This window comes from Brevundimonas sp. FV1ps31S (assembly GCF_058681265.1).
Window position 1 is genome coordinate 2,530,622 of record NZ_CM178735.1, and the last position, 893,947, is coordinate 3,424,568.

The following is an 893,947-nucleotide window of genomic DNA, read 5'->3' on the forward strand; positions in this document are numbered from 1 at the left end:
AGGCACGCGGCGGGCTTTGACATGGCCGCACCCCAGCACGTTGGTCGCGCTCTGGGCAAGCGTCACATTTCATGCCGATACGGTGAACCTTCCGGCGTTTCAGCGCGTACACTCCACCTGAACGCCGCCTTATCGGAATCCGCATGTCCTCGACCCTCCGCCCCACCCCCGCCCAGCGGACCCGCCGTCTGGTGGTTCTGGCCGCCGCCGTCTTCGCCCTGGTCGTGCCTATGGTGCAGAACCTGGCCGGTCTGGGCCTGACCCAGGCCGAGTTCGCGGCGGATGGGAACTCCACCCTGCGCGTGGCCGGCTACGCCTTTTCGATCTGGGGCCTGATCTATCTGGGCCTGCTGGCCTACGCCGTCCGTCAGGTGCTGCCCCAGACCGGCGAGAGCCCCCTGATCAACCGGATGGGCTGGCCGTCGGCCGTCGCCTTCTTCGGCATCGGGATGTGGATCGTCGTCGCCGCCCTGAACCTGAAGGCGGCCAGCGTCATCGTCATCTTCGCCTCCCTGATCGCCCTGCTCGCGCCGCTGGTGGCCTATTCCGGCTCCATCCGGGCGCTCAGCCGAACGGATCGCGACAGGTTATTGCTGGTTTGGCCCCTGGCGGCGCTCGCGGGCTGGCTGACGGTGGCCGCGCCGTTGAACCTGATCACCACCCTGACCGCCTTCGAGGCCCTGCCGGCGGCCCTGTCGCCCGGGGCCTGGGCCATCCTGGCCATTGTCGTGACCACCGCCGTCGCTCTGGCGGTGACGGCCAGTCTGCGGACCATCGCCTATCCCCTGCCCACAGCCTGGGGCCTGCTCGGCGCCTTCGTCGCCGAACAAACCGACAAGCCTGCGGTGGCCTTCACTGCCCTGGCCGGGGCCATCGTCCTGCTGATCGGCGGAGTGCTTCTGGCCTTCCGGCTGAAGCCGGGGGGCGAGCGCTAGGAGTCCTTGGTCGGCGTCACAGGCGTATCGATCGCCGCGTCTTCCCCGGCGCCAACGTCGAAAGCGCCGGTCTCCTGAAATCCGACGCTGCCGATCCCGGTCGCCTGTCCCGTCAGCCGTTGCCGCCGGCTGATCATCGCCTGCTCGGGCGCGGCCTTGTCCATTTCGCGCGTCGTAGCCGGATCATTGGAACGGTCCATCTGCTGGCCGGTGGCCGGCGTGACCTTGGTCGAGGGGGTGGAGCGCATCAGATGCCGTCCCCCTCGTCTTCATCCTCGTTCTGCGCCTGCTCGGCCATGGCCGAGGCGCCGGCGTCGTCGGCGGCAATCTCGGGCAGATCTTCGTCTTCCGGGGTCGCAGCGGGGTCGATGGGGGTGTCGGTCATGGTGAACTCCGTGTTGCTACACACGAAATGTCGCCCAGCCTCTGGACGTTCCCCCCTACTCAGATCGTGATCGCCACGTCCGTCTTAGAAAAGTCGTCGCCCTTGAACAGCAGCGGTTCGCCGCTGCACAGGCTCAGCGCATAGGCGAAACAGTCGCCATAGTTGAGCCGCGCCGGATGCCGCCCCTTGCCGAACCGCACCATGGCCTCGCACGCGATCCGCATCTGCGCCTGATCGACGGGGACTAGGTCCAGCCGATACTCGTCTTCAAGACGCTCGAGCACGGGCCGGGCGTCCATGCCGAGCCGAGACGTCAGCACCGCCGCCAGTTCGACCCAGGTCGCGACACTGACCCGGCGCGTCGTCGCCGAACGAATCCGCTCATCGAACGTCGCCGCTTCCGGCTCTCTCAGAACAATGGCGACGAAGGCGGAGGTGTCGATGACCATCAGCGCGGCAGACCGTGCTCGTCGTACATCTCATCGTCGATTTCCTGAAGAGAGCGGCCATCGCCGGGCGGCAGGGTCCGCAAATAGGCGAACAGCGCCTCGCGCTTCCTCGCCCGCTCCGCCGCCGCCTCCTCGGCGGTCAGTTCCTTCCAGGTCTTGTCCAGGGCGATGTCGATGGCCTCGGTCAGGCTGACCCCCATCCGTTCGGCGACGGCGCGCGCCTTGCGCTCCGTCTCGGCGCGCTTGATGCTGAGGCCCATTCTAGAACTCCCAAAATACTGTCTAGAATATAGCCTATCGGCCCATCTGCGGCTAGAAGCCCCGCCCATGACCGCTCCGCAAAAGACCCCCGCCAAGTCGATGGCTGAATTGGCCGCCGAATACGGCCTGGCCCCGAACGAATATCAGGTCGTCCTCGACCGGCTGGGCCGAGAGCCCAACCATGTCGAACTGGGCGTCTTCTCGGTCATGTGGTCCGAGCACTGCTCGTACAAATCCTCCAAGATCCACCTAGGCAAGTTCCCCACCACCGGCGACCGCGTCATCTGCGGCCCGGGCGAGAACGCCGGGGTGATCGACATCGACGACGGCGACGCCTGCATCTTCAAGATGGAGAGCCACAACCACCCCTCCTACATCGAGCCCTATCAGGGCGCGGCGACGGGCGTGGGCGGCATCATGCGCGACGTCTTCACCATGGGCGCCCGGCCCGTGGCCCTGCTGAACGCCCTGCGTTTCGGCGATCCGTCGCACGAAAAGACCAAGCGCCTGGTCAAGGGCGTGGTGTCCGGCATCGGCGGTTACGGCAACTGCGTCGGCGTGCCGACCGTGGCGGGCGAAACCAATTTCCACGCCGGCTACAACGGCAACATCCTGGTCAACGCCATGTGCGTCGGCCTGGCCAAGGCCGACAGCATCTTCTATTCGGCCGCGCCCTCGGCGGGCCTGTCGGTCGTCTATTTCGGTTCCAAGACCGGCCGCGACGGCATCCACGGCGCCACCATGTCCTCGGCCGAGTTCGACGACGAGTCGGAATCGAAACGCCCCACCGTCCAGGTCGGCGACCCCTTCGCCGAGAAGCTGCTGATCGAGGCCACGCTGGAGCTGATGGCCTCAGGCGCCGTCGCCGCCATCCAGGACATGGGCGCGGCCGGCCTGACCTCCTCCTCGGTCGAAATGGCCGGCAAGGGCGGCGTCGGCATCGAACTGAACATGGACGCCGTGCCCCAGCGCGAAGAGGGCATGACCGCCTATGAGATGATGCTGTCGGAAAGCCAGGAGCGGATGCTGGCGGTCCTCAAGCCCGGCCGTGAGGCCGACGGCGAGCGCATCTTCAAGAAATGGGGCCTGGACGCCGCCACCATCGGCGTCACCACCGACACCGGCCGTCTGGTGCTGAAGCATCACGGCGAGACCGTCTGCGACGTGCCCCTGGCGCCCCTGTTCGACGACGCCCCCCTGTACGACCGCCCCTGGGTCCAGCCCGAGCTGCAGCCCAGGCTGAACCCTTCCGACATTCCCGCGCCCGAAAACTGGGCCGATGCGGTGATGAAGGTGATCGCCTGCCCCGACATGGCGTCCAAGCGCTGGATCTGGGAACAGTACGACCGCCACGTCATGGCCGACACGCTTCAGGACTCGGCCACCGGCGCCGACGCCGGCGTGGTCCGCGTCCACGGCACGGACAAGGGTCTAGCCGTGACCTCGGACTGCACCCCCCGCTATGTCCAGAACGACCCCTACGAGGGCGGCAAACAAGCCGTGGCCGAGGCCTGGCGCAACCTGACCGCAGTCGGCTCGCGCCCCATCGCCATCACCGACAACCTCAACTTCGGCAACCCGCAGCGGCCCGAGATCATGGGCCAGATCGTCCGCGCCATCGACGGCATGGCCGAGGCCTGCCGCGAACTGGCCTTCCCCGTCGTGTCGGGCAATGTCAGCCTGTATAACGAGACCAACGGCGTCGCCATTCCGCCGACCCCGACCGTCGGCGCCGTCGGCCTGCTGCCCAACTACGACGTGGTGACCAACTTCTCGACCATGGCGGCCGGGGATACGCTGGTCCTGATCGGCCAGACCCACGGCGAACTGGGCGCCTCCATCTATCTGCGCGAGGTTCTGGGCCGCGAGGACGGCGCCCCGCCGCCCGTCAATCTGAAGCTGGAAAAGAAGACCGGCGACTTCGTGCGCGACCTGATCGAGGCCGGCGACCTGACCGTGGTTCACGACCTCAGCGACGGCGGCCTGATCGGCGCCGCCGCCGACCTGGTCCTGGCCTCCGACGTCGGCGTGACCCTCGACGCCTCCAGCGCCGCCCACGCCCACATCTTCCTGTTCGGCGAGGACCAGGCCCGCTATCTGGTCGCGGTCCCCGACGCCGACGCCCTGATCGCCAAGGCCCAGGCCGCCGGCCTGCACGCCTCGGTCGTCGGCCACGCCGGCGGCGACGCCTTCGGCTCCAAGGGCGACAAGGGCGAGTTGTTCAGCATCCCCGTCGCCCACCTGCGCGAATGGCACGAAGGCTGGATGCCGGGCTGGCTTGGCGACGCCGCATGATCCGCACCGCCCCGCCGATCGCGCTGCTCCTCGTGCTAGGGGCCTGCGACGGCGGCGGCGATCCGGTGCAGCAGGCGCTGCGTGAAGCGTCGGCCGCCAATCAGACGGCGGCGACCCGCACGACGGCCGAGACCCAGGCCGCGGCTCAGACCGCGGATCAGGCCTATGTCGCCAAGATGATCGCCCACCACGAAGGCGCCGTCGCCACGGCCAGGGTCGCCCTGCGCGACAGCCGCGATCCGGAAATCCGGCGCATGGCCCAGAGCGTCGTGGATGCCCAGACGCGCGAGATCGCCGAGCTGAAGGCCTGGGCGCCGACCGCCGCTCCGGCGGCGAACTGAGCATGGCTAAAGGATCCTATCCCGGCGGCGGAAAACGGGCGCGTTCTCCCGGTTCCAAAACCGCGCCGACGGGACGTCTTGCCGAGCGGAAGCCGGGGCGGCCTGCCGCACGGACGCCGTCCAAGCCTTCACAGATCACGAGAGACGAACTGAAGCACTTCAGTTTTCGCAATCGATCCAAAGAGGCGTTTCTGGATGAGCTCGATCCGTGGCTCCGCGCCTGTTTCAAGAACGGCTTCACCCGGCCCAACGAGATCGCCGGCCTTCTGAACAAATTGGGGAAGATGACCGCCTGCGGCCAGCCGTGGACGCCTCACCTTGTCTGGGGTCTGCAACGCTTCCTGTTCGAGCGGCGCGAAAAGCGCAGAGCCGCTCAATCGGGTGAAGCGGCGCCGGCGGCCCCGGTTTTGAAGCCCGCAGCCTCAGGCCAAGGCTCGAAGGATTTGAGTGCTGGGGATATGGCGCGGCTGCTCGGCGCAATCGGCAGGACGTCGCCTTCTCGTTGACGTCGTGCTGGTCCACTATGCTTCATGAACGCATGCACCAGATCGAGCGTTTTAGGGACGACGCGCCCGGCTGACGGGCGATTTGAACAGGAGCGTCTTATGGACGCGACGACCGCCGACGCCATCTTCCGCCCCGCCGTCCCTCCGCGTCGGGCAGGCAAGCCCCTGTCTCTGCTGCCCTTCCTGTGGATCAGCTGGCGCGACCCTATCCGCATGTGGTCCGAGCGCCATTTCACCGAGCCGCAGTTGCACGGGAACTCAGCCTTCGGCGAAATCCTGGTCGTCAGCCACCCCGAGGGCGTCCGCCACGTCCTGACTGAGAACGCCGCCAACTACGAGAAGGGCGATCTTCAGCGCCGCGTCCTGGGCCCCATGCTGGCCGAAGGCCTGCTGCTGACGGAAGGCGACACCTGGCGTCGCGCCCGCCGCATCCTGGCCCCGCTCTTCACCCCCGCCAAGATGGCCACCCTCAACGCCCGCATGGCCGAGGTCTGCCAGGCCCGCGTCGCCGGCTGGTCCCTGTCCGCGCGCGGCCGGGTGCTCGACATCGATTCCGAGATGTCCGGCCTGACCTTCGACATCCTGTCCGCCACCATGTTCTCGGACGAGCTGGGCGGCGAGGCGCGCGGGTTCGAGCGCGCCCTGAACCAGTTCCTGGCCAATGGCGCCCGTATCGATCCGCTGGACGTGCTGGGCGCGCCGGACTGGGCGCCCCGCCTGGGCCGCCTGGCCAGCTTCCGCTCGGCCCGCTTCTTCGAACAGCGCGTCACCACACTGGTCGAGGCCCGCCGCGCCCGGATCGAGGCCGGCGACGCCCCGCCCGACGACCTGCTCAGCGCCCTGTTGTTGGCCCGCGACGAGAACGGCGGCCCCGGCCTGTCGGACGAAGAGGTCGCCGCCAACATCCTGACCTTCATCCTGGCCGGGCACGAGACCACCGCCCGCGCCCTGGGCTGGACCCTGCACCTGCTGTCGCGCCAACCCGAATATCTGGCCCGGCTTCAGGACGAGGCCGACGCCTTCGACGTCTCCGACCCCCAATGGGCCGACGCCCTGCCCTGGACCCGCGCCGTGCTGGACGAGACCATGCGCCTGTTCCCGCCCGCCCCGACCATGGCCCGCAAGGCCCTGGCCGACGACGAGATCGGCGGCCAGCCGATCAAGGCCGGCGCCACCGTCATCATCTCCCCCTGGATCCTGCAACGCCACAGCCTGCTGTGGGACGACCCCGACGCCTTCAGGCCGGAGCGGTTCCTGCCCCAGAACCGCAAATCCATCGACCGCTACGCCTACATCCCCTTCAGCGCCGGCCCCCGCATCTGCATCGGCGCCGCCTTCGCCATCCAGGAGGCGGTGATCGCCCTGGCCTCCATCCTGCGCGCCGCCGAGGTCGAGCCCCTGACGACGGTCGAACCCCGCCCCGTTCACCAGATCACCCTGCGCAGCCGCGAACCGATGCGCCTGCGGCTGCGCGCGCGACGGCGCTAAACGCGGGCCGACGCCCCCACCTTGCAATCCGCCGCGATCAGAACACAAACCGCCTATAGGCGGCGGCTGCTTCTTGTCGGATTACCCCTTGCGCACCGCCGTTCTCCTGCCTCCGGGCTGTCGCTTTTCCGCAGCCCTGCCCAATTCCATGGAGACGGTCGTCCGGACCCTGCTGGCCGCCAACGCCGACCACGAGACGCGCATCTTCTGTTGCGAGGGGGGTGAAGACCTCCATGCCCCAGGCGTCGTCGCCTTGCCGCATAGCGGCCGCCAGCGCGCCCTCGTCGCCGCCCTCAACGACTTCCAGCCCGACCTGATCGAACACCACCAGCAGGTCCGACAGGCGCTCGCCGTCTCCGCACGCTTCCCGCACACCGCCCATCTGCTGTATCGGCACAACGCCCTGAAGCCGGCCCGCCATCTGCTGGACCGGTGGCGCTACGCTGCGCGCTTTGCCCGGATGGACGGCTTCGTCTTCGTCAGCGTCGCCGAGCGGGACGCCTTCGCCCGCACCTATCCCCGCCTCGCCGATCGCGCCCACGCCCTGCCCAACGCCATCGACGCCGCCCCCTGGCTCGCCTCGCCCGACGACCGTCAGCCGGTCATCGCCTTCGCCGGCCGGGCCATGCCGGAAAAGGGGCTGGACGTCCTGTGCGCCGCCCTGCCCGCCGTGCTCGACGCCCATCCCGGCTGGCGGGCGGTTCTGATGTTGAACGACTGGGACAAGCACGCCGCCTGGGCCGCGCCGCACCTCGCCCCGCTCGAGCGCTACGGCGCCCGTGTCGCCGTCCTGCGTTCTGCCCCCCTGTCGCAGGTGCGCGACCAGATGAAGACCGCCGCCATCGCCCTGACCCCCTCGGTGTGGGACGAGCCCTTCGGCCTGACGGCGGTCGAGGCCCATGCGGCCGGCGCGGCCCTGATCTCCTCCGGTCGCGGCGGCCTGCGCGAGGCCAGCGGCGACCATGCCCTCTATGTCGATGACGTCACGCCCGGAAGCCTGACGGCGGCGATGGAGCGTCTGATCCAGAACCCGGACGAACGCCTCGCCCTGGCGCGCGCGGGACAGCGGCATGTGATGGACGCCCATACGCCCCGACAACGGGCCGCCGAGCTGGAGCAGATCCGAAAAGCCGTCGCCCTGTCGCGACGCCGCTCGGCCGCCTGACGCCCGAAACGACGCCCCCCGCCCGGCGACGCGGGTGGAAAATCTGTCACATCGGGGCGATAGAGCCAGACTTCAGTTCGGGGATATTCGATGACCACGCTCGCCCTCTCCCGCCGGTCCATGCTCGCCGCCTTCGGGGGCGGTCTGGCGCTGTCGCCGACCGGCCCCGCCCTGGCCCAGGCCGTTTTCGACACCAACCCGTTCCGGCTGGGCGTCACGGCCGGCGACCCCCTGCCCGATGGCTTCGTCATCTGGACTCGCCTGGCCCCTGACCCGGTCGCCTACGGCTCCGGCATGCCCCGTGCGCCCGTCGCCGTGAAATGGGAGGTCGCCGCCGACCGCGGCTTCAACACCGTCGTCCGATCCGGCGAGGCGATCGCCCGACCCGAGCTGGGCCACTCCGTCCACGTCGAGGTCGAGGGGCTGGAGCCCGCCCGCCCCTACTTCTACCGCTTCCAGTGCGGGACCGAGCGCAGCGGCGTCGGCCGCGCCAAGACCGCCCCCCTGGCCGGCGCTTCGGTCTCAGCCGTCCGCTTCGGCGTCGCCGGCTGCCAGGCCTATGAGAGCGGTTACTACACCGCCCACCGCAAGATGGCGGAAGAGGATCTGGATTTCATCTTCTGCTACGGCGACTACATCTACGAAGGGCGCGGCAACCCGCTCTATCAGTCGGGCTCAGGCCCCCAGGACAACACCCGCGTCCACCTGGGCGGCGAGATCTACAGCCTCGACGACTACCGCCGCCGCTATTCCCAATACACGATGGATGCGGACCTTCAGGCCTCGCGCGCCTCGGCGGCCTGGTTCTGCACCTACGACGACCACGAGACGGACAACAACTGGGTCGGCGACATCGACCAGGACGGCACGCCGCCCGAGATCTTCAACCTGCGCCGGGCGGCGGCCATGCAGGCCTTCTACGAATTCATGCCGATGCGAAAATCGGCCTTCCCGCGCGGCGTCGCCATGCAGGCCTATCGCCGGGCCCAGTATGGCGACCTGCTGGACATCGCCTTCCTCGACACCCGCCAGTACCGCACGGACCAACCCTGCGGCGACCGCTACAACGCCACCTGCCCCGGTATAGAGGCGACGACGGCCCAAGTGCTGGGCGACGCCCAGGAGGCGTGGCTGCTGACCAATCTCGACCGCTCGAAGGCGCGCTGGAAGACCCTGGCCCAGCAGGTCATGATGATGGACCTGAACCGCAACACCTCGGGCGGCCAAGGGGTCAACACCGACAGCTGGGCCGGCTATCGCGTGCCGCGCAACCGTCTGCTGCGCCACATCCGCGACCGCCGCATCGACAATGTCGTGGTCCTGACCGGCGACGAGCATCAGAACTACGCTGGCGGCCTGTGGCTGGACGGCAGCCAGCCCGAGGGCGCCCCCATCGCGGTCGAGTTCGTCGGCACCTCGATCAGCTCGGGCGGCGACGGCTCGGACCGAGGCGCCGACTACGACCGCTTCATGGCCATCAATCCCCAGCTGAAGTTCCGCAACTCCCAGCGCGGCTACATGGTCTGCGAAGCCACGCCGACCCTCTGGACCACCCAGTTCAAGGTGCTCGACAAGGTGTCGGACCGGTCGGGCGTGCTGTCGACCCGTCAAACCCTTGTGGTCGAGGCGGGATCGAATACGCTCAACCTGGCCTGACGATCAGAGAACCGGCACCGCCTGCGACAGCCGCCCGCCGACCCGGATCGGCTCGACCCGCGTCGCCAGCCCCGTCCTGTCGTCCGTCTCCACGAAGACGCCGCAGATGGTCGCCGGCCCAGACGCAGGCGTATAGCGCCCGCCTGACAGCCGGGTAGTGAAGCGGCGCAACGGCTCTTCCTTCTCGTTGCCGATCACGCTGTCATAGTCGCAGCAGCCGCCGGCGTCGGTCTGATAGGCCGTACCGCCCGGCAGGATCTGGCAGTCGGCGGTCGGGACGTGCGTATGGGTGCCGACCACCAGCGAGGCCCGCCCGTCGCAGAAGTGGCCCATGGCCATCTTCTCGCTGGTCGCCTCGCAGTGCATGTCGACGATCACGGCGTCGGCCACAGCCCCCATGGGCGCGGCCGCCAGCTCGCGCTCCACCGCCCCGAACGGATCGTCCATCGGGTCCATATGCACCCGGCCCAGCACATTCATCACCAGGACGGTGCGGCCCGTGTCCGTCTCGAACAGATTGGCCCCGGCCCCCGGCGCATCCATCAGGCGCGGATAGTTGGCCGGCCGGATCAGGCGCGGCTCGCGCACGATATAGGTCAGGGCCTCGCGCTGATCCCACGAGTGATTGCCCAGGGTCAGGCAGTCCGCCCCCGCCATGAACAGCTCGCGCGCCGTGTTCTCGGTGATGCCGAACCCGCCGGCGGCGTTCTCGGCGTTGATCACGACGAAGTCGAGTTTCAGGTCGCGCTTCAGGCCCGGAAGATGATCGCTGATCCCGTCACGGCCGGACTTGCCGATAACGTCGCCGAAGAAGGCCAGTCTCATTCGTGTACGCCTTTACTAGGATCCGACCAGTGCTCGACCCTGAGGCCGGCTACACGGTCGAATTCGCCGATGTTGCGGGTGACCACGGTCAGTCCCTGGCTGCGGGCGTGGCCCGCGATTTGATAATCATAGGGGCCAATGGGCCGGCCTTCGCGCTCCAGCACGGCGCGGATTTCCGCCGTGTGCCGCGCGGCGTCCTCATCGAACGGAAGAATTTCCAGACGCGCCAGAAACGCCTCCAGCAAATCGCGTCGTCGCGGATCGGCCAGCTTGTTCGGGCCGACCGCCAATTCCATGACGACCACCGTCGAAACATGCAACGGCGCCTGTTCGCTCTTCAGGCGCTCGTTCAGGGCGCCGCTGCGACCCCGCAGAATTTCGATACAGATGCTGATGTCCAGCATGAAGCCGGTCACCACTCCTCCCGCTTCTGCATCTCGGGCTGATCCCGATCCGGCCAGTCTGGAATGCCGGGCCGGTCGAAGAAGTCGTCCCACAGGGCGTTGACCGGCACCAGGCGCAGGCTCTTGCCCTCTTTGATGACCCGCAGTTCCTTCACGTCATCCGGAAAGGCGGCCGCCTTGGGCAGGCGCACAGCCTGCGAGCGGTTCGACTTGAAGACTGTGGCTTTCAGCGGCGGGCTCATCAGCTCGCTATTGGCCCGACGGACGTATATGTCAATGGGATATGCCGAAATCCCGATACCCCGCCTCGGTCAGCACCCCGTGCAGCCGCACGTCGTGCGCCTCAAGCGCCAGAACCTCGACCGCCTGTCCCGCATAGGCGAAGCCGATCCGGATCACGTCCGGCCGGGCAGCGAAGGTGCGATCATAATAGCCCCCGCCCTGCCCCAACCGCCCGCCGACCGCGTCAAAGGCCAGCAGCGGCGTGATGATCAGATCCGGATCCACCACCTCCGTCAGCGGCAGGGGCGCGGGGCATCCGGCGGCGTCCATCTCCAGCGGCTCGCCCGGCGACCAGGCGCGAAAGATCATCGTCGCGTCCCGCTCCAGCACGACCGGCAGACACAGCCGCCGCCCCGCAGCCTCCAGCGCTACAGCCAGGGCCCCGGTGTCCAGTTCAGACCCCATCGCACGATAGAGCGCCACGATCTGTCCGGGCGGCAGAGCTTCTGCATGATCGGCGGCGCGCTGGGCGGCCATCGGATCGGCCTCGGCCAGACCCTTGCGTCGCGCTCGGGCGGCGGACCGGACTTCATGCTTCTCAAGGGTCATGCCGCCGACTTACACCCCCCGCCCCGTTCCGCACAGAGACCATGCCGCGCGCATCCGGCCCCGCTCAAGCGGCGAGCGACCGCGTCGCGAGCGGTAGCGACACAACAAACGCGCTCAAGCAGCGAGCCGCCGCGCGGCGTGCGATAGCGCAAAAAAGAGAGAGGTTGGCGGCGCCGCAAGAACCGTGAAGGGCGTTTAAATCCTCTCGAACCTGGGTAGCCAGGTGGGCTCCATATGCCCAGGCCCTCGAGCCCGGACAGGGACAGATCCCTTTGAGTGAATTAAGGTCGCGAGGAAATGTATGCCTTCGACGAGGGCCGCAGCAGGACCCGCCGTCTGACAAGATAGGCTCTTAGCCGGGGCGGGACAATGGCTGGGCGCGTCAACCGCGCGGAAACCGCGTCGGCGCCGGCTCACCGATCCAGTGCGTCTCCATCGCCGCGCCGTCCAGGCGGACGCGTAGGCGGTCATTGTAGCCGTCGACTGCGAACAGGCCGTCTGCAGTCATCGGCGAAAGGCGGGCGGTCCGGCCATTGCTCCGAACCCAGACCAGGCCGGCGCCTTCAAGCCTTATGCGGTGGGTCCCGTAGGTCCCGGCAAGCGATCGAAGCCTGGACGCCGGGATCGAGACCGGAACCCGCCGCGCCTCTGCGCCGGCATGAGCCCATTCCCAGTCCGCGCGATCAGCGGGCGCGGCGTCCGCCCGCTTCAGCAAGTCCTCGAGCGCGAGGGACTCTGCGGTGGCCAACGCCAGGTCGGGATCGACCGCAACATCCGGCGCGACGCCGACGCCTTCCCAGTTCGTCCCCGACACCGGATGAACCGGCCGGCCTGACGAGACGCTGAGCATGAACCCGGGAGGGACCGGAGAAAATTCGTTGTTGTTGGCCGCGCCGCCGGTCGTCTGGCCGACAAGGACGCCCAGATGGAATTGCTGAACGTCGTAGGCGAAAGCCTCCGCCGCCGATCCGACATAGCGATCCGTCAGCACATACAGGGGCTTGCCCTTCATCCGGCCGGCCGGAAGGTATTCGAGGGTCCGAGACTGGATCGGCTCCTCGCCCGCCTGCAGGAAGGTGATGTCCAACTGGTCGCCGTCCATGAAATGGCTCAGCAGATAGCGAACCGCCGCATGCGAGCCCCCTCCATTGCTGCGGATGTCGATGATCACCGCGTCGCCGCCCTGCAGGAAACGCATCGCTCCGTCATAGGCGAGACCTGTCTGGTCGTTCACCCACTGAAAGCCGCTGATGCGCAGATACCGGATGTTGCCCGCCAGGAGCTCGGTCTTGGCCAGACCGTGAGCGCCGCGCAGGGCGCGCCGGTCCCACACGGCGTCAAGCGCCGCATCATTGCCGTCTTCCCCGCCGGCGGCCGCTGCGAACTCGTCGGGGTCGTAGTTCAGATACATGTGTCGATCAGTGCTCGACGCCCGCAGATCGGCGGTGACGCGTTCGGCGAAGGCGCCCGGCTGGTCGGTGTCGTAGCGGCCGGCGGCCAGGCTGTCGTTCAGACGGGCGACGATCGCCGGCGCGCGTTCGGGAAAGACGTAGCGGTCGTTCACCGTCTTCACGATCTCGGCGACTGCGGCCGCCCGCTGTTCCGCCGTCAGAGTCGCGGCGGCGGATGACCGCGCGACGGCGACCGGTGCGGCCTGCTGCGCCAGCAGCGGCGAGGGGGCGAGCGCGGCCAGGGTGCCGGCGAGCAGGAGAGGTCGAAGCGTGATCATAAGTTTGCTTTCGTCTGGACGGACCTCAGGCGGTCGGTAAAGGAACGGCGGTCCAGCGCCGCAAGCGCGGCGACAAGCACTGTCGCCAGCGGCTGACCCAGGTCTTCGTCCAGTGTCCGCGCGGCAAGCTCGGTGGCGCGCCAGCATTCTTCCAGGCGGGGGACGAGGGTTTCGCCTGCGGGCGTCAGGGCGACGATGCGCTCTCGCGCGTCCTGGCCCTTCTTCAGCGAAACAAGACCGCGCTCGCTCATCTCGGCGATGGTCTGGCTCGCGGCGGAATGGCTGACGCCGGTGCGGGCCGACAGGGTCCGGATCGTCGCCGGCCCGTGACTTAGAAGGGCCCGGACTATGGGCGTGAACCGGGGACGATAGTCCAGGCCGGCGTCGGCGTAGGCTTCCTGGACGGCGCCGTCCAGCTGGTCCACCAGCCGACGCAGCAGGGTTCCGAGTGTTGCGGCGGAGCGGGACATGAGGTATTTATATAAGTGCTGTTACATACGGTCAACCACCTGAACCCGAGGTTTCGACGTCCGGAGCTTCACAGTCCCTGGGCGATCTTCTCGATCCGCGCCGCCACCGCGTTCAGCGCCTCGGCGACGCCGTCCGTCGACGCCGGGGCCGGGGTCGCAGGCGCGGGACTGGCGCCGCCGCTCAGCCGCGCCTCGTGCAGTTCGTCCGACAGGATCAGCGCCGACATCAGGAACAGCCGCAGATCCCCCACATGGCCGACGTCCTGGGCCACTTGGCGCACCTGGTTGTCGAACTGTTTGGCCAGGATGCGGACCCGCTCTTCCTGCCCGTCGGCGCAGCCTACCGCATAGGGCCGGCCGTTCACCTCCACCGTCACCGTCGCCATCAGCGGGCCTCGCTTTCGGTCTCTTCGTCGTCGGTCAGGTCATCGCCGGCCAAATCATCCTGCGCCAGCACTTCGCGCACCGCCGCCGCCGCCCGCGCCAGGGCCTGCGACGCCTCGCGTCCGGCGGCCTCCAGCTCCGCCACGCGCGCCGCATCCGGCCCATTCCCTGACCGGGGCGCGAAAAGGTCGTCGTCGGCGATCGCCGGCGCCGAGGCCGGACGAGCCTTCAGTTCCAGGATCTTGCGTTCAAGTTCGGCCAGGGCCCGGTCGATACGGACCCGTGCGGCCGTGGTGGCGTCTGCCATCGGTCGCTCCTTATAAATTCCGTATAGAACCCGAGGACGCGCCGGGGTAAAGCGGCGCGCTTCTGAATTTCCGCTTCCGCCGAAAGGTCTTCCCCCGTGACCGACGCCAAATCCGCCCCCAAGGCCACGCCCCAGCAGATGGCCAACGCCATCCGCGTCCTCGCCATGGACGGCGTCGAACAGGCCAAGTCGGGCCACCCCGGCATGCCCATGGGCATGGCCGACGTCGCCACGGTGCTGTTTTCGAAGTTCCTGAAGTTCGACGCGAGCCGCCCCGACTGGGCCGACCGCGACCGCTTCATCCTGTCGGCCGGCCATGGCTCGATGCTGATCTACGCCCTGCTGCACCTGACCGGCTACAAGGCCGCGACCAAGGAAGAACTGTCGAACTTCCGCCAGTGGGGCTCCAAGACCGCCGGTCACCCTGAATACGGCCACATGCCCGGCGTCGAGGTCACCACCGGCCCCCTGGGCCAGGGCCTGGCCACCTCGGTCGGCTTTGCCATGGCCGAACGTCACCTCGCCGCCAAATATGGCGACGACCTGGTCGACCACCGCACCTGGGTCGTCGCCGGCGACGGCTGTCTGATGGAGGGCGTGTCCCAGGAAGCCATCGCCCTGGCCGGCCGCTACAAGCTGAACAAGCTTACCGTCCTGTGGGACGACAACGAGATCACCATCGACGGCAAGGTCTCCCTGTCCGACGCCACCGACCAGAAGGCCCGGTTCAAGGCCGCCGGCTGGGCGGTCAAGGCCATCGACGGCCATGACATGGACGCCATCAAGTCCGCCCTGAAATGGGCCACCCGCCAGGACAAGCCCACCCTGATCGCCTGCAAGACCAAGATCGGCAAGGGCGCCGCCACCATGGAAGGCAGCCACAAGACCCACGGCGCCGCCCTGGGCGCCGCCGAGATCGCCGCCACCCGCCTGGGCCTGGCCTGGGATCACGACCCCTTCGAAATGCCCCAGACCATCGCCGACGCCTGGGCCAAGGTCGGGCGTCGCGGCGCCAAGGATCGCAAGAAGTGGGAGGCCCGCCTGTCCGCCTCCGGCCAGGCCGCCGACTTCACCCGCGCCATGAAGGGCGACCTGCCCGAGGGCGCCTTCGACGCCCTGAACGCCAAGATCGCCGAACTGATCGAAACCAAGCCCGCCCAGGCCACGCGCCAGTCCTCGGGCGCCGCCCTGGACCAGGTCTTTGCGTCGATCCCCGAACTGGTCGGCGGCTCGGCCGACCTGACCGGCTCGAACAACACCTTCGTCGCCGGCACCCCGATCCTGGACGCCCCGACTTATGAAGGCCGCTACGTCAACTGGGGCATCCGCGAGTTCGGCATGGCGGCGGCCATGAACGGCCTGGCCCTGCACGGCGGGATCATCCCCTACGGCGGCACCTTCATGGTCTTCTCGGACTACAGCCGCCCGGCCATCCGTCTGGGCGCCCTGATGGGCGTCCGCGCCATCCACGTCCTGACCCACGACTCCATCGGCCTGGGCGAGGACGGCCCGACCCACCAGCCGGTCGAACACCTGGCCGCCCTGCGCGCCATCCCCAACCTGCTGGTCTTCCGCCCCGCCGACACGGTCGAGGCCATGGAATGCTGGAAGATCGCGCTGGAGACCAAGACCGCCCCCTCGGCCATGGCCCTGTCGCGCCAGAAGACCCCAGCCGTCCGCACCGTCGCGGGCACGGAAAACCTGTCCGCCAAGGGCGCCTATGAGATCAAGCCCGCTTCGGGCGAGGCCAAGGCCACCCTGTTCGGCACCGGCACGGAACTGGCCCTCGCGCTCAAGGCCGCCGAGACCCTCGAGGCCGAAGGCGTCCCGACCCGCGTCGTCTCCGTCCCCTGTTTCGAACTGTTCGAGCAACAGGACGCCGCCTACCGGGCCTCGGTCATCGGCCGCGGCACGATCCGCGTCGCCGTCGAGGCCGCCATCAAACAGGGCTGGGAAGGCTTCATCGGCGAAGACGGCGCCTTCATCGGCATGACCGGCTTCGGCGCCTCCGCCCCGGCCGAAGTCCTCTACGACAAGTTCGGCATCACCGCCGACGCCGTCGTCGCGGCCGTCAAAGCCCGACTGTAATCTCTCTTCATCTCCCTCTCCCCCTGCGGGAGAGGGAGACCGCGCACGGCGGCGCAGCCGTCGTCCTGGCGCGGTCGGGCGAGGGGTCACGCCGACCGCGACGACCCATCAACCGACCCTCATCCGGCCCTCCGGGCCACCTTCTCCCGCAGGGGGAGAAGGGACGTTGGAGCAGACGATGAAACCCCGCATCCTCGGCCTTCCCGTCGCCCACCCCCAGACGCCCGCCCCATGAGCCGCATCGGCGCGATCAGCCTTCTCGTCCACGACTATGACGCGGCCGTCGCCTTCTATGTCGGCAAGCTCGGCTTCGACCTCAGCGAGGACACCGACATGGGCAGCGGCAAACGCTGGGTGCGCGTCACCCCCAAAGGCGGCGAAACCAGCCTGCTGCTCGCCCGCGCCACGACCGACGCCCAGAAGGCCCAGGTCGGAAACCAGGCCGGCGGCCGCGTCTGGCTGTTCCTCGAAACCGACGACCTGATCCGCGATCACGCCGCCTGGCTTGCCGCCGGCGTCGTCTTCCGCGAAACCCCGCGACATGAGACCTATGGCAAGGTGGTGGTCTTCGAAGACCTCTACGGCAACGCCTGGGACCTGATCGAACCCGCTACCGGAGCCTGATCTCATGAAACTCGGCACCCCCCTCTCCGACACCGCCGTCCGCGTCATGCTGCTGGGCTCGGGAGAACTGGGCAAGGAGGTCGCCATCGAGCTGCAACGGCTCGGCGTCGAGGTGATCGCCGTCGATCGCTATCCCAACGCCCCGGCCATGCAGGTGGCGCACCGCAGCCACGTCATCCCGATGACCGATCCTCAGGTGCTGAACGGCGTCATCCTGGCCGAGGCCCCGCACATCATCGTGCCCGAGATCGAGGCCATCGCCACCGAGGTCCTCGCCGATATCGAGGCCGCCGGCCTGGCCGTGGTCATCCCCACCGCCCGCGCCGTGCAACTGACCATGAACCGCGAGGGCATCCGCCGCCTCGCCGCCGAAGACCTGGGCCTGCCGACCAGCCCCTACGCCTTCGCCGGCAGCGCCGAGGAGCTGGCCGCCGGCGCCGAGACCGTCGGCTACCCCAACTTCGTCAAGCCGGTCATGTCCTCGTCCGGTAAGGGCCAGTCGTTCGTCGAAAGTCCCGACGAAATCGCCGACGCCTGGACCTATGCGCAAGACAGCGGCCGCGTCGCCGGCGCTCGCGTCATCGTCGAGGGCCGGATCGATTTCGACTTCGAGATCACCCTGCTGACCGTCCGCTCGCGCGCCGCCGACGGCTCGACCCGCACGGACTTCTGCGCCCCCATCGGCCACCGCCAGGTCAAGGGCGACTATGTCGAGAGCTGGCAGCCCCAGGCCATGACCCCCGCCGCCCTCGCCGCCTCCCAGGACATCGCCGGCAAGGTCACGGATGCCCTGGGCGGTCTCGGCGTCTTCGGCGTCGAACTGTTCGTCAAGGGCGACCAGGTCTGGTTCTCCGAGGTCTCGCCCCGCCCCCACGACACCGGCCTCGTCACCCTCGCCAGCCAGACCATGAGCGAGTTCGCCCTCCACGCCCGCGCCATCCTGGGCCTGCCCGTCGACGTGACCCAGCGCGAACCCGCCGCCAGCGCCGTCATCTACGGCGGCATGGAGGCGCAAGGCGTCGCCTTCGAAGGCGTCGCCGAGGCCCTGTCCGTCCCCACCGCCGACCTGCGCCTCTTCGGCAAGCCCGAAGCCTTCGACCGCCGCCGCATGGGCGTCGCTGTCGCCCGCGGCGCCGACGTCGACGAAGCCCGCGAACGGGCCCGCGAAGCCGCGGGATGCGTGAAAGTAGTGCGGGGCTAACCTAACAGGCCCCCTCCGTCGCGGCGCTCCGCGCCGCGCCACCTACCCCAAGGGGGGAGGAATGCGATGACCAAATCCTCCCCCCTTGGGGGAGGTGGATCGCCGGCGAAGCCGGCGAGACGGAGGGGGCCCGAACGAACGAGTCCAACTATCCTAATGACGCTGGTCTCATTTCAATGATTCCAACAGCTTGTTAGATTCTCCCCCCCCTCCAACCAATCACCCCTCCCACACCCCTCATAATACCCCCGGTCTCGTCGCTTGGAGGGCTCGCTTGGCCTGCGACCTTGCGGCGGCGGGAGCGTAGGGATCAGGGGCGGGGGTGGGATTCCCTCGCGCCGCATGACGGTGCATCGGTGGGCTCATCCCGCGCAGAAACGTCGGCGGAGGACACGGGGTTAGGAACCCGGTCGCACTCGGGACGGTCCTCGCAGGGATCGCCGACCTGACGCAGGCCTTGGGGAAGAGGCATCACAACTGCCGCTTCAAAATCCCCGGCCGGTAGAAACACCCTGCGCGCGGAGCGTCTGTCTTCGTCGAAACGGTAAAAACTATTCACTCCGGGCGAGGCCCGGCGCTCCGTCCTGCCCTCCACACTTCGCAGCGAAAGCGCGTCGGCGCCTCCGCTCGCCCGCATCACGGCGCGCAAAGAACCCCCGGAATCAACACTGCCTTAACCGTAAGGATTCACCATGACCGTCTCACTGTTTCGAGGCCGCGTTCCATGTCCGAGCTCAACACCCCCGTCCTCGCCAAGGACTTCATTCACCGCGGCGACTGTATCGCCGTGCTGAAAAGCCTGCCCGACGCCTCGGTCGACATGGTCTTCGCCGACCCGCCTTATAATCTCCAGCTGGGCGGCGACCTGCTGCGTCCCGACAATTCCAAGGTCGACGCCGTCGACGACGACTGGGACAAGTTCGACAGTTTCGCCGAATACGACGCCTTCACCCGCGCCTGGCTGACCGAATGCCGCCGCGTGCTGAAGCCCGAGGGGTCGATCTGGGTGATCGGCTCCTATCACAACGTCTTCCGCCTGGGCGCGGCCATCCAGGATCTGGGCTTCTGGGTGCTGAACGACATCATCTGGCGCAAGTCCAACCCGATGCCGAACTTCAAGGGCACCCGGTTCACCAACGCCCACGAGACCCTGATCTGGGCCGCCCGGTCGCGCGACCAGAAGCGCTACACCTTCAACTACGACGCCCTGAAGGCCTTCAACGAAGACACCCAGATGCGCTCCGACTGGACCTTCGCCCTGTGCACCGGCGAAGAGCGGATCAAGGACGCCGACGGCAAGAAGGCCCATCCGACCCAGAAGCCCGAGGCCCTGCTGCACCGCGTGCTCCTGTCGGCCACCCGCCCCGGCGACGTCGTGCTGGACCCCTTCTTCGGCACCGGCACCACCGGCGCCGCCGCCAAACGCCTGGGCCGCCACTATATCGGCATCGAGCGTGACGAGACCTATGCCGAGGTGGCCCAGACCCGCATCGCCTCGGTCATTCCCGCCAATCCCGAAGACCTGATGGTCATGGGCTCCAAACGCGCCGAGCCCAAGGTGCCCTTCGGCGCCCTGGTCGAGGCCGGCCTGCTGCACCCCGGCGACCGTCTGTACTGCCCCAAGGGCGAGCGCGAGGCCCGCGTCCGCGCCGACGGCTCGCTGGTGTCCGGTTCGATGACCGGCTCGATCCACAAACTGGGCGCCCTGTTCGAGAACGCCCCCGCCTGCAACGGCTGGACCTACTGGCGCTTCAAGACCGACCAGGGCCTGAAATCCATCGACGCCCTCCGCGCCGAGGTCCGCGCCGGGATGCAATAGGCCGTCAGATCAGGGCCGGTTCGCCGGCCCGATCCAGCGCCTTGGCGAAGACGGTCGGCAAGGCGGCCCGCGCCTGGTCGAGCGCCAGCCACTGATAGTCGCCACCCGCCTCGACCCGCGCGACCCGTACCGTCAGGGTCAGGCTGAAATGGGTGAAGACATGCTCGACCGCCCCCGCCTCGCGCCAGTCGGCCGCGACCGGCGGCGCCGGATCGGGCGCGGCGCTCCAGTCGCTGGTGGGCAGGCCCAGCATCCCGCCCAGCAGCCCCTTGTCCGGCCGCCGCTCCAGCGCCACCTGTCCGTCGGGATCGATCATGACGAAGGCGAAACCCCGACGATGCGGCCGCTCAGCCTTCTTCAGTTTTACCGGGAACCGCTCCGGGCTCCCGCTGGCCAGTCCCAGACACTGGTCCGCCGTAGGGCACTGGCCGCACAGCGGCGACTTGGGCCGGCACACCGTCGCCCCCAGATCCATCAGCGCCTGGGCCCAATCGCCCGGCCGCTCATCGGTGACGAACAGCCCCGCCAACCGCCTCAGCTCAGGCCGCGCCGCCGGAACCGGCGTTTCGACGGCGAACAGCCGCGCCATGACCCGCTCGACATTGCCGTCCACCACATTGGCCGGGCGATCAAAGGCGATGGCGGCCACGGCCGCGGCCGTATAGGCGCCCACCCCCGGCAGGGCCAGCAGGCCCGCCTCCGTATCCGGAAACACCCCGCCATGCTCGCCCGCCACCGCCCTGGCGCAGGCCAGCAGATTGCGAGCCCGGGCGTAGTAGCCCAGCCCCGCCCAGGCGGCCATCACCTCCCCGTCCTCGGCTGCCGCCAGATCCGACACTGTCGGCCAGCGGACGGTGAAACTCAGGAAATACGGGGTCGCATGCGGCGTCGTGGTCTGCTGCAGCATCACCTCCGACAGCCAGACCCGATAGGGCTCGGTCCGCCTCTCCGCCCCCGGCGGCACGCGCCACGCCAGACTGCGCGCATGGCCGTCGTACCAGGCCAGCAATTCGGAACGGATCAGAGCGACGTTGGGAGAGACTGGGGGCATGAGATGGCGCTATATAGCCCCATGCGCCGCCCGCTGCCCACAGACGCCGAGGTCCGCGAGATCCTGTCGCGCCGCCGCACCCGCCCGGCGCCGCGCCCGGCCCCGCGCGCCGGCCAGGCCCTGACGCCCCTGATCAAGAAGCTGGACGAGAAATTCGGCCGCGGCGCCGGCGCGCTGGAGCCCCGCTGGCGCGAGATCGTCGGCGACCGCCTGGCCCGCGTCACCCGCCCCCAAAAGCTGACCAAGGGCAAGGCCGGCCAGCCCGGCGTGCTGGAGCTGCGCGTCGCCGGCGCCGCCGCGCTTCTGGTCCAGCACCAGTCCGAAGACATCCTGGCCCGCGTGAACCTGTTCCTCGGCGCCGGTTCGGTGGACCGCCTCCGCATCGCCCAGGGGCCGGTCAAACCCCTGACCGAGGCCGCCGCCCGGCCCAAACGCGCCGTCAAACCCCCGCCCCTGGCCGCCCAGGCCGAGGCCGATCTGACCGCCTCCATCGCCGACGCCCCCGACGAACTCCGCGCCGCCCTGGCCCGCCTGGGCCGCGCCACCCTGTCCCGCTCGAACGACCGCGATTGACAAATCTTCGCCGCACCTGTTCTCGAATGATCAAGCTTGCGCTGTTCCCCGGGAATCGCGCGATCATCCGGCAACGCTCCGATCAAGGAAGTCCCATGGCCAATTTCGAAACCCGCTTCGCCCGCATGAGCCGCCGTGCGGCCATCACCGGCGCCGCCATGGCGACCATGGCTCTGGCCGCCTGCGGCGGCGGATCCAAGGGCGCGGCCGAGGGCGACATGGGTCTGGGCGCGCCGGAAGGCGCAAAGGTCACCGTGGTCGAATACGCCTCGGTCACCTGCCCCCACTGCGCCCTGTGGCAGAAGAACACCTGGCCGGCGTTCAAGGCCAAATACGTCGACACCAACAAGGTCCGCTACGTCTTCCGCGAACTGCCGACCCCGCCGGTCGACGCCGCCACCGCCGGCTTCCTGGTCGCCCGCTGCGCCGGCCCGGACAAGTATTTCGACGTCGTCCACCAGTTGATGGCCACCCAGCAGGAAATGCTGACCTCCTCGCCGCGCGACTGGCTGCTGCGCACCGCCCAGGCCGCCGGAATGTCCGAGCAGCAGTTCAACGACTGCGTCACCGACAAGGACGCCGTCGCCGCCATGGAAACCCGCGTCCAGGCCGCCCGCGCCCAGGGCGTGAGCGGCACCCCGGCCTTCTATGTCAACGACACCCAGGTCATCACCCCCGGCGGCGAAGGCGCCAGCCTGGCTGACCTGTCCACGGCCATCGACGCCGAACTGGCGAAATAGGCCATGATCCGGCGCGCTGTCCTCACCTTCGCCCTCCTGACCGCCGCGCTGGCGGGGCCGGCCTTCGCCGCCGAGCCCCCGCCGCCCGTGACGGCTCAGGACCATGTCCTGGGTCGGGCCGACGCGCCGGTGACGGTGATCGAATACGCCAGCTTCACCTGCTCGCACTGCGCCGCCTTCCACAACGACGTCCTGCCGGCCTTCAAGGCGCGCTATATCGACACGGGCAAGGTCCGGCTGGTCCATCGCAACCTGCCGACCGCCCCGGCCAATGTCGCCGCCGCCGCCGCCGCCGTCGCCATCTGCGCCGCGCCCGGCCGCTATTTCGACGTGGCCGAGGTCTTCATGCACGATCAGGCTGAGCTGCGCACCACCGGCGCCAAGCCCTGGTTCGACGCCGGTCTGGCCGCCAGCGGCAAGACGCGCGAACAGATCGAGACCTGCCTGAACGACCCCGCCACCGGCGCGGCGCTTCAGGCCCAGATCGAAGGGGCGCAACAGGCCGGCGTGGCGGGCACGCCCAGCTTCTTCGTCAACGGCAAGCCCGTCGCCGAACCCACGCTGGAGGCCCTCTCGGCCGCCATCGACCCGCTGCTGCGCCGGTAACCGCCAGGACCGATGCAGTTCCAGCGCCTCCGGCTCGTCGGCTTCAAGTCGTTCGTCGACCCGGCGGAGGTGCATATCGAATCCGGCCTGACCGGCATCGTCGGCCCCAACGGCTGCGGCAAGTCCAACGTCCTTGAAAGCCTGCGCTGGGTCATGGGCGCCAACTCGGCCAAGGCCATGCGCGGTCAGGGCATGGACGACGTCATCTTCGCCGGCGCTGCGGGCCGTCCTCCCCGCAGCCACGCCGAAGTCCAGCTGACCATCGACAACGCCCAACGCCGCGCGCCCCAACCCTTCACCGACAGCCCGGTGCTGGAGGTGTCGCGCCGTATCGACCGGGGCCAGGGCTCGACCTACCGGATCAACGGCAAGGAGGTGCGCGCCCGCGACGTCCAGCTGCTGTTCGCCGACGCCTCGACCGGCGCCAACTCCCCCGCCCTGGTCCGCCAGGGTCAGATTAGCGAACTGATCGCCGCCAAGCCCCAGAACCGTCGTCGCATTCTGGAAGAGGCGGGCGGCGTCGCCGGCCTGCACACCCGTCGCCACGAGGCCGAACTGCGCCTGAAGGCGGCCGAGACCAATCTGGAGCGGCTGGACGACATCGGCCGCGAGCTGGAGACGGCGCTGAACCGGCTGAGGCGCGAAGCCCGTCAGGCCGAGAAATACAAGAAGATTTCCGCCGAGATCCGCGCCCTTCAGGCCGCCCTGCTCTACGCCCGCTGGAACGACGCCCAGATCGCCGCCGAGGCCGCAGCCCAGGAACTGCGTGACGCGGACCGCGCCGTGGCCGAGACGACGACCGCAGCCGCCGCCGCCCAGACCGCCGCCCTCGCCGCCCAGGAAGCGCTGAAGCCGACGCGGGAAGAAGACGCCGTCGCCTCCGCCCTGCTGCACCGCGCCAGCCTGGAGCGCGACCGGCTCGACATGGCCGAACAGGCCGCCCGCGCCGAGGTGGACCGTCTGAAGGCCGAGGCCGCCCGCATCGCCGCCGATACTGAGCGCGAGACCAATATGGCCGCCGACGCCCGGCGCGAACTGGACCGGCTGGACCACGAACTGACCCGTCTCCAGGCCGAGATCGCCGCCGCCCCCCAACGCGGCCCCGAACTGGACAAGGCCCTGGCCGCCGCCGAGGACGCCCGCAAGGCCGCCGACGCCGAGGTCGAACGCCTGGCCGGAACCCTCGCCGCCGTCGAGGCCCGCGCCAACGCCGAGGCCGCCCGCCGCCGCGACGCCGAAACCCGCCTGACCCGCGTCGCCGCCCAGCGGGATCAGGCGCAGCGCGAACGCGACGCCCTGGGTCCGCTGGAAACGCCCGAGCTTGAGACCGCTCGCCAGGCGCTGGAGACCGCCCAGGCCGAGCTGACCGCCGCCCGCGAAGCCGTCGAGGCCGCAGAGGCCAAGCGCGGCGACCTGGCCCGCGCCGAGCAAGAGGCCCGCACCGCCGCCCGCGCCGCCGAAGATCGGCTGGGTCGGCTCCAGACCGAGGCGCGCGGCCTGGCCCAGCTGCTGGTCGGCGGCAAACGCGACCATCCGCCCGCCCTCGACAAGGTCCGCGCCGACCGGGGCTATGAAGCCGCCCTCGCCGCCGCCTTGGGCGAAGACCTCGACGCCGCGCTGGACGCCCGCGCCGCCGCCTATTGGGGCGGCGCCGAGCCCCGCCCGCAGGTCTGGCCCGCCGAGGTCGAGCCCCTGTCAGATCACGTCCAGGCCCCCGAGCAACTGGCCGCCCGCCTGGCTCTGTGCGGCGTCGCCTCCCGCGCCCAGGCGGCCGAGCTGGCCCGCACCCTGCCGGTCGGCGCTCGTCTGGCGACGCCCGAGGGGGACCTGTTCCGCTGGGACGGCTTTGTCAGCCGCGCCGAAGCCCCCCGCCCCGCCGCCGTCCGCCTGGCCCAACGCACCCGTCTGGCCGAGCTGGAAGCCGAGATCGACAAGGGCAAGCCGGCCCTAGAGCAGGCGCAGGCGCAGCAGAAGACCACGGCCGAGGCCTTCCGCTTGACCGAGGAGACGGTCAAGGCCGCCCGCCTGAAGCCCTTCGCCCTCGACAAGGCCGTCACCGCCGCCCGCGACCGCGTCGAAAGCCTGATGCGCGACCAGACCCGCCGCGAGGCCCGCGCCCAGGCGCTGGACGAAGCCCTGGCGCGCCTGACCGCCGAAGTGGCCGAGGCCGAAGCCGCTCTGGCCGCCGCACAGGCTGTCGACGCCCCGTCCGAAACCGTGACCGGCCTGCGCGACGACTTGACCGCCGCCCGCGCTGCCGCCGACACGGCTCGCATCGCCGCCCAGACCGCCCGATCAGACCGAGACGCCGAGGCCCGTGACCGCCAGGGCCGCGAACAGCGCCTGGGCAGCCTGACCCGCGCCCGCGACGGCTGGATCGCCCGATCCAAGGACAGCGGCGCCCGCGTCTCCGCCCTGGCTAAGGACGCAGAGAAGACCGCCGCCCTGCTGAAACAGGCCGAGGTCGCGCCCCAGGGCTTTGCGGAACAGCGCAGCAAGCTGCTGGATGCGCTGACCGCCGCCGAACAGCGCAAACAGGCCTCGTCCGACGCCATGGCCACCGCCGAGACCGCTGCGGCCGAGGCCGACCGCGCCGCCCGCGCCGCCGACGCCGCCGCGTCCCAGGCCCGCGAGGCTCGCGCCGGTCTGGCCGCTCGCGCAGAGGCCGCAGCAGAGAAGCTCACCGAGGCCGAGGCGACCTTGCGCGAGACCGCCCAGATGTCGCCGGAAGATCTGGCCCGCAAGCTGACCGACGAGGCCGTGGCCCGCCCGCCCGACGCCGCCGGCGCCGAGAGCCTGCTGTACGGGCTGGAGCGCGAGCGCGAGGCCCTGGGCGCCGTGAACCTGCGCGCCGAGGACGAGGTGGTCGAATACGGCGACCGGCTGAACAGCATGAGGTCGGAGCGGATCGACCTGACCCAGGCCATCGCCAAGCTGCGCGATGGAATCGACGAACTGAACGCCGAGGGTCGCGAGCGGCTGGTCGCGGCCTTCGACGTGATCAACGCCAACTTCAAAGCCCTGTTCGAAGCCCTGTTCGACGGCGGCCAGGCGGAGCTGAAGCTGGTGGAGAGCGACGATCCGCTGGAGGCCGGGCTGGAGATCTACGCCTGCCCGCCCGGCAAGCGGCTGTCGGTCATGAGCCTGATGAGCGGGGGCGAGCAGGCCCTGACGGCGGCGGCCCTGATCTTCGGCGTCTTCCTAGCCAACCCCGCGCCGGTCTGCGTGCTGGACGAGGTCGACGCTCCGCTGGATGACGCCAACGTGGACCGGTTCTGCAAGATGCTGCACGAGATGCGGTCGCGGACCGACACCCGCTTCATCGTCATCACCCACAACCCGGTGACCATGAGCCGGATGGACCGGCTGTACGGCGTCACCATGCCCGAGCGCGGCATGAGCCAGCTGGTCAGCGTGGACCTGCACCAGGCGGAGAAACTGGTCGCATGATCGCCCTGCTGCTCGCATTCGCCGACCCCCAACTGGTCGAGACCGGCGTCGGCCGGTTCGCCGTCTACGCCGATGTCGCCTCCATCGAGCGGGAGGGCGATACGGCCCGGATGCGCGAGCTTCAGGTGACGGAGGCGGGGTTCAAGGTCGGGGATGTGACCTATGTCGGCGGCTGGTCCCGCTGGGCCTTCGACTGCCGGGCGCACACGGCGGATCGGCTCGATTTCGCGTCCCTGCGCGAAGACGGAACCGAAGGCCCCGCGACCGCAGACCCCGCCCCGGCCTATGCGGCGGCTGCGGGCGGCGACGCGGCGGAGCTGCAAGCCGTAGCGTGCGGGGCCGCCCCGGATCGCGAGCCGATCAGGCTGGACGAAGCAATCCGTCGGGGCCAGACGGCGTTGAAGGACTGACCGGTCGGTCCGATCCTTGCGGCCATTCCAGGCGGTCGCGCGGCAGGGCTTCGCGACATTCGTCGCGCATGAAGGCCATCAGCTTCTCGCGGATCTCGCAGCGCAGGTCGAAGGCGACGCCGGCGGAGCGGGCGCTGGCCAGGCAGCGGACCTGGATCACCCGTTCGGTGATGTCGGTCACCTGCATGACCTGAACGTCGCCGTCCCACAGTTTGGACGATTTGACGATGCCTTCGAAGGCCGTGCGCAAGCGGTCGATCGGGGCTTCGTAATCGACGTAGAAGAAGGCCGAACCGATCAGGCGGGCGTTCTCGCGGGTCCAGTTCTGGAAGGGCGTCGAGATGAAGTAGGACAGGGGCAGGACCATCCGCCGCCAGTCCCAGATCTTGACCACCACATAGGTGGCGGTGATTTCCTCGACATTGCCCCACTCGCCTTCGACGATGACGGCGTCATCGATGCGGATCGGCTGGGTCAGGGCGATCTGGATGCCGGCGACCATATTGGTCAGGATCGGCTGAAGGGCCAGACCCGCGATGATGCCGACCACCCCGGCCGATGCCAGCAGGCTGACCCCCCACTGGCGGAAGCCGGCGATGGTCATCAGGGCCAGGCCCACGGTGACGATGAACAGCACGACCTTCGCCACCCGCTGCAGGATGCGGGTCTGGGTCAGGTGTTTGCGGGCGAGCAGATTATCCTCGACTGCGATATTGTAGCGCTTCAGGTACATGACCGACCACATGTCGAGCACGCCCGAGGCCAGCCAGCCGACCGTCAGGACGAACAGGAAGCGCAGCACCTCACGGATGTCGGCAGAGGGGGCCGGGTCCATCGGCGACACGGTCACGCCGATGCCGATGCCGATCAGGATCATCATCACGCGCAGCTTCATCCGCGCCCGCTCGACCACGCCGCGCCAGAAGACGTCCCGCTTTTTCACCACGCGTCTCAGGATGACGAAGACGATCTTATGGGCGATCCAGCCGCCGGCCACGAAGCCGGCGATCACAAGGATGATGACCGCCCATTCGGGCAGCCAGGCGAAACGGGCCCACAGGTCATGGACCTGGCGTGTCATGGCGGAGATTTCTGGAGGCATTCCTCCATAACGCGCGAGACCCGATCCGGTTGAAGCTGTCAAACCTTCGCCGTCGCCTCCACCAGATCGGCCAAGCGTTCGGCGGCGTCAGGAATGGCGACCGAGCGAGCCGCCGCAGACATGGCGGCAAGGCGGGCGGGGTCGGACAACAGGCCCTCCAGGGTCGCCGTCAGGCCCTGAACCGTCAGGTCGTCTTCCAGCACCATCTCCGCCGCCCCGGCGTCGACCAGGGCCTTGGCGTTCAGGCGCTGGTGGTCGTCCATGGCGATCTTCAAGGGGATCAGCACCGACGGCAGGGCCGCGACCGCCAGTTCGGCGCAGGTTGAGGCGCCCGAACGGCCGACGACGAGGTGCGCCTTCGACAGCCGTTCTGCCATGTCGCGGAAGAAGGGGGCGACCTCGGCCTCGATCCCGGCCTCCAGATAGATCTGGCGGGCGTTCTCCAGGGTTTCGGGCCGCGACTGCTGCTGCACCTTCAGGCGCCGGCGCAAGGGCTCCGGCAGGGCGGCCAAGGCGCGGGGCGTGGTCTCGGACAGGATGCGGGCGCCCTGGCTGCCGCCGGTGACCAGGACGTGGATCGGGCCGCCCTCGACCGGGGCGACATATGGGCGGTCGAACAGGGTGCGGATCTCGGCCCGCACCGGCGAGCCGACGACGTGCGAGCGGCCCTGGACCTTGGCCGGCGCCCGTTCCAGCGTCGGGAAGGACGAGGCGACCTGGTTCACATAGGGGGCCAGGATCCGGTTGGTGCGGCCCAGGACCGCGTTTTGCTCATGGATGACGGTCGGGCGTTGCGACGTCACCGCCGCCACCAGGGCGGGCGCCGAGGGATAGCCGCCGAAGCCGACGACCACGTCCGCCCCCAGCCGGTCGAAGGCCGCCCGCGCCTGCATCACCCCCTTGAAAATGGCCACGCCGGCCTTGATCAGGCCCAGCGGCCCGGAGCCGGTCGCCGCGTCCAGGGCCAGCCGTTCCTCGGCCGGAAAGGCGTGGGCGTATTGCTCGCCGCGATGATCGGTCGCCAGCACCACGCGCCAGCCGCGCGCGGCCAGTTCCCGCGCCAGGGCCTCGGCCGGGAACATGTGGCCGCCGGTTCCGCCGGCGGCGACGACGCAGAGTTTGGACATCAGTGACGGTCTCCGAAGGGCTGGGTCTGCATAGGCTTAATTCTCTGCATGGGCACGTCAGAGTGTCGTAAAAACAGGGTGACAAACCGCCAAACCGCCACTGCATTCTGCATTGTTTGAAGCCGCTCCTTTAGCCCTGAACCTTTGTGGACGACAGGATGGCACGGATTTCGGGAGTGGTAGGAAGATGAGGGGTCGATGCGGTCAAAGCCTTGATTAAGCTGACACCCGCGATTCGGATTATGCGCGAAGCCCCATACTTCCCATCGTCATCCTAGGCCTTGTGCCTAGGATCCATACGCCCGGTGTCCGACATCGCAGTTCGAGCGGCGCCGCTCGAGTCTATGGATCCTAGGCACAAGGCCTAGGATGACGAATCATAAATGAAGCTCGCCCTCTGGAAGCCGGGCGACAAATAAAGCCGTTTACAGCAACCGCCGCCCCGGCCGCGCCAGGCTGGCGCCCGGCTCATACGCCCCCGGCCGACGACGGGTCAGGGCCAGGGCGAAGCCCATGGTCAGACCCATGGCCAGCATGGACGAGCCGCCGTAGCTGATGAAGGGCAGGGTCATGCCCTTGGTCGGGATCAGGTTCAGGTTCACGGCCACATTGATACAGGCCTGAAGCCCGATCAGCATGAACAGGCCCGCCGCCGCCGTCTGCTCAAACGGGTCGGTCAGCTTCATCGCCCGGCGCATGCCCCGCACCACGATGAAGGCGTAGAGGCCAATCATGATCAGGCTGAGCACCAGACCGAATTCCTCGGCGCCGACCGAATAGATGAAGTCGGTGTGCAGGTCGGGGACGTGACGTTTCATCACCCCTTCGCCCACGCCGCGTCCGACCAGGCCCCCGGCGCGAATGGCCTCAGACGCGGCGTCGATCTGATGGGTGTCGGTGGTCTCGGGCGAGAAGAAGCGGCTGAGACGGTCGCGCATATGGCCGAAGACGAAATAGAGCGACACCAGGCCGGCCATGCCGGCGCTGGCCAGGACCGCCATCCATTTGAACGGCACCCCGGCCATGAAGAAGACGGCCATGAAGGTGGTGGTGATCAGCAGGGTCTGGCCGATGTCCGGCTGGATCAGCAGCAGACAGACGGTGAGGGCGTAAAACCCAAACGCTATGGTGACGCCGGGCACCCCCTGCCCCTTCTGCGCCTCAGCGAACATCCAGGCGGCGAAGACGATCAGGCCGGGCTTGGCGAACTCGGACGGTTGCAGGCTGAAGGGGCCGAAATTGACCCAGCGGGCGGCGCCCTTCACCGTGTCGCCGATGAAGGGCAGGGCCATCATGACCACTATGGCGCCGAACAGGGCCAGGACGGCGATGCGGCGCACTCCGCGCGGGGACAGCAGCGAACTGGTCAGCATCAGGGTCAGGCCCAGGCCCGAGAAGACCATCATCCGCCACGAATAGTGGAAGGGGTCGGTGATCGATTCATCGGCCAGGATGGCGGCCGGGCTGGAGGCGAAGCTGAGCGCCACGCCCAGCCCCATCAGTGCGAGGGCCGCGCCCAGCAGGCCGCGATCCACGGTCCAGAACCACTGGGCGACCGGGCTCTGGTCGTTGCGCGAGAAGGCGGGGGTGTAGGAGGCGCTCATCGGGCTGTCTCCGGGGTTGCGCCGAGGGCCAGCACGGCGGCGCGGAACGCCTCGCCCCGCACCTCGAAGTCGGGGTACTGGTCGAAACTGGCGCAGGCGGGCGACAATAGCACGATCTGGTCGCCGCCCGCAGCCTGGGCGTTGGCGGCGGCTGCGGCGACAGCGGCGTCCATGGTCTTTGAGATGACGTGGGGGGTGTCGCGCCCCTTCGCGCAAAGGGTCGTGGCGAAGGCTTCGGCCGCCTCGCCGATCAGATAGGCCTTAGCCACGCGCGGGAAGAGGTCGGTCAGGTCGTCGATGCCGCCGTCCTTGGGCTTGCCGCCCGCGATCCAGAAGACCTTGGGATAGGAGGACAGGGCTTGGCGCGCGGCGTCGGCGTTGGTGGCCTTGGAGTCGTTGATGAAGCGGACCGGGCCGATATGGCCGACGGCTTCCATCCGGTGGGCCAGACCGGGGAAGGTCAGAAGGCCTTTGACGGCGGCGTCATGCGACACGCCCAGGGCGCGGGCTGCGGCATAGGCGAAGGCGGCGTTCTGGGCGTTGTGCCGGCCGGGGAGCGAGCGAGCGGCGGAGAGGTCGGCGAGGATCGCGCCGTCCGACTCTATCGAGGTTGATCGCACCTCTATTCCGCTCATCCCGGCGAAAGCCGGGACCCAGTCCTGTGGGCGCTCCGGCGGTTGCGATGCGGCAGCACGCTGATCCCCGGCATCGTGTCCTGACGAAAGCACTGGGTCCCGGCTTTCGCCGGGATGAGCGGAAGAAATGGTCAGAACACGCGAGGCCAGGTAGCGGACAATTCCCTGCCCCCACTCCTCGTCCACCCCGACCAGGGCCACAGCCTCCGGCCCCTGAGCCTGGAATATCCGTCGCTTGGCCGCGACATAGCCCTCCATCCCGCCATGCCGGTCCAGATGATCCGGGCTGATGTTGGTCAGGATCGCCACGTCCGGCGCGAAGCGGGTCGTCAGATCGAGCTGGTAGCTGGAGACCTCGATCACATAGACGGCGCCCTGCGTCGGTTCTGGCAAGGCTAGCACCCCGATGCCGATATTGCCGCCGACATAGACGGTCAGGCCCGCCTGCTGCAGCACCCAGCCGATCAGGGCGGTCGTCGTGGACTTGCCGTTGGTGCCGGTGATGGCGACTATCTTCGGCCGCTGCCCCTGAGGCAGAACGGCGATGGCGCGGGCGAACAGTTCGATGTCGCCGACGACCGGCACGCCGGCCTCGCGGGCCTTGTCCACGGTCCAGTGCGGCTTGGGATGGGTCAGGGGGGCGCCGGGCGACAGGACCAGGGCGGCGAAGCCGGACCAGTCGGCGTTCGTCAGGTCCTCGACCACGAAGCCTTCGGCCTGGGCCTGAAGCCGGCCCGAGACGCCGTCGTCCCACAGGATCGGCGTCGCACCCCCGGCCTTCAGCGCCCGCGCGGCCGTGATCCCCGACCGTCCCAGGCCGAAGACCGCGACCCGCCTGTCCTCGAAACCGGGAACGGGGATCATGGCGTCAACGCAGCTTCAGCGTCGACAGGCCGACCAGCGCCAGCGCCCCGGCGATGATCCAGAACCGGATGACCACGGTCGATTCCGGCCAGCCCATCTTCTCGAAATGGTGGTGGATCGGCGCCATCAGGAAGATCCGCTTCTTGGTCAGCTTGTAATAGCCGACCTGGATCATGACCGAGGCGGCCTCCATCACGAACAGGCCGCCGACGATGCCCAGCACCAGCTCGTGCTTGGTGGTGACGGCGATGGCGCCCAGGGCCCCGCCCAGAGCCAGCGACCCGGTGTCGCCCATGAAGATCTTGGCCGGCGGGGCGTTGTACCAGAGGAAGCCGGCGCCCCCGCCGATCATGGCGGCGCAGAAGATGGCCAGTTCGCCGGCGCCGGGCACATGGTGGACCTGCAGATACTGGGCGAAGACGAAGTTGCCGGCCAGGTAGGAGATGACGCCGAACGCCCCGGCCGCCATCATCACCGGCACCGTCGCCAGCCCGTCGAGGCCGTCGGTCAGGTTCACGGCGTTGGAGAAGCCGACGATGGTAAAGGCGGCGAAGGCCACATAGAACCACCCGATGTTCAGCAGCACGGCCTTGAAGAAGGGGAAGGCGATCGAGGTCTCAAGACCCGGCGAGGTCGGCGAATGCGTCATCCACAGCACGGTCAGCACCCCGGCGACCACCGCCACGGCTGTCTGGGCCACCAGTTTCTGCTTCGACGTCAGGCCGGCCGAGGTCTGTTTCGTCACCTTGGCGTAGTCGTCGATGAAGCCCAGCACGCCGAAGGCCGCCGTCACGCCCGACACGATCCAGATATAGGGATTGGTCAGGTCGCCCCACAGGAAGACCGCCACGCCGATGCCGGCCAGGATCATCAGCCCGCCCATGGTGGGGGTGCCGACCTTGGACAGGTGGGAGACCGGACCGTCGTCGCGGATCGGCTGGCCCTTGCCCTGTTTGGCGCGGATCCAGTTGATGAAACGGCTGCCCATGGCCACGGCCACAATGGCCGCCGTCGCCAGGGCCAGAGCGGTGCGGACGGTCTGATACTGGATCAGGTTCAGCAGCGGATACTGGTGCGCGATGTCGGCGTAGTAGAGGTACAGAAGATAGAACATGCTGTTTTCCTAAAGCGCCGCTTCGCCGTCCGCCGGCCGTCCCTTATCGTCGTCCTGAAGATCCGCAAGGGCCCGGGCGACGATCGACGCCCGCGATCCGTTCGACCCCTTGACCATGACGACGTCGCCCGCCGCAGCCAGCAGGGGCGCCTCGGCGGCGAGTTCGGCCGCCGTCTCGCGCCAGAGGCCGCGGCGCGAGACCGGCAGGGCCTCGTACAGGCGCCGCATCTCAGGACCCGCCGCATGGACCAGATCAAGGCCGGCCGCCTCGATAGGCTGGGCCAGTCCCTCGTGCAGCGCGCGGCTCTGGTCGCCCAACTCCAGCATGTCGGTCAGGACGACGATCCGGCGGCCCGCCGTCGGGCGGGCGCCCAGGCTGCGGAAGCCCGCCGTCATCGACAGGGGATTGGCGTTGTAGCTCTCGTCGATCAGGGTGAAGGCGCCGCCGCCGGGGATGTTGACGGTGCGGGTCTGGCCTCTTCCCGCCAGCGGCTGGAACCCGGCCAGGGCCTGGAGCCCTGTCTCCAGTGCGACGTCGAGGGCGTCCAGCATCAGCAGGACACACAGGCTGTTCAGCCCCCAGTGGGCGCCGGACTGGGCCAGCCGATACTCCAGCGGCTTGCCGAACAACTCTGCGAAGACCGTCGCCCCCTCGGCGTCCGGGCGGAAGTCCTTGAGGCGGGCGTCGTGCCCCGGATCGGTCCCGAAGGTGACCAGCCGCGCCCCGACCGCCCTGGCCGCGTCGCACAACAGGCCCGAGAAGACGACATCGCCGTTCGACACCGCCGTCCCGCCGGGGACGAGGCCCTGGAAGATGGCGGCCTTTTCGCGCGCCACTCCCGCCTCGCCGTCGGCGAAGGCTTCGATATGGACCGGGCCGACCGTGGTGACGCAGGCCGCGTGGGGGGCGACGAATTTCGACAGGGGCGCGATCTCGCCCGGGGCGTTCATGCCGATCTCGAACACGGCGCGTTGGGTCTCGACCGGCATCCGCGCGAGGGTCAGTGGCACGCCGATATGGTTGTTGTAGCTCTTGATCGAGGCGTGGGCAGGCCCGGCGAGATCGAGCCCCGCCTTGATGGCCTGGGTCACGCTGGTCTTGCCGACGCTGCCGGTGACAGCGCCGCGTTTGACATGGGGCGCCCGCTCGCGCGCGGCGACGCCCAAGGCTTCGAGTCCGTGCAGAGTGTCCGGCACCACGACATACGTGCCGCCCTCGACGGGGTGGTCGACCAGGGCGGTAGCGGCGCCGGCGGCGAAGGCGGAGGCGGCGAACTCGTGCCCGTCACGCGCGCCCTTCAGCGCCAGGAACAGGTCGCCGGGCGCGATCTCGCGGCTGTTGTAGGTCAGGCCGGTGATCGGACGGTCGTCGCCATGCAGCACGCCGCGCGTGGCGGCGGCGACTTCGGCGGCCGTCCAGAGCGGGCGGGCGGATGTATCAGGCATTCAGCGACAGGGCCTCGGACGCGACGGTGGCGTCGTCGAACGGGTGGGTGACGCCGCCGACGATCTGACCCTGTTCATGCCCTTTTCCGGCGATGACCACCACATCCCCTTCGTGCATCATTTCGATCGCCGCCTCGATGGCCGCGCGGCGATCGCCGATCTCCAGGGCGTCGGGGCAGCCGGCGCGGACCTGGGCGCGGATCGAGGCGGGGTCTTCGCTGCGGGGATTGTCGTCGGTGACAATGGCGACGTCGGCCAGACGGCCAGCGATCTCACCCATCAGGGGCCGCTTGCCGCGATCCCGGTCGCCGCCCGCGCCGAAGACCACGATCAGACGGCCGGTCGCGTGGGGGCGCAGGGCGGTCAGCACCGTCTCCAGCCCGTCAGGCGTATGGGCGTAGTCGACATAGACCTCGCCCCGCGTTTCCGCCTGGGACGCGCCGATGCGTTGTAGCCGTCCCTGGGCGCCGGTCAGACCTTCCAGCGTGCCGATCACATCCTCGGCGCGGTCGCCCGCCGCAATGCAAAGTCCCGCCGCCACCAGGGCGTTCGAGGCCTGGAAGGCGCCGGCCAGCGGGAGCAGGATGTCGCGAACATCACCCCGTACGTCCAGGGTCAGGCGCTGACCCTCCGGCGTCGCCTGGCGGCCGATCAGGGTCAGGTCGCGCCCGCGCTCGCCTACGCCCATAACGCCCAGGCCCGCCATGATCGAGGCCGAAGCAAAGGCGGAATAGGCGTCGGAATCGGCGTTCAGCACCGCCGTCCGCCCGCGCGGCAGCAGGGCCTCGAACAGGCGCAGCTTGGCGGCGCGATAGTCCTCCATCGTGCCGTGATAATCGAGATGATCCTGGGTCAGGTTGGTGAAGGCCGCCGCCTTCAGCGCCACCCCGTCCAGACGCCGCTGGTCGATGCCGTGGGACGAGGCCTCGACCGCCACATGAGTCACGTCCTTGGCGGCCAGCTCGGCCATCAGGCGGGCGGCCTCGGCGGCGTCGGGACTGGTCAGGCCGGGGCCGGTCAGGGCGTAGGTCTTGTCGCCCTTCTGGCCGACGACGCCCAGGGTGCCCATGCTGGCCGACTTGTGGCCCAGACCGGCCCATATCTGGCGACAGAAGGCGGCGACCGAGGTCTTGCCGTTGGTGCCGGTCACCGCCACACAGGTCTTGGGCTGGGCGCCGTAGAAGCCGCGCGCCGCGATGGCGTAGGCCCGGCGGACGTCGCCCGAGGTCACCAGCACCGGCGCGGCGCTGTCCGGGGTGTCGCTGGGGGCCAGAACGGCGGCCGCCCCCTGGGCCAGGGCCTGGGGGATAAAGGCGCGGCCGTCCGCCGTCGTGCCCGGAAGGGCGACGAACAGGGCGCCGGGCGCGACCTTGCGGCTGTCGGCGGTCACGCCGGTGATGACGGGATCGGACGCCAGGTCGCGGCGCAGCAGATCGGACAGGTGAAGCGCGCTCACAGGCCGTCCCCCTGCACGTCCTGATATTCCGGGATCTTTTCGCCGGTCGCCGTGCGCCAGCGGTCGGCGCGGCGCTCTACGCCCAGGAAGCCGGCGATCCGGTCGGCGATGTTGCGCACGGCGGGCGCGGCCACATAGGCGCCGGTCTTGGGATAGGTCCCCGGCTCGTCCATCAGCACGAAGACGGCGTAGCGTTTGCCGTTCAGCGGCCCGTCCACCGGGAAGACGGCGGCGAAGGAGCCGAGGGCGTGGCTGGGGTCGTAACGGCCGTTGACCAGCTTGTTGGCCGAACCGGTCTTGCCGCCGACACGCAGACCGGGCGCATCGGCGAAACCGCCCGAGCCCCGAACCACATTGGCGCGCATCAGCTCCAGGATGGCGCGCGAGGTCTCCTCGGTGACGATCTGCTGCGGTTGGGCGCCCCGCGCGCCGCCGCGCCGCAGGGACAGGGGCACCATCCGCCCGCCGTTGGTCAGGGCGCCCATGGCCTGAACCATCTGGGCCGGGGTGATCATGATGCCATAGCCGAAGGACAGGGAGGCCAGGGTCGAGTTGTCCCAGCGACGCGGCAGGACCGGGCGCGCCGATTCCTTCAGCTCGATTCCGGCGGCGTCCAGCAGGCCCAGACGGCGGAAATAGTCGCGCATCGTGTCCGGCCCCATCTGCACCGCCAGCTGCGAGGTGCCGATGTTGGACGAATGGAGATAGACCTCCTCCAGCGTCATGATCCGGTTCTGGGCGTGGAAGTCCTTGATCTTGCGATCGCCGATCTGGAAGGCTTCTGACGCGTCGAACAGGGTGCTCATGTCGGCGCGACCGGTGTCGAGACCGGCGGCGACGGTGAAGGTCTTGAACACCGAGCCCATCTCATAATGGCCCGAGACGGCGCGGTTCAGGGTCGCGCCGTCCGGCGCGGCCTTGCGGTCAGACTGGGTGAAGTTCGGCCAGCTGGCCATGCCCAGAACCTCGCCGGTCTGGACGTCGGTGACGATGGCGACCGCGCCCTTGGCCTGGTGCTGGATCGCGGCGGCGGCCAGCTCGTTCTCGACCACGCCCTGGATCCGCAGATCGATGGACAGGGGGAAGCTTTCGCCCCGCTGGCCGGCCGCGCGGATCTCGTCGTTGAAGGCCAGTTCGGCGCCGGAAATCCCCTGCCCGCCCGTATCGGCGTCGCCGATCAGGTGCACGGCCGAGGTTCCCAGCGGATAGGCGCGGCGATCCTCGGGCTCGAAGGTCACCCCGCCCAGGGCCAGGTCGTGAACCGCAGCCTTCTCCTGCGGCGTCAGTCCGGTCAGCGCGATCAGGCGCCGATCCCCGTCCAGCACCTTGTGCAGCCGGGCGGCCGGCAGGCGCGGCAGGGCGCGGCGCAGCTGGCGGAAGGCCAGGTCGCGATCCCAGATTTCGGCCGGATCGAGATACAGGCCATAGTGGATGATGTTGGTGGCCAGCAGTTCGCCGTTGCGATCGGTCAGGTCGCCGCGCACCAGGGCGTTCGGATTGGCGCCCGCCCAGCGACCGCCCGCCTCGCCGAACAGGGCCTTGTAGGAGGCGCCGATGGCCAGCCCAGCGAAGACGCAGGAGAAGACGATCAGGATCAGGAAGATGCGAACGCGGGTGTCTTCTTCCGGTCGGGCGTCGGCGCGGGCGCGTTCGAACCCGTGCTCCAGCCGCCAGATCAGTTCCGACAGACCCCGCCAGAAGGGCGACAGCCGGCCCTGAAGGTCCATGCCCGGCGCGGGCCGGTGATAGCGATGATCCTGAACGCTCATTGCACCGTCTCCGGCGCAGCGGCGGCGATTTCGTCCGGGGCGACTGCGGCGGCAGGCCCAGCCTGGGCGGTCGACGGGGACGTCGATTGGGGCGTGGCCTTCAACTGGGGAAGCTGGGCTTCCTTGGCCTGACGATGGACCTCGACTGGCGCCAGACCGATCTGACGCGACAGGTTTTCCAGCCGCGCCGGCTGCTCCAGCCGGGCGACCTCGGCGCGCAGCAGGCGGACCCGCTGGCCGTTTTCGCGAATATCCTGCTCCAGCTGGGCGATACGGCTGCTTTCGCGCGCCGCCGCCGCCTTGGCCGCATAGACCGAGACGATCATCACCGCGACCAGGGCCACGCCGATGATCTCGATCCAGCGCACGCCGCGGACCTTCCAGTCGAACAGCCGCTGCAGGGCGTTGCGCGAATAGTCGAAGAAGGGCGCCGTGGTCATGCCGCAGCCCTCCCCGACGTCGAGGCCCAGGCCGGCGCCTCGGTGCGGATCGCGGCGCGCAGCTTGGCCGAACGGGCGCGCGGATTGACCGCACGTTCCTCGTCGCCTGCCTCGCGCGCGCCCTTGAACTGAAGCGTGAAACTGGGCTTGCGCGGATTGATCGCGATGGGGGCGTGGCGCGATCCAGCGGGCGTGTTGCCGGTCCGCTCGGTCAGGAAGGCCTTGACGATCCGGTCTTCCAGGGAATGGAAGGTGACGACGGCCAGACGGCCGCCGGGCGCCAGGCTCGCCTCGGCCGCCTCCAGCCCGCGCTCCAGCTCGCCCAGCTCGTCGTTCACCGCGATGCGCAGGGCCTGAAACACGCGCGTGGCCGGATGGATCGGCGCGCCGCGACGTCCGCCCAGGGCCTTCTCGACTACCTCGGCCAGATCCAGGGTGCGAGTGAAGGGCCGCTCGACGCGGCGGCGCAGGATGGCGGTCGCCACCCGGCCCGACTGACGCTCTTCGCCATACAGTTTGAAGATATGGGCCAGGGGACCGTGGTCCCAGGTGTTGACGATGTCGGCGGCGGTGTCGCCTTCATCAGACATCCGCATGTCCAGCGGCCCGTCGCGCATGAAGGAAAAGCCGCGCTCGGCCTGATCCAGTTGCATAGACGAGACGCCGATGTCGAAGACGGCGCCGTCCAGCTTCGCCTTGCCGCTGTCGGCGAAAGCCTGGGCCAGACCGGAGAAGGGCGTGCGGATCAACTGGAACTGACCGGGGAAGTCCTTGGCGACAGCATCGGCATGCGGCTGAACCGTCGGATCGCGATCCAGGCCGATGACCTCGGCGCCGGTCGCGAGGATGGCGCGGGTGTAGCCGCCGGCGCCGAAGGTGGCGTCGATCACCACGTCGCCGGGCGCGGGCGACAGGGCCTCGATCACCTCGGCCAGCAGGACGGGGGCGTGCGGCGCTTCGATCACGACCCGCCCCCCGCCAGCTTCATCTGCGCCGCCAGTTTCAGGGCGCCGATCTGGGCCATGCCGGCCTTGGCCAGGGCGCGCTGCTCGGCGCGACGGGCCGCCCATTTCTCGCGCGACCAGATCTGAAACCGGTCGTTCAGGCCGACGATGACGACCGTGTCCTCCAGCCCCGCCTCGGCGCACAGACCTTCCGGCAGGGTGATGCGGCCGCCGGAATCATAGGCCAGGCGCACCTGTTCGCCCATCACCTGCCACTCCAGCGCCGACCGCTCTTCGGAACCGAACGGCAGGGACTCGATCATCTCGGCATAGACGGCGAACAGGCGATCCCCGCCCGCTTCCAGACAGTCCGCCTCGATGGAGGGAAAGATGAACACGCCGCCAGCGGCGCCGTTTTCGGTCGTGCGGAAATCGTTGGGGATCAGGAGACGGCGCTTGCCGTCCAACTGTTTCTCGTAGGTCGAGAGAAACACGCCCTGTCCATCGAGCCCTTCGGCCCGCCCCTAGATGCCCTGACGAACGCCCGCCGCGCCCGCCTCATCAGCCCAACTCATGCGATTGGGATAGCATGGGATGAAATGGGTCTCAATGGGATTGGTAACGATACTTAACCATGTCTTGACCTGTGGCGGCTTAAGCACGGCCCAATCAACAGAACATACACAGAACATACACAGAACAGCGGATATACTCACAGCCTGTGCAAGACCTTAATCTTCGTCATGCCGACAAAGGGTTAATGCGGACGGCTCCGGGGACGGGCGCGCCGGATGCGGGAACACGGGGATAAACGGCTTGTGAAGGCCCATCCGATCCGGTCGAGCCCCGTGGGGCCCAGGCTGGATCTGCGCCTTGGTCGCGCCCACCGGCGCGCAGATCAGGAAAGGAATATGCCAGACGGCCTGTAAGCCGGGTTTTGTTCCGCTCGTGAGAGCTTCGACGATCATTCCTCTGGACCGTCCATTGCTGAACGGTTCTCGCGACCTACCCGGACATCTGAGGCGGTGAGCCCCGCAGGGCGAACCCCGCGCGATGTCCCTATTTGGTCTTGCTCCAGGCGGGGCTTGCCATGCCGTCCCTGTTGCCAGGCACGCGGTGGGCTCTTACCCCACCCTTTCACCCTTACCGGCCTCGCGAGGCCGGAGGTTTGCTTTCTGTGGCGCTATCCCTCGGGTCGCCCCGGGCGGAAGTTATCCGCCGCCTTTTCACCGTGGAGCCCGGACTTTCCTCGACGGACGCAAAGTCCGCCGCGACCGTCCAGCCGTCTGGCGGGGGCTAGATGCGCCGCCGCGCCGCGCAGGTCAACCAACGGATGCGTAGGGGCAGCAAATGGGATATGATCAAGGCATGGTCGAACCCGCCTCCAACATCGCCAATCAGGAAAGCGCCGAACAGCGCGAGCGCCGACTCGTCCATGAGCGCGCCCTCCTGGCCGAAGCCTATGCCGACATCGCTGCTGGTCGCGTGATCGAAGGCGAAGAGGCCGAGAGATGGCTGGAAGCTGAAATCGCCTGGGCGAACACAGCTTCTCGCTGAATGCGTCGCAACGCCCTGATCGTCACTGAACGGGCGCGACGCGACCTCGACCAAGCCAAGACCTGGCTCACCCAGCCCGGCAGCGGCTTACACGGCCGATCACGCTACGCCGCGCTGTTGGAGGCGATGAATAACCTCAAGCTGGCGCCCAACCGTTGGCCCTTAGGTGACAACGCGAACGTCCGAGAGCGAGTCTGCGAGAGCTACCGCTTCTTCTATGAATGGAACGAAGACGCCCGCACCGTCACGATCCTGAGAATCTACAGCCCCTTCCAGGACCGCGCGGACCTTTAGTCAAGCACGCCCGTGACGCTTTCGACGCTGGCCAATTGCAACAGACCGACCAGCCGCGCCCGCGTCTCTCCGTCGGCCACCCCGTCGATGCGGTCGGGTCGCCAGTGGCGCTGGAAGGCGCGGACCGTGGTCTCGGTCTCGGCGTCATAGTCGCCGCCGGGCGTCAGCCCGTAGCCCAGCCGGTGCAGGCCGGCGCGCAGCACCACGACCCCGATCCCCTGGTCGCCCTTTTGCAACAGGCCGCCCAGGGCCTTGATGCGTTCGGCGGCGGGTTCGAACCACAGGCCGTGCCCCGCCTCGGCCAGCCGTTTCCAGGGGAAGAGCTCGCCGGGATCCGTCTTGCGCTCGGGCGCCAGGTCGGAATGGGCGATGATGCGGTTGTCGGGAATGGTCCAGCGGTCGCGGACGTCGCCGATCAGGGCGATGACCGCCGCGACCTGCGCCTCGGGGAAGGGGCGATAGCCGAACTCATGGCCGGGATTGACGATCTCGATGCCGATCGAGGCGGCGTTGCAGTCGGTCTCGCCGCGCCAGACCCCCGCCCCCGCGTGCCAGGCGCGCCGTTCTTCGGGCACGAGGTGGAAGACCCGGCCGTCCTCCTCGACGAGATAATGGGCCGAGACCTTGGCGTCGAGATCACGCAGCCGCGCCAGGGCGGCCTCGCCCGTTTCCATGCCGGTATAGTGGAGCACCAGCATGTCGGGCGGCGCACGGCGCGTGTCGAAGTTCGGCGAGGGCGCCGAGATCAGGTCGAGCATGGCGTCGGGACTCAGCGGCCCTTGCGTTCCCAGCCGTAGGCGACCCAGGTCCCGTCCACCTTGTGCGCCTCGATCACATCCGGGTCTCCGGCCCGGCGGCGCGGCGCCAGGTTGCGGCGCGCCCGCATGGCCAGGCCGGCCAGAAAGACCAGCACCCCGGCGAACAGGGCGATGACCGCGACCGCAGCGGCTGTGAAGACGGCCAGGACCGCGCCGACGGCCATGGCGGCGACGGCGGCGATCACGCCCGCGACCCACATGACGGAGGCGACGAGGCCATTGGGCCGGCGGCGTGCGGCGAAGCCGACGGTGGCGAGACGTTCAGACTGGAACATGGATCATCCTTTCAGGCGCCCCGAAGAACGCCTATCCTCCAATGTCGGTCCATCGGGGCCCGGGGTCAATGGATCGCCCCCTCACGCCTGTGTGCGATGGATCGTCACGCCCGTCCTCAGAAGATCGGCTGGTCGGCCAGGACCACCGCCCCCTCGCTGCGCATCCGCTCGCCCTCGATGCGGCGCATCACCGCCTGGGCCTGCGGATCGGCCATGACGCCGCCCAGCATGACCAGGGCCTGGGCCGCCTCGCTCTGGACCCCGAACATCTCGGACAGGGCTTCCCACGGCGACTTCGACTTGGGGAAATGTTTGAAGCGGACCGACTCGTCGGCCGGGATCTTGGCCAGGGCCTTGGCCTTGGCCACCGCCTCGGTCAGACCGCCCAGCTGATCGACCAGGCCCAGCGGCAGGGCCTGGGCCCCGGTCCAGACCCGGCCCTTGGCGATCTCGCGCACCCGCGCCGGCTCCAGTTTGCGGCCCGTGGCCACGCGGGTGATGAAGTCGTCATAGATCCGGTCCATCGAGCCGGCGAAGGCGGCGCGCTGCTGGGGCGTGAAGGACTGGGTGGGCGAGAAGGCGTCGGCGTACTGGCCGCCGACCGTCAGGTCGCGCAGGTCCACGCCGAACCGTCCCAGGGCGTCGGCGACCACGAACTTGCCGCCGAACACGCCGATGGAGCCGGTCAGGGTCGAGGGCTGGGCCACGATCCAGTCGGCTTCCGAACTGATCCAGTAGCCGCCCGAGGCGGCGTAGGACCCCATGGAGACCACCACCGGCTTGCCGGCGGCCCGGGCGGCGCGCACGGCGGCCAGGATCTGTTCCGAGGCTTCGGGTGATCCGCCCGGCGACGAGACGCGGAAGACGATGGCCTTCACGCTCTTGTCCTTGATGGCGTCATAGATGGCCTCCGCCGTGTCGTCCGAGTGGATCGACGACCCGCCGCCGAAGCTGCTGGCGCCGCGTCCGGTGACGATGGCGCCCTCTCCGCCGACGATGGCGATGGCGTTGCGGCCCGAGCCGGTCCGCTCGCCCTTGTCGGAGGCGTATGTGCTGAACTCGACGATTTCCGCGCTGTCGCCGGCGCGACGTTTGATCTCGGCCTCGGCCTCCTCGACCTGGCCGACCTTGTCGATCAGCTTGTTCGACAAAGCCTGTTCCGCCGAATAGGGACCCGCCTCGATCACCGTCTTCAGCGCGGCCGAGGTCGTCTTGCGGTCCTGAGCCGCATTGGCCAGGGCGCTCTCATAGAGGGAGGTCATCCAGGCGGTCATGGCCTCGCGGTGCGCAGGGGTATAGTCGCTTTGGGTGTATTCGTTGACGGCGTTCTTGTACTCGTAACGCTGTTCGAAGTCGGCGCGGACGCCGTATTTGTCGAAGGCCCGTCCCAGGAACAGGCTTTCGGCCGAGAAGCCCGTCGCCTGGAAGCCGGCCGTGTTCTGCATCCACAGTTCCGAGGCCGAGGCGCCGACCATATAGGTCGACATCACCGCCCCTACCGGCGCGAATCCCTGGCTGTGGGCGATCACCGGCTTGCCGGACGCGCGGAAGCGGCGGATCGCCTGGCGCAGCTCGTCGGCCGTCGCCGGGGTCATGCCCATTTCCGGCAGACGGATCAGCAGGGCCTTGACGCTGGCGTCTTCCCCGGCCTGGGCCAGGCCATCCACCACCTGGGTCACCGACAGGTCCGAGCCGCCGAAGGCGGCGAACGGATTGCTCGACGGCTGGTCGCTGATCCCGTCGCGCAGGTCCAGTTCCAGCACCATGGTCGCGGGCGTCGTGGGCTTGGAGGCCCCGGCGATGGCCACGGTCAGCAGCACCACCGGAATGACGACGACGAACAGGATCAGTCCGGTGAAGACACCCAGAACCGTCAGGAAGAATTGCTTCATGGGAGAAGGCGCGCTCGCAAGGGCCGAAATGGCTCGGCTTCACCATAGAGCCGGAACGGTCACCGTCAAATGAACGTCCCGCAACGTCGGCGGCCCCTCCCCTGCGGCGCCGGCATGTTGCGGCGCCGCGACGCGATTGATGCGCGGTCCGTAAATTCCTATATGAGCCGCCTGCGAGCGGGGGCCTGTCGCCCCGTGTCATGTTTCGGAGACCGCCCCATGCTGGTCACCCTGATGAAGTCCAAGCTGCACCGCGCCACGGTGACCCAGGCCGACCTCGACTACGAGGGGTCGATCGCCATCGACATGGACCTGCTGGACGCGGCGGGCATCTTCCCGCACGAGCAGGTCGATGTGCTGAACATCACCAACGGCGCCCGTTTCACCACCTACGCCATCGAGGCCCCGCGCGGCTCCCGGGTCATCGGCGTCAACGGCGCCGCCGCCCGCCTGGTCCAGAAGAACGACAAGGTCATCGTCGTCACCTATGGCCAGCTGCCCCAGGAAGAAGCCCGCCAGTGGACGCCGAACGTCGTACTGCTGGACGATAATAACGAGATCAAGCGCGCGGCCTGAGAGCCGCCGTTCGTCTAGGCGAACAGAAAGGCCCGCCGGCGACGGCGGGCCTTTCCAATTGGATCGCCGCCGATCAGCGGGCGATGTCGTAGATCCCGGTGATGTCGATACGCACCGTCAGTTCGCCGGCGGCGACCGGGGTGCTGGCGTCCTCACGCATCGCCATGGCGCGGACGGCGAACTGCGGCTGCGGCGCGGGCGAATAGCCGCCGCCTTCGCTCAGGTTGCGGATGCCGGCCAGCTGGACGTTCAGCGACTGGGCGTACAGCTGCGCCTTGGCCTGCAGGGCCCGCACCGCCAGCTGACGCGCGCCATCCTCGGCCGCGCTCGGATCCTTCAGGCCGAAGCTGATGCCGTCGATCTGGTTGACCCCGGCGGCGACCACGGCGTCGGCGGTGGTCCCGACCTTGCTCAGGTCGTTGATGATCACCGTCACCCGGTTCACGGCCTGATAACCGCGCAGCTTGGGCGGTTCGTTCTGTACATAGTCATATTGCGCCGACAGGTTCAGACCCGAGGTCTGGACGTCGCGTTCGGCGATCCCGGCGCGGCGCAGGGCGGCCATGACCTGGGTCATCCGGGTCGCATTGTCGCGCATGGCCTCCTGGGCCGTCGCCGCCTCGGTCTGGACGCCGAAGCTGATGGTGGCCATGTCCGGCGCGGCCTTGACCTCGCCATAGGCCGACAGGTTCAGCGACGGGGCCGGCTGCATCATCTGGATCGCGCCCGGCTGCAGGGTCTGGGCCATCGTCGGCGCGGCCGCGCCCAGGGCGACGGCGGCCGTCAGGGCCCCGCCCAGCATCAGGGTTTTGAACGCGCGTTTCATGCAGAAGTCTCCGTAGAACGATCCCGACCGACGGGTTCGTCGATCCATGGCCGCAACCTTGGCCTTTTACACCTGAACCAACGTCCGCGCCTCCCCGTCGGTTTCCGTTCATCTTGATGAATTCACCGAAAACCGTCCGACGACCCCGCGCCCCTTGGCAAGCCGCGCCAACCCCTGCTAGGCGGTTCCTCCCGCCGCGCCGCGCGCCAGGGACCGCCGGTCCCGTCGCGTCCTGGGGGCCTGTAGCTCAATGGTTAGAGCCGACCGCTCATAACGGTCTGGTTGGGGGTTCGAGTCCCTCCGGGCCTACCACCTTTTTTGTCGAACCACTTAAGAGTGGCTCAAAACCACTTAAGAGTGGCTCGACGACCGGATCCAACGGCCCATCGACCGGCTGGCTGTCCGCCCCTGACTCAACCCGGCTGTTTGCGACGTCCGCTTTCGGAAGATTGCCAGCAGGCACCGGTCCAGGACAAATGTCTCCAGTCAAGCCAGGATCCCTGAAGAACAGATCGAACAGGATCGAACCATGCGCCTCGCCCTTGCTTTAGTGATGACATTCAGCCTCCTCGCCTGCGCAGCCACTCCGGGCCCGGCCAGCGCCTCTGAGGACGTCTTGGACGCTGTCCTCGCCCGTTGGGACCACGACGGAAACCCGGACCTGAATGCGGTCGTCGTGATGCGCGACGGCCAGGTCGTGGCCGAACGTTACTTCAACGGGGAGACCAGCGAGACGCTTCATGACGTCAGGTCCGCGGGCAAGAGCGTCACGGCCCTGCTCGCGACGATCGCCGTGGACCGCGGCCTGATCTCAGCCCTGTCGGACCCGGTTCAGACCTACTGGCCCGAAGCGACGGGCAGCGCCATCGGCGATGTGCGGCTCAGTGAAGTGCTGACGATGCGGTCGGGTCTGGCCGCTTTCGACGGGGACACACCCTCGCCCGGCGACGAGGTTTTTCTTGATGAGGCCGCCGATCCGCTGGCCTTCACGCTCGCGGTGCCGAGAGCGAACGCGCCGGGAACCCTGTATCGCTACAACTCCCTGACCGCATATGTCGCCGGCCTGGTCATCGAGAAGGCTGTGGGTCAATCCCTGTCCCGTTTCGCCGAGGAGGCGCTCTTCACGCCCCTGGATATCGATGCCTGGCGATGGGACGCGGATCGGGGCGGCCATACGAAAGGGCAGGGAAACCTCTGGCTGAACGCGCGGGACTTCGCCCGGATTGGCGAGGTCGTGAGGGCGGGAGGCCTCTACCAGGGGCAACGTATCGTCAGCGAGGCGGGCCTCGCCGCCATGCTCGAACCCCGCGTCCCGATCCCGCCGGAGGCCGACGACCCCTATGCCGACGCCTATGGCTATTTCTGGTACGCCAAGACCTACCGGATCGGCGACGGGACGGTCGCGGTCCGCTTCGCGTCGGGAAACGGCGGGAACAAGATCTATGTCATTCCGGAGCGGAATCTGGTGATCGCGGTCACCTCGAGCGCCTATGGTCGCGGTTACGGACAACGACGATCCGAAGCCATCCTCAAGGCGATCCTCGCCGAGGACCACCCGTAATCCGCACCGGCATGGGAAGGTCCGCTTGCTCACTGTCGCTTGAGGACCGGTTTTGGCGCTAACCCGCCCTAACCTCGTGCAAAGGTGCAGGAGGCGACTGAGGCGCCGTTAAGTGGTCAGCTAAGTGGTGGCGGGAAAAATCGCACGGTTTTCAGGCAGCGATTGAGCCACGCTTAAATGGTCCCGACACTCTGTCGAGACCACTTAGAGGTGGGTCAAAATCGGTTAAGAGCGGCTCAGCGACTGGAGTCATCGGCCCATGCACCGGTTGGCTGTCCGCCCCTGACTCTAAGGGACATCGAGAAAGTCCGCTTTCGGCGAACAGGGCTCATTCGGAGGGCAAAGTCGCTTGCGAAGGTCAGCTGAGCCATTGCGAGGCCAGGTCCGTGCGGCTCCGAACGAGCCCCGGCCGCTGCCGATAGTCGCCGGATCCCGAACGGCCCGGCGACCTCGACGGCGCGATCGTGTCCGGACAGCCGTCACGCCAGCTGCTCGTCTCGCGTCCGCAGCCTAGAGCGCCTAGGGCTGCGCGATGCGCCAAGCGCCGTTGAGGACGCCGTCGCCGGTGATGTCGCCCGGCTTGGCGTCCTTGGTCCAGGTGTAGAGGGGGCGGCCCTGGTAGGCCCATTGACGGGAGCCGTCGTCCCGGATGACGACGGTATAGCTTCCGCTCGCTTGCGCATCCGCATCGGCGGCGAAGGGCGGCCAGTTTGCGGCGCAGGGTCCATTGCAGACCGATTTGCCGTCGCTGTCCTTATCGAACGTGTAGAGGGTCATACCCTGCGCGTTCGTGAGCGCGGGACCTTTTGCGGTTTCCCCCGTTCTGGCCGGATCAGCGGCCAGCGCGGCGGTGGATACGGACAGCGCGAGTACGGTTGCGATGATGGCGCGGGTTATCACAGGTCAACTCCTTCTGTGGGCTGGACCTGCAATAGACAGCCGACGCACGGCGATTATTCCCGACCCCCTGATTAAATCTCGCGCGGACGGGTCGACAGAGGTTTGAGGGCTGCCGGGAAATCCCCCTTCCGCCGGCTGTCCACCCCCATGGCGAGACCCAGCGTGGAGCTCCGCCAGCGCTCGCACCCGACGTCAGCCCAACCGTCCGCCCCCCTTTCAGCTCAAACCGCAGGGCGGCGGCAAGGGTTCCGCTTGAGGTGAAGCCCCCTCCCCGCCCCGCTCGACCTCAGCTCTGGTCCAGGTCGTCGACGTCCTCGTCCTTCGCGGTGGTCGGGACCGGCGTGCGGGGATCGGCGCTGAGGGGGCCCTGGGGCAGGTCGCCTTCGGGCTGGCGGCTGGACGACGGGCCTTCCTGCAGCCGCTGCGTCATGGGGTCCGGCCCGACCTGGCCGCCCGGCCCTATTCCGCCGGCGCGCAGCCGCAGCTCCTCGGGCGGGGTGTTCAGCGATCGGCCCCGGGCGACGCCCTGGGGCAGGGCGTCCTCGGCCTGTTGCTCGCGGTTGCGGTCGGTCATGGTCTATCTCCTGGGTTTCAGGAAATAAGACCCGCGCGCCGCCGATGTTCCCGCACCGCGGCGGCGGCTCAGCCCTCGGTCCAGCGCTCCACGTCGGGCTGGAGCCCGATCAGGGCCAGGCCGGCGGCGATGGATTCGAACTCGCCGCCGGTCTCGATCCGCGATGCGCCGAAGCGACGGTGGAACAGGGCGCGCACGGCCGGGGTCAGGGAGGTGCCGCCGGTCAGGAAGACCCGGTCGATCCCCTCCAGCGGCAGGCCCGAGGCGTGGAGCGCCTCGTCCAGGGCGGTCTCGATGGCGGTCAGCTCCGGCGCGATCCAGGCCTCGAACTGGGCGCGGGCGACCGGGGCCTCGATCCGCACCCCGCCGGCGACAAACGAGAACTGGGCCGTCTCGGCGCGCGACAGGTCCTGTTTCAGGGTCGAGACGGCGCGGTACAGGGCGTGGCCGTGGTTGTCGTCCAGCACCTCGATCAGCCGCTCGATCTTCTCGGGCTCCAGCGAGGTCGAGGCCAGGCCCCGGATGTCGCGCATGTCGCGCGAGGCCCGCAGCAGGGCCAGCTGGTCCCAGCGGGCGAAGGCGGAATAATAGCGCTGGGGCGCCGGCAGGGTCTTGCCCAGGCTGGTGTAGAAACTGCCCTTGCCCAGTTCCGGCGACACCAGATTGTCGATGATCCGATAGTCGAAGGCGTCGCCCGCCACCCCGACGCCCGACCGGGCCAGGGGCGTGGACTTCAGCCCGTCGGGCGTGTGTTCGAAGCGGATGATGGAAAAGTCGCTGGTGCCCCCGCCGAAGTCGGCGACCAGCACCGTCGCATCCTGTTTCAGGGTCCGCGCGAAATAGAAGGCGGCGCCGACCGGCTCATAGGCGTAGCGGACGTCCTCGAACCCCAGCCGCTTGAACGCCGTCTCATAACGCTCCAGGGCCAGGGCCTCGTCCGGCCGCCCGCCGGCGAAGGTGACGGGCCGGCCGACGATGACGCGCGGCGGCAGGTCGGCCATGGCCGCCCCCGCATGGTGGCGCAGCTTCAGCAGGAAGGCGGACAGCAGATCCTCGAACGTATAGCGACGATCGTGGATGCGGGTCTCGGTGAAGGCGGCGCTGGCGGCGAAGGTCTTGAACGACTGGATGAACCGGGTGTCGTGCGGATCCTCGACATAGGCCTCGATGGCCCAGGGGCCGGCCTCGACGATCCGTTCCGGCCGCCCCTCGCCCTCGGCGGCGTGGAACTGGAAGCTGAGGGCCGAGCGGAAGGTGGCGGTCTCGCCGCCCTCGATCGCGAACTGCACCAGGACGGCGCCCGTCTTCGGATCGGCCAGGGCGACGACGGAATTGGTCGTGCCGAAATCTATGCCGATCGTCAGCGGCTGTGGCGTGGTCATGACCCGGCTCCTCGAAGGGCGGGCTTCCTACAGCGTCCGGGCGCAATAGGAAACGCCGGATCGGCGCTTTACCGGCGGTTCGTCGCCTCGGCGTGTCGCGCCAGCAGGGCTTCGGCCTGGTCCAGGTGCAGGCGTTCGACCATGGCGCCCCCGACCCGGATCGCGCCGCGTCCCTCGGCCTCCGGCGCGGCGAAGGCCCCGACAATGTCGCGCGCCCGGGCGACCTCCGCCTCGGACGGCGAGAAGGCGGCGTTGGCGGCCGCGATCTGCGACGGATGGATCAGGCTCTTGCCGTCGAACCCGTACAGCCGCCCCTGCACCGCCTCGGCCGCCAGTCCGTCCGCATCCTCGATCCGGTTGAACACCCCGTCGATGGCCAGCAGTCCGTGCGTCCGCGCCGCGACGACCAGAGCCGCCAGCCACGGCTTGAACGGCTCACGATCCGGCGACGCCCCGGTCCCCAGCGCCTTGGCCAGGTCGTTGACCCCCAGCATCAGCCCGTCCAGCCGCCCGCCCGCGGCTGCAATATCGTTCAGCGCGATCAGCCCACGCGGCGTCTCGATCATGGCCCACAACGCCGCCCCCGGCGCGCGGGCCGAGATGGCGTGAACCGTCTCCACCGTCTCCACCTTGGGCGCGACGATCAGGCCGGCGCCCGCATCCGCCAGGGCGTCCAGATCGTCTTCGCCCCAGTCGGTGTCCAGCGCGTTGATCCGCACCCCCAGCCTCGGCCCAAAACCTCCGGCGCGAACCGCCGCCACCGCCGCCGCCCGCGCCTCGGCCTTGGCCTCGGGCGCCACCGCGTCCTCCAGGTCCAGAATGGCCACATCGCAGTCCAGCGTCCGCGCCTTCTCCACCGCCCGCGCGTTCGACGCCGGCAGATAAAGCACGCTGCGGACCAGCTCGCCCCGCATCAGACCCGCCCGGTCACCGGCACCAGGGCGCCGGTCATGGCCCGGCTCTCGGGCGAGGCCAGGAACAGGATCACCGCCGCCAGATCGGCCGGCGCCACCCAGGCCGCCGGATCGGCGTCCGGCATGTCCTTGCGGTTGGCCGGGGTGTCGATGATCGAGGGCAGGACGGCGTTGACCGTGACCGCCGTCGTCTTCAGCTCCTCCGCCAGGGCCTGGGTCAGGGCGTGGACGCCCAGCTTGGCCGCCCCATAGGCCCCCATGCCCGCGCCGGGCTTCAGCGCCGCGGCCGAGCCGACATTGACGATCCGCCCGTCGCTCGCCGCCTTCAGATACGGCAGGGCCGCGCGGCTGGCGTTCAGGGCCGTGGTCAGGTTCAGCGCCTGCATCCGGTCCCAGGCCGGCGCCGCGTCGTCCGTCGTCTGCCAGACGAAGCCCCCGGCGATATTGGCCAGCACGTCCAGCCGCCCGAACCGGCTGATGACCGAGGCCACGGCCCCCTCGGCCTGGGCCGGATCGGTCAGGTCCACCCCGCCGATCTCCAGCACCCCGGCCGGGACCGGATGGCCCTCGGCGTGGTCGATGACGGCGACCGCCAGCCCCGCCGCCCGCGCGGCCTCCAGCACGGCCCGGCCCAGCACCCCGTGCCCGCCGGTGATCACCATCACCCGTTGCGTCATCTCGTCCTCCATCCCTTCCCCCTCTTGTTCTTCAGCTCAGCCGGCGGCGAAGACCCTGGCCATCAGCCGCTCCAGCCCCGCCTGGTCCACGGCGTCGAAGGCGGCCGGCGTCGTCGCGTCCACGTCGAACACGGCGATCAGATCGCCCTTGGCGTCCAGCACCGGCACGACGATCTCGCTGGCCGAGCGGCTGTCGCAGGCGATATGGCCGGGGAAGGCGTGGACGTCCTCGACGATCTGGGTCTGACGCGTCGCCGCCGCCGTCCCGCACACCCCGCGCCCGAAGGCGATCCGCAGGCATCCCAGCGTCCCCTGATAGGGCCCGACCACCAGTTCATCCGCCTTGTCCGGCGCCACCACGTAGAAGCCCGTCCAGAAGAAATGGTCGAAGGCGTCGGCCAGCATCGAGGCGACCGTCGCCATCCGCGCCGTCAGATTGGGCTCCCCCTCCAGCACGGCCAGCACCTCGGCCTCGACCTCGGCGTAACGGTCCGCCTTGTCGGCGGGGCGGTCGTCGCGGGCGATGTAGGACATGGGCGGCTCCTTCGATTCGGAAGCCGATATAGGCCGAGGCGGTCCCCGGCGCGAGGGTCCGCCGTCGACCACGAAATTCTAAATATCAGAAATCGCACAACAAGGTTCGGAACACGGAAATTTGGGGCTTGCTGCGGCGCCGCTTTGTCGCAAAACATCGTTAACCATGTTGAAATGTTCGACCTGCCGGAGCCGGTGCGCCCCGTCCTGTGTCGTGGCTTGAGACAGGGATCAGGAGCGGCAGGAACCCATGGGGGATTACGACAACGGCGATCGCGATCCGTCCCGGCTCCAGCGGCGTCGCACGGCGCTGGCGGGCGGCGCCCTGGCCGTTCCGGTTCTGCTGATCGCAGTCCTGGTCCTGGCCAGTTGCGGCGACGGCCGCCCGGCCTTCTGGGGTCGCGGCCAGAACGACGCCGCCCTCTCCTGCCCCCGCCCGGCCTCGGTCACGGGGTCCGAGTTCAACGCCCAGGAGGCCGGCCTGCGCCACCTGCGCCGCGCCGCCTTCCGGGGCGACGTCTTCGCCCAGCTGGAACTGGGGTCGCGCTATGGCGCCGCCCGCGCCACGGACAAGAATATCGAAGACCCGATCGAAAGCTCGGTCTGGTACGCCATGGCCCTGGCCAATGACGAGGGCTACGCCCCGGTCAACGGGGTCGAACGCCGCTCCGGCCCCTTCGGCGGCGGACTGAGGCCCCTGTCGAAATACGACGACTGCCGCGCCTTCGAACGCCACCGCGCCTATCAGGTGCTCGACCGCCAGCTGTCGCGGATGAGCCGCGAGGAGCAGGAGGCGGTGCGCGACCGGGTCATCTACATCCTGTCGACCCAGGACGCCGAGGGTTATCGCACCCTGGCCCGGCTGCACGACGGCCTCTACGGCCCGTTCGGAGAGCCCGAGGACAATCGCGAAGCCCTCGAGGCCATCGGCCGCGCCCCCGAGGGGCAGGCGATCGGCGCCAAGCGCAATCGCGGCGGCTACTGGGCGGCGGTCAACCTGTTCCAGCGCAACGACGTCGATGCTTACCTCTACAACTATCTGGCGGTCCAGACCGGGGACGTCGGCGCCTATGTGCTGATGAAGGACTTCGAACGCTCCTCGCCCGGCCGCGCCCAGTACGCCGGCTTCGTCGAGGCCAAGGCCCGCCAGTGGACCCCGCCGTTCGAATTCTACCCGCTGGAGGCCCCGGCGTCGGGCGTGCCCTTCTCGGACGAATCCCGGCCGCGCGGCGACGCCTATGAATACGCCCTGTCGCGGCTTCAGGGCGAACTGCCCTTCGTCCATGTCGGCCGCGCCCTGCGCTATCTCGGCGTGACCCAGGAGACGGCCACCGCCCCCGAACAGCTGTCCCGGCAACAGATCGAGGCCTTCGAGGCCATGATCGGCCATGCGACCGAAAGTCGGCTGTCCCCGGTCGAACGGGTCCGCGCCATTCAGCTGGCGGCCGTCAACGGCTCGTCCGAGGCCCAGCTGGTCCTGGCCGTCATGTACGCCGAGGGGATCGGCCTGCCCGCCGACTACGCCCGATCGTTCAAATGGTTCAGCGAGGCGGCCCGCCAGGGCAGCCCCGAGGCCAAGTTCGCCATGTCCACCTATTTCGCCCTCGGCGTCGCCGGGGTGGCGGATCAGGACAAGGCCGACGCCGTCGCCTACCGCATCGAATCCGCGCTGTCGGGCTTCGGCCCCTCGGCCTCGCGCCTGCAGGCCCTGCTGTCCCAGGTGTCCCGCGCCCAACAACAGCGCCGTTAACAGGGAGGGTCTGGTCGCATGAACATCCGCTCGCTCGCGAAAGTCTCGCTCCTTGCGGCCTTCGCCCTATCCACCCTGGCGGCCCTGCCCGACCCGGTTCAGGCCCAGGTCGCGGCCAAGGTCGAGGCCCAGACCCGGCCCAACTTCGGCGTCCTGCTGGACCCGCCGACCCGCAGCCGGCCCCGCGCCCATCGCCGCTATGACTATGGCCGTTATCGCGGCCCCGACTGGCGCCCCCTGCCCCGTCCCCCGCATCAGGAAGAAGTCGTCCTGGTCGATTGCGGCGGCAATCCCGGTTCCGGCGCGATCGAGAGCGCGGTCCAGCGTGTCCGCCCCGGCGGCACCTTGATCATCCGCGCCCGGGCCGGCGCCTGCGTCGGCTGGCTGAACATCGACAAGCCGATGACCATCATCGGCGACAGCGGCTTCGACCCGCGCCGCTGGGACGCGGCGACGCCGACGCTCGTGGCTCCGGACGGCCTGCCCTGCCTGACCGTCGCCCCCGGCGTCCGGGTCGAGGTCCGCGACCTGGTCTTCGCCTCGCCGCGCGGCGGCGACGCCGCCTGCGTGGTCGGCTACAACGCCGAGATCGTCATGAGCCGGGTCGGCTTCCGCCACGCCGGGGACGAGGCCGCCATCTACGCCGACGGCGGCCTGCTGGACCTGCGCGACGTCATCATCGACGCCCGGACGGTGTCGGCCGCCATCGTCGCCGACGGCGCCGCCGCCACCCTGTACGAACTGGCCATCACCGGGGCCCAGTCGGGCGTCGATCTGACGCCGGGATCGGGCGCCCCGTCCACCCTGACCTCAGTCACCCTGATCGGGTCGGAACAGCCGAACAATTTCGGCCCGCGCGCCATCGGCGTCATCGTCCGATCCGCCCGCGACTATGGTCAGGTCGCCATCAGCAACGCCAAGATCTGCGGCTATGTCGAGGGGGTGGCGGTCGAGGGCGCCTCGGTCTCGGTCTCCAACAGCCGGATCTGCAAGGGCGACAAGGGCGCCGTCCTCTATAACGGCGAGCTCCTGTTCGATCAGAACCGCGTCCGCGTCGACCAGGTCGGGGTCGCCGCCGCCTCGGGCCGGGCCGTCGTCACGGGCAACAGTTTCGCCGGCGTCCGCGACGCCATCTACGCCGAGGACCGCGCCAGCATCCAGGCCCACGACAACCGCGTCTGGTCGCGCGACCTGTGCCGCCCCCGCTTCGAAAACCGCTACCGCGACCGCTACGCCCCGTCCTGGGCCAGCCGCGCCAGTGATTACGAATGTCAGCACACCCCCTATCCCCGCGACTGGTGGGAAGCCGAGGACGGCCAGTATTACGACCACGGCTACGCCCTGGACGGCTACGACCGCTACCAGCAGGGCTACGGCTGGTACGACCGCGACGGCCGCTACATCCCCGACGACCGCTACCGCGGCGACGACCGCTGGCGCCGCAGCGGCTGGTTCTAGGTCCGCGCCCCCTCCGTCACGGCGCTCTGCGCCGCGCCACCTCCCCCAAGGGGGAGGAATGCGAGCACAGAAATCCTCCCCCCTTGGGGGAGGTGGATCGCCGGCGAAGCCGGCGAGACGGAGGGGGCCCGAACGGCCAACTGTCACAATGACGCTGGTCCTGCCGTAACGATTCCAACGGTTTGCCAGATTTTTACCCCTATTTCCCCGCCCTACTCGCCGGCGCCCATATGCTCTGCTCATCCCCGCCGATGGGGAGGGCGTCGGATCCAGCGCCCTGACGGCGGCGGGGCTGTGGTCGAGCGATGAAGCCGGCGGGGAGGAGACCGCCGGGGTCCCTAGGGGCGGCGATGGATGCCGTCCTCTGCTCGCCGCACGCCTAGGAAAGCGGACCGCTGTCGACCTTTGTCGGCATGTCCGCCCCGGCGAAGCCGTCGCAAGGCGGCCCGCCGATCCGGCAAGGCTCTAAAAAGAGGGCCGCCAGCCGGAGTGCGTGTGGAAAACGACCGCGTGGGACGACGACTGCGCCGAAACGGTAATTAAAACTCCAAACCCCGGGTGCAGACCCGGCGTCCCACGCCCTCCCCGAACTTCGCTGCGAAAGCGGCGAAGGCGAAGACTCATGCCCGACGCGACACTGCGTCATCTTGTCAGACCGGCCGACACGCCCCACCTGAGAAACATCCCAAAACTCTACCCTCGCCCGCGACAGGAGCCTCGATGCCGCATGCCGACAGCCTGATCCTCACCCTGGTCGGAGGCTTCGTCCTCGCCTTCGTGTTCGGCATGTTGGCCAATCGCCTGAAACTGTCCCCCCTGGTCGGCTATCTGGTCGCGGGCGTCGCGGTGGGCCCCTATACGGCCGGTTTCGTCGCCGACACCGAACTGGCGCCCCAGCTGGCCGAGATCGGCGTCATCCTGCTGATGTTCGGCGTCGGGCTGCATTTCTCGCCCAAGGATCTGATGCAGGTCCGCAAGGTCGCCATCCCCGGCGCCCTGGTCCAGATCGGCGTCGCGACGGTCCTCGGCTGGGCCCTGGGCCGGTTCGTGCTTCACCTGGGCGACGCCGAGGCCCTGCTGATGGGTTTCGCCCTGTCGGTCGCCTCCACCGTCGTCCTGCTGCGCGCGCTCGAAGAGCGCAAACAGGTCAAGGGCGAGATCGGCCGCATCGCCGTGGGCTGGCTGATCGTCGAGGATCTGGTCATCGTCATCGCCCTGGTCATGCTGCCGATGATCATCCTGCCCGCCGGCGCCCAGACCGATCTGGCGGCCCTGGGCCTGAATGTCGGCTGGACCCTGCTGAAGGTCGTCCTGTTCGTCGTCGCCATGCTGGTCCTGGGTGGGAAGTTGGTGCCCTGGCTGCTGGTCCGCATCGCCCACACCCGGTCGCGCGAGCTCTTCACCCTGGGCGTCCTGGCCATCGCCCTCGGCATCGCCTGGCTGGCCTATTATCTGTTCCACTCCTTCGCCCTGGGAGCCTTCTTGGCCGGGCTGGTGATGAACGCCTCGCCGCTGGGCCACAACGCCGCCGAACGGTCCCTGCCGCTGCGCGACGCCTTCGCCGTGCTGTTCTTCGTCTCGGTCGGCATGTTGTTCGACCCGATGATCCTGGTGCGCCAGCCCTGGGCCGTGCTGGGCGTGCTGGGCATCATCATCATCGGCAAGTCGGCCGCCGCCCTGGTCATCACCAAGGCCTTCAAACTGGACCGGCCGACCGCCCTGACCGTGGCCGCCGCCCTGGCCCAGATCGGCGAATTCTCCTTCATCCTGGCCGCCCTGGGCGTCAGCCTTGGGGCCATGAGCCGCGAGACCCACGACCTGATCCTGGCCGCCGCACTGCTGTCGATCTCGCTGAATCCCTTCGTCTTCCTGTTCACCGACCGGATGGGCGGCAGGCCCCGGCCGCCGGCCGCCGGTTCGCCCGAAGCCCGACAGGCGGCGATCGACCACGAGACCGACCGAGCCGGCCCCAATCCGGCCACGGCCTGAGGCGTTTCTTCCGAAACGCCCCTTGGCCTCAAGCGGCGATCATCGTTAACTGGCCCCATGGACGCGACAACCTCGGCACAGGCTTCACTTCACTATGGCGACGGCGAATTCGCCGTGCTGAAACCGGGGCGGTTCGTCCGCTGCGCCGTCACGGACAGGCCCATTCCGCTCGAGGCCCTGCGTTACTGGAGCCCGACCCGGCAGGAGGCCTATTTCAGCCCGGTCGAATTCCTCGCCCGGATGACAGCGACATGATCCCCGCGCGCCGCGCCCTGCTGCTGGGCGCCGGGGCGGCCCTGGCCCTGCCGCGCAGCGGCTGGAGCGCCGAAGGCCCGGGCCAGAGCGGCAGGGCGATCGATCTGGCGCTCAACGGCGCCTGGCGTCAGGGCGGCTACGCCTTCGGGCGGACCGCGCCCCGCGCCATGATCTTCGTCGACGGCGAGGCCCTGGCGACCGCCTCGGCCGACGGTTTCTTCGTCCTCGGCTTCGACCGCGACGCCGCCTCCAGCGTCGAGATCGAGGCCCGGCTCGGCGGCCGCTCGAGCCGTCGACGCCTCGACATCGCCCCCCACGATTTTCCCTCCACCCGCGTCGACGGCCTGCCGCCCGCGACCGTCGAGCCCAGCGACCCCGCGCTTCTGGCCCGCATCCAGCGCGAGGTCGCCCTCAAGACCGAGGCCTTCGCCAGCCGCGCCGACGCCGACGATTTCCGCGACGGCTTCGTCTGGCCGCTCGAGACCTATCGCATCTCCAGCGCATGGGGCGCCCAGCGGATCCTGAACGGCACGCCCGCCCGGCCCCACTACGGCATCGACCTCGCCGCCCCGGCCGGGACGGTGATCCGGGCGCCGGCCGACGGCCGCGTGGTCTTCGCCCGGCCGAACATGCATTTCGAAGGCGGTCTAACCCTGATCGATCACGGCCAGGGGCTGATCAGCGCCTATCTGCACCAGTCGCAGCAGGACGTGATCCCGGGCCAGACCGTCCGCCGCGGGGACGCCCTGGGCCGGGTCGGCATGACCGGCCGCGCCACCGGCCCGCACCTGTGCTGGCGCCTGAAATGGCGCGACCGAAATCTGGATCCCTCGCTTCTGATCGACGCCCGCGTCCCGCACCGCCTAGCCTGACGGTCCCGCCCAAGCTTGCTCGGCTGAAGCTTGCCTGGTTAAGGGAAATCCCTTAGCGTAGTTGATCGGTTCGGCGGGGCCCCGAATGCCATCTCTTCAATCGCTCAACGTCCTGCTGGTCGATGACAACCAGCACATGCGGACCATTGCGACCGCGATCCTGAACGCCGCAGAAATTCGCGAGGTCCACGAGGCGGCCGACGGCGGCTCGGCCCTGGACATCCTGCGAAAGAAGCCCGTCGACCTGGCTCTGATCGACTACAATATGTTCCCGATGGACGGCGTCGAATTCACCCGGCTGGTCCGCACCAGCCCTGACAGCACGAACATCTACCTACCGATCATCATGATGACCGGCCATGCGGAGAAGAGCCGCATCTACGCCGCCCGCGACGCCGGGGTCACCGAATTCCTGGTCAAGCCGATCACCGCCAAGGCCATCCTGGACCGGATCAGAGCGGTGATCCTCAGGCCCCGCGCCTTCGTCAGGACCGACACCTATTGCGGCCCCTGCCGCCGCCGCCGCGACGCGGCCGATCATGCCGGCCCCTTCCGTCGCGCCGGAGACGCGGGGCGGTCGGTCAACGCGGCTTAGACAGGGCGGCGTAGACCTTGTCCGGCCACCGCCTGTGGACCCAGAACCAGTCTTCCGGAACCTCGCGAACCCGGTCCTCGACGAAACGGTTCACGGCCTGAACCCCCGCCAGGATGTCGGCGTCACGGTCCCCCGTCTCGGCCACCCGGATCGGCTCATGGGCCGTCACCCGGAACCGCACCCCCGGCAGACGCACCACCGACAGAGGCTGGATCACCGTGTCGAACTTCAGCGCCAGCCGCGCCGCTCCCGGCGAGGCGTTGACCGGCTGATCGAAGAACGCGACCTCCGGCCCCTGATTATATTTCTGATCGACCAGCAGGGCGATGGAATCCCCCCGCTTCATGCCGGCCATCAGCTCGCGCGTCCCATCCCCCTTCGGCGCGAACAGGCGGATGCCGTACCGCTCGCGGCTCTGGCGGATCAGGGCGTCGACATAGGGATTGTTCGCCGCCCGATAGGTCACCTGGCACGGCAGGCCCGAGGCCATGATCACCGCCGCCATCACCTCGAAATTGGCCAGATGGCCCGAGATCAGCACCGCCGCCTTGCCGCTGTCGCGCAGGGCGTGCAGCCGTTCCATCCCCACCACCTCGACCCGACCGCCCTCGGGCGTCAGCCGATCCATCACCGCAAGCTCGGCGAAAGTCCGGCCCGTCCGGTCCCACTGCTCCAGCGCAAGCGCCTCGCGCTCAGCTTCTGCCATGTCGGGGAAGGCGATCCGCAGATTGCGCATCACCGTCTTCTGGGTGCCCGTCTTCGGCCCCAGCGCCCGCAGCAGCCATCCGCCCAGGCCCGAGGCTCGCTCGACGCCCAGGAGACGCAAGAAACCAAACAGCGCCTGGAAGCCGAAGGCCTCCAGGCGCCACATCAGATCCTGCCGCAAATCATTCCGCTTACCAGGCAATCGTCAATCCACCGTCCACCACAAGGGTCTGCCCCGTCACATAGGCCGAAGCGGGGCTGCACAGATAGACCGCCGTGCCGGCGATTTCATCCGGCTGGCCGATCCTTTTCAGCGGCGCGGGCTCCGTCACCGTCTTCAGCAGCTCGGGGTTCTCCCACAGGTATTTGGCGAAATCAGTCTGGACCAGGCCCGGGGCGATACAGTTGACCCGCACGTTCGACGGCCCCCACTCGACCGCCAGGTTCCGCACCAGCTGCATATCGGCGGCCTTGGAGATATTATAGGCCCCGATCAGGGCGTTGCCGCGCAAGCCCCCGATGGACGAGATCACTAGGATCGCACCGTCCCGGCGCTCCACCATCTGCGGCGCGACCATCTGGATCAGCCAATGGTTCGAGATGACGTTATTCTGCAGGATCTTCTCGAACTGATCATCGGCGATCCCGCCCATCGGGCCGGCGTAGGGATTGGTCGCGGCGTTGCAGACCAGGATGTCGATCTGGCCAAAGGCGGCGTTGGTCTGATCCACCAGCCGCTGCAGATCTTCCTTGGAGGCGATATTGGCGGGAACCGCGATGGCGCGGCCCTCGCCGTACTTGCCGTTGATTTCGGTCGCGACCTCGTCGCAGGGCCCGGCCTTGCGCGAGGAGATGACCACCCGGGCCCCGTGTTCGGCCAGCCGCTCGGCGATCGCCTTGCCTATGCCCCGCGACGAGCCGGTGATGATGGCGACCTTGCCGGTCAGATCGAACAGTTCCATTGCGTTTCCCTTGAGTTCCACCGGGTTATTTGCACCCCGGCTCTAGCCGAACGACATTGATAGCCTGATACTCAGGCGATTCCATCCGGGAGTGGCCACCGCCAGCCGATGCGTAACCTGACCACGGGCTTTCTGTACTTCGCCTATCTGTTCCTCGGCATGACCGTGGGAGCCTTCCTGTGGCGTGCCGGTCTGGGCGCCGGCGCGGGTGTGGCGGGGGCCCTGGGCGCCCTCGGCCTGCTGGGCGCCTTCCACGGCATTGTCACGGGGATCGTCGCCCGTCGCGCCCTGAAGAAGGAGATCGACCAGGTGCGCGAGGCGCACCGGTTGCTCGCCGATGCGATGGAGTCGACTCAGGGCGCCCTGACCGAACTGGCCCACGCCATCGAGAGCGGCGCCCTGTCGGACACCGACGCCCTGACCGGCGAGGTGCGGATGCTGGAGACCCTGGTCCAGCAGATGAGCGAGAGCATCGACCACCGTCTGTCCAGCGCGCCCAACATCGGCGTCGAGACCTTCGAGGGCCGCCGCCTGGCCCAGTCCAACGTCCTGCTGCGGACCATCCACGAAGCCTTGAGCGAGGGTCGGGTCGACCTGTACCTCCAGCCGGTCGTCTCCCTGCCCCAGCGCCGGACCATCTTCTACGAGAGCTTCACCCGCCTGCGGGATGCGACCGACCGGGTGATGATGCCGGCGGAGTATCTGTCTCTGGCCGAGGGCGAGGGTCTGGTGCCGGCCATCGACAATCTGCTGCTGTTCCGCTGCGCCCAGATCGTGCGCCGGCTGGCGCGGCAGGACCGCAAGGTCGGCGTCTTCTGCAATGTGGCCCTGACCTCGCTGGGCGACGAGACCTTCTTCCCGCGCTTCCTGGACTTCCTCAGCGAGAACCGCGACCTGAACCAGGCGCTGATCTTCGAACTGGGCCAGGCCAACTTCGATGCGCGCGGAGCCGTCGAGGCCCGCAACATGGCCAAGCTGGCCGACCTGGGCTTCCGCTTCTCGCTGGACAAGGTTCAGACCCTGGACCTCGATTTCGCCGATCTGCAGCGGGCGGACGTGAAGTTCCTCAAGGTCTCGGCCGACCTGCTGATCGAACAGCTTCTGGATCTGGACGGCGGCGCGCCGCTACGGTCCATGCCCGACATCCAGGCCGCCGACTTCGCCGCCCTGACCCGCCGCTACGGGGTCGAGGTCATCGCCGAAAAGGTCGAGAACGAGCGCCAGGTCGTCGACATCCTCGAGCTGGATGTGGCGATGGGCCAGGGCCACCTGTTCGGCGAACCCCGCGCCATCAAGGAACAGGTGCTGGCCGAAACCGACCCGCCGGCCGACTTCCTGCGTTCGACCCTGCGCAGCGCCGAGCAGCGGCGCCGGTTCAGCTGACCCAGCTTCTCCCGCAAGGGGAGACGGGCTAAGAGGGCGTCATGACCCTCCCCCACGCTCTGCCTCACCTCGGCGCCGTCGCCGGCGACTATGACATCCTGCTCTGCGACGTGTGGGGCGTGATCCACAATGGGCGCGAAAGCTGGTCAGCGCCGTGCGAGGCCCTTATGCGGTTCAACCGCGAGGGCGGGCATGTGGTGCTGATCTCCAACTCGCCCCGCCCGGCGTCGGACGTCATCGCCCAGTTGGACGGTCTGGGCGTGCCGCGCGAGGCGTGGAAGGCCTTCGTCACCTCCGGCGACGCCACCCGCGCCGAACTGGCCAAACGGGCGCCGGGGCCGGCCCTGCTGCTGGGCCCGGAGCGCGACGCGCCGCTGTACGCCGGGCTGGGTCTGGACGTGGCGAGCGACGCCGCCGAGGCGGCCTTCGTCTCCGTAACCGGCCTGGTCGACGACGAGACCGAGACGCCCGAGGATTACCGCGAACGGCTGACGGTCGCCGCGTCGCGGGATCTGGAGCTGATCTGCGCCAACCCCGACCGGGTGGTCCAGCGGGGCGACCGGCTGATCTACTGCGGCGGATCGCTGGCCGACCTTTACGAGTCGCTGGGCGGTCGGGTGGTCATGGCGGGCAAACCCTATGCGCCGATCTATGATCTGGCGATCAGGGAGGCGCAGGCCCTGCTGGGGCGGCCGGTCGATCGGTCGCGCGTCCTGTGCATCGGCGACGGGGTGGTGACCGACGTCATGGGGGCCAACGCCCAGGCCCTGGACTGCCTGTTCATCGCCCAGGGCATCCACGGCGACCAGGCCAAGGGCGAGGACGGGACCCTGGACCCGGCCCGCGCCGGCGACCTGCTGAAGGCTGAAACAACATATGCGCGATACGCCGCGCTCGAACTCGCCTGGTAAGGCTCGCCATTTTGTCGCACCGCAGCTAAAGCCTGATCCATGGTCGAATTGGTACAGCAGCATCCGTCCGGTGGTTACATCCTGGACGAACTTCACGTCGGCATGGCCGCCGAGAAAATCGTGGTCGCGACGGAGGACCGGATCCGGCTGTTCGCCGAGGCCTCCGATGACTTCAATCCTGTCCATCTGGACGAGGCCTTCGCCTCCAAGACCGCCTATCGCGGCCGGATCGCCCATGGCCTGCTGAGCGCCTCGTTCGGATCGGCCGTGGTCGGGACCATGCTGCCAGGCGCCGGGTCGATCTATATCTCCCAGACCCTGGCCTTTCATCAGCCGGTGCGGATCGACGACGTCGTCCGCATCCTGATCACCGTGATCGAGGTCGAGGCCGAGAGCGCGCGGGTCAAGCTGAGCTGCGAGGGCTTTGTCGGCGAGACCATGATCATGGACGGCGTGGCCGTCGTCCGCGTTCCGCGCCGGCGCAAGCCCTCCCAGCGCTGATGCAGATCGTCCGCGACTGGCGCGACGTGCCGGACGCCCTGAAGGGCGCAGCGGTTGCGGTCGGCGCCTTCGACGGCGTGCACCGGGGGCACCAGGCGGTCATTGCAGGCGCAAAGGCCGCCGCCGAACGACTGGGCGCGCCCCTGGGCGTGGTCAGCTTCGATCCCCATCCGCGCCGCTGGTTCCAGCCCGAGGCGGCGCCCTTTCGCCTGATGACGGCGGACCAGATGGCGCAGGCCCTGGCGCCGCTGGGGGTCGACATCCTGTATCTGCTGCCGTTCGACGGCGAGATGGCCGGCATGAGCGACGCCGACTTCGCCGAACAGGTTCTGGCGCGCGGGCTGGGTGTTCGCCACGCCGCCGTCGGCTTCGACTTCACCTTCGGCAAGGGCCGGTCCGGATCGCCCGAGGCGCTGAAGACCTATGGCGAACGGCTGGGCTTCACCGTGTCGGTGGCCGAGCGGCTGGACGACGCCGACGGGCTGAAACTGTCGTCCAGCGCCGTGCGCGAGGCGCTGAAGGCCGGGGACATGGACCGGGCCGCCGCCATACTGGGCCGCCCCTTCGCCCTACAGGGCGAGGTGATCCACGGCGACAAGCGCGGCCGCACCATCGGCGTGCCCACGGCCAATGTGGCGCTGGGCGATTACATGCGACCCGCCTATGGGGTCTATGCGACCCGCAGCCGGCTGGCCGACGGACGGATCGTGGACGGGGTGGCCAGCCTGGGCGTGCGGCCCATGTATGCGCTGGAGACGCCGCTGCTGGAGGTCTGGCTATTCGACTTCGACGGCGACCTTTACGGCCAGACCATCGAGACGGAACTGGTCGCCTGGCTGCGTGGCGAGGAAAGCTTCGACGGGCTGGACGCATTGAAGACCCAGATCGACGCCGATGCGGCGGCGGCGCGAAAGATCCTAGCCTCCTAACTTCCGCTCCTCCGGGGCGGAATCAGAGGGGACGCAGGTCCGCCGCGAACCGTTTCCAGTTCTGGACGTAGTGTTCGGCCGACAGCTGCAGCACGGCGATCTGGTCGGGATCGCGTTCGCGCACCACCTTGCCCGGCTGGCCCACCACCAGACTGTTGTCGGGGATGATCTTGCCCTCCGTCAGCAGGGCGTTCGCGCCGATGATGCAGTTACGGCCGATCTTGACCCCGTTCAGCACCACCGCCCCGATGCCAATCAGGCTGTAATCGCCGACCTCGCAGCCGTGCAGCATGGCCTGGTGGCCGACGGTGACGCCCCGCCCGAGGGTCAGGGGCGACCCCATGTCGGTGTGAAGGACGCTGCCGTCCTGGATGTTGCTGTCAGGACCCACAATGATCGGCTCATTGTCGCCGCGCAGCACGGCCCCGAACCAGACACTGGCGTTGGGATGCAGAATCACGTTCCCAATCACGGATGCGCTCGGCGCCACCCAGTATTCGCCCTCAGGCGGGAACTGAGGTTTGCTGTCGCCTAAGGCGTAAATTGTCATCAGAACGCCGCCTAATCTTCTAAAAACGAGGGCTTTAACAGATTTCTAACCACGATAGCATCTAACTGTTGATGCGATTCGTGGGTCGCCATTTCGGCCCCGGATCTGAAGCCGGATCAAGCCCGATCCGGTCAATTATCGGGGCTTTCGGTTGGCGCGTTGGGATCCTGGTTCGGTTGTTCGGCGGCGGGTCCATCCCGTTGCGGACGGCCCAGCTGTCGATCCGGGCGGTCGCCGCAGCGCGGGCCGCGATCCTTCCTCCCCAAGACCATCCAAGGCGGAACCCGTGCGGGTCCGCCTTTTTTCATGCCCTGGAGGCGTCCATGACCAAGCGTGCGGCAATGAAGCGTCAGTCCCGTGAAAGCGGAATCCTGGATTCGCGGGAATTCATAGAGGAGTCGAAAGTGCGTCGTCTCCACGCCCCTCACAACGAGCGGTCGGGTTGGTCGCCTTATCCCAACAATGACGACCGCGAGCAGGGCTATCTGAAGACGCTGAAACCGAAGTCGGAAGGCCAGATCGAACTGATGGCGGCCATCGACGCGCACAATCTGGTCATGGCGCTCGGCCCCGCAGGCACCGGCAAGACCTATCTCGCCGTGGCCAAGGCGGTCGAGGCGCTGGAAGCCGGCAAGGTCGGGCGTATCGTGCTGAGCCGCCCCGCAGTGGAGGCCGGCGAGTCGATCGGCTTCCTGCCCGGCGACATGGAGGACAAGCTGGCCCCCTATCTGCGCCCGCTGTACGACGCCCTGTCGGACCGGCTGTCGATGAAGCGGGTCAAGGCCCTGATGGCCGAGGGCCTGATCGAGATCGCCCCCATCGGCTACATGCGCGGCCGCACCCTGAACAACGCCTTCATCGTCGTCGACGAAGCCCAGAACTGCACCTACGTCCAGCTGAAGATGTTGCTGACGCGGTTGGGCTGGCACTCGACCATGGTGGTGACCGGAGATCCGCAGCAGTCCGATCTGCTGCCGGGCATATCCGGCCTGTCCGACATCTCGGCTCGGCTGGAAGCCATCGAGAATATCGCCGTGGTGCGGCTGGCCGAACGTGACATCGTGCGTCACCCGCTGGTGGCCTCAATGATCGGAGTGCTCTGAGCCAGAGTTCGCGCGTCGGTTTCACCGGCGACGAACGCGAAGACCATAGATGAGGCGTGGCGAGAGGCCGGCGATGGAAATCATCACCGGCTTCTTAGCCGTTGGCGACCGCCCCCCACCGAGCAATTCGCGATGCCCGGGTTTTGTGTCGAAGTCGGCGCCGGGTCGTCTGCGGCAAGCGTCCGGAACGGCTGTGGCGAGTGCAATGCTGCCCCGTGAAAACAAGTCACCTGGAGCATCCAACTGATAGCAATAGGGAAATCCTGCCATAAATCCAGCGACCGCTCCCGCGCGCTTGAAACGACATGTGAACGACCTGGTCTGATACCAACGTTCGATCATGTCCATTTCGTGTTGTGAACGCTCTCAATCCATGCTTACCTGAGTCTGCGAGGGGCCGAAGAGTCTCCGTACAGGGAGCGGAAGATCATCGGCCATAGCGGTCGGTGGAACCTGGCGTCACAGACGTCATCCGCAAACATGATCGAAAAGCCTGCTGCAGCGGGCGATGCTGACGGCTGTCCGCCGCCATCATGGATTGTGTGCGCGTCTCCCAGATTCTTGTTCTGACGGCGGCGACCGTCGCGGAGTTCGGTCTTGGGGGATGTTTTGAAGTTTCGTACGCCGTCGTTGATCAGCCGTCTCGCCCTGGCTCTGGCCATAGGCGCGGTGCCGCTTTCCGTTCTCGCGCATCCACCTGAAGGCGCGGCCGTCGCCGCACAGGCGCCCGAAGGCACGACCGTCGCCGCACAGGCGAATGTTTCTGCGCGTGCGGACGCCCTGCTGTCGCAGATGACACGCGACGAGAAGCTCCAGCTGATCCACGGCTATTTCCCGCCGATGGCGGAGCGCACGCCCGGCGCGCCCGTCGCCGACATGATCCCCTCGGCCGGCCACATCCCCGGCATCCCGCGCCTGGGCATACCGAACCTGCGCGAAAGCGACGCCAGCCTGGGCGTCGCCAACCAGGTCGAACAGCGCAAGGGCGACGTCGCCACCGCCCTGCCTTCCAGCCTGGCCACGGCCGCCACCTTCGATCCCGAAATCGCCTATGCCGGCGGAGCCATGATCGGGTCCGAAGCACGGGCCAAGACCTTCAACATCCTGCTGGCCGGCGGGGTGAACCTGACGCGCGATCCGTGGGCCGGGCGGAATTTCGAATATCTTGGCGAGGACCCGCTGCTGGCCGGGGTCATGGCCGGGGAGCATATCCGCGGCGTCCAGTCAAACAAGATCGTCTCGACGATCAAACACTTCGCCTTCAACTCGCAAGAGACCGGGCGAATGATCATGGACGCGCGCCTGGACGAGGCGTCTCTGCGCGAAAGCGACCTGCTGGCCTTCCAGATCGCCATCGAGCGGGGAAATCCCGGCTCGGTCATGTGCGCCTACAACAAGATCAACGGCGACTGGGCCTGCGAGAACGACTTCCTGCTGAACCAGGTGCTGAAGCGCGACTGGGGTTATGACGGCTGGGTCATGTCGGACTGGGGCGCGGTCCACTCGACCGAGAAGGCGGCGCTGGCGGGGTTGGACCAGGCCTCGGGTCAGGAGCTGGACCGGGCGCTGTATTTCGACGCCCCGTTCCGGGAAGCGCTGGACGCCGGACGGATCCCCGAGGCGCGGCTGGACGACATGGTGCGCCGACTGCTGGTCGGCCTGATCGAGACCGGGGTGCTGGATGCGCCGGTGGTCACGACCGAACAGCCGATCGATTACGCGAAGAACGCCGAGGTGGCCCAGCGCGCGGCCGAGGCGGGGATCGTCCTGTTGAAGAACGAGGGCGGGGTCCTGCCGCTGGCCAAGACGGCGGAGCGGATCGTGCTGATCGGCGGCCATGCCGGCGTCGGCGTGCTGTCGGGCGGAGGCTCGTCCCAGGTGCGGTCGGTGGGTGGCGCCCCGGTGGAGATCCCGCTGACCTCGGGCGCGGCGGCCTCGTTCGCGCGGATCACCTGGCATGCGTCGTCGCCGCTGAACGCCATTCGCGCCGTCGCGCCGGACGCGACCGTAACCTATGTGGACGGCAGGGATCCTGCGGCGGCGGCCGCTGCGGCGCGGGCCGCCGACATCGCCGTCGTCTTCGCCACCCAGTGGACGACCGAAGCCCAGGACGTCGAAACCCTGTCGCTGCCCGATGATCAGGACGGCCTGATCGAGGCCGTGGCCGGGGCCAACGCCCGGACGGTGGTGGTGCTGGAGACCGGCGGGCCGGTGCTGATGCCCTGGCTGGAGAAGACCCCGGCGGTGATCCAGGCTTGGTATCCCGGCCAGCGCGGCGGAGAGGCCATCGCCCGCATCCTGTTCGGCGAGGTCAATCCGTCGGGTCGGCTGCCGATCACCTTCCCCGCCTCGGCCGACCAGGCGCCGCGTCCGACCGTGCCGGGCCTGGAGGCGCTGAAGGCCGTGGACGCCGCCGCCGCTTCCAATCCGGGCGCGCCGCAGGGGGCCGAACTGAAGCCCTTCGCCGTCGATTATCCGGAAGGGTCGGACGTCGGTTATCGCTGGTACGCCCGCGAGGGTCGCAAGCCCCTGTTCCCGTTCGGACACGGGCTCAGCTACACAAGCTTCGCCTATTCCAACCTTGCGGTGTCGAGCGCTGACGGCGTCAGCGTCAGCGTGGATGTGACCAACACCGGCGACCGGGCAGGCGCCGAGGTTCCGCAGCTGTATGTCGCCGCGGGCGATCGGCCCCGCCGTCTGGCCGCCTTTGCGCGCGTGACCCTGGCGCCGGGCGAGACGCGCCGCGTCACGCTGGCGGCCGAGCCGCGCATCCTGGCCGAATACGACACGGCCCTGCCCGGCTGGCGCATCGCGCCGGGCGACTACCGCATCACCGTCGCCCGCGACGCCGCCGAGGCGGGGTTGAGCGCGACGGCCACGCTTTCAGGGTCGACCATCAAGCCTTGAACCAATGCCGCACAACAAAACGCGGCGCCAATGAGGAGGGAGATAGAGATGAGAATCCACAAGAGGCCCATGCTGGCGGCCTTGATGGCGAGTTCGGCGCTTGTCGCGCCGGCCTATGCCCAGACCACAGAACAGGCGCCGATCCCGGCGCCCCAGGACCCGGCGGAGATCGGCGAAATCGTCGTCACCGGCATCCGAGCGTCGCAGGCCCAGGCCATCAACATCAAGCGCAACGAATCCGCTCTGGTCGACGCCATCTCGGCGGAAGACATCGGCAAACTGCCCGACGTCACCGTCGCCGACGCCCTGCAACGTATTCCGGGCATCCAGGTGCAGCGGTCCGCCGGCGAAGGCTCGACCGTCAACATCCGCGGCCTGCCGCAGGTGATCACCCTGCTAAACGGCGAACAATATCTGTCGCCCGGCAACCTGGGGACGGCCCAGCCGAACCTGAACGACGTGCCATCGCAGCTGATGAACTCGATCGTCGTGTTCAAGTCGCAGGACGTGTCCAATGCACTGTCCGGCATCTCGGGCACCATCGATCTGCGCACCCGCCGTCCGATGGACTTCAGCTACGGTCCGACCGTCGCCGGCGCAGCCGAATATCAGACCGGCGAGCGCACGGCGGAGGACGACTATCTGGTCAACGGCCTGCTGAACTGGCGCGGCGATCGGATGGGTGTGATGATCTCGGGGGTCATGAGCTCCTCGAACCTGGGCAACAACTATTCGGGCATCAGCCAGAGCGTGCTGGGCAACAATGACTGGAGCGGTCCCGACTCGACCGATCCCAACTGGATTTCGCCGCACGGCTACGACAGTTTCAGCCGGGTCGTTGAGCGCGAACGCTACAGCCTGAACGGGGCCTTCCAGTTCGACATTGAGGACGGTATCCGCCTGACGGCCGAGGTCTTCTACACCCACCAGCAGGAATACAATCGCGCCGCCGGTCTGAACATCTCGAACCGCTGGAGCGGACTGGGCTGGACGACACCGACAGACTTCGTCGAGACCGGGGTGAACGGCGGGCCCAATGGGTTGCCTTGGCTGAATGTCAGCGAATACGACCTCGACGTCTGGTGGATGAACTCGTTCACCGTGAACCGGGCGACCGAGAACGAGTCCAAGAATTTCAATCTGGAACTGGATTACGACAAGGGCGGTCCCTTCACCTTCAGCGCAAGGGCTATCAAGGCCGAAGCGAATTCCGAGAGCATGAACGGCCAAGTGCAAGGCGATCTTTCCAACTGGGAATACGGTCCGGATCGTACCTTCACCCTGTTCCGCCAAGGCGCAGACCGCACGCGCGGCACCTTCTATCCAGCCTCTATCGCGGCGCTTTATCCCGCCTCGCGATACACCAACGGCGTCGTCGGCAGCCAGGGCGGTCGCTATATCTCGCCCAACCCGTTCGGCTATGGCGCAGACCCGCAGCTGCACATCAACCAGACGGGCTCCAGTCTGGCGTGGAGCGGTTTCGACACACCGCTGCCGGGCGGTCTGGGGACCGTGCCGCTGACCGACTATATGTCCAATCTCGATTCCTACACGGTCGGCGCCTATTCGTCGGAAGGCAACCAGCGCAACAACTCCGACCTCACCGTGGTGCGCTTCGACGGCGGGTATGAGTTCCAGGACACGCCGCTGTTCGGCTTCGTCAACAAGATCGACGTCGGGGTCCGGCACAGCGCTCGCGAAGTCGAGATCCGCAACTTCCACCTGTTCTCCGACTTCTACGCCGGACAAGGCGCGGGCAACCAGGCGGGCTGTGCGGCTCAGTGGAAGGCCATCGACGTCGTGATGGACAACACTCAGTGCCAGTCGGGCGAATTCGTCACCAACCCCGGCTTCAACGCGTCGCTTCCGGTCGATGCGACGCCCAACAGTTGCACCGCTGGGACTGTCGCCAACACCCCGACCTGTTTCCAAGGCTATACGGTCAACCGTCCGACCCTGCTGCGCGAGAACAACAACACCTACTTCATGTCCGACTATGGCTCGATCACCTCGGGTCTGCCGGGCGTGTGGGTGGCCGATCCGCGCGACTTCGACGACGTGCGCGCCTTCCAGGAGCGCGTGTTCGGCAACGCCTACGAGGTCATCATTCCGGGCAACACCTATGACGTCGATCTGTACGAGGACAGCGCCTACACCAACTTCGCCCTGGGCTTCGGCAATCTGACCGGGGACCTGGGCGTGCGGATGGTGCGCACGGAACTGCGCGCTCGCCAAAACCTGACGGGCGAGACGCGCGCCTATGGCGACACCAACAACGACGTCGGCGACACCATCTCCAGCCGAAGCTATACGGACTGGCTGCCGACGGCGAACTTCCAGTACGATTTCACCGATAAGCTGAAACTTCGTGCGTCCTACGCCAAGACGATGATCCCCCTGGATCTCGGCAACTACGGCGGCGGCGTGACGATCTCGACGGTGGATTCCCTGGGCCCGACGCCGGACGATCCCAGCGCCCCACCGTTGGGCATCCGGCGCGTCACCGGCGCCACCATCGGCGGCACGGTCGAGCTCGATCCCTGGCGCTCGACGAACTATGATCTGGCGCTGGAGTACTATTTCGGCCCGGCGACCATGTTCAACGCGGGCATTTTCCGCCTGAACATCGAAAGCTTCGTCAAGCGCGAAACCGTGCCCATGAGCGGCTCCTATCCCGACGGCGACGGCATCATCCGTCGCATGGTCGACGTCAATCGCCCGGTCCAGGGCGAGGGCGGCGAACTGCAGGGCGTCGAACTGGGCGCCAAGATCGGCCTGTCTGACTTCATCGACACGCCGATCTGGAGCGATTTCGGCTTCGACGGCAGCTATACCTATTCGGACAGTTCACAGAACGCGCAGAACCTGTCGGGCGAGGATCTGCCCTTCCCCGACAACTCCGAGCATTCGATGAACGCCGCCGTCTGGTACCAGGGCGACCGTTTGCAAGTTCGCGTGGCGTGGAACTATCGCACGCCGCGACTGGCCAACACCTTCGGCGCCATCCCGATCTACCAGGATACGTCGCAGTACGTGGACGCCAACATCACCTATGACGTCAATGACATGGTGACCGTCTACGCCAATGGCTCGAACGTCTTCGGTGAAATCGAGGAATACTACTTCGAGTTCGAACCCGGCCAGAAGCAGTTCCACAGCCGTAACCAGTTCGAGCCACGCTACATGCTCGGCGTGCGCGCTCGCTTCTGATCTCTTCCTGAGCAGACTGGCCGGCGACATTCGTGTCGCCGGCCTCTTTTTTCGCGTATTGGTACCGAGCCATGGATGAGATCGACGATCCTCGCATCCGCTCCGTCGTCATCGTCGGCGGCGGCACCGCCGGCTGGATGACGGCTGCGGCCCTGGTCCAGCATTTCCGCACCACCCCGCTGAAGATCACCGTGGTCGAGTCCTCGGACATCGGCACGATCGGCGTGGGCGAGGCGACCATTCCCACCATCCGTCGGTTCTATGGGCAGCTGGGGCTGCGCGACGACGACGTGATGCGCGCCACCCAGGCGACGTGCAAACTGGGCATCCGCTTTATCGACTGGTCCGGCCCCGGCTCGGACTTCATCCATCCCTTCGGCCTGTACGGTCAGGACGTAAAGGGAATCGGCTTTCATCATTACTGGCTGAAACAGCGCCGCGCAGGCGAGACCGCGCCGCTGGCGGCCTATTCGTTGGGGGCGTCGCTGGCCGCCGGCGGCAAGTTCACCCTGCCCTCGCCCAATCCGCCGTCGCAGTTGTCGGTGTTCGACTGGGCGCTTCATCTGGACGCCAGCCTTTTCGCCCAGCATCTGCGCGCCTATGCGGAGGCCGGGGGCTGCGCCCGGATCGACGCCCGCATCCGTTCGGTCGAACTGCGGCCCGAGGACGGTTTCGTGCGCGCCCTGACCCTGGACGACGGGCGTGAGGTCGAGGGCGATCTGTTCGTCGACTGTTCGGGCTTCAAGGGGATGGTGATCGGCGAGGCGCTGGGCGTCGGGTTCGAGGACTGGGGCCGCTGGCTGCCGTGCGACGCCGCCTATGCGGTGCAGAGCGAGAACCGGCCCGGCGACGCGCCGGCGCCCTTCACCCGCGTCACCGCCCGGTCGGCGGGCTGGCAGTGGGGGATCCCGCTGCGCCACCGGGCCGGCAACGGCCTGGTTTTTTCCAGCGCGCACCTCAGCGACGATCAGGCCCTGGCCGAGCTTATGCCCCATCTGCTGGGCGATCCACTGACGGAGCCGCGGCGGATTCCGTTCCGCCCCGGTCGGCGCGCCCAGGCTTGGGCCAAGAACTGCGTCGCCATCGGCCTGTCGTCCGGATTTCTGGAGCCGCTGGAAAGCACCAGCATCGCCCTGATCGAGACCGGGATCGAACGGCTGAAGGCCCTGTTCCCCGACCGCCGCTTCGCCCAGCCGATCCTGGACGAATTCAATGATCAGACGGCGCGGGAGATGGAGCGGGTCCGCGACTTCATCATCCTGCACTACAAGCTGAACCGGCGAACCGACACCGACTTCTGGCGCGACTGCCGCGCGATGGCGATCCCCGAGACGCTGGAGCGCAAAATCGCCCTGTGGACCGCGCGGGGCCAGTTCGTCCGCTATCGGTGGGAGATGTTCCACCCGGCCAGCTGGCTGGCCATCTATGACGGCTTCGGCCTGTACCCCGACCATCATGATCCCGCCGTGGACGCCATGGACCCGGCCTATCTGAGCCGCAGCCTGGCCGAGATGCGGGCCAATATCGCCGATCTGGTCGCCCGCACCCGCGACCACGCCCATTTCCTGGCGGGGCTCGATCCCGCCGCCTCCGCCGCCCCCGCCTCAGCCGCATGAGACCCGACATGGACCAGCCCCGCCGCCCCCTGAAGAAGATCTGCATCGTCGGCGGGGGCACCGCTGGCTGGGTCGCCGCCGCCCTGATGGCCGAACATTTCAAGGGGCGGATGGCCGAGATCGAACTGGTCGAGTCCGACGACATCGGCACCATCGGCGTCGGCGAATCCACCGTCCCGCCCTTCCTGGAGATGCTGAAGCGGCTGGGCATCGACGAGCGCGACTTCATCCAGAAGACCCAGGCCAGTTTCAAGCTGGGCATCCAGTTCAAGGACTGGACGCAGAAGGGCGAAAGCTATTTCCACCCCTTCGGCGCCATCGGGGTTCCGGTGGATATCAGCGACTTCTATCCGGTCTGGCTGAAGGCGCGGATGAACGGTTATGACCGGCCGCTGATGGACTTCGCCGCCGCCGCGCGGATGGCGGCGCAGGGCCGGTTCATGCTGCCGTTCAAGGCCCAGCGCACCCCGGTGGGGGGAGCCTCCTACGCCGTCCATGTCGATGCGAAACGGGTGGCGCGCTATCTGCGCGACTTCGCCGAGGCACGAGGCGTCAAACGCACCGAGGGGATCGTCGAGGATGTGATGACGCGGCCGGACGGCTTCGTCAGCGGGCTGAAACTGAAATCGGGCCAGACGGTCGAGGCGGACTTCTTCATCGACTGCACCGGCTTCCGGTCCCTGCTGATCGGCAAGACCCTGGGGGTCGGCTATACGGACTGGTCCGAATGGCTGATGTGCGATCGGGCCATCGCCGTCCAGACCGAGAATGTCGGACCACCCACACCCTATACCCTGGCTCAGGCCCAAGACTGCGGCTGGCGCTGGCGCATCCCGTTGCAGCACCGCACCGGCAACGGCCATGTCTTCTGCAGCCGCTACATGTCGGACGACGAGGCGACGGCGCGCCTGTTGGAGCAGGTCGAAGGCCGGCCGGTGGTCAATCCGATGGTGGTGCCGTTCAAGACCGGGGTGCGCGAGAAGATCTGGGACAAGAACGTCCTGTCGCTGGGCCTGGCGAGCGGGTTCATCGAGCCGCTGGAATCGACGGCCATCCACCTGATCTATCGCGGCATGGACTTCCTGTTCCGGCTGATGCCGGACCTGGACTGCGATCCAAACCTGGCGGCCGAGTACAATCGGCGGATGACGGTGGACTACGAGGAGATCCGCGACTTCATCATCCTGCACTACGCCCTGACGCGACGGGACGACACGGCCTTCTGGCGGCAATGCCGGGACATGGTCCTGCCCGAGGGCCTGCAGCACAAGCTGGAGGTCTTCCTCGCCAACGGCAGCCTGGTCGAGGCGCTGGATCCGCTGTTCCGCAATGTCAGCTGGTATGCGGTGATGGACGGCATGGGGGTGAAGCCGCGGTCCTATCCGCCGCTGGTTGACCGGATCGACTTCGCCGGCCTGACCGACGAGATGGACCGCGCCGCCAATATTCTGAACGCCTTCGTCGCCGACCTGCCGACGCACCAGGCCTTCATCGACACCCATTGTCCGGCCCCATCGGTCGATCTGCCCACGCCGTTGGCCGTGCCGGCCTGACATCGGCGCGCTTGCCTTGGCGCGGCCAAGCCTGACACAATAGCCTAGGGGATAAGGGATCAGAGTTTGCGTCGCGCCGTCACCATCAAACACGTCGCCGCCGAGGCGGGCGTTTCGCTGCAGACCGTGTCGCGGGTCATCAACAACGAGCCGAATGTTCGCCCGGTCGTGCAGGAGCGGGTTCGCGCCGCCGTGGCCAAGCTGGGCTACGTCCCCAGTCTGGCGGCGCGGCGGATGGGCGGCTCGCGTTCCTATCTGCTGATGGCGCTGAACGACCGGGACCGGACCATCGAGGGCTGGAAGTCCGGCGAAGGCACCGACTGGGTCGACCAGATGCTGATGGGCGGCATGCTGAAGTGCGAAGCCCACGGCTATCGGATGATCTTCGAGCTGGTCGACACCCACTCAGACCATGTCGACGCCGCCGTGCGCGGGGCCATAGCCGCCCTGCACCCCGACGGCGTCATCCTGACCCCGCCGCACAGCGAGAACCCGGCCATCACCGGCCTGTTGAGCCGGCTGGGTCTGCCCTTCGCCCGCATCGCCTCTATCGCTGAGGGAGACGGGTTCGCCGTGTCGATGGACGACGCCAAGGCCTCCGCCTTCGCCGTCGATCACCTGCTGGGTCTGGGCCACGTCCGTGTCGGCTTCATCACTGGCAGCGAGGAATACGCCGTCAGCGGCGCGCGGCTGGACGGCTATCGGCAGGCCATGACCGCCTCGGCGTATGGGTTGGATGAGTCGCTGATCGCGCGCGGCGACTTCTCGTACGAGTCCGGCGTCGCCGCCATGGAGACCCTGTTGGCCCTGCCCTCGCCGCCGACAGCCGTCTTGGCCAGCAACGACCGCATGGCCCACGCGGCTCTGCGCACGGCCAAACGGCACGGCCTTTCGGTCCCTGGCGACCTGTCGGTGATCAGCTTCGACAACACGCCCCTGGCCCGGTTCGCCGACATGACGGCCGTCATTCAGCCGATCGCCGAAATGAGCGCCGTCGCCGCCGAACTGCTGATCCGCTCCACGGCCGGCGACGCCGACCTGCCCCGGCAGAGCATGGTCGACTTCGGCTTCGCCCCGAGAGGTTCGACGGCCGCACCGAAAGCCTGACCCCCGTCCGCTTTCGTTATGGCGGTTAATGAAACGTACACGGCTGGAATGTCTTTCATCCGCCGCCTCAACGTCATCCATCAGCATTCCCAGCGTCGCCTCAGCGACATGGCCGCCGGTTACTGACGCCGTTCAGGCCAAGCTTGGGGAAAAACGATGGCGAATGAATTCAAGACGCGGCTTATGGCTGCGGCCGCGCTGACCGGCGTGATGGCGGCGGCGCACGGGGCCCAGGCCCAGACCGCGGAACCGGCGACGCTGGACGAGATCATCGTCACGGCCCAGCTTCGCGAACAGAAGACCATCGAGGTTCCGTTCGCCCTGACCGCCTATTCCGGCCAGTTCCTCGAGGACCTGGGGATTCAGGAATTCGAACAGCTTTCGGCCTTCGTGCCCGGCTTCCTGGTTCAGAACCAGTCGCCCAACAACCCCGGTTTCGTGATGCGCGGCATCACCTCCGACTCCGGCGCCGCCACCGCCGAGCCCCGCGTGTCGGTGTTCCAGGACGGCGTGTCGATCTCCAAGTCGCGCGGCTCCTATGTCGAACTGTTTGACCTGGAACGCGTCGAAATCGCCAAGGGCCCGCAGTCGACCCTGTACGGCCGCGGCGCCCTGATCGGCGCCGTCAATCTGGTCCAGAACCGCGCCCAGCCCGGCGAAACCGAGGCCTATGCCAATATCGAGGCCGGCAACGAAGACTATCGGATGGTCGAGGGCGCGCTGAACCTGCCGGTCGGCGAGACGGCCGGCCTGCGTCTGGCCACGCGCCTGAAGACGCGCGGCGGTTCGGTCGAGAACCTGCTGGGCGGCGAGGACTACAACGCCATCGAGACCAAGGCCGTGCGCCTGTCGGGCGCCTGGGAACCGTCGGACGCCATGCGGTTCGATGTGATCGGCAACTACCAGAACGACCACGCCTCGGGCACCTCGTTCAAGTCGATCGCCTATGGGCCGGCCGATCCGAACACCGGCGCGATCCTGGGCGGCAAGGAGCCCTGGGAGGGCGCAGCCCTGACGCCGGGCGCCGATTTCGACGGCGGCAAGTCGCTGGGCCTGAGCCGCGAAGTCTGGGGCGTGACCGGCCTGGCCCGGATCGACCTGACCGCGGCCTGGAGCCTGAACTCGACCACCGCCTATCGCGAGTTCGACAACTACGAGACCTTCGACGCCGACGGCGTGTCCCTGCCGATCCTGACGGCGGCGGAAGACACCCATGGCGAACAATGGAGCCAGGATCTGCGTCTGGGCTTCGACAACGGCGGTCGTCTGAGCGGCTTCGTCGGCGCCGGCTGGTTCCACGAGGAAGGCCATCAACGCACCCCCGCACAGTTCGATGAGCGCCTGGCCCTGGCGCAGCTGGCCGGGCTTCTGGACGGCTCCCCCCTCGGAGTCGGCGACAACACCCTGCCGCTGGCGGCCTATCCCACCGTGGCAAGGGGCGCGCTGGCCGCGCTGTTGGGCGGACTGTTACCGCCTGCTGCTCAGCCGCTGGCGCCGACCCTGGCGGCCGGCGTCGCCTCGAACCTGCAGTCGGCCTATATCGAAACGCCGATCAACAGCTCCGAGCTGGATTCCTACGACGTCTTCGCCGACGCTACCTACGCCTTCACCGACCGCTTCGAAGTGTCGGCAGGCGTCCGCTACACCCGTGACGACAAGACAACCGGCTACGCGGCCAGCATCGACTCGGGCCGTTCGGCGCTGGGCACGCTTCTGGCGATCCAGGCCGGCGCGGTGCCGAGTTCCTTCATCATCAGTTCGACGGGCGTCCCCGGCTTCCTGGTTCAGCCGAACTATGCGACCCGCCCCGGCCTGCCGCTTTTCGGCCTGACGTCGCAGCCGACCGCCAACAACGGCGACTTCTCCTACTATGACTCGGAAGACGACGGCGTGACCTGGCGTGTCACAGCCCGCTATGAACTGACTGACGACACCAATGTCTACGCCAACTATGCGCGCGGCCGTCGTCCGGAAGTGATCAGCGCCTCGGGTCCGTCCGCCCCCGGCGGCGCGCCGACCTTCAGCCCGGTCGACGCCGAAACCGTGGACAGCTACGAGATTGGCGCCAAGTCGGCCCTGCTGGACGGGCGCCTGCGCGTCGACGGCGCGGTCTTCCTGTACAACTATGAAAACTTCCAGACGACGATCCAGGAAGGCACGCAGTTCATCACCACCAACGCCGGCGAGGCCAAGTCCTACGGCTTTGAAGGCCAGGCGAACTTCACCGTGGCGTCGATGCTCGACCTGTTCGCCACCTATGCCTACAACCACTCGCGCTTCGAAAACGGCATCTACGACGGCAATCAGTTCCGCCTGTCGCCGGACAACGCCGCCTCGATCGGCGCGACCTGGCGCCTTCCGGTCGCCGGCGGAGAGATCGAGGTCCAGCCGACCTATACCTGGCAGTCCAAGGTCTTCTTCGACGACGACAACGACATCCCGGCCCTTCAGACGACCAACTTCGTCGCCGACCTGGTCCAGGACGAATACCAGGACGCCTATGGCCTGCTGAACCTGCGCGTCCGCTACACGCCGGCGATGGGCGGCTGGGGCGTCGAAGCCTTCGGCGAGAACGTCCTGGACGAGGAATACATCAAGGACGCCGGCAACACCGGCGACGCCCTGGGCATGCCGACCTTCATCGCCGGTCGCCCGGCGTCGTACGGCCTGGTGTTCAAGCTGAAACTCTGAGGATCGAACAATGAATCTGGATCGCCGCAGCCTTCTGGGGCTGCTCGGCGCGGGGGCGGCGACGCCCGCCGTCGCCCAGTCCGCCCATACCGGTCAGGTCGCCTTCCTTCACGGGGTGGCCAGCGGCGATCCGGATCAGCATTCTGCCGTCTTCTGGACGCGCATCACCCCGGCCGATCCGTCGGCCGGGGATGTCGCCGTCACGCTGGAGGTGGCGAACGACGCCGCCTTCGCCGACGTGGTTCGCCGCTCTTCCGGCCTGCGCGCCCGGGCGGAGCGCGACTTCACCGTCAAACACGATCTGGACGGCCAGGGCCTGGAGCCGGGTCGGGAGTATTTCTACCGCTTCGTGGCCAACGGCGTGACCTCGCCGGTCGGCCGGGTGCGCACCTTGGCCGCGGGCGCGACGCCCCAGGTCAATCTGGCCGTAGTCTCGTGCCAGCTTTATCCCGGCGGTCTGTTCAACGCCTATGAGGCGATCTCGCAGCTGGAGCAGTTGGACGCCATCGTCCACCTGGGCGACTACATCTACGAATACGGTGCCGCAGCCGACGACTATGGCATGACCACCGGCGCCGCCTTGAACCGAGCGCCCCTGCCCCCGCACGAGATCGTCAGTCTGGCCGACTATCGGACGCGCCACGCCCAGTACAAGACCGACCCCGACCTGCAGGCCGCCCACGCCCGCGCCGCCTTCATCTGCGTCTGGGACGACCACGAGGTGGCCAACGACGCCTGGATGCTGGGCGCCGAGAACCATCAGCCGGCGACCGAAGGCGACTTCGCCACGCGCAAGGCGGCGGCCCTGCGCGCCTATTACGAATGGATGCCGATCCGCGAGGCCAAGGCCGGCGGCATGAAGGAGGCGATCAACCGCAGCTTCCACTTCGGCGACCTGGCCAGCCTGCACATGGTCGAGACGCGGCTGCTGGCCCGCAACGAGCAGATGGACTTCGCCAACATCCCCAAGAGCGCCGACGGCCGTCCCGATCTCGCCGCCTTCGAGGCCCAGCGCCAGGAGCCGTCGCGCGACCTGCTGGGCGAGGACCAACGCCGCTGGCTGGGCGAGGCCATGGGCCAGTCCAAGGCCGCCGGTCGTCCGTGGCAGATCCTGGGCAACCAGGTCGTCATGGCCCGGGTCAAGGGACCGAATATCGAAGAAATGGTGCCGCCGGCCCAGCTGGCGCAGATGATCGCCGGCCTGCCCGCCGAGTACCAGCCCCAGGTGCAGGGCGCGATCCAGCTGTTCAAGCTGGGCCTGCCGTTCAACCTGGACAGCTGGGACGGCTACCCCGCCGGACGCGAGCGCCTGTACGAGACGATGAAACAGGCCGGGGTCGAGCCCATTGTCTTGGCCGGCGACAGCCACGCCTTCTGGGTCAACGAACTGTACGACAACGGCGGCCAGCGTCGGGCGGTCGAATTCGGAACATCGTCCATCTCCAGCCCCTCGCCGGGGGACTTGGTGGCCGGTTTGCCGCTGGGCCTGGCGCTTCAGGCCGCCAATCCCGAGGTCAAATTCTGCGACCAGTCGGCCAAGGGCTACATCCTGCTGACCCTGGACCGGGATCAGGCGGTCGGCGAACTGCGCGTCGTCTCGACCATCCTGGCCAAGCCGTATGAGAACAAGACGTTGAAAACCTATCGGCTGGCGCGGACCGAGACCGGTCTGGGTCCGCTGGAAGACGTCACCGCACCCGCCTGATCGAGGCCACCGCCAGGGTCGCCCCGCCGAAACAGGCGGTGGCGGCCAGGAACAGGCTGCGGAAGTCCAGGCCCAGGGTCTCCAGCAGGACCAGGGCGATCAGCGGCGCAATCGCCTGGGGCAGGGTCACGGCCAGATTGATCAGGCCCAGGTCCTTGCCTCGGTCCTCGACCGACGGCAGGACATCGGTCATCAGGGCTATGTCGATGGCGCCATAGCAGCCCTGGCCCACCCCATAGAGGGCGAAAGCGACGACCACGGTCGTCCAGTCCTGAGTGGTCGCCATGACCGCCGCCGCGATGGCCAACAGCACCCCTCCGGTGATGGCGAGCGGCTTGCGTCGCGTAATCCCCGAGCCGCCCATGGCGACGATGGTGCTGACCCCGACCACCCCAACCACGGCGATGGCGGTCAGCAGCGAATGGCCGGCCTCGGCCGAGCGTCCGGGGAACAGGCGCGGGAAGCCGATGGCGTCGGCGATGTAGAAGAGCAGATAGAAGGCCACCAGCGAATAGCCGGTGACGACGAAGAACCGATACGACCAGGCCAAGGTGAAGTCGCGAACAGCGAAGGGCGCCAGCAGACTGGAGAGCGAAAAACCCGACAGGGGCGCCCGCACCCGGTCGGCGGGGACGGGATCCTCCCGCGACAGCAAGGCGAACGGGACGGTCGCGACCAGAACGACGGCGGCCAGGGTCGCGAACCGCGCCACCTCGCCCTGCGGCCCCCAAGCCATGACGACCGAGCCGATCATGGCGGCCAGCGGATAGCCCATGCCCATGACGGCCGACATGGCGCTGCGCCGGTTCTCGGGCACCCGGTCCGCGAACAGGGCGATCAGTGGGGCCAGCAGAATATTGAAGGTCAGCTGGAAACAGACCAGACCCAGCACCAGGCCCAGAGGGGTCGAGGACTGCTGGATGGCGGCGTAGCTGCCCATCGTCAGCACCGCGCCGACCACGATCCAGGGTCGCCGCCGGCCGTGCCGCGACCGAGTCCGGTCACTGAGGGCGCCGCCGATGATATTGCCGATCCCGGCCGCCATACAGCCCCAGAACAGGGCCTGGCTGAGCAGAGGCCCCTTGGCCTGGCCGTCGATCAACTCGGCATGGAGGGGCGCGAGCACCTGAAGCAGGGGCGCGACACCGATGAAGGCGCCGATATAGGCGACGGCGTAACCGATCAGGAAGGCCGACCCGACCGGCCGGGGAGACACGCCGGCGGTCATGCTTCTGGTCTCAGGCCCGGACGGCTCGGGTCGCTTCGACCCCCAGCGCGGTCAGGGACGCCGCCGCGATATGTTCGGCGTTCAGGCCCGCCAGAGCGTACATAGCGGCGGGGGCGTCCTGGTCCTGGAAGACGTCGGGCAGGTTCAGGGTGCGGACCTTGAGGCCGCGATCCAGCGCGCCCTTTTCGGCGAGCAGTTGCAGCACAAAGGCGCCGAAGCCGCCCATGGCCCCCTCCTCCACCGTGATCAGAGCCTCGTGCTCGCGCGCCAGGCGCAGGATCAGATCGGCGTCCAGCGGCTTGGCGAAACGGGCGTCGGCGACGGTGGCGGACACGCCCCGCGCGGCCAGCAGATCGGCGGCCTTCAGCGATTCCTGAAGCCGGGTGCCCAGGGACAGGATGGCGACGGACGTGCCCTCGCGCACGATCCGGCCGCGACCGATCTCGAACGGGGCGGCCAATTCCGGGATCTCGACGCCCACGCCGTCGCCGCGCGGATAGCGGAAGGCGCTGGGACGGTCGTCGATGGCCAGGCTGGTCGAGATCATGCCCGCCAGTTCCGCCTCGTCGGCGGCGGCCATCAGCACCATGCCGGGCAAGGCGCCCATGAAGCCGATGTCGAACGACCCGGCGTGGGTTGCGCCGTCTGCTCCCACCAGACCGGCCCGGTCCATGGCGAACCGCACCGGCAGCGACTGGATCGCCACGTCATGGACCACCTGGTCATAGCCACGCTGAAGGAAGGTCGAATAGATCGCGCAAACCGGCTTCATCCCGTCGGCGGCCAGACCGGCGGCGAAGGTGACGGCGTGCTGTTCGGCGATGCCGACATCATAGGTGCGGTCGGGGAAGGCCTGGCCGAACAGGTCCAGCCCCGTGCCCGAGGGCATGGCGGCGGTGATGGCCACGATCGAGGGATCCAGAGCGGCGTGCTTGATCAGCTCGGTCCCGAACACCTTGGTGTAGCTGGGGGCGTTGGAGACCGACTTTGCCTGCTTGCCGGAGATCACGTCGAACTTGACCACGGCGTGCAGTTTGTCGGCGCTGCTTTCGGCGGGAGCGTAGCCCTTGCCCTTCTGCGTGACGACATGGACCAGAACGGGCCGATCCTCGATGGCCGCCGCCTTCTTCAGGATCGGGACCAGATTTTCCATGTCATGCCCGTCGATGGGGCCGACGTAGTAGAAGCCAAGCTCCTCGAACAGGGTGCCGCCGGTGACCATGCCGCGGGCGTATTCCTCGGCCTTCTTGGCCGCGTTGCGGAACGGGCGCGGCAGGTGCTGGGCGACCGAGCGGCCCAGGCGGCGGACGTTCTGATAGGCGCCGCCAGACACCAGACCGGCCAGATAGGCGCTCATGCCCCCAACCGGCGGAGCGATGGACATGTCGTTGTCGTTCAGGATGACCATCAACTGGCCATTGGTCGCCTCGGCTGCGTTGTTCATCGCCTCATAGGCCATGCCGGCGGACATGGAGCCGTCGCCGATGACCGCCACGACCTTGTTCTTCTCGCCCTTCTGGTCCCGTGCGGCGGCGAAGCCCAGGGCGGCGCTGATCGAGGTCGAGGCATGGGCGGCGCCGAAGGGGTCGTATTCGCTCTCGCTGCGCCGGGTGAAGCCCGACAGGCCGCCGGGCTGACGCAGTGTGCGGATCCGGTCGCGACGACCGGTCAGGATCTTGTGCGGATAGCACTGGTGGCCGACGTCCCAGATCAGAATGTCCCTAGGCGTCTCGAACACATGGTGCAGGGCCGTGGTCAGCTCGACCACGCCCAGGCCGGCGCCCAGGTGGCCGCCGGTCACGGAGACCGCGTCGATGGTTTCCGCCCGCACTTCTTGCGCCAGCTGTTTCAGCTGGGCGATGTCGAAGCCCCGCGTGTCGGCGGGAAACTTGACGGTGTCGAGAAGCGGGGTGTCGGGCATCAACCGGGGAAACCTTGAAAGTCTGATCGATCAACCCCTGAGGGGGATCAATGTTTCGTATCAGGACCGGCGCTTTAGCACAAAGTCCACGCTGGCCTTGAGGATTTCCGCCTCATGTCCGAACGGCTCCAGATGAGCCCTGGCCTGGTCGGACAGGTGCGCGACCCTCTGTCGCGCCGCCTCCAGACCCAGCAGGGTGACGAAATTCGTCTTGCCCAGGGCCGCGTCCTTGCCGCCGGCCGCCTTGCCCATTTCCTCGGCCGAACCTTCGGCGTCCAAAAGATCGTCGACGATCTGATAGGCCAGGCCGACATCATGGGCGAAACTGATCAGGGCGTGCTGATGCTGGATCGAGGCGTCAGCGATGATCAGAGGAATCTCGAAGGCATAGGCGAACAGGGCGCCGGTCTTGAGCCGTTGCATCCGGGCGACCCCGCCCAGATCGTCGCGTACGCCCAGCAGATCGATCATCTGGCCGCCGGCCATGCCCCGCGCACCCGAGGCCATCGACAGTCGCGCCGCCAGCTCGCAACGAACCGCCGCGTCGTCGTGGGTGTCCTCGTGCAGGATGATGTCGAAAGCCGCCGTCTGGAGCGCGTCGCCGGCCAGGACCGCCGTGGCCTCGTCATAGGCGCGGTGGACGGTCGGGCGGCCGCGCCGCATGTCGTCGTCGTCCATACAGGGCAGGTCGTCGTGGACCAGGCTGTAGGCGTGGACGCATTCCAGGGCGCAGGCGGCGCGCAGCACGGACCGTTCGTCGATGTCGAACAGTCGGGAGGCCTCAAGGGCGAAGAAGGGCCGCAGCCGCTTGCCAGGCCCCAGGGCTGCATAACGCATGGCCTCGGTCAGGCGTGATTCCAGCCCGTCCGCCCGCGGCAGAAGTTCGTCCAGCGCGACCGTGACGAGGTCCGCGACCTCCGCCACCCGGTCGATCACGGCCTGTTCAGGGGAATTGGCGGCCAGGATTGGGGTCAAAACAGGCGCCCGCCCAAGGGCAGATCGCGATCGACGCCCACCAGAACCACTTCACCATCCGCATCGGGAAAGCCCAGGGTCAGGACTTCCGACATCACCGGGCCGATCTGACGCGGCGGGAAGTTGACCACTGCGGCGACCATGCGGCCTTCCAGCTGTTCGATCGTGTAGTGGCGTGTGATCTGGGCCGACGACTTCCTGACGCCGATCTCGGGGCCGAAATCGATCTGCAGCTTGAAGGCCGGCTTGCGCGCCTCGGGAAAGGCCTCGGCCGTGACGATTCGGCCGACCCGGATGTCGACCTTCATGAAGTCGTCGAAGCTGATCCTGTCCGTCATTCGAACGACGCCGCCTCAACGCCCTTCGCCTGACCGTCCGGCCCAACGACGATCTTCTCGACGCGCAGCTGGGCGGCCTTCAGACGCGCCTCGCAATGGGCCTTCAGCTTCGCGCCCTCCTCGTACAGGGCAATGGATTCTTCCAGCGGGGCCTGCCCCGATTCCAGGCGCGAGACGATGGTCTCCAGGCGCTGCAGGGCCGCTTCGAAGCTGAGATCGTCAGGTATGATGGCGTCGGTCATGGGCGCGGACCCTAGAGGGGGCGGCCCGAGGCTTCAACAGCGAGCCTATCGCTTTTCGTACCGCCGTTGCGACCAATAGCGGAACCCCTGATTTTCGACCAGCTTCCAGCCGTCGGCGTTCAGGCGGCGGCCGACCATGTGATTAAAATAGCCGTGGGCGAAGACCAGCACGTCCCGACCGCCCGCCGCCTTGGCGATCAGCACCTGGGCGGCCGCCTCGGCGCGCACCTCGGCCTGTTCGCGCGTTTCCTGGCCGCCATGGTGATTGAAGGCGTGCCACCAGAATCGCGACACGACGCCCCACCATTTGGGCGACAGCTTGAACCAGTCCGGAAAGGGCGGCGGCGGCAGAGGCGCCTCGATGAACAGGGCGTCCGTCATCGTCTCCTTGCCGGCGGCGACGGCGGCGGCGGTTTCCTGGGCGCGCTGGCGGGTCGAGACATAGATGGCGCCGGCGCCCTCCGCCGCAGCGACAAGGGCGGCGGGCGGCGTCTGCCCGGCCAGCAGGCCGCCGACCTCGTACTTCGCCCACCAGTCGCCGTACTGCCGCGCGGTGATCAGACATTTGCGCGACAAGGCCGGTTCGCCATGGCGGATCAGGATGATCGCCCCAGGGCGCAGCGCCGCCGGCAGGCCGGACGTCGTCGGCGCCACCACGCGTGCGGCGCGATCTTCGGACGAATCGAGGGAAAGGGCAGGAGACGACATGGCGAACGGACGGGCCTTAGATTTCAAGGCTTTGACGTCCTCAGTCCTCCCCAAGGGCCTGAACATGGGCGACCGCGGACCGGCCTAGTCCTTCAAGGTCGTAACCGCCCTCGAGCGAGGATACAACCTTCCCCCCGCATGTCCTTCGCGCGACTTCCAGAACCGCCCGCGTAGCCCAGGCGAAATCCTCGGCCTCCAGCGACTGGTGCGCCAGCGGATCGCGGCGGTGCGCATCGAATCCGGCGGAGATCAGGATCAGGTCCGGGCGGAACGACTCCAGGGCCGGCATCAGCCCGCCGACGAAGGTCGCGCGCCAGGCTTCGCGCGCCGCATGGGGCGCGACCGGGGCGTTGACGATATTGCCGACGCCGACCTCATCCGCCGCTCCCGTGCCTGGGTAGAGAGGCATCTGGTGGATCGAGGCCAGGAACAGGCTGTCGTCGTGCTGGAACGCGGCCTGGGTGCCGTTGCCGTGGTGGACGTCGAAATCGACCACCGCCACCCGGGCCATGCCTTCGGCCTGGGCCACGCGCGCCGCCACCGCCACGGACGAGAACAGGCAGAAACCCATCGCCCGGTCCGGCTCCGCATGGTGGCCGGGCGGGCGAACGGCGGCGAAGGCGCGGTTCATCTCTCCCCGCGATACAGCCCGGACCGCATCGATCGTCGCACCCGCCGCCAACCGCCCCGCCGGGACGCTGCCAGGAGACAGCACGGTGTCCGCGTCAAGCCGGTTCAACCCCTCGCCCGGCGACGCCTCGAGCAGGCGTGCGACATAGGCGGCCGGATGCACCCGCTCCAGATCTGCGACCTCGGCCTGGGTCGCCGCGCGTCGGTCGCCGGCGAGCCCTGCGTCAGCCAAGGCCTCCAGCACCGCCCTGAGCCGCTCGGGACTTTCAGGATGGCCTGCACCCGGCGCGTGGGACAGCATCGACGGATGGGTGAAGATCGGCAGGTCGGTCATGGCGGATGGATCATTTCTCAGATGCGCCTTGCGGCCAGCCTATCGCAAGCCGATTTGCAAGGCGACGAAACAGCCAAGGAGACCATCATGAAGGCCATCGGCACGACCGGCCCCCGCCCCTCGACCGACCCCGCCGCCCTGGTCGCCTTCGACGCGCCCGAGCCCAGCCTGCGCGCCCGCGATTTGCTGATCGAGGTCAAGGCGGTCGGCCTGAACCCGGTCGACGCCAAGGTTCGCGCCAGCCGGACGCCGGAAGACGGCCAGGCCAGCATCCTCGGCTATGACGCCGCTGGAATCGTGGTCGGCGTCGGGCCCGAGGTCAGCCTGTTCCAGATCGGCGACGACGTCTTCTACGCCGGCCAGATCGACCGCCCTGGCTCCAACGCCGAACGCCAGGCCGTCGACGAGCGGATCGTCGGGCCCAAGCCGAGGTCCCTGAGCTTCCCCGAAGCCGCCGCCCTGCCCCTGACCTTCATCACGGCCTGGGAACTGCTTTTCGATCGAATGAAGGCGGGCCGCGATGAGGACGAGACCCTGCTGGTGGTGGGAGGGGCCGGCGGTGTCGGCTCGGCCCTGATCCAGATCGCGCGCGCCGTGACGAAACTGAGGATCGTCGCCACCGCCTCGCGTCCTGAAACCCGCCAGTGGTGCCTCGACCTCGGCGCCCATGCCGTCATCGACCACGCCGGCGGCATCGACGAGGCCCTGACGGCGGCGGGCGAGCGCGCGCCCCGGTATGTCGCCGCCCTGACCCAGACCCAGGCCCATTTCGAAGCCCTGGCGCGCGCGGTCGCCGTGCAGGGGGTGATCGGCTGCATCGACGATTTCAAGGGCCTGCCGATCGAGCTTCTGAAGCAGAAATCGGTCGGGTTCGTGTGGGAATTCATGTTCACCCGTTCGCTCCAGCAGACGCCCGACATGATCGCCCAGCACGACCTCCTGTGCGAAGTCTCCCGTCTGGTGGACGCGGGCGCCCTGCGCACGACCCTGACCGAGAACCTGGGGCCCCTGTCGGTGGAGGCTCTGCTGGAGGGCCACAGGCGGCTGGAAAGCGGCTCGACCATCGGCAAGGTCGCGCTCGACGGCTTCTGAGGCTAAGGGCGGATCATGACCGAGACCCTGATCCGCCCCGCCCGCCCCGAAGACGCCGAAGCCTTGGGCGCTTTGGGCCGACAGACCTTCATCGACACCTTCGTCACCGGCTTCGGCATTCCCTATCCCGAAGACGACCTGAACGCCTTCCTGGACGCCAGCTTCGATCCTGAGCCGACGCTGAAGAAGTTGGCCGAACCCCGCTGCGCCTGGTGGGTGGCCGAGCGGAACGGCGACCTGCTGGCCTTTGCCAACGTCGGTCCCAACGGCCTGCCCCACCCCGAAGCCCGACCCGAGCATATGGAGCTGCGCCGCCTTTATGTGTCGAAGGCCGCGCAGGGTCTGGGCCTGGGCACGAAGCTGCTGAACCTGTCGCTAGACTGGATGGAGGCCCACACTCAGGGCCCGCTGTGGATCGGCGTCTGGAGCGGCAACGAAAAGGCCCAGCGGCTTTACGCCGCCTATGGGTTCGAGAAGGCGGGGGAGTACGAGTACCCAGTCGGCGCCTGGCGCGACCACGAGTTCATCTTGCGACGCGGATAGACTATGGTACGGCCATGACCCGCGCCGAACTGCTGGAAAAGCTGCGTGAGCTTAAGCCCTGGCTCGAGGAGCAGGGCATCGTCAACGTGCGCCTGTTCGGCAGCTACGCCCGCGACGAAGCGGGACCGGACAGCGACGTGGATTTGCTGGTGGATGAAACCCGGACCCTGTCCTACTTCGATCTTTTCGACATCAAGGAATCGCTGACCCACGAACTGCATCGCCCCGTCGAAATCTGTCCGGACACATCACTCACCAATCCGTACATCCGGCGCACGGCATTGAGGGACGCCATTGCAGTCTAGAGACGCCGCGCATCTGTATCGCATGCGGCAAGCGATCAATAAGATCGAACGCCAGATGGATGACGTCGAGTTCGAACGCTCCCTGACGGACATATATATAGCGGATGCTATCGCCATGCAGTTGATTGTCCTGGGAGAGGCCGCGAACAAGCTCTCCGAGGCGTCGAAAGCCAAGTTCACCGAAATCGCATGGCGGCGGATCATCAGCCTTCGCAATCTCATTGCGCAGGAATATGACCGGCTCGAGCCCGCCCGGTTGTGGGACATCGTGACAGGCCATGTCGTTCGACTGTCGGCGGACTTGCCGGACGCCTCGCCCAACGAAGCGGACGATTAATGCTCCTGCCCTTCTTCACCGCCCTGCGCGACGCCAAGGTTCCGGTGTCGATGAAGGAATGGCTCCATCTGATGGAGGCCATGGATCGCGACCTGGCGGGGCGTGAGATCGAGGCTTTCTATCACCTGTCGCGCGCGGTTCTGGTCAAGGACGAGAAACACTATGACCGGTTCGATCAGGCGTTCGGGACGGTGTTCAAGGGCGTCGAATCGGTCGGCGCGGGCGAAGACCTGACGACCGATATTCCGGAGGACTGGCTGCGGCTGCTGAACCAGAAATACCTGAGCGACGAGGAGAAGGCGCAGATCGAGGCGCTGGGCGGGTTCGACAAGCTGATGGAGACGCTGAAACAGCGGCTGGAGGAGCAGAAGGAACGCCATTCCGGCGGGTCGAAATGGATCGGCACGGGCGGGACCAGCCCCTTCGGCCACGGCGGCTATAATCCCGAGGGCGTGCGCATCGGGGGGCCGGGTCAGCACGGTCGGGCGGTCAAGGTCTGGGAGAAACGCGAGTTCAGGAACCTGGACGACACGGTCGAACTGGGCACGCGCAACATCAAGGTGGCCTTGCGTCGCCTGCGCCGGTTCGCGCGTGAAGGGGCGGCGGAAGAACTGGACATCGACGGCACCATCGACGGCACGGCCCGCCAGGGCTGGCTGGACATCCAGATGCGGCCCGAGCGGCGCAACACGATCAAGGTCCTGCTGTTCCTCGACATCGGCGGTTCGATGGACGGGCACATAAAGATGGTCGAAGAACTGTTTTCGGCCGCCAAGACCGAGTTCAAGAACCTGGAGTTCTTCTACTTCCACAACTGCCTCTACGAAGACGTCTGGAAGGACAATCGGCGGCGCCATACGGAGCGCATCCCGACCTGGGATCTGTTGCACAAATATCCTGGCGACTGGCGAGCCATCTTTGTCGGCGACGCGACCATGTCGCCCTATGAGATCACCATGCCCGGCGGTTCGGTCGAACACTGGAACGAGGAGGCCGGCGCCGTCTGGATGAAACGCGCCCGGCAGCAGTGGGACAAGTCGATCTGGCTGAACCCGGTTCAGGAACGCTACTGGAGCTACACCGCCTCGGTCGGCCTGTTGCGCGAGGTTATGGACGACCGGATGTTCCCCCTGACGCTCGCAGGGCTCGACAAGGCGATACGCGCACTGACAAGGTAGGGACGCGTCCCCGGCGACTTGGCGTCAGGTCGCACCCAGGGGCCTGACCGATGATCGCCGCCGCCTTAGCCTCCCTCCTTTTGCAGCAGACCGCCTCCTCCGTCGTCTGGGAGACGCCCGAGCCCGCGCCAACCGCCGCAGCCGTCGCGCCGGCGGTTGAACATACCGTGCCGGCGTGGGGCCTGGCCGATCCCTTCGGCTATGAAAGGGCCCGATGCAGCCCCCTGGTGCGAGGCGCCAAGCCGCTGGAGACCTGCCAGTCCGATGTGCGCGAACAACTGGCCCTGGCTCTTGGCGCGGATCTCCCCGAGGCGCTTCGGCCGGCGGGCATGGCCGGCGACTGCGAGATGATCCGGGGCGGCGGGGACGGGTCGCCCTATGCGCTTCAATGCGGCCCCCGATCAAGCAACGGCGTCGCATCGCCGCTGCCGCAAGAGATGGACTGCCGCCCACGCCCGGTCGAAGGCGGCTTCAGCTCGGAATGTCGCCCCGTCGACGCCACGGCCAAGAAAGGCTTGTCGCTGAAGCTGTGGGGCGGGGACAAGGACTGATCAGCAAAACGCCGCCCGCTTCAGCGGGCGGCGCTTCGAATTCGGCTTGTGAAAGCCTAATTGCGGTCGTCGCGGACACTGTCCTTGACGCCGCCGACGGCGTTCTGGACCTTGCCCTCGACTTGTTCCGCCTTGCCTTCGGCTTCCATCTTGGAATCGCCGGTCACCTTGCCTGCGGTCTCCTTGATCTTGCCGCCGACGTTCTTGGCCGAGCCTTCGATACGATCTTGATCGGGCATGATATTTCTCCTTTTCTCGATACGCCGTGATGACGTCGCGAGTCATTGAAGAAACGGGAGAGCGCGCCGGCTGTTCCGTAACGCTCAGCTTGCGCGGCGCAGCCAGACCGCCAAGGCCCAGGCGTGGGCGTCGTGGCGCAGACGCGACAGGGCGAAGGTCGGATCCAGCCAGACCAGGGTGTGATCATCCTCGCATTTGGCGTCCGGGTTGTCCGCCGTGACAGAGGCCGTCCAGAAGCCGCCGACGTTGTACACGGGCTCGCCGGTGCTCTTCAGATGATATTGGCCGGCCTCGGCGATGCGGTTCAGAGGCGCGACCGTCAGGCCGGTTTCCTCGACGAACTCTCGGACCAGGGCCTGAACCTCGGTCTCCTCGCCGTCCAGCGCTCCGCCGGGGAGATCGAAATAGGGACCATTGGACCGTTCCACCCGGACACAGGCGATTAGGCGGTCGCGCTCGACCACCCCGAAGGCCGTCGCGCGGTGGCGATAGTCGAGAACAGGATTGCGGACACCGAACTGAAGCATGACGAACCCGACCCTAGAGGTCGAAGGCCAGCTTGGCGCGCACGCCCTTGTGAGCGGCGTCGAATTCTACGGCCGACCGCAGGCCTGACGCCATGGCCGAAATGATCTTGCCGCCAAGGCCGGTGCCCTTGGGCGTTCCGTCGCCCAGGCCGGGCCCATCATCCTCGACCGTCAATATGGCGCGGTGCTCGCCCTCGGACTTCAGCGTGATGCGTATCTCGCCGCCCTGCCCAGGCAGATAGGCGTATTTCACCGCATTGGTGACCAGTTCGGCGACAACCACGCCCAGCGATACGGCCTGGTCGGTCGTCACCCACAAAGGCGCCGCGTTGACGATCAGGCGAGGCGATCCCTCGCCCGGACCGACGGACTTGGACAGTTCGTCCATCAGGCCTTCCAGGTATTCGTCCATAGCCACCCGGCTCATGTCGCCCGAGGTGTACAGACGGCGGTGCACGTGGGCGACGGCCTCGATCCGCGCCTGGGATTCCCGCAAGGCCTCGCGCGCGCCCTCGTCCGTGATGTGGCGCATTTGCAGCGATATGAAGCTGGAAACCAGCTGCAACGAGTTGCCGACTCGGTGGTTGACCTCGCGAAGCATGGCCTCGGCCCGGTCGCGCGCCAGTCGGATTTCTTCTTGTGCAACATCGTTCTCGTGCTGCAGCCGGCGACGCAGCAGGGCGTCTTCGAGCGCTGACCGCAACAGGGAGGTGAAGTCCTCGGAGACGTCCTTGATCACGTAATCAGCCGCGCCGGCCCGCAGCGCGGCCACGGCGATCCGTCCGTCCTGGGCGCCGGTCACATAGACGACCGGCGGCGGCGTGGGCAGGGCCAGGATGTCGGGCAGGACGTCAAGCCCGTCACGGCTGGGCATATAATGATCCAGGGCGCAGACGTCGTATTGATTGGTCGCCAGCAGTTCGAGACCGGCGTCCCCTTCGGGGGCGCAGGTGACGGCGTAACCATGCCGGCCCAACTCCTTCTCGACCAGCCGCGACAGGCCGCGGTCGTCGTCGATATAGAGCAGACGAATGACGGCAGGGGCTGCGATCAGTCGATCTCCGGGGCCTGCATCACCGACAGGAACAGGCCCAGTTGGCGGATGGCGCCGGCAAAGGACTCATAGTCCACCGGCTTGGTGATATAGACGTTGCAGCCTAGGTCGTAACAACGTTGGATTTCGACCTTGTCGTCCGTTGTCGTCAGGACCACGACGGGCGCCCGCTTGAGGCGATCGTCCCCTTTCACCCGCTCCAGAATGTCGGTTCCGGACATATCTGGCAGGTTCAGATCCAGCAGGATGAGCAAGGGCCCGTTCGCCAGGATTTCCGGGCTGAACAGGTAGTCGAGAGCCGCCCCGCCTTCGTCGAAATGCTTGATCTCATTGTTAATATTCGCGCGGCGAATATTCTTCTCGATCAGTTTGGCGTGGCCGTGATCGTCCTCGACCATGATGATTTTGACGGCTTGCGTCACGATAGGCCTCCGGGTTCCGACACGATCAGTCGTTTGGGGAATTTCAGAAGGAAAGTCGAGCCCTTGCCAAGCTCGGACTCGATGTCGATAGAGCCGCCGATCCGTCTGACGCTGTTGCGGACGAAGGCTAGGCCCAATCCTTCTCCCGTACGGTCCTGCCTGCCCGAACGACGAAACAGTTCGAATATCCGCTCATGGTCGCGGGGAGCGATGCCGCGGCCGTTGTCGGCGACGCGATAGACGACCCAGCCGCCCGCCGCCTCTTCGCCGGATACGACGATCTCGCCGGGACGGTCCACATCGAGATATTTGACGGCGTTGTCGATCAGATTGCCGAAAATCTGCTCCATCGACAGCCGGTCGCTTTCCAAAGGGGGCATCTCTTGGACGATGATCCGCGCGCCGGACGCCTCGGTCTGATGGTGGACGCTGTCGGCGATGTTCTGGACCATGACGGCCATGTTCAGGGTCTCGGGCGCCAGGTTGCGCCGCCCCTCTCGCGAAAGTTTCAGGATGGCGTTGATCAGCCGGTCCATCTTCTCGGTCGAGGCGCGAATGAAGCCCAGGGCCTCAGGCAGGTCTTCGCGCACGGCCGTCACGACGTCCGGCGCCACCTCCCGATGGGTTTCGGCCTCGGTGATCGCACGGTCGATCACCTTGCCCGCCTGCTCCAGCTCAGACGTATAGCCCATCACATTCACCAGGGGCGCGCGGAGGTCGTGGCTGACGATGTAGGCGAAGCGCTGGATTTCCTCGTTCGCGCGCGTGAGGGCCGCGGTGCGATCTCTCACCGTGTCCTCCAGACCCGCGTTCAACACGTCCAACTCCTCGCGGGCTCTCTGAATCTCCTGAACATAACGCCGCACCATCCAGATCGACAGAAGGGCCAGGATCAACACAAGTCCGCCCGTGAGGGCGTTCATCAACACTGTCACGAAGGCGGCCCGCTCCGAGGCGCGGGTCCGTTCGGCGATACGGGTGGACTTGAGGGCCTCGAAGTCGCTGATGGCGCTCCGGAGCTCATCCATATAGCGTTTGCCCTCGCCGGACCGGACCGCCTGGATCGCCTGCCCGATACGCCCCTCACGGGCAAGCGTCAGCGTACCCTCCATCTCCCGCAGCTTCGCATCGGCCAGCCGGCGCACACGCGCCACCGGCTGGCGCAGGCTGGCGTCCGTCATGGTCGAACGCTCCAGCAAGGCGAGCGCCGTCTCCCGATCGCTGCGCGCTGCTTCGAACGGCTCCAGAAAATCGCTGCGTCCCGTCAGGAGAAAGCCGCGCTGGGCCGTCTCGGCGTCCAGCATGGAAATCAGGACGCTGCGCGAGGCCCGTCGCATTTCCTGAGCCTTTTCGATCATTTCGTTCGCCGCCGCCGTGCGCTGGATCATGACGAAGGTCGAGATATTGACCGTCAGCAGCAGGACAAAGGCCAGGGTTAGAAGGCCTGCCATCGAGCGGGCGAGCGACGGTGTTCGCACGAAGTCCCTGAAACGAGACCAATTCTGACTGGAACGAGACATCATGAGGTCGAGCATTAGCGGCCCCCAGAGCTGCGTCAAACGCCTGTTCGACGAAACCTGCGATCATTTGGGGACTTCTGGTTAATATGGCTCAAGCTCGACCGGAGGGGGCGGGCGCCAAGGGAGTGGGGCTGATGATCTGGTGGTGGTGGATTTTGCCGGCGGCTGCGGCGTTGCTTGGCCTCGTGTTTCTGGTCAGAGGGCTAAGGGCCCTGTTCGGTGGCAGGCCGTTTCGCGGCGTCGCAGGGACGGTCTTCGGGGGCGGTGTGCTCTGGGCGGCGTCGCTGGCGACGCTGTTCGGCCTGAATCTTCAGACCTACGACCGGCTGACCTATGAAAGGCCGGTCGCGACCCTGACCCTGCGCCAGCTGGCCCCGCAGTATTACGAGATCGATCTGGTTCAGCCGACGGGCGAGAACCAAACCGCCCCGGCCAGCGCCCGGTATCCGGTCCACGGCGACGAATGGCGGATCGAGGCGCAGGTGCTGAAGTGGAAACCCTGGGCCAATGTCCTGGGACTGGACGCCGAATATCGACTGGACCGCCTATCGGGCCGCTACCGCACCGTCGAGCAGGAATTGCACGGCGAACGCAGCGCCTACGACCTGGCGGCGGTCAAGGCGGACGCCCGCAACGGCGCCGTGCCGTTCAAGGTCGAGGCTTGGGACGCGCTGCGTCGATATCGCCGCTACATCGACGCCGCCGACACCCTATACGGATCCGCCGCCTATATGCCGATGGCGGACGGGGCGAAATACGAGGTCTGGATCACCCAGTCAGGCCTGGTCGCCCGCCCCGTCAACGACGTGGCCCGCAACGCCTCGGCCGGCGGGTGGACCATGGCGAACTAGACCTGTCCGAGCGTCCGCAGCTTGGCGCGGGGATGGATTTCGTTCTGGCTCATCACCACCGTCTGGCCGCGGAACCGTTCGATGATCGAGCGGACGTAAGGACGGGTCTGGGGGCCGGTCAACAGGACAGGATTCTCGCCCGACATCGCGATCCGCTCAAAGGTGTCGCGCACGCTGCGTATGAAGTCCTGCAGCCGTGACGGCGCCATGGCCAGCTGCTTGTCCTCGCCGCCGCCGATCAGGCTTTCGGCGAAGGCGCTTTCCCATTCCGGCGACAGGGTGACGATCGGCAGGGCGCCGTCGCCGCCCTGATGCTGCCAGCACAACTGGCGGGCCAGGCGACCCCGGACATGTTCCACCAGGGTGGTGACGCTGGAACTGTGCGGCGCGGCCTCGGCCAGGCCTTCCAGAATGGCGGGCAGATCCCGGATCGACACTTTTTCGCGCAGCAGCGCCTGAAGCACCCGCTGCAGGGTGGTGACGGTGACGACGCTGGGGATCAGTTCCTCGACCAGCTTCTTCTCCTCGACGCCCAGTTCCTTCAGCAGCTTCTGGACCTCGCCGTAGGACAGCAGATCCGCCATGTTCTCCTTCAGGATCTCGGTCAGGTGGGTAGTCAGCACCGTCGAGGGGTCGACCAGCGTATAGCCGTGGAAGGTGGCTTCCTCGCGCAGGTTCTCGTTGATCCAGGTCGCCGGCAGACCGAAGGCAGGCTCGCGCATATGCTCACCCGGCAATTCCACCTGACGTCCGGCGGGATCCATCGCCATCAAATGACCCAGACGGACCTCGCCTGCGCCCGCCTCCATCTCCTTGATGCGGATGGCGTAGCCCTGGGTCGGAAGCCGCATGTTGTCCAGGATACGGACCTGGGGAATGACGAAGCCGTATTCCTGGGCCAGCGACCGGCGCAGCGCCTTGATCTGATCGGTCAGCCGCCGCCCCTCCAGATCATTGATCAGGCTGAGCAGCGAATAGCCCAGCTCGATCTTGACCTCATCGATGGTCAGGATGTTGGAGATCGGCTCCTCGACCTCCTCCTTCGGCTTGGCGTTGGCGGCGATCTCCGCCTCGGTCGGCTCGGGCTTCAGCCGGCTTCGGCCCAGTCTCCAGGCCATGAAGCCCGCTCCGATGGCCAGGGCTGCGAACGGCAGCAGCGGCATTCCAGGAATCAGGCCGATCAGGCCGGCCGCACCCGACACCACGCCCAGCGACACGGGGTTGGTGGCCAGCTGGGTGACCATGGCCTTGTCCGCCGTGCCCTCGACGCCGGCCTTGGACACCAGGAAGCCGGCGGCGATCGAGATGATGATGGCCGGCACTTGAGTGACCAGGCCGTCGCCGATCGTCAGCTGCACATAGGTGTTGGCGGCCTCCATCGCCGGCATGCCGTGCTGCAAAGCCCCGATCAGGATGCCGCCGATGGCGTTGATGAAGGTGATGATCAGGCCGGCGACGGCGTCGCCGCGCACGAACTTGGAGGCGCCGTCCATGGCGCCGAAGAAGGTCGATTCCTGCTCCAGCTCCTTGCGGCGCAGCTTGGCCTGGTCCTCGGTGATCAGGCCGGACGACAGGTCGGCGTCGATGGCCATCTGCTTGCCCGGCATGGAGTCCAGGGTGAAGCGGGCCGACACTTCGGCGATCCGGGTCGAACCCTTGGTGATGACGACGAAGTTCACCACCAGGATGATGGCGAAGATGATCACCCCGATGATGAAATTGCCCCCCATCATCAGCTGGCCGAAGGCGTTGATGACCTGACCGGCGCTGTCGTGGCCTTCCTGGCCGTGGGTCAGGATCAGGCGGGTCGAGGCCAGGTTCAGGCCCAGGCGGAACAGGGTCGAGACCAGCAGGACGGTCGGGAAGATGGCGAAGTCCAGCGGCCGCTTCATCATCACGGCCGTCATCAGGATCAGCACGGACGAGACCAGCGAGATCGCCAGCAGCAGGTCCAGAAGCATCTTCGGGACGGGCAGGATCAGCAGCATGATCACGCCGATCACGCTGACCGCCATCAGCACTTCGCCGCGGTTGACCCAGCTCAGGACGTCGCGCCCGGTGGGGCGCGCCATGCCGTCCTTCATCATCATGGGCGTATCAGTCACGGCCCAAAACCTTCAGCGCGCGACGGGTCGCTTCCGCGATTACGGCGTCGCGCTGGTCGTCGGTCGCCTCGGTCGCGCCGGTGAAATAGGCGGCAACGATGACGGGCGAACCGCTCAGCGGCGTCAGCATGGCGATATCGTTCGCCGTGCCGTTCGCGCCGGATCCGGTCTTGTGGGCGACGGTCCAGCCTTCCGGCGCGGCGGCCTTGATCCGGTTCGGGCCGGTCGGCGAGGCCGTCAGCCAGCTGTGCAGCAGGGCGTCGTGGTTGGGCGTCAGCCGATCACTGAAGGCCATCTCGCGGATATTGGCCAGGGTCTGCTCCGGCAGACAGGTGTCACGCGGGTCGTTGGGCAGGGCGGTGTTCAGGTCCGGCTCCAGGCGCGAAATCACGGTGGTGGTGTCGCCGAAGGTCGGCCACCAAGAACGCCATACGGCGATTCCACCCATCTCGCGGATCAGGATATTGGCGGCCGGATTGTCGCTGACCTCCACCGCCGCCTGCATCAGCTCCCGGATCGTCAGGACGCCGCCGACCGCCGGTTCGGTGACAGGGGCGTGAGGGACGATGTCGGCGCGCGTGATGCGAACGGTGCGGTCCAGCCGTTCTTCATCCCGCTGCGCCCGCTCCAGGGTCGCGGCCGCCAGGAAGGCCTTGAAGGTCGAGCAGAAGGGGAAACGTTCCTGGCCGCGCCAGACCACACGCCTGTCGCTGCCGACGTCCAGGGCGGCGACGCCCAGCCGGCCGCCGTGAAGCGCCTCGAGGTCGGACAGGAAGAAGTCCGGCGCCGCTTCGGCCTTCTCCTGGGTCTGGTTGCGGGGGGTGCAGGCGGACAGCCCGCCGCCAAGGCCGAAGCCCAGGCCCAGCGCGCCGCCGATCACCCGCCTTCTGTTCGGCCCGCGCCCCATGCTCAGGCCGCGTAGCCCGATGCGGAAACCCCCGACTGAGGCGCAGGAATGGTCGTGCCCTCGTCGGCGTATTCGTTCAGCTTGTTACGCAGGGTGCGGATAGAGATGCCCAGAATATTGGCCGCATGGGTCCTATTGCCCAGGCAGTGGGTCAGGGTGTCCAGGATCAGGCTCTTTTCCATCGCCGCCACCGTCTGGCCCACGAAGCTGCGGGTCGCGGCGTCGGCCGCCTGGGCCGCGCGCGCGGCGACGCCCCCGCCGTAGGGGGTCTCATGCCCGGTTACGCCCGGGGCCGCCGTCGTCGAACTCGGGCTCAGAGGCTGACCGTCCGGAAGGCGGATGGCGTCGACGTCGATTTCCGGGCCGGTCGCGAGCAAGACCGCGCGGTGCATGGCGTTCTCGAGTTCGCGAACATTTCCGGGCCAGCGATAGGCGCTGATCGCCCGTCGCGCCTGCGCCGACATCGGGCGCACAGGCACGCCGTTGGCCGCCGCATACTTCTTGATGAAATGCTCGGCCAGGACGTCGATGTCGCCGGGCCGTTCGCGCAGGCTCGGCAGGCGCAGGTTCACGACGTTCAACCGGTAGAGCAGGTCCTCGCGGAACGTGCCTTCCGACACGGCGCGCGCCAGGTCGCGGTTGGATGTGGCGATGATGCGGATATTGACCGAGACCGGCTTGGAGCCGCCGACGCGGTCGATGACCCGCTCCTGAATCGCGCGCAGCAGCTTGGCCTGAAGCCGGGCGTCCATCTCGGAGATTTCGTCCAGCAGCAGGGTGCCGCCGTCGGCTTCCTCGAACTTGCCGATGCGGCGCGCGACGGCGCCGGTGAAGGCGCCCTTCTCGTGCCCGAACAGTTCGGATTCCAGCAGATTGTCGGGAATGGCGGCGCAGTTGACGCTGATGAAGGGGCGTTCCGACCGGCGCGAATTGTCGTGCATGTAGCGCGCCATCACCTCCTTGCCGACGCCGCTTTCGCCGGTGATCAGGATCGAGGCTTCCGAGCGCGCCACCTGGTCGGCCAGCTGCAGCACCGCCTTCATCGACGGGTCGGCCGAGATCATCGGCTTCTCGTCGTCGGCGACGGCGGCCAGGACGGCGGCGATCAGCTCCGCGTCGGGCGGCAGGGGAATGAACTCCTTGGCCCCGGCCTTGATCGCTGCAGCGGCCTCGCGTGCGTCGGCGTCGACGCCGAAGGCCACCACCGGAACCGTGATCCGTTCGGCCTCGTTCGCGGCGATCAGGGCCGCGATGTCGAGCTGGTAGTCGACCATCAGAAGGTCGGCGCCCTGCCCTCTTCGCAACTGCTCGGTCGCTTGGTCCGCGCGCTCGACGTGGCTGACCTTGGCGCCGTGCGCCATGGCCATCTTCACCGCCGAAGCGAGCTGTCCGCTCAGTCTGCCTACCACCAGAAGACGCATTGTTCTTCTCCTCTAAACTTTCATCCGGGTCGCCATCGTCACACCGCGCAGAGACTGCGCGGCGTCGCTTCAGCTCCCCGAGTCCTCGGTCTTGATGATTTCCGTCATGGTCACGCCCAGCCGGTCGTCGACGACGACGACCTCGCCGCGCGCGATCAGACGGTTGTTGACGAAGATGTCGATGGCCTCGCCGACCTTGCGGTCCAGCTCCAGCACCGACCCCTTGTTCAGTTTCAGCAGCTGGGCCACCGACATGTGCGACTTGCCCAGCACGGCCGAGATGTTCACCGGCACCTCGAACACCGTCGCCAGGTCGGCGGCGGTCTTGTCGCCATGATCATCGACCACGGCCAGGGCGGTGGAGTCAGGGAACTCCTCGAGCGAAAGATCGTCGGAGGCCATCAGAAATCACTCCGGTCGTTGGAAATGGGAGGTTCGGCGTGCCCCGCCTCGGCGGCCAGGGCGGCGGTCAGAGCTTCGGCCACCCGCTGTGCCGAGCCAGCCGGATCATGATCGACGCGTCCGTCGGCCCATTCGAGCCGGAAGGCCGCCGGGTCCAGTCCCGGTTCGTCGCGGAAGGCCACGACGCCGGTGAAACCACTGTCGGCGCAAGCCTGCTCGACCTGGCTCCGCACCGTGTCATCCAGCCCGACCGTCCGCACCACCAGCCTGGGCGAGGCGTCGATCTCCTGCGCCAGCATTTCCAGCGCGGCCCGCAAGGGCGCCTGAGGGAAGTGCTTGAGGGCGGCTCCGCCGATGGCGCGAGCAGCCGCCAGGGCGAGATCGGCCGACTGTTCACGATGGGTCTGGGCCACGCCGCGCAGCGAGGGAATGGCGGCGGCGACTCCCTGGGCGATGTTGGTCAGGGCCATGGCGCGGATGTTCTCGATCTCGGCCAGGGCCTGCTGACGCGCTTCCAGCCGGGCATGGGCCACCAGGGCGTCCACCTCGGCAGGCAGATAGCTGCGCTTGGCCGGCTTCCAGCTTCCCGGACGCACCACCTCGCCGGCAGCGTCGAATTCGGTGTCAAAGGCGAAGGGCTTGCTCATGTCAGTAAATCAACTCGTCGTCGCTGCCCTGGCCGGCGAGCATGATCTCGCCGCGCGCCGCCAGATCCTTGGCGACCTGCACCATGGCCATCTGCGCCGCGTCGACGTCCTTCAGGCGGACAGGCCCCATGGATTCCATGTCCTCGCGCATGATCTTTGAGGCGCGTTCTGACATGTTGGAGAAGAACATCTCGCGCAGGGGTTCGGACGCCCCCTTGAGGGCTAGCCCCAGGGAGTCCTTGTCCACTGCGCGCAGCAGGGTCTGGACGCCGCCGGGATCCAGCTTCGCCAGATCTTCGAAGACGAACATCAGCGCACGAATCCGCTCGGCGGATTCGCGGCTGCGCTCTTCCAGGGCGCCGATGAAGCGCGCCTCGGTCTGGCGGTCGAAACTGTTGAAGATATCGGCCATCATCTCGTGACTGTCGCGTTTGGAAGTGCGCGCCAGGTTCGACATGAATTCGGTGCGCAGCGTCGCCTCGATCTTGTCCAGGATTTCCCGCTGAACGGGCTCCATCCGGAGCATCCGCTGCACGCATTCCAGGGCGAAGTCTTCCGGCAGAGCCGTCAGCACGCGGGCGGCGTGATCGGACTTCACCTTGGACAGAATGACAGCGACGGTCTGGGGGTATTCGTTCTTCAGATAGTTGGCGAGGACCGCCTCGTTCACGTTGCCGAGCTTGTCCCACATGGTCCGGCCGGCCGGACCGCGGATCTCCTCCATCAGACCGTCGACGCGATCCTGGGGCAGGAAGGCGGCCAGCAGCCTCTGGGTCTGCTCGTAGCTGCCCATGACGGAGCCGGAGCCGGCCAGACCGGAGACGAACTCGATCATCAGGGCCTCGACCGCCTCGGCGGTCACATTGCCGAGGGTAGCCATGGCCTGGGAGATCTCCTTGATCTCCTCGTCGTCCAGACGCTCCCACAGCGCCGTATGCTCCTCGCCCAACGCCAGCAGGATGACCGCCGCCTTTTCAGGCCCCGACAGCTTGTTGGGGTCGTCGATGGACAGTTTCTTAGTGACGAGCTTGGCCATCAGCCTTCCGCCACCCAGCTGCGCAGGATGCCGGCCGCCTCATCGGGATGGGCGGCGACGAAATCAGCGACTTTCTTGACCGATGACGCCTTAACCTGCCCCTCGATCCGGGCGATGTCGATCTTCTGATCCATCTCGTTCGGCGCCGGCAGTTGAACCAGCTGCGGCTGGCCGTCCGGACCAATCACGGTGGTGGTCACCGTCGCGACAGGCAGACCGTCGGGCCCCGCCAGGGCCGTGGAGCCCCCACCCGCCGCCGTCTTCAGCAGCGGGCGCAAAACGAAGAATATCAGCAGCAGGGCGACGACCGCGAGGATGACCAGTTCGATCAGCCGCATGACGTCCGCCCTGGAGAAGTCCAGCAGCGAAGACTTGCCTTCGAGGCCTCCGGCTATGCCGGTGTCGTGGTTGAAGCGAACATTGATGACCTCGATCTTGTCGCCCCGCGCCTCGTCGATGCCGGCGGCGGCGGCCACCAGGGACTTGATCTGGGCGATCTCCTCGGCGCTTCGGGGCGCATAGGTCGGCTCGCCCTTGCCGTCGGCGGCGGGCGTCCACTTGCCGTCCACGGCGACCGCGATCGCCAGCTTCTTGACCTCGCCCGGCTCCTTGATGGTCGTGGTCGTGGTGTTCGAAATCTCGTAATTGGTGGTTTCGGCGTTCTCGGCGCTGGTCGCGCCGGCCGGGGTGTTCGCCGGAGGCGCGCCGCCGGGGATGTTGTTGGCTGCGGTCACGCCGCCGTCGTTCTGCCCCGTCGTGTCCGACGACTGCGAGCCGTTTGTGGTGGTCGAGCGAACGACCTGGCCGTCGGGATCGAACTTCTGCTCCTGGGTCGTCGAGCGGCTCTGGTCGATGTCGGCCGTGACCTGAACCCGCGCGGAGCCTATGCCGACTACGCCCTCGACAATATCCTTGATCCGGGCCTGCAGCTGAGCCTCGGTATTGCCCTTGGCCTCGGCGGCGGAAGCGGAATTGAAGGTCTCATTGTCGCCGCCGGCCGCGAGCGTGCGATTGTTCTGATCGGCGACTGTGACCCGGTCCGGCTTCAGGTTGGGCACAGATGAGGCGACCAGATTCCGGATCGCCCGCACCTGGTCGGGGCTCAGGTCGCGACCGCCCAGCCCGACAAGGACAGCAGCGGTCGGATCGCCGGCGGCCGAGGTGAACATCTCGCGACGCGGCATGGTGATATGGACACGCGCGGCGGTGATGCCTCGCATGGACATGATGGTGCGCGCCAACTCGCCCTGCAGGGCGCGCTGCTCGTTCAGCTGCTGCTGGAACTCGGTCTGGCCCAGGACCGACTGGTTGTCGAAGATCTCGTAGCCGACCGACCCTGAGGTCACGAGACCCTTTTCGGCGATCAGCATCCGCGCCGTGCCGACGTCGTCGCGATTGACCATGACGGTCGAACCGTCGCCCTTGGACGTATATTTGATGCCCGCCTGCTGCAGGGCGGTGGTGATTTCGCCGGCTTCGCGCAGATCGAGGTTGGAATAGAGCAGCGCATCCGGCGCCTGGCCCACGCGCAGCATGACGGCGACCAGTACGGCGGTCACGCCTGCGGCGACGCCGAGGACCGCCGCCAGGCGACCGATCCCGAACTTCTGCAACGCCGCCGTAAAGCCGCCCACGCGTTTCCGCCCCAAACTCGCGGGAGACACTGACGCCCCGCTAGGCAGAAAATGCCGCGTCGATGGTAAACGTGGCGTTAAGAGAGGTTTACGGGCTGACCGCCTTCTCCAGCTGAGGCAGGACCGGCGGCGCGCCCGACGGCAAGGGCGCCCCCGGATTCTTCAACCACGAGACGACGTCACGATAGACGATCTCGGCGTCGAGATCGCGGTTCAGCAGATGCCAGCCTTGCGGATACCAGGCGGTCCGCAGCGCGCCTCCCTCCGCTTCGGCCCGTTCCAGGGCCCGCCGCATCGGTCCCTTCTTCACCACCTCGTCATGGGCGCCGTACATCAGTATCGCATCGCCCTGGATTCGGCCCAGGCTCCGCGACGACGCCTCCATCAGATCGACCAGCCCATAGACAGTGTCGAAACGGGTGGCGAGAATGCTCATCGGATCGCGCCCGTTGCGGATCAGTTCCAGCGTATTGCTGGAGGCGTGGATGTCGCGCGTGATGAAGGCGGGCGGCTCCAGCGCCACATCCCCAAGGGCGCGCGCGGCGATATTGAGCGCCGCGCTGTTCAGCGGCCCCTGCGTCGACCAGCCCCAGACGCCCGGAGCCAGGAGCACCAACCGATCGGCGTCGGGTGGAGCGTCGGATCCGAAGGCCGCCGCCGCCACCGACCCGCCCATGCTCTCGCCCACCACGGCGATCACGGCGTCCGGATAGCGGGCGCGAGCCAGGGCCGTGACCTCGCGCAGATCGTCGGTCATCCGCTGTCGCCCGGCCCAGACGCCTCGCCCGGGCGCCGCGCCGAAGCCGCGTTGGTCATAGGCCCAGGTCTCGATCCCCTGCTCGGCCCACCACGGTCCCGCCAGACGGAAGCTGGCGTCGTGATCGTTCATGCCGTGCAGGGCCACAATCACGGCCCAAGGCGCCTGATCGGCCGGCCCCCAACGCAGATAGGGCAGACGCGCGCCGTCGGACATGACCAGGGCGCGATCCTCGACGTGAGCGCCGGCGAACCCTGGCGGCGGCGTCATCGGCGGCTGGATATGGGGCGTGGCGCAGGCCGATACGCCTATCGTCAGAGCCAGCGCGATGACGGAAACGACGGCTTTCATGCGCACATCCTTGCGGGGGCCATCAAGATCGACCGCACCCTTTCCCGCAGATAGGGAACCACCTCTTGGTCGAACCAGGGGCTCTTCCTCAGCCAGGCCGTATTGCGCCAGGACGGATGCGGCAACGGCAGAAGGTCCGGCGCATAATCTCGCCAGGCCCGCACCGTCTCGGTCATGTTCGGCTTCGCGCGCCGGCCCAGAGCCCAGGCCTGGGCGTAGCCGCCAACCAGCAGGATCAGCTCCATCTGCGGCAGGGCGTCCAGCAACTGCGGTCGCCACAGCTCGGCGCACCGCGGCGGCGGCGGATAGTCGCCGCCTTTTGGCGCCGTGCCCGGATAGCAGAAGGCCTGGGCCGCCACCCCGATGCGACGGTCGGCGTAGAAGCTCTCGTAATCCACGCCCATCCAGTCGCGCAGCCGGTCGCCCGACGGATCGGTGAACGGCAGGCCGCTTTCGTGCACGCGCCGCCCCGGCGCCTGGCCGCAGATCAGCAGCCGCGTCTCGGCAAAGACCCGCACCACCGGGCGCGGCGTATGCGGCAGCACGCCTGCGCAGGCGCGACAGGCGCGGATGTCGCTCAGGACTGAGTCGAGATCAGTCGTCATCATCCTCGACGACCGGCGGACGGCGGCTGAGGGCCAGGGCCGTCTCTTCCTCCGTCGGCTGGCGCAGACGCGTCACCCCTCGGAAGTTGTCCGGATCGACCGGCTTGCCCTTCTTGGTGATGGTCAGCTTGCCCTGGCGCATCAGTCCCAGGGCCGTGGCGCGCACCTTGGGCAACATGCGCTGCCACTGCTCGGGCTGTAGCTCTTTGGCCACTTCCGCCGGCTCGATACTCTTGCCGGGCTCAAGCGCGGCGATTTTGTTCAGGATTGCGGTTTCGATCGGATCGCTCATTGCGCCTATATGCTGCACCGCGAGACCAGAAGTAAGGCCGAGTCGTCATGCCGAAGAAAATCACCGTCGCCGAGGGCGAATTCGCCGGCTGGCAGACCTACGACCTCCACGACACGTTCGACGTCGTGGTCGGCCCCTTCTACGGCCGGCTGGACCCCGACGGCCACATGCGCTGCGCCTTCCGCGCCGAACAGAAACACATGAACGCCGGCGGGCGGATGCACGGCGGCTGCCTGATGACCTTCGCCGACATCGCCATGTTCCAGATCGCTTATCATGAGATGGAGGGCGCCTCGGGCGTCACGGTCCAGCTGGACTCCACCTTCATCGACGGCGCCTATGTCGGCGAACTGATCGAGGCGACCGGCCAGGTCACCAAGGCGGGCAAGAGCCTGATCTTCGTGCGCGGCCAGATCAATACGGGCGAACGGCTGCTGATGACCTTCTCTGGCGTGATCCGCAAGTTCACGCCGCGCGGTTGAGCCGCACGATCAGGGCCATCAGCAGGGCGAAACCGGCGGCGGGCCAAAGGGCCGCCAGTCCCAGACGGCCGAAGGTCAGGGCGCCCAGCACCGCCCCGACGCTCAGCCCCGCCCACAGGGTCAGATAGGCCTTGTAGGCGTGCCGGTCTCCGCCCTTTACAGCGCTCGCCAGGGCCTGCCCCAGCTTGACCAGGGTTCCGGTCATATAGGTCAGGCTGACCCCGACCTCCCCGTTTCTCAGGAAGACCGAGTTCTCGGCGCCCATGGCCATGACCATCAGGCCGACGGCGGCGGGCGTCAGCCCCGCGCCCGCAAGAGCAGCGGCCAAGGCCAGCAGCAGGCCCTCGAACATCAAGACCCGGCTGCGCGACCGCGCCCCTTCTCCGCCCGCGACCAGGGAGCCGAGAAACGAACCCAGCACGAACAGGGCCAATATGACCGCCAGATGTGCGGCCGCCGGCCAGTGCCCCTCAGCGAGGTTGGCGGCCAACCGGGTGGAGTTGCCGCTCATGAAGGAGACAAAGACTCCGCCGAGCTGCAGAAAGCCGAGGCTGTCGACATAGCCGGCCAGCCCCGCCAGCAGCAGGGCCAACCAGCGATCCGACGGCGTCAGCGACCGCAAGGCCGTTCAGACCCCGGCCTTGGCCGCCGGACGGGCCCGACAGGCGTCGAACCACCGGTGGAGGTTCTCGAACTCGGCGGGAGGCCTATAGCGGACCATCCGCGCGAAATCCAGACCGACCACGGCGACGATATCGGCGATAGTGAACCGGTCCAGGGCGATGAACTCACGCTCGGCCAGATGCCGGTCCAGGGTCTTCATGAACCGCTCGGCCGACAGCTTGTTGTAGTCCGCCACCTGCGGGATCTGAACCGCCTCCAACGCGGCAAGAGCCGGGTGGGAGTGGCGCACGTTCAGCATGATCGGATTGGACAGATAGAATTCGCACCGGCGAGTCCACATCTCGACCACCGCCTGTTCGCGCGCGTCACGGCCGAACAGATTCGGCTCCGGATACAGGGCCTCCAAGTATCGGCCGATAGCGACGGATTCCGAAATGGTCGTCCCGTCGTCCAGCTCCAGCGCCGGCAGGTGGGGCACGCCGACCTTGTTCCGATATTCCGGCTTCTTGTGATCGCCGGTCAGGATGTCGATCTCGATCAGTTCGACATCCTCGACCCCCTTCTCGGCCATGACCCAGCGGACACGGCGCGGATTGGGGGCGCGGTGCGAGGTGTAGAGTTTCATGGGGCGTCTCCGTTGTTTTGGGAAACGCTACTGCCCGAACACCGCCGCTGGCAAGGCGCCGACGATGGCGGCGCTCATCAGGGTGGCCATGAAGCCGGCGAACAGAGCCTTCCAGATCAGGCCCAGAACCTCGTGACGCCGTTCCGGCATCAGCACGGACAATCCGGTCACGGTGATGCCCACCGATCCGATATTGGCGAAGCCGCACAGGGCGTAGGTCATCAGCATCCGCGTCCGCTCGCTCATCGCCTCGGGGGGCAGCTTGCCCAGTTCGATGAAGGCCACGAACTCGGTCAGGGTCAGTTTGACGCCCAGCAGCCAGCCGCCCAGCCCCGCCTCGCGCGTCTCGACGCCGATCAGCCAGGCCAGGGGGGTGAACAGCACGCCCAGGATCCGTTCGACCGTCAGCGGCTCGCCGAAGACGACGAAGCCGCCCAGCATGATGTTGACCAGGGCCACCAGGGCCACGAAGACGATCAGCACAGCCGAGATGTTCAGCACCACCATCAGGCCGTCCGAGGTGCCCTTGGAGATGGCGTCGATACTGCTGTCGTACTTCAGCGCCGAGTCATAGCTGATCGACTGGATGGCTTCCTTGTCCGGCTCGGGCACGATGATCCGCGCCAGCAGCACCCCGGCCGGGGCCGAGACGATGGAGGCGACCAGGACGTGGCCTGCGGCGTTGGGCAGGCTCTGGGACAGGATACTGGCGTAGGCGACCATGGTCGAACCGGCGACCGTCGCCAGGCCCACGGTCATCATCAGGAAGATTTCGGACCGGCTCAGCTTGTCCAGATAGGCCTTGATGACAATGGGGCTCTCGATCGTGCCCAGGAAGATGTTGGCCGCCACCGCCAGGGCCGAGGCGCCGCCCAGGCCCATGGTGCGCTGGAACAGCACGCCGAACCCACGGATCAGCCACTTCAGGATCTTCCAGTGCCACAACAGGGCCGACAGGGCCGAGATGACCATGATCAGCGGCAGGACGTTGAAGGCGAAGGTGAACAGCGCCCCCTCGTTCTGAACCGCATAGGGCTGATCCCCCCCGGCCAGATAGCCGAAGACGAAACGCGTGCCCTCAGCCGTCGCGACCGCCAGGCCGTCGATGGCGCCCGTCACCGCCGCCAGCACCGAACGCGACCCCGGAATGGCGAACAGGGCCAGCACCAGCCCCGCCTGAACCGCCACGGCGCCGATGGCCAGTTTCCACGGGAAATCGCGCCGGTTCTCGGAGATGGCCCAGCACAGGGCGATGATGACGACCAGGCCGAACAGGCTCTGGAGGTTCAGAAGACTGAACATGAAAAGGCGATCCCCTGCCCGGCCCGCGCCGGCTTCATCCGCTTCAAGGACAAAGTGACGCGGCTGACAAGGGGCGCGCGCGTATCAGTCGATCTTCAGCACACGGTCCAGACTGAGCGCACCCGGTCCGCGGGCGATCAGATAGGCCAGCGGCCCGGCCCAAAGCAGGTGCACGGGCCAGCCGCCCGGCTCGACGAAGAGCTGGATCACCAGGGTCATGAACAGCAGGCCCGCCGCCGCCGGCCGGGTCGCCAGACCCAGCACCAGCAGGATCGGCAACAGATGCTCGGAATAGGTCGCCAGATGCGCCGCCAGGTCAGCGGGCAGCAGGGGCACGCGGTATTCCTCGGCGAACAGATAGCGTGTCGAGGGGGTGATCGTCAGCAGCCCCTCGACCTTGGTCCGCCCCGACAGGAAGAAGGGCGTGGCGATCCCGACGCGCAGCAGCAGGGCCAAGGCGGCCTCGGGCACGGCGGCGGTGATGCGTCGGTGAATATTCGCGATACGGTTCATGATCAGTCTTTCGAGATTGAGGGTGAGGTGAAGACGCCGAGCGCGATGAGGCCGGCGAAGAGGGCGGACAAATCCAGACCGGGCGCCGCCGCCTGGGCCACAGCCGCAGCAACGCCGAACGGCCGGTTGAGGCGGCTGGCGTCCAGGAAGACCCATTCCGCGCGGCTCAACCGCCGCGCCTGCACCTCGGAGCCAGGCCGGTGCACCAACAGGCCTTCCGCCTCGGCTCGCCACGCCAGCGGCGCGGCCGGGGAAGGATAGCGATGCGCCAGCCATAGGGACGGCGCGGTCCACTCGAACCAGAACAACTGAACCGATGGGTGCAGGTTGGCCGTCACGCCCGCCAGGGCGGGGCCGAGCGCGGCGGCCTCGCGCGGCTCGAACGACGGCGCGTCTTCGGCCAGATGGGCTTGGGTCCAGGCCCGGTCCAGCCGGGCGCAGGCCGCCAGATAGGCCATGTCCCGCGCCGGCTCGAAACGAGCCAGCCAATCGGGGAAGCCTGCGCCGTAATCGACCAGCACCGGCGTGTCGCCCGGCTGTTCTGCGACGAAGGCGACGGCGGCGGCGCGGAACCAGTCCTCGCCGACCATCTGCAACACGGTGGGATAGTTGGCTTCCAGGGCGTCCATCCGCCCCTTGATCGTCGTGTTGCGATAGACGGCCAGCGCCCCCAGCGTCCGGTCGCCCGGCTCCAGGTGCGGCCACAGGGCGTCCAGGTCGCCGGTCAACGCCCTGTCGAAAGCGGCGTGAAACCTGGTCACGCCACCGCCTCCACGGCGGTCAGCGCCGCAGCGGCGCGCGCCTGTTCGGCCAATAGGACCGGGAATTCGGGGACATCGCCGTCGCGCTCGACCAGGGTCGGCCGAGGGCCGATGCGCGCGATCAGACGGTCATAGAGCGTCCAGACGGTCTCGGACACGGGGGCGTCGTGACTGTCGATCAGCAGGGCCTCGCCCCAGACCGGATCGGGGCGATGGCCCGCGAGATGGATTTCGCCCACCAGTTCGCCGGGCACGGCGTCCAGCCAGGCCTCGGCGGAGAAGCCCATGTTCGAAGCGCTGACATGGACGTTATTGACGTCGATCAGAAGGCCGCACCCGGTCCGCCGGGCGATCTCGACCAGAAACTCGACCTCGTCCCACTCATGTCCGGCCAGGGCCAGATAGGCGGACGGGTTTTCGATCAGCAGCCGCCGCCCCAGGGCCTGTTGCGCCTCGTCGACGTGGTCGCACACCAGGTTCAGCATCTCGTGGCTGCGCGGGACGGGCAGAAGGTCGGGATGGTAGACGCCGCCGCGTCGCGACCAGGCCAGATGCTCGGACACCACAAAGGGCTCGAACCGGTCGATCAGGGCGCGGAACCGGGCCAGATGTTCGCGGTCCGGGCGCTCGTCGCCGGCCAGGGACAGGCCCACCCCGTGCAGAGACAACGGGCGCGCGGCGCGCACCGTCTCCAGCCACGACAGACGCGGTCCGCCCGCGACCATGTAGTTCTCGGGATGAACCTCGAACCACAGGCCGCGCTGGGCTCCGGCCGCCGGACAGGCCGCAGCCTCCGAATAATGCTGGGGCTTCAGGCCCAGTCCGGCGGTCGGAAGCGGGGGCATCAGCGGTTCGCGATCGGGGTCAGCGAACCATTGCCCTTGGGCGTCTGGATCGAGGTGCAGGTGCCCTTGGCTACCAGTTTCCAGGCATTGCCCTGGTAGTCGCGCACCGAGGTGCCGGCGCAGGTGGTGCCGGGGCCGGCGGCGCAGTCGTTCTTGCCGGCCTTGGCCACGCCGTAGCATTTCTCCATGGCGGCTTCCTGCTGCGCGGTGGGGTGGTTTTGCGCGGCGGCCGCGTTGGCGCCGAGGGCCAGCAGGGCGCCGGCGCCGACCAGGATCTTGGTGGAAATGTTCATGGGATCGTTTCCTGTGTGACAGCCGTCCGGGGCGGAGCGGCCTGACAGCAGAGGTTTCGGTCCCGGCGCGGCGAAGGTTACGAGAAATATTTCGTCGTCGTCCGCCGCCGGGCGTGTAACCTTCGCGGCGTCCGGCGCGAATGGGATGCTGCGTGGTCGACAGAGAAGCCGAGCTCAAACGTCTGATGTTACGGGGTCTCGACGGCGACCCCGTGGCCTGGCGCGCCCTGCTGTCCGAGATGCGCGGCGCCCTGACCCCCTTTTTCAAACGTCGCCTGATCGGCTGCGAAGCCGATGCGGAGGATCTCGTGCAGGACTGCCTGATCGCCATTCACGCCAAGCGCGCGACCTATGACAGGTCGCTACCGTTCACGGCCTGGGCCTATGCGATCGCGCGCTACAAGCTGATCGATCATTTCCGCCGTCTGGGCCGCCGCCCCGACGTGCCGCTGGAGGAGGCGTCGGTGCTGCTGGCCGAACATACGGTCGAGGACGGCGTCGTTCGCCGCGACCTGAAGAAGGTCCTGTCCATCCTGCCGCTGCGCCAGCGCCGCCTTATCGAGGATGTGCGCGTCGGCGGGTTCAGCCTGGCCGAAGCGGCTCAGCGCAACGGCTTTACCGAGGGCGCGGCCAAGGTCAGCGTCCACCGCTCCATGAAGACGCTGGTCGCCAGCGTGTCCCCAAATGAAGACTGAAGACCTGATCGACGCCCTGGCCGCCGGACTTGAGCCGGCCAAGCCCGCACGGCCCAGCGCCGTGCTTCTCGCCGCCGCCGCCTTGACGGCAGTGGCGGCCGTGGCCTTGCTGTTGGGCGTCCGATCGGATCTGGGCCAGGCGCTGCAGGGGCCGATCCCGTGGCTGAAGGGGCTCTATACCGCCGCCCTGGCGGGAAGCGGGATCTGGCTGGCGACACGGCTAGGACGACCCGGCGTCGATCCGCGCCCGGCAGCCTTCGCCCTCATCGCCGTCGTGGCGGCAGCGGTGCTGTGGGGCGTGATTGAGATGAGCCTGACCCCGCCGGAGCAGCGGCTGGCCGGCTGGCTGGGCGGAACCTGGACCATCTGCGGCCGCAACATCGTGCTGGTCTCGGCCTTCGCCGCGCCCATGGTCTTCCTGTCGGCGCGGCGGCTGGCGCAGACACGGCCGACAACGGCCGGTCTGGCGCTGGGTCTGGCGACGGGCGGCCTCGCCGCCACCGCCTATGGTCTGCTGCACTGTGGCGAGGCGACCGCCGCCTTCGTCGCCACCTGGTATACGCTGGGGATCGCGACCGCCGGCCTGATCGGCGCCGCCGTCGGCCGCTTCGCCCTGCGTTGGTGACGCCGCCTTAGGCTTGGCGGCGCACCAACCGGCCGTAGGTCTCCATCAGGTCCAGCGACAGGGCGCCCGGCGTGAAACGATAATCGCCGACCTCGGCCACCGGCGTCACCTCGACGGCCGTGCCGGTCAGGAAGCACTCCGAGAAGTCCGACAGTTCTTCCGGCATGATGTCGCGAACCACGACCTCGATCCCCTTGGCCTTGGCGATCTCGATCACCGTCTGGCGAGTGATGCCGTCCAGGATGTGCTCGACCTTGGGCGTGTGAAGCACGCCGTCCTTGACGAAGAAGACGTTGGCGCCCGTGGCCTCGGCCACATAGCCGCGCCAGTCCAGCATCAAGGCGTCGGCATAGCCGTTCCGCTCGGCCGTGTTCTTGGACATGGTGCAGATCATGTACAGGCCGGCCGCCTTGGCGGTCGTCGGCGCGGTCGCCGGATCGGGGCGACGCCACTTGGACCATTCCAGCTTCAGGCCGCGCGCCTTGACCTCGGGGTCGAAATAGCTGGGCCAGTCCCAGACGGCGACCGCCAGGTGAACCTTGTTGTTCAGAGCCGAGACGCTGGTCTGTTCCGGGCCCAGATAGGCGACCGGACGCACATAACAGTCGGTCAGACCGTTCTTGGCGCAGGTTTCGTTACAGATGGCGTCGATTTCAGCGACGCTGTAGGGTATCTCGAAATCGAGCAGGTTCGCGGACCGCTTCAGGCGCTCCGAATGCGGCGTCAGCTTGAAGATTTCGCCGCCGTACATACGCTCACCTTCGAAGACCGACGAGCCGTAGTGGAGGGCATGGGTCAGAATGTGCGTCTTCGTTTCCCGCCAGGGCACGAATTCGCCGTCCATCCAGATCCAACCATCACGATCGTCGAAAGGAACCAAGGCCATTGAAACACGTCTCCCGCAGAACTGTCGGTGTTAGAGCCGCCCGAATCGCTCAGGTCAACGCCCTGATCGCCGGGAATGTCGCATGAGCCTGGCCGAAACGCGCGCGCACGGCCGTTCGGGCCCCATCGCCGGTCCCGGCGTAGGGCGCCATCTGCTGATCGTCGACGACGACGACCGGATCCGTGAACTGCTGAAGGAATATCTGGCGCGCGAAGGCTATCGCGTCACCGGCGCCGCCCACGCCGCCGCCGCCAAGCGGATGATGGAGCTGATCGAGTTCGACCTGGTCGTGCTGGACGTCATGATGCCGGGCGAAAGCGGCCTGGACCTGACCTCCTGGGTTCGCGCCAAGGCCGAAACCTCCAAGACCCCGGTCCTGCTGCTGACCGCGCGCGGCGATCCCGAGGACCGGATTGAAGGTCTGTCGCGCGGCGCCGACGACTATATGTCCAAGCCGTTCGAACCGCGCGAACTGGTGCTGCGGATTGAGGCCATCCTGCGCCGCACCGGCGGCAAGCCCATCGGTCCGCGCGAGATCAAGCTGGGAACGGCCGTGTTCGACATGGAGCGGCTGGAGCTGATCCGTGACGGCGCGCCCCAGCGCCTGACCGAGGCCGAGGCCCAGTTGCTGAAGACCCTGGCCCTGCATGCCCACGCTCCGGTCGAGCGGATGAGCCTGTCGCCGGACACCGCGGACATCACCGGCCGCGCCGTCGACGTTCAGGTCACCCGCCTGCGCCGCAAGCTGGAAGCCGACCCCAAGAACCCGCGCTATCTCCAGACCGTGCGCGGCGTCGGCTATATGCTCGCACCCGACTGAGGCCGGTAAGGACGCCATGCGGCTGCTGCCCGCCCCCCTGTGGCCGCGCTTCCTGAAGCGGCGCCTGCCGACCTCGCTGTGGGGCCGGTCGCTGCTGATCATCGTACTTCCCGTGCTTGTCATGCAGGTGGTCGTCACCTGGATCTTTTTTGACGCCCACTGGCAGACGGTGACCGCGCGCCTGTCCGAGGGCCTGGCCGGCGACATCGCCTGGGCTGTCGAAAGCTATGAGGATGATCCCAGTCCGCGAAATCTGGACCGGCTGGCCGATCGCGCCGAACGCTCCATGTCCCTGTCCATCGCCCTGCAGGAAGGCCGCAGCCTGCCCACCGAACAGAGACGCGGCCCCATCGGCGTCGTCGACCGGGTGCTGGACAAGGCCCTGGCGGCGCGTCTGGACCGCCCCTACTGGTTCGACACCACCCGTTACCCCGCCTATGTCGACATCCAGGTGCAGGAGCCGCAGGGCGTGCTGCGCATCATCGCCCCGCGCGAGCGCGCCGTGGCGACCCAGGCCCATATCTTCGTCCTGTGGCTGACCATCGCCACGGTGCTGCTGATGTCGGTGGCCATCCTGTTCATCCGCAATCAGGTCCGCGCCATCGAACGTCTGGCCGACGCCGCCGAGGCCTTCGGACGGGGCGAGACCGTGCCCCGGTTCAAGCCGCATGGCGCGCGCGAGGTGCGGGCCGCCGCCGTCGCCTTCCTGGCCATGCGCGACCGTATCCAGCGCCACATCGACCAGCGCACCGCCCTCCTGGCCTCGGTCAGCCACGACCTGCGCACCCCCCTGACCCGGCTCAGGCTGGAACTGGCCCTGGCCCCGCCGTTCAAGCGTCAGACCGCCATGCGCGGCGACCTGGACGAGATGGAGCATATGATCGACGAATATCTGGACTTCGCTCGCGGCGAGGCCGGAGAACCGCCCCAGCCTATATCAATCCCAGACCTGCTGGCGGCGGCCGGCGAGGATGCGAAACGCGCCGGGGCCGAGGTTGAACTGAAGGTCGCCGACGGCCTTACCGCCTCCCTTCGTCCCCTTGCCTTCAAACGCGCCCTGGTGAACCTGGCCGGCAACGCCGCCGCCCACGGCGAGCAGGTGCGCCTGTCGGCCCGCTCCCTGGCGTCGGGCGGACTTGAGATTACCGTAGAAGACGACGGCCCCGGCATTCCCGAAGAGATGTACGACGAAGCCTTCCGACCCTTTTCGCGGCTGGACGAGTCCCGCAATCAAAACCGCAAGGGGGTCGGCCTCGGTCTGGCCATCGCCCGTGACGTGGCGCGCGGTCACGGGGGCGACGTCACCCTGGACCGCAGCGACATGGGCGGACTGAAGGCAGTCATTCGCGTGCCCGGACAGGTCTCAATCGTCGCCCCCTCTAGCGAAACGGCGCCATAAGGGGCATCTTCATTTCCGACAGGGCATGGAGACAAATACGATGCGTAAATTCGCCTTCTTCGCCCCCCTGGCCGCGACCCTCGCCGTCGCGGCCATGGCCCAGGCGCAGAACCCCACCGTCAACGTCACGGTCGGCCCCCAGCTTCAGCGCGAGATCGAAAAGCTGGGCGACCGCGAGGTCAACGAACAGATCGCCGGCCTTCAGGCCGAGGTCGCCAAGGCTTTGTCGGAACGCTATCCCGGCGCAACCGCCAATCTGGTCCTAGTCGATCTGAAACCGAACCGGCCGACCTTCGAACAGATTCGCCAGACGCCGGGCCTCGACCCGATCCGCAGCGTCTCCATCGGCGGCGCTGCGATCAAGGGCGAGATCGTCACCGCCGACGGCCAATCCCGGCCGGTCGAGTTCTCGTACTTCTCGCCGAACATTCGCGATGTCTGGGGCTACAGCGTCTGGCGTGACGCCGACCGGGCCTTCGAACGCTTCGGCGACCGGATCGAGCAAGGCCGCTACTAGGGTCCCTCTCCCACCGGGAGAGGGCTTGAGCGCCCGAGAGCGTAGCGATCGGTCTTGCGCGAAAGGGTGAGGGGCACGGTGGTGCGAGTTGGCCCACCGCCGGTCCCTCATCCGGCCCTGCGGGCCACCTTCTCCCAAGGGAGAAGGAAATAGTCCTCAGCCCATCTCGCGATTTCGCCGCACGGCCGCCGCAACCGTTTCGTCCAGCATGACCCCCAGACGGCCGTCTTTCGCCAGGGCGTCCAGCCCGGCGCGCGTCGAGCCGCCGGGTGAGGCGATCCGGCCTATCAGCGCCTCAAGCGGGTCATCCCCCATGGAATCCGCCGCCGACCGCAGGGTCGCACGGGCCAGGATGTCGGCCGTGCCGGCATCCAGCCCGGCCGCCTCACCGGCGCGCGCCAAGGCCTCGGTGAAGGCGTAGAAATAGGCGGCGCCCGATCCGGCCACCGCCGTCGCCGCGTCCATCAGGGCCTCGTCCGCCAGCACCACCGTCTCGGCCATCGGCTCGAACAGGGCCTGACCCAGCGCCCGCGCCCGATCGCCCGCCGACCAGACCGAGGCCACGCCGCGTCCGCGCGACACGCCAGTCGTCGGCATCACCCGCACGATGGGCCAGCCGCCGATGTCTTCCGCAAGGGTCGTGGCCGTGACGCCGGCCATGACCGACAGGATCACGGCGCCGTCGCCGAGAAAGGGCAGCAGCGGCGTCATCACCTCGCGCCACATGGCCGGCTTGACCGCCAGCACGATCACGCTCGCCTCGACCAAGGCCTCCAGCGGCGGATTGATGCGCGCGCCATGGGCTCTCGCCGCTTCCGACGCGGGCTTCTCCGAAGGACTGAGAATGATCAGATCGGCGGCCGCGACGGTCTGCGTCAGTAGCCAGCCTTCCAGAATGGCCGAGCCCAGTCGGCCGCAGCCGACCAGGACGACGGGGCCGGCCACTCGACCTAGGGCCGACATCAGGCGTTGCCGACCGTCTCGAACAGGCAGGCGTCGATCGCCTCCTGCGGCTTCTTGTTGCCGCGCACCATGAAGTCGAAGGCGGGATAATAGCGATCCGCCGCCTCGATGGCCGCGTCGATCATCGACGCCGCCTGGGCCAGGGTCGGCCGTTCGCCCATCGGCAGGGCCAGCGAATGGCGGAAGACGACTTCCCCGTCCTCGGCCCAGACTTCGAAATGGCCCATCCAGGTGCGCTGGTTGATCAGGCCGACCAGTTCGTGAGCGGCTGTCTTGCGGCTCTTGGCCACCTTGAGGTCCAGGGCGCAGCACAGTTGCAGACAATCCCCTTCCGGACGCCAGGCGAACCACAGCTCGTAATCCTTCCAGTCCCCCGCCAGCGCAAAGGCGAGATCGCCGTCGTCAGTGCGGTCGAACGGCAGGTTCTCGGCCGTGAGAACATGCTCGACGACCTCAAGCGGGTCGAAGGGCGTGTCCATTTCCTCGGGCCGGGCGATGTCCATCAAGTCTCTCGATTCGCGCTGCGTCCGCGAGAATCGCGGCCGTTAACAGAGTGGTAAGCCTGTTCGCGGATTCGGCTCAACCGGCTGCGTCCCCGGGTTGAGTTCCATCTGTGGACGTTCCCGCCGCTGGCTTGCTCGACGCCTTGCCCGCCGGCTTCTTCGCCGCCTTCAGTTCGGCGATCTCGGCCCGCAGGGCGGCGATCTCGTCCTTCAGCACATCGAACTCATCGCGGCGCACCAGATCCATCTCGGCGGCGATCCGGTCGGCCTGGGCGCGCCAGGCGGTCTTGGCCTCTTCGCCGGCGGCCTGGGCCAGGCCCATGGCGCCCGTCGTCAGCTTGGCGAACTCGTCCAGAATGGGATTGCGGGTCTGCATCGAAGGCTCCGACTCAAACGTCGTTAAGACAGGATCACCAATCATGGTGAACGAAACCTTTCTTTCTGCTGCTTCGGGGGCGCCATCAAGGCGTCGTGATGCGTCTTCACAGGCGACGGCGGCGGCGGCGCTTGCTAAACCGCCCTTTGAGACAGGCCAGCACAGGAACGCCCCTTGCCCTTTCCCGAATTCGATCCGGTCCTGATCCATCTCGGACCGCTTCCGATCCGCTGGTACGCCCTGGCCTATGTCGCCGGCATCGTTCTGGGCTGGTGGTACGCCGCACGCCTGGTGAAGACCGAACGCCTGTGGACGCCGGGCAAGCCGCCGATCAACACCACGCAGCTGGACGATCTGGTGCTGTGGATCGTGCTCGGCATCATCCTGGGCGGCCGCCTCGGCTACGCCCTCTTCTACAAGCCGATCATGTACGCCCAGTTGTTCACCGGCCAGACCCTGGGCGAGCGGTTCGAGCTGTTCCAGCTCTGGACCGGCGGCATGAGCTTCCACGGCGGGTTCCTGGGCGTCTGCCTGGCCATCGTGCTCTATGCCCGCAGCCAGAAGATCGACATGCTGCGTCTCGGCGACGTCGTCGCGCCGGTCGTGCCCATCGGCCTGATGTTCGGCCGCCTGGCCAATTTCATCAACGGCGAGCTGTGGGGTCGCGAGACGACCGTCCCATGGGCCGTCCGCTTCTGCAATGATCGCATTCAGCAGATGTACGGCTTCTGCCCCGCAGGCGACGCGCCCCGCCACCCCAGCCAGCTCTATGAGGCTGGCTTGGAGGGGATCGTGCTGCTGTCCATCCTGTCGCTGGGCATCTGGAAGTTCGATCTGCTGAAGAAGCCGGGCTACATCACCGGCCTGTTCCTGGTCGGCTACGGCGTCTGCCGCGCCGCGCTGGAGAATGTGCGTAAGCCCGACTTCGGCATGCCCGACTTCCCCATGGGCCTGACCATGGGGATGATGCTGTCCATACCGATGATCCTGGTCGGCGGCTGGCTGATCTGGCGCGCCTGGAACCGGCCGCCCGTCTCCGCATGACTTCGGTCGACAGCCTGAAGACCCGTCTGGCGCGCGAGATCGCCCTGACGGGGCCGATGACGGTCGCCGACTATGTGACCCGCTGCCTGCATGATCCCAAGGGCGGCTACTACGCGTCCCGGCCGGCGTTAGGCGAAGGCGGCGACTTCATCACCGCGCCCCTGGTCAGCCAGATGTTCGGCGAACTGATCGGCCTGTGGGCGGTCGAGACCTGGAACCGGCTGGGCGCGCCCGAGCGGTTCCGTCTGGTCGAGGTCGGCCCCGGCGACGGGACCCTGATGAGCGACGCCCTGCGTGCGGCCCGCCTGGTTCCCGGCTTCCTCGAAGCCTGCGATATGGTGCTGATCGAGCCCAGCCCGCCCCTGCGCGAACTCCAGGCCAAGGCCCTGGCGGGCGCCGATCTGTCGCCCCGCTGGGTGCGCGACCTGACCCGGATCGAGACCGACGCCCCGGTCATCCTGATCGCCAACGAGGTGCTGGACTGCCTGCCCGCGCGCCAGTTCGTCCGCACCGACGGCGGCTGGGCCGAACGCCGCATCGGCGTCACCGATGACAATGACCTGATCTTCGGCCTGACCGCGATTTCGGGCGGGTTCGAAAAGCCCGGCTTCGAAATGGAGCCAGGCGAGGTGTTCGAGATTTCGGAACAGCAGGCGATCTTCGGCCGCGACCTGGCCGGGCTGATGAAGGCCGCCTCGGGCGCCGCCCTGTTGATCGACTACGGCCGCGCCCGGCCCGAGGCCGGCGACACCCTCCAGGCCCTGCGCCGCCACCAGAAGGTCGATCCGCTGCAAAGCCCCGGCGAGGCCGACCTGACCCAGTGGGCCGACTTCCCGCGCGTGCTGGAAGCCGCCGTCCGCGCCGGCGCCGACGTCACCGGCTGCCTGGCCCAGGGCGAGTTCCTGAGACGGCTGGGGATCGAAGCCCGCGCTGAACGGTTGAAGGCGGGACGGCCCGACGCCGCCCCCGTGATCGACCGCCAACTGCACCGCCTGACCGCCGAGGACCAGATGGGAAGCTTGTTCAAGGCCGCCGCGATCTTTTCCCCCCGCGCCCTGATCGTGCCGGGGTGGGACCTGTGAGCGACCTAGCCCCCATCACCCATCCGCTGCTGACCGCCGCCGGCTTCGACCACGGCTTCTTCACCCGCGCTGGCGGCGTCTCGACCGGCCTCTATGAAGGCCTGAACGCCGGCGTCGGCTCCAAGGACGATCCGGCCGCCGTGGCCGAGAACCGCCGTCGCGTCGCCGCCCATTTCGGCGCCGACTCCGACCATCTGAACGGCTGCTATCAGATCCATTCCGCCGTCGCCCGCGTCGCCGACGGCCCCTGGCAGGGCGACCGGCCCGAGGGCGACGCCGTCGTCACCGTTGAGCCCGGCCTGCTCTGTTCGGTCCTGACCGCCGACTGCGCGCCCATTCTGATGGCAGATCCCGAGACCCGCATCGTCGCCGCGGTCCACGCCGGCTGGAAGGGCGCTTTGGGAGGAGTAGTCCATTCCGCCGTCGCAGCCATGCAGGCCCTGGGCGCAGATCCCCGTCATATCCGCGCCGTCGTCGGCCCCTGTATCGCCCCCGCCAGCTATGAGGTCGGCGTCGATTTCCAGGACCGTTTCGCCCACCACGACCCCGGCAGCGAACGCTTCTTCCATCCGGGCGAAAGCGACGACAAACGCCGGTTCGACCTGCCCGGCTTCGTCCTGTGGCGCCTGCAACAGGCCGGCGTAGGCCAGGCCGTCTGGACCGGCCACGACACCTGCACCGACGCGGCGCGCTTCTACTCCAACCGCCGCGCGTTCCAGCAGGGCGAGCCGGATTTCGGCCGATTGATCAGCGTCATCGGGGTTTAGGCGCCCGCACGGTAATTCTCCCTCCCCGTCCGGGGAGGGCGTCGCGCAGCGACGGGGTGGGGGCGGCCCGGCAGGGACGCGCTTTCTTCCAAAAAGATAAATCAGCGGACCGGCGCCCTGCCCGTCCCACCCGGCTTCGGCTGCGCCTTCGCCCCCCTCCCCCGCAGGGGGAGGGGGGCGAAGGCGCGCTTGTCACCCCGCCTGCGCCATCTCCGGCACGCGGGTCACTTCACGCCAGGCATGGGGCGCGGCCAGAAGCGCGCGGACCAGCTTGTTGTTCACGGCATGGCCGGCCTTGTAGCCTTCGTATCGACCCAGCAGGGGCGCGCCCAGGACGTAAAGATCGCCGATGGCGTCCAGCGCCTTGTGACGCACGAACTCGCGTTCCATCCGCAGGCCGCCGGGGTTCAGGATCTCGTCGCCGTCGATGACCACGGCGTTCTCCAGCGAGCCGCCGCGGGCCAGGCCGGCTTGACGCAGGGCCTCGACCTCGTGGGCGAAGCCGAAGGTGCGGCAAGCCATGATTTCTTCGCGGAAGGTCGGCTCGTCGACGATGAAGTCGATCACCTGGTTGCCGATGACCGCCGAAGGGAAGTCGATCTCGAACCGCATTTCGTAGCGATCGCAAGGCAGCAGGGCCGCGTGTTTGTCGCCGTCGGTGACATGAACCGTCTCGAGGATCTCGATATAGCGTTGCGGCGTGGCCTGAGGCCTAAAGCCGGCGCGGTCCAGCAGATTCACGAACTCCAGCGCAGACCCGTCCAGGATCGGCAGCTCCGGTCCGTCCACCTCGACCACCGCGTTCGAAACGCCCAGCGCACAGAAGGCCGCCATCAGATGCTCGATGGTCGACAGACGCACGCCGGTGCCGTTCTCGATCATGGTGTTCAGGCGGGCGTCCACGACGGCCTCGCCCGAGACGGGGATACGATTGTCGCGATCGGTGACATCCGTGCGCACGAAAACGATGCCCGTGCCCGCAGGCGCAGGACGAACCGCCAGCCGCACCCGGCGGCCGGTGTGCACCCCGACACCGGCGATGATCGCCGGCGCGACGATGGTGCGCTCGTGATGGTCGTTTCTGACCGACAAACTCAATCTCGCTTCAACCTGTGCGCTCCGCCTTGCTTTGCGGATTGCGCCTCACCGCCGATCTAGCGCGGCCGGCTCAAGCTCGAAATGAAAGTCGGGTTTCGGATTGTTTCGTTCCGGGACTCGCGCGTCTGGAGCCCCTCACCAAAGAAAACGCCCCGAAACCTGGGTTCCGGGGCGCGATCTTCAGAATTTCAGTCGGTCAGTTTGCGAGCCGGCGGAGAAAAGAAGGAATCTCCAGATCGTCGTCAGCCTCGCCGGCGGTCGGCTGCGGCTGGGTCTGCGGCTGTTCAGCGGTCCGCATCTGCGACGTCGGACGGGCGCTGTAGGTCGGCTCGGGCTGGGGCTGTGCGCGCTTTCCCCGGCCGAACAGGCTCCAGCCGCTGCGACGGTGATCACGGTCGTCATAGTCTTCGACGGCCGGTTCCGGCGACCGGGCGGCGTACAGATCGGGTTGCGGCTCCGGTGCGCGGGGCGACTGCGCCGACGGGCTGCGGGTCGTCTCATATTCCTCGACCCAGGGATCGACGATCGGATCCAGGGCGCGGGGGGCGGGTTCCGCGACGCGGATCACCGGCTCCGGCCGAGGCTCCGGGGCAGGAGGGGCCTGAAAGGTCGGGACGACGGGCGCCGGTTCGATGCGGGGTTCAGGCCGGGCCTCGAAACGGGGCTCGGGCGCGCGTTCAGCGCGGGTGGGCTCGCGATAGGTTTCCCGGGCCGGCTCGGGCGCGGTGCGCGACGCCTGGGTTCCGTACAGGCCGCCGGCCGAACGACGGGCGCCGTGGTCCGCCAGGGGGGCGGTCGCGGCAGGGGCCGAGGGCTCGACGCGTTGAACGCCGCTCTCGTCCATGCCGGTGGCGACCACCGAGACGCGGATCTTGCCGTCCAGCGACGGATCGAAGGCCGCGCCGAAGATAATGTTGGCGTCGCCGTCCACTTCGGCCGAGATGGCGTTGGCCGCCTCGTCGACTTCCAGCAGGGTCATGTCCAGACCGCCGGTGATGTTCACCAGCACGGCCTTGGCGCCCTTCAGGCTGGTTTCGTCCAGCAGCGGGTTGGCGATGGCGTTCTGGGCGGCCATCAGGGCGCGGTCATCACCGGAGGCCTCGCCCGTGCCCATCATCGCCTTGCCCATTTCGGACATGACGGCGCGCACATCGGCGAAGTCCAGGTTGATCAGGCCCGGCAGGATCATCAGGTCGGTGATCGAGCGCACGCCGGAGTGCAGCACCTGGTCGGCCATGCCGAAGGCGTCGGCGAAGGTGGTGCGTTCGTTGGCGACACGGAACAGGTTCTGGTTCGGAATGACGATCAGGGTGTCGACATAGCGCTGCAGCTCGGCGACGCCTGCGTCGGCCAGGCGCATCCGGTGACGGCCTTCGAAGGTGAAGGGCTTGGTCACCACACCGACGGTCAGGATGCCGCGATCCCGCGCGCATTTGGCGATGACGGGCGCCGCGCCGGTGCCGGTGCCGCCGCCCATGCCGCAGGTGATGAACACCATGTGCGCACCTTCCAGGTGCTGATGAATCTCGTCGGCCGACTCCTCGGCGGCGTTCATGCCGACTTCGGGGTGGGCGCCGGCGCCCAGACCTTGAGTAATTGTCTCGCCCAGCTGGATGCGGCGGTCGGTCTTGGCGAACGACAGATGCTGCGCGTCGGTGTTGGCCACGACGAACTCGACCCCTTCGAGGCCGGCGTCGATCATGTTGTTCACAGCGTTGCCGCCGGCGCCGCCAACGCCGAACACGACGATGCGGGGCTTCAGTTCAGTGTGTTGCGGCTTGACCAATGAAAGCGACATTCTGTTTTTCCGACCTTACAACCCAGCCCCCGGCTCCAAAGCGAACACCCCGCCGAATCGCTTTGGTTATGAGCGCGTTAATGATTGCGCCCACGAGGGTTAAGAGAAGGTTACGGCGATAATGTGAGTCGGACTCGAGAACAGCACAAACCACGAGCTTGGCCGCGTTTTACCCAAAAAAAGAAGGGCGGGCCGAAGGCCCGCCCTTTACGATTCAGCAACGCTGCGGTCAGAGCCCGCCGGGCCCGCAGTCATTCTTGAAGAAGGTCTCCACGCTGGTCAGGATGTTGGCGAAATTCGCCGGCGTCCAGGTGTTCAGCGTGTGCTCCATGTCCGGAAGAACAGTCAGCTTGACTGTTTTTCCGGCCGAGCGCATCGCCGCCGCCATGGATTCGGACTCCGACGGCAAGACCCGGGTGTCGCGGTCCCCGGTATAGAGGAACAGCGGCACGGTGATCTCGTTGACACGCCGCAGCGGGTCTTCGCCATCCGCCGTCGGGTGCTGGAACTCACGCAGGAAGCGACTGTTGTAGGTCCCCTTCTTGAACAGGGCGATCGTCGCCGGACCGGCGCCTGCGGCGGCGCACTGATAGATGTTGTTGGACCGGACGGCCGCCATCATCGAGGCGTAGCCGCCGTAGGAATAGCCGTGCATGGCGATACGATCGGGCGCCGCGACGCCCTGGGCGATCAGGTAAAGCGCCCCGTCGTCGTTGTCGTCCTGCATCTTGCGGCCCCATTCGCCGTCGCCCGCACGCCACAGCCGTTCACCCCAGCCCTGCGACCCCCGGAATTGAGGCTGCAGCACCGCATAGCCTCGCGCGGCGAAATACTGGGTCCAACCGGTGACGTCCCAGGTCAGATTATCCCGCGACCAGGGTCCGCCGTGGGGCGTGATGATGGTCGGATAAGGCCCCGGGCCATGGAGCTCCGGATCCGGCTTGGTGAGGAAGGCCGGGACCATCAGACCGTCGCGCGCCTCATATTGAATCAGCGTGGTCTCGCCCAGGGGCGCCCCCTGCAGTTCGGGGTAGGCGCGACCGAGCAGGCGCACGCGCCCGCCCGCCAGGATGTAGTATTCCGGCGGAACGCGCGGGCCCGACTTGGCGATGATGATGACGGACCGATCATCCGAGGTCGCCGACAGCGAGATATCCGCGCCGTCGCCCACCGAGAACCGGCTCCGTTCCCCGGTTTCGATATCGATCCAGGACACAGGAACCGTGTTGATGTTGAGAACCTGACGGAGGTTCTTGTACGCCTCGTCCAGATTGGGGTCGGTAAAGAAGGTCCGGTTGCGCTCGCCGTCATATGTAAAGCCGACGACCTGCCCAAAGTCGGCGGGCGCTCGCGAGCGGACGACGCCGCCGGCGTCGAACAACGGGTGGGCGAAGGCGATGTCTCCGAATTCGCGTTCACGAATCTTGTATTCATAGATCGCCGAGCGATCCCGCCCCTCCGTCTTGCTCACGAAGACGATGTTGGGATCGTTGGAGAAGGCGACGACCTCGATCGGTTGACGGTCCCGGGCGTAATAGCGGAAATGCTCGGACCATTCGCCGGTGTCGGGATTCTTCAGCCACTGGCCGATGAAGGCGGCACCATTGTCGAAATCAAACTGAGACTTGGCGCGTATTTCACCGTCGAGATCAGCGATTTCACTGCTGAAACGTTCTGATCCGCGCTCCACGCGCTCGGCCCGGCCCGTATAGAGATTCAGCCGATATTTGTCCCCTCGCATCGGATCCGAGACGATAATGCTTTCCGGGTCCTGCGGCAGATCGCTGATAAGGTTCCCCACCCCGACAATGGCCTGTTGCGTCGCACTCAGCCCGTCGAACTCGAGTGAATTCCGGGCCGGCTGCCCTTCCAGGGTCAAGACCAGGGAGCGCTGCAGGAAGCTGCGTTCGCGCTGACCGCTGAATGGGTTGAAGTCTCTCAGCTGCTGGGTGGTGACGAAAAGCCGGTCGTTCTTGATGAACTGGGCGCCGACGACTTCAGCGCGCGCGTCGTCGGAACCGATGATGAACGGCGCCTTCTCCATGTCGTCGGTCGACCACAGGGCCACGACACGCTTCTTCCCGTCAGGCGAAATAACGGCCACAATATGCTTCCCGTCGGGCGAAACATCGACCGAGGCGATAGCGGGGCGGCGCGCAAAGGCGTCTGCAGACGGCGGAGGCGCTGCATTCTGCGCCGCGCTGACGGCGAATGCCGGCGGGGCGCTGGCGAGCGCAATCACCGCGAACAGCCCCCTCACCCAAAATTTCCTATTATAATTCATAATCTTGCTTGCCCCCGTCGAGTGTACCCGAAACTTCAATCTCTGCATCAAAACACCGCCGTCTCATCCACGCAAGCACGGTCGACGGTTCGCCCGCCCAGTGGGCGGGGCCATCCGATTTGTTACCATTGCGTGATATCAAAGCGACATGCGACACCAACTCGACACGTAGTGGACACATTTGGCTTGGCTCTCCTCCGCTTTCACGCAAGGTAACGCCGTCCTTCGGAGCGCTCTGGCGCGCCGGATTCATGTTGGGGAATCTAAATTATGAAGTGCAGTAGGAAAAACCTGCTTGCGACCACCGTCATCGCCGGGCTGGCGATCATGGCGCCGTCGTTGGCCATGGCTCAGTCACAGACCAGCCAGAACTCACCGTCGGAAGACGAAGATGAAAAAGCCGCGCAGGTTGAGGAAGTCGTCGTCACCGGCTCCCGCATCCGCCGCAACGAATTCACCAGTTCGCAGCCGATCCAGGTGATCACCTCCGAACAGGCCGCGCTCGAAGGGACTGTCGACACAGCCGAACTGCTTCAATCATCCACCGTGGCGAGCACGGCCACGCAGATCAACAACTTCTTCACGGGCTACGTCGTCACCGGCGGCGCAGGCGTGAACACGATCTCGTTGCGAGGTCTCGGCGCTAACCGGACCCTGGTCCTGATCAACGGCCGTCGCGCCGGCCCCGCCGGCATTGGCGGAACCGTCGGACCCACCGATCTGAACACCATTCCGAGCTCGCAGATCGAGCGCGTGGAAATCCTGACGGACGGCGCATCGTCGATCTACGGCTCCGACGCCGTGGCGGGCGTGGTCAACATCATTACGAAGACCACCCAGGACGGCGGCAATATCACCGCTTTCGCAAACCAACCGTTCGAGTCCGGCGGCGAGGAATATCGTATCAGCGCCAGCCAAGGCTGGACGTCTGATCGTGGCTACCTGACGGTCGGCGCCGACTATTACGAGCGCAAGGCGCTGCTGTTTGGGGATCGTGAGGAATTCGCCTGCCCGCAGGATCGCTTCTATTACGATCAGGAAATGCTGATCCGTGCCGATATCGTCGATCCCGCCACGGGCGACTATAAGTGCAACTCGTCGATCAACGCCTTTGTTCGCTCCTACCAAGTCATCAACGGCGCATACCGGTCGTTTGACTTCGCGCCTGACGCCAGCGCCGTTACCGGCGGCGGCATCATCGGTTGCGACTTGAACGGCTGGCGCTTCCAGGGTGGCGGTTACAACGCCACCCCCGGCTACGCCGCCGCCAACCGCAACTGCCAGATCACGACCTATCCGACCGACACCCGTCGCGAGCTTCAGGGCACCTATCCGACACACTCGGATCGGTACGACTCGCGGACCGCAATTTCGCCGCTGAAGCGCTACAGCCTTTCGGCCTTCGCCGGATACGACCTTACGCCCAACGTCGAACTTTACGGCGAGTTCCTCTTCAACCGCCGTGAATCCGAACAGAATAGCTGGAGGCAGCTGTTCCCCAACGTCTTCATCGGCGCGCCGAACTATCCCTGGGCGCCGCTGCAGCCTCTGGGCGCGACGAACAACTATGCCTTGCCGATCGCACACATGAACATGGATGCTGATCAACAGGTCGATTACTGGCGTGGAGTCGCCGGTGCTCGCGGTCACATCGATGTGCACCGCGGCCTCGATTGGGACCTGACCGTCCAATACAGCCGCTCGGAAGGCACCTACGGCAATAACTTCTTCTATGCCGACCGCGTGTTCGCTACGTCCGGCTATCACCAAGGCCGGATCGTGGACGGCGTGACGGTCGTGCCATCGGGCTTTGTCTCCGGCGCGAACCGCACGGAGTTCTGGAACACCGGCTGCGTCACGGCCTGGTTGACGACCGCCACCAGCTGCCCCGCCGGCGGCGTCAACTGGTTCACCAACGACTACCTGCTGAACGGACAACTGGCCGCCGATGAAGCGGACTTCATCGTCGGCTACGAACAGGGCACCACCTTGTACGAACATGCCTACATCGAAGGCGTGATCAGCGGCGAACTGTTTGACCTGCCGGCCGGCGCTGTCGCCGGCGCCTTGGGCTTCCAAATCCGCAAGGAAAAGCTGGACGACCAACCAGGCGCACAGGCCCAAGCTTCGAACTCATGGGGTCTGACGACCGCCGGACGCACGAAGGGCGAAGACACCATCAAGGAAGTGTTCGCAGAAATCGAAATCCCGGTCCTGCAGAACCTGCCCCTGTTCGACGACTTCTCCCTCAACCTCTCGGGCCGCTATTCGGACTATGACTCGTACGGCGAAAGCTCGACCTACAAGGTCGGCTTCAACTGGGCGGTGACCCCCGAATGGCGTATTCGCGCCTCGCACGGCACGGCCTTCCGGGCTCCGGCCCTGTACGAGCTGTATCTGGCCAATCAGACCAGCTACACTGGCCAAGGCGTCGATCCCTGCATTAACTGGGGCGAATCCACCGACGCCGATGTCCGGACGAACTGCGCGGCCGAAGGCATTCCGGAAGACTACAACGCCGGCGGCGCGTCCTCGATCATGGTTATCGCGGGCGGCGGCGCTGGTGTTCTGGAGGCGGAAACGGCGGCGACCGACTCGATCGGCCTGATCTGGACCCCGACGTTCGCCGATCTGAACATCGCGCTCGACTACTACAGCGTGACGATCGAAGATCAGGTGTCCCGCTTCGGCGCCGGCAGCATTCTGGCGGGTTGCTACGGCGCCGGCACCGAACGCAATACGGCGCTTTGCCAACTGTTCGACCGTGGCGCTGCGGGCTCCACCCGTGAGTACCAGATCCTTACTGTTCGTGACTCCTACATCAACATCGCCGAGCAAGTCAGCGAAGGCCTGGACCTCAATGTTCGCTACCGCAAGGAGCTGAGCTTCGGCGACGTAACTCTGGGAGCCCGCGCGTCCTACATAACCAAATGGACCTACCAAGTCTTCGGTGAAACGGAAGCCGAAGATCAACTGGGTTACATCGGTTATCCGGATTGGACGGCCAATCTAAACGCCCGTTTCGACCGCGGCGATTGGACGGTCTACTATAACGTCGATCTCATCCCTGAGACCAGCAACGAACGGACCGCCGACACGGTCAGCTACTATGGTGAAACCGTGTACCGCGACGTGACGGCCGAAGCCTACATGAACCACAACATCTCGATCCGCAAACGAGCGGACATGTGGACCTTCCAAGTGGGCATCAACAACCTCTTCAATGAGAACGCGCCTTGGGTCTCGAATGGCGGCGCGACTCGCGTCGGCAACGTCTCGCTGGCCTCCCAGTATGACTGGGCCGGTCGCCGGGCCTTCGTCTCGATCAGCCGCAACTGGTAGTCTGACGACGAACCAAACTTTGAAGGGCGGTGGGATTTCCCACCGCCCCTTTTTCTATGTCGGCAAACATTGTCGCGGCGGAGACAGGGACGTGTGTAAGCAACCGCTACCTGCAGGGGGGGGCGGAAAGACCACGCAACGCCAACGAACCGGACGAATAATCAGAGATTATCGCGCAGCCACCCGGCCACGCGCCCCACCACATTTCCGCGGTGAACCCTCGGCGCATCGGCCGCCGTGATCTGCCGCGCCATCAGTTTCCTGGCCGAGACCGCTTCACGCGGGCCATAGGCGGCGCGCAACAGAACGCCGGCGGTGGCGCAGAAGGCGGGGCCGGAAGCGGCGTCGGCCAAATGCGGCGCCCGCTGGGGTTTTCCAAGGCGGACAGGTCGGTCGAACACCCGAACGGCCAGTTCCCGCACCCCGTTCAGCTGACTGGCGCCGCCGGTCAGGACCAGTCCTGCGCCGGGCTCAAGCCCCACGCCGGCGTTCTTCAGCCGGTCACGCAACAGCTCCAGCGTCTCTTCAACGCGCGGGGCGATGACGGTCTTCAGCATGGCGCGCGGGACAATGACCGGGCCGGCGGAGGCGTCCTCGCCGCGCGGCGGGGCCTCTAGCATTTCGCGGTCTTCGTTGGCGCTGGCCATCGCCGAGCCGTGCAGGGTCTTCAACCGTTCGGCGCCGGCCTTGGATGTGGACAGGCCGCGTGCGATGTCCGACGTGACATGATCGCCGCCGACGTTCAGGCTTTCGATGTGCAACAGCGACCGGCCGCCCCAGACGGCGGCGCTGGTCGAGCCGCCGCCCATGTCGATGCAGACGGCGCCCAGGTCCATCTCGTCCTCTTCCAGCGCGGCCAGGGACGAGACGACGGGTGCGGCGGCCACGCCCTGCAGGTCCAGGTGCGCCAGCTCGAGACAGTGGCTCAGGGTCGTAAAGACGTTCTCGGCCATGGAGACGACCAGCAGGTCGAGCCCCAGCGAACCGCCGCGCATGGACCGCGGATCATGCACGCCGCGCGCGCCGTCGACCGACCAGGCGATGGGCAGGACGTGGATCGGGCGGCGGTTGGGCAGACGGATTTGGGCCAGGGCCATGCCGATGGCGCGCGCCAGATCGGCGTCCCCGACCGGATTGGCGCCCAGGGACACCCGGGCCTGGACCCGGTGGCTGGCCATCTGGCCGATGGCGGTGGTGACGACGACGCCGGAGACCGGGCTCTGGGCCGCGCGCTCGGCCCGTTCGACCGCGTGGCCGATGGCCTGGGCCGCCTCGTCCATATTGATGATGGCCCCGCCCTTCACGCCCTTGGACTGGACATGGCTGGCGCCCGCGACGCGGATAGTGCGGTCGGCGTGGCGCACGCCGTCAGGCTTCATGATAAAGCACGAGACCTTGGACTGGCCGATATCCAGGGCGGCGATCACGGGGGCGCGGCCGGCGCGGGGGTCCATACCCCGGCCCTGGTCGTTCGCCGATCCGCGCTGCTTTCCCGCCATATCGTATTGGTCCTTTAAGCGTCGGCGGCGGGTCGCACGGCGACCTCGTCCGGCGTTCTGAGATCGACCCTGGCGAAGCCCAGGTCGAGCAGGCGTTCGCGCTGATCCAGCGCGTCGAGACGGATCAGGGCCGCCTCCTGTTCAACGGCGGGCAGCTGGATCAGGCTGCCGTCCTTCAGGCGCAGGTCCCAGCGGCGCTCGTCCACCCGCACCAGGGCGTCGATCCGGCTCATCAGGCGCGGACGTTGTGCCAGCAGGGGCAGAACCTCGCTGGCGGCCAGATCCGCGCCCTTGCCCACGACCAGAGGCAGGGTGGGATAACGGCGGGCGTCGGCGCCCTTGATGACCTGGCCGCGCGAGTCGATGACCTTGATCTGACCGCCCTCCTGCCAGACGGCGAGGCGGTCATGTTCCTTGATCTCGACGATCAGGGTGTCGGGCAGCAGGCGCACCACGCGCGCCTCCCTGACCCAGCCGACGGCCTGCACCCGGTCGCGAATGGCGTCCAGGTCCAGACTTGTGATCGGCTGACCGGAATACAGACCCAGCGCCTGCTGGATGGCCGGCTCGGCCTCGGCCGAGGCGCCGGTGATATGGACCCGCTTCAGCGACAGGCCCATGCCGGCCGTCATCCCGTCGATCCCGTGCGAGACCGACTGGCCGATCCGTTCGGCCCGAGCGCCGGTCGCCAGAACCCCGACGACCAGCAGGGCGCTGGCGCCCAGGGCGATCATGACGGTGCGGGGCGAAACATCGATACGGCCGATGGCGGCCATCTTGCCGGGGATAGCGGACACGGGCTTGGGCGCGCCGCCGCGCGGCCGCCCGCCCTTCTTGGAGGCGCCGCCACGCGAGGAACCCGAACTCTGTCGCCGACCGCCGCGAACTACCGCGGGCATGAGGCGTCCTCCACCATCCACCGAACCAGGTCTTCGTAGCTCATTCCGGTATGGGCGGCCTGCTCGGGAGCGAGCGAGGTCGGCGTCATGCCCGGCTGAGTGTTGACCTCCAACAGAACCAGATCGTCCTTAACATCGTCATAACGGAAGTCGCTTCTGGACACGCCTCGGCAACCCATCGCCACGTGGGCCGCCTCCGCCTGACGCAGGGCGGCCTCGAACACGGCGGGCGGCAGGACGGCGGGCAGGACGTGGACCGAGCCGCCCGGCGCGTATTTGGCTTCGTAGTCATAAAAGCCCTTGGTCGGGGTGATGTCGGTCACGGTCAGGGCGCGCGGTCCGGTCGCCTCGCCGATCACGGCGACGGCCAGCTCCTTGCCGGCGATATAGGGCTCGACCATCACCTGTTCGCCATAGGCCCAGCCGGGCTCGCCCACCTCGGCGACCGGCCGATTGGCGCCCTCGGTCACCAGATAGACGCCGACGGACGAGCCTTCGGCGTTCGGCTTGACCACATACGGCGGCGCGATCACGTGGCGCGCCGCCACCTCATGACGATCATACAGGCCGCCGCCGGGAACCTTGATCCCGGCCGCCTTCAGCACGGCCTTGGACTTGTGCTTGTCCATCGCCAGGGCCGAGGCCAGAACCCCGGAATGGGTGTAGGGGATCTGCAGAGTCTCCAGCACGCCCTGGACGCAGCCGTCCTCGCCCCAGGCGCCGTGCAGGCAGTTCAGCGCCACATCCGGCTTGATCAGACCCGACAGCACATTGGCTAGGTCTCGCCCTGCGTCCACGCGGCTGACGCGCACGCCCTGCCGTTCCAGCGCCTGGGCGCACTGCTCGCCGGAGGTCAGAGACACCTCCCGCTCGGCGGAAAGACCGCCCATCAGGACGGCGACATGAAGGTCTTTGAAAGCGCGGGTCATGGGCTCTCCGATTGCGGCCGACTTGTTTAACAGGCCGTCAACCTTATCGCCCGCGCGGCGTGAAAAATGTGTGTCAAACTCTGGCGGTCAGAGCCGCCGGCCGATCCGCTTAATTTCCCAATCCAGCTGAACGCCGGTCTTCAACAGGACGTCCGCCCGCACCGCCTCGCCCAGGCCTTCGATGTCGGCGGCGGTGGCCTCGCCGGGGTTGATCATGAAGTTGGAGTGGAGGTCGCTGAACATGGCCCCTCCCCCCCCGTACGGCGCTGGCTCGGCGTGCAGTTTTCCGCGCCAGCCGGCCTCGTCGACCAGTTTCCAAGACGAGTGACCGGGCGGGTTCTTGAAGGTCGAACCGCCGGTCTTTTCGCGGATCGGCTGGGTGGTTTCGCGGCGGCTGGTGATTTCGGTGATGCGGGCGGCCACGGCCTCGGGCGCGTCCGGCGTCCCGCGATAGACGGCCTCGACCCAGATGATGTCGGCCGGCGCCTGCGAATGGCGATAGGTGTAGCCGAAGTCGGCCAGGGCGTAATCGACCCGCTCGCCCGCCCGCGTCAGACCCCAGGCCGAGACCAGCACATCCTTGGTCTCCGCGCCGTAGCAACCGGCGTTCATGGTCAGGGCGCCGCCGACGGTGCCCGGAATGCCGGCGTAGAACTCCAGCCCCGCCAGCCCCGCCTTGGCGCTGGCCTTGGCCACCATGGAATCCAGCGCGCCCGCGCCGGCCGTGATCGTGTCGCCGTCCTTCGTCACCTGCGCCCAGGGCCGTCCGGCCAGGCGGATGACCACCCCTTCGACCCCGCCGTCGCGGACGATGACGTTCGACCCGACGCCCAGCACGGTCACGGGCGTGGAGGGATCCAGCGCCTTCAGGAAGTCAGCCAGGTCGTCCGCATCCGCCGGGATGAACAGAACTTCGGCCGTCCCGCCCACCCGGAACCAGGTGAAGGGCGCCAGGGGTTCATCGAGCAGCAACTTGCCACGCACGGGAGGAAGGTTGTCACGCCAGGTCATCAGATCCTCATCTCTCACCTTACCTTCCCCCGTAGGGAGAAGGTGGCCCGCAGGGCCGGATGAGGGACCGCTGGAGGGCCAGCCCGCACCACCTTACCCCTCACCCTTTCGCGCCAGAACGACGGCTTCGCCGCCGTGCGCTAAAGCCCTCTCCCGACGGGAGAGGGTGACTATCAACCCAACGCCTCCAGCTGCGCCGGCAAGCCATAGGCCCAGCTGGTGATGTCGCCGGCGCCCAGCAGCACGACCACATCCCCGGGCCTCGCCTCTTCCTTGATCAGGCGCGGCAGGACGGCGGCGTTCTCAAGGGCCTGAACATGGCGGTGACCATAGCGGCGGATGCCGTCGGTCAGGGCGTGCTTGTCCACCCCCTCGATCGGCTGTTCGCCGGCCGGATAGACGTCGGCGACGATCACGCTGTCGGCATCGGAAAAGGCGGTCGAGAACTCGTTCATTAGGTCGCGCAGCCGGGTGTAGCGGTGCGGCTGGACCACGGCGATGACCCGGCCCTCAGTCACCTGGCGCGCGGCCTTCAGCACGGCGACGATCTCGACCGGATGGTGGCCATAGTCGTCGACGATCCGCACGCCCCCGACCACGCCCGTGGTGGTGAAGCGACGCTTGACCCCGCCGAAGCCGGCCAGACCCTCGCGGATCGCCTCGTCGGACACGTCCAGCTCGCGCGCCACGGCGATGGCGGCCAGGGCGTTGGAGACATTGTGCCAGCCGGCCATCGGCAGGTGCACGCCCTTGATCGTATGTGTCTCGCCGTTCTGGATCAGGACGTCGAACCGGCAACCGTCTGGCCCCATCTCGACATTGTCGGCCCGCACCATGGCCTGGGGATTAGTCCCATAGGTGACCAGCCGCCGGTTATCGATCGAGGCGACCAGCTTCTGCACCTCGGGATGGTCCAGGCAGACGGCGGCGAAGCCGTAGAAGGGGATGTTCTCGACGAAATCGACGAAGGCCTTCCGCACCGCGTCGAAGTCGCCGTAGTGGTCCAGGTGTTCCGGGTCGATATTGGTCACAATGGCGACGGTGGATTTCAGCCGCAGGAAGCTGCCGTCGCTCTCGTCCGCCTCGACCACGATCCAGTCGCCGTCGCCGACCTTGGCGTTGGTGCCATAGGCGTTGATGATGCCGCCGTTGACCACCGTCGGGTCCAGGCCGGCCGCGTCCAGCAGGGCCGCGACCATCGAGGTCGTCGTGGTCTTGCCGTGGGTGCCCCCGACCGCGATCGAGAACTGCAGCCGCATCAGCTCGGCCAGCATCTCGGCCCGGCGCACCAGCGGGATGCGGCGCTCGCGCGCGGCCTTCATCTCGGGATTGTCGGCCTTGACCGCCGTCGAATAGACCACGGCCGAGACGCCCTCGCTGACGTGAGCGGAATCGTGGCCGATGAAGATCCGGGCGCCCAGTTTCTCCAGCCGTTCGGTATTGGCGCTGGCCTTGGCGTCCGAACCCTGAACCGAATAGCCAATCTTCAGCATGATCTCGGCGATGCCGCTCATGCCTATGCCGCCGATGCCGACGAAATGGACGGGACCGAGGTCGAATGGGACGGGGCGAAGGCGAGCGATCATCCGATGCGCTTAGCAAGGGATTAAGCGGAATGCACGGGGGCGCGTGTATCCAAGTTGGGAACCCGGATGGACGGATGGCGTGTACGACTTTAGTCGATTGGCCTTAGGCTGGTCTATCGTGCAAACAGGCTGTGAAACCTTCAGCCGTTCGGTCGAGTAGGAGTAAGTCGTGGGCAAACTCAGCACCCCCCTGATATTCGGGGCCATCGCGATCTTGGGGGCCGTGTCGTTGGGCGTCATCGCCCTGCACCAGGGCGAAAGCATCAGCGCGGTCTGGATGGTGGTCGCCGCCGTCTGCACCTACGCCATCGCCTATCGCTTCTACAGCCGCTTCCTGGCCAACAAGGTCATGCAGCTGCAGCCCTCGCGCCCGACCCCGGCCGTGCGGCGCGACGACGGCCTCGACTATGTGCCCACGCCCCGTAACGTCCTGTTCGGCCACCACTTCGCCGCCATCGCCGGCGCGGGGCCGCTGGTCGGGCCGGTGCTGGCCGCCCAGATGGGCTATCTGCCCGGCGTGCTGTGGATCCTGGTCGGCGCGGTGCTGGCCGGCGCGGTTCAGGACATGATGGTCCTGTTCATGTCCACCCGGCGCGACGGCAAGTCGCTGGGCGACATGATCCGCACCGAAATGGGCAATATCCCCGGCATCATCGCCCAGGTCGGCGTCCTGATGATCATGGTCATCATCCTGGCCGTTCTGGCCCTGGTCGTGGTCAAGGCCCTGGCGGAGAGCCCGTGGGGAACCTTCACCGTCGCCGCCACCATCCCCATCGCCATCTTCATGGGCCTGTACACCCGCTTCCTGCGCCCCGGCCGCGTGGGCGAGGTGTCGGTCATCGGCGTCGTGCTGCTGATCCTGGCCATCATCGGCGGCGGCCATGTCGCGGCCGATCCGTTCTGGGGCCCGGCCTTCACCCTGACCGGCCCGACCCTGGCCATACTGATGATGGTCTATGGCTTCATCGCCTCGGTCATTCCGGTCTGGCTGCTGTTGGCCCCGCGCGACTATCTGTCGACCTTCCTGAAGATCGGGGCCATCGTCGCCCTGGCCATCGGTATTCTGATCGTGCGCCCGCACCTGCAGATGCCGGCCGTCACCCCCTTTATCGACGGCACCGGCCCGGTCTTCGCCGGCGCCCTGTTCCCCTTCCTGTTCATCACCATCGCCTGTGGCGCCGTATCGGGCTTCCACGCCCTGATCTCGTCGGGCACCACGCCGAAACTGCTGGAGAACGAAAGCCAGATCCCGCTGATCGGCTATGGCGCCATGCTGTGCGAAAGCTTCGTCGCCGTCATGGCCCTGATCGCCGCCACGGTCCTGGACCCGGCGGTCTATTTCGCCATGAACAGCCCGGTCGCCATCATCGGCAATGATGCGGTCTCGGCCGCCGCCGCCGTGGCCCAGTGGGGCTTCCACATCACCCCCGGCGAGCTGGAGCAACTGGCCCGCGACGTGGGCGAGCACTCCATCCTGTCGCGCGCGGGCGGCGCCCCGACCCTGGCGGTCGGCATGGCCCACATCCTGTCGGGCGTGATCGGCGGCAAGGCCATGATGGCCTTCTGGTACCATTTCGCCATCCTGTTCGAGGCCTTGTTCATCCTGACCACGGTCGACGCCGGCACCCGCGTCTGCCGCTTCATGATCCAGGATCTGCTGGGCGTTGCCGTGCCCAAAATGCGCGAGACCAAGTCCTGGGGCGCCAATGTCGTCGCCACCGCCCTGACCGTCAGCCTGTGGGGCTATTTCCTCTATACCGGCGTCGTCGACCCGCTGGGCGGCATCAACAGCCTGTGGCCCCTGTTCGGCATCGCCAACCAGATGCTGGCCGCCATCGCCCTGATCCTGGGCACGGTCGTCCTGTTCAAGATGAAGCGCGAGAAGTTCGCCTGGGTCATGGTCGTCCCGGCGACCTGGCTGCTGATCTGCACCCTGACGGCCGGCTTCCAGAAGCTGTTCCACCCGGAAGTCCGCATCGGCTTCCTGGCCCACGCCCGCAAGTATCAGGAAGCCCTGGGCGCCGGCGAACTGATCGCCCCGGCCAAGAGTGCGGGCGACATGCACCGCATCGTCATCAACGACTACGTCAACTCCACTCTGACGGCGGCCTTCCTGTTCGTGGTCGTGACCATGGTCGTCTATGGCGTCCTGGCCTGCCGCAAGGCCTATCTGAACAACCGGCCGACCGTGCGCGAATATCCCGAGAGCCACGAGCTGACGGCGGCCGACGACGCGGCGGACGTGGCCCGTGCTTGAGGCCGGGCCTAAGCCCTCGAACGAGGACCTGCTCTGCCTGTGCCGCGACACTGCCCTGCGGTGGGGTCGCGGCGTCAGGCGGACGGCGGGGGCCATGATCGGCCAGCCCGACTACGACGCCTATGTCCGCCACGCGGCGACGACCCATCCCGACCAGCCTCCGCTGGACAAGACCGCCTTCTTCCGCCTCCACGAACAGCGCCGCTTCGGCGGCGCGGGCGGCTTCAAATGCTGTTGAACGGATCTATATCCCGCTGACGGGAGGCTCGACCCGCGCCCGATCCTCGGCCTGAAGCGCGGCGATGGCCGCCTCCAGCGTCGGGTCCTCGCCGGCGCGGCGCTGGATCACGGTCCGGGGCGCCGCGACATCCGGGGTGACGCCGCGCTTCTCCAGGCGCACGCCGCCGGCGGTGACGAAGTCGGCGCGGCTGAGCGTCAGCCGCCCCCCGTCGGGCAGATCCGTTTCCTGCGCGATCAGCACCGACCCACCGGTCTTCTCGCCCACGACGATGCCGCGCCGCGCCTCCTGCAGGGCCGCCGGCGTCAGTTCCGCAGCGCTGCGACTGCCCTGGTCCACCAGAACCGCCACATCATTGGCCGCCGGGTCGCGCCGGTCGCCGCAGTTGCCCGACGCCCGCAGCACGACGCCGCGACCATTGCGCCCCGTCCGCGTCGCCCACGCCTGATCCCGCGGCAGGAAGCAGGTCAGGACCGATTCCGCCTCCCACAGACGGCCGCCCGGATTGCCGCGCAGGTCCAGCACCACGTCGACGTCGGCGGGCAGGCCTTCCAGCTCCCCGCCCATCCACGGACCCAGCCCCTGACCGAACTCCTCGACCCTCAGCACCAGCACCCCCGGCCGCGACTTGTCGGCCGTGAAGGGCTCGATCGCATCCATGACGCGCGGTGTCAGCGTCGCCTCGCGCCGCCTCCCCGTCTCGTCCGTCAGGACCAACTGCACCGTCTGCCCCTCGCGCGCCTCGATGTCCGGCCCCCACGGCTGGCCGTCGACGGTGTTCAGCGTCCAGCCCAGTTGCACGCCCGCCGCCTCGGCCGGCGATCCGGCGCGAATACGCTCCACGGTCCAGTCGTCCGGCGTCTCGCCCCGCATCAGCGTCATGCCCATGACGGCGCGGCGTTCGTACTGCGTCTCCTGGCGTCGCACGGCGGTCGGCGGGCTGGCGGCGGCGTGACCGTCGTCCAGCAGGTGCAGCATGGCGTTCAGAACCCGATACAGCGCCCGCTCATCCGACGCCGCCAGGGCCTGCGGCCGGAACTGCGCCCGCGCCGCGTCCCAGTCCACGCCGTGCAGGGCAGGGTCGTAATAGCCCCGTCGAACCTCGTTCCACACCCGGTCGAACACCCGCTGGTTCAGGCGCGCCCGGTCCTCCGTCGGCGCAACCGCGACCAAGGCGGCCAGCGGCGAACGGGAGGGCATGGCCATCGCCCCGCCGCACAGGGGCAGGCCGAGCAACAGGACACTGAAAAGCCGGGCGGAACCTCTGAGGCGCATGGACGGCATCTGACGCAAGAACCCGGCGTCGCTCAAGTCACGACTGCGCGTTATTCGGCCACCCGCGTCCCGTCCCAGGCGAAGACCCCGCCGCTGTCGGCCGGCGTCAGGTCCGACAACACCGCCAGCAGGCGCTCGGCGGAATGTTCCGGCGTGAACAACCGCCCCTCGCTGACACCCTTCTGGAAGGGCGCGCTCAGGCCCGTGTCGACAGTGCCGGGGTGCAGGCCGGCGATCACGGCCTGCGGATGGCTGCGCGCCATCTCGATCGCCAGATTGCGCAGGATCATGTTCAGCGCCGCCTTGGACGCGCGATAGCTGTGCCATCCGCCCAGCCGATTGTCGCCGATCGACCCCACCCGCGCCGACAAGGCCGCGAACACCGCCCGCCGGTCGCGCGGCAACAGCGGCAGCAGGTGTTTCGCCGCCAGCGCCGGCCCCACCGTATTGACCCGGTAGTCGCGCAGCAGGTGATCGGCCTCCAGCTGACGCAGGCTGCGTTCCGGCTGAAACCCGTCGTGCAACACCCCCGTCGCCATCATGATCAGGGTCGGCGCCGGTCCCAGACCGATCCGTTCGGCGGCCCGGGCCAGACTGGCCTCGTCCTCCAGATCGGCGGCCAAGCCTTGCGCGCCCGAGACCGCCACGCCCGAGCGGGACACGGCCCAGACCGCCTCGAACGCCCCGTCGACGGCAATCCGTTCGACCATCGCCCGGCCGATCCCGCCCGTCGCCCCGATCACCACCGCCGATCCGTTCATCCCGTCTCCCCTCCGCCTTCGTCCCATGATAGGGGCGCGGCATGAGCATCACCACGGTCGGCCTCGATGCCGATGACACCCTCTGGCACAACGAGACGATCTTCCGCCTGACCCATGCGCGGTTCGTCGACCTGCTGGACGATCACGGCGACGCCGCGACCATCGAGGCGCGGCTGGCCGAAACCGAGCAACGCAACCTGCGCCTCTATGGCTATGGCGTGAAGGGCTTCACCCTGTCGATGATCGAGACGGCCATGGAGCTGTGCGACGGCGGCGCCCCGCCCGAGGTGGTGCGCGAGATCCTCGCCGCCGGTCGCGAAATGCTGGCCCATCCGGTCGAGACCCTGCCCGGCGTGGACGAAGTCGTCGCCGAACTGGCCGAAAACTACCGCCTGGTCCTGATCACCAAGGGCGACCTGCTGGACCAGGAGCGCAAGCTCGCCGCCTCCGGCCTCGGCGACCGGTTCACGGCGGTCGAGATCGTTTCGGAAAAGGACCGGGCCACCTACGACCGCGTCTTCGCCCGCCACGGCACCGGCGCAGCCGAGGCCGTCATGGCCGGCAATTCGATGAAGTCCGACGTCCTGCCCGCCATCGCCGCCGGCGCCTTCGGAGTCCACATCCCCTATCACGTCACCTGGGCCCACGAGCTGGCTGACGCCCCGGTGAACGAGCCGCGCTATGTCTCGCTCGCCCGGATCGACGAACTGCCGGACTGGATCGCGGCGCTAGAGGACTGACGCCTCAGGCGTAGCCCAGAAGGGCGCGCAGCCCCGGGGCATGGAACTCGATTAGCTTCTTCTGCGCCTCCGAGATTTCGTCGGGCAGAACGACCGCGCTGGAAACATTGAGGTTCTGACGCGCCGTTCGGCTCTGTCGCTTGTCCGCGCCGACCCTCACCCGCTCACGCCAGTCTGCAGGCACGGACTCCAGGCCGCAGTCTTCCAGCAAACGCATGAAGAAGACTTCTGAGGCCTTGCTGTCCAGGTCGTCCACCGCATCGACGATGTCCTCGTACCGGTAGAGCACCGCCCGGGTGCCCATCCAGGCGACGACATTATGAGTATACATGTCCTCCAGCGTCGGCGTCCGCTCGTGGATGCCGAAGATCATCATATTGATCAGCTCGTCGGCGGGTATAGCGCCGCTCTTCAGATGCGCCAGGTTGGCCTGTTGAAACTCGTCAGACAAATAGAAGCGCGCTCGCGCCAGCACCCAACTGTGAGGATCACGCGCCAGAACGATATGCCGCGCGGCGCCCAGAGCGTGGACGCCGGAATCGCTGAAAAGTAGATGGCCGCAGCTCATCATCGGCTGGGCGGGATCGAACAGATGACGATGCTGGGCCAGGTTTGGAATCTGCACGAACTCGCGGCCGTAGTGCTGCGCCACCGGTACGAACATCCGCAGAATGTTGCGGATAAGATGCGTGCCGCCCTTGGGGATGCTGTTCAGGAACAGAGGCACCGACAACGGCGCCGGATCAAAGCGCGCCACATCTTCGTCCAGCGTATCCTTCATGCCCAGAATGACCGCCATGTCTCAGACTCTCCGCGAAACAAAAGAGGCGGCAGGTTCGAGAACCCGCCGCCCCGTCAGGACCATATAGCCCGTTTGTCGATCAGAACGACTTGCTGATGCGAACGAAGCCGCGGCGACCGTACATGCCTTCGGTATATTGTGAGGTGAAGGCCGAGGTGCCGACGGTGCTGAATTCGCCCAGGTTCAGGGTGGTCAGTTGCGGCGGCAGTTCGTCGAACAGATTTGCCACGCCGGCCAGGATCGACCAGCTCTCCGCGTCATAGCGAACCGAGAAGCTGTGGAAGGCCGTGAACGGCGCATCAAGCTTCAGATAGACTTCCTGCCCACCGACAGTGGCGGTGTCGCTGCCATACGAGGCATAGTTGCCTTGGTGACCGATCATCTGAACGGCCCAGACCCCGGTCCAAGGACCACGCTCGTACTGCAGGTTCAGGTTGCCGACGAACTGCGGATTGCCGACCTCGCCGAGGGTATCAATGATGTTGTCGGCAAACAGGGCTTCTCGCGATTCCAACTGCCAGGTCGCCTGGCCGTCGATCGAGAACCGGTCGCCCCACGGCAGGTCGTGGGCGTAGCGCGCCGTGAAATCGATGCCGCGGTTGGTCTGTTCAGCAATGTTGATGAACTTGCCGGAGATGGTGTCGATCCGGTGCGTTCCCTCGTTACGGACGAACTGGTTGCAGACTGGGTCCGTCGGGAAATTGTCCGAGAGATAGCAGGCCGAGACGGTTCTCGAGCCCAGGCTCGTGACCTGGTCCTCGATCTCGATCTCGAAATAATCGACCGCAGCGCTGAAGTTGATGAACTTCGGCGTCCAGACCAGGCCGATAACATGAGCCGTAGAGGTTTCCGGCTCAAGTTGTCCCAGGCCGCCGCCCTCGAACAGAGTCGCCGAACTGCCGGCCCCGTTGTGGGTCCCGGGCACGCCGCCGCCGGGTCCGTTCGGGTTGGCGCAGTTGTCGGCAAGACGTTGGCTGATGGTGCCCTCAGCCAGGTTTTGTTGCCAGTTGATGCATGGATCCACGGTGCGCTGGCTGGCGAAGCTGCTCTGGTCGGCCAGATACAGTTCGAACAGAGCCGGGGCTCGGAACGACGTACCCGTGGTGGCGCGCATGCGAACGTCCGGCAAGAACTCCCAGTTCACGCCGACCTTATAGGTCGATGCGCTGCCCGACGTCTTCGTGTTGGTCACCCGGCCCGACAGGCTTAGGTCCAGACCATAGGCGAACGGCATATCCTTCAGGACAGGGATCGACAGTTCGGTGAAGATCTCGGCCGTTCGCTCAGACCCCTGCGTGATGCCGGCGCTGGAAGATCCCCAGGCGTTGGCGTTGCGCGTGATCTCGCCCGGAACGTCGTTGATTTCGTCGTGGCGAATATGGAAGCCGAGCGCCGCCCCGATCGGACCCGCCGGCAGGTCGAACAGCTCGCCGCCCATGAAGCCTTCGACATAGGCCTGTTCATAGACAGTGTTGCCCTTATCGACGTCAAACAGGAAGGCGCGCTGTTCGTCGGTCAGATTACCGGCCAGGAAGTCGGGATCGGCCCAGTTGATGTCGATGCAGGTCCGCCCGCTCACCGGCAGGACCTCGCCGGCGCAGGAGTCAGTGCGGAAGCTCTGGCTGTCAACGGCGTCTTGCAGGATGACGTCGGCGGTATAGTCGCCGTCCGAACGGCTGTACTGGAAGAAGACGTCCCACTTCCAGTCGTTCAGGAAGCTGCCCGGATCGATGAAGTCGCCCCGGACGCCGCCGACGACGCGGGCGTAGTCTACCTGCTGGCTGGCCGAGCTGTGGTTGGTGATCGGCGTGGGGCTGAGCAGATAGTCGCCGCCCCAGCTCTCGTAGCCATAACCAGCGCCGTAAGACCAGTCGCCGGCGTAGGCGTAGTTCCAGAACTGGCGGTAGCCCTTGGTCGAGGATTTGCGGCGATTCAGCAGGACTTCGGCATAGGCCTCGGCGTGCTCGGTCAGCTGGTATTTGCCCTCGGCGAAGACCGTGTAACGCTCAACCTCGGGAATCAGGGTCTGTTCGTCATCAAACGGGTGATTGCCGTTCATGACCGCCGTGCTGGGGCCGTCGTAGCCGACCAGATAGAACCCAGGCGGCGGGACCGGCACTTCGCCGGCCAAACTACCCGGCACGGTCGGGATGTAGTTCCCCAGATCGCCGTCATAGTCGTACTGGAATCGGCCTGGCAAAGAGGCGAAGGTATTATCATAGGCCCAGACGTGGCCCCACAGCAGGTCAAGGCACGCGGGCTTGCCGGTACGCGGATCGATCCGGTCCGCACGATTTCCTTGAGCATCAAACACATATTGCTCAGCGCAGCTGGTGTAATCACGATCACCCTGCAGTTGCTCGAACTGCTTATAGTAGTCGCCTGATATGCTAAAACTGCCGCGCTCGAACGTCTTGCCGAAGGTGCCGGAGAAGTTCATCTGCTCGCCACCGCCCTCGAAGGGTGCGGTATAATAGGCGGTCAACTCGCCGCCGTCCTGCTCGACGCCGGTAATCAGGTTCACCACGCCGGCTACGGCGTCAGACCCGTAGATCGACGAGGCGCCGTCTTTCAGGATGTCAACACGCGACAGGGCCGATTGCGGCAGGACGTTCAGGTCGAACGCCGAAACGCCGCCACGTGTGCCGGCCGGACCGGCGCGACGACCGTTCAGCAGAACCAAGGTGCGGTTGGCGCCCAAGCCGCGCAGCGAAACCGTCGCCGCGCCCGGGCCGCCGTCGGTAACGAAAGAGCTGGAGATCGTCGAGGTGACTTGGGGCGAGCCGGCGGCCAGGGTCGATTGCTGCAGCAATTGCGCCGTGTCGCTGAGACCACGCGCCTGGGCGCTCTGAGCGGTCAGCACCTGCACGGGCGAGGCGCTCGTGTATTCGTTCCTCGGGATACGCGAACCGGTGACTACAATTTCCTCAACTTCGGACGAGGCTTCAGTCTCCGCAGCCGTAGGCTGAGCTTCCTGCGCCATTGCCGGCGCGGCGGCCATCAGAGTAGCGAATGCGCCGCCGACCAAGGCGGAAGCATTCAAAAGTCCCATCCGACGAGTCATGGAATCCCCCAGTGTAGTTCGAAATGAAGCGTCTACTTAATGTGTAATTCGGACCGCAGACCACCTTAATGACGCAAAGTCGACACCTTCCCGCAACGAATGTGGCAAACTCGCATCACTTTTTGACCTGATTTGACAGCCTGAAAGCTCTTGCCCCCCCGCCCCTCCCTCTCTAAACGGGCCGCTTAACCGACAACCCGACGCGAGCTCCGCATGGCGACGCCCTGCGGCGGCTACGCGCGCGCAAACTACGAAGGATCAGGTCGCCCCTTGGACGCCTCGGACATCAGTCATGACGAACGCGACGCCATGGTGCGCGCGGCGCTGGCCGAACAGGGCGACAGCGGCGTGACGCCGCGCCACACGCTGTTCTTCTTCCTGGGCGACGAAGACGCCCACGGCGATCTGTGCGAGGTGGCGCGGCGCGCCGGCTTCATCGCGCGCGGCGACGGCGACATGACGATTCTCGAGACCACCATGGCCGTCGATGCGGAGAGTTTCGCTCCCGTCTCGTCCATGATGCAGACCTGGGCCGCGGCCTTCCAGCTGGAATACGACGGCTGGGAATGCGCGGTCGTGACCCATTAGCGTTCAATAAGAAGAAGAGCTGGCGATGCCCAAGCGCACAGACATAAAGTCCATCCTCATCATCGGCGCCGGCCCGATCGTCATCGGTCAGGCGTGCGAGTTCGACTATTCCGGCGTCCAGGCGTGCAAGGCGCTGAAGGCCGAGGGGTACCGGGTCATCCTGGTCAACTCGAACCCCGCCACCATCATGACGGACCCCGAGGTGGCCGACGCCACCTATATCGAGCCGATCACGCCCGAGATGGTCGAGAAGATCATCGCCAAGGAACGCCCCGACGCGCTTCTGCCGACCATGGGCGGCCAGACGGCGCTGAATACGGCCCTGGCCCTGGACGCCTCGGGCGCGCTGAAGAAGTACGGCGTCGAGATGATCGGCGCGAAAGCCGAGGTCATCGACAAGGCCGAGGATCGCCAGAAATTCCGCGACGCCATGGACAAGCTGGGCCTTGAATCGCCCCGCTCCAAGGCCGCCCATTCGATGGAAGAGGCGCTGGACGGCCTTGAGTTCGTCGGCCTGCCCGCCGTCGTCCGCCCGTCCTTTACGCTCGCCGGCACCGGCGGCGGCATCGCCTTCAACCGCGAGGAGTTCGAGGAGATCGTCTTGCGCGGCCTCGACCTGTCGCCGACCACCGAGGTCCTGATCGAGGAATCGGTGCTGGGCTGGAAGGAATACGAGATGGAGGTCGTCCGCGACACGGCGGACAACTGCATCATCATCTGCTCGATCGAGAACATCGACCCGATGGGCGTCCACACTGGCGACTCCATCACCGTCGCCCCCGCCCTGACGCTGACCGACAAGGAATATCAGCGGATGCGGACCGGCTCGATCAACGTCCTGCGCGAGATCGGCGTCGAGACCGGCGGATCGAACGTCCAGTGGGCCATCAATCCGGCCGACGGCCGCATGGTGGTGATCGAGATGAACCCGCGTGTGTCGCGTTCGTCCGCTCTGGCGTCCAAGGCCACCGGCTTCCCCATCGCCAAGGTCGCGGCGCGTCTGGCCGTCGGCTACACCCTGGACGAACTGCAGAACGACATCACCCAGGTCACGCCGGCGTCGTTCGAGCCGAGCATCGACTATGTCGTCACCAAGATCCCGCGTTTCGCCTTCGAGAAATACCCCGGCTCGGAGCCGCTGCTGGGCACCTCGATGAAGTCGGTGGGCGAGGTCATGGCCATCGGCCGCACCTTCCAGGAATCGATGCAGAAGGCCCTTCGCGGGCTTGAGACCGGCCTGTCCGGCTTCGACGAGATCGAGATCGAAGGCGTCGCCGATGTCGAGGACGCCGGCGCCGCCCGCGCCGCCGTGGTCCGCGCCCTGGGCATCCCCACCCCTGACCGCATCCGCGTCATCGCCCAGGCCTTCCGCCACGGCCTGACGGTGGAAGAGGTCAACGCCGCCTGTTCCTACGAGCCCTGGTTCCTGCGCCAGATCGCCGACATCGTGCGCGAGGAAGGCCATATCCGGGTCAAGGGCCTGCCGACCGACCCGACCGAGTTCCGCCGGCTGAAGGCCAAGGGCTTCGCCGACGCCCGCCTGGCCCAGCTGACCGGTGCCACCGAAAAGGACGTCCGCGCCGCCCGTCGCGGCCTGAACGTTCGCCCGGTGTTCAAGCGGATCGACACCTGCGCCGCCGAGTTCGCCAGCGCCACCGCCTATATGTATTCGACCTATGAGACCGGCGCCCTGGGCCAGATCCCCGAGTGCGAGTCCCAGCCGTCGGACAAGAAGAAGGCCATCATCCTGGGCGGCGGTCCGAACCGGATCGGCCAGGGGATCGAGTTCGACTACTGCTGCTGCCACGCGGCCTTCGCCTTCGACGACATCGGCGTCGAGTCGATCATGGTCAACTGCAACCCCGAGACCGTCTCGACCGACTATGACACCTCCGACCGCCTGTATTTCGAGCCGCTGACGGCCGAGGACGTGCTGGAGCTGATCGAGGTCGAGCGCTCCAACGGCGACCTGATCGGCTGCGTCGTCCAGTTCGGCGGCCAGACTCCGCTGAAGCTGGCCCACGCGCTTCAGGAGGACAATATCCCCGTCCTGGGCACCAGCGTCGACTCCATCGACCTGGCCGAGGACCGCGAGCGCTTCCAGCAGATGCTGGAGGCCATCGGCCTGAAACAGCCCCCCAACGGCCTGGCCCGCAGCGCCGAAGAGGCCGCCCAGAAGGCCGAGGAAGTCGGCTATCCGGTCGTCCTGCGCCCCTCCTACGTCCTGGGCGGACGCGGCATGATGATCGTTCACGACCGCGAGCAACTGGACCGTTACGTCCACGAGGCCATGCGCGTCTCGGGCTCCGACCCCGTCCTGATCGACCACTATCTGAACCGCGCCACCGAGGTGGACGTGGACGCCCTGTGCGACGACGAGACGGTCTTCGTCGCCGGCGTGCTGGAACATATCGAGGAAGCCGGCGTCCACTCGGGCGACAGCGCCTGCTCCATGCCGCCCTGGTCCCTGTCGGCCGAGACGGTGGCCGAGCTGAAGCGCCAGACCACGGAAATGGCCAAGGCCCTGAAGGTGCGCGGCCTGATGAACGTGCAGTTCGCCATCGAGGAGCCGCACAGCGAGAACCCGCGCATCTTCGTGCTGGAAGTGAACCCGCGCGCGTCCCGCACGGCGCCCTTCGTGGCCAAGACCATCGGCCAGCCGATCGCCTCGATCGCCGCAAAGGTCATGGCCGGCGTGCCGCTGAAATCCTTCGGCCTGATCGACAAGCCCTACGACCATATCGCGGTCAAGGAAGCCGTCTTCCCCTTCGCCCGCTTCGCCGGGGTGGACACCATCCTGGGCCCGGAAATGCGTTCGACCGGCGAGGTCATGGGCCTGGACTGGAAGCGTGAGGGCGAGGCCGACATGGCCCCCGCCTTCGCCCGCGCCTTCGCCAAGTCCCAGATCGGCGGCGGCACCACCCTGCCGACCGCCGGCTGCGCCTTCGTCTCGGTCAAGGAGGACGACAAGCCCTTCATCATCGATGCGGTGAAGACCCTGCAATCCGAGGGCTTCTCCATCATCGCCACCAGCGGCACCCGCGACTACCTGGCCACCCAGGGGATCGAGGTCGGCCTGGTCAAGAAGGTGCTGGAAGGCCGTCCGCATATCGTGGACGCCATGAAGAACGGCGAGGTCCACCTGGTCTTCAACACCACCTCGGGCAAACAGTCGCTGCAGGACAGCTTCAGCCTGCGCCGCACCGCCCTGATGATGAAGATCCCCTACTACACCACCACCGCCGGCGCCCTTGCGGCGGCCCAGGCCATCGGCGCCATCAAGGCCGGCGATCTGGATGTCCGACCGATCCAGGACTACGCCTGATGAAAGCCGCCGGTGGCGTCTTTCTCGCGACCGGCGGCTCCCTCGGGGACCTGCATCCCTTCATAGCCCTGGGCCGCGCCCTGCAGTCGCAAGGCCACGACGTCGGGATCGCCACGGCGGTCGACTACCGCGACAAGATCGAAGCTGCGGGTCTGACCTTTCATCAGGTCGGCCCCAGCATCGCCGATCTGACGCGCGACACCGGCATGGATCTGCCGGCCCTGACCGCCGCCATCGCCAGGTCTGATCGCTTCCTGTTCGGCGACATCCTGCTGCCCCGCGCAGAAGAAGCCGCCCGACAGTTGATCGCCGTCACGGAAGGCGCCGCCGCCGTCGTGGGCTCCACCCTCGCCATCGGGGCGCAGTTTGCGGCCGAGCGCTGGCGTATTCCCTATGTGGCCGTGTCGCTCCAGCCGACCATGGTCTTCTCGCGTTACGACCCGCCCTTTCTCCCCGCCGCGCCTTGGCTGAAACCGGCGACCAGCGGGCCTCAACTCTGGCTGAATGATCTCACCAGGGCGTTGGGTCGCATGAGCACGGCCCGCTGGACCGCGCCGATGAACGCCATCCGCGCCTCGCTGGGTCTGCCGCAGACCAAGGACAACATCGTCTTCGACGCAGGCCGTTCGGCGGATCTGTATATGGGGCTCTACTCGCCCCTGCTGAGTGCCCGCCAAGCCGACGCTGCTCCCAACTTCGACGTCGTCGGCTACGCCGCCTATGACAGCGAGACCGGCGCGCCCTCCGCCCTTGCTCCCGACCTCGAGGCCTTCCTGACGGCCGGGCCGCCGCCGCTGGTCTTCACCCTCGGCAGCGCAGCGGTGAACATCCCCGGCGACTTCTATGTCGAGAGCCTGAAGGCCGCCCGCCGACTAGGCCGCCGCGCCGTGCTGCTGGTTGGTCCCGACGGCGACCGAACCTTGGCCGAAGCCGACCCCGAAATCCATGTTGCGGCCTACGCCCCGTTTTCCCTTCTGTTTCCTCGCGCGGCGGCGATCGTGCATCAGGGCGGGATCGGCACCGTCCATCAGGCCCTGAGCAGCGGTCGCCCGCAACTGGTCGTGCCTCACCTCGGCGACCAGTACGACAACGCCGCCCGAGTGGTTCGGCTGGGCTGCGGTCGGTCGCTGGCGCGACCTCGCTACAGGTCTGACACGGTCGCTGCGACCCTTCGCGCGCTGGCGGAGGATCCGCTGGTTTCGGCCCGCGCCGAGGCGGTCGGCCCTCAGGTCCATGCCCAGGACGGCGCCGCCAAAGCGGCGGAGCGCATCAGCCGCGTCCTCGTCGGATCATGAGCAAAGCTTAACTGGACGCCCCCGGCGTCCCCATGATCCCCTTCCTGTCGATATCGACGAGGGGGACTTTCGATATGGCTGAGCCGCGCAAGGTTGGACCGGGCTTTTACGTCCTCCTGCTGTTGATCTCCGTGGCGACCTTCGTCCTTCACGAAGGGGCGCACTGGCTGGCCGGCGTCGCCCTGGGGCACGAGATGACGGTCACCCTGAACAGCAGCGCCCCGGTCGGCGCCGTACCCCGCGACCATGACCTGTTGATCGCGGCCGCCGGGCCCTTGGTCACCCTGGCCGGAGGCTTGATCGCCTTCGCCCTGGTCCTGACCCGCGACAGCCTGGCCGCCTATGGCGTCCTGTTCTTCGCCCTGTTCATGCGGCTGATGGCGGCGGTGATCAGCCTGATCAACCCGAACGACGAGGCCCGGATCAGTCTGGCCATGGGACTGGGCCTCTATGTCCTGCCCCTGATCACGGTGGGGGCGCTGTTGGTCCTGACGGTCGTCGCCAGTCGGCGACTGCGTCTGGGCTGGAAGACCAACCTGATGACCTATCTGGTCTCCACCCTCGCCGTCACCGCCATCGTCGCGGCTGACCAGTTCATCATCGCGCCCGGCTGACGCCCTCTTGTCTCGCCGCGATCCCGGTCTAAGGTCGCGAAAGGGGCTTGGGGGATCACAGATGAAACGCGCGATATTGACAACGGCGGCGATGGCTCTGGCCCTGGCGGCCGGGACGCCCGCCCTGGCGCAGGACGCCGGTCTGAAGGCGGCGGTGAAGGCGGATTATGACGCCAATCTCGCGACCCTGTTCGACTGGTTCCACCGCAATCCCGAACTGTCGGGGCAGGAGGTCCAGACCTCGGCGCGGCTGGCGCGCGAGCTGACGGCCCTGGGATATGAGGTCACGACCGGCGTCGGCGGCACGGGCGTGGTCGCCGTGTTGAAGAACGGCGCGGGCCCCACGGTCATGATCCGCGCCGACATGGACGGCCTGCCGCTTCAGGAACGCTCGGGCCTGGCCAACGCCTCGACGGCGCGCCAGCTGGACGCCGACGGGGTTGAAAAGCCGGTCATGCACGCCTGTGGCCACGACGTGCACATCACCGCCCTGGTCGGCACGGCCCGCCAGATGGCGGCGCGCAAGGCCAACTGGTCCGGCACCCTGGTGCTGATCGGCCAACCGGCGGAGGAGCGGATCTTCGGCGCCCGCGCCATGATGCAGGACGGCCTCTATTCCCGCTTCCCCAAGCCGGACTACGCCCTGGCCTTCCACGTCTCGGCCGACACCCCGACCGGCAAGATCGAGGCCCCGCTGGACATCACCTCGTCCAGTTCGGACAGCGTCGACATCGCGGTGCGCGGCGTGGGCACGCACGGCGCCTATCCTCACATGGGGGTCGATCCGGTGCTGGTCGCGTCCCAGATCGTGGTCTCGCTCCAGACCCTGCGCAGCCGCGAGGTCAGTCCGCTGGAGGGGGCGGTGGTCACCGTCGGATCGATCCACGGGGGGATCAAGCACAACATCATTCCCGAACAGGTCGATCTGCAACTGACCGTCCGCGCCGACAGCCCCGAGGTCCGCACGACCCTTCTGGACGGGATCGACCGCGTCGCCCGCAACACGGCCCTGGCCCTGAACGTGCCCGAGGACCGGCTGCCCGTCGTCACCCGTTCGGCGACCGAGACCACGCCGGCCACCATCAACGACCGCGAGACCGCCCGGCGGGTGCGCGACATCTTCGCCTCGACCTTCGGCCCTGACGTGCTGCGCGACACGCCGCGCGGCGGCATGGGGGCCGAGGACTTCGCCTATTTCGTCCAGCCCGAGACCGGGGTGAAGGGCGTCTATTTCAGCGTCGGCGGCACGCCGGAGGCCGAGCTTGAGCAGGCCGCCGGCCACCATTCGCCCCTGTTCAAGATCACGCCGGAACCGGCCGTCACCCTGGGCGTCGAGGCCTCGGTCGCCGCGGCGGAAGGCCTGATGCCCCGGACGAACTAAAGGCGAACTAGGCGGCTTCGGCCGCCTCTTCTTCCCCATCCTCGCCCGCAACGATCCGCGTCGCGGCCAGATCGCCGGTGACATTGCCGACGGTGCGGAAGATGTCGGGGATGACCTCGACCGCCAGCAGCAGGGGCAGCACCCCCAGCGGCAGGCCCATGGCCAGGCAGATGGGGCCGACGCTGGCGAAGAAGCTGACCTGGCCCGGCAGGCCGACCGAGGCGATGGAGACGGCGATCGCCGTCAGACCGCCGGCGATCAGGGCGGCCAGGCTCAGCTCCACCCCGTTCAGCTGGGCGACATACAGACAGACCGCCAGATTGGCGACTGGGCTGGTGATGCGGAACACCGCCACCGCCAGCGGCAGGACCAGACCCGCCGAGGTCTGGGGCACGCCCAGCCAGTCGCGCGCCCGTTCGATCATGACCGGCAGGCTGGCCAGCGACGACTGGGTCGAGACCGCCACCACCTGGGCCGGGGCCACGGCGCGCGCGAACCGGCCCAGCGAAATCCGCCCCCAGACCGTCGCCACCACATAGATGATCAGGATCAGGCCGATCTGGCTCAGGCAGACGATGGCGACATAATGGGCCAGGGTGCCCGCCACCCCGAGGCCGGCCCGCAAGCCCACGCCCAGCGCCAGGGCGAACACCCCGAACGGCGCGGCCAGCAGCACCCAGTGGACGATCACCACCAGGGTCTCGGCCACCGCCTCGAAGAAGCCCGCCAGGGGCCGGCGCAGGTCGGCCTTGATCCGGGTCGCGGCGAAGCCGAAGGCCAGGGCGAAGACCACCACGGCCAGCACCCCGTCGTCCGCCGCCGCCTTGATCAGATTGGACGGCGCCAGACTGGCCAGGAAGGCCCGCAGCCCGTCGGTCCGCGCCGCCTCGCCCACCGTCGCCAGCGAATCCGCCGGAACCCCGGCCAGCAGGGCCCGCCCCGCCTCCGGATCAATGGGCCAAAGCGCCAGCAACCCCAGGCCCGCCAGGATCGCATAGACGGTCGCCCCGACCAGCAGCAGGCCGAACACCGTCAACGCCCGCACCGCGATCCGCCCCGTCGCCGCCGCGTCGGCGATGGAGACGATGCCCGTCACCAGAAGGCTGAACACCAGGGGGATGACGGTCATCCGCAGCGCGTTCAACCACACCTGCCCCAGGCTCTCGACCACGCCCAGCGCGCCGGTCAACCACGGGGCGTCGGCTTCCTGGGCCAGGGCGCCGACGACGACGCCGGCGGCCAGGGCCGCGATGACGAAAAAGCTCAGGGAGGTGAAGAAGGCGGCGACGCGAGATCTGTTCATGACGCACGGCTAGCACCGCTTTTGCAATCGCGCGCGCCAAACCTTCTGTGACCGGCCTCAAGCTCATGTCGTCGCAGGCCGAAACGTGACGTCCGCCGGCGCGTTGAGGCCGGGAAGGAGCCCTCCATGTCCCGTCTGCACAAACTCGTCCCGCTGCTCGGCGGCCTGCTGTTGTCCCGGGGCGGTCGCCGCGTCGCCGGACGGCACGCGGGCAAGCTGGCCCTCGCCACCCTGGCCTATGAGGTCTGGCGCAACCGCCGCGAAGGCGCCGCCCCCAAGGCCCGCCCCGAACCCCGCACCCGCTGGAGCGGCCGCGCCCCGCGATAGGTCTGGACTTCCTCGACGGCGGCGCGGAATAGTCTGCGCCGTTCGAACGGAGCCGACCCATGATCAAAGTCCACCATCTGAACGACAGCCGCTCCCAGCGTGTTCTGTGGCTGCTGGAGGAACTGGGCCTGGACTACGAGGTCATCCGCTACGAGCGGGATCCCGGCAGCCGACTGGCGCCGCCGGCCCTGATCGCCGTCCACCCGCTGGGCAAGTCGCCGGTGATCGAGGACGGCGACATCAAGGTCGCCGAGACCGGCGCCGTCGTCGACTATCTGCTGGAAACCTATGGCGCCGGCCGGCTTCGTCCCGCAGCAGGCACCGAGGATGGGCGGCGCTTCACCTACTGGCTCCACTATGCCGAGGGCTCGGCCATGCCGCCCCTGCTGCTGAAGCTGGTCTTCTCCATGCTGCCGCAACGCGCGCCCGGGCTGGTGAAGCCCCTGGTCAAGGGGATCGCGGCCAAGACCCTGACAAGCTTCGTCGATCCGCAGCTGCGCACCCATGTCGGCTTCTGGGAGGACGAACTGGGGCGTTCCGAATGGTTCGCCGGCGACCAGTTCACGGCCGCGGACATCATGATGAGCTTCCCGGTCGAGGCCGGCGCCGACCGCGCCTTCGACCCGGCGACCAAGCCGAGGCTCAAGGCCTTCCTCGAGAAAATCCACGCCCGCCCGGCCTATCGCCGCGCGCTGGAACGGGGCGGCGCCTACAGCTACGCTTGACGCGACAGGTTTACAGGGGACGCAACCCGCCGGGCCCGGCGGCGTTAATCCCCCATGAAATTCCGAACCATCCAGATTGTAGCAGGCCTGACGGCGGCGCTCGCCTTTGTCCTGGCCTTCATGGCCGCCGGCGCGGCCCTCGTGTCCGGCCTTTTCATGCTGTTGGGTCTCGCGGCCGTCGCCTGGCTGGCTTACAGCCTGATCAAGGGCGTCATGCGCCGCGATTCCAAGGCCAAACCGCCCGCCCGCGCCTGAACTAGACTTCTACGCGCAGCGGGCCTTGAAATTACGAGTGCGAAGCCCTAATATTGATGCCCGGCCGCGCCCGCCCCGCGGCCTTTTGTGTGCCTACTTCGCGTCTTTCCAGTCTCCGGGCGAACCAGAAAAATCACGACACCAATGGAAAAAGTGCCGATGACGGCCGAGGGCTACCGTGTCCTCGACGATCAACTGAAGCAATTGAAGTCGGTCGAAAGGCCGAGCGTCATTGCGGCCATCTCCGAGGCCCGCGAACATGGCGACCTGTCCGAAAACGCCGAATACCATGCCGCCAAGGAGCGTCAGGGCTGGATCGAAGGCCAGATCGCCGAGATCGAGGACAAGATCAGCCGCGCCCAGGTCATTGACGTGTCGAAACTGTCGGGCAGCCAGGTCAAGTTCGGCGCCACGGTCACCGTGGTCGACGAAGACACCGAGGATGAGGCCCGTTATCAGATCGTCGGTGAACACGAAGCCGACGTGAAGAAGGGCAAGGTCTCCATCGCCTCGCCCATCGCCCGCGCCATGATCTCCAAGGAGGTCGGCGACGTGGTCGAGGTCAACACCCCCGGCGGCGTCAAGGCCTACGAGATCCTCAAGGTCGAGTGGAAATAAGATCGTGACCGAACCCGCAGGAGCACGCACGCCTCTGGTGTCGCATGTTTCTGTGGGCGTGTCGGACCTTGATAAGGCGAGCGTCTTCTATGACGCCGCGCTTGGCGCATTGGGCATCGGCAGGGTCATGGAGCACGTCATGGGCGTGGCCTATGGCCGCGCTTTTCCCGAATTCTGGGCCTCCATCCCCCATGATCGCCAACCATGCTCGGCAGGCAATGGCGCGCATGTCTGTTTCGCCGCGTCGGATCGGGACTCTGTTGATCGTTTCCACGCCCAGGGCCTGACGGCGGGAGGCCGCGATGACGGCGCCCCCGGTTTTCGGCCCGATTACGCGCCGGGCTACTATGCCGCCTTCTTGCGTGACCCTGACGGAAACAAGCTTGAGGCCATCACATGGGTCAGGCCGGCGTCGATCGACGCGTGACCGCTCCTTCGTCTCCCCGCGCCCTCTCCATCTGGGTCGTCTCCGACGGCCGCGCCGGAATCGAGAACCAGGCCCTTGGGCTGGCCGAAGCCGTGCAACGCCTGACCCCGGCCGAGATCGTCGTCAAACGCATTCAATGGCGAAGCCTGTTCGATCGCCTGCCGTCAGCGCTAAAGACCCCGGCCATGTTGGCCCCAACGTCGGACGCCTTCGCTGAACCCTGGCCGGACCTGTGGATCGCCACCGGCCGCGCCACCCTGCCGCTCTCCACCCGCGTCAAAACCTGGAGCGGCGGCCGCACCTTCGTAGTCCAGACCCAAGATCCGCGCTGGGCGAACGCCCGCTACGACATGATCGTCGCACCGGCCCATGACGGCTTGTCGGGCGACAATGTCTTCGAGATCACCGGCTCGCCCCACCGCATCACGCCGCAACGGATCGCCGAGGCTGCGCCCGCCTTCGCCGACCGGATCGCCCCCCTGTCCCATCCCCGCGTCGCCGTGTTGATCGGCGGCAAGTCCAAAGCCTTCGACCTGACCGAGGCCCATGCGGCGGATTTAGCCGACCAGATCGCCGACGCCGTCCGCGCCGCAGGCGGTTCACTGCTGCTGACCTTCTCGCGCCGCACGCCCGAGGCGGCCAGGGCCGTGATGACCGCCTGCCTGTCCGACCTGCCGGGCTGGATCTGGGACGGCGCTGGCGAAAACCCGCTGTTCGGCTTCCTGCATTTCGCCGACCACATCCTGGTCACCGAGGACAGCGCCAACATGGCTGCGGAAGCGGCCTCCACCGGCACGCCGGTCCACATCCTGCCCATGGTTCCGCTCAAGTCCGGCGACAAGTTCGCCCGCCTGCACGACGACCTCGCCGAACGCGGCGCCACCCGCCCCTTCGACGGGACGCTGGAAAGCTGGACTTATGCGCCCCTCGCCGAAACCGAGCGGGCGGCGCGGGCGGTGCTGGAAGCGATGGCGACGCGTTAGCCTCACAACACTCCGCTCATCCCGGCGAAAGCCGGGACCCAGCGCTTTGGGGGCTCAGATAGGGGGCGGATTCACCGCTCTTGGTCCAGCGCACTGCCGAACGAAAGAACTGGGTCCCGGCTTTCGCCGGGATGAGCGGAAAAGGGCTCGTCAGTCGCCCCCGCCTCCGCCATCCCCACCACCGTCGGAGCCGCCGTCGGAGCTACTGTCCTTGGCTACGTCACGATGCGCGTCCCCACCGCCGAAAATGACCGGCCCGCCGCCGTCCGAGCTCTCGCCCTTCTTCGACTTCGGTGTCGCACTGAACGCTACGCCCAGCCCGGCCCCGATAGCGACCCCGACCCCGATCCCGAGGGCCAGATTGTCCAGAGCCAGGCCCAGCGCCGCCCCGATCGCAATTCCCAAGCCTATGCCGACCGGCAAGAAAGCCGCCTTGTTGTCGCTCATCCCCGTCTCCCTTTGCTCCCGAGGCGAGACTAACATCGCGCAAACGGGAATCAGCCCCTAAATAGGGGCCATGACCCAAGCTCGTACCGTACGCGTCGCCATCATCGGTTCCGGCCCCGCCGGCTGGACCGCAGCCATCTACGCCGCCCGCGCCTCGTTGAACCCCGTCGTCATCGCCGGCCTTCAGCCCGGCGGCCAGCTGACCATCACCACCGATGTCGAGAACTATCCCGGCTTCGCCGAGACCATCCAGGGTCCGTGGCTGATGGAGCAGATGCAGGCCCAGGCCCTGCACGTCGGCACGGAAGTCATCCACGACATCGTCGTCTCCGCCGACCTGTCGCAACGCCCCTTCCGGCTGAAGCTGGACGGCGGCGAGGAAATCCTGGCCGAAACCGTCATCATCTCCACCGGCGCCCAGGCCAAATGGCTGGGCCTGGAGTCCGAGGCCGCCTACCAGGGCTTCGGCGTCTCGGCCTGCGCCACCTGCGATGGCTTCTTCTATCGCGGCAAGGAAGTCGTGGTCGTCGGCGGCGGCAACACCGCCGTCGAAGAGGCGCTGTTCCTGACCAATTTCGCTTCCAAGGTCACGGTCATCCACCGCCGCGACGAGTTCCGCGCCGAAAAGATCCTCCAGGACCGCCTGTTCGCCAATCCCAAGGTCGAGGTGATCTGGAACTCGGCGATCGAGGAAATCGTCGGCGTAGTCGACGGCATGGCCAAGAACGTCACCGGCGTCCGGCTGAAGAACGTCGAGGACGGAACGACCCAGGAAATCCCGGCCGACGGCGTCTTCATCGCCATCGGCCACGCCCCCTCCTCAGAGCTGTTCAAGGGTCAGCTTGAGACCAATGCCGGCGGTTATCTACGGGTGCGGCCGGGTACGGCGCAGACCGCGATCGAGGGCGTCTGGGCGGCCGGCGACGTGACCGACGACGTCTATCGCCAGGCCGTTACGGCGGCGGGCATGGGCTGTATGGCCGCGCTGGAGGCCAGCCGCTTCCTGGCCGAAGAAGACCATGCCAAGGCCAATCACCCGATCAGCCACAAGGAGGCTGAGAAGATCGGAGCCTGGTGAGCCTCGAGCTCCTTCGACGACTTTTCAGCACCAGAGCGGCTTGATCAGGCGAACAGTTGCAGGCCGGGCGGGGCATATTGCACCGGCTCTCCCTGGCGGCGGCGCAGGGCATAGTCGATCGCCGTCTGGACCGCACGCTCGTCGGTAGGCTTGGACAGTACGCCGATCGTGCCGGCGACGCCTTCGCGCACCATGCCGGGATTGGCGGTCATGAACAGGACCGTCACCCCCATGTCCTGCCCCAGTTCTCGGCCCAGGCCGATGCCGGTGGGACCGTCGGACAGGTGGATATCGACCAGGGCCAGATCGACGTCGATCTCACGCGCCATGTCCCGGGCGACCTTGGCCGTCGCCGCGACGCCGACGACCTGGTGGCCCAGATCTTCCAGCACGAAGCGCAGTTCCATCGCCACCAGGGCTTCGTCTTCAATGATGAGGATACGCGCGTTCATGACGGTGGCGACTTATGTTCGGGACCGGACAGAACGCAGACTAGGGAGAAGGGTTTCACGCGATGTGCAGTCAAGGCGCCTTTTCGGCCGCTCGCCGACGAGAAAGCGCCGTGGGTGGCAAATCCACAACGATTTTCAGGCCCTCGGGACGCCACTCGCGCTCCAGCCGCCCCCCCAGTTGCCCCTCGACTGACAACAGGGCCAGCGAGGTCCCGAAACCCGTCGTCGTCGGAGGCCCCTCCACGAGAGGCCCGCCCTTTTCAATCCAGGTCAGGACGAAGCGTTCGCCGTCGGCGTACGTCGTCAGCGTGATTTTCCCGCCGTCATTCGACAGGGCGCCGTATTTCGCGGCATTGGTCGCCAGTTCGTGAAACAGGAGAGCGACTGAAGTCGCGGCCTGATCGTCGAACACCGCGTCGTCTCCGGTGATGTGGACGCGCGGCGCGCCGGCGTCGTCGGCATAGGCTTTGAACAGATCCAGCAGGAAGGCGTGCAGGGTTGTTGCGCCCACGGTCGGCCGCGAGGTCTCCGTGTGCGGCCTTACGAACTCGTGCGCCCGCGCCAGGGCCGCGATACGGGTCCTGAGCGAGGCGGAGAAGTCGCGCGCCTCAGGATATTGTCGCGCCGACAGGGCCACCAGGGCGGTGATCACGGCGAAGATGTTCTTGATCCGGTGGCTCAGTTCCTGGCTGACCAGTTCACGGCCCTGCTCCAACCGCTTCAGATCGTCGATATCGGTGCAGGTGCCGAACCACCGGGTGATCTCGCCTTCGTCGTCCCGCACGGCGACGGCGCGGCCCAGGGTCCAGCGGTAGACGCCCGAATGATGTTTGAGCCTGTATTCGATCTCGTAAGGCTCGCCCGTCGACAGCGATCGGCTCCAGCGCTCCCGGGCGCGGGCCTGGTCGTCCGGGTGGAACATGTCGTTCCACCCTTCGCCGTCCGTCGAACCGGCGGGAACGCCGGTGAATTCGTACCAGCGCGCATTGTAATAGTCGTGGAAGCCGTCGGGGCGCGTCGACCAGACCATCTGCGGCATGGCGTCGGCCAGCACCCGGAACTGGGCTTCGCTATTGCGCAGACGGGCGGCGATCACTTCCAGGTCGGCAGCGGCCCGCTTTCGCTCCGTAATATCGACGACAATGCCGGGAAAGCGGATCGGCGCGCCGTCATCGTCGAAATAGACCTGCCCGCGGGCGGCGATCCATCGAACCTCCCCCTCGCCGTTGCGAACGCGATAGTCGCTCTCAAAGCCGCCTTCGCCGGACATGGCGGCCTCGATCTCGGCCTGGACGCGCTCGCGATCTTCCGGATCAACCGCTTGGGTGAAGGTCTCGATAGGGGCGCCGGCGCGCGCCACGGACGGGTCGACCCCGAACACCGCCGCGAACCGTTCATCGGCCACCACCCGGTCGGCGACGATGTCCCAATCCCAGGCGCCGACGTAATTCGACGCCTCGAGGGCCCGGCGGATGGTGTTTTCGCTCTCGTCGCGCTGACGCAGGGCGCGCCTCAGCTCCAGTTGGGACATGACCTGGCCCGCCAGCGTCTGCAGCGCCATCGCCTGCAGGTCGGTCAGACCTTCGGGCCGGGCCCGGGTGTCCAGCACGCACAGGGAGCCCAAAGGCAAGCCTTCCGGCGTCTTCAGCAGCCGGCCGGCGTAGAACCGCAGATGCGCCTCGCCCGTCACCAGAGGGTTGTCCTTGAAACGGGGGTCCGCTGAGGCGTCGAGGACAACCATGCCGTCCTCCTGCAAAAGCGCATGGGCGCAGAAGGAGGTCTCCAGCGGGGTTTCGCGGACGCCCAGCCCCACCTCGGCCTTGAACCACTGCCGGTCCGCGTCGATCAGATTGACCACCGCGATAGGGGCGTCGCAGATGCGGGCGATCAAGGCCACGACGGCGTCAAACGCGGCTTCGCGTTCGCTGTCCAGGATCCCGTAATCCCTGAGGGCCGCCAGACGCTCAGACTCGTCCCACCGCGGACATTCGACATCAAGGCGGGTCAATCAGGCGTCCTCTCTGGGCCAGCGGATCCGGTCAGGGCCATCAATGCGCCGAGCCCGTCAAGCGTTGCATTCTGAAGAGGGCCCCATTTCAGTTGCCGGGCCGGCCCACTTCTTCCACCGCCATCGGCACTACGCCGGCCGGCGCGGCTTCGGCGGCTGGCGTAGATGGCGACGGCTCCATCGCCTGGAGGCGAGCATTGATGGCGGCGATCTCGTCCTGGGTCGGCAGGCGTCGCCCGCCCAGGCTGGCGACGCCGACGACGCGCTGCCGCCCGTCGATCTCGACGGTCTTGAGCGGCGTAACGTCCGCGATCTCCACGGCGCCGTCAGGATCCGCGCCCCCCGTCGCCTGGCCGGGCTTGACGCCCGGACGCGGCCGCGAGAAGCGCGCCTCGTCGATCAGGGGTTCGTGGCCCTTGTAGACGGCGCGGAAGGCGGCGGTTTCGCCATAGATCCCTTTCCAGCGATAGAAGACATGGGCGCCGATCTTGGTCACTCGGGCCACCGTCGGGCCCCACCAGGGGTCCACGTAGTCGGCGTGATAATGGGTGGCGGTCCCGACCTCGCCCGCGACCTGGCCGCTCAGCGCCTTTTCGGCGACCTTGCGGGCGCGCTCCCAGGCCCAGGGGACCGGCGTCTGGGACAGGGATCCGTCGCAGGTGAAGCTGAACTGACAGCCCGTGACCCGTTCCGCTCCTTCGAACACCACGCCGCAAACCGTGTCGGCGTAGTTGGGGTCGCGCACGCGGTTCAGCACCACCTGGGCGACGGCCGCCTGACCGGCGTCCGGCTCCAGGGCCGCTTCGAAATAGACCGCCTGGGTCAGGCAGCGCAGCGCCCGGCGGCGGTCTTCGGCGCCGCCCTTGAAGACGAACGGCCGCGCGGGTCGCAGGCCGTCCGGCGCGATGACGGTTCCGCTGTGGCTTAAAGAGGCCTGTTGCAACAGGGCGGGATCATGACGTTGCGCCAGGGCCAGTTGCGACGCCGTGAGACGACGCTGGATCGCATTCATCCCGGCCGCGCTCAGATCGCCCCCCGTCGCCCGGGCCACAGCCTCGGCGGTCCGGTCCACGTCGGGCCGCACGGTCGACCCCGCCGCCATGGCCACGCCCAGCACCGCGCCGGCCGCAGGCAGGGCCGCCGCCGCGCGCTTCAGCGCCGTCCAGATCAGGTTCCAGTGGGTGAACGCCATTCAAAATCCAAGGAGGCGACGCCCCGACTGTCGGAGCATCGCCTCGGAGGGAGCATGTCTGGACTTCGGGGCCGTTTTCAGGCGCCCGGCGACCAGGGTTATCGGCCGCCCAATGTCGAGCGGAGCATCCAGGCGAACTTTTCGTGCGCGCCCAGCCGCTGGGTCAGCAGATCGACGGTCACGTCGTCCCCGTCGCTGTCGGCCACCTCAAGGGCCCCGCGCATGGTGGCGATGAGGGCCTCATGGTCGCGCATCAGTTCACGCAACATCTCCGGCGCGTCCTTCTCCGGATCACCGTCGCGGATGCTGGTGAGATTGGCGAAGGTGCCATAGCCCTGGGGCGCGAACTCTCCGAGAGCCCGGATGCGTTCGGCGATGGTGTCCAGCGCTTCCCACTGGTCACGATACTGCTGCTCCAGCAGATTATGCAGGGCGAAGAATTCCGGCCCCCGCACGTTCCAGTGATAGCCGTGCGTCTTCAGATAGACGGCGTAGGCGTCTGCCAGCACGCGCGTCAATTGGTCGGCGACGTCGCTTCGGTCGGCCTGGGAAAGGCCGGTGTCGATCGTTGCTGTCATGCTTCGCTCCATCTGTGAATGCCTTATGCGGGGCGGGCCCTGCCCTGATATGGGTAGAAGGAACGCGAATCGCCAACAAGCGTTGCATCACCAAGCGCTGCAATAGATCAGCGCGACCAGGGCTGGGGCGGCATGAACGCAGGCGCCTTCTTAGGGCGATTTCTCGATCCCGACGGCGGCCTGCTGGCGCTTGCCCGCCTCACGCCCAAGACAATCGCCAGCCGGCTTCTGATCGGAGTTATCGGCGCCGGAGCCGCGCTGCTGTTGCGAGGCGCGGGTGCGGCCTTTTACGGCGACATCACGGGGTTCATGATCCTGTTGCCGGGGGTGATCCTCGCGGCCTTGGCGGGCGGCCGACTCTCGGGCGGGGTGGCGGTCGCGACAGCCCTGCTCGGAGGGTGGGTTCTTGTCCTGCTCAGTACCGGTCCGGACTCCAAAACGGTGCCAGGTCTCAGTGTCGTCGCCACGGTCAACTTCATCATTGTCGGCCTGTTCTGCGCCTGGCTCGGCGCGTCGCTGCGTGGGACCCTGGCGCGGCTGGACGCCGTCGTCTCGGCTCTGTCCCTGTCGAACGCACGGGTCGACGAGACCGAGGGCCGGCTGCAGATCATCAGCGAGTTGGCGCCCGTCATGCTCTGGATGACCGACGAAACCGGCGCGGTCATCCATCTGAACAGCGACCAGCGGCTGTTCTGGGGCGAGATGGCCGATCTGCAGAATTTCACGATCGAAAGCGTTCTCCATCCCGAGGACCGCGAGCGGGTCATGGCGATCAAGCAGCAGGCCAACAGGAACGGCGTCGCCTACGAGGTCGAAGGACGACACCGTCGCCACGACGGCGAATGGCGCATACTGCGCACCGAGGCCCGACCCCGCCTGGGCGCCGACGGCCGATTCCTGGGCATGATCGGCGTCAATATCGATGTCACCGAAGCGCGCGCTGCGGAAGCGGCGCTGCGGGACAGCGAGATCCGTTTCCGTCTTCTGGCCGACACCGCCCCCTCCCCCATCTGGCTGACGGACCCTGACGGAGGGGTCGAGTTCGCCAATATCGCCTTGACCGACTTCTACGGGGGGAGCGCCGACCTCCTGTCGGGCCATGGGTGGAAACAGACGATCCATCCCGACGACCAGGCCCTTGTGGCGGCCGCCCAGGCGGAGGCGAGGCCGGCGCGCCGCCCCTATGGGTTCGAAGCCCGATTCCAACGCCAGGACGGCGCCTGGCGCTGGATGCGCGTCGCCGTCGAACCACGGTTCGACAGAACCGACGCCTTCCTCGGCTACGCCGGCATCTCGTTCGACGTGACCGACAATCGCGAGGCGATGGACTCGGCCGCCCGGGCCGAACGCCAGCAGACCTTCCTTCTGGATCTCAGCGACCGGTTGCGCGACCTTTCCGACCCCGAGCGCATCATGGCCGAGGTCGGATCTTCGATCGGTCATCTGATTCAGGCCGACCGCGTCGGCTACGGCGAGATGGATGAGGCGACCGGCCTTTTCTCCGTGACGCGGGAGTGGACGGTCGACGGCGCCGATTCCAGGCGGCGGGTCGGCCTGCGGTCCCTCGGAGAGGACCTGATCGCCGATCTCGCCCAGGGGCGCACCATCCGTATCGCCGACGTCCGCGAAGATCCCCGCACCGCCGGCTTCGCCGAGGTCTTCGAAGCCATCGGGACACGCGCCCTGATGCGCGCCCCCCTGATCCGCGCCGGCCGGCTGCGCGCCTTTCTCTATGTCCACGCTTCGAGCCCGCGTTCCTGGACCGAGGCCGAAGCCCGCCTGATCGAGGAGGTCGCCGCCCGAACCTGGACCGAGGTGGAGCGCGCCCGCGCCGAGATAGAGACGCGCGAGAGCGAGCAACGTTTCCGCGCCATCGCCGACACGGCGCCTGTGCTGATCTGGGTGACGCGTCAGGACCGGGAACGGGCTTTCGTCAATCAGTCCTACGTCGAGTTCTTCGGCGCAGACTATGAGACCGCCCGGGCGGCGGACTGGCGCTCGGCGCTGCATCCGGACGATCACGAGCGGATCTTGCGGGAATCGCTGGCCGGAGAGGCGACCGGCCAACCCTTTTCGATGGAAGCCCGCTATCGCCGCCACGACGGCGAATGGCGCTGGCTCAAGTCCTTTTCCCGCCCCCGCCTGACCGGAGCGGAAGTGGCGGGCTTCGTCGGCGTGGCCTTCGACGTCACCGACATGCGCGAGGCCCAGGCCAAGTTGACGGAATCCGAGGTCCGCTTCCGCACCGTCGCCGACAGCGCCCCGGCGCTGATCTGGATGACCGACGCCGCCACCCGGATCGTTTTCGCCAACAGACGCTATCGCGTCTTCTGCGGCATCCGCTCGAACCGTGAGCTGGCCGACGCCTGGCGTCGGCTGATCCACCCGGATGACGAAACCGTCTTTGACGCCGCCTTCATGCGGGCCTTCGAGGCGCGGGACCGGTTCGAGGCCCTGACCCGCGTCAACCACCCCACCCTGGGCCTGCGCTGGATCCGCACCGAGGGCGTGCCCCGCTTCGACGCCTCCGGCGCCTTCCAGGGCTATGTCGGCGCCAGTCTGGACGTCACCGACGCCAAACGCGCGGAAGACGACCTCAAACGCATCAACGAATTGCTCGAGGAAAGGGTCGCAGGGGCTCTGGCCGAGAAGGACGCCGCCGAGGCGCACCTGATGCACGCCCAGAGGATGGAGGCCGTCGGACGCCTGACCGGCGGGGTCGCGCACGACTTCAACAACCTGCTGACCGTCGTCATCGGCGCCCTGGACATCATCCTGCGTTCGGACGATCCCGCCAAAAAGAAGAAGCTCGGCGAGGCCGCCCTGGCGGCCGCGCGGCGGGGCGAGAGCCTGACCCATCAGTTGCTGGCCTTCTCGCGCCGCCAGGCCCTGCGCCCGGAAGCCATCGACCTGAACGGACTGATCCGCGAGGGCCAGCCCCTGCTGCGCCGGGCCGTGGGCGAGGCCGTCGACTTCAAGGTCAAGCTCAAGCGCGGCGGCGCGCGGGTGAATGTCGACCCCGCCCAGTTCGAGGCCGCCCTGCTGAACCTGGTGGTCAACGCCCGCGACGCCCTCGGCGACGTTACGGCGGGCCCCTACAGATCGAGCGAGGGGGGGCTCCCCGACGGCGCCCGGATCACCATCCAGACCATGGCCTGTTCGGTGGCGCCGGGCCAGGTTCCCGAGTTGGCGCCGGGCGACTATGTCTGCGTGACGGTTTCGGACAATGGATCGGGGATGTCGCCCGAGGTGATCGACCGGGTCTTCGAACCCTTCTTCACGACCAAGCCGGTCGGCAAAGGCACAGGCCTGGGGCTCAGCCAGGTCTACGGCTTCGCGCGTCAATCGGGCGGCGGGGTCCATATCGCCTCGACGGTCGGGCGTGGATCCGAGATCCGGCTCTATCTGCCGCCGCTCGCCGCCCAGGAGACCGCCGCCCCCGTCGCCCCTCCCGCCCCCGAGGTTCCCTTCGACCCCGGCCGTCGTGTCCTGCTCGTGGAAGACGACGCCAGCGTCGCCGCCGTCGCCCTCGACATCCTCACAGGCTTCGGTCTCGAGGTCGAATTGGCCGAGAACGGCCCCGATGCTCTCAGGGTCCTTCACGCTCGCCGCTTCGACGTGATGCTGACCGATATCGTCATGCCCGGCGGCATGAGCGGCGTGGAACTGGCCCGGGAGGCCGCGAGGACCTGGCCCGACATGAGGATCGCCCTGACCTCGGGCTATGTCGGAGACGACGTCGACGCCGTTCTGGCCGACAGCCCGTGGCCCTTCCTGCGCAAACCCTATTCTACGGAACAGTTGCGCGGCGTCATGGACGGGCGATCCGCCCTTCCCGCCGAATAGGCAGGCGCGGACACAGAAAGGCGCGCCGCGGAGACCGCGACGCGCCGGTTCTCGATGAAGAGGCCTGGCGCCTAGCGGCGCGCCTTGCGAGCGGCGTAACGGGCGTCCCGCTTGGCCTTCTGCTCTTCCTTGGTCAATTGCTTGCGCGCCTTGCGATCGGCGCGTTTCTCGGCGTCGATCTCCTCCTGGGCCGCGAGTTCGGCGGCCATGCGGGCAGCGTCCTTCTCGGCCTTTTCACGGCGCTGTTCGGCCTTGGCCAGCTCGTGCTGCTGGCGCAGGGCTTCCTTTTCAGCGGCGCGCTTTTCAGCCAGGCGTTCGAATTCGGGGTCGGGGGCGGCGGCCTTCGGCTTGAATTTGGCGAGCAGGGCCTTTTTGGCTTCCTGCTGGGCGGTCAGGCGGTCGGTAAATCCGGTCTTCAGATCTTTCATGCGAAAGCGTCAGGGTTCCTTGTGATCGGCCAGGGGCGGCCATCGGGGGTCGGGCGGCGAGGAAAAAGCACGTCCCGAAGCGGGGCGCACAAAGCCGATACGCGCGCCAAAAGCAAGGTTCGCCGGCGCGAAATCGGACTGACCGTCGGTTTGACGTGCGGATTGCCCGCATCGTCCGGCCAGTGATGCAGATAGGTCGCGCCCCGGCCGGAACAAGGGCGCATCCTCGCCTAGTTCGGTTTTTGGGCCTGTCCGACGACGGTTCCGGCCGCGCCGCCGACGGCGGCGCCCACAGGTCCGCCGACTACGGCGCCGGCGACCGCGCCGCTCGCGGCCTTCTGTTCGATGGTGGTTCCGCAGGCGGCCAGCGCCAGGGCTCCGGCGGCCAACGAGGTCGTGACGATAATGCGCAGCATAGGACTTCCTCCAAAGGTGGAGCTTGAACGCCGCGCCCTCCTCCCGGTTCCCTTCCGGCGGCCAAGTTGCGAATACGGTTCGAACAGACGCGATAAACAGCCGTCGCCCGACCTTTTAGCTGACATCGTGGATTGTGACGACAAGCGCGAAAGATTTGACGAAATACAATACAGTATTCGCTCTCTAGACTACCGGGATCCGTTGCGGATTGTCGCTGCAGCTTGGCGTTACAGTAAAAATACCTAATCCTTTCGGACCCTTAACCGCACGCTTGCGAATCAGCCACATTCAGGTCACAAACTTCACTATACAGCCCCGTCGTCGATGACGTGGCCCAGTGCGCCGTGCGTCGATCGCAGGCCGGAACGCGACCGTCAGAGTCGCCCCGCAGGCGAAACTACCCGGGGGCAGCGTTTCTCGCCCTGCTGAACAGGATTAACTCGTTGTCGCATTCCTCGCAGACGCGCGCCGTTTCGCGCGCCGATCGTGTGGCGAAGATCAAGCCCATGACGGCCGCAGCGGCCTTTGGCGGTCTGGTGGGACTGGTGATCGGCGGCGCCTATCTGGGCGGGACCATGGCGCGCGCGACGACGCTGCACGCCCAGGCCGAACGGATTCAGGGCGCCACCGCCGCCGGTTTCACCGAAGAAGCCCTGTCGGCCGCCGCCGGCGGCCTGGACGCCAGCGCCCTGTCGATCGCTCGCCGACACGATCCCTATACCAGCGCCGGGTCCGCCCAGCGCGACCGCCAGGCCGAACTTCTGGCCGCCCGCCTGGATCAGTTGGGCGACAACCGCGATCCGAAGCTGCGTCGCGCCAATCTGACCACAGCCGTCGGCGCCAAGCCCTTCCGCATGGATCACGCGCTGGACGCCAGCCGCGACCTCGATTGCCTGACCCAGGTGGTCTATTACGAAGCCCGCGGCGAAGGCCGCGACGGGATGCAGGCCGTAGCTCAGGTGGTTCTGAACCGCGTGCGGCACCCGGCCTTCCCAAAATCGATCTGCGGCGTCGTCTATCAGGGCGCCGCGCGCCGGACCGGTTGCCAATTCTCCTTCACCTGCAACGGCGCGATGCGCGGCCGGGTGAACCAGACCGCCTGGAACCGCGCCCGGACCGTGGCCTCGGGCGCCCTGTCGGGTTCGGTCTACGCCGGCGTCGGCAACGCCACCCATTTCCACACCACCGGCGTCGCGCCGGTGTGGCGTAATTCGCTGATCCGGGTGAACCAGGTCGGCAGCCACCTCTTCTATCGCTTCGGCGGTCGTTCCGGCTCCAGCGCAGCCTTCACCTACGCCGCCCGTCCCTCTGCGGCCGACGATCAGCCGCGCCTGATCCAGGCGGGTCTGAACCCGGTCGAGGCCGCGCGTCAGGCCGGGCAGGCCGTCGCCTATTCGCTGGTTCTGGCCCAGGAAGGCCTGTCGGCCTCGGAACCCCCCGCCCAGGCCCCGGCCGAGGCGCCCGCGCCCCGCGCCCCGGCGGCGACCCAGCCGCCCGCCAGAACGGCCGTGCGCCCCGTCTCGACCCCGGCCCCCGCATCGGTCGCCGTGTCGGGCAAGCCTGACGCCGCCGGCGCCGCCAAGCCTGCCTGATCAGCCGATCGGCCTGGTCACAGCGCGTCCAGGCCGATATCCAGCACCGGGGCCGAATGGGTCAGGGCGCCGACCGAGATCACGTCCACACCGGTCTCGGCGATCGCGCGCACGGTGGTCAGATCGACCCCGCCCGACGCCTCCAGCGTGATGCGCCCGGCCACCCGCGCCACGGCGGTCCTCAGGTCCGCCAGTCTGAAATTGTCCAGCATGACCACGTCCGGCGCCACGCCCTCGGCGATCAGGTCCAGCACGGCGTCCAACTGATCCAGCCCGTCCACCTCGACCTCGACCTTCATCAGATGGGGCGCAAAGGCCCTGGCCCGGCGCACGGCCTCGGCCACCCCGCCGCAGACGGCGACATGGTTGTCCTTGATCAGGATGGCGTCATCCAGGCCGAAGCGATGGTTGATCCCCCCGCCGCACGCCACCGCATGTTTCTCCAGCGCCCGCAGGCCCGGCGTGGTCTTGCGCGTATCGGCGATCCGCGCCTTTGTCCCGCCCACCGCCTGAACATAGGTCCGCGTCAGGGTCGCCACGCCGCTCAGCCGCCCGATCAGGTTCAACGCCGTCCGCTCGGCCGACAGAAACGCCCGCGCGTCGGCCTCGACCACCGCCAGCACCGCCCCCTTGTCGAAGGCCGCCCCATCTTTGAGCCGCACATCGACCGAGGCCTTGGGATCCATGGCCAGCACCGCCAGCCGCACACAGTCGATCCCGGCCAGAACTCCGGGCTTGCGCGCCACGAAGGCCGCCTTCATCCGGGCATCGGCGGGAATACAGGCCATGGCGGTCATATCGCCGGCCCGGCCCAGATCCTCGGCCAGGGCCATCCGCACGACCGGCTCTATCATCACATCGGGCAGCACCCGGCTCATTCCGCCGCCTCCAGCGCCACGACCCGCGCCATCCGCACCCGCGTATGGTCCGCCACCGCGTTCGTCTGCGGATAATCCGCCCGATAGTGGCCGCCCCGGCTCTCGCGCCGATCCAGCGCGCCCTGGACGATCAGCCGCGCCGCCCCCAGGGCGGCCGCCGCCCCGTGCCGGGCCTCCAGCCGGTCGATCAGGGCGATCAGCCCCGCCAGGCCCTCCGCAGTCCGCACCACCCCCGCATGATCCGTCATCCCCGCCCTCAGCTCGGCCAGGCCCCCCTCGGGCAGGTCCGGCGCCGTCTCGACCGGCAAGGCCCGCCCGCCGCTCGCCTCGCCCGCGACCGCCCGCCCGGCGCGTCGTCCAAAGGCCGCCGCCTCGAGCAGGGAGTTGGACGCCAGCCGGTTGGCGCCATGCACCCCCGTCGCCGCACATTCCCCGACCGCATACAGGCCCGCGACCGTCGTGCGACCGTCCGCATCGGCGGCGATCCCGCCCATGTGATAGTGGCAGGCCGCCATCACCGGGATCGGGCTGAGGCGCGGGTCCAGGCCGCTGCGCATACAGGCGGCGAAGACGGCGGGAAACTCATGCGGAAACGCCTCGCCTATGGCCGTGCGCGCATCCAGAAAGGCGCCCCGCCCGTCGATCCGCGCCGCATGCACCGCCCGCGCCACCACGTCGCGCGGCTTCAGGTCGGCGTCGTCCTCAGCCCCCAGCAGGAACCGACCCTGCCCGTCGATCAGTCGCGCCCCCTCGCCCCGCAAAGCCTCGGTCGCCAGGGGCGCCGGATCCAGACCCACGTCTATGGCCGTGGGGTGAAACTGCACGAATTCGGGATCCAGGATCTCCGCCCCGGCCCGGGCCGCCAGGGCCATCCCCTCGCCCTTCAGCGCCGCCGGGGTCGTTGTCGCGCCGAACAATCCGCCCGCCCCGCCGGTCGCCAGCACCACCGCCGTCGCCGTGACCTCGACCAGCCGGCCGCCGCGTTCGACCACCGCCCCGACCACCCGGCCGTCGGCGTCCTGCACCAACCCCTTCAGCCGCGCGTCGTCCCAGACCTCGATCAGCTTCTCGGCCCGCACCGCCGCGACCACGGCCGACAGGATGGCCCGCCCCGCCCCGTCGCCGCCGACCCGCGCCACGCGCGGCACGGAATGGGCCGCCTCCAGACTGACGACGAAACCCCCGTCCGCGTCCCGGTCGAACGGCGCGCCCTGGGCCGCCAGCCATTCCACCGTCTCGCGCCCGGCCTCGGTCAGGGCCTGGGCCGCGCCCGGCTCGACCAGGCCCGCGCCCGCCGCCTCGGTGTCCTTCGCGTGCAGTTCGGCCGAATCCACAGCCGTCAGCGCCGCCGCCATCCCGCCCTGGGCCCAGGCCGAGGAACAGGCGTTCAGCAAGGGCTCCGGCGTCGCCACCAGAACCTTCGCCCCCGCCCGCGCCGCCTCCAGCGCGGCCGACAGCCCCGCCAGACCCGCGCCGACGATCAGAGGCCCGTCATGTCGCGTTCGGTTCATCACCGCACTCCAAGCGTGTTCAGGCCCAGGCGCACCGCGCTCGCGGGATCGCCTTCGACCATGGGCATCAGGGCGCCGACCGCCGCCGCCGCACAGACGGCCAGGGTCAGCAGATAAAGCGCCAGGCTCTTGCCCGCCTCAGGCCAGCTCAGCGTGCCCCAGGCCGCGCGCCACACGCCGCGCCGGAAATGCTGGAACAGGGAAAGGCCCAAAAACACCGCGAGGATAGGACGCCCCATCGCAATACTCCACCACAGCACCGCGGCGCCGATCGCCAGCAGCACGATCTGCTCCAGTCGCGGATGCACCCGCGTCAGCACCGGCCCCAGGGCCTTGGATCCGTCCAGCGGCGGCGCGGGGACCAGGTTCACCAGGTTCAGCATGGCGATGAAGAAGGCCCCCATCAGCCACTCCCCCTGCCCTGTCGCCGACCACACCCCGACGAAGGGGATCATGGCCAATAGCCCGAACGCCGGCCCTGCCAGCGACACCAGAACCCCGTCCCACTCGCTCTTCGCCGCCCGCCGCGCCTTGGCCAGCCCGCCCAGGAAGGGAATGATGTAGATCCGCGCCGGGCCCATGCCGAGCCTGTTCATCACCAGGGCGTGCCCCGCCTCATGGACGAACAAGCCGATCAGAACCGCCCCCGCCACAATGGCGCTGCCCGTGATCCACCACAGGAAGCCGGCCATCAGGGCCGTGGACAGCAGGGCCCAGACCAGGCTCTGGTCCTTCTCGACCGGCTCCTCGAAGGCGGGCTGGACCTGCGCCTCACGAACGGCGACCTCCTCAGGCTTGATGTCCCAAGGACCCGGCGTGCGGTCGGGTGTGCGGGCGGGTGTGTCTGTGTTGTTCATGGCGTCCAGATGGGCGTCGCGCACGCTCCCGGCGAGGGGACCGAACGCCGCGCCTCAGATCAGCTCCACATCGACGTGATGCCGCGCCTTGACCAGATCGTAGCGGGCCGGGACCGCCGGCGGCGGCAGGTCGATCATCCGCTGCACGGCCATGCGCCCGCGCTCGATCATCGCCTCCGGCGCCGTCACCTCGAACTGCATGTGCAGCAAGCAATCGTGGATGTTCTGCAGCGTGATCCGTTTCATGTGCGGGCACAGGTTGCACGGCCCGATGAACTGCACCCCCGGCACGTCGCCGGCGACGTTCGAGGCCATCGAACATTCGGTGATCATCACCACCTGTTTGGGCCGACGCGCCTCGACATAGTCGGTCATGGCCGCCGTCGAACCGGCGAAGTCCGCCGCCGCCAGCACGTCTTCCGGGCATTCGGGGTGGGCCAGAATCTCGGCGCCCGGATAGGCGGCGCGCATCTCGGCGATGTCGTCCACCGTGAACCGTTCATGCACCTCGCAGCGGCCCTTCCAGGCGATGATACCGACCGTCGTCTGGGCCGCGACATTGCGCGCCAGATATTCGTCGGGGATCAGGATGACCCGATCCACGCCCCATTCCCTGGCCGCCCATTCGACCACCTGAACGGCGTTGGCGCTGGTGCAGCAGATGTCGGTCTCGGCCTTCACATCGGCCGTGGTGTTCACATAGGTCACGACCGGCAGCCCCGGATAGCGCGACTTGATCAGCCGCACGTCCGCCCCCGTGATCGACGACGCCAGCGAGCATCCCGCCCGCAGGTCGGGGATCAGCACCGTCTTTTCCGGGCTCAGAATTTTCGAGGTCTCGGCCATGAAGTGCACGCCCGCCTGGACGATCACCTTCGCATCCGACCGCGCGGCCTCCTTGGCCAGGCCCAGGCTGTCGCCGACATAGTCGCCGACCCCGTGGAAGATCTCGGGCGTCATATAGTTGTGGGCCAGGATCACGGCGTCGCGCTCGCGCTTCAGCCGGTTGATCTCGCTGATCAGCCGCGCCTGTTCGGGCCACTCCAGCGGCGTGACGTGGTCCTTGACCTTCGCCCACACCCCGGCGGTCTCCCGCTCCAGTTCCTTCGTCAGACCAAAGGCGCCGTCCGCCATGAGCCTCTCCTATCGACCCTTATGCTCAAAGTTAGCATAAGCACAACCAATGTAGGCCGATGAAGGCCGCACGCAAGCGGATTATTCAGTCGATCAGTTCGAACAGATCGCCCAACGGAACATCCAGAGCCTTCGCCAGGGTCAGGGCCACCACCACGGACGGGGTGAAGACGCGGTTCTCGATGGTGTTCACCGTCTTGCGCGACAGCCTGGCCCGGTCGGCCAGCTCCTGCTGCGTCAGACCGGCGGAGGTCCGAACCTCCTTCAACCGCACGACCAGCCGAAGTTCAGCCACGCGACGCCTGCCGATCCAGCCACCAGAACCGTAGCGCCGCAGTCATCGCCGCCGCCTGGAACACGACCGGCATTCCCGCGACCGTCAGGGGAGGCTGAAAAAGACCGGCGAGATAGAGAGCCAACGCTGAAAGCCCAGCCATCGCCATCGACCACTTCAGGGCGCCCTGCCTGAAATGGACCGTCAGTTCGTCTGCCGGCTTGGCCAGCGCGCCAGCGCGCCTCTCCACCGTCTTGTTGCTCATGATCGACGTCATGACGACCAACGGAAAGGCCAGGGCGAACAAAGCGCGCCACAGATCATCGAGGTCGCCCACGCCGGACGCAATCCGCCAGGCCGCGTCCACACCGAAAGCCGTATAAAGCAGACCAAGCGCTGCCAAAAAGACCAGGCCCAGGGCCTCGGCGCTTTGAGCCTGGTCCCTGTCCAACCCGCCCGCCACGGCCTCACGATCTGCTTCGCGCCGGCCCCAAAGATCGAACGCCAAGACCACGGTCAGACCCAAAACAGCCAGACCCAACCCGAACGCCGCCATCGACAACAGCGCGGATCCCTTCAGTTGCGCCGCTACGATCATCAACCCGAAGGCGGCCAAGGCCAGCCCCCCGAGCAGGAAGCCTTCGCGCTTCATACGCTTCAACCGCGCCCGCGCCCGCGTTCTCGACAGAGCGATGCGCTCCGCATTCCAATCCGCCTCACCCACGCTCGGCCTCGCGATCCAAAAGATAATAGCGCAACACCGCCGCCGTGCCGGTCAGATACAGCAGGGCCGGCAAGGCCGCGACCGCCGCAGCCGGCCGCCAGAGCCCCAGTGCAAAAACGCCGACCATCCCGACGGCTGCGACGCCCAGGGCCGTAGCCAGCGCCCTGTGCCGGAATGACAGCGTCAGTTCGTCCTCAAGCAGCCGCTTCATCCGCTTGTCGCGCGGATTATCCAGCCCAGCCACCATCAACAGCATGGCGCCGGCGATCATGGGCCCCATCACGACCATTAGATAATCCAGGCCACCCGGCGTACCCGACGCCAAGCCCCAACCGGCCTTGACCGACATGAAGGTGAGATAGGCGCCGGTGATCGGCATGAAGGCCATGGAATGAGCCCGCTGCCGCTGCACCCTGTCGCGATAGGCGGAGCCAATCTGTAGCTTGTCGGTGTCTCCATTCGGCAGGAAACGCCGCGCGAAAAAGGCGCTCGCAATCATGGCGGCGATGCCCGCCGCCATCGTCACGCCGCCGATCAGACGCCCCATCTCTGGATCTGCCGGCCACTCCTCCATGACCAGAAGGCCGATGACCAGCAAGGCCAGTCCACCGCCGCCCAGACCGGCGCAGATCGCCAGGCGCTGCGTGCGCCTCCGCTCCCGCGCCCGCAGATCTCGTCTTTCCTGATCTTCCATCAAGGCCTCACGTCACCTACAGGTGACATATAACCCGCAGGTTACACGGCGCGTCAAGAGGCTCTTGCCGGCGCCCGCTCCTGACGCGGTCCTCCTTTGGCAGGTTCAGCCGCCCATCGCGCACAATGTCGCTGCTTGCCACCCTGCAACTTCAACGCCTTGCCGAATTCTGAGAGCGACTTCCGCGACCTGGTTTGGGCCGCCTTTATAGTCGTCCTCATGGAGAAAACCGCCTTGCCGCCACGGACCTCTCGAAGCCCCCAAACATGCGGTTCGTGTGGCGTATATTGGCGGTTTGGCGGTTTGTCGTATGAATTTACCGCCACGCCATGCAGCAAGAACCGTTCCCAATCCTCGGGACTTCGCCTAGACGACAGCCCACTTCATTCCAAAACCCACCGACTTCGCGACATTTGAATGCAAGACACCATCCGCCGCATCCTCACCGCCCGCGTCTATGACGTGGCGGAGGAAACGCCCCTCGATCCGCTGCGTCGCCTGTCGGCGCGGCTGGACCGCCCCGTGCTGCTGAAGCGCGAAGACCTGCAGCCGGTGTTTTCGTTCAAGATTCGCGGCGCCTACAACAAGATCGCCGGGCTGTCGCAGGCCGAACTGTCAAAGGGCGTGATCTGCGCCTCGGCCGGCAATCACGCCCAGGGCGTGGCCCTGGCCGCCGCCCGCCGCAACATCCCCGCCACCATCGTCATGCCCACCACCACCCCCGGCATCAAGGTCGCCGCCGTCCGCGCCCTGGGCGGCGAAGTGGTCCTGCACGGCGACAGTTTCGACGAGGCCTACGCCCACGCCCGCCATCTGGAGAGCCAGACCGGCGCGGCCTTCATCCACCCTTTCGACGATCCCGAGGTCATCGCCGGTCAGGGCACTGTGGGACTTGAGATCGCCCGCCAGCACGCCGACCCCATCGAGGCCGTCTTCGTGCCCATCGGCGGCGGCGGTCTGGCCGCCGGCGTCGCCGCCATCGTGAAGTTCCTGCGGCCCGACACCCGCGTCATCGGGGTCGAGCCGGTCGACGCCCCCACCATGAAGGCCGCCATCGACGCCGGCGAGGTCGTGACCCTGAACGAAGTCGGCCTGTTCGCCGACGGGGTCGCCGTACGCCGCGCCGGGGATCACACCTTCCGCCTGTGCAAGGACCTGCTGGACGAGATCGTCCTGGTGGACACCGACGCCATTTGCGCCGCCATCAAGGACATCTTCGACGACAGCCGCGCCATCGCCGAACCCTCGGGCGCCGTGGCGCTGGCGGGCCTCAAGGCCTGGGCCGCCGCCCATCCCGGCGCGGGGACGCTGATCGCCGTCAACTCGGGCGCCAACCTGAACTTCGACCGGCTGCGTCATGTCGCCGAACGGGCCGAGATCGGCGAGGGCGCCGAGGCCCTGCTGGCCGTGGCGATGAAGGATGACCGCGACGACTACCGCCGCTTCCTCGACAGCCTGGACGGTCGCTCCGTGACCGAGTTCAACTACCGCTGGTCCGGCGACGGCGCGGCCCAGATCTTCGTCGGCGTCGCCCTGCGCAACGGCCCGCACGAGCGCGACGACCTGATCGCAACCCTCCGCTCCGGCGGCTACGCGGTCGAGGACATGAGCGACAACGAGACCGCCAAACTCCACGTCCGCTACATGGTCGGCGGCCGCACCGTCGGCCTGCCCCACGAACGCATCCTGCGCTTCCAGTTCCCCGAACGGCCGGGCGCCTTCCTGCGCTTCCTAAACAGCCTCCAGCCCGCCTGGGCCCTGACCCTGTTCCACTATCGCAACCACGGCGACGACGTCGGCCGGGTGCTGGCCGGCGTCAGCGTCCCCCCCGAAGAACAGGCCCAGCTGTCCGCCGCCCTCGCCGACCTGGGCTACCCCTATGTCGACGAAACCGCCAACCCCGCCTGCCGCCTGTTCCTGGACGGCGCCTGAACCACGGAAAAGGGCGACCGTCGCCGGCCGCCCCCTTCAACTAACCACCTAATAAATCAGGCTTTTTCTATAGCCGCCGCGATCTGATCGGTGCTGTGCCCCGTCAGGTCCTTGGCGATTTCGCCCGCCAGCTTGCCCTGCAGATCCTTGTGCCAGTGCTTGCGCAGCTCGCCCAAGGTCTTGGGGGCGGCAATGACCAGCAGCTCGTCGATCTTGTTGGTCACGGACCATTTGTTCAGCACCTCGGCCACGCCCATCGCGAACCCGTCCTCGGCCTGAGTATCATTGTCCGGATTGGCCTCGCTGGAGCGCCGCCCCGCCGACCCCGAGACCCGATCCTCGATCTCCGGCGTTTCCAGGGCCGTCAGCCGGATCTCCTGCCCATGGGTGTTCTTGAACAGGGCCAGCTTCTCGCCGTCGACCACCGCTACCAGCGCGCCATTGGATAGTTTCATCGTCGATACTCTTTCGGTCTGTGGACTTGGGTAACGGTCGGGGACCGATGCCGTTGCCTCGCCGATCAGAGCAGCCGGCCGCCGGCCTCGTGCGCCAGCAGCCAACGCTTCCGCTCCAGCCCGCCCGCATAGCCGGTCAGGGTCCCGTTCGCCCCGATCACCCTGTGGCAAGGCACGATCACCCCGACCGGGTTGGAGCCATTGGCCAAGCCCACCGCCCGCACCGCTTTGGGCGACCCGATCGCCGCCGCCAGCTGCCCATAGCTGCGCGTCTCGCCCGCCGGAATGGTCCGCAGAGCCGCCCACACCGCCTGCTGGAACACGGTCCCGCCGGTCTTCACCGTCACCCCGTCGAACGCCGCCAGATCACCGCCGAAATAGGCCTCCACCGCCGTGCGCACCGCCTCCGGCGCCCGCCCCTCGACCAGTTCGACCGGGCCATAATGAAGCCGCAACAGCCGCCGCATCCGCTCTTCGTAATCGTGGAAGTCCAGCGCCCGCACCGCCCCCTCGCCGTCGGTCGCCACCAGCACCTCGCCCACCGGCGAGCCGATCCGATCCAGGGTCAAGGTCATCGACTGTCTAGGCATCGCCCGTCTCCTTCGTGTTCCAGTACAGCGCCCCATAGGCCCGCCACGGCCGCCACCGTTCGGCCCGCGCCGCCAGGGCCGCATCCGCCAGCCGATCGCTGGGCGCATCCTCCCCGGCGTCGATCCAGTCGCCCGCCGGCCTCAGTCCCGGCCAGGCCTCGAGCGCCGCGCGCAGGTCCGGATCCGCCGACAGGTCCCGCCGGATCGCCTCGGGATCAGCGGCCAGGTCAAACACCCTCCGCACCCGCGCCAGCACGCCGGGCAGGGCTTTCAGCTCTTCCACCCGCGCCTCCACCGCCGCCTTGCCCTGGGCCCCAGCCCGAACGGAAACCTCGCCCTCCGTCCCATCCGTCGCGCCCCGAAGCCGCCGCCGCCAGACCCCGTCCACCACGCTCTCGTCCGGCGCGGCGCGCGCCGCCAAAGCCAACATCATCGCGGGCCAGTCATAGGGCGGTCGATAGGCTAGGCCCAGCTTCACCGCCCCCCCGCCTTCGCCCTCTCCCTTGCGCCGCCGCAGCTCCGATGGAGGCCGCCCGTACAGAGCCTGAAACGTCTCGTTGAACCGTCTCACGCTGCCGAAACCCGAGCCCATCGCCACCTCGGCCATCGACAGGTCGGTCTCGTGGATCAGCTGTTTGGCCAGCAGAACGCGCCGCGTCTGGGCCACGCTGACCGGCGCCGCGCCCAGATGCTGGCGGAACAGCCGCCGCAGATGCCGCTCCCCCACCCCCAGCCGCGCCGCCAAGGCCTCCGCATCCCCGCCGTCCAGCGCCCCCGCCTCGATCAGGGCCAGGGCCCGACTGACGGTGTTCGACGTCCCCCGCCACGCCCCCATCTCAGGCGCCGTCTCGGGCCGGCAGCGCAGGCAGGCGCGAAACCCCGCCGCCTCCGCCGACGCCGCCGTGGGATGAAACACCACATTCTCGCGCCTAGGCGTCCGCGCCGGACAGACCGGCCGACAATAGATCCCGGTCGAGGTCACGCCCGTGAAGAACCGCCCGTCGAACCGCGCATCCCGCGCTCCCAGGGCTCTCCAGCAGGCCTCCTGATCCAGCGTCTGTTTCATGGGCCGCAGGATGGGCGTTCAGTCCGGCGATGTCTCGCGGTTTTCGGACATCCATGATCCGGCCTCGGGAAAGGGGTGGAACGACAGGGGTTCCCACCGTCACAGGACCGACATAACCTTGATGCCGCCCGCAGAGGCACGAGTATAAAAACGGGAGCTACGCCTTGATCCGTCTAATTATTTCCTCCGCAGCCGCCTTGGCGGCTGGCGCGACCCTGGTCGTCTTCACCGCCGGCGCCCAGGATCACCCTGGCGCGAAACCGTCGTTTTCGGGCCGCGCCCTGCCGGTCGGCAGCTATCGTGAGACCTGCCGCGGCATTTCCCTGAATGGCGATCGCCTCCGCGCCCGCTGTATCGCCGACAACGGCCGGTCGGTGTCCTCGACCCTCAGCGTGCGGTCCTGCCACGGCGCGCCGATCCGCAACGTCGAGGGCCGTTTGCAGTGCGATGTCGCGGCGCCGGCCGGCCGCGCCGCCTGATCCTGAGGGCCCGGTCCCACGCGTGGACCGGGCCGCTCACATGGGCCAGAACAGCAGGATGGTCGGGGGGCCTATGATCAGCACCAGCAGGCTCAGCGGCGCGCCCAGCTTGGGATAGTCCGAGAACTTGTAGCCGCCAGGCCCCATCACCAGCGTATTGCACTGGTGCCCGATGGGCGTCAGGAAGTCGCACGCCGCCCCGACCGCCACCGCCATCAGGAAGGGATCGGGTCGATACCCCAGCTGCTGGGCCAGGGTGGCCGCGATCGGCGCCACCACCAGAACCGTCGCGGCGTTGTTCAGGAAGGGCGTGACCGCCATGGCGGCGAACATCATGCCCGCCACCGCCGCCACGGGCGGAATGCCCTGGAACACCGACTTCAGTCCGCCGGCGACAAGGTCCGCCCCGCCGGTCTGCTGGATGGCGTCCGAAACGGGGATCAGGGCGGCGATCAGCACCAGCAGCGGGCCGTCCAGCGCCGCATAGGCCTCGCGCATCTTCAGCCCCCCCAGGGCGACGATCACCACCGCCGCGCCGAAGAAGCCGATGGACACGGGGATCAGGCCGAAGCCGACCATGATCATGGCGGTCGCCAGCACCACGGCAGGCAGGAATTTGCGTCTCTGTCCGCCCAGCCGCATCTCGCGCTCCGCCAGCGGCAACAGACCCAGGGACGCCAGCCGTCCCGGCAGGCCCGCCTCCGACCCCTGCAGCAAAAGCACGTCGCCCGCCTGCAGCTTGGCGGTGCGCAGATGTTGCGTCAGCTCATAGCCGCTGCGCGAGACGCCCAGCAGGTTCAGCCCGTGCTGGCCGTACAGGTCCAGCGACCGCACCGACTGTCCGGTCAGCGGCGAATCCGCGCCGATCACCGCCTCGGCCAGGCTGACCTCGTCCTTGGCCTCTTCCAGCAGCACCGGCCGGTCGCCCCGCACCAGCTTCAGCTTGGTGACGTCGATGAACCCCTCCAGCGCCTCCTGGTCGCCCTTGATCAGCAGGGTGTCCCCGGGCCTGACGATGGTGTTGCTGCGCGGTCTGGCCTTGCGCTTGCCGTCGCGGATCAGGGCCATGACCTGCACCTCGTCGGGCGCCAGGCCGACCAGGGCCTTGATGGGGCGGGGCTCCAGGCTCCAGTCGTCCGGGACCTGCGCCTCCGTCAGATAGGCGTTGGCCGACAGGGCCGCCGCCAGCCCCAGCGTCCCCGTCCGGTCCTTGGGCAGCAGTCGATAGCCGAAGGCCAGGAAGGCCAGGGCCACCCCGGTCAGGACAAGGCCGACCGGCGCATAGTCGAACATGCGGAACGGTTCGCCGATCATGTCCTGGCGCACCTCGGCGACCAGGATGTTGGGCGAGGTGCCGACCAGGGTCACCATCCCACCGGCCATGGCGCCGAAGGCCATGGGCATCAGCAGACGCGACTGTTTGGTGCCGGTCCGCCGACTGATCTGAAGCGCCACCGGCATCATGATGGCCAGGGCGCCGACGTTCTTCGTCACCATCGACAACAGGGTGACGGCCACGGTCAGCACCGGCGCCTGGGACCGTTCGGTCTTCAGGTGCGGCATGATCCGCTTCAGCGCCATCTCGACGATGCCGGACTTGGCGAAGGCCGCCGACACCACCAGGGCGGCGGCGATGATCACCGTCACATCGTTGGAAAAGCCGGAAAAGGCGTCCTCGGCCGGGATCACCCCGACGGCCAGGCCGGCCACCAGCGCGGCCAGGGCCACCAGATCATACCGGAACCGCCCCCAGACGAAGGCCGCCACGGTCAGGCCGACCAGGCCGAAGGCCAAACCCTGTTGTAAAGTCACTCGGAAATCTCGCCCCCGGCCGCCCAGCGCCGCCGATGAGCAGCAACGGTGGAAACGGCCGGAGGTTCAACCCATCCACGTCGGCGTCCGTTAACGGCCGACGACCAGTCGCCCCCCCGCCTGAAGGATCCGCCATATCTCGGCCAGGAAGGCCCAGACCACGACGATCATCAGGATCGCCGCCAACCCGCCGCCGTCCTCCGCCGAGCGATGGAACAGCGCCCGCGCCCGTTCGGCGAACTCCGTCACCGTCCCGACCCAGATCACCGGGCTCAGAGATGACCAGAACCACAGCCACGCCACGCCCCAGGCCGCCGCGGCGCCGAAGGCCATGTCGCCCAGAGCCGTCAGCCGCACATTCCCCCCCGACGCCGCCCGCGTCAGGTCGAACAGGATCCGCGCCACCACGAACAGGGTCACGGGCCAGTAGGCCGCGTCGACGACCTGGGCCAGGATGCGGCCATAGTCGACGCCGTCCACCACGCCGGCCAGTTCCTCCGGTCGGATCGAGGCCATCGGCAAGAGGCCGGTCCACCACAGCAGCAGCACGCCCCAGCCGATGGCGCTGGCCACCGCCCGCGCCACGGGCGACATCTCGGCGCTCTTTCGGACCGCGCGGCCTGACTTGACCGACCCGGCGCGCGTCGCCGCCCCGCCGCGCGCCAGCCGCTCGCCCCAGGTCTCGGCGTCTATGTCGCCGCCCAGTTCGAACAGGCCCAGGTCCTTGACCCGCCATTTGGAGATGAAATCAGGCTTCTTCTCCTGCCGCTCCAGCACGAAGCCGATCAGGGTCACCACCCCGATCACCGACACAGCCCCGCTGAACAGGCTGGCGAAGCTCTGACCTATGGCCTGACCGGCATAGATGTCGCCGGCCAGCACCCGCGCCGCCAGTCCGATCAGGGTGACGCAAACCATCACCAGCAGCGCCGTCTTCACTGCGAACAGCCACCACGGATACAACTCCGGCCCGATCAACGCCTGCGGCCCCGACCGATAGCGCGCCGCCACCGTCAATGGATGGCCCACCTCGCGCAGCAGGGCCTCGACCTCGTCGTCGCTCGGCGTCCGGCCCAGCCGCTCTTCCAGCGCCTCGAGCCGCCCCATGATCTCGTCACGTAGCTCGGCGACGATGTCGTCGCGCGTCGTCTTCGGCAGCTGGGCCGCCACGGCCTTCAGATAGGATTCAACCAGGTCCATCCCACGCTCTCCCTCTTTCCCGATGTTCACAGCATCTTCTCCAGCGAGGCCGACAGGCCCCGCCATTCGGCCGCCAGTCGCGCCAGCATGGCCTCCCCGCGCGGCGACAGGCGGTAGAACCGCTTCTTGCGCCGCTCCTCCTCGCGCCATTCGCTGTCCAGCAGCCCCTGGCTCTCCAGCCGGCGCAGCAGCGGATAGAGGGTGCTCTCCTCCATCTCGACCCCCGCCTCGCCCAGCGCGACCCGCAGCGAATAGCCGTATTGCTCGCGCCGCAAGCTCGCCAGCACCGCCAGGATCAACGACCCCCGCCGCAGCTCCAGCCGCAGGCTCTCGAACAGCAGTTCCTCATCCTGGCTCAACAGCCCCGCTCCAACCGACGTGCCGCATAGTGTGCGACACACAGTGTATGAGGCATACTGTGTGAGCGAGTCAAGCGAACACGAAAAAGGCGGCGGACCGAAGTCCGCCGCCCCGTCCGTTAGGACCGACGTCGCCCTTAGAAGGACTTGGTCAGGTTCACGAAGGCCGTACGGCCCAGATAGTCGTAGCCCGAGTACAGCGGGGCGTTGCCGACCCGGTTGTACACGCCCGACGAGATGGTCGGCGGGTTGTCGTTCAACAGGTTGCGGACGCCGAGCGTGGCGGTCCAGCCGTCGGACGCATACTGGACCGAGGCGTTGTGCAGCCAGTAGTCGTCGGTCGCGAGGTCGTAGTCCGACGTGACCGGATCTTCCTCATAGTAGGCGTAGCTGTCGGTGCCCTGGATCCATTCGACGCCGTAGCGCACGCGCCACTTGTCCCAGGCATAGGAGACGTCGGCCGTTCCGGTGAACTCCGGATTGTCGATCATGCCGGTGTAGTCTTCCAGCGGATCTTCGGCGAACAGCTTGTTCGAGATTTCCGTGTACTGGGTGATCGCCAGGTTGAACAGCGCCGTGCCCGGGCCGACGTCCTTGCGATAACGGACGGTGTAATCCAGCCCCTTCACGTTGTCCGTAGCCAGGTTGACGTAGCTGTCGCGGACCGTGAGGCTGTTGTCCGCAGCATCGCGCGTGACCAGACGGCAGAAGCCGGTGTCGGCCGCGAAATCTTCCGGGTTGGAGTCATAGCAGCGGGTCAGGATTTCGCCTGCGCCGGTGCGCGACACGCCGTTCTCGACCTCGATCTCGTAATAGTCGACCGCGAAGGCCAGATCGCCCCAGCCCGAGGGCAGCGGCGGCTGGACGACCAGACCGACGGTCATATTGGTCGAGGTTTCGGCCGCCAGACCGGCGTCGGCGCCGCCTGCGGTGATCACTTCGACGCTGGTGGTCGACTGGAAGTCGTCCGCCAGGCCTTCAGCGGTGCAGTTGGCGACCCGGTTCGGGTTCACGCCCGGCGCGCCGTAGTTGTTGCAGCGGTCGTTGGTGTTCGACAGGAAGCCGGTGGTGGCGCCGACGAACTGTTCGAACAGCGCCGGGGCGCGGTACGAGGTGCCGTAGGTGCCGCGAACCGTGACCCAGTCGATCGGACGATAGACCAGGCCGACCTTGTAGGTCGTGTCGTCGCCGTAGGAGTCATAGTCGGTGTAGCGGAACGAACCGTTCAGGGTCAGTTCGCGCACGCCCGGCAGATCAACCAGAATCGGTGCTTCGATCTCGCCGAACACTTCCTTGACCGAGTCCGAGCCGCGCGTGATGGCCGAGGTCGAGTAGTTGTAGGTGTTGCCCAGCTGGCTATCCAGGCCCGGGGTGTCGTCGATCTCGGACTCACGCCATTCGGCGCCGAAGAAGCCCATGACCTGGCCTGCGGGCAGGCTGAACAGCGGGCCGTCGATGCCGATGCTGACCACCTTCTCGATGAACTCGGTCGTGCCGGTCACCGGACGGAAGACATAGTCGACCCAGTCCTGCGGCAGGACGCCGCCGATGGTCTGGGTCGTCACGGCCGGGGCCGCGACGCAGCCCGGGTTCGAGGCCAGTTCGGCGCACTGGAACTGACCCGGCGCCGTTTCCACCACGTCCAGCGACTCGATCAGGCGATCGGTCAGGAACTGTTCGCTGGTGTAGGTCGACTTGGAGCGCGAATAGCTGACGTAGGCGTCATAGCGCCATTCCGGCAGGAACAGATCGCCCTTGATGCCGGCGACATAGCGGCCGAAGTCCACTTCCTGTTCGGAATGGTCGTTGCCGAAGCCGATGAAGGCGCGCACGCCGACGTTCTCGCCCTTGTTCAGGCCCTGATCGCCGAAGGCGACGCTGTCTTGCAGGTTGGCCGGGATCAGCGGACTGCCGACGGCGTAGTCCAGCGCCAACTGGCGATAGCCGGTCTGCGACGACTTGCGCTGGTTGAACAGGGCCTCGCCATAGACCTCGGCGTTGCCGAGCGCGTGCAGGTCGTAGCCGACTTCGCCGTACAGGGTGGTGATGTCCACCGGCGAGATCAGCGACTCGTTCAGCATCCGGTCTTCGAAGGTGTCACGGACGTTGAGGTCGTTGCCGCCGCCTCCGACGCCTTCGAATCCAACCAGGCCGGTGGTGACGGCCGAGTTCGGGCGCCAGCGGTTGAAGGTCGTGCCGAACGCGCCAGTCGCAGCCTGGCCCGTGGTCAGGCCCGTGGCGATGGTGTTGATCGTCACGCCGTTCGAGCCGGTCGTGGTGATCGGATAGCATTTTGACTGGCCGGTCAGCGGGTCGATATAGTCCTGGCCGTTGCGGAAGCCGTCGGTCTGGCAACGGGTGAACTCGCGGTCGCGCAGGGTCAGTTCGTCACGCTCGTAGCGTTCGACCGAACCGGCGGCGCGCCAGCGGTCGCCGCGCGTGCCCGCCGTCAGCGAAAGACGGGTCGAACCGCCCGCGCCATTGGCCTCCAGCGGCTCGTTGCGCTGGCCTTCGAAGGTGACGCCCTCGAAGTTGTTGCGGGTCTGGATGTTGACCACGCCGGCGACGGCGTCCGAGCCATAGACCGACGAGGCGCCGTCGCGCAGCACTTCGACGCGGTCGATGATGGCGGTCGGCAGCACGTTCAGGTCGGCCGCGCCGACCGAACCGCGCGAACCGGCCGGCGAGACGCGACGGCCGTTCAGCAGCACCAGGGTGCGGCTCGGGCTCATGCCGCGCAGGCCGATGGTGTTGGCGCCGGGCCCGCCATTGGTGACGTAACCGCCGTACGAGTTGTTGATCTGCGAGGTGCCGCCGGTGACGGCCGTGCTTTGCAGCGCCTCGGTCGTCGAGGCGAAGCCCTGCAGGGTCGCTTCTTCGCGCGTCACCACCTGGGTCGGCGACGGGGCGTTGTAGTTGTCGCGGCGGATGCGCGAACCGATGACGACGATGTCGTCGATGCTGGTCGACTCACCGGCCTGAGCGACAGCTGCATCCTGCGCCGCAGCGAGGGACGGAGCGAACATCGCCACCGAAGCGACAGCTATTCCACCGACGATCGTCGATGCAAGAAGGTTGTTCTTACGAGTACGCATACGTCTCTTTACGATTAAGTTGATCCAATACTCGGATATACTTACATATCGTCGGTATATATCGGCGATATACAGAGTGCATCCGCTATGTGACCGGCCTAAGCCCACTGAAAAGGAACCGCAACTAAAAAGTCGCATAAACGTCCAGAAGGAGGATAAATTGCGCCGAAAATGCTTCATTGCACCGCTTGCCGGAGCATTATATTTCCACATCACGCCGTTTTCTCGCCACTTTTAAGCTCTGGCGGCGCGAAACTAGGCCGTTGCGCCGGCGCTATGGCGCCACACGGAGCCGCATACTAAGTTCTGTTCATGAACCGTTCTTCGACGCCGAAGCCCGCCGCCGCAAAGCCGGCCAAGCCCGTCCATACGCCCGACCCCGGCGTGCGCGAGGCCGCCGCCGCCTTCAAGCGCGACCAAGCCGCGAACGGGGGCAAAATGCCGATGTTCGCCCCTGTCGCCGGCCCGCGCCTGACGCCGGAGGAGCCCGTCGCCGCGCCTGCCGACTGGATCCCCCACCGCCCCTCGCACGAGGGCAAGAAGAAGGGCGGGCGCTTCCGGCTCGAGACCCAATACACCCCCGCCGGCGACCAGCCCGCCGCCATCGCCGAACTGGTGGCCCAGGCCGAGGCGGGCGACCGGGATCAGGTGCTGCTGGGCGTCACCGGCTCGGGCAAGACCTTCACCATGGCCAAGGTCATCGAACAGACCCAGCGCCCGGCCCTGATCCTGGCCCCCAACAAGACCCTGGCGGCGCAACTCTATTCCGAGTTCAAGTCATTCTTCCCGGACAACGCCGTCGAATATTTCGTCAGCTACTACGACTATTACCAGCCCGAAGCCTACGTCCCCCGCACCGACACCTATATCGAGAAGGACTCGTCGATAAACGAGCAGATCGACCGGATGCGACACTCGGCGACGCGGGCGATCCTGGAGCGGGAGGATGTGATCGTCGTCGCCTCCGTCTCCTGCATCTACGGCATCGGGTCGGTGGAGACCTATACGGCCATGACCTTCACCCTGAAGGTGGGGGACCAGATCGACGAGTCGAAGCTGCGGGCCGATCTGATCGCGCTGCAGTACAAGCGCAACGACCTGAACTTCGACCGCGGCATGTTCCGCAAGCGCGGCGACGTCATCGAGATCTTCCCGGTCCACCTCGAGGACCGCGCCTGGCGCATCAGCCTGTTCGGCGACGAGCTGGAGGCGATCCAGGAGTTCGACCCCCTGACCGGCAAGAAGACCGCCGACCTGACCGAGATCACCGTCTACGCCGCCAGCCACTATGTGACCCCGCGCCCCACGCTGAACCAGGCCACCCAGGGCATCAAGGCCGAGCTGAAGGAGACGCTGGACTGGATGATCGAGAACGGCAAACTGCTCGAGGCCCAGCGCCTGGAGCAACGCACCCGTTTCGACCTGGAGATGATGGAGGCCACCGGCAGCTGCGCCGGCATCGAGAACTATTCCCGCTGGCTGACCGGCCGCGCCCCCGGCGAGCCCCCGCCCACCTTCTTCGAATACATCCCCGACAACGCCCTGCTGTTCGTGGACGAGAGCCACGTCACCATCGGCCAGATCAACGGCATGTTCCGCGGCGACTACCGCCGCAAATCCACCCTCGCCGAATACGGCTTCCGCCTGCCCTCCTGCATCGACAACCGCCCGCTGAAGTTCGAGGAATGGGAGGCCATGCGCCCCCAGACCGTTCACGTGTCAGCCACCCCCGGCGCCTGGGAGATGGACCAGGCCGGCGGCGTCTTCGTCGAACAGGTCATCCGCCCCACCGGCCTGATCGACCCCCCCGTCGAGATCCGCCCGGTCTCCGGCCAGACCCGCAACCAGGTCGACGACGTCATCGACGAGGTCAAGGCCACCACCCGCGCCGGCTACCGCTCCCTGGTCACCACCCTGACCAAGAAGATGGCCGAGGACCTGACCGAATACATGCATGAACAGGGGATCCGCGTCCGCTATATGCACTCCGACGTCGACACGCTGGAGCGGATCGAGATCCTGCGCGACCTGCGTCTGGGCTCGTTCGACTGCCTGATCGGCATCAACCTGCTGCGCGAGGGGCTGGACATCCCCGAGTGCGGCCTGGTCGCCATCCTGGACGCGGACAAGGAGGGCTTCCTGCGCTCCGAGACGTCGCTGATCCAGACCATCGGCCGCGCCGCGCGCAACATCGACGGCCGCGTCATCCTGTACGCCGACCGCATGACCGGCAGTATGGAGCGCGCCATCGCTGAGACTGACCGCCGCCGCGAACGCCAGATGGCCTACAACACCGAACACGGCATCACGCCCGAAAGCGTCAAGCGCGACATCAAGGAGCTGATGGACAGCCCCTATGAGTCCCGCGAGATGGACCGCCTGACCCGCCCCGGCGTCGCCGAAGCCTCCAAACCCTTCGTCGGCTCAAACTTCCAGGCCGCGCTCAAGGACCTGGAAGGCCGCATGCGCGAGGCCGCCTCCAACCTGGAGTTCGAGGAAGCCGGCCGCCTGCGCGACGAGATCAAGCGCATGAAGCTGCTGGACCTGGAATTCGCCAACGAGGCCCTGACGGGGGCGGGGGAAGAGGTGGACCGGTCGGCGCCGAAGAAGTGGCGCGCGGAAGCGGCGGCGGAGAAGGCGGAGGCGTTTAGGAAGGGGCGGCTGTAGGCCCCTCCCGCTTCCTTCTCCCTTCCTTCTCCCCTTGCGGGAGAAGGTGGCAGCCGAAGGCTGACGGATGAGGGGTTTCACCGCCCCTGACGATCCACGCCAAACCGCCCCCCTCATCCGGCCCTGCGGGCCACCTTCTCCCGCAAGGGGAGAAGGAAGCAGGAGGCTAAGCTTCGGGTCAATCTGTGCCTCGTCGTCGCCTAATGATTGCCTCTGTTGCACTGGCTCAACTTCGGGTTTGCGTAACCCGTATGCGCCGCCCACCGGAAATCGATCTGAAGAACAAAAGGCGATCGACAGCGCCGACAATGGTGTTAAGCTGGCTGAATCACGCTGCAAGGAGCCCCCATGAATCGTCCGATCGGAGTCGATCTGTTCGCCGGAGTTGGCGGGATGAGCCTGGGCTTTGAGCAGGCCGGTTTCGACGTCGTCGCCGCGGTGGAAATTGATCCGATCCACGCTGCCGCCCACGCGTTCAACTTCCCGGATGCGGCAGTTATCGCCCGGTCTGTACAGGACCTGACCGGGCAGGATATTCGCAAGCTCGCCAACCTGGGCGACCGCAAGGTCGATGTGGTGTTCGGCGGCGCGCCTTGTCAGGGCTTCTCAATGATCGGCAAGCGTGCGCTCGACGATCCGAGAAACGCCCTAGTGCGCGATTTTGTCCGGATCGTCCGCGAGTTGGACGCCTCCTATTTCGTGTTCGAGAACGTCAAAGGGATCACCGTCGGTCGTCATCGCGCGTTTCTCGAAGAACTGATCGCCGAGTTCGTCGGCGCCGGCTACGCGGTGGAGACACGTTGGAAGGTGCTCAACGCCGCCGACTATGGCGTCCCGCAGAACCGCGAACGCCTGATCCTTATGGGTGCTAAGAAGGGCCTTCCGCTTCCCCGCTATCCTGAAGCCACGACTCGTCCGGCAGGATCCAAGACTTCAAAACTGCCGGAAGGACCCAGTTGCAAGGACGCCCTGGGCGATCTTCCCGACGCGGAAAAGTTCGAACGCCTGATGACGACGGATAGCGTCGCAACAAGTTCGTGGAGCACGCCGAGCGAATATGCGACCGAGATGCGCTGCAGAACCGCCGAGAGCTGGCACTATGGATATGTGCGATGCTGGGAACCGAACGTCCTGACATCCAGCGCGCGGACTGAACACACCGAAATCTCTCGACGGCGTTTCTCGACCACGGCTCCTGGCGCAGTCGAGCCCATCTCCCGCTTCTTCCGCCTTCCGCCAGACGGCGTGTCCAACACGCTTCGCGCCGGTACGGACGCGGCCCGTGGCGCCTTCACCAGTCCAAGGCCTATCCACTACAAACACGAACGCTGCATCACCGTGCGCGAGATGGCACGCCTGCATGGTTTCCCCGACTGGTTCCGTTTGCACGAGACCAAATGGCATGGGGCAAGACAGGTTGGGAATGCTGTTCCGCCTCCTCTAGCACGCGCGGTAGCTAGTTCGCTGATCGCCGCCATGGACATCGAAGCTCGACGCCCCGAACACTCGGTCAAGCTGGGCGATCCGATGCTGGTCTCGGTCAGCATGAAGGACGCTTCCGCGCTGTTCGGCAAGACCTTCACACCTCAGCGGCGTGATCAGAAAAGCGGCGCTCGGAAACGGAAGCAGAGCGAGATAGAAGAGGCGAACACCCTCGCACGGATTTCGAATGGCTAAAGCTCCGCCCCGAGAGAACACCTACAAACTTCTGATCGAAAAGATATTCTTCGATCATTTCGAGCCGGGAACCACGGCGTTCGAATTTGCACGCAAGGAAATCGAGACCGTCGCTGCGGCGCTGGCCATCAAGCTGCCCAAGAACTTGGGCGACGTCATCTATGCGCTGCGGTATCGAATAGATTACCCAGACAGTATCAAGGCCACTCAGCCCGAAGGCCGGAACTGGATCATAGAAGGGGCCGGTCGAGCCGGATATCGCTTCCGGCTTGTCAAAACCCAACGCATCCTGCCACGACCAGATCTCGTTCGGGTATTGATCCCGGACGCAACACCAGAACTCATCCGCGCCTATGCGCTGGACGACGAACAGGCCCTGCTGGCCATCGTGCGGTACAATCGTCTAATCGACACCTTCCTCGGACTGACGACCTACAGTCTGCAAAACCACCTCCGCACGACGGTCAACGGCATCGGCCAGATCGAGATCGACGAACTCTACGTCGGAATTGACAAGCGAGGCTGTCACTACGTCATTCCGGTTCAGGCGAAGGGCGGCAAAGACCAGATCGGCATCGTCCAGACCACTCAGGACATTCGCTTCGTCGAGCAGAAATTCCCCGGCCTACGCTGTCGGGCTATCTCGGCGCAGTTCATGGAAGAGGGCGTTGTCGCCTTGTTCGAGCTGACGCTTCAGGACGACGAAATCCGAATAATCGACGAGCGGCACTATAAGCTCGTGTCCGCAGACCGGATCGATCAGACGGCGATCCGTCGCTACACGGACTAAACCAGCGCCTGAGCCTTGCCGGCCACCTTCTCCCCCTTGCGGGAGAAGGAAGACCCTCTCAATCATCCAGCCTCACCCTGAACTCCGCCGCCGGCATCTGCCGCGTCCCCGCGCCGTCGGGCGCAATGACATCGATCCCCAACCGCACGCGCGCCGCCCGCTCATCCTCCTCCACCGGCGGGATGCCCCGCCCGGCCAGTTGCGCCTCCAGCGCCTCGACCCGCGCCTCGGTGGCGAAGCGGCGGCGGGTCTTGACCTCTTCGTGGGCCCGGCGGCGCAGCGAACCCTGTCGCCGCCACTCGTGATAGGCCGCCTTGACCGGATCGACCTCGTCCGGCTTGCGCCAGAACCGGTCCTCCAGGGCGATGCGGTCCATGGTCAGGATGTCGAGCACCAGTTCCAGGGGCGCGGTTTCCGCCGTCAGGCCGTTGCGGGCCGGGTCGGCGCGCTCGGCCAGCTTGTGATAGACCTCGGCCAGGCCGGCCAGGGTGCGGGCCTCGGTCCAGGCGCGGGCGCGCATGGCCCGGCCCGAGGCCACGGTGGCGGCGCGGGCCAGGACGGCGGGGTCGTCGGACGTTTCTGTCCCCTCGTCCGGCAAGCCGTCGAACCAGGCCCCCTTGTCGGACGCCGCCTCGCCCTTCGGCTCCGTCTGCGGCTGCGGCTGCAGATACCGCGACCAGCCCTCGCGCGACGCCCGGGCGCGCAGGGCCTCGACCCCGACGCCGTACCGCGCGGCCACCTGCCGGGCGCCGTCCCCGGCCAGATAATCCCGGCGCACCAGTTCCCAGATCGAGGGCGGCTGAATCTTGTATTTTCGTCGCTGTTCCATGCATCGCATCATGAATCATGCGGATGCTCAGGCGAGAAACTGACCGAATTTACAGGTCAAACGCCTGAATTTACGGGAATCCCGGCGCCGGTTTACAGCCCCCAGCGCGCATAACCGGACCCTCTCCCGCTTGCGGGGGAGGTGGCCCGGCGTCCGCGCAGCGGACCAGGGTCGGAGGGGGAAGTGTCGCGATAAGAAGACTTCCCCCATCGTCAGGCGTGCCGCTGCGCGCCACGGCCTGACACTTCCCCCGCAAGCGGGGGAAGATCGGGGGTCAGTCCTCGTCCATCTTCAGGGCGGCGATGAAGGCTTCCTGCGGGATTTCGACCTTGCCGAACTGACGCATCTTCTTCTTGCCGGCCTTCTGCTTCTCCAGCAGCTTCTTCTTCCGCGTGGCGTCGCCGCCGTAGCATTTCGAGGTCACGTCCTTGCGGAGCGCGCGCACGGTCTCGCGGGCGATGATCTTGCCGCCGATGGCCGCCTGGATCGGGATGACGAACAGGTGGGGCGGGATCAGCTCCTTCATCTTCTCGACCATGCCCCGGCCGCGCGTCTCGGCGCGGGCGCGGTGGACCAGCATGGACAGGGCGTCCACCGGCTCGGCGTTGACCAGGATGTTCATCTTCACCAGGTCGCCGACCTTGTATTCGGTGATCTCGTAGTCGAACGAGGCGTAGCCCTTCGAGATCGACTTAAGACGGTCGTAGAAGTCGAACACCACCTCGTTCAGCGGCAGCTCATAGACCACCATGGCGCGGGCGCCGACGTAGGACAGTTCGATCTGCTGGCCGCGGCGGTCCTGGCACAGCTTGATGACGCTGCCGAGGTATTCGTCGGGGGTCAGGATGGTGGCCTTGATCCAGGGCTCGCTGATCGTCTCGATCTGCATCACGTCGGGCAGGTCGGCCGGGTTGTGCAGGTCGATCTCGGAGCCGTCGCGCAGGCCGATCTTGTAGACCACCGACGGGGCGGTCGCGATCAGGTCGAGATTGAACTCGCGGCTGAGCCGTTCCTGGATGATCTCGAGATGCAGCAGGCCCAGGAAGCCGCAGCGGAAGCCGAAGCCCAGGGCGGCGCTGGATTCCATCTCGTAGGTGAATGACGCATCATTCAGCCGCAGCTTGCCGATGGCGGCGCGCAGGTCCTCGAAGTCGGCGGCGTCGACCGGGAACAGGCCGCAGAAGACCACCGACTGGACCTCCTTGAACCCCTTCAGCGGTTCGGCGGTCGGCTTTCTTTCATCGGTGATGGTGTCGCCGACGGCGGCGTGGGCGACTTCCTTGATCTGGGCGGTGATGAAGCCGACCTCGCCGGGGCCCAGCTGGTCTACCGGGGTGTTCTTGGGCAGGAAGACGCCGACCCGGTCGATCAGGTGGGTCGAGCCGTTGCGCATCATCTTGACCCGCATGCCGGTCTTCAGCACGCCGTCGAAGACGCGGACCAGGACGACGACGCCGAGGTAGGGGTCGTACCAGGCGTCGACCAGCATGGCCTTCAGCGGGGCGTCGGGGTCGCCCTTGGGGGCCGGGAGTTTGGTGACGATGGCCTCGAGCACGTCCTCGATGCCGATGCCGGACTTGGCGCTGCACAGCACGGCCTCGGAGGCGTCGATGCCGATGACGTCCTCGATCTGGGCGCGGACCCGCTCGGGCTCGGCCGCCGGCAGGTCGACCTTGTTCAGGACGGGGACGATCTCGTGGTTGTTATCAATGGCCTGATAGACGTTCGCCAGCGTCTGGGCCTCGACCCCCTGCGACGCATCGACGACCAGCAGCGAGCCCTCGCACGCCGCCAGGCTGCGCGACACCTCATAGGCGAAGTCCACGTGCCCCGGCGTGTCCATCAGGTTCAGGACATAGTCCTGCCCGTCCTTGGCCTTGTAGTTCAGGCGCACCGTCTGCGCCTTGATCGTAATCCCCCGCTCCTTCTCGATATCCATCGAGTCCAGGACCTGCTCGGACATCTCGCGCTGGGTCAGGCCGCCGGTGAATTGGATCAGTCGGTCGGACAGGGTCGACTTGCCGTGGTCGATGTGCGCGACCACGCTGAAGTTCCGGATGTTCGAGATAGGGGGAGTCGTCATCCGCGCGCCCCTATCACGCGTGGAGGTCCGGGACCAGCCGGCGCGGCGATCCGCGCCCCGCACAGTGTCAGATTAAGGCTTTGCAACAATATGGATCGGCGTTTGAGGACCGTTCGCAGACGCGGTAAGGAGCAGGCTTGCGATCACCGGCGCGAGCCGGGCGGTCCGCTTCGCCTGCAACCGAGGAAATCCCCCGTGTCCAAGACGACCCGAACCGCTTTTAGCCTTGGCGCTCTCGCCGTGTCGGCCTTCCTGCTGGCCGGCTGCGGGGGGCATGGCGACGAGGCGACCGAGGAGAAGGCCGCCGGCGGCTCGCGCCAGACCGTCACCGCCGCCACCGTGACCCAGACCAATCTGCGGCGCACCGTCACCGCCTCGGGCACCGTCTCCGCCTGGGAGGAGGTGCCGGTCGCGGCCGAGACCGGCGGCCTGACCGCCGTCGCCGTCTATGTGGATGAAGGCTCCTACGTCCGTCAGGGGCAGCCCCTGGTGCAGATGAACGACGTCCTGCTGCGCGCCCAGCTGCGCCAGCAGCAGGCCCAGGTGCAACTGGCCGAAGCCAATGTGGCCCGCGACGACGCGGCCCTTGGTCGCGCCCAGCAGCTGAAGGAACGGGGCTTCCTGTCTCAGGCCTCGCTGGACACCGCCCTGGCCAACCAGCGGGCCTCGAACGCCAATCTGGCCGCCGCCCGCGCCACCCTGGCCCAGACCCAGACCCAGTTGTCGCAGGCCACCATCCGCGCGCCCGTCGCCGGCCTGATCATCAGCCGCAGCGTGACCAAGGGTCAGATCATCGCCGCCGGGACCGAACTGTTCCGCATGGTCCGCGACGGCCGGCTGGAGCTGGACGCCCAGGTGCCCGAGACCGAGCTGGCCCAGGTTCGCGCCGGCCAGTCGGCGACCGTGACCTCCAGCGAGGCCGGAACCACCGCGGGCACGGTCCGGATCGTCACGCCCGAGGTCAACGCCAGCACCCGCCTGGGCCTTGCGCGCATCTCGCTGTCGCCGGGCGCCCAGCTGCGGCCGGGCATGTTCGCCCGCGCCGACATCGACGTCGGCGACCAGCCGGCCACCACCGTGCCGACGGGCGCGGTCCTGTACCGTGACAACAAGCCGGGGGTCTTCAGCCTGGCCGCCGACGGCCGAGTTCACTTCCTGCCGGTCGTGATCCTGTCGCGGACTGACACCCAGACGGCCGTCACCGGCGTCAATGTCGGCGCCCAGGTCATCGTCGACGGCGCCGGCTTCCTGAACGAGGGCGACCGCGTCAACGTCGCCCAGGCCCCCGGCGGCGCCCGCCCCGCTACACAGCCTGCGGCCAAGTAGGACCGACCGATGAACCAGATGTCGTCCTGGGCGATCAAGAACCCGATTCCGATCATCCTGCTGTTCCTGCTGCTGACGCTCGGCGGCGTGGTCGGCTTCATGGGGATGCGGATCAATCAGAACCCTGACATCGACTTCCCGCTGGTCGCCGTCACGGCCGCCCGCCCCGGCTCGGCGCCGGCGGAAATGGAAGTCCAGGTCACGCGGCTGATCGAGGATTCGCTGGCCGGTCTGTCCGGCGTGCGCCACGTCACCTCGAACATCAGCGACGGCGTGTCGTCCACGACGATCGAGTTCGAGCTGGGTACGGACACGGATCGGGCGACCAATGACGTGCGCAACGCCATGACCGGCCTGCGCGCCAGCCTGCCGCAGGATATGCAGGAGCCGGCGGTCCAGCGCATCGACATCACCGGCGACGCCCTGATCACCTATGTGGTGCGGTCGCCGACCATGACGCCGGAACAGATCAGCTGGTTCATCGACAACGAGATGAGCCGGGCCCTGCTGGCCCTCGGCGGCGTGGGCGAGGTCAACCGTTCGGGCGGGGTGGATCGCGAGATGCGGGTCGAGCTGGATCCGCAGCGGCTGGCCGCCTACGGCGTCACCGCGGCCGAGGTCAGCCAGGCCCTGAACAACGTCAACAACAACCTGCCCGGCGGTCGCGTCACCATCGCCGGGTCCGAGCGCGCGGTTCGCACCCTGGGCGCCGCCACCTCGGTCGCGCAACTGCGCGAGACCCTGGTGCCGCTGGGCGACGGCAAGACCGTGCGCCTGGATAACCTCGGCACGGTCGAGGACAAGTGGAGCGAACCGCGTCGCCTGGCCCGCTACAACGGCCAGGAGGCCGTGACCTTCAACTTCCTGCGCTCGCGCACCGCCTCCGAGGTCAAGGTGGCGGAACGGGTCCGCGAAGAGGTCAAGGCGATCGACGAGGCCCACCCCGAGCTGACCATCAGCCAGGTCACGGCCAGCGTCGAGGAGATCGAGGAATCCTATCTGGCCTCGCTGGAAGCCCTGCTGCTGGGCGCCGTCCTGGCGGTCATCATCGTCTTCATCTTCCTGCGCGACTGGCGCGCCACCCTGATCGCGGCGACGGCCATGCCGATGTCGCTGATCCCGACCTTCGCCATCCTGGGCCCGCTGGACCAGTCGCTGAACGTCGTCACCCTGCTGGCCCTGTCGCTGACCATCGGCATCCTGGTCGACGACGCCATCGTGGAGATCGAAAACATCGTCCGCCACATGCGCGACGGCAAACCGCCCTATGACGCCTCGCTGGAGGCGGCCGACGAGATCGGCCTGGCGGTCGTGGCCACCACGGCCACCATCATCGCCGTCTTCGCGCCCGTCGGCTTCATGCCGGGCATCATCGGCCAGTTCTTCAAGGCCTTCGCCCTGGCGGCCTGTATCTCCGTGGCCTTCTCGCTGCTGGTGGCGCGGACCCTGACGCCGCTGATGGCGGCCTTCATCCTGAAACACACCCACCATGAGGATCGCGATCCCTTCTGGATGAGCGGCTATCTGAAGGCCCTCCGCTGGTGCCTGGGCAATCGCTGGAAGGTCTTCATCATCGGCATCCTGTTCCTGGTCGGGTCGATCGGGACCTCGATCGTGGCCAAGATGTCGTTCGAGTTCATGTCGCCCGGCGACACGGCCCGCGCGGCCTTCCAGGTCGAGCTGCCGCCGGGGTCGACCCTGCGCCAGACCGACGCCGTGGTGCAGCAGATCACCCGCAAGCTGGAGGCCCGCCCCGAGGTCACCTCGGTCTACGCCGCCATCGGCGGCCAGGACGTGACCCAGGCCAACATCTATGCCGACATGGTGCCCAAGGGCGACCGCGAGCTGAGCCAGCAGGCGTTCGCGCGGGTCATGGTCGACGAGATGAAACAGATCCCGGGCGCCCGCATCCGCGCCGGCATCGCCCAGTCGGGCGGCGGTCCCGGCGACGGCACCACCTACACCTTCTCGATCCTGAGCGACGATCCCGTCGCCCTGACCGCAGCGGCGCGCCAAGTGGAGGAAGAGATGCGCGGGGTTCCGGGCCTGGCCAATGTGGTCAACTCGGCCGCCATCGCCCGTCCGGAAATCCTGGTCACGCCGCGGGCGGACGAAGCCGCCCTGGCCGGGGTTTCGGCCGGCGCCATCTCGCAGGCGGTGCGGGTCGCCACCATCGGCGACGTCGATCAGAACCTGCCCAAATACAATCTGGGCGACCGCCAGATCCCGATCCGGCTGCAGCTGACCGAAGAGGCCCGCGAGGACCTGAGCGTTCTGGAAAACCTGCGGGTTCCGGCCAACAACGGCGCCTCGGTGCCCTTGAGCGCCGTCGCCGACATCGAGTTCGGCGCCGGTCCGGCCACCGTCACCCGTCAGGATCGGTCGCGCATCGCCTCGATCAGCGCCGAGCTGGACGGGATCACCACGGGCGCGGCGGGCGTGGCGGTCAACCAACTGCCGTCCGTCAAGGCCCTGCCCGCCGGCGTGCGCCAGGTGCCGGCCGGCGACACTGAATTCATCCAGGAAATGCTGACCGGCTTCGGCGTCGCCTTCGCTTCGGGCATATTGCTGATGTACGCGGTTCTGACCCTGCTGTTCAAAAGCTTCGCCTATCCGATCACCATCATGGCGGCCCTGCCCCTGGCCATCGGCGGCGCCTTCATCGCCCTGGCCATCGGCGGCGCCAACTTCTCCATGTCGGCCCTGATCGGGGTGCTGATGCTGATGGGGATCGCGGCCAAGAACTCCATCCTTCTGGTCGACTATGTCATCATGGCCGAGAAGGACGGGATGCCGCGATACGAAGCCATCATGGACGCGGCGCACAAGCGCGCCCGCCCCATCCTGATGACCACCTTCGCCATGGGCGCGGGCATGGTGCCGATCGCCATGGGCATCGGGGCCGATGTCCAGTTCCGCTCGCCGATGGCCATTGCGGTGCTGGGGGGACTGATCTCCTCGACCTTCCTGTCCCTGCTCTACATCCCGGCCATCTTCACCATCGTCGATGACGTGGCCAAGTGGGCGCGGCGTATCCTGCGCCGGTCGACGGCGGGACAGCGGGAGCTGGCCCAGCCGAGGCAGGGGCCGTTGGTGGAGTGAGGCTGAAGCCCGTTGCAGACCTTCGGAGGGTCTTCAACGGGTGATGGGGTGGACGCCCCCCGACGGCATCGATGTGCCAGAGTGAGGGTGTTGAACAACACTCGAAGGAGGCGTCCATGGGACAGGTTAGCACTGTTGGTCTGGATCTCGCCAAGAGCATCTTTCAAGCGCATGGCGCGGATGCTTCGGGCGATGTGGTGTTTCGCAAGAAGTTGGGGCGAGGGCGTTTGCTGGCGTTCTTCGCAGGCCTTCCACCTTGTGTGGTGGCGATGGAGGCCTGCGCTGGAGCCCATCACTGGGGTCGCGAGCTGACCCGACAGGGCCACACGGTCCGGCTGATCCCACCGATCTATGTGAAGCCGTTCGTGAAGCGTCAGAAGAACGACATGGCCGACGCAGAGGCGATCTGCGAGGCGGCGCAGCGACCCAGCATGAGGTTCGTGCCGCTGAAGCAGGAGGAGCAGCAGGCCAGCAGCGTGGTCTTCCGAGCCCGGGACCTGCTGGTGCGTCAGCGTACCCAGACCATCAACGCCCTGCGCGGCCATCTCGCCGAGTACGGCTGGATCGTTCCCAAGGGCGTGCCGCACGTCGATCGGCTGATCGCGCGCGTCGAGGACCCGGCCGAGGGGCTTCCACCCGCAGCCCGAACCATTCTTCTGGTCCTGGTTTCGAGCTTGCGAACGCTCGACCAGCAGATCGCTGTGCTCGACGCAGAGATCGCTTCTCGCGCCCGGCATGATCCCGTCGCGCGTCGACTGATGACCATCCCAGGCATCGGACCGATCACGGCGACGGCCCTGATCGCGCTCGCGCCCTCTCACGAAGCCTTCAAGAGCGGACGTCACTTCGCCGCCTGGCTGGGCCTCACGCCACGACAGCGATCCACCGGCGGTCAGCAGAAGCTGGGTTCGATCACCAAGATGGGCGAGCGAACGCTTCGACGGCTTCTGACCATCGGGGCCAGCGCCGTCATCAAACAGGCCGCCATCCGAAGCGCACCAGCAGGGTCGTGGCTCGACCAGATGCTGGCGCGAAAGCCGAAGATGCTGGTCATCGTCGCCTTGGCCAACAAGAACGCCCGCATCGTCTGGGCGCTGTTGGCCAAGGGCGATGTCTACCGGGCTCCGGGCGCGCTGGCCTAGCCAGTACGAACGCGAGACGTCGAGGCGTAGGATGAGCGAAGGAGCGTATGGCGCAACAGTCGGCGAGACGGGATCAGGAAAACCAGGGCTTTCCACCGTGCTTCGAGCACGCTCAGGGTGATTTGGACCGGATCCGCGAACTCCCATACAGGCCAGCGACGGTACGCCGCCGCAGTACAGGCCGGACAGATGGCAGCATCCGACTACGTGTCAGAAACTCTCGGATTCACTCTTGCGCTGAAGGGGGCGTCCACAGATGGGAAGTGGACGTTTGCCGATACGGCCCCACGCGCTAGGCTCTGAGCATGGCCGACGCTTTCGCTGATGATGACGAACCAGACCTGAAGCTGGGCGGGCTTTCCCTTTGGGTTGAATCCCGAGAGCGTCCCGACGACAATGATTATTCAGACGGCAACTGGCTCGTCATTCGCGCGAGGGTCCAAGCTCCCGGCTCGTCAGTAGAGTTGAGAGGGCCTTGGCTGCGCACCGACGAAGTTGCTTCTTTCCTCACGGAAATTGAAGCCATGTCGAAGGATTTGCGGGGGAAGGCGGCACTCGCCCCCATCGAACCGGCTATCAAAGCAACGCTTGAGATGGGCTCGTTGGGGCAAATCGCCGTCTATGTCGAAGCCACCCCGGATCATCTTGAGCAACGCCACTCTTTCCACTTCGGGTTCGACCAATCCTACCTTCCTGAGATCATTCGCGGTTGCCGAAAAATTCTCCTGAGATTTCCCATCAAAGGCTCAGGGCTGTAGGCACGCCAATGTCCGCAATGGGTCGGACCACGAAATTGGCATCAGGCCCGGAATCGGACATCCGCCCCAAGCCCGAAAGCAGACCTTCCGAACCGCCGTTTGGGGTGGTTAGCGGGCCTTAGTCTGCCGCCACCAGTTCTCGTTCCAGGGTGTCGATCAGGTCGCGCGCGGGTAAGCTGCGCGCCAGCGGCGCTCCTTGCCCCGCCCACTGGGCGCCGAAGTCGCCGTTACCTGTCGCCTTGGCCGCTGCGTTCAGCGCCTTTCCGGCATCGTAGGCCACAGGATAGTCGGGTGCGCTGACGCTGGCGGTCATCCCCCAGCGTGTGAAGCCGTTGCGGAGACAGCGGGCGGGTCTGCCGGATATCGCCTTGGTCATAATCGTGTGGTGCGCGGACTCGCTTCGGAGCGCCGCTCGATAGGCTTCATCCGCCGCGCTCTCCGGACAACCAATGAAGGCGGTGCCAAGCTGCGCGGCTACGGCGCCGAGGTCTAGGACGGCGCGAACGCCTCGCCCATCCATGACGCCGCCGGCAGCGATGACGGGCAGCCCACAGTTTTGGACAAGCATGCGGGTCAACGGCAGCGTTCCGAGCTGCGCATCCTCTCCGTCGGGATCAAAGACGCCTCGGTGCCCGCCCGCTTCATAGCCTTGTGCGACGACCGCATCCATGCCGCCGCGTTTCGCAGCAAGCGCTTCGTCTAGGCTGGTGGCGGTGCTCATCAGCAGGCATCCGGCCTGCTTAAGGGCTCTGACCTTATGCTCGTCAGGCAGGCCGAAGTGAAAGCTGACGACCGGCGGTGCCCTGTCGATCATCAGCCGCAGCATGTCATCGTCCTCGGCGAAGCTGCGATAGATGGTCGTAAGGGAGGGCGGCAGCTCAGCCGAGAACGTCTCGAACAGGGGCTTCAACGCGTCAAGCCACGTCGCCTCGCGATCCAGATCGCGCCGAGGGGGGGCGTGCACGAAGACGTTGACGTTGAACGTGGCAGTCGTGAGCCGGCGGACCTCATCGATCATAGCCGCGGCCCCGGAGGAGTTCGTCGCCCCCACACCGATCGACCCAAGCGCGCCCGCGTTGGAAACTGACGCCGCCAGCACTGGGGTGGATACGCCCGCCATGGGAGCTTGAATGATGGGCAGCCGGAGCGAGAGTTCCGTAAGCAAGGTCATGGCCGTAGATAGCCCTGCCCCCTCAATGTCGGCAATGGGTCGAAAGGCGAACTGAAGACGGCGTCTGAAACAAGACATTCCGCCCTCCCCTGACCAGACATCCAAGAAAAAGGACCGACCGGTTGCCCGGTCGGTCCTTCGTCGTTCCCCCCTTGAGCCTTACGGCCCGGGCGGCTGGACGATCAGTATTTGACCTTCAGCGTCACGCCCCAGGTGCGCGGGGCGCCCAGGTAGGCGTTGTAGGTCGCCGTGTCGGTGGCGATATTATAATATGTGCCGTTGGCCTGGGGCGTGGTGGTGTTGGTGAAGGCCGTGCCCTGCAGCGGGGCGGCGAAGGCCACCTGGGTGTATTCTTCTTCCAGCAGGTTCTGGGCCCAGATGTCGACGGTCCAGCGTTCGTCCTCGGCGCCGATGGTGATCCGGCCGTTGACGACGGTGAAGGCTTCCTGGTCCTTGTAGGGCAGCAGGTCCGAGCCGGTGTTGTAGTCGGTCGAGTATTTGGCCGACAGGTTGAAGCCGCCGCGCAGGCCGCCGCCCAGCGAGCGGTCGAAGGCCAGGGCGCCGGTCAGCGACCATTCCGGAGCGAACGAGGCGCGGGCGCCCGGCAGCAGGGACAGCTGGGCGAACCGGGCCGGGTTCGACAGGTCGTTGGCGGTGAAGTCCCCGTATTTGGCGTCGGTATAGGTGACGCCGCCCTGGAACGACAGGCCCTCCACCGGGGTGAACCAGACCATGTCGGCGTCGACGCCGCGCGACTTCAGCTCCGGAATCGATTCCACCACGAAGGCGGTGCCCAGGAAGGTGTTGAGCTGGAAATTCTCGAACTTCTGATCGAAGTAGGTGATGTTCAGCAGCATGGTGCGGTCGAACAGGGTCGTCTTCAGACCCGCTTCGTAGCTGTCCACCGTCTCGGCGTCGAAGAACAGCGAGGCGTCCGGGGTCACGCCCGTCTGCACCCGGTCCATGTTGTAGCCGGCGCCCTTGTAACCGCGGGCGTAGGAGACATAGCCCATGACGGACGGGTTGAGCCGGTACGACGCCTTGAAGGTGCCGCTGATGTCGGTGTCGCTGAACTTCTCCTGGATCCGGCGATTGTCATAGAGCGGGTTGGACCAGGGCAGGCAGAGCAGACCCAGGGCCGCCGCCGGGGTGGCGACCGTGCCGGGCAGGCGGTTGGCCGGGTTCTGGTTGGCCAGTGCGCCGCCGCAGGCTGCGCCATTGGTCCCCAGATTGTCCTGCACGCCCAGAAGCCGCTTGCTGTCGTAGGTGTAACGCAGGCCAAGGTTCAGGTCGAAGGCCTCGGTCACGCGCCAGGTGTTGTTGGTGAACAGGGCCACCGACTCCGATTCCTGGCTGTAGTGGTCTTCATAGGCCTTGCCGAGGCCGAACAGCGGCGCCGAGGCGCTGGGCGGCGTCAGGCCCAGGACGCAAAGCGGCTGACCCAGCAGTGGACCGCTGGTCCCCACCGCGAAGCCCTGCGGATTGGTGAAGCAGCCGGTGCGGCTGGGGCTCGGACCGCCGAAGGTCGCGGGCACCGTCGCCGTCAGCAGGAAGGAGACGAAGCCGTTGTAGTCGGCGCCATAGGAATAGGAGTCGTCGCGGTAGACGCCTTCCTTGGTGGCGAACAGGCCGACCAGCCAGTCGAACCTGTCCGTCGTGCCGGCAAGGCGGAATTCCTGGGTCAGGTTATCGACGCCGTAGCCGTTCGAGCCGTCGTTGGCGCGATAGAGGATGTCGGCGCCCGTATAGTCCAGATCCATCCCCTGCTGGAACGACCAGTCGCGCCATGAGGTCTGGGACGTCAGGGTGGCGTTCAGGCTAGGCAGGTCGATCGTGGCTTCCGCCGACAGACCCATGTCCTCGATTTCCTGCGGGGTCTCGCGGTTCGAATAGGCGGTGCGGCTGAAGGGCACCGTGCCGTAGCCGGCGACCGGCGCGGCCTGGCCGGAGCCGTTCGGCGCAGTCAGGGCGGCGATGAAGGCCTGGGTCGGGCCGACGCGGGTCTGGACGGCGGCGCAGCAGTATTCGTCGCGCTTGGTGTAGTCGGCGATCAGGCGGATCGACACCTCGTCGCTGGGCAGGATCAGCAGTTGGCCGCGACCGGTCCAGTAGTCCTGGGTGTTGTCCTCGGTCAGGGTGCGCGGGCCGTCGCCGACATTGACGTCATAGAAGCCGTCGCGCTCGCGGTGCGCCACGAAGATGCGGCCGGCGATCATGTCGCTGAGGGGCCCGGTCGCCGAGACCGACCCGCCCATGGCGCCGTAGTTGCCGGCGGTCAGTTCGGCCGAGACCGACGGATCGAACGACGGGCGTTCGGTGATGATGTTGATGACGCCGGCCGAGGTGTTCTTGCCGAACAGGGTGCCCTGCGGCCCCTTCAGCACCTCGATGCGGCTCAGTTCGCCCAGGTCGCCGAAGCCGACCGAGTTGCGCGAGCGATAGACGCCGTCGATGACCACGCCGACCGAGCTTTCCAGGCCGGGGTTGTCGCCGACGGTGCCGGCGCCGCGGATACGGACCGTGGTCGAGGCTTCGGACTGGGTCGAGGTGACGGTCATGCCCGGGGTCAGGATCTGCAGATCCTTGATGTCCTGCACCCCGGCGCCGTCGAGGATTTCCTGCGACAGGGTGGTGACGACGATCGGCACGTCCTGCAGGCTCTGTTCGCGCTTCTGGGCGGTGACGATGATGTCGTCGATGGTGGCCGGCGCCTCCTGGGCGGCGGCGATTCCGGCGAAACCGAAGACGGCGGCTCCGACCACGGCGGCGGACACGGTGGTCCTGAGATAGCGGTTAGTGTGGCGCACGAGGCGTCCTCCCGGCTCTGAAGCCCGGTCGCGCGGGCGACCGCAGCGTTTCCTAGTTCCCATTCGGCCCGCCTCTACGTGGAGACGCGCTCAATACGGCAGAGGCTAAGCCCGCTTCGGGCCGGGGTACAAGCGAGCGTTGTTCGCCGCGACGATTTTTCGCCGCAGTTCGACCTTCCTGTGACAAGGAAGCGACATAAAAGGCTGACCTTGCGTCAGTTTTGACCCGGTTTTGGGCCGATCGGTTCGACCTTGGGCTTGAGGGCGGCGGGGTCGACCTCGCGACGACGGCCGGCAAGCCCCAGCACCAGGGCGGCGGTCAGCGCCGACAGGATCGAGCCGCCGATGACGCCCAGCTTGACCTCGACCTGTTCGGGCGAATCCACCGCGCCTGGGAAGGCCAGGACGCCGATGAACAGGCTCATGGTGAAGCCGACGCCGCACAGCAGCGACACGCCATAGACCTGCAGCCAGGTGGCGTCGGTCGGGCGGGCGCCGATCTTGAGAGCCGACGCCAGCCACGCGGCGCCGAAGACGCCGATCTGCTTGCCGAAGAACAGGCCCAGGGCGATGGCGACGACCAGGGGCGCGAAGGCCTGATCCATCGTCAGGCCGGCGAACGAGACCCCAGCCTTGGCGAAGGCGAAAAGCGGCAGGACCAGATAGGCGTTCCAGGGATGAAGGTCGTGCATCGCCTCTTTCAGCGGGCTCTGGTGATCCTCCTTGCGGGCCTTGATCGGCACGATCATGGCGAAGGCCACGGCGGTCAGCGAGGTGCTGAGCCCCGAAAGCACTGTCAGATACCAGACAGCCGCAAAGCCGATGCCCCAGAAGGGGGTCGGCAAGCGGAACCGATGTGCGACCAAGCCGCCGACGGCGATCAGGCCCAGGGCCCAGAACAGCGGCGTCCAATTGGCGCCCTCGCTGAACAGGACGGCGATCAGGGCGATGGCGCCCAGATCATCGACGATGGCCAGGGTCAGCAGGAAGACCCGCAGCGAAGACGGCAGTCCCTTGCCGACAAAACCGAATATGGCCAGGGCGAAGGCGATGTCGGTGGCCAGGGGAATGGGCCAGCCGGCGTGCGGCGCCCCCAGGGTTCCCGACAGCAGCAGATAGACCGCCGCAGGCCCGGCCATGCCGCCCAGGGCCGCCAGCACCGGCGTCGCCAGCTTGCGCGGATCGCTGAGCTCGCCGCGCACGATCTCGTATTTGATCTCCAACCCCACGACGAGGAAGAAGATCGCCATCAGACCTTCCTTGATCCAGTCGGAGATCGATTCCTCCAGCCGGATCGGGCCGAGCTGGAGCACATGATAGCTCTTCAGCCAGGCGAAATAGTCCGCCGACCAGGGCGAGTTGGCCACGATGACGGCGGCGATGGCCGCCAGGGCCAGGGCCGAGCCGGATGCGGCCTCGGTCTTGAGGAAGTCGAGAGTGAATTTGCGCGCCACGGCGGCCTCCAGTCGGAAGGATGAGCTGTCGTGACGCCAGGTTATCGACGGGCGTCGGACCGGATTCGCCGGCTCCCGAGGAGACGACGCCAGCCTGGCCACGAACCGCGACCTGATATCTACGAAGGATAATACGAGGCCGGACGAGAGGTTCAACCGAAACCGTAACCATATCTCATTCCAAAAGCAGGTTGCGAAACCAGACCGGGGCACGCACCTAGCCCTCATGCCCCCCTCCCCCGCCTACCGCCCCGAACCGCGCGTCTTCGACCTCGGACCGGATTTCGCCGATGCTGTCGCCGCAGCGGACTTCCCCCAGACCCGGCTGCGGTTCCGCAACGACCGCGCGGCCGCAGAGGTCGGACTGGAAAGCCTCAGCAACGCGGAATGGATCGCCGCCTTCGGCCGGTTCGCGCCCCTGCCGGGTCAGCCCGGCCCTCTGGCCATGCGTTATCACGGGCATCAGTTCCGCCAGTACAATCCCGACCTGGGCGACGGGCGCGGCTTCCTGGCGGCGCAGATGCGCGACGCCTCCGAACGTCTGCTTGATCTGGGGACCAAGGGGTCCGGCACGACCCCCTGGTCGCGCAGCGGCGACGGCCGGCTGACGCTGAAGGGCGGAGTACGCGAGGTGCTGGCCGCCGCGATGCTGGAAGCCCAGGGCGCACCGACCAGCCGGGCCTTCTCCCTGATCGAGACCGGCGAGGCGCTGGAGCGCGGCGACGAGCCGTCGCCGACCCGCTCGGCTGTCCTGGTGCGCCTGTCGCACAGCCATATCCGGTTCGGAACCTTCCAGCGCGCGGCCTATCTGGGCCGCGTGGATCAGATCGAGGCCCTGATCGAGCACGTCCGGAGCCTGTATCACCCGACGGTCGCCGCCGGCGACGCGCCCGGCCTGCTGCGGGCCATCGTCGAGGCCTCGGCGAAACTGACGGCGCGCTGGATCGCCGCCGGCTTTGTCCACGGGGTGCTGAACACCGACAATCTGAACGTCACGGGCGAGAGTTTCGACTATGGCCCGTGGCGCTTCCTGCCCGAATACGACCCGGCCTTCACCGCCGCCTATTTCGACCAGAACGGCCTCTACGCCTTCGCGCGACAGCCCGAGGCGGTGTTCTGGAACCTGACCCAGTTGGCCGGCTGTCTGAAACTGGTCGCCGAGGCCGAGCCCCTGACCGACGCCCTGAATGGTTTCGGCCCCGCCTATATCCGTGAACTGCGCGCGGCCTTCCTGATGCGGCTGGGCGTGCTGAGCCTGGGCGAAGCGGCGGATCAGCGGCTGGTCGATGCGACCCTGGCCCTGCTGCGCGAAGGCGGCGAGGCGCTGCGCTGGGAGCCCCTGTTCTTCGACTGGTTCGGGGGCTTCGCCTCCTCGGCTCGGGCCTTGTCCGGGCCGCGCGCCAAACTTTATCAGGGCGAGGCCTTCGACGCCTTCCGCTTCGCCCTGATGGAGCATGAGCCCGACCGGATCGGTCGGCTGGAGCATCCGATGTTCGCCGCCCGCGAGCCGGAGGAGATGCTGATCGGCGAGGTCGAGGCGATCTGGGCCGCCATCGACGCCGGTGACGACTGGGGGCCGTTCCAGGCCAAGCTGGCCCGGCTGGAGGCCGCGCGTAAGGCTTGGAGTTTCAACGCCTGAGCCGAACCTTACAAAAGCTTCATCTCGTTTATCGATAATGTTCTTGCCCGTTTATCGATAAATCCATATCGATAGTCACGAAGGCGTCGCGGAGGGCGACCCAGCTGGAGGGCTATCGGATGAAACTCGTAGGCAAATATTCGGCCGCCAGCGCGCTGCGGTGGCTGCTCGGCTTCCTGAATGTCTTCGTCATGTTGGCGACCGTGGCTACGGGCGGCGCCCTATTGACCAGCCTCGTCTCGCCCGACTTCGCCGCCGGCTTGATCGACGGGTTGAAGGATGCGCCGAGCGACCCGACGACCCCTCTGGGCCTGGCCGAACGCCTCACCATTCTGGGCGGCTTCCTCGCCTGCGGCTTCACCTGGTGGATCATCAACCGGCTGCGCCGCATCCTGCTGTCGGTGAACCAGGGCGACGCCTTCGAGTTCGCCAATGTCAAACGGCTCCAGGCGGTCGGCTTCGGTCTGGTGGGCATCCAGTTGACCGCCATCATGTTGTCCTTCGTCGCGCCTCAGGCCATCGGCCAATCCGCGTCCGATTACGAGTTCGACCTCGGATCCTGGCTGGGGATACTCGTGGTCTTCATCCTGGCCGAGGTGTTCCGTCAGGGCTCAGCCATGCGCGACGAACAGCTGACCACGGTTTGAGGGGCGCGCCATGATCATGATCCAGCTGGACCGGCTGCTGCTCGAACGCCGAATGTCCCTGACCGAACTGTCTGACCGGGTCGGCGTGACCCTGGCCAATCTGTCGATCCTCAAGACCGGCAAGGCCCGCGCCGTCCGCTTCTCCACCCTGGACGCCCTGTGCCGAGAACTGGATTGCCAGCCCGGCGACCTGATCGTCCAGACGCCGGGACCTCAACCGGACGACGCCTGAAACGACGCAAAATCAGAAGCATCGGTTGCTGCGGCGGCGCGAATCGGGCCATTCGCGCCGCCCCTGAAACACAAAGTCATCAGCTGATGTCATCAATTGATGTCATCGCGTGATGACAAAATCGGAAGACGCCGCTATATCCCCCCTTGCGAACGGAGCCACGCAATCCGATATCGCGGCTGTTACGAATTAGGCCCCTTCCGATGACCACCACCCACCTCCCCGTCGCCCAGTCGCGCTCACGCGCCGTCTACAAGAACATCACCCTCTGGACCCTTCAGGGCTGGATCGCGATGTTCTTCATCGCCGCCGGCTACGCCAAGCTGACCGAGCCGATGACCAATCTCATCACCCTGATGGGCTGGCCCGCCTTGGCGCCCGAGAACATGGTGCGTGGTCTGGGCGTGGTCGAACTGGTGCTGGCGTTCGGCGTCCTGGCGCCCCTGGTGTCCTGGCGCGTCGGCCGCCCCCTGCTGCTGACCGCTTCCGCCGGCTTGATCGTGATGGAATCGACCATGCTGGTCATCCATGCCCTGAGCCAGGACATCGGCCTGGCGGTCGTCAACGCCATCCTGCTGGTCTTCACCCTGGCGGTGTTCCTGGGCCGCCGCACGGCCTGAGCCTTTCGCGGCCCCCGACCCTTTCGCGGCTGGGGGCCGCATCAAGATCGATCGCCGAGGCCCTCTCCCCCCTAATGCCCCGGCCGTCGCGCCCGGAGACCTTCCCCAAGGCTCCGGGCTTTTCTTTGCCTGATAGGCGCTCGGCAAAAGCTTACCCTTACGCGCACGTAAAGCCTTTCCTTTACGCGCACGTCAAGTTATGGTCCCCCCATGGCCACCGCCGACGATCACCGCACCTATTCCATCCGCCAGCTGTGCCGCGAGTTCAACGCTACGGCGCGCGCCCTTCGCTTCTATGAGGACAAGGGCCTTCTGACCCCTGCGCGGAAGGGGCAGACGCGCGTCTATGACGCCCGAGACCGCGCCCGGCTGAAACTGATTCTGAGGGGGCGCCGCATCGGCTTCACCCTTCAGGAGATCCAGGACATGATGGATCTCTATGATCAGAAGGACCACAACGTCCATCAGATGGCGGTGGCCCTGGTCCGCCACCGCGCCCAGATCGCGGCGTTGAAACAACAGCTCGAGGATATCGAGGGCGCCATCCAGACGGCCGAAGAGGCCTGCGCCTGGATGGAATCCAAACTGTCCGAACACCGCCCCGACCTGCTGCCGGGCGCCGAAGACTATGAGAAGCTGCTGCGCGCGCGTCTCAACCACGACCACCACCACCCCTTCAAAGCGAGAGCCTGACCCCCATGGCCTACAAGTCGCCCGTCCGCGATTTCACCTTCATCCTGAACGAGGTGCTGGAGATCGATCGCTACACCAACCAGCCCGGCTTCCAGGACGTGTCTTCGGACCTGGTCAACCAGATCCTGGAAGAAGGCGGCAAGTTCGCCGACGAGGTCATCGCCCCGATCAACAACCCCGGCGACAAGGAAGGCTGCCACTGGTCCGAGGGCGGCGTCGTCACCGGTCCCAAGGGCTGGAAGGAAGCCTACAAGGCCATGTCGGACGCCGGCTGGATGGCCCTCGCGGCCGATCCGGAATACGGCGGCCAGGGCATGCCCAGCATCGTGGCCTCAGCCTTTGGCCAGATGACGGCGGGCGCCTCGGCGGCGTTTTCGATGTACCCCGGCCTGACCTCCTCCGCCTACGCCGGCATCCACGCCAGCGCCTCGGACGAGATCAAGGCCAAATACCTGCCCAAGATGGTGTCGGGCGAATGGTCCGGCACGATGAACCTGACCGAGCCCCAGTGCGGCACGGACCTGGGCATGGTGCGCACCAAGGCCGTGCGCAACGACGACGGCAGCTTCTCGATCACCGGTCAGAAGATCTGGATCTCGGCGGGCGAGCACGACTTCTCGGACAACATCATCCACACCGTCCTGGCCCGCATCGAAGGCGCGGTTCCGGGCATCAAGGGCCTGTCCCTGTTCGTCGTGCCCAAATATCTGGTCAACGAGGACGGCTCGCTGGGCGAGCGCAACAGCCTCGAATGCGCCGGGCTCGAGCACAAGATGGGCATCCACGGCAACGCCACCTGCGTCATGCAATATGACGGCGCAAAGGGCTGGCTGCTGGGCGAGGAAGGCCGGGGCATGAACAACATGTTCGTGGTCATGAACGAGGCCCGCCTGGGCACAGGCCTGCAAGGCCTGGCCATCGGCACCGCCGCCTATCAGGCCGCCGCCGAGTTCGCCAAAGACCGCCTGCAGGGCCGCAGCCTGACCGGACCCAAGAACCCCGAAGGCCCCGCCGACCCGATCATCGTCCACCCCGACGTCCGCCGCATGCTGCTGGAGGCCAAGGCCTTCGTCGAAGGCGGCCAGGCCTTCATCCTTTGGACTGCGCTGCACGCCGATCTGGAGAAGTCGGAAGACGAGGCCGTGGCCACCAAGGCCAAGGATTACATGGGCCTGCTGACGCCGGTGCTGAAGGCCTATCTGACCGACAAGGGCTTCCACGTGGCCTCGCTGGCCATGCAGGTGCACGGCGGGTCGGGCTATACCGAACACTTCCCGGCCAGCCAGTATCTGCGTGATGCGCGCATCACCATGATCTACGAGGGCGCCAACGGCATCCAGGCGCTGGACCTGGTGGGCCGCAAACTGCCGGCCAACGGCGGTCGGGCGATCATGACCTGGTTCGGCGAGATCGACGCCTTCGTCGCCGAAAACAGCGGCAATGAAGCCATCAAGCCCTTCGTCGACGGCCTGGCCGACGCCAAGACCAAGCTGCAGGACGGCACCATGTGGCTGATGCAGAACGGCATGGCCAATCCGGACAACGCCGGCGCCGCCTCGACCGACTATCTGAACGTCTTCGGCCTGACGGCGCTCGCCTATATGTGGGCGCAGATGGCCAAGGTCGCCCAGGCCCAGGTCGAGGCCGGCTCGACCGACCCCTACTACGCCACCAAGCTCCAGACCGGCCGCTACTTCGTCGAACGCATCCTGCCCGACGCCGGCGCCCACCTGGTCAAGATGAAGACCGGCGCGGACGTGCTGATGGCCATGCCGGCCGAGGCGTTCTGATCCGGCGCTAACCTCTCCCTCCCCCTCGGGGGAGGGCGGTCGACGCCCAGCGACGACCGGGTGGGAAGGGCTCGGCGACACAAAGACCGAGTCCGCTCACCCTGCCGTCCCCACCCGGCCGCTTCGCGGCCCCCCTCCCCGGACGGGGAGGGAGACGTCCAGGAAACGCTCATGAACATTCTCAACAGCCCCGACCCCGATTTCATGCGCGAAGAGGAGATCACCCTCTTCTCCGACAGCGTCGGCAAATGGATCGACGAGCACGCGCCGCCCGAGAAGGTCCAGTCCTGGATCGCCAACTCGAGCGTGCCCCGCGACCTGTGGACCCAGGCCGGCGCCGACGGCCTCCTGGGCCTGTCCATGCCCGAAGAAGACGGCGGCATGGGTGGCGACTACCGCCATGAAGTCGTGCTGATGCGCCAGCTGGGCTGGAAGGGCGCGGACCATTTCGGCATTTCGCTGCACAACGCCATCGTCGCCCCCTACATCTGGCATTACGGCACGCCGGAGCAGAAGGCGCGCTGGCTGCCCCGGCTTCAGTCCGGCGAACTGGTCGGCGCCATCGCCATGACCGAACCGGGCGCGGGCTCCGACCTGCAAGGGGTCAAGACCACGGCGGTGAAGTCCGGCAACGGCTATGTCGTCAACGGTTCCAAGACCTTCATCACCAACGGCCAGCTGGCGAACTTCATCATCGTGGTGGCCAAGACCGACCCGGCCGAGGGCGCCAAGGGCACGTCCCTGATCGTGGTCGAGACGGACGGGGCGGAAGGCTTCGAACGCGGCCGGAACCTGCACAAGATCGGCATGGAGGGAAACGACACCTCCGAACTGTTCTTCAATGACGTGAAGGTCCCCGGCGACAACATCATCGGCGGCGGCGAGGGCCAGGGCTTCGTCCAGCTGATGCAGCAACTGCCCCAGGAACGGCTGAACATCGCCGTCCAGGGCGTCGCCGCCGCCGAGCGCGGGCTGGAGGCGACGCTCGCCTACGTCAAGGAGCGCAAGGCCTTCGGCAAACGGGTCATCGACTTCCAGAACACCCAGTTCAAACTGGCTGAGGTCAAGACCAAGCTCACCGTCGCCAAGGTCTTCGTCGATCATTGTATCGGCCTGCACCTGAAGGGTCAGCTAGACGCCGCCACCGCCTCCATGGCCAAATACTGGGTCACCGACATCCAGGGCGAGACCATCGACGAGATGCTGCAACTGCACGGCGGCTACGGCTATATGAACGAGTACGCCATCGCCCAGCTGTACAAGGACGCGCGGGTGCAGCGGATCTACGGCGGGACCAACGAGATCATGAAGCTGCTGATCGCCCGCACGCTCTGATCGACCAGGACCGGCGGCCGGTTTTATGGCCGCCTTGCGGGGTCCCGCTTTCGCGCGGCGGAGCGGGTCTGTAGAAGCTGGGCGGACCCCAGTCCCATCGGAGCCGCCCCATGACCCAGACCTATGACCTGATCGTCCGTGGCGGCGAGGTGGCCAATCACGCCGGGCGCGGCCGGGCCGACGTCGGCGTGATCGACGGCAAGATCGCCTTCATCGGCGACCTGTCCCAGGCCTCGGCCGGCGAGACCTTCGACGCGACGGGCCTGACCGTCCTGCCCGGCGTCATCGACACCCAGGTCCATTTCCGCGAACCCGGCCTGGAGTGGAAGGAAGACCTGGAGACCGGCTCGAGCGCGGCGGCTCTCGGCGGCGTCGTCGCCGTGTTCGAAATGCCGAACACCAATCCCAACACCACCGACCCGGACACCATGGCCGACAAGCTGGCGCGGGCGAAGGATCGGATGTGGACCGACCACGCCTTCTACGTCGGCGGCACGCACGAGAACGCAGACTATCTGGGCGAGTTGGAGCGGCTGCCGGGCTGCTGCGGGGTCAAGGTCTTCATGGGCGCCTCGACCGGCGACCTGCTGATCGCCGACGACGAGGGGGTGCGCAAGGTTCTGTCGAACGTGCGCCGTCGCGCCACCTTCCACTCCGAGGACGAATACCGGCTGGTCGAGCGGCGCGGCCTGGCCCGCACCGGCGACTGGACCAGCCACCCCGAGGTCCGCGACGCCGAGAGCGCCATCCGCTCGACCCGCCGCCTAGTCGGCCTGGCCCAGGAGACCGGCGCCCGCATCCACGTCCTGCACGTCACGACCAAGGACGAGATGGAATATCTGCGCTTCCACAAGGATGTCGCCACCGTCGAGATCACCCCCCAGCACCTGACCCTGGCCGCCCCCGAAGCCTATGAGCGGCTGGGCGCCTATGCCCAGATGAACCCGCCGATCCGGTCGCAGGAGCATGTGGACGCGCTGTGGCTGTGGGGCATGCAGCAGGGCGTCGCCGACGTGCTGGGGTCCGACCATGCGCCGCACACCAAGGAGGAGAAGGCCAAACCCTATCCAGCCTCCCCGTCGGGCATGCCGGGGGTGCAGACGCTTGTGCCCTTGATGCTGACGCACGTGGCCCAGGGGCGGCTTAGCCTGGAGCGGTTCATCGACTTGACCTCGGCCGGCGCCCAGCGGGTGTTCGGCACGGCCAACAAGGGGCGGATGGCCGTCAGCTATGACGCCGACCTGACCATTGTGGATTTGAAGGCCAAACGCACTATCACCCACGACCAGCAGGCGTCGCGCTGCGGCTGGACCCCCTTCGACGGCGTCGAGGCGACCGGCTGGCCCATGGCCACCATCGTGCGCGGCCGGGTGGTGATGCAGGACGGCGAACTGATCGGCGCGGCCCATGGTCGGCCGGTGCGGTTCATGGAGACACTGTGAGGCTCTCTTCTCTTTCGTCATCCTCGGGCTTGTCCCGAGGATCCATACGCCCGGTGTTCGCCGGTGCGCACCATCCTCGACGGAGTCTATGGATCCTAGGCACAAGGCCTAGGATGACGGACGTGGGGAGGGGGGCGTGACTCCCTTGGCCAAACTCCGCCTCGGCCTGATCGGCTTCGGCGCCTTCGGGCGGCTGACGGCGCGGCATCTGTCGCCCTGGTTCGACATCCACGCCCATGATCCAGCCGCCACGGACGACGACGGCCACGCGATCCTGACCGACCTGGCCACCGCCGCCGCCTGCCCCACGATTATCCTGGCCGTCCCGGTCGAGGCCCTGGAGGCGACGCTGATCGCCATCCGCCCCCACCTGCGCCCCGACGCCCTGGTCATCGACGTCGGCTCGGTGAAGGTCAAACCCGCCCGGCTGATGGCCGAGCTCCTGCCCCCAGACGTGCGGATCGTAGGCACCCACCCCCTGTTCGGCCCCCAGAGCGGCAAGGCCGGCATCGCCGGCCTGCGCCTCGCCGTCTGCGCCGTGCGCGGCAACCGCGACGCCCGCCGCGTCGCCGCCTTCTGCCGCCGCGCCCTGGCCCTGAAGGTGTTCCAGGTCAGCCCCGAGGACCACGACCGCGAGGCCGCCACGGTCCAGGGTCTGACCCATCTGATCGCCCGCCTGCTGCTGGCCATGGAGCCCCTGCCGACCCGCATGACCACGGCCAGCTTCGACCGCCTGATGCAGGCCGTCGACATGGTCCGCCACGACAGCCCCGCCGTCTTCCGCGCCATCGAACGCGACAACCCCTTCGCCGCCGAAGTCCGCAACCGCTTCTTCGCCCTGGCGGACGCGGCAAGGGGGGATCTGGACGGGGAGTGAGGGCAATCGGCAGGTGAGAAGAAGTCAGCTTGCGTAACCAAAGGCAACCTGCGAGACCACTGCTCTTCAAAGGGTGCATCATGAGTAATGTAGTTTCGGTCTTGGCGTTGGGAGGCCTTCTAAGCGGCGGGGCGTTGCTGGCTGCTCCAACCACCGCGTCGGCCGCGCCCGTAACGTGGACGGTGCCGCCGACCACCTTGCCAGACGGTGCGACGGTGAGCGGAACATTCGTCTACGACACGAGCACGTCGACGATCAGCCACGTCAACATCACTCAGACCAACATACGTCCTGGGACCTACACATATCTCGCTAATTTCCCATCTCCATATCGTGGTGGGCAGCGCACAGCGACCGTCGCCGTAGGTCAAGAGACTTGGTGGATCAATACCACCGGCATCCTGGCCGCGGGCGGGACTTATTCAGCTGCCGCGATCGGAACCGGAAATTGTATAACGGTGACAGCAGGAGCTTGCGTAAACGCAGACGTCGGCAACTCGCAATCCAGCGTTACGATCACCGGTACGACGGCATCCTCGGTCCCGACTTTATCCGAGTGGGCGATGATCCTGTTGGGCACGATCCTTGCGGGCAGCGCTGCGCTTTACATCCAGAGGCGTCGTCAGATCGTTTAACAGCTTCCAGAACGCATCGAAATCCGGCCCCGCCGGTGACGGCGGGGCCGAGAGCCGCCTCTCCTGCGTCCTCGACGGCGACCGGGCCGACTGCCGGATAAGGGATGGCAAGCTGATCGTCATCCTGCCCCCCGGCGGCGTCAGAATGACCTACACTCTGCCCAGCGGACGGCGCGGGTTTCAGCGACGACATCGGTCTGAGCCGGTCGGCGGCCATGTCGGCTCTGTGACCATGACACGCCGTTGGACCGAAGGCGTCGACGCCGCTCCGGCAATTTGACTCGGCAATTGACAAAGTTTGCCAAGACGCCACTCTGCCCGGACAGGAGCTGACCCCATGGCGACGATGAACATCTCCCTGCCCGACCCGATGAAGGCCTGGGTCGAGGAACAGGCGAAATCGGGCCGCTACGCCAACGCCTCGGACGTGATCCGCGACCTGATCCGCCGCGAACAGGTCAAGGCCGAGAAGATCGCCCATTGGCAAATGCTGATTGACGAGGCCGACGCGTCGGGCGTTTCGGAACAGTCCCCGCGCGAAGTCATCGAGGAAATACGCGCCCAGATGCGTCGCGCATCCTAATGCTACGCCTGAGCCGCAAGGCGCGCGCGGACCTGCAACAACTCTATCTTCAAGGCTTCGAGCTATTCGGCGCCCGCCAAGCAGACGCCTATATTGACGGCCTGATCATGCAGATGGACCTGATTGCGGACTTCCCGCGCATCGGCGTCCCGCGCCCCGAGTTCGGACCCAACACTCACGTCCTGACCTACAAGAGTCACGCCGTACTTTACAGGGTGGACGAGGACGACGTTTTTATACGACGCATTCGACATAGTCTCGAGGATTGGCAAGCCGACGCCGCCTTGGCCCAATCCGGCGATGAGGACCCCGACACATGACCCACCCCATCCACATCGGCGTCGGCGGCTGGACCTTCGAGCCTTGGCGCGGGGTCTTCTATCCCGAGGGCCTGGTGCAGAAGCGCGAGCTGGAATACGCGGCGTCGAAACTGACCAGCATCGAGATCAACGGCACCTATTATTCGACCTTCAAGCCCGACTCCTGGCGCAAATGGCGTGACGAGACGCCCGACGGCTTCGTCTTCTCGGTCAAGGCCAGCCGCTACTGCACCAACCGCAAGATCCTGTCCGACGGCGGCGAGAGTTTCGACCGGTTCCTGTCCCAGGGCCTGACCGAACTGGGCGACAAACTGGGCCCGATCAACTGGCAGTTCATGGGGACGAAGAAGTTCGACCCCGAGGATTTCGAGGGGTTCCTGAAACTGCTGCCGCCCGAGAAGGACGGGGTCCGCCTGCGCCACGCGCTGGAAGTGCGCAACCCGAGCTTCGCCACCGAGCAGTCCTACGACCTGGCCCGCAAATACGGTGCGGCCATCGTCTACGCCGTCGATGACGAGGAGCCGACCTGGCCCCAGATCGACGAGGCCACCGCTGACTTTACCTACGCCCGGCTGATGTCCAGCCGCGAGGACGAGCCCACCGGCATGACCGCCGCCGAACTGTCCGCCGTCGCCGCCCAGGCCCGGGCCTGGGCGAAACGCGGCGAGGTCTTCGCCTATTTCATTTCGGGGGCCAAGGTGCGGAACCCGGCGGCGGCCCAGGCGCTGATCGCCCAGCTGAAATGACGCGCTCCGGCTTGCGACCGGTCACGCCGGGCCACATCTGCCCCCTAAGCTCCAAAGCCTGACCAAAAGCCTGAAGGACTTCCCCATGCCGATCGCCACACGCGCCTTCGCCGCGACCGCCGCCGACAAGCCCCTGACCCCCTACAGCTTCGAGCGACGCGATCCCGGCCCGGACGACGTACTGATCGACATCAAGTACTGCGGCATCTGCCACTCGGACCTTCACATGGCCCGCAGCGAGACCGGACCGGCCCACTACCCCCTGGTCCCCGGCCATGAGATCGCCGGCGTGGTGGCGGCCGTCGGCGCCAACGTCACCCGCTTCAAGCAAGGCGACCGCGTCGGGGTGGGCTGTATGGTCGACAGCTGCCGCGAATGTTCGTCCTGCCAGGAGGGGCTCGAGCAATATTGCGTGCCCGGCTTCACCGGCACCTATGGCGGCAAGGACAGGAAGGGCGGCACGGCCGAGACCATCACCCAGGGCGGCTATTCCGACCACATCACCGTCGATCAGCATTTCGTCCTGTCCATCCCCGACAGCCTGCCGCTGGACGTCGCCGCGCCCCTGCTGTGCGCCGGCGTCACCACCTATTCGCCGCTGAAGGAATGGAAGGTCGGACCGGGGTCCAAGGTGGCGGTCATCGGCCTGGGCGGCCTGGGCCATATGGCGGTCAAGCTGGCGGCGGCCATGGGCGCCGAGGTCACGGTCCTGTCCACCTCGGACCGCAAGAAGGCCGACGCCGAGCGGATGGGCGCCCAACACTTCCTGATCAGTTCCGACAAGCCGGCGATGAAGGCCGCGGCGGAAAGCTTCGACCTGATCATCAACACCGTCTCGGCCACCCACGAGATCGCCGCCCATACCCAGCTGCTGGCGCGGGACGGGACCATGGTCATGCTGGGCCTGACCACCGAGGGCCTGCCGGTGTTCGCCGTGCCCCTGCTGTGGCGTCGCCGCCGCATCGCCGGCTCCCTGATCGGCGGCATCGCCGAGACCCAGGAGATGCTGAACTTCTGCGCCGAACACGGCATCGCCTGCGACATCGAGACCATCGCCCCCGACCAGATCAACGAAGCCTATGAGCGGATGCTGAAGTCCGACGTCCGCTATCGGTTCGTCATCGACATGGAAAAGCTGGCGGCCTGAGCCTTCCGCGACATCAAGCCCGGTTTCCGCAGCGGAATCGGGCTTTGCCTGCAACCCCGGCGGGGGCTAAACCCTTGGATAAAGGCCTGCGTCAGACAGGCGTTGCGGGACAAGGAAACATTCATGGCGCGCGTGGCATTTGTAACCGGCGGCACCCGGGGCATCGGCAAGGCGATCGTTCAACGCCTCAGCGAGGACGGAATTCGCGTCGCCGCCGGCTATTCCGGCAATGACGAGGCGGCCCAGGCCACGGCCCAGGCCCTGGGCTGTATGGTGGTCAAGGGCAATGTCGGCTCGTTCGAAGACTGCGCCCGCGCCGTCGGCGAGATCGAGGCCGAGTTGGGTCCGGTCGACATCCTGGTCAACAACGCCGGCATCACCCGCGACGGCTTCTTCCACAAGATGAGCCATGATCAGTGGTCGGACGTGATCCGGGTGAACATGGACAGCGTCTTCAACACCACCCGCCAGGTCATCAACGGAATGCGCGACCGGGGCCACGGCCGCATCGTCAACATCTCCTCGATCAACGGTCAGAAGGGCCAGGTGGGCCAGACCAACTATTCCGCCGCCAAGGCCGGGATGATCGGCTTCACCAAGGCGCTGGCGCTCGAGAACGCCAGAAAGGGCGTGACCGTCAACTGCATCGCCCCCGGCTATATCGACACCGAGATGGTCGGCGCCATGGACCCCAAGGTGCTGGAATCGATCGTGGCCCAGATCCCGGTCGGCCGCCTGGGCAAGGGCGAGGAAATCGCCGACATGGTGTCCTGGCTGGTCGGAGAGCGTGCTGGATATGTCACAGGCTGCACGCTGTCGCTGAACGGCGGTCAGTACCTGGTGGGTTGATCGGCGCTTCGCCTAAAATCCGCCGCGTCACGGTTTCATCCACAGTCTCATGAAGTTGACGGAAACGGCCTGGGCGAAAAAATCGCCTCGCGTGACTGCGGCGGCGCTGGCCGTCGCCGCAGGCGTCAGCCTGTGCCTCGCCGCCCCCGCCGACAGCCACGCACAATCCCGCCGCAACCTCGAGCCGTCGGCCCGCTATGTCTCCGGCACGGGACAGGGATTCGTGCTGGATGTGACCGGCTCACGCCCGCTGTTGCGATTCGATCGTTCGACCGAGATCTGGGTGCTGCGCGCCACCCCCGCTCCGCGCGGCGACATCGTCTATCGCAACGACAACGGCGACCAGGTGCTGCGCGTCACGGCCGACGGCCGCATGACCCTCTACACCACTGCGGCGCCCCAGGGTTCGCCGGTATCGCCGTCCAGCCAGGCCGCGCCGTTGTTGGCGCCGGCTCTGACGGCGGTCCAGCTGTGGAACTACATCATCCGCCAGAGCGACCGGGCCAGCCGCATCCTCGGCCGGCTGGTGGTCGTCGATGTGGACATACAGCCGGGGTCGGAAGCCGTCGCCGCAGACGCCCTGTCCACCGCCGTGGACGCCATCGCCCGCATGGCCCGCTCGCCCAACCTGCGACGCGAGGCGGACAAGATCCGCCGTATCGAGATCGTCGACCAGGGCCGCCCCAGCCAGGCGACCTTCTCGCGCGGCACCCTGCGCATCGTGATCGAGCCGCGCGCCGGCGTGGCCGGTCGCCCGTCCTCGGCCCGGATCGTCCGCGTGGTCGCGGACGACGTCTTCAGCCGCTGAAGCCGTCCTTCGCCGCACGACGCGCGGCGAACTCGGCGGCGTCGACCGCCGTCAGGAACGGATTGAACCTCAGTTCCTGACCGATCGTGGTCGGCACGGTCGGCTCTCCCCGCTCGCGGGCCGCGAAGATCGCCTCGGCGTGCGCGCGGGTCTCGGCCCGGTCGTCCAGGCTCAGGGTGAAGCGCGCGTTCGAGGCCGAATATTCATGGGCGCACCAGATCACGGTCGCCTCGGGCCAGGCGGCCAGCTTGCGCAGGCTGGCCCACATCTGCTCGGGCGTGCCTTCGAACAGCCGTCCGCAGCCCAGGGCGAACAGGGTGTCGCCGACGAAGGCCGCCTGATCCTCGACCGAGCGGAACACCAGATGGCCCAGGGTGTGGCCCGGCGTGGCCGTGACCTCGAACCGGGTCTCGCCCACCATGACCACGTCGCCGTCCGCGACGACCCGATCCAGCGGCGCAACCCGGCGCACCTCTTCCGGCCCGACGATCTCGCAGCCCGTCTCGGCCTTCAGCCGTGCGTTGCCCTCGGTGTGGTCCGGGTGCCAATGGGTGTTCAGGATCAGGTCCAGCCGCCCCCAGCCGAGCCGCTCGAGTTCTTCCAGAATGCGCGCCGCATCGGGCGTATCGACCGTGGTCACGATTCCGGTGGCCGCATCGCGGATCAGAAAGCCGTAGTTGTCGCTGCGGCACGGAAACAGGTGAACATCCAGGGTCATGGACGCGTTCTAGCAGGCGACACCGACCCGGCCTATGGTGGACCCATGCGGCGCAGCATCGACGAGCTTCGAACCTTCTACGGCGAACCGACCGGGGCGCTGGTACGGCGTCTGCTGGCGCGGCGGCTGGACGACGCCTGGGGCGAGACGCCCGACTGCGACGTGCTGGGCATAGGCTACGCAACGCCCTGGCTGGACGCCTTCGTCGGAGCGCGCCGTGTCGTCGCCGCCATGCCGGGCGGCCAGGGGGTCGAACACTGGCCCAGCGTGGGGCGCAACCGCTCCCTGCTGGTCGACGACCGCCGCCTGCCCTTCGCCGCCGGGTCCTTCGACCGAATCCTGCTGGTCCATGCCCTGGAAGAGGCCGACGATCCCGCCGCCCTGCTGCTGGAGGCGGTGCGCGCCCTGGCGCCGACTGGCCGCATCATCCTGGCGGCGGCGGCGCGCGGCGGTCTGTGGGCGCGGGCCGAGAACACCCCCTTCGGCCACGGCCGCCCCTTCACCCGGGGCCAGCTGGAACGGCTGGTGCGCGAGGCCGGGCTGGAGCCGGCCGCCTGGTCCCAGACCCTGTATGTCCCGCCTTGGACGCCGCTGCTGCCCCTCGCCGACGGTTTCGAACAGGTCGGACGCCGGATCGCGCCAGGCGCTGCCGGACTGATCCTGCTGGAGGCCTCGCGTCAGGCCTATGCGCGCATCCGCCCCAGCGGCCATGCCCAGCGGGTTCCCGCCAAGCCGGCCCTGACGCCCCAGCCCGCCACCTCCGTCTCGAGCGAATGGCCGCGCTGACGGGGAGTTGACGTCGCCCCATCTGTTCGACGCTCGCGAACCGCCTTATGGCGAAACCCCATGCATCGACTGATCCTTATGCGGCACGCTCACGCGGAGGCCTCCAGCCCGACCGGCGGCGACGAAACCCGTCCCCTGTCCAGCGTCGGACGCAACGAAGCCCTGCTGATGGGCCGGGCCCTGGCCGAACGGGGGCTGAAGCCCGACCTGGCCCTGGTTTCCTCAGCCACGCGCACGCGTCAGACCTGGGAGCAAATGCACGACGCCCTCGGCGACGTGGAGGTGCGCGAGGAGCCGCGCCTCTACAACGCGCCGGCCGAGGTGCTGCGCCGTTTCGTGGAGGACAACGAGGATCAGGCCGGCTGTCTGCTGGTCCTGGCCCATAACCCGGGCGTCCATGTTCTGGCCGGCGAATATCTGAGCGAGAGCGCCGCCTCACCAGCCGTCCTCGAACGCCTGAGTGGAGGCTTCCCGACCGGCGCCGCAGCCCTGTTCACCGTCGATGTCGCCGGCCGGTGCGCCTATGAAGGCTTCATCACCCCGCGCAGCCTGGGCGCAGCCACATGACCGACACCGCCTACAAGATCATCGCCGCCGACGAATGGCGGGCCGCCCTGGCCGAGGGTCGTTACGAAGGCTCCGACGTCGACCGGACGGACGGCTATATCCACATGTCGACCGGCGAGCAGCTGGTCGAGACCGCACGCCGCCACTACGCCGGGCGCGCCGACCTGATGCTTCTGACCGTGGACCTGAGCCGTTTCGGCGACGAGCTGGTCTGGGAGCCTTCGCGCGGCGGCGATCTGTTCCCGCACCTCTACGCCCCCCTGCCCGCGACCGCCGTGACGGCCACGCGCGCCTTCGCTGTCGCCGGCGATGGGGCGATGATCTTCACGGACCCGGCATGAGCCTGTTCGACAGTCTCGTCGCCCGTGTTTCAAACGGGGGCGCGGCCGCCCTTCGCCGGCTCGATCCCGAGACAGCCCACCAGCTGGCGATCAAGGGCTTGGCCTTCGCCCCCCTGCCCGCGCCTGCGGCCGACGATCCCATCCTCCACACGACGCTGGCTGGCCTGGACCTGCCCAACCCCGTCGGCCTGGCCGCCGGTCTGGACAAGAACGGCGAGGCGCTGCGGGGCCTGTCGCGGCTCGGTTTCGGCTTCGTCGAATGCGGCTCGGTCACGCCCCGCCCCCAGCCCGGCAATCCCAAGCCCCGCCTGTTCCGCCTGACCGAGGATCGGGCGATCATCAACCGGATGGGCTTCAACAACGATGGCCTGGAGGCCTTCGCCGCCCGGCTGGATCACCGCCCGTCGGGCGTGGTCGTCGGCGCCAACCTGGGGGCCAACAAGGATACGGAGGACAAGGCGGCGGACTATGTCGCCGGCTTGCAACGCCTGGTCGGCCGGGCCTCCTATTTCACCGTCAACATCTCCTCGCCCAATACGCCGGGCCTGCGCGCCTTGCAGGGGCGCGACCAGTTGGACGATCTGCTGGGCCGGATCGACGCCGCCCGACCGACCGACGGCGCCGCGCGCGTCCCGGTCTTCCTGAAGATCGCGCCCGATCTGATCGCCGATGAGATCGGCATGATCGTCGAGGCCTCGCTGGCGCACCGGATCGACGGCCTGATCGTGTCCAACACCACCCTGGAACGGCCCGAGACCCTGCGGGCCGCCGAGGCCCAGGAGACCGGCGGCCTGTCCGGCGCCCCGATCCGCCCCTTCGCCGAAAAGGCGCTTCGCGCGGCGGCCGAGGCCGCCCAGGGGCGTCTGCCCCTGATCGCCGTCGGCGGAATCGACAGCGGCGCTGAAGCCTATGCTCGCATCCGCCTGGGCGCCTCGGCCGTCCAGATCTATTCGGCCCTGATCTATGAAGGCCCCGGCCTGGTCGCCCGCATCAAGCGGGACCTGGCTGCGCGGCTCCGGGCGGATGGTTTTTCCTCAATTTCCGCAGCCATTGGCGCCCAGCGTTGACAGAGCGTTAGCCTAGACCTGCGTCTAATGCCTGAAACAAGCGAACACGGTTCGTATATTCGGGAAACGCGATGCCCCAGACCGTCGTCGACAGTGCTGCGAGCGGCTGGACCGTCGCGGCCGGGCTGCGCCGCGACACGCTGATGCAGCGGGCGGGACTGGGCATTTCCATCGCCCTGGTCGTGATGCCGATGATGGGCTGGCGCATCAGCCTCGCCTGGCTTGCGGCCTATGGCCTGCTGCAGTGGCTGGAGACGCTCGCCTTCGGGTCATTGAACACGGGCGAAGAGATGGGCCGGGCGCGCAAGGCCGTCGCCTGCCTCAGTCTGTTCGCCAGCGCGGCCCTGTTCGGCGCGCTGTCCCTGCCGATGTGGGTGTTCGGCGGACCGCTGGGCGGGGTGTGCGCGGCGCTGATGTTGCCGGGCCAGATGCTGTTCTCGATGATCGGCTCGACGCGCTCCAAGGCCATGCTGGCTTCGACCCTGACGCCGCCGATGCTCTATATGGTGGCGGCGCCCTTCTTCGTCGCCTCGTTCGGCGCCCCCGCTCCCTTCGTCATGACGGCGTCAGCCGCCGTGGTCCTGTTCATCATCTTCATCGTCATAAGCTGGCACAAGATGAGCGAGGCGCTGGAGAGCCAGTTGCGCGCCCGCGCCGAAGCCGACCGGATGCGGACCAAGGCCGAACAGGATCTGGCGGCGCACACCGCCTTCCTGGCCGCCGTCGGCCATGATCTTCGCACGCCGATCGGCGCCATCCTGACCGGGGCGGGCGAGCTTCAGGCGCTGGATTCGCAGGCGCGCTCCAACGGCGAACTGATCACCGACGCCGGCCTGATGATGAAGGCCCTGCTGGACGACCTGCTCGACCATTCCAAGATCGGCGCCGGCCGCATGACGGTCGAGGCGGCAGATTTCGACCTTCGCCAGATGCTGGCTCAGACCCTTCGCCTGTGGCGCGGGCCGATCGAGGCCAAGGGGCTGAAATTGCGCGTCGAGGGCGCCGCCCGGATGCCGCGCAACGTCAGGGGCGACGCCATGCGCATTCGCCAGGTGCTGAACAATCTGATGTCCAATGCGGTGAAATTCACCCGACAGGGCCAGGTCACGCTCCGCCTCGACGCCTGGGTCGATGAACCGGCGGGCTATAGTCTCCTCATTGAGGTGGCCGACACCGGCCCGGGGATGACGACCGACCAGTTGGCGCGCCTGTTCAATCCGTTCGACCAGACCGCCGACGGCGTCAGCGCTCGACATGGCGGCTCGGGCCTGGGTCTGGCGATCAGTCGTGATCTGACAGAGCTGATGGGCGGCCGACTGACGGCCCGCAGCACCCCCGGCGGAGGCGCCAGCTTCACTGTGTCCCTGACCCTGGCGCGCGGCGAAGACACGTCGCCGTCCGTCGCCGCCGTGGACGACAGCCGACTGGATATCGCGCGGCCTCTGGCCCTCCCCGCATCGTCGCCGACGCCCCCGCCAGCTGCGGCCCTGACCATCGAGGACCAGGGCGGCCACGCCCCTCAGCCGGCACAGGACGAGCCGGACAGCCGCCCCTTGCGTCTTCTGGTCGTCGACGACCACGACATCAACCGACGCGCGGTGCAGTTGATCCTCGAGCCGCTGGGATGCGACATCATCACCGCCGCCGATGGCCTGATCGCCCTGGAGCGCTGCGCCGAGACCGTCTTCGACGTCATCTTCATGGATGTTCGAATGCCGGAGCTGAACGGACGGGACGCCACCCGCCGCCTGCGCGCCGGCGGGGGCCCCAACGCCCTCACGCCTGTCATCGCCGTCACTGCGGATACGGCCCCCGAGGACGTGGCGGCCTGCAAGGCCGCCGGCATGGCCTATTTCGTCTCCAAGCCCCTGACGCCCCCGGCCCTGATCGGCGCCCTCCAGCATGTTCTGAACGACGCCGCTCAGCCGCCCGAGACCGCCGTCGCCTGATCCAGAACCGCCGAGACCAGCCGCTCGGCGAAACCGGGCGTGCGCAGATCGCATTCCCAGACCGTCAGCACCCGCCAGCCGCCCGCCTCCAGCGCCGCCGCGACCCGCGCGTCGCGGGCGCGATTGCGCGCGATCTTGGCGCTCCAGTGTTCGGCGTTGGCCTTGGGCTGTCGCGCGCCCCGCGCGCAGTCGTGCCCGTGCCAGAAACAGCCGTGAACGAAGAGGACGACCCGGCGGCCCTTCATCGTCACATCGGGCTTGCCGGGCAGGCCCATGCCGCCCAGCCGATAGCCGATACCGGCCGCGCGCAATATGCCGCGCACGGCCAGTTCCGGCGACGTGTTCCGTCCCTTCACGCGACGCATGACGTCGCTGCGCTTCTCGGGACTGAAGACGTCGGTCGTCATGATCGATCCACGCTCAGACGCCGGAGCGGCGGCGTGGCCGTGCGGCCATCAGAGCTGGGCCAGCAAATGCTCGGCCGACGACACCCGGAATTCACCGCCCTGTTCGATGTTCAGCTGGGCCACCACGCCGTCCTTGACCAGCATGGAATAACGCTGCGAACGCTGGCCCAGGCCAAAGCCTGAGCCGTCCAGAACCAGGCCCAGTTCGCGGGTCAGGTCGCCGTTGCCGTCGGCCAGCATGACGATGGACCCGTCGTCGATGCCCTGGCTTTCGGCCCAGGCCTTCATGACGAAGGCGTCGTTGACCGAGATACAGGCGACGACGTCGACGCCCTTGCCCTTGATGGCGTCGAGATTGTCCTTGAAGCCCGGCAGATGGCGCGCCGAGCAGGTGGGGGTGAAGGCGCCGGGAACCGCGAACAGGGCGACGGTCTTGCCGGCGAAGATGTCGGCGGTGTTGACGGGCTTGGGGCCTTCGGCCGTCGCCTGGGCGAAGGTCGCGTCGGGGATGCGGTCGCCGATCTGGATGGTCATGAAGTCTCTCCGCGCGGGGTTGGTTGAATGCGCCAGCGACAGATATACGCCGCGACGGCGGCCGCAAGCACCGACGCGCCTTGCGCGGGACCGCGTCTGCCCCGATGATATGGTTATCATGACCGACGCCTCATCCCTGACGGGCCGTCTGCTGGTCGCCATGCCCGGCATCGGCGATCCCCGGTTCGAACACGCCGTCATCCTGATCTGCGCCCACGGCCCGGATCATGCGATGGGATTGCGGATCGACCGGCCCGCCCAGGGCGTGGATCTGAAGACCGTGCTGGACAAGCTGGAAGCCCATGCACCCGACCATTCCATCGGTCGCGCCGTGCTGATGGGCGGCCCGGTCGAGCGCGAGCGCGGCTTCGTCCTGCACACCGATGACTGGAGCGTCGGCGAAGACACCCTGCCCTTCGGCGAGGGCCTGGCGATGACCGGCACGCGCGAGGCCCTGGCGGCGATGACCGACGAGGTCGGCGGCCCGCGTCGTTCGACGCTGCTGCTCGGCTACGCCGGCTGGGGCGAGGGCCAGTTGGAGGGGGAACTGGTCGATAACATCTGGCTGACGGCCGACGCGGACCTCGACCTGATCTTCGATGGCGATCACCAGTCGAAATGGACCCGCGCCCTGGCCCGGATGGGCGTCGACGCCGCCCGGCTGTCAAGCCAGGGCGGCCGCGCCTAGGCCCGGAGCGGCTTCACCCGGCCGAAATGTCCTCGTCGAACGTTTCGACTGGGCCGGCCATTCGCGACGCCAGAAGGTCCAAGACGCGAAGGGCTGCGCCCAGGTCCTCGTCCGAAAGCCCGTGAAACAGCAGATCCCGATCACGAGCGGCCGTGATCTCCGACCGTTCAAGCGCCTGATGACCGGCGGCCTCCAGCTTGATCAGATTCGCCCGCCCGTCCCCGGGGAGGCGGTGCTTCGACACCAACCCCTCCGCCAGCAGGCGGCCGACGCGTCGCGACAGCGTGGGTTCCGACAGTTCCAGACCGTGGGCGAGTTCGGCCTGCGTCAAGCCGGTCGGGGCGTTCTTCAGGAGATGCAGGGGGGCGCGCTGGGCGCTGCTAATACCAAAAATCTTGAACAATCTGGCGGTCCGGGTCGTCCACCTGCGAGAAACCACCGCGACCCTCTGCTTAATCAAATTTTGAACGACAGCCCTATGACCACGGGCTTTACCAGTTGAATTATCATCAATTAAGTCGTCATCATTATGTACTGTTACTCGTTCGGACATTTAAAGAATTCGCACTCACGTCATTGGCGGCGAGGTGAGTCGCCACGCGCAATTTACGCAAAACCACGTAGTCTCGGCGTCTTAGTTGCGCAAGCGTACGTATCCCAATGGTTGAAAATTACCTCGGATCGCAGTTAAGCTTAAGTTAGCTATGCAACCATCTCGAGTTGCTGAAATAATCCGGTTTATGTTTACACGGATCAGGGGCGCGATGTGATTGTAAGCGGGTCCCCGTGTCGTCTCACCGAGCGAAATCAATCGCCTCGTTAACGAATTCTCCAGTCCCCCACGACAGATTGCCTGTTCGACGGCGACACGCCTTTGGCCGTTCACGTCGAAGGGAGAGACGTAATGACAGGTTCCCAAAGCGGGCGTCGCGAGCTGGTCGGTTTTCGCGTCGGCGAGCAGGCCTTCTGCATCGACATCACTTCAGTGCTGGAAATCCGGGGCTGGACGCCGACCACACCCCTTCCGAAGGCGCCCGACTATATGAAGGGGGTCGTCAATCTGCGCGGCGTCGTCCTGCCGATCATCGACCTCGCGGCGCGTCTTGGCCTGCCGACCAAGGAACCCTCGGCGCGTCATGCGATCATGGTCGTGAAATGCGGCGCGCGGACCGTCGGCCTGCTCGTGGAGGCCGTCTCGGACATCGTCGAGATGGACGACGCCTCGCGACAACAGACGCCGGACCTGGGCGACGACAGCGGCGTCATCGCCGGCATATTCGCTGTCGACGGCGAGATGATCAGTCTGCTGAACCTGGACAATGTCCTGCCCCAGATGGCCGAGGCCGCCTAGGGCGCCGCCAGCACGACCATCAGCAGCAGGGCCAGGACCAGGCACACGCCCTGCCAGAACCGCACCGGATCGCGCTCGATCAGCGACAGCGGCCGGGGCGCAGGGGCGGCGGCGGCGCTGCCCGTCTCCAGCACATGGATCAGTTCCTCGACGTCCTCGAACCGCTCATCCGGATCGACGGCGACGGCGCGCATGACGGCGGCCTCCAGCCAGGCGGGCATATCCGGCCGCCGACGGCCCAGGGACACGGGCGCGCGATCAAAGCGCGGCGCGTCTGATGGATCGACCTCGCCCCACGGATAGGCGCCGGTGAACAGTCGGTACAGGGTCACGCCCAGGGCGAACTGGTCAGTCGCGGCGCTCCCGCTCTCGCCGGCGTACATCTCGGGCGCCTTGAAGCCGGGGGTGCCGGGCGCCTCGGCCTCGGCGAACTCCTCGGCCCGCTTCAGTCGCGCCACGCCCAGATCGACCAGCTTCAGCCCGCCGTTCGTCTCCAGAATCACATTGTCCGGCTTGATATCGCGGTGGATCACCCCGGCCCGGTGCAGCACCGCCACCCCTCGCGCCAGCTTCAGCGCCACGCCGATTCCCTCGGCGATCTCGAACGGTCCCTCCTCGGCCAGCCACGCATGCAGGGTCTGACCCTGATAGAAGGGCTGAACGATATAGAGCCGGCTCTGGCGCCCCGCATCCAGCGTCAGCACCTTGCCGACGAAGGGACTGTCGATGCGCCGGCCAATGAAGGCCTCGCGCAGGAAGGCGGTCCGCGCCCCCCGCTCCGACACCGCCGCGGGTTTGGGGAATTTCAGCACAACCCGTTCTTCGCCCGACCGCGCGAGAAACAGCCGCGTATAGCGGCCGTCCGCCACCAGCCGCTCGAGATGAAACCCGTCCACCACCTGCCCCTGTTTCGGCGGCGGCAGGATGGCCAGGCCCTCGGCCTCGGCCGTGATCGCCTCCCAGTCGGGCGCCCCGATCGCCATGACGTCGATGACCAGGGCCGTGGCGTTGTCGCGCGCTCCGACCTCGGCCACCTCGTCCAGAATGGCCTGGGCGTCCGCATCCGGCGATCCACGCCGCGCCAGCAGCCGCGACAGGGCCGCGTCGGTCAGCACCCCATGCACCCCGTCCGTGGTCAGCAAAAGCCGGTCGTGCGGGTGCAGCTCCACGTGGCGTACATCCAGCTTGACGTCCGCCTCGATGCCGACGGCGCGGTACAGCACATGGCTCAGCCCCTGCTGGGCCCTGGTGTGATCCTCGGTCAGGCGGGTCAGCACCCCGTCGCGGAAATGCCAGGCGCGGCTATCGCCGACGTGCAGAGCCACCGCCTCGCGTCCGCGCAGGATCAGGGCGGTGAAGGTGGTCGCCGCCGCCTCCATGGCCGGATCGATCCTGCCCCGCGCATGAAGCCAGCGATTGAAGCCCCGCAGCGACTTGATCCCGTTGGCGGCGATGCCGTTCAGCGGGTTCTGGTCCAGATAGCCGTCGATGAAGTTGCGCGTCGTCAGCTCCGCCGCCATCCGCCCGGCCTTCGATCCCGACACCCCGTCGGCGATCACGGCGATGACCCCATGCTCGCGCTGCTCGGCCGCCGTGCCCAGATGCACCCCGCCGAAGTCCTGATTGTCCGCCTTCGGCCCCTGTGCGGTGGCGAAGCCGGCGGCGATCTCCAGTCTGGCGTCGGTCATGGCCCTCACTGTTCCCCGTTCAACGAACGCCGACAAGGGCCTTGGCGAGGGCGTCTGAACCGCAAGAAACTTCGCCGACCAGCCATGTGTGCAACATAACGAGTTGGCGGGCCGCTGCACCTCTGGCGGCAAGCGACGCAGGAACCCCCTCAGCGACACGCGATTCGGTGAACCCTTCTATCATCGCGGCCAGTCTGCGCTGAAGCCGCGCCGACAATGGGGGCTCGAAGAGGTGACGAACAAGCGCGCGCCTTTCCCAAAGGTGATCCAGCATAATACGCAAGCGCGCGGTATTGCCCCGTCCTGCGCCGGCCAGCGCCAAGGGCGCGAGGATCGGCTCCACGACGGCTTCAAGCACTGCCGTCTTGCTGGGAAAATGCTCATAGAAGGTCGACCGACCGATGCCGGCGGCCTGGATCAGATCCGTCGTTCGGATGGCGGCGTACCGTCGATCAGACATCAGGCGGATCAGGGCGTCGGTGATCGCCTGCCGCGTCTTCCTGCGGCGCCCGTCCCCATCCTGCGTCTCGTCCTCGATCATGCCGACAGCCTAGACGACCCAAGTCGCGGCAGTCAGGGCTTTCAAGGTTTTCGGACAAGATGGGCCGACTGTCCGGAAACGACCGAATAGCGGGACGCGCGGGTTTCGCCAGGATCGGACACACGGCATCATCGCCCCTTAATCGGAGCCGCCAATGACCGCACAACATCACGTCGTCGCCATCGTGCCGGCGCGCGACATGGACGTCAGCGAAGCCTTCTATCGCCGGCTCGGCTTCACGGTCGTCAGCGACTACGGCGATTATCGCCTGATGGAAGATGGACGTGGAGGACGTCTTCACCTGAACCTCACGCCCGGCTGGCCCGCCAGGATCGAGGACAACGCCCTCGGCCTCTACCTCTATGTCGAGGATGTGGACGCCGCCGCCGAAAAGGTGCGTGAGCTCATCATCGGCGTCGGGCCGGAAATGAAGCCGTGGGGCATGTACGAGTTCGCCGTCAGCGACCCCAACGGCGCGCTCATTCGCGTGGGTCGAGAACCAGACTGACGCTCTAAGCCGACCGCTGCTTCAGCGGCGCCGTGCCGTCCGCCGGACTGTTGGCAAGAACTCCGCGCCCCGCGCTGGCTGCTTGCGAAGGCGGTAACCGCTCCTATCTCAACGTCACGCTTTGGAGCCGATCATGTCCCCGACATCCGATGACGCCATAATGACCGCCTATCTGACCAAGTTCGGCGCTCTCAAGCTCGAACAGCAAACCGACCCCCAGGCCTTGCTTGAGATCCTGTATATGGCCGAGCGTTTCGAGGCCGGGGACGACCTTCAGCAGGCCAGGGCCGTCTATGATCCCGCCGTCTGGAAAGGCGTCGAACCCAGCGACATGAAACGCCGCCTGATCGCGTTGGACGGCTTCATGCAGACGCTCGCCGAGCGTCGTCTGACCGCCTGGGGCGGGGCCCACTAGCCTGTATTAAGCCGACCGCTGCTTCAGCGGCGCCGTGCCGTCCGCCAGGCTTTCGGCCAGATAGACCTCCGCCTCCTGGGCCGGGAGCGCCGGCGCATAGCCGAAGCCCTGGCCGTAGTGGCACTGGGCTTCCAGCAGCAGGGCGGCCAGTTCGGCGTTCTCGACCCCTTCAGCGACGACCTCCAGCGACAGGTCGCGGCCCAGGTTGACCACCGACTTGACGATCTTGGCCGAGCCCTCGTCCTTGTTCATCGTCAGGACGAAATAGCGGTCGATCTTCAGCGTATCGAACGGCAGGCGCGCCAGGTACGACAGGGACGAGAAGCCGGTGCCGAAATCGTCCAGCGCCAGCGACGCCCCGACATCCTTCAGCGACTGCAACACCTCGGCGGCGTGCGCAGTGTCGCGCATGATGTCGCCCTCGGTCACTTCCAGCTTCAGCGCCCCCTTGGGCAGGCCGCTTTCCTTGATGATCCGGGCCACGTCCTCGCACAGGTGCGGGCGTTCGATCTCGCCGACTGACAGGTTGACACTGCAGAACATCTTGCCGGCCAGGGGGTGGCGCTGGATCCATTCGGCCAGCTGCCGCGCCGACTGGGTCATCATCAGCAGGCCCAGGTCGTTCATCATGCCCAGGTCGGCGGTCAGGCCCAGGAACTCGTCCGGCGGCACCAGGCCGCGCCGCGGGTGACGCCAGCGCGCCAGGGCCTCGAAGCCCGCCACCGCCCCGGTGTTCAGGTTCACGATCGGCTGGAAGAAGGGCACGATCTCGCCGCGCACGAAGGCGTTCCTCAGATCCGCCTCCAGCGCCAGACGGCTCAGGGAATCACTCTCCAGCGCCCGGCCATAGGCGGCCGATCCGCCGCGTCCGGCGCCCTTGGCCGATTCCACCGCCAGCTCGACCCGGCGCAACAGTTCCGAGGCGTCCGGCGCGTCCGGCCCGCCCTCGACCACCACGGCGCCGATGGAGACGGTCGGATAGATGTCGAAGCCCGCGACGCGCAACGGCTGTTCCAGCGCCTCGCGCAGACGATAGCTGGCGTGGGAGGTCGTCTTTTGCACGATAACGGCGAACTCGTCCTCGCCGATCCGCGCGGGCGAGGCCTCCTTGGAGAAGGCGGCGGCCAGGCGCGATCCCAGGGCCGACAACACCAGGTCCGTCCGCTCGTGGCCCAGGGCCTCGTTCAGGCGGCGCAGCCGATCGACGTCGCCGACCACGATCTCGAATTCGCCCGGCTGGGTCAGCACCTCGCCGACCCGCGCGACGAAGGCGCGGCGGTCCAGCAGACCGGTCAGCACATCCCGGTCCGACCCGGCGAACTTGGTCTCCAGCGCCACCACCCCGGCGGCGCGCAAACCGTCCTCCAGCCAGACGCCCCGCCACAGGCAGGTCTCGGATCCGCGCATGCGCAGGCGCACGGCGACCTCGGTCCCCTCCTCCTGCGGCTTCAGCATTTTTTCGGCCAGCGACCGGTCCTGCGGCATGGCCGAGGCGACGAAGCCGGCGCCCGAACATTCCGGCGCCAAGGGCCCCAGCCCCAGAGCGCGGGTGGCGCCGGTGAAGCGCAATTGATCCAGGGCGGGCGTCCAGACCCACAGGGCCGTATCGGCGGCCGCCAGCGCCTCGATGGCGCTCGTGGCGTCCCAGGCCAGGGATCGGGGTCGCGCGTTCAAAGCTGTCGCCCTCTCATGACGGCGTCCGGCCGCCGCGATCAATCTCGTCCTCGACGAGGCCGAACAGCAGATGATCTGCCCACTCGCCGTTAATTTTCAAATAAGCCCGGGCCAAACCCTCGTTTCGAAAGCCGGATTTCTCCAGCACCCGCCGCGACGCCTGGTTGGTCGGCAGGCAGGCCGCCTCCAGCCGGTGCAGCTTCAGCCGCTCGAAGGCGTAGCCGACCACCGCCCGCATCGCCGCCGTCGCATAGCCGCGCCCGGCGTAGGGCTGGCCGATCCAGTAGCCCAGGGTCCCCGTCTCGGCCACGCCGCGCCGCACGTTCGACAAGGTGACGGCGCCCGCCAGGGTCTTGCCGTCCTCGACGAAGACGAAAAACGGCCAGGCGTTGCCCAGCTCCATCTCGCGCGCATAGATCGACAGCCGACGCCGGAACGCCGCCTTGCTGAGGTCGTCGTCCGGCCAGGCCGGCTCCCACGGCTGCAGATAGTCGCGCGACCCGTCGCGCAACCTGGACCAGGCCGAATAGTCGGACGCCCGCGGCGGCCTCAACAGCACGCCGTCGCCCCGGACCACCGGTCCGGCTACATCACTCATCCAGTCCAGCAGGGCCATGAGGCCTCATATAGCATCACGCGCAGGGGCGGGAACTCACGGTTCCGCCAGCACAGTCGCCGTCAGCTTCAGCGCCAGGTCACGACCCAAACCGTCGGGCGCGCCCAGCATTGGCGTCAGAATCTCGCCTATCAGCCCCTCGGCGAACGCCATATAGGCCGCCGTCGTGACCAGGGCCCGCGCCCGTTCCGCCGCACGGGGGTCGTCGGGGATCATGGCCGCCAGCCGGTCGGCCAGATCGCGCACCACCCCGGCGAAGCTTTCCGCCCGCGCCTGCTCGCGGGCCAGGGCCAGCCAGGCCGCCAGCTGCGAGGCCCCGCCCTTGCCGAAGGCGTCGAAGACGACGGTCATCAACAGCCCCGGCTCCAGACCCTCTCGCCTCTCGTCCAGGCCCCCCTCGATACGCTCGGCCAGATCGCGCACCATCGCGTCCATCAGCGCGCCCTGAAGCCCCGACGCCGAGCCGAAATGATGGATCAGATTGGCGTGACCCACGCCCATCCGCTGGCCCACCGCCTTCAGCGTCACCGCCGCCGGGCCGCCCGACAGCAGCAGATCGCGCGCCGCCTCCAGCGCCTCTTCGCGCGCCACCGTCCCACGACGTCGCCTGACCGGACCATTAGTTGACATTGATGTCAGTTAACTCCATATTGGTTTCGAAATCGAGGAGCAGACCATGGCGAAATCCGCCACCCCCGCCGACCTCCAGATCAAGCCCCGCGACCTGCATATCGACCGCGAGGCCCCGACGCCACGCTGGTGGCTGAACGGCGACCCGTTCGGCACGGCCGTGATGAACGCCCTCAGCCTGACCTTTCCCGACGGCGAGCGGTTCTTCATCCAGTCGGTCAAGCGGTTCGCCAGGGATGCGCCCGCAAACCTGGCTGCGGACATTCGCGCCTTCACCGTCCAGGAGGGCGCCCACACCCGCGAACACATGGCCTTCAACGCCATCACCGCCCGCGCCGGCTATCAGACCGCCGAGATCGAGCTCTATGTCACGCAGCGGCTCGATCTCGCCCGCGCCCGCCCGGCTATCGCCCAGCTGGCCGCGACCATGGCGCTGGAGCATTTCACCGCCGCCTTCGCCCATCGGCTTCTGGCCGACCCGGACCTGTTGAGGGGATCGCCGCACGACCTGGCCCGTCTGTGGCGCTGGCACTCCATCGAGGAGATCGAGCACAAGGGCGTGGCCTATGACGTCTTCCTGCACGCCACGCGGGATCTCAGCCCGCTGAAGCGCTGGCGTATCCGGCGCTGGGCGATGTTCATGACGACCCTGCTCTTCACCCGCACGGTGCGCGAGACGACCCTGATGCTGCTGAAACAGGACGGTATCGTGGGCTGGAAGGCGCGTTGGGGCCTGTTCCGCTGGCTGTGGCTGAAGCCGGGCCTGTATCGCCGGATGATCGGGGACTACCTGGCCTTCTACAAGCCCGACTTCCATCCGTGGCAGGTGGACGATCGCGACCTGATCGCCGACGCCGAGGCGGGGTTGGCCCAGCCGGCCTGATCCTCTGATCCGATCCCGCGACGGAGTTTTCGCCCGAGGGCGTTACACTTTGCGAGAACGGACGAGGAGAAGGCCATGGCTTCATCACCGACCGACGCCGCCATCGCCCTGACCCGACTGGGTCTGGGCGCTAGGCCCGGCGAGATCGAAGGCGTCGCCGCCGATCCCCGGGGCTGGGCCACGGCCCAGATCCGCCCCCAGGGCGCGCCCCAGCCGTCCGGCCAGTTCGCGGACACCGCCCAACGCGTCGCCCAATATATCGGCTATCAGAGCGACGCCGGTCAGGTCCGCCGCGACCGACGCTCCACGCGCGAGGTCGGCCCCACGCCCGCGGGGGCGGTGAGCCTGGCGCAGACCGCGCCCGCAACCGATCCCGAGGCCGTCGCCCGGCGAGAGGCGCGTCAGGCCGCCCGGCGCGAGATCACCCAAGACACGGCCCAGGAATTCCTCGCCCGCGCCCAGTTGGGCGCCGTGACCGACGCCGGTTTCGCCGAACGGTGGGCGCTGTTCTGGGCCAACGCCCTGACCGTCTCGGCCGCCAAGTTCGCCAGCGGCGCTTTCGTCGGACAGTACGAGCGCGAGGCCATACGCCCCCATGTCTTCGGCCGGTTCGAGGACCTGGTTCTGGCGGCCGAACAGCATCCCGCCATGCTTCTGTATCTGGACCAGGCCCGCTCGATCGGTCCCGACAGCCTGGCCGGCGCGCGCCGAAACGCCGGGCTGAACGAGAACCTGGCCCGCGAAATGATGGAATTGCACACCGTCGGCGCCGACGGCGGCTACTCTCAGGGCGATGTCACCGAGCTCGCCCGCGCTCTGACCGGCTGGTCTATCCCGACGGCGCACGATCAAGGCCCGCGCGCCAACAGACCCCGTCGCGCGCGCGCGACCGCCCAGGTCCAGCCGCAGCCGAACGGCTTCATCTTCCGCGCCAATGTTCACGAGCCGGGTCCGCGCACGGTGATGGGCAAGACCTATCCGGCGGCTGGCCTTGCCCAGGGTCAGGCCATACTGCGCGACCTGGCCCGCCATCCCGCCACGGCGAAACGCCTGTCGCGACGCCTCGCCGCCCACTTCGTCGCCGACAGTCCGCCCGAAACCCTGGTCGCCCGGCTGGAAGAGGCTTGGACACGCTCCGGCGGCGACCTGGCCCAGGTCGCCCGCATCCTGATCGAGGCTCCGGAGACCTGGACGCCCCAGCCTGCCAAGATCAAGACGCCGTACGAATTCGTCGTCTCGGCCCACCGCGCCCTGGGCACCCGGCCGCAGCGGATCCAGCCGCTGCGCCAGGCCCTGCTGGACATGGGCCAGCCGCCGTTCGCCGCCCCCTCGCCCGAGGGCTGGCCCGACACGGCCGCCGACTGGGCCGGTCCTGACGCCCTGGTCAAACGGCTGAACTGGTCGCGCACCGCCGCCGAGGCGGCCCCGACTGCGGGCCAGGCTGCGGACCCGAACGCCGTCGCCGCCTCTGCCCTCGGCCCCCGCCTCAGCGAACGCACGCGGCTCGCTGTCGCCCGCGCCGAGAGCCGCCCCGAGGCCCTGACCCTTCTCTTCATGTCGCCGGAGTTCCAGCGCCGATGACCGCCTCGACCATGAAAATGAACCTGAACCGCCGCCATCTGCTGGCCGCCGCCTCCGCCGGCGTTGGCCTCGCCTTCGCCGGCCGCGTCGCCGCCCAGACCCGTGGCCCCGCCAACAAGCTGGTGATGGTCATCGCCCGCGGGGCCATGGACGGCCTGTCCGTCACCGCCCCCTATGGCGACCCGAACTATGCCGCCCTGCGCGGCGGACTGGCCCTGGCGGCGCCCGGCGAAGCCGGCGGCGTGCTGGAGTTGGGCGAGGGGTTCGGCCTGCACCCCGCCCTTGCGGGACTTCACGACCTCCATGGCCAGGGCCAGCTGCGTTTCGCGCCGGCCGTCGCCCTGCCGGTGCGTGTCCGCTCCCATTTCGACGCCCAGGACGTATTGGAGAACGGCGGCGAGGCCCTGCGTCAACAGGACGACGGCTGGCTCAACCGCGCCATCGTCGCTGCGGGCGGAACCCGGCTGAAAGGCCTGTCGATCGGCGCCCAGACGCCGCTGATCCTGCGCGGCGACGCCCCCGTCTCCAGCTGGGCGCCGGGTGGCCAGGTGCGGGGCGACGACCGGATCGCCTCGCTGCTGCAGGACCTCTATGTCGATGATCCGATGCTCGGGCAGAATCTGGCGCGCGGCCTGGCCACGGAGGAACTGGTCAGTATGGGCGGCGACGGCGAAACCCTGCGCCGCAACGATGTCCAGGGCCTGGGCCGCGCGGTCGCCCGACTGATGACCGGCGCCGAAGGCGCCGACGTCGTCGCGGTCTCGCTGGACGGCTGGGACACCCATGCGGGCCAGAGGCTCCAGCTTCAGACGCGGCTGACCGGTCTGGATCAACTGGTCTCGGGGCTGAAGGACGGCCTCGCCGAGGACTGGGCCCGCACGGTCGTGGTGGTGGCGACGGAGTTCGGCCGCACCGCCCGGGCCAACGGCACCCAGGGCACGGACCACGGCACCGGTTCGTCACTTCTGCTGGCAGGCGGGGCCCTGAAGCCCGGCGGTCTGATCGGCGACTGGCCCACCCTGGCCGACGCCCGTCTGTTCGAAGGTCGGGATCTGGCCCCGACCCTGGACGTGCGATCGGTGTTCAAGGGGGTGCTGCGCGATCATATGGGCGTCGATCGCGCCGCGCTGGATTCCAGCGTCTTCCCCGGCAGCGCGGCCGAGGCGCCGACGACGAACGGTCTGGTCTGACGCGGGTCAGGCCGCTTCGGACGTGGTTTCCTTGCAGATCCGGTTCAGGTCAGCGCGGATCGAACTGCCCTGGAAGTGGGAAATCTCGGCGCTCGAGTATCCTTCACCCGACAACGCCTTAACGACGTCGCCCGTGTTCAGACATTCGGGGGTGCGGGCGAGCTGATAGGCGCGCTCCACCACGTGGGTGCGGTTCATGTTGGGACCTTTCCTAGTGGTTGCTAAACGCCCGCCAAGCTCGACCGTTCCACCTGTCCCGAGATTGATCTCTTCAGCCGCGCTTGCATTTGTCACAAAGACCTGAGCACATAGGCTCCGTCGATCTCTCTGCGTAACGCCCACTCTCTCTGCGAACGCACGAGTCCAGGCCGCTCCCATTCAGACCCGACAGGCCGAACGGACGTTCCCTCGGTCAATTTCTAACGGAGGTCTCAAAATGGCTACCGGCACTGTTAAATGGTTCAACCCCACCAAGGGTTACGGCTTCATCCAACCCGACGACGGCGGCAAGGACGTCTTCGTCCACATCTCGGCCGTCGAAGGCGCTGGCCTGCGCGGCCTGGATGAAAACCAAAAGGTTTCCTACGAGCTGGAACGCGACAAGCGTTCGGGCAAGGAATCCGCTGGCCAGCTGCAAACCATCGGCTGATTTCAGCTTCACGGCTGATTTGGCGACGGCGGCTCCGAAAGGAGCCGCCGTTTTCAATTCAGGACCTAGGCGGCCTCTGACAAGGGTAGGTTTCCCACGACCCGATCAACAGGCGGCGTGCGACAAGCCTGATGGTGGAACTCTATCAGATTAGCTGTTGAGTCAGAGCGTGAGGTCACCCTTGAACTCACGCGCGATCCCCAGCTGTCGAAGAGCGAAATCAGGATCACGCCGAGATTTAGAACTTGATGGTCGAATTGATTTTCATCTTGATCGTAAGGCACATGGGTTCGCGTCCAACAACGCTGTTCCCCATATTAGCGTCCGGAGAAGAATTTCGTTCCATTTATCTTTGAATTGATAGAATTTACTATGCAATTTTACTTGATTTGATCGTATATTTTACTGACTTCGATTTAGCGCTACAAAATTCCAAGCCCGAATAGTGTTGCATTCCAAGACGAACGATCACTTACGCCTGGTTTGACTGCGGCGCTCAGAGGCGATCACCCCTTCGTCTTCTCGATCCACCCTGCAAACGCATCCGTGAACCCCTTCAGGAAGTCCCGCGTCCCGTCGTTCTTCAGCTTGCCGTGCTCGTCCAGCAGGTCGGCGACATTGCCCACATAGGCTTCGGGCTGGGCCATGGTCGGCATGTTCAGGAAGACCAGGGGCTGGCGCAGGTGGTGGTTGGCGCCGAAGGCGGCCAGGGCGCCGGGCGAGACGCTGACGATGGCGGCCGGCTTGCCCGCCCAGATGCTATGGCCATAGGGGCGCGAGCCGACGTCCAGGGCGTTCTTCAGCGCGCCGGGGATCGAGCGATTATATTCCGGCGTCACGAACAGCACGGCCTGCGTCGCCGCGACCTCCTCGCGGAACCTCGCCCAAGGCGCCGGCGGCGAGTCCGTCTCCAGGTCGGGATCATACAGCGGCAAGTCGCCGATCTCGACCAGTTCCAGGTCCAGCTCAGGCGCGGCGAGCCCCTTCATCTCCAGGCCGATGGCGCGGGAATAGGAGCCTTTACGCAGGCTGCCGACGATCAGGGCGACGCGGACGGACATGGGGGCGCTCCGGTTTCGAGAAGGCGCGATCCTCACACAGCCGCCATGGCGAGGAAAGAGGGCGTCAGAGCCCGAATAACACCGCCGCAAACGCCTCGCCCGCCGGCGCGGCCGACTTCGGCCCCAGCACGGCGCTGGCGGCCTTGCCGCCCGACACTATCCGCGCGCCGACCGCCCGCACGTCCTCGACCGTCTGGCCCTCCAGCTGTTCCGTCATCGACAGGCTGGACCGGGGCGCGCCGAAGATCAGGGTCTGGGCGGCGTTGCGGCCCGCCCGGCTCATCGGGTTCTCGTCCGACATCCACAGACCGGCCTTCATCACCGCCTTGGCCCGCGACAGTTCCTTCTCGGTCGGCCCGGTCTCGGCCATGGCCCGCACCTCGGCCGCCGCCACCTGGGCCAGTTCTTTCGCCCGGTCCGCCGCCGCGCCCGCGTAAATGCCCAGCACCCCGGTGTCCTCATACGGCTCCTGATAGGCGTCGATGGCGTAGGCCAGGCCCCGCTCCTCGCGCGCGCTCTGGAACAGGCGCGAGGCCATGCCCCCGCCCAGGATCTCGCCGAACAGCCGCATCGACGACAGGGCCGGATCGGTCGCCGACAAAGCCGGCAGCTGGAACACCAGATTGGCCTGTTCGATCTTGCGCGTCAGGGTCGCATGCCCTCCGACGAAGGCGGCCGGCGCCGGCGCCTGAACCGGGGTCGCCACCGCATCGCCGAACCAGCGCTCGGCCAGGGCCAGCAGTTCGCCCTCCTCCACCGCGCCGGACACCGACACCACCATCCGGTCGGGCGAATACAGCCGCGCGCGCCAGGCCTCGACCGTCGCCTTGTCCGCCGGCTTCAGACTGGCGACCGACCCCAGGATCGGCCGGCCCAGCGGCTGGCCCGCGAAGGCCCGCGTCTGGACCATCTCGAACACATGGTCGTCGGGCGTGTCGAAGGCCTCGGCGATCTCCTGGGCCACCACGTCCTTCTCGCGCTCGATCTCGGCCGGGTCCAGCGTGGGCCGGAACACCAGGTCCGACAGCACCTGCATGGCCAGCGGCAGCGACCCGTCCAACCCCCGCACCTCGAAACTGGTCCGCTCATAGCCGGTGGAGGCGTTGATCGTGCCGCCCTCGGCCTCGATCCGTTCGACGATCTCGCGCGCGGCCATGTCGCCGGCGCCCTTGAACACCAGATGCTCCAGCAAGTGAGACCAGCCGGAGCGATCCTCCGCCTCCCACCGCGCCCCGCCCTTGACGGTGACGACGACGGCCAAGGTCTTCAGGCCGGGCATGGGGTCGCAGATGACGCGAACGCCGTTGGACAGGGTGTGCAGGGTGGCGGTCAGGGAAGGTCTTTCTTCATTCGACGTCTAAGCAGGGCCACATAGAAACCCGCCAGTGCGATCGCCAGTCCGAACCACGTCAGGGCGTAGCCGAAATGATTGTTGGAAAAGGCCGCCGGCGGCGCGGACGGCCTTAGGGCCGCGAACTCGGGATTGGTCGGACTGACCGCGAACACCGCCTCGGGCCGCACCGGCCCCTGAACCTTCAGAGCCTCGGCCATGGCCGCCGTGTCGCGTCCGTAGAAGCGGCCGTTCGCCGGCGCCGGCGTCATGCCGCTGGGCGGATCGAAGCTGCGGAACTCCCCGATCAGCACCAGCGGCAGGCTGGTCTCGATCACGCGCGGCCGGGCCGAAACCCCGTCGGCGATGAAGCCCCGGTCGATCAGCAGGCTGAACGCCGCCCCCGCCGGTTTGCACGCCGAGATCAGCCGCACCCCCGCCTCGCCCTCATGGATGGATTGCAACTCGACATAGGGGGCGGTCGCCAGACCCGGACAGACGATCAACGCCTTCCTGAACTCCAGATCGCTCTCGTCCTGATTGGGCCCCAGCACCTGATCCAGCGGCGCAGGCGGCTTGGCCGCCGCCGCCTCGGACGCCGCGATCAGCCCCTCTTTCCACTTCAGCCGCTCGACCTGCCAGACGCCCAGCCCGATCAGCAGGACCAGGGCCACGACCGTCAGCAGGGTCAGGATCCAGGGAAACCGCCTCACGTCTGATTCCTGTACTGCAGGCCGATCATCAGCCCCCGCCCCGGCCGCATCAACGCCATCGACAGACCCACCACCAGCGGAAGCCAGACGATCAGGTGCAGCCACATCGGCGGATGGAATTTGATCTCGACCACCAGGGCCGAAAACCCGACCACGAAGCCCGCGATCTGCATGATGAAACTGGCCGGCCCGTCGCCGGTCTGGATGGTCGAGAAGTCCAGCCCGCAGGCCTCGCACCCCGCCCGCACCTTCAGAAAGCCCGCGAACAGCCGCCCCTGGCCACAGCGCGGGCAGCGCCCTTTCAGCCCCGCCCGCACGGCGGAAACGGCGACGGCGGGAGACGATCCCTCGTCCCCCGCCGCCGCGATCTTGTCCGTGGTGTCCGGGATCAACCGAAGACGACGTAGACGAAGGCGAACAGGAACAGCCAGACCACGTCCACGAAATGCCAGTACCAGGCCGCCGCCTCGAAGCCGAAATGCTTCTCCGGGGTGAAGTCGCCGGCCAGCAGGCGGATCAGGCAGACCGCCAGGAAGATGGTCCCGATCAGGACGTGGAAGCCGTGGAAGCCCGTCGCCATGAAGAAGATCGACCCATACAGGCCCGAGTTGATCGCTTCCTCGTTGAAGAACAGGTGCTCGTGCAGGATGTGATTGTATTCGTAGGCCTGAACACTGGTGAAGAAGACGCCCAGGACCACGGTGATCACCAGGGCCAGCTTGGCGCCGCTGCGGTCGCCGACCTGGATCGCATGGTGCGCCCAGGTCACGGTGCAGCCGCTCAGCAGCAGGGTCACGGTGTTCAGCAGCGGCAGCTGCCACGGCGACAGGACCTCGACCCCCTTGGGCGGCCAGGTCGACCAGGCCTTGGCCGTATCGGCCCAGGTCCCGACTTCCGGCGTCAGGGCCCGCGATTCATGGAACAGGGCCATGTCGAAGAACATCCAGAAGAAGGCGACGAAGAACATCACCTCCGACGCGATGAACAGGATCATGCCGTAGCGCAGACCGATGGACACGACCGGCGTATGGTCGCCCGCCTTGGACTCCTTGATCACGTCCGACCACCAGCCGAAGGCCGAGATCAGCACGCCCGCCAGGCCGGCGAAGAAGACGCCCGGCTTGCCTTCGGCCAGGAAATTGGCCGCAATCGGCCCGTTCTCGGCCGGGGCCAGCCCCTTCATCCAGATCACGGCGCCGATGAACATGATCGTCGCGGCGATCGAGGACAGCAGCGGCCACGGGCTGGGCGGCACGAGGTGATAGTCGTGGTGCGGAGCGGCGTGCGCGTCGGCCATGCGTTTCATCTCTATCTTGGACTGGCGATGAACTCGCCTTATCCGCCAGCTATAACTGCGGCTTTTGCGTCGCGCCAGTGCGTCGCCGCCTTTCAGCCTTGATCGAAAGCCCTGCGCTCAATCCGGCGCTTGGGTTCGCACATAATCCACGAAGGCCCGCAGCGGCGGAGGGGGCAGCCGACGACCCGAATAATAGAGGAACGGCCCCGAGAACGGCTGATGCCAGTCGACCAGAACCGGCTCCAGCGCCCCGCTGTCGATCAGGGGTTTCACCCAGTCCTCGAACAGGAACATCACCCCCACGCCCGCCACGGTCGCATCGACGGCCAGGTCCGCCGCCCCGTTGAAGCCGAACACCAACGGCCCCTTGGGATCGATCATCACGACCTCGCCGGCGCGTTCGAACTCCCACGGCGGCATGGCACCGCTGGAAAAACGCCCGCGCAGACAGTCGTGCGCCAGCAAATCGCGGGGATGAACCGGACGCCCGCGCCGGTTCCAGTAGGCGGGCGCGGCGACGCAGGTAAACTTCTGTTGGCGCGGTCCGATGGGCACCGCGATCATATCCTGCTCCAGCCGTTCCTCGTAGCGAATGCCCGCGTCGCACCCGGCCGCCAGCACATCGACGAAGTTCTCGTCCACCGTCAGGTCCAGCCGGATGTCGGGATAGGCGGCCAGAAAGCCCGGCACGATGGCAGGCAGAACCAGACGCGCCGCGCTGCCCGGCACGTTCAGCCTCAGGGTCCCCGCCGGGCGGTCACGCAGGTCGCCGACACTCTCCAGCGCCGCCTCCACCTCGGTGAGGGCCGGGGTCAGCCGCTCCAGCAACCTCTGTCCCGCCTCGGTCGGCGCCACGCTGCGCGTGGTCCGGTGCAGCAGCCGCACGCCCAGCCGCTCCTCCAGCCGCCGAACCGCTTCGCTCAGGCTTGAGGCGCTGGCCCCGCCCAGCCGCGCGCCCTCGCGGAAGCCGCCCGCGCGGGCCACGGCCATGAAGGCGTTCAAATCGCTGAGGTCCGGCTTCATTGTTCGTCTTTCCGCACAACCCGTCCGAACCTTGCCCGATTATCGCGCAGCCGCCCAGCGCCTAGATCGACATCGTCCCCCGAACGGAGCGCGATCATGACCACCGACACCCTCACCCCCACGACCTTCCCACTCGGCGACCGAAGCGTGAACCGCCTCGGCTACGGCGCCATGCAGCTCGCCGGTCCCGGCGTGTTCGGCCCGCCCAAGGATCATGAGGCCGCCCTGGCCGTGCTTCGCGAAGCCGTGGCCCTGGGCGTGAACCACATCGACACCAGCGACTTCTACGGCCCCCACATCACCAACCAGCTGATTCGCGAGGCCCTGTCCCCCTATCCCGACGACCTGACCCTGGTGACCAAGGTCGGCGCACGGCGCGGGCCGGACGGCGCCTGGCTGCCGGCCTTCTCGCCCGAGGATCTGGTCGCGGCCGTCCACGACAATCTGCGTAATCTGGGCCGCGAGACGATGGACGTCGTCAATCTGCGCGTCATGTTCGACGTCCACGGCCCGGCCGAAGGCGCCATCGCGCCGATGATGGAGCCGCTCGCCGAACTGCAACAACAAGGTCTGGTGCGTCACATCGGCCTCAGCAATGTCACCGCCGCCCAGGTGGCCGAGGGTCGCGCCATCTGCCCCATCGTCTGCGTCCAGAACCAGTACAACCTGGCCCACCGCCACGACGACGCCCTGATCGACGACCTGGCGCGCGACGGGATCGCCTATGTGCCCTTCTTCCCCCTGGGCGGTTTCAGCCCGCTTCAGTCCACCGCCCTGTCGGACGTCGCCGCGCGTCTGGGCGCCACGCCGATGCAGGTCGCCCTGGCCTGGTTGCTGCGCCGCTCGCCCAACATCCTGCTGATCCCCGGCACCTCCTCGGTCGCCCACCTGCGAGAGAACCTGGCCGCCGGCGATCTGATCCTGCCGGACGAGGCCCAGGCTGATCTGGACGGGATCGCCGGCGACTGATCGGGCGCCCCTTGCCATCGGAAGGGCCGTCGTGGTCACACTGAACCGCCGCCAACGGGATTCCGACCATGCGACCTTCCGCCCTGCCCCTCGTCCTTCTCGCCGCCGCCCTTTCGGCCGGGGCGGCCCAGGCGGCTGAGACCCGCGTCTATGAACACGGCGGCTTCATCCTCGATTTCCGCGACGAATCCGGCACGACCGACCAGGCGACGGCGGACCGGATGGTGGAGACCTTCTTCGCCGTCTACCCCCGCCTCGCCGCCGACTTCAATCCGCAGGCGTCGCGGCGCGTGACCTTCATAATGGACCCGAAGATGGAGGGAATCGCGGGCGCCGGCGGCGACGTGGTGATGTACAGCACCCGCTATTTCCAGCAGCATCCCGGCGACACCGACGTGGTGACGCACGAGGCCATGCACGTGGTCCAGGCCTATGGCGACCAGCCGGTCCCTGGCTGGCTGACCGAGGGGATCGCCGACTATGTCCGCAACCGCTACGGTGTGGACAATGCGGCCGGCGGCTGGAGCCTGGGCGACTATTCGCCCGACCAGAAGCTGGAAGGCGGCTATCGCGGCGCGGGCCGGTTCCTGACCTGGCTGGAGGCGCATGGCCACGCCGGGGTGGTCCGCGACCTCGACGCCCACGCGCGGGCCGGAACCTATACGCCCGAGCTGTGGCGCGTCCTGGCCGGCAAGAGCCTGCGCGAACTGTGGGCCGACTACGCCGCTGCGCCTGCGCTCTGACGCTGCGCCAGGGCCGCGAACGCCGTCTTCGAGAAGACCGACAGCGGCTGCGGCAGGTCGTCCAGGGCGAACCAGCCGATCTCGGACAGCTTGTCCGGCTCGGTCAGCCACGGCTCGCCGGTGAAGTCCCGCGCCAGATAGATCAGCGACACCCAGTGCTGACGATCCGCCGCGATGATCTCTTCGGCCACGCACAGGAACTCGACCGCGCCGATCGTCAGCCCGCTCTCCTCCTCGGCCTCGCGACGCGCGGCCTCGGCGGAGGATTCGCCGTGATCGACCTTGCCGCCGACGATGTTCCAGCGCCCCGCCTCGGGCGCCTTCAGCCGTTTGCACAGCAGCACCCGCCCATCGGCCCGCTGGATCACCAGCCCACAGCCCACGCCGGGGAAGTCCACACCCGGTTGGGCCATCGAATCAGGCGTTCGGTCCCGTCGGCGCATCGACCGACGGATAGAAGGTGTAGCTCAGGGTGATCTCGCGCGCGCCCTTGGCCTCGCGGTCCGTGGCCAGTTCGGGGGCGATGAAATACTGGACCGGGAACTGGCGCGTCTCGCCCGCCGCCAGGGTCTGATCCTGGAAGCAGAAACACTGCAGCTTCTGGAAATAGGGGCCGGTATACTCCGGCACGACATTATAGCCGGCCCGCACCTGGATCGGCTGGTCCGAGGTGTTGGTGACGTCGAAATAGGCCAGGCCCGTCGCCCCGATCCGCACCCTCTGGGTCGACTGCTCTGCCTTGAAGGTCATCGGCAGGCCGCGGACATTGGTGTCGAAGCGAACCAGCACCGTCTGGTCCAGCACCGTGTCCGGCGCCTTCTCGGCGCGACGCACCGTGCCGTCGAAGCCGGTGACCTGGCAGAACATCCGGTACAGGGGCACCGCCGCAAAGGCCGCGCCCGTCATCCCCATCACGCCCAGGACGCAGATGATGGCGATCAGGTTCTTGCGGCCGGGATTGGTCATCGCGGAGCCGCCCCCGCCGGCGCCGAACCTTCCAGCAGGGCGCGTTCGGTCGCCTGGTTCTGTTGCAGGCGCAGGACCGTGGTGGTGAAGACCAGGACGATGAAGGCCACCAGGGCCGCCGCGATCCAGACATTGCGCCGCTTGCGGGCGCGCAGTTCCTCGGGCGTCAGACGCATGGTTCGTTACACTCCCAGGCCGGCCAGCGCCTCGACCAGGAAGGCCGAGAACAGGGCGACCAGATACAGGATCGAAAAGGCGAACAGGTCACGCGCGGGTTTGGCCTGGGCCTTCACGTCATACAATGCGGCCTCGCGTCCCACCGTATCAGCCTTGTCCGGCTCGTCCCCGGCGCGCGACCGGTACAGCCGCCAGGCCAGACCGAGGAAGCCAAGGCCGCCAGCGACCGCCACCACGGCGTAGATCAGCCCGCCCATGCCGACCAGGGCCGGCGCCACGGCCGAGGCCACGAAGACCAGCGAATAGATCAGAATCTGCAACCGCGTCGACCTGGCGCCCCGCGCCACCGGCATCATCGGTATGCCCGCCTTGGCGTAGTCGCCGGCCGAATACAGGGCCAGGGCCCAGGAGTGCGGCGGGGTCCACAGGAAGATGATCAGGAACAGCAGCCAGGCCTGCCACGGCGCTTCGCCCGTCGCCGCCGCCCAGCCGATCACCGGCGGAAAGGCGCCCGCCGCCCCGCCGATGACGATGTTCTGCGGCGTCCGACGCTTCAGCAGCAGGGTGTAGAAGCCGGCGTAATAGACGATGGTCAGGGCCAGCAGACCGGCCGCGAACCAGTTGGTGTTCATGCCCAGCAGCATGACCGAGAACAGGCTCAGGATGACGCCATAGGCCATGGCGTCATTCTTCCGGACACGCCCCGCCGCCACCGGCCGACCGCGCGTGCGCCGCATCAGGGCGTCGGTCTCGCCCTCCAGCGCCATGTTCAGCGACCCGGCTGCGCCTGCGCCCACGGCGATGCACAGGATGGCGATGGCGGCGACCAGCGGGTTCATCGACCCCGGCGCCATGACCAGTCCGGTCGCGGCGGTGAAGACCACCACCGACATGACGCGTGGCTTCAGCAGCTGGAAAAAGTCTTCCGGCTGGGCGGTCGAAATCGCGGGACGGTCGTGAACGTCTTGGGACATGGGTGCGGGGGTCATGGATGGGGAGCGAATAACACACCCCAAAGCAGAAGGCCGCCCCTTCCGTGGAAAGAGCGGCCCGCTGTTCGGGATGTCAGCCCGGGATCAGTGCTCGTCGCCCTTGACCACCGGCAGTTCATTGAACTGGTGCGTCGGCGGCGGCGAGGACAGGGTCCACTCCAGTGTGGTGGCGCCCTCGCCCCACGGATTGGCGACGCCCGGACGACGACGGATCGCCGCCTCGGCCAGCATGATCAGGAAGACGATCACCCCGACGATGGTGATCACATAGCCGATTGACGAGATCTGGTTCCACAGGGTGAAGGCGTCCGGATAGTCGATGTAGCGACGCGGCATCCCCTGCAGGCCCAGGAAGTGCTGCGGGAAGAAGACCAGGTTCACGCCCACGAACATGATCCAGAAATGGGTCGCGCCGAGGAACTCGTTGTACTTCACCCCGAACATCTTCTCGAACCAGTAGTAGAAGCCCGCGAAGATGGCGAAGACGGCGCCCAGCGACAGCACATAGTGGAAGTGGGCCACGACATAGTAGGTGTCGTGCAGGCTGTAATCGATGCCCGCGTTGGACAGGACCACGCCGGTCACCCCGCCGATGGTGAACAGGAAGATGAAGCCGATGGCCCACAGCATGGGCGTCTTGAAGCTGATGGACCCGCCCCACATGGTGGCGATCCAGCTGAAGATCTTCACCCCCGTCGGCACCGCGATGATCATGGTCGCGGCGATGAAATAGGCGCGCAGATTGATGCTCATCCCGACCGTGTACATGTGGTGCGCCCACACGATGAAGCCGACGAAGCCGATGGCCACCATGGCGTAGGCCATGGCCAGATAGCCGAACACGGGCTTGCGGCTGAAGGTCGAGACGATGTGGCTGATGATGCCGAAGCCCGGCAGGATCAGGATGTAGACCTCGGGGTGACCGAAGAACCAGAACAGGTGCTGGTACATGATCGGGTCGCCGCCGCCGGCCGGATCGAAGAAGTGGGTGTTGAAGTTGCGGTCCGTCAGCAACATCGTGATCGCCCCCGCCAGCACCGGCAGCGACAGCAGCAGCAGGAAGGCGGTGATCAGCACCGACCAGGCGAACAGCGGCATCCGGTGCAGGGTCATGCCCGGCGCGCGCATGTTCAGGATCGTCGTGATGAAGTTGATCGCCCCCAGGATCGAGCTGGCGCCCGCCACGTGCAGGGCGAAGATGGCCAGGTCGAAGGCGGGGCCGACGTGGCCCGTGGTCGACAGCGGCGGATAGGCCGTCCAGCCCCCGCCGAAGCCCTTGCCCGGCCCGCCGTCGGTGAACATCGACAGCACCAGCAGGCACCAGGCCGCCACCAGCAGCCAGAAGGAGATGTTGTTCATGCGCGGGAAGGCCATGTCCGGCGCCCCGATCATGATCGGCACGAACCAGTTGCCGAAGCCGCCGATCATGGCGGGCATGACCATGAAGAAGATCATGATCAGGGCGTGGGCCGTGACGGTTACGTTGTAGCCGTGCTTGGACTGCTCCACGAGACCCAGCAGCTGGATCGACGAGCCTTCCTTGAAGATCTGGATGCCCGGCTCGGCCAGTTCCCAGCGGATCAGGCCCGACAGGGCGCCCCCGACCACGCCCGCCATGATGGCGAACAGCAGGTACAGGGTGCCGATGTCCTTGTGATTGGTCGACAGGAACCAGCGGGTGAAGAAGCCCGGCTTGTGGTCGTCGTGATGATGGGCCTCGGGCGCGTGAAGCGCGTCGCGGGTCGAGATGATAGCGTCAGCCATGGAACTGCTCGCCTCTTACTGGGCGGCCGGCGCGGCGGGGGCCGCGGCGGGAGCGGGTTGAGCGGTCGGCGTTGTCGCCGTCTGTGCGGTCGGTATGCCGGTCTGGTCGCCGATCTGCGGACCGGTCGAGGCCGTCCCCAGGACGGGCGCGCCGGTGGTTCCGGCCTCGACCTGGGCGGCGGTGCCGCCGGGCGCCGCCTCGGGCGTCTTCGGCGTCATCGAACCGCCCTTGGAGGCGATCCAGCGTTCGAACTCGGCCTGGGACACCACGTTGATCTGGATCGGCATGAAGGCGTGGTCGACGCCGCACAGTTCCGAGCACTGGCCGTAGAAGACGCCGGTGCGTTCGGCCTTGAACCAGGTCTCGTTGACCCGGCCGGGCACGGCGTCGGTCTTCAGGCCGAAGGCCGGCAGGGCGACGGCGTGGATCACGTCGGAGGCGGTGATCAGCAGGCGCACCGTCTTGCCGACCGGCACCACCATCGGCTCGTCCGCCGCCAGGCGATAGACGCTGTGCGGCAGGCCGCGCTCGGCCAGCTCGGCCTCGGGCACCATGTTGGAGATGTATTCGGCCACCCCCTGGTCGGGATATTCATAGGCCCAGTTCCACTGGTTGCCCGTGACCTTCACCGTCAGGTCCGGCTCGGGCATGTCGTGATAGGCGAACAGCAGCCGGAACGAGAACAGGGAGATGAAGACCAGAATCACCACCGGCAGCACCGTCCAGATGATTTCGACGGTGGTGTTGTGGCTCCAGCGCGCGGGCGCCGGATTGGACTTCTTGTTGTAGCGGAACACGATCCAGGCCAGCAGGGCCAGCACCAGCAGCGTAATCCCGGTGATCACCGGCATCAGCACGATATTGTGGAACCAGATGGCGTCGTGCTTCAGCGGCGCTGCGGCCGGCTGCAGGTCGATGCCGCCCGGCGTCGGCTGGCCCATCAGGTCCTGCGCCCAGGTCGGCGCGGCGAAGAACAGGGCCAGTCCTGCGGCTGTCGCCGCCGACGTCGCCGTCTTCGCTCTTGTCAGGGCTCGCGTCCCCATTCCCATACGAAGTCCCCATAATATCGTTTAGCAGCAGAGACTTGCGAATGGCTCGCAAGTCTTCGCGCGAGCATGTTATCCCGCCCGGCACTCTGCCGAGTCCCTATCGGATCGCCCTTCGCTTGCCAAGCGATCCCGCGACCGACGCCGCAAACCCGCCGCATTGTTCGCTCGCGACGCTGCGGATTAAACCTTCGTCATGTTTAAACAGGTACCTTGCGTCACAAGGTACCTTGTCGTACTCAATCTCCATCAAAGGAGACATCGAGGTGACCGAAACCATCGAGATACAACTGAAGAAGGGGGTTCTGGGGCTTTGCGTCCTGGCGCTCCTGAACCGGGCCGACAGCTACGCCTACGAGATCGCCAGCCGCCTTTCGGACGCGATCGATATGGGGGAAGGCACCATCTATCCCCTGATGCGGCGGATGCAGTCGGACGGACAGGTCGAGACCTATCTGGTCGAATCCTCGTCCGGCCCGTCCCGCAAATATTATCGCCTGACCGACGCCGGACGGACGGCCCTCGCCGCCCAGACCGTCGAATGGTCGGCCTTCACCCAGGCCGTCGACGCCGTGCTGGCGAACGACGCAACCACGATCCAGACGCCGGAGCCCCAGGCGGCCGACGCTCAACCGGAGGGAACGGAACAATGACGCGCGCGGAATTCATCGCCCGTCTCAGAAGCGGACTGGTCGGATTGCCGACCGCCACGGCGGCCGACATCGTCGCCGACTATGAGACCCATTTCGCCGACGGCCTCGCCGCCGGCCGCACCGAGGCCGAGGTGGCCGCCGCCCTGGGCGATCCGGGCCGGCTGGCCCGCGAACTGAAGGCCGAGGCCGGGATCCAGCGCTGGCGTCAGGAGAAGAACCCCTCCGCCGCCGCCGCCGCCGTCTTCGCCGTCCTGGGCCTGGGGGCCATCGACATCCTGATCCTCCTGCCCATCCTGATGGGCGTGGTCGGGACCCTGTTCGGCTTCTTCATCGCCGCCATCACCCTGTTCATCTCGGGCGGCGGCGTCATGGTGGTCGGTCCCTTCGCCGGCTTCCCCGGCGGCCCGTTCGCCGCCATCCTGATGGGTCTGGGCCTGATGGCCGGGGCCGTCTTCATCGGCGCCCTTCTGACCATCGTCACCATCTGGCTGGTCAACGGCGTGGTCTGGTACGCCCGCCTGCACTACCGGCTGCTGAAGCCGGCGCTTGAACCCCAGTCCTATGAAACCAAGGCCGAAGTCACGAGCACGGGAGGCTCGCTATGATCCGCACACTGTTCATCATCGCCGGCGCCGCCCTGGTGCTCTGCATCGTCACCGTCGGCGGCGCCATCGCCCTCGGCGGCCACGACCTCCAACGCCACGGCTGGGCCTGGACCATCAAGGACCGGGACGGCGAAACCATCCGCTTCGAACGGGTCAGGGGCGGCGGGACCGACGATCTCGGTCCCCTCACCACCCGCACCCTGGCCTGGACCGGCGGCGAGACCCTCAGCGTCGAATCCAGCATCGACGTCGAATATGTCCAGGGCCCGGCCAACACTGTGGTCATCACCGGTCCAAAGGGCCTGACCGACCGGGTCACTCTGACGGACGGCCGCCTGTCCCTGGGCGACGGCGACGAACGGATCGTGTGGGGCTGGGACAGCGGAAACTTCTCCGCCCGGTCGGAACGCGACGAACTGCGCGTCGTCGTCACGGCGCCCAACGTCCGCCGCTTCGCCTCCAGCGGCTCCGGCGACCTCGACATCACCGGCTATGACCAGCCGTCGATGGCCCTGTCGATCTCCGGCTCGGCCGATGTCACCGCCGCCGGCCGCACCGACGCCCTCGACATCGACATCGCCGGTTCGGGCGACGCCGATCTCCGGGCCCTGGACGCCCGCGACGCCACCGTCGACATCGCCGGCTCCGGCGACGCCGACATCGCCCCCACCGGCGACGTCCAGATCAGCATCGCCGGCTCCGGCGACGTCACCCTGGCCACCCGCCCGGCCAAACTGACCAGCGAAATCGCCGGTTCGGGCGACGTGTACCAGAACTGACCCCGGGAAAGCCCCCTCCGTCGCGGAGCTCTGCGCCGCGACACCTCCCCCAAGGGGGGAGGAATGCGAACACCGAAATCCTCCCCCCCCCTGGGGGAGGTGGATCGCCGCGCAGCGGCGAGACGGAGGGGGCCCGAACGTGATCAACTATCCTAATGACGCTGGTCTCATTTCAATGATTCCAGCGCCTTCCCAGATTCTCACCCCCTCCAACCAACCACCCCCCAAAACCCCCTCATAATCTCCCCGGTCTCGTCGCTAGGAGGGCTCGTAAGGCCTGCGACCTTGCGGCGGCGGGAGCGTAGGGATCAGGGGCGGGGGTGGAATTCCCTCGCGCCGCATGACGGTGCATCGGTGGGCTCATCCCGCGCAGAAACGTCGGCGGAGGACACGGGGTTAGGAACCCGGTCGCACTCGGGACGGTCCTTCGCAGGGATCGCCGACCTGACGCAGGCCTTGGGGAAGAGGCATCACAACTGCCGCTTCAATATCCCCGGCCGGCAGAAACACCCTGCGTGCGGAGCGTCTGTCTTCGTCGAAACGGTAAAAACTAATCCATCCCGGGCGAGGCCCGGCGCTCCGTCCTGCCCTCCACAACTCCGCCGAAAGGACGGAGCGCTTCGTCACGCCTTCACCCTGCCCCCCATTCCGGCTAAGCCATGCCCATGACCTCCGCCCCTCTTCCCGACGCCGGCGCCAACTGGGTGGATCGCCATGCGCCGGAGCGGCTGAAGCCCTGGCTGAAGCTGGGTCGGTTCGACCGGCCCATCGGCATCTGGCTGCTGCTCCTGCCCGGCTGGCAGGGCGTCACCCTCGCCCTGGCCCAGTATCGCCAGCCGCCCGGCCTCTATGATCTGTGGCTGTTCGTCGGCTTCGGCATCGGGGCCTGTCTCATGCGCGCGGCGGGCTGCGCCTTCAACGACATCGTCGACCGCGACTTCGACGCCCGGGTCGCCCGCACCGCGCTGCGTCCCATCCCCGCCGGCCTGATCAGCGTCAAACAGGCCTGGGCCTTCGTGATCGGTTGCAGCCTGATCAGCCTCATGATCCTGCTGACCCTGCCCAAGGTCGCCATCCTGCTGGGCGTCGGCTCGCTGGCCCTGGTCGCCGCCTACCCCTTCATGAAACGGATCACCTGGTGGCCCCAGGCCTGGCTGGGCCTGACCTTCAACTGGGGCGCCCTGATGGGCTTCGCCGCCGCCCTGCCCCTGGCTGCCGCCGCCCTGCTGCTGCCGGCCGACATCGCCGGCGAGTTCCGCCCCTTCCTCTGGTCTGCCCCCAGCGACAGCGGTCACGCCGTCACCCTGGTCTGGCAGGCCTATATCCCCGCCGTCCTCCTCTACCTCGGCGGCGTCTTCTGGACCCTGGGCTACGACACCATCTACGCCCTTCAGGACATCGAGGACGACGCCATGGTCGGCGTCAAATCCTCGGCCCGCCGCCTGGCCTCGGCCGTCCGCCCCGGCGTCGCCGTCTTCTATGCGATCAGCCTGATCCTGGCCGCCCTGGCCGGCCTCGCCGCCGGCCTCGGCCTGCTGTTCTGGGTCGGCCTGGCCCTCTACGCCGCCCACCTGGTCCGCCAGGTCGTCCGTCTCGATCGCACCGACGGCGCCCTGGCGCTAAACCTGTTCAAGTCCAACCGAGAGGCGGGCTTCATCCTGCTGGCCGCCCTCGCCCTCGGATCCCTCGGCCTGTGAAGGAGCCCCCCATGACCTCCACCGTTCGTCTTCTGCTGCTGTCCGCCGCCGTCGCCGCGACCTTGGCCGCCTGCCAAAGGCGCGAGGACAAGGCCGACGCCCCCTCGCCCGCGCCGACCGCCGCCGCCCCGGTCAGTCCCGCCGCCGCCGGCGCGCCGATGGGCTTCGATTCCAAGACCCAGTACGCCACGGTCAAACTGACCCTGCCGGACGCGGTCAAATCCAAGCCCGATCTGCACGCCCCCCTCTACGCCGCCGCCGTGCGCGACCTGCGCCAGTTCTCCGAAGGCGCCCAGGCCGACCTGTCCGAGGCCGGCGGCGGCTCCAATCCCTATGAGAAGACCATCGCCTTCGACCCCGGCGCCGAGACCGGCAAGCTGTTCAGCCTGGCCCGCACCGATTTCGAGTTCACCGGCGGCGCCCATCCCAACACCAGCTTCTCGGCCGTGCTCTGGGACAAGGCGATGAAGAAGCAGCTCGGCTTCGCCGACCTGTTCCGCCCCGGCGCCGACCTGTCAGGTTTGAACAAGGCCCTGTGCGACGCCGCCAACGCCGCCAAACAGGCCCGGTCGCCGGGCTCGGAGACGGCGACCCCGGGCGGCGACATGTGGTCCTGCCCCAAGGCCGTCTCCACCCCCTTCGTCCTGGCCCCCAGCACCACGCCGGGCAAGGCGGGCGGAGTGATCTTCCTGATCGGCGCCTATCAGATCGGCCCCTATTCGGACGGCCCCTACCGGATCGCCGTGCCCCAGTCGGTCTTCCGGACCCTGCTCAACCCGGCCTACGCCGACGAGTTCGCCGGCGCGCCGGTCAAGGCCGGGGACGTGACGCCCAAGGCGACCGATCAATCGGCCAAGAACTGATCCACCAGTTCGGCGAACCGCTGCGGCTGATCGGCCATGATGAAATGCCGGCTGCCGTCGACGCGGATCAGCTTGACCCCGGGCAGGGGCGCATATTCGTGACCCCAGGCCTGATCCGCCTGGGCGGCCCTCGCCCCGCCGTCGGCGTCCGCGGCATAGAGAGCGGTCACCGGCGTGCTCATGCCGGCAAGACCCGGCCGCGCATCCGTCAGCAGGACGTCCCGCATGGCCGCCGCCATGGCCCTGCGGTCCGACCCGGTCGTCCAGTCGACCAGCCTGACCCGCAGCGCGGCGTCCCGCGTCATGCCCTGGGCGCTGCCGACCTGGGCGGCGCGGAACGACTCGTCCGAGAGGGCCAGAATGCTCTGCGCCGTCTGCGCCGCCGCCGGCCTCATGGCCTCGACCGTCACCTGCGGCCCCCGCAGCGCGCCGAAGAAGGGCAGGCTGTCCACGCTCATCAACCGGCCGACGGCCTCGGGATGCTGTTGCGCCAGCAGCAGTCCCGCCAAGGCGCCCATCGAATGACCGACCACCGCCGGTCTCTCCAACGCTTGGCTGCGGATGTAGCGGTCCAGTTCCTCGACCACAGGCTGGACGAAGGGACCGTCGTCGTGGCTCCAGGCCTCGCCGGCGAAGCCCGCCAACTGCACCAGATGCACCCGGTGCGTCGCTTTCAGCCGATCCGCCGTGGCCCGCCACACCTCCCGCGAACAGCCGAAACCGGGGATCAGGATCACATCGGGGCCCGCCCCCACCACCTCGACCGACAGCCGGTCCGAAACAAAGGCCGGCGCCTGGGCGCTTGGCTCGGCGAAGGCGGCGGTGACGCCGACCACCAGCGACGGGGTGCAGACCGCCAGACCGAACAGGGCGGCGCGCAGGCGCGGGCGCGCCTTGAAGAAGGCGTTGAACATCGGATGTCTCCCTTGGATTTCAGGTTTGGTCCGCCGCCGTCAGGCGTGCGGGTTCTCGAAGATTTCCTCGACCGGTCGGTCGAAGGCCGCCGCGATCCGGTAGGCCAGATCCAGCGACGGATCGTGCCGCTCGGTCTCCAGGGCGATCACCGCCTGTCGCGACACGCCCAGCGCCTGGCCCAACTGCTCCTGGGTCCAGCCGCGCTCGACGCGCAGCAGTTTCAGCCGGTTCTTCATCGGCTGCTCCGGATGAAGGGCGCGCTGATTCCGTACATGCCCCAGAACAGGGGTACGATTAGCCAGGTCTCGATATGCGGCGCGCCGGCGAAGCTCTCGCCGAACCCCCAGAAGGTGGCGACCGCCATGGCCAGCCCCGAGGCGACGATGAATTGTTTCGCCGTCACGCCTCGCACGAACTCGTCGCTCTCCCGCATCAGGGACAGCACCGCCCAGATTTGGCCGATCACCGGTGCCGAGACCACCGCCGCCAGCCCCCAGGCCGCCGGCTTTCCCATCACCTCGTCGAAGGCGTCCGTCGTCATCATGGACACGCAGATCGCCACATAGGGAATGGTGAAGGCCATGATGCGAATGACGTATCGCCGGTGCGCCGGGGTAGTTGATTTTCCGAAAGACAACATGTCCGCCTCCTTGTGTAAGGCCAACCTTACATCGGCCAAATGTCATGTCAACCTGACTTTTTGTAAGGAACACCACACATCATCGCATTGCTTCTCCATATCCCCCTTAAGGACTAGAATGCCGCCATGCCCGTCGCCCCGCGCATAGCCGCATCCGTCCTGTTCACGACCGAGGAATGGGCGCCGTTCCAGACCCGCTCGGCCTGGGTCGGTCCGCTGCTGGTCGCCCACTGTTGGGCCGTGATCGCGATTGCGGTCGTCGCGGGGGTGCTGATCCCCTGGCTGATCCCGCTGTGCGTCATGGTGATCGGCACGCGCCAGCTGGGTCTGGCGATCCTGATGCACGAGTCGGCGCACGGCGGCCTGTCCCGGAACCTGCGGCTGAACGATTTTCTCGGCCACTGGCTGTGCGCCGTGCCGATCGGCGCCAGCCTGACCGCCTATCGCCCCTATCACCTGGCCCACCACCGCTTCGCCCAGCAGCCGGAGGATCCCGACCTGATGCTGTCGGCCCCCTTCCCCGTGTCGCCCGCCTCCCTGCAGCGCAAGCTGATCCGCGACCTGACCGGCCAGACCTTCTTCAAGCAGCGGGTGCTGCTGCCGCTGGCCCAACGGCGCTCAAGCAGCCCGAAGGGCGACAGCGCACAAACAATGAGCGATAGCGCCCACCAATATGAAGCCGTCGTCACCGGCCGCTCGGTCCTGCCCTTCCTCGCCTTCAACGCCGTCCTGCTGGCGGGCTTCGTCGCGGCCGGGGTCTGGTGGGCCTTCTTCGCCCTTTGGCTGCTGCCGATGGCGACCTGGTTCCCGATGGTGACGCGGCTGAGAAACATCGCCGAACACGCCTGCGTCGAGGGCTCGGCCGCCGACGCCTTCCGCGCCGCCCGCACCACCCGCGTCGCCTGGTGGGAGCGCGCCTTCATCGCCCCCTACTGGGTCAACTTCCACGCCGAACATCACCTGTTCATGCACGTGCCCTGCTGGAAGTTGCCGGCCCTGCACCGCGCCGTCCACGGCCGTCCCCAGGCCGCCGACATGGAGGTCGCGTCGGGCTATGTCAGCGTACTGAAGACCGCCACGCGCCGCCCCGGATGAGCATCGCCGATCCCGCCGCCTTCATCCGCGCCAACACGCGGCTCCAGACCGTGCCGCACGCGCCGGAAATCTCGCTCTGGCTGGCGGACGAGATCACGCCCATCTGGCGGCTGACGGAGGAAGAACTGGGCGAGCTGGGCCTGCCCCCGCCCTTCTGGGCCTTCGCCTGGGCCGGGGGGCAGGCGCTGGGCCGCTACCTCCAGGATCACCCGCATGAGGTCGCCGGCAAACAGGTGCTGGACTTCGCCGCCGGGTCCGGCCTAGTAGGGGTGGCGGCCATGCGGGCTGGCGCGGCCTCGGTCCTGTGCGCCGACATCGACCCCTTCTGTCAGGCCGCCGTCGCCGCCAACGCCCAGGCCAACGGCGTGACGCTGGCCTTCACCGATCAGAACCTGCTCAACGCCCCGCCCCCGCCGGTCGATGTCATCTGCGCCGGCGACATCTGCTACGAAAAACCGATGACCGACGCCGTGCTCGCCTGGCTGGCCCGGGCCCGCGCCGCGGGAACCCGCGTCCTGATCGGCGATCCAGGCCGCACCTATTTCCCTCGATCGGGCCTGGAATTCCTCGCCGAATACAGCGTGCCCACCACGCGTGAGCTGGAAGACCAGGAGATCAAACGATCCTCGGTGTGGGCCATGCCGTAAAAAAACCCGGCGGAGCGTCGCCGCCCCGCCAGGTCCATCCGTTCTAACGTCAAGCCGCCGCCATCAAGCTGCCGGTCGTCTCCTCGGACGACCAGCGACCGTAGGACTCGACCTGTTTGCTCATCATGGACTTGAACGCTGAAGTCAGTTCGTCGACGCTAAGGCCGCCATCGCTGTCGGTATCCAGAGCCGTAAAGGTGTCGCTAATGCTCGAGGAGTCATCCTCTTGCAGCGACGCCATCAACTCTTCCAGGCTGACCGTGCCGTCTTCATTGGTGTCAGCGGCGTCGAACACTGTCTCGGCAGTCTCCTCGGCCGAGGCCGGCGCAGCGCCGCCGGGAGGCGCTCCGCCCGGTGGCGGGCCCATGGCCTGCAAGCCGGACTCCAGCTCCTCGGCGCTCATCACCCCGTCGCTGTCGGTATCCAGCGAGGCGAAGGCGTCAGAGATTTCCGAGGTGTCGGAAACCCCGAGCGCGGTTCCAACCTCGGTCAGGCTCAAGCCGCCGTCACCGTCGGAATCGAGATCCGAAATCAGGTCGCTGATGAAATCCTGACCTGTCGACGCGCTCTCCTGACTTTCGAGCAAGGCGGACATTGTGTCCGAACTAAGGCCGCTCGAGGCCGAGCTTGCGGGTGGCGGACCGGACGGCGGCGAGGACGACGAGGTCCCCTGATGGGGGCTGAACAGTCCCTCGCTAGGCGAGTTTTGCCCGGTAGATTCGGCGCTCTGGGTCTGAAACAGGTCGCGCAGGGCCTGAAGCGACAGACCGGCAGAGGCCGAGGATGCGGATGATACCTGCATTCCTGGCTCCTGATCGGAGGCGACGATGTCCCGCTCGACCGATGGTCGGACGTCCCGTCGACCGACTCGTGCAAGAATCATCTCAAAATCCAATCAAACGCCTGTTTTTCAACCACTATTTCAGCATTGACACAATATCAGGCTCCGGACAGTCAGACGGTGTGTGCGGCGCCACTCTCTCCACCGCCCCGGCCCTCGGCGAATTCCTCGATCATCTTTTCGTTGAAGGCTGGGATGTCCTCGGGGCGTCGGCTGGTGACCATCCCCTGATCCACCACCACCGCCTCATCGACGACATCGGCCCCGGCGTTCCTCAGGTCCGTGCGGATGCTGGGGAAGGCGGTCAGCGTCCGCCCCTCGACCACGCCCGCCTCGATCAGCAGCCAGGGCGCGTGGCAGATGGCGGCCACGGGCTTGCCGGCGTCGAAGAAGGCGCGCACAAACTTGACCGCGTCCTTATCGGCCCGCAACTGGTCCGGATTGGCCACGCCGCCCGGCAGAAGCAGCGCCGAATAGGCCGAAGCGTCCACGCCGGCGACGGCCTTGTCGGCCGTCACCTTCTCGCCCGGCGTCAGATGGTCGAAGCCCTGGAACGGACCCGCCTTCAGCGAGACGATCTCGACCACAGCGCCCGCGTCCTTCAACGCCTTCATGGGGTCGTTCAACTCGACGAGTTCGACGCCGTCGGTGGCCAGAATGGCGACGGTCTTTCCGGAAAGAATCTGGGCCATGACAAATGCTCCTTTGGCGATTTGAGGGGTCGCCGATGAACCCGTCGCAAGCCAAACGGTTGCTGCCTCGCTTGGCGATGGCCGACCGCGCCCCCATGTCGGTTCCATGCGCCACAGACCCATCCTGACCGCCCTGATGACGCCCCTACTGCTGGCGGGCGCGACGCCCGCCCTGGGGCAGATACAGCCGCCCTATCGCCAGCCCCACGCCCCCTATCCCGGCGGCGTTCCGGCCGCCATCGCCGACCAGCACCGCTACGAGAACGAACGGCTGCGTCTTCAGGCTCAGGCGAACGCCAGCCAGGCCCGCCAGCAACAGATCGAGACCCAGCTTCGCCTTCGCGCCATCGAAGCAGCGCGCGAGCCGACACAATCGCCCGCCACGCCGCCCCGCCCGCTGTACGGCGTCGAACAGGAACGGGCCCTGCGCGAATCCGCCGCCGAACGCCGCCAGCAGACCGTCCAGGGCACAAACCAGATCGACGCGTGGCTGGCCCGTCCGCGATGAAGCGTCCGAACTGACGCATCCCTTCCCCTCCACCCGCGTTGTGGCCTAGCTTGACGGGATAGGTCGCGGGGGAACCGAGATGCGCTGGAAGGGTGGACGGACGGGCGGCGGCGTCGAGGATCGACGCGGCATGGGCGGCGGCGCCATCGCAGGCGGCGGCCTTGGCGTCGGGGTCCTGGCCATCATCGGCTACCTGGTCTTCGGCATCGATCCCTCGACCACGACCCAGCTCGCCAGCCAGTTCGGCGGCGTCGGCGCCGAGCAGCAGCAGGGCCAGACCGGAACGCCGGAGGATCAGGCCGGCCAGTTCGTAGATGTGATCGGGGCCAACATCAACGACGTCTGGGCGCAGAAGCTGAACGGCTATAAACCACCCAGGATCGTCCTTTACGAACAAGGCACCGCAACCGGCTGCGGCATGGGCCAATCGGCAATGGGCCCCTTCTATTGCCCGACCGACAAGACGGTCTATCTGGACCTGGGGTTCTGGCAGGAGATGGAGACGCAACTGGGCGCCTCGGGCGCCGACTTCGCCCGCGCCTATGTCATCGCCCATGAGTTCGGCCACCACGTCCAAACCCTGACCGGAACTTCGGACCAGGTTCGCGAGGCCCAGCAGCGCGCCAGAAACGGCAGTGGCGGGGAGGCCGCGGCCAACCAGTATTCCGTCGCGCTGGAGCTTCAAGCCGACTGCTACGCCGGCGTCTGGGCCAAAAACGCTTCGGCCGTCTCGAACGGCCAGGTCGCCCTTGACGCAGGCGAGTTCGAAGAGGGCATGAAGACCGCCCAGGCCATCGGCGACGATACGCTGCAACGGCGCGGCGGGGGCCGGGTCTCGCCCGAAAGCTTCACCCACGGCTCGTCGGCTCAGCGGGTCGAATGGCTGCAGCGCGGATACCAGTCAGGCGACCCGGCCGCCTGCGACACCTTCGGCCAGAGCTGACGTCAGGTCGGAGGCGACGCAACCGTCGGCTTGACTTTATGTCGCCGAGCGTCCATTTGCGCTGCGTCGCACAATCGCGATCTCCGGCGTCTCCAGCGCGTGTAAGTCCGTTTCGGACCTGTCTGTAGAAGCCGCCGGCCCCTCAAGTTCATTCGCTGCCCGGACACGCGGGGCGGCGCCCGATCCACCCCGCAGGCTTCGTCTCGAAGCCCCGTCGGGACTGGCGGTGCGCGGCCCCAAGGCGTCATGCCATGGCCAGATGCGCCCTGCCGCACGCGAAAGACACTGCTGTGAGCACCACATTCGAATCCATGGGCCTGAACAAGGCCCTTCTTCAGGCGCTGGCGTCGGAAGGCTACACCAAGCCGACCCCGATCCAGGAAAAGGCCATCCCCGACGTCATGGCGGGCAAGGACCTGCTGGGCATCGCCCAAACCGGCACCGGCAAGACCGCCGCCTTCGCCCTGCCGATCCTGCACCGCCTGGCCGAGAACCGCATCGCCCCCAAGCCGCGCACGACGCGTGTGCTGGTCCTGTCGCCCACCCGTGAACTGGCCACCCAGATCGGCGACAGCTTCAAGGCTTACGGCGCCCACCTGGGCTTCCGGGTCGCGGTCATCTTCGGCGGCGTGAAATACGGCGCCCAGGAGCGGGCCCTGCAACAGGGTTTAGACATCCTGGTCGCGGCGCCCGGCCGTCTGCTGGACCACATCCAGCAGAAGAACCTGGACCTGTCCTCGACCGAGATCTTCGTGCTGGACGAGGCAGACCAGATGCTGGACCTGGGCTTCATCAAGCCGATCCGCCAGATCGTCAGCCGCATCCCGGCCAAGCGCCAGAACCTGTTCTTCTCGGCGACCATGCCGACCGAGATCGGCAAGCTGGCGGGTGAGTTGCTGAAGGACCCGGTCAAGGTCCAGGTCACGCCGCAATCCACCACCGTCCAGCGCATCAGCCAGTCGGTCGTCCACGTCGAACAGGGCCGCAAGCGCGCCCTGCTGACCGAGATGTTCAGCGATCCCGAGTACACGCGCTGCCTGGTCTTCACCAAGACCAAGCACGGCGCCGACAAGGTCGCGGCCTATCTGGAAGCGGGCGGGGTCGAGGCCGGCGCCATCCACGGCAACAAGTCCCAGCCCCAGCGTGAACGCACGCTGGAAGCCTTCAAGAAAGGCAAGCTGCGTGTCCTGGTCGCCACCGACATCGCCGCGCGCGGCATCGACGTCGACGGCGTCTCGCACGTCGTGAACTTCGAACTGCCGCACGTGCCGGAAAGCTATGTCCACCGCATCGGCCGCACCGCCCGTGCAGGCAAGGACGGCACGGCCGTCAGCTTCGTCGCCGGCGACGAGATGAAACTGCTGAAGGACATCGAGAAGGTCACGCGCCAGAAGATCCCGGCCATCGACCGCCGCAACGACAAGGCCCTGGGCCAGCTGGACGCCACCATCATGGCCACCGGCGTCGGCAAGAAGGCGACCATGCCGGAACGCGAAGGCGGCGAGCGCAACGAGGGAGGCCGGGGTGGTCGTGGACGCAGCCGCGTTCCGCACCGCGACGGCGTGCGCCCCGAAGGCGGCGGCCAGCCCCATCGCCAGCGTCGCGCCCGTCCCGGCGAGACTCCGGCGGCCCCGCGGCCCGAGCGCGCCTACAATCCCCTGGCCGGCGAGCGCGTCCCGTCGATCAACGACAACGTCAAGCCGGCGGAAGGCGAAATGAAGCGCCGTCCCCGGCGTCGCCCGTCTAACGGCGGCAAGGGATACGGCGGCGCCGCCAAGAGCTGATCCCAACTGTTCACCCTCGGGCTTGCCCCGAGGGTGGCGGTCGAAATCAGCAATAAAAAAACGGCGGCTCCTTTGCAGGAGCCGCCGTTCTTGATTCAGCCGATGGATGTAGACCTTAGAAGTTCCAGGTCGCGCCCATCGAGAAGCCGACGCCGTGGCCCTGGGCTTCGCCGCGCAGGTTCGAGATGACCAGGCCGTTGCCATAGACATCGCGCGTGTCGTTGATCGTCGCGGTGTCGATGTCGATATAGGTCACAGCGCCGTCGAAGGTCATGGAGCCCATCGTCTTGGACAGGCCGGCGGTATAGAGGAAGCGATCGCCGTCCGGGATGCGGGCGGTGCGGTGATCGTCCGGCGTCGGGGTCGGGTCATAGCCCAGGCCGGCGCGGACCGTCATGGTCGGATCGATCTTGTAGTCGAAGCCGATGGCGCCGGTGGTGACGTCGTCATAGTCCTGAACGATGGTCGAGGAACCGGTGGTCCCATAAGCCACGCGGATGGCGTCGAACTCGCTCCAGCCGATCTGGTTGACCTGGGCGTTCAGGGTCAGGCGGTCGTTGACGGCGTAGCGGGCCGAGACGGTGGCGTACCAGGGCGTGTTGAAGCTGGCGACGCCGTCGGCCGAGACGTTGGCCGCAGCCAGAATCCCAGTCAGGCCGGAGATGTTCACTTCGCCTTCCAACTCATGCTCGATCTTGGAGCGGTAGGACAGACCCAGGTCCAGCTTGCCGAAATGCATCTGTGCGCCAGCGTTCCAGCCGTAATCCCAGCCGTCGCCTTCCAGCGAGTTGCGGCCGTCAGTGCTAGGCGAGACCGCATAGGTCGGCGCAAACACGCCCGGGACAGCGACGTTCGGCAAGGCCGAGGTCAGGGTCGCCTTGGCGTACTGGGCGTCGAAGCCGGCGCCGATATCCAGCCAGTCGGTGACCGTCATGGCCGCGACCAGGCTGACGTTAGCCGAGCGCAGTTCCGAAGTCAGGGCGTCGTAGCGGGCGAAGTCGGTCGGCTCATACTTGGTGGTGAAGTTGAACGGGGCCTGTACGGCCAGGCCGACGTTGAAGCGATCACCGATCGGCATGGCGACGGCGAAATTGGGGATGATGCCGCTCTCAACCACGTTGTGGACGTGCGGATCGCCATTCACGGTCTCGGTCGTGGAGCCCACGCCAGGAACGTTGTAGGTCAGGCTTGAGCCCGTGTCGTCGACGTCGGAGTCGAGGATCAGGCCGTGCATGCCGACATAGACCTGGCGCTCGGTTCCGGCGATGGCGGCGGGGTTCCACCACAGCGACTGCACGCCCTTGTCGGCACCTTCGCCCGAGTTGGCGCGGCCCTGGCCGCGGGTCGATTGTTCCTGAACATAGAAGGACCCGGCCATGGCCGGCGCGGCGACGCCGGCGAGCAGGGCGGTGGTCAGCGCAATGCCGCCCATACGAGCGAAATTCCTGGGAGTCATAAGCCATTCCTATAGTTTTGCCCCCGCCAGTTACGCGGCGGTGGGTATCGGGGAGGTCGATCGCACCCAGCGCTTTCGTCAGGAAAACGTTGCATGCATGGCGGGTCTCCGCCGGGAACCGGGCGAAACTGTGTCTGAAAAACTGCACACGATCACACCGGCGAGAGGTGACGTAGGGGCAGGTTCATTCTGACCAAAGACAGTGACGCGCAACACACAGTCCAGCATTACGCATGGGAAGGAATTCATCACCGCCGCACAATCGCCTTGCGTATTCATGATAGGATCGCCATCTGAGCCCGTCGCCGCTGCTGATTGAACCCATGTACGAAACGCCCGAACTGGAAACCGACGTCCTGGTGCGCTCCAGCGCCATTCGCATCCACGAAGCCGAAGACTTCGAAGGCATGCGCAAGGCCGGGCGTCTGGTCGCCGAGGCTCTGGACATGATCACCGCCCATGTGAAGCCGGGCGTGCTGACCAGCACTATCGACGATCTGGTTCGCGAGTTCACCCTGGACAATGGCGGTCTGCCTGCCTGCCTGGGCTACAAGGGCTACGAGAAGACGGTCTGCACCTCCATCAATCACGTCGTCTGCCACGGCATTCCGGGCGATCGCGTGCTGAAGGACGGCGACATCGTCAATATCGACCACACGGTGATCGTCGACGGCTGGCACGGCGATTCCAGCCGCATGTACGCCGTGGGCGAGATCAACGCCCGCGCCAGGAAGCTCATCGACGTCACCTATCAGTCGCTGGAACTGGGCCTGGAACAGGTCAAGCCGGGCAATACCTTCGGCGACATCGGCTTCGCCATCCAGAAATTCGTCGAGGCCCAGCGCATGAGCGTGGTGCGCGACTTCTGCGGCCACGGCATCGGCCGCGTCTTTCACGACAGCCCCAATGTCCTGCATTATGGCCGTCGCGGCGAGGGCGCGGTTCTGAAACCGGGCATGTTCTTCACCGTCGAGCCGATGGTGAATCTGGGCAAACCCCAGGTGAAGGTTCTGTCCGACGGCTGGACCGCCGTGACCCGCGACAAGTCGCTGTCCGCCCAGTGCGAGCATACGATCGGGGTCACGGAAGACGGGCTGGAAATCTTCACCGTTTCGCCTGCGGGACTGTTTCGCCCGAACTGAACCCTTGATCACCCCGAACAATCCGCTCAGGTTGCGAACGAGCCGGAGGGGATATGATCCAGGACCTGACGCCCGAACCTGAATTTCGCGCCAGACCGCATCATAGCGGTCATCGGGAACGGCTGCGTGAACGCGCCGCCAAGGGCGGCCTGGAAGCCCTCCCCGACTATGAACTGCTTGAGCTGATGTTGTTCCGGTCGGTGCCCTACAAGGACGTCAAGACCCTGGCCAAGGATCTGATCGTCCGGTTCGGCGGCCTGGACGGCATAGGGGCGGCCAGCCATGAGGCCATCGAGGACCAGACCGCCCGCTCATTGGGCTATCTGCCAGGCAAGGCCACCCGGGCTGTGGCGCTGGACCTGCGGCTGATCTTCGACGTTACACGCCGCATCGCGCGCGAGTCGACAGCCAGACGCCCCGTGATCTCGTCCTGGACCGCGCTGCTGGCCTATGTCCGCGTCACCCTGCAGCACGAGCCACGCGAACAGGTCCGCATCCTCTATCTCGACAAGAAGAACCAGTTGATCATGGACGAGGTCCAAAACCGCGGCACGGTCGACCACGCCCCGGTCTATCCACGCGAAGTGGTGAGACGAGCGCTGGAACTCTCGGCCAGCGCCCTGATCCTGGTGCACAATCACCCGTCCGGCGATCCGACCCCCAGCCGCGCTGATATCGAGATCACCAAACAGGTTGTGCAGGCGGGCAGAGCGCTTAACGTCGAGGTTCACGACCATCTGGTCGTCGGCCGCGACGGCGTGGCCAGCTTCAAGCAACTGGGTCTGATGTGAAGCCTGCGAACCTGACGACGGAACGACTGGTGCTGACGCCGGTCGCCGCGACCGACCTCGACGATCTGTTGTCCCTTTGGGCGGACGAAGACTTCACCCGCCACATCATGGGGCGCGCCCTGTCGGAGGAAGAGGTCTGGTTCCGCCTCCTGCGCGACCTGGGGCACTGGGCGGCGCTGGGATACGGAAACTGGTCGATCCGCCTGAGAGACGGCGGATCCTATCTGGGGAGCGTCGGGGTGTTCGACTATCGCCGCGACCTGCAGCCGCCGTTCGACGCGCCGGAGCTGGGCTGGGGCGTGACGCCGGCGCATCAGGGCCGGGGATACGCCGCAGAGGCCCTCGCCGCCGCATTGGGCTGGACCGACGACGCTCTGAAGGCGCCGCGCACCGTCTGCATGATCGCCCCCGACAATCTGCCCTCGCTGAGACTGGCGGCGCGGACGGGATTTCGGCCCTATGCCGCCACGACCTACAAGGATCACCCGGTCCAGCTGTTCGAGCGCCTGCGGAGAGGCCCCAACGGGCCGTAGCCCGCCATTAAGGTTTATGCGCCATTCTGGGGGCAACGATCCGAGAGACCCGCCATGCCCATGCCCGTCGAAACGCTGCGCCAGCATCTGGTCGACGCCTTTCCCGACGCCGAGATCGCCATCGATGATCTGGCCGGCGACGGCGATCACTATCGCGCCCGTATCGTCTCCTCCGCCTTCGTCGGCCTGCCGCGCGTGCGCCAGCACCAGATGGTCTATGCCGCGCTGAAGGGGCAGATGGGCGGCGAACTGCATGCGTTGGCCCTCGAAACCTCCGCACCGCCCAGGGAGAGCTGAACCGATGCGCTATCGCCCCTTCGGCCTGTCCGGCGCCGCCATTTCGAACCTGACGCTCAGCTTCGGCCGGGACAATCTGGCGCGCGGGCGCGAGGCGGCCCTTCATCTGCTGTACTCCGCCCTCGAAGCCGGCGTGAACTCTTACAGGCTGGAGACCGCCGACCCGGTCGTGGCGGAGGTTCTGGGCGAGGCCCTGGCCCATGTCGACCGCAAACTGGTCTGTGTCGGCCTGACCCTCGGCGTCGGATCTGGACGCGAGGGGGAGCGCGACTTTTCCGCGGAGGGCATGACAGGCGCCATCGACCAGGCCTTGCGCTTCTCGGGCCTAGGCCTGATCGACGTCGCGGTGCTGCACGAGCCTGGCGAGCAGGAATTGCCGCAGTCCTCGCTCAACGCGCTGAAGGCCCTGCGCGCCACCGGCCGCGTCAAGCTGCTGGGCGTGGCCGGCGGCGACGAGGTGATGGACACCTATGTCTCCACCGGCGCCTTCGACGTGCTGCTGACGCCCTTCGACATCAACGCCGACTGGAAACTGCGCAACCGCATCCGTGCGGCCCGCGAACAGGATATGGCGGTGTTCGCCTACGACTATTTCACTGATCGCCGAGCCCGCCCGCGCGGCGCCCAGCCGCCCCCCAAGAAGGGCCTGTTCGGCCTGGGAAGCGCCAAACACCCGCCGCGCCCAAGCAAGAACGACGCTTTCGGCTTCCTTTACCGCACGCCGAATTGGCCCGCCGAGGCGATCTGCCTCAGCTATGTCCTGACCGACCCGACCATCTCAAGCGTGATCATCCGCGCCGACGACGTGGAACGGCTGGAAATGCTGGCGGCGACGCCGGAACGCGACCTTCCGCCGGGCTTGGCCGCGCAAATCGAAATGGGCAGAGTCACCGCCTCGGCGGCGGCCTGATTTCAACCGATCCGGTCGCCCGGTCGCTGCGACGCCGCACGGACGCCTTGACCCGGCCATCGGCTCTCCCTAGCTGACGGACTTCACGAAAGGCCCCCTCCCGTGACCGACACCGTTCAAACCACCGATCCCGTCCACGCCTTCATCGCCGACACCGTCGCCCAGCACGACGTTGTGCTGTTCATGAAGGGCACGCCGGACCAGCCCCGCTGCGGCTTCTCTTCCAACGCGGTCCAGATCCTGGACCATGTCGGCGCGGCCTTCGTGGGCGTCGACGTACTGCAGGACGAAGCGCTGCGCGAAGGCATCAAGGCCTTCACCGACTGGCCCACCATTCCCCAGCTCTATGTGAAGGGCGAATTCGTCGGCGGCTCGGACATCATCCGCGAGATGTTCCAGGCGGGCGAACTGCAGGCGCTGATGGCCGAAAAGGGCGTGGCGACGGGCGAGGCCTGATGGCGCGGCCGCTCCTTCAACCCCGGGACGACCGCGAGGTCTTCGTCGTTCCGCTGGAGGTCCGGCCGGAACACATCGACGCCAATGATCACGTCAACAATGTCGTCTATGTGGGCTGGCTTCAGGACGTAGGGACCGCCCACTGGACGGCGCGTTTCGACGAGGAGACCCGCGCCAGATGCTCGTGGGTCGCGCTGCGCCACGAGATCGATTATCTGCGCGCCATCGCCCCCGGCGCGACAGGCGTGATCGCGCGGACCTGGGTCGGCGATCCCCAAGGGCCGCGCTTCAATCGCTATGTGCGGATCGAGGACGCCCAGGGCCGCGTCTGCGCCCAGGGCGTCTCCGAATGGTGTCTGGTCGACGCCGCGACCTTGCGGCCGCAACGGATACCGCCGTCGATGACGGCGGTCTTCGCGACGACGGGCGCGACGACGGACGACGCGTCTTCCGCGCCTATTTCAGCGGATTGATAAGCCGCGCGGGGACGCCGGGCTCCAGACCCAGGTCGGCATAGGTCCAGCGCAGTTCGACACCGTCAAGAACCAGGGCCTTGCACAGGTCTGGCTTGGTGCGACGGAGCGTGATCTCGGTCGGCGCGTTGTCCGCCACCGAGACCTCGAAATCCGACGCCTGGGTGCAGCCGTTGGAGTCGACCCGCACGACCAGGGCGCCGTCGATGACACGCGCTTCGCGAACAGGCTCGGCCGGCGGAGCGTCGCTGCGCGTGACATTGACAGAGACGTTCTCGCCCCCTGTGTTGTCGTATATGACACAGGCCGACAGCAGGGGCGCGGCGGCGGCGGCGGCCGCCAGAACTTTCAGCGCGCCGCGCATCATTGGTCCGACGCCGGCGTGGTGATGACGCGCGTGGTCGGCTTCTCGGTCGAGACGATGATGCAACCCGACAGCAGAGGGGCGGCGATGGCGATGGCGAGAGCAAGACGAAGCATGGTGTGTGATCCCCAGTTAAAGCTTGCCCTTTTGTGACGCGCCAAGCCTTTCCAGGCACGTGAATTTTCAGACAGCCAGGTGAACAATCGGCAAGGTCGGGCTTGATCGGTATCGCAACCGGCATAGCTACGGACGCACCTTCTCCCAGGACAGTCTGTTCATGAGCCAGCTCTTCTCGCCGCGCAGCCTCGGCCCCCTCACGCTGAAGAACCGCATCGCCATCGCGCCCATGTGCCAGTATTCGGCGATCGACGGCCTGCCCCAGCCCTGGCATGTCCAGCACCTGGGCCGGCTGGCCCTGTCCGGCGCCGGCCTGGTCATCATCGAGGCCACGGGCGTCGAGGCCGCCGGCCGTATCACGCCCGACGACGTCGGCCTGTGGAACGATGAACAGGAAGCCGTCTTCACCGAAATCCTTCGGGGCGTTCGCACCTATTCCCAGACCCCGATCGGAATTCAGCTGGCCCACGCCGGACGAAAGGCGTCGACGTCTGCGCCCTGGAAGGGCGGCCGCGCCCTGACGGCCGAGGAGGGCGCCTGGAGGACCTATGGGCCGTCCGCCCTGCCCTTCCGCGAAGACTGGCACACGCCGACCGAGATGACCGAGGCGGACATGGACCGCGTGGTCGCCGCCTTCGAGGACGCCGCGCGCCGCGCTGACCGCGCCGGGTTTGATCTGGTCGAGCTTCACGCGGCGCACGGCTATCTGCTGTGCGAATTCCTGTCGCCCCTGTCGAACCGCCGGACCGACCACTATGGCGGTTCAGCCGAAGACCGGGCTCGCTTCCCGCTCCGCGTGGCCCGGGCCCTGCGTGACGCCTGGCCGAAGACCAAGGCCCTGGGCGCCCGCTTCAACGGATCGGACTGGGTCGAAGGCGGATTGACGCCGGACGAGGTGACCGCCTTCGGCCGCGCCCTGCACGAGATAGGCTACGACTACCTGCACCTCACCTCAGGCGGGAACGCGCCGCGCGCCGAAATACCGGGGGCCGAGCCCGGCTATCAGGTCCGCTTCGCCGAAGCGATGAAACAGACCGTTCCGGAGGCGACGGTCATGGCCGTCGGCATGATTTTCGATCCTCGGCAGGCCGAGGACATAATCGCCTCGGCCCAGGCCGATATGGTCGCCATCGCCCGCGCGGTGCTGGACGACCCCAACTGGCCCCACCACGCCGCCGTGGCGTTGGGCCATGGCGAGGGTCTGCCCCCGCAGTACGAGCGGGCCGGAAAGGGTCACTGGCCGGGCTACGGCCGCTAGGTCCCGGCGTCAGGTCTGAGGCAACTGGTAGGGATTGTTGACGCTGACAGGCGATCCGGGAGGGAGGCCCAGTTCCTCGAACGACCATTTCAGCTCCACGCCATGCGCGGGCGGGTCCTTGCAGGTGTCCTCGTCGATCCGCCGCAGGGTGATGACCGCGTCGCCGCCCTTGATGCTGACGATGGGGATCAGGTCTTCCTTGCGCGTGCAACCATTCGAACTGACCCAGAAGACGGCCGAATCCTTGGTGAAGGCCGCCGCATGGATCGGCTCGAGTTCGCCCGGCATGCCGACTGTCGAGACGCTGGGTCCCTGGAGCCCGCCCGCGCAAGCGGAAAGACCCGCCGCCGCTGCAGCGATCATCGCGATAGATTTGAAGACGGCGCGCGGCATATGGCGGCCTCCCCTGTTCCGTCGAACCCTGAACAGCCCGAGAATGCGCCTGTTCGCCCCTAAAGGGAACAGACTGAAAGACGAAGGGCCCCGGACGGATCCGGGGCCCTTCCAACTCAAGTCCTCAACACCCTCGCCCATGGGCTCAGGCAGCGCGACTTACGAGGCGTAGTATTCGACGACCAGGTTCGGTTCCATCTTCACGGCGTAAGGCACGTCCGTCAGTTCCGGCACGCGAACGTAGCGGACCGAGAACGAACGATCCGACAGTTCCAGATAGTCCGGCACGTCGCGTTCCGACGACTGCTGGGCTTCGAGCACCAGAGCCATGTTGCGCGACTTTTCCTTCACGGTGACGACGTCTTCCGGCTTCACGCGGTAGGAGGCGATGTCGACCTTCTTGCCGTTGACCAGGACGTGGCCGTGGCTGACGAACTGGCGAGCGGCCCAGACGGTCGGGACGAACTTGGCGCGATAGACGATGGCGTCCAGACGCGATTCCAGCAGGCCGATCAGGTTTTCCGAGGTGTTGCCCTTGCGGCGGGCGGCCTCGTCATAGGTCTTGGCGAACTGCTTCTCGGTGATGTTGCCGTAGTAGCCCTTCAGCTTCTGCTTGGCCTTCAGTTGCAGACCGAAGTCCGAAACCTTCGACTTGCGACGCTGGCCGTGCTGGCCAGGACCGTAGGAGCGCTTGTTGACCGGAGACTTGGCGCGACCCCACAGGTTTTCACCCATGGCGCGGTCGATCTTGTATTTGGCGCTGTGGCGCTTGGACATTCTATTCTCTTTTCACTGATGCGGCCCGGCATCCCCTCGATTGGGAATGCGATCTCAACGGCGGTCCACGCATCTTCCGTCATCACCCGCCCCTCCGGCGAACCGGCGAGCGTGGAAGGCGGCGCTTATGGCCAGAGCGGGCCGCAGAGTCAAGCCGCACGGGCCGTTAAGCACGATGGCGTGGAACGACCGGTCCCCCTGCGGCCTTTCCATCCGGTGCAACCTCCCGTCGCCTGCGATGCCGGAGGAGGGTGAAGATGGAAACAGGGATCAAGACCTTTCAAAAGGGCCTGTCCGATACGGCCCTCGCGAGGCTGAAAAGCCAGCTTGTGGACCTTGTCGAGCCGCTGAACGACGGGCAGTTGCTGGAACTCGCCGACGGAATCCATGAGATGCTCCGACAGCGGCGCATGGTGCGCCAACACCACGCCGAGCGGATGAGCGACCGCGTCCGGCATGATCTGGACCTGCGAATCTAATCAGGCGCCGACTGGCCGGCCGCAATTGCAGAAACGCATCGCGTATCTCTTGTTTCTCACCGCTTGAAATCGAAAACGCCCGCCGGAGGGTCCGGCGGGCGTCTGTTCGTCTCTTCCGAATACGGGCCGGCCCTGGCTTAGGTGGCCGCCGCGTACAGTTCGTTGACCTTGTTCCAGTTCACCACCGACCAGAACGACTTCAGATAGTCGGCGCGGCGGTTCTGATATTTCAGGTAGTAGGCGTGTTCCCAGACGTCGGCGCCCAGGATGACTTCGCCGCGTTCTTCCACGACATCCATCAGCGGATTGTCCTGGTTCGGAGTCGAGGTGATCTTCAGCTTGCCGTTCTGGACGATCAGCCAGGCCCAGCCCGAACCGAACTGGGCGGCGCCGGCCGCGTTGAAATCTTCCTTGAACTTGTCCATGCCGCCCAGGTCGCTGTCGATGGCGGCGGCGAGCTCGGCCGAGGGTTGGCCGGCCTGATCGGCAGGGGCCAGCAGCTCCCAGAACAGGCTGTGGTTCCAGTGACCGCCGCCATTGTTGCGCACGGCCTTGGGCGCGGTGGAGATGCTGGTGAAGATCTCTTCCAGCGACTTGCCCTGTAGCGCGGCGTCGGCGTCGACCGCCTTGTTCAGGTTATCGACATAGGTCTGATGGTGCTTGTCGTGGTGGAAGGTCATCGTCTCCTTGTCGATGGCCGGCTCCAGCGCGTCATAGGCATAGGGCAGCGGGGGCAGGGTGAAGGCCATGTCTGTCTCCTGAAGACGGTTGTTCTGAACCCCATTTAGGGGCTGTAGCGTCTGACCCAAGCGAATTAATCCAGTTTTTGTTCAGCTTGGCCATTTGCATTGCCTGACAAGACGAATGATTGTCCATACGTCAATCGGAGGCTGTCATGTCGCGCATCGGATTCGCCGCCCTGGCGGCGCTGGCCATTTCGGGAAGCGGTTGCACCAGTTTGCGGGCGCTGGATCAGGCAGCAACCGATCTAGCCAACCAGACGCCGACCTGCACCCAGGAACCCGCAGTCGGCATCGACAACTATGGCAGCAAGACCTGCACGGTCACCCACACAGTTTGGTCCTCAACGACCACGACCACGACCGTAGAGGAAACAGGCAAGGAGCCCGTCACCACTCGCACCGTCACGACGCCGTCGGGAACAACGACCGAGATCGTGCCGACGCCGTAAGGGATCAAGTCAGCCGACGGGCAAGTTCGCCTTCAGACATTCGCGCACGGCGCGCTTGACGTCGCCCGGCGCATTGGGCTCGTCCACGCCCTCGGCGGCGAAGACGGCGCGGACTGCGGCGTCCAGACCGGCCGGCAGGGCGGCGACCACCCGCTTCTGCCCCTTCTCATGCAGGCAATAGCCCACCTCGCGGCACAGGGCGGAAAACATCGGTTCATAGGGATCAGGTGCGCTCATCGCGCCCCTCTAGCATCAGGGGATGAGGCGCGACAGCCAGTGCATCAGGTTCAGGGCGAACTGCGGGTCGTCATGGCCGCCGGTGTTCAGGCCGAAGCGATAGGGTGCGCGGTCCGGCTGGTCAGGGAAACGCACGATCTGCGCGGTCAGCATGCCGGCTTCACCCAGCACCACGACCCTGCCCGCGCCGAACGGGAAGGCAAGCCCCTGGGCCGGCAGGGCGGGCCGCGCCAGCTCCGCCGTCACGACATCCACATCCTCGCCCGCGCGCAGGCGCTGCCGAATGGCCTGAAGGGTGGCGAGATCCGGCGCTTCGAACGCGTTGTCGCTCATCGCCAGCAACACGGTCGATCCGTCGGGCCCCTTGAGGGACTGGCCGGTGAAGGTGTTGACGATCTGCACGCCCTCGCCGCCCCCACGACCGGCGATGATCGGGTGATCCCCCAGCGCCTGTCGCGGAAAGACCAGATTGGCCGTGACGTCATTGCGAACAGATTGAAAGGCGTAGCCCTTGCCCATCATCACGCCGAACCGTGCGCCCAGCGCTTCGGCCGCCGTTCCATGCGGCGCGTGATCGACGGCAAGCAGCAGGGAACCGCCAAGTGCGACCCACCGAGCCACGGCCTCGATCTCGGCCTCGTCAAAGGCGGAAACGCGAGAGCCGTTCTCGGGACTGGCGGCGTTGGCGATCACCAGCACCGCGACCCCATCCAGCGCGCCTGGCGCATCCAGTCGCCCGCGCCCTGCGTCAACCCGATAGCCGTCGGCCCGCATGAGTGCGGCAAACCCGGCATATCGGCCGTCGATAGTCTGAAGGCTTCCATGCCCCTGATCGACACGGATCAGGGGGCCATCAGCCGCATAGGCCGGGTCGAAGACCTGCGGACGCCAGTCGAGATCGCCCGCCTGTTCCTGCGCTGCAGCCAAAGAGGCGTTCAAGGCCACGAGCAGCCCCAGCATCAGGACCGAGCCGAGGCGCATCATCCTCAGGCCTTCAGCCGTTCAGCGTGGAAGGCGATGTGGTCGGCGATGAAGCTGGTCATGAAGAAGTAGGAGTGGTCGTAGCCGGGCTGCAGCCGGATGGTGACCTTCTGACCGACGGCGTCGGCGGCGGCCTGGAGCAGTTCGGGCTTGAGCTGGTCGGTCAGGAAGCTGTCGGCGTCGCCCTGGTCGATCAGGATGTCGTCATACGAGCCGCGCCCGGCGCCGGCCTCGATCAGTCTGGCGGCGTCGTGACGATCCCAGGCGGCGCGGTCCTCACCCAGATAGGCGGTGAAGGCCTTTTCGCCCCAGGGGCAGCGCGTCGGCGAACAGATGGGGGCGAAGGCCGAGACCGAGCGGAACAAGTCGGGGTGACGCAGCGCCAGGGTCAGGGCGCCGTGGCCGCCCATGGAATGACCGCTGATCGACCGCGCGCCCGTGGTCGGGAACTGGGCGTCGATCAGGGCGATCAGTTCGTCCGTGACATAGGTCTCCATCCGGAAGTGGGGCGCCCAGGGCTCTTGCGTCGCATCGACATAGAAGCCCGCGCCCTGGCCCAGGTCATAGGCCGGATCGTCGGCGACGCCGTCTCCGCGCGGGCTGGTGTCGGGCGCGACGATGATGACGCCATGCTCGGCGGCGGCGCGGTAGGCGCCGGCCTTGGTGGTGAAATTGTCCTCGGTGCAGGTCAGGCCTGACAGCCAGATCATCACCGGGAACGGCCCCTGCCCGCCCGGAACGAAGACCGACAGGGTCATCGGCGTGCCCGTGGTCGTGCTGTCATGCTTCAGATAGCGCAGGGTTCCGCCGTGGACGATGTGGGTCTTGACGGTCTGCATCAATCGACGACCCGGTGGACGGCGCAGATCTTGTTGCCCGAGGGATCGCGCAGATAGGCCAGATACAGTTTGCCGAACGCGCCCTGACGCAGGCCGGGCGGATCTTCGATCGTGGTCCCGCCGGCCTCGACACCCGCGGCGTGGAAGGCGTCGACCGCCGCCGTATCCTTGGCCGCAAAACCGATGGTGCCGCCGTTGGCGTGGCAGGCCGGTTCGCCGTCGATAGGCTTGCCCACGGCGAAGGCGCCGTGGGCGGTGCGCCACCAGTAGCGGCCTTTGGGATCCGCCCCCTGAGCGGAGTCGACGCCGAGCGCGCCGAGAGCGGCGTCATAGAAGCGGCGCGACGCCTCGATATCGTTGGCGCCGACGGTGACGTGCGTAAACATGCGTCTCTCTCCCTTGAACTAGAAGACCACCACAGACCGGATGCTCTCTCCGGCGTGCATCAGGTCGAAGGCTTTGTTGATCTCTTCCAGCGGGAAGGTGTGGGTGATCATCGGGTCGATCTCGATCTTGCCGTCCATGTACCAGTCGACGATCCTGGGCGTGTCGGTGCGGCCGCGTGCGCCGCCGAAGGCGCTTCCCCGCCACACCCGGCCCGTGACCAGTTGGAAGGGTCGGGTGGCGATCTCCTTGCCGGATTCGGCCACGCCGATGACGACGCTCTCGCCCCAGCCGCGGTGACAGGCTTCCAGCGCCTGGCGCATGACGACCGTGTTGCCGGTGCAGTCGAAGGTGTAGTCGGCGCCGCCGCCGGTCAGTTCGACCAGATGGGCGACCACGTCGGAGACGTCCTTGGGATTGACGAAATGGGTCATGCCGAAGCGTCGGCCCCATTCTTCCTTGTCGGGGTTGATGTCCACGCCGACAATCATGTCGGCGCCGACCATCTTCAGCCCCTGGATGACGTTCAGGCCGATGCCGCCCAGGCCGAAGACCACGGCGTTGGCGCCCGGCTCGACCTTGGCGGTGTTGACCACGGCGCCGACGCCGGTGGTCACGCCGCAGCCGACGTAGCAGGCCTTGTCGAAGGGGGCGTCCTTGCGGATCTTGGCCACCGCTATCTCGGGGAGGACGGTGTAGTTGGAGAAGGTCGAGCAGCCCATATAGTGGGCGATGGCCTGGCCCTTGTAGCTGAAGCGCGAGGTCCCATCGGGCATCAGACCCTTACCCTGGGTGGCGCGGATCGAGGTGCAGAGATTGGTCTTGCGCGACAGGCACGACTTACACTGGCGGCATTCCGGCGTGTACAGCGGGATGACGTGGTCGCCGACGGCGACGGAGGTGACGCCCGGTCCGACCTCGACCACCACGCCCGCGCCCTCATGCCCCAGGATCGAAGGGAAGATCCCCTCGGAGTCCAGGCCGTCCAGCGTATAGGCATCGGTGTGGCAGATGCCGGTGGCTTTGATCTCGATCAGCACCTCGCCCGCGCGGGGCCCCTCCAGATCGACCTCGACGATCTCGAGCGGGCGTTTGGCTTCGAAGGCGACGGCGGCGCGGGTCTTCATGACGGGGGGCTCCAGAAAGATTCGTCCCCTTCTAGGGCAGGCGCAGGATGGTATGAAGCCGCTATGTCACACCGAAACCTCGTCGTCCTGACCGGCGCCGGCATATCGGCCGAGAGCGGCGTCCCCACGTTTCGCGCGGACGACGGCCTGTGGTGCGGGCACAGGATCGAGGCTGTGGCGACGCCGGAGGGCTATGCGGCGAACCCCGCCCTGGTGCAGGGCTTCTATAATCAGCGGCGACGGCAGCTGGCGCAGGTGCGGCCCAATACGGCCCATATCGCCCTGGCCGAGCTGGCGGCGCGGTGGAAGGGTGAGTTCCTGCTGGTGACCCAGAACGTCGACGATCTGCACGACCGGGCGCACGCCGAGACCCCGCCGGCGGCGGGGTTCGAACTGGTCCATATGCACGGCGAACTGCTCAAAGGCCGCTGCACCCGGTCGGGGGTTGTGATGGACTGGGCCGGCGACATGGCGGCGGACGAAGCCTCGCCGCATCATCCGCAAGGGCGGATACGGCCGCATATCGTCTGGTTCGGGGAGACGCCGCTGGCGATGGAGCGGATCGAGCAGGCGCTGGAGGCCTGTGACCTGTTCGTCTCCATCGGCACGTCCGGAGCGGTCTATCCGGCGGCGGGATTCGTCCAGTCGGCGCGATACGCGGGGGCGCGGACGGTGGAGATCAATCTGGAGCCGACGCAAGGCGCGCGCCTGTTCGACGAGGGGGTCTATGGCCCGGCGACGCTGGCCGTGCCGCGTTTCTTCGAGGCCCTCTAGAAAGCCGGACGCCGCTCTGTTCGCGACGGCAGGCTGCGGAACGGCGTCCCGTCTCACGCTGGGACGCACAGGAAAAAGGCGCGTCAACCAGACAGGCGAGAGAAATCTGTGAACGGCTCGAACCGCTTTCCTTGCCCCGCCCGCCTAATCCGCTAGTGTCCTAGGCCACTTAACCGCGACCCCTCGAGTCGGGCCGCGCCGGGCGAGACGACATGCAACTGACCATCGAACGATCCGCGCTCCTTAAGGCCCTGGGCCATGTGCAGAGCGTGGTCGAACGTCGAAACACCATCCCGATCCTGTCCAACGTCCTGCTCAGCGCGGGTCGTGACCGGCTGGCCTTTGCGGCCACTGACCTCGACATGGAGATGGTGGACGAGGCCGAGGCGACGGTGAACGTCGAGGGCCAGATCACCGCCCCCGCCCACACCCTGTACGAAATCGTGCGCAAGCTGCCGGAAGGCGCCGAGGTGTCGCTGCTCTATTCGGGCGACGATCCCCGGCTGGTGGTCTCGGCCGGCCGGTCGCGCTTCAACCTGCCGGTCCTGCCGGCGGGCGACTTCCCCATCATGTCCACCGACAGCGCCGGCGCCTCCTACGTCATGCCCAAGGAAGACCTGGCGCGGCTGATCGACAAGACCCGGTTCGCCGTCTCGACCGAAGAGACCCGCTATTATCTGAACGGCCTGTACCTGCACACGGTGGCCGAGGCCGGCGTCGCCCTGCTGCGCGCCGTGGCCACCGACGGCCACCGCCTGGCCCTGGCCGAGACCCCGGCGCCCGAGGGCGCGGCCGGCGGCCCCGGCGTCATCGTGCCGCGCAAGACGGTGGATCAGGTCCGCCGCCTGCTGGACGACGCCGCCGGCCCGGTCGAGATCACCGTCTCGGCCCAGAAGATCCGCTTCCAGATGGGCGAGGCGTCCCTGACGTCCAAGGTCATCGACGGCGCCTTCCCCGACTATCTGCGCGTCATTCCCAAGGGCAATGACAAACAGGCCGACATCGACAACGCCCTGTTCGCCAAGGCCGTGGACCGGGTCGCCACCATTTCGGCCGAGAAGAGCCGTTCGGTGAAACTGGCCTTCGACAACGACCGGGTGAAGCTGACCGTCCGCAACATGGAGGCCGGCCAGGCCGAGGAAGAGGTCGAGATCGGCTATTCCGACGAGCCGTTCGAGATCGGCTTCAACGCCCGTTACCTGCTGGACGTCGCCGGCCAGATCACCGGCGAAAACGCCGCCTTCCGCTTCGCCGATCCGGCCAGCCCCACGCTGGTGCTCGATCCCGGCGATCCGGGCGTGCAGTATGTGCTGATGCCGCTGCGCGTGTGATCGAGTGGCGAGTGGCGAGTGATGAGTGGCGAGCACACCTCGCCCTGCTTTCCTCGCCACTCGCCACTCGCCACTCGTCACTTCCTTGATCACCTCCCTCACCCTCACCGACTTCCGCTCCTATGCGAGCGCACGGCTGGAGCTCGCCTCCGGCCCGGTGGTGCTTCACGGCCCGAACGGAGCGGGAAAGACCAATCTGCTGGAGGCCGTCAGCCTGCTGACCCCCGGCAAGGGGCTGCGGGGCGCGACCGCCGCCGAGATGGGTCGGCGCGAGCCCGGCGAGGCGGTCGGCCGCCCCTGGGCCGTCATGGTGGAACTGGACGACGAGACGCGTCTGGGCACCGGCGTCCAGACGGCGGGCGCGGCGCGGCGCATCGTCCGCATCGACGGCGAGACGGCCCCGCCGGGGCGGCTGCTGGACTATCTGCGACCCGTCTGGGCCACGCCCGAGCAAGACCGGCTGTTCTCCGACGCCCGGGCCGAGCGGCTGAAATTCTTCGACCGGCTGGTCTTCGCCGCCGATCCCGACCATGCCGCCGCCGTCTCCACCTATGAGAAAGCCCTGCGCGAACGCTTGCGGCTGCTGAACGACGCACAGGACGGGCGCGAGGCCGACCCCGTCTGGCTGGACGCCCTGGAGGCCCGGCTGGGTGAGGCGGGCGCGCGCGCCGCCCTCGCCCGCGTCGCCGCCCTGCACGCCCTCCAGGCCGCCATCGACGCTCGCCGCGACCGCCTCTTCCCCCAGGCCGACCTCGGCCTGGACGGCCCCGCCGAACAGATGGCCGAGGATGGGGCCGAAGAAGACGAGATCGCCGCCGCCATCCGCGAGGGCCTGGCCCGCGCCCGCGCCCGCGACGGGGCCGCCGGCCGCTCCCTGTTCGGCCCGCACCGCACCGACCTGACCGCCCTGCACCGCGAGAAGAACCGCCCCGCCGCCGAGGGCTCGTCCGGCGAGCAGAAGGCCCTGGTCCTGAACCTGATCCTGGCCCAGATCAGCCGCCTCTCGCATCATGACGCCGCCGGCGCCGCCCGCCCCGTCCTGCTGCTGGACGAGGCCCCCGCCCACTTGGACGAGGCCCGCCGCGCCGCCCTGTTCGACGAGATCGTCGCCCTGGATCTGCAGGCCTTCATGACCGGCACCGAACGCAGCCTGTTCGCCGGTCTGGACGGCCGCGCGCAGTTCGTGCGCGTCGCCGGCGGAGCGCTGGAGAGCGACTAGGATTCCGGCACGGAATTCCTCGCTTTTTCGTCGGAAATTCCTATATGTTGCGGGCTTCGATGCGGTGCGATCCCGTCGTCGATTCGAGCGCCCCACGCGGCGCTCAATCCCCGTCCCGGTCGGGACTTCAGAGCTACAGATTTCATGACCGATCCGATTGCCGAAATGCCCGAATACGGCGCCGATTCCATCAAGGTTCTCAAAGGCCTGGACGCGGTGCGCAAACGTCCCGGCATGTATATCGGCGATACGGACGACGGCTCCGGCCTGCACCACATGGTCTATGAGGTGGTGGACAACGCCATCGACGAGGCCCTGGCCGGCCACGCCGACCTGGTCCAGGTCATCCTGAACGCCGACGGATCGGTGACCGTGACCGACAACGGTCGCGGAATTCCCACCGGAATCCACGAAGGCGAAGGCGTTTCGGCGGCCGAGGTCATCATGACCCAGCTCCACGCCGGCGGTAAGTTCGACCAGAACTCCTACAAGGTCTCGGGCGGCCTGCACGGCGTGGGCGTATCGGTGGTCAACGCCCTGTCCGACTGGCTGGAGCTGAAGATCTATCGCGACGGCAAGGCGCACCAGATGCGGTTCGAGCGCGGCGACACGGTCAAGTCGCTGGTGATCACCGGCGACGCCCCGATCCGCGAGGACACCGGCAAGCCGCTGAGCGGCACCGAAGTCACCTTCTATCCGTCGGTCACGACCTTCAGCCACATCGACTTCGATCTCAAGACCCTGGAACACCGGCTGCGGGAACTGGCCTTCCTGAACTCGGGCGTGGTCATCAAACTGGCCGACCAGCGCAGCGCCGAGCCGACCGAAACCATCCTGCACTACGAGGGTGGGGTCGAAGCCTTCGTGCGCCACCTGGACAAGTCCAAGGCGCCGATCCTGAAGGACGTCATCGTCATTCGCGGCAAAAAGGAAGGGATCGAGCTGGATCTCGCCCTATGGTGGAACGACTCCTATCACGAGACCATGCTGTGCTTCACCAACAACATCCCCCAGCGGGATGGGGGCACCCACCTGTCGGCCTTCCGCGCCAGCCTGACGCGCGTCATGGGCGGCTATATCGAGAGCTCGGGCGCCGGCAAGAAGGAGAAGGTCTCCGTCACGGGCGAGGACGCCCGCGAAGGCCTGACCTGCGTCCTGTCGGTCAAGGTGCCGGACCCCAAGTTCAGCAGCCAGACCAAGGACAAGCTGGTCTCGTCCGAAGTGCGCCCGGCCGTCGAGGCCCTGTGCTCCGAGGGGCTGGCCCAATGGTTCGAGGAACACCCGGTCGAGGCCAAGATGGTCGTCGCCAAGATCATCGAGGCGGCGTCCGCGCGTGAAGCCGCCCGCAAGGCCCGCGATCTGACGCGCCGCAAGTCGGCGCTGGAGATCAGCAGCCTGCCCGGCAAGCTGGCCGACTGCCAGGAGCGGGATCCCGCCAAGTCCGAACTGTTCATCGTCGAGGGCGATTCCGCCGGCGGCTCGGCCAAACAGGCGCGCAACCGCGAGAACCAGGCCGTGCTGCCTCTGCGCGGCAAGATCCTGAACGTCGAACGCGCGCGGTTCGACCGGATGCTGTCGTCGGACCTGATCGGCACCCTGATCCTGGCCCTGGGCACCGGCATCGGCCGCGACGACTTCAACGCCGACAAGCTACGCTATCACAAGATCATCCTGATGGCGGACGCCGACGTCGACGGCGCCCACATCCGCACCCTGCTGCTGACCTTCTTCTATCGGCAGATGCCCGAGCTGATCACGCGCGGCCACGTCTATATCGCCCAGCCGCCTCTCTATAAGGTCTCCAAGGGCAAGCAGTCTCGCTACCTGAAAGACCAGGCCGAGATGGACGCCTATCTGATCGAGGAGGGCTCGTCCGAGGCCGAGTTGGACCTGTCCACCGGCGAGCGTCGCCTGGGTCTGGACCTGCAGGCCCTGGTGCGCGAGGCCAAGGCCTTCAAGGGCGGCGTCGATCGCCTCAGCCAGCGCGCCCCCGCCTTCGCCATCGAACAGGCGGCCCTGGCCGGCCTGTTCGCCGAAAACGCCGACATGGCCCAGGCCTCGGCCGCCGCCGCCGTGCGCCTGAACCTGTACGCCGAAGAGGGCGACGGCGACTGGACCGGCGCGCCGGGCGAACAGGGCGCGGTCGTCTTCACCCGCACCCGTCGCGCGGTGCAGGAAACCATCGTGCTGGAAGAAACCCTGCTGCGTTCGCTGGACGCGCGTCGTCTGGCCGAGCGCGCCGCCGCCTTCGACGGCGTCTTCTCCGCTCCGGCCACCTATCGCCGCAAGGACAAGTCCACCACCATCCGGGGGCCGCTGGACCTGCTGAACGCGGTGCTGGACGCCGGCAAGAAGGGCCTGGCCATCCAGCGCTACAAGGGTCTGGGCGAAATGAACCCCGAGCAGCTGTGGGAGACCACGCTGGACTCCAACGCCCGCACCCTGTTGCAGGTCTCGGTCGAGCACGAAGAAGACGCCAACGACCTGTTCGCCAAACTGATGGGCGACGTGGTCGAGCCACGCCGCGAGTTCATCCAGGAAAACGCGCTAGATGCGGCGGTGGACGTCTAGGACGCCCCGAAAGTTTGTTCGGCTCACCGGTCTGCAGATCGATGGAGGTCCGCCGGATCACTGGCCCAGACGACCTGTGATTCTACCGCGGGGTTGGGACGCGATCGAGATCCGGCGGGTGTGGGTGCGCGGCCGTCCCGCCCGGATAAAGGCGCGGCACGGCGACGTGCGCGCGGAGCTGACATGGCTGTAGCCCCAAGGGGTCCATAGGCGACAGCTCTCGAGCCAGTATCTCGCGCAGCCTGGCGACGGATTTTCCGGCGTCCCGCCCCCCAATGCGCCTCGCCGTGCCGGGCGACGGCCTTCAGGCCTCCGTCCCGAATGACTTGGCCGAAGCGGGGAAAGATCACGTTAACCCTGTTTTGCAACTATGTTTCGATCGAGGAGATAGTTGGTGAACCGGCTCAAAGATTCCGCATCACGACCGCGCCCCATCCTCGAGGGCCTTAAGGAGGATCCCGCCTTATCGGACTCCCTCGCCCGTCTCATAAAGACGCAGGACAAAGACAACCGCAGCAGCGCCAAGCTTTCGGCCAAGGCGCAGGCGAGTCGGCGAAAGACCCTGATCCGGTTGAAGACGGGTCTGGAGGCCCTGGCTCGGCAGGACTATGTCACCGCCGCGACGCGTCTTCAGCAGGCGCTCAAGTTGGACGACAGCAATGCCTTGGCCTGGCGGATGCTGGCCGTGGCTTTCGACAAGCAGGGCGAGTTCGCCAAGGCGTTCACGGCCTATGAGGCCGCCGCTCGGCTGGCCCCCGACGATCTCTCCGTGGTGCGCGAAGTGGGTCAGCTGGCCTATCGTCTCGGCAAGCTGGAGATCGCCGAGAGGCTGTTCCAACGCTTTCTGGCGGGCGAGCCAGGCAATGAAGAAGTCGCCGACAGCCTGGCCTGCGTCTTTCGCGACCAGAATCGATATGATGAGGCGTTCGCCCTGCTGCGCGACAGCATCAACGGCAATCCCGAAAACCCGGTTCTGTGGAACACCCTCGGCACCGTGTTGAGCGAAAGCGGCGATGTTGCTGGAGCAATGGTCTATTATGACGAGGCGCTTCGACTGGATCCAGGCTTCCATAAGGCTCGCCATAACCGGGCCTACTGCCTGACCGTTCTCGGCGAATCCGAAAGGGCGCTCCAGGACATGGACCTTGCCTCGCAAGGCCTGACCGACCCCCGCCAAATTGCCTCCATCCGCCTGGCGAAGGCCTTCACCCAGTTGCTCACCGGCGACCTGATCGGCGGGTTCGACAGCTATGAGGCTCGGTTTGATGCGGCCCCGGAAGGCGCCTTTGTCTTCACTGAATTCGGCAGGCGGTGGGCGCTTGACGACGACCTGCGCGGCAAGAGCCTGCTGATCTACGGCGAACAGGGCCTGGGTGACGAAGTCCTTTTCGCCAACATCATAGGCGACACCCTGGACGCCCTCGGTCCTGACGGCCGGCTGATCATCGCCGTCGAACGAAGACTGGTGACGCTGTTCCAGCGCAGCTTCCCGCAGGCAGACGTGCGGCCGCACAAGACCGTCCGTCAGTTCAACACCCTGTTTCGGACGGTCGATCTGGGCGATCAGCCCACGCCGATCGACTTCTGGACTCCTATGGCCAGTCTCTTCCGGCGTTTCCGGACCAGCCTCGCCGCCTTCCCCCGCAATCCGGGGTTTCTGGTCCCCGATCCGGAACGCGTGGCGCACTGGCGTCAGGTGCTCAAGGACAGCGGCCCCGGCCCCTATGTCGGCGTGCTGTGGAAGAGCATGAAGATGGGCGGGTCGCGCCAGCGCCACTATTCGCCGTTCACCCTGTGGAGCCCCGTTCTCGAAACGCCGGGCGTCCGGTTCGTCAACCTCCAGTACGCGGACGCCGAGATAGATCTGGCGGAAGCCAAGGCGCGCGGGCTGGAAATCTGGACGCCGCCCGGCATAGATCTGAAGATGGATCTCGACGACTTGGCCGCGCTCTGCGCCGCGCTGGACGCCGTCATGGGGCCCTCGACCGCGACGACCAATATCGCAGCGGCGGTGGGCGCGCGGGTGTTTGTCAGCGCCGGTCCGGGTTCGTGGACGGGGTTCGGTTCGGATCAGGCGCCCTGCTATCCGTCCGCCCGCATCTTCCACGCCACACAGTTCGATCAGTGGGAGAAGGTGATGCGGCAGATGGCCGAGGCGCTGAACCAGGAACTTCTGTCGGCTCGCACAGGCGGATCGCAGCCTGATGCGGTCTGAAATCACTCGGACACTGACGGCGCAGGGCCGCTGAACATGGAGCCCCAAGGCTTCATCCCCTATGGTCGCCAGTGGATCGACGCGGACGATGAGCGCGCCGTCCTAGCCGCGCTCCGGTCCGACTTTCTGACCCAGGGCCCGGCGACGCCCCAGTTCGAGGCCGAGCTTGCCGCCTACGTCGGCGCCCGGTTCGCGGTCGCAGTGAGCAACGCCACCGCAGGCCTTCATCTGACCATGGCGGCGCTGGATCTCGGTCCCGGCGAGGGGATCACCGCCCCGATCACCTTCGTGGCGACAGCCAACGCCATGGCCTATGTGGGATTAACTCCGGTATTCGCCGATATTGACGCGGAGACCCTGAACCTGTCGCCTGCGGCAACGCGCGCCGCAATGACAGATCAAACCCGAGTCATCGCCCCTGTCCATTTCGCTGGCCGCCCGGCCGACATGGCCGCCTTTCGCGAAATCGCCGACGAGGCCGGAGCCCGCATCGTCGAGGACGCCGCCCATGCAATCGGCTCAGAACATGGAAACGGCAAGGTCGGCGACTGCCGCCACTCGGACGCGACCGTCTTCTCGTTTCATCCCGTCAAGACGATGACGACGGGCGAAGGCGGCGCGGTGACGACCAATGATCCGGCGCTTTACGAACGCCTGCTTCTGCTCCGCTCACATGGCATCACGCGTGACCCCGCCCGCCTGTCGGAGCAGCCCGGAACCTGGTGGTACGAACAGCAACTCCTGGGATTCAACTATCGTTTGACCGAGATCCAGGCGGCCCTGGGTTCGAGCCAGTTGAGGAAGCTGGATCGCTTCATTGATCGTCGTCTGGCGATCATCGACCAGTATCAGGCGGCGTTTGCGGAGCTGGACTGGCTTCGTCTGCCGCAGCCCCGGGGCAAGGACCGCATCGGATACCACCTGTTCGTCGTCCAGATCGATTTCGCGCGCATCGGCCGGTCCCGCGCCGAGGTGATGGCCGCCCTCGCCGCCTTGGGCGTCGGCTCTCAGGTGCACTACATCCCCGTTCCGCGTCAGCCCTGGTATCGCCGGACCTATGGCGAGCCGGGCCCCTTCCCCGCCGCCGATCGCTACTACGAGAGCGCGCTCAGCCTGCCGCTTTTCCCCGCCATGACCGATGATGAGGTGGAGCGCGTGATTTCCGCAGTCAGGAGCCTGGTGTCGGGGGGCCTGGTGTCAGGAGGTATGGCGTGAAGGCCCTGGCCGTCATTCCCGCACGCGGCGGCTCCAAACGGCTGCCCAGCAAGAACATCCGCGACTTCGCCGGCAAGCCGATGCTGGCCTGGTCGGTCGAGGCGGCTCTTGAAAGCGGTCTGTTCGATACGGTCATGGTGTCGACCGACAGCGAGGAGATCGCCGAGGTCGCTCGCGCCGCCGGAGCGAGCGTCCCCTTCCTGCGCAGCACCGAGACCGCCGACGATCATGCGATCATCCTCGACGTCATGGCCGAGGTGGTCGCGCGCTACGAGGCGGATGGTCAGCGGTTCGATCGCCTGTGCTGCATATCGGCGACGGCGCCGCTCTTGCGCTCCTCAACGTTGAAGCGCGCCGCCGATCTGATGGACACCGGGGATTTCGATACGGTCTTTCCCGTCGTCGCCTTCGACTATCCGATCCAGCGCGCCCTGCGCCGCGACATGCACGGCCGGACGTCGATGCGCCAGCCGGAACACTACGCCAGTCGATCGCAGGACTTGGAGACCGCCTATCATGACGCGGCGCAGTTCTACTGGATGACCCGCGAAGTCTGCGTGACGAAACAGCCGACATTCGCCGGCCGGGCCGGCAGCTTCGTCATCAATACGATGGAGACACAGGACATCGACACGCCGACGGACTGGCGACTGGCCGAGCTGAAGATGCAGTTGGCCAGGTCAGGTCAGTAGGCGGCCTGGGCGTTGAAGGCGCGCGTCTCCTCGACCGTCAGGAAGCGGGGATTGGTCGCGGAATCGTACTGGAAGCCCGGCATGACCCGCTCGCCGATTTCCCCCAAGGCGTTGCGGCCGAAATCCGCATTTGAACTGTGGAAGCGGATCGTGGGCGCGATCACATAATGGTCAGGGAAGGCGTAGGTCAGGTGGGAGTCATCGGGCGGGCACATGACTTCATGCAGCTTTTCGCCTGGCCGCACGCCGATGACATGCGTGGGCATGCCCGGGGCCAGCGCCTCGGCCAGGTCGAGGATCCTCACCGAGGGAATCTTCGGAATGAAGATTTCGCCGCCTTGCATTCGCTCGAAGTTGGTGAGGACGAAATCAACGCCCTGACGCAGTGAAATCCAGAACCGGGTCATACGCGGGTCGGTGATGGGCAGGGACTCCACCCCTTCTGCGATGAGCTTTTCAAACAGCGGCAGGACCGAGCCCCGCGAGCCGACCACATTGCCGTAGCGGACCACCGAGAAACGGGTGCGGTGGCTGCCCGCCATATTGTTGGCGGCCACGAACAGCTTGTCCGAGACGAGTTTGGTCGCCCCGTAGAGGTTGATCGGACTGGCGGCCTTGTCGGTCGACAGGGCGATGACGCTCTCGACATCATTGGCCAGGGCCGCCGCAATGACGTTCTCGGCGCCGCTGATGTTGGTGCGGATACATTCCGTCGGATTGTATTCCGACGCCGGGACCTGTTTCATCGCCGCCGCATGGATGATGAAATCCACGCCGCGCGTGGCCTGTATCAGCCGATCCCTGTCACGCACGTCGCCGAGGAAGAACCGCATGCGCGGGTCCGAAAACTCGTGCTGCATCTCGAACTGCTTCAGCTCGTCCCGAGAATAGACGATCACCCGCTTGGGGTTGTAGCGCTCCAGAATGGTGCGGACATACATCCGCCCGAACGAGCCCGAACCTCCGGTGATCAGGACCGACTTATCGTCGAACATGGCGATTCAGGTGGCTTGAGCGAATGCAGCACGCGAATCGGTGTTCTCGATTCTGAGGCGTCTCGGGAGCCGACCCCGACGGACGGCGGCCGGATCGAGCTTTATCTTCGCCAGAAGGGGCTTCACGATGTCGGTCGCCCGCGAGAGCCGGCCGGCCGCGCCCATGTATCGGGTCGGGGTGTCAGTCATCAGAGTCTCCGTCATAAGCACAGCCTTGCATCTGCGCTTTCGCGGGGCAACACGCACGGCGTTTCTAACGCTCAAGGCAGCGTGGCGTCGCGGGTCGCCCCAAGGGGGACGGATCAGGCGCGTTGCACGTCCGGCACGGTCATTCCCGCCCGCAGCCGAAGACCGACAGATCGACCGCCTCGGCCATCAGGGCGTAGCCGGCGTCATTGGGGTGCAGTCGATCGTCGCGACTGGCCTCCGCCAGAAAACCTTCCGGTCTTGCCGGATCACGCACGGCGGCGTCGAAATCGATGACGGCGTCGAACACGCCGCCGGTGCGGATGAAGCGGTTCAGGGTCTGGCGCGTCGCCTCGGAGACGGGCTCGTAGCGTTCCGATCCCTCGAACGGCGTCAGGCTGCCGCCGACGACCTTGATCCCGTGATCATGCAATCTCGAAACGATCTGCCGATAGCCGAGCTCCATGTCTGCGGCGTCGCGACCGGGGCGCATCAGGGGGGCGCCGCTGTGGCGGATGTCATTGATGCCTTCGAGCAGGATAACGAAGTCGACCTCGGGCTGTGCGAGAACATCCCGGTCGAGCCGCGCCAGCGCGCTGTGGCTGCGGCCGTGGTCCATGACGCGGTTGCCGCTGATGCCCTGGTTGAGGACCAGGACCTGTCCCGGACAGGTCTCCTCGAAGCGTCGCGCCAGAACCGACGTCCACTCGAGATGAGCCCCGAGGGTCGCCGTCGCGCCTTCCGTGATGGAATCGCCGAGCGCGACCACGACGGTCGGGGCGGCGTCCCGCGCTCCGTAGACGGCGGAGACCACGTTCTGGCGACGCGTGAGCGGTGTTTGGTCGCCCACGTCGGCAAGGCCGGCGACGACCCGAACCGGCGTCCGCCGGACGGCCGGCCGCGTCGGCTCGGGGAAATACAGGCTCAGCGCCACCTCGCCGAAGGCTGGAACGGCAAGGGCCACCGGATCGCTGATCAAAGCGGCCCCGACCGGGACGACGATTTCGGACCGGCCGTTGAACAGGACCGGAAGCGCGCCTCCAGCTGGTCCGATCTTTCGGACGGCTAGACGGGACACACGCAGGGGCGCATCTCCCAGCTCATTGCTGATCCGGAATCGAAGCGCGTCCGCAGAGGCACCAAGTCGGATGTCCTGGCGCACCGTTTCGGCGTTAAACTGAAGCGGAGCTTCCGGCGTGCCGTCTCGGCGATCCGGAGCGGGCGAAGCGGTCCACAGGGGAACCCACACCTCGGCCGCCGCGCCGCCCGCCGCCGTCAGAGCGGCGGCGGCGCAGACGCTCGCAAACAGATGTTTCAGCATAGGTCCCCTCCAGCAGGGCGGATCAGGAGAACGACGCGCCGCCGTTCACATCGATGTTGGCGCCGGTGATGTAGCCGGCCGCGTCCGAAGCCAGGAAGACCGCGGTCTCAGCCGCCTCCTGGGGACGGCCTTCGCGGCGAAGCGGAACGCTTGCGGCCACCGACGCGCGCACCTCGGGCTTGGTGAAGTCGTCGTGGAAACGCGTCGAGATCATGCCGCAGCACAGCGCGTTCACGCGGATGCCCCTGGGGCCCAGCTCCTTGGCCATGGCGCGGGTAAAGGTCATGACGGCCGCCTTGGAGGTGGCGTAGATGGCTGCGCCCGGCCCGCCCCCGTCACGCCCGGCCAGGGAGGCGAAATTCACGATGGCGGCGCCCTCGCCCATGTGCGGCACGACCGCCCGCGTGGTCAGGAAGACCGAGGTCATGTTCAGGTCCATGACGGTATGGAAGAAGGCCTCGTCGATCTCCGCGAGCGGCCTGCGCGCGACCATGCCGCCGGCCGTATTGATCAGGATGTCGATCCTGTCGCCGAATGCGGCCTGGGTGGCGGCGACCAGGCCGTCGACCGCCGTCGCATCGGTCACGTCGGCCTTGTGAACGATCGCCGTGCCGCCCGAGGCCTCGATCAGGCGCAGGGTCTCTTCGGCGCTGGCGGAATCATTGGCGTAGTTGATGCACACCTTGGCGCCTTCGGCGGCCAGTTTCAGCGAGACTGCGCGGCCAATGTCACGGCCGCCGCCGGTGACGATAGCCACCTTATTGTTCAGGGTCATGGTCGTCTTGTCCTTTGGAACGGGGGGAGAATTTAAAGTCAGGCTTGGTCGCCGACGACCGGTGCGGCCGGGTCATCGACCTTTTCGATCCGGCCGGTGACGAACCAGATCGCCGCCAGCGACAGCGGCACGAGCGCCGCCACCAGGATGAAGATCGGGGCGTAGGAGACCTTGGTCATGACGGGCACGAGCCAGGTGGTGATCAGGGTGCCGGCGACCGCCGCCATCCCGCCGATCCCGGCCAGGGAACCGACGGATTTGCCGTGGAAGACATCGCCGGGAAGGGTCTGAATATTGCCGATGGCGATCTGGAACCCGAACAACACGCCGGCGATCGTGAGCACCGCCAGGGTCGGATCCGAGGCCAGGACCGCGCCGAGCAGCGCGGGCCCCATGATCACGCAGCCCAGGGTGATCGTCCACTTACGGGCGCGGTCGATGCTCCAACCCGCGCCGATGAGTTTTCCTGAAAGCCATCCGCCGAACAGACTGCCGAACATGGCTCCGACAAACGGCACCCAGGCGAAGATGCCGATCTGCTTGATGTCGAATGCGAAGGTTTCAGCCAGATAGATCGGCAGCCAGGAGACGAACAGCCACCAGATCGGGTCCAGGAAGAACCGCGAGATGACGATCCCCCAGGACTGACGGTGCGACATCATCTGTTTCAGAGTGGGCGTATAGGCGGCCGTCGCGGGTTGGCCCGTCTCTTCTGGCGCATCGAGAATAAGGGCGCGTTCTGCGGCGTTGACCCAGGGGTGGCGATCGGGGCCTGCGCGGTAGATGACCAGCCACGGCAGGACCCAGACGAAGCCGAGCGCGCCGATCAGGAGGAATGTGCCCTTCCATCCCAGCGACAGGAACAGGACGGCGATCAGCGGCGCAGAGATGATGGCGCCGATGGAGGCGCCGGCGTTGAATATGCCCTGGGCGAAGGCGCGCTCCCGAGGCGGAAACCATTCGGCGTTGGCCTTGACCGCGCCCGGCCAGGCGCCGGCCTCGCTGATCCCCAGCATGGCGCGGAAGACGCTGAATGCCGCAATGGAGCCGGCCACCGAATGCAGGGCGATGGAGATCGACCAGACGCCGATCGACCAGGCGAACCCAAGGCGGGTGCCGATCCGATCGAACAGCCGCCCAAAGGCGAACTGACCCGCCGCGTAGAAGAGCATGAAGATCGTGACGAGAAGGGCGTAGTCCTCCTTGGTCGCACCGATCTCGCCGGCGATCTCGGGCCACATCACCGCGAGCGCATTGCGGTCGATGTAGTTGATCACCGTCGCCACGGCGATCAGGGCGATGATGGCCCACCGGACGGCGGATGGTTTCTGCATAGTCCTCACTCCCATGTCTCGGGTCGGTCGCGACGCGCCGGCCTCTATCGATCCAGGCGCGCCCAGGCGCCCGTCCATTGGTAGGTCTGACCATCGGCCGACACCGAGTGCGAACGACCCTCGGCCGGATCGTCGGCGACGCCGAGCACGAGCCGTTTGCCGGACGGCAGGGTCAGCACCACCACGGTCGCGTCGTCGCCACGCGCTTGCCGGATCGACTGCACGCCGCTGGCCGCGCCGGTGACGGTTTCGGCCGTTCCGTCGTAGAGGCCGTGCGGCTCCAGAACCCCGACGAAGCTGACATCTTTCTGGCCGTCCACGCGCTGGATGAGGGACGGTTCACGCCTCAGATTGAAATCCGGGTCATTGGCGCCGCTCTCCGCCAGAATGGCGCGTGACGGCGCGTCGGACGCGAACCGGTAGGTGTAGAACCGTCCGTCCAGAAGCCAGGTGAGGCTGCGCGCCTCCGTCGCCGGCTCGGAGGACGCATCGACCCAGAGATGCTGATAGCCATTGGCGGCGCCGAGAACCGGACGGGCGGCCAAGGCGCGCTGCGCCTCGAACCCCACCGTCATGATGTGACCGTTGTAGTGCAGCGGCAGGTCGTAGCGGGCAGGCCGGTCGCCGCTGACCCGCAGCAGATCGACGACCACGGGCCGACCGAGTTCGGGATGACGCACGAGCGCCTGGGTGCGGGTGAAGACAACGCCGTCGTAAGCGCCCGTCTGCCGTGCCGACACGATCTGGGTGTCCTCGTCCTTATCGAACACCAACCGCTCCGGCGGATGCGCCTCGCCCACGCGCCAGTCGCCGCCAAAATGGCTGGCCTCGTTCACCACCAGGGTGTTGTGGGCGACGGTCTGTTTGGCCCAGGAGGTGTTTTCGGGCAGATAGGTTCCGCCCGCCTTGGCCTCGATGTTCAGGAACCGCGCCGCGCCATAGTCGGACACCACCGTCTGGCCGTTGTCGTAGAAGAGCCAGTTCAGCTTGTCGAAATGGCCATGCCCCATGCCTTGGGCCGTGGCCTTGAACACCAAGGCCTGCCCGTCGGGCCCGCCGGACCGCAGGATGCCGAGCCCGCCGCTCTCTCCGTCAGGACCGTCGCGCAGCATGACCGACCGGAAGGCGAAGGGTTCCGGCGCGCCCTCGGCCAGCCCCTGAGCGACCTTCAATCCGTCTGGAGACAGCAGGGTGCGCCCCTGGACCTCGGCGACCGAAAGGAGGCCCGGCTCTCCGGTGCGGGCATAGGCGACCGCGACCCCGGCCACGAGTTCCTCGGTGTCCAGGCCCTTGTCGAGAATGGCGTCGTTGATCGGAATGAAATAGCCGGCGTAGCTGGACTGTATCAGCGTATCGACCGCCTTCAGAAGCACGCCGTCCCGGTGACGGAAGATGCCGCGTTCGGGCTCGTTCTGATCGACGGCGCGCGCGAAGATGATGAAGGGCGCCAGGGCGTAACGCTGATAATAGGGGCCTTCCTCGTAGTAGCCGTCAGGCGAGAACAGCTGGTCGATCTGGCGCAGGAAACCCGCCTCCCCGGTCTTCGCCAGACCGGTCAGCGCCTTTTCCGTCAGGTCCGAGTCTCGCAGGACGTACCCCGTCATGCCCACGCCGGCGACGGCCCAGGTCGCATGGTTGTGGATGCGGTCGAAGTTCTGCGGCGTCTCGTCCGACAGGAAGCGCGCCATGCGGCGAAAGACGTCGTCGTCGATGGTCTTGCGATCTTCCGCCGACAGGGTGTCGCGAATGGCGTCGTACCCCTGGCTCGCATAGACCAGCCAGACGGAGTCGTTCAGCGTCTGCCAGAACAGGCGGCCGGGAATCTGGCCTCGTCCTGCGGGGTGGGCGCCGAACGTCGGATAGAGCCGGGCGTATTCCAGCAGCAGGTCCCGCGCATAGTCTGCATAGGCCCGGTCGCCGGTCAGGCGATACAAGGCCCCGGCGTTGTAGATGGCCTGATAATTCCGCTTGTGCTGTTCATGCGTGAAACCGCCGCCGGGATCCTTGGGGATGGGCACACTGATCGGCCGCGCCATGGCGGCGCGAACGGTGCGTTCGACACGCGCCTGTTCTGCGGCGAACAGGGGATAGCGCGCGCCGGTCTCGGCCATGGTCCGCCAATCGGCCGGAGAGACGAGCACAGGGCCTGTGTCCTCGGCGGACGGGGCCTGGATAGCGCCGGGCCTGACGACGGTGGTCGGCGCCTGCGCCAGGGCAGTGGACGCAATCGCGCCGAAGCCGGCGCCGACGGTCAGGACGAGGGCGAGCGAGCGGCCAGGGATCATCGGGCGGTCTCCGGGACAAGGTCGGACTGGAGGGCGGGCGTGCGCAAGAACTGGTTGCCGGACGCCAGAAGGACGGGATCGCCGACCTCGTGCGAAAACCGCATGGGGCCGCTGTCGATCAGGCGGTTGTCACGCAGCTCGGCGTGCTGAACGCCCCGCATCAGAACAGCGGGCGTCTCTGGCGACCCCACATGGTCGAACAGGGCGCCGGACACCTTGAGCGTCGGGCCGAAAGTGCTTTCGTCGGTACCGCCCCGATAGAGATCGACGACGCCGCCGCCGACCTGGCGGAACACGCCGCCTTCGATCTCGACCCGCTCGGCATTGTAGGCGCCCTTGTCGTCGGTCTCAGCGGCCGCCGCGACGACGGCGCCGGACACGTCCGAGATTGTCATGCGCCGCAGCGCGATAAGAGCGGCCATGCTGCCCTTGCCGGTGGAGACGACGTCGAAGCCACGGTTGAAGGTCAGCCCTTCGATACGACTGTCTTCCAGGATCAGCTCATAGTTGGCGGCGTTTGATCCCGGCCGCACACGGATCAGGGCGTTGCCCACCTCGTCCGGCGCGCTACGCCCAGACACGGACACCCGCGACAGCCTCAGCGAGCCCCCGGCCTCGATCTCAAACAGCGCGGGCCGCGAGAAGGTGATCTCGGCCACGCCTTCAGCCGGCCCCTGGACCGTCAAGGGGGCGTGCAAGCTTAGGGTCTGATCGACCTCGTACCGACCCGCAGCCAGCTCCAGCCGGTCGCCGGGCGCGGCCGCCTCGGCCGCCGCCGCCAACGTCCCCTCCCCCGGCCGCACCGGGACGGCGTTTCCGCTGTCGAGCCGAACCGTCGCAACGTCCTTGGAGTACCAGGTCACGCCGACTTCGGCCCTGGCGATTGGACGGAGACTGACGTCCGCCCCGGCGGCGACGCCTCCCTCCGGGGTCATCAGGCCAGTACGGCTGCGGGTAAGACGCACGTCGCGGGCTGTCACCCCGGCCGCCAGCACCGCCGAGGCCGTCGGGCTCTGGATATTGCCCGAGAAGGCGAACCCCGACAGATCGCCTTCGCCCCGCACGGGGTCGGTCGGGTCGGCGGTCGCGACGATGAGATTGTTCGCAAAACGGGTTTGGCGCGGCGCGGCGGACCGCTCGGCGTCCATGCCGGCGCCGAGATGGACGCTGCGCACATCGATCAGGGTATTGTTCTCGATCACCGCCCCGACGACGGGGTGATAGCGGTTGATCGGCGAGTCCGGCACGCCGTACATGACGCTCAGGGCCGCAGCGAAACCTTCGCCGGACAGGCCTTCCATATAGTTGTTTCGCACCGTCTGGTCGCGATTGATGATGCGGACGCCGCCGGTATGGGGTTTGCCCCCGCCGATGAAGACATTGTTCTCGACCAGATTGCCGTCACCGTGCCGCAGAACGAGCGCACCACGCGAGTGGAAGAAGACATTGCCGCGATAGGTATTGCCGCCGGACTTGTTGGAGACGATCTCGACCTCGCCGTCGCATCCCTCGAACCAGTTGTTCTCCACCAGGGTGCGAGAGGCCGATAGCGAATCCGCGCTGGTCCCGACCCGGAGAGTCTCGCCGCCGTTTGATCCGAGATTGGGCCGCGGGCCGAAATAGTTGTGGTCGATGCGGTGGCGGTTCTCGAGCCCCTGCGTCGCGTCACGCACCACCACCAGGGTCGTCCCCAGGTTGGTCTTGCCGACAAGATGGCTGTGGTCGAAGCGATTATCCTGGCCGTACATGGCCACCCAGTGGTCGGAGGTGGCGCGATCCGGCTTGTTGAAGCCGTCGATCACCACGCCGGTCACCCGGCTTTCGACCGCCCTGCGGTCGCGGGACCGCCGGAACGAGACGACCTCCCCGGTCGGTGACCAACCATCGCGAAACACCAGGTTGGAAACGACGAGCTGGCGGCCGGCAAGACGCAGGTTGGACTGGCCGGACAGGATCACCCGCCCCGGCGTCTGCGCCGTTAGCGTGATGGGGCGATCCGGTCGCCCTTCCCCCTCAAACAGAATCTGGAAGTCGCGCCACTCGCCGTCTGCGAGACGGATGGTGTCCCCCGGCTGGGCGGCGCGCACCGCGCGCTCATACTCCGCCGGCGTCTTCACCAGGGTCGAGGTCTCCGCCGCCGCAGCGCCGGACCAGAACAGCACGGCAACCGCCGCCAGTCTTGCCAACATGGTCGTCTCCCAAGGTCCGGCTTGCCCGCCGAACTCCTTCAGACCTTTCGGTCAAGGAAGACGCTACCAGTGAACCCGAAGAAGTCCAACCATCTGGTTTAGATAAATGGCAGTTATTTCCAGTCCAATTGGACCATCCGCGCTAGCTGCGCGTACTGATCATGAACCGCTCGCGGCTGGCGGCCATCTGACGTTCAAGCTCTTGCATTGCGGAGGCCGCGCTCACGTCGAGCATGGCCGACAACAGCCGATTGAAATGGTTGCGCATGGCGCGCCTCGCGGCCGCGCCGTCGCGAGCCTTGAGGGCGTCGAGGATGGCCGTGTGTTCGGCGACCCGCGAGGAATCGTCGATCTCGCAAACCGCCTTGTGCGCCGCTCTGACGTGGGGCTGTTCGGTCCGCATACGCCAGAGGGTTTCGATGGTGTGGAGGACGGCGGCGTTGTTGGCTGACGCGGCGATGACGTGGTGGAATTCGCGGTCCGCGGTGTCGGGATCCAGATCCGGGTTGCTGCCGTCCATCGCCCGGACAAGATAGTCCAGTCGCGCCAGGGCCTCGTCCTGAATGACGGCCGCCGCCAAGGCTGCGGCTTCGGACTCAAACAGGGAACGGGCTTCCGTCACTTCGAAGGCGCTCACCATGGGCAATCCGTCCGAACGGACCTTATCCGCACAGACGAAGACGCCGGAACCGGTCTTTATCGAGAGCTTGCCCTGCGCCTGAAGCGCCACCTCGGCCTCGCGCACGGTGACCCTGCTGACGCCGAAGCGCTCGGCCAGTTCACGCTCTCCCGGAAGCTTGGCGCCAGGGCCGAGCCCCTCTGTCGCGATCAACTGAACGATCTGTTCGGCTACGGAATGGAATAGACGAGTCTGCCTCATGATCTCAGCCTAGCCGAACCAGGGCGTCGGGCCAATCGGTCCGACGCCCCAATCCATGATCAGAAGCGATAGCGCAGGCTGGCGTAATATTTCGCGCCATAGGCGTAGTAGCCACGCGTGCTGCCCCAGACCGGCATGTCCTCGATCCGCGGCTCGTCAGTGATGTTCACCGCCTCGACCTGAACCCGGGCGTTCCGGTTGATGGCGTAGCTGGCGCGAAGGTCCGTCGTGCCCACGCCGTGGACATAGCGCAGCTGCGCGTTTCCACCCACGAAGTCCTGATAATAGTCCGACCTGTACTTGTAGACGGCCTGCAGATCGAGCTTGCCGATCTGGTAGTAGAGCTGCGCCGACAGGACGTGCTTGGACATGCCGGAGAGACCTGCCGGCGGAATGATCCCCTCGGTGACTTCGCCCGTAGCGGCGTCGACGATATCGCCCAGACGAACATCCTGATTTTCGAAGTCCAGATCAGCGTAGCTGTAGCTGATCTTGGTTCCCAGACCATCGAACGGCGCGGGCAGGTTCGAGAACCGGTGGGCGACGGTGATTTCGAAGCCCAGAAGAGTGCTTTCGTCGTCGCTGTTCTCCGTCTGGGTCACGGGCACGACGACGGTCTGACCATCGATTGTGAAGCTCTCGTCATAGGCCACCGGCTGGAAGCCGCCGGTGAACTGCTTGGCGTAGAGCGCCAGACTGTAGAGCGAGTCCTTGTTGGCGTAATATTCCAGCGACAGGTCGGCGTTCCATGACATCAACGGCTCGAGACGCGGGCTGCCGTTGGCGGTGATGTTGCGCACCGCGTCCTCGATACTGGCGTAGTCGGCCCCGCTATCCACGGTGATGATCCGTCCCGCGCCCAGGGCGCTCGGCGCAGGCCGCGACATGGCGCGGAAGACACCCGCGCGCAGCAGCAGATCCTCCTTGAGTTCGAAGGTCAGGTTGAGACTTGGCAGCCAACGCGTCGTACCGGCCTCGATCACCACCTCATCGAATTCTCCGGTGGGGACGAGACGGATCGTGCCGTCCGGATTGTTGACCACGTCCAGGTCGGCGCGCAGTCCCTTGGACGTGACCTGGGTGTCGACGACGCGAACCCCGACATTGCCGCGGACCGGCAAGCCGCCCAGTGCGGTTTCGAAGCTGGCCATGCCATAGGCGGCCAGAACATCCTCGGCGACGTCACGGTTCTCCACCGCGCGGATGTCGAGCGGCAGGCCTGTGTCTTCGACGCCGGCGTAGGCCTCGAACAGGCAGACCGCATCGAACGAGGCCCAGCTGGTGATGCTGTTGGACTCGGAGATCTTCAGGAAGTCGTGCTGCGGAAAGGCGCGGCGGCAGGCGAGGTTGGCGGCCCGGTCGACCGCGCGATCATCCTGGGTGAACTCCACGCGATTGTCGAAATCGGTGAAGGTCATTTCAGAGTAGCGCACGCCGGCGTCGAAGGCGGTGAACAGTCCGACGGCCGGGCGATAGGTGGCGTCGAAGCGCGCCGCCATGATCTCGTGATCCCTCTGGCTCTGGTCGCGCCGTATGCGCGCATCATCGCTGAAGAGATCATGGTTGTTGACGTCGAACCGCGGATCGATGGTGAAGGTCGGCACCGATCCGTTCTGGAGATCCATCGTGTAGGGCACCCGCTGATTGTTGAGGGCGGTGCGATTGCCGTAGATGTCCAGCGGATCGGACCTCAGGCGAACCGTGCGATCCGTCTCGTTCCGGAGCGTATGCGACCAGGATACGTCGGCCTTGATCGTCAGGGCGTCGGTGACGTCATACTCGATATTCAGGCCCGCGCCTTCATAGGTCTCCGAGCGGTTCTTGAAGGTCGAATTGACCTCTATCGAACTGTTGCCGCTGACCGCCTCCAGGACATGGTCTTCGTTCACCACCCGGTTGGTCAGTCCATAGCGGGCCTCGGAAATTCCAAGCTCCGAGCGGCGCTCGTTGTAGGACCGATCCGAGTACTGGTAGTCGAGGTTGATGTTCAGTCGATCATTCGGGCGCCACTGCAGGGCGCCGAACCAGGCGTCACGCGTGTCATCCTCTTGGATCTGACGGAAGGTGTAGCTCCCCGGCACGAGATAGAAGGGCGTGCCGGCCGCCGCCTGGTCGCGCGTGACCTCGGTGCAGTTTCCGGTCGTGGTCCGGGCGTCGTTACAGGCGTACCAGGTGCTGCTGGCGGTGTAGACCTCCTCGGGATTGGTGACGTCATTGCGCTGGAAGCCCAGCGACAGGCCGATCCGTCCGAGCGATCCTGCATCGAACTGATCGACATAGCTGACCGTGCCCCGGTAGCCGGGCCCATTGGGCTGGAGCAGCCGCTCGTCATAGGGATTGAAGTTCAGCTTGCCTTCGACCTGGATACGCCGCCGGTTGAAATCCAGCGGCCGCAAGGTGCCCAGTTCCACAAGACCGGAGACGCCGCCCTCGACCAGATCAGCCTGCTGGGTCTTGTACACCTTGATCTGGTTGATCAGTTCGGACGGAAACTGGTTGAAATTGACCGAGCGGTCGCCGCTCCCGTTCGTCGCTTCCCGGCCATTGAAGGTCGAGGCCCCAAGGAAAGGCCCCAGGCCGCGGATCGACACTTCGGAGGCCCCGCCCTTTTCGCGGTGAGACGCCGCGCCGGTGATGGTCTCAATCGCTTCGCCGACAGACAGGGCTGGCAGGTCCCCGATTTCATCCGCCGTCAGCGCGTCGACGATGGTCGCTGATCCACGCTTGGTCTCGATGGAGGTCTGAACAGTACGCCGCGTCCCGGTGACCACAATCTCATCGAGCCCGGTCGCGCCCTCGCCGGCGTCCTGCGCCAGAGCGACACCACCAAGCGATACGGCGGAGACACCGCCAAGCAGCATGTATTTTCCGCAGAGCAACAGACGTGCGGATCCACGCGCCTCAAACCAACGCTTCATCCCGGGCCTCCCTGAGCCTCATTTTTGTTGCCGGGACGGTCGCGCAAAATAGACCAATGTGTCAACACAGATAATAGACCATTCGCAGCGCGAAATCACCCATTATTGAGACCAATTGGTATAAATTTGGCTGATCATCGCCACGCGCTGTGCTCTTTCGCCCTGGAAGGGAACGGACGCCGCCCTGATCCTGGCCACGACGCCGGCGGCCTCTTCAACGAGGAGGTCGCCGTCGCCTGTGAGATGTAGTCTGGACGCTGTTCATGGGAGCAGGCTTCCACAGCGTCAGCTGGACGCCGATTTTTGTGGCCACATCACTTGCCGCCGACGGGCGCAGGCGCCGCCGTTTTGAGATCTTCGTGTCTTGAGTTGCGGGCGGCGGACCGGCAGATTCGATGTAACATGCCAAAGCGAAGCCGAGGGGAGCCCCCTCCCCGCCGACCTCGGCTCAGCCCACCCGGAGGTACGGCGGGCAACGCCCCGTCACCGGCTGCTGAACCCGGTTTGATCGGGACGCTGGAGCGGGCTCGGTGGATTGGACGTCGCCAGGATTTCTTGCACAATCCTGGCTATGATAGGCCGCATGACGTCGCGCTGAACCTCTGCGGCCGCAGGCGTGTCGCGGACCACCTCCACCCCAGCCGCGAGAGCGAGCAACAGCCGGGCGCGCTCCTTCGCCCCCTCTCCGCCCAAGGCCCGGGCGAGCGGGGGAATCAGACGACGCTCAAATATGTCGCAGATCAGGGCCTTTGCCGTCGGATCGCACGCCGACCGCACCGCAACCAGGACAAGATCATCGATACGCTCCTGGGCGACGATGCCGTGCTCATCCAGTATTTCCGCCCCATCTTCACTTCCGACGGGCTGGTCGAAGATCTGACTGAAAAGGTCCGCCTTGGATTCGAAATGCCGATAGACCAGGGCGTGGTCGATATCCGCTTCCATCGCGATCTCGCGCAGGCTGGCCCCGAAACCACGCTGGATGAACAATTTACGCCCCGCGCACAGGATGGCGTTTCGCGTGACCTGCTGACCGGGCCTATGCCGGACGGAGCACTGTCCCTCTTTCGGGGATTTCGAGCCATTCCGCTCCATGGGGCCGGGGACGGTCGGGCGTGTCATGATGCGGTCACGGCGCCGACAACGTCCCCGGCGCAGATCACCGCAGCCCACCGCCGAGCGTGCGATACAGCTCCACCAGATTGGTTTCGCGGCTGAGGCGGGTATTCAGCAGCTGCTGCTCGGCGCTGTACGCAGTTCGTTGCGCGTCCAGAGCCGTCAGGAAGGACGAAACTCCGACGCGGTAGCGAGCCTCGGAAATCTTCGCCGCCGCCCGTGCGGACTCGGCCCGAGCCGTCTGGGCCGAGACCTGTTCGGTGATCGTGCCCCGCTGGGCCAAGGCGTTGGCGACTTCGCTGAAGGCCGTCTGGATGGCCTTTTCATAGGTCGCCACCGCCGCCTGGGCGTTGGCCTCGGCCAGGCGGACATTGCCCAGCCGGCGGCCCGCGTCGAAGATGGGCAGGCTGACGCCAGGCGTCACGGAATAGGCGTAGCTGCCGTCCGAGAAGAGGTCAGACAGGGCCGAACTGGCGCTGCCGTAGGAGGCCGTCAGCGAAATGGTCGGGAACAGGGCGGCGCGAGCCGCGCCAATGTCGGCGTTTTCCCCCCGCAGCTGGTGCTCGGCTTGCAGCACGTCCGGGCGCGCCAGCAGAACCTCCGACGAAACGCCCGTCGGCAATTCCGCCAGGGTCGCGCCTGCGTCGCTCAGACCTTCCGGCAGCAGATCAGCGGCGACCGGCGCCCCGACCAGCAGTTCCAGCGCATTGCGATCCTTGGCGACCGTGGTTTCCAGCACAGCGACGTCATTGCGCGCCGATTGATACTGGACGTCCGCCTGGCGGGCCTCCAGCTCGGACGCGGTGCCCAGCCGGAACTGCGCCTGGGTCAGGGACAGGGTCTCCGCATAGCTGTCGAGGGTCTGGCGGGACAGTCGGAGTTGGTCCTGGTCCGCTGCGAGCGTCAGCCAGGCGGTCGCAATTTCGGCGATCAGGCTGATCCGGGTCGAGCGTTGGCCCTCCTCGGTCGCGAGATACTGTTGAAGCGCGGACTCGCTCAGGTTTCGGACCCGGCCGAACAGATCGATCTCGAAGGCCGAGACGCCGAGATCGGCCGAGTAGGACTCCACATCCGACCCCGGCGCGGCCCCGGCGGCCGCGACCTGGGACGCATTGTCCGTATAGGTCGCCGATCCGCTGAGAGAGGCGGTCGGAAGCCGGTCGGCGCGGGTCACCCGGTACTGGGCGCGCGCGGCCAGAACATTGGCCGCCGCCACCCTGAGATCGCGATTGTTGTCCAGGCCCTGGGCGATGATCTGACGAAGACGGTCGTCGGTGAAGAAATCCCTCCACCCCAGGTCAGCGATGGCGACGGGGTTGGCCGCCGCGTCTGGATAGACCCCGCCTTGCGGCAGCGACGCCGGAACGACGCCCGTCGGCTGAACGAAGGCGGGGGCGAGATTGCATCCCGACAGCAGCGCCGCCCCGGCCAACAGGATTGAGATCGGCTTGATCATGGTTTGACGCTCTCGGCGGCTTCGCCGCTCTGAAAGGTGGGACTGGGGGGCGAGGCCGGCTTGCGCGACCTGAACAGGTTGGTCACGACGACGAAGAACATCGGCACGAAGAAGATGGCCAGGACAGTGGCGCTGAGCATGCCGCCGATCACCGACTGACCGATGGCGTTCTGTCCGCCGGCGCCGGCGCCGGTCGAGATCGCCAGCGGCAGGACGCCAAAGATGAAGGCCAGACTGGTCATCAGGATCGGTCGCAGCCGCAGGCGCGCCGCCTCGACGGCCGCCTCCATGGCGTCCATGCCTCGACGCACCCGCTCCTCGGCGAACTCGACGATCAGGATGGCGTTCTTGGCCGCCAGACCGATGGTGGTGATGATGCCGACCTGGAAGTAGATATCGTTGTTCAGGCCGGTGAGCTGCGCCGCCAGCACTGCGCCTAGAACACCCAGCGGCACCACCAGCAGCACCGCCACAGGAACGGTCCAGCTCTCGTACAGGGCCGCAAGACACAGGAAGACGATCAGAAGCGACAGGGCGTACAGAGCCGGCGCCTGGCCGCTCGACATCTGCTCCTCATAGGACAGGCCGGTCCATTCCAACCCTGTCCCCGGAGGCGTCTTGGCATGGATCGCCTCCATGGCGGCCATAGCCGCTCCGGAACTGACGCCTGCGGCCGGTCCGCCCTGGATCTGCATCGCAGGCTCGCCGTTATAGCGAGTCAGTTGCACCGGCGCCTGCGCCCATGACTGGGTGGAGAAGGCATTGAAAGGCGCCAGTGCTCCCGCAGCGCCGCGAACGTAGAAGTCGCTCAGGGACTCGGGCTTCTGACGATAGGGCTGGTCAGCCTGGATGTAGACCTTCTTAACCCGACCACGGTCGATGAAGTCGTTGATATAGGTTCCGCCCCAAACCGTGGAGACGGTGCTGTTCACGGTGGCCAGATCCAGTCCCAGGGCGGCGAGCCGGTCCTGGTCGATATTGATCTTAAGCTGAGCGGCGTCATCCAGCGACAGCGGACGCACCTGGGACAGGCTCGGATCCTGAGCCGCCATGCCCAGCATCATGTTCCGCGTCTGCAGCAAGCTTTCATGGCCTGCGCCCGTGCGGTCGACCAGCCACATGTCGAAGCCGGTGGCGTTGCCGAGCTCGGACACGGCCGGCGGCACCAGGGCGAAGATCATGGCGTCGCGATATTGCGAGAAGGCGCCCATGGCCCGACCGGCGACCGCTTGAGCCTTGTTGGCCGGGCCTTTGCGCTCCTCCCAGTCCTTGAGGCGGACGAAGGCGAGGCCGGCGTTCTGGCCCTGACCAGCGAAGGAGAAGCCGCTGATGGTGAAGACGCCTTCGACATTGGCGGCCTCGTCCTTGAGGAAGTGATTCCGGACGACGTCCAGAGCCTTGTCGGTCCGGTTGAGCGACGCGCCGGACGGGCCCTGAACCATGGCGATCATCATGCCTTGGTCCTCTTCAGGCAAGAAGCCGCTCGGCAGGCGCATGAAGGCGAAAGCCATGACGCCGCAGATCAGGAGATAGACCAGCCCCGAACGTTTCCAGCCGTTGGCCGTCTTGCGGACTCCGCCCTCGTAGCTGACCGTCGCCCGGTCGAAACTGTCATTGAACCAGGCGAAGAAGCGGCCCAGCGGTCCGGTCCCGTGGCTCTTGGACGGATCATGCGGTTTAAGAATGGTGGCGCACAAGGCCGGCGTCAGGATCATCGCGACAAGAACCGACAGGACCATGGCCGTGACGATGGTGATCGAGAACTGACGATAGATGACGCCCGTGGAGCCCCCGAAGAAGGCCATGGGCAGGAAGACCGCAGACAGAACCAGCGCGATGCCGACCAGGGCGCTGGTGATCTCGTCCATCGACTTGCGGGCGGCTTCCCTGGGGGACAGCCCCTCGGTCTGGATCAGACGCTCGACGTTCTCGACCACGACGATGGCGTCATCGACCAGCAGGCCGATGGCCAGGACCATGCCGAACAGGGTCAGGGTGTTGATGGAGTAGCCGAACAGACTCATCACCGCGAAGGTGCCCAACAGCACCACCGGAACGGCGATGGTCGGGATGAGGGTGGCGCGCCAGTTCTGCAGGAACAGGAACATGACGATGAAGACGAGGACCACGGCTTCGATCAGGGTGTGAATGACCTGTTCGACGGACAGCCGCACAAAGGGCGTGGTGTCATACGGATAGGTGACCTTGACCCCGGCCGGCAGGGTCTGGGCGATGCGGGCCACTTCAGCCTGAACGGCCTCGACCGTATCCAGAGCATTGGCGCCGGGCGCCAGCTTGACGCCGAAGCCGCTCGCGGGTTTGCCGTTGTACTGGCTACGGAACCCATAGGATTCCGCGCCCATTTCGACGCGGGCCACATCGCGCAGACGCACAATGGCGCCGTTGGTGTTGCTCTTCACCCGGATGGCGCCGAATTCTTCCGGAGTCTGAAGGCGTGACTGAACCGAGACCGTCGCGTTCAGCATCTGGTCTTCAGGCGCCGGCAGGGCGCCGATCTGGCCTGCAGAGACCTGCGCGTTCTGAGCTTCGACCGCGCTGGTGACGTCGGCGACAGTCACTCCGTATCCCGACATCTTCAACGGATCGAGCCAGATCCGCATGGCGTATTGCGAACCGAACACCTGGATCTCGCCCACGCCGTTGACCCGGCTGATCGGGTCCTGGAACTTGGAGACGACCAGATCGGACAAATCGACCTGGGTCTGGGAGCCGGTATCGGAATAGAGGGCGGTGATCAGCAGGAAGTTGCTCGACGACTTGGCGACAGTGACGCCAAGGCGTTGCACCTCTGTAGGCAGTTGCGAGGTGGCGGCCTGCAGCTTGTTCTGGACCTGCACCTGGGCGATGTCGGGGTCGGTGCCCTGCTCGAAGGTCAGGGTGATGGTCGCGTTTCCGGCCGAAGACGACGAGGAAGAGAAGTAGCGGAGGTTATCGATCCCCTTCAGCTGCTGCTCGATCACCTGGGTCGTCGTGCGCTCCAGGGTTTCGGCGTCAGCGCCGGGATAGTTGGCCGTGATGGTCACGGCCGGAGGGGCGATGGTCGGAAACTGCGCGATAGGCAGGCTGCGGATAGCCAGCACGCCGGCCAGCATCAGGCCGATCGCAAGGACCCATGCGAAGATGGGCCGGTCAATAAAGAAGCGGGCCATGGGTTAGTGCGCCTGCGCCGGGGTTTGAGCGGGTTTGCCGGACGGCGCGCCACCACCGGCCTGATAGGGCGCGGCCTTGACCGGCGTGCCCGGCATCAGGTTCTGCGCGCCCTCGACAACCACGCGGTCTCCGGGCTGCAGGCCGGACGTCACCATCCAGTCCTGACCCACGGTCCGGCTGGTCGTGATGGGACGAGGTTGCAGCTTGCCGTCGGCCCCGACCACCATCACCGAGGCGCCGCCCTTGGCGTCGCGGCTCACAGCGCGTTGCGGCGCGAGGATGGCGTTTGAGGTGGAACCCTCGACCAAGATCGCACGCGCGAACATGCCCGGCAGCAACAGCCCGTCCGGATTGTTGAAGATGGCCCGAATGTTCTGGCTGCCCGTGTCGGCGTCCACGGTGACGTCGGCGAACTGAAGCGTTCCGTCCTGGCCGTAGGTCGAGCCGTCTTCCAGCAACAGCTTGACCTGGGCGCCGTTTGCATCGCGGGACAGGGCGCCGGACGCGATCTGCTGGCGCAGCTTCAACAGGTCCCCGCTGGACTGCGGGATATCGACGTAAACGCGATCAATCCGCTGGATCGTCGCCAAGGGCGACGCCTGGGAGGCGGTGACCAGGGCCCCGACGGTGAAGCTGGAACGGCCGATCCGGCCCGAGATCGGTGCGCGCACAGTCGTGCGGGCCAAGTCGATCTGAGCGGTACGAAGCGCTGCGGCCTGTGCCCGGACATCGGCTTCGGCCTGCTGTGCGCTCGTCAACGCGTCTTCCAGCTCCTGCTGCGAGACGCCGTTGATCTTCACCAGTTCCTGATAGCGGCGCGCCAGGCCGGCGGTCGAGGCCACGGCGGCCCTTGCCCGAGCCAGGCTCGCCTGAGCGCTGGCCACTTGCGTCTCATAGGGGGCGGCGTCGATGCGATACAGGGGCTGGCCCGCGCGGACGTAATCGCCTTCCTCAAACAGACGCGCCGTAACAAGCCCGTTCACCTGCGGACGAACATCCGAGGTTTCTGCGGCGCTGATCCGTCCCGGCAGTTCTGTCGTCAGGGTGACCGGGCTGGTCTTGATCGTGACAAACGAAACCTGCGGGGGGCCTGCGGCCGGTTGCTGAGGCTGTGACGAACAGCTTGCGAGGATCAACGCCAGACCCATCGCCGGAGCGATAACTTTCATCCTTAACCTCTCACAAACCATATGTGAACGAACGCTCACTCACTGTTGCGCCGGTGTTAGTCGTGGGCTATGGGGCGTGTCAAGTGAGGATGAGTACGTGATGGCGTTGGCGACGAAGGCGAGAGAGGAGCGGGCGGACGCGCGACGCCAGACTTTGATCGACGCCGCGCGCGCGCTATTCGTGAAACAGGGTTTTCACCAGACCGGAATGGCGGAACTCGCTGCGGTGTCCGGCATCAAGATGGGACAGATCTACCGGGACTTCGGCAGCAAGGACGACATTATCGCCGCTATATGCGAGCAGGACATCTCCCTGTTGTTGTCGGATGTCCGGTTGTTCGACGACTCCAGGATTGGCGGCCTGCCGGCTTTGCGAACCTGGATCGAGGACTATGTCGCTCATCAACCCGGCCTGGACCAGTGCAGGATGATGACCGAGATTTCGGCAGAGGCCGGCCGAAACCCGCGCGTCGCCCACATTTTGATCGACCTTGAATCCCGGCTGCTCGCAAAGCTCGATTCCACCTTGAACGCCCTGACCGACGGTCGGATCGACCCAATCGCCCGCCGGCGGATCGTCAAGATCATGTTCGCCCTCAACCTGGGCCTGATGACGCAAAGAGTAGCCCAGCCTGAGCATGACGGCGCCAGCACCCTCCGTTCGGCGATGGACCTGATCTTCGGGGAACTCGAACGTCTCATGGACCATAAATAGGTTCGCAGCCTTGCCTGGCGCTTGGCGGCCCCTGTGACGCCGCGACACTGGTTGAGGCGATCGGGCGGCGGAAGAAGTTCAGTCATGGTCTTGCTTGGCTTCGATGAAGGCTGACCGCTGTTCCCGACTGGCCAGACCTGAAGAGAAGTCCTAGATTTGCGGCATGACCATTCGGCCGGCGGACGCACGGAAACTCTATCAACAGGTGGCCGGCGCCGTCGCTTCGGCGATCTCTGCAGGCCAATATCCCGTGGGCAGCCGGCTGCCGTCGGAGCGTGATCTGGCCGAAGAATTCGGCGTCAGCCGTCCAACCGTGCGCGAGGCCATGATCGCGCTTGAGATCCGCGGTCTTGTCGAGGCTCGCCACGGCTCGGGCATCTATGTGATGGAGGGAGCCGAAGCGGGCGCGCCACCGCTGGACCTTGATATCGGCGCCTTCGAATTGACCGAGGCGCGGCGACTGTTCGAGGGAGAGGCTTGCGCCTTGGCGGCGTCGGTGATCAGCGATGATGAACTGGCCGAGCTGGAGTCCATCCTGGCCGACATGGTGGGCGAAAACAGCCTGGCCACTTCGATCGGGGAGCAGGCGGACCGACGCTTTCATCTCGCGATCGCCCGCGCCACCCGCAACACGGCCATCCTGATGGTTGTCGAGACGTTGTGGGACATTCGGTACCGCTCGCCGCTGTGCGCCGCCATGCTCACACGCGCCCGACAGGTCGGCGTGCGCCCCCTTATCGAGGACCATCGAGAGATTCTGGACGCCCTGATCCAGCGCAATCCCAAGGCGGCCCGACAAGTGATGCGGGCGCATCTCGGCCGGGTTATCGACGGGCTGCTCATCGCCACGGAGATCGACGCCTTGGACCGAGCTCGTTCTGATGTCGAAGAGCGACGGCGCGATATCGCCCGCCGCTCGTCCGTATAGGGGCGCCAGTCAGAACGTCTTGGTCAAGCTCGCCGAGAAGGTCCGGCCGTCATAATCGGCCGTCCGGTTGAAGGCCTCGACGCCCTCGTACTCTTCGCGGCGGGAGTCGGTGATATTGTAGATTTCCAGGCGGAGCTCCGCACCGCCGAACCCGCTATAGGCGGCGGTGAAGTCCAACTGGCCGCGCGGGCGAACACGGCTTGAACTGCCGGTGAAGGTCGAACCGCCCTCCAGCAGGATTTCCGACGCATAATTATAGGCCAGACGCGCCTGCCAGCGGTCGTCGTCGTAGTAGCCGATCAGGTTGTAGGTCTGGTCCGCCACGCCGTAGAGCTTGGAACCGTTGGCCCCGCTGGACGTCACCTTCGTCGCATTGAAAACCATGCCGAAGTGGGCCCAGGGGCCCGGCAGGAAGCTGAAGTCCTGCTGGACCTGGAACTCGAAGCCTTCCACCTTCAGCTCGCCCGGATCATTGATGACCCGATTGATGACGATGCGCTGGTTTTGAGTCTCGATCGCCGCCCCCTGGTTGATCCTGCAAAAGCCCGTGGCGTCCACGAACAGCGGACCATAGGTTTCTCCGGCCGCTTCGAAGTTCTGGCCCACCGGACAGAAATTATTCTGGGTGATGATATTGTTCGTGATCGTCTTGTGGAAATAGCCGCCTGCGACGACGCTGCCGGGACGGTTGTACCAGGACAGCCCCAGATCGAAGGCCTTTGAGCTTCTCGGTCTCAGATCGAAGGTGTCGACGTCGATGCGCACGGAACTCTGGGTCTCGCCGGTATCGGGATCGACGTTTTCCAGGACGCGCGTCGGCGCAGGCGAGAACTCGACGAGATCAAAGGCCTCGAACGTCTCATAATAGGCGGCGCGGCCGACCAGGGTCGGCGAGATGTCGAAGATGAGATTCACGGACGGCAGCAGGGCGTCGAAACTGCCGCCGGCGGGCTCCGGCGGACTGAAATAGCCGGGCCGGAAGTCGGCGCTGGTGAAGCCCAGGGCCGTATAGAATTTCAGCGCCTGATCCTCGATCAGACCTTCCAGATCGATGTCGATGTAGCGCAGTCCAAGGTTGCCGCGGACCGGGACATGGCCCCGCATGTCGGAAAAGTCGAACTTCGTCATGGCGAAGAGTTCGAGATTGTCTCGCGTTGCGGTAAAGTTCTGGCCCGCCACCCTGTTCAGGGGGAAGCGCTGAATCATGCCGGACAGCTCGTTGCGCGGCGCCTCGGCCAGGATCTTGGCGTAGGTGATCCGCGAGCGCGCCGCGGGCGTCAGCTCGGGGAAGAAGGCTGCGAGCTGAGCGGCCGTCGGGGCGAAGTTCACCCCGTCTGGAATTGTGGTCTGGACCGGGAAGATCAGACTTTCGATCAGCTTGTTGTCGATCGACAGAAACTGATCGAGCTCCGCATTGGGCGCGCCTGAGCCGAAGAAGGATCCTCCGTTCGTCACCGCCCGATTGAGCCGAAAGATCTCATCCGTCAGATTGTTCAGGGACAGGCCGAGATTGGCGTTCTCCTGGTAGACTTGGCGCGCCTTCTCGCGAGCGTAATATGCCCCGAAATGCACGCTGGTGAACGGGCCGAACTCAAGTTCACGCTCAGCCTTGAGATCCAGGGCGTACAGGTCGCGGGTGACGCGGTGATTAGCGCCGCTGGCTGTAAATACGACATTCTCCGGCCGCAGGCCGTTACGGGCCTGGGTGCCGTTGCCGCCGCTGACCGTATAAGGACCGACGGCCGACAGAAGGCGCGAGGGCACGTTCAGGTCGAACAGATAATCACGATACCGTCCCAGACCTGTATCCACCGTCGCGGTGATCCCGTTGGAATTGTCGTCGATTCCGTCTCCATTGGCGTCGACTCGGCCCGTCGTCGGCTGGATACGGTGCTCATAGAGGAACTCGTCCCGGGTCCCCAGGGCTTCCGAGTAGGTGCCGATTGCGTCCAGACTCCAAGAGCCCAGCTCCAGGTTGGCCTGCGGATAGAAGGCGAAACTCTGGTCGATCGACGGCATGCTCCGGCTGCCGATGGGCAGTTGGACGTCGCTCGCCTGCACCCGGTTGACCACATAAACATTCTCGACCGTGCCGTCCGAACCGCGGTCGAACTGTCCTACCAGCACAGGATCGACCAGCGGATTTACGATGCCGTTGGTGTCCGAAAGGAAGGCGGTGAGGATGTCCAGGTTCGCCTCATCCAGATCACGGCGCGTGCCGATGGCGTCGAGGCGCAGATTCAGCGCACTGTTCACGCGCCATTCCAGGCCGGTCGCGCCGGAGATCCGATAGCCGTCCGAGGTGCGGGAATACTGCCTGACTTCGGAAGGAAAGACGACCTGATTGGCCACGCCGTCGGTCGCGGCCGGTATGGCGAACGCCGGATTTGTCGCCGCGAACTGCGCCAGGCGCGCATTGCTGTAGGCGGTGTAGGCGTTGATCCGGATCGTATCGCGCCGGAAATTCTGCCGGGAATAGGAGATCGTGCCATAGACGCCCAAGTCCGGCGTGATCCGGTGGGCGGCGCTCAGAAAATACGCCGGGTTGAAGGCTTCGGTGGTTTCTTCGTACTGGGCTTCGGCCCGAGCAACCCCGCCCTCCTTTCGCGACAGGGCTGAGCGTATGCGCAGGTTCACCACCGAACCGAGGCCGCCCGCCGGCATTTCGGCTGAGAAGGATTTGATGACGTCGGCGCCGCCGAAGATCGAAGCGTCATAGATGCCGAACGGATTGCCAGAACCACGCGTCCCCAAGGTCGGGGCAGCCACGCTCTGACCCATGACGGTCGTCTTGGTGTATTCGCTGGGCAGGCCGCGCACGCTGATGCTTGCGTCTCGACGGTCGTCCGCGCGGTTGATCTGTACGCCTGGAATGCGTTGCAGAGCCTCGCCGAGGTTCAGGTCGGGCGTACTCCCGACGTCGTCGGCCGAGATCCCGTCCAGAATGACGTCGGACTTACGCCGGATATCCAATGCATTATTGAGGGAGGCTCGTATGCCGACCACCACGACTTCTCCCGCCTCGCTGGCTACATCGTCATCCGAATCCCGAGCGTCTTGAGCGGCGTCCTCGCTGGGAAGCGTCGGTGGAGGCGCGGGCGAAATGGCTTGAGCTCGGGCATCGTCAAGGCCAGCGGCCGCAAAGGCTGCGGTCAGGACGACGAACATCGCCGTCGAATTACAGTAGTGTCTGTCGTGTCTGCAGCTCCTCACGCCCAGTGAAGATGTCATGGTTAATCTCCTCCATAGGGCTTGTTTTTTCGCCGCCCCTCACGGTGGAGAATGGCGAGAAGGACACCGGTGTCAACAAAATATTGGTCTGACCTCTTGCGAAGGTAGGACGACCGGCTACGCTGCTGGAACGGCAGGCTTTGTCGTCGGATTTCTCCCGGCTTCGCTACGTTTAACGAATGGCGTTGGGGTGAAATACGGGGGGATGATTGGCCATGCCGCTTAACAGGCGAGTTCAAATATGATCAGAAACGTCGGGATTTTTCTCTTTGGCTTGGCCACTGTCGCGCCACCTGCCGCAGCGGCGTCTTTGTCCATAGACCCGCATTTCAGTGATCATATGGTTCTTCAAAGGGGGCGCCCCGTCGTCGTTCGCGGAGATGGAGTCGCCGGAAGCGCAGTGACGGTGACGTTCGGCGCGACGCGCGTGCAGACCACCGTCAATTCCGTGGGGCGATGGCAGGTCGTGCTGCCCCCGTCTTCCAAGGGCGGCGGAAGTCTCGATCTGACCGACTCGACCGGCGCCTCGCTTCGAGTGGCCGATGTCGTGACGGGAGACGTATTTCTCTGCTCGGGGCAGTCGAACATGGATTTGCCGGTCAGCGACACCGCCTATCCACGCCGCACCGCCGAGGAGGCTGAAGGCACGCCTGTACGCCTTCTGAAAGTCCGACGTACAAGCAGCCCCGACTCCGCGCAGAAAATCGTCCCGGAAACCCCGTGGACGCCTGCTGGTCCAACCAGTCTCCCGACTTTTTCCGCAGCCTGCTGGCACATGGCGCGGACCCTCTCCGCCGCTGCGCCCGGGACCACGATCGGCGTCATCCAGGCCTCATGGGGCGGGGCCTCCATCGAGGACTGGATCGATCCATCGGTTATCGGCGCCCTTCCGGAGCACAGGGCGGATGCGGCTCTACTCAGCCGCTTCGCCGCAGATCCAGCCGCCACGACCGCAGAGATCGTCGCAGCCACCGACGATTGGGCGACGGCGGCGGATCCTGCAGGAAGCGGCCGAGCCTACGCCTCCGCCGCGTTCGATGACTCCGCCTGGGGCGAAATCGCTCTTCCGGGCGCGTGGGAGCGGAGCGGGGTTCAGGCCTTGACCGGCTTCGACGGCCTTATGTGGTTCCGGCGCGGCCTGGATCTGAGCGCGGACCAGGCCGGCCGACCAGCCGTGCTGAACCTTGGCCGGATTGATGAACGCGACCAGGTCTGGGTCAACGGCCGGACCGTCGGCGCCGGTTTGACCGCGGCGGAGACACGGCGTTACGCGATCCCCGCCGGGCTGCTGAAGCCAGGCCCCAACCACGTGGTCATACGCGTTGTCGATGAGCGCGGCGGCGGAGGACTGACCGGCCGCGCACCCGATCTAAGGCTGGATCTCGCCGGAAGCGACAGCGTCTACCTTGCCGGCGACTGGCGTTACAGAGCTGGGCCGGCGCGCTGGCAATGGACGGCGGCGCCCCCGTTCGTGCCCTGGGCGGCGCCCCGGGGTATGGCGACGATGTGGAACGGGATGATCGCACCGCTGGAGGGATTTCCGCTAAAGGGCGTCGCCTGGTATCAGGGCGAAACCAACACGGCGGATGCGGACGGGTACGCTAATCTGCTGCGTCTATGGGCGGACTCGTGGCGGCGACATTTCAACGATCCCGATCTTGCCCTCGTTGTCGCGCAGCTGCCGGGCTATGGCCCGCGGACGGCCTTGCCGACGGACTCCGATTGGGCCCGACTCCGGGAGGCTCAACGGAAAACGGTCGAGGCCGATCCGAGAATGGGGTTGGCCGTCTTGATCGATCTCGGCGTGTCCCATGATATCCATCCGGCCCACAAGGAGGTGGTCGGGGAGCGGATCGGAAACGAGATGCTGCGCCTGGCCTATGGCAGGCCAGCGCCGCAAGCGCCTTCGCCTCTGAATGCGCGCCGGACGCTCGACGGCATCCGGGTCCAGTTTGCACATGCGGACGCCGGGTTGATCGTTTATGGATCCCATGACGCGGCGGGGTTTGAACTCTGCGATGCAGACGCCACGTGCCGCTTCGTGCCTGCCAAGGTCGAGGGCGACTCTGTCGTTTTGGCTGCGGACCCGAGCGCACAAGAGGTTCGGTATGGCTGGCAGGGCTTCCCTGTGGTCAACCTCTATGGCGCAGACGGATTGCCGGCGACACCGTTCAGCATCCCAATCCCTCAAGACTAAACGCCCACGGCACGCCACGGGCGCTGGAGGATGCCAGCGCCCTCCTGAGACCGCAGTTTTCGAACTGGACCGGCGCCTTGCCGCCAAGGCCTGAAGCGGTCTCGCGTTCGACCAGCTTCAGCCCCAACCCGTCGCGAAGGCGTGGCGACCTCAGGTCCGTCTCGTTCTTCCCAGCGCAGGCTGATGCGGTCGTCAGCCCCATCCTGCAGAGCAGGTGGTGGCCGCGTGTCGTCATCTTCCTGCAAGCCGTCGGTAAACTCAGACTGAATGCGCACACGCCTGCGGCGTCAGTCTGCCAAAGGGCGCTTCGCATGCGCAAGGCGGACCTTCCGAACGTCTGCAAACAGTCGCGAGCGGCGGTGGGCGCTTAGGGTCTCAGATGCGCCATCCGCAGTCCTTGGCGCATCGTCACAAACCAAGACATTCAGCTGTCTCGCCGAACTTACGCCAGACTGCCCTGCCCCGGGATTGCGAGCCCCAATGAGAAGCTCACCTGCAGCCCGGTTGCACCTATGTCGGACAGTCCAAAATCAAGGCGGCTGTTATGGCCGGCGATAATCTGGGACACGAGACTGAGACCGATGCCGGCGCCGCTGGGCCGGCTGGTGAAGAAGGGTTTTAGAATGGTCTCCGGATCCAGGCCGCCGAGGCCAGGGCCGTTGTCAGACACCTCGAATCGAACCCCGCCCTTGTCGACGCTGACCGATAAACGAACGCGCGGCGCTTCAGCGGCGCCGAGGCACGAAGCGGCGGCCTGGGCCGCGTTCAGCAGGAGATTGATTACGGCCTGCACCAGGAGGTCAGGGTCGGCCAGCACGGTCACGTCAGGTATCCGCGACAGTTCCAGCGTGACGCCGTTCCCTGCATCGTGCCTCTCGAAAAGGCGTTGGACGTCCGCCATCAAAGGCGCGACCGTCACCGGGCGCAGCACCGGCAGCGGAAGTCTGGCCAGCGCCCGATAGGATTCGACGAACCGAAGCAAGCCGACGGACCGCCGCTCAAGGACGGCCAGGGCGTCCCCAGCCCCTTCCCTGTCGCCGTCGGCGAGCAGCAATCGCGCGCTCTGGGCCAGGGACGTCACTGGCGTCAAGGAGTTCATGATCTCGTGAGAAAGGACGTCAAGCGTCTCCCGAAGCGTCGCGGTCTCGCGTGCGCGGAGTTGCTCTTCGATGTCGGCGAGGGCGATCAACCGCGCCGGGCCATCCTCCTGCACGATGTCGGCGAGCGAAGCCGCATAGGCCCGGGGGCGCGGCAGCCCCAACATCAGCGGCGTAGCGGCAGCCATCAACGGGCCGCCGGCAACGCGTAACAGTTCATCGGACGCGCCCAGGATCGGGCCATCCGTGACGAACAGGGCCCGAGACGCCCGGTTGAGCGCGAGCAGACGACCGTCAGGGGACCGGCTGACCAGGGCGGTCGGGACAAGGTCAAGCACATGCGCCAGCCAACGGCGCCGTGCCTCGGCGGACCGTCGCTCATCAAGATCGGCTCCCGAGGCGGCGTCCCCGCCCGTTGGGGACCAGATACGGGCGAGCCGTCCAAGCGCGGGGAGGGAGGCCAGGACCGCCAACACGCCCAAGGCCGCCGCCGTCGCCCATAGGCTTCGATCAATAGCGGCCCAGAAACCGACCCCCAGGACGAAAGCCCCAAGGAAGGCGACAGTCGCGCCAAGCCGTTGTCTAGAGGCCATGCTTTTCCATCCGGCGATAAAGGGTGGCCCGGGTCAGGCCCAGATCGCGGGCGGCGTGACTGACGTTGAATCCGTGACGCTTCAGCGCCGCCTCGACCAGCCGGCGTTCCTGGCGATCCAGATTGAGATCGTCGCCGGGCTCGACGGAACGCGCCGACGCCGGTTCGCCGGAGGGCTTCAGCTCGCAGAGGTCGAGCACATCGCCTTCTCCCAGGAGAACCGCCTGTTCGACAACCGCCCTGAGTTCGCGAACATTGCCCGGCCAGTCGGCGCCGGTCAGCCAGGCCTCGGCGTCCGGCGACACCGGTGGGGGCGGACGGCCGGACCCCGCGGCGGCTCGCCGAATGAAGTGTCGGGTCAGTTCGAGGATGTCGCCGCGTCGCAGGCGTAAAGCCGGAACCTGAAGCTGGGTCCCGGCAAGACCAAACCTCAAGCGATCAGGCCAGTGTGACAGCGCCTCCGCCCGGGTCGTCGTGGCGAGGATACGGACCGGCGAAGGGCCCTCGATCACGCCGGCAAGAACGCCGAAGACCTGGGGGGCGAGCGCCTCGGCCGATTCGAGGAGCAGGACGCCATCGGCGACCGCCTGAACACGCGCCATCTGTTCTTTCGGCGAGAGCGCCGCGAGATCGAGCGACACGAGGGGCCGGTCCCGCTGGGTTGAGGCGGCGTGGATCGCCTGAGCCGCGAGCGTCTTTCCGGCGCCGGACTCGCCGGTGATCAGGACGGAGCTTTTCGTCGCGGCCAGCCTGCCGACGCGGGCGCGCAATCGGTCCGCCGCGGGAGACGCGCCGATGATCAGCGCGTCCGACAGGGCCCCGGATGGCTCGTACCCTTGCTCACGTCGGCGGCGTCTCAATGCCACGGCGTCGGTGACGGCCGTTGTCAGCCGCGCATTGCTCCATGGCTTCATGATGAAATCGCCGGCTCCGGCGCGCATGGCCGCTACGGCGACGCCCACCCCGCTATGGCCTGTGACGACAAGGACGACCGCATCCGGATCCAGCGCCACGATCCGACCCAGGGCGGCCAGCCCCTCCTCGCCGGACCGGGCCCCTGGCTGGAAATTGAGGTCAAGGAGGATGGCGTCGACGCGCGCTTCAGCCAACGCCGCCCAGATATCCTCCGGCCGCTGGATCGTCGCGACCTCGAACCCGGCGCGCCGGAGAACGAGCGTCCCCGCTTTCAGCACATCGGAGTCGTCGTCGATGAAGAGCACCCTGCCAGCTGTCGCTTCAGTGGGGAGTGCATCAGTGACGGACATAGGGGCTTTCGGTGTTCGAAAATGAACACAGGTAAGATCGCGCCGACGAAAAGATCAAGCCGCGCGGGGCTTTAGGTCGATATCAGGCGGCACGGTAAGCTTGGTTGCATGAGCCAGGCCGACCCGTCTTCCGATCTCCCGCCCTCCGCCACGCCGCCGGCGGGCGCCATGGATCGTCGCCTGCCTCGCAAGCGGTTCAGGCCTGGCCGCGTCGTCATGGGACTAGCGGCGGCCGCCTTCGTGACCGTGATCGCGGTGCTGATCTGGCGCACCCTGCCCGGCAATGGCGATCTGGTGGTGAAGAAGGCCGACCTCGCCACGGCGACGGCGCGGCAGGCGATCTTCGACGACGCCCTGCCCGTCCGCGCCCTCGCGGCCCCCCTGCGCACGGTCCAGATCGTCGCGATCGAGGGAGGGCAGGTCCAGGGTGTGCAGGTCGAGGACGGCGCCCGGCTGGCCGCCGGCCAGCCCCTGGCGATCCTGTCCAACCCGCGGCTGCGCATGGAGGTGACGGCGAGCGAGGCCCAGATCGCCGGGCAACTCGGCGACGCCCGGGGCCAGCAGCTCCAGATATCGCGCAACCGTTTGGATCGGGAACAGGCGATCAGCGAAACCGCCTTCAATCTTCTCAACGCCGAACGCGAGCTGGGCATCCGTTCGAGCCTGCACGCCAAGGGCATCGTCTCCGACGCCGGCCTGGCCGAGTCGCAGGCTCTGGCCGACTACCACCGCAACCGGTTGCAGAGCCTCAGGCGCGCCGAGCCGTCCGAGACCCTGTTGGCGCAACGCCAGCTCGACGGCGTGGTCTCCTCGTCCAACCAGTTGCAATCCAACCTCTCGGCCGTCCGCGCCAGCCTGGACGCCCTGACCATTCGCGCGCCCGTCGCCGGTCGCCTGACCGCATTCGACCTCCAGCCCGGCCAACCGCTGACGGCCGGGACCGTGGTCGGCCAGATCGATTCAGAAGACGCCTACAAGCTCGTCGCCGAGGTGGACGAATTCTATCTTGCGCGCGTCAGTGCAGGCCAGGGCGCGACAGCAACCCTCGAAGACAAGACCTGGCCGCTGACGGTTTCACGGGTTCTGCCCCAGGTCTCCAACGGCCGGTTCACCGCCGAACTGGTGTTCCGGGAGGCGACGCCGCCGAACCTGCGTCGAGGCCAAACCCTCGATCTGCGCATCACGCTCGGCGAGAGCCGTCCGGCGCTCGTCCTGCCGACGGGCGCCTGGCTGGAAGGGTCCGGGGGCGCCTTCGTCTATGTGCTCGACGCCGACGGTCGCCGGGCGACCAAACGGGCGATCCGCCTGGGACGGCGCAGTCCGACCCAGGTCGAGGTTCTCCAGGGCCTCGCCGCCAACGACCGCATCGTCGCCTCTTCCTACGCCACCTTCGACGCGCGACCGCGCCTCGTTCTCCGCTGACCATTTCGCCTCGACGAAGGAATATTCATGATCACCCTGGCCGGAATCCAGCGTCTGTATCGATCCGATGAGGTCGAGACCGCTGCGCTGCGCGACATCGAACTGAACGTCGAGAAAGGCGAGTTCGTCGCCGTCATGGGACCGTCGGGCTGCGGCAAGTCCACGCTCCTGAACATCATCGGTCTGATCGACCGGCCCACCGGCGGACGCTATCTGTTCAAGGGCGAGGACGTGGCCCAGGCGGAGGAAGCCGCGCTTGCCGCCATCCGCGCGCGCCATCTCGGTTTCATCTTCCAGAGCTTCAATCTTATCGACGAACTGACCGTCGCCGAAAACATCGAACTGGGCCTGATCTATCGCCGCAAGATCGCGGCTCCGGAGCGGAAAAGCCGGATCGCCTCAGCCATGGACCGGGTCGGCATCGCGCACAGGGCGGGCCATTATCCGCACCAACTCTCTGGGGGTCAGCAGCAACGCGCCGCCATCGCCCGTGCGATCGTCGGCCAGCCCGACCTGATCCTCGCGGACGAACCGACCGGCAACCTCGACAGCGAGAACGGCGCCCAAGTGATGGAGATTCTCAAGGGACTGAACGCCGAGGGCGCGACCATCGTCATGGTGACCCACTCGGCGGCCCAGGCGGATGAGGCCGGCCGCATCGTTGACATGCTGGACGGGCGCATTGTCGCCGGCGTCCGTCGCGCGTCCTGAGGAGAGCGCCATGATCGGCCACTACCTGAAGACCCTCTACCGATCGCTGAGCCGTCACCGGCTGTACACCGCGCTCAATGTCGGCGGACTGGCGGTCGGGATCGCCGTCTTCCTGATCCTGTTGCTGACCGTCCGGTTCGAGACGGGCTTTGATCGCTGGACGCCCAATGCCGACCAGATTTATCGACTCAGCGCCGTCACCCGCTGGCCCGGCGGAGAGCCGAGCTTTTCCGGCAATGTCCAAAGCATCGCAATCGATCTGATCGAGGAGGACTATCCCCAGATTTCAGCCGCTACCCGGGTGATGGGGAGCGGAGCCAGGATCCGGGCGGGAGGACCTGTCATCGAAGAGAGCATGGCCCTTGTCGACGCCGATTTCTTCAAGGTGTTCGACCTGCCCCTGATTGAGGGCGAAAAGGCCCACGCCCTCGACGACCCCGGCTCGGTGGTGCTGAGCCAGAGGGTCGCCAAGCGTCTGTTCCCCGATGGTTCCGCCCTTGGTCGATCGGTCGTGCGGCTAGTGCGAGGCCAGGAGCGGGCCTATCGGGTCACGGCGGTGATGAAGGATCTTCCGGCCGACAGCTCGCTCGACCTGAATATGCTGTTCCCGATCAATCGGGCTGATTTCGACATTGACGAGGCCGCCAACACCTTCGACCGCTGGGGCAGTTTCAACACCTCGGCCTATTTCCGGATTCCCAAGGCGAACGAGGCCCAGGCGGTCGGCGCCGATCTTGCCAATTTCGTCAAGCGGCGCATTCCGCCGGACGCCCTGCCGTCCCCGATCAACGAGACCCTCAAATACAGCCTGACGCCCCTTGCGGACATCCATTTCGCCGACGCGCGCGATCCGAATGCGGAACGATCCGCCAATGCGACCGACGTGGCGGTGCTAGGGGTCGTGGGGCTGATGACCCTGGTCATCGCCGCCCTGAACTATGTCAACCTGGCCAGCGCCCGGGCGGGTCTCAGGGCGCGCGAGGTGGCTGTGCGCAAGGCGCTGGGGGCGACGTCACGGGTCCTGACGTTGCAGTTCTTGGTCGAGGCCGTCGTCCTTTCGTCCGCCGCCGCCCTGTTCGGCCTGGCCCTGACCGAACTTATCCTGCCGGTGGTCAACGCCTATGGCGGGACGACGCTGAAGCTCCAGTATCTCGGTGTCGACGGCGTGGTGCTGATGGTCGCCGCCACGGCCCTGATTGTCGGCATAGGCGCAGGAGCCTGGCCCGCGTTGGCGCTGTCGCGGTTCGCGCCCGCCGGGGTTCTGGCCTCTGCCCGCTCGCCTGGGGGCGGCCGCGCCGGATCGCAGCTTCGCAGCATCCTGGTGGTCGTCCAGTTCACGGTCGCCCTGGTGTTCAGCATCTGCACCTTCGTCATGCTGGTCCAGAGCCACCATCTGCGCACCGCCGATCTCGGCTTTTCGCGCGAGGGCATCCTGGTCCTGGAACGGTTTAGGGGATCGGAGCTGGACGGTCGCCGCCCCGGTCTGCTGGATCAATACCGGCGTATCCCCGGGGTGGTCTCCGCCGCCGTGTCCAGCCGTTCGCCCGCCACCGGTTCGGTGTCCCAGACCAATGTCTCCAAGCCGGGTCATGTCGGCGAGGAACCGGCGGTGGTCATTGAGGAAATCGGCCCCGACTACTTCAAGACCTATGGCGTGGAGGTGGCCGCCGGCCGCCCGTTCAATCCTGAGAACAGGCTGGACGACGCCAGAGCTGAAGAAGGCGATTCTCCGGAAACTGGCGCTATCGGCCATCACGTCATGCTGAGCGAAAGCGCCCTTCCGATCCTCGGCTTCTCCAGCGCGGCCTCGGCTGTGGGCCAGACCGTGCGGTTCGGCGGCGAGCCCATGACGGTGATCGGGATCGTGCGCGATGTCCGGTTCCGCTCGCCGCGCGACCAAATTCCGCCCGTTCTCTATCGCTACCGCAGCGATGACATCCCCGGAGGCGTCCTCGTCGTGCGCTACAACGGCGATCCGATCGCCACTCGCGCCGCCATGGAACGCGCCTGGAGCCGCGCCGCGCCGACCGTCCCCTTCGAAGCCAAGACCGTGGCTCAGATGCTGGAGCCCTATTACAAGCCCGAAGACCAGCGCAGCCGCCTGTTCGGTCTTGGAGCCGGAGTTGCGATCTTGATCGGCGCCCTGGGCCTCTACGGCATGGCGGCTTTCGTCACGGCGAGGCGCACCCGGGAAATCGGCATTCGCAAGACCCTGGGCGCCTCGACGACCGAGGTGCTGGGTCTGCTGGTCAGTGAGTTCCTCAGGCCGGTGGGCGTGGCGGCGATCATCGCCTGTCCGGTGGCCTTCCTGCTGATGAGCCGCTGGCTCGAACGGTTCGACGATCGCGTCGGCCTGTCGCCTTTGGCCTTCATCCTGCCAGTCGCCGGGGCGGTCCTGATCGCGGTTCTGACCGTTCTGGGTCACGCCGTAGCGACAGCGCGATCCGAGCCGGCCAAGGCCTTGAGAAGTCTCTAGGGCGATCCGGCGAACCACCGGAGGGTCCAGCCCGCGCCGCACGGACAAGGGGCCCTCCGGAATACCGGCCTGGACCGGCAGAAGTACTCACCCGGCCGACTGCGGCATTCACCTCGGCGAGGTCATGGACGATGATATTGACGGTCCGGCTTATCGCGGGGTGGTGCAGATCTCGCCACGCCCGCTATGGCGTCGGCGTTTCGCGGCGGTCTATGCGGCCCTCGGTCTCGGTGGCCGAGCGGCGCGCATCATCGCGTTTAACGAAGGTCTCGCTTATATAGCGCCCCTGCATCCTGACGAGGACCCGCCATGTTCCGGACGGAGCTTCGAATACATCACTATTCTCTGTGCGCTCTATGTGCCCTGAGAAGTCGAAAAGCCGGAAAATACGTCGCAACACGGTATAAAATCGAGTGCACAGGCAACCAACCAACGTTTTGATATTACTTAAAAAATGCCGATAAATCAAGCGCGTAGACTGTCCGTCGCCCCGATGATGGACCGGGTAGATGGTCGTTTTTATTCAATAACTTAGCAGGCTGCGTGTGCAAAATTTGCACACACAGTTCTGGCTTTCTTTCCTTTTCGTTCTCGCGATCACGCGCGATGTTCACGTTCAGAAGTGCGACTTCAGGCCCGTTTAACGCCCTAGTTTCGCTCCGCCATCCTACTCCGCGAGGCCCATCGCTGGGCCAAGTCAGCAGGCCGAAATCTGGACGACCAGCTTCACCAGGCGGGGCCCAAATCGATCCTGGAACAGTACGAGTTCGAATCCAGAGCGGCGCATCGTGTTGTTTGATCGCTTCGACGATCAAACTGAAGGACAGAAGCCTCTCCTTTGGAGGGAAGATCGGCCCCATTGTTTGGCATCGATAAGGAGCCAACATGGAAAAGCTATCGCTGATGCAACGCATCGAACGGCTGCCGCGAGAAGTCGTGGGAACTCACGTACCTCCTCCAGAACTCGTAGCCTTCACGGTCATTGTTTCCCGCAACTTGATGGGTTGGAAACAGTCCACGCTCGCAGATTTCGCCGGGGTCTCGACTTCGACAGTGGAGCGTATCGAGAGGGGAGAGCGTGTGAGGCCAGCGCAACTCGATAAGGTGGCTAGCCGACGCTGGGCGCCACATCGATCTCAACAACGAGCCGTGCGGGCGGAGCGGCGTACGCGGCCGCTTGTAAGAGATTGGCGACCTGTGCGCCGCCGCATCCTCCAGCCAGAAGGAGCGGGCGCAGGCCAAGCAGAACGCCAGCCGGGCAGGCGGATTGAATGTCACGAGGACGCCCTTCATTGGAAAGTTGCTCAGTGCGGCTGGGGCGTGTGGACCGTCTGGTCGCCCGGGGTCGGGGCTGCACGCCGCCGCTCGTCCAGTTTCGCCAGGACCATATAGAAGGCCGGGACGAACAGCAGGGCGAGCAGGGTCGAGGTGAGCATGCCCGAGGCGACGGCGATGCCGATCGATTTCCGCGCCGAGGCGCCCGCGCCGCTGGAGAGGATCAGTGGGACGACGCCGAGGATGAAGGCCAGGCTGGTCATGATGATCGGGCGGAAGCGCGACCGACAGGCTTCAATGACCGCTTGCTCGAGGCTCTCGCCCTCGATCCGTCGTTCGCGCGCGACCTCGACGATCAGGATGGCGTTCTTGGCCGACAGGGCGATCAGCAGCACCAGGCCGATCTGGACGTAGATGTTGTTCGGCAGGCCCACCGCGCCAAGCACGGCGACCGTGCCGAGCAGCGCCAGGGGCACCGATCCGATGACCGCCAGGGGGAGCCACCAGCTCTCGTACTGACCCGCCAGCACCAGATAGACCAGCAGCAAGGCCAGGCCGAAGGCCAGGATGGCGGCGTTTCCGGCCAGCTTCTCCTGATAGGACAGGCCGGTCCAGGTGTATGCCACGCTTGGCGGCATGGTCGCCTCGGCGATCTCCTCCAGAGCGGCCAAGGCCTGGCCAGAGCTGTAGCCCGCGGCCGCCTGTCCCGTCAGGGCCGCCGTCGGATAGAGGTTGTACTGGCCGATCAGTCCCGGCGCCGTCACCCGCTCGACCGTGGCGAATGCGGAGAAGGGCACCATCTCGCCGGACCGGCTGCGCACGCTCAACCGGTCGAGATCGTCGGGCGAACCGCGGAACTGCTGATCGGCTTGGACGAAGATGGTGTAGGTCTGGCCGAACCGCGAGAACTGGTTGGCGTAGGCCGACCCCATATAGGCGCTCAGGGTGTCGGCGATGTCGCCGGTCGAGACGTTGAGCGTCTGGGCCCGGGCCCGGTCGATCTTGACCGAGAGCTGGGGCGTATTGGCCTGGAACGGGGTGAAGACGCGAGCGATCTCGGGCCGGGCCTCGGCCTTGGCGGCGATGTCGCGGGCGACCTGGGACAGGCGCTGATAGTCGTTCGATCCGTCCGTCAGCTGCAACTGCATCTGAAAGCCACCGGACAGACCCAGGCCGGGCACCGACGGTGGGACGGTCAGCAGGACATCGGCCTCACCGAGCTGGCGGAAGCGTGCGGTCAGGGTCTCGTTGAGCGACCGCAGGTCCGCGCCTTCGATCTTGGTGCGCGCCTTCCAGTCCTTGAGGACGATGTAGACGACGCCGCTGCTGGACTGGGAGGCGTTGTTTTCCAGTGCAGAGATGCCGCTGATGGCGATGGCGTGGTCCACGCCGGGGACCTCGCGCGCGACCCTGCTCATGTCGTTCAGGGCCTTGTCGGTGCGCTCCAAGGACGCGCCCGGAGGCAGCTGGGCCACCGCGACCATATAGCCCTGATCCTCGATCGGGATGAACCCGGTCGGGATCCGCGTGAGCCCGAAGATCGCCACGCCGAACAGCCCCAGGGCGATCACGCCGGCCAGAAGACTGCGACGCACGATCCGTCGGGTCAGGTTCAGATAGGCATTCTCGACCCCGCCGTAGGCCTTTTCGAATCCGCGCTTGAACCATCCCGGGCGGCGGTCCGAAGGAGCCGGGCGGACCCGCAACCACTGGGCGCTCTGGACGGGCTTCAACGTCAGGGCGTTGACGGCGCTGAGGAAGGCGGTGGCGGCGATGACCAGGGCGAACTGGCGATACATCGCCCCCGTCGCGCCAGGCAGGAAGGAGGCCGGCAGGAAGACAGCCATCAGGACCAGGGTGATGCCAAGGATGGGGCCGGTCAGGCGTTGCATGGCGCGCGCGGCGGCCTCCTTGGGTTTGGCACCCTTCTCCAGTTCCTGGGTCACGCCCTCGACAACCACGATGGCGTCGTCGACCACGATGCCGATCGACAGGACGATGGCGAACAGGGTCAGAAGGTTGATGGAAAAGCCCATCGCCGCCATCGCCGCGAAGGCGCCGATGATGGTCACGGGCACGGTGGTGGCCGGCACCAAGGTGGCGCGCCAGTCCTGCAGAAATAGCAGTATGACCAACAGGACGAGGATGCCCGCCTCGATCAGAGTCTTGTAGACCTCGTGGATCGACGCGTCGACGAACAGGCTGGTGTCCAGCGGCAAGGCGTAGGTCAGGCCTTCGGGGAAGGTCTTGGAGACCTCTTCCATCGTCTGGCGGACCGCCTCGGCCGTCTCCAGGGAGTTGGCGCCGGGCGTCTCAAAGATGGCGATCCCAGCGGCGGGCTTGCCGTCGTATTTGAAAGTCTGGCCATAGGAAATGGCGCCCAACTCGACCTGGGCGACGTCGCCAACGCGGATCAGGGGCGAGCTCGCCCCGTCGCCGGCCCGGATGACGATGGAGGAGACGTCCTCCGGGCGTTCGAACCGGCTGTCGACATTGATGGTCAGCTGGAGCGGCTGCCCCGAGGCGGTCGGCGGCATACCGATCTGGCCGGCGCTGATACGCTGGCTCTCGCGGGAAATGGCGGAGATGACGTCGGCGGGGGCCAGGCCTCGGGCGGTCATCCGGTCGGGATCCAGCCAGACCCGCATGCTGTAGGCGCCGGCCCCGAAAACGCCGACGTCGCCGACGCCGGGCAGGCGCGCTAGCCGGTCCCGCAACAGGGCCGAGGCGTAGTTGGCCAGCTCCAGACTGTCATAGCGACCGTCCGGCGAACTCAGAGTGATCATCTGGAGCATGGCCGTCGACTTCTGTCGCGTGACCACGCCTTGTTCCTGAACGGCGTCCGGCAGGCGCGGCTGGGCGATGGCCACCCTGTTCTGGATCTCCACCTGGGCCAGATCGACATCCACGCCGGGCTTAAAGGTGGCGACCAGGGTGTAGCGGCCGTCATCGGTTGAAGTGGACTGGAGATAGAGCAGATCCTTGGCGCCGTTGACCTGCTGCTCGATCGGCAGGGCGACGGTCTCCTGGACCGTGGAGGCATTGGCGCCGGGATAGGCGGCGGTGACCTGGACGGTCGGCGGGGCGATCGGGGGATATTGGGTGACCGGCAGGGCCAGGATGGCCACGGCGCCGATCACGACCATCAGAATGGCCAGGACGTTGGCCAGGACGGGGCGGTCGATGAAGAAGCGCGCGATCATCGGCTCGCTCCCTGACCGGCGGCCCGGACCTCGACCTTATCGCCGACGCCGACAGAGGCCAGGCCCGAGGTGATGATGCGATCCTGGTTCGTCAGGCCGGAAAGGATGATCCGTTGGGTCCCGACATCGTCGCCGGTCGTGACGTCGCGACGAGAGACCGTGTTGTCGGCTCCAACGACCAGGACGTAATCGCCCAGAGGATCACTCTGAATTACGGCCTGGGACAGCAGCATGGCGGGGCCGCCTTGGCCGACAGGCAACCGGACGCGTACGAACATCCCGGGACGCAGGCTCCCCTCGGGATTAGCGACAAGGGCGCGCGTGGGCAGGGACCCGGTGTCGACGCTCAGGCCCGGATCGGCGGATTCCAGGCGTCCCGTGATGGGATAGTCCTCGGCCCCGGCCAGACCGATCTGGACCGGTGCTCCCGGTGTGAGGGGCCGGTCGCCGCCCAAGCGCAGCAAGGCCTGTTCGCCGATGGAGAACTCCACCCGGACTTGATTGATCTTCTGCAGGGTCGCCAGTTTGGTTCCCGCCGACACATAGGCGCCGACATCGACCTCCGACGCCCCGATCCATCCGGCGAAGGGCGCGCGGACGGTGGCGTAAGACAGGTTCAGCCCGCTGAGACGGCTGCTGGCCTGGGCCTGGCCCAGGGTGGATCGCGCGGCGTCCTCGGCGGCGGGCGCGGTGGCGTCGGCCTGGGCCAGGACCTGCTGACGCCGGTCGTCGGCCTGGGCCTGGGTCAGGCGCGCCTGGTTGACGGCGTGTTCGGCCGCATAGATCGACGAATCCAGGCGGAACAGGATCTGACCCACGCCAATCGCGTCGCCGTCCCGGAAGCCCTTGGACAGCAGGGTCCCGGACACGCGGGCGACTAGGTCGATCATTTCCGACGGCGCGACGACGCCCGTGAGCTCGATGTAACCACCGGCTTCGGCGACGACGGGCACCGCGACGGTGACGATTGGCGGCGGTGGCTCGGTCGGCGCACCGCTGCGGCCGCAGCTGGCGAGAGTCAAGGCGGCGCAAAGGACGATCACGGACGGTCCGATCAGGCGAGAGGGAGAATGGGATCGGGTCATGAAGCCTCCGGACGGGGCGCGGGATTGGTGGAGGAAGAGGCGACGGGCGCGACGCGGGCCCCGGTTCCGAGGGCGCGATGCAGGGCGACCCAAGCTTTGAGAAGATCGCCTCTGGTCTGGGCCTCGGCGTCACGCGCCGTGTTCTCAGCCAGGGTCGCATCAAGGACCTCGGCGCGCAGGGCCACGCCGGCCTCTCGGCGAGACCGGGCGAGATCGACCTGACGCCGCCGGGCGTCGACGGTCTCTCTCATCCGGTTAGCAGCGCGACGGGCGCCGGTGTCCTGAACGAGCGCGTCGAGGACGTCCTTCTGGGCGGCCAGCACGATCTGCTCGTAGGCGACGACCGCTTCGACGAGGGCCGCATCTTGAAGATCGACCTGGGCGACCAGCTTGCCCCGGTTGAACAGAGGCATGGTGATCGAAAGACCGGCGGAGAGAAGGCGTTGATCCCAGCTGAACAGGTCGGTCAGGGAGCCGCCGCCCAGTGTCGAGGACGAAGTGCCCAGCGCGCCGGACAGCGACAGCGACGGATAGAGCTCGGCCCTTGCGCTTTCGAGGCGCGCGTACTGGGCGAGGACGGCGTATTCGGCCTGGAGCAAGTCCGGACGGTTGCGGAGAAGATCGTTGGGCAGCCCCGGACCTGGCGCGGGCGGCGCGGCCGGGATCGGCGCGGCGGCCGCGAGCAGGTTTTCGATCTCCTCGTCCGTGCGGCCGACCAGGAGGGCCAGGGCGTGGCGGGTCTGGGCCCGCGCCGCCTCGAGGCCGGCGATCTGGGCCGACTGCTGAGACTGCTCGGCCTGGGCGGCGGCGGTCTCCGCCGCGTCGGACACGCCGGCGTTGCGGCGCGCATGGGCCAGCCTCAGACGTTCCTCGAGATCAGCCTGGGCGCGACGCCCGGCCTCAAGGCGTTCATCAAACGTGCGGAGCTCAACATAGGCGATCGCGATCTCGCCGATCAGGGACGCGCGGGCGGCCTGGACCGTTTCCTCCGCGCCCAGATAGCCGAAGGCGTCAGCGTGGGCGGCGCTGGAGGCCTTGCCCCAAAAGTCGAGTTCCCAACCGGCCTGGAGTTGGAGACTGGCGTGTCCGATCTCCGGCTCCAGCCCGGAAATCCGGTCGGTGACATTGGGCGGCAGGCGCGTGCCGGTCAGATCGCCGGCCAAACCGGCCTGCGGTCCGCGCGCTGCGCCGCTGGCGCGCATGCGCGCCGCCGCCTGGTTACGCCTCGCGGCGACCTGTTCGAGATCAAGACTGTCCGTGAGGCCGATCGCGACCAGCTGGTCCAGCACGGGATCTTTCAGGGCGCGCCACCAGGCCGGGTCCTGGACGACCGGCCCGCCTGCCCGCGCCGCCTCGCCCCACGACGAGGCCACGCGAGGCTCGACGACCAGAGCCGAGCCCCCCGCACAGGCGGCGAGCGGCAGGAGGCCCGCCGTCAGACCGATCAGGGTCCATCGCCTCATCGCGCCGCCCCGGGCGTCGCCTCACCCTCGACGGGGACCGCAACCCAGTACTCCATTTCGGCGGATGAGGTGCGCTCCTGCCGGTACTGGACATCGTCGGCCATGGCGAAGAGCATGGGCGCGGCCAGCACGAAGCCGAGGTAGGCGATCACTACGGCGGCGCACTGGGCGTAGGGATTGGCGAGGCCGTCAACGACGCGGGCGGCGAGGGTGCGGCTTCGCGGCGGGGGGGCGCTCCACATGCTCACCACCCGCCGGCGACGGTTCGCGTCACCAACCAGGTCGAGTGGCGAACGAGCACGAAATTGTTGCCTGCATAGTACCAGCCGTGTCCGGCGGGGGCGACCGGGAGGCCGTAATGGTTGGGATGGGTCACGACATAACGGCGCATCGACGACGGATAGTGACTGCCGACGCCCCAGACCTCGCCCTGGGGCGTGTGACCGACCGCGTAATAGCCGTGTCCCGGCGCATAAGCATAGCCGCGGCGGTGGCCGTGGTAGGCCACGAAGTCGGGTTGACCCCGCCACCATCCCGCGTGGCTGCGGTCGATCACGACGGTGCGGAAGTGATGATGCTGGGCGACGACGGCGGTCGATGACGCCTGTGTCAGGGTTGGGGCCGTCAGGACGGCGGTGACGGCTGCGGTCAGGGGAAGCAGGATGTGATGATGGCGGGACATTGGAGGAAGCTCCTTTCGACCCGTCCATCCTGCCGTCGCCGCGTAATGAGGGTTTGCTCCGATTGTTACGATTTGTAAGCGTGCGGACCGGCAGGACGCCGCATAGGCGAAAGGCCCGCCGCTTGCGGGACGAGCCTTTGGATCGAGCGTCGAGGTGGGGGACTCAGCGACCCAGGCCGGCGGCCGAACCCAGGGTCTGCGCTTCATCCGGCGTCACCGCGCCGTCACGGTTCGCGTCCAGCGAGGCGAACAGACGACCGCCGAGCGCGGCGAACTCCGCGACGTCGATGGCGCGGTCGCCGTTCTGGTCCAGGCTGCGCAGTTGCTCCAGTTGCTCGCGGTCGGGACGAGCGGTGGGCCGAGCGGCGCCTTCGGGCGCGAGGGCCCGGAACTCCTGACCGGCCAGCTTGCCGTCTCGGTTCGCGTCGGCGCGGGAGAAGCCGGCCGAGCGCGCCTGGTCGAATTCGGTGCGACTGATGCGGCCGTCGCGATTGGCGTCCATCTGCAGGAAGACCGGGGCTTCGTCGGCGGTCGCCTTAGCGACAACGACGGCGAAGGCGGGGGTGACGGCCAGGCCAAAGGTCATGATCATGGACAGGGGGGCGAGAAGGCGCATTGTGGATCTCACTGTTCGAGGAAAAGGGATCCGGCCGCGCCGGGGGGGGGGGCGACGCGGCCGGAATGCCGGACTTGGAATCGGGGAAAACCTTGTCCGGCAATGGAGTCGTCGGGAAACGCGGGGTCGTCGCGTCCTCGACCCCCTTACCCTGCGCCTGAACTGTTAGGCGCCTTCGGGGGAATTGTTGCGGCTTGTGACGCCTTCGGGACAGGGCGGCGGCAGGAGGCTGAGCTGCGCACGCAACCCGCCCTCCGGACGGTTGGCCAGGGTCAGGCGGCCGCCATGCCGGCTGGCCAAAGCCTGGACGATCGACAAGCCCAGACCCACGCCGCCGGTGTCGCGCGACCGGGACGTCTCCAGACGGTGGAACGGCTCCGTCAGACGGGCCAGCGCCGCCTCCGGAACGCCTGAGCCGTTGTCGTCGATCTGGACGAGCACGACGCTCGAGCCGCCAGCCAAGGTCACCGTCGCCGCGCCCCCGCCGTAGCGCAAGACATTGTCCAGGAGATTGTTCATGATCCGCGACAGGGACACTGCGGTGATGCAGGCGTCCTGCACGCCGTTCACGCCCCTCAACGCGATGATCTGGCCCAGCGCCGACCGTTCTCGGGCGATATCGCTCAGGAGGGCCGCCACATTGCAGCGGGGAGGCTCGTCCTCCTGGGTCTCCAGACCTTGGGCGAAGAGCAGGGTGTCGTCGATCAGGCCGTTCATCTCGGCGATGTCGCGCGACGCGAGATAACGCTGCTGTTCATCGTCGATGAAGTCGCTGCGCAGCTCGAGGCGCGTGAGGTAGGTCCGGAAGTCGTGGGCAATGGCCGCGAGCATGCGCGTCCGCTCGTCCATGACGGCTTGCAGACGCGTTCTGAGGTCCCGGAAAGCCGCGCCGAGCGCCACGATCTCGCTCGGTCCAGCGATGGCCAGCGCGTCGGGCCGATCGGCCTGCACCGCTTTCAGCAGACGATCGACAGGTCTGCGGGTCTGGGCGGCGATCAGCAGGGCGAACAGCAAATTGACGGCCACCACCAAGGCGGCGAAGGGCAGGATGCGGTGATAGATTCGCGTGATCGGCGCCGTCGCGATGCGGGACACCGCCACGCTGCGCCCATCCGCCAGGGCGGCCGCCACCTGTAGTCTGCCGGTCGCGAAATAGGGCGCCTCTCCGTAGTCCGCCGGGGCCTTGGAATTCTCGGCCAGAATCCGGAACGGCCGCCCTTGCAGAGCGTCCCGATAAAGCTCGGCCGTCTGTTCGGTGGCGATGCTTTGACCGGCGCTTGGAAGACGGGGAAGGAGCATGACCACCTGACTGGAATCCGTCAGGGCGCGCGCCAGATCGCGGTGGGCGTCCGGCGGTGTCTGTTCGAAGGCGGCGGCCACCGCGGCGACTTGGTCGGCGCGCCCCGACCCGCGCGGACGTTCGCCACGCGAATCCTGCTAGTCGACGGATCTCTGGGCCGTGTCATCCCCGTCGATGAGGGAGCCGACGCGGCGCGGCGCCTGCAGGACGCCGGATACGAGGTCGCCCTCAGGGTCGAAGAGAGACACGGCCACAGCGTCAGCGCAGGCCAAGGTCCGGGAAATCACCGACTGGCTCGCCTCTGCGGACCCTGCGCCGGGTGTCGCAACGCCCTTCGCTAGACGGCCCGCGACGTCGTCATGGCCAGAACCTCCTCGACGATCTCCAGAACGCTCGCCTCGGGACCATCGGCCATGACGACGCGGTCGGGCCGCAGGACCGCGACCCAACCGACGGGAGCGGATCCGGGTGTCAGAACGCCCTCGAGATCGTCATAGGTTTTGACGGCGGGGTCCGACGCCTGTCCCATGTGAGAGAAGCGCACGATGTCGTAGCCGAGCGCCCGCCAGCGCGCCTGGATCTCCTGGGACAGACCGCGGGCGGGGTCGACGCCGAACCCGATCAGGGCGAAGGACGTGCCGAGAACCTCGTCGCTCCGTTGCATAGCGCCGTCCGCGCCGCGCACCCAACCCTGGCGAAGCGGCGCCCCGCGGACCAGGCGACTGACGGATCGGCCGTGCGAGAACAGGCCCTTGCCGAACCGGTTCTGCGGCTTGACGCCGAGTTCCTCCAGATGTCGACGCAGGGGTGGGACAAGCCGGGCGGCGCGCATCACCCCATGGACCAGCATGGCGCGTACGGCGCTGCGCGGCATAACCATACTGCCCATCAGCTTGGCGAGCGCGATCATGGCGCGGGCGTGCGGGCGTCGCTCGGTATCGTAGCTGGTCAGGATCGCGGGAGACGCCCGGCCCTTCACCACCTCGGCCAGTTTCCAGCCCAGGTTGGCGACGTCCCTGAGACCGGCCACCAGTCCCTGTCCGACGAAAGGCGGGGTGATGTGCGCCGCATCGCCGGCGAGGAAGACCCGGCCCTTGCCGAAGGCTTCGCAGCACCGGGCATGGAACCGATAGACGGCGCGGCGCTCGATCCTGATCTGGTCCGGCGACAGCCATGGCGCGAGCAAGGCGGCGATGCTGGCGTCGGTCTCCATCTCCTCGCGTGTTTCGCCCGGCCGGAGCATGAACTCCCAACGTTCGCGGCCGCCCGGCGCCGGCATATGGGGCGCTGGGCGGCGCGGATCGCAGATAAACTCGATGTGGTCGATGGGCTGCGGGACGTCGAGGGCGTCGATGATCAGCCAGTCCTCGGCGTAGGTTCGGCCCTTGAAGCTCTGGCCGATCGCCTCGCGCACGTAGGAGGCCGCGCCGTCGGCGCCGACGACGAAGTCGCTGCGGATCGTCGTCTCGACGCCCTGCGAGTCTCGCACCGTGGTGACGACCTGGTCCCCCTCATCGCGGATGAACGCGGCCTCAAGACCCAGAGCCACCTGGACGTCCAGACTGTCCACCTGACGACGCAGGGCGGCTTCCAGTTCAGGCTGGGCGAAGGTCACCAGCTTGGGATGGGCGTCCAGGCTGCCGGCGGTATTGACCTGGCCGAACTGCCCCAGGAAGGGCGAGTGCATCTTCACATAAGGAATGGCGAGCCTGGGGAAGGCGTCGTCGTCGAGCCCGACCATCTGCAGGATGCGCAGGGCCTCATTGTCCAGGGCGATGGCGCGCGGCTGGGCGAACATCGTTTCGGATCGATCGATCACCAGGGTGTCGACGCCGTAGCGTCCGAGCAGACAGGCCAGCGCCGCCCCCACGGGTCCGTAGCCGACGACCAAGACCGAAACCCGGGCGGGAAGAGGCGAAGTGGTCATGGACAGGTCTCAGGTACGGGCGACGATCCGCTCCGCCAGGCCGGGCGCGAAGCGGTTCAGGAGCGGCAGCAGCCTCGCCTTGCCGGGGAGTACATAGGCCTTGCCGGCCAAGCTTCCCGCCAGCGCCTGGGAGACGACGTCCTCGGGACGCATCTTGGCCACCTGACGATGGGCCACCGAGGGGGTGTCGACCGCGGGTGGGCAGACCTCGGTGACGGTGATGGACAGGGGCGCAAGCTCCCGTCTGAGCGTCTTGCCCAGGCTGTGAAGCGCCGCCTTGGAGGCGGAATAGAGCGGGACGCGCGGAGACGGCACGAGGCCGTAGCCGGATCCGATCAGCAGAAGCCTGGACGGCGCCGTCTCTCTCAGAAGCGGTAGGAACTCGGCGATCAGATGGACGGCCCCGCCGAAATTCACCTCCATCTCCGCCGTGAGGTCGGGACAGGCGTCCAGCGTAGCCAGATCGACCTCGCGCGAGCCGCCGGCATTGGAGATCAGGAGATCGACGCGGCCGGATCCGGCCCGCACCGCCGTCGCGAAACGACGGACGGCCTGGCGGTCAGTGACGTCGCAAGCCACGGTTCGTATAAACGGAAGCGCCTTACTCAAGGCCGCAAGAGCCTCCGGCCGTCGGCCACACGTCCAGACCTCCCACCCCTGCCGGTCGAGCGACTCGACAAGGGCGCGGCCGATGCCGGACGACCCGCCGCTGACGACGGCGACCCGCCGTTGGTCCAGATCCACCCCGGCGCTCATGGGCCCACCTTCACATCGACAAAAAAGGGATAGCCGCCCAGCGCTGTGCGGACGGCGGCGGCCTCGGTCGAACTTTTCGCGCTGGCCCGGAGGCCTACCCCCTTCACCGGATGGTCGAACACCTCCAGATCGAGCAGCTCGATCCCCGCCTCAAGGAGGGTCGCCGAGGCGGCATGGCCGATCTCCAGACGCTTCAGCGCGGGTTTGAACACTTTGCCGACAGCGGTGAGCGGCATCTCGTCGACGATGTGGATGGCCTTTGGCATGGCCGCCCGCTCCGAAATGCGGCCCTTGACGTAGTCGACGAGCTCGGCCTCCGACGCCTGTTCCCCTGCGATCAACTGCACATAGGCGACCGGAACTTCGCCCGCGTGAAGATCAGGACGGCCGATCGCGGCGGCGATCTGAACGGCGGGATGGCCATGCAGGGGATCCTCGATCTGGGCCGGATCGATGTTGTGTCCGCCACGGATGATCAGTTCCTTCTTGCGCCCGGTCAGCCAGAAATAGCCCTCCGCGTCCTGGCGTCCCAGGTCGCCGGTGTTCAGCCAGCGACGCCCGTCTTCCTGGTCGACCCACAGGCCCGCATTGTGTTCGGCCGCCTTGTAGCCCTCGAACACGTTCGGACCGCTGACGACGAGAACCCCGACCTCGTCAACGGCGCAGTCGCCCGCGTAAGCAGCCTCCCCGTTTAGTCGAACGGCCTTCATCTGCTGGCCGGGAACCCGGATGCCGATCGACCCCACCCGACGCTCGCCGAACGGGGGGTTGGTGCTGGAGACGCAGGTGGCCTCCGTCAGGCCGTAGCCCTCTAGGATCTTCAGGCCCGTCCGGGCTTGGAACGTATCAAACAGCTGGACCGGCATGGGCGCCGCGCCGCACAGACCGTATTCAAGACTGTCGATACGGTGCGTTCCGACCGGCGTGTGCAGCAGGGACGCATAGAGGGTCGGCACCCCACTGAAGAAGTTGATTCGGAAATGCTCGACCATCTTCCAGAAGCCGCTGACTACGCCTTCGCCGCGATAGCCCTGCGGCGTTCCGAGGATCACGTGCGCGCCCTGCGACAATGGCCCGAGCCCCGTGACCAGGGCACCGTTCACATGGAACAGGGGCAGGCCGCAGAAGACGGTCTTGCCGGCCCCCAGCCCGTCGCCGAAGAACTGGGAGACGGACCAGGCGTTCGCGACCTCGTTGCCGTGACGTCGCATGGCGATCTTGGGCACGCCGGTCGTACCACCCGTGCAGAAATAGGACGACAGGTCGGTCGCGGCGATCCGGCGCCCGCTGGTCAGAGCGTCGCCGTTCTGCCGGCGCATCCCGCGCCAGAAATCATGCACCTTCACCGAGACGGGAACCGCGCCTGCGGGCCCGCCCGACCCACACTGGCGGCGCGCTTGGCGCGCCTGCATCACGCGCGCCACTAGACCCCGGATCCCCTTCACCCTGTCGGCGAGATTGACCAGGACGACATGTCGGATCGACGGCGTGCGCGGCAGGATCGACTGGACCTTGTCCCAGAGGTCGGTCCCCGGGAAGGGCGCGAGGGTCACCAAGATCGTCGCCTCGGCCGTGTTCAAAAGCTTGGCGATGGCGTCCGACTCGAGCATCGGATTGATCGCCGCCACCACGCCCGCCGCCTGGCCGCCCCAGATGACGAAATGGGTTTCCGGCAGGTTCGGCAGGACGAAGGCGATGACGGTGTCGCGCCCGGCGCCCAGGCCATGGAACAGGTTGGCGGCCCGGGTGGTGTCCGACAGGAACCGCCGATAGGACCAGGTCTCGGCCTTGTCGTACTCCGACGCCCTCAGGAAGAAGGTCAGGGCCGGAGCCTCGGGATCGATCTCCGCGCCCCGTTGCAGCATCTCATAGGTGCTGGCCGGGAGATCGGCGGGCGGGCCCTTGGCCTCGATCGACTCGATGTCCGCCAGCGATGCGATCCCGTCCGCGGATTGGTCGTCGTGCGCAATCACGCGGCGGCCTCGGCGACGATGCGATTCCTCTGGGCGCCCAAATCGATGCGTCCGTCGCGACTTCGGATCCGCGCCTCGACCACATCGCCGGGCTTGAGATACTGGGTGCGCTGGCCCTGGATCTTGAAGAAGGCCGCCCAGCGTTTGGCCTCCGGCAGGAGGGCGCCCAGGCGCTGCTTGAGCGGGCTGGGCACCGACAGTGCGCACCCCGCCGGCGTCCCCGTCGCGATCAGATCGCCGGCCTCCAGATCAAAGACGCCCGAAAGTTCCGACAGGGTCTCGACGGGCCCGAAAACCAGATTGGCGGTGTTGTCCGACTGGCGAACCTGTCCGTTCACGCTGAGGGTCAGATCCAGGTCGAAGAGCACCGGCAGATCGTCGGGCTCGAACAGGCACAGATAGGGGCCCACCGGGCCGAACGTCCTGAAGCTCTTACCCTTGTGGAACTGCATCTCCGGGATCTGGATGTCGCGCGCCGAATAGTCGTTGACGATCACCGCACCGGCGACGAAGTCGAGAAGATTGTCTTGGGTCACCTGGACGGGGCTATCGATGGTCCGCGCCATGACAATCCCAAGTTCGATCTCGTAGTCGAGGAAGCGCACCCGGCGCGGCATGACCACGTCGGCGTTGGCCGGAACGATGCAGCTGGAGGCCTTGGTGAACACCATGTTATGGTGCTTCGCGTCGGGATCGATGCCGGACTCGACCATGTGCTGGCGGTAGTTCGCACCCTGGCAGATGAACTTCTGATTCCGCGTGACCGGCGACAGCAGCGTCGCCCCCGCCAGGGGGACCGATGGGCCCTTCAACCGCTTCAAGGCCTCAACCGAGTTCTGCCGCAAAAAAAAGCCCGTCGTATCGAAGACGCCCGGCACGGGAAGGATGTTTCCGTCGCGAACCACACCCCAGGAGGGGGTCTCATTTCGGACAAATCGAACGATGGTCAGAGCCATGGCCGCGCCTCAGCAAGTCGGGGAAGGAAGGGTCAGTTGAAGGTCTTGGCGAGCATCATCAGCTTGCCCAGACTGAGGTCCGGGCTACGCCGGACATTGCGGATCAGGGCCGCGATGTTCGCCGGGGTCATCTTCGGCTTGGTGAAGCTGGAGGGCATTCTCTGTCCCCACTGGGACATCCCGTCACGGCTGACCAGGTGGTAGCCGGTTGGCCGATCGGCCGTGAACAGGTCGCCGTCGCAATAGTGCTCATGCTTGTCGCCCCAAGGATCCTGCCAATAGTCGAAGACTTGGCTGCCGAGGACGTGACGACCAACGCCCCAGGCGTGTTTCCAACCCCGTTCGTGCAGCACCCGCTGACCAATGCCGATGGCGTCGGCGTCGATCACTTCGTAGGCGCTGTGGCTGTAGAGGGGCGCGAAGCCCTGGGCGATGGCCACGGTGTGGTGATCGGTAGGAGCATCGCCGAGATCCAGCCGCATAAAGGCGACAGCTGGCGACCCGTCGGGGAGTAGCTGGACGTCGCTGGGGATCAGGCCGAAATGCTCAGTGTACCATCCGCAGGTGGCCTGAAAGTCGGCCACCTCGAGCACGGCGTGGCCCAGACGGATCACTTCCGGCGGCTGGACGGGCGGGCGTTGCGGCGCATTGACTCGCGGCGCCTGTCCCGTCGCGTTCCAGGGCAGAGGACGGCGGTGCGGCAATCCCGGCTCCAGCGTCTGACCGAAGACCGCCTCGACCTGGAAACCGGATGGGTCCGTCAACCGGACACGATGGCCGCCTGACGGGTCCGGGATCGGTTCGACAGCCGAGGCTCCCGGCAGCGCCGTCAGCTGCTCGAGATCGTTCAGCGACGCCACCTCCAGACCCAGGCCGACGAACCGAGGCACCTTGGCGCGCCGCACCCGATAGCAATAGGGCCCGGCGGCGGTTCCCCGAAGCAACAGCATGTCGTCGGTGCGCTGGCAGACGCTCAGACCGAAATCGACCATGAAGCGCGCCGCCCGATCCAGGTCGGGCCGTTCGAAGGCCAGAAAGGCGAGACGTGTCGCCTTGACCGTTGGGGCGGGATGTCGCGCCGGCTGGAGGGTGGTCATCTGCACGATTGGACGCCTTCGACGGTTCGCCCGGAACGGCGGGGGCGAACATGGAACGACCCCTCAGGTTTCGGCGAGCGGCCGGTCACGGCTGGAGCCTCTGTTCGAGAGACAGGATCCCGGTCCGAATCCAGCCAACTTCGTTGAAGTTTTGGCTCTGGCTCTCCAGCCGCCGAAGCAGCGAGAGCTTGCCTGTGAGAGCCGCGACGTTCTGCGGCTCCGCCTTCAGGGCCATGTCGAACAGCGCCATGGCGGCAGAAGGATCGTCCTCGCCGCTAAGGACCGTGGCGCGCTGAACAACGGCGTCCGCCCCACCGGCCAGTCTCAGGAGTTCCGGAGCCGCGTCCGCTGCCGTGACACCCAGCATGGTGGACGGATCGCCGTCGAACCAGCCCGCATAGCCGTCGAAGATGCCTCGCACGGTCCAATCGATGCGCCCGTAGATTTCCGGCAACTCAAGCTCGGTCGGCAAGTGGATCGCCCCCGCCAGATCGTCCGCCGAAGCCCCCGCGTTCATGCCGCGCACCGTGGCGTCGTGAACATAGAGAATCGCGTCCCTGTATCGCGTCAAGGCTTCCCGGATCGCTTCGGCGCCATAGAGCGGCTCGCCATGGCTCGGGATTAGGATTTCCGGTCTGTATGCCAGCACCCTGTCGATCGAGGCCACATAATCGAGCGCCCAACGCGGCTTGGTGCCGCGTAATGTGTAAATGTTCGGAAACGACCGGTAGAAGAGGTCGCCAACGAACATGGCCTTGCGTTCCGGAATCCAGATCGACAGGGCGTCCGGCGTCTCGGACGGCGTGGCGATCACCTCGAACGTCAGGTCGCCCAGCCGATAGACAGCCTGATCGATGACTAGATCATCGGCCGGGACCACGGCCGCATAGTTGCCAGGGTTGGGGTTCACCGGCGCCAGCATGGCAGGATCGTACCCGAACTGGGCGGCGTTCCGGGCGCTGAAGAAGCCGGCGAGCCGGGTCTGGTAATGCATGAAGTCCGGCGCGTTCGCCTGTTGAACGACCTCGGTCTCATGGCCCTCGGCCTCGGCGCCGACCCATTGCGCTAACCCGCCGATGTGATCCCCGTGAGCATGGGTGATGAACACATAGCGGGGAGAACGCGCATCCACCTGGCTAAGGAGACGGTGATGGTCCGGGGCAGCCACTTCCGACGAGGTGTCGATGACCGCTGTGCCTTCGGCTGTGACGATCAGGAAGCTGTTCCCGAATCCAGTGGCCTTGAAAATCCCCTCGGCGACCTTCTGAGCCTCCTTCTGGCCGGTGATCAGCATGAGATTGAACTCGGACCCCTCGGCCAAGGTCGCCTGCGGGGCGCCCGAAATTTGGGCCGAGGACGACTGTGGCGCCGCCAGCACTGGACCGCTTGCGGTAAGAGCCGCGGAGATAAGGACCGGGAGGACCGATGAAGCCCGAAGGCGTGAGGCGAATGTTCTCGACATGCGGTGTTGTCTCTTCATTAGAAAGCTGCGCGAAGTTGGAGCGTGATCGTGCGCGGCGCTTCGGCCACCGCGCTGGAACCGCCGATGAAGGCCGTCGGGAATGAGAAGGCGGCCGAAATTTCGTCCGTGAGATTCTTGCCGATCAGGCGAAGCTCCCAGCGCCGGTCCTCGGTCGCCACCCCCGCTGCCAGGTTCAGGGTGGTGAAGTCCTCGCCCAGAATGCCGGCTGTCGGATCCTGCTGGTAGACCACGCGCGAGCGCCAGTTGACCGATCCGTCGACCATGGCCTCAAGGCCGCCCCCGATGCTCCGGCGATAATCGAACCCGACGGCCCCGGCCCAATCCGGCGCATTGGGGATATGATATCCGGTGTTGCGGTCCCGGGCCTTGGCGTAGGTATTGTTCAGGGACAGGGTAAGACCGTCCGCCGGACGCCACCAGGCGTCGAACTCCACGCCTCGGCTTTCGAGGTCGGTGTTGGTGACGACAAACTGGGTCCCGTTGAAGGTGACGACCTGGAAGCCATCGATCTCCGTGTCAAACACGGCCCCGTTGAGCTGCCAATTCGCGCCACGCGCCTTGACGCCAGCTTCGGCCGTACGCGCCGTCTCGCTGTCGTACTCGGAGTTGGTGAAGATAGTGTTGGAGGGCGAATATCCCCCCGCCTTGGTGCCCTGCCCGTAGGAGCCGTAGACCATGATATCGTCGGCAAGATCGTATTGCAGCCCCGCCGAGTAGTCGGTGTTCCGCTCGATTCGGCTGTCATGGAACGGCGCCTGAGGCGGGAACAGGCCCACGCTGAAGAAGCCTGGCCTCAGGGTCTGCCTTGCGAAGTCCACGCCCTTGTCTTCGTAAGAATAACGCAGGCCGCCGATCAGGCGGAGCTTGTCCAGCAAGGCGTAAGACCCCTGACCGAAGACCGAATAGGAGTCCGTCGTCTGATCGTAGTCGGTGTCGAATGCGCCCGCGATGATGGGCGTCGTCGGGGAGAAACGTGGGAAATTGGCGTCGTTGATCACATGGCCGTAGAGCTTGTTGTGGAGGTAAAGCCCTCCCACAACGTATTCGAACCGCTCGCCCCTTGGAGACACCAGCCTGAGCTCCTGGGAAAACTGTTCGCTGTGCTCTTCCTCGTCGCTGAACACATAGGCGCCGGCCAGACCATCGGCGTCCTTCAGCAGGGTGGACTTGTAGCGTGACCAGCCGGAGACGGCGGTCACTTGGTACTCGCCGAGCATCAGGTTGCCCGTCAGCTGGACACGATCGTTGTCCAGGTCTTCGCCGCCCGCAGTCTCCGGCCCGAACAGGCCGGCCGCGTTGCGACGATCCAGCACCCCGTCGAGGGTGCCGGGAAAGCCGGCCCTGGCCTGGAGAGCCTCGGCCAGTGGCGAGGCGCCGACGATCTCGACGGGCGATCCGGTCAGGGTCGTCTGCGAGCGCTGGACCATGAGGATTAAATCGAGAAAAGGCGTCGGCGTAAAGGTAAGGGTGCCCCGCACCGACATGTCCTCCAGGGCCGTTGCGTCCTCGCCGCTGATCACGTTTTTGGTGGCGCCGCCCTGATCCGAATACTGCGCCGCGAGCCGCAGCTTCAGCATCTCCGATATCGGCAGGTCGACAGCCGCCGAGACCAGAGATGAGCCGACCTCGAACTCGCGCGAGACCAGAAGGTCGGCCGAGAAATCGTCTCCCGGCTTGCGGGTCACGACATTGATCGCTCCGACGCTGGTGTTCTTGCCGAGCAGAGCAGATTGCAAGCCCTTGATCACCTCGAGTTGCTGCACATCGAAGAGGGCCGAGGTGAACTCGCGGCCACGGGGCGCATAGACTCCATTCACGAACAGGCTGACCGAACTGTCGAACGTGGACTGGCCTGGCGAGGAACCCAGGCCTCGGATCGTCACCCCGGTTCGCGAATTTCCGGTCGCCCCCCGAACCAGTTGAACCCCGGGCGCGATCTGTTCCAATTCCAGCAGTGAGCCGACCCCGGCGTCGGCGATGGCCTCACCGCTCACCACATTGATGGCGATCGGCAGATCCTGAGCCGCACCTCCGGTCTTGACCGCCGTCACCACGACCTCGTCCACCGTTGTCGCCTCCGGAACCACGGCGGGTCGAGATTGGGCATGCGCCGCTCCGGCCACAGAGCCGGAAGCCAGGATCGCCATAACCGATACGGCCGCCATCAACGTCGTCTTCATCGCCATTCTCCCTGTGATCGGCCAGCCTTGATGGCCGTGCTCGCTTCCTTCCCTAGCCTTCGATGCCTCGGTTCGACCGCCGAAATCCTCGATGACTGTTTGGTCATTACCGACTTATGGCTGAAAGCGCAATACCAGGCGGGGAAAGGGCAAAATGTCCATCTTGTTGTTTTTTAACTGCATGTTATGTGGTTTCCGGCTGTCCATACCGCGATATGTCGACCTTGGCGTGAACTTGACATTTAGACCAAAAAAGCCGATTCACCGTCAAAGACGAGAGAGGCGCCATGGGGTTGGCGGTCGCAGTCGGCCGGAATGAGACACGCGGACACCGACGCCGCTCTCAGGGGGACAAAACCATGCGCACAGCGGCCAAGCCGAGAGGAGAAGCGACCTATGCGGCCCTCGTCGCAGCAGGTCGCCAGCTGTTCTCCCAGTCTCCGGCGGACGCGGTTTCAATCGATGACATCGTCGAGCAAGCAGGAGTCGCGAAAGGAAGCTTTTACAATCACTTCGACGACAAGGCTGAGCTTCACGCCGTCGTCAGGGCCGCCATCAAGGTGGAAATCGAGGCGAGAGTCCGTCTACTCAACGCGGACGTCGCGGACCCAGCCGCGCGGGTCGCCCGGGCGCTTTGCGTTTATTTTCGCTCGGTGGTCGACGCCCCCGAGAGCGTGGCGGTCATGGTGCAGTCCGATCCCGGCGGCGGAAACAGTTTCCCGGCCGAACTCCACCGCGGAGCCCTCCATGACGTTCTGGCCGGCATCGAGCAGGAGCGTTTCCTGGTCTCCTCGGCGGATATCAGCGCGGTTTTCATAATCGGCAGCGGCTTCTCCGGCATGGTCGCCATGTTGAATGACCGCACGGTCAGCTCGGTCACCGCCGCCAGCCGACAGCTCATCGAGCTCGTCCTGCGGGGCCTTGGCCTGACCGACCAGGACGCGGTCTCTGTCGCCGCTCTGGCCGCCGAGGATATTGTCAGGAAGGGCGGCGCGTGACCCGACTGTCGCGAAGAACGGTGATCGGCGCCGCCGGAGCTACAGGCCTGATCCATCCTTCTCTCGCGCGGGCTCAGGTCGCAGATCCCGCCGCAACGAAGGTCAGGACTCTCGACGTCCACATGCATTTCCTGCCCCCGCTCTACGCCGAGGTCTTGGCAAGCGCCGGGTTCACCTCCCTTGATGGAGGCGTCCCCATACCGCAGTGGTCGGAACAAGCGGCTTTAGACATAATGGACGAAGTCGGCATCACCGCCAGCCTGCTCTCTGTGTCTTCGCCCTTCCTGAATTTCCTGTCCAGCGTCGACGAGGCGAGGCTGGCGCGGCAGGTCAATATCGCCGCCAGCGAGATCTGTGCTCGACATCCGGCCCGGTTCGGCGCGCTGGCCCTGCTCCCGCTTTCCGACATACCGGCGGCCCTCGCCGAGCTCTCCCACGCGCTTGACGAATTGGGTTTGGACGGCGTGGTTCTGCCGACCAATGTCGCCGGCGCCTATCTGGGCGACGAATGCTTCCTGCCGCTCTGGGAGCGGCTGGACGCCCGCGGCGCGAGCGTCCTGATTCATCCGACGTCGCCCTGCTGTTTCGAGGGTTTCAACCTCGCCGTGCCAGCACCGATGCTGGAGTTCCCGTTTGAAACGACGCGAACCGTAACCGACCTGATCCTCGCCGGCCGGGTCGAGGCGTTTCCGGGGATCAACTTCATCGTCCCCCATGGCGGCGGCGCGCTGCCCTATCTGTCGACCCGCATCGCGGGTTTCGCGAATCTGCCGTACATGGGCGCCCGGCAGAAAGATTTCGGGTCCACCTTGGCGGCTCTCGCTCGCCTTCACTACGATCTCGCCCTCGCCTCGCAACCCGAACAGGTCAACGCGCTGAAGGCGATCGCTCCAGTCTCCAATATCCTGTACGGCTCCGACTATCCCTTCACCCCCGCCCCCATCGTCGCCCTCCTCGATCAGGCGGTTGCAGGGGCTCCGTTTTCCCCGGAGGAGCTCCACGCCGTGCGCCATGACAATGCGGCAAGGCTTTTCCCGGCCTTGGCGAGGCGGTGCTGCGGATAGCCGGCCTACCCGCCCGCTGAGCGAGCCCCTCAGTCCGGAGCGGTCGATGCCGGACCGCGGACGATTGCTTCGGCTGCCCGAGTGGCGATCTGCTCCGCCTGTGTTCGCTCGATACCGAGCGAGGCCAAAGCGAGCGACAGGACTTCCTGCGAGATTCGGACGGCCTGGCCTTCGGAAGTCGCCTGAAGAGACCGCATCATCAGCGCCCCGGCCACGCCCAGCAAAACGATCGTGGCGCTCTCGACGCTGGAGATCGCCAGCCGTCCGCTCGCTAGTCCGGCCGAGATATCCGCTTCCAGCCCAGGGTTGCTGAGCGGGGCGGGAGCCCCCCGCAATGGGTAGCTCACGATGAAACGCGCCCGATTGGGATGGTCGCGCGCGACGCGGGCGTAGACGGCGATCCCTTGAGCGACGCGCCGCGCCGGATCCTCGACTCCGTCATTGACGCGCTGTACGGCGACCCTCAGCGTCTCGGCGGTCGTCCGCCAGAGTTGTTCGGCCAGATCGTCGCGATCCCGAAAATGATTATAGAAGGTCTGTTTGGAGACCCCGGCGTGGGCGGCGATTTCGTCGACCCCGACGCCCTGCGGTCCCAGCATGCCGAAGAGTTCCAGACCCGCATCGACCAGGCGGTTGCGCGTGCGGAGCCAGCGTCGATCGGGCTTGGCGGGGGCGATGGGCGTCTGCGGGAGAACGATGGCGCGGCTCATTCAGCTCGGTGGTGATTCGGCGGACCTAGATTAAAGGCGCGGCGACGGGCTGTCGCGCCATTGAACTTCTGTCAGCGATCGCCCGTGGCGTGGTCGGGCAGTTCGTGGCCGGAATAGCCGTGCGAGAACACTTCCGGATCGATCGGCAGCATCGTCGCATCCCATTCACGATGCTCAGCGACCATGCGTGCGAATGCGTCGGGAAGCCTCACCTTGAGGTTGGCGCGCTCCTTTGGGTCGTCGACCACATTGAAAAGGTAGGTTTCGTTTCGAATCTTCAGATACTTGAGATCCCCGTCCCGAAACGCCTCCTGATCGTTGTGCTTGAAGCGGAAATGCAGCTTACGTGGCTTAGGCGCGCCGCCGGCGAGCGCGGGCGAAAGATCAACGCCATCGGACGGATAGTCGGGGTGAGGCGCCGTTCCCGCCGCAGCCAACAGGGTGGGGACCATGTCCATTGTTATCGCGGCCTGCTCGATCACCGAGCCCGGGCGAACGACGCCCGGCCACCGGACGATCAGCGGCACTCGAAGGCCACCTTCCAGCAGTTCCGTCTTCATGCCCGAGAATGGCCAGGTGTCGGAAAACCTTTCTCCCCCGTTGTCGGACGTGAAGACGATGATCGTGTTGTCCGTGATCCCGAGGATATCGAGGCGTTCGAGCAGCGCACCGATCTGGGCGTCCATCGCGCGCACGATCTCCCCGTAAGTCTTCAGCGATCCGCCGTCGAAATGCTGGATCGCGAACGGCCCGGCTTGGGCCAGACGGTCGGCCTCGGCCCGATCTCCAGGCCCTTCCCACGGCCAGTGCGGCGCGTTGAAATGCAGGCTGAGGAAGAAGGGCCTTCCGTCGCCGTTCATCTGCGTCACCATATCGACGGCCTTGGCTCCCAAAAGGTCGGTCAGGTATCCGGCCTCCTCGACGGGGACGTCGCCGTCCCAGAGGTCCGCCCCCATGACCGGCGCGGTATGCAGGAAGTAGTCCACCGCCCCTCCCCGCATGCCCCAAAAATGATCGTAGCCGCTTTTGAGCGGGCCGTAGTCCGGAAGGTCTCCCAGGTGCCATTTGCCGACAAGCGCGGTCTGGTAGCCGGCATCTCTCAGGAGGCTGGGCAAGGTCGGATGGGAGGGCGGCAAGCCGACATGACGAAAGCCGACGGGCTCCTCCAGGCCGACGGGCAGGCGGTATTGGTAGCGGCCGGTGATGAGGGCGGTTCGGGTCGCTGAGCAGACGGCGGAGTTGGCGTAACCCTGCACGAAGCGGGCTCCGCCAGCCGCCAAGCCGTCCAAAGCTTCCGTCCGATATTCGCGCCGCCCGTAGCAGGACAGATCCGCATATCCGAGATCGTCGGCCACGATGTAGATGATGTTAGGGCGCGTCGCTGTCTCGGAGCCCCCTGCGGCCTGGGACGATCTGAAGGGCGCGCATGAGGCTAGGGCTGTCGATGACAGCAGAAGCAGCAGCGATCGCCGTTTGAGGATGGTCTGGTCGCCCATCGTTTCGTTCCCGTTCCACAGTCCGTCAGGCGGCGCGGACGGCCCCGCCTCCGCCTTTGTCTGCCCACTGGTTTTTTTGACCATTCAGTCATTTCGATTCGAGTGTCAAGGCGAGCGATCGCACTCATCTCGCGCGGAGAACACAGATGATAACGCGACCTGAGCCAGTCCGTAGGGCAGTAGAGGCGCTTAAAGCCCGGATCGAGAGCCGGATGGCTTCGACGTTGCGTTTTCAACGATATTAGACTATCGGTCCAGATAGCAACTGCCGCACGACGCCGGACCGAACGAGACGCGTTGGTGGTTTCTCGACGACAACCTTCTTACCGGACGGTGACCTGTTCTGGTGAGAGACAAGACCTTCCAGGGAAAAACACTCAATGATCGACCTCAAGACGACCTTGGCCACCGCCCTCATCGGCTTACCGCTGATCGGCGGCGGCGCGCTTGCACAACAGTCGCCGACGACTGGCGTCACATCGGCTCAAACGCCTACAGAAACGGCTTTCACCACCGCGCGGACGCCCATCGGCTTGCTCTTGGACAATCCAGCGGCCAAGGCGATCCTTGAAAAGCATCTTCCGGAAGTTCTGACCAACCCACGCCTCGAAATGGCGCGTGGCCTGCCTCTGAAGGGCATCCAGCGCTTTGCGCCCGAATATATCACCGATGCGAAACTCGCGGCGATCGACGCCGACCTCGCAACCTTGTCGCCGTCCTCGCCATCAGAGGCAGCGAGACGGTGATAGCCCCCGAACGCGCTGGCGAGATCATCGTCAAGGCGGCAGTGCGTCGGCGGCCGCGGGTGCTGGTTGGCAACGACGCGAAGCTCGCATCGGTGATCGAGCGGCTGTTTCCGGTGTCCTACCGGACCCTCTTGGGGCGGGGCATGACCGGAACCGTGACGAAAAGCCCTCGCTGAACTTCGTCCCGGCCCTTTCGGGGCCTATCCAATACTCATCAAATTTCAAGGACGTCCATGTCGCTTCCTCCGCTTTCCCGCTGGGCCGGTGTTATGGCGCTTGGCGCCAGTTTCGTCGTGGCGCCCGCACAGGCGGGCTCGTTTTACCTGCAGGAACAATCGGTTCGCGGTGCCGGCCGGGCCTACTCGGGGGAGGCCGCCGACAAGGGCGCCGCGTCCCTGTGGTGGAACCCCGCCGCGATCGCCGGCGGCGGCCGCGAGGTCTATGTCGGCGCTCACGGCATGATGGTCGATTCCGAGGTGCGGGACACGGGCTCCACCCTCACCTACGCCCTGCCCGCACCGTCGCCGCCCTTCCCGCCAGGCTATGAATTGTCGAGCACGGCGCCCGTGGGCGGCAAAGCCAAGGTCAATGACGTGATCGACAGCGGGGTGGTCCCCAACTTCGCGTTCGCCCTGCCGGTCGGTCCTCGGTTCACGGTCGGGCTCGCTGTGACGGCGCCCTACAACTCGACGACCGAGTATGAACTGCGCAGCCGAGACCAGACCGGCGACTTCGCCCGCTACGACGCGGGCCTGTCGAAGGTGCTGAGCGCGAATGTCGGCCTGGTGCTGGCCGCGCGGGTCAACGCCTGGCTGAATCTCGGCGTGGGCCTCGACGGACAATACATGGAACAAACCCTGAGTTCGGCCCTTCCCAACCTCCCGACCCTTACTGGCCTGGCCCCTCCCACCTTCCAGCCCGCCGCCAAAGACGGCTTCTCGAGCGATTTTGGCAAGGGCTGGGCCCTTGGGTGGAATGTCGGCGCCCAGGTCCACAGCGGGGCTTGGGATCTTGGTCTCTCGTATCGATCGCGTATCGACCAGGATCTGACCGGCGACTCCCTGGTCGAGGGGCTCGAAGGCGCCTTGGCCCTCGGCAATGGCGAGGGCCCGTCCACGATCTCCCTCAGCACGCCTTGGTTCGCGACATTCGCCGCGCGGTACGCGCTGACGCCGAAGCTCACCTTGAACGCGCAGGTCAGTCGCGTGGGATGGAGCGTGTTTGACGCGATGACTGTTTCCCATGAGGACAGCCAGGAGATCGTGGTGGAAAACTATAAGGATGTGACGACGGTCGCGCTGGGTCTGGACTATCGCCTTGATGACACCGTAACGCTGCGCGCTGGCGTCGGCTACGACCCCAGCCCAACACAGGCCGAGCGCACGGCACGAAGCCCCGACGGCGACCGACTGCTGGTTTCGGCAGGACTTTCCAAGACCCTCCGCACGGACGTCGTGCTCGACGCCGCCCTGACCTATGTCGATGTCCAGAGCACGACCCTGCAAAACCGGGTCGATTACTATGGCGGCTTGGCGACGTCCGATTTGAAGGCCGAGCAGAACGGCTCCGAACTCATCGGCGCGCTGGGACTGAGGTGGCGGTTCTAGAACGGCGTCCAGCCCCCTGGGCGCCCGCTCGTCGAGCGCATCCAGGAGGGCCAAGCGCGCGGCGAGATCGACCCAGCAATCACCGCGGACGAAGCGGCTAGCTTTGTCCAGATGGCGATGAGCGGGCTTCAGGTCGCCGCCCGCGCCGGTGGCTCTCCAGCCGACCTAGCGACCCTCGCCAACTTCACTTTGGTCGCCAACGGGTCCACTAACAGGAACTTGGCTTTTCCGAGCTAGGGCCAATCGACATTCAGGATTCTCAGGAGCTGAGATGTCTGATTCACAGGGCTCCGTTCGATGGACGGAGCCCTAGGTCCTAGTGACGATTTAGGATTCCTCGACTGACACGGTTCTGATTCAACGCTTCTCTTTGGAGGCGTCGATGGAAGGCGAAGTTCTTCGGGACGATCAGTGGGCGCGGATCGAGCCGTTCGTGCCGGGCGGTCGCAAGGGCAAGCGAGGGCCGCGCAGCAATGGCCGACTGTTCGTGGACGCGCTGTTGTGGATGGCGCGGTCCGGTGGGCGCTGGCGCGATCTGCCGGAGCGGTTCGGTCCCTATCAGACGGCCAAGCGGCGGTATTATCGCTGGATCGAGATGGGTGTGCTGAACCGTCTGTTCGAGGCGGTGGCGGCGGAGCCTGATCTTGAGTGGGTGATGCTGGACGCTACCGTCATCCGGGCCCATGCCCAGGCCGCCGGCGCGCGGCGTAAAAGGGGGGACCGGACGCCCAGGCGCTTGGCCGGTCTCGCGGCGGCTTCGGAACCAAGATCCACGTCTGCGTAGATGCGCTCGGCCTGCCCGTCAGCATCCTGCTGGGCCCAGGCCAGCAGAACGACATGGCTCCGGCCGTGGACCTCATCGACGGTATCGCCGCCGACTACGTTCTCGCCGACAAGGCCTACGACGCGGACCGGCTGTATCGGAAGATCATCGACCAGTCCGGCGATCCCGTCGTGCCACCCCGCCGCCACCGCAAGAGACAGCACGCCTACGACAAGACCCTCTACAAGGAGCGCAACCGCCTCGAACGCTTCTTCAGTCGCATCAAACACTTCCGGCGCATCGCCACTCGATACGACAAGCTCGCGGCAACCTTCATGGGCTTCGTCACCCTCGCCGCCATCATGCTCTGGCTCAAATAGCTAAATGGTCACCGCTACCTAGTTTTTGGCCTGTCGTAGATGTCGTAGCCTGACCTTGGCGGACATTAGCCGAAAGCGGTGTCGCTCCTCAATTTACGCCCAGGAACCCTGCAGGCAGGGCGTTGTTGATGCCATCGACGTTGAAGAAGTCGGCGAACCGCCATCCCGACGCGTCGGGCGACTCTTTGAGACGCGTCACAAGCTCGGCGGTAATGTCCCTTTCGGCGTAGATGCTGTACGTGAACGAGTCATAGTATGGGGCGGGGCCGCCGACCGCGAACCAGTTTTCGGGCTCGACATAGAGCCGCAGCGAGCCCTTCTGCCAAAGAAACATAGCTAAAGCCCGCGGCGCGTCGCCTTCGTCTTCAGGAACGAATGCGTCTATCTCAGATACGTATTCGGCCAGCGAGATCACTTCAGAACGACCACGGACATCGCGGCGTACTGTAATTTCACCGCCTCCTGCGAAGTCACGCACAAAGGCAACGATGGCCCGCCAAAGCGCCGCGTCGTGAAACATTTCGTCCAAGCCGCTGACGAAGCTGTGCTGTATCACCGCCGTGCGGAAAGTCAGTGCCGCGTCTGCGGCTGCTTTCGGAAGGCGACGGCGGGGCCCCGGGAGGCCAGCAAGCCAGCGCCAGAAGTTGGGACGCCCTAGGCGCCACTCCATCCCCTTGAGGACCGTGATGTCGGTTTTCCGTTCGACGTTCATTGGGTGCTCATTGAGCCATTTGTCCGCCAGTAGGCCTTATCCGCTCGATCCAGAGGCGTTTTCACACAGCCTCAGTCAGGATCGGACGTTCGACGGAGCGCACATTACGAGGGCGCCAATTCCCCTCCCCGCCTTCCAGCAATGTCGCAGATGCGCCATCAGCGGTCATTTACTGAGGGCCGGAAACGCAACATTCAGCCGTGCCGCCTGGGCCTGGACCATGTCCATTGTTATCGCGGCCTGCTCGATCACCGAGCCCGGGCGAACGACGCCCGGCCACCGGACGATCAGCGGCACTCGAAGGCCACCTTCCAGCAGTTCCGTCTTCATGGCCGAGAATGGCCAGGTGTCGGAAAACCTTTCTCCCCCGTTGTCGGACGTGAAGACGATGATCGTGTTGTCCGTGATCCCGAGGATATCGAGGCGTTCGAGCAGCGCACCGATCTGGGCGTCCATCGCGCGCACGATCTCCCCGTAAGTCTTCAGCGATCCGCCGTCGAAATGCTGGATCGCGAACGGCCCGGCTTGGGCCAGACGGTCGGCCTCGGCCCGATCTCCAGGCCCTTCCCACGGCCAGTGCGGCGCGTTGAAATGCAGGCTGAGGAAGAAGGGCCTTCCGTCGCCGTTCATCTGCGTCACCATATCGACGGCCTTACCGCTGATCGGCGGCGGCGCGCTTGCACAACAGTCGCCAACGACTGGCGTCACATCGGCTCAAACGCCTACAGAAACGGCTTTCACCACCGCGCGGACGCCCATCGGCTTGCTCCTGGACAATCCAGCGGCCAAGGCGATCCTTGAAAAGCATCTTCCGGAAGTTCTGACCAACCCACGCCTCGAAATGGCGCGTGGCCTGCCTCTGAAGGGCATCCAGCGCTTTGCGCCCGAATATATCACCGATGCGAAACTCGCGGCGATCGACGCCGACCTCGCAACCTTGTCGCCGTCCTCGCCATCAGAGGCAGCGAGACGGTGATAGCGGAGAGCGAAGCTCCCTCTTCGAAGCACTGGCGAGGCGTCGGAAACAATTCGACGCCTCGTCCAGATTCGACATCAGCGACACCAACGTCGAACAGCGCGCCGGCTGAAAATGCGCTCGGCTGCGCCAACGCGACAGCGTCCCCTCCTATCCTATGCAAGTCCCGCCTCTCATCCACAGCGGCTTGGTTTTGGCCCTCACGCGGGCTGGCGAAAGGATGGTCAAAAGCGGACGCTAAGCGTCCTCGACCGTCCTGAGTAGGATGCTATTTTGAAATCGTCCCCGCTGACTGCCGAACCGGCGGGAGCGTTTCGGAAGTCAGCGCAATTGGGCCTGCTGCTTGGACCTGCGCGCAAACTCTCGCTCCAAGAAGCTGACGGCATTGTCCAACGCCTCGTCGGCCTCGGCCATGTGCCCGGCGAAGCTATGCCAGACGTGAAACATTTCCGGCCAAACCTCCAGCGTGGTACGAACGCGCTGGTCAGCCAGCCGCTCGGCCAACGCGATGCCGCCGCTCAACATGACCTCATTCTCGCCCATCTGGATCAGGACGGGCGGCAGCCCGCGCAGGTCGGCGTGAACGGGCGAAGCGTCAGGGTGGGTGGGAAGTTCACCTGCTAGGAAGATGCCTGCCAGTCGGTCGAGAAATACGACGCTGCATAGCGGATCAAGGCCATCGCGAGTGCGAGCAGATGGTCCAGCGTGAGCTAGATCGGCCCAAGGCGAAATGGCGACTCCTGCGACAGGCAATGGCACGCCCGCGTCACGCGCCTTGCGCATGATCGTCATGACCAGCGCTCCACCCGCGGAATCGCCGGAAACGGCGATGCGCGATGCGTCATGGCCCATGGCGAACAGCGCACAGTACGCACGAAAAGTATCCATGATCGGCGTGGGAAAGGGGTATTCGGGAGCTTGCCTGTAATCCGGAATGTAGACCCGCGCCCGAAGCTTCAAAGCGTAATGGCCGGCCATGCCACGATAGGCACGCGGCGCCCCATGCACATAACCGCCGCCATGCATGTAAAACAGCACGCGGTCGTCTTCGACTTTGTCCGGGGTGACAAGCAACGCGGGCACCCCATCCATTTCAACGTTCTCAAAGGATACCCCCTCAGGCGCTGGGAGCAATGCTGCGAGCTGATCGACATAGCCATCGCGTGCGGCCTGCCAATCAGCGGTTCCGTCGCCTTGCACGGCCTCAACGACGCCAACGGCAGCGTTTCTCCATGCGGCGAGAAGACTGAGCGTTTCAGAGGGCAATGGCATCACGTTTCCTATTTTCAATGGCTACAATACATCCGTATAGAAGCTGTATTGGTGAATGGGTTTCGCCAAACTAGTTCGCTTGAGTTGACGATGGAGGCAGCTTTGAAGGAACTGGCAGACACTGGCACCCTGCAGGCGTTTATCGCCGTGGCGAACGCCCTGTCATTCAGTGACGGGGCAAAGCGAGCCGGGTTGACCCGCTCGGCCGCAAGCAAGGCAATTGCACGTTTGGAAGACCTGCTAGGCTCACGCCTGCTGCACAGGACTACCCGTCGTGTCAGTCTGACTGCCGATGGTCAGGCCTTCTACGAGAGTGCAACGCGGGTGCTGGCCGATCTTGCGGATGCTCAAACGGCGGTCAGCCACAGTGGGCGATTACGCGGCGTGCTAAGGGTAACGGCGCCGGAGGCATTTGGTCGGCAGGTTATCCTACCCCTTCTGAGCAAATACCTCACGCAGTGGCCGGAACTTTCAGCAGAAGCGAGCTTCACCGATCGCACGATCGACATCGTCGACGAGGGATTTGATTGCGCATTCCGCTTCGGAGAGTTGCCAGTTCAGTCTGAACTCATCGCAAGAGTCGTTGCAAGGTCTGTTGGGCAGCTTTGCGCCTCGCCCATTTACCTGACGCAACAGCCCACCTGCGTCACGATCGAGGATCTGACACAGCATCGGCAACTTCTGTCCGGTACGAGGGACCGTCCGCGCGGCTGGGCGTTACGGACCGGGACTGAACCGCCACGCTCCATTGCGCCGCGGCCAACGCTACTGTGCGACAATGCGGGAGCGTTGCGTGATGCGGCGCTTGCAGGGCTTGGGGTAGCTTGCTTACCGACCTTCCTGATCCGCGACGACGTCGCAGCGGGACGACTGCAAATGTTGTTGCCCGAATATACCACGCCAGAGTTTCCGATCGCAGTTCTCTATCCAAGTCGTCGCCAGCTTCCCAAAAGGGCCAGGCTCTTTATCGACACCGTCGTGCAATATCTTTCGTCCAGCAAAGCTGCCTTGACATGATCGGTACCGACAGCATGAGAGCAATTACACTGCGCAGCTCAGCTCATCGAGAAGGGACGCTAGAGCTTGTTTTTTGGCTGTAGCGACCTGGATCAATCGATCGATCTCCGCTTCCTTCTGACGGAGGAGGACAACGATCGCCGATGGCGGCGGCATTCCAAACTGGGGGCGGGGCATCCCTGCCTGGATTTCCGCCAAAGTGAAGCCGAGCCGCTGTGCCTGACTGACGAACTGGAGGATGGCTACAGCATCCGCGTCATAGCTCCGATAGCCATTGGCGGCGCGCGGCGCCTGCGGAAGCAATCCGCGGGCCTCGTAGAAGCGTATCCGGGAAACGGAAATCCCGGTTCGTCTTGCCAGCTCACCAATCCGCATAACGTGTTGACCCTCAATCTAGGTTGAGAGTTCATACTCGCGCTCAACAGGAATATCAGCCCGAAAGGCGAAGAGTTGAGCTCAAAGACAATCATCATTACCGGGGGTACGTCCGGCATCGGACTTGCCGCTGCGAGGGCTTTGGCCGATCGCGGGCACCGGCTGATCCTCATCGGGCGCGATGCGGACCGTGGTCGCAAGGCTGTCGCCAGCCTTGCCGCAACACCGGCCGGGACACACCGGCTGATTTCAGCGGACCTGTCGCTGATGTCTCAAGTACGGAGCGTCGTTATGGATCTTGAGGCAACCGAACAGGCAATCGACGTGCTGGCCAACAATGCCGGCACTTGGTTTCAACGTCGTGCCCTGACCTCGGAAGGCATCGAGCGCACCGTGGCGATCAACCACCTCGCCTCTGTCGCGCTGACGCTCGGTCTGAAGCGACTGTTGCTGGCTTCGCCGGCGGCTCGCGTCGTTAACACGGGGTCGTTCGTCTACCGGCAAGCTCGATACGATCCGGATAATCTGCAAGCGGAGAAGCGTTTCTCGACCAACGGCACCTATGCAGCCACGAAGCTCTACAACCTCATGGTCACCCGGGCCCTCGCCCGCCGTTGGTCTGGTATCGGTATCACCCTCAACTGTTTCAGCCCCGGCTTCGTCGCTACGGGCTTCGGTCGGGGAGAAGGCGGCGTGTTGGAACCCGTTTATCGCTTCACCCGACTTTTCGCGATTTCCCCGGATGAGGGCGCCAAGACGCTCGTCCATCTCGCCGATTCCGCCGAAGCGGCAGGCATCAGCGGAGCCTATCTGGAGAAATGCCGGTTGCGCGATGTCAGCGGCCCGGCCGCAAATGTAGAACAGTGCGAGGCGCTGCTGGACTGGAGCGTCCACTTGACCGGTTTCGAAGTGTGAAGTTTTGTTCCGTTTAGGCATTTTCACAAAGCCTCGGTCGAATTGCGACCTTATCGCCAAGCCAAGAAGCAGACATTCGGTACGATCACTGAATGTCTGCTTCTTGGATGGGTGGTAATGACCACTTCTGGCGCGTTTCCGACCTACGCGGCCCATCCGACGGAAGCTGAATAGTTCTCAGGATCATACGCCAAGTCCCGACCACGCCCTCGGAGCTGCCGAGTTTGACTCATCCGAGGCGTTCGGAACGTCCGCTATCGGCGAGCCGGTGTGTTCGAGCGTGAGCCCTCCGCAAAGCAGCCCTCCTGAACCGCCGTTTTGGGTGGTTAGCGGGCCTTAGTCTGCCGCCACCAGTTCTCGTTCCAGGGTGTCGATCAGGTCGCCCGCGGGCAAGCTGCGCGCCAGCGGCGCTCCTTGCCCCGCCCACTGGGCGCCGAAGTCGCCGTTACCTGTCGCCTTGGCCGCTGCGTTCAGCGCCTTTCCGGCATCGTAGGCCACAGGATAGTCGGGTGCGCTGACGCTGACGGTCATCCCCCAGCGTGTGAAGCCGTTGCGGAGACAGCGGGCGGGTCTGCCGGATATCGCCTTGGTCATAATCGTGTGGTGCGCGGACTCGCTTCGGAGCGCCGCTCGATAGGCTTCATCCGCCGCGCTCTCCGGACAACCAATGAAGGCGGTGCCAAGCTGCGCAGCTACGGCGCCGAGGTCTAAGACGGCGCGAACGCCTCGCCCATCCATGACGCCGCCGGCAGCGATGACGGGCAGCCCACAGTTTTGGACAAGCATGCGGGTCAACGGCAGCGTTCCGAGCTGCGCATCCTCTCCGTCGGGATCAAAGACGCCTCGGTGCCCGCCCGCTTCATAGCCTTGTGCGACGACCGCATCCATGCCGCCGCGTTTCGCAGCAAGCGCTTCGTCTAGGCTGGTGGCGGTGCTCATCAGCAGGCATCCGGCCTGCTTAAGGGCTCTGACCTTATGCTCGTCAGGCAGGCCGAAGTGAAAGCTGACGACCGGCGGTGCCCTGTCGATCATCAGCCGCAGCATGTCATCGTCCTCGGCGAAGCTGCGATAGATGGTCGTAAGGGAGGGCGGCAGCTCAGCCGAGAACGTCTCGAACAGAGGCTTCAACGCGTTAAGCCACGTCGCCTCGCGATCCAGATCGCGCCGAGGGGGGGCGTGCACGAAGACGTTGACGTTGAACGTTGCAGTCGTGAGCCGGCGGACCTCATCGATCATAGCCGCAGCCCCGGCGGAGTTCGTCGCCCCCACACCGATCGACCCAAGCGCGCCCGCGTTGGAAACTGTCGCCGCCAGCACTGGGGTGGATACGCCCGCCATGGGAGCTTGAATGATGGGCAGCCGGACCGAGAGTTCCGTAAGCAAGGTCATGGCCGGAGATAGCCCTGCCCCCTCAATGTCGGCAATGGGTCGGACCACGAAATTGGCATCAGGCCCAGAACCGGGCATCTGCCCCAAGCCCCGAAAGCAAACTTTCCGAACCGCGTTAGGGGTGACGTGCCCCCCTGAAACTCCTCCAGGAATAGCTAGAGTCCGCCCCTCGAGAGGACGGACAGAATGAAGCGATCACGGTTCACGGAAGAACAGATCATCGGGATCCTGCGCGAGCAGGAGGCCGGTGTTCCGGTGGCGGACCTGTGCAGGAAGCACGGGTTGAGCTCGCCGACCTTCTACAAGTGGAAGGCCAAGTATGGCGGCATGGACGTGTCGGAGGCCCGGCGTCTGAAGGCGCTGGAAGAGGAGAACGCCAAGCTGAAGCGTATGCTGGCGGACTCGATGCTGGACAACGTCGCGCTGAAGGATCTGCTGGGAAAAAAGTGGTGACGCCCGCTGCGCATCGGGAGGCGGCGGCGCACTTGCAGTCGGCCTACGCGATGAGCGAACGGCGGGCCTGCCGGGTGCTGGGCGTTGATCGGACGAGCGTGCGCTATCAGGCGACGCGACCGGACGACGGCGCCCTGCGGGACCGGCTGAAGGCCCTCGCGTAGGAGCGGCGGCGGTTCGGCTATCGCCGCCTACATGTGATGCTTCGGCGCGAAGGGCATGCGGTCAACAAGAAGCGGGTCCAGCGGATCTACCGCGAGGAGAAGCTGACGGTGCGCCGGCGCGGTGCTGGAGGCCTGGCGAAGCGATTACAACGAACGGCGTCCGCACTCGAAGCTCGGGTGGCTGACGCCACAGGCTTTTGCAGAAGCGCTCAGCGGACAGATCGGCCGGTCCGCTGCGCTGGTTGGAGGCTGCGCTGACCGGCCTCTTGCCAACCCCACAAACCCCAGTTCAGATCACCCCAGGACTCTCGTTTTGGCTGGATGAGAAACGGGGGTCACGTCAGACGCCATCGAGTCTGAAGCTTAGGAATTCGCGCTCCAAGGGCGCCCAGCATATTTTCAACAACGCAAAAGTGCGTTGCCTGAACGGCGAGGCGCGGGTTTTCCGCGAAGCCACCCAATCCCGTTAGAGGATCGGGCAGATCGCATTGGCCGATTCTCCGAACATCCCGGTACAGTGGCTGATCGTCGCGCAAATGGCGGATTTCATTTGCGGCCTTGAAATCTCCAGCCGTCCGCCTGCCGCGAGGCGGGAATGGGAGAGAAGGCGGTCCCGCGTCTCACAACCGTTCCACGTCACCTTTGTCTCCGCACCGGCGTGTATGTGGTCGATGAATATTGTCCGGCCGCCTTTAGGCCGGATTTCGACGTGGTTGAACGATGGCCGTGTCAGGACGTAGTCGGGTCTTCCCGGAACGAGAGGATAGAGGCCCAGCGACGCCCATACGTACCAGGCCGCCATGCCGCCTGCGTCGTCATCCATCCCGTCCGCATAGCCGATGGGGGCCAGAGCGAAGGCGAGGCCCCGCCATGGGGACGGCCGTTTTCCGGCGTTGGTGTACCAGTGGTCCATCGGACGGTTCAGGATGGCGTCGACCAGGGCGTCGGTCCGTTCGGGCGCTCCGGTGCGGGCGAACAGGAAGGGCGTGTGGATGTCCGGTTGGTTGGTCATGTTGAACAGGCCGGCGTCGAAAAACCGCCCGAGCTCTGCGTTGAATCGGTCTCGTCCCAGCGCCTGATCGACCAGCCAGTCGAGATCGAAGACTGGCGCCCAGCGATACTGCCAGAGAGTGCCCTGATAGAGACCGCGCGCCTTAACGACGTCGAAGTCGACGGACACATCCCGAAAGGTGTCCTGCCACATGGGGCGGTAGGATAGGGCGTTGGCGCTAAGGCTCTCCGCTAGGGGCGTCTGGCCCAGATCCGCAGCCAGCTCGGCAGCGGCCCAGGCATCATAGGCGGTTTCGATCTGCTGATCAGGCGTGCCTCGGGGCAGTTCGGCGAGCTCCGCGACCATCAACGGCAGGATCGCCTCGGCGTCGAAACCGCCGATGCCCTTGCGGCGGAAATCCAGAAGCGCAACGCCCGCATGTTCCGTGCGGACCGTGATGAAGGGCTCGTGGGGCGTCGCCCACTGGGCCTTGCCGGCCAGATAGAGTTCGGCCAGGGAGGCGGCGATATCGGCTGACCTGTCGGGATCTAGTAGAGCGAGGAGCGGTAACTGGGTCCGGTAGTTGTCCCACACGGCCCAGCCGGCGTATCGATGTCGGCCTTGCGGAGCCTGATGAAGCGAGCCGTCGGAGCGGCGATAGCGGCCGTCCATATCGTCGATCCGGACCGGCGTCTGCATTACCCGGAACAGATGAGTGTAGAGCAGCATAGCCCGCTCACTGTCGTCAGAAACGCGGACTCGGTTGAGTTCCTGGGCCCAGGCGTCCTGCGACACCTGCTTCACCCCATCGTAGTCGAGGTCGCCGACGGACTGGGTCAGAACCCTTCGCGCCGATAGGGTATCGACGACGGACAGGCCGGTCCGCACCGTGATGCGATCACCTGCGGCGACGGGGATATCGAAGGCCAGCCGGTCTCCGTCAAGCTCTGATGCGGCCACAGTTGTCGGCCGGTCGTTCAGCGTCACCGTGCTGGCGAAAGCCAGATGGTAGACGCCCCGATCGCAGACCGTGCCCGCCGACATCGTACCACGAAGGTCGTCTGCGTCCCGCGACATCCACTCCGCCGCGTGGCGTCGAGTATAGCCGTGGCGTGGATCCAGCACGACATGCACCATTCCGGCGCGAGGCACGGAGAACGTCGCCAGGCCCGCCGCACCGATCGCCGCGAGTTCGGCCTGGATGCCGTCGCCGTAGCGGACGCTGTACCAACCAGGCCCGGCCCGTTCCGACGACTTGTCCATCGTCCAGACAGGTGTATCTCCCGCGTACCCCACGGAAACTAGGAGATCCCCGCCGCCTCCGCCGCAACCGACGCCGACGGCCCGCGTGTGCGAGAACCCGACCAGCTGGTCGGCGGCGAAGTCGTAGCCTGCATGCTGGGCCGGTCGTGTGTCCGGCGACAGCTGGACCATGCCGTATGGGCCAGTCGCGGCGGGCGTCAGCTGACCGTGATCGCCCGAGGTCCCGACAAAGGGATCGACCAGATCGACGGGCTCCGGTCGCTCCTGAGCCAGGGCGACCGAAGGCATGATCGCGAGGGTGAGCCACAGGGCCTGAAACGGCCGGATCCGATGGCTCATCACGGGCGCGGCTGCAACAGGTCGAGCGGCACGGCGCGTCCCATGGCTTCATAGCCCGCATTGCCCGGGTGGATGCGGTCGCCCGAGTCGAAAGGGATTCTGAGGCCTGGGGGCGTCTCGGTATCGCGCATCGCGAGGTCGAAATCGATGACCGCGTCGAACTCGCCGCTGGACCGAATCCAGCGGTTCACGGCCTGGCGGGTGTCGTCCATAGGACGGTCGATGAGCCGCGAGCCAAATCCCGGCGTTATTGTTCCGCCAATGACGGTCAGGCCGCGCGCATGGCCGGCGTCGATCAAGCGTCTGTAACCGGCGATGATGTCCTCTGGCCCAACCGACGGCTCTCCAGTCTGATAGGCGCGCCAGATATCGTTGATGCCTTCCAGGACGATCATGTGCGTGGCGCCGGGGACGGGAACGACGTCGCGATCAAACCGGTCCACGGCCGCCGTGCCTCGGCCGTCACGCAACAGGCGATTGCCACTGATCCCGAGGTTGACGACGCCGCAATGCCGATGCGGTGATGCAGCGATAAGACGTGAGGCGAGAATGCCGGGCCAGCCGCGCCAGTCTGGTCGGTCGCCTCTGGAGCCCTCAGTGATGGAGTCTCCGATCGTGACCACGGTGCAATCGGCCGACGGATTACGCACCGAAACCATGGTTACGAAGGGGCGAATGTTTCGAGCCTCGAACGCCGTCTCGGCCGGCGCGTCGCCCGCAGCAAAGGCCAGTGGAAAACCCGCATTGCCGGCGACCGTTGTGCTGGGCCGGTCGGCGACGACGCTGACGACCATATCCTGTCCCGATATGGCCGCGAAGGCGGCCGGATCGGTGTCCAGGCTCCCGCCGCCGGTCAGCGTCAAGGCTTCCGCGCCGGCGAACCGCAGTGGTATCGTGTCGACCGTGTTAAGAGCGAACCCGCTCGCTGCAACGGCGGGAGCCACCCGCACCGAGACGATCGATAGCGGAGCGGCGCCCTCCGGGTTAAGGAACCGGAGCCGAATCGCGTCCCCCGACTGGCTGAGCCGGATACGGAACCGGTATTCACCGGGTGGAAGCTCGCCCTTCACCGTCGCCGTGGCGGGCGAGGTGGCGTAGCCCCAGGCCCCGCCCCATCGTTCCTGAGCCTGGACAGTTCCAGACGCGGCGCCGACCAAGGCCAGGGCGGCGACCATCGTCGCCAGACGGCGTGTCATGCGTTGCATCGTCAACCTCAGTATTTGAAGCGCAGGGCGGCGGAGAAGACACGCCCTTCGAAATACACCCGATCGGTTACCGCCCGAGTGCCCCAGTAGGCACGCTGCGGTTCTGCCAGAAGGTTGGCGCCCTCCAGTGTGACCGCCACGTTCCGCGTCACGCGGTAGGTCACCTGAGCGTCCAGACGGGTGATCGGATACCATTTCAGGTCGTTGGCGGGATTGGCCAGGTTGTAGATGAACGTGAAGTCGTCGCGGTATCCATAGGCGACACGAGCCCGCAGCTTGCCGTCGTCATAGAAACCACCGACGTTAAAACTGTTCTCCGAGATCGAGGGCAGGGGGCCTGTGAAGGCTGCATTGGCCGGGGTCGCCGGCAGCACCTGTTCGGAATCGATATAGGTGTAGCTGGCGAAGGCGCCGAAGTTGCGCCAAATCCCCGGCGCGAAGTCGAAGAAGGTGCTGGCGTTCAGTTCGACGCCCCTGATGGTCCCTTCGCCTGCGTTGACGGGGCGGGTTACGTTGACAGTCCCGCCCGCACCCTCGATCTGTTCCGGAACCACGGTGTTGACGATGTAGCCGTCGATGTCGCGCTGGAATAGGGCGAAGCTTGCGGAGCCGCCGCGACCGAAATACCACTCCAGTGACGCGTCCCAGTTTCGCGATTTGACCGGCTGCAGATCCGGATTTCCCGCCGTCGCTGTGCCGGCATAGGCGCCCGTGGCGGTAGTCACCTCGACTAGGTTCATGCCAGGATTCAACTGGGCGAAGTCCGGGCGATTGAAGGTCTCGGTCCAAGCTAGGCGAAGTTGCAGGCCCGGCGTCAGACGCGCGACGGCCGTGACCGCCGGATTGATCTCCGTATAAGATTGCCGGGAATGCAGGGGCTCGTAGGTGACCACGGTCCCGGCGGGCGTTCGGCTGGTGCGGGCCCGGTTGCCGTCGATCTCCAATTCGGTCTTGACCACCCGCGCGCCCACGATGCCGCCGACCTCCACACCACCCAAGGCGAAGCCGTACTTGAACTGGCCGTAGCCGGCGAAAGTGGTCTCATCTCCGGTGAAGGTGCGGACCGGATCGAACGCCGGGCGTTCGGAGGCGAACAGCGGCTGCCCCAGACTGGCCACATAGGCGTTGAGTGCTGCACGATTGGTCCTGTCTCCTAGAAGGGCGCCGTCGTAGCCGACCCAGCGGCTCGGGATATCGACATCGTCGCCCCCGAAGCCGGCGTTGATGATCGATGGGCTATCGCCCCCCGGGAAGGCCGACATCGGCAAGTTGCGGGCGTTCAGGTCCGCCAGACGGGTGCCGTACTGGAACTCCGCGCTGCGATTGGTGTAGCGAAAACCGGTCTTAAACGACCGGATTAGACCATCAGCGAAAGCATGGTCCAGATCGGTGCGCCATTGCAGGCCTTCACCGTCCTGACGGCTGACCGTGTCAGAATAGGCGCGTACGTGGAAGGCGTTAATATCGGTGATGTCTGCGGTGGCATAGCCATAGGACAGTCCGCCCCAGCGGCTGTCAGTCTGGAACTGTGCATTGATCACCGGGGCGCGGTTGAAGGCGAGCAGGAAGAGTTGAGAGTCCGTCTCGATCGTGGAGGTGGTGTAGAGGAGGTTCGTCGTCAGGCTTGTGGCGCCAGTCGTGTAGTCGGCCGCGAACTCGACCTGGGTGGTGTCCAAAAGCTCGTCTGTAGCGGATGACCGGGGCCCCGAGTTCGGCGTGGCGGTGAAGGTCGCGCTGCGGATGATGTTCGTGCCCGGGACCAGGACGACATTGCTCAAGGCGGTGTTGGCCGCGATGGCGGTGGTAAAGTCGTTGTCGAAATAGTTGTTCTGGTCGTGGATGTTGGTGGCGCGCAGCTTCAGGCCGAGATTGTAGGTCGGCCGCCACTGCACCTCTCCGGTCACGACTGGTCTCTCGTAGCGACCTTCGGGATGTTTGACGATCAGGCGGGATGGAAACAGCAGGCCGGTCCCCTGGCCCGTCGGCGTCACGACCTGGGTCGCGCTCGTCGCCAGCGGGGCGCCGCCTTCGCGGAACGATTCCAAATAGTCGCGCCGCAGATAGGAGATATTGCCCAGGACGCCGACCTCGCCCATGCCGGTGGTCCAGCGACGATTGATCAGGATATCGGCATTGCCGAATGTCTTTTCGGCCTGATCATCATAGCTGGTCCGCAGAGTGCCGGCGAAGGTGTTCGGCATGCTCAGCGGTTCGCGCAACTGAACATTGACCGCACCGCCGATCCCGCCTTCCACCAGATCGGGGGTCAAGGCCTTATAGACCTCCAGCGAGCGGATGAGGTTGGCAGGATAGCTGTTCAGAAGGGTGCGGCGGGCGGCGCCCGTATAGGCCTCTTGTCCGTTCAGGGTGGTGAGGACGCCGGGGATGCCCCGTACGGTGATCGCCTGGCCCTCGCCCCGATTGCGAAAAACCTGGACGCCGGGCAGACGCGCCAGGGCTTCCGTCGCGCTGTTGTCGGGCAACTGGTTGACTTCTTCGGCGGCGACAACGTCAACGATGGCGTCGGACCTGCGTTTGATCTCGCGCGCTGTTTCAAGGCTGGCGCGCAGGCCGGTCACGATGACCTCGTCGACCTCGGTGGTCGCCGCCAGGTCCTGGCGCGAGGCCCCCCGATCCAGGGTGATAACGGCCCCGTTCCAGCTCGCGATCCTCAGGCCTGTGCCACGCAGCATCCGCTCCAGCGCTTCGCGCGCCTGCATTTCGCCGCTGACGGCCTGTGTGCGCACACCCTCGGTCAGGGCGGCGGAGACGAGGATCCGCAGGTTGGCCTGTGTAGCGAACGCCGTCAGGCCGGTCGCGGCCGGCTGAGCTGCGATATCGAAACGCGCGGCCTGCGCCGATGCGGTCGATGGCGCCAGAATTGCGATGATGGCGGCCGGCGCGGCGCACGCCAACAGGTGGTTGCGGATGTACATGGTCAAGCCCCCAGAGGTGATGACTTAACGATGTCGAAAAGAGGAGAAACCCTCACGCTTTCAATAGAAAGTTTTTGTGACGCTCAGTTTTGAGCTTCTATGACAATATTCTTTCCGTTGTCGGACAGTTTTGCGCCTGTGACCTGGGAGACTGCCTGGGCGAACTCTTCTGGTTTGTTGATCAGGAACAGGCCCACCATGCGGTGAGACGCAATCGCGGGATCAGAGATGACGATCTTGCGCATATTGTACCGGTTCAACTCCTCGGCGGCACGACCGACGGTCGTCCCATCCAGCACAAGTTCGCCCTTGCGCCAGGCCAAGGCGGCGTCGCCGGCCTTCGCATCGACACGCGGGGCAGACAAGGGACCCAGCCAGACGGCTTGCCCCGCCCTGGCCGATACAGCCTCGGCCGTCGCGTCGGCGTGCCAAGCGCGTATGGTTCCCTCGGTCACCACCACCTCTGCGGTATCGCCGTGTCGGCGAACTGAGAACGCAGTCCCGGTGGCGCGGACGTGGATGTCGCCGGCGTCGACGACGAAGGGACGGTCGGGGTTTTGGGCGACCTGGAACCAGGCCTCGCCTTCGTCCAGCTGGATGCGCCGCTGACCGGCCGAAAACCGCACGCGGATTTGGCTGTCGGTGTTGACTAGGGCGATCGAGCCGTCTTCGAGGGCGACGCGGCGCTGTTCGCCGACGGTGGTCTTGTAAACGCCCGGCTGCGGCAGGGCCACGATCAGCACCGCAGCAGCGGCCAGGGCCGATACCGAAGCCCCGATCGTCGTGCCGCGCCAGCTGCGCCAGCCGCGCCAGGACGAGGTCGGTCTTCGTGAGGCGGCCGTTCGGGTTGGTGGCGCGGAAAGGAGCGACAGGCCAGCTTCGGCCCGCAGCAGGGCGCCGCTATGACGCGGGTCGGCCGCTAGCCACGCCTGAAACGCCTCCGACTGGTCCGTCGCCAGGGGATCCGCGTCGAGACGGACCGCCCACGCGGCGGCTTCGTCGTCAATGTCGCGTGGCGCGCCGACGTTCACCGTCATCTCCCTGGATAAGAATTTCGGCGTCGGCTGAACCCGCGATGGCGCGCAGCAGGGCCTTCAGGCCTCTAGCAAGGTTATTCTCCACGATCTTTTCGCTGACTCCAAGCCGTCGCGCGGTCTCTTTCTGGGTCAGCCCGTCCAGCCGGCGAAGGGTGATGGTCTCGCGATAGCCTGACGGCAGATCATTCAGCGCGTGCAGGACCTGGGCCAGCCGCCTGCGACCGTGCGCCGCCTGTTCTGGCGAAGGCGCGTCGTCGGCGATCGGAATTGATGCTATGACCACATGCAGGGGCGCCACACGCTCCCGCCGGAATCGCTGCAGCCTGACCGAACGAGCGGTGGCGAAGAAATAGGCGCGTCCGTTGTCGATATGGTTGACCGAAGTCAAGGCGGAGAGGATGCAATAGGACTGCTGGACGATGTCGTCGATATCGCTGGGCTGAACGCCTGCGCGCCTGAGCCAAGTCCGAACGTCGGCCTCGTGCGGCAACACGTGGTTGGCCACCCAGGCGATGATTTCGCGTCGATGCTGCCTGTCCACTGTGCCGTCGATCCCGTCCTGAGCGGCCTATGGTCGCTCGATATGAAACTGGTGTGACGAAGGAACCAGAATAGAGATTGGCATAGCTTCGCGTAGAAGCGCACGCGAGTGCTGAGAGGCCCGCCGCCAAGCTATCTGACCAATGCTTATCCGAGCTCTTGACCGTAAACCCAGGTCGAGGGTTTATCAGCCTGCTCCGACACCGCCAGTGCAGGAGTGCGATCATGAACTCGACCAAGGCTTTGGCTCCCGAAGCCCCCTTGAACGGCGAGGTTGCTCCCGCCTCACGCGGTTTGATCTGGCTGCTCTTGGGATGTGGGGCTGCCGTTCTCGCGGCCGGCAGCCGCTGGGACATCTCGCTAGCGGCGTGGATATTGCCCGTCTGCCTGCTGCGCTTCAGCCGCATCAGCAAACCAACCGCTGCTCTGCTTGGCGTGCTGGCCGTCTGTCTGGTGCAGATCGGCGTTTATCTTGTGGCAAGCGCGGTTCCGTTCAACATCATGACTGTCGCGCTGGGCCTGACGGTTGGGACGGCCTATGCGCTGCCTTTCATGCTCGACAGAGTGCTCGGTTCGGGGCTGCCGGAGGCCGCGCGAACCCTTCTTTTCCCCACCGCAGCCGTCGTCGGAGAGTTTGGGATCGGCACCTTTCTGCCGCTCGGCACGGCCGTGGGAATGCGCGCGATCACCCAGGGGGATACCCTGGCTCTGTTGCAGATCGCTTCAATCACCGGTCCCTATGCTGTGGCGTTTCTGATCGGCTCCACGGCGACCATCGCCAACCGGCTGATGGAGGCGCCGAACTCTCGGTCGGCGCGAACCTGGGCCATCGCGTGTGTCGCGGCGCTGGGTGTGATCCTCGTCGGCGGCGAGGCGCGACTAGGGCTTGATCCGCCATCAGGCCACGCGCCGACCGTGAAGGTCGCCGCCATCACACCGGACCGTGACGCGCGTATCGCGGCCAGCGATCAGCTTTCGGGCCAAAGCCTGCCGGCGTCGCCCGAGGTCATCGCACGAACAGGGTCGCCGGCCATGCGCGCCCTTTACGGACGTATCGCTGACCAGTTGCTCGACGATACGCGTCGGGCGGCTCGGGCGGGCGCCAGGATCATTGTCTGGTCCGAGACGGCCGCCCCCACCACGGCCGCTGACAAGGGAGCGCTGTTGTCGCGCATCAGTCGGGTCGCGCGGGAGGAGGGGGTTTACGTCAACGCGGCGATCGGCGTGCCTTTCGAGCGTAACGAAGTTTTTCTCTATGGGCCCGATGGACGCCGACTCTGGCACTATCGCAAGCGTCACCCGGTCCCGGGGATGGAGCCTGTAGCGCCATTCCTGAACGCGCCGCCCATCGTGGCGACCCCTTACGGCCGCCTCGCGACCTTGATCTGCTTCGACGGTGATTTTCCCGCCCTCGCCAGGCTCGACGCCGACATCCTGCTGACGCCGAGCTGGGATTGGCGTGAGGTGAGCGATGCGCACACCATGCGGATGGTCCGGCTGAGAGCGATCGAGAACGGCTACTCGTTGCTACGCCCGGTCTTCAACGGCGTCTCGGCGGCATTCGACCCCTATGGCAGAACCCTGGCGATGAAAGAAACCCTCTCCAGCGGCCAACATGTGATGATGGCCGACGTCCCGATCCGCGGTGTCCCCACCGTTTATGGGCGCGTGGGGGACGTGTTCGCTTGGATCTGCGTGGGGGGACTTCTGCTGTTGACTTCTCTGGGACTCCGGGGTCGCCACAGTCTGCTGGCGTGAGAGCCGACGAGCAAAGGCCATGCTGTTTGGCACCGGCTGACATGACCATGAGACTGTTGGACAAAAAATCTATGAAAAAAGATCTTCTTCGCCTTCTCGCGGTATCCGTTCTCGGAATCGGCTTCTGGGCGGCCGCGAGCGTCACGCTGGCCTCAGGAGAGCCGTGAGACTCTCCCTATTATCTGGCGTGGTTTCTGGCGTCCGTGGCGATCGGCGCAACATTTGGCTGGATCTTCCCCAAGAGATCATGGCGCTGGGGGGCCTATCGTGGTTTTTGGTCAGGCGCCTGTGATGCTGGTGAATACAGGCGAGGCAACCCTGTTCGTCGTTGCCCTGGGATGGCTTGCGTTGGAAGCGATCCCTGCGCTTCTAATCTCCGCCGTGGCCGGCAGGGCCAAGACGCTCCGGTTGGGACGGCGGGGAGAAGCACAAGACTGATGTCTGTTCGCCTCCACCGGATGGTGAACTAGGACCAGGAGCGGCCGGACAATCGGCCGCATGATTGAAGTTCGCTGATGGCGACGAAGGGTCCAAATGCCGGAAGATGCGCGGCTCAGTTCCAGGCGCTAAACAAGGACACGAGGCTTAGCTGGGTTTGCAGGCGTCATCGCTGTAGGCTTGGCAGGTCCGACTAACGATCAAACCGTTCTGGCGTCGAAACCGGTCAAGCGGACGCTCCAGTCCAACAGCGCCTCGCATCGATCCAAGCCTGCGGCAGGGCCGCGGACATCACGGCGGCGGCATTTCTCGAAATAGGCTCCGCTGATGCCTGCCGGTTTGGCGGAATCAGCGAGATGGACGAGGGTGGCGGCGCCTTTCTCTGGGGGGATAGCGAACATCCGGTTGAAGCGATAAATGGGTTCGAGCAGGCCGCCTTCGCCGCGGCCGAACTCCGTGGCGACGAAGCCGGGGCTAAAGCAGTTGAGGGTGATCCCCATATCCAGCCAGCGGTTGGCCAGCGCCCGGGTGACCATCAGATTGTAGAGCTTGGTCGCTGCGTAGGTGGCGTTGGTCGAGAAGCGCTTCTCCGCTTGCAGATTATCCAGATCATATCGCGCCTGCCTGTAGACGAACGACCCGGTGTTGACGACGCGGGCGGCCGGAGCCGCGAGCAGCAGGCGTTTGAGGCCGAGGGTCAGCGCGACAGGGGCGAGGTGGTTGATCGCCACGGTGCGCTCGATGCCTTCTGCCGTCAGCGCGCGATGTTGAAACCAGGCGCCGCCACTTCAGTCCTTGAGTGGGCACTGCTCCCACGCCGCCGTTGGCGGTAATGGCCTGAAGCAGCCGGGCCTTCGATCCCATTATACGAACCTCGCCTAAATTGACCTCGACCCGCTGAGCGAGCGCGCGGAGGTGATCGCGGCGATAGCCGCCGTCGTCCAGGCGCATGCGCTGGCGAGCGGTGCGAGCGAAGCGCTTGAGCATCTCCGGCGTGACGGCCTGATGCCCGGAACTGTTCAGCATCCCTTGGGCGCGCTCGGCGTCGGCCTTGGCTTGGTCCCGAATGGCCTTGAGGCCGTCGAGCCGATCCTTCAGCGCTGGATCGTCCAAATCGGCCACGCCCGCCTCTATGGCGTCGTATAGTCGCTTGAGCCTTTGATCGGCCTCCGTGGCCCGCTTGTTCAGTTCGGCGATGTGATCGCGCCGCCGCCCGGCCTGCTCCTGTCGCCGGTCCAGCACGGCTTCCAGCACCTCCTCCAGCCTCTTGGGCTGAAGCAGCCGCGTCTCCAGATGCTCGGCGACCAGATCGTCGAGTTTCTCCATGGGGACCGCCATGCCCTCGCAGGCGGTCGGACCTTGGCGGGCCTTGGTCGAGCATGCGTAGTAGCGGTAACGCCCGCCCTTGCCGGTGCGGATGGTCATGGCCCCGCCGCACTTGCCGCAATGGATCAGGCCCGTCAGCAGCGTCGGCCCAGACACCACCCGTGCAGGCATGACCTTGGGATTGCGGGATTTGAGGAGGGTCTGAACGGCGTCGAACGTGTCGGGGTCTATCAACGACGGGACGGGCACCACGACCCGCTCGCTGAGAGGCTTCGGATTGCCGTCCTTGTCCCGACGATTGAACTCATGCTCGCCGATGTAGGTGCGGCGGGTCAGGATACGGTGCACTTGGCCGATCCCCCAGCGCCCGCCGTCGCGGGTGAAGATGCGACGGCTGTTCAAGTACGAGACGATGGCCTTGATCCCCATCTGGCCGGTGGCGCCGTCGCCCTGAAGCGCAAGCCGATACATCAACCGCACGGTGTCGGCGTGGAGCGGATCGATCTCCAGCACCTTCTTGACCTTGGTCCCCCGCGTCTCGGCCGCGACGATGCGGTAGCCGAAGGGCGGGCGGGCGGGCGCCGTTCCAGAACCCCTGACGCGCATTCTCCTTCAAGGCGCGGGAGACGTGCTTGCCATTCTCCTTGGACTGATACTCATCGAACAAAGCCATGATCCGCCGCATCATGTCGTGGATCGGATCGTCGCCCAACTCCTGGGTGATGGAGACCAGCTTGACCCCATTACGGGCCAGCTTCCTGACGTAGAACTCCATTTCGAAGGCGTCGCGGAAGAAGCGCGAGAAGCTGTGCACCAAGACGATGTCGAAGGCGGGCGGCTTGGCCGTCCCGGCTTCAATCATCCGTTGGAACTCTGGGCGCCGGTCGTTGGTGGCGCTGTTGCCCGGCTCCACGAAGGTTTCGACCAGATCGTAGCCGCGCCCCTCGCACCAGGCCTCTCCCTGCTTCTGTTGATCCGGGATGGACACCGCATGTTCCGCCTGTCTCACGGTGGAGACGCGGAGATAGAGAGCGGCGCGGGTCATGGCGGGTCTCCTAAGATCAGAACCACAGGGAATCAGCCCGCGCCTGGAATGTCACTCCCGGAATTCCCGCGAGGGCGCCGCTGGGGCGTCCCCGACGAACAGGTCATCGAACACGTCGCCGAACCACGCCATGCACACCATGATTTCTGCGTCGGTCACCGGCACGGCCTCTGGCCAGTCGTCAATGACGCGCCACGATGAAGCATCATGTTTGGGCGGACGGCCCGTAAAGGGCCACGGCTCGCCCAACAGTGCGGCAAGCTGTTCGGAGGCTGTGGACGGACGGGTCGGATCGATGCGCGGCATGGCGACAGAGTCGGGCCAAGCGCGCCGCACCCGAATAGCCCAATCCTGCGACCAAGCTCGCCTCGCATGAGCGCGCTGAAAGACAGGCGTTCTCGGACTACAGGCGATAGGCGCGAACGGGCGCGCGGACCTGTCGAAGCGACCACCTCAGGTCTCGGGCGCCCATGTCGCATCGACAATCAACGACATGCCTTCCGCGAAGTATGCTTCGACCTCGTCCCGTTCGAGATCCAACTTTTGGCCGATCTCCTCGTACGACAGGCGCGCAAAGCGGTGCAGGAGCAATACGTCGCGCAAGTCTGGAGGAAGGTCGAAGATCGCCCGCTTAAGAGCTTGGCGCTCTCTGGTTTCCGCACGGCGGCCCTGGCGCGTCATGACGCGCCTCCGATGGCTCGTAGGTCGCGCACGGCCCGAGAGAGAATGGCGTAGACGACGGCGTTCTCTTCTGGAGCGATCAGCCGCTCCGCCACCCGCAGATTATCCAGCACTCCGTCATAGTCGCGGCTGGGGCCGGTCGGCATCTTGCGCAGCAACCGGCCGACGCGGCGATGAACGACACGCAGTCGCGCGCTGATCTCCTGTAAGCCGTTGGCCTGCTGCGCCTCCGCCTTCTCCGCGTCAGAAAGGGCGAACCATCCCGGCCGTCGTTCCAGGTCTGGTCAGCTCCCTGACGACGTGGCCTCAGGCAATGTTGCGAGGCAGCCTGAAAACAGGCCACGGCACGGTGGGTGCCGCAGGGTGACGTTCGAGCCCGGCGCGACCATCGAAGTGGCAGATCACGTGGTGAAATAGCGTGCCGGCGTCATGCCCATCGCCTTCTTGAACATGACGATAAAGGCGGTGGGAGATTCATACCCGAGAATGTTCGACACATTTTGCACGCTCGCGCCGCTCGCGAGTTCGCGCAGCGCGACGAGAAGGTGAAGCTGGCGCCGCCACCGCCCGAAACTGAGCCCCGTTTCCTGAGCCATGAGCCGCTTGAAGGAGCGTTCGCTCATGGCGACGAGGGTCGCCCACTCGCGCAGTGAGCGCCGATCGGCCGGGTCGGCCGCCAGCAACTCGGTTACCATGGCGATCTTCGGGTGGTCGGACGTGGGGAGCTTGAGACCGCTCGCGGGCATCTGGGTCAGCTCATCGAGCAGCACCCGTGCCAAGCGGTCGAAATGCTCATCGACGGAAGGCGCCTCTGCCAGGCGCAGGATCATCTCGCGGACCATCGGCGATATCGCAAGCGTGCAGCATGTCTGCGGCATGACGGCTGCGTCGGGTTCAACGAAAAGGTACGCCAGACGGGCGTTGGCCGTGGGGTGATTGCTATGCGCTACGTCACCCGGAATCCAGACGGCGCACGTCGGCGGAACGATCCAAAGGCCATCGGCGGCTGTGCACGTGACAGCCCCGTGCAGAGCCAGAATGAGTTGGCCTTGCCGATGATGATGCCGCGGCATCTCCGCCGTGTAGTCGGTGAAATCGAGGTGGAGAGCGTTCGCCGATCGGCCAGGCCCGATAGAATCGACGTCATCGCTGCAGGATTGTACGCGCTTAGCGGATTGGCCCAATTTGACGATCATATGGCATTATCGCGAAATTAAAGCGCGTGGCAATCCAGTAGGACTCTTTCACGTCGATGGAGGATCCCATGAAATTTGCTGTTGTTGGTGCGACCGGTCGCATCGGTTCGAAAATCACGCGCGCCCTGCTCGGTGCCGGCCACCAGGTCAGGGCGCTGTCGCGAGGCGGTCCAGCGCTGGACGCATTGGTCGAGCTCGGGGCGGAGCCGTTCATCGGCAGCTTTGATACCGGAGAAGGGGAGCTCCTCGATTTCTTTCGTGATGTCGATGCGGCATTCCTCATGGTCAAAACGGATTGGAGCAACATTCACGGACATTATTCTGAGGTCGCACTTCGCTTTTTCGATGCGCTCCGCGCAGCTCCGATCAAGTTCGCTGTGAGCCTGACCGCGATGGGGTCGGAGGTGCGCGGAAGCACCGGCCACTTCCAGCCCTTCTACCAGCTCGATCAGATCCTCAACCGCCTGACCGATATTGACTTGGTGCATCTGCAGGCCGGCTGGTTCATGGAAAACTTGGTCACCTGGACCGACGTCGTGGCGCAGCACGGCCGGATCGCCTGGTCGTTGGACCCAGACGTCGAAACGCCGTGGGTGGCGATAGACGACCTAGCCGATTTTGCCGCGAAGCAGTTGCTCAGTCCGACCAACCAGCACCGCGTCGTCCACGAACTGGGTGCGGATTACTCGATGACCAAAATCACCGCCATCATGAGTCAGGAAACCGGCCGCCCAATAGACTATCGTTTCATCGACAGGAACCGGTCGGAGATTCAGTCGGGATTCTTGCAGCGCTTCGGGTCTCTGGAGCGATGGCTGGACGACACCCAGACTGTCGACGCGCTAAACGATGGCCGGGTCCGCTTCCAAGATGGTCGCTCATTGCTGCCGACCACCATGGAGCAGTTCATTCGCACTTCGTTCAAGCCGCAGTATGACAAGGAGACCAGGCAGCGACCGCACGGAGCGGAACATTTCTTCGATTGGATCGCCCGGGACGATCTCGGTACGAGCTAAAGGAATGAAGCTTTGGCGGCGATTTCTGTCCGTCCGGTATGCTGCGCGAGTGCTCGCGGCGGGACGGCGGGATCGACCAAGAGTGATGACAATCCGGAACGCGGCAGGCGACGTTCGCACGCTCAACTTACCTAACCTCTACGCCGCCCCGCGAAATGACCGGCCGCCGCTATCGGTCAGTCGCAGCGCCGACGGGATCACCATCGCGTTCAACGACTCTCTGGGCGACGACGCCACCATCCAGGCCTTTGATATCGCGATGTCTGAAGCCCATCTCGGTGAAACCGTCATCCTGGATCTGACAGATACGCCCAGCGGCGGGAACACCGTTGTCGCGCGCGCAATCATGGGCTGGTTTGTCTCAGAAGCGCAGCCCTATCAGGTTCACCGACAGATCGCAGAAGAACGCCGGACCGGCATCCCCCGCCAATGGATCGAGGAGGTTCTCCCCCGCGCTGGCCATCATCATTCCGGTCCCGTGGAAGTGCGGGTCGGTCGCTGGACTGGCAGCATGGGCGAGGGTCTAGCTATTGGCTTAGACGCAATCGACGCCCACGTCTCCGGATGTCCAATGGCAGGTCTGCTCGGTGCCGTTTATGATCTGGGCCTAGAGCACTCCGGTCTGGTCCTCCAACTGCCGACCGAGCGCCTATCGACCGTGGGCGGGGTTCCGAGAGAACATTTCGTCTGCAAGCCCTAATCCGAACTGAGCATGGCAGACTCTAACGGACGCTCTCCCTGGTTCCTCCGAACGTCCGCAACGGGTCGATATGCGACCATGGCCTCCGGCCGGAATGCAGACATTCGGCTCGATCAGGCCGCCCAGCCCACCATGACCGAATAGTTCTCGGTTTCGTCCACGGCGGCGCGGCCTGCAAGGCGAGACGCTGAACGCGACGAACCTGACGGTGGGACAAGACGGCGAGATCTTCTTCACGGTGGACCCCGCCGCCGGAACGGCCGGCGACTATGTCGTGTCCGGCGCCGCCGCATTCGCCGACGGCTCCACTATCAGCCTGCACCTCGACTCCCTGGTGGACGCCGACGGCGAGACCTTCCGCCTCGTAACCGCCGGCTCGCTCTCCTACGGCGACGTCCAGGGCGGCGATCTCAGCGGGGGGTCGCCCTATATGATCGTGTCCAGCTACACGGCGGACCAGGTGGCGGGCACAGTCGATGTGGCCCTGCGGCCTCGGACGACCACTGAGATGGCGCTCTCCGGCGTGGAAACCTCGGGCTATGACGCCTTCTACAACGCCCTCGGCCGTGACGAGGAGGTCATGGACGCCTTTCTCGCCCAGACCAGCCGGGAGGACTTCATGAACCTCTATGAGCAGACCCTCCCCGACCACTCCGGCGGCACGCTCATGTCCCTGGCCAGCGGGATCGACGCCGTGACCCAGGCCCTGGCGGGCCGCAACAACACCGCCGCGCTCGGCGAGGTCAGCGGCTGGGTGCAGGAGATCAACTTCTACGAGGACAAGGACAAGACGGACACCTACGGCTATCGCGCGGACGGTTTCGGCGTCGCCGGCGGCTATGAAAAAATGACCAGTGTCGGCGCCCTTGGCGTGTCCGCCGCCCTCGCCGCTTCCGAGTTGAAGGATCCGGAGGCGGAGGCCGAGGAACAACTATCCTCCAACCTGTTTGAATTGGGCCTGTACTGGCGCGCCCAGGCGCGAGGCTGGACCGGATGGGCGCGCGGCGCCGTCGGCTACGCCGCCTTCGAAAGCACGCGAAGCCTCGTCGGCGACGATGTCTACGTCACCTCCGTGGCAGAGTGGGACGGCTACACCCTGTCGGCCGCCGGCGGCGTCGCCTACGAGCGCCGCTTCGGTCGACTGTCGCTCCGTCCCGAAGCCTACGCCGAATTCTTCAGACTGACGGAGTCTTCGCGCACAGAGTCCGGGGGGGGGCGAGGCCTTCGACCTAGAAGTCGACGGCCGCACCGGCCATGTGACCAGCGGAACGGCCGCGCTGAAGATCGGCTATGGGTTCGGCGCAGATCAGAGCCTTCGCCCTGAGTTGAAGCTGGGTTGGAAACAGATCTTCTCGGCTGACTATGACGAGACCAACGCCCGCTACGTCAGCGGCGGCGATTCCTTCGCCTTGACGGGCGAGCCGCTACAAGGCGGCGGCCCGGTCGTGGGTTTGGGCCTGACGACGGGCAACGCCCTGAGTTCCTTCACCGTTTCCGGCGACGCCCAACTGCTCGAGGACTATGTCCGCTACAGCTTCCTCATTCGTGCAACCTTCGCCTTCTAACCCCCCTCGGCCCCGAACTCGGCGTCGATACATGCTGTTACACAGGAGGACCGATCCGACATACCTACGCCGATCCGATCAGGCAGTATGACGACATTCGGAACAGGCCGGACGCAGACACCAGGACCTGCCCTGACCCTTCGGCGCCTCCCCAGCCGTTGAAGACGTCCGCGGCCGACTTGATCCGTTTCGGGCGAAGACCTCCTCCCCCCTCCGCCTTCGCCCGTCGCCCCGACCGCGCCCCCCAATGCGCGCGGTCGGGGTCCCTCCTTCAAATGACAGGAACTTGCCATGAAGACCTTTCTGATCTCCGCCCTCGTTACGGTATTGGCCGCCGGCGGCGCCGCAGCCCAGACCGCCGGGCCCGAGGCCGGCCAGGCCCTGTTCCAACAGGCCGACGTCGATGGCGACGGACGTCTGACGCGTGCCGAGTTCGACGCCGTGCGCGAAGGCCGCTTCGCCCGGACGGACGCCAACCACGACGGACGCCTGGCCCTGACGGAACTGCGCGCCCTGCGCCCCGAGGGCGCGTCCCAGGCCCAACGTCGCCCCAGCGTGGAACAGATCCAGAAGCTGCGCGCCATTGATCGCAACGGCGATAGGGCGATCGACGCTGCAGAGTTCCGCGCCATCGGCGCCGAGCGTTTCGCCAGCGTCGACCGCAACCGCGACGGCTTCATCGCCCGCGACGAAATCGCCGACCTGGCCCGCGGTCTTGGGCTTGGGACCTGAGGCGCGCCGTCGTCCAATCCGGATTATATTTAGGTAGGGGCCTCACCCCGCAAGCAGCGCTCCACCGCTCGCCTGGGCGATGGAGCGCGACGGCGCGGCAAGGGAAATCGTCTGTAGGACTGACGCTGACCCCTCGCTTTCCTCAGGGCGGCCGTGGGGATTCACATGGCCGAGGTCTCGCAGGTTTCTAAAAACCACTCAGCCAGCACTGACGCGCCGCATTCGCGGAAACCACGCCGGAGCTCGCGCGGGCCCTTGACCGACCGCAGACATTTCAAGTTTCGGCGCTTAGGACGGCGCCGGCCCCCGCGAAGGTTGACCATCAACCGCAGGCCATGGCCCTACGCCATTTCGAGGGGATGGCTTAGGCTCGTCGAATGGGACTGTTGCGTGGACAGCTTCTCCCGCATTCGTTGTCATTGTCGTTCTGACCGGCCCAGACGCCGTTTCAGCCGACGCCAGTATGCGATTAACGGCGCCTAGGCGCTTCGGCTCAGATCCGTCTGGGATCGCTCTAGGGGCCCATAGCCGGAGTCCGTCAGCAGAGGGCCTGATTGGTATCTGCGGCGTCGCTAGCCCGCCTAGCGCTGGGCTGGAGCGTATCGCGACAAAGATCAATCCGCGTAGAGACGGGCTGGACCAAGTCGGACAGCCGGAGGATCAGCCGCAGCCTTCGCCGTCGGCTGCGAGCGCGGCACCGGAGAGATATACGCCCAGCAGGCCGCCCCTCGCTCTGGATGAGACCTCAAGCGTGCCCTTAGCCTTGGACGGACGCGGGCGCTCGCGCTGCACAAAAGGCGTCGGAGCACCCGCTCATTCCAGCTTCGATAGAGATAAGCCCTGGGAGCTGGCTGGAGATAGGCCCTCTGGCAACGCCAGAAGGCCGCCACACGCGCCCAAGGACTGTTGCGACGCAGAAACCTGAAGCATGACAAATGACTCAGTACTGCAAGGTTTTTTTCTGTATGAATTCAGTAAACAGAAACACTGCAATAATGACGTGTCAATAATACGACACTCTCGCATCAGGAATACGGCAAAACCTCAAAGTCTATTGCTGTAGTCCGCGCCCCGACTATCGTCGATGAGCTTGCGGGAAAGCGATCACGGCTTTCCCGCTCATTTATTCCGCCGGCTGCAAGTCGGCGGTCTGATCGTCGTTCGTCCAAAAAGGAGACTTACCTTGACCTTGAAACAAAGCCGCCGACGCCTTCTGGCGACGACAATACTCACGGGGGTGATTACGGTCGCCGTCGCCACGCCGAGCTTGGCTCAAGACGCCGCAGCTTCGCCCGCACAGGATGATGCCGCCGCCGTCGACGAGGTCGTGGTCATCGGCTCACGCATCCGTCGTCAAGACTATGTAGCCAGTAGCCCGGTCGTCACCGTCGGGCAGGAAGCGCTGCAGAACAACGGCGCCGTCACGGTCGAGAAGCTTCTGAACGAACTGCCGCAGTTCGTGGCCTCGATCACCGACACTTCGAACAACCCGTCGAACGGCGGGCAGGCCAATGTGGAACTGCGCGGCCTGGGCACAACCCGCACCCTGGTGCTGATCAATGGCCGCCGCGCCATGCCCTCGAACGCTACGGGCGTCGTCGATCTGAACACCATTCCAAGCGCCCTGGTCGAAAACGTCGAGATCCTGACCGGCGGCGCCTCCGCCATCTACGGTTCGGACGCCATCGCCGGCGTGGTGAACTTCCGCCTGCGCGATGATTTCGAAGGCGTGGAGACGGACGTTCAATACGGTCTGACCGAAAAAGGCGACGGCGACACCTGGAGCGCTAACCTCACTGTCGGCGGCAACTTTGACGACGACCGCGGCAATGCAGTCTTCTCCTTCGGCTATGCCAACCGGGCGGCTGTGATGGCCGGCGACCGCGATTTCTCGGAAGCCTCCAGCGGGTCGGGAACGATCGAGGAAGGCAAATATGTGGTCAGCGCGACCAATCTGCCCTCGCAAGCCGCGATCGATTCCGTCTTCGCCGGGTACGGCGTGGCCGCCGGCACCGTGGTGCAGGGCAGCAGCCTGGGCTTCAATGAGGATGGAAGTCTGTTCGGCTACACCTCCACGGGCTCGACAGTGAATGTCGATGTCGCCGACGGTTCGGAGTTGGACGCCGACACCGGGAACTACAACTACGCCCCGGCCAACTACCTTCAGCTTCCGCTGGAGCGGTTCTCAGCCTATTCCTCCTTCAATTATGATCTGACCGATCGGATCGAGGCGTTCGGCCAGTTCAACTTCAGCCACACTTCCTCGGCTACGGAGTTGGCCCCGACGCCGGCGACAGGCCTGACGGTGTCGGCCGACAACCCCTTCATCCCGACCGATCTACAGACTATCCTCGATAGCCGGGCAGATCCGGACGCAGACTTCACCTTCAGCCGTCGCTTCACCGAGGTCGGGCCGCGAACGTCGGACGTCGCAACCAACATCTTCCAGGGCCTAGCCGGCATTCGTGGCCCCCTGAACTCGATCGACGGCTCTTTCGAGTTGTACGCCTCATACGGCAACCTCGATACCTCAGAAACCCAGACGGGCAATGTATCCCGCTCCGCGGTGGAGGAGCTTCTGGACGCGGATGACGGCGGGGCTTCGCTGTGCGCAGGCGGCTTCAATCCATTCGGCTACAACTCCATCTCGTCGGACTGCGCGAGCTACATTTCCCGCACCGCCAAGAACCAGTCCTCGCTGGAGCAGCAGATCATCGAGGGCAATGTCCAAGGTCGATTGGCGGCTCTGCCGGCCGGCGACCTGCGGTTCGCCGCAGGTTCGATCTATCGCGCCGAGACCTATAAGCTGACCCCGGACGAAATTCTGGCCTCGGGCGACGTGATCGGCTTCAACGCCCAGGAGGCCCTGGAGGGCTCGATCGATTCAATCGAACTCTATGGCGAGCTGGCCGTGCCTCTTCTGGCCGACCTGCCCTTCGTTCGGGCCCTGAATCTGGATCTGGGCTATCGCTACTCGGACTACAGCACGGTCGGCGGCGTTCAGAGCTATAAGGCGTCGCTGGAGTATCTGCCGATCGACTCTGTGCGGTTCCGCGGCGGTTACAACCGCGCTGTCCGCGCGCCGAACATCGATGAGCTGTTTAGCCTGCAGAACCAGGGCTTCCCGTCCATCGGCGAGCCCTCTTCCACATCGACCGCCGGCGACCCGTGCGATATCCGTTCGTCCTATCGTCAGGGTGAGAACGGGGCCCAGGTGCGCGCCCTCTGTATTGAACAGGGCATCCCGGCCGAGATTATCGACAGCTACACCTACACCAACACCCAGGTGGAAGGCGTCTCGGGCGGCAATCCGGATCTGACGGAAGAAACGGCGGACACCTATACTTTCGGCCTCGTCTGGTCGCCAAAGTTCCAGTCGCCCTGGCTGGAGGGCCTGTCCGGCTCCATCGACTGGTACAGCATCGAGATCACCGACTTCATCTCATCGGTGGGCGCCTCGACCTCCATTTCCCGCTGCTTCAACGCCAACGACGCAAACCCGACCTTCAGCAACGACAACACCTTCTGTCAGGCGTTTACTCGGGATTCCTCGGGCTCCATCACCGACGTCCAGTCGACCAACGCCAACCTCGCCGCTCTGAAAACCTCGGGCGTGGACCTTCAGGTGGACTACCGGGCTCCGGTTCCGATCGGCGCCCTGAACTTCAACCTGATCCTGTCGTATCTGGACTCGTATCAGGTCCAGGCCCTGCCGGGGGATGACTTCGTCGAATACGCCGGCACGATCGACAGCGGGGTCGGGACGGCCTTCGCGGAGATCAAGTCGGTGATGAGCGCCACCTACACCTGGGGCGACTATGGGCTGACGACGCGCTGGCGCTATATTGGCCAGATGGACGACGCCAACGGTGGCTCCGACCAGGCGGAGGCGACCAACTACTTCGACTTCATGGGTCGCTGGGACGTCAACGAAACGGTCTCTCTGCGCCTCGGCGTCCAGAACGCCTTCGACGAAGAAGTGGAAACCTACAGCAGCCCTGTCCAGTCCGGCACGGACCCGTCGACCTATGACGTTCTGGGGCGTCGCTACACCCTGGGCTTGACGGCCAAGTTCTAGCTCGCGTTTGAAGTGAGACGCTGAGGGGCGGCGGGTCGTCGGGGTGCGCCGCCCCTTTTCCGTGTACGGCTGTCGGCTCTGTCTAACGGCGATCCTCCCAAGTCCGCCTTGGACATTAAGGATCGCCGCCTTCGAGCGGCGGGACCTGATCCTCAGGACGGAATAATCATCCGGCTCAAACGCCTCTGAGAATGTCAGCTCAACAACGGTCGGCAGATGTCCGCTGGTTCGACCCAGGCGGCCATCACTCTAACCGAATAGGTCTCCGGATCATCCACGCGGCGCGACAACTCGCCAAAGCGCCCGATCTACATGACCTTGCAGCGGGTCTGCAGCGCACGAAGGTGAGCCACAATCCCGTCGCTCTGGGGCTCCGGATGCGGTGCGATGGAAGAGCACCGCCTCAAACATAAGACTGCGCAAAATCAGCCAAGCAACTTATGATTTATTTAGCCGATTGACTCCGGTTGCATTTGCTCGCCTTCATGAGCGAACAGTCTGGGGAGGCGACCATGAAAACACTGCTGAGACTCTGTGCCGCCTGGCTCGCGCCGATCGTGTGCGCCGTCACCCTTTCAGCGCCTGCGAGCGCCGGCCAGCTCAAACTGCAGAACACCTCCGGCCAGGCGATCACCTGCACGGTCGATGGCTGGACGGTCGCAACCGGTTACGCCTTCGACTGGCAGATCGCGGTCCAGCCCGGCGAGACCTTCTATGTCGGCCAGAATACCGTCCGCGTGTTCCCGGATCAGCAGCCGCCGACGATCAGTTGGGCAAGCTGCGGTCCATTGACCACGCGGATGATGAACATCACCGCCGCCGGCCCTGACGGCCTCCTGGTCCTGACAGGAGCCCAGACCCGCGTTCTGAACGTGGCCCTCTATCCCTATCTGCCCACCTTGCCGGGCGATCAATTCGAGGCCCTGGTGGCCCATGTGATCGAGACCTATCAGGCCGCCAATCCCCAAACGCTCCTCAGCGCCCAGCTGAACATGGCGACCGACGTCTACAGCTTCACCAATCTGCCTGTGCTTCTGGGCGCCGGCGGCCTGGACGTGGTCGAGCTCGACACCCTCTATCTGGCCTTCCTCGCTCAGTCCGGCCTCATCAATCCGGCGCAGATCGTCGGCGAACAACCGCTGCCGGTGGCCATCGCCGCCGCCACGGTCGACCAGCAACTTTGGGGCATACCCAGTTGGTTGTGCATGGATTTTCTGTATTCGACAGATCCGAGCGTCCAGCAGATCGCCAGCCTGGCGGCCCTCCTGCCCTATCTGAACACCCTTGCGCCGGTCGGCGGTCCGCAGTTGATCGCCGACTACAACGGCAGCTGGCGTCTGCCATCGATCTACATCAACGGCTATGTGCAGACCTACGGCTATGGCCAGATCGCCCAGGCGCTGCAGATGCCGCCGGACCCCGGCGTCATAACCAACCTGGTCTCCCTGACCGATACCTGCGCCTATGGCGGCGGCAATAACTGCACCAATGGCGTGAACCACTCGGCGGAGAATGCGCAAAACGGCGCGATCGAAACCATCTTCGCCAACGGTGACGCCAATACTGAACTCGCCTTTTCCGAACAGTCCTTCTTCATGAAGGCGACCACCCCCGCCATAAATCTCTATGTGGCGCCCGGCGTCTGGGGCCAGAGCCCCCAGCCCCTGCTGTTCAGCGACGTCTTCGTCTCCAGCGCCGCGACTTGCCCGCCCCAGTCCAACTGTGCGGCGGATGCGACGGCCTTCACCAGCCTGATGACCGGCCTGGCGATGAAGAACTATATCGTTCAGGCTCAGGACCTGCCGCAGGGCACGCCCTGGCGCACCCTGCTCGTCCCGCTCGCCTCCTTCTATGAGCAGGATGTCGTCAAGGCGAACGCCCTCTATCCGCAGTACGCCCGCGTCTTCGGCACGGCCGAGCCATTCCCGAACAATTTCACCGCTGACCTGCAAACCCAGATGGCCTTCGCCGTATGCGCCGCGCTCAAAGCGGACCAGCCCGCCTATGTGTGCAAGACCGGCGCGGCCAACGACAATCTCGCCCCGCCCGCCGACGACGTCGCGCCGGCGCAGGACGCTGCGCCCGCGCGCCGCGCAGGAGGCCAGTGATGAGCATAGGCCCCGTCTCCGGCGACGGCATCGCCGTCGCCCTTCCCGTCGGCAAGACCGTCTTCTGGGCGGTCACTGTCCAGGCCGCCTATAATCAGTTCGTGCAACTGACCGACAGCCACGGAAACATCATCTTCGTGGCGTCCGGCGGATCGCCCGGCGGCCATTCGCCCACTCAGATCGGCCAGGGCAGTTTTGTCGCCCAGGATCCTCAGGGCTATCAACTCTATGTCGGGACCAACGGCGGCCAGGCCTGGTCGAGCGTGATCTGGGATTCGACCGCACTGGAGGTCGGGGGCGTCCCGACCAGCACCAACTACAACTTCATCTCTGAAGACGGCGCGGACCAGGACTTCAACGACAGCCATGTGTCGATCACCTGGTTCGAGTCGATCGGTTAGGAACGCTCCATGTCCAATGGCCCCGTCGCCGGCAACGGCATTCCCATCACCCTCGCCCCCGGCAAGGTGGTGTTCTGGTCGGCGCTGGTTCAAGCGACCAACTCGCAGTTTGTCCAGATCAAGGACAGCGGCGGCGGCGTGATATTCACCGCAGCGGGCGCCAGTCCGGACGGTCATTCGCCCGCGCAGATCGGTTCTGGCTTCTTCCAGCCCTCAGATCCGTCAGGATCCTACACCGTCTGGCTGGGAACCGACGAGGGCGCGTCCTGGTCGAGCGTCGTCTGGTCGCAAGACGTGCTCGACAACGGCGGAGCGCCCCTGATGACCAAATTTATTTTCGGGTCCGAGGACGGCGCGGACGCCGACTACAACGACACCTATCTGCAGCTGCAGTGGTTCGAAAGCATCGGCTGAGGCCTTCTTGGCGAGACGATCCTCGAACCGCTGGCGGGTCTGTCCGGTGGGCCGATCGCAGCCACGCGGGGATCAAGAGCGCTCAGGCAGCTTATGACGGAGCCTCTTGAAGGCCAAGCACCGCTATAGGCTTCTCGCTCGCCCGTCCGTCGCGTGAGACGAAACCGTTCGACACCGGATGCGATGAGGCCACCGGCGCCCCCAACGGTGGCCGAGCCCCGCAGAGGGCATCCCTCGTCCTCGATCCGCAGGGCGGAAGCCTCGACACATGCTGTTACATGCAGGTGCTGATCCGACATACCGGCGACGATGCGATGGGGCAGTATGGCGACATCCGGAACAGGCCGGGCGCAGACGCCGAGACGCCCTTCTCCGACGGCGCCCCGCCGTCGAAGACGTCCGCGCCCTTGCTGTTCCGTTTCGGGCGAAGGGGCCTCCTCCTCAGCCTTCGCCCGTCGCCCCGGCCGCGTTCACCCCATCGCGCGGCCGGGGCTCCTCTTCCCAGACAATAGCCCCATGAATACCTTTCTGATCCCCGCCTTCGCCGAGGTTCTGGCCGCAGTTCCGGCCACCGGCGGCGCCTGCGCCCAATCCGCCGCAGCCGAGACCGCCCACGCCCTTTTCCAGCAGGCGGACATCGACGGCGACAGGCGCCTGACCCTGACGGAATTGCGCGCCCTACGCCCCGAGGGCGCATCGCAGCCGCGCCGTCGCCCGAGCATGGAACAGATCCAGAAATTGCGCGCCATTGACCGCAACGGGGACCAGGCGATCGACGCCGCGGAGTTTCGCGCCATCGGCGCCGAGCGTTTCGCCAGCATCGACCACAACCGAGACGGCGCCGTTGCGCAAGACGAGATCGCCGATCTGGCGTCCACGCTGGGCCTCGGAACCTGAGGCGCTCAACCGTTCCCGCTCTCCGATCCGTTCGGGCGGGCAGGCGGGCGGGCGGCTTGGCCATTGCTAGGCGGAGAGGCCGGCCGCGCCGACACATGGTGCAACAGACCGCCGCTCCGGCCGTACATTTCTGAGGCAGACTTCGAAGCGGGCTGAATGACGGGCCGACCCAATCGGCCGAACATCGGAGACGAACATGAAAATCAGATACGCCCTATCGGCAGTCTTTGTGGCCGCGGCTTGCGCGACCACAGCCGTCGCCCAGGACGGCAATCCGCCCGGAGGACGCGGCGGGCCCGGAACCAACTGGGAGAATCCTCCCGGAGCCAGAGGCGGCCCCGGAGCCTCTCCGGACCGGATCTATGTCCGAAACGGCCAGCGCTACGTTTTCGTGGCCCGGCCGGCCGGCTATTATTACTCGCCTGCCTACGGCTACTACCACCCGGTCCATGGGTGGTGGAACCAGGCGGGCCGCTGCTGGCGCGATCCGGATTGGAACCCACCGGGCCCGGCCAACGGTCCAGGCACGAACTGGGAAAATCCGCCCGGGCTGGTTGGCGGCCGCGGCGCGAGCGCGGACCGTTTCGGCCGCTGCCATTAGGGCTGGACCGATGACGCCTGTGACCTGAACCCGACCGCACCTTGAACGGCGCGTCGCGGGTCGCATGACCGACGAAGGCGTGAGGGCTTGACCGTCCTCACGCCTTTTCGCGTTTCCGAGGACGGGCCGTCGCGGGCTCCGCCAGATATCGCCTGCCGTCGCAACGGATTCCTCCCGTCGGCGGCCAAGGACCACCAGAACCTGAAGGCTCAAGCGGCGGGAATATCCGGCCGGACGACCGGTCCGCCCGTCTCAAGAGGGGCGTCGCAATGCGGGGGCTCTTTCGGACGTGACGCGCATCGGACTGACCCCGCCGCAAAAAGCCCTGGCGCCGGACGGGCGGATTACAAACGGCAACATTCCCTGCGAACTCGAGCGCGGGAGCCGCGCCATGATGGGGCGTCACAAAGGAGCCGCTCTTGCGCCGTCCCACCCTCGCCGTCTCTTCGCTCCTCCTCGCCATCGGGCTGTTCGGAGCCATCGCCCCCACCTCGGCCGCAGCCTATCAGCGGGCCGGCGGCGTGCGCCATCCGCCTCGCCCGCCGTCCATCATCATCGTGGATCGCGGCCGGCCAGGCTGGTGGCGCTCCCAACCCGACTTTGTCGGCTATCGCGGCCCTCGCCCCGGCTACGCCTATGCGCCCGGACACGGCTATTATCCGAACCCCTATCGCCCCCCGAGCGGCGTCTGGGTGGTCGGCGCCTATTATCCGCCGTCCTTGAGACGCTACGTCGTCGTGACCCCCGCACGCTACGGCCTGCCTCCGGCTCCGCCCGGTCACGGCTGGTATTACGCCGACACGAGCTTCGTGCTCGTCGCCCACTCGACGGGGGTGGTGATGCGCACGGTGGCGGGCGGGTGGTGAGGCCGGTGCGCGTGTCCTCTTCCCCGAGCCCCAGATGGCGAATCCAGCCGTCGCCAGAGCTCGTCTGCGTGTTCCTGATTGTGCTCTATTTCTTGATGATCTTCATCGTCCCGTCGGTCGTCGACGTCTATTTCGACGTCGTCGAACGACGGGCCTGCGAACAGTCAGGGATCGAGGCCGGCGCGCAGCCGGACCCCGACCCCCAGTATCGGCTTCAACGCCGGTGACCCAGGCGCCCCGAAACGCCCCCGAGGCCGAGCGGCGCCGAGCCCCTCAGAAGGCGAAGCGCAGACGGGCCCCGAGCTCGCGCGGACGCCCCATGTCGTAGCGGAGGATGCCGACGAGCGAGAGGAGATTGAGCCCGCCGGTCAGATACTCCTCGTCGGTCAGGTTCGTGCCGAAGACCGCGAACTTCCACCGCCCGTCCGGCGAGGTGTATTCGACCTGGCCGTTGAGGAGCCCATAGGGATCGAGCCGCACAGCATCGACGTCGCTGGCCGAGCCGTACTGGGCGCTTCTCCAGCCGTAGTCGAGATTGAAGCGGGTGACCGCGCCGGACCCATGGTCGATGTCGTAAGACGCCCCGACCGAATAGAACCATTTGGGCAGACGCGGCAGCGGACTGTTCAGAGTGACCCCGACGCCGGGATTGAGCTCATCGAAGGCGCCTTCCATATAGGCGGCGGCGACCTGCAGGCGCAGATGCTCCGTCACGAAGGCCGCGCTCTCCAGCTCGATCCCGAAGATATGAGCCTGGCCGGCGTTCTCGAGGATGGAGGTGGGCAGCGGGGGCGCCGGCGGCGGCGGCGTGTACTGCCGATTGATCTGCATGTCCTCGTAGTCGGTGTAGAAGACGGTCGGATTGATCGTCACCCGCCGGCCCAGGAAGGCCATGCGCGCGCCCGTCTCATAGGAGGTCACGGTCTCGGAGTTGAACCCGATCGCATCGGCCGTGGCCGGAACAATATTGAAGCCGCCCGCCCGCGCACCGCGACTGACCGAGGCGTAGGTCATGATGTCGTCCGACCAGTCGTATTGGACGCGGCCAACGGCAGGGTGGTCGTCTCGCTCAAAGACCCGGAATCCGAGGCGCCCGCGACGGGCAGCAGGTTCTGGGTCGCAATGGCGATGTCCTCGGTCCCGACCCGCACGCCGCCCGTCACCTTGAGCTGCGGCGTCAGACTATAGGTGAGGTTGGTGTAGGCGGAGAGGGATTCGCGTGTGTTGGTATAGGCGGACCGGCTCTCCACGATCAGGCCCGCGGCGTTGGGCGCGAACTGGCCGCTCGTCGCCGAATAGGTCTCGTCATAATAGAAGACGCCGGCGACATACTGCAGGCGACCCGCAAACAGATCCCCCTGGGCCTGAAGCTCGTGGGACTGGGATTCGACGCGGCTGTCGCTGTACTGGCGCCCGCCGGCGGGCGTGCCGTCGAGATCATTGCTCCAGGCGTCGTCGATGACCGATCGACCGCTCAGCAGCTTGAGCGTCAGTTGGTCGCTGACGTCCCATTCGCCAGTGAAGCGCAGGTGGTTGGCGCGGGCGTCGTCGAAATCATCGACGGGCAGGCCGCCGTAGTTGCAGTAGACGCAGGGCGAGGCGAGCGCCTGGGTGAAGCGCGGCGTATTGGTCGGCCGCGCATTCCAGCGCGCCGCAAGGACGCCGCTCTCGGAGATGACCGGAATATAGGCCGTGGATCCCCGGCTCGAACTGTCGGAATCCTCATAGACGAGATTGAAGGTCAGGGCGCCGATCGGCTTGTACTGGGCCTGGATGCGAAACAGGGTGTTTTCAGTCGAACCGCCCTTTTCGTCGTCCGCGACATGATCGACATAGCCGCCGGTCTCCAGGGTCGCGCCCGTCAGCCGGACGGCGAACTTGTCGCCGAACGGAAGGTTCAGCGCGCCGATGAGGTCTTGCCGGTCGTAGTCGCCATAGGTCCCTTCCAGGAAACCGCCGAAGCTCGCCTGCGGCCGTCGCGTCGTATAGCGCACGGCGCCGCCGAGGGAGTTGCGGCCGAACAGGGTGCCCTGCGGCCCGCGCGACACCTCGACCTGGGCGATGTCCATGGCGCGCAGGACATTGCCGGCGATCCCCGGATAGTAGAAGTCGTCGATATACAGCGGCACGGACGGCTCGCTGCCGTTGCCGGCGCGCATCTGACCCAGGCCGCGAAGCCAGAAGGTGGCGCTGTTGGCGCCCGGCCCATTGGTCTGCGAGCCGATCGACAGACCGGGCACGAGATTCTCAAGCCCCCGGACGGACTGCACCCCCCGCGCCTGAAGCTGTTCGGCCGTGATCACCGTGACGGCGAGCGGCGTGTCCTGAAGATTGGTGCTGCGGCGTTCAGCCGTCACCACGATGTCGTCGACCGTCGCCGCGCCGGGCGGGCTCGACGTCTGTTGAGCTAGGCCAGTCCAGGCGCCAGCAGGCAGGCGGCGGACGCAAGCAGAAGTGCGCGCATTGTCTCATCCCTATGTTTTTTTGATTGGCGTTCCAGTGGTCCGATGGCCCTGGAATCGGTTTTGGTCAGCGGTTGCGTATTCGGTCCACGGAACCCAGGACGGGCCGCATGGCCGCCCCCCGAATGCGCTGCCCCAAGCTCTGGCTTCGGTGGACCTCAGGGGCGGCGGGCGTCTCGCCGACAAAGGCGAAGCGCCGGAACAGCGACAGCGCATTGGTGCGATAGACCGCGTCCCGTTGCGGCCCGTTCCAAAGGGGCAGCCGGTCGATCTCCTTCATCTGCAGCGCCGTGATCGGCGCGGGTGCGAAGGGGAAGTCGCTGCCGAACAGGATGTGGCTGTGGTCGACCAGTTGTCCGAGCGCCGCCATGGCGAACGGAGACGGCGACAGGGCCGTGTCGAAATAGAAGCGCCGCATATAGGTCAGCACCCCCTGCGGGGCGCGGGCGGCGAACTCCGGCATCATATTGGCGAGCGACAGCCGCCAGGCGGCGTAGGGGAGAAATCCACCGGCGTGGGCCAGGATCCAGCGAATGCGGGGATAACGCTCCAGCACGCCCGACAGGATCAGATTGAGGGAGGCGCGGGTGGTGTCGCACAGAAACTCCATCAGATATCCCGGCATGGCCAGGCCGAGGGTCTCGCTGCTCGGATGAAGATTCGGATGGATGAAGACGATCGCCGATCGCCGGTTCAACTCGGCCATCAGCTCCTCGAACCGGGGGTCGCCCAGGAAGACCCCGTCGACGCTGCCCAGCAGGACGATCCCGTCGGCGTTCAGCACGTCCAGCGCATAGATGGCTTCCGCGCAGGCCGACGCCGCAAAAGGCATGGGCAGGATGGCGAAGGCGCCGAACCGGTCCGGGCGGTCCGACACCATGCCGGCGGCGAACTCATTGCAGGCCCGCGCCAGAGATCGGGCGGCGGCTTCGTCGGCGAACCGCACGCCGGGCGCCGAGACCGAGGTGACGGCCGCGCCGATACCCTGCTGGTCCATGATGTCGAGCGAGTGCTGGACGCTCCACTGCGGCACCGGGCCGCCCGCCATGTCGGTGATTCCATGCCGCTCGAGCGCCTGCAGCAGGGCCGGCGGGAGCAGGTGATGGTGAACGTCGATCCGGCCGGACGTCTGCGGGCGAGATGGGCTCATGGGGTCTGTCCGTGCGAGGCGGGCGTCAGGCGCGCCAGATGAAGTCGGGGCCGGGCATATGGCGGCCGTCGTCGATCCCGATCTCCCGGGTGATCAGCCGATTGAGCTTGCCGTTCATCTGAAGGATCAGGTCCCGAACCGTTTCGGGAGCGGCCGCGAGATTGCGCGTCTCGCCCGGGTCCGCCTCGGTGTCGTAGAGCTCCAGATCGTTGCGGGCGATCAGAGCGTCCCAGTCCGTCGGCGTATTGTGTTCGGTCGGGGCGAAATAGCGGGCGAACTTGTAGCGCCCGTCGTAGACGCCGCGCATCTGGCCGCGCTTGGACAGGCCGCCGCGGAATTCCGGTTTGACCAGGGCCATGAGGCTGAAGGCTCGACCGTGTTTACGCTCCTCCTCAAAGGCCAGGGAGGCCACGTGATCCTGGTAGATCAGGCTGGTCCAGTGCATCAGAAGACCGTCGCGGCCGGCCCGGGGATCGGGCGAGGCGGGGTCGACGATGACGGGGCTGAGATCGCGCCCGATCAGTTCGGGAACCTCGCGCTGGACCGCGTCTGCAGGGACGCCGGCGAGGCCCAGAAGGGTCGGCGCCATGTCGACATGGCTCGCGAGCGTCGGGGTCGAGGCCGCGCCCGGCCGGTCCGGGTGGCGGACCAGCAGGGGGACCTGCGTCGACTCGCGGTAAGGCAGGACGCCCTTGCCCCGCAGACCGTGGACGCCGAGCATTTCGCCATGATCGGCCGTGAAGACGACGATGGTGCGATCGGCCTGACCGCTGGCGTCGAGCGCCTCCAGAAGGCGCGCGATGTGGACGTCGCTCTCGCGGATGCAGTTGTAATAGTAGTTGACGAATTCGGTCGCCGTGGCCGGATCCGTCAGATCCAGTTCGCCCAGGGCATAGGCTTCGGTGAGGGCGTATTCCGCCGCCGCCGGCAGCCGTGCGTCGGAGGCCGACCGTCCGAAGTTGGCGGGCGGCGGATAGCCGAGGACTTCGCGGTACAGGGGCGTGTCCGGCGGGCGAGACAGATCGTCCGGATAGAGGATCTTGCGCGTCGCGGTCATCTTGGGACCCGACGTGTAATACATGATGTCGTGCGGGTTCAGGATGTTCACGGCGGCGAACCACGGCTTGTCGGCCGCCTTCTGACGATCCAGGAAGGCGATGGCCTTGTCCGTGGTCTTGCCGTCCTCGCCATGCCCGCCGAGCGGGCCGTCGATCTCATAGCCGGTCCCGGTCTCGTCAAAGCCGTAGCTGCGGATCTCGGCCTGGACCTCGGATTCCGACAGTGGTTTGCGGCGGCGTCCATGCAGCTTGCTGAGGTGCCATTTGCCGAAATAGGCGGCGTGGTAGCCGGCCCCGCGCATCAGGGTCCCCAGGGTCGGCACGTCGGTCTTCATTTCCGGCGCATAGGGCAGCGGCATATTCTCCCACACGCCGTTCCGCTGGGAATGCTGACCTGTGTAAAGGGCCGCCCGCGCGGTCGCGCACACCGGCGACGGGGTGAAGGCGCGGCTGAAGGACAGGGACTCGCGCAACAGCCGCGCGCGACCCGGACAATGGCGCTCGATGAAGCCCGCCGGGAGGAGCGACCAGACCTGCTCCTGGTCGCTGGTCACCAGAAGGATGTTGTAGGGCTTGGCGGCGCGGTCCTGAGGCAGGCGGATCTCAGGCTGACCGCCGGGCCGGGTCACCCCCCAGGCGGTCGCGGCGCCGGCAAGGGTCAAAACCCCGGCGCCGGCGAGCACTTTTCGACGCGACCAGGCCATCAGACCCGCCCTGCGCCGTGCATCACGACCTTTCGCGCAAGACGATACGTCTGCGGCGTCGCGCCTTCGCGGACCTGCGCACAGGCGGTCATAAGTCTCAGAACGTGAACCATTGTTTCCTCAACGCTTTTATTTGCACTCTTTTTGTTTATTTAGACAGGCGTGATCAGAAATATCAATAGCGCGTCGTATTAGGGTCCGCGTATGCATTCTGGGTGACGAATCTCCGCCCCAAACGCACCATGACCGCCGCCCGCCGCCGCATGCGTGAGGCCGCGATCCGTCTCTTCGCTGAAAAGGGCTCGACCCAGGTGTCGATGAGCGAACTGGCTCAGGCCGCCGGCGTCGCCCGCGGCACGGCGCACAACAATCTGGAATCCCCCGACGCCTTCTTTCGTGAGATCGCCAGCGAACTGGCCGACGAGATGAACGACCGGATCACCCTCAGTTCCGACGGGATCAGCGACCCGACGCGGCGCCTCGCCTTCGCCATCCGGTTCTACGTTCGGCGCGCCCACGAGGAGCCGGACTGGGGCCGCTTCCTCCTGCGCTTCGCGATCAGCGAACAGGCGCTCCAGGCCTTCTGGCTCGGCCAACCGATCCAGGACCTGACCAAGGGCCAGGAGAGCGGCGCCTTCTCTTTCCGGATCGATCAGACGCCCTCGGCCCTCGGCTTCATCGCCGGCAGCGTGCTCGGCGCCATACTACTCGTGCTCGATGGTCACAGGACCTGGCGCGACGCCGGCCGCGACGCCGTGGAGTTCGCCCTACGGGCGCTCGGCGTGCCTGAGCCCGTCGCCTGCGAGCTCGCGATCGCCGACCTGCCGCCCCTGCTCGAGCTGCCGGCCGCGCCTCGCGCGCGCAAGTCCGGCGCCGCTTCAGGGTAGGCGCGCCTCAGGCGCCATCTGCCGCGCCCGTCCCCAGCAGATCCAGGGCGGCGTCGACGAGCTCGGACGTCTGTTCGACGGGACCATCGACCAGAATGACCCGGTCTGGGCGGACGACGGCGACCCAGCCGACCGGGGCGACGCCGGGAATCAAGGCGCCGTCCAGGTCTTCATAGTCGTCGGGTCGCGCGCAGACCTGGCCGGCATGTCCGATCTGGACCAGGCCGTAGCCCCTTGCGGCCCAGGTCCGCCGCAGATCCGGGGCCAGTTGCAATCCGGGATCGACGCCGAAACCGACCAGACAGAAGGACGCGCCCAGGGCCGCGTCGCTGCGGATCAGGTCCCCGGCCCAGGATCGGAGACGAACCTGCGGGATCTGGGCGCCGCGGATCAGTCGCCGCCCGCCGCGCCCTTTCACGAAGAGGCCCTTGCGGAAGCGGTTCTGCGGTTTGACGCCCAGGTCGTCGGTGAAGCGACGCAGGATCGGCACGCCGCGCGCGCCGCGCATCAGGGCATGCACGAGCCGAGCGCGCAGCGCGCTGGGCGGCATGACCAGTCCGCCCATCAGCTTGGCCAAGGCGATCATCGCGCGGGCGTGAGGCCGTCTCTCGGCGTCATAACTGTCGAGAATGCGCGGCGCCGCCTGACCCTTGACCACGGCCTCGAGCTTCCAGGCGAGATTGGCCGCATCGCGCAGACCCGCCACCAGCCCCTGGCCGATGAAGGGCGGGGTGACATGGGCCGCGTCTCCCGCGAGCAGGGTGCGTCCCCGTCCGAACGCCTGGCAGCAACGGGCGTGAAACCGGTAGACGGCCCGGCGTTCGATCTTCACCTGGTCGGGCGTGAGCCAGGGGCTGAGAAGTTCGGCGACCTGAGCGTCGCTCTCCATCGCCTCACGGGTCTCGCCGCGCCTCAGCATGAACTCCCAGCGCTCCCGCCCGCCGGGCGCCGGCATGTGGGCGATGGGCCGCTTCGGATCGCAGATGAACTCGACATGGTCGATCGGCGACGGCGGATCGAGCGCGTCGATGATCAGCCAGTCCTCGGCATAGGTTTGGCCGGTGAAGGCCTGGCCGATCGCCTGCCGCACAAAGGAGGAGGCGCCGTCGGCCCCGACGAGATAGGCGGCGCGGATCCGGGTCTCGCGACCCGCCTTGTCCTTCACGACGACGACGACCGCCCCGTCCGTTTCCTCGATCAACACCACCTCTCGTCCCGGCAGCACCTTGACGCTCGCCAGGGTGTCGACGTGGCACCTCAGGGCCGCCTCGAGGTCCGGCTGGGCGAAGGTGACGAGCTTGGGGTGGCCGTCGATGGCGCCGGCGGTGTTGATCTCGCCGAACTGGCCCAGGAAGGGCGAGTGCATCCTCACGCAGGCGATGGCCCGGCGCGGGAAGGCGTCGTCGCTCAGGCCGATCATCTGCAGGATGCGCAGCGCTTCATTATCCAGGGCGATGGCCCGCGGCTGGGTGACCATGACCTCGGCCTTGTCGACGACGAGGGTCTCAACGCCATAGCGCCCCAGCAGGCTGGCGACGGCGGCGCCGACCGGACCATAGCCGACGACGACGACCGTGGTTTCGAGAAGGGTCTTTCGAGTCATGAGGTGCTCAACTGCGGGCGACGATGCGCTGGGCCAGCGCCGGGGAGAGCCGATTGAGCAGCGGCAGGAAGCGGGCCTTGCCGGGGTAGACCGTCGCCCTGCCCTTGCGGGCGCCGGCCAGGGTCTGGGCGACGACATCCTGCGGCCGCATCTTGCTGACGCTGCGGTGTTCGACCGAGGGCGTATCCACCACCGGCGGGCACACCTCCGTCACGGAGATGTTCAGAGGCGCCAGGGTCCGGCGCAGGGTCAGAGCCAGACTGTGCAAGGCCGCCTTGGAGGCCGAATAGAGCGGCGTACGCGGGGACGGCACAAGCCCATATCCGGAGCCGACGATAATCAGGCGAGACGGCGCTCCGGTCCTGAGAGCCGGGAGGAACTCGGCGATGAGGTTGACCGCCCCCTCGTAATTGACCCGGATCTCGCGGGTCAGGTCGAAACAGGCGTCCAGGGTGGTCAGATCGACTTCACGCGAGCCGCCGGCGTTGCTGACGAGCAGGTCGATACGGTCATGGTCCCTGCGGACGGTCGCGGCGAAGGCGCGCACGGACTGGCGCTCGACCACGTCGCAGCGGACCGTCCGGACGGCGGGAAAGGCCGCCGCGAGTTGAGCCAGACGCTCGGCGTCCCGCCCGCAGGCATAGACCGTATAGCCCTCGTGCAGCAGGGTTTCGACGAAGGCGCGACCGATGCCCGAGGAGCCGCCGCTGACGACGGCGATGGGTGCGGCGTTTGGGGTATGGGCTGAGGTCGTCATGATCTGAGAACGACCTCCTGGCCGAACGGCAGGAAGCCCAGGGCCCGGCGCGCCTTTTCCGCTTGAGCATCGTCGGCCATGACGGCGCGGATCACCATGCCGCGCGACGGATCCTCGACGGCCTCCACGGCGTGCGGCTGAAGACCGGCTTGGGCCAGCGCCAACTGCGCGGCAAATCGAACTTCGCGGCGTTTCAGATCCGGCTTGAACACCTTGCCGACCGGCGTGAGCGGTATCTGGGTGACGATGTGAATCGCCTTGGGCACGGCGGCCCGCTCGGTGATTTCATATTGCGCGAAGGCGAGCAGTTCGGCCTCGGTGACCGTCGCCCCTTGCTTGAGCTGCACATAGGCGACCGGCAGTTCGCCCGCGTGGGGATCGGGCCGGCCGACGGCTGCGGCGATCTGCACGGCGGGGTGTCGGTGCAGAGGCTCTTCGATCGCGGCCGGATCGATGTTGTGGCCGCCGCGGATGATCAGTTCCTTGCTGCGGCCGGTGAGCCAGAAATAGCCGTCAGCGTCCTGCCGCGCGAGATCCCCGGTGTTCAGCCAGGTCCGGTCCTGCCCGGCCTCGACCCAGAGACCGACATTCTGTTCCTCAAGCCTGTAGCCCTCGAACAGATTCGGACCATTGACGACCAGGGCGCCGGCTTCGCCGGTGGCGCAGTCGCGAACAAAATCCCCCGCCCCGTCCAGCACGACCGTCTTCATCCTCTGGCCGGGAAGGCGCAGGCCGATGGAGCCCGCCCGGCGCTCGCCGTCCGGCGGATTGACGCTGGAGACGCAGGTGGCTTCGGTCAGGCCGTAGCCTTCCAGAATCCGCAGGCCCGTGCGCGCCTCGAAATCCTTCAGCAGTTGCACCGGCATGGGGGCTGCGCCGCACAGGCCGTACTCCAGAGACTCGATCCGCCGCCCGTCGAGCGGGGTCTGCATCAAGGCGGCGTAGAGGGTCGGCACGCCGCTGAAGAAGTTGATGCGATGGCGTTCGACGATCTCCCAGAACCGCTTGACCACGCCTTCGCCGCGATAGCCCTGCGGCGTGCCAAGGACGACATGAGCCCCCTGCGAGAAGGGCACGAGCCCGGTCACCATCACGCCGTTGACGTGAAACAGCGGCAGGCCGCAGAAGACAGTCTTGCCGCGACCGACCCCCTCGCCCATGAAGCGCGAGATCGACCAGGCGTTGGCCGTCTCGGCTCCGTGACGCCGCATGGCGATCTTGGGCACGCCCGTGGTGCCCCCCGTGCAGAAGAAGGACGAGATCTCGCCCCCGCCGATGCGCCGGCCGCTGACCAGCCGGTCAGCCGGCTGCCGCCGGACGAGCGTGCGAAAATCATGAATCGGCACGCCGGCGCAGGCCGGCTTGCGCAAGCCGCCGGGACCGAACGCCGCGCGGAGCGCCCGACGCTGGAGCAGGCGCGCGCCGATCCCCTTCACGCCTCGGACCCGGTCCGCCAGGCTCACCAGCACCAGGCTGCGCAGCGTCGGAACATGGGGGAGGACGGCCCGGACCTTGTCCCACAGATCGACCTTGGGAAAGGGCGCCAGACTGACCAGGATGGAAGCGCCCGCCGCATTGAGGAGTTCGGCGATCGCCTCGGGCTCCAGCAGCGGATTGATCGCCGCCACCACGCCCGCCGCCTCGCCGCCCCAGAGCACGAAATGGGTCTCCGGCAGGTTCGGCAGGAGAAAGGCGATGACCGTGTCCGGTCCGGCGCCCAGGGCGTGAAAGGCGTTGGCGGTCCGGGTGATCTCGGCGATCAGGCGACGATAGCTCCAGGTCTCGGGCCGGCCCTGGTCCTCGATCGTGAGAAAGAAGCTCAGGGCCGGGGCGGCGGGATCGAGCGCCGCGCCGCGCTTCAGGAGGTCATAGGTGTTCTGGGGCCAGTCCGCAGGCGGTCCCTCCGCCTCGATGGCCCGGACGTCGTCCAGGGTGGCGACGCCGGTCACGCCTCGCCCTCCGCGACGATGCGATTGCGCTGCACCCCGAGATCGATGCGGCCGTCGCCGCTGGCGATCCGCGTCTCGATCACGTCGCCGGGCTGGAGATACTGGGACCGCTTGGCCTGGATCCTGAAGAAGATCTTCCACTTCATCTTGTCTGGCAGGAGGGCGCCCAGGCGCTGCCGGGCCGGCGACGGCACGGCCAGGGCGCAGCCCGACGGCGTGCCTGTCGCCAGAAGGTCGCCCGCCGAGAAGTCGTGGACGGCGGACAGTTCGGTCAGGGTCTCAGCGGGGCCGAAGACGAGGTTACGGGTGTTGTCGCTCTGACGGAGCTGGCCATTGACCGACAGGCTCAGCTCCATGTCGGCGAGCGCCGCCATGTCCTCGCGTTCGAAAACGCAAAGATAGGGACCGACCGGCCCGAAGGTGCGGAAGCTCTTGCCCTTATGGAACTGCATCTCGGGGATCTGGATGTCGCGCGCCGAAATGTCGTTGACGATGACCGCGCCCGCGATGAAGTCGAACAGAGTGTCCTGCGTCACCGTCACCGGCCCGGCGATGTCGCGGCGCAGGATCAGACCGAGCTCCACCTCGTAATCCAGGAACCGGACCCGCCGAGGCCGCACCACATCGGCGTCGGCCGCCACGATGCAGCTCGGCGCCTTGGTGAAAATCATATTGTAGTGTTTGGCGTCCGGATCGAGCCCGGACTCGATCATGTGCTGGCGGTAGTTGGCGCCCTGGCAGACGAAACGCTGATTGCGCGTCACCGGCGACAGCAGGCGCACGCGCGACAGCGGAACACCCGGGCCGTCGAGCGCCTTCAGCCCCTGCGGCGTCGTCCCGCTGAGAAAGGCGCCCGTGGTCTCGAAGTCATAGGGGGCGGGGATGATGTCCTGGCCGTCCAGGACGCCCCAGAAGATCGCGTTGTCGAGAAGATAGCGGACGACGGTGACGGCCATGAGGAGATCCGATTGCAGTAAGGAGGGACGCGGGTCAGCCGAACAGGCGCGCCAGCGTGATCAGCTTGCGCACCGACAGGTCGGGGCTGCGGCGCGATTGCGCACCAGGGCCGCAATCGCGCCGGGGGTCATCTTCGGCTTGGTGAAGCTGGCCGGCATCTTCTGGCCCCACTGGGACATCGCGTCCCGCGTGGCGGCGTGAAAGCCCGTCGGCCGGTCGGCGGTGAACAGATCGCCGTCGCAATAGTGCTCGTGCTTGTCCCCCCATCTGCATCATTGTGTCTCGACACGCCCTTAGGGCGCCGCGTCTCCCTGATCGGCGCCGACATCAGACTATGCGACGCTATTTTGAACACAGATGATCATTTTTGGCGCCTCTGTCCAGATCAATCTGGTCCTGGGAGAAGCGTCTGGCGGACGCGACCGGCCGCGCTGACGGTTACAACTTGTCACACGTCGTCGCGGAGCCGTCGCATCCTGGGCCCGCCGCCGCGCTAGGAGGAGGCGCTCGCCCGCTAGGATTCTGGGGCGATCCTCACCCACCCTCGGACCGCGCGTCTCCGCGTCGACCGACCTCAAGGCGGAGACCAGGTTTTGATCGTTTTGTTTCGCACGCCCCGTCGGCGCGCCGCCCGTTTCGCCATCACCGCCGGCGCGGCCGCCGTCGCCGCCCTGACCGCTTCGGCCGTCCAGGCCCAGACGCCTGATCGGGCGCCTGATCGGGTGTCGGTGGGGGCCGGGGTTGCGGTGGTTCCGGCCTATCTCGGTTCGGAGGAGATGCGCGTGCTCGCCGTGCCGATCCTCGACGTGAAGCTCGGCCGCTTCTACGCCAACCCCGCAGACGGCGCGGGTCTCTTCGTGGTCGACACCGACCACTTCCGGCTGGGCGGCGGCCTGACCTTCGTGCGGGGACAGCGCGAGGACGATCTCCCGATGGGCGTCGACGACCTGTCGAACAGCGCCGGCGCGACCCTGCTGGCGCGCTACACGCTCGGCCGGACCGGTTTCACCCTGGGCGCCACGCGCGCCCTGGGCGGCGCAGAGGGCGCGACCGTGGAGGCCCGGGTCTCCCAGGCCTACCGGGTGAACCGGCGGCTGGTCGTCATTCCCAGCGTCGCGGCGACCTGGGCCGACGACAAGACCATGGCGGGCTATTTCGGCATCGACGAAGACGAGCGCCTCGCCTCGGGCCTGGAGGCCTTCGCGCCGGAGGCCGGGATGCGCGACCTCGCCGTCGCCGTGACCGCCCGCTACCATCTGACCCAGACTCTCAGCCTGAACGGCTCCCTGGGCGCGACCACCCTGCTCGGCGACGCCGCAGACAGCCCGCTGGCGGACCGACGGACCGCGCCCTTCGTCCTGGTCGGACTGTCGCGCGCGTTTTGAAAATCCGCCCCATGCCCGTCCGCCTTCCCCGTATGACCGGCGCAGGTCTCGCCGTCGCCCTCCTCCTGTCGGGATGCGGCCCGCAACTGCGCCTGGGCGGCGGCGATGCGGCGGAGGGCGGTTGACGTGATCGCGGACTTGGACGTCAATCGTCGGAGCCGGGAGGGCCGCACCTGGCGACACGACCGGGTCGTCGCCGTGTGTCGCGCGCGCCGACCCGTCGCATTCCGGGCAAGGCGAGCCCTCCGCCTGAAGACAAGGGTCGCCCATGGACACGGTTGAGAATTCGATGGGGCGCATCGCCCTGGTCGAGGATGATGCGGGCATCCGCGATCTGGTCGAAAGTCTGCTGAAGCGGGAAGGCTTCGAAGTCTTCGCCTTTTCCGGCGGCCGCGCCCTCTTCGCCGCCGACATCACCGAAACCCTGGACTGCGTCATCCTGGATCTCATGCTGCCGGGCGAGGACGGGCTGGAGATCTGCCGCGAATTGCGCAGCGTGGATCGTCGCCTGCCGATCCTGATCGTGACCGCCAAGGGCGATCCGATCGATCGGGTGATCGGACTGGAACTGGGCGCCGACGACTATCTCGCCAAGCCGTTCAACTCGCGCGAACTCCTCGCCCGGGTCCGATCGATCATTCGCCGGACGCGCGATCTGGGTCAGGCCGCCGTCCCCCAGGACGACGAGCGGTTCCGCTTCCTGGGGTGGACGCTGCGCGCGGGCGCGCGCGAACTGCTCGACGAGGCCGGACAGAGCGTCCCCCTCAGCACCGGGGATTTCGAACTGCTGCACATCTTCGTCACCCATCCGCAGAACGTCCTGTCGCGCGAACTGCTGCTCAATCGCACGCGCGGCGGCACCCGCGACTTCGTCGATCGGGTCATCGACGTCCAGATCAGCCGGTTGAGACGAAAGCTGGGCGACGATCCGCGCAATCCCACCATCATCCGCACCATTCGCGGCGACGGCTATCTGTTCGGCCCCAAGGTCGTCCGATGCTGAATCGGCGCCTGGGCCTGCGCGGCCGCATCGGCCTGCTTCTGCTGCTGCATATGGCGGCGATGGCCGGCCTGTTTTTAGCCTTCGTCAAGGCGTCGCATCATTGGGGCTCGACCCCCGTCTACAGGCTGCCTCGCCCTGAGACGGTCGCCGATATCGCGGCCGCCTTCGAACAGACGCCGCCGTCCGCACATCCGGATCTGGTGCGCGCCTTCTCAGACACCACCCAGAGCGTGACCCTGCTGCCGGCCCTCCCGCCATTCGATCCCCGGACCGCCTCGACCCTCGACGCGGACCGGTATCGCGAGGCCCTTAAGGGCCGGCCGTTCCGGATCGTGGCGGCGAGTGGCCGCCCATCCCCGAACTTCGGGGAGTTTCCCGTCCTTTCCACCGACCCTATCCAGGTGATCACGACCCTGGCGGACGGGCGAGCCCTCGCCGTCTCGCAGATGGTCATTCCGCCCATCGCTCAGATCGTCGACCACGCTCTGTGGTTCCTGGGCTTAATGATCGGCCTCAACCTGATCGTGGCCCTGCTGATCGCCGACCAGACCCGACGCCCCGTCGAGCGGCTGCTGCGCGCGGTTCGACAGGATCGGCCGGAGGACTTCACCCGTCCCGGCCCCGGCGAGATCGTGGCGCTCGGCGCCGCCTTTCGCGATCTGAGGGCGGATCTGCACGCGATGATGGAAGAACGCACCCGGATTCTCGCCGCCATCGCTCACGATTTCCGCACCTATCTCACACGCATCAATCTCAGGAGCGACTTCATCGACGACCCGCGCCAGCGCGATCTGCTGGTCCAGGACATCGCCGAGATGAACGGCCTCATCGATGACGCCCTGGTCTACGCCGAAGGGGTCAAGGCGCTCTCCGGAGAAGCCGTGGTCGAACTCGTCGCCACCCTCGAGCCGCTGGCGGCCGACCGGAAGCTCCTGGGTCAGGTCGTGACCTTCGAAGCGCCGCCCGGGCCCCTGTGGGCCGCGATCGCGCCGGTCGCCCTGCATCGGATCGTAAACAATCTCCTCGACAACGCCCTGCGCTACGGCGGGGGGGATGCAACCCTGCGTCTCGGTCTCGTGGGCGAGGCCATACGCATTCAGATCGACGACCAAGGGCCGGGTGTTCCCGAGGCGGCCCTCGCGCGTCTCACCGAACCCTTCCACCGCCTTGAGACCTCCCGGTCCAGGGAGACCGGCGGCGCCGGACTGGGGCTGTCGATCGTGCTCGCCCTGGCCCAGGAGCACGACGCCCGGCTCAGCCTGGCGAACCGCCCCGAAGGCGGGTTCCGGGCGGAACTCCAGCTTCAGCCCGCGCCGCCTGCCTCAACCCTCGCCTAGACCGCTCACGAGGACGGGCGGCCCCGCCCCGGCCGACCTGCGCCCTCAATAATTTTTTGGACAGTCGTGATCAACTGGACTGGGAAATGATCAGAACAATAAAGGATCGCCCCAGCTCCGATCGGCGTGGATCGCCGCTCGGAGACGGGGTCAAGTTCCGCTTCTATGCGCTCAACCGGGAAGGAAAACGCCATGCGCGTGTTCGTTAGGATTCTGCTCCTGGTCGCAGGCGTGCTGAGCCTTGGGCTCGGCGCCGCGGTCGCTCACGCCTATTGGCCGAGCCCCCTGCCGCCGCAACAACGGGTCGAGCCGGCGGCGCCCCTCCTGATAGACAGGGTGACGGTCGTTGACGTCGAGACGGGGGCGCTGACGCCCGACCAGTCGGTCCTGATCACGGACGGCCGCATCGTTGAGATCGCCCCGGCGGATCAGATCGGCCAACGGCCGGGCCTGCGTCGGATCGAGGCCTCGGGCCAGTTTCTCGTGCCGGGCTACAACAATATGCACAGCCACATCCTGACCCGGGACCATCCGGAGGGCGGGCTGGCGCTGATGTTAGCGGAGGGTGTGACCGGCTTTCGTCAGATGGACGGAGACGACCGGCTCCTGAAGCTCCGACGCGAAAGCCGGCTGCCGCTGAACGCCGACACGCCGGCCCTGCTGGCGACATCGGGCCCCTTCGTCACCCCGCTGAACGCAGCCTCGCCCGAAGACGCCGCCGCCTGGGTGATCTCGCAGAAACGCAAGGGCGCCGATTTCATCAAGGTCGGCGCTACCACGCCGCCCCTGCTCTACGCCATGCTCGCCACCGCGCGAGACCAGTCCATTCCCGTGGTGGGCCATCTTCCGGAAGGCGTCGATCCAGTGCGCGCCTCCGAGGACGGCTTTCATTCGATCGAGCACCTCGGGCCTGGTGATACGGTGTGGATCGGCTGCTCGGCCGACAAGGCGCGCCTGATGGCCGATGCGGAGCAGCATCCCTCGGTCGCGGCCCCGCCCTTCCCCATCCCCGGCTTCGCCCGCAAGCTTCTCGAACCCTTCGTCAAACGCGCCCTGGGTCGACAACTCCTCAACCCGGCGGCTTTCGACAAGCCGGAGGACGTCCAACGTCTCCAGGCCGCCTTCGACAGCTACGAACCCGAGCAGTGCCGCGCCCTGGCTCAGACCTTTGCGCGAAACGACACCTGGGTCGTCCCGACCCTTGTGCGCCTGCGCACCCAATATCTGCAGGACGACCCCGAATACCGGACCGACCCCCTGATCCCCTATCTGGAGCCCCGCACCTATCGCGCCTGGACGGATGTGGCCGAGCGCTTCGCCGCCCTGCCGCAGACGTCCCGACAGACCTTCCGCGAAGGCTATGAGCGCAGTCTCGCTCTGACGGCCCTGCTCGCGGACGCGGACGTCTCCATGATGACCGGCACGGACGGCAGCTATCACGCGCCCGGCCTGACGATGGCGCAGGAGTTCCATGAACTCGCCCGGGCCGGGCTTTCGCCCCTGAAGATTCTTCAGATGACGACCCGGGATCCGGCGCGCTTCCTGGGCCGCACCGACACCATGGGAAGCGTCACGGTCGGAAAGGCGGCCGATCTGGTGCTGCTCTCGGACAATCCCCTGACCGACGTCGCCCATCTCGAGCGGATCACCGGCGTGATCCGGGCCGGTCACTATCATTCCAGCGACGACCTGGCCCGGCTCAAAGACCGCATCGCCGCAGGCCACGGACGGCTGGAATGATGGGGCGTCCTGCGGTGCGACGACGGTCGGCCGCCTTTGGCGCACAGACGGCGGCAAGGCGCTAAGGGCTCCGCCCTCGCGCGGGCCAGGGTGAAGCGGCTGCGCCGCCGAACCGGCCGGTCTCCCCGGCCTTCCGCGCCGGCGAAGAGGGCGACCGCGCGCACGGGTCCGAGGCTTGTGCAGGTCGGGCGATCCCCCTCCGGCCGGTCCGCCCTGGCCCTTGCTACCCCGGTCTCGCCGACGGGCAGGGTTTCAGGCGCGCAGTTCGCGTGCCTGCAACCCTTGCCCAAAGGAGGCAGAGACATGACTGCTCATGACACCCCGACCGCCGCGACCGAGGCTGGCGCCCTGCTCGGCGCCGTCCTGATCGTGCCGCTCAATCGACTGAAGGCCTCGCCGCGCAATGCGCGAAAGACCCCCCATGCCTCAGCGACCCTTGAGGCCCTCGCCGCCTCGATCAAGGCCAAGGGCGTCTTGCAGCCGCCCGTGGTCGAGATCGAGCGCAAGGACGATGGGACGCCGACCGGCGCCTATCTGGTCACCATCGGCGAGGGACGCCGTCTTGCGCTGCGTCTGCTGGCCAAGCGCAAGGCGATCAAGGCGACCCATCCGGTGCGCGTGACCGTGGACGAGACCCATGACGCCCATGAAATCTCGCTGGATGAGAATGTCACCCGCGAGGCCATGCATCCCGCCGACCAGTTCGAAGCCTTCCGCCGCGTCGCCCTCGACAAGGGCTGGGGCGCCGAGGAGATCGGCGCCCGCTTCGGCGTCTCCGCCCAGCTGGTGCGCCAGCGGCTGCGACTGGGGGCCGTGGCGGCCGAACTGATCGCCGCCTACCGGGCGGGCGATCTGTCGCTCGAACAGCTGATGGCCTTCGGCGTCAGCGACGACGGCGAGCGCCAGCGGCAGGTGTTCGACCAGATGGGGCCGCAGGCGCCGCCCTACGCCATCCGCCGCGCCATGACCGAAGCCAAGGTCAGGGCCGACGACCGGCGTGCGCGTTTCGTCGGCATCGCCGCCTATGAGGCGGCCGGGGGATCGGTGCTGCGCGACCTCTTCACCGAGGACGGCGGCGGCTGGCTCGAGGATGTCGCCCTGCTGGATCGGCTGGTCGGCGAGACGTTGACGCGCCTCGCCGAGGAGGCGCGCGAGAACGAAGGCTGGGCCTGGGCCGAGGCCCACGCCGACTTCCCGCACGGGCGCGGCTACGGCCGGGTCTGGCCCGCGCCGGTCGAACGCTCGCAGGCCCAAACTCAGGCTCTCGCCGCCCTGTCGGCGGAATACGACCAGATCATCGCGGAGGCGCAGGCGGAAGGCCTGACGCCGGACCAGGACGCCCGTCTGGAGGCGATCGACAAGGCCTTGCAGGCGCACGGCCCGGACTTCGCCTATGGCGCGGACGACCTCGCCCGGTCGGGCCTGATCGTCACCCTCGCCTATGACGGATCGGCGCGGTTCGAGCGCGGTCTGGTCCGCGTCGAGGACGAAGTGTCGCCGTCCGAACCGGGTCAAGCCGATGCGGACGCCGCAACCATGGCCGCCGATGGAGAGACGGCGGCGTCCGACGACGCAGACGCCTTCAGCAGGGAGGCCGACGACCGTCTGGCGCCCCTCTCCGAGCGGCTGGTGGCGGACCTGACGGCGCATCGCACGGCCGGTCTTCGCGCCGCCCTCGCCGCCGCGCCGACCGTCGCCCTGACCGCCCTCGTCCATGCGCTGGCCCTTCAGGTCTTCTATCCGGGTCATGAACAGGCCACGCCCCTGCAGGTGCGGCTGGTCCACACCGGCCTGGAGCGCCTCGCCCCCGGCGTCATGGCGGGTCCCGCCGGACGCGCCCTGGCCGAACGGGGCGAGGCCTGGGCCGCGCGCCTGCCCGCCAGGGCGCAAGACCTCTGGAGCGCCCTGATGGGTCTGCCGGGATCGGACCTGCTCGACCTCCTGGCCTATTGCGCGGCGCTCGGCCTCAACGCCGTGCGCGACCCGCACGACCGGCGACCGGCCGCCTGGGCGCAGGCGGACGTCCTGGCGACGGCCCTGTCGCTGGACATGACCGCCGTCTGGTCGCCGACGGCCGCCGCCTATTTCACGCGGGTGTCCAAGGCGCGAATGCTGGAGGCGGTGACCGAGGCCCGAGACGCCGCCGAGGCGGAGCGGATCGCGGCATTCCGCAAGACCGACATGGCCGAGGCGGCCGAGCGGCTCGTCGAAGGCACGGGCTGGCTTCCGCCCCTGCTGCGGACCGCCCCCGCGACGCAGGACGCCGAGGGCGGTGAGGCCGATGAGACCGGACCGGCTGGGACGGGCGACGCGGCCGAACCGGACAACGCCGAGGCGACCGAGGACGGGTCGTCTCTGCCTCGGTACGCAGCGGCCTAGAGCCGCGCCATGCCAAAGGGTGGGCCGTGCGCCTGGGCGCGCGACCTTCTCGTCTGCGGATCAGGCGAGGGGCCGGAGACGGTTGCGCCGCGCGGGTGCGGCGACCTTCGGTCCTGCGAGACCCTGCGGCGCGCCTGCCTCGCCGACAGGAACGGGCGGCGGCGCAAGCGCCCCGCCGCCCGCAGGTCAGGTCCGCCTCCAGGCCGAGCTGTGACGCCGGATCAGAGACGCAGCAGACGTCCAGACGGGGCGTGCGCGCCTCGCAGTCCGACGCCCGTCCCCGACGCTTTCGCCTGATGTCGCGGGTCGTCTTTCGGGCCGCCCCGCCTCTCTCATCCCGGGGTTTTCGGCAGACGGACCTGGGTCCGCGTCATCCGTCCGGCGTCGAAGGAGCGCTGACTTAGGACCAGATTGACCCCGCGCGGAGCCCCGCCGTCCTCTGGACAGACCACCGGCCCCCTTGTCGTCTCTCCGCCGTCTGACCGCGCCCGCGCGGACCTCTCCTGGCCTGATCTGGCCGACCGTCCTCCGGTCTTCGCAACCGCGTCGGCGGCTTTCTTCCCCGGCCTTCGGCCTCCTCGCGAACCAAGAAAGCCGCCGCCTGCGGTCCTCCGCTCACGCTGCGGGGCCCTCCAGCGCCCTGCGGGCGCGGGCCTGCGGACCGGCGTCCGGTCGGCCGGTCGATCGCCATCGAGGCCGCGGCTGGCGTGGCCCGATCAGCAAAAGGAGAGACGAACATGGCGACCATTGGAACCTTCACCCTCGCGGACGGCGCCTATTCCGGCGCGATCAAGACCCTGACCCTGAATGTGCGCAACGCCCAGCTTCGGCCCAACGACAAGGCCGACGACAAGGCGCCCGACTACCGGATGTTCTCGGGGAACACGGAGTTCGGCGCGGCCTGGAAAAAGACCAGCCAGGCCAATCGCGACTACCTCTCGGTCAAGTTGGACGATCCCAGCTTCCCGGCCCCGATCTACGCCTCCCTGGTCGAGACCGACGGCGGCTTCAGCCTGATCTGGTCGCGGACCTGACCTGCGGGCGGCGGCGCGCCCGCGCCGCCGCCTCCCTCTTCCTTCCCCTTCAAAGGAGGCCGCCATGACGCGCCCCAACCCCTCCGCTCGCCCCGATGTCCACGCCGACATCACCCGATCCATCCTCGCCGACCTCGCCTGCGGCGTGCGTCCCTGGACCCGACCCTGGTCCGACGGCGGCCTTGGCGTGCGGCCGCTGCGCCACGACGGCCAGCCCTATCACGGGATCAATGTCCTGCTGCTCTGGTCGCAGGCCTCGACCCGGGCCTATGACCAGCCCGTCTGGATGACCTTCCGTCAGGCCCTGGCGCTGGGCGGGTGCGTCCGTCGCGGCGAGACCGGCACGACCGTGGTCTACGCCGGCCGTTTGAACCCCGACCGCGAAACGCCTGAGAACGCCGCGCCTTCGAACGCCGAAGAGGGCGCCCCGTCCGGCCCTGCACGCCGTCGCGGCGGCGCCTTCCTGAAGCGCTACACCGTCTTCAACCTGGCTCAGATCGACGGTCTGGACGCACGCTATCCGGCGCCGGAGCCGAAGACCGTCCATGCCCGGATCGACCGCGCCGAGCGGGTCTTCGCCGCCGTCGGCGCCGAGATCCGCCACGGCGGAACCCAGGCCTTCTATCATCCGGGCGCGGATGTGGTGCACATGCCCGACCCCGGCCGCTTCGCCGAGATCGAGGCCTATTACGCCGTCCTCGGACATGAACTGACGCACTGGACCGGCCACCCCCGCCGCCTCGCCCGCGACCTGCATCTGAGCCGGTTCGGCGACACGGCCTACGCCCGCGAGGAACTGATCGCCGAACTGGGCGCCGCCTTCCTCTGCGCCGACCTGGGACTGAGCCTCGAACCACGTCCCGACCACGCCGCCTATCTGGCGACCTGGCTGCGCGTCCTCGGCGACGACCCCCGCTTCATCGTCTCCGCCGCCGCCCAGGCCGAGCGCGCCGTGGCCCTGTTGCACAGCCTGGCCGCCGCTCCCGACGGCTGAGGGCGCCGCTGATCCAGCAAGGGCGATGTCGCCTCGGCATCGCCCGATGCCGGCGCGCCGACTACCGGCGCAGCCGTCTTCCCGAAATCCTGCGCCTGCCCGCCGCACCGTCCCTCGACGGCGCCGGCGCCCTTCGGGAGATCGCCATGACCGACACGTCCACGCCCCTGCCGCCGCGCTTCCTGCGCACCCCGGAAGCCGCCCGCCACCTCGGCCTGTCGGGCCGAACCCTGGAAAAGCATCGCTGCTATGGCACCGGGCCGGTCTATCGCAAGATCGGCGGCCGGGTCGTCTACGCCGTCTCCGATCTGCAGGCCTGGGCCGATCGCGGCGCGCGCACCTCCACCGAGGTCGCCGGCGCCCATCCCGTCCTGCCCGCGCGCCGCCCGGACCGGGCCTGATGACCGCCGCCCCGCCCCCGGAGCGCGCCGTCGATCCCGTGCGCGCCCCGCGTCCCGCGCCCGTCCTGAGCCTGATCTCGCCGTCGCGCCCGCTGGAGGACGACGACCTCACCTGGGTCGAACTGATCGATGATGCGGGGCGCACCGAACGCTGGATCCGTTTCGGCGCGGTCGTCGCCGAGCGGCCGGTGACCCGGCGCAACCGTTTCGTCGGCTTCGCGCCCGGCGCCGTCTTCGCCTCTGTTCGCTGGGCCGCCAATGCAAGCGGCACGGTGGCCGCCCGCCTCGACATCGCGCAGGCCGTGGCGCGCGGCGGGGCCCGCACCGCCCTGCCCGGCGTCACGCCCGGCGCCCTGAGCCTGCTTCAGCTTGTCGGCTGGGCGCGCGTGCGTCAGGCGCTGGCGGTGATCGACGCCATCGCCGCGACGGGCGCCGCGCTGGAGACCGTCGCGCCCGATCACTGGCGCCATGTCCAGGCGCGGATGACGGCCGGGCTTGACCCCGAGCCCTATACGGCCGCGCGGCGTCGCGCGCTGCGGCTGCGCCCGGCGCCCGGCGCCCCGCTCGACTCCGGCGACGGGCGATGAGACGCCAGGCTGCGATCCCGCGAGGCGGTATGGCGACCCTCGCCCTCCTCGGTCTCCTCGGTCTCGCCGCCCTGGCGACGCCGTTGCTGCATCCGCCCGCGCCGCGTCTGCTCTGGAACGCCAGCGCCAGTGTTCCCGTCGGCCTCTACCGGATCGATCCCGGCGCGACGGCGCGCCTCGACCGCCTGGTCGCCTATCGCCCGACGCCCGCCCAGGCGAGGCTGATGGCGACGCGCGGCTACCTCCCCGAGGGCGTGCCTCTGCTCAAGCCCGTCGCGGCGGCGGCGCCCTCGGTCGTGTGCCGACGCGACCAGATCATCCTCATCGACGGACGCACGGTCGCCCAGGCGCGGCGCGCAGATCGGGCGGGGCGCCCCCTTCCGGCCTGGTCGGGATGCCGACGGCTGCACGGCTCCGAGGTCTTCCTGCTCGCGCCGACGGCCCCGGATTCGCTCGACAGCCGCTATCTGGGACCCGTCTCGCGCGCGCGGATCATCGGTCCGGCGACGCCGCTCTGGCGCGCGGAGGCGTCGCGATGAGCGGCCTGCGGTTCTGCAGAGGAGGCGCCGTCCTGGCGGCGATCCTGATCGCCTCGTCGGCACTCGGCGCCGTCGCCGCCCCGCAGACCGGGCCCCGGCGCGACGGCGATCTGTCCCGGCCTGGTCGCCTGCCGCCGACCGATCTGGACCACTGGATCGACGCGGCCTCGCGCCGCTTCGACATCCCGGCCGCCTGGATCCACGCCGTGATCGCCGTCGAGAGCGCCTATGATCCTCGCGCCCTGTCCGCCGCCGGCGCCCAGGGGCTGATGCAGTTGATGCCCGCCACCTATGCGGAACTGCGGGCGCGCCACCGCCTTGGACCGGACGTCTTCGCGCCGCGCGACAATATTCTCGCCGGCGCCGCCTATCTGCGCCAGCTGCACGACCGGTTCGGCCCGGACGGGATGCTGTCGGCCTATAACGCCGGCCCGACGCGCTACGCCGCCCATCTTCGCGACGGCCGGCCGCTCCCCGCCGAGACACAGATCTATGCGCGCCGCCTTCGCCGGCTGTTGGGCTGGGGACCCTCGACAGACGCCCTGGCCGCCGCGTCGAGGACGTCGCCCCAGTCTCCACTCCAGCCTCCTCTGCCTCTGCCCCAGTCCCTGTCCCTGCCCCAGCATCATTCCCGGGGCGAGGCCGACGATCCTCTCGCCTCGCCCCTCTTCGTGCGGCGCGGCGCAATCCCGTCGGCGAAGACGGCGCCCGCCCCCGGGCCGGCCGGGAGCGCGGATGGCGGGCTCCAGACGATCAGAGGGGCGTGGTGATGGCGTGGAAGGAGGGGGCGAGACAGGAGAGGCAGACAAGGCAAGATAAAAACCGCAAGGCGCGGCGGGGATGGACGAAGGCGAAGTGCAGACCAATCAAGGGCTTGCGACAAGGCGCGTCGGACGCCTGCGCCTTGTCGGCCGCCCCAAGTCTCGGATCTCACGGCACAATCCGCACCTTGCGGGGTCGGCGATGAGCCGCGACGAGGCGTTTGAGCCGAAGCCCGGCCGTATCCGCGATCGCGGCGGCGCCCGCACGCCGAGCGCGCTCAACCAGGTCAAGGCGGCGGTCGCGCGCGCCGGAGGCTTCGGCGCGACGGGCAAGCCTTCGGGGCGAAGCGCCTTCGGCCGAGGCCGGGCCGCCGCCCTCCTGGCGCGTCATGCGCCGACGCGGCGGACGGTGGTGGTGAAGGCGCGGGTGGTCCGACCCGGAACCCGCTCCACCCTCGCCGCCCACCTGGCCTATCTGTCGCGCGACGGCGTCGATCGGCGCGGCGACCCCGGGCGACTGTTCGACCGGGCCGGCGACGCGGCCGACGCCAAGGCCTTCGCGGCGCGAACGACCGACGACCGGCATCATTTCCGCTTCATCGTCTCGCCCGAGGACGCCGACCGGCTCGCCGACCTCAAGGGCTTCGCCCGCGACCTGATGACGACCATGGAGAGCGACCTCAGCACGCGCCTCGACTGGGTCGGGGTCGACCACTGGAACACCCCCCATCCCCATCTGCATCTGATCGTTCGCGGCGTCGATGCGCGGGGCGCCGACCTGGTGATCGCTCGCGACTATATCGCCCACGGCCTGCGCGCCCGGGCCGAGGCCCTGGTGGAGCGCGAGCTCGGCCCGCGCCTCGAGCCCGAGATCCGCCGCGGCTTTCTGCGCGACGCCCAGGCCGACGGTTGGACCCGGCTCGACCGACTGCTGGCCGCCGAGGCGCGTCGCGCGGACGGCGTCGTCGATTTGCGCCCCTCGGGTCCGCCCCATCCGGCGCCGTCGCCCGTGCGGCTGGCGCGGTTGCGCAAACTGGAGGCGCTCGGTCTGGCGCGGCCCGATGGGGTCGGTCGCTGGCGGCTGTCGCCCGAAGCGGAGCCGACCCTGAAGGCCCTGGCCCGGCGCGGCGACATCATCGCCCGGCTCCATGAGGCGATGGCGACCTCGGGCCGGGTGCCCGATCCGACCGCCTGGTCCGAAGCGGCTGCGGACGTCGTGGTCGGCCGGGTCGCAGCGCGCGGTCTGGACGACGAACTGCGCGGCACGGGCTATGTGGTGATCGAGGGCCTGGACGGCCGCCTGCATCATCGCACCCTCCCCGACGCGACCGCGCCCGACCCGCCGCTGGGCGCCGTCGTCGAGGCCAGCCCCCCCGCCCAGCCCGGTCTGCGCCATCCGCAGATGCGCATCCGCTCCGACCTCGCGCTCGCCCGACAGGAGACGGCTGAGGGGGCGACCTGGCTCGACCGCCTGCGGGTCGATCCTCATCCGCCCGCCCTCGGCGGCGGGTTCGGGGACGAAGCGGCCGCGGCGATGGAGCGGCGCGGCGACTGGCTGGTCGCCCAGGGCCTGGCCCGCCGCGGCGCGGGCGGCCTGGTTCCGATCCCGAACCTGATCTCAGCCCTCGCCGCCCGCGAGATCAAGGCGACGGCGGCGCGGCTGGAGGCGGACACCGGTCTCGTCCACCGCCCGGGCCGACCGGCGCCCGACGCCGTCTACCGGCGCCGCCTGGATCTGGCCTCCGGTCGCTTCGCCCTGGTCGACGACGGCCTGGGCTTCAGCCTGGTCCCCTGGCGCCCCGCGATGGAGCATCGGCTCGACCAGACGATCGGCGACCTGCGCCGCCCGACCGACGGGGCGCCGACGCTCGACCCCGGCCGCCGACGCGGCCCCGCCCTCTGACCGTCTGAGAAAGGCCTTCCGCCATGTCCGCCGGACGCATTCTGTGGGGCCAGATCGGCCTCGTCCTCGCCCTGGTCGCCGCCGGCGTCTGGGGCGCGACCCAGTGGACCGCCTGGCGGCTGGGCTATCAGGCCGGGCTCGGCGAGCCGTGGATGGTGCTCGGCGGCCTGCCGCTCTATCCGCCGCCGGCCTTCTTCCTCTGGTGGTTCGTCTATGACGCCTATGCGCCCCAGATCTTTCTCGAAGGGGCGGTCGTCGTCGTCAGCGGGGTCGCCCTCGCCGTGGGAGCCGCCTTCGCCCTGGCCGTGCGGCGGTCGCGCGAGGCGGCGACGGCGACCACCTATGGCAGCGCCCGTTGGGCGGGGACGCAGGACGCGCGCGACGCCGGCCTGCTCGGCGACGACGGGGTGGTGCTCGGCCGCCTCGGCGACCGCTATCTGCGCCATGACGGTCCGGAACATGTGCTGTGTTTCGCCCCGACCCGATCCGGCAAGGGCGTCGGCCTGGTGGTGCCGAGCCTGCTGACCTGGCCGGGCTCGGTCCTGGTCCACGACATCAAGGGCGAGAACTGGACCCTGACCGCCGGCTGGCGCGCCCGGTTCGGGCGGGTGCTGAAGTTCGATCCGACCGACCCGGACAGCGACGCCTACAATCCCCTGGCGGAGGTGCGGCTCGGCGATCGCGAAGTGCGCGACGTCCAGAACATCGCCGACATCCTCGTCGATCCGGAAGGGGCGCTCGAGCGCCGCAATCACTGGGAGAAGACCAGCCACGCCCTCCTGGTCGGCGCCATCCTCCACGTCCTCTACGCCGAACCCGACAAGACCCTGGCCGGGGTCGCCGGCTTTCTGTCGGATCCGCGCCAACCGATCGAGACGACCCTGCGGCGGATGATGAGCGCGCAGCACCGCCCGGACGGGCCCCACCCCGCCGTCGCGGCGGCCGCGCGCGAACTGCTCAACAAGAGCGACAACGAGCGTTCCGGCGTCCTCTCCACCGCCATGAGCTTCCTCGGCCTTTACCGCGATCCCATCGTGGCGCGCGCCACAGGCCGCTGCGACTGGCGGATCGCGGACCTGGTCGCGGCCGATCGGCCGATGAGTCTGTATCTGGTCGTGCCCCCTTCGGACATCAGCCGCACCAAGCCGCTGATCCGACTGCTGCTGAACCAGGTCGGGCGGCGGCTGACCGAGGATCTTCAGGCGCGCCAGGGCCGCCGACGTCTCCTGATGATGCTCGACGAATTCCCGGCGCTGGGTCGGCTCGACTTCTTCGAGAGCGCCCTGGCCTTCATGGCCGGCTATGGGGTGAAGGCCTTTCTGATCGCCCAGTCGCTGAACCAGATCGAAAAGGCTTACGGCGTCTCCAACGCCCTCCTGGACAACTGCCACGTCCGGGTCGCCTTCGCCGCCAACGACGAGCGCACCGCCAAACGGATCTCCGACACCCTGGGCACCGCGACCGAGCAGCGGGCGATGCGCAACTACGCCGGCCACCGGCTCTCGCCCTGGCTCGGCCATCTGATGGTCTCGCGCCAGGAGACGGCGCGGCCGTTGCTGACGCCGGGCGAGGTGATGCAACTGCCCGCCGACGAGGCCCTGGTGCTGGTCTCCGGCTGCGCGCCGATCCGCGCCCGCAAGGCGCGCTACTTCACCGATCCCGAACTGCACCGGCGCATCCTGCCGCCCCCGGATCACAAAGCCGGCGCGCCGACAGCGGCGGGAGAGGGGAAGGCGGCGGGGCCTGATGACGGGCCTGATGACCGGTCTGGGAACGGGCCTAGAAACGGGCGGAGATCGCCGCCCGTCGGAAGCCCGCCCGTTTCCAGGGCCGTCGCCGGGGCCGGCGCGTCGCCCGCCAGGCGGCGCTCGATCCCGACGACGGCATCCCCCTGTGAGGTCCTGATGCGCAAACCCTTCCTGACCGTCTATCTGGACCCGGCGCTGCTGGACGCCCTGGAGGCCTATGCCCGCAAACGCGGGGCGGCGAAGTCCACAGTGGCCGAGGCGGCGATCTCGCGCTTCCTGCGTCCAGACCCCGCCGACCAGCCCGAGGCCGTCCTCGCCCGACGCCTCGATCGCCTGAACCGGCATGCGGACCGGCTCGAGCGCGACCTGGGCGTGGCCGTCGAAATGCTGGCCCTGTTCATCCGCTTCTGGCTGGCGGCGACGCCGCCCCTGCCCGAGAGCGCCCAGGCCGCCGCCCGGGCCAAGGGGCGCGAGCGCTACGAAGGCTTCGTCCAGGTCTTGAGCCGACGGCTGGCCCAGGGTCGCGGCTTCGTGCGCGAGGTCGCAGCCGAAGCGGAGGCGGCCCGAGAGGCGGAGGCGGAGGCGGCCAGGGAAGGAAATGGGGAGGCGTCACAGGACAGGAGCAGGACGGCGCCCCCGCTCGCCCAGCCGGGCGAGCCTCAGCGCGACGCCCCCATCGTCGGTCGCGCGCCAGACGAGGCCTGATCGCGCAGACGCCCCTTCTTTCCGGACGGGAATGGCCTATAGTCGTTCCATGGCCAAGGTCGTGATCACCAAACTCGAACGTCCCACCGCCCGCGCCGTCGGCGCCAAGAACGCGGCCGTGGAGACCAAACGGGTGCGCGGCGAAGGCGGCGAGGTCCAGACCCTCTCGACCCTGGATGCGCGCAGCCGCAGCTTCAGCGACGACCTGACCTTCGTGTTCGGCCGCAACGTCGCCCGCGCCCGCCGCGAGAACAAGCGTCTGACCGGCTCGGCTGATCGTGTCCCCCGCGACGACTGAGGCGCCGGCCTTCCTGATCGTCGGCGGCCCCAATGGTTCGGGCAAGTCGAGCGCCTATCAGGACACCGACATCGAGGCGGGCGGCCGCTCGGTCTGGATCATCAATCCCGACCTGCTGACCGCGCGGATCCGCGACGTCGAGGGGCTGTCGCAGGCGCAGGCCAACAGGAGCGCCGTCGAGCGGATCGAGGCCTGGCTGGACGCCTCGATCGAGGTTCACAAGACCGTCGGCGTCGAAACCGTCCTGTCCACGGACAAATACCGCCGTCTGGTCGCCAAGGCCAAGGCGCGCGGCTTTGCGATCTGGCTCCTCTATGTGGTCCTGGACAGTCCCGACCGGAACGTCGAACGCGTCCGGCTGCGGGTCCGCAAGGGCGGCCACGACGTGCCCGAGGAGAAGATCCGCGCCCGTTACGCGCGGTCGCTCGACCAGTTCCCCTGGTTCCTGGAACAGGCCGACCGCGCCTGGATCTATGACAACAGCGGCGCCCAGCCTCGCCGCATCGGCGAAAAACGCGACGGCGTCGTCCAGCTCGACGGCGACGCCCTGCCCCAGGTCGTCCAGGCGGTGCAGACGATCGAGACCGACTAGGACCGGATCAGCCCAGGCGGTTCGCCCGACGATCCCGAAGACGTCCGCGCTGCGGCTCCAGATCCGACCCCAACCAAACCCCGGCCGCCCGAGACTGCGTCCGGGACGGCGTCCGAGACGTCCGATTCCCTTCGGACGGCGGTGACGGCGTCGGCGGCGTCCCGCCGATCCCCTGTCCTTTTACGCCCCGCTGCTACACCCGCGCCGGGACTGTTGCGCGCCGACGGTTTCGCCTCTCCTTAGTCGCCCCGTACGGATCGCACGCCCGCGTTCCGCGAACCCGGACGGGATGATGACCGCCTCAAGCGCCCGCACCCTGCGCATGCTGGCCACCGCGCTCGGCCCGACGGTCGCGGCCCATCTGGCCGACGACGGCGTGGTGGAGGTGATGCTCAATCCGGACGGCCGGCTGTGGATCGACCGCCTGGACGTCGGCCTGACGGCGACGCAGGCGAGGATGTCGCCGGCGGACGGCGAACGCGTCATCCGTCTCGTCGCCTATCACATCGGCGCCGCCGTGGGTCCGGACCGGCCCCGCCTCTCGGCCGAACTGCCGGGCGGCGGCGAGCGGTTCGAAGGCCTCCTGCCCCCGGTGGTCGCCGCACCCAGCTTCGCCATCCGCAAGGCCGCGATCGGCGTCTTTCGCCTCGAGGCCTATGTGGCGACCGGGGCGATGACCGCCGCCCAGGCCGAGGCTCTGCGCCGGGCGGTCGCCGAACGCCGCAACATCCTGGTCGTCGGCGGCACCTCCACCGGCAAGACCACCCTGGTCAACGCCCTCCTGGCCGAGGTCGCCGAGACCGGCGACCGGGTGGTCCTGATCGAGGACACCCGCGAACTGCAGTGCGCCGCGCCCAATCTGGTGGCCCTGCGGTCCAAGGACGGCGTCGCCAGCCTGGCCGACCTGGTCCGGTCGGCCCTGCGCCTGCGGCCCGACCGGATTCCCATCGGCGAGGTGCGCGGCGCCGAGGCGCTCGACCTGATCAAGGCCTGGGGCACGGGCCATCCCGGCGGCGTCGGCACCCTGCACGCCGGCTCGGCCCTGGGCGCCCTGAACCGGCTCGAACAACTGACCCAGGAAGCGGTCGTCACCCCGCCGCGCGCCCTCATCGCCGAGACCATCGACCTGATCGCCGTCCTGGCCGGTCGCGGCGCCGCGCGCCGCCTGGTGGAGCTCGCCGCCGTCGAGGGTCTGGCCCCCGACGGCGCCTACCGCCTCTCCCTTTTGCAACCCTGACCCCGCCTCATCCCTCGGAGACCGAACATGCCGCGCCTGAACCGTCGCCTCGCCGCCTTGATCGCACCGGCCCTCGTCCTCGCCGCCGCCTCGCCCGCCCTCGCCGGCGGCTCCTCCATGCCCTGGGAGGCGCCGCTGCAGTCGATCCTGGAATCCATCGAAGGTCCGGTCGCCAAGATCATCGCCGTGATGATCATCATCGTCACCGGCCTCACCCTCGCCTTCGGGGACACCTCCGGCGGCGCGCGGCGGATGATCCAGATCGTCTTCGGCCTGTCGATCGCCTTCGCCGCCTCCTCCTTCTTCCTCAGCTTCTTCTCCTTCGGCGGCGGAGCCTTGGTCTGATGGCCGAGCCCCTCCCCGACGACTTCGCCGCGCCCCTGCACCGGGCCCTGACCGAACCCATCCTGCTGGCCGGCGCGCCCCGGGTCCTGGCCATCGTCAACGGCACCCTGGCCGCCGCGCTCGGCCTGGGCCTGCGTCTGTGGCTGGCGGGCCTCGCCGTCTGGCTGGTCGGCCACGGCCTGGCCGTCTGGGCCGCCCGACGCGATCCGGACTTCGTCGAAGTGGCCCGGCGCCATCTGCGCCTGCCCGGTTATCTGGAGGCCTGAGATGCTGGATCTGCGCGAATACGCCCGCCGCCCCCGCCGTCTCGCCGACTTCCTGCCCTGGGCCGCCCTGGTCGCGCCCGGGGTGGTGCTGAACAAGGACGGCGGCCTCCAGCGCTCGGCCCGGTTCCGCGGCCCGGACCTGGACTCCGCCATGCCCTCTGAACTGGCCGCCGCCGCCGGCCGGCTGAACAACGCCCTGCGCCGGCTCGGCTCGGGCTGGGCCCTGTTCGTGGAGGCCCGGCGCGACCCGGCGGCCGACTATCCCGACAGCCGCTTCCCGGACCCGGTCTCGAGCCTGGTGGAGGCCGAGCGCCGCGCCGCCTTCGAGGCCGAGGGCGCCCACTACGAGAGCGCCTATGTCCTGACCATCGCCTGGATGCCGCCCGCCGAAGAGGCGCAACGCGTCGAGCGCTGGCTCTATGACGGCCGGCCCCGCGAGGCGGCGGACTGGCGCGAACACCTGACCCTGTTCGTCGACCGTACGGACCGGCTGCTGGCGCTGGTCGAGGGCGCGGTTCCCGACATCGGCTGGCTCGACGACGGCGAGACCCTGAGCTTCCTGCACGGCGCCGTCTCGCCCGGACGCCAGCGCGTCCGTCCGCCCGAGACGCCGATGCATCTGGACGCCCTGGTGAGCGACAGCGCCCTGATCGGCGGCCTGGCGCCCCGGCTCGGAAACGCCTGCCTGCGCACGCTGACGGTGACCGGCTTTCCGACTGCGACCTGGCCCGGCCTGCTCGACGAGCTCAATCGCCTCGCCTTTCCCTATCGCTGGACCACCCGCGCCCTGTGCCTGGACAAGACCGACGCCGCGCGCCTGCTCGGCCGCATCCGCCGCCAGTGGTTCGCCAAGCGCAAGTCGATCGCCGCCCTCCTGAAGGAGGTGATGACCAATGAGGCCTCGGCCCTGATGGACAGCGATGCGGCCAACAAGGCCGTCGACGCCGACGCGGCCTTGCAGGACCTCGGCGCCGACGGCGTCGGCTACGCCCTGGTCACCGCGACCGTCGTGGTCTGGCACGAGGACGCCGCAGTCGCGGACGCGCGCCTGCGCGAGGCCGAAAAACTGATCCAGGGTCGCGACTTCACCTGCACGGTGGAGACGGTGAATGCGGTGGACGCCTGGCTCGGGAGCCTGCCGGGCCACCTCTACGCCAATGTCCGCTCGGCGCCGATCTCCACTCTCAACCTGGCCCATATGCTGCCGATGTCCGCCGTATGGGCGGGCCCTGATCGCAACACCCACCTCGACGGACCGCCGCTGTTCTATGGCCGCACCGAGGGCTCCACCCCCTTCCGCTTCTCCACCCATGTCGGCGACGTCGGCCACGCCCTGGTCGTGGGACCGACCGGCGCCGGCAAGAGCGTGCTCCTGGCGCTGATGGCCCTGTCCTTCCGCCGCTATGGCGCAGCCCAGGTGTTCGCCTTCGACTTCGGCGGCTCGATCCGGGCCGCGACCCTGGCCATGGGCGGCGACTTCCACGACCTCGGCGGGGCCCTGTCGGACGCGGGCGGCGCCCTGACCTTGCAGCCCCTGGAAGGGATCGACGACCTGGGCGAACGCGCCTGGGCGGCCGCCTGGCTGGCCGACGTCCTCACACGCGAAGGGGTGACGGTCACGCCCGAGCTCAAGGATCGGCTGTGGAGCGCGCTGGAGAACCTCGCCGGGGCTCCGGCTGCCGAGCGGACCCTGTCCGGCCTGGCCGCCCTGGCGCAATCCCACGACATCCGCCAGGCCCTCGCCCCCTATACCTTGGCCGGCCCGTGGGGACGGCTGCTGGACGGCGACCAGGAGCATCTCGGCGCGGCGACGATCCAGACCTTCGAGACCGAGGGCCTGGCCGGCTCGGCCGCCGCCCCGGCGGTCCTGGCCCACCTCTTTCACCGGATCGAGGCGCGGCTGGACGGCCGGCCCACCCTGATCATCGTCGACGAGGGCTGGCTGGCGCTCGACGAGGCCAGTTTCGGCGCCCAGCTGCGCGAATGGCTGAAGACGCTGCGCAAGAAGAACGCCTCGGTCGTCTTCGCCACCCAGTCGCTGGACGACATCGGCGCGAGCGCCCTGGCGCCGGCCCTGATCGAGAGCTGCCATACGCGCGTCTTCCTGCCCAATGCACGCGCCCGCGAGCCGCAGATCCACGCCGTCTATCGCCGTTTCGGCCTCAGTGACCGCCAGATCGACCTGCTCGTCCAGGCCACGCCCAAGCGGGACTATTACGTCCAGTCGCGGGCCGGCGACCGCCTGTTCGAACTGGGGCTCGGGCCGGCGGCCCTGGCCTTCTGCGCCGCCGCCTCGCGCGACGACCAGGCCGCCATCGACCGAATCCTCGCCGAAGCCGGACGCGCCGACTTCGCCGACGCCTGGCTGCGTCATCACGGCCTGGCCTGGGCCGCCGACCTCCTTGCCGGTCTGGCCGCCGAGATCGCTTCCCCCGCGCCCCTGCCCGCGCCCCTGCCCGCCCCCCTGAAAGAGGACCCACAACCATGACCCGCCCGCTCCGCCCCTTCGCCGCCGCCGCCGCCCTGTGGCTCGCCGTCGCCGCGCCGATGGCGATCGTCGCAGACCCGGCCGTCGCCCAGGTGGTCGTCCACGATCCCGCCAACTACGCCCAGAACCTGCTTCAGGCGGCGCGCGCCCTGGAGACCGTCAACAACCAGATTCAGTCGCTGCAGAACGAGGCTGCCGCCCTGACCAACCAGGCGCGCAACCTCGCCGGCCTGCCGATCTCCTCCCTGGCGGCGCTCGAGGCCCAGCTCGACCGCACGCGCGACCTGATGCGCGAGGCGCAGGGTCTGGCCTATGAGGTCGCCGACATCGAGCGCGCCTTTCAGGACCGCTACGGCGCCGTGGATCTGAGCGCCGACGATCAGACCCTCGTCGCGCGCGCCGACGCCCGCTGGAACGACAGCGTCGCCGCCTTGCAGGAGGCGCTGAAGGTGCAGGCGACGGTCGTCGGCGGGTTCGACCAGTCCCAGGTCGAGCTCGGCCGACTGGTGGACGCCAGCCAGGGGGCGGTCGGCGCCCTCCAGGCGTCCCAGGCCGGCAACCAGTTGCTCGCGCTTCAATCCGCCCAGCTCGCCGAACTCTCCGCCCTGGTGGCGGCCCAGGGCCGCGCCCAGGCGCTGGAGGCCGCCGATCGCGCCGCGACGCGCGCCGAGGCCCGGGCGCGCTTCTCGCGCTTCATGGGCGCGGACGAGAACCGGCCGTGAAGAGGCGCGACCTCCTCGGCGCGGCGGCCCTGGCGATGGCGGCGGCCGCCCTGGTCGCCGCCGCCCTCGCGAACCGCGCGGACGGCTTCGGCTCGCCCCCTGTGCCCCCGACGGCGCCGGCGACCGCCTCCTCCGTGCTCGAACGCTGCCGCGCCCTCGGCGAGGCCAGCGGTCGAGCGCCCGAATGCCTGGCCGCCTGGGCTGAGCGCCGCCGCCAGTTCTTCGCGACACAGGGGGTTTCAACCGAGGATGCAGACCAATGAACGACGTCGGGGTGATCGACCGCCTCTTTGAGGTCTTCAACCGCTACATCGATTCCGGCTTCGGCCTCCTCAGCGGCGAAGTGGCCTTCCTCGCCTCGACCCTGATCGTGATCGACGTCACGCTCGCGGCCCTGTTCTGGGCCTGGGGCCCCGAGGACGATATTGTCGCGCGCCTGGTCAAGAAGACCCTCTTCGTCGGCTTCTTCGCCTTCCTGATCGGCAACTTCCAGAACCTCGCCGACATCGTCTTCGCCAGCTTCGCCGGCCTGGGGCTCAAGGCTTCCGGATCGGGCCTGTCGAGCGCCGACTTCATGCGGCCGGGCAAGCTGGCCGAGACCGGCGTGGCGGCGGGCCGCCCCCTGCTCGAGGCCGCCGCCGAACTGTCCGGCTTTCCGGGCCTGTTCGAAAACTTCGTCCAGGTCATCGTCCTGATGATCGCCTTCCTGATCGTCGTGGTCGCCTTCTTCGTCCTGGCGGTGCAACTGTTCGTCACCCTCATCGAGTTCAAGCTGACCACCCTGGCCGGCTTCGTCCTCATCCCCTTCGGCCTGTTCGGCAAGACCGCCTTCCTGGCCGAGCGGGTGCTCGGCAATGTGATCGCCTCGGGGGTGAAGGTCCTGGTCCTGGCCGTTATCGTCGGCATCGGCTCCACCCTGTTCGACAGTTTCACCCGCGACTTCGCCGGCGTCGCTCCGACGCTGGAGGCGGTGCTGGCGGTCGCCCTGGCCGCCCTGACCCTGATGGGGCTTGGGATCTTCGGGCCGGGGATCGCCACCGGCCTGGTGTCCGGCGCCCCGCAGCTCGGCGCGGGGGCTGCGGTCGGCGCAAGCCTGGCCGTCGGCGGACTCGCCGCCGCCGGGGCCGCCGGCGTGCGTATGGCGGCCGCCGGTGGAGCCAGCCTGGCCGGCCGCGCCGGGGCGGGCGCCGCGACCCGCCAGACGACGGGCCAGGCGACCGGCGCACGCGGCGGCGCCCTGGGCGCGAGCGCGGGCGGCGGCAAGGGCGGCGGGACAGGCGCGGGTGGAAGTCCTGGCCCGAACACGCCGCCGCCGTCGCCGCGCGGACCCGCATCTCCCGGCGCGACCTCGGCCTCGGGCGTCGGCGCCGAAGCCGGTCCCGCCATGCCCTCTTCGCCGTCGCCGGCGTCTCAGTCCGCAGAGTCGGAACCCGCCGCCGCGGCGCCGGCGCCGTCCCCGTCTGCCTCCCCGTCCGCTTCGTCGCCGTCCCCGTCTTCGCCGTCCTCGTCGGCGGCGGCGCCCGTCTCGCCCACGCCCGCCTGGGCCCGCGCCCTGGCGCGCCGCCAGGCGATCGCGCGGGGCGTCTCCTCCGCCGTCCACGCCGTCCGCTCCGGAGATCGCGGCGGCGGCGGCGCATCCGTTTCCCTATCGGAGGATTCTCGATGAGCCCCTTCAAACGGCCGGCCGCCCATTATGGCGAGACCCCGGCGCCGACCACCCCCTATCAACGCGCCGCCCAGGCCTGGGACGATCGCATCGGTTCGGCGCGCGTCCAGGCGCGCAACTGGCGCCTCGCCGCCCTGCTCTCGATCGCCGCCACAAGCGGCCTGGCCGGGGCCCTGGTCGTCCAGTCCGCCCGGGGAACGGTCACCCCCTGGATCGTGGAGGTCGACCGCGAAGGCGAAGCGGTCGCCGTTGGTCCGGCGGCTGCGGGCGCAAGGCCGGACGACGCCCAGATCGCCTGGCATCTCGGGCGGTTCATCGAACAGGTGCGCAGCATCTCCGCCGATCCGGTCGTGGTCCGCGACAACTGGCTGCGCGCCTATGCCTACGCCACGGACGCCGGCGCCCAGGCGCTGTCGGACCACGCCCGCCGCAACGATCCCTTCGCCGAGATCGGCCGCGTCCAGGTCGGCGTCGAAATCTCCAGCGTCATCCGCGCGTCGCCCGACTCCTTCCGGGTCGCCTGGACGGAGCGACGCTATGTCGACGGACAGCTGGCCGACACCAGCCGTTGGACAGCCATCCTCACCGTCGCGATCCAGCCCCCGGACACGGCGGAGGCGCTGCGGCGCAATCCGCTCGGCGTCCACGTCAAAGCCCTCAACTGGTCCAAGGAGTTGTCCTGATGAACCGTCCCGCTCCGGCGGCGCTCGCCGCCCTCGTCCTCATCGGCGGATGCGGCGCGAAACCGTCCGCCGCCCTCGTGGCCGCGCGCCTTGCGCCGCCGCCGAGCCGCCCCGTCGCGACGCTCACGGCTCCAATCCCAGTCCAGACCACAGCCCCGGACCCAGTCCAGGACCCGGCCCAGAACTCAGCCCAGAACCCCGAGACCTTCGCCGGGCCGACCGTGAGTGCGGTTTCGCCGCCCGCAGAGGAGCGCGGGACGCCGGAGACCCGCGTCGGCGCCGCCAACCGCGCGGCGAGGATCGAACCCGCGGGTGCGGACTACGACCTGTCAGCCCAGGTTTACGCCTATGCGCCGCACGCCCTCTATCAGGTCTACGCCACGCCCGGCCGCATCACCGACATCGCCTTGCAGCCCGGCGAGGCGCTCTCGGGCGAAGGGGCGATCGCGGCGGGCGATACGGCCCGCTGGATCATCGGCGAGAGCGTCAGCGGCGCCGGCGATCAGGCGCGCACCCACATCCTGCTCAAACCCACCCGCGCCGATCTGGCGACCAATCTCGTCCTGCATACGGATCGCCGGACCTATCTGATCGAACTCCAGGCGCGCCCCGACGTCTATATGGCCTCGGTCGCCTGGCGCTATCCGCACGACGAGGCCCTGGCCGTTGCGCGGGCCGCGACCCAGGCGGCCGCGCGACAGGCCGAACCGACGGTGGACCTCTCTCGCCTCGATTTCGGCTATCGGATCGAGGGCGACGGCGTGCCCTGGCGGCCTTTGCGCGCCTTCGACGACGGGGCGCGCGTCTATATCGAGTTCGCCCAGACCCTGGACGCGGCCGTTCTTCCGCCGCTGTTCCTGCGTCCGGCCGGAAGCGACATGGCCGCGCTCGTGAACTACCGGATCGAGGGTCGGCGCCTGATCGTCGATCGCCTGTTCGACGCCGCCGAACTGCGTCTGGTCGAAGGCCGACGCGACCGCAGCGTCCGCATCCTGCGCACGGGCGACCGCCCATGACCGCGCCCCCCGTCCCGAAAGACGACGAGGCCGTCGCGCGCGCCATGCGTCTGCGACCCGCGCCGCCCCAGGTGATGCGGCTGTCGCGCAAAGCCCTATGGCTGGGCGGGGGCCTTCTCGGCTGCGTCGGCGTCGGCCTGCTCGTCTTCGCTCTGCGCGACGGCGAAGTCGCCCCGCAGCCGGAACTCTACAGGGCCGCCGCCGCACCGCCGGATGCGGTCAACACCCTGCCCGCCGACTACACCGGCCCCCGCCTGGGAGCCCCCCTGCCCGGCGACCTGGGCCGGCCGATCCTTCAGGCCCGTCTCGCCGAGGAGACGTCGGAGGAGGCGTCAGACGCCCCGGCCGCCTCAGACGGACACGACGCAGCGGAAGCCGCCCGCGTCGAAGCGGCGGAACAGCGCCGTCGCGAGCGGGACGCCGCACGGACCAGCGGCCTGTTCGTACAAGGGACGGCGGGGCGGACGGGGCGACCCGATGCAACGGCGACCGGCGGAGCGCCGGCGGGGCCGGCCTCCATCGCCCGACCCGCCGACTCGTCGGCGCCCTCCGCACGGTCGACATCAGCCGCCCTGTGGGCCGGCACGATCATCTCCGGCGCCCTGACGACGGGACTGCGCTCCGATCTGCCGGGCGCCGTCCTCGGCCAGGTGACCGAGGACGTCTTCGACAGCCGCACCGGCCGGGTTCTGGTCATTCCCAAAGGCAGCCGGCTGGTCGGAACATCCGACGCCCAGATCGCCCAGGGCCAGTCGCGCGTGCGCATCCTGTGGTCGCGTCTGATCCTTCCGGATGGGCGCGCCGCGATCCTGGACGGCGCCACGGCCAGCGACCCTCAGGGCTTCGCCGGCCTCGAGGACCGGGTCGACAACCGCTGGGGCGAACGATGGCGCGCCGCCGGCCTGACCACCCTCCTGTCCATCAGCGCCGCCGCGGCCGACGGCGACGAGACCGATCGCCTGACGCAGGCGATCCGGGACGGGGTCGGTTCCGGCGTCGACCAGACCGGGCGAGACCTGCTGGCCCAGGGGATGGCGATCCCGCCCCGGCTGACCGTTCGTCCCGGTTTCGCCTTTCGCATCATCCTGACCGAGGATCTGGTCCTCGCCGGCTTTTCTGGAGACTAAGCCCATGTCCAAACTCAAGCTCGCCGGACTGCAGGACGACACGCCGGTGAAACTGACGATCGAACTCCCCGCCGACGTCCATCGGGATCTCCTGCGCTATGCCGAAATCCTTTCGGCCGAAAGCGAAACGGCGTTCGCCGCGCCGCAGCTGGTGGCGCCGATGCTGAGGCGGTTCATGGCCACCGATCGCCGCTTCGTGGCGGCCCGGTCGGCGGACTGAACATTCATCGGCGGCCCGCCCCGAGCCCGTCGTCTTGTTCCATCCCGTTCCACCCCCTAGGTGTCGCCTCATGCCGCTCAGACCCGATCAAGGAAGCCCGCTGTGGGGCCCTGCGCCGACCGCCCGCCGACGCCGCCGGCGCGGACGGGCTTCGCGGCTGTCGCTCGGGCTCGTCTTCGTCCTGGCTGCGGCGATCACCGGGGCCGCCTTTGTCCTCGCGCGCACGGTCTGACGCCGTCCGTGCGCCTCAACGGGGGCGCGGCGGGCGGCGGCGGGTCGCGCTGACGAACCTGCGGAGCGCCGGATTGTCGTTGGTCGCCGACCAGGCGGCGGCGACGGCCAGGGCGGCCCCCTCGTCCGTCGTGGCCAAGGGGCGAAAGACAAGGTCGGAATAGGCGCGCAGACCCGTCAGCGCGCCGGAACTCAGGAGGGTCAGGCCAAATCCCATGCGGCTCTGCTCCAGAAGGAGGGGGACGCCGGCCTGCTGAACCTCGATCTCCAGCGCGCCGCTCCGCCCGCGCCCCAGACGCACGACCCCGTCCGCGCCGAGGTCGCCTTCGCTGACGAACAGCCGCGCCGGCCCCAGGGCCTCGAGGGGGACCGACGAAGCCTCGGCCAATGGATGGTGGGCCGGCAGGGCGATCAGCACCCGTTCGCGCCACAGCACCGACATGTCGAGCCCGGCGACGGTCATTCCGCCCGGCAGCACCGCCACATCCAGGCGCCGATCCGCCACCGCCTCCAGATGGGCGCTCGCCCGGCCCTCGATCATCTCGATGCGCACCCGAGGATGGGCTGCGTGAAACCGTCTGATCAGTTCGAACAGACTGTCGCTGACCAGGGAGAAGGAGACGCCGATCCGCAGCCGGCCCACCTGTCCCGCGCCGGCGTCGCGGGCCTCGGCCACGGCTGCGGCGAGCCCGCCCACCAGCGTATCCACCCGCTGAAGAAAGGCGCGCCCCGCATGGGTCGCCACCGCCCCGCCGGGGCCGCGTTGGAACAGGGAGACGCCGAGATCGTCTTCGAGATCTCTCACCCGTCGGCTGACCGCCGACTGCTCGACGCCCAGGGCGTGCGCCGCCCGCCGGAATCCCCCGAGCCGCGCCACGATCAAGGACCATTGCAGCGATCGTAGATCCAGGTCCGGCGCCGGGGACGGTCCCATCACATCGGCTCTGGCTCTGCGCCCCGCCGCTCGAGCGCCGCCGCCAGCAGGGGCGCGGCGTCGATCCTGAGCCTGTGGTGGCGGATCAGGGCGTCCTTGAGCTTGGCGGCGTCGCTGCGGGCGGCCGTGATCTCGTCCAGATCGGCCTTGTCCTGGCCCAGGATGCTTGGCTCGAGGGCGACCAGCGGCGCCAGTTGGTCCTGCATGCGCCGATAGACCGCGGTCAGGATCGGGTCGCTGCTGGCGGCGACGATCTCGTCCAGGACGTCCCCCGGATGGGCGGTGAAGAGCGACGCGACGCCGGGGGGCGTTTCCTCGACGGCGGCGAGAAGACAGCGCAGCCGCATGCGATAGCGCGCCGCGACCAGGGACGGCTCTGCGCGCAGTCCGACATAGCCGCCCGCCGCTCCGCGTTCGACGAGGCCTTCTCCCCCGAGCCAGGACAGGGCTTCGCGCACGGGCGTCGTCGAAAGCCGGAGGGCCTGCGCCTCATCCAGGATCACGATCGGACGGCCGGGCTGAAACGCCGCCCCGATGGCCCGCGCCCGAAGACGCCGGAGCGCCGACATGAAGGGATCGCGGTTTCGCGCCATCAAGCTTGCTCCGTTCACGGCCGAATCGGAGCCTTGGCCAAGCCGCCTCTCGTGGGAAGGCGGTCCTTCCCCAACGCGCGATTTCTACACAGGGCATGTCAAAACCCCGCCGCTTTGCACGGATTTGCCGCGCAATGACCAGTTTTGTGCAGTGCAGTGCATCGAAGCCGTTGATCCCGACGGCGCAATGAATCCACCCTGCGTCGTCAAGTTGTAGAGTCGAGGCGTCGAAGTGAGCGAAAGGCAGACAGATGCAGCCGTCCTTTCAGCGGCCGTCCGGGGCATCCGACGCCTGAAGGGCTACACCTCCCTGCAGACCGCGAACGGAATGAACCTCTCGCTGCGGACCTATCAGGATTTCGAGGCCGGCAAGGTCCGGCTCAATATGGACTATGTCTACCGCTTCTGTCGGTTCGTCGACGCCGATCCCGAAGCCCTGCTCATCGCCCTCGCGATCGGCTCGCCGGAGTTCGCCATTCGATGCGCCAACAACAAGCTGATGCGGCTGATCGTGATCGGCCTGAAGCAGTTGAACGATCTCCTCGGCGATCGGCTCGCCACCCTGGACGTCCGCGCCATCGTCAGGGTGGTGCGCTCCGCCGGTCAGAGCTTCGTGGCCCGCACGGGTCGGGACGACGCCGCCGCCTGGCTGAAGGCGGGCGAAGACGATCTGAAGCGCTCGCGGCCCCGACCGGGGCGCTGAGAATATATGGCAATATGCTTTGCCAAGCCCCTCGGGCGAGCGCCCCCTGACCAGGCCGCAATCCTGCGGCCTATCCCTGGAGGTTGCCATGCAATCCGACAAACGCGTCCGCCTGGTCCGCATGGGCGAAGCCCGCACGCTCACCCGCGGCGGTCTGCCCAACGGCGCACCTGAACTGGACGGCACGTTCATCCGCGTCGGCGGCTGAACGTCGTGCGGGCGTCGGCCGGCCGGCGCCCGCATGCCTTTGCACGAAAGCACCTGGCGTCGCGGATTGGTCGCACGCCCGGCCGCCCAAGCGGGCTCGGCGTTCAGTTGATCGTGTCTGTGCCGGCCGTCGTGGCCGCCGCCTCCATGGCGACGCCGGCCGCCAGCCGGTCCAGCGCCGCATCGATCACGGCGGGGTCGGCGCCGGGATAGGCGTCTGGCGCGGCCTGCATGACGGCCGAGACGAACAGGCGCATGACCGCTGCGTCGTCCAGATCCGCCCAGCCCAAACCCTGCTCGCCCATCCGGGTCGCCATGATGTCTCCGGCCCGCCGCAGCAGCCCGCCCATCGGCCCCTTCAGCTGTAAAGCAAAGGCTTCCAGATCGTCGACGGTCGGCGGCTTGCGCATGGCGCTCCTTCTGCCTCCAGCCTGTCACGCCGAGCGGCGACTGAGAAGGGGTCGACCGCGTTAGAGCCCCGCCTCCGCCTGGCGATCCGGCCCCTCGCCGCGCAGACGGCGCAGATGGCAGGCGCGATCCGCCTCGAACGCGCCGCCCCGAACCCGCTCCCAAATATACGGCAATATAGCTTGGTCATGACGACCTCGACGCGCCTCCTGAAGACGCCGCGCTTTTGCGGCGATGATCGAGGAGAAGAGACATGCACGCCCCTCTGCAACTCCGGCTCATCCGACTGGGCCAGGCCTGCACCCTGACCCGCGGCGGCTGGGACGTCGGCCCGCCGGAACTGGACATGACCCACATCAAGCCCGTGGGTTGATCGGCTGGGCCGCCGGCGTTGTCGGCGGCCCGGTTGCCTGTGTCATGACCCGCGCCGCGTCGAACATCCATGTCGCCGTCGTCGAGGAGGATGTCGTCATCCTTGACCTCAACACCGACGGCTATCTGTGCCTGCCTGGATTGGGCCCTCATCTGCGATCAACAGCCGCTGGACAGTGGACCAGCGCGGACCCGGCCGTGCTCGACGCGCTTGTCGATCTCGGCCTGTTCGAAGCGGGCGAACCGCCCCCGCCACGCCCCTGGGCCAAGCCCGTCAAATCCAGCCGCAGCCAGGCCGCCGCCGTGCGAGGATGGCGACCACGTCTCGCCCTGATCCTGACCTATGCGCGGCACGGCGCGCGGATAAAAGGCCGGACCGTGCGCCGCCTGATCGAGCGGTCGCCGAACCTGCCCCTGCCCTCCACGCCCGAGGCCTTGGCGGCGGTGTCGCGCCATGCCCGGCTGTTCGAACACTGGGCGCCCTTCGCCCCCGGCCAGGGCGAATGTCTCTACCGGGCCTATCTGTTGCGCGCCTATCTGGCGACCCAGGGTCTGGGGGCCGCATGGGTCTTCGGCGTCCGCACCTGGCCGTTCACGGCCCATTGCTGGCTGCAGTGCGGAGAACTCGTCGTCGATGACGATCCCGACCGGATCGGCCTCTACACCCCTGTTCTCGTGATCTCCGCATGAACGGCTTCGTCCTCGGGCAGTTCGCCGTCGCACCGGCGGGCGCGGCGCTCGGCGATCGTCTCCGGCGCGCCGGCTGGCGCCTGGAGACGGTCGGGGCGGCCCGCATCGGCGTGCGCGGGTGGCCGATGCGCCGCATCGACACGACCGCCGGCCCGATCATCCTGATCGGCGACGCCTATGGCGATCAGGCGCCGGCGGGCGAAGGGTCGCCGGCCGATCGGGCCCGCGCCCTCCTCTCCGCCTGCTGGGGCGGTTTCATCGCCGTCCTGTTCGATCCCCAGGAGCGACTGGTCGGTGTTGTGCGAGACCCCACCGGCGCGATCGACTGCGTCGTGCGCCGTCGCCCCGACCGGTTCGTCGCCGCCGATGATCCGCAGGCGCTGGACCTCGCCGCTGACATGGTCTCGACGCCGGACTGGAAGGGCGTCGCCGGCGTCCTTAGGGACTGGAGCACCCTCACCTCCGCCGCCTTGCTGGAAGGGACCGCCACCCTGGCGCCAGGCGCCTGGATGGATCCGGACGGACATCAACAGCAGGTCTGGCGTCCAGCCGATCCGGTGCGCAGGCGGCGCGCGGTTGACGCCGAAGGCCTCAGGGCGACGATCGACGAAACCGTCGCCGCCCTCACCCGAGGCCGCGGTCCGCTCCTCGTCGAAATCTCCGGCGGCCTGGACTCGGCCATCATGGCGTCCAGCTACCGGGCTGCCGGCCAGGGCGAGGGATCGGTCTGGCTCAACCTCTTCGGCCCCTTCGTCGAGGCCGATGAACGCGCCTACGCCCAGGCGGTCGCCGATCGCCTGGGCGTTTCCCTCACCTTCGTCGAGCGACGGCGCGACGCCCTGGCGTCCGGCCTGGACCTCGCCCATCCCAGGATGCTTCGCCCCTCCCCCAACCGGATGGACGCCGCCTATGATCGCCTCCAGCGCGACCTGTGTGAAACCCACGGCCTCGGCGCCATTCTCACCGGCAAGGGCGGAGACGTGGCCTTCTTCCAGACCCCGACCTCGGCCATCGTCGCCGATGAGATCGCGCTGCGCGGGCTGGCCGGCCTGATGTCCCCCACGGCGGCGGTGATCGCCAGCCGGCTGAGGCGGTCGGTCTGGCGGGTGATGCGGGCGGGCGCCCGGCAGGCGCTGCGGCCCGCCGCCCCGCGCCCGCTCGTCAATCCGCTGCTCCATCCCGATGTTCAGACGATGACCGCGCCGCCGCATCCGTGGCTGATGGACCTTCACGACGTGCCGCCGGCCAAACGCCAGCAGATCGCCGGTTTTCTCAGCAATCTGAGCCTTCACAGTCCGGCGCGGCGCTCGGAACGCGCCCGCCTCCTCCACCCGGCCCTGGCCACGCCGGTCGTCGAGGCGACGCTGGCGACGCCCATCCCCCGACTGACCGGCGGCGGACACGACCGTCTCCTTGCGCGGCAAGCCTTCGCCGACCGACTGCCGGCCCCACTCGTCGCCCGACGGTCGAAGGGCGAACTGGGCGCCTATTACGGGCAGGTCGTCGCCGCCAACCTGGAGAATCTGCGGCCCCATCTGCTGGAAGGGCGGCTCGCAAGCCAGGGCCTGATCGACCGCGACCAGGTGGAGGCCGCCCTGCAGATCGAACGGCTGATCTGGCAGGGCGGCTATGTCGAGCTCATGATGCTGGCGCTGATGGAGAGTTGGGCGCGGGCGTGGGACCCGGTGCCTTTCCCGTCGCCATGACCCGGTCGAGCCAGGCCCAGATCATCGCATAATAGTCGCGGATATTGCCTGGACTGGCGAGGACATGCCCTTCCCCCCGATAGGTCAGCAGGACGGCGTCCTTGCCCTGGCGATAGAGGGCCGAGAACATCTCTTCCGCCTGCCCCGGCGCCACATAATCGCGATCGGCGGTGACCAGAAGCACCGGCGCCTGGATCCGATCGGCGGCGAACAGGGGACTGTTGGCCACATAGGCCTGCGGCCTCGACCACGGCGGGCCGCCGAGACCGAACTGTCCCGTTTCCACAAGCCCGGCGGTGGATCGGATGGACAGGCCGAGCTCCGGAGCGACAGAACGGGCCAGGGAGAAGCTTCCCCAGGCGCTCGGCAGATCATAGGGGCCGTTGGCGGCGATGACGGCTGAGAAGCGGTCCGACTGGGTCGCCGCGGCCATGACGCTGAATCCACCGAAGCTGTGTCCCCAGAGGATGAGACGGGATCGATCGAACCCGCCGGTCAGCGCGGCCGCATCAACGGCGGCGAGGATCGCCGTCGCGATCCCGGACGCCGGATCAGGCGGTCGGCCGATGTCGGAGAGATCGGGCAACAGCACGGCGTAGCCGCGTCCCGTCATCAGCTGGACGCTCGCCGCCGCATTCAATCGATCGCGCGGTTCCGGAGACACCGAGGCGCCCGGATAGGGCACGACGATCAGGGGGGCATGCGGATTGTCGACCGGCCGATAGAGCCAACTCGTGAGCCTGCGGCCTGTGCGGCTGACGTGGGCGATGGGTATGGGATGCGACAGCGACCGCTGCGCCAGGACGGCGTTGACGACGGCGAGGGTCGTCCCGCCCGGACCGACAAGCCGCCGGGATGATGCCGGGTCTTCGGCCAGGGTGAGCGCCTTGGTTTCGCCCATGGCCCGGACGTCCCCCTCCAGAGGGGACGCCGAACCGATCGGCGCGCCTGTCTCGATGTCGACCCGCTGGAGGGCCGCCCCGCGCCTGACCGCCAGCCAATCGCGTCGCGGCGCTCCGGTGAAGGCGAACCTCTGTCCCTGGTTGAAGACCACCTCATGGTCAGCCGCTTTCGCCTCGACCGCTTCGCCGAGATCCTGCGGTGTTCCGGAGCGGCCGACGCTCCAGGCGCGTCCGTCGGAGGCCACCACGATCCGCGATCGTGTCACCGCCAGCAGTCGGGATCCCGGGTTCGACAGGCCTGCGGTCAGGACCTCGGCCCCCGCCTCCCCCAGCGCCACCCAATCCTTGCGGCCCGCTCGGGTCTGGGCGAAGAGCACCGGCGTCTCGCCGAGCCAGTCGGCGCTGACCACTGGGGTGCGCAGTCCGTTTTCCGAAATCGCCGGGCCATAGCCGTGGAGCGGAACGACCGTCGCCTGGCGTTCAGCCGGCCTGAACCGCATCAGCCGCCCGTCGACCGCGGCGCGCTTCGCCGGGCGCAGGAAGGCGAGCAGGGTCTCGCCATCCGCCGACCAGCTCAACAGATGCGGCGACAGGCTTTCCTCCGGCGCGGGACGCCAGATCGCCCCGGTCTGAAGATCGAGGATGGAGAGCGCCCGGCGCTGGCTGAAATCCCCCTGCAGAAAGGGCTGTTGCGGATCGAAGCCGACATCCTCGGCATTAGCCGCCAAGGCGAGGTAGCGACCGTTCGGCGACAGCTCCATGTCGTAGAACCGCCCCGTCGCCAGGACCGCTTCTCTTCCCGTGCCGACATCGACCGTGATCAGCCGCCCGCTCGCCGCCTGCGGCGTGAGATCCGCGAAGCGGCCGGAGCCGATGACGGTCCGCGCCGCCTCATCGCCGCGCCGCGCGCTTTCCCACAGCTTGGGCAGGCGGTCGGCCGCGGTCCATCCCCCGCGCAACAACCAAGGCGCCGGCGCGTCGTCCGTGGCCAGCACCAGCAGCTGTTCGGGCGACCGCCAGATCGCGGCGCGCCCCCAGAAGGCGAGCTCCGGCGTGAAGCTCGCCCAGCGCACCGCGCCGGTCCGGGGTTCGGCGATCCCCAGAGAGAAGCGCCGATCCTTCAGCCGGTAAAGCACCAGCCGGTCCCCGTCCGGCGACCAGGGCCCCAGGACCTGGCCGTCGCCCTCCTCAGGGGCGAGCAGCCGGCGCACCTCGCCCGTGTCGAGATCGGGGACGACGAACAGTTCGGAGCGCAGCAGACGGTCCCAGTAGTCGTGTTCGTGGCTGGGAATTCCGTCGACCGGGCCGAGCCGTTCGAAGACGGCTGAATCTTCCCGAGGCGACAGCGCCGTCTGGCCGAACTCTTCGAGGTGCAACAGGTCGTCGACGGTGAAGGGCGTCGGGGTCGGGTCGGCGTGAACCGAAAACGGGGCGAGCGCCAGGGCGGCGCCGAAAAGCGCAGGCAGGATCATCCGCATGACGATCACCAGCGCTTGGTCAGTTGCAGCGAAACCTGCCGGCCGAACGGATCGGCCTGTCCCGCATCAAAACCCGCCCCGTTGGCCCCATCGTAGAAGGGGGGATCCTCGTCCGTCAGATTGCGGACCGAGGCGACCAGAGACACCCCCTGCCCCCAGGGTCCGGACGGCCGCCAGCCGAACTGGACGTCCGCCGTCGTCCAGGGCGCGATGCGTGCGCCGGCGAAGTCGCGATAGCCGGACACCCGATTGACGGCGACACGGACATCGACGTCGTCGCGCCGCCACACGGCGGCGGCCGTGCCGCGGACGTCGACGGGAAAGCCCAGGGTGTCGACCAGATCTTCTTGCGGCGCGGTCGGGGTGATCTTGCGCTGATAGTGATCCATGTAGGACCCCGTCGCCTCCAGCGTCAGGGCGCCGGCGGCGCCGAGATCGAGGTCATAGGCGATGGAGCCGTCGACGCCGCGAACATGCACCTCGGCGGCGTTGAGCCAGCGGCCGTCGACGATCACGCCATAGGCCTCAACCGGCAGAACCCCGGGCAGCAGGAAGTCCGGGCTGGTGATGAGCGCCTCGACCGCGGCGCGGTCTTCCGCCGAGTTCGGGTCCACCCGGCGCACGAACGGCGCCAGCGCCGGGTCGAGCAGAACCTGGCTGAGATTGTCGAGCGCGGGCCGGGCGATCTGATCCGAAAACCGGATGTCGAACCAGGTGGCGCTGATCCGATAGGGCCGATCGTCCGGCGCATAGTCGAACCCGACGGTGAGCGTCTCGGCCTCCTCCGGCTTGAGGTCGGGATTGCCGCCGGCCTCGAAGACCGCGACCAGCCGTTCGGTCCCATCCGAGACATAGGTCGCGGAAATATAGCGACGCTCCGCCAGCTCGGTCATGGCCGGCGCCCGAAACGAGGTGCCCCAGTTGGTCCGCAGATTGAGGTCCTGCACCGGACTCCACAGGAGGCCGACCCTGGGATTGGCGGTCGATCCGATGTCGTCATAGTGCTCGACCCGGCCGGCCGCCGACAGCTCCAGCCGCTGAAGCCCCGGCCGGGCATTGGCCGGGCCGAATAGGGGCAGGCGGACCTCGGCGAAGGCGGCCGAGACCTCTCGCGCCTTGCGGGGCGATTGACTGAAGGTCGGCGTCAGGCCGGAGACGAAGGTCTCGCCGCTGTTCTCGAGCGCCTCGGTGCGGAACTGGGCGCCGATCGCCAGCCGCGCCGTCCCGCCCGGCAGTTGCGCCACAGGACCTTGGACGATGAGATTGGCCGAGGCCACCTCGCTCTCATCCTCGTAGACCGCATAACCACTCGACACGAAATCCACGACGGCGGCCTTGTTGCCCCCCTCCGTTCCGAACAGGTTGAAATAGCCGTCGGTCGCCGCCGAATAGGCGGTCGCGGGATTGTCGGCGGTGTTGCCCAGCGCCTCCTGAAAATAGGTCGACTGCAGCATGCCGACCTGACCGTCGCGGGTCTTCTCACGCCCATAGGTGAGGAAGGTCTCAGCCTCCCACGCCGCCGGCAGATTGATCAGGGCGCCCAGGCTGGCGCCGAGGCTTTCGACCTCGCCCGTCCGTTCCGTCCGGCCGAAGTCGTCGGTGAACGAATAGGCGACCTGATGCGAGGCGGCGCCGGTCGGCGAATAGAAGAAGGGATTGGCGGTGGTGACCGTGGCGATCGTCGTCGGGATCAGGCTCTGGGTCCGATAATCCCGTCGGCTCAGTCGAAGATCGCCTGACAGTTCGACCGCCGTCCCGAGCGCCTGGCGACCATAGAGATAGACGGTGTGACGCTCTTGCTGCGGGGCCAGCACGCCGCCGATGGCCGTGTCGCCGTAATTCTGCTCGCCCGCCGCGAACTCGCCCGGCGAGTCCGCCTGGCCGTCCGCGCCTGGGCGTATAGCGAAGCGCGAGACATAGCTGCCGCCCGAGAGTTCGACGATATTGCCGGGCGCCGCATAGATCGACCGATGGTCCGTGCCGCCGAACGGACGAAGGTCGCCCGTCGCCGAATAAGGCCGGTCCGTCCGAGACAGGGCGTTCTGATGCTCGTACTCATAGGAGACGAGCGCCTGACCGCTCGACCACCGACGTCCGAGCGTATGGGCGGCGATGATCGATTCCGCGCCGCCCTCGGCCGCCCCCAGCCTCAGACGGCTCTCCTGGCCCTCGAAGTCGCGGCGCAGGATGATGTTGACGACGCCGCCGACCGCGTCGCTGCCATAAAGGGCCGAGGCGCCGTCGAGCAGCACGTCTACACGGTCCACAGCCGCGGTCGGAATGCCCGAGACATCCGCGAAATCGCCACGCCCCCCGGCGCCGGCCATACGGCGGCCGTTGACCAGGACCAGGGTCGAGTCCGCCCCGAGCCCGCGCAGGTTCACGCCGGTGGCGAGCCCCGAGTTGCTCTGCATCGGGTCCGTGCCGACCAGGGCGGCCGCCGACGTGGCGCTGCCCGCATAGTTCTGCGGCAGGGCCGCGAGCGCCTCGGCCACGGTCGCCCGGCCCGTTCGGTCGAGGTCGTCGCGGCGGATCACCGTAACGGGCGATGGGGTGGCGCCGGGTCCCCGCAACAGGGTCCCGGTGACGATGATGTCGTCGACCTGGGCCGCTGCGGCGACGCCCTGGTGACGCTGCAGCACATAGACGCCGGGCTGAGACGAGCTGACGACCAGGCCGGTGTTAGCCAGCAGACGCTCGAGGGCCGCGTCGGCCGACAGCCGGCCCGAAACACCCGCCGTCCTCAGGCCGGCGACCTGTTCGGACGTGAACATCAATTGGCGGTCGGCCTGATCGGCGTAGGCGTTGAGGGCCGTCCCGAGCGGCCCGGCGGGAATGTCGAAGTCGATCAGCGGCGCCCGGCTCTGCGCCTGGGCGGTCGTGGTGATCGCCAGGATGGAAACGGCGCCGAACAGTGCGTGTCGGTAGGTGGTCATTGGTCTTGCCCCGGCGACGCAGAAGCGCGTCGGGTCAGAGACGGTTGGGGAGAGGTCGAACCCTCACCCAAGATGACATTATCTCCGTGGACCGATCAGATGGACGCGGCCATCCGCCCCCTCTGACACCCGCAGATCGAGGAGATCGGCGGTGGCGGCGACGAAGGCCGCCCGGTCCCCACTGCGGAAGACGCCGTTCACGGGCGTCGCCGCCGCAGACGGCGCATCCAATACGATGGGCTGATCGAGATACCGGTTCACCTCGGCCACGGCCTCCTTCAGAGGCGTATCCTGGAACGTCAGCTTGCCTTCCGTCCAACTCGTCGAAGCCTTGGCGTTCACCGGCTCCAAACGGGTCGCGTCGCGCGACACCGTCGCCTCCTGGTTCGGCGTCATCCGTTGAGGCGCCTTGGCAGGACCGTTCTGACGGGCCACGTCGACAACCCCCTCGACGAGGACCACGCGGGTCGCCGCCCCGATGCGGCGCACTTCGAACACCGTGCCGACCGCCGTAACGGCGGCGTCGTCGGTGAACACAACGAACGGACGGGCGGGATCGTGCGCCACTTCGAAAAGGGCCTGACCGGATTCGAGCTCGACCCTTCGCTGATCACCGGACAGCCGCACCCGAACCTTGGAGCCTGTGTCCAGCCGGACCGTCGAGCCGTCCGCTAGTTCGACCACGCGCGTCTCGCCAACGCCCGTCGCATAGACGCCCCGGCCCTGCCAGAGGAAGACCCCGCCCAGCGCCAGAACGCAGGTCGCGCCGACGGCGATCGCCGCCTGGACGACGCGCCGTCGACGGCGGCGTTTGGGGCCGCGCTGCTGCGCCGCCTGGAGCGCGGCCAGGATGTCGGGGTCGGCGGCGAGCGTGTTCGCATCGTCCCAGTGTTTCTCGATCCGACGATAGGCCGCATCGTTCGCAGGGGCCTCACGCCAGGTATGGAACGCCTGCACGGTGTCCAGCGAGATGGTGCGCGTGCCCAGGCGGGCATGCCAAGCGGCGGCCTCGCGGTCGGCCGCGGTCTGTGTCGTCTGGCGAACGCCCATGGCGAAACCCTGCATTAGCGCCGGAGTTGAGCGTCGATCTGCTTCAAAGCCCGCGTCATGCGGCGTTCGACGGTCTTCACCGAGACCTCTAGTCGCCCAGCGATCTGCTCATTGGTCAAGCCTTCGAACCGGCTGAACAGGAAAATGTCTCGCTCGGGCTGCGGGAGCTGGAGCACCAGCTGCTTCAGAAGGAGGGCCTCCGTCTGCGTCGGCGCGTCCACCCAGCCGGACCATTCCGAGGCGTGACGGCTGTGGCGCTGGGCGCGCCGCCCCTCTTCGGCCACGAGGCTCGAGGCGATGCGAAGCAGCAGCGACTTGGGGTGCCGTATCTCGCCGCGGGCCTGATAGGGCGCGATGCGGAGATAGGTTTCCTGGACGACGTCGTCGGCGGCTTCGACCCCGAAGGCGCGCAGGCGACGGGCGAGCCAGGCGGCGTGCTGAGCATACAGCCGCGAAAGGCCATTCCTCTCGCCCTCACCAAGACGTTCAAATCCAAATGTCACAAGATTGTCTCCAGTCCACGACACCAGAAAGAACTTATCAGGCAAGCCGATTGGTTACTATAGTGACTGGTTCAATTGGGGTGTTTCGCTGCCGCTGGATCAATGGATCTGCGGCAGATTTTCGGGCGGAATGTCCGGCTTGTGCGACAGGAACGGGGCCTCACTATCGAGACGCTGTCGGACGCCGCTGGCTTGTCCTACAGCTACGTCGGGGAGCTTGAGCGTGGTCGGCGCAACCCGACTCTAGCTGTCGTAGAAGCCTTGGCCCTGGCTTTAGGCACGGTCCCGCATTTGCTTCTCAGACCGCCGGATCGATAGAGCCAGCATTCAGTTCAGCCTCCGAAGATAACAAACCCGCTCAGCTTTAGTTACTATCGTAACTGGCTCAATTTGCCGAGATTGGCGCGCTAGGCTGATGGGCCTAGCTTCCACTTTTGGCGAAAATGTCAGGAAGGCCAGACGCGCAAAGGGCATGACCTTAGAGGCGTTGGCCCACGACGTCGGTTTAGCTTACAGCTACGTTGGTGAACTGGAGCGTGGCCGACGCAACCCAACGCTCAATGTTGTGGAGCGGATTGCAAAGACCCTCGGTCAAAATCCGATAGACCTTCTAAATAAGCCGCAGCGCTCGGCGTGATCGGATGCGGTGCCGCAAGAAGGCTAGGCGCCGATGACCTGGACGAACTGGATCGTAGGATCCTGAGGCGCTTCGATGAGGGCGCCAAGTTCGAAGCGGTCTATTATCGACAGAGGCTGCTCCTGCCCCCCCGGCGACCCAGCGTCGTGCGTCGCCTTTTGCCGCTGCAAGATAGGACATGACGCCGGCAATCCCTTCAGACTTGAAGTTACACTATCACTCGGTCTCGACGCTGCACGGACGGACTATTCAATCCGATGGTCACGCCTTTAGCCCGCGCGGCTGGGCTCCTCGCCGTCTGCTCGCTGTCCTGGCGCTTCAGAGAGCCGATCGTCCTGCCCCGTCAGCCATCCTCGGCGAGGATCTGGCCGGCTGCCTTGCGCAGGGGCTTGAGGAAGGTCTGACGCCAGGCGCGCTGCGTCCGACGTTCGAGTTTTTCGGCGAGAGCATCCTCGCCCAGGAACCAGGCTTCAACCTCGCCGGCGACTTCCCCCCGGTAATCGGGCAGGCCGGTTCCGTATTTCGCCTCAACTTCGTCCCACAGTTCGTCCGCCGCTTTGAGGCGAGGCCGGTAGATGCTGACGGCGTGGTGCCGAGCGGCTTCGACGAAGTCGGCCTCCCATCGTTCGAGGTCATCCAGGAGCTGGCCGATGAAGGCGTGCGCATTCGCCATCTCGGGATTGTCTTGTCGGTTTTTCAAAATGGCCTGCAGGCCAGTCACCGCTCTCTGGCTTCGGCGTTTCGCTTCGGCCGCCGCACCCGCCCCGAGGTGCTGATAGACGTCGAAGTTCCAGTAGGAGCCTTGGCGACGCGTGGCCGCCCAGACCTGACGCGGGTGATAGGTGCGCAGGGCTGCAATAAGCCGGCGCTGGACGCCGTAGGCCGGGCCTGGAAGTTCCGCATGGCTTCCCGCGTAGATCTGAAGGTCCTTGTTGACCGCGTCCAGCACGGCAAGGTTTTGCGCCTTGGCGACGTTCTCAAGCATGGAGTCGACAGCGAGGATTGCCGACGACAGCGCCTCTGCCTGTGCTGCGCGCAGCGACGAGACCTTCGCAGCCAGCGTGAGGGTCAGAGCGTTGGCGTCATCGACCGCCGAGTCGAAGAACTCGACGTCGGCGCCGGCGGCGCCGATCCGCGACAGAGCATCATGCACTTGGGTGCGCTTGATGTCGTAGCCATCCTCGACGTCTTCGGCCGACTGGCCGCTATCGTCGCGCATGGCCAAGGCCTCTCCTGCCCGCGCGAGAACGAGGACCAGGATCCGGCTGCGCAGCCCAGGGTCCACCTCGGTTTCCACCAGGTGTTCAAGCAGCTTCTGAAGGCTGGCGTCCGGTGCGCTGTTGAAGCGCGAACAAAGGACCGTCACCGTGCGGCGGTCTCGCAGCCGGGCGACGATGTCGGGTCTGACGGCGGAGCCGTCTACGCCGCGGGTATCGATCATGTCGATGTCGAACGGCGCGCCGCGAAAAACCGGGAAGGGGACGCTGACGGTGATCCTGGCAGGGAGGGAAAAGTCCGAATGGCGACCGTTGTTGATTGCGGAGAAGGTGTCCTTGAGCCAGAGGCGCCCAGCGGCGTCGTTTCCGCCGTCGAAGGTCGCCTGTCGCGCCGTCCGCCTCCACAGGGTCAATTTGGCGGCGAGTTCGGCTTTGAACTCCTCGGCGCTGTCAAAGGTCTTCATGAGCTCCAGCGCTGGATCCGGAGCAGAGCCTAGGACGCCTTTCCGTCGCGGTGGCCGGGCGAGGCCGATCATGTTGCGCAGGGCGCGTTCGATTTCGTCGGCGGGCCGAAAATCGACGGCCGTGGTCGTGTCCGCCGCTTGGTCCTTCAACGTCCAGAGGGCTCGGCCGAAGTCGGCGACGATGCGATAAATCTCCTCATCAGGAAGCGGATCGACCGCGATCGCGTAGGTGGACGCTGCTTCAACCGAGACCTCGCACAGGGTCACGCGACCTCCGCCGGTGTCCAATAGGACCCCCTTCAGGTCTTCGGGCTTGTCAGGCTCCACCACTAAGCCTGCCTGTCGGCAGGCGGCGGTCGTCTTTCCGACGCCGATGTCTCCGACCCAGGTGATGGCGTGGCGAAGGTTCCGCAAGAACTCGCCGAAGCCTAGGATGCGCCGGGCCAGGAGTTCGGCCTGACCCGCGACGGCTTGGGGGGTGTCGTCCTGGGCGAGGAAACCCGCCAGACGCTTCAGCGCCGCCTCGGCCTGAAGGAGGGACTCGATATCCGGGTGGGTGAACGGCGGGGCCGAGATATGGACCCAGGTCGTCTTCAGCAGTTCCGTCGCGCGTTCGGCCTCCGTCGTCGGGATCAGCGCGAGGTAGGCGAGATGATCCGCAAGTGTGAAGCCGTCTCCGCCGGCCTCTAGGCGTGAGACATGGGGCTGACTGATGCCCAGGCCCGTTGCGATCGCGCCTTGAGTGATCCTGGCCCGATCCCTGATCTTCGCCAGGAAGGCGCCGACCTCGGCGTTGTTAGATGCAAACTTCATGCGAATGGGCCTTGTATATATTCCAAGACAATCGCATAATGCTGTTCCTAGAGCAAGGCGTATGCGTTCGTTATCGCGCTTCAGGCCTTCAGTGAGAGTTTTGTATTTAATCAGGCCGCCACATCGTTTTTCAGAACGATGGGTGGATAGTGCTTTTCAGATTGACCAATGATCTAGAAACCGATTTCAGGCCTCTAACGCGATAATCAGATGAATCTTCCGCCCTTTCAGCTGGGTGTCCCTGCTCTTTGGGATCAACCTCCGCCCAATAGCCGCGCCGCCGGCTATTCCGCCCTCGCGTCTGCGTTCGGCTTGGCGGCTCCGCGTCCGGCCGTGCTCGTGGCTGTGGGTGATCGCCATTCCTATCGCGAGGAACCTGGCTGGCGCGTGCAGACGCTCCGGTACTGGCCCGGAGACACGGTCCTCGATCATATCGAGTTCGCGCTGCGGTACGAGGGGGTCGATCTGGCCCTCCTCAACGCCCTCTTCGCTGTTCTGCCGCCGCAGGTGATCGCGGCCTGGGTCGAAGATCAGCCGACGGGACAGTATGCGCGCAGAACCTGGTTCCTCTGGGAATGGCTGAGGGGTCAACGCCTGGATCTCCCCGACGCGACGCGTGGTGCCTATGCGGATGTGCTCGATCCCGAGCGCTACTATGCGGTCAGGGGCGAGACGAGCTCGCGCCATCGCGTCCGCAACAACCTTCCCGGAACCCCGGACTTCTGTCCGCTCGTCCGACGGACCGAACAACTGCAGGCGTTCCTGGGAGGCCAACTCGCCGAGGAGGCTCGCGGGGTCGTGCGTCGCACCGCTCCCGACTTGATGGCGCGCGCGGCGGCCTTCCTCCTATTGGAAGACTCCAAGGCGTCCTATGTCATCGAAGGCGAACGGCCGCCCCAGACGCGCATCCAGCGTTGGGGCCAAGCCATCGGCGAGGCGGGTCAGGCGCCGCTGACCGCGGATCAACTCCTGCGCCTGCAGCGGCTGGTGATTGACGACCCCCGGTTCACGCGCATGGGATGGCGGATCGAGGGCGGTTTCGTAGGCGGCCGTGATCGGCGCGACCACGCGCCGCTTCCCGATCACATCAGTTCTCGCGCGGACGACATCCAGCGTCTGGTGAATGGCGTGATCGCCTTCGCCGAACGGAGCGAGCAGGCCGAGGGACCGCTGGATCCCGTCGTGGCCGCAGCCGCAGTGGCCTTCGGTTTCGTCTTCATACACCCCTTCGAGGACGGAAACGGCCGGATCCACCGCTGGCTGGTACATCATGTTCTGGGTCGGCGCGGTTTCAACCCGCCCGGCGTCGTCTTCCCCGTCTCGGCCGTCTTCCTCGAGCGCTTAGAAGACTACAAGAGGGCGCTGGAGTCCTACTCCCGACCTCGTCTGCCTCTGACGGAGTGGGTCACGACGCCCAAGATGAACGTCGAGGTCCGAAACGCCACGCTGGATAATTTCCGCTTCTTCGACGCGACGGACCAAGCCGAGTTCCTGGCTGCATCCGTCGTCGAGACCATTCGCGACACTCTGCCTCGCGAGATCGACTATCTGCGTCGTTATGATCAGGCGCGCGCGAGGATCGACGCCTTCATCCAAATGCCGGATGCACGCTTCGATTTGATGATGGGCTTCTTGAGTCAGAACGCCGGCCGCTTTTCCCAGCGGGCGCGCGGAAACGAGTTCGCCGCTCTCACCGACGACGAGGCAGGAGCGATCGAGGGAATCTTCCAGGACCTCCTAGTCGATATTCCGCCCCCGTTGGTGGAGGTCCCGGAAAGCTCGGCGGAGTCGCCGTAACAGCCGCTTGTGACTCGTTGCAGACTCACGGGAGTTCTGCTTGGCGGCTAAGGCCAGACGTCCGTGAGGGTAGAGAGGGTCGTCCCACATCTGGCTCATAGCAACCGTTGTGCAAGTCCCTCATGGACGACACCGACACTCCCTTCACAAGTTTGGCTCTTGTCGCCATCGAGGATCGCGACTACGGCGCGAGGCTCGACCGAACGATTGCACCCGCGACGTTCACAGGTGGGCGACTTGCTTGGCCGTCTCCTACAGTCCAATGCAGGGGCGCGGTCTGGGACCGAGGAGAGTCGACGAGTCGGCTTTTCGGTTGAACGCCTGTCTCTCTTGGCGGCGCCTTGATCTAACAACGGTGTGTAAGACGTGGCAGACGGTCAGTTGACCAAACCAGTAATGTGGGAAGACAGGACGCCAGGCTTCGTGGTTCGGTCGACGACGCCGCGCGGCGCAATCAAGCGCGTGTCGCTAACAGCGCGGGATGGCTCGACCGTTCAGCTCGACCTGCATCGGTTTGCCATGGTCGGCCCGGGCGACGTCATTGAGATGAGACAGGGCGTTGAGCGACTGATCGCCTGCCGGGTCGAGAGCGGCGCGAAAATTGTGCTGACGCCCGCTTTCGAGACCGTTGAAACGATCGATTTCGCCGGCGACAAGGTTGAGGCGCGCATCTCTGAGATCACGACCGCTGCGGAGATGGCCGATTTCGCCTACCTAGAGAGCTTCCATTACCGTGGCACGAACCTCTCCGGCGGTCCTGGAGCGCCGAAGGAGAAGAAGGGGCTCGGCGGCCGGCGCGCGGTTCTGGTGCTGCAGTTGAGGCTCGGATCCGACTGGCGAACCGTTGGCTATATCGAGCTGCAGATGCCGTTGATGATGGCCAAGCCGCGGCACCGCGCCTTCTCCAGCCAGTTTGACCACCCTACTTTGGACGTCTCCTGGGAGACCTGGAGAAAAGGCGGGCAGTCGCTCGTCAACCGCATCGCGCGGATCGCGCGCGTCGTGGTGCATCCCGAGTACAGGGGCGCTGCCCTGGCCGGTCCGCTCGTTCGAAATGCGATCCGCTTTGCGCGGGACCGCTGGCACATCGCCGGTCAGAAATGTCTGTTCCTCGAGATCTCTGCGGAGATGCTGAAGCACATCGATTTCGTATCCTCTTCAGGGTTCACCTACCTTGGCGAGACCGAAGGCAATCGCGCGCGGCTGGCCAAAGATCTCACCAGCATGGAGAACGGCGCGTCCGGTGTCTCTGGCATTATGAGCCTGCAGCGGAAGTACCACGGTCTTTTCAACAAATATCGGGAGGCGTCGGGCGAGGATACGGTTTCCCTCATCGCCAAGATCGGTGATGTGGTGAAGTCCGATGATTCCTGGGCCAGCATGGACGTGTCGGAATGGCTGGCGCTCAGGCCGATCGTGCGTTCGCCGATCCCCTATTACATGATCGGCCTCGACGACTATTCCAACGCCTATGTGAAGAAGGCGCGCGTCGACCTCCCGGACCGGGCTCGATCTAAACGCGATGTGGCTCGCGTCGATCTGCAGGTGCGGGCGCTTGAGGTCTGGTCGAACTATCAGGTTCCCATCACCCCCCAGACCCGAATGATCATGGACGGCTTCGGCATCGTCGATGACACTGTGTCCCTCAAGCTCATCGGCCCAATCGATTTCAGCGCCGCGCCAGGCTCCGTCACCTTCGTCGCCGGCGCCAGCGGCTGCGGCAAGAGCATGCTGCTGAGCGCGCTCGACCCCTCCTGGCGGCAGGACACCGCCAAGGTGACGGGAGAGGTATCACCGACGGATTACCGCGTGGGATGGTTGCGTCCCCTCCCGGAAGATCTGCCGATCTTCGAAGTCTTGGCCGAGCGCTTTGGGCCGGAGCGCACTTTCCACGCCCTGGCGAGAGTGGGTCTGAGCGAGGCCTTGTTGTTCTTGAAACCCTATTGGATGCTGAGCCGGGGACAGCGCTACCGCGCCATGCTGGCGAACCTCATGCTGCAGGACGATCCGGTCTGGCTAATCGACGAGTTCTGCTCTGACCTTGACCCCATCTCGGCGCGGATTGTCGCCCAGCGCCTGCATGAAGCGGTCAAGAAGGAAGGCCGGATCGCCATTGTGGCGGCCGCAAACCACGGTCATTTTCTCAAGGCGTTGAAACCGTCCCAAGTGATCCATCTGTCGACCAGCGGCAGTGGAACCCGCAGGACATGGCGGGAGCAGCTGGATGCCGTTTAGCACTAAGATTTCAGAGACATTCGGGCGGACGATCGACACAAGCCCCTACGTCACGCTCGATCCCCTGGTGAAGCAGACCTATGTGTCCAAGGGGCGCAACATCATCTTCGGACGCCAGACCGTCAACGCCGAGGCCAGCGATCTCCTCTACCTCGGGAAGGTGCTCGAGTCCGGGACAGGGACCAACTATCTCGGATCCGACGCTTGGCTCGACACCAGTTTTCCGCATGTCGTCTACATCACCGGCACGCGGGGCAGCGGAAAGAGCGTCGATCTCGGCATCCTAATCGAGGGCCTATCCAAGCTGAAGACCGCCTCGCCCGTGCAGCGAGACGTCACGCCGATCGCCTCATTTCTGATTGATACCCAGAGCCAGTTCTGGACCCTACGCTTTTCGCCGAAAGACGACCTGCCCATCCATGCCGCTCAAAAGGCGACCTTAGATGAATGGAATCTCTCCCCGTCTGAGCTCGCTGACGTGAAGTTCTTCATTCCGCCCGGAGCCACCCGGTTCCTCGGTGATGAAGAGCCGCTGCAGATCCGCCCGAAGGATGTCCTTCATGAGGAGTGGTGCAGCCTCCTCGGCCAGGAGATCTATGGCCCGCAGGGCCATATCCTCGCCAAGACGCTCGAGCGGTTCGCCGGCTCGGACTATTCGGTCGAGGAGATGATCACCTACATCGCTTCGGCCGCCAACTGGCCGGGCGTCGCGGAGGGGTCAAGGAAAGTCCTTCAGTATCGGCTCGAAGACTATCAGCGGACCGGCCTGTTTTCGAAGGATGGGCTCGACATCTCAGCCCTTCTAGTCGGAGGGCGTTGCAATGTCTTCATGCTCAGAGAGCTAAGGGATGAGGACAAGGCGCTGGTGACCGCCATCCTCGCGCGCCAGCTGTTCACGACCATGGGGCGCTATCATCAAAAGCGGCGGGTGGATGAGTTCTTCTCGACCGGAGAGCAGGCTGAGAAATTCCCGAGCCGCGTGTGGCTTCTCATCGATGAGGCCCATGTGGTCTGCCCGAGCCAGGGCTCGTCGCCGGGGCGGGCGGCGCTGGTTGAATATGTGAAGCGCGGGCGAGACGCCGGTTTGTCGCTGGTTCTGGCGACCCAACAGCCCTCGGCTGTAGACGATCGTGTCCTCAGCCAAGTCAACATCTCGCTGGCCCACAGACTCAGTTTCTCCAGCGACATCGCGGCCTCCATCAGTCGCATCCCGACTAAGACGCTTTCTGGCATGCGGGTCAGCGCCACCAAGCTCACAGATTTCGGGGACATGGTGCGGTTACTCGACGCCGGTCAGTGCTTCATTGGCGATCAAGGCACGAGCCGCGTGGTTTTGCTCCAAATGCGTCCAAGGATCACAGCCCATGCTGGCTACAGCCCCCTCTAGCGACTTTACGCCCTTCATACGCAAGATCGGCTATTCGGTCGGGCTGGAGTTCTTGCTCGATCGCGTTAGAGCCTTCGGCGTAGCTTATGGCGAGGCCGAGGTCTTCGGTTACGGCGACGTCGTTCGCCTCGTTCAAAAGGACTGGCACCTCAAGACTCTCAATGTGCTCGACGTCCTGCGAAGCCTCGGCGTCGTCTCGGTGAAGAATGGAGAGGTCGCGGTCCTTGAAGTCGGCGATGCGCTCGGGGTGGCTTGGCGCGATAGGGACGCTATCGATTACGAGTACGCTTCCGCCTTCTACCTCACCCACGCGATCATTTCGGCCGATGGCGACATCTTTTTGAACGCCTTGGCGTCCGGCTTTGACGAAGAGGGATTTCGGCAAAGCATCGAACGGATGATCGAGCACAAGTGGAGCGTCCTCGAGGACCGCTTCGCCACAGCGGACCTACGCAAGAGGTTCTACAAGGCCGTGAACATCGAGCTTCAGTCCAACAACAGCGGCAGCCGCGGCGGTCAGGGCCGCGGTCTTGGACTGCCGCCCGTGGGCGCGCCACTCGGTCAGGGGCCGCTGTCTGGGCCAGTCTCTCGTCCGGCCATTCAGCTCAGTGCCGACTACCTCAGGAAGACACTTGTCACCCGTCGCGCCTGGGCGCTCGCCCTGGGACTCGCGGATGTGGCGGGCAACCCGACGAACCAGGGACGCCAGCTGTTGGACGCTGTCAGCGACGCCGGCTTCGGCGGACCCTCGTGCATCGCGATGTGGCCTCTGGACCATGAGGTCGATGCGACCGGGATCGGATCAGGAAATTACTATCCCAGGTTGGATTCCTGGTCGTTCATGGTAGTGATTGCGAGGGGGCTAGGCTTGATCGGCGAGCCCGTGCCCTGGGGGCCGGGCGTGCATGAGCAAGCGATCCGCGACGTCGAGCGTTGGTTCTCTCTGTATTGGTCGATCAATCAGTCGAAACGGATGGTTCGTAATCAGATGCTAGGGCGGGTGTTGTACCGGTTGGAGATCGCCAGAAGCCTGGGCCAAGCGCCGCTGCCTCTGCCGGCGGTGTTTGACCGGGAGATGGAGGCCGACAGCCCTCGGTTGACCGCGCGGCGGTCCAGAGAGGCTGAACTCGCGATCGCGCTTCGCTAATCCATGGCTATGTTCATCTGCCGCGAATTCTTGGCTGATCTGATCGCTCATCCTGAGCCGGGGTTCGCCAAGCGCGCTCTGAAGAAGCTGGTGGATCGGAAGGGCGACTTTCTACCCATCATGGATGACGACCATCGGCACGACGGCGTGGATGACGCCTGGATCCGATACATTAGCACGGGCAATAGCGCCTATCGGCTGATCTTCTTGCGCAAGGACAACGACGTCTACGCCTACCGCGCAGGCGAGCATAAGATTTCCGATCACCTCAAGGCACCAAAAAAGATGGACGAGGCGGCCCAGGTCGTTGAGGCGCCGGATAATGAGATCGATCTCGGCGATTCACGCCTCGGCAACACCCGCTTCTTGGGCTCGGTTCATCCGAGAAAGCTGGCTCAGGTCTATGCTGAAAGGGCTCTTGTCCCACACCGCAGTTTGATCCTCATCTCGCCCTCCATATCGAGCGCCCTGTTGGGTCCGACCGGCCTTGTGGGTGAGTTGATCGACCGAGTGTTGTGGCGGAACGGGTCGGTCACCCTCGTGACGCGACCTCCAGAGAACAACAAGCTCTGGGAATTCGAAGAATTGGCCAGCCGGAAGATCGATGTCCTATTTCATAGGTCGATCAATGCGCGCCTCAGTCTGATGGAGGTCAATCCCGAGCTCGCGCTCGAGGAGGGAAGCTCCGCCGCCAACATCGCGATTATAGGGTCCGCGGAACTCCTGGAACCCGCATTCGCACTAGGCAGTCACGGGACCACAGACGAACTGTGCTACGAGGTGCCAAGTCCGGACTACGATGACGCCTTTGAATATTGTCTAAGGCTCGTGGACGAAGCCACCGATATCGTCACCTACCGCCGTTTGCATTCCTAGATGGAGCCTTCGATGATCGACCACGCGACCTTCTATGCGAAATGCAATCTGGTGGACAATCCGTTCCGGTCGAACGCCACCTTCGATGACGATCCTCGCCTGTCCATTTGGGCAGGCTATGAGAAAGAGCGCGGCCTGCTCGAACGGTTTCTCGCGCGGTCTCGGGCCGAGCAGGTCGGCAATACCAACTTCCTGCTGTTGTACGGCGACTTCGGCACGGGGAAATCTCATGCGCTGCTGTGGGCCGCGCACTGGCTACGGAACTATAGCCCGGACCTGAAGTCGGCCGCTTACCTCATTCCCACGCTGAAAAAGGATCGCGGGCGGCTGACCTTCGCGGGCGCGTTCAAAGACGATCTCTTAGCTAAGACGACGCTCGCCGACGACGTCATCGCCTATCAGCAGTTTCTGATGCGATGCATCATTCAATACATTCACGAGCACGCTCTTGGCGCTGACGCCAACAATGAAGAGGTCATCGAGAAGCTACTGCCGTCTGTAGAACTCTATAATTTCGCCAAGAAGCTCTACGCGTGCAAAGGGAAGCCCGAAATCCTGGCGCTCCTCGCGCCCAAGGATCTTTCGGACTACCAAGCCATGACGGCGTTTACGCGCATCGTAAATCTGTTCGTTCACGAGATGCGCTTCAAAAATGAGACGATGCGGTTTCGGCAATCAGTACATCTGCTGATCGACGAAGTTGATGTCCTGCGAGCGGCACCCTCCAAGGAGGTCTTGGACGTCAACGATCTCCTGCGCCACATTTATGATGGCTGCCCGAACTGCTTCGGTCTGGTGGTCGCCATGTCCGTGGTTCAAGAGGTCGTGCCGATGATCCTGACCGAGTACGTCCTTGGCCGGGTCAATCGTCAGATCGAGTTCGCGGTGCTCGACAAGGCAGCCGCCGCTAGTTTTGCCATCAAGATCATGGATGAATGGCGCGTCGATGCCACTCTTGAGGATCAGACCGGCGCCTTCCCTTTCACGCCCGAAGCGATCGACGGACTGGTTGGGCAGATCTCCTTCCGCACGCCTCGGAAGGTCGTGAACTCGATGCAGCAGGCTATCGAGGAAGCGCGGCTCGTCGATCTGGACCCCAGCGTGAACCCGATCACCATCCAGGATTTGGACGACAACGGCATCGTCGACAGCATCTTCGGCGACAACCGCTGATAAGACTATTGAGCGCTCGAAAAAACGGCCCGTTAGCCTTATCCTGGAGGGCTGGCCGCTGAGGTCAGACGCCGGTCGGATCAAGGCGTGGACGGCATACGAACATATTTGTGCCGGATTGGCCTGTGAGCCCTGCCCCCGAACTCTGACTAAGGTCTGAGGCGGAGCTAGCGAAGTCAGCGAGCCGAGGGTCCACTCTCGGGCAGAGAGATAACGTCCACTTCTAGCGCGGAGAGGCCTGAGGGGCCGGAGCCGTCTTGCACCGACGCCAATGGTCGTTGCCAATTCCACGGTGGGTGGGGCACCACGCTCAATTCGATCAACCAACAGAGAAGGGAGGACGATGACCCTGAAGAAGCATTCCGGCTGAATGTCAGCTTGCGGGCAGTGAGCCAATGACAGCTTCTGGCGCAAGGCGAGTCTCAACCGCGATGAGTGCAAGAGAACATCTCGAGAGGATCTGCTTGCTGTGTTTGATCGCGCCAGCGTGAGAACTCGATCCAAAAAATGCGTCTCTCAGGCTGCAAGATTGTCTGCCAGCCCATGTAGCGCCTCCGGTCGCAGGTGGGTGTAGCGCTTCAGCATTTTCCAATCCTTATGACCGGTCACCAGCGCGACTTGGTGGATTTGCAAACCCGCTTCGAACAGCCGACTTGTCCCCTCGTGCCGCATATCGTGGAAGTGGAGATCGACGATCCCCTTCTCGACGCAAGCTCGGCGGAATGCCGTGCCAGCGGATCGCGGGTTGAAGGGGAATATCCGCGGGTCGCTGTTGGCCCTGGCGACGCGCTGCGCCTCAATTAGAGCGACTGCATCGTAGCCGGACAGCTTCAGCAGCGGGATCCTCTGATCGTTGCCGTCCTTGTTGCGGGGGTCCTTGCGGTCGCGAATGGTCAGCATGCGCGTGCGTGGATTGTAGTCATCCCAAACGACGCGGAATATTTCCTCCTGCCGCATGGCGGTGGCGATCGCGAACTGAACGACCGTCGTCATGGGGATGGTTAGGCGCTCGTTTGCGTCGAAGCAGGCGAACAGGCGCACAAGCTCCTCATCAGAGGGTCGGCGATCTCGCTCTCGACTCTTGCCCACCAGCCCCAGTCGCGCCAACGCCTGCCGCCCCAGATCAACTGGCTCCACGCGCACAGCGAGCCCGTGAACGGCGGCAGCGTGGCTCAGCACCAGCTTGATCATGCCGACATCCATGCCCACGGTCATCGGTCCGGCGCCGGCCTTGGCTCGAGCCCGACCGAACCTCACGATCTCTTCGCGATCAATCTCCCCGATCTTCTTGCGTCCAAGGTCCTGCTTAAGCGCCTTCAATACCGCCGCCTTTGAACGGCGCGGCGCCCGCCCTACCGACTTCATGTCTTCAATGTGCAGGTCAACGAGATCGCCGAAGGTCGAGAGACGGGCGATTTGGGACGCGCGGGGCGCCTCGCCTCGATCAATCTGCCGCTCGGCATCGACGCCCCAAGCTTTCGCATCTTCATGGCGAACGAACGTCTCGCTCGCACTCTGACCTTTGCGTCGGACTTGAACACGCCACCGGCCGGATTTCTGCTTGCGGATGGAGGCCATGTTTCGGGTGCAAAAAGGGTGCAGTGAGAATTCGTAGAGGGGCGAAAACCGTCGAAAATGGGCGTAGAACCGTCGTTCGCACTTGCGAGCCAACAGCCTGAACTTACAAGAAAAATGTCTATAAATCAAGCACGTAGACTGGCCGTGGCGCCTATGATGGATTGGACCGATCGGCATTGCCGCGCCTTCCATCGGGCCCTGACGACGCGCGCCTTGCTCTATACGGAGATGGTGACGGCGCCGGCCGTGCTGCACGGAGATCGGGATCATCTGCTGGGGTTTGACACCGTCGAACACCCGGTCGCCTTACAACTGGGCGGATCCAATCCCGCCGAACTGGCCGAGGCGGCCAGGGTCGGGGCGGCCTATGGCTATGACGAAATCAATCTGAACGTGGGCTGCCCGTCGGACCGGGTCCAGTCGGGCCGGTTCGGCGCCTGTCTGATGCGCGAGCCGGAATTGGTGGCCGACTGTATGGCGGCGATCAAGGCCGCCGTCGCCGTACCCGCCACCGTAAAATGCCGGATCGGGGTCGATGATCAGGACCCGGCGACCAGCCTGTTCGCCACGGTGGACGCCTGCGCCGCAGTCGGGATCGAGGTCTTCATCGTCCATGCCCGCAAAGCCTGGCTGCAGGGCCTATCGCCGAAAGAGAACCGCGACGTGCCGCCGCTGGATTACGGCCTCGTGCGCCGGCTCAAGCGCGAGCGGCCGCATCTGAACATCTCCATCAACGGCGGGATCGCCGATCTGGAAGAGGCTGAGGCCCATCTGACCGAGAACGAGGACGGCGTCAGGCTGGACGGCGTCATGCTTGGCCGCGCCGCCTATCATGAGCCGGCCCTGCTGGGTCAGGCGGACCGGCGGCTGTACGGGGCCGACACGGCGGACGTGGACGCCTTCGCCGCGCTGGAGCGCTATCGTCCCTATGTGGCCGCCCGTCTGGATGAAGGGGTGCGGCTGGCGGCCATCACTCGCCACATGCTGGGCCTGATGCACGGCCGGCCCGGGGCGCGGGCTTTCCGCCGCATCCTGACGGTCGAGGCGATCCAGCCCGGCGCAGGGCTGGAGGTGTTGGATCACGCCGCAGACGCCGTGCGAGAGGCTGAGGCACGGCGCGAAGACGCCGCCTAGCACTGACCTAAAAGGTTTTATCGATTCAGCCGTTTAGCGCGGCTCGCATAGGCCGGCGCAGCGGCGAGGCGCGGCGCGCCCCTTTCTGGCCACAAGTTAACGCGACAAAACCGGCGCCGGCGGCGTTGGGAGCCGGTGCTGTCATGAGCAAATCGGATGATCGGCGCTTCCGCTGCCTTCGCTATTCTGTGGGCCGCCGTGTCCTCGCTGTCGAGCGAGCCGGTGCCTTACAATGTCGTTGTCGCGGCGGATGAAGCCAGGGTTGAAACCCCGGCGCCCGAGATCGGTTCCACCGACGCCTCGTCCGAAAACGCCCCGGAACTCAGCCCTGACCAGGCCGAACTGATGGCCGGCGATCCGGACTGGCGCGCCTCGGCCCGCCTCTATCATGCGGGCGGCGGCGGGGCGACGGGCAATGATTCCCTCGGTTGCCGCCCCATCGCCATGCGTACGGTCGCGGTCGATCCCCGCGTCATCCCCCGCCGCACCAAGCTGTTCATCCGCGAGACGGTCGGAATGCTTCTGGCCGACGGCTCGGTCCATGACGGCTACTGGTATGCGTCCGACACCGGCGGCGCGATCAAGGGCCAGAAGGTCGATCTGTTCACCGGAAACGGCCGCGGTTCGATGGCCCAGGCTCGTCGCCTGAACATGCAGACCCTGACCATCGCCGACGCCGGTCGGTTCGACGGCTGCCCGCCCGCCTGGGAAAACGCCTCCAACTGATCCCCGTTGCGGCACGAAAAACGCCGGCGCGCCTCGCGGCCGCCGGCGTTTTTGTGGTCGCTCTCTAGTCCAGTTCGCTGACCTTTAGCGTGGACTGCACCATGTCGTCGCCATAGGTGCCCACCCAGACGTCATAGCGACCGCCTTGCGGGTTGGTGATCAGCACCTTGGGGTTCACCCCGCCGCCGCTGTCGTCGTCGCAATACCAGCGGCCGTTCGGCGCGTTGATCAGCAGGGTGGTGTCTTCGGACGCCTCGACCAGGAAGGTCAGGTCCAGGTCGCCCGCTTCGAAGAAGACCTGATAATCCGCCGCCGCGCTGACCTTGCCTTCGCAGCCGGCCTTTGCGTTGGCCGCCGGTACGGAGCCGCCGGCGAGGATCGCCATCTCGTGCGGGTCGGGCGTGAAGCCGGTCTGCAAATTCACTGAACCAAAATTAGGCTCAAGCTCGGTATTCGGCGCGCTTTCGTCCGCCACGTCCGACCCGCCCAGTTCGCTGATCTCCAGCGTCGATTGCACCATGCTGTCGCCATAGGTGCCCAGCCAGATGTCGTAGCGTCCGCTCTGCGGATCGGAAATCAGCACCATCGGGTCCAGATCACCGCCGCTGTCGTCGTCGCACAGCCATTGTCCGCCCGGCGTGTTGACCAGCAGGGTGGTGTCCTCGCCTGCGCGCGCACGGATCGTCAGATCGAACTCGCCGGCTTCAAAATTCAGTTTCAGGTCCGGGGCTGCGCTGACCGAGCCTTCGCAGCCCGACTCCGCGGCCGAAGCGGGCACGGAGCCGCCGGCCAGGATGGACCGGGTCCACGGGTCCGGCGTGAAGCCGGTCTCCAGCGCGACCTCGCCATAGTTGGGATCAAGCGTGAAATCCGGCTTGGCGACGGTCTTTTGCGCGACGCTGACGCCAGGTGTGAGCGCGAGCGCGGCGCTGGCCGCGATGGCGATGAGCTTCATGGGCGATTTCCCTCCGCTGCGGCCTCCCGCCGCACGGCGATCCTATCCGCCTTCCAACGCACGGCACAGCTTCAAACCACAGCTGTCGAGTTCAGAACCGCCGTCGGCCGGACGCCGTCTCGAAGAACAGACGGAAGTCGCCCATCAGGCTCCACAGCGGATATTTGAACGTGGCCGGCCGGTTCTTCTCGAAGAAGAAATGCCCGACCCAGGCAAAGCCGTAGCCGACCAGGGGCATGGCCAGCAGCCACCAGGGGTTCAGCGTCAGCAGGAAGGCGAGGAAGGCCAGGATCACCAGACCGGTGCCCACGACGTGGATCCGCCGGCAGGTCCGGTTCGAATGCTCGTGGACGTAGTAGGGATAGAAGGCCTCGAACGAGGCGTATCGTCCCTGGCGTTCGGACGGCGTGTTCATGGGCGGAGGGTGCGCCGGTATAGAGCGGGTGGCAAGAGCAGCCATACCCCCTTCCCATCCCCGTCATCCTAGGCCTTGTGCCTAGGATCCATACGCCCGGCCTCGCAAGTGGCGCGCAACATCAGACACCAGGAGTATGGATCCTCGCCACAAGGGCGAGGATGACGAACCAGGTGGTAAGGCGTGGCGCCTAACGCCTCAGCCCTTGGGCTTGCCCTTGAAGCCTTCCTTCTTGAAGCCCGGCTTGGCCTTGAACGGCTTCTTGGCGAACGGCTTGTCGCCGGCCGCGTTCGAGCGCGGGTTGGCGCCGCCGCCATCGGACTTCGGCGCCCAGGGCTTCTTCTTGAACGGCGGGCGGGCGTCGCCCTCGCCGCCGTCGGCGCGCTTGTAGGGGGTCTTCTTGAACGGACGGTCGCCTTCGTCACGGTTCGGCTTGCCGGAGAAGCGGCCGGCCTTCATCGAACCCGGCGTCGGGGCCTCCGACGGCGTGATCTTGACCTCGTCGTTCGAGGCGGCGACGGCCTCGCGGAAGGCCTTTTCGTGGGTCTTGGCGATCTCGAACCGGGTCTCTTCCGGGAAGGTGCGGATGGCGCCGATCTGGGGCTTGGAAATGCCGCCGACGCGGCAGATCAGCGGGATCAGCCATTTGGGGTCGGCGTTCTTGTTGCGGCCCACGTCCAGGCGGAACCAGACCACGTCGTCCGCGCCCAGGCGGTCGCCCGGCCAGGGTTGGGCGGCCGTGCCGTCTTCGTTGCGCACGGTGCGCTCGCGCTTGACGGGGCTGCGATCCGAGCCCGGATCAGACAGTTCTTCCGGCGCCGGCTGCTCCTTACGCAGCAGGCGCACCAGGGCGGCGGCGATCTCGTCGGGCGTGCGCTCGGCGATCATCCGCTTGGCGACGATCATGTCCTCGTCGGACACGTCGGCTTCGAAGAACTCGGGCGACAACAGACGGCCTTCGTCGGCCTTGCGGATCTCGTCGAAGGTCGGGGCGCCGGACCAGACGGCGTCGATGCCGGCGTCGTCCATCAGACGCTCGGCCTTGCGGCGGCGCGAGTGCGGCACCAGCATCACGGACACGCCCTTCTTGCCCGCCCGGCCCGTCCGGCCCGAACGGTGCAGCAGGCCGGCGCGGTTCATCGGCAGTTCGGCGTGGATGACCAGACCCAGGTCGGGCAGGTCCAGACCGCGTGCGGCCACGTCGGTGGCGACGCAGACGCGGGCGCGGCCGTCACGCAGCGCCTGAAGCGCGTCGGTGCGTTCGCGCTGACCCATCTCGCCCGACAGGGAGACGGTCGAGAAGCCGCGTTCCAGCAGAGAGGCCTGAAGATGGCGCACGGAATCGCGCGTCGAACAGAAGACCATGGCGCGCGGCATCTCGTACCAGCGCAGGGTGTTGACCACCGCGTGCTCGATCTCGTTCGGGGCGATGCGATAGGCGCGGTATTCGATGTCGGCGTGCTGGCGCGTCTTGTCGGTGGCGTCGATACGCACCGCGTCCTTCTGATAGCGCTTGGCCAGGGTGACGATCTCGCGCGCGATGGTGGCCGAGAACAGCAGTGTGCGGCGTTCGGCCGGCGCATGGTCCAGGATGAACTCCAGGTCCTCGCGGAAGCCCATGTCGAGCATCTCGTCGGCCTCGTCGAGGACGGCGACCTTCAGCTCGGACAGGTCCAGGTTGCCCCGGTCGATGTGGTCCTTCAGACGGCCGGGCGTTCCGACGACGATATGGACGCCGAAGCCCAGGGCGCGGGCTTCACGACGCGCATCCATGCCGCCCACGCAGGTGGCGATCTTGGCGCCGGAGTCGGCGTACAGCCATTGCAGCTCGGCCGCGACCTGCATGGCCAGTTCCCGCGTCGGCGCGATGGCCAGGCACAGGGGCGCGCCGCCGGGGCCGAAGATCGGCTTGTCGCCCAGCAGGGTCGGGGCCGCGGCCAGGCCGAAGGCGACCGTCTTGCCCGACCCCGTCTGGGCCGAGACCAGCAGGTCGCGGTCCGCGTGCTCGCCTTCCAGGACGGCGGCCTGGACCGGGGTCGGCTCGGCATAGCCCTTGTTGATCAGTGCGCGGTCGAGCGCGGGATGGACGGCGGGAAAGGGCATCGGCTACCTGGGACAAACGGACGAGGCGGTCGCCGAAACGACCGCGCCCGGCCGAGGACAGACCTCAGGCCGGGCGAATGAGGGGCGCTCTATACACGGATAAAGGCGCAAGCGGGGCGAAAAACGCCGTTCACCCTGTTCCTTCAGACGAGATTGACCTGACCGGCGCAGACTGTCTTCTGAAGGAGACCGTCATGCAGGCCCTATCCATCGCCGCCGTCGGAATGATGAACGCCCAGTCGCGCTTCGAGAACAGCGCCCGCCGGACGGCCGCCGCGCCGCTGGACGGCCTGGCCGAAGAGACGGTCGAACGTATCCAGGCCAAGGCCGCCTTCACCGCCAACGCCGCCGTTGTCCGAACCGCGGACGAGATGAGCGGGACCCTGCTGGACATGCTGGCCTAGCCGTCGGTCGTCGCTGGCTCCGGTCCCAGGATGCGCCGGATATAGGGCCAGGCCTTGGCGAAGGCCGAAATCACCCCGACCAGGCTGGCGAAGAACTGGAACCCCGTCCAGACGGCGCTGAACACCGCGCCGCCCAGAAGCAGTTGCGACAGCGGATAGAGGACAGAGGCGACCGCGATCTGGAAGTCGGCATAAGCGCTGGAATATTCGATCGACCGGTCGGCGAAGAAGGCCACGGCCACCGCCGCCGACACCGGCGCCCACAGCAGCGGCAGGACCAGAAGAAGCGCGGCCGCCAAGACCGCCAGCTTCGTCCCCAGGGTCTCGCGTGACAGGAAGCTGGCCACCACGCCGGCGCCAAGCGCCAGGGCCGCCACCGCCAGCAGCACGGGCAGGACCACGTCGGCCGCCGCCATCAGGTCCATGAAGATCATCCCGACCAGCAAGGCCGCGCCGCTGACCAGAAAGCCGGCCACCCAGAGGGCCGCATACTGGCTGAACCGCTGTTTCAGATGACCGATGCCGAACATGGCGCCTCTCCGACGACGCCTCCCCGAGGCCGGATGGAGGATACTCTCCTTGGGGGCGAAGTCGATTCAGCGAACCGTGATCGACCGTCCGGGCTAGAACTCTTCCCAGCCATCTGCAGCCGGAGCGGCCTTGGGGGCCGCACCGCCGCGGCCGACCGTCTTCAGGGCGGCCGTCATCCGAGACGGCGAGACCGGCGCGGGCGGGGATGGACGCCTCGAGGTCGAGGCCTGCGCTGCGGCGAATCCGTCAGAAACCTTGAACCGCGCCGCCGAAGCCTGCAGGGCCTCGGCGTCCTGCAACAGCGAATGGCTGGCGGCGGTCGATTGTTCGACCATCGCAGCATTTTGCTGCGTGACCTGATCCATCTGGTTCACGGCCGTATTGACCTGAGCCAGGCCGATGGCCTGTTCCTGGGCCGAGGCCGCGATATCGGCCACCAGGCCGTCGATCTCGGCGACACGGTCCACGATCCGCTGCAGGGCCTCGCCGGTCTGGCCGACCAGTTTCACGCCCGAGCCGACCTGGGTGGTCGAGGCCGAGATCAGGGTCTTGATTTCCTTGGCCGCTTCGGCCGAACGCTGGGCCAGGGCGCGCACCTCGGAGGCCACCACCGCAAAGCCGCGACCGGCCTCGCCGGCGCGCGCCGCCTCGACCCCGGCGTTCAGGGCCAGAAGATTGGTCTGGAAGGCGATTTCGTCGATCACGCCGATGATCTGGTTGATCTGGCTGGACGACCCCTCGATGGCCTGCATGGCCGACACGGCGTCACGGACGATGACGCCCGAGGTTTCGGCGTCGCCCTTGGCCGCCTGGACCACGTCCGAGGCCTGGCGCGCGCCCGAGGCGGTCTTGTTCACCGTCGCCGTGATCTCGTCCAGCGCTGCGGCGGTTTCTTCCAGCGACGCCGCCTGTTGTTCGGTGCGGCGCGACAGGTCGTCGGCGGCCTGCGAAATCTCGCCGGCGCCCGAACGGATGCCCGCCACATTGCCCAGCACCAAACTCAGCGCCTGTTGCAGCTGAGCGATGGCGGCGTTGAAATCGGTCTTCAGCTGCTGCGAGCGGGGAGCCACCTCGACGGTGAACCGGTGCGTCAGGTCGCCGTTCGACATCGCCGCCAGCCCCTCGGCCAGCGCCGTCAGCGCCACCCGATCCTCCTCGGCGATACGCGCCTTCTCCGCCTCGTTGGCGCTATGCTCGGCCTCGCTGACGGCGCGTTGGGCCTGGGCTTCAGCCTCAAGGCGGATCTTTTCGACCGCATTGTCACGGAAGGCCCCGAGCGAGACGGCCATGCGGCCGATTTCATCTCCCCGCCCCTGCGCCGGGATCACGACCTTCAGGTCGCCGCCGGCCAGTTGATCCATGGCGCGCGTCATCGCGACGATCGGCTGGCTGAGCGCCCGCACCATCCAGGCGGTCATCAGGCCCGCAACCGCCAGCGCCAGCAGCCCGCCGACCACCAGGGCCGCATAGCCGGCCTCGAACGCCGCCTGTTTCTCGGCGTTGCGCCGGGCCAGCACGCTCTGCACCGTATCATCGATCGACTTCACGCCGCTGCGTATGTCGGCGAGGCGCGCCGTCGTGGCCATCTGCGCCACCGCCAGAGGGCGTGTCGCGGGATCCCGCGCCTGCTCCATCAGGGCTTCGGCTTCCTGATTGAATTTCGTCCCGGCCGCGACCAAAGGCGCGGCCTGGCCCTTGGCGTCGTCCAGCGTGCGGAGCGCTTCGGCGAAGCTGGCCTTGGGTTCGTTGTACTTGCTCAAGAATTGGTCGTCGCCCGTCGCCACATAGGCGCGCATGGCGTTCTGTTGCTCGACGGCCGCCGCCAGGGTGTCGTTCGCCGCCTGACTGATCCGGCTGGCCTGCGCCTCCGCGACATCCGATTGCTCCAGGCTGAACAGACTGAGCAGGACCACAAGGGTCGCCAGCCCGCAGGCGCTCATCATCGCGCCCAGGGCGATCATGAGTTTGATGGATATCGACAATGACTTGAACACGCCCGTCTCCGAAGCTCCGACAACGTCGGACCTAGGCGAGACTCATTACCAAACCTTCTAAGGCAGAGCTTCGGACCTGACCTTTTCCGGCAGATGGAAGAAATCGACGAACCTGTCGAAGACCTGACGGTCCCCCTGGACCGTCAGCCCGCCATCCGCCTCGAGCGCCGTCGTCGGAATCTTCCCATAGACCGCCGCCGCCACAAGGGATGGACGGGTGAAGAGGGTCACATCGGCATCCTCGATCTGCCCGCGACGCGCCTCGAGCCCCCCGTTCGCGATCTCGACCCGAAACGCGGCGTCGTCGAAGACGAAACCGACGACCATGGCCGCCTCCCCGGCCCGACCGGGATCGAACATCGTCTTGAACGACAGCATGATCGAGACCGCGCTGATCGGCAGGGTCGGATCGTGTAGCGGCGAGCGCGCGGCCCACCGCCCGAGGACGAGGAAGACCGGCTCGATCTCGCGACCCCACTCCGTCAGTTCATAGACCTGGACCGAGGCCGGCGGCGGCAGCTTGCGGCGGCGCACGACGCCTGAGGCCTCGAGCCCCTCCAGCCTCTGGGTCAGCACATTGGCCGAAATGCCGTACAGATCCTTCTTCAGATCGCCGAACCGGCGCGGGCCCAGCATCAGTTCACGCACCACCAGCAGCGCCCAGCGTTCACCAATCAGGTCCAGCCCGTGCGCCGCACCGCACGCATCGTGATATCGACGAGCCGGCTTGGCAGTTACTTTTTCTAACTTCATAGTTGACTATTCTAATCTCGCGCGGCACAGTTGGCAAACATAGGGAGAGGAAAGCCGAATGACCCAGCTGATTTTCATCAATCTGCCCGTCGCTGACCTGAACCGGTCCATCGCCTTCTATGAAGCGGTCGGGGCCACGAAGAACCCGATGTTCAGCGACGACACCGCGGCCTGCATGGTCCTGTCGGACGTCATCCACGTCATGCTGCTGACCCACGACAAATGGCGCAGCTTCACCGACCGCCAGATCCCCGACGCTCAGGTCTCGGCCCAGATGCTGCTGTGCCTGTCACGCGACAGCCGCGAGACGGTCGATGCGGTGGTGGCCCAGGCCGGTGCGGCCGGCGGAACGGCGGACCCCAACAAACCTCAGGACTATGGCTTCATGTACGGCCGCAGCTATGCGGACCCGGACGGCCATATCTGGGAGACCATGTGGATGGATCCCGCCGCCATCGCCGCCGGCCCCGAAGCCTTCGCCGCCCATGAACTGACGCCCGCCTGACCGAAAGGCCGATATGTCCGAGTCCTTCGAACTCCGCGTCACCCGCCTGATCCAGGCCTCGCCTGAAGCTGTGTGGAAGATCTACGTCGAGCGGACAGGGGAATGGTTCTGCCCCCGCCCCTGGACCACGCCCGTCGTCGACTGGGACCTTCGCACCGGCGGCCGCGCCAATGTGGAGATGCAATCGCCCGAGGGCGAGCGCCATGCCTATTCCGGCGTCTTCCTGGAAGTGGTCCCCGGCCGGCGGTTGGTCTCGACCGGCGCCCTGACCGAGAGCTGGGTCCCGCAGGCCGGCGAGATGAACTTCGTCCGTATCGACACCTTCGAACCGGAAGGCGACGCCACCCGCTACACCGCCGTGGCCCGCCACTGGGACGAAAAGGCGATGCAGACCCACCGCGCCATGGGCTTCGAGCAAGGCTGGGGGGCCGTCGCCGATCAACTGGCCGAACTGGCCGAAACCAACGCCTGAGGAGAACGACATGACCTATGTAACCGGCTTCGTGACTCCCGTTAAAATGACCGACAAGGAGGCCTATTTGAGATTGGCCCGCGCCGCAGCGCCGATCTTCAAGGAGTTCGGCGCCCTGTCCGTAATGGAAAACTGGGGCGTCGATATTCGCGACGGGAAGGTCACCGACTTCAAGATGGCGGTGAAGCTGGAAACCGACGAAACCGTGGTCCTGTCCTGGATCATCTGGCCTGACAAGGCGACCGGCGACGCCGCCGAGAAGAAGATGATGGAGGATCCCCGCTTCCACGAGATGGAAATGCCCTTCGACGGCAAGCGGATGGTCGTCGGGGGCTTCGAGACCATCTTCGAGGCCTGACGCGGTTCAGGCGCGAGCGGCCTTCAAGGCCGACGTCAGCCGCTTGCGTCGCTGGGCGTGGCTGCGTTCCAGGTCCGCGCGTTCAGCCTCCAGCGCCTTCAACTGGTCGGCCAAGGCGGCGCCCGCCTTCTCGTGGTCGGCGTCCAGCGCCTCCAGCTCGGCCCGCAGACGCTCGATCTTGGCGATCCGCGCCTTCGACGGGCCGGCGGCCTTCTTCGGCTTGGCCGCCTTGCCGATCTTGCCGATGTCGATCGCCAGGCCGCGCTCAATCACCTCGCCCGGCGCGGCGAGGGCCGCGTCATAATCGGGGCCACCGCTCAGCTCGCTGGCCAGGCCGGTGGCGAACAGATCCTGCTTCGATCCCCAGGCCTCCAGCGCCTTGGGTCGCGAGCTGACCGCGACCGTGAAGGCGTGAAACCCGTCCGACCAGGTGAAGACCTTCAACCTCGGCGCCATACGACCGTCCCTCCGGCGACGCGGATCAGCGCCTCATCGGCAGAAACGCGTGTCGGTCGCTTCCAGATGCAGATGGTCATAGTGGACGGCGTTGTAGTCGGGGCTCAGCACCGTGCCGAAGATGCGGCAGGCGTCGTCGCGGATGCGGCGCAGGAAGCGGGCCTCGGGCGCGTCGCCGGTCCAGTCGTTCGTCACCGTGATCCGCCGCCCGTCGCGCAACCGCACCCCGGCGAAGTCCAGGGCCGCCGCCTGGGCGTGGGCGCTGATCCGGGTCGAGCCCGCGCCATTGTTCACATTGCGACAGGCGTAAGCGCCCATGTGGTCGATCTGGACCACGTCGGACCCCAGTATCTCGCGCGCCGCCGGCTCCAGCGACTGACGCCGCCAGAGGCTCAGGGCCAGGGCCGTCTGACAGGTCATCTCGACATCCCCCGGCGCCATTCGCGCCACCGTGCCCATGTCGGCGCCCAGGACCCCGCCCTGGCTCAGCCCGCAGACGGCTGAGTTCTGACGGTCCGGAACGGGGCTGAACGTCACCCGCGCGGCGTTCAGTTCGGTCAGACATCGCCCGAGGTCCGCGCCCACCCGCACCACCGCCCCTTGGGTCCCGCCGTCTATGGGCCGGTCGATCAGCCCCCCGACCAAGGGCGCTCCGCTGCGTCCCGGATAGGGCGACGGCCGCAGCGGCTCGGGCGCGCGGCGCACACACCCGCTCAGGATCAGCAGAAACGCGAGGCCGGCCGACAGACGCATCATCAGAACATTGGAAGCCATCGCCCGAATCCTAGCCGATTCCCGATGGCGCGTCGGTCACGAGGCGGAGAGCCGCCTATCGCCGTTCCGGGGCGGCTCCGGCGGCCCGACACCGGTCGGAGCAGAACCGCACCTGATCCCAGTCCCGCGCCCACTTCTTGCGCCACGCGAACGGCAGACCGCAGGCGGCGCAGATCTTTTGCGGCAGGTCGGCCTTGTCGGGCGCCCGGCCCAGATTGACGTGTTTGCGACCCATGGCGGGGTCCTCCACGAAAAAGGGCGGCCCCGTTAAGAAAAACCCCGGCGTTCGGTCGCCCATAAATCTTGACGCCTGATTGAGAGCGAGTTTACGGCACCATAACGACTAGGATCGCTCCATTTTCTCCGCAATGGAAAGTCCAGGTCGCGGAAACAGTGGCTGACGCACGGTCGAGCATTTCAACCACAAAAATTTCCTCCATGGGAAGATATTGTCTCGCGGCAATGGCTTGGATCAGAGCGATCAGTGCGAGTATCGAAATCACGACCTTACCCCACTACCTTAATCATCTTCTCTTTCCAGAAAGCGCCAAGTCTCAGCCCGGTCCCTCCAGTTGAAGTATAATTGCGGCCTTCCCTTGCTACAGTTGGGAGTAATGTGCGGGAATCTCGCGACAGCGTTCATGGTTTCCGTTAGCTCGGCATCTCGATCCGCCCCTACGGAAACGCCATTCAGGAACGCCACAGCAGTCGAACGGCCTGAAACCCTAGCGCCGGAAGGCGTTTGGGCCTGAGAGACCGTCACAATTAGAGTGGCGAAATACTCACCACATTGGAAATTATAAACTGCCGAGATCGCAGCCGGCGCACGGTCGAATGTCTCAGATACTGACACCTCCGGCAAGGGAGGCGCAACTTGTTCTCCTTGGAGGGCCAGCATTAATGCCATTAATTCAATCACAACCCTGCCCCGTCACTTCGTCATTGCTAACATCTCCTTCATCGGCATTTTTCCCAAACTGAAGCAGATCTCCGCCCACAGATAGATATTGCCTAAAGCTTGGGTCCGCACCCGCCTGCACATAAGCCTGCGTCGTGTTTTCATCCTGCTCAGAAAATTGATACGCTAGACTGTCGCCTTGTCCATCCATCGGATGAGTATGAACCAGACCCACCAACTGCGACCAGCTGGTTATGCCAAGCTCGGCGCCCGTGGCATTCCACACGATCTGGTTCTGCCCATTCCGGTTGACCCCCTCGATCGGCCCCACCCCCCGGATGCTGCCGTCGGGATCTTGTATCAAATACATGCCCCACTCCTTGTTCTTGTCCAGCCCATCCAGGATCTTCTGGGCCTCAAGCGCAGCGCGGTCCTTCACTGTTTCCTGCTGGCAGGGCGTGAGCGGCGGTGGCGCAGGCAAGTCGCCGATGTCCGGCCCTATTTCATCAGCGATTGGCGTATAGATCGGCGGTTCTGGGAACGAAATCTGGACCGTGAACAGGGTCTTTCTCTGCCCGATCACCACCACCTCGCCGACGGTGGTCGCGGTCCCGTCGGGGTTTTCGGTCGCCCCGAAAGTCGTAGCCATGACCTGGGACGATGCGGCCGTTTTGGTCACGCCCTCCGCCGCTGAGATTGCGCCTGTTGCGAGAGCCTTTCGAGCCTCCGGCGAAAGGTCAATCTTCACCGAAGGCTCGGCTCCTTTGACTGCTTCAGCCCTTGATCCGTAAGATGACTGGCTCTCCTTTAAGGCCTTACGTGAGGCCTCGACATCTGCGCGGGTTGATCCCCCCGCTGACTCCTTGTCGTAACTTGCAACCCTCATGCCACCCTCCATGGTTCATTCAGGTTGTTCAAAACAAGGTTAACACTCTCCTAATACGAGATTTTGAACACGCACGAGTAGTGCGCAACCTTGTAATGGACCAACAAAAAGGGGCGGCCCCGTCGGAGCCGCCCCTGATCGTCTTCAGCTGTCCAGGAAGGACCGCAGTTTGCGCGACCGGCTGGGGTGTTTCAGCTTGCGCAGGGCCTTGGCCTCGATCTGGCGGATCCGCTCGCGCGTCACCGAGAACTGCTGGCCGACTTCCTCCAGCGTGTGGTCGGTGTTCATGCCGATGCCGAAGCGCATCCGCAGCACCCGCTCCTCGCGCGGCGTCAGGGACGCCAGCACGCGGGTCGTGGTTTCGCGCAGGTTCGACTGGATGGCGGCGTCGATGGGCAGGACGGCGTTCTTGTCCTCGATGAAGTCACCCAGGTGGCTGTCTTCCTCGTCCCCGATCGGGGTTTCCAGCGAGATCGGCTCCTTGGCGATCTTCAGGACCTTGCGGACCTTCTCCAGCGGCATGGCCAGCTTCTCGGCCAGCTCTTCCGGGGTCGGCTCGCGGCCGATCTCGTGCAGCATCTGGCGGCTGGTGCGGACGATCTTGTTGATCGTCTCGATCATGTGCACCGGGATACGGATGGTCCGCGCCTGGTCGGCGATGGAGCGCGTGATCGCCTGACGGATCCACCAGGTAGCATAGGTCGAGAACTTGTAGCCGCGGCGGTACTCGAACTTGTCGACCGCCTTCATCAGGCCGATGTTGCCCTCCTGGATCAGGTCCAGGAACTGCAGGCCGCGGTTGGTGTATTTCTTGGCGATGGAGATCACGAGGCGCAGGTTGGCCTCGACCATTTCCTTCTTGGCCTGCCGTGCTTCGCGCTCACCCTTCTGCACGGTCTGGACGATGCGGCGATAGTCGTCGATCGGCAGACCGGCTTCCAGGGCCACGGCGGCGACGTCGGCGCGGATGGTGGCGATCTGGGTGGCTTCATTGTCGCTGAACTTGGTCCAGCGCACGCCCTGTTCCTTGATCCGCTCGGTCCAGGTCGGGTCCAGTTCGGCGCCGAAATAGGCCTTCAGGAATTCAGGACGCGAAATGCCGTAGCTGTCGGCCAGGCGCAGCAGACGGCCTTCCAGACCGATCAGGCGTTTGTTGATCGCATAAAGCTGCTCGACTAGGGCCTCGATGCGGTTGTTGTTCAACTTCATCGTCTTCAGACGGTCCGAGATGGACAGCGTCAGCGCCTGATAGGCCTTCTCGTCCTTGGCGCTCAGCACCTCGCCCTTCAGGCGGGTCTGGACCAGCTTGTCCTGAAGCGCGCGGAAGGCGCCGAAGTCGGCGGCGATGAGGTTCAGAACCTCCATCACCCCGTCGCGCAGCTCGGCTTCCAGCGCCGAGATCGACATGCCGCCGCCGTCGTCGAAGTCGTCGTCGTCGTCGTCGTCGGACTCAGGCTTGTCTTCGGCGACCGGCTTCTCCTCGGCCTCTTCTTCCTCTTCGCTCTCGGGCTGGGCGGCGCCCGGCAGGGACGAGGGGTTCAGCACGCCATAGGTCGCATCCAGGTCGATGACCTCGCGCAGCAGGATGCGGTTGTTCTCAAGCTCGTCGCGCCACACCATGATGGCCTCGAAGGTCAGGGCGCTTTCGCACAGACCCGAGATCATGGCGTCGCGGCCGGCCTCGATCCGCTTGGCGATAGCGATTTCGCCCTCGCGGCTCAGCAGTTCGACCGAGCCCATTTCGCGCAGATACATGCGCACCGGGTCGTCGGTACGGTCGTAGGCGGCCTTGGCGGGCGCTTCGGCCACGCCGGTGGAGGCGGCGGCGGCGACGTCCGTGGACTGCTGCTCCTGCGCATCCTCCTCGGCCTCGACGACGTTGACGCCCATTTCCGACAGCATGGCCAGGGTGTCTTCGATGGCGTCGGGGGTGACTTCCTCGGACGGCAGGACCTTGTTCAGCTCCTCCATCGTCACATAGCCGCGCGCCTTGGCCTGTTTGATGAATTTCTTGACGCCGGCGTCGGTCAGATCGAGCAGGGGCCCGTCGGTCGTAACCTCGGCGTCCTGCGTCTCGGTCTGTGCGTTCATAGTCAATTCGTCTCCAGCCGGAGGGGTGATCAATCCACCCCGGCGAAAAATACAATGCCTGGCGAGGCGTAAGGTTACGCGCCCGCGCTGTCTTCCCAAATCGTCCCGGCTTTGATCGCACGACGAAGCACATCCCGCTCGACCCTAGCCGGCGGAACTCTTCATCCTGCCCCGGCGCATCTCACGCCAGGACCGAGGCGTCATCGACGCCTGCGACCATCGGACCCTTGCCTCGGCGAGGGGCGCATTTGCGGCCTGGAATGGCGCGCCGGACTTCGCCGCCGCCTTCTCGACCTCGCGCACTAAGGCATCATGACCCGATTGCGCCAGATGGCGTCGCAGGCGGGCAGAGTCAAGCGTATCCGCCTCAATCCGCGCGCAACCAGTTCTCGACCCGCAAACCCGGCACGCGGGCGAGCTCGCGTTCGTTGTCGGTGACGAGGATGCAATCCAGCGCCAGGGCGTGGGCCGCGATCAGCAGATCGTTGGCGCCGATGGGCGTTCCGGCGCGTTCGAGTGCGGCGCGAACCTCGGCATACTGTCGGTCCGCAGGCTCAGCCCAGGCTTGCACCGCGAAATCGTCCAGCAGGCTTTCGAGCCTCGACATGAGCCGAAACGACTTCTTCTTGGCAAACCCGAACCGCAGTTCCGCCAACACAACGACGCTGATGCAAATGGCGCTGGGGTCGATCAACGCCATACGCTGCGAGGATCGTCCCGCCGGATCCTTCAAAAGGTCGGAGACGATATTGGTGTCGAGCAGATACTGGATCAAAGATCGACCGGCTCCGGCGGGGGATCGTCGACCTCCCCCAACTCCTCGTCGATTGGCTCCATCGTCGCAAGACGCGCCAGAAGACGAGCGGACGACCCCATCCGCGGCCCCGCCGGTTCTATGATCAGCCGCTCACCCTCCTGACGCACCACGGCGTCCGCCGGAACGGCGACGCCGCTTGGCAGATGGACGACCTGATGGTCGCCGTCTTGCGTGATCCTGACAGGCTGGGAACCATCCATGGCGGCGAGACTACTGCAGATCGTGAAGCCCGCCAATCGGCGCGCCTCAGACCAGGGTCGTCCAGAAGTCGGGGGCCGCGAACGAGCGGGTGATGGCGTCGCGTTCGGCCTTCAGCCGGATCAGGGCTTCGATGCCCGTCCCCTGGCCCAGATCCTGTTTCGCCGTCTCAATGGCGCGCGACAGGGCGGCGAGATGGGTCATCAGACCGAATACCTTCAACCATTGGGCGCGCGACTCCGCCACGGTCAGATCCGATGACAGGAAGGCGGCGCCGGATTTCGCCGCCGCCTTTTCGATCTCCTTCAACAGCGGATCGAAGCCGGAATCGCGCAGCCGATGCCGCACCACGGCCGCGTCCGACGCCTGACCGGACAGCCGCAGCCGCACCAATTCCTGCGCCAGCCCCTCCAGCGCGGCGTCGCCGAATCCCTGGACGCTGACCTCCTCCAGATGGTCGTCAAGCCGCTCGATGTCGTCGATCGCGGCATAGGCCAGGGCCGCCGCCACCGGGCTTACCGCCCGGAACAGCGACTGCATCGCCTGGGCGCCCTCGACCGTCTGGCCCAGTTTCGGCGGCGGGCCGAAACGTCCCCGGCCTTGCTGATAAAATGTTCGAGGCTGACTGCGCGGAAACAGGGCGTCGAAACGATCAAACAGATCGCGGCGATACTGTTCCGCCAGGTCCTTGTCCTGAATGGCCGAGGCGGCGGTCCGCAGCCGCGCCTTGAAGCCGGCCTTGCGCTCCGGCGTATCCAGCGGCTCGACGTCCTGCTCGCGGCGGAACAGCACCTCGGCGAAGCCGTGGGTATCGGCCAGGGCCTGGCGCAGGGCGGGCGCCCCCTTGTCGCGCAGGATGTCGTCGGGATCCTGCCCCCCGCTCAGCAGCGAGAAGCGGAACGACCGCCCCGCCTTCAGCAGCGGCAGCGACCGTTCGATGGCGCGATAGGCGGCCCGCAGTCCCGCCGCATCGCCGTCGAAACACAGCACCGGCTCATGGCTGACCCGCCACAGCCGCTCCATCTGTTCTTCGGTCAGGGCCGTGCCCATCGGCGCCACGGCCGGCAGGCCCGCGCGCTGGCAGGCGATGACGTCCATATAGCCTTCGACCACGATGATGGCCTGGTCGTTCCGGCTCTCCGCCCCCAGGATCCGCCGCGCTTCGGGCAGGCCGTACAGCGTCGCCCCCTTGTGAAACAGCGGGCTTTCGGGACCGTTCAGATATTTGGCCCGGTCGTCGGGGTTCATGGCCCGGCCGCCGAAGCTGACGATCCGGCCGCGCGCGTCCAGAATGGGGAACATCAGCCGGTCGCGGAACCGGTCATAGGGCTGCCCTCCGCTTTCCGGCGAGATCAGCAACCCGGCCTCGACCAGCTCGGCCGGTCGCGCCCCGCGCTGGACCAGGGCCTGTTTCAGCCCTTCGCGGTCATTGGGCGCATAGCCCAGGCCGAACCGCTCCCACTGATCCTCGGGCAGGCCGCGCTTTTCCAGATATTCGCGCGCCGCCTTGCCCGGCGTGCGCCGCAGATTGGCGGCGAACCACTTCTGGGCCAGGTCCATCCACTCGGACAGGCCCAGGCGCTTCTGCTCGCGCTCGGCCTCCTTGGGGTCCTCGGCCGGCAGTTGCATCCCCGCCTCGCCGGCCAGCCGCTGCACCGCCTCGACGAAGCTGAGCCGCTCGGTCTCCTGCAGGAAGGAGATGATGTCGCCGTGTTTGCCGGACGAGAAGTCGTGGAAGAAGCCCTTGTCGTCATTGACGAAGAAGGACGGCGACTTCTCCTTCGAGAAGGGCGACAGGCCGACATATTCCCGCCCCTGCCGCTTGAGCTTCACCGTCCGCCCGATCACGTCGGACGGGCGAAGGCGGGCCTTCAGTTCATCGATGAATCTTTCGTCGAAACGCACCGGGCGATCCATAAGCCTTGCGGCGCTTCACGTCGATGATCGGGCACGTCGATGATCGGAGAACGATCAGGCGGTTCGTCCGGGCATCCCCCGAGGTCCGAACGAACCGCCGCATCGCAGAAGGCGTAAACCGCAGCGTCCCCCAACGCCTTGGCTTAACGAAGTCCTAACGCCTCGCGGACCTGCATCTGACGTGCAGACGCAGGACGTGTCGAGAGGGCGTCAGGCGCGGGCCGGCAGATCAAGGCGAGACTGTGTCTTTTGCGTCTCGGGCGGTTCGCCTCAGCCGCGACCGAAGGGCGCTACCTTGTTGGCGGCGTCGTGCCCGATATCGGCCGGTCCCAGGAATTCTATGCCGGATCTCAGGCACCAGTATCGAACAATCTCCTCCGGAGTCTGTCCGAAATCGGGATCGTTTGGCGTGACATCGGAAACACGTCCCAGGCGAATTCCGGCAACACGTCGGATCGACTCCTGCCCCGTCAAGTGAAACATCATCCGGTCGATCCGATAGGCGGCCTCCGACACCTCCTCCAGCATCAGGACGTGACCCGACAGGTCGGGCTCCAGCGCCGTGCCGACCAGCTGGTCCAGGATGGTCAGGTTGAAGGCGACGGCGGGGCGCGGATCGATCGCCAGCGAGGGTTCGATCCAGTCGGTGCGTCCGGTCGTCAGCCAGGCCAGGGCGCCGCGCGCCGCCTCGTCGCGGCGCACCGCATCCGAGGCCATCGGGCCGTGGGCCAGATGTTCGAACCCGGCCCTGTACATTCCGGCCAGCAGGCTGCCGGCGTCGGAATAGCCCATATAGCGCTTCTTTCGGGCCACGGCGTTCAGGCGCGGAATGACCGACTCGGCGATGCGGCAAGATCCATAGCCGCCGCGCGCGAACCAGATCGCATCAATGCGCGGGTCATTGGCGAACTCGACGAAGGCGTCGGCCCGCGCCCGGTCGTCCCCGGCGAAGTGGCCGTGTTTGAGGAAACAGGCGGGGTGGAAAACCACCGCCACATCCCCGTCGGGATGATGCTCGGCCATCCAGGCCTCGACGGTCTCGGCGCGCTCCTTGGAGAAGCGCGAACTGGCGCAGACGACGCCGATCTTGAAGGTGTTGCTCGTCACGTCCGTCTTCTTCGTCGAATATTGCGATCCTGCACTGGCGGACCGGCCCGATCCCCTGTTCTAAGGGGGCATGAACCAAGACGCCTCCTATTTCTTCTGCGGCATCGGCGGGTCGGGCATGCTGCCCCTGGCCCTGATCGTCCAGGCCCAGGGGCACGCCATCGAAGGCTCCGACCGCGCGCTGGACCAGGGCCGCACGCCCGAGAAGTTCGACTGGCTGCGCGCCCATGGCGTGACCCTGCATCCCCAGGACGGTTCCGGCGTGACCCGTTCAGCCCAGACCGTCGTGGCCACCGGCGCGATTGAAGACACCGTGCCCGACATCGGCGCCGCCCGCCGCGTCGGCGCCGTCATCAAGACCCGGCCCCAGCTGCTCAGCCAATTGTTCAACGCCGCCCCGACCTCGGTCGGCGTCGCGGGCACCAGCGGCAAGTCCACCATCACCGGCATGATCGCCTGGATCCTGAGCCAGACCGACCGCAACCCCACCGTGGTCAACGGCGCGGTGATGAAGAATTTCGCCGACGCCGACCATCCGTTCGCCAGCGCCCTGGTCGGCGCCTCCGACCTGTTCGTCGCCGAGGTGGACGAGTCCGACGGCTCCATCGCCGGCTATGACCCGACCGTCGCCGTCGTCTCCAACATCTCGCTGGATCACAAGTCGATGGAGGAGCTGCGCGACCTGTTCGGCGGCTTCACCGGCCGCGCGACCACGGCGGTTCTGAACCTCGACAATCCCGAGACCGCCGCCCTGGTCCAGACGCTTCCGGCCGGGAAAGCGATCACCTTCGCCCTGGGCGAGGAAAAGGCCGACCTGTCCGCCTACGACCTTCAGCCGACGCCCACGGGCATGAAGTTCCGCCTGATGGAGGGCTGGAGCGAATATGACGTCGTCCTGAACGTCCCCGGCGCCCACAATGTCGCCAATGCGCTTGCGGCCCTGGGTGCGGTCAAGGCGCTGGACGTGCCGACGGGCCAGGCGGTCAAGGCGCTGGAGACCTTCGCCGGCATCCGTCGCCGGATGGAGGTGGTCGGGACCGTCAACGACATCACCGTCATCGACGACTTCGCCCACAACCCGGACAAGATCGCCGCCACGCTCAAGACCCTGCACGCCTTCGACGGCCGCCTGCTGATCCTGTTCCAGCCCCACGGCTTCGGCCCGCTGAAGCTGATGAAGTCCGAGTTCATCGACGGCTTCGCCGGCCTGATGCGCGAGACCGACGTCCTACTGATGCCCGAGCCGGTCTACTACGGCGGCACCACCGACCGCAGCGTGGGCTCGGAGGACATCGCCTCCGGCGTCCGCGCCGCCGGCCGCCAGGCAGAGGCCCTGCCGACCCGCGCCGACTGCGGCGACCGGATCGTCGAAATGGCGCAGCCGGGCGACCGGATCATCGTCATGGGCGCCCGCGACGACACCCTGTCCAGCTTCGCGGCGGACCTGCTGGACCGCCTGGCGAGACGATGATCCGCTGACCGGCGCCTGGATCAGGTCCGGCTTTTCGACGTCCTGAAGGTCAGCCACAGAGCGGAAACCAGGAAGTAGAAGGCGCCGAAACCGGCGTAGCCCGCGACGCTCGTGATCGACAGAGGGTCCGGACCACTGGCCATGAAGGCGAAGACGCCGCCGGCCAGGACCGACTGGCCGCCGCTCAGGACCATGGCCCATTGCGCGCCATAGGTCCGCCAGCGCCGCAGTCCGGTGATCAGTTGCAGCAACCCCGCCAGCACCGCCCACAAGCCGAAGACGCCGATCGCGGCGTTGATCCCCACGACCAGACCCCCCGCCATGCCCAAGGCGGCCAGCGCGCTGACGGCGGCGTTCAGGACCTGCGAGCGGTTGGCGCGATATCCGCCATTGCTGCGGGCGTCCAGCAGGTTCGCCAGCGCATCCCAAGCCGGATAGAGCACCAGCAGCACAGCGCCTGCGACGGGATTGGCCGCGCCGACGGTGAAGGCGGCGGCGACCCAGGCCGCGGCAACGCCCGCCCGCAGAAAATAGTAGTTCCGGAGCGAGGCGGCGGCGGTGCGAGGATCGAGAACGGAGGAAGCGGTCATCAGATGTCCTTAAAACATGATGCGACATTATATGTCGCGACATCTTCCTCTATCGGATGGCCCGCCCGTTTGCCAGCACTATATGTCGTGACATAGAATGCCGAACCGTCCCCCCTGCGAGAGCCAGTTTTGTCGTCGTCCTCCGCCTATGTTCCGACCCTGGACAACCAGCTCTGTTTCGCCCTGTACGGCGCCAGCATGGCCATCAACCGGGCGTACAAGCCGCTGCTGGACAAGCTCCAGATCACCTATCCGCAGTATCTCGTGCTCAGCGCCCTGTGGGAGGAGGACGATCTGACGGTCGGGCTGATCGCCGATCGCCTCGGGCTCGATTCCAGCAATGTCACCCCCCTCGTCAAACGGATGGAGGGCAACGGCCTGGTTTCGCGGCGACGCAACCCGGCGGATGAGCGCCAGGTCGTCGTCAGCTTGACCGACGCCGGCGCGGCCATGCAGGCGCGCAGCGCCTGTCTGGGGCAGCGCCTGTTTGAATCGGCGGCGATGAGCGTGGAAAAGCTGGTTCAGCTCAACAAGGACGTTCAGGGCTTTCGTGACGCCGTGGCGCGCTACGCCCCGCCCGAAGACGGCTGAGGTCCGTCCGGCCTAATAGACGTCGCGCCGATACCGTCCGTCTTCCAGCATGGCGAGCAGGACGCCTTCACCCAGGGCCGCCTCCAGCGCCGCATGGACGCCCTGGGACATGCCCTCAAGACTGCCGCAGACGTAGATGGCGGCGCCGCGCCCGACCCAGTCGCGCAGATCGTCGGCGGCCTTCGCCGCCAGATCCTGCACATAGCGCCCGTCGCCGTCGTCGCGAGAGAAGCACCGGTCCAGCCGGCGCAGCACGCCGTTCGCCAGCCAGGCCTCAAGCTCGGCGTCGAAGAAGGCGTCGTGCGCCCGCGTCCGTTCGCCGAACAGCAGCCAGGCCCCGCCCCCGGCCGGGCTCCGCGCCTTCAGGTGCGCCCTCAGTCCCGCGATCCCCGTCCCGTTGCCGATCAGGATCCTCGGCGTCTCGTCCGCCGGCCCGTGGAAGCTGCGGTTGGTCCTCAGCCTCATGCCGATCTCGTCGCCGACCGCCAGGTCCTGCGTCAACCAGCCGGACGCCAGGCCCGGCGTTCCGTCGGGGCGTCGCATCAGCCGGATCAGGAGCTCGACCCGTCCGTCCGACGGCAGGGAGGCGATGGAATATTCGCGCGCGCCGGGCGTGGCCCCATCCCGTTCTGGCAGGCCGACCTCGGCGATATCGCCCGCCGCCCAGTCCGGCGCCGACCCGACCGGCTCGAACGCCAGGTGATAGGCCGCGCCGCCGGGGCTGCCCGGATTGACCAGGGTCCGCTCGATCAGCCGCCAGGGATCGAAGGCCGCCGGTGCCCAGTCCGGGGCCCCGACGCTGCCGGTGATCTGGTTCAGCTGGTGCTGCCAATGGCGAATGGCCCCGGCCTCGCCGTTGTCGACCTCGACCGTATCGAACAGGGGCTCGGCGCCCGAGCGCCGCAGCCAGCCGTCCACCGCATGGCCGAAGCCGCAGAACTGGTCATAGCTGCGGTCGCCCAGGGCCAGCAGGCCGAACCGCAAGCCCTCCAGGTCCGCCGCCTCGCCTATCAGCTTGCGCACGAACCGGGCCGCAGTATCGGGCGGATCGCCCTCCCCGGTCGTCGAGACGATCAGCAGGGCTCGCCCCGCCGCCTTTAGGGCCGCAAGGTCCAGATCGGCGAACGACAGCACCCGCGCCCCGACCCCGCCGCCCTGCAAGGCCTTGGCCGTCATCCAGGCCAGTTCCTCGGCGAAGCCCGTCTGGCTGGCGAAGGCGACCAGGACCGCCTCGCCCTGCCCGGCCATGGCGTCCGACCGCGCGCGCGCCGCCGCCTTGGCCCGGCGCTCGCGCCAAACCACAAAGCCCACCAGGACCAGCCAAAGGCCCACCGCCCCGGCGGCCCAGAGCCAACGCATCGGCTCGCCTGTCACCAGGGCTCTTCCATCATGGCGGCCAGGGCAGGCGTCATCCGCTCGACCGGCCCACGCGGCGTCCGCTCGACGAACAGGGCCGCCAGTCCGATCGCCTCTGCGTGTTCAGGTCCGTCGAACGGCCCCATGACCGTCAGGGCCGTGGCGTAGGCGTCGGCCTTCATGGCCGAGGGGTGCAGCACCGTCACCGAGGCCACGGCGTTGGTCACCGGCCGACCGGTCGCCCCGTCGATCGTATGCGGATAAACTCGCCCATTGTGTTCGAAGGCGCGGCGATAGTCGCCGCTGGTCGCCATGGCCATGTCGTACAGGGCCGCCACGGTGCGCGGTTCGGTCGAGCCTTCGACCCGCTCGATCTCGACCCACCAGGGCTGGGCGTCCGGCTTGACGCCGCGCCCCTTCAGCTCGCCGCCGATCTCCACGAGATGCGAAGTCGCGCCGATGGCCGTCAGCCGGTCGGACACCCGGTCCACCGCATACCCCTTGGCGATGCCGGAGAAATCCAGCTTCATCCCGCCCATCTGCATCAGGCCCCGCGCCGCGCGGTTCATTCTCAGCCGGCGCCAGCCCGACACCGCCAGCGCCGCCTCGACCTCCTCGTCCTCGGGGACCGGCAAAAGCACGCCGCGCGGCCCCGGCGGGCCGAAACCCCACAGATCGACCAGGGCGCCCAGGGTCGGATCGACCGCGCCATTGGTCTCGTCACCCAGGTCCATGGCGGCGTCCAGCAAGCCCCAGAAGGTCTCGGACACCGACCACATGCCTTCGGGCGCGGCGTTGAAGCGACTGATCTCGCTGTTCGGCTCCCAGGGGCTGAAGGCGGCGATCACCGCCGCCAGCTCCTGTTCGATCGCCGCCCGCGCCTCGACCGGCCCCAGCAGGGGCGGGCCGATCAGGCGCACGCTCCAGGTCGTGCCCATGGTCTGACCGTCCAGCGCCAGGACCACGTCGCCGGGCGGACGGGGTGGAACCCCGTCCATCGGCGGAATCAGAACCCGGTTGTCGGCGCGGTCCGCGAGCGGAACCGGGTCGCCGAGCGTGACCGTGGGCGGGGCGGCGCGGGATCCGCGCGAGAAGGGACTGTCAGACATGCCCGTGGCTTAGGGCAGGACTTCCATCACCGCCACATAGCTGGCGTTCGAACCAAGGATCTCGCCCTGGGCCGGCGCGCGGACCGAGGCGTTCAGCCAGTACATCCCGGCTTCCGGCCAGGTGACGGTGAAGGCGCCGTCGGCGCCGGTCTTGACCGTCATCTCCTCGGGATTGTCGCGATAACGCAAACCGCCGCGCGCGATGGTCACATCCAGCCCGGCCGCCGGTTGACCGTCCTTCATCAGCTTGAAGGTTGCGGCTTCGCCGGCGGCCAGGTCGTTGGGATGGGTCACGGGCGCCAGCTCCAACCCCTCGCCCGTCGTCTTGAACACCGCTTCGGTCGGATTGTTCAGGGTGACGAAGGTCTCGATCCGGCTGGCGGTGCGGGTCGCCTGCACCTCGGTCGCGCCTTCGGGCAGGGCGGCGGGGAAGTCCGCCGCCGCGCCGCGCCAGCGCTTCTGTTCGCCGTTCAGCTTGTAGCTGGCCATGACGCCGCCCATGACATTGGCGACCTTGTAGGTGCCGTTCTGCGTCAGATGGACGTCGAAGGTGGTGCGGTACTGGCCCTGCATCAGGTGCTCGGGCTGAACGGCCGAGCCGTCCGGCGCGATCACGACAAGGCCGTTCATCCGCATGGCGGCGTGATCGGGGATGAAGACCCCGTTCGACATTCCGGCGTCGAACCCGACCCAGGCGTCATTGCCCGACAGGCTGGTCGAGGTGGGAGACATCCAGGCGCGGTGGGCCTGGGCGGCCATGGGCGCGGCCAGAGCGGCGGCGAGCGTCAGCAAAGCGATCGTCTTTTTCATGGATCTGTTCCTCAGCGAGAGACGGTGACGCGCACGGCGCCCAGTTCGGTGGAGCCGGAAGCATTGGCGGTATTGGCGCCGCCCCAACGGAAGGGCACGCGCACGACCTCTCGGCCGCCCAGTTCACGGGCCGCCTCGACGACGATATTGTACTCGCCCGGTTGCAGGGCGCGCAGGCGAGCGGCGGGCACGGTGATGGTCTGGCGGCCCGGCGCGCGGGTGGCGCCCGAGACGCCGTCGGCCGGCAGGCTCATGGCCCGACCGCCCTTGCGCCACCAAGTGCGCAGGTCCTTCAGCCAGTCCTTGCCGTCGCCCTCGTTATTGCGGGTCTGCTGGTACCAGACCGCCAGGGTCTGGACCGCCGTCTGGTCCGGCCGCTCGATCCACACCGCCACATAGGGCCGATGATAGGAGGCGGTGTTCAGCCGCGGCACATCGACCGTGACCGATAGATCCGCCGCCAGGGCCGGCGCGGCTGCAGCCAGGGAAAGCCCGGCCGTGGTGATGACGATGGGAAGCAGGCGCATCCGGAAAACTCTCACGAAGTTCAATGAATGAAGATCAGGGCGATGACGACGGGCACGAGCAGCCCAAGCGCCGCCAAGGGCCAGGTGGACGGCCGCCCCTTGGCGTGCAGCCACATCAGCCCCAGCCCCGTCAGGGCGAAGATCAGGCAGGCGACGGCGAAGACGTCGATGAACCAGAACCAGACCGCCCCGGCGTTGCGCCCCTTGTGCAGGTCGTTGAGGTAGGCGATCCATCCCCGCGTCGTCCTCTCGTGCAGCACATCACCCGTTGAACGGTCGATGGTCACCCATCCGTCGCCGCCGGGCGTGGGCAGGGCCACATAGATTTCTTCGGCCGTGGTTTCGGTCGGCTTGCCGGCGATCTCGGCCTTCAGCGTCTGCGCCGACCAGCGCGCCACGGCGTCGGGGACGGGATCGGTCGTCTCCTCGGGGAAGTCGGCCAGACGCGCCACCAGGGGCGCCGGAAGGGCCGCCGTCTGTTCGACCGTCACCGGATCGGCGGGGATCGAGGCCGCGTGGTTCAGGGTGACGCCGGTGATCGCGAACAGGATCAGTCCGACCAGACTGACCGCCGCCGAAATCCAGTGCCAGGAATGCAGCTGTTTCAGCCAGAAGGACCGCGCGCCGTTCAGCGCCGCCTTCGGCTTCTTCGAGTCCTTGGCGGGGAGCTCGGCCTGAGGGTGTGCGGCGCGTTCGGTCACAAGGTGGCTGTGCCACTGTTGCGAACCGTTTTCAATAGCAGTCCGTGCGACGAAATCGCCGCAGAGAGCGTCAGTAGCTGAATCGCACCCCGGCCCGCACCGTGCGCGGCGGGGCGTAGCCGGCGACGTCGGTCCCGGTCATCGACACCTCGACCTCTTCATCAAAGGCGTTGTCCAAGGCGGCCCAGACCATGACGCCTTCGCGCGCCGCCCACTCCGCCCGGGCGTCCAGGGTCACGGCGGGGTCCAGGGTCCGGCTGTTCAGGTCATCGTCGAACCGCGCCGATTCATACCGCGCGGCCAGCCCAAGGGTCAGCCGCTGCGTCGCACGCCAGTCCAGGCCCGCTGTCGCGCTCCACTCCGGCGCCTGGGCCGGGCGCAGGCCGGTCAGCTGCGGCGCCGCCGTCCCGCCGTCCACCTCGGCGTCGGTCCAGGACAGGGCCGCGTTCAGCGACAGGGCCTCGGTCGCCTGGATGGACCCGTTCAGCTCGACGCCCCAGGCCTCGATGGTCCCGGCGTTCTGGCGCTGGCGCAGCACCCCGCCGGCGGGCACGAAGCCCGCGCGGGGGAAGGTCCCCGGCCCCTCGCCGATCGTGACATTGACGATGGCGTCCTCGATCTCGTTCCAGAAGACCGTCGCCCCCCAGGCGATTCCGGCACGGTCGTAGGCCAGGCCTGTCTCGATCCCGCGCAGGGTCTCGGGCTCCAGCGCCGAATTGGCCTCGGTGATGTCGTTGCCGACCCGGAACGGCCGGTGCAGTTCGTTCAGCGTCGCCGGCCGGAAACCGGAATAGGCCGCCGCGCGCCAGGCGTAGCCGGCGCCCAGCAGACCGCTGAGATCCCGTCGCGCCGCCAAACGGGCGCTGAACACCTCGCCCGACCGGTCCTCGTCCGTCTCGTCCAGGATCGGCGCGCCGGTCGCCAGGGTGTATTCGTAGCGGAAGCCCGCCTCGTTCTTCCACTGGTCGTAACGCAGCCCGCCCGCGATCAACCAGTCCCCGCCGGTCCACGACCCGTCCACATAACCGCCGGCCACCGAGGTCTCGCCACCCGCCCGACGCCCGCGCGCAAAGCCCGCGCCGGTGGGATTGCTGAAGAATTCGTTGGTCGCGCCCTCGTTGAACCGGGCGTCGGCGCCGACCTCCCATTCCAGCCGCCCGCCGGCGACGTCGGCGGTGCGGCGGCGCAGGGCCGCGTTCAGCCCCCAGCCCGTGGCGGGGGTCTTGTACTGACTGTTGGCCGGCGTCGTGGTCGACCGGTCCGCCGCCACCGAGGCCGAACTGTTGGCGAAATTGCTCTCGATCCGCCAGGCCTGCAGCCGCCAGCCGTACCCGTCGACGGGCGGCGCCTTGGCCGCCGTGGCGCTCAGGCTGTGGCCGCTGGCGTTGGACCGGGCGTTCAGCAGACCGGACCCGCGATCCTCCTCCCAGGTCGCCGCCCGCAGCGACAGGTTCGCCCCGTCCAGGTTCAGCCCGTCCAGCGGCGCATCAACCCGCAGGGCGGCGCTGCGGCTGTCCAGATCCAGCGGCCTATCCGCCGCCCCCGCCGCCGGCCCGCGCACCGGCGTATAGCCGTCGCTGGTCTCGTACAGACCCGACAAGGTCACGCCGAACAGGCCCATCCGGGTCGAGCCGGAGCCCGCGACCCTGGCCCCGCCGCGTTCGGCGACCGAGGCATCCAGCACCCCGCCGCTGTCCCGCTCCGTCAGGCCGATGACCCCGGTCAGGGCGCCGGCGCCATAGGGCCCCGCCCCCGCGCCGCGCACCACATCCACCCGCTCCAGCGATTCCGGCGCGACCTGGGACCAGATCACCCAGCCTCCGAACGGATCGTTCAGCGGAACCCCGTCCAGCGTCACCAGGGTCCGACCCGCGCCGGACGGCGCGATGGCCCGCAGCGAAATCCCCTGGGTCGTCGGATTGGCGGCCAGGCTGGAGGTGCGGCGGAACAGGGACACGGCCGGCACGGTCCGCAGCGCCTCGTCCAGCCGGGCGGATCGCTCCAGCACCCTCTGGTCCAGCCGCACCACCGAAAAGGCGGCGTCGGCGGCGGCGGGCGGCAGACGGGCGGCCGTCACCGTTATTTCAGACAATTGGGCGGGCGGTGCGGGGGGCGTGTCTTGGAACATCCCGGTCACAATAGACCAGCCCCGCCTTGGTTCACCGCTGCGACCTTATAACTCCGATTGCGGCCCCGAGGTCACAGGGACCGGGCCGGCGTCAAACCTCGGACCAGCGCCGCAGCAGGTTGTGATAGACGCCGGTCAGTTCGATCACCGCCTGATCCTTCGGCCCCTTCTCCGTCGCCACCCGCTGGGTCGCCACGTCCAGGCGGAACAGCATCTCGCGGTCGCCGTCGTCGCGGATCAGGCTCTGCATCCACATGAAGGACGAGACCCGCGCCCCGCGCGTCACCGGCATGACCTTGTGCAGGCTCTTGGACGGATACAGCACCAGGTCCCCGGCCGGCAGCTTGACCGACTGCGGCCCGTACATCTCCTCGATGATCAGCTCCCCGCCGTCGTAGTCCTCGGGCTCCGACAGGAACAGGGTCGCCGAAAGGTCGCTCCGTATACGGACAGCACCGCCCCCTCGCTGCTGACGAATGGCGTTGTCCACGTGCAGCCCGAACTCGCCCCCGCCCTCATAGCGGTTGAACAGAGGGGGAAAGATGGTGTGCGGCAGGGCGGCGGCCACGAACATCGGATTGGCGTTCAGCGCCTGGACGATCAGGGCCGAGACCTCCTTCGCCACGTCCGAGTCTTCCGGCAGTTGCTGGTTCCGCTTCGCCGTCGCCGACTGGTGGCCCGAAGTCATATTGCCATCGGCCCAGGGGCCGGCGTCCAGCCGCTCGCGCAGGACCTTCACTTCGGCCTTGGAAAAGACTTCGGGGATCTGGAGCAGCACGGTCGGGTCTCGCTCGAAAAGAAAAGACGGCCCCGCCGGAAGGACGGGGCCGCCAGATATAGGCCGGGGATCGTGGCCTTTAGAAGCGCAGGTTCAGCGCCAGGATCGCCTGCCGGCCCGGAGCGGGGTCGGCATGGTGAACCCCGTTGGTCCGCATGATGTATTCCTCGTCCGTGGCGTTCTTGACGTTCAGCTGCAGGCTGGCGCGGTCTGTCACGTCATAGGAGGCGAACAGATCGAGGCGGGTGTAGCTGGGCGCATAGACGGCGGCCGAACCGCCGCCGGCCCCGCCCTGGTTTCCGCCGAACCGGTCGTCCACATAATAGACCCCGCCGCCCAGGCTCAGCTTGGGCAGGACGCGATAGGTGGTGAACAGGCTGAAGCTGTTCTTGGGCGTATTGGCCAGCGGGTCGCCTTCGAAGGCGCTCGGAACAGGCGCGCCGTCCACGATGGTGACGGCGCCCCGAACCAGCTCGGAGTCCATATAGGTATAGCCGCCGAACACGGTCCAGGCCGGCGTGACGCTGCCTGAGAAGCCGAGCTCCAGCCCTTCGACCTTGACCTCGCCGACCTGAGCGTACCGGTCGGTGTCGACCAGCACTTGCGCATTCTTGCGCGTCGTCTGGAACACGGCGCCGCTGAGGGTCAGCCGCTGGCCGAACAGTTCGGCCTTGGCGCCGATCTCATAGTTCTCGGTGTCTTCCGGATCGAGGAGCTGGCCCGACAGATTGCCGCTGCCCTCGCCGCCGCTCGCGCCGTTCTGGTCGCCGCCAGACACGGTGGGCGGCGTCGAGGAGGTGGCGTAGGACGCATAGACGCTGGTGTTGGAGGTGGGCTTGTACACCAGGCCGACCTGATAGTTGACGAAGTCCCACTCGCCCTCGTGGAAGGTCGGCGTAGCGGCGCCGCGGGCGATGGACGTGCCTTCGGTCTCGTAACGGTCGTAGCGCAGGCCCAGGTTCAGCAACCACTTCGGCCCAAAGGCGATGGAGTCGGCGCCATAGACGCCCCAGCTGGTGGTGTTGGAGTGGGTTTCGGCTCCGCGCGCGATCGAGCCGGTCCACGGATCGTTCGGATTGGGATCATAGACCGGCGTGCAGTCGAAGTCGCCGACACCGGTCGGACAGGCCGAGCCGCTGGTGGTGGTGATGTTGTAGGAGGCGTTGCGGTTGATCTCGCGCGAATATTCCACGCCCAGGTCAAAATCATGCTTCAGCCCGCCCGTGGTGAAACTGCCGTACAGGTCGGTGACATTGGCGAAGGTCTCGGCCGGGTTCCAGCGCGACTTCAGACCCCGCTTCATCCACCAGGTGTCGCCGACCAGAACCGCCGTGCCGCCGTCGCCCGGATTGGTCAGCACATAGTCGTTCAGCGTCTCGGAATAGCGGGTCAGATTGCGCAGGGTCAGGGTGTCGCTGAACTTGTGCTCCAGCTTGACCGTGACGCTGTCGACCTCGTTGCGCATGTAGTCGCGCGCCTTCAGACCGTAGAAGGTGTCGTAGGGCACGTTCAGGATCCGGCTGTCCGTCGTCTTGATCGCCCAGTTGTTGTCCAGCTTTCGGTCCAGCGGAATGCCGTAGTCCGGCATCGAGTCGGCGGTCAGGTGGTAGTAGTTGATCGTCGCGGAGGTCTTGGTCCCCAGGCCGAAGCCGAGCGCCATGGCCAGACCGTACTTCTCGAAGTCGACCGCATCACGCCCTGGAACATCGCCTTCGGTCGCCATCAGGTTCAGGCGGAAGGCGCTGGTGTCGTTCAGCCGCCAGTTGCCGTCCACAGCGGCGCGGTAGTAGCTATCGGTGCCCACGCCCGCGCTGGCGCTGACGGCGTCCGTCAGGCGCGGCTGTTTGGAGCTGAGGTTGATGCTGCCCCCGCCGGAGCCACGGCCCGAATAGACAGAATCGGCGCCCTTGATGACCTCGACCTGCTCCAGGTCAAAGACTTCACGCTGCTGTCCGCCCGCGTCGCGCACGCCGTCGACGAAGATGTTGTTGCCCGAAGACTGGCCCCGGATGAACGGACGGTCGGCCAGCGGCTGACCGCCTTCCCCGGCGCCGAAGGTGATGCCGGGCGAGTTGCGTAGCAGGTCTTCCAGCGAGGTGGCGGCCGTCTGGGTGATGATCTGTTCCGGTATGATGGTCACCGATCGCGGCGTGTCGACCAGCGGCGCGACGAACTCGGGGCTGGCCGGTTCGCGGCGAATGCGGCGGCCGGTGACGTCGATGGAGTCCAGCCCTTCGGTCTGGCCCGCGGTCTGAGGCGCCGTCGCAATGGCGACGTCTTCGGCCGCCGTCTCTGCGGCGAAGGCGGGCGCGGCGACCAGCATGCCGGCGGCGCTGGAGGCAAACAGGAGGGAACGGAGCGCGGCGGCGCGGGACTCGGACATATTGAGGCGACCTTTTGGCCTGATTTTGCGATGCGGTCGCAATAAACAGCTTCACCGCATCTCACAAGCACAATTGCGACTTAATCGCATCCCGGTCGAAAATGGTTCAGGTCACCGCCTTCATTCGCGCCGCCTTCGCGGGCGTCAGGTCCAGCCAGGTCGGGTCCGGCATGGCCTTATGCGCGGCGGCCAGGGCTTCCGACCAGCGCCGGCCCAAGTCGCGGAAATAGGGATCGTCCGCATCAATGCGCCGCTCCATCCCCGTCAGCCCGTCGCGCGGAATGACGATCAGGTCCAGCGGCGGCCCTACGGCGATATTGGAGCGAATGGTCGAGTCGAACGAGATCAGACCCAGTTTCACCGCCTCCGACAGGGGAGTGTAGTCATGAAGCGCGCGATCCAGGATCGGCTTGCCGTATTTCAGCTCGCCGATCTGCAGATAGGGGGTGTCGGCCCCGCACTCGATGAAATTGCCCTGACCATAGATCAGGTACAGGCCCATCTTGCCCCCGGCGATCTGGCCGCCCAGCAGCATGGAAGCATTGACGTTCAGAGCGTCCGCCATCGGCGAGGCCGGCGTATTGATCGTGGCCCGCACCGTCGCCATGGCGTGGCCCAAAATCTGGGCGGCGCGGAACAGGCTGGTCGCAGTCTCCAGGGTTTCCGGCCCGGTCGAGTCGGGCAGCTTGACCCCCTCGGCCACCATGGCCAGGGCGGTCTGGGTCACCGACAGATTGCCGGCCGTGGCCACGGCCAGGATCCGTTCGCCCGGCGTCTTGAACACGTGCAGCTTGCGATAGGACGAGATGTTGTCCACGCCCGCATTGGTGCGGGTGTCGGCGATCATCGCCAACCCCTCCTCCACCAGCATGCCTACGCAATAGGTCACTTGCCTCTATCCGCTCCCCAGCCTGCGAATCGTTCGACGCTAACAGATTCCTGCGACATGGCGATCAGGACCATCCCCGGCTCTGATGTTGTTGCTGGCTCTGTTGCACAGGCCGCACATGAAGGGCGACCGTCAGACTGCCGACCCCGCCGCCATAGCTGGTCCCCCGGATCGGCGTCGCCCCAAGGGCGTCCAGCCCCGTGGCGATCCGCACATAGTTGTCGGTCGGGCAGATGCCGTTGGCCGCGTCGAACCCGACCCAGCCCAGCCCCTCGATCCAGGCTTCGGCCCAGGCGTGGGCGGCGTCCTGGTCGTGCTGGCCGTCCGACCGGTTCAGATGGCCCGAGACATAGCGGGCCGGCACACCCAGGCTCCGGGCGCAGGCGATGAAGATCTGGGCGTGGTCCTGGCAGACGCCGCGCCGGATGTCGAAGGCCTCGGCAGCCGTATGGGTGGCGGACGTCGCCCCGACCTCGAAGGCCACGCCGCCATGGATCGCGCCCATCAGGCGGTGCATCCGCTCCAGCGGCGCGCCCTCGCCGATCTCTCGCGCGAACTCGATCAGGGCCGCGTCCGCCTGGGTCAGGCGGGTGTCGCGCAGATAGACGCCCGGCTGCAGCCGGTCGTTCTGGCCCCGGATCACGCCGCCGGTGTCCACGGTCGAGACCTCGCCCGTCACCCGGATGGTCAGGGCGTCGGTCGGCCGCTCGGTATAGAGGCTGTGAACGATGTTGCCGAAGGCGTCCTCGCTGCGCCGCAGTCGGGCGTCGACGTCGGTCTCGATCCGCCATTCGCGCACCTGCTGGCTCTCACACGACTTGGGCGCCAGCCGCAGCATCTGCACGATGAACCGCGCCGGGCGGGCGTAGGCGTAGCGGGTGGAGTGGTCGATCCGTATCCGCATGGTCAGACCAGATATTGTTCGTGGACGGCGGCGGCCAGGGCGTTGTTCTCGTTCAGGAAGCCCTGGATGTATTCGTGCAGACCGGACTGGAAGATGTCCTCGATCCGGGCCTCGTTGAACTGGGTCAGACGGTTGGAGGCCAGCCTCTGCGCCGGGCCGCGCCGGCCGTAGTCCGTCGCCAGCCGCTCCAGATAGCTGACGATCATCCCCTGGCAGCTGGCCAGCGACCGCGGCATCTGCCGGTTCAGCACCAGCAGGTCCGCCACCAGCCAGGGCCGCACAGACTCCCGATAGACCCACCGATAGGCGGTCAGGGCCGAAACCTCGCGCAACAGGGTGGTCCACTGGAAATAGTCCAGCTGTCCCCCCACTCGTTCGCCCGGGGGCAGCAGCAGGTGATATTTCACGTCCAGCAGGCGGGCGGTGTTGTCGGCCCGCTCGATCGCCATGCCCAGCCGCAGGAACCAGTAGGCGTCATTGCGCAACATGGTCCGCGACGAGGCCCCCTCCACCGCCAGCGACGTGGACTTCACGAAGTCGAGGAAGTTGGTGAAATCGTCCCGCTTGGTCGGCTCGCCCAGTTCGTTCAGCCCGTTCCAGGCGCCGTTGATCGCCTCCCACAGCTCAATGGTCAGGGCGGTCCGCACCGAACGGGCGTTGGTCCGCGCCTTGGTGATACAGGCCTTGATCGAGGTCGTATTGTCGGCCCCGAAGGCCAGGTATTCACGAACGGACTTCTCGGACACCGTGCGGCCGGTCGCGTCGAAGGCCGACTTCACGCCCGACGACGAAATCGCGCCGGCCCAGGCGGTGACCGTGGCCTGGTCCTTGGCCGGCAGGGCCGCCAGGCGGATCGCCGCCTCCAGGATGCGTGCGAGAAAGTCCGCCCGCTCCATATAGCGGCCGGTCCAGTACAGGCTGTCTGCGGTGCGTGAGAGCATCAGTTATCCAGCACCCAGGTGTCCTTGGTTCCGCCGCCCTGACTGGAGTTGACCACCAGCGACCCCTCTTTCAGCGCCACCCGCGTCAGCCCGCCGGGCGCGACCCGCACCCCCGCCGGACTGGACAGGACGAACGGCCGCAGATCGACGTGCCGCGGCGACAAGCTTCCGCCGTTCAGGGTCGGCGCCGTCGACAGGCTCAGGGTCGGCTGAGCGATGAAGTCGTCGGGGTCGGCGATCAGCTTGGCCCGGAAGGCCTCGATCTCGGCCTTGGTCGAGGTCGGCCCCACCAGCATGCCGTAGCCGCCCGAACCGCCGACCTCCTTGACCACCAGCTCATCCAGCTTGCCCAGCACCTCCTTCAGCGCGTCCGCCTCGCGGCAGCGCCAGGTCGGCACATTCTTCAAGATGGCGTCCTCGCCGGTGAAAAAGCGGATGATCTCGGGCATATAGGTATAGACGGCCTTGTCGTCGGCCACCCCCGTCCCGACCGCATTGGCCAGGGTCACCCGCCCGGCGAAATAGGCCGACATCAGCCCCGGCACCCCGACCGCCGAATTCGGCATGAAGGTCAGGGGATCGATGAAGTCGTCGTCGATGCGGCGATAGATGACATCGACCCGCTTGGGCCCCTCGGTCGTGCGCATATAGACGGTGTCGTCATTGACGAAGAGATCCCCGCCCTCGACCAGCTCGACCCCCAGCTTGTCCGCCAGGAAGCTGTGCTCGTAATAGGCCGAGTTGAACGGCCCGGGCGTCAGCACGACGATGGTCGGATCCTCGCCCGCCCCCGACGGCGCCGAGGCCTGCAACGAGCGCAGCAGCATGTCGGTATAGATTTCGACCGGCCGTACCGCATGTTCAGCGAACAGGTCGGGGAACAGCCGCATCATCATCTCGCGGTTCTCCAACATGTAGGAGACCCCCGACGGCGTGCGGACATTGTCCTCCAGCACATAGAAGCCGTCCTCGCCCGTGCGGACCAGATCGACCCCGGCGATATGGCACCAGACGTCGCCCGGCGGCCGGCGGCCCTGCATCTCGGGCCGATAGTGCGGATTGGTCAGGATCAGGTCGGCGGGCACGATCCCGGCGCGGATACAGTCCTGGGGGCCATAGATGTCCTTCAGGAAGGCGTTGATGGCGGTGACCCGCTGCTTCAGCCCCTTCTCCAGCCCGCCCCACTCGTCGGCGCCGATGATGCGCGGCACGACGTCGAACGGGATCAGCCGCTCATTGGATTCCTCGTCGCCATAGACGGCGAAGGTCACGCCCATCCGGCGGAAGAACAGCTCCGCCTGGCGCGAGCGCGCCTGCAGCAGATCCGGCGGGGCGTTTTCCAGCCAGGCCGCCAGGGTCTTGTAGCTGTCGCGGATCGTCCCCGATCCGCCGCCGTTCATTTCGTCGAAAGCTCTCGTCATTCGCCCCCGCCGCGTTGAGTTCGCAGCTTGATCCATCCCCAACGAAAAGCGCAACAGTTTTGTTGCACTGCGGCGACGCTCACCTCCCCGTTCGCGAAGGCGAACGGGGAGGACCGGTCGCGCCAGCGACCAGGAGGGGGCGACTCGGTCTCTGATATTTCAGCGGGTCGCCTTCGCCGTCGGAGTCGCCCCCTCCTGACCGCTTCGCGGTCTGTCCTCCCCATGCGCCTTCGCGCATGGGGAGGTGAAATCAGACCCCCACCGCCTTCATCGACACGGCCTGATCCGCCAGCTTCGCCACATCCACCGGCGTCGCCTTCCCGATCAGCTGTTTGCCCGCCATGAACTCCGGCGGCGCATTCACCGCCTCGACGCAGACCACCCGGTCGCCGCTCAGGTGGAAGACCGCGAATCCCCCCGCCGACGGGTCGCCCCGCACCACCTGGCGGTCGGCCGCGAACGGCAATCCGGCGATCTGAAGCTTGAAGTCGTACTGATCGGACCAGAACCACGGAACCTCCGGCGCCGGTCCCGGCCGCCCGACGATGGCCGCCGCCGCCTGCTTCGCCTGTTCCAGCGCATTGGGCACGCTCTCCAGCCGGTGATGCACCCCGTCGTGAACCGGTATCGGCCGCCGCGTCATGTCGCCGACGGCGAAGATGGCCGGATCGCTGGTCCGCGCCTGATCGTCCACCACCACCCCGTCGTCGCAGCGCAGGCCCGCCGACCGGGCCAGGCTTTCGCACGCCAGCGCCCCGACCCCGACCAGAACCGCATCCGCTTGCACCACCGATCCGTCCGCCAGCGTCACCCCGTCATGAGCGACCGCGACCACCTCGGCTCCGGTCAGGATCTCAACACCATGCGCCCGATGCTGAGCGGTGAAGAAGGCCGACAGGGTCTCTGACGCCACCCGCGCCAGCACGCGCGGCGCCCGCTCGATCACCACCGCCTCGGCGCCCAGGGCCCGAGCCGAAGCCGCCGCCTCCAAGCCGACATAGCCGCCGCCGACCACCGCCAACCGCTTGCCCGGCCCCAGCACGGCCTTCAGCCGTGCCGCGTCCTTCAGCGTCCGCAGTTCCAGCAGGCCGGGATGGTCCCCGCCCGGAACCGGCAGTTTGCGCGCCGTCGATCCCGTCGCCAGCACCAGGACGTCATAGGTCTCGCTCGACCCGTCATGGAAAGCGACGGTCTTCGCCTCCGGGTCCACCGACGCGGCGACCGTCGAGGGCCGGAATTCGATGCCCTGTTCCTCATAGAAGCTCAGCGGCCGCAGCAGCAGCGCCTCCAGATCCGCCTCGCCCTTCAGCCAGGCCTTGGACAGGGGCGGCCGCTGATAAGGCGGCGCATCCTCCTCGCCCACCAGCACGATCGGCCCCTCATGGCCGTATTGCCGCAGAAACGCCGCGACGGAGCCGCCGGCATGTCCGGCGCCGATGATCAGGATCTTGCTCATGGCCGGACAGATAGAGCGGTGCGCGGGCGGGCGTAAGTCGTGATTGGTGAATCGTCAGTCGTGACTGGAGCCCGCGCACCCCATCACGAGTCACCAGTCACGACTCACGCCGCCCCTTGACCGTTCCACCGTTACAGCATAGTGGAACGCGCATGACGCCCCCGCCCGCCCGCGACGCCCTCCATGACGCCCTGCTGTCTATGCAGACGCGCGAGGAGATCGACGCCTTTCTGGCCGATCTGTGCACCCCGGCGGAACTGCGCGCCTTCACCGAGCGCTGGCAGGTGGCGCGCCTGCTCGACGCCGGCGGCAAATCCTATCGCGAGATCGCGGCCGAGGCCCACGCCAGCCCCACCACCGTCGTCCGCGTCGCCCGTTATCTCAAAGACATGCCGCACCAGGGCTACCGCATCGCCCTGGACCGCCTGAAGAACACGAACTGAGTATCCAAACATGAGCACCGTCCAAGGCCGGCTTCGCATCGCCGTCCAGAAATCCGGCCGTCTGGCCGACCGCAGCCTCGACCTGATCCGCGACGCGGGTCTGAAATGGGTCAAGGGCCACAACGACCTGCTGTATCGGGTCGAGAACTATCCGATCGACCTGCTGCGCGTCCGCGACGACGACATCCCCACCTTCGTGGCGGACGGCGTCTGCGACCTGGGCATCGTCGGCGAGAATGTGCTGGAGGAAGGCCGCAACGGCGGCGCCAACGCGTCCGTGGTCATGCCCCTGGGCTTCGGCCGCTGCACCCTGAAGATCGCCACCCCCCCGACCCTGGCCTATGACGGCCCGGCCTCGCTGGACGGCCTGCGGATCGCCACCTCCTATCCCAAGATCCTGCGCCGCTTCCTGGACGAGCGGGGGGTCAAGGCCGACATCGTCGTCATGCGCGGCGCCGTCGAGGTCGCGCCACGGCTGAAGCTGGCCGCCGCCATCTGCGACCTGGTCTCGACCGGCGCCACGCTGGAGGCCAACGGCCTGGGCGCCAAGGACACGGTGCTGGAAAGCCAGGCCGTCCTGATCCAGTCGCCCGTCGCCCCCGAACCCGCCCTGCAGCACCTGCTGGACAGCATCATCGAGCGGATGTCGGGCGTGGTGTCCTCGCAAGGCGCCAAATACGTCATGCTGAACGCCCCGCGTTCGGCGCTTGATGAGATCACGGCCATCCTGCCCGGCGCCGGCTCGCCCACCGTCATGCCGTTGATGGGCCGCGACGACGCCGTCGCCGTCCACGCCGTCTGTCAGGAAGCCGTCTTCTGGGAAACGCTGGAGAAGCTGAAGGCCGCCGGCGCCTCGGCCATCCTGGTCCTGCCCATCGAGAAGATGATGTGATGAAGCTGATTGACTGGTCTTCCCTCGACGCCGCCGGGAAAAGGGCGGCCCTCGCCCGCCCGGCCCAGCGCACCGCCGGCGACGTCACCGAGGTGGTCCGCACCATCTTGGACGACGTGCGCGGGCGCGGCGGCGCGGCGGTCACCGACTGGTGCCTGAAGCTGGACAAGGCCCCACCCCGCCGCATCGCCATCACCCCTGAAGCCGTGGCCGAGGCCCGCAACGCCCTGCCCCCCGGCGACGTCCGCGCCCTGCGCATGGCGGCCGAGAATGTCCGCGTCTTCCACCAGGCGACCAAGCCCGAAGACACCCCCTTCATCGAGACCACGCCCGGCGTGCGCTCCAAACTGGCCTGGCGTCCCATCGCCTCGGCCGGTCTCTACATCCCTGGCGGCACCGCGCCCCTGTTCTCCTCCCTGTTGATGCTGGCCATCCCGGCCGGCGTCGCGGGCGTGGGTGAACGGGTCGCCGTCACCCCGCCCTCGAAGGACGGCGGCGTTCACCCCGCCATGATCCTGGCCGCCGCCGAGGCCGAGCTCGACGCGATCTGGCTGATGGGCGGGGCCCAGGCCATCGCCGCCCTGACCTTCGGCGTCGAGCTGGAGGACGGGGTCATTCCCGCCTGCGACAAGCTGTTCGGCCCCGGCAACGCCTATGTCGCCGAGGCCAAGAAACAGGCGTCTGCTCTTCCGGGCGGCCCCGCCGTCGACATGCCCGCCGGCCCGTCCGAACTGATGGTCATCGTCGACCGCGACGCCGCGCCCGAGATCGCCGCCGCCGACCTGCTCAGCCAGGCCGAGCACGACGCCGACGCCCAGGTCATCCTGGTCTCCACCAGCCGCGCCACCATCGACTACATCCTGTCAGAGGTTGAGGTTCAGGTCTCGACCCTGCCGCGCGAAGCCATCGCCCGCGCCTCGCTGAACGAGGCCCGCGCCATCCTGGTCCGCGACCTCGACGCCGCCGCAGAGGTCGCCAGTCTTTATGGCCCCGAACACCTGGCGATCCAGATCGACGACCCCGAGCCCCTGGTGGACTCAATCAAGGCCGCCGGCGCCGTCTTCGTCGGCCGGTTCGCCGCCGAGACCCTGGGCGATTATGCGGCAGGCCCCAGCCACGTCCTGCCGACCGACGGCGGCGCCCGCACCCTGGGCGGCGTCACCACCGCCAGCTTCATGGCCACCATGTCGGTCCAGTTGGTCTCCGAGGCCGGCGCCCGCGCCCTGGCCCCCATCGCCGCCCGCCTGGCCCGGATGGAGGGCCTGGAAGCCCACGCCCGCGCGGCGGACATGAGGGCTGAAGGATGACGGTCGTCCTCAAAGACCCTCTCCCGCTTGCGGGAGAGGTGGCCCGTCGTTCGCACAGCGAACTAGGGTCGGAGAGGGGAGTCTTTCTTCAGCAAAGCAAAACTCACCCCATCGTCAGGCGTGTCGCTGCGCGCCACGACCTGACACTTCCCCCGCAAGCGGGGGAAGGTCTCAGCGGAGCCGCCCAATGACCCTGCCCGCCCCCTATCCCCCGCTGGTCTCCGGCGGCGACAGCCTGGACCGCTATCCCGGCGAGCCTGCCGCCCTCGCCGCCCGCATGGCCGCGATCTACGCCGTGCCCGCCGATCAGGTTCTGCCGGTGCGCGGTCTGACCCACGGGCTGGAGCTGGCCTATCGCCTCGCCGCCCGCGACGGCGGCTCGGTCGAGGCGCCCAAGGCCGAGCCCTATGACAGTCTCGCCGCCATCTATCCGGCCAGGGGAGCACCCGCTGTGGTCGTCATCCGCGCCCTCGGCTCGCCCGAGGCCGTCGCCGAAATGGCCGCCCGCGTCGCCCCCGCCCTGCTGGTCGTGGACGAAGGCCTAATCGAATTCTCCGACAGCGTCTCGGCCGCCACGGTCGTCGCCGATCAGCCGAACCTGGTCGTGCTGCGCAGCCTGTCCCTGGCCTATGGTTTGGCCGGCGCCCGCGTCGGCGCCGCCATCGCCCAGACCCCGACCCTGGCCCGCCTCGCCTCGGTGCTGGAGCCCTACGCCCTGCCCGAGCCCCTGTTGCGGCTGGCGCAACAGGCGCTGGACCCGTCGCGGATGATCGAGACCGCCGAGCGGATCGCCTCGGTCCGGCGCGAGCGCGAGCGGATCGCCCGCGAACTGGGCCGCCAGATGCCGGTCGAGCCCGGCGTCGGCCCCATCATCATGGCTCGGCCGGAAGACCCCGCCGCCGCCCTGGCCGCGTTGGCCACCTATGGCGTCGCGGCCGACCTGTCAGGCGAGCGCCTGCGCCTGCCGGTCTCGATCAAGCCCGAGGTCAACGACCGGCTGCTGGCCGCCTTCGGCCTGACGCCCGCCAAGCGCCGCCCGGCCCGCGTCGGCCAGGCCGTGCGCGATACGAAAGAGACGCGCATCGTCTGCGCCGTCGATCTGGACGCCCCCGGCCCCATCAGGATCGAGACCGGCGTCGGCTTCTTCGACCACATGCTGGAGCAGATCGCGGCCCACGGCGGCTTCTCCCTGCGGCTGCAATGCGAAGGCGACCTGCACACCGATCCGCACCACACCATCGAGGACAGCGCCATCGCTCTGGGCCAGGCGCTGAAACAGGCGCTGGGCGAGCGCAAGGGCATCGCCCGCTACGGCTTCGTCCTTCCGATGGACGAGGCCAACGCCACCGTCTCCATCGACCTGTCCGGCCGTCCCTATCCGCTATTCGAGGGCACGTTCGACACCCCCTTCATCGGCGACTACCGCACCGACCTGACGGCCCACGTCTTCCGCTCGCTGGCCGAGGCCATGGGCGCCGCCGTCCACATCTCGGTCACGGGCCAGGACGACCACCACAAGACCGAGGCCGTCTACAAGGCCTTCGGCCGCGCCCTGCGCCAGGCCATCCGGGTCGAGGGCGACGCCGTGCCGTCCACCAAGGGGGTGCTGTGACCGAGGTCGCCGTCATCGCCTATGGCGCCGGCAACGTCGCCTCGGTCCAGTTCGCGCTCGAGCGTCTGGGCGCGACCGTGCGCCTGACCGACGATCCGGCCGTGATCGTCGAGGCCGAACGGGTCATCCTGCCCGGCGTCGGCGCCGCCGGCTACGCCATGAGCCGCCTGTCGGAACTGGGCCTGATCGAACCGATCCGCGCCTTCCCCCGCCCCCTGCTGGGCGTCTGCCTGGGCCAGCAACTGCTGTTCGGATCCAGTCAGGAGGGCGAGGGCGTCGATCTGCTGGGCTTCATCCCGGGCGCCGTCTCCCGGCTGGAGCCGGCGGGCGCCCTGCCCGTGCCGCATATGGGCTGGAGCCGGCTGACGCGCGACCGTGAGGATCCGCTGCTGGAGGGGGTGACCGACGGCGCCTACGCCTATTTCGTCCACGGCTATGTCTGTCCCGACGGCCCCGCCACCCTGGCCCGCGCCGACTATGGCGGCCCGGTCCCCGCCGTAGTCCGCGCCGCCAACCGCTGGGGCTGCCAGTTCCACCCCGAACGCTCGGCCGAGGCCGGTGCGACCATTCTCAGGAACTTCCTGAGCCTGCCCGAGACTCCATCATGCTGATCTACCCCGCCATCGACCTGAAGGACGGCGTCTGCGTGCGCCTGATGCACGGCAAGTTCGACCAGGTGACGCAATATGACGAACAGCCCGCCGCCCGCCTCAGCGCCTTCGCGGCCGAGGGCGCCGAGTGGATCCACATCGTCGATCTGGACGGCGCCGAGGCCGGCCAGGCCATGCAGCACGCCCTGATCGGCGACCTGACCAAGGCCATCGAGGTCAAGATCCAGTCCGGCGGCGGCGTCCGCGGCGCCAATGATGTGGCCAAGCTGCTGGACGCGGGCGTGTCCCGCGTGGTCGTCGGCTCCCTGGCGGTGACCCAGCCCAACGACGTCGCCGCCTGGCTCAAGGGCTTCGGCGTCGAGCACATCACCCTGGCCCTGGACGTCAAGATCGAGGACGGCGTGCCCGTCCCCGCCCTGAAGGGCTGGACCCAGTCGTCGGGCGTCACCCTTTGGGAGGCGCTGGATCGTTATCCCAAGGGGACGGCGAAACACCTGCTGGTCACCGACGTGGGCCGCGACGGCGCCATGACCGGCCCCAATCTGGAGCTGCTGGCCGAGATCCGCCGCCGTCGCCCGGATCTGGTGCTCCAGGCCTCGGGCGGCGTCTCGTCGCTGGAGGATCTCGCGGCGGTCAAGGCCCTGGGCTGCAACGGCGCCATCGTCGGCCGCGCCCTGTACGAGAACCGCTTCACCCTGCCCGAAGCCATAGCGACGGCGGCATGACTGCGCGACGTATAATTCCTTGCCTGGACGTCAAGGACGGCCGGGTGGTCAAGGGCGTGAAGTTCGTCGGCCATACCGACATGGGCGACGCCGCCGAGCTGGCCGCCCGTTACCGCGACGCGGGCGCCGACGAACTGGTCTTCTACGACATCACCGCCAGCCCCGAAGGCCGGACACTGGACTATGGCTGGATCAAGGATATCGCCCGGCTGCTGGACATCCCCTTCTGCGTCGCCGGCGGCATCCGCAGCGTCGATCAGGCCGCCCGCTGCCTGGATCACGGCGCGGACAAGGTCTCGATCAACTCTCCCGCCTTGGAACGCCCGGAACTGATCGCCGAAATGGCCGCGCGGCTGGGCAGTCAGTGCGTGGTCGTCGGGGTCGACAGTCGTCTGGAAGACGGCGAATGGGTGGTCCACAAATACACCGGCGACCCCGACGCGCGCCGCCGCGCCGGCAAACGCACCCTGGACTGGCTGGACGAGGCGCAGAGCCTGGGGGCCGGCGAGATCGTGCTGAACTGCATCGACCAGGACGGGGTCCGCAAAGGCTACGACATCGAACAACTGTCCGCCGCCCGCGCGCGCCTGACCATCCCCCTGATCGCCTCGGGCGGCGCCGGCGCGCCCGAGCATTTCAAGGCCGTGTTCGAACAGTCGGACGTCTCCGGCGCCCTCGCCGCCAGCGTCTTTCACACTGGCGCGATAGCCATCCCCGACCTGAAAGCCTATCTCGCGGGCGAAGGCCTGGAGATGAGATTGTGATTTTATATCTCCGCTCATCCCCGCGAAAGCGGGGACCCAGTGCTTTGGGCGATCATCCTCGCCCCTCTGGCACAGAGCCATATCCAAGACCCGTCAGACAACAGAACTGGGTCCCCGCTTTCGCGGGGATGAGCGGTGAATAAAATGATCGACCCCAACACCATCGACTTCGCCAAGGGCGACGGCCTGGTCCCCGTGGTGGTGCAGGACGCCGCCACGCTCCAGGTCCTGACCCTGGCCTATATGGACCGCGCCGCCCTGGACGAGACCCTCGCCTCGGGCGAAGCCACCTTCTTCTCACGCTCGCGTGGCGGACGCTGGCGCAAGGGCGAAACCTCGGGCGACCGGCTGCACGTGGTCGGCATAACGGCCGACTGCGATAGCGACGCCCTGGTCCTGGCGGTCAATCCGGTCGGCGACGCCTGCCACCTGCACCGCACCAGCTGTTTCGGCGAGGCCGACGCACCGGGTCTCGGCCGCATCGCCCGGCTGGAACAGACCATCGCCGAACGCGCCGCCGCCGATCCGTCCGAAAGCTGGACGGCCAAACTGATCAGCCAGGGCGTCAAACGCATCGCCCAGAAGGTCGGCGAAGAGGGCGTCGAGACCGCTCTGGCGGGCGTCGCGGGTCCGGATGAGGAACTCGCCAGCGAGGCTGCGGATTTGATCTATCACCTCTTGGTGCTTCTCCACGCCCGTAACATGGTGTTTCAGGACGTGCTGGACGTGTTGGCCTCCAGAGCGGAAGCGGGCAAAGCGACGCCCAGACCTTAAAGGCGACTGATCCCGGATAATGGGATCGATCAGGGGACAAGTATGGCGGCTCTCATTCTGTTCGGCGGCGGCGGCGATCTGGCGATGCGCATGCTGTTGCCGTCGCTCTATTTCCTCGAGCACGACGGCCTCCTGCCGGACGATCTCAAGATCATCGGCGCCGCCCGTTCCGAAGAGACGCCAGACGAATATGTGGCCAAGGTCCATGACGCCGTGAAGGCCAAGGCCGAGGCGGACAAGGCCTGGGACGACCATAGCTGGGCCAAGATGAAGGCCCGACTGGACTATCTGGCTGTGGACGCCACCGACCCCGCCAGCCTGAAGGGCCTGAAGGATCGCGTCGGCGACGGCGAGGTCACCTCCTTCCTGGCCGTCTCGCCCTCGCTTTACGGCCGTATCGTCACGGCGATGAAGACGGCCGGCCTGGCCGAGCGCAACTGCCGCATCGTGCTGGAGAAGCCGGTCGGCCGCGACCTCAAGTCCTTCCTGGAGATCGACGACGCCGTTGCCCACGCCTTCCGCGAGGACCAGGTGTTCCGCATCGACCACTATCTGGGCAAGGAGACGGTCCAGAACCTGACGGCGCTTCGCTTCGGCAACACCATCTTTGAGCCGCTGTGGAACAATCTGACGATCGACCACGTCCAGATCACCATCGGCGAGACGGTCGGCGTCGGCGACCGCTGGCCCTATTACGACGAGTACGGAGCATTGCGCGACATGCTCCAGAACCACATGCTCCAGCTGCTGTGCCTGGTGGCCATGGAGCCGCCGTCGGACCTGGATCCGGAATCCCTGCGCAATGAAAAGGTCAAGGTGCTGCGGTCCCTGCGCCCCATCACCCCCGAAGAGGCCGAGCGCGTCACCGTGCGCGGCCAGTATGTGTCGGGCGTGTCCGAGGGCAAGCCGGTCAAGGGCTATGACGAGGAGCGCGGCGCCGATTCCGACACCGAGACCTTCGTCGCCATCCGCGCCGACATCGACAACTGGCGCTGGGCCGGCGTGCCCTTCTTCATGCGGACCGGCAAGCGCCTGCCGGAGAAGCGCACCGAGATCGTCATCCAGTTCAAGCCCGTCCCCCACTCGATCTTCGACAATGACGAGGGCGAGGCGCCGGCCAACCGCATGATCATCGAGCTTCAGCCCGAGGAAGACATCTCGCTGACGGTGATGAACAAACGCCCCGGCCTGGACAAGCGGATGCAGCTCCAGCCCATCACCATGAGCCTGTCCTGGGGCGTTGACGGCAAGTCCGCCGCCCCGCCGCGCCGCCGCATCGCCTACGAACGTCTTCTGCTGGACGCCATGCACGGCGACTCGACCCTGTTCGTCCGTCGCGACGAAGCCGAACAGGCCTGGAAATGGGTGGACGAGGTCGCCGAGGCCTGGGCCGAGTCCGGCCAGAAGCCCGACGAATATGTCGCCGGAACCTGGGGCCCCGACAGCGCCGACATGCTGATGATGCGCACCGGCCGCGAATGGAACACCACCGATGTCTGAGACGCCCGTGATCGAAACCTTCCCCACCGTCGACGCCTGGGCCGAGGCCATCGCCGCCCGCCTGTCCGAGACACTGGCCGGCGCCGTCCGCGACAACGGCCGGGCCGTCTTCGCCGGCCCCGGCGGGACCACCCCCGCCCCCGTCTATCGCCGCCTCGCCGCGACCGATCTGGACTGGGCGAAAATCGCCGTCACCCTGGTGGACGAACGCTACGTCCCCGAGACCTCGCCCGAGTCCAACGCCCGGCTGATCCGCGACGTCCTGTTGCAGGACAAGGCCGCCTTCGGCCGCTTCATCCCCCTCTATACGCCCGAGGTCACGGTGGACCGCGCCGCCGCCGTCGCCGCCCACGCCCTGGCGGCTGAAGGCGGTCGTTTCGACGCGGTCCTTCTCGGCATGGGGGAGGATGGCCATATCTGTTCCATGTTCCCCAACAGCCCCACCCTGAAGACGCTGCTGACCCCGACGCTGAAGCCGACGGTCCTGGGCGTGCCCCACGGCCGTGACGGCGCCGCCCCGACCCTGGAGCGGCTCTCGATCAACCTGGCCTATCTGATGTCGGCCGGGCGCGTCATTCTGGGCCTGAAGGGCGACGCCAAACGCCGCGTCTTCGAACAGGAGGCCCAGGGCGATCCCAGGATCCAGCCCATCGCCGCCCTGATCGCCGCCGGCGTCCCGCTTGAAGTTCTGTACACGGAAGCCAGCTGACATGACCCTGCACCCCACGGTGGCCGCGGTCACCGCCCGGATCGTCGAGAAGAGCCGCTCCACCCGCGCCGACTACATCCGTCGCATGGACGCCGCTCGCGACAGCGGGACCGGCCGCGCCAAGCTGAGCTGCGCCAACTGGGCCCACGCCTTCGCCGGCCAGACCATCGCCGACAAACTGACGGCCATGGACGGGTCCAAGCCCAATCTGGGCATCGTCACCGCCTATAACGACATGCTGTCGGCCCACCAGCCGTTCGAACGCTTCCCCGGCGTGGTCCGCGAGGCGGTGCGTCAGGTCGGCGCCACGGCCCAGGTCGCCGGCGGCACCCCCGCCATGTGCGACGGCGTCACCCAGGGCCGCCCCGGCATGGAGCTGTCGCTGTTCAGCCGCGACGTCATCGCCATGTCCACCGGCGTCGCCCTGACGCATGACGCCTTCGACGCCGCCCTGATGCTGGGCGTCTGCGACAAGATCGTGCCCGGCCTGTTCATGGGCGCCCTGGCCTTCGGCCATCTGCCCGTCGTCTTCGCCCCCGCCGGCCCCATGCCCTCGGGCATTCCGAACGCCGAGAAAGCCCGCGTTCGCGCCGAGTACGCCCAGAACAAGGTGGACCGCCAGACCCTGCTGGAAAGCGAGATCGGCTCCTACCACTCGCCCGGCACCTGCACCTTCTACGGCACGGCCAACTCGAACCAGATGATGATGGAGCTGGCGGGCCTGCACATGCCCTCGACCGCCTTCGTCCATCCGGACACCGGCCTGCGCGACGCCCTGACCGCCGCGGCCGCCCAGCGCGCCGTCGAACTGGCCCGCAGCGGCGAGAGCCGCATGGCCGACGTCATCGACGAGAAGTCCATCGTCAACGCCATCGTCGCCCTTCTGGCCACCGGCGGATCGACCAACCACGCCATCCATCTGGTCGCCATGGCGCGGGCGGCGGGCGTGCTGATCGACTGGACCGACATGGACGAGCTGTCGTCCGTCACCCCCCTGCTCGCCCGCGTCTATCCCAATGGATCGGCCGATGTGAACGCCTTCCAGGCCGCCGGCGGCGTCGCCTTCGTGGCCCGCGAACTGGCCCAGGCCGGCCACATACACTCCGACGTCACCACCATCATGGGCAAGGGCATCGACGCATACTTCCAGGAACCGTCGATGGTGGACGGCGAACTGGTCTGGCGCGACGGGGTCAAGGAAAGCCTCGACCTCGACATCCTGCGCCCCGCCTCCAACCCCTTCGACAAGGAGGGCGGTCTGCGCCTGGTCAAGGGCGACCTGGGCCGCGCGGTCATCAAGATTTCGGCGGTCAAGCCCGAGAACCGCATCGTCGAGGCCCCCGCCGCCGTCTTCGAAACTCAGGAAGACGCGCTTCAGTCCTTCAAGGACGGCAAACTGTTCCGCGACGTCGTCGTTGTCCTGCGCTTCCAGGGCCCCAAGGCCAACGGCATGCCGGAACTGCACAGCCTGTCGCCCGCCCTGTCGGTCATCCAGGACAAGGGCTTCAAGGTCGCCTTCGTCACCGACGGCCGCATGTCGGGCGCCAGCGGCAAGACCCCCGCCGCCATTCACGTCAGCCCCGAAGCCCTGGCCGGCGGCCCTCTGGCCCATGTGAAGGACGGCGACATCATCCGCCTGGACGCCGAGGCTGGGGTTCTGACCACGGTTGGCGTGGACGCCCTGACCGCCCGCCCCCTCGCCGCCCGCTCCTCCGCCAACGCCGCCGGCTCGGCCTGGGGCTATGGCCGCGAGCTGTTCGGCGCCTTCCGCCACGTCGTCACCACGGCGGAAGAAGGCGCCACCGTCTGTTTCGCCTTCCCCAGCGGCGCCCAATCGCATACGGACACGCCGCCCGATCCTAACTTCGTCGACCGGACCGTGGACGCCTGATCCACCGAACCGACCGCAGGAAACGACCCCATGAATGACAAGACCCTCCTCGTCGGCGACGTCGGCGGCACCAACGCCCGTTTCGCCGTCGCCCGCATGGTGGACGGCCGGCCCGTGCTGGACCACCACGAGAGCTTCCCGGCCGAGACCTATCCGACCTTCCTGGAAGGCGTCGCCGCCTATATCGAGGGCTGCGAGGTCAAACCGACCGGCGGCGTCATCGCCGTGGCCGGCCCCGTCACTGACGGCGCCATCGACCTGACCAACTCGCCCTGGCAGGTGTCGGAGAGCGAGCTTCAGACCCTGGGCCTGAAGCCGGTCAAGCTGATCAACGACTTCGAGGCCCTGGCCTGGGGCGCGCCCGTCGTGCCCGAAGATCAGCTGGAAAGCCTGGGCGGTCCCGTCGACGGCGACCCCCATTCGACCGTCGCGGTGCTGGGCCCCGGCACCGGCTTCGGCGTCTCGGCCCTGATCCGCGACGCCCACGGCAAGGAAATGGCCATGCCGTCGGAAGGCGGCCACGCCTGTTTCCCTCCCGGCGATCCGGTCGAGGACGAGATCCTGCGCATCCTGCGCCGCCGCTATGACCGCGTCTCCATCGAACGCCTGATCTGCGGCCCCGGCCTGCTGAACATGCACCGCGCCCTGGCCGAGATCGACGGCCGCGAGACCCATATCGACGACCCGGCCGAGATCACCGAGACGGCGATGAAGGACCCCAACAGCCCGTGCGGCGCCACCCTGGCCCGCTTCTGCGCCATCCTGGGCGCGGTCGCCGGCGACATCGCCCTGACCACGGGCGCGCGCGGCGGCGTCTATATCGCCGGCGGCATCGTCCCGCGCATCCTGCCCTTCATCAAGGCCAGCCCCTTCCGCCAGCGGTTCGAACGCAAGGGCCGGTTCAAGGACTATATGTCCGAGATTCCGACCAAGGTGATCATGCACAAACACGCCGCCCTCCTGGGCGCCGCCCGCGTCGCCTTCGCCGAAGCCGCGGACTGAGACTTCACGAAAAACTCACGGCGGCGTGAACCCAACCGCCGCCGTGACGTTTCCTCCGCTCCAAAACGGAAGGAAACTCCATGAAGAAGTTCGCCATCGCCGCCGCCTCGCTGTTCGTCCTCTCGGGCGTCGCCGCCTGCGGTGAAAGCGCCGCCGACAAGGCTGCCGAAAACCGCGCCGACGCCGTCGAAGCCACGGGTGAAGCCCGCGCCGACCAGCTGGAAGCCCAGGCCGACGCCGCCCCGACCGACGCCCAGGAAGACGCCCTGAACCGTCAGGCCGATCAGGTCGAGGACAACGCCGACCGTCGCGCCGACCAGATCGAACAACAGGGCGGCAACGCCGACGGCGGCATGACCACCCACAACACCCCGACCACCAACTAAGCTCGGCACCCAGGCGATCCGTCGCCCCGCCCCCCGTCCGTCATCCTCGGGCTTGACCCGAGGACCGGGCGCGGGGCGGCCTGTGCTTCGCCCGTTCGCATCAGCGGCGGATCATCCGATCCTCGGGTCAAGCCCGAGGATGACGGAAGAAAGCGGACCTCACGCCTTCTTCGGCCACCACGGCACAAACGCACTCGTCCGCTTTACATAGTCCGCATACCCCGGCCGCGACTTGTTGATCGCCTTCTCCGTAATCCCGATCCCCGACCAGCGCGTCAGGGTGAAGGTCAGGAAGATCGGCCCCGCGATCGACCACAGGCCGACGCCCGTCTCCGCCGCGATCAGCCACAGCCCCCACCAGACGCAGGCGTCGCCGAAATAGTTCGGATGCCGCGTATAGCGCCACAGGCCGCTGTCCAGCACCTTGCCCTTGTTGGCCGGATCGCGCTTGAACGCCGCCAACTGAGCATCGCCGACGCTTTCGAACACGATCCCGACCACCGCCAGCACCGCCCCGACCCCGGCGATCAAGCCCAACCCCGGCTGGGCCGCCACCTGCCCCAACTGCACCGGCAGCGACGTCAGCCAGGCCAGCACGGCCTGGGGCAGAAACACGAACAACAGCGCCGTCTTGGCGAACGACCAGCCCTTGTTCCGTTCCTGATCCTCGACGATCTGCACATACCGCCCATCCGCCCCGCTGGCCCGCCAGCGCCGGAACAGATGAAGCCCCAGCCGCAGCGCCCAGACCGCGCACAGCCCGACCAGCAGCCCCTTTCGCGCCGGATCGCCCTCGGCGCGCGGCAGGGTCGCCACCGCCAGCAGCAACATCCCCAGCGGCCAGACCGCATCGATGAAGCTGACGTCCTTCAGCTTCAGAGCGACCAGCCACAGGCCGAGCATCACGGCGACGATCAGGGCCAGGTTCAGTCCAAGGAGGAGGAGGATGTCGGTCAGGGTCATGGGTCTGATACGGCGGCGGTCCAACGATGGATGGCGTACTCCAGCCTTTGATCCTCTTGTTGTGTGCGTGCCACTCCGGCCGTTAACTGGGGTATGATCGAATTGGATCTCCTTCCCGCCTTTCAATCGCCTTGGGCAAGACTTGTCCTTCGCAACCGCGCGCTCGGCGTTCTAGGTGTCGACGTTGAGCGTCGCTGGGCGGACGATCTTCTGGACCTTGGAATGACTTCAGATGCAGTAGTCGCTCTCGCTATCTTGCGTGATGAAGAGTGGAACGAGGCCGGGCCTATCGTTGACGCCATTCTGCGAGAGTTGTCCGTCGATCCCACCGACAAGCCGCGTCTGTTGCATATCATTCGATCCCAAATCGTTCTGGCCATCGAGAACGGTGCCGATCCTCGGGCGCAGGCGCGAGAAGGCATGCTGCTCGCATCGGAGTTTCACGATCTTCCAGGCTGTAACGGGGTGCTCGGTGTTTTCTATGCAATCGACGACGAGTTCGACTTGAGGGCCTGCGGGTTCAGCCTTGACCCAAGCTTCGAGAAGCTAGGGGCGAAGGCGTGGACATTGAAGAAGCTTCGGAAGCCTGGATAGTCGAGGTTTGGGTTCGGCCGCACGACCATGACGAACACATCCTCCAGTCCAAACGGCGCTGTCACCGTGATCGTGTCGTCCGCCTCCAGCCGCACCCCGACAGCGAAGGTCGGGGCCACGAACCGGCCCAGGGTTTCGTCGGTCGAGTGCAATGGCGCAGAGGGCTCGCCGAACCGGTTCTGGAACCACAGGTGGACGCAACTCTGTTTGTATGTTCGGACCTTCGAAGGTCGCTCTCGGTCAGCCCCTTCATAGGCCATCCGGATGGCTGGACAGCCAGTCGCTATGCTTTGCCTTCAGCGACGCGACCTCTTCCGGTTCGGCCAAGAAGAGATCAATGCCGCCGTCGTAAGGCGCAAAGACCGAGCCGGTCATTTCCGACATCCACAACGTCGGACCTGCCCGTTCCTCGGCGATGCTCGTAAGCACTTCATCAAAGGCGCCGTCCGTCCATCGGGTCCTGCCCGCATGAACGCGCCAACCAACCGCGTCTTCATCGTCATCGTCGTCAGCAAACTCGAAGGCGGGTTCAAGATCGAACTGTCGGGTTGCGGCGAAGGGATCGTAGGCGTCAGCCACATCGGTCATCCCGGCGGGCGTGATCCAGTGCGTCTGAACCAACCAGCATGGGTCCGACTTCAGCACCTCCGCAGCCAACAGGTTCTGGCGTTGTAGGATCGTGCGACGCTCATCGTCACTGTCGGCGTATCGCTTCGAGTTGGGGAGCGAGTGGAAACGGACCCAGTTGGCCGCCCCGCTGCCTGTGAGCTTGTAACCGACAGGCCAATGCCCTTCGTGAAAGCGCGACCAGGTGTTTTGAAACGGGTTCATCCAAAGAGCCTATCGCCACAGCCGAACGAGGTCACTCAAGCTGCGATTTCCGGGCCGGTCCGAAATCAGACCTGAACGATGTTGAGTTCGGGCCAACGCGCCTTCGCCTTCTCGATGATGCGATCCCAATCCTTCGCGACAGGCCGATGCGGCGTCGGACGGATCGTCAGATTGAAAACGTCATCCAACCCAAATGGAGCGGCCACAGTGATTTCGTCGTCTTCCTCAAGCCTCACGCCTACCGCGAAGCAGGGGGCGACAAAGCGGGTCAGGGCCTCGTCGGTGTTTCGAAGGGCGGCATAGGAACCACCGAACTTCTGGGGATGCCAGATGTGAACCCGCGCCTGATTGCGCACCTCGACCTGGCTGCGGATGGGTTCGTCGAAGGCGGCGGCGACCTGTTTGATCACGACGTCTTCGGCCTCGTACGACAGGTCCGACCCATCGAAATAGGCCAGGTCATAGTCCTTGATCCCGTATCCCGACGGCCGTCCCGTCTTGGCGTTCCACACCGCCTGATAGACGGCGCCCGACACCAGCCGCCAGTCGGGCAGGTCCAGCGCCCGCACCGTCCGCAAGACGTGCATCAGGCCGGGATCGGCGCGGACAATTTCGATCAGCTTTGAGGTCAGGGCGTCGCTCATCCCCATCCCTTAGCCTTCCCGTCCGTTCAGCGGGAGACGTCGCCCACCTTCATCCCCAGATGCCTACCTAACCCCGCACCGGCCAACCATGATCCAGCGGCCCGTGTCCGCCGCCCAGGCCGGGCGCCCGGCGGATCGCCTCGCCGACATAGGCCCAGGCTTCCGCCACCGCGACCTCCAGCGGCCGCCCCAGGGCCAGACCTGCGGCGCACGCACTCGCCAGAGTGCAGCCGGTGCCGTGGGTGTGGCGGGTGTCGATCCGTTCCGCCTCCAGCACCGTCTCCCCGTCGGCCGTCATCAGCAGATCGATCACCGTCGGCCCGTCCACATGGCCGCCCTTCATCAGCACGGCCCGCGCGCCCAGTTTCAGCAGGGCCTCGCCCGCCCGTCGCTGGCCGTCGATGTCGCGCACCGCCAGCCCGGTCAGGGCCTCGGCCTCGGGCGCATTGGGGGTCAGCAGGGCCGCGCGGGGGATCATCAGCCGCTTCACCGCCTCCACCGCCGCATCGGGCAGCAGCGGGTGCCCGCCCTTGGCTACCATGACCGGATCGACCACCGCCGGGGCGTCCGCCTCGTCCAGCAGGGCCGCCACCGTCTCGACCACCTCGACCGAGCCCAGCATGCCGGTCTTGACCGCATCGGCGCCGATATCCTCCAGCACCGCCCGCGCCTGGGCCGCGATCAGTTCCAGCGGCAGCGGATGGACGCCGTGGACCCCCAGGGTGTTCTGCACCGTGATCGCGGTGATCGCCGTGGCGGCGAACCCGCCCATCATCGTCACCGCCTTGATGTCGGCCTGGATCCCCGCGCCGCCGCCGCTGTCCGACCCCGCCAGGATCAGGACTCTGCCCCGATGAAGGCTCATGCGTGCGCCCCCGAGAACAGCTTCAGGCCCACGATCCCCGACACGATCAGCAGGATGCACACCGCCCGCACCGCCGTCGCCGGCTCGCCATAGACGACGATCCCCACCAGGGCCGCGCCCACCGCCCCGATCCCGGTCCAGATCGCATAGGCCGTGCCGATCGGCAGCTTCTGCGTCGCAACCCACAACAGGATCATGCTGGCCGCCAACGCGACCAGAACCCCCAGCGACGTCAACGGCCTTTGCAGGCTGACATTCTTCAGGCCGGACGCCCACAGCACTTCCAGCAGACCGGCGACGACCAGCGTCACCCATGGATTGATCGACATGACCCAGGACATGGCGACCAGATGGCCCAGGCCGTCGCCGGGGGCAAGCGCGCGTTCAACCGCCCAGCGGCCCCTTGAAGATGAAGAAGGCGCCCAGGCCGATGAAGCCGAACCCGACCAGATGATTCACCGTCAGCTTCTCGCCCAGGTACAGCACCGAGAAGCCGGCGAAGACCAGCAGGGTGATCACCTCCTGCATCGTCTTCAGCTCCGCCGCCGAATAGACCTGATGCCCGATCCGGTTGGCCGGCACCGCCAGCCAGTATTCGAAGAAGGCGACCCCCCAACTGGCCATGACCAGCAGCCACAACGGCTTGTGATCGAACTTCAGATGGCCGTACCAGGCGAAGGTCATGAAGACGTTTGACAGGGCCAGCATGACGATGGGGGCGATATACGGGGTCAGGGGCATGGGACGGCGACCGAGGTTGTTGCTGAAACCGCCCTACACCGCCCGCGTCCGCCCGTCGCGGGTCTTCAGCCCCCCGCTACGGCCGCCTGCACCTTCAGCGCCTGCACCGTCTCGCGCACGTCATGGACCCGCACCATCCGCGCCCCGCGCCGCGCCCCCTCCAGCGCCAGGGCCAGCGAGCCGCCCAGCCGGTCGGTCGCCTCGACCGCCGTCGGATCGATGGCCTGGATGGTCCGTTTGCGGCTGGCCGCATACAGAACCGGGAACCCCAGCCCGACCAGAACGTCCAGCCGCGCCGTCAGCGCCATATTGTGGTCCAGCGTCTTGCCGAACCCTATGCCCGGATCCAGCCAGATCTTCTCCCGCGCCACCCCCGCCGCCATCGCCGCCTCCGCCCGGCCGCGCAGATAGTCCCGCACCTCCGCCACGACATCGCCATAGCGGGGGTCGGCCTGCATGGTGCGCGGTTCGCCCTTCATGTGCATCAGCACCACGTCGCAGCCCAACTCGGCCGCGACCGCCAGACTATCGGGCGCCTGGCTCAGTGCCGTCACATCGTTCCACATCGTCGCCCCGGCGGCGACGGCGGCGCGAGCCACGGCGGGCTTCATCGTATCGACGCTGATCATCCCGCCCCACCGAGCGCGAACCGCTTCGATCACCGGCGCGACCCGATCGATCTCCTCGGCCTCGCCCACCGGCTCCGCCCCCGGCCGGGTGCTTTCGCCCCCGATATCCAGCACCGCCGCCCCCTGCGCGACCAGCCGCAGCGCATGATCCACCGCCGCCGCCGTCGAGGCCCACCGCCCGCCGTCCGAGAAACTGTCGGGCGTGACGTTCACGATCCCCATGACCTGCGACAAGACGGACATCGGCGAGGTTTGACTTTCACGCTTCATGAGATCAGCCTCTAGACGTGATCACCCCGCTCGTCAGCCAGGCTCGACGCCTTTCTTACGCAGGCCGCCTCGTCGCAGGCGACTGACCCGGAACGGCCGCGCGCCTTTCGCCCCGTTCCGGGCGACGATCTGAACCCCGATTATCCTCAGCCTTCATGTGACGCGCGAACGCGCGCCTGCAGGCGTCTGCGATCAAAGAGCCGAACCATGACCCAATCCACCGCCCGAACCACGCATCCCTCGCGCCCCGACATCTTTCTCAGCGCCAGGGACCACCAGACCCTGTCGCGTCTGGTGGGCGACATGCCCGCCGAAGGCGTCGCCGGCCTGTTGCAGGAAGAGCTGGAACGCGCCGTCATCTGCGAGCCTGGCGATCGGCCCAAGGGCGCGGCGCCGCTTCACCGCTGGCTGCACTATGTCGATGGCCGCTCGCCCCAGCCGCGCCGCATCCAGATCGTCCTGCCGAACGAGGCGGACATCGATGCGGGCAAGGTGTCCGTCCTGTCCTACGTCGGCGCCGGCCTGATCGGCCTTGTGGAGGGCCACACCATCGCCTGGACCGATCCATCGGGCGCGGACCGTCGACTGACCCCGGTCATGATCGAGGATCCGGAAATCCCCGGCGGCGACTAACGCCCGATCAGCCCGCCCAGCGCCTCCAGATAGCCTGCGAAGGCCTTGCGGCCCTCGGGCGTGATCGACACCCGCGTCAGGGGCTTGTTGTTCACGAAACTCTTGGCCACCGCGACATAGCCGGCCTCCTCCAGCTTCTTGATATGGACCGACAGATTGCCCTGGGTCGCCTCCAGCACCGTCTTCAGCTCGGTGAAGTCGGCGGCTTCGGCGTCGGCCAGATAGACCATGATCCCCAGCCGCATACGGCCGTGGATGACCTCGTCGATCCGCCCCAGATCGTTCAGTCCCATGGATCAGCCGGCGTCCGCATCGACGGCGCGCTTCTTCAGGGCTTCGCGAGTGATGATCCAGCCCGGCCCCGCGAACAGCAGGAACAGCGCCGCCGTGGCGACATACAGATAGATCAGCGGCTGGCGCACCAGCAGGCCCAGCGCCACCGCCGTCGCCCATCCCCCCAGCGACGCCGCCAGCATCCAGCCCTTCTTCTTCAGGGTCCAGGCCACATACCAGGCGGCCGACTGAAGGGCGAAGATCATGGCCGGGTAATAGAGCCAGACGGCGAAGTCCTGGTCGCGCGCCGCGCCGAAGCCGAAGACGATGATGATGGCCAGATTGGCCATGCCCGCCCCGCTGAAGGCCGCGTTCAGGGTCCGGGTCACGATCGGGCTGGCCTTGACCCGCTTGCGGTCCTCGCGCACGGCCCACGCCACCACCATCAGGAAGACGACGGTGACTGCCGTGACGAACACCAGGCTGACAGGACCCGACCAGAGGATCACCCCCCAGGACTGGCCGACGTGGACCAGGCACTGCAGGCCGTACAACAGGCCGCTGGCCAGATAGAGAACGCCCATGGTCAAGGACGCTCTCGAATCGCCCCCGCCCTGGACGATCGATCGGAGGAAGGCTAGGTCGGCCTCGGGCGTGCTGCGAGACTTGTCGATCATCGATGATTCCTCTGCGGCGAGCGCGCCCCTGGGATGGACGCGGCGGCCTGGGTTGGCAAGCTATTCGGCGGGAGACAGGGCGGGCGCTGGGCCGCGCCGCCAGGGAACCCGGCGACCATTCAGCCAGCGGCCCATGAAGCTGTGCCGGATCAGCAGTTCATAGCTGGCGACCGAGACGGCCAGCACCCCACCGACCACCAGCCCCAGCTTGATCGGCCACGACATGGCCCAATCCTGAACCAGCACCTGGGCCGCCATCACCAGCGGCAGATGGACGATGTAGATCCAGTATGAGGCGTCGGCGAGATAGCGCCGGATCCGGCTGCGTCCCCCGAAGAACCGCAGGGCCAAGGCCATGGCCGCAAAGGCCGATGCGTAGGTCGCGACCCCGAAAGCCGCCGCCGTCATCGCCTTGGTCGCCGGATCGGTCATGGGGACCAGACGTGGGTCCGGCCCGCCCGCCAGCATCAGAGCCGTCGTGCCAGCTCCAATCGCCAGGCCCAGATAGGCAGGCCACCAGGCCTGTATGCGGGCCAACAGGTCGCGCCGACGGTCTAGCAGGGCGCCGAAGCCGAAAGCCAGGCCGAATCCGACTAGGGCCGGCGTATGCGGTATCAGGCCGGCGTCCGGCGTCGGCACGCCGAAGAAGGCGATCCAGTTCGGCTGGAACCACAGGGCCAGCGCGAGCGGCGCACCCAGTATGAAGGGGCCCCATGGACCGATCAGCCCAGCCGTCATCCTATCGACCACCCTCCCCCAGGCGCCGCTCCGATCCAGCGCGGCGAAGGGCGCTCTTAGAAGCAGCAGCGCGACATAGAAGATCAGTAGCGCCCACAGGAACCACAGGTGGGTCAGCGGAATATTGGTCCAGTCGTATTCCGGCGTCGGCGGCGCATCGGCGGCCGCCATTCCTTGCAGGCCCGCGTTCCAGATCAGCACCACGACGATGGCCGTCAGGACCAGCCCCCAGAAGACCGCCAGCGGCGCAGCGATGCGGACCAGGCGGTTCTTCACGAACCCCCACACGCCCGCGCGCGCCAGCATCATATGGGCGAACAGTCCCGCAATCAGGAAAAAGGTCGTCATCCGGAACAGGTGGATAACGAAGAACAGGCCGCTGGCCCAAACCGACCGCTGGTCGTCGCCGACAATCCAGATCTGGGTCGGAAAGAAGGACATGGAACCGTGAAGCACCACGCCCAGAAGCAAGGCCCCGCCTCTCAGCGCGTCGAGCCCGTGCAGGCGCTCGGATGAAACCGTCTCTGATATCGACATGACGTCCTCCCGTCTTGGAAAACGCCATATCTCACAGACAAGTCTACGATGCAAACTAGTTCACGATACCCCTAGCCCCGCTTGTCGGATTGGGGCGATGGGTGGGGCGTTCACAAGCAAAGAAAAACCCGCCGGGAGATCGCTCCCGGCGGGTCCATCACCGCCGTCATCCTCAGGCTTGACCCGAGGACCGGATGTTCAGCCGCATTGCGTCAAAGGCGACGCACACCCCGACCCCCGCCGATCCTCGGGTCAAGCCCGAGGATGACGGAGGAAGAGCCCCCCGTGATCAGTGAACCGTCGGCACGCTGGTCGGCGCGGGGGCGGCGACCGGAACCTCGATCGTGGTCCCGTCCGACACCGGCGTCACCGGGACCGAGACCGACGGCCCGGCGTTGGGGAAGTTGTTCTCGTCACGGTTCGGCGCGACGCCCTTCTCCAGCAGGTCCTTGATCTCCTCGCCCGACAGGGTCTCGTACTCCAGCAGGGCCTGCGACAGCTTCTCATGATGATCGGCCTTGTCGGTCAGGATCTTGCGGGCCTCGTCCCAGCCCGAGGCGACCAGACGACGAACTTCCTCGTCGATGGTGCGGGCGGTCTCTTCCGAGACGTTCTGGCTGCGGGCGACCGAGTGGCCCAGGAAGACTTCTTCCTGGTTCTCGCCATAGGCCACGGTGCCCAGCTTTTCGGAGAAGCCCCAGCGGGTGACCATCGCCCTTGCAAGCTTGGTCGCCTGTTCGATGTCCGACGATGCGCCCGAGGTGATGTTCTCCTTGCCGAAGATCAGCTCCTCGGCGACTCGACCGCCGGCCATGATCGCGATCCGGTCGATCATCTGCTGGTATTTCATCGAATAGCGGTCGCCTTCCGGCAACTGCATCACCATGCCCAAGGCCCGACCGCGCGGGACGATGGTCGCCTTGTGCACCGGGTCGGCCATCTTGACGTTCATGGCGACGATGGCGTGACCGGCCTCGTGATAGGCGGTCAGGCGTTTTTCTTCCTCGTTCATCGCCATCGAGCGACGTTCCGAGCCCATCAGCACCTTGTCCTTGGCGTCTTCGAAGTCGCGATGCGTGACCATGCGACGGTCCTTGCGCGCCGCCGTCAGGGCCGCCTCATTGACCAGATTGGCCAGGTCGGCGCCCGAGAAGCCGGGCGTGCCGCGCGCGATGGTCTTGACGTTGACGTCGGCGGCCAGGGGCACGTCCTTCATGTGCACGCGCAGGATACGCTCACGGCCGGAAACATCCGGGTTGGGCACCACCACCTGGCGGTCGAAACGGCCGGGACGCAGCAGGGCCGGGTCCAGCACGTCGGGACGGTTGGTGGCGGCGATCAGGATGATGCCTTCATTGGCCTCGAACCCGTCCATCTCGACCAGCAGCTGGTTCAGCGTCTGTTCGCGCTCGTCGTTGCCGCCGCCCAGGCCGGCGCCGCGATGGCGACCGACGGCGTCGATCTCATCGATGAAGATGATGCAGGGCGCATTCTTCTTGGCCTGTTCGAACATGTCGCGCACGCGGCTGGCGCCGACGCCGACGAACATTTCGACGAAGTCCGAACCCGAGATCGAGAAGAAGGGCACGCCGGCTTCACCCGCGACTGCGCGGGCCAGAAGCGTCTTGCCGGTGCCGGGAGGGCCGACCAGCAGGGCGCCCTTGGGGATCTTGCCGCCCAGACGCTGGAACTTGCCCGGATCTTTCAGGAAGTCGACGACCTCCTGCAGCTCTTCCTTGGCCTCGTCCACCCCGGCGACGTCGTCGAAGGTCTTACGGCCCTTGTGTTCGGTCAGCAACTTGGCCTTGGACTTGCCGAAGCCCATGGCGCCGCGCGCCCCGCCCTGCATCTGGCGCATGAAGAAGATCCACACCCCGACCAGAAGCGCGATCGGCAGAATCCCCATCAGCAGGCTCATCCAGATCGACTGGCGCGTGGTCTTGGCGTCGACGTTGACGCCGGCCCCCAGCATGGAATTGACCAGCTGCTCGTTCGGATAGGGGGTGGTGGCGGTGAAGCGGCCGTTGTTCTTGTAGACGCCGGTCACCTGGTCGCCGCGCACCGTGGCTTCCTTGATGTCTCCGGCCTCCACCCGCTGCACCAGCTGGGAATAGGTGATGGTTTCGGGCCGGCCCGCCCCGGCGGCGCCCTGGGCGGCCATGCCGGTCATGGCGCCGCCTTGGGACACGGCGGCGTAGCCCGCCAGCAGGATCAGGATGATGACGCCCGTGATCGCCAGATTACGCAGGTTCATTGAGGTCCTCGGTCGTCCGTCGGCCCGGATTGAGCCCACGGTCTGGATTGTCTGTCACGGAAAATAGGAGCTTCCGCGGCTTTACGCTATGGCGGCGCATTCAGATCGTCTTCATGCGTCGTTTCGTCCAGCGCCAGCCTGAGCCTTTCGCAGACCAGTCCGCGCCTTTCCACCTGGGGGCTTGCAAGAAGCGGTCCCGTCTCTCCGTCCCGGATCAGGACCGGAAACGCACCACGCGTCGCCACCGGCAGCGCGCTGATCATGGCCCGATCGGCCGCCGACAGGGCCGACAGTCGCCCCAGCGTCGGAACGACGGACCAGCCCGGCGTCCGCGCCAGAAAGGCGAACCGGCCGTCCCACACCGCCTCGACCCCCGGCGCCAGAACCAGAGGCGCCAGAACCGGGGGCGCCGACGGGCGGCGCACAAGCTCCCCGGCCTCGCGCATCAGGACCACCGTCTCGCCATGCGCCTCGAGACGCGCTCCGCAAAGGGTCGCCGCGAAATCCTCGCTCGCCCGCAGTCTTTGCACCAGCCGCGCCAGCCGGTCTCCGCGCGGCGGCGTCGCTCCGCCGCCAACACAGACCATCGCGGCCGCCAGCGCCCTGGCGCCGACATCCCGCGCGATCCATGCGGTCCCCTCGGCCGTCGCCGAAATCCCGGCGTGCGACCCGCCGCCTTCCCCATCCATCGCCTCTACGCCCCGTTCGCAGTCCGGCGCTGTTCCCGCCAGCGCCCGCCGCGCCCGGCTTCGGCCAAAGCGCGGATCGGCGTTGGCGGGGTCCTCGATCCAGTCCGCCCCCTGGCCGGCCAGCCAGGCTCGCAGGGTCTCGCGCCGCTCCTCCAGCAGGGGCCGCAGCAGCATGAGCCCCCGCCCTTCCGGCCAGACCGGCGACGGCGACCATTCCCGCACCCGCCCCAGGGTCGAGCCCTCGGCCCGCATCAGATCCGCCTCGGCGACGTCGTCCGCTGTATGGGCGAACAGGACGACCCGCGCGCCGGCCCCGCGCGCCGCCTCCGCAATCAGCCGATGCCGCGCCGCGCGCGCCGCCGCCGTCAGGCCCGTCGTCGGCTTTTCCCCCTCCCAGGTCAGCGCCCGCCAATCGGCGCCCGCAGCGCGCGCCGCAGCGCCGGCGAAACGGGTCCAGTCCTTGCTGCTGGGGTTCAATCCATGATCGACCGTCAGGGCCAACAGGGGCCGCCCGCGTTCGCCCGCCCAAGCGGCCACCAACCTCAACAAGGCGATGGAATCGCCGCCGCCGGACAAGGCGAGAGCGACCGGGCGGTCGTCATCCCGTCTCAGCCGCCGATCCAGCCCAGCAAAGACCCGGGTCGTCAGACCCGCGTCGTTTGCAGCGCCGGCGGGCGTCAGCTGCACCCGTTGGCGGTCTTCATCTGAGCCGCACGGGCCTTCTGCGGGTCAGAGGCGGCGGGGGCGTAGCGGCGCGTGAACTCGCCCAGGGCCGCGCAGCCTTGCGTCTTGCGATCAGTGGCGAACAGTGCGTCGGCCAGTTTCAGCGTGGTGTCGGCGGCCCAGCCGATACGTGGCCAGTCCTTCAGCGCGGCGGCATAGAAGGGTACCGCGCCCGCCTTGTCGTTCGACGAGACGCGGATGTCGCCGAGGCGCGAGTTGGCCTCACGCGCCTGGGGCGTGTCTGGCCAGGTGACGACCAGGGTCTCCAGCGCGCGCGCGCCGCGCGGCCGGTCGCTGCCCATCAGGCGCACGGCGGCGGCCAGATCCTGAACTGCGTCGCCGGTCGGCGAATTGGCTTCGATGGGGGCGTTCAGCTCAGCCGCCGTCTCCAGCTTCTCGATCCGCGCTTCTGCGTCCAGCAGTCGGGTGCGCAGGGCGGCGCTGTCGCGCTGGGCCTCGTCCAGCTGGAAGGTCAGCCGCTCGTTGTCCCCGTTGATGCGGCGCACCGTGGCCTCAAGATCCTCCAGCCGCTGATTCATCAACCCGAACTGCCCCTGAAGCGTGACCACCTCGGGATCGGGCTCCACCAGCACCGGCTCGCCCGCAGCATTGCGCTGGGTCAGCGCCCGCTCCAGCCGGCGGACATTGCGATCCAACTGCTCGAGGCGACGTTTGTCCCATTCGATCGGCTGCATGATATTGGGCGCCGCCTGCTGGGCGACAGCGCCCCCGGCGATCAGGACCAGACCGACGGCGGTGGCGGCGAACGCGCGGGAGCGCATGAACGAGAGCTTGAGCATCATGGGTCGCTAGGTTCCACCGATTTGGGGCCGCCGCAAGGCGCAGTCAGTGCCCGAGGCCCAGATAGAGGATCGACATGATGAACAGAACCACCACGATGTTGCAGAAGAACAGCAGCAAGATCGTCCGCCACAGCGTCGAAAAGATCGACAGGCTGTAAGCCCCCTTCAGTTGGGCGAAGACATGGACAGGCATGGCCAGCAATCCGAGCCCGCTAACCCATGCGCCCAGGGTGCTGTTGATCGTGCCGGCCAACACCATGGCCATCAGCAGCAGGGCCATGAAGGTCAACGAGTACAGGACGAACACCCCGTGATCATACAGGGTGAAGCCTCGTCGCCACAGGAACAGAAGCGCAAGGAAGGGGATCGAGAACGGCACAAGCAGGAAGGCGAACTTGTACATCGTCTGTTGCAGCTTATAGACCGCCAGATCCGGATTCTGCAGCTTCTTCAATAAGGTCGCGCCGAAACCGTGATCGTTCTCGTCGGCCTCCTTGCCCATGATCTTCAGCTTGGTCGAACCGCCTGACGCCTTGTCGCCCGACGCGATGTCCTTGATGCTGGCCTGCCAGCTGCCCGGCTTAAGGCCGTCGGCGCGGCCTTCGCGCTGCTCGGTTTCCAGCCGCGCCAGCTCGGCCCGCTTCTGGGTCACCAGCGCCTGAGCGCCGTCTATGCCGATAAGAGCCATGCCGGACCGGTCTGCCGCCGCCTCGGCTCGTACCTCGGCCAGGGCCTGTTCGGCCTCGGCCAACTCCTGCCGCTGCTCCTGAATGTCGTCGGCCAGCACCACCGGCGCCTCGTGCTGCGGCATGAAGCTCAGCGCGAAGAACATGACGAACAGGGTGAACAGGAAGATCGCCAGCGGCGACACATACCGGGTCCGCCTGCCCTCGACCCATTCCCGCGTCAGCCGGCCGGGATTGAAGGCCAGCAGCGGCAGGGTGCGCCAGACGCGGGCGTCGAAGTGCATGACGCCGTGAAGCAACTCCTCGCCCAGGTGCAGCAGGGTGCGGTGGACGTGGGTAGGCTGGCCGCAGTTGGAGCAGAAATTGCCGCTGGTGGGCTCGCCGCAGTCGGAGCAGAGCCCATGTCCGGCCTCGCCCGCATGACCGGTCGGCTTTTCGATCGCCCCCGCGACCAATCCCCCGGTGATCGCGCCACCGGCTCCCTCGATATCCACGCGCCTATCCCCCGGCAGAGCTTGACCTCACTTAGCGGACGCCGGGGGCAAAAGAAAAGAGGCGCCGGACTGCGCCGACGCCTCTCATCATTCCAGTCCTTGGGGACCGTCGTCCTTAGCGCGGCGCGCCCGAAACGATGGCGGTGTGGGCGTTGCGGTTGCGCGCCCAGCTGTCCTCGCTGGAGCCCTCGGCGATCGGGCGCTCCTTGCCGTAGCTGATGGTGTCGATACGGCCGGCCGGCACGCCGCGATTGATCAGATAGGTGCGCACGGCCTCGGCGCGGCGGGCGCCCAGGGCGAGGTTGTATTCGCGGGTGCCGCGTTCGTCGGCGTTGCCTTCGATACGGACCGTGACCTGCGGATAGCGCGCCAGCCACTGGGCCTGGGCGTCCAGACGCGGCATGGCTTCGGGCCGGACGTCATAGGAGTCCAGGTCGAAATAGATCCGGTCGCCGACATTGACGACAAAGTCCTGTTCCGAGCCCGGCGCGGCGGCGCCCATGTTTCCGCCCGAAACGGGGCCCGTCGGTGCGGTCGGATAGGCGGGGCCGGTCGTCGGGGCGGTCGGCTCGGTCGGCACCGCGCCTTCGACCGGCTTGCGGGCGCAGGCGGCCATGGCGGCGACGGCGCAACCGACCATGGCCAGGGTGATGATGCGTGAAGTCTTCATTGGGTCGTCTCCTGAAACGGTCTTGTTGAGGACGGCGGCCTCAAGCTTGGCCTTATCTTCTGCCTCGGGCGGTTTTGGGGCGCCAGATCAGATAACACACTGTTGAGCGCGAAGCTCCCGATCGCCGAACGGCGTCAGGCCGGGCAGCTGTCGGCCCCCTGCCCGAGGCCGATGTTCGAGGGCGGCGCGTCAAGCAGCGGCGACCAGGCGGGATCCGTGCCCCGGCCGTTATAGCCGGCCTGGGCCACGACACGCCCCGACAGGTCCACCGTCCACAGCCGCGTGTCGCCACCCCGCGTCTGGCGGGCGAACATCACATAGCGGCCGTTGGGGGCCCAGTTCGGACCTTCCTCGAAATAGCTGGACGACAGGATGCGCTCGCCTGACCCGTCGGCGTTCATCACCCCGGTCGAGAACCGGCCGCCGCCCTGTTTGGTGAAGGCGATCAGATTGCCGGTCGGGCTCCAGGACGGGGCCGTATAGACGCCGCCGCCGCGCGAGATCGGCCGCTGTCCCGAGCCGTCGGCCCGCATCACATACAGCCGCGCCGTGCCGGAACGGTCCGAGTTGAACACGATCTGGCTGCCGTCGGGGCTGAAGGACGGCGAGGTGTCGATGCCCGGATCCGAGGTCAGGCGCGACAGCTGCCGGCTGCGCAGGTCCATCACATAGATGTCGGTATTGCCGTTGCGGATGATCGAGAAGGCGATCCTGTTGCCGTCGTTCGAGAACCGCGGCGCCAGCACCTGGCCGTCGAATTCGCCCAGGCTTTCGGTGCGCCCGGTCGTCAGATTGCGCAGATAGATCCGGCTGTAGTCCTTGCCCAGCGCCACATAGGTGATCTCATCCGGCTTCGAGATCGAGAAACGCGGCGACATGATCACCTCGTCGCCCTGGGTCAGATAGGTGGGATTGAACCCGTCCTGGTCGGCGATGGTCAGCCGGTTGATCCGGTTCAGTTGCGTCCCCTCTTCGGAAACGAACAGGACGCGGGAATCGAAGAAGCCAGCCTCGCCGGTCATCCGCTGGTAAATGACGTCGGAGATCTTGTGCGCGATCCGGCGCCATTGTTCCTGGGTGGCGGTAAACTGATAGCTGACCAGCTGGCACTGGCGATAAGGGTCATACAGGCGGAAGCCGACGTCCAGCCGATTGTCCGCCCGCGGCGTCACCGCCCCATACAGCACCGCTTGGGCGCCGATCTGGGTCCACTGCGGAAAGTTGGGCGCGTTCGCCAACGTCAGCCCGGTCTCGATAAAGCCGGCCGGATCCAGCGGTTCGAAGAAACCCGAACGGCGCAGATTGCCGCTGACCACATTGGAGATGTCCGCGCCGTGGTCGCCGGTGAAAGGCACGATGGCGATCTGCAGGGGCTTCAGCACCCCGTCATCGACGACGACGTCCTGCATCGGCGCGCTCGGGGAACCCGACTGAGCGTGAACCGGGCTGTGCATCATCGGCGCGGCCATAACCGCCACGGCGGCCGAGGCCAGAAGTAGGTTCAGACGCATATATTTGCTCCCAAGCTTGGAAAGACAGTCACGTCCTTATCGCTGGACGTTGTGACAATCGCCAGCTTCACGGCGATTGGGGCGACATTCGGTCGAGCTGAACACCCGTCACGGGATGTTTAGCGATTTCCGCACTTTCGCGCCGTTTCGAACCGGAACGGCACTTCCTGAGCCTGGAAACCGGCCGGCACGTCGAAGGGCGCTGCCGCCCGCAAAGCCCGAAGCATGGCGTCGGAAGCGGCCCGCCAGGTCGCATCATTGCGCGGCTGTTCCAGCCGAGGCGAACCGACGATCTGCCCGTCAGACGTTAGCCGCACAGTCACCCGAATGGTCATGGCGTCCATACCCGGCAGATCGCAATTCAGGTTCCAGTGGGGATTCACCTGCCCCGCCAACGCAGCAAGTTGCGGTCCGGTTGCACGACTGGCCGTTCCCGCCCCCTGCTGGCCCGTCGCCGGGCGCCCGCGTTGGTTGGTGTTGCGGGTCGGCCCCGCCAGGGCGTCCAGGTCCAGGCTGGGCTCATCCCGCTTTGACGCAGGGCGAGCGGGGGTCGGCGGGGTCGAACGGGGCGGCGTCGGACGCGCCTTTTCCGGAGTGGGCGGCGCCGGCCGGGGCGGCGTGGGTCGCGGCGGCGTCGGCGTCGGGCGCGGGGCCGGACGGGGCGGCGCGGGCGTGGGGGTCGGCGGCGGCGGCGTGGGCTGAGGGACCGGCGGCGTCGGCGTCTCCGGCGCGCTGACTGGCGCCGTCGCGGCGTCGTCGGGCGAGGGTTCCGGCGCGGGATTGTCGGCGGCCGCCGCCTCGATCACCGTCTCCGAGACGATGGATACCGGCACCGAATTCACCAGCGGCTTGGGCTCGTCCGCCTTGTGTGAAAACGAAACGAAGGCGAGCGCGACCACCCCGGCGTGCAGGGCGATGGATCCCAGAATGGCAGGGCTGGGCCGACGCAAGCGATCAGGCCTCCGGCGCCGTGTCGGTGATCAGGTTCAGCTTGGTGAAGCCCGAGGCCGACAGCCGCGCCATGACCCGCGCCACCACCTGATAGGGGGCCCGCCCGTCGGCCCGCACGAAGACCGGTCGCTCGGACGCCTGGTCCGATCCGCCGGCCTCGGTCAGCAGACGCACCGCCAGGTCGTCGAACGACGTCTCGCTGTCGCCGATGAAGATCGCGCCCTGCTGGTCGATGCTGACCGACAGGGGTTCGTTATTGGTCTCGACCGCGCTCGCCTCGGTCTTGGGCAGTTCCACCGGCACGCCCACGGTCAGAAGCGGCGCCGAGATCATGAAGATGATCAGCAGCACCAGCATCACATCCACCAGGGGCGTGACATTGATTTCGGTCAGCGGGCCTCTGCGCCCCCGCCGTCCTCTGCGCCCGCCGCCGCCGCTCGCACCGCCGCCCAGCGCCATGGCTCAGACGCCCCGGTTCAGATTGATGCCCGAGCTCGGGGCCGGAGCCGGCGGCGTCGCCGAACTGCCCAGACGCCGCGCCACCGCCGCCTGCAAGTCGTCGGCGAAGGCGTCCAGCCGGCCGGTGAACTTGCCCGCGTCGATCGAGAACTTGTTGTAGGCGATATAGGCCGGGATGGCCGCCGCCAGGCCGATGGCCGTGGCGAACAGGGCCTCGGCGATGGCCGGCGCCACCGTCGTCAGATTGGTGTTCCCCGCCGCCGCGATACGCCCGAAGGCGTTCATGATGCCCCAGACCGTGCCGAACAGGCCGATGAAGGGCGAGGCCGTCGCCACGACCGACAGCACGCCCAGGCCATTCTCGATCCGCTGGCCCTCGCGCGAGATCAGGCTGTTCATCGCCCGGTCGATCCGGGTCATCAGCAGGTCGCCCTGATGGTCGTTCAGTGCGCCGCGCTGGCGCGCCTCGCGCCAGTCGGACAAGGCGATCACCAGCATTCGCGGCAGGGCGTGTTCCGGCGCCGGCCCGGCCTGGGCCGCCACATCCTCCAGCGACCGGCCCGACTGGACCGCCTTTTCGAAGTCGTCGGCCTGTTTGTTCAGCGCGGTGAAGCGGAAGGCCTTGTCGATGATGATGGTCCACGACCACAGCGAGGCCAGCGCCAGGCCGATCATCACCCCCTGCACCACCCAGTCGGCTTCCACGAACAGTTTGACAGGGTTCATCATCGAGGCGTCGACGGGCGTAGTCATTCAGGCGCTCCGGGCGGGATCGGGTGCGGTTTGGAAACAGGCGACGCCCCTCTTCGACCGAGCGGGCGTGACCATTGTGTGGCCTGCGGCTCTTAGCGTCGCTTGATGACCCTGTCATCTGACAGGCCTGTCATCAAATTTCACAATCAGGATGCAAGAAACTCAATCTACGGTTGATCATTGAGCCTTTTTAGATTTTGCTGACTAGGGAGGCTGTCTCCCAAGGAGGATGTCATGAACCGCACCAAAGCCGCCGCCTTAGCCATCGCCACGCTTGTCGTCTCAGTCTTCGGCCCAGCGGCCACCGCCCAAACGGGTGGCATAATGTATCATCACACATTCTACAGTGATGCGACGATGACTACGCAAGTCGGATGGTACCGTGATCGATGCTGGAACGGTTATGTCCAGGCAACGCCTGTTAATGGAACGGTTACGCCGTACTACACGCTCGAACCTATCGGTAAGTGCTTCTTCGGCGGTGGCGGCTACGACTGAAAAATCCTCGGGGCTGACCGATAGGTCGGCCCCGATACGCTCTTGGATCACCTATTTTCGTCGAGGTAATTAAGCGCCAGCCACGGCGTCACCTTCTCGACCAATCCCTTGGAGGGCCGTCGCGGCCGGCCGTCCAGATGGATGCAGACCGCCGTGACCTCGGCGCGGCACAACACCTCCCCGGCGCGTTCGACGCTCTGGCGGATGATCAGCCGCACCCCCTTCACCGCCTCATAGAGGGTGCGCACCACCAGGGCGTCATCGATCCGGGCGGGCTTCAGATAGCGGATGTTCATCTCCGACACGACGAAGGCCAGCGGCTCTTCCTGGTCCAGCAGGTCCGCATGACCGACGCCTATGGCTCGCAGGAAGTCCGACCGCCCCCGCTCGAAATAGCGGACATAGTTGGCGTGATAGACGAGGCCGGTGAAATCGGTGTCTTCGTAATAGACGCGGACCGGCAAGAGGTGGTCGCGCCCCTCGAAACGGCCGGCGGTGGGAAGATCGCTCATGTCCCCAGTCTAGCGCCGGGGCGGGCTGATCAGGAAGCCCGGGCAATGGCGGTCGCGCATGTCGCGAAACTCGGCCGGCAAGGGATCGTCGCTGAACAGGATGCGGTTAGGCAGGGAGATGAAACCCACCGCCGGCTCGCCGCGTCCACGCCCGGCATAGCCGCACACCGCCCGCCTCTGACCGATCTCGGAATAGCGCAGCTCGGCGCCGCGCCCCAGATGTTCGCGGATCTGGCGCAATGCCCGGTCCGGCAGGGGTTCCGGCGGCGCGACCCGGGTCCCGTGCGTCATGGTCCAGACTGCGATGGCGGCGACGATCAGGGCGACAACGGCGACTATCGTCCCCACCCGGTGCACCAAGACCGGCTGTCGCTTCATCGGCTCGGCCCGCCCTTTGCTCCGGCGACGGAGGATCGGGCGGCGAGATGTCGGTCGGTCATGGCGCGCTCCTGCTGGACGGCCAGCAAACGACGACGGTCCCCGCTTGGCAAGCCCGCGCTTCAGTTCGGGTTTCAGTCGAACAGATCGCCCGCGACCGGCGGCGTATTCGGGTTCTGGGGCGGGGCGTTCAGGCCCAGATGAGCATAGGCCTTGGCGCAGGCCATGCGGCCGCGCGGGGTGCGCATGATGAAGCCCTGTTGCAGCAGATAGGGTTCGATCACGTCCTCGACCGCGTCGCGCGCCTCGGCGATCGCCGCCGCCAATGTGTCCATGCCCACCGGCCCGCCGCCATAGTTCTCAATCAGGGCCTTCAGAAACCGCCGATCCAGACTGTCCAGCCCGGCTTCGTCCACCTCCAGCCGCGCCAGGGCTTTCGCGGCGACCAGTTTCGAAATGGTCTCGGCGCCGTCCGCCGAGGCGAAGTCCCGCACCCGGCGCAGCAGTCGTCCGGCGATCCGGGGCGTGCCGCGCGCCCGCGACGCGATCTCGCGCGCGCCAGCCTCATCGATGGCCGCGCCCATCTTGCGCGCCGTGCCCCGCACCACGGCCGTCAGTTCGTCGGGGGTGTAGAACTCCAGCCTCAGGGGGATGCCGAACCGATCCCGCAGCGGCGTGGCCAGAAGGCCCGCCCGCGTCGTCGCCCCGACCAGGGTGAAGGGCGCCAGGTCGATCCTCACCGAACGCGCCGACGGGCCCTCGCCGATGATCAGGTCCAGCACATGATCCTCCATGGCCGGATACAGGATCTCTTCGACCTGGGGGCTCAGCCGGTGGATCTCGTCGATGAAAAGGACGTCGCGCGGCTCCAGATTGGTCAGGATCGCCGCCAGATCGCCCGCCTTGGCCAGGATCGGGCCAGAGGTGGCGCGGAACCCTACGCCCAGCTCACGCGCCACGATCTGCGCCAGGGTCGTCTTGCCCAATCCGGGCGGGCCGAACAGCAGCACATGATCCAGGGCCTCGGCCCGGCCCCGCGCGGCGTCGATGAAGACCTTCAGATTGCCCTTGGCCTGCGACTGGCCGACGAACTCGGACAGGGTCTGCGGCCGCAGGGCGCGGTCGAAGGCTTCGCCCGTTTCGGCCTCAGGGGAGATGATGCGGGTCATATCCAACTTCCGCTCATCCCGGCGAAAGCCGGGACCCAGGTCTTTGGGCGCTCCGGTGTTGATCCGAGAGCTCGGGTCTGCGCCCGGCGCAGAGTGATGCGAAAACACTGGGTCCCGGCTTTCGCCGGGATGAGTGGAACAGAAAATCTCACCGCCCCAGCTCCTGCAGGGCCGCCCGGATCACCGCCGGCAGTTCGGCCTCGTCGCCCAGCCGGATCAGGGCCTGATCCACCGCTCGCCGCGCATTGACCTCGGCCACGCCCAGACCCAGCAGGGCCGACACGGCCTCGCCGGTCAGGGACGGCGGGGGCGGCGCGATCTCGACATGGACGCCCGGCGCTGTGGGCGCAAAACTGACGTCGCCCAACGGCTTGCCCTTCAGCTCGGTGACGATCCGCAGCGCTAGTTTCGGCCCCACCCCATTGGCCCGCGCCACCGCCGCCTTGTCCTCGCGCGCCACCGCGCCCGCCAGTTCGCCCGGCGGCAGCACGTCGAGCACCGCCAGGGCCGCCTTAGGCCCCACGCCCTGAATGGCCAGCAGGGTGGTGAAGGCCCGCCGCTCGTCGCGCGTCAGAAATCCGTACAGGCGCGGCCCCGCGTCCTCGCTCCACTGCGAATGGACATGGACCGTGGCCTCGTCGCCCGGCGCCGGCAGCCGTCCCAGGGTCCGCGCCCCGCACGACACGACATAGCCGACCCCGGCGCAGTCGATCAGGCAGTCCGCCTCTCCGACCTCGGCCAGCACGCCTCTCAATCTCCCGATCACGCCGCCCCCCGGTGCATGGCTTCCAGCAAGGACCGTTTCCTCAGTTGCGCATGGGTGACCGCCACGGCCAGGGCGTCGGCGGCGTCGGCCTTGACGTCCCCCGCTGTCGGCAACAGCCGTTTGATCATGAAGGCGATCTGGCTCTTGTCCGCATGGCCCGCCCCGACCACGGCCTTCTTGATCAGATTGGGCGAATATTCCGCGACCGCCAGGCCCAGTTTCGCCGGGGCCAGCATCACCGCCGCCCGCGCATGGCCCAGTTTCAGGGTCGAGGACGGGTTCACATTGACGAACACCTCTTCCACCGCCGCCTCTTCACAGCCGTGGTCGGCGCAGATCGTCCCCAGAGCCTCGAACAGGAACAGCAAGCGTTCGGAAAAGGGCGCCGCCTCGGGCGGGGCCACCACCCCGTGCGCGACCCACCTCAGACGCGCGCCGTCCGAGACGATCACCCCCCATCCGGTGCGTCGCAGGCCCGGGTCCAGCCCGATGATTCTGACAGGTTCGTTCGCCATCCGTTCCCCTCATGCCGCAAAGAGGGTTATCGGGCAATGAACGGTTTCAATCGTCGCGCGGATCGAGACGATACGAGGTCACGCCGGGCACGGCGCTGAGTTGCTCCGCCAGGCGTTGCAGGTCCGCCTCGCTCGCCGCCTTCAGCCGCCAGGTGCGCCGCGCTCGACCATCCTGCATCATTTCGAACCGGCCGGGACGCACCTCGGCGTCCAGTGACCGCAGCGCCGCCTGGACCGCCGCCTCGGGCGAAGGGTCGCGTCGCTCCCAGCAGATGGCGGCGTCGATCACCGTCCGACCCGGCAGTCGTCGGTCGATCAGTCTCAGTCCGCCGAGGATCAGCGCCGTCGTCGCCGCGCCCAGCGCGCCCAGTCCATACAGACCCGCCCCGAACAGCAGACCGACGGCCGAAGTGATCCAAAGCGACGCCGCCGTCGTCAGGCCATGAACGGAAAAGCCGGTGCGGAAGATCACCCCGGCGCACAAAAACCCGATCCCAGTCAGCACGCCGTGCGCCATCCGGGTCGGGTCCGTGGTGATGGTCTCGTTCGGCAGGGCGCGGAAGGCCCAGTCGGCCTGGGACAGGGCGGCCAGCATCAGCAGGGCCGAGGCCAGGCTGACCAGGATATGGGTTCGGAACCCGGCCGCCCGACCGCGCCATTCCCGCTCGAAGCCGATCACGCCCCCAGCGATCACAGCGCCCAGGATCGGCAAGACCGCGCCTTCGAGACCACCCAGATTCATCCGCTCTCAACGACCACACCCACTCCAGCGTTCCGTCGCCCGAGATCAGCCGTGCGCCTCGACATAGGTCTCGGGGTCCTTGTTGACCGGCTTCACGCCCGTGATGTGTTCGGCCTCGAAGGCGGCGAACTTCACCGCCAGGGCGTGTCGCGTCGCCACGTCGGCGTTCAGGCGGAAGTCGGTCAGACCCTGGCGCTCCTCCTCGCCCATGTGTTTGGAGTTGACCACATTGGCCTCGCCCACGGCCTCGAACCAGGCGGGGCTGCCGACCTCATGCGCCTCGACGGCCTTGACCGCGTCGCGCAGCTTGTTGTGATCTTCGATGGCGTCCTCTGTCTCGCCCTCGACCGTGCCGTCGTCGGCGTCATTGGCGCCCTCGCCCAGTTTCATCAGGTCGGGATAGAAGAACCGCTCCTCGGCCTCGGCATGGACGTCCAGAAAGGCCGACAGCCTCAGCCAGACCGCGCTCAACGCATTGACGTCCTTCGGTTCGATCTGTTCGATGATCGAGAACAGCCGGCGTTGTTCGGCGTGGTCGTCGAGGATCAGCTGGGTGATGTCCATGGGCGGTCGTCGTCTCTACGACCCCGGATGCCATCCGCCCTGGCGGCCAGGGCGGCCGCCGGGATCGGCGGGTCTCGCGGTCCCCGCCTTAATCCCGTTCGTCCGCGCGGGTTCCGCGCCGACGCCGATCAGCCCAGATCAGCCGACGATGGCCTGCAGTTGGGCGGCGGCGTCCGCTATGGTCGCCCGGCCGCCACGGCCGCGACGCGCGGCGTCCAGGGCCGCGGCCGACATGGCGCCCTCGGCGCGGGCGCTTTCCAGATCCTCGCGCAGGGCGCTGATCTGCTGGTTCAGGGTCTGGATGCGGGCCTCGTGCTCGTCCTGGGCGGCGGCCAGCTTGGCCTGCAGCTTGGCGGTCCGTTCCTCGGCGCGGGCGATAGCCTTGTCATGGGCCATGGCGGCCTTGGTCAGGGCCTCGGCGCGATCGACGGCGGCGACGCGCGCCACCTCCATCGAGGCCTGGCGCTGACGCGATTCCTCGGTCTCGATCTCAAGCGTGCGGACCCGTTCCACGGCGCGGTCCAACGCGACCTGAAGCGTGTCGGCGCGCCGTTCGACGGCGTGGGCGCCGGTCTGAAGCTCGTTCAGGCGCGACGCCTGTTCGCTGTTCAGAACTTCCAGCCCGTTAGCGCGCGCCGTGGCGGTGTCCAGCCGGGCGGTCAGGGCGGCGGTCTCGGCGCGGGCGGCTTCGACCTGGGTTTCCAGCGAACGGATGGCGCGAGCGGCCTCGGCCTGTTCGGAGGCGGCGCGGGCGCGTTCGGTGGCCAGCTGGCCTTCGCCAGCGGCGGCGGCGCGAGCCAGACCCGCCACTTCGGCGCCGACCTCGTCGACCCGGCGGCGCAGGGCGGTGTTCTCTTCCAGCGCCAGGGCCAGGTCGCGCTGCACCTGGCCGCGCGTTTTGTCGGATTCAGCCCGCCCGGCTTCAGCCTGTTTCAGCTGATTGCGCAGCGAGTCCTGGTCCTGCTCCAGCTCGCGAATCCGCTGGGCCGAGGCGCGTTCGGTCGTCTCCAGACCTTCCAGCCGCGTGGACGCCTGCGCGAGTTCGCTGCGCAGCCGGCCCAGTTCGACCCGGGCTTCCTGCAGATTAGCCGTCGCTTCCCCGCCGCGCGCCGACAGATCGTCGGCCTTGGTCTCGGACTCGGCCAGAGCGTCCGACAGCTTGCGGACCTCGGCGTTCAGTGCGCCGACCTGCTTCATCACCGACGCATTGGCGTTGCGCAGATTGAGCAGTTCGATGTGGTTGTCGCGCCGCGACTTGAACTCGGCGTCCAGCGGTTCGCGCAGCTGACCCAGCAGGGTTTCGAACGTCCCGAACCGCTGCGCCATTTCCGACAGCTGATCCAAGCTGTCCTGAATCGTCTCGAACCGTTCGCCGATCAGGCCCGCGACGTCCTGTTCCGCCGCACGATCCAGCGCAGACGGCGTATCCTTGGCCTGTTCCGTCTTGCCGCCGCGCGACAGGACCCGGTCTATTCTGGTCAATTTCATGGTCGCGCCCCGCGTCGTATGCCCGCATCACGGCGGGCGGCCCCGATGTCCGCCACAGAGGCGAATCGAACCGCTCACCGTCCTAAGACCATACGTTAATCGCGGGTTACGAAGGTGTCGAGACCTCCGTTCGCCGATCACCCCGTATACGTATTATCCGGCGTACCTGTTATCCGGCGTATTTGGCCGCGTCCTCGTCCGAGATGTCCTCGTTCGAATAGACGTTCTGCACGTCGTCCTCGGCGTCCAGCGCATCCAGCAGCTTGAACAGGGTGCCGACCGCGTCGCCCGTGACGGTCACTTCGGACTGAGGCTTCCAGACGATGGCGGTCGACTTGGGATCGCCCAGCACCTTGGACATGGCCTCGGCGACGTCGTTCAGATCCTCGAAGGCGGTCCAGATGGTGTGGCCCGGCGCGTCCTCGTAGATGTCGGGCTTGACCAGGTCGCTCTCGACGTCCTGGGCGCCGGCCTCGATGGCGGCTTCCATGACCTCGTCCTCGGTCCCGGCCTCGGCCTTGTAGATGATCTGGCCGACCTTATCCCACATGAAGGCGACCGAGTTCATCTCGCTCAGCGCGCCGCCGTTCTTTTTGAAGGCCGCGCCGATGTTCGACGCCGCGCGGTTGCGGTTGTCGGTCAGGGCCTCGACGATGATGCCGACGCCGCCGGGGCCCCGGCCCTCGTAGCGGACCTCTTCCATCGTATCGACGTCGCCGCCGGCGGCCTTGTTGATGGCGCGCTGGATCACGTCCTTGGGCAGGCTTTCGGCCTTGGCGTTGTTGATCGCCAGGCGCAGGCGCGGGTTGGCCGCCGGATCGGGCAGGCCCGACTTGGCCGCCACCGTGATGTCGCGCGACAGTTTGGAGAACAGCTTGGAGCGCTGCGCATCGGCGCGCCCCTTGCGGTGCATGATGTTCTTGAATTTCGAGTGGCCGGCCATGGGGATCGTCTTCGAGAGTCTGAAACCTGAGCCGCGCCTCCTAGCCGATGCGCGACAGGCTGTCACCTCGGCCGGCGCGGACGCGTGCGGGGTGGAACCGCGACCGTTTGCGAGTATTGATCCCTCAGACCAATAGGGAGCCCCCGATGAACACCGCCGACATCTACGAAGCCGAGGGCCGCGCCGACGATGATCTGCACGAGGCCGACATCGTCGAATGGTACGAAGCCCGCCCCGTCACCGTCCCCGCCGCCGTCGCCGCCGGCTCCATCATCACCGCCTTCACCCTGGGCGCCCTGACGGCTGTGGGCGTGCTGTTCCTGACCGGTTGGCTGGACGACTGACGCGGCGGTCCGAAACCGCCCGTCTCTTTGCCCCCCCCCGCTCCGCCGAAAAGGGGGATGGGTAATTTGCCGGTCAGTTGGTCATGCGACGACGCTGGATGTAGAGCGCCGCGCCCCCGGCGAGCATCAGGCTCATCAGGATCAACGCCCATTCTGACATTGTCGGAACCGCAGCCGCAGGTGCTCCGATCTGGAGCGTAAAACTATCGGCTGCGCCTCCCGAACCCCAGGTCCAGACGTAGGTACCGGGAACCAGCCCCATGCTGGCGAAAGTCCGACCGTTCCAGGTCGATGTAGTGGAAAGCGGGGCGTTTGAAACATATCCGGCAGGGATGCAAACCCCATCCATGCCGGCGAGGCGACTGAATCCGATAGGCCCTCCGCTGCCGCTGTTTGCGCCGAAATAGGTTGCCGCCGCATTGAACGTCGTCGGTCCGGCGATGACTCCGGTTCCCCAGAGGTTGCACGTCGGCCCGCCGATAATGATCGCATTACCCAGACTGTAGCCTGTAGCCCCGCCCCCTATTGCTGTCGGGTTCTGTGTAAGCGCCGCAAGGTTTATCGGCCCGGAGCCGGTCGCGACGACATTACCGCCGCTTTCGACGACTGTGACGACGTGGGCGGCTTGCGCGCCATTAGGAATGGCGAAGGCGCAAGCGGCCGCTGCCGCTGCCGCTGCGAACAGCGAACGCCTGATGGTTGGGGACATAGTTTTCCTTGCCACTCAAAAACATGTGCGTCTTCTAGGTTCGCGTTCCACCTTCAAGTCAATGCGTAATCGAAGGCGTGCCTACTCGACCGCCGGCGCCTTGCGCGGCACGTCGCGCAGGCGTGCCTTCTCGAGGCTCAGCGCCAGTCCGGCGTTGCGGCCCGCCAGCGTCGCGACCCTGTATTCGGCCGCCGTCCCCAGGATCAGCGACGCCTCCGACACGCTCAGTCCATAGTCCTGCTCCAGCCACTGGATCATGGCTCCCGTAGCGGCCCGCGCCGCCTCGTCCAGCGACGACGACTGACCCAGGACCGTGAGCCGGTCCTCGGTCTCGACGCGCGGCGCCGCAAGGGGCCGCGACGGCAGGATCTCGACGCTGAACTCCACGTCCAGCGAGGTCTCCAGCGCCCACTGCGTCGTCTCGCCGTCGCCCTGCAGCGCATGGCCGTCGCCCAGGAACAGCATGGCGCCCGGCTGGAACACCGGCAGATAGACGGTCGCCCCCTCGCCGATCCGGTTGAAATCCATATTGCCGCCCCACCGCCCGGTGTCGCCGGCCGACTGTTCCGCAAAGCCGAAGTCCGGCGCCACCCCCAGTCCGCCCAGCATCGGCCGGACCGGCACGACATAATCCTTCAAACGTTCGGGCGGATCCTCCAGCCGCGCCGTCCCCGCCTCCCGGTCCAGCCGCCAGCGCACCCGCTTGCCCAGCCCCGCCGACCGCGCCGCCAGACCCAGCGACATCGCCCGCCCCGCCACTCCGTCCAGGCTGTCGGCATAGTCGCGGTTCAGCCGCAACCGCCGGATATGCACCGCCAGCACGTCGCCCGCCTTGGCCCCCGCCACGAAGAAGGGCCCCGTCTGCGGATTGCCGTACAGGGCGACCACGTCCCCATTCTCGTCGATCCCGCCAGAATCGATAGTTCGCGTCGCCACCACATCGCCCGGCTGGATGACCATGACCGGCGCCAGATCGGCCGTGAAGGTGTTCGAGTACCGGTCCGGCGCATAGGTCCGTCGCCCCGGCGCCCCGGTCGGCATCTCCAGCCGCCGTGCGCTGAACCCGTGCCGCACGCGCGGTCCGGCGTTGCTGGTGTCGGGATAGTCGGCCCACCCCGTCAGGCCCCCGTCCGTCTCGGTTCCCTCGAACCGGTAGGCCACGTCATGGCTGTCGGTGGCGGAAAAGGCGATATGGTCGCCGTCCTTGCGACCCTCCAGCGCCCAGCCGCCGAACCGGCCGGACAAGGCCCCGTCCGTCGCCTCCAGGGTCAGCAGCGTATGTTCGGCGTTGCCCCACCGATCAACCGACACCAGCCAGGTCTCGGGCGCCGCCGCCGACGCCGGCGTCGCCACCGCCAGGACCGCCAGGCCCGTCATCATCCATCGACGCATGGTTCGTCTCCCGCCCGGAAGGGGCGGGCGAACGCTATCCGGACCGCGACCTCACGCAAGTGAAGCTTCGGCAATGTGGTCAGGGCCGCGGGCCGACCTCGACGGCCTTCACCCGGCACGCCGCGCAATCCTCGGCCTTCAGCACCAGGGTGTTGGTCCCGGCCATGAACGGCAGGGGCGCCGTCGCGACCTCGCCCCATCCATCGCCTGCGGGCAGGACCACGCTCACCGGCTCGCCCCCGTTCAGCCGCACCGACACCCGGCCGCCGGCGCCGACCACCGTCAGGGCGCGGTTACCAGCCGTCTCCGCCGTCAGGGTGTAGCGCAGCCATTCCCCCGTCTCGAACTCGGCGACGACCGGCTCTCCCTCGACCACGCCGATGTCCACCCCGTCGTTGCGCCAGGTCCGCCCCGTGTTCCACCAGGGCACGCGCTCGCCCGCCCCGTCGGTGTCGGAGTCATAGACATCCTTCCACGCCACGCCCGACCGGCCCAGGTCATAATCGGCCGCCCGGATGGTCACGCCCGCCGCCCCGATCCGATGCGCGACGAACGGAACCGCCGCGTCCGAACGGGGCTGGCGCAGCATGGCGTCCACCACGTCGCGATGTTCGAAATTGTTCTCGAACCGGATGTCGTGCGTCGCCAGCCGCATCAGCGTCTCTTGCGCCTCCTGCGCCGACGGCCGCGGCCCCTTGCCCGTCAGATAGGCGACCAACCGGAGCCATCCAGGGTTCGGCGTGATCTCCAGCGGCTGGTTGAAGCCGATCTTCTTCAGCGGCCAGAAGGCCCAGCCGATCCCCTCGCCCTCGACCAGGGCGATGGTCTCAGTGAACCAGGTATTGGAGTTCTCGCCGGATTCGCCCAGCCACACGGGCGCGTTGGTCTCGTCCCTCAACCGCAGGATGTCGGCGATCGAGGCCCGGTCCGTCGCGTTCCAGTATTTATGGAAGCTGATCGCGGTATTCTCGTCCCACAGGGGCGTGACGCCGCGATAGTTGTTGCCCCAGCAATTGCCCTCGATGACGATCATGTGCCGCGGATCGACCTCGCGGATCGCCGCCGTGATCTCCATCATCAGCGACCGCAGCGGGGCATTGGTCGTCTCTTCGCAGCCGTGGCCGCCGCCCGGCTTCTCGAAGTCCCAGTTGGGTTCGTTGATCAGGTCATAGGCGCCGATAGCCGGCTCGTCGGCGTAGCGTTCGGCCAGCCGCCGCCACAGGGCCACGGTCTTGCGACGTTTCTCGGCACTGTCCCACAGAGAGGGTTTCGACGGATCCCGGTCTGAGATGGCCAGGTCGCTGCCCTGCCCGCCCGGCGCGGCGTGCAGGTCCAGGATCAGATACATCCCATTGGCCTTCACCCAGGCCAGCAGGGCGTCGATCTCGGCGAAGCCCTCTTCCTTCCAGGTGTCCTGTCCCTGAACCGGCTCCTGATCGACCGGCAGGGTCAGCCGGTCGTAGTGCATCGGCAGACGGACCGAGTTGAAGCCCCACCGCCCCATGGCGTCGATGTCGGCCTTGGTCGTGTGATTGGCGCGCCAGGCGGCGTAGAAGGCCTCCGTCTTCTCCTCGCCGATCAGGTCGGCGATCCGGGCCCGGATCACATGCTGCGGACCCAGCGCGCCCAGCTGCAGCATATAGCCTTCCTGCAGCACCCAGCCGCCCAGCCCCATGCCGCGCAGGATGACCGGCTCGCCCGTCTCATCGACGATCCGCGTCCCCTCGGTCTTCAGGAACCCGCCCGTCTGCGCCTCGGCCCCACAGGGCGCGCACAGCGCCACAGTCACGGCCAGGGCCGCGATCCATCCCGTCCTCATGGCGTTCCTCCACGCTCCGTTTTGATAACGTTCTCACGAGAAGCGCGCGATGGCTAGGGTGAGCGATGCCGCCTTGAGGAGACCCGGGAATGTCTGAGAGGGGGTGATGGGGTGGACGCCCCCCGACGGCATCGATGTGCCAGAGTGAGGGTGTTGAACAACACTCGAAGGAGGCGTCCATGGGACAGGTTAGCACTGTTGGTCTGGATCTCGCCAAGAGCATCTTTCAAGCGCATGGCGCGGATGCTTCGGGCGATGTGGTGTTTCGCAAGAAGTTGGGGCGAGGGCGTTTGCTGGCGTTCTTCGCAGGCCTTCCACCTTGTGTGGTGGCGATGGAGGCCTGCGCTGGAGCCCATCACTGGGGTCGCGAGCTGACCCGACAGGGCCACACGGTCCGGCTGATCCCACCGATCTATGTGAAGCCGTTCGTGAAGCGTCAGAAGAACGACATGGCCGACGCAGAGGCGATCTGCGAGGCGGCGCAGCGACCCAGCATGAGGTTCGTGCCGCTGAAGCAGGAGGAGCAGCAGGCCAGCAGCGTGGTCTTCCGAGCCCGGGACCTGCTGGTGCGTCAGCGTACCCAGACCATCAACGCCCTGCGCGGCCATCTCGCCGAGTACGGCTGGATCGTTCCCAAGGGCGTGCCGCACGTCGATCGGCTGATCGCGCGCGTCGAGGACCCGGCCGAGGGGCTTCCACCCGCAGCCCGAACCATTCTTCTGGTCCTGGTTTCGAGCTTGCGAACGCTCGACCAGCAGATCGCTGTGCTCGACGCAGAGATCGCTTCTCGCGCCCGGCATGATCCCGTCGCGCGTCGACTGATGACCATCCCAGGCATCGGACCGATCACGGCGACGGCCCTGATCGCGCTCGCGCCCTCTCACGAAGCCTTCAAGAGCGGACGTCACTTCGCCGCCTGGCTGGGCCTCACGCCACGACAGCGATCCACCGGCGGTCAGCAGAAGCTGGGTTCGATCACCAAGATGGGCGAGCGAACGCTTCGACGGCTTCTGACCATCGGGGCCAGCGCCGTCATCAAACAGGCCGCCATCCGAAGCGCACCAGCAGGGTCGTGGCTCGACCAGATGCTGGCGCGAAAGCCGAAGATGCTGGTCATCGTCGCCTTGGCCAACAAGAACGCCCGCATCGTCTGGGCGCTGTTGGCCAAGGGCGATGTCTACCGGGCTCCGGGCGCGCTGGCCTAGCCAGTACGAACGCGAGACGTCGAGGCGTAGGATGAGCGAAGGAGCGTATGGCGCAACAGTCGGCGAGACGGGATCAGGAAAACCAGGGCTTTCCACCGTGCTTCGAGCACGCTCAGGGTGATTTGGACCGGATCCGCGAACTCCCATACAGGCCAGCGACGGTACGCCGCCGCAGTACAGGCCGGACAGATGGCAGCATCCGACTACGTGTCAGAAACTCTCGGATTCACTCTTGCGCTGAAGGGGGCGTCCACAGATGGAAAGCGGTCGTTGGTTCGCTAGAGTGATCGGATGAAGTTCGGCGAACTCAAATCCATTGGACACAACATCGCTGACTCGCTCGTGAGTGGCATATGCCTTCTCGTGGGCAACTACGAGATCGACATATTCGCCGAGGCAGCAGGTTCGCCCGCCGGATATATCGAGGTGGATTTCCTGTCTGGAACGAGTTCAGGCAGCCCCACATCTCCTACCCTAACCAAAGTCATCAGGCTGTATCGGGATGCTCTTGATCGTCTCTGCGCGAGCCACGGCACGAGCTCGATAACGTTCGCCGCACTGACTGCTCGTTTCGCCACGGATAGCCGATACGGTGGGCATTTCAGCGTCACCGTCGAAGACCAGTTGGGCCGCCGTTCGGTTGACGAATACCTCGGCATACCGGGCCGTAAGATCAAGGTCCGTTAGGGGTCGAAGGCGGTCATCGACACTTGCGCCGAAAGCCGCTCCCGCCCCAGGACGCCGCCCCTTCCCTCACCCCGCCCTCAGATTCTCCACCACCGCTCTCAGCTTGGCCGGCAGGGGCTTGGGACGGCGCGTCTCGGCGTCGACATAGACGTGGACGAAATGGCCGACGGCGGCCGGCACGTCGACGCTGCGCTTGAACACGGCGAAGCCGTAGCTGACGCTGGAGGTGCCGATCCGGTCCACCTTGATCCCGACCTCGATCACATCGGGGAATTTCAGCGCCGAGGTGTATTGGCAGCCGCTGTCCACCACCAGGCCGATGGACTCGTCCAGCGCATTGGCGATCAGCAGATGGGCGTTCACCGCCGAGTCCACGAACTCGTAGAATTTGGCGTTGTTGATATGGCCGTACTGGTCGTTATCGGCCCAGCGCGTCGAGACCATGTGAAAGGCCTTGTAGGTCGCGCGTTCGGCCAAGGGCCCCAAATCGCTCTTGGGCATCGTCAGTCGTCCTCCCTGGCGACAGTGCGCGTCGCCTTGCCCCGACGCTCGGGCTTGGACGACCTTGCGTCAAGCGCCTATCGATAGCGGGCAGATCACAAGGCGCTCAAGCCGTCGATGACCGCATCGGCGGCGGTAGCGCAAGAACCGCGCTCAAGCAGCCGACGACCGCGTCGGCGGCGGTAGCGCAAGAAAGAGCGTGCCCATGAGCATCCAGACCCGCGCCGCCGTTCTGTCCGCCATGGGCGCCTCGCCCCCCTATGCCGACAGCAGGCCCCTCTCCGTCGAGACCGTGACGCTCGACCCGCCCGGCCCCGGCGAGGTCCTGGTCGCCATCAAAGCCGCCGGCCTGTGCCATTCGGACCTCAGCGTCATCAACGGCGACCGTCCCCGCCCCCTGCCCATGGCCCTGGGGCATGAGGCCGCAGGCGTGGTCGAGGCCCTGGGCGACGGCGTCGCGGACCTGGCCGTAGGCGACCACGTCGTCATGGTCTTCATGCCGTCCTGCGGCCATTGCGACCCGTGCGCCGGCGGCCGTCCCGCCCTGTGCGAGCCGGGCGCCGCCGCCAACGGCAAGGGCGCGCTGCTGTCCGGCGCCCGCCGCCTCTTCCGCGAGGGCGAGCCGGTCAACCACCACCTCGGCTGTTCCGCCTTCGCCGAACACGCCGTCGTCTCGCGCCGGTCCCTTGTCCGGATCGACCCCGACCTGTCGTTCGAGGAGGCGGCCCTGTTCGGCTGCGCCGTCCTGACCGGCGTCGGCGCCGTGGTGAACACCGCCGGCGTCAAGGCGGGCCAGAGCGTCGTCGTCATCGGCCTGGGCGGCGTCGGCCTGTCCAGCGTCCTCGGCGCCCTCGCCTCCGGCGCGTCGCCCGTCGTCGCCGTCGATCTGTCCGAGGACAAGCTGGCCCTGGCCCGCACCCTCGGCCCCGTCCAGACCGTCAACGGCGCCGCTCCGGACGCCGTCGATCAGGTCCGCGCCCTGACCCACGGCGGCGCCGACTTCGCTTTCGAAATGGCCGGCTCGGCCCGCGCCCTCGACACCGCCTGGAAGATGACCCGGCGCGGCGGAACCACGGTCACCGCCGGCCTGCCCCCGCCCGAAGCGGCGCTCGCCGTCAACATCGTCTCCCTGGTCGGCGAGGAGCGCACCCTGAAGGGCTCCTATATCGGAACCTGCGTCCCCAGCCGCGACATCCCCCGCTATGTCGCCCTGTACCGCCAGGGTCGCTTGCCGGTGGACCGTCTGATGAGCGGCGTCATTCCCCTGGACGACATCAACGCCGGCTTCGACCGCCTGCACGCCGGCGAGGTGGTCCGGCTGGTGGTCAGGCCCTGAAAGTTAGGCCCTGACCACCAGCCCCGTGATCACTCCGCCGGCTTCGGCGGCGCGTTCTTCACATATTGGTCCATCCAGCGGGTCATTTCCCACAGGGTGTGGCCCACCGATTCCCGCGCGCGATAGCCGTGCGCCTCCAGCGGCAGGGTGACGTAACGCGCCGTCGCCCCCAGCCCCTTCAGCGCCGCATAGAACCGCTCGCTCTGCACCGGGAAGGTGCCGGAGTTGTCGTCCGCCTCGCCGTGGATCAGCAGGATCGGCTCGTTCAGCTTGTTCGCATAGGTGAAGGGCGACATCTCGGTATAGATCTCGGTCGCCTCCCAATAGTTGCGCTGCTCGGACTGGAAGCCGAACGGCGTCAGGGTGCGGTTATAGGCGCCCGACCGCGCGATCCCGGTCCTGAACAGGTCGCTGTGCGCCAGCAGGTTGGCGGTCATGAAGGCGCCGTAGCTGTGGCCCCCGACGGCGATCCGGTCGCGATCCGCCACCCCCATGCCGACCACCGCATCGACCGCCGCCTGGGCGTCGGCGACCAGTTGTTCGACATAGGTGTCGTTCGGCTCGGCCCCGTCCTTGCCGATGATGGGCATGGAGGGATTGTCGAAGATCGCATAGCCCTGGGTCAGCAGGAACAGGTGGCTGGACCCGCCCGGCCGCACGAAGCGGTTCTGCACATCCACCGTCTGGCCCGCCACCGCCGCATCGGTGAACTCGGCCGGATAGGCCCACATCAGCATGGGCAGCGGCCCGTCGCGATCCTTGTCATAGCCCGCCGGCAGATACAGGGTCCCCGACAGCTTGACCCCGTCCGCCCGCTGATAGGTCACCAGTTCGCGTGTCGCCCCCGCCAGCTGCGGCGCCGGATCGGGGAAGTTGGTCAGGGCCGTGGTCTGGCCCGTCGTCAGGTCGCGGATCTGCAGGTTCGGCGGGTCCAGGCGCGTCTCGCGCTGCGTCACCACCCGCCTGCCGTCCGCATCCAGGAAGCCGACCACCGCCTCGTAATCCGTGTCGGCCGAGGTCCACAGCCGCTCGCTCTGACCCGTCGCCGGGTCCATGGCGGCCAGGAAGGGGAAGGCGCCCAGCGGCGTCGCCCCGGCGCCCGACATCAGGATCCGCCCCTGCGGATCGAACCGGATCACCGACCGGCCCGCCGCATTCGGCTGGGTCACCGGCTGGCCCGGATTGTCGTAGCGGGCCTGATAGTTCCGCTCCAGCAACAGCCGCCCCTCGCCGGGATTCGACGGATCGACCACGAACCGCGTCTCGTGCCGGGTGTTGAACCAGCGGCTGTTGACGATGGCCAGGTCGTCCTTGCCCCAGACGATCCCGGCGTAGCGTTCCTTCAGGTCGATCAGCTTGACCGGCTCGGCCGTGAACGGCGCCGCCTGCATGAAGACCCGATCCCGGAACTCGACGTCCTTGCGAATATCGCCGCCGTCCAGCGCCTCGACCCAGGTCAGGGTCGCGGGGGCGTCAGCGCGCCAACCGACCGAACGCGGCCCCGGCGCCTCAGCGTCGAAGGCGGTCGGCACGTCGTCCCTCAGCGGCAGATCGGCGACGGTCCGCACCACCCGCCCGGCCATATCCGTCACCACGATCTCGGTCGGGAACAGGCCCGCAGGCACCACATAGGAGTAGGGCCGTTTGGCGATCTCGTGCAGGATATATTTCCCGTCCGGCGACACGGCGCTGTCCAGATAAACGGCCGGGGCGCCAATCGTCCGTGCACGGCCGTTCAGCGGAACCAGGGTCAGCTGCGAGGTGAAATAGTGATCGTACAGGGCCTCGTCGCCGGGGTTCGACAGCAGGTCCTGATAGGTCCGCACCGGCGCCACCCGCCCGGCCGTCTCTTCGATGTTCGGCCCCGTCGGCGCCATGGTCACATCTGGCGCCGGCCCGCGCCCGGCCGGAACCGCCTCGACCAGCAGGCCCGAACTGTTTGGCAGCCAGTCATAGCCGGACCCGTCCGTCATATTGACCACCGGCTCGGTCAGCTTGCGCGCCCGCGCCGTCGCTACATCCACGACCCACAGCTCCAGCCCCGTCGGCCGGTCCAGCACAAGGGCCAGGGATTTCGCATCCGGCGAGAAGCGCGGCGCCGTGAACCGCGCCTCGGCCGGCAGGGCCACCACCCGAGGCTGGCCCCCGTCCACCGCCTGCAGGCTCAGCCCGGTCAGCCACGACACCCGGCTTTCCGCCAAGCCGTTGTTGCGCGGATTGATCCGCGCCCCCGCCAGCCGCAGCATCGGCTCGGCCAAGGCCTTGATGCTGGGCAGGTTCGACCGGTCCATCAACACCAGGGTCTTGCGATCCGGGCTCAGCATCGGCGACGGCGTCGGCTTGGCGTCCAGAATGTCGGCGATCGGCGACGGCGGCTGCTGATAGACCGAGACCGTCGGCGCCGCGCTCTGACCGGCGCTCTGGGCCAAAGCGCCGCCGGCCGTCGACGCCATCAACACCGCCGCCAGCGCAACACCGGCCCCACGAACGCGCAACATCATCGGAAATCCCCCACAAAACTCAGGCGGGCAACTAAGAGCGTCCTGACCCAGGCGGCAAGACCTTACGACGTTACAGTGTCACATTGCCGCCAGTATCAGACATTCACCATCCCGAACGCCGGCTCGATCCCCCGCGTCGTCTCCAGGCGCAGGAAATAGGAGCCCGGCCTGAGCAACAGGGTTGCTCGCGCCTGCCCCGGCTCCAGCAAAAGATGATCGGCCGGAATCACAGCTCCCTCGCCCATATGCAGGGCCTGCACCAGGGCCGGCCCTTCAAAGGGCGGCACTGAAACCTCAACCGCCTTGCGCACCGGATCGGCCGCCAGCCAGCCCGGACGCCCGGCGACCTTGGGCAGGCGCGGATGGAAGACGCTCAGGTCCATCCGGCCATCATAATCTCGCTGAACGAAGGCGCGGCCATCGCGCGACACGACGATGGGCGAACTCGGCGCAAAACGCGCCAACACGGCCGCGACATGGGGCGCATCCGCTTCCGGGCGCGTCGCGGGCCAGTTCAGAGACTGTTCTACAGTCAAGGGATCGATGCCGCTCAGCGCCTTCAGCCGCGCTGCGAACCACAGCCCGCCGCGCCCCTCGACCTCCATCGCATGGCTGTATCCACACAGCACGAAGATGCGCGCGTCGGGTCGATTCTTGAGTACGTTCTCGACCAGATTGGCGGCCTGGGCCGCCTCGCGGGCCGCCGACCGCTCATCCATCGATGCGGTTTGAGGCGGGCGCTGGTCCCAGCGCCATTCGTAGTCCGCAAACACATAGCCGAGCCCCGCCGCTTCGCGCACCATCTCAGCATAGACAGGATCGGCGATATAATAGCCCAGCCCACCATGAAGCGGCGCGCCCTTTCTGAACACGCGCATCGTCGGCGCGGCGTCTTCTTGCGGCTGGATAAAGGTCTCGGCGGCAAAGGTGTCGAACCCAAGGGGTCTCAACGCCCGCATCACTCCCGCTGCGAAACTGCGGTGCCCCGACACATTGTGCGCCTCGTTCAGTATGACGATCTGCTTGTCGGTCGCGGCCTCGACAATGGCGGCGATCGCGTCGCGACTTTGCGCACCCTCAAGGTCGGGCAGGGCCGTCGCGTCTGACCGCACACGCTCCTCGCCAAAGGCTGTGGCCTCATCCCCCACAAAGGCGGCGTATTGGGGCAACAGGGCCTGCGCCATCGGATCACCCGCCGCCGCCTGGGCTTTCAGCTCCAGATATCGCGGAAGATACCGCCCCTCGACCATGAACTGTTCATCGGCGCTCAGCGCGGTTTGCGCCCAAGCCGCTCGCGTCGTCGCCAGGCCTGCGGTCGCAACGACCATGGCCAATCCTCGTCGCGTCAGCATCGCCCCCTCCATTTAAAAACCAACCCACAGATTGCGTGGGGCGGAAATATGGCGAGCGCCCCTGTCAACCCGCCAGCAACGCCTCGACCTCTTGCCGTTCCGGCGCTGACGGCTGAGCGCCCGCGCGTGTCGCGGCGAACGCCCCCGCCGCGCAGGCGAAGTGCAGGGCCTGAGCCGGCTCCATGCCTTCCAGCAGGGCCACGGTGATGGCGGCGACGAAGACGTCGCCGGCGCCGGTCGCATCGACCGCCTCGACAACCGGCGGGGTCGCCCAGGCCATTTCGACGCCGCGCTGATACATCGCCGCGCCCCTGGCGCCCTTGGTCACCACTACTCGGCCGCCGCCCCGGTGCAGGACGTCGCCGTAGAAGGCGGCCTCGGTCTCGTTGACGACGATCAGGTCGGCGCGTCGCAGCAGCATCTCCGACACCGGCGCGGCAGGCGCCAGGTTGGCGCAGACGAAGCCGGTGGCCCGGCCCACAGCCGCCTCGACCGTCTCGATCGGCAGCTCCAGCTGGACGATCAGGGCGCCCTCGATCCGCTGGGGCAACTGCTCCGGCGTGACCATATGATTGGCGCCGGCCGCCACCACGATCTGGTTCTCGCCGCTGGGATCGACGGCGATCAAAGCGACGCCCGTCGGGGCGGCCACATCCACCTCCACCCACGCCAGATCGACGCCGAGGTCCGACATCAGGGCCAGGGCCTCGCCGGCCAGGGAGTCGTTTCCGACCCGGCCGATCAGGCTGACCTCGGCGCCCAGTTTCTCGGCGGCATAGGCCTGGTTGGCGCCCTTGCCGCCCGGATAGCGGGCCAGGCTGGCCCCCGTCACTGTCTCGCCCGGCGCCGGCAGGCGGGGCGCCGCCGCGACCAGGTCCAGGTTGATCGAGCCGACGACGGTGATCCTCATCACTTGGCCTTCAGCGTCTCGGCCAGCAGGTCGAACACTCCCTGCGCGTCGGCCGCGATGGCCCAGCGGTGTCGCGCCGTGGCGGGATCGACGCGGAACTCCACCGCCGTATGGCCGCGCGTCAGCTCCGAGTTGGTTTCGACCTCGATCCGGCAGGGCTTCAGGGTGAACAGCTCCGGCTTCATCAGCCAGGCGATGGGACAGGGGTCGTGCAGCGGCGCCGCCGCCTCTCCTGTCGCCTGCCGCTCGGTCCGTTGCGAGAAGCGCAGCAGGGCGGCGACGGTGCGCGCCGGTTCTGTGCGGATCTTCTCGACGGCGCGGATACGCTCCTCGGTCGCCCGCACCTGGTGCGTCGCGTCCAGGCCGAAGGCGATCACCTCGCAGCCCGAGCCGAACACCGCCGCCGCCGCGTCCGGATCGGCCCAGATGTTGAACTCGGCCGAGGCCGTGGTGTTGCCGCCCTCCGACCGCGCCCCGCCCATGACCACGACCGGCCCCAGATGGTCGACAAGCCTCCGTTCGCGCTTCATCGCCAGGGCCAGGTTGGTCATCGGCCCCATGACGGCGACTGCGACCGATCCGGCCGGGCGTTTCATCACCAGGTCGACGATGGCGTTGGCGGCCGGGCCGTCGCCGATGATGCCGGTGGGCGCAAAGGGCTCCAGGTCGCCCAGACCTTCCGGCCCGTGGAAGTCGCCGGCCCCGGCCGGGGGGCGTTTCAGCGGCCGTTCAGCGCCGCCGAACACCGGCACATCCTCGCGGCCGGCGATCTGGCGCATCATCCGCGCGTTGCGCTGGGTCAGGTGGGCGGGGACATTCCCCCCCACAGTGGTGACGGCCAGCAACTCCAGCTCGGGGGCGGCGAAGGCCAGGAAAAGCGCCACGGCGTCGTCCACGCCGGGGTCGCAGTCGATGATCAGGGATTGGATAGACACAGGCCCCGTTTGCCGACCCCGAGCCCGACGGGCAAGACCGTTTTGTCCCTTATCCCACGCTAATCCGGCGTCTTTTCCAGCCAAGCTGGCCCCCGCTTGACGTCACCCTCCCCCCGCGTCACCCTGAGGCTGTTCTCCGGGGGGTCGCGATCGAGCGGCTGAGATTGGCGTAGCCGCCTGACCCGTCGAACCTGATCCGGGTCATGCCGGCGAAGGGATGAGTACGCTTTTGGTCCACGCGCCCTGTTCGCGCTCAAGGACCGGCACGCCCGACGTCGGCGGACCTCAAACCGTTTGAGGCCGCCATGAACATCCAAGTCACCCCGCCCGTCCTGCCCGAAGAACCCAATGTGGATCTGGCGCTGAAGGACGCCCGCGAGCAGGTGATGAAGGAGACCGGCGCCATCCCCACAGGCGAGCGCGCCGGATCGCGCAAGGTCTATGTCGCCGGCGAGCTCTACCCCGACATCCGCGTCCCCTTCCGCGAGGTCGCCGTCCACCCGTCGGCCAACGAGCCGCCGGTGACCATCTATGACTCCTCCGGCCCCTACACCGACCCGACCGTCACCATCGACATCAAGCGCGGCCTGCCCTCGGTGAAGTCGTCGTGGCAGCTTGATCGCGGCGACATCGCCCCTGTCCTGAACCCGCGCGAGGTCAAGCCCGAGGACAACGGCCACGCCAGCGGCAAGAACCTGGCCCCCCGGTTCGACACCTCGCACCACCGCGTCTTCAAGGGCGTCGAGGGCCGCCCGGTGACGCAGTACGAATACGCCCAGGCCGGCATCATCACGCCCGAGATGGAATATGTCGCCATTCGCGAGAACCTGCGCCGCGAGCAGAACAGCCCCTGCATCCGCGACGGCGAAGACTTCGGCGCCGCCATCCCCGACTTCGTCACCCCCGAGTTCGTCCGCCAGGAGATCGCGCGCGGCCGCGCCATCATCCCGCACAACATCAACCACCCCGAGGTCGAGCCGATGATCATCGGCCGCAACTTCCTGGTGAAGATCAACGCCAACATCGGCAACTCCGCCGTCCTGTCGTCGGTGGACGACGAGGTCGACAAGCTGGTCTGGGCCACCCGCTGGGGCGCGGACAATGTCATGGACCTGTCGACGGGCCGCAACATCCACAACATCCGCGACTGGATCATCCGCAACTCGTCCGTCCCCATCGGCACCGTGCCCATCTATCAGGCGCTGGAGAAGGTGAACGGCATAGCCGAGGACCTGACGTGGGAGGTGTTCCGCGACACCCTGATCGAACAGGCGGAACAGGGCGTGGACTATTTCACCATCCACGCCGGGGTGCGCCTGCCCTTCGTGCCGATGACGGCCAAACGCGTCACCGGCATCGTCTCGCGCGGCGGCTCCATCATGGCCAAATGGTGCCTGTCCCACCACAAGGAGAGCTTCCTCTACGAGCATTTCGAGGACATCTGCGACATCATGCGGGCCTATGACGTCAGCTTCAGCCTGGGCGACGGTCTGCGCCCCGGCTCCATCGCCGACGCCAATGACGAGGCGCAGTTTGCTGAGCTACGCACCCTTGGCGAACTGACCAAGATCGCCTGGGCCAAGGGCTGCCAGGTCATGATCGAAGGCCCCGGCCACGTGCCGATGCACAAGATCAAGGCCAACATGGATGAGCAGCTGAAACACTGCCACGAGGCGCCCTTCTATACGCTTGGCCCACTGACCACCGACATCGCCCCCGGCTATGACCACATCACATCGGCCATTGGTGCGGCCATGATCGGCTGGTTCGGCACGGCCATGCTCTGCTACGTCACGCCCAAGGAGCATCTGGGCCTGCCGGACCGTCAGGACGTCAAGGACGGCGTCATCACCTACAAGATCGCCGCCCACGCCGCCGACCTGGCCAAGGGCCACCCCGCCGCCCGCCTGCACGACGACGCCCTGAGCCGCGCCCGGTTCGAGTTCCGCTGGGAGGACCAGTTCAACCTGGGCCTCGACCCCGAAACCGCCCGCAAATACCACGACGCCACCCTGCCCAAGGAAGCCCACAAGACCGCCCACTTCTGCTCCATGTGCGGCCCGAAATTCTGCAGCATGAAGATCAGCCAGGACATCCGGCGAGATGCGCAGGCGCAGAATGATGCGGGCGGTTCGCTGGTAGATGCGGAGGCCGGGATGGCGGAGATGAGCGCGAAGTTCCGCGCAGGGGGTGGAGCTATCGAGGTGAAGGTCTAGACGAAAAGAAAAAGGGCGGGCCCTAAGGACCCGCCCCTCGATTTCCAGCCCTGATTGGGGCGGGGATCAGAGTACCCGGTAGTAGCTCGCAGCCTGCTTATGGCTGGACGGGCTCTTCGCCAGACGCTGGGGATCCCAGTCGTAGGCATCGAGTTGGCCGTCAAATAGCGGCGCGGCCTTTTCAAGCTTCTCCATAACCGCCTTGTCGATGTCATCGGTGGCCCAGACGACTTCGTCGCCCTCGATTTTCATGAGGGCCGACAGAGCTGTCACGAAGGGGATGATCAACGCATCAGGATACTTCCACTTCATGTCCTTCGACGAGCGCTGGAAGAAGGGAGTCAGGGGACGGATCCCGGTATATCCGGAAGCGTCTTTGCCCTCGGCTTTCAGCTCCTTCAACTTCTCCGGATCGTACATCTTGACGACGCTCCGCCGCCCAAACCGATGGGTTCCATCATTGTAGAACCGGGGAAACTTTTCGTAGATAAGATCGTAAAGCCGCGGCAGATCGCCCGTGATGAACAAGCAGGATTCAACGGTCGCATGCTTCAGTTCCCGGGTTTGGCCGGCTTGGCCACCGATCGGTTCAGTGACTTCGTTGTGCGCCATCAGCGTTTTGAACTTCTCGGAACACTCTCCCTTGTTGCGATAGATGTTCTGGGGAAGCACCGAGATATCCAGGGGCAGGAGTTTGTGCTCGTTCGCGAAGTTCAGCGGGATCCAGGCCAGAGCGACGATGTCCCGGACCGGAATGGGCTTTGCTTCAGGCTGCTCGACCACTCCCGGCTTCCATTCCACCCGGTGGCTGAGTTCTTCCGGAAGCGCGTCCTTCAACACGTCGTAAAAGCCGAGCTTGTTTTGGAACGCCTCCGTCTTAACTTCAGTATTGGCGTTTCTGGCCTGTGAGATATCAAAGGCTGCGCGATCAAAAGCTTCCTGATCGGCTTCGCTAGTGGAACCGGGATAGAGAAGCTCGACGGACACCAGATCCTCGGGGTCGAACTCCAGCCCCTCGACTTCTTTCCGGTTTTCGGCCCAAACGTGATCGAGTTGTTCCCAAGTCTTGATCCGGGCGACTTCCCTCTCTCCGATAACTTGAGACAGGACAAAAAGGCCGATGGCGAACAGGTTATGACCGCCGTCCAAGACTCCGTCAACGAACTCCTTTTCAAAGGTGACGCGGAACCGGTTGCGCTGAAGTTCCTCAACCCGATGAGAGGAAATTAGCAGTCCTTTGGACTTGAACCGCAACAGCTCAGGGCTGTCGTTCATAGTGCCCAGAATACCTTCAATGATGGCATTGCGCTTGGCGCTGCGGGGATTGGGGGCCAACGCTTTGCTGTCAAGGATGGGCAGCAGTTGACCGATATTCACGAAGCCCACCGCGCGGCGAATGGAGCTCGCATCACCGCTCGGTTGAACGGAGACGTGGGTGAATTTCAGAACGAATGTAGACATAAAAAGTCCCTTTCGACTTTCGAAAGGAACAAGCGTCGCTCGAAAAACGGCGAGCAGCACCGTTCACGGCGCTATCTAGTTCTCGACCGAAACCTGCTCCAGGTTTCAATGTGAGACCTTGCGGCCCCGGTTCCGCGCCTTTTCAGAGCGCGACCCACATATCGCCGGTCGGGCAACTTTCGTCAAGGCTGCATGCCTGATCTTCGCGATCTGGTGACACAGAATCATTTCGCGCTAACCTCCCAACATGCCCACCCTAGTCCTCCTCGCCGGACCCAACGGCGCCGGCAAGACCACCTTCATCAACCGCTTCCTGCGGCAGCGGGCGGAGGCGTTTCGGTTCGTGAACCCGGACGAGGTGGCGCGCGGTCTGACGGGCGAAGGCGCGGCGCGCGATCTGGCGGCCGGGCGGTTGGTGCTGGACCGGCTGGACGCCCTGTTCGTCGAGCGGGCGGACGGGGTGCTGGAGACGACCCTGGCCACCCGCTCCCACGCCCCGCGCATCCGCCGGTTCAAGGCGGCCGGATACCGGGTCGAACTGATCTATCTGCGCCCGCCTTCGGCGGACTTCTCCGTGGCCCGCGTGGCGCGCCGTGTAGCCCAGGGCGGCCACGGCATACCTGAAGACACGCTGCGCCGCCGTTTCGCGCTCAGCCTCGACTATCTGGAGACGGTCTACAAACCGCTGGTGGACTCGTGGGAGGTCTATGCGAGTAGCGACGAGGGCCTGGAACTGCTAGAAATGAGCCCGCGATGAGCAAGATCTTCGACACCGAAACCGTCCTGAAGGCCGGGCGCGACGCCGCCCGGGTCGCGCGCGAAGGCACGCGCGAGGAGAAGTCCGGCAAGTTCCTGCCGCCGCCCGGCTGGAAGGGGCATCTGGTCACCGCCGCCGATGCTCCGGCTACGCCCCGGAAAAAGCGGGCCTAACCCTCTCCCGGTGGGAGAGGGTTTGAGCGTCCGAGAGCGAAGCGATTGGAAACGCGAAAGGGTGAGGGTCGGACCTCGCCGAAGACGCACGACCCTCACCCTTTCGGCCAAGACGCATCGCTGACGCTCTGCGGGCCTCAAGCCCTCTCCCAACGGGAGAGGGACGGCGGTGGCGGCGTGGCGCGGGCTGGGGTGACGGGGCCGGTGTGGCGACGGCGCGTCCGCCGTCAAGCGCGGTTGACCCCGCCGTCCCCCCGGCGTCTTCTGCCGCCATGACCACCGCCCCGCGCCCCTCCATCGCCGTCAAGTCCGTCGCCGCCCGATCCGTCGCGACCGGCGGCGGGGCGGCGGGGGCGCTGGCCGTGGGGGCCTTGGCGATCGGGGCCTTGTCGCTGGGGGCGCTGGCGATCGGGGCCGTGGCCGTCGGCGCCCTGGCGGTGGGCCGGGCGCGGGTGCGGCGCCTGCATGTGGACGAGCTGACGGTGGGGCGGCTGCGGATCGGCCGGATCGAGGGGCCGGCCCCCTCCGTCTCGTCGCTGCGCGACGATCCACCTCCCCCAAGGGGGGGAGGATCTCTAGGGCGACCGAAATCCTCCCCCCCTTGGGGGAGGGGGGCCGCCGCGCCTCTTGCGCGGGGGTGGAGGGGGCCCGGCGCGCGCCAGAATAGACGGAAATAGACTCACTCTTTTCGAGTCGAATGAGCCTATTTCGCCGGCCGTCAGACCTCGGCCGCGATCTTCCTCAGGGCCTCTTCGAACACCTGGGCCGACTGGCCGCCGCTGATCATATATTTGCCCTCGACCACCACGGCCGGGACCGAGGTGATCCCCCGCGACCGCCACAGCTCCTCGGCCCCGCGCACGTCCTGGGCGTAGCGGCCCGAGGCCAGGACCTCGCCCGCCTCGGCCCGGTCCAGCCCGGCGGCCTCGGCGGCCGTGGTCAGGACGCCGGCGTCGGTCAGGTTGCGGTTCTCGGTGAAGTGGGCGCTGAACAGGGCCTGTTTCAGCGCCTTCTGCTTCTCGGGGGCCGTCTCGTGCGCCCAGTGCAGCAGGCGGTGGGCGTCGAAGGTGTTCCAGATGCAGCTGTCGTCGGTCATGCGCATGTCGAAGCCAACCTCCCCCGCCCGCTCGCGGATCATGGCGCGGTTGGCGGCCGACTGTTCCGGGGTGGCGCCGTATTTGCGGCCGATGTGCTCGACGATGTTCTCGCCCTCGGGCGCGATCTGGGGGTTCAGTTCGAACGGCTGAAAGGCGATGTCGGCGCCGATCCCCTCGCCCTCGAGCCTGGTCAGCGCCGTCTCGAGCCCGCCCAGGCCCACGACGCACCAGGGACAGACGACGTCGGAGACGAAGTCGATCTTCAGGGTCTTCATCGGCACGGCTTGGGTCATGGCGAGGGCCTTCTGGAACAGGATGTGTTGCGGAGCATATGGGAAGGCCCCGCGCGACGCCAAGGCCTCAGCCCAGCGTCAGGTCCCGCGGCGGCCGGATCCGCCGCCAGCGCGCCTCCACGAAGGCGAAGGCGCCGAAGGCCATCAGCCCCGCCGCCGTCAAGCCCAGGACCCACGACCCGCCCGGCTGGGCCTCCAGGGTCTCCAGGGCGGCGGCCGTGCTGGTCACCTCGCCCGACCGGGTGTGCAGCCCGGCCAGGACCACGAAGACCCCCAGGGGCAGATAGGCGAACCCCCGCGCGCCATAGCCGATCCGCGCCGTCACCGAGGCCGGCCGACGCACCGCCTTGGGGCAGGCCAGGGCGTCGTCGAAGTCGTCGCAGAAGGCCCGCACGATGTTGCCGACCCCCACCGCCAGCACCACCAGCCCGACCCCGATCAGCAGCAGGCCGCCGAACGGCAGGTCCAGGATCATGGCCGCCTTCTGCTGGTTCTCCGCGATGCTCTCGGCCTGGTCCGCCGCCCGCGAGGTGGCGTCGCCGACCTCGTCCAGATACTCGAACACCCCCGCCGCCAGGAGGCCGTAGAACAGGCCGCTGACCGCCTGGCCTGCGCGCGTGGCCCAGCCCTTGGCGTCGGTCCCCGCATGATCCGCGTCGAACACGGCCTGTAGCGCGCGCCAGCCGACGAAGGCCCACAGGCCGAGGCCCAGCAAGATCAGCCAGACCCGCCCGAACGGCTGTTCGGCCAGCCAGCCCGCCGCCCCGCCCGTGCCGACGGCGTCGCCGATCCGGTCCATCGCCGCCAGCAGGGTCAGAGCCCCCGCCGACAGATAAACAAAGCCCCGCGCCCCATAACCGACCCGCGCCGCGCCCTCGATCAGGGTGGTCAGCTTGGGAACGCGGCGCGTGGCGGGGACGCGGCTGCGGACGGTCTCGCCCAGGGCGGCGGCGGCATGACGAAGACGGGCGGCGAACATGACGGCTCCAGCAGCGGAGCGGTTCAACGCGCCTGAATGCCGATGGCTCCGCCCGCCCTAACCGGCTTGGGCCGCCGGCAGCTCCAGCACCACCTTCAGCCCGCCCATCTCGCTGTCGCCCAGGGTCAGCCGCCCGCCATAGGCCCGCGTCAGGTCCTCGACGATCGACAGGCCCAGGCCCGAACCGGGCGCGCTTTCGTCCAGCCGGGCGCCGCGCTTCATGACCGCCTCGCGCTGGTCGGCGGGCAGGCCGGGGCCGTCGTCCTCGACCACCACGATCATCTGACCCAGGCCGCTGGGGCCGGCCGAGACGCGGACTCGCCGCTTGCTGAACTTGGCCGCGTTCTCGATCAGATTGCCCAGGATCTCCTGCAGGTCCTGGCGTTCGCCCAGGAAGGCCAGGTCGTCGGGCGCGCGCCAGTCGATCTCGGCGCCCTTGTCGCGGAACACCTGTTCGATCATCACCGCCAGCTCGTCCATCACCTCGGGCACCGGCGTGGTCTCGCCCAGGCCGTGGGCGGCGCGGGCGGCGGCGCGGGCGCGACGCAGATGGTGGTCGACCTGGCCCTGCATGACCTTGGTCTGACGCCGCACCAGTTCGGGCAGAGCGCCCTCGGCGGTTCCGGCCTCGGCCAGCATGACCGAGATCGGGGTCTTCAGGGCATGGGCCAGGTTGCCGACATGGGTGCGCTGGCGCTCCACGACCTCCTGGTTATGGTCCAGCAGCCGGTTGACCTGTTCGGCCAGGGGCTGGATTTCCAGCGGATAGGACCGTCCGATCCGCGCCGCCTTGCCGTGGCGCACGGCCGCGATCTCGTTGCGCAGCTCATAGAGGGGCCGCAAGCCGACCTGGACCTGGATGAAGACCGCCGCCACCAGGCCCAGGCCCAGGATCAGCAGGGCCACCCAGGTGACGGTGGCGAACTGGCGCGTGTCTGCGTCCACCTCGGACCGGTCGATGGCGGCCAGGAAGACGACCGGGTTCTCGCGCCCAGGGATGGATTTCATGCTGGCTGCGACCCGCAGCGGCTCGCGCGTGGTGGGGTCGTTCTTGGGTCCCCGGGTGTTGTAGGTGATCACCTCCCCGAAGGCCGCATCCAGGCGGGGCGGCAGGTCGGCCGGCAGGGCCAGATCATAGGTCCACAGCGAGGTCGAGCGAGCGATGCTGACCAGGGTCCCGTCCGGCCGGACCTCCAGGATCTGCCAGTATTTGCCCGACAGCAGCCGCAGGGTGCGGGCGTCCTGGATCTGGGGCACGACCTCGCCCTCGCCCGTGCGGCTGGCCGCCACCACGATCTCGTCGATGGTCTCGTCCAGCATGTCGCCGAGGCGTCGCAGCGCCGAGTCCTGGAAGGCCTGGGTCAGGACGATGGCCGCGATCACCAGGGCCACCAGGATCCAGGCCGAGGCCAGCCAGATCAGCCGTCGCGTCAGGGATCGGCCGGGACGACCCAGATAGCGGCCCCAGTCGGCGCTTCGACCGACCGACAGGCGCTCGGGCGCCCCCGCCTCGCTCACGCCGCTTCGGATTCGCCGACCAGGGGCGTCAGCCGATAGCCCAGGCCGCGCACGGTCTCGATCCGGTCCGGCCCGACCTTCTTGCGCAGCCGGCCGATGAAGACCTCGATGGTGTTGGAGTCGCGATCGAAGTCCTGATCATACAGGTGCTCGACCAGTTCGGTGCGGCTGATGACCCGGCCCTGGTGCATCATCATATAGTGAAGCAGCCGGTACTCCAGCGAGGTCAACCGCAGCGGCTCGCCATTGACGCTGGCGCGGGCCGCGCGCGGGTCCAGCCTCAGGCCGCCGCACGCCAGGGTCGCCGAGGCGATGCCGGCCGAGCGGCGCAGCAGGGCCCGCAGGCGCGCCAGAAGCTCCTCAGTGTGGAACGGCTTGGTCAGATAGTCGTCGGCGCCGGCGTCAAAGCCCGCCACCTTATCCGACCAGGCGCCGCGCGCGGTCAGGATCAGCACCGGCGTGGTCTTGCCCTCGCGCCGCCAGCGCTCCAGCACCGACACCCCGTCGATCTTGGGCAGGCCCAGATCCAGGACGACGACGTCATAGGGCTCGTTCTCGCCCAGATAATGGGCTTCCTCGCCGTCGGGGGCGTGGTCCACGGCATAGCCGGCGTCGGATAGGGCGGCCTTTAGCTGGCGTGACAGATCGACATCGTCTTCGACGAGAAGGACACGCATCAGTCTGGCCTGGGACGCTGGTTGTTGGAGGATCCGCTGTCGCGTGTGCGTCCGGTCTGACCGTCGACCACGACCTCGCGGACGCGACCGTCGCGTTCCACCAGGACGGAGTAGTTGCCGTCGCCGCGCGGGCGGGTGTCGATGGGGCGCCCCCCGACGGCCTCGCCGCCACGGCGGCGCGCCTCGTCCGGACTGACGCGCGGCTGGCGCGGTTGAGGCTGCGGTTGGGTCTGCTGGCGTTCGTCGCGCGACTGTGCGCTCGCTGCCGGAGTCAGGACCGGAGCGAGGGCCAGGGTCGCGACGGCGACGATCAAACTGGCTGACTTGCTGAACATGGGCGTCAATCTGGCGCCGTTCTCCTGAACAGGCCCTGAATGATCCGTATAGAATAGGGCGGACCGAAACGCCATTGCGCGAACGCCGGAACACTCCGCACCTGACGCATTTCTCATCTAGATGAACCGAACCTGAGCGGCTCTGTTCAGATCGGGCTCAGCCCCCGCGTCGTCATATCTCCCCATCGCCGGTCACCCGACCGGTCCACACCGAGGAGAAACACCATGCGGAAGTTCATCATCCCCGCCGTCGTCCTGGCCGCCGCCTCGGCCGCCTTGCCCGCCGCAGCCCAGTCCTATGGCCACCATGGCCGCCCGCCTGTCTATCAAGCCGGCTATGGCCACTGGCAGTCGATCAATGCGCGGCAGGACGATCTTGACCGCCGTATTGATCGGGGCGTTCGCACGGGTCAGCTGAGCCGTCGTGAGGCGAGCCGCCTGCGCAGCGAGTTCAACGGCCTGCTGCGTCTTGAGGCCAACTACCGTCGCGGCGGCCTGACCGCCTGGGAGCGCGCCGATCTGGACCGTCGCTTCGACCGCCTGTCGGGCCAGATCCGCCATGAGCGTAACGATTGGGACAACCGTCGCGGCTAGGCCGGGCCTCCGTCCCGAGATGCGTAGAGCGCGGTCCGCAAGGGCCGCGCTCTTTCGTCTGTGCAGCGCGTCCCGGCCTACAGCTTGATGAACGGCTGGATCAGCTTGCCCAGCCAGCCGTCCAGCTGAATTTGCCCATCCAGGGCCACAACGCACAGGCAGGGATCGGGCGACACCACGCGCGGCTGGTGCAGGACCTCGTCATCCGCCTCCTCGAAGTCTCCAACATCGAACCGCGCCGTCTCGGTGGCGTAGGCGCCGTGGATGACGCAAGTCAGTTCAACGCCGCCGTGCGTGTGTTTGGGCGTCTCGCGGCCCGGCCCGATCTCGAGCAGGATGACGCGGCAATCGCCGTCGCGCGGGGCATGGACGTCGCGGGCGCGCATGCCGGGACCGAGCCATCGCCAGGGCCCCAGTGCATAGCGACGCAAGGGTTCGGGCAGACCGGTCATGTCGTTCAGCGGCGTCGAGGCGAGCACCTCTCCAGCGTCGGTCTCGGCCCGCGCCAGGACGCGGGCAAGAGCATCATCCGGCATGGGCGCCGGCTCGAGCTCATCCAACAGACTGCCGCCTACCGCCTGAAGCCGGCGCACCCAGGCGTCGTTCTCGGGCCGCATCGCCAGATGGGCGGCGACCACCACGGCCTCCGGCGGGCTGAGCGTCCCGGCGGCATAGGCCAGCAGCCGTTCTTCGGAAGGGCTGTGGAGCGCGCTCATATTTCGCCTCCGTCGTCGTCAAGCAGGGTGCGCAGTTTGATCATGGCCTTGCGTATGCGGGATTTGACCGTGCCCAACGGCAGGTCCAGCCGCCGGGCGATTTCGGAATGGGGATTGTCCTGGAAGAAGGCCAGGCGAAGAACTTCGATCTGGTCGGCCGAGAGCCGCGACATCGCCGTCTTCAGCCGCGCGGCGTCTTGGGACATCGACAGGATCTGGTCGGGTCGTTCCGGTTCGTCCTGAGACAGTTCGATCTCCGGCATCGGGGTCCGGCGCGCGTCCTGGCGCAGCACGTCCAGCCGCCGGTTGCGGGCGATGGTGAAGATCCAGGTCGCGGCGCGGGCCTTGGTGCTGTCGAACAGCTCCGCCTTGCGCCAGACCGTCAGCATGGCGTCCTGAGCGAAGTCTTCGGCGGCGCCTGCAGGCGCGCCGGCCTTCATCAGATAGGCCTTCAGACGCGGGGCGAAATGTTCGAACAGGCGCGCGAACGCCTCGCGGTCCCGCCTCAGCGCCACGGCCTCGATCAGCCGGTCATACTCGCCGTCCGTAGGCGTCACCGGCGGCCGAATCCGCTGAATATCTGAGACCTGTCCATGCATGGACCCTAATACGGTTCCGGTGAAAGTCTGGATCATTTCGTGATCCGGCCGCTGGGTCGCCACGTATCTTCAGCGTCTTTCGTCCTTTGCCGGAGTCCCCATGCCCCTGTCGTCCCCCAACGAGACCGGTCCGCGGCTGCGGATCGCCGTCGTGGGCTCGGGGATCGCCGCCCTGTCCAGCGCCTGGCTTTTGTCCAAACGCCACGACGTGACGATCTATGAGCGCGACGACCGGCTGGGGGGCCATTCCAACACCGTCGAAGTGCGCACCGCCACTGGAGAGACGGCGGTGGACACCGGCTTCATCGTCTTCAACGACGCCACCTATCCCAACCTGATCGCCCTGTTCGCCCATCTGGGGCTCGAGACCCGGGCCACCGACATGTCCTTCGCCGTGTCGTTGGACCAGGGGCGGTTCGAATACGCCGCGCCCGCCCTGTTCGCCCAGCGCCGCAACCTGTTCCGTCCCCGCTTCTGGTCGATGCTGAAGGAGATCCTGCGCTTCTATCGCTCAGCGCCCGGCGGCATGGCGGCCCTGGACGACAGCGACCTGACCCTGGGGCAGTATCTGAAGCGCGAGGGTTTCAGCGAGGCGTTCCGCGACGATCACCTGCTGCCCATGGCCGCCGCCATCTGGTCGTCGCCGGCCCACACCCTGATGGACTATCCCGCCGAATCCTTCCTGCGTTTCTGCGGCAACCACGGCCTGCTGAAACTGGTAGGGCGTCCGCTGTGGCGCACCGTCGTCGGCGGCAGCCGGGTCTATGTCGAGGAATTGGCGCGCCAGATCGGTGAAGGGGTGCGTTTGCGTCGGGGGGTGGACCAGGTCCGGCGCATCGACGGCGGCGTGGTGGTTCAGGACACGACCGGCGCCGAAGAACGGTTCGACCACGTCGTCATCGGAGCCCACGCCGACCAGGCCCTGGCCATGCTGGCCGAGCCGACCGCCCGCGAGCGCGAACTGCTGGGCGCGTTCAAATACAGCCGCAACCTGACCATCCTGCACACCGACGCCGGCCTGATGCCCCGTCGCCGCCGCGCCTGGGCCTCGTGGAACTATATCGGCGCCGACGACGGCCTGTGCGTCACCTACTGGATGAACCGTCTTCAAGGCCTGCCGGGCCAGGACCTGTTCGTCACCCTGAACCCGCCGCGCCCGCCCGCCGCCGGAACCCTGTTGCGCAGCGAACTGTACGAGCATCCGATCTTCGACCCCGCCGCCATCAGGGCGCAGAAGGACCTGTGGAGCCTGCAAGGCCAGGGCGGCGTCTGGTTCTGCGGCGCGCATTTCGGAGCCGGCTTCCACGAGGACGGGCTTCAGTCGGGCCTGGCCGTGGCCGAACAGCTGGGCGGAGTCCGCCGTCCCTGGACCGTCGACAACGAGAGCGGTCGCATCCACCTGTCTTGTCCTGTGGCGGAACTTGAGCGGGCGGCGTGACCCAGGCCTCGGCCCTCTACGTCGGCGGCGTCTTCCACGCTCGGCTGCGCCCACATCCGCATCGGCTCAACTATCGCGTCTTCTGGCTGATGCTGGACCTGGCCGAGATCGACGCTCTGAACGACCGGCTCAGGGTCTTTTCACGCAATCGATTCAATCTGCTGTCCTTCCATGACAGCGACCACGGCGACGCTTCGGGCACGCCACTGCGGACTCAGGTCGAAATCCGCCTGAGCGGGGTGGGCGTCGACATCGGCAGGGGCGCCGTACGACTCCTGACCATGCCGCGCGTCCTCGGCTTCGTCTTCAACCCGATCAGCCTCTATTTCTGTCACCACGAAGATGGGCGGCTGGCGGCCATGATCTATGAGGTCACCAGCACCTTTGGCGAGCGCCAGTCCTATGTCCTGCCCGTCGCTGCGGCCGACGCAGAGGCCGGTCGTTTCCGCCAACAGGCTGGAAAGAGCCTCTATGTGTCGCCTTTCATGGACATGGACATGCGCTATGACTTCAAGGGCCGACCGCCAGGCGAAACCCTGGCCCTGGCGATCGACGGATCGGATCCGGCGGGCCTGCTGATCGCCACCACCATGACCGGTGAACGCCGTGCGCTGAGCGACCGCGCACTCACCGCCGCCGCCCTGTCCATGCCGCTGCTGACGTTGAAGGTGGTGGCGGCCATCCATTGGGAGGCGCTGAAACTGTGGCTGAAGCGCGTGCCCCTGACCCGCAAGCCCCCCGCCGGTCCCGGCGTGCTGGATCTGCGCCACAAGGGTTAGGCCGGCGGGAGGACTCGCCGGGCGCCTGTGGGTTCGACCGGGCCCGGCCTAGCTAACCGTTTCGGAGTCGATCAGACGCGCGCGGACATCGGGCGGCGCGGTCTCGGCCCAGACAAGCAGCTTGTCCAGCACGGGGCAAAGGGACTGGCCCCATTCGGTCAGATGGTACTCCACGCGCGGCGGCACCTCGGCATGGACCACGCGGCCGACCACGCCGTCCGCCTCCAGCTGGCGCAGCTGCTGGATCAGCATCTTCTGGGACACGCCGGGGATGGCCCGCTCCAGTTCGGAGAAGCGGCGGACGTTGGGGCCGAATAACTGGAACAGGATGATCAGCTTCCAGCGCCCCTCGAGCACACGGATTACGTTCTGTGCGCTCTGGGCCGCGGTCTGCGGCGTGTAATCGATGCGCTTACCTTCAGGTAAGTCGCTGACTTTTTTGTCGGTTCTTGCCATTTCCACAGCCTACTTCCAGTTTCTCCAGCGCACAATGCAACAAGCCCAGGAGAACCGTCATGGCGCCCGTCCTACCCCGCCCCATCGCCGATTATGTCGCGGCCAACGCCCGGCTGGACATCGACGACATGCTGAACACCTTCGCCGCCGACGCCGTCGTTCTCGACGACGGCGGACGCCATCAGGGGCGCGCCGAACTGCGGGTCTGGCTGGAAGAGGCCGTCCTGGCCGCCAGGGCGGTCTTCACCCCCGACGTCGTCCGTCACGAGGACGGCCAGGTGGTGGTCGAGGGACCGACCCACGGCGACTTCAAGGGCAGCCCCATCCGGTTCACGCAGCGCTTCCTGCTCGAGAACGGCGCCATCAAGACCCTCGAGATCACCGCATGACCGCCAGTCCCGATCCCACCGAGTTCGAGGGCAGGCGCGTCCTCGTCACCGCTGGCACCAAGGGGGCGGGCCGGGCGACGGTCCAGCGCTTCCTCGCGGGCGGCGCGCGGGTGATCACCGCCGCCCGGACGACGCCCGAACCGGTCGCAGGCCTCGAGTTCGTCCAGGCCGACCTGACGACGCCGCAGGGCGCCGAGACCGTGGCCGCCGCCGCGCGCGAGCGGCTGGGCGGGGTCGACATCCTGGCGCACGTCGTCGGCGGATCGTCCTCTCCCGGCGGCGGCTTCGCCGCCCTCACCGAGGACAGCTGGCGCGCCGAGCTCGACCTCAACCTCATGCCGGCCGTGCGTCTGGACCGGCTGCTGGTCCCCCAGATGATCGCCCAGGGGTTCGGGGCGGTGGTGCATGTCTCGTCGATCCAGGCCACCCTGCCCTTGCCGGAATCGACAACCGCCTATGCGGCCGCCAAGGCCGCCCTGACGACCTACAGCAAGGCCCTGTCCAAGGAGGTGGGGCCAAAGGGCGTGCGGGTGAACGTGGTCTCCCCCGGCTGGATTTACACCGAGGCCTCCGACGCGCTCGTGGCCCGGATCGCCGAGAGCACTGGCGGCTCCCTGGACGACGCCCGCGACAGCATCCTGCAGGCGCTGGGCGGCATTCCGATCGGCCGCCCGGCCCAGCCCGAGGAGGTGGCGGAATTGATCGCCTTCCTCGCCTCGGATCGCGCCGCCGCCATCCATGGCGGCGAATTCGTCATCGACGGGGGGACCATACCCACGGTCTGACGCCCGTCGTGGGCGAGGGCGGACAACGCATCGGCGGCCGAATTCGATTCCATACTTCACGAATTGAAGAAATATATGGCAAGGGAAAGCCATGATCGGTTTTCCTGCCCTTGCCCCCGAATATCTGGATCGGCCGACGCTGGATCGGCTGGAGCCGATCGCCTTCGACCATCCGCCTCGCTTTCTCCTGCTCTACGGCTCGCTACGCGAGCGATCCTACAGCCGGTTGCTGGTGGAAGAGGCCGATCGTCTCCTGCGGCGCTTCGGCGCCGAAACCCGCATCTTCGATCCGCGCGGCTTGCCGCAGCCCGACGGCGCCGACCCGAGCCATCCCAAGGTTCAGGAGTTGCGTGAGGCGTCGATCTGGTCGGAGGGTCACGTCTGGTGCAGCCCCGAACGGCACGGAGCCATGACCGGCGTCTTCAAGTCCCAGATCGACTGGCTTCCCTTGGAGAGCGGCGGCGTTCGGCCGACGCAGGGCCGCACCCTTGCCGTCATGCAGGTCAATGCCGGGTCGCAATCATTCAACACCGTCAACCAGCTTCGCGTGCTGGGCCGGTGGATGCGGATGCTGACCATTCCCAATCAATCATCGGTCGCCAAGGCGTTCAATGAGTTCGACGAGCAGGGCCGTATGCTGGCGTCGCCCTATTACGAGCGGCTGGTCGATGTGATGGAGGAGTTGTTCAAGTTCACTCTGCTGACCCGAGGGCCCTCGGACTACCTCGTCGACCGCTACAGCGAAAGGAAAGCAGAAAGTCGCCAAGCAACGGCCGCATCCCTTAGAGACGCATCAGAGTAGATTGTCAGGCGGCTCAACGAGAGGCGTGGCGCCGTATCGAGCGAGACCGACCGGGGCACGCTACGCGGAGATGAAAGCTCACGTCCCCTGATGATTCAGAATTGTTTTCTGAGCATTCCAGACGCTGCTGTAGCAACCACGCGTTTTCGACCGCCGGGAAGCGGTTTCTTCAACGCCTTGAATGTCGTGGGAAGAAATGGTGGACGCGACAGGGATTGAACCTGTGACCCCCTCGATGTCAACGAGGTGCTCTCCCGCTGAGCTACGCATCCGCCGTAGGCCCCGGGAAGTCGTTCCGGGGTGGGAGGCGGTCGTATAGCGAAACGACTTGCCGGCATCAAGACGATTTCACGGCAAGATCGAGATTTCTCGACGATGCCGTTCGGTCAGAAAACTCAGGCCGCCACCATCCGCTCGACCTCGTTGACCAGGTCGCGCAGGTGGACCGGCTTGGACAGGACCTTGGCCTGGGGCGAGGCCTGGGCGGCGGTCAGGGCGACGGCGGCGAAGCCGGTGATGAACATGATCCGCAGGCCCGGCTGACGAGCCGCGGCGACGCGGGCCACCTCTATGCCGTCGGCGCCCGGCATGACGATGTCGGTCAGCAGCAGATCGTAGGGGCCGTGTTCCAGCGCGTCGATGGCGTCGTCGCCGTTCTCGCAGTCGATGACCTGATGGCCGGCCCGTTCCAGCGCACGGGTCAGAAAGCCCCGCAGCGAACTGTCGTCTTCGGCCAGAAGGATGCGCGCCATTCGAGAATGTCCCTTGAATACAGACGGCGAACCTAGGCTCGCAACGGTAAACCGGCGATGAAATTCACCCGCAGAACGTCTTCCTTCCACAAGGAAACCCGTTATGCGAGGGCCATGACCATCAATGGGGCCAGTTTCGCCATAACCCTGCCGCCCGCCGCGGCGCCGCAGACGGCCCTGGTGTTCGCCTCGCCCCATTCCGGCGACGTCTATCCGGACGACATGGGCGCGGTCGCCGGTCTGGCCCGCCGCAGCCTGAAGAGCGCCGAGGACGCCCTGGTCGGCGCCCTGGTGCGCGAGGGTCCGGCGTACGGCGCCCCCCTGATCGAGGCCAAGATCGGCCGGGCCTATCTGGACCTGAATCGCGACCCTGCGGAACTGGACCCCGACCTGATCGCCGATGTGGACGGGCCGGTCGGCGCCAAGACGCGCGCCGGATACGGCGTTATCCCCCGCCTGTCAGGCGACGGCTTGCCCCTTTACGCGCGCCGTCTGTCGCTGGCGGAAGCCCAGGCGCGCGTCCAGGACGCCCATGCCCCCTATCACGCCGCACTGGCGGGGCTGATGGAAGACACCCGGTCGCGGCGTGGCACGGCGGTTCTGATCGACTGGCATTCGATGCCGGCGCGGGCTGTGGGGGCCGAGGTGGTACTGGGCGACCGGCACGGTTCCTCCTGCCCGCCGCGCCTGACGCGCCGGCTGCGCGACCTGTTCGAGAGCCTGGGCTGGCGGGTGGCTCTGAACCATCCCTATGCGGGGGGCTGGTCGACGCAGGTCTGGGGACGGCCCTCGGAAGGCTTTGGGGCGATACAGATCGAACTGAGCCGCAAACTCTATCTTGACGAAGAGAGCCAGACGCCGAACGCCAGCCATGCCGGGACTTGCAAGGCCCTAAACCGCGTCATCGCCGCCCTGTGCGCGGACGAGAGGACCGTCTGAGACGTCGACTGATCAGCGATAAGTCAAAAAAAAAGCCGCGCCCGGAGGCGCGGCATATAAAGTCTATAGGGAGGAAACGCCCAGGAAGGGCAAGACGCCCGGAGGCGTCGAAGGTCAATCTAGGTTGCGATGCACAATCGGTCAAGCCTTCAACGCGGTTTCCATGTCACAGGATGTTTCGCAATTGCGGCATCCGTCGCCACAGTCGCAGCGCGATGAAGCCTCACTCGCCCAACAGACGCCGGGCGTTTCGGATGGCGCGGGCGGCTGGCGAGGCTTCCTGCCGATAGATCAGCAGGCCGAAGGATGAGGCGACGCCCAAGGCCAGCCACAGCGGGCCGAACAGCCAGGCGGCCGCAGCCAGGGCGAAATAATAGCCCCTAACCCCTTGGCTGAAGGCGCTGAGCGCCGGGTTCAACAGTTCGGCGGCCGCCTCTCCGAACGCCTTCCGGTCGGTCTTGTGATGCAGTTCGGGCGCCGAGCCGATCAAGGCCAGGGTGTAGTTCATCTGGCGTAGGGCCCAGATGAAATCCAGGAAGCCGCGCGTCAGGCAGATCAGCACCAGGGCCAGTTTGGCCTCTAGGATCTTGATCGGCACATTGTCCGCCCCGACGGCCGCGAACCCTTCCAGCTTGCTCTCGCCGCCGAACAATATCCCCCCCACCGCCGCGATGAGCAGCAGATTGGTCGAGGCGAAGAAGGAGGCGGAGTTGATCGAATGCCCCATCAGCTGGCTGTCGACCAGCCGGATCTCCCGATGCGTCATCGACGCCATCCAGACTTTGCGGACATGAGCCATATCGTCGTTCAGCGAACCGCCATGGCGGCCCACGAACTTCAGGATCGGCGCATAGCCGAGCCAGCAGATGAAAAAGAGCGCCAGCGCGGCCCAATCAACCCAGGTCATGACGCCAACTGACCCCAGCGCGCCGTAGCGCGCAAGACCATCGACGCACGTCGCGCTTGCCCAGGCGACGTGTGCGGCCTATCACCCTTCGCCTCACAGAATTTCGCAGTCGCAGCAAAGATCCCGCCATGAACCTCGACGCCATTCCCGTCGGCCCGAACGCCCCCTGGGACATCAATGTGGTCATCGAAATCCCGCAGGGCGGCTTGCCGGTCAAATACGAGATGGACAAGGCGTCCGGCGCTTTGTTCGTCGACCGCTTCCTGCACACCGCCATGTATTATCCGGGCAACTACGGTTTCATCCCGCACACCCTGTCGGACGACGGCGATCCCTGCGATGTGATCGTGCTGAACCCGACGCCGGTCGTGCCGGGCTGCGTCATTCGCTCGCGTCCCATCGGCGTGCTGCTGATGGTGGACGAGGCCGGCGGCGACGAGAAGATCCTCGCCGTGCCGGTCGACAAGCTGAACCCCTATTACACCGACGTCGCCAGCTATCGTCAGCTGCCGGCTATCCTGATCGAGCAGATCGAACACTTCTTCACCCGCTACAAGGACCTGGAGAAGGGCAAGTCGGTCACCGTCAAGGGCTGGGGCGACGCCGGCGAGGCCGCCGCCCTGATCGAGGCCGGCATGAAGGCCCACCTGGACAAGCTGGCCGCCAAAAAGGCCGGCAAGGCCGCCTGATCGAGGCGGCCTTGCCCAGGCTTCGAGGCGTACTCTGGTCAGAGGACGCCTGCGGGCGACGGAAGGGCCGGCGACGGGAGGGCCAGAGCAGCGCCACATTGCGCGACGTCTGACGCCGGCTCCTCTAGTGCGTATCTTCAGAGGGCGCACTGGCGAGCGCGCGCATTCCGCTCGGGTTGGTCGCCGCCCAGACCAGGACGGCGGTCAGCAGCGGCAACACCGACATGCCTGCATACCGCCCCAGCAGAACGATCTGGGCGATCGCGGGGTGCAGAGGTTCGGCCGCGAGCACGACGACCGGCGCCTGGCCCGTGGGCGACAGGCTCGGGTTGAGGATCGGCGCCAGTTCGCCCCAGACATAAGTGATCACGCTGAACAGAAAGACGGTGGTCAGCGCGACGGCTCCGGCGGCCACCGCCGACCAGGGCCGGTCGGTCCGAGGCGGTGCGGCCATGAAGGCCAACAGCAGCGGAAAGCCGAGAAGAAACCGGCGAAGCGTGTCCTGCCTCACGCCGAGGACGAACTCGCCCTTGCCGTTGGCCAGGGACAACCCCGTCTGCACATTCCAGCCGTCCGCCGTGGCGACGACGCCGTGGACGCCGGTGGCCTTTAGCAGAAGACTGACGAAAGGCCGCAACACAGCCGCAGCCAGATCCGCGCCCCACAGCCACCAGGGCGGCAGAATGACGACCAGGACGACGCCAGCCCATAACGCAAACCTGCGATGATCGGATCTGAAAGCCATCATGTCAGGCCTGCCTCAGGGGACGCCGGGGCCTTCGCCGGCTGGAAGCGCACCCAACCGAAGAACAGCACCAGTCCCTCCAGTCCGATCATCGCGTCCCACACATAGTTGTGGAAGAACTCAAACAGGCTGGGTTCGCCCCGCGACAGATAAAGCAGGCTGACGATCCGAAGCAGGTTGACGGTCTGCAGCGCGAGAATGGCGAAGGCCACGCCCGCGAGAGACCTCAATATCGTCGTGGGAAAGGCCAGCATGGCGGCCGCCAGAAGGGCGCACACTTCCACGGCGTTGCAGCCGGCCAGGACCCTCACCGCGCCCACGCCGTCGGTGAAACGCAGGATGTCGCCGTCCGCGACGACCCGGCTATCAAACGGATGGACGATCAATTGGCATAGATGGACCAGCGCCTGAGTGAAGGGCTGGACGAATCCCGCTGTCGCCCAAGGCGTCGCCAACACCGAGAACATCGCCAAGGCCAGGAGCCCGAACAGCGACAGGAACTGTCCCGCCGGGCTGCCGAATACGGTGCGAACCCGATCAAGCAAGGCGTGATCTCTCGCTCGGGAAGACGGGCCTGCCCAATGAGGTTCGCGTTCCTCGGTCCATCAATCCTGCCCTCGTCGGCGTCACGGGATCGTGGGCCGGCAGCGTGCCTACACCGTTTCGCCGATCCGCCGCCAGTGGATATCGAAACGCCGGCGGGAAGCGACCGTTTCGGCCTGCTCGACAGGCAGCGACGCCCACGGGAGGCGACGACGCCCCGTCAAACCCCTCCTTGCACGCCAATCACGCGATACGACGTCGCTCCCCTCTCCCGTAACGGTTCGTCCCCTCCTATCTGGTCGACATGACTGACCTCTCCCCCCGCGAAATCGTCTCCGAACTTGATCGCTATATCGTCGGCCAGGACGACGCCAAGCGCGCCGTGGCCGTGGCTCTGCGCAATCGCTGGCGTCGCAAGCGCGTGCCCGAGGATCTGCGTGACGAGGTCACGCCCAAGAACATCCTGATGATCGGCCCCACCGGCGTCGGCAAGACCGAGATCGCCCGGCGGCTGGCCCGGCTGGCCGGATCGCCCTTCCTCAAGGTCGAGGCGACCAAGTTCACCGAGGTCGGCTATGTCGGCCGCGACGTCGATCAGATCATGCGCGACTTGGTCGAGAGCGCCCTGGTCATGGTGCGCGACCGCCGGCGCGGCGAGGTGCGGGCGCGGGCGGAAGGGGCGGCCGAGGACCGGATCCTGGACGCCCTGGTCGGCCCCGGCGCCGGGCCGGCGACGCGCGACAGCTTCAGGAAGAAGCTGCGGGCCGGCGAACTGGACGACAAGGAGATCGAGATCGCCCTAGCCGACACCGCCTCGCCGATCCAGGGGCTGGATATTCCCGGCGGCGGGGCCGTGGGCCTGCTGAACCTGTCGGAGATGCTGGGCAAGATGGGCGGCGGGCGGACCAAGACGGTCAAGCTGACGGTCCGCGACGCCACCGCCCCTCTGATCGCCGAGGAGGGCGACAAGCTGCTGGATCAGGACAGCCTGACCAAGGAGGCCCTGATCCTGGCCGAGAACGAGGGCATCGTCTTCTTGGACGAGATCGACAAGGTGGCGGCCCGGCAGGGGGCGTCGGGCGCCGACGTGTCGCGCGAGGGGGTGCAGCGCGACCTGCTGCCCCTGATCGAGGGGACCACCGTCTCGACCAAATACGGGCCGGTGAAGACCGACCATGTGCTGTTCATCGCCTCGGGCGCCTTCCATGTGGCCAAGCCGTCGGACCTGTTGCCGGAGCTTCAGGGACGGCTGCCGATCCGGGTCGAGCTGAAGGCCCTGACGCGGGACGACTTCAAGCGGATCCTGACCGAGCCCGAGGCCAATCTGATCCGTCAGAACCAGGCCCTTCTGGCGACCGAGGACGTGACCCTGACCTTCACCGAGGACGCGGTCGAGGCCCTGGCCGATGCGGCGGTGGCGGCCAACTCCGCCGTCGAAAACATCGGCGCCCGGCGGCTTCAGACCGTGCTGGAGCGGGTGCTGGAGGAGACCAGTTTCAAGGCCTCGGACCTGGCGGGCCAGACCGTATCCTTCGACGGCGAGGCGGTGCGCGACAAGCTGAGCCTGCTGACCAAGGACGTCGATCTGAGCCGGTTCATTCTCTAGAGACGGCCTCGCTTTCCCGGCGGTTCCGGCGGCGCATCAGCCGGTCGGCGACCGCCTCGGCGTGGCGCTGGGTGAAGGCCAGGGCGGCGGGATTGCCGCGCTTGGCGCCGACGCTGTCGGCCACCTTGGCGCCCCGTTCGCCGATGGGCTGGGACTTGCCGGTGGTGGTGTCTATCGCCGTTTGATGCTCGATCTCGGCGTTCAGCTCGGCCCCCATCAGGATCACCTGCACCGACAGCCAGGTCCACAGCAGGAAGCCCATCATGGCCGCCAGCGGGCCATAGGAGTCGGTGCGGACGAAGTTGGTCAGGTACCAGCTGAAGACGAAGGAGACCGTCAGGCTGACCACGGCCGCGAAGATCGCCCCCGGCGTCAGCCAGCGCCAGCGCGCCTTCTGCCGGCACGGTCCGAACCGGTAGATCAGGGTCAGGGCCGTCACATAGCCGACCAGCAGCAGGGGCCAGCGGAACAGGGCCATCAGGCCCCACTCCTCCTCCAGGCCGAACAGCCGCACCACCACCGGCACCCCCACTACCAGCAGCGAACTCACCAGCACGGCAGCAATGGCCCCGACGGTGAAGCCCATGCACAGCAGGTTGTAGCGGACGATGTTGCGGCGCTCGACCTCGTGATAGGCGATGTTCAGCCCGTAGAAGAGCACCTTGACCGCCCCGTTGGCGGTCCACAGCGACAGGGCCAGGGTCCAGATCAGGGTGAAGGTCAGCTGGCCGTTCGAGTTCGCGGCCAGCCGCTCCATCTCGCCGCCCAGGAAGGCGGCGATACTGCTGGGCATGACGCCGTACAGGAACTGAAGCCGGCTCCAGGCGTCGGCCGGATCGGCGAACAGGCCGTACAGGGTCACGAACGTCCCCAGAAGCGGGAACAGGGACAGCAGGGTGAAGAAGGTCACGCCCCCGGCGACGAAGCCGACCCGGTCGCCGAAATAGGAGCCCCCGGTGCGCCACAGGATGTCGGTCCAGCCCTTGTGCGGGATGTGTTCGGGCCGGGCGGCGAGACGGCCGCGCCCCGGCTCCTTCGTTTCGTAGTCCTCCGGCGTCGGGGGTTTGGGCGGCAGGGGCTCGGGGCGTTCGGGGCGCAGCTCCAGCCCGACCTTGTGGCCCTGGGTGTAGAGCAGATGGGCCGCGCCGGCGCCGGCGCTCAGCCCGCCCAGGGCCGCCGCGACGAACTTCCACAGCGGGCGGCGGGGCGGAGGGGCGGGAGACTTGAACCTGGACATCAGCAGGCGAACGGCGCAGCGGCTGCGACGTTCCCGCCCGGCGCGCGACCGGCCGTGCTTGAAATCCCGGCCGCGAAGGGCCAATCACCCGAAATGACCACCGAGCCCCTCTCCCCCAAGCCGTCCGACGGCGCCGCGACCCTGCTGACCGTCTGGAAGGCCGCCCAGGCCCGCCTGAAGGGCGGACGCATCGACAGCCCGGCCATCGACGCCCGCCTGCTGCTGGAAGCCGCCGTCGGCGCCAGCCGCATGGACATTCTGACCGATCCCTATCGCGTCGTCACGCCCGAGCAGCAGGCCGAGTACGAGGCCATGGTCGAACGCCGCCTGCGCCGAGAGCCCGTGTCGCGGATCGTCGGCAAGAAGGGCTTCTGGAAGATCATGCTGAACGTCACCCCCGACGTCCTCAGCCCCCGCCCCGACACCGAGACCATCCTCGACATCGCCCTGCTGGCCTTCGCCAAGACCCAGGCCTTCAGCATCGCCGACCTGGGCACCGGCTCGGGCGCCATCCTGCTGGCCCTGCTGGCCGAGCGGCCGGCGGCCCAGGGCGTCGGCACCGACATCTCGACAGAGGCCCTGGCCGTGGCCAAGGAGAATGCCGCCAACCTGGACCTGAACGAACGCGCCGCCTTCCTGCGCACCGAATGGGCCGCGGGCTTCGGCGACGCGAGCTTCGACCTGGTGGTGTCCAACCCCCCCTATATCCCCACCGACCACATCCCGACCCTGGACCCCGAGGTCCGCGACCACGACCCGCACCTGGCCCTGGACGGCGGCCCCGACGGGCTTCAGGCCTATCGCGACCTGGCCCCCGAGGTGAAGCGGATCCTCAAGCCCGGCGGCGTCTTCGCGGTCGAGATCGGCTGGGACCAGGGGCCCCAGGTCAAGGCCCTGTTCGAGGCCCAGGGCTTCGCCGACGTCAAGGTGATCAAGGACCTGGGCGAACGCGACCGCGTCGTCACCAACGGCCCGGACCCGAGGACCAATCCGATCCCGCAGGAGTGACGCGCCTCAATCGACCCTGAACAGGACCAGGGCTGTGACACCGCCGCCCGGCGTGGTCTCTAGGCGGATCTCTGCGCTCATTTGCTGAGCCAAAGAACGGGCGATTGACAGGCCGAGGCCGGAACCGCCGGTCTCGCGACTACGGGAGGCTTCGCCGCGCGCGAAGGGTTCGAAAGCCTGGCCCGCGAAGGCCGGAGCCAGACCCGGGCCATGATCGACCACAGCCAGCCGCCAGCGATCGTCATCGCGCTCGAAGCTGACCTCGGCGGATCCACCGTACACCACCGCATTCTCCACCAGGTTCTCGACGATCCGGCGCAGGGCGACCAGATCAGCCCGGACCCGCCCCGCGTCCAACCGGCCCAGACTGACCGCTTGGCCTAGGGCTGCGCGTTCGGAGGCCAGGTCGGTCAACAACTCAGCCACATCGACGGGAGTAAGAACGGCCGGTCTTTCCTCCCCGCGCGCGACCAGCAGGACATCCTCGATCAAGGTCGCCATCAGGGCCACGTCCCGATCGGCGCGGGCTCTCTGCTCCGCATCCTCGATCAGGGCGACCCGAAGCCTCAGTCGGGTCATCAGGGTTTTCAGATCGTGCGCCGCCGCCGCCAGCATCCGCATTCGCTCTGTCATCAAGGCCTGGATGCGGGCGCGCATGCGGTTGAAGGCCGAGGCCACGCGTCGCGCCTCGGCATGGCCCGTCTCATCCATCGGCGGGGCGCCGAGATCGACCGCGAACCGGTCGGACGCTTCGGCGATGACCTGCAGGTCGCGCGTCGCGCGCTGCACCGTCCGCCATACCAGAAAGGCAGCGACCAGTCCCACCAGCAGATTGAACACCAGGGCCGCCACGGCGATGCCGCGGCGACGCTGTCCCAGGCCCGGTGCGACCACCAGCCGCTGTCCGTCCGCCAGGGCGACGGAGACAGCATAGACGGCCGTTCGGCGGCCCTGCAAACGGGGGCGGAACCGGCGCCTTTCCTCAGGAACCAGCAGACGCACGTCACGCCCTTCCAGCGCCGTCCCATAGCTGCGCAGCAGGACCGGCAAGGCGCCCCCGCGCTGGCGATAGCCGGAGGGAACGCCATCGGTAATGAAGAATCGGGTCGCATCCCCGTTCAGGGCCACCAGAAGATCGTCGCGGCGGGCCGACGGCGTGCGATCGACAGCGGCGGCGGCGGCGGCGATCCGCACCGGAACGGGCAGGCGCCAATCGTCCTGATCCCTGTGCTGCAGACTCATCAGACCCAGGACGCTGATTGCCTGAAGCGCCACGACGACCAGGACCAATGTCAGGGTCAGGCGGTTGACGAGGCCGAGCCGCCTCACGACCCCGCCTCTACGTCAGCGGAGAACAGATAGCCGGCGTTGCGCACTGTACGGATCAGGCGAGGCTCGCGGGGATCGTCCCCTAACTTGCGCCGCAGGCGCGAGACCTGAATGTCGATCGAACGATCGAACACGTCGGCCTGGCGGCCCTTCAGCACATCCATGATGTCGTCGCGCGACAAGATCTGCTGCGGCCGTTTCACGAAGGCGGCCAGGAGGTCGAACTCTCCTCCGGTCAGTTCCACCGCTCGTCCTTCGGCGTCGGTCAGGGCGCGCGAGGCCAGATCCAGCCGCCATCCGTCGAACACCACGCGGCGGGTCGGGGTTTGAGGCGGCTCGGAGCGGTCACGACGGCGCAACAGGGCCTTGATCCGGGCGACCAGTTCGCGCGGCTCGAACGGCTTGGCGACATAGTCGTCCGCCCCGACCTCGAGGCCCACGACCCGGTCCATCGGCTCGCCCCGCGCCGAGGCGATCAACACGGGAACCGCCCCTTGCAGGCGGCGACAGATCGACAGCCCGTCCTCGCCGGGCATCATCAGGTCCAGGATCACCAGATCCGGACGGCGAACCGCCCAGGCCGCCCAGAAGGCCGCGGCGTCGGGAAAGGCCGCGCACTCCAGCCCCTCGCGCGCCAGAAGCGCGCAGACCAGGTCGCGGATTTCGGGGTCGTCCTCGACCAGATGGATCAGAACCGTCGTCATGGACCAAGCTTTGGCGCAACCGCCGCCGCCCCGCCAGTAGGGGATACATGCTGTTACGCACGGGCGCCGCGGCGACACACCCCTGGCGGCCGGGTCTGTCAGTCTGTGGTCGTCCGGAACAGGCCGGACCTTGCAAAGGACCCCGCCCATGCGCTCCCACCGTCCCTTCGCCATCGCCGCCCTTGCCGGCGTTCTGACCGTCGCCGGCGTGGTGGCGGTCGCCGACAGCGCCAACGCCCAGTCCCGCTCGCGTCAGCGTTCAACCACCGTCACCGGCGCCAACCACAGCGCCACGCGCAACGCCGACATCTATCGCAGCCCCGGTTCGGCGACGGTGTCCCGCTCGGGCACGGTCGACGGTCAGAGCTGGTCCAGCGCGCGGGCGCGCACCACGGTGGACACCGGCGACGGCTACGCCACCACCGCCGTCCATACCGGCCCGGCCGGCAACACCCAGACCCGGACCAGCTCGGTCTCGTACGACGAGAACGGCTACAGCCGCGACGCCTCGGTCCAGACCTCGAACGGCAATGGCTACAGCCGCCAGGTCGACGCCTCGAGCGACGAGGACGGATCCACGGTGAACCGCTCGGCCGTCACCAACAGCGGCGCCACGCGCAGCTCCACGGTCACGCGCCCTTACTGACCCGTCCCCGTTTCCCGGTTCGGGCGGGGGTCCTCATCCAGCTCCCCGCCCGTCGCCCCGGCCGCACACCCCCCCCCCCCGGGCGGCCGGGGCCCCTTTCCCCCTGATCGAGGTCCCGATGAAAACCCTCTTCTTCTCCGCCCTGGTCGCCGCCGCCATCGTCGCAGCAGCCAGTTCCGCACCCGCCCAGACCCGGCCCCCGGCCGACGCGGGCCGCGCCCTGTTTCAGCAGGCCGACGTCAACAATGACGGCCGCCTGTCCCGCGTCGAGTTCGACGCCGCACGCGAGGCCCGGTTCGCCGGCGCCGACACCGACCGCAATGGCCGGCTGACCATGTCCGAACTGCGCGCCCTGCGCCCCGAGGGCGCCGCCTCGCCCCAGCGTCGTCCCAGCCGCGAGCAGATCCAGAAGCTGCGCGCCATCGACCGCAACAACGACCGCGCCGTCGACCTGAACGAGTTCCGCGCCACCAACGCCGACCGTTTCGCCGCCGCCGACCGCAACCGCGACGGCTTCATCACCCGCGAGGAGATCGTCGACCTGGTCCGCTCCCTGGGCGTCGGCGACTGAGCCCCTCGATTCCAGACCCTGCGGCCCAAAGAAACAGGGTCTGAAATGGGTCACGGCCTTGTCGGAAATCCGCCCGCTCGGCCTTCCTCCCCTGATGCGCAAGATCGAAACGGTCAGATCGACCCCAGCGTCCTGATCACTCACAAGATCGGGCTGGAAGACGGGCCGGACGCGTACAAGACCTTCCAGGAGAAGGCGGACGGCTGCATCAAGCTGGTGATCAGCCCCTGACGCCGGTTTCAGACCCTGGGCGGAAGACCAGGGTCTGGAGCGTCGCATCGGGTCGGGGTTGGCGCATGAGCCTGTCGTAAAAACAGGGTGACAAAGCGCCAAAGCGCCAAATCCCGATCTGCATTTCCTCCGAACATGCGCCATGTCTCCCCTGGTCCTGAACCTTCGCGGGCGACAGGATGGCATGGTTTTCGGGGGTGGTTAGGAGAAGGCGGTTTGACGGGGTCAGCGCCTTGATAAGGCGGGGATTCGCGGTTCGAATTGTGCTCGTTCGACGGCGAGGCGGACCTTCCCCCGCTTGCGGGGGAAGACGCTAGATCTCTGACCACCTTCCCTCTCCCGTTGGGAGAGGGCTTGAGCGCACGGCGGCGCAGCCATCGTTCTTGCGCGACCCGGAGGGCGGCGCGAAGCAGCCAAAGGATGAGGGTCGTCCGGCGCCCCGCTGCGGCCAGACCGGTGCGACGGCTTGCGCCGACTTGGACACCCGACCCTCATCCGTCCGCTTCGCGGCCACCTTCTCCCAACCAAGAACACAGGGCACGGAGGGACGCGACCTAGTGAGACCCGTATTTACCTTGGCCAGCGTTATTGTTTGGGTGCGATAAACAACCGCTAGTGTACTAGTCATCAGCGGTTAACCCTCTAGCCACGCATCGGAGCAGCTTTGGCCAACGAATATGAGCGCTTTCGCGAGCTGACGCTGCTTGTACAGGGTATAAAGCGGTCTATCGAAGATCGACCACCTCACCGCGTCGGCAGGATTTCTGTCGAGCAGTGGCGTGAGGCCATTTTCGCTTTTGAAGAAGTCAGGGTAATACTTCGACAGGCTAGCCGAAGAGCAAGGGAAGATCTAGATCTGGATTTAATTAATGAAGCGCACGGAAAACTTATACAGATTGCATCCAATACAGCGCTAATGGACATCATTGGCTCGATTCCATTGCGCTTGCTTGCCATGCCGCGCGAAATCGAGCTAATGGAAACATTTAGGGGGAGACCTATTGGTGAGGCGCTCTATGCTGCGCTGGACTTGTCAGTAGGAATTACAGCTGGTCCGAAGCAACAAGCGCTCGATCTGGGCAGTATAGCTGGTGCCGAACGCCTCCGTAATATCGTTCCGGACCAGAAGATCGCTCCTGCCAAATTCGGAATCCAGCAAAATCGAATCATAGTCATTCCTCAACGCCATGTGGTGCCCGAAGCCGACCGGGAAGCGGCAGATGCCGCCCGACTACATCTACACAACTCCGGACAGCGGATCATTGATTCCCTGAGCGCTTCGAACTGTGATCGTCGGCTGATTGAGGCGGTGGAACAACTGCAAGCGGCGCTAGCTGAACCGAAAAATGTAATCGAGCTAGGCCTTACTAATCTCAGCTGTGAAGCAATCTGCGGTGCAGCAAAGGAGGAGTTACCAGACGCAGTGTGCGGAATGATCAAGGGCCACACAGCTGCAATAGGAATGTTTGTTGCCCAATTTCCCGAGTGGCAAAAATTTGCTGAGAACGCCGCCGCCGTTGAACTAACTGTAGCCGACGTTGAGGAAATAAATCGCGCGGCGAGCCAAATCATAGCTCAAATAGAAAACAACCCCGAAGTTGCAGACAAAGACGTGCCACAAACAATCAAGGCAATACGGGCGTTAACGAGCGATCCCTCGACTACTGCTCGAAAAGCAGCATTCGCACTACTTCGAACCGTAGAGAATTTTGTTTCGACCGTGTTTTCGTATGGAACTAACTTCATCGGCAAGACGGCAGATAAGACGAGTGGCGAACTTTCGTCTGCTATCGCGAAAGCGTCGGCAGGAATCCTTGTCGCTGCGGCTATAGCCGGTGCATCTCAGATGACTGGCGTCACCGGGCGGATTGCAGAGGCGACTTGGATTAAAAACGCTCTGGAGATCGTACAGAAGCAGGCGGGACATCATTAAAGCCCCTAATGCACCCGCGCCTTCCCGATCTCCAACCCGCCTTCACCGGCGGTGACGGCAATCACCCCGCCGTCCTCGATCTCGCCGGCCAGCAGCTTCCGCGCAATCGGGTCCACCAGTTCCTTCTGGATCACCCGCTTCAGCGGCCGCGCGCCATAGGCGGGGTCGTAGCCGCGGTCGGCGAGCCAGGCCAGGGCGGCGTCGTCCAGCGACAGGTTCAACCGGCGGTCGGCCAGCAGTTTTTCGAACCGTGACAGCTGGATCCGCACGATGCCGCCCATCTGTTCGCGGCCCAGGCGGTGGAACAGGATGATCTCGTCGATCCGGTTCAGGAACTCGGGCCGGAAGTGGGCGCGGACGGCGTCCATGACATAGGGGCGGACGGCTTCCACATCATCGCCCTCGCCCTGTTCGGCCAGATACTGGCTGCCCAGGTTGGAGGTCATGATGATCAGGGTGTTGCGGAAGTCGATGGTGCGGCCCTGGCCGTCGGTCAGGCGGCCGTCGTCCAGCACCTGCAACAGCACGTTGAAGACGTCGGGGTGGGCCTTTTCGACCTCGTCGAACAGGACGACCTGATAGGGGCGACGGCGCACGGCCTCGGTCAGGGCGCCGCCCTCGTCATAGCCGACATAGCCGGGAGGGGCGCCGATCAGGCGGGAGACGCTGTGTTTCTCCATATATTCGGACATGTCGAGCCGGGTGATGGCGGCCTCGTCGTCGAACAGGAACTCGGCCAGGGCCTTGGTCAGTTCGGTCTTGCCCACGCCGGTCGGGCCCAGGAAGAGGAAACTGCCCAGGGGACGGTTAGGGTCGTTCAGGCCGGCGCGGGCGCGGCGCACGGCGTCGGAGACGGCGGCCAGGGCCTCGTCCTGACCCACGACGCGGCCGCCCAGGGCGGTCTCCATCTGGAGCAGTTTTTCGCGCTCGCCCTCCAGCATCTTGTCGACGGGGACGCCGGTCCAGCGGCTGACGACGGCGGCGATCTGTTCGGCGTCGACGACTTCTGGCGTTAGAGGCCCCCCGCCCCCCGTCTCGGCGGCCTCGGCCTCCGCCAGTTGTTTCTCGATCTGGGGGATCTGGCCGTAGGCGATTTCGGAGGCGCGGCCCAGGTCGCCGGCGCGCTGGGCGTTGGTCAGTTCCAGGCGCAGGCGGTCCAGGGTTTCACGCAGTTGCGCGCCCTGGCCGACCTTGTCCTTTTCGGCCTTCCACTGGGTGGTCAGGTCGTCGGACTGGCCCTCCAGATCGGCGATCTCGTCCTCCAGCTTTTCCAGCCGGTGGCGGGAGGACTGGTCGGTCTCCTTCTTCAGGGCCTCGCGTTCGATCTTCAGCTGGACCAGGCGGCGGTCGATCTCGTCCAGGGACTCGGGCTTGGAGTCCACGGCCATGCGCACGCGGCTGGCGGCCTCGTCGATCAGGTCGATGGCCTTGTCCGGCAGGAAGCGGTCGGTGATGTAGCGGTTCGACAGGGTGGCGGCGGCCACGATGGCGCTGTCGGAGATCCGGACCCCGTGGTGGACCTCGTACTTCTCCTTCAGGCCGCGCAGGATGGAGACCGTGTCCTCGACCGTCGGTTCGGCGACGAAGACCGGCTGGAAGCGGCGGGCCAGGGCGGCGTCCTTCTCGACGTGTTTGCGGTATTCATCCAGCGTGGTGGCGCCGACGCAGTGGAGTTCGCCGCGCGCCAGGGCCGGTTTCAGCAGGTTGGAGGCGTCCATGGCGCCGTCGCCCTTTCCGGCGCCGACCAGGGTGTGCATCTCGTCGATGAACAGGACGATGCCGCCCTCGGCCGCCGAGACCTCGGACAGGACGGCCTTCAGCCGTTCCTCGAACTCGCCGCGGTATTTGGCGCCGGCGATCAGGGAGCCCATGTCCAGCGCCATGACGGTCTTGTCGCGCAAGGATTCCGGCACGTCGCCGTTGACGATACGCAGGGCCAGGCCCTCGACGATGGCGGTCTTGCCGACGCCGGGCTCGCCGATCAGGACGGGATTGTTCTTGGTGCGGCGCGCCAGGACCTGGATGGTGCGGCGGATCTCTTCGTCGCGGCCGATGACCGGGTCGATCTTGCCGTCGCGGGCGGCCAGGGTCAGGTCGCGGGCGTAGCGTTTCAGGGCGTCATAGCCGTCCTCGGCGCCGGCGCTGTCGGCGGTCTTGCCCTTGCGCACCTCGGCGATGGCGGCGTCCAGTTTTTCGGCGCTGGCGCCCGAGGCTTTCAGCACCTCGGCGGCGACCCCGCCCTCGCGCGCCAGGGCGGCCAGCAGGCGTTCGGTGGTGACGAAGGCGTCGCCGGCGGATTTGGAGGCTTCCTCGGCGGCGGCGAAGACGCGGGCGGTGTCGCCGTCCAGATAGAGCTGGCCCGAGCCGCCGGTGACCTGGGCGCGCTTCTTCAGCGCGGTCTCGGTGTCGGCCTCGGCGCGCTTGGCGTCGCCGCCGGCGGCGGTGATCAGATTGCGGGCCAGGCCGTCGCGTTCTTCAAGCAGGATTTTCAGCAGGTGTTCGGGGGCGAACTGCTGGTGGCGGCGGGCCAGGGCCAGAGACTGGGCGGACTGAACCGCCTGTTTGGCGCGGTCGGAATAGAGATCGAGATTCATACGTGTCCCCTCGTGAGGCGGAAATGGTCCGACACGCCCTCTGGAGCAAGCGACGCGTCTGTTCGCAGGAAGAAGTGGGTGTGTTGAACCGGCCACACAAGAGCCCGAGCGGGGGTGTGCGCGCCTTGACCGGGGTCAATTGCGGCGAACAGCGGTCCGGTTGGTGTCGGAAACGAAATATTTTAATGAATGCAACGGATTAGCCGGGACGAAACGTTTAGCAGACATCTATTCACCTACGGAAAGGCGCTGTCCCATGCGCAAGTCTATCATCGCAATCGCCGCCGGCCTGATGGCCCTGAGCACCGTCTCGGCCCAGGCCGCCGCCCTGGACCAGAACCGCCCTGCGCCGGAGCGCCAGGAGCAGCACCAGAACCAGGGCCGGGATCAGGGTCAGAACGGCGGCCAGAAGAACGATTCGCGTGGCGAACACCGCGATTCCTACGGGTCCTGGTCGTCGAGCTGGGGCTCCCGTCCGCCGGCGCCGCCCGCGCACTTCAGCCGTCGCGGCGACTGGTACGCGCACGTGCGCGCCTGCCAACAGCGCTACCGGTCCTATAACCCGCGCACCGACCGCTATGTCCCGCGCGCCGGCCAGACGGCGATCTGCCGCCTGTAATCTCTGATCTCTGTCGAGGGCCGGGCCGCCGATGCGGCCCGGCCTAGAGTCGCGTCTCCCAGGCCGTCCAGCCCGCAATCAGCACCAGCCCGGCCGCCATCAGTGCGCGCACGCTTGCGCCCTGGCTCCCGCCGCCCAAACGGCTCACCCGGGCGGCTGTGACGACGATGAGAGCGTGAATCGCCACACTGACGGCCACATGGAATCCGCCCAGGGTCAGGGCCTGCGGCAGGGCCGGGCCGTAGTCCGGGCGCATGAATCCCGGCAGCAGGGCGATATAGAACAGCGCCGCCTTCGGATTCAGCAGATTGGCGGTCAGGCCCCGCAGGAAAAGCGCACGATAACGATCACGCGTCTCGGGCGCCGGGCGGGCCGGATCGCCCTCGCCCTTCCAGGCTTCCCAGGCGAGCCAGAGCAGAAACCCCACGCCTGCCCAGCGAATGGCCTGATACAGGGCCGGCCAGGCCAGCACGATCTCGGTCAGTCCGAAGGCGGCGGCCAGCATCCACAGCGTCAGCCCCAGGGTGATGCCCGCCACGGCCGCCAGCCCCGCCGTGCGGCCCTGCGACAGGGACACCAGCGCCAGCCAGCCCATGTTCGGACCGGGCGTCAGCTCGATCAGGACGACCGCCGCCAGAAACGGCAACACCACCCCCGGATCGACCGGCCCGTGCGTCAGAAATTCCATTCAAGCCTCCAGTGCGATCTCTAGGCCGCGCCGGGGGGCGGGTCCAATCGCGGGGCGTTCGCCGCCGGTCGACTTCCGCGCGGCGGGGCGGGGAACCTCCAGCTTCGCCATACGCTCTCCATCGATGCTGAGATCCAAGATGAATCCGCGCGTCTTCTGGGGCGCGAGCGGCATAGCCGGGGCCCTGCTGCTGGTCGCCCTGGTCGCGCCGAACACGTCGGACCTGATCTTCGGCCGGGCGCAGACCTGGGTGATCGACACCTTCGGCTGGTTCTACATCGCCTCGGTCGCGGGGTTTCTGGGGGTGGTCGCCTTCCTGGCGTTCGGACCGACCGGGCGGCTGAGGCTGGGGCCGGACGACGCTGAGCCTGACTTTCCCTATGTGTCCTGGCTGGCCATGCTGTTCGCCGCCGGCATGGGCATCGGCCTGATGTATTTCGCCGTCGCCGAGCCGATCCAGCACTACGCCGCCCCGCCCGAGGCCATGCCCGGAACCCTGAACGCGGCGCGCGAGGCGATGGTCATCACCTTCACCCACTGGGGCGTGCACGCCTGGGCCGTCTATGCGGTGGTGGGACTGAGCCTGGCCTATTTCGCGCACCGGAAAGGGCTGCCGCTGACGCTGCGGTCCGGGCTGTCGCCGTTGCTGGGCCGGCGGATCCACGGACCGATCGGCGACGCGATCGATATTTTCGCCATCTGCGGCACCCTGTTCGGGATCGCCACCTCGCTGGGGCTGGGCGTGGCCCAGATCAACAGCGGGTTGAACTATCTGACCGGTCTGCCCAGCGGGCCGTGGGTGCAGGTGGGGTTGATCGCCGTGGTGATGACGGCGGCGACCGTCTCGGTCCTGACCGGGCTGGACAAGGGGGTACGGCGGCTGTCGGAACTGAACCTGGCGCTGGCGGTGCTGCTGATGCTGTTCGTGCTGGTGGTCGGGCCGACCGGTTTCCTGCTGAAGGCGCTGGTGCAGAATTTCGGCCTGTACCTCGACCATTTCTTCGTGCGGACCTTCACCCTCTACGCCTATGAGCCGCGCGGCTGGATGGCGAACTGGACCCTGTTCTACTGGGCCTGGTGGATCGCCTGGTCCCCGTTCGTGGGCATGTTCATCGCCCGTATCTCGCGCGGGCGGACGGTGCGCGAGTTCATCGGCGGAGTACTGCTGGTCCCCACCGCCTTTACCTTCCTGTGGATGACGGTGTTCGGCAATACAGCCATCAGCCTGGACATGGGCCAGGCGGCGGGGGCCATCTCCCAGGCGGTGCAGGCGGATCTGTCGACGGCCATCTTCCACTTCCTGGAGAACCTGCCGGGGGCGGCGATCACCTCGACCCTGGCGGTGCTGCTGGTGGCGGTCTTCTTCGTCACCTCGGCCGACAGCGGCTCGCTGGTGATCGACACCATCGCCTCGGGCGGGGCGGACGACACGCCGCGCTGGCAGCGGGTCTACTGGTGCGCGCTGGAGGGACTGGCGGCGGCGGCCCTGCTGCTGGCCGGGGGGCTGGGCGCGCTTCAGGCCGCGACCCTGGTGGCGGCCCTGCCCTTCACGGTCATCATGATCCTGCTATGCGTCGGCCTGATCCGGCAGATGAACGCGGACCTCAGGGGCGAGGCGGTCGAGACCGAGACGCCGCCGCTGGGCGAGCGGCTGAAGCGGATGTTCGCCCCCGCCAGCCGCCGCGACATCGACCGCCAGATCGAGCGCCACGGCGTCCCCGCCCTGAACGAGGTGCGGGAGGCGCTGGCGGTCGAGGGGCTGGACCAGAGCCGGATCGAGACGGACGCCGCCGCCGTATGGCTGACCGTCCCGCACGCCGGCGGCGCGGACTTCCTGTACCGGCTGGGCGCGCGATCCCGGCCGCTGCCGGCCATCACGCCGCTGGACGCGCCGGAAGGGCGACGCGCCGTCGAGTGGCGGCTGACGGCCCAGACGGGCGACGGCGGTCGCCCGCGCGACGTGACCGGCTTCACGCGACAACAGATCGTCGCCGACGTGCTGGAGCATCTGCAGGCCTGGCGGCTGGGCTAGGGACCTTGGCCCGGAGCCGCGGGGGCGCTAGCGTCGCCATAGTCCTAGCCGGAGTTCCCGCATGTCCCTTCGCCTGTCGCGCCGTTCCCTGTTCGCTTCCGGAGGCGCGGCGGCGCTGGTCGCGGGGCCGTCGTGGGCCCAGAGCCAGACCCAGGCGCCGGCGCCGGCCGTCGCCAACGACGACGCAGCCCTGGCCGAAGCGGTCGACGCCTATGTGAAGAAGGCCATGGCCGCCTGGCCCGAGCAGCCGGCCCTGGGGGTGGCGGTGGTCAAGGACGGCGAGACGGTCCTGGCGCGCGGCTATGGGGTCAAGGTTCAGGGCAGGCCGAGCCGGGCGGACGAACACACCCTGTTCGCCATCGCCTCGAACACCAAGAACGTCACCGCCGCCGCCCTGGCCATCCTGGTGGACGAGGGCAAGGTGGCGTGGGACGCGCCCATCAAGACCTATCTGCCTGACTTCCGGCTGTCCGATCCGTACATCAGCAACCACATCACCGTCCGCGACACCCTGAGCCACCGGGCCGGGTTCGGCCTGGGCGCCGGCGACCTGCTGTTCTGGCCCAACAGCGACCGGACCCGCGCCGAGGTCCTGGCCCAGGCCGCCTTCGTGCCGATCGAGGACGGGTTCCGGGCCCGCTATCACTATTGCAACCTGATGTTCGTCGTCGCGGGGGCGGTGATCGAGGCCGTGTCGGGCATGATGTGGGAGGACTTCATCCAGACCCGCATCCTGGACCGGGTCGGCATGACCGAGACCGTGCCCCTGGCGCGCCTGGCCGATCCGGCGAAATCCGCCCTGCCGCACGGCCGGGTCGGGCCGCCGCTGCGTTACCAGGGGGCGATGACGCCGATCGCGGCCTCGATCGTCGAGGTCTGGAACTGGGATTCAGCGGCGGCGGCGGGAGGGATCTGCACCACGCCGACGGACTGGGCCAAATGGATCGCCGTGCGGCTGAACGACGGCAAGCTGGCGGACGGAACGCGACTGTTCTCCGAGGATGCGGCGCGCGAGATGTACCGGCCCAATATCATCGCCGGCGCCTCGGCCGGCCCCACGGCGGAACTGCCCAACCGGTCCATCGCCTCGACCTACGCCATGGGGCTGCAGGTCCAGGACTATCGCGGCGAGCGGATCGCCAGTCACGGCGGCGGGTCGCCCGGCGGCATCTCGGCGACCGTGCTGATCCCCGGCCGCAAGACCGGCTTCTGCGTCTTCTCCAACGCCGAGGAGAGCTTCCTGCTGCGCGCGCTGCGCTCGGGCATCACCGACCTGTGCATGGGCAAGACCGATGTGGACTGGATCGCCGATTCCAAGCGGCTGGAGGCCGAGGGCAATGTGAAGTCGCTGGCCGCCGCCGTCGAGATCGACGCCAAACAGGCCGCCGGCGCCCCGCCGTCGATGCCGCTGGAGGCCTATGCCGGGACCTGGCGCGATCCCTGGTACGGCGACATCCTCATCGAACCGAGGACCGAGGGACGAGGACGCAATCGCAAGACCGGGCTGTGGCTCAGCTTCACCCACACGCCGGCGCTGAAGGGCTGGCTGGAGCCCTATGACGGCGAGACCTTCCGCACCCGTTTCCCCGACAAGCGCGAGGAGGACGCCTTCGTCACCTTCGCCATCCAGACCGCCAAGCCGGCCACGGCGACGATGAAGGGCGTGTCGCCCGACATCGACTTCTCATACGACTATCAGGATCTGAAGCTGACACGGGTCCAGCCCGTCAGCGGGTGATCTCCAGCAGTTCCAGCTTGGCTTCCTGCCTGGGCCAGGGCAGGACCAGCCGCCAGCGGTTCTGGCCGATCCGCTCCAGCACCCCGACCTGATCCCGCTCGGGATTTTCGTCATAGGCCGGGAAGCTGGTTTCCTGCCCCCAGGCCTGGGTTCCGACATAGACCAGACGACGGTCGGTGTCGGGATACAGCAGGCCGCGCAAGCGTTGCGAGCCGGTGGTCTTGGTCAGGATCAGGTCGCCGCCGGGGGTCAGTTCGACCGCACAGGCGAACCAGGGATAGTCGACATAGGCCAGGCCCTGGCCTTCCACCCGTCGTCCCAATTTGATGGTGCGGCAGCGGTAGGTTCCGGGCGTCGGCTGGAGACGGTCGGCCTGGGCCGCATTCGGATCCACAAGGGGACCGAGCGCCTCGACCTGACGGGCGAAGCCGGCGTCCTCGGCCTCGGCCCGCGCCATGCGCCAGGCCTGGTCGAGGCGGCCCAGCCGACTGGCGTCCGAGGCGGTCGCAACCCGGCGCCAGTCGTCGGTCCCATCCTGCAGGCCGCCGGGGGCGGCCTGTTGCGCCGGTGCGGCCGTAACCTGGGCTACGGCCTGGGGCGCGGCCTGGGGCGGCACGCCGGCGGCCGGTTCGGTCACGGCTGGAGACATCTCGGCCGGACCATTGGGGCGGTTGTCGCCACAGGCGGCGAACGCCGCTGCGGCGGCGGACAGGGCGAAGAGGATCGGGCTACGGCGCATGGGCGTCTCCATCGGTTGGGAGTCGAACGGTCCAGCCGCCGCGAGGTTCAGCCGGCCTTGGGGACCAGTTCGATCAGGTCGAGGTTGGACTCGTACTGCGGCCAGGGCAGGACAAGCCGCCAGCGCGCGTCGCCGATCCGCTCCACCACAGCGACCAGGTCGCGATCAGGATTGCGGCCATAGGAGTTGGCGGCCGGCTCCTGGGCCAGGGCCATGGAGCCGAGCATCAGCATGTGGCGGTCGTTTTCCGGGAACAGCAGGCCCGAGGGACGTTGCGAGCCAGTCAGTTTCGAGAACTTCAGTCCGCGAGGCGTCTGTTCGATGCGGCAGGCGAACCAGCCGTAGACCACATAGCCCAGGCCGTCCTCGCCGCCCTGGGAGCCCAGTTTGACGGTTCGGCAGCGATAGTCGCCGGGCGGCGGGGCGACGCCGGGGCGGGCGGCGCCGGGATCGATCAGATCGCCGAGACTGTCCAGATCGCCCGAACCGCGCTGGCGACGCGCCTGTTGCAGAGCCAGGTTCCAGGCGGCGTCGCGCCGCTGGTAGCGATCACGATCGACAGAGGTGATGACGCCGCGCCAGTCCATCAGAACCCCGCCGCTCCCTCCCGAAGGCGGAGCGGGAGGCGGAGGCGGGGGCGGCGGAGTGGAAGCGCAGGCGGCGACGACGAAGAGCGCGGCGACGGCGAGGCTGCGCGTCAGACTGCGGGTCGACGAACCAGACTGGAACGGACGGAACTGGGCGAACGGACGCATCATCGCTTCCCTTGGGGGCGGGCCTTGCGGCGAAGTCGTCCCTTTAGGACCCGTATGGGCCGCCGTCGTCAAGGCCGCACGCCCGACGAGGGCGCCGATCAGCCTTCGCTGTCGGCGGCGACCTCGGCCTTGCGACGCGGCGCGCGGCGGCGCGGCGCGGGGGTCTCGCCCTCCTCGGTCGGTTCGGCCGTCGGCGCGGGGGTCGAGGAACGGGTCAGAAAGCCCGGCAGGGCGGTGGGGGCGTCGTCGTCGGCCTCGACGGCGACGGCCGGACGGCGGCTGCGACGGGCGGGGCGTTCTTCCGCGCTCGAAACCTCGACGGCGGGGGTTTCAACCGCAGATTCGGCCGGAGGCGCGACGGATTCGGCGTCGGCGGCCTCTTCCGATCCGACGATCTCCTGGCCTTCGAAGCGGCGGTTGCGTTCCTCGCGGCGACGCTCCCAGCGTTCGCGGCGGGTCTCGCGGCGGCCGCCGCCTTCGCCGTCGGCGCGGACTTCGCCGTCTTCACGGGGTTCGCGCGGTTGCTGATTGTCGCGGTTCTGGTCGCGGTCGCGGTTCTGATTCTGATCACGGTCGCGGTTGTAGTCGCGGTCGCGGTCGCGGTCGCGACTGGGGTTCTGGCTCTGATCGCGGTTCTGATTCTGATCGCGATCGCGGTCGCGATTCTGGCCCTGGTCGGCGCGGTCGGACGCCTCCTGGGCCTGGCGATCAGCGGCCTGCTGGGCGGCGACGAAGGCGGCGGCCTGGGCGCCGGACTCGTCCTCGAAATCGATGTCGAAGCCCTGGTTCGACAGTTCGCGCGCGGCGATGTCGGAGAAGGACCGTTGCGGCTGAAGCGCGCGCAGGACTCGGTAATAGTGTTCGGCGTGCTGCTGGTAGTTCTCGGCCAGCACCCGATCGCCGCCGGACGCCGCGTCGCGGGCCAGCTGCTGATAGCGTTCGTAAACGGTCTGGGCGTTGCCGCGGACCTTGATGTTTTCGGGGCCTTGCGAGTCCCACGAACGATTCGGATTGGCGTTGTTGGCGTTATTGGCGCCCGCCTTGTTCCGATTGCGTCCGCGCTGACGCTTCATGCCCTTGAAATCTCTCATTCGCGCTACCGTGTGCAGGGATGGACCCAGGCCATCGGCCGGTTCCGTCCGTTTCGTGGTTCCGTTTCGCTCGGGGCCGATCCCCGATTGTCGAACTGTCGGAATGCCTTGCCGCCCGCATGGTGCGCCGGTCCTTGCGGGACCGACCGTCATGGCCGGCTCAAGCCGCGAACAGCCGGATTGGGATCCGGAAGGCTGCGTTTGAGTGGGAGACGAGGGAGACTTAGCCTGTGCGACGACCCTTTCCAAGGGGTTTTCGTCAAACCCTCGCACCTATGGCCACGGCGCCGCTTTGCCGATGGGGGCTCAGTGGGCTAGGCAAGACCTTTGAGGCGACTACGAGGCTTTCCCATGCGCGTTCTGGTTCTTGGCGGCGATGGTTTCTGCGGCTGGCCGACAGCCCTGCATCTGTCGGCCAACGGCTGGGACGTGACCGTCGTCGACAATCTGAGCCGGCGCAACATCGACAACGAGCTGGAGATCCAGTCGCTGACGCCGATCCGCACCATGGGCGAGCGGATCAAGGCGTGGAAAGAGGTGTCGGGCCGCGATATCGGCTTCGTCAACATGACGGTGGGCAAGGAGTTCGACCGTCTGGTCGCCCTGATCCGCGAGCTGGCGCCCGACAGCGTGGTGCATTTCGCGGAACAGCGGGCCGCCCCCTATTCGATGAAGTCGGCGCGGCACAAGCTGTACACGGTCGACAACAATATCAACGCCACCAACCATCTGCTGGCCGCCATCGTCGAGAGCGGGCTGGACGTGCATCTGGCCCACCTGGGGACCATGGGGGTCTATGGCTACGGCACCGCCGGCCTGCGCATCCCCGAGGGCTATCTGAAGGTCACGGTCCAGACCGACAACGGCCCCGCCGAGCAGGAAATCCTGTTCCCGCCCAATCCGGGCAGCATCTATCACATGACCAAGACGCAGGACGCCCTGCTGTTCCAGTTCTACGCCAGGAACGACGCGCTCAGGATCACCGACCTGCACCAGGGCATCGTCTGGGGCGCCCAGACCGAGGAGACCCGCAGGGACGAGCGGCTGATCAACCGTTTCGACTATGACGGCGATTACGGCACGGTGCTGAACCGGTTCCTGATGCAGGCGGCGGTCGGCTATCCGCTGACGGTGCACGGATCGGGGGGCCAGACGCGAGCCTTCATCCATATCCAAGACACGGTGCGCTGCGTCGAACTGGCGCTGAAGAATCCGCCCAAGCGCGGCGAGCGTGTCAAGATCCTGAACCAGATGACCGAGAGCCGGCGCGTGCGCGACCTGGCCCGGATGGTCGCCGACATGACCGGCGCCGAGATCCACAATGTGCCCAATCCGCGCCAGGAAGCGGACGAGAACGATCTGGTCGTGGCCAATGATCAGTTTCGCGAACTGGGGCTGAAGCCGATCACCCTGGCCGAGGGGCTGATGCAGGATGTGACCGACATCGCCCGCCGTTACGCCGACCGGGCCGACCTGTGCCGCGTGCCCTGCGTGTCCGCCTGGAACCAACGCCGGGCGGAGGCGCTGGAAAACGAAGCGGCGCCGCCGGCCCCGACGACGGCCCCCACAGCCCTGTCCGCCTGAGACCTGTCTTGATGCCCGACGCCGCCCCCGACCGCGCCACCGCCCCCGACCTGCTGGTCTTCGGCGGGGGATATCTGGGTCGCGCGGCGGCGCGCGAGGCCCTGAGGCGCGGCGGCCGGGCCGTGGCCACATCGCGCGATCCCGAACGGCGCCGGTCGTTGGAAGCCGAGGGGATCACCGCCGTCGATCCAGCGGACGCCGAGGCGCTGAAGACCGCGCTGGACGCCGCCACAGCCGTGCTGATCACCGCCGCGCCCGACGCCCACGGCTGCCCCGCCCTGCGCGCCCTGGGGCCGGTGGCGGGCGACGCCTGGCCCGACTGGATCGGCTATGTCTCCTCCACCTCGGTCTATGGCGACCGGGCCGGCGGGTGGGTGTTCGAGGACGGGCCGTTGAACGCCGCCAATCTGGAGGGCGCGCGAAGGGTGCGGGCCGAGCGCGACTGGCGCGACGGGGCGCAGGGCATGGGGCTGACGGTGCAGATCTTCCGCCTGCCCGGCTTCTATGGGCCGGGACGCAGCGTGGTCGAGCGGCTACGCGAGGGGACGGCCAAACTGGTCAGGAAGCCCGGCCAGGTGTTCAACCGCATCCATGTCGACGACGTGGTCTCGGGCCTGTTCGCCTCGATGGCCCGGCCGCGTCCGGGCGCCGCCTACAATCTGACCGACGACGGACCGTCGCCGGCCGATGTGGTGGTCGAATGGGCCGCCGAGCGGATGGGCCTGCCCCGCCCGCCCGAGGTCGACTGGACCGACGACAGCGTCAGCGAGGCGATGCGGCGCTTCTATCTGGATTCCAAGCGGGTCTCGAACGCCCTGGCCAAGGCCGAACTGGGCTGGCGGCCGCAATATCCGACCTGGCGCGAGGGGTTGGCGACGCTGCTGGAGGCGCCTCCGCCGTTGAGACTTGTAAGCTGACTTTCGTCATCCTCCGGCGCGCAGCGAGATCGGAGGATGACGAAAGAGCGGATCAGAACGGCAGCAGATTGCGCTGACGGCTGTAGCTCATGGTGCCGACATTGGCGCCCAGGCGCAGGCCGACGCCGGTGCGGATCGGCGCAAGGACGATGCCGTCGGCCTGCTGATAATTCACGCCCAGGCCGGCGATCAGATAGGCGGTGCCCTCGACGCCGGGGTAACGGCGATAGATCATGTCGGGGTGGTACAGGCCATAGACCAGGGTGAAGACCCGGCTGGCGTTGCCGCCCCAGTCCCAGCCCACCGAAGCCCCCTGCCAGAACACCTCCTGCGAGGCCGACAGGTCCTTCATGTGCAGGGCGCCCCGGCCGTACCGAGCGCCGACGACCACGGCTCCAGAGCCCTCTTCGCCGGCGATGTAGGCGGTGGGGCGGTCGCCCTGGTCGGCGAAGACGCGTTCAATGGCGCCGCCGACGGCCTCGGCCGCGATGCCCAGCTCCTTGGACCCGGCCGCGACCAGTTCGTCGAAGCTGTAGGACTGGGCCTGGTTGTCCGACTGGATCGGATAGTTGGGGTTGGCCGGCGCAGTGGCGCAGGCGCCGACGGACGAGGCGCCAGCGGCGGTGGCCAGGCCGGAGAGGATCAGTTGGCGGCGATGCATGGGGCGCTCCTAGAGGCGGCGAGGGACAGCCAGCGGGGACGCCGGGCTTTGTGACAGAGTCCCCGACCTTTGCGGCAGCCTTGCGGCTTCAAGGTTAACGGGGACTTACGGACGCGCGGGGACAGGATCGACCGCCAGTTCATATTGGCCTGGCTGAGGCACAGCCTGAAGTGTGTTAAAAAACAATCACTGGACGCAAAGACCATCCTGCCTCAACTTGCCAGCCACAATCCTGCATTGTGCAGATTGAATATCTGATGGAAATTGCGATGATTGGCGAGCGATTAGGCGCAATGGGCGCAGCCTTGATTCTGGCAGCGTCCCTGACTTTTCCTGAGGCCGGTCGAGCGGACACGGTCTCAGACTATCTTGTTCAGCAAGTCTGTATCGATCCAGCAACCGGCGCGGCGACGGCGGAGGATCCCATCACCTGCCCTGAACGAGCGAGAAAACTTCAAATTGGCGAGCATCTTCGATACCATAAGTGGGATATGCCCACGCAATCCAACCTCGCCCAAATCAGCGACAGCTACCCCATCCCCGACCTGTTGGGCCGCAATCGCATCGCGCAGACCTTCTACTTCACGCGCGAAAACGCGGTTCCAACCTTCTGGCCCGGAAATCCCGAGACCGGCATTTCCGCATATGATCTCCTTGTCACCGACGGAACCTACGCCTCTGCCGCAGGCACCTATGACAGTGGCGGCGGATGGCAGCCATTCTTCCGCAACGCGCAATGCAGCACGGCGGATTCATGGATCCTTGCTCCAAAGAACCTGTCCATTCCATTTACCCAAGGCCAGGCGGTCACGACGCTTACTGGAGGCTTCCCTCAATGTCCGACGGTGGATGGATTCTCACAGTCCCTTACCGTGTGGAACTACTACCCCAACGTGCCGTACCAGAGCGGCAAAACACTTAACACGGTCAAGTCGTGGCACTTCGGCGGCCCGACGGTCGATTCAAACGCCATAGAGGTTTTTTATCTCACCAAGGAGTATGGCAAGGCTCGCTGGGAAGCCTGGCAATCGTCGGAATACAGATCCGCGCCTGATCCGGTATCGCTTGAACGCTGCGGAATTGGCACGAATAACGGCGTGAACACATTTGGCCAAACAACGTACTTCCTCGCTGCCTGTCATGACTGGACATTCATCTTCCCGGCTGAAAACGGCGCGTGGGACCCCTCCCAGTTCCACATTGATCCGCTTTACAACAGCGTGAACCTACTCCGGAACACGCACATGCAATGCACCAACGCCAATGGACGGGCGCGGACGTGCGGCACTTCAAATAACTGGTGTCAGACGATGCCGCCGTGGCAGCGATATGGAGATCTGAATTGGACCTTCAACCAAAACCCTCAGGCTCCGAGAGAAAGTTCCAATTGCTCGCTCCTCTTTTCCATTCCCTCCGCGCCCAGCGCTCAGTCAATATACCAAGATACAGCGCCGATAGATAAGTCTTATCAAGATTATACTTTCGGTGCAGCCCTGAGAGCCCCCCTGACAACTGGCCCGACCTACCCCTTGTACCTCTATGTTTTCGAGATAAGTGCTTCCGGCGCTCAACTTGCCTCGCACGCCGTCAATGTGAATGCTCAGAAGAACTATCGCTTCTTCGAAGGAAGTTTCACGCGGCACCCGGACACCTACACATTCCGTTTTCAGGTCTATGTGGGCACTTCCAACGTGGAATACGAGATGACGGATGCTTGGCTTGCTCCCAAGCCTTGAGCCGTTCTTTGGTTAGGAAGGGGCTCGCCGATCCAGCGGCGAGCTCCTTCTCCAATTCGAACTGACTATTCAAGCGACGGCTCTTGGCGAAATATCACGCCCGCAGCCTGCCGCCCTGCTTCTCCACCGCCGCCACGATCTTGGCGGTCAGGGCCTCGATCTCGGCCTCGGCCAAAGTCGCCTCGCGGGGTTGGATCACGACTTCCAGGGCGACGGACTTGAAGCCCTCGTCCACGCCCTTGCCACGATAGACGTCGAACACCCGCACGTCGGCGATCAGCGCCTTGTCGGCGCCGGCCGCAGCCCGGACCAGATCGCCGACCGGCTTGGCGTCCTCGACCACGAAGGCGAAGTCCCGGGTCAGGGGCATGAAGGCCGACAGGTCCGCCGATCCCCGCGCCTTGCCCGACTTGCCGCGCGGCTCCGGGACATTGTCCAGCACGATCTCGAAGGCCAGCATGGGCGCATCGGCGTCCAGCGCCTTCAGCACGCGCGGGTGCAGTTCGCCGAACTCGACCATGATGTTCTTGGGGCCCAGCTGCAGCCGGGCCGAACGGCCGGGGTGCCACCAGTCGCGGTTCGACCCTTGCACCAGTTGCAGGGAGGCGACCGGGGCGCCGATCTCTTCCAGCAGGGTGGTCAGGTCGGCCTTCAGGGCGAACAGGGCGTCCTCACCGGCGCCGGCCCAGTGACGGGCGGCGTGAGGGGCGACCAGGGCGGCGATGACCGTGCGCTGATCCTTGGGACCGTCGCCCAGATAGATGGGGCCGATCTCGAACAGGGCGGCGTCGGCGAAACCGCGCGCGGCGTTGCGCGCCGCCGCCTGGATCAGGTTCGGCAGGGCCGAGGGCCGCATGCAGTCCAGATCGGCCGCAATGGGGTTCTCCAGCACCAGACGGTCATCGCCGCCGCCGAACAGGGTCGCCGTGGATTGTTTGGTGAAGGACCAGGTGACGGCCTCGGCATAGCCCAGGGCGGCAAGCGCGCGGCGCGCCGTGCGGACGCGGGCCTGGCGCGGGCTCAGCACCCCGCCGGCGGGGCGGGCGACCTCGGGCAGGGGCGTGTCGGGCAGGCTGTCGAAGCCCTCGATCCGCGCCACCTCTTCCACCAGATCCGCCCGGCCTTCCACGTCGCGCCGCCACGACGGCGGGGTCACGGTCCAGGGCTCAGCCTGACCGGCTGGCGCGGCCGTGACCAGGAAGCCGAGCTGGCCCAGGATGGTGCCGATCCGGTCGTCGTCCAGGTCCATGCCCGTCAGCCGCTTCACATAGGCGGGGTCGAAGGCGAAGGGCGCCGGCCCAGCCGGGGGCTCGCCGACGAAGACGATCTCGGACGGCTCGCCGCCGCACAGGTCCAGAATCAGGCGGGTGGCCAGCTCCAGCCCCGGCGTGACAGAGACCGGATCGACGCCGCGCGCGAACCGGTACTGGGCGTCGGAATGGATGCCCAGCGCCCGGCCCGTCTGGGCGATCACCAGCGGGTCGAACCAGGCGCTTTCGATGAAGACGTCGGTCGTGGTCTCGTCGCAGCCGGTGCTTTCGCCGCCCATGACGCCGCCCAGGCCGATAGGGCGCTCGCCCCCGGCGTCGGCGATGACGCAGTCGGTCGGCGCAGCCGCATAGGTCTTGCCGTCCAGGGCGATCAGATGCTCGGGCTCGCCGCCCTCGATATGGGCGGTCCCGGCCGAGACCTGTCCGCCGCGCACCACGATCTCGGTCCCGACCAGCTTGGCCACGTCATAGACGTGCAGCGGCCGGGCGCGGTCGTAGGCGATCAGATTGGTCACATCGACCAGACGGTTGATCGAGCGCAGGCCGATGGCGGTCAGGCGTTTCTGCAGCCAGGCCGGCGACGGGCCGTTGCGCACGCCGCGAATGACGCGGCCGGCGAAGACCGGACACATCTCGGGCGCGTCCAGCCGCACGGTGATCGGCGACGGGAAGCCCCCCCGCACCACGGCGATGTCGAAATGCTTCAGCTTGCCGACGCTGGCGGCGGCCAGATCCCGCGCAATGCCGGCGACGCCCAGCCAGTCGGGCCGGTTCGGCGTGACTTCGAAATCGATGACGGGCTCGGCGCCGAACAGGCCGGCGACCGGGGTTCCCACCGGGATCTCGGGCGGCAGCTCCTGGATGCCGTCGCTCTCATCCGCCAGCTCAAGCTCCGAGGCCGAGCACAGCATGCCGTTCGACACCACGCCGCGCACCGGCTTCTCGACCAGGGTCACGCCCAGGCCGGGGACATAGGCGCCGATAGGGGCGTAGATGGTGGTCAGGCCCGCCCGCGCGTTCGGCGCGCCGCAGACGATCTCCTTCAGCCCGTCGACGGTCTCGACCTGGCAAACCTGCAGCCGGTCGGCGTTCGGGTGACGTTCGGCCGAGATGATCCTGGCCACGGTGAAGGGCGCCAGTTTGGCGGCGGGGTCGAGCACCTCCTCGACCTCCAGCCCGGCCATGGTCATGGCCTCGGCGATCTGATGGACATCGGCCTCGGTCTCGAGGTGATCCTTCAGCCAGGACAGGGTGAACTTCATGCTGCGGCCCCGCCCAGCACCTGCTGGATGTTGGCCAGGAACTCCGGCGCCCCGGTGAAGCCGACGCGCAGGAAGCGGCAGTCGACGAAGCTGCAGTCGGAGAAGGTCACTGTCCCCGTCACCTTCTGGGGCCCCACCGGCGCCAGCAGCAGATTGCGGGTATCGCCCATGGCGTCGCCCATGTTGCAGTTGTCGAACCGGCATCCGCCCACGGCCAGCAGCACTGCGGGCCCTTCCAGGAAACAATTGCGGAAAGTCTTGCCGGTGATCACAGCCTCGCCGCGCTGGGCCGCCTCTAGGATCAGCTGGGGCAGCCAGATCTGGACGCCCTCATAGGCAGGGCCAACCCCGATCAGGGGCAGTTTCAGCATATCGTCTTCGATCTTCATGATTCAGCTCAGGCCCGAGGCCGGATTGGGGGCCGCGAAGGCCGAGAAGCCGTAGTGCGCCAGCCAGCGCGTGTCGGCGTCGAACATGGGGCGCAGGTCGGGCACGCCGTATTTCAGCATGGCCAGGCGATCCACCCCCATGCCGAAGGCGAAGCCCTGATACTCATCCGGGTCGATGCCGCAGTTCTTCAGCACATTGGGATGCACCATCCCGCAGCCCAGGATCTCCAGCCAGTCGTCGCCGGTGTTGAACACCAGTTTCCCGCCTGACCGGTCACAGCGAATATCCATCTCCGCCGAGGGCTCGGTGAAGGGGAAGTGATGCGGCCGGAACCGCGCCTGGACCTCGTCCAGCTCGAAGAAGCGGGCGATGAAGGTCTGAAGCGTCGTCTTCAGGTGGCCCATATGGATGTCGCGGTCGATCACCAGGCCTTCGATCTGGTGGAACATCGGCGTGTGGGTGGCGTCCGAATCCTTACGGAAGGTGCGGCCCGGCGCGACGATGCGGATCGGCGGCGTCTGGCTCATCATCGTGCGGACCTGCACCGGGCTGGTGTGGGTGCGCAGCACCTTGCGCTCGCCCGTCTCGGGGTCGGGCTTCAGGAAGAAGGTGTCGTGCATCTCCCGCGCCGGATGTTTGGGCGGGAAGTTCAGGGCGGTGAAATTGTGGAAGTCGTCCTCGATGTCCGGGCCTTCCGCGACCGCAAAGCCCATCTCGGCGAACAGGGCGATCATCTCGTCCATCACCTGCATGGTGGGGTGAACCACGCCCTTGCGACGCGGTCGGGCCGGCAGGGTCAGGTCGACGCGCTCGGCCTGAAGCCGGGCGTCCAGCTCGGCGGCCTCCAGCTCGGCCTTCTTGGTCGTGATGGCGGCGGCGACGCGGTCGCGCAGGCCGTTGATCATCGGCCCCTGTTCGCGGCGTTCGTCGGGGCTCATCGCCCCCATCCCCTTCAGCAAGCCGGAGATGGAGCCGGACTTGCCCAGGGCGGCGACGCGCACCTCTTCGAGGGCTGCGACGGTTTCCGCGCCGCCGATGGCGTTGATCAGTTCGAGTTCGAGTGTGGCGAGATCGGTCATTTGGCCCGTGCATTAGCGGGCCGGGGCGCGTTCGTCACCCTTGAAGGCGCGCGCCGGGCCTCGCAGCGAACCCGGTGAGGTGTTGAGGGCGCCGTCCCCGCTCGATAGAGCTGTCTCTCCAAGGCGGGAGATCCAGATGTATCGTTGGTCGCGATCAGCCTCTGTGCTGGGCTGTGTCTTGGGCTTAGCGGCGTGCGCTCCGAACATGCCGGCGCTCGACCCCATCGGCGCGACCGGCCCCATCGGCATCGACATTCTACATCAGGACGTCGAGATCGAACCCTTCTTCGGAAGCCCCGGTTTGAGAGGCGCGCAAAGCTTCACTTTCCGCACGACGACTGGCGGGGATCGTCTCAGTTTCAGGGGCGGTCCTCTCAAAATCACCACCCTTAGTATAGACGGACGTCCGATCAAGGACTGGCGAATGTCGGAAGGCGCCCTTGATATCGCCGTTGGCCGCCCCCTCAGGCCCGGCTCCGGTCACTCTATGTACATCGAATACGAAGCGCTGCCGGGTAGGGGCGTCCATGTCTCTGATGACCTTGCTTACACAGGCTATTTCTCGTGCGATTGGATGGTGTGCAGCCAGGAAGATTTCGCAGACCGTTTCACATTCGACCTATCCATCCGCGCGCCCCGCGGCCTGACCAGCCTCGGGCCCGGCGAGTTGGTGGAGGTGACAGCGCTCGACCACGACGACGAACTGCACCACTGGCGCACGCAAGACAGTTACCCGGCCTATGTCCATGCCTTCGCCATCGGCAGACTAATCCGGATCGAACCCTCAACGGGGTGTGACACCCGCCTCGAGGTGCTTTCCGTGGCGCGAGAAGAGGAGGTGAACGCGATCTTGGAGCCGACTTGCGCGATGCTGAAGTACTTCGAGCAACGGTCCGGCGTCCCCTATTCCGCCGCACGCTACAGCCAGCTTTACGACCCCTTACGCTGGGAGGCGCAGGAGGCAATCTCCCACAGCGTGCTTGGCGGGGGCGCCGTCAAGGCGATGATCACTGATCCGCAGGAAGACTGGGCCGTAGCCCATGAGCTTGCCCATCAATGGTGGGGCAACCGCGTGACGGCTTCGAGCCTGTCGGAGTTCTGGCTGAACGAGGGCGTCACAACATTTATGGTCGCCAGTTGGAAGGAGCACCGCTGGGGGACCGACGCCTACACACACGAGATCGAATTGGCGCGGCGGCGGTGGCAAAGGTGCAGCCAGGAATGGCGAGACGTCCCCTTGGCCTTCCGGGAGGCCTACCCGTCGCTCTCGGCTCGCCGGTGTATTCAGTATTCAAAGGCTGCCGTCTTCCTTCACGAACTACGCGTCCTCATGGGCGACGCGGCATTCTGGGGCGGGATCGACGCCTACACGACCGCCAACCTCGGCCGGTCGGTGACATCGCGAGATTTTGAGGCGGCCATGCAAAAAGCGACCCCGGTGGATCTTCGGCCGCTGTTCACCCAGTGGGTCGATCCGGCGCCCTAGGCGTTATTGGCATGAGGGTCGGCGCCGGCAGCGCAACCCTGATCGATCTTTATACAGATTATTTGTCCGAAACGCGCCGCGAAAGGTTCATGAAGGGCAAAGCCGATGTTAAATATCACCCGCTAAGCCCGCCCTGTGGACATTGGGGGGCCGAATGCCGCTGATTGGTGATTTCGTTGACTTGATCGCGCCGGTGGCGCCGTCCACCCCGTGCGCCGAGGTGTTCGAACGGTTCCAGACCGAACCCAACACCCTGGCCCTGGCCGTGGTGGCGGACGACGGCCGCCCCGTCGGGATCATCGAGCGCAACGCCTTCACCCTGCGGATGGCGGCCGAGTTCGGGCGCGCTCTATACGCCAAGAAACCGGCCGAAAGCCTGATGGATCGCAACGCCCCCATCGCCGAGGCGGCCACAAGCGCCGAGACCTTCTTTCAGGCCTATGGCGCGGCCGAGCTGGGCGCCCTGCTCAGCGGCTTCATCGTCGTGGCCGACGGCCGCTATCTGGGCGTGGGCACCGCCCTGCAGGTCGTCCAGGCCGGGGCCGCCCTGCACCGCCAGCGCGCCGAGGAAATGGGCGCCCTGGCCCGCGACCTGGCCTACGCCGAGGCCGAGGCCGTCGCCTCCAGCCGCGCCAAGTCCGAATTCCTGGCCGTGATGAGCCACGAGATCCGCACCCCGCTGAACGGCGTGCTGGGCGTCGCCGCCCTGATGGAGAAGAAGCTCGTACAGGAGGAACTGCGCCCCTATGTCCGCACGGTCATCGATTCCGGCCAGAGCCTGCTGCGGCTGCTGACCGACGCCCTGGACATGTCGCGCGCCTCGGCCGGGATGCTGACCCTGGAGGAAGAGCCGCTGAACCTGTCGGCCGTCGCCTTCGACATCGACGCCCTGTGGCGGGCGCGCGCCGAAGAAAAATCGCTGAGCCTGACCGTCCGCACCGACTTCGAATCCAGCCCCTGGGTCCGGGCGGACGGGATGCGGATCAAGCAGCTGCTGAACAATCTGGTCGGCAACGCCCTGAAGTTCACCCAGACCGGCGGCGTCATCGTCACCCTGGCCAGCCATACGACCCGCGACGGGCTCCGGGTCGAACTGACCGTGGACGACAGCGGCCCCGGCGTGCCCGAGGCGGCGGCCGCGACCATCTTCGACCCGTTCAATATCGGCAAGGCGGGGCGCGAGGGCGCCGGCGCCGGCCTGGGCCTGGCCATCTGCCGCCAGATCGCCGAACGGATGGACGGGACCATCGGTCTCAGCGTATCGCCGCTGGGCGGGGCGCGGTTCCATGTCCTTCTGCCGTTGAGCGCCTGCGCGGCCGACGAGGCGGGGGCCGCCCCGGCCATGGCCGAGCCGACGCCGCACGACACGCTTCATGTGCTGGTGGTCGACGACAATCCCACCAACCGTTTCGTCGCCGCCAAGCTGCTGGAAATGTTCGATTGCACCGCCGAGATGGCCGAGAACGGTCAGGAAGCCCTGGAGGCGGTTCAGGCCCGGCGCTTCGATCTGGTGCTGATGGACATCAAGATGCCGGTCATGGACGGGGTCGCCGCCACCCGCGCCATCCGCGCCCTACCCGGCCCCGCCGCCCGTCTGCCCATCCTGGCCCTGACCGCCAACGCCGACGAGCGCGACGAGTTGGACTATATCGCTGCCGGCATGAACGGGGTGGCCCAGAAGCCGATCCAGCCCGACGCCCTGCTGAACGCCATGCGGCTGGTTCTCGCGGACGCCGAGATCGACCGCCCGGCGGAACCCAGGGCCGAAATTGCAGCCGCCTGATCTTAAAACGAAGAACGCCCGCCCCGGCGAACCGGAGCGGGCGTTGATCCTTGCCGTACCGACCTCGACTTAAGCGAGAGCGGCGCGGACCTTGTCGGCCACGGCCTTGAAGCCGGTCGAGTCAGCGGCGATCGAGGCCAGAACCTTGCGGTCCAGTTCGATGCCGGCCTTGTTCAGGCCGTTGATGAACTGGCTGTAGGTGAAGCCTTCGATACGCGCAGCGGCGTTGATGCGCTGGATCCACAGGGCGCGGAAGTTGCGCTTCTTGGCGCGACGGTCGCGATAGGCGTATTGCCCGGCGCGGTCGACGGCGGCCTTGGCCGTACGGATCGTATTCTTGCGGCGGCCGGAGAAGCCCTTGGCCTGCTCCAGAACCTTCTTGTGCTTGGCGTGCGAAGTTACGCCACGTTTAACGCGAGCCATGTCGCTATTCCTTCAAATTCTTTGGGTTGAGATCCGTCGTACAGCGCGCGCCGATCAGGCGTACGGCATGTAGGACTTGATCTTCTTGGCGTCGGCGTCGGCCATGACCGAGGTGCCGCGGTTCTGGCGGATGTATTTCGAGTTGTGGCTGATCAAGCGGTGACGCTTGCCCGCAACCCCGGCCTTCACCTTGCCAGTGGCCGTGAATTTGAAGCGCTTCTTGGCGCCCGACTTCGTCTTCAGTTTCGGCATTTCAGTCTCCTTTTTGGAGGGCTACCGTCCTTCGGACTACTTGAGCCCGATGACTTGACCTTCCAGAGTTTAAGAACCGCCTAGGCATGCCTGTTCGCCCGGCGGTTCGGTACGCGAAGGCGCGGCTTGTAAGCGAAGACGCCCCGCGACGCAAGATGAGTCAGGACAAGGACTTGGCGGACGCATTCGCTGCGCCCTGACCTCGCCGGATCGCCCGCCCGGCGTTCAAAGCCATCACCGCCGCCGGGATGGTCAGAAGCGCGCCGATCAGGAACGGCCAATCATGCCCCAGGCCCGAGAACAGCGCCCCAGCCACCATGGGCCCGAAGATGCGCGCCACCGAACTGGAAGCCATGTTCAACCCCAGCATCGCCCCCTGCTGATCGGGCGGCGAGGCGCGGCTGATCATGGCCGAGATGTTGGGCATGGCCAGGGACATGCCGCAGGCGCCTAGGGCCATGACGATCGGTATGGCCCACCCCTCGACCACCGGCAGGGACAGGCCGCCCAGATCCAGCCGGGTCGCCGGGAACCAGGCGACCGGCGCCAGCACCTGCAGCACCAGCGATGCGCCGAACAGCAGCATCCCCGTCGCCAGCACCCGCGCCTCGCCGAACCGACGTGCCAGCCGTCCGGCGAAGAAGCCCTGGTTCAGGGTCGAGATCGCCCCCACGATCATGAAGCTGAGCCCCACCTCGCGCGCACCCCAAGCGTAGCGGCTCTCGGACCACAGGCCGAACACCGCCTCCATGGCTGAGAAGCCGGCCATATAGATCAGGGTCACGATCAGGACGCGCGACACCACCGGATTGGCCCGGGCGTCCTTCAGCCCCGCCAGGAAGGGCGGACGCGCCGCCGACGGATCGGCCTTGGCCCGGCTCTCGCGCAGGAAGACCGTCACCCCGACCGCCGCCAGCGCCGCCAGCGCCGCGGCCAGAAAGATCGGCAACTGATAGCCCAGCCGCCCCAGCTGCGGCTGGGTCAGCAATCCGCCCAGCCCCGGCCCGACGATGAAGCCTAGGCCGAAGGCGGCGCCGATCAGCCCCATCCGCCCCGCCCTCTGCTCCGGCGGGGTGACGTCGGCCACATAGCCTTGAACGGTCGAGATATTGCCCGCCCCCAGTCCGGTGAACAGGCGCACCGCGACGGCCAGCCAGATGTTGGGCACGAAGGCCAGCATCAGATAGCCGACCGCATTGGCCACAAGCGTTGCCAGCAACACGGGCTTTCTCCCAATCCGGTCCGACAGCCGCCCCCAGAAGGGTTCCGCGAAGAACTGGCCCAGCGAATAGGCCGAGAACATCAGTGTGATCTGCCACGCCTCGGCCTTCAGGCTCTGGGCGAAGAAGGGCAGCAGCGGCACCACCAGCCCGAACCCGACCAGATTGATGAAGACCACCGAGAACAGGACCGCCAGGGCGGGCGCGCGAACGGCGGGAGGCGGGGGCGTCTGGTTCATGCCCCTGGCTTAGCGCGACGCTTGGTCCGCGAGAAGCGCCGTGGCGCCGCCTCCCTTCAATGGCTCAGTTCGGCCCGACGGGATTGTTCGTTTCCAGGAAACGCACCGTCTCGCGCAGCATCTGCTGGCGGGTGTCGGCGCGCGACAGCCAGTGGTCCTCGCCCTGCAGTTCGATGAACTCCACCGGCTTGCCCGCTCGGCGCATGGCCTCGGCCATGACCCGGCTCTGTTCGATGGGCACCACCGTATCGTCCTTGCCGTGAATCAGCAGCAGGGGCCGGTCGACCGTCTCGGCCAGCCGGGCCGGCGACAGGGCGTCCAGCGCCCGGTCGTTCAGTCGCGCCGCCCCCATGAACCGATTCCAGTAGCGCACAGTCTGGCTGTCGTTCCGTCCCTCCTGCCGCGCCTCCCAGTTGACCATCCGGCGCAGGTCCGACACCCCGGCGACGGCGACGCCGCAGCGATAGACGCCGACGTCCAGCGTCAGGCCCGCCATGGCCGCATAGCCGCCGTAGCTGGCGCCGACGATACAGACCCGTTCGGGATCGATGATCCCCTCGGCCGCCAGCCAGCGCACCCCGTCCGACAGATCGGTCTGCATCTTGCGCCCCCACTCGCCGTAGCCCGCCTCCATAAAGGCCAGGCCATAGCCGGTGGAGCCGCGGAAATTGGCCTGAAGCACCGCATAGCCGCGCGACGCCAGGGCCTGGGCCCACCAGTCGAAGCCCGCCTCGTCCTGCGACGCCGGCCCGCCGTGCGCCAGCACGATCAAGGGCAGGCCGGACGGCGCCTCCCCCCCCGGCGGCAGGGTCAGATAGCCGGGAATGTCCAGCCCGTCGGCCGCCGCATAGTGAATCGGACGCATCTCGCCGACCAGGTCGGTCGGTATGGCGGGATAGGCCTCAGCCAGAACATCGGCCTTGCCACGCGTGAAATCTACCAGTTGGTACAGCCCCGGCTCCCCGATGTCGTTGAACACGACGATCAGATTCTGCGCGTCATTCCAGGATGTCAGCACCGGCCTCTTGCCAGCGAAGGCCCGCTCGATGGCGCCCCACCGCCGCGCCGCAGCCGGATCGATGAACTCATAGTGCGTGCCGTCCTCCTCCATGCGACCGCCGCCGATCAACAGGCGCGTACGCGGATGGTGGACCAGAAAATCGGGATGGTGCTCGAACGGCAGCCGGCTCCATTCGCCGGTGTCCACATTGACCTCGAACAAGACGTCGGACGTCTCCGAGTCCTCGTCCTCGGCGGCCAGATCCGGCCGGTCCGCGCCGACGACGATCGTACGCGGCGTCCGGCCCATGCCCATCAGGCTGGGCGTATCCACCGGCGCGTCCACCGCCCAGGACTCGCTGAACCCATGCCCCTTGGGCAATCGCAGAGACCACCGCCCGCCGCGCTCGACGTACCGAGCCATGGCGATCACCTCGCTGTCGCCGTCCAGCACATAGTCCTCGATCTCGCGATCCATGGATTCCACCGACCGCCCGCGGCCGGTGGTCAGGTTGATCCGGTGCAGGTCGATCTGTCCGGTGTTGATATTGAACCCCCGCGCGAACAGGGTCGGCCCCTCTTCGGTCCGTCGGATCGAAGCCGGGCCGATCAGAACGGCCAGGACGTCCGGCGTACGATCCAGCACCTGAACCAGCTTCTTCTTCTCGAGGTCCAGCACCTGACCGAAGAACAACTCCCGGCGCGACACGCCCAGCAAGGGTATGCCTTGCGTCTGCGAGGTCACGACCAGCACATGCCCCTCGCCGATCCAGCGCAGATCGCGAACCTTGGCGTCGCCGATGGCCGCCGCGAACAGATGCTCCCCCGTGGTCATCCGCGTCACCGCGATGGCGCGGATTTCGCCCACGACCGTGATCCGGGCGATAAGATCGCCGCTCGGCGAAACCTCCAGATATTCAACCGCCGGCGTGGCGCTGTAAGCCTCCAGGGGCGGCGGCGGCGAGGATTCAGCAGCCTCCGGCTGAACCCGCGCCGCTGCACTGCCTGCGCACAGAACCATCGCGATCGCTATAGCGACCGCCTTACCCCCCGAACTCAACACCACGCATGTCCTCCCCCGAGCCGAGCCCTACTTTCAGACGCCCCGCGCGCAAGTTGCAAGAGATCCGCCCCCAACGCGCGAAAAAGAAAAGCCCCGACCGGGTCCGGTCGGGGCTTTTCAGATCAGCGATGGATCGTGTCGATCAGCGCGGGGCCAGGATCATGATCATCTGGCGGCCTTCCATCTTGGGCGAGAACTCGACCTTGGCGACTTCGTCGAAGTCGGCCTGGACCTTGTTCAGCAGCTTCATGCCCAGTTCCGGGTGCGCCATTTCACGACCGCGGAAGCGCAGGGTGACCTTCACCTTGTCGCCCTCGTCGAAGAAGCGGTGCATGGCCTTGGCCTTCACCTCATAGTCGTGGGTGTCGATGTTCGGACGGAGCTTGATCTCCTTCAGCTCGACGACCTTCTGGCGCTTGCGCTGCTCGGCCTTCTTCTTCTGCTCCTGGAAACGGTGCTTGCCGTAATCGAGGATCTTGGCCACCGGCGGTTCGGAGGTGGAGACGATCTCGACCAGGTCCATCCCGGCTTCCTCGGCGGCTTCCAGAGCGGCGGAGGTGGGCATGACGCCCTGTTTCTCGCCATTCTGATCGATGAGCAGAACGCGAGGGGCGCGGATATCCTGGTTCATACGCGGCCCGTCTTTCACGGGTGGCGCTTGCATGGGACGGCGAATGGGCGTCGTTTCCTTATGTGGTCAAAGAAGGCGTGTGTCGTGATGAGCGAATGCCCGCGGCTGCCGCCACGTTCCCCTCAAGCCCGCAATATGCGCCCAGAAGCCCGGTTTTTCAAGGCTTGGCGGGCGGTCCGGCGATATAGGCGTCATGAAGCGCCAGCACCGCGTCGAAGACATGATCGACGCTCAGATCCTCAATGGGGGCGAACTGCCCCCGCGTCTCGTTCGAGGCGGCGGTGCGCGTCTTCGGCCCCCAGGGACCGTACAGCCACCACTCGGTCGGGCCGAACAGGCCCAGCGTCGGCCGACCCAGGGCCGCCGACACGTGCATCAGGCCGGAGTCATTGCCGACGAACAGGTCGGCCCGGTCGATGGCGGCGGCCGAGGCCAGGATGTCGCCCTTGCCGACGAAGTCGATGCCGCGCCCCCCTTGCTCGGCATGGCCAGCAGCCTCCAGCGCCGGGGTCGCCGGCGGCCGGTCGGCCGGCCCGCCCACCGGCATGAACCGCCAGCCGTCGAAACGCGGCTCGGCCTTCAGCTTCTCGACCAGGGCGCCCCACCGGTCGGCGGGCCAGCTCTTGCCCGGCTGGTGGGCGATGGGGGCCAGGGCGATGATGCGGCCTGGACCGGCGCCGCCCGCCAGCTGCGGATCGATGACGGCGGCGGCTTCGGCCCGCGCCTGATCATCCAGAAAAATCTCAGGGTCCAGCGGCGTCGGCGATCCCATCAGCCGCGACACCATCTCGACCTTGCGCAGGCCCGTCTCCCACGAGCGGTTATAGACGACGCGCCGCTTGGCCGGGACCAGATAGCTCAGCGCCGACCCCCGGATGTCGATCACCAGGTCCCACCGTGTGCCGACCGCCTGTTTCCACAGATCGAGCCAGTGTCCGGCCATCTTCTTCTTATCGAGCACGATGGTGCGCACCACGCCGGGCGCCGAACGGAAGAAGGGCGCCGGCGGGCGGCCGCAGGCGACGGTGATCTGCGCCCCCGGAATCTGGCGCGCGATCTCGCGGATCACGCCCGACGAGATGACGCAGTCGCCGATGCGGTTGGAGGTGACGAACAGGACCTGGGGTGCGGACATGGGCCTGTGTTCCGCCATCGCGCGGCGCGGTCAAGGGTGACGGCGAAGGAAAGTCGGGGCAGAACATCCCCATGACCGAGACCCAGCACCTGTCCCGCCCCGACGGCGAAACCCTGGCCTTCAAACGCGTCGAGGGCCACGGCCCGACCGTCATCTGGGTCGGCGGCTTCCGCTCGGACATGGAGGGGACCAAGGCCCTGGCCCTGGACGCAACGGCGCGCGACCGCGGCTGGAACTTCGTCCGCTACGATCATTTCGCCCACGGCCAGTCGTCGGGCGACTGGCGCCGGGCCACGATCGGCCGCTGGCGCGAGGATGCGATCGCCCTGATTGACAGCCTGTCGGGACCGGTCATCCCCGTCGGCTCGTCTATGGGCGGCTGGATCTCGCTGTTGGCCGCCGCAGCCCGCCCTGAACGGATCAAGGGTCTGGTGCTGGTCAATCCCGCCCAGGACTTCACCGAACGGCTGATGTGGCCCGGTCTGGCCGACCACGAGCGCCAGGCTATCCTGCGCGAGGGCGAGACCCAGATCGTCGAGGACGGTCTGGGCGAATACGTCCTGACCCGGCACATGTTCGAAGAGGCGCGCGACTGGCTGCTGCTGGACGGGGTCATCGACATCGCCGCGCCGGTCCACATCCTTCAAGGCCGCGCCGACGACGTGGTGCCCTGGCGCCACCAGGTCGAGCTGATCGAGCGGCTTAAGGGCGGCGATGTCCGCCTGGACCTGATCGAGGGCGGCGACCACAGACTTTCGACGCCTGCAGACCTCGACCGACTGTCAGCGGCGGTTGAGGCGATGCGGGGGTAACGCCCTCGCCCGCCGCCCTCCGTCATCGTCATTCTCCGGGATGTGGCGCGCCGCCGAATCGCCCGGTCAGCCCGCGAAGAGCAACTCGCTGGAAGCGAGAGCCTCAGACTGAAATATCGAGCACCACGCCTTGGGTCTTGCCCTTTTTGCTCGCCTCTTCGACAGCGGTTCTTATGGCTTCCTCGATCATCTTGGCGATGATCTCCTCGATCTCGGACTCAACCGACGCGCGCTGCTCCTCGGGCAAGGCCGCCAGATCGTCCTCGGTCAGCTTCTTGTCCTTGAGAAGCTCCTGACGGATCTTGTCCTTCAGCTTTTCGAGCCGTTCCTCCTGCGCCCAGACCTGCAATCCCTTCTCGCGGATCTTGTCCAGATCGCGATCCAGAGTGGAGGCAGGCTTTTCCTGCCGGGCCAGATAGGGTGTTCCCGCCGTGCCCATGGCGCCGAGGAAACCGCTAACCGATGAAATCGACATGACAATCTCCTCCCGCACGGACCGCCTAAGCGACCCCTGCGGGAAAGGACTGCAACCTATATGCCGAGATCAGTCCTTGGGCGTCTCGGCCGGGGCTTCGTCCGTCTTCGGTTCCGAACCCGGCTCGGTCACGACGATGGTCTCCGGCGGGGCGGATAGTTTCGACAGGTCGCCGCCGGCGCGCAGGACGTCCAGGGCGCGTTGCAGCTGGTAGTCCTTCTCCTTGTCGAAGTCCTTGCCCGGCGCCTCATAGGGGGTGTGCGGCCCCTTGCGTTCGGCGCCGATGGAGGCGTCCAGGGCGGTGGCGTAGGCGGCTTCGGAGTAGATGAAGCTGGAGCGCGAGACGATCCGGGCCTCGGCCTCATTGCGGGCGACCTCCAGATCCGGCTCGATGCCGATCTTCTGGATCGAGGCGCCGGACGGGGTGTAGTAGCGAGCCGTGGTGATCGACAGGGCGCCGTCGCGACCCTGGCGCAGCGGGATCACCGTCTGGACCGATCCCTTGCCGAAGCTGGTCAGGCCGACGATGGTCGCCCGCTCATGGTCCTTCAGGGCGCCGGCGACGATTTCGGACGCCGAGGCCGAGCCGTAGTTGACCAGGACCACCACCGGCAGGCCGCCGGTCAGGTCGCCGGGCTTGGCCGAATAGCGCTGGATCTGCTCAGGCTTGCGGCCGCGCTGGCTGACGATCTCGCCGCGCTCCAAGAAGGCGTCGGACACGTCGATGGCGGCGTTCAGCAGACCGCCGCCATTGTTGCGCAGGTCCAGCACATAGCCCTTCACGCCCGGCTTCTCGGCCTTGATCTTAGCGATGGCCTCGGTCAGTTCACGGCCGGTGTTCTCGTTGAAGGTCGAGACGCGCAGATAGCCGAAATCGCCCTCGACCCGGCCGGTGACCGACTGGACCTTGATGATCTCGCGGGTCAGGACGACCTCGCGCGGCTCCTCGCCGTCGCGCAGGAAGGTGACGCGAACGCTGGTGCCGGCCGCGCCGCGGAGCTTCTCGGACACCTGGGTGACGGTCAGGCCGGCCGCGTTCTGGCCCTCAATGGAGGAAATGACGTCGCCTGCCTGAACCCCGGCCTTGGCGGCGGGGCTTTCGTCCATGGGCGAGATGACCTTCACCATGCCGCCTTCGGAGGTGATGGTCAGGCCGACGCCCGAATATTGACCCTCGGTCCGCTCACGCAGCTCGTCATAGTTGGACGGCGGCAGATAGTTGGAATGGGGATCAAGCGCCGTCATCATGCCGGCCAGGGCGGCCTCGATCAGCTTCTTGTTGTCGACAGGAACCACGTAGGCCTGCTCGACGATGCCGACCACGTCGCCGAACAGTTCCAGCATACGGAAGGTTTCGTTGCGGGGCGTCTGGCTGGTGGCGACGGCGGCCGAGCCGCCGAGAACCAGGGCGGCGCAGCCGACGAGGAGCAGTTTACGCATTCGGTCTCTTTCGGTCGGGCCGATCATGAAGGGCGCCCGTTGGGAGGGTAAGGCCTCGCAGACACGACGGAATCGTGGCGGCGCGGCGTCATGGGGATAAAATCAGCGTCAGGGCGGATTGCAAAGCTCTATTGCGGGTCATCGCAGCCAGGGACCGGGGTCGATGGGGCGTTCCTCGCGTCGCAGCTCGAAATAGACGTCGCCGTCGGGGCCGCTACGGCCCAGGGTCTGGCCGTCGGCGACGCGAGCGTCCGGCGTCACCTCCACGCTTTCCAGCCCTGCGATCACCGCCCGCCAGCCGGGGCCGAGGTCCAGGATAACCACCTGGCCCCAGCCGGTCAGAGGTCCGGCATAGGCGACCTTGGCGTCGGCAGGGGCGGTGACGGCGGCCCGGTCCGCGCGCCAGCGCCAGCCCGAGGTTCCGGCTCCCCAGGTCTGACTGGGCGCGCCCTGGACCGGCGAACTGAGACGGCTACGCCCTGCGGGAAGACGGGCGGGGGCGGCTTCTGCCGGCTCGGCGGCGGGTACGGCGCCTCCCAGGTCGCGGATCCGGTTTTCCAGCACGCCGGCGGCCCGCTCGGCGGCGCGGGCCTCCGCGTTCAGGACGGCGGTCAGAGCGGTCTTGCGTGCGGTCAGGCCCTCGATCTCGGCGCGGCGGTCGCCCTGGGCGCTTTCGGTGGTCAGCAGCCGCTCGGACGACAGGACCGCAAGGCGTCGGATGCGCATGATCTCGGCCTGGCGGTCCGCCAGGGCCCGGGCGCGTTTTTCCAGGTCAGGCGTCATGGCCTTCAGCAGGATGGAGGCGCGCACGGTGTCGACCGCCTTATCCGCAGGAACCAGAAGGGGCGGCGGCGGGCGACGGCTCATCATCTGCAGGGCGCTGAGCAGCCGGCCCTGGGCGCCGCGCTCGCGGGCCAGATCGGCGACCAGTTCAGCCTCGCGCGCGCTGAGCTGCTGAAGGCGGGCGCGCTGATCCTCGATCTGGCGGTCGTCGGTCTGTTCGTCAGCGCGCAGCGCGGCCAGGCGCCGCTCGAGCTGGGCCAGTTCGTCCTTGGCGGCCTCGGCGTCGGCGCGCAGGCGGCGGGCCCGCACGGCCTCGTCTCGATATTCGGCCTGGATGCGCGCCAGTTCGCTCTCGGGCGCCTGCCGGCCCGCGGCAGGGGCGGCGAGGACGAGACCCGTCAGCAGGGCGAGGGAAAGTGTGGCGGCGCGACCCATGTCAGTCGCGATGATAGGGTGATCCGGCCAGGATGGTAACCGCCCGATACAGTTGTTCGGCCAACATGGCGCGCGCCAAGGCGTGGGGCCAGGTCTGGGGACCGAAGGCCAGGGTCGAGGACGCGGCGGCGCGCACGCTCTCGTCCAGCCCATCGGCTCCGCCGATGGCGAAGACCAGCCGGCGTTCGCCCTGATCGCGCAGTTTGGCGACATGGTCGGCGAAGGCGCGCGAGGAATAGGTCTTGCCGCGCTCGTCGCAGGCGATCAGGTGCGCGCCTTCGGCGGCGGCGAGGATCAGCTCGGCCTCCGGCGCCTTGCCCGGCTTGCGGGCCTCGAGGTCTATCAGTTCGAGGGGACCGAGGCCCAGCGCGCGTCCCGCAAGGGTGGCGCGCCGGGCGTAGTCGTCGGCGAGCGTCGCCTCAGGCCCCCGGCCCGGTCGGCCGATGGCGACGATGCTCAGCTTCACGGTCCTAGTCGCGGACCATGCGGTGGGCGGAATCGACCGCCCAGATCTTCTCGATATTGTAGAAGGTGCGCACTTCCGGGCGGAACAGGTGCACGATCACGTCGCCGGCGTCGATCAGGACCCAGTCGCAGTGCGGCAGGCCCTCGACCTTGGCCTTGCCCAGACCCTGTTCCTTCAGGGTGCGCAGCAGGTGGTCGGCGATGGCGCCCACGTGACGGTGCGAACGGCCGGAAGCGACGATCATGGTGTCGGCCATGGCGCTTTTGCCCTTGAGGTCGATCAGGACCATGTCCTGGGCCTTGTCCTCGTCGAGGCGGCTCAGCAGGGCTTCTTCAAGCGGGGTCGATCCGATCGGGCGCGGGGCGGAATCGCCGAACGCCAGAGGGGATTCAGATCCGTCTTCGGAATGGAGAGGTTCGATAGCATCCATCTCGTGCGCCGTGTTCGAAACGGCGGCGTCTTGCGTATCATACGCGGGCGAGGGGGTCAGCGGAGGGCTCCGGGAGCGTTGACTAAAGCAGTCCTCTAGCACGAATGGGCCGGAACGTGAACCGCCGCCCCGATCACGAGCCTGCGCGTCGCCCTTTCGCCGTTCGGATCGCCGTCGAGGACAGGGGATTCAACGGCGCCGTCAGATAGGTCCAGGCCGGCGCCGCGAGAGTCGGCAACAGGCCCGCCTGCGGGGCTGGAATACGGAAACCGGCGAAGCGCGCGGCCGCCGGCGCCGTGCGGCTGTCCAGCAGCGAGCCGGGCCGGGCGATCACCGCCACGGGCATCAGCCGCATGATGTCGGTCCAGCCTCTCCAGCGGTGGAAACTGGCCAGATTGTCCGACCCCATCAGCCAGACGAAGTGGACGCCGGGATGCCGGGCCGCCAGCAGGCGCAGCGTATCGACGGTCCAGGCTGTCCCGGCGCGGCTCTCGAAGTCCGAGACGATCATCGACGGGCCGTGGGCATGTTCGCGCGCAGAAGCCATGCGGTCGGACAACGGGGCGCTATGGCGGGCGTCCTTCAGCGGATTCTGCGGCGAGACCAGCCAGACGACCCGGTCCAGGCCCAGGCGACGCATCGCCGTCTCGGCCACATGGGCGTGACCGTCGTGGGCCGGATTGAAGGAGCCGCCGAACAGGCCGACCTTCATCCCCGGCGTCAGGATCAGACCGTCTCGCAAGCCCCCGGTTCGGGGACCGGCGCCTTTGGGCGCGGGACCGGCGTGAAAGAAGGACAAGCGGGGCGTCTCGGGGGAGTTATGCTCAGCGGCGCCCTTATCATGGCGGGCGATGGTCCGCATACCGATTTCTCCCCCGCGAACGGACGCCGCCCCGATCTAGACGGCGGCCTCGAACAGGGCGTCGCGGGCGACGGCGGCGTGGGTCATGGGGAAGAGGTGGCCGGCGCCGGTCACGACCTCGACCTTCACATGATCCAGACCTCGGGGCGACGTGGGGACGAAGGTCAGGGCGCCGCGTTCGGCCTTCAGAATTCGCATGGGCCCGGGATAGCGGCGCAGGGCGCGCCAGGGATCGTGCGCCTGGGCCGCATAGTTGGCGGCCTCCCAAGCGGGATCGGCGGCGAGCCTGTAACCCTCGTCCGTCTCGACCAAGCCTTCCGACAGATAGTCAGCCAGGACCATGTCCGGCCAACCCTGGAAGGCGCCGCGCCCGCGATAGGCGGCCAGGGCCTGCTCGCGGCTGTCGAACAGGGCCCGACGGCGGCGCGTGGCCTTGGCTATGGGTATGCCCGCCAGCAGGCGATGGGCAAAAGGCAGGTTGAAGATCAGGAAGGTCGAGCGTTTCCAGATCACCGGATCGAACAGGACCAGGCTGGAGACCCGGTCGGGGCGTTCCGCGGCCGCCAACAGCGAGGCCGTGCCGCCCATCGAATGGCCGGCGAGGACGACCGGAGGGCCGTCCAGGGCGTCCAGCAAGGACAGGAGGTCGTCGCGATGATCCAGCCAGCTGGCCTTGGGCCGGGCGAAGATCGGCAGGCTGGAGCCCCCGTGGCCGCGAAGATCCGGCGCCCAGATGCGCAGTGAGGCGGACAGGGGCGACAGCATGGTGCGATAGGTGGCGGCGTTGAAGCCGTTGGCGTGGGAAAAGACCAGATCGACCGGCCGTTCGGGATCGCCGAAATCCAGTACCGACATCAGGCCGCCGCCCCAATGATTTTCAATGGGGACGCTGAGCCGGCGCGGGGCTGACATCCGGGCGACGTCCATGATCAGCCCGCGTCGCGGCAGGCGGCGCACAGGCCGTGCGCCTCGATCGTGGTGCGGGCGATCGCATAGCCTGCAGCGGCTGCGGCGGCGTCGATGACGCCCTGGTCCGGCCCGCTGATTTCACGGGTAGAGCCACAGCAGTCGCAGATCAGGAAGGCCGCGGCATGGCCAGCCCCTCCGTCGTGCCCCACGCCCACATGACCGGCGCAGGCGACATAGGCGCTGATCGAAGCGATCCGGTGCGCCATGCCCTGGCGTTCCAGAAATTCGAGGGCGCGATAGACGGTGGGCGGCTTGGCGGCCTGGCCGTCCTCGCCGAACCGAGCGATCAGATCATAGGCCTTAACCGGCTCTCCGGTCTGAAGCAGAAGCGACAGGACGCGCCGGCGCGGCGGCGTCATCCGCTCACCGGCCAGCCCAATCCGCGATTCCGCCGCCTCCAGCGCGCGGGTCAGCGCCGCGCCGTGCAGGCCCGAATGATCGTGATCATGATCGCAGTTGGAGCTCATGCGCCACAGCTAGTCGCTGGCCGCCTCCGCCGCAACAGGACACGATCGACGCCTGGGGCGTGCAGGCGTTTGCCGCTGGAGCGGGCTTGGGCTAGAAGGCCCGCCTCATTCCATTCCAGAGTGCCTGGCTTCTCATGACCGACACGACCAACTCGCCGCTCGAAGGCAATGTCCTCTTCTACACCAACCCCGAGCCGTTGGATCCGGCCCTGCACGCCACGCTGGGCGTCAATCCGGCCGAGAAGCCCTACGCCTTCGTCGGCCAGACAAACGTCGTGCCGCTGACAGTGACCGAGTTCGCCGCCGCCGCCCTGTCCTATCCAGTCATCTTCACCGGCGACAATCGCCAGCCGGTCGTGGTGATGGGCCTGCGCCAGGGTGAGAACCTGTTCGTGGCGGCTGATGGCGAGTTCCGTCCCGACGCCTATATCCCGGCCTATGTGCGCCGCTATCCGTTCGTCTTCGCCGACGACAAGCAGAACCAGCGCCTGATCCTGTGCATCGACCGCGGTGCCCCGATTGTCGCCGAAGGCGGCCAGAACCCGCTGTTCGTCAACGGCCAGGCCAGCGACTACACGACCATGGCGATGGAGTTCTGCAACAACTTCGAACAAGAGCGCCAGCGCACCGAAGCCTTCGTCAAGCTGATCCAGGACCTGGACCTGCTGGACGTCCGTGAATCCGTCTTCACGCCGCGCAACCCGGACGGCACGCCCGGCGCGCCGCAGAAGCTGGCTGAATATTACGCCGTCTCGGAAGACAAGCTGAAGGCCCTGCCGGCTGAGAAGCTGGCCGAGCTGCGCGACAACGGCGCCCTGGGCCAGATCTACGCTCACCTGGTGTCGCTGCTGGGCTGGGACCGTCTGATCGCCCTGGCCTTCCTTCGCCAGGCGCCCTCCACGGTCAACTAAGACCCCCGACGTCGAGAACAGGCGCCCCGCCGGTCCGCCGGCGGGGCGTTTTTCGTTTCAGCGTCGTGCGAACAGGGCCCGGGTCAGGCAGGAGAAGACCAGTCGCCCCGCCTCGTCCAGCAGGTCGTGCGATGCGATCACGATCCCCTTTTCATCGCCGACCGGATCCTTGCCCATCACCGTCATCCGGCCGCGCAGCAACTCGCCCGGCGGCGGATTACGCATGAAACGAAGGCCGTCCACCGCCAAGACCTTGGTCTGGGCCCACCCCCCGGACTTCTCGGCGGCCAGACGGCTCCACAGCACATAGACCATGGCGTCCGGCGCGCCGTAGGCGGTGTCCCAACCGGGCGCGAAACGTTCGACGAAGACGTCCAGCGCCGCAGCATCGACGGCGCAGGCGCCCAAAGGCACCACCTGCCCTGTCTCCAGATCCTCATAGTGGACGAGCAGGGGGTCGCTCATGGCAATCCTTCAGGCGGGTTCTTCGGAAACGCGGACCAGCAGCTTGCCGTCGTGATCGCCGGTGAACAAGCGGTTCAGCGACTCCACCGCCCCCTCCAGCCCGTCATCGACGTGGACCTTCCACTTCACCTTGCCTTCGGCCAGCCACGGACCCATTTCGGCGACCATCTCCCGGGCGCGGTGGGCATAGTCGAGCACCAGGAAACCCCGGACGTTCAGGCGGTGGGTGATGAGGCGCGCAAAGTTCGGGGACGGCGGCGCCTTGGTTGCATTATAGGAAGACACTAGGCCGCACACGGCCATTCGGCCATGGACCTTCAACCGGTTGAAAACGGCGATCATGATGTCGCCGCCGACGTTTTCGAAGTTCAGGTCGATCCCGGCCGGCGCCAGACGATCCAGCGCCGCGCCGACATCCTCATTCTTGTAGTCGACCGCAGCGTCAAAACCGAGTTCGTCGGTCAGCCAGGCGCATTTCTCCGGGCCGCCGGCGATGCCGATGACGCGACAGCCGCGCTGTTTGGCGATCTGGCCTGCGATGGAGCCCACCGCCCCCGCCGCCGCCGAAATGACCAGCGTCTCGCCCGCCTGGGCCTTGAGGACGTCGGTGACGCCGAAATAGGCGGTCAGACCGGTCATGCCGAGTACGGACATGTTCGCCGTCAGGGGCAGGCCCGGCGCGCGGTGGACGGGACGCAGGCCGGTGTCCGTGACCACCGCGTAATCGGCCCATCCGCCCGAGGTCGGCATCACCACGTCTCCCACCTTGAACCGATCGGACCGACTGTGTTCGACCACGCCGAGCGTGAGGCCGCGCATGACCTCGCCCAGGCCCACCGGCGGCAGATAGCCCTCGGAATCGTTCATCCACGTGCGGTTCGTCGGGTCCAGCGACAGATAGACGGTGCGGACCAGGACCTCCGAGTCGTTCAGCGCCGGGATCGGGCTTTCGACCAGTTCGAGGTCTCCCGGTCGGATCAGTCCCCGGGGGCGTTGGCGCAACACCCACTGGCGATTGGTTTTGCCGTTCGAAGTCATGGGCTTTCTCCGCGCGTTTTCTTTATGAACCATCCTGACCCGGTCGCTCTCTGCGGTCGAGATCAAATTCCAAAGAAAAAAAGCGGCCCTCTGGCCGCGTGATCCAAAGAAAAAGGGCGACCCGTCCGGGCCGCCCTTGAAGTGGCATCATCGAGAATGAGGCGCGGAGGCGGCCGATTGGCTTTCGCCAATCTCAAGTCGGGGGGGCGTTGCCGCCTCCGCACGCCGATAACGGCGAGCCGATGCAGTGGTTCCCGGCCCGTGGGTTTTTTCGCGCTTCACGCGAGCCGGCACGCACAACACCGCTCGGTGGAACGTCCCCTGTCACCCCGCGTTGAACGCAACCAGAACAGAAACACAGGCGGAAAGCGCAAAGATGACCCAGCAAGATCCCCACTCCAACACGCCGGAAGTCCATACTCTGCGACCAATGGACGCCAAATCGACCCGTCAGGGCCGGTCGGGGACGCGGATTCTGTGGGTGCTCGGCGTCTCGGCCGGGGCGGCAGCCCTCCTACTTATGGCGATCTGGTTCTTCAGCCAGGGCGGACTTTCCGCCACCAACGCCAATGACGGCGACCAGCCGGTTGATGTCCGAGCCTTCCAGGACGACGCCGCGACGCCGCCCGCTGCCGATGCGCCGACGGGTCCGGGCGGCGAGGCCCGCCCCGCGCCCACCGGTCAAACGCCCAACGTCAACGCGCCGACCGCACCGTCAAACTGACGCGAAAAAGGCCCCGTCGCACACTACGACGGGGCCCCTCTCGCCAAGCGGCGAGAATAATCAGGCTGCTTCCTTGTGGCGTGACGGATGGAAGAAGAGCGCTTGGCTGATCGCAGCCTTCACCGTTTCCGGCTGGAAGGGCTTGGTGATCAGGAAGGTGGGCTCCGGCCGCTCCCCGGTCAGCAGCCGCTCGGGGAAGGCGGTGATGAAGATGACCGGGACGTCGATATTCTTCAGGATTTCCTTCACCGCATCGATGCCCGACGAGCCGTCGGCCAGCTGGATGTCGGCAAGGACCAGTCCCGGCTTGTGACGGGCGACGGCGTCGACGGCTTCCTCGTGCGTGGTGGCGGCTCCGGTCACCCGGTGCCCCAGTTCCTTAACGAGGCTTTGAATATCGGCGGAAATGATGGCCTCGTCCTCGATCACCAGGACGTCGGTCGCCAGTTCGGCGTCAATATCAGACTGGGCGTCCGCAATGAGACGCTCGACATCGCGTGCGTCGGCCGAGAGGATCTGAGCCGCTTCGGACGGCGTGAAGCCCTCCAGCGCCGTCAGGAGGAAGGCCTGTCGGGACCGGGGCGCGATGCGAAGCAGTCGGCTCGAAGCATCGCTGCCCATCTCGGCCGCGCCTCCGTCCTCCAACTGCGCCCCGGTCGAGGACCAGATGGCGTGGAAGACGTGATAAAGGGCGACCCGGGGGGTCATTTCCGGAGAGAGCTGCTGCTCGCCGGCCGCCAGAGCCTCAAGGGCGACCCGAACGTAATTGTCACCAGTCGCCTGATCGCCGGTCAAGGCCCGCGCATAACGACGGACATAGGGCAGGTGCGGCGCGAGTCTAGCCAAAAGGCTCATATAGGTAGTCCCCGACAAAATTTGCTGAACCGTCCCGCTGGACGCAGCCTTACGAGGAAGCGAAACGTTCCAACCCAGCCTGGGTTCCAGCCTCGCGACAAGCTTGGCCATTTATTCCGGTAAAGTGAGGAACCGGGCGGCGGGGGCGGCGTTATGGCATCTGCATTTCTGCACTGCAGTTGGGTGGGCGGTGTTCTGTCTATGATCAATTCTTCCGACTCCTCGCGGCGCAAAGGCGTCGAAAAAGCGGGGGAGGCGGGGCTCGAGGAAGCTCGGCTTCGCCAACAAGCCATCGGCGTCAAGCTACGCCACATGTTCGATGAGGTCGTTAACGAACCCGTGCCAGATGAATTCCTGGACATTCTGAAGCGCGCTGACGCCAAGTCACCGGGCGGTGGTTCATGAGCTCCGCACGCCTGGGCGCCGCGCCGAAGCCCGCCTCTGCGGACGATGAGGGCTTCAAGCGCGAGTTGGTCCAGCTGATTCCCCATCTGCGCGCCTTTGCACGCACCCTCACGGGCGATCCGACGGCAGCCGACGATCTCGCGCAGGACGCGATGATGAAGGCTTGGGACGCGCGGGCCAGCTACCAGATGGGCACCAACATGAAGGCCTGGACCTTCATGATCCTTCGCAACCAATTCTACTCCGAAAAGCGTCGATCCTGGCGGCAGTCGCAGCTGGATCAGGAAGCGGCCGAACGAACCTTGGTGGCGGTTGACGATCCGGAGGCGCCGGTCGCTCTCGACGAGTTGCGTCAGGCGCTGAAGACCCTTCCCGAAGAACAGCGGGAAGCCCTGATCCTGGTCGGCGCGGGGGGCTTCGCCTACGAGGAAGCGGCCGAAATTTGCGGTTGCGCTGTGGGAACGGTCAAGAGCCGGGTCAGCCGCGCGCGCAGAGCGCTTCAGGCGACGCTCGAAAAGGGTGGGTACGGCCGTGACGGGAAGGCTGCGGGAGACGCCATGCGCTCCATTCTGGGTGAGGCCGACAGACTGGCCGGCGCCAGGTCCTGATCGTCGGTGACCGTGTGGTCCAGATCTGGCGAAGCCGGCGCACGGCCTCGCCCAAGCCGGAACTGGAACAGGGCTCGATTCCAGGGAATCCGCTTCCGTCTTGGCACGGCCATGGCCCTGGCTCTGCTGCCGTTCTTCATCCTGATCCTGATTCAGACCCAAGCTGACTTCGGGCGCCAGGCGGAGAATCGCAAGATCGACCTGCAACTCGCCGCCGAGCGGAGCGCCGGCGACGCCAAGGCGCGGTTGGACGGCGCCCAGGTGCTGCTTCGCGCGCTCAGTCCGGACGCGCTTGGCCCCTATTGCGCTCCACGCCTCTCGGCTCTGGTTGAACGACTTGAAGGGTATGAGGGTCTTTATCGCCTGAACCAGACCGGCGAGGCCGTCTGTTCGTCCGGGCGACCGGACGGCTTTCGCTCCGGAGTCGCTCCTGCGGGACAGTCGGACTGGTTCAGGCGTCTGAGACAGGGCGAGGACATGGTTGTGGTTCGGGCTCCTGCAGGCGCAGGCTATCCTGCGGCCCTGATCATCGCCATCCGCGCCGAGCGCCCGATGGGACGGTTCGACGGCGCCATGGCCGCCGTCATACCCCTGTCCGTTCTTCAGCCGGACATCCGCGACCCTGCACTGCCTTCGGCGTCAGAGGCCGCTCTGACAGACAGCGCCGGGCGTCTTCTGGTCGCCAGCGACCCCTCCGCCTTCCAGCTGGCGAACGGCGAAGACATGTCGGGCTGGGTCGCCCGCGCGCGAGACGAGGGTTCCGCCGTCTTCGCGGCCACCGACAGCAGGCGCCAGCGCCGCGACTACGCCGGCGCCGTACTGGCGGGCGGCGACCTCTACGCACTGTTGTCAGCGCCGGCGCCCGGACTGCTGTCCTGGGCGAGGCTCAATCCAATCGGAACCTTGCTGCTGCCGCTGGGCGCCTGGCTGACCGCCTTCGCAGCGGTGATGCTGTTGTCGGAGCGTATCTTCATCCGCTGGCTCGATTACCTGGAGAGGATCGCGGGTCTGTATGCCAAGGGACGGTTCTCCGTGCGTCCGCTTCAGGCGATGAACGCCCCTTCCGAGATCCGCACCATGGCCAGGACCCTCGACGAGATGGCCGAGGCCATCACGATCCGTGACCGCGAGCTGATGAACTCCATTCACGAGAAGGACGCGCTGATGCGCGAGATCCATCATCGGGTGAAGAACAATCTCCAGATCATCTCATCCCTGTTGTCGATGCAGCAGCGGGCGCTCACGGACGCCCCGGCGAAGGCCGCCCTTGGAGACACGCGCCAACGGATCTCGGCCCTGGCTCTGATCTACCGCACCCTCTATCAGAGCGAAGATATCCGCCATGCCGACGCTCGCGACTTCCTGACCGAACTGGTTGGGCAGCTGATCGCCAGCGAGGCCGGTCGCGGACCGATCGTGGTCAGTTCCGTGGACGCGGATTCCCTGCTGGTCGATCCTGACAAACTGGCGCCCCTGGCTCTGTGGCTGGTCGAGGCCGTCACCAACGCCCAGAAACACGCCTTCGCCGGACGCGGCGGCGTGCTGAAGGTCCGGTTCAGGGTCCAGGGTGAAACCTCCATCCTGGAAGTCGAGGATGACGGTCAGGGCGGATTGATCGGTGCGGAGGCCGGGGTCGGCCGAACCTTGATGGGCGCCTTCGCCAAACAGCTGCGCGGCGGGGCCGAGTTCGTCGAGGCGGAGGGCGGCGGAGGCGTTGCTCGTATGACCTTCGCCACACCCGAAGCCCTGTCGCCCGCAGACGCCGCAGACGCCGCTAAGGGCGCAAACGGAACCGGAGCCGTGTCGCCGCGTTGATAGGGCAAGACCGACAGACTCCCATGTCGGCTCAACCGGAGCTTTCTCATGCGCAAGATTTTCGTACTGGTCGCCGCCGCCGCCGCCCTGACCACTGCCGCCTGCAACACGGTCGAAGGCGTGGGTCGTGACACCCAGGCTGCCGGCTCGGCCGTTTCGAGCGCTGCTCAAGACGCCAAGAACTGATCGTTTGCGGCTATGGCCGCATGATCGACACTTGCAAGGCCCCGCATCGTCGGGGCCTTGTTCGTTTCAGGACCTCATCAGGAGATTTCCGTGAACCAGACCGCCCGGAACGCCGGCCTTGCCCTGCTTCGCCAGCACGCGCTGATCGCCGGCGAGCCGGCGCCGGCCAACGGCGGAGGGATCGCGGTTGACGATCCTGCGACGGGAGAGATCATCGGCCATGTTCCCAACTTGGGCGCCGCCGAGACCGAACGCGCCATCCAGGCCGCAGCCGACGCCTTCCCTGACTGGTCCCGCTCGGATCCGCACAAACGCGCCGCCTTCCTGAGAAAATGGGCCGAGCTGATCGAAGAGAATGTCGAGGGCCTCGGCGCCCTGATGGCGCTGGAGAACGGCAAGCCGTTCGAGGAGGCCAAGGGCGAGGTTGTCTATGCCAACGGCTTCATCAAATGGTTCGCCGGAGAAGCCGAGCGGCTGATCGGCGAGACCCAGGACAGCCCGCTGGGCCATCTGCTGCTGACCTATCGCGAGGCGGTGGGGCCGTGCGCGCTGATTACGCCGTGGAACTTCCCGGCCGCCATGCTGACCCGCAAACTGGGACCGGCCTTCGCGGCCGGCTGCACCGCCGTGGTCAAGCCGGCCAGCCAGACCCCCTTCACGGCCATCGCCCTGGCCGAGCTGGCCTATCAGGCGGGCCTGCCGGTCGGGGCTCTGTCGATCGTGACGGGCGAGGCCTCGGTGATCGGCAAGGTGCTGACGGAAAGCCCCCTGATCCGCAAACTGTCCTTCACGGGGTCGACCGGGGTGGGTCGGAAGCTGGCCGAACAGTGCGCTCCAACGCTGAAGCGGGTGTCGATGGAGCTGGGCGGCGCCGCGCCCCTGATCGTCTTCGCCGACGCGGATCTGGATCTGGCGGTGGCTGAGACCATCAAGGGCAAGTTCCGCAACTCGGGCCAGACCTGCGTCTGTCCGAACCGGGTCTATGTCGAACGGTCGGTGTCTGAGGCCTATGCCGAGAAGCTCGCGGCCCAGGTGGCGAAGATCAAGGTCGGCCCGGCCTTCGACGATGGCGTCAAGGTCGGCCCGCTGATCGAGGACAAGGCCATCGACAAGGTCGAGAAGCATGTCGCGGCGGTGAAGGCCGACGCCGGCCGAGTGCTGACCGGCGGGTCACGTCATGAACTGGGCGGCCGTTTCTTCCAGCCGACCGTGACCCTGGGCGGAAACGATGAACTGTTTCGCGAGGAAGAGACCTTCGGCCCGATGATCCCGGTCTTCCCCTTCGACAGCGAGGACGAGGTTCTGGAGAAGGCCAACGCCAGCGAGTTCGGCCTGGCGTCGTATCTGTTCACCCGCGACCTGGACCGGGCGATGCGGTTCAGCCGCCGCATCGAGGCGGGCATGTGCGGGGTCAACACCGGCCTGATCTCAACCGCCGTCGCCCCGTTCGGCGGGGTCAAACAGTCCGGCTATGGCCGCGAAGGCTCGATCCACGGCATAGATGAGTATGTGGACGTGAAGACGGTGACCCTGGCGTTGAGGTAGGGTCAGGCAAGGGCCCAACCGGCCGCCGGGTCGTCATCCGACGACGCCGGGCGGCGCCGGGCCGAAGGACGCGGGGGGCGTGTCGTGCGATAGCGTATCCGACGCCGGACTGAGGCGCGCCATTGATCCGCCTTCGAGCCGACCATCCCGCGAATGACCCGGACGCGGGCGTTCGCCGCGATCAGGCCGACGGCCGCCAGCACCTCGACATAGGCCAGCACATCGCCAGCCATGAACAGCGCCATCTCCAGCGGCAGAAGCTGAAACAGCATCACCGCACCGATCACGATGATCGCGGTGCGCAGGGCGCCGCGCGACATCACCCGAAGGGTCGTGTTCACGACCAGACCACGACTGCCTGCATGAAGGGCGCTTGCCAGGCCGACGCAGGCGAGAAACAGCGGAAGAAGCGGCGTTCCGCCCGCCAGGACGCCCGGCGCAGCGATCATGGCAAGGCCCAGGGTCAAACCCAACCAGATGAAACCGTCGCGATCCATGTCATCCTCGAACGAAGCGTCGCCGTTCGATCTGGGAACCACCGGTCAGACCGGCAAGACCCCGCGCTTGACTACCGACCGCATGGCCACGCTGGAGGAGACACGGTGGACGCCGGGCAGCCGCGTCAGTGTCTTGGCGTGGACCCGTTCCAGATCATCGACGTCGCGCACCACCAGCCGCAGCAAATAGTCTGCGCCCCCGGTCATCAGATAGCATTCCATCACCTCCGGCGCGGCGGCGACCGCCTGTTCGAAGGCGCTCAAAGCCGCCTCGGACTGGGACGACAGGGTGACGGTGACGAAGACGCTGATGGGGAGGCCCACGGCGCGTTCGCTGATCACGGCGGCATAGTGATCGACCACCCCCGCCGCCTCCAACGCCCGCAAACGACGCAGACAGGCGCTTTCGGACAGGGCCACCTGACGCGCCAGATCGGCGTTGGTCATTCGGCCGTCCTGCTGCAGCAGCCGGAGCATTTTCCTGTCGGTTCCGTCAATTTCGACGGCAGAAACAGTCTTCATTAGCTCACTCCATCGCAGAGACTGCGCATTTATGGCGATTAGGTGACGAAATGAACAGGATTCTGCGTCCGGCTCGGCGCTATATGTGAAGGAACGGCGATCCGCCCGCAGGGACGGACGCTCCCACCATTTCCGGAGAGGCTCCCTATGCGTGTCGGCGTTCCCAGCGAAATCAAGAAGAATGAACACCGGGTGGGCCTGACGCCGACGGCGGTGCGCGAATATGTGGCCCACGGCCATCAGGTCTCGGTCCAGGCCGGGGCAGGCCTGGGCGCCGGCTTCACCGACGCGGACTATGAAAAGGCCGGCGCGACCCTGGTCGCCGACGCCGCAACGATCTTTGCGAACAACGACATGATCGTGAAGGTCAAGGAGCCGCAGAAGGTCGAGTGGGAGATGCTTCGCGAGGACCAGATCCTCTACACCTATCTGCACCTGGCCCCCGACCCGGAACAAACCAAGGGACTGCTGGCGTCGAAATGCGCCGCCATCGCCTATGAGACCGTCACCGACGCGCGCGGCGGCCTGCCGCTGCTGGCCCCCATGTCGGAAGTGGCGGGGCGGATCGCCGTCTTCTCGGCCGCCGAGACCCTGCTGAAGCACAACGGCGGCATGGGTCTGCTGTTCTGCGGCGTGCCGGGCGTGGCACCGGCGCGGGTGCTGGTGCTGGGCGGCGGCGTCGTCGGGCTGAACGCGGCCCGCATGGCCATGGGCCTGGGCGCCGAGGTGGTGGTGCTGGAGCGGTCGATCCCGCGCATGGCCTATATCGACGAGATCACCGGCGGCCGGGTCATCACCCGCTATTCCTCCATCGGCGCGATCGAGGAAGAGCTGGTCAAGGCGGACGTGGTGATCGGCGCCGTCCTGGTGCCGGGCGCCTCGGCTCCCAAACTGGTCAAGCGCGAACATCTGAAGACGATGAAGCCCGGATCGGTGCTGATCGACGTGGCCATCGACCAGGGCGGTTGTTTCGAGACTTCGCACGCGACGACCCACGAGGACCCGACCTATGTCATCGACGGCGTGGTTCACTATTGCGTCGCCAACATGCCGGGCGCCGCCCCGCGCACCAGCTCCGAGGCGCTGAACAACGCCACCCTGCCCTTCGGCCTGGCCTTGGCCGACAAGGGTCTGGACGCCCTGAAGACCGATCCCCACCTGGCGCGTGGCCTGAACGTGCTGAAGGGCGAGATCACCTATCCGGCCGTGGCCCAGGCCCTTGGCCTGGAATGGAGCGATCCGTTCGGCGTCTGGGCGCGCGGCTGATCTAGACCGTCAGGGAGACCCCGGCCGCGCCCAGATCGCGGCCGGCGCTCTCGACCGCCCGCACGGCCTCGGTTGCAGCGTGCGCAGCCTCGTCGGCGTCCTGGCGCAGGGCGGGGTCGGTCTCGGCCTGGTGCTGCGCCCGTTTCGCCATGGTCTTGATCTGGTTCGCCAGATTGCGGACGTCCGACAGGAAGTCGCGATCTTCCTGCTGCGCCGCCCCGCGTCTTGACTGCTCAGCGGCGCGCGCCTGGGCTTGGGCAGCCATGCGCTGATACGGATTGTCTTCAGACTTCGTGGTTTCAGGATCGTTTTCGCCGTCGCCCTCGCTCCCTGACGCCTCCGCATCCTCGTTCCCGGACGGGGCGGGAGGCTCCGCCACGACGGGCGTATCCGTCGGCGCGGTCTCGGCCGCGCCGACGCCGGAGCCTGCCGACGGCGCCGCCTCCGCATTGGCGGCAGTCGCCGAAGAACCGACGTTGGCGCCTGTCTCCGCCGGCGCGCCACTCGACCCGCCGTACATCTTGACCGCTGACTTCAGCTCCTTCGCCAACTGGGCCAGCAGCTTGGGATCGACCGAGCCGCTCATCTGCAGCATGCGGATGCGAGCCTTGATCTGGTCGATCTTCTGCTTGGCGGCCGCCTTGCGCCGTTCCTGGCTCTCGTTGGCGGCGGCGCTGTTGCGCCGCTTCAAGCTTTCAACAGCAGAGCGCGCATCGCGCAGCTTGGCCTCAGCGCGCTCCTGCGCCTGTTTTTCGCGCTGGGCCCGGCCCTCGGCCAGGACAGTGGTCATGGATGTCGAGCCGGACACATTCATGACCGAGAATCTCGTCTGCACCGCTTAATGCTCCATGAACACCACGGCGCGGGAAGGAAGCCAGACAGCAAACGACAGGTTGCGACGACAGGAGCGGTCATCTAGCTCTGAAGCATGATCCTGTTCGCTCTTCTCGCCGCCCTGACAACCGCCCAGGCCACGCCTTCGGCGCCGCCTGTGGTCTGGGAAACCCCGCCCCGCATTGAAATGCCCGCCAAGTCGCTTGAGACCGGCGTAAAATCCGGCGTCGTGGTTCTCCGGTGCGACTTCACGGCCAATGGTCTCCCCACCAACTGCCTGATCGTGTCCGAGACACCGGTCGGCCAGGGTTTCGGCCGCGAGGCCCTGCGCGGGGTCAGAACAGGCAGGGCTCAATCCGGCCCGCCAGGGATGCGCGAAATCACCCTGACGTTCGAGACACGCTGAACCGAAGGTCACGCCTGTAATTCGCCGTCGTCTTGCGGCATAAGCCCGCGATGAAGTTCCTCGACCAGGCCAAGATCTATATCCGCTCCGGCAACGGCGGCGCGGGCTCCGTGTCGTTTCGACGCGAGAAATTCATTCCCAACGGCGGCCCCGACGGCGGCGACGGCGGCAAGGGCGGCGATGTCTGGATCGAGGCGGTCGATGGGCTGAACACCCTGATCGACTATCGCTACCAGCAGCATTTCAAGGCCCAGACCGGCCACCACGGCCAGGGTCGCCAGATGCACGGCGGCAAGGGCGAAGACGTGCATCTGAAGGTGCCGGTCGGCACCCAGGTGCTGGACGAGGACAAGGAGACCGTGCTCCTGGACATGGACACGCCCGGCAAGATCGAACTGCTGCTGAAGGGCGGCAACGGCGGTTGGGGCAATGTCCGCTTCAAGGGCCCGACCAACCAGGCGCCGACCTACGCCAACCCAGGCCAGGACGGGCAGGAACGCTGGATCTGGCTGCGGCTGAAGCTGATCGCCGATATCGGTCTGGCGGGTCTGCCGAACGCGGGCAAGTCCACCTTCCTGGCGGCCGCCAGCGCCGCCAAGCCCAAGATCGCCGACTATCCCTTCACCACCCTGGCGCCGAACCTGGGGATGGTGGACCTGTCGCCGTCCGAGCGGTTCGTCATCGCCGACATCCCCGGCCTGATCGAGGGCGCCAGCGAAGGCGCGGGCCTGGGCACTCGCTTCCTGGGTCACGTCGAACGCTCGGCCAGTCTGATCCATCTGATCGACGGCACCCAGGACGATGTGGTTGAAGCCTATCGGATCATCCGGGGCGAGCTTGAGGCCTATGGCGAGGGCCTGGCCGACAAGGCCGAGATTCTGGCCCTGAACAAGATCGACGCCCTGACGCCTGAAGCCCGCGAGGAGAAGGCCGCTGAACTGGAGGCCGTCGCGGGTCGCCGGCCCATGCTGGTGTCCGGCGTCTCCGGCGAGGGCGTGCCCGCCCTGCTGCGCGCCGCCTGGGCAGAGGTGAAGAAGACCCGAGGCGCCCTGGCCGGCGACAGTGACACGGACCAGACCTCGGGTTGGCAGCCGTAGCGTCGAAGCGCGGGGTGTGACGCGCGGACCGCACCGGCGGATTTCGCTTTCGAAGTCGCCCGGCGATCAAGCGCACGACGATTTTCGGTGCTATGCGTTCCCCTGCCCCAATAGTGTAGCTGGAGCCACGCCTGATGCGTCGCCTGTTGATATGGACCGGCCTGGCTGCCCTCGTCGGGCTGGTGCTCGCAGGCGTCGCCTACTGGGCCTACTGGAACTTCTACTCGCGGTTCCAGCCGGTCGTGATCAGCCGCAATCAGGCGCAAATTCAGCAGCTGCTGGACGAGGCCTCGTGGGTGTCCGGCGGCGGCGGCGGTCAGCCCCTCTATATCGTCGCTTATCGCGACAGCGCCTCCGCCCAGCGTTATGAGCGTGAAGAGGTTGAAAAGCTTCGCGCCGCCGGGGTCGAGCCGCGCATCATCGTGTTCGCCCGCCCTGACCGGGAAGGTCTGGCCCAGTCCACCGCCGCCGAACGAGCCACGATCGCGGAGCTGTGGCTGACGCGCGACTGGTCGCTGTATCAGCGCTGGACGGCGACGCCGGCGCATCAGTGGACGGCGGCCGGCATTCCTCCGGCGGACGGCAATCTGGCCCGCGCCGCCGTGGTCGAAGCCAGCCGCCAGTTCGATGCTCGCCTGACCGCCCTGCTCGGGGATGCGGGCGTTCAGATCACCTATCCGTTGATCCTCTGGCGCGACCGAGACGGTTTCCTGAAGGCCTGCGGCTGCGCCGACAGCCGGTCCTGGGCCTTCATCCGCGACGATCTGAACGCACCGGAACGGGTCGGTCAGGCGGAAGCAGGGGCCGATGGGCCGGCGATGGAAGCCCTTCCCGGCGACGGGACCACGGCGGACGGCGGGGCCCCTTCACCCCTGCCCTATCCCGCCCTGCCTGGCGTCGCGCCGGCGGACGGCCAAGCGCCCGGAGCGGCTCCCGGGGCGGCGCCCTCCTCCAATCCTGCGGGCCAGAGCGCGCCCGCCGCGCCGCGCGCGGCGCCGGTGGCCAAGAAGCAGGAAGACAGCACCTTCTTCTAGGGGCGTCCGATACTGCAGCAGGCGGCGATCAGCCGGTCCACGTCCCCGGCGTCCTGATACAGTCCGAAGCCGAAGCGGATCACGTCGTCTCGGACATCCGTCACGATCCCGGCCGCGAGCAGCGCTGCACGCCAGGTCGGGGCGTCGTCGTGGCGCAGGGCCAGAAAGCGCGCGCGGGGGCCTTCGCCGGCGACAGGATTGAGGATGTCCGCTTCGCCGAGCAGCCCCGCCCTGCCCGCCTGGACCGCGTCCTGAAGGCGCTGGGCCAGCCCCCGACTGTGATCGGCGACATCGGCGGTCGTCAGCCCGGCCTGGGTCAGCATCGCGCGCGCAGCGTTGAACCGGTAGAGGGCCGAGCTGTCGAAGGTCGCGCCCCAGAACCGGCCGCCGTCCGACCGGTACTGAACCCCGCCCGGCGGGCCCGACAGATCCCCGAACTCGGCGAACCAGCCGGTGACGACCGGCCGAGGCGCAAATCCGTCCGGCGCGTGGAGAAAACAGGCGCCCTCGCCCGCCATGGCGTACTTGTAGCCTCCGCCAACATAGAAGATCCGGTCCGCCACGGTCGACAGGTCGGTCGGGGTGGCCATGAAGCCGTGATAGCCGTCGACCAGCACCCAGGGCCCCTCGGGCCGGGCCAGGGCCGCCAGGGGCTCGATCGCGTCGAACAGCCCGCCGGTGCGGAAGAAGACCTGGCTGACGACGATCCAGTCGTGCCCGCCGGCCTGGGCCGCCGCCATGAACCGTTCCGTAAAGGTGTCGAAGGGCGCCAGGGGCACGCGGGTGACCACGGCCTGACCCGCCTCCTCCCAGCGGCCGGCCTGACGTCGGAACGAATGGAATTCGCCGTCCGTCGACAGGATTCGGACCGGCCGGGTCTCGAAGGCCGAAAACACCCGCAGCAGCAGGTCGTGGGTGTTGGACGAGAAAATCAGGCTGTTCGGATCGGGCAGGCCCAACTCCGCCGCCACCTCCGCCTGGGCGCGGGGAATGACCTCGCCGAAGATCAGATCCCATTTGCGGTCGGCGTGCAGATTGGCGTCCAGCCAGGCCTGCTGCTGGGCCTCGAAACTGACGTCGGGCCACAGATGATGGCTGTGGGCGGCGAAGTGCAGACGGTCGGGCGCGGCGGCCAGGGCGCGTGAGAAGAGGGGTTTGAAGGACATGGTCGCAGCATACCGGTTTGAGGAGGCGCGTCGATATCAGCGCCCCTTTCGCAGCCCCAGCATCCCCAGCCAGCCGCCGCTGGTCAGAAGGGCGACGTCCAGCAGGGCCAGAGGCAGGGGGGTGGAGACCGGGGCGGCGATGAAACGGGCCTTCCAGTCCGGCGCGAACTTGGCCTTGTAGCTGCGCAGGCCCTGGAAGCCGTACAAGGCCCCCCCTTCTTCGAACACCAGCGCGCCGACACGGGCGAAGACGGGGGCGACGCGACGGTCCTCCAGCCCGGCCAGGGGCGCCATGCCCAGGTCGAAGGTCGCGATCTGCTCGGCCTTGGCCCACTGGACGCAGCGGATAAACAGATAGTCCATGACCCCATGCGGCGCGTCGGGCGTGTAGCGCATCAGGTCCACCGCCGCCTCGCCCGGCGTGACCAGCAGATTGGCGAAGGCCACGATCTGTTCGCCCTGTCGCACGACGGCCAGCGGGGTCAGGTTCAGATAGTGAATATCGAACCGGCCCAGGGAGAACGCCTTCTCGGCGCCATTGTGCAGGGCCATCCAGGCGTCTGAAACCCCCTTCAACTCGGGCTCCAGCGCCTGGGCGGCGCCGGCGGGCAGGACTTCGAACCGGGCGCCCTCGCGCTCGGCCCGGTTCAGGGCGGTGCGAAGATTCTGCTTGCCCTTGCCCTCGGTCGTGAAGGACCCGGTGCGGATCACCGCCGTCTCGCCGACCTTGCGCATGGCCAGGCCCATGGTCGCCAGTTCGCTGAGGATATGCTCCCCGACGGAATAGAAGACCGCCGCCCCGCCGTAGCTGTCGGCCAGTTCGGCGAAGCTCCATAGCAGTTCCTGTCGTTCTTCCGGCGGGCCTGCCGGTTCGCCCATGGCGATCCATCGCCGGCCCCTGACCCTGTAGGCGAGGAAGCTGCGGCCCGACGGGCTGAACAGCAGGGCCTTGTCGCCCAGCATGGCCAGCCAGGCTTCCGGCGTCGCATGTTCGGCCGTTTCCAGGGCGAGGCGCGCACGCTCGATCTCGTCCGGCGTGGCGGGGCCGTGGCTGTCGGCGCCGGGCGAGCTCAGCAACGACCGGCCCGCCACCAGCAGGGTCAAGAGCGACAGGACCAGACCCGCCCGCAGGAAGCCCGACGCCTGGCGGTCTACGAGGAACCGCCACCAGAGCTCGTCCGAATAGTCGACGTCGCGATAGGCGAAGAACCCCAGCCACAACATCGACGCCACCACGGCGATCAGCAGCAGCAGCCACCCCGGCCGCAGGGGTTCGCTGAGGCGGGATCGCCTGTTGAAGGCGGTGCGGCACGGCGCCAGCAGGGCGGCGACGACCATCAGATCGATCGACTCCTCCCAATCCAGCCCCTTCAGCAACGAGAAGACGGCGCCGACCGCAAGGACCGCCAGAGCGGCCCAGTAGGCGCCGCGGCGGCGGCGCCACAAGCCGGCCGACAGAAGGATCAGCATGAAGCCGGCGATGCTGGCGACAAAGTGGGACAGGTCGATCAGGATCGGCGAGACCACGCCTGTCAGCTGGCGCAGCCGTCCGTCGAACTCCGGCGTGACCGCAGACATCAGCATCAAGCCGCCCGCGCCGAAGGCGAGGACGGCGAAAATCTGCGGCGTCAGCTCGTAGGCGAGGCCCAGGAGCCGGCGCACAAGGCCGGGAACATAGGTGTTGCGGCGGTTCAAGTCGTCTCCTGCCGATTCGGCCCGATAGCCGTATCATAGACCAGGAATCGTCCAACCGGGGCAGATCCAAGGTCATTTGGGGGCGCAAGAAACAATCCGTAACATGGCGGGTTTTGCTGGTGCGGGCGCTGAGCTCGCGCAACTCGGGACAGCCCCAATGAGCTTCAAGACCGCCATTCTGACCAGCGCCGCCGCCGCCTTCCTGATCGCCTCGCCCGCCCTGGCGCAAGACGCCACGACGACCGCTCCGACGACCCAGGATCCAGCGGCCTCCGCCCCGGCCCAGCCGAGCCTGTCCTTGAATCCGGGCGCCTCCGTGCGCGGCCCGGACGGTGAGCTGGGCACGCTGGAGGGAGTCCAGAACAATGCTTCGGGCGCGCAGGAACTCACAGTTCGCGGCGCCGACGGCCAGGTGCGGGCCGTTCCGCTAAACGGCATCCGCCAGGACGGCGCCAATGTCGTGGTGGCGTACACCAAGGCGGAATACGACGCCGCCGCACCCATCGCCGGCGCTCCGCCCGCCCCTGCCCCGTCGACGACGCCTCCCCCGGCCTCCGATCCGACGGCGACGCCCGGCGGCGAACCGACCACCAGCCCGGACGCCGAGCCGGTCGATCCCTCGGGCAGCAGCGATCCCATGGCTCCGCCCACCGGCGACCAGCCGCAGGGCTGACGCCTCGCGGGCCTGGCCCGCTGATCGATAGAGACAAGGCGGTCGGGACCCGTCCCGGCCGCCTTTTCCGTGTCCGGCTGCATCCTGTCGTAAAAACAGGGTGACAAACCGCCAAACCGCCAGCCTGCTGCATGATCCGCCTGCCTCGAACACGCCCTGGGGGTCCGCGCCCTGGGTCATTGTAGCCCCGCCCGAAGACGTGCGAGATTGAAGGGGGCGAACGGGGCTGAAAGCCTTGTGATCCCGTGGTTGGGACCGATGGATAAGATCGGAGTCCCATACGAAAAGGGGCGGCTCTTGCGAGCCGCCCCTTCGTCGTTTCAGTCCGGCTGGACGATCAGGCGCGACGCTTGACCAGACCCAGCAGGAACAGGAGGATGATGGCGCCGATGGTCGCCACGATGGTCGAACCGATCCAGCCGCCCCAGGCGAAGCCCAGTGCATTGGCGATGAAACCGCCGATCAGGGCGCCGATGACGCCGACGATCAGATTGGTGATCAGGCCGTGATTGCGGCCCATGATTTGTTCCGCGAGCCAGCCCGCGACGATGCCGATGATGATCCAGGCGATAATGCCCATTCTAAATTCCTTCCAATAGAAGCCAAGCTGTCGACTAAATGCGTCCAGTGGAATTGGGTTGCGACCGGCGTCAGCGGAGTTCGAATAACCGCGTAACTCCCCTCGCGCGCGACCTTCGGCACGTGGTTTGCGGCTTGGCAGGCGAGCCGTCCCACATCGGGACGGCCTAAGATGAGGAGCTGGGAGGCCATGGCCACCGACATTGATCTTCACCTGGGTCGCCGCCTACGTCGCCGTCGTCGCCTGCTAGGCCTGACCCAGCAGCAGCTGGCCGTCCAGGTCGGCATCCGCTTCCAGCAGATCCAGAAATACGAATGCGGCGCCAACCGCATCTCGGCCGCCCGCCTGTGGCAGCTGGCCGAAGCCCTGGAGACGCCGGTCAGTTATTTCTACGACGGGTTGAACGAGGCGTTGGAGCGCAAGGACGCGGGCCAGGCCCCTGGCGAGATGTTCTCGCGCAAGGAGACGCTCGACCTGATCCAGGCCTATTACCAGCTCGGCGAACGGCCCCGCCGCCGCCTGCTGGACCTGGCCAAGTCCCTGCACGACGCCAATGAGGTCGCGGCCTGACATCAGGTCGCCGCCTGGGGTTCTCGCGGCGCGGTGATCCGCGCTAAGAGCCCTCCATGACCGAATTCGAATCCTTCGCGGTGGAGTTGGCGCACGAAGCCGCGCGCGTCACCCTGCCCTTCTTCCGCTCGGACATCGGGCATGAGGACAAGGGCGGGGCGGCGGGTTTCGACCCGGTGACCGAGGCCGACAAACAGGCCGAGGCGGCGATCCGTCGCCTGATCGCCGACCGCTATCCCGATCATGGAGTGATCGGCGAGGAATATGGCGAAGACCGGCCGGACGCCGAACACGTCTGGGTGCTGGACCCCATCGACGGCACGCGAGCCTTCATCTCGGGCCTGCCGCTGTGGACCACCCTGATCGCCCTGCGCACGGGCGGCAAGCCGACCGTGGGCGTGATAGCCCAGCCCTATCTGGACGAGATTTTCATCGGCGGCCCGTCCGGAGCCCGGCTGATGCGCGGAGAGACCGAGACGCCGCTGGCGGTGCGGTCGTGCGAGCACCTGACCGACGCCGTCATCTCGACCACCGATCCCGACATCTTCAACGGCGCCGAACGGGGCGCCTGGACCCAGGTCCGCGCCGCCGCCCGCCTGGCCCGCCTGGGCTGCGACGCCTATGCCTATGCGATGGTGGCGGCCGGCAAGATGGACCTGGTGGCCGAGACCAGCCTGAAGTCCTGGGACTGGTCCGCCCTGGTCCCGGTGATCGAGGCCGCCGGGGGCCGGGTGGTCAACTGGCGCGGGGAGGCGCCGGACGGCAGCGGGCAGATTCTGGCCGTCGGGGATGAGCGGCTGATCGATCAGGCGCTGGTGACGCTGAAGCGGGCGGCGGGATAGCAGCGGAAGCCAATCTGGCGAAGGCGCGTGCCCCCGCCCATTATGAAAACCTGCCGTCTACCCGCAGTTGTGGATTGACCCGGCGAGACGCCCCCCGCTACATGCCGGGCAGCGTATGGGGGATTGTATGCGTCTTATTCGAACCGGGTTGATCGCCTTGGCGGCGACGACTTTGACAGCCTGTGGCGGCGGAGGCGGCGGCAGCGGCGGAGGAGTGGTCACTCCCCCTGTCGCCCCCACAAACAGCAACATCGCCGCCTTGACGGTCAATCAGACCTTCACCGGACCGGCCGCAACGGCCAATAACGAGTTCAATCTGACCTCGGGCACCACGGTAAACAGCAGCGGCGCAGCCGACACCCTGTCGGTCTCATATGACGCCTCCGCCAAGAGCTACACGGTCTCAGTCGCCGGCCGAACCCAGACTTTTGCGCCGGGCGACGTGACCGCTACCGCAACTGGCGAAACCCGCTTTCAGAAGGAAGGCTCCGCCGGCAAGGACCGGCTTACGCTGGTGACGACGCCGTATTCGAGCCAGACCAGCAATCGATATGTGGGTATGGGGATCTGGCAACGTTCCAACACGGTCGGCGACCGGCAGAACGATCAGTTCGCAACCTTCGTCTACGGCCTGAATACGCCAGCCGCCGCCATGCCGCGGGCGGGACGGGCAAACTTCGCCATCGACGTCTTCGGCATGTCGTCTGTGCCTGGATTTGAGCCCAGCGTCCTTCAGGGCCGCGGCAATTTCGACGTGGACTTCATGGCGGGCGTCTTCTCGACCCAGACCTATCTGACCGAGACGGGGCTTATAACGGGCTCTGGCGTGAGCGGCGGCGGCATAGAGCTGATCGGCGCCGGGACTCTGTCCAGCACCGAGCCAAAATTTTCGGGCAATGTGACGGCCGGCAGCCGTAACGCCAAGCTGACCGGGTCTCTATCGGGACTGTTCTACGGACCGGGCGCCGAGGAAATCGGCGCCAGTTTCAGCGCGACGAACAGCGACGGGGCGTCGTTCACGGGCAGCTTCACCGGACAGCGTGGCACAGGCCCGGCCGTCAACCTGACCCTGACCGATATGGTGACGCCGCAATTGTTCTATGTGCAGGGGACCGGCTTGTTCCTTGATAAGGTGGATGGTCGCGCAGAGAACCAACTCTGGACCTACCGCATGATCGGGCAGCTTCAGGACCGCACAAGCGGCAACTTCTCCTTTGGTCCCGGTCTATCCAACATGGCTGGCGGCGACTTCACCGTGAACTCGATTGTCGCCTCCGATGACCCCAATTTTACCGTCTACGAAAAAACCTTTGGAGACACCGGGGTACGCTTGGAACTGTTCAAGGTCGGCTCCTCCAACAGCCAGCTGGCGCTGACATACTCGACACTGGGACGTTGGAGCAGCACAGTTCGCTCCGGTATAGCGACCACCAGCCAGCACCATCACTTCGTGTATGGACTTGAAACGCCGGTGGGTCTGCTGACGACGCGAACCGGAACGGCGCGGTACGAGGGCGTCGTCTATGGCGCAGGGGCGAACGCCGCCAGCGGCGTGGAGTACGATGTCCGCGGAACTTCGGTTTTCAACGTCGATTTCAGCGGGCAAACCTATTCAGGCGACCTGACGCTGAACGGTCGTAGCAGCAGCGGCACGGTCGACTTCGGACGGTACGATTTTGCGGGCCGGCTAAGCAGCACAACCACGGGGACCACCGTCGGCCTAACTCAGGGGGGCGCAGCGGCCGGAGAACTCGTCACACGCTTCTATGGGCCAACCGGCGAAGAGATCGGCGGTGATTTCAATATCTTCGTACCGGAGAGCGTTCAGGCAGGGCGTACTCAGATCGGCGGAGCGACGATCGCACGTCGGCGGTGATTCCGCTCCGTATTCCACGCGCCTGGCGCAGAGGCATGCTCTTCGCGATCAGCGCACTGCTGGTCGCGACGCCGCTTCGCGCCCAGGACGTCGTCGAAGGGCTTTCAGCCGCTCAGGTGTTCCAACTTGCGGAGACGCGACGCCAGGCCGGAGCCGTAGCCGACGCTGTCGCCGCCTATGACGCCTTGGCTCAGGACGCCGACGCCGACGTCCGCGCGGAGGCGCGCTACCGCAAGGGCCTGATGCTGGCGGACCTGGGCCGCCTTGCGGAAGCCGCCCAGGCTTTCCGAGCCTTGCTGAACGAAAAGCCCGACGCGCTCGCCGCTCGGCTCGAACTGGCGCGGATGCTTGCGGCCCTGGGCCTCGAGAACGACGCGCGCAGAGAGCTGAGGCAGGCTCAGGCGGCCGGGATTCCGGCGGACGCCGCGCCGATGGTCGAGCAATTCGCCGCCGCCTTGCGGTCTCCGCAAAGATTCGGCGGTTCGTTGGAACTGAGCCTCGCGCCGGACAGCAACATCAATCGGGCGACCCAGGCCCGCACCCTGGACACCATCATCGCCCCGCTCATCCTGTCGGACGATGCGCGCGCGCAGTCAGGCCTCGGAGCAAGAGCCGCCGGCCAGGGGTTCGCCAAACTGCCTCTGAGCCCCAGCCTCTCCTTGCTTCCGCGCGTCGCGGGACTGGCCAACCTCTATGGCGACGATCGCTTCAACGACGTGTCGGCCTCAGCCTTGATCGGAGTCGAGTGGCGCGGCCGAAAGGATCGGTTCAGTCCTTCAATCGGACAGACCCGACGCTGGTTCGGCGGCGAAGCCTATGCCCGAACCCGGACCCTCGCCGTCGACTGGGTTCATATGATCGACGCCAGGTCCCAGATCGTGACCTCGGCCAGTGCTGGGGCCGCCACCTACGACCAGAATTCTCTTCAGGACGGAGAGCTGTACGATGTCTCGATATCCTATGAACGAGCTGTCAGCGCCACCTCGGGACTGACGCTCAACGCCTCGACGACCCGCCAGACCGCAGAAGATCCCGGCTATGCGACCTGGGGCGGCGGCTTCACCGTGGGCGCCTGGAAAGACATGCGCTGGGGCGCCGTCTTCGTCTCGACCGGCCTTCGGCGGACGGTCGGCGACGACCGCCTGTTCCTCTTCCCCGAGCGCCGGGAAGAGTGGCTGGTCACGGCGAAGGCCGGCGTAACGTTTAGAAGCCTGACCGTCGCCGAACTGGCGCCCATCGTCCGAGCCACCTTCGAGGAGAATAGCTCGACGGTGGGGATTTACGACTACAGCCGCCTGGCCATGGAGATCGGCTTTACTCGGGCGTTCTGAACGCCTGCCCCTCGGCTCTGTCGCCGCGAGCGCCTAGGCGACCGACGGCGCCGCTTCCGTCACGTCCTCAATCCTCGCCGACGGATCGACGGCCGTCGCGCCCTTCAGCGGCGAGACGTAGTCGGCCATGGCGTCGAACTCGTCGAGGAAGACGGCGCGCATGGGGTCGGCTTCCATGATGACTTCGTGCTTGGCGCCGGGGACCTCGACATAGCGGCCGCGGCCCAGGCGTTTGGCGGCCCAGCGGCTGGTCTGTTTCCACACTACGTCGTCGGCGTCGGCCTGGACGAAGGCGACAGGAATCTTGACCGCCTTCAGGGCCTTGGGCTTCAGCGCGCGCTCGCCGGCGTCGAGGGCGAAGGCCAGCCAGCCGTAGGTGGGGCCGCCGATGGCCAGGTGGGGGCAGGCGTACAGCTGCTGGCGCCACATCTCGTAACGGGTCTCGTCCGAGGTCAGGGCGTCCTCGGCGAAGGTGTGGTCGAACGGGTCGTCCGGGTCGCCCAGGATATAGTCGCCGGCGTGGCCGTGACGGATGTTCCAGCGCACCGCCAGCTTGACGGACCACATCGAGCGTTTGCCGGTCTTGATCCGCAGCATGGGGCTGGACAGGATCGCGCCGGCGAACCGGGTCTCGCCGGCTTCCAGCGTCAGCAGGTTCAGGCAGGCGCCCATCGAATGGCCGACCATGACCCAGGGCTTGGGGCACTGGCTTTCGAAGGCGTCCAGCAGGCGGCCGTAGTCATCGAGGAATTCCTCGACCGCGCGGGCGTGGCCCTTGAGCCGGTCGGGCAGGAGGCGGGCCGACAGGCCCTGGCCGCGCCAGTCGTGGGCCAGGACGCACCAGCCGCGCGCCAGGAAATTGCCGATGACCTCGAAATATTTCTCGATCGGCTCGGTGCGGCCGGGGCTGAGCACCACCGTGCCGCGCGGCTGTTCGGCGGTCAGGTGCGACGGCGTCCAGAGGGCGGCGCGCAGGCGCATGCCGCCGGCGCCGCGATACCAGTCGCCCTTTCCGCCCGGAGGCGAAGAGGCGCCGGGGACTCCCATCAAGGGCGCATTGGCGGCGAAGGCTTGGGCGCGGTTCACTCGGGCTTCCTGAACTTCAAGGTCATGCGGTCGCTTTCGCCGATCTCTTCGAACTTGGATCGGTCGAACGTGGGGTCGGCGGGCTCGCCCCGGGGGGCGGTCAGACGCATCGGCGGCAGGGTGTCGACCCCGAACGGATGGTCCTTGGTGTCCTTGTCGTTGGCGTTGATCTCGGAGGCGGCGACGAAGACGAAGCCGGCCTCGGCCGCCAGCTGTTTGACGAAGGCCTCCTGGACATAGCCGTTGGCGGCGACCGGATCCTGATCCTCTTCCGGGGCCAGCCGGTGCTGTTCGATTCCCAGGACCCCGCCGGGCTTCAGGGCGGCGAAGGCGTCGGAGAAGGCCTTTTCCGCGATCCCGGCGGCCATCCAGCCATGCAGGGTGCGCAGGAACAGGCACAGGTCGGCCGTCCCCGCCGGCGTCACCGGGCCGGATGCGGCGCCGAAGGTGGTGAACTGGGGCTCGCCGTACAGTTTCTTGTCGGCGCTGAACCGGGTCTGGAAGGCGGCGTTCAGGGCCGCCTGGGCCGGATCCGCCATCGGGCCTTCGGGGAACAGGGCCGCGACATAGACGCCCTTGCCGCGCGCCAGATAGGGGGCGAGTATTTCCGTGTACCAGCCGCTGCCCGGCCAGAACTCCACCACCGTCATCGCCGGTTGCAGGCCGAAGAAGCGCAGGGTCTCCATCGGATGGCGGAAGGCGTCGCGCGGCCGGTCCTGGGCGCGCCAGGGGCCGGCGACAGCCCACTCCAGCGAGCCCTCGGGCGGGCCGGCGGGCGCGGGCGGGGCCTCGGGGGCGGCGTCCTTCTTGCGTCCGCAGGCCGCCATCCCGGTCAGGGCCCCGGTCAGGGCCAGTCCGGTCGCGCCGGACAGCAGAAACCGGCGCGACAGGCCGCTGGATTTCGCAGAAAGTTCAGCCATCAAAACACCCCCTAGGAACGCCGGGCCCCGCGTCCGGCAAACCTTGGTCGAACGGGCATAAGCAGGTTCGCCGCTCGGGTCAAAACCGGACTATTCCGGCTTGCGGAACCGCAGGGTCATGCGGTCGCTCTCGCCGATGGCGTCGAAGGCCGCGCGCTGGTCCGGCGTAAGGGCGCCGCTGCCGTCGCGGGCCTGGGACTGACGCACCGGCGGCAGGGTCCAGACGCCGAACGGGTGGTCGTGGTCGTCCCTGGGGTTGGCGTTCAACTCGCTGCGGGCCTCGAGCACGAAGCCGGCGTCCTGGGCTTCGTGGATCACATAGCTTTCGGGCACATAGCCGGTCGAGGCGACGTCGGCGACGTTCAGGCCCTCGGCGCTGCGGTGTTGTTCCACGGCCAGGATCCCGCCGGGCTTCAGGGCGGCGAAGAAGGCCTTCATATAGGGTTCGGTGCGGCCGTCGCGCGACCAGTTGTGGAAGGCCCGGGCCACCAGGATGAAGTCGGCCGAGCCGGGCTCGACCCCCATGCTCTCCAGCGGACGGTTGACGCCGACATAGCGGCCGCCGGTCGCCGCCGCATAGGGCTCCAGGATATGCCGCCACCAGCTGGCGCCGCCCGGCTCGATCTCGACCACCGTCATGCCCGGCGTCAGGCCCCAGAAGGTCAGGGCCTCGTACGGATGGCGGGCGGCGTCGCGGGCGCGGTCGGCGGCGGGACGGGTCTCGGCGGCGACAGCGGCTTGCAGCGCCGTGTCCTCGGCGAGCGTCGGGATGGCGCTGGACAGGGCCGAGCGCGGCGGCGTCCAGGCGCCGTTCGCAGGGGCGGTCGAGGACTGGGCTGCGGCCGTCGTTACGGCGACGGTCGACAGCAGGGCGGCGAGGCCGAGTGCGGCGAGACGCATGGGGGGTTCCTTCATCCGGGGTGATCTTCAATACGGGGTGCAGCGGCCGGCGCAAATGACGATCGTGAGACGCGGGGATTGGTCGCGCATGGCCGCCCCCTTGACGCCCGTTCGGCGCATCCCATTTCATCTCTCGAGAGCGCCGGTTCCGGGCTCTCCAGACCGACGGCGCCGATTTCGGGTCGCCGGGCTGAACCCCAACCGTCCGGGCAAACCGCCGGGCGGCTCAACCTTGCTGATCCTCAGGAGGATGCTGATGCGTACCTATGATTTCACCCCGCTGTACCGTTCGGCCGTCGGTTTCGACCGACTGGCCAATCTGCTGGAAACCGCCGCGCGGACCAGCCAGGACGGCGGCTATCCGCCCTACAACATCGAGACCACGGGCGAGAACGCCTATCGCATCGAGATCGCCGTCGCCGGTTTCTCTCCCGACGAGCTGAATATCGAGGTGAAGGAAAACCTGCTGACCGTCACCGGCCGCAAGACCGCCAATGACGACGCCGAGGCGCAGAAGACCTATCTGCACCGCGGCCTGGCCGAGCGCGATTTCGAGCGCCGCTTCCAGCTGGCCGACTATGTGGTCGTGACTGAGGCCAATCTGGTCAACGGCCTGCTGTCGATTTCGCTGAAGCGCGAACTGCCCGAGGCGCTGAAGCCCCGCCGCATCGAGATCGGCGGCGCCCAGCCGCTGATCGAAGGCCAAGCCGACAAGACCAAGACGGACAAGGCCAAAGCGGCCTGATCGGTCCATCCGAACTGGAAAGGGCGGCGTTCGCGCCGCCCTTTTTTATGCCGACTTTTGGGCCGCCAGATGCGCGAAGGCGGCGACCACCTGTTCATAGGCCGGGCGTTTGAACGGCACGATCAGGTCGCAGGCCTCGGACAGGGCGCCCCATCGCCAGGCGTCGAACTCGATCTCGTCGTCGGCTTGCAGGTCGATCTCGCCGTCCTGACCGGTGAAGCGGAAGGCGAACCATTGCTGGCGCTGGCCGACGAAGCCGCGCCAGGCCTTAGCGTTGTTCATCGCCTCGGGCGGGAAGTCGTACAGAATCCAGTCGTCGGTCCGCGCCAGGAATTCGACCGAGGTCACGCCGGTCTCTTCCTTCAGTTCGCGCAAGGCGGCGGCCGTCAGATCCTCGCCCTCGTCCACCCCGCCTTGCGGAAACTGCCAGTTATGCGGGCCGGGCGTGGCGTGGCGGCGGCCGTACCAGACTAGGCCGTCGGCGTTGAACAGCACGACCCCGACATTGGGGCGGTACAGACTGAGGTCGGTCATTACCGGCCGGGCCGCAGGGTCATGGCGGACGCCGGAGCCAGTTGCAGACCGCGCTGTTCCAGACCGGCGGTCCAGCGGGCGGCGGCCTCGACCGTCACCGGATAGGAGAAGCCGGTCCCCAGGGCCGAGCCGCGCAGCTTGGCCTGGGCTTCCAGACTGTTGAGGGCGGCGATGATGGCGGCGGGGGACTGGGTCTGGTCGATGACCTTGTCGGCGCTGGCGCGGGCCCAGGCGCCGGGACGGCGCTGGAACGAGCCGTCGTCGAGGAAGGCGATCCCCCGCTGGCGCAGGGTCGAGAGGAAGGCGTTCATCCCCGTGTCCGAGGTCGCGAACCGGTCGCCCAGATAGTTGGTCACGCCGAAATAGCCGACAGCGCGGCCCAGCAGCCAGTCCATCTTGGCCTGGACGTCGTCGGGGCCGCCGCTGGCCAGAAGGGTGAAGGGGCCGGGGTCGTTGTCCGGATAGCCGCTGGGCTCCATCGGCATTTCCAGCATGACCTCGTGGCCCTGGGCGCGGGCCTGGTCGATCCAGGACTGGAGATTGTCGGCATAGGGGACGAAGCTGAGGGTCACCTCGGGCGGCAGGCGTTCGATGGCCGCGCGGGTGGTGACGGCGTTCAGCCCCAGGCCGCCGACAATCAGGGCCACGCGCGGCTTGCCGTTTGAGCGGAACGGCCGGGCATAGGCCTGGGCCGGGACGCGGCCGTCGGGCGCGATGATCGGCAGAGGGCCGCTGGGGCCGGGCTGGGACAGGCCGGCGATCGGCGCCTTGGCCAGCGGAGACGCCGCCTGGACGGGCGCGCTATAGCTGGCCCCGCCCGCGACAGTGGCGCCGTCAGGCAGGGTGATCACGGCTTCGCCGCCTGCTGCGCCGGAGGGATCGCCTGTTCCGGTCAGATCCTGATAAAGGCCCATGGCGCCCATGGAGAAGGCCTCGAACCCGGTCGGCGCCGGCGCGGCCGCCGCCTCTTCGCGGTGCAGGGCGATACGGGCCGAGGGCGTGCCCGCATGCGGATCGCCCAGCACGGTCAGGAACAGGGCGCCGGTGGAGAGCAGGAACAGGCCGGCCAGGCCGGCGATCACCGGCGGCTTCTTCAGCACGGCGACGACGGGCTTCAGGCTCGGTTTTCCACGCGCCGCGGGTGGGGAGCCGGCGGCGGCGGCGAGAGCGGACTGGCGTTTGGCGAACATGGACACTGGGCGGAATCCTTCGATCCCATCCTCGCACTGCGCCGGTTAAGAAAGCCTAACGGCCGTTCACCATGAATGCGCCTATCGGCCGTTGTCATGGATCGTGCGTTGACGGCGGCGTTTCGGCGCTTTCACATGGCCGTCTCCCCGCTCCCGCCTAGGACAAGCCCATGATGACGCCCGCCGCCGACGACACCCTGCGCGAAGAAGTTCGACTGCTGGGCGGCATACTGGGCGACGTCATTCGTCAGGAGGGCGGCGAGGCCCTGTTCGATCATGTCGAGGCCGTGCGTCAGGCCTCGGTGGCCTATCACCGGGACCCGGCCTCCCACCCGGCCAAGCGGCTGGAGAAGCTGTTGACGACCATGTCGGTCGACCAGGCCGCCGGCCTGGCGCACGGCTTCGCCCTGTTCTCCCTTCTGGCCAATATCGCCGAGGACCGGGCCACCCGCCGTCGCGCCCAGGGCCAGGCCGTCGCCGGCGCCCGCCCCGACACGCCCGAAGGCGCCCTGCAGCGGCTGGCCGAGCAGAAGGTGGACAAGGCGGCGGTGCGCGCCCTGCTGGAGGAAGCCCTGGTCTCGCCGGTGCTGACCGCCCACCCGTCCGAGGTGCGGCGCAAGAGCGTCATCGACCGGATCGCCGCCATTTCCGACATGCTGGACGCCTGCGACAAGGCCGGAGACGCCTGTTCGCCGGCCCTGATCAACGAGCCGCTGCGCCGCCAGATCGTCATCCTGTGGGCCACCCGCCTGGTCCGCACCCAGGGACTGGTGGTGCAGGACGAGATCGACACGGTCGTCTCCTTCCTGGATCGCATCTTCCTGCGGGTCGCGCCGAAGCAGCTGTCGGCCTGGCGTCGCCTGCTGGAGGCGCCGACGCTTCAGCCCTTCATGCGGGTCGGCACCTGGGTCGGCGGCGACCGCGACGGCAATCCGAACGTCGATGGAACGGTGCTGGCCGCCGCCTTCCGCACCCAGTCGCGCGCGGTGCTGGGCTTCTATCTGGAAGAGGCGCACGCCCTGGGGGCGGAACTCAGCCTGGCCGCCGAACTGGCCCAGGTCTCGCCCGAACTGGCCGCCTTGGCCGACGCCGCCCACGACCCCTCGCCCCAGCGCGCCGACGAGCCCTATCGCCGGGCCCTGACCGGGGTCTACGCGCGTCTGGCCGCCACCTATGAGGCGCGAGGCGGAACCCCGCCGCCGCGCCGCGCCGTCGTCGCGGCTGATCCCTATCCCGGCCCGGACGCCTTCGAGGCCGATCTGCGGATCCTGCACGATAGCCTGGTGAACCACCACGGGGGCGTCTTCGCCAATGACCGGCTGAGCGATCTGATCACGGCTGTCGAGATCTTCGGCTTCCATATGGCGACCCTGGACCTGCGCCAGAACTCCGACGTCCACGAACGGGTCGTCGCCGATCTGCTGAAGACGGCCGGGGTGTGCGCCGACTATTCGGCCCTGGACGAAGAGGGGCGGCTGGCGGTGCTGGCGGCCGAACTGGCCTCGCCGCGCCAGTTGTTCAGCCCCTATGCCGACTATGCCGCCGAGACCCTGAAGGAGCGCGGCATCCTCCAGGCCGCCGCCGCCGCCCTGGCCGCCTTCGGACCCCAGGCCATCCGCACCCATATCGTGTCCAAGACCGATGCGGCCTCGGACCTGCTGGAGGTCTATCTGCTGCTCAAGGAGGTCGGCCTCTATCGTCATGATGATCCCGCCGCCTGCCCGATCCAGGCCGCCCCCCTGTTCGAGACCATCGAGGACCTGCGCGCCTCGCGCCCCACCCTCGAACGGCTGCTGAAGGAACCGTCCGCCCTGGCCGTGGCCAAGGCGCGGGGCGTGCAGGAGGTCATGATCGGCTATTCGGACTCCAACAAGGACGGTTCCTATCTGACCTCGGGCTGGGAGCTGCACGAGGCCTCGCGCGCCCTGGTCGAGGTGACGCAGGCCGCCGGCCTGAAGCTGCAGCTGTTCCACGGGCGCGGCGGCACGGTCGGACGCGGCGGGGGCTCGTCCTTCGCCGGGGTCCTGGCCCAGCCGGAGGGCACGGTCCAGGGCCGGATCCGCACCACCGAACAGGGCGAGGTCATCGCCAACAAATACGGCGAGCCGGAGATCGCCCTGCGCAATCTGGACGCCCTGACCTGCGGCGCGGTGCTGGCCTCATTGGGCCAGGGCAAGGATCATGTCTTCACCGCCGAACACGGGGCCACCCTGTCGGACCTGTCGGCCCGGTCGATGGCCGCCTATCGCAAGCTGGTCTATGAGACCGACGGCTTCGTCGACTATTACCGCGCCGCTACCCCCATCGCCGAGATCGCCGACCTGAAGATCGGTTCGCGCCCGTCGTCGCGCACCGCTTCGCCCCGGATCGAGGATCTGCGCGCCATTCCCTGGGTGTTCAGCTGGTCCCAGAGCCGGGTCATGCTGCCCGGCTGGTTCGGCTTCGGCTCGGCGGTCGAGGGGCGGGACATGGGCGAGCTGAAGGCCATGGCCGAGGCCTGGCCCTTCTTCAAGACGCTGGTCCAGAACATGGAGATGGTCATGGCCAAGTCGGACATGACCATAGCCCGTCGCTACGCCACCCTGGTGCCTGACGCCTCGCTGGCGGCGCGTATCTACGGCGAGATCCGCGACGAATGGCAGAGAACCCACGACGCCATCCTGGCCATCACCGGCCATGACAAGCTGCTGGGCGGCCAGCCGGAGCTGGACCGTCTGATCCGGCTGCGGATGCCCTATGTAGAGCCGCTGAACCACGTGCAGATCGAACTGATCCGCCGCCGCCGCGCCGGCGACGAGGATCCGCGTGTGCGAGAAGGCATATTGCTGGCCATCAACGGCGTAGCGGCGGGCCTGCGCAACAGCGGCTGATTGAAGCCACAACCATGACGCCGATTTAACCCGCCTGTCTTGGATCGGCGGCTGAACCCTCATTGAGCTGTTACACAACACGCGTATTGCGCCTTCGTCGCCGTTTCGAGCGATTATCTTTCTCTTTAGGAGCAAAGCGATGAAGGTTCTCTCCCCCGTTCTCTTCGCCGTCGCCGTCCTGTCCGTGTCCCCCGCCCTGGCTCAGAACAACGACGCCCGCATCGCCTTCGGCGATCTCGACCTATCGTCGGCGGCCGGCGCCGCCGCCTTCGACGCCCGTGTCGAGCAGGTCGCCGGCAGCCTGTGCCGCGACTTCACCGTCACCGGCAGCCGCATCGCGCGCACCCAGGCCTGCCGTTCGGCCGTTCGCGCCGAGGCGATGCGTCAACTGCCGCGTTCGCGCCAGATCGACTACGCCCGCGCCCCGCGCGACGCCCGTCAGGTCGCCCAGGTCGTCGGCCTGTTCGCCAACAGCTGATCCTCAGACCGGCGAAGGGCGCACGCCGCCCTTCGCCGCGACGGTCCGGTTAAAGCCATCTGATGCGTTTGAAGGTCATGTAGAGCCCGACGCAGACCGCGACGATCAGGCCCATCACCGCAGCGTAGCCGTAACGCCAGTGCAGTTCCGGCATGAACTCGAAATTCATCCCATAGATGCCCGCGATGGCCGTCGGCACGGCCAGCAGCGCCGCCCACGACGCCAGCTTGCGGGTGATGACGCCCTGCCGCTGCTGCTCCAGTAGATTGGCGACCTCGAACACGGAAGCCAGGATGTCGGTCAGGCCGTTCAGCCGGCTGTTCACCCGCCGCACATGATCGGCGATGTCGCGGAAATAGGGGCGGATGTCCGGGTCGATACAGGGCAGATCCAGCGACTGAAGCTTGCCCGCCACTTCTTCCATCGGCCCGAGGATGCGCCGGAACTTCAGCAGTTCGCGGCGCAGGGTGAACAGGCGGCGGATTTCCGAGCGGGACAGAAAGGTGTCCAGCGCCCTCTGCTCCAGCTCCAGCACACTGTCCTCGGCCCCATCGACGATCGGCACATAGGCGTCGGCGATGAAGTCCAGCACCCCGTGCAGGACGAAATCCGGTCCGGCCCGCAGTTGGTCTGGCGCGGCCTCCAGCTGGGCGCGCAGGGCCGTGTGCGACCGATCCGAGCCGTGGCGGATCGTAATGACATGGTCGGTTCCGACGAAGACGTGGGTCTCGCCATAGCTGATGGTGTCGTCCACCTTCTCTGCGGTTCGCGTGACCACGAACAGTTCGCGGCCATAGACCTCGACCTTGGGCATCTGGTGGGCTGAAAGGGCGTCCTCGACCGCGAGGGGGTGAAGATGGAACCGCCTCACCAGAACGTCGAACTCGGCGTCGGTCGGCTCGTGCAACCCGATCCAGACGAACTCGCCCGGCTTCAGCGCCAGCCCCTTCGGCGTCAGGGCCGCCGCCCGCACGCGCTGGCCGTCCTTGTAGATGTAGGAGGCGACGACGGACATGCAGACAGTTCTTTCAAGCGGCTTGTCCGGCAGGTCTAAGCCAGGCACGGCAAAAACGAAACGGCCGGCGGATGTCTCCGCCGGCCGATCCGACATACTGCCGATTTGACGTCTAGGCCGTCACCAGGTCTTGCTGAAGCTGACGAAGGCGCGCCGGCCGACGTAGTCGTACTGGGACGTCAGAGGGACGTTGCCGACCCGCGAAGCGCCCGTCGAAACCAGGGGGGCGTTCTCGTCGAAGATGTTGTTGATCCCGACCTGGATCGTCACATCGTCAAGACGCTTCCGAACAGAGATCGAGTGCGTCATGTAGAACTCAGCCGTGCGGTCATAATAGACCGTTTCACCGAGATAGAGGGCGGAGTTCGACGTGTAGAAGCGATCGTTGTCGACTTCCGGGACGATGTCGGCGTTCCAGTAGATCGTCCAGTCGCCCTTATCGAAGCGAGCCGAGACGTTTGCGGTCCAGTCGGGATAGCCGATCTCCTCCAACAGGGACTCGGGCTCATCTTCGCCACGCAGCTGCGACGTCCAATCCAGGATATAGCTGGCCTTGGCCTGCAGGGTCAGATCGCCAACGGCGAACTCCCTGCGATAGCGGGCGTTCAGATCCAGACCCTCGCTCATTTGCTCGGCGACGTTCACATAGGAGTTCTGGACGGTGAGCACCTGATACTCGCGCGTCGATCCAGCTTCGCCGCGCGTGAACAGCGAGCAGAGCGCCTCATTCTCGAAGTTGTTCGAGTAATAGCAGGATGACAGGATGTTAGCCGCGCCGAACTGCTGAACCTGATTGTGGACTTCGATCTTGTAATAGTCGAGCGCGACGCTGACGTCTGCAAATTGGGGCGTCCAGATGAAGCCGACCGAGAGCGAGTCCGCGGTTTCAGGTTCCAGAATGCCCTTGCCGCCGCCGGCGATGATGGTCGCCGAGGAGGAGCCGCCCGCGTTATAGTCTTCCGGAATGCCGTCTGCAGCGCAGTTTGCCCGCAGATCGACATTGGTCGACTCACCCCAGTTAATGCAGGGGTCGATCGACGTCTGGCCGAGGAAGCTGGTCTGGTTGGCCAGATACAGTTCATAAAGCGCCGGAGCCCGGAACGACGTGCCCTTCGACGCGCGGATCCGGTATTCCGGAGTGATCGCCCAGTTGAGCCCCAGCTTGTAGGTCGAGTTCTCGCCGTAGCTGTCATAGTCGGAATAGCGGCCCGACACGTTGAAGCTGAGGCTGTCGATCAGCGGAATATTGCGCAGAACCGGGATTTCCAGCTCGCCGAACACTTCCTTGATCGTGTCGTCTCCCTTGGTCCGGCCCGACGCCGTCTGGCCCCAGAGATTCTGGGCCTGAGCCTGCTCGCCCGGCTGATCGTCAATCGATTCCTTACGCAGCTGGAAGCCCAGGGCGGCGCCGAGGGGACCGGCCGGCAGGTCGAACAGATCGCCCGAGATCACGCCTTCGACATACTGGTGCTCATACAGCGTCGTGCCTTGTTCATATCCGATGATGAACTCGGCCTCTTCCGCCGTCAGCTGGCCGTCCACCAGGGCAGCCGTGCTGAAGTAGTTGACGCCGCCGGTCGGGCACGCCGTCGCAGTCGTCAGCCAGGCGGAAACGCAGCCCGTGTTCTGGAACTCGGTCAGGTTTGAGCCGCTGGCGAAACCATAGGTCGGGGAATAGCCCGACGTGGCGTAGACGCGATCCGCATAGAAGAAGTTGTTGCCGTAGGTGCCTTCCGAGCGGCTGTACTGGGCCGTGATTTCCCAATCATAGCCGCGGCCGATGTCGAGACGCCCCCGAGCGCCCCCGACGCCCCGGTAATAGTCAACCGTCTGATCGTAGTCGGTGTTCAGCAGGATGATCGGCAGAGAGTAGGTGCCGAAGCCGAGCGGGAAATCAGGGTGAGCATTGTAGACGGTCGGGAACAGCTGGCGCCAGCTGTGCTGTTCGGACTTCCGCTGATTGTACTGAAACTCGCCGAAGATCTCGATGTTCGGCGTCAGGTCGAAGCCGCCGAAGGCCGAGAAGCTGGCTCTCGTGACAGGCGAAATGGCGGTGCGAGAGTCGTATCGGTCGCTGTGGAGATTGTAATTCTCATAATAGGCGCGCCGGACATCTGCCGATTGCGAAGCGACAGCGCAGTTCGTCGTCACGCCCGCGATGGGAGTCGACGCATAACCGCCGTTCACATGCTGGTAGCCGTCCAGGTCGCATCCCAAAACGCCGCCACCCTGCGTCGCAGACGTGTTCGGCGAATAGTCGATCGTGCGATAGGCGCCATTCTGGACGAAGTAGTTGCGAATGATGCCGTTGACGCTCGAGATGCACTTGTAGTCGCCCGTGGCGGGATCGACGATATCAGCACGGATGGTCAGGTTTTCGTCGTAATAGACCTGATCCTGCGGGCAGGAAAATTCTTCTCGATCGCCGAAGGTCAACTCCTTGCGTTCATAATAGTCGGCGCCGATCGTCAGATATCCACGATCATAAGACCAGCCTTTGCTCCCATTGATCCGATACTCCTCGCCGCCCGACTCGAAGGGCTGACTCGCGAACACCTCGAAGGTGCCGCCGTCCTGATTGGTCTTGGTGATGATGTTCACCACGCCGGCGACGGCGTCCGACCCGTAGATGGACGAGGCGCCGTCCGTCAGGATCTCGACCCGTTCGATCTGCGAGCTGGGAATCGTATTGAGGTCCGCCGGGCCGACCGTGCCGCCCACGCCCGCAGGACCTGCGCGACGGCCATTGACGAGCACCAGGGTGCGGTTGGCGCCAAGGCCGCGGAGCGACACCGTGTTGACGCCCGCGCCACCCGTGACGACATAGCCCGTGAAGAAGTTATTGATCTGCGTCGCCGTGTTCGCGACCGTCGAAGATTGCAGCAATTCGGCGGTGTCGACCGTGCCTTCGAGCGCCGCCTGCTCTGCGGTGATGACTTGAATGGGCTGCGAGCTCGTGAACTCGTTGCGGCGGATACGGGAGCCGGTGACGACGACTTCCTCGATCTGTCCCGCACTTTCCTCGTCATTGCCGGACGTCGTCTTCGAATCCTGGGACTGGGCCAGGGCCAAGCCTGGCGAAAAAGTCATCAGTCCAGCGAATATGGTCGTCGCTAGCAGGCGATATCTGATCGTGCGCATTTGTTGTGCCCCAAGAAAATTAATCCCGACGGCGCAGTGCGTGACCCTCCCGAAGGTCGCCCTGCGCCGTCACCCTGCGCCAAGAGGCCAAGGATGAGCCACAGTTACGAGATACGTTTCTATTATCGATACTCGATTTCGCCACCGTCCTCGTTTCCGGACTTAAGTGTCGCGAAATTGTCGCGATGTATATATCGCCATTGATACTTAAATATCCAAACGTTTCGTGACTGAATTTTCTTTGCAAGAATCTTATCAAACTGGACACAAATAAGGATCGCCGCTCAAACAGCTCTAGATGAATTGGGACGATTATAAGCCGGCCCGAATCCCGATCGCTGCGACTAGGATTGGCGGGAGGGCGCGGCGCTCGGCCTTTCCGGCGAAAGCCTGCCCTCCCGCGCACGCCCTCCAATGAAAAGCCGCCGATCAGCGAACTGATCGGCGGCTGTATTCGTACCGGGTCAGAGGCGGAGAATTCGCCCTTCCGGCCTCAGGAGACCGGGAAGCCCCGGACCTTCAGCAGGGCCGCCACGTCCGGGTCGCGACCGCGGAAGGCGCGGTAGGCCTCGGCCCGGTCGGTGGTGTTGCCCGGCGCCAGCATGATCGACTTGAAGCGGCCGGCGATGTCCGGATTGAAGACGTCGCCCGACTCCTCGAAATAGGCCCAGGTGTCGGCGTCCATCGTCTCGGACCACAGGTAGCTGTAGTAGCCGGCCGAATAGGCGTCGGAGGTGAACAGGTGATTGAACTGCGGCAGGCGGTGCCGCATCACGATCTCCCTGGGCATGCCAATGCGGGCCAGGCTGGCCTTCTCGAAGGCGTCGATGTCGGTCGGCGGCGTGGCTTGCGTGTGCAGATCCATGTCGACGATGGCCGAGGACAGGTAGCTGACGGTCGCATAGCCCTGGTTGAAGGTCGACGAGGCCTGGATCTTGTCGACCAGGGCCTGGGGCATGGCCTCGCCGGTCTGATAGTGTTTCAGATAGCCGTCCAGGATCGGCCGGCTCAGCACCCAGTGCTCGTGCACCTGCGACGGATATTCGACGAAGTCGCGCGGCGTATTGCCGAACGACGGATAGGTCACGTTCGACGAGAAGTAGTGCAGGGTGTGGCCGAATTCGTGGAACAGGGTCTCGGCGTCATCCAGCGAGATCAGGACCGGCTCGCCGGGCTCGGGCTTGGTGAAGTTGTTGTTGTTCGAGCCCAGGATCACCTTCGATCCGTCCAGGGTCGAGAAGGACCGGTAGGTGGTCATCCAGGCGCCCGAACGCTTGCCCGGACGGGCGTAGTCGTCGGTGTAATACAGGCCGATCAGCTTGCCGGTGGCCTTGTCGTGCAGCTCATAGACCTCGACGTCCGGTTCGAAGGTCGGGACCGAACCCTTGGGCAGTTTGGTGAATTTGAAGCCGTACAGGCGTTCGGCCATGGCGAAGGAGCCGGCGCGGACGGCGTTCAGTTCGAAGTACGGCTTCAGCTGGTTCTGATCCAGGTCGTACTTGGCCTTGCGCACCTTCTCGGCGAAATAGAGGTAGTCCCAGGGCTCGATGTCGAAACCGGCGATCGCCTTCATATCGGCGACCTCTTCGGCCACGCGGGCCTTGGCGGGAGCCCAGACGCGGTCCATCAGGTTCTGCGCATTGGCCGGGGTCTTGGCCATGGTGTCCTGCATCCGCAGTTCGGCATGGTTGCGATAGCCCAGCAGCTTGGCCCGCTGATCGCGCAGCTTCACGATCTCGGCGATCGTCGCATTGGTGTCGTTGGCGTCGCCGTTGTCGCCGCGATTGACAAACTTCTTCCAGACCTGCTCGCGCAGAGCCCGGTCGTCGGCGAAGGTCAGGAAGGGATCGACGGCCGAACGGGTGTTCAGAATGGCCCAGCCCTGCAGATTGCGGCTGCGTGCGGCCGAGGCGGCGGCGGCCTTGTTCGAGGCGGGCAGGCCGGCCAGACCGGCTTCGTTGGTGATCAGGGTCCAGGCGTTCTCGTCGGCGACGACCTTCTGGCCGAAACGGGTGAAGGCGTTGGACAGGGCGGTGTTGATCCGGCCCAGCTCGGCCTTGCCGGCCGCGTCCAGATTGGCGCCCGAACGGATGAAGGCGTCGCGGCGACGCTCGGCCAGACGCTTCTGCTGGGCGCTGAGACCCATTGCGTCGGCGTTGTCGGCGACCGTCTTGATGCGCTGGAACAGTTTTTCGTTGAAGGTGATCTCGTCAGAGGCGGCCGACAGGATCGGCGACAGTTCGGTGTCGACGGCGTCATAGGCCTCGCCGCCGATGTTGGAGGTCATGACCCCATAGAGGTTGGACGCCCGGTCCAGCGGCTCGCCGGCCAGCTCCAGCGCCGCCATGGTGTTGGCGAAGGTGGGGGCTTCCGGATTGTTGGCGATGGCGGCGATGTCGGCGCGTTGCAGCTCGATGCCTTCCAGCATGGCTTCGCGCAGCTTGGCCGGCGTCACCTTGTCGAACGGCGGCAGGCCGTCATAGGAGCCGGTCCAGGGCTGGAGCAGTTCGGCCCGGGGCGTCGCGGCCGGCAGGACGGCGCGGGCGATGCGGGCCTCTTCGGCCAGATCCATGGCGGTGGGTGCGGCGGAGGCGCCGCCGGATCCGGTGGAGGCGCAGGCCGAGAGGGCCATCAGGCTGCCGCCCGCGATGAGAAGCTGGCGTCTGTGCATGGAATGCTCCGTAGGAAAATCATGTCGGGGCTACACTTAGGCGCGCAAGGGCGGATCGTCACCTGCCCGACCCGTTAAAGGCCCGTAATCTTGTTGGATCGATCGTCGCACTGTTCTAAAGCGCCGTCATGGCTATTGGCGTATTCGACTCCGGCGTGGGCGGCCTGACCGTCCATCGTGAACTGACGCGGCGGTTTCCGCAGCGCGACTTCGTCTATCTGGCCGATCAGGCCCATGCTCCGTATGGCGGGCGCGGCGGCGAGGATATCGTCGAACTGACCAAGGCGGGCTGCGAGCGACTGTTCGAGGCCGGCGCCTCGGTCGTGGTCCTGGCCTGCAATACCGCCAGCGCCATCGCCCTGCGCCGCCTGCAACAGACCTGGATCCCCGGCCTTCGCGAGCGGCTGGGCCGGCCGGTCAATGTGCTGGGCATCATCGTGCCGACCATCGAGGCGGCCACCGGCAAGCCCTGGAGCTTCGAGGCGGAGCGACCCCAAGAAGGCGAAAAGGTTCAGGCCATCGACATCACCGGCGTCTTCTGCACCGCCGCCACCGCCATCAGCCGCGTGTTCGAGATCGAGATCGACAAGCGGCGCGAGGACATCGCCGTCTTCTCCGAGCCCTGCCCCGGCCTGGCCGGCCTGATCGAACTGGGCGCCCCGCGCGAGGAGCTGAAGGTGGTGGTCGATGATCACGTCGACGCCCTGCGCCGCCGCATCAGCCGCCATCCGGACAAGGCCATACTGGGCTGCACCCATTACGAGATCATCGCCGAACTGTTCGCCGACGCTCTTCCGGCGGGGACGGTGCTGATTAACCAGCCGACCGCCGTAGCCGATGCGCTGCAGCGGTATTTCGCACGGCATCCCGAGTTCGAGCTGGGCGACAGCGGCCGACGCGACTTCCTGACGACAGGCCAGGCGGGCCCGCAGTCGGAGATGGTGTCGCAGTTCTGGGGTGCGCCGCTGGCGTTCGCGCGGGCGTAGGAGAGTTCGCCGCAAGCGAGGCTCCCTCTGCGGCAAGTGATAACGCCATACACTCCGTCCACAAACCAGATCGGCTGGCAGGCCACAGGGCGAGGACGACGGAGGTTGAAACCGAGCGCGAACGGAGCCGCTGTTCGCCTCAGATAATATCCAACGGCGTCTCGCGTGTGGGCGGGGGAAAGGCGGCGTCGAGGCGTTCGATGTCCTCGAGGTCGAACTGGATCTCCAGGGCGTCGGCGTTGGCCTCGACATGCTCGACCGAACCAGCCTTGGGAATCGCGATGACGCCGTCGTGGCGCAGGATGGCGGCGAGCGCCACCTGAGCCGGATCGGCGCTGTGGCGGTTGGCGATGTCGCGGATCAGGGGCTGTTCCAGCAACTCGCCGCGCCCCAGGGGCGAATAGGCCATCATCGGCATGTCGCGGGCCTGCATCCAGGGCAGGAGATCGAACTCCACCCCGCGCGAGCCCAGATTATAGAGCAACTGGTTGACGGCGCAGTCCTCGGCCCCCTCGATCTCCATCAGCCGCTCCATGGCGCGCATATCCAGATTGGACACGCCCCAGCGGGCGATCATCCCCTCGTCGACCAATTCCTGGAAGGCGGCGATGGTCTCTTCCAGGGGCACATTGCCTTCCCAGTGCAAGAGATAGAGGTCCAGCCGGTCGGTCCCCAGCCGTTCCAGAGATTTCTCGCAGGCCAGCATCATCTTCATTTCCGAGGCGTTGTCGGGCCGGACCTTGGAGACCAGAAAGACCTCGTCGCGGCGGCCGGCGATGACCTCGCCCACCAGCCGTTCGGAGCGGCCGTCGCCGTAGAGCTCGGCCGTGTCGATCAGGGTCAGGCCCAGGTCGATGCCGCGCGCCAGGGCCTGCTGCTCCTCGTCGCGCCAGGCGGGGTCGTCACCCAGTTCCCACGTGCCTTGGCCCAGGGCGGGAACGGTCGTACCGTCTGCAAAGGTGACGAGGCGGGTCATGTCGGTCCTGTCCATTCGCGGCGGAAGAGCCGCCTGCGAGGTTGAGATGCGCACCCGGCTTATCAAGACCGACGGCCTTGTCCAACAGGTGCTGGAGGCGGGGTTCGAGGACCCCAACGCGCCATTGGTCCTGCTGATCCACGGCTTTCCGGAACTGGGGATCAGCTGGCGGGCCCAGGTCGAAGCCCTTTCGGCGGCGGGATATCATGTCGCGGCTCCGGACATGCGTGGATACGGCGGCACGGACAAGCCGAAAGGTGCCGACGCCTGTTCGATCCTGCATCTGGTCGGGGACATGGTCGATCTGGTGCGGGCGCTGGGCAAACGGGGCGCCGTCGTCGTGGGCCACGACTGGGGTGCGCCGGTCGCCTGGCATTGCGCCCTGTTGCGGCCCGATCTGTTCACGGCGGTCGCCGGCCTGTCCGTGCCGTTCCAGCCGCGTAGACCCCAGGGACCGCCGACGACCGTCATGGCCATCCTGTCCGAGCGGGCCGGTATGGGCGACCTCTATATCAACCGCTTCCAGGCGTCGGACGCCCATCTGGCGCTGGAGGCTGATCCGGCGACGACGCTGACGAAACTGTTCTGGGCCTATGACGGCGCCACCCCGGCGTCGAAACGGGCCACCGGCTTCATGGCGCCCGGCGTCGGCCTGCTGGACAGTGTAGACGACGGCGCGGACCTGCCGCCGTGGATGAGCGCCGCCCATTTCGCCGAATATGTCGAGGCCTTTACGGCCGGCGGCTTCGACGCACCGCTGAACTGGTACCGGGCGATCGACCTGAACTGGTCGCTGACCGTCTTCGTGCAGGATAAGCAGATTCTCCAGTCAGCCCTGTTCATCGTCGGCGAGGACGACCCGGTCCGACACTACGCCGGTTCGGCCGAGGCGGGGCTGAAGGACTGGGTTCCGAACCTGACGCGTTCGGTGGTCCTGCCCGGCGCCGGCCACTGGATTCAGCAGGAGCGGCCGGATGAGGTGAATGGGCTGCTGCTAGCTTTTCTTGCGCCCCTCTCCCGTGGGGAGAGGGCTTGAGCGCCGAGAGCGTCAGCGATCTGTCTTGCGCGACCCGAAGGGCGGCGCGAAGCAGCCAAAGGGTGAGGGGACGGTTGTGCGAGTTGGCCCGCCGGCGGACCCTCGTCCGGCCCTTCGGGCCACCTTCTCCCAACGGGAGAAGTAAACCGCTCACGCCGCCTCCGCCGTCTCCATTCTCCCGCGAGCCTCCGCCACGATCTCCAGGCTGCGAATGCGGGCGGCGTTGTCGAAGGCCATGCCGGTGACCATCAGTTCGTCGACGCCGGTCAGGGCGATGAAATCGGTCAGTTGTTTGCGCACCGTCTCGGGCCCGCCGACGGCGGAATAGAGCAGACGGCTGCGCGCCCCCTCGATCTGTTGTGGGGTCAGGATGGCGGTGATGTCGTCGACGGGCGGGGGCAACTTGCCCGGCTTGCCGGTCGAGAGACGGGCGAAACTCTGTTGCATCGAGCTGGACAGGCGCACGCCTTCCTCATCGGTGTCGGCGGCGAAGACGTTGATCGCGGCCATGGCGTAGGGCTGGGCCAGCCGGTCAGACGGAGTGAAGCTGCGGCGATAAAGCGCTAGGGCCTCCAGCAGCAGTTCAGGCGCGAAATGGCTGGCGAAGGCGTAGGGCAGGCCCAGTTGGCCGGCCAGCTGGGCGCTGAACAGGCTGGAGCCCAGCAGCCAGATCGGCACGCGCAGGCCGGCGCCGGGGACGGCGCGGACAGGCTGGTTTTCGGCGGCCGGCTCGAACCATTGGATCAGTTCGACCACGTCGCGGGGGAACTGATCCGCGCCCTCGAAATAGCGACGCAGGGCGCGGGCGGTGGCGCCGTCCGTGCCGGGCGCGCGGCCCAGGCCAACGTCGATCCGGCCGGGGAACAGGGTCTCCAGGGTGCCGAACTGTTCGGCGACGACCAGGGGCGCGTGGTTGGGCAGCATGACGCCGCCCGAGCCGACGCGAATCCGCTGGGTGCCCCCGGCCACATGGCCGATGACGATAGCGGTCGCCGCACTCGCGATGCCGGGCATGTTGTGGTGCTCGGCTAGCCAGAACCGCTGATAGCCCAGACGGTCGGCGGCCAGGGCCAGGGCCAGGGTCTCGTCGAGGGCGCGGCGGGCGTCGCCGCCTTCGACGATAGGGGACAAATCGAGCACTGAGAACGGGATCATGGGCCCTAGATCGGAGGCGGCGGTCTGCGGTTCAAGGGGCGGTGGCTGGAGGCGAGCGGGAACCCGATGCGGGTCGGACGCTTTCACTCGGTGAACAGGAGACCTGGGCCATGACGGACGCCAATCCCGAACATGATACCGAGCAGGACAGAGAAGGCGGCGACGCACGCGAGGCGGCGGACATGGGCGAAAAGCCCGACCTGGGCCACAGGGCCGACGCCCTGATCGAGGCTCTGGACGGAACCGACTCCGGCTCCGACACCCGCGCGGGGTCGCTGCGCGGTGGATCGGCGAGCGGGTCGGACGACGATCCCGATTCGCAGGCGATCAACGCGCGGCTGGCTGAGGAGGGACGGGCCTCGGCCGATCCCGATTCGCCTTCGGACGCGGGCCCGGACCCCGTCGGGGACGGTCGGCGGTTCAACGACGCGGGCGGCGATCCGGCCGAAGGCGCGCGTGACGACTGAACACGCCTTGCCGCTGCCGCATCCATGCGCCACGGTGGCGTCTCGACCATGGGTCCAAGGGACGAACCCAATATGATACGCCGTCTGGCGGCCTCGGCCGCCCTAGTCTTTTTCTGCCTGGCGGGTTGCGAGGACCGGTCGGGGACCGAAGAAGCCAAGCCCGCGGGCGCACTGGCCGCTCCTCATCGGAAGGCCGCCCCCGAACCGGTTGAGGCCGCGCCAACGCCGGAAGCCGCCTTGCCGACGACCGCCATGGTTCCCGCAGCGCCCGGCGCGCCGACCTTCGCCGCCCTTTATCCGGGCGCGGCCGTGGACCAGCCCGCGACCACCGCGTCGGGTCCTGACGGCGACGGCGGTCTGGTGACCTTCCACACCGAGGCCACACCGGACGAGGTGGTGGCCTTTTATCGCGCCCGCGCCGAGGAAGCCGGCCTGACCTCCGTCATGGGGATGAACCAGGGCGACGCTCGGGCCTATGGGGCGGCGGGCGGCTCGAACGGGGCGACCAATATACAGGTGGTGGCGGCGCCGGGCGAAGGCGACCGGACTTCGGTTCAACTGAGCTGGAGCGCGGGTCAGTGACGCCGGCCGCCGCCCGGCTTGCGGCGGCCCTGGTGACGCCCCTGGCCCTGACGTTCTCCGGCCTGGCAGGCTGCGCCCCCGCCGAACGACCGTCGACCCAACCGATCTTCATCGCCGCCGAAGCCGGTTATCTGACCGCTGGGGCTCTGGAGCGCCTCGCCAAGGCCGCGCCGCCATCCCCCCTGGCAGGCTCTTCCCAGGATCGCGCTGACAGGGCCGAATCGGCCCGGTTCACAGCGCTGGAGGACTCCGACCGCTGGCTGCTGGCCACCGCCCATGCGGAACTTCGCCCTCCCCTGGCCTTGCAGCATTTCGACTGCGCCCTGGGGGTGCGGCTGGGTTCGGCGCAAACCCCGGCGCTGGACCGGATAGCGGCCAAGGCCTTTCATGACGTCCAGGCTGTGGTCCAATTGGCGGCGATGCGACAGGCCGCCGCCGGAGCCGCGCGCGCCCTTCCGGCGGCTGATCCCGGCCGACGGGCGTGCCAGGTGCTGACGCCTGCGGCGCCCCGCAGCGTTTCGTATCCGTCGGCAGCCGCGGCGACGGGGGCGGCCTATGCCGAACTCCTGGTCATGATCCAGCCCGACCGCGCCGCAGCGGTGCGCCGCATCGGCAATGAGATCGGCGTCAGCCGTCTGGTCTGCGCGATGAACTATCCAAGCGGCGTCGCGGCGGGCGAAAGCCTCGGCCGGGCCGTCATGGCCGAGATCGCCGCCACGCCGGAGTTCCGCGCCGAGGCGACCGAAGCGCGGCGCGAACTGGAGGCGGCGCGGGCGACGGGGCGGACCAATCCCGGCTGCGCGGCGGAAAGGGCGGCCTTGGCCCAGACCGCGCCTTCGGCCCTTTCGACGTCGCGGCCCTGATCATGTGGGCGGCCCTGGTCCTGGCGTCCGCGGTCGATCTGGGGGCGGCCCGATCCTGTACGCCGCAGGAGATGCGCGACCTGACCACGCCGTCGGACCGGGCCTACAGGCTGAGATGCCGCGCCGATCTTTCCGGCGCGACGGTGGCCCGACCGATCCTGATTGAGGGGGCCGAGGCCTCCGGCGCGGGGATCGACTGCGGCGGCGGGGTGATCCGGCCCCCGGGCGAGGCGACCTCTCAGACGCCGACGGTGGCGGTCTGGTCGCGACGGGACCCGGACGGCTGGAGCCGACCGGTCGGCGCCTATGTGCGGAACTGCACCGTGTTCGGCAATGTGCGGATCTGGGGCATGGGGGCGGGCGGTTCGATGCGGGACCTCGCCGCCTCGTCGCGGACGGCCGGCCATACGGCGGCGGCCCAGGAAGCGGCGCCCGTCGGGACCCGGCTGGAGCGGGTCAGGTTCGAGGCGACGGGAACCATCCCCCTCTATGTCGGACCCGGGGTGACGCGGACCACGGTCGCGCGATCGAGATTTTCGGGGCGATCGGTCTCGACCGCCGTCTATCTGGACGCCGAGAGCGCCGGCGCGGTGATCCAGGACAACGACTTCTCCATCCGCACCGGACGCGAACAGATCGCCGTGGATGGTTCAGCCGCCAACCGGATCGTCGGCAACCGGTTCGCCCTGGGCGGCCGGGGCGGGATCTTCCTTTACCGCAACTGCGGCGAGGACGGGGTGATCCGGCATCAGACGCCGTCCTACAATCAGATTACGGACAATGTCTTCTCCGGCGCGAGCTGGCTGCGGCCACGAACAGTGGTGATCGGCGCGCGAGAAGGGAATCGACGCTATTGCGGCGACGACGCCGGCTATCCGTTCGGGTCCAGCGCGGACGACGGTGACGGCGCGACCGGCAACCGGGTCGAGCGCAACCGCACGAGACCCTAAGGCTCGCCCTTGCGGAACGGCGCAGTCTCGGCCCTATTGGCGTGATGACGCCTCGGGGGATGCATCTAATGCGGCTGGCCTTGTTGTTGACGGCCTTGGCGGCGGCGCTGGGCCTAGCCGCGATCACGACTCAAACCCCCAGGCCGGCGCCGGCGAGTACCGCGGCCGCAGAGTTTTCGGCTGAACGCGCCATGGCCGATGTGCGGGTCATGGCGCGGTCGCCCCGCCCGGTTGGTTCGACCGATCACGCCCTGGTGCAGGCCTATCTGTACGGCCGGATGGCGCAGTTGGGCCTGTCGCCGATGCTTCAGGCCGGCGTCCTGTCGCCCGCAGCGGTGCGGCGGATCGAGGACCGGGGCGAAACGGTCGAAGGCCTGTCGGTGGTCAATCTGGTCGGCGTCCTGCCGGGTCGGAACCCCAGCCTGCCGTTGGTGGTGCTGATGGCCCATTACGACAGCGTGCCCGGCTCGCCGGGCGCCGCCGACGACGCCAGCGGCGTGGCCGCCGTGCTGGAGGCGGTGCGGGCGATCAAGGCGCGGGGGCCGGCCGAGCGGGGGCTGTTGGTGTTGCTAACCGATGGGGAGGAACTGAACCTGGACGGGGCGCGCGCCTTCTTCAGCGAGCATCCGCTGCGTCACCGGGTTGGGGCGGTGGTGAACCTGGAGGCGCGCGGCGGCGGCGGCCGGGCCATGATGTTCGAAACCGGTCCCGGCAACGCCGAGACCATCGACCTGTACGCCGAAGCGGCGCGCCGGGCGCAGGGCGGGCCGTCCAGCAACGCCCTGGCCATCTTCGTGTATCGGCTGATGCCCAATGGCACCGATTTCACCATTGCCGCCGACCGGGGTCTGGCGGGGGTCAATCTGGCCTTCATCGGCCGCCCGGCCCAGTATCATTCGCCCAGCTCGACCCCGGACGCCCTGGATCAGGGCAGTCTGCAGCATATCGGCGCCCAGGCGTTGGAGGCCGCCGACGCCCTGTTGCGGGCGCCCGCCCTGCCTCAGGCGACGCGGAACGCCGTCTATGCCGATGTCTTCGGCCTGGGGGTGCTGCGGCACGGACCGGACGCGGGCTGGGGACTGCTGGGCCTGGCCTTTGTGTTGACCGGCTTCGCGGCCTGGGGCGCGCGCCACGCCACGGGCCTGACCTGGCGACAGGGGGTGAAGGGCTTCACCGGCGGGCTGTGGCTGCTGAGCGCGGGCGTCGTCCTGGCCCAGGCGGCGCGGGTTCTGGCCGGGCCGGTCGGCCAGCGGATCGATACGTCCGAGATCTATTACATGATGCTTCGCCGCCTGCCCTGGATGGAGGCGGGCGTGGGACTGGCCGTGCTGGGGGGGATGCTGGCCCTGATGGCGGGGCGAGCCCTGGTTGGACGCCGGCTGCTGGCCGGCGTCATCGCAGCGGCGGCCGTGCTAGCGACGGTGATGGGCGGGCTCAACCCCGTGGTCCTGGGCGCGGCGGGGATCGCCGTGGTGTTGAGCCTGTGGCCGGACGGTGAGGATGAGATGGTCTGGGGCGGCTGGTTGGGCGCGATCGTCCTGGTGCTGATCCTGGGCGTGCTGGTCCAGGCCGTCGCGCCCGAAGCGGCCCTGCTGTTCGTCTGGACCGGTTTGGCGGCCGCCTTCGCAGCCGCCCTGGCGGCGGTCATCGGCGCGCGGCTGGAGCGATGGGCGGCCCTGGCGCCGGCGGCTGTGGCCACTGTGGTTGTCGGCGGCTGGCTGGCGGGACTGGGCCATTTCGTCTTCCTGGGCGTCGGGATGGACCAGCCGGGGGCTCTGGGCCTGATCGCCCTGCTGATCCTCGTCCTGGCCAGACCCTTAGCCCCGACGAGGCTGGACGCGACCGGAGCGGCCAATCCCGCCGTCCATACGCTCGCCGGCCTGGCGGCGGCTGTGTTGATCCTCGGCTGCGGCCTGTCCATGGCGGCCCGCCACGCCGAGCCGCCGTCAGCGGTCGATGTGACCGCGCCCTGATACGTCAAAATCGGACGTAGTATTGGATGTTCTCATCTGTTCTCGATGAGAACATCTTGTGAACCAGAACAAACCGTGCACATAGTCGGTCTCACAAACGGGGGCGGGTCCATGGCGGGTCTCTCCCAAGCTTCTGACGGGAATCATGGCAAGGGAGACGAAGGCAATGGCACAGGCGGCTTTGAAACTGGTGGGCAAGGAAGACGGCGACAAGCAACGGGCCCTGGAGGCGGCGATCGCTCAGATCGATCGCGCCTTCGGCAAGGGTTCGGTGATGAAACTGGGCAAGGGCGGGGTCGCCGACGTGATCCCCTCGGTGTCCACCGGATCCCTGGGTCTGGATATGGCGCTGGGCATCGGCGGCCTGCCGCGCGGACGGGTGATCGAGGTGTTCGGTCCTGAATCCTCGGGCAAGACGACCCTGGCCCTGCACACCGTGGCCGAGGTTCAGAAGGCCGGCGGCACCGCCGCCTTCGTCGACGCCGAACACGCGCTGGACCCCGGCTACGCCCAGAAGCTGGGCGTGAACCTGGACGACCTGCTGGTGTCCCAGCCGGACACCGGCGAACAGGCGCTCGAGATCGTTGACACCCTGGTGCGCTCCGGCGCCGTGGACATTGTGGTCGTCGACTCCGTCGCCGCCCTGACGCCGCGCGCCGAGATCGAGGGCGAAATGGGCGACAGCCTGCCGGGCCTTCAGGCGCGTCTGATGAGTCAGGCGCTGCGCAAGCTGACCGCCTCCATTTCCAAGTCGAACTGTATCGTCCTGTTCATCAACCAGATCCGTCACAAGATCGGCGTCATGTACGGCTCGCCCGAGACGACGACGGGCGGCAATGCGCTGAAATTCTACGCCTCGGTGCGCCTGGACATTCGCCGCACCGGCGCGATCAAGAATCGCGACGAGGTGGTCGGCAACACCACCCGGGTCAAGGTGGTCAAGAACAAGGTCGCCCCGCCGTTCCGCGAGGTCATCTTCGACATCATGTACGGCGAAGGCATCTCCAAACTGGGCGAGATCATCGACCTGGGCGTCAAGGCCGGGGTGATCGAGAAGTCGGGCAGCTGGTTCAGCTATGATTCGACCCGGATCGGTCAGGGCCGCGAGAATGTGCGCGAGTTCCTGAAACAGAACCCGGACATCGCCGCCTCGATCGAAAAGGCCGTGCGCGCCTCGACCAGCAAGATCGCCGACGAACTGCTGGGCACGCCCGAGCCGGACGAAGGCCAGGATCTCGAAGGCTGACGCCAAGGCGGTCGGCCGGGCGGGCATCTGCCCCGTCGCGTCCGACCGCTTCGCCTTTCACAGACACTCCGTCGCCCCAAGCGACCCGCCACCGACCCCGCGAGGGGCGGCGGAGCGACCCGCCTGACCTCGCGTCGGGCGGGTCTTTTTTCTTTCGTCATTCCGGGCGAAGCGCAGCGGAGACCCGGAACCCAGCGGCGCCGAAGGCGAAATCCATCCGCCTCACCCTTGCTGGACACCGAGTCCGCGACAGGTTCGCGCTCTCGCGCGCCGCTGGGTTCCGGGTCTCAGGGCCAAGCGGCCCTTCGCCCGGAATGACGAAAGAAGGGTGCGGCCAAACCAAAACGGGCGGCCCGAAGGCCGCCCGTTCCGTCGTTCAACGATGTCCGCAACCGATCAGGCGGCGGCCTTCTCCGGGGCGAACTTGCCGTAGAAGGTCTCGTTCTTCGCAGCCATGTCGCGCAGCAACTGCGGCACCTTGAACCGGTCGCCATAGGTCGCCACCAGACGGTCGGCCGTCTCGACGAACCTGACCAGGCCGATGCCGTCGATCATGCTGATCGGGCCGCCGGTCCAGGGCGCAAAGCCCCAGCCCAGGATCGCGCCCAGGTCGGCCTCGCGCGGGTCGTCGATGACGCCCTCTTCCCAGCAGCGGGCGACCTCGACCGCCTGGCGATACAGCAGGCGAGTCTTCAGCTCGTCGATCTGGGCGAAGGCGGTCGCCTCCTCGGGCTTGTCGATGCCCTTGGTGGTCGGCGCCAATTCGCTCAGCCCCTTCCAGATGGTCTTGGGCTTTTGGTCATAGTCATAGAAGCCCCTGCCGTTCTTGCGGCCGAAGCGTCCGTCCTCGACCATCTTGGCGACGATGTCGGCGCCTTCCGACGGGACATATTTGTCGCCCAGGTCCAGCGCCGTCTGTTTGGCGATCTTGTAGGAAAGGTCCAGGGCGACGTCGTCGTGCATCTCCAGCGGGCCGCGCGGCATGCCGGTCATCCGCCCGACATTGTCGATCAGGGCCGGGCCGTAACCCTCTTCCAGCATCGCCATGCCTTCCATCAGGAAGGTGGAGAAGCAGCGCGAGGTGTAGAAGCCGCGGCTGTCGTTGACGACGATCGGGGTCTTCTTGATCTTCAGCACATAGTCCAGCGCCTTGGCGATGGCGGCCTGACCCGTCTTTTCGCCCAGGATGATCTCGACCAGCATCATCTTGTCGACGGGCGAGAAGAAGTGGATGCCGATGAAGTCCTCGGGCCGGACCGAGGCCTCGGCCAGGCCGGTGATCGGCAGGGTCGAGGTGTTGGAGCCGAAGACGGCGCCTTCAGCCAGTTGGGCCTCGGCGCGCTTGGTGACGTCGGCCTTGATCTCGCGGCTTTCGAACACGGCCTCGACCACCAGGTCCGACCCCTTGATGTGGTCATAGTCGGTCGTCGCCGTGACCAGGGCCAGGGTGGCGTCATACTTGTCTTGCGTCATCTGACCGCGCGACAGACGCTTCTTCAGCAGTTCCTCGACATGGGCCTTGCCCTTGTCGGCGGCTTCCTGGGTCTGGTCGATCAGCACGGTCTCGATCCCGGCCATGACCTGAACATAGGCGATGCCCGCGCCCATCATACCGGCGCCCAGGACCGAGACCTTTTTCGGGTCCGACTTGGGCACGCCCACGGGACGCACGGCGCCCTTGTCCAGCTCCTGCTTGGACAGGAACAGGCTGCGGATCATGGCCTGGGCCTGCGGCGTCATCAGGGTCTTGATGAAATAGCGCGTCTCGATCCGCAGGGCCGCGTCCATCGGAACCTGGGTTCCCTCGTAGACGGCCTTCATCAGGTTCACCACGGCCGGATAGTTGCCGTAGGACTGTTTGCGCAGCATGGCGTTGCCGACCATGAAGTTCTGGATGCCGGCCGGGTGATAGGGGCCGCCGCCGGGCAGTTTGAACGACTTGTCGTCCCACGGCTGCACGGCCTTGCCGCCGTTCTTGATCCAGGTCTTGGCGGCCTCGACCGACTGACCCTTCTCGACCACCTCATGGACGATGCCGGCGCCCTTGGCGTCATTGGGACGGAAGGACTTGCCTTCGCTCATCGCCATCATGGCGTTCTGAACCCCAACCAGACGGGTCAGGCGCTGGGTGCCGCCGCCGCCGGGGAAGAGGCCGACCTTGATCTCGGGCAGGCCCAGCTGAATCTTGTTGTCGTTCTCGACCACGCGATAGTGGCAGGCCAGGGTGAACTCAAGCCCGCCGCCGAGGGCCAGGCCGTTGATCGCCGCCGCCACCGGCTTGCCGCAGGTCTCCAGCGCGCGGAAGGCGCCGTTCAGCTTCCAGCCGGCGTCGAACGCCTTCTGCAGGTCGCCGCCGCCCGACAGCACGCCGCCGGCCATGTCGCCCAGGTCGGCGCCGGCGCAGAAGCCCGAGGCCTTGCCAGATGTGATGACGGCGCCCTTGATGGTCTCGTCCGTCTTGATCCGTTCGACCAATTCCGGGATCTCGGCCATGACCGCGCTGGTCAGGGTGTTCATCGAACGGCCGGGGACGTCGAAGGCGATGACGGCGATGCCGTCGGCGTCGATGTCGATCTTGAAGTTTTCCATAGTCATTCGCTCCGGATCAGACGCGTTCGATGACGGTGGCGGTGCCCATGCCGCCGCCGATGCACAGGGTGATCAGGGCCGTCGACTTGTTCGAGCGTTCCAGCTCATCCAGGGCGATGCCGGTGATCATGGCGCCGGTGGCGCCCAGGGGGTGGCCCATCGAGATGCCGCCGCCGTTCACATTCATCTTGGCGTGGTCGATGTTCAGGGCCTGCATGTAGCGGAGCACGACGGCGGCGAAGGCTTCGTTCAGCTCCCACACGTCGATGTCGTCGGGCGTCATGCCCAGCTTGCCCAGCAGTTTGCGGGTCACATATTCCGGGCCGGTCAGCATGATCGACGGCTCCGAGCCGATCGAGGCGCCGCCCAGGATCTTGGCGCGCGGCTTCAGGCCCAGGGCCTGGCCGGCTTCCAGCGAACCGATCAGCACGCCGGCCGAACCGTCGACGATGCCGGACGAGTTGCCGGGGGTGTGGACGTGGTTGACGCGCTCGACCTCGGGGTAGCGCTGGTTGATCACGCTGTCGAAGGCCATCTCGCCCATCATGGCGAAGGAGGGGTTCAGGCCACCCAGGGTCTGCATGTCCGTGTTCGGACGGATGGTCTCGTCAAGATCCAGAATGGTCAGGCCCAGTTGGTCCTTGACCGCCAGAACCGACTTCTTGAACCGGCCCTCGGCCCAGGCCTTGGCGGCGCGCTTGTGGCTCTCGACCGAATAGGCGTCCACGTCGTCGCGGCTGAAGCCGTATTTGGTGGCGATCATGTCCGCCGACACGCCTTGCGGCACGAAATAGGTGGGGAAGGCCGAGGACGGGTCGGTGGGCCAGGCGCCCATGTCCGAGCCCATGGGCACGCGGCTCATGGCCTCGACCCCGCCGCCGACGGCGAAGTCGGCCTCGCCGGACTTCACCTTGGCGGTGGCCATGTTCACGGCTTCCAGGCCCGAGGCGCAGAAGCGGTTGACCTGAACGCCCGCCGTATATTGCGACCAGCCGGCCGAGAGGACCGCGGTGCGGGCGATGTCGGCGCCGAGTTCGCCCACGGGGGTGACGCAGCCCAGGATGACGTCATCGACCTTGGACGTGTCCAGGTCGTTGCGGTCGCGCAGGGCCTCCAGAACCTGGGTCGCCAGGCTGAGGCCGGTGATCTCGTGCAGCGAGCCGTCCTTCTTGCCCTTGCCGCGCGGGGTGCGGACGGCGTCGTAGATATAGGCGTCAGCCATGGGCGTGTGTCTCCATTTTGATCCCGGCGCTCAAGGTCCGCCGGCTGGGCGGGCGTCTCGCGACCTGGGGGAAGGACGGGTCTAAGCTCGGACGTCAAGAACCCTACGTTTACGTCAACGTCAAGTAATAAGCCGCGTGAACGGCTGCGGCGACCGGGCCGCACAGGTCCAGATGGGGTAGGTCGGGGGTCGCGCCAGCCATAAAGGCGCGCAAGACGCCGGCTCCGACCGTCACAGTCGGGCCGGCCCAGGTCGTGCGTCAGCGCGGCGGAATGCGGCTGGCGCCGCCCGTGATGCGGCAGGCGTATTCGGTCTCGGGCCGGCCGCTTTGCAGACCGGTCGGGGTCAGAATGCCCTGACGCTCGGTGCAGCTGGCTTCAAGCCGCTTGAGGTCTTCCTGATAGGTGTTCGTTTGACCGGTCGAGGCGCAGCCGGTCATCAGCGGCGCAGTCATCAGGATGGCGACGAAGAGGGTGCGCATGGTGTCTCCTGTTTCCGAAACGCCTCGGCGTTCCGGTCCTGCCCCCCGGCGTCATTAGACTACTGCGCAACCGCCAGCCTGACCAGCTTGCCATCCGTTTCATCGGTAATCGCCCAGACGGCGCCGTCCGGCCCCACGGCCACGTCGCGGACGCGTTCGCCCAGGTCGGTGAGCAGCCGCTCCTCGCCGACGACGCGATCATTCTCGATCACCAGCCGGGCGATGTGTTTCTCCTTAAGACCGGCGACCAGCAGATCGCCGTCCCAGCCGGGGAACATGGCGCCCTGATAGAAGGTCGCCCCGCCCGGCGCGATGACCGGATCCCAGTAATAGACCGGCTGCTCCGTGCCCTGCGCTTGCGTATTGCCGCCTGTAATCTGTCCGCCCGCGTATTCCACGCCATAGGCCGCGTCAGGCCAGCCATAGTTCAGGCCCGGCTTTTCCAGGTTGACCTCGTCGCCGCCGCGCGTGCCGTGCTCAATGGTCCAGACTGCGCCCGTGCCGGGCTGGACGGCGACCCCCTGGACGTTGCGATGGCCCAGGCTCCAGATCTCGGGCAGGGCGCCCTCACGGCCGACGAAGGGATTGTCCTGGGGCACGGAACCGTCGGCATTGATGCGGATCGTCTTGCCCATGTGCGAGCTCAGATCCTGGGCCTGGGGCCGCATCGGCCGGTCCGAGCGTTCGCCCAGGGTGATGAACAGCTTGCCGTCCGGTGCAAAGGCCAGGGACGAGCCGAAATGCTTGTCGCCGTCATAGACGGGCAGGGCGCGGAAGATGACCTGAACATTCTCCACGCGCGACCCGTCGTCGGACAGGCGGCCGCGTGCGACCGAGGTGGCGTTGCCGCCGTCCCGAGGTTCCGAATAGCTCCAGCAGATCAGACGGTCCTGGGCGAAGCCGGGGCTGACGACGACGTCCAGCAGGCCGCCCTGGCCTCGCGCATCGACGCGGGGCAGGCCCTGAACCGGTTCGCCGATCTGTCCCTGGGCTGTGATGATCCGCAACCGGCCGGGCTTTTCCGTCACCAGCCAGCGCCCGTCGGGCATCAGCGCCAGTCCCCAGGGGTGCGACAGGCCGGAGGCGACGGCGCTGTGGCTCAGCGCCTGGTCGGTCTTCACGCCCGGCGCCCGGGTCTGGCCGGCGAAGGCGGGCTGTTGGTCCGGGTTGTTGGCTGGCCGGGTCTCCAGCGGCGCGCCGGCCTGGCCTCCTGTTTGGCCCGAGGCCGGGGCGCTCTCACCGCTGGCGCCGCAGGCGGCGGCGAGGACGAGGAGGGAGGTCGAGGCGGCGAGGACGATCAGGCGCATGGGGGATGACTCCGGTCGGGTCTGGGCGTGCGGCGGGGCGTTCCGTCTGAACAGAAGCGTCAGGGTTAGCGTTCCCGCGAAACCCTGTCATGCGCCGCATCGCCGCACGATCTGCGTCGAGACGACTTGAACCGTGCGCCCGACGGCGATATAGGCACGCCTCTTTCGCGCTGGCCCCAGGCCTCGCGAACGCCCGGAGACGGGATGCGACTGGGTAGCTCAGATGGTTAGAGCGGTGGATTCATAACCCACAGGTCGGCGGTTCGATCCCGCCTCCAGTCACCATTCTCCCCGAGGACTGTTGCCGAATACCGCGAAAGGCCCGCCTTCCGAAGAAGGCGGGTTCGACTGGCCCAACGATGGGCAAGCTAAATGTAGATTTCTCGGTTCTCGAATCGGTCGTGACCTTGCCGTCGGTATAAGCCGGACTTGCCAAAACCAAATCAAAAGCGCCGAGGTTCAAGAATTAGAAGTAGACGGGGCCGTCATCTGTGCACCATCCAACGTGTTCGTTGTTCGCATAAGGAGTGGTTTGACCGTCCGTGTATTCGCTAGACCCGGCCCAGATCGGTTGCCCCCATCCGCCGTAACAGACTCCTAAGTTCCTGCCGACCTCGACCGTCTTGGTGGAGTCACTATAATAGACGATGTCGTAGAGGTGAACCTGTCCTCCCGGGGAAGTTTGAGCCGAGGGAGCAGTCGCAGCCAAGCTGGCGGCAGCGACAGCGCCAGCAGCGATCACGGCAAGACGCATTGAGATATTCATCACATCCTCCAAGGGAGCCAATCTCCCATACCTGATGAACGCAGCTTGCGCAGATATTGGCAATCGAAAATGGACATCAATTCGCCCCTGAGGTTGTGTTTGGGGTCGACCTCCTGCGGCCTGACCAAGTTGGGTCGCGCCCGCGTTGACCGCACCTGTTGAACGCGGCGTCCTGACGCGGGCATGGCCGGCAACCGGCCTGGCCTTACCGCGTTCTGCGGCGGACAAACTCGACCGGAGAGACCCAATGACCATCCGTACGAAGGCCCTGCTGGCCGCCGCCGCCGTTCTGTCCCTGGGCGCCGCCGCCTGCACCGAGGCCGAGCAGGAAAACACCGAGGCCCATGCCGAGGCGGCCGCCGACAATACCGCTGAGGCTGCGGCCCAAGCAGGCGAAGTCATCGAGTCCGGCGCCATGAAGGCGGCCCAGGCGGTCGAGACTGGCGCCGGCAAGGTCGCCGACGAGCTGGAGGAAAACCAGGCCGAGGCCGCTGCCGAGGGCAGGCCCGGCGCGGTAAACCCCGAGACCGACCGGCGCGTGCCGGCGAACGACTGAGCCCCGATCAGGCGGGCGGCGTCGCCCCGGCTGCGGGCGCGCCTTCCGCCAGCAGGGCGTCGATCAGGGCGCGGGCTTCGGGGCTGTTCCAGTCGGCCTCGCCCGAGAAGGTGGCGCGGATCCGGCCCTCGCGATCCAGGAAGATGGTCTGGGGCATCTTGCCCTTGCCTGGAAACTCGAACGGCAGCTGGAACTTGATGTCGCTGTACAGCGGCAGGGGCTCGTGAACGTCGATGAAGCTCCTGGCGTCGGCCAGGGCGTCGGCCGAGGCGTCGACGTTGATCGGCAGGACGATCAGGTCCTCGTTCGTCTGATAGGACTTGGCCAGGGCCGCCAGGGTCGGCATTTCGGTGCGGCACGGGGCGCACCACATGGCCCACAGATTGACCACCACCACCTTGCCCTCGAAGGTCGAGAACCGCACCGCCGTGCCGTTGCGGTCGCGGAACATGTATTCCGGCGCGATCTTCAGATCGGTCGGCGTCTCCAGCGCCGCCAGCGGGCCGACGGCGAACCGGGCCAGATCGCTTTTTGCGACGGGCGTCGTCTGGGGTTGCGCCTTCTGCCTATGATTGGCGTATAGCGACATCGCCAAGCCGCCGGCGCCGGCAAGCGTGCTGAACAGCACGAGCGCGCCGACGACCGCCCAGATCGCCTTTCTCGAGCCACTCATGACAGACGCCGCCTCCGATACCGCCCAAGCCAGTGTTTCTAAGGCCCCGGCAAAGCCCGCAGGTCAAGACATGTGGGGCGGTCGCTTTTCGTCGCGCCCCGCCGAGATCATGCAGGCAATCAACGTCTCCATCGGCGTGGACCAGCGTCTGTGGCGTCAGGATCTGGCCGGATCGCGCGCCCATTGCCGCATGCTGGCCAAGCAAGGCGTGATCCAGCCCGCCGACGCCGAGGCCATTCTGGGCGGGCTGGACGCCGTCGAGGCCGAGATCCTGAACGGGACCTTCCCCTTCCGCGACCAGTTCGAGGACATCCACATGAATGTGGAGGCCCGACTGTCGGAACTGATCGGCGAACCCTCGGGCCGGCTGCACACGGCGCGCAGCCGTAACGACCAGGTGGCGGTCGATTTCCGCCTGTGGGTCCGCGACGCCGCCGACCGCACCATCGCCCAGCTGAAAGCGCTTCAGGCCGCCCTGCTGGACCGGGCTGAACAGCACGCCGGCGACCTGATGCCGGGCTTTACCCATCTGCAGACGGCCCAGCCGGTGACCCTGGGCCACCATCTGATGGCCTATGTCGAGATGTTCGGCCGCGACGCCGGCCGGTTCGCCGACGCCCGGACGCGGATGAACGAAAGCCCGCTAGGCGCCGCCGCCCTGGCCGGATCGCCCTTCCCGATCGACCGCCACATGACGGCGACCGAACTGGGCTTCGACCGGCCGATGGCCAACTCGCTGGACGCCGTGTCCGACCGCGATTTCGCTTTGGAAAGCCTGGCCGCCGCCTCGATCACGGCGGGCCACCTGTCGCGCCTGGCCGAGGAGATCGTGGTCTGGATGACGCCGATGTTCGGCTTCGCCAGCCTGCCGGACGACCTGACCACCGGGTCCTCGATCATGCCACAGAAGCGCAATCCTGACGCCGCCGAACTGGTCCGGGCCAAGACGGGCAGGATCCTGGGTTCGCTGGTCGCCTTGTCGACCGTGATGAAGGGCCTGCCGCTCGCCTATTCCAAGGATATGCAAGAGGACAAACCGCCGGTGTTCGAGGCCTTTGACGCCCTGGATCTGGCCCTGGTCGCCATGACCGCCATGGTCTCGGCCCTGCGGCCCAACACCGAACGGATGGCGGCTGCGGCCGGCGCCGGCTTCTCGACTGCGACCGACCTGGCCGACTGGCTGGTGCGTGAATTGAACCTGCCCTTCCGCAAGGCGCACCATGTGACGGGCGCGGCGGTGAAACAGGCCGAGGCCATGGGCGTGGACCTGTCGCAACTGCCTTTGGAAGAAATGCAGAAACTGGAGCCGGGGATCACGGAAGCGGTTTACAAGGTGCTGACCGCCGAGGCTTCGTGCCAGAGCCGTCAGAGCTATGGCGGCACCGCGCCGGAACAGGTCCGTGCGCGCATCGCCGACTGGAGAACCCGCCTGTGAAGAAGACCCTGATCCTCGCGGGCGCGCTCGCCCTTCTGACCGCCGCCTGCGGCCGCATGGCCGATCTGGAATCGCCGGTGCGCGAGACCGAGCGCGCGCCGCGCAGCAGTCGCGCCCCCGGCCTGCCTGAGCCGGCCACGATCAACCGTCCGTCCAGCAGCGTGCCGATCGATGGCGGTCCCAATAACCCCATCGGCGCCGGCGCCGCCCAGAACGATCCCCGCTAGGCCGCCTTGCATCATTTCGACCTGAAGGACGGCGCCCTCCATGCCGAGGGCGTGCCGCTGGAAATCATCGCCGACGAGGTGGGGACGCCCGTCTATGTCTATTCCACCGCGACGCTGAAACGGCACTACGGCCTGCTGCGGGCCGCGGCGGATGCGCATCGTGAGGCCCTGGGCGAGGCCCTGATCGCCTTTGCGGTCAAGGCCAACTCCAACCTGTCGGTGCTGGCGACCCTGGCCAAGTTGGGCTCGGGCGCCGACACCGTGTCCGAGGGCGAGATCCGTCGGGCCCTGGCGGCGGGGATTCCCGCCGATCGGATCATCTTCTCCGGCGTCGGCAAGACTGATGTCGAGATGGTCTTCGCCATCGGCGTCGGCGTGCGCCAGATCAATATCGAATCCGGCGCCGAGCTGGACCGGCTGATCGCGGTCGCCGCCCTGATGCAGGCCGCGCCGGCCGTGGCCGTGCGGGTCAATCCCAATGTCGGCGCCGGCGGTCACGCCAAGATCACCACCGGCGGCAAGGGCGACAAGTTCGGCGTGCCGGTCGAGGAGGCGATGGCCCTGTACGCCCGCGCCTCGGCCTCGCCCCATGTCACGCCCGTCGGCCTGGCCTGTCACATCGGCAGCCAGATCACCGACCTGGCCCCGCTGGAGGCCGCCTTTACGGTCCTGGCCCAGATGACGCGCGACCTGCGGGCCCAGGGGCATGCGGTGACGCGGCTGGACCTGGGCGGCGGCCTGGGCGTGCCCTATTCGGGCGGGGTCGAACCGCCGTCGCCGGCCGACTATGTGGCCATGGCCGCGCGGGTCCTGTCCGGGCTGGACGTCGAGGCGGCGTTCGAGCCGGGGCGTCTGCTGGCCGCAAACGCCGGGGTGCTGCTCAGCCAGGTGATCCAGGTCAACGAACGCTCGGACGGGCGGCGTTTCCTGGTGCTGGACGCGGCGATGAACGACCTGATGCGCCCGGCCCTGTACGACGCCTTTCACGACATAAAGCCGGTCAATCCGCGCCCCGGAGCCGCCCGCGCCCATGACGTCGTCGGCCCGGTCTGCGAGACCGGCGACACCTTCGCCCGCGACCGGAGCCTGCCGCCGCTGGAGACCGAGGATCTGGTCGTCTTCACAGGGGCCGGCGCCTATGGGGCGGTGATGTCCAGCGAATACAACAGCCGCCCCCTCGTGCCCGAGGTTCTGGTCGACGGCGACCAATGGGCCGTCATCCGGCCGCGCCCCACCTATGAGGACATGCTGGATCGGGAGCCCTTCGCCGACTGGCTGTGAGGCGGAATTGGTCTCGACTGTTATAAAGTAACGAGCTATAGGGCCGGTCATGTCGCCCGCCGCCGAACCTTCCGTGCTGCTGTCCCTGCTCGGGGGCGGCTTTGTCGCGGCCTTCCTGCACGCGGCCCTGCCGACCCACTGGCTGCCCTTCACCCTGGTGGGGCGGGCCCAGGGCTGGCGCGCGTCGCGGGTGCTGCTGGCGGTGACTGTGGCAGGGCTGGCCCATATCGCATCGACGGCGGTGGTCGGCGGCCTGATCGTGGCGGCGGGCCTGGCGCTGGACCAGTGGGTCGAGGGGCTTCTGCCTCATCTCGCGGCGGTGCTGCTTTTCCTGTTCGGCGCCTTCTACCTGGCGCGGGCGACCCTGTTGCGTCCGGCGACGGCCGGCGGTCCGCAGATGGACGCCGCCCCGCCCGCTGTCTCCGACAAGGCGGCCTTCCTGGGCCTGGTCGCCATGATGGCGGTGTCGCCGGGCGAGGTGCTGCTGCCCATCTATCTATCCTCGGCCTCGGAAGGCTTCGCCGCCCTGGCCCTGCTGACCCTGGTCTTTGCGGTCGGCACCATCGCCGGCATGGCCGTGTTCACGGCCCTGGCCAGCGCGGGCGCTTCCATCCTGCGGCTGGAGCGGTGGGCGCGCTATGAAGGCGCGGTGCTGGGCGTGGCCTTGATCGCCCTGGGGCTGATGGTCGCCCTGCACCAGCACTGAAAAGGCATTACATGATAACATTCAATGCGTTATCATGTACCAGCTTGGCCTTTGTTCGAAAGAGCGTATAGGCGGACGGATGAGCGCCCAGCACGGACACGATCACGCCGGTCACGACCATGATCATGGTCACGCGCACGGCCATCACCATGGCCATGGGCATCACCACGGACACGGCCACGCTCACGGGCCGGTGGACACCGGCGACTGGCGCTACGCCGTCGGCCTGGTGGTCAATCTGGCTTTCGTCGTCTGCGAGTTCGGCGCCGGACTGATCGCGGATTCCACCGCCTTGATGGCCGACGCCGGGCATAATCTGTCGGACGTCCTTGGCCTGGCCATGGCGGGCGGCGCGGCCTGGCTGGCGCGACGCGGGGCGCACGGGGCGGCGGGCGGTCGGCGCACCTACGGCTTCGGCAAGGCGACGGTGCTGGCGGCCCTGGGCAACGCCCTGCTGCTGATCTTCGCCTGCGGGGCCATCGCCTTCGAGGCCGTGCGGCGCTTCGCCGAGCCGGCGCCGGTCGGCTCGGGCGTGATCATGACGGTGGCGGCCATCGGCTTCGTCATCAACCTGGGCACCGCCCTGCTGTTCATGAAGTCCCAGCACGACCTGAACGCCCGGGGCGCTTATCTGCATATGATGGCCGACGCCGGGGTGTCTCTTGGGGTGGTGGCGGCCGGCGGGCTGATCCTGCTGACCGGCTGGTCCCTGGTCGATCCCTTGGTCAGCCTGGTCATCGTCGCCGTAATCCTGTGGTCCACCTGGGGCCTGCTGAAGGATTCGGTCAACCTGGCCATGGACGGGGCGCCCGGCGACGTGGACATGATCGGGCTGGAGCAGGCGCTGGCGGGTCTGGACGGGGTTCGCGAGGTCCATGACCTGCACGTCTGGGGCCTGTCCACCACCGAAACGGCCCTGACGGCCCACCTGGTCCATGACCGCGCGGATGGTGCGGCCTTGCTTATGGAGGCCCAGGCTGTGGCGAAACGCCATTCGATCCGCCACACGACGCTTCAGCTGGAAAACGAGGCCCTGCCGGATTGTCCGGGCTGTTGATCCACAAAGCCTGGCACGCAACACCCGGGGGCCATACGTGCGGCCCGCCTCAGCACGCTCCCCTGTCAAACACCGGAAGTATGGATTCTCGTCCCTATGGCGAGGGTCAAGGAAGGCCTGCTAAGGCGAAAACCAGAAATCACCCGCCGGCTACGACTGCCAACAGCCGCCCCCGCACCTCCCCCGCATAGGGGACCGCCTGCCCCCGCCCCCAGACCGGATCGGGCCAAAGGCCGTCGTCGCGACGGCGACCGACCACGTGGACGTGCAACTGGGCCGTCACATTGCCGATGGCGCCCACGTTCAGCTTCTCGACGGCGCCCGAAGTCCCGGCCAGCCGCCGCACCAAGACCCCGGCCCGCACGGTCTCTTCCATCAGCGCGGCCCGCTGTTCGACGCTCAGGTCTTCCAGCTCCACCGCCCCCTCGAGGCGCGGGATCAGGATCAGCCAGGGAAAGCGGGCATCGTCCTGAAGCCGCACATGACACAACGGCCATTCGGCGGCGGCGATGGAGCCCGCCTCGAAGGCGGGCGCGACGACAAACCCCATGCTCAGTTCAGTCCGTAGATGACGCAGGCGCTGTCGGTCATGACCTGCAACGGCGGCTGAAGCGCCAGCCGCGCCGCCTCGATCTGCGCCTCGCTGGGCGCAGCGCCGGCGGCCGGCGCAGGTGGCGGAGGCGGTGCAAAGGACGCGCGCGCCTGCATCCGCGATCCCGTCACCACCACCTCGTCCACGGTCGTCGCCTGCTCTCCGGCGGCATAGGCGGGCCAGCCCGCCAGGACGTCGGTCTGGCAGACGCGGCCCGACGGATCGATGATCTTGACCCGGCCCAGGGTCGCGCCGGCGCTGGTCGCCGCCGCCTCGGCCCGGCGCCGCGCGTCCTTCATCGCCTCGGCCTGCAGATTGGCCTTCCAGCTGTTCTCCGGATCCAACTGGAAATTCACCTGACCGATCGACGTGGGTCGTGCGGCCACCAGAGTCGCATATACCCGCTCGATAAGGCTGACGTCGCGCACCGTCACATTGACCGAGGCGTCGGCCTGATAGCGGGCCACCCGGTCGGCGCGGGTGTTGTCGCGCATCACCCCGTTCTCGTCGCGATACTGGTCATAGAGGGGGCGGGTGGTGACGCTGGTCTCGACCCGCACCTTGTCCGCGCCATAGGCCGACAGGGCCTGGCTGAGGGCCCGCACCTGGTCTGCGGCGGCGCGTGAGGCCTCGGCGACGCTGCGGTCCACCGACTGGAAGGAGGCGGAGACGAAGGCGCGATTGGCCTGGAGTTCGACCCGCACTTCGCCGACCGAGGCGATGACCGGGTCGCGCATCCACCAGGGGGCGGGGATATAGCGGTCGCCGATGGTCGCCGGCGGGGTCTGAGCCAGGGCGGGTGTGGCGGCGGCGCCCAGCAGCAGGGCGAGAGCGAGGGAAGAGCGCATCAAAATCCTCCGGTTGGACCGCAACCTTCGCAAGCCAGACCAAGGCCGTAAAGCGAGGTTCTTGCGACAGCCGCGAGAGGGGTCTAGACCGCCCGCACGATTAATCCCCTTTCGCACACGCAATAAACGGAGACATCCATGGCTCGCGCGAAGATCGCCCTCATCGGCGCCGGCATGATCGGCGGCACCCTGGCCCATGTGGCCGCGCGCGAAGCGCTGGGCGACGTGATCCTGTTCGACATCGCTGAAGGCACCCCCCAGGGCAAGGCGCTGGACATCGCCGAGGCCACCGCCGTCTTCGGCTCGGACGTGGCCCTGAAGGGCGCCAACGACTACGCCGACATCGCGGGCGCCGACGTCTGCATCGTCACCGCCGGCGTGCCGCGCAAGCCTGGCATGAGCCGCGACGACCTGATCGGCATCAACCTGAAGGTCATGAAGGCCGTGGGTGAAGGCATCAAGGCCCACGCCCCGAACGCCTTCGTCATCTGCATCACCAACCCGCTCGACGCTATGGTCTGGGCGCTGCAGAAATTCTCGGGCCTGCCCAAGGAGAAGGTCGTCGGCATGGCCGGCGTGCTCGACTCGGCGCGCTTCGCCTACTTCCTGGCTGAAAAGACCGGCGTGTCGGTTCAGGACATACATGCCTGGACCCTGGGCGGTCACGGCGACGACATGGTGCCGATGGTGCGCCATTCGACCGTCGGCGGCCTGCCCCTGCCCGACGCGGTCAAGGCCGGCTTCCTGTCGCAGGACGAGCTGGACGCCATCGTCGACCGCACCCGCAAGGGCGGCGGCGAGATCGTGGCCCTGCTGAAGACCGGCTCGGCCTTCTACGCGCCCGCTGAATCGGCCATCGCCATGGCCAAGTCCTATCTGCTGGACCAGAAGCGCGTCCTGCCCTGCGCCGTCTGGCTGTCGGGCGAATACGGCCTGTCCGACCTCTATGTCGGCGTCCCGGCCCTGATCGGCGCCGCCGGCGTCGAGAAGGTGATCGAGTTCACCACCAACGACGAAGAAAAGGCGATGTTCGAAAAGTCCGTCGCCTCGGTCCAGGGCCTGCTGCAGGCCTGCAAGGACATCGACGCCTCGCTGGTTTAAGCGGTTCTAGAGATCGAATGACGAAGGGCCTGCGGAGCAATCCGCAGGCCCTTTTTCTTTGTACTCACAGACCTTCCCCCGCTTGCGGGGGAAGTGTCAGCTCGTCGAGCGCAGCGAGACGGCTGACGATGGGGGAAGTCTTCTTCCAGCCAAGCAAGACTCCCCTCTCCGAGCCTGGTCCGCTGCGCGGACGACGGCCCACCTCTCCCGCAAGCGGGAGAGGGTCTGCGGTTACTCCCGCACGTGGGCCAGCCAGTCCTTGCTCTGCATCTCGTTGAAGCGCGACACCGTCCGTTCGAACTCGAACGCCCCCACCCCTTCGGTATAGAGGGCCTCGGGCCGGGCGGCGGCCAGGACGATCAGCTTGGTCTTGGCCTCGTAAAGGGCGTCCACCAGGGTCACCAGGCGGCGCGCCTCGTGATGGTTGGCCGAACTCAGGATCGGCACATCCTCGAGGAACAGGGTGTGGAACCGCTCGGCGATGGCCAGATAATCCTGCGGCCCCAGCGGTCGGCCGCACAGGTCGGCAAAGCTGGCCCGCGCCATCGACCCCACGGTCCGCTCCACCGTCACGTCACGGCCCAGCACGGTCAGATGCGCCGGCTCTTCCGGCTCGCCCCCCTTCAGCTCACGCCACAGTTCCTCGAACCCGGCGCGGTCCTCCGGCGTGTGCCAGATCTCGGCCGAACTCAGCCGATCCAGCCGCCAGTCCCGCGCGCCCGCCGTCTGCACCACGGCGCAGCGGTCGCGGATGATGTCGATGAAGGGGACGAACAGCTGGCGGTTGATGCCGTTCTTGTACAGGTCCTCGGGCGCCCGGTTCGATGTGATGGCCAGTACCACCTTGTCCTCGAACAGGGCCTCGAACAGCCGGCCCAGGATCATGGCGTCGGCGATGTCCGTCACCTGCAGCTCGTCGAAACACAGCAGCCGGGCTTCGGACGCGATCAGCCTGGCTATGGGCGGAATGGGATCGTCGCCCTTATGCGTCCCGAACACGGCCTTGCGGGTCTTGGCGTCCCCCTCGCGCCACTGTTTCACCAGATCATGGACCCGGGCCATGAAGGCGTGGAAATGGGCGCGGGTTTTCCGGGGCTCGGGCGTGGCGGAATAGAACAGGTCCATCAGCATGGACTTGCCTCGTCCCGGCGGTCCCCACAGGTAGATCCCCTTCACCTCGGGCGCCCGTCCGAACAGGCCGCGCTTGGCCAGATCGCGCTCAAGCCGCTCCAGGGCGACGAGGACTTCGGCCTGGGCCGGATCGGGCGTCAGCACGCCCTCTTCCACGCGGATGTCGTAGGCGTTTCGGATGCGGGAGGTCATGAGGCCCTGCTTAAAGTCCCCGCCGCCGAAAAGCGATTGCTTCGCGGCTGCGAACGCCTATTTGCAGGGCCATCACTACAATGCGCTCAAGCCGCTCGGCCCGCAGGCCAGGCGACAGCGCGTCCGAAGGACAAGAAACATGGGTTATCGCGTCGCGATCGTCGGGGCCACGGGCAATGTGGGCCGCGAAATGCTGAACATCCTCGAGGAGCTGGAATTCCCCGTCGATGGAATCCACGCCATCGCCTCGCGCAAGTCCAAGGGCGTCGAGGTCTCGTTCGGCGACAAGACCATCAAATGCCAGGACATCGAACAGTTCGACTTCTCGACCGTCGACCTCGTCCTGATGTCGGCCGGCGGCGAGGTCTCGCGCGCCTGGTCCGAAAAGATCGGCAAGGCCGGCCCCATCGTGATCGACAACTCCTCGGCCTTCCGCAAGGACGCCGACGTGCCCCTGATCGTGCCCGAGGTGAACCCCGACGCGGTCAAGGACGCCAAGAAGAAGAACATCATCGCCAACCCCAACTGCTCGACCATCCAACTGGTCACGGCGCTGAAGCCCCTGCACGACGCGGCCAAGATCAAGCGGGTGGTGGTCTCGACCTATCAGTCGGTGTCCGGCGCCGGCAAGGAAGGCATGGACGAGCTGTGGAACCAGACCAAGGCCATCTACGGCCTGGGCGACGCGCGTCCGAAGAAGTTCCCCAAACAGATCGCCTTCAACGTCATCCCCTATATCGGTTCCTTCCTCGAGGACGGCTCGACCGACGAGGAGCAGAAGATGTCGGACGAGACGCACAAGATGCTGGACCCCGACATCAAGGTCACGGTCACCTGCGTGCGGGTGCCGGTCTTCGTCGGCCATTCCGAAGCCGTGAACATCGAGTTCGACCGCCCCATCGCCCCGGACGAGGCCCGCGCCATCCTGCGCGAGGCGCCGGGCGTGCTGGTGATCGATAAGCAGGAGCACGACGGCTATATCACCCCCGTCGACGCCGCCGGCGAACATGCCGTCTATGTGTCGCGCATCCGCAAGGATCCGACCGTCGAGAACGGCCTGAACCTGTGGATCGTGTCCGACAACCTGCGCAAGGGCGCCGCCCTGAACGCCGTCCAGATCGCCCAACTGCTGGACGAGACGGGCGTGATCACCTCGTCGTCGGGGTATCGTTCGATCACGGTGTGAACCGCTCCTCTTAGCTTTCGTCATCCTCCGGCAAGCCGCGTCTTCGCGGCGCACACCGGGGGACCCAGCGGCGCCGAAGGCGAAATCCATCGCCGCTGGGTACGAAAGACCTCTTCTGTGACAGGTTCGCGCTCGCGCGCGCCGCTGGGTCCCCCGGTTCCGCTTCGCGGCCCGGAGGATGACGAAAGTAAAATCAGGTGCGCTCCCCATGACCGCCGCCACCCCCAACGATCCCCGCGCGGTCGTCACCGCCATCGCATGCTACAGCCTGTGGGGCCTGCTGCCGCTGCTGTTCATGGCCCTGGCCGCCCACGGCTTCGGCGCGCCCGAGATCCTGGCCCACCGGGCGGTCTGGTCGGTCTTCGTGGCGGGCCTGTTCCTGCTGCTCGCAGGTCAGTGGGGCGAGGCGAAACAGGTGCTGGCGACGCCGCGCACCCTGGGCTGGCTAGCCCTGTCGGCGGCGATGATCGCGACGAACTGGAGCCTCTACGTCTTCGCCACCACCCATCATGCGACGCTGGAGGCCAGCCTCGGCTATTATATCAATCCGCTGCTGAACATGGCGGCGGGGGCGGTGTTGTTCCGTGAACGGATCGACCGCTGGAGCGCCGTCGCCATCGGCCTGGCCGCCGTCGGCGTCGTGATCCAGACCATAGCGCTAGGCCATGTGCCGATCATTGGCCTGACCCTGGCCGTCACCTTCTGCGCCTATGCGGTGATCCGCAAACGCGTGCCCGCCTCGGCCCAGACCGGGTTGTTCGTCGAATGTCTGGTGCTGCTGCCCATCGGCGCGGTCTTCCTGGCCTGGCTGGCGACGCACGGCCAGGCGACGGGCTTCGCCTCCCCCGCCGGCCTGGCCTGGGCCCTGGTCAACGGCCCGGCGACGGTCATTCCGCTGGTGATGTTCGCCTGGTCGGCGCGACGTCTGCCTCTGTCCACCATCGGCTTCATCCAGTTCCTGGCGCCCACGCTCCAGTTCGCCTGCGGCGTCTGGGCGGGCGAGGCCCTGACCCCGCTGCGGATCGTCTCCTTCGGCTTCATCTGGGCCGGGGCCGGCGTATTTGCACTGGGCGCCGCCTCGCGGTCGCGCGCCGCACGCCGCGCCGTGGCTCTGTCCGAAACGGTCTAGAGCGCCCCGTACAGCGCTTCCAGCAGCCGCCGGGGGCGCGGGTCGCCGATCAGGTGCGGCGACTGGCGCGTCATCACATAGGCGGCCGACAGACGGCGCGACGGATCGGCCATGGCCATCGACCCGCCCCAACCGTAGTGGCCCAGGGACTCGCCCGGCCCGAAGACGTTCAGCCCGTCGTTACGCATCAGGCCTGCCGCCCAGCTGATCACATAGGGCAGCACCTTGTCCTGGCCGTGGATCCGCTCGCGCGTCAGGTCGCGCAGCACCCCCTTGGACAGCACCCGACGCCCGTCCAGCATCCCGTCATTGGCCACGACGCCCAGCATCCGCGCCAGACCCGCCGCCGTGGCGTGCATATTGGCCGAGGGGATCTCCATCTTGCGCCATTCGGCCGAGCCGCGTCCGCCCGGCGCCGATCCGCGATCCAGGAAGGCCGCCTGTTTGATCGGGTCTATGGTCCCCAGGCTTGGCGCCGCCGAGGGTTTGCGCATCTGGGCCACCCGCCCGTGCTGGTCTTCCGGCAGGCCGATCCACAGGTCCAGGTCGGCGAAGTCGGCGCGCAGGGCCTGGCCCATGGTCCGCCCCGTCGTCAGGCGGAACACCTCATTGGCCAGATAGCCGACCGTGACCGGGTGATAGCCCGAGGCCGTGCCCGGCGCCCACATCGGCGCCTGGGCCGCCAGCCGGGCGTTGACCGCCGCCGGATCGAACCACAGCGACGGCTCCACGGCTTCCGAGAAGCCGGGTAGACCCGCCTGGTGGCTCATCAGCTGGGCGACCGTGACCTTGTCCTTCCCCGCCTGGCCGAAGGCGGGCCAGATCTGCGAGACCTTCTCGTCATAGGCCAGCTTGCCCGCCTCAACCGCCGTGGCCATCAACAGGGCCATCACCGCCTTGCCGGTCGAAAACACCGGGGTCAGGGTGTCCTCGGCGAAGGACGTCATCTTCGCCGTATCGGCATGCCCGGCCCACAGATCGACGACGGGCGCCCCGTCGATCATCACACAGAACCGCGCCCCCACCTCGTTCAGCCCCTCGGGCGCATCAGTGAAGTTGGCGGCGAAAACGTCCTTCACCGCCGCGAAACGCGGGTCGCATGAACCTTGGATGTCGATGGGGTCGGTCATGGCGCGGTCATAGCCCCGGACCTCCGTCCGGGGAAAGGGTCAAAGGATATCCGGCCTGTCCTCACCCTTCCTCGTCGTCACAAGGATAAGGGTCGCATCGTCTTTGAAATCCCCCCATACGATCTGGACCCAGCCATCGCGGACCTGACGTGCATGGTGACGATCCTCGATCACGGCATAGTCAGTCTTGTCCGCCATCCACGCCGCGACTTGGTCCGAAGCAAAGCCATGGGCCAGGATGAAACACTGGGCCTCGTTCATGGATATGGCGACCGAGCGCGGGGCGCGCGGCGTCCCCGCCGCCCACGACTTTTGGCCGTATTGTCCGACCTCTTCGGCGAAGTGCGCTGGGCCGTCCACCGGCGGCAAGTCCAGAAGCTCCGCCTCTCCGGCCGCAAGGCAGAAGGCCAGCCCTGTGGCCAAGGCCTCTATCGGCGCGCTCTCAACGGACATGTCGCTGACCTGCGTGGGCTCGTTCTTTCTGGAGGCGACAGATAGAATCATGCCGCCGTCGCCGCCGACCGGCCTTGAGTAGGCGCGAACACCCCCGCCGTCGAACAGACGGAGATAGGCCGTACCCTCCTGGTTATCTGGCTCATAGCCCTCTCGCGCTTCGAACAGAGCCGCGACATCAGATTCCGAGGCCTTGGACGCATAGACCGAACACCGGCCATCGCTCGGCTCAACCATGATCCCGCCTGGACTGGTCGGCGCGCCTGTGACCCATCTTTGCGCGCCGTATCGGCCGTCGAGTCTCTGAAAATCCCTGGGGCCTTCTACAATCGGAGGGGCATCAGTCATGTCGGCCTCCGCCACGGCGACACAATAGTCCACGGCGGCGGCGAGTTGCGTCCGGTCGACGGCTATGGGGGCCCCTGTCTGAGCGCCCGGCGTCACCGCCGCAGCCATCGCCACCAGGGCCTTGAACCAGACTACCGAACCCATTCCATTCATCCCGACAAGCGCGAAGGTTGTCTCCGCGCTACCGAAGTTCCATCACGGTCGCATGACAAAAAGGGCCCCGCACCGAGATGCGGGGCCTCAATTTTTACGACCCTTGGACAGGATCAGGCCGCGACGACCTGGGTCGCCTGTTCGGCCAGGATGGTCAGGCCTTCGCCGTTGACGTCGGCGAAGCCGCCCTTGACGTCGTACTGGGTCCTGGTCCCGCCGACATAGACGGTCACCAGACCCTCGCGCAGGGCGGTCATGAAGGGGGCGTGGTCCGGCAGGACGCCGAAGTCGCCCTCGACGCCCGGCGCGTCCACCTGGTCCACGAGGCCGGAGAAGACCTCGCGTTCCGGCGAGACGAGGGAGAAGTTCAGCTTGCCGGCCATGATCAGGCTTCCGACGCCATCTTCTCGGCCTTGGCGACGGCCTCTTCGATGGCGCCGACCATGTAGAAGGCGGCTTCCGGCAGGTGGTCGTACTCACCGGCGACGATGCCCTTGAACGAGCGGATCGTGTCGGCCAGCTCGACGAACTTCCCGGGCGAGTTGGTGAACTGTTCGGCCACGAAGAAGGGCTGCGACAGGAAGCGCTGGATCTTGCGGGCGCGCGAGACGACCAGCTTGTCCTCTTCCGACAGCTCGTCCATGCCCAGGATGGCGATGATGTCCTTCAGGCCCTTGTACTGCTGCAGCACTTCCTGGACCGAACGGGCCACGTTGTAGTGCTCCTCGCCGATGACCAGCGGGTCCATGATCCGCGAGGTCGAGTCCAGCGGGTCGACGGCGGGGAAGATGGCCTGGGCGGCGATGTCGCGGTTCAGAACCGTGGTCGCGTCCAGGTGGGCGAAGGAGGCGGCGGGCGCCGGGTCGGTCAGGTCGTCGGCGGGCACATAGATGGCCTGGACCGAGGTGATCGAACCCTTCTTGGTCGAGGTGATCCGCTCTTGCAGGTTGCCCATCTCGGTCGCCAGCGTCGGCTGATAGCCCACGGCCGAGGGGATGCGGCCCAGCAGAGCCGACACTTCGGAACCGGCCTGGGTGAAGCGGAAGATGTTGTCGACGAACAGCAGCACGTCCTTGCCTTCCTCGTCGCGGAAATACTCGGCGATGGACAGGCCGGTCAGGGCGACGCGGGCGCGGGCGCCGGGGGGTTCGTTCATCTGGCCGTAAACCAGGGCGCACTTGGAGCCCTCGGTCGAACCGCCGTTCTTGGCCGGGTCCACGTTCACGTTGGACTCGATCATCTCGTGATACAGGTCGTTGCCTTCGCGGGTGCGCTCGCCCACGCCGGCCAGGACCGAATAACCGCCGTAAGCCTTGGCGATATTGTTGATCAGTTCCTGCATGGTCACGGTCTTGCCCACGCCGGCACCGCCGAACAGGCCGATCTTGCCGCCCTTGGTGTAGGGGCACATCAGGTCGATGACCTTGATGCCCGTGACCAGGATTTCCGCCGAGGTGGACTGCTCCTCGAACGAGGGCGCCTCCTTGTGGATCGGGCGGTATTCGGCGGTCTTGATCGGGCCCTGCTCGTCGATCGGCTGGCCGACGACGTTCATGATGCGGCCCAGGGTGCCGGGGCCGACCGGCGCCTGGATCGAGGATCCGGTGTCGGTGACGGGCTGACCGCGCGTCAGGCCTTCGGTCGTGTCCATCGAGATGGTGCGGACCATGTTCTCACCCAGGTGCTGGGCGACTTCCAGAACCAGGGTGAAGGGCTCGCCCGTCTTCTGGTCGATGTTCTGGGTGTGCAGGGCGTTCAGGATCGCCGGCAGGTGGCCGGTGAACTCGACGTCCACGACGGCGCCGATGACCTGGGCGATCTTGCCGGTGGCGACGACGGAGCCCGGCGCAGTCGAGGCGGCGGGCGCCTTCTTGACGGCGGGTTTGCGGGCGGCGGGTTTCTTGGCGACGGTGTCGGTCATGGCTGGGGTCCGTATCGGAATGTCTGTTCGGTCGAGATCAGAGGGCTTCGGCGCCAGCGATGATCTCGATCAGCTCGGTGGTGATCTGGGCTTGGCGCTTGCGGTTGTATTGCAGCGTCAGGGCGTTGATGAGGTCGCCGGCGTTGCGCGTGGCGTTGTCCATCGCCGCCATCTGCGACCCGAAGAAGCCGGCCTGGTTCTCGTACAGGGCGGCCAGGATCTGGGTCGTCAGGTTGCGCGGCAGCAGGGTCTCGAGGATTTCCTCTTCCGAGGGCTCATAGTCATAGACCGCGCCGTTCAGGTCGATGGGCTGGGCGTCGCCTTCCACCACGGCCGGGATCAGCTGCTTGCCGGTCGGGACCTGCTGGATGACCGACTTGAACTGGCTGTAGAACAGCGTGACCACGTCGGCCTGACCGTCCTCGAACGCCGTGGCGATCATTTCGGCGACCGGCTGGGCCAGGGGCAGGCCGATGGTCTTCTGGGCGCTGAGCTCGAAGGTGTGGACCACCTTCTCGCCGTACAGACGGGTCAGCTGATCGCGCGACTTGCGGCCGACGGCGATGATCTTCACGTCCTTGCCGCTGGCGATCAGGCTGTTGATCCGCTCGCGCGCGGCGCGGATGACATTGGTCGAGAAACCGCCCGCCAGACCCTTATCCGCCGTCGCCACCACGATCAGGTGACGCTGGTCCTGACCCGTGCCGGCCAGCAGCTTGGGCGCGTCGGCGCCCGAGACGCCGGCGGCGAGGTTGGCGATGACCGAGGCCATCTTGCGCGCATAGGGCCGGGCGCTCTCGGCCTGGTCCTGGGCGCGTTTCAGCTTGGCCGCGGCGACCATCTGCATGGCCTTCGTGATCTTCTGCGTGGCTTTCACGCTTCCGATCCGATTGCGCATTTCCTTGAGGCTGGCCATCCGGCTTTGCTCTTCCTCTAACTAACCGGCGGGGTTCAGGCGAACGTCTTGACGAAGGCGGCCAGGATGTCCTTCAGCTCGGCCTCGAGGTCGGCGGTCAGGTCCTTCTTGGTGCGGATGCCTTCCAGCAGCGAGGCGTGGTTCGCGTGGATGCGGGCCAGCAGTTCCTTCTCGAACCGGCCGACGTCGCCCACGGCGATCCCGTCGATATAGCCGCGCGTGCCGGCGTAGACCGAGACGACCTGTTCTTCCATCGCCAGCGGCGAATACTGCGGCTGCTTCAGCAGCTCGGTCAGGCGGGCGCCGCGGGCCAGAAGCTTCTGGGTCGAGGCATCCAGGTCCGAGCCGAACTTGGCGAAGGCGGCCATTTCGCGATACTGGGCCAGCTCGCCCTTGATGGTGCCGGCGACCTTCTTCATCGCCTTGGTCTGGGCCGACGAGCCGACGCGCGACACCGAGATGCCGACGTTCACGGCCGGGCGGATGCCCTGATAGAACAGGTCGGATTCCAGGAAGATCTGGCCGTCGGTGATCGAGATCACGTTGGTCGGGATATAGGCCGAGACGTCGTTGGCCTGGGTTTCGATGATCGGCAGGGCGGTCATCGAGCCCGAGCCATAGTCCGCGTTCAGCTTGGCCGAACGCTCCAGCAGGCGGCTGTGCAGGTAGAAGACGTCGCCCGGATAGGCTTCACGGCCGGGCGGGCGGCGCAGCAGCAGGGACATCTGGCGATAGGCCACGGCCTGCTTGGACAGGTCGTCATAGACGATCAGGGCGTGCATGCCGTTGTCGCGGAAGAACTCGCCCATGGCGGTGCCGGCGAAGGGCGCCAGGAACTGCAGCGGGGCCGGTTCCGAAGCCGTAGCCGCGACGACGATGGTGTATTCCAGCGCGCCCGACTCTTCGAGAGTCTTGACGATCTGGGCGACGGTCGAACGCTTCTGGCCGATGGCGACGTAGATGCAATAGAGCTTGGCGCTCTCGTCGTCGGTCTTGTTGACGTTCTTCTGGTTCAGGATGGCGTCGACGGCGACGGCGGTCTTGCCGACCTGACGGTCGCCGATGATCAGCTCGCGCTGGCCGCGGCCGACGGGGATCAGGGTGTCGATGGCCTTCAGGCCGGTCTGCATCGGCTCGTGGACCGACTTGCGCGGGATGATGCCCGGCGCCTTGACGTCGACGCGGCGGCGCTCGGTGAACTGGATCGGGCCCTTTCCGTCGATCGGCTCGCCCAGCGGGTTGACGACGCGGCCCAGCAGGCCCTTGCCGACCGGCACGTCCACGATCTCGCCCAGGCGGCGCACGTCGTCGCCCTCGGCGATGGCGGCGTCGGCGCCGAAGATCACGGCGCCGACGTTGTCGCGTTCCAGGTTCAGGGCCATGCCCTTGACGCCGGCCTTGGTGAACTCGACCATTTCGCCGGCCTGGACATTGTCCAGACCGTGGATGCGGGCGATGCCGTCGCCGACCGACAGCACGCTGCCGACGTCGGAGACATCGGCTTCGACGCCGAAGTTGGCGATCTGCGACTTGAGGATGGCCGAGATTTCAGCGGCGCGGATGTCCATGACGGGCTCTCTGTTCTTCAGTCTTTATGCGGGTGCGCCGATCAGGCGCGCTTCATTCGTTTGGCGGGAGCGTGCTTACGCACGCTTGAGGGCGAACTTCATCTGGTCGAGCTTGGTCTTCAGCGAGGCGTCGAACAGTTTCGAGCCGACCTTGATCTTCAGGCCGCCCAGGATAGCCGGATCGACCCGCGTGGTCAGTTCCGGCGCCTTGCCCAGGCTGGCGTTCAGCGCGGTCTTGATCGCGGCCAGCTGCTTGGCGTCCAGCGGCTGGGCCGAGACGACGTCCGCGGCGACGATGCCGGCGTGCCTGGCGTAGCGCGCCTCGAACCCGGCGATCACGCCCGGCAGATCCTTGGCGCGATGGTTCTGGGCCAGCAGGCCCAGGAAATTGGCGGTCGTCTGTTCGAACTTCGCCTGAGCGGCGATGGCGACCAGACCCTTGCCCTGATCCTCGGCCGAAATGACCGGCGAGGTCGCCAGCCGGCGCAGGTCGGCGCTCTCGATCCAGGCGGCCTTCAGCGACGCCAGATCAGCACGGACGGCGTCCAGGCGGCCGGTTTCCAGCGCCAGATCAAACAGCGCCTGTGCGTAGCGATCGCCGACTTCCGTCGTTCTGAAATCATCAGCCACTGATTAGGGTCCGAGGTCGTTGTGTCAGGGTCGCGACCAATTGCGAGGCTCGCAACGGTCAAAAGCCTGAAATGCTTACGGAAAGCACGATAGAGGCCGTATTCGTGAATACGCCCCCTTCAAGCCGGGCGCCTGATAGCACGGGGTTTTGCCGCTCGCAACATTGCGTGAAGGGCGATAAGGCCGCACCCCGTCCCATCCCGTGTCGCACCCCGGTCATCCCGGCATGGGACATCGCCCCACTCTCCTGTCGTCGAGGCCCGAAATGAAGCCCAACGCCCTGTTGATCACCGTCGTGTTCGCCGCCCTGGCCTGCGGCGGCGCATCCGCCCAGACTCAGCCCCCGGAGGCAGCCCGCTCCGTCCGGCTGATGAGCTACAACATCCGCTACGACGCGCCGGACGACAGGCCGAACTGGACCCAGCGTCGCCCGCACATGGCGCGCCAGATCGCCTTCTTCGATCCCGACGTCCTGGGGGTTCAGGAGGCGCTGCCGCACATGGTCGCCTATCTGGCCGAACAGGCGCCGGCCTATGATCATTACGGCGTCGGTCGCGACGACGGCGCCCAGACGGGCGAGACCACCACCCTGTTCTGGCGGCGCGCCCGGTTCGAGACCGTCAGCACCCAGACCCTTTGGTGCTCGCCCACGCCGGACCGGCCGTCCAGGGGCTGGGACGCCGCCTATCCCCGCACCCTCACCCGCGTCGTCCTGCGCGACCGGACCGACGGCGGCCTGCTGGATGTCCGCAATGCTCATTTCGACCATGTCGGCGTGATCGCCCGCGAAGAATGCGCCGCACTGGCCGCTGACATGGCGCCGGCCTCTATCGACGGCGTGACCGCGTCGGTGGTCCTGATGGGTGATTTCAACACTGGCCCCGACAGCGCCCCCTATCGGCGTATCGTCGCCTCGGGTCTGCGCGACGCCCGCGCGGTCAGCCCCGTCGTCTTCGGCCCGGCGGGCACCTACAACGACTTCGACATCGCCAAGGACAATGACGGAATCGCCATCGACCATGTCTTCGTCAGTCCCGGCCTGTCGGTCGAACGCTACGGCGTCCCCACCGATTCGTTCGACGGCCAGGTGATCTCGGACCATTTCCCCGTGGTCGTCGATGTTGCGCCGGACCGGCGGTGATCGCACGATCAAGCACCTGGGTGCGACCATTGCGCCGCCCCGGAACGCTTGATCGGAACCAGCGGCAGCCCTAGCGCTTAACGCTGACGCTTTTCCACCTAGGACACCTAAATGCTCGACAGCATTACGCCCCTGCTCTCCGACCCGGCCGCCTGGGCCGCGCTGGTGACGCTCATCGTGATGGAGGTCGTGCTCGGCATCGACAACCTGATCTTCATCTCGATCCTGTCGAACAAACTGCCCGAGCATCAGCGCCAGAAGGTCCGGCGCATCGGCATCGGCCTGGCCCTGGTCATGCGCCTGGCCCTGTTGTCGATCATCGCCTGGCTGGTCGGCCTGGTTCAGCCGGTCCTCACCGTCCTGGGCAACGAGTTCTCGTGGAAGGATCTGATCCTGATCGCGGGCGGCCTGTTCCTGGTCTGGAAGGCCACCAAGGAGATCCACCACACAGTGGATCCCACGCCGACCCACGACGTGATGGACAAGAAGGATGTGATGATCAACAACGCCGGCGCGGCGATCTTCCAGATTATCCTGCTGGACCTGGTCTTCTCGATCGACTCGATCCTGACCGCAGTCGGCATGACCGAACACCTGCCGATCATGGTGGTCGCGGTGCTGGTCGCCGTCACCGTCATGCTTCTGGCCGCCGATCCCCTGGCCAACTTCATCAACGACAACCCCAGCGTCGTCATGCTGGCCCTCGGCTTCCTGCTGATGATCGGCATGGTGCTGATCGCCGACGGCTTCGGCTATCATGTGCCCAAGGGCTATATCTACGCCGCCATGGCCTTCTCGGCCGGGGTCGAAGCCCTCAACATGCTGGGCCGTCGCTCCGCCACGAAGAAGGAAAAGGCCACGGCGGCTCGCGCCCAGGCCAACCAGGCCGAGGCCCGCGCCAAGAAGGCCGAGGCGGAAGCCGCCGCCGAGAAGGCCTGAGCCGATGATCCGCCTGTCGTCACGCCTCGCCGGCCTCGTCTCCGGCCTGCTGCTGGCGACAGGCGGCGTCCTTCCGTCCCGGGCCGAGGTTCCGGTCCAACCCTATGAAGTCGTCCGCGCCTATCCGCACGACAAGACGGCCTTCACCGAGGGTCTCTTCTTCCAAGACGGCGCCCTATACGAGAGCACGGGCCTCTACCCGTCCTTCATCCGCCAGGTGCGGCTGGAAACGGGCGAGGTGGTGCGCCAACGCGACCTGCCGACCGTCTATTTCGGCGAGGGCATGACCACGCTGAACGGCAAGCTCTACAGCCTGACCTGGCGCAACCACATCGGCTTCATCTGGAAGCTGGACGACTTCTCGCCCCTGGGCGGCTTCTCCTATCCGGGCGAGGGCTGGGCCCTGACCACCGACGGGCGGCGGCTGATCATGAGCGACGGCACCGACCAGTTGCGCTTCCTCGACCCCGACACCCTGGCCGAGACCGGCCGCGTCTCCGTCACCGCCGACGGCAAGCCGCTGGATCAGATCAACGAGCTGGAGTGGATCGACGGCGAGGTCTTCGCCAACCTGTGGCAAGACAACCGTATCGCCCGCATCGACCCGGAGACGGGGGTGGTTAAGGCCTTCATCGACCTGACCGCCCTGGTCCCCCAGAATGCGGGCCTGGACCCGAACGACGACGTCCTGAACGGCATCGCCTGGGACGCCGCCGGCAAACGCCTGTTCGTCACCGGCAAGCGCTGGCCGCAGCTGTTCGAGATCAGGCTGCGCTGATCCCAAATACAGCGAGGGGGCGGACGCCTGCATGCGTCCGCCCCCTCGCCGCCTGTACTCCGGCTGAAATCAGCCGTGCAGGTCGAACCGGTCCAGCTCCATGACCCGGGCCCAGGCCGCCACGAAGTCGTCGACCAGCTTCTTCTGTCCGTCCGCCTCGGCGTAGACCTCGGCCAGGGCGCGCAGCACGGCGTTCGAGCCGAACACCAGATCGACGCGCGTGCCGGTCCAGCGCAGTTCGCCGGTCTTGCGGTCGCGCCCGTCAAACAGGTCCTTGGCCGACGACGACGCGGACCATTTCACGCCCATGTCCAGCAGATTGACGAAGACGTCGTTGGTCAGGGCGCCCGGCCGATCCGTCAGCACCCCGTGGGTCGAACCGCCCACATTGATGTTGATGGCGCGCAGCCCCCCGATCAGCGCCGTCATCTCGGGCGCGGTCAGGGTCAGACGCTGGGCCTGGTCGATCAGCAGGGATTCGGCGGGAACGGCGTAGCGGGCCTTTTGATAGTTGCGGAAGCCGTCGGCGACCGGCTCCAGATAACTGAAGGACTCAACGTCCGTCTGGGCCTGGCTGGCGTCCGTCCGGCCCGGCGTGAAGGGCACGACGACCTCATGCCCCGCCGCCTTGGCCGCCTGTTCGACACCCGCGGTGCCGGCCAGCACGATCAGGTCCGCCAGCGACACCTTCTTGCCGCCGACCTGGGCCTGGTTGAAGGCGAACTGCACGCCTTCCAGGGTCTTCAGCACCCGCTCCAACTGCTCGGGCTGATTGGCCGACCAATCCTTCTGCGGCGCCAGGCGAATGCGCGCGCCGTTGGCGCCGCCCCGCTTGTCCCCGCCCCGGAAGGTCGAGGCCGAGGCCCAGGCCACGCCGACCAGTTCCGAAACGCTCAGACCCGTGGCCAGCACCTGCGCCTTCAACGCGGCCGCATCGGCGGCGTCGATCAGCGGATGATCGACGGCCGGCACGGGATCCTGCCAGACCAGTTCTTCCTTGGGGACTTCCGGGCCCACGTAGCGCGAGCGCGGCCCCAGATCGCGGTGGGTCAGCTTGAACCAGGCGCGAGCAAAAGCTTCAGCGAAGGCCTGCGGATTGTTCAGGAAGCGGCGCGAGATCTTCTCGTATTCCGGGTCGAACCGCAGCGACAGGTCGGTGGTCAGCATGGTCGGCCGACGCATCTTGGTCGGATCATGGGCGTCGGGGATGACGAAACCGGCGTCCTTGGCCACCCACTGGTGCGCCCCGGCCGGCGACTTCTCCAGCTCCCATTCGAAGGCGAACAGGTTCTCGAAGAAGAAGTTGCTCCACTGGGCCGGGGTCTGGGTCCAGGTCACCTCCAGGCCGCTGGTGATGGCGTCGCCGGCCTTTCCGCTGCCGAAGCTCGAGGTCCAGCCCAGGCCTTGCGCTTCCAGGCCGTCGGCCTCGGGCTCGGGTCCGACGTGGTCGGCCGGGCCGGCGCCGTGGGTCTTGCCGAAGGTGTGGCCGCCGGCGATCAGGGCCACGGTCTCCTCGTCGTTCATCGCCATCCGCGCGAAGGTGTCGCGAATGTCGCGCGCCGCCGCGATCGGGTCGGGATTGCCGTCCGGACCTTCCGGGTTGACGTAGATCAGGCCCATCTGGACCGCGGCCAGCGGGTTCTCCAGATCGCGCGTGTGCTGGACGCCGTCGGCGGTGTCGTCCGCGACCAGAACGGCCTCGTCAGCCGGTTTGTCCACGCCGTGCGAACCGCGCGCGTAGCGCTCGTCCCCGCCCAGCCAGGTGTTTTCCCGGCCCCAGTAGACGTCCTGATCCGGCTCCCAGGTGTCTTGGCGACCACCGGCGAAGCCGAAGGTGCGGAAGCCCATCGTCTCCAGCGCCACATTGCCGGTCAGGATGAACAGGTCGGCCCAGGAGATGGCCTGACCGTATTTCTGCTTGATCGGCCACAGCAGGCGGCGCGATTTGTCGATATTCACATTGTCCGGCCACGAGTTCAGCGGCGCAAACCGCTGCTGGCCGCGCCCGCCGCCGCCCCGGCCGTCGCCGACCCGATAGGTGCCCGCGCTGTGCCAGGCCATGCGGATGAACTGCGGTCCGTAATGGCCGAAGTCCGCCGGCCACCAGTCCTGCGAGTCGGTCATCAGCTGGCGCAGGTCGTTCTTCAGCGCCTCATAGTCCAGCTTGGAAAAGGCCTCGCGATAGTTGAACCCCTCGCCCAGCGGGTTCGACCGCGACGAATGCTGGTTCAGCAGGTCGGTGCGCAGCTGCCCCGGCCACCAGTCGCGGTTCTGGACCCCGCCCCCGGCGACCGACTCTGTCGTCGCGCCTGAGAACGGGCATTTGGCTTCGGTGGTCATGGCGGTCTTCCCTATGATGGCGCGATGCGGCGGGCGTTTTGGCGATAGCCCTTCGGCTGACGTGGCTATTCATGCACGGCTCAACTTCATAAGACCAATCGATTATCTTTGATTTTTGTATAGACCCGCCCTATTCGTCCGAAATGCTCCCCACCCTGCGTCAACTCCAGTACCTGAAGCTCCTCGCCGAACACGGCAGTTTCTCCCGCGCCGCCGAGGCCGCCCACGTCAGCCAGCCCGCCCTCAGCGCCGGGGTTCAGGAGCTGGAACGTATCCTGGGCGCCCCCGTGGTCGAGCGCGCGCGCGGCGCCGTCATCATGACCGCTGTAGGGGTCGAGGCCGTCCGCCGGGCCGAGGACGTCCTGGCCCGGACCGAGGATCTGGTCGAGGCTGCCAAGAACGCCGGCCGCCTGTTGTCGGGCCGGTTCCGCCTGGGCGTCATCCCGACCGTCGCCCCCTTCCTGCTGCCCGCCAAACTGCCGTCGTTGAAGACGGCCTATCCAAACCTGAAACTGTTCATCCGCGAGGACCTGACGCCCCGTCTGATCGCCGCCCTGAAGGCGGGCCAGATCGACGCCGCCGTCATCGCCCTGCCCTATGAGGCGCCGGGCGTCGAACACGCCCGCATCGGCGACGACGAGATCATGGCCGCCGCCCCCCACGACCACGCCCTGGCCGCGCCCGGCCCCATCCGGCCCGGTTCGCTGCGGGCCGAGGATCTGATCCTGCTGGAGGACGGCCACTGCCTGCGCGACCACGCCCTGGCGGCCCTGGACATCGAGGCCCCGCGCGGCGACGACGTCTTCGCCGCCACCAGCCTGCACACCCTGATCCAGATGGTCGGCTCGGGCCTGGGCGTCTCCTTCCTGCCCAAGATGGCGGTCCAGGCCGGCCTGGCCGACACCCCTTCCGTCGTCATCCGCGCCTTCGAAAACCAGGCCGACGGCGCCCCGCCCCACCGCGAAATCGTCGTCGCCTGGCGCTCCGGCTCCAGCCGCGCGGCCGAGGCGCGGCTGCTGGCGGAAGCCCTGAAGCTGGATTGAGGGCCGCAGGATGACGGACGCCAAGCTCAGGATCGCCGTGATCGGCCCCGGCGCCATCGGCGGCACGGTCGCGGCCTGGCTGGCGCAACGGGCGGATCTCGACGTCCTGGTCTGCGCCCGCACGCCGTTTGCGGACCTGGAGATCGAAGCCCCAGGCGGGCGGATCGCCGCCAAGCCGACGGTCGCGACCCGCCCGGACGGTCTGACGCCCGTCGATTGGGTGATCGTGGCCACCAAGACCTATGACACCGCCTCGACCCTGACTTGGCTGGACGCTCTCGTCGGACCCGAAACCCGGGTCGCCGTTCTCCGCAACGGGGTCGAGCACCTGCCCCCCTTCGCCGACCACGTCCCCGCCGACCGCCTGGTCCCCGCCGTCGTGGACATACCGGCAGAACGCCTGGCGCCGGGACGGATCCGCCAGAGGCGCGACGGCTGGATCAAGACGCCGGACGGCGAAGCGGGCGCCGCCTTCGCCGCCCTTTTCACCCATACGCCGATCCACGCCGAGACCACGCCCGACTTCCGGTCCGAGGCCTGGAAGAAGCTGGCCCTGAACTGCGCCGGCGCCGTCAACGCCCTGATCCTCAAACCCTCAGGGATCGCCCAAGACGAGGGCGCCGCCTCGGTGATGCGCGCCCTGGTCGCGGAATGCGTCGCCGTGGGCCGGGCGGAAGGCGCCGTCCTGCCCGACGATCTGCCGGACCAGGTCATCGCCGGCTATCGCGCCGCCGCCCCGGACGGGATCAACTCGCTCCACGCCGACCGCGCCGCCGGCCGTCCCATGGAGTTGGACGCCCGCAACGGCGTCATCGTCCGCCTTGGCGCCCGCCACGGCGTGCCGACCCCAGCCAACGCCATGATCGTGGCGCTGCTGAACGCGGCGGCGCTGTAGGACGCGGTCGGAATCGGAGCTCAAACCGAAAGACGCGGCGGAAGAGCGCGCTGCCTAAGCTCGCCCGCTGGCGGAAACTGTAAAGGGTGACCGTCGCTTAGCATCCACAATCCAAGCTACCGAATGCCGGCACCCTCTGATATATCTCCGTCATGGGAAATCTTATTGAGACTTTACGCACCGAAGGCGCTGTGATCGCACAAGCTCCTTGGAGCTTCGTGCTGTGCCTATTCGTTGTTGCGGGGGTGCTCTTTCTGCTTATTCGGTCTCTGAAAGCGCAGGAAGTCGCCGATCTTAACTCTCGCCTGACACTCAGAAATGACGAGATTGCGGATTATCGACGAAAGCTAGACGGAGCTTCGCCTGATGAGGCCAAGGCAAGGCTTGATGATCTTGAGGCTCAAGTTGCTCGGCTGCAACCGCGCCGTTTTGATGCTGCACAAAGAGAAATTATTCGCGCAGCCGTCGCTAGCCAACCGGCTTTGGTGTCCATAGCTGCTGATATGGCCGCAGGTGATGCGCGCGGACTTGTGGCTGATATTTCAGGAGCATTCCAGGGCGCTGGGTGGAGCGTCTCAAACCCGATGGTGGGTGCCCCGAGCAATCCACCACCCTCTGGATTAGGGATAAATGTAGCAAACCCTGAGAATCTTACCGACCCACAGGCTCGATTTGTAAGGGCATTACAAGAGATCGGAGCCGAGTTCGACTTAAGGCGCGGCGTCATGCGCGACATGCCTGGACATGCTGTGCCGGAGATTGAAATCTTAGTTACGACCGCCGTCAGGTAGTTCAACTCCGCACTCAGAAAAAGGGCCGGCGGATCGCTCCGCCGGCCCTTTCCTTGTCTTCAGCAGACCACCGACTATTCAGCCGCGATCGGCGCTTCGGTTTCCGGGCCGCGGGCCAGGTTGCGCAGGACGTAGGGCATGACGCCGCCGGCCAGCAGATAGTCCATCTCGGTCTGGTTATCGATGCGGCAGCGGACCGGGAAGCGGGCCATCTTGCCGTCCGACGGGCGGAACAGCTCGACCCACAGGTCCTGACGCGGACGCAGCTTGCCGACATTGGCGTCGGACAGGCCGCGGATGGTGACGATCTCCTCGCCGGTCAGGCCCAGCTTCTGCCAGCCGTCCTGTTTGAACTGCAGCGGCACCACGCCCATGCCGACCAGGTTCGAACGGTGGATGCGCTCGAAGCTTTCGGCGATGACGGCGCGGACGCCCAGCAGGCGCGTGCCCTTGGCCGCCCAGTCGCGCGACGAACCGGTGCCGTATTCCTTGCCTGCGAAGACGACCAGCGGCCGGCCTTCCGACTGGTATCTCATCGCAGCATCGTAGATCGACATGGTGTCGCCCGACGGGAAGTGCTTCGTCACGCCGCCTTCGATCTCGGGCGTGATCCGGTTCTTGATGCGGATATTGGCGAAGGTGCCGCGCATCATGACTTCGTGGTTGCCGCGACGGGCGCCGTAGCTGTTGAACTCGGCCGCCTCGACGCCGTGGTGGGTCAGATAGACGCCGGCGGGCGAGGTCTTCTTGATCGAACCGGCCGGAGAAATGTGGTCGGTGGTGATCGAGTCGCCGAAGATGGCCAGGACGCGCGCCTCGACGATGTCCTGGACCGGGGTCAGGTCCATCGACAGACCTTCGAAGTACGGCGGGTTGGCGACATAGGTGGAGGCGTCGTCCCACTCATAGGTCTGGCCGCCCGTGACCTTGATCGCTTGCCAGTGCTTGTCGCCCTTGAAGACGTCCTTGTAGCGTTTGGCGAACATGGCCGGGGTGACCGACTTCTTCTGGATGTCGGCGATCTCCTGCGAGGTCGGCCAGATGTCCTTCAGGAAGACGTCATTGCCCTTCTTGTCCTGACCGATCGGATCCTTGGTGATGTCGATCCGCATCGAGCCGGCGATGGCGTAGGCCACGACCAGCGGCGGCGAGGCCAGATAGTTGGCCTGGACGTCCGGGTTCACCCGGCCTTCGAAGTTGCGGTTGCCCGACAGGACCGAGGTGGCGACCAGGGCGTTGTCGTTGATCGCCTTCGAGATCGCCGGATCCAGCGGACCCGAGTTGCCGATGCAGGTGGTGCAGCCGTAGCCGACCAGGTTGAAGCCCAGAGCGTCCAGGTCCTTCTGCAGGCCGGCGTCGGTCAGATAGTCGGTGACGACCTGCGAACCGGGGGCCAGCGAAGTCTTGACCCAGGGCTTGGCCTTCAGGCCCAGCGCATGGGCCTTGCGCGCCACCAGACCGGCGGCGATCAGGACCGACGGGTTGGAGGTGTTGGTGCAGGAAGTGATGGCGGCGATGACCACGTCGCCGTCGCCGACGGTGAACTTCTCACCCTCGACGGCCGCGCGCGGGGCGTCGGTCGGACGGGCGAAGACGTCGACCAGGGCGGTTTCGAAGGCCGGGGCGGCGGTGGTCAGTTCGACGCGGTCCTGCGGACGCTTCGGTCCAGCCAGCGACGGCACGACGGTGGCCAGGTCTAGTTCCAGAACGTCGGTGAAGACCGGGTCTTCCGAGGTCTCGTCGATCCACAGGCCTTGCGCCTTGGCGTAGGCTTCGACCAGGGCGACGCGCGCCTTGTCGCGGCCGGTGGCGGTCAGATAGCCGATGGTGGCGGCCGAGACGGGGAAGAAGCCGCAGGTGGCGCCGTATTCCGGGGCCATGTTGGCGATGGTCGCCTGGTCCTCGATGGTCATGTTCGGCAGGGCGTCGCCGAAGAATTCCACGAACTTGCCGACCACGCCCTTCTTGCGCAGCATCTGGGTGACGGTCAGCACCAGGTCGGTCGCGGTCGTGCCTTCCGGCAGGCGGCCGGTCAGTTTGAAGCCGATGACCTCGGGGATCAGCATCGGGATCGGCTGGCCCAGCATGGCGGCCTCGGCCTCGATGCCGCCGACGCCCCAACCCAGAACGGCCAGGCCGTTGATCATGGTGGTGTGCGAGTCAGTGCCGACGACGGTGTCGGGATAGGCGACGGTCTTCTTGCCTTCGTCCAGGGTCCAGACGGTCTGGGCCAGGTTCTCCAGGTTCACCTGGTGGCAGATGCCGGTGCCGGGGGGCACGACGCGGAAGTTGTTGAAGGCCGACGAACCCCAGCGCAGGAAGTTGTAGCGCTCGATGTTGCGCTCATATTCGCGCTCGACGTTCTGGCCGAAGGCCTTGGCCGTGCCGAAGTGATCGACCATGACCGAGTGGTCGATGACCAGATCGACCGGGACCAGCGGATTGATCTTGGCGGCGTCGGCGCCCAGGGCGCTCATGGCGTCGCGCATGGCGGCCAGATCGACCACGGCGGGCACGCCGGTGAAGTCCTGCATCAGGACGCGGGCCGGGCGGAAGGCGATCTCGTGCTCGACCGAGCCCTTGTTCTCGACCCAGGCGGCGACGGCCTTCAGGTCGGCTTCGGTGACGGACACGCCGTCCTCGTTGCGCAGCAGGTTCTCGAGAAGCACCTTCATCGAGCGCGGCAGGCGGGAAATCCCGGTCAGACCGGCTTCCTCGGCGGCGGGAAGGCTGTAATAGGCGTATTTCTTACGCCCGACGGAAAGGTCCTGGCGGGTCTTGAAGCTGTCGTTCGACGGCATGGAGTCTTCCTCTGGTCAGCGCCGCCCGACAATCCGGTTGCGCCTTCGCGCGGCAGACGCAGCGGCTCACAGGGCCCCTGCGCGCGCGGCGAAAGCCTGCTGCGGCAATCGTGCCTATAGTCCGCTCATCGCGCACCGTCCATGTGTCCACACCCTCGACGCGGACATTGAGAAAGGTTCTCAAAACAATGCGTATTTTCTCCCTCCCCGTTCCAGGGAGGGGGGCTGAGCGGAGCGAGGCCGGGTGGGGCGGGCTGCGCGACCCATCGCTCGCCTTGTTTCCAAGACATCGTGCGCCCTCGCCGAGCCGCCCCCACCCCGTCGCTGCGCGACGCCCCTCCCCGGAACGGAGAGGGAGAGTGTCGCCGTCATGATCCACACCCTCTCCCTGTCCAACCTCACCGTCTCACGCGGCGAGCGCCTCCTGTTCCAGGGCCTCGACCTGCGCCTTCAGGCCGGAGAAGCCGTGGTGCTGACGGGCGCCAACGGCGCGGGCAAGACCAGTCTGCTGCGCACCATCGCCGGCCTGCTGCGCCCCGACGCCGGCGATGTCGCCTTCCACGACGGCGACGGCAATCCGCTGGACGAGCGTCTGGCGCGCGGCCGCGAAACCCATTTCCTCGGCCACCAGGACGGACTGAAGACCAGCCGAACGGCGCGCGAAGAACTGGGCTTCCAGTGCGACTGGCTGGGTCATGTCCAGTGCGGCATGGACGATGCGGTCCAGGCTTTCGGCCTCGCTCCCCTGCTGGACCTTGAAGTCCGCCGCCTGTCCGCTGGTCAACGCCGCCGCCTGGCCATGGGCCGGCTGGTCGGATCGCCGCGCGCCCTGTGGCTGCTGGACGAGCCGATGGCCCCGCTGGACGCCCGCTGGCGCGCGGTCTTCGCCGACCAGATGCGCCGCCATCTCGACGCCGACGGCCTGATCCTCGCCGCCGTCCACGACCCCCTGCCCCTCCCGGCCCGCACTCTGGACCTGGGAGGCCTGACGTGAGCCGTCAGATAGACGCCGAACCCCGCCCGCCCGGCCTGCGCGGCGCGACGCGCGTGCTGTTGGAGCGGGAGCTGGACCTGGCCTGGAGCGGCGGGGGCGGCCCCTTGCTGGCCTGCGGCTTCTTCGCCTGTCTGACCGCCGTCCTGCCCCTGGCGGTGGGCGGCGATCCGCGCACGCTTTCGCCCGTCGCCGGCGGGATCGCCTGGCTGGCCCTGGCCCTGGCCTCGCTGCTGTCGCTGGAGCGGCTGTTCGAGCGGGATCTGGAGGATGGGGCGCTGGACCTGTTGGCGCTCGGCCATCTGCCGCTGGAATCGGTGGTGCTGATCAAGGCCCTGGCCCAGTGGATCGCTGTCGGCCTGCCCCTGGCCCTGACCGCGCCGGTCGCCGCCCTGGCCCTGGGCCTGCCGCCGGCTTTGATCCCGCTCACCGCCCTTTCGGCCCTGATCGGCGGGGCGGGCTTCGCCTGTACAGGAACCCTGGGCGCGGCCCTGGCCCTTGGGGCGAAACGCGGCGGCCTGCTGATCGCCGTCGTGGTCCTGCCCCTGTTCATTCCCCCCGTGGTGTTCGGCGCCGGGGCGCTGGAACGCGCCGCCTCGGGCCAGTCGCCCGCCCCGGCCCTGGCCTTCCTGGGCGCCTATGTCCTGTTCGCGGGCGTCGTCGCCGCCTTCGCCGGGGCGGCGGCGGTCAGGAACGCCCAGGGATGACCGCCGCGATCCGCCGCTTGCCCGCCGTCCCGACGCCGCGTAATCGCTGACGCCATGTTCGGCCTGTCCAACCCGCAGCGTTTCATGGCCTTCACCGGCCCGCTGACGCCCGTCCTCTGGGCGGTCGCGGCCGTGCTGCTGGCCGTCGGAACCTGGCTCAGCTTCACCGTCCCCGCCGACTATCAGCAGGGCGACACGGTGCGGATCATGTTCGTCCATGTGCCCGCCGCCGTCTGGGGCCTGGGCGCCTATTCGGCCCTGGGGGTCTCAAGCTTCTTCGCCCTGGTGTTCCGCCACGCCCTGGCCGACGCCGCCGCCCGCGCCGCCGCCCTGCCCGGCGCCGCCTTCACGGCCCTGGCCCTGTTTACCGGCTCCCTGTGGGGCCAGCCCATGTGGGGGACCTGGTGGGTGTGGGACGCACGCCTGACCAGCGTGCTGGTCCTGTTCCTCTTCTACCTCGGCTATATGGCGCTGCGGGCCTCGATCGACGACGAGCAGAAGGGCGCCCGCGCCGCCGCCGTCCTGGGTCTGGTCGGCCTGATCAACCTGCCCATCGTCAAGTTCTCGGTCGACTGGTGGAACACCCTGCACCAGCCGGCCAGCTTCCTGACCCCTGGGTCCTCAGGCCTGGACCCCGTCTATCTGCCGCCCTTCCTGACCATGCTGGCGGCCTATGGGGTTCTGTTCGCGGCCCTGTGGCTGACAGCGATCCGCACCGAGGTCCGCCGTCGCCGCGTCCTGACCCTGCGCGCCCGAAAGGCGCTGGAGGCTTAGATGCTCGACCTCGACATGACCCCCTACGCCGCCTTCGTCTGGCCCGCCTGGGGCGTCAGCGCCCTGGTGCTGATCGCCCTGACCGCCCGCGCCGTCGTCGCCTCGCGCAAATGGAAGCGCGAACTCGAGCGTCTGGAAAAAGACCAGAGCGCGACATCAGACGCCGCAGACTCCAATCGCCCTCAAGTAGCGCAAAGCGCGGTAGGGCCAAAAGAATGAACCGCTGGCTGGCCCTCCTGCCCCTGGTCGTGATGGCTGCGCTCGCCGCCCTGTTCATCGGCTGGTCGCTGAAACGCGATCCCGCCTTCAAGCCCGACGCCATGGTCGGCCAGCCGATCCCCGAAACGGTGCTGCCCATGCTCACCGGCGACACCGCCGGACCCGGCAATCTGGACCTCAAGACGGCGGGCGTGGGCCGACCCATGCTGGTCAATGTCTTCGCCTCCTGGTGCGCGCCGTGCCGGATCGAACATCCCAAGCTTCTGGCGTTGAAGGCGCGGGGGATCGCCGTCGTCGGCGTGGCCTATAAGGACGAGCCGTTCGCCACCCGCGCCTTCTTGGACGAGTTGGGCGATCCCTATTCCCTGGTTCTGGTGGACCGCGAGGGTCGGGCCGGTCTGGACCTGGGCATCTCCGGCGTGCCCGAGACCTTCGCCGTCGACGCCATGGGCCGGATCACCGCCAAACAGTCCGGCCTCCTGCTGAACGACGCGGATATCGACCGTCTGGTGGCCTCTATGCAGGCCCCGCCGAGACCGCCGCCGACAACCAGATGAGGGGCCGATGACGGGCGTTAACTCTTTTTAGACCGTATATGTTAACCATACGGCATGAGCGTGATTCGCCCCGATCTGCCGCTTTCGCCGTCCTCCCAAGGGGTCGCTCCGTCAAACGCGCGCAGCCCCCAGGCCGCGTTCTTCCGTGCGGCTTTGGACCAGGCCCAAGCTCAAGCCGCACTGCCGGCGGCGGCCGTCATGTCGACGATCCGCACCGCAACCCCGGCCCGGCCCGTCGAAGCCTCATCGGCCGCGCCCGAGCGCGAGGAGCCCAGGATCATGCGACCCGGCTCCTATCTCGACATCAGGGTCTGATCGGTCCCGCCGCAGCCGCCAAGGACGCTTCAAGGGTTCAAACCAACCTGGGGACAACGCAATACGCCCTGCACGAGGCGGAGTAGCGGCTTGTCTGGCGCTGCCGCCGCCCGACAAGTCGAGAGGCGTGGCCGGCGAATTCCCGCCGCCGTCCTGATCGCGCCTGTGGCTCAGCGTTTTGTGAACCCACGACCTAACCCATGTTGTAGCCGGAGGAACGGAACTCGCCTATCGTTGATCGATCGGCGACCGAAACGGAGCTGGGGACCATGCGCTTGTCGCTTAGGCAGCTGAGACAAAACAGCGACCACTATCGTGTCGAACCCCACGACGCCGGTTTCGCCATACTGAAAACGGCCAGGGCGGACGGTGCGGTCTTCGACGCTCTGGTGCGGTACGCGCTCAACAGCGCCGGTGAGGAGTTCGTGGCCCTGCCCCGCTCGGACGGTCTCGCGGGCTACGACGGCGTCTTCATCATTCCGCTTGAATGACAAGATAGAAGCAGGCCGCCGATTTCAGATGGGCGAGGTCGGCGTCATGGGGCGGCGGGCGCGCTCCAGATCGATCTACGCCCTCGTCCAGCCTCAACCGCGCAGCCTGTCGCAGCTCACGCAGATCGGCAAGCAGCAGCTGACCGCTGCGTTAAAAACGCGCTGCCGGAGCAAGCGACTAGTCCATTTAAACGCCATGGCCTTTTGCCGTCGGTCAAGATGCAGGCCGCAGGACAACGGCGCCGGCGACACCTCCACGCGCGTTTAGCCGGCCGCCAGCCGACCTGAGACAGGTTCGCTTTCAGACACAGGAACGCGAGACCGGCTTCTGCGCTGAGAAACCAACCCCGGAGGATTCATGTCCGTCATCGACAAGGCGCTGGCCGCCATCACCCCGCAACCATCCGAAGAACACCGTCGCGAGGCCACCGAAAAGGCCAGGGCCGCCGCCCAGCCCGACGACTGGTTGTCGCTCGCGCTCGATCATCACGACCTGATCCGCGACGCCTTCGCCGAAGGACGAACCGCGAAAACCGCAGCGGACCGCAAAGCGGCGATGCAGAGTCTGGGCCTGGTCTTGAATGGTCATTCCCTGGCCGAGGAGATCGTTCTGTACCCCGCCATGGCGCAGAATGGTCACAAGCTCCAGGCAGGCGCCGCCTATTCGGAGCAGACTACGGCCAAGATGCAGATGGCCGAACTTGAGAACATCGCCCCTTCCTCCGAGGCCTGGCTCGACAAGTGGGGCCATATCGAGGGCGCGGTGCTGACCCACATGTTCGAGGAGGAGAACGGCTGGTTCCTTCACCTCAAGGCGCATGGCGAGCACCAGGACCGACTGACCGCCCGCTATACCGAAGAGTATCAACGCTATGTCGGCTGAGGCTGAGGCAAACCGATCAGGGCTCGCCCAAGGCGGCCTGGGCGGACCGGAAGACCAGTTGCTGGAGGCTGGTCAGGAAGAGGTCTTCTCCCGCGCCGAGGTCGAGAGCGGCCGCATCGAACATCACACCGACACCCAGACCAAACCGTCCCCCGATGAGGTCGAACCCTCGTCGCCCAACGCCGACGCGGGAGACAGGGATGCGTGACTTGACCCGGGATTCGGGGGCCTGACGCCGTGGCTCAGGGTCTGAACGCCGATATACCCGGTTCGGCCATCCATCTCTGCATCGACATGCAGAGGATGTTCGTCGAGGACACCGAATGGAAAACTCCCTGGGCTGAACGGGTTTTGCCGGCGATCGTGCGCCTGTGCGAGAATCGCGCCGAGCGCACCTGCTTCACGCGCTTCATCCCCGCCGCGCGACCCGGCGAAGGTCGGGGGACATGGCGCAAATACTGGGATCGCTGGCCTTCTATGACGCTGGAGGCGTTGGGGGGGCCGATGGTGGATCTGGCCTGCGAGCTACAGCGGTTCGCACCGCCAGGGTGGATTCTGGACAAGACCCTCTACTCGCCGTGGACCGGCACGGATCTCGACGCCATCCTGCGCCGCAGCGGCGTCGACACCCTAGTGGTGACAGGCGCTGAAACCGACGTCTGCGTCCTGGCCACGGTGCTGGGGGCGGTGGATCTGGGCTATCGCATCGTCATCGCGACGGATGCGCTTTGCAGTTCCTCGGACGAGGATCATGACAGCCTCATCGCCCTGTATCACCGCCGCTACGGTCAGCAGATCGAGACGGCGGAGGTCGACGCCATTCTGTCGGCCTGGCGGCCCGCCTAGGTCGCGGCGAGGGCCACAGTCGGAGTATCGCCCGAAGGACGAGGCGAAGTCACCGACAGGCCGTCGGAGCACTGTATGTCGGAAAAAAAAATCGGGGCCTGCCGAGAACGACAGGCCCCTGATTTTGTCAGTCTCGACTTGGAGCGGGCGAAGAGATTCGAACTCTCGACCCCAACCTTGGCAATCGAAAAACGGCGTTTTCTCTACGGTTTCTAATTACCGCCGATTCTACGATAACCGGCGGATATCGTTGCGCTAATCAACAACACGACCCACCCTGTCCTTCGCCCGGATATCCGGCGAATACCCCTTCTGCTGCTTCCCATGTGCTTCCCAGAGCCCCGCCTCAAAAATTGGGAAGCACTTCGGATAACATCAGTCATTGAAAGAAGCGGGACATGGGAAAGCTCACCAAACGGATCATTGAGGCGCTCGACGCCAAAGGCGGCCCAGACATCTTCGAATGGGACAGCGAGTTGCGGGGCTTCGGCGTCCGCGCCAGGGCGACGGGCTCCAAGACCTACCTCGTCCAGTACCGAAACACCGAGGGCCGGACGCGAAGGCTGGTCCTGGGCAAACACGGCGCATTGACCGTCCACCAGGCCCGCGACCTCGCCCGCCAGAAGCTCGCCGCTGTCGCGCGCGGCGAAGACCCGTCGGAGGAAAGACGCGCCATGCGCAACGGCCTCACGGTCGGCGAGCTTTGCGACTGGTATCTGGAACACGCCCGGTCGGGTCGTATCCTTGGACGGCGACGGCGCCCCATCAAGCCCGCGACCTTGGACATGGACCAGAGTCGGATCGACACCCACATCCGACCACTCCTGGGCTCGCGCTCCATCAAGGGACTGACCGTCTGGGACATCGAGGGCATGCAGTCCGCAATCGTCGCCGGCCGAACGGCCAAGAAGCGCAAAAACCGAGGCGGCGCCACCACAGGCGGCCCCGGCGTCGCTTCGCGCGCCGTCGGCACTCTACGCTCCATCTTCGGCCACGCCGCGCGCGTCGGCCTGATCGAGAAGAACCCCGCCGCAGGCGTGCGGCTCATCGCCAGCACGCCGAAGATGCGGCGGCTGAGTTTCGCGGAGCTGAAGCTTCTGGGTGAAGCCCTACGGAAGGCGGAAAAGGAAGGCGAGCACCCCACGGGGCTGGCAACGATACGTCTGGCCCTCCTGACGGGGTTGCGACGCATGGAGATCCTCGGGCTCCAGCATCGTTGGGTCTATGGGCCGGAGGGCTATATCGCCTACCCCGACACCAAGACTGGACCACAGGTCCGAGTAATCGGCTCCGCCGCCGTCGCCCTGATCGAGGCGCAGCCGCGTCAGCCGGGATCACCCTATGTCTTCCCGGCGGATTGGGGCGAGGGGCATTTCATCGGGATCGTGAGAGTTCTGGAACGGGTTTGCGCCATCGCAGGCCTCACCGACGTCACACCCCACGTTCTACGCCACACCTTTGCCAGCGTGGCGGGCAACCTCAACTTCTCAGAACTGACGATCAAAGGGCTATTGGGCCACTCGCCGCGAGGCGTGACGCAGGGCTACGTCCATCTCGATTACGCCTTGGTGGTCGCCGCCGAGAGGGTGTCAGTCGAGATTGCCGCCATTCTAGGTGGACAATCGAACGAAAACCTTCTGCCGCCTCAGCCGACACCAGGGCAGGCGTATCACGAGCTTAGACTTTACAGGGGAGCGTGATGGTCGGTGCCTGTCCGAATGAGTTGATTGATCGCAGTTTGATTGCCCGACGTTTAGGCCCATCTTTCCAGCGCCCCGACACGGGCTAGACACTGAATTGGATGTATCGCATGGGCGAGGCACAAATTGAGCGACCGACGTCGCCATTCGACGGCAAGGCCTTCGACGTCGAGAATGCGCTTCTAATGTACGCCTTGAGCTATGCGACAATGCCAGCCGAAGGAATCTACGATCAACCGGCCCTCGAACCGCTCCGAGATTCGATCAAGGATTGCCACATTTATCTAGTGGGCCTTACGCCGGTCATTCAGACTCAGGCGGTGACGCAGGACGGCACGAACATGGTAACCAGCATGTCCGTTCGAGGCCAGATTCACGATCTTCGTTGGGCGATTCCGCCAAACGTGGTCCTCAAGGGAGACGCAGATCAAGGCTGGTGGGGCGAGGACGAAGAAGGTCGCCGTTGCTTCCCGGACGAGGTGACAATCGGGATGCGCCTAAAACTTGAGGCCGGGGTTGATTTCAAGGTCCTGTATATTGGCCAAGCCTTCGGTGAGGAAGGCTCCCGCAACGCACTGGATCGCCTTCGTAAGCACGAGACGCTTCAGAAAATTGCGCTTCAGGGCGTGCCTGCCGGCTATCGACTGACGCTGCTAATGCTCGAGATCCAGCCGGGGAACAGCACGATCACGGTGATCAATCCGCGTGCTGCCAATCGATCTCAGGGCTCGGAGCGAATCCGTATGGGCCTAGATAAGCTTTTTGGTACCGACGAGGCGGAGCGAACAACTCTCTATGAGGCCGCGCTGATCCGGTATTTTCAGCCACCCTTCAACACCATCTTCAAGAAAAGCTTCCCCTCGACCAATTTGAAGGTTTTGGCTGACTGCTATGACAAGGATTTCGCTGCAGTGGTCGCCGAAATCTCGATCGACGAGCTGCCATTTACCCTCTTCAGCGATACCGTCGCCCATCGACATAACCATATCGCCAAGTTTGATCTACACGACGATGAGGCGCGCAGGGTGTTCTTCGCATAGCATCGCCGAGATCGACACGCGTCTCTGATCCGAAACTTGATCTCCAGCCACGCATCGAGGGCAGATCGTCAGGTTTCAAGGCTCAGCGACCCGGTTATCGATAAATCTGGTCGAATCGCGATTATCAGGCATCGAGTGCTAAGCTCGATGTGGTCAATCGGCTGAGGCTAGCCTGGCCAAGCGCTGGACTTCGTCCTCATCAGCTGCACGCGAGGGCGTCGGCCGAACGTTTCCAAAATATTTGCGCTCCACACCGCCATAAGCGGCGGGCCCGTCCATCTTGGTTAGTCGCATCTGGAACATCTTTGCGCCCACCACCAACTCCACCGGGTTGTTGCCGTGGTTGAAGAGCTCGACCGAAAAGCAGCCACGATAGCCGGGTTGTATCATCGTGTTCACGGCGATTCCCAAGCGCGTATAACTGCTGCGTGTGAGCACGTCAGCGTAGACGTCCACGGGCAAGGCAACATACTCTAGCGTCGTCGTGAGAACGATCTGGTCCGGATAGAGGATAAAACGCTCCCCCAACTCCCGTCGTGTTGGCTGAAAATAAGACCCTACCGGCCTGAAACCAGCGTCCCCGCTGGCAACCCCGATAAAGGGGCGTCGAGTGACTATTGATACCAGGAAGTCGTAGCCCAGGCGGAGGTCGATGGTTATTTCCCCGATCTGCGCCTTATCCAAAAGCGGTTCGATCCAGAGTCCAGTTGAACCCGGCTCATCCAACCGCTTGAGTATCTCCTCACGCCTCATTTTGATTCCGCCCATAGCTGACGAATGGACGCATTGCGGATAGATTTCTCAGCGAGGTCGTTGATAATTTTCGTCAGTTCAACGGGCTTGGCTCCTTTTGTCCAAGGCGCACCGTCACCGTTTAAAGCCTTGGCCAAATATGACCAGCCAGCAGGAAACATTCCGTGCAACTGCTGCTCGCCGACCAGAACACAAGGACGGATGTCGTCAAAGGACGATTCGATATTTGGAATCTCGAACCTTTTGGCCAGTGGGGGAAAGCCCCGTTGGGTTAGAGCCGTTTGGAATGCCCCAACAATCTCAGAATCTTCGTCGGCCAGGAACGACCGTATGACATCTAGACGTTTGGCGGTCGCTGGATGGGTTTCACTGATTCCAGCATCCGGACTGATAGAGTGGAGCATGTCACCGATGGCGGAACCAACATAACAGGCGGCGAACAAATCGGCGAAATGCTCGCGCCGGTGACAGATGATGTTAGCGTGAAACTTGTCGGGAATGGCTTCTGGAATAGGGTCCAAGAGAAGTGTCGCCGCTGTTATCTTCCCAGTCACGTCAACGAAATGACCGAGTTCGTGATATAGTGCGCAACAGAAGAGCGGCATATCCTTGTAAAGGCGAGGCACGCCAATAAATACCAAACGACTTTCCGGTAGTGGCTTGTCGAACCGAGTGATGGTCTTCGCAACAAACTCCCAAGGATCTCCCATTTGTAAATGAAAATCCTTCTCATCGGTTAGCGCCGTTGTGACCAAGCATTTGAATGGCAACCACTGCGCCAGCGCAAAGCGTAGGCAGTATTCGATCTCGTAGGGCGACTCCTTCGTCGTCGAACCTTGCAGGTAACGATGGGTCAGCCACACCTTGTCTGCCAGCATCCGAACGATGACGTCGTCATATTTAGGAGACGCCGTCAGGACGTGTTCAACGACGTCAATCAGCGTCCGCGTATGCTCCTCAAGGCCCTTGTTGAAATAGGGCGACCTTGAGAGCTGCGACAGGCTTTTAAGAAGAAGACTGAGATCAGTCTGCGGGTGCAAAATTGGGCTCCAGGGTCAGGAGCACATTATGCGCGATTTCCTGGCTCACGTCTTTGATTCCGCAGACGCTGGAAAGGGAGTCGTCTAGACCGTGGATCATTCTGAGATCATTGGCCAAGTGAACCGCTTGAGGAATGACCTCAGGTGAGATCGATTGCGGATTGGCTAGTAGCAAACGCGCTTGCTTAAGGACGCTGTCGAAATGCAGGCTCAGAGGAGCAGGGACCTCGGCCGCACCACTTTCTATCAGCAGCAACGCTAACCGAAAGAACTCGAGTTCACGGTCGGTGTCGCTCGGCATCGCCGCAAACATGATATCGCTCCAATCCCGCCGAATCAGCAGGATTTTGACTCAGCCGAGTCAAGAGCGAAACCATTTTCTGGAGCGCGTCAAAGTTTAGGGCTGACCAGTATCAGCGCACCATTGAACTTTTCCCTTCCGCAGCCAGAAGTGACACCGGCATCCATCGGTGCGACGAACGGAAGGCTCAAGAGAAGGACGGCCCCACCAATCGACTCTAACGGACCACTGAGGCCGACGCGCCTTGCTCAGGGACAACAGGAGCGGCGTGCCGCAGTGGCAAGGGCACTGTATGGTCACCCATTTCGGTGCGCGCCTGTCGCCGACAATTACTAGAGCTCCATTCGGCAAGTCTTCGCGTGGCGGCATATCAATCGCGTGGCAGGTCCGGAAATCAAGCTGCGGCTGCATCTTGATCCAGCGGAGCGCGGCTCCGAGCATATGTCCTATCATCAGCCCGCCCGCCCTAAAAACGGGACAACATCGCCTGCGCCGACAATCGTGGGCGTGTTGCACACTCTGCAAGGCTGACGCGCCGCGCCGGGCCGGAAGTCTTCGACCTGACCAAATTTGCGAACGCGGTTCGCGATTGCGCCTGCACCTCCTCGGAACTGCTGAAGGCGCTGGATCATCTCCTCAATACCCATCGTGGCCACCGAAGTGGTGAAGGACACCACGGCTGGCGCAGGATTACCTTCCCCTCTGACGTACGCCTCCGCCTTACGTCGATCGAACTCCGCAGGATCGTTCCGGCGCAATGCCTCTTCCGCAGCCAAGGCGGGATTCACAATCCTACGGCAGATCAGACACGACGCCCCCGGCTCCAGAACGGTGACGCGGCCATCGCCTTCTAGTACTCGTTCACCCTCGCGATCCGCTACCCGCAACGCTAGGCCGAGATCGATGACTGGAATCAGATAATAGTATGCGAGTCTATTGAGGAGTATCCGGCCGTCGTGATCGTCCGTGCAGCCGAAGATCATATCCATCGACTTCAGGGCGTCGCGACATGCGGGAGCGCCGATCCACTCGTTAAAAGTGGCCACCTGCGTTCCCAGGCCCATACGACCTATCTCGCGTTCGGCGACCTCCACCTTCATGACGCCCTTTGCGGCGTCGGCATGGGTCGCGCCATACAGGCGATTTAGATTGGACGGCTCCACATGATCGGGATCGAAAATTGCTAGGTGGCCGACACCCATCCGGCCAAGTTGCTGGAGCAGCGGACTCCCCGTCCCCCCGGCCCCAACGACGCCGATCCGTAGGGATTTCATCGTTCGATTGAAGCTGACGCCTAAAGCCAGACCTTGCCGATCCATCGCCGGATCTTCCGGGCACGCATCATCCTCGCGACGGTGGAACCTCCAGTTCTGGCTCACGGACCGGATGACCTCGAGATCGATGACACTGTCCGGCGAGGTCCATACCCGCCCCTGGATTTCCCCCGTCCCGCACAAAAGCAGGCTGACCATCAAGGCGTCCTCTCCGTTGCGGTTCTGCGCCAACCTAGCCAGTTCTGCTTCGTTGCGGTCATCCTGGCTAGAAAAGCCAGCAGGGCCTGTGGGGTGAGAGTGAGCGATGCCCACCTGGTGCCCGGCACGGCTGGCCTCGGCCAACAAGGAGACGAACCTGTTCGTCTTCCAACTGATGTGCCGATCATCCGAGGATGTGATCTCGTCACGTTCGACCGGCAAGACATCCTTGATAAGCAAGCGCACGCGACCCTCGCCAGTGAACGGGTCTGAAGCAATGCGCGACACACCGAAGATGACATAGGCGGCATGTTCCTTGCCATCCGCACGAAGCAACTCTGCCTTCAAAAGGCGCAAATGCGCTTCCTGAGCTGCGAGATCCGCCCGGGTCATGCTGCGATTTCCAAAGCGCGTTCGATGCGACGGACCATCGTCCAGATGCCGTCGACGCCGGGGCGCCAGGCGCTGTTGTGCCGTGACCAGCGCTGCCAAGTCTGACCCGCGAACGTATGCGGCACATTCGCTGCGGCCGGATACTGGTTACTCGCCGCCAGCTTAACCCACGGTGACAGATAGAACATATCTGGAGCGCAGTCGGGATATGCGGGCGGTAGCATGACGAGAATGTCAGCAGTCCCGTCGGTGAACCGGCCCTGGGGCAGACTCCACCCCTTCAGGATAACAGCCCTAGCCCCCGCCTCAGATCTCTCGTCAAAAGCGATCCCGCAGTTGATGAGATAGTCACGGTCCTCGGGCGGCAGCACCACCTCACCGGAACCCTCCGTCGTGGTGTCGATGCCGGTGAAGAACCGCTCCACGCCCTCCGCCTCGAGATCGACACGCTCGGCGTTGCCAATCAGTCTATCGTCGCCGACGCGTTGGGCTAGCCAAACGCCATAGCCAGCTGGCTCGACACCGGCCAGCTTCTTGAGTTGCAGGCCGGTAATGAAGGGCAGGCCCCATTCGAAGCGACGGCCGTCTAGAGTGATCCGGAACGAACGATCACTCTTGAAGGTCACGAACCGCTCCAGACCTTCACGTCGCACATCGGTGGTTTCGTCGAGGCGCAGCTCGTCCAGCTGGCCGTCCTCGAGATACTGGAAGACCAGATGTTCATCGGTCGGAAAGAGCCTCGCCGCTTCTAGCAATTGCTGGCCTGTGACGACGGGATCACGGAAGCGGTGGATGGCGTCATTGATCAGAACGTCATGGCCGGGGCGGGCGACATCGGGGGCGGCAAGGAAAGTATGGTCGGTCATATTTTTAGCTCCAAGAGCCCCAGCCACGGCGGCTAAGGCGTTGGATGCATAAATAGTAGCTATTTCTTGGCTACGCAATAGCTACAACCGCTGTATTTTTTGTTGACTTTTTCCAGTCCCGATCTATGTTGTGACGCCCACACCCCACAGGAGGCCCCATGAAGAAGACAATGACGCTCAATCTTACGGATGCTGAGATGCAGGCGCTGGAGCAGCTGTCCGGCAAGAAGGATCTGACGAAGACCGCTGTCCTCCGGCAGGCCCTCAAACTGTATCAACTGGTCGATGTCCGCCTGCAGCATGGCGGCAAGCTATTCTTCGAGGATGACGCCACGAAGGAAAAAGCCGAGCTGATGGTGCTGTAATCCGTGACCGTGCATCCGATCCTTCTGCTGGACAAAAGAACGGGCGAAATGGTGCCCGCCGAACTGGTCGAGACCATCAATGCTGGCCATCTGGCCAGCGTCGAAAAGGAATGGATGCCCGTCCTTTTGACGCGGTTGCGCGAACTCGTCGACCAACGTCAGCCCCTGCCTGAAAACAGACACTGGGTTTGGCGAGACAAGGTCGCCAGGATTCAGGGATTATTGGCGTACAGAACATTCGCGATCGTGTGTGAGGGCCGGACACAAGGCCTCATGCAGATCAACACAGCCGTCACGTGCCGCCTTCCGGGGCAAGTCGGCAAGCAACTCGCTTACGTTGATTATCTAGAAACGGCCCCTTGGAATCGCTCATCGATCGTTCAGCAACCCCACTTTAGCGGAGTTGGTACGGCCTTGATCCGCGCGGCAATCGAAGCAAGCCGCGAAGAAGAATTCCACGGCCGGATCGGTCTTCACTCGTTGCCGCAATCCGAAGATTTTTACAGACAAGTCTGTGAGATGACAGATCTTGGGATCGACGGCACTTACGAAAACCTCAGATACTTCGAGATGACGCCAGAACAAGCCACGTCGTTCTCGAGTTAGGAACAACCATGAAACTCGATATCACGAGGGAATGGTTCGAGCGCAAAGCCAGGCTGGAAGGTGACCTCGAGATCGCCGCCGGCATGCTAGCAAGGGACCCATCCCCAGAGACGGCCGCAACGCGGTCGACTCCCGAAACAGATCTAGAAACGCGGTTTGCGTTCGGCTCTCTTGTCGAATGTATGCGCCGGAAGAGCGGGCTCACCATGGAAAAACTGGCAGAAAAAGCCAGCATCGATGTGGCTGAAATCCGAAACATAGAACGTGACGCTCATTATCGGGCTGAACCGCGCACAGTATTCCAGCTTGCCTCGACGTTCGGTTTACCCAACAAAGCTCTGTTGCAGTTGTCAGGAAACGCGGCGGCGAACGATTCTGGCATGCACGAGCACGCCATGCGCTTTGCAGCAAGATCCGGCGAGTCCGTGCAGAACCTCTCAAAGGAGGAAAAGCGCGCGCTTGAGGAGTTTATCGCGTATTTGGCGAAACAATAGGAAACTACGTCGTGCGGAACATTCTTCTAAGCCGCCCGACGGCGACGGATATTGAGAGCCAAGTGAGCAAAGTCTTACGGGGGCTCGGCAACCCCGAGCCCCCGTTAAGGCTGGAAGATGTCCGAGAACTGCTACGCCTTGATCGCGGATACTACTCCACGAACAACGACAGCTTCCTGCGAGAAAAAATCAGCCGGCTGGCGGTCGCTGGTGCCCAAATTATAGAACGACCGACCCTCCTTCTCGACGCGGTCCGCAAGTTCGATCTTCGAGCGCTTTATCTTCCTGACCGCCGCCGAATCCTGTTGGACGAGTCGCAGCCCACCCCCAAACAACGGTGGAATGAAGCGCACGAGATCGGCCACAGCATCTTGCCTTGGCATGCAGACCTTATGTTAGGCGATCACGAGCAGTCCCTAACCCCCGGCTGCCACGCTCAGATCGAGGCTGAGGCAAACTACACAGCCGGGCAGCTCTTATTTTTACAGGACCGGTTCCTATCGGCGGCGAACGATTCAACACCGACGCTCGATTCTGTGCGATCCTTGAAGGGAGGGTTTGGCAACACCTACACTACGACCTTTTGGCGGTTCATCGAGGGCGCTCACACCGATATGCCGATGATCGGGCTGATTGGTCCCCATCCGAAGCGTTTGCCCGCCGGTTTCGACGCCTCGGCACCGTTCAGATATGTCATCGAGTCTCCAGCTTTCGCCGCCACCTTCGACAGCATCGAGACTCAGACGTTGCATCGTGCGGTCAGCAGCTACTGCGGGAGCCAACGCGCTGGACCGCTGGGCTCCGCCGAGATTGTCCTAACTGATCGGAATGGCGACGGGCAGATCTTTCATTTCGAAACCTTCTGCAACAGCTACGACTGCCTAACCCTGGGTGTTTACAGACGCCCCTATACTCGGGTCGTCGGGTTCTGATTAGCCGATCCAGCAATGAGAGCCACTAGGCAAGATAAAAGCCGCAAGGTGCGGGCGGGGGTTGGGGCGAAAACAGCCATTATTTTCAGTCACATAAGACAAGGCGCGCCACACCCTCGCACCTTGCCATTCCGTCTATATCACTGAAAATATTGAAGAAACTGGACCTTATTTCGACCAGAAGCGCATGCGTAAGCGCGCCAGGTCGATGTCGGCCGGTCAAGGGCGGCTTCGCCGTCGCTAACGCGATGGCCGCGTACCGCGACCACCCCTGACAGTCCTCCCCTGCCCTGGCTGAGATCCATCATGCGCTTTGGTGAGGGCTAGGCTTTCAGCCTGACTCCAGGGCCGCCACCAGCGTCGGCGGGGACGAAGGTCACTCCCGCACGTTCGAGCGCAACTTGAACTGCGTTGACGTTCTCAGCAGCGCTTCGGCCAGGACCCAGCGCGCTCTCCATCCGCCTAATGGTCGGCAGTGACAAACCCGTTTCCGACGCGAGCCGAGGCCCACTCCAATCCACAAGCGCCCTCGCGGCACGGATTTGGGCGGCCGTCAGCATGGCGTGACACCAAAAGTAAAGCACAAGACGCTTTTAGATTGACTATTAGAGTGATGCATGATACTAATGGACTAATACACACCTCGCGCGCCGAGTCATGCAGTCACGTCTTTGACGGGACGTGCGGCTGCATGTCTCCGGTTCACCAACGGAATGGGCTCAATGTCGATTCAGTCTTGGCACCAAAACTGGCTGGCTCTGGATGACCAGCACAATCGCTACCTCGATGCGTGGTGCGACCTGAATGGTAGGCTGGAGCGGCAGCCAGGGTGGTTCGCCCTAACGGACGCTGAAAAGGACGCCGCGCAACATGCCAGCGGCCTGTCCGAATTGGAGGCGCTCCTGCGCATCCTGCATCGACGGCTTGTTCGGTCATTGCGCAAGATTCCTACCAGTCCGAGTCGCGACTTCGATGCCGTGTTGGCGAACCTCCGCGTTGCCGAGCGGCTAAGTCCTCCCGAAGAGAACGCGGTGGTCCACGGGATACTGAGGCGAGCGGTTCGCGACCTCGATGCGATCCGAAGGGCGTCATGAGAAATCGGCGGCGCCGCGAGCCAGATAGGGCGCTCGCTCGCGCCTTCGTCAGGAATGCGCGAGCCTTCCACGAGATGGGGCAGGCGGCTAAGGGCCGGGAAGGGTCGTCATCCGCCTACTACGTAGCCATCGCCATCGAACTCGGCCTGAAGGCCTACCTCCTTCATCGCGGCATCACCGACCAGTGGAACCGCATCCACCTCAGACACGATCTCACCAAGGCGCTCCGGTGCGCCCGCATGGCTGGCTTGAAGGACATCCCAGAAGGCATCGCACAGATGGCTGAGGTTCTTTCCCCACTCTACGCCTCAGGGGCGCTTTCCAGGGGCCTTGGAGAGCCCTCCTGGCCCATACCGCCTCGTGAGGCCGACGAGGCCATTGGCGATCTTCTCGACGGGTTGGAGACTATCGTCCATCACCACGGAAGGAACGGTCGATGATCGCTCTGAAGGTCCGACGGAAACGGCGCGGCCCGGCATCCGGTGAACGGCAGGCCCTAATTCAGGCCATCGCCGAACTTCCACCCGAGGCGCGAGATGTATTTCTTCTCCATCGCATGGCGGGCCTGCGATACGATGAGATTGGACTGCACTTGAATATGTCGCCCGTCGCCGTGCAGGCGCACCTCGCTGAGGCCTTGGTCCTACTGAACCGCTCTCTGGCTGGCATCGACGACACCTGACCATAGAACGACCGAACGCCTTCAGACGGGCCGCCAACGCGCCTCTGACCTCGCCGTCAAACCTGTGAGCTTTCTGTTTGCACGCTCGTCAGCGCGCGCGCAAAATCACCCCTACGCAATGGAGTTACGCCGTGGCTTTATACGATGCGATATTTTGCGCTTCCCACTGCTTCCCATTTGCTTCCCAGAGGGTCGCTCGGGTGACTGGGAAGCAGTTTGGGACCCCGGAGGGGAAGGCTAACTGCTTGTCTACCTTGGTCTCGACTGGAGCGGGCGAAGAGATTCGAACTCTCGACCCCAACCTTGGCAAGGTTGTGCTCTACCACTGAGCTACGCCCGCACTCCGTAGGAGCTAGGTGCGCTCCCCGTCGAGGAGGGGGCGTATAGCGGAGGGTTGATCGGTCCTGCAAGCTCTTTTTTGCGGCTATCGCGCTTCGCGCGACTTGAGCCGAATTCATGCGCAAACTGCCCCTACCGGAACGCCTGCACGCTCGCTGCCTGAGCGCCTTCGCGCTCAGGCAGCGAGCTTCGTCATTGCCGCGAGGGCGGGAACGCGTCGCGAGCATAGCGCCCTTCCTTCACAAGGATGGGGCCTCAGCGCGGCGCCAAGCGAATAGCCCCGTCGAGCCGGATGCACTCGCCGTTGATATAGACGTTGCGCGCCAACTCCAGCACCAGCGACGCATAGTCGGCGGGCGTGCCCAGGCGGCTGGGGAAGGGGATGGCGGCGGCCAGGGCGTCCTGGATCTTCTGGTCCATGCCGGCCATCATCGGCGTCCACATGATGCCGGGCAGGATGGTGTTGCACCGCACCCCTTCCTGGGCCAGGTCGCGGGCGACGGGCAGGGTCATGGCGTAGACTCCGCCCTTGGACGCCGAATAGGCCGCCTGGCCGATCTGCCCGTCCTGGGCCGCCACCGAGGCCGTGTTGACGATCAGGCCGCGCTCGCCGTCCGCCATGGGCTCCAGCGTCACCATCCCCGCCGCCGACTGCGACAGGACGCGGAAGGTGCCGAACAGATTGACCCGAACGGTGCGTTCGAACTGGGCCATGTCGTGGGCCTTGATCTCGCCGGTGTCCTTCTTGCGAGAGACGGTCTTCATGCCGGTCGCAATGCCGGCGCAGTTGACGGTCAGCCGTTCCTGGCCGTGGGCGGCCCGCGCCTTTTCGAAGCCGGCCGCGACCGAGGCGTCGTCGGTGACGTCCACCGGACAGAAGACACCGCCGATCTCGGCCGCGATCGCCTCGCCCTTCTCGGCGTTCATGTCGAACAGGGCGACCTTCGCGCCCGTGGCCGCGATGGCGCGGGCCGTGCCCTCGCCCAGGCCCGAGGCGCCGCCTGTGACGACTGCGGCGATGCTGCTGTCGAGTTTCATCCCGTTCGTTCCTATGTTTCAGTGAACCAGAGTTTCGATTGAGGATTTAGCCGCCATGCCCGGCAAAGCCAAACCCATCTCGCCCGAAGACGCACTGAACCCCGCCAGGGCCCTGACGCCAGCGGTCGTGAAGATCAACGAGGTGCGCGTATCCCGGGGCTTCTGGCCCAAGATCCAGCGCACGGCGGCGCGCATCCCGTTCGCGGACCAGGCCCTGGCGGCCTGGTATGCGGCGCGCGACCCGGCGACACCGTTGCCGGCCAAGGGGATGATCTTCGCCGGCCTGGCCTATTTCGTCCTGCCCCTCGACGCCATTCCCGATATTTTCGCAGGCATCGGCTACACCGACGACGCGGCGGTCATCGCCGCCCTCATCGCCACCCTCGGGGCCAATATCAAACGCCGCCACCGGGATCAGGCGGAAGACGCGGTGGAGCGGCTGAAAGGCAAGTAGCAGCCCCTCGCCGGTCGCCCGCAAGCCCCACAGACGATTCTCAGTCGATCACCTGGAATTTCCGCCCGTCGAACACCCGTAGCGCCTGGACCAGGTCGCGGCCGCGTTTGAGGATTTGGCCGCCTTCACCGATGATCGCCCACTGGCCCTGGCGCGCCTGGAGCGCCGGGCGTTTCTCGATGCGGTATAGAGGGGCGTCGCCGGAGCGTCGGAAGACGGCGAACTCGGCGAATTCCTTGTGACCGACCATGGCGTAGTCGCGCCATTCCCCCTGGGCGACCATGCGGCCATAGACCCGCAGGATCAGGTCCAGCTCGCGCCGTTCGAAGAAGACGGGACCTGACTGGGGCTGGGCCTCGTGCGGGGTCATGCTCATGATCTGAACTTAGGCGAAGCCGCCCCAGAAGCCAGAGGGGGCGCTAGAGGGGGCAAGAAAACGTAAGCGACACCAAATGGCCCTGTTTCGGTCCTTCGCCCGCCCGTTTGGGCGGCGAAATACCGATCATCGGCTCGTCGGAGTTCGGAAGCGTCCGGATCCTGAACAGCCCCCCCAGCCCCCTGGATGTTTCCACAAAGGGCTCCGGCGGCCGATGCTTCCTCCAAGCGAGCGCCCGCCTTGCCGATCCCCTCCCCCTCCCAGGCAAGGCGGGTGTTTCGCTGTCTGGAGCCAGGTCCGGATCGGATGCGCCACAGTCGGCTCCCGGTCCGGACCCGTTCCGGCCCCCAGAGCCTTTCTGGACCCCGGAGCCTTTCTGGACTCAGACCTTGAGAAGGATTTCCAGGTTCACCGTCACCGTATCGCCATTGCGTCGCACCTCGACCGCGACCGCGCCTGCCGATCCGCGCAGGGCCTCGGCCGCCCCGCGAGCGTCGGCGACCAGCGCCCCCCCGACCGAAGTGATGATGTCGCCGGCGATCAACTCGCCCTGGGCCGCCACCGAGCCGCCCTCGACGGCGACGACCTGAACCTCGCCGTCCAGATCGCGCAGCGTCGCGCCATAGGCCAGCACCCGATCCGCGCCGATCTGGACCGCGCCCTCGACCGGGGGCGCGACCGTCAGGGCGGTCATGGCTTCGCGCCCGGCCCGCAGATAGACCACGTCCAGACTGGACCCCGGCGCGGCTATGCCGACCGTGGCGTTGACCGAGCCGGCGTTGGCCACCGGGCGGCCTTGGATGCGGGTGATCACGTCATCATCGCGCAGGCCCGCCTGCTCGGCCGGCGAGCCGGGCGCCACGTCGGCGACCACGGCGCCGCGCACTATGCCCAGCCTCATCTCGCGGGCGCGCTCGGCGGTCAGGGAGGCGAAGATGGCCCCGGTCTCGCCGCGCTTGACCGCGCCCTGGGTCCGCAGTTGGTCGGCGACATACAGCATGATCCGGGTCGGCACAGCGAAGGCGATGCCGTCATTGCCTCCGCCCATGCCGCCCGACAGGATGGCGGTGTTGATGCCGATCAGCCGTCCGCGACTGTCCAGCAGCGGCCCGCCCGAATTGCCCGAGTTCACGGCCGCGTCGGTCTGGATATAGTCCTCGACGGCGTCGCCCAGGCCCGAACGGTTCAGGCCCGAGATGACCCCCATGGTCAGGGTCTGGTCCAGGCCCAGCGGATAGCCGACCGCAAAGGCCAAGTCGCCGGTGCGCAATGTGTCGGAATCGACTGTCTGGACCTGTTTCAGGTTCAGCGGCCGGCCGTCGGGCACGATCTTCAGCACGGCGATGTCGGTGGCCTTGTCCGCCCCGACCAGGACGGCGTCGAACAGCCGGCCGTCGGTCAGGTCGACGGTGAATTTACGCCCGTTCTCGACCACGTGGTTGTTGGTGATCAATATGCCCTGGGCGGCGTCGACGATGACGCCCGAGCCCGAGGCGTAGGGTTTGGGATCATCGGCGTCCGAGCTGGGGCCGCGCGACTGGCCCAGGGTCGTCACCTGGACCACGGCGGGCAAGGAGCCTTCCAGACCGGGGGCGAAGCTGAACACGCCGCGCCGCGCGTCATAGGGCAGATAGCTGGGGCCGGACTGCGCAAGGACCGGGCCGGCGAAGGCCAGCAGGGCCGCCGCGACGGCCATGGAAGAAGCGGCCTTTGAGCGAAGCGTCATCGAGATTCCCTTATCGAGCCGCGACCCTAGCCCGAGTTCTCGCTTATGACGATGGTCCTGTGGCGTCGGTTCTCGCCAAAGAGGACTTGCGTCGCGCCCCTTCCCGCGTGACCATCGACGTCCGCGAACCGCCGGAGCCGCCGCATGAGCCAGACGACGATCGACCGCGCCCATTCGGGCTCGACGGCCTTCGACCGCCTGTTCCGCGAGCACCCCCGCCAGGTCGGTGAGACCTATTTCCAGCATATGGCCGCCTCGGCCGCCTTCGGTTTCCGGCTGCTGCGCTTGGCCGGCGCCGCCTTCGCCCACGCCCTGATTCCCGGCGTTCACAAGGCCACCGTCTCGACCGCCGTGCGCGGCATGGCCCAAGAGATGGGCGGCCGGGCGGAAGAGGCGAAACTGACCCGGATGCGCGACGCCGGTGTCTGGGACGTGGGCCTCTAGTCGCGTCCCCAACCACCCGGTCATGCAATTGCCGGGGTTCGTGCTATATAGGCCGGCTAAACCGCATCCAGGATCGCCGCCTTGAGCATCACGCTCGATCTTTCCCGTGTCTCGAACGCGCCTGCCGTCAAGACTCCCGTCAACCTGTCCGGTCTGACGCGCGCGGGCCTGCGCCAGGCCCTGATCGACGCGAACGTCTGTCCGCCCGAAAAGGCCAAGATGCGCGCCAGCCAGGTGTGGAGCTGGATCCACCACTACGGCGTCACCGAGTTTTCGGCCATGAGCAATGTGGCCAAGGACATGCAGGCGAAACTGGCCGAACATTTCACCCTGGCCCGGCCCGAGATCGTCGAACGCCAGGTGTCCAAGGACGGCACCCGCAAATGGCTGATCCGCACCGCCCCGGGCATCGAGATCGAGACCGTCTATATCCCCGACGTGGGCCGGGCCGGCGCCCTGTGCGTGTCCAGCCAGGTCGGCTGCACCCTGAACTGCACCTTCTGCCACACCGGAACCCAGAAGCTGGTCCGCAATCTGACCGCCGCCGAGATCGTGGCCCAAGTCCAGGTCGCCCGCGACGACCTGGAGGAATGGCCGTCGCCGAAGGAAGACCGACGCCTGTCGAACATCGTCTTCATGGGCATGGGCGAGCCGCTCTACAATCTGGACCACGTCGCCGACGCCATCGACATCATCTCGGACAATGAGGGCATCGCCCTGTCGCGGCGCCGGATCACCGTCTCGACCTCGGGCGTGGTGCCGCAACTGGACGCCCTGGGCACGCGCACGGCGGCCATGCTGGCCATCAGCCTGCACGCCACCAACGACGCCCTGCGCGACGTCCTGGTGCCGCTGAACAAGAAATATCCGTTGGACCAGCTGATGGCGGGCATCCGGGCCTATCCGGGCCTGTCGAACGCGCGCCGGGTGACCTTCGAATACGTCATGCTGAAGGGCGTCAACGACAGCCCGGAAGAGGCGCGGGCCCTGCTGAAGCTGATCGAGGGCATACCGGCCAAGATCAACCTGATCCCGTTCAACCCCTGGCCGGGCGTCGAATACGAATGCTCGGACTGGAAGACGATCGAGCGTTTCGCCGCCATCCTGAACAAGGCCGGTTACGCCAGCCCTATCCGCACCCCCCGCGGCCGCGACATCCTGGCCGCCTGCGGCCAGCTGAAGTCCGAGAGCGAGAAGGTCCGCGCAAGCGCCCTCCGGAAGGCGGAGCAGGCGGCGGCCTAATCTCGCCGCCTCCGCGCCACCTCCCACAGAGGTAGAGACCCGTGTTCGACACATAATGTCACGCAGTGTGTCCGCCGGGCGCTTGCGGATTAGGGCGACAATCGGGCAAGGCGTGTGGACATGGACCCCTCACTGTCGAACGTCCTGTCGAGCGCCGAGGTGCAGGCTTTCGCCTCGGGCTTTCCGGTCATGGTCATGCACCTGGCCGTCACCCTGCTGCTGCTCGCAGCGGGGGCGATCATCTACGCCATGCTGACGCCGTGGCGGGAAATCGCCCTGATCCGCGAAGGCAATCCGGCCGCCGCCGTGGCCTTCGCCGGAATTCTGGTGGGGCTGGCCATTCCGTTGGCGGTGTCCCTGTCGGTCTCGACCTCGGTGCGCGACATCGCCATCTGGGGCGTGGCGACCCTGGTGCTGCAACTGCTGGCCTTCCGGGTCGTGGACCTGATGCTGCACGGCCTGCCGCAACGGATCAAGGACGGCGAGGTTTCGGCGGCCGTGGTCCTGGTCGGGGCCAAGCTGGCGACCGCCCTGATCCTGTCCGCCGCCCTGACCGGCTGAGCGGCGAACGGATCGCGCCATGCAATTCCCCCGCCTGCCGGACTGGGCCATCTACAGCGCGGTGGCGGGCGTGCTGCTGGCCGTGTCGCTGGGCCGGCGCGAGAACGCCGACGCCCCGCCGGCCCCGCCCCCGCCTGACGAGATCGAGGGCGCCCTGCTGGGGCCCGTCACCCCGTTCGATACGGCCGTGACCCTGGACGCCCCGGACACCCCGTTCAAGCCGTCGTCCGGCACTGCCTTTTCGATCGCCGGCCGCGGCCGCTGGGTCACCGCCCGCCATGTGGTCGAGGGCTGTCGTCGCCCGGCCCTGGTGATCGGCGGCGGCCGGGCCGTGGCCGCCGACGTGCGGCTTGCGCCGCGAGCGGACGTGGCCCTGCTGATCACCGACGGCGGACCGCCCGCCCTGCCGGTCGCCGCCCAGACGCCGCTGCGCAAGGGCCAGCGCGCCTTCCATCCCGGCTTCCCCCAGGGGCGGGCCGGCGAGGTGACCTCGCGCCTGCTGGGCCGCGAGACCCTGAAGGTGTCCGGGCGCGGCGCCCATGACGAGCCGGTCCTGGCCTGGGCCGAGGTCGGGCGCACCGACGGGCTGGAGGGGACGCTGTCCGGTCTGTCGGGTGCGCCGGTGATGGACGGGCGCGGCCGCGTCCTAGGGGTCACCATCGCCGAGGCGCCGCGTCGGGGCCGGATCTACACCACGGCGCCGGAATCCTTCGCCCCCGCCATTCGCGGTGAACAGCGCGCGGACGAGGTGGCGCTGGGCGAGCCGGTGACCATCGACAACTATGGCCGGGTGGCGGATGCGCTGCGGCGGGATCTGCGGGTGGCGCAGGTGGTGTGCCTGTCGGTTTGAGGATCTGAGACGGCGCCTCTTCCTCCCCCCTGCGGGGGAGGGAGAGGTCTTTGCTATCCTTATTTCAGCGAACCGCTGTTCAGGTTCAGGTCCCCGGCCTCGATGACCTCGAGGTTCGGGTGTTTGGCCTTCAGGGCGTCGAGGAACAGGGAGCCGTCGCCGACGATCACCAGGCTGGCGCGATTGACCGGCAGGTGTTCGGCGAAGGCGGCCTCGACCTGTTCCGGTGTGACGGCGCGGATGCGGCCGGCGTAGTCGGCCAGATCGCTCATCGGCAGGTCGTACAGGGCCAGGTTGGCGACCAGGGAGCCCAGGCCGTCGACCGTCTCCAGCGAGCGGCCGAAGCCGCCGATCAGGGTGGCGCGGCGCGGGGCCAGGTCGGCCTGGGTCGGGGTCTCGGCGCCCAGTTTGGCGATCTCGGCCAGGATCAGGTCGGCGACCTCGTCGGCGGTCTCGTTCTTGGTCTGGGTCGAGGCGGTGAAGACCCCGGCGTCGGCCCGCGCGCCCAGCGAGGACCCGGCGCCGTAGGAGAGGCCGCGCTTGATGCGGATCTCCTGGTTCAGACGCGACGAGAAGCCGCCGCCCAGCAGGGTGTTGCCCACCGTCAGCGGGAAATAGTCGGCGTCGGTGCGCGACACGCCGCGGATGGCGGCGACCACGGCGGCCTGGCCGGCGCCGGGCTGGTTCACCACGACGATGCGCGGAGCCAGGGCCTGACCAGCGGGGTTGGCCGTGGCGGCGGGCGCCACGCCAGCCGGGCGCCAGTCGCCGAACGCCTGTTGCGCCAGGGCGCGGGCGGCGGCGGGGTTGATGTCGCCGGAGAAGACCAGGGTGGCGTCCGACGGGCGGTAGCGGGCGGCGTGGAAGGCGGCGACGTCGGCCGGGGTTATGGCCGGCACGGTCTGCTGCGTCAGGGTCGCGCCATAGGGGGCGTCGCCATAGATGACGCGGCCCACGGTCATGCTGGCGATCGAGCCCGGCTGGCTGAGGGCGACGCGCAGGCCGTCCAGGGCCTGGGCTTGCTGACGCTCCAGCTCTTCGGCGGCGAAGACCGGGTTCTTCACCAGATCGGCCATCAGGGCGACCGTCGCCGGGAAGGCGTTGGCCGGGGCGTTGGCGTAGACATTGGTGAAGTCCACGCCGGCGCCGGCGCCGATCGAGGCGCCCAGTTGTTCGATCTCGGTCGCGATTTCCGGCGCCGACTTGGTCTTGGTGCCCTGGGTCAACAGGGCGGCGGTCATGGAGGCGATCCCGGCCTTGCCCGAGGGATCGTCGGACGAGCCGGCGTCGAAGCTGAGACGGGCCGAGACCAGCGGCAGGCCGTCGGTCGGGGCGACCAGGACGCGCAGGCCGTTATCCAGTCGGAAGTCGGCGACGGCCGGGGTGGCCGGGGCTACTTCCGCGCCCGGCTGCGGCAGGGGCGCGCGTTCAGCCTCGGGCAGCAGGACCGCGGGAGTCCCGGCCGGCGCCAGGTCGGCGACCTTGACCGGGGCGTCCACGTTCATCTTCTGGACCGAGGGCGGGTTTTCTGCGTCAGCGGGCAGATAGCGGATCGTCGATTGACGCTGCGGCGTCAGATATTTGCGGGCGACCCGCTGGACGTCGGCGACGGTGACGGCCTGGACCTGGGCGATCTCGCGGTCGGCGGCGGCGGCGTCGCCGGTGTTGATCAGGGCGAAGCCCAGCGCCACGGCGCGGTCGTCCACGGTCTCGCGGCTGCGCAGGGTGTTGGCGACGATCTCGTTCTTGGCCTCGGTCAGTTCGGCGGCGGTGACGGGGGCGTCGCGCAGCTTGGCGATCTCGGCGTTCAGGGCGGCGATCCCCTCTTCGGCCGTGTGGCCCTGGGCCATGATGGCCAGGGCGGTCAGATTGCCGGCCTGTTGGGCGAAGTCGGGCGTCGACCCGATCTGGGCGGCGATCTGCTGATCATAGACCAGCGAACGATACAGGCGGCTGCTTTCGCCGGTAGACAGTATGCCGTCCAGCACGGTCAGGGCGGCGCGGTCGGCGTCGGCGTACTTGACCGTCGGCCAGCCGACCACGACGGCGGGCAGGGGGACGTTCGGCGCATAATAGGTGGCGTCTCGCGGGCCGGTCGGCTCGGGCTCGACGACATGATTGGCCGGCAGCGGCGTGGTCGGGTTCTTAAGCGGGGCGAAATACTGGTCGATCCAGCGGTCCAGCTGGGCCTGATCGAAGTTGCCGGCCACGATCAGATAGGCGTTGTCGGGCCGGTAATAGGTGGCGTGGAACCGCAGCACGTCGTCCAGGGACGAGGCCTCCAGCTCCTCGATCGAGCCGATGCCGGCGCGGCGATAGGGGCTTTCCTGATACAGGGTCTCGGGCACGAACAGGCCGAACAACCGGCCGTAAGGATTGGCCAGGATGCGCTGGCGGTATTCCTCCTTCACCACGTCGCGCTCGGCGACGAAGGTCGGCTCGTCCACGACCAGAGAACCCATCCGCTCGGCCTCGGCGAACAGCATCCGCTGCAGGTGGTTGGCGGGGACGGTCTCGAAATAGGCGGTGGTGTCGTCGGCGGTGAAGGCGTTGTTCGACCCGCCCACATCCTCGGTCAGCCGGTCGAAGGTCTCGGGCGGCAGGTTCTTGGTCGCCTTGAACATCAGGTGTTCGAACAGGTGGGCGAAGCCCGAACGGCCGGCCGGATCGTCCTTGGACCCGACCTTGTACCAGACCTGGACCGTCACGTTCGAGGTGTCGGCGTCGCGCGCCGTATAGACCTCAAGCCCGTTCGGCAGCACGCGCTTGGCGAAGCCCAGCGGCGGCACGACCACGCCCTGGGGCGACTGGGCGGCGGTGGCCGCTGGGACCGCTGGGGCCGGGGCGGCGAAGGCGGGCGCGGTCAGTCCCAGCAGCAGGGCCGAGGCGGCGACGGTGGCGGTCAGGCGGAATTTCATAGGGGTCTCCAAGCCCGGAACGCCGGGGCGGAGGCGACCGTACCAGCGTCCGCCCGAAGCGCACCTTACGGAGCTGTAATCTTCAGCGCCCGAACACCTCGACGCCGATCTGGCCGTCCGGCGTCAGCCAGGCGCGTTTCATGCCCTGGCTGTTGAAGGGGCTGGCGATGTTTCCGGCGGCGTCCAGGGCGATCAGGCCGCCGTCGCCGCCCATTTCGCCAATCGCGTCGATGACGGCCTGGGTCGCGGCGGCCAGGGTCTGGCCGGCGGCGACGCGCCAGGCGACCTGGGCGGCGGCGGCGACGCGGATGAAATATTCGCCCTGGCCGGTGCAGGACGCCGCGGCATGGCCGTCGGCCCAGGTTCCGGCGGCGGGGATGGGGGTGTCGCCGACCCGCCCAGGCATCTTGCCGAACACCCCCGCGGTCGAGGTGGCGGCGGCGAGACGCCCCTGGCTGTCCAGCACGCAGGCGCCGACGGTGCCGTGGCTGAGGGTTCCGGGCGGATGATTGTCCTCGCCCTGGCCGGCGCCCGTGTACCAGGCGGCCTCGTCGGCGATGGGCTCAAGCCCCTGGTCATGGGCGAACAGGGCCGCGCCCTCGCCGACCAGCATGACGTGGGGGGTGCGGTCCATCACCGCGCGGGCGGCGACGACGGGATTGCGGAACCCCTGCAGGGCGGCGACGGCGCCGGCCCGCTTCGTCGATCCGTCCATGATGCTGGCGTCCAGCTCATAGGCGCCGGCCAGGTTGGGCGAGGCGCCCTTGCCCGCAACATAGAGTCCCGAATCCTCGAGCAGCGTCACCGCCGCCACCGCGACGTCCAGGGCGCTGTCGCCCGCGTCCAGCCGCGTCTTCATGGCCTCGACCACCTGGCGCATGTGAACGACCTCGGCGTCATAGTTGCGTTCGCGCCGGGCGCCGGCGCCGCCGTGGAGGATGAGGGCGGTCATGATCTGTCTTCCCGAGCCTGTTGTTTCGCCTCTTTCAAACGGGCGTGGCGCTCTTTAGCGTCGTCGCGAAGGCCGCGCCATGTCGGTCGAACACAAACGGGCCTCAAGTCGCGCGGAGCGCGATAGGCCCAAAGGAGGAATAATGCGCGCAGTCCTGTCCAAGACCGCCGGTGGTCCCGAAACTCTCGTGGTCGAAGACGTGCTCGATCCGACGCCCAAGGCGGGCGAGGTGGTGATCGACGTACGGGCGGTAGGGATCAACTATCCCGACACGCTGATCATCGAGGACAGGTACCAGTTCCGGCCCGAACGGCCCTTCTCGCCCGGCGCGGAAGTCGCGGGCGTGGTCGAGGCTGTGGGCGAGGGCGTCAAGGGCGTGGTCAAGGGCGACCGGGTCATCGCCGTGCCCGGCTGGGGCGGGCTGGTCGAACGGCTGGCGGTCAAGGCCGAGACCCTCATCCCCATTCCCGAGGCCATGAGCTTCGAGGAGGCCGCCGCCCTGATCATGACCTATGGCACCAGCTATTACGCCCTGAAGGACCGGGCGCAGCTGAAGCCCGGCGAGACGCTTCTGGTTCTGGGGGCGGCCGGAGGCGTAGGCGCCGCCGCCGTCGAACTGGGCAAGGCCATGGGAGCGCGGGTCGTCGCCGCCGCCTCGACGAACGACAAGGTCCAGTTCGCCTTGGACCTGGGGGCCGACAACGGCCTGATCTATCCGTCGGGGCCGATGGACAAGGCGGCGCAGAAGGAACTGTCCGGCGAGTTCAGACTGGCGACCGGCCGCGACGGCGCCGACGTGGTCTATGACGCGGTGGGCGGCGACTATGCCGACCCCGCGCTGCGGGCCATGGACTGGAACGGGCGGTACCTGGTGGTCGGCTTCCCGGCGGGCATCCCGTCCCTGCCGCTGAACCTGACCCTGCTGAAGTCGGTGTCGGTGATCGGCGTCTTCTGGGGCGCGGCCGTGGCGCGCGATCCGAAGGGGCACGCCGCCAACATGGCCGAGCTGATGCAGATGTACGCCGACGGCAAGATCCGGCCGCGCGTGTCCACGACCTTCCCGCTGGAGAAGGCCGGCGAGGCGATCCGGGCCCTGGGCGACCGTCAAGCGCTCGGCAAGATCGTCGTCACCGTAGAGAGCTGACGCCGGGCCACGCCCGGCGAACAAGAAGAGGCCCTCGCGAGGGCCCCTTCCATGTGTCGGCTTTTGACGACCCTCAGTTCCGGTTGCCGCCCATGAAGCGCAGCAGGAAGAGGAACAGGTTGACGAAGTTGATGAACAGGCTGAGCGCACCGAAGCTGGTGGCGACGCCCAGGGCGTTCTTATCGCCCTCGAGCGCATAATAGCTCATCTTCAGGCGCTGGGTGTCGAAGGCGATCAGGCCCGAGAACAGCAGCACGCCTGCGGCGCTGATGATCCAGTACAGCACGCCGTTCGGCCAGAATATGTTGACGATCGAGGCGATGATCAGGCCGATGACGCCCATGATCAGGAAGGTCCCCATCGGCGACAGGTCGCGCTTGGTCGTATAGCCGTAAAGGCTGAGCCCGCCGAAGGCCGCCGCCGTGACCAAGAAGGTCGAGGCCACGCTGGCGCCAGTATAGATTAGGAAGACCCAACCCAGCGAGGCGCCCATGGTCGCTACAACCAGCCAGTAGAGGACATTGGTCGCCCCGGCCGTCGGGTTCTTCATGAAGAACATCGAGCCGAAGATCAGCACCAGCGGCGCAAACTGGATCGCCATGCCCAGGAAGGTCATGCCCATCCGACCGTCGGGACCGACGGTGTAGAGCAGTTGCTGGACCGCCGGCACATTGCCGGTCGTATAGGCAAGGGCCGCCGCGACAACGAGGCCCAGGGCCAGCTTGTTGTAGACGCCCAACATAAAGCCGCGCAGGCCGGCGTCCACCGACATGTCGGCCGTCTGCGGCAGGGGGCGGGCGTAGCCGTTGTTGAAATCGCTCATGGCGACGAACTTTCTCCGATTGGCCGAAGAGACTTCTTCGGTCACAGGCCGTGAATATCGGGAGCCTCGGGCTCCACTGCAAGGAAAACCGGACTTGGAGGCGCCAGTTCCTGCCGCTACCTTCAGTCGCATGTTGCGCCTGTTCACCGCCCTGACCCTGCCGCCGGACGTCACAGAGACCTTGAAACGCCGCCAGTCGGGCCTGCCGGGCGCGCGCTGGCGGTCGCTGGACGCCCTGCACGTCACCCTGGCCTTCTATGGCGAGACGGACGAGCGCCGGGCCGACGACCTGGCCTCCGAACTGGCCCGCGTCGCCGGCGGCCCGTTCGAGATCGTGCTGAAAGGCGTCGGCGCCTTCGGCGACGACCATCGCAGCCACACCCTCTGGGCCGGGGTCGAGACGCCGAACGAACGGCTGACCGTCCTGGCGGGCCGCTGCAAGAAGGCCGCCGAGCGGGCGGGCCTGACGCTGGAGGCGCGCGACTATCGCCCCCACGTCACCCTGGCTTATCTGAAGCCCCAGACGAACCCGGACCGGATCGGCGCCTGGATGGCGGGCCACAATCTGCTGCACTCGCCCCCGATCCGCATCGACCGGTTCGGCCTCTATTCCAGCGTCCTGACGGGCGACGGCAGCCAATATGCGCTGGAACGGGAGTATCTGCTGTGACCGAGATCCGCATCGAGACCGCACGGTTGATCCTGCGTCCCCCGACGTTGGAGGACTTTCCTCGCTGGGCCGAGTTCCAGGCCGATCCCGATGCGACGCGCTTCATCGGCGGTCCCAAGACGCTGGCCGAGAGTTGGCGGATCATGGCGACCGTCGCCGGCGCCTGGAGCCTGACCGGCGAGAGCTTCTTCTCGGTGCTTGAGAAAACCACCGGCCGGTGGCTCGGGCGGATTGGGCCGTGGCGCCCCCACGGCTGGCCGGGGCCAGAGGTCGGCTGGTCCCTGCATCCGGACGCCATGGGCCGGGGCTATGCGCTGGAAGCCGCCGTCGCCAGCATCGACTACGCCTTCGACGTCCTGGGCTGGAACGAGGTCGTGCATACGATCGACCTGGACAACACGGCCTCGATCCGGCTGGCCGAACGCTTGGGCTCGGCTCCGCGCGGCCCTACCCGCCTGCCCGAACCCTTCGCCGAACTGCCCGTCCATCTGTGGGGTCAGACGCGCGCCGACTGGGCGGTCAATCGGGCGAAGCTGGGGCTTTGACCCCGTCCTGGGTCGTCAGAACTCTTCCCAGTCCTTAAGCGCGGCGTTGCCCTGGGTCCCGCCGGATCGAACCAGGGCGACGACCTTGTCACGCCCGTGAGGGGCGGCGCTGCGCCCCGTCATGGGACGGCTGGACGACGTCGCCGCGGGCCCGGCGGCCACTCGGGCCGGTTCGCCGGTCTGGAAGCGCGACACCAGCCGCTCCAGTTCGCCGGCCTCCGCCCTCAGGTTCGAGGCGGCGGCGGTGGCCTGTTCGACCATGGCGGCGTTCTGCTGGGTCACCTGGTCCATCTGGTTGACGGCGGTGTTGACCTCATTGAGGCCCGTCGCCTGTTCCTGGGACGACTGAGCGATCTCTGAGACCAGGGTGTCGATGTCGGCGATCTTGGTCACGATGCCGCTCAGGGCCTTGCCGGTGTCGCCGACCAGTTTGACGCCGCGCTCCACCTGGCCCGTGCTGCTGGCGATAAGGGTCTTGATCTCCCGCGCCGCTTCGGCCGAGCGTTGGGCCAGGGCTCGGACTTCCTGAGCCACGACGGCGAAGCCGCGCCCCGCCTCGCCGGCCCGCGCCGCCTCGACCCCGGCGTTCAGGGCCAGAAGATTGGTCTGGAAGGCGATCTCATCGATCACGCCGATGATATTGGTGATCTGTCTCGAGCTCTGCTCGATCTCGCCCATGGCGGCCACCGCGTCCTTCATTTCGTCGCCGGACTTGGCGGCGCCGACCGTGGCGTCGGAGGCGGCGGTGGAGGCCTGTTTGGCGCCGTCGGCGCTACGCTTCACCGTGGCGGTGATCTCGTCCAGGGCGGCGGCGGTTTCTTCCAGCGAAGCGGCCTGTTGTTCGGTGCGTCGCGACAGGTCGTCCGAGGCGGCGGCGATCTCGTCCGAGCCGGCGCGCAATCCACTCGTGGAGGCCGCAATGGCGGTCATGGCCTCGCGCAGGCTGTCGATGGCGGCGTTGAAATCGTCCTTAATCTGCTGGTAGCGCCCATTGAACGGGACCGAAATTCGCGCCGTAAGGTCGCCCTGGGCCAATCGCTTCAGACTGTCGGCGAGCGCACCGACCACCGCATTCTGCTCGTCGGCGACCAACTGGCGCTCCGCTTCGACGATCGCCCGTTCTTCATCGGCCTTGGCGTTCAGTATCTGGAAATAGTTGAACATCACGACACTGGCGTCGGAGAAAACCGATTTCATCAGACTCAGCATCAGCTCGTCGGAATTCTTCTCGTTCCAACGCTGCTCCTTCATCAGACCTGAGGCCAGACCTGCCGCATAGGCTGCGTATGTTTTGCTGAGATAGGTCGCAAAATCCAAACTACTCGAAATATTTTCAGTAATAACCGCCTGCTGCGCAAAATACTCCGCTGGGAAATTTCCCCTGGCGATAAATGCGAATTTCTTCTTCTCATTTTCCCAAACATCATGCGGCAGAGAGACGAGAGAAGGGTCTATGACCTGGTAGGCGCCGAGCAGGGCCTTTTCAAGATGTTTACTGGCTCTCGTGTAAACAATTTCGCCGATTTCTCTTTCACGAGAATTCCACGTGACGATCTTCTCTTTTATGTCAGACATAATGAATCCCCGCCTTCAGTATTTATAGGTAAAATAGATCTCTTAACTACGAACCGCACACAATAACAGCGAAGCGCTTTACTGGTTAATGACATGTAAAATTATACTTACGTATATCTAACACTCGGAAAATCGAACGACTGCTTCTGTCTCAGAACTGCGACAGGTCGCCGAATTTCAGGGCCGAATCCGAACAGGGGCTGAGATTCTGCAGACCGAGAACTTGGCCGAGGCGGGCGGCGCGCGAAGGGTTCAGACCCGCACGACGACTTGGGCGGCCCAGGCAACCAAACATCGCCGTGCGGCGTATCCTCAGAAAATCGCTGGAGGATAAGCTCGATGATCCGCGCCGCCTTGATCGCCGCCGTACTGCCCGCCCTGGCCCTGTCCTCCACGGCCCTGCCCTCCACGGCCCTGGCCCAGTCGCGCGACGTCGATCTGGACCGGTTCGACGGCCGCTGGTTCGAGATCGAGCGTAGCCATAACGACGTGCAGAAGGACTGCAGCCGGGCGCAGATCGACTTCACCCCCCAGGACCGGGCCGACCGCTATCGCCTGACCGTCACCTGCACCCGCCGCGCCGACGGCCGCAACGAGGTGCTGCGCGCCAACGCCCGCATCGCCGACACCACGACCAACGCCAAATTCCGTTTCACCCTGCCCGGCCTGCTCAGCTTCGGCGGCCTTGCGGGCCAAAACTACTGGGTCTGGGACCACGACCCCGAATACAACTGGGCCATCCTGGCCCTGCCGAACAAGTCCGACTGGTGGATCTGGCACCGCGACCAGAACGCCTCCGCCGCGGAACGCACCCGCCTGATGGCCCGCGCCCGCGCCCTAGGCCTGGACATGAGCCGGGTGGTCAGCACCGGACGCTAGCGGAACGGGACGGGAAAAGCGCCCACCCTTAAGGACGGATTGCCGCCCTGGCCCGGACGACTACTTAATAGTCAAGTTTGTCGAACACAGATATCCGTGGTGTCGCCATTACCCACGGAGCGACCCCCAATGAACGGCTGCTGTGCTCACCACACCCCCTCCTTGTCGCGCCGGAGCGCCTTTGGCCTGATCGCCCTGGGCGCCGGCGTCAGCCTGATGTCCACCCTGGCGCCGGGCGTGGCCCGCGCGCGAGGTCACACCGAAATCCTGCTGCTAACCTGCATGGACTATCGTCTGACCGACGACACCATCGCCTATATGGAAGGCCACGGCCTGCACGACAAATATGACCACGTCGTCCTGGCCGGCGCCTCTCTGGGCGCCCTGACCGACAAATTCCCCAGCTGGGGCGAGACCTTCTGGACCCACCTGGACGTCGCCATCGACCTCCACCACATTCATAAAGTCATGGTGATCGATCACCGCGACTGCGGCGCCTACAAGGTTCTTCTCGGCGAGGACGCCGTCGACACCCCCGAGAAGGAACTGGCCATCCACACCCAGGAGCTCCACGCCCTGCGCGACGCCATCAAGCAGCGCCACGAACACCTCGAAGTCGAACTGGCCCTGATGTCTCTGGACGGCTCGGTCGAGGAGATCGCCTGAGGCGAGGCAAAGCCTTCCTCGCGAAGCCCCTCCGCAGACAAGCCTGTCGTCCCTGACGGCAGGCGGCTTGCGCTCAGAACATATCCGGAACATAAACCCGGCATGGCCGCCGCCCTCCATCTCGAACTGGTCTTCAGCCGGCCGGAAACCACCTTGGCGGTCACGCGGGGGGCGGCGCGGCTGATGCTGGATCTGGGCTATGCGCCCCTGCTGGAGGTCGGCCTGCCCAACGGGCGGCGCGCCGACGTCATGGCGATCGGGCGGCGCGGCGAGATCGTGATCTGCGAGGTGAAGTCGGGGATCGACGACTATCGCGTCGATCGCAAGTGGCACGAGTACGCCCCCTTCTGCGACGCCTTCTATTTCGCCGTCGCGCCTGAGTTTCCGCAAGCTGTCCTGCCGGAGGCGCCGGGCCTGATCGTCGCCGACGGCTTCGGCGGGGCCGTGGTGCGCGACGCCCCGGCGACGCCCCTGGCGCCCGCCCGCCGCAAGGCCCTGACCCTGGCCTTCGCCCGGCTGGGGGCGATGCGGACCATGCGGGACTGATCGCGCCTAATTCTGAAGAAAACGCCTCGTCTATTCAGCGTCCTGGAACATAATCCGGCGTCTGGTCCGATAGGATTTTCTGACGTGCAGCTCTCCGGTCGCCGGATCTCAGAGGCGGCGGAACACAGCGGTGGCGAAGCCTTCGACGGTCAGGCGCGCCTCGACCTCGGCCAGGGCTTCGATCACCACCCCGCCCTTTTCGCCGGTCGAATGGATGATCCGTTCGGCGTCGATCATCAGGGCCGAATGGCCGGTCCAGTCATGATCGCCGGCGGGTGCGAGCCAGACGACCACGTCGCCCCGCTTCAGGGCCTCGGCGGAAGCGGCCCGGCCCAGTTCAGCCTGGGCGTCGGCGCGGCGCGGCCCGGGCAGGCCGCAGGCCAGCAGGGCCTGCTGCACCAGGCCGGAGCAGTCGGTCGAGATCGAGGACCGGGCGCCCAGCTCGTGCGGCCGGCCCAGCAGGCGTTCGGCCACGGACGCCAGGTCGCGCTCGAACTCGCCGACCGGCGCCAGATCGGTCTCCGCCACCCCTTCGACGGCCTCGACCACCAGGGCGTTCAGCGGCAGGGCGGCGTCGACGGCGGCGACCCGGCGCGTCGCCAGAGGCGCGCCCGTCGACAGGCTGTCCAGCACCACCCAGCCGACCACGCCGTCGCGGCGGGCCCGGCCCCAAACTCGACCGTCGCCGTTGCCATTGGCCCGGTCCAGCACGTCGAAGGCCTCGCCGTGCAGCAGCTGGTCGACGCGGACGTCCTGGTCCGACAGAATATCGGCGACGGCGACGCGGCAGTGCATGGCCTCCGTCTTGCGATAGGCCGAGGCGCGCACCAGCCCTTCCAGCGCCTGTTCGGCGAGGTCGGGGCGGGCCAGTCGGTCGCCGGGCGGAAGAAGATCGAGGACGTCGGTCAAAACGTGGGCTCGCGTGATTGAGCCCACAGTCTTATCCCCCGATGGCTTAGGGGCCGTTAACAGCCGTCTCTTTTCTGAAAGAAATCAACAGAACCTTGTTTTCAGATACTGAAAACAAGCCCTTAGGGCCTGCGCCTCGCCGCCTTCGGGAAAGCCGGGCCGGGCGCGCGGGTTCCAGGCGAAGATGTCCATATGGGCCCAGGCGCCGGTCGTCGGCGCGAACCTTTGCAGGAACAGGGCGGCCGTCACGGACCCCGCCTGGGCCCAGGCCGAGGAGTCGTTCTTCAGGTCCGCGATCTCGGTATCCAGCGCCCCCCGATAGCCGGCCCACAGCGGCATCCGCCACAGGGGATCCCCCACCTCGCCACCCGCCGCCAGCAGGCCGGCCGCCAGGGCCTCGTCGTCCGTATAGAGGGGCGGCAGGTCCGGCCCCAGGGCGACCCGCGCCGCCCCGGTCAGGGTGGCGAAGTCCAGGGTCAGGTCGGGCTCGTGCTCGCCCGCCCGCGTCAGGGCGTCGGCCAGTATCAGCCGCCCCTCCGCATCGGTGTTGCCGATCTCGATGGTCAGGCCCTTGCGGCTGTTCAGGATGTCGCCCGGCCGGAAGGCGTCGGCCGAGACCGCATTCTCCACCGCCGCCACGATCACCACCAGCCGCACCGGCAGATCGGCCTGCATCACCAGCCGCCCCAGGGCCAGGGCGTGGGCCGATCCGCCCATGTCCTTCTTCATGTTCCGCATCCCGGCGGCCGGTTTCAGGTCCAGCCCCCCGGTGTCGAACACCACCCCTTTGCCGACCAGGGCCACCAGCGGCAGGTCGGTCCGGTCCAGCTTCCAGCCGATCTCGATCAGCCGCGGCGCCCGGTGCGGGGCCGCCGCCCGACCGACCGCATGAACGGCAGGGTAGTTCTCCTCCAGCAGGGCCTCGCCCTCAGTCACGGTGATCACGGCCCCGGCGCTCTCGGCGATCTCGCGGGCGATGGTCTCGATCTGCAACGGCCCCATGTCGGCCGCAGGGGTGTCGACCATCTCGCGCGCCAGGGCGCAGGCGGCCGCGATCCGAGCGGTCTCGGCCGTATCCAGACCCTCCGGAGCCACCAGCCTTGCCGGCGCCTTGTCCGGCCGCGCCTTGTACCGATCGAACACATAGGCCCCCAGCAGGAAGGCCAGGGCCGCCTTGCCCGCCTGCTCAGGCTGAAGCTCCAGCCGGTACAGGCCGCCGGGCAGGCGAACGGACAGACCCCGCGCCGCCGCCGGATCGAAGGCCCCGCCGGCTCCCACCAGCACCGCCCCTATCCCCTCGCCGCGGGGTGCGACCAACAGCTGTCCGGCCTTGCCCTCGAACCCGTTCAGTCGGGCCCAGCCCTTCACGGCGTCGTCCAGCCCGTCCTGCGGCCCCACGAAACGGATCGGAACGGCGCCCGCGCCGTCTTTTGCGGCGACCAGCAAGGGATGGGAATCGGACATGGCGGGCCTTCTTAACCAACAGTTGACGCGAACCGGCGACTCTGGGGGCGACCGAGGACCGTCAGGACCCCACCCATGTCGCCCATACCCGCCCTTCTCGCAACCGCCGCCCTGCTGTGTCTGTCGGCCGCCCCGGCGGTCGCGGCCGACCCAGCGCCCGCGCGCACGCCCGCTTCGGCCGAAGCCCGCGCCGTCTATGAGCGGATGGACGCCCTGTCCCGCTCGGTGTTCTGGGCCAGCGAGCAGCAGGCCAATCCCGCCGATCCGGTCGCCGGGGTCAAGCTGGCCCAGGCCCTGCGCGAACTGGGCCGCTACGACCAGGCGGCCGAGGCGGTCCAGGCCACTCTGACGGTCCAGCCCGACAATCTCGACGCCCTTCTGGAGCTGGGCCGGGCCCATATCGCCCGGGGCCAGGCCTTCTACGGCGTCGCGCCGCTGGAGAAGGCACGCGACAAGGCCCCGCGCGACTGGCGGGCCTGGTCCCTGCTGGGCGTGGCCTACGAGCAGGTTCGCCGCTTCGACGACGCCCGCGCCGCCTGGAACCAGGCCCTGGTCCTGTCGCCCGACAATCCCGACGTCCTGACCAATGCGGCCATGGCCGCCATGACCCAGGGCGACGCTCCCGCCGCCGAGACCCTGTTGCGCCGCGCCGCCGCCCAACCCGCCGCCTCGGGCAAGGTGCGCCAGAATCTGGCCATGGTGCTGGGGTTGCAGGGCAAGATGGGCGAGGCCGAACAGATCCTGCGTCGCGAACTGCCGCCGGAGCTGGCCGAGCGCAACCTGCTTTGGCTGCAGGCCCGAAACACGTCCGGTGGCGCGACCCCGTCCGACACCGCCCGGACCTGGAGCTCAGTCCAGGGCGGATGACCCGCGGCGGCTGCCCCGCCAAGGCTTTGCATCGCCACCGGCCGCGTGCTGGATAGGGGCATGACCGCCTCTCTCCGCACGCCCGATTCCGTCTCAGCCCCCGCCTCAACCAGGACCTATCAGGCCTTCCTGTTCGACATGGACGGCACCCTGATCACCTCGACCGCCGCCGCCGAGCGAGTCTGGACCCGCTGGGCCGAACGTCACGGCCTGGACGTCGAGACCTTCGTTCCCACAGTCCACGGCGTCCGCGCGGCCGACACTATTCGCCGTCAGAACCTGACCGGAATCGATCTGGCGGCCGAGGTCGCCTGGGTCGAACTTGGCGAGATCGAGGATGTGGACGGCGTCGCGCCCGTCCCCGGCGCGATCGATTTCGTCCGCCGCCTGCCGCCCGATCGGTGGGCCGTCGTCACCTCGGCCACGGCGGCCCTGGCCCGCGCCCGCCTCGCCGCCGCCGGGGTGACGCCGCCGGCCGTCATGATCACCGCCGAACAGGTGGAGCGGGGCAAGCCCGATCCTGCCGGCTACCGGTTGGCGGCCCAGACCCTGGGCTTTGACGTCGCCGACTGTCTGGTGTTCGAGGACGCCGAGGCGGGGATCAAGGCGGGCGAGGCGGCCGGCGCCGACGTCGTGGTCGTCACCGCCGCCTGGACCCATCCGCTGGAGACCCCGCACCCGACGTTGGCGGACTACGCCGACGGGCGGCTGGAAATCGAAAACGACGGCCGGCTGAGGTTCGCGACCCAGGCCGGCTGAGCGGGCGTTACGCCGCCGCCGATACGTAAGGCTCGTCGTCGGGCACAGCCTTGAACACGGACACCTTGCTCCTGAGCCGGTCGGTCTCGGCGCGGATGGAGTGGCTGGCGGCCGTGCTCTCTTCCACCATGGCGGCGTTCTGCTGGGTGAAGCGGTCCATCTGGGTCACGGCGGTGTTGACCTCGTCCAGGCCGCTGGCCTGTTCGACCGTGGCGCTGGCGATCTCCGACACCAGGCCCGAGATCTCGCGGACCTGATCGACCACCTTGCCCAGGGCCGCGCCCGTCTGGTTGACGAGCCGGGCGCCCAGCGAGACCTGCTCGTTGGAGCTGGAGATCAAGCCCTTGATCTGTTTGGCGGCGTCCGCCGACCTCTGGGCCAGGGCGCGCACTTCCTGGGCGACGACGGCGAAGCCACGACCCGACTCGCCGGCCCGTGCAGCCTCCACCCCGGCGTTCAGGGCCAGCAGATTGGTCTGGAAGGCGATCTCGTCGATGGTGCCGATGATCAGCTCCATCTCGCGCGACGAGGCTTCGATCAGGCCCATCGCCGTCACGGCTTCCGTCATGGTCTGTCCGCTTCGCTCGACATCCGTATGCGCCGAGTCGACGGCCTGTTTGATTTTTCCGGCGCCGGCGGACGTGGCGCGAACCGTGACCGTGATCTCGTTCAGGGCGGCGGCGGTCTGTTCCAGGCTGGCCGCCTGCTGCTCGGTGCGCTGGGCCATCTGGTCGGCGGCGGCGCTGACGTCGTGGGCGCCTTCACCCAGGCTGTTCACACCGCTGGAGATGTCAGCGATCAGATCCTTGAGGCTCTTCAGCGCCGTATTGTAGTCGCTGCGAAGCTTCTCATAGTCCGCCGGGAACCGCTTCTGGATCGGCGACGTCAGATCGCCCTGCGCCAGCTGTTCCAGCGCCGTCGAAAGATTCTGCACGACTTCGCGCGCCGCCGCGTCAGCGCCGGCGCGGGCCTCGTCGGCCTCCGCCTTCGCGCGGTCGGCTACAGCCTTCGCCTGGTCGGCCTCAGCCTTGGCCAGGGCGGTGTCGCGGAACACCAGAACGGCGCGCGCCATATCGCCGACTTCGTCGGCGCGATCCGCGTCCACGGCGATGTCGTTGTTTCCGCGCGCCAGCTGGGCCATGGCGCCCGTAAGGGTGGTGATGGGCCGGGCGATCATGCGGCTCAACATCACCGACAGACCGACGGCGATCCCGATGAGCGCCAGACCGCCGATGACCAAGGCAGCCATTGCGGTGATGATCGCGGCCTCTTGCCTCGCACCGTTATCCTCAATCCGCCTGACCTGCTCGTCGCGAATTTCGCGTAGCGGTAAGACAGCCGCACTGACGAGAACCTTCTTCCCGGCGTCACGGACAGCCTGCTGCGCCTCTTCGCGTCGCCCTTCACGGACCTCGCCGATCAGCCGATCGCCCCAGTCCTTGCGCCAAGCCAGCGTGGCGATCCGCGACTGTTCAAGCTCGTCCAGCAGAACCGGGTCGGTGAGCGTGGTCTTCAACTCGGCTGAAACGCTGTCGTATTCGTCCCGGCCCTCGAAATAGGATTTGAGATAGGTCTCGTCGCCGGTGACGAGAAACCCTCGAAACTGGCTATTCTGGCGCAGAATAGCCGTCTCCAACGCCAGGCTCTTTGAATGGATGGACTGCGCGAGGTTATTGCTCTCGGTCGATGATCTGATCGCCATTATCGTGGCGAAGAAGATCATCATGATAACGGCCGCGGAAACGCAGATCGCCACAAATGAAAAACTCAGCTTACGCGGAATGTTCATTGCATTGATCATTGCCTGCTCCACAAGAAACACATTCGAAGATCACCGGTACACCGAATGGTTTAACAAAACTGCTCTTTTTAAAGACGATACATACGCCACAGATTTCGCCCTCGTCCCGGCGCCGCCGGGATGAGGGCGGGGACGTTGCATTAGAAGGTGACCCCGACGCCGGCGCTGACGGTTTGGCCGCTGTCCTCGGTCGGATAGGCGCCCGAACGGTTCTCGGCATTCCAGTGAATCAGGTTGAACTGGAGGCGGATGACGTTGTCGAGGTACCAGTTGACGCCCGCAGTCGCCGCCCAGCCCTCCCCCGCCGTCGGGACGCCGGAGTAGTCGATGTTCTCATACCGGGCCAGCAGCTCGATCGCGCCGGGACCGCCGTCCAGGACCGGCCGCAGAACGCGTGGCTGCGCGAAGGTGCCGAGGTGAGCATTGTACGGCGGCAGTTCACCGGTGAGGAAGTAGCCGCTCGACAGGCTCCAGGCTTCGCTGACGAAGTCGGGCCGTCCCGCATCCAGTTCAGCGTTGCGCTTGCCCGCCTCGCCCATGACCCAGAAGGGTCCGGCATAACCGCCGGCTTCGACGCCATAGCCCCGCGTGCCCGTGCCGCCGGTCAGGGTTCCGCTCGAGACCCGCAGGGCCCCATTGAAGCGGCCGCCGATCGACGTGTTGCGCGTCAGAGATCCGGCGCCCTCGGCCAGTTGCTCGTCGAAGCCCCAGGCGCCGAGGTGAAGGGTGGTGCGCTCGGTCTTGACCGGGTTCCAGTGGATCCGCCCCATCAGCGTCTGGCTGTCGGAGACCACCTGGCGGTTATCGATATAGTCGCCGCTGAGGGTCAGCGAGGCGTGCCCGCTCTTCCAGAACACGCGCGGCATCAACGAGATGCCGTAGAAGCCACGCTGCGGAATGATGGCGGTCGCGACGACGTTGCGCTCCAGGAAGGGCGGAGCGTCAGAGCCGCTCGACCCCTCGAAACTGCGGTCGTTGAACATGTTGCCGAAGCGAACATCGTAGGAAAGGTCGCCGACCTTGTCGCGCCAACCGACGAAGGCGGTGCCCACGTCGGACACGTTGTCCGCGAAATCGTTTTCGAACTGGTAGAAGAAGTTCGGCCCGGCAGAGCCTTCGATCCCGATCCGCAGAGCGCGCATTCCCGTCGTTGTGATGTTGCGCGCATCATAGTCCGAACCGAAGGTGGAACTGGTGTGGGCGATGATGCGGCCACGCATCTTGAACCGGTACTTGCCGTCCGGCGAATAGAAGGCGGGCAATCCGCCCTTCCATTCTGTCGTCACGCCGGCAGTGTTATTGGCCTCGGCGCGGGCCTGGGCGACGGTCTGGTCCGCTAGACCAGGCTGTACGATGTTGGACGCGTAGAGATCCGCAGCACTGTCGCCGTCGGCGTTAACTCGACGGGTGACGCCAGGCGTCCGAACTCCGGTCGTAGGTGACGAAGCGGCCGTTCCGCCGGACTTGGCGGCTTCCATCGCATCCAGGCGAGCACGAAGCGCCGCGATTTCACCGGCCTGTGCGCGAACCAGAGCAGCAAGCTCTGCATGATCAACAGTCTCGGTCTGCGCAAAAACAGGGCCGGCGAACAGAACAGCCGCCACGGCCGTGCCTGCAACAAGCGTATTCTTCATTTCATCATATTCCCTGATTTTTGGCCCACAGCAGAAATATTGGAATACGCAACTAGTTTTGCTTGAGATACATTACTTAGGTTTGCTCATGACGATGGCATCGATTATTTTCATAGACATCGCCAATCTAATTTCGCCACCATCGACGCTTAACACGCGCCTCCGCGAGGACGTTTAACGCCAGTCAAGCAGCAAGAATCGTACAAATACCTACGCAAGGCCCCTTACCATCCAAATGAACTCGACTTCATTTATTGATTTTGATGTTAACTTAAAGATAAACGCCCATGCGTAAGTTTCCTTACGTGATCATGCGCAATTTTTTGCCTGCATCATTTTAACTTTCTAAAAATATTTAGATGCACATTATAGTTTAATGATCGTGTTAATTAGACAATGCTGAATTCAGCACCTCGACATCATGGATATCTATCTAGTTTTGTAAATATTCGAGACGATCGCAGCATTCCTGGAACAGGATAACTTTCGCACCTATTACATCTATAAATGAGTGAATGGCATGTAACTGCGCCCTGAAACACAAGCCATTCTCTAAAAACAGAAGTCAAAGAAGCTTGCAGGAATGACCTCGAAGACTGACGGCGTCCCCGACTTCTTACTCACAGCCGACAGATGCCGCGCGATGGGTTCGACCTTCATCGCCTCCATTCTCGAGTCCGTCGTCGCTCAGCTGGCGCACGCTCCGGTCAGCGCCGCCATGATTCGCAACTGGCCGGGCGACCCTGCGGCAGCCGCTCTCGCCCTGCGGGTCAACGGCGCGCTCCACGCCCTTGCGCGGCGGGAAACCCCAAAACGGCTGGCGCAACTCTACCGTGGAGAACACAACGACTTCGACGGCGCCATCGCCGTCACACTATCGGAACAAGACCCATTCATCGCCGACTGGCTTCGTCACCCGACCCAGACGAACGAGGTGGCGCGTGCGGGCGCGACCATGGCCGCCCTGATGGAGTCAGCGGGCCGATGGGACATGCCGTTCGAACTTCTGGAGCTGGGTTCGAGCTGCGGCCTGAACCTTAACCTCGCGCACTACGCCTACCGTCTGGGCGGCACGGAAGCGGGGAATCGCGCGTCCTCCGTCCGGATCGAGCCCAGATGGCGCGGCGCGCCTCCGCCGCTGGTCCCAATCTCGATCGCCTCCGCACGCGGGGTGGATCTGCACCCCCTGGACGCGTCAGACCCTCGGGATCGCGAACGCCTTCTGGCCTTCGCCTGGGCCGACCAACCCGTCCGCATGGATCGCCTGGAAAAGGCGCTTGAGATCGCGCGCACCTATCCGCCCTGTGTCGATCTGGGCGACGCGCCGGCGTGGCTGGCGCGGCGTCTAAGCGAACCGCAAAGAGCGGGCTACTGCCGGGCCGTGGTTCACACCATGTTCCTGCAATATCTCGACCAGCGCCATCGCGCCGACCTTGCGTCCATACTGGATGCGGCCGGCAAACGGGCGACGCCCGAGCGCCCGCTGGTCTGGATCAGCTTTGAATGGACGCCCGACCGTAGCGAGGTGGAGTTGCGCCTGACATCCTGGCCTCAAGGCGAGACCAGGGTTCTGGCGAAATGCCATCCCTATGGCGACGCGATCGACTGGCAAACGCCCGAAGCCGCTCCGCTCGTCGCCTAGATCAGGGCGCGTTTGCGGGCGAGGTTCAGGTCCATGTCGGCTCCCTGCTTCGATCGAGCTGCGGATATCGGGTTTCCGCAGCGTCAGTGCAACGCGACGTTAACCGACGCGGCGCACCATCCTTCCCATGTGGCCGTCAGCAGCTGTCTGAATCGGCCGTGGAGGGCCGGCCCATGTCGACCAAGATGACCTCGAGCGTGCGTCGCCACAGCGACCATTTCGAGCCGCAGGACACCGATCCGCACGAGCAGCGCCGCCTGCGCGGCCAGTTGGAGCAGATCGACTACGCCGCCTATGTCGCCAACAAGGAGTTGATCGGTCACACCCTGACCGGGCTGGACGCCGCCTCCCTGCAGAAGCTGGCCGTCCTGACCGCCAGCGCCCGCGCCAAATGGGCCGCCGAGGCCCTGCGTCTGGCTCACTCCGGCTCGCCGGTCACACCCGACCAGGTCGCCCGCCTGAGCGCCGCCCGCACCGCCTTCGACGAACTCGCCGAATCCTACGAGGCCCTGCGACGCATGGTCGAGCGGGGATATGCGGTGTTGAAGCCGTCTTAGATGGACCGCCTGGTGGAGCCGAGGGGAGTCGAACCCCTGACCTCGTCATTGCGAACGACGCGCTCTACCAACTGAGCTACGGCCCCGTTCCAGTGCTGGATCAGGCCTCCAGGCGAGGGCGCGACATAGAAGGCGGGCGGGCTTGGTGTCAACGGGCTTGTGCGCGCAATCGAAGCAGGCGCGCGGAGATCATTGTGAGATGGCCGCGTCGCGGCTAGAAGCCGAAGTTCGCGACTTCGAGGAGAATACATATGGGCACCGCCCTGGTCTGGCTTGTGAACGCCGTCATCGGCCTGATGGTCTGGTTCATCATCATCCAGGCGATCCTGAGCTGGCTGTTCGCCTTTGACGTCATAAACCACCGCAACCGGTTCGTCAGCCAGGTCGCCGAGTTCCTGGACCGGATCACCGCGCCCATTCTCGAGCCGTTCCGCCGCATCATTCCGCCGCTGGGCGGGATCGACATTTCGCCGATCGTCGTGCTGTTGCTGCTCCAGTTCGTCCGCATTCTGTTCAACGCCTCGGCGGCCCCGGTGCTGATCGGCATGTTGGGCTGATGTGACACGGCGGTCAGGATTCTGACACGTGGGCGCGATTCCGCCCTTGCGCCGATCCGCTGTGTTCCTAAAGGTGCCGGCCCCGACCATTTTCGACCACGGTTCATGAGCACGATCACCACAGTCGCCGTCCTGGGCGCCGGACAGATGGGCGCAGGCATCGCCCATGCGGTGGCCCTCGGCGGCTATTCGGTCCGGCTTTACGACGTGGCCGCCGGCCGGCTGCCGCTGGCCCAGGGCGAAATCGCCGCCAGCCTTTCCCGCCAGGTCGAGCGGGGCCTTGTGGCCCAGGCCGACGCCGACGCCGCCCTGGCCCGGATCGCCGCCACCGACCAGATCGCCGAGGCCGTGACCGGCGCCGACCTTGTCATCGAGGCCGCGCTGGAGGACGAGGCGGTCAAGAAGGCCGTCTACGCCCAGGTCGCCCCTCACCTGGGGCCGCGGACCCTGCTGGCCTCCAACACCTCGTCCATCTCCATCACCCGCCTCGCCTCGGCCTCGGACCGACCCGACCGGTTCATCGGCCTGCATTTCATGAAGCCGGCCCCGGTGATGAAACTGGTCGAGATCGTGCGCGGCATCGCCACCTCGGCCGAGACCCACTCGGCGGCGGTCGACTTCGCCGAAAGCCTGGGCAAGACCACCACCGACGCCGAGGACTTTCCCGCCTTCATCGTCAACCGCATCCTGGTGCCGATGATGAACGAGGCGATCTTCGCCCTGTACGAGGGGGTCGGCAATGTCGCCTCGATCGACAAGGCGCTGCGCCTGGGGGCCAATCATCCGATGGGGCCGCTGGAACTGGCGGACTTCATGGGGCTGGACGTGGTCCTGGCCATCATGAACGTGCTGTACGACGGCCTGGCTGACAGCAAATATCGGCCCTGCCCCCTGCTGGTGAAATATGTCGAGGCCGGATGGCTGGGCCGCAAGAGCGGGCGCGGCTTCTACGACTATTCCGGCGACGTCCCGGCGCCGACGCGATGAGCCGGTTCGACAGCTACGCCGACCTGCCGGGTCAGGCGACCATCCATTCTCGACCGGCGCCCCTGTATCCGATCCTGGCCTCGCTGGCCGGGGCCGCCTGGCCGCCTCTGCTGCTGACCCTGCCGCTGTGGCCGCCCAATCCGGTAGGGCCGGGGCGGGATCTGGACTGGCGGCTGATGGTGCTGCTGATCGGGCTGGTGCTCGTGCCGCTCGGCCTGTGGCGGATCATCGACGAACGCCGGCGCAGCGGGCGGCCGGGCTCGCGCCTGGGCGTGGTCTGGCGGTTCATGCTGTACGGCGGCCTGGCGGCGGCCGGCCTTCAGGTGCTCTGGGTCCTGGGCATGGCGGTCGTCGGCGGGTTCGAGGCGGGCGATGTCGCCCAGGCCCTGGGCGCGGCCGAGACCACCCTGCTGATCTTCGGCGTCGGCGGCCTGCCCATCGCCATGATCATCGGCGTCAGCTACGCCTTGTGGGCAGGCCTGTGCGCGGCCTTCATCGCCTTCGAGGCCAGGCCCGCCGTCAAGGACAGGCTTGGACTGATGCCGAAAGGTTGATCTTGGGCCGCCCGTGGGGCGAGGGGAGCGTCGGATGTCGATCGAGGATACGGGTGGGGCGAGCCGTCTGAGACCGGTCGAGGCGCAGGCCCGGATCCCCACGCTGGACGTCATGCGGGGTCTGGCGGTGCTGGGCATACTGGCGGTCAATGTCGTCTCGTTCGGCCTGCCCTTCATGGTCTATGGCGAGCCGGACCTGAGCCCGTTTCCCGTAACCGGCGCCAACGCGGTGGCGCGCTGGACGGTGGACGTCTTCTTCCACCAGAAATTCATCACCCTGTTCTCGATGCTGTTCGGCGCCTCGATCTTCCTGGTCGGGGGCGAACGCGAGGACGAGGCGCGCGGGCGGCTATTGCGCCGACGCCTGTTCTGGCTGGCGGTCATCGCCCTGATCCACGGCCTGGGCTTCTGGTACGGCGACGTCCTGCTGCTCTACGCCTGGTCCGGCCTGTTCGTGATGCTGATACGGTCTATGCCCGCAGGGACCCTGATCGGGATCGGCCTGGGGGTCACCCTGGCCCTGGGAGCGATGCAGGCCGGACTGGCCTGGCTGATGGTCGCCGGCCCGCCGGTGGTCGTCGAGGCGATGAACCAAGGCCAGCCGGGTTATACGATGGCAGCGGTCGAGGCCGCCATCACCGCCTACCGCAGCGGCTGGGCCGGCGCCATGAGCCAGAATCTGGGGTCCTGGTTCTTCCTGCAGGGCGCGAGCCTCAGCCTGTTCGTCTTCTCGACGGTCGCCCTGATGATGACGGGGATGGGACTGTTTAAGGCGGGCTTCCTCAGCGGACGGGCGCCGCCCTGGGTCTATCTGGCCCTGATCGTCCTGGGCGGGGCCTTGCTGGCCCTGACGGGCGTGCTGGAATGGGCCGAGGCCATGGCTGCCCGGGGGGCGCATCCGACGCGAGGCCTGGCCGAGGCGGCCGCCGCCTTCCCGATCTTCGTGACCCTGGCCTATGTCAGCCTGATCGTGCTGGCGGTGACGCGCGGCCCGGCCTGGCTGGTCGCCCCCCTGCGCCCTGTGGGCCAGATGGCCTTCACCAACTATCTGACCCAGACCCTCATCATGAGTTCGATCTTCTACATGCCCTGGGGGCCGCGCCTGTTCGGCCAGGTCGACTATGTCGGCATGTGGGGCCTGGTTCTGGGCGTATGGGCGGTGCAACTGGTCTGGTCGCCCCTGTGGCTGTCGCGGTTCAGCATGGGTCCGCTCGAATGGGTCTGGCGCTGTCTGACCTACGGTCGGCTGGTGCCGATCCGAAAAGAGGCCTGATCGCGCTTTTATCGCAGGCGCGAAGGGATTAACTGGAGGCCATGGCCGCCCAGGATACTCCCGCCGAAACCTTCAAGCGCGCGCTGGGCCATGCCGCCCGCGCCCTGGCCGAACAGCCCGAGTTGGAAGTGGTGTTCGGGTCGGACGGGCCGAAGCTGGTCGGCGGGGTCCTGACCCTGCCGCATCCGCCGCGTGATCCGTCCGGCCCCGAGAGCGCCTCCTTGCGAGGCCAGGCCGACCGTCTGGCCCTGCGCCTGGCCAACCATGACACGGCGGTCAACGCCCGGATGCGGCCCGTCGACAGTCGCGCGGCCGAGGTGTTCGACGCGGTCGAACAGGCGCGCGTCGAGGCCGTGGGCTCTGAATATCTGGCCGGGGTGCGCGACAATCTGGGCGCGGCCCTGTTGACGCGGCTCGAGAAGACCGGCGCCCTGCGCATCGCCGAGGCGGACCGGGTGCCGGTGTCCGAGGCGGTGGCTCTGCTGGTTCGTGAACGTCTGACGGGCCGCCCTTCGCCCGACGGCGCCAAGTCCATGCTCGATCTGGTCCGCACCACGATCGAAGCCAAGGCCGGCGCCAAGCTGGACGCCCTGGCGGCGACGGCCGGCGACCAGGAAGCCTTCGCCGAAAAGATGCGCGACGTCCTGCGCGCCCTGGACCTGGACCCCGGCGACGGACGCGGCGAGGACACGTCCGAAGATCCCGGCGACGAGGAGCCGGATCCGCAGGAACCCGACGCCAGCGACGAACCCGACGAGGACGAGGACGAGCAGGGCGGCGAGGGCTCCCAGTCGATGGAGGGCGACGCCGATGATCAGTCATCGGAACAGGAGCGCGAGAGCCGCCCCGAAGGCGCGCCCGCCGACCCTGACGGCGACGGCACCGAGGACGGACCGGAGCTGAACGAGGGCCAGCAACCCAATCGCCAGCAGACCGCCGACGACGGCCGGGCCGTCGATTTCTACCGCGTCTTCACCACCGCCTATGACGAGGTGGTGGACGCCGCCGACCTGTGCGACCCGATGGAGCTGGAGCGGCTGCGCAACCTGCTGGACCAGCAGCTGACCATCCTGTCCAGCGTGGTCTCGCGTCTGGCCAACAAGCTGCAACGCCGCCTGCTGGCCCAGCAGAACCGGTCCTGGATGTTCGATCTGGAAGAGGGGATGCTGGACACGGCGCGCCTGACCCGGATCGTCACCGACCCCACCGCCCCCCTGTCGTTCAAGGCCGAGAGCGAAAGCCCGTTCCGCGACACGGTGGTGACCCTGTTGCTGGACAACTCCGGCTCGATGCGCGGGCGACCGATCATGGTGGCGGCGGTCTGCGCCGACATCCTGGCGCGGACCCTGGAGCGGTGCGGGGTCAAGGTCGAGATCCTGGGCTTCACCACCCGCGCCTGGAAGGGCGGACAGAGCCGCGAGGCCTGGATCAGCGCCGGCAAACCCGCCAACCCCGGCCGCCTCAACGACCTGCGCCACATCATCTACAAGGCCGCCGACGCGCCCTGGCGCCGGGCCAAGAAGAACCTGGGCCTGATGATGCGCGAAGGCCTGCTGAAGGAGAATATCGACGGCGAGGCCCTGCAATGGGCGCACAATCGCCTGCTGGCCCGGACCGAGCAGCGCCGCATCCTGATGGTGATCTCGGACGGATCCCCGGTCGATGACTCGACCCAATCGGCCAACGCCGCCCTCTATCTGGACAAGCACCTGCGCCAGGTGATCGCCGAGATCGAGGACCGGTCGCCGGTCGAACTGCTGGCCATCGGCATCGGCCACGACGTGACCCGCTGGTACCGCAAGGCCCTCACCATCGTCGATGTCGAACAGCTGGCCGGCGCCATGACCGAGAAACTGGCGGAACTGTTCGAAGCCGAAAGCGCCGCTGTTCCGGCCCGCCGGGTGCGCAAGAAGCTGGCCGCATGAACCGCCTGCGCCGCCTCGCCGTCGCCTGGGCCGCCCTGGCGCTGACGGCCTGCGCCGCCACCCTCGGCCCGCCCCAGCCTGATCTTTCCCACGGCGACGGCTGGACCTTCGCGCCGGCGGAACTCAAGACCGTCGGCCTGGGCTTGCCCGGCGCGGTTCTCGCCCCCGACGTCCGCTTCGCCGGCGGGGTGGAGATCGTGGCGGGCCTGGGCTCGCCCCTGCACGGGCTTTCGGACCTGAAACTGACCGGCGACGGCGGTTTCGTAGCCGTCTCCGACGCCGGGGATCTGGTGCGCGGCGTCCTGCGGCTCGATACCCGGGGACGACTTGTAGGCGTCGATCGCCTGGCGTCGCGCCGACTGACGCTGGAGGACGGCCGACCGATCGCCGACAAGATCGACGGCGACGCCGAGGGCCTGGCCCTGACCCGATCTGGCGATCTGCTGATCAGCTTTGAACGCCATCACCGCATCTGGAACTACGGCCCCCTGTCGGCCCTGCGGTCGCCGACGCCTGTGTCGTCGCCCGACGCGGTCTTCCCCGATAACGAGGGCATGGAGGGTTTAGCCGCCGCCCTGCCCCGCCAAGGCGAAGGCTGGCGCGTCCTGGGCGAAAGCGGGGGCGTCTGGGACTGCACGCCCGAGCGGTGCCGCGTCGTGGTCTCGCCGCCGGCCGAAGCGCCCAAGGACAGCGACTATCGCTCCACCGGCCTGGATCGCGAGCCTTCGGGCGACGGTTGGTTCAGGGTCGAGCGCCGCTACGCGCCGCCGTTCGACATGCGTGGACGTGTTCGCCGACTGGCGCCCGATGGGACTCCGGGTCCAATCCTGGTCGAGCTGAAACTGCCCGGCACGACCGACAACTTCGAGGGGGTCGCGGCCGAGCGGCGGGGCCAGGCGACGCGGCTCTATCTGCTGTCCGACGACAACGCCAACCCGGCCCAGCGCACCCTGCTGCTGGCCTTCGACGTCCGATAGGTCAGGCCGCGCCCGCCCATTGGGCGGTTTCCGGCTCGCCCTCGACCGCCAGCAATCCCTTGACGAAGGCGTCGCGCCAGATGCCGACGTCGGTGTCGCGCACCACCTGCATCAGGGCCTCCCATTTGCGGATGCGCTCGGCCAGGGGCATGGTCAGGGCCTTCTGGATGGCGTCAGACAGTTCCTCGCGGCTGTAGGGATTGACCAGCAGGGCCTCGCCCATCTGTTCGGCGGCCCCCGCAAAGCGCGACAGGATCAGGACGCCGGGATCTTCGGGGTTCTGGGAGGCCACATATTCCTTGGCCACTAGGTTCATACCGTCGCGCAAGGGCGTCACCAGGCCGACCTTGGCCGCCCGATAGATGCCCGCCAACTGATCGCGGCGGTAGGTCCGGTTCAGATACCGGATCGGCTGCCAGTCCATGTCGCCGAAGGCGCCGTTGACCCGTCCAGCCAGAGAATCCAGCCGCGCCCGCAGATCCTGATAGGAGTCCACGTCGTCGCGCGAGATCGGCGTCACCTGCAGCAGGAAGACCTCGCCCCGCATCGAGGCGTTGTCGTGCAGGAACTGCTCGTAGCCCAGCAGCCGCTCCTCCAGCCCCTTGGAATAATCCAGCCGGTCCACGCCCACGATCATCGACCGGAACGCCGCCGAGGCCGCCATCCGGTCATAGGTCCGGGCCCCCAGGGTCGAGTTGCGCGCCGCCAGGAAGCCTTCGACGTCGATGCCGATGGGGAAGACCCCGGTCTGGACCCGCCGTCCGAAACATTCCAAGCCACCGTGGCCGAACAGCTCCCCCTGGGCCTCGCTGACCACATAGTCGGTGAACAGATCGCTCCATTCCTGGGTGTGGAAACCGATCAGGTCGAAGTCGAACATCGACTCCACCAGCCGCCGGTGATGCGGCAGGGTCACCAGCAACTGACGCGCCGGCCAGGGCGTGTGCAGGAAGAAGCCGATCCGGTTCCTGATCCCCAGGCGGCGCAGGTCCCGCGCCATCGGTATCATGTGATAATCATGGATCCAGATGATGTCGTCCGGTTCGATCACCGGGGCCAGCACCTCGGCGAACCGGCGGTTCACCCGCTCATAGCCTTCGCCATAGGATCGTTCGTACTGGGCCAGATCGATCCGGTGGTGGAACAGCGGCCATAGGGTCTTGTTGGCGTAGCCGTTGTAATATTCGTCGACGTCCTGAGGCTCCAGATCGACCAGGCCCACGGTGACGCCGGCGCGATCCTCGACCTTCATCTCGCCTGTGAAGGTCTCGACGGTGTCGCCAGACCAGCCGAACCACAGGCCGTCGTATTTTCGCAGGGCTGCGGACAGGGCCATGGCCAGGCCGCCGGCCGAGCCGGCGGCAGGATCGGAAGGGGCGGAAACCCGGTTGGATACGACGATAAGGCGGCTCATGACTTCACTTCGACAGCGACCCCAGCCCCGGGGTCAGACAGGTGTTCGGCGTATCAACGCACGTCGGTCCAGGAACGGCTCAACATCACGGCGCAATTGATGATGCCGACCAGGGAATAGGTCTGGGGGTAGTTGCCCCAGAGCTCGCCATCCTCGACCGAGATGTCCTCGCTCAGCAACCCCGCATGTGTGCGCCGCGCCAGCATCTCTTCAAAGATCGCACGCGCCTCCTCGACCCGGCCGTTCTGGTGCAGAGCCTCGATGAACCAGAAGGTGCAGAAGTTGAAGGCGGTTTCCGGTTCGCCAAAATCGTCCGGCTCGACGTAGCGGAACAGGAAGGGCCCCTTTTTCAGGTCGCGCTCGATGGCGTCGAAGGTCGCCACCTGGCGGGGATCAAGGGCGTCGAGGAAGCCAAGATCTGTCAGCTGAAGCAGGGAGGCGTCCAGTTCACGCCCGCCGAAGCTCGCCGCAAACCGGCCCTCGTCCGGAAGGAAGGTTTCGGCTTCGATCCGCTCGCGGATGGTGGCGGCCCGCTGACGCCAGACCTCGCCTCGTCCCGTCAAGCCCAGATGATCCGCTGCCTTGGCCAGGCGATCACACGCCGCCCAGCACATGACCGACGAATAGGTGTGGACGCGCGCAATAGTGCGGAACTCCCACAGACCGGCGTCGGTCTGATCGTGCATGGCGAAGGCGCGCTCGCCGACCTTCTCCAGGGCGTGGAAATCCGCGATCGTGCCGGGACGCAGCAGTCGTTGATCGTAGAAGGCCTGGACCAGCGGAAGCACGATCTGTCCGTACACGTCATGCTGCAGATGCTCATGCGCCTGATTGCCGATCCGCACCGGTTTCATGCCGCGATAGCCCTCGACCGTATCGACGATGCTTTCGCCGATTCCGGGCTCTAGACCCACGCCATAGACCGGCTGCACATGCCCCCCGGCCGAGTCATCTACCAGATTGCGCAGATAGCCCAGATAGTTCTCCAGAATATCGACCGCGCCCAGCCGGTTCAGGGCTCGCACGGTGTAATAGGCGTCGCGGATCCAGCAGTAGCGATAATCCCAGTTGCGCCCGCTCTCCTTGAACTCGGGCACCGAGGTGGTCATGGCGGCGACGATGGCTCCCGTCTCCTCATAGGCGCAGAGCTTCAGGGTGATGGCCGCGCGGATCACGGCCTCCTGATAGTCCAGCGGCAGATAGAGTTTTCGCACCCAGTCCTGCCAATAGGCCACGGTCCGATCCAGCGCCGCCTGGACGCCGGGGCCGACGTCCTGATCATAGCCTTCGTCCGGTCCGAAGAAGAAGGCGTGCGGGCGCTCCAGGCGGAAGACCCGCTCTTCCAGCACATGCGACACCGGGCAGTCGGTCGTAAGACGGAAGGTCACGTCCGGACACTGGAAGCGAATATGGTTCGAGCCTGAGGTGTGGGGCGCCGGCTTCGCGCCCCAGTCGGCGGCGGGGCGAAGCCGGATCCGGATGCGCGGCGTGCCCTGCAGCGGGCGGACGATCCGCCCGAAGGCCAGCGGCCGGTAGGTCCGCGAATGTTTCGGATGGCGCGGCGCGAAATCGATCACCTCGACCGCCGCCCCGTCCTCGGCCGTAAGGACGGTGCGCAGCACCGGGGTGTTGCGCACATAGGCCTGGCTGACGTGTTTCAGGCCTTCCAGTTCGACGGCCCAGAAGCCGTGGTCCGGGTCCTCACCATCCATCAGAGCCGAAAACACGGGGTCGCCGTCAACCCGCGGCGCGCAGGCCCAGACGAACCGGCCACGGCGGTCGATCAGGGCGCTGATGGCGCAGTTGCCGATCGGAAACAGGTCCAGATTGGGTTTCATCGATCAGGCCTTTGCTACGGCTTCGAGCCAGGTCAGGACGGCGTCGACGTCGTCTAGGCGATAGCGGGCGGCGGTTTCGCGTTCAGGCCCGACCAGCACGCCGTAGCCGCCGAGCGCGGCGGCGGCCCTGAACCCATGTTCGTCGGTCAGATCGTCGCCCAGCATCACCGGCATGGCCCCCTTGAACGGTTCATCCCGCATGAAATCGGTCACGGCGGTGCCCTTGTCGGCTCCGGGCGTCTTCAACTCCAGCACCATATGGCCGGGCTGCAGGGTCAGGCCGGTCTCGGTCTGGAGACGCTGCGCCAGCCGTTCGGCGGCGGCGGCCTGGTCCGGCGCCTGCCGATAGTGCAGGCCGGCTGAAACCCCCTTGTCCTCGACGATCATGCCCGGCCGGTCGGCGGCGAAGGCCTGGAAGGCGGCGAGGGCCTCGACCACGCCGGCGTCGGGTTCGCCACGCTGGATCGATCCGTCCTTGAGGCGACGCTCCAGCCCGTGGACGCCCGAGGCCGAGGTCAGGGCGCGACCGGAAATCCTGTCGATCTCGACGATGGTTCGTCCGCTGACGATGGCGACACGACCCGCCAGCCGCGCCTCGACGGCCATCAGCGCCTCGGTACGACGGGCCACCGGCCCAACGGCGTCGGGCGTCGGCGCCATCGGGGCCAGCACCCCGTCCATGTCAAGGAACAGGGCCACCCCGTCTGCGAGGACGGGCGGCTTGGGCAACAGCCGCGCGGCGGCTCCGGCGTGAGACGGCATATGGATACGAACTCTTTTTGACTTCCCCTGGGTCGCTTAACGCACCAGTGCGGCAAAGGTTGACCCGAAAGCGACAAAGTCGTCTGAAGGGTCATGTTGCGCGCGGCCTGGGGATGGGGCAGATCGCGCGGCTCGAACCAAGGAGAGCCCGAAAGCGGGCCTTGTCAGACCATGACCGAGATCGTCCATTCGTCCTCCGAAGACATCGCCGCTATGACCGACCGCGCCCGCGAGGTGATGCGGCTCAACATCGAGGCGCTGGAGGCGCTGGAACGGACGATCGACGTGTCCCTGGCCCGCGCGGTCGATGTGATCATGAGCCGGCCAGGCTATGTGATCGTCACCGGCATGGGCAAGTCGGGCCATATCGGCGGCAAGATCGCCGCGACCCTGGCCTCGACCGGCACCAACGCCTTCTTCGTCCATCCGGCCGAGATGAGCCACGGCGACCTGGGGATGCTGCGGCCCGACGTCACCGTGCTGGCCATTTCCAACTCGGGCGAGAGCCGCGAACTGCGCGATCCGCTGATCTATTGCCAGCGCAACGGCATTCCCGTCATCGCCATCACCCAGCGTCCCGCCAGCTTCCTGGGCCGCAACGCCGCCGTCTGCCTGACCATGCCCAGCGTGGCCGAGGCATGCCCTAACGGCCTTGCGCCCACGACGTCGACCCTGATGACCCTGGCCCTCGGCGACGCCCTGGCCATGGTGCTGATGGACCGACGGGGGTTCAGCGCGCTCGATTTCGGCCTGCACCATCCCGGCGGCGCCCTGGGCATGAGCCTGCAGAGCGTACGGGAATGGATGGGGGACAATGCCGCGGCCCCGGCCAGCGTGCCGCTGAACGCCTCCTTCAGCGAGGTGGTCTCGGCCATCACCGAGGGCCGCAAGGGCGCGGTTGCTGTGCTGCAGGCGGACGGATCCCTGGCCGGGATCGTGACCGACGGCGACCTGCGCCGCGCCTTCCAACGCGACATCAACGGCCTGACGGCGGCCGACATCATGGGGGCCAATCCGATCACAGTCGACCCCACCGCCCGGATGAGCGACGTCGTGGATCTGCTGACCGCCAACAAGATCTCCAACCTGTTCGTGGTCGAGGAAGGGCGGCCGACCGCCATCGTCCATGTCGCCGAACTGATGCAGGCCGGCTACGTCGCCTGAGCGCCCGGTGATGCGTATCCTCTATGACGCCAGCCGGCTGATGAGCCGGGCCGACCGCTCCGCCCCAACTGGCGTGGATCGGGTCTGTCTGGCCTATGCCGAATGGCTGCTGTCGCGGCCCGACGTCGTCACCATACCCGTGCGCGGCCGCAAGAACCGGCTGGTCGCGGTCGAGACCGAGTGGTTCCGCCGCTTTGTCGCCGACCTGCGGGCGCGCTGGAACGGCGCGGCCGGCGCGCCCGGCGATCCGACGCATGAGGCGCGGCTGCTGGCCGCCCTGGCCAACCCGATCCGCCCCAGCGAGTCCGTGATCAGCCCGCCCCCTTTGCCGACCCCGGACAAGCCCGCCGACAAGGGACGGGTGCTGAAACAGTTCTTCCGCTCGCGCCATGTCGCCGCCGTGCCGGCCGCCGACCTCTATCTGAACGTGGGCCACACCACGCTTCACGACCCGGCCACCCTGCGGGAACTGGAGGCGGCCGGGATCGAGCGGGTCGTGCTGATCCACGACCTGATCCCCGTCACCCATCCCGAATTCTGCCGCCCTGGCGACGGCGACAAGCATCACGCCCGCGTGGCCAACACCCTGCGTCACGCCAGTCGGGTGATCGTCAATTCGGCCTATACCGGCGACCGACTGCGCGTCTTCGCGTCGCAAGAGGGTCTGCCCCAGCCGCCGGTCCATGTCGCACATCTGGGGCTGGAGCCCGCCTTCGTCTCCGGCCCTGGCTTCGAGGCGGCGCGCCCCTATTTCATCCATATCGGCACCATAGAGGCGCGCAAGAATCTGGCGCTTCTGCTGACCCTTTGGCGACGCCTGGAGGAACGCCTGGGCGAGCGCACGCCGTCGCTCGTCCTGGTCGGCCGCTACGGCTGGGAAAACGAGGCGGTTCTGGATCACCTGCAGCGGTCGCCGAACCTGCGGGGCGTGGTCCACCAGGCCTCCAACCTGTCCGACGCCCTGTTGGCCCGCCTGATGCGGGGCGCGCGGGCGGTGGTGGCCCCCTCTTCGGTCGAAGGCTTCGACCTGCCCGCCGTGGAAGCGGTGGCCATGGGGCTTTCGCTGATCGCGTCCGATATCCCGCCCCATCGGGAACTGACGCCGGGCGCAGAGTTGATCGACCCCCTGGACGGCCTGGGCTGGTTGGCGGCGATCGAGCGGGCGACCTTCACGCCGCGCGCGCCGGTTTCGTCCCGGCCGCATCCCTCCTGGTCGATGCATTTCGACATCGTCGCGGAAGCGATCGGGCTGACGCCCGTCTCGCCTCTGGCGGCGGCTACCAAAGCCTTGTAATCAAGCCGCGAACAAGGGCCGACCGCATGACTCGCACCATCCTGCCGCTCGCCATCGTCGCCATTCTCGGCGGCTGCTCCACCCTGCCGCGTGACGGGCCTTCCGGAGCCTCGGTCGACGCCGGGGCGACCACGGCCCAGGCCCAGGGCAGCTATGCGCTGGTGCCCCTGACCTATGAAGTCACGGAGCGGATGAACGCGGTTCCGCCGAAATTCTTCGGCACGCTCGCCGCAGCCTCCAGCGAGCGGCCGGCCGATGTCATCGGCGAGGGCGACACCCTGGCCGTCTCCATCTTCGACCCGTCGGGCGCCCTGTTCGGCGGGACGCTGGGAAGCGGCTCGGCCTCGGCCGTCCAAACCCGATCCGGCGGCTCCCAGGCCCTGCCGGGCGTGACCGTGGACCGCAGCGGTTCGGTCGCCGTGCCTTTCGCCGGACAGGTGCGGGTGGAAGGACTCACCGCGCCCCAGGCGGCGGCGGCCATCCGCCGCGCCCTGGTCGGCAAGGTCGCCAATCCCCAGGTTCTGGTCGGTATTTCCAACAACGCCTCGAACACGGTCAACGTCTTCGGCGACGTCCGCCAGCCCGGCCGCGCCCCCCTGGGGGTGAACAGCGACCGGATTCTGGACATCCTCGCCGCTGCGGGCGGCTCGGCGCGCGAGACCGACGACCTGACCATCAGCATCCAGCGCGACGGACAGACCTACACCGCGCCTCTGACTGCGGTGACGACCGAATTCGGCGAAAATGTCCGGTTGCAACGCGGCGACGTGATCAATGTCCAGTACAAGCCGCGTCGCTTCTCCACCTTCGGCGCCCTGAACGCCGTGGCCCAGGTCGACATGCCCGCCGGCCCGATGACCCTGACCGGCGCCATGTCCAAGGTCGGAGGATTGAACACCAACACCGCAAACGCCCGCCGCGTGATGGTCTTCCGCTTCGAGCGGCCTGAAGTCGCCGAGGCCCTGGGCATCACCCAACCCGCCACTCCGAAGGGGGTGCCGGTGGTCTATCAACTAGACTTCAACGAGGCCGCCAACGTCTTCGCCGCCACCAATATGCAGATCATGCCGGAAGACGTGATCTATGTGCCGCTGGCCGGCGCCGCCGAGGCCCGCAAATTCTTCGAGTTCGTCCAGAGCGTGACCCGCGTCGTCTATGACGTGTCGGTGACCAGCGCGATCAACGTCGACTGACGTGGCGCGCTGGCGCGCCCTGCTGTCGCGTCTGACCGCCCCCGCCGGTCCCCGAGCCGGAAACGCCGAGGTCGCCGGCACAGATCCGTTTGACCGCCCGCCGGACATCGAATCCTCCGAACCGGGACCGCTTGATCGGGCATTGGACGAGATCGAGGCCGGCGCGCTGGACGTCTATGCCAAAGCCGGTCTGCCGACCCGGACAGGCCATTACCGCAAGGCCCCGGACGGGGACTGGAGCTTCATCGGCGTCCAGATAAAGCCCGAGGCGCGCTTCGCGCTCGCGCTCGAACATCCTGCCGAGGCCGGCTGGCGGTTCGCGCGCCTGCAGAATCTGGGCGCGCGATCGAACCGCGCCGACCTGCGCGCGGCCTCGCGGCTGCTGAACGAGATCGAAGAGCTTCGCGCGGCGCGACGCGCCCGCCTCACCGAGGATCATCTTCTGACCGCGATGGAGCTGGGCGGGGCCTGGCGCGCGCTCAGGGACGCGAAAACGACGAAACCGCCGCATCCGGCCGCAACCCCGGCCCCTCCTTCAGCACCGACGCCGCCAGTCAGGAAGCCCCGCGCCAAACGCGACAAGGCCGCAAAGCCCCGCTAGAAGTCCGGTCTCTCCCCGAACGCCAGAGCCTCCGATGCCAGACCTTCCCCAGCACCCGCCCGAAAGCCGCCCGGTCGGGCGTATCATCGCCATGCCGGCCGACACCAATCCCGAGGGCGATATCTTCGGTGGCTGGCTGCTGGCCCAGATGGACGTCGCGGGCGCCACCCCGGCCTTCGAACTGGCCCAGGGCCGCTGCGCCACCGTGGCGCTGGACGGCATGGTGTTTCACCAGCCGGTCGCCGTCGGCGACGAGGTCAGCATCTACGCCGAGGTCATCGGCACAGGCCGCACCTCGATCCGCATCCACGTCGAGGCCTGGAAACGCTCGCGCGGCCAGCCGCTGGCCACCTCCGTCCGCGTGACCCAGGGCGTCTTCACCTATGTGGCCATTGATCAGGACCGCAAGCCCCGCCCCCTGCCGGGCAAGGAATAGGCGGAAATCTTGACCTGACGCCGGGGCGCGCCTACGTCCCGGCCATGGCCATCCGACGCATCCTCACTATCGACATCCCCGCCGACCTGGCGATCCTGAAACAGGTGTCCAAGCCGGTCGCGGCCGTGGACGACGCGGTGCGCACCCTGATGGATGACATGCTGGAGACCATGTACGCGGCGCCGGGCATAGGTCTGGCCGCCGTACAGGTCGGCGCCCTGGACCGGGTCATCGTCATGGACCTGGGCGACCGCGACGGAACCGTCTGCGAAACCGAGGAAGAAGACACGCCGGAAGCCGCCGAGGCGCGCAAGAATCCGCGCTTCTTCGCCAATCCGGAAATCCTGTGGACCTCGGACGAGCTCTTCACCTACGAAGAGGGCTGCCTGTCGATCCCCGAGTATTTCGACAAGGTGGAACGCCCGGCCCGCGTCCGCATTCGCTATCTGAACCGTGACGGTCAGTCGGTGGAGGAAGAGGCTTCGGGCCTCTACGCTGTCTGCATCCAACACGAGATGGACCACCTTAACGGCGTGCTCTTCATCGACCACCTGTCGCGGCTGAAGCGGGATCGCGCCGTGACCAAGGTCAAGAAGGCCGCCCGCGACAGGATCGCCGCCTGATGACCCGACGCCCCACTCGCCCCATCCGCCGCGGCCAGTCCCTGGTCATCGACACCCAGGGCCGCCGCCGCCTGACCCGCAGCCAGAAGATCGGCGTCGCCGGGGTCGCAACCCTGGCCGGCGTCGCCCTGCTGGGCGTGGTGGCGGGCCTGTTGCTGGACCGGCTGCTCGATTTCGACGACGCCCTGGACGCGGGCGGCGAATGGGACGAGGGCGGCGGCGTCTTCACCCGCTGGCAGTAGGCGGCCTAAAGTTCTAAAGGCGTGCCCATGCGCCTTGCCTTCATGGGAACTCCCGACTTCGCCGTGCCGTCCCTGGCCGAGCTTCTCGCCTCGGGCCACGAGATCGTCGCCGTCTATTCGCAACCGCCGCGCCCAAGGGGCCGGGGCCAGAAGCTGACGCCGTCGCCGGTTCACGCCTTCGCCGAAACCATGGGCCTGCCGGTCTTCACGCCTGAAAGCATGAAGTCGCCCGAGGCCGTCGCCGACTTCCAGAGCCTGGATCTCGACGCCGCCTGTGTCGTCGCCTACGGCCAGATCCTGAACGCCGAGGTGCTGGCGGCGCCCCGGCTGGGCTGTCTGAACCTGCACGGCTCGCTGCTGCCCCGCTGGCGCGGCGCGGCGCCGATCCAGAGGGCGATCATGGCCGGCGACGCCGAGACCGGGGTCCAGATCATGCAGATGAGCCTCGGCCTGGACGAAGGCCCGATCCTGCTGGGCGAGGTGATGGACATCCGGCCCGACGACACGGCCGCCAGCCTGTCCGAACGCATGGCCCATGTCGGCGCCGGCCTGTGGCCCCGCGCCCTGGCCGCCATCGATCGCGGCGGCGTCACGCCGACGGACCAGGTCGGCGAACCGACCTACGCCCGTAAGATCACCCCCGCCGAAGCCCGGATCGACTGGACCCGTCCGGCGGCCGAGGTGGACGCCCATATCCGCGGCCTGTCGCCCTTCCCCGGCGCCTGGTTCGAGGCGCCGTCTGAGACGGGGCCGGTTCGGGTCAAGGCCCTGCTGTCGGTCCTGGCCGACGGACCCGGAGCGCCCGGCGCGACGCTGGATGACGCCCTGACCGTGGCCTGCGGCGCCGGCGCGGTGCGGCTGATCCGGGTCCAGCGCGAGGGCAAGGCGGCGCAATCGGCCGAGGAGATGTTGCGCGGCTTTGCCCTGCCGGCCGGGACCGTGCTCGGCTGATGCCGCGCTACAAGCTGACCCTCGAATACGACGGCACGGCCTACAACGGCTTCCAGGCCCAGGAGGACCAGCCGACGGTCCAGGGCGCGGTTGAGGCCGCCATACTGGCCTTTTCCGGCGAGCGGATCCGGATCGCCGCCGCCGGCCGCACCGACACCGGCGTTCATGCGACGGCCCAGGTGATCCATGCCGATCTGGAGCGCGACTGGCCGGTGGATACGGTGCTGAACGCCATCAACGCCCATCTGATCAAACAGGACGTCTGCGTCCTGTCGGCCGAATACGCGCCCGATCCCGACTGGCACGCCCGCTTCTCCGCCACCGGCCGGGGCTATCTGTACCGGATCCTAAACCGGCGGCCCCAGCCGGTGCTGGAGCGGGACCGGGTCTGGCACGTCAAGAAGACCCTGGACGCCGAGGCCATGCACCATGCCGCCCAGGTCCTGGTCGGGCTGCACGACTTCACCACCTTCCGCGACGTGGCCTGCCAGTCCAAGTCGCCGGTCAAGACTCTGGACGTGGCCCGCGTCTCGCGTTTCGGCGAGGAGGTCCATCTGGTCTTCCAGGCCCGCAGCTTCCTGCACCGCCAGGTCCGGTCGATGGCCGGGACCCTGGTCGAGGTCGGGCTGGGCCGCTGGACCGCCCATGACGTCAAGGCGGCGCTGGAGGCGAAGGACCGCGCCCGGTGCGGCCCCGTCGCCCCCTCGGCGGGGCTCTATCTCAGCGGCGTGCGCTACGACTGAACCCCGCCTGCGGCCGGATCAGCCGCGCTGCTGAACCAGAACCTCGGCGATCTGCACCGCGTTCAGGGCCGCGCCCTTCCTCAGATTGTCGCTCGAGACGAACAGGGCCAGGCCGTGCTCGACCGTCGGATCGGGACGCACCCGGCCGACGAAGACCGGGTCCTGGCCGGCGGCCTCCAGCGGGTTCGGCACGGCGGTGACGAGCACGCCCGGCGCCTGGCCCAGCAGCTCCAGCGCCTGCGTCACGGACAGGGCCCGTTCGAACTCGACATTGATCGACAGGGAGTGGCCGGTGAAGACCGGCACCCGCACACAGGTGCCCGAGACCGGCAAGCCGGGGATCTCCAGGATCTTGCGGCTCTCGTCACGCAGCTTCATCTCCTCGTCGGTATAGCCGTCCTCGCCCAGCGTGTAGTTCAGGGCCACGACATTGGCGGCGATCGGCACGACCCACTTCTCGGGCGCGCCGAAGTCCACGGCCCCGCCGTCGCGGGCCAGGGCCGCGCCCTGCCCCACGGTGGCGCGCGCCTGATCCTCCAGCACCCGGATGCCCTCGATCCCGCCGCCCGAGACGGCCTGATAGGTCGAGACCGTCAGACGCTTCAGGCCCGCCGCGTCGTGCAGGGGCTTCAGCACCGGCATGGCGGCCATGGTGGTGCAGTTGGGGTTGGCGATGATCCCCTTGGGCAGGTTCGCCAGGGCGTGGGGGTTCACCTCGGCGACCACCAGCGGCACTTGCGGATCAGAGCGCCAGGCGGAGGAGTTGTCGATCACCACCGCCCCGGCGGCCGCCACCTTGGGCGCCAACGCCTTGGACGTATCCCCCCCGGCCGAGAAGAATACGATGTCCAGACCGGCGTAGTCGGCGCTCGCCGCATCCTCGACCACGATGTCGGTCTCGCCGAAGCGCACCGTCTTGCCCGCCGACCGGGCCGAGGCGAACAGGCGCAGCGAGGCCAGCGGGAAGTTCCGCTCGGCCAGCAGGCCGCGCATCATCTCGCCGACGAGGCCGGTGGCGCCGACGATGCCGACATGCGGCGGATTGGACGGGGAAAAGGACATTCAGGCGTCTCCTGGAAGGATGGAGGCGCGGGGTTCAGCCGGATCGACCGCCCCGCGCATCGGCGGGGCTTGGGATCGGGGTTGGCGCTAGACCGTGCGCACACCCGAAACCGCCCCGCCGAAGCTGGTGGTTTTCGAGGTAATCGCTTTGGTCATGGTGCGGGTCACGGCGACGCTCTCTAAGGGCAAGGATCGGTCGTGTAAACAGGCTTTTGGAGACAAGACCGGCGCGGCGCTCGGTTTTCGACCGCTCAACGCGCAAAAATCCGTCACCCCACGGCAAAACCATCGGGGGCCCGAAATTGCACTGCACCCTCGAAAACGGTGCAATGTGCAAAAGAGTGCAATTAGGCGGGCCTCCCTTCGATATCGACGGACGGGAGTATAGGCCCGTTGGAAGGCGTGGTGGGTTGGAGGCCGAATTTTTCAGTCAGGTGGTTGTTTTGCCGACGGAATATTTTCGGAATTAGGATGGCTGGCTGCCCACGCGTACCCACCCAACTTTCGCAACGTGAGAAGCGGACCCTCACCTTAGGCAGCCGAGGCGGCAAGCAGAGCATATAGCGGCACACTATTTGCGGACCTCGCCAGATCTACAAGCGTCTGATCCAAAAGGTTGAGGATTTTCGCTGATCCGCGTTACGGCTACGCTCCTGCAATGGGTGAGAGACTAAGAACATGGGCGATTGGCCGAAAATACCTCAGGACGCCATCGACTGGTTTTCCGACGTGCTGGCAGTAGCAAATCGCGAAGTCACAGAGCTGATCACCAACAATCCAAACATCAGGGAAACGACCCTTGATGACGCGCTAATCAACTCCCTCCATCCGCGCACTGCGCCGGTCGAACTACCCTCAGGGACCATCGTCCATATTCAGGTTCACAATATCGGCGGCCTTCGCCGTTGGGGCTCATGGGAGACTGCTGACATTGCGGTCTTGGTTCGTGTTTACGACAAGGGCAAGCGCGCAGCGCAGAAGATCGGGCTGCTCCAATCGAAGCGCCTGTTCCCCGCCAATAACGATGTCATTGACGAGGACGAGACTGGATTTCTCTACGGCATGAACCCGTGGTTCGATCCCGAACCAACCGTTTCATTTGGTGCCCTCCATCGTCTTTTCGAATTTAACCCCGACTGCACATATTCCTCGCTTCACGCAGGGTCGGATCAGGTCAAGGCGATCGAAGCGATCAACGCCCGATTAGAGGACGCGGTCGCTTATCTGTTCTACAATCCCGACACGTTGCCCCTGAGCGTGCAGTATCCGCTGCGCGCTATCAAAACGGTGGATCATCCAGAGGTCGGCTGCCGGGTCCATTCGGCTAGTGATGTGCACGACCTCCTAAACGGCCGCCAAAAAGGCGACGCACCGACGTTCCTAGACATCGAGAACTCCGGCACTGGTGACTTCTCACGACTGGAGGAGTGGGGTGCTAAGCTGTTGCAATGCCACGTTGGAAAGCAGCTTGAGACAAACGACAACACGACCATAAACGAACTGATAGTTCGTCGTTCCGGGCCGATAGCTGCCGCCGTCTACGTTTCGATATCTCTAGATGCCACCGAGCCTAGATCGGACCGATCTGCTTAGCGTGTTTTGGCTTTTCGGCCGGGACGCGCGGCCGCATTCTCGAGCTCAGCCATTTGGCGCAGAAGCTTGCTGAGTGAATATACCGGGTCCGCAACGGGTCGAAGCATGACTTAAACCTTGGGCCGAAAAGCAGACGTTCAGATCGAATCCGCCGGCCGCCGTCGTTCTCGACTTGTGGCGAAGGTCCCGCCTCCCGCGGTTTGCACAGGACGGCCCTCACAGAGCCAGATGCAGGAACTGGCTGAACTCATTCGCCTCGTACCCGGCGAACGGACCGCCATCCACGAAGCCGCGTCGGCGGTACATCGCCAGGGCCGGTTCGAAGGCGTCGCCGCGGCCGGTTTCCAGGCTCAGGCGTTTGACGCCTGCGGCCCGTGCGGCGGCGATGATCTGTTCCAGCACCACCGCCGCCACGCCGCGCCGCAGATGGTCGGGGTGGGTGCGCATCGACTTTACCTCGGCCTGATCGGCGTCGATCAGTTTCAAGGCGCCGATGCCGGCCAGGGCCTCGCCGTCCCAGGCGCTCCACACCGTGATGTTCGGTTGCAGCAGGCCGGTCAGATCCAGGGCGTTGACGTGACAGGCCGGGGAGTTGGCGTGCATGCCCGACAGGTGGAAGGCCAGCAGGGCGCGAACCGCATCCCCGCTGAGATCATCCACCCGCAGGGCGAACACGGCCTCAGACCTTGGACAGGATCAGCGTGCCGTTGGTGCCGCCGAAGCCGAAGCTGTTGGACATGACGTGGGTCAGTTCGCCCTCGTGGCGCTGACGCAGGATGGGCATGCCCTCGAAGGCCGGATCCAGGGTCTCGATATGGGCGCTCTCGGCGGCGAAGCCGTTCTGCATCATCAACAGGCAGTAGATGGCTTCCTGCGCGCCCGCCGCGCCGAGCGAGTGGCCCGTCAGCGACTTGGTCGAGGAGATCATCGGCATCTGGTCGCCGAAGACGGCGCGCACGGCCTCCATCTCCTTGGAGTCGCCGACCGGGGTCGAGGTGCCGTGCGGGTTCAGATAGTCGATCTTCGGATTGCCGGCCTGTTCCAGCGCGATCTTCATGCAGCGCTGGGCGCCCTCGCCCGAGGGGGCGACCATGTCGTAGCCGTCGGAATTGGCGCCATAGCCGGTGACTTCGGCCAGAATGGTGGCGCCGCGCGCCTTGGCCCGCTCGTATTCTTCCAGCACCACGATGCCCGCGCCGCCGGCGATGACGAAGCCGTCGCGGTTGACGTCATAAGCGCGCGAGGCGACCGACGGGGTTTCGTTGAAGTCGGACGACATGGCGCCCATGGCGTCGAACATGTTGGACATGGACCAGTCGATGTCCTCGCAGCCGCCGGCGAAGACCACGTCCTGCTTGCCCCACTGGATCTGTTCGACCCCGGCGCCGATGCAGTGGGCGGATGTCGCGCAGGCCGAGCTGATCGAATAGTTGACGCCGCGCATCTGGAACCAGGTCGACAGCACCGCAGAGGGGCCGGAAGCCATGGCTTTCGGCACCGCGAACGGGCCGATCCGCTTGGGCGAGGTCTTTTCGATGGTGGTCGCCGCCGCCTGCAGGATCACCTGGGTCGAGGGGCCGCCTTCGCCGACGATCAGGCCGATGCGGTCGTCCTTGATCTCGTCCGCCGTCATGCCCGACGACTTCAGCGCCTCTTCAAAGGCGATGTGCGCCCAGGCCGTGCCGTTGGCCAGGAAGCGGGCGGCGCGACGGTCGATCAGTTCTTCCCACGGGCCGATCTTGGGCGGGGCCCAGACCTGGCTGCGGAAGCCGTATTTGGCGTGATCAGGCGCATGGACGACGCCCGAACGGGCTTCGCGCAGGGACTGGGTCACCTCTTCGGCGCCGTGGCCGATGGAAGAGACGATGCCCAGGCCGGTGACGACGACACGACGCATGGTGTTTCCTTCTTAAGCTTCTCGACCCGGGGGTCTTCCGCGCTGTCCGCGGTATATAGGCGCTTAGGCGCCGGTTGCCTCGTCCTTGGCGGCGCCAAAGAGTCCCACCCGCATGTCGTTGCAGGTGTAGATGACCTCGCCGTCGGCCTCCAGCACGCCGTCGGCGATGCCCATGACCAGTTTGCGGTTGATGACCCGCTTCAGATTGATCTTGTAGACCACCTTCTTGATGTCCGGCGTCACCTGGCCGGTGAACTTGACCTCGCCGACGCCCAGGGCGCGACCGCGGCCGGGGCCGCCGATCCAGCCCAGATAGAAGCCGACCAGCTGCCACATGGCGTCCAGGCCCAGGCAGCCGGGCATGACCGGGTCGCCGATGAAGTGGCACTGGAAGAACCAGAGTTCGGGATTGATGTCGAGTTCAGCCTCGACATAGCCTTTGCCGTGGGTTCCGCCGTCGGCCGAGATCTGGGTGATCCGGTCGAACATCAGCATCGGCGGGGCGGGCAGTTGCGCATTGCCGGGACCGAACAGTTCGCCGCGCCCGGAGGCGAGCAGGGCCTCGTGATCGAAGGACGAGGGATATTGGGACTGGGTCAAGGCGGTTCCGTTACGTCTGCTGTTGCTGGCGGGTTACACGACCGCGCGACTTCGCTCAACACCAAGGGTTACCGTGGTCAGTCCCGACCGGTCCCGGCGGGGCGGTTGGCGTTGCACAAGGCCCTCTGCTGAGTGCCGAACACCGCCCGTTCCTGAACCCAGCCGCGCAGGCGCCGCGCCCGCACCTGACACCAGCCGTCCTCGCATTCGTCCAGCGTCACCAGGGAGCGCGGCGACAGGCGCGCCCGCACGGCCGAGGCCTGGGACTTGCCGGCGTGGATCATCACTTCCTCGGGCGAGGTGTTGAAGACGGAGCGGCGGCCCGACGACACCGTGCGGTGGATCCAGGCCACGGCCCCGTCCGGATCGCAGATCTTGCGCCATTCGGTCGTCTCGGCGATCACCTGCACCGGCAGGCCGGCGGCGCGGTATTCCCACAGAATCGGATAGTCCAGCCCCGGCCCCTGGCGCGCACGGACGTGCGACGACTTCAGCGAGATCCAGCGCGGCACCTCCAGTCCCGTCGGGGTGGGACGCCCGTCGGGCATGGTCGCGCCCGCGCCGGCCATGACGCCCAGCCCCAGAACGGCGAGGGCGACGGCGATGCGGCGTCGCAGGCTTTGGAAGATGGCGGCGGCTTTGCTAGACACTGAGGAAACGACCCGTCGTGCGGGCTTCGATCCTGAACCGTCGCCCGCTAACCAAGGCCCGCAATGTCCGTTCGCAAGCTTAAGGTCGTATTAACCAGACGCCTGCCCGACGCGGTCGAAACGCGAATGCGCGAGCTTTTCGACGCCGAGCTGAACCTGAAGGATCAGCCGATGGACCGCGCGGCGCTTCAGGCGGCGGTTCAGCGCGCCGAGGTTCTGGTGCCCACCATCACCGACGTCATCGACGCCGACCTGATCAACGGGGCGGGCGACCAGCTGAAGATGATCGCCAACTTCGGCGCCGGGGTGGACCATATCGACGTCGATGCGGCCGTGGCGCGCGGGATCATCGTCACCAACACCCCCGGCGTCCTGACCGAGGACACGGCCGACCTGGCCATGAGCCTGATCCTGGCCGTCAGCCGCCGTATCGTCGAAGGCGCCCAGGTGGTGGCCGAAGGGCGGTTCGAGGGCTGGACCCCGACCTGGATGTGCGGTCGCAAACTGTGGGGCAAGCGGCTGGGGATCGTCGGCATGGGCCGGATCGGCCAGGCCCTGGCCCGTCGCGCCAAGGCCTTCGGGCTTCAGGTCCATTACCACAACCGCAAGCCCGTCTCGGCCCTGATCGAGGAAGAACTGGGCGCCACCTACTGGGACGATCTGGACCAGATGCTGGCGCGGATGGACGTGGTCTCGCTGAACTGCCCGGCGACCAAGGACACCCACCACCTGCTATCGGCGGAACGGCTGGCGAAGCTTCAGCCCCACGCCATCCTGATCAACACGGCGCGCGGCGATCTGATCGACGAGGCGGCCCTGTCTCAAGCCGTGGCGACGCGGTCTTTGTCCGGCGTCGGCCTGGACGTGTTCGAGAACGAGCCGGCCATCCACCCCGGCCTGCTGGGCCAGCCCAATGTCGTGCTTCTGCCCCATCTCGGCTCGGCCACCCTGGAGGCGCGCCAGGACATGGGCGACCGGGTCATCGCCAATGTCATGACCTACCAGAACGGCCACCGCCCGCCGGATCGGGTCATTCCGGCGATGCTTTAGGGGGCGCCGGCTGTGCGGGTTGCGGGTATCGACGGAACGAAACGTGGTTGGGTCGCGGTCTTATTAGAAGCAGATCGCGTCGAGGCTTTTGGCGTCAAGACGATCACTGAAGCACTCGATCGCCTGGCAGACGCCAGGGCCGTCGCAATCGATATGCCAATCGGTTTCGCAATAGCGGCAGAAGCTGGCGGGCGACGGTGTGAGAAGTCCGCGCGCGCAATGCTGGGACGTGGGCGCACGTCCTCCGTCTTCAGCAGCCCATGCCGTGCCGCGCTCGAAGCTGCAGATTACCCAGCGGCTTCGGCAGTAAACCGAGACAGCTCACCTGATCGCCGAGGGCTTTCCAAACAGTCTCACGCCCTATTTCCGAAGATGCGAGAGATCGACGAAGTGATGTATCCATCGCTTCAAGATCGGGTATTTGAAGTCCATCCGGAAGTGTCCTTCACGGAGCTCGCGCGTCTGAACGGGAAGACAATTGATGGCGGCAAAAAGTCCTTCTTGGGCGCAAGCCAGAGAGTAGGGCTTCTCAAAGATGCCGAGATTTCGATCACACCTCTGCTAGCTCAAGCGAAGGTATTAGGGGCTTCGACCGACGACATCATCGACGCTGCGGTCGCGGCGTGGACGGCCCAGCGGCGTGTGGCAGGCTTGGCCCGCCGAGTTCCTGAGGTTCCCGATACAGACGCGAACGGCTTGCGTATGGAAATCTGGTTCTAGCTAGCCAGCAGCCGTTCGGCCGCGTCAGGATATTTCTGCGCCAGCCGCGCGGCCCAGTCGGCCTTCATCGGCAAATGGGTGCGGGCCTGAGCGATACGGCGCTCGACCAGGGCGGCGGCCTCGCGGTGGGCAGGCCAGTCCATCAGGAAGCCGAGGGCGGTCTCGAAATCGGCGTAGGTCGCGGCATGGGCCAGGGCGCGGTCCAGGGCCTCGACATCGTCGAAATCGGGCAGGCGGGCGAGATAGGCCCGCAAGGCCGGCGCCGACAGGTCGCGTTCGAACATCGCCCAGCGCAGATCCTGGGCCTCGGCCTTGCGCCCCTCGGCGTCGAGCAGGTCGATGGAGGCCGCCTCCCAGGCGGGGGGCAGGGTCGGCGGGCCCGCCGCAGGCGAACGGCCGAAGGTGAAACGCCGGTTCGCGGCCGACGGCTTAAGCGCCGCCTCCAGGGCCTGGCGCGCCTCGGCGATCCGACCGGCGGCGAGCAACCGCCGCGCCGCGGCAGCCGCGAAATCCGGCGATCCCTGTTCGTCAGGCGTGACCATGGACAGCCATAAATCCAGATCCTCGGCCCGGTCCGCCAGTCGCCGGATCGCCGTTCGAGCGCCGCGGACGCCCGAACTGGTGTCCAGCACGGCCAGCATAGCCCGCGCCAGCTCCGGGGTCAGAGCCTCGCCCGCCGCGCCGATCCAGCGGGCGTAGTCGAGCGGATGGCGTTCGATCGCGGCGGCCAGACGCTCCATCGCGGCCTGATCCATGAGGGCCGTCTGGGCGACCGTCCAGAGATCGGGCGCCGCCGCCTCGAAGGCGGCCGTCATCTCGCCGCGCGGATCCTTGACCCGCAACGTCAGCCCACGAAACAGATCGAACCAGTCGATCAACCGATCCAGCGCGGCCACAGGCGCGATTGGGGCCAGATCCTCCACCACCGCACGGCGCAGCATGTCGAGATCGCGCAGCAGGTCCGGCCGTTTGCGCCAGGACACCCGCGCCCGCGCGGACGCCAGGGCCGTCAGCCGCTTGTCCAACTCGACCGTCAGAGGCTCCTCCCCCGCCTCGGCCGCCAGCACCAGCCGCAGACGCCGTTTCAGCAGGGCGTCGCCGTCCGCCGCCTGCATCAACAGGTCGCCCAGCCGATCCGCCCCCAGGGACGCCAGGCTGGCGGCGTTCAGACGTTTGGGCGAGGCAGGGCGTCGGGCCATCGGGTCTCCTTTTTCACAAGTCTGTCGGACCGGACTCACACGGCTGTCGAAAACCACGGGCAGGGGAGGAACCGCCGCGAGCGAGCTTCGTTTCCGGCGACCTGTCTGAGGAAGCGTGCGTTGGACTCCTACTATTGTATCGTCAACCTGCCGGGCGTTCCGGTGCGTGACATCTGTGTTCTGGGCGCGACCGACGACTCGGCGGCGAATCAGGCTCTGGCCGAGCTCGCCCGGACCTGGGTCGGGTTCGAGACCCTCTATCTGTATTGCGGCGAACGGCTGGTGACGGTGCTCAGCAACCCGGCCCTGGGCTTCGCCCCGCACATCCCGGATCTGGATCTGGCCGACGTCCGTTTCGCCACGGCCGCCTGAGGCTCAGCCGCCGCAAACCGGGCAATGGGGGTCGGCCGTCACCCGCACTGTCCGCGCCGTTCCCGCCAGACCGTCATACAGCATCAGCCGCCCGGCCAGGGCCTCGCCCGCCCCGGTGATCAGCTTGATGGTCTCCAGCGCCGCCATAGAGCCGACCACGCCCGCCAGGGCGCCGACCACCCCGACACGGGCGCAGGTCTCGGCGTCCGGCGGGATCTCAGGGACCAGGCATTGATAACAGGGCCGGCCGGCGAACACCCCGACTTGGCCACTCCACCGCCCGAGCGCGCCCGACACCAGCGGCTTGGCGGCCGCGACGCAGGCGGCGTTGACGACCAGCCGGGTTTCGAAATCGTCGGTCCCGTCCAGCACGATGTCGAAGCCGTCGATGCGCTCGGCCGCATTGGCCGGCGTCAGCCGTTCGGGGAAGGTCTGGATCGTGACGTGTGGATTCAGCTGACCCAGGCGGGCGGCGGCGGCCTCGACCTTGGGCCGACCGGTCTCCGACGTGGCAAAGATGATCTGGCGCTGGAGGTTCGACAGGCCGACGACGTCGTCGTCGATCAACCCCAAGGTCCCTACCCCCGCCGCCGCCAGATAGAGGGCGGCCGGCGCCCCCACGCCCCCGACGCCGACGATCAGGACCCGCGCGCGTTTCAGCGCCTGCTGACCCGGCCCGCCGATCTCGGACAGGACCAGATGCCGAGCATAGCGTTCGACTTCGTCTTCGGAGAAAACCATGGCTCCATCTAGCGACGCGGAGCCCTTCACGCGAGGCCCGCGGCTGCAACAAAACCTAGGCGGTCGCGGCCATCGCGCGGCTGGTGTCGACCAGGATGCGGTCTGCCTGATCCGGAACCGACGGATCGACCAACGATCCCTTCAGCAACCGGCCCAGCGCCGGCGGCGCATCGGCCTGAGCCATGGCCCAACCGGGGAAGAGGCGTTCCACAATCGGGACTTCAGCCAAGATATGGATATTGGCGTGCCGCCGGTCGGCCCGCAGCCGCCCCATCAACCGGTCCAGATCAACACGGGCCCCCTCGACGGCCTGAAAGAACCGGCCCTCGTGCCGCATCAGAACGCCGGTCAGATGGTCCCTGCGGTTGTTCCGGTCAGAGGCGCCGATGATGTCGATCAGGGGCAGAAGGCCGTCGCTGGCGTCGCCGACGGCGTCGCTGACATAGACGATACGGAACAAACTCATTGATTACTCATACGCTTAAGGTCACTGGCCGACCTTAAACGCAATACGGCCATAGGGGTTAACGAAACACCCAGAAGCAGTCAGGCGGCTGTCGTCCCCACCCGCAACTTGTCGCATGACAGCAGCCTTTCCAGACCGTCGGCGGCGATCTCGTCCAGCCGGCGACCGCGCAGGTATTCAGCGGCCTGGGACACCGACAGAGCGCAGAGTCGAACCGGCTCCGTCACGCGACGATGGACGACGGGGCGATCCGCCACGACTCGCAGATTTCGATGGCGGTCATCGGTCGACAGGCGCGCGATCAGCCGATCGACGTCAACCCGCATTCCCTCCAGCATCAGGGCGGCTTGGCCCTCGTGAAACATCATCGCGCTACTGATCGCGTCGCGACGATTGTTCCGTTCAGACGCGCCGAGAATATCAACCACGGTCATCACCGACCGCCCGATCATCCCGACAGTTTCGCTCACAAGCAGGACCCGATAGAGCAAGTCTATACCCCCAAAAATGAAGTTTATGAGTTTTCGATTGTCCATATGGCGGGCAAGTAGGGTTAAAATATGACACCGGTATCCGACATGGCGGCAGGCTTGATCCCGCAACAGCCTCACGCCATCTGCACCTCATGACCCAATCCAACTTCCCCGACTGGCACGGCACCACCATCCTGGCGGTCCGCAAGAACGGCCGCACCGTGATCGCCGGCGACGGCCAGGTCTCGATGGGGCCGACCATCGTCAAAGGGGCCGCGCGCAAGGTCCGGACCCTGGCCGGCGGCAAGGTGCTGGCCGGTTTCGCCGGCGCCACCGCCGACGCCTTCACCCTGATCGAACGGCTGGAGGCCAAGCTGGAACAATATCCGGACCAGTTGGCGCGCGCCTGCGTCGATCTGGCCAAGGACTGGCGCACCGACCGCTATCTGCGTCGGCTTGAGGCCATGCTTCTGGTGGCGGACAAGTCGTCGATCTTCACCGTCACCGGGGTCGGCGACGTGCTGGAGCCGGAACACGGCGTCGCCGCCGTCGGCTCGGGCGGCAACTACGCCCTTTCGGCCGCCCGCGCCCTGATCGAGGAGACCGACCTGGACGCGGAGGCCGTCGCCCGAAAGGCCATGAAGATCGCCGCAGAGATCTGCGTCTATACGAACGGCAACCTGACGGTGGAGGCGCTTGAGGGGTGAGACGCCCGGCTGCGTTGCGAGCGGGGCCCCTTTGGCTTAAGGCCCCGCCATGACCGAAGACGCCCCGATCCGCCCCCTCGCCCGCAATCCACGCGGTTTCGCCGACAAGCGGGGCCGCGACCTGACCGCTGAACGCCGCATCGTGGCGCGCGTGTCCGAGGTCTATGAGCGCTGGGGCTTTGAGCCGCTGGAGACGCCGGCCTTCGAATACGCCGACGCCCTGGGCAAATTCCTGCCTGACGCCGACCGGCCCAATGAAGGGGTGTTCGCGCTTCAGGACGATGCGGGCTCGGACGAGCCGGGCGAGTGGATGGCCCTGCGTTACGACCACACGGCGCCCCTGGCCCGGTTCGCGGCCCAGACCTGGGAAACCCTGCCCAAGCCGTTCCGCCGCTATGCCTATGGTCCGGTCTGGCGCAACGAGAAGCCGGGCCCGGGCCGGTTCCGCGAGTTCTGGCAGTGCGACGCCGACACGGTCGGCTCTGACCGTTCCGAGGCCGACGCCGAGATCATCGCCATGGCCTGCGAAGGCCTGGGCGCCGCCGGTCTGGACGCGGGCCAGGCCCAGATCCGCGTCTCGAACCGCAAACTGTTCGACGGCCTGTTCGACGCCGGCGGCGTGACCGAGGCCGGACAGCGGCTGACCGCCCTTCGCGCCATCGACAAGTTCGACCGCCTGGGCTGGGAGGGCGTGGTCCAGCTGCTGGGCGAAGGGCGTCTGGACGAGTCCGGCGACTATACCAAGGGCGCGAACCTGCCGGCCAAGGTGACCGGCTCCATCGAGGCCTTCCTGGCCTCGGCCAACACCCCCGGTCTGTCGCGCGCCGAGACGCTGGAGGCCGTGGCGCGGTCCGGCGACCTGGGCGCGGCGGGCGAGGCGGCGCTGAACGAGCTGGCGGCCATCGACCGGGCCTTGGGGGCCATGAAGGTCGGCCAGGAGGCGGTGAAGTTCGACCCCACCATCGTGCGCGGGCTGGAATACTATACCGGCGCCGTGTTCGAGGCCGAGCTGCTGCTGGACACGGTGGATGACAAGGGGCGGCCGGTGCGGTTCGGCTCCATCGGCGGCGGCGGCCGCTATGACGACCTGGTGGCGCGCTTCACCGGCCAGAGCGTGCCGGCCACCGGCTTCTCCTTCGGCGTCTCCCGCCTGGCCTCAGCCCTGCGCGCGGCCGGCCGCGGCGGCCAGGACGCCGTGCGCGGTCCGGTGGTGGTCATCGTCTTCTCTGAGGACGACATGAGCCACTATCTGGCCGCAGTCGCCGAGCTGCGGGCCGCCGGAATTGCGGCCGAACTCTATCTGGGCCGGGCGGGCATGAAGGCCCAGATGAAATACGCCGACCGTCGCGGATCGCCCGCCGTCGTCATCCTGGGCGGCGACGAGATCGCTGCCGGCGAGGTCACCATCAAGGATCTGGACGCCGGCCGGGCCGCCGCCGCCGCCATCGCCGACAACGACGCCTGGAAGGCCGAGCGTCCGGGCCAGATGAAGATTGCCCGCGCGGACATGGTTTCCGCCATCCGAGCCATTATCGAATAAGTTTCGATAAATAAGTCTGTCTGGTAACAGTTATCGCCGATAAGTCGAAGAAAGTTCGATTCACCGCCACAAGCCCGTTGACGTCCCCGGCCCGGTTGCGTCAAATGAACTCACTCGAGGGCAAGCGTTGCTCAAGCGCGCAGCACTCGAAGGCGTTTCGGGGAGGAAACGTCCGCTCTTCAAAGAGCGCGAAAGCCCGCTGCGATGTATCCCCCGCAGCGGGCTTTTTCGCGCCTGGAGTCTCGCAAAAATGCACGACCTGTAGAAGTTTTCGATGGGATCTACAGATTTAGGGCCCGATTTTTCACCCTGTCTCCATATGAAAAAGGCCGGGGCGAACCCCGGCCTTTTCCGCTTTCGAAGACGCGCCGCCTACCAGATGCGGACGCGTTGTTCCGGCGTCAGATAGTATTTGGTCCCCGGCTCTACGTCGAAGGCGTCATACCAGGCGTCGACGTTGCGCAGCGGGCCGATGACCCGGAACTGGGCCGCCGAGTGCGGGTCGGTGGCGACCTGCTGCTTCAGGGCTTCGTCGCGGTACTTGGACTGCCAGACCTGGGCCCAGCCGTAGAAGAAGCGCTGGTCGCCGGTCGTTCCGTCCAGCACCGGGGCAGGCTTGCCGGCCAGCGACAGGTGATAGGCCTCCAGACCCACAGCCACGCCCGAGGCGTCGCCGATGTTCTCGCCCATCGTCAGGCCGGGATTGATGTGATAGCCGGCGATCGGCTCGTAGGTGGCGTATTGCGCGCCCAGGCGGGCGGTCAGGGCCTCGAAATTGGCCTTGTCGGTCGGGGTCCACCAGTTGCGCAGCACGCCGTCGCCGTCGGACTTGGAGCCCTGGTCGTCGAAGCCGTGGCCGATCTCGTGGCCGATCACGCCGCCGATGCCGCCATAGTTGACCGCCGGATCGCCGTTCGGATCGAAGAAGGGCGGCTGCAGGATGGCCGCCGGGAAGACGATCTCGTTATTGGCCGAGTTATAATAGGCGTTGACCGTCTGAGGCGTCATGCCCCACTCGGACTTGTCGACCGGCTCGTCCAGGCGGGCGAGGTCGTAGTTCCATTCGAACAGGCCGCGACGCACGGCGTTGCCGACCAGGTCGTCGGCGCGAACCTCAAGACCCGAATAGTCGCGCCACTTGTCCGGATAGCCGATCTTGACGGTGAATTTGCGCAGCTTCTCCTGCGCCGCCGCCTTGGTCTCGTCGCCCATCCAGGTCAGATTATCGATCCGGTGCGACAGGGCGGTGCGCAGGTTGGCGACCAGTTCTTCCATCTTGGCCTTGGATTCGGCCGGGAAATACTGCGCGACATAGAGCCGGCCCGTCGCCTCGCCCAGCGAACCCTCAGCGAAGGAGATGGCGCGCTTCTCACGGGTGCGCTGCTCGGGCTGGCCGGACAGGTCGCGCGAACGGAACTCCCACTGGGCGTCGGAGAACCGCTGGGACAGCAGGGGCGCCATATCGTCGGCGGTGTGGAAGGCTTCCCACGCCTGCAGCAGTTCGACCGGGGTCTCGGCGTAGATGGCGGCGATCTTGGGCAGGGCCGTGTCCTGACGCACGATCAGGCGCGGCACGCCGCCCAGTTCGGCCGCGTCGAAATAGGACTGCCAGGCGAAGCCCGGCGCGTCCTCGGCCAGTTTGGCGATGGTGAACTCGTTATAGGTCTTGTCGCGGTTGCGGTTCTCGACCGGGGTCCAGTGCGCCTCGGCGATCTTGGTCTCCAGGGCCACGATCCGGGCGGCAGTCTCGGCCGGGTTCGCCCAGCCGATCATCTCCAGCATCCGGCCGACATAGGCCTGATACTTCTCTTTCTTGTCGGCGTAGCGGGCGTCAAGATAATAGTCGCGGTTCGGCAGGCCGATGCCCGACTGGCCGGTGGAGACGACGTAACGGGTCGGTTGTTTGGCGTCGATGGTGATGCCGGTGCCGAAGAAGGAGCCGCCGAAGCGGCCGACCGTCTGCCCCATATAGACCGCCATCTTCTCATGGCTGTCGGCGGCGCGGATGGCGGCGAGATAGGGTTGCAGCGGCTGGGCGTCGAGCTGGTCGACGCGGGCCTGGTCGATGTAGGAGCGGTAGGCGTCCGCCACCTTGGCCTCGTCCGAGCCGGGCGTCAGGTCGTCGCGGGCGGCGAGTCCCAGAACCAGTTCCTTCATGCGGTTGTCGGACAGTTCGCGCAGCAGGGCGAACGAGCCGTAGCTGGTGCGGTCCGACGGGATGACCAGTTTATCGAAGGCCGCGCCGTTGGCGTAGCGGAAGAAATCGTCGCCGGGCTTGACCGAGGTGTCGCGGCCAGCCATGTCAAAGCCCCAGGTTCCGTAACGGGGCGCCTCGACGCCCTTCCAGCCGCCGGCGCTTTCTTCGCCGGAGAACAGCGACACGATGGAACAGGTCTCGTCGATACAGGCGTGGTCGTGATCGACGTTCTGGGCGAAAGCGGCGCTGGCAGGCAGCAGAAGGGCGCCGACGGCCGCGCCGATAAGCAGTCTTTTCATCACTGTATCCTAGGCTCCACCCCCGAAACGGGCAGGTTGGAGCGGACCCTAGACCCGAGTCCGGGGCTGTCGCCTTAAAAAAAGTTCATGAAAGGGGCGCGACCTCTCGCCACGGGCAGTGGTTCGGGGTCAGATGCCGCAGATACGGAGGTCGGATGCAGGGGCACGGCGGGGACTATAAGGATCTGGTGGTCTTCCTGGCCGCCGCCGGGGTGATCGTGCCCCTGGTCAACCGACTGAAGATCAGCCCGGTTCTCGGCTTTCTGGCGGCCGGGGTGGTGCTGGGGCCAAGCGGGTTGGCGCGGTTTTCGGACACGCTTCCCTGGCTCTCCTATTTCACCATCAGCGATCCGGTTCAGCTGGCGCAGCTGTCGGAACTGGGGGTCGCCTTCCTGCTGTTCATGATCGGGCTGGAGCTGTCGTGGGAGCGGCTGCGCGCCATGCGGCGGCTGGTCTTCGGCCTGGGGCTGATGCAGGTCGTGGTCTGCACCCTGGTGCTGGCGGGCCTGTTCGTTCTGATGGGACAAACCCTGGTCAGCGCCACGGTCCTGGGCATGGGCCTGGCCTTGTCGTCGACGGCCGTCGTCATGCCGGTCTTGGCCGAAAGCGGAAGGTTGAAGGGGACGGTGGGGCGTTCGACCTTCGCCATACTCCTGGCCCAGGATCTGTCGGTCGCGCCGATCCTGATCACCGTCAGCGTCCTGGCCGCCGTCGCCCAGGCGGGCGGGTCGCTGGACCCGGCGGTTTTGGGACGCTCCTTGTTCACCCTGGTGCCGGCCGCGATAGGCTTGGGCCTGTTGGTCCTGCTGGGCCGAGTGGTGCTGCGACCGATGTTCCGATCCGTCGCCCAGGCGCGCAAATCGGCGCAGGGCGGCGAGCTGTTCGTCGCCGCCAGCCTGCTGGTGGTGGTCGTCGCCGGTCTGGCGGCCCAGGCCAGCGGCCTGTCCATGAGCATCGGCGCCCTGGTCGCCGGCGTGCTTCTGGCCGAGACCGAGTTCCGACGCGAGGTCGAGGTGTCGATCGAGCCGTTCAAGGGGCTGCTGCTGGGGGTCTTCTTCGTCGGGGTCGGCCTGGGGCTGGACCTCGGGGCGGTCGCCGCCAATCCGGTCCTGCTGTTCGGCCTGGCCCTGGCCATTACGGTGGTGAAGACCGGCGTCATCTTCGGTCTGGCGCGGTTGTGGGGCCTGGCGCCCAAGCCGGCGCTGGAGACGGCGCTGGTGCTGGCGCCGGCGGGCGAATTCGCCTTCGTCGTCTTCGCCACCGGCATGGTCGAGGGGATCGCTCCCCCGGGCCTGACCAGCACCGTGGCCCTGTCGGCGACCTTGAGCATCTTCTCCATTCCCCTGCTGGCCGCGCTGGGACAGAGACTGTCGCGCCCCAAGACGTCCGGCCTGCCCACCACGCCCGAAGGAACGGCCCCGCCGGAGCAGGCGGACGGGGCGGTCATCATCGTCGGCTTCGGCCGGGTCGGGCGGCTGATCGGCGAATTGCTCAGGGAGCATGACCAGGCCTTCATCGCCCTGGACACCGACGCCGCCGCCGTCGCCGCTGGGCGCCGCGACGGATTCGACGTCTTCTACGGCGACGCCGGCCGCAGCGAGATGCTGGTTCACTGCGGGGTGCGTTCGACGCGCGCCCTGATCGTGACCATGGACGCCCCGGCCAAGGTCGACGAAGTAGTCACTACCGCCCGCGCCCTGCGCGAGGACCTGATCCTAATCGCCCGCGCCCGGGACGACCAGCACGCGGCGCGGCTTTACGGGCTGGGCGTCACCGATGCGGTGCCCGAGACGACGGAGGCCAGCCTGCAGTTGGCGGAGAACACCCTGGTCGACCTGGGCGTGCCCATGGGACGGGTCCTGGTCTCGATCCATGAAAAGCGGGATCAGTTCCGCAAGAGGTTTCAGGAGGCGATACCCGCAGGGGGACGCGACAGAGCCACCCGAGCGTTGAGAGCGTCCCATTTCAGTACAGGTAACTAGAACTGTTAAGCTTAGATCTTGTCGGCCTGTGTCGATGACTTTGAGTACGACCCATTTTCGTCATGGTTTGATGGTGGAAGCCCTCTCTTCATCATTGCCCGGCGGCGCTGCACGTTTGACCCGTCCCTCCCTCCGATAACGCAACTCACCATTCGCCCCCTTCGGGCTCCGTCGGGGCTTCCGAAACTGCGTAGAGTAAAAGCCTGATTTCATGACCGATTCCGTTCTCTCGACCGAAGCTGCCCCCCGCCTGAACCGTCGTCAGGCCGCCAAGGTCCGGACCCGCCAAAAGGTTCTCGACGCCGCCCGCTCGCTGTTCGCCGAGCGTGGCTATGAGCCCGCCACCATCCGCGACATCGCCAAGGGCGCCGGAATGTCGACCGGCGCCGTCTTCGCCAACTTCCAGGACAAGGCCGAATTGTTCGAGGCCGTCCTGACCGAAGACATGTCGCGTCTGGCCGAGGTGGTCGAGGCCGGGGCGCCCGAGGGCGAGCCGGTGCGCCAGCGCCTGCTGGGAGCCCTGAGCGCGGGCTATCACTCGTCACTGGACCAGTTGCCCCTGTTCCAGGCCATCGTCGCCCGCTCCTGGTTCCAGCCCCTGGCCGCCGAAATGCGGGCCCGCGCCGCGACCAAGAACCTGCTTCTGGCCATCGGCGGCATCCTGCAGGAAGCCGTCGCCAAGGGCGAACTGAACAAGGACGCCGACATCCGACTGTTGGTCGAGCTGATCTGGGACGCCTATCTGTCGAACTATCGCCGCGCCGCCTACGATGAGTGGGACGCCAACGCCCTGTCCGACCATATGGGCAAGCAGATCGACGTCATCCTGGCCGGCGCGCTGTCCGCCAAATAATCCGACCGAAGCGCTCGAAAAGGCCGGGGCCGCCGCGCGGTCCCGGCCTTTTTCATGACCGGCTTCTTGACCGGCTTACCGCGTTCAGGCCCTACGCTTCAGCGTGACGTAGAAAGCGCCATTGCCGCCGTGCCTCTGGTGGGCGACAGTGAAGCCGGACACGACGCCGCGCAGGGCCGGGGCCTGCATCCATTCCCCGAACGAGGCGCGGATCACCCCGCCGCCCAGCCGCCCCTGGCCAGTAATGACCAGAACGGCCCGCATGCCGCGCGCCTGGCAGGATGTCAGGAAGGCCTGCAGCTGATCCTCGGCCTCGAACCGGCCGAAGCCGTGCAGGTCGATGCGCGCCTCAATCGGGTCCCGCTCGCGCGACAGCCGCTGTTTGCGGCGGGGCTCCAGACCCTCGGGCGCGGGCTTGGGACGGCTGCCGATGGGACGAGGCTCGATCGGTTTGGCGACAGCCGTGGTCCGGGCGGGCGAAGGCTTGGCCAGGGGACGTGGACGCTCGGTCGGGGTGACGACCAGATGGGCCGGCGCCTCGGCGCCCGGCGTGACCCGGGCGGGCTTGCGGCTGCGGGGGGCGACGACCGTGCCGGTGATTCGACTCCAGATGCGGCGGTCTTCGGGCGTCAGCCCGTTCTCGTCGCGACCGGGGCCCTTGCGTTTCATGCCTCCGCAGCGTCCTCGAAGCCGCCGCCCGGCCCGGGCTCATAGGCCAGCAGGTCTCCCGGCTGGCACTGAAGCTCGCGGCACAGGGCGTCCAGGGTCGAGAAACGCACCGCGCGCGCCTTGCCCGTCTTCAGGATCGACAGATTGGCCACCGTCACCCCGACCCGGTCGGCGAGTTCGGTCAGCGACATGCGGCGTTCGACGAGGACGCGATCGAGCTGGACGCGGATGGCCATGAAGAGGTCCTACTGGAAACGGTTCAGATCGTCAGTTCGGATTCGCGGCGCAGGCGCGCGCCCTCGCGGAACACCTCCGCCAGGACGAAGACGATCAGGACCGAGAAAACGGGGGTCAGCAGTTCGCCGAGGCCCTGGGGGTCCATCACCCCCGGCGCCAGCCGGGCCGCGACGACGCCCTGGGCCAGCCAGACGCCGCCGGTCACGACCGCCAGAATCAGGCCGATCTGGCGCAGACGCCGGACATTGGCGGGATGGAAGGGGTCGCCCATGGTCAGGGTGCGAAAAATTCGACGCAGGCTGCGCAGGATCAGCATGAAGCCGCCGAAATAGGCCGTCGCAGCCCCCAGGCCGAACAGCAGCAGCATCCGGGTCAAGGGCAGCTGGCGCCCGCCCGAATCCCCGCTCACCGTGATGTCTACATTGTCGAGCGGGATGAAGACCGCGGCGATCAGCAGAAGCAGCAGCAGGCCGGTGATCAGCCACAGCAGGACATAGGCGACGTCCAGCGCCACCTTCAGCACGCTGGCGACCGAGCCGGGTCCCATGGCGTTCAGGCGCAGTCCGACTGCACTGAGCCATTGAGGGGTGCGCGCCTCGCCTCGCTTGAGCGGATTTCGCAGCGGGAGCAGGCGCATGATCGACAGGTCTCAGGTCGGAAGGAGGGGCGAGGCGGCCGCGCGGGGTCCGGCGAACCCACGCGCAGCTCTATACATCGCGGTCTTCTTCAAGGTCGTCAAAGCTCTCGTGATCGAAACAAGGGTGGACTTGAGCCCGATCAGAAGGCTTGAACCAGGATGGCGACCAGGGCGGTCGGCAGGGCGGCGATCAGGACCGTGTTGACGAAAGCGGCGCCGACCTTGTCCAGGAAGAGCGAGAGGTTCATCGTATGCATTGTGGTTCTCCGTCATTTGCTGTTAGGCGATTATCGCCCGTTGGTTTTGTTTTCCGCACGATCATTCCGGTTTTTCCGGAAGGTCAGAACGTTGCGGCCCCCGTTCCTGACGATCAATAGATAGGCCGTGCGGTACGGAAAAGCACGTTACATATCGTTTAACGATATTAAACTTTGGCAATAGACTGTTTCAGGGGCGTGATCATCGATGAATCTCAAGCTTATCAAGGGGATGCGGATCGTCGCCGCCACCCACAACCCCGGCAAGGTTCCCGAGATCGCCGCCCTTCTTGGTGAAGATTACGAGATCCTCACCGCCGGACAGTTGAACCTGCCCGAACCGGACGAGACCGAGACCACTTTCGCTGGCAACGCCATGCTGAAGGCGCGCCACGCCGCCGAACGGTCGGGCGAGGTGGCCCTGGCCGACGATTCGGGGATGTCGGTCGCGGCCCTGGACGGGGCGCCGGGCATCTTCTCCGCGCGCTGGGCGGGGCCCGGCAAGGATTTCGCCGTGGCGATGAAGAAGGTCGAGGAGCGGCTGGAAGAGATCGGGGCGACGGACCGCGCCGCCTGGTTCACCTCGGCCCTGGCCGTGGCCTGGCCGAGCGGGCCGTGCGTGGTGGTCGAGGGGGTGGTCCACGGCCGGCTGACCTTCCCGCCGCGCGGCGACCGGGGCTTCGGCTATGATCCCATCTTCATTCCTGAAGGCGGCGACCTGACCTTCGGCGAGATGGAGCCGGCGGCCAAGGAGGCGATCAGCCACCGCACCCGCGCCTTCGCCAAGCTGCGGGCCGCGTTGATTGACTGACTTCCTCGACCCGGGAACGGACGTAGGCCTGTATGTCCACTGGCCCTATTGTTCGCGCATCTGCCCCTATTGCGACTTCAACGTCGTCCGCGACCGGGGGCGGGTCGAGGAACAGGCGGGACTGGTCGAGGCGATCCTGGCCGACATGGCGGCCCAGCGGGCGCTTACGGGGCCGCGCCGGCTGACGTCAATCTTCTTCGGCGGGGGCACGCCTTCGCTGATGGCGCCTGAGGCCGTGGCGCGGATCATCGCCCAGGCGCGCGACCTGTTCCCGCCGTCTGGACCGATCGAGATTTCGCTGGAGGCCAATCCGACCGACGCCGAGGCGGCCCGGTTCGCCGCCCTGGCGGAGGCCGGGGTCAACCGGCTGTCCATGGGGGTGCAGGCGCTGGACGACGCCTCGCTGCGGTTCCTGGGGCGTGATCATTCGGCGGCCGAGGCGCGGCGCGCGGTCGCTCTAGCCGGGCGGGCGTTTTCGCGCCTCTCCATCGACCTGATCTACGCCCGGCCGGACCAGACCCCGGCCGACTGGGCGACGGAGCTGGGCGCGGCCCTGGACCTGGGGTTCGAGCACGTCTCGCCCTATCAGCTGACCCTGGAGCCGACGACCGCCTTCGGGCGGGCTCTGGCGCGCGGAACCCTGATCCCGCCGGACGAGGACCAGGCCGCCGCCCTGTACGAGACCACCCAGACCGTGTTGGAGGCCGCCGGTTTCGACGCCTACGAGGTGTCCAACCATGCGCGGGGCGTGGCGGCGCGGTCGGCGCACAATCTGCATGTCTGGCGCGGCGGCGACTATCTGGGCCTGGGGCCGGGCGCGCATGGGCGGCTGACCCTGGGCGGGACGCGCACCGCCACCGTCGCCCATCGCCGCATCGCCGACTATATCGCCGGGGTCGGGGCAGCGCCGCCCTGGGTGGAGACGGAGCAGCTGGACGCCGCCGGGACGGCCGAAGAGCGGCTGCTGCTGGGCCTGCGCACTGTCGAGGGCGCGCCGTGGCATCTGCTGAAGGATCTGGGGCTGGACGCCGGAGCGGGGACGGCGGCGGACCTGATCGCCGACGGTTTTCTGCAGATCACGAACGGACGGCTGATCGCCACGCCGCGCGGGCGGCCGGTGCTGGACGGAGTGTTGAAGGCGTTGCTGACCTAGCCGCTCCCGGCCCTTCCCCTTTCCCCTGCTCGCCACCCTTGGGAGAAGGCAAAGGGTGGCGGATGTCGGAGCTTCAGTCCTCGATGACCTCGTGGGCCCCCGCGCCGCCGAGGCGCCAATAGCCGGCGGCCTTCATGGACTTGGCCGAAAAACCGAGCGCCAGCACGCGCGACCGCAGGGCCTTGGCCACAGCGGATTCGGCGGCGATCCAGACATAGGCGTCCTTGCGATCCACCCCGGTCAGGGCCGTGTCGACCGCCGCCAGCAGCGCCTCGGCGCGCCCGCGCGGGGCGCCGTCGCGGACAGCCCAGGTCACGGCGACCTCGGCGGCGGCGTCAAAGGTCCATGTCGAATCGAGGTCCGCGACCTCAACCACCACATGGGCGCGGACGCCGGCGGGCAGCTCTTCCAGACGACGGGCGATGGCGGGCAGGGCCGTCTCGTCGCCGATCAGCACATGATCGGCGAAAGCCGTGGGGACGATGAAGGAGCCGCGCGGCCCCCCGACGCCCAGGACCGAGCCGACCTTGGCCGCCATCGCCCAGTCGGTCGCTGGGCCGCCATGGCCGGTGACGAAGTCCAGCGTCAGGCGGCGCGTGGCGGCGTCATAGGCGCGAGGCGTGTAGTCGCGCGCCACGGGACGGGGCTCGGGAAAGACCGGGCCGTCCGGGCCCAGGGTCGGCAGGACCGGCGCCTGGCCCTCGGTGACCGGGAAGATCTTCACATGGTCATCGAAGCCCAGGGAGACGAAGCCGTCCAGATCCGCGCCTTCAAGCACGATACGGCGATAGGCCGGCGTCAGGTCCTGGACCGAGGCGACGGTCAGGGTGCGGAACTTCAGCTCGTGCCGCACGCGCCGGGGAATGCGCAGGAGGCCGGTCATGCCTGTTCCACCTTGTCGGCGGCCTCGGCCAGGATGGCGGCGATGGCCTGGACCTGGGCCTCGGTCAGGGCGGTCTCGCCCGTCAGACGGTCGTGGATCGTGTGACGCAGGCGGCCGATGGCGTCCTGGATGGCGGTCGGCCGCAGGGCGCGGGCGGCGAACTTGTCCATCGTCGCCTCGGCGGCGCGCAGGATCGCCTCGTTCTCGGCCAGCAGGGCGCGGCCGGCCTCTGTGATCGAATACAGTTTCTTGCCGCCTTCGGTCTGGGACTCCAGCGCGCCCATCTCCTCAAGCAGGGTCAGGCTGGGGTAGATGACGCCGGGGCTGGGCGAATAGGCGCCGCCCAGCCGGGTCTCGACCGCCTTGATCAGCTCGTAGCCGTGGCTGGGTTTCTCCGCGATCAGCGACAGCAGGACCCAGCGCAAGGTGCCGTGGTCGAACAGGCGGCCGCCGCCGCGCCGGCCATGGCCGTGACCACGTCCGCGCGCCTCGCCGCCGTCCCAGCCAGGACCGAAGTCCGCGCCGCGTCCGCCGCGCATCCCGCGCCCGAAGGCGTGACCGAACCCATGCCCGAAGCCAAAGCCGCCGGGACGACCGTGTTTTTCGCCGCATCCGTTGCTGCGGCCTTGGAAAATCCCCTTGGACCTCATGATCGATTCCTTTTAGATATATCTATTCGTGAGTGGTTAGATATATCTGAATGACGAAATGCGCAAGAGGGGCTGGCGTTGGGGCGAAAGCTGCGGCGTAGATCGCGGATGGACGATCTGAAGCGCCGCTGGGCCCGCCTCGAACCCCATCTGACTGTTGTCGGGCCCGACGACGACCGGCCCCGGCCGGCGGTGCTGCTGTTCCACGGCTGCGGCGGTCTGCGCGATCACCTGCCCCGGTACGCCGAGGCGGCGAAGGCGGCGGGCTGGCGCGCCTTCATCGTCGATTCCTACGGCCCGCGCGGCTGGGGCCGGACCTTCACCCTGACGGCGGTCTGCACCGGCCTGGCCTTTCGGGGGTATGAACGGGCCGGCGACGTGCTGGCGGCGATCCAGGGGATTTCGGCCCGACCGGACGTGGACGCGACCCGGCTGACCCTGGCCGGATGGAGCCACGGCGGCTGGTCGATCATGGAGATGATGAGCGCCGATCCCGCGCCCAACACCTTGGGCGTGGCCGATCCCGGCGCGGCCGACCTAGCGGGCGTCCGGGCCGTCTGGCTGGCCTATCCCTATATCGGGCCCTTCGCCTTCAACCGGATGAAGCCCTGGCGGCGCTGTCCCAAGGTGCTGGCCGTGACCTGCAGGCGCGACCACCTGACCACGGTGCGCAACGCCGAAATGATCAACGCCATGATCCGCGACTGCGGCGCCGAGGTCGAAAGCTGGGTCGCCGCCGGCACCCACGCCTTCGACGAACCGACCAACAACGGCCCCATGCGCCACGATCCGGACCTGACCGAGGACTCCCTGCGGCGGTTCAGGGCCTTCCTGACGGACGTCGCGCCCCACGTCTGAAAAGAATCCCAGCCCCCGTCTTGACGTCGGGCTCATCACGTAACAATTGAAGTTACATGAAAAGAGACTCCCGCCTCTCGAACATCCTTCACGCCCTGCTGCACATGGCAGAGCATGAGGCGCGAACCGGCGCGCCCATGACCTCGGATCAGCTGGCCGTCTGCCTGTCGACTCATCCGGTCGTGGTGCGCCGGACGATGGCCGGCCTGCGCGAACAGGGGCTGGTGGCGTCGGAAAAGGGGCATGGCGGCGGCTGGCGGCTGGCCCGGCCGCTGGACCAGGTGACCCTGGGCCAGGTCAACACGGCCCTGGGCGAGCCCGGCCTGTTTCCCGAAGCCCCGCCGGTCGAGGCCGACGGCTGTCTGGTCGAGGCGGCGGTCAACGACGCCCTCGCCGGAACCTATGCCGCCGCCCGCGCCCTGCTGGTCGCGCGGCTGAACGAGATCACCCTGGCCGATCTGGCGGCGGACTTCGCGCGCCGGATGGCCGAACATCCGAAAAGGGATCTGCTGAATGCCCGTCTCAACGCCCATCGCCCCGAGTGAACCCATGCCGCACGACGCCCTGATCATCGGCGGCTCCTACGCCGGCCTGTCCGCCGCCCAGCAGCTGGTTCGCGCCCGGCGCAGGGTGCTGGTCATCGACGACGGACGCCCCCGAAACCGGTTCGCCGCCCGCGCCCACGGCTTTCTGACCAACGACGGCCGACCGGGGGCCGAGATCACGGCGACGGCTCGGTCTCAGGTTGCAGCCTATCCCACCGCCGCCTTCCGCATGGCCGAGGCGATCACGATCGAGCGGATCGACGGCGGCTTCTCGGTCGCCTTCGCCGACGGCACGCGGACGCGGGGTCGCCGCCTTCTGCTGTCGCACGGGGTCGAGGATGTGCTGCCCGATATTCCGGGCGTCAAGGAACGCTGGGGCCGCACCGCGCTGCACTGCCCCTGGTGCCACGGCTATGAGATCGGCGGCGGTCCCATCGGCGTGCTGGGGCGCGGCGACCATGCGGTCCAGTACGCCGCCATGGTGGCGGAGTGGGGCCAGGTCACCCTGTTCATGGGGTTGGAGGTCGGCCTGTCGCCCGAGGACGCCCATCTGCTGTGCCGGCGCGGCGTCACCATAGAGACCACGCCCATCGCCCGGCTTGAAGGCGAGGCCCCGACCCTGACCGGCGCGCGGCTGACCGATGGGCGCTTCGTGGACCTGAAGGCCATCTTCGTCGGCGCCAGCGTCCGCGTCGCCAGCCCCTTCGCCGAGCGGCTGGGCTGCGAGATGACCGACACGCCGATGGGCCGGGTGATCAAGGTGGACGCCATGCAGGCGACGACCCAGCCGGGCGTGTTCGCCGCCGGCGACCTGGCGCGGGCGGCGTCCAACATCACCCTGGCCACCTCGGACGGCATGATCGCCGCCCACGGCCTGTTCCGCTCGCTGATCGAGGAAGAGACGGCGCGGGCCTAGCCTCGGCCGCCTGATCCGAACTAGCCGATGGTCGCCTCAATGGTGATTTCCGCGCGCACCGAATGGGCCATTTCGCAATGTTCGTGGGCGGAATGGTGCAGGGCGTCCAGCTCGGCCTGGTCCGGCTGGCGGCCGGAGAAGGCGGTCACGGGGCGAAGGGCGACACGGGCGAGATACCGGGCGCCGGCCGCGTTCTTGTCCAGTTCGCCGGAGGCCGCGTCGCGATAGGAATCGACCACCAGACCGGCGTTGGCCGCGAAGGCCAGGAACCACAGCATGTGGCAGCTGGACAGGGAGGCGACCATCGCCTCCTCCGGATCGACCGCCGAGGCGTCCGAAAGGGGCACAGGCACGCCGGCGGGCGACGACGATCCGGGGACCACCGCCCCGCCGTCGAAGGTCCAGCTGTGGGCGCGGCTGTAGCGCTTGTCGGTGAAGGGCTGATCGCCCCGCATCCATTCGATGGTCGCCCCGTGCGCGCTCATGGCCCGTCTCCCTGTCAGTCGGCCAGGATCGTATAGACCATCGGCGCTCGAACCTCGAAGCCCAGGGACCGGTAAAAGGCGATGGTCGCCTCATGATCGGCGAAGGCGTGCAGGAAGGCGGTCTCGCCCGAGGCGTGGATTTCGCCGACCACTGCCCGCGACAGGGCGGCGGCATAGCCCTTTCCCCGGTGGTCGGGGTGGGTGCAGACCCCGCTCAGTTCGGTGAAACCGTCCACCCGCAGCCGCCGCCCGGCCATGGCGACCAGTTCGCCGTCGTGCTTGATCCCGATGAAGGGGCCGAGTTCGCGGGTTCTCGAGCGGAAGGGGCCGGGCCGGGTCAGGGTCGCCAGGGCCAGCATGGCCGGGGCGTCGGCAGGGGTCAGGGTCTCGAAGGCGATATCGGGCGCCCTGGCCGAGGTCCTGGCCGGGGTCAGGGCGGCGCAGGTCATCTGCACCAGGTCGATGCGGCGATCCACGGCGACCCCGTCCGGCAGGACGTCGGCCATCGGGCCGTCGGAATGCTCGACCATTCCCGCGCCGGGGTGTCGCCGGGCCAGTTCGGTCAGCCGGGCGCGGCTCTGGGGCGAGGCGTCGGCGGCCGACAGGAAGACCCCGATCTCGGGGTCGATGCGCACGGCGTGGGCGTCGGACTCCGGCGTCGTGAAGGATGACAGACGGGTGGTCAGGGCGTTCCAGACGGCGCGGTCGAGGGGATGTTTCATGGTCGCGCTTCTAGCCCCGACGGCGCGGCGGCGGAACCGGTCGCCGCGACGCCGCGTCCGAAAACCGCCAGCGGCCTACCCCCGCCAGAAGCCGACGATCGTCTTGACCTCGTCCACCACCGGATCGGCGACTTCGGCGGCGCGGTCGGCGCCGTCCTTCAGCACGCGGTCGATCTCGGCCGGGTCGTCCATCAGGCGGCGCATCTCGGCCGTGACAGGGGCCAGGGAGGCCACCGCCAGGTCCGCCAGGGCCGGCTTGAAGGCGCCGAAGCCCTGGCCGCCGAACTGTTCGATCACCTGTTCACGCGTTAGGCCGGCCAGGGCGGCGTAGATGGCCACCAGGTTCTTGGCCTCGGGCCGGTCGTTCAGCCCGTCCAGGGTTTCCGGCAGGGGCTCCGGATCGGTCTTGGCCTTGCGGATCTTGGACGCGATCGTGTCGGCGTCGTCGGTCAGATTGATGCGGCTGTTGTCGGACGGATCCGACTTGGACATCTTGGCCGCCCCGTCGCGCAGGGACATGACGCGCGTCGCCGGCCCCTGGATGATCGGCTCGGGCACCGGGAAATAGCCGGGAACGCCGAAGTCGTTGTTGAACTTGGCGGCGATGTCGCGGGTCAGTTCCAGATGCTGTTTCTGGTCCTCGCCGACCGGCACCTCGGTCGCCTTGTACAGCAGGATGTCGGCGGCCTGGAGCACGGGGTAGGTGTAGAGGCCGACCGAGGCCCGCTCCTTGTGCTTGCCCGTCTTCTCCTTGAACTGGGTCATCCGGTCCAGCCAACCCAGGCGGGCGACGCAGTTGAAGATCCAGGCCAGTTCGGCGTGGGCGCGGACGGCGGACTGCGGGAAGATGATCGACTTGGCCGGGTCCAGGCCCGAGGCCAGATAGGCGGCGGCGATCTCGCGCGTCTGGGCGGCCAGCTTGTCCGGCTCCTGCCAGACGGTGATGGCGTGCAGGTCGGCGACGAAGACGAAGACCGGCGCGCCCTGGTCCTGCAGTTCGACGAACCGCTTCAGCGCGCCCAGATAGTTGCCCAGGTGAAGCGCGCCGGAGGCCTGAATGCCGGACAGGATGCGGCGCGGGCCGGTGTAGAGGGCCGGGGGAGTTTGATCGGTCATGGTCGGTCGGGTCTCGGAAAGTCGTTGTCAGGCGTGGCGAAGGGTGCGGCGGTTCAGCCGCGCCATCGCCGGTCAAAGATCGGGCCCGAAAGGATCATGGCTCGCGCTTATCGCCTCGATAGGGTTCAGTCCAGACCAGACACGGCCGAACCGCCCGGCTCGCGGCGCAGGGTCGCCTTCAGCTCGGACAGGGTGACGGCGCGGAAGGCCAGCAGACAGGCGCCATAGACGCCCGCGCCCAGGCCGCAGACCGCCAGGACGGCGATCTCCTTGGCCAGCAGCACCTGGCTGAGCCGTTCATAGTTGATCCCGGCCAGCAGCAGCAGGCCGGCCATGACCGCGCTGGCGGCCAGGACGCGGGCGATGCGCGAGACGAAGGCCGGCGACGGCCGCCAGCTGTTCTCGCGGATCAGAACCCCCGCCAGCAAGGCGACATTGACCCAGGCCGAGACGCTGGTGGCGATGGCCAGGCCCAGCACCCCGTCCCAGCCCTGGGCGTCGAACCAGAAGAACAGGCCGGAGCCCAGAACCACGGTGATGATCACCGCCGTGACCGCAAAATACATCGGCCGGCGCGTGTCCTCGCGGGCGAAGAAGGGCGGGGTCAGCACCTTGGCCAGGACGAAGGCCGGCACGCCCCAGGCGAACTGGCGCAGCACGTCGGCGGTGCGGGCGGCGTCCGCGCTGGTGAAGGCGCCGCGCGTCACCGTGGCGTCGATGATGAAGAAGGGAATGACGAACAGGGCCACGGCGGCGGGCAGGGTGAAGGCCATGGCCAGGTTGATCCCGTCGTCCAGCGTCTTCTGCCCGCCCTCGTGGTCGCCGGAGACGAAGGCCCGCGTCAGGCGCGGCACCAGGGCCAGGCCGATGGCCACCCCGACCAGGCCCAGCGGCAGCTGATACAGGCGGTCGGCGTTGTAGAGCACCGAACGGGCGCCGGCGTCCGAGCCGGCCAGGACCTGGGACACGACGGAGTTGACCTGCATGGCGCCCCCGGCCATGGCGCCGGGCACGGCCAGGGCCAGGGCGCGCTTCACGTTCGGCGTCAGGCGCGGCAGGCCCAGCTTCAGTCGTACGCCCAGACGGCGCACGCCCCACCACAACAGACCAGCCTGGATCACGCCCGAGACCGTGACGGCGGCGCTGGTGGCCAGCAGCACGGTCTCCGGCGACACCGGCAAGAGGAAGCCGCTGATCAGCGGGGCCAGGGTGCACAGGTTCAGGAACACCGGCACCGCCGCCGACAGGGCGAACCGCCCGCCAGTGTTCAGCACCCCCGACAACAGGGAGGCGATGGTCATACAGGCCAGATAGGGCATGGCCAGCTGGGTCGCGATCACCGCGACCCGCATCACCTCGGCGTCGTCCTTCCAGGCCGACAGCAGCAGGGGCACGATCCAGGGCATGGCGACCTGCAACAGGACGCAGAAGGCCGCGACCACGGCGAACATGAAGGACATGGCCTCCGACGCCGTCACCGCCGCCGCCGCGTCGCCCTCGCGCGTCTTGACCCCGCCATAGACCGGCACGAAGGCCTGGGCGAAGGCGCCCTCGGCGAACAGGCGGCGGAACATGTTGGGCAGCATCAGGGCCGTGGACCAGACGTCCATCAGCGCCCCCTGGCCGAAGTTGGCCGACAGGGCCAGGTCGCGTCCGAAACCGAGCAGGCGGCTGCCGAGCGTCAGCGTGGACTGAACCAGGGTGTTGCGGGCGAGGCTCATACTGACCGGGAGGAGGAAGGCTGGGGAAGGACCGAGGCTTAGCGCGCTTCCGGCGGCGGCGATACGGGCTTGGCGCGGGTCCGGCGCCCCAGGTCCGAGACGTCGCGCGCGCTGGCGCGGGCCGAGGCGACCTTGCGGCCTTCGGGGGCCGGGGCGCGGCTGTCCAGCACGGCTTCCAGGGCGCCGCGCAGTTCGGCGACCCGCTGTTCGGAGGTGATCTTCCGGCCCTTGCCGTCCACCACATAGAAGCTGTCCACCGCCCGTTCGCCATAGGAGGCGACATGGGCCGAGCGGATGTTCAGCCCCTCGTCGTTGAAGACCCGCGACAGGGCCGCCAGCAGGCCGGGCCGGTCGGCGCCCGAGACCTCGACCAGGGTGGCGGTCTCGCTGGCGTGGTGATCGACCATGACCACGGGCCGGACCTCGAAGGCGGCCTTCCTGGCGTTGCCGGCGGGGGCGGGGGCCTTGCCGATACGGCCTTCGCCGCGCGCAGCCTTTTCCAGCGCGTCGGTCAGGGCCTTGAGCCGGCGCGGTTCGGCCTGGCCATAGGGCAGGCCCGCTCCGTCCTGGACCCGGAAGACGTCCAGAACCACGCCCTCGCTGGTCGTCGCCACGCGGGCGTCGGTGACGTCGGCGCCCAGGGCGGCCATGGTCTGGGCCAGGTCGGCGAACAGGCCCGGCCGGTCGGTGGCGGCGATGGAGATTTCGGTGGCCTGGACCGGCAGGCCCTCGACCGGGGTCAGGGGCGCGGCCTGGGCGGCGGCCCCGGTCTGACGCGCCCGCACCACCAGGGCCGGATGCGCCGCCAGCGGATCCTCGCGCGCCACGTCCTCGCCCCGGAACAGGGCGGCGACCTGGTCATAGAGGGTGCGCATCAACTGCCCCTTCCAGCCGTTCCAGACCCCCGGCCCCACGGCGCGGATATCGGCGACGGTCAGGACCAGCAGCATCCGCAGCCGTTCGGGATCGCCGACCAGTTCGGCGAAGGCGCGGATGGTGGCCGGGTCGGACAGGTCGCGCTTCTGGGCGTAGTCGGACAGGGCCAGGTGGCTGCGCACCAGCCAGACCACCAGTTCGATGCGGCGCGGATCGACGCCCAGCCGTTCGCAGGCCCGGCGCGCGGCGATGGCACCGTCCTCCAACTGTCCCCGCTCGCCGCCCTTGCCGACGTCGTGCAGCAGCATGCCCAGCATCAGGGCTTCCATGTCCGAGATCAGGTGCACGATTTCCGACGCCATCGGGTGATCGGACTTCAGCTTGCCACGCGCGATGTCGTTGATGAAGCCGATGGCCTGGAGCGTGTGCTCGTCCACCGTATAGGCGTGGTACATGTTGAACTGGGTCTGGCCGACGATCCGCCCCCATTCGGGCAGGAACCGGCCCAAGAGGCCCGTCTCGTTCATGATGGTCAGGGTGCGGTACGGCCTCTGGCCATGGGCCAGGACGCTGAGGAAGGCCCGCGTCGCCTCCGGATCCCGCCTCAGCCTGGGCGTCACCAGCGACAGGGACCGGGTCACGGCCGAAAAGGCGTCGGGGTGCAGGTCCAGGTCGTGCCGGTCGGCATAGACGAACAGGGTCAGCAGCTTGACCGGATCGCGCTCGAACACCGATGCGTCCTCGACCGACAGCCGGCCCTGATCGACCCAGAAGCCCTCGATCTCCAGCTTGCGGCGGTTGGTCCGGAACGGGATCATCAAGCGCGACAGGCCCTGGGCCGTCTTCTGGTGCCGGGCCTCCAGCTTGGCCGACATGGCCCGCGTCAGGGCGCCGACGTCGCGCGCGATCAGGAAATAGCGGCGCATGAACCGCTCCACCGCCGGTTCGTCGCCGCGCCCCTGCCAGCCCATGCGCCGGGCCACCTCGGGCTGCATGTCGAAGGTCAGCTTCTCCTCCGCCCGCCCGGCGACCAGGTGCAGATGGATCCGCACCCGCCACAGGAAGTCGAAGGCGTCGTCGGAGGCGCGCCGCTCCCGCGGGGTGAACAGTTCGTCCATCACCGTCGCGCCCAGCCGGCTGTCGGGCGCCAGCGACCGGGCGATCCAGTACAGGGTGTTGAGGTCGCGCAGCCCCCCCTTGCCGTCCTTGACGTTGGGCTCGACCTTGTAGCGGGTCACGCCCGCCTTCTGGTGGCGGGCGGCGCGTTCTTCCAGCTTGGCGGCGATGAAGGGGCGGGGATCGGCCTTGGCCACCATGTCGCGGAATCGGCCGATCATCAGGTCCGACAGCCGCTCGTCCCCCGCCAGATGACGGGCCTCCAGCAGGGTGGTCCGCACCGTCATGTCGGTGCGCCCCAGGGTCAGGCATTCCTCGACCGACCGCACGGCGGGCCCGACCTTGATGCCCAGGTCCCACAGCACATAGAGGACGAATTCGATCACGGTCCCGCCGCGCAATGTGGCCTTGGCGGGCCGCAGGAACAGCAGGTCCAGGTCGGAATACGGGGCCAGGACACCCCGGCCATAGCCCCCGACCGCCACCAGCGACAGACGTTCGCTCTCGACGGCGGAGACGGGGAACAGCACCTGGGTCGCGACCCGCCACAGGCCCACCAGCATCTCGTCGGCCGCCGTGGCGTACAGGCGGGCGACCTCGCGCCCCTTCATGCCCCCGTCCAGCTTGCGCTCGGCGCGGGCGCGGGCGGCGTCGTAACTCTCGCGCAAAACGGACGCGACCGCCGCGCGCGGATCTCCCGCGCGGGCGGCCTCGTCAAGGCGGTCATCCAGACTGGGCGAAACGGTCATGTCAGCCTTCTATAGGCCGCATCCCCCTTCGCGTCAGTGAACGATCCGATTACTCCGGACGAACGCGCTTCTTGCGGAACGACGGGTTCAGGGTCTGCTTGCGCAGGCGGATGGACTTCGGCGTCACCTCGACCAGCTCATCGTCGTCGATATAGGCGATGGCCTGTTCCAGCGACATCTGGCGCGGCGGGGTCAGGCGCACGGCCTCGTCCTTGCCGGAGGCGCGGACGTTGGTCAGTTGCTTGCCCTTGATCGGGTTGACGTCCAGGTCGTCCCAGCGCGCGTTCTCGCCGATGATCATGCCCTGGTAGGTCTTCTCGCCGGCGCCGACGAACATGACGCCGCGATCTTCCAGGTTCCACAGGGCGAAGGCCGCCGTGTCGCCGTCCGAGTTCGAGATCAGCACGCCCTTCAGACGGCCGGCGATCGCGCCCTTGTATTCTTCGTAGTGGCTGAAGACCCGGTTCAGCACGCCCGAACCGCGCGTGTCGGTCAGGAACTCGCCCTGATAGCCGATCAGCGAGCGCGACGGGCATTTCAGGCTGATGCGGGTCTTGCCGGCGCCCGACGGCCCCATGTCGGTCATTTCGGCCTTACGGGCCGACAGCTTCTCGATGACGATGCCCGAGAATTCGTCGTCCACGTCGATCATGACGTCTTCGATGGGCTCCATCTTCTCGCCGTTGGGGCCTTCCTGGAAGACCACGCGCGGACGCGAGATCGAGACCTCGAAGCCTTCGCGGCGCATGTTTTCGATCAGAACGCCCAGCTGCAGTTCGCCACGGCCGGCCACTTCGTAGGCGTCGCCGCCTTCAGTGGTCGTGACGCGGATGGCGACGTTGGCTTCGGCTTCCTTCAGCAGACGGTCGCGGATGACGCGCGACTGGACCTTGTCGCCTTCGCGACCGGCCAGCGGGCTGTCATTGACCGAGACGGTCATTGAGATGGTGGGCGGATCGATCGGTTGGGCGGGCAGGGCGTCGACGACTTCCATGGCGCACAGGGTGTCGGCCACGGTCGCCTTGGACATGCCGGCGATGGCGACGATGTCGCCCGCTTCCGAACCCTCGTCCAGGGCCTGACGCTTCAGGCCGCGGAAGGCCAGGACCTTGGTGATGCGGCCGCGTTCGATTTCCTTGCCTTCACGGTCCAGGGCGTGGATCGCCATGCCGGGAACGGCCTTGCCGCTCTCGATACGGCCGGTCAGGATCCGGCCCAGGAAGGGGTCGGACTCGATCAGCACGTTCAGCATCTGGAACGGCTTGTCCTTGTTTTCCTGAACCTTGGGCGGCGGGACGTGGTCGACGATCAGGTCGAACAGCGGGGCCAGGTTGTCGTTGGGCTGGTTCAGATCCATCGTCGCCCAGCCATTACGGCCCGAGGCGTAGATGTGCGGGAAGTCCAGCTGTTCGTCCGTCGCGCCGATGGCGGCGAACAGGTCGAAGGTCTCGTTGTGCACGCGGTCCGGATCGGCGTGGGCGCGGTCGACCTTGTTGATGCACAGGATCGGGCGCAGGCCCATCTTCAGGGCCTTGGTCAGCACGAACTTGGTCTGGGGCATGACGCCCTCTTCGGCGTCCACCAGGATGACGCAGCCGTCCACCATGCCCAGGATCCGCTCGACTTCGCCGCCGAAGTCGGCGTGGCCGGGGGTGTCGATGATGTTGATGCGGGTTTCGCCGGCCTTGCCGTTCCAGAGCACCGAGGTGCACTTGGCCAGGATGGTGATGCCGCGTTCCTTCTCCTGGTCGTTGGAGTCCATGGCGCGCTCAGTCGTCGCCTCATTGGCTCGGAAGACGCCGGACTGGGCCAGCAGTTGGTCCACCAGGGTCGTCTTCCCGTGGTCGACGTGGGCGATGATGGCGACGTTGCGCAGGTTCATTTGATAATCGCGAAAAGGCGCGGCCGGGATGCAGGCGGCCGCTGGTCATGAAAAGGCATGCAGGGAGCGCGCGCCTCTTACAGGCATGTGGACGGAAAGACCAGAGCAGGCGTTCAGACGCCTTGGATCAGGCGCGCCTTAAGCGTCCTGAAGGTCACGCATCATATAGCGGGCGTCGGCGCCGTAGCTGGCAAGCTTCGCCCCCATGCCGGGGGTTTCACGCGCCTTGAAGCCGTGTCGGGACCAGAAACCGACGGCGTCATTGACGGCGACCAGGGCGATGGCGGGCCAGCCGTCCCCGGCCGCCTGTTCGGCCAGACGTTCGACGACGGCTCCCGTAACCCCGCCGCCACGCGCCTGGGGGTGCAGGGCCAGGTCGTGCAGATAGATCAGCTCTGGATCGGCCGGCAGGCCCTCGATCACCGTGTTCAGCGGCGGCGCGCTGTCGGCCCGCCACGGATAGGCGATCAGATAGCCTTTCGCCGGGGCGTCGCCGTCCGCCAGCACGAAACAGCCGCGCGGATACAGCGCCAGCCGGTTCTGGAAACAGGCCCGGTCCTCGAAATGATCGGGAAAGGACAGGCGGGCCACCTCGACCACAGCGTCGATGTCGGCCGGCCGCATGGGGCGCCAGTCTAAGCCGGGCAGCGCGTGTTCAGCTCCGCCTTCTGGAAGCGCCATCGGATGATCCTCTCCTGACCGTCCAGCACGCCTTCGATCCGGGCGTTCAGGACATCGCCGTCCCGTTCATAGACGACGCGTTTGGGAAAGTCGTCGTCCGCCGCCTGTTCGAACACCACGCGGCGCGGGCCGGAGGCGACCACCGGAAACACCGTCGGGGCCTGTCCCTCGGGATGGGCGAAATAGGCCAGGGGCGCCGCCGGGGTCGGATCGACCGGGGCGATGCGCGACAACTCCCACCCTGCCCTGCCGCTGCGCACGGTCAGCGACGTTCCAAGCATCAGGTTCAGGCGCGGGTCGGTCCAGGTCTCGGACACTTCGCGGTCCGGTTCGCAGGACAGCCAGTAGCCGGCCATCCAGCCCAGGTCGGGGCGCTGGTCGGGGGTCGTCTGAAGGGCGGCGGCGAGAAGCAGCGGGGTCAGCATGGTCGGTTTCCCTCTCCGGTCGATAGCGACAGGCTAGACGGCGTGCGGCCCCGCCGGCTTGTAGGTTTGCGACGCGATGGCCCGGGCCAGGGCCTGCTGCTCCCGCGCCCAGTCGGTGGCTGTGCAGCCCAGAAAGCGCCGGAAGTCGCGCGCCATCTGCGGCTGGTCGAAATAACCGGCCTCGAGCCCCGCCGCGAGCCAGCCCTCGGTCTCCCCGTCCGGCTGGCCCGCGTGGTCGAACACGCGACGGAACCGGAAGATCGAACGCAGCAGGCGGGGCGAGACCCCGACCCGGTCGGCGAAGCGCCGCTGAAGCGCCCGTTGCTCGCCCGACGACCGAGGCGGCGCGGGTCGTTCTCCGGCGGCGGCCTCGACCTCGGCCCGGACTATCGGGTCGATCATCCAGTCCGTGTGCTGCTTCTGGTGGGTCAGCCAGGCGACGAAGGCCGCCGCCTGCCCCGCCGGATCGCCCTTTAGCGGATCGAAACCGGCCAGGCGTTCGACCATGTCCAAGCGTTGGTCGGTCGCCTCGCTCAACGGCCGGCCCAAGAAGTCCCGCGCCCCGTCGGGCTCGAACCGGACAGAGACCAGTTCGGTCGGCCCGGTCGGCTTCATCGCCAGGGGCCGGGTCATCTGTCCTGCGAACAGGGCCGAGGGCTGCAGGCGGAATGCGCCGTCCTCGCCCTGTTCGGCATAGGGGGCGCCGAGGTCGAACACCAGTTCGGGACAGCCGTCCGGGGCGATGCGCTGGATGGTCGGCGTCGGATCGGGGGCGGCATAGGTCCAGATGACGCGGACGAAGGGCCGCAGCGCCGGCGGCGGCGCGAACTCCTGATACCGTTCCTCCCCCGAGGCCACCTCAGTTGACCTTGGACGGGTCCGGCGGCGGGGCGGGCAGGGCCGCGACCGGCACGCCGTCCTCCTTCAGCTTCTTCACCTCGGCGGGCGTGGCCTCGCCATAGATTTCGCGCTTCTCGGACTTGCCCTCGTGGATGTCGCGGGCCTCGCGGGTGAACGTATCGCCCACATAGTCGAAGTTCGCCTCGACATGGGCGCGGACCTGCTGCGCTGCCGCCATCATGACGGTCTGCATCTTGGCGGCGATGTCGGACGCGGGGTCGGATTTGCGCGCACCACTGACGGCAGGAGCCATCACGGCCTTCTCGACCGCTCGCGAGCCGCAGAACGGGCATTCGACCAGGCCGCGCGCCGCCTGGTCGTCATAGTCGGAGGACGAGCCGAACCAGGCCTCGAAACCGTGGGCCTGGTCGCAGTTCAGGGCGTATCGGATCATGAGGGCATCAGGGAACAGACAGGAAGTCGCGGTCGTGGGTCAGAGCCGGCACCGCCGTTCGCGCCCTGGCCACCGCCTCCATGTCCAGCTTCGCCGTCAGGATGCAAGGCTCGTCGTGATCCGCCTTGGCCAGAATCTCGCCCCAGGGGCCGACGACGGTCGAGCGGCCCCAGGTGCGGCGACCGTCATCGTGCAGCCCGCCCTGGGCCGGGGCCAGGACGAAGGCGCCGGTCTCGATGGCGCGGGCGCGCAGCAAGGTCTCCCAGTGGGCCTCGCCCGTCGGCGCCGTGAAGGCGGCGGGAACGGCGATCATCGACGCTCCAGCCTTGGCCAGTTGGCGGTGCAGATGGGGAAAACGGATGTCGTAGCAGATGGTCAGGCCTAGCCGGCCCCAGGGGGTGTCGGCGACCGCCGCCCCGTCGCCGGGCCGCACCGTCGCGCTCTCGCGGTATCGCTCACCGTTCGGCAGATCGACGTCGAAGACGTGCAGCTTGTCGTACCGGGCGACGATCCCGCCGGACGCATCGACCAGCAGCGACCGGTTGGCGGCCCGGCTGTCGCCAGCAAGGCCCGACTTGACGATGGCCGAGCCGATCAGCAGCCAGACCCCCAGTTCCGCCGCCAGCCGTCGCAGGCCCAGGACGGCGACATCGGCCGTCTCGTCGCTGATGGCGGCGTCGCGGCGGTCGCGGCGCTGTTCCAGAACATTGGTCCCCTCGGGCGTCAGGACGAATTTCGCCCCGCCCGCCGCGGCCTCGCGGATCAGGGGCTCGACATGGGCCAGGGCCGCCTGCGCCGTCGCCGGCGTGCGGGTCTGGATCAGGGCGATGTCGAGCCCGCTGCTCATCGGGTCAGGCGGCCAGAAGCGGGTCGAGCTTGCCGTCCCGGTCCAGGGCATGGATGTCATCCGAGCCGCCGACGTGGTTTCCTGCGATGAAGATCTGCGGGAAGGTCATGCGGCCGCCCGACTTCTCGACCATCTCGGCCTTCTTGGCCGGGTCATTCGAAGCGACGATCTCCGTATAGTCGGCGCCCTTCTTCTTCAGCAGCGCCATGGCGCTGTAGCAGTAGGGGCAGCCGGGCTTGGTGTAGATGACGACGTCGGCCAAATCAGAACTCCAGATAGGGGCGCCACGGCACGGCGTGGGGCAGTTTGGATCTACATAGTCAGTTCACGGGCGTTTCGCACCCGTGCGATGACGGCCAGGTCCACCGCCCGGGCGCCGGCTTCGATCAGGGCGCGGGCGCAGGCCTCGCCGGTCGCGCCCGTGGTCAATACGTCGTCGATCAGAAGGATGCGTCGCCCCTTGATCCTGCGACGTCCGGCCTCGGTCACGGCGAAGGCCTTCTTGACGTTCAGCCGCCGTCCCCGCCGGCTCTTACCGCCCTGGCTGTCGGTATGGGTTGTGCGGACCAGGGCGTCCGGCAGATAGTCCAGCCGGGCGTGGCGAGCCAGGGGACGGGCGATCTCGGCCGCCTGGTTGAACCGCCGCGACACAAGGCGGAACGGGTGCAGGGGCACCGGAACCAAGGCGTCGGCCTCCTGGATCAGATCGGCGGCCGCCCGGCCGATCCAGCGCGCGAACAGGGGGGCGAACTGCTGCTGGTCGCCGTGCTTGAATCGCAGGATCAGGCCGCGCGAATGGTCGTCGTAAACGCAGGCGGCCCGCGCGCGTTCGAAGCCATAGGGCTGGGCGATACAGGCGGCGCAGCGGGTCTCGGCGAAGGCGCCGCCGTCGAACTCGAAGGCCGCGCCGCAGCCGTCGCAGACCGGCGCCTCGAGAAATTTGATCCGGCTCCAGGCGTCGGGGGTCAGTCCCGCCGCCGCCGTCGCCTCGCGGCTGTCGTGGGCCAGGGGCGGCAGGACCAGATCCGCCAATCCTCGCCCCACATCGCGCAACTGGCGCCCGGCCCCTTCCCAGGCGCGCCGCCAACCCCCATCCTGCACATCCATGACCGCCTCCCCCGAAGCTCCGCCCCGCATTTTCGACGCCCGCCGGCGTGAAGCCCGCCTGGCGCGCGCCGCCGACAAGCTGGACCAGGCCGACTTCCTGCACGTCCGGGCGGCCGAGAACGCCGCGGGCAGCCTGGAGGCCATCCTGCGCGCGTTTCCGGTCGCCGTCGATCTCTCGGCCCATTCCGGCCCGTTCGCCACAGCGCTTGCGGCCAGCGACGCCGCCGGGCGGGTGGGCGAGGTCGCGACCCCGACCCGTCTGGCCGAACGCGCCGCGCCGGGCGCCGCCGCCCTGCCGCTGGCGGATGACTCGACCGATCTGATCGTCTCGCTGCTCAGCCTGCACTGGGCCAACGACCTGCCTGGGGCCCTGGCCCAGATCCGGCGGGCCCTGAAGCCGGACGGCCTGTTCATCGGCACCCTGTTCGGGGCGGGCACGCTGAAGGAGCTGCGCTCGGTCCTGACCGAGGCGGAACTGGCCGAACGCGGCGGCGCCCAGGCGCGGGTCTCGCCCTTTGCGGACGGCTATGACGGGGCGGCCCTGTTGCAGCGGGCGGGCTTCGCCCTGCCCGTGTCGGACGTGGACCGGTTCACCGTCCGCTATCCCGATCTGTTCGCCCTGGTCCGCGACCTGCGCGCCATGGGCGAGACCAATGTGCTGCACGGCCCGATCCGGCCCCTGAGCCGGGCCGTGATCGCCCGCGCCGCGCGCCTGTACGCCGAACGCCATGGCGACGCCGACGGCCGCATCCCCGCCACCTTCGAGATCATCCATCTGGCCGGCTGGAAACCGCACGAAAGCCAGCAGAAGCCGCTGGCGCGCGGCTCAGCCAAGGTCCGGCTGGCGGACGCCCTGGGCGTGAAGGAAATGACCGGCGACGAGGTCGATCCGGGCTGACCCGCCGTGCTGTGGGGGTTTCACCCCTTCAGCGCGTCGATGACTTTCTGCATGACGTCCTTGTACAGCGTCCCGTTGGCGCCGCCCAGGGCGCTCAGTCCGCCCAGGATGGCGACGAAGATCAGGCTGCAGATCAGGCCGTATTCGATGGCGGTCGCGCCGTCGTCGTCGGACAGGAAGCGGGCGATGAAACGCATGGCCGGCCTCCCTGGTCGGCGGTGATCAGAGCAGGTCGCGCAACCAGGCGACCAGGGGTTCGTCCGCCGGCGGCATGGGATAGTCCGAAAGCTTGTCCGGTCTCACCCAGGCCAGGCCGTCGTGCTCACGCGCCGTGACCACGCCGTCCCACCGTCGGCACAGATACAATGGCATCAACAGGTGAAAGGAATCGTAAGCATGGCTGGCGAAGACGAAGGGCGCCAGACAGCTCTCGCTGACCTCTATGCCCAGTTCCTCGCGCAGTTCGCGGATCAGGGCCGCCTCGGGCCGCTCGCCGGGCTCGACCTTGCCGCCCGGAAACTCCCACAGGCCGGCCAACTTCTTGCCCTCAGGCCGTTTGGCGATCAGCACCCGCCCGTCGACATCGATCAGGGCGACGGCGACGACGAGGACGGTGGGAAGCGGCGTATCCGTCACGAGCGATAATCGCCGTTGATCTCGATATAGTCCTTGGTCAGGTCGCAGGTCCAAACCGTGGCCGAGGCCCGGCCCGCGCCGACATCGACGGTGATGTCGATCTCGGGGTTCTTCATATAGGCGGTCATCTTGGCCTCGTCGTAGGTCGGGGACGGGGCGCCGTCGATGGCGGCCTGGTGCGGGCCGAACTTGATCGCCAGACGGTCGCGGTCCACCGGCTCCTCGGTCTTGCCCACGGCCATGACGACCCGGCCCCAGTTGGCGTCCTGGCCGGCGATGGCGGTCTTGACCAGGGGGCTGTCGGCGATGGACTTGGCCAGTTTTCTGGCTGACGCGGGGCTGGCGGCGCCGTCCACCGTCACCTTGACGAACTTGGTCGCCCCCTCGCCGTCGCGCACCAGCTGGTGCGCCAGATCCAGCATCACCTTGTCCAGGGCGGCCGAGAAGCTCTTCAGCCGCCGGTCGCCGACCCGGCCGATGCGCGGCGCGCCCGAGGCGCCGGTGGCGAACAGCAGGGCCGTGTCATTGGTCGAGGTGTCGCCGTCCACGGTCACGCTGTTGAAGGTGGTGCGGACGTGCAGGCCCAGAAGCGCCTGAAGCACGTTCGGGTGGATGTCGGCGTCGGTGACGATGAAGGCCAGCATGGTGGCCATGTCCGGCGCGATCATCCCCGAGCCCTTGGCGATCCCGGCGATCCGGACCTTGTAGCCCTCGATCTCGGCCTCGGCGTACGACCCCTTGGGGAAGGTGTCGGTGGTCATCATCCCCCGCCCGGCCCGGGCCCACTGCTCGGACGGATGGATGTCGGCGTCCAGGCCGGCCTCGATCTCGGGCAGTTTGGAGACGATCTTCTTCTCGTCCAGCACCACCCCGATCACCCCGGTCGAGGCCAGCATGACGTCGCGCTGGCGGCAGCCGAATCTCTTGGCGACCTCGGAGGCGGCGCGCCGGGCGGCGTCGGCGCCGGCCTTGCCGGTGAAGGCGTTGGCGCAGCCCGCATTGACCACCAGGGCGCGCACGTCCTTGCCCCCCTCGGCTCCCGCCAGGTGCTTCTTGCACCAGTCCACGGGGGCGGAGCCGATCTTGTGGCGGGTGAACACCCCGGCGCAGCTGGTGCCGCGCGCGAACCGGAACACCACCAGGTCATCGCGCTCGTGCTTGTAGAAACCGGCGCGCGCCGTGGCGATCTCAACCCCGCCGATCGGGGGAATGGTCGGGAAGGGCACGGCCAGGGGCGAGATGGCCAGGCCCGGCTTGCCGGCGGTTGGGGCCGGCGCGGCGGCGGGCTCCGCCGGGCGGGTGGCGCGTTTCAGCGCCGTGGCGAACGGGTCCAGCGCCTTTTCGAACGCCTGTTCGATCTTCTGGCCTGTGGTCGAGGGGGGCTTGGTCATGTCAGGCGGCCGGTGCGGATGCGGAAGGGGCGGGAGCAGGAGCAGGAGCAGGAGGCGCGCCGGACGCGGCCCCGGAGGCGGCGGAGGCCGGCTCCTCGTTCTGTCCGGCGCCTTCGCCCGGCAGCAGGACATCGACCTTGGCCTTGCCGCGCAACTGCTCCAGCAGGCGCCGGACACCTTCGTAGGTCAGGTAGCGGACGATCTGGGGTCGCGCCTGTTCCAGCGTCGGCGGGCTTTCCTTACGCCGGTCCTCGACCCGCAGCACGGCCCAGCCGCCCTCGGTCTGGAACGGACCCACGATCGACCCGGCCGGCCGGTCGCGCAGGGCGCCGGCGTAGGCCTGGGGCATGACGTCGAGCGTCGAATAGCCCAGATCCCCGCCCGAGAAGCGCGTCGCCTCGTCGATCGACCGCTCCATGGCCACGGCTTCGAAACCGGCGCCCTGGCCCAACATGCCAATGACGGCTTCCGCCTCGGGTCTGGTGCGCGACAGGATCAGGCGGACGCGGATCTCTTCGGAGGTCTTCGCCAGCCGCAGCTGTTCATTATACAACGTCTGGACCGCCTGGTCGGAAATCGCGCCATTGACGACGCTCTCGACCAGCATGTCGCCCAGAATTCGCTCGCGGGTCGCCTCCAGCCGCCGTTGCGCCAGAGGGGAGGCGTCCAGCCGACGCCGCTCGGCCTCCCGGGCCAGCAGCTTCTGGTCGATCACCTCGTCCAGCACGCGACGGAACAGGTCGGAGGTCACGTCCAGGGGCTCGCCCTCGCCGACCAGGCCCTGGGCCACCGCCTCGCGCTTGACGTCTGAGGCCCAGACCGTCTCGTTCTGGACCTTGGCGACCGGCCGGTCGCCCGGCTGCGGGGCATGGTCGTCGCCGCCGCCGCGCGAACAGGCGGCGAGCGTCAGGGCCGCGGCCATGAGGGCCGTTGTGATGAAGCCGGAAGATCGCCGATAGGGGGTCAAGAGGGCGCTCCGTCGAAGGCGGCCGAATGCCCCTCGCGTTGACAGGGGTTAGGCCGGTGCTTAAGTCCCGCCTGCGCCCAAGTCGAGGGGTTTTGATCGTCTGCGCGGCCCTTCGCGCGCGCCTGCACCGGCGCACCTGGGCCGCCGTCGTTCCTGGCCCCTCGCGCGGCGCTGCTATCGCCGCCCCTCACGGGATTTCAGAGCCGCTCCTCCATGACGCTCGACCTTTACCGGATCTGACATGCTCGGCTTCGCCAAGAAATTTTTCGGCTCTTCCAACGACCGCAAGGTCAAGGCCTTCCAGGAGCACGCCCAGCGCATCAATGCGCTGGAGCCCAAATTCGCCGCCCTGTCCGACGACGAGCTGCGGATGATGACCGACGCCTTCCGGGATCGTCTGGCCAATGGCGAGACCCTGGACAAGATCCTGCCCGAAGCCTTCGCCGTGGTGCGCGAGGCGTCCAAACGGGTGCTGGGTCAACGTCAGTATGACGTCCAGCTGGCTGGCGGCATGATCCTGCACGAAGGCGGCATCGCCGAGATGCGGACCGGCGAGGGCAAGACCCTGGTCGCCGTGGCCCCCGTCTATCTGAACGCCCTGCCCGGCAAGGGCGTCCACGTCATCACCGTCAACGACTACCTGGCCCGCCGCGACGCCGAGACCATGGGCCGGGTCTATCGCTTTCTGGGCCTGGAAGTGGGCGTCATCGTCAACGGCCTGAGCCAGGGGCAGCGCCAGGCTGCCTACGCCGCCGACGTCACCTACGGCACCAACAACGAGTTCGGTTTCGACTATCTGCGCGACAACCTGGTCTATGACCGGCGCGAGATGGTGCAGCGCCCGCACAATTTCGCCATCGTCGATGAAGTCGATTCCATCCTGATCGACGAAGCGCGCACCCCCCTGATCATCTCGGGCCCGACCGAGGACCGTTCGGACCTGTACAAGATCCTCGACGGCCTGGTGAAGGAGCTGATCAAGGACAAGGACACCTTCGAGCTCGACGAGAAGCAGAAACAGGTCCTGCTGACCGAACTGGGCTCGGAACGGATGGAAGAGGCGCTGGAAAGCGGCGGTCATTTCGCCGCCGACACCACCGGCCTGTACGACGCCGCCAATATCAGCCTGGTCCATCACACCAACCAGGCCCTGCGCGCCAACACCCTGTACCAGCGCGACAAGGACTATATCATCAAGGGCGGCGAGATCGTCCTGATCGATGAATTCACCGGCCGGATGATGACCGGCCGCCGCCTGTCCGAAGGCCTCCATCAGGCCATCGAGGCCAAGGAAGACGTCAAGATCCAGCCCGAGAACCAGACCCTGGCCTCGGTCACGATCCAGAACTATTTCCGCCTGTACGAAAAGCTGTCGGGCATGACCGGCACCGCCGCGACGGAAGCGCAAGAGTTCGGCGACATCTACAAGATGGACGTGCTGGAGGTGCCGACCAACCGGCCGATCCAGCGCAAGGACTATGACGACGAGGTCTATCGGACCCACGCCGAGAAGAACCAGGCCATCGCCAAACAGATCGCCGAATGCCACCTGGCGGGCCAGCCTATCCTGGTCGGAACGGTCTCGATCGAGCGGTCGGAACAGCTGTCTGAACTGCTCCGCACCTATGAGTACAAGGTCGAGGTCTCGCGCAAGCTGAAGCCCCAGTACGAGGGCAAGGCCAAGGAGGCCGAGAAGATCGGCGACGCCGCCTATGACATCACCTACGAAACCAGGCTGCGCGGCATTCCGCACTCCGTCCTGAACGCACGCCAGCACGAGCAGGAGGCCTATATCGTCGCCGACGCCGGCCTGCCGGGCGTCGTGACCATCGCCACCAACATGGCCGGCCGCGGCACCGACATCCAGCTCGGGGGCAACCTCGAGATGAAGATGCAGAAGTGGCTGCTGGAACAGCGCAACATGGCCGTCGAGGTCACGCCCGAGATGGAGAAGGCCCAGGAGACCCAGTTCAAGGCCGACATCGCCGTCCAGCGCGAGATCGCCCTCGCCGCCGGCGGCCTGTTCGTCCTGGGCACCGAACGCCACGAGAGCCGCCGGATCGACAACCAGCTGCGCGGCCGCACCGGCCGTCAGGGCGACCCCGGCACCTCGAAATTCTACCTGTCCTGCGAGGACGACCTGCTGCGCATCTTCGCCGGCGACCGCCTGGACTCGATCATGAAGACGTTCGGGGTCGCGGAAGGCGAGGCCATCACCCATCCCTGGCTGAACCGCGCCATCGAGACCGCCCAGAAGCGGGTCGAGACCCGTAACTACGACATCCGCAAGAACCTGCTGAAATACGACGACGTCGTGAACGACCAGCGCAAGGCCGTGTTCGAGCAGCGCCAGGAGTTCATGGACTCCGAAGACCTGTCGGAACTGGTCGGCGACTTCCGCCGCGACGTGGTGTCCGACCTGGTCGACCGTTACATGCCGCCCAAGGCCTATGCCGAACAGTGGGATATCGACGGCTTGGACGAGCGGGTCCGCACCACCCTGGGCCTGGAGCTGCCGCTGCACGACTGGGCCGCCGAGGAAGGCGTGTCGAACGAAGAGATCGAGGAGCGGCTGCTGGCCGCCGCCGACGCCCGCGCCGCCGAACGCCTGGAACAGATCGGCGCCGCCCAGACCCGCGGTCTCGAAAAGCAATTCATGCTTCAGATGATCGACATGCAATGGCGCGAACACCTGGTCCATCTGGACCATCTGCGCGGCGTCATCGGCCTGCGCGGCTACGGCCAGCGCGATCCGTTGAACGAGTACAAGACCGAGGCCTTCTCGCTGTTCGAGAACCTGCTGTACGACCTGCGCCACAACGTCACCCGCTGGCTGATGACGGTCGAGTTCCGCTTCCAGCCGCCGCCGGAAATGCCCGAGTTCCAGGAGATCCACCTGAACCCCGGCACCGGCGAGAACGAGATGGCTAATCCGGCCGCGCAAAATCCGGAAGGCCAGTTGATCGGCGACGACCGCTCCAAGCTTCCGGTCGAGGCCCTGCCGCCCGGCTGGGAAATGACCGGCCGCAACTCGCCCTGCCCCTGCGGCTCGGGCCGCAAGTTCAAACACTGCCACGGGGCGCTGGTCTAAGGACCGCCGCGCTTTCCGGTCCGGATCTACCCCGCCACGCGCAGCGTCAGGTTCAGCCGCCCGCCGCCGGGGATCAGGCGCGACGAGCCCGCCAGCACGCGGTCGATCCCGTGCCGGGCCAGTCGCGCCGGTCCCGTCAGGGCGCAGACGTCGCCGCTGTCCAGTCGCAGCGTCGTGGTGCGCCCGCCCGCGGCGCCGCCGATGCGGAACATGGCCGCGTCGCCCAGCGACACCGACAGGACCGGCGCGCCCAGATCGGCCTCGTCCTTGTCCTGGTGCAGGCCCATCTTCGCCCCCTCGCGGTACAGATTGACCAGACAGGCGTCCGGCCGCCAGGCCGCGCCGACCGTGGCGTCCCAAAGGTCCAGCAACACAGGTGGAATATCCGGCCAGGCCCGCCCCGTCTCCGGATGCGTCGACTGATAGCGATAGCCGCCCCGGTCCGAGACCCAGCCCAACGGCCCGAGATTGCTCATCTGCACCGAAAACGGCCGTCCGCCCGGCGTCTGCGGCCGGTAAAAGGGCCCCTCTTCCAGCCGCGCGAACACCGCATCGACCAGATCGGCCTGGGCCTGGGCGTCCAGGGCGCCTGGCCAAAGGCGGAAGCCCTCGACGGCGGTTTTGACCTCTGAAATCGCGGACATGGCCTCATCCTGGGCGAAAACCGGTTCCGCCGCACCGCTGAATCGCAGAACGCCCTTGCAGGCCTATGGGACTTTCCCATATCGGGGCCAGCTTCGGAGAAACCCCGAGAAGTTTGGGGCTATCCGGCATCTATCACGCCAACCCACAGGGGGCGGTCACGCGCGGCGCTTCGTCGAAGGCCGCCGCATCGCCCGCCACACGGAGAGAACAGAACGCCCATGGCCAAGATTATCGGCATCGACCTCGGCACCACCAACTCGTGCGTGGCCGTCATGGACGGCAAGAACCCCAAGGTGATCGAGAACGCCGAAGGCGCCCGCACCACCCCCTCGGTGGTCGCCCTTCAGGACGGCGGCGAGACCCTGGTGGGTCAGCCCGCCAAGCGTCAGGCCGTCACCAACCCCGCCAACACCTTCTTCGCCATCAAGCGCCTGATCGGCCGCAACTTCGACGACCCCGTCGTGGCCAAGGACAAGGGCATGGTGCCCTATGAGATCGTCAAGGGTCCGAACGGCGACGCCTGGGTCCGCGCCCACGGCAAGGACTATTCGCCGCAACAGATCTCGGCCTTCACCCTGATCAAGATGAAGGAGGCCGCCGAGGCCTATCTGGGCGAGAAGGTGACGCAGGCCGTCATCACCGTCCCGGCCTATTTCAACGACAGCCAGCGCCAGGCCACCAAGGACGCCGGCAAGATCGCCGGGCTTGAAGTCCTGCGCATCATCAACGAGCCGACCGCGGCCGCGCTCGCCTATGGTCTGGAAAAGAACGAAGGTCAGAAGATCGCCGTCTATGACCTGGGCGGCGGCACCTTCGACGTCTCGATCCTGGAGATCGGCGACGGCGTCTTCGAGGTGAAGTCGACCAACGGCGACACCTTCCTGGGCGGCGAGGACTTCGACGTGCGCCTGGCCGACTATCTGGCCGACGAGTTCAAGAAGGAACAGGGCGTCGACCTGCGCCAGGACAAGCTGGCCCTCCAGCGCCTGCGCGAAGAAGCCGAAAAGGCCAAGAAGGAGCTGAGCTCCACGACCCAGTACGAGGTCAATCTGCCGTTCATCACCATGAACGCCTCGGGCCCGCTGCACCTGAACATCAAACTGTCGCGCGCCAAGCTGGAAGCCCTGGTCGATGACCTGGTCGCCCGCACCATCGAGCCGTGCAAGAAGGCCCTGGCCGACGCTGGCCTGAAGGCCTCGGACATCGATGAAGTCGTCCTGGTCGGCGGCATGACCCGCATGCCCAAGGTGCAGGAGGCCGTGAAGGCCTTCTTCGGCAAGGAGCCGCACAAGGGCGTCAACCCTGACGAAGTCGTGGCCCTGGGCGCCGCGGTTCAGGCCGGGGTTCTGCAAGGCGACGTCAAGGACGTGCTGCTGCTGGACGTGACGCCCCTGACCCTGGGCATCGAGACCCTGGGCGGCGTCTTCACGCCCCTGATCGAGCGCAACACCACCATCCCGACCAAGAAGAGCCAGACCTTCTCGACCGCCGACGACAACCAGTCGGCCGTGACGATCCGGGTCTTCCAGGGCGAGCGCCCGATGGCGGCCGACAACAAGATGCTGGGTCAGTTCGACCTGATGGGCATCCCGCCGGCGCCGCGCGGCATGCCGCAGATCGAGGTCGCCTTCGACATCGACGCCAACGGCATCGTCAACGTCTCGGCCAAGGACAAGGCGACCAACAAGGAGCAGTCGATCCGCATCCAGGCCAACGGCGGCCTGTCGGACGCCGACATCGACAAGATGGTCAAGGAAGCCGAGGCCAACGCCGCCGCCGACAAGGTTCGCAAGGATCTGGTCGAGGCCCAGAACGCCGCTGACAGCCTGATCAACTCGACCGAGAAGGCCCTGGCCGAACACGGCGACAAGGTCGAGGCCGACGTCAAGACCGCGATCGAAACCGGCCTGACCGAGTTGAAGACCGCCCGCGAGGGTACGGACGCCGAGGACATCCGCGCCAAGACCAACACCCTGGTCCAGGCCTCGATGAAACTGGGTGAAGCCATGTACGCCCAACAGCAGGGCGCCGGCGACGCCGATGCGGCCCCGGCCGACGACGGCGTGGTCGACGCCGAGTTCGAGGACGTGTCGGACGCCGACGGCGACGAGAAGAAGAGCGCCTGATCCGCAACAGGTCGGCGAAATGATACGGCCCCGCTTGTCTTGCGATAGGCGGGGCCTTTTCATGAAACTTGCATCATTCGTCCCGGCCCCCATGTCAGCCGGGACACCGTCTTCCTCCAGGATCCACAGAGATCCGAGGGAAGCGGCAGGGGAAGTAATGAGGACTGACGCCCGATGGCGCGTGACTATTACGAGATTCTAGGCGTCGAACGGACCATCGACGCGCCCGGCCTGAAATCGGCCTATCGCAAGCTGGCCATGATCCATCACCCGGACCGCAACGGCGGCTCGGAAGAGTCGATGGCCCAGTTCAAGGAAATCTCCGAGGCCTATACGGTCCTGTCGGACGATCAGAAGCGCGCGGCCTACGACCGGTTCGGCCACGCAGGCGTCAACGGCGGCGCAGGCGGCGGCTTCGGCCAGGGCCAGCAGGGCTTTTCCGACATCAACGACATCTTCTCCCAGGTGTTCGGCGACGCCTTCGGAGACGCCTTCGGCGGCCGCCAGGCGGGCCGGGGCCAGCAGGGCGGACCGCGTCGCGGCTCGGACCTGCGCTATGATCTCGAGATCAGCCTGGAGCAGGCCTACAAGGGCGCCGAGGTCGAGATCGACATCCCCGCCACCATGACCTGCGAGACCTGCGAGGGCTCGGGCGCCAAGCCCGGCACCAAGCCCGTCACCTGCACCACCTGCAACGGCGCAGGCCGGGTGCGCCAGGCCAACGGCTTCTTCCAGGTCGAACGCACCTGCCCCCGCTGCCACGGCGCCGGCCAGATGATCGCCGATCCGTGCACGACCTGTCACGGCCACGGCCAGGTCCGCAAGACCCGCACCCTGAACCTTAAGATCCCCGCCGGCGTGGATGACGGCTCGCGCATTCGCCTGTCGGGCGAGGGCGACGCCGGTCAGCGCGGCGGGCCGCGCGGCGACCTGTACGTCTTCCTGTCGGTGACGCCGCACGACCTGTTCGAGCGCGACAACCTGGACCTGCTGGTCACCGTGCCTGTGCCAATGACGGTGGCGGCCCTGGGCGGCGAGATCGACGCCCCCTGCCTGGTGTCCGACGCCTGCGACGGCAAGTGCAAGGCGTCCGTCGCCGTGCCCGCCGGCGCCCAGACCGGCAAGACGGTCCGGATCAAGGGCAAGGGCATGCCCCACCTGAACGGCCGGGCGCGCGGGGATCTGGTGGTCGAACTGTTCGTCGAGACCCCCACCGACCTGACCCCCCGTCAGAAGGAACTGCTGCAAGAGCTTGCCCTGTCGTTCGGAGAGGGGCAGAACCCCCGCAACTCCAGCTTCGCCGGAAAGGCGAAGCGCTTCTGGGCCGACATCCTGCGCAATCAGGATGCGGACGGGTCGAAAGAAAACGTGGTTTGAGCGCAATCTTCCACGCCGGCATTTCCGGCTATCGCGGCCGGATGGGTCGCGCGGTGTCCCAGGTTCTCGATGCGCGCGAGGACGTGGTCGTCGCCGCCCGTTTCGACTGGGGCGAGACGGCCGACATCTCGCTGTGCGACGTCATCATCGATTTTTCGACGCCCGACGCCTCCCTGGCCCTGGCCCAGGGTGCGGCCGCGCGCGGCGGCCCGGCCCTGGTCATCGGCTCCACCGGCTTCAGGCCGGAGCAGGAGGCTGAGCTGATCAAGGCCGCCGAGAAGATCGCCATCGTCAAGAGCGGCAACTTCTCCCTGGGCGTGAACATCCTGATCGGCCTGGTCCAGCACGCGGCCCAGCGCCTGGACGCCCAGGACTGGGACATCGAGATCACCGAGGCCCACCACCGCCGCAAGGTCGATTCCCCGTCCGGCACCGCCCTGATGCTGGGCGAAGCCGCCGCCGAGGGCCGGTTCACCGACCTGTCTGACGTGCAGTCCAAGCCCTATGACGGTGTCCAGGGCGAGCGCGAGAGCGGCAAGATCGGCTTTTCCTCGATCCGCGCCGGCGGCATCGTCGGCGAGCACACCGTCCTGTTCGCCTCCGAAGACGAAGTCCTGACCCTCAGCCATTCGGCGATCGACAGGGCGTTGTTCGCCAAGGGCGCTGTCGCCGCCGCCGCCTGGGTTCGCACGCGCGGACCCGGCCTGTACGACATGCAGGACGTGTTGGGCTTCAGGCAGGCCTGACACTTAGGGGGCGCTTCGCGCTACGCTCGCGACGCGGTCGCTCGCTCCTTGAGCGCGATTCCAATATTCAATCCGTCATCCTCGGGCTTGTCCCGAGGGCCTGCGTCGGATCCAGATTTCAGCCTTCGACGTCGGGCGACCTAGCGTCCCATCAACCGTTTGCGAGGCGGAACCGCAGGCCCTCGGGACAAGCCCGAGGGTGACGGGATCAACGGGCCTCAAGTCGCGCGAACCGCGCTAGGCCCACTTGGTTCAGTGCACCACCCGGCGTCGCCCGAACGCAGTCCCCGTCAGCAGGGTCTTGATGAAGAAGAAGATGGCGATGACGATGGCGTAGCCCAGGAACAGGGCCAGGGCCGTCATCCAGAAACCGACGGTCAGGATCGCCGGCAGGGCGAACTCGCCCCCGTTCAGCACCGGCAGGATGGCCAAGACGATAAGATGCACCAGGGTCGCGCCCAGGGCCGTCGAGGCCAGCGACCGCCAGTCCACCATCAGCAGGGCGGCGATGATGGCGATGATCAGCCCCATCACCTGGTTGACGCCGTCGAAGCCGGCGCTGGCCAGACCCGCGATTCCGCTCAGGAAGTCGCCGATCTGATCGATCAGATTTTCCACGTCGTCACTCCTGCAAAGAAAGTTGGAAAAAACGTCCCGGCCAAGCTTGGACGGTTCGTATCGGTTAACGCCGTCCGTGCTTAAAGGCTCCCCTTGAAGGATATGCCCCCGCCTGAGGGACGGATCGCAGGATCGACAGGACGATATGAAGGCCCGTACCAGCGTCGAAGACATCGCCGGCGGCATCGCGCTCAGGATCGCGGCGGCGGGCGCCTTTTCGATCATGACGGCGACGCTGAAACTGGCCTCGTTCGACGGAGTGGTGGCGGCCGAGATGCTGTTCTACCGCGCCTTCTTCGGTTTGCCGGTCGTGGTGATCTGGGTGCTGACCCAGCCGGGCGGCCTGGCGGGACTGACGACCCGTCGCCCCTGGGCGCTCGCCGGCCGCAGCGCCCTGGGCATCGTCTCCATTCTCTGCCTGTTCCAGACCCTGACCCTGTTGCCGCTGGCCGACGCGACGACGCTCAGCTTCACCTCCCCCATCTTCGCCACCCTGCTGTCCTTCCTGATCCTGAAGGAGGCCGTGGGCCCGCGCCGCTGGGCCGCCGTGGCGGTCGGCTTTATCGGGGTGATTATCGTCATGCGGCCCGCCACGCTGATCTCAGGCGGCGGCGACCACGCCATTCCCCTGGTCGGGATCGGCTTCGCCCTGGCCGGCGCCCTGCTGACGGCCGGTGTCACCATCACCCTGCGCCAGTTGCGCGACACCGAACATGTCGCCGCCATCGTCTTCTGGTTCTTCGCCGCCTCGTCCGTGGTGGGGGCGATCCTGCTGATCTTCGTGGGCAGGATGCACGCCCCGGCCACCTTCGGCCTGCTGATCGGTTCGGGTGTCGCCGGCGGTCTGGCTCAGCTGTGCATGACCGCCTCGCTGCGCGCCGCCCCGGTCGCGGTCGTCGCCCCCTTCGACTATCTCCAGATCGTCGGCGCGGTCGTCTTCGGCTGGTGGCTGATGCACGCGACGCCCAGCGCCAACACCCTGGCCGGCGCCGCCCTCATCGCCGCCAGCGGCCTCTACACCGTCTGGCGCGAACACGTCCGCCGCAAGAACGCCCTGATGCAGACGACCGCCCCGCCGGTTTAGGGCGAGTGCGCGACCGTCAGCGAATGAAGTAGCCGATCACCTTCCAGCTCCCGCGCTCGCGCATCAGGACTGCGGTCTCGACGGACTCCGTCTTGTCGCGAAACGCCGTCCGGTACTGAATGACCTGATATTCCCCGGCGGGCAGTCCCGAAAGCGTGGTGGACGGGGCCACGCTGATCTGGGTCCGAGACACCACGGGCCCGACCGTCGCGCGCACCGAAGCCACGGTCGAGGCCCAGTCCGCCTGCGTCACCTGGGCCTGGAACAGGCTCCCTGCCGCATCCCAGCTGTCGACCCACTGTTCCCGGTCCAGCAGGGCGATCCAGGCCAGGGCCGCCTCGGCCCCCTCGCCGGGCTCAGCCGCTTCGACAGACGAGACGGGCCTAGGCGGCGAATTCGTCGGCGCGGCAGCGGGTCCGGCGGCATAGGTGAAGATCAGGGCGGCGACGGCGAGCGACAACATGACGGCGAGTCCTCCGATAATCCATCGGGTCGAGGAGATGACCCGACGGCTTTGCGATGAAGCGGCGACTCTGACACCCTCGGCTGTCGGGTCTCCCCCTAATTCCTTGTCTCCAAGAAATTCGGGTCGCTCCATGTAGGCCTCCGACGCGCCTCCCGCCTCGGCTTCCACAAGACGCCTCGCTGCGGCCCGGCTGCTCGACAGCCCCAGCTTGTTGCGCGCCGAACGCAGCCGCTCGTTCACCGTATGGACGGACAGATCCAGTTGGCGGGCGACGGACTTGGCGTCATGCCCTCGAGCCAGAAGCCGCAGGGTCTCCTTCTCCCGCTCGCTCAGGGACTGCAGCGCCTCGTTCATCCCGTCCTCCTTCGACGAGACGAGCCTAGGCGGCCGACGTCCACACCGCCACCCTCAGGCGAAACGGCCTGATCGGCGCCTGGCGCAAAACACGTCCGCCGCAAAGACAGCCTGATGCAGACGACCGCGTCGCCGGTAGTCGGGCTGCTGTCAGGTCAGCGCCATCATGCCAAGGGTGAGAAAGAGGGCCGCGATAGGCAGGATCACCCAAGGCGCGCTCGAACCGGTGATCAAATGGGCCACCATGTTCAGAGGTATCATTACGGCTAGCCAGAAGACGGTGCGTCTGGCGATCAGCGACCAGATTCCTGACTTCCGCACCATATCGTTTTCCTGTCCCTACCGCCCCGTCGACCCAAACCCGCCCGCCCCGCGCGCCGTCTCGTCCAGCGTCTCGACCTCGACCCAGTCGGCGCGTTCGTGCCTGGCGATCACCAGCTGGGCGATCCGTTCGCCGCGACGGATGACGAAGGGGTCGGCGCCGATATTGGCCAGGATCACGCCGCACTCGCCGCGATAGTCGCTGTCGATGGTGCCCGGCGCATTGGGGCAGATGATGCCGTGCTTCAGCGCCAGACCCGAGCGCGCCCGCACCTGGGCCTCGTAGCCCAGCGGCAGGGCGATCTTCAGCCCTGTGGGCACCAGGGCGCGCTGGCCGGGCGCCAGGGTCATCGGCTGGTCTTCCGGCACGGCCGCGCGCAGATCCATCCCGGCCGATCCCGCCGTCTCATAGGCCGGCAGGGGCAGGCCCTCGGCATGGGGCAGGCGCAGGATCTGGATGGCGGTCTCGGTGGTCATTGGACGCTCTTGAAATGGTCGGCGATACGGGCCGCGACGGCCTGGGCGATCGCGGTCTTGGATTGGCGGGGCCAGGTTTCGGTCTTGTCGGCGGTGACCAGCAGCACGGCGTTGCCGTCCGAGCCGAAGACGTCGTCGGACACGTCGTTGCCGATGATCCAGTCGCAGCCCTTGCGCGACAGCTTGGCCCGGGCGTTGGCCTCCAGGTCCGTGGTCTCGGCGGCGAAACCGATGACCAGGGAGGGTCGGTTCGGGCCCGGCGCGGCGATCCCGGCCAGGATGTCGGGGTTCTCGATCAGGGCCAGGGTCGGCGGCCCGCCCGGCCCCTTCTTGATCTTGCCGCCCGCGATGGTGTCCACGCGCCAGTCGGCCACGGCGGCCGACAGAACGGCGATGTCGGCGGGCAGGGCGGACTGGGTCGCCGCCTGCATCTCCAGCGCGCTCTCCACGTCGACTCGCGTCACGCCCACCGGCGCGCCCAGGGCCGTGGGCCCGGACACCAGGGTCACCTCCGCCCCCAGTTCGGCCAGGGCGGCGGCGATGGCGTAGCCCTGTTTGCCGCTGGAGCGATTGGTCAGGCCCCGCACTGGATCGATAGGCTCGAAGGTCGGCCCGGCCGTAACCACCGCCTTCTTTCCCGCCAGGGGCCGTCCGGCCGCACCGGCCAGCAAGCCCTGAATCGCCTCCAGGATCGCCGCCGGCTCGGCCATCCGGCCGGGTCCGTATTCGCCGCAGGCCATCTCGCCGTCGTCCGGCCCGACCACGGCGACGCCATGGAAGCCGGGAAAGGCCTTCAGACGCTCCATATTGGCCTGGACCGCCGGATGCTCCCACATCCGCACATTCATGGCCGGGGCCAGCAACACCCGCTTGTCCGTCGCGATCAATGTGGTCGAGGCCAGATCGTCGGCCAAGCCGTTCGCCGCCTTGGCGATCAGACCCGCCGTCGCCGGCGCCACCACCACCAGATCGGCCCAGCGCGACAGCTCGATATGGCCCATGCTGGTCTCGTCGTCGGGGTGGAACAGCCCCGACCGCACCGGATGGCCGCTCAGCGCCGCCAGCGACAGCGGCGTCACGAACTCGGCCCCGGATTCGGTCAGGATCACCCGCGTCTGGCCGCCCGCCTTGGCGATCAGCCGCACCAGCTCCAGCGCCTTGTAGGCCGCGATGCCGCCGCCGACGATCAGCAGGATTTTGCGGTTCGAGAGGGGGCGATTGTCCATGACCTCGGTCTAGCCGCCCCGCGCGACGCCGTCGAGACGGAGGAAAAGAACATTGCAGGAACATAAAGGTTGTGCTTGTATCGCGTCAGGCGGGCATTTGATGGAGGGACGGGATGACTGCGAACCAGCGACAGCGCGCGGCGATAGCTCTGGCGACGGCGGGACTGTTGGTGACGGGGCTGGCGGCCTGCGACAACGCCTCGGCGGTGCAGACGCGGGACCGGACGGCCGAGGCCGCGCCCATCGGCCTGGCCATGACCGCGACGGAAACCGCGGACGGTTCGGCGGCGGCCCAGCCCAAGCCGGTCCTGACCAACGGGCGGCGCGAGACCGTCGACGCGAAGATCGCCCGGCTTTATCAGCGCAATGGCGCCGATTTCGGCGCCACCTCGGCCGGGGACTATCTGGACAAGGTCACGGCCTTCACCGCCAAACCGCCGCGCGACGCCGAGACGGTGAAACGGCCCAATGGCGACACCCTGATCTATCAGGCCTCGACCAACACCTTCGCCGTGGCGGCGCGCGACGGCACGCCCCGCACCATGTTCAAGCCGACCACCGGCGCCGACTACTGGGCCGAACAGAAGGCGGCGGCCCCGACCTCCGGCCAGAGGCGGCAATCGACGCAAGGCGACGGCTGATATAGACGGCGGGGTCCGACCCTGATCTGGAGCCCGCCCGATGTCCGACGCCCCCTCTGGCGAAAAGCCGCTGCTGAAGACGGCGCTGATCTATGATTTCGACGGCACCCTGGCGCGCGGCAATATGCAGGAGGTCAGCTTCATCCCCTCCGTGGGCATGGGCATCGGCGCCTTCTGGGAAGAAGCCGAACGCCTGACCAAGGAGGCCGACGGCGACGGCATCCTGATGTATATGCAACTGATGCTCCACCACGCGCGCCAGAACGGGGCGCCGGTGACGCGCGAGACCCTTCGCCAGCACGGCGAGGCGGTGGCCCTGTTCGAAGGGCTGAAGGATCTGAGCTGGTTCGACCGGATGAACGCCTTCGGGGCGCGCTACGGGCTGGAGATCGAACACTATATCGTCTCCGCCGGCCTGGAGGAGATGATCGACGGCACGCCGATCCGCCCCGCCCTGAACCACGTCTTCGCCTCCCATTACGTCTATGACGAAAAGGGCGAGGCCGCCTGGCCCGCCGTGGGCGTCAACTACACCACCAAGACCCAGTACCTGTTCCGCATCAACAAGGGGGTGAAGAACCACTGGGAGCACGAGCGGATCAATCATTTCATCCCCGACGACCAGCGGACGGTGCCGTTCGACCGGATGATCTTCATCGGCGACGGCGACACCGACGTCCCGACCATGAAGATGATGCACACCAAGGGCGGCTTCTCGATCGCCGTCTACGACCCCCGCTCGAACGAGAAGGACCAGAAGAAGGTCTATTCCCTGATCTCGGAGGACCGGGTCAATTTCGTCGCCGCCGCCGACTATCGCGAGGGCTCGGCCCTGGACCTGATCGTCAAGGGACTGATCGGCCGAATCGCCATCAATGTCGGCGCCATGCCGGCGGGCCTCTGAAACAGACCTAGCGTCCGCCGGCCCGGAGCCAGGCGTCGCGGGCCGCGACCAGCCGGGCGGGGGCAAGGCCGCGCAGGGACTTGGCGCCGGTTTGTCGGGCGCCCGCCTCCTGTCCCTTCTGCCAGACCACGACGGCGGGATAGGCGACGCCCTGGGCCACGTCGACCACGACAATCTCGGTCGGCAGGGCCGCGCCGCGATCCAGTCTCAGCCGAAGGCCGTTGTCCGAAAGGTCGACGATGATACAGGCCGTCTCGACGCCGGGCGCGCAGACGATTCCGCGCGCATTGACGATGTGACGCGGCTGCGACCGTCGATCCGCTGAAGACGCGGGCTTGGATCCGAACATACTCGTGGCCTCAGAACGTGCAGCCTGGACTGACCGACCGCGCCGCGATCCCGACGGTCTGCGGCCGGCTTCCAGCGCGCCTGGAAAGGCAATGCGCCGTCAAAGCTCCAGCGTCCAGAGCAGGCTTGCGGCCCGCTCGGCCAGAACCGGCACGCCCTGTTCCCGGGCCGTGAGAATCGCCTCGTTCAGGATCAGGGGCAGATGGCTCGGCGCCGGTCCGCCCAGCCGATGACGGGCCAGGGCCAGCTCGGCCAGACCGATCTGATCGGCCGTCCAGTCCAGCGGGGCCGCCTCGACGACTCGCTTGCGCAGACGGACTTCCAGCAGGTCCAGACCGGCGAGGTCGCGCACCAGTTCGGCCAGGGCGATCTCGCGCGCCATGCGGCGCTCGCGAACGAGGGCGCCGACGATCAGGCCCTGACCTTGGGTGAGGAGTTCGGCCTGGTTCAGAAGCATCAGGGGCACGGCGTCATCGCCCGCGCGCAGCATCTGAATCACAGCCCAGTCCAGCGGGCTGTGATCCGCCGTAAACTGGTCGGCGGCGGCGTCGAACATGGCCCGTCCCTGAGCGCCGGCCTCCTCGTGATCGGCGATGGCGGCCAGGGCCGACAGGCCCGCGCCGCAGAGCGCCAGCGCCCGAGCGCGCGTCAGCGGGCGCTGGTCGGGCGAAGCGGCCTCGACCAGGGCGCCCAGATCCCGCCCGGCCTGGTCGAGCAAGCGCGCGTCGCGCTTCATGACCCCCGCCTCCAGCGCCAGGCTCGCCCGGTCCAGCCTCAGGTCGGCGTCGCTCGCACCCGCGCCGTGCTGCGCCGCGTCCATCAGGGCTGCCGCGTCCAGCAAGGCCGCGGGATCCCCGGACAGGCGCGCCTTGCGCGCCGTCAGCCGCGCATGGACCGCGGACAGGTCCCCCGTGAGACGGGCGCGCCGAGGCCTGCCGGCCGCACTCAAGGCCGCCAGGGCGCGATCGAGATTGACCGGATCCCCACACAGGTCGAACCGCAACATCAGGGTCTGCGCCCTTTCGACGGCGACCCGCGTCGTCTGGTCGTCGCCCACGGCGGCGCGCGCCAGGCTTTCGACGCAGCGATCCGCGCGGTCAAGGCTGCCGACCTCACCGCTCCGGCGGGCGTGCTCGCGCCACAGCGCGGCGGCGCGGCTCTCGGTCTCGAAGGGCCGGGTGCAGGACACCCGCCCGGCGTCGATGGATTCGCGTCGCGCCTCGACCGCCAGAAGGTCGACGCCGATCAGCTCGATCCAGCCCAGGTCCTCGCTCTCGCGGGCGTTGGCGAAAAGCTTGCGAAGGTCTCGGCCGAACTCGAACATGCGGTGAACGCCTCTCAATCCCGCTTCGGGACGAACGGTGCGTCCCCCTCAGGTCTTAATGCAAACGCGACGCCGTCCCGGCGGTTCAGCTCGGCCTTAAGGATGATTTCAGTTCAGGTCCGGCGTTTTCCGCAGACACCGCTCCAGGGCGGCCCTGGCGGCGGGCGCCTCAGCGCTCAGTTGACGCACGGCTTCAATCCTGGCCCGGGTCTGGTCGGCCTCGGCCGCCGGCGCGGCCTTTCCGGCGGCGCCGCCGACCTGCATCGCCGCCAGGGACCAGAACAGGGCGGCGTCATACAGGCGGCGGCCTTGCGTGCTCTCTCCGCCTTCCAGTTCGGACGCGGCCTGCGTCAGGCCGGCGCAACGGACCGCCTCCTCGTAGGAGACGAGGCCGACGGTCGGCGCCGGCTGAACCAGCAGGCTTGCGAGGGTCAGTGAGACCAACATCGAATGCTCCACGACGTCCCCCCGGACATCGCCCGCATCAGACCACGTTCCCGCGACCACGAGAAGATCGAACGCGGGGCTCGCTTGGACGAGACTGCGAATAACTGCACCCCGACGCGAAAAACCGCTATGCTGCCCTGCAGCAAAACGGCCCGCCGGCCCGGTTCCCGGTCACGGCGAGACCCGCAATGGATCGTCATGCTCTACGCGTTTCACGAACTCGCCTACCAGTCGGCCCTGCCGTTCCGGATCGGCGCCCAGATGGCCCGGCGTTTCTGGACCTCCCCCTTCAACCCGGCGGCGGACACCGCGATCGGCCGCACGGCCTATGCCTCGGCCGAGCTGTTCGAGAGCGTCACGCGACGCTATGGCAAGCCGGACTGGAAGCTGGAGACGGTCGATGTCGGCGGCAAACCTGTCCGCACCACCGAACAGGTGATCTGGCAGAGCCCCTGGTGCCGCCTGGTCCGGTTCGCCCGCAATATCGGCGACCTGAAGCGGGCCGGAAAGCCGGCGTCCGGTCCCGCCGTGCTGATCGTCGCCCCCCTGTCGGGCCATTACGCCACCCTGTTGCGCGGCACGGTGGAGGCCTTTCTTCAGGACCACGACGTCTATGTGACCGACTGGATCAACGCCCGTCAGATCCCGGTGCTGGAAGGCCGGTTCGACTTCTTCGACTATATCGACCACGTGCGGCGGATGCTGGCCGAGATCGGCGGGCGGGCCCATGTGGTCGGGGTCTGCCAACCGGGACCGCCGGTGCTGGCGGCCGGGGCGGTGATGGCCGAGGACGGCGACGACAACCGCCCCGCCTCCATGACCTTCATGGGCTCGCCCATCGACGCCCGCCTGTCGCCGACCGTGACCAACCAGCTGGCGGAGGAGAAGCCCTTCACCTGGTTCCGGTCGAACATGATCCACACTGTGCCCCTGCCCTATGCGGGCTTCGGCCGGCGGGTCTATCCGGGCTTCGTCCAGCTCTACAGTTTCATGTCGATGAACGAGACGCGCCACCGCGACGCCCACTGGGACTATTTCAACAGCCTGATCGACGGCGATGGCGACGGGGTCGAGAAGCACGAGGAATTTTACGACGAATATCTGTCGGTGCTGGACCTGACCGAGGAATTCTACCTCCAGACCATCGACATCGTCTTCCAGCAGCATCTGCTGGCGCGCGGCCTCTTGGAGCATCGCGGGCGCAAGGTCGATCTGAGCAAGATCACCGACATCGGCCTGATGACGGTCGAGGGCGAGAAGGACGACATCTCCGGCGTCGGCCAGACCCAGGCGGCGCACGGCCTGTGCTCCAGCATCCCCGAGGATCAGAGGGTGCTGTACGTCCAGCCCGGCGTGGGCCATTACGGGGTCTTCAACGGTCGTCGTTTCCGCGACGAGATCTACCCCCGCGTCCGCGACTTCATCGCCCAGAACGAGGCCCGCCTTGGCGTACCGCAACGGTCAGCGGCTGCCGCTTGACGAAGGACGGCCGGAACACGGTTCCGGCCCGACGCTGAGCCCGACGCTGAGACTGTCGGTCAATCCCCGCGCCCGGCGCCTGTCGGTGCGGATCGACGCGCGGGCCGGCGAGGCGGTGGTGATCGCCCCGACCGAGCGCGGCCTGGCCCAGGCCGTGGCCTTCGCCCGGTCAAAGTCCGTCTGGATCTCCGAACGTCTGGCGGTGCGGCCCAAAAGCCGGCCGCTGCAGCCGGACCAGGTCATCGCCCTGCGCGGCAAGCCCGTGCGGCTGGAGGCGACGCCCGGCGCCGGCGCAGCCCGCCTGGTCGAAGACGGAACCGTCATCCGCTCGGGCGGCGAGGGCGAGGCCTACGCCCGCCGGATCGAGAACCTGCTGAAGCGCGAGGCGCGCAGCACCCTGTTGGAACGCACCGACCATCATCTGCGCGCCCTGGGCCAGGCGCCGGTCACGGTCTCCATCGCCGACACCCGATCCCGCTGGGGCTCGTGCAGCCCGCACAACCGCACCATCCGCTACTCCTGGCGCGTCATCATGGCCCCGCCCCCGGTCATCGACTATCTGGCCGCCCACGAGGTCGCCCACCTGGTCCACGCCGACCACAGCCCGGCCTACTGGTCGGTCGTCGAACGCTTGGTCGGCGACCACAAGCCCTGGCGCAAATGGCTGAAGGACTACGGCGCGGCCCTGCACGCCGTGGGGCGGTAGAACCCACTCCTCCCCCTTGGGGGAGGTGGCGCGGCGCATAGCGCCGTGACGGAGGGGGCAAACGGCGCGGCTGAGACGACCTTTCAAACAGCGAGCCTGTGTCGCCCCCCTCCACCCCCGCGCGAAGAGCGCGGCGGTCCCCCTCCCCCAACGGGGGGGGATCAGAAGAACAATGGGTCGCTTCGCTTCTCGGCCGGCAAACGGCCTTCGAGCTGTTGGTCCGGCGTGTCGCGCGGGGCGGGCTGGGGCGAGGTGGGGCGGACGACCGGCGGCCTCGACGCCGGTTGAGACGGTTGCTGGACCGGCTCTTCCACATAGGGGGCGCCCAGGCTCGGATCGACCGGCTCGACCGGGGCTCCACCTTCGTCCAGGCCGCCCTGGCCCAGACCCGACATCAGGTCGCCGATCGGGTCCGGCGCAGTCCAGCCCTCGGGCATGGGCGGGCCGTCCGGGATGCGCGGCGCGTTCAGGCGCGGCAGGGCCGCCTCCATGAAGCCCTTCCAGATCGCGGCGGGCGACGAGCCGCCGGTCACGCCGCGCATGGCGGTGTTGTCGTCCTTGCCAACCCAGACGGCGGTGACGAAGCCGCCGGTGTAGCCGACGAACCAGGCGTCCTTATAGTCCGAGGTCGTGCCCGACTTGCCCGCCAGATCGCGCCCGGCGATGGCCGCGCTGCGCCCGGTGCCCGAGGTCATGACCCCGCGCAACATCTGGTTCATGTAGTACAGCGACGGGTTGTTGATCGCCTGACCGCTCTGGCCGCTGGCCCGCTGATATATGACCCGGCCCTGGGGGGTGCGGATGCGGCTGATGCCATAGGCGTCGACCCGGCGGCCGCCGTTGGCGAAGGCGTCATAGGCGGTGGCCATCTCCAGTGGCGAAACCTCGACGGCGCCCAGGGCCATGGCCGGCTCCAGACCGATACGGCTTTCGATACCCAGGCGACGGGCGGCGCGAGCCACGCTGTCGCGTCCGATCTGGTCGGCGACATAGGCCGCCACCGTATTGGTCGACTGGGCCACGGCCTGGGCCAGGGTCATGTTTCCGCTGAAGGTGTTGGAATAGTTCTTGGGCGACCAGTTGCCGATGGTGATCGGCTGATCGACCACCGGGGTCTGGGGCGTATAGCCGGCCTCGACCGCCGCCAGATAGACGAAGGGCTTGAAGGCCGAACCCGCCTGGCGACGGGCGTCGACGGCGCGGTTGAACTGACTGTCGGCATAGGAGCCGCCGCCGATCATGGCCCGCACCCGGCCGTCGCCGTCCAGGGCGACCAGGGCCGCCTGTTCGACGCCCTTGCCCTCATCGCGGTTCAGGATGCGGCGCACCGAACGTTCGGCGGCGGTCTGCAGGGTCAGGTCCAGGGTGGTCTCGACCACCATGTCCTCGGTCGGTTCGCCGACCAGGCCGCGGATCGACTGGTCCAGCCAGTCGATGAAGTACTGGGCGTGCTGGGTCGCCAGAGTGCGCGACACGATGATCGGCTGGGTGACGGCCTCCTCGCGCTGGGCGGCGGTGATGACCCCGGCCTCTTCCATCTCGTTCAGCACGACAGTGGCGCGGGTGGCGGCGCGCTCGCTCTCGGACACGGGCGAATAGCGCGACGGCGCCTTCAGCAGCCCGGCCAGCAGCGCGGCCTCGCCGACCGTCAGATCCTTGGCCGACTTGTCGAAATAGCGCTGCGACGCCGCCTCGATCCCATAGGCGCCGGCGCCGAAATAGACCCGGTTCAGATACAGGGCCAGGATCTCCTTCTTGGAGAATTTCATCTCCAGCCAGACCGCCAGCATCAGCTCCTGCACCTTGCGGCGCAGGTTCTGGTCGGGGGTCAGGAACAGATTCTTGGCCAGCTGCTGGGTGAGGGTTGATCCGCCCTGGACCACCCGGCCGGCGCGCATATTGGTCGCGACCGCCCGCATCATGCCGATGGGGTCGAAACCGGGGTGGTGGTAGAAGCGCCGGTCCTCGATGGCGATGAAGGCCGCCGGCACATAGTCGGGCAGGGCGTCCAGATCGGCGGGCGGCGCCATCTGGGTGCCCCGGGTGGCGATCAGGGCGCCGTTGCGGTCCAGATAGGTGATCGAGGGCTGACGATCGACATTGTACAGGGTCGAGGTGTCCGGCAGGCCGCGCGCAAACACCGCGAAGAAGACGACCAGGAAGATCAGCCCCCAAACGACCAGCACCGCGCCCCAGTAGAGCGCCTGTTGCAGCCGCGTGCGGGCCGGCTTTGCGCCGCCCTGCTGTCCGCCCCCGAACCCTGGACCCGCCATCGAATATCCTCAAGAACCGCGCATCGGCGGGATTAGCCCTACGGATGTGTACCCCGTATGAACCGCCGCCGAAACGGCTCCGCTCAGTTCACGCCAGCGTGAGCGGCTATTTCGCCGAAAGAAAGGCGCGCCGGGCCAGCCAGACGCCGGTCTCGGCCCCATCGCCTTCCACCGACAACCCGGCCTCGCTCAGCAGGGCGCGATAGGCGGCGGGGTCCAGACTGCCGTGATACAGCGGTTCGCCGCGCCATTCGCCGATGGTCTCGCCATGGGCGGGGCCGCTGGTGAACATCAGCCGCCCGCCGTCCGCCACCAGACGGGCCAGGGCGGGAAGGACACGCCCCTGATCCTCGGGCGTCAGATGGAACAGGCTGTGCCAGGCCAGAACGCCGTCGAACACGCCGTCCGGCGGCGGGTCGCGCATGTCGGCGGTCTCCCAGACGCCGGCCGGCAGGGTTTCCCGCGCATGGGCGATCAGGGCCGGCGAGGAATCCCGCCCCACGACCCCGAACCCCCGCTCCAACAGGGCCGCGCCCATCGGCCAGCCCGAGCCGCATCCGACGTCCAGAACGGACGCGCCCGGCGGCAGGTCGGCGACGAAACGATCCAGCCACTTCGCCTCGTCCAGCCCGCGCGCCCCGGAATACAGGGTCGCGCCGCGATCCCTGATCCAGTCGGCCGCCCTGTCCTCGTACAGACCGACGATCCGATCCGCCGCCGGATGACTCATCGCGCCAGGAAGGCGTCCAGCTCGCCGTAAAAGGCCTGGGGCTGGTCCAGCATGATGAAATGGGCGCTGTCGTCGATCCGCTTCAGCGTCACGCCGGGCAGGTTGGTGAAGCTGCTGCGGAAAATCTGATCGGTAATCTCGGGCGTCATGCGCGGATCGTTGAACTTGACGTACATCACCTCGGTCGGGACGACGATACGGGACAATTCAGGCCTCAGATCTGTCACGATCAGTTCGCGGAAGGCGGCGGCTGAGACCTTCTGATCGCTCGTGCGGCTGTCTTCCAGAGGGCCGGCCCGCAAACCTTCGGTCGCGATCATGCCCGTGAGCGACACCGTCGCGCGCTCGTCGTACTCTGCGCGAGGAACATAGGCCATGCTGGCGTAGACCTGATCGGCCATCGTGGTGATCGCCTCGTTCGAAGCGCCAGGCGGCGCGAACATCGCGCCCATGAAGGGGATCATGTCCACCACCATCAGCTTGCCGACGCTGTCGGGATGACGCGCGGCCAGCATCAGGCCGATGGTCCCGCCCATCGAATGACCGACCACGGCAGGCTTCTCCAGATCCTGTTCGGCGATATAGCGGGCGATCTCCTCGGCGACCGGGGCCGCCACCGGGGTCGGCGTCGCGCCCGTCTGGGCGTTGCCCTCAGCCGGGGCCCCCGCGAAGCCCTGGACATGGATCCGGTGCACCCGCCAGCCGGCGCCCAGATGGTCGACCGTGCCCTGCCAGACTTCGGGCGAGGAACTGAGGCCGGGGATCAGGATGATGTCGCGACCGCCCGCTTCGCCGTCCACGCGGACATGGATGCGGTCGGAGGCGAACTCCGCGTGATGATGGCCGTGCGCATGTCCCTTGTCGGGATGAGCCCCATGCCCGTCCTGAGCCTGGACGGCGGAGGCGACGAACAGCATGGCGGCGAGACCTAAGGCGCGAAACATGATGAAACTCCCCTGTGAGACGGCTCTTATGCCGCCTACACTTTGCTTTGTAAAGTTCTCTGCGAGCTGCGAGAGGACAGACCCTGCCTCCCTCTGTTATGAGGCGCTCATGAAGCCTGTAGACGCTCCCCCCGTCCAGTCCCCTCAAGCCGAAGCCGCCCCCTCCAAGGCGGGCGCCCAGCCCTTCGGCAAGGGGTTCGTCTCCGACGCCTGGTATTTCGTCGCCCTGTCGCGCGACGTCGCTCCGGCCGGTTTGAAACGCTATGAGATCATGGGCGAGCCCGTCCTGATCGGCCGCACCCGCGCCGGGGCCGTCTATGCGATGCGCGACATCTGCCCCCACCGCGCCGCGCCCCTGTCGGCGGGGAAACTGGTCGAAAAGCCCGGCGAGGGCGAGACCATCGAATGCCCCTATCACGGTTGGCGCTTCCGCCCCGACGGGGTCTGCGCCGCCATTCCCTCCCTGGTCGAGGATCAGGCGTTCGAGGCCAATCGCATCAAGGTGCGCGCCTTCCCCGTGCGCGAGAGCCAGGGGATGGTCTTCGTCTGGATGGCTTCGGACGCCCGCAACCCCATGGAGCCCGACCACGAGCCCCCGGTCTTCCCCGGCGTCGTCGGGGCGGGGCCGAAACTGGTCGAGACGATGGATTTCGACAGCCATATCGACCACGCCGTCGTCGGCCTGATGGACCCGGCCCACGGCCCCTACGTCCACCAGCAATGGTGGTGGCGGTCCGAGCACTCGATGCACGAAAAGGCCAAGGCCTTCATCCCCGCCGATTTCGGCTGGGCCATGGCGCGCCACGCCCCGTCGTCGAACAGCCGGCTCTACAAGATCCTGGGCGGCGCCCCCGCGACGGAGATCACCTTCCGCCTGCCCGGCTACCGCTGGGAACATATCCAGGTGGGCGAAAAACAGGTCCTGGCCCTGACCTGCCTGACCCCGATCAGCGAGACCAGGACCCGCATCACCCAGATCTTCTGGTCCGACCACTGGGTCTTCGACCTGGCCAAACCCTTCCTGCGGATGGGGGTGGTCGCCTTCCTGAAACAGGACGGCGGCATGGTGAACCTGCAGAACGAGGGCCTGCGCTACGACCCCGCCCTGATCTGGATCGACGACGCCGACAAACAGGCCAAATGGTACCAGCAGCTGAAGCGCGAATGGGCGAAGAGCCGCGCCGAGGGGCGACCGTTCGTCAACCCGATCCAGCCCACGACTCTGCGGTGGAAGAGCTGACACGGCGCACCCTCTCCCGCCGGGAGAGGGCTTGAGCGCCCGAGAGCGTCAGCGATCGGTCTTGCGCGAAAGGGTGAGGGGCACGGTGGTGCGAACTGGCCCACCGCCGCCCCCTCATCCGGCCCTTCGGGCCACCTTCTCCCGCAAGGGGAGAAGGAGAAGAGATTACAACTTCAACCCGTTCTCACCGGCCAGATCGGCCAACTTCACCATCGGGCGCGGGCCCCAGTGGGCGATGACTTCAGAGGCGGCCAGCGAGCCCAGCTTGCCGGCTTCTTCCAGCGTCAGGCCGCGCGCGACGCCCAGCAGGAAGCCGGCGGCGTACTGGTCGCCGGCGCCAGTGGTGTCGATCACCTTGGCGACCGGATAGGCGGCGACCACGACGCGCTCCTCGCCCCGGATCACGACCGAGCCGTGTTCGCCGCGCGTCACGGCGGCGATCTCGACGATGGCGGCCAGTTTCGCGGCGGCGGCGTCGAAATCATCGGTTTCGAACAGGGCGCCCAGTTCGGCCTCGTTGGCCAGGACGATGTCAGCCGACTGTTCGATGAAGCTCAGCAGTTCGGCGCGCCAGCGGGCGACGACGAAGGTGTCGGACAGGGTGATGGCCACCTTGCGGCCGGCCTTGTGCGCGGCAGCGGCGGCGCGTTCGAAGGCGGCGCGGGCCGGGGCCGGGTCGAACAGATAGCCTTCCAGATAGACGATCTGGCTGGCGCCGATCAGGGCCTCGTCGATGTCGTCGGCGTACAGCTGGTTGGCGGCGCCCAGGAAGGTCGCCATGGTCCGCGCCCCGTCCGACAGGACGTTGATCAGGCAGCGGCCGGTGCCGAAGCCCTTGTCGGCCCCGCCGGTCAGGACCGGAGTATCGAAATGGACGCCGGCCGCGCGGATGTCGTGGCTGAACACCTCGCCCAGGACATCATCGGCGATCTTGCCGATATAGGCCGCGCGCCCGCCGAACGAGCCGACGCCCGCCACGGTGTTGCCGGCCGAACCGCCCGAGGCCTCAACCCCCGGCGCCATGGCCTCATACAGGGCGGCGCTGCGTTCGGCGTCGACCAGCTGCATGGAGTTGGGGGCCAGGTCCTGAGCCGTCAGGAAGGCGGCGTCACAGGGGCTGAGCACGTCGACGATGGCGTTGCCGACAGCACAGACGTCATATTGGGCGGTGTTCTGGGTCATGGTCGCGCCTTAGCGGTTGAAGCCCCGGACGTCACCCGAAAACATATAAGGAAGCCCTTATATGTGGCGGCGCGTTGCGATACGGAGGCGTCATGACCCAGATCGCCGTCCTGACCCCCGATCCCGCCGACAAGACCTACGCCGGTCGCTGGCCCGAGGTGCTCGAACGGCTGATGGCGACGTTGGAAAGCGGCGGCGCGAGCGTCGTCCCGACGCCCTGGACCGATCATGTCGAGGACGCCTCGGGTCTTGCGGGCCACGACCTGATCCTGCCGGTCATCGCCTGGGGCTATCACCGCGACCACGCCCGCTGGCTGAAGGCCTGCACGACCTGGGCCGAGGCGGGCCTGCCGGTCGCCAATCCGGCGTCGGTGCTGGGCTGGAACTCGGACAAGACCTATCTGGGCCGGCTGGCGGACAAGGGCGTGCCCATTCCCCCGACCCGCTGGAGCGAGGCGATCACCCAGGACCAGGTGGACGCCGCCTTCGCCGAGACCGGCGCACCGGTGCTGATCGTCAAGCCGACGGTGTCCGCCGGCGCCTTTCGCACCCTGCGCCTGACGCCGGGCCAGGCCCTGACCGATGCCCCGCAAGGCCCGGCCATGATCCAGCCCTATCTGAAATCGATCGAGACCGAGGGCGAGACCTCGTTGCTCTTCTTCGGCGGCCGGTTCAGCCATGCGGTCAACAAGCGGCCGGTCCCCGGCGACTTCCGCATCCAGATCCAGTTCGGCGGCCTCTACACCGCCGTGACGCCGGACGCGGCGGCCATGGCCCTGGCCGAACAGGTGCTGGCCGCCATCGACGAACCCCTGCTCTACGCCCGCATCGACCTGGCCCGCGACGACGCCGGCGCCTGGGTGCTGATGGAGGCCGAATTGATCGAGCCCGACTTCTATCTGGACCACGACCCCGCCAACGGCGCCGGCTTCGCCCGCGCCGTCATGGCGAGATTGGACGCCTAGAAGCTTTCCCAGTCGCCGCCGCCCCCGCCGACGACCAGACGCGGCTTGGCCGGCGCGGACTCGGCGGCGAAGGCCTCGATCCGCGCCTGGGCCCGGCGGATCGGCGCCGGCGCCTGGCCGGCCCCGCCTTCGCTGACCTGGAACCGCCCGACCAGTTGCGCCAGATCGGTCGCCTCGCGATTGAGGCTCAGGCTGGCGGCGGTCGATTCCTCGACCATCGCAGCATTCTGTTGGGTCACCTGGTCCATCTCGTTGACGGCCGTATTGACCTCGGCCAGGGCCAGGGCCTGTTCCTGGGTCGAGGCGCGGATTTCCCCCATCAGATGGGTGATCTCATTGATGCGCTTGGCGATCACCGCCAATGCCTCGCCGGATTCGCGCACCAGCACGACCCCGCCCTTGACCTGGGTGCTGCTGGTCGAGATCAGGGTCTTGATCTCGCGCGCCGAGTCCGCCGACCGCTGGGCCAGGGCTCGCACCTCGGAGGCCACCACCGCAAAGCCGCGCCCGGCTTCGCCCGCGCGGGCCGCCTCGACCCCGGCGTTCAGGGCCAGGAGGTTGGTCTGGAAGGCGATTTCGTCGATCACGCCGATGATCTGGCTGATCTGGTCCGAGGATTTCTCGATCTCGCCCATGGCGGTGATGGCGCGCTGGACGACGCCGCCGCCGGTCTCGGCCTGGGTGCGTGTCTGCGCCACGACCGTGTCGGCGGACTGGGCGTTCTCGGCGGCCTTGCGCACCGTCGCCGTGATCTGGTCCAGGGCGGCGGCCGTCTCCTCCAGTCCGGCGGCCTGACGTTCAGTCCTGCGCGATAGGTCCTCGGCCGCGCTGCTGATCTCGTTGGCGCCCGACTGCATCGATCCGGCACTGCCGCGAATGACGGCGACGGCCTGGTCCAAGGCGCCGATGGCGCGATTGAAGTCTTCGCGCAGGATCGCGTAATCGCCGGGGAAGGCCTCGTCGATGCGATAGGACAGGTCGCCGGCCGCCAGGGCCGAAAGGCCGCGCCCCGTCGCCTTGACCACCGCGGACTGGGTCTCGGCCGCCGCGTGATCGGCCTCGGCGCGCCGTTCGCGTTCCAGCTCGGCCGCCGTGACGTCGATGGCGAACTTGACCACCTTGTAGGGTTTCCCGTCCGCCCCGAAGATCGGATTGTAACTGGCTTCGATCACCGCGCGCGCGCCGCCCTTGCCGTAACGCACGAATTTGTCGGCGATGAACTCCCCCGCATTCAGTCGCCGCCAAAAGTCGAGATAGGCGGGCGAGGAGGCGTCGGCCGGGTCTATGAACATGCGGTGAGGGCGGCCCCGAACCTCGTCCAGCTGATAGCCCAGGACGGCGAGGAAATTCGGATTGGCGGTGATGATCGTCCCATCAAGCTCGAATTCGATCACCGCCTGGGACCGATGGACCGCCGCCAGGACACTGCGCATTTCCGCCGTCTCGACAGAGTCCGGGGCGGGCTTGGTTCGGAAGATCGATTTCATGGCGGCCGTCTTCAACTCTTTTTCTGCCCGACGTCTGCCACCAAATCATTACGACATTGAGCTGATATATTTAGTACGGATAATCATCCAAGTCTGCGGTTGCTACGTACTTGTACAAAACCCCCGTAACGGCTGAGATACCGTTGCAATTAGATGATGCAGCCTTGAGGATCCGCCGCTGTTGCCGTTTCTATCCGCAGGATTAACGCGCCGCCAAGCTCTGCAACTGAGAATCGCTTTCGCTATAACTCTGTCGTCCCGGCGCTTTCACATCATCATGGCCGAGGCCCGTCGTGCTTCTGGAAAGGCCGCTGTCCGGACGAGCCTGCTATACTTCCTGGATGAGTCGCCCAAGGGGCTGACACAGACAGAGCTGGCTCAACGTCTTGAAATCTCGGGGCCCAGCCTCACACGTCAGCTCGACAGGCTGGAGAAACTCGGGTTCGTCAGCCGGCGCCGCGTGCTCGGAGACGGTCGCGTCCGTCTGATCCTTCTGGAGCCCGCCGGACGCGAGGCCCTGATGGAGCTGGACGTCCTGGCGGCCGAAATGCGCGACCGCCTTTTCCAGGACATTCCGGAAGCCGATTTGGAGACCACGCAACGGGTGTTGAACACCCTCTCGACCCGCCTGGACTCAGATCCCGGCCTCGTCACGACCAAGCCCTGATCTGTCTGGCGCGAAGACCTCCGTCTGTCAGTTGAGGTACGATTGCGCGCCTAGAAGCTCTCCCAGCCGCCGCCCCCGCCGCCGGCGACCAGACGCGGCTTGACCGGCGCGGAGGATTCGACGGCGAAAGCCTTGATCCGGGCCTGGGCTTGGCGGATCGGCGCCGGAGCCCCGCCCTCGCTGACCTGGAACCGGCCGACCAGTTGCGCCATATCGGCCGCCTCGCGGTTCAGGCTCAGGCTGGCGGCGGTCGATTGCTCGACCATGGCGGCGTTTTGCTGGGTGACCTGGTCCATCTCGTTAACGGCCGTATTGACCTCGTTCAGCGCCAGGGCCTGTTCCTGGGTCGAGGCGCGGATTTCCCCCATCAGATGGGTGATCTCATTGACCCGCTCGGCGATCGCGGTGAGCGCCTCGCCGGATTCACGCACCAGCACGACCCCGCTCTTGACCTGGGTGCTGCTGGTCGAGATCAGGGTCTTGATCTCGCGCGCCGAGTCCGCCGAGCGCTGGGCCAGGGCCCGCACTTCCGACGCCACCACGGCGAAACCGCGACCGGCATCGCCGGCGCGGGCGGCCTCGACGCCCGCATTCAGGGCCAGAAGATTGGTTTGGAAGGCGATCTCGTCGATCACGCCGATGATGTCGCCGATCTGTTTCGAGGACGATTCGATCTCGCCCATGGCCGAGATGGCGCGTTGAACGACGCCCCCGCCAGTCTCAGCCTGGGCCCGGGTCTGGCCCACGACCGTGTCGGCGGCCTGGGCGTTTTCGGCCGACTTGCGCACGGTGGCGGTGATTTGATCCAGAGCGGCGGCCGTTTCTTCCAGCCCGGCCGCCTGACGTTCCGTACGCCGCGACAGATCCTCGGCCGCACTGCTGATCTCGTTGGCGCCGGACTGTATCGAGCCCGCATTGCCGCGAATGACCGCCACCGCCTGGTCCAGGGCCGTGATAGCCCGATTGAAGTCCTCGCGCAGGATCGCATACTCGCCGGGGAAGGTTTCATCGATCCGGTAAGACAGGTCCCCGGCCGCCAGGGCGGACAGGCCGCGCCCTGTGGCTTGGACCACTGAGGTCTGAACCTCGGCCGCCACGCGATCGGCCTCGGTGCGACGCTCGCGTTCCGCTTCCACCGCCGTGACGTCGGTCGCGAACTTGACGACCTTGTAGGGTTTGCCGTCGGCGTCAAAGATCGGATTGTAACTGGCTTCGATCACCGCGCGCGCGCCGCCCTTGCCGTAACGCACGAACTTGTCGGAGAAAAACTCACCGGCGTTCAGTCGTCGCCAGAAGTCCGCATAGGCGGGCGCGTCAGCCTCGGCGGAGTCCATGAAGATGCGGTGATGGCGTCCCCGGACCTCGTCCAGACTATAGCCCATGACCGCCAGGAAATTCTCGTTGGCGGTGATGATCGTGCCATCCAGCTCGAACTCGATCACCGCCTGGGAACGCTTCACCGCCGTGACGACGCTACGCAGTTCGTGAAGTTCCGCCTCGTCGCGCCGCCGCTGTGTCTTGCCGAACATGCCATATTCCTCTGCCTTGTTGCGCAGAGGAGTAGGGGCGATTGGATAACAATTGATTATATCAACCATGATATTATCAAAATATATATTTCCTCGTGATGAAGTTCGTTCTACGGTACGCTCACGCATCAGATCGACAGCCCATGGCACGCTTGAAGCCCGACGACACACGCATTCCTGATCTCGAGATCGACGCCCAGCTGTGTCTCGCGCTGCAAACGACCAGCAGTCTGGTGACCCGCATCTATCGGCGGCTGTTGGAGCCGCTGAACCTGACACATCCACAGTACCTGATCCTCCTGGCGCTATGGGAGACGGACGGCCCGCTGACCATGGGCGACATCGGGCGACGCACCCATATGGACACCGGCGCCTTGAACCCTCAGATCAAGAAGATGGAGGCGTCCGGCCTGTTGACCCGCCAACGCGACGACAAGGACGAGCGCAAGGTCTGGGTCCAGCCGACCGAGGCGGCGTGGGGCGTGCGGGAACAGGTTCTGGATGTGCGCCGCGAGGTGGTGAAACGCCTTCCCCTTTCGGATCGGCAGATCGCCCAGCTGCGCACCCTGCTTCAAAAGATGAACGCCGAAATCGAAACGGCCGAGGCCTAACCGCCCGCGTCTCCCAGCGCCATCAGCCCCGCCCGCGACGGGCACAGGTCGGCGATGACGCAGGCCAGGCATTTGGGCCTGCGCGCCGTGCAGGTGTAGCGGCCGTGCAGGATCAACCAGTGGTGCGCCTTGGGCAGCCACTGCTCCGGCACGACCTTGAACAGCTGGGCCTCCACCTTGTCTGGCGTGCCGGCATTGGCCAGGCCCAGCCGGTGCGAGACGCGGAACACATGGGTGTCCACGGCGATGGCGGCCTCGATCCCCAGCTCGTTCAGCACGACCGAGGCGGTCTTTCGCCCCACGCCGGGCAGGGCCTGCAGATCGGTCCTGTTCAACGGCACCTCGCCGCCATGCTTTTCCAGCACCAGGCGGGACAGGGCGATGACGTTCCGGGCCTTGCCGCGATACAGGCCGATGGAGGCGATGTAGGGGATCAGCCCCTCCTCCCCCAGGGCCAGCATCTTCTGCGGCGTGTCCGCCACCCGGAACAGCCGCTCGGTCGCCTTGTTGACCGACACGTCCGTCGCCTGGGCCGACAGGGCCACGGCGACGACCAGGGTGAAGGGGTTGGAGAAGTTCAGCTCGGTCTTCGGCTCGGGCATGACGCCGGACAGACGCTCGAAAATCGTCTCGACCCGGTCCTCGTCCGGCGGCCAGCGCAGCACCGGAACGGACGCGCCGGTCATCACCGCCGGGCGGTTCGAACCGGGTTTGCGCGGCTTGGCGACAGGTTTTCGGGCCTTGGGCGGCGTCATGCCTCGCTGTCGCCGTCGTCGCGACGCGGGTCAAGACCCAGGCTGGTCAGGGCCGCATCCGCCGCCCGTTCGCCCTCCATCCAGGCGCCGTGTGCCGTGCCGTAATAGACCGGGGCCGTGGCTTCGCCCGCCAGGAAGATCCGATCCTCGACCGCCGTCCGCAACTTCGCCCGATCCCCCGCATGGCCCGGCAGGGCGTGGGAATAGGCGCCGCGCGACCAGGGATCGACGCCCCAGTTCGACACGGCCACGGCCTCCAGCCGCCGCCGCATGCCCGACCCCAGGGCCGCGACCAGTTCGGACACGGCGAAATCGACCAGGGCGGCGGGGCCTTGCGCCTCCAGCCCCCAGGCCAGGTCGGCGCCGAAATAGGCCTCGATCATCGGCCGCCCGAACGGCCGCAGATGATAGCCGCCGGTCTCGGCCGTATCGATCCGGGTCCACAACTGGGTGTCAGGCTGGAAATCGCCCGCGCCCCGCACCGTCATATGCACCTTGGACGCCAGCCCCAGAGGCACGCCCGCCGTCGCCTCCAGCCAGGCCGGAACGGGCGGATCGATCCGCACCGCCTCGGTGGCGATCAGACTGTTGGGAACCGTCAGGATCACCACCCGCGCCGTCAGCTCGCCCCGGCTGGTCTCCAACCGCAGCAGAGGGCCGGACCGGTCGATCCGGCGCACGGCGCAGTCGCGCACCACCGCGTCAGCCACCGCCTCGCCCAGACGGGCGATCAGACGGCCATAGCCCTCGCGCACCCGCCAGTTCACCCCGGTGTCGCCATAGGCGTCGTAATCCAGGCTGGACACCTCGGCGAACCGCGCCCCGTTCAGGGCGCCCGAGATAGCGTCCATCCGTGCGTTCCAGCGACAGTCGGGGTCGAAGAAGTCGGACGCGGGCCGGTCTTCGCCCCGCCCAGCCGCTTCCGTCACACGCTGGTCGAAGGCGGCGAAGGCCTCGCCGAACTCGGCCAGATCGGCCCGCGTGATCTCGTGGTCGAAGGCCTGGGTCCGCCACGGCGGCGGCGTCTGGTCCAGCGTCAGCCCCTCGGCCTCGACCCGCCCGGCCAGGACATTGTCGTCGGCCGAGTGCAGCCAGCCGCAGCCCATGTCCAGACCCTCGCCCTCGACCCGCGCCGTCCAGGCGCGCCCGCCGATCCGGTCGCGGCCTTCCAGCACCAGAACCGACAGGCCGGGCCGCATCAGCCGGCGTGCGGCGGCGATCCCAGCCGCGCCCGCGCCGATCACGACGACATCGACCCGGGACGGCAGCGGATTGGAGGCTCGGGCGCGGTCGCTCATGGGCCGAGGACATACACGAAAAGAGGCTTTGATCGGCCTCTTCGCGATTGGACATTGATTTTTGGACGGCGACGTCCATTTTAGCCCCGCTTCAAAACGCCGCACCCTCCCCCCGGATGTCCCATGTCGCCTGAACTGAAGAAACGCCTGCCCCTGTTCGCCGCCATTCTCGTCGGCCTCGCCCTGGTCGCGGGCGGGATCGTCTGGTGGATCAACGGCCAGAGATGGGAAAGCACCGACAACGCCTTCGTCCAGGCCGACACCACCCTGATCAGCCCCCAGCTGGCGAGCCGGGTGACCGAGGTCCTGGTCGGCGACAACCAGCGGGTCGAGGCCGGTCAGATCCTGGTCCGGTTGGACGACGCCAATCAACGCGCCGAACTGGCCCGCGCCGAGGCCAATCTCCAGGCGGCCATCGCCGCCGTCGGCAATGTCGACGCCCAGGCCGAGCAGGAGAAGGCCGCCATCGCCGCCCGCGCCGCCGCCGTGACCCAGGCCCGCGCCCAGGCCGGCCTGGCCCGCGCCGAGGTGGATCGTTACGGCAAGCTGGCCCAGCAGGGCTGGGTCTCGCAGCAGCGGATTCAGACCGAACGCGCCGGCGCCGCCACCGCCGACGCCAGCGTGCAACAGGCCCAGGCCGCCCTGGTCGCCGAACAGCGCACCGCCGGGGTGCTGGGCTCAACGCGCGAACAGAGCGTCGCCGCCGTCGAACAGGCCCGCGCCGTGGTCGAAACCGCCCGCATCGCCCTGGAACGCACCGTCATCCGCGCCCCCATCGCCGGCGTCGTCGGCGCCCGCAGCGTCCGGCCCGGCCAATACGTCAACGCCGGGACCCAGCTGCTGTCCATCGTGCCCCTGACCCAGACCTATATCGTCGCCAACTTCAAGGAGACCCAGCTGGACCGGATGCGACTGGGCCAGACGGTCGAGATTTCCGCCGACGCCTTCCCCGGCCGCAAGATCGAGGGCCGGATCGACAGTTTCGCCCCCGCCACCGGCTCCGAATTCGCCCTGATTCCGGTCGAGAACGCCACCGGCAACTTCACCAAGATCACCCAGCGGGTCCCCGTGCGGATCGTCGTCAGCGGCGCCGACCGCAGCCTGGCCCTCCGTCCCGGCCTGTCGGTTGACGTCAAGGTCGATCTGAAGAGCCAGGGCGGCCAGAGCTTCGCCGAGGCCTCCATCGGGACGCCTCGCCCGTGACCACCGCCAACCCGGCTGCGGCTGGGGGCGGGGTCACGCCGCAGAGCCCCGTCGCCGGCCATCCCGAGATCAACTGGACCATGCTGCTGCTCGGCTTCGCCGGCATGGTGGTGGGCCAGTTCATGGCCATTCTGGACATCCAGATCGTCGCCGCCTCCCTGCCCCAGATCCAGGCCGGGGTCGGCGCCTCGGCGGACGAGATCAGCTGGATCCAGACCGCCTATCTGATCCCCGAGGTGGTGATGATCCCCCTGTCCGGCTTCCTGTCGCGGCTATGGGGCACCCAGAAGCTGTTCCTGGCCTCGTGCGCCGGCTTCGTCCTGATGAGCATCGCCACGGGCCTGTCGACCTCCATCGACATGATGATCCTGTTCCGGGCCATCCAGGGCTTCGTCGGCGGGGCCATGATCCCGACCGTCTTCGCCGTGGCCTTCACCGCCTTCCCGCCGGACAAGCGGGTCACGGCCAGCGTGGTCATGGGCCTGATCGTCACCCTGGCCCCGACCGTCGGCCCGACCCTGGGCGGACACCTGACCGAATGGCTCAGCTGGCGCTGGCTCTTCTTCATCAATGTGGCGCCGGGCTTGCTGGTCCTCTTCCTGGTCGGCCGTTACGGAAACTTCGACAAGGGCGACCCGTCCCTGGCCAAGGGCTTCGACTGGTGGGGCCTGGGCTTCATGGCCGTCTTCCTGATGAGCATGCAGTATGTGCTGGAGGAGGGCGCCAGGAACGACTGGTTCGACGACACCTCCATCCTGCTGCTGGCGGTGGTCGCGGCCGTGGCGGGGCCGGTCTTCGTCTGGCGCTCTCTGACCTATCGCCAGCCGATCGTCGAGTTGCGCGCCTTCACCAACCGCAACTTCCTGGTCGGCTTCATCATGACCTTCACAGTGGGATTCGCCCTGTTCGGCGGCACCTTCCTGCTGCCGCTGTTCCTGGGCCGGGTGCGTGATTATTCGTCGGCCGAGGTGGGCACCACCATGGTCGTCTCGGGTCTCGCCATGTTCGCCACCGCCCCCTTCGCCGGGCGACTGGTGCGCAAGATGGACGCCCGCATCCTGATGTTCGGCGGCTTCATGATGTGCGCCTGGGGCATGTGGGAGGCGCGGCTGGTCACGGACGAATGGGGCTTCTGGCAGTTCGCCTCGGTCCAGGCCTTCCGGGGCGTCGGCGTCATGCTGGCGATGATCGCCTCGCAGCAGGTGACGATGGCCACCCTGCCGCCGCACATGGTCAAGAACGCCTCGGGCCTGGTGAACCTGTCGCGCAACGTCGGCGGGGCCTTCGGCCTGGCGATCCTGAACACCGGCCTGACCACCAATACCGCGGTCCATATCGGCGAACTGACCAGCGGCATCGCCCAGGGCGACCAGGCCATGCGTAATATGATGGCCGGCATGGCCCAGCGCTTCACCGGCACCATCGACCCCGCCGCCTCGGCGATGAAGGCCGTCTATGGGATTCTGCAGAAACAGGCCACGACCATGGCCTTCGGCGACGCCTTCGCCCTGCTGGGCATCATGTGCGCCGGCGCCGCCTTCGTCACCCTGCTGGCCCAGCCGGTCAAGGCCCAACCGGGCGCCCCGCCTTCGGACGCCCACTGATGGCCCGCCGCCGGGGCCAGGTCGACGAGAAGAAGAGCGAGGCCATCCTCGACGCCGCCGCGACCCTGTTCGCGGACAAGGGCCTGGCGGTGTCGATGGACGAAATCGCCCGCGTCGCCGGCGTCTCCAAACAGACGGTCTACAACCGCTTCGCCTCCAAGCTGGAGATCGCCCGGGCCATGGCGGGCCAGAGGTCCGACGCCATCGTCGCCCCGCTGAAGACGGCCGGCGCCCCGGTCGAGGTGCTGGAGGCCCTGGCCCTGCTCCTGCTCGAACGAATCTGCCACCCGGACAAGGTCGGCTCGATGCGCGGCGTGGTGCTGATGTCGACCGAAGCTCCCGAGATCGCCCAGGCCGTCTATGAGGCTGGGCCCCTGCGCAGCCTGAAACTGCTGTCGGCCTGGCTGGCGGACCAGACGCGCGCGGGCCGGCTGAACGTGCCCGACCCCGACGAGGCGGCCGAGATGTTCTCGGGCCTGGTCCTGGGCCACGGCCATCTGCGGGCCATGCTGAACGTGCCCCAGATCGACGCCGACCACCGCCTCCGCCGCGCCCGCGAGGCCGCACGGGTCTTCGTCGCGGCCTATACGCCGACCTCCTATGCGCCTGGCCAGGATCGCGCTAGTTGAGACCCGCCGCGTAGAGGAGTTCGCCCATGCTGATCCACCTGTCGTCCTGGCCCGAGATCGACGCCCAGATCGCGTCGGGCCGGCCCCTGTCGAAGACGGTCGTCGTGCCGATCGGCTCCAACGAGCAGCACGGGCCGACGGGCCTGTTGGGCACCGACTGGCTGTGCCCCGAGATCATCGCCCACGAGGCCGAGCGTTCGGACGCCGCCCTGATGGTCGCCCCCACCTTCAACATCGGCATGGCCCAGCATCACCTGGCCTTCGCCGGCACCATCTCCTTACGCCCCTCCACCTTCATGGCCGCCATCACCGACTGGGTCTCGTCGCTCAGCCGCCACGGGTTCGAGCGGATCTATTTCCTCAACGGCCACGGCGGCAACGTCGCCACCATCGAGGCGACCTTCTCGGAAATCTACGCCGAATGGAGCTTCATGGAGGAGGAGCCGCCCTTCATCCTGAAGCTGAAGAACTGGTGGGACCTGCCGGGCGTCCAGGGCCTGTGCAACTCGATCTTCCCCACCGGCCACGGCATGCACGCCACCCCGTCCGAGATCGCCGTGACCCAGGCCGCCTATCCCGACCGGATCAAGACGGCGGAATACGCCCCCAAGATCGCCCCCAGCGGCCCGATCCGCGACGCCCTCGACTATCGCGCCCGCTTCCCCGACGGCCGCATCGGCTCCGATCCGGCCCAGGCCAGCCCCGAAAAGGGCCGCCGCATCATCGACCTGGCCGTCCCCGCCCTGCTGTCCGACGTCGCGGCCTTCGCCGCCGAGGCCCGGCCTGGAGAAACCCCCGGAGACGCGTCCTGACCCGCAAAGCCCGCTCGCCGGCCGTTTTGGGCGCCGAAATGCTGTCCGCCTCGGCCGAGGTCATCGCGGCGCGCACCACCCTGATGGCCCAGGGCATGACGGACCCCAAGGGCCAGGACCCGGTCGAACTGTCGCTGATGAGCTCGGAAAAGACCGAGGCCATGGCCGCCTCCGTCGCCGCCCTGACCGCCAGCGCCGGCGCCGTCGGCGAACGCCTGAGCCGCGACGCCATGGACGAGGGCGCCCGCGCCCTCCAGGCCGCCACCGAAATCGCCGCCGCCCGCTCCCCGGCCGAAGCCGCCCAGGCCCAGCTCCGCTACGCCCTGGGCTGGTGGATCCGCGCCTCCGGCCAGGCCCAGACCCTGACCGCCGAACTGACCCAGGCCCAGACCGACGCCCTCACCCCCATCCACAAGACCGCCGTCGCTAACGCGAAGCGGCTGAGAAAACGCTAAAGATCACCGACCTGTCTCCCTCCCCACGTGGAGAGGGGGACTGCGAAGCGGTGGAGAGGCTCCCTCCGCCCCACCGACGCCATGGCTGCCTCGACAAGGGCCTCCGTGACGGTCGCATGAACACCTGTGCGTGCTCGGCCGTATTGCTAAGGCTGTACAAACTCAGTATCCCCAAGACATCGCCTTTAGGAGGCGAAGGGGTGGATCGCGGGGGGCGATGAACGACAAGACGTTTATTCGCACGGCTGTATCGACAGGCCAGACGATCGCTCACATCCTACTGGGCGCAATCTGCTTCCTGGTCATCTTCGCGCCCGCCATCGCGCTGGAGCTCGCGACCAGTTGGCTTGTGACGCAAGGGGTGATCAGCCCGCTACTTCTTAATTTCGCCGGCATCCTGCGCGGCGTCTTTGTGGGCGGCGACATCCTCATTGTCGGAGCCTTCCTTGTCTCAGGCCTCGTCCTCTTCGCCACCCAGCCCCATCCGATGGAGACCCCGGATGACCTGTGGCGCGCCGTCTCGGCCGACGCCCAACTCCTGGCGGAAATCGCCGTTGAGTGTCTAACCGGGTTTGTTGTGATCGTCGTCCTGTTCGGCCTGGCGATCCTGCTGGACCTCTTCATCAAATACGTAGTAGCCCTAGAGGGCATGGGACATAATTTGGCAATCTTGGCCAAATACGTTAAAATCAGTCTTTTGGTACTGGACGTTGTCCTTGCCGGCCTGTTTCAGCTCAACCAAATTACGAAGTTTTTGCTACGCATCTGGAACCACCTGAAGAAGCACTATGCTGATGGCTCACATCACTGACGATAGGCTCAGGTTATCCCAGTTCATCGCCCGCCACTCGGCGATTGGACTGGCAACTGTTCTGGCTCCGGTTATCGGCGCCTGGACCGGCATCCGCCTTGCTGCAGAAGCTCGCGACCCCGTGCGATCCATGGCCCGCCTCAACCATTATCGCCGTCTCATGGTCAGTCCTCGCGACGGCGTTCTGGCCCATTCCATCGACCACGGACAAACGCTGGATCAGGCCGTCGGGGGCGTTCAGCCGGCCGAAGCCCTCCCGGCCGACTCCCACCCATATGTAAAGCGACACGACCGGGCCGCTGCCTGACATCAGGCAGCCACAGACCCAGACTGATCGTCGCCGCGTCGTCTCGGTCCTCCGTCATGCGCTGCAGGCTGTCGACGGCGAACCGCGCCTCCCACAATCGATCCGAACTCCGCTCGACTATCCAAAGATCGCCCAGCGCCGCAACTCAGAAACGATCCAAAACCGCCATGTCATTGGGGTCACCATGCACTGACGGCGACAGCTACCGCGCAGGCGCCGAAGGGAAAAATGGTCAAGGTTCGTTTGGCGACCAATGTGCTGCGCGTGGGAGCACCCACGACAGGTGAGGCCTGCAAAACTGCCAATCCACTGAAACCCGACCATCCCCCCTCACCTCAGCGGCAAAAACAACTCCGCCGCCGCCCCCCTCTCCGGCTCGTCCACGAACAGCCGCTGGCAATAGATCGGAAAATCCCGCATCTCCTCGCCGCTGGCCGGCAGCCACTCGCGGTACAGATACAGGGCGGCGGGCTCCAGGTTATGGGTGTCTCCGGTGACGCGCAGCACGGCGCACCGCCCGCCCGGGATTTCGCCCGCCTTAACCGACGGGTCCTCCGCCTCCACCCGCTGGCCGGGGTTCAGCCCGACGCACAGGTCCATCCGATAATCGGCGGGGTCGGCGGGGTGGCGTTCCGAATGCCAGATGTTGAAGGTCGGGTTGGTCTTGGGCGACAGGCCGGCGGCCTTGCGCCAGGCGATGAACCGCTGGACCGTGGCGTCGATGGTCGCGGGATCGCCCCAGTGCTCGAAGATCGCCACCCGGATCGGGGGCGTCTCGCGGATGATCACCTGATCGGGGGTGAAAGGCGTGGGCATGAGCCTGCTCCTGGCTGAGTTGAGGGGGCCGAAGGCCTGAAGCCACGGCGCCCAGTCGGGCGACTTCCGGAAATCGGAGGGCGACTGCCGGAACCTCTGGCGAAAGGCGCGGGCGAAGGCGTCAGGCGTCTCGTAGCCGGCGTCCAGGGCGATGTCGGTCACGCTGGGCCCCTGCCCGTCCGCCAGCCGTTTGGAGGCCTGTCGCATCCGCGCCAGCTGGACATAGCGGTGCAGGGACACCCCGAAGGTCGCCTTGAACTGCCGGTGGAAATGGAATTTGGAAAAGGCCGCGACCCGGCTGACCGTCTCCAGGTCCAGATCGCCGTCCAGATGCCGGTCGATATGATCCAGCACCCTGAGCATTCTGGAATGATAGTGTTCAAGCGCCGCCGTCATCATCCTTGTCCGTCGTGTCAGCCCCAGATTGGCGCCTGACGCTGTCGCGCGCTCGCCCGATCTTGCGGTTTGAACACCCATCGCCGAACGCGCGCTTGACTCATTTAGACGTTTAGCTAACAATCACATTATGAGCCAGGTCTTCAAAGCCCTTTCCGACCCGACCCGCCGGCGGGTGCTTCAGCTGCTGCGCCAGGGACCGATGACCGCCGGCGAGATCAGCGACCGGTTCGACGTCTCCAAACCAACCATGTCGGCCCATTTCGCGGTGCTGAAGGAGGCGGATCTGGTTCATGCGGAGAAGGCCGGCAAGTCGGTCGTCTACCATCTGAAACTCTCGGTGCTGGAAGAGGCCCTGCTGGGCTTCGTCAATTCGTTCGGCCTCGGCGCAGAGACGCCCGGGCCGTCACAGGAGCCTGCGAAATGAACAAGGACGTCATCAACAGCCTCGCCTGGGGCGGCGGGATTCTGGTCCTGGCCCTGTGCGCCAGCCTGGGACGCCGGCTGGGCTATATCGACCACGAGACCACGCTTCGTCTGGTTCTGGGCGCCACCGGCCTGATGATCGCGGCCTTCGGCAATCGCATCCCCAAGACCTTCACCGCCAGCGCGGGCGCCAGAAAAACCCAGCGCGTCTCGGCCTGGTCCATGGTGCTGAGCGGCCTCGTCTACGCCCTGGCCTTCGCCTTCGCCCCCACCATCATGACGGCGGTCGTCATCGGCTGCGGCGCGGTGATCGGCGGCATGGCCTTCACCCTGCTCTACTGCCTGCGCCTGTCGGCCAGGGCCAGGACCAGGGGCGAGGCCGGCTAGGATTCGACCTTCCGCCGCCCCCTAGCCCGCGCCCGGCCCCTTCTCCCGATGCGGGCATCCGGGCCAGCAGCAGGGGCGGCGTTTGCCGTCGCTCAGGTTCTCGCGCCCCCAGTCGATCCGCTTGAGCCGCGTCTCGGCCTTCTTCGCCGACTCGACCCAGCAGATCCATTCATTGCGGGCCAGGGGCGTGATCGCCGTCCAGGTCGCCAGGGCTGCGGCGTCGCCGACCAGCGCCGCCCGCAGATCGGCGGGCAGCGAATGGACGACGCCGCCGGGCAGATCTGTCTCATCAGCCATGCCCCATTGTGCGCAGTCGCGGAGCGGCGGCGCAAGCTGTGGCCCGCCGCTCCCGCATCCCGTATCCTCGGACTTGTTCCGAGGACCCGCTTTTCAGCCTCCGGTCCCCGACGGGTGACACGCCGTCCCCGCTTGCGCGCCCTCCACAGTAGGCCCTCGGAACAAGCTCGAGGGTGACGGGCAGGGAAGATCAGGCGACCTCGACCACCTTCAGCTTGGGCTTCTTCAGCTTGGCCTTGGCCGGGCGGACCGCCTTCTTGGCGGCCTTTTCGGCCTTCTTGGCCTCCTTCTCGGCCATTTTCAGCGCCTTTTTGGCGGCCTTGGCCTCGGCCTTGGCGGCGTCGGGGGCGGCGTCGGCGGCGGCGGCCAGTTCGGCCAGCTGGGCCAGGAAGGTGTCGCGCTGACCCTTGGGCAGCAGGCCCATGATCCGCTTGTCGGCGGCCTCGACCAGCGGCCGGGCGGCCTCCAGACGGGCGGCGCCTTCCGTGGACAGACGAACCGCCTTGGCGCGGGCGTCCAGGGTCGAGCGTTCGCGCTCCAGCAGGCCCTTGGCGGTCATCCGGGTGACCAGATCGGCCAGGGTCGAACGGTCGATGCCGGTCATCCGGACCAGTTCGGTCTGGGTCAGGCCGGCTTTCAGCGAGGCGGCCTCGAGAACCGCGAACTGGCGCTGGGTCAGGCCGTCGGCGCCCATTTCCTCGGAATAGATGTCCAGCGCCAACTGAAGCGCCCGGTGCATCAGATGGCTGGGCGAGGTGGCCAGAGGACCGACCTTCCGCAACGCCTTGCCTGACTTGACCATATGGACTTGCCCATCCTAATTTCAACTTAGGATCCAGCGATTGACACGAAGAGTTTACGATTTCACGACAAAGGCGACGGGCACCCTAAAAACTTTTCATTTCCGTTGTAAACATTTCTGGAAAAATCCGTTGGTTGGTTTGAACATCAAAAAAGGGACCTCTTTCGGCCAAACCTTCCAATTCAGAATGGATTAGACCAATTGACAAAGACAATGCTTGAAGAGGCGTAGCCCCATATATTGTTTTCAATTCTATCCATGCAATTGGCACAGAAATTGTGCACTCCCAAGTATTTGGAATCAAGTTAGATAATTTTGGTTTTCTAATAATAATATCAAACGTTTCAGGATCCCCATTGGCCTTTTGCCAATATACATTCCACATAAGCATATTTCAGTCTCTACAGGATCTCAGGCATTGAGCCAAATCCAGCGAATTTCCTGCATGGCAAATCGCATTGGCGGGTGGAAGCAAAAGCGCACACATGCCCGCAATAAGCATGTACCCGGACATGCAGGAATTCTGACACTTCTCTAATTGATCATACTGCGGAGCCGGGCATTGATCACCACCACCTATGCAGCTTTGTTTTGAATGTGCAGACGGTGACGCGAGTAACACCCCACCAACTAAAATGACAATAAAGCGCTTCATGCTCCCCTCCGCATCCAAGTGGATGCATCTATAGCGCGCGCCATCACAACCTACAAGCGTCGTGCTACAGTCCCGTGTCCGGCGAGACCGGGCCGGGCTCTTCGTCCTTGGTCATGTTGCGCATGATCAGCGGCACCTGGGACAGGCCGAAGACCGAGGCGGCGATCCACAGAACCCCGCGGAAACCGGTCCAGACGTCGTTCGGATTGGGCGTGTCGCGGCCCAGGGCGTGCCAGATCGCGGTCACGGCGGCGGGGCTGCGGAACACCTCGTTCAGCACGGCCACGGTCAGGAAATACAGGCCGTAGCGCAGGGTCAGGGTCCGCCAGGCGGCGTCATTGACCTTGATGGCCGAGCCCAGCAGGGCCTTGAACGGATATTTCTTCAGCGGGATCGAGCCCAGCAGCACCACCGCCAGGAGCCCGTTCTGCACCGTCAGCTTCAGCTTCACATACAGGTCGTCGTGGGTGAAGACGGTCAGCAGGCCGAACACCAGGGCGAACAGGCCGGTGATCAGCGGCAGGGGCGCGAACCGCCGCTCGACCGCATAGCCGACCCCCAGCGCCAGGGCCGAGGCCCCGACCAGCACCCAGGTCGCGAAGATCATGTCCCGCGTCACGAAATAGCTGATCATGAAGGCGGCCAGGGCGCCGAAATCCACCAGCTGGCGGATCCACTGTCGGTTCTTGGTCTCGGGCGCGGGGGTGGTCTCGGTCATCTCAGTCTTCCAGTCCCACCAGCGAGCGGGCGAAGGCGCGGGCGTCGAAGGCTTGCAGATCCTCCACCCCCTCGCCCACGCCGATCAGCATCAGGGGCGCGTCGGACGCCTGGGCCACGGGCACCAGCACCCCGCCCCGCGCCGTCCCGTCCAGCTTGGTCATGACGACGCCCGTGACGAAGGCGGTGCGGCCGAAGATCTGTTCCTGGGCCAGGGCGTTGCGCCCGACCGTGGCGTCCAGCACCAACAAGGTGTCATGCGGCGCCTCGGGGTCGACCTTCTTCAGCACCCGCACGATCTTCAGCAGTTCATCCATCAGGGCCGACTTGTTCTGCAACCGCCCGGCCGTGTCGATCAGGACCACGTCGAACCCCTCGGCCTTGGCCTTCTGATAGGCGTCGAACGCCAGGCCGGCCGCGTCGGCCCCGTCCCGGCGGCTCTCGAAATCGGCCCCGGCCCGGTCGGCCCAGACCTTCAGCTGTTCGCGGGCGGCGGCGCGGAAGGTGTCGCCGGCGACGATCATCACCTTGGCGCCCTTGCCCGTCAGGTCGGCGGCGATCTTGCCCAGGGTGGTGGTCTTGCCCGAGCCGTTCACCCCGACGAACAGCACCACATAGGGTTTGGGACCGTTCAGCGGATCGAAGGTCGCCTGGCGCGGCGCCAGTTCGGCCGCCACCGCCTCGGCCAGGGCTTCCTTGACCTCATGCTCCTGGGCGTCCTTGCCGAACTTCAGCGCCCGGAACCGTTCGACGATCCGCGCCGAGGCCGCCGGCCCCAGGTCGCTCTCCAGCAGATGTTCCTCCAGCTGCTCCAGCGCCGCCTCGGACAGGGGTTCCTTGACGAAGCTGGCGACGACCTGGTCGGTCATCTGTTTGGAGGAGCGCGAGAGCCCCGCGGACAGGCGCTGGAACCAGCCCTTTTTCGGCGTATCGGTCATGGCATGGCTCTAGCGCGCCCGCCGCCCCCCGTCACGCGCCAATGGCGGGGTCATGGGGTCACAACACCCTGAACCACGGCCCCTGCCGTTCCTCCCCCAGCATCAGGTCGGTCAGGGCCCAGACCAGGGCGTCGGCCCGGTCCAGACTGCCCGTCTCGTCCCCGCCCAGAGCCATCAGCTCCTCCTCAAGGTCGCGGAACCGGCCCAGGTGCGTCACCCGCCCCTGTTCGTACAGGGCGGCCACCGGCTCGGCCCGCATCCGCTTGCCGCGCGTGGCCCGCACCTCGCGCACCACCACATTGGGCTCAAGCGTCTTCAGCACATGGGCCACCATGTCCCCGCCCTGGTTGACCTCGGCGACAATGGCCCCGGCTCCGAACTCGGCGGCGCAGGCCAGGGCCCGCCGCGCCCAGCCGTCGGGGCTCAGCCCCCGCATCGACCGGTCGGCCAGGACATAGGCCTGCGTCCCCACCCGCCCCGCCGCCACGATGCCGCAGGCGTCGCCCCCCGGCGTGGTGGTCGGATCGATCGCCACCACCACCCGGTCGAACCGTTCCGGCGCCGCCCCGGCGTACAAATTCGCCCGCGCCAGATCCTCCGCCCGGAACAGCGCCCCTTCGACGTCGAGGATCAGCCCCTCCATCTCCTGCGCCGCCCGCCGCGTGCCGCCGTACAGAGCCTCCAGCCGCGCGATCACCCCCGGCGCCAGATGTTCGGCGTTGTCCCGCGTCGGCGCATGGGTGGTCACGCACCCGGCCTCGGCCCTCAGCGCCTTCAGCGCCGCCATCGGCCGGGGCGTGGTCGTCACCACCAGACGCGGATCCCGCCCCAGCCTCAGCCCCAGGCGCAGCATGGCCAGGGTCTCGTCCGGCCGCGCCCAGGCGCAGAATTCATCGGCCCAGGCCCCGGCGAACTGCGGTCCGCGCAGGCTGTCGGGGTCCTCGGCGGAAAAGGCCCAGGCCTCGGCCCCGCTCGGGAACACCAGCCGCCGCCGCGTCGATTCATAGACCGGCCGCGCCCGCCCCCGCCAGCGCGGCAGGGCGTTGATGCCGCTGGGCCCGCCGATCATCACCTCGCGCACATCGTGCAGGGTCGCCCCCACCAGGGCCAGCCGCCCGCCGGGCCCCAGCCGCTCGGCCTCGTCCGCCGCCCACGACGCCCCCGCCAGGGTCTTGCCCGCCCCCCGTCCGCCCAGGAACAGCCAGGCGGACCAGGCCGCCTCCGGCGGCTGCTGCGCCGTCCTCAACACCAGCTCCGGCCCCGGCTCCTCCTCGTCGCCCAGCCCGCCCGCTTCCAGGGCCTCCCGCGCCGCCTCGGGCCAGACCACATAGGGCAGGGGCGCCCCTGTGGCCGCGCGCAGGGCCGCGATACAGCGCAGGATTTCGCGAAACTCGGGCAACCGCCCCAGGCGGCATGCCGCCTTGCCCAGCTCGATCAGGGTCTCCATCGACAGATCCGGACGCTCGGGGTCCCATTCGAACCCCATCAGGGCGGCTCTCGCCTCCTCCAGCGTCCGCGTCTCCGCCGCCGCCGTCCCCTTCAGGAAGTTGGCCGGCAGGGACTCGCGCGGCGTCTGCCGGAAGAACCCGCGCTTGTGCATCTGGGTTTCCAGCGTGCCCTTGGAGACGCCCAGCTCGGCCGCCATCGCGCGCGCGGTCTTGTGCCGCTCGTTCATGTATCGTGGGCCGATCTCCTCGTCCCACACCTTATCCGTGAATATGCTCTTGGCTCCCATGCGCCCAGTATTCGCGCACCCGCTCCTAAGGCGCGCAAATAGGCCCTCGCGCGCCTCAAGCCGCTGAAGTCAAAGGCTTTCGATCGTCCAATTGTAAACGCAGGACCGCCCAACCCATCATAATTCGGGCCATCCTAAGTCAGACGGGGAGCCCGCCGATCAGTGCTGGTTCTGCGGCAACCGCACCACCAGGCCGTCCAGCGCCTCCGACACCCGGATCTGGCACGACAGCCGGCTGTTGGGCTCGACCTCTTCGGCGAAGTCCAGCATCGACTCCTCCATGGCCGAGGGTTTGCCCGCCGCCTCGCGCCAGGCCTCGTCGACATAGACATGGCAGGTGGCGCAGGCGCAGGCCCCGCCGCAATCCGCATCGATCCCCGGCACATTGTTCCGGATCGCGCCCTCCATGACGCTCAGCCCCGGTTTCACGTCAACGACGTGCTCGGTTCCGTCATGCTCGATATAGGTGATGCTGGCCATGGCCCGCTCATATCAAGCCGGGGCGTGGGCGCAAGGGCGGATGGAAGGAAGGCTAAGTATGGCTGTAGAACGCGGTCGCCCGTCAGCTCTCCGTGGCGACGGGATCGATCATGGTCACATTGTCCGGATGGATGACCACGACGATGTCGTGGTCGACCGCCAGTTGAACGCCGTAGGCGTCTCGATCCGCCACAGCCGCCCGCAGATCGAGGAGTTCTAACCGGGTTGAGCGGAACTCTGTCGATCCCGTAATACGCTCCAGCGTGACCCGGGTCGCAAACGACAGGCCAGCGCCCGCGAATTCCACGGTGTTGAAGTAGAGCGCCTCGACGCGGTCGTCATCGGCCACTCCCTCGATGGCGTCGAACTCGAAACGCGCGGCAGTCTGCGGGTTGAACATGACGTCGAGCGCCATTTGCGCTAGATTCGCCGCAGAAATGTCATCGAGCGAGAACGCCGCCGGGGCAGCCACTCCCGCCAAGTCTAGGGCACGCTGAAGCCGATCTACGAAGGTCAGCAGGGTGGGGAGATCATCCAAATAGGGTCCGGTCAGCCCGGCCTCCAATGTAATCCCCGACAAGCGGGATCCCCGAAACTCGAGATCGATGGTCGCCGTGCCTTCGGCCAAATAGGAAAGTCCGCGAAGGAGCTGGACCCAGCTGGCCAGATCATAACGATCCAGGGTAACGGTCGCAGAGCTTTCAAACTCCAAGCCACGGTCAAAGAACAGCAGGTTCAAGGCCGGGTGGCGGAACGCCATCAACGGCCCGTCCGGAACCGGCAGTGGCACGAAGGCTTCGCACTGGAACAGGGCGGCTGGGCGAAGCGCGCCGCCGCGAATGACGAGGGTCGCTGGTCCGGCGTGTGGCAGATCGATCTGGAATTCCTGAATGCCGTCCAGCAGATCGCCCCGATAAGGCACGCGAAGGCCGAAGCGGCGGTCATAGGCGCGGAGTTCCAGCGGTTTCAGTGGGGCCAAGCCGGAAACCAGGCGCGTGAAATGGTCCGCGCTTTCGATATAGACCAGCGCCTCGCCCTCGATACGGCGGCCATCCTCGTAACCCAAGGTCTCGAACTGGCGTCGCTTTTCGGCGACGTAGGCGTCGACATCTGCCGGACAGATTTCCGCCAGCGCCTCACACAACCCGTCCGCATCGAGTTTGAATCTCCGACCTTTCCGATAATCGAATGAAATCCACAGCTTGTTGACGTCTGTTCGGCCCTGGTGTTCCGCGACGCGGAGACGACGAAGTACCTTGGCCAACTCCTTGCCCACGAGGTGGACGAGATAGCCCGTCAGCTCGGAACCGTCCGGGCGGAGGCGGAAGACGACGATGGCCGCCGGGCCCTTCTCCTTGGCAAGCCGCTCCATTGCGGATAGGCGCGCGCGGACTGTTCCAGTCTCGCCTGCCGTGCATTTGAGCTGGATCTGGCAGGCGCGCGGTTCTCGTTGATCGAGCGTCGGCCCTTGCGTCGACATCGGGAACTCGACGCGGAAATCCCAGCCGGTCCGGTCCCGGCCCGATGGATTGCTGATCAGCTTGGCCTGGGCGCACAGCTTGCCGAACAGCTTTTCGCCGACCTCTCCGAGTTCGTCAGCCGTGAGTTTCTCCGCCATCGGTCGTCCACTCCCGCTAAGGGCGCTGGGGGAAGTTCGAGGTCTACACCGCGTCGTCCCCACGGCGAACTGCGACGACGACGCCGTCAGCGGTTGAAGACTTTAACCCGCAGGGCGGCGAGGGGCGCGAAGTTTCCTTCGTGCGGTTGAGGCCCGCGCGAGCCGTGGCGGAATTCATGGCCCTGACCGAGAGGCAGGAGGGAAGGGCCTCCCTTACCAAGAGGTCCGCAATCGAAAAGGCGCTACGGTGCCTTCCAATCGCATTAGGCCGCCAGATTATCGGGGGCCAGTCGGCTCAGCGCGAGGGTCACCAGGCGGTCGTCGAAGATTTTGGCCTTTCGGGAAGCAGCGCCCTCGCCGCCAGGCCAGGCCTTGATACCGGCTCTCATGGCGGGAAGGCTGGTCTCGACGCCTTCTCGTCGCAACCAGTCCACAGTGGCCAAAAGCTCCATGCCGAGCGGTGATTCAAATCCATCGATAATCCGAGATGTCGCCTCAAGCACAGGCTTGTAGACGCTGGCCTCTGGCGTCGTCAGATACGCCTCCAGACGGCTCTTCTTAGCGTCATCGAACCAGATCACATCGAGAGGCCCGGCGTCGCTGATACGCTTGTCGCAGTGCAGATAACTGCCGTCCAAATTGTTGAGCAGGTGACGAAGCTGATCGGCGTAGGGGCCAAAACGGTTGGCTTCGAACTTCAGCTGCAGCGGGTCTTCGAGGCCCAGATCGGTAGCCGCCGTCTCGATGAACCAAGCGAGCTTCTGCACCTCAAGGAGAGTGCACTCTATTCCCAACACCCAGTAGCGACGGACGATCTCCGCTATCAGGGCGCGCGCTGGGGTGAGCTTCTCCACACCGGCGCGCTTGGCGACGTTCTGATACTTGGCAATGGGCTCATAGACGATGACCTCCACGTTCTGAAGGTCGGCTAACGCCGCCTCGATCTTCGGCCTCACGAGACCCCAATCGAGACCTCCGTTGCCCGCGCCTAGAGGCGGCAGGGCGATGGAATGAATATTGTTCTCGGCGATAAACCGCCTGAGATCCTGCAGCCCTTCCTCAATCCACTCGATTTTGGAAGGGTGACGCCAATGTTTCTTGGTCGGAAAGTTGATGATCCACTCAGGGCCCAGCATGTCGCTACGGCGGGTGGCGAAGACTTTTCCGACAACGACCTCATCGCGTTTGCAAGCGAGGTCATAGGCTTTGAAGTTCTCAGGAAAGGCCTCCTTGAACATCAAGGCAATGCCCTTGCCCATCACCCCTACCGTGTTGACTGTGTTGACCAGCGCCTCCGCGCCGGACTCGAACAGGTTCCCTGAGGTGTATCGGATCATTCAGAAGTACCAGTCCGGTTTGACGATGACCTTGATGGCCACCCCCGTCGCCTGCATCTCGGCGTCGATTCTCGCACGGGTGGACTCGTTGAAGCAAGCGACTCCGAGAAGGGCTTCAACGGGCACATGACCGTGCGCCAGGGCCTCCGCTTCGTATCGTTCGAACTTACCGGGATCATTGGCGTCGCGTTTAAAGTCCCTTCGCTGGAGAAGGTCCCAATCTATGCGATCAAGCCGAGCGGGATCGTTGAAGAACTCCGCCGCAGCCAAGTAGGCGTGCCGATCCGAGAACACGAACGGAACCTGATACTCCTGCAGCTTCCAGATTGAGGACGCCAGGATAATCACGTCCTCGTTCGCGCGCTTCGTAATACCGCCCCAACCGGTGGTGATATTGAAGAGCATGGGCGAGAAGGGTGTGAAATAGAAGGGGACATAGTCTCCCAAGACGCCCGTGCCCGGCGCCCGAAGAGGGTGGTGGGCGCGCTTGCCGATGAGGTCCGGATTCCCGATCGCCACGAAGCTCGGGTCTGCGTGACCAGAATTCGCGCTGTGGAGGCCGTTTTGAAGGATCCAACGCAGGTTGGAGCGATGCGTGATCCTGAAGACCCGCGCCTTTTCTGCATTGAGGTCCCTGAAAACGCGCATTGAAACCCTTCTCGAAGCGGCTAGCCCCACATCATCGCATAGCAGTGATGAGCCGCACCGTTATGGATCATCAATGTCGGGCCGGTCTACGTCAGCATCGGGCGCAGCAGCGACGGACGCGCGATCCCGTTCCCTTACCCCTCCGCCGCAACATACACCCAAGCCTCCGCCCCCGCCGCCGTCGTCGTGCGGATGCGGCGATACTCATCGGCCTCGTAGATGTCGGCGGCCGCGAGTTCGTCGGCGGTGATGCGGAACACCGTGCCGGGGATGACGTCGGCGGGGTCGTCGCTTTGCGTCAGGACCGGATGGTGGGTCAGGCCGCTTTCGGCGATGACTTCGGGGTCCGTGATCTTGAGCTCCGACAGGGCGAAACCGACCAGGCTGTCGGCCGTCCCTTCCAGCAGACGGCCGAAATTGGCGGTCTGCACCGCCGGGTCCTGCAAGGTGCCATAGGAAAACAGCAGGACGTCGGCGGTCATGGAAGGCACAGTCTCCAGGTCAGGCAGCCGGCGGTCAGGCCGCCTGTTTCTTGCGGCTCGGGGCGACCATCAGCTTCTTGGTTTCGGCGATGGCCTTGGCCGGGTTCAGGCCCTTGGGGCAGACCTGGGCGCAGTTCATGATGGTGTGGCAGCGGTACAGTTTGAACGGGTCTTCCAGGTCGTCCAGACGTTTCTGCGTGGCGTCGTCGCGGCTGTCGGAGATCCAGCGATAGGACTGCAGCAGGGCCGCCGGGCCGAGGTATTCGTCCTGGTTCCACCAGTAGCTGGGGCAGGAGGTGGAGCAGCAGGCGCACAGGATGCACTCGTACAGGCCGTCCAGCTTTTCGCGCTCGGCCGGGGTCTGGAGCCGTTCCTGTTCCGGGTCGGGCTCGTCCGACTGGAGATAGGGCTGGATCGAGTCGTACTGGGCGTAGAACAGGCTCAGATCCGTCACCAGGTCCTTGATCACCGGCTGGTGCGGCAGGGGGGCGATGGTGATGTTGTGCGAGTTGCACTCGTCCCAGCCCTTGGTGCAGGCCAGGGTGTTGCGCCCGTCGATGTTCATCGAGCAGGAGCCGCAGATGCCCTCGCGGCACGACCGGCGGAAGGCCAGGGTCGGGTCGATCGAATTCTTTATGTGAATCAAGGCGTCCAGCAGCATCGGACCGTGATCGTCGGTCGAGACCTCATAGACGTCCCAGCGCGGGTCGGCGTCGACCTCGGGGTCGTAGCGATAGACCTTGTAGGTCTTGACGTTCTTGGCGCCGGGCGCGGCCTTGTGGACCTTGCCCTTGGTCGGCTTGGAGCCGCGGGGGAGGGAGAGTTGAACCATCTGCGTTCGACCTCAGTAAACCCGAGCCTTGGGCTCGATGTACGCGATGTCGTCGGACATCGTGTAATTGTGCACGGGGCGGTAGTCGATCTGGACCTGCTCGCCCGGACGCTTCCACGCCAGGGTGTGTTTCATCCAGTTCGCGTCGTCCCGATCCGGATAGTCCTCGCGGGCGTGGGCGCCGCGCGATTCCGTGCGGTTCAGCCCGCTCTCGATGGTGACGACGGCCTGGGCGATCAGGTTGTCGTACTCCAGCGTCTCCATCAGATCCGTATTCCAGATCAGGCCGCGATCGGTGGTCTTGATATCATCCCCCGCCGCATCAATGGCCCGCAGCTTGTCCGTCCCCTGCTGCAACGTCTCCCCCGTCCTGAACACCGCCGCGTCCGCTTGCATAGCTTTCTGCATAGAAAGGCGAAGCTCCGCTGTAGAAGTGGAACCGTCGGCGAAACGGAAGCGGTCCAGGCGGGCCAGGTGGGCGTCGGTCTGGGCCTTGGAGGCGGACGGCACGGCCGAGGCCTTGTCCACCACCTCGCCGCAGCGCAGGCCGACGGCGCGGCCGAACACCACCAGGTCGGTCAGGGAGTTGGAGCCCAGGCGGTTGGCGCCGTGCACCGAGACGCAGGCCGCCTCGCCCACGGCCATCAGGCCGGGCACCACGCTGTCGGGGTTGCCGTCGCGCAGGGTCAGCACCTCGCCGTGATAGTTCGTGGGGATGCCGCCCATATTGTAGTGAACGGTCGGCAGGACCGGGATCGGCGCCTTGGTCACGTCCACGCCGGCGAAGATCTTGGCGCTTTCGGAAATGCCCGGCAGGCGCTGGTGCAGGATCTTGGGATCCAGGTGGTCCAGGTGCAGGAAGATGTGGTCCTTGTTCGGACCCACGCCCCGGCCCTCACGGATTTCGATGGTCATGGAGCGCGAAACCATGTCGCGCGGGGCCAGGTCCTTCACGGTCGGCGCATAGCGCTCCATGAAGCGCTCGCCTTCCGAGTTGGTCAGATAGCCGCCCTCGCCGCGCGCGCCCTCGGTGATCAGGCAGCCGGCGCCATAGATGCCGGTCGGGTGGAACTGGACGAACTCCATATCCTGCAAGGGCAGGCCGGCGCGCAGCACCATGGCGTTGCCGTCGCCGGTGCAGGTGTGGGCCGAGGTGGCCGAGAAGTAGGCGCGCCCGTAGCCGCCGGTGGCGAGCACGACCATCTTGGCGCGGAACTGGTGAAGCTGACCGTTATCGAGTTGAAGCGCCGTCACCCCGGTGCAGGCGCCGTCCTGCATGATCAGGTCGAGCGCGAAATATTCGACGAAGAACTTCACTTCCCGACGCACCGACTGGCCGTACAGGGTGTGCAGGATGGCGTGGCCGGTGCGGTCGGCGGCGGCGCAGGTGCGCTGTACCGGGCCTTCACCGAAGTTGCGGGTCATGCCGCCGAAGGCGCGCTGGTAGATCTTGCCTTCCTCGGTGCGCGAGAAGGGCACGCCCCAGTGTTCCAGCTCGTAGACGGCCTTAGGCGCGTTGCGGACCAGATATTCGATCGAGTCCTGGTCGCCCAGCCAGTCCGACCCCTTGACGGTGTCGTACATGTGCCACTGCCAGCTGTCCTCGCCCATATTGCCGAGCGAGGCGGAGATGCCGCCTTGCGCCGCGACCGTGTGCGAGCGGGTCGGGAAGACCTTGGTGACGCAGGCGACCTTCAGCCCCTGCTGTGCGGCGCCGAGGGCGGCGCGAAGGCCGGAGCCCCCCGCGCCGACGACGACGACGTCGTATTCGTGGTCGATCAGTTCGTAAGCGGCCATCAGGGGATCAGGCTCCGAAACCGGCGGGCAGGGGCGCAGAACCCAGCGCCAACCGCACGATGAAGAACAGGCTGGCGGCCGCCAGCACGAAGAAGACCAGGTTCAACAGACCCGTCAGCGCCTTGCGGGCGCCGGCCTGGGGCACATAGTCCTCGAGGATGACCTTCCAGGCCAGGCTGAGATAGCCGAACAGCAGCACGGCCGTGACCGCCAGCAGGCCGGCGTTAAGCGGATTGGCGAACCAGTCCAGCACGGCGTCATAGGCCGCGCCCGCCAGGGTGAAGCCGGTCGAGGCGACCCACAGGCCCAGCGGCAGCAGGGCCGTCAGCAGCCCCCGCTCGGCCAGCCATTCGCCACCGCCGTGGCGCTCGGAAATCTTGACGTTGTTCTTGAACTTGACGGCGCCGCTCACAGCGAGACCCTCCCGACAGCGAACAGGACGACCCAGAACAGGATCGCCAGGGGGACCGGCGCCCAGACCGCGACGTTCGACAGCGCAGTCGCCGACTTGATCGTCAGCCCATTGCCCGTGTCGTTGATCGTGTGGCGCGCGCCGTTCAGGATGAAGGAGAACAGGACGACCGTCAGGCCGAAGCCGACCAACAGCCCCAACGGCGAACCCGCGAGGGCCAAGGCCGTCTCATAGGCCTCGGGTCCAAAGGCCAGGGCGCCCAGCCAGGCGACGACGAAGATCAGGCCGACGGTGCCGGCGATCAGGGTCGCGCGGAACAGGATCGAGGCGGCCATGGTCACGTGCCAGCGCCAGATTCCCATGTGGGGCGAGAGCGGCGTCTTGTGACCGTTGGGCTGGACGACGAAACGACCGGTCCGGTCGCCCGATGCAACCCCCGGGGTCGGGTTGGGTTGAGTCATGCGAATGGTTCTCAAAAGCGAATGAATTCAATCGCCGTGTGCGGTTGCGAAGGCTTTTGTGACCCTAGAGGGACGGTGTCAACGGACCGTTGATCACTTAGCGGATTCTAGCGTCGCTTAGCCCGATCCGTGTCGAAATCGCGATATTCAAGGCATGATCGATCCACGCTCCGCCTGAGACGAAGCTTTTACGCGGCGCCCTGGGTTTTGGATCGCCGCGCCGCGCCACGCTCGCCAAAACCGCGCCGGCCCTTATATGGACCCCATGACCGAGACCACGCCCCGCCCCGTTCTTCGCCTGCATCCCGCCCATCGCGACGACATCGGCGACCTGACGACGCGCCGACCGGTGCCCGGTCCGGGCCTGGACCAGGTGGATCCCTTCCTGTTCCTGAACCATCACGGCCCCCAGACCTATGCGCCGGGCAACGCCGGCCTGCCCTTCGGCCCGCACCCGCACCGGGGTTTCGAGACCGTCACCTTCATCCTGGACGGCGAACTGGCCCACAACGACTCCGGCGGCGGCGAGAGCATTATCAAGGCGGGCGGGATCCAGTGGATGACCGCCGGCTCGGGCCTGATCCACGCCGAACTGTCGCCGGCCGATTTCAAGCGCGACGGCGGGCCGATGGAGATCCTGCAGCTGTGGGTGAACCTGCCTTCGCGGCTGAAGATGACCAAGCCCGACTATGTGGGACTTCAGGCCGCCGACATCCCGACCTTCACCACTGAAGGCGGCGTCACGGTCGAGCCGGTCTCCGGCGAATGGCTGGGCGTCAAGGCGCCGATCCAGTCGCTGATAGACATCCATCTGGCCATCGTCCGCCTGCCCGCCGGCGCCCGGTTCGAAGTCCCGGTCGCCGCCGGTCGCAACGTCTTCTTCTATGCGATCAGGGGCCAGGTCTCCGTCGCCGGAACCCCCGTGCCCGAATGGAACCTCGCCGCCCTGGGCGACGGCGACGCGGTCGAGATCACGGCCCAGAGCACAGGCAAGACCGACGCCGTCGTCCTGCTTGGCCACGCCGAACCGATCAACGAGCCGGTCTTCAGCCACGGCCCCTTCGTCATGACCACACGCGAAGAAATCATCCAGGCGGTTCAGGACTACCAGTCCGGAAAGTTCGGCCCGCCGCCGCGGGTGTGAGGCTGGCCTTTGGCTTTTAGGCCTCGTCGGCTGTGCAGAACGCAGACATTCCGAAGGGCTGTTCGGGGTGGGAAGCGGACTTAAGAGTCCGTCTCTGCGTATCGGATCAGCCGCTCGTGACGTTGCACCTCTGACATCTCGACTGTGTCACCCGAAGCGGCCAGATCGTCGAGGAACTGACGGGCAATGAACGCCTCAATGAAGTAGGTGAACTGGCGACCGTCTCGTTCCAACGGGGCAGTCGTTTCGGGAGCGGGGCTCACGAGGATCGCCTCAGCTTGCGCTGACCAAGGGCGTTCAACGTAGATCGTCGCCTCCTCATCCTCGCTGAAATCTTGTTGTCTCAGAATTTCGTCCAACTTCATCGCAGCAGCCCTCCGTTGGCGGAACTAGCGACCTGATTACACGTCCGCAACGGGTCGTGAGGCGTCTTATCTAATTGTAGCCACAGCAGACGCTGACTTTCGCTGATGCTATGTATGGCAGTGCGGTGGGGGGAAGGACACCCCGCTAGGGGCACCAGAAGGTAATGCTGACCGCGCCCAGGGTCTTGGGCACCGTCTGCGTAATAGTCAGGCGCAGACCTAGCCCCACCGCACATTGATGCCGAAATGGGTCGAACCCACGAAATCGCTCCGCCTCCCTGCCCCGCGCGGATGATGCGTTCCCCGACAAAACCCTATATGACGCCGGTTCCTTGCGACGACCGAGCCGAAGACACGCCCAAATGCCCAGCCTGAACGAGATCCGCGCCACCTACCTCGACTTCTTCGCGGCCGATGGCCACGAGAAGGTGCACTCGGCGCCGCTGGTGCCGCAGAACGATCCGTCGCTGCTGTTCGTCAATGCGGGCATGGTGCCGTTCAAGGACTATTTCACCGGCGCGTCCAAGCCGCCCTATCCCCGCGCCACCAGCTCGCAGAAATGCGTCCGCGCCGGGGGCAAGCACAACGACCTGGACAATGTCGGCTACACCGCCCGCCACCTGACCTTCTTCGAGATGCTGGGGAATTTCTCCTTCGGCGACTATTTCAAGGAACACGCCATCGACCGGGCTTGGAAACTGGTCACGCAAGAGTTCGGCCTGGACGCCAAACGCCTGCTGGTCACGGTCTATATCGACGACGACGAGGCCGCCGCGATCTGGAAGAAGGTCACCGGCTTCGGCGACGACAAGATCATCCGCATCGCCGGCAGCGACAATTTCTGGGCCATGGGCGACAGCGGTCCCTGCGGCCCCTGCACCGAGATCTTCTGGGACCACGGCGACAAGATCGCCGGCGGCCCTCCCGGCTCGCCGGACGAGGACGGTGATCGCTACGTCGAGATCTGGAACAACGTCTTCATGCAGTTCGAGAAGGAGAACGATCAGATCGTTCGCAACCTTCCCAAGCCCAGCGTGGACACCGGGATGGGGCTGGAGCGGATGACCACCGTGCTCCAGGGCGTGCATTCGGTGTTCGAGACCGACCTGTTCAAGACCCTGATCGCCGCCTCGGAAGACGCCACCTCGACCAAGTCGGACGGTGAGCGCGCCGCCAGCCACCGGGTCATCGCCGACCACCTGCGCTCCTCCTCCTTCCTGATCGCCGACGGCGTCACCCCGTCGAACGAGGGCCGGGGCTATGTGCTGCGCCGGATCATGCGCCGCGCCATGCGCCACGCCCACCTGCTGGGCGCCGCCGACCCTCTGATGCACCGTCTGGTCCCGACCCTGGTGGCCCAGATGGGCGACGCCTATCCGGAACTGGCCCGCGCCCAACCCTTCATCGAGGACACGCTGAAACAGGAAGAGGTCCGTTTCCGCACCACCCTGGGCCGGGGCATGGCCCTGTTCGACACGGCGGTTCAGGGCTTCAAGCCGGGCGACATGCTGGACGGCCAGACCGCCTTCACCCTGTCCGACACCTACGGCTTCCCGCTGGATCTGACCCAGGACGAGGCCCGGCGTCGCGGCTTCTCGGTCAATGTCGACGGCTTCGAATCCGCCATGGCCGAACAGCGCCAGCGTTCGCGCGAACACTGGAAGGGCTCGGGCCAGACCGCCAACACCAATGAATGGCTGGCGATCCGCGACCGCATGGGTCCGACCGTCTTCACCGGCTATGACGCCATCGAGGGTTCGGGCGAGGTCCTGGCCATCATGAACGGCGGCGCTCCGGTCGAGACGGCCGAGGCCGGCGACATCGTCGAGATCCTGTTCGACGCCACCCCCTTCTACGCCGAAAGCGGCGGCCAGACCGGCGACCAGGGCACGCTGGAATGGCCGGGCGGCGAGGCCGAAGTTCTGGACGTCAAGAAACACGCCGGCGACCTGCATGTCCTGTCGGCCCAGATCACGGCCGGGACGCTTGAGATCGGCGCCCGCGTCGCCCAGCTGGTGGACGCCGACAAGCGCACCACCACCCGCGCCAACCATTCCGCCGCCCACCTGCTGCACACGGCCCTGAAGAATGTGCTCGGCCCGGCGGTCGCCCAGAAGGGCCAGTTGGTCGACTCTGAGCGCGCCCGTTTCGACTTCAGCCACGGCGCTCCCGTGACCGAGGACGAGTTGGCGGCCATCGAGGCCGAGGTCAACGCCGTCATCCGCCAGAACGTCCCGGCGGAGACCAGGCTGATGGCCCCGCAGGAGGCCATCGAGGCCGGCGCCATCGCCCTGTTCGGCGAGAAATACGGCGACGAGGTCCGGGTTCTGACCCTCGGTCGTTCGCTCGTCAGCGACAACGCCCCCTATTCGGTCGAACTGTGCGGCGGCACCCATGTCGCCCGCACCGGCGACATCGGCCTGTTCAAGGTGATCCAGGAAACCGGGATCGCCGCCGGCGTGCGCCGCATCGAGGCCCTGACGGGCGAGGCGGCCCGCCTCTATCTGGAAGCCCAGGCCAAGGTCACGCGCGGCCTGGCCCGCGACTTCAAGATCCAGACCCAAGACGTGCCCGGCCGGGTCGAGGCCCTGCAAGGCTCCGTCAAGACGCTGGAGAAACAGGTCGCCGAGCTGAAGAAGCAACTGGCCCTGGGCGGCGGCTCCGGCGCGGCCTCCGCACCGGAAGAGATCGGCGGGATCAAGCTGATGGCCCGCGTTCTGGACGGGGTGGACGGCAAGGGGCTGCGCGGCGTGGCCGAGGACTTCCGTAAACAGGTCGGCACCGGCGTCGTCGCCCTGATCGGCGTGACCGAGGGCAAGGCCGCCGTCACCGTCGCCGTGACCTCCGACCTGACCGACCGCGTCAACGCCGCCGACCTGGCCCGCGCCGCCGTCATCGCCATGGGCGGCCAGGGCGCCGGCGGCAAACCCGACTTCGCCCAGGGCGGCGCCCCCGACGGCTCCAAGGCCGAAGACGGCCTCACCGCCGTCCGCAACGCCCTGAAGGGCTGAGCCCACCAAAGACCCTCTCCCGCTTGCGGGAGAGGTGGCCCGGCGTCCGCGCAGCGGACCAGGGTCGGAGAGGGGAGTCTTGCTTGAACAACAAGACTTCCCCCATCGTCACGCGTGTCGCTTCGCGCCACGACGCGACACTTCCCCCGCAAGCGGGGGAAGGTCAGAGTGCCTAATCGCCCGCCTCCGCGCACAATTCCGCAAAAAGTCCTTCGGCGATTCAATCCCCTGGCTTCCCGAAAAGCCCCTCGACCCATCACGCCTTCGAACGCCCGTATAATGGGCGCATGATCGCGAGACGTGACCACCGACTACGGACTTTTCACCAGGCGACGCCTGTCTTCCTGACGCCCGCCGAAATTGCACTCTTTTGCATATTGCACCCGTTTTCGGGGGTGCAGTGCAATTTGGCCCGCGCCCCTACCCCATCGGGTCGGGCGTCAGATCCACCCCGGCCAGCTTCCAGCTCAGCGGCCCCCGCCGCTCCATAATCAGCACCAGGGCGTCGTCGGGCCGGTCGTCGCGGGTCAGGGTGACGGCGAAGGTGTTGATCCCGCGATAGGCCCAAGACTGATGGATCCGCTCCTTCGGCGTCGCCGGCGTGTCGGACGCGGGGACGGGTCGCTCGGGCCGGGGCTTGTCGCCGGACCGGACCATGGCGGCCACACCCTGAGGCGTGACCAGACCGTCCACGGCCCCCTCGACCAGCGACGGCGCCAGCAACATGCCCAGGGCGGCCATGGCCCGGTCGCCGCCGGTCCGCTCGCGGATCTCCAGCGCCGCGCGGGCGTTCAGCTCGGCCTTCAGGCTGGTCCGAAAAGCGGGGAAGTCCACGGACCGCTCCAGACCGGCCGCATCTCCCGTCCGCGCCGCCCGGATCAGCGCCTGGGCGGCCACGAAGGGGGAGATGAAACAGGCGACCAGGGCCAGGCCCAGAATGGCCGCGACCAGTCCGACGGCGATCTTCTTCATAAGTGCTCCTGCAGTCGAAACGTCGAGACGGGCCAGATGTTGCGCCTAGGGGGCTGTCTGGGGCGCAACCGCCTGGGGCGTCGCCGGCGCCGATCCATCGGGCAGGCCGATCTGGACCAGAACCCACTCAAACGGCCCCCGCCGCTCGAAGGTGAAGACGGTGCGCGATCCGCCCTGGTCCTCAACCGCCATCCGCATCCGGTTTACGCTCCAGAACACCGGCCGGGGCCAGGGTTTGCGCGTCTCTGCGCTGGCCACAGGCGGAGCCGCCGCAGACCAATGGCTGGCGTAGCGGCCTTCGCCCCGCGTCAGGGCCGACAGGGCGGCCGGCGTCAGATAGGCGTCCACGTCCGGCGTGTTCAGGATCGGGTTCCGCTCCATCTGGCGCCGAACGGCGCCGATGGGGTCTTCTAGGAACGAGGGCGCCGGCGCCTGGACCCCGCCGCTCAGCTGCGGCCGCAGCGACTGGCGCACGGCCTGGAAGTCGATCAGCCGGGTCAGCCCCTGCACGTCGCCCGCCTCCGCCGCCGACCGGATGGCGAAGAAGCCCACCGCCGGCGCGAGGAAGAAGGCCACGACCGCCGCCACGAGCCCCAGAACCAGCAGATTGCCGAACAGTCGTTTCACGTCGCTTCCCCCACCCTCGGCCCGATCATGCACGGCCCATCCGAGGACGCAACGAAAAGCCCCGCCGGACGGATCCGACGGGGCTCTTTGTTATTGTCCTACCGCGCTTCGCGCTGCTTGAGGACGTTCTGTGTCCTACCGCGCTTCGCGCTACTTGAGGACGTTCTGTGTCCTACCGCGCTTCGCGCTGCTTGAGGACGTTCTGTGTCCTACCGCGCTTCGCGCTGCTTGAGGACGTTCTGTGTCCTACCGCGCTTCAGGACGGGCTCAGCCGATATCGGGCAGAGCGGTCTTCAGGTTCTCGGCGACCTTGTCGAGGAAGCCCTCGGTGGTCAGCCAGCCCTGCTGATCGCCGACCAGCAGCGCCAGGTCCTTGGTCATGAAGCCGGCTTCGACGGTGTCGACGACAATCTTCTCCAGGGTGTCAGCGAAGGTGCCCAGGGCCGCGTTGTCGTCCAGCTTGGCGCGGTGCTTGAAGCCGCGGGTCCAGGCGAAGATCGAGGCGATGGAGTTGGTCGAGGTGGCCTCGCCCTTCTGGTGCTGGCGATAGTGGCGGGTCACGGTGCCGTGCGCGGCTTCCGTCTCCAGCACCTTGCCGTCCGGCGTCATCAGCACCGAGGTCATCAGGCCCAGCGAGCCGAAGCCCTGGGCCACCACGTCCGACTGAACGTCGCCGTCATAGTTCTTGCACGCCCAGACGAAGCCGCCGGACCACTTCATCGCCGCCGCGACCATGTCGTCGATCAGGCGGTGCTCATAGGTCAGGCCGCGCGCCTTGAACTCGGCGGCGTAATGGGCGTCGAACACCTCCTGGAAGATGTCCTTGAAGCGGCCGTCATAGGCTTTCAGGATCGTGTTCTTGGTCGACAGATAGACCGGATAGTTGCGCTGCAGGCCATAGGCGAACGAGGCGTGGGCGAACTCGCGGATCGACTCGTCCTGGTTATACATGGCCATGGCCACGCCGGCGCCCGGCGCCTTGTAGACTTCGTGCTCGATCACGGCGCCGTCGTCCCCGACGAACTTGATCGTCAGGGTGCCCGGTCCGGGCATCAGGAAGTCGGTGGCCTTGTACTGGTCGCCGAAGGCGTGACGGCCGACGACGATCGGCTGGGTCCAGCCCGGCACCAGGCGCGGCACGTTCGAGCAGATGATCGGCTCGCGGAAGACAACGCCGCCCAGGATGTTGCGGATGGTGCCGTTGGGCGACTTCCACATCTTCTTCAGGCCGAATTCCTTCACCCGGGCCTCGTCCGGGGTGATGGTGGCGCATTTCACGCCGACGCCGTGTTTCTGGATCGCGTGGGCCGCGTCGATCGTCACCTGGTCGTCGGTGGCGTCGCGGTGCTCCATGCCCAGGTCGTAATAGTCCAGCTCGAGATCCAGGAACGGGAAGACCAGCTTGTCCTTGATCATCTGCCAGATGATGCGGGTCATTTCGTCGCCGTCGATGTCGACGATGGGGTTTTCGACCTTGATCTTGGCCATGCGTGCGGTCCGCCTCTGACTTTTGGGGAAAGAATATCGTGGCGGGGATATAGCGGGGCCGGGCGTCCGCGCAAACCCCGCCGTCGGTTAACCCTGCCCAGAAAAAACCCCGCGTGGCCAAGCTGAACCAAACACGCGGATCCGGCCTTGTTGACGGCCCACCTATCAAACGGCGGACGACGACATGACGGACGAGGAGCGCGAACTGGTCGAACGGTGGATCCTCGCCTTTTGCGAGCCCCCGCCCGTGATCGATGCGGAACTGATGCGACGGCTGCTCGCTGAACCGCATCTGCCGAAGGAGGCCGCACCATGACAGACAGGACGTTCAGGCCCGGGGACCGCGTGAAATGGGACCACAGCCAGGGAACGACCACCGGAAAGGTCGTGCGCAAGGTCACCGCCAAGACCCATATCAAAGGCCATGAGGTAGCGGCCTCGCCCGAGAATCCAGAGTATGTCGTCGAGAGCGCCAAGACCGGCGCCCGCGCCGCGCATAAATCATCGGCGCTGAGAAAGGCATGAGGATCATGGGTCTGTTTCGTGGGAGCGCCCTGGCGGCGTTGACGGTCTCCGCCGCGGCGGTCGCGGGATGTGGTGATCGAGAGGCGGCGCAAACGCCCGTTTCGACCCAGCCCGCCGCCTCCGGGCCGACAGCGACAGCGACAGCGGCGGCGGCCGCCGTTCTGCAGACCCGCAGCGAAACGCGTCAGTTCAAGGACTGGAGCGCCACCTGCAGCAATGACGGGACCTGCTGGGCCTTCGGCTTTGCGCCCGACTTTGCGGCGGGCTGGGTCCGCATCGCCCTGCCGCCCGGTCCCGACGCCAGGCCGGAGGTCGCCTTCGGCTATTGGCCCGACGGCGATGCGCCCGCCTCGAACCGCATCAGCCTCGACATCGACGGACGGACTTTTGCAGCCGCCCTCGACGAAGCCGCCCAGACCCCTGTCGGCCGCATCGGCGCAGCCAATGCCGGACCCGTCATCGACGCCATTGCTCGTGGTCGATCGATGACGATCAAGGGCGCCACGACCCAGGCCGCCTCGCTGAACGGCGCCGCCGCCGCCCTCTTGTGGATCGACGAGAAACAGGGCCGGCTGGGCACGACCACCGCCCTGATCCGGCGGGGCGATCGCCCCGCCTCGACCGTCCCCGTCGCCCCGCCCCTGCCGACCGTTCCGGTCGCGCCCCGCGTCGATCAGGCCGGCTTCAGCGGCAGCGACCAAACCCTGCCCGCCAGCCTCCGCGCCCGGTCTGACGTCGGCGACTGCCTGAAGGAGTCCGAGATTTCCGGAATAGGCGACGCCGTCACGTCCGCGCGGCTGGATGCACGAACCGTGCTGTGGGGCGTGACTTGCGGATCGGGCGCTTACAATGTGACGCACCACTGGTACCTGACCGGCCCGGATGGACGCGAGCCCCGCCCCGTCGCCTTGGTCGGAACCGGCGGACCCGGCGCGAACCCTGTCATGGCCGACAACACCACCGTCAACGGCGCCTATGATCCCGAGACCCGCACCCTCTCCGCCTTCGCCAAGGGCCGGGGCGTCGGCGACTGCGGCGTGCTTCAGACCTGGGCCTGGACCGGCGAACGGTTCGCCCTGACCCGAGAGAGTTCGATGGGGAATTGCGCCGGCGTCCCCTCCGACCTGTGGCCCGTCGCCTGGCGCACCCGATGACGGATCCCGAGGTTCTGATCATCGGCGCCGGGCCGGCCGGCCTGACGGCGGCGACCTATCTCGGCCGGTTCCGGCGCTGCACCCTGGTGATCGATGCGGGCGAGCCCCGCGCCTGCTGGATTCCGCTAAGCCATAATATGCCGGGCTTTCCCTCCGGCGTTTCCGGCGCCGATATCCTGAAGCGGATGCGCGAACAGGCGGAGGAGTTCGGCGCGGTCATCGAACCCGGCTGGGTCGAGCGCCTGGCCCATGACGGCGACGGCTTTATCGCCCAGGTTCAAGGCCGCGAAATCCGCGCCCGGGCGGTGCTTCTCGCGACCGGCGTCGTCGACCATCACCCCGATCTGCCCGGCGTGGAACGCGCGGTTCAGCGGTCGCTGGTCCGCATCTGCCCGATCTGCGACGGCTACGAGGCGACGGATAAGGCCGTCGCCGTCATCGGCCATGACGACAAGGGCGCACGCGAAGCCGCCTTCCTGCGCACCTATTCCGACCGGGTGACCCTGATCCATGTCGGTGCGCCCCAAGCCCTCACCCGCCACGAGGAATTGGACCGGCTGGGCGTCGAACTGATCGTGGCGCCCCTGGAAACCGTCGCGCTGGAGCAGGACCGGGTCACGGCCCTGGGCTGGGGCGGCCGGACCCGCGCCTTCGACCTTGTCTATTCCGCGCTGGGCACCTCGCCGAACGCCGAACTGGCGCAAGGCTTCGAGGCCAGGCTAGCGCCCGACGGCCGGCTCGAGGTCGATCTGCATCAGGCGACCAGCGTGCCGGGCCTCTATGCCGCCGGCGACGTGGTGCGGGGCCTCAACCAGATCGCCGTCGCCACGGCCGAGGCGGCCGTGGCCGCCACCGACATCCACAACCGCCTGCGCCGGATCGACGGGCTGACGGTCTCCGAATAGGCCCACTAAGCCTGGGTCGCGATCCAGCCGTCCACGATCCGCTCCAGCACCGACAGGGGCACGCCCCCGGCGGCCAGGGTCGTGTCGTGAAAGCCCCTGATATCGAAACGGTCGCCCAGGCGCGACTTCGCCTTCTCACGCAGACGCACCCATTCGGTATGTCCGACCTTGTAGCTGCAGGCCTGGCCGGGCCAGACGCAGTATCGATCAATCTCGGTGGCGATGGCGCTTTCCTCGTCGCCGCCCGTCTCCACCATATAGCGGATCGCCTGTTCCCGGCTCCAGCGCTTGTGGTGCAACCCTGTGTCGGCCACCAGGCGCGAGGCGCGGAACAACAGGCTCTGCAGATAGCCCAGCTCGCCAAACCGATCATCGGCGTAGACCCCCATCTCGTCGGCCAGCTGCTCCGAATACAGCGCCCAGCCTTCGCCATGGGCGCTGAAGAACAGAGCCTTCGAGATCAAGGGCAGGCGGGTATTTTCGATCGCCAGAGTGCCCTGGAGATGATGCCCCGGCAGCGCCTCATGATAGGCCAGGGTCGGCAGGCTGAAGCGCGGACACTCGGCCGTGTCGCGCAGATTTATGTAGAAGGCGCCCGGTCGCGACCCGTCCAGGCTGGGCGCCACGGCATAGCCCCCCGGCGCCCCGGCCTCGATAGCGGCGGGCACGCGGCGGACCTCCACCCTCGCCTTCGGCAGCCGTCCGAAATACTGCGGAAGTCGGGCCTCCATGTCGGCGATCTGGGCGTTCAGATCCGCCAAAATCCGGGCCTTGCCCGCATCGGTGTTCGGATAGATCTGGGACGGCTGGCGGCCAAGAGCGGCCATTCGCCGGCCCACCGTCCCCTCCGTCATGCCTTCGGCCTTCAGCAGGGCGTCCATGCGCGAAAGAATGTCGCGCGACTGGTCCAGCCCCATCTGGTGGATCGTCTCGGGGTCGAGGTCGGTGGTGGTCATCAGCCGCAGATTGGCGGCGTAATAGGCCTCGCCCTGAGGCCGGGCCCAGAGGCCCGCGTCGGTCGTGGCGCGAGGCCTCCAGGTCTCGAGCAGGGCGATCTGTCGCTCCAGCGCGGGATAAATCTCGCGCTCGACGATGAAGGCGGCGCGCTCCGACCAATCGCCGGCAATGCCCTTCTCCGCAGTGCGTCGGGCGATGCTGCGCGTCAGGCCGGCCTCAGCGGCGGTCGGCGCACGCAGGGCCCGCATCTGGTCCAGCGCCTTGGCGACGATGAAGATCGGCGGGATCACGCCGCGATCCGCGTCATGCCCGCTGGCCTCGGTCTCCTGATCCAGCACCTGTGCGAACGCAGAGAGGCGAGACAGATAGGCTTCGGCATCGGCGGCGGTCTCGATCGAATGCTGGGTGTCGAGGAAATCCGGCGTCGCCTGATAGGCGCCCGTCAGCTGGGACACTGTATAGGGCTGAAGCGGATACACGCTGGGATCGACGAAGCCGAAATCGCCGTAGCCGAACCCCTTGGCCGCATCCAGCGCTTCAGCCTGGAAACGCACGACTTCGAAACTGGCGGCGCTCTGGCCGGTCAGGCTCGAGGCGTCGACGGCGCGGATCTCGGCCAGCCAGGCCTCGTTCAGGGCGATCGCCTTGACCCGGTCCTGAAGACCTCGCCCCGCCAGGGCGGACTTCAGGCCGGCGCGGGGCCCTGTATCGAGGCCGAGATTGGTCGCCAGCTGCGGATTGATGTCGACGGCCTGCTCGCCGATCCGTGCGACCAGGCCGTCCGCCGCCGCCGTCTGGTCGCGCGCGAAGGCGGGCGCGGCGAATGCTGCGACGCCCGCAAGGGCGCCCGTCTGCAGTAGTCGGCGACGATCGATCATCTCAGCCTCCTCGGCTATTGGCGTGGCTGGCCTAGGCCTGCGTCGCCACCCAGCCGTCCACGATCCGCTCCAGCACCGACAGAGGCACGCCCCCAGCGGCGAGGGCCGTATCGTGGAAGCTCTTCAGGTCGAACTTGCCGCCCAGGCTGGTCTTGGCCTTTTCGCGCAGCCGGACCCACTCGTTGTGGCCGACCTTGTAGGCGCAGGCCTGGCCCGGCCAGCCGCAATAGCGTTCGACCTCGGACACGGCGGCCCCTTCCTGATCGCCATAGGCCTCCATCATATACTGGATGCCCTGTTCGCGGCTCCAGCCCTTGGAATGGATGCCGGTGTCCACCACCAGGCGGGCGGAGCGGAACATCAGCGACTGGATATAGCCGATCTGCCCCACCGGGTCGTTCTCATAGGCGCCCAGCTCGTCGGCCAGCTGTTCGGCGTACAGGCCCCAGCCCTCGACATAGCTGGAGAAGCCCAGCAGGTTCATCAGCTTGGGCGCCGCCGCGCTCTCCTGCTGCAGGCTGATCTGCAGATGGTGGCCTGGCGTCGCCTCGTGATAGGTCAGGGTGGGCAGGGTCCAGGACGGCCATTCCGCCGTGTCCTTCAGATTGATCCAGTAGATGCCGGGCCGCGTCCCATCCAGGCTGGGCGAGTTGTAGTAGCCCATCGGCGCGCCGGCCTCGACCTCGGGCGGCACGCGCTTGATCTGGACCGACGCCTTGGGCAGCCGGCCGAAGGCGCTGGGCAGACGGGCCTGCATATCGGCCATCTGGTCGTTCAGCTTCTCGATCAGTTCGGCCTTGCCGGCGTCGGTGTTGGGATAGACGTATTTCGGGTCGTTGCCCAAGGCGCGGATCCGCTCGGCCACCGTCCCCTGGGTCAGGCCCTGAGCCTTCAGCAGGGTGTCGGCGCGGGCGGACAGTTCGGCCATCTGGGCGCGGCCCGTGCGATGGATCTCGTCCGCCGTCAGCCGGGTGGTCGTAATGAAACGCAGGCTGTTGGCGTAATACTGCTGGCCCTGCGGCAGGCGACGGATCGAGGCCTCATGACCGGCGCGCGGCAGGGCCGCCTTCAGCAGGGCGTTCTGGGCCGACAAGGCGGGATAGACCTTCTGGTTCAGCAAGGCCTCGACCTGGGCGCCCCAATCTCCCGTCAGGCCCTTGGACTGCGTCCGGTCCACCACCGAGGCCACCATGGGCGAGGCGGCGACGTCGGTGGCCAGTATGCCCTCCTGCTGGCCGATGGCCTTGGCCAGGATGAAGTCCGGCGGGATCACCCCCAGGGCGTAGTCTTCACGCAGCCGCTCGGTCTCGGCGCTCAGCACCTCGGCGAAGGCGGCGACGCGCGCCACATAGGCGTCGGCGTCGGCGGCGGTCTCGATCGTGTGCTGGTTGGCCAGTAAGTCGGGCGTCGACTGATAGGCCCCGCCCTGCTGGCTGACCCGATAGGGATTGGGCCATCCGCCCTGGCCATAGGGTATGGCGAAGGAGGCGATCACCCCGTCCAGATTGTCGGCGATGGTGTCGTAATAGATGCCGTCCTGGGCATCCATTGACGACCGGTCCAGCGCGGTCAGGGCGGCGCGCTGGGCCTTGGTGAAGGCACGGAACTTCTCCTCGTTCTCCAGGGTCGGAACGGTCAACTGGGACTTGGCGGCGGCGCGCGCGCCATTATCCAGGCCAAAGGCGGTCACAGCCTCGGGGCTGAGATCAAGAGTCTGTTCGAAGGCCTGGTCCATATAGGCGGCCAGCGCCGCCTTGGCCTGGCCGGCGTCGCCGGCAGGCGCGTTCAGCGCCCATGCCTGACCATTGGCGGCGGCGAGACCCGCGCCTGCGGCGGCGGACAGAAGAAGGCGACGACGGTCGATCATGGAAGGCCCCAGCGAATATGTCTGGTCGCCAATGGAGCGCCGGTCACCCGGACCCGCAAGTGAAATCGCGGAAAGGCCCGATCTAAACTCACCTCCCTGTTCGCGAGGCGAACGGGGAGGACAGGCGGGAGCGTCAGCGAGCGCCAGGAGGGGGCGACTCGGTGTCTGAAGCTCTTGAGGTCGTCACCGCCGTCGGAGTCGCCCCCGCCTGGTCGCAAGCGCGACCTGTCCTCCCCACGCGCCTTCGCGCGCAGAGAGGTGAACCTCACCCCGCCGCCTTCACCGCCGCAGACACGTCCGACACCACGCGCTTGACCAGGGCCGCGTCGTCGCCCTCCGCCATGACGCGGATCAGTTTCTCCGTGCCCGAGGGCCGCACCAGCAGTCGGCCCGAACCGTTCAGCGCCGCCTCGGCCTCTGCAATGGCGGCCTTGACCGTGTCGCTCTCCAACGGCTTGCCGGCGGTGAAGCGGACGTTCTCCAGCCGCTGCGGCACAGGATCGAACTGACGGGCCAGTTCGCTCATCGGCTTGCCGGACTCGACAAGCACGGCCAGCACCTGAAGGGCCGCCATCAATCCGTCGCCTGTCGTGGCGTGGTCGTGCAGGATGATGTGGCCCGACTGTTCGCCGCCGATATTGAACCCGCCTTCGCGCATCCGCTCCATCACATAGCGATCGCCGACCTTGGTCCGCTCCAGCGTCAGGCCTTCCGACTTGAGCTTCCGTTCCAGCCCCAGGTTGGACATGACGGTGGCGACCACGCCGCCCCCGGCCAGGCGTCCACGTTTCGCCCAGTCCAGCCCGACCAGGGCCATGATCTGGTCGCCGTCCACCACCTGGCCCTTTTCGTCGCAGATGATCAGCCGGTCGGCGTCCCCGTCCAGGGCGATGCCGATGTCGGCGCGATAGCGTTTGACCGCCTCGACCAGGGTGGCCGGATGGGTCGATCCGCACTCGGCGTTGATATTGGTCCCGTTCGGGGTCACCCCCACGGGGAAGACCTCGGCGCCCAGCTCGAACAGGGTGGTGGGCGCGACCTTGTAGCCGGCGCCATTGGCGCAATCGACGGCGATCCGCAGTCCCTGCAGGCTCAGCCGCTTGGGGAAGGCCTGTTTGGCGATCTCGATGTAACGGGCCTGGGCGTCGTCGATCCGCTTGACCCGCCCCAGCTTGTTCGACGGCGCCAGGCCCTGGTCCAGGCCGTCGTCCATCAGGGCCTCGATCTTCAGCTCGATTTCGTCCGACAGCTTGTAGCCGTCCGGCCCGAACAGCTTGATCCCGTTGTCGGCATAGTCGTTGTGCGAGGCCGAGATCATCACCCCCAGGTCGGCGCGCATCGACCGGGTCAGCATGGCCACCCCCGGTGTCGGCACCGGGCCGAAGGTGCGCACGTCCATGCCCACCGAGGCGAAACCGGCGACCAGGGCGGGCTCGATCGTATAGCCCGACAGCCGGGTGTCCTTGCCGATCACCACCAGATGGCGCCGGTCGTCGCCGGTGCGGAACAGTTTCCCCGCAGCCAGGCCCACGCGCAGCGCGACTTCGGCCGTCATCGGATAGGTGTTGGCGCGCCCGCGAATACCGTCGGTGCCGAAATATTTCCTGTCGCCCAAGGCGTCGTCCTTCGTTTCGGGTAACGTTCCGAAACCCCTTTTTTGATGCGGTCCGCCTTAAGATTGCATAGACGGCCGGTGGGGCTCGATGCGTGGCTTAGCCCCGGATCGCCGCCAGTGCAAAGCGGCGCCTTATCTGTCCCTCTTCCTCGGAGTTCCCAGCGCATGTGCGGCATCATCGGCGTCACCGGCAATGGACCCGTCGTTCCCCGGCTGATCGACAGTCTGAAACGGCTGGAATACCGGGGCTATGACTCGGCCGGCGTCGCCGCCGTCGTGGACGGATCGGTCGAGCGCCGTCGCGCCCAGGGCAAGATCCGCAATCTTGAAGCCGTCCTGGTCGAAGAGCCGCTTAAGGCCACGGTCGGCATCGGCCACACCCGCTGGGCCACCCATGGCGCCCCGACCACCGCCAACGCCCACCCGCACAAGGCCGGCCGCGTCACCCTGGTCCACAATGGCATCATCGAGAACTTCGCCGAGCTGAAGGCTGAGCTGGCCGCCGAGGGCCATATCTTTGAAAGCCAGACCGACACCGAGGTCATCGCCCACCTGCTGGACGCCGAGCTGAACACCGGGCGGCCGCCGCTGGAGGCCTTCAAGATCACGCTGGATCGGCTGACCGGCGCCTACGCCCTGGCGGTGCTGATCGACGGCGAGGACGATCTGATCCTGGGCGCCCGTCGCGGCAGTCCGCTGGTCGTCGGCTGGGGCGAGGACGAAATGTACCTGGGCTCCGACGCCCTGGCGGTCGGTCCCTTCACCCAGAAGATCTCCTATCTGGAAGAGGGCGACTATGTCGCCGTGACCAAGGGCGGCGCCCGGATGTTCGACGTCGCCGGCAAGCCGGTCGAACGGGCTGTGGTTCAGGTCTCCGCCTCCTCGGCCATGGTCGAGAAGGGCGAATACCGCCACTTCATGGAAAAGGAGATCCACGAGCAGCCCGACAGCGTCCAGCATACCCTTTCGGAATATCTCGACCTGGTAACCGGCACGGCCAAAACCAACGCCGTCGACTTCGCCGCCATCGACCGAATCCAGATCGTCGCCTGCGGCACCGCCTTCTACGCCGGCCAGATCGGCCGCTACGCCTTCGAGAAGCTGGCGGGCCTGCCGTGCGACGTCGAGATCGCGTCCGAGTTCCGCTACCGCTCGCCGGCGGTGTCGCAAAAGACCCTGGCGGTCGCCGTCAGCCAGTCGGGCGAAACGGCCGACACCCTGGCCAGCCTGACCTGGTGCAAGGCGCAGGGCCTGAAGACCGCCGCCGTGGTCAACGTCCACTCCTCGTCCATGGCGCGTGAGGCCGAAGTGCTTTGGCCGACCCATGCTGGGCCGGAAATCGGCGTCGCCTCGACCAAGGCCTTCACCGCCCAGGTCGCGGCCCTGCTGGCCCTCGCCGTGGCGGCGGGCGTGGCGCGCGGTCGGATCGATGCGGTCCAGGAGGCCGAACTGGTCAAGGCCCTGTTCGAAAGCCCCCGCCTGATCGCCGACGCCCTGCGCATGGACACCAGCATCCGCGCCGTGGTCCAGGATCTGGCCAAGGCCGACGACGTCCTGTTCCTGGGTCGGGGCGCCATGTTCCCCCTGGCCATGGAAGGCGCGCTGAAGCTGAAGGAAATCAGCTATATCCACGCCGAGGGCTATGCCGCCGGCGAGCTGAAACACGGCCCCATCGCCCTGATCGATGAAGAAACCCCGACCATCGCCCTCGCCCCCCTGGACGACGTGTTCGAAAAGACCGCCTCAAATCTGCAAGAGGTCGCCGCGCGCGGTGGTCCGGTCATCATGATCGCCCCGGAAAAGGCGCCCGATCCGCACGGCGCCGGCATCCGCCGCATCCACGCCCCGGACTGCCACCCCCTTATCGCGCCCCTGGTCTATGCGGTGCCCGTCCAGCTGCTGGCCTATTACACCGCCGTCCAGAAAGGCACCGACGTCGATCAGCCCCGGAACCTGGCCAAGTCCGTCACAGTGGAGTGAGGCGCGCCGCGCGCCCCAGGGCCTGAAGGTCGAGCAATTCGACGGCGCCGCGACGGACGCGTGCGGCGCCTGCGGCCCGCAGTTCGCTGCAGGCCGCCGACACGCCCGCGCGCCTCACGGCCAGAAGCTCTGCCAGGTCGCTCTGGCGAAGAGCGATCGTCGTCTCGCCGCTGCGATCGTGGATGTCCCAGAGCAGGGCCGCCAACCGTTCTGTGACGCGCAGGCGAGCGTGGCGTGCGATTTCCTCGTGTGCGGTTCTGACCTTGGAGCGCAGGTCCTCGACCGCCAGTTCGGCGACGGCGACAGGTCCGAGCGCCTCGATCATCCTATACTGCGGAATTTCGATCTTCTGCCCGGCGCTCAACCACAGCCCGGCCTCGCCGCCGCGACCCGTTGGTTCGAACCCAATCATCTCGCCTGGTCCGGCCAGCCCTAGCGCGACGCCGTCCCCAGGGCGGCGGCGCGCCACCACGCCTTCGACGATCAAGGTGACGATGCGAACCCCGCTGCGGTCCGATGCGACCGCATCCCGTGCGGCCGCAGGCGCGGCCTGGCCTGATTCCATCCCCCCGACGCCGAACTGGGAGAGAATCGATGGAGCGTGGGACGATGCGAGCATGTCCGATGCTCGACGCCGAACCTCGCTGTCACGCTATAACATGCGTTAAGTCGTCACACCGGTTCGCGTTGCAGGCGAAGATAGGTCGGATCGAACTCCGCGATCTCCGCCAGGCGATGCCAGTCCAGAATCTCGATACGCCCCCCCGCCCACTGGACCACGCTCTCTCCCCGTAATTCCGTGATCAGCCGGCTCACGTGCACGGTCGACAGGCCGAGCGAGTCTCCCAGCATGGCCTGGGTCAAGGGCAGGTCGAAGGTCAGGCCGGCGGCCTGGCCCGCCGCTTGGAGCCTGAGGTAAAGCTCGCACACCAGATGGGCCAGATGGCCCAGCCCGCTGCGCCGCCCCATGGCGACCAGCCACTGGCGATGGATCGCCGCGTCGATGATCGTGTCCAACCACAGAAGCCGGCTGAGATGGGGATGGCGTTCAGTCAGCTGGATCAGGCTGACGTGGGACGCATTGGCCACGACACAGTCGGTCAGGGCGAGAACGCCATGGTCCATCTGTTTCATCAACGGGCTGTGCAAGTCGATGAAGTCGCCCGCCACATTGATCTCGGTGATCTGGCGCCCGCCGTCCCTCAGTGTCGAGTAACGAGCCGAGAAGCCGGCGATCAGCAGGGTGCTGTGTTGCGGGTGAGTGTGCTCGTGCACAATATCGACCCCGGCGCGTACAGTTCGGGGCGCGCCGAGGACATCCTGCAGCGCGGCAATCTCCGCCGCAGACATCGAGTCACGCAGCGACAGCTTTTCCACCAGGGTTGTGATTTTCGCGGCCGGCGGGGGCGTGGCGGTCATTCGCCGGCCTCGGCGAGGGTCCAGCCGCTCGGCGCCGCGTCGGACGCCTGGGCCGTCACGCTGACGACGGTCCGGCCGTCGGCGTCGGTGACAATGACGCTGAACGAGCGGGTCGCCCAGAACCCCGACCCTCGATAGCGCAGGATTTCACCCAGCACAGTGACAGCCTCCTCCCGAGCAGCGTCAAGATCGGCCAGGTCCTCGCCCTGGTCGTCGCGAATTCGACCGCCGTTCTCGGTGTGAAAATAATAGCGCGGCAATCGCTCCTCCAGCATCAGATCAGGGGAGAAGCGGTCATAGGGTCGATTGGTTCAGTCCGCTAACCGCAGGTTTTCTTTGGAAGTCCAGCAAGCCTAACTTTCAGCGCGCCCGCCCTTCAAAAGGCCATGGAGGTAGCGACCGTAGATATTGCCTCCGAATTTGGTTGCGAGTTCTTCCAGCCGGCCCGCGTCAATGAAGCCCTGCAGGTACGCGATTTCCTCGGGGCAGGCGATCTTGAAACCCTGGCGTTTCTCGAGCACGCGGACCAGTTCGGCGGCCTCCAGAAGACTGTCAGGCGTCCCGGTGTCGAGCCATGCATATCCACGGCCCATGATCTCGACCGACAGCATCCCGCGTTCGAAATAGGCGCGATTGACATCGGTGATCTCCAGCTCGCCACGCGCCGACGGCCTGAGCCCCCGGGCGATCTGGACGACATCGGAGTCATAGAAATACAGGCCGGTGACGGCCCAGTTGGATTTGGGCTTCAGGGGCTTCTCCTCGATCGACAGCGCACGCATCCGGTCATCGAACTCGACCACCCCGTACCGTTCCGGATCATTGACGTGATAGGCGAATATCGTCGCCCCCTCTGGCCGCGCCATGGCGCGGGTGAAAAGAGCGGTGATGCCCTGGCCGTAGTAGATGTTGTCGCCCAGGATCAGGGCCGACGGATTATCGCCGACGAAGTCCGCGCCGATGACATAGGCCTGGGCCAGGCCGTCGGGGCTGGGCTGGACCGCGTACTGGATCTCCATCCCCCACTGCGAGCCGTCGCCCAGCAGGGCCTGAAAGCTGGGCGTGTCGCGCGGGGTGGAGATGATCAGCACCTCGCGGATCCCGGCCAGCATCAGGGTCGACAGCGGATAATAGATCATCGGCTTGTCGTAGACCGGCATCAGCTGCTTGGAGGTGACCAGGGTCATCGGATGCAGGCGGGCGCCTGATCCTCCGGCCAGGATGATGCCCTTCATGACGGGGTCCTTTCGGCGTGGAGTTCGTGGACGATCTCGGCGACGGCGGCCTGCCAGGGGCGGGGCGCGATCCCGTAGTCGCGGGTCAGTTTCTCGGTCGACAGGCGCGAATTGGTCGGGCGCTTGGCCAGGGTCGGATATTCGGACGAGGGGATGGCCTCGACCGTGGCGGACGGACCGCCGGCGGCGGCGCTGAGAGCGAAAATCTCGCTGGCCAGTCCGGCCCAGGTGGTCTCGCCGGCGTTGACGAACTGATAGACGCCGGTCGGTGCGTCGGCGTCGGCGATCATCGTCAGGGAGATGGTCCTGAGCGTTTGGGCGATATCGCGCGCCGAGGTCGGGCAGCCGTGCTGGTCGCCCACCACCCGCAGCGTTGGCCGGTCGGCGGCGAGCCGCAGCATGGTCTTGAGGAAGTTGGCGCGGTGGACGCTCACCACCCAGGCGGTGCGCAGCACGACCGAGCGCGGATTGCCGGCCCGCACCGCCAGTTCACCCGCCAGTTTGGAGGCGCCATAGACGCCCAGCGGCCCGACCGGATCGGTCTCGACATAGACGCCGTCCTTGGCCCCGTCGAACACATAGTCGGTCGAGACCTGGATCAGGGGAATCCCGGCCCCGCGCGTGGCGTCGGCCAGGACCGCCGGGCCCATGGCGTTGGCGGCGAAGGCGGCGGCGACCTCGGTCTCGGCCTTGTCCACCGCCGTATGGGCGCCCGAGTTGATCACGGCGGCGAAGGAGGTGGCGGCGAAGGCGGCCCGCACCGAGGCGGCGTCGCCCAGATCCAGTTCTGCCCGCGTCGGCGCGTGCAGCACCACGCCTGCAGGCCAGGCGGCGGCCTGGAGCTCCAGCCCCACCTGACCGGCCCCGCCCGTGATCAGGATGTGGACCGGATCAGCCATTGGGGACACCAAGACGCTGGGTCGAATAGCGGGCGTCCAGAATGTCCTGCCACCAGGACTGGTTCTCCAGATACCAGGTCACGGTCCGCTCGATCCCTTCCTCGAAGGTCACCGACGGGGTCCAGTCCAGGTCGGCGCGGATCTTCGACGCGTCGATGGCGTAGCGGTGATCGTGGCCGGGCCGGTCGGTCACATAGGTGATCTGGTCGGCATATCGGCCCTCGGCTTTGGGCCGCAGCCGGTCCAGGATCGAACAGATGGCGGTGACCACCTCGATGTTCTTCCGTTCGGCATTGCCCCCGACATTATAGGTCTCGCCCGGCGTGCCGGTCTCGAACACCGCCTGGAGCGCGCGGGCGTGGTCATCGACGAACAGCCAGTCGCGCACGTTCGACCCGTCGCCATAGACCGGCAGGGGCTCGCCGTTCAGGGCCCGGATGATGATCAGCGGGATCAGCTTCTCGGGGAAGTGATAGGGGCCGTAGTTGTTGGAGCAGTTGGTCACCAGCACCGGCAGGCCGTAGGTGTGGCCCCAGGCCCGCACCAGATGGTCCGACCCCGCCTTGGACGCAGAATAGGGCGAACGGGGATCATAGGGGGTGGTCTCGGTGAAGACGCCGTCCTCGCCCAGAGAGCCGAACACTTCGTCGGTCGAGATATGGTGGAAGCGGAAAGCCGCCTTGGCGTCCTCATCCAGCACGCGCCAATAGCCCAAGACCTGGTTCAGCATGACGAAGGTGCCGACCATATTGGTCTGGATGAACTCACCCGGCCCGTCGATCGAGCGATCGACATGGCTCTCGGCCGCCAGGTGGGCGACCACGTCCGGCTTGAACTCGCGCAGGGTCTTGGACACGGCCTCGGCGTCGCAGATGTCGGCCTGGACGAAGGAATAGCGGTTGCTGGACGCCGCCGGCTCCAGCGAGCTCAGCACGCCCGCATAGGTCAGTTTGTCATAGACCAGGACCTCATGGTCCGTATGCGCGATCAGCCGCCGCACCAGGGCCGAGCCGATGAAACCGGCGCCGCCGGTGACCAGGATACGCATCAGCCCATTTCCCCAGGAGCAGACAGGGGCGCCAGCGGCCAGCCGTCGTATTCAAAGGGGCTCTCGAGCGCGGCAAGAGTCGGCAGCCCACTGTCCTTTTCGGACAAGACAGCGCCCGAGGCCGGAAGCGGCCAGGCGATGTCGAGGCTCGGATCGTTCCAGGCGATCCCGCCCTCGCAGTCCGGCGAATAGATGTCGCTCACCTTGTAAGCGACCTCCACATCGGGTTCGAGGGTGACAAAGCCGTGGGCGAAGCCGATCGGCACGAATAGCTGCTCCCCCCCCTTCGCGGTCAGCAAGTCGGCGACGTGCCGACCATAGGTCGGCGACCCGCGCCGGATATCAACGGCGTAGTCCATGATCGCCCCCCGCACGCATCGGACCAGCTTGGCCTGGGCGTGCGGCGGGCGCTGGTAGTGCAACCCGCGGATCGTGCCCTGAAGCGCCGAGAATGACTGGTTGTCCTGCACGAAACGCGAGGTGATGCCGAGGGCCGACGCCGAAGCCTCGGAATAGGTCTCCATGAACCAGCCGCGCGCATCGCCGAAACGGCGGGGGAGGATCAGGCGGGGCAGATGTTCGTCCGAAGTAAAACCGCTCCTGGCTTGCTCATTCATGCCGTGCATAGATCTCCCACGTGCTTCACCGGCGCCGAAGACGAAAGACGCACGGCGATCTGGAAGCGAACCTACGACATGCGGGCGGCCATGTCCTCACGCCGACGCGCGACATCCTGCGACCGACGCCGCCGCTCCAGCGGAAAAGGCAGGCGCTGGATCACTTCACCGATTACCCGAGTTTGAGCAGATCTTCCTGCGCCAGCCCGGTCGCGGCGGCGGTTGCGCGCAGTTGGGCCCAGGCCGCCATGATGTGATAGAAGGAGCTGGCGGGGGCGGGTTCGTCGATGAACCGTCCGTTTTCCAGCAGCTTGTCTCTCCAGAGGCCGTCGTCGGTCAGATAACGCCAAAGCGCCCGCTGCGCCTGGGCCGCCTCTTCCAGCAGGAGGGTTCGTTCACCATCGTCGCCAAGTTCGGCCAGGATGAGCGAAGCCTTCATCCATTCCGCCTGGGGCCAGAGGCGGGCGCGACGGCTTACGACGTCGCCGCTTTGGTCCATCGCATCCACCGCCACCTGACGTCGCAGTCCGACGCCCTTCCGGCCAAAGGCGTAGAGCTTGCGCGCAACCTCTACGGCCGACGCATCGTTGCGGGCCCGGCCGTAACGGGCCAGCAACCAAGCCCATTCGAACTGGTGGCCCGGCTCGACCAACCGCCCCTCCTCACCGGGCGCGGGCGACCAGTCCTCAGCAAAGAATTCCCGCAGGAAGCCGCCGTCGGGGTCGATGAAATGCCGGCGCGCCAAGGCGACGATCCGGTCGCTCAGCCTGCTCCATTCCGTATCATCGCTGACGGCCTCCCAGGCGAGGGCGGCTTCGAGCAGGTGCATGTGACAGTTGGACTGGAAGGGATGCGCGCCCTTCTCCACCAGTCCGCCGGTCGGCGGCGCGGCGGCGAGAAGGCGATCGCGGACCCCGGCGGCGCGGGCCTGGTGGTCGCCCTCCACGCCGGCCTGCAGGGCTGCGGCGAGCGCGAACATATAGAAGGCCTGATCATAGATCATCGGCGTGTCGTCCAGCGGCGATCCGTCGGCGGCCAGAACCGTCCTCATCAGGCCGTCGGGTCGGAGATAAGCCGCCTCGATCCGCGCGAGACCGCGACGCACCGCCTCGCGCCAGGGCCCCTTCCATCCGAGCCGCCCTGCGTCGGCGAACACCTGGACCTGTCGAGCCTGCACCCGCGCGCGACGTCGGCTCTCCACCTGTCGTCCGTCCAGCCCCAGCAGTTCTGCGAACCCACCGTCCGACGCCTGACCGAGAGCGCTCCAGATCGGGAGCGCCCGCATGTTCAGCCAGCGCGTGAACCGTGTCCCGCCTTCCAGCAGGGTCTCTGGCGTCGACTGCGGAAAATCGAGGTGCTGCGGATAAGACAGCCTCAGCCGCTCCACCACCTTCTTGACGTCCTGGCTACGCTCGAGGTCACAGACAAGGACCGCGTCCCGTTCTGCAATGATGGCCAGGTTGCGCACGCCGATGGCGGCGACGACCATGCCTTCCGGCGCGCGGGCCATGCAGCCTTCGGCGTCCTCGAAGACAAAACCGCCGAGATCGCCCTCGCCGGTCGCGGCGACTGCGTCCCAGGCCCCCAGATCGGACCATTCGAAATTCACGGCGAGCACAGAGGCCCGCCGGGTCTTCTCCATGACCGCATAGTCGATGGATATCTTGGGCGCGTTCCGGAACGCCGCACCCAGGACCGCCAGTTCGCCTGCGTCTTCCGCCGGCAGGGATTCACGTGCGGCCGTCTCCACCGCCGGCGCGGCCGACTGAAGCTCGCTCAGCAAGGTCACAGCCGAGACGATGAAGTTGCCGCTGTTCCACAGATAGCCGTCCGCTATATAGCGCTCGGCGGTCGGCCGGTCGGGCTTTTCGACGAACGCCTTTACGGCGGACAGGCCAGGTCCCTCCGCCGCGATATAGCCATAAGCGGCCGAGGCTTCGGTCGGCGTGACGCCGAGGGTGACGATCAATCCTCCCTTGGCCGCTTCCGCCGCCTGCTCCGCCGCGGCGCGGAAGGCCTCGTGATCAGGGATGTGGTGGTCCGACGCCACAAAGACATTGACGCCGTCGGGATCGTGGCGTGCGGTCCAGGCTGCGGCGACGGCCATGGCCGCGGCGGAATCCCGGGCTTCCGGCTCCAGGAGGATCTGGGCGGAAACGTCCAGTTCGGCCAGTTGAGCCAAGATGGCTTCGCGGTGGGCCACCCCGCCCACCACGATCAGGCGGCCGCCTCCGGCCGCAAGCGGCTCCACGCGCAGCACCGTCTCCTGAAACAGCGAACGATTGCCCGACAACGGAATGAACTGTTTTGGCCGCGACGGGCGCGACGCCGGCCAGAGACGCGTGCCGGCGCCGCCGCACATGATTACCGGATAAAGACCCATTATTTCCCCCTAAGCCTTGCCCGCCCGCCCCCCCCGAGCTCGCCGACGGCTCCAGTCATGCCGGGAAGACGCGACCAGATGCCGAAATCAGATTTCCTGGTTGAAGGCGCCGATTTCCGGATAGGCGGCCAGCCGCAGCTTGACCTCCTTGCGGAACAGGTCGCGCATGTCGTCCTCGGATCGCATGCTCTCGACCACCACGACCAGTTCGGGCTTGTTGGACGAGGCGCGGACCAAAACCCAGGAACCGTCGTCAAGGTGCACCCGCACCCCGTTGACCGTGATGGCCTCGACGATCTTGCGTCCCAGGATCTCGCCGCCGGCCGCAGCCAGGTCCGAGTACTCCTTCACGATCCGCTCCAGCACCTCGTACTTCAACTCGTCGTCGCAATGGGGCGACATGGTCAGGCTGGTCCAGGCGTCCGGCAGGGCGACCTTCAGTTCACTGAGCTTCTTGCCCGGATTGCGATCCAGCATGGCCAGAACCGCCCCAGCCGCGACCAGGCCGTCGTCATAGCCATGACCCAGATCGCCGGCCATGAAGAAATGGCCCGACTTCTCGAACCCGGCCAGGGCGCCCAGTTCGGCGGTCTTGCGCTTGATATAGGAATGGCCCGTCTTCCAGTAGACCACCTCGGCGCCATTGGCCTTGAGGATTTCGTCGGTCTTGTACAGACCGGTCGACTTCACATCGACGACGAAGGTGCTGTCCGGATAAACCTTGGACAGGTCGCGGGCCAACATCAGGCCGATCTTGTCGGCGAAGATCTCCTCGCCGGTGTCGTCCACCACGCCGCAGCGATCGCCGTCGCCGTCGAAGCCCAGGGCCAGGTCGGCGCCCGTTTCGCGCACCCGCTGCGCCATCTGCACCAGCATGGCGTGATCTTCCGGGTTCGGATTGTATTTGGGGAAGGTGTAGTCGAGTTCGGTGTCCATCTCGATCACCTCGACTCCCATCCGGCGAAGGGCGTCGGGGGCGAAGGCGCCGGCCGTGCCGTTGCCGCAGGCGCAGACCACCTTCAGCGGCCGCTTGATCTGCACCTTGGAGGCGACGTCGGCGACATAGGTCTCGCGGAAGTCCTCGACCCGGACCAGTTTCCCGCCCGGCCGGGCCACACCCTCGCCGTTCAGCACGATGTCTTTCAGCCGGCCCATCTCCTCCGGGCCGAAGGTCAGGGGCTTGTTGGCGCCCATCTTGACCCCAGTCCAGCCGTTCTCGTTGTGGCTGGCCGTGACCATGGCCACGCAGGGGGCGTCCAGTTCGAACTGACCGAAATAGGCCATGGGCGACAGGGCCAGGCCGACGTCCAGAACCTCCATCCCGCCTTCCAGCAGGCCCAGCATCAGCGCCTGTTTGACGCTGAGGCTATAGCTGCGGAAGTCATGGCCGGTGACGATCCGGGGCGCGACGCCGATCTCGTGGACATAGGTGGCCAGACCCAGGCCGAGGGCCTGAATACCGAGGAGGTTGATCTCCTTTTCCAGGACCCAGCGCGCATCGTATTCACGAAAGCCGGTCGGCTTGACCAGGGCCTGCGTCTCATAGGCCGCCGTGTTGGGCTTCAGATCTGTACGGGGTTTGAGCATGGCTCTTCCTTGGGTGGTCTGGGTGGGATCCATGAAGCTTCAACCGCTCAGGCGGCGGCGCGTTTCCGGATCCGGGCAATGCGGCGTAAACGGCGCCAGAAGCGACCGCGTTCCGGCTCGGGATAGGGTTGCAGATTCTCGACGAACTGCTCGGCCGACGCACGCCAGCTGAATTTCTCGGCGTAGGCTCGGACCGTCTTGCGGTCGAGCTGGAGACATTTGAGACAGGCTGTCTTCAGATCGTGATCGACGACGCCGGCGTTCGAGCCCGGAATGATGTCGATCGGTCCGTGCGCCGGATAGGCGGCGACTGGAACGCCGGCGGCCATGGCCTCCAGGATCACGAGGCCGAAGGTGTCGGTCCAGCTGGGGAAGACGAAGACATCGGCGTCACGGAAGCACCGGGCCAGATCGTCGCCGAACCTTGCCCCCAGGAATTTGGCCTCCGGATATTTCTCCTGAAGCTCGGCGCGGGCGGGGCCGTCGCCGACGATGATCTTGGTGCCGGGCAGGTCCAGTTCGAGGAAGGCCTCGATGTTCTTCTCCACCGCCACCCGACCGACGTTGAGGAAGAAGGGCCGCGGCCAGTCCTTTCCGCCCAATTCGTCATAGATGCGGTCCAGGTCCGGACTGAACATCTCGGTGTCGACGCCCCGCGACCACGGCGAGACATTCTTGAATCCATGCTCGACCAATTCGTCGCGCAGGGTCGGGGTCGCCACCATCAGTCGGCCCGACGGCTTGTGAAACCATTTCATATAGGCGTAGCCGACCTGGACCGGGATCGGGAACCGGGCCGAGACATATTCGGGAAATTTGGTGTGGTAGCTGGTCGTGAAAGGCAGTTTCCACTCCACGCAGATACGGCGCGTGGCGATGCCGATTGGACCCTCGGTAGCGATATGCACGGCCTCCGGTTCGAAGGCGCGCAGCATTTCGCGAATCTCCTCCTCCGCGCCGAGCGCCAACCGGATTTCCGGATAGGTCGGACAGGGGATCGTCCTGAACAGGCTGGGCTCGATGACCTCGACCTCATGGCCCATGCCGCGGCATTCCGCGACGGTGCGGGTAAGGGTGCGGACGACGCCGTTGACCTGAGGTTCCCAGGCGTCAGTGGCCAGAACGATGCGCATTGAGGCGGGCGGACCCTGAGCCGTTAAGTAAGGGCGGAAGTTCTAGACGGTTCGAATGACGAAGGCGAGACGTTCGCTAGAGCGGAAGCACGGTCGTCGATTTCACCTCCTCCAGAACCGCATAGGTCCGGGTCTCGCGAACCCCCGGCATCCGCACCAGGACATCGCCCAGGAAGGCGCGATAGGCGTCCATGTCGCCGACGCGGGCCTTGATCAGATAGTCGAAGCCGCCGGCGACCATGTGGCATTCCAGCACCTCGGCCTGGCTGCGGACGGCGGCGGCAAAGGCTTCAAAGACGTCGCCGGTGGTGCGGTCCAGCAGGACCTCGACGAAAATCAGCAGATCGCGCCCGACCTGTGAGGGGTCGATCATGGCGGCGTAGCCGGTGATGATCTTCTTCTCGCGCAGCCTTTTGACGCGTTCGAAACAGGCAGCGGGCGACAGGTTGCAGCGTCGCGCCAGTTCGGCGTTGGAGATGCGGGCGTCGGTCTGGAGCACCCTCAGGATGCGGCGATCGACGTTGTCGATATCAACCATCGGAAATCAGACCCTGGAACCGAACGATCATCGGGAACGGCCACTATCATACGAAGCACCTTCTCCGAACTGGAGAATATACGGCGGAAATCCACAGGACATGACGCGCCCATGACGCCCGCCGCCTTTTCGCCTTCGAGCTTGGCCGTCTGGGACGGGCTGGACCACCGCAAATTCCGCGACGAGCGCGCCGCCGTCGCCGACAATCTGGCCCTCATGCCGCTGGACGCCGCCGCGCGCGTCGCCGTGGTCGCGGAGGCGACGCGCCTGGTCGAGCACGCCCGACGCAGCCAGAAGAAACAGGGGGTGGTGGAAAGCTTCCTGCAGCAATTCTCGCTGGGCACCCGCGAGGGTCTGGCCCTCATGTGCCTGGCCGAGGCCCTGCTGCGCGTGCCGGACGAGGAGACGCGCGACCGTCTGATCGCCGAGAAGATCGGCTCGGCCGACTGGGCCTCCCATCTGGGCCAATCCGACAGCCTGTTCGTCAACGCCTCGACCTGGGGCCTGATGCTGACGGGCAAGTTGGTCGACGTCGACGACGAGGCCCGGACCGATCTGCCCGGATTCCTGAAGCGGATCGCCGGCCGTCTGGGCGAGCCGGTCATCCGCCAGGCCGTAGCGACCGCCGTAAAGATCATGGGCGAACAGTTCGTGGTCGGCCGCACCATCGAAGCGGCGCTGAAACGGTCGAACCGTGAGGGCTGGCTGTGCAGCTTCGACATGCTGGGCGAGGGCGCCCGGACCATGGCCGACGCCGATCGCTATGAGAAAATCTACGCCGACGCGATCGAGGCGGTGGGCAAGACGTCGAAGGCCCAGGGCCCCGAACACGGTCACGGCGTGTCGGTCAAACTGTCGGCCCTGTCGCCCCGTTACGAGGCGACCCACGAAGACGGGGTCTGGGAGACTCTCTATCCTCGCATCCTGCGGCTGGCAGGCATCGCCGCCGGTTACGACATCAACTTCACCCTCGACGCCGAGGAGACCGACCGCCTGGCCCTGTCGCTGAAACTGCTGGACCGACTGGCGCACGAACCCAGCCTCGGCGGCTGGAGCGGCCTGGGCCTGGCGGTTCAGGCCTATCAGAAGCGTGGGCTGGAGACGGTCCATCGGGTCGCCGATCTGGCCCGCCGCTCGGGACGCCGACTGATGGTGCGGCTGGTCAAGGGCGCCTATTGGGACACCGAGATCAAGCGCGCCCAGGTATTCGGACGCACCGATTATCCGGTCTTCACCACCAAGGCGGCGACCGACCTGAACTATCTGGTCTGCGCTAAGGCCATGATCGCGGCCTCGCCGGCGATCTATTCCCAGTTCGCCAGCCACAACGCCCACACCCTGGCCGCCGTGCGCCGCATGGCCCGCGAGCGGGGCGTCACGGTCGAGCACCAGCGGCTGCACGGCATGGGCGAAGCCCTCTATGACGCGGCCGTCGAGGCGTGGTCGGATGAGACGGTCATCGTCCGCGCCTACGCCCCCGTCGGCGGGCATGAGGATCTGCTGCCGTACCTCGTGCGGCGCCTGCTGGAAAACGGCGCCAACTCCTCCTTTGTCCACGCCCTGCTTGACGAGCGCGTTCCGGCCTCGGCCGTCGCGGCCGATCCAATTTCCCTGGTCGAGCAGGCGCCCGACCGTCACCCCAAGATTCCGGTTCCGAAAGACATGTACGGCGATCGTCAAAACTCCCTCGGCCGCGACTATTCCCAAGCCGCCGACCGCGAAGCCCATGCCCGCGCGCTGGATGGGATCGACCGCGAGAAACTGACCTCGGGCCCGATCATCGGCGGCCGGCTGCGGGCCGGGATCGACGCCCAGGCCGTGACCAATCCCTTCGACCGGTCCCAGGTGCTGGGCCATGTCTCCGAAGCCGAGGCGGACGACATCGACGCCGCCGTCGACGCCGCCGCAAACGGCCAGGTTCAGTGGGACCGCCAGGGCGGCGCCAAGCGCGCGATCGTGCTGCGGGCCATGGCGGATGCGCTGGAGGCCAATCTGGACCGCCTGGTCGCCCTGCTCAGCCGCGAGGCCGGCAAGACCCTGAACGACGGCGTCGCCGAGGTGCGCGAGGCCGCCGACTTCTGCCGCTACTACGCCCTGCTGGCCGAACGCGACTTCACCGCGCCCCAGACCCTGAAGGGGCCGACCGGCGAAACCAACCAACTGGTCCTGCATGGACGCGGCGTCTTCGCGGCGATCAGCCCGTGGAACTTCCCCCTGGCCATCTTCACCGGCCAGATCGCCGCCGCGCTGGCCGCCGGCAATGCGGTCCTGGCCAAACCCGCCGAACAGACGCCCCTGATCGCCGCCGAGGCCGTACGCCTGTATCACAAGGCCGGGCTGAACCCGGATCTGCTGGCCCTGGTCCCCGGTCGCGGCGAGACCGTCGGCGCAGCCCTGGTCACGCATCCCGGAATCGACGGCGTCGCCTTCACCGGCGGCACCGACACGGCCGCCGCCATCAATCGCGCCATCGCCGCCCGCCCCGGCGCCATTATTCCCTTCATCGCCGAAACCGGCGGCCTGAACGGCATGTTCATCGACACCACGGCGCTGAAGGAACAGGTGATCGACGACGTGATCCAGTCGGCCTTCGGTTCGGCCGGCCAGCGCTGCTCGGCCCTGCGCGTCCTCTATGTCCCGGCGGAGGCCGCCGATGCTCTGATCGAAGGCCTAAAGGGGGCGCTGGCGGTGCAGACGGTCGGCGATCCGGCCGACCCACGGACGGACATCGGCCCAGTCATCGACCCCGAGTCGCGTCGCGCCCTGGAAGCCCACGTCGAACGTCTGGCGAAGGAAGCCAAGGTCGTCGCCCGCGCGGCCCTGCCGCTGGGTTCGGAAAAGGGCGACCTCTTCGCCCCTACCATCGCCGAGATCCCGACGCCCGACTTCCTGGAACGCGAGGTGTTCGGTCCGATTCTTCACATCTATCGCTACCCGCCGTCCGCGCTGAAGACGGTCGCTGGCAAGTTGGCCGCGCGCGGCTACGGCCTGACGCTGGGCGTCCACAGCCGGATTGAAGCCTTCGCCGCCGAGGTGGTCGATTTGGTCCCGGCCGGCAATGTCTACGTCAACCGCTCAATCACAGGCGCCGTCGTGGGCGTGCAGCCGTTCGGCGGCGAAGGTCTGTCCGGCACGGGCCCGAAGGCCGGCGGACCGAACAGCCTGATCCGCTATGCGGCGGAGAAGGCGATCAGCGTCAATATCGCCGCGCAGGGCGGGGATCCGGCGCTGTTGAATCTGTAGGTTGGGGTTGACGCAAGGAATCGGCTGGGGTCCATGAGCGCCGGTCGCGCAAGGACGCCAATGACATCGATCTGCATCGACGGCTTCAACCTGGCCATGCCAAAAGGGTCCGGGATCGCGACCTACGGGAGGAATTTGCTCGATACCGCCCAAGCTGCGGGGTTTGAGACGCAGGTCTTATATGGTCCGCCATCGATGCGAAACGGGCGGAACCTTATGAATGAGGCGCTTCTCGTCGACGCCCCCAAGCCCTTGCCTCAGGACAATCACCGACGCCGAATCAAACGCTTCCAGGAAACCTTCCTGTCTCGGTTCGGTCGAACGGCCTACCCCATCAAGCCTTCTGGCGAGGTCATTTGGCCGTCTGGCGCGCCGCCCGCCGCGCAGTCCTATTGGGCGGCCCAGGATCTTTTCTCCCGAGCGAACCGAAGCTTCCATCGATACGGAAAACTGACGCCCACGAGGTTCCGAGGCGGTGAAAAGCCTCCGCCCGACCTAGCGCACTGGACCGCCCCGCTTCCCCTCTATGCGGCGGGCACGCCCAACATCTACACCTTCCACGACCTCATCCCGCTTCGTCTCCCCCATACCGTCGGGGGAGACAAGACGCGCTACCTGGCGATGAGTCTGGAGGTCGCCGCCCGCGCCGACCATATTATCGTGGTGTCAGAGGCGACCCGACAGGATGTCGTACGGCTGCTGGGGGTCGACGAGGAACGGATCACCAATACCTATCAAGCGGTGCAGATCCCTGAGTCGGTGGCGCGGCGCAGTCAGTCGGATGTCGCTCTAGAGCTGGAGGGCGTCTTCGGGTTGGGATGGAAGAGCTATTTTCTCCACTTCGGCGCGGTGGAGCCGAAGAAGAATCTGGGCCGGATCGTGGAAGCCTATCTGGCGTCGGGGGTGCAGGCGCCGCTGGTCCTAATAGGGGGCCGCGCCTGGCTGGACGAGGGCGAGGTTGCGCTTCTCAAGGAGGTCAAACGGGACGGCGGGCCGAACGCGGACCGAATTCGCCAGTACGACTATATGTCTTTTTCCATGCTGATGAGCTTGATCCGAGGCGCGCGGAGCGTGCTGTTCCCGTCTCTTTACGAGGGTTTCGGTCTTCCGGTTCTGGAAGCGATGGCCTTGTCCACGGCGGTGCTGACCTCGACCGGCGGCGCATTGCCGGAGGTCGCCGGCGACGCTGCGGTGCTCGTCGATCCGTATGACGTCCAGGCCATAAAAATGGGCATTCGCGCCCTCGACGCCGATGAAGGGTTACGAGTCGACCTGGAAAAACGAGGGCCGCAGCAAGCGTCCAGATTCAGTCCGGCAGCCTATCAGGCGAAACTTCTGCAGGCCTATTCAGCCGTTGGCGTCGCGCCTTAGGCGTCGTATGGCTAACTCTCCGCTCACTGCTCCGTGCCCATGAGTCATCCAGCGCTTAGACATCAACGGTCCGATAAGCCGCCGCTCATCGCCCTGTGGGCTTGGGCGCGCAGGAATGTGCGTATCGTCACGGCCTTGATGATGCGCGAGGTCATTACGCGGTTCGGACGAGAGGGTTTCGGTTTTGCCTGGCTTATCGGAGAGCCGCTGATCTTCACCTTCGGCGTCATGGCGCTCTGGAGCCTCACCAAGCCCAGCTATGAGCATGGCGTCCGCCTGGCTCCCTTCGTCATGACGGGGTATCTGTCCATCATCCTGATCCGACATTTTATCGGCTATCTGGCGGTGGCGCTCCAGTCAAATATCGGCCTTCTGTATCATCGACAGGTGGCGCCTCTTCACATCATATCTTCACGCATCCTCATGGAGTTTGTCGGAGCGACAACAGCGTATCTTATCGTGTACTTGGTTTTGCTGATAATTGGGCAGGTGGATCTGCCGCAAAACTATCTTCTCCTTTATTACGGATGGTGTTTGCTGGGGTTTCTGTCAGCGGGATTTGCGATGATCCTTGCAGGCTTGTCGATGCGGTATGAGTTTGTTGAGCGAATTACGGGGCTTATAGGGTACCTGATGATACCCTTGTCCGGCGCCTTCGCTATGGTGGCTTGGTTTCCTCCAGCGGTTCAGAAATACTACCTGATGATCCCGTTCGTACATTGCATCGAAATGACACGTGCGGCGATATTCGGGGAATTTATTCCAACCCACTACTCGTTGATCTACCCTCTTGGGTGGGCGATTTTCTTTAACGTCACCGGTTTATTGCTGATCGCCACTGCGCGTGATCACATTGAATCTGAATGATGATGGCGTAAATTTCGGTATTGAAAACAATGAACGATCCCAAGCTGAACTATATTGGGCCATTGCCAGATCTGATCGCGGGGCCTGCAACGCCGACGCCTTGGTGGCGCGCCCTGCCTCTTGCGTTCCTATTGGTCGTGGCGGCGCCCACCATAATAGCGGCGCTTTACTTCTTTCTCATCGCCTCGCCGCGCTATGTGTCCGAGGCGCGCTTCATTGTCCGCGCGGCCAACCAGGCCCAGCCGAGCTCCTTGGGTGTCGCGCTTCAGGGCGTGGGGCTGTCGTCGACGTCAACCGACGCTTTTGCGGTTCATGAGTACGCCTTGTCGCAGGACGGCATCCGCGATCTCAAAAGACAGTTCGATCTCGATGCGATGTTGAGGCCCCGTGGAGCGGATTTGCTATCCGGCTGGCCGAGACTGGGCGAGGAACGCTCTGATCGGTCCTTGGAGGCTGCGCTCGAAAGATTTGTTACCATAGGGTACAATTCCGCTACCGGCATCAGCACTCTACGGGTCCAGGGTTTCGCCCCCAGGGACTCCCAACTTCTCGCCGAGGCCCTGTTGCAGGGCGGCGAACGGCTGGTGAACCGTCTAAACGATCGCGCCTCCGCCGACGCCGTGAGCGACGCTCGCACTGTGCGCGACGAAGCGCGCCTTCACCTCGCCAATGCGCAGCAGCAACTGACCGCCTTCCGCAATCAGGAACAATTTATAGATCCGACGCGCTCCGCCACGGAGGGCGGTCAACTGATCGGCAACCTCCTGGCGACCGTCGCCGCCCTGCGGGCGGAACGGGCGCAACTGGCCACGGGCGCGCCTGACAGTCCTCAACTTCCCCCGCTGGACAATCGGATCGCGGCCTATGAGCGGCAGATCGAAATGGAGCGCGCCAAGATCGCGGGGTCATCCGACTCGCTTGCCGGAAAGCTGAGCGCCTATGAAGACCTCATGCTGCAGCGTGAGTTGGCCGATCGCGAGCTCACCCAGGCCTCAACGGCTCTGCTCGCCGCCGAGCAGGAGGCGCGACGGCAGAAACTGTACCTCGAGCGTATTGTGAACCCCCATCTGCCCGATCGTTCCAGCGAGCCCCGCCGCCTCATTTCCGTACTGGTCGTATTCGCCACGTCCCTGCTCTTCTATGGTGTCGGATGGCTGGTCTGGGCCGGCGTACGCGAGCACCGGCAAGACTGATGACCATGCCCGACGCCTCCCCCGGGTTAAGGGTTGAAAATCTAAGTCGAACCTTTCTTGGCGCCACCAAGCCGTTGTTCACAAACCTGTCCTTCTCCCTTAACCGGGACGGACGTCTTGCGGTTCTGGGGCGTAATGGACAAGGGAAGTCGTCTCTGATCCGAATGCTGGGCGGGGTTGATCGGCCCTCCCAAGGGCGAATCGACTGGATGATGTCGCCCTCGTGGCCGATTGGCTTCAGCGGCGGCTTCCAAGGGAGTCTTTCAGGTCTGGACAACATCCGGTTCTTGTCTCGCCTGTACGAGCGTGACTACCACGACATGAGGGAACGCGTAGACGATTTCGCCGAACTGGGTTCGGCGCTGTTACGGCCGGTGAAACATTATTCATCTGGCATGCGCGCGCGTCTCGCTTTTGGTCTTTCGCTGGCGATCGAGTTCGATTGCTATCTTATCGATGAGCTCGTGGCCGTCGGCGACGCCCGTTTCCAGCGTAAGTGTCAGGAAGAACTGTTCGAACACCGGGCCAATCGCGCGTTTCTGATGGCGTCTCACGACGTCCATCTTGTCGCCAGCTATTGCGATACGGCCTTGGTCATCGAAAGCGGTCGAGCCAAGATGTTCTCGGACATCAATGAAGCCGTGGAGGTCTACACTTGGCTGAGGGCGGCATGACGGAAGTTGATGCACGTTGGTTCGTACTGCCCCCGACACAAAATCTGGAGGCCTGGCGTCTGGCTATGCGTCATCACGCTGAGGCGCAGGGCCTTTCCGTCGTCGAGGTAGTGACTGGAAACGAGCAGGTTACAACGGGCGACATTGTTCTGTCCTCCGACCTCGATTTTGCGCGCCTGGCCGGCGCGAGTTCGGAAAACACGACGGTTTTGGATCTGTCGCCATTCATCGATCTTTCGGATTGTCGGGAGGAGGATCATCCCTTCAGAATTCTCGACCTGACGCGAAAGATCGCCGCCGCCCGCGACTTCGAGGGTAAGGTCAGTTCTCCGGACACGACGCTTCCGCCGCCTTTCTCAGCACTGCAAAGAGTGGCAGGAAGTGGGCGCACGCCCACGGCGCTTGAAGCCCATTTCCTCGACGCCTTGGCGATTGTCCGGCGCGATTCCGCCGAATGGGCGCCGGAAGTATTTCGGTATGGAGCGGGACCGGGCGGTTCCGCACGCCCTGGCGTGCTGGACATCACGGGACGCCCGCGCCTCGTCGTCTATGGGCCATACATCTTTCTGACCAAGGGAGTCTGGCGCGTAACAGTTCGTCTGGGTTTCGATGTGGACTCCGCGTTAAAGCAATACCAGATTCAGTGGGGCGACAGCGAAGCTTACGCTTCACATCATTTCTCTCCCGGAAGAAGCGGGATCTTCGAGATCACGCTTGAACAGGAATGGTTGACCCACGCCGCGAGCGAGGTGCGTCTCTTGCTTGAGGAAGGGGCGTTCCATGGCCAACTCACCTGGCTGGGAGCGACCGTTTCCCGCGTGCGTTAGGAAGGCGGGGACGCCGAATTCCGGCCTGTCAGCACGGCGTAGGCCCGTTCTATGGCGTCATTCTTGACGAACATCAGGTTTTGCGGCGGCGGGGCGTCGGCCCCGGGCGTCGCCTCTCCATTCAGGGGCGCACCATAGAAGATGTGGGCGCCGATCCGCTTGACCCGTTCCATGCGCCGAGCCCAGGTCGGGCTGACATAGTTTGCATGGTAGTTGACGGAGGCCCGCGGCAGCAGGGCCTTGGTCTCTCCCGCATAAACGCCGCGAGCGATACGCTCGGCCCGCGCCCAGGCGTTCATATTGACGGGCGAGCGCCCGATAGAGCCATCGCAGGTGAAGGTGAATTGGCAGGTGCGGGAGTTCCGCTGGTAGACCACCTGACAGACGTCGCGGGGGTAGCGCCCGCTTCCCGCCCGGTTCAGGACCACCTCCGCGACCGCCGCCTGACCGTCTTCGCTTTCGTTGCGCGCCTCGTAGTAGATCGCCTGCGTCAGGCAGGCGACCGGATCGCTTGGGATGTTTGGGGGCGTGGTCAGGTCAAGACGGGCCGGCGTATAGCCGCCCCGGGCCGACGCCGGTCGGACCTTGGCCGGATCGTAGACCGGGGGCGCTATCGTGGAACGGGCCTCCACGCGGGACGCCCTAGGGGCGACCGATTCCGCGCCGACGCTGGCGGCGACCGTACGCGGCCTGGGCTGATTGGACGTCGCCCCCGAGGCCCGCTGTGGCGCATCGGCCAGGCGCCCGCCTCGCCCCTCGGCGATCATGCCCCGAAGGCGCTGGTTAAGCTCCGCGCGTCGCAGGGAATCCGTTTCGATGACCGCGGGCCGGGCCGGAGGCAGGGACGCCACAGCCGCCGGACCCGCTTCAGCTTGAGCCAAGAGGTCGCGGCTGCTGATCCCGCCCCAGAGAGCGAGCGTCAGTCCGCTTACAATCATGACCGAAGTCTGCGGCTTCATCCCGATCCCCGAATATTGCGTTGTGATATCTCATCGCGCCATGTCCGCCAAGCGTAGCAGCCTATCCATTGGCGATCGCGTCGGGACCGGCTAACACCACGCGATGCAGACCCATGCACAAAGGCCGGGCTTTTCGTTGATCGAGGCCCTCGTGGTCCTGGCGATCGGAGGCATGGCCCTGGCCATCATCTTCTCGATCGGGATAAAGGCGGGCGATACCGGGTTCAGCCTGGGACGTCGCGCCATGACGGCGGCCGACCTCGATGTCTCGGTGAGCGATGTTCGCGTGTTGATCAGAAGCATCGCCATGCGGCCGCCGGAGACGTTCAACGCCCAGATCGACCGACCCATCACCGGCGCGCCGGAGCGGCTGGAGGCCGACGTGGTGATGGAAAGGGCGACCCAATGCGCACCGCAGGGTTGGACGGGACGGATGGTTTTGACGGTTCGCACAGAGGGCGGTCAGGGGGTGCTGACCTGTGAGGCCGGCGGGGAGCCTGTGACCCTGATCGCCACCAGCGACCCTACGGCCCGTTTGTCCTTTTCCCGGGACGGCGTCACCTGGTCGACAGCCTATGCCTCGGAGACGCGCGGCGCGGCGACCAGCGACGGACAGATGCGTTCGACCCGGTTGTTGGTGCGCTTTCGCGGCGGGGCCGTCGACGTCCTGGACGCTGCGGGCTCCGGGCGGCCGGAAAGCTGGATACGGTTCGATGATCCGCTCTGAAAGAAAAGGCTCGAGATCCGGCTTCGCCCTGCCCGCCGTGCTGGCGGTGACCGGAGTCGTGACGCTCATATTCCTGGTGGCGATGACGGCCTTGAGCAGCCTGACCGCAGAGGCCGCCTCGGCCCGGGCCCGCGTCCGCTTCATTGCCCGATCCATGACGGCTGAAGCCCTGATAACCTATATGGCCGCGACGGAACCCATGGCGCCCACCGGCATAAACACCGGCGGGCCGAGGATGTTCGACGATGGTATCTACGACCCCACAGGCGGCCCCGGTGAGCTCGTGCGGCTCGACGGTCGCGATTATCAGGTCGATCTGGACGGGCCGCTGCTGATAACACCCCAGGACCAGGCGGGCCTGATCAACCTGGCCTACCTGCAGGACGCCGGCTACCAGCGATTGGGTGAAGCCCTACGCCTTCCCGAGCGTCTCACACGCCGACTGACGTCCCTCTACCGCGACTACATCGACCAGGATGATCTCGAACAGCCCAATGGCGCCGAGGCCGAGGATTACAACCGCGCAGGGCCGGCGAACCGCGCCATGCGCCGGCCTGACGAATGGCTGTCGCTGCTAGGCGTCCGCGACGCTGTTAGATCCGGCGCCTGGCGACGCCTCCGGCCCTACCTGGCCATGGACCCGACTTCGCCGAACGAGAATGTGAACACGGCGCCAGGCGAGGCGATGCAGATCCTGTACGGCGCCACTCCCTCCCAGGTCGAGGCGGCGATCCGGGCTAGGGAGCTGAAGCCCTTCTTGTCTTTCCCCGAATTTTCCGCCGCGACCGGCTTGCCGAACACCAGCGGGGAGAATTTCTATACCTTCCCCTCGGGTAGAATACTTCTGACCATCGCTGACAGCCGGTCGGCATGGGTCTATCGTTCGCGACTGACCTTGACTCCGTCCGGGGTTGAGCGACCCGTCTGGATCGACCAGACTGAATTGAAGGAGGCCCCGGGGCGGGCCGTGGCTGATTTATCCGATGCAGTTCGACTTCCTTACGCCCCGCGTTGAGCGGGTGTTCGCCGACGGGCGCTGGGCCGAGGTTCATCCCGGCGGCCCGGGGGGGCGCCTGCGGCCGCCCGTCGTGCTGCTTGCGCGTGAAATGACGGCGTTCAGCCTGTTCGAGACCGCCAACCTGCCGCGAAGCCGCCGAGGGCAGGCCGCCCGTCTGCACGCGCGCATGGGCTCACCCTACATGCTCAGCGGCTCCACCCTGGTGAAGAGCGGCGCGGATTTCGGCGTCTGGTGGTGGGATGCCGAGACCGTAAACGCGCTCGTGGCCGCGCGCCATGGCGCGCGAACCTTGATCGTGCGGCCGGAGACCCTGGCCCAACCTCCAGGCGCAGGCTGGCGGATCGTGCGCCTGGACGAAGGCTATGAGGCGCAGCTTTGGCGAGACCGGCGCCTTGTCGCCTCGGCCTGGCGGCGCGAACGATTTGACCCGGCCTCGTGGAACGCCTTCACGCGTCTGCAGCGCGGCGCGCAGGATGCGCCGCAAACGCCGCCGCCGCCACAGGTTCTGCCCGTCGACTTCAGCGCGCCCACCTTCGCGGTTTCTCCGGCGGACCTGAGCCAGGAACAATTGATCGGAATGGGCGCAGGCGCCATCGCCCTGACGGCGCTCGGCCTCAGCCTGTTCCTGCTCGGTCAGGGCGCCCGCCTTTCGTCTGACGCGAGCGAGATCGAGAAGGAAACGGCGCAAATCCAGGCGGCGACGCCTCGCGCGGCTCAGATGAACGGCCTGGAGGCCGACCGGCGCAAGCTCGCCGCCTATGCCGAGATCGAGGCGCAGACGAACCCGCTCAGCGCGGCCGGCGCCGCGATCGGCATTGTCGCTTTTCATGACCTGACGCCCACCGCGCTCGAGTCTGAAAGCGAGAGCTTGACGCTGACCCTGCCCTACACTGCGGTCGCCCTGGCGGACACCCTGATCGCCGATTTCGAGGGGTCCGGCTATTTTTACGATGTCCGCCCCCGAACGGACGCGCAAAATCAGCGATTGATCATCGAGATGAAGACGCGCGAGGCGGCCCCGCCGCTGACTGCAGGCGAATGAACCGGCAGTCGCCGTTCGCGGTGCGGAGAGTCATGACGACACGGTCGCCGTTGATCAGATTCGCCGTGGCGGCAGAACAGGCGCCGCCCCCGGCGATGTCCAGCGACGGGGCCATGGTGTAACGCCAGGGGGACCGAAGCGTCACCGTTCGGTCAAGCCTGTCGTCCGATGTCTCTCGACCGGCTGTGGCGTTCTGCAGGTCGGCCGTGCGTGCGGCCTCCGGGTCCATCAGGCGAATGGCCATGCCTGTTCGGTTCGCTTCGCGACGATAGTCCGAGACCTGCTTCTGAAACTCGAAAAAGACCGCATGCGATGTGGCCTGGTCCAGCATTCGCGATGTGCTGGGCATGATGATCGCCGCGCTGAGCGCGAAGATCGCCAAGACGACCAGGATTTCGATCAGCGAAAATCCGGCCCTGCGGACGTCAGCGCTGATCGGAGGTGATGTCGGCATTGGCCCCCTGGCCGCCTTCCTGGCCGTCGGCGCCATAGCTGACGACCTTGGCGCGGTTTTCGGGCGCGCCCGGCGTGCCATCAGCGGCGTCGCTGGGCGGTATGTAGATATAAGGGCGGTTCCAGGGATCCGAAGGCAGAGCCTTGTCCAGATAGGGGCCAGACCAGCCGGCGACCTGCTGCGGATCGGCCTGCATCAGCAGGGCCAGGCCTTCCTGCTGGGTGGGCAGGCGGCCGATGTCGAGCCGCATCGTCTCCAGCGCCGCCTCGATTGAGCGGATCTGCAGCCGGCCGGTGGTCGTCTTCGACCGATCCAGCTGGGCGAAAAGGCGCGGGCCGACGACAGCAGCCAACATGGCGATGATCGCCAGCACCACCAGGATCTCGAGCAGGCTGAATCCCTGTCTGGCGTCCTGCAGGCGCCTGGGCCGACGAAGAGCCGAACGGTGAATTATACGCGAGAAAAGAATGGACAAACGCAACGTCCCTATCAGCATGAAGCTATTACCACGGCTCGGGGGCTGCTATAGCGGAACCAAGCGTGCGCGTCGATTGTGAACGGACGGGCGCCGAGGATGCGGCGGGGCTGGATTGCAGGACATCATTGCCGGACTGAGGGTGTCTGCCCGGACGCATACCCGTGCATTGATCGCCCGGCTGCAGCGCACCACCCCGCGAGAGCGGGTGCTGCTGGGCGTGATGGTTCTGGCCGCTCTCGTCTATGCGCCGATCAGCGCCGCTGACTGGCGGATTCGGCAGGAAGATCGCTATGTCGACGCTCTGACGTCGCGCGCCAGCGCTCGGCTGGCGGCCGACGCGGCGCGTCGGGTAGAGGCGGCGGCGGCCGATGATTCCGCAGTCGAGGATATGAAGACCTGGGGCTTCGAGGCTGCGAACAGCGCCATCGCCCAGGTCCGCATCGAGCAACAGTTGGTCAAGGCCGCCACCGAAGTCGGCATGACGAATTTCACCATCACCACGGACAGTGAGCCGGAAACAATCGGCGTCACGCAGTGGATCGGCGCCGAGATCCAGGCGGATTTGCGCTGGAACCCGACCTTCGCCTTTCTGGATCGCGTGGCCGGCTGGCCCGAAGGCTTCCGGGTTGTGAGTTTTGACTATGAGATGACCCCGCCGTCGCCATTTCAGGTGCAGCGGACGCGAGGGCGCGGGGAGCCGCAGCCCGTGCCGCCGAGCGGCAAGGTGCGTCTTCACCTCGCCTTCCCTGTGACCTTGCCGCCGGACGCGGCCCAAAGCACGGCGGAGGCTGACTGATGCGGTGGGCGCCCCTGTTTGCGGCTCTGTTCTTCGCCTGCGTCTTCGTCCTGGGGTGGCAGGCGCCCGGACGTCCGGAGGAGCCTCCGGCCGTGCGTCGAGGCGGCTCGGGCCAGGATCTGCTCGTCCTGCGTCCAGGGGAAAGCGCCGCCGCGGCCGTCCGCTTTCTGCGGACGCTTCGTTCAGACCCGCCGCCGCCTCCCCCGCCGCCGCCGCCGCCTCCCCCACCCCCGCCGCCGCCTCCCCCGCCGCCGCCTGATGTCGCCGTGGTGTTCAAACAGGCGCTTCGCGGCGTGGAGCGCGACCCTGCGACCGGATCCGTCGCCGCGCTGGTGCGCGATCCCGCCGCGCCGGGGCCGCAAATCCGGTCTATGGTTGTTGGCGACCGGTTCGGGGATGACTGGCGAATCGAAGAAATCACAGAATACGCCGTGACGTTGCGAAAGGGCCGCGAGACGCGCGTGGTCCGTCTCTACGGCTAAGGCGGCGCAGGAGTTTAAGATGTCCAAGCACGATGCAGCACGGCGCTCGCCCCTAACAAGCGCCTCTCTCATGGCGGCCGTGTGCCTGACGCCGATCCTGCTGGCAGGGTGCGCCGCCTTCCCGACGATGACCACCCCGCCCCGTATGCAGGGCGAGCTGGAGGCTGGCGCGGGAGGAGACGACGCCGACCTGACCGGCTCCGGCGCGGCCGGGGCGGGCCAGCGGAGCGGGTCTGAGCGCCTTTCGATCCCCCGTAGTGGGGCTCCCACGACGCAACGCCCGGCCGCCACCGAGGCTGAAATCGCGGCCCTGGTTCCCGACGAACCCGTCGACGCGACCCTGTCTCCCCAGACGATCCCCCAGTTCGCCGCCACCGTCTTCGGCGGCGTGCTGAACCTGCCCTATTCGCTCAGCGGCGATGTGGCGTCCCGGGCCGACGTGATAGCCGGCGGAACCGGCGGCACGATCAGCAAGCGCGCCCTGTTCCGTCTGACGCAACAGGCGCTGAAACAGTACGGCATTGATGTCTACATCGACGGCGGCGCCGTGACCGTGGGCTCCAGCCAAACCGGCGCCATCGGCAGCGACATTGTTCGCAACCGTTCCACGCCGACCTCCGGCGGGCGCGTCGTCCAGTTCTTCAATGTTCAGACCATCGAAGTGAACGTCCTGCAGTCACTGCTGGGCGACCTGTTTCCCAACCTGGGCGGCGCGCGGGTCACGCCTGATCCCCTGACCAACAGCCTGATCATTTCGGGCTCGTCGCGGGATGTGGCCCAGGTAGTCCGCACCCTGCGCGAGATCGACCAGCCGCGCTTCGCCGGCGCCGACGTCCTGCGCGTCGAGCCGGTGTACTGGTCGGCTGACGCGCTGGCGACCTCGCTGGAGCAGACCCTGACGACCGAGGGCTATATCGTCAGCCGTCAGGCGCTGGCGGGCCGCTCGATCGTGATCCTGGCCTTTCCTCAGGCCAACCAGATCCTGGTGTTCGCCAAGGACCCCGAACTTCTGGACCGGGTGAACTACTGGGTCGGCATGTTGGACCGCCCGGCCGCGCTCGGCGACAAGGCGACCACCTTCGTCTACAATGTCCGCAACACCGACGCCCAGTCGCTGGGGCAGCTGGCCATGGGACAGGCCCCGACCACAAGCCAACCGCAGCCGCCTGTGGGCGTGCCGGGAACGCCAGCGGCCAGCGCCAGCAGCGCCTCGACCTCATCGCAATCCCGAAGCGGCGGCTCCTCCAACAATGATCAAAGCCGTCAAAGCACGTCCGGGACCTTCCTGGGCGGACGACTGCTGACGGATCCGATCGGCAACCGGATCATTTTCACGGGCACCGCAGGCGACTACGCTCAACTTCGAAACCTGCTCAGCACCTTGGATATTCCGGCGCCGCAGGTGGTGATCGAGGTGATGATCGCCGAGGTGACCTTGTCGGACCGCACAAGCATCGGCGTCAGCCTCTGGGGGACCGACACGCGGGGCGACGGCGTTCTGACGGGATCGACGGAAGCCTTGGCCAGCACAAGCGGCGCGGGGGTGTTCACCTTCGTCGGACCGGACTTCAGGGCCCGGCTGGTCGCCAACGCCTCGAACGACAGGATCAACATCCTTCAGCGGCCGCAACTGGTGACGCGTAGCGGAGGCACCGCCCGGTTCCAGGTCGGCACCGACGTGCCGATCATCACATCCCAGTCCGCCTCCAACACCGATTCTGACGGTTCCACCGACATCCTGCAGAGCGTCCAGTATCGGCAGACCGGCACGATCCTGGAGGTCACGCCTATCGTGTATGGGGACCGGGTGGACGTGACGGTCAGTCAGGAATTGTCCTCCGCCGGGGCCGCGCCCGAGGGAATCTCGAGCCCGACCATCCTCAATCGCAGCCTGACCACGCAGATCGCGATCCGCGATGGCTGGACCGGCGTCCTCGGCGGCCTGATCGCGAACAACTACAAGAAGGTGAACACCGGAATTCCCTTCCTCAAGGACATCCCGATTATCGGCTCGGCACTGCAGTCCAACACTGTGGAAGGCGACAAGACAGAGCTTCTCCTGTTGATCACGCCCTATATCGTTCGCAATGACGAAGACATGGCGGACTTTGCAGGTCGCTATTCGGAAGACATGAATTCGGCCTTCAAAACCGGCGCCGGCTGGTCCTACACACTGACGCCCTGGTCGCTTGGGACGCAGTTCAGAGGCATTGGTCTAAGCTTGCCGAGCGCCTTGCCGCCCTCCAGCACGACGGTCGTGGAGCCTAAGGGCGATCAGCCGGCTGGGTCAGAAGCGGTTTCGCCCGAAGGCTGACCCTATAGAGGTCGAGTCTTCCCGTCTTTCCGTCAATCTGACGGAGCGTCCACCCGCCGCCAGCCCATACGGTCGAAGACCAGCGGGGCGGGCGAGCGGCCGTTGCGGCGCTCGACCTCTACTGTGACGGTGAAGAGCTGGACCTGGAACCGGCCGTCGCCCGTAGGGAATCCGGCGTTGACGCGCGGCTCTGTCCTGGGGTCGGAGGTCCAGCGAACGACGTCGCCATCGGGCAGTTCCAGCGTACCCTGAGGCTGTTCCATCGGATTGAGGTCGCGGGTCAGCGCCAGGGCG

At 66.9% G+C, this 893,947-nt stretch carries 866 protein-coding genes, 5 tRNA genes, 2 other RNA genes, 4 pseudogenes and 1 riboswitch (1 of these 878 only partly in view); of the genes and pseudogenes, 410 read left to right on the forward strand and 467 right to left on the reverse strand.

What is annotated here, in order from left to right; genetic code table 11:
• The first annotated feature begins 143 nt into the window (after positions 1-143).
• Positions 144-935, forward strand: a complete 792-nt coding sequence (locus tag ACVPT3_RS12075) for a TspO-related membrane protein (protein WP_492041128.1) — start codon at positions 144-146, stop codon at positions 933-935.
• On the opposite strand, the gene ACVPT3_RS12080 is transcribed toward ACVPT3_RS12075, so the two are convergent.
• The 4 genes from ACVPT3_RS12080 to ACVPT3_RS12095 are packed head-to-tail and all read right to left on the reverse strand — an operon-like array spanning position 932 to position 2,029.
• The gene (locus ACVPT3_RS12080; protein WP_492041129.1) at positions 932-1,183 is read right to left on the reverse strand and encodes a Tat pathway signal protein; all 252 of its coding nucleotides are present in this window, start codon (positions 1,181-1,183) and stop codon (positions 932-934) included. The genes ACVPT3_RS12075 and ACVPT3_RS12080 overlap by 4 nt on opposite strands.
• Positions 1,183-1,320: a hypothetical protein gene (locus ACVPT3_RS12085; RefSeq protein ID WP_492041130.1), complete on the reverse strand. Its 138-nt coding sequence runs from the start codon at positions 1,318-1,320 to the stop codon at positions 1,183-1,185. Before ACVPT3_RS12085 ends, ACVPT3_RS12080 begins: the two co-directional genes overlap by 1 nt.
• Before the next feature lie 59 nt (positions 1,321-1,379).
• Positions 1,380-1,769 carry a type II toxin-antitoxin system VapC family toxin gene (locus tag ACVPT3_RS12090; protein WP_492041131.1) on the reverse strand — a complete coding sequence of 130 codons (390 nt, stop codon included), beginning with the start codon at positions 1,767-1,769 and terminating at the stop codon, positions 1,380-1,382.
• Entirely contained in the window at positions 1,769-2,029 is a 261-nt protein-coding gene (locus tag ACVPT3_RS12095) for a type II toxin-antitoxin system VapB family antitoxin (RefSeq protein WP_492041132.1), read from the reverse strand. Before ACVPT3_RS12095 ends, ACVPT3_RS12090 begins: the two co-directional genes overlap by 1 nt.
• Positions 2,030-2,096: 67 nt before the next feature.
• Between ACVPT3_RS12095 and purL the strand changes: the two genes are divergently transcribed.
• The 6 genes from purL to ACVPT3_RS12125 all read left to right on the forward strand — a co-directional run bounded on the left by purL (position 2,097) and on the right by ACVPT3_RS12125 (position 9,481).
• Positions 2,097-4,325, forward strand: a complete 2,229-nt coding sequence (purL, locus tag ACVPT3_RS12100) for a phosphoribosylformylglycinamidine synthase subunit PurL (RefSeq protein WP_492041133.1) — start codon at positions 2,097-2,099, stop codon at positions 4,323-4,325.
• On the forward strand, positions 4,322-4,666 hold the full coding sequence (locus ACVPT3_RS12105; RefSeq protein ID WP_492041134.1) for a DUF305 domain-containing protein: 345 nt from the start codon (positions 4,322-4,324) through the stop codon (positions 4,664-4,666). Before purL ends, ACVPT3_RS12105 begins: the two co-directional genes overlap by 4 nt.
• 2 nt (positions 4,667-4,668) lie before the next feature.
• A complete protein-coding gene (locus ACVPT3_RS12110; RefSeq protein WP_492041135.1) occupies positions 4,669-5,172 on the forward strand; it encodes a hypothetical protein in 504 nt (167 codons plus the stop codon).
• 99 nt (positions 5,173-5,271) lie between these two features.
• Complete coding sequence (locus ACVPT3_RS12115) at positions 5,272-6,660, forward strand: cytochrome P450 (RefSeq protein ID WP_492041136.1); 1,389 nt, start codon at positions 5,272-5,274, stop codon at positions 6,658-6,660.
• A gap of 88 nt (positions 6,661-6,748) precedes the next feature.
• Positions 6,749-7,825: a glycosyltransferase family 4 protein gene (locus ACVPT3_RS12120; RefSeq protein WP_492041137.1), complete on the forward strand. Its 1,077-nt coding sequence runs from the start codon at positions 6,749-6,751 to the stop codon at positions 7,823-7,825.
• A gap of 90 nt (positions 7,826-7,915) precedes the next feature.
• Entirely contained in the window at positions 7,916-9,481 is a 1,566-nt protein-coding gene (locus ACVPT3_RS12125; protein ID WP_492041138.1) for an alkaline phosphatase D family protein, read from the forward strand.
• 3 nt (positions 9,482-9,484) lie between these two features.
• Here the strand turns inward: ACVPT3_RS12125 and ACVPT3_RS12130 are convergent, their stop codons facing one another.
• From ACVPT3_RS12130 to ACVPT3_RS12170, 9 genes are all read right to left on the reverse strand, one after another.
• The gene (locus ACVPT3_RS12130; RefSeq protein WP_492041139.1) at positions 9,485-10,306 is read right to left on the reverse strand and encodes a TIGR00282 family metallophosphoesterase; all 822 of its coding nucleotides are present in this window, start codon (positions 10,304-10,306) and stop codon (positions 9,485-9,487) included.
• Positions 10,303-10,722 carry a type II toxin-antitoxin system VapC family toxin gene (locus ACVPT3_RS12135; RefSeq protein ID WP_492041140.1) on the reverse strand — a complete coding sequence of 140 codons (420 nt, stop codon included), beginning with the start codon at positions 10,720-10,722 and terminating at the stop codon, positions 10,303-10,305. Before ACVPT3_RS12135 ends, ACVPT3_RS12130 begins: the two co-directional genes overlap by 4 nt.
• Positions 10,719-10,952, reverse strand: coding sequence for a type II toxin-antitoxin system VapB family antitoxin (gene vapB, locus ACVPT3_RS12140; protein ID WP_008264254.1), 234 nt, complete (start codon positions 10,950-10,952; stop codon positions 10,719-10,721). The genes ACVPT3_RS12135 and vapB overlap by 4 nt, the downstream gene beginning before the upstream one ends.
• A 31-nt stretch (positions 10,953-10,983) precedes the next feature.
• Entirely contained in the window at positions 10,984-11,541 is a 558-nt protein-coding gene (locus ACVPT3_RS12145; protein WP_492041141.1) for a 5-formyltetrahydrofolate cyclo-ligase, read from the reverse strand.
• 166 nt (positions 11,542-11,707) lie between these two features.
• Positions 11,708-11,870, reverse strand: a non-coding RNA gene (gene ssrS / locus ACVPT3_RS12150) — 6S RNA.
• A gap of 53 nt (positions 11,871-11,923) precedes the next feature.
• Positions 11,924-13,270 carry a S41 family peptidase gene (locus tag ACVPT3_RS12155; RefSeq protein ID WP_492041142.1) on the reverse strand — a complete coding sequence of 449 codons (1,347 nt, stop codon included), beginning with the start codon at positions 13,268-13,270 and terminating at the stop codon, positions 11,924-11,926.
• Entirely contained in the window at positions 13,267-13,740 is a 474-nt protein-coding gene (locus ACVPT3_RS12160; protein WP_492041143.1) for a MarR family winged helix-turn-helix transcriptional regulator, read from the reverse strand. Before ACVPT3_RS12160 ends, ACVPT3_RS12155 begins: the two co-directional genes overlap by 4 nt.
• A gap of 68 nt (positions 13,741-13,808) precedes the next feature.
• Positions 13,809-14,126 carry a cell division protein ZapA gene (locus ACVPT3_RS12165; RefSeq protein WP_492041144.1) on the reverse strand — a complete coding sequence of 106 codons (318 nt, stop codon included), beginning with the start codon at positions 14,124-14,126 and terminating at the stop codon, positions 13,809-13,811.
• Positions 14,126-14,431, reverse strand: a complete 306-nt coding sequence (locus tag ACVPT3_RS12170; RefSeq protein WP_492041145.1) for a hypothetical protein — start codon at positions 14,429-14,431, stop codon at positions 14,126-14,128. Before ACVPT3_RS12170 ends, ACVPT3_RS12165 begins: the two co-directional genes overlap by 1 nt.
• Positions 14,432-14,527: 96 nt before the next feature.
• Here ACVPT3_RS12170 and tkt point away from each other — a divergent pair, with 96 nt between their 5' ends.
• The 4 genes from tkt to ACVPT3_RS12190 all read left to right on the forward strand — a co-directional run bounded on the left by tkt (position 14,528) and on the right by ACVPT3_RS12190 (position 20,163).
• Positions 14,528-16,519: a transketolase gene (tkt, locus tag ACVPT3_RS12175; protein WP_492041146.1), complete on the forward strand. Its 1,992-nt coding sequence runs from the start codon at positions 14,528-14,530 to the stop codon at positions 16,517-16,519.
• A 231-nt stretch (positions 16,520-16,750) separates the two neighbouring features.
• Complete coding sequence (locus ACVPT3_RS12180) at positions 16,751-17,143, forward strand: VOC family protein (RefSeq protein WP_492041147.1); 393 nt, start codon at positions 16,751-16,753, stop codon at positions 17,141-17,143.
• 4 nt (positions 17,144-17,147) lie between these two features.
• Positions 17,148-18,344 (forward strand): formate-dependent phosphoribosylglycinamide formyltransferase, encoded by a 1,197-nt coding sequence (gene purT, locus ACVPT3_RS12185; protein WP_492041148.1) that lies wholly within the window; start codon positions 17,148-17,150, stop codon positions 18,342-18,344.
• A 724-nt stretch (positions 18,345-19,068) separates the two neighbouring features.
• Entirely contained in the window at positions 19,069-20,163 is a 1,095-nt protein-coding gene (locus tag ACVPT3_RS12190) for a site-specific DNA-methyltransferase (protein WP_492041149.1), read from the forward strand.
• Positions 20,164-20,167: 4 nt separating this feature from the next.
• Here the strand turns inward: ACVPT3_RS12190 and mutY are convergent, their stop codons facing one another.
• Positions 20,168-21,214, reverse strand: coding sequence for an A/G-specific adenine glycosylase (gene mutY, locus ACVPT3_RS12195; protein WP_492041150.1), 1,047 nt, complete (start codon positions 21,212-21,214; stop codon positions 20,168-20,170).
• A gap of 21 nt (positions 21,215-21,235) precedes the next feature.
• Here mutY and ACVPT3_RS12200 point away from each other — a divergent pair, with 21 nt between their 5' ends.
• From ACVPT3_RS12200 to ACVPT3_RS12220, 5 genes are all read left to right on the forward strand, one after another.
• Positions 21,236-21,787, forward strand: a complete 552-nt coding sequence (locus ACVPT3_RS12200; RefSeq protein ID WP_492041151.1) for a DUF721 domain-containing protein — start codon at positions 21,236-21,238, stop codon at positions 21,785-21,787.
• A 95-nt stretch (positions 21,788-21,882) separates the two neighbouring features.
• Positions 21,883-22,527: a DsbA family protein gene (locus ACVPT3_RS12205; protein WP_492041152.1), complete on the forward strand. Its 645-nt coding sequence runs from the start codon at positions 21,883-21,885 to the stop codon at positions 22,525-22,527.
• A gap of 3 nt (positions 22,528-22,530) precedes the next feature.
• The gene (locus ACVPT3_RS12210) at positions 22,531-23,133 is read left to right on the forward strand and encodes a thioredoxin domain-containing protein (protein ID WP_492041153.1); all 603 of its coding nucleotides are present in this window, start codon (positions 22,531-22,533) and stop codon (positions 23,131-23,133) included.
• Between the two features lie 12 nt (positions 23,134-23,145).
• On the forward strand, positions 23,146-26,583 hold the full coding sequence (gene smc / locus ACVPT3_RS12215; protein WP_492041154.1) for a chromosome segregation protein SMC: 3,438 nt from the start codon (positions 23,146-23,148) through the stop codon (positions 26,581-26,583).
• Positions 26,580-26,993 carry a surface-adhesin E family protein gene (locus tag ACVPT3_RS12220; protein WP_492041155.1) on the forward strand — a complete coding sequence of 138 codons (414 nt, stop codon included), beginning with the start codon at positions 26,580-26,582 and terminating at the stop codon, positions 26,991-26,993. Before smc ends, ACVPT3_RS12220 begins: the two co-directional genes overlap by 4 nt.
• On the opposite strand, the gene ACVPT3_RS12225 is transcribed toward ACVPT3_RS12220, so the two are convergent.
• The 12 genes from ACVPT3_RS12225 to rnpB all read right to left on the reverse strand — a co-directional run bounded on the left by ACVPT3_RS12225 (position 26,944) and on the right by rnpB (position 40,784).
• Positions 26,944-28,074 (reverse strand): mechanosensitive ion channel family protein, encoded by a 1,131-nt coding sequence (locus ACVPT3_RS12225; RefSeq protein ID WP_492041156.1) that lies wholly within the window; start codon positions 28,072-28,074, stop codon positions 26,944-26,946. The two genes, ACVPT3_RS12220 and ACVPT3_RS12225, sit on opposite strands and share 50 nt — an antisense overlap.
• A 59-nt stretch (positions 28,075-28,133) precedes the next feature.
• Complete coding sequence (gene murG, locus ACVPT3_RS12230; RefSeq protein ID WP_492041157.1) at positions 28,134-29,222, reverse strand: undecaprenyldiphospho-muramoylpentapeptide beta-N-acetylglucosaminyltransferase; 1,089 nt, start codon at positions 29,220-29,222, stop codon at positions 28,134-28,136.
• Between the two features lie 425 nt (positions 29,223-29,647).
• Positions 29,648-30,826, reverse strand: coding sequence for an FtsW/RodA/SpoVE family cell cycle protein (locus tag ACVPT3_RS12235; protein WP_492041158.1), 1,179 nt, complete (start codon positions 30,824-30,826; stop codon positions 29,648-29,650).
• Positions 30,823-32,325, reverse strand: coding sequence for a UDP-N-acetylmuramoyl-L-alanine--D-glutamate ligase (gene murD / locus ACVPT3_RS12240; protein WP_492041159.1), 1,503 nt, complete (start codon positions 32,323-32,325; stop codon positions 30,823-30,825). Before murD ends, ACVPT3_RS12235 begins: the two co-directional genes overlap by 4 nt.
• A 4-nt stretch (positions 32,326-32,329) precedes the next feature.
• On the reverse strand, positions 32,330-33,439 hold the full coding sequence (mraY, locus tag ACVPT3_RS12245; protein ID WP_492041160.1) for a phospho-N-acetylmuramoyl-pentapeptide-transferase: 1,110 nt from the start codon (positions 33,437-33,439) through the stop codon (positions 32,330-32,332).
• Positions 33,440-33,448: 9 nt separating this feature from the next.
• Positions 33,449-34,885: a UDP-N-acetylmuramoyl-tripeptide--D-alanyl-D-alanine ligase gene (locus ACVPT3_RS12250; protein WP_492041161.1), complete on the reverse strand. Its 1,437-nt coding sequence runs from the start codon at positions 34,883-34,885 to the stop codon at positions 33,449-33,451.
• Positions 34,878-36,341: a UDP-N-acetylmuramoyl-L-alanyl-D-glutamate--2,6-diaminopimelate ligase gene (locus ACVPT3_RS12255; RefSeq protein WP_492041162.1), complete on the reverse strand. Its 1,464-nt coding sequence runs from the start codon at positions 36,339-36,341 to the stop codon at positions 34,878-34,880. Before ACVPT3_RS12255 ends, ACVPT3_RS12250 begins: the two co-directional genes overlap by 8 nt.
• Entirely contained in the window at positions 36,338-38,068 is a 1,731-nt protein-coding gene (locus ACVPT3_RS12260; RefSeq protein WP_492043819.1) for a peptidoglycan D,D-transpeptidase FtsI family protein, read from the reverse strand. The genes ACVPT3_RS12255 and ACVPT3_RS12260 overlap by 4 nt, the downstream gene beginning before the upstream one ends.
• A 38-nt stretch (positions 38,069-38,106) precedes the next feature.
• On the reverse strand, positions 38,107-38,550 hold the full coding sequence (gene ftsL, locus ACVPT3_RS12265) for a cell division protein FtsL (protein WP_492041163.1): 444 nt from the start codon (positions 38,548-38,550) through the stop codon (positions 38,107-38,109).
• Positions 38,547-39,515 (reverse strand): 16S rRNA (cytosine(1402)-N(4))-methyltransferase RsmH, encoded by a 969-nt coding sequence (gene rsmH / locus ACVPT3_RS12270; protein ID WP_492041164.1) that lies wholly within the window; start codon positions 39,513-39,515, stop codon positions 38,547-38,549. Before rsmH ends, ftsL begins: the two co-directional genes overlap by 4 nt.
• A complete protein-coding gene (locus ACVPT3_RS12275) occupies positions 39,512-39,988 on the reverse strand; it encodes a division/cell wall cluster transcriptional repressor MraZ (protein WP_008263595.1) in 477 nt (158 codons plus the stop codon). The genes rsmH and ACVPT3_RS12275 overlap by 4 nt, the downstream gene beginning before the upstream one ends.
• 416 nt (positions 39,989-40,404) lie before the next feature.
• An RNA gene (rnpB, locus tag ACVPT3_RS12280) (RNase P RNA component class A) lies at positions 40,405-40,784 on the reverse strand.
• Positions 40,785-40,844: 60 nt separating this feature from the next.
• Between rnpB and ACVPT3_RS12285 the strand changes: the two genes are divergently transcribed.
• Both ACVPT3_RS12285 and ACVPT3_RS12290 read left to right on the forward strand, forming a co-directional pair.
• Positions 40,845-41,051, forward strand: coding sequence for a hypothetical protein (locus ACVPT3_RS12285; RefSeq protein ID WP_492041165.1), 207 nt, complete (start codon positions 40,845-40,847; stop codon positions 41,049-41,051).
• Positions 41,052-41,345: a type II toxin-antitoxin system RelE/ParE family toxin gene (locus ACVPT3_RS12290; protein ID WP_492041166.1), complete on the forward strand. Its 294-nt coding sequence runs from the start codon at positions 41,052-41,054 to the stop codon at positions 41,343-41,345. It begins immediately after the preceding gene.
• Here the strand turns inward: ACVPT3_RS12290 and ACVPT3_RS12295 are convergent.
• From ACVPT3_RS12295 to sppA, 3 genes are all read right to left on the reverse strand, one after another.
• Positions 41,342-42,103: a peptidoglycan recognition protein family protein gene (locus ACVPT3_RS12295; RefSeq protein ID WP_492041167.1), complete on the reverse strand. Its 762-nt coding sequence runs from the start codon at positions 42,101-42,103 to the stop codon at positions 41,342-41,344. The genes ACVPT3_RS12290 and ACVPT3_RS12295 overlap by 4 nt on opposite strands.
• Positions 42,104-42,114: 11 nt before the next feature.
• Entirely contained in the window at positions 42,115-42,438 is a 324-nt protein-coding gene (locus tag ACVPT3_RS12300; RefSeq protein ID WP_492041168.1) for a hypothetical protein, read from the reverse strand.
• Between the two features lie 116 nt (positions 42,439-42,554).
• Entirely contained in the window at positions 42,555-44,330 is a 1,776-nt protein-coding gene (sppA, locus tag ACVPT3_RS12305) for a signal peptide peptidase SppA (protein WP_492041169.1), read from the reverse strand.
• Positions 44,331-44,549: 219 nt separating this feature from the next.
• On the opposite strand from sppA, the gene panD reads away from it, so the two are divergent.
• Positions 44,550-44,906: an aspartate 1-decarboxylase gene (gene panD, locus ACVPT3_RS12310; RefSeq protein WP_492041170.1), complete on the forward strand. Its 357-nt coding sequence runs from the start codon at positions 44,550-44,552 to the stop codon at positions 44,904-44,906.
• A 73-nt stretch (positions 44,907-44,979) separates the two neighbouring features.
• Here the strand turns inward: panD and ACVPT3_RS12315 are convergent, their stop codons facing one another.
• Positions 44,980-45,732 carry an SIMPL domain-containing protein gene (locus tag ACVPT3_RS12315; protein ID WP_492041171.1) on the reverse strand — a complete coding sequence of 251 codons (753 nt, stop codon included), beginning with the start codon at positions 45,730-45,732 and terminating at the stop codon, positions 44,980-44,982.
• Between the two features lie 236 nt (positions 45,733-45,968).
• Between ACVPT3_RS12315 and ACVPT3_RS12320 the strand changes: the two genes are divergently transcribed.
• Together ACVPT3_RS12320 and ACVPT3_RS12325 are read left to right on the forward strand one after the other, a co-directional pair.
• A tRNA-Ile gene (locus ACVPT3_RS12320) sits at positions 45,969-46,044 on the forward strand.
• 217 nt (positions 46,045-46,261) lie between these two features.
• Entirely contained in the window at positions 46,262-47,293 is a 1,032-nt protein-coding gene (locus ACVPT3_RS12325) for a serine hydrolase domain-containing protein (protein WP_492041172.1), read from the forward strand.
• Positions 47,294-47,812: 519 nt separating this feature from the next.
• Here ACVPT3_RS12325 and ACVPT3_RS12330 read toward each other — a convergent pair.
• The 6 genes from ACVPT3_RS12330 to ACVPT3_RS12355 all read right to left on the reverse strand — a co-directional run bounded on the left by ACVPT3_RS12330 (position 47,813) and on the right by ACVPT3_RS12355 (position 52,274).
• The gene (locus ACVPT3_RS12330) at positions 47,813-48,193 is read right to left on the reverse strand and encodes a COG4315 family predicted lipoprotein (protein WP_231492527.1); all 381 of its coding nucleotides are present in this window, start codon (positions 48,191-48,193) and stop codon (positions 47,813-47,815) included.
• Positions 48,194-48,479: 286 nt separating this feature from the next.
• Entirely contained in the window at positions 48,480-48,767 is a 288-nt protein-coding gene (locus ACVPT3_RS12335; protein ID WP_492041173.1) for a hypothetical protein, read from the reverse strand.
• 68 nt (positions 48,768-48,835) lie between these two features.
• A complete protein-coding gene (locus ACVPT3_RS12340) occupies positions 48,836-50,149 on the reverse strand; it encodes an Hsp70 family protein (RefSeq protein WP_492041174.1) in 1,314 nt (437 codons plus the stop codon).
• Positions 50,150-50,217: 68 nt separating this feature from the next.
• On the reverse strand, positions 50,218-51,063 hold the full coding sequence (locus ACVPT3_RS12345) for an HpcH/HpaI aldolase/citrate lyase family protein (protein WP_492041175.1): 846 nt from the start codon (positions 51,061-51,063) through the stop codon (positions 50,218-50,220).
• Positions 51,063-51,740, reverse strand: a complete 678-nt coding sequence (locus tag ACVPT3_RS12350; RefSeq protein ID WP_492041176.1) for an SDR family NAD(P)-dependent oxidoreductase — start codon at positions 51,738-51,740, stop codon at positions 51,063-51,065. The genes ACVPT3_RS12345 and ACVPT3_RS12350 overlap by 1 nt, the downstream gene beginning before the upstream one ends.
• A gap of 36 nt (positions 51,741-51,776) precedes the next feature.
• Positions 51,777-52,274, reverse strand: coding sequence for a GAF domain-containing protein (locus ACVPT3_RS12355; RefSeq protein WP_492041177.1), 498 nt, complete (start codon positions 52,272-52,274; stop codon positions 51,777-51,779).
• 250 nt (positions 52,275-52,524) lie between these two features.
• Between ACVPT3_RS12355 and ACVPT3_RS12360 the strand changes: the two genes are divergently transcribed.
• The 6 genes from ACVPT3_RS12360 to ACVPT3_RS12385 all read left to right on the forward strand — a co-directional run bounded on the left by ACVPT3_RS12360 (position 52,525) and on the right by ACVPT3_RS12385 (position 59,193).
• Complete coding sequence (locus ACVPT3_RS12360) at positions 52,525-54,024, forward strand: tetratricopeptide repeat protein (RefSeq protein ID WP_492041178.1); 1,500 nt, start codon at positions 52,525-52,527, stop codon at positions 54,022-54,024.
• Positions 54,025-54,042: 18 nt separating this feature from the next.
• Positions 54,043-55,482, forward strand: a complete 1,440-nt coding sequence (locus ACVPT3_RS12365; RefSeq protein ID WP_492041179.1) for a right-handed parallel beta-helix repeat-containing protein — start codon at positions 54,043-54,045, stop codon at positions 55,480-55,482.
• A 720-nt stretch (positions 55,483-56,202) separates the two neighbouring features.
• On the forward strand, positions 56,203-57,471 hold the full coding sequence (locus tag ACVPT3_RS12370; protein WP_492041180.1) for a cation:proton antiporter domain-containing protein: 1,269 nt from the start codon (positions 56,203-56,205) through the stop codon (positions 57,469-57,471).
• 57 nt (positions 57,472-57,528) lie between these two features.
• Positions 57,529-57,726 (forward strand): DUF2093 domain-containing protein, encoded by a 198-nt coding sequence (locus ACVPT3_RS12375; RefSeq protein ID WP_492041181.1) that lies wholly within the window; start codon positions 57,529-57,531, stop codon positions 57,724-57,726.
• Positions 57,723-58,598, forward strand: a complete 876-nt coding sequence (locus ACVPT3_RS12380; RefSeq protein WP_492041182.1) for a M23 family metallopeptidase — start codon at positions 57,723-57,725, stop codon at positions 58,596-58,598. The genes ACVPT3_RS12375 and ACVPT3_RS12380 overlap by 4 nt, the downstream gene beginning before the upstream one ends.
• 85 nt (positions 58,599-58,683) lie before the next feature.
• Complete coding sequence (locus ACVPT3_RS12385) at positions 58,684-59,193, forward strand: response regulator (protein WP_492041183.1); 510 nt, start codon at positions 58,684-58,686, stop codon at positions 59,191-59,193.
• Here ACVPT3_RS12385 and ACVPT3_RS12390 read toward each other — a convergent pair.
• Entirely contained in the window at positions 59,180-60,064 is an 885-nt protein-coding gene (locus ACVPT3_RS12390) for a lysophospholipid acyltransferase family protein (protein WP_492041184.1), read from the reverse strand. The genes ACVPT3_RS12385 and ACVPT3_RS12390 overlap by 14 nt on opposite strands.
• Positions 60,065-60,089: 25 nt before the next feature.
• Positions 60,090-60,860, reverse strand: coding sequence for an SDR family NAD(P)-dependent oxidoreductase (locus tag ACVPT3_RS12395; RefSeq protein ID WP_492041185.1), 771 nt, complete (start codon positions 60,858-60,860; stop codon positions 60,090-60,092).
• A 108-nt stretch (positions 60,861-60,968) separates the two neighbouring features.
• Between ACVPT3_RS12395 and tipF the strand changes: the two genes are divergently transcribed.
• Genes tipF through ACVPT3_RS12415 form a run of 4 tightly spaced genes read left to right on the forward strand, consistent with a single transcriptional unit; the run spans position 60,969 to position 64,584 of the window.
• Complete coding sequence (gene tipF / locus ACVPT3_RS12400) at positions 60,969-62,243, forward strand: flagella assembly cyclic-di-GMP phosphodiesterase TipF (protein WP_492041186.1); 1,275 nt, start codon at positions 60,969-60,971, stop codon at positions 62,241-62,243.
• A gap of 41 nt (positions 62,244-62,284) precedes the next feature.
• Entirely contained in the window at positions 62,285-63,154 is an 870-nt protein-coding gene (locus ACVPT3_RS12405; protein ID WP_492041187.1) for a TIGR01459 family HAD-type hydrolase, read from the forward strand.
• A 39-nt stretch (positions 63,155-63,193) separates the two neighbouring features.
• Positions 63,194-63,655: a MaoC family dehydratase gene (locus ACVPT3_RS12410; RefSeq protein ID WP_492041188.1), complete on the forward strand. Its 462-nt coding sequence runs from the start codon at positions 63,194-63,196 to the stop codon at positions 63,653-63,655.
• Positions 63,655-64,584, forward strand: coding sequence for a bifunctional riboflavin kinase/FAD synthetase (locus ACVPT3_RS12415; RefSeq protein ID WP_492041189.1), 930 nt, complete (start codon positions 63,655-63,657; stop codon positions 64,582-64,584). Before ACVPT3_RS12410 ends, ACVPT3_RS12415 begins: the two co-directional genes overlap by 1 nt.
• A gap of 22 nt (positions 64,585-64,606) precedes the next feature.
• Here the strand turns inward: ACVPT3_RS12415 and ACVPT3_RS12420 are convergent, their stop codons facing one another.
• A complete protein-coding gene (locus tag ACVPT3_RS12420; protein WP_492041190.1) occupies positions 64,607-65,134 on the reverse strand; it encodes a gamma carbonic anhydrase family protein in 528 nt (175 codons plus the stop codon).
• Between the two features lie 311 nt (positions 65,135-65,445).
• On the opposite strand from ACVPT3_RS12420, the gene ACVPT3_RS12425 reads away from it, so the two are divergent.
• The 8 genes from ACVPT3_RS12425 (at position 65,446) to ACVPT3_RS12460 (ending at position 81,026) form a co-directional block, all read left to right on the forward strand.
• Positions 65,446-66,237 carry a PhoH family protein gene (locus ACVPT3_RS12425; RefSeq protein ID WP_492043820.1) on the forward strand — a complete coding sequence of 264 codons (792 nt, stop codon included), beginning with the start codon at positions 65,446-65,448 and terminating at the stop codon, positions 66,235-66,237.
• A 792-nt stretch (positions 66,238-67,029) separates the two neighbouring features.
• The gene (locus ACVPT3_RS12430; protein WP_492043821.1) at positions 67,030-69,144 is read left to right on the forward strand and encodes a beta-glucosidase family protein; all 2,115 of its coding nucleotides are present in this window, start codon (positions 67,030-67,032) and stop codon (positions 69,142-69,144) included.
• Positions 69,145-69,192: 48 nt separating this feature from the next.
• Positions 69,193-72,354 carry a TonB-dependent receptor gene (locus ACVPT3_RS12435; protein WP_492041191.1) on the forward strand — a complete coding sequence of 1,054 codons (3,162 nt, stop codon included), beginning with the start codon at positions 69,193-69,195 and terminating at the stop codon, positions 72,352-72,354.
• A gap of 71 nt (positions 72,355-72,425) precedes the next feature.
• Positions 72,426-73,970 carry a tryptophan halogenase family protein gene (locus ACVPT3_RS12440; protein WP_492041192.1) on the forward strand — a complete coding sequence of 515 codons (1,545 nt, stop codon included), beginning with the start codon at positions 72,426-72,428 and terminating at the stop codon, positions 73,968-73,970.
• Positions 73,971-73,978: 8 nt separating this feature from the next.
• Positions 73,979-75,523, forward strand: a complete 1,545-nt coding sequence (locus ACVPT3_RS12445; protein ID WP_492041193.1) for a tryptophan halogenase family protein — start codon at positions 73,979-73,981, stop codon at positions 75,521-75,523.
• A gap of 66 nt (positions 75,524-75,589) precedes the next feature.
• On the forward strand, positions 75,590-76,630 hold the full coding sequence (locus tag ACVPT3_RS12450; RefSeq protein ID WP_492041194.1) for a LacI family DNA-binding transcriptional regulator: 1,041 nt from the start codon (positions 75,590-75,592) through the stop codon (positions 76,628-76,630).
• Positions 76,631-76,786: 156 nt separating this feature from the next.
• A complete protein-coding gene (locus ACVPT3_RS12455) occupies positions 76,787-79,321 on the forward strand; it encodes a TonB-dependent receptor (protein WP_492041195.1) in 2,535 nt (844 codons plus the stop codon).
• A 10-nt stretch (positions 79,322-79,331) separates the two neighbouring features.
• Positions 79,332-81,026 carry an alkaline phosphatase D family protein gene (locus tag ACVPT3_RS12460; RefSeq protein ID WP_492041196.1) on the forward strand — a complete coding sequence of 565 codons (1,695 nt, stop codon included), beginning with the start codon at positions 79,332-79,334 and terminating at the stop codon, positions 81,024-81,026.
• Here the strand turns inward: ACVPT3_RS12460 and ACVPT3_RS12465 are convergent.
• From ACVPT3_RS12465 to ACVPT3_RS12495, 7 genes are read right to left on the reverse strand one after another with little or no spacing between them, the layout of a single operon-like run.
• Positions 81,010-82,254: an MFS transporter gene (locus tag ACVPT3_RS12465; RefSeq protein ID WP_492041197.1), complete on the reverse strand. Its 1,245-nt coding sequence runs from the start codon at positions 82,252-82,254 to the stop codon at positions 81,010-81,012. The genes ACVPT3_RS12460 and ACVPT3_RS12465 overlap by 17 nt on opposite strands.
• Positions 82,255-82,264: 10 nt before the next feature.
• Entirely contained in the window at positions 82,265-84,178 is a 1,914-nt protein-coding gene (gene dxs / locus ACVPT3_RS12470) for a 1-deoxy-D-xylulose-5-phosphate synthase (protein WP_492041198.1), read from the reverse strand.
• 57 nt (positions 84,179-84,235) lie between these two features.
• On the reverse strand, positions 84,236-85,111 hold the full coding sequence (locus ACVPT3_RS12475; protein WP_492043822.1) for a polyprenyl synthetase family protein: 876 nt from the start codon (positions 85,109-85,111) through the stop codon (positions 84,236-84,238).
• A 35-nt stretch (positions 85,112-85,146) separates the two neighbouring features.
• Positions 85,147-85,488: a tRNA-binding protein gene (locus tag ACVPT3_RS12480; protein ID WP_492041199.1), complete on the reverse strand. Its 342-nt coding sequence runs from the start codon at positions 85,486-85,488 to the stop codon at positions 85,147-85,149.
• Positions 85,485-85,730: an exodeoxyribonuclease VII small subunit gene (locus ACVPT3_RS12485; RefSeq protein WP_492041200.1), complete on the reverse strand. Its 246-nt coding sequence runs from the start codon at positions 85,728-85,730 to the stop codon at positions 85,485-85,487. Before ACVPT3_RS12485 ends, ACVPT3_RS12480 begins: the two co-directional genes overlap by 4 nt.
• Before the next feature lie 45 nt (positions 85,731-85,775).
• Positions 85,776-86,438 carry a histidine phosphatase family protein gene (locus tag ACVPT3_RS12490; RefSeq protein ID WP_492041201.1) on the reverse strand — a complete coding sequence of 221 codons (663 nt, stop codon included), beginning with the start codon at positions 86,436-86,438 and terminating at the stop codon, positions 85,776-85,778.
• A gap of 40 nt (positions 86,439-86,478) precedes the next feature.
• Entirely contained in the window at positions 86,479-87,402 is a 924-nt protein-coding gene (locus ACVPT3_RS12495) for a histone deacetylase family protein (RefSeq protein ID WP_492041202.1), read from the reverse strand.
• An 87-nt stretch (positions 87,403-87,489) separates the two neighbouring features.
• Here ACVPT3_RS12495 and ACVPT3_RS12500 point away from each other — a divergent pair, with 87 nt between their 5' ends.
• Genes ACVPT3_RS12500 through ACVPT3_RS12525 form a run of 6 tightly spaced genes read left to right on the forward strand, consistent with a single transcriptional unit; the run spans position 87,490 to position 91,408 of the window.
• Entirely contained in the window at positions 87,490-88,494 is a 1,005-nt protein-coding gene (locus ACVPT3_RS12500) for a zinc-binding alcohol dehydrogenase family protein (RefSeq protein WP_492041203.1), read from the forward strand.
• A 15-nt stretch (positions 88,495-88,509) separates the two neighbouring features.
• Positions 88,510-89,037 carry a GNAT family N-acetyltransferase gene (locus ACVPT3_RS12505; RefSeq protein ID WP_492041204.1) on the forward strand — a complete coding sequence of 176 codons (528 nt, stop codon included), beginning with the start codon at positions 88,510-88,512 and terminating at the stop codon, positions 89,035-89,037.
• Between the two features lie 14 nt (positions 89,038-89,051).
• On the forward strand, positions 89,052-89,342 hold the full coding sequence (locus ACVPT3_RS12510) for a nucleotidyltransferase family protein (protein WP_492041205.1): 291 nt from the start codon (positions 89,052-89,054) through the stop codon (positions 89,340-89,342).
• 22 nt (positions 89,343-89,364) lie between these two features.
• On the forward strand, positions 89,365-89,679 hold the full coding sequence (locus ACVPT3_RS12515) for a HepT-like ribonuclease domain-containing protein (protein WP_492041206.1): 315 nt from the start codon (positions 89,365-89,367) through the stop codon (positions 89,677-89,679).
• Entirely contained in the window at positions 89,679-90,857 is a 1,179-nt protein-coding gene (locus ACVPT3_RS12520; RefSeq protein ID WP_492041207.1) for a vWA domain-containing protein, read from the forward strand. The genes ACVPT3_RS12515 and ACVPT3_RS12520 overlap by 1 nt, the downstream gene beginning before the upstream one ends.
• A gap of 50 nt (positions 90,858-90,907) precedes the next feature.
• Positions 90,908-91,408: a hypothetical protein gene (locus ACVPT3_RS12525; RefSeq protein WP_492041208.1), complete on the forward strand. Its 501-nt coding sequence runs from the start codon at positions 90,908-90,910 to the stop codon at positions 91,406-91,408.
• A gap of 56 nt (positions 91,409-91,464) precedes the next feature.
• Here ACVPT3_RS12525 and ACVPT3_RS12530 read toward each other — a convergent pair whose 3' ends face one another.
• From ACVPT3_RS12530 to ACVPT3_RS12550, 5 genes are all read right to left on the reverse strand, one after another.
• The gene (locus ACVPT3_RS12530) at positions 91,465-91,647 is read right to left on the reverse strand and encodes a CsbD family protein (RefSeq protein WP_492041209.1); all 183 of its coding nucleotides are present in this window, start codon (positions 91,645-91,647) and stop codon (positions 91,465-91,467) included.
• 84 nt (positions 91,648-91,731) lie between these two features.
• A complete protein-coding gene (locus ACVPT3_RS12535; protein WP_492041210.1) occupies positions 91,732-92,175 on the reverse strand; it encodes an NUDIX domain-containing protein in 444 nt (147 codons plus the stop codon).
• Positions 92,176-92,188: 13 nt separating this feature from the next.
• Positions 92,189-93,229 (reverse strand): sensor histidine kinase, encoded by a 1,041-nt coding sequence (locus ACVPT3_RS12540; RefSeq protein ID WP_492043823.1) that lies wholly within the window; start codon positions 93,227-93,229, stop codon positions 92,189-92,191.
• On the reverse strand, positions 93,226-93,627 hold the full coding sequence (locus ACVPT3_RS12545) for a response regulator (RefSeq protein ID WP_395943101.1): 402 nt from the start codon (positions 93,625-93,627) through the stop codon (positions 93,226-93,228). The genes ACVPT3_RS12540 and ACVPT3_RS12545 overlap by 4 nt, the downstream gene beginning before the upstream one ends.
• A gap of 20 nt (positions 93,628-93,647) precedes the next feature.
• Positions 93,648-95,102 (reverse strand): sensor histidine kinase, encoded by a 1,455-nt coding sequence (locus ACVPT3_RS12550; RefSeq protein WP_492041211.1) that lies wholly within the window; start codon positions 95,100-95,102, stop codon positions 93,648-93,650.
• A 155-nt stretch (positions 95,103-95,257) separates the two neighbouring features.
• Between ACVPT3_RS12550 and ACVPT3_RS12555 the strand changes: the two genes are divergently transcribed.
• Positions 95,258-96,022, forward strand: a complete 765-nt coding sequence (locus ACVPT3_RS12555) for a hypothetical protein (RefSeq protein WP_492041212.1) — start codon at positions 95,258-95,260, stop codon at positions 96,020-96,022.
• On the opposite strand, the gene flhA is transcribed toward ACVPT3_RS12555, so the two are convergent.
• From flhA to ACVPT3_RS12605, 10 genes are all read right to left on the reverse strand, one after another.
• Positions 96,019-98,112 (reverse strand): flagellar biosynthesis protein FlhA, encoded by a 2,094-nt coding sequence (gene flhA, locus ACVPT3_RS12560; RefSeq protein ID WP_492043824.1) that lies wholly within the window; start codon positions 98,110-98,112, stop codon positions 96,019-96,021. The two genes, ACVPT3_RS12555 and flhA, sit on opposite strands and share 4 nt — an antisense overlap.
• 7 nt (positions 98,113-98,119) lie before the next feature.
• The gene (gene bla, locus ACVPT3_RS12565) at positions 98,120-99,007 is read right to left on the reverse strand and encodes a class A beta-lactamase (RefSeq protein WP_492041213.1); all 888 of its coding nucleotides are present in this window, start codon (positions 99,005-99,007) and stop codon (positions 98,120-98,122) included.
• 29 nt (positions 99,008-99,036) lie between these two features.
• Positions 99,037-100,455: a sigma-54-dependent transcriptional regulator FlbD gene (gene flbD, locus ACVPT3_RS12570; protein ID WP_492041214.1), complete on the reverse strand. Its 1,419-nt coding sequence runs from the start codon at positions 100,453-100,455 to the stop codon at positions 99,037-99,039.
• Between the two features lie 69 nt (positions 100,456-100,524).
• Positions 100,525-100,857, reverse strand: coding sequence for a flagellar motor switch protein FliN (gene fliN, locus ACVPT3_RS12575; RefSeq protein WP_271164295.1), 333 nt, complete (start codon positions 100,855-100,857; stop codon positions 100,525-100,527).
• Entirely contained in the window at positions 100,857-101,504 is a 648-nt protein-coding gene (locus ACVPT3_RS12580; protein WP_492041215.1) for a FliH/SctL family protein, read from the reverse strand. The genes fliN and ACVPT3_RS12580 overlap by 1 nt, the downstream gene beginning before the upstream one ends.
• 1 nt (position 101,505) lies before the next feature.
• Complete coding sequence (gene fliG, locus ACVPT3_RS12585; protein ID WP_492041216.1) at positions 101,506-102,540, reverse strand: flagellar motor switch protein FliG; 1,035 nt, start codon at positions 102,538-102,540, stop codon at positions 101,506-101,508.
• A complete protein-coding gene (fliF, locus tag ACVPT3_RS12590; protein WP_492043825.1) occupies positions 102,540-104,174 on the reverse strand; it encodes a flagellar basal-body MS-ring/collar protein FliF in 1,635 nt (544 codons plus the stop codon). Before fliF ends, fliG begins: the two co-directional genes overlap by 1 nt.
• A gap of 88 nt (positions 104,175-104,262) precedes the next feature.
• Positions 104,263-105,282, reverse strand: coding sequence for an alpha/beta fold hydrolase (locus ACVPT3_RS12595; RefSeq protein ID WP_492041217.1), 1,020 nt, complete (start codon positions 105,280-105,282; stop codon positions 104,263-104,265).
• A complete protein-coding gene (locus ACVPT3_RS12600) occupies positions 105,279-105,887 on the reverse strand; it encodes a uracil-DNA glycosylase family protein (RefSeq protein WP_492043826.1) in 609 nt (202 codons plus the stop codon). The genes ACVPT3_RS12595 and ACVPT3_RS12600 overlap by 4 nt, the downstream gene beginning before the upstream one ends.
• Entirely contained in the window at positions 105,877-106,179 is a 303-nt protein-coding gene (locus ACVPT3_RS12605) for a DUF3253 domain-containing protein (RefSeq protein WP_492041218.1), read from the reverse strand. The genes ACVPT3_RS12600 and ACVPT3_RS12605 overlap by 11 nt, the downstream gene beginning before the upstream one ends.
• A 47-nt stretch (positions 106,180-106,226) precedes the next feature.
• Between ACVPT3_RS12605 and ACVPT3_RS12610 the strand changes: the two genes are divergently transcribed.
• Positions 106,227-106,661 (forward strand): PaaI family thioesterase, encoded by a 435-nt coding sequence (locus tag ACVPT3_RS12610; protein WP_492041219.1) that lies wholly within the window; start codon positions 106,227-106,229, stop codon positions 106,659-106,661.
• Here ACVPT3_RS12610 and ACVPT3_RS12615 read toward each other — a convergent pair.
• From ACVPT3_RS12615 to ACVPT3_RS12645, 7 genes are all read right to left on the reverse strand, one after another.
• The gene (locus ACVPT3_RS12615; protein WP_492041220.1) at positions 106,645-107,283 is read right to left on the reverse strand and encodes a YoaK family protein; all 639 of its coding nucleotides are present in this window, start codon (positions 107,281-107,283) and stop codon (positions 106,645-106,647) included. The two genes, ACVPT3_RS12610 and ACVPT3_RS12615, sit on opposite strands and share 17 nt — an antisense overlap.
• A gap of 6 nt (positions 107,284-107,289) precedes the next feature.
• Positions 107,290-107,910, reverse strand: coding sequence for a glutathione S-transferase family protein (locus ACVPT3_RS12620; protein WP_492041221.1), 621 nt, complete (start codon positions 107,908-107,910; stop codon positions 107,290-107,292).
• Positions 107,911-107,937: 27 nt separating this feature from the next.
• Positions 107,938-109,212, reverse strand: a complete 1,275-nt coding sequence (locus tag ACVPT3_RS12625) for a NupC/NupG family nucleoside CNT transporter (protein ID WP_492041222.1) — start codon at positions 109,210-109,212, stop codon at positions 107,938-107,940.
• An 84-nt stretch (positions 109,213-109,296) separates the two neighbouring features.
• Entirely contained in the window at positions 109,297-109,725 is a 429-nt protein-coding gene (locus ACVPT3_RS12630) for a DoxX family protein (protein ID WP_492041223.1), read from the reverse strand.
• A gap of 2 nt (positions 109,726-109,727) precedes the next feature.
• Entirely contained in the window at positions 109,728-110,486 is a 759-nt protein-coding gene (locus ACVPT3_RS12635; RefSeq protein WP_492041224.1) for an HvfC/BufC family peptide modification chaperone, read from the reverse strand.
• Entirely contained in the window at positions 110,483-111,331 is an 849-nt protein-coding gene (gene bufB, locus ACVPT3_RS12640) for an MNIO family bufferin maturase (protein WP_492041225.1), read from the reverse strand. The genes ACVPT3_RS12635 and bufB overlap by 4 nt, the downstream gene beginning before the upstream one ends.
• Positions 111,331-111,624 carry a BufA1 family periplasmic bufferin-type metallophore gene (locus ACVPT3_RS12645; RefSeq protein ID WP_492041226.1) on the reverse strand — a complete coding sequence of 98 codons (294 nt, stop codon included), beginning with the start codon at positions 111,622-111,624 and terminating at the stop codon, positions 111,331-111,333. Before ACVPT3_RS12645 ends, bufB begins: the two co-directional genes overlap by 1 nt.
• A 185-nt stretch (positions 111,625-111,809) precedes the next feature.
• Here ACVPT3_RS12645 and ACVPT3_RS12650 point away from each other — a divergent pair, with 185 nt between their 5' ends.
• Both ACVPT3_RS12650 and ACVPT3_RS12655 read left to right on the forward strand, forming a co-directional pair.
• Positions 111,810-112,319 (forward strand): sigma-70 family RNA polymerase sigma factor, encoded by a 510-nt coding sequence (locus ACVPT3_RS12650; RefSeq protein WP_492041227.1) that lies wholly within the window; start codon positions 111,810-111,812, stop codon positions 112,317-112,319.
• Positions 112,309-112,944, forward strand: a complete 636-nt coding sequence (locus ACVPT3_RS12655) for an NrsF family protein (RefSeq protein WP_492041228.1) — start codon at positions 112,309-112,311, stop codon at positions 112,942-112,944. The genes ACVPT3_RS12650 and ACVPT3_RS12655 overlap by 11 nt, the downstream gene beginning before the upstream one ends.
• 7 nt (positions 112,945-112,951) lie before the next feature.
• Here the strand turns inward: ACVPT3_RS12655 and ACVPT3_RS12660 are convergent, their stop codons facing one another.
• Entirely contained in the window at positions 112,952-113,830 is an 879-nt protein-coding gene (locus tag ACVPT3_RS12660) for a branched-chain amino acid aminotransferase (RefSeq protein WP_492041229.1), read from the reverse strand.
• Between the two features lie 82 nt (positions 113,831-113,912).
• On the opposite strand from ACVPT3_RS12660, the gene ACVPT3_RS12665 reads away from it, so the two are divergent.
• Genes ACVPT3_RS12665 through ACVPT3_RS12675 form a run of 3 tightly spaced genes read left to right on the forward strand, consistent with a single transcriptional unit; the run spans position 113,913 to position 116,566 of the window.
• A complete protein-coding gene (locus ACVPT3_RS12665) occupies positions 113,913-114,650 on the forward strand; it encodes a response regulator (RefSeq protein ID WP_304935615.1) in 738 nt (245 codons plus the stop codon).
• A 16-nt stretch (positions 114,651-114,666) separates the two neighbouring features.
• Positions 114,667-116,049 (forward strand): sensor histidine kinase, encoded by a 1,383-nt coding sequence (locus ACVPT3_RS12670; protein ID WP_492041230.1) that lies wholly within the window; start codon positions 114,667-114,669, stop codon positions 116,047-116,049.
• A 40-nt stretch (positions 116,050-116,089) separates the two neighbouring features.
• Positions 116,090-116,566, forward strand: a complete 477-nt coding sequence (locus ACVPT3_RS12675) for a hypothetical protein (protein ID WP_492041231.1) — start codon at positions 116,090-116,092, stop codon at positions 116,564-116,566.
• A gap of 156 nt (positions 116,567-116,722) precedes the next feature.
• Here the strand turns inward: ACVPT3_RS12675 and ACVPT3_RS12680 are convergent, their stop codons facing one another.
• The 3 genes from ACVPT3_RS12680 to ACVPT3_RS12690 all read right to left on the reverse strand — a co-directional run bounded on the left by ACVPT3_RS12680 (position 116,723) and on the right by ACVPT3_RS12690 (position 118,408).
• A complete protein-coding gene (locus ACVPT3_RS12680; protein ID WP_492041232.1) occupies positions 116,723-117,529 on the reverse strand; it encodes a pyrroline-5-carboxylate reductase family protein in 807 nt (268 codons plus the stop codon).
• Positions 117,529-118,032 carry a type III secretion system chaperone family protein gene (locus tag ACVPT3_RS12685; protein WP_492041233.1) on the reverse strand — a complete coding sequence of 168 codons (504 nt, stop codon included), beginning with the start codon at positions 118,030-118,032 and terminating at the stop codon, positions 117,529-117,531. The genes ACVPT3_RS12680 and ACVPT3_RS12685 overlap by 1 nt, the downstream gene beginning before the upstream one ends.
• Before the next feature lie 76 nt (positions 118,033-118,108).
• Positions 118,109-118,408 carry an accessory factor UbiK family protein gene (locus tag ACVPT3_RS12690; protein WP_492041234.1) on the reverse strand — a complete coding sequence of 100 codons (300 nt, stop codon included), beginning with the start codon at positions 118,406-118,408 and terminating at the stop codon, positions 118,109-118,111.
• A 174-nt stretch (positions 118,409-118,582) separates the two neighbouring features.
• On the opposite strand from ACVPT3_RS12690, the gene lgt reads away from it, so the two are divergent.
• From lgt to pgeF, 3 genes are read left to right on the forward strand one after another with little or no spacing between them, the layout of a single operon-like run.
• Positions 118,583-119,452, forward strand: coding sequence for a prolipoprotein diacylglyceryl transferase (lgt, locus tag ACVPT3_RS12695; protein WP_492041235.1), 870 nt, complete (start codon positions 118,583-118,585; stop codon positions 119,450-119,452).
• Entirely contained in the window at positions 119,449-120,534 is a 1,086-nt protein-coding gene (locus ACVPT3_RS12700) for a class I SAM-dependent methyltransferase (RefSeq protein WP_492041236.1), read from the forward strand. The genes lgt and ACVPT3_RS12700 overlap by 4 nt, the downstream gene beginning before the upstream one ends.
• Positions 120,531-121,301 (forward strand): peptidoglycan editing factor PgeF, encoded by a 771-nt coding sequence (gene pgeF / locus ACVPT3_RS12705; protein ID WP_492041237.1) that lies wholly within the window; start codon positions 120,531-120,533, stop codon positions 121,299-121,301. Before ACVPT3_RS12700 ends, pgeF begins: the two co-directional genes overlap by 4 nt.
• Positions 121,302-121,493: 192 nt before the next feature.
• Here the strand turns inward: pgeF and lpxC are convergent, their stop codons facing one another.
• The 3 genes from lpxC to ACVPT3_RS12720 all read right to left on the reverse strand — a co-directional run bounded on the left by lpxC (position 121,494) and on the right by ACVPT3_RS12720 (position 126,457).
• Positions 121,494-122,393 (reverse strand): UDP-3-O-acyl-N-acetylglucosamine deacetylase, encoded by a 900-nt coding sequence (lpxC, locus tag ACVPT3_RS12710; RefSeq protein WP_492041238.1) that lies wholly within the window; start codon positions 122,391-122,393, stop codon positions 121,494-121,496.
• A 202-nt stretch (positions 122,394-122,595) separates the two neighbouring features.
• Positions 122,596-124,197: a cell division protein FtsZ gene (gene ftsZ, locus ACVPT3_RS12715; RefSeq protein WP_492041239.1), complete on the reverse strand. Its 1,602-nt coding sequence runs from the start codon at positions 124,195-124,197 to the stop codon at positions 122,596-122,598.
• Positions 124,198-124,426: 229 nt separating this feature from the next.
• The gene (locus ACVPT3_RS12720; RefSeq protein WP_492041240.1) at positions 124,427-126,457 is read right to left on the reverse strand and encodes an alpha/beta hydrolase family protein; all 2,031 of its coding nucleotides are present in this window, start codon (positions 126,455-126,457) and stop codon (positions 124,427-124,429) included.
• Between the two features lie 294 nt (positions 126,458-126,751).
• On the opposite strand from ACVPT3_RS12720, the gene ACVPT3_RS12725 reads away from it, so the two are divergent.
• On the forward strand, positions 126,752-129,823 hold the full coding sequence (locus tag ACVPT3_RS12725; RefSeq protein ID WP_492041241.1) for a TonB-dependent receptor plug domain-containing protein: 3,072 nt from the start codon (positions 126,752-126,754) through the stop codon (positions 129,821-129,823).
• Positions 129,824-129,984: 161 nt separating this feature from the next.
• Here the strand turns inward: ACVPT3_RS12725 and ftsA are convergent, their stop codons facing one another.
• From ftsA to murC, 5 genes are all read right to left on the reverse strand, one after another.
• A complete protein-coding gene (gene ftsA / locus ACVPT3_RS12730) occupies positions 129,985-131,277 on the reverse strand; it encodes a cell division protein FtsA (RefSeq protein WP_492041242.1) in 1,293 nt (430 codons plus the stop codon).
• A 59-nt stretch (positions 131,278-131,336) separates the two neighbouring features.
• Positions 131,337-132,221 (reverse strand): cell division protein FtsQ/DivIB, encoded by an 885-nt coding sequence (locus ACVPT3_RS12735; RefSeq protein ID WP_492041243.1) that lies wholly within the window; start codon positions 132,219-132,221, stop codon positions 131,337-131,339.
• Positions 132,209-133,150: a D-alanine--D-alanine ligase gene (locus tag ACVPT3_RS12740; RefSeq protein WP_492041244.1), complete on the reverse strand. Its 942-nt coding sequence runs from the start codon at positions 133,148-133,150 to the stop codon at positions 132,209-132,211. Before ACVPT3_RS12740 ends, ACVPT3_RS12735 begins: the two co-directional genes overlap by 13 nt.
• A gap of 87 nt (positions 133,151-133,237) precedes the next feature.
• Positions 133,238-134,161 carry a UDP-N-acetylmuramate dehydrogenase gene (gene murB / locus ACVPT3_RS12745; protein ID WP_492041245.1) on the reverse strand — a complete coding sequence of 308 codons (924 nt, stop codon included), beginning with the start codon at positions 134,159-134,161 and terminating at the stop codon, positions 133,238-133,240.
• Between the two features lie 173 nt (positions 134,162-134,334).
• Positions 134,335-135,747 (reverse strand): UDP-N-acetylmuramate--L-alanine ligase, encoded by a 1,413-nt coding sequence (gene murC / locus ACVPT3_RS12750; protein WP_492041246.1) that lies wholly within the window; start codon positions 135,745-135,747, stop codon positions 134,335-134,337.
• Between the two features lie 169 nt (positions 135,748-135,916).
• Here murC and ACVPT3_RS12755 point away from each other — a divergent pair, with 169 nt between their 5' ends.
• Both ACVPT3_RS12755 and ACVPT3_RS12760 read left to right on the forward strand, forming a co-directional pair.
• Positions 135,917-138,004, forward strand: a complete 2,088-nt coding sequence (locus ACVPT3_RS12755) for a carbon starvation CstA family protein (protein ID WP_492041247.1) — start codon at positions 135,917-135,919, stop codon at positions 138,002-138,004.
• Positions 137,997-138,242, forward strand: a complete 246-nt coding sequence (locus tag ACVPT3_RS12760) for a YbdD/YjiX family protein (RefSeq protein WP_492041248.1) — start codon at positions 137,997-137,999, stop codon at positions 138,240-138,242. The genes ACVPT3_RS12755 and ACVPT3_RS12760 overlap by 8 nt, the downstream gene beginning before the upstream one ends.
• Positions 138,243-138,248: 6 nt before the next feature.
• Here the strand turns inward: ACVPT3_RS12760 and ACVPT3_RS12765 are convergent, their stop codons facing one another.
• Entirely contained in the window at positions 138,249-139,517 is a 1,269-nt protein-coding gene (locus ACVPT3_RS12765; RefSeq protein ID WP_492041249.1) for a S41 family peptidase, read from the reverse strand.
• 50 nt (positions 139,518-139,567) lie between these two features.
• Positions 139,568-140,278 (reverse strand): SDR family NAD(P)-dependent oxidoreductase, encoded by a 711-nt coding sequence (locus ACVPT3_RS12770; protein ID WP_492041250.1) that lies wholly within the window; start codon positions 140,276-140,278, stop codon positions 139,568-139,570.
• A gap of 41 nt (positions 140,279-140,319) precedes the next feature.
• Between ACVPT3_RS12770 and ACVPT3_RS12775 the strand changes: the two genes are divergently transcribed.
• Positions 140,320-141,018 (forward strand): HAD family hydrolase, encoded by a 699-nt coding sequence (locus tag ACVPT3_RS12775; RefSeq protein ID WP_492041251.1) that lies wholly within the window; start codon positions 140,320-140,322, stop codon positions 141,016-141,018.
• A 4-nt stretch (positions 141,019-141,022) separates the two neighbouring features.
• Here ACVPT3_RS12775 and ACVPT3_RS12780 read toward each other — a convergent pair whose 3' ends face one another.
• Both ACVPT3_RS12780 and ACVPT3_RS12785 read right to left on the reverse strand, forming a co-directional pair.
• On the reverse strand, positions 141,023-141,817 hold the full coding sequence (locus tag ACVPT3_RS12780; protein ID WP_492041252.1) for a hypothetical protein: 795 nt from the start codon (positions 141,815-141,817) through the stop codon (positions 141,023-141,025).
• Positions 141,818-141,899: 82 nt separating this feature from the next.
• Positions 141,900-144,803, reverse strand: a complete 2,904-nt coding sequence (locus tag ACVPT3_RS12785) for a TonB-dependent receptor plug domain-containing protein (protein ID WP_492041253.1) — start codon at positions 144,801-144,803, stop codon at positions 141,900-141,902.
• Positions 144,804-145,097: 294 nt separating this feature from the next.
• On the opposite strand from ACVPT3_RS12785, the gene ACVPT3_RS12790 reads away from it, so the two are divergent.
• The 5 genes from ACVPT3_RS12790 (at position 145,098) to ACVPT3_RS12810 (ending at position 152,087) form a co-directional block, all read left to right on the forward strand.
• Complete coding sequence (locus ACVPT3_RS12790; RefSeq protein ID WP_271164329.1) at positions 145,098-145,472, forward strand: ribonuclease E inhibitor RraB; 375 nt, start codon at positions 145,098-145,100, stop codon at positions 145,470-145,472.
• Between the two features lie 25 nt (positions 145,473-145,497).
• Entirely contained in the window at positions 145,498-148,797 is a 3,300-nt protein-coding gene (gene carB / locus ACVPT3_RS12795; RefSeq protein WP_492041254.1) for a carbamoyl-phosphate synthase large subunit, read from the forward strand.
• The gene (locus ACVPT3_RS12800) at positions 148,797-150,092 is read left to right on the forward strand and encodes a glycosyltransferase (RefSeq protein ID WP_492041255.1); all 1,296 of its coding nucleotides are present in this window, start codon (positions 148,797-148,799) and stop codon (positions 150,090-150,092) included. Before carB ends, ACVPT3_RS12800 begins: the two co-directional genes overlap by 1 nt.
• A gap of 74 nt (positions 150,093-150,166) precedes the next feature.
• Positions 150,167-150,706 carry a hypothetical protein gene (locus tag ACVPT3_RS12805; protein WP_492041256.1) on the forward strand — a complete coding sequence of 180 codons (540 nt, stop codon included), beginning with the start codon at positions 150,167-150,169 and terminating at the stop codon, positions 150,704-150,706.
• 61 nt (positions 150,707-150,767) lie between these two features.
• On the forward strand, positions 150,768-152,087 hold the full coding sequence (locus tag ACVPT3_RS12810) for an amidohydrolase (RefSeq protein ID WP_492041257.1): 1,320 nt from the start codon (positions 150,768-150,770) through the stop codon (positions 152,085-152,087).
• 7 nt (positions 152,088-152,094) lie between these two features.
• Here the strand turns inward: ACVPT3_RS12810 and ACVPT3_RS12815 are convergent, their stop codons facing one another.
• The gene (locus tag ACVPT3_RS12815; protein WP_492041258.1) at positions 152,095-153,390 is read right to left on the reverse strand and encodes a dicarboxylate/amino acid:cation symporter; all 1,296 of its coding nucleotides are present in this window, start codon (positions 153,388-153,390) and stop codon (positions 152,095-152,097) included.
• 126 nt (positions 153,391-153,516) lie between these two features.
• Between ACVPT3_RS12815 and ACVPT3_RS12820 the strand changes: the two genes are divergently transcribed.
• The 6 genes from ACVPT3_RS12820 to ACVPT3_RS12845 all read left to right on the forward strand — a co-directional run bounded on the left by ACVPT3_RS12820 (position 153,517) and on the right by ACVPT3_RS12845 (position 156,725).
• Entirely contained in the window at positions 153,517-153,717 is a 201-nt protein-coding gene (locus tag ACVPT3_RS12820; protein WP_492041259.1) for a cysteine protease, read from the forward strand.
• Positions 153,718-153,776: 59 nt separating this feature from the next.
• On the forward strand, positions 153,777-154,442 hold the full coding sequence (locus tag ACVPT3_RS12825) for a glutathione S-transferase family protein (protein WP_492041260.1): 666 nt from the start codon (positions 153,777-153,779) through the stop codon (positions 154,440-154,442).
• A 54-nt stretch (positions 154,443-154,496) separates the two neighbouring features.
• Positions 154,497-154,697 (forward strand): hypothetical protein, encoded by a 201-nt coding sequence (locus tag ACVPT3_RS12830; RefSeq protein WP_492041261.1) that lies wholly within the window; start codon positions 154,497-154,499, stop codon positions 154,695-154,697.
• Between the two features lie 144 nt (positions 154,698-154,841).
• Entirely contained in the window at positions 154,842-155,315 is a 474-nt protein-coding gene (greA, locus tag ACVPT3_RS12835) for a transcription elongation factor GreA (RefSeq protein ID WP_008260399.1), read from the forward strand.
• Between the two features lie 4 nt (positions 155,316-155,319).
• Complete coding sequence (locus ACVPT3_RS12840; protein WP_492041262.1) at positions 155,320-155,742, forward strand: VOC family protein; 423 nt, start codon at positions 155,320-155,322, stop codon at positions 155,740-155,742.
• Positions 155,739-156,725 carry a mitochondrial fission ELM1 family protein gene (locus ACVPT3_RS12845; RefSeq protein ID WP_492041263.1) on the forward strand — a complete coding sequence of 329 codons (987 nt, stop codon included), beginning with the start codon at positions 155,739-155,741 and terminating at the stop codon, positions 156,723-156,725. The genes ACVPT3_RS12840 and ACVPT3_RS12845 overlap by 4 nt, the downstream gene beginning before the upstream one ends.
• A gap of 150 nt (positions 156,726-156,875) precedes the next feature.
• Here ACVPT3_RS12845 and ACVPT3_RS12850 read toward each other — a convergent pair whose 3' ends face one another.
• Entirely contained in the window at positions 156,876-157,172 is a 297-nt protein-coding gene (locus ACVPT3_RS12850; RefSeq protein ID WP_492041264.1) for a glycine zipper domain-containing protein, read from the reverse strand.
• 70 nt (positions 157,173-157,242) lie between these two features.
• Between ACVPT3_RS12850 and trxB the strand changes: the two genes are divergently transcribed.
• Entirely contained in the window at positions 157,243-158,250 is a 1,008-nt protein-coding gene (trxB, locus tag ACVPT3_RS12855; protein ID WP_492041265.1) for a thioredoxin-disulfide reductase, read from the forward strand.
• A gap of 44 nt (positions 158,251-158,294) precedes the next feature.
• Here trxB and ACVPT3_RS12860 read toward each other — a convergent pair whose 3' ends face one another.
• The 4 genes from ACVPT3_RS12860 to ACVPT3_RS12875 all read right to left on the reverse strand — a co-directional run bounded on the left by ACVPT3_RS12860 (position 158,295) and on the right by ACVPT3_RS12875 (position 162,480).
• Positions 158,295-158,702 (reverse strand): response regulator, encoded by a 408-nt coding sequence (locus ACVPT3_RS12860; RefSeq protein ID WP_492041266.1) that lies wholly within the window; start codon positions 158,700-158,702, stop codon positions 158,295-158,297.
• Between the two features lie 70 nt (positions 158,703-158,772).
• On the reverse strand, positions 158,773-160,710 hold the full coding sequence (locus ACVPT3_RS12865) for a PAS domain-containing protein (RefSeq protein ID WP_492041267.1): 1,938 nt from the start codon (positions 160,708-160,710) through the stop codon (positions 158,773-158,775).
• Positions 160,711-160,798: 88 nt separating this feature from the next.
• Positions 160,799-161,902: a cell wall hydrolase gene (locus tag ACVPT3_RS12870; protein ID WP_492041268.1), complete on the reverse strand. Its 1,104-nt coding sequence runs from the start codon at positions 161,900-161,902 to the stop codon at positions 160,799-160,801.
• Positions 161,903-162,000: 98 nt separating this feature from the next.
• Positions 162,001-162,480 (reverse strand): Dps family protein, encoded by a 480-nt coding sequence (locus ACVPT3_RS12875; protein WP_492041269.1) that lies wholly within the window; start codon positions 162,478-162,480, stop codon positions 162,001-162,003.
• A gap of 132 nt (positions 162,481-162,612) precedes the next feature.
• Between ACVPT3_RS12875 and ACVPT3_RS12880 the strand changes: the two genes are divergently transcribed.
• Positions 162,613-166,326 (forward strand): PAS domain S-box protein, encoded by a 3,714-nt coding sequence (locus tag ACVPT3_RS12880; RefSeq protein WP_492041270.1) that lies wholly within the window; start codon positions 162,613-162,615, stop codon positions 166,324-166,326.
• Positions 166,327-166,397: 71 nt separating this feature from the next.
• Here the strand turns inward: ACVPT3_RS12880 and ACVPT3_RS12885 are convergent, their stop codons facing one another.
• Positions 166,398-166,754, reverse strand: a complete 357-nt coding sequence (locus tag ACVPT3_RS12885; RefSeq protein ID WP_492041271.1) for a DUF6481 family protein — start codon at positions 166,752-166,754, stop codon at positions 166,398-166,400.
• Between the two features lie 230 nt (positions 166,755-166,984).
• Entirely contained in the window at positions 166,985-167,170 is a 186-nt protein-coding gene (locus ACVPT3_RS12890; protein WP_492041272.1) for a hypothetical protein, read from the reverse strand.
• A 444-nt stretch (positions 167,171-167,614) separates the two neighbouring features.
• Here ACVPT3_RS12890 and ACVPT3_RS12895 point away from each other — a divergent pair, with 444 nt between their 5' ends.
• Positions 167,615-168,763: a cell wall hydrolase gene (locus ACVPT3_RS12895; RefSeq protein ID WP_492041273.1), complete on the forward strand. Its 1,149-nt coding sequence runs from the start codon at positions 167,615-167,617 to the stop codon at positions 168,761-168,763.
• A gap of 17 nt (positions 168,764-168,780) precedes the next feature.
• On the opposite strand, the gene nadC is transcribed toward ACVPT3_RS12895, so the two are convergent.
• The 7 genes from nadC to ACVPT3_RS12930 all read right to left on the reverse strand — a co-directional run bounded on the left by nadC (position 168,781) and on the right by ACVPT3_RS12930 (position 174,739).
• Positions 168,781-169,641 carry a carboxylating nicotinate-nucleotide diphosphorylase gene (gene nadC / locus ACVPT3_RS12900; protein WP_492041274.1) on the reverse strand — a complete coding sequence of 287 codons (861 nt, stop codon included), beginning with the start codon at positions 169,639-169,641 and terminating at the stop codon, positions 168,781-168,783.
• Complete coding sequence (locus tag ACVPT3_RS12905) at positions 169,638-171,152, reverse strand: L-aspartate oxidase (protein WP_492041275.1); 1,515 nt, start codon at positions 171,150-171,152, stop codon at positions 169,638-169,640. Before ACVPT3_RS12905 ends, nadC begins: the two co-directional genes overlap by 4 nt.
• Entirely contained in the window at positions 171,152-172,009 is an 858-nt protein-coding gene (locus ACVPT3_RS12910) for a metalloprotease (protein WP_492041276.1), read from the reverse strand. The genes ACVPT3_RS12905 and ACVPT3_RS12910 overlap by 1 nt, the downstream gene beginning before the upstream one ends.
• A gap of 54 nt (positions 172,010-172,063) precedes the next feature.
• Positions 172,064-173,143, reverse strand: coding sequence for a quinolinate synthase NadA (gene nadA, locus ACVPT3_RS12915; RefSeq protein ID WP_492041277.1), 1,080 nt, complete (start codon positions 173,141-173,143; stop codon positions 172,064-172,066).
• Positions 173,144-173,228: 85 nt separating this feature from the next.
• Complete coding sequence (locus tag ACVPT3_RS12920) at positions 173,229-173,438, reverse strand: helix-turn-helix transcriptional regulator (protein WP_492041278.1); 210 nt, start codon at positions 173,436-173,438, stop codon at positions 173,229-173,231.
• Positions 173,431-174,069 (reverse strand): hypothetical protein, encoded by a 639-nt coding sequence (locus ACVPT3_RS12925; RefSeq protein ID WP_492041279.1) that lies wholly within the window; start codon positions 174,067-174,069, stop codon positions 173,431-173,433. Before ACVPT3_RS12925 ends, ACVPT3_RS12920 begins: the two co-directional genes overlap by 8 nt.
• A gap of 64 nt (positions 174,070-174,133) precedes the next feature.
• The gene (locus ACVPT3_RS12930) at positions 174,134-174,739 is read right to left on the reverse strand and encodes a hypothetical protein (protein WP_492041280.1); all 606 of its coding nucleotides are present in this window, start codon (positions 174,737-174,739) and stop codon (positions 174,134-174,136) included.
• Between the two features lie 513 nt (positions 174,740-175,252).
• Between ACVPT3_RS12930 and ilvA the strand changes: the two genes are divergently transcribed.
• Entirely contained in the window at positions 175,253-176,767 is a 1,515-nt protein-coding gene (ilvA, locus tag ACVPT3_RS12935; RefSeq protein WP_492041281.1) for a threonine ammonia-lyase, biosynthetic, read from the forward strand.
• A gap of 56 nt (positions 176,768-176,823) precedes the next feature.
• Here the strand turns inward: ilvA and ACVPT3_RS12940 are convergent, their stop codons facing one another.
• The 3 genes from ACVPT3_RS12940 to ACVPT3_RS12950 form a co-directional block, all read right to left on the reverse strand.
• Positions 176,824-177,222, reverse strand: coding sequence for a host attachment family protein (locus tag ACVPT3_RS12940; RefSeq protein WP_492041282.1), 399 nt, complete (start codon positions 177,220-177,222; stop codon positions 176,824-176,826).
• A 65-nt stretch (positions 177,223-177,287) separates the two neighbouring features.
• Positions 177,288-177,797 carry a methylated-DNA--[protein]-cysteine S-methyltransferase gene (locus tag ACVPT3_RS12945; protein WP_492041283.1) on the reverse strand — a complete coding sequence of 170 codons (510 nt, stop codon included), beginning with the start codon at positions 177,795-177,797 and terminating at the stop codon, positions 177,288-177,290.
• Between the two features lie 7 nt (positions 177,798-177,804).
• Positions 177,805-178,878 carry a bifunctional transcriptional activator/DNA repair enzyme AdaA gene (locus ACVPT3_RS12950; RefSeq protein ID WP_492041284.1) on the reverse strand — a complete coding sequence of 358 codons (1,074 nt, stop codon included), beginning with the start codon at positions 178,876-178,878 and terminating at the stop codon, positions 177,805-177,807.
• Between the two features lie 164 nt (positions 178,879-179,042).
• Here ACVPT3_RS12950 and ACVPT3_RS12955 point away from each other — a divergent pair, with 164 nt between their 5' ends.
• Positions 179,043-179,357: a hypothetical protein gene (locus ACVPT3_RS12955; RefSeq protein ID WP_492041285.1), complete on the forward strand. Its 315-nt coding sequence runs from the start codon at positions 179,043-179,045 to the stop codon at positions 179,355-179,357.
• Positions 179,358-179,393: 36 nt separating this feature from the next.
• On the opposite strand, the gene ACVPT3_RS12960 is transcribed toward ACVPT3_RS12955, so the two are convergent.
• From ACVPT3_RS12960 to ACVPT3_RS12975, 4 genes are all read right to left on the reverse strand, one after another.
• Entirely contained in the window at positions 179,394-181,169 is a 1,776-nt protein-coding gene (locus tag ACVPT3_RS12960) for an SLC13 family permease (RefSeq protein WP_492041286.1), read from the reverse strand.
• Between the two features lie 90 nt (positions 181,170-181,259).
• Positions 181,260-182,369: an HAAS signaling domain-containing protein gene (locus ACVPT3_RS12965; RefSeq protein ID WP_492041287.1), complete on the reverse strand. Its 1,110-nt coding sequence runs from the start codon at positions 182,367-182,369 to the stop codon at positions 181,260-181,262.
• A gap of 26 nt (positions 182,370-182,395) precedes the next feature.
• Positions 182,396-182,728, reverse strand: a complete 333-nt coding sequence (locus tag ACVPT3_RS12970; RefSeq protein ID WP_287927767.1) for a PadR family transcriptional regulator — start codon at positions 182,726-182,728, stop codon at positions 182,396-182,398.
• Positions 182,729-182,865: 137 nt separating this feature from the next.
• A complete protein-coding gene (locus ACVPT3_RS12975; protein WP_492041288.1) occupies positions 182,866-185,823 on the reverse strand; it encodes a TonB-dependent receptor domain-containing protein in 2,958 nt (985 codons plus the stop codon).
• A gap of 312 nt (positions 185,824-186,135) precedes the next feature.
• On the opposite strand from ACVPT3_RS12975, the gene uvrB reads away from it, so the two are divergent.
• The 3 genes from uvrB to ACVPT3_RS12990 all read left to right on the forward strand — a co-directional run bounded on the left by uvrB (position 186,136) and on the right by ACVPT3_RS12990 (position 190,957).
• On the forward strand, positions 186,136-188,490 hold the full coding sequence (gene uvrB, locus ACVPT3_RS12980; protein ID WP_492041289.1) for an excinuclease ABC subunit UvrB: 2,355 nt from the start codon (positions 186,136-186,138) through the stop codon (positions 188,488-188,490).
• A gap of 348 nt (positions 188,491-188,838) precedes the next feature.
• A complete protein-coding gene (locus ACVPT3_RS12985; protein WP_492041290.1) occupies positions 188,839-190,167 on the forward strand; it encodes a DNA cytosine methyltransferase in 1,329 nt (442 codons plus the stop codon).
• Positions 190,160-190,957: a hypothetical protein gene (locus tag ACVPT3_RS12990; RefSeq protein WP_492041291.1), complete on the forward strand. Its 798-nt coding sequence runs from the start codon at positions 190,160-190,162 to the stop codon at positions 190,955-190,957. Before ACVPT3_RS12985 ends, ACVPT3_RS12990 begins: the two co-directional genes overlap by 8 nt.
• 58 nt (positions 190,958-191,015) lie before the next feature.
• Here ACVPT3_RS12990 and ACVPT3_RS12995 read toward each other — a convergent pair whose 3' ends face one another.
• Together ACVPT3_RS12995 and lepA are read right to left on the reverse strand one after the other, a co-directional pair.
• Entirely contained in the window at positions 191,016-191,786 is a 771-nt protein-coding gene (locus ACVPT3_RS12995) for a hypothetical protein (RefSeq protein WP_492041292.1), read from the reverse strand.
• Between the two features lie 274 nt (positions 191,787-192,060).
• Positions 192,061-193,869: a translation elongation factor 4 gene (gene lepA, locus ACVPT3_RS13000; RefSeq protein WP_492041293.1), complete on the reverse strand. Its 1,809-nt coding sequence runs from the start codon at positions 193,867-193,869 to the stop codon at positions 192,061-192,063.
• Between the two features lie 195 nt (positions 193,870-194,064).
• Between lepA and ACVPT3_RS13005 the strand changes: the two genes are divergently transcribed.
• The 4 genes from ACVPT3_RS13005 (at position 194,065) to ACVPT3_RS13020 (ending at position 200,197) form a co-directional block, all read left to right on the forward strand.
• Positions 194,065-195,195, forward strand: a complete 1,131-nt coding sequence (locus tag ACVPT3_RS13005; RefSeq protein ID WP_492041294.1) for an efflux RND transporter periplasmic adaptor subunit — start codon at positions 194,065-194,067, stop codon at positions 195,193-195,195.
• 9 nt (positions 195,196-195,204) lie between these two features.
• Positions 195,205-198,297, forward strand: a complete 3,093-nt coding sequence (locus ACVPT3_RS13010; protein WP_492041295.1) for an efflux RND transporter permease subunit — start codon at positions 195,205-195,207, stop codon at positions 198,295-198,297.
• Positions 198,298-198,413: 116 nt separating this feature from the next.
• Entirely contained in the window at positions 198,414-199,439 is a 1,026-nt protein-coding gene (locus ACVPT3_RS13015; RefSeq protein ID WP_492040808.1) for an IS110 family RNA-guided transposase, read from the forward strand.
• 305 nt (positions 199,440-199,744) lie between these two features.
• Positions 199,745-200,197: a WapI family immunity protein gene (locus tag ACVPT3_RS13020; protein ID WP_492041296.1), complete on the forward strand. Its 453-nt coding sequence runs from the start codon at positions 199,745-199,747 to the stop codon at positions 200,195-200,197.
• A 118-nt stretch (positions 200,198-200,315) separates the two neighbouring features.
• On the opposite strand, the gene ACVPT3_RS13025 is transcribed toward ACVPT3_RS13020, so the two are convergent.
• The 3 genes from ACVPT3_RS13025 to nhaA all read right to left on the reverse strand — a co-directional run bounded on the left by ACVPT3_RS13025 (position 200,316) and on the right by nhaA (position 205,629).
• The gene (locus ACVPT3_RS13025) at positions 200,316-201,368 is read right to left on the reverse strand and encodes an NAD(P)H-dependent flavin oxidoreductase (protein ID WP_492041297.1); all 1,053 of its coding nucleotides are present in this window, start codon (positions 201,366-201,368) and stop codon (positions 200,316-200,318) included.
• Positions 201,369-201,550: 182 nt separating this feature from the next.
• Complete coding sequence (locus tag ACVPT3_RS13030) at positions 201,551-204,175, reverse strand: TonB-dependent receptor (protein ID WP_492041298.1); 2,625 nt, start codon at positions 204,173-204,175, stop codon at positions 201,551-201,553.
• Between the two features lie 215 nt (positions 204,176-204,390).
• On the reverse strand, positions 204,391-205,629 hold the full coding sequence (gene nhaA, locus ACVPT3_RS13035; protein ID WP_492041299.1) for a Na+/H+ antiporter NhaA: 1,239 nt from the start codon (positions 205,627-205,629) through the stop codon (positions 204,391-204,393).
• A 226-nt stretch (positions 205,630-205,855) separates the two neighbouring features.
• Here nhaA and ACVPT3_RS13040 point away from each other — a divergent pair, with 226 nt between their 5' ends.
• The 16 genes from ACVPT3_RS13040 to ACVPT3_RS13115 all read left to right on the forward strand — a co-directional run bounded on the left by ACVPT3_RS13040 (position 205,856) and on the right by ACVPT3_RS13115 (position 219,992).
• Positions 205,856-207,268, forward strand: a complete 1,413-nt coding sequence (locus tag ACVPT3_RS13040) for a protein adenylyltransferase SelO family protein (protein WP_492041300.1) — start codon at positions 205,856-205,858, stop codon at positions 207,266-207,268.
• A gap of 119 nt (positions 207,269-207,387) precedes the next feature.
• Positions 207,388-207,915, forward strand: a complete 528-nt coding sequence (locus ACVPT3_RS13045; RefSeq protein ID WP_492041301.1) for a DUF2975 domain-containing protein — start codon at positions 207,388-207,390, stop codon at positions 207,913-207,915.
• 10 nt (positions 207,916-207,925) lie between these two features.
• The gene (locus tag ACVPT3_RS13050; protein WP_271164380.1) at positions 207,926-208,147 is read left to right on the forward strand and encodes a helix-turn-helix domain-containing protein; all 222 of its coding nucleotides are present in this window, start codon (positions 207,926-207,928) and stop codon (positions 208,145-208,147) included.
• 203 nt (positions 208,148-208,350) lie between these two features.
• Positions 208,351-208,767, forward strand: coding sequence for a DoxX family protein (locus tag ACVPT3_RS13055; protein ID WP_492041302.1), 417 nt, complete (start codon positions 208,351-208,353; stop codon positions 208,765-208,767).
• A 210-nt stretch (positions 208,768-208,977) separates the two neighbouring features.
• The gene (locus ACVPT3_RS13060) at positions 208,978-209,460 is read left to right on the forward strand and encodes a MerR family transcriptional regulator (protein ID WP_292121839.1); all 483 of its coding nucleotides are present in this window, start codon (positions 208,978-208,980) and stop codon (positions 209,458-209,460) included.
• Positions 209,461-209,465: 5 nt separating this feature from the next.
• Complete coding sequence (locus ACVPT3_RS13065) at positions 209,466-211,250, forward strand: acyl-CoA dehydrogenase C-terminal domain-containing protein (protein ID WP_492041303.1); 1,785 nt, start codon at positions 209,466-209,468, stop codon at positions 211,248-211,250.
• Positions 211,251-211,421: 171 nt separating this feature from the next.
• Positions 211,422-212,585: an acyl-CoA dehydrogenase family protein gene (locus tag ACVPT3_RS13070; RefSeq protein ID WP_492041304.1), complete on the forward strand. Its 1,164-nt coding sequence runs from the start codon at positions 211,422-211,424 to the stop codon at positions 212,583-212,585.
• Positions 212,586-212,695: 110 nt separating this feature from the next.
• On the forward strand, positions 212,696-214,027 hold the full coding sequence (locus tag ACVPT3_RS13075) for a dihydroorotase (protein ID WP_492041305.1): 1,332 nt from the start codon (positions 212,696-212,698) through the stop codon (positions 214,025-214,027).
• Between the two features lie 136 nt (positions 214,028-214,163).
• Entirely contained in the window at positions 214,164-214,904 is a 741-nt protein-coding gene (locus tag ACVPT3_RS13080; protein ID WP_492041306.1) for a prephenate dehydrogenase/arogenate dehydrogenase family protein, read from the forward strand.
• Positions 214,905-214,984: 80 nt separating this feature from the next.
• Positions 214,985-215,539: an IPTL-CTERM sorting domain-containing protein gene (locus ACVPT3_RS13085; protein ID WP_492041307.1), complete on the forward strand. Its 555-nt coding sequence runs from the start codon at positions 214,985-214,987 to the stop codon at positions 215,537-215,539.
• 337 nt (positions 215,540-215,876) lie between these two features.
• On the forward strand, positions 215,877-216,122 hold the full coding sequence (locus ACVPT3_RS13090; RefSeq protein ID WP_492041308.1) for a type II toxin-antitoxin system ParD family antitoxin: 246 nt from the start codon (positions 215,877-215,879) through the stop codon (positions 216,120-216,122).
• On the forward strand, positions 216,122-216,442 hold the full coding sequence (locus tag ACVPT3_RS13095; protein WP_492041309.1) for a type II toxin-antitoxin system RelE/ParE family toxin: 321 nt from the start codon (positions 216,122-216,124) through the stop codon (positions 216,440-216,442). The genes ACVPT3_RS13090 and ACVPT3_RS13095 overlap by 1 nt, the downstream gene beginning before the upstream one ends.
• On the forward strand, positions 216,439-217,188 hold the full coding sequence (locus tag ACVPT3_RS13100) for a DUF72 domain-containing protein (protein WP_492041310.1): 750 nt from the start codon (positions 216,439-216,441) through the stop codon (positions 217,186-217,188). The genes ACVPT3_RS13095 and ACVPT3_RS13100 overlap by 4 nt, the downstream gene beginning before the upstream one ends.
• An 85-nt stretch (positions 217,189-217,273) precedes the next feature.
• Positions 217,274-218,335 (forward strand): NAD(P)-dependent alcohol dehydrogenase, encoded by a 1,062-nt coding sequence (locus ACVPT3_RS13105; protein WP_492041311.1) that lies wholly within the window; start codon positions 217,274-217,276, stop codon positions 218,333-218,335.
• A gap of 123 nt (positions 218,336-218,458) precedes the next feature.
• Complete coding sequence (gene phbB / locus ACVPT3_RS13110; protein ID WP_492041312.1) at positions 218,459-219,184, forward strand: acetoacetyl-CoA reductase; 726 nt, start codon at positions 218,459-218,461, stop codon at positions 219,182-219,184.
• 49 nt (positions 219,185-219,233) lie between these two features.
• The gene (locus ACVPT3_RS13115; RefSeq protein ID WP_492041313.1) at positions 219,234-219,992 is read left to right on the forward strand and encodes a DUF4908 domain-containing protein; all 759 of its coding nucleotides are present in this window, start codon (positions 219,234-219,236) and stop codon (positions 219,990-219,992) included.
• Here the strand turns inward: ACVPT3_RS13115 and gloB are convergent.
• Positions 219,982-220,710: a hydroxyacylglutathione hydrolase gene (gene gloB, locus ACVPT3_RS13120; RefSeq protein ID WP_492041314.1), complete on the reverse strand. Its 729-nt coding sequence runs from the start codon at positions 220,708-220,710 to the stop codon at positions 219,982-219,984. The two genes, ACVPT3_RS13115 and gloB, sit on opposite strands and share 11 nt — an antisense overlap.
• A gap of 45 nt (positions 220,711-220,755) precedes the next feature.
• Here gloB and ACVPT3_RS13125 point away from each other — a divergent pair, with 45 nt between their 5' ends.
• The 5 genes from ACVPT3_RS13125 to ACVPT3_RS13145 all read left to right on the forward strand — a co-directional run bounded on the left by ACVPT3_RS13125 (position 220,756) and on the right by ACVPT3_RS13145 (position 225,420).
• Entirely contained in the window at positions 220,756-221,496 is a 741-nt protein-coding gene (locus ACVPT3_RS13125) for a class I SAM-dependent methyltransferase (RefSeq protein WP_492041315.1), read from the forward strand.
• A gap of 60 nt (positions 221,497-221,556) precedes the next feature.
• Positions 221,557-222,063, forward strand: coding sequence for a SixA phosphatase family protein (locus ACVPT3_RS13130; protein ID WP_492041316.1), 507 nt, complete (start codon positions 221,557-221,559; stop codon positions 222,061-222,063).
• Positions 222,060-222,404, forward strand: coding sequence for a DUF952 domain-containing protein (locus ACVPT3_RS13135; RefSeq protein WP_492041317.1), 345 nt, complete (start codon positions 222,060-222,062; stop codon positions 222,402-222,404). The genes ACVPT3_RS13130 and ACVPT3_RS13135 overlap by 4 nt, the downstream gene beginning before the upstream one ends.
• Positions 222,401-223,471: a quinone-dependent dihydroorotate dehydrogenase gene (locus ACVPT3_RS13140; RefSeq protein WP_492041318.1), complete on the forward strand. Its 1,071-nt coding sequence runs from the start codon at positions 222,401-222,403 to the stop codon at positions 223,469-223,471. The genes ACVPT3_RS13135 and ACVPT3_RS13140 overlap by 4 nt, the downstream gene beginning before the upstream one ends.
• A 71-nt stretch (positions 223,472-223,542) precedes the next feature.
• Positions 223,543-225,420 (forward strand): hybrid sensor histidine kinase/response regulator, encoded by a 1,878-nt coding sequence (locus ACVPT3_RS13145; protein ID WP_492041319.1) that lies wholly within the window; start codon positions 223,543-223,545, stop codon positions 225,418-225,420.
• Here the strand turns inward: ACVPT3_RS13145 and ACVPT3_RS13150 are convergent.
• Positions 225,393-225,827 (reverse strand): very short patch repair endonuclease, encoded by a 435-nt coding sequence (locus tag ACVPT3_RS13150; RefSeq protein WP_492041320.1) that lies wholly within the window; start codon positions 225,825-225,827, stop codon positions 225,393-225,395. The genes ACVPT3_RS13145 and ACVPT3_RS13150 overlap by 28 nt on opposite strands.
• A 48-nt stretch (positions 225,828-225,875) precedes the next feature.
• Entirely contained in the window at positions 225,876-226,361 is a 486-nt protein-coding gene (locus tag ACVPT3_RS13155; protein WP_492041321.1) for a peroxiredoxin, read from the reverse strand.
• Between the two features lie 118 nt (positions 226,362-226,479).
• On the opposite strand from ACVPT3_RS13155, the gene ACVPT3_RS13160 reads away from it, so the two are divergent.
• On the forward strand, positions 226,480-227,049 hold the full coding sequence (locus ACVPT3_RS13160; protein ID WP_492041322.1) for a YqgE/AlgH family protein: 570 nt from the start codon (positions 226,480-226,482) through the stop codon (positions 227,047-227,049).
• 13 nt (positions 227,050-227,062) lie between these two features.
• On the opposite strand, the gene ACVPT3_RS13165 is transcribed toward ACVPT3_RS13160, so the two are convergent.
• Positions 227,063-227,452 carry a MarR family winged helix-turn-helix transcriptional regulator gene (locus ACVPT3_RS13165; RefSeq protein ID WP_492041323.1) on the reverse strand — a complete coding sequence of 130 codons (390 nt, stop codon included), beginning with the start codon at positions 227,450-227,452 and terminating at the stop codon, positions 227,063-227,065.
• Between the two features lie 501 nt (positions 227,453-227,953).
• Between ACVPT3_RS13165 and ACVPT3_RS13170 the strand changes: the two genes are divergently transcribed.
• Positions 227,954-228,400, forward strand: coding sequence for a chemotaxis protein CheW (locus ACVPT3_RS13170; protein WP_492041324.1), 447 nt, complete (start codon positions 227,954-227,956; stop codon positions 228,398-228,400).
• On the opposite strand, the gene ACVPT3_RS13175 is transcribed toward ACVPT3_RS13170, so the two are convergent.
• Both ACVPT3_RS13175 and ACVPT3_RS13180 read right to left on the reverse strand, forming a co-directional pair.
• Positions 228,397-230,088, reverse strand: a complete 1,692-nt coding sequence (locus ACVPT3_RS13175) for a bifunctional protein-serine/threonine kinase/phosphatase (RefSeq protein WP_492041325.1) — start codon at positions 230,086-230,088, stop codon at positions 228,397-228,399. The genes ACVPT3_RS13170 and ACVPT3_RS13175 overlap by 4 nt on opposite strands.
• A gap of 19 nt (positions 230,089-230,107) precedes the next feature.
• Complete coding sequence (locus ACVPT3_RS13180) at positions 230,108-230,629, reverse strand: TetR/AcrR family transcriptional regulator (RefSeq protein ID WP_492041326.1); 522 nt, start codon at positions 230,627-230,629, stop codon at positions 230,108-230,110.
• A gap of 154 nt (positions 230,630-230,783) precedes the next feature.
• On the opposite strand from ACVPT3_RS13180, the gene ACVPT3_RS13185 reads away from it, so the two are divergent.
• Both ACVPT3_RS13185 and ACVPT3_RS13190 read left to right on the forward strand, forming a co-directional pair.
• Positions 230,784-231,137, forward strand: coding sequence for a VOC family protein (locus tag ACVPT3_RS13185; protein ID WP_054766588.1), 354 nt, complete (start codon positions 230,784-230,786; stop codon positions 231,135-231,137).
• 133 nt (positions 231,138-231,270) lie between these two features.
• On the forward strand, positions 231,271-231,552 hold the full coding sequence (locus ACVPT3_RS13190; RefSeq protein ID WP_492041327.1) for a hypothetical protein: 282 nt from the start codon (positions 231,271-231,273) through the stop codon (positions 231,550-231,552).
• Positions 231,553-231,558: 6 nt separating this feature from the next.
• Here ACVPT3_RS13190 and ACVPT3_RS13195 read toward each other — a convergent pair whose 3' ends face one another.
• The 3 genes from ACVPT3_RS13195 to ACVPT3_RS13205 are packed head-to-tail and all read right to left on the reverse strand — an operon-like array spanning position 231,559 to position 234,433.
• Complete coding sequence (locus ACVPT3_RS13195; RefSeq protein ID WP_492041328.1) at positions 231,559-233,226, reverse strand: putative bifunctional diguanylate cyclase/phosphodiesterase; 1,668 nt, start codon at positions 233,224-233,226, stop codon at positions 231,559-231,561.
• Between the two features lie 13 nt (positions 233,227-233,239).
• A complete protein-coding gene (locus ACVPT3_RS13200; RefSeq protein ID WP_492041329.1) occupies positions 233,240-233,842 on the reverse strand; it encodes a GNAT family N-acetyltransferase in 603 nt (200 codons plus the stop codon).
• 36 nt (positions 233,843-233,878) lie between these two features.
• The gene (locus tag ACVPT3_RS13205) at positions 233,879-234,433 is read right to left on the reverse strand and encodes a TetR family transcriptional regulator (RefSeq protein WP_492041330.1); all 555 of its coding nucleotides are present in this window, start codon (positions 234,431-234,433) and stop codon (positions 233,879-233,881) included.
• An 85-nt stretch (positions 234,434-234,518) separates the two neighbouring features.
• Between ACVPT3_RS13205 and ACVPT3_RS13210 the strand changes: the two genes are divergently transcribed.
• From ACVPT3_RS13210 to ACVPT3_RS13220, 3 genes are all read left to right on the forward strand, one after another.
• Positions 234,519-235,355: a metal-dependent hydrolase gene (locus ACVPT3_RS13210; protein WP_492041331.1), complete on the forward strand. Its 837-nt coding sequence runs from the start codon at positions 234,519-234,521 to the stop codon at positions 235,353-235,355.
• A 75-nt stretch (positions 235,356-235,430) separates the two neighbouring features.
• A complete protein-coding gene (locus ACVPT3_RS13215; RefSeq protein WP_492041332.1) occupies positions 235,431-236,936 on the forward strand; it encodes a DUF1800 domain-containing protein in 1,506 nt (501 codons plus the stop codon).
• On the forward strand, positions 236,933-238,126 hold the full coding sequence (locus ACVPT3_RS13220; protein ID WP_492041333.1) for a DUF1501 domain-containing protein: 1,194 nt from the start codon (positions 236,933-236,935) through the stop codon (positions 238,124-238,126). The genes ACVPT3_RS13215 and ACVPT3_RS13220 overlap by 4 nt, the downstream gene beginning before the upstream one ends.
• Positions 238,127-238,132: 6 nt before the next feature.
• Here ACVPT3_RS13220 and ACVPT3_RS13225 read toward each other — a convergent pair whose 3' ends face one another.
• On the reverse strand, positions 238,133-238,324 hold the full coding sequence (locus ACVPT3_RS13225) for a hypothetical protein (protein WP_492041334.1): 192 nt from the start codon (positions 238,322-238,324) through the stop codon (positions 238,133-238,135).
• A gap of 238 nt (positions 238,325-238,562) precedes the next feature.
• On the opposite strand from ACVPT3_RS13225, the gene ACVPT3_RS13230 reads away from it, so the two are divergent.
• Complete coding sequence (locus ACVPT3_RS13230) at positions 238,563-238,775, forward strand: cold-shock protein (protein ID WP_008260410.1); 213 nt, start codon at positions 238,563-238,565, stop codon at positions 238,773-238,775.
• 506 nt (positions 238,776-239,281) lie between these two features.
• On the opposite strand, the gene ACVPT3_RS13235 is transcribed toward ACVPT3_RS13230, so the two are convergent.
• The 6 genes from ACVPT3_RS13235 to ACVPT3_RS13260 form a co-directional block, all read right to left on the reverse strand.
• Positions 239,282-239,836, reverse strand: a complete 555-nt coding sequence (locus tag ACVPT3_RS13235; RefSeq protein WP_492041335.1) for an NADPH-dependent FMN reductase — start codon at positions 239,834-239,836, stop codon at positions 239,282-239,284.
• Positions 239,837-239,900: 64 nt separating this feature from the next.
• On the reverse strand, positions 239,901-241,115 hold the full coding sequence (locus ACVPT3_RS13240; protein WP_492041336.1) for a M16 family metallopeptidase: 1,215 nt from the start codon (positions 241,113-241,115) through the stop codon (positions 239,901-239,903).
• 50 nt (positions 241,116-241,165) lie between these two features.
• The gene (locus ACVPT3_RS13245; protein ID WP_492041337.1) at positions 241,166-241,879 is read right to left on the reverse strand and encodes an SURF1 family protein; all 714 of its coding nucleotides are present in this window, start codon (positions 241,877-241,879) and stop codon (positions 241,166-241,168) included.
• Entirely contained in the window at positions 241,876-242,271 is a 396-nt protein-coding gene (locus tag ACVPT3_RS13250) for a DUF983 domain-containing protein (RefSeq protein ID WP_492041338.1), read from the reverse strand. The genes ACVPT3_RS13245 and ACVPT3_RS13250 overlap by 4 nt, the downstream gene beginning before the upstream one ends.
• On the reverse strand, positions 242,268-243,176 hold the full coding sequence (locus tag ACVPT3_RS13255) for a cytochrome c oxidase subunit 3 (RefSeq protein WP_492041339.1): 909 nt from the start codon (positions 243,174-243,176) through the stop codon (positions 242,268-242,270). Before ACVPT3_RS13255 ends, ACVPT3_RS13250 begins: the two co-directional genes overlap by 4 nt.
• Before the next feature lie 117 nt (positions 243,177-243,293).
• Entirely contained in the window at positions 243,294-244,199 is a 906-nt protein-coding gene (locus ACVPT3_RS13260) for a LysR family transcriptional regulator (protein WP_492041340.1), read from the reverse strand.
• 96 nt (positions 244,200-244,295) lie between these two features.
• Here ACVPT3_RS13260 and ACVPT3_RS13265 point away from each other — a divergent pair, with 96 nt between their 5' ends.
• Together ACVPT3_RS13265 and ACVPT3_RS13270 are read left to right on the forward strand one after the other, a co-directional pair.
• Complete coding sequence (locus ACVPT3_RS13265; protein WP_492041341.1) at positions 244,296-245,168, forward strand: aldo/keto reductase family oxidoreductase; 873 nt, start codon at positions 244,296-244,298, stop codon at positions 245,166-245,168.
• A gap of 68 nt (positions 245,169-245,236) precedes the next feature.
• Positions 245,237-245,911: a basic secretory protein-like protein gene (locus ACVPT3_RS13270; RefSeq protein WP_492041342.1), complete on the forward strand. Its 675-nt coding sequence runs from the start codon at positions 245,237-245,239 to the stop codon at positions 245,909-245,911.
• Here the strand turns inward: ACVPT3_RS13270 and ACVPT3_RS13275 are convergent.
• The 6 genes from ACVPT3_RS13275 to coxB form a co-directional block, all read right to left on the reverse strand.
• The gene (locus ACVPT3_RS13275; RefSeq protein ID WP_492041343.1) at positions 245,887-246,324 is read right to left on the reverse strand and encodes an NUDIX domain-containing protein; all 438 of its coding nucleotides are present in this window, start codon (positions 246,322-246,324) and stop codon (positions 245,887-245,889) included. The two genes, ACVPT3_RS13270 and ACVPT3_RS13275, sit on opposite strands and share 25 nt — an antisense overlap.
• A 4-nt stretch (positions 246,325-246,328) precedes the next feature.
• On the reverse strand, positions 246,329-246,877 hold the full coding sequence (locus tag ACVPT3_RS13280; RefSeq protein ID WP_492041344.1) for a cytochrome c oxidase assembly protein: 549 nt from the start codon (positions 246,875-246,877) through the stop codon (positions 246,329-246,331).
• Positions 246,874-247,053, reverse strand: coding sequence for a cytochrome c oxidase system small membrane protein (locus ACVPT3_RS13285; protein WP_492041345.1), 180 nt, complete (start codon positions 247,051-247,053; stop codon positions 246,874-246,876). Before ACVPT3_RS13285 ends, ACVPT3_RS13280 begins: the two co-directional genes overlap by 4 nt.
• A gap of 6 nt (positions 247,054-247,059) precedes the next feature.
• Positions 247,060-248,028, reverse strand: coding sequence for a heme o synthase (gene cyoE, locus ACVPT3_RS13290; RefSeq protein ID WP_492041346.1), 969 nt, complete (start codon positions 248,026-248,028; stop codon positions 247,060-247,062).
• Positions 248,029-248,130: 102 nt separating this feature from the next.
• Positions 248,131-249,810, reverse strand: a complete 1,680-nt coding sequence (gene ctaD / locus ACVPT3_RS13295) for a cytochrome c oxidase subunit I (RefSeq protein WP_492041347.1) — start codon at positions 249,808-249,810, stop codon at positions 248,131-248,133.
• Positions 249,811-249,825: 15 nt separating this feature from the next.
• Entirely contained in the window at positions 249,826-250,860 is a 1,035-nt protein-coding gene (gene coxB, locus ACVPT3_RS13300) for a cytochrome c oxidase subunit II (protein WP_492041348.1), read from the reverse strand.
• 263 nt (positions 250,861-251,123) lie between these two features.
• Between coxB and ACVPT3_RS13305 the strand changes: the two genes are divergently transcribed.
• The 5 genes from ACVPT3_RS13305 to ACVPT3_RS13325 all read left to right on the forward strand — a co-directional run bounded on the left by ACVPT3_RS13305 (position 251,124) and on the right by ACVPT3_RS13325 (position 255,454).
• The gene (locus ACVPT3_RS13305) at positions 251,124-251,510 is read left to right on the forward strand and encodes a PadR family transcriptional regulator (protein WP_492041349.1); all 387 of its coding nucleotides are present in this window, start codon (positions 251,124-251,126) and stop codon (positions 251,508-251,510) included.
• Positions 251,507-252,115 carry a DUF1700 domain-containing protein gene (locus ACVPT3_RS13310; RefSeq protein WP_492041350.1) on the forward strand — a complete coding sequence of 203 codons (609 nt, stop codon included), beginning with the start codon at positions 251,507-251,509 and terminating at the stop codon, positions 252,113-252,115. Before ACVPT3_RS13305 ends, ACVPT3_RS13310 begins: the two co-directional genes overlap by 4 nt.
• On the forward strand, positions 252,112-252,894 hold the full coding sequence (locus ACVPT3_RS13315) for a head GIN domain-containing protein (RefSeq protein ID WP_492041351.1): 783 nt from the start codon (positions 252,112-252,114) through the stop codon (positions 252,892-252,894). The genes ACVPT3_RS13310 and ACVPT3_RS13315 overlap by 4 nt, the downstream gene beginning before the upstream one ends.
• A 665-nt stretch (positions 252,895-253,559) precedes the next feature.
• On the forward strand, positions 253,560-254,591 hold the full coding sequence (locus ACVPT3_RS13320) for a UbiA family prenyltransferase (protein ID WP_492041352.1): 1,032 nt from the start codon (positions 253,560-253,562) through the stop codon (positions 254,589-254,591).
• 11 nt (positions 254,592-254,602) lie between these two features.
• On the forward strand, positions 254,603-255,454 hold the full coding sequence (locus tag ACVPT3_RS13325) for a DUF3298 and DUF4163 domain-containing protein (RefSeq protein WP_492041353.1): 852 nt from the start codon (positions 254,603-254,605) through the stop codon (positions 255,452-255,454).
• On the opposite strand, the gene ACVPT3_RS13330 is transcribed toward ACVPT3_RS13325, so the two are convergent.
• The 3 genes from ACVPT3_RS13330 to ACVPT3_RS13340 are packed head-to-tail and all read right to left on the reverse strand — an operon-like array spanning position 255,436 to position 256,952.
• On the reverse strand, positions 255,436-256,368 hold the full coding sequence (locus tag ACVPT3_RS13330) for an alpha/beta fold hydrolase (RefSeq protein ID WP_492041354.1): 933 nt from the start codon (positions 256,366-256,368) through the stop codon (positions 255,436-255,438). The two genes, ACVPT3_RS13325 and ACVPT3_RS13330, sit on opposite strands and share 19 nt — an antisense overlap.
• 39 nt (positions 256,369-256,407) lie before the next feature.
• On the reverse strand, positions 256,408-256,605 hold the full coding sequence (locus ACVPT3_RS13335; protein ID WP_008264044.1) for a helix-turn-helix transcriptional regulator: 198 nt from the start codon (positions 256,603-256,605) through the stop codon (positions 256,408-256,410).
• Positions 256,602-256,952, reverse strand: coding sequence for a hypothetical protein (locus ACVPT3_RS13340; RefSeq protein ID WP_492041355.1), 351 nt, complete (start codon positions 256,950-256,952; stop codon positions 256,602-256,604). Before ACVPT3_RS13340 ends, ACVPT3_RS13335 begins: the two co-directional genes overlap by 4 nt.
• A gap of 183 nt (positions 256,953-257,135) precedes the next feature.
• Here ACVPT3_RS13340 and ACVPT3_RS13345 point away from each other — a divergent pair, with 183 nt between their 5' ends.
• Both ACVPT3_RS13345 and ACVPT3_RS13350 read left to right on the forward strand, forming a co-directional pair.
• Complete coding sequence (locus tag ACVPT3_RS13345; RefSeq protein WP_492041356.1) at positions 257,136-258,104, forward strand: fatty acid desaturase family protein; 969 nt, start codon at positions 257,136-257,138, stop codon at positions 258,102-258,104.
• Positions 258,101-258,751, forward strand: coding sequence for a class I SAM-dependent methyltransferase (locus ACVPT3_RS13350; RefSeq protein ID WP_492041357.1), 651 nt, complete (start codon positions 258,101-258,103; stop codon positions 258,749-258,751). The genes ACVPT3_RS13345 and ACVPT3_RS13350 overlap by 4 nt, the downstream gene beginning before the upstream one ends.
• Positions 258,752-258,800: 49 nt before the next feature.
• Here the strand turns inward: ACVPT3_RS13350 and ACVPT3_RS13355 are convergent, their stop codons facing one another.
• Together ACVPT3_RS13355 and ACVPT3_RS13360 are read right to left on the reverse strand one after the other, a co-directional pair.
• Positions 258,801-259,346 carry an EF-hand domain-containing protein gene (locus tag ACVPT3_RS13355; RefSeq protein ID WP_492041358.1) on the reverse strand — a complete coding sequence of 182 codons (546 nt, stop codon included), beginning with the start codon at positions 259,344-259,346 and terminating at the stop codon, positions 258,801-258,803.
• 359 nt (positions 259,347-259,705) lie between these two features.
• Positions 259,706-260,284 (reverse strand): type 1 glutamine amidotransferase domain-containing protein, encoded by a 579-nt coding sequence (locus ACVPT3_RS13360; protein WP_492041359.1) that lies wholly within the window; start codon positions 260,282-260,284, stop codon positions 259,706-259,708.
• Positions 260,285-260,390: 106 nt separating this feature from the next.
• Here ACVPT3_RS13360 and ACVPT3_RS13365 point away from each other — a divergent pair, with 106 nt between their 5' ends.
• From ACVPT3_RS13365 to ACVPT3_RS13375, 3 genes are all read left to right on the forward strand, one after another.
• A complete protein-coding gene (locus ACVPT3_RS13365; RefSeq protein WP_492041360.1) occupies positions 260,391-260,792 on the forward strand; it encodes a hypothetical protein in 402 nt (133 codons plus the stop codon).
• Positions 260,793-260,871: 79 nt separating this feature from the next.
• Positions 260,872-261,735 carry a KPN_02809 family neutral zinc metallopeptidase gene (ypfJ, locus tag ACVPT3_RS13370; RefSeq protein WP_492041361.1) on the forward strand — a complete coding sequence of 288 codons (864 nt, stop codon included), beginning with the start codon at positions 260,872-260,874 and terminating at the stop codon, positions 261,733-261,735.
• A 251-nt stretch (positions 261,736-261,986) separates the two neighbouring features.
• Entirely contained in the window at positions 261,987-263,519 is a 1,533-nt protein-coding gene (locus ACVPT3_RS13375; RefSeq protein ID WP_492041362.1) for a DEAD/DEAH box helicase, read from the forward strand.
• Positions 263,520-263,634: 115 nt separating this feature from the next.
• Here the strand turns inward: ACVPT3_RS13375 and ACVPT3_RS13380 are convergent, their stop codons facing one another.
• Positions 263,635-264,975 carry an OmpP1/FadL family transporter gene (locus ACVPT3_RS13380; protein ID WP_492041363.1) on the reverse strand — a complete coding sequence of 447 codons (1,341 nt, stop codon included), beginning with the start codon at positions 264,973-264,975 and terminating at the stop codon, positions 263,635-263,637.
• A 323-nt stretch (positions 264,976-265,298) separates the two neighbouring features.
• Here ACVPT3_RS13380 and map point away from each other — a divergent pair, with 323 nt between their 5' ends.
• The 7 genes from map (at position 265,299) to ACVPT3_RS13415 (ending at position 269,577) form a co-directional block, all read left to right on the forward strand.
• Positions 265,299-266,117: a type I methionyl aminopeptidase gene (gene map, locus ACVPT3_RS13385; RefSeq protein ID WP_492041364.1), complete on the forward strand. Its 819-nt coding sequence runs from the start codon at positions 265,299-265,301 to the stop codon at positions 266,115-266,117.
• 53 nt (positions 266,118-266,170) lie between these two features.
• Positions 266,171-266,908 carry a RadC family protein gene (gene radC / locus ACVPT3_RS13390; protein ID WP_492041365.1) on the forward strand — a complete coding sequence of 246 codons (738 nt, stop codon included), beginning with the start codon at positions 266,171-266,173 and terminating at the stop codon, positions 266,906-266,908.
• Positions 266,905-267,441, forward strand: a complete 537-nt coding sequence (locus tag ACVPT3_RS13395) for a GNAT family N-acetyltransferase (RefSeq protein ID WP_492041366.1) — start codon at positions 266,905-266,907, stop codon at positions 267,439-267,441. Before radC ends, ACVPT3_RS13395 begins: the two co-directional genes overlap by 4 nt.
• Positions 267,442-267,495: 54 nt before the next feature.
• The gene (locus ACVPT3_RS13400) at positions 267,496-267,738 is read left to right on the forward strand and encodes a BolA/IbaG family iron-sulfur metabolism protein (protein WP_492041367.1); all 243 of its coding nucleotides are present in this window, start codon (positions 267,496-267,498) and stop codon (positions 267,736-267,738) included.
• 4 nt (positions 267,739-267,742) lie between these two features.
• The gene (locus ACVPT3_RS13405; protein WP_492041368.1) at positions 267,743-268,648 is read left to right on the forward strand and encodes an aldo/keto reductase; all 906 of its coding nucleotides are present in this window, start codon (positions 267,743-267,745) and stop codon (positions 268,646-268,648) included.
• Between the two features lie 102 nt (positions 268,649-268,750).
• Positions 268,751-269,104: a Grx4 family monothiol glutaredoxin gene (grxD, locus tag ACVPT3_RS13410; RefSeq protein WP_492041369.1), complete on the forward strand. Its 354-nt coding sequence runs from the start codon at positions 268,751-268,753 to the stop codon at positions 269,102-269,104.
• Complete coding sequence (locus ACVPT3_RS13415; RefSeq protein WP_492041370.1) at positions 269,104-269,577, forward strand: acyl-CoA thioesterase; 474 nt, start codon at positions 269,104-269,106, stop codon at positions 269,575-269,577. The genes grxD and ACVPT3_RS13415 overlap by 1 nt, the downstream gene beginning before the upstream one ends.
• Here the strand turns inward: ACVPT3_RS13415 and ACVPT3_RS13420 are convergent.
• Positions 269,561-269,944 (reverse strand): hypothetical protein, encoded by a 384-nt coding sequence (locus ACVPT3_RS13420; protein ID WP_492041371.1) that lies wholly within the window; start codon positions 269,942-269,944, stop codon positions 269,561-269,563. The two genes, ACVPT3_RS13415 and ACVPT3_RS13420, sit on opposite strands and share 17 nt — an antisense overlap.
• Positions 269,945-270,218: 274 nt before the next feature.
• Here ACVPT3_RS13420 and ACVPT3_RS13425 point away from each other — a divergent pair, with 274 nt between their 5' ends.
• On the forward strand, positions 270,219-271,316 hold the full coding sequence (locus ACVPT3_RS13425) for an NADH:flavin oxidoreductase/NADH oxidase (protein WP_492041372.1): 1,098 nt from the start codon (positions 270,219-270,221) through the stop codon (positions 271,314-271,316).
• A 9-nt stretch (positions 271,317-271,325) separates the two neighbouring features.
• Here the strand turns inward: ACVPT3_RS13425 and ACVPT3_RS13430 are convergent, their stop codons facing one another.
• Both ACVPT3_RS13430 and rpsD read right to left on the reverse strand, forming a co-directional pair.
• Positions 271,326-271,709, reverse strand: coding sequence for a hypothetical protein (locus ACVPT3_RS13430; protein ID WP_492041373.1), 384 nt, complete (start codon positions 271,707-271,709; stop codon positions 271,326-271,328).
• A 159-nt stretch (positions 271,710-271,868) separates the two neighbouring features.
• Positions 271,869-272,486 (reverse strand): 30S ribosomal protein S4, encoded by a 618-nt coding sequence (gene rpsD / locus ACVPT3_RS13435; RefSeq protein ID WP_271164458.1) that lies wholly within the window; start codon positions 272,484-272,486, stop codon positions 271,869-271,871.
• Between the two features lie 257 nt (positions 272,487-272,743).
• Between rpsD and ACVPT3_RS13440 the strand changes: the two genes are divergently transcribed.
• Entirely contained in the window at positions 272,744-272,965 is a 222-nt protein-coding gene (locus ACVPT3_RS13440; protein ID WP_492041374.1) for a hypothetical protein, read from the forward strand.
• A 137-nt stretch (positions 272,966-273,102) separates the two neighbouring features.
• On the opposite strand, the gene ACVPT3_RS13445 is transcribed toward ACVPT3_RS13440, so the two are convergent.
• On the reverse strand, positions 273,103-273,714 hold the full coding sequence (locus ACVPT3_RS13445) for a superoxide dismutase (RefSeq protein WP_492041375.1): 612 nt from the start codon (positions 273,712-273,714) through the stop codon (positions 273,103-273,105).
• A 146-nt stretch (positions 273,715-273,860) separates the two neighbouring features.
• On the opposite strand from ACVPT3_RS13445, the gene ACVPT3_RS13450 reads away from it, so the two are divergent.
• A complete protein-coding gene (locus ACVPT3_RS13450) occupies positions 273,861-274,157 on the forward strand; it encodes a hypothetical protein (RefSeq protein ID WP_492041376.1) in 297 nt (98 codons plus the stop codon).
• 9 nt (positions 274,158-274,166) lie between these two features.
• Here ACVPT3_RS13450 and ACVPT3_RS13455 read toward each other — a convergent pair whose 3' ends face one another.
• The 5 genes from ACVPT3_RS13455 to ACVPT3_RS13475 are packed head-to-tail and all read right to left on the reverse strand — an operon-like array spanning position 274,167 to position 277,725.
• Positions 274,167-274,394 carry a hypothetical protein gene (locus ACVPT3_RS13455; RefSeq protein ID WP_492041377.1) on the reverse strand — a complete coding sequence of 76 codons (228 nt, stop codon included), beginning with the start codon at positions 274,392-274,394 and terminating at the stop codon, positions 274,167-274,169.
• Positions 274,395-274,409: 15 nt separating this feature from the next.
• Positions 274,410-275,378 carry a DUF4350 domain-containing protein gene (locus ACVPT3_RS13460; RefSeq protein WP_492041378.1) on the reverse strand — a complete coding sequence of 323 codons (969 nt, stop codon included), beginning with the start codon at positions 275,376-275,378 and terminating at the stop codon, positions 274,410-274,412.
• Positions 275,379-275,380: 2 nt separating this feature from the next.
• Positions 275,381-276,214 (reverse strand): S-formylglutathione hydrolase, encoded by an 834-nt coding sequence (fghA, locus tag ACVPT3_RS13465; RefSeq protein ID WP_492041379.1) that lies wholly within the window; start codon positions 276,212-276,214, stop codon positions 275,381-275,383.
• Complete coding sequence (locus ACVPT3_RS13470) at positions 276,214-276,600, reverse strand: VOC family protein (RefSeq protein WP_492041380.1); 387 nt, start codon at positions 276,598-276,600, stop codon at positions 276,214-276,216. Before ACVPT3_RS13470 ends, fghA begins: the two co-directional genes overlap by 1 nt.
• 18 nt (positions 276,601-276,618) lie before the next feature.
• Entirely contained in the window at positions 276,619-277,725 is a 1,107-nt protein-coding gene (locus ACVPT3_RS13475) for an S-(hydroxymethyl)glutathione dehydrogenase/class III alcohol dehydrogenase (RefSeq protein WP_492041381.1), read from the reverse strand.
• Between the two features lie 63 nt (positions 277,726-277,788).
• Here ACVPT3_RS13475 and ACVPT3_RS13480 point away from each other — a divergent pair, with 63 nt between their 5' ends.
• The 7 genes from ACVPT3_RS13480 to pseF all read left to right on the forward strand — a co-directional run bounded on the left by ACVPT3_RS13480 (position 277,789) and on the right by pseF (position 287,742).
• Complete coding sequence (locus tag ACVPT3_RS13480; protein WP_492041382.1) at positions 277,789-278,499, forward strand: NAD-dependent deacylase; 711 nt, start codon at positions 277,789-277,791, stop codon at positions 278,497-278,499.
• Between the two features lie 212 nt (positions 278,500-278,711).
• Positions 278,712-279,830 (forward strand): DNA polymerase III subunit beta, encoded by a 1,119-nt coding sequence (gene dnaN / locus ACVPT3_RS13485; protein WP_154726893.1) that lies wholly within the window; start codon positions 278,712-278,714, stop codon positions 279,828-279,830.
• A gap of 85 nt (positions 279,831-279,915) precedes the next feature.
• Entirely contained in the window at positions 279,916-281,049 is a 1,134-nt protein-coding gene (gene recF, locus ACVPT3_RS13490) for a DNA replication/repair protein RecF (protein WP_492041383.1), read from the forward strand.
• Between the two features lie 144 nt (positions 281,050-281,193).
• The gene (gyrB, locus tag ACVPT3_RS13495) at positions 281,194-283,620 is read left to right on the forward strand and encodes a DNA topoisomerase (ATP-hydrolyzing) subunit B (RefSeq protein WP_492041384.1); all 2,427 of its coding nucleotides are present in this window, start codon (positions 281,194-281,196) and stop codon (positions 283,618-283,620) included.
• Positions 283,621-284,014: 394 nt separating this feature from the next.
• The gene (locus ACVPT3_RS13500) at positions 284,015-285,835 is read left to right on the forward strand and encodes a tetratricopeptide repeat protein (RefSeq protein ID WP_492041385.1); all 1,821 of its coding nucleotides are present in this window, start codon (positions 284,015-284,017) and stop codon (positions 285,833-285,835) included.
• 36 nt (positions 285,836-285,871) lie between these two features.
• Positions 285,872-287,050, forward strand: coding sequence for a UDP-4-amino-4,6-dideoxy-N-acetyl-beta-L-altrosamine transaminase (pseC, locus tag ACVPT3_RS13505; protein ID WP_492041386.1), 1,179 nt, complete (start codon positions 285,872-285,874; stop codon positions 287,048-287,050).
• Positions 287,047-287,742: a pseudaminic acid cytidylyltransferase gene (pseF, locus tag ACVPT3_RS13510; RefSeq protein ID WP_492041387.1), complete on the forward strand. Its 696-nt coding sequence runs from the start codon at positions 287,047-287,049 to the stop codon at positions 287,740-287,742. The genes pseC and pseF overlap by 4 nt, the downstream gene beginning before the upstream one ends.
• On the opposite strand, the gene pseB is transcribed toward pseF, so the two are convergent.
• The 13 genes from pseB to ACVPT3_RS13575 all read right to left on the reverse strand — a co-directional run bounded on the left by pseB (position 287,736) and on the right by ACVPT3_RS13575 (position 307,537).
• Positions 287,736-288,737: a UDP-N-acetylglucosamine 4,6-dehydratase (inverting) gene (gene pseB, locus ACVPT3_RS13515; RefSeq protein WP_492041388.1), complete on the reverse strand. Its 1,002-nt coding sequence runs from the start codon at positions 288,735-288,737 to the stop codon at positions 287,736-287,738. The genes pseF and pseB overlap by 7 nt on opposite strands.
• Positions 288,738-288,743: 6 nt before the next feature.
• Positions 288,744-288,926 carry a hypothetical protein gene (locus ACVPT3_RS13520; RefSeq protein ID WP_492041389.1) on the reverse strand — a complete coding sequence of 61 codons (183 nt, stop codon included), beginning with the start codon at positions 288,924-288,926 and terminating at the stop codon, positions 288,744-288,746.
• A gap of 139 nt (positions 288,927-289,065) precedes the next feature.
• A complete protein-coding gene (locus tag ACVPT3_RS13525) occupies positions 289,066-290,244 on the reverse strand; it encodes an SGNH/GDSL hydrolase family protein (RefSeq protein WP_492041390.1) in 1,179 nt (392 codons plus the stop codon).
• A 22-nt stretch (positions 290,245-290,266) separates the two neighbouring features.
• The gene (locus tag ACVPT3_RS13530; protein WP_492041391.1) at positions 290,267-291,019 is read right to left on the reverse strand and encodes a 3-oxoacyl-ACP reductase family protein; all 753 of its coding nucleotides are present in this window, start codon (positions 291,017-291,019) and stop codon (positions 290,267-290,269) included.
• Positions 291,020-291,057: 38 nt separating this feature from the next.
• Complete coding sequence (locus ACVPT3_RS13535) at positions 291,058-292,353, reverse strand: MFS transporter (RefSeq protein WP_492041392.1); 1,296 nt, start codon at positions 292,351-292,353, stop codon at positions 291,058-291,060.
• Positions 292,354-292,397: 44 nt separating this feature from the next.
• Entirely contained in the window at positions 292,398-294,638 is a 2,241-nt protein-coding gene (locus ACVPT3_RS13540) for an alginate lyase family protein (RefSeq protein WP_492041393.1), read from the reverse strand.
• On the reverse strand, positions 294,635-296,827 hold the full coding sequence (locus ACVPT3_RS13545) for a polysaccharide lyase 6 family protein (protein WP_492041394.1): 2,193 nt from the start codon (positions 296,825-296,827) through the stop codon (positions 294,635-294,637). The genes ACVPT3_RS13540 and ACVPT3_RS13545 overlap by 4 nt, the downstream gene beginning before the upstream one ends.
• A 142-nt stretch (positions 296,828-296,969) precedes the next feature.
• Complete coding sequence (locus ACVPT3_RS13550) at positions 296,970-297,707, reverse strand: FadR/GntR family transcriptional regulator (protein WP_492041395.1); 738 nt, start codon at positions 297,705-297,707, stop codon at positions 296,970-296,972.
• A 59-nt stretch (positions 297,708-297,766) separates the two neighbouring features.
• Complete coding sequence (locus tag ACVPT3_RS13555; protein ID WP_492041396.1) at positions 297,767-300,625, reverse strand: TonB-dependent receptor; 2,859 nt, start codon at positions 300,623-300,625, stop codon at positions 297,767-297,769.
• A 483-nt stretch (positions 300,626-301,108) separates the two neighbouring features.
• A complete protein-coding gene (locus tag ACVPT3_RS13560; protein WP_492041397.1) occupies positions 301,109-301,747 on the reverse strand; it encodes a TetR/AcrR family transcriptional regulator in 639 nt (212 codons plus the stop codon).
• A gap of 37 nt (positions 301,748-301,784) precedes the next feature.
• Complete coding sequence (locus ACVPT3_RS13565; RefSeq protein ID WP_492041398.1) at positions 301,785-303,197, reverse strand: efflux transporter outer membrane subunit; 1,413 nt, start codon at positions 303,195-303,197, stop codon at positions 301,785-301,787.
• Positions 303,194-306,367 carry an efflux RND transporter permease subunit gene (locus ACVPT3_RS13570; RefSeq protein ID WP_492041399.1) on the reverse strand — a complete coding sequence of 1,058 codons (3,174 nt, stop codon included), beginning with the start codon at positions 306,365-306,367 and terminating at the stop codon, positions 303,194-303,196. The genes ACVPT3_RS13565 and ACVPT3_RS13570 overlap by 4 nt, the downstream gene beginning before the upstream one ends.
• Positions 306,368-306,370: 3 nt before the next feature.
• A complete protein-coding gene (locus tag ACVPT3_RS13575; protein WP_492041400.1) occupies positions 306,371-307,537 on the reverse strand; it encodes an efflux RND transporter periplasmic adaptor subunit in 1,167 nt (388 codons plus the stop codon).
• 100 nt (positions 307,538-307,637) lie between these two features.
• Here ACVPT3_RS13575 and ACVPT3_RS13580 point away from each other — a divergent pair, with 100 nt between their 5' ends.
• A complete protein-coding gene (locus ACVPT3_RS13580) occupies positions 307,638-308,252 on the forward strand; it encodes a TetR/AcrR family transcriptional regulator (RefSeq protein WP_492043827.1) in 615 nt (204 codons plus the stop codon).
• A 163-nt stretch (positions 308,253-308,415) separates the two neighbouring features.
• Positions 308,416-309,180, forward strand: a complete 765-nt coding sequence (locus tag ACVPT3_RS13585) for a FadR/GntR family transcriptional regulator (RefSeq protein ID WP_492041401.1) — start codon at positions 308,416-308,418, stop codon at positions 309,178-309,180.
• Between the two features lie 9 nt (positions 309,181-309,189).
• Here the strand turns inward: ACVPT3_RS13585 and ACVPT3_RS13590 are convergent, their stop codons facing one another.
• Positions 309,190-312,411: a TonB-dependent receptor gene (locus ACVPT3_RS13590; protein WP_492041402.1), complete on the reverse strand. Its 3,222-nt coding sequence runs from the start codon at positions 312,409-312,411 to the stop codon at positions 309,190-309,192.
• 400 nt (positions 312,412-312,811) lie between these two features.
• Here ACVPT3_RS13590 and ACVPT3_RS13595 point away from each other — a divergent pair, with 400 nt between their 5' ends.
• Complete coding sequence (locus ACVPT3_RS13595; RefSeq protein ID WP_492041403.1) at positions 312,812-314,608, forward strand: sialate O-acetylesterase family protein; 1,797 nt, start codon at positions 312,812-312,814, stop codon at positions 314,606-314,608.
• Positions 314,609-315,050: 442 nt separating this feature from the next.
• Here the strand turns inward: ACVPT3_RS13595 and ACVPT3_RS13600 are convergent, their stop codons facing one another.
• Together ACVPT3_RS13600 and ACVPT3_RS13605 are read right to left on the reverse strand one after the other, a co-directional pair.
• Positions 315,051-316,043 (reverse strand): sensor histidine kinase, encoded by a 993-nt coding sequence (locus ACVPT3_RS13600; protein WP_492041404.1) that lies wholly within the window; start codon positions 316,041-316,043, stop codon positions 315,051-315,053.
• Between the two features lie 244 nt (positions 316,044-316,287).
• Entirely contained in the window at positions 316,288-317,517 is a 1,230-nt protein-coding gene (locus ACVPT3_RS13605; protein WP_492041405.1) for a sigma-54-dependent transcriptional regulator, read from the reverse strand.
• A 153-nt stretch (positions 317,518-317,670) separates the two neighbouring features.
• On the opposite strand from ACVPT3_RS13605, the gene ACVPT3_RS13610 reads away from it, so the two are divergent.
• The 4 genes from ACVPT3_RS13610 (at position 317,671) to ACVPT3_RS13625 (ending at position 323,563) form a co-directional block, all read left to right on the forward strand.
• Positions 317,671-318,984 carry an efflux RND transporter periplasmic adaptor subunit gene (locus ACVPT3_RS13610; RefSeq protein ID WP_492041406.1) on the forward strand — a complete coding sequence of 438 codons (1,314 nt, stop codon included), beginning with the start codon at positions 317,671-317,673 and terminating at the stop codon, positions 318,982-318,984.
• 27 nt (positions 318,985-319,011) lie between these two features.
• On the forward strand, positions 319,012-319,695 hold the full coding sequence (locus ACVPT3_RS13615) for an ABC transporter ATP-binding protein (RefSeq protein ID WP_492041407.1): 684 nt from the start codon (positions 319,012-319,014) through the stop codon (positions 319,693-319,695).
• A 10-nt stretch (positions 319,696-319,705) separates the two neighbouring features.
• Positions 319,706-322,171, forward strand: coding sequence for an ABC transporter permease (locus ACVPT3_RS13620; RefSeq protein WP_492041408.1), 2,466 nt, complete (start codon positions 319,706-319,708; stop codon positions 322,169-322,171).
• A 999-nt stretch (positions 322,172-323,170) separates the two neighbouring features.
• On the forward strand, positions 323,171-323,563 hold the full coding sequence (locus tag ACVPT3_RS13625; protein ID WP_492043828.1) for a helix-turn-helix domain-containing protein: 393 nt from the start codon (positions 323,171-323,173) through the stop codon (positions 323,561-323,563).
• Here ACVPT3_RS13625 and ACVPT3_RS13630 read toward each other — a convergent pair.
• The 14 genes from ACVPT3_RS13630 to ACVPT3_RS13695 form a co-directional block, all read right to left on the reverse strand.
• The gene (locus tag ACVPT3_RS13630; RefSeq protein WP_492041409.1) at positions 323,476-326,649 is read right to left on the reverse strand and encodes an efflux RND transporter permease subunit; all 3,174 of its coding nucleotides are present in this window, start codon (positions 326,647-326,649) and stop codon (positions 323,476-323,478) included. The two genes, ACVPT3_RS13625 and ACVPT3_RS13630, sit on opposite strands and share 88 nt — an antisense overlap.
• Positions 326,646-327,734 (reverse strand): efflux RND transporter periplasmic adaptor subunit, encoded by a 1,089-nt coding sequence (locus ACVPT3_RS13635; RefSeq protein WP_492041410.1) that lies wholly within the window; start codon positions 327,732-327,734, stop codon positions 326,646-326,648. The genes ACVPT3_RS13630 and ACVPT3_RS13635 overlap by 4 nt, the downstream gene beginning before the upstream one ends.
• Positions 327,731-329,197 (reverse strand): efflux transporter outer membrane subunit, encoded by a 1,467-nt coding sequence (locus ACVPT3_RS13640; protein WP_492041411.1) that lies wholly within the window; start codon positions 329,195-329,197, stop codon positions 327,731-327,733. The genes ACVPT3_RS13635 and ACVPT3_RS13640 overlap by 4 nt, the downstream gene beginning before the upstream one ends.
• On the reverse strand, positions 329,194-329,439 hold the full coding sequence (locus ACVPT3_RS13645) for a hypothetical protein (RefSeq protein WP_492041412.1): 246 nt from the start codon (positions 329,437-329,439) through the stop codon (positions 329,194-329,196). The genes ACVPT3_RS13640 and ACVPT3_RS13645 overlap by 4 nt, the downstream gene beginning before the upstream one ends.
• A gap of 2 nt (positions 329,440-329,441) precedes the next feature.
• Positions 329,442-329,879, reverse strand: coding sequence for an RcnB family protein (locus ACVPT3_RS13650; protein ID WP_492041413.1), 438 nt, complete (start codon positions 329,877-329,879; stop codon positions 329,442-329,444).
• 163 nt (positions 329,880-330,042) lie between these two features.
• Positions 330,043-330,495 carry an EF-hand domain-containing protein gene (locus tag ACVPT3_RS13655; RefSeq protein ID WP_492041414.1) on the reverse strand — a complete coding sequence of 151 codons (453 nt, stop codon included), beginning with the start codon at positions 330,493-330,495 and terminating at the stop codon, positions 330,043-330,045.
• 165 nt (positions 330,496-330,660) lie between these two features.
• The gene (locus tag ACVPT3_RS13660; protein ID WP_492041415.1) at positions 330,661-331,875 is read right to left on the reverse strand and encodes an ATP-binding protein; all 1,215 of its coding nucleotides are present in this window, start codon (positions 331,873-331,875) and stop codon (positions 330,661-330,663) included.
• 257 nt (positions 331,876-332,132) lie between these two features.
• Complete coding sequence (locus ACVPT3_RS13665; RefSeq protein ID WP_492041416.1) at positions 332,133-333,722, reverse strand: bifunctional 3-(3-hydroxy-phenyl)propionate/3-hydroxycinnamic acid hydroxylase; 1,590 nt, start codon at positions 333,720-333,722, stop codon at positions 332,133-332,135.
• A gap of 9 nt (positions 333,723-333,731) precedes the next feature.
• The gene (locus ACVPT3_RS13670; protein WP_492041417.1) at positions 333,732-334,478 is read right to left on the reverse strand and encodes an SDR family NAD(P)-dependent oxidoreductase; all 747 of its coding nucleotides are present in this window, start codon (positions 334,476-334,478) and stop codon (positions 333,732-333,734) included.
• The gene (locus tag ACVPT3_RS13675; protein WP_492041418.1) at positions 334,475-336,451 is read right to left on the reverse strand and encodes an acyl-CoA synthetase; all 1,977 of its coding nucleotides are present in this window, start codon (positions 336,449-336,451) and stop codon (positions 334,475-334,477) included. The genes ACVPT3_RS13670 and ACVPT3_RS13675 overlap by 4 nt, the downstream gene beginning before the upstream one ends.
• Positions 336,448-337,407 (reverse strand): fumarylacetoacetate hydrolase family protein, encoded by a 960-nt coding sequence (locus ACVPT3_RS13680; RefSeq protein ID WP_492041419.1) that lies wholly within the window; start codon positions 337,405-337,407, stop codon positions 336,448-336,450. Before ACVPT3_RS13680 ends, ACVPT3_RS13675 begins: the two co-directional genes overlap by 4 nt.
• 32 nt (positions 337,408-337,439) lie before the next feature.
• On the reverse strand, positions 337,440-338,504 hold the full coding sequence (locus ACVPT3_RS13685; RefSeq protein WP_492043829.1) for a VOC family protein: 1,065 nt from the start codon (positions 338,502-338,504) through the stop codon (positions 337,440-337,442).
• A gap of 85 nt (positions 338,505-338,589) precedes the next feature.
• Entirely contained in the window at positions 338,590-339,882 is a 1,293-nt protein-coding gene (locus ACVPT3_RS13690) for an MBL fold metallo-hydrolase (protein ID WP_492041420.1), read from the reverse strand.
• A 101-nt stretch (positions 339,883-339,983) separates the two neighbouring features.
• On the reverse strand, positions 339,984-342,167 hold the full coding sequence (locus ACVPT3_RS13695; RefSeq protein WP_492041421.1) for a TonB-dependent receptor: 2,184 nt from the start codon (positions 342,165-342,167) through the stop codon (positions 339,984-339,986).
• Between the two features lie 359 nt (positions 342,168-342,526).
• On the opposite strand from ACVPT3_RS13695, the gene ACVPT3_RS13700 reads away from it, so the two are divergent.
• Together ACVPT3_RS13700 and ACVPT3_RS13705 are read left to right on the forward strand one after the other, a co-directional pair.
• The gene (locus ACVPT3_RS13700; RefSeq protein WP_492041422.1) at positions 342,527-343,165 is read left to right on the forward strand and encodes a TetR/AcrR family transcriptional regulator; all 639 of its coding nucleotides are present in this window, start codon (positions 342,527-342,529) and stop codon (positions 343,163-343,165) included.
• Positions 343,166-343,287: 122 nt separating this feature from the next.
• Positions 343,288-344,229, forward strand: coding sequence for an amidohydrolase family protein (locus tag ACVPT3_RS13705; RefSeq protein WP_492041423.1), 942 nt, complete (start codon positions 343,288-343,290; stop codon positions 344,227-344,229).
• A gap of 29 nt (positions 344,230-344,258) precedes the next feature.
• Here ACVPT3_RS13705 and ACVPT3_RS13710 read toward each other — a convergent pair whose 3' ends face one another.
• On the reverse strand, positions 344,259-344,939 hold the full coding sequence (locus tag ACVPT3_RS13710) for a TetR/AcrR family transcriptional regulator (RefSeq protein WP_492041424.1): 681 nt from the start codon (positions 344,937-344,939) through the stop codon (positions 344,259-344,261).
• A gap of 71 nt (positions 344,940-345,010) precedes the next feature.
• Entirely contained in the window at positions 345,011-346,519 is a 1,509-nt protein-coding gene (locus ACVPT3_RS13715; protein ID WP_492041425.1) for a sulfatase family protein, read from the reverse strand.
• 296 nt (positions 346,520-346,815) lie between these two features.
• Here ACVPT3_RS13715 and ACVPT3_RS13720 point away from each other — a divergent pair, with 296 nt between their 5' ends.
• The 4 genes from ACVPT3_RS13720 to ACVPT3_RS13735 all read left to right on the forward strand — a co-directional run bounded on the left by ACVPT3_RS13720 (position 346,816) and on the right by ACVPT3_RS13735 (position 349,931).
• Complete coding sequence (locus ACVPT3_RS13720) at positions 346,816-347,181, forward strand: hypothetical protein (protein WP_492041426.1); 366 nt, start codon at positions 346,816-346,818, stop codon at positions 347,179-347,181.
• Positions 347,178-347,357, forward strand: coding sequence for a hypothetical protein (locus ACVPT3_RS13725; RefSeq protein ID WP_492041427.1), 180 nt, complete (start codon positions 347,178-347,180; stop codon positions 347,355-347,357). Before ACVPT3_RS13720 ends, ACVPT3_RS13725 begins: the two co-directional genes overlap by 4 nt.
• Positions 347,358-347,414: 57 nt before the next feature.
• Entirely contained in the window at positions 347,415-348,788 is a 1,374-nt protein-coding gene (locus ACVPT3_RS13730) for an outer membrane protein transport protein (protein WP_492041428.1), read from the forward strand.
• 382 nt (positions 348,789-349,170) lie between these two features.
• Positions 349,171-349,931 (forward strand): IS5 family transposase gene (locus ACVPT3_RS13735; protein ID WP_492041429.1). Its coding sequence is split into 2 segments (ribosomal slippage): positions 349,171-349,498 and positions 349,498-349,931, totalling 762 coding nucleotides; the frame shifts between segments, so codons are not numbered across the junction.
• Between the two features lie 88 nt (positions 349,932-350,019).
• Here the strand turns inward: ACVPT3_RS13735 and ACVPT3_RS13740 are convergent.
• Both ACVPT3_RS13740 and ACVPT3_RS13745 read right to left on the reverse strand, forming a co-directional pair.
• Positions 350,020-350,643, reverse strand: coding sequence for a hypothetical protein (locus ACVPT3_RS13740; RefSeq protein ID WP_492041430.1), 624 nt, complete (start codon positions 350,641-350,643; stop codon positions 350,020-350,022).
• Positions 350,644-350,808: 165 nt separating this feature from the next.
• Positions 350,809-351,285, reverse strand: coding sequence for a sulfatase family protein (locus ACVPT3_RS13745; protein WP_492041431.1), 477 nt, complete (start codon positions 351,283-351,285; stop codon positions 350,809-350,811).
• Between the two features lie 121 nt (positions 351,286-351,406).
• Here ACVPT3_RS13745 and ACVPT3_RS13750 point away from each other — a divergent pair, with 121 nt between their 5' ends.
• Complete coding sequence (locus tag ACVPT3_RS13750) at positions 351,407-351,619, forward strand: hypothetical protein (RefSeq protein ID WP_492041432.1); 213 nt, start codon at positions 351,407-351,409, stop codon at positions 351,617-351,619.
• Between the two features lie 321 nt (positions 351,620-351,940).
• Here the strand turns inward: ACVPT3_RS13750 and ACVPT3_RS13755 are convergent, their stop codons facing one another.
• Positions 351,941-352,657, reverse strand: a complete 717-nt coding sequence (locus tag ACVPT3_RS13755; protein WP_492041433.1) for an alpha/beta hydrolase — start codon at positions 352,655-352,657, stop codon at positions 351,941-351,943.
• On the opposite strand from ACVPT3_RS13755, the gene ACVPT3_RS13760 reads away from it, so the two are divergent.
• A complete protein-coding gene (locus ACVPT3_RS13760) occupies positions 352,622-353,908 on the forward strand; it encodes a LysR family transcriptional regulator (protein ID WP_492041434.1) in 1,287 nt (428 codons plus the stop codon). The two genes, ACVPT3_RS13755 and ACVPT3_RS13760, sit on opposite strands and share 36 nt — an antisense overlap.
• Positions 353,909-353,932: 24 nt before the next feature.
• On the opposite strand, the gene ACVPT3_RS13765 is transcribed toward ACVPT3_RS13760, so the two are convergent.
• Positions 353,933-354,283, reverse strand: coding sequence for a MerR family transcriptional regulator (locus ACVPT3_RS13765; RefSeq protein WP_492041435.1), 351 nt, complete (start codon positions 354,281-354,283; stop codon positions 353,933-353,935).
• Positions 354,284-354,358: 75 nt separating this feature from the next.
• On the opposite strand from ACVPT3_RS13765, the gene ACVPT3_RS13770 reads away from it, so the two are divergent.
• On the forward strand, positions 354,359-355,198 hold the full coding sequence (locus tag ACVPT3_RS13770) for an SDR family NAD(P)-dependent oxidoreductase (protein WP_492041436.1): 840 nt from the start codon (positions 354,359-354,361) through the stop codon (positions 355,196-355,198).
• Positions 355,199-355,534: 336 nt separating this feature from the next.
• Here the strand turns inward: ACVPT3_RS13770 and ACVPT3_RS13775 are convergent, their stop codons facing one another.
• Positions 355,535-356,587: an NAD(P)H-dependent flavin oxidoreductase gene (locus ACVPT3_RS13775; protein ID WP_492041437.1), complete on the reverse strand. Its 1,053-nt coding sequence runs from the start codon at positions 356,585-356,587 to the stop codon at positions 355,535-355,537.
• Positions 356,588-356,773: 186 nt separating this feature from the next.
• Here ACVPT3_RS13775 and ACVPT3_RS13780 point away from each other — a divergent pair.
• Together ACVPT3_RS13780 and ACVPT3_RS13785 are read left to right on the forward strand one after the other, a co-directional pair.
• Positions 356,774-357,327 (forward strand): annotated as a pseudogene (locus tag ACVPT3_RS13780) (transposase); the annotation flags it as partial.
• A complete protein-coding gene (locus tag ACVPT3_RS13785) occupies positions 357,326-357,529 on the forward strand; it encodes an integrase core domain-containing protein (RefSeq protein ID WP_492041438.1) in 204 nt (67 codons plus the stop codon). The pseudogene ACVPT3_RS13780 and the gene ACVPT3_RS13785, both read left to right, overlap by 2 nt.
• Before the next feature lie 141 nt (positions 357,530-357,670).
• Here ACVPT3_RS13785 and ACVPT3_RS13790 read toward each other — a convergent pair whose 3' ends face one another.
• The 5 genes from ACVPT3_RS13790 to ACVPT3_RS13810 all read right to left on the reverse strand — a co-directional run bounded on the left by ACVPT3_RS13790 (position 357,671) and on the right by ACVPT3_RS13810 (position 365,465).
• A complete protein-coding gene (locus tag ACVPT3_RS13790; RefSeq protein ID WP_492041439.1) occupies positions 357,671-359,797 on the reverse strand; it encodes a glycoside hydrolase domain-containing protein in 2,127 nt (708 codons plus the stop codon).
• Complete coding sequence (locus ACVPT3_RS13795) at positions 359,797-360,972, reverse strand: SGNH/GDSL hydrolase family protein (protein WP_492041440.1); 1,176 nt, start codon at positions 360,970-360,972, stop codon at positions 359,797-359,799. Before ACVPT3_RS13795 ends, ACVPT3_RS13790 begins: the two co-directional genes overlap by 1 nt.
• 38 nt (positions 360,973-361,010) lie before the next feature.
• Positions 361,011-363,938, reverse strand: coding sequence for a TonB-dependent receptor (locus tag ACVPT3_RS13800; protein WP_492041441.1), 2,928 nt, complete (start codon positions 363,936-363,938; stop codon positions 361,011-361,013).
• 83 nt (positions 363,939-364,021) lie between these two features.
• Positions 364,022-364,975: a FecR family protein gene (locus ACVPT3_RS13805; RefSeq protein ID WP_492041442.1), complete on the reverse strand. Its 954-nt coding sequence runs from the start codon at positions 364,973-364,975 to the stop codon at positions 364,022-364,024.
• Positions 364,941-365,465 carry an RNA polymerase sigma factor gene (locus tag ACVPT3_RS13810; protein ID WP_492041443.1) on the reverse strand — a complete coding sequence of 175 codons (525 nt, stop codon included), beginning with the start codon at positions 365,463-365,465 and terminating at the stop codon, positions 364,941-364,943. Before ACVPT3_RS13810 ends, ACVPT3_RS13805 begins: the two co-directional genes overlap by 35 nt.
• A gap of 275 nt (positions 365,466-365,740) precedes the next feature.
• Between ACVPT3_RS13810 and ACVPT3_RS13815 the strand changes: the two genes are divergently transcribed.
• On the forward strand, positions 365,741-367,273 hold the full coding sequence (locus tag ACVPT3_RS13815) for a nitrilase-related carbon-nitrogen hydrolase (RefSeq protein WP_492041444.1): 1,533 nt from the start codon (positions 365,741-365,743) through the stop codon (positions 367,271-367,273).
• A 638-nt stretch (positions 367,274-367,911) separates the two neighbouring features.
• Here the strand turns inward: ACVPT3_RS13815 and ACVPT3_RS13820 are convergent.
• From ACVPT3_RS13820 to ACVPT3_RS13850, 7 genes and pseudogenes are all read right to left on the reverse strand, one after another.
• Positions 367,912-368,436: an SDR family NAD(P)-dependent oxidoreductase gene (locus ACVPT3_RS13820; protein ID WP_492043830.1), complete on the reverse strand. Its 525-nt coding sequence runs from the start codon at positions 368,434-368,436 to the stop codon at positions 367,912-367,914.
• Entirely contained in the window at positions 368,321-369,643 is a 1,323-nt protein-coding gene (locus tag ACVPT3_RS13825; protein WP_492041445.1) for a recombinase family protein, read from the reverse strand. Before ACVPT3_RS13825 ends, ACVPT3_RS13820 begins: the two co-directional genes overlap by 116 nt.
• 46 nt (positions 369,644-369,689) lie before the next feature.
• Positions 369,690-370,082, reverse strand: a pseudogene (locus ACVPT3_RS13830) (recombinase family protein); the annotation flags it as partial.
• A gap of 51 nt (positions 370,083-370,133) precedes the next feature.
• Entirely contained in the window at positions 370,134-370,388 is a 255-nt protein-coding gene (locus ACVPT3_RS13835; RefSeq protein ID WP_492041446.1) for a hypothetical protein, read from the reverse strand.
• A gap of 147 nt (positions 370,389-370,535) precedes the next feature.
• Positions 370,536-370,763 carry a sigma factor-like helix-turn-helix DNA-binding protein gene (locus tag ACVPT3_RS13840; protein ID WP_492041447.1) on the reverse strand — a complete coding sequence of 76 codons (228 nt, stop codon included), beginning with the start codon at positions 370,761-370,763 and terminating at the stop codon, positions 370,536-370,538.
• The gene (locus ACVPT3_RS13845) at positions 370,760-370,921 is read right to left on the reverse strand and encodes a hypothetical protein (RefSeq protein ID WP_492041448.1); all 162 of its coding nucleotides are present in this window, start codon (positions 370,919-370,921) and stop codon (positions 370,760-370,762) included. The genes ACVPT3_RS13840 and ACVPT3_RS13845 overlap by 4 nt, the downstream gene beginning before the upstream one ends.
• Before the next feature lie 243 nt (positions 370,922-371,164).
• Positions 371,165-371,959 carry an AraC family transcriptional regulator gene (locus tag ACVPT3_RS13850; protein ID WP_492041449.1) on the reverse strand — a complete coding sequence of 265 codons (795 nt, stop codon included), beginning with the start codon at positions 371,957-371,959 and terminating at the stop codon, positions 371,165-371,167.
• A gap of 68 nt (positions 371,960-372,027) precedes the next feature.
• Between ACVPT3_RS13850 and ACVPT3_RS13855 the strand changes: the two genes are divergently transcribed.
• From ACVPT3_RS13855 to ACVPT3_RS13910, 12 genes are all read left to right on the forward strand, one after another.
• Entirely contained in the window at positions 372,028-372,975 is a 948-nt protein-coding gene (locus ACVPT3_RS13855; RefSeq protein WP_492041450.1) for an NmrA family NAD(P)-binding protein, read from the forward strand.
• Between the two features lie 85 nt (positions 372,976-373,060).
• Positions 373,061-373,675, forward strand: coding sequence for a S41 family peptidase (locus ACVPT3_RS13860; protein ID WP_492041451.1), 615 nt, complete (start codon positions 373,061-373,063; stop codon positions 373,673-373,675).
• 208 nt (positions 373,676-373,883) lie between these two features.
• Positions 373,884-374,999: an autotransporter outer membrane beta-barrel domain-containing protein gene (locus tag ACVPT3_RS13865; protein WP_492041452.1), complete on the forward strand. Its 1,116-nt coding sequence runs from the start codon at positions 373,884-373,886 to the stop codon at positions 374,997-374,999.
• A complete protein-coding gene (locus tag ACVPT3_RS13870; RefSeq protein WP_492041453.1) occupies positions 374,932-375,240 on the forward strand; it encodes an autotransporter domain-containing protein in 309 nt (102 codons plus the stop codon). The genes ACVPT3_RS13865 and ACVPT3_RS13870 overlap by 68 nt, the downstream gene beginning before the upstream one ends.
• Positions 375,241-375,531: 291 nt before the next feature.
• The gene (locus ACVPT3_RS13875; RefSeq protein ID WP_492041454.1) at positions 375,532-375,972 is read left to right on the forward strand and encodes an EF-hand domain-containing protein; all 441 of its coding nucleotides are present in this window, start codon (positions 375,532-375,534) and stop codon (positions 375,970-375,972) included.
• 1,183 nt (positions 375,973-377,155) lie between these two features.
• On the forward strand, positions 377,156-380,050 hold the full coding sequence (locus ACVPT3_RS13880) for a TonB-dependent receptor domain-containing protein (RefSeq protein ID WP_492041455.1): 2,895 nt from the start codon (positions 377,156-377,158) through the stop codon (positions 380,048-380,050).
• A 512-nt stretch (positions 380,051-380,562) separates the two neighbouring features.
• Complete coding sequence (locus ACVPT3_RS13885; RefSeq protein WP_492041456.1) at positions 380,563-382,158, forward strand: type 2 periplasmic-binding domain-containing protein; 1,596 nt, start codon at positions 380,563-380,565, stop codon at positions 382,156-382,158.
• Positions 382,158-382,559: a fucose-binding lectin II gene (locus tag ACVPT3_RS13890; protein WP_492041457.1), complete on the forward strand. Its 402-nt coding sequence runs from the start codon at positions 382,158-382,160 to the stop codon at positions 382,557-382,559. Before ACVPT3_RS13885 ends, ACVPT3_RS13890 begins: the two co-directional genes overlap by 1 nt.
• Before the next feature lie 9 nt (positions 382,560-382,568).
• Positions 382,569-382,973 carry a fucose-binding lectin II gene (locus tag ACVPT3_RS13895; protein WP_492041458.1) on the forward strand — a complete coding sequence of 135 codons (405 nt, stop codon included), beginning with the start codon at positions 382,569-382,571 and terminating at the stop codon, positions 382,971-382,973.
• A gap of 516 nt (positions 382,974-383,489) precedes the next feature.
• Entirely contained in the window at positions 383,490-383,870 is a 381-nt protein-coding gene (locus tag ACVPT3_RS13900; RefSeq protein WP_492041459.1) for an EF-hand domain-containing protein, read from the forward strand.
• 1,020 nt (positions 383,871-384,890) lie between these two features.
• Positions 384,891-385,337, forward strand: coding sequence for an RcnB family protein (locus tag ACVPT3_RS13905; RefSeq protein WP_492041460.1), 447 nt, complete (start codon positions 384,891-384,893; stop codon positions 385,335-385,337).
• 68 nt (positions 385,338-385,405) lie between these two features.
• Positions 385,406-385,564 carry a hypothetical protein gene (locus tag ACVPT3_RS13910; protein ID WP_492041461.1) on the forward strand — a complete coding sequence of 53 codons (159 nt, stop codon included), beginning with the start codon at positions 385,406-385,408 and terminating at the stop codon, positions 385,562-385,564.
• Between the two features lie 46 nt (positions 385,565-385,610).
• Here ACVPT3_RS13910 and ACVPT3_RS13915 read toward each other — a convergent pair whose 3' ends face one another.
• The 4 genes from ACVPT3_RS13915 to ACVPT3_RS13930 all read right to left on the reverse strand — a co-directional run bounded on the left by ACVPT3_RS13915 (position 385,611) and on the right by ACVPT3_RS13930 (position 390,711).
• Positions 385,611-386,351 (reverse strand): TonB-dependent receptor domain-containing protein, encoded by a 741-nt coding sequence (locus tag ACVPT3_RS13915; protein ID WP_492041462.1) that lies wholly within the window; start codon positions 386,349-386,351, stop codon positions 385,611-385,613.
• Positions 386,348-387,694, reverse strand: a complete 1,347-nt coding sequence (locus ACVPT3_RS13920; RefSeq protein ID WP_492041463.1) for a TonB-dependent receptor — start codon at positions 387,692-387,694, stop codon at positions 386,348-386,350. Before ACVPT3_RS13920 ends, ACVPT3_RS13915 begins: the two co-directional genes overlap by 4 nt.
• Positions 387,695-387,866: 172 nt before the next feature.
• Positions 387,867-388,949, reverse strand: coding sequence for an amidohydrolase family protein (locus ACVPT3_RS13925; RefSeq protein ID WP_492041464.1), 1,083 nt, complete (start codon positions 388,947-388,949; stop codon positions 387,867-387,869).
• Positions 388,950-388,974: 25 nt separating this feature from the next.
• Positions 388,975-390,711: a sulfatase family protein gene (locus ACVPT3_RS13930; RefSeq protein WP_492041465.1), complete on the reverse strand. Its 1,737-nt coding sequence runs from the start codon at positions 390,709-390,711 to the stop codon at positions 388,975-388,977.
• Between the two features lie 242 nt (positions 390,712-390,953).
• On the opposite strand from ACVPT3_RS13930, the gene ACVPT3_RS13935 reads away from it, so the two are divergent.
• Positions 390,954-391,598 (forward strand): TetR/AcrR family transcriptional regulator, encoded by a 645-nt coding sequence (locus tag ACVPT3_RS13935; RefSeq protein WP_492041466.1) that lies wholly within the window; start codon positions 390,954-390,956, stop codon positions 391,596-391,598.
• Between the two features lie 7 nt (positions 391,599-391,605).
• On the opposite strand, the gene ACVPT3_RS13940 is transcribed toward ACVPT3_RS13935, so the two are convergent.
• The 4 genes from ACVPT3_RS13940 to ACVPT3_RS13955 are packed head-to-tail and all read right to left on the reverse strand — an operon-like array spanning position 391,606 to position 396,863.
• Positions 391,606-393,201 carry a bifunctional 3-(3-hydroxy-phenyl)propionate/3-hydroxycinnamic acid hydroxylase gene (locus tag ACVPT3_RS13940; RefSeq protein WP_492041467.1) on the reverse strand — a complete coding sequence of 532 codons (1,596 nt, stop codon included), beginning with the start codon at positions 393,199-393,201 and terminating at the stop codon, positions 391,606-391,608.
• Between the two features lie 7 nt (positions 393,202-393,208).
• The gene (locus ACVPT3_RS13945; RefSeq protein ID WP_492041468.1) at positions 393,209-393,958 is read right to left on the reverse strand and encodes an SDR family NAD(P)-dependent oxidoreductase; all 750 of its coding nucleotides are present in this window, start codon (positions 393,956-393,958) and stop codon (positions 393,209-393,211) included.
• Positions 393,955-395,907 carry an acyl-CoA synthetase gene (locus ACVPT3_RS13950; protein WP_492041469.1) on the reverse strand — a complete coding sequence of 651 codons (1,953 nt, stop codon included), beginning with the start codon at positions 395,905-395,907 and terminating at the stop codon, positions 393,955-393,957. Before ACVPT3_RS13950 ends, ACVPT3_RS13945 begins: the two co-directional genes overlap by 4 nt.
• Complete coding sequence (locus ACVPT3_RS13955) at positions 395,904-396,863, reverse strand: fumarylacetoacetate hydrolase family protein (RefSeq protein WP_492041470.1); 960 nt, start codon at positions 396,861-396,863, stop codon at positions 395,904-395,906. The genes ACVPT3_RS13950 and ACVPT3_RS13955 overlap by 4 nt, the downstream gene beginning before the upstream one ends.
• 594 nt (positions 396,864-397,457) lie before the next feature.
• Between ACVPT3_RS13955 and ACVPT3_RS13960 the strand changes: the two genes are divergently transcribed.
• From ACVPT3_RS13960 to ACVPT3_RS14085, 26 genes and pseudogenes are all read left to right on the forward strand, one after another.
• The gene (locus ACVPT3_RS13960) at positions 397,458-398,249 is read left to right on the forward strand and encodes a MipA/OmpV family protein (protein WP_492041471.1); all 792 of its coding nucleotides are present in this window, start codon (positions 397,458-397,460) and stop codon (positions 398,247-398,249) included.
• Positions 398,250-398,538: 289 nt separating this feature from the next.
• Positions 398,539-399,252, forward strand: coding sequence for a response regulator (locus tag ACVPT3_RS13965; RefSeq protein WP_492041472.1), 714 nt, complete (start codon positions 398,539-398,541; stop codon positions 399,250-399,252).
• The gene (locus tag ACVPT3_RS13970; protein ID WP_492041473.1) at positions 399,246-400,589 is read left to right on the forward strand and encodes a sensor histidine kinase; all 1,344 of its coding nucleotides are present in this window, start codon (positions 399,246-399,248) and stop codon (positions 400,587-400,589) included. The genes ACVPT3_RS13965 and ACVPT3_RS13970 overlap by 7 nt, the downstream gene beginning before the upstream one ends.
• Before the next feature lie 192 nt (positions 400,590-400,781).
• Complete coding sequence (locus tag ACVPT3_RS13975; protein ID WP_492041474.1) at positions 400,782-402,329, forward strand: amidohydrolase family protein; 1,548 nt, start codon at positions 400,782-400,784, stop codon at positions 402,327-402,329.
• A 303-nt stretch (positions 402,330-402,632) separates the two neighbouring features.
• On the forward strand, positions 402,633-404,708 hold the full coding sequence (locus tag ACVPT3_RS13980) for a ParB/RepB/Spo0J family partition protein (RefSeq protein ID WP_492041475.1): 2,076 nt from the start codon (positions 402,633-402,635) through the stop codon (positions 404,706-404,708).
• A 737-nt stretch (positions 404,709-405,445) separates the two neighbouring features.
• Positions 405,446-405,742 carry a DUF736 domain-containing protein gene (locus ACVPT3_RS13985; protein ID WP_492041476.1) on the forward strand — a complete coding sequence of 99 codons (297 nt, stop codon included), beginning with the start codon at positions 405,446-405,448 and terminating at the stop codon, positions 405,740-405,742.
• Positions 405,743-405,806: 64 nt separating this feature from the next.
• Complete coding sequence (locus ACVPT3_RS13990; protein ID WP_492041477.1) at positions 405,807-406,736, forward strand: ArdC family protein; 930 nt, start codon at positions 405,807-405,809, stop codon at positions 406,734-406,736.
• Positions 406,737-406,882: 146 nt separating this feature from the next.
• Complete coding sequence (locus ACVPT3_RS13995; RefSeq protein ID WP_492041478.1) at positions 406,883-407,137, forward strand: helix-turn-helix transcriptional regulator; 255 nt, start codon at positions 406,883-406,885, stop codon at positions 407,135-407,137.
• Positions 407,137-407,724 carry a DUF2840 domain-containing protein gene (locus ACVPT3_RS14000; protein ID WP_492041479.1) on the forward strand — a complete coding sequence of 196 codons (588 nt, stop codon included), beginning with the start codon at positions 407,137-407,139 and terminating at the stop codon, positions 407,722-407,724. The genes ACVPT3_RS13995 and ACVPT3_RS14000 overlap by 1 nt, the downstream gene beginning before the upstream one ends.
• A gap of 29 nt (positions 407,725-407,753) precedes the next feature.
• A complete protein-coding gene (locus ACVPT3_RS14005) occupies positions 407,754-408,263 on the forward strand; it encodes a S26 family signal peptidase (protein ID WP_492041480.1) in 510 nt (169 codons plus the stop codon).
• Positions 408,260-409,033, forward strand: a complete 774-nt coding sequence (locus tag ACVPT3_RS14010) for a lytic transglycosylase domain-containing protein (protein WP_492041481.1) — start codon at positions 408,260-408,262, stop codon at positions 409,031-409,033. The genes ACVPT3_RS14005 and ACVPT3_RS14010 overlap by 4 nt, the downstream gene beginning before the upstream one ends.
• 193 nt (positions 409,034-409,226) lie before the next feature.
• A complete protein-coding gene (locus tag ACVPT3_RS14015) occupies positions 409,227-410,927 on the forward strand; it encodes a DUF3363 domain-containing protein (RefSeq protein WP_492041482.1) in 1,701 nt (566 codons plus the stop codon).
• Positions 410,928-410,950: 23 nt separating this feature from the next.
• Positions 410,951-412,621: pseudogene (locus tag ACVPT3_RS14020) on the forward strand (conjugal transfer protein TraG); the annotation flags it as partial.
• 808 nt (positions 412,622-413,429) lie between these two features.
• The gene (locus ACVPT3_RS14025; protein ID WP_492041483.1) at positions 413,430-413,678 is read left to right on the forward strand and encodes a hypothetical protein; all 249 of its coding nucleotides are present in this window, start codon (positions 413,430-413,432) and stop codon (positions 413,676-413,678) included.
• On the forward strand, positions 413,659-414,270 hold the full coding sequence (locus tag ACVPT3_RS14030) for an ATPase (protein ID WP_492041484.1): 612 nt from the start codon (positions 413,659-413,661) through the stop codon (positions 414,268-414,270). The genes ACVPT3_RS14025 and ACVPT3_RS14030 overlap by 20 nt, the downstream gene beginning before the upstream one ends.
• A gap of 292 nt (positions 414,271-414,562) precedes the next feature.
• Positions 414,563-415,507, forward strand: a complete 945-nt coding sequence (gene trbB / locus ACVPT3_RS14035) for a P-type conjugative transfer ATPase TrbB (protein ID WP_492043831.1) — start codon at positions 414,563-414,565, stop codon at positions 415,505-415,507.
• A 27-nt stretch (positions 415,508-415,534) separates the two neighbouring features.
• On the forward strand, positions 415,535-415,852 hold the full coding sequence (locus ACVPT3_RS14040; protein WP_492041485.1) for a TrbC/VirB2 family type IV secretion system protein: 318 nt from the start codon (positions 415,535-415,537) through the stop codon (positions 415,850-415,852).
• Entirely contained in the window at positions 415,852-416,118 is a 267-nt protein-coding gene (locus ACVPT3_RS14045) for a VirB3 family type IV secretion system protein (protein ID WP_492041486.1), read from the forward strand. The genes ACVPT3_RS14040 and ACVPT3_RS14045 overlap by 1 nt, the downstream gene beginning before the upstream one ends.
• Before the next feature lies 1 nt (position 416,119).
• Positions 416,120-418,606, forward strand: a complete 2,487-nt coding sequence (trbE, locus tag ACVPT3_RS14050) for a conjugal transfer protein TrbE (RefSeq protein ID WP_492041487.1) — start codon at positions 416,120-416,122, stop codon at positions 418,604-418,606.
• Positions 418,603-419,328, forward strand: coding sequence for a P-type conjugative transfer protein TrbJ (gene trbJ, locus ACVPT3_RS14055; protein ID WP_492041488.1), 726 nt, complete (start codon positions 418,603-418,605; stop codon positions 419,326-419,328). Before trbE ends, trbJ begins: the two co-directional genes overlap by 4 nt.
• A complete protein-coding gene (gene trbK-alt / locus ACVPT3_RS14060) occupies positions 419,325-419,591 on the forward strand; it encodes a putative entry exclusion protein TrbK-alt (protein ID WP_492041489.1) in 267 nt (88 codons plus the stop codon). The genes trbJ and trbK-alt overlap by 4 nt, the downstream gene beginning before the upstream one ends.
• Positions 419,588-420,994, forward strand: a complete 1,407-nt coding sequence (trbL, locus tag ACVPT3_RS14065; protein ID WP_492041490.1) for a P-type conjugative transfer protein TrbL — start codon at positions 419,588-419,590, stop codon at positions 420,992-420,994. The genes trbK-alt and trbL overlap by 4 nt, the downstream gene beginning before the upstream one ends.
• Positions 420,991-421,677: a conjugal transfer protein TrbF gene (gene trbF / locus ACVPT3_RS14070; RefSeq protein WP_492041491.1), complete on the forward strand. Its 687-nt coding sequence runs from the start codon at positions 420,991-420,993 to the stop codon at positions 421,675-421,677. Before trbL ends, trbF begins: the two co-directional genes overlap by 4 nt.
• Complete coding sequence (gene trbG, locus ACVPT3_RS14075; RefSeq protein WP_492041492.1) at positions 421,677-422,693, forward strand: P-type conjugative transfer protein TrbG; 1,017 nt, start codon at positions 421,677-421,679, stop codon at positions 422,691-422,693. The genes trbF and trbG overlap by 1 nt, the downstream gene beginning before the upstream one ends.
• Positions 422,690-423,820: a TraB/TrbI/VirB10 family type IV secretion system protein gene (locus ACVPT3_RS14080; RefSeq protein ID WP_492041493.1), complete on the forward strand. Its 1,131-nt coding sequence runs from the start codon at positions 422,690-422,692 to the stop codon at positions 423,818-423,820. Before trbG ends, ACVPT3_RS14080 begins: the two co-directional genes overlap by 4 nt.
• 4 nt (positions 423,821-423,824) lie before the next feature.
• Positions 423,825-424,040 carry a DUF2274 domain-containing protein gene (locus ACVPT3_RS14085; RefSeq protein WP_492041494.1) on the forward strand — a complete coding sequence of 72 codons (216 nt, stop codon included), beginning with the start codon at positions 423,825-423,827 and terminating at the stop codon, positions 424,038-424,040.
• 247 nt (positions 424,041-424,287) lie between these two features.
• Here the strand turns inward: ACVPT3_RS14085 and ACVPT3_RS14090 are convergent, their stop codons facing one another.
• Together ACVPT3_RS14090 and ACVPT3_RS14095 are read right to left on the reverse strand one after the other, a co-directional pair.
• Complete coding sequence (locus ACVPT3_RS14090) at positions 424,288-425,205, reverse strand: LysR family transcriptional regulator (protein WP_492041495.1); 918 nt, start codon at positions 425,203-425,205, stop codon at positions 424,288-424,290.
• Entirely contained in the window at positions 425,205-425,798 is a 594-nt protein-coding gene (locus ACVPT3_RS14095; protein WP_492041496.1) for a GntR family transcriptional regulator, read from the reverse strand. Before ACVPT3_RS14095 ends, ACVPT3_RS14090 begins: the two co-directional genes overlap by 1 nt.
• Before the next feature lie 328 nt (positions 425,799-426,126).
• Between ACVPT3_RS14095 and ACVPT3_RS14100 the strand changes: the two genes are divergently transcribed.
• Positions 426,127-426,501 (forward strand): hypothetical protein, encoded by a 375-nt coding sequence (locus ACVPT3_RS14100; RefSeq protein ID WP_492041497.1) that lies wholly within the window; start codon positions 426,127-426,129, stop codon positions 426,499-426,501.
• 311 nt (positions 426,502-426,812) lie between these two features.
• On the opposite strand, the gene ACVPT3_RS14105 is transcribed toward ACVPT3_RS14100, so the two are convergent.
• Positions 426,813-427,118 (reverse strand): hypothetical protein, encoded by a 306-nt coding sequence (locus ACVPT3_RS14105; protein WP_492041498.1) that lies wholly within the window; start codon positions 427,116-427,118, stop codon positions 426,813-426,815.
• Positions 427,119-427,533: 415 nt separating this feature from the next.
• Between ACVPT3_RS14105 and ACVPT3_RS14110 the strand changes: the two genes are divergently transcribed.
• The gene (locus ACVPT3_RS14110; RefSeq protein WP_492041499.1) at positions 427,534-428,178 is read left to right on the forward strand and encodes a lasso peptide biosynthesis B2 protein; all 645 of its coding nucleotides are present in this window, start codon (positions 427,534-427,536) and stop codon (positions 428,176-428,178) included.
• The gene (locus tag ACVPT3_RS14115) at positions 428,175-429,884 is read left to right on the forward strand and encodes an asparagine synthase-related protein (RefSeq protein ID WP_492041500.1); all 1,710 of its coding nucleotides are present in this window, start codon (positions 428,175-428,177) and stop codon (positions 429,882-429,884) included. Before ACVPT3_RS14110 ends, ACVPT3_RS14115 begins: the two co-directional genes overlap by 4 nt.
• Here ACVPT3_RS14115 and ACVPT3_RS14120 read toward each other — a convergent pair.
• From ACVPT3_RS14120 to ACVPT3_RS14135, 4 genes are all read right to left on the reverse strand, one after another.
• Entirely contained in the window at positions 429,817-432,264 is a 2,448-nt protein-coding gene (locus ACVPT3_RS14120; protein ID WP_492041501.1) for a S9 family peptidase, read from the reverse strand. The genes ACVPT3_RS14115 and ACVPT3_RS14120 overlap by 68 nt on opposite strands.
• A gap of 5 nt (positions 432,265-432,269) precedes the next feature.
• Positions 432,270-435,200: a TonB-dependent receptor domain-containing protein gene (locus ACVPT3_RS14125; RefSeq protein WP_492041502.1), complete on the reverse strand. Its 2,931-nt coding sequence runs from the start codon at positions 435,198-435,200 to the stop codon at positions 432,270-432,272.
• Positions 435,201-435,278: 78 nt separating this feature from the next.
• The gene (locus tag ACVPT3_RS14130; protein ID WP_492041503.1) at positions 435,279-436,265 is read right to left on the reverse strand and encodes a FecR family protein; all 987 of its coding nucleotides are present in this window, start codon (positions 436,263-436,265) and stop codon (positions 435,279-435,281) included.
• Positions 436,265-436,753 (reverse strand): RNA polymerase sigma factor, encoded by a 489-nt coding sequence (locus ACVPT3_RS14135; RefSeq protein ID WP_492041504.1) that lies wholly within the window; start codon positions 436,751-436,753, stop codon positions 436,265-436,267. Before ACVPT3_RS14135 ends, ACVPT3_RS14130 begins: the two co-directional genes overlap by 1 nt.
• 102 nt (positions 436,754-436,855) lie before the next feature.
• Here ACVPT3_RS14135 and ACVPT3_RS14140 point away from each other — a divergent pair, with 102 nt between their 5' ends.
• Together ACVPT3_RS14140 and ACVPT3_RS14145 are read left to right on the forward strand one after the other, a co-directional pair.
• Entirely contained in the window at positions 436,856-437,071 is a 216-nt protein-coding gene (locus ACVPT3_RS14140) for a helix-turn-helix domain-containing protein (RefSeq protein ID WP_492041505.1), read from the forward strand.
• A gap of 97 nt (positions 437,072-437,168) precedes the next feature.
• Positions 437,169-437,390: a helix-turn-helix domain-containing protein gene (locus ACVPT3_RS14145; protein ID WP_492041506.1), complete on the forward strand. Its 222-nt coding sequence runs from the start codon at positions 437,169-437,171 to the stop codon at positions 437,388-437,390.
• A gap of 343 nt (positions 437,391-437,733) precedes the next feature.
• Here ACVPT3_RS14145 and ACVPT3_RS14150 read toward each other — a convergent pair whose 3' ends face one another.
• The gene (locus ACVPT3_RS14150; RefSeq protein ID WP_492043855.1) at positions 437,734-439,338 is read right to left on the reverse strand and encodes a hypothetical protein; all 1,605 of its coding nucleotides are present in this window, start codon (positions 439,336-439,338) and stop codon (positions 437,734-437,736) included.
• A gap of 351 nt (positions 439,339-439,689) precedes the next feature.
• Positions 439,690-439,884 (reverse strand): annotated as a pseudogene (locus ACVPT3_RS14155) (helix-turn-helix domain-containing protein); the annotation flags it as partial.
• A 387-nt stretch (positions 439,885-440,271) separates the two neighbouring features.
• Here ACVPT3_RS14155 and ACVPT3_RS14160 point away from each other — a divergent pair.
• The 6 genes from ACVPT3_RS14160 to ACVPT3_RS14185 all read left to right on the forward strand — a co-directional run bounded on the left by ACVPT3_RS14160 (position 440,272) and on the right by ACVPT3_RS14185 (position 448,499).
• Positions 440,272-441,681 carry a Fic family protein gene (locus ACVPT3_RS14160; RefSeq protein WP_492041507.1) on the forward strand — a complete coding sequence of 470 codons (1,410 nt, stop codon included), beginning with the start codon at positions 440,272-440,274 and terminating at the stop codon, positions 441,679-441,681.
• A 381-nt stretch (positions 441,682-442,062) separates the two neighbouring features.
• Complete coding sequence (locus ACVPT3_RS14165; protein ID WP_492041508.1) at positions 442,063-443,916, forward strand: ATP-binding cassette domain-containing protein; 1,854 nt, start codon at positions 442,063-442,065, stop codon at positions 443,914-443,916.
• A gap of 67 nt (positions 443,917-443,983) precedes the next feature.
• Entirely contained in the window at positions 443,984-445,303 is a 1,320-nt protein-coding gene (locus tag ACVPT3_RS14170; RefSeq protein ID WP_492041509.1) for an ATP-binding protein, read from the forward strand.
• On the forward strand, positions 445,281-446,450 hold the full coding sequence (locus ACVPT3_RS14175; RefSeq protein WP_492041510.1) for a hypothetical protein: 1,170 nt from the start codon (positions 445,281-445,283) through the stop codon (positions 446,448-446,450). Before ACVPT3_RS14170 ends, ACVPT3_RS14175 begins: the two co-directional genes overlap by 23 nt.
• Before the next feature lie 3 nt (positions 446,451-446,453).
• Positions 446,454-447,326, forward strand: coding sequence for a hypothetical protein (locus tag ACVPT3_RS14180; protein WP_492041511.1), 873 nt, complete (start codon positions 446,454-446,456; stop codon positions 447,324-447,326).
• Positions 447,327-447,338: 12 nt separating this feature from the next.
• Positions 447,339-448,499 (forward strand): hypothetical protein, encoded by a 1,161-nt coding sequence (locus ACVPT3_RS14185; RefSeq protein ID WP_324814577.1) that lies wholly within the window; start codon positions 447,339-447,341, stop codon positions 448,497-448,499.
• Positions 448,500-449,015: 516 nt separating this feature from the next.
• On the opposite strand, the gene ACVPT3_RS14190 is transcribed toward ACVPT3_RS14185, so the two are convergent.
• Positions 449,016-450,077 carry a tyrosine-type recombinase/integrase gene (locus tag ACVPT3_RS14190; RefSeq protein ID WP_492041512.1) on the reverse strand — a complete coding sequence of 354 codons (1,062 nt, stop codon included), beginning with the start codon at positions 450,075-450,077 and terminating at the stop codon, positions 449,016-449,018.
• Between the two features lie 114 nt (positions 450,078-450,191).
• Between ACVPT3_RS14190 and dusA the strand changes: the two genes are divergently transcribed.
• Positions 450,192-451,211 carry a tRNA dihydrouridine(20/20a) synthase DusA gene (dusA, locus tag ACVPT3_RS14195; RefSeq protein ID WP_492041513.1) on the forward strand — a complete coding sequence of 340 codons (1,020 nt, stop codon included), beginning with the start codon at positions 450,192-450,194 and terminating at the stop codon, positions 451,209-451,211.
• Positions 451,212-451,367: 156 nt separating this feature from the next.
• On the forward strand, positions 451,368-451,937 hold the full coding sequence (locus ACVPT3_RS14200; protein WP_492041514.1) for a 3D domain-containing protein: 570 nt from the start codon (positions 451,368-451,370) through the stop codon (positions 451,935-451,937).
• A gap of 64 nt (positions 451,938-452,001) precedes the next feature.
• Here ACVPT3_RS14200 and ACVPT3_RS14205 read toward each other — a convergent pair whose 3' ends face one another.
• The 3 genes from ACVPT3_RS14205 to ACVPT3_RS14215 form a co-directional block, all read right to left on the reverse strand.
• Positions 452,002-452,892 (reverse strand): hypothetical protein, encoded by an 891-nt coding sequence (locus ACVPT3_RS14205; RefSeq protein WP_492041515.1) that lies wholly within the window; start codon positions 452,890-452,892, stop codon positions 452,002-452,004.
• A 91-nt stretch (positions 452,893-452,983) separates the two neighbouring features.
• Positions 452,984-453,307 (reverse strand): Mpo1-like protein, encoded by a 324-nt coding sequence (locus tag ACVPT3_RS14210; RefSeq protein WP_492043832.1) that lies wholly within the window; start codon positions 453,305-453,307, stop codon positions 452,984-452,986.
• 198 nt (positions 453,308-453,505) lie between these two features.
• Positions 453,506-455,410 carry a DEAD/DEAH box helicase gene (locus tag ACVPT3_RS14215; protein ID WP_492041516.1) on the reverse strand — a complete coding sequence of 635 codons (1,905 nt, stop codon included), beginning with the start codon at positions 455,408-455,410 and terminating at the stop codon, positions 453,506-453,508.
• A 194-nt stretch (positions 455,411-455,604) separates the two neighbouring features.
• Between ACVPT3_RS14215 and ACVPT3_RS14220 the strand changes: the two genes are divergently transcribed.
• Positions 455,605-455,814, forward strand: coding sequence for a flagellar basal body rod C-terminal domain-containing protein (locus ACVPT3_RS14220; protein WP_492041517.1), 210 nt, complete (start codon positions 455,605-455,607; stop codon positions 455,812-455,814).
• Here the strand turns inward: ACVPT3_RS14220 and ACVPT3_RS14225 are convergent.
• The 3 genes from ACVPT3_RS14225 to ACVPT3_RS14235 all read right to left on the reverse strand — a co-directional run bounded on the left by ACVPT3_RS14225 (position 455,811) and on the right by ACVPT3_RS14235 (position 459,092).
• Entirely contained in the window at positions 455,811-456,344 is a 534-nt protein-coding gene (locus ACVPT3_RS14225; RefSeq protein WP_492041518.1) for a hypothetical protein, read from the reverse strand. The genes ACVPT3_RS14220 and ACVPT3_RS14225 overlap by 4 nt on opposite strands.
• 93 nt (positions 456,345-456,437) lie before the next feature.
• Positions 456,438-458,339 carry a methyl-accepting chemotaxis protein gene (locus tag ACVPT3_RS14230; protein ID WP_492041519.1) on the reverse strand — a complete coding sequence of 634 codons (1,902 nt, stop codon included), beginning with the start codon at positions 458,337-458,339 and terminating at the stop codon, positions 456,438-456,440.
• A gap of 57 nt (positions 458,340-458,396) precedes the next feature.
• Positions 458,397-459,092 carry a winged helix-turn-helix transcriptional regulator gene (locus ACVPT3_RS14235; protein ID WP_492041520.1) on the reverse strand — a complete coding sequence of 232 codons (696 nt, stop codon included), beginning with the start codon at positions 459,090-459,092 and terminating at the stop codon, positions 458,397-458,399.
• A 58-nt stretch (positions 459,093-459,150) separates the two neighbouring features.
• Between ACVPT3_RS14235 and ACVPT3_RS14240 the strand changes: the two genes are divergently transcribed.
• The 3 genes from ACVPT3_RS14240 to ACVPT3_RS14250 are packed head-to-tail and all read left to right on the forward strand — an operon-like array spanning position 459,151 to position 460,427.
• The gene (locus tag ACVPT3_RS14240; RefSeq protein ID WP_492041521.1) at positions 459,151-459,597 is read left to right on the forward strand and encodes a VOC family protein; all 447 of its coding nucleotides are present in this window, start codon (positions 459,151-459,153) and stop codon (positions 459,595-459,597) included.
• Between the two features lie 13 nt (positions 459,598-459,610).
• Entirely contained in the window at positions 459,611-460,069 is a 459-nt protein-coding gene (locus ACVPT3_RS14245; RefSeq protein WP_492041522.1) for an SRPBCC family protein, read from the forward strand.
• Positions 460,070-460,079: 10 nt separating this feature from the next.
• Positions 460,080-460,427 (forward strand): DUF1428 domain-containing protein, encoded by a 348-nt coding sequence (locus tag ACVPT3_RS14250; protein ID WP_492041523.1) that lies wholly within the window; start codon positions 460,080-460,082, stop codon positions 460,425-460,427.
• A 6-nt stretch (positions 460,428-460,433) separates the two neighbouring features.
• Here ACVPT3_RS14250 and ACVPT3_RS14255 read toward each other — a convergent pair whose 3' ends face one another.
• The 9 genes from ACVPT3_RS14255 to ACVPT3_RS14295 form a co-directional block, all read right to left on the reverse strand.
• Positions 460,434-460,883, reverse strand: coding sequence for a hypothetical protein (locus ACVPT3_RS14255; protein WP_492041524.1), 450 nt, complete (start codon positions 460,881-460,883; stop codon positions 460,434-460,436).
• 33 nt (positions 460,884-460,916) lie between these two features.
• On the reverse strand, positions 460,917-461,657 hold the full coding sequence (locus ACVPT3_RS14260) for an extensin-like domain-containing protein (RefSeq protein WP_492041525.1): 741 nt from the start codon (positions 461,655-461,657) through the stop codon (positions 460,917-460,919).
• 55 nt (positions 461,658-461,712) lie between these two features.
• Entirely contained in the window at positions 461,713-461,892 is a 180-nt protein-coding gene (locus tag ACVPT3_RS14265) for a DUF2256 domain-containing protein (protein ID WP_492041526.1), read from the reverse strand.
• A 676-nt stretch (positions 461,893-462,568) separates the two neighbouring features.
• Positions 462,569-463,303 (reverse strand): hypothetical protein, encoded by a 735-nt coding sequence (locus tag ACVPT3_RS14270; RefSeq protein ID WP_492041527.1) that lies wholly within the window; start codon positions 463,301-463,303, stop codon positions 462,569-462,571.
• A 282-nt stretch (positions 463,304-463,585) separates the two neighbouring features.
• Positions 463,586-465,532, reverse strand: coding sequence for an RNA polymerase sigma factor RpoD (gene rpoD / locus ACVPT3_RS14275; protein ID WP_492041528.1), 1,947 nt, complete (start codon positions 465,530-465,532; stop codon positions 463,586-463,588).
• Between the two features lie 367 nt (positions 465,533-465,899).
• Positions 465,900-466,307, reverse strand: a complete 408-nt coding sequence (locus ACVPT3_RS14280; RefSeq protein WP_492041529.1) for a PIN domain-containing protein — start codon at positions 466,305-466,307, stop codon at positions 465,900-465,902.
• Complete coding sequence (locus ACVPT3_RS14285) at positions 466,304-466,585, reverse strand: hypothetical protein (protein WP_492041530.1); 282 nt, start codon at positions 466,583-466,585, stop codon at positions 466,304-466,306. Before ACVPT3_RS14285 ends, ACVPT3_RS14280 begins: the two co-directional genes overlap by 4 nt.
• 10 nt (positions 466,586-466,595) lie before the next feature.
• Positions 466,596-468,452, reverse strand: coding sequence for a DNA primase (gene dnaG / locus ACVPT3_RS14290; RefSeq protein WP_492041531.1), 1,857 nt, complete (start codon positions 468,450-468,452; stop codon positions 466,596-466,598).
• A 282-nt stretch (positions 468,453-468,734) separates the two neighbouring features.
• Positions 468,735-469,571, reverse strand: a complete 837-nt coding sequence (locus ACVPT3_RS14295; RefSeq protein ID WP_492041532.1) for an LD-carboxypeptidase — start codon at positions 469,569-469,571, stop codon at positions 468,735-468,737.
• Between the two features lie 70 nt (positions 469,572-469,641).
• On the opposite strand from ACVPT3_RS14295, the gene ACVPT3_RS14300 reads away from it, so the two are divergent.
• A complete protein-coding gene (locus ACVPT3_RS14300; RefSeq protein ID WP_492041533.1) occupies positions 469,642-471,042 on the forward strand; it encodes a UDP-N-acetylmuramate--L-alanine ligase in 1,401 nt (466 codons plus the stop codon).
• 20 nt (positions 471,043-471,062) lie between these two features.
• Here the strand turns inward: ACVPT3_RS14300 and ACVPT3_RS14305 are convergent, their stop codons facing one another.
• Positions 471,063-471,632 carry a DUF308 domain-containing protein gene (locus ACVPT3_RS14305; protein ID WP_492041534.1) on the reverse strand — a complete coding sequence of 190 codons (570 nt, stop codon included), beginning with the start codon at positions 471,630-471,632 and terminating at the stop codon, positions 471,063-471,065.
• A gap of 198 nt (positions 471,633-471,830) precedes the next feature.
• Here ACVPT3_RS14305 and ACVPT3_RS14310 point away from each other — a divergent pair, with 198 nt between their 5' ends.
• Entirely contained in the window at positions 471,831-472,223 is a 393-nt protein-coding gene (locus ACVPT3_RS14310; RefSeq protein ID WP_492043833.1) for a MarR family winged helix-turn-helix transcriptional regulator, read from the forward strand.
• Between the two features lie 12 nt (positions 472,224-472,235).
• Here the strand turns inward: ACVPT3_RS14310 and ACVPT3_RS14315 are convergent, their stop codons facing one another.
• The 13 genes from ACVPT3_RS14315 to ACVPT3_RS14375 all read right to left on the reverse strand — a co-directional run bounded on the left by ACVPT3_RS14315 (position 472,236) and on the right by ACVPT3_RS14375 (position 487,626).
• Positions 472,236-473,582, reverse strand: coding sequence for a sulfite reductase subunit alpha (locus tag ACVPT3_RS14315; RefSeq protein WP_492041535.1), 1,347 nt, complete (start codon positions 473,580-473,582; stop codon positions 472,236-472,238).
• Between the two features lie 11 nt (positions 473,583-473,593).
• Complete coding sequence (locus ACVPT3_RS14320; protein WP_492041536.1) at positions 473,594-474,688, reverse strand: FAD:protein FMN transferase; 1,095 nt, start codon at positions 474,686-474,688, stop codon at positions 473,594-473,596.
• Between the two features lie 9 nt (positions 474,689-474,697).
• The gene (locus ACVPT3_RS14325; protein ID WP_492041537.1) at positions 474,698-475,498 is read right to left on the reverse strand and encodes a DUF4198 domain-containing protein; all 801 of its coding nucleotides are present in this window, start codon (positions 475,496-475,498) and stop codon (positions 474,698-474,700) included.
• An 11-nt stretch (positions 475,499-475,509) separates the two neighbouring features.
• A complete protein-coding gene (locus tag ACVPT3_RS14330) occupies positions 475,510-476,025 on the reverse strand; it encodes a DUF2271 domain-containing protein (protein WP_492041538.1) in 516 nt (171 codons plus the stop codon).
• 20 nt (positions 476,026-476,045) lie between these two features.
• A complete protein-coding gene (locus tag ACVPT3_RS14335; protein WP_492041539.1) occupies positions 476,046-476,726 on the reverse strand; it encodes a PepSY-associated TM helix domain-containing protein in 681 nt (226 codons plus the stop codon).
• Positions 476,727-476,796: 70 nt separating this feature from the next.
• Positions 476,797-478,854, reverse strand: a complete 2,058-nt coding sequence (locus ACVPT3_RS14340; RefSeq protein WP_492041540.1) for a TonB-dependent receptor — start codon at positions 478,852-478,854, stop codon at positions 476,797-476,799.
• A gap of 91 nt (positions 478,855-478,945) precedes the next feature.
• Complete coding sequence (locus ACVPT3_RS14345; protein ID WP_492041541.1) at positions 478,946-479,632, reverse strand: Fe2+-dependent dioxygenase; 687 nt, start codon at positions 479,630-479,632, stop codon at positions 478,946-478,948.
• A 79-nt stretch (positions 479,633-479,711) separates the two neighbouring features.
• On the reverse strand, positions 479,712-482,015 hold the full coding sequence (locus tag ACVPT3_RS14350; protein WP_492041542.1) for a TonB-dependent receptor: 2,304 nt from the start codon (positions 482,013-482,015) through the stop codon (positions 479,712-479,714).
• Positions 482,016-482,121: 106 nt separating this feature from the next.
• A complete protein-coding gene (locus ACVPT3_RS14355; protein WP_492041543.1) occupies positions 482,122-482,904 on the reverse strand; it encodes a proteasome-type protease in 783 nt (260 codons plus the stop codon).
• Positions 482,905-482,968: 64 nt separating this feature from the next.
• On the reverse strand, positions 482,969-483,808 hold the full coding sequence (locus ACVPT3_RS14360; protein ID WP_492041544.1) for a transglutaminase family protein: 840 nt from the start codon (positions 483,806-483,808) through the stop codon (positions 482,969-482,971).
• Between the two features lie 2 nt (positions 483,809-483,810).
• Positions 483,811-484,749 (reverse strand): alpha-E domain-containing protein, encoded by a 939-nt coding sequence (locus ACVPT3_RS14365; protein ID WP_492041545.1) that lies wholly within the window; start codon positions 484,747-484,749, stop codon positions 483,811-483,813.
• Positions 484,749-486,170 carry a circularly permuted type 2 ATP-grasp protein gene (locus tag ACVPT3_RS14370; protein ID WP_183198815.1) on the reverse strand — a complete coding sequence of 474 codons (1,422 nt, stop codon included), beginning with the start codon at positions 486,168-486,170 and terminating at the stop codon, positions 484,749-484,751. Before ACVPT3_RS14370 ends, ACVPT3_RS14365 begins: the two co-directional genes overlap by 1 nt.
• Positions 486,171-486,420: 250 nt before the next feature.
• Entirely contained in the window at positions 486,421-487,626 is a 1,206-nt protein-coding gene (locus ACVPT3_RS14375) for an NAD(P)/FAD-dependent oxidoreductase (RefSeq protein WP_492041546.1), read from the reverse strand.
• A 152-nt stretch (positions 487,627-487,778) separates the two neighbouring features.
• Between ACVPT3_RS14375 and ACVPT3_RS14380 the strand changes: the two genes are divergently transcribed.
• From ACVPT3_RS14380 to ACVPT3_RS14440, 13 genes are all read left to right on the forward strand, one after another.
• Positions 487,779-488,069, forward strand: a complete 291-nt coding sequence (locus tag ACVPT3_RS14380) for a YerC/YecD family TrpR-related protein (RefSeq protein WP_492041547.1) — start codon at positions 487,779-487,781, stop codon at positions 488,067-488,069.
• 10 nt (positions 488,070-488,079) lie between these two features.
• On the forward strand, positions 488,080-488,961 hold the full coding sequence (gene hisG / locus ACVPT3_RS14385; protein WP_183198808.1) for an ATP phosphoribosyltransferase: 882 nt from the start codon (positions 488,080-488,082) through the stop codon (positions 488,959-488,961).
• On the forward strand, positions 488,961-490,268 hold the full coding sequence (gene hisD / locus ACVPT3_RS14390) for a histidinol dehydrogenase (RefSeq protein ID WP_492041548.1): 1,308 nt from the start codon (positions 488,961-488,963) through the stop codon (positions 490,266-490,268). The genes hisG and hisD overlap by 1 nt, the downstream gene beginning before the upstream one ends.
• Before the next feature lie 187 nt (positions 490,269-490,455).
• Positions 490,456-491,880 carry an imidazoleglycerol-phosphate dehydratase HisB gene (gene hisB / locus ACVPT3_RS14395; RefSeq protein WP_492041549.1) on the forward strand — a complete coding sequence of 475 codons (1,425 nt, stop codon included), beginning with the start codon at positions 490,456-490,458 and terminating at the stop codon, positions 491,878-491,880.
• Positions 491,877-492,491, forward strand: a complete 615-nt coding sequence (gene hisH, locus ACVPT3_RS14400) for an imidazole glycerol phosphate synthase subunit HisH (protein WP_492041550.1) — start codon at positions 491,877-491,879, stop codon at positions 492,489-492,491. Before hisB ends, hisH begins: the two co-directional genes overlap by 4 nt.
• Positions 492,485-493,216: a 1-(5-phosphoribosyl)-5-[(5-phosphoribosylamino)methylideneamino]imidazole-4-carboxamide isomerase gene (gene hisA / locus ACVPT3_RS14405; protein ID WP_492041551.1), complete on the forward strand. Its 732-nt coding sequence runs from the start codon at positions 492,485-492,487 to the stop codon at positions 493,214-493,216. Before hisH ends, hisA begins: the two co-directional genes overlap by 7 nt.
• Positions 493,213-493,980, forward strand: coding sequence for an imidazole glycerol phosphate synthase subunit HisF (gene hisF / locus ACVPT3_RS14410; RefSeq protein WP_492041552.1), 768 nt, complete (start codon positions 493,213-493,215; stop codon positions 493,978-493,980). The genes hisA and hisF overlap by 4 nt, the downstream gene beginning before the upstream one ends.
• A 144-nt stretch (positions 493,981-494,124) precedes the next feature.
• A complete protein-coding gene (gene hisIE / locus ACVPT3_RS14415; RefSeq protein ID WP_492041553.1) occupies positions 494,125-494,754 on the forward strand; it encodes a bifunctional phosphoribosyl-AMP cyclohydrolase/phosphoribosyl-ATP diphosphatase HisIE in 630 nt (209 codons plus the stop codon).
• A 42-nt stretch (positions 494,755-494,796) separates the two neighbouring features.
• Entirely contained in the window at positions 494,797-496,254 is a 1,458-nt protein-coding gene (zwf, locus tag ACVPT3_RS14420; protein WP_492041554.1) for a glucose-6-phosphate dehydrogenase, read from the forward strand.
• Complete coding sequence (gene pgl / locus ACVPT3_RS14425; RefSeq protein ID WP_492041555.1) at positions 496,247-496,963, forward strand: 6-phosphogluconolactonase; 717 nt, start codon at positions 496,247-496,249, stop codon at positions 496,961-496,963. The genes zwf and pgl overlap by 8 nt, the downstream gene beginning before the upstream one ends.
• 1 nt (position 496,964) lies before the next feature.
• Positions 496,965-498,854, forward strand: a complete 1,890-nt coding sequence (gene edd / locus ACVPT3_RS14430; RefSeq protein ID WP_492041556.1) for a phosphogluconate dehydratase — start codon at positions 496,965-496,967, stop codon at positions 498,852-498,854.
• Between the two features lie 30 nt (positions 498,855-498,884).
• The gene (glk, locus tag ACVPT3_RS14435; RefSeq protein ID WP_492041557.1) at positions 498,885-499,856 is read left to right on the forward strand and encodes a glucokinase; all 972 of its coding nucleotides are present in this window, start codon (positions 498,885-498,887) and stop codon (positions 499,854-499,856) included.
• 80 nt (positions 499,857-499,936) lie between these two features.
• Entirely contained in the window at positions 499,937-500,242 is a 306-nt protein-coding gene (locus ACVPT3_RS14440) for a hypothetical protein (RefSeq protein WP_492041558.1), read from the forward strand.
• A 159-nt stretch (positions 500,243-500,401) separates the two neighbouring features.
• Here the strand turns inward: ACVPT3_RS14440 and ACVPT3_RS14445 are convergent, their stop codons facing one another.
• Positions 500,402-501,205 (reverse strand): DUF1295 domain-containing protein, encoded by an 804-nt coding sequence (locus ACVPT3_RS14445; protein WP_492041559.1) that lies wholly within the window; start codon positions 501,203-501,205, stop codon positions 500,402-500,404.
• Between the two features lie 93 nt (positions 501,206-501,298).
• Here ACVPT3_RS14445 and ACVPT3_RS14450 point away from each other — a divergent pair, with 93 nt between their 5' ends.
• A complete protein-coding gene (locus ACVPT3_RS14450; RefSeq protein WP_492043856.1) occupies positions 501,299-501,799 on the forward strand; it encodes a hypothetical protein in 501 nt (166 codons plus the stop codon).
• On the opposite strand, the gene ACVPT3_RS14455 is transcribed toward ACVPT3_RS14450, so the two are convergent.
• The 7 genes from ACVPT3_RS14455 to folP all read right to left on the reverse strand — a co-directional run bounded on the left by ACVPT3_RS14455 (position 501,685) and on the right by folP (position 505,752).
• Complete coding sequence (locus ACVPT3_RS14455; protein ID WP_492041560.1) at positions 501,685-502,059, reverse strand: nucleotidyltransferase family protein; 375 nt, start codon at positions 502,057-502,059, stop codon at positions 501,685-501,687. The two genes, ACVPT3_RS14450 and ACVPT3_RS14455, sit on opposite strands and share 115 nt — an antisense overlap.
• Positions 502,049-502,630 (reverse strand): DUF3885 domain-containing protein, encoded by a 582-nt coding sequence (locus ACVPT3_RS14460; protein ID WP_492041561.1) that lies wholly within the window; start codon positions 502,628-502,630, stop codon positions 502,049-502,051. Before ACVPT3_RS14460 ends, ACVPT3_RS14455 begins: the two co-directional genes overlap by 11 nt.
• 65 nt (positions 502,631-502,695) lie before the next feature.
• Positions 502,696-503,274 (reverse strand): nucleotidyltransferase family protein, encoded by a 579-nt coding sequence (locus tag ACVPT3_RS14465; protein ID WP_492041562.1) that lies wholly within the window; start codon positions 503,272-503,274, stop codon positions 502,696-502,698.
• A 67-nt stretch (positions 503,275-503,341) separates the two neighbouring features.
• Complete coding sequence (thiD, locus tag ACVPT3_RS14470) at positions 503,342-504,139, reverse strand: bifunctional hydroxymethylpyrimidine kinase/phosphomethylpyrimidine kinase (RefSeq protein WP_492041563.1); 798 nt, start codon at positions 504,137-504,139, stop codon at positions 503,342-503,344.
• Positions 504,136-504,480, reverse strand: coding sequence for a DMT family transporter (locus ACVPT3_RS14475; protein ID WP_008262594.1), 345 nt, complete (start codon positions 504,478-504,480; stop codon positions 504,136-504,138). The genes thiD and ACVPT3_RS14475 overlap by 4 nt, the downstream gene beginning before the upstream one ends.
• A 43-nt stretch (positions 504,481-504,523) precedes the next feature.
• A complete protein-coding gene (locus ACVPT3_RS14480; protein WP_492041564.1) occupies positions 504,524-504,880 on the reverse strand; it encodes a DMT family protein in 357 nt (118 codons plus the stop codon).
• Positions 504,881-504,945: 65 nt separating this feature from the next.
• Positions 504,946-505,752: a dihydropteroate synthase gene (folP, locus tag ACVPT3_RS14485; protein WP_492041565.1), complete on the reverse strand. Its 807-nt coding sequence runs from the start codon at positions 505,750-505,752 to the stop codon at positions 504,946-504,948.
• 234 nt (positions 505,753-505,986) lie between these two features.
• Between folP and ACVPT3_RS14490 the strand changes: the two genes are divergently transcribed.
• A complete protein-coding gene (locus ACVPT3_RS14490) occupies positions 505,987-506,412 on the forward strand; it encodes a GreA/GreB family elongation factor (protein WP_492041566.1) in 426 nt (141 codons plus the stop codon).
• Here ACVPT3_RS14490 and ACVPT3_RS14495 read toward each other — a convergent pair.
• The 12 genes from ACVPT3_RS14495 to tolQ form a co-directional block, all read right to left on the reverse strand.
• On the reverse strand, positions 506,409-506,705 hold the full coding sequence (locus ACVPT3_RS14495; RefSeq protein ID WP_008259231.1) for a winged helix-turn-helix domain-containing protein: 297 nt from the start codon (positions 506,703-506,705) through the stop codon (positions 506,409-506,411). The genes ACVPT3_RS14490 and ACVPT3_RS14495 overlap by 4 nt on opposite strands.
• A gap of 3 nt (positions 506,706-506,708) precedes the next feature.
• Complete coding sequence (locus tag ACVPT3_RS14500; protein ID WP_492041567.1) at positions 506,709-507,362, reverse strand: hypothetical protein; 654 nt, start codon at positions 507,360-507,362, stop codon at positions 506,709-506,711.
• Between the two features lie 60 nt (positions 507,363-507,422).
• The gene (locus ACVPT3_RS14505; RefSeq protein WP_492041568.1) at positions 507,423-508,637 is read right to left on the reverse strand and encodes an acyltransferase family protein; all 1,215 of its coding nucleotides are present in this window, start codon (positions 508,635-508,637) and stop codon (positions 507,423-507,425) included.
• A gap of 289 nt (positions 508,638-508,926) precedes the next feature.
• Positions 508,927-510,891, reverse strand: coding sequence for an ATP-dependent zinc metalloprotease FtsH (gene ftsH / locus ACVPT3_RS14510; RefSeq protein WP_492041569.1), 1,965 nt, complete (start codon positions 510,889-510,891; stop codon positions 508,927-508,929).
• Between the two features lie 86 nt (positions 510,892-510,977).
• Complete coding sequence (gene tilS / locus ACVPT3_RS14515; protein WP_492041570.1) at positions 510,978-512,267, reverse strand: tRNA lysidine(34) synthetase TilS; 1,290 nt, start codon at positions 512,265-512,267, stop codon at positions 510,978-510,980.
• Complete coding sequence (locus ACVPT3_RS14520) at positions 512,258-513,085, reverse strand: tol-pal system protein (protein ID WP_492041571.1); 828 nt, start codon at positions 513,083-513,085, stop codon at positions 512,258-512,260. The genes tilS and ACVPT3_RS14520 overlap by 10 nt, the downstream gene beginning before the upstream one ends.
• A 64-nt stretch (positions 513,086-513,149) precedes the next feature.
• Positions 513,150-514,286, reverse strand: a complete 1,137-nt coding sequence (locus ACVPT3_RS14525; RefSeq protein WP_492041572.1) for a DUF3667 domain-containing protein — start codon at positions 514,284-514,286, stop codon at positions 513,150-513,152.
• 115 nt (positions 514,287-514,401) lie between these two features.
• Entirely contained in the window at positions 514,402-514,956 is a 555-nt protein-coding gene (pal, locus tag ACVPT3_RS14530) for a peptidoglycan-associated lipoprotein Pal (protein ID WP_492041573.1), read from the reverse strand.
• 134 nt (positions 514,957-515,090) lie between these two features.
• Entirely contained in the window at positions 515,091-516,467 is a 1,377-nt protein-coding gene (gene tolB, locus ACVPT3_RS14535; RefSeq protein WP_492041574.1) for a Tol-Pal system beta propeller repeat protein TolB, read from the reverse strand.
• Between the two features lie 119 nt (positions 516,468-516,586).
• Positions 516,587-517,417 (reverse strand): hypothetical protein, encoded by an 831-nt coding sequence (locus tag ACVPT3_RS14540; RefSeq protein WP_492041575.1) that lies wholly within the window; start codon positions 517,415-517,417, stop codon positions 516,587-516,589.
• 4 nt (positions 517,418-517,421) lie between these two features.
• Complete coding sequence (locus ACVPT3_RS14545) at positions 517,422-517,877, reverse strand: ExbD/TolR family protein (protein ID WP_492041576.1); 456 nt, start codon at positions 517,875-517,877, stop codon at positions 517,422-517,424.
• A gap of 3 nt (positions 517,878-517,880) precedes the next feature.
• The gene (tolQ, locus tag ACVPT3_RS14550) at positions 517,881-518,630 is read right to left on the reverse strand and encodes a protein TolQ (RefSeq protein ID WP_492041577.1); all 750 of its coding nucleotides are present in this window, start codon (positions 518,628-518,630) and stop codon (positions 517,881-517,883) included.
• 234 nt (positions 518,631-518,864) lie between these two features.
• Here tolQ and ACVPT3_RS14555 point away from each other — a divergent pair, with 234 nt between their 5' ends.
• Complete coding sequence (locus ACVPT3_RS14555) at positions 518,865-519,128, forward strand: hypothetical protein (RefSeq protein WP_492041578.1); 264 nt, start codon at positions 518,865-518,867, stop codon at positions 519,126-519,128.
• A 47-nt stretch (positions 519,129-519,175) separates the two neighbouring features.
• On the opposite strand, the gene ybgC is transcribed toward ACVPT3_RS14555, so the two are convergent.
• The 9 genes from ybgC to ACVPT3_RS14600 all read right to left on the reverse strand — a co-directional run bounded on the left by ybgC (position 519,176) and on the right by ACVPT3_RS14600 (position 526,205).
• On the reverse strand, positions 519,176-519,640 hold the full coding sequence (ybgC, locus tag ACVPT3_RS14560; RefSeq protein WP_492041579.1) for a tol-pal system-associated acyl-CoA thioesterase: 465 nt from the start codon (positions 519,638-519,640) through the stop codon (positions 519,176-519,178).
• Positions 519,641-519,649: 9 nt separating this feature from the next.
• Entirely contained in the window at positions 519,650-520,018 is a 369-nt protein-coding gene (locus ACVPT3_RS14565; RefSeq protein ID WP_492041580.1) for a hypothetical protein, read from the reverse strand.
• A gap of 134 nt (positions 520,019-520,152) precedes the next feature.
• Complete coding sequence (gene ruvB / locus ACVPT3_RS14570) at positions 520,153-521,187, reverse strand: Holliday junction branch migration DNA helicase RuvB (RefSeq protein ID WP_492041581.1); 1,035 nt, start codon at positions 521,185-521,187, stop codon at positions 520,153-520,155.
• Positions 521,188-521,335: 148 nt separating this feature from the next.
• Positions 521,336-521,953 carry a Holliday junction branch migration protein RuvA gene (gene ruvA / locus ACVPT3_RS14575; RefSeq protein WP_008261054.1) on the reverse strand — a complete coding sequence of 206 codons (618 nt, stop codon included), beginning with the start codon at positions 521,951-521,953 and terminating at the stop codon, positions 521,336-521,338.
• The gene (gene ruvC / locus ACVPT3_RS14580) at positions 521,950-522,468 is read right to left on the reverse strand and encodes a crossover junction endodeoxyribonuclease RuvC (RefSeq protein ID WP_008259243.1); all 519 of its coding nucleotides are present in this window, start codon (positions 522,466-522,468) and stop codon (positions 521,950-521,952) included. Before ruvC ends, ruvA begins: the two co-directional genes overlap by 4 nt.
• 46 nt (positions 522,469-522,514) lie before the next feature.
• Positions 522,515-523,210, reverse strand: a complete 696-nt coding sequence (locus ACVPT3_RS14585; protein WP_492041582.1) for an MgtC/SapB family protein — start codon at positions 523,208-523,210, stop codon at positions 522,515-522,517.
• A 45-nt stretch (positions 523,211-523,255) separates the two neighbouring features.
• Entirely contained in the window at positions 523,256-523,774 is a 519-nt protein-coding gene (locus tag ACVPT3_RS14590; protein WP_492041583.1) for a hemerythrin domain-containing protein, read from the reverse strand.
• A gap of 138 nt (positions 523,775-523,912) precedes the next feature.
• A complete protein-coding gene (locus tag ACVPT3_RS14595) occupies positions 523,913-525,262 on the reverse strand; it encodes a hypothetical protein (RefSeq protein WP_492041584.1) in 1,350 nt (449 codons plus the stop codon).
• 169 nt (positions 525,263-525,431) lie between these two features.
• Positions 525,432-526,205 (reverse strand): YebC/PmpR family DNA-binding transcriptional regulator, encoded by a 774-nt coding sequence (locus tag ACVPT3_RS14600; protein ID WP_492041585.1) that lies wholly within the window; start codon positions 526,203-526,205, stop codon positions 525,432-525,434.
• Between the two features lie 146 nt (positions 526,206-526,351).
• Between ACVPT3_RS14600 and ACVPT3_RS14605 the strand changes: the two genes are divergently transcribed.
• Positions 526,352-526,549 (forward strand): hypothetical protein, encoded by a 198-nt coding sequence (locus ACVPT3_RS14605; RefSeq protein WP_492041586.1) that lies wholly within the window; start codon positions 526,352-526,354, stop codon positions 526,547-526,549.
• A 73-nt stretch (positions 526,550-526,622) separates the two neighbouring features.
• On the opposite strand, the gene ACVPT3_RS14610 is transcribed toward ACVPT3_RS14605, so the two are convergent.
• From ACVPT3_RS14610 to ACVPT3_RS14620, 3 genes are all read right to left on the reverse strand, one after another.
• The gene (locus ACVPT3_RS14610; protein WP_492041587.1) at positions 526,623-527,258 is read right to left on the reverse strand and encodes an IPTL-CTERM sorting domain-containing protein; all 636 of its coding nucleotides are present in this window, start codon (positions 527,256-527,258) and stop codon (positions 526,623-526,625) included.
• An 81-nt stretch (positions 527,259-527,339) separates the two neighbouring features.
• On the reverse strand, positions 527,340-528,650 hold the full coding sequence (locus ACVPT3_RS14615; RefSeq protein WP_492041588.1) for an acetamidase/formamidase family protein: 1,311 nt from the start codon (positions 528,648-528,650) through the stop codon (positions 527,340-527,342).
• A 79-nt stretch (positions 528,651-528,729) separates the two neighbouring features.
• A complete protein-coding gene (locus ACVPT3_RS14620; RefSeq protein WP_492041589.1) occupies positions 528,730-530,469 on the reverse strand; it encodes a cellulase family glycosylhydrolase in 1,740 nt (579 codons plus the stop codon).
• 179 nt (positions 530,470-530,648) lie between these two features.
• Between ACVPT3_RS14620 and ACVPT3_RS14625 the strand changes: the two genes are divergently transcribed.
• On the forward strand, positions 530,649-531,674 hold the full coding sequence (locus ACVPT3_RS14625) for an IS110 family RNA-guided transposase (RefSeq protein WP_492040808.1): 1,026 nt from the start codon (positions 530,649-530,651) through the stop codon (positions 531,672-531,674).
• A gap of 291 nt (positions 531,675-531,965) precedes the next feature.
• Positions 531,966-532,361: a hypothetical protein gene (locus ACVPT3_RS14630; protein ID WP_492041590.1), complete on the forward strand. Its 396-nt coding sequence runs from the start codon at positions 531,966-531,968 to the stop codon at positions 532,359-532,361.
• A gap of 66 nt (positions 532,362-532,427) precedes the next feature.
• Here the strand turns inward: ACVPT3_RS14630 and ACVPT3_RS14635 are convergent, their stop codons facing one another.
• Entirely contained in the window at positions 532,428-532,862 is a 435-nt protein-coding gene (locus ACVPT3_RS14635) for an acyl-CoA thioesterase (RefSeq protein WP_492041591.1), read from the reverse strand.
• Positions 532,863-533,067: 205 nt separating this feature from the next.
• Here ACVPT3_RS14635 and ACVPT3_RS14640 point away from each other — a divergent pair, with 205 nt between their 5' ends.
• Complete coding sequence (locus ACVPT3_RS14640) at positions 533,068-534,198, forward strand: zinc-dependent alcohol dehydrogenase family protein (protein WP_492041592.1); 1,131 nt, start codon at positions 533,068-533,070, stop codon at positions 534,196-534,198.
• 29 nt (positions 534,199-534,227) lie between these two features.
• On the opposite strand, the gene ACVPT3_RS14645 is transcribed toward ACVPT3_RS14640, so the two are convergent.
• The 4 genes from ACVPT3_RS14645 to ACVPT3_RS14660 all read right to left on the reverse strand — a co-directional run bounded on the left by ACVPT3_RS14645 (position 534,228) and on the right by ACVPT3_RS14660 (position 539,896).
• Entirely contained in the window at positions 534,228-536,699 is a 2,472-nt protein-coding gene (locus ACVPT3_RS14645) for a S9 family peptidase (RefSeq protein ID WP_492041593.1), read from the reverse strand.
• A 95-nt stretch (positions 536,700-536,794) separates the two neighbouring features.
• Positions 536,795-538,051: a hypothetical protein gene (locus ACVPT3_RS14650; RefSeq protein ID WP_492041594.1), complete on the reverse strand. Its 1,257-nt coding sequence runs from the start codon at positions 538,049-538,051 to the stop codon at positions 536,795-536,797.
• 64 nt (positions 538,052-538,115) lie between these two features.
• A complete protein-coding gene (locus ACVPT3_RS14655; RefSeq protein ID WP_492041595.1) occupies positions 538,116-538,961 on the reverse strand; it encodes a ribokinase in 846 nt (281 codons plus the stop codon).
• A complete protein-coding gene (locus ACVPT3_RS14660; RefSeq protein WP_492041596.1) occupies positions 538,961-539,896 on the reverse strand; it encodes a nucleoside hydrolase in 936 nt (311 codons plus the stop codon). Before ACVPT3_RS14660 ends, ACVPT3_RS14655 begins: the two co-directional genes overlap by 1 nt.
• A gap of 127 nt (positions 539,897-540,023) precedes the next feature.
• A riboswitch (TPP riboswitch) is annotated at positions 540,024-540,132 on the forward strand.
• Between the two features lie 150 nt (positions 540,133-540,282).
• On the opposite strand from ACVPT3_RS14660, the gene thiC reads away from it, so the two are divergent.
• The gene (gene thiC / locus ACVPT3_RS14665) at positions 540,283-542,112 is read left to right on the forward strand and encodes a phosphomethylpyrimidine synthase ThiC (RefSeq protein WP_492043834.1); all 1,830 of its coding nucleotides are present in this window, start codon (positions 540,283-540,285) and stop codon (positions 542,110-542,112) included.
• Between the two features lie 66 nt (positions 542,113-542,178).
• On the opposite strand, the gene ACVPT3_RS14670 is transcribed toward thiC, so the two are convergent.
• Complete coding sequence (locus ACVPT3_RS14670; RefSeq protein ID WP_492041597.1) at positions 542,179-543,633, reverse strand: hypothetical protein; 1,455 nt, start codon at positions 543,631-543,633, stop codon at positions 542,179-542,181.
• Between the two features lie 187 nt (positions 543,634-543,820).
• Here ACVPT3_RS14670 and ACVPT3_RS14675 point away from each other — a divergent pair, with 187 nt between their 5' ends.
• The 3 genes from ACVPT3_RS14675 (at position 543,821) to ACVPT3_RS14685 (ending at position 545,180) form a co-directional block, all read left to right on the forward strand.
• Positions 543,821-544,330, forward strand: a complete 510-nt coding sequence (locus ACVPT3_RS14675) for an ATPase (RefSeq protein WP_492041598.1) — start codon at positions 543,821-543,823, stop codon at positions 544,328-544,330.
• Positions 544,327-544,503, forward strand: coding sequence for a hypothetical protein (locus tag ACVPT3_RS14680; RefSeq protein ID WP_492041599.1), 177 nt, complete (start codon positions 544,327-544,329; stop codon positions 544,501-544,503). The genes ACVPT3_RS14675 and ACVPT3_RS14680 overlap by 4 nt, the downstream gene beginning before the upstream one ends.
• A gap of 272 nt (positions 544,504-544,775) precedes the next feature.
• Positions 544,776-545,180 (forward strand): hypothetical protein, encoded by a 405-nt coding sequence (locus ACVPT3_RS14685; RefSeq protein ID WP_492041600.1) that lies wholly within the window; start codon positions 544,776-544,778, stop codon positions 545,178-545,180.
• A 41-nt stretch (positions 545,181-545,221) separates the two neighbouring features.
• Here the strand turns inward: ACVPT3_RS14685 and ACVPT3_RS14690 are convergent, their stop codons facing one another.
• The 5 genes from ACVPT3_RS14690 to ACVPT3_RS14710 form a co-directional block, all read right to left on the reverse strand.
• Complete coding sequence (locus tag ACVPT3_RS14690; protein ID WP_492041601.1) at positions 545,222-545,893, reverse strand: DsbA family oxidoreductase; 672 nt, start codon at positions 545,891-545,893, stop codon at positions 545,222-545,224.
• Between the two features lie 67 nt (positions 545,894-545,960).
• Positions 545,961-546,872 carry a DUF1206 domain-containing protein gene (locus ACVPT3_RS14695; protein WP_492041602.1) on the reverse strand — a complete coding sequence of 304 codons (912 nt, stop codon included), beginning with the start codon at positions 546,870-546,872 and terminating at the stop codon, positions 545,961-545,963.
• A gap of 57 nt (positions 546,873-546,929) precedes the next feature.
• Positions 546,930-548,390 carry an ATP-binding protein gene (locus ACVPT3_RS14700; RefSeq protein WP_492041603.1) on the reverse strand — a complete coding sequence of 487 codons (1,461 nt, stop codon included), beginning with the start codon at positions 548,388-548,390 and terminating at the stop codon, positions 546,930-546,932.
• Entirely contained in the window at positions 548,387-549,067 is a 681-nt protein-coding gene (locus ACVPT3_RS14705) for a response regulator transcription factor (RefSeq protein WP_166622061.1), read from the reverse strand. The genes ACVPT3_RS14700 and ACVPT3_RS14705 overlap by 4 nt, the downstream gene beginning before the upstream one ends.
• On the reverse strand, positions 549,067-549,402 hold the full coding sequence (locus ACVPT3_RS14710) for a PepSY domain-containing protein (protein WP_492041604.1): 336 nt from the start codon (positions 549,400-549,402) through the stop codon (positions 549,067-549,069). The genes ACVPT3_RS14705 and ACVPT3_RS14710 overlap by 1 nt, the downstream gene beginning before the upstream one ends.
• A 225-nt stretch (positions 549,403-549,627) precedes the next feature.
• Between ACVPT3_RS14710 and ACVPT3_RS14715 the strand changes: the two genes are divergently transcribed.
• Positions 549,628-549,996, forward strand: coding sequence for a hypothetical protein (locus tag ACVPT3_RS14715; RefSeq protein WP_492041605.1), 369 nt, complete (start codon positions 549,628-549,630; stop codon positions 549,994-549,996).
• A gap of 77 nt (positions 549,997-550,073) precedes the next feature.
• Here ACVPT3_RS14715 and chrR read toward each other — a convergent pair whose 3' ends face one another.
• Entirely contained in the window at positions 550,074-550,712 is a 639-nt protein-coding gene (gene chrR / locus ACVPT3_RS14720; protein WP_492041606.1) for a cadmium/peroxide/UV radiation responsive anti-sigma factor ChrR, read from the reverse strand.
• Positions 550,709-551,347 carry a sigma-70 family RNA polymerase sigma factor gene (locus ACVPT3_RS14725; RefSeq protein ID WP_492041607.1) on the reverse strand — a complete coding sequence of 213 codons (639 nt, stop codon included), beginning with the start codon at positions 551,345-551,347 and terminating at the stop codon, positions 550,709-550,711. Before ACVPT3_RS14725 ends, chrR begins: the two co-directional genes overlap by 4 nt.
• Before the next feature lie 64 nt (positions 551,348-551,411).
• Here ACVPT3_RS14725 and ACVPT3_RS14730 point away from each other — a divergent pair, with 64 nt between their 5' ends.
• Both ACVPT3_RS14730 and ACVPT3_RS14735 read left to right on the forward strand, forming a co-directional pair.
• Positions 551,412-552,749, forward strand: coding sequence for an NAD(P)/FAD-dependent oxidoreductase (locus ACVPT3_RS14730; protein ID WP_492041608.1), 1,338 nt, complete (start codon positions 551,412-551,414; stop codon positions 552,747-552,749).
• Positions 552,746-553,528 (forward strand): DUF1365 domain-containing protein, encoded by a 783-nt coding sequence (locus ACVPT3_RS14735; RefSeq protein ID WP_492041609.1) that lies wholly within the window; start codon positions 552,746-552,748, stop codon positions 553,526-553,528. The genes ACVPT3_RS14730 and ACVPT3_RS14735 overlap by 4 nt, the downstream gene beginning before the upstream one ends.
• Positions 553,529-553,576: 48 nt before the next feature.
• Here ACVPT3_RS14735 and ACVPT3_RS14740 read toward each other — a convergent pair whose 3' ends face one another.
• Positions 553,577-553,984 (reverse strand): winged helix-turn-helix transcriptional regulator, encoded by a 408-nt coding sequence (locus tag ACVPT3_RS14740; protein WP_492041610.1) that lies wholly within the window; start codon positions 553,982-553,984, stop codon positions 553,577-553,579.
• Between the two features lie 59 nt (positions 553,985-554,043).
• Here ACVPT3_RS14740 and ACVPT3_RS14745 point away from each other — a divergent pair, with 59 nt between their 5' ends.
• The 3 genes from ACVPT3_RS14745 to arsH all read left to right on the forward strand — a co-directional run bounded on the left by ACVPT3_RS14745 (position 554,044) and on the right by arsH (position 555,960).
• Positions 554,044-554,373, forward strand: coding sequence for a nuclear transport factor 2 family protein (locus ACVPT3_RS14745; protein WP_492041611.1), 330 nt, complete (start codon positions 554,044-554,046; stop codon positions 554,371-554,373).
• Positions 554,370-555,158: an SDR family oxidoreductase gene (locus tag ACVPT3_RS14750; protein ID WP_492041612.1), complete on the forward strand. Its 789-nt coding sequence runs from the start codon at positions 554,370-554,372 to the stop codon at positions 555,156-555,158. The genes ACVPT3_RS14745 and ACVPT3_RS14750 overlap by 4 nt, the downstream gene beginning before the upstream one ends.
• 91 nt (positions 555,159-555,249) lie before the next feature.
• Positions 555,250-555,960 carry an arsenical resistance protein ArsH gene (gene arsH, locus ACVPT3_RS14755; protein ID WP_492041613.1) on the forward strand — a complete coding sequence of 237 codons (711 nt, stop codon included), beginning with the start codon at positions 555,250-555,252 and terminating at the stop codon, positions 555,958-555,960.
• 197 nt (positions 555,961-556,157) lie between these two features.
• Here arsH and ACVPT3_RS14760 read toward each other — a convergent pair.
• Both ACVPT3_RS14760 and cpdR read right to left on the reverse strand, forming a co-directional pair.
• A tRNA-Val gene (locus tag ACVPT3_RS14760) sits at positions 556,158-556,232 on the reverse strand.
• Between the two features lie 123 nt (positions 556,233-556,355).
• Complete coding sequence (gene cpdR, locus ACVPT3_RS14765; protein ID WP_054764657.1) at positions 556,356-556,712, reverse strand: cell cycle two-component system response regulator CpdR; 357 nt, start codon at positions 556,710-556,712, stop codon at positions 556,356-556,358.
• 114 nt (positions 556,713-556,826) lie between these two features.
• Between cpdR and ACVPT3_RS14770 the strand changes: the two genes are divergently transcribed.
• Entirely contained in the window at positions 556,827-557,651 is an 825-nt protein-coding gene (locus ACVPT3_RS14770; RefSeq protein WP_492041614.1) for an N-formylglutamate amidohydrolase, read from the forward strand.
• 223 nt (positions 557,652-557,874) lie between these two features.
• Here ACVPT3_RS14770 and ACVPT3_RS14775 read toward each other — a convergent pair whose 3' ends face one another.
• A complete protein-coding gene (locus tag ACVPT3_RS14775) occupies positions 557,875-558,558 on the reverse strand; it encodes a DUF599 domain-containing protein (protein ID WP_492041615.1) in 684 nt (227 codons plus the stop codon).
• A 128-nt stretch (positions 558,559-558,686) separates the two neighbouring features.
• Here ACVPT3_RS14775 and ppa point away from each other — a divergent pair, with 128 nt between their 5' ends.
• Positions 558,687-559,247 (forward strand): inorganic diphosphatase, encoded by a 561-nt coding sequence (ppa, locus tag ACVPT3_RS14780; protein ID WP_492041616.1) that lies wholly within the window; start codon positions 558,687-558,689, stop codon positions 559,245-559,247.
• Positions 559,248-559,371: 124 nt separating this feature from the next.
• Here ppa and ACVPT3_RS14785 read toward each other — a convergent pair whose 3' ends face one another.
• Both ACVPT3_RS14785 and xrtH read right to left on the reverse strand, forming a co-directional pair.
• The gene (locus ACVPT3_RS14785) at positions 559,372-559,995 is read right to left on the reverse strand and encodes an exosortase H-associated membrane protein (protein WP_492041617.1); all 624 of its coding nucleotides are present in this window, start codon (positions 559,993-559,995) and stop codon (positions 559,372-559,374) included.
• A complete protein-coding gene (gene xrtH / locus ACVPT3_RS14790) occupies positions 559,992-560,537 on the reverse strand; it encodes an exosortase H (protein ID WP_492041618.1) in 546 nt (181 codons plus the stop codon). The genes ACVPT3_RS14785 and xrtH overlap by 4 nt, the downstream gene beginning before the upstream one ends.
• Positions 560,538-560,839: 302 nt before the next feature.
• Between xrtH and hslU the strand changes: the two genes are divergently transcribed.
• Entirely contained in the window at positions 560,840-562,141 is a 1,302-nt protein-coding gene (gene hslU, locus ACVPT3_RS14795; protein ID WP_492041619.1) for an ATP-dependent protease ATPase subunit HslU, read from the forward strand.
• Here hslU and ACVPT3_RS14800 read toward each other — a convergent pair.
• Positions 562,131-563,378: a YihY/virulence factor BrkB family protein gene (locus ACVPT3_RS14800; protein WP_492041620.1), complete on the reverse strand. Its 1,248-nt coding sequence runs from the start codon at positions 563,376-563,378 to the stop codon at positions 562,131-562,133. The two genes, hslU and ACVPT3_RS14800, sit on opposite strands and share 11 nt — an antisense overlap.
• Before the next feature lie 93 nt (positions 563,379-563,471).
• Here ACVPT3_RS14800 and prmC point away from each other — a divergent pair, with 93 nt between their 5' ends.
• Positions 563,472-564,386 carry a peptide chain release factor N(5)-glutamine methyltransferase gene (gene prmC, locus ACVPT3_RS14805; protein WP_492041621.1) on the forward strand — a complete coding sequence of 305 codons (915 nt, stop codon included), beginning with the start codon at positions 563,472-563,474 and terminating at the stop codon, positions 564,384-564,386.
• Positions 564,387-564,392: 6 nt separating this feature from the next.
• Here prmC and ACVPT3_RS14810 read toward each other — a convergent pair whose 3' ends face one another.
• Positions 564,393-565,715 carry a sensor histidine kinase gene (locus tag ACVPT3_RS14810; RefSeq protein ID WP_492041622.1) on the reverse strand — a complete coding sequence of 441 codons (1,323 nt, stop codon included), beginning with the start codon at positions 565,713-565,715 and terminating at the stop codon, positions 564,393-564,395.
• Positions 565,712-566,419, reverse strand: a complete 708-nt coding sequence (locus ACVPT3_RS14815) for a response regulator (RefSeq protein WP_492041623.1) — start codon at positions 566,417-566,419, stop codon at positions 565,712-565,714. The genes ACVPT3_RS14810 and ACVPT3_RS14815 overlap by 4 nt, the downstream gene beginning before the upstream one ends.
• A 148-nt stretch (positions 566,420-566,567) precedes the next feature.
• Between ACVPT3_RS14815 and ACVPT3_RS14820 the strand changes: the two genes are divergently transcribed.
• From ACVPT3_RS14820 to ACVPT3_RS14835, 4 genes are all read left to right on the forward strand, one after another.
• Positions 566,568-567,065: a hypothetical protein gene (locus ACVPT3_RS14820; RefSeq protein ID WP_492041624.1), complete on the forward strand. Its 498-nt coding sequence runs from the start codon at positions 566,568-566,570 to the stop codon at positions 567,063-567,065.
• 118 nt (positions 567,066-567,183) lie between these two features.
• Positions 567,184-567,636 (forward strand): EF-hand domain-containing protein, encoded by a 453-nt coding sequence (locus ACVPT3_RS14825; protein WP_492041625.1) that lies wholly within the window; start codon positions 567,184-567,186, stop codon positions 567,634-567,636.
• Between the two features lie 45 nt (positions 567,637-567,681).
• Positions 567,682-567,867, forward strand: a complete 186-nt coding sequence (locus ACVPT3_RS14830; RefSeq protein ID WP_492041626.1) for a hypothetical protein — start codon at positions 567,682-567,684, stop codon at positions 567,865-567,867.
• A gap of 664 nt (positions 567,868-568,531) precedes the next feature.
• Complete coding sequence (locus tag ACVPT3_RS14835; protein ID WP_492041627.1) at positions 568,532-569,800, forward strand: hypothetical protein; 1,269 nt, start codon at positions 568,532-568,534, stop codon at positions 569,798-569,800.
• Between the two features lie 5 nt (positions 569,801-569,805).
• Here ACVPT3_RS14835 and clpB read toward each other — a convergent pair whose 3' ends face one another.
• Positions 569,806-572,394 carry an ATP-dependent chaperone ClpB gene (gene clpB / locus ACVPT3_RS14840; RefSeq protein WP_492041628.1) on the reverse strand — a complete coding sequence of 863 codons (2,589 nt, stop codon included), beginning with the start codon at positions 572,392-572,394 and terminating at the stop codon, positions 569,806-569,808.
• 256 nt (positions 572,395-572,650) lie between these two features.
• Between clpB and ACVPT3_RS14845 the strand changes: the two genes are divergently transcribed.
• Positions 572,651-573,013 (forward strand): BA14K family protein, encoded by a 363-nt coding sequence (locus ACVPT3_RS14845; RefSeq protein WP_492041629.1) that lies wholly within the window; start codon positions 572,651-572,653, stop codon positions 573,011-573,013.
• A gap of 43 nt (positions 573,014-573,056) precedes the next feature.
• Here ACVPT3_RS14845 and ACVPT3_RS14850 read toward each other — a convergent pair whose 3' ends face one another.
• Positions 573,057-573,701: a LysE family translocator gene (locus ACVPT3_RS14850; protein ID WP_492041630.1), complete on the reverse strand. Its 645-nt coding sequence runs from the start codon at positions 573,699-573,701 to the stop codon at positions 573,057-573,059.
• 139 nt (positions 573,702-573,840) lie between these two features.
• On the opposite strand from ACVPT3_RS14850, the gene ACVPT3_RS14855 reads away from it, so the two are divergent.
• Positions 573,841-575,733: a BCCT family transporter gene (locus ACVPT3_RS14855; RefSeq protein ID WP_492041631.1), complete on the forward strand. Its 1,893-nt coding sequence runs from the start codon at positions 573,841-573,843 to the stop codon at positions 575,731-575,733.
• 61 nt (positions 575,734-575,794) lie between these two features.
• Positions 575,795-577,471 carry a serine hydrolase gene (locus ACVPT3_RS14860; protein ID WP_492041632.1) on the forward strand — a complete coding sequence of 559 codons (1,677 nt, stop codon included), beginning with the start codon at positions 575,795-575,797 and terminating at the stop codon, positions 577,469-577,471.
• On the opposite strand, the gene ACVPT3_RS14865 is transcribed toward ACVPT3_RS14860, so the two are convergent.
• From ACVPT3_RS14865 to ACVPT3_RS14875, 3 genes are all read right to left on the reverse strand, one after another.
• Positions 577,461-578,210: a DUF4893 domain-containing protein gene (locus tag ACVPT3_RS14865; RefSeq protein ID WP_492041633.1), complete on the reverse strand. Its 750-nt coding sequence runs from the start codon at positions 578,208-578,210 to the stop codon at positions 577,461-577,463. The genes ACVPT3_RS14860 and ACVPT3_RS14865 overlap by 11 nt on opposite strands.
• Positions 578,211-578,257: 47 nt before the next feature.
• On the reverse strand, positions 578,258-578,968 hold the full coding sequence (locus ACVPT3_RS14870; RefSeq protein WP_492041634.1) for a DUF4893 domain-containing protein: 711 nt from the start codon (positions 578,966-578,968) through the stop codon (positions 578,258-578,260).
• A gap of 95 nt (positions 578,969-579,063) precedes the next feature.
• On the reverse strand, positions 579,064-580,056 hold the full coding sequence (locus tag ACVPT3_RS14875; protein ID WP_492041635.1) for a DUF4167 domain-containing protein: 993 nt from the start codon (positions 580,054-580,056) through the stop codon (positions 579,064-579,066).
• Between the two features lie 351 nt (positions 580,057-580,407).
• Here ACVPT3_RS14875 and ACVPT3_RS14880 point away from each other — a divergent pair, with 351 nt between their 5' ends.
• A complete protein-coding gene (locus ACVPT3_RS14880; protein ID WP_492041636.1) occupies positions 580,408-581,640 on the forward strand; it encodes an NAD-dependent epimerase/dehydratase family protein in 1,233 nt (410 codons plus the stop codon).
• Between the two features lie 11 nt (positions 581,641-581,651).
• On the forward strand, positions 581,652-582,557 hold the full coding sequence (locus ACVPT3_RS14885; protein WP_492041637.1) for a Rossmann-fold NAD(P)-binding domain-containing protein: 906 nt from the start codon (positions 581,652-581,654) through the stop codon (positions 582,555-582,557).
• Positions 582,558-582,609: 52 nt separating this feature from the next.
• Here the strand turns inward: ACVPT3_RS14885 and ACVPT3_RS14890 are convergent, their stop codons facing one another.
• Complete coding sequence (locus tag ACVPT3_RS14890) at positions 582,610-583,218, reverse strand: DUF1134 domain-containing protein (RefSeq protein ID WP_492041638.1); 609 nt, start codon at positions 583,216-583,218, stop codon at positions 582,610-582,612.
• A 239-nt stretch (positions 583,219-583,457) separates the two neighbouring features.
• On the opposite strand from ACVPT3_RS14890, the gene ACVPT3_RS14895 reads away from it, so the two are divergent.
• Complete coding sequence (locus ACVPT3_RS14895) at positions 583,458-584,954, forward strand: hypothetical protein (RefSeq protein WP_492041639.1); 1,497 nt, start codon at positions 583,458-583,460, stop codon at positions 584,952-584,954.
• A gap of 94 nt (positions 584,955-585,048) precedes the next feature.
• Here the strand turns inward: ACVPT3_RS14895 and pheT are convergent, their stop codons facing one another.
• The 3 genes from pheT to pheS are packed head-to-tail and all read right to left on the reverse strand — an operon-like array spanning position 585,049 to position 588,956.
• Positions 585,049-587,487 carry a phenylalanine--tRNA ligase subunit beta gene (pheT, locus tag ACVPT3_RS14900; RefSeq protein WP_492041640.1) on the reverse strand — a complete coding sequence of 813 codons (2,439 nt, stop codon included), beginning with the start codon at positions 587,485-587,487 and terminating at the stop codon, positions 585,049-585,051.
• Positions 587,484-587,876 carry a hypothetical protein gene (locus ACVPT3_RS14905; protein WP_155988144.1) on the reverse strand — a complete coding sequence of 131 codons (393 nt, stop codon included), beginning with the start codon at positions 587,874-587,876 and terminating at the stop codon, positions 587,484-587,486. Before ACVPT3_RS14905 ends, pheT begins: the two co-directional genes overlap by 4 nt.
• 3 nt (positions 587,877-587,879) lie before the next feature.
• Positions 587,880-588,956: a phenylalanine--tRNA ligase subunit alpha gene (gene pheS / locus ACVPT3_RS14910; RefSeq protein WP_492041641.1), complete on the reverse strand. Its 1,077-nt coding sequence runs from the start codon at positions 588,954-588,956 to the stop codon at positions 587,880-587,882.
• A gap of 205 nt (positions 588,957-589,161) precedes the next feature.
• On the opposite strand from pheS, the gene ACVPT3_RS14915 reads away from it, so the two are divergent.
• Both ACVPT3_RS14915 and ACVPT3_RS14920 read left to right on the forward strand, forming a co-directional pair.
• Positions 589,162-590,442: a M1 family aminopeptidase gene (locus ACVPT3_RS14915; protein ID WP_492041642.1), complete on the forward strand. Its 1,281-nt coding sequence runs from the start codon at positions 589,162-589,164 to the stop codon at positions 590,440-590,442.
• A gap of 154 nt (positions 590,443-590,596) precedes the next feature.
• Positions 590,597-592,225: a response regulator gene (locus ACVPT3_RS14920; protein WP_492041643.1), complete on the forward strand. Its 1,629-nt coding sequence runs from the start codon at positions 590,597-590,599 to the stop codon at positions 592,223-592,225.
• A 69-nt stretch (positions 592,226-592,294) separates the two neighbouring features.
• Here ACVPT3_RS14920 and rplT read toward each other — a convergent pair whose 3' ends face one another.
• The 6 genes from rplT to ACVPT3_RS14950 form a co-directional block, all read right to left on the reverse strand.
• A complete protein-coding gene (gene rplT / locus ACVPT3_RS14925; RefSeq protein ID WP_287928338.1) occupies positions 592,295-592,648 on the reverse strand; it encodes a 50S ribosomal protein L20 in 354 nt (117 codons plus the stop codon).
• Between the two features lie 54 nt (positions 592,649-592,702).
• A complete protein-coding gene (gene rpmI, locus ACVPT3_RS14930; protein WP_003166435.1) occupies positions 592,703-592,900 on the reverse strand; it encodes a 50S ribosomal protein L35 in 198 nt (65 codons plus the stop codon).
• Positions 592,901-593,060: 160 nt separating this feature from the next.
• The gene (locus ACVPT3_RS14935; RefSeq protein ID WP_492041644.1) at positions 593,061-594,359 is read right to left on the reverse strand and encodes an MFS transporter; all 1,299 of its coding nucleotides are present in this window, start codon (positions 594,357-594,359) and stop codon (positions 593,061-593,063) included.
• Positions 594,360-594,423: 64 nt separating this feature from the next.
• On the reverse strand, positions 594,424-596,379 hold the full coding sequence (locus ACVPT3_RS14940; RefSeq protein ID WP_492041645.1) for an alpha/beta hydrolase family protein: 1,956 nt from the start codon (positions 596,377-596,379) through the stop codon (positions 594,424-594,426).
• Positions 596,380-596,563: 184 nt separating this feature from the next.
• Positions 596,564-597,085, reverse strand: coding sequence for a translation initiation factor IF-3 (infC, locus tag ACVPT3_RS14945; protein WP_112863475.1), 522 nt, complete (start codon positions 597,083-597,085; stop codon positions 596,564-596,566).
• A gap of 124 nt (positions 597,086-597,209) precedes the next feature.
• Positions 597,210-598,187, reverse strand: coding sequence for a glycosyltransferase family 9 protein (locus ACVPT3_RS14950; RefSeq protein ID WP_492041646.1), 978 nt, complete (start codon positions 598,185-598,187; stop codon positions 597,210-597,212).
• A 71-nt stretch (positions 598,188-598,258) separates the two neighbouring features.
• Between ACVPT3_RS14950 and ACVPT3_RS14955 the strand changes: the two genes are divergently transcribed.
• Positions 598,259-598,999, forward strand: coding sequence for an alpha/beta fold hydrolase (locus tag ACVPT3_RS14955; protein ID WP_492041647.1), 741 nt, complete (start codon positions 598,259-598,261; stop codon positions 598,997-598,999).
• 103 nt (positions 599,000-599,102) lie between these two features.
• Here the strand turns inward: ACVPT3_RS14955 and ACVPT3_RS14960 are convergent, their stop codons facing one another.
• The 8 genes from ACVPT3_RS14960 to ACVPT3_RS14995 all read right to left on the reverse strand — a co-directional run bounded on the left by ACVPT3_RS14960 (position 599,103) and on the right by ACVPT3_RS14995 (position 605,326).
• Entirely contained in the window at positions 599,103-599,474 is a 372-nt protein-coding gene (locus tag ACVPT3_RS14960; RefSeq protein WP_492041648.1) for a hypothetical protein, read from the reverse strand.
• 69 nt (positions 599,475-599,543) lie between these two features.
• Positions 599,544-600,914 (reverse strand): S41 family peptidase, encoded by a 1,371-nt coding sequence (locus tag ACVPT3_RS14965; protein ID WP_492041649.1) that lies wholly within the window; start codon positions 600,912-600,914, stop codon positions 599,544-599,546.
• 138 nt (positions 600,915-601,052) lie between these two features.
• Complete coding sequence (locus tag ACVPT3_RS14970) at positions 601,053-602,132, reverse strand: murein hydrolase activator EnvC family protein (RefSeq protein ID WP_492041650.1); 1,080 nt, start codon at positions 602,130-602,132, stop codon at positions 601,053-601,055.
• Position 602,133: 1 nt separating this feature from the next.
• Positions 602,134-602,598 carry a 23S rRNA (pseudouridine(1915)-N(3))-methyltransferase RlmH gene (gene rlmH / locus ACVPT3_RS14975; protein ID WP_166622028.1) on the reverse strand — a complete coding sequence of 155 codons (465 nt, stop codon included), beginning with the start codon at positions 602,596-602,598 and terminating at the stop codon, positions 602,134-602,136.
• Positions 602,599-602,602: 4 nt separating this feature from the next.
• Positions 602,603-603,028 carry a ribosome silencing factor gene (gene rsfS, locus ACVPT3_RS14980; RefSeq protein WP_492041651.1) on the reverse strand — a complete coding sequence of 142 codons (426 nt, stop codon included), beginning with the start codon at positions 603,026-603,028 and terminating at the stop codon, positions 602,603-602,605.
• A 133-nt stretch (positions 603,029-603,161) separates the two neighbouring features.
• Positions 603,162-603,890 (reverse strand): nicotinate-nucleotide adenylyltransferase, encoded by a 729-nt coding sequence (locus ACVPT3_RS14985; protein WP_492041652.1) that lies wholly within the window; start codon positions 603,888-603,890, stop codon positions 603,162-603,164.
• A 36-nt stretch (positions 603,891-603,926) separates the two neighbouring features.
• Positions 603,927-604,817 carry an alpha/beta fold hydrolase gene (locus tag ACVPT3_RS14990; protein WP_492043835.1) on the reverse strand — a complete coding sequence of 297 codons (891 nt, stop codon included), beginning with the start codon at positions 604,815-604,817 and terminating at the stop codon, positions 603,927-603,929.
• A gap of 2 nt (positions 604,818-604,819) precedes the next feature.
• On the reverse strand, positions 604,820-605,326 hold the full coding sequence (locus tag ACVPT3_RS14995) for a transcriptional repressor (RefSeq protein WP_492041653.1): 507 nt from the start codon (positions 605,324-605,326) through the stop codon (positions 604,820-604,822).
• A 134-nt stretch (positions 605,327-605,460) separates the two neighbouring features.
• Here ACVPT3_RS14995 and ACVPT3_RS15000 point away from each other — a divergent pair, with 134 nt between their 5' ends.
• Positions 605,461-606,237 carry a SapC family protein gene (locus ACVPT3_RS15000; RefSeq protein WP_492041654.1) on the forward strand — a complete coding sequence of 259 codons (777 nt, stop codon included), beginning with the start codon at positions 605,461-605,463 and terminating at the stop codon, positions 606,235-606,237.
• Positions 606,238-606,294: 57 nt separating this feature from the next.
• Here the strand turns inward: ACVPT3_RS15000 and ACVPT3_RS15005 are convergent, their stop codons facing one another.
• Both ACVPT3_RS15005 and ACVPT3_RS15010 read right to left on the reverse strand, forming a co-directional pair.
• Positions 606,295-606,702 (reverse strand): acyl dehydratase, encoded by a 408-nt coding sequence (locus tag ACVPT3_RS15005; RefSeq protein WP_492041655.1) that lies wholly within the window; start codon positions 606,700-606,702, stop codon positions 606,295-606,297.
• A gap of 9 nt (positions 606,703-606,711) precedes the next feature.
• Positions 606,712-607,740 carry an NADP-dependent oxidoreductase gene (locus tag ACVPT3_RS15010; protein ID WP_492041656.1) on the reverse strand — a complete coding sequence of 343 codons (1,029 nt, stop codon included), beginning with the start codon at positions 607,738-607,740 and terminating at the stop codon, positions 606,712-606,714.
• A gap of 376 nt (positions 607,741-608,116) precedes the next feature.
• Here ACVPT3_RS15010 and ACVPT3_RS15015 point away from each other — a divergent pair, with 376 nt between their 5' ends.
• Positions 608,117-608,464, forward strand: a complete 348-nt coding sequence (locus ACVPT3_RS15015) for a hypothetical protein (RefSeq protein ID WP_492041657.1) — start codon at positions 608,117-608,119, stop codon at positions 608,462-608,464.
• Positions 608,465-608,524: 60 nt separating this feature from the next.
• Here the strand turns inward: ACVPT3_RS15015 and phyR are convergent, their stop codons facing one another.
• Positions 608,525-609,319: an anti-anti sigma factor/receiver protein PhyR gene (gene phyR, locus ACVPT3_RS15020; RefSeq protein WP_492041658.1), complete on the reverse strand. Its 795-nt coding sequence runs from the start codon at positions 609,317-609,319 to the stop codon at positions 608,525-608,527.
• A gap of 201 nt (positions 609,320-609,520) precedes the next feature.
• Between phyR and nepR the strand changes: the two genes are divergently transcribed.
• The 5 genes from nepR (at position 609,521) to ACVPT3_RS15045 (ending at position 613,878) form a co-directional block, all read left to right on the forward strand.
• Complete coding sequence (nepR, locus tag ACVPT3_RS15025) at positions 609,521-609,724, forward strand: anti-sigma T factor NepR (protein WP_492041659.1); 204 nt, start codon at positions 609,521-609,523, stop codon at positions 609,722-609,724.
• On the forward strand, positions 609,721-610,332 hold the full coding sequence (locus ACVPT3_RS15030) for a sigma-70 family RNA polymerase sigma factor (protein ID WP_492041660.1): 612 nt from the start codon (positions 609,721-609,723) through the stop codon (positions 610,330-610,332). Before nepR ends, ACVPT3_RS15030 begins: the two co-directional genes overlap by 4 nt.
• A 111-nt stretch (positions 610,333-610,443) precedes the next feature.
• Positions 610,444-612,147, forward strand: a complete 1,704-nt coding sequence (gene phyK / locus ACVPT3_RS15035; protein ID WP_492041661.1) for a sensor histidine kinase PhyK — start codon at positions 610,444-610,446, stop codon at positions 612,145-612,147.
• A gap of 48 nt (positions 612,148-612,195) precedes the next feature.
• Positions 612,196-612,333 (forward strand): entericidin A/B family lipoprotein, encoded by a 138-nt coding sequence (locus ACVPT3_RS15040; RefSeq protein ID WP_492041662.1) that lies wholly within the window; start codon positions 612,196-612,198, stop codon positions 612,331-612,333.
• 90 nt (positions 612,334-612,423) lie between these two features.
• Positions 612,424-613,878, forward strand: coding sequence for an NAD-dependent succinate-semialdehyde dehydrogenase (locus ACVPT3_RS15045; protein WP_492041663.1), 1,455 nt, complete (start codon positions 612,424-612,426; stop codon positions 613,876-613,878).
• 2 nt (positions 613,879-613,880) lie between these two features.
• Here ACVPT3_RS15045 and ACVPT3_RS15050 read toward each other — a convergent pair whose 3' ends face one another.
• Together ACVPT3_RS15050 and ACVPT3_RS15055 are read right to left on the reverse strand one after the other, a co-directional pair.
• Complete coding sequence (locus tag ACVPT3_RS15050) at positions 613,881-614,375, reverse strand: hypothetical protein (protein ID WP_492041664.1); 495 nt, start codon at positions 614,373-614,375, stop codon at positions 613,881-613,883.
• 45 nt (positions 614,376-614,420) lie between these two features.
• Positions 614,421-614,897 carry an Lrp/AsnC family transcriptional regulator gene (locus ACVPT3_RS15055; protein ID WP_492027246.1) on the reverse strand — a complete coding sequence of 159 codons (477 nt, stop codon included), beginning with the start codon at positions 614,895-614,897 and terminating at the stop codon, positions 614,421-614,423.
• A 147-nt stretch (positions 614,898-615,044) separates the two neighbouring features.
• On the opposite strand from ACVPT3_RS15055, the gene ald reads away from it, so the two are divergent.
• Positions 615,045-616,163 carry an alanine dehydrogenase gene (ald, locus tag ACVPT3_RS15060; protein WP_492041665.1) on the forward strand — a complete coding sequence of 373 codons (1,119 nt, stop codon included), beginning with the start codon at positions 615,045-615,047 and terminating at the stop codon, positions 616,161-616,163.
• A gap of 1 nt (position 616,164) precedes the next feature.
• Here ald and ACVPT3_RS15065 read toward each other — a convergent pair whose 3' ends face one another.
• The gene (locus ACVPT3_RS15065; RefSeq protein WP_492041666.1) at positions 616,165-616,953 is read right to left on the reverse strand and encodes a hypothetical protein; all 789 of its coding nucleotides are present in this window, start codon (positions 616,951-616,953) and stop codon (positions 616,165-616,167) included.
• Between the two features lie 138 nt (positions 616,954-617,091).
• Here ACVPT3_RS15065 and ACVPT3_RS15070 point away from each other — a divergent pair, with 138 nt between their 5' ends.
• The 3 genes from ACVPT3_RS15070 to ACVPT3_RS15080 all read left to right on the forward strand — a co-directional run bounded on the left by ACVPT3_RS15070 (position 617,092) and on the right by ACVPT3_RS15080 (position 619,534).
• Positions 617,092-617,403, forward strand: coding sequence for an energy transducer TonB (locus ACVPT3_RS15070; RefSeq protein WP_492041667.1), 312 nt, complete (start codon positions 617,092-617,094; stop codon positions 617,401-617,403).
• A gap of 50 nt (positions 617,404-617,453) precedes the next feature.
• A complete protein-coding gene (gene obgE, locus ACVPT3_RS15075; protein ID WP_492041668.1) occupies positions 617,454-618,500 on the forward strand; it encodes a GTPase ObgE in 1,047 nt (348 codons plus the stop codon).
• 134 nt (positions 618,501-618,634) lie between these two features.
• Positions 618,635-619,534 carry a hypothetical protein gene (locus ACVPT3_RS15080; protein ID WP_492041669.1) on the forward strand — a complete coding sequence of 300 codons (900 nt, stop codon included), beginning with the start codon at positions 618,635-618,637 and terminating at the stop codon, positions 619,532-619,534.
• Here ACVPT3_RS15080 and ACVPT3_RS15085 read toward each other — a convergent pair.
• The gene (locus ACVPT3_RS15085) at positions 619,531-620,700 is read right to left on the reverse strand and encodes a kynureninase/PvdN C-terminal domain-containing protein (RefSeq protein WP_492041670.1); all 1,170 of its coding nucleotides are present in this window, start codon (positions 620,698-620,700) and stop codon (positions 619,531-619,533) included. The genes ACVPT3_RS15080 and ACVPT3_RS15085 overlap by 4 nt on opposite strands.
• A gap of 36 nt (positions 620,701-620,736) precedes the next feature.
• Positions 620,737-622,395, reverse strand: coding sequence for a GNAT family N-acetyltransferase (locus ACVPT3_RS15090; protein WP_492041671.1), 1,659 nt, complete (start codon positions 622,393-622,395; stop codon positions 620,737-620,739).
• A 157-nt stretch (positions 622,396-622,552) separates the two neighbouring features.
• Here ACVPT3_RS15090 and ACVPT3_RS15095 point away from each other — a divergent pair, with 157 nt between their 5' ends.
• Positions 622,553-623,068, forward strand: coding sequence for a hypothetical protein (locus tag ACVPT3_RS15095; RefSeq protein ID WP_492041672.1), 516 nt, complete (start codon positions 622,553-622,555; stop codon positions 623,066-623,068).
• A gap of 337 nt (positions 623,069-623,405) precedes the next feature.
• Here the strand turns inward: ACVPT3_RS15095 and ACVPT3_RS15100 are convergent, their stop codons facing one another.
• Positions 623,406-623,648 carry a GlsB/YeaQ/YmgE family stress response membrane protein gene (locus ACVPT3_RS15100; RefSeq protein ID WP_271165335.1) on the reverse strand — a complete coding sequence of 81 codons (243 nt, stop codon included), beginning with the start codon at positions 623,646-623,648 and terminating at the stop codon, positions 623,406-623,408.
• A 171-nt stretch (positions 623,649-623,819) separates the two neighbouring features.
• Between ACVPT3_RS15100 and ACVPT3_RS15105 the strand changes: the two genes are divergently transcribed.
• From ACVPT3_RS15105 to ACVPT3_RS15120, 4 genes are all read left to right on the forward strand, one after another.
• A complete protein-coding gene (locus ACVPT3_RS15105; protein WP_492041673.1) occupies positions 623,820-624,218 on the forward strand; it encodes a helix-turn-helix domain-containing protein in 399 nt (132 codons plus the stop codon).
• Between the two features lie 56 nt (positions 624,219-624,274).
• Positions 624,275-625,060: a histidinol-phosphatase gene (gene hisN / locus ACVPT3_RS15110; RefSeq protein ID WP_492041674.1), complete on the forward strand. Its 786-nt coding sequence runs from the start codon at positions 624,275-624,277 to the stop codon at positions 625,058-625,060.
• Positions 625,061-625,187: 127 nt separating this feature from the next.
• Positions 625,188-626,936, forward strand: coding sequence for a transferrin-binding protein-like solute binding protein (locus tag ACVPT3_RS15115; protein WP_492041675.1), 1,749 nt, complete (start codon positions 625,188-625,190; stop codon positions 626,934-626,936).
• A 35-nt stretch (positions 626,937-626,971) separates the two neighbouring features.
• The gene (locus tag ACVPT3_RS15120; RefSeq protein ID WP_492041676.1) at positions 626,972-628,267 is read left to right on the forward strand and encodes a surface lipoprotein assembly modifier; all 1,296 of its coding nucleotides are present in this window, start codon (positions 626,972-626,974) and stop codon (positions 628,265-628,267) included.
• A 33-nt stretch (positions 628,268-628,300) separates the two neighbouring features.
• Here the strand turns inward: ACVPT3_RS15120 and ACVPT3_RS15125 are convergent, their stop codons facing one another.
• From ACVPT3_RS15125 to ACVPT3_RS15135, 3 genes are all read right to left on the reverse strand, one after another.
• Positions 628,301-629,353, reverse strand: a complete 1,053-nt coding sequence (locus ACVPT3_RS15125) for an alpha/beta fold hydrolase (RefSeq protein WP_492041677.1) — start codon at positions 629,351-629,353, stop codon at positions 628,301-628,303.
• On the reverse strand, positions 629,350-630,273 hold the full coding sequence (locus ACVPT3_RS15130; RefSeq protein WP_492041678.1) for a class I SAM-dependent methyltransferase: 924 nt from the start codon (positions 630,271-630,273) through the stop codon (positions 629,350-629,352). The genes ACVPT3_RS15125 and ACVPT3_RS15130 overlap by 4 nt, the downstream gene beginning before the upstream one ends.
• Positions 630,274-630,363: 90 nt before the next feature.
• Complete coding sequence (locus ACVPT3_RS15135) at positions 630,364-631,173, reverse strand: class I SAM-dependent methyltransferase (protein WP_492041679.1); 810 nt, start codon at positions 631,171-631,173, stop codon at positions 630,364-630,366.
• Positions 631,174-631,429: 256 nt separating this feature from the next.
• Between ACVPT3_RS15135 and ACVPT3_RS15140 the strand changes: the two genes are divergently transcribed.
• On the forward strand, positions 631,430-631,918 hold the full coding sequence (locus tag ACVPT3_RS15140) for an Hsp20 family protein (RefSeq protein ID WP_492041680.1): 489 nt from the start codon (positions 631,430-631,432) through the stop codon (positions 631,916-631,918).
• Positions 631,919-631,963: 45 nt separating this feature from the next.
• Here ACVPT3_RS15140 and ACVPT3_RS15145 read toward each other — a convergent pair whose 3' ends face one another.
• The gene (locus tag ACVPT3_RS15145; protein ID WP_492041681.1) at positions 631,964-632,452 is read right to left on the reverse strand and encodes an RNA pyrophosphohydrolase; all 489 of its coding nucleotides are present in this window, start codon (positions 632,450-632,452) and stop codon (positions 631,964-631,966) included.
• Entirely contained in the window at positions 632,452-633,642 is a 1,191-nt protein-coding gene (locus ACVPT3_RS15150) for a divergent polysaccharide deacetylase family protein (protein ID WP_492043836.1), read from the reverse strand. The genes ACVPT3_RS15145 and ACVPT3_RS15150 overlap by 1 nt, the downstream gene beginning before the upstream one ends.
• Positions 633,643-633,812: 170 nt before the next feature.
• Between ACVPT3_RS15150 and ppc the strand changes: the two genes are divergently transcribed.
• Together ppc and ACVPT3_RS15160 are read left to right on the forward strand one after the other, a co-directional pair.
• Complete coding sequence (gene ppc, locus ACVPT3_RS15155; protein WP_492041682.1) at positions 633,813-636,512, forward strand: phosphoenolpyruvate carboxylase; 2,700 nt, start codon at positions 633,813-633,815, stop codon at positions 636,510-636,512.
• A 139-nt stretch (positions 636,513-636,651) separates the two neighbouring features.
• Positions 636,652-636,990, forward strand: coding sequence for a UrcA family protein (locus ACVPT3_RS15160; RefSeq protein ID WP_492041683.1), 339 nt, complete (start codon positions 636,652-636,654; stop codon positions 636,988-636,990).
• 49 nt (positions 636,991-637,039) lie between these two features.
• Here ACVPT3_RS15160 and ACVPT3_RS15165 read toward each other — a convergent pair whose 3' ends face one another.
• The 3 genes from ACVPT3_RS15165 to ACVPT3_RS15175 form a co-directional block, all read right to left on the reverse strand.
• Positions 637,040-638,005 carry a magnesium and cobalt transport protein CorA gene (locus ACVPT3_RS15165; RefSeq protein ID WP_492041684.1) on the reverse strand — a complete coding sequence of 322 codons (966 nt, stop codon included), beginning with the start codon at positions 638,003-638,005 and terminating at the stop codon, positions 637,040-637,042.
• 120 nt (positions 638,006-638,125) lie between these two features.
• On the reverse strand, positions 638,126-641,095 hold the full coding sequence (locus tag ACVPT3_RS15170; RefSeq protein WP_492041685.1) for a TonB-dependent receptor plug domain-containing protein: 2,970 nt from the start codon (positions 641,093-641,095) through the stop codon (positions 638,126-638,128).
• 544 nt (positions 641,096-641,639) lie between these two features.
• On the reverse strand, positions 641,640-643,817 hold the full coding sequence (locus ACVPT3_RS15175; protein WP_492041686.1) for a M3 family metallopeptidase: 2,178 nt from the start codon (positions 643,815-643,817) through the stop codon (positions 641,640-641,642).
• Between the two features lie 128 nt (positions 643,818-643,945).
• Here ACVPT3_RS15175 and ACVPT3_RS15180 point away from each other — a divergent pair, with 128 nt between their 5' ends.
• Positions 643,946-644,803, forward strand: coding sequence for a glutamate racemase (locus ACVPT3_RS15180; RefSeq protein WP_492041687.1), 858 nt, complete (start codon positions 643,946-643,948; stop codon positions 644,801-644,803).
• A 139-nt stretch (positions 644,804-644,942) separates the two neighbouring features.
• Here the strand turns inward: ACVPT3_RS15180 and ACVPT3_RS15185 are convergent, their stop codons facing one another.
• Positions 644,943-645,779: an aldo/keto reductase gene (locus ACVPT3_RS15185; RefSeq protein ID WP_492041688.1), complete on the reverse strand. Its 837-nt coding sequence runs from the start codon at positions 645,777-645,779 to the stop codon at positions 644,943-644,945.
• 46 nt (positions 645,780-645,825) lie between these two features.
• Between ACVPT3_RS15185 and ACVPT3_RS15190 the strand changes: the two genes are divergently transcribed.
• Positions 645,826-646,815: an alpha/beta fold hydrolase gene (locus tag ACVPT3_RS15190; protein ID WP_492041689.1), complete on the forward strand. Its 990-nt coding sequence runs from the start codon at positions 645,826-645,828 to the stop codon at positions 646,813-646,815.
• 150 nt (positions 646,816-646,965) lie between these two features.
• On the opposite strand, the gene ACVPT3_RS15195 is transcribed toward ACVPT3_RS15190, so the two are convergent.
• Positions 646,966-647,970: an LLM class flavin-dependent oxidoreductase gene (locus ACVPT3_RS15195; RefSeq protein WP_492041690.1), complete on the reverse strand. Its 1,005-nt coding sequence runs from the start codon at positions 647,968-647,970 to the stop codon at positions 646,966-646,968.
• 110 nt (positions 647,971-648,080) lie between these two features.
• Between ACVPT3_RS15195 and ACVPT3_RS15200 the strand changes: the two genes are divergently transcribed.
• The 6 genes from ACVPT3_RS15200 (at position 648,081) to recA (ending at position 654,051) form a co-directional block, all read left to right on the forward strand.
• Positions 648,081-648,437 carry a ribonuclease gene (locus tag ACVPT3_RS15200; protein WP_492041691.1) on the forward strand — a complete coding sequence of 119 codons (357 nt, stop codon included), beginning with the start codon at positions 648,081-648,083 and terminating at the stop codon, positions 648,435-648,437.
• 72 nt (positions 648,438-648,509) lie between these two features.
• Positions 648,510-649,019: a hypothetical protein gene (locus ACVPT3_RS15205; RefSeq protein ID WP_492041692.1), complete on the forward strand. Its 510-nt coding sequence runs from the start codon at positions 648,510-648,512 to the stop codon at positions 649,017-649,019.
• Positions 649,016-649,882: a phosphatase PAP2 family protein gene (locus ACVPT3_RS15210; protein ID WP_492041693.1), complete on the forward strand. Its 867-nt coding sequence runs from the start codon at positions 649,016-649,018 to the stop codon at positions 649,880-649,882. The genes ACVPT3_RS15205 and ACVPT3_RS15210 overlap by 4 nt, the downstream gene beginning before the upstream one ends.
• Positions 649,883-649,884: 2 nt before the next feature.
• Positions 649,885-650,832 (forward strand): right-handed parallel beta-helix repeat-containing protein, encoded by a 948-nt coding sequence (locus ACVPT3_RS15215; protein ID WP_492041694.1) that lies wholly within the window; start codon positions 649,885-649,887, stop codon positions 650,830-650,832.
• Between the two features lie 68 nt (positions 650,833-650,900).
• Complete coding sequence (locus ACVPT3_RS15220) at positions 650,901-652,805, forward strand: M20/M25/M40 family metallo-hydrolase (RefSeq protein ID WP_492041695.1); 1,905 nt, start codon at positions 650,901-650,903, stop codon at positions 652,803-652,805.
• A gap of 166 nt (positions 652,806-652,971) precedes the next feature.
• Complete coding sequence (gene recA, locus ACVPT3_RS15225) at positions 652,972-654,051, forward strand: recombinase RecA (RefSeq protein WP_008261712.1); 1,080 nt, start codon at positions 652,972-652,974, stop codon at positions 654,049-654,051.
• A gap of 396 nt (positions 654,052-654,447) precedes the next feature.
• Here the strand turns inward: recA and ACVPT3_RS15230 are convergent, their stop codons facing one another.
• From ACVPT3_RS15230 to ACVPT3_RS15245, 4 genes are all read right to left on the reverse strand, one after another.
• Entirely contained in the window at positions 654,448-656,640 is a 2,193-nt protein-coding gene (locus tag ACVPT3_RS15230; protein WP_492043837.1) for a 3-hydroxyacyl-CoA dehydrogenase NAD-binding domain-containing protein, read from the reverse strand.
• A 16-nt stretch (positions 656,641-656,656) separates the two neighbouring features.
• On the reverse strand, positions 656,657-657,862 hold the full coding sequence (locus tag ACVPT3_RS15235; protein ID WP_492041696.1) for an acetyl-CoA C-acetyltransferase: 1,206 nt from the start codon (positions 657,860-657,862) through the stop codon (positions 656,657-656,659).
• 259 nt (positions 657,863-658,121) lie between these two features.
• Complete coding sequence (locus ACVPT3_RS15240; protein WP_492041697.1) at positions 658,122-658,343, reverse strand: hypothetical protein; 222 nt, start codon at positions 658,341-658,343, stop codon at positions 658,122-658,124.
• A gap of 59 nt (positions 658,344-658,402) precedes the next feature.
• Complete coding sequence (locus tag ACVPT3_RS15245) at positions 658,403-659,650, reverse strand: PQQ-dependent sugar dehydrogenase (RefSeq protein WP_492041698.1); 1,248 nt, start codon at positions 659,648-659,650, stop codon at positions 658,403-658,405.
• Between the two features lie 208 nt (positions 659,651-659,858).
• Here ACVPT3_RS15245 and ACVPT3_RS15250 point away from each other — a divergent pair.
• Both ACVPT3_RS15250 and ACVPT3_RS15255 read left to right on the forward strand, forming a co-directional pair.
• A tRNA-Met gene (locus ACVPT3_RS15250) sits at positions 659,859-659,935 on the forward strand.
• A 728-nt stretch (positions 659,936-660,663) separates the two neighbouring features.
• Positions 660,664-660,972, forward strand: a complete 309-nt coding sequence (locus tag ACVPT3_RS15255) for a hypothetical protein (protein ID WP_492041699.1) — start codon at positions 660,664-660,666, stop codon at positions 660,970-660,972.
• A gap of 7 nt (positions 660,973-660,979) precedes the next feature.
• Here the strand turns inward: ACVPT3_RS15255 and ACVPT3_RS15260 are convergent, their stop codons facing one another.
• Positions 660,980-661,645 (reverse strand): redoxin domain-containing protein, encoded by a 666-nt coding sequence (locus ACVPT3_RS15260; protein WP_492041700.1) that lies wholly within the window; start codon positions 661,643-661,645, stop codon positions 660,980-660,982.
• Between ACVPT3_RS15260 and argH the strand changes: the two genes are divergently transcribed.
• The 4 genes from argH to ACVPT3_RS15280 are packed head-to-tail and all read left to right on the forward strand — an operon-like array spanning position 661,644 to position 665,294.
• Positions 661,644-663,080, forward strand: coding sequence for an argininosuccinate lyase (gene argH / locus ACVPT3_RS15265; RefSeq protein WP_492041701.1), 1,437 nt, complete (start codon positions 661,644-661,646; stop codon positions 663,078-663,080). The two genes, ACVPT3_RS15260 and argH, sit on opposite strands and share 2 nt — an antisense overlap.
• Positions 663,077-663,307 (forward strand): hypothetical protein, encoded by a 231-nt coding sequence (locus tag ACVPT3_RS15270; protein WP_492041702.1) that lies wholly within the window; start codon positions 663,077-663,079, stop codon positions 663,305-663,307. Before argH ends, ACVPT3_RS15270 begins: the two co-directional genes overlap by 4 nt.
• Before the next feature lie 6 nt (positions 663,308-663,313).
• Positions 663,314-664,588, forward strand: coding sequence for a diaminopimelate decarboxylase (gene lysA, locus ACVPT3_RS15275; protein WP_492041703.1), 1,275 nt, complete (start codon positions 663,314-663,316; stop codon positions 664,586-664,588).
• Positions 664,589-664,637: 49 nt separating this feature from the next.
• Positions 664,638-665,294 (forward strand): hypothetical protein, encoded by a 657-nt coding sequence (locus tag ACVPT3_RS15280; protein WP_304934756.1) that lies wholly within the window; start codon positions 664,638-664,640, stop codon positions 665,292-665,294.
• A gap of 7 nt (positions 665,295-665,301) precedes the next feature.
• Here the strand turns inward: ACVPT3_RS15280 and ACVPT3_RS15285 are convergent, their stop codons facing one another.
• Entirely contained in the window at positions 665,302-665,475 is a 174-nt protein-coding gene (locus tag ACVPT3_RS15285) for a hypothetical protein (protein ID WP_492041704.1), read from the reverse strand.
• A gap of 12 nt (positions 665,476-665,487) precedes the next feature.
• Here ACVPT3_RS15285 and ACVPT3_RS15290 point away from each other — a divergent pair, with 12 nt between their 5' ends.
• Positions 665,488-666,351, forward strand: coding sequence for a cation diffusion facilitator family transporter (locus tag ACVPT3_RS15290; RefSeq protein ID WP_492041705.1), 864 nt, complete (start codon positions 665,488-665,490; stop codon positions 666,349-666,351).
• A gap of 139 nt (positions 666,352-666,490) precedes the next feature.
• Here the strand turns inward: ACVPT3_RS15290 and ACVPT3_RS15295 are convergent, their stop codons facing one another.
• On the reverse strand, positions 666,491-666,901 hold the full coding sequence (locus tag ACVPT3_RS15295) for an HIT domain-containing protein (protein ID WP_492041706.1): 411 nt from the start codon (positions 666,899-666,901) through the stop codon (positions 666,491-666,493).
• Between the two features lie 2 nt (positions 666,902-666,903).
• Positions 666,904-667,791 (reverse strand): SIMPL domain-containing protein, encoded by an 888-nt coding sequence (locus ACVPT3_RS15300; protein ID WP_492041707.1) that lies wholly within the window; start codon positions 667,789-667,791, stop codon positions 666,904-666,906.
• 138 nt (positions 667,792-667,929) lie between these two features.
• Here ACVPT3_RS15300 and mdh point away from each other — a divergent pair, with 138 nt between their 5' ends.
• Positions 667,930-668,892, forward strand: a complete 963-nt coding sequence (gene mdh, locus ACVPT3_RS15305) for a malate dehydrogenase (RefSeq protein WP_287928035.1) — start codon at positions 667,930-667,932, stop codon at positions 668,890-668,892.
• A 231-nt stretch (positions 668,893-669,123) separates the two neighbouring features.
• Here mdh and zapE read toward each other — a convergent pair whose 3' ends face one another.
• The gene (zapE, locus tag ACVPT3_RS15310) at positions 669,124-670,215 is read right to left on the reverse strand and encodes a cell division protein ZapE (protein WP_492041708.1); all 1,092 of its coding nucleotides are present in this window, start codon (positions 670,213-670,215) and stop codon (positions 669,124-669,126) included.
• 139 nt (positions 670,216-670,354) lie between these two features.
• Between zapE and ACVPT3_RS15315 the strand changes: the two genes are divergently transcribed.
• Together ACVPT3_RS15315 and rarD are read left to right on the forward strand one after the other, a co-directional pair.
• The gene (locus ACVPT3_RS15315; protein ID WP_492041709.1) at positions 670,355-671,401 is read left to right on the forward strand and encodes an aspartate-semialdehyde dehydrogenase; all 1,047 of its coding nucleotides are present in this window, start codon (positions 670,355-670,357) and stop codon (positions 671,399-671,401) included.
• Positions 671,402-671,609: 208 nt separating this feature from the next.
• Positions 671,610-672,530: an EamA family transporter RarD gene (gene rarD, locus ACVPT3_RS15320; protein ID WP_492041710.1), complete on the forward strand. Its 921-nt coding sequence runs from the start codon at positions 671,610-671,612 to the stop codon at positions 672,528-672,530.
• On the opposite strand, the gene ACVPT3_RS15325 is transcribed toward rarD, so the two are convergent.
• The 7 genes from ACVPT3_RS15325 to ACVPT3_RS15355 form a co-directional block, all read right to left on the reverse strand.
• Positions 672,527-673,660 (reverse strand): serine hydrolase domain-containing protein, encoded by a 1,134-nt coding sequence (locus ACVPT3_RS15325; RefSeq protein WP_492041711.1) that lies wholly within the window; start codon positions 673,658-673,660, stop codon positions 672,527-672,529. The two genes, rarD and ACVPT3_RS15325, sit on opposite strands and share 4 nt — an antisense overlap.
• A 39-nt stretch (positions 673,661-673,699) precedes the next feature.
• Positions 673,700-674,605, reverse strand: a complete 906-nt coding sequence (locus ACVPT3_RS15330; RefSeq protein ID WP_492041712.1) for a hypothetical protein — start codon at positions 674,603-674,605, stop codon at positions 673,700-673,702.
• Between the two features lie 122 nt (positions 674,606-674,727).
• Positions 674,728-674,997 carry an ATP synthase F1 subunit epsilon gene (locus tag ACVPT3_RS15335; RefSeq protein WP_492041713.1) on the reverse strand — a complete coding sequence of 90 codons (270 nt, stop codon included), beginning with the start codon at positions 674,995-674,997 and terminating at the stop codon, positions 674,728-674,730.
• Between the two features lie 2 nt (positions 674,998-674,999).
• Positions 675,000-676,535 carry a F0F1 ATP synthase subunit beta gene (atpD, locus tag ACVPT3_RS15340; protein WP_492041714.1) on the reverse strand — a complete coding sequence of 512 codons (1,536 nt, stop codon included), beginning with the start codon at positions 676,533-676,535 and terminating at the stop codon, positions 675,000-675,002.
• 37 nt (positions 676,536-676,572) lie between these two features.
• On the reverse strand, positions 676,573-677,451 hold the full coding sequence (locus tag ACVPT3_RS15345; RefSeq protein WP_492041715.1) for a F0F1 ATP synthase subunit gamma: 879 nt from the start codon (positions 677,449-677,451) through the stop codon (positions 676,573-676,575).
• 35 nt (positions 677,452-677,486) lie between these two features.
• A complete protein-coding gene (gene atpA / locus ACVPT3_RS15350; RefSeq protein ID WP_492041716.1) occupies positions 677,487-679,019 on the reverse strand; it encodes a F0F1 ATP synthase subunit alpha in 1,533 nt (510 codons plus the stop codon).
• Between the two features lie 75 nt (positions 679,020-679,094).
• On the reverse strand, positions 679,095-679,649 hold the full coding sequence (locus ACVPT3_RS15355; protein WP_492041717.1) for a F0F1 ATP synthase subunit delta: 555 nt from the start codon (positions 679,647-679,649) through the stop codon (positions 679,095-679,097).
• Between the two features lie 265 nt (positions 679,650-679,914).
• On the opposite strand from ACVPT3_RS15355, the gene ACVPT3_RS15360 reads away from it, so the two are divergent.
• From ACVPT3_RS15360 to ACVPT3_RS15370, 3 genes are all read left to right on the forward strand, one after another.
• Positions 679,915-680,790 (forward strand): endonuclease/exonuclease/phosphatase family protein, encoded by an 876-nt coding sequence (locus tag ACVPT3_RS15360; RefSeq protein ID WP_492041718.1) that lies wholly within the window; start codon positions 679,915-679,917, stop codon positions 680,788-680,790.
• A gap of 111 nt (positions 680,791-680,901) precedes the next feature.
• Positions 680,902-681,729: a TerC family protein gene (locus ACVPT3_RS15365; protein ID WP_492041719.1), complete on the forward strand. Its 828-nt coding sequence runs from the start codon at positions 680,902-680,904 to the stop codon at positions 681,727-681,729.
• 4 nt (positions 681,730-681,733) lie between these two features.
• Positions 681,734-682,507, forward strand: a complete 774-nt coding sequence (locus tag ACVPT3_RS15370; protein WP_492041720.1) for a glutaminyl-peptide cyclotransferase — start codon at positions 681,734-681,736, stop codon at positions 682,505-682,507.
• A 69-nt stretch (positions 682,508-682,576) separates the two neighbouring features.
• On the opposite strand, the gene katG is transcribed toward ACVPT3_RS15370, so the two are convergent.
• The gene (katG, locus tag ACVPT3_RS15375) at positions 682,577-684,847 is read right to left on the reverse strand and encodes a catalase/peroxidase HPI (protein ID WP_492041721.1); all 2,271 of its coding nucleotides are present in this window, start codon (positions 684,845-684,847) and stop codon (positions 682,577-682,579) included.
• Between the two features lie 143 nt (positions 684,848-684,990).
• Here katG and ACVPT3_RS15380 point away from each other — a divergent pair, with 143 nt between their 5' ends.
• The 3 genes from ACVPT3_RS15380 to ACVPT3_RS15390 all read left to right on the forward strand — a co-directional run bounded on the left by ACVPT3_RS15380 (position 684,991) and on the right by ACVPT3_RS15390 (position 687,576).
• Entirely contained in the window at positions 684,991-685,890 is a 900-nt protein-coding gene (locus tag ACVPT3_RS15380) for a hydrogen peroxide-inducible genes activator (RefSeq protein WP_492027192.1), read from the forward strand.
• 10 nt (positions 685,891-685,900) lie between these two features.
• Entirely contained in the window at positions 685,901-686,785 is an 885-nt protein-coding gene (locus ACVPT3_RS15385; RefSeq protein WP_492041722.1) for a 2-dehydropantoate 2-reductase, read from the forward strand.
• Between the two features lie 152 nt (positions 686,786-686,937).
• A complete protein-coding gene (locus ACVPT3_RS15390) occupies positions 686,938-687,576 on the forward strand; it encodes a hypothetical protein (RefSeq protein WP_492041723.1) in 639 nt (212 codons plus the stop codon).
• A 74-nt stretch (positions 687,577-687,650) separates the two neighbouring features.
• On the opposite strand, the gene acnA is transcribed toward ACVPT3_RS15390, so the two are convergent.
• Positions 687,651-690,377, reverse strand: coding sequence for an aconitate hydratase AcnA (gene acnA / locus ACVPT3_RS15395; protein ID WP_492041724.1), 2,727 nt, complete (start codon positions 690,375-690,377; stop codon positions 687,651-687,653).
• A gap of 370 nt (positions 690,378-690,747) precedes the next feature.
• On the opposite strand from acnA, the gene ccmA reads away from it, so the two are divergent.
• From ccmA to ACVPT3_RS15450, 11 genes are all read left to right on the forward strand, one after another.
• The gene (gene ccmA, locus ACVPT3_RS15400) at positions 690,748-691,371 is read left to right on the forward strand and encodes a heme ABC exporter ATP-binding protein CcmA (RefSeq protein ID WP_492041725.1); all 624 of its coding nucleotides are present in this window, start codon (positions 690,748-690,750) and stop codon (positions 691,369-691,371) included.
• A complete protein-coding gene (ccmB, locus tag ACVPT3_RS15405; protein WP_492041726.1) occupies positions 691,368-692,075 on the forward strand; it encodes a heme exporter protein CcmB in 708 nt (235 codons plus the stop codon). Before ccmA ends, ccmB begins: the two co-directional genes overlap by 4 nt.
• 54 nt (positions 692,076-692,129) lie before the next feature.
• The gene (ccmC, locus tag ACVPT3_RS15410; protein ID WP_492041727.1) at positions 692,130-692,849 is read left to right on the forward strand and encodes a heme ABC transporter permease CcmC; all 720 of its coding nucleotides are present in this window, start codon (positions 692,130-692,132) and stop codon (positions 692,847-692,849) included.
• Complete coding sequence (gene ccmD / locus ACVPT3_RS15415) at positions 692,850-693,068, forward strand: heme exporter protein CcmD (protein WP_490334057.1); 219 nt, start codon at positions 692,850-692,852, stop codon at positions 693,066-693,068. It begins immediately after the preceding gene.
• Positions 693,065-693,625, forward strand: coding sequence for a DsbE family thiol:disulfide interchange protein (locus ACVPT3_RS15420; RefSeq protein ID WP_492041728.1), 561 nt, complete (start codon positions 693,065-693,067; stop codon positions 693,623-693,625). The genes ccmD and ACVPT3_RS15420 overlap by 4 nt, the downstream gene beginning before the upstream one ends.
• 584 nt (positions 693,626-694,209) lie before the next feature.
• Complete coding sequence (locus tag ACVPT3_RS15425; protein ID WP_492041729.1) at positions 694,210-694,431, forward strand: hypothetical protein; 222 nt, start codon at positions 694,210-694,212, stop codon at positions 694,429-694,431.
• Positions 694,432-694,789: 358 nt separating this feature from the next.
• Positions 694,790-695,314, forward strand: coding sequence for a hemerythrin domain-containing protein (locus ACVPT3_RS15430; RefSeq protein ID WP_492041730.1), 525 nt, complete (start codon positions 694,790-694,792; stop codon positions 695,312-695,314).
• Entirely contained in the window at positions 695,304-695,522 is a 219-nt protein-coding gene (locus tag ACVPT3_RS15435; protein ID WP_492041731.1) for a hypothetical protein, read from the forward strand. The genes ACVPT3_RS15430 and ACVPT3_RS15435 overlap by 11 nt, the downstream gene beginning before the upstream one ends.
• Before the next feature lie 29 nt (positions 695,523-695,551).
• Complete coding sequence (locus tag ACVPT3_RS15440; protein ID WP_492041732.1) at positions 695,552-696,160, forward strand: cysteine hydrolase family protein; 609 nt, start codon at positions 695,552-695,554, stop codon at positions 696,158-696,160.
• A 398-nt stretch (positions 696,161-696,558) separates the two neighbouring features.
• On the forward strand, positions 696,559-697,860 hold the full coding sequence (locus tag ACVPT3_RS15445) for a tyrosine-type recombinase/integrase (RefSeq protein ID WP_492041733.1): 1,302 nt from the start codon (positions 696,559-696,561) through the stop codon (positions 697,858-697,860).
• Between the two features lie 110 nt (positions 697,861-697,970).
• Positions 697,971-698,900, forward strand: coding sequence for a hypothetical protein (locus ACVPT3_RS15450; RefSeq protein ID WP_438853225.1), 930 nt, complete (start codon positions 697,971-697,973; stop codon positions 698,898-698,900).
• Between the two features lie 153 nt (positions 698,901-699,053).
• On the opposite strand, the gene dcd is transcribed toward ACVPT3_RS15450, so the two are convergent.
• The 6 genes from dcd to ACVPT3_RS15480 all read right to left on the reverse strand — a co-directional run bounded on the left by dcd (position 699,054) and on the right by ACVPT3_RS15480 (position 703,725).
• A complete protein-coding gene (gene dcd, locus ACVPT3_RS15455; protein ID WP_438853227.1) occupies positions 699,054-699,653 on the reverse strand; it encodes a dCTP deaminase in 600 nt (199 codons plus the stop codon).
• Entirely contained in the window at positions 699,650-700,693 is a 1,044-nt protein-coding gene (locus tag ACVPT3_RS15460; RefSeq protein ID WP_438853228.1) for a M48 family metalloprotease, read from the reverse strand. Before ACVPT3_RS15460 ends, dcd begins: the two co-directional genes overlap by 4 nt.
• Positions 700,677-701,006, reverse strand: a complete 330-nt coding sequence (locus tag ACVPT3_RS15465; RefSeq protein ID WP_438853229.1) for a hypothetical protein — start codon at positions 701,004-701,006, stop codon at positions 700,677-700,679. The genes ACVPT3_RS15460 and ACVPT3_RS15465 overlap by 17 nt, the downstream gene beginning before the upstream one ends.
• Before the next feature lie 84 nt (positions 701,007-701,090).
• Entirely contained in the window at positions 701,091-701,447 is a 357-nt protein-coding gene (locus ACVPT3_RS15470) for a ubiquitination-like system serine protease family protein (protein WP_438853230.1), read from the reverse strand.
• Positions 701,447-702,859, reverse strand: a complete 1,413-nt coding sequence (locus tag ACVPT3_RS15475; RefSeq protein WP_438853231.1) for a ThiF family adenylyltransferase — start codon at positions 702,857-702,859, stop codon at positions 701,447-701,449. The genes ACVPT3_RS15470 and ACVPT3_RS15475 overlap by 1 nt, the downstream gene beginning before the upstream one ends.
• A complete protein-coding gene (locus ACVPT3_RS15480) occupies positions 702,856-703,725 on the reverse strand; it encodes a multiubiquitin domain-containing protein (protein ID WP_438853232.1) in 870 nt (289 codons plus the stop codon). Before ACVPT3_RS15480 ends, ACVPT3_RS15475 begins: the two co-directional genes overlap by 4 nt.
• Positions 703,726-703,883: 158 nt before the next feature.
• Here ACVPT3_RS15480 and ACVPT3_RS15485 point away from each other — a divergent pair, with 158 nt between their 5' ends.
• From ACVPT3_RS15485 to ACVPT3_RS15515, 7 genes are all read left to right on the forward strand, one after another.
• The gene (locus tag ACVPT3_RS15485; protein ID WP_438853233.1) at positions 703,884-704,090 is read left to right on the forward strand and encodes a transcriptional regulator; all 207 of its coding nucleotides are present in this window, start codon (positions 703,884-703,886) and stop codon (positions 704,088-704,090) included.
• 3 nt (positions 704,091-704,093) lie between these two features.
• Entirely contained in the window at positions 704,094-704,696 is a 603-nt protein-coding gene (locus ACVPT3_RS15490; RefSeq protein WP_438853234.1) for a GNAT family N-acetyltransferase, read from the forward strand.
• A gap of 8 nt (positions 704,697-704,704) precedes the next feature.
• Positions 704,705-705,190, forward strand: coding sequence for a helix-turn-helix domain-containing protein (locus ACVPT3_RS15495; protein ID WP_438853235.1), 486 nt, complete (start codon positions 704,705-704,707; stop codon positions 705,188-705,190).
• Positions 705,191-705,201: 11 nt separating this feature from the next.
• Complete coding sequence (locus ACVPT3_RS15500; RefSeq protein ID WP_438853236.1) at positions 705,202-706,122, forward strand: ImmA/IrrE family metallo-endopeptidase; 921 nt, start codon at positions 705,202-705,204, stop codon at positions 706,120-706,122.
• A gap of 722 nt (positions 706,123-706,844) precedes the next feature.
• Positions 706,845-707,216, forward strand: coding sequence for a hypothetical protein (locus ACVPT3_RS15505; RefSeq protein WP_492041734.1), 372 nt, complete (start codon positions 706,845-706,847; stop codon positions 707,214-707,216).
• The gene (locus ACVPT3_RS15510) at positions 707,213-707,656 is read left to right on the forward strand and encodes a HEPN domain-containing protein (protein ID WP_492041735.1); all 444 of its coding nucleotides are present in this window, start codon (positions 707,213-707,215) and stop codon (positions 707,654-707,656) included. The genes ACVPT3_RS15505 and ACVPT3_RS15510 overlap by 4 nt, the downstream gene beginning before the upstream one ends.
• Positions 707,653-707,898: a sigma factor-like helix-turn-helix DNA-binding protein gene (locus ACVPT3_RS15515; RefSeq protein WP_492041736.1), complete on the forward strand. Its 246-nt coding sequence runs from the start codon at positions 707,653-707,655 to the stop codon at positions 707,896-707,898. Before ACVPT3_RS15510 ends, ACVPT3_RS15515 begins: the two co-directional genes overlap by 4 nt.
• A 265-nt stretch (positions 707,899-708,163) precedes the next feature.
• Here the strand turns inward: ACVPT3_RS15515 and ACVPT3_RS15520 are convergent.
• Together ACVPT3_RS15520 and ACVPT3_RS15525 are read right to left on the reverse strand one after the other, a co-directional pair.
• A tRNA-Gly gene (locus ACVPT3_RS15520) sits at positions 708,164-708,238 on the reverse strand.
• A 254-nt stretch (positions 708,239-708,492) separates the two neighbouring features.
• Positions 708,493-709,275, reverse strand: coding sequence for an SDR family NAD(P)-dependent oxidoreductase (locus ACVPT3_RS15525; protein ID WP_492041737.1), 783 nt, complete (start codon positions 709,273-709,275; stop codon positions 708,493-708,495).
• A 55-nt stretch (positions 709,276-709,330) separates the two neighbouring features.
• Between ACVPT3_RS15525 and ACVPT3_RS15530 the strand changes: the two genes are divergently transcribed.
• Positions 709,331-709,729: a YkvA family protein gene (locus ACVPT3_RS15530; protein ID WP_492041738.1), complete on the forward strand. Its 399-nt coding sequence runs from the start codon at positions 709,331-709,333 to the stop codon at positions 709,727-709,729.
• 40 nt (positions 709,730-709,769) lie between these two features.
• Here the strand turns inward: ACVPT3_RS15530 and ACVPT3_RS15535 are convergent, their stop codons facing one another.
• Both ACVPT3_RS15535 and ACVPT3_RS15540 read right to left on the reverse strand, forming a co-directional pair.
• Positions 709,770-710,105, reverse strand: coding sequence for a DUF2794 domain-containing protein (locus tag ACVPT3_RS15535; protein ID WP_492041739.1), 336 nt, complete (start codon positions 710,103-710,105; stop codon positions 709,770-709,772).
• 382 nt (positions 710,106-710,487) lie between these two features.
• A complete protein-coding gene (locus tag ACVPT3_RS15540; RefSeq protein WP_492041740.1) occupies positions 710,488-711,831 on the reverse strand; it encodes a trypsin-like peptidase domain-containing protein in 1,344 nt (447 codons plus the stop codon).
• Positions 711,832-711,975: 144 nt separating this feature from the next.
• Here ACVPT3_RS15540 and ACVPT3_RS15545 point away from each other — a divergent pair, with 144 nt between their 5' ends.
• The 4 genes from ACVPT3_RS15545 (at position 711,976) to ACVPT3_RS15560 (ending at position 714,928) form a co-directional block, all read left to right on the forward strand.
• Positions 711,976-712,275: a DUF6356 family protein gene (locus ACVPT3_RS15545; RefSeq protein ID WP_492041741.1), complete on the forward strand. Its 300-nt coding sequence runs from the start codon at positions 711,976-711,978 to the stop codon at positions 712,273-712,275.
• An 81-nt stretch (positions 712,276-712,356) separates the two neighbouring features.
• Positions 712,357-713,517 (forward strand): dual-specificity RNA methyltransferase RlmN, encoded by a 1,161-nt coding sequence (gene rlmN, locus ACVPT3_RS15550; RefSeq protein ID WP_492041742.1) that lies wholly within the window; start codon positions 712,357-712,359, stop codon positions 713,515-713,517.
• A 120-nt stretch (positions 713,518-713,637) separates the two neighbouring features.
• Positions 713,638-714,078 (forward strand): DUF350 domain-containing protein, encoded by a 441-nt coding sequence (locus ACVPT3_RS15555; RefSeq protein WP_492041743.1) that lies wholly within the window; start codon positions 713,638-713,640, stop codon positions 714,076-714,078.
• A 19-nt stretch (positions 714,079-714,097) separates the two neighbouring features.
• Positions 714,098-714,928 (forward strand): S1 family peptidase, encoded by an 831-nt coding sequence (locus ACVPT3_RS15560; protein ID WP_492041744.1) that lies wholly within the window; start codon positions 714,098-714,100, stop codon positions 714,926-714,928.
• A 59-nt stretch (positions 714,929-714,987) separates the two neighbouring features.
• Here the strand turns inward: ACVPT3_RS15560 and ACVPT3_RS15565 are convergent, their stop codons facing one another.
• Complete coding sequence (locus ACVPT3_RS15565; RefSeq protein WP_492041745.1) at positions 714,988-717,846, reverse strand: M16 family metallopeptidase; 2,859 nt, start codon at positions 717,844-717,846, stop codon at positions 714,988-714,990.
• 82 nt (positions 717,847-717,928) lie between these two features.
• Complete coding sequence (locus tag ACVPT3_RS15570; RefSeq protein WP_492041746.1) at positions 717,929-718,798, reverse strand: isoaspartyl peptidase/L-asparaginase family protein; 870 nt, start codon at positions 718,796-718,798, stop codon at positions 717,929-717,931.
• 142 nt (positions 718,799-718,940) lie between these two features.
• Here ACVPT3_RS15570 and ACVPT3_RS15575 point away from each other — a divergent pair, with 142 nt between their 5' ends.
• Positions 718,941-719,942 carry an NADPH:quinone oxidoreductase family protein gene (locus ACVPT3_RS15575; RefSeq protein WP_492041747.1) on the forward strand — a complete coding sequence of 334 codons (1,002 nt, stop codon included), beginning with the start codon at positions 718,941-718,943 and terminating at the stop codon, positions 719,940-719,942.
• A gap of 73 nt (positions 719,943-720,015) precedes the next feature.
• Here the strand turns inward: ACVPT3_RS15575 and ACVPT3_RS15580 are convergent, their stop codons facing one another.
• Positions 720,016-720,765, reverse strand: a complete 750-nt coding sequence (locus tag ACVPT3_RS15580; RefSeq protein ID WP_492041748.1) for a Bax inhibitor-1/YccA family protein — start codon at positions 720,763-720,765, stop codon at positions 720,016-720,018.
• Between the two features lie 130 nt (positions 720,766-720,895).
• Here ACVPT3_RS15580 and thpR point away from each other — a divergent pair, with 130 nt between their 5' ends.
• Complete coding sequence (gene thpR, locus ACVPT3_RS15585) at positions 720,896-721,435, forward strand: RNA 2',3'-cyclic phosphodiesterase (protein WP_492041749.1); 540 nt, start codon at positions 720,896-720,898, stop codon at positions 721,433-721,435.
• A complete protein-coding gene (locus tag ACVPT3_RS15590) occupies positions 721,432-721,980 on the forward strand; it encodes a GNAT family N-acetyltransferase (protein WP_492041750.1) in 549 nt (182 codons plus the stop codon). The genes thpR and ACVPT3_RS15590 overlap by 4 nt, the downstream gene beginning before the upstream one ends.
• 15 nt (positions 721,981-721,995) lie before the next feature.
• Here ACVPT3_RS15590 and ACVPT3_RS15595 read toward each other — a convergent pair whose 3' ends face one another.
• Positions 721,996-723,555, reverse strand: coding sequence for a methyl-accepting chemotaxis protein (locus ACVPT3_RS15595; RefSeq protein ID WP_492041751.1), 1,560 nt, complete (start codon positions 723,553-723,555; stop codon positions 721,996-721,998).
• Positions 723,556-723,894: 339 nt separating this feature from the next.
• On the opposite strand from ACVPT3_RS15595, the gene ACVPT3_RS15600 reads away from it, so the two are divergent.
• The 3 genes from ACVPT3_RS15600 (at position 723,895) to mmcB (ending at position 725,646) form a co-directional block, all read left to right on the forward strand.
• Positions 723,895-724,434 carry a lipocalin family protein gene (locus ACVPT3_RS15600; protein ID WP_492041752.1) on the forward strand — a complete coding sequence of 180 codons (540 nt, stop codon included), beginning with the start codon at positions 723,895-723,897 and terminating at the stop codon, positions 724,432-724,434.
• Positions 724,435-724,596: 162 nt separating this feature from the next.
• Positions 724,597-725,100 carry a carbonic anhydrase gene (locus ACVPT3_RS15605; RefSeq protein ID WP_492041753.1) on the forward strand — a complete coding sequence of 168 codons (504 nt, stop codon included), beginning with the start codon at positions 724,597-724,599 and terminating at the stop codon, positions 725,098-725,100.
• Between the two features lie 102 nt (positions 725,101-725,202).
• Positions 725,203-725,646, forward strand: a complete 444-nt coding sequence (gene mmcB, locus ACVPT3_RS15610) for a DNA repair putative endonuclease MmcB (RefSeq protein ID WP_492041754.1) — start codon at positions 725,203-725,205, stop codon at positions 725,644-725,646.
• A 108-nt stretch (positions 725,647-725,754) separates the two neighbouring features.
• Here the strand turns inward: mmcB and ACVPT3_RS15615 are convergent, their stop codons facing one another.
• A complete protein-coding gene (locus ACVPT3_RS15615; RefSeq protein WP_492041755.1) occupies positions 725,755-726,555 on the reverse strand; it encodes a C40 family peptidase in 801 nt (266 codons plus the stop codon).
• 84 nt (positions 726,556-726,639) lie between these two features.
• Positions 726,640-728,019: a leucyl aminopeptidase family protein gene (locus tag ACVPT3_RS15620; protein WP_492041756.1), complete on the reverse strand. Its 1,380-nt coding sequence runs from the start codon at positions 728,017-728,019 to the stop codon at positions 726,640-726,642.
• Positions 728,020-728,094: 75 nt separating this feature from the next.
• Between ACVPT3_RS15620 and ACVPT3_RS15625 the strand changes: the two genes are divergently transcribed.
• The gene (locus tag ACVPT3_RS15625; protein ID WP_492041757.1) at positions 728,095-728,886 is read left to right on the forward strand and encodes a tetratricopeptide repeat protein; all 792 of its coding nucleotides are present in this window, start codon (positions 728,095-728,097) and stop codon (positions 728,884-728,886) included.
• A gap of 60 nt (positions 728,887-728,946) precedes the next feature.
• A complete protein-coding gene (locus ACVPT3_RS15630) occupies positions 728,947-729,645 on the forward strand; it encodes an HAD-IA family hydrolase (protein WP_492041758.1) in 699 nt (232 codons plus the stop codon).
• 7 nt (positions 729,646-729,652) lie between these two features.
• Here the strand turns inward: ACVPT3_RS15630 and ACVPT3_RS15635 are convergent, their stop codons facing one another.
• Positions 729,653-731,347: a methyl-accepting chemotaxis protein gene (locus ACVPT3_RS15635; protein WP_492041759.1), complete on the reverse strand. Its 1,695-nt coding sequence runs from the start codon at positions 731,345-731,347 to the stop codon at positions 729,653-729,655.
• 4 nt (positions 731,348-731,351) lie between these two features.
• Here ACVPT3_RS15635 and ACVPT3_RS15640 point away from each other — a divergent pair, with 4 nt between their 5' ends.
• Positions 731,352-731,570 (forward strand): hypothetical protein, encoded by a 219-nt coding sequence (locus ACVPT3_RS15640; RefSeq protein WP_492041760.1) that lies wholly within the window; start codon positions 731,352-731,354, stop codon positions 731,568-731,570.
• 16 nt (positions 731,571-731,586) lie between these two features.
• Here the strand turns inward: ACVPT3_RS15640 and ACVPT3_RS15645 are convergent, their stop codons facing one another.
• Complete coding sequence (locus ACVPT3_RS15645) at positions 731,587-733,080, reverse strand: OprO/OprP family phosphate-selective porin (protein ID WP_492041761.1); 1,494 nt, start codon at positions 733,078-733,080, stop codon at positions 731,587-731,589.
• Positions 733,081-733,663: 583 nt separating this feature from the next.
• Between ACVPT3_RS15645 and ACVPT3_RS15650 the strand changes: the two genes are divergently transcribed.
• Positions 733,664-734,722, forward strand: coding sequence for a DUF2332 domain-containing protein (locus ACVPT3_RS15650; protein WP_492041762.1), 1,059 nt, complete (start codon positions 733,664-733,666; stop codon positions 734,720-734,722).
• 173 nt (positions 734,723-734,895) lie between these two features.
• Positions 734,896-735,279, forward strand: a complete 384-nt coding sequence (locus tag ACVPT3_RS15655) for a hypothetical protein (protein ID WP_492041763.1) — start codon at positions 734,896-734,898, stop codon at positions 735,277-735,279.
• Positions 735,280-735,289: 10 nt separating this feature from the next.
• Here ACVPT3_RS15655 and ACVPT3_RS15660 read toward each other — a convergent pair.
• A tRNA-Ala gene (locus ACVPT3_RS15660) sits at positions 735,290-735,365 on the reverse strand.
• 165 nt (positions 735,366-735,530) lie between these two features.
• Here ACVPT3_RS15660 and ACVPT3_RS15665 point away from each other — a divergent pair.
• The 6 genes from ACVPT3_RS15665 (at position 735,531) to ACVPT3_RS15690 (ending at position 741,552) form a co-directional block, all read left to right on the forward strand.
• Positions 735,531-735,836 (forward strand): YggT family protein, encoded by a 306-nt coding sequence (locus ACVPT3_RS15665; protein WP_492041764.1) that lies wholly within the window; start codon positions 735,531-735,533, stop codon positions 735,834-735,836.
• A gap of 105 nt (positions 735,837-735,941) precedes the next feature.
• On the forward strand, positions 735,942-736,823 hold the full coding sequence (locus ACVPT3_RS15670; protein ID WP_492041765.1) for a 3-hydroxybutyryl-CoA dehydrogenase: 882 nt from the start codon (positions 735,942-735,944) through the stop codon (positions 736,821-736,823).
• Positions 736,820-737,377, forward strand: coding sequence for a phthalate transporter (locus ACVPT3_RS15675; RefSeq protein WP_492041766.1), 558 nt, complete (start codon positions 736,820-736,822; stop codon positions 737,375-737,377). Before ACVPT3_RS15670 ends, ACVPT3_RS15675 begins: the two co-directional genes overlap by 4 nt.
• Before the next feature lie 34 nt (positions 737,378-737,411).
• On the forward strand, positions 737,412-738,650 hold the full coding sequence (locus ACVPT3_RS15680; RefSeq protein WP_492041767.1) for a DUF418 domain-containing protein: 1,239 nt from the start codon (positions 737,412-737,414) through the stop codon (positions 738,648-738,650).
• A gap of 41 nt (positions 738,651-738,691) precedes the next feature.
• On the forward strand, positions 738,692-740,575 hold the full coding sequence (gene cobT, locus ACVPT3_RS15685) for a cobaltochelatase subunit CobT (RefSeq protein WP_492041768.1): 1,884 nt from the start codon (positions 738,692-738,694) through the stop codon (positions 740,573-740,575).
• Positions 740,572-741,552 carry an esterase-like activity of phytase family protein gene (locus ACVPT3_RS15690; protein WP_492041769.1) on the forward strand — a complete coding sequence of 327 codons (981 nt, stop codon included), beginning with the start codon at positions 740,572-740,574 and terminating at the stop codon, positions 741,550-741,552. Before cobT ends, ACVPT3_RS15690 begins: the two co-directional genes overlap by 4 nt.
• A gap of 1 nt (position 741,553) precedes the next feature.
• On the opposite strand, the gene ACVPT3_RS15695 is transcribed toward ACVPT3_RS15690, so the two are convergent.
• From ACVPT3_RS15695 to otsB, 3 genes are read right to left on the reverse strand one after another with little or no spacing between them, the layout of a single operon-like run.
• Positions 741,554-742,966 (reverse strand): alpha,alpha-trehalose-phosphate synthase (UDP-forming), encoded by a 1,413-nt coding sequence (locus ACVPT3_RS15695; protein ID WP_492041770.1) that lies wholly within the window; start codon positions 742,964-742,966, stop codon positions 741,554-741,556.
• A 53-nt stretch (positions 742,967-743,019) separates the two neighbouring features.
• The gene (locus ACVPT3_RS15700) at positions 743,020-744,804 is read right to left on the reverse strand and encodes a glycoside hydrolase family 15 protein (RefSeq protein WP_492041771.1); all 1,785 of its coding nucleotides are present in this window, start codon (positions 744,802-744,804) and stop codon (positions 743,020-743,022) included.
• 3 nt (positions 744,805-744,807) lie between these two features.
• Positions 744,808-745,566: a trehalose-phosphatase gene (otsB, locus tag ACVPT3_RS15705; protein WP_492041772.1), complete on the reverse strand. Its 759-nt coding sequence runs from the start codon at positions 745,564-745,566 to the stop codon at positions 744,808-744,810.
• 171 nt (positions 745,567-745,737) lie between these two features.
• On the opposite strand from otsB, the gene ACVPT3_RS15710 reads away from it, so the two are divergent.
• The 9 genes from ACVPT3_RS15710 to truA all read left to right on the forward strand — a co-directional run bounded on the left by ACVPT3_RS15710 (position 745,738) and on the right by truA (position 752,813).
• A complete protein-coding gene (locus ACVPT3_RS15710; RefSeq protein WP_492041773.1) occupies positions 745,738-746,730 on the forward strand; it encodes a KpsF/GutQ family sugar-phosphate isomerase in 993 nt (330 codons plus the stop codon).
• Between the two features lie 10 nt (positions 746,731-746,740).
• Positions 746,741-748,024: a glycosyltransferase family 4 protein gene (locus ACVPT3_RS15715; RefSeq protein WP_492041774.1), complete on the forward strand. Its 1,284-nt coding sequence runs from the start codon at positions 746,741-746,743 to the stop codon at positions 748,022-748,024.
• 26 nt (positions 748,025-748,050) lie between these two features.
• Positions 748,051-749,217: a polysaccharide biosynthesis/export family protein gene (locus ACVPT3_RS15720; protein ID WP_492041775.1), complete on the forward strand. Its 1,167-nt coding sequence runs from the start codon at positions 748,051-748,053 to the stop codon at positions 749,215-749,217.
• A 142-nt stretch (positions 749,218-749,359) separates the two neighbouring features.
• Positions 749,360-749,818: a hypothetical protein gene (locus ACVPT3_RS15725; protein ID WP_492041776.1), complete on the forward strand. Its 459-nt coding sequence runs from the start codon at positions 749,360-749,362 to the stop codon at positions 749,816-749,818.
• A gap of 34 nt (positions 749,819-749,852) precedes the next feature.
• The gene (locus ACVPT3_RS15730) at positions 749,853-750,254 is read left to right on the forward strand and encodes an acyl-CoA thioesterase (RefSeq protein ID WP_492041777.1); all 402 of its coding nucleotides are present in this window, start codon (positions 749,853-749,855) and stop codon (positions 750,252-750,254) included.
• Between the two features lie 44 nt (positions 750,255-750,298).
• Positions 750,299-750,877, forward strand: coding sequence for a peptide deformylase (gene def, locus ACVPT3_RS15735; RefSeq protein ID WP_492041778.1), 579 nt, complete (start codon positions 750,299-750,301; stop codon positions 750,875-750,877).
• Positions 750,877-751,119 carry a hypothetical protein gene (locus ACVPT3_RS15740; protein WP_426025816.1) on the forward strand — a complete coding sequence of 81 codons (243 nt, stop codon included), beginning with the start codon at positions 750,877-750,879 and terminating at the stop codon, positions 751,117-751,119. Before def ends, ACVPT3_RS15740 begins: the two co-directional genes overlap by 1 nt.
• Before the next feature lie 27 nt (positions 751,120-751,146).
• On the forward strand, positions 751,147-752,070 hold the full coding sequence (gene fmt / locus ACVPT3_RS15745; protein WP_492041779.1) for a methionyl-tRNA formyltransferase: 924 nt from the start codon (positions 751,147-751,149) through the stop codon (positions 752,068-752,070).
• Positions 752,070-752,813, forward strand: a complete 744-nt coding sequence (gene truA, locus ACVPT3_RS15750; protein ID WP_492041780.1) for a tRNA pseudouridine(38-40) synthase TruA — start codon at positions 752,070-752,072, stop codon at positions 752,811-752,813. The genes fmt and truA overlap by 1 nt, the downstream gene beginning before the upstream one ends.
• Before the next feature lie 18 nt (positions 752,814-752,831).
• On the opposite strand, the gene ACVPT3_RS15755 is transcribed toward truA, so the two are convergent.
• On the reverse strand, positions 752,832-753,875 hold the full coding sequence (locus ACVPT3_RS15755; RefSeq protein WP_492041781.1) for an aspartate-semialdehyde dehydrogenase: 1,044 nt from the start codon (positions 753,873-753,875) through the stop codon (positions 752,832-752,834).
• Between the two features lie 678 nt (positions 753,876-754,553).
• On the opposite strand from ACVPT3_RS15755, the gene ACVPT3_RS15760 reads away from it, so the two are divergent.
• Positions 754,554-755,468 (forward strand): hypothetical protein, encoded by a 915-nt coding sequence (locus ACVPT3_RS15760; RefSeq protein ID WP_492041782.1) that lies wholly within the window; start codon positions 754,554-754,556, stop codon positions 755,466-755,468.
• Between the two features lie 216 nt (positions 755,469-755,684).
• Here the strand turns inward: ACVPT3_RS15760 and ACVPT3_RS15765 are convergent, their stop codons facing one another.
• From ACVPT3_RS15765 to ACVPT3_RS15780, 4 genes are all read right to left on the reverse strand, one after another.
• A complete protein-coding gene (locus ACVPT3_RS15765; RefSeq protein WP_492041783.1) occupies positions 755,685-756,143 on the reverse strand; it encodes a GNAT family N-acetyltransferase in 459 nt (152 codons plus the stop codon).
• 4 nt (positions 756,144-756,147) lie between these two features.
• The gene (gene fabB / locus ACVPT3_RS15770) at positions 756,148-757,365 is read right to left on the reverse strand and encodes a beta-ketoacyl-ACP synthase I (protein WP_492041784.1); all 1,218 of its coding nucleotides are present in this window, start codon (positions 757,363-757,365) and stop codon (positions 756,148-756,150) included.
• 63 nt (positions 757,366-757,428) lie between these two features.
• Complete coding sequence (fabA, locus tag ACVPT3_RS15775; protein WP_492041785.1) at positions 757,429-757,965, reverse strand: 3-hydroxyacyl-[acyl-carrier-protein] dehydratase FabA; 537 nt, start codon at positions 757,963-757,965, stop codon at positions 757,429-757,431.
• Positions 757,966-758,042: 77 nt separating this feature from the next.
• A complete protein-coding gene (locus ACVPT3_RS15780) occupies positions 758,043-758,615 on the reverse strand; it encodes an SH3 domain-containing protein (protein ID WP_492041786.1) in 573 nt (190 codons plus the stop codon).
• Positions 758,616-758,678: 63 nt separating this feature from the next.
• Here ACVPT3_RS15780 and ACVPT3_RS15785 point away from each other — a divergent pair, with 63 nt between their 5' ends.
• Positions 758,679-759,665 (forward strand): 2-hydroxyacid dehydrogenase, encoded by a 987-nt coding sequence (locus tag ACVPT3_RS15785; protein WP_492041787.1) that lies wholly within the window; start codon positions 758,679-758,681, stop codon positions 759,663-759,665.
• 12 nt (positions 759,666-759,677) lie between these two features.
• Positions 759,678-760,385 (forward strand): DUF429 domain-containing protein, encoded by a 708-nt coding sequence (locus ACVPT3_RS15790; protein WP_492041788.1) that lies wholly within the window; start codon positions 759,678-759,680, stop codon positions 760,383-760,385.
• Here the strand turns inward: ACVPT3_RS15790 and ACVPT3_RS15795 are convergent.
• Positions 760,382-761,584 (reverse strand): DUF6880 family protein, encoded by a 1,203-nt coding sequence (locus ACVPT3_RS15795; RefSeq protein WP_492041789.1) that lies wholly within the window; start codon positions 761,582-761,584, stop codon positions 760,382-760,384. The two genes, ACVPT3_RS15790 and ACVPT3_RS15795, sit on opposite strands and share 4 nt — an antisense overlap.
• A 120-nt stretch (positions 761,585-761,704) precedes the next feature.
• Between ACVPT3_RS15795 and ACVPT3_RS15800 the strand changes: the two genes are divergently transcribed.
• Positions 761,705-761,956, forward strand: coding sequence for a hypothetical protein (locus ACVPT3_RS15800; RefSeq protein ID WP_492041790.1), 252 nt, complete (start codon positions 761,705-761,707; stop codon positions 761,954-761,956).
• Between the two features lie 3 nt (positions 761,957-761,959).
• On the opposite strand, the gene ACVPT3_RS15805 is transcribed toward ACVPT3_RS15800, so the two are convergent.
• From ACVPT3_RS15805 to ACVPT3_RS15815, 3 genes are all read right to left on the reverse strand, one after another.
• Positions 761,960-762,697: a HesA/MoeB/ThiF family protein gene (locus ACVPT3_RS15805; protein ID WP_492041791.1), complete on the reverse strand. Its 738-nt coding sequence runs from the start codon at positions 762,695-762,697 to the stop codon at positions 761,960-761,962.
• Positions 762,698-762,752: 55 nt separating this feature from the next.
• Entirely contained in the window at positions 762,753-763,163 is a 411-nt protein-coding gene (locus tag ACVPT3_RS15810; RefSeq protein ID WP_492041792.1) for a BLUF domain-containing protein, read from the reverse strand.
• A gap of 80 nt (positions 763,164-763,243) precedes the next feature.
• A complete protein-coding gene (locus ACVPT3_RS15815) occupies positions 763,244-763,699 on the reverse strand; it encodes a BLUF domain-containing protein (RefSeq protein ID WP_492041793.1) in 456 nt (151 codons plus the stop codon).
• 89 nt (positions 763,700-763,788) lie between these two features.
• Here ACVPT3_RS15815 and hslV point away from each other — a divergent pair, with 89 nt between their 5' ends.
• Together hslV and hisS are read left to right on the forward strand one after the other, a co-directional pair.
• Positions 763,789-764,343 carry an ATP-dependent protease subunit HslV gene (gene hslV / locus ACVPT3_RS15820; protein ID WP_492041794.1) on the forward strand — a complete coding sequence of 185 codons (555 nt, stop codon included), beginning with the start codon at positions 763,789-763,791 and terminating at the stop codon, positions 764,341-764,343.
• Between the two features lie 49 nt (positions 764,344-764,392).
• A complete protein-coding gene (gene hisS / locus ACVPT3_RS15825; protein WP_492041795.1) occupies positions 764,393-765,883 on the forward strand; it encodes a histidine--tRNA ligase in 1,491 nt (496 codons plus the stop codon).
• A 372-nt stretch (positions 765,884-766,255) separates the two neighbouring features.
• Here hisS and ACVPT3_RS15830 read toward each other — a convergent pair whose 3' ends face one another.
• Entirely contained in the window at positions 766,256-768,379 is a 2,124-nt protein-coding gene (locus ACVPT3_RS15830) for a M13 family metallopeptidase (protein WP_492041796.1), read from the reverse strand.
• A 155-nt stretch (positions 768,380-768,534) separates the two neighbouring features.
• On the opposite strand from ACVPT3_RS15830, the gene ACVPT3_RS15835 reads away from it, so the two are divergent.
• Positions 768,535-770,361 carry a cation:proton antiporter domain-containing protein gene (locus tag ACVPT3_RS15835; protein ID WP_492041797.1) on the forward strand — a complete coding sequence of 609 codons (1,827 nt, stop codon included), beginning with the start codon at positions 768,535-768,537 and terminating at the stop codon, positions 770,359-770,361.
• 211 nt (positions 770,362-770,572) lie between these two features.
• Complete coding sequence (locus ACVPT3_RS15840; protein WP_492041798.1) at positions 770,573-771,214, forward strand: TetR/AcrR family transcriptional regulator; 642 nt, start codon at positions 770,573-770,575, stop codon at positions 771,212-771,214.
• A gap of 84 nt (positions 771,215-771,298) precedes the next feature.
• On the opposite strand, the gene ACVPT3_RS15845 is transcribed toward ACVPT3_RS15840, so the two are convergent.
• The 3 genes from ACVPT3_RS15845 to ACVPT3_RS15855 are packed head-to-tail and all read right to left on the reverse strand — an operon-like array spanning position 771,299 to position 772,757.
• Positions 771,299-771,883 (reverse strand): Smr/MutS family protein, encoded by a 585-nt coding sequence (locus tag ACVPT3_RS15845; protein ID WP_492041799.1) that lies wholly within the window; start codon positions 771,881-771,883, stop codon positions 771,299-771,301.
• Positions 771,880-772,119 carry a helix-turn-helix domain-containing protein gene (locus ACVPT3_RS15850; RefSeq protein ID WP_492041800.1) on the reverse strand — a complete coding sequence of 80 codons (240 nt, stop codon included), beginning with the start codon at positions 772,117-772,119 and terminating at the stop codon, positions 771,880-771,882. The genes ACVPT3_RS15845 and ACVPT3_RS15850 overlap by 4 nt, the downstream gene beginning before the upstream one ends.
• A gap of 23 nt (positions 772,120-772,142) precedes the next feature.
• A complete protein-coding gene (locus ACVPT3_RS15855; protein ID WP_492041801.1) occupies positions 772,143-772,757 on the reverse strand; it encodes a DUF2975 domain-containing protein in 615 nt (204 codons plus the stop codon).
• Between the two features lie 465 nt (positions 772,758-773,222).
• Here ACVPT3_RS15855 and rdgB point away from each other — a divergent pair, with 465 nt between their 5' ends.
• Both rdgB and hemW read left to right on the forward strand, forming a co-directional pair.
• A complete protein-coding gene (gene rdgB, locus ACVPT3_RS15860) occupies positions 773,223-773,825 on the forward strand; it encodes an RdgB/HAM1 family non-canonical purine NTP pyrophosphatase (RefSeq protein ID WP_492041802.1) in 603 nt (200 codons plus the stop codon).
• Positions 773,818-774,978, forward strand: a complete 1,161-nt coding sequence (gene hemW / locus ACVPT3_RS15865; protein ID WP_492041803.1) for a radical SAM family heme chaperone HemW — start codon at positions 773,818-773,820, stop codon at positions 774,976-774,978. The genes rdgB and hemW overlap by 8 nt, the downstream gene beginning before the upstream one ends.
• Positions 774,979-775,051: 73 nt before the next feature.
• On the opposite strand, the gene ACVPT3_RS15870 is transcribed toward hemW, so the two are convergent.
• Positions 775,052-775,861: a siderophore-interacting protein gene (locus ACVPT3_RS15870; RefSeq protein ID WP_492041804.1), complete on the reverse strand. Its 810-nt coding sequence runs from the start codon at positions 775,859-775,861 to the stop codon at positions 775,052-775,054.
• Entirely contained in the window at positions 775,858-776,511 is a 654-nt protein-coding gene (locus tag ACVPT3_RS15875; protein WP_154726349.1) for a PadR family transcriptional regulator, read from the reverse strand. Before ACVPT3_RS15875 ends, ACVPT3_RS15870 begins: the two co-directional genes overlap by 4 nt.
• A gap of 108 nt (positions 776,512-776,619) precedes the next feature.
• Here ACVPT3_RS15875 and ACVPT3_RS15880 point away from each other — a divergent pair, with 108 nt between their 5' ends.
• Genes ACVPT3_RS15880 through ACVPT3_RS15890 form a run of 3 tightly spaced genes read left to right on the forward strand, consistent with a single transcriptional unit; the run spans position 776,620 to position 778,830 of the window.
• Entirely contained in the window at positions 776,620-777,369 is a 750-nt protein-coding gene (locus tag ACVPT3_RS15880; protein WP_492041805.1) for a dienelactone hydrolase family protein, read from the forward strand.
• 56 nt (positions 777,370-777,425) lie between these two features.
• Positions 777,426-777,914, forward strand: a complete 489-nt coding sequence (locus ACVPT3_RS15885) for an Rrf2 family transcriptional regulator (protein ID WP_492041806.1) — start codon at positions 777,426-777,428, stop codon at positions 777,912-777,914.
• A complete protein-coding gene (locus ACVPT3_RS15890; RefSeq protein WP_492041807.1) occupies positions 777,883-778,830 on the forward strand; it encodes an NAD(P)/FAD-dependent oxidoreductase in 948 nt (315 codons plus the stop codon). The genes ACVPT3_RS15885 and ACVPT3_RS15890 overlap by 32 nt, the downstream gene beginning before the upstream one ends.
• Positions 778,831-778,850: 20 nt before the next feature.
• On the opposite strand, the gene ACVPT3_RS15895 is transcribed toward ACVPT3_RS15890, so the two are convergent.
• The 13 genes from ACVPT3_RS15895 to ACVPT3_RS15955 form a co-directional block, all read right to left on the reverse strand.
• The gene (locus ACVPT3_RS15895) at positions 778,851-779,315 is read right to left on the reverse strand and encodes an OsmC family protein (protein WP_008263054.1); all 465 of its coding nucleotides are present in this window, start codon (positions 779,313-779,315) and stop codon (positions 778,851-778,853) included.
• A 14-nt stretch (positions 779,316-779,329) separates the two neighbouring features.
• Positions 779,330-780,037 carry a GNAT family N-acetyltransferase gene (locus ACVPT3_RS15900; RefSeq protein ID WP_492041808.1) on the reverse strand — a complete coding sequence of 236 codons (708 nt, stop codon included), beginning with the start codon at positions 780,035-780,037 and terminating at the stop codon, positions 779,330-779,332.
• Between the two features lie 75 nt (positions 780,038-780,112).
• On the reverse strand, positions 780,113-781,153 hold the full coding sequence (trpS, locus tag ACVPT3_RS15905) for a tryptophan--tRNA ligase (protein WP_492041809.1): 1,041 nt from the start codon (positions 781,151-781,153) through the stop codon (positions 780,113-780,115).
• A gap of 125 nt (positions 781,154-781,278) precedes the next feature.
• Complete coding sequence (gene murJ / locus ACVPT3_RS15910) at positions 781,279-782,874, reverse strand: murein biosynthesis integral membrane protein MurJ (RefSeq protein ID WP_492041810.1); 1,596 nt, start codon at positions 782,872-782,874, stop codon at positions 781,279-781,281.
• Positions 782,875-782,912: 38 nt separating this feature from the next.
• A complete protein-coding gene (glnD, locus tag ACVPT3_RS15915) occupies positions 782,913-785,615 on the reverse strand; it encodes a [protein-PII] uridylyltransferase (RefSeq protein ID WP_492041811.1) in 2,703 nt (900 codons plus the stop codon).
• 49 nt (positions 785,616-785,664) lie between these two features.
• Positions 785,665-787,497 carry a translational GTPase TypA gene (typA, locus tag ACVPT3_RS15920; protein ID WP_271165616.1) on the reverse strand — a complete coding sequence of 611 codons (1,833 nt, stop codon included), beginning with the start codon at positions 787,495-787,497 and terminating at the stop codon, positions 785,665-785,667.
• Positions 787,498-787,635: 138 nt separating this feature from the next.
• Positions 787,636-788,121, reverse strand: a complete 486-nt coding sequence (locus tag ACVPT3_RS15925; protein ID WP_492041812.1) for a GNAT family N-acetyltransferase — start codon at positions 788,119-788,121, stop codon at positions 787,636-787,638.
• A gap of 11 nt (positions 788,122-788,132) precedes the next feature.
• The gene (locus ACVPT3_RS15930) at positions 788,133-788,603 is read right to left on the reverse strand and encodes a DUF6265 family protein (protein WP_492041813.1); all 471 of its coding nucleotides are present in this window, start codon (positions 788,601-788,603) and stop codon (positions 788,133-788,135) included.
• Positions 788,604-788,636: 33 nt separating this feature from the next.
• On the reverse strand, positions 788,637-789,461 hold the full coding sequence (locus ACVPT3_RS15935) for a DUF6597 domain-containing transcriptional factor (RefSeq protein WP_492041814.1): 825 nt from the start codon (positions 789,459-789,461) through the stop codon (positions 788,637-788,639).
• A 1-nt stretch (position 789,462) separates the two neighbouring features.
• Entirely contained in the window at positions 789,463-789,897 is a 435-nt protein-coding gene (locus ACVPT3_RS15940) for a DUF1178 family protein (RefSeq protein WP_492041815.1), read from the reverse strand.
• A 7-nt stretch (positions 789,898-789,904) separates the two neighbouring features.
• Positions 789,905-790,744: a carbon-nitrogen hydrolase family protein gene (locus ACVPT3_RS15945; RefSeq protein ID WP_492041816.1), complete on the reverse strand. Its 840-nt coding sequence runs from the start codon at positions 790,742-790,744 to the stop codon at positions 789,905-789,907.
• Positions 790,745-790,748: 4 nt separating this feature from the next.
• Positions 790,749-791,006 carry a glutaredoxin 3 gene (grxC, locus tag ACVPT3_RS15950; RefSeq protein ID WP_492041817.1) on the reverse strand — a complete coding sequence of 86 codons (258 nt, stop codon included), beginning with the start codon at positions 791,004-791,006 and terminating at the stop codon, positions 790,749-790,751.
• Positions 791,007-791,056: 50 nt separating this feature from the next.
• Positions 791,057-791,851: a ComFC family protein gene (locus tag ACVPT3_RS15955; RefSeq protein WP_492041818.1), complete on the reverse strand. Its 795-nt coding sequence runs from the start codon at positions 791,849-791,851 to the stop codon at positions 791,057-791,059.
• Between ACVPT3_RS15955 and ACVPT3_RS15960 the strand changes: the two genes are divergently transcribed.
• Complete coding sequence (locus ACVPT3_RS15960; RefSeq protein ID WP_492041819.1) at positions 791,850-792,749, forward strand: methyltransferase domain-containing protein; 900 nt, start codon at positions 791,850-791,852, stop codon at positions 792,747-792,749. The two genes, ACVPT3_RS15955 and ACVPT3_RS15960, sit on opposite strands and share 2 nt — an antisense overlap.
• 20 nt (positions 792,750-792,769) lie before the next feature.
• Here the strand turns inward: ACVPT3_RS15960 and ACVPT3_RS15965 are convergent, their stop codons facing one another.
• From ACVPT3_RS15965 to ACVPT3_RS15980, 4 genes are read right to left on the reverse strand one after another with little or no spacing between them, the layout of a single operon-like run.
• The gene (locus ACVPT3_RS15965) at positions 792,770-792,946 is read right to left on the reverse strand and encodes a Flp family type IVb pilin (RefSeq protein WP_492041820.1); all 177 of its coding nucleotides are present in this window, start codon (positions 792,944-792,946) and stop codon (positions 792,770-792,772) included.
• A gap of 25 nt (positions 792,947-792,971) precedes the next feature.
• Complete coding sequence (locus tag ACVPT3_RS15970) at positions 792,972-793,385, reverse strand: (deoxy)nucleoside triphosphate pyrophosphohydrolase (protein ID WP_492041821.1); 414 nt, start codon at positions 793,383-793,385, stop codon at positions 792,972-792,974.
• Positions 793,382-794,776: a bifunctional glutamate N-acetyltransferase/amino-acid acetyltransferase ArgJ gene (gene argJ, locus ACVPT3_RS15975; protein ID WP_492041822.1), complete on the reverse strand. Its 1,395-nt coding sequence runs from the start codon at positions 794,774-794,776 to the stop codon at positions 793,382-793,384. The genes ACVPT3_RS15970 and argJ overlap by 4 nt, the downstream gene beginning before the upstream one ends.
• Before the next feature lies 1 nt (position 794,777).
• Complete coding sequence (locus tag ACVPT3_RS15980) at positions 794,778-795,698, reverse strand: peptidylprolyl isomerase (RefSeq protein WP_492041823.1); 921 nt, start codon at positions 795,696-795,698, stop codon at positions 794,778-794,780.
• 286 nt (positions 795,699-795,984) lie between these two features.
• On the opposite strand from ACVPT3_RS15980, the gene secA reads away from it, so the two are divergent.
• Entirely contained in the window at positions 795,985-798,834 is a 2,850-nt protein-coding gene (secA, locus tag ACVPT3_RS15985) for a preprotein translocase subunit SecA (protein ID WP_492041824.1), read from the forward strand.
• A gap of 26 nt (positions 798,835-798,860) precedes the next feature.
• On the opposite strand, the gene ACVPT3_RS15990 is transcribed toward secA, so the two are convergent.
• Positions 798,861-799,478, reverse strand: coding sequence for an alpha-ketoglutarate-dependent dioxygenase AlkB (locus ACVPT3_RS15990; RefSeq protein ID WP_492041825.1), 618 nt, complete (start codon positions 799,476-799,478; stop codon positions 798,861-798,863).
• 219 nt (positions 799,479-799,697) lie between these two features.
• On the opposite strand from ACVPT3_RS15990, the gene dnaK reads away from it, so the two are divergent.
• From dnaK to dapB, 3 genes are all read left to right on the forward strand, one after another.
• Complete coding sequence (gene dnaK, locus ACVPT3_RS15995) at positions 799,698-801,605, forward strand: molecular chaperone DnaK (RefSeq protein ID WP_492041826.1); 1,908 nt, start codon at positions 799,698-799,700, stop codon at positions 801,603-801,605.
• Between the two features lie 174 nt (positions 801,606-801,779).
• Entirely contained in the window at positions 801,780-802,982 is a 1,203-nt protein-coding gene (gene dnaJ / locus ACVPT3_RS16000; protein ID WP_492041827.1) for a molecular chaperone DnaJ, read from the forward strand.
• Complete coding sequence (gene dapB / locus ACVPT3_RS16005; RefSeq protein ID WP_492041828.1) at positions 802,979-803,728, forward strand: 4-hydroxy-tetrahydrodipicolinate reductase; 750 nt, start codon at positions 802,979-802,981, stop codon at positions 803,726-803,728. The genes dnaJ and dapB overlap by 4 nt, the downstream gene beginning before the upstream one ends.
• Positions 803,729-803,980: 252 nt before the next feature.
• On the opposite strand, the gene ACVPT3_RS16010 is transcribed toward dapB, so the two are convergent.
• Positions 803,981-804,346: a hypothetical protein gene (locus ACVPT3_RS16010; RefSeq protein ID WP_492041829.1), complete on the reverse strand. Its 366-nt coding sequence runs from the start codon at positions 804,344-804,346 to the stop codon at positions 803,981-803,983.
• 145 nt (positions 804,347-804,491) lie between these two features.
• Between ACVPT3_RS16010 and ACVPT3_RS16015 the strand changes: the two genes are divergently transcribed.
• Positions 804,492-805,430 carry a DMT family transporter gene (locus ACVPT3_RS16015; protein ID WP_492041830.1) on the forward strand — a complete coding sequence of 313 codons (939 nt, stop codon included), beginning with the start codon at positions 804,492-804,494 and terminating at the stop codon, positions 805,428-805,430.
• Between the two features lie 16 nt (positions 805,431-805,446).
• On the opposite strand, the gene ACVPT3_RS16020 is transcribed toward ACVPT3_RS16015, so the two are convergent.
• The 4 genes from ACVPT3_RS16020 to coaBC all read right to left on the reverse strand — a co-directional run bounded on the left by ACVPT3_RS16020 (position 805,447) and on the right by coaBC (position 808,274).
• Positions 805,447-806,250 (reverse strand): DUF4019 domain-containing protein, encoded by an 804-nt coding sequence (locus ACVPT3_RS16020; RefSeq protein ID WP_492041831.1) that lies wholly within the window; start codon positions 806,248-806,250, stop codon positions 805,447-805,449.
• 150 nt (positions 806,251-806,400) lie between these two features.
• Positions 806,401-806,574: a hypothetical protein gene (locus tag ACVPT3_RS16025; RefSeq protein WP_492041832.1), complete on the reverse strand. Its 174-nt coding sequence runs from the start codon at positions 806,572-806,574 to the stop codon at positions 806,401-806,403.
• Between the two features lie 15 nt (positions 806,575-806,589).
• A complete protein-coding gene (dut, locus tag ACVPT3_RS16030) occupies positions 806,590-807,048 on the reverse strand; it encodes a dUTP diphosphatase (RefSeq protein WP_492041833.1) in 459 nt (152 codons plus the stop codon).
• Positions 807,045-808,274 (reverse strand): bifunctional phosphopantothenoylcysteine decarboxylase/phosphopantothenate--cysteine ligase CoaBC, encoded by a 1,230-nt coding sequence (gene coaBC, locus ACVPT3_RS16035; RefSeq protein WP_492041834.1) that lies wholly within the window; start codon positions 808,272-808,274, stop codon positions 807,045-807,047. The genes dut and coaBC overlap by 4 nt, the downstream gene beginning before the upstream one ends.
• 113 nt (positions 808,275-808,387) lie before the next feature.
• Here coaBC and ACVPT3_RS16040 point away from each other — a divergent pair, with 113 nt between their 5' ends.
• The gene (locus ACVPT3_RS16040) at positions 808,388-808,915 is read left to right on the forward strand and encodes an S-type pyocin family protein (RefSeq protein WP_492041835.1); all 528 of its coding nucleotides are present in this window, start codon (positions 808,388-808,390) and stop codon (positions 808,913-808,915) included.
• A gap of 40 nt (positions 808,916-808,955) precedes the next feature.
• Positions 808,956-809,819 (forward strand): haloacid dehalogenase-like hydrolase, encoded by an 864-nt coding sequence (locus tag ACVPT3_RS16045; protein WP_492041836.1) that lies wholly within the window; start codon positions 808,956-808,958, stop codon positions 809,817-809,819.
• Positions 809,820-809,826: 7 nt separating this feature from the next.
• Here the strand turns inward: ACVPT3_RS16045 and ACVPT3_RS16050 are convergent, their stop codons facing one another.
• The 3 genes from ACVPT3_RS16050 to ACVPT3_RS16060 form a co-directional block, all read right to left on the reverse strand.
• The gene (locus ACVPT3_RS16050) at positions 809,827-810,168 is read right to left on the reverse strand and encodes a PilZ domain-containing protein (protein WP_492041837.1); all 342 of its coding nucleotides are present in this window, start codon (positions 810,166-810,168) and stop codon (positions 809,827-809,829) included.
• 99 nt (positions 810,169-810,267) lie between these two features.
• Positions 810,268-811,491, reverse strand: a complete 1,224-nt coding sequence (locus tag ACVPT3_RS16055) for a hypothetical protein (protein WP_492041838.1) — start codon at positions 811,489-811,491, stop codon at positions 810,268-810,270.
• Between the two features lie 108 nt (positions 811,492-811,599).
• A complete protein-coding gene (locus ACVPT3_RS16060) occupies positions 811,600-811,938 on the reverse strand; it encodes a hypothetical protein (protein ID WP_492041839.1) in 339 nt (112 codons plus the stop codon).
• A gap of 198 nt (positions 811,939-812,136) precedes the next feature.
• On the opposite strand from ACVPT3_RS16060, the gene ACVPT3_RS16065 reads away from it, so the two are divergent.
• Complete coding sequence (locus ACVPT3_RS16065; protein ID WP_492041840.1) at positions 812,137-813,417, forward strand: polyhydroxyalkanoate depolymerase; 1,281 nt, start codon at positions 812,137-812,139, stop codon at positions 813,415-813,417.
• Positions 813,383-814,123: a M48 family metallopeptidase gene (locus ACVPT3_RS16070; RefSeq protein WP_492041841.1), complete on the forward strand. Its 741-nt coding sequence runs from the start codon at positions 813,383-813,385 to the stop codon at positions 814,121-814,123. The genes ACVPT3_RS16065 and ACVPT3_RS16070 overlap by 35 nt, the downstream gene beginning before the upstream one ends.
• A gap of 161 nt (positions 814,124-814,284) precedes the next feature.
• Here ACVPT3_RS16070 and ACVPT3_RS16075 read toward each other — a convergent pair whose 3' ends face one another.
• From ACVPT3_RS16075 to ACVPT3_RS16085, 3 genes are all read right to left on the reverse strand, one after another.
• On the reverse strand, positions 814,285-816,396 hold the full coding sequence (locus ACVPT3_RS16075; RefSeq protein ID WP_492041842.1) for a transglycosylase domain-containing protein: 2,112 nt from the start codon (positions 816,394-816,396) through the stop codon (positions 814,285-814,287).
• Between the two features lie 106 nt (positions 816,397-816,502).
• Positions 816,503-817,126 carry a class I SAM-dependent methyltransferase gene (locus tag ACVPT3_RS16080; protein WP_492041843.1) on the reverse strand — a complete coding sequence of 208 codons (624 nt, stop codon included), beginning with the start codon at positions 817,124-817,126 and terminating at the stop codon, positions 816,503-816,505.
• Complete coding sequence (locus ACVPT3_RS16085) at positions 817,123-818,070, reverse strand: alpha/beta fold hydrolase (protein ID WP_492041844.1); 948 nt, start codon at positions 818,068-818,070, stop codon at positions 817,123-817,125. The genes ACVPT3_RS16080 and ACVPT3_RS16085 overlap by 4 nt, the downstream gene beginning before the upstream one ends.
• 109 nt (positions 818,071-818,179) lie before the next feature.
• Here ACVPT3_RS16085 and ACVPT3_RS16090 point away from each other — a divergent pair, with 109 nt between their 5' ends.
• On the forward strand, positions 818,180-819,310 hold the full coding sequence (locus ACVPT3_RS16090) for an aromatic ring-hydroxylating oxygenase subunit alpha (protein ID WP_492041845.1): 1,131 nt from the start codon (positions 818,180-818,182) through the stop codon (positions 819,308-819,310).
• A gap of 165 nt (positions 819,311-819,475) precedes the next feature.
• Here ACVPT3_RS16090 and ACVPT3_RS16095 read toward each other — a convergent pair whose 3' ends face one another.
• A complete protein-coding gene (locus tag ACVPT3_RS16095; RefSeq protein WP_492041846.1) occupies positions 819,476-820,492 on the reverse strand; it encodes an adenosine kinase in 1,017 nt (338 codons plus the stop codon).
• 92 nt (positions 820,493-820,584) lie between these two features.
• On the opposite strand from ACVPT3_RS16095, the gene ACVPT3_RS16100 reads away from it, so the two are divergent.
• Positions 820,585-821,457, forward strand: coding sequence for an ATP-grasp domain-containing protein (locus ACVPT3_RS16100; protein WP_492041847.1), 873 nt, complete (start codon positions 820,585-820,587; stop codon positions 821,455-821,457).
• On the opposite strand, the gene ACVPT3_RS16105 is transcribed toward ACVPT3_RS16100, so the two are convergent.
• The gene (locus ACVPT3_RS16105; protein WP_492041848.1) at positions 821,454-822,944 is read right to left on the reverse strand and encodes a methyl-accepting chemotaxis protein; all 1,491 of its coding nucleotides are present in this window, start codon (positions 822,942-822,944) and stop codon (positions 821,454-821,456) included. The two genes, ACVPT3_RS16100 and ACVPT3_RS16105, sit on opposite strands and share 4 nt — an antisense overlap.
• 277 nt (positions 822,945-823,221) lie before the next feature.
• On the opposite strand from ACVPT3_RS16105, the gene ACVPT3_RS16110 reads away from it, so the two are divergent.
• Positions 823,222-823,611 (forward strand): MarR family winged helix-turn-helix transcriptional regulator, encoded by a 390-nt coding sequence (locus ACVPT3_RS16110; RefSeq protein WP_492041849.1) that lies wholly within the window; start codon positions 823,222-823,224, stop codon positions 823,609-823,611.
• Positions 823,612-823,661: 50 nt separating this feature from the next.
• Here the strand turns inward: ACVPT3_RS16110 and ACVPT3_RS16115 are convergent, their stop codons facing one another.
• Entirely contained in the window at positions 823,662-825,140 is a 1,479-nt protein-coding gene (locus ACVPT3_RS16115) for a methyl-accepting chemotaxis protein (protein ID WP_492041850.1), read from the reverse strand.
• A 143-nt stretch (positions 825,141-825,283) separates the two neighbouring features.
• Between ACVPT3_RS16115 and ACVPT3_RS16120 the strand changes: the two genes are divergently transcribed.
• On the forward strand, positions 825,284-825,751 hold the full coding sequence (locus ACVPT3_RS16120; protein WP_492041851.1) for a MarR family winged helix-turn-helix transcriptional regulator: 468 nt from the start codon (positions 825,284-825,286) through the stop codon (positions 825,749-825,751).
• On the opposite strand, the gene nth is transcribed toward ACVPT3_RS16120, so the two are convergent.
• Positions 825,748-826,506 carry an endonuclease III gene (gene nth, locus ACVPT3_RS16125; RefSeq protein WP_492041852.1) on the reverse strand — a complete coding sequence of 253 codons (759 nt, stop codon included), beginning with the start codon at positions 826,504-826,506 and terminating at the stop codon, positions 825,748-825,750. The genes ACVPT3_RS16120 and nth overlap by 4 nt on opposite strands.
• Positions 826,503-827,804, reverse strand: coding sequence for a flavin monoamine oxidase family protein (locus ACVPT3_RS16130; RefSeq protein WP_492041853.1), 1,302 nt, complete (start codon positions 827,802-827,804; stop codon positions 826,503-826,505). Before ACVPT3_RS16130 ends, nth begins: the two co-directional genes overlap by 4 nt.
• Positions 827,805-827,927: 123 nt before the next feature.
• On the opposite strand from ACVPT3_RS16130, the gene ACVPT3_RS16135 reads away from it, so the two are divergent.
• From ACVPT3_RS16135 to ACVPT3_RS16160, 6 genes are all read left to right on the forward strand, one after another.
• Positions 827,928-829,007: an HlyD family secretion protein gene (locus ACVPT3_RS16135; RefSeq protein ID WP_154726137.1), complete on the forward strand. Its 1,080-nt coding sequence runs from the start codon at positions 827,928-827,930 to the stop codon at positions 829,005-829,007.
• A complete protein-coding gene (locus tag ACVPT3_RS16140) occupies positions 829,004-830,611 on the forward strand; it encodes a DHA2 family efflux MFS transporter permease subunit (RefSeq protein ID WP_490334072.1) in 1,608 nt (535 codons plus the stop codon). Before ACVPT3_RS16135 ends, ACVPT3_RS16140 begins: the two co-directional genes overlap by 4 nt.
• Positions 830,611-831,240: a TetR/AcrR family transcriptional regulator gene (locus ACVPT3_RS16145; protein WP_492041854.1), complete on the forward strand. Its 630-nt coding sequence runs from the start codon at positions 830,611-830,613 to the stop codon at positions 831,238-831,240. The genes ACVPT3_RS16140 and ACVPT3_RS16145 overlap by 1 nt, the downstream gene beginning before the upstream one ends.
• A gap of 26 nt (positions 831,241-831,266) precedes the next feature.
• Positions 831,267-832,052, forward strand: a complete 786-nt coding sequence (locus tag ACVPT3_RS16150) for a creatininase family protein (protein WP_492041855.1) — start codon at positions 831,267-831,269, stop codon at positions 832,050-832,052.
• 38 nt (positions 832,053-832,090) lie between these two features.
• Positions 832,091-832,507: a phasin gene (locus tag ACVPT3_RS16155; protein ID WP_492041856.1), complete on the forward strand. Its 417-nt coding sequence runs from the start codon at positions 832,091-832,093 to the stop codon at positions 832,505-832,507.
• A gap of 217 nt (positions 832,508-832,724) precedes the next feature.
• Positions 832,725-833,318 (forward strand): hypothetical protein, encoded by a 594-nt coding sequence (locus tag ACVPT3_RS16160; protein ID WP_492041857.1) that lies wholly within the window; start codon positions 832,725-832,727, stop codon positions 833,316-833,318.
• Between the two features lie 637 nt (positions 833,319-833,955).
• Here the strand turns inward: ACVPT3_RS16160 and ACVPT3_RS16165 are convergent.
• On the reverse strand, positions 833,956-834,840 hold the full coding sequence (locus tag ACVPT3_RS16165; RefSeq protein ID WP_492041858.1) for an AraC family transcriptional regulator: 885 nt from the start codon (positions 834,838-834,840) through the stop codon (positions 833,956-833,958).
• 127 nt (positions 834,841-834,967) lie between these two features.
• Between ACVPT3_RS16165 and ACVPT3_RS16170 the strand changes: the two genes are divergently transcribed.
• Entirely contained in the window at positions 834,968-835,264 is a 297-nt protein-coding gene (locus tag ACVPT3_RS16170; RefSeq protein WP_492041859.1) for an autorepressor SdpR family transcription factor, read from the forward strand.
• Complete coding sequence (locus tag ACVPT3_RS16175) at positions 835,261-835,650, forward strand: SdpI family protein (protein WP_492041860.1); 390 nt, start codon at positions 835,261-835,263, stop codon at positions 835,648-835,650. The genes ACVPT3_RS16170 and ACVPT3_RS16175 overlap by 4 nt, the downstream gene beginning before the upstream one ends.
• A 21-nt stretch (positions 835,651-835,671) precedes the next feature.
• Here the strand turns inward: ACVPT3_RS16175 and ACVPT3_RS16180 are convergent, their stop codons facing one another.
• The 15 genes from ACVPT3_RS16180 to sdhC form a co-directional block, all read right to left on the reverse strand.
• Positions 835,672-835,947, reverse strand: coding sequence for a YdeI/OmpD-associated family protein (locus ACVPT3_RS16180; RefSeq protein WP_492041861.1), 276 nt, complete (start codon positions 835,945-835,947; stop codon positions 835,672-835,674).
• A 190-nt stretch (positions 835,948-836,137) separates the two neighbouring features.
• On the reverse strand, positions 836,138-836,749 hold the full coding sequence (locus ACVPT3_RS16185; protein ID WP_492041862.1) for a MarR family winged helix-turn-helix transcriptional regulator: 612 nt from the start codon (positions 836,747-836,749) through the stop codon (positions 836,138-836,140).
• A gap of 85 nt (positions 836,750-836,834) precedes the next feature.
• Complete coding sequence (locus ACVPT3_RS16190; RefSeq protein WP_492041863.1) at positions 836,835-837,140, reverse strand: hypothetical protein; 306 nt, start codon at positions 837,138-837,140, stop codon at positions 836,835-836,837.
• A gap of 328 nt (positions 837,141-837,468) precedes the next feature.
• On the reverse strand, positions 837,469-838,122 hold the full coding sequence (locus ACVPT3_RS16195; protein ID WP_492041864.1) for an inner membrane-spanning protein YciB: 654 nt from the start codon (positions 838,120-838,122) through the stop codon (positions 837,469-837,471).
• 1 nt (position 838,123) lies between these two features.
• Positions 838,124-839,059, reverse strand: coding sequence for a signal recognition particle-docking protein FtsY (gene ftsY, locus ACVPT3_RS16200; protein WP_492041865.1), 936 nt, complete (start codon positions 839,057-839,059; stop codon positions 838,124-838,126).
• Between the two features lie 58 nt (positions 839,060-839,117).
• Complete coding sequence (locus ACVPT3_RS16205; protein ID WP_492041866.1) at positions 839,118-840,734, reverse strand: DNA-packaging protein; 1,617 nt, start codon at positions 840,732-840,734, stop codon at positions 839,118-839,120.
• A gap of 219 nt (positions 840,735-840,953) precedes the next feature.
• Positions 840,954-841,274: a 2Fe-2S iron-sulfur cluster-binding protein gene (locus ACVPT3_RS16210; protein ID WP_267515239.1), complete on the reverse strand. Its 321-nt coding sequence runs from the start codon at positions 841,272-841,274 to the stop codon at positions 840,954-840,956.
• An 82-nt stretch (positions 841,275-841,356) separates the two neighbouring features.
• A complete protein-coding gene (locus ACVPT3_RS16215) occupies positions 841,357-842,892 on the reverse strand; it encodes a hypothetical protein (RefSeq protein WP_492041867.1) in 1,536 nt (511 codons plus the stop codon).
• Positions 842,893-843,155: 263 nt separating this feature from the next.
• A complete protein-coding gene (gene darG / locus ACVPT3_RS16220; protein WP_492041868.1) occupies positions 843,156-844,229 on the reverse strand; it encodes a type II toxin-antitoxin system antitoxin DNA ADP-ribosyl glycohydrolase DarG in 1,074 nt (357 codons plus the stop codon).
• Entirely contained in the window at positions 844,230-844,877 is a 648-nt protein-coding gene (gene darT, locus ACVPT3_RS16225) for a type II toxin-antitoxin system toxin DNA ADP-ribosyl transferase DarT (protein WP_492041869.1), read from the reverse strand.
• A 134-nt stretch (positions 844,878-845,011) separates the two neighbouring features.
• On the reverse strand, positions 845,012-845,359 hold the full coding sequence (locus tag ACVPT3_RS16230) for a gamma-glutamylcyclotransferase family protein (protein ID WP_492041870.1): 348 nt from the start codon (positions 845,357-845,359) through the stop codon (positions 845,012-845,014).
• Positions 845,360-845,393: 34 nt separating this feature from the next.
• Positions 845,394-846,191, reverse strand: a complete 798-nt coding sequence (locus ACVPT3_RS16235) for a succinate dehydrogenase iron-sulfur subunit (RefSeq protein WP_492041871.1) — start codon at positions 846,189-846,191, stop codon at positions 845,394-845,396.
• A 12-nt stretch (positions 846,192-846,203) separates the two neighbouring features.
• Positions 846,204-847,988 carry a succinate dehydrogenase flavoprotein subunit gene (gene sdhA, locus ACVPT3_RS16240; protein WP_492041872.1) on the reverse strand — a complete coding sequence of 595 codons (1,785 nt, stop codon included), beginning with the start codon at positions 847,986-847,988 and terminating at the stop codon, positions 846,204-846,206.
• 7 nt (positions 847,989-847,995) lie between these two features.
• A complete protein-coding gene (locus ACVPT3_RS16245; RefSeq protein ID WP_492041873.1) occupies positions 847,996-848,400 on the reverse strand; it encodes a succinate dehydrogenase, hydrophobic membrane anchor protein in 405 nt (134 codons plus the stop codon).
• Positions 848,397-848,861 carry a succinate dehydrogenase, cytochrome b556 subunit gene (gene sdhC, locus ACVPT3_RS16250; RefSeq protein ID WP_492041874.1) on the reverse strand — a complete coding sequence of 155 codons (465 nt, stop codon included), beginning with the start codon at positions 848,859-848,861 and terminating at the stop codon, positions 848,397-848,399. The genes ACVPT3_RS16245 and sdhC overlap by 4 nt, the downstream gene beginning before the upstream one ends.
• 265 nt (positions 848,862-849,126) lie before the next feature.
• On the opposite strand from sdhC, the gene ACVPT3_RS16255 reads away from it, so the two are divergent.
• Positions 849,127-850,005 (forward strand): pirin family protein, encoded by an 879-nt coding sequence (locus tag ACVPT3_RS16255; RefSeq protein WP_492041875.1) that lies wholly within the window; start codon positions 849,127-849,129, stop codon positions 850,003-850,005.
• An 80-nt stretch (positions 850,006-850,085) separates the two neighbouring features.
• Here the strand turns inward: ACVPT3_RS16255 and ACVPT3_RS16260 are convergent, their stop codons facing one another.
• A complete protein-coding gene (locus ACVPT3_RS16260; RefSeq protein WP_492041876.1) occupies positions 850,086-850,370 on the reverse strand; it encodes a hypothetical protein in 285 nt (94 codons plus the stop codon).
• A 362-nt stretch (positions 850,371-850,732) separates the two neighbouring features.
• On the opposite strand from ACVPT3_RS16260, the gene alaS reads away from it, so the two are divergent.
• Positions 850,733-853,381 (forward strand): alanine--tRNA ligase, encoded by a 2,649-nt coding sequence (gene alaS, locus ACVPT3_RS16265; RefSeq protein ID WP_492041877.1) that lies wholly within the window; start codon positions 850,733-850,735, stop codon positions 853,379-853,381.
• 420 nt (positions 853,382-853,801) lie between these two features.
• Here alaS and ACVPT3_RS16270 read toward each other — a convergent pair whose 3' ends face one another.
• The 3 genes from ACVPT3_RS16270 to ACVPT3_RS16280 form a co-directional block, all read right to left on the reverse strand.
• Entirely contained in the window at positions 853,802-854,353 is a 552-nt protein-coding gene (locus tag ACVPT3_RS16270; RefSeq protein ID WP_492041878.1) for a DUF2939 domain-containing protein, read from the reverse strand.
• 45 nt (positions 854,354-854,398) lie between these two features.
• On the reverse strand, positions 854,399-854,980 hold the full coding sequence (locus ACVPT3_RS16275) for a DUF2939 domain-containing protein (protein ID WP_492041879.1): 582 nt from the start codon (positions 854,978-854,980) through the stop codon (positions 854,399-854,401).
• 267 nt (positions 854,981-855,247) lie between these two features.
• On the reverse strand, positions 855,248-856,468 hold the full coding sequence (locus ACVPT3_RS16280) for an NADP-dependent isocitrate dehydrogenase (RefSeq protein WP_492041880.1): 1,221 nt from the start codon (positions 856,466-856,468) through the stop codon (positions 855,248-855,250).
• A 184-nt stretch (positions 856,469-856,652) separates the two neighbouring features.
• Here ACVPT3_RS16280 and ACVPT3_RS16285 point away from each other — a divergent pair, with 184 nt between their 5' ends.
• From ACVPT3_RS16285 to ACVPT3_RS16300, 4 genes are read left to right on the forward strand one after another with little or no spacing between them, the layout of a single operon-like run.
• Positions 856,653-856,784 carry a hypothetical protein gene (locus tag ACVPT3_RS16285; RefSeq protein ID WP_492041881.1) on the forward strand — a complete coding sequence of 44 codons (132 nt, stop codon included), beginning with the start codon at positions 856,653-856,655 and terminating at the stop codon, positions 856,782-856,784.
• A complete protein-coding gene (locus ACVPT3_RS16290; protein ID WP_492041882.1) occupies positions 856,781-856,993 on the forward strand; it encodes a hypervirulence associated TUDOR domain-containing protein in 213 nt (70 codons plus the stop codon). Before ACVPT3_RS16285 ends, ACVPT3_RS16290 begins: the two co-directional genes overlap by 4 nt.
• 5 nt (positions 856,994-856,998) lie before the next feature.
• Entirely contained in the window at positions 856,999-858,147 is a 1,149-nt protein-coding gene (locus ACVPT3_RS16295) for a DUF1176 domain-containing protein (protein WP_492041883.1), read from the forward strand.
• A complete protein-coding gene (locus ACVPT3_RS16300) occupies positions 858,144-859,052 on the forward strand; it encodes an NAD(P)/FAD-dependent oxidoreductase (RefSeq protein WP_492041884.1) in 909 nt (302 codons plus the stop codon). The genes ACVPT3_RS16295 and ACVPT3_RS16300 overlap by 4 nt, the downstream gene beginning before the upstream one ends.
• 5 nt (positions 859,053-859,057) lie before the next feature.
• Here ACVPT3_RS16300 and ACVPT3_RS16305 read toward each other — a convergent pair whose 3' ends face one another.
• From ACVPT3_RS16305 to glmM, 3 genes are all read right to left on the reverse strand, one after another.
• Complete coding sequence (locus ACVPT3_RS16305) at positions 859,058-860,887, reverse strand: DUF885 domain-containing protein (RefSeq protein ID WP_492041885.1); 1,830 nt, start codon at positions 860,885-860,887, stop codon at positions 859,058-859,060.
• Between the two features lie 31 nt (positions 860,888-860,918).
• The gene (locus ACVPT3_RS16310; protein WP_492041886.1) at positions 860,919-862,754 is read right to left on the reverse strand and encodes a DUF885 domain-containing protein; all 1,836 of its coding nucleotides are present in this window, start codon (positions 862,752-862,754) and stop codon (positions 860,919-860,921) included.
• A gap of 265 nt (positions 862,755-863,019) precedes the next feature.
• Positions 863,020-864,369 carry a phosphoglucosamine mutase gene (gene glmM, locus ACVPT3_RS16315; RefSeq protein ID WP_492041887.1) on the reverse strand — a complete coding sequence of 450 codons (1,350 nt, stop codon included), beginning with the start codon at positions 864,367-864,369 and terminating at the stop codon, positions 863,020-863,022.
• 165 nt (positions 864,370-864,534) lie between these two features.
• On the opposite strand from glmM, the gene glmS reads away from it, so the two are divergent.
• Positions 864,535-866,349, forward strand: coding sequence for a glutamine--fructose-6-phosphate transaminase (isomerizing) (glmS, locus tag ACVPT3_RS16320; RefSeq protein ID WP_492041888.1), 1,815 nt, complete (start codon positions 864,535-864,537; stop codon positions 866,347-866,349).
• Here the strand turns inward: glmS and ACVPT3_RS16325 are convergent.
• The 11 genes from ACVPT3_RS16325 to ACVPT3_RS16375 form a co-directional block, all read right to left on the reverse strand.
• Positions 866,336-866,968, reverse strand: coding sequence for a helix-turn-helix domain-containing protein (locus ACVPT3_RS16325; protein WP_492041889.1), 633 nt, complete (start codon positions 866,966-866,968; stop codon positions 866,336-866,338). The genes glmS and ACVPT3_RS16325 overlap by 14 nt on opposite strands.
• A gap of 53 nt (positions 866,969-867,021) precedes the next feature.
• The gene (locus ACVPT3_RS16330; protein WP_492041890.1) at positions 867,022-867,768 is read right to left on the reverse strand and encodes a Crp/Fnr family transcriptional regulator; all 747 of its coding nucleotides are present in this window, start codon (positions 867,766-867,768) and stop codon (positions 867,022-867,024) included.
• The gene (locus ACVPT3_RS16335; RefSeq protein WP_299175214.1) at positions 867,765-868,028 is read right to left on the reverse strand and encodes a DUF6894 family protein; all 264 of its coding nucleotides are present in this window, start codon (positions 868,026-868,028) and stop codon (positions 867,765-867,767) included. The genes ACVPT3_RS16330 and ACVPT3_RS16335 overlap by 4 nt, the downstream gene beginning before the upstream one ends.
• Before the next feature lie 93 nt (positions 868,029-868,121).
• On the reverse strand, positions 868,122-869,003 hold the full coding sequence (gene rfbA, locus ACVPT3_RS16340; protein WP_492041891.1) for a glucose-1-phosphate thymidylyltransferase RfbA: 882 nt from the start codon (positions 869,001-869,003) through the stop codon (positions 868,122-868,124).
• On the reverse strand, positions 869,000-869,902 hold the full coding sequence (rfbD, locus tag ACVPT3_RS16345) for a dTDP-4-dehydrorhamnose reductase (protein WP_492041892.1): 903 nt from the start codon (positions 869,900-869,902) through the stop codon (positions 869,000-869,002). The genes rfbA and rfbD overlap by 4 nt, the downstream gene beginning before the upstream one ends.
• The gene (gene rfbB / locus ACVPT3_RS16350) at positions 869,895-870,950 is read right to left on the reverse strand and encodes a dTDP-glucose 4,6-dehydratase (RefSeq protein WP_492041893.1); all 1,056 of its coding nucleotides are present in this window, start codon (positions 870,948-870,950) and stop codon (positions 869,895-869,897) included. Before rfbB ends, rfbD begins: the two co-directional genes overlap by 8 nt.
• Positions 870,950-871,567: a dTDP-4-dehydrorhamnose 3,5-epimerase gene (gene rfbC, locus ACVPT3_RS16355; protein ID WP_492041894.1), complete on the reverse strand. Its 618-nt coding sequence runs from the start codon at positions 871,565-871,567 to the stop codon at positions 870,950-870,952. The genes rfbB and rfbC overlap by 1 nt, the downstream gene beginning before the upstream one ends.
• Before the next feature lie 172 nt (positions 871,568-871,739).
• Positions 871,740-873,950: an AGE family epimerase/isomerase gene (locus ACVPT3_RS16360; RefSeq protein WP_492041895.1), complete on the reverse strand. Its 2,211-nt coding sequence runs from the start codon at positions 873,948-873,950 to the stop codon at positions 871,740-871,742.
• An 87-nt stretch (positions 873,951-874,037) separates the two neighbouring features.
• Entirely contained in the window at positions 874,038-875,537 is a 1,500-nt protein-coding gene (locus ACVPT3_RS16365) for a phosphomannomutase/phosphoglucomutase (RefSeq protein WP_492041896.1), read from the reverse strand.
• A gap of 47 nt (positions 875,538-875,584) precedes the next feature.
• The gene (locus tag ACVPT3_RS16370) at positions 875,585-876,670 is read right to left on the reverse strand and encodes a glycosyltransferase family 4 protein (protein WP_492041897.1); all 1,086 of its coding nucleotides are present in this window, start codon (positions 876,668-876,670) and stop codon (positions 875,585-875,587) included.
• A gap of 76 nt (positions 876,671-876,746) precedes the next feature.
• Positions 876,747-877,208: an Lrp/AsnC ligand binding domain-containing protein gene (locus ACVPT3_RS16375; protein WP_299175227.1), complete on the reverse strand. Its 462-nt coding sequence runs from the start codon at positions 877,206-877,208 to the stop codon at positions 876,747-876,749.
• Positions 877,209-877,319: 111 nt separating this feature from the next.
• Between ACVPT3_RS16375 and putA the strand changes: the two genes are divergently transcribed.
• The 6 genes from putA (at position 877,320) to ACVPT3_RS16405 (ending at position 885,383) form a co-directional block, all read left to right on the forward strand.
• Complete coding sequence (gene putA / locus ACVPT3_RS16380; protein WP_492041898.1) at positions 877,320-880,451, forward strand: bifunctional proline dehydrogenase/L-glutamate gamma-semialdehyde dehydrogenase PutA; 3,132 nt, start codon at positions 877,320-877,322, stop codon at positions 880,449-880,451.
• Between the two features lie 33 nt (positions 880,452-880,484).
• Positions 880,485-881,822 carry a glycosyltransferase family 4 protein gene (locus ACVPT3_RS16385; protein ID WP_492041899.1) on the forward strand — a complete coding sequence of 446 codons (1,338 nt, stop codon included), beginning with the start codon at positions 880,485-880,487 and terminating at the stop codon, positions 881,820-881,822.
• 117 nt (positions 881,823-881,939) lie between these two features.
• Positions 881,940-882,689, forward strand: a complete 750-nt coding sequence (locus tag ACVPT3_RS16390) for an ABC transporter permease (protein WP_492041900.1) — start codon at positions 881,940-881,942, stop codon at positions 882,687-882,689.
• Between the two features lie 29 nt (positions 882,690-882,718).
• Positions 882,719-883,882, forward strand: coding sequence for a KpsE/RkpR family capsule polysaccharide export protein (locus ACVPT3_RS16395; RefSeq protein ID WP_492041901.1), 1,164 nt, complete (start codon positions 882,719-882,721; stop codon positions 883,880-883,882).
• Positions 883,882-884,556, forward strand: a complete 675-nt coding sequence (locus ACVPT3_RS16400; protein WP_492041902.1) for an ABC transporter ATP-binding protein — start codon at positions 883,882-883,884, stop codon at positions 884,554-884,556. The genes ACVPT3_RS16395 and ACVPT3_RS16400 overlap by 1 nt, the downstream gene beginning before the upstream one ends.
• The gene (locus ACVPT3_RS16405; protein WP_492041903.1) at positions 884,538-885,383 is read left to right on the forward strand and encodes a hypothetical protein; all 846 of its coding nucleotides are present in this window, start codon (positions 884,538-884,540) and stop codon (positions 885,381-885,383) included. Before ACVPT3_RS16400 ends, ACVPT3_RS16405 begins: the two co-directional genes overlap by 19 nt.
• Here ACVPT3_RS16405 and ACVPT3_RS16410 read toward each other — a convergent pair.
• Positions 885,380-886,342 (reverse strand): cell wall hydrolase, encoded by a 963-nt coding sequence (locus ACVPT3_RS16410; RefSeq protein WP_492041904.1) that lies wholly within the window; start codon positions 886,340-886,342, stop codon positions 885,380-885,382. The genes ACVPT3_RS16405 and ACVPT3_RS16410 overlap by 4 nt on opposite strands.
• A 103-nt stretch (positions 886,343-886,445) precedes the next feature.
• Between ACVPT3_RS16410 and ACVPT3_RS16415 the strand changes: the two genes are divergently transcribed.
• From ACVPT3_RS16415 to ACVPT3_RS16425, 3 genes are read left to right on the forward strand one after another with little or no spacing between them, the layout of a single operon-like run.
• Positions 886,446-887,069 (forward strand): prepilin-type N-terminal cleavage/methylation domain-containing protein, encoded by a 624-nt coding sequence (locus ACVPT3_RS16415; RefSeq protein WP_492041905.1) that lies wholly within the window; start codon positions 886,446-886,448, stop codon positions 887,067-887,069.
• A complete protein-coding gene (locus tag ACVPT3_RS16420; protein ID WP_492041906.1) occupies positions 887,056-888,084 on the forward strand; it encodes a type II secretion system minor pseudopilin in 1,029 nt (342 codons plus the stop codon). Before ACVPT3_RS16415 ends, ACVPT3_RS16420 begins: the two co-directional genes overlap by 14 nt.
• Positions 888,053-889,129 (forward strand): hypothetical protein, encoded by a 1,077-nt coding sequence (locus ACVPT3_RS16425; protein ID WP_492041907.1) that lies wholly within the window; start codon positions 888,053-888,055, stop codon positions 889,127-889,129. The genes ACVPT3_RS16420 and ACVPT3_RS16425 overlap by 32 nt, the downstream gene beginning before the upstream one ends.
• On the opposite strand, the gene ACVPT3_RS16430 is transcribed toward ACVPT3_RS16425, so the two are convergent.
• Positions 889,077-889,583 (reverse strand): prepilin-type N-terminal cleavage/methylation domain-containing protein, encoded by a 507-nt coding sequence (locus ACVPT3_RS16430; protein ID WP_492041908.1) that lies wholly within the window; start codon positions 889,581-889,583, stop codon positions 889,077-889,079. The genes ACVPT3_RS16425 and ACVPT3_RS16430 overlap by 53 nt on opposite strands.
• Positions 889,555-890,058 (reverse strand): type II secretion system major pseudopilin GspG, encoded by a 504-nt coding sequence (gene gspG / locus ACVPT3_RS16435; RefSeq protein WP_299175250.1) that lies wholly within the window; start codon positions 890,056-890,058, stop codon positions 889,555-889,557. The genes ACVPT3_RS16430 and gspG overlap by 29 nt, the downstream gene beginning before the upstream one ends.
• 142 nt (positions 890,059-890,200) lie before the next feature.
• On the opposite strand from gspG, the gene ACVPT3_RS16440 reads away from it, so the two are divergent.
• The 3 genes from ACVPT3_RS16440 to ACVPT3_RS16450 are packed head-to-tail and all read left to right on the forward strand — an operon-like array spanning position 890,201 to position 893,653.
• The gene (locus ACVPT3_RS16440; protein ID WP_492041909.1) at positions 890,201-890,857 is read left to right on the forward strand and encodes a hypothetical protein; all 657 of its coding nucleotides are present in this window, start codon (positions 890,201-890,203) and stop codon (positions 890,855-890,857) included.
• Positions 890,857-891,339 (forward strand): hypothetical protein, encoded by a 483-nt coding sequence (locus tag ACVPT3_RS16445; protein ID WP_492041910.1) that lies wholly within the window; start codon positions 890,857-890,859, stop codon positions 891,337-891,339. Before ACVPT3_RS16440 ends, ACVPT3_RS16445 begins: the two co-directional genes overlap by 1 nt.
• A gap of 19 nt (positions 891,340-891,358) precedes the next feature.
• The gene (locus ACVPT3_RS16450; protein WP_492041911.1) at positions 891,359-893,653 is read left to right on the forward strand and encodes a secretin GspD/PilQ domain-containing protein; all 2,295 of its coding nucleotides are present in this window, start codon (positions 891,359-891,361) and stop codon (positions 893,651-893,653) included.
• A gap of 32 nt (positions 893,654-893,685) precedes the next feature.
• On the opposite strand, the gene ACVPT3_RS16455 is transcribed toward ACVPT3_RS16450, so the two are convergent.
• Positions 893,686-893,947, reverse strand: the 3' portion of a protein-coding gene (locus ACVPT3_RS16455; protein WP_492041912.1) for a PulJ/GspJ family protein. Its footprint extends 158 nt past the window's final position; the window shows 262 of its 420 coding nt (coding positions 159-420); its start codon lies off the right edge, out of view — the gene reads right to left on this strand; the stop codon is at positions 893,686-893,688.

What these genes read in the sequence shown, in the direction of transcription:
- hslU (WP_492041619.1), top strand. Translation starts at nt 560,840, where the DNA reads ATGACTGACCTCTCCCCCCGCGAAATCGTCTCCGAACTTGATCGCTAT.
- ACVPT3_RS12090 (WP_492041131.1), bottom strand. Translation starts at nt 1,769, where the DNA reads ATGGTCATCGACACCTCCGCCTTCGTCGCCATTGTTCTGAGAGAGCCG.
- ACVPT3_RS16165 (WP_492041858.1), bottom strand. Translation starts at nt 834,840, where the DNA reads ATGATGACGGCGGCGCTTGAACACTATCATTCCAGAATGCTCAGGGTG.
- ypfJ (WP_492041361.1), top strand. Translation starts at nt 260,872, where the DNA reads ATGCGCTGGAAGGGTGGACGGACGGGCGGCGGCGTCGAGGATCGACGC.
- ACVPT3_RS12910 (WP_492041276.1), bottom strand. Translation starts at nt 172,009, where the DNA reads ATGAACAACACAGACACACCCGCCCGCACACCCGACCGCACGCCGGGT.
- ACVPT3_RS12530 (WP_492041209.1), bottom strand. Translation starts at nt 91,647, where the DNA reads ATGCCCGATCAAGATCGTATCGAAGGCTCGGCCAAGAACGTCGGCGGC.
- ACVPT3_RS15420 (WP_492041728.1), top strand. Translation starts at nt 693,065, where the DNA reads ATGAACCGCTGGCTGGCCCTCCTGCCCCTGGTCGTGATGGCTGCGCTC.
- ACVPT3_RS13615 (WP_492041407.1), top strand. Translation starts at nt 319,012, where the DNA reads ATGATCACCCTGGCCGGAATCCAGCGTCTGTATCGATCCGATGAGGTC.
- ACVPT3_RS15030 (WP_492041660.1), top strand. Translation starts at nt 609,721, where the DNA reads ATGAGCTCCGCACGCCTGGGCGCCGCGCCGAAGCCCGCCTCTGCGGAC.
- ACVPT3_RS15885 (WP_492041806.1), top strand. Translation starts at nt 777,426, where the DNA reads ATGAAAAGAGACTCCCGCCTCTCGAACATCCTTCACGCCCTGCTGCAC.
- ACVPT3_RS15960 (WP_492041819.1), top strand. Translation starts at nt 791,850, where the DNA reads ATGACCGCCTCCCCCGAAGCTCCGCCCCGCATTTTCGACGCCCGCCGG.
- ACVPT3_RS14565 (WP_492041580.1), bottom strand. Translation starts at nt 520,018, where the DNA reads ATGAAGCGACAGCCGGTCTTGGTGCACCGGGTGGGGACGATAGTCGCC.
- ACVPT3_RS13530 (WP_492041391.1), bottom strand. Translation starts at nt 291,019, where the DNA reads ATGACCCTGAACAATAAGGTGGCTATCGTCACCGGCGGCGGCCGTGAC.
- ACVPT3_RS13805 (WP_492041442.1), bottom strand. Translation starts at nt 364,975, where the DNA reads ATGACGGTGAACGTCGGCGCGCCACGCGACATTGACGACGAAGCCGCC.
- ACVPT3_RS12315 (WP_492041171.1), bottom strand. Translation starts at nt 45,732, where the DNA reads ATGAAACGCGCGTTCAAAACCCTGATGCTGGGCGGGGCCCTGACGGCC.
- ACVPT3_RS15650 (WP_492041762.1), top strand. Translation starts at nt 733,664, where the DNA reads ATGACCTCGAAGACTGACGGCGTCCCCGACTTCTTACTCACAGCCGAC.
- pheT (WP_492041640.1), bottom strand. Translation starts at nt 587,487, where the DNA reads ATGAAGTTCACCCTGTCCTGGCTGAAGGATCACCTCGAGACCGAGGCC.
- ACVPT3_RS14090 (WP_492041495.1), bottom strand. Translation starts at nt 425,205, where the DNA reads ATGGGACCGTCCCCGGCGCCGGACCTGGATCTACGATCGCTGCAATGG.
- ACVPT3_RS14770 (WP_492041614.1), top strand. Translation starts at nt 556,827, where the DNA reads ATGACCATCAATGGGGCCAGTTTCGCCATAACCCTGCCGCCCGCCGCG.
- ACVPT3_RS15815 (WP_492041793.1), bottom strand. Translation starts at nt 763,699, where the DNA reads ATGGACAATCGAAAACTCATAAACTTCATTTTTGGGGGTATAGACTTG.
- pal (WP_492041573.1), bottom strand. Translation starts at nt 514,956, where the DNA reads ATGAAGACTTCACGCATCATCACCCTGGCCATGGTCGGTTGCGCCGTC.
- ACVPT3_RS14225 (WP_492041518.1), bottom strand. Translation starts at nt 456,344, where the DNA reads ATGTTCGGCATCGGTCATCTGAAACAGCGGTTCAGCCAGTATGCGGCC.
- ACVPT3_RS12860 (WP_492041266.1), bottom strand. Translation starts at nt 158,702, where the DNA reads ATGAACGCGCGTATCCTCATCATTGAAGACGAAGCCCTGGTGGCGATG.
- ACVPT3_RS16050 (WP_492041837.1), bottom strand. Translation starts at nt 810,168, where the DNA reads ATGTTCGGATCCAAGCCCGCGTCTTCAGCGGATCGACGGTCGCAGCCG.
- ftsY (WP_492041865.1), bottom strand. Translation starts at nt 839,059, where the DNA reads ATGACCGATACGCCGAAAAAGGGCTGGTTCCAGCGCCTGTCCGCGGGG.
- ACVPT3_RS14490 (WP_492041566.1), top strand. Translation starts at nt 505,987, where the DNA reads ATGACCCAATCCACCGCCCGAACCACGCATCCCTCGCGCCCCGACATC.
- ACVPT3_RS16430 (WP_492041908.1), bottom strand. Translation starts at nt 889,583, where the DNA reads ATGCCGACATCACCTCCGATCAGCGCTGACGTCCGCAGGGCCGGATTT.
- ACVPT3_RS14625 (WP_492040808.1), top strand. Translation starts at nt 530,649, where the DNA reads ATGGGACAGGTTAGCACTGTTGGTCTGGATCTCGCCAAGAGCATCTTT.
- ACVPT3_RS13335 (WP_008264044.1), bottom strand. Translation starts at nt 256,605, where the DNA reads ATGAAGAACCGGCTGAAACTGCTGCGCGTCGAGCGCGGCTGGACCCAG.
- ACVPT3_RS16410 (WP_492041904.1), bottom strand. Translation starts at nt 886,342, where the DNA reads ATGAAGCCGCAGACTTCGGTCATGATTGTAAGCGGACTGACGCTCGCT.
- ACVPT3_RS16105 (WP_492041848.1), bottom strand. Translation starts at nt 822,944, where the DNA reads ATGAAATCGATCTTCCGAACCAAGCCCGCCCCGGACTCTGTCGAGACG.
- ACVPT3_RS15130 (WP_492041678.1), bottom strand. Translation starts at nt 630,273, where the DNA reads ATGGCTGAACTTTCTGCGAAATCCAGCGGCCTGTCGCGCCGGTTTCTG.
- secA (WP_492041824.1), top strand. Translation starts at nt 795,985, where the DNA reads ATGCTCGGCTTCGCCAAGAAATTTTTCGGCTCTTCCAACGACCGCAAG.
- ACVPT3_RS15760 (WP_492041782.1), top strand. Translation starts at nt 754,554, where the DNA reads ATGGGCGATTGGCCGAAAATACCTCAGGACGCCATCGACTGGTTTTCC.
- ACVPT3_RS12480 (WP_492041199.1), bottom strand. Translation starts at nt 85,488, where the DNA reads ATGACGGACAGGATCAGCTTCGACGACTTCATGAAGGTCGACATCCGG.
- ACVPT3_RS15280 (WP_304934756.1), top strand. Translation starts at nt 664,638, where the DNA reads ATGTCGCCCGCCGCCGAACCTTCCGTGCTGCTGTCCCTGCTCGGGGGC.
- ACVPT3_RS14915 (WP_492041642.1), top strand. Translation starts at nt 589,162, where the DNA reads ATGCCGGCGCTCGACCCCATCGGCGCGACCGGCCCCATCGGCATCGAC.
- ACVPT3_RS13360 (WP_492041359.1), bottom strand. Translation starts at nt 260,284, where the DNA reads ATGGCCCAGATTCTTTCCGGAAAGACCGTCGCCATTCTGGCCACCGAC.
- ACVPT3_RS13280 (WP_492041344.1), bottom strand. Translation starts at nt 246,877, where the DNA reads ATGACCAATCCCGGCCGCAAGAACCTGATCGCCATCATCTGCGTCCTG.
- tolB (WP_492041574.1), bottom strand. Translation starts at nt 516,467, where the DNA reads ATGCGTCTGAACCTACTTCTGGCCTCGGCCGCCGTGGCGGTTATGGCC.
- ACVPT3_RS15855 (WP_492041801.1), bottom strand. Translation starts at nt 772,757, where the DNA reads ATGCGCCTGCTCCCGCTGCGAAATCCGCTCAAGCGAGGCGAGGCGCGC.
- ppc (WP_492041682.1), top strand. Translation starts at nt 633,813, where the DNA reads ATGATGACGCCCGCCGCCGACGACACCCTGCGCGAAGAAGTTCGACTG.
- recA (WP_008261712.1), top strand. Translation starts at nt 652,972, where the DNA reads ATGGCACAGGCGGCTTTGAAACTGGTGGGCAAGGAAGACGGCGACAAG.
- ACVPT3_RS12850 (WP_492041264.1), bottom strand. Translation starts at nt 157,172, where the DNA reads ATGAGCGACAACAAGGCGGCTTTCTTGCCGGTCGGCATAGGCTTGGGA.
- ACVPT3_RS14330 (WP_492041538.1), bottom strand. Translation starts at nt 476,025, where the DNA reads ATGCGCCTGCTTCCCATCGTCATCACCACGGCCGGGCTTTCCCTGGCT.
- ACVPT3_RS15580 (WP_492041748.1), bottom strand. Translation starts at nt 720,765, where the DNA reads ATGAGCGATTTCAACAACGGCTACGCCCGCCCCCTGCCGCAGACGGCC.
- ACVPT3_RS14310 (WP_492043833.1), top strand. Translation starts at nt 471,831, where the DNA reads ATGGCCATCAACCGGGCGTACAAGCCGCTGCTGGACAAGCTCCAGATC.
- ACVPT3_RS16055 (WP_492041838.1), bottom strand. Translation starts at nt 811,491, where the DNA reads ATGTTCGAGTTCGGCCGAGACCTTCGCAAGCTTTTCGCCAACGCCCGC.
- ACVPT3_RS14320 (WP_492041536.1), bottom strand. Translation starts at nt 474,688, where the DNA reads ATGTCTGACAGTCCCTTCTCGCGCGGATCCCGCGCCGCCCCGCCCACG.
- ACVPT3_RS13170 (WP_492041324.1), top strand. Translation starts at nt 227,954, where the DNA reads ATGACAGGTTCCCAAAGCGGGCGTCGCGAGCTGGTCGGTTTTCGCGTC.
- ACVPT3_RS12775 (WP_492041251.1), top strand. Translation starts at nt 140,320, where the DNA reads ATGAGCATCACCACGGTCGGCCTCGATGCCGATGACACCCTCTGGCAC.
- ACVPT3_RS12630 (WP_492041223.1), bottom strand. Translation starts at nt 109,725, where the DNA reads ATGAACCGTATCGCGAATATTCACCGACGCATCACCGCCGCCGTGCCC.
- ACVPT3_RS12610 (WP_492041219.1), top strand. Translation starts at nt 106,227, where the DNA reads ATGCCGAAGAAAATCACCGTCGCCGAGGGCGAATTCGCCGGCTGGCAG.
- hisG (WP_183198808.1), top strand. Translation starts at nt 488,080, where the DNA reads ATGAGCACCGTCCAAGGCCGGCTTCGCATCGCCGTCCAGAAATCCGGC.
- ACVPT3_RS15540 (WP_492041740.1), bottom strand. Translation starts at nt 711,831, where the DNA reads ATGACGCTTCGCTCAAAGGCCGCTTCTTCCATGGCCGTCGCGGCGGCC.
- fghA (WP_492041379.1), bottom strand. Translation starts at nt 276,214, where the DNA reads ATGCAGACCGTCAAGACCCACATCGTCCACGGCGGAACCCTGCGCTAT.
- rfbB (WP_492041893.1), bottom strand. Translation starts at nt 870,950, where the DNA reads ATGCGTATCCTGGTCACCGGCGGCGCCGGTTTCATCGGCTCGGCCCTG.
- ACVPT3_RS16145 (WP_492041854.1), top strand. Translation starts at nt 830,611, where the DNA reads ATGGCCCGCCGCCGGGGCCAGGTCGACGAGAAGAAGAGCGAGGCCATC.
- ACVPT3_RS15635 (WP_492041759.1), bottom strand. Translation starts at nt 731,347, where the DNA reads ATGGCGATCAGATCATCGACCGAGAGCAATAACCTCGCGCAGTCCATC.
- ACVPT3_RS15680 (WP_492041767.1), top strand. Translation starts at nt 737,412, where the DNA reads ATGTCGATCGAGGATACGGGTGGGGCGAGCCGTCTGAGACCGGTCGAG.
- ACVPT3_RS14675 (WP_492041598.1), top strand. Translation starts at nt 543,821, where the DNA reads ATGCCCACCCTAGTCCTCCTCGCCGGACCCAACGGCGCCGGCAAGACC.
- ACVPT3_RS12785 (WP_492041253.1), bottom strand. Translation starts at nt 144,803, where the DNA reads ATGGCGCAGGAAGCTCAGCCTACGGCTGCGGAGACTGAAGCCTCGTCC.
- hisA (WP_492041551.1), top strand. Translation starts at nt 492,485, where the DNA reads ATGCTGATCTACCCCGCCATCGACCTGAAGGACGGCGTCTGCGTGCGC.
- ACVPT3_RS12550 (WP_492041211.1), bottom strand. Translation starts at nt 95,102, where the DNA reads ATGGCAGGCCTTCTAACCCTGGCCTTTGTCCTGCTGCTGACGGTCAAT.
- ACVPT3_RS15690 (WP_492041769.1), top strand. Translation starts at nt 740,572, where the DNA reads ATGAACCGCCTGCGCCGCCTCGCCGTCGCCTGGGCCGCCCTGGCGCTG.
- ACVPT3_RS12080 (WP_492041129.1), bottom strand. Translation starts at nt 1,183, where the DNA reads ATGCGCTCCACCCCCTCGACCAAGGTCACGCCGGCCACCGGCCAGCAG.
- hisF (WP_492041552.1), top strand. Translation starts at nt 493,213, where the DNA reads ATGACTGCGCGACGTATAATTCCTTGCCTGGACGTCAAGGACGGCCGG.
- mdh (WP_287928035.1), top strand. Translation starts at nt 667,930, where the DNA reads ATGGCTCGCGCGAAGATCGCCCTCATCGGCGCCGGCATGATCGGCGGC.
- ACVPT3_RS15135 (WP_492041679.1), bottom strand. Translation starts at nt 631,173, where the DNA reads ATGCGTCTCGCCGCACTCGGCCTCGCCGCCCTGCTGTCGACCGTCGCC.
- ACVPT3_RS15620 (WP_492041756.1), bottom strand. Translation starts at nt 728,019, where the DNA reads ATGTCCGATTCCCATCCCTTGCTGGTCGCCGCAAAAGACGGCGCGGGC.
- ACVPT3_RS13260 (WP_492041340.1), bottom strand. Translation starts at nt 244,199, where the DNA reads ATGAAGCCGGACCTCAGCGATTTGAACGCCTTCATGGCCGTGGCCCGC.
- pheS (WP_492041641.1), bottom strand. Translation starts at nt 588,956, where the DNA reads ATGACCGATCTCGCCACACTCGAACTCGAACTGATCAACGCCATCGGC.
- ACVPT3_RS16195 (WP_492041864.1), bottom strand. Translation starts at nt 838,122, where the DNA reads ATGACCGAGACCACCCCCGCGCCCGAGACCAAGAACCGACAGTGGATC.
- ACVPT3_RS16120 (WP_492041851.1), top strand. Translation starts at nt 825,284, where the DNA reads ATGGCACGCTTGAAGCCCGACGACACACGCATTCCTGATCTCGAGATC.
- ACVPT3_RS12605 (WP_492041218.1), bottom strand. Translation starts at nt 106,179, where the DNA reads ATGAGCGATCCGATCGAAACCGCAATCCTGAACAAAATCGCCGCGCTT.
- ACVPT3_RS15325 (WP_492041711.1), bottom strand. Translation starts at nt 673,660, where the DNA reads ATGACCGACCCCATCGACATCCAAGGTTCATGCGACCCGCGTTTCGCG.
- ACVPT3_RS14955 (WP_492041647.1), top strand. Translation starts at nt 598,259, where the DNA reads ATGACCGAGACCCAGCACCTGTCCCGCCCCGACGGCGAAACCCTGGCC.
- ACVPT3_RS14995 (WP_492041653.1), bottom strand. Translation starts at nt 605,326, where the DNA reads ATGAGCTCCAACTGCGATCATGATCACGATCATTCGGGCCTGCACGGC.
- argH (WP_492041701.1), top strand. Translation starts at nt 661,644, where the DNA reads ATGACAGACGCCGCCTCCGATACCGCCCAAGCCAGTGTTTCTAAGGCC.
- ACVPT3_RS12085 (WP_492041130.1), bottom strand. Translation starts at nt 1,320, where the DNA reads ATGACCGACACCCCCATCGACCCCGCTGCGACCCCGGAAGACGAAGAT.
- ACVPT3_RS16270 (WP_492041878.1), bottom strand. Translation starts at nt 854,353, where the DNA reads ATGAAGAAGATCGCCGTCGGACTGGTCGCGGCCATTCTGGGCCTGGCC.
- ACVPT3_RS13835 (WP_492041446.1), bottom strand. Translation starts at nt 370,388, where the DNA reads ATGCCGCGCATCGATCCGACCCGTCCGTCCACAGCCTCCGAACAGCTT.
- ACVPT3_RS14005 (WP_492041480.1), top strand. Translation starts at nt 407,754, where the DNA reads ATGGCGACCCTCGCCCTCCTCGGTCTCCTCGGTCTCGCCGCCCTGGCG.
- ACVPT3_RS14205 (WP_492041515.1), bottom strand. Translation starts at nt 452,892, where the DNA reads ATGAAGCTCATCGCCATCGCGGCCAGCGCCGCGCTCGCGCTCACACCT.
- ftsZ (WP_492041239.1), bottom strand. Translation starts at nt 124,197, where the DNA reads ATGTCGCTTTCATTGGTCAAGCCGCAACACACTGAACTGAAGCCCCGC.
- ACVPT3_RS15530 (WP_492041738.1), top strand. Translation starts at nt 709,331, where the DNA reads ATGCCCGGCAAAGCCAAACCCATCTCGCCCGAAGACGCACTGAACCCC.
- ACVPT3_RS14370 (WP_183198815.1), bottom strand. Translation starts at nt 486,170, where the DNA reads ATGACGAGAGCTTTCGACGAAATGAACGGCGGCGGATCGGGGACGATC.
- rpsD (WP_271164458.1), bottom strand. Translation starts at nt 272,486, where the DNA reads ATGTCCAAGCGCCACAGCGCCAAATACAAGATCGACCGCGCCATGGGT.
- ACVPT3_RS15630 (WP_492041758.1), top strand. Translation starts at nt 728,947, where the DNA reads ATGACCGCCTCTCTCCGCACGCCCGATTCCGTCTCAGCCCCCGCCTCA.
- ACVPT3_RS12370 (WP_492041180.1), top strand. Translation starts at nt 56,203, where the DNA reads ATGCCGCATGCCGACAGCCTGATCCTCACCCTGGTCGGAGGCTTCGTC.
- ACVPT3_RS13975 (WP_492041474.1), top strand. Translation starts at nt 400,782, where the DNA reads ATGCGCGTGTTCGTTAGGATTCTGCTCCTGGTCGCAGGCGTGCTGAGC.
- ACVPT3_RS16280 (WP_492041880.1), bottom strand. Translation starts at nt 856,468, where the DNA reads ATGGCCAAGATCAAGGTCGAAAACCCCATCGTCGACATCGACGGCGAC.
- ACVPT3_RS14365 (WP_492041545.1), bottom strand. Translation starts at nt 484,749, where the DNA reads ATGCTCTCACGCACCGCAGACAGCCTGTACTGGACCGGCCGCTATATG.
- ACVPT3_RS13265 (WP_492041341.1), top strand. Translation starts at nt 244,296, where the DNA reads ATGACCACCGACACCCTCACCCCCACGACCTTCCCACTCGGCGACCGA.
- ACVPT3_RS13635 (WP_492041410.1), bottom strand. Translation starts at nt 327,734, where the DNA reads ATGACCCGATCCCATTCTCCCTCTCGCCTGATCGGACCGTCCGTGATC.
- ACVPT3_RS13915 (WP_492041462.1), bottom strand. Translation starts at nt 386,351, where the DNA reads ATGACCTACGCCTCGGTCAGTCGCGGTGCGCGGGCGGGCGGCTTCAAT.
- cyoE (WP_492041346.1), bottom strand. Translation starts at nt 248,028, where the DNA reads ATGTCCCAAGACGTTCACGACCGTCCCGCGATTTCGACCGCCCAGCCG.
- ACVPT3_RS15140 (WP_492041680.1), top strand. Translation starts at nt 631,430, where the DNA reads ATGCGTACCTATGATTTCACCCCGCTGTACCGTTCGGCCGTCGGTTTC.
- ACVPT3_RS14255 (WP_492041524.1), bottom strand. Translation starts at nt 460,883, where the DNA reads ATGGCGCCGAGGTTGAAGGTCTTCACCTGGTCGGACGGGTTTCACGCC.
- ACVPT3_RS14480 (WP_492041564.1), bottom strand. Translation starts at nt 504,880, where the DNA reads ATGCCCCTGACCCCGTATATCGCCCCCATCGTCATGCTGGCCCTGTCA.
- nadA (WP_492041277.1), bottom strand. Translation starts at nt 173,143, where the DNA reads ATGGCGGACGGCGCCTTTGGTCTGACGAAGGAACTGGAGCGGGAGACC.
- ACVPT3_RS13545 (WP_492041394.1), bottom strand. Translation starts at nt 296,827, where the DNA reads ATGTTGGCAAGACTGGCGGCGGTTGCCGTGCTGTTCTGGTCCGGCGCT.
- ACVPT3_RS15040 (WP_492041662.1), top strand. Translation starts at nt 612,196, where the DNA reads ATGCGCAAGATTTTCGTACTGGTCGCCGCCGCCGCCGCCCTGACCACT.
- ACVPT3_RS15740 (WP_426025816.1), top strand. Translation starts at nt 750,877, where the DNA reads ATGACCCGACGCCCCACTCGCCCCATCCGCCGCGGCCAGTCCCTGGTC.
- ACVPT3_RS13680 (WP_492041419.1), bottom strand. Translation starts at nt 337,407, where the DNA reads ATGGCTCTGACCATCGTTCGATTTGTCCGAAATGAGACCCCCTCCTGG.
- ACVPT3_RS14505 (WP_492041568.1), bottom strand. Translation starts at nt 508,637, where the DNA reads ATGTCGATATCAGAGACGGTTTCATCCGAGCGCCTGCACGGGCTCGAC.
- ACVPT3_RS15895 (WP_008263054.1), bottom strand. Translation starts at nt 779,315, where the DNA reads ATGAGCGCGCACGGGGCGACCATCGAATGGATGCGGGGCGATCAGCCC.
- ACVPT3_RS14140 (WP_492041505.1), top strand. Translation starts at nt 436,856, where the DNA reads ATGGATCTGCGGCAGATTTTCGGGCGGAATGTCCGGCTTGTGCGACAG.
- ACVPT3_RS16330 (WP_492041890.1), bottom strand. Translation starts at nt 867,768, where the DNA reads ATGACCGCCACGCCCCCGCCGGCCGCGAAAATCACAACCCTGGTGGAA.
- ilvA (WP_492041281.1), top strand. Translation starts at nt 175,253, where the DNA reads ATGCAAGACACCATCCGCCGCATCCTCACCGCCCGCGTCTATGACGTG.
- ACVPT3_RS14360 (WP_492041544.1), bottom strand. Translation starts at nt 483,808, where the DNA reads ATGCGGATACGGATCGACCACTCCACCCGCTACGCCTACGCCCGCCCG.
- ACVPT3_RS14680 (WP_492041599.1), top strand. Translation starts at nt 544,327, where the DNA reads ATGAGCAAGATCTTCGACACCGAAACCGTCCTGAAGGCCGGGCGCGAC.
- ACVPT3_RS13760 (WP_492041434.1), top strand. Translation starts at nt 352,622, where the DNA reads ATGCACATAACCGCCGCCATGCATGTAAAACAGCACGCGGTCGTCTTC.
- ACVPT3_RS15600 (WP_492041752.1), top strand. Translation starts at nt 723,895, where the DNA reads ATGATCCGCGCCGCCTTGATCGCCGCCGTACTGCCCGCCCTGGCCCTG.
- ACVPT3_RS13350 (WP_492041357.1), top strand. Translation starts at nt 258,101, where the DNA reads ATGAGCATCGCCGATCCCGCCGCCTTCATCCGCGCCAACACGCGGCTC.
- ACVPT3_RS12155 (WP_492041142.1), bottom strand. Translation starts at nt 13,270, where the DNA reads ATGATCACGCTTCGACCTCTCCTGCTCGCCGGCACCCTGGCCGCGCTC.
- ACVPT3_RS12285 (WP_492041165.1), top strand. Translation starts at nt 40,845, where the DNA reads ATGGGATATGATCAAGGCATGGTCGAACCCGCCTCCAACATCGCCAAT.
- ACVPT3_RS15105 (WP_492041673.1), top strand. Translation starts at nt 623,820, where the DNA reads ATGAGGAGCTGGGAGGCCATGGCCACCGACATTGATCTTCACCTGGGT.
- ACVPT3_RS14120 (WP_492041501.1), bottom strand. Translation starts at nt 432,264, where the DNA reads ATGCGGATGATCCTGCCTGCGCTTTTCGGCGCCGCCCTGGCGCTCGCC.
- ACVPT3_RS15525 (WP_492041737.1), bottom strand. Translation starts at nt 709,275, where the DNA reads ATGAAACTCGACAGCAGCATCGCCGCAGTCGTCACAGGCGGCGCCTCG.
- ACVPT3_RS12365 (WP_492041179.1), top strand. Translation starts at nt 54,043, where the DNA reads ATGAACATCCGCTCGCTCGCGAAAGTCTCGCTCCTTGCGGCCTTCGCC.
- ACVPT3_RS13230 (WP_008260410.1), top strand. Translation starts at nt 238,563, where the DNA reads ATGGCTACCGGCACTGTTAAATGGTTCAACCCCACCAAGGGTTACGGC.
- typA (WP_271165616.1), bottom strand. Translation starts at nt 787,497, where the DNA reads ATGAACCTGCGCAACGTCGCCATCATCGCCCACGTCGACCACGGGAAG.
- ACVPT3_RS16090 (WP_492041845.1), top strand. Translation starts at nt 818,180, where the DNA reads ATGAAGCCTGTAGACGCTCCCCCCGTCCAGTCCCCTCAAGCCGAAGCC.
- ACVPT3_RS13580 (WP_492043827.1), top strand. Translation starts at nt 307,638, where the DNA reads ATGGCGTTGGCGACGAAGGCGAGAGAGGAGCGGGCGGACGCGCGACGC.
- ACVPT3_RS15565 (WP_492041745.1), bottom strand. Translation starts at nt 717,846, where the DNA reads ATGAAATTCCGCCTGACCGCCACCGTCGCCGCCTCGGCCCTGCTGCTG.
- ACVPT3_RS14180 (WP_492041511.1), top strand. Translation starts at nt 446,454, where the DNA reads ATGGCTATGTTCATCTGCCGCGAATTCTTGGCTGATCTGATCGCTCAT.
- atpA (WP_492041716.1), bottom strand. Translation starts at nt 679,019, where the DNA reads ATGGACATCCGCGCCGCTGAAATCTCGGCCATCCTCAAGTCGCAGATC.
- ACVPT3_RS14885 (WP_492041637.1), top strand. Translation starts at nt 581,652, where the DNA reads ATGCCCGACGCCGCCCCCGACCGCGCCACCGCCCCCGACCTGCTGGTC.
- ACVPT3_RS15990 (WP_492041825.1), bottom strand. Translation starts at nt 799,478, where the DNA reads ATGTCCGCGATTTCAGAGGTCAAAACCGCCGTCGAGGGCTTCCGCCTT.
- ACVPT3_RS13200 (WP_492041329.1), bottom strand. Translation starts at nt 233,842, where the DNA reads ATGGCCCTGCTGGACTGGATGAGTGATGTAGCCGGACCGGTGGTCCGG.
- ACVPT3_RS16295 (WP_492041883.1), top strand. Translation starts at nt 856,999, where the DNA reads ATGGGTCTGTTTCGTGGGAGCGCCCTGGCGGCGTTGACGGTCTCCGCC.
- ACVPT3_RS12625 (WP_492041222.1), bottom strand. Translation starts at nt 109,212, where the DNA reads ATGTTCAGTCTTCTGAACCTCCAGAGCCTGTTCGGCCTGGTCGTCATC.
- ACVPT3_RS16205 (WP_492041866.1), bottom strand. Translation starts at nt 840,734, where the DNA reads ATGAACGAGCGGCACAAGACCGCGCGCGCGATGGCGGCCGAGCTGGGC.
- ACVPT3_RS12790 (WP_271164329.1), top strand. Translation starts at nt 145,098, where the DNA reads ATGGCGACGCCCTGCGGCGGCTACGCGCGCGCAAACTACGAAGGATCA.
- ACVPT3_RS15545 (WP_492041741.1), top strand. Translation starts at nt 711,976, where the DNA reads ATGAGCCAGACGACGATCGACCGCGCCCATTCGGGCTCGACGGCCTTC.
- ACVPT3_RS15955 (WP_492041818.1), bottom strand. Translation starts at nt 791,851, where the DNA reads ATGGATGTGCAGGATGGGGGTTGGCGGCGCGCCTGGGAAGGGGCCGGG.
- hisD (WP_492041548.1), top strand. Translation starts at nt 488,961, where the DNA reads ATGAAGCTGATTGACTGGTCTTCCCTCGACGCCGCCGGGAAAAGGGCG.
- ACVPT3_RS14440 (WP_492041558.1), top strand. Translation starts at nt 499,937, where the DNA reads ATGAAGAAGTTCGCCATCGCCGCCGCCTCGCTGTTCGTCCTCTCGGGC.
- ACVPT3_RS15625 (WP_492041757.1), top strand. Translation starts at nt 728,095, where the DNA reads ATGTCGCCCATACCCGCCCTTCTCGCAACCGCCGCCCTGCTGTGTCTG.
- ACVPT3_RS13155 (WP_492041321.1), bottom strand. Translation starts at nt 226,361, where the DNA reads ATGACCATCCAGATCGGCGACCGCATCCCCGACGCGACCTTCGCCCAG.
- ACVPT3_RS14315 (WP_492041535.1), bottom strand. Translation starts at nt 473,582, where the DNA reads ATGCGTTGGCTCTGGGCCGCCGGGGCGGTGGGCCTTTGGCTGGTCCTG.
- ACVPT3_RS14145 (WP_492041506.1), top strand. Translation starts at nt 437,169, where the DNA reads ATGGGCCTAGCTTCCACTTTTGGCGAAAATGTCAGGAAGGCCAGACGC.
- ACVPT3_RS16060 (WP_492041839.1), bottom strand. Translation starts at nt 811,938, where the DNA reads ATGTTGGTCTCACTGACCCTCGCAAGCCTGCTGGTTCAGCCGGCGCCG.
- ACVPT3_RS14905 (WP_155988144.1), bottom strand. Translation starts at nt 587,876, where the DNA reads ATGAAGATCGAAGACGATATGCTGAAACTGCCCCTGATCGGGGTTGGC.
- ACVPT3_RS13275 (WP_492041343.1), bottom strand. Translation starts at nt 246,324, where the DNA reads ATGGCCCAACCGGGTGTGGACTTCCCCGGCGTGGGCTGTGGGCTGGTG.
- ACVPT3_RS13045 (WP_492041301.1), top strand. Translation starts at nt 207,388, where the DNA reads ATGAAACTCGTAGGCAAATATTCGGCCGCCAGCGCGCTGCGGTGGCTG.
- ACVPT3_RS14190 (WP_492041512.1), bottom strand. Translation starts at nt 450,077, where the DNA reads ATGGCCTCCATCCGCAAGCAGAAATCCGGCCGGTGGCGTGTTCAAGTC.
- ACVPT3_RS15710 (WP_492041773.1), top strand. Translation starts at nt 745,738, where the DNA reads ATGACCGAGATCGTCCATTCGTCCTCCGAAGACATCGCCGCTATGACC.
- ACVPT3_RS13825 (WP_492041445.1), bottom strand. Translation starts at nt 369,643, where the DNA reads ATGCGCGTCAGGGGTTCTGGAACGGCGCCCGCCCGCCCGCCCTTCGGC.
- ACVPT3_RS16075 (WP_492041842.1), bottom strand. Translation starts at nt 816,396, where the DNA reads ATGGCGGGTCCAGGGTTCGGGGGCGGACAGCAGGGCGGCGCAAAGCCG.
- ACVPT3_RS13970 (WP_492041473.1), top strand. Translation starts at nt 399,246, where the DNA reads ATGCTGAATCGGCGCCTGGGCCTGCGCGGCCGCATCGGCCTGCTTCTG.
- ACVPT3_RS16110 (WP_492041849.1), top strand. Translation starts at nt 823,222, where the DNA reads ATGGCCGAGGCCCGTCGTGCTTCTGGAAAGGCCGCTGTCCGGACGAGC.
- ACVPT3_RS16385 (WP_492041899.1), top strand. Translation starts at nt 880,485, where the DNA reads ATGAGCGCCGGTCGCGCAAGGACGCCAATGACATCGATCTGCATCGAC.
- ACVPT3_RS12500 (WP_492041203.1), top strand. Translation starts at nt 87,490, where the DNA reads ATGAAGGCCATCGGCACGACCGGCCCCCGCCCCTCGACCGACCCCGCC.
- ACVPT3_RS16020 (WP_492041831.1), bottom strand. Translation starts at nt 806,250, where the DNA reads ATGAACGAGGCGCTGCAGTCCCTGAGCGAGCGGGAGAAGGAGACCCTG.
- ACVPT3_RS14000 (WP_492041479.1), top strand. Translation starts at nt 407,137, where the DNA reads ATGACCGCCGCCCCGCCCCCGGAGCGCGCCGTCGATCCCGTGCGCGCC.
- ACVPT3_RS13795 (WP_492041440.1), bottom strand. Translation starts at nt 360,972, where the DNA reads ATGGTCGCCGCCCTGGCCTTGGTCGGCGCCGCGTCTGGAACTGTCCAG.
- ACVPT3_RS13630 (WP_492041409.1), bottom strand. Translation starts at nt 326,649, where the DNA reads ATGATCGCGCGCTTCTTCATCGACCGCCCCGTCCTGGCCAACGTCCTG.
- ACVPT3_RS13145 (WP_492041319.1), top strand. Translation starts at nt 223,543, where the DNA reads ATGCCCCAGACCGTCGTCGACAGTGCTGCGAGCGGCTGGACCGTCGCG.
- ACVPT3_RS13225 (WP_492041334.1), bottom strand. Translation starts at nt 238,324, where the DNA reads ATGAACCGCACCCACGTGGTGGAGCGCGCCTATCAGCTCGCCCGCACC.
- ACVPT3_RS16015 (WP_492041830.1), top strand. Translation starts at nt 804,492, where the DNA reads ATGAAGGCCCGTACCAGCGTCGAAGACATCGCCGGCGGCATCGCGCTC.
- lepA (WP_492041293.1), bottom strand. Translation starts at nt 193,869, where the DNA reads ATGACGACTCCCCCTATCTCGAACATCCGGAACTTCAGCGTGGTCGCG.
- ACVPT3_RS12220 (WP_492041155.1), top strand. Translation starts at nt 26,580, where the DNA reads ATGATCGCCCTGCTGCTCGCATTCGCCGACCCCCAACTGGTCGAGACC.
- ACVPT3_RS16325 (WP_492041889.1), bottom strand. Translation starts at nt 866,968, where the DNA reads ATGCTCGCATCGTCCCACGCTCCATCGATTCTCTCCCAGTTCGGCGTC.
- gyrB (WP_492041384.1), top strand. Translation starts at nt 281,194, where the DNA reads ATGACCGATCCGATTGCCGAAATGCCCGAATACGGCGCCGATTCCATC.
- carB (WP_492041254.1), top strand. Translation starts at nt 145,498, where the DNA reads ATGCCCAAGCGCACAGACATAAAGTCCATCCTCATCATCGGCGCCGGC.
- ACVPT3_RS16185 (WP_492041862.1), bottom strand. Translation starts at nt 836,749, where the DNA reads ATGGTCAAGTCAGGCAAGGCGTTGCGGAAGGTCGGTCCTCTGGCCACC.
- ACVPT3_RS14990 (WP_492043835.1), bottom strand. Translation starts at nt 604,817, where the DNA reads ATGGACGTCGCCCGGATGTCAGCCCCGCGCCGGCTCAGCGTCCCCATT.
- ACVPT3_RS16235 (WP_492041871.1), bottom strand. Translation starts at nt 846,191, where the DNA reads ATGGTTCAACTCTCCCTCCCCCGCGGCTCCAAGCCGACCAAGGGCAAG.
- ACVPT3_RS13930 (WP_492041465.1), bottom strand. Translation starts at nt 390,711, where the DNA reads ATGGCCTGGTCGCGTCGAAAAGTGCTCGCCGGCGCCGGGGTTTTGACC.
- ACVPT3_RS13160 (WP_492041322.1), top strand. Translation starts at nt 226,480, where the DNA reads ATGACCGACGCCTCATCCCTGACGGGCCGTCTGCTGGTCGCCATGCCC.
- ACVPT3_RS13355 (WP_492041358.1), bottom strand. Translation starts at nt 259,346, where the DNA reads ATGTCCGCCTTGCTCGAAAGTCAGGAGAGCGCGTCGACAGGTCAGGAT.
- ACVPT3_RS15015 (WP_492041657.1), top strand. Translation starts at nt 608,117, where the DNA reads ATGACCCAGCAAGATCCCCACTCCAACACGCCGGAAGTCCATACTCTG.
- ACVPT3_RS13610 (WP_492041406.1), top strand. Translation starts at nt 317,671, where the DNA reads ATGAGCCAGGCCGACCCGTCTTCCGATCTCCCGCCCTCCGCCACGCCG.
- rdgB (WP_492041802.1), top strand. Translation starts at nt 773,223, where the DNA reads ATGAATCTCAAGCTTATCAAGGGGATGCGGATCGTCGCCGCCACCCAC.
- ACVPT3_RS15065 (WP_492041666.1), bottom strand. Translation starts at nt 616,953, where the DNA reads ATGACCACTGTCCTGGCCGAGGGCCGGGCCCAGCGCGAAAAACAGGCG.
- ACVPT3_RS13150 (WP_492041320.1), bottom strand. Translation starts at nt 225,827, where the DNA reads ATGACGACCGACGTCTTCAGTCCCGAGAAGCGCAGCGACGTCATGCGT.
- ACVPT3_RS14740 (WP_492041610.1), bottom strand. Translation starts at nt 553,984, where the DNA reads ATGGCAAGAACCGACAAAAAAGTCAGCGACTTACCTGAAGGTAAGCGC.
- ybgC (WP_492041579.1), bottom strand. Translation starts at nt 519,640, where the DNA reads ATGAGCGATCTTCCCACCGCCGGCCGTTTCGAGGGGCGCGACCACCTC.
- ACVPT3_RS14380 (WP_492041547.1), top strand. Translation starts at nt 487,779, where the DNA reads ATGACGCCCCCGCCCGCCCGCGACGCCCTCCATGACGCCCTGCTGTCT.
- ACVPT3_RS13745 (WP_492041431.1), bottom strand. Translation starts at nt 351,285, where the DNA reads ATGGTGACGCAGATGAACGGCGACGGAAGGCCCTTCTTCCTCAGCCTG.
- ACVPT3_RS16230 (WP_492041870.1), bottom strand. Translation starts at nt 845,359, where the DNA reads ATGACCGCCGACGTCCTGCTGTTTTCCTATGGCACCTTGCAGGACCCG.
- ACVPT3_RS15645 (WP_492041761.1), bottom strand. Translation starts at nt 733,080, where the DNA reads ATGAAGAATACGCTTGTTGCAGGCACGGCCGTGGCGGCTGTTCTGTTC.
- purL (WP_492041133.1), top strand. Translation starts at nt 2,097, where the DNA reads ATGACCGCTCCGCAAAAGACCCCCGCCAAGTCGATGGCTGAATTGGCC.
- ACVPT3_RS16285 (WP_492041881.1), top strand. Translation starts at nt 856,653, where the DNA reads ATGACGGACGAGGAGCGCGAACTGGTCGAACGGTGGATCCTCGCCTTT.
- ACVPT3_RS13855 (WP_492041450.1), top strand. Translation starts at nt 372,028, where the DNA reads ATGAAATTTGCTGTTGTTGGTGCGACCGGTCGCATCGGTTCGAAAATC.
- ACVPT3_RS14725 (WP_492041607.1), bottom strand. Translation starts at nt 551,347, where the DNA reads ATGATCCAGACTTTCACCGGAACCGTATTAGGGTCCATGCATGGACAG.
- ACVPT3_RS16115 (WP_492041850.1), bottom strand. Translation starts at nt 825,140, where the DNA reads ATGTTCGGCAAGACACAGCGGCGGCGCGACGAGGCGGAACTTCACGAA.
- ACVPT3_RS13010 (WP_492041295.1), top strand. Translation starts at nt 195,205, where the DNA reads ATGAACCAGATGTCGTCCTGGGCGATCAAGAACCCGATTCCGATCATC.
- ACVPT3_RS12555 (WP_492041212.1), top strand. Translation starts at nt 95,258, where the DNA reads ATGGCTCAAGCTCGACCGGAGGGGGCGGGCGCCAAGGGAGTGGGGCTG.
- ACVPT3_RS13585 (WP_492041401.1), top strand. Translation starts at nt 308,416, where the DNA reads ATGACCATTCGGCCGGCGGACGCACGGAAACTCTATCAACAGGTGGCC.
- ACVPT3_RS13800 (WP_492041441.1), bottom strand. Translation starts at nt 363,938, where the DNA reads ATGTACATCCGCAACCACCTGTTGGCGTGCGCCGCGCCGGCCGCCATC.
- ACVPT3_RS12170 (WP_492041145.1), bottom strand. Translation starts at nt 14,431, where the DNA reads ATGGCAGACGCCACCACGGCCGCACGGGTCCGTATCGACCGGGCCCTG.
- ACVPT3_RS15055 (WP_492027246.1), bottom strand. Translation starts at nt 614,897, where the DNA reads ATGAAGACTGTTTCTGCCGTCGAAATTGACGGAACCGACAGGAAAATG.
- ACVPT3_RS13065 (WP_492041303.1), top strand. Translation starts at nt 209,466, where the DNA reads ATGGCCTACAAGTCGCCCGTCCGCGATTTCACCTTCATCCTGAACGAG.
- ACVPT3_RS12430 (WP_492043821.1), top strand. Translation starts at nt 67,030, where the DNA reads ATGACACGCGACGAGAAGCTCCAGCTGATCCACGGCTATTTCCCGCCG.
- ACVPT3_RS15840 (WP_492041798.1), top strand. Translation starts at nt 770,573, where the DNA reads ATGACCGATTCCGTTCTCTCGACCGAAGCTGCCCCCCGCCTGAACCGT.
- ACVPT3_RS12810 (WP_492041257.1), top strand. Translation starts at nt 150,768, where the DNA reads ATGAAACGCGCGATATTGACAACGGCGGCGATGGCTCTGGCCCTGGCG.
- ACVPT3_RS12160 (WP_492041143.1), bottom strand. Translation starts at nt 13,740, where the DNA reads ATGTCCCGCTCCGCCGCAACACTCGGAACCCTGCTGCGTCGGCTGGTG.
- ACVPT3_RS14865 (WP_492041633.1), bottom strand. Translation starts at nt 578,210, where the DNA reads ATGCGCCGTAGCCCGATCCTCTTCGCCCTGTCCGCCGCCGCAGCGGCG.
- ACVPT3_RS14130 (WP_492041503.1), bottom strand. Translation starts at nt 436,265, where the DNA reads ATGCAGGGTTTCGCCATGGGCGTTCGCCAGACGACACAGACCGCGGCC.
- ACVPT3_RS12190 (WP_492041149.1), top strand. Translation starts at nt 19,069, where the DNA reads ATGTCCGAGCTCAACACCCCCGTCCTCGCCAAGGACTTCATTCACCGC.
- ACVPT3_RS13980 (WP_492041475.1), top strand. Translation starts at nt 402,633, where the DNA reads ATGACTGCTCATGACACCCCGACCGCCGCGACCGAGGCTGGCGCCCTG.
- phyR (WP_492041658.1), bottom strand. Translation starts at nt 609,319, where the DNA reads ATGAGCCTTTTGGCTAGACTCGCGCCGCACCTGCCCTATGTCCGTCGT.
- ACVPT3_RS14450 (WP_492043856.1), top strand. Translation starts at nt 501,299, where the DNA reads ATGATCGAATTGGATCTCCTTCCCGCCTTTCAATCGCCTTGGGCAAGA.
- ACVPT3_RS15810 (WP_492041792.1), bottom strand. Translation starts at nt 763,163, where the DNA reads ATGAGTTTGTTCCGTATCGTCTATGTCAGCGACGCCGTCGGCGACGCC.
- ACVPT3_RS16415 (WP_492041905.1), top strand. Translation starts at nt 886,446, where the DNA reads ATGCAGACCCATGCACAAAGGCCGGGCTTTTCGTTGATCGAGGCCCTC.
- ACVPT3_RS15670 (WP_492041765.1), top strand. Translation starts at nt 735,942, where the DNA reads ATGAGCACGATCACCACAGTCGCCGTCCTGGGCGCCGGACAGATGGGC.
- ACVPT3_RS15145 (WP_492041681.1), bottom strand. Translation starts at nt 632,452, where the DNA reads ATGACCGACCTCAGTCTGTACCGCCCCAATGTCGGGGTCGTGCTGTTC.
- ACVPT3_RS13995 (WP_492041478.1), top strand. Translation starts at nt 406,883, where the DNA reads ATGACCGACACGTCCACGCCCCTGCCGCCGCGCTTCCTGCGCACCCCG.
- ACVPT3_RS12460 (WP_492041196.1), top strand. Translation starts at nt 79,332, where the DNA reads ATGAATCTGGATCGCCGCAGCCTTCTGGGGCTGCTCGGCGCGGGGGCG.
- ACVPT3_RS13135 (WP_492041317.1), top strand. Translation starts at nt 222,060, where the DNA reads ATGACCGACACCGCCTACAAGATCATCGCCGCCGACGAATGGCGGGCC.
- ACVPT3_RS15835 (WP_492041797.1), top strand. Translation starts at nt 768,535, where the DNA reads ATGCAGGGGCACGGCGGGGACTATAAGGATCTGGTGGTCTTCCTGGCC.
- ACVPT3_RS15575 (WP_492041747.1), top strand. Translation starts at nt 718,941, where the DNA reads ATGCGCGCAGTCCTGTCCAAGACCGCCGGTGGTCCCGAAACTCTCGTG.
- ACVPT3_RS12495 (WP_492041202.1), bottom strand. Translation starts at nt 87,402, where the DNA reads ATGACCGACCTGCCGATCTTCACCCATCCGTCGATGCTGTCCCACGCG.
- ACVPT3_RS13775 (WP_492041437.1), bottom strand. Translation starts at nt 356,587, where the DNA reads ATGACCTTGCTTACGGAACTCTCGGTCCGGCTGCCCATCATTCAAGCT.
- ACVPT3_RS13985 (WP_492041476.1), top strand. Translation starts at nt 405,446, where the DNA reads ATGGCGACCATTGGAACCTTCACCCTCGCGGACGGCGCCTATTCCGGC.
- ACVPT3_RS15940 (WP_492041815.1), bottom strand. Translation starts at nt 789,897, where the DNA reads ATGATCCGATACGCCCTGAACTGCGACCAGGCCCACGGTTTCGAGGCC.
- hisIE (WP_492041553.1), top strand. Translation starts at nt 494,125, where the DNA reads ATGATCGACCCCAACACCATCGACTTCGCCAAGGGCGACGGCCTGGTC.
- ACVPT3_RS12645 (WP_492041226.1), bottom strand. Translation starts at nt 111,624, where the DNA reads ATGAACATTTCCACCAAGATCCTGGTCGGCGCCGGCGCCCTGCTGGCC.
- ACVPT3_RS14340 (WP_492041540.1), bottom strand. Translation starts at nt 478,854, where the DNA reads ATGTTCCAAGACACGCCCCCCGCACCGCCCGCCCAATTGTCTGAAATA.
- ACVPT3_RS12225 (WP_492041156.1), bottom strand. Translation starts at nt 28,074, where the DNA reads ATGACACGCCAGGTCCATGACCTGTGGGCCCGTTTCGCCTGGCTGCCC.
- katG (WP_492041721.1), bottom strand. Translation starts at nt 684,847, where the DNA reads ATGACCACCGAAGCCAAATGCCCGTTCTCAGGCGCGACGACAGAGTCG.
- ACVPT3_RS12600 (WP_492043826.1), bottom strand. Translation starts at nt 105,887, where the DNA reads ATGACGACTGATCTCGACTCAGTCCTGAGCGACATCCGCGCCTGTCGC.
- ACVPT3_RS12995 (WP_492041292.1), bottom strand. Translation starts at nt 191,786, where the DNA reads ATGGAACAGCGACGAAAATACAAGATTCAGCCGCCCTCGATCTGGGAA.
- ACVPT3_RS12145 (WP_492041141.1), bottom strand. Translation starts at nt 11,541, where the DNA reads ATGACCCTTGAGAAGCATGAAGTCCGGTCCGCCGCCCGAGCGCGACGC.
- nadC (WP_492041274.1), bottom strand. Translation starts at nt 169,641, where the DNA reads ATGAGCCGGGTGCTGCCCGATGTGATGATAGAGCCGGTCGTGCGGATG.
- ACVPT3_RS15925 (WP_492041812.1), bottom strand. Translation starts at nt 788,121, where the DNA reads ATGCGGCCGGCCGACATCGACGCTGTGGTCGAGGTGGCCCGCCTGTCC.
- ACVPT3_RS16025 (WP_492041832.1), bottom strand. Translation starts at nt 806,574, where the DNA reads ATGGTGCGGAAGTCAGGAATCTGGTCGCTGATCGCCAGACGCACCGTC.
- ACVPT3_RS13940 (WP_492041467.1), bottom strand. Translation starts at nt 393,201, where the DNA reads ATGACTCGAAAGACCCTTCTCGAAACCACGGTCGTCGTCGTCGGCTAT.
- ACVPT3_RS16425 (WP_492041907.1), top strand. Translation starts at nt 888,053, where the DNA reads ATGCAGTTCGACTTCCTTACGCCCCGCGTTGAGCGGGTGTTCGCCGAC.
- ACVPT3_RS12820 (WP_492041259.1), top strand. Translation starts at nt 153,517, where the DNA reads ATGTCCCGTCTGCACAAACTCGTCCCGCTGCTCGGCGGCCTGCTGTTG.
- trbL (WP_492041490.1), top strand. Translation starts at nt 419,588, where the DNA reads ATGAACGACGTCGGGGTGATCGACCGCCTCTTTGAGGTCTTCAACCGC.
- ACVPT3_RS15370 (WP_492041720.1), top strand. Translation starts at nt 681,734, where the DNA reads ATGATCCGCCTGTCGTCACGCCTCGCCGGCCTCGTCTCCGGCCTGCTG.
- ACVPT3_RS13090 (WP_492041308.1), top strand. Translation starts at nt 215,877, where the DNA reads ATGGCGACGATGAACATCTCCCTGCCCGACCCGATGAAGGCCTGGGTC.
- ACVPT3_RS13475 (WP_492041381.1), bottom strand. Translation starts at nt 277,725, where the DNA reads ATGAAGACCCGCGCCGCCGTCGCCTTCGAAGCCAAACGCCCGCTCGAG.
- ACVPT3_RS13050 (WP_271164380.1), top strand. Translation starts at nt 207,926, where the DNA reads ATGATCATGATCCAGCTGGACCGGCTGCTGCTCGAACGCCGAATGTCC.
- ACVPT3_RS15345 (WP_492041715.1), bottom strand. Translation starts at nt 677,451, where the DNA reads ATGGCCAGCCTCAAGGAAATGCGCAATCGGATCGGAAGCGTGAAAGCC.
- ACVPT3_RS15190 (WP_492041689.1), top strand. Translation starts at nt 645,826, where the DNA reads ATGCGCACCCGGCTTATCAAGACCGACGGCCTTGTCCAACAGGTGCTG.
- ACVPT3_RS15220 (WP_492041695.1), top strand. Translation starts at nt 650,901, where the DNA reads ATGCGGCTGGCCTTGTTGTTGACGGCCTTGGCGGCGGCGCTGGGCCTA.
- ACVPT3_RS14640 (WP_492041592.1), top strand. Translation starts at nt 533,068, where the DNA reads ATGAGCATCCAGACCCGCGCCGCCGTTCTGTCCGCCATGGGCGCCTCG.
- ACVPT3_RS13575 (WP_492041400.1), bottom strand. Translation starts at nt 307,537, where the DNA reads ATGAAAGTTATCGCTCCGGCGATGGGTCTGGCGTTGATCCTCGCAAGC.
- ACVPT3_RS14495 (WP_008259231.1), bottom strand. Translation starts at nt 506,705, where the DNA reads ATGGGACTGAACGATCTGGGGCGGATCGACGAGGTCATCCACGGCCGT.
- smc (WP_492041154.1), top strand. Translation starts at nt 23,146, where the DNA reads ATGCAGTTCCAGCGCCTCCGGCTCGTCGGCTTCAAGTCGTTCGTCGAC.
- ACVPT3_RS12690 (WP_492041234.1), bottom strand. Translation starts at nt 118,408, where the DNA reads ATGCAGACCCGCAATCCCATTCTGGACGAGTTCGCCAAGCTGACGACG.
- ACVPT3_RS13535 (WP_492041392.1), bottom strand. Translation starts at nt 292,353, where the DNA reads ATGCAGAAACCATCCGCCGTCCGGTGGGCCATCATCGCCCTGATCGCC.
- ACVPT3_RS12125 (WP_492041138.1), top strand. Translation starts at nt 7,916, where the DNA reads ATGACCACGCTCGCCCTCTCCCGCCGGTCCATGCTCGCCGCCTTCGGG.
- ACVPT3_RS13365 (WP_492041360.1), top strand. Translation starts at nt 260,391, where the DNA reads ATGCGCCACAGACCCATCCTGACCGCCCTGATGACGCCCCTACTGCTG.
- ACVPT3_RS15515 (WP_492041736.1), top strand. Translation starts at nt 707,653, where the DNA reads ATGATCGCTCTGAAGGTCCGACGGAAACGGCGCGGCCCGGCATCCGGT.
- ACVPT3_RS13345 (WP_492041356.1), top strand. Translation starts at nt 257,136, where the DNA reads ATGCCCGTCGCCCCGCGCATAGCCGCATCCGTCCTGTTCACGACCGAG.
- ACVPT3_RS13875 (WP_492041454.1), top strand. Translation starts at nt 375,532, where the DNA reads ATGAAGACCTTTCTGATCTCCGCCCTCGTTACGGTATTGGCCGCCGGC.
- trbB (WP_492043831.1), top strand. Translation starts at nt 414,563, where the DNA reads ATGACCGCCTCAAGCGCCCGCACCCTGCGCATGCTGGCCACCGCGCTC.
- ACVPT3_RS14220 (WP_492041517.1), top strand. Translation starts at nt 455,605, where the DNA reads ATGCAGGCCCTATCCATCGCCGCCGTCGGAATGATGAACGCCCAGTCG.
- ACVPT3_RS13100 (WP_492041310.1), top strand. Translation starts at nt 216,439, where the DNA reads ATGACCCACCCCATCCACATCGGCGTCGGCGGCTGGACCTTCGAGCCT.
- fabB (WP_492041784.1), bottom strand. Translation starts at nt 757,365, where the DNA reads ATGCGTCGTGTCGTCGTCACCGGCCTGGGCATCGTCTCTTCCATCGGC.
- ACVPT3_RS14545 (WP_492041576.1), bottom strand. Translation starts at nt 517,877, where the DNA reads ATGGCGCTGGGCGGCGGTGCGAGCGGCGGCGGCGGGCGCAGAGGACGG.
- truA (WP_492041780.1), top strand. Translation starts at nt 752,070, where the DNA reads ATGCCGCGCTACAAGCTGACCCTCGAATACGACGGCACGGCCTACAAC.
- hisB (WP_492041549.1), top strand. Translation starts at nt 490,456, where the DNA reads ATGACCCTGCCCGCCCCCTATCCCCCGCTGGTCTCCGGCGGCGACAGC.
- ACVPT3_RS12595 (WP_492041217.1), bottom strand. Translation starts at nt 105,282, where the DNA reads ATGAAAGCCGTCGTTTCCGTCATCGCGCTGGCTCTGACGATAGGCGTA.
- ACVPT3_RS14325 (WP_492041537.1), bottom strand. Translation starts at nt 475,498, where the DNA reads ATGAAAAAGACGATCGCTTTGCTGACGCTCGCCGCCGCTCTGGCCGCG.
- glk (WP_492041557.1), top strand. Translation starts at nt 498,885, where the DNA reads ATGAATGACAAGACCCTCCTCGTCGGCGACGTCGGCGGCACCAACGCC.
- ACVPT3_RS13330 (WP_492041354.1), bottom strand. Translation starts at nt 256,368, where the DNA reads ATGTTCAACGCCTTCTTCAAGGCGCGCCCGCGCCTGCGCGCCGCCCTG.
- ACVPT3_RS15845 (WP_492041799.1), bottom strand. Translation starts at nt 771,883, where the DNA reads ATGAAACGCAAGGGCCCCGGTCGCGACGAGAACGGGCTGACGCCCGAA.
- ACVPT3_RS13815 (WP_492041444.1), top strand. Translation starts at nt 365,741, where the DNA reads ATGAACTCGACCAAGGCTTTGGCTCCCGAAGCCCCCTTGAACGGCGAG.
- ACVPT3_RS13075 (WP_492041305.1), top strand. Translation starts at nt 212,696, where the DNA reads ATGACCCAGACCTATGACCTGATCGTCCGTGGCGGCGAGGTGGCCAAT.
- ACVPT3_RS13325 (WP_492041353.1), top strand. Translation starts at nt 254,603, where the DNA reads ATGACCTCCACCGTTCGTCTTCTGCTGCTGTCCGCCGCCGTCGCCGCG.
- ACVPT3_RS16260 (WP_492041876.1), bottom strand. Translation starts at nt 850,370, where the DNA reads ATGAAGTTGGACGAAATTCTGAGACAACAAGATTTCAGCGAGGATGAG.
- mraY (WP_492041160.1), bottom strand. Translation starts at nt 33,439, where the DNA reads ATGTTCTATCTTCTGTACCTCTACTACGCCGACATCGCGCACCAGTAT.
- def (WP_492041778.1), top strand. Translation starts at nt 750,299, where the DNA reads ATGGCCATCCGACGCATCCTCACTATCGACATCCCCGCCGACCTGGCG.
- ACVPT3_RS13040 (WP_492041300.1), top strand. Translation starts at nt 205,856, where the DNA reads ATGCCCCCCTCCCCCGCCTACCGCCCCGAACCGCGCGTCTTCGACCTC.
- ftsL (WP_492041163.1), bottom strand. Translation starts at nt 38,550, where the DNA reads ATGACCACGGCGCCCTTCTTCGACTATTCGCGCAACGCCCTGCAGCGG.
- ACVPT3_RS12660 (WP_492041229.1), bottom strand. Translation starts at nt 113,830, where the DNA reads ATGGCCTTGGTTCCTTTCGACGATCGTGATGGTTGGATCTGGATGGAC.
- ACVPT3_RS15095 (WP_492041672.1), top strand. Translation starts at nt 622,553, where the DNA reads ATGAGCTTCAAGACCGCCATTCTGACCAGCGCCGCCGCCGCCTTCCTG.
- rfbA (WP_492041891.1), bottom strand. Translation starts at nt 869,003, where the DNA reads ATGAAGGGCATCATCCTGGCCGGAGGATCAGGCGCCCGCCTGCATCCG.
- murB (WP_492041245.1), bottom strand. Translation starts at nt 134,161, where the DNA reads ATGACCTGGCGTGACAACCTTCCTCCCGTGCGTGGCAAGTTGCTGCTC.
- trpS (WP_492041809.1), bottom strand. Translation starts at nt 781,153, where the DNA reads ATGACCGATCAAACTCCCCCGGCCCTCTACACCGGCCCGCGCCGCATC.
- ACVPT3_RS12620 (WP_492041221.1), bottom strand. Translation starts at nt 107,910, where the DNA reads ATGAAACTCTACACCTCGCACCGCGCCCCCAATCCGCGCCGTGTCCGC.
- ACVPT3_RS15795 (WP_492041789.1), bottom strand. Translation starts at nt 761,584, where the DNA reads ATGGCCCGACGCCCTGCCTCGCCCAAACGTCTGAACGCCGCCAGCCTG.
- ACVPT3_RS13720 (WP_492041426.1), top strand. Translation starts at nt 346,816, where the DNA reads ATGATCGACCTCAAGACGACCTTGGCCACCGCCCTCATCGGCTTACCG.
- sppA (WP_492041169.1), bottom strand. Translation starts at nt 44,330, where the DNA reads ATGAAGCAATTCTTCCTGACGGTTCTGGGTGTCTTCACCGGACTGATC.
- ACVPT3_RS12465 (WP_492041197.1), bottom strand. Translation starts at nt 82,254, where the DNA reads ATGACCGCCGGCGTGTCTCCCCGGCCGGTCGGGTCGGCCTTCCTGATC.
- dcd (WP_438853227.1), bottom strand. Translation starts at nt 699,653, where the DNA reads ATGAGGCGTGAGGAGATACTCAAGCGGTTGGATGAGCCGGGTTCAACT.
- ACVPT3_RS14730 (WP_492041608.1), top strand. Translation starts at nt 551,412, where the DNA reads ATGCCCCTGTCGTCCCCCAACGAGACCGGTCCGCGGCTGCGGATCGCC.
- ACVPT3_RS12735 (WP_492041243.1), bottom strand. Translation starts at nt 132,221, where the DNA reads ATGCCCGCGGTAGTTCGCGGCGGTCGGCGACAGAGTTCGGGTTCCTCG.
- ACVPT3_RS16095 (WP_492041846.1), bottom strand. Translation starts at nt 820,492, where the DNA reads ATGACCCAGAACACCGCCCAATATGACGTCTGTGCTGTCGGCAACGCC.
- ACVPT3_RS16040 (WP_492041835.1), top strand. Translation starts at nt 808,388, where the DNA reads ATGACTGCGAACCAGCGACAGCGCGCGGCGATAGCTCTGGCGACGGCG.
- ACVPT3_RS13255 (WP_492041339.1), bottom strand. Translation starts at nt 243,176, where the DNA reads ATGGCCGACGCGCACGCCGCTCCGCACCACGACTATCACCTCGTGCCG.
- ACVPT3_RS13125 (WP_492041315.1), top strand. Translation starts at nt 220,756, where the DNA reads ATGCGGCGCAGCATCGACGAGCTTCGAACCTTCTACGGCGAACCGACC.
- ACVPT3_RS13840 (WP_492041447.1), bottom strand. Translation starts at nt 370,763, where the DNA reads ATGACGCGCCAGGGCCGCCGTGCGGAAACCAGAGAGCGCCAAGCTCTT.
- ACVPT3_RS15010 (WP_492041656.1), bottom strand. Translation starts at nt 607,740, where the DNA reads ATGACTTCGAACGGCAAAACCAATCGCCAGTGGGTGTTGCGCCAACGC.
- atpD (WP_492041714.1), bottom strand. Translation starts at nt 676,535, where the DNA reads ATGACCGACACCGTCGCCAAGAAACCCGCCGCCCGCAAACCCGCCGTC.
- ACVPT3_RS12485 (WP_492041200.1), bottom strand. Translation starts at nt 85,730, where the DNA reads ATGACCGACGCCATCATACCTGACGATCTCAGCTTCGAAGCGGCCCTG.
- murJ (WP_492041810.1), bottom strand. Translation starts at nt 782,874, where the DNA reads ATGAGCCTCGCCCGCAACACCCTGGTTCAGTCCACGCTGACGCTCGGC.
- ACVPT3_RS15185 (WP_492041688.1), bottom strand. Translation starts at nt 645,779, where the DNA reads ATGACCCGCCTCGTCACCTTTGCAGACGGTACGACCGTTCCCGCCCTG.
- ACVPT3_RS13340 (WP_492041355.1), bottom strand. Translation starts at nt 256,952, where the DNA reads ATGGCCTTCACCATTCCCTATGTGGCGATCTGCGTGTCCATGATGACG.
- ACVPT3_RS16215 (WP_492041867.1), bottom strand. Translation starts at nt 842,892, where the DNA reads ATGGCGGAGAAACTCACGGCTGACGAACTCGGAGAGGTCGGCGAAAAG.
- ACVPT3_RS15330 (WP_492041712.1), bottom strand. Translation starts at nt 674,605, where the DNA reads ATGGGTTCGGTAGTCTGGTTCAAGGCCCTGGTGGCGATGGCTGCGGCG.
- clpB (WP_492041628.1), bottom strand. Translation starts at nt 572,394, where the DNA reads ATGAATCTCGATCTCTATTCCGACCGCGCCAAACAGGCGGTTCAGTCC.
- ACVPT3_RS14825 (WP_492041625.1), top strand. Translation starts at nt 567,184, where the DNA reads ATGAAAACCCTCTTCTTCTCCGCCCTGGTCGCCGCCGCCATCGTCGCA.
- ACVPT3_RS14635 (WP_492041591.1), bottom strand. Translation starts at nt 532,862, where the DNA reads ATGCCCAAGAGCGATTTGGGGCCCTTGGCCGAACGCGCGACCTACAAG.
- ACVPT3_RS16360 (WP_492041895.1), bottom strand. Translation starts at nt 873,950, where the DNA reads ATGGGTCTTTATCCGGTAATCATGTGCGGCGGCGCCGGCACGCGTCTC.
- ACVPT3_RS13130 (WP_492041316.1), top strand. Translation starts at nt 221,557, where the DNA reads ATGCATCGACTGATCCTTATGCGGCACGCTCACGCGGAGGCCTCCAGC.
- ACVPT3_RS12965 (WP_492041287.1), bottom strand. Translation starts at nt 182,369, where the DNA reads ATGGACCTGGTTGAATCCTATCTGAAGGCCGTGGCGGCCCAGCTGCCG.
- ACVPT3_RS12545 (WP_395943101.1), bottom strand. Translation starts at nt 93,627, where the DNA reads ATGGTCGAGGACGATCACGGCCACGCCAAACTGATCGAGAAGAATATT.
- ACVPT3_RS15480 (WP_438853232.1), bottom strand. Translation starts at nt 703,725, where the DNA reads ATGACCGACCATACTTTCCTTGCCGCCCCCGATGTCGCCCGCCCCGGC.
- ACVPT3_RS12535 (WP_492041210.1), bottom strand. Translation starts at nt 92,175, where the DNA reads ATGCTTCAGTTCGGTGTCCGCAATCCTGTTCTCGACTATCGCCACCGC.
- ACVPT3_RS14350 (WP_492041542.1), bottom strand. Translation starts at nt 482,015, where the DNA reads ATGTCCGAGTCCCGCGCCGCCGCGCTCCGTTCCCTCCTGTTTGCCTCC.
- ACVPT3_RS13945 (WP_492041468.1), bottom strand. Translation starts at nt 393,958, where the DNA reads ATGACGACCTCAGCCCATACCCCAAACGCCGCACCCATCGCCGTCGTC.
- ACVPT3_RS13740 (WP_492041430.1), bottom strand. Translation starts at nt 350,643, where the DNA reads ATGAACGTCGAACGGAAAACCGACATCACGGTCCTCAAGGGGATGGAG.
- ACVPT3_RS12250 (WP_492041161.1), bottom strand. Translation starts at nt 34,885, where the DNA reads ATGCCTGATACATCCGCCCGCCCGCTCTGGACGGCCGCCGAAGTCGCC.
- acnA (WP_492041724.1), bottom strand. Translation starts at nt 690,377, where the DNA reads ATGCCGTCGAACGACAGCTTCAAGACCCGCCAGGACCTTTCCGTCGGG.
- ACVPT3_RS15150 (WP_492043836.1), bottom strand. Translation starts at nt 633,642, where the DNA reads ATGTTCGCCAAACGCCAGTCCGCTCTCGCCGCCGCCGCCGGCTCCCCA.
- rpmI (WP_003166435.1), bottom strand. Translation starts at nt 592,900, where the DNA reads ATGCCGAAACTGAAGACGAAGTCGGGCGCCAAGAAGCGCTTCAAATTC.
- ACVPT3_RS14200 (WP_492041514.1), top strand. Translation starts at nt 451,368, where the DNA reads ATGATCGGCGCTTCCGCTGCCTTCGCTATTCTGTGGGCCGCCGTGTCC.
- ACVPT3_RS13730 (WP_492041428.1), top strand. Translation starts at nt 347,415, where the DNA reads ATGTCGCTTCCTCCGCTTTCCCGCTGGGCCGGTGTTATGGCGCTTGGC.
- ACVPT3_RS15120 (WP_492041676.1), top strand. Translation starts at nt 626,972, where the DNA reads ATGCTCTTCGCGATCAGCGCACTGCTGGTCGCGACGCCGCTTCGCGCC.
- ACVPT3_RS14815 (WP_492041623.1), bottom strand. Translation starts at nt 566,419, where the DNA reads ATGACGACGGTTCTGATCCATCTGGTCGAGGACGACCCCGAAATCCGC.
- bufB (WP_492041225.1), bottom strand. Translation starts at nt 111,331, where the DNA reads ATGCCCCCGCTTCCGACCGCCGGACTGGGCCTGAAGCCCCAGCATTAT.
- ACVPT3_RS14300 (WP_492041533.1), top strand. Translation starts at nt 469,642, where the DNA reads ATGAACCAAGACGCCTCCTATTTCTTCTGCGGCATCGGCGGGTCGGGC.
- thiC (WP_492043834.1), top strand. Translation starts at nt 540,283, where the DNA reads ATGAAGGAGACCGGCGCCATCCCCACAGGCGAGCGCGCCGGATCGCGC.
- ACVPT3_RS16450 (WP_492041911.1), top strand. Translation starts at nt 891,359, where the DNA reads ATGTCCAAGCACGATGCAGCACGGCGCTCGCCCCTAACAAGCGCCTCT.
- ACVPT3_RS15495 (WP_438853235.1), top strand. Translation starts at nt 704,705, where the DNA reads ATGAAACTCGATATCACGAGGGAATGGTTCGAGCGCAAAGCCAGGCTG.
- ACVPT3_RS15470 (WP_438853230.1), bottom strand. Translation starts at nt 701,447, where the DNA reads ATGATAGGACATATGCTCGGAGCCGCGCTCCGCTGGATCAAGATGCAG.
- ACVPT3_RS16175 (WP_492041860.1), top strand. Translation starts at nt 835,261, where the DNA reads ATGAACAAGGACGTCATCAACAGCCTCGCCTGGGGCGGCGGGATTCTG.
- ACVPT3_RS13640 (WP_492041411.1), bottom strand. Translation starts at nt 329,197, where the DNA reads ATGAGGCGATGGACCCTGATCGGTCTGACGGCGGGCCTCCTGCCGCTC.
- ACVPT3_RS14015 (WP_492041482.1), top strand. Translation starts at nt 409,227, where the DNA reads ATGAGCCGCGACGAGGCGTTTGAGCCGAAGCCCGGCCGTATCCGCGAT.
- ACVPT3_RS12515 (WP_492041206.1), top strand. Translation starts at nt 89,365, where the DNA reads ATGCGGCAAGCGATCAATAAGATCGAACGCCAGATGGATGACGTCGAG.
- ACVPT3_RS12770 (WP_492041250.1), bottom strand. Translation starts at nt 140,278, where the DNA reads ATGAACGGATCGGCGGTGGTGATCGGGGCGACGGGCGGGATCGGCCGG.
- edd (WP_492041556.1), top strand. Translation starts at nt 496,965, where the DNA reads ATGACCCTGCACCCCACGGTGGCCGCGGTCACCGCCCGGATCGTCGAG.
- zapE (WP_492041708.1), bottom strand. Translation starts at nt 670,215, where the DNA reads ATGACCTCCCGCATCCGAAACGCCTACGACATCCGCGTGGAAGAGGGC.
- ACVPT3_RS12510 (WP_492041205.1), top strand. Translation starts at nt 89,052, where the DNA reads ATGACCCGCGCCGAACTGCTGGAAAAGCTGCGTGAGCTTAAGCCCTGG.
- murD (WP_492041159.1), bottom strand. Translation starts at nt 32,325, where the DNA reads ATGATCCCCGTTCCCGGTTTCGAGGACAGGCGGGTCGCGGTCTTCGGC.
- ACVPT3_RS13430 (WP_492041373.1), bottom strand. Translation starts at nt 271,709, where the DNA reads ATGCCGCGCGCCGTCTTCAAATCTATCGCGATGATCGCTGCAGCGGCG.
- ACVPT3_RS15180 (WP_492041687.1), top strand. Translation starts at nt 643,946, where the DNA reads ATGGCTATTGGCGTATTCGACTCCGGCGTGGGCGGCCTGACCGTCCAT.
- ACVPT3_RS12815 (WP_492041258.1), bottom strand. Translation starts at nt 153,390, where the DNA reads ATGAACAGATCTCGCGTCGCCGCCTTCTTCACCTCCCTGAGCTTTTTC.
- ACVPT3_RS12440 (WP_492041192.1), top strand. Translation starts at nt 72,426, where the DNA reads ATGGATGAGATCGACGATCCTCGCATCCGCTCCGTCGTCATCGTCGGC.
- ACVPT3_RS15050 (WP_492041664.1), bottom strand. Translation starts at nt 614,375, where the DNA reads ATGGATCGCGACGGTTTCATCTGGTTGGGTTTGACCCTGGGCCTTGCC.
- trbG (WP_492041492.1), top strand. Translation starts at nt 421,677, where the DNA reads ATGAACCGTCCCGCTCCGGCGGCGCTCGCCGCCCTCGTCCTCATCGGC.
- ccmA (WP_492041725.1), top strand. Translation starts at nt 690,748, where the DNA reads ATGATCCACACCCTCTCCCTGTCCAACCTCACCGTCTCACGCGGCGAG.
- ACVPT3_RS14615 (WP_492041588.1), bottom strand. Translation starts at nt 528,650, where the DNA reads ATGCGTCGATGGATGATGACGGGCCTGGCGGTCCTGGCGGTGGCGACG.
- ACVPT3_RS16400 (WP_492041902.1), top strand. Translation starts at nt 883,882, where the DNA reads ATGACCATGCCCGACGCCTCCCCCGGGTTAAGGGTTGAAAATCTAAGT.
- ACVPT3_RS14850 (WP_492041630.1), bottom strand. Translation starts at nt 573,701, where the DNA reads ATGGAATTTCTGACGCACGGGCCGGTCGATCCGGGGGTGGTGTTGCCG.
- ACVPT3_RS14645 (WP_492041593.1), bottom strand. Translation starts at nt 536,699, where the DNA reads ATGATGTTGCGCGTTCGTGGGGCCGGTGTTGCGCTGGCGGCGGTGTTG.
- ACVPT3_RS12380 (WP_492041182.1), top strand. Translation starts at nt 57,723, where the DNA reads ATGATCCCCGCGCGCCGCGCCCTGCTGCTGGGCGCCGGGGCGGCCCTG.
- ACVPT3_RS15255 (WP_492041699.1), top strand. Translation starts at nt 660,664, where the DNA reads ATGACCATCCGTACGAAGGCCCTGCTGGCCGCCGCCGCCGTTCTGTCC.
- ACVPT3_RS13670 (WP_492041417.1), bottom strand. Translation starts at nt 334,478, where the DNA reads ATGAGCGCCGGGGTGGATCTGGACCAACGGCGGGTCGCCGTCGTCAGC.
- ACVPT3_RS14585 (WP_492041582.1), bottom strand. Translation starts at nt 523,210, where the DNA reads ATGAATCTGGGTGGTCTCGAAGGCGCGGTCTTGCCGATCCTGGGCGCT.
- ACVPT3_RS15980 (WP_492041823.1), bottom strand. Translation starts at nt 795,698, where the DNA reads ATGGCCGCGGCCCTGACGCTCGCCGCCTGTTCGCGCGGCGGCGGCGAC.
- ftsH (WP_492041569.1), bottom strand. Translation starts at nt 510,891, where the DNA reads ATGAACCTGCGTAATCTGGCGATCACGGGCGTCATCATCCTGATCCTG.
- ACVPT3_RS12410 (WP_492041188.1), top strand. Translation starts at nt 63,194, where the DNA reads ATGGTCGAATTGGTACAGCAGCATCCGTCCGGTGGTTACATCCTGGAC.
- ACVPT3_RS13085 (WP_492041307.1), top strand. Translation starts at nt 214,985, where the DNA reads ATGAGTAATGTAGTTTCGGTCTTGGCGTTGGGAGGCCTTCTAAGCGGC.
- ACVPT3_RS16395 (WP_492041901.1), top strand. Translation starts at nt 882,719, where the DNA reads ATGAACGATCCCAAGCTGAACTATATTGGGCCATTGCCAGATCTGATC.
- ACVPT3_RS15365 (WP_492041719.1), top strand. Translation starts at nt 680,902, where the DNA reads ATGCTCGACAGCATTACGCCCCTGCTCTCCGACCCGGCCGCCTGGGCC.
- trbJ (WP_492041488.1), top strand. Translation starts at nt 418,603, where the DNA reads ATGACCCGCCCGCTCCGCCCCTTCGCCGCCGCCGCCGCCCTGTGGCTC.
- ACVPT3_RS14125 (WP_492041502.1), bottom strand. Translation starts at nt 435,200, where the DNA reads ATGACCACCTACCGACACGCACTGTTCGGCGCCGTTTCCATCCTGGCG.
- ACVPT3_RS15085 (WP_492041670.1), bottom strand. Translation starts at nt 620,700, where the DNA reads ATGTCCTTCAAACCCCTCTTCTCACGCGCCCTGGCCGCCGCGCCCGAC.
- ACVPT3_RS16170 (WP_492041859.1), top strand. Translation starts at nt 834,968, where the DNA reads ATGAGCCAGGTCTTCAAAGCCCTTTCCGACCCGACCCGCCGGCGGGTG.
- ACVPT3_RS14690 (WP_492041601.1), bottom strand. Translation starts at nt 545,893, where the DNA reads ATGACCCAAGCCGTGCCGATGAAGACCCTGAAGATCGACTTCGTCTCC.
- infC (WP_112863475.1), bottom strand. Translation starts at nt 597,085, where the DNA reads ATGCAAGCGCCACCCGTGAAAGACGGGCCGCGTATGAACCAGGATATC.
- ftsA (WP_492041242.1), bottom strand. Translation starts at nt 131,277, where the DNA reads ATGGACCCCCGCGCCGGCCGCGCCCCCGTGATCGCCGCCCTGGATATC.
- cpdR (WP_054764657.1), bottom strand. Translation starts at nt 556,712, where the DNA reads ATGGCGCGCATCCTTCTGGCCGAAGACGACAGTTCGCTGCGGGGCTTT.
- rplT (WP_287928338.1), bottom strand. Translation starts at nt 592,648, where the DNA reads ATGGCTCGCGTTAAACGTGGCGTAACTTCGCACGCCAAGCACAAGAAG.
- ACVPT3_RS15555 (WP_492041743.1), top strand. Translation starts at nt 713,638, where the DNA reads ATGGACCCCTCACTGTCGAACGTCCTGTCGAGCGCCGAGGTGCAGGCT.
- rpoD (WP_492041528.1), bottom strand. Translation starts at nt 465,532, where the DNA reads ATGAACGCACAGACCGAGACGCAGGACGCCGAGGTTACGACCGACGGG.
- ACVPT3_RS15115 (WP_492041675.1), top strand. Translation starts at nt 625,188, where the DNA reads ATGCGTCTTATTCGAACCGGGTTGATCGCCTTGGCGGCGACGACTTTG.
- ACVPT3_RS13520 (WP_492041389.1), bottom strand. Translation starts at nt 288,926, where the DNA reads ATGACTGACACCCCGACCCGATACATGGGCGCGGCCGGCCGGCTCTCG.
- dnaN (WP_154726893.1), top strand. Translation starts at nt 278,712, where the DNA reads ATGCAACTGACCATCGAACGATCCGCGCTCCTTAAGGCCCTGGGCCAT.
- ACVPT3_RS13185 (WP_054766588.1), top strand. Translation starts at nt 230,784, where the DNA reads ATGACCGCACAACATCACGTCGTCGCCATCGTGCCGGCGCGCGACATG.
- ACVPT3_RS15335 (WP_492041713.1), bottom strand. Translation starts at nt 674,997, where the DNA reads ATGGCCGGCAAGCTGAACTTCTCCCTCGTCTCGCCGGAACGCGAGGTC.
- ACVPT3_RS15870 (WP_492041804.1), bottom strand. Translation starts at nt 775,861, where the DNA reads ATGACCGGCCTCCTGCGCATTCCCCGGCGCGTGCGGCACGAGCTGAAG.
- ACVPT3_RS14085 (WP_492041494.1), top strand. Translation starts at nt 423,825, where the DNA reads ATGTCCAAACTCAAGCTCGCCGGACTGCAGGACGACACGCCGGTGAAA.
- ACVPT3_RS16420 (WP_492041906.1), top strand. Translation starts at nt 887,056, where the DNA reads ATGATCCGCTCTGAAAGAAAAGGCTCGAGATCCGGCTTCGCCCTGCCC.
- ACVPT3_RS15430 (WP_492041730.1), top strand. Translation starts at nt 694,790, where the DNA reads ATGTCCGTCATCGACAAGGCGCTGGCCGCCATCACCCCGCAACCATCC.
- coxB (WP_492041348.1), bottom strand. Translation starts at nt 250,860, where the DNA reads ATGGGAATGGGGACGCGAGCCCTGACAAGAGCGAAGACGGCGACGTCG.
- ACVPT3_RS12685 (WP_492041233.1), bottom strand. Translation starts at nt 118,032, where the DNA reads ATGGACATCGCCCGGCCCGAGGAAATGGACACGCCCTTCGACCCGCTT.
- ACVPT3_RS15830 (WP_492041796.1), bottom strand. Translation starts at nt 768,379, where the DNA reads ATGAAAAGACTGCTTATCGGCGCGGCCGTCGGCGCCCTTCTGCTGCCT.
- ACVPT3_RS14305 (WP_492041534.1), bottom strand. Translation starts at nt 471,632, where the DNA reads ATGACCGCTTCCTCCGTTCTCGATCCTCGCACCGCCGCCGCCTCGCTC.
- ACVPT3_RS13890 (WP_492041457.1), top strand. Translation starts at nt 382,158, where the DNA reads ATGAGCATAGGCCCCGTCTCCGGCGACGGCATCGCCGTCGCCCTTCCC.
- ACVPT3_RS13310 (WP_492041350.1), top strand. Translation starts at nt 251,507, where the DNA reads ATGACGCGCGCGGAATTCATCGCCCGTCTCAGAAGCGGACTGGTCGGA.
- ACVPT3_RS14695 (WP_492041602.1), bottom strand. Translation starts at nt 546,872, where the DNA reads ATGTTCGCCGCCCGTCTTCGTCATGCCGCCGCCGCCCTGGGCGAGACC.
- zwf (WP_492041554.1), top strand. Translation starts at nt 494,797, where the DNA reads ATGGCGGCTCTCATTCTGTTCGGCGGCGGCGGCGATCTGGCGATGCGC.
- ccmD (WP_490334057.1), top strand. Translation starts at nt 692,850, where the DNA reads ATGCTCGACCTCGACATGACCCCCTACGCCGCCTTCGTCTGGCCCGCC.
- ACVPT3_RS16135 (WP_154726137.1), top strand. Translation starts at nt 827,928, where the DNA reads ATGTCGCCTGAACTGAAGAAACGCCTGCCCCTGTTCGCCGCCATTCTC.
- ACVPT3_RS16190 (WP_492041863.1), bottom strand. Translation starts at nt 837,140, where the DNA reads ATGCTTATGTGGAATGTATATTGGCAAAAGGCCAATGGGGATCCTGAA.
- ACVPT3_RS14110 (WP_492041499.1), top strand. Translation starts at nt 427,534, where the DNA reads ATGACCCGCGCCGCGTCGAACATCCATGTCGCCGTCGTCGAGGAGGAT.
- ACVPT3_RS15360 (WP_492041718.1), top strand. Translation starts at nt 679,915, where the DNA reads ATGAAGCCCAACGCCCTGTTGATCACCGTCGTGTTCGCCGCCCTGGCC.
- ACVPT3_RS14655 (WP_492041595.1), bottom strand. Translation starts at nt 538,961, where the DNA reads ATGAGGATCACCGTCGTCGGCTCGATCAACCTGGACCTGGTCGCGGCG.
- ACVPT3_RS15875 (WP_154726349.1), bottom strand. Translation starts at nt 776,511, where the DNA reads ATGAGGTCCAAGGGGATTTTCCAAGGCCGCAGCAACGGATGCGGCGAA.
- ACVPT3_RS15785 (WP_492041787.1), top strand. Translation starts at nt 758,679, where the DNA reads ATGTCCGTTCGCAAGCTTAAGGTCGTATTAACCAGACGCCTGCCCGAC.
- ACVPT3_RS12675 (WP_492041231.1), top strand. Translation starts at nt 116,090, where the DNA reads ATGCGTAAATTCGCCTTCTTCGCCCCCCTGGCCGCGACCCTCGCCGTC.
- ACVPT3_RS15260 (WP_492041700.1), bottom strand. Translation starts at nt 661,645, where the DNA reads ATGAGTGGCTCGAGAAAGGCGATCTGGGCGGTCGTCGGCGCGCTCGTG.
- ACVPT3_RS15475 (WP_438853231.1), bottom strand. Translation starts at nt 702,859, where the DNA reads ATGACCCGGGCGGATCTCGCAGCTCAGGAAGCGCATTTGCGCCTTTTG.
- pseB (WP_492041388.1), bottom strand. Translation starts at nt 288,737, where the DNA reads ATGTTCGACGATAAGTCGGTCCTGATCACCGGAGGTTCGGGCTCGTTC.
- ACVPT3_RS15965 (WP_492041820.1), bottom strand. Translation starts at nt 792,946, where the DNA reads ATGCGTTTCATCGCCCGCTTCCTGTCCGACGACGACGGCGCGACCGCC.
- hisN (WP_492041674.1), top strand. Translation starts at nt 624,275, where the DNA reads ATGACCGAATTCGAATCCTTCGCGGTGGAGTTGGCGCACGAAGCCGCG.
- ACVPT3_RS14705 (WP_166622061.1), bottom strand. Translation starts at nt 549,067, where the DNA reads ATGCGTGTCCTTCTCGTCGAAGACGATGTCGATCTGTCACGCCAGCTA.
- panD (WP_492041170.1), top strand. Translation starts at nt 44,550, where the DNA reads ATGCTGGTCACCCTGATGAAGTCCAAGCTGCACCGCGCCACGGTGACC.
- ACVPT3_RS13415 (WP_492041370.1), top strand. Translation starts at nt 269,104, where the DNA reads ATGGCGCGGCCGCTCCTTCAACCCCGGGACGACCGCGAGGTCTTCGTC.
- ACVPT3_RS15930 (WP_492041813.1), bottom strand. Translation starts at nt 788,603, where the DNA reads ATGCTGACCCCGCTGCTTCTCGCCGCCGCCCTTCAGACGACCCCCGAC.
- ACVPT3_RS15080 (WP_492041669.1), top strand. Translation starts at nt 618,635, where the DNA reads ATGCGTCGCCTGTTGATATGGACCGGCCTGGCTGCCCTCGTCGGGCTG.
- tolQ (WP_492041577.1), bottom strand. Translation starts at nt 518,630, where the DNA reads ATGACTACGCCCGTCGACGCCTCGATGATGAACCCTGTCAAACTGTTC.
- gloB (WP_492041314.1), bottom strand. Translation starts at nt 220,710, where the DNA reads ATGACCCTGGATGTTCACCTGTTTCCGTGCCGCAGCGACAACTACGGC.
- ACVPT3_RS14100 (WP_492041497.1), top strand. Translation starts at nt 426,127, where the DNA reads ATGAACCTCTCGCTGCGGACCTATCAGGATTTCGAGGCCGGCAAGGTC.
- ACVPT3_RS16255 (WP_492041875.1), top strand. Translation starts at nt 849,127, where the DNA reads ATGACCGAGACCACGCCCCGCCCCGTTCTTCGCCTGCATCCCGCCCAT.
- ACVPT3_RS12290 (WP_492041166.1), top strand. Translation starts at nt 41,052, where the DNA reads ATGCGTCGCAACGCCCTGATCGTCACTGAACGGGCGCGACGCGACCTC.
- ACVPT3_RS14465 (WP_492041562.1), bottom strand. Translation starts at nt 503,274, where the DNA reads ATGAGCGACGCCCTGACCTCAAAGCTGATCGAAATTGTCCGCGCCGAT.
- ACVPT3_RS12880 (WP_492041270.1), top strand. Translation starts at nt 162,613, where the DNA reads ATGAACGCAGGCGCCTTCTTAGGGCGATTTCTCGATCCCGACGGCGGC.
- ACVPT3_RS15505 (WP_492041734.1), top strand. Translation starts at nt 706,845, where the DNA reads ATGTCGATTCAGTCTTGGCACCAAAACTGGCTGGCTCTGGATGACCAG.
- coaBC (WP_492041834.1), bottom strand. Translation starts at nt 808,274, where the DNA reads ATGGACAATCGCCCCCTCTCGAACCGCAAAATCCTGCTGATCGTCGGC.
- ACVPT3_RS14985 (WP_492041652.1), bottom strand. Translation starts at nt 603,890, where the DNA reads ATGCGGACCATCGCCCGCCATGATAAGGGCGCCGCTGAGCATAACTCC.
- ACVPT3_RS16305 (WP_492041885.1), bottom strand. Translation starts at nt 860,887, where the DNA reads ATGATCGATCGTCGCCGACTACTGCAGACGGGCGCCCTTGCGGGCGTC.
- ACVPT3_RS15880 (WP_492041805.1), top strand. Translation starts at nt 776,620, where the DNA reads ATGGACGATCTGAAGCGCCGCTGGGCCCGCCTCGAACCCCATCTGACT.
- ACVPT3_RS12520 (WP_492041207.1), top strand. Translation starts at nt 89,679, where the DNA reads ATGCTCCTGCCCTTCTTCACCGCCCTGCGCGACGCCAAGGTTCCGGTG.
- ACVPT3_RS15160 (WP_492041683.1), top strand. Translation starts at nt 636,652, where the DNA reads ATGAAGGTTCTCTCCCCCGTTCTCTTCGCCGTCGCCGTCCTGTCCGTG.
- ACVPT3_RS13470 (WP_492041380.1), bottom strand. Translation starts at nt 276,600, where the DNA reads ATGTTTACGCACGTCACCGTCGGCGCCAACGATATCGAGGCGTCGCGC.
- ACVPT3_RS15195 (WP_492041690.1), bottom strand. Translation starts at nt 647,970, where the DNA reads ATGATCCCGTTCTCAGTGCTCGATTTGTCCCCTATCGTCGAAGGCGGC.
- ACVPT3_RS12905 (WP_492041275.1), bottom strand. Translation starts at nt 171,152, where the DNA reads ATGAACCGAACGCGACATGACGGGCCTCTGATCGTCGGCGCGGGTCTG.
- ACVPT3_RS14115 (WP_492041500.1), top strand. Translation starts at nt 428,175, where the DNA reads ATGAACGGCTTCGTCCTCGGGCAGTTCGCCGTCGCACCGGCGGGCGCG.
- ACVPT3_RS15570 (WP_492041746.1), bottom strand. Translation starts at nt 718,798, where the DNA reads ATGACCGCCCTCATCCTCCACGGCGGCGCCGGCGCCCGGCGCGAACGC.
- greA (WP_008260399.1), top strand. Translation starts at nt 154,842, where the DNA reads ATGGAAAAAGTGCCGATGACGGCCGAGGGCTACCGTGTCCTCGACGAT.
- ACVPT3_RS15900 (WP_492041808.1), bottom strand. Translation starts at nt 780,037, where the DNA reads ATGAAACATCCCCTCGACCGCGCCGTCTGGAACGCCCTGACCACCCGT.
- ACVPT3_RS13405 (WP_492041368.1), top strand. Translation starts at nt 267,743, where the DNA reads ATGCGCTATCGCCCCTTCGGCCTGTCCGGCGCCGCCATTTCGAACCTG.
- ACVPT3_RS12105 (WP_492041134.1), top strand. Translation starts at nt 4,322, where the DNA reads ATGATCCGCACCGCCCCGCCGATCGCGCTGCTCCTCGTGCTAGGGGCC.
- ctaD (WP_492041347.1), bottom strand. Translation starts at nt 249,810, where the DNA reads ATGGCTGACGCTATCATCTCGACCCGCGACGCGCTTCACGCGCCCGAG.
- ACVPT3_RS12345 (WP_492041175.1), bottom strand. Translation starts at nt 51,063, where the DNA reads ATGCGGGGCGAGCTGGTCCGCAGCGTGCTTTATCTGCCGGCGTCGAAC.
- ACVPT3_RS15425 (WP_492041729.1), top strand. Translation starts at nt 694,210, where the DNA reads ATGCGCTTGTCGCTTAGGCAGCTGAGACAAAACAGCGACCACTATCGT.
- ACVPT3_RS16045 (WP_492041836.1), top strand. Translation starts at nt 808,956, where the DNA reads ATGTCCGACGCCCCCTCTGGCGAAAAGCCGCTGCTGAAGACGGCGCTG.
- ACVPT3_RS13400 (WP_492041367.1), top strand. Translation starts at nt 267,496, where the DNA reads ATGCCCATGCCCGTCGAAACGCTGCGCCAGCATCTGGTCGACGCCTTT.
- ACVPT3_RS12885 (WP_492041271.1), bottom strand. Translation starts at nt 166,754, where the DNA reads ATGAAAGATCTGAAGACCGGATTTACCGACCGCCTGACCGCCCAGCAG.
- ACVPT3_RS16160 (WP_492041857.1), top strand. Translation starts at nt 832,725, where the DNA reads ATGAACGACAAGACGTTTATTCGCACGGCTGTATCGACAGGCCAGACG.
- ACVPT3_RS13790 (WP_492041439.1), bottom strand. Translation starts at nt 359,797, where the DNA reads ATGAGCCATCGGATCCGGCCGTTTCAGGCCCTGTGGCTCACCCTCGCG.
- ACVPT3_RS14800 (WP_492041620.1), bottom strand. Translation starts at nt 563,378, where the DNA reads ATGTCCAGGTTCAAGTCTCCCGCCCCTCCGCCCCGCCGCCCGCTGTGG.
- ACVPT3_RS13425 (WP_492041372.1), top strand. Translation starts at nt 270,219, where the DNA reads ATGAGCCAGCTCTTCTCGCCGCGCAGCCTCGGCCCCCTCACGCTGAAG.
- ACVPT3_RS12765 (WP_492041249.1), bottom strand. Translation starts at nt 139,517, where the DNA reads ATGCGCCTCAGAGGTTCCGCCCGGCTTTTCAGTGTCCTGTTGCTCGGC.
- ACVPT3_RS12870 (WP_492041268.1), bottom strand. Translation starts at nt 161,902, where the DNA reads ATGGCGTTCACCCACTGGAACCTGATCTGGACGGCGCTGAAGCGCGCG.
- ACVPT3_RS14445 (WP_492041559.1), bottom strand. Translation starts at nt 501,205, where the DNA reads ATGACCCTGACCGACATCCTCCTCCTCCTTGGACTGAACCTGGCCCTG.
- ACVPT3_RS13240 (WP_492041336.1), bottom strand. Translation starts at nt 241,115, where the DNA reads ATGCCCGGCCTGAAGACCTTGGCCGTCGTCGTCACCGTCAAGGGCGGG.
- mmcB (WP_492041754.1), top strand. Translation starts at nt 725,203, where the DNA reads ATGGCCGCCGCCCTCCATCTCGAACTGGTCTTCAGCCGGCCGGAAACC.
- ACVPT3_RS15510 (WP_492041735.1), top strand. Translation starts at nt 707,213, where the DNA reads ATGAGAAATCGGCGGCGCCGCGAGCCAGATAGGGCGCTCGCTCGCGCC.
- ACVPT3_RS13450 (WP_492041376.1), top strand. Translation starts at nt 273,861, where the DNA reads ATGTCGCGCATCGGATTCGCCGCCCTGGCGGCGCTGGCCATTTCGGGA.
- ACVPT3_RS13710 (WP_492041424.1), bottom strand. Translation starts at nt 344,939, where the DNA reads ATGAGCCGCGCCATCGTTCTCCCGCAGACGCCCATCGCCCCCGCCAAG.
- ACVPT3_RS14710 (WP_492041604.1), bottom strand. Translation starts at nt 549,402, where the DNA reads ATGTTCAGCAAGTCAGCCAGTTTGATCGTCGCCGTCGCGACCCTGGCC.
- ACVPT3_RS15445 (WP_492041733.1), top strand. Translation starts at nt 696,559, where the DNA reads ATGGGAAAGCTCACCAAACGGATCATTGAGGCGCTCGACGCCAAAGGC.
- ACVPT3_RS13140 (WP_492041318.1), top strand. Translation starts at nt 222,401, where the DNA reads ATGAGCCTGTTCGACAGTCTCGTCGCCCGTGTTTCAAACGGGGGCGCG.
- radC (WP_492041365.1), top strand. Translation starts at nt 266,171, where the DNA reads ATGATCCAGGACCTGACGCCCGAACCTGAATTTCGCGCCAGACCGCAT.
- fliN (WP_271164295.1), bottom strand. Translation starts at nt 100,857, where the DNA reads ATGGCCTCCGACGATCTTTCGCTCGAGGAGTTCCCTGACTCCACCGCC.
- ACVPT3_RS13270 (WP_492041342.1), top strand. Translation starts at nt 245,237, where the DNA reads ATGCGACCTTCCGCCCTGCCCCTCGTCCTTCTCGCCGCCGCCCTTTCG.
- ACVPT3_RS14375 (WP_492041546.1), bottom strand. Translation starts at nt 487,626, where the DNA reads ATGAGCAAGATCCTGATCATCGGCGCCGGACATGCCGGCGGCTCCGTC.
- ACVPT3_RS13220 (WP_492041333.1), top strand. Translation starts at nt 236,933, where the DNA reads ATGACCGCCTCGACCATGAAAATGAACCTGAACCGCCGCCATCTGCTG.
- ruvB (WP_492041581.1), bottom strand. Translation starts at nt 521,187, where the DNA reads ATGACCCGCATCATCTCCCCTGAGGCCGAAACGGGCGAAGCCTTCGAC.
- ACVPT3_RS15100 (WP_271165335.1), bottom strand. Translation starts at nt 623,648, where the DNA reads ATGGGCATTATCGCCTGGATCATCATCGGCATCGTCGCGGGCTGGCTC.
- ACVPT3_RS12665 (WP_304935615.1), top strand. Translation starts at nt 113,913, where the DNA reads ATGAGCCTGGCCGAAACGCGCGCGCACGGCCGTTCGGGCCCCATCGCC.
- ACVPT3_RS12580 (WP_492041215.1), bottom strand. Translation starts at nt 101,504, where the DNA reads ATGAGCAAGCCCTTCGCCTTTGACACCGAATTCGACGCTGCCGGCGAG.
- ACVPT3_RS13965 (WP_492041472.1), top strand. Translation starts at nt 398,539, where the DNA reads ATGGGGCGCATCGCCCTGGTCGAGGATGATGCGGGCATCCGCGATCTG.
- ACVPT3_RS15000 (WP_492041654.1), top strand. Translation starts at nt 605,461, where the DNA reads ATGACCGACACGACCAACTCGCCGCTCGAAGGCAATGTCCTCTTCTAC.
- ACVPT3_RS13015 (WP_492040808.1), top strand. Translation starts at nt 198,414, where the DNA reads ATGGGACAGGTTAGCACTGTTGGTCTGGATCTCGCCAAGAGCATCTTT.
- ACVPT3_RS15240 (WP_492041697.1), bottom strand. Translation starts at nt 658,343, where the DNA reads ATGCGCACCCTCTTCGTCGCCATCCTGATGACTGCGCCGCTGATGACC.
- ACVPT3_RS12205 (WP_492041152.1), top strand. Translation starts at nt 21,883, where the DNA reads ATGGCCAATTTCGAAACCCGCTTCGCCCGCATGAGCCGCCGTGCGGCC.
- ACVPT3_RS14185 (WP_324814577.1), top strand. Translation starts at nt 447,339, where the DNA reads ATGATCGACCACGCGACCTTCTATGCGAAATGCAATCTGGTGGACAAT.
- ACVPT3_RS14860 (WP_492041632.1), top strand. Translation starts at nt 575,795, where the DNA reads ATGTCCCTTCGCCTGTCGCGCCGTTCCCTGTTCGCTTCCGGAGGCGCG.
- sdhC (WP_492041874.1), bottom strand. Translation starts at nt 848,861, where the DNA reads ATGACTCAACCCAACCCGACCCCGGGGGTTGCATCGGGCGACCGGACC.
- ACVPT3_RS14250 (WP_492041523.1), top strand. Translation starts at nt 460,080, where the DNA reads ATGACCTATGTAACCGGCTTCGTGACTCCCGTTAAAATGACCGACAAG.
- ACVPT3_RS12355 (WP_492041177.1), bottom strand. Translation starts at nt 52,274, where the DNA reads ATGTCCTACATCGCCCGCGACGACCGCCCCGCCGACAAGGCGGACCGT.
- nepR (WP_492041659.1), top strand. Translation starts at nt 609,521, where the DNA reads ATGATCAATTCTTCCGACTCCTCGCGGCGCAAAGGCGTCGAAAAAGCG.
- ACVPT3_RS14775 (WP_492041615.1), bottom strand. Translation starts at nt 558,558, where the DNA reads ATGACCTGGGTTGATTGGGCCGCGCTGGCGCTCTTTTTCATCTGCTGG.
- prmC (WP_492041621.1), top strand. Translation starts at nt 563,472, where the DNA reads ATGACCACCGAGCCCCTCTCCCCCAAGCCGTCCGACGGCGCCGCGACC.
- ACVPT3_RS14475 (WP_008262594.1), bottom strand. Translation starts at nt 504,480, where the DNA reads ATGTCCTGGGTCATGTCGATCAATCCATGGGTGACGCTGGTCGTCGCC.
- ACVPT3_RS14750 (WP_492041612.1), top strand. Translation starts at nt 554,370, where the DNA reads ATGACCGCCAGTCCCGATCCCACCGAGTTCGAGGGCAGGCGCGTCCTC.
- uvrB (WP_492041289.1), top strand. Translation starts at nt 186,136, where the DNA reads ATGAACCGTTCTTCGACGCCGAAGCCCGCCGCCGCAAAGCCGGCCAAG.
- ACVPT3_RS13445 (WP_492041375.1), bottom strand. Translation starts at nt 273,714, where the DNA reads ATGGCCTTCACCCTGCCCCCGCTGCCCTATGCCTATGACGCGCTGGAG.
- ACVPT3_RS13925 (WP_492041464.1), bottom strand. Translation starts at nt 388,949, where the DNA reads ATGAGCCCATCTCGCCCGCAGACGTCCGGCCGGATCGACGTTCACCAT.
- ACVPT3_RS12395 (WP_492041185.1), bottom strand. Translation starts at nt 60,860, where the DNA reads ATGGAACTGTTCGATCTGACCGGCAAGGTCGCCATCATCACCGGCTCG.
- ACVPT3_RS12350 (WP_492041176.1), bottom strand. Translation starts at nt 51,740, where the DNA reads ATGACGCAACGGGTGATGGTGATCACCGGCGGGCACGGGGTGCTGGGC.
- ACVPT3_RS13095 (WP_492041309.1), top strand. Translation starts at nt 216,122, where the DNA reads ATGCTACGCCTGAGCCGCAAGGCGCGCGCGGACCTGCAACAACTCTAT.
- ACVPT3_RS14500 (WP_492041567.1), bottom strand. Translation starts at nt 507,362, where the DNA reads ATGATCGACAAGTCTCGCAGCACGCCCGAGGCCGACCTAGCCTTCCTC.
- ACVPT3_RS15655 (WP_492041763.1), top strand. Translation starts at nt 734,896, where the DNA reads ATGTCGACCAAGATGACCTCGAGCGTGCGTCGCCACAGCGACCATTTC.
- ACVPT3_RS14555 (WP_492041578.1), top strand. Translation starts at nt 518,865, where the DNA reads ATGAACCGCACCAAAGCCGCCGCCTTAGCCATCGCCACGCTTGTCGTC.
- ACVPT3_RS16445 (WP_492041910.1), top strand. Translation starts at nt 890,857, where the DNA reads ATGCGGTGGGCGCCCCTGTTTGCGGCTCTGTTCTTCGCCTGCGTCTTC.
- rfbD (WP_492041892.1), bottom strand. Translation starts at nt 869,902, where the DNA reads ATGGCTGATCCGGTCCACATCCTGATCACGGGCGGGGCCGGTCAGGTG.
- ACVPT3_RS13885 (WP_492041456.1), top strand. Translation starts at nt 380,563, where the DNA reads ATGAAAACACTGCTGAGACTCTGTGCCGCCTGGCTCGCGCCGATCGTG.
- fmt (WP_492041779.1), top strand. Translation starts at nt 751,147, where the DNA reads ATGCGCCTTGCCTTCATGGGAACTCCCGACTTCGCCGTGCCGTCCCTG.
- ACVPT3_RS14040 (WP_492041485.1), top strand. Translation starts at nt 415,535, where the DNA reads ATGCCGCGCCTGAACCGTCGCCTCGCCGCCTTGATCGCACCGGCCCTC.
- ACVPT3_RS13380 (WP_492041363.1), bottom strand. Translation starts at nt 264,975, where the DNA reads ATGACTCCCAGGAATTTCGCTCGTATGGGCGGCATTGCGCTGACCACC.
- ACVPT3_RS13420 (WP_492041371.1), bottom strand. Translation starts at nt 269,944, where the DNA reads ATGATGCGCGGCGCGCTGAAAGTTCTGGCGGCCGCCGCCGCCGCCGCG.
- ACVPT3_RS15200 (WP_492041691.1), top strand. Translation starts at nt 648,081, where the DNA reads ATGACGGACGCCAATCCCGAACATGATACCGAGCAGGACAGAGAAGGC.
- ACVPT3_RS13105 (WP_492041311.1), top strand. Translation starts at nt 217,274, where the DNA reads ATGCCGATCGCCACACGCGCCTTCGCCGCGACCGCCGCCGACAAGCCC.
- ACVPT3_RS14845 (WP_492041629.1), top strand. Translation starts at nt 572,651, where the DNA reads ATGCGCAAGTCTATCATCGCAATCGCCGCCGGCCTGATGGCCCTGAGC.
- ACVPT3_RS13315 (WP_492041351.1), top strand. Translation starts at nt 252,112, where the DNA reads ATGATCCGCACACTGTTCATCATCGCCGGCGCCGCCCTGGTGCTCTGC.
- ACVPT3_RS12650 (WP_492041227.1), top strand. Translation starts at nt 111,810, where the DNA reads ATGTTACGGGGTCTCGACGGCGACCCCGTGGCCTGGCGCGCCCTGCTG.
- ACVPT3_RS13550 (WP_492041395.1), bottom strand. Translation starts at nt 297,707, where the DNA reads ATGAGGCAGACTCGTCTATTCCATTCCGTAGCCGAACAGATCGTTCAG.
- pgl (WP_492041555.1), top strand. Translation starts at nt 496,247, where the DNA reads ATGTCTGAGACGCCCGTGATCGAAACCTTCCCCACCGTCGACGCCTGG.
- ACVPT3_RS12095 (WP_492041132.1), bottom strand. Translation starts at nt 2,029, where the DNA reads ATGGGCCTCAGCATCAAGCGCGCCGAGACGGAGCGCAAGGCGCGCGCC.
- ACVPT3_RS12335 (WP_492041173.1), bottom strand. Translation starts at nt 48,767, where the DNA reads ATGACCGACCGCAACCGCGAGCAACAGGCCGAGGACGCCCTGCCCCAG.
- ACVPT3_RS12415 (WP_492041189.1), top strand. Translation starts at nt 63,655, where the DNA reads ATGCAGATCGTCCGCGACTGGCGCGACGTGCCGGACGCCCTGAAGGGC.
- ACVPT3_RS14890 (WP_492041638.1), bottom strand. Translation starts at nt 583,218, where the DNA reads ATGCATCGCCGCCAACTGATCCTCTCCGGCCTGGCCACCGCCGCTGGC.
- ACVPT3_RS12385 (WP_492041183.1), top strand. Translation starts at nt 58,684, where the DNA reads ATGCCATCTCTTCAATCGCTCAACGTCCTGCTGGTCGATGACAACCAG.
- vapB (WP_008264254.1), bottom strand. Translation starts at nt 10,952, where the DNA reads ATGAGCCCGCCGCTGAAAGCCACAGTCTTCAAGTCGAACCGCTCGCAG.
- ACVPT3_RS14045 (WP_492041486.1), top strand. Translation starts at nt 415,852, where the DNA reads ATGGCCGAGCCCCTCCCCGACGACTTCGCCGCGCCCCTGCACCGGGCC.
- ACVPT3_RS14880 (WP_492041636.1), top strand. Translation starts at nt 580,408, where the DNA reads ATGCGCGTTCTGGTTCTTGGCGGCGATGGTTTCTGCGGCTGGCCGACA.
- dut (WP_492041833.1), bottom strand. Translation starts at nt 807,048, where the DNA reads ATGACCACCGAGACCGCCATCCAGATCCTGCGCCTGCCCCATGCCGAG.
- ACVPT3_RS14940 (WP_492041645.1), bottom strand. Translation starts at nt 596,379, where the DNA reads ATGGTTCTGTGCGCAGGCAGTGCAGCGGCGCGGGTTCAGCCGGAGGCT.
- ACVPT3_RS12890 (WP_492041272.1), bottom strand. Translation starts at nt 167,170, where the DNA reads ATGCTGCGCATTATCGTCACGACCTCGTTGGCCGCCGGAGCCCTGGCG.
- darG (WP_492041868.1), bottom strand. Translation starts at nt 844,229, where the DNA reads ATGATCCGATACACCTCAGGGAACCTGTTCGAGTCCGGCGCGGAGGCG.
- phbB (WP_492041312.1), top strand. Translation starts at nt 218,459, where the DNA reads ATGGCGCGCGTGGCATTTGTAACCGGCGGCACCCGGGGCATCGGCAAG.
- ACVPT3_RS13705 (WP_492041423.1), top strand. Translation starts at nt 343,288, where the DNA reads ATGCATTTCCTGCCCCCGCTCTACGCCGAGGTCTTGGCAAGCGCCGGG.
- ACVPT3_RS14960 (WP_492041648.1), bottom strand. Translation starts at nt 599,474, where the DNA reads ATGTCGATTTCATCGGTTAGCGGTTTCCTCGGCGCCATGGGCACGGCG.
- ACVPT3_RS15215 (WP_492041694.1), top strand. Translation starts at nt 649,885, where the DNA reads ATGTGGGCGGCCCTGGTCCTGGCGTCCGCGGTCGATCTGGGGGCGGCC.
- ACVPT3_RS12725 (WP_492041241.1), top strand. Translation starts at nt 126,752, where the DNA reads ATGAAGTGCAGTAGGAAAAACCTGCTTGCGACCACCGTCATCGCCGGG.
- hslV (WP_492041794.1), top strand. Translation starts at nt 763,789, where the DNA reads ATGACCCAATCCAACTTCCCCGACTGGCACGGCACCACCATCCTGGCG.
- ACVPT3_RS15390 (WP_492041723.1), top strand. Translation starts at nt 686,938, where the DNA reads ATGGGAAATCTTATTGAGACTTTACGCACCGAAGGCGCTGTGATCGCA.
- ACVPT3_RS12830 (WP_492041261.1), top strand. Translation starts at nt 154,497, where the DNA reads ATGAAATTCCGAACCATCCAGATTGTAGCAGGCCTGACGGCGGCGCTC.
- ACVPT3_RS13570 (WP_492041399.1), bottom strand. Translation starts at nt 306,367, where the DNA reads ATGGCCCGCTTCTTTATTGACCGGCCCATCTTCGCATGGGTCCTTGCG.
- ACVPT3_RS12340 (WP_492041174.1), bottom strand. Translation starts at nt 50,149, where the DNA reads ATGACCACGCCACAGCCGCTGACGATCGGCATAGATTTCGGCACGACC.
- ACVPT3_RS13560 (WP_492041397.1), bottom strand. Translation starts at nt 301,747, where the DNA reads ATGACACGCCCGACCGTCCCCGGCCCCATGGAGCGGAATGGCTCGAAA.
- ACVPT3_RS12680 (WP_492041232.1), bottom strand. Translation starts at nt 117,529, where the DNA reads ATGTCGGCCCTAGGTCGAGTGGCCGGCCCCGTCGTCCTGGTCGGCTGC.
- ACVPT3_RS16155 (WP_492041856.1), top strand. Translation starts at nt 832,091, where the DNA reads ATGCTGTCCGCCTCGGCCGAGGTCATCGCGGCGCGCACCACCCTGATG.
- ACVPT3_RS13060 (WP_292121839.1), top strand. Translation starts at nt 208,978, where the DNA reads ATGGCCACCGCCGACGATCACCGCACCTATTCCATCCGCCAGCTGTGC.
- ACVPT3_RS13460 (WP_492041378.1), bottom strand. Translation starts at nt 275,378, where the DNA reads ATGATGCGCCTCGGCTCGGTCCTGATGCTGGGGCTGCTCGTGGCCTTG.
- ACVPT3_RS13190 (WP_492041327.1), top strand. Translation starts at nt 231,271, where the DNA reads ATGTCCCCGACATCCGATGACGCCATAATGACCGCCTATCTGACCAAG.
- ACVPT3_RS13025 (WP_492041297.1), bottom strand. Translation starts at nt 201,368, where the DNA reads ATGACCTTGCTTACGGAACTCTCGCTCCGGCTGCCCATCATTCAAGCT.
- ACVPT3_RS15005 (WP_492041655.1), bottom strand. Translation starts at nt 606,702, where the DNA reads ATGAGCGACCCCCTGCTCGTCCACTATGAGGATCTGGAGACAGGGCAG.
- alaS (WP_492041877.1), top strand. Translation starts at nt 850,733, where the DNA reads ATGCCCAGCCTGAACGAGATCCGCGCCACCTACCTCGACTTCTTCGCG.
- ACVPT3_RS12115 (WP_492041136.1), top strand. Translation starts at nt 5,272, where the DNA reads ATGGACGCGACGACCGCCGACGCCATCTTCCGCCCCGCCGTCCCTCCG.
- ACVPT3_RS15170 (WP_492041685.1), bottom strand. Translation starts at nt 641,095, where the DNA reads ATGACTTTTTCGCCAGGCTTGGCCCTGGCCCAGTCCCAGGATTCGAAG.
- ACVPT3_RS15715 (WP_492041774.1), top strand. Translation starts at nt 746,741, where the DNA reads ATGCGTATCCTCTATGACGCCAGCCGGCTGATGAGCCGGGCCGACCGC.
- ACVPT3_RS15465 (WP_438853229.1), bottom strand. Translation starts at nt 701,006, where the DNA reads ATGTTTGCGGCGATGCCGAGCGACACCGACCGTGAACTCGAGTTCTTT.
- ACVPT3_RS15665 (WP_492041764.1), top strand. Translation starts at nt 735,531, where the DNA reads ATGGGCACCGCCCTGGTCTGGCTTGTGAACGCCGTCATCGGCCTGATG.
- ACVPT3_RS12740 (WP_492041244.1), bottom strand. Translation starts at nt 133,150, where the DNA reads ATGACCCGCGCTTTCAAAGACCTTCATGTCGCCGTCCTGATGGGCGGT.
- folP (WP_492041565.1), bottom strand. Translation starts at nt 505,752, where the DNA reads ATGTCCGTCTTGTCGCAGGTCATGGGGATCGTGAACGTCACGCCCGAC.
- ACVPT3_RS13715 (WP_492041425.1), bottom strand. Translation starts at nt 346,519, where the DNA reads ATGGTCAAAAAAACCAGTGGGCAGACAAAGGCGGAGGCGGGGCCGTCC.
- ACVPT3_RS12360 (WP_492041178.1), top strand. Translation starts at nt 52,525, where the DNA reads ATGGGGGATTACGACAACGGCGATCGCGATCCGTCCCGGCTCCAGCGG.
- ACVPT3_RS13480 (WP_492041382.1), top strand. Translation starts at nt 277,789, where the DNA reads ATGTCACACCGAAACCTCGTCGTCCTGACCGGCGCCGGCATATCGGCC.
- ACVPT3_RS13955 (WP_492041470.1), bottom strand. Translation starts at nt 396,863, where the DNA reads ATGGCCGTCACCGTCGTCCGCTATCTTCTCGACAACGCGATCTTCTGG.
- ACVPT3_RS14970 (WP_492041650.1), bottom strand. Translation starts at nt 602,132, where the DNA reads ATGGGTCGCGCCGCCACACTTTCCCTCGCCCTGCTGACGGGTCTCGTC.
- ACVPT3_RS14240 (WP_492041521.1), top strand. Translation starts at nt 459,151, where the DNA reads ATGACCCAGCTGATTTTCATCAATCTGCCCGTCGCTGACCTGAACCGG.
- ACVPT3_RS13375 (WP_492041362.1), top strand. Translation starts at nt 261,987, where the DNA reads ATGGCCAGATGCGCCCTGCCGCACGCGAAAGACACTGCTGTGAGCACC.
- ACVPT3_RS14745 (WP_492041611.1), top strand. Translation starts at nt 554,044, where the DNA reads ATGGCGCCCGTCCTACCCCGCCCCATCGCCGATTATGTCGCGGCCAAC.
- ACVPT3_RS16180 (WP_492041861.1), bottom strand. Translation starts at nt 835,947, where the DNA reads ATGGCTGATGAGACAGATCTGCCCGGCGGCGTCGTCCATTCGCTGCCC.
- ccmC (WP_492041727.1), top strand. Translation starts at nt 692,130, where the DNA reads ATGTTCGGCCTGTCCAACCCGCAGCGTTTCATGGCCTTCACCGGCCCG.
- ACVPT3_RS14175 (WP_492041510.1), top strand. Translation starts at nt 445,281, where the DNA reads ATGCTGGCTACAGCCCCCTCTAGCGACTTTACGCCCTTCATACGCAAG.
- ACVPT3_RS13895 (WP_492041458.1), top strand. Translation starts at nt 382,569, where the DNA reads ATGTCCAATGGCCCCGTCGCCGGCAACGGCATTCCCATCACCCTCGCC.
- ACVPT3_RS13850 (WP_492041449.1), bottom strand. Translation starts at nt 371,959, where the DNA reads ATGATCGTCAAATTGGGCCAATCCGCTAAGCGCGTACAATCCTGCAGC.
- ACVPT3_RS13285 (WP_492041345.1), bottom strand. Translation starts at nt 247,053, where the DNA reads ATGCGTCTGACGCCCGAGGAACTGCGCGCCCGCAAGCGGCGCAATGTC.
- rfbC (WP_492041894.1), bottom strand. Translation starts at nt 871,567, where the DNA reads ATGAATGAGCAAGCCAGGAGCGGTTTTACTTCGGACGAACATCTGCCC.
- ACVPT3_RS15890 (WP_492041807.1), top strand. Translation starts at nt 777,883, where the DNA reads ATGCCCGTCTCAACGCCCATCGCCCCGAGTGAACCCATGCCGCACGAC.
- flhA (WP_492043824.1), bottom strand. Translation starts at nt 98,112, where the DNA reads ATGATGATGAAGGACGGCATGGCGCGCCCCACCGGGCGCGACGTCCTG.
- ACVPT3_RS15720 (WP_492041775.1), top strand. Translation starts at nt 748,051, where the DNA reads ATGACTCGCACCATCCTGCCGCTCGCCATCGTCGCCATTCTCGGCGGC.
- dnaK (WP_492041826.1), top strand. Translation starts at nt 799,698, where the DNA reads ATGGCCAAGATTATCGGCATCGACCTCGGCACCACCAACTCGTGCGTG.
- ACVPT3_RS15560 (WP_492041744.1), top strand. Translation starts at nt 714,098, where the DNA reads ATGCAATTCCCCCGCCTGCCGGACTGGGCCATCTACAGCGCGGTGGCG.
- ACVPT3_RS12235 (WP_492041158.1), bottom strand. Translation starts at nt 30,826, where the DNA reads ATGAGCGCCTCCTACACCCCCGCCTTCTCGCGCAACGACCAGAGCCCG.
- ald (WP_492041665.1), top strand. Translation starts at nt 615,045, where the DNA reads ATGCGTGTCGGCGTTCCCAGCGAAATCAAGAAGAATGAACACCGGGTG.
- ACVPT3_RS14455 (WP_492041560.1), bottom strand. Translation starts at nt 502,059, where the DNA reads ATGGCCTATGAAGGGGCTGACCGAGAGCGACCTTCGAAGGTCCGAACA.
- ACVPT3_RS12455 (WP_492041195.1), top strand. Translation starts at nt 76,787, where the DNA reads ATGGCGAATGAATTCAAGACGCGGCTTATGGCTGCGGCCGCGCTGACC.
- ACVPT3_RS13540 (WP_492041393.1), bottom strand. Translation starts at nt 294,638, where the DNA reads ATGATCCCTGGCCGCTCGCTCGCCCTCGTCCTGACCGTCGGCGCCGGC.
- ACVPT3_RS15230 (WP_492043837.1), bottom strand. Translation starts at nt 656,640, where the DNA reads ATGGAAAACTTCAAGATCGACATCGACGCCGACGGCATCGCCGTCATC.
- ACVPT3_RS15695 (WP_492041770.1), bottom strand. Translation starts at nt 742,966, where the DNA reads ATGAGCCGCCTTATCGTCGTATCCAACCGGGTTTCCGCCCCTTCCGAT.
- ACVPT3_RS15380 (WP_492027192.1), top strand. Translation starts at nt 684,991, where the DNA reads ATGCTCCCCACCCTGCGTCAACTCCAGTACCTGAAGCTCCTCGCCGAA.
- ACVPT3_RS12420 (WP_492041190.1), bottom strand. Translation starts at nt 65,134, where the DNA reads ATGACAATTTACGCCTTAGGCGACAGCAAACCTCAGTTCCCGCCTGAG.
- ACVPT3_RS12325 (WP_492041172.1), top strand. Translation starts at nt 46,262, where the DNA reads ATGCGCCTCGCCCTTGCTTTAGTGATGACATTCAGCCTCCTCGCCTGC.
- ACVPT3_RS16370 (WP_492041897.1), bottom strand. Translation starts at nt 876,670, where the DNA reads ATGCGCATCGTTCTGGCCACTGACGCCTGGGAACCTCAGGTCAACGGC.
- ACVPT3_RS13440 (WP_492041374.1), top strand. Translation starts at nt 272,744, where the DNA reads ATGGAAACAGGGATCAAGACCTTTCAAAAGGGCCTGTCCGATACGGCC.
- ACVPT3_RS14245 (WP_492041522.1), top strand. Translation starts at nt 459,611, where the DNA reads ATGTCCGAGTCCTTCGAACTCCGCGTCACCCGCCTGATCCAGGCCTCG.
- arsH (WP_492041613.1), top strand. Translation starts at nt 555,250, where the DNA reads ATGATCGGTTTTCCTGCCCTTGCCCCCGAATATCTGGATCGGCCGACG.
- ACVPT3_RS12780 (WP_492041252.1), bottom strand. Translation starts at nt 141,817, where the DNA reads ATGGCGGTCATTCTGGGCATGAAGGATACGCTGGACGAAGATGTGGCG.
- trbE (WP_492041487.1), top strand. Translation starts at nt 416,120, where the DNA reads ATGCTGGATCTGCGCGAATACGCCCGCCGCCCCCGCCGTCTCGCCGAC.
- ACVPT3_RS16080 (WP_492041843.1), bottom strand. Translation starts at nt 817,126, where the DNA reads ATGAGTCATCCGGCGGCGGATCGGATCGTCGGTCTGTACGAGGACAGG.
- ACVPT3_RS12990 (WP_492041291.1), top strand. Translation starts at nt 190,160, where the DNA reads ATGGCTAAAGCTCCGCCCCGAGAGAACACCTACAAACTTCTGATCGAA.
- ACVPT3_RS12925 (WP_492041279.1), bottom strand. Translation starts at nt 174,069, where the DNA reads ATGAAGCGCGAAGGCTTCCTGCTCGGGGGGCTGGCCTTGGCCGCCTTC.
- mutY (WP_492041150.1), bottom strand. Translation starts at nt 21,214, where the DNA reads ATGCCCCCAGTCTCTCCCAACGTCGCTCTGATCCGTTCCGAATTGCTG.
- ACVPT3_RS14830 (WP_492041626.1), top strand. Translation starts at nt 567,682, where the DNA reads ATGGGTCACGGCCTTGTCGGAAATCCGCCCGCTCGGCCTTCCTCCCCT.
- ACVPT3_RS13650 (WP_492041413.1), bottom strand. Translation starts at nt 329,879, where the DNA reads ATGTCCCGCCATCATCACATCCTGCTTCCCCTGACCGCAGCCGTCACC.
- ACVPT3_RS12300 (WP_492041168.1), bottom strand. Translation starts at nt 42,438, where the DNA reads ATGTTCCAGTCTGAACGTCTCGCCACCGTCGGCTTCGCCGCACGCCGC.
- map (WP_492041364.1), top strand. Translation starts at nt 265,299, where the DNA reads ATGTACGAAACGCCCGAACTGGAAACCGACGTCCTGGTGCGCTCCAGC.
- ACVPT3_RS14210 (WP_492043832.1), bottom strand. Translation starts at nt 453,307, where the DNA reads ATGAACACGCCGTCCGAACGCCAGGGACGATACGCCTCGTTCGAGGCC.
- phyK (WP_492041661.1), top strand. Translation starts at nt 610,444, where the DNA reads ATGGCCCTGGCTCTGCTGCCGTTCTTCATCCTGATCCTGATTCAGACC.
- thiD (WP_492041563.1), bottom strand. Translation starts at nt 504,139, where the DNA reads ATGAGCCTTCATCGGGGCAGAGTCCTGATCCTGGCGGGGTCGGACAGC.
- ruvC (WP_008259243.1), bottom strand. Translation starts at nt 522,468, where the DNA reads ATGGCGAACGAACCTGTCAGAATCATCGGGCTGGACCCGGGCCTGCGA.
- ACVPT3_RS15385 (WP_492041722.1), top strand. Translation starts at nt 685,901, where the DNA reads ATGACGGACGCCAAGCTCAGGATCGCCGTGATCGGCCCCGGCGCCATC.
- ACVPT3_RS13235 (WP_492041335.1), bottom strand. Translation starts at nt 239,836, where the DNA reads ATGTCCGTCCGCGTCGCCCTGATCGTCGGCAGCCTGCGTAAAGGCTCC.
- ACVPT3_RS13655 (WP_492041414.1), bottom strand. Translation starts at nt 330,495, where the DNA reads ATGCGCCTTCTCGCCCCCCTGTCCATGATCATGACCTTTGGCCTGGCC.
- ACVPT3_RS16130 (WP_492041853.1), bottom strand. Translation starts at nt 827,804, where the DNA reads ATGAGCGACCGCGCCCGAGCCTCCAATCCGCTGCCGTCCCGGGTCGAT.
- ACVPT3_RS16100 (WP_492041847.1), top strand. Translation starts at nt 820,585, where the DNA reads ATGACCCAGATCGCCGTCCTGACCCCCGATCCCGCCGACAAGACCTAC.
- ACVPT3_RS15485 (WP_438853233.1), top strand. Translation starts at nt 703,884, where the DNA reads ATGAAGAAGACAATGACGCTCAATCTTACGGATGCTGAGATGCAGGCG.
- sdhA (WP_492041872.1), bottom strand. Translation starts at nt 847,988, where the DNA reads ATGGCCGCTTACGAACTGATCGACCACGAATACGACGTCGTCGTCGTC.
- ACVPT3_RS16365 (WP_492041896.1), bottom strand. Translation starts at nt 875,537, where the DNA reads ATGCTCAAACCCCGTACAGATCTGAAGCCCAACACGGCGGCCTATGAG.
- flbD (WP_492041214.1), bottom strand. Translation starts at nt 100,455, where the DNA reads ATGCGTCTTCTGGTGGTAGGCAGACTGAGCGGACAGCTCGCTTCGGCG.
- ACVPT3_RS13645 (WP_492041412.1), bottom strand. Translation starts at nt 329,439, where the DNA reads ATGTGGAGCGCCCCCCCGCCGCGAAGCCGCACCCTCGCCGCCCGCGTC.
- ACVPT3_RS13695 (WP_492041421.1), bottom strand. Translation starts at nt 342,167, where the DNA reads ATGAAGACGACGTTGATGGCGGCCGTATCGGTTATGGCGATCCTGGCT.
- ACVPT3_RS14215 (WP_492041516.1), bottom strand. Translation starts at nt 455,410, where the DNA reads ATGCCCTTTCCCGCCGTCCATCCCGCGCTCGACCGCGCACTGATCAAC.
- rsfS (WP_492041651.1), bottom strand. Translation starts at nt 603,028, where the DNA reads ATGGATGCTATCGAACCTCTCCATTCCGAAGACGGATCTGAATCCCCT.
- ACVPT3_RS14685 (WP_492041600.1), top strand. Translation starts at nt 544,776, where the DNA reads ATGACCACCGCCCCGCGCCCCTCCATCGCCGTCAAGTCCGTCGCCGCC.
- ACVPT3_RS16065 (WP_492041840.1), top strand. Translation starts at nt 812,137, where the DNA reads ATGCTCTACGCGTTTCACGAACTCGCCTACCAGTCGGCCCTGCCGTTC.
- ACVPT3_RS15730 (WP_492041777.1), top strand. Translation starts at nt 749,853, where the DNA reads ATGCCAGACCTTCCCCAGCACCCGCCCGAAAGCCGCCCGGTCGGGCGT.
- ACVPT3_RS14620 (WP_492041589.1), bottom strand. Translation starts at nt 530,469, where the DNA reads ATGAGGACGGGATGGATCGCGGCCCTGGCCGTGACTGTGGCGCTGTGC.
- ACVPT3_RS15435 (WP_492041731.1), top strand. Translation starts at nt 695,304, where the DNA reads ATGTCGGCTGAGGCTGAGGCAAACCGATCAGGGCTCGCCCAAGGCGGC.
- ACVPT3_RS14605 (WP_492041586.1), top strand. Translation starts at nt 526,352, where the DNA reads ATGAACACCGCCGACATCTACGAAGCCGAGGGCCGCGCCGACGATGAT.
- ACVPT3_RS12130 (WP_492041139.1), bottom strand. Translation starts at nt 10,306, where the DNA reads ATGAGACTGGCCTTCTTCGGCGACGTTATCGGCAAGTCCGGCCGTGAC.
- ACVPT3_RS14630 (WP_492041590.1), top strand. Translation starts at nt 531,966, where the DNA reads ATGAAGTTCGGCGAACTCAAATCCATTGGACACAACATCGCTGACTCG.
- ACVPT3_RS13555 (WP_492041396.1), bottom strand. Translation starts at nt 300,625, where the DNA reads ATGAAGCGTTGGTTTGAGGCGCGTGGATCCGCACGTCTGTTGCTCTGC.
- ACVPT3_RS15205 (WP_492041692.1), top strand. Translation starts at nt 648,510, where the DNA reads ATGATACGCCGTCTGGCGGCCTCGGCCGCCCTAGTCTTTTTCTGCCTG.
- trxB (WP_492041265.1), top strand. Translation starts at nt 157,243, where the DNA reads ATGACCCAAGCTCGTACCGTACGCGTCGCCATCATCGGTTCCGGCCCC.
- ACVPT3_RS16300 (WP_492041884.1), top strand. Translation starts at nt 858,144, where the DNA reads ATGACGGATCCCGAGGTTCTGATCATCGGCGCCGGGCCGGCCGGCCTG.
- ACVPT3_RS15700 (WP_492041771.1), bottom strand. Translation starts at nt 744,804, where the DNA reads ATGAAACCCAATCTGGACCTGTTTCCGATCGGCAACTGCGCCATCAGC.
- ACVPT3_RS13620 (WP_492041408.1), top strand. Translation starts at nt 319,706, where the DNA reads ATGATCGGCCACTACCTGAAGACCCTCTACCGATCGCTGAGCCGTCAC.
- putA (WP_492041898.1), top strand. Translation starts at nt 877,320, where the DNA reads ATGACGCCCGCCGCCTTTTCGCCTTCGAGCTTGGCCGTCTGGGACGGG.
- ACVPT3_RS14920 (WP_492041643.1), top strand. Translation starts at nt 590,597, where the DNA reads ATGCCGCTGATTGGTGATTTCGTTGACTTGATCGCGCCGGTGGCGCCG.
- pseC (WP_492041386.1), top strand. Translation starts at nt 285,872, where the DNA reads ATGGAGCCCCAAGGCTTCATCCCCTATGGTCGCCAGTGGATCGACGCG.
- ACVPT3_RS14935 (WP_492041644.1), bottom strand. Translation starts at nt 594,359, where the DNA reads ATGAACCAGACGCCCCCGCCTCCCGCCGTTCGCGCGCCCGCCCTGGCG.
- ACVPT3_RS14080 (WP_492041493.1), top strand. Translation starts at nt 422,690, where the DNA reads ATGACCGCGCCCCCCGTCCCGAAAGACGACGAGGCCGTCGCGCGCGCC.
- ACVPT3_RS13565 (WP_492041398.1), bottom strand. Translation starts at nt 303,197, where the DNA reads ATGATCAAGCCGATCTCAATCCTGTTGGCCGGGGCGGCGCTGCTGTCG.
- ACVPT3_RS13455 (WP_492041377.1), bottom strand. Translation starts at nt 274,394, where the DNA reads ATGAGCGCACCTGATCCCTATGAACCGATGTTTTCCGCCCTGTGCCGC.
- ACVPT3_RS12110 (WP_492041135.1), top strand. Translation starts at nt 4,669, where the DNA reads ATGGCTAAAGGATCCTATCCCGGCGGCGGAAAACGGGCGCGTTCTCCC.
- ACVPT3_RS12945 (WP_492041283.1), bottom strand. Translation starts at nt 177,797, where the DNA reads ATGACCTTGACCCTGGATCGGATCGGCTCGCCGGTGGGCGAGGTGCTG.
- ACVPT3_RS12210 (WP_492041153.1), top strand. Translation starts at nt 22,531, where the DNA reads ATGATCCGGCGCGCTGTCCTCACCTTCGCCCTCCTGACCGCCGCGCTG.
- obgE (WP_492041668.1), top strand. Translation starts at nt 617,454, where the DNA reads ATGAAGTTCCTCGACCAGGCCAAGATCTATATCCGCTCCGGCAACGGC.
- ACVPT3_RS14025 (WP_492041483.1), top strand. Translation starts at nt 413,430, where the DNA reads ATGGCCAAGGTCGTGATCACCAAACTCGAACGTCCCACCGCCCGCGCC.
- murC (WP_492041246.1), bottom strand. Translation starts at nt 135,747, where the DNA reads ATGATCGCTCGCCTTCGCCCCGTCCCATTCGACCTCGGTCCCGTCCAT.
- ACVPT3_RS15175 (WP_492041686.1), bottom strand. Translation starts at nt 643,817, where the DNA reads ATGCACAGACGCCAGCTTCTCATCGCGGGCGGCAGCCTGATGGCCCTC.
- ACVPT3_RS15805 (WP_492041791.1), bottom strand. Translation starts at nt 762,697, where the DNA reads ATGGTTTTCTCCGAAGACGAAGTCGAACGCTATGCTCGGCATCTGGTC.
- chrR (WP_492041606.1), bottom strand. Translation starts at nt 550,712, where the DNA reads ATGAGCGCGCTCCACAGCCCTTCCGAAGAACGGCTGCTGGCCTATGCC.
- ACVPT3_RS14855 (WP_492041631.1), top strand. Translation starts at nt 573,841, where the DNA reads ATGAATCCGCGCGTCTTCTGGGGCGCGAGCGGCATAGCCGGGGCCCTG.
- ACVPT3_RS12165 (WP_492041144.1), bottom strand. Translation starts at nt 14,126, where the DNA reads ATGGCGACGGTGACGGTGGAGGTGAACGGCCGGCCCTATGCGGTAGGC.
- ACVPT3_RS12940 (WP_492041282.1), bottom strand. Translation starts at nt 177,222, where the DNA reads ATGAAACTATCCAATGGCGCGCTGGTAGCGGTGGTCGACGGCGAGAAG.
- ACVPT3_RS13625 (WP_492043828.1), top strand. Translation starts at nt 323,171, where the DNA reads ATGGGTTGGAAACAGTCCACGCTCGCAGATTTCGCCGGGGTCTCGACT.
- ACVPT3_RS16210 (WP_267515239.1), bottom strand. Translation starts at nt 841,274, where the DNA reads ATGGCCAGCATCACCTATATCGAGCATGACGGAACCGAGCACGTCGTT.
- ACVPT3_RS12985 (WP_492041290.1), top strand. Translation starts at nt 188,839, where the DNA reads ATGAATCGTCCGATCGGAGTCGATCTGTTCGCCGGAGTTGGCGGGATG.
- glmS (WP_492041888.1), top strand. Translation starts at nt 864,535, where the DNA reads ATGTGCGGCATCATCGGCGTCACCGGCAATGGACCCGTCGTTCCCCGG.
- ACVPT3_RS16085 (WP_492041844.1), bottom strand. Translation starts at nt 818,070, where the DNA reads ATGTTTCGCGCCTTAGGTCTCGCCGCCATGCTGTTCGTCGCCTCCGCC.
- purT (WP_492041148.1), top strand. Translation starts at nt 17,148, where the DNA reads ATGAAACTCGGCACCCCCCTCTCCGACACCGCCGTCCGCGTCATGCTG.
- ACVPT3_RS14610 (WP_492041587.1), bottom strand. Translation starts at nt 527,258, where the DNA reads ATGTCCCCAACCATCAGGCGTTCGCTGTTCGCAGCGGCAGCGGCAGCG.
- ACVPT3_RS15535 (WP_492041739.1), bottom strand. Translation starts at nt 710,105, where the DNA reads ATGAGCATGACCCCGCACGAGGCCCAGCCCCAGTCAGGTCCCGTCTTC.
- ACVPT3_RS12075 (WP_492041128.1), top strand. Translation starts at nt 144, where the DNA reads ATGTCCTCGACCCTCCGCCCCACCCCCGCCCAGCGGACCCGCCGTCTG.
- trbF (WP_492041491.1), top strand. Translation starts at nt 420,991, where the DNA reads ATGAGCCCCTTCAAACGGCCGGCCGCCCATTATGGCGAGACCCCGGCG.
- ACVPT3_RS15850 (WP_492041800.1), bottom strand. Translation starts at nt 772,119, where the DNA reads ATGGCCATCCGCGTCCAGCTCGATCGCGTCCTCGTCGAACGCCGCATG.
- ACVPT3_RS13990 (WP_492041477.1), top strand. Translation starts at nt 405,807, where the DNA reads ATGACGCGCCCCAACCCCTCCGCTCGCCCCGATGTCCACGCCGACATC.
- ACVPT3_RS13320 (WP_492041352.1), top strand. Translation starts at nt 253,560, where the DNA reads ATGACCTCCGCCCCTCTTCCCGACGCCGGCGCCAACTGGGTGGATCGC.
- ACVPT3_RS15295 (WP_492041706.1), bottom strand. Translation starts at nt 666,901, where the DNA reads ATGGGGTTTGTCGTCGCGCCCGCCTTCGAGGCGGGCTCCATCGCCGCC.
- ACVPT3_RS13860 (WP_492041451.1), top strand. Translation starts at nt 373,061, where the DNA reads ATGACAATCCGGAACGCGGCAGGCGACGTTCGCACGCTCAACTTACCT.
- ACVPT3_RS12975 (WP_492041288.1), bottom strand. Translation starts at nt 185,823, where the DNA reads ATGCGTACTCGTAAGAACAACCTTCTTGCATCGACGATCGTCGGTGGA.
- ACVPT3_RS13765 (WP_492041435.1), bottom strand. Translation starts at nt 354,283, where the DNA reads ATGCGGATTGGTGAGCTGGCAAGACGAACCGGGATTTCCGTTTCCCGG.
- otsB (WP_492041772.1), bottom strand. Translation starts at nt 745,566, where the DNA reads ATGCCGTCTCACGCCGGAGCCGCCGCGCGGCTGTTGCCCAAGCCGCCC.
- rarD (WP_492041710.1), top strand. Translation starts at nt 671,610, where the DNA reads ATGACCGCCGCCACCCCCAACGATCCCCGCGCGGTCGTCACCGCCATC.
- ACVPT3_RS12700 (WP_492041236.1), top strand. Translation starts at nt 119,449, where the DNA reads ATGACTTCGGTCGACAGCCTGAAGACCCGTCTGGCGCGCGAGATCGCC.
- glnD (WP_492041811.1), bottom strand. Translation starts at nt 785,615, where the DNA reads ATGACCGTTTCGCCCAGTCTGGATGACCGCCTTGACGAGGCCGCCCGC.
- ACVPT3_RS14600 (WP_492041585.1), bottom strand. Translation starts at nt 526,205, where the DNA reads ATGGCCGGCCACTCGAAATTCAAGAACATCATGCACCGCAAGGGGCGC.
- ACVPT3_RS13685 (WP_492043829.1), bottom strand. Translation starts at nt 338,504, where the DNA reads ATGACCACCCTCCAGCCGGCGCGACATCCCGCCCCAACGGTCAAGGCG.
- ACVPT3_RS14875 (WP_492041635.1), bottom strand. Translation starts at nt 580,056, where the DNA reads ATGAGAGATTTCAAGGGCATGAAGCGTCAGCGCGGACGCAATCGGAAC.
- ACVPT3_RS13935 (WP_492041466.1), top strand. Translation starts at nt 390,954, where the DNA reads ATGACCGCCGCCCGCCGCCGCATGCGTGAGGCCGCGATCCGTCTCTTC.
- ACVPT3_RS12390 (WP_492041184.1), bottom strand. Translation starts at nt 60,064, where the DNA reads ATGTGGCGCCTGGAGGCCTTCGGCTTCCAGGCGCTGTTTGGTTTCTTG.
- ACVPT3_RS14965 (WP_492041649.1), bottom strand. Translation starts at nt 600,914, where the DNA reads ATGCGTAAACTGCTCCTCGTCGGCTGCGCCGCCCTGGTTCTCGGCGGC.
- ACVPT3_RS16290 (WP_492041882.1), top strand. Translation starts at nt 856,781, where the DNA reads ATGACAGACAGGACGTTCAGGCCCGGGGACCGCGTGAAATGGGACCAC.
- ACVPT3_RS14460 (WP_492041561.1), bottom strand. Translation starts at nt 502,630, where the DNA reads ATGAACCCGTTTCAAAACACCTGGTCGCGCTTTCACGAAGGGCATTGG.
- fliG (WP_492041216.1), bottom strand. Translation starts at nt 102,540, where the DNA reads ATGGCCAAGCTCGTCACTAAGAAACTGTCCATCGACGACCCCAACAAG.
- ACVPT3_RS13180 (WP_492041326.1), bottom strand. Translation starts at nt 230,629, where the DNA reads ATGATCGAGGACGAGACGCAGGATGGGGACGGGCGCCGCAGGAAGACG.
- ACVPT3_RS14235 (WP_492041520.1), bottom strand. Translation starts at nt 459,092, where the DNA reads ATGAAGTTAGAAAAAGTAACTGCCAAGCCGGCTCGTCGATATCACGAT.
- darT (WP_492041869.1), bottom strand. Translation starts at nt 844,877, where the DNA reads ATGCGCGTTTTCAGGGACCTCAATGCAGAAAAGGCGCGGGTCTTCAGG.
- ACVPT3_RS13070 (WP_492041304.1), top strand. Translation starts at nt 211,422, where the DNA reads ATGAACATTCTCAACAGCCCCGACCCCGATTTCATGCGCGAAGAGGAG.
- ACVPT3_RS13175 (WP_492041325.1), bottom strand. Translation starts at nt 230,088, where the DNA reads ATGACCGACGCCAGACTGGAGATCGCCGCCGGCTTCGCCACCGCACAG.
- ACVPT3_RS13210 (WP_492041331.1), top strand. Translation starts at nt 234,519, where the DNA reads ATGGCGAAATCCGCCACCCCCGCCGACCTCCAGATCAAGCCCCGCGAC.
- ACVPT3_RS15315 (WP_492041709.1), top strand. Translation starts at nt 670,355, where the DNA reads ATGGGTTATCGCGTCGCGATCGTCGGGGCCACGGGCAATGTGGGCCGC.
- ACVPT3_RS12435 (WP_492041191.1), top strand. Translation starts at nt 69,193, where the DNA reads ATGAGAATCCACAAGAGGCCCATGCTGGCGGCCTTGATGGCGAGTTCG.
- ACVPT3_RS14105 (WP_492041498.1), bottom strand. Translation starts at nt 427,118, where the DNA reads ATGCGCAAGCCGCCGACCGTCGACGATCTGGAAGCCTTTGCTTTACAG.
- ACVPT3_RS12445 (WP_492041193.1), top strand. Translation starts at nt 73,979, where the DNA reads ATGGACCAGCCCCGCCGCCCCCTGAAGAAGATCTGCATCGTCGGCGGG.
- ACVPT3_RS15300 (WP_492041707.1), bottom strand. Translation starts at nt 667,791, where the DNA reads ATGCGCTCTTCCCTCGCTCTCGCCCTGCTGCTGGGCGCCGCCGCCACA.
- ACVPT3_RS14870 (WP_492041634.1), bottom strand. Translation starts at nt 578,968, where the DNA reads ATGATGCGTCCGTTCGCCCAGTTCCGTCCGTTCCAGTCTGGTTCGTCG.
- ACVPT3_RS12825 (WP_492041260.1), top strand. Translation starts at nt 153,777, where the DNA reads ATGATCAAAGTCCACCATCTGAACGACAGCCGCTCCCAGCGTGTTCTG.
- ACVPT3_RS14950 (WP_492041646.1), bottom strand. Translation starts at nt 598,187, where the DNA reads ATGTCCGCACCCCAGGTCCTGTTCGTCACCTCCAACCGCATCGGCGAC.
- ACVPT3_RS15675 (WP_492041766.1), top strand. Translation starts at nt 736,820, where the DNA reads ATGAGCCGGTTCGACAGCTACGCCGACCTGCCGGGTCAGGCGACCATC.
- ACVPT3_RS12805 (WP_492041256.1), top strand. Translation starts at nt 150,167, where the DNA reads ATGGCTGAGCCGCGCAAGGTTGGACCGGGCTTTTACGTCCTCCTGCTG.
- ACVPT3_RS12405 (WP_492041187.1), top strand. Translation starts at nt 62,285, where the DNA reads ATGACCCTCCCCCACGCTCTGCCTCACCTCGGCGCCGTCGCCGGCGAC.
- ppa (WP_492041616.1), top strand. Translation starts at nt 558,687, where the DNA reads ATGAACCTCGACGCCATTCCCGTCGGCCCGAACGCCCCCTGGGACATC.
- ACVPT3_RS13215 (WP_492041332.1), top strand. Translation starts at nt 235,431, where the DNA reads ATGGCTTCATCACCGACCGACGCCGCCATCGCCCTGACCCGACTGGGT.
- ACVPT3_RS13115 (WP_492041313.1), top strand. Translation starts at nt 219,234, where the DNA reads ATGAAGTTGACGGAAACGGCCTGGGCGAAAAAATCGCCTCGCGTGACT.
- ACVPT3_RS14520 (WP_492041571.1), bottom strand. Translation starts at nt 513,085, where the DNA reads ATGCGCTCCCGCGCGTTCGCCGCCACCGCCGTCGGTCTGGTCCTGATC.
- hisS (WP_492041795.1), top strand. Translation starts at nt 764,393, where the DNA reads ATGACCGAAGACGCCCCGATCCGCCCCCTCGCCCGCAATCCACGCGGT.
- ACVPT3_RS15070 (WP_492041667.1), top strand. Translation starts at nt 617,092, where the DNA reads ATGATCCTGTTCGCTCTTCTCGCCGCCCTGACAACCGCCCAGGCCACG.
- ACVPT3_RS12490 (WP_492041201.1), bottom strand. Translation starts at nt 86,438, where the DNA reads ATGTCGTCTCCTGCCCTTTCCCTCGATTCGTCCGAAGATCGCGCCGCA.
- ACVPT3_RS12875 (WP_492041269.1), bottom strand. Translation starts at nt 162,480, where the DNA reads ATGACAGCAACGATCGACACCGGCCTTTCCCAGGCCGACCGAAGCGAC.
- ACVPT3_RS15755 (WP_492041781.1), bottom strand. Translation starts at nt 753,875, where the DNA reads ATGTCCTTTTCCCCGTCCAATCCGCCGCATGTCGGCATCGTCGGCGCC.
- ACVPT3_RS14260 (WP_492041525.1), bottom strand. Translation starts at nt 461,657, where the DNA reads ATGGCTTCCAATGTTCTGATGATGCGTCTGTCGGCCGGCCTCGCGTTT.
- ACVPT3_RS12655 (WP_492041228.1), top strand. Translation starts at nt 112,309, where the DNA reads ATGAAGACTGAAGACCTGATCGACGCCCTGGCCGCCGGACTTGAGCCG.
- ACVPT3_RS13020 (WP_492041296.1), top strand. Translation starts at nt 199,745, where the DNA reads ATGGCCGACGCTTTCGCTGATGATGACGAACCAGACCTGAAGCTGGGC.
- ACVPT3_RS12950 (WP_492041284.1), bottom strand. Translation starts at nt 178,878, where the DNA reads ATGAAACAGACGCTGGATCAGGAGGCCTGCTGGAGAGCCCTGGGAGCG.
- ACVPT3_RS15235 (WP_492041696.1), bottom strand. Translation starts at nt 657,862, where the DNA reads ATGGCTGACGCCTATATCTACGACGCCGTCCGCACCCCGCGCGGCAAG.
- ACVPT3_RS13590 (WP_492041402.1), bottom strand. Translation starts at nt 312,411, where the DNA reads ATGACATCTTCACTGGGCGTGAGGAGCTGCAGACACGACAGACACTAC.
- ACVPT3_RS14820 (WP_492041624.1), top strand. Translation starts at nt 566,568, where the DNA reads ATGCGCTCCCACCGTCCCTTCGCCATCGCCGCCCTTGCCGGCGTTCTG.
- ACVPT3_RS14095 (WP_492041496.1), bottom strand. Translation starts at nt 425,798, where the DNA reads ATGGCGCGAAACCGCGATCCCTTCATGTCGGCGCTCCGGCGTCTTCGG.
- ACVPT3_RS14650 (WP_492041594.1), bottom strand. Translation starts at nt 538,051, where the DNA reads ATGCTGACGCGACGAGGATTGGCCATGGTCGTTGCGACCGCAGGCCTG.
- ACVPT3_RS12375 (WP_492041181.1), top strand. Translation starts at nt 57,529, where the DNA reads ATGGACGCGACAACCTCGGCACAGGCTTCACTTCACTATGGCGACGGC.
- cobT (WP_492041768.1), top strand. Translation starts at nt 738,692, where the DNA reads ATGGCCGCCCAGGATACTCCCGCCGAAACCTTCAAGCGCGCGCTGGGC.
- ACVPT3_RS15595 (WP_492041751.1), bottom strand. Translation starts at nt 723,555, where the DNA reads ATGTCTGACATAAAAGAGAAGATCGTCACGTGGAATTCTCGTGAAAGA.
- ACVPT3_RS12505 (WP_492041204.1), top strand. Translation starts at nt 88,510, where the DNA reads ATGACCGAGACCCTGATCCGCCCCGCCCGCCCCGAAGACGCCGAAGCC.
- ACVPT3_RS14785 (WP_492041617.1), bottom strand. Translation starts at nt 559,995, where the DNA reads ATGATGGCTTTCAGATCCGATCATCGCAGGTTTGCGTTATGGGCTGGC.
- murG (WP_492041157.1), bottom strand. Translation starts at nt 29,222, where the DNA reads ATGTCCAAACTCTGCGTCGTCGCCGCCGGCGGAACCGGCGGCCACATG.
- ACVPT3_RS15450 (WP_438853225.1), top strand. Translation starts at nt 697,971, where the DNA reads ATGGGCGAGGCACAAATTGAGCGACCGACGTCGCCATTCGACGGCAAG.
- ACVPT3_RS15245 (WP_492041698.1), bottom strand. Translation starts at nt 659,650, where the DNA reads ATGCGCCTGATCGTCCTCGCCGCCTCGACCTCCCTCCTCGTCCTCGCC.
- ACVPT3_RS13900 (WP_492041459.1), top strand. Translation starts at nt 383,490, where the DNA reads ATGAATACCTTTCTGATCCCCGCCTTCGCCGAGGTTCTGGCCGCAGTT.
- ACVPT3_RS12800 (WP_492041255.1), top strand. Translation starts at nt 148,797, where the DNA reads ATGAAAGCCGCCGGTGGCGTCTTTCTCGCGACCGGCGGCTCCCTCGGG.
- ACVPT3_RS13665 (WP_492041416.1), bottom strand. Translation starts at nt 333,722, where the DNA reads ATGACCACTTCGCCTCTTCCCGCCCGGGTTTCGGTCTTGGTCGTCGGC.
- ACVPT3_RS12670 (WP_492041230.1), top strand. Translation starts at nt 114,667, where the DNA reads ATGCGGCTGCTGCCCGCCCCCCTGTGGCCGCGCTTCCTGAAGCGGCGC.
- ACVPT3_RS15165 (WP_492041684.1), bottom strand. Translation starts at nt 638,005, where the DNA reads ATGTCCGTCGTCGCCTCCTACATCTACAAGGACGGCCAGCGCGTGCGG.
- ACVPT3_RS14590 (WP_492041583.1), bottom strand. Translation starts at nt 523,774, where the DNA reads ATGGACATCACCCAGCTGATCCTCGACGACCACGCCGAACAACGCCGG.
- thpR (WP_492041749.1), top strand. Translation starts at nt 720,896, where the DNA reads ATGTTGCGCCTGTTCACCGCCCTGACCCTGCCGCCGGACGTCACAGAG.
- ACVPT3_RS12180 (WP_492041147.1), top strand. Translation starts at nt 16,751, where the DNA reads ATGAGCCGCATCGGCGCGATCAGCCTTCTCGTCCACGACTATGACGCG.
- ACVPT3_RS12525 (WP_492041208.1), top strand. Translation starts at nt 90,908, where the DNA reads ATGATCGCCGCCGCCTTAGCCTCCCTCCTTTTGCAGCAGACCGCCTCC.
- ACVPT3_RS16375 (WP_299175227.1), bottom strand. Translation starts at nt 877,208, where the DNA reads ATGGTTGATATCGACAACGTCGATCGCCGCATCCTGAGGGTGCTCCAG.
- dusA (WP_492041513.1), top strand. Translation starts at nt 450,192, where the DNA reads ATGTCTATAAATCAAGCACGTAGACTGGCCGTGGCGCCTATGATGGAT.
- ACVPT3_RS14010 (WP_492041481.1), top strand. Translation starts at nt 408,260, where the DNA reads ATGAGCGGCCTGCGGTTCTGCAGAGGAGGCGCCGTCCTGGCGGCGATC.
- argJ (WP_492041822.1), bottom strand. Translation starts at nt 794,776, where the DNA reads ATGACCAAGCCCCCCTCGACCACAGGCCAGAAGATCGAACAGGCGTTC.
- ACVPT3_RS13700 (WP_492041422.1), top strand. Translation starts at nt 342,527, where the DNA reads ATGCGCACAGCGGCCAAGCCGAGAGGAGAAGCGACCTATGCGGCCCTC.
- tipF (WP_492041186.1), top strand. Translation starts at nt 60,969, where the DNA reads ATGCGTAACCTGACCACGGGCTTTCTGTACTTCGCCTATCTGTTCCTC.
- ACVPT3_RS14715 (WP_492041605.1), top strand. Translation starts at nt 549,628, where the DNA reads ATGCGGAAGTTCATCATCCCCGCCGTCGTCCTGGCCGCCGCCTCGGCC.
- dnaJ (WP_492041827.1), top strand. Translation starts at nt 801,780, where the DNA reads ATGGCGCGTGACTATTACGAGATTCTAGGCGTCGAACGGACCATCGAC.
- ACVPT3_RS16310 (WP_492041886.1), bottom strand. Translation starts at nt 862,754, where the DNA reads ATGATCGACCGTCGTCGCCTTCTTCTGTCCGCCGCCGCAGGCGCGGGT.
- ACVPT3_RS12260 (WP_492043819.1), bottom strand. Translation starts at nt 38,068, where the DNA reads ATGGACCTTCAGGGCCGGCTGTCGCCCTTCTGGCGGGGTCTGTCGGAA.
- ACVPT3_RS15945 (WP_492041816.1), bottom strand. Translation starts at nt 790,744, where the DNA reads ATGAGCAGCGGGCTCGACATCGCCCTGATCCAGACCCGCACGCCGGCG.
- ACVPT3_RS12200 (WP_492041151.1), top strand. Translation starts at nt 21,236, where the DNA reads ATGCGCCGCCCGCTGCCCACAGACGCCGAGGTCCGCGAGATCCTGTCG.
- ACVPT3_RS14595 (WP_492041584.1), bottom strand. Translation starts at nt 525,262, where the DNA reads ATGAAATTGACCAGAATAGACCGGGTCCTGTCGCGCGGCGGCAAGACG.
- ACVPT3_RS13525 (WP_492041390.1), bottom strand. Translation starts at nt 290,244, where the DNA reads ATGCTGAAACATCTGTTTGCGAGCGTCTGCGCCGCCGCCGCTCTGACG.
- ACVPT3_RS13055 (WP_492041302.1), top strand. Translation starts at nt 208,351, where the DNA reads ATGACCACCACCCACCTCCCCGTCGCCCAGTCGCGCTCACGCGCCGTC.
- ACVPT3_RS14265 (WP_492041526.1), bottom strand. Translation starts at nt 461,892, where the DNA reads ATGGGTCGCAAACACGTCAATCTGGGCCGGGCGCCCGACAAGGCCGAC.
- nth (WP_492041852.1), bottom strand. Translation starts at nt 826,506, where the DNA reads ATGACGCCGCCCAAGGCCCGAAAACCTGTCGCCAAGCCGCGCAAACCC.
- ACVPT3_RS12295 (WP_492041167.1), bottom strand. Translation starts at nt 42,103, where the DNA reads ATGCTCGACCTGATCTCGGCGCCCTCGCCGAACTTCGACACGCGCCGT.
- ACVPT3_RS16150 (WP_492041855.1), top strand. Translation starts at nt 831,267, where the DNA reads ATGCTGATCCACCTGTCGTCCTGGCCCGAGATCGACGCCCAGATCGCG.